Here is a 922,746-nt window from a genome sequence, read left to right on the forward strand (position 1 = left end):
TCCCGAATCCGTATCTGAGAGACTTAGCGCCAATATTTATGAGGTTGACGAAGAAGAATCCCATATCGTTATCGACCAAGAACTAGCGAAAGCCACTGACGCCGGCAAACTATTAGAACGAGTTTGCCCCGCTCATGTCTATACCGCTCGCGAGGATGGGTCAGTCGATATCGAATACGCAGCCTGCCTAGAATGTGGCACCTGCCTGGCAGTAGCTCCTCCCGGGGTGCTGCGCTGGCATTATCCGCGCTCCATGATGGGTATTAGTTACCGGGAGGGGTAAGTAATCCCGTGGAAGGCGGCTCGAGCCGCAAAAAATAGTTATCCTTAAATGCATGAGTACCACTATGCAGATTCGTCAAGCTGAGACCGCACGCGACATGTTAGATATCTTCGCGACTCGTCGCGCGGTTTTTCACCTGGAACAAGGAATCTCTTTGGATCGGGAAATTGACGATATCGACTTCGCCCAGGGAACTATCCATCTTTTAGGCGAGGACGCCTCCGGAACTATCGCGGCAGCCCGGATCTCCCTGCCCAAAATTGGTATTCCTGTCGATCTTGCACAAATGTTTCCCCAGCTTCCACGGGACACTATTACCGGGAAGCTAGGTCGTTTTGCCGTACTACCTGCCGCCCGCGGATGTGGTAACGGTAAAGAACTGGTACTCGGCGCTGAACGTTTAGCGTTTAACAGTTGGACGAGCTCCGAGGACGAGGGAACGCTGCTACTACAAATCGCAGCTCAAACGCCAGTTATCGGGTTCTATCAAAAACTCGGTTACCACCTAGTTGCCTCTCGCGACCCCTACCTGGATGCTGGAATCGAACACCGCGACCTGGTGAAACTGGTAGAGCCGCAAGCCAGCGTAGTGCAATTCCCTGGCCGTTGGCTCTAGACGTGGCAGTCTTCTTAAATGCATAGATTAATCAGAGAGGCTAGTTCTGTTTACGCGCGGAAAATCGGTTTTTCCTCCCGCCCAAGAATTTGGAAAACGTAGCGACGTTTTCCAAATTCTTATGCCCACCGCACCCACTCGGATAAAACCGATTCCCCGCGCTTTCCTCACTATTCCCAGCGTAGGCAGCACACGACGATCTACGCGCCCGAGCCGTCGCGGTTTATTAGAGTCTTAAGCCTCGGCCTGTTTCTTTGCGTAGCGGTAGCCCCAAAGCGCTATAGCGACGAAGATAACCAGCCCGACCAGGGAGGACGTTCCTGACCAGGAATCAGGTACTATTGCCAGCGGCTCTCCGCTGCCAGTGCCTCCCACAATCGCAGCGTAAACCACGCCCCACAGGCTTTCCCCTACTATTAACCCGGTGGCGAGCAAAGTTCCCATTCGGGAAGCCGCCTCCGGATTCTTTCGAGTCTTAGCCCAGCGGTTAAAGAGAACTCCGCAGGTAGCGCCAACCGGAATCAAGATGGTGAGGGTGATAGGCAGATACATTCCCATCCCCACTGCGATTGGAGGCAGCGAGTAACGAGATGTGGTGTGCTTTAGAATCTCGTCTATTAAGATGATGGCCACCCCGATCAACGCTCCAAGACCCAGCAGACTCCAGTCAATATCGCCTCCAAATACCCCTTTGGTAAGTTCAGCAATCAAAGAGGCTTGCGGAGCAGCCAGCGCATTCTTGCCCGCACCAGGGGCTCCTTGAAATCCGAAAGCCGTGTTCATCAGCTGTAACACCGGTGGAATTATCAAAGAGCCGAAACCTACCCCTATTATCAACGCCACCTGCTGTTTCCAAGGGGTAGAGTTCACCAATTGACCAGTTTTAAGGTCTTGTAAGTTGTCATTAGAAATAGTGGCAATACCAAATATGATTGCCGCCGTGAACAGGGTGTACGCGACAAGGGTCTTAGGGTCGGCACCGGCCGGAGTCGCTAGTTTAATTACCAGAGCCGTCAGAATTGCTACCAAGATTCCCACCCCAGAAACCGGGCTGTTTGACGAACCTATCAGTCCCGCCATATATCCGCAGACACTGGCAACTGCGAGCCCAAGTGCCAAAATGAACACGATTGACAAGAAAATAAGTCCACCCGTGTGATGCTCTAAGGAACTGCCCCGCAAAAATAGCCACAATAGAACCCCGATAGGAATCATTAAGGCTAAGGTGATACCGATAACCCAAGACGCTGGCAGGTCTCGTTCTTGTGGGGGGACAGTGAATCCATCTTTACGTTTACGAGACGCACTAATGGATTCGCGCATTCCTTGAAAAATCGGTCCAATAATTTTTAGGAACGTCCAAATCGCAGCGATAGCGATGGTGCCAGCGCCTACGAAACGTACATCGGAAGCAAAAATTCCTTGCACGCCCTCGGCAATATCCCCGCTGCCGAGCTGACCAGAAGAGAAGTAAGGAAGCAGCACCCCATAACTGATTAGCATGCCGCAAATCATGGCGATACCGACACCCAGACCTACCAAATGTCCAATCCCGATAAGCGCTAATGACAGGCTAGTTCCCACCATAGTGCCACCCGCTCCCACTTTAAACGCGGTGGTGACAGAGGAAAGCGCGACTTTAAGATTAGTAAGCAAACTGAAAAATGCGGAAGAAATAGCTCCCCAAACGATCACGTGCAGACCCCGGCGGTTGTCGGCGGCGCCTTCGCTAGTGTCCCCAACTTTTAGGACTTCCGCCGCCGCTACGCCCTCGGGAAAAGCAAGGTCAGAACCGGTTACGAGGGCGCGCCGTAAGGGAATGGAATAGGTTACCCCCAAAATCCCGCCCAGGGCACATAGTAGGGCGGTAGTCCAATAGGGGAAGCCGCTCCACCAGCCGACCATAATCAGACCGGGCAGGACGAAAATGATTGCCGATAAAGTGCCAGCCGCCGAAGCAATGGTCTGTACGATGTTGTTTTCTTGCACGGTATGGTCTTTGAAATACCGCAGAATCGCCATGGAAATAACTGCCGCCGGAATCGAGGTGGCAAATGTCAGCCCCACTTTTAACCCCAGGTAGACATTGGCCGCAGTGAAAATTAGGGTGATGATTCCCCCGATAATCACTCCGCGAATAGTTAGCTCTTTTACTGCTGTTTTAGATTCTGTTGTCATCGTAGGCCGATCTCCTTGGTCACATAAGCCGAATTCAGGATACGACCTGACGGGAGATTTAAAAAAACCCGAACCGCTTTGAGAGGCGGGGGTAAATTAAGTCAGTCGTAAAAGTAAATGGAGGTTATAGCCAAAAAATCCATTCGCGGGTAAAGGTGGAGGAAAAAATTAGTAAAACATACTTTTGTGGTGAGCTGGTCGCAGTATAGTGGCAGATAGCCGCCAAAGCCCGGGCGATTCCCCTCTCGGATAATCACCTAAGCTATGACGGGATAATAATGTCTTTTCTTATAAGGGGGAGGGAATGATCCACCCGATACTTATGCCCAATGAGGTAACTACCTTGATTGAGCCCAAGTTTTACGACTATTTCCCAATTATTGTTTACTTCGCGTTTGTAGTGGCCGTTGGGTTCATGATGAAGCGAAAGGCCAGTTCATCCGATGAATTCTTGACTGGTGGGCGTTCGCTACCAGCCTGGGTAACCGGTCTGGCTTTCGTGTCTGCCAACTTGGGCGCAGTTGAGATTATGGGAATGAGTGCTAACGGCGCACAATACGGTCTGCCCACGTTCCATTATTTTTGGCTGGGTGCGATTCCGGCAATGCTGTTCCTGGGTATTGTGATGATGCCGTTCTATTACGGTTCGAAAGTACGCTCGGTTCCTGAGTTTATGCTTAAGCGGTACGGAACTGCCGCTCATCTAATCAACGGGATTTCCTTTGCCCTCGCGCAGCTGCTAATCGCCGGGGTAAACCTGTATTTGCTAGGTAAAATCGTTAACGGAATGTTGGGAATCCCGCTATGGATTTCCCTGGTTATTGCCGCGCTAATCGTGTTGACCTATATCAGCATCGGCGGTCTGGCGGCCGCCATCTACAACGAAGTTTTGCAGTTCTTCGTGATTGTCGCCGCGCTACTGCCGGTGACTTTGATTGGCTTATATCGCGTAGGTGGCTATCAAGGATTAACCGAGAAAATCACCAAATGGGCAAATGAGGCCACTAATCCGGTGTATCAGGATCCGAATAATCAGCTGCATTCATGGCCGGGCACCCTATTGTCAGGCTTCAACTCGCCCGCAATGTCAGTCTTTGGCTTGGTCATGGGGCTAGGGTTTGTTTTGGCTTTCGGTTATTGGACCACAAACTTCGTGGAAGTCCAACGGGCGATGGCTTCAGATTCGATTTCTGCCGCCCAAAAGACTCCGATTATTGGAACCTTCGTGAAAATGTTTATTCCGTTCCTGGTGATCATCCCGGGTATGGTAGCTGGGGTATTGATTCCGGAAATTGTAAAGCTCAAGGGCGGTTCAAAGTTCATGGGGGTAGGCGAGGAAGCACTCGCGAACCTATCTTCGCACGTCCCGGCGGGTTACGAAGTTAGCTATAACGATGCCATGCTGCTAATGATGCGAGATTTACTACCTAATGGTTTGCTAGGTTTGGCGATTGCCGGATTGCTCGCTTCCTTCATGGCGGGAATGGCGGCGAACGTATCCGCCTTTAACACGGTGTTCACAGTCGATATCTATGAAGCATATTTTAAGCCGAATGAATCTGATGAACACTATTTGAAGGTGGGACGCAACGCCACTATCGTGGCATGTACCGTTGCGGTATTTACTGCGTTGATTGCCTCCCTGTACCCGAACATTATGGACTTGCTGCAGCAATTGTTCTCCATGTTTAATGCGCCGCTGTTTGCCTCTTTCATCATCGGTATGTTGTGGAAGCGGGCAACGCCCTCCGGCGGCTGGACTGGTTTGTTGTTCGGTACTTTAGCGGCACTGCTGGTCAACGTCTTGTGCTGGAACAAGATTTTAGAGCTGCCCGGCCAAGGCCAAGCGTTCATTGCTGCGGGCGCGGCCTTTGTAGTCGGCGTGCTGGTAAACGTGGTGGTTTCCCTGTTTACCAAACCCAAGGATTATGCGGAGCTCGAGGGATTCGTTTGGTCGCTTACTCCTAAAGAACGCCGCGTTGACCCGAACTTACATAAGTTGCCGGTAATGCGCCGTCCTATTCCACTCGCGATAGTAGCCGGTGTGCTGGTGATCGCCTTGAATACGTTTTTCCACTAGGGGAGGTAAGACAAATGAAGCAAAAGAAGATTCACCTTTACGATATTCGAGTTGTTTGTGGCCTGGTGCTGGGGATTATCGGATTGTTCCTGATTGTGTGCGGTCTGGTAATTGAGCCGGCTACCGTTCCGGACTATGTGGAAAATAATCTAGAGGGAATAAATAACACCCCGATTAATGCCAATATGTATTCCGGCGTAGGGCTACTGATTACTGCTCTGGTGTTCCTGGCCTGGACTTGGTTTAATCCCAGTGCCGGTATGGGGAATCCGGATGAGGACACTAAACCCGCCCACGAGAACGTTACTTCGGGGGATCCACACTAGTAATCAGTTTGTTTACCCCTTCAAAGAGCGAGCACGCAATGTAGGCATAGAGCATGGTTGCGTGCTCGCTCTTTGAAAACGGTGAAAAGTCGGACGGTAATATTGTTGCGGGGTCTGTCATGGCTGATTGGCCAACGGTAGCTAAAGGAACTAGATGATGCAGGATTTACAAGTTGCGCAGGTGCGTCGGGCGGTTGAAAACTTTCGGGTTAAAGGTGATTTCCTTACCGCTACCCCTTACGGTTCGGGACACATCAACGAGACTTTATTGGCCAAATGTCGCCTGGAAGACGGCAGCGAACTGCCACTGACTTTGCAGCGTATTAATACTGATATTTTTACTAATCCCGTGCAGTTAATGGAAAACGTTGCGGCAGTTACCGAGTTCTTACGGGAACGTATCCAACAGGAGGGGGGTAACCCAGATCGGGAGACGCTGCGAATAATCCGCACATTTGACGGATACCCTTGTTACCGCGATCCGGACGGGAACTGGTGGCGGATGTACAGCTATATTGACAATGCTTTCACCTTAGATTTGATTGAGGATCCGCAAGATTTTTATCAGTCTGGTTTAGCTTTCGGCAGTTTTCAGCGTCGCCTGGCGGATTTCCCAGCAGATTCTTTACATGAAGTGATTCCGCGCTTCCATGACACTGTTGACCGCTTCGCTCAGTTTGAGCAGGCGATAGCTCTTGATCCTTTAGGGCGCGCCAACCAAGTTGGGGAAGATATTGACTTTTATCGCCGATACGAACATTTGGCGCACGCATTTGCTGATCTACAAAAAGCAGGAAAGCTACCTTTGCGGGTAACCCATAATGATACCAAGCTAAACAATGTACTGATTGATGCGGACACCGGTAAAGCAATCGCGGTTATTGATTTGGATACCGTGATGCCAGGACTGGCGATAAATGATTTCGGAGATTCGATCCGTTTCGGAGCTTCTACTGGTGCGGAGGACGAGACTGACCTTACTAGAGTGTCGTGTTCTATGGAGCTGTTTACCGCGTTTACTAAAGGGTTCTTAGAGGGCGTACAAGGAAGGTTAACTGATTTAGAGATTGAGTTGCTTCCTCTGGGTGCCCAGGTGATGACCTATGAATGCGGAATGCGGTTTTTGACTGATTATCTGCTGGGGGATAAATACTTTAAGATTCACCGCCCAGAACACAATTTGGATCGATCTCGTACCCAGGCCAAACTGGTTCGTGATATGGAAAGTAAATTCTCGATGATGCAACAGATAGTTGCGGAAAACGCCGCCTAGATTACCTGGGTGGTTCAGACTATTTGGTTAACGCAAGGCTGCAAACAACCTGGTTGCCAGATACAGTAATGGTTCTACCTATAGATACAGAGAGGCCATGATGAAGGCGGTAGCGGGCAGGGACTACTATGTCTCTGATAGTTGCGGAAATGATAATAACTCAGGAACCAGTTGTGAACAGCCATTTAAATCCTTGGCGATAATAAACGATATTAAACTCCAGCCGGGCGATAGGGTTTTGTTGAAACGGGGAGACACCTGGAACGGCCAGGCTCTCCGTATTAAGAGTGGTTCTGCCGGATCTGCACAGGCACCTATTGAAATCAAACCTTACGGTGAGGGAACCGCGCGCCCAGTGATTAACGCTAACGGGCAGGGACGGTGGTACCAGGATTATCACGCACGTATCGAGCTTCATCGCAATAAAGCAGAAATCTCTAGTGCGGTGCTCCTTAAAGATGTCAGTTATTTGGAGATTTCTGGTTTGGAAGTGACTAATGATCGGGAGATGAATCCCGATGCTGATCCGAAAGAGTTTAACGATGGTTTAGCGCTGGATCGTACGGGAATAGCCGGCATTGCCGAGAATGGGCCGGTGCGGCACATTGTGGTCTCGGATATGTATGTTCATGATGTTGACGGCAATATCTACGATAAGCACCTGGCTAATGGCGGTATTTATTTCATTGCTCACTATCCTCAAACGGGGAAACCGGCGACTACGGAGGAGGGAATTGCGCGTTTTGATGATTTGCAGATACTGAATAACCGGGTAGAAGACGTTAGCCGTTGGGGGATAGCAACCGGTTACACCGCCTATCAAAATCTAATTGATCAACCGCAAGATGGTCCGATTCCCGATGAGGTTATCGCAAAATATGGTTCTAGCCGAGTAGTGATTCGCGGCAACTATGTTAGGGACGCAGGTGGAGATGCGATCACTACTATGTATTGTGATCGCCCTTTGATTGAATACAACGTTTCTGAAGGAGCCGCCAAGTACATTAACGACTCTGACTATTTATATCCCTACAATATCGAGGGACCGCAGGAGTCTGACTGGGGTCGCGTGGCCGCAGCTATCTGGCCTTGGCGCTGTAAGAATGCGGTGTTTCAATACAATGAGGCCTACAATACCCGCAACGCATATAACGGGAATGGAGATGGCCAACCCTGGGATGCTGACTATGGTGACGGAACCATCTACCAGTACAACTATTCCTATGGCAATAGCGGTGCCACCATTATGTTTTGCGAAAAAGGTTCCCTGCATAACGTATTTCGCTACAACATTGCCCACAGTGACGGGCGGGGGGCTTTAGATTTGTCAGGACAAATTGATGCCCATATTTATAACAATACTTTTATCCTCGCCTGTGGTTCTAGCGTGATTACCAGGGGAGATGCTCCGGCGATAATAGAAAATAATATCTTCTATAAGCCGGACGATGTTCAAGAGGTAACTGAGAACTGGGAGGCGGGAAACCAGTCCTATGACCACAACTTGTACTATAATTTATCCTCATTGCCCGAAGATCTAAATAAACAAGTAGTCGCTGCGGGAACTGAGCTATTATGCGACGACTCGGCAGTGCCCATAGCAGCTGACCGGAAGGCGCGCCCTCATGATGGATCTAAGGCTCGCCCTCGTGGTGGGACTATTGGCACTACTGTTTTTGATGGTTTCAAGCCGGTAGCCGGCTCTGCCGCTATCAACGCGGGGAAACCGATTGTAGATGCCAACGGCAGCCCGGCAGAAAAAGACTTTTTAGGTAACCCTATTGCGGCCAGCCCTACGATTGGTGCCATTGAGGCTACGGGTAGCAAGTAAACACGCTGATAGTGACTAATTGGAAGTCAATGCCAGTAGTCGATAATCCTTAATCGTGGGCGTACATCGTTAGAAGCAAGTGCTTGTAGCGCGCAGATTAGCCGCATGGGTGGCACCCGTTGGTAAGTTTTAGAAAAAATATTCGACAAATACTCTTGCGAGAGCGGATGAGGTGTGTTAGTTTTATTTTACGCAAACGTTTGCGTAACGATTTAAGAATCGCTCTAAGGAGACAAAGATGTCGCGAAAAATCATCCTGGACTGCGATCCCGGCCATGACGATGCCATTGCCATGCTGCTTGCTCATGCTAGTCCCGAGATCGAACTGTTGGCGGTTACCACTGTTGGAGGAAACCAAACTCTGGCGAAGGTAACCAACAACGCCCAGCGTATAGCCACTGTTTATGGTATGCAGGGGGTGCCGATCGCCTCCGGTTGTGATCGCCCGTTAGTTCGTGAGGCCGAAGTAGCCCCCGGGCAACATGGAGAATCTGGCTTGGATGGGGTAGAACTGCCCGAGCCGCAACCGCTCGTTAATCAACATGCGGTAGACCTGATCATTGACACTATTATGAGTCACGAGCCAGGAGAAATAACCCTGGTACCCACCGGTCCGCTCACCAATATTGCGATGGCAGTGCGCAAAGAGCCGCGCATTGTAGAACGGGTGCGAGAAGTTGTGCTTATGGGTGGCGGTTATCATGTAGGTAATTGGTCGGCGGTCGCCGAGTTTAATATCAAGGTTGATCCCGAGGCAGCCCATATCGTATTCAATGAACCTTGGGAAGTGGTGATGGTGGGATTAGATCTTACCCACCAGGCACTAGCTACCGATGAAATTACCGCGAAAATCCAAAAACTCGGCGGATCGGTTGCTCAGTTCGTCCTGGATCTGTTCGTATTCTTCCGTAAGGCATATCAAGACTCACAAGGCTTTGACTATCCACCGGTACACGATCCTTGCACCGTGGCCTATTTAATCGACCCCTCAATTGTAAAAACCGTGAGAGTGCCCATCAATATTGAGTTGCGTGGAGAGCTAACGGTGGGAATGACTGTTGCCGACTTTAGGGAACCGGCAGGGGAAGAATGCCACACTAAGGCAGCCACCGACCTTGATTTCGCACGTTTTTGGGAGCTCGTTATCGACTCCATTGACCGGATCCAGAAAGGGGACTGCTAATGAAAAAAGTACGTTCCGTAGGCGCGGTGATGACCGCGCTGCTAGTTGCTTGTTTTGCGTTTCAGTTAAACGCGTCTATGCTTTCACCTGCCCTGGTGCTGATGGAAAAAGAACTTCACACCACCGCGGCGATGATTGGCTTAACTCAGACCGTGTTCTTTACGGCGGCTGCTCTTTTCAGCCTGTTCCTACCGCGGCTCGGTGATATGATCGGTCGGCGCAAACTGTTGACCGCTATGATGGTGCTCACTGCTATAGGGTGTGTCATCTCTGCTCTAGCAGGAGTTACCGGTTCAGTTGCGCTACTGTTCATTGGCCGCACCATTCAGGGTGTTGCTGGGCCGACAGTCCCCCTATGTTTGATCATGCTACGAGTTGCTGTGCCTGATCCGAAACGCTACGGCACCCTCATGGGCGTTATTACCGCAGTTAACGGCGGTATCGCCGGAATAGATGCTATTGCAGGAGGCTGGCTGGCGAAGAATTTCGGGTTTGCCTCAGTCTTTTGGACGATGGCAGTGATTGCAGCGATCGCGGCAGTGGGAGTGCGCTCGCTAACCGATGAATCAACAGTGGACAGTCCGCAGCCAATGGATTGGCTGGGCACGCTTTACCTGGTGGTGGCAGTAGGTGCCGCCTTAACCGCCATTAACGAGATCGCTAAACTAAAAGAGGCAAACTGGCTGTTAGTTATCATCCTCGTGCTTGCCAGCGCCGTATGTTTCTTGCTGTTTTGGCGTCAAGAAGGCAAAACCGACCATCCGCTGGTTACCCGTCACTATTTGCGATCGCGCAGTACTTGGGCTTTGTTGCTGACTACCATACTTACCATGACCGGCATCTTCGCGATCATGAACGGGATCGTGCCCTCTATTGCCCAAGATGCTAAGTTCGGTGCAGCGCTGGGTGCAGACGTGGTCTCTTTTTGGACGCTCACTCCCTATGCAATCGCTGGCCTAGTGATGGGGCCGGTAGCGGGTACCCTCGCGGGACGCTTCGGATATCGCAAAGTATTACGGTACGGGCTTATTGGTTCTCTCATCTCCCTAGCGATTTTGGCGCTTACTATGAATGGCGCTGCCGCCTGGGTGCTGTTAGTAGTATCTATACTGGCTGGTCTTGCCTATGCTGGTACCGCAAATATTATGCTTAATGGTCTTGGAATTGTACTATCACCCTCCGATAATCCCGGTTACCTTCCCGGACTCAACGCGGGAGCTTTCAACCTGGGTGCGGGTATTTCCTTCGCGGTGCTCTATGCGGTGATGACCTCATTAGGAGGAGGGTACGGAGGGCATTTAGGCGCTATTATTGCGGGTGGTATCCTTCTGGTTTTGGCTCTCGGATCATCTTTCCTAATCCCGCAGCCAGCTGGCCAGGATGAAATAGCCAGTTAGCATGTAGTTTGATGTCTAACGAGGGAACGCTATGACTACTATTAGGCAAATCGCCGAACAACTAGGTGTCAATGTCTCAACGGTCTCGCGTTCCCTCAACGATTCCCCCACTATCCCAGATAGTACTAAGCAGCGAGTACGCGAGATAGCTGATCAACTTGGCTATCGTAAAGATATGAGAGCAGCGTCAATGCGCGCTGGGAAGAGCCTCCTCATCGGGGTGGTAGTGGGGGATATCGTTAACCCTTTTTTTGCCGAACTAGCTGATCGCATTGAACGCCAAACCCGAGCCAAGGGCTACCAAATAATGCTTGGTAATGGCGGAGAAGAACCGGGGGCTCAAGAAAAAATAGTGGAAACTATGCTGTCGCAAAATATCGATGGCTTGTTGTTAACTCCTGCTGGAAAACCGACCTCGAAGATGCTTTCCCACATTAAGGAAGTGCCTACGGTGGCGGTTGACCGTAAGATTACCGGAGCCGAGATAGACAGTGTCGGCTGCGATTTCAGTCAAGCAGTTACGCAGTTAGCTGCACATTTTGCGGCAAATGGTTACCAATCAGTGGCAGTGCTGTCAGGTCCAGAATCAACCAGTACTGGGGATAGCCGGCACCGGATGCTGTGCGCAGCGCTCGCGGAAGCCGGTATCTCCAGAGTGCAAGCCTATTCGAGTCCCTTCCAAGAGACCGGAGGGGATGCGGCGATAAAGCAGGTTTTAGCAAAAGGGGCACCGGATGCCCTGGTATGTGCCTCTGGGGTTATTGCCTTGGGGGCGATACTAGGCCTGAAAGCGTGCCAGATTCGTCCCGGGCTAGATATAGGGATCGCTACGTTTGACCGTTTGCACTGGTTAGAGGCGATGACACCTTCCGTAACCATGATTGATACTGACATTTCCAATATGGCTGACCTGGCAGTGAATCTGCTGCTGAAAAGAATAGCTGGTAGGAGTGGTAAACCAGTAGAAAAAAACACTACCGCGAAACTATTGCTGCGAGAATCAACTCCAAAGCTAGCAAACTAACTACTACTAAGAATTTGGGGAGACGACATGAAAATCTCGAACGATACAGTGGCTACCGCCCAGAAGGTGCTGTCCTCTATAGGGGCACCAGTGACGGTTATGGGGTCGATCAATGCAGATTTGACGGTGGAAACTGAGCGGCTTCCTCGACCAGGGGAAACCGTGATCGGCGGGTCGGTAGTTACTCTTCCGGGAGGAAAATCTGCTAATCAGGCAGTAACTTGCTCTCTTTTAGGGGCAAGAACCAAGCTGATAGGGGCATTAGGTAAAGATAGCCATGGTGACCTCCTGCTGGATTCTTTAAACAAGGCGGGAGTCGACACTGCTGGGATTCGGCGTTGTGAGGAGCCATCCGGATCCACAATGATCACTGTGGACGCGACGGGAGAAAATACTATTGTTTACTCAGCCGGCGCGAATGCGCTGGTAAATGCAGATTTTGTGCGGGAAGAAAGTCAGATAATTACCTCGGCGAAAATCCTGGGCTTATGCTTGGAAGCTCCGCTGGATGCGGTGGAGGAAGCAGCAAGAATAGCCCACGACGCCGGGGTACAGGTGGTGCTGAACTTCTCGCCCATCACCCAGGTGTCGGAATCCTTGCTAAAACTGGTTAATGTGCTGATTGTTAATCAGCATGAACTGGCGGTACTAGGAGGCCAAGAAATTGACGTGACTAACCTGGACGAGCTGCGTAAAGCGGTTGCCGACCTCGGATTCGAACAGGTAGTTCTAACTTTAGGCGGTAGTGGGTCTTTGGTGCTCGATTCAGGCGAAGTAACCCGGATCCCTATTTTTGAGGTCGATACTGTAGATACCACCGGGGCAGGGGATTCCTTTATGGGCTCTCTGCTGAGCGCGTTGGCTGCAGGATGTTCGCTGCCTGATGGCGCTTGCCTGGCGGCGGCGGTCTCTTCACTGGCAACCGCCAGAATGGGGGCACAATCCTCTTATAGGAGCGCCAGTGAAGTTCGTGATTTCTTGGCGCAACAGGCAGGGTGAGCCGCAGGTATTTCGCAACGAGATGGTTTCTTTAATCGCGTAACCTGGGCGTTAGGAAAGCGCTATTTACGCCGACTAGAGACATTTTCGTAATAACTGTGGGGGCGGATTCTAACTAAGGTAAGCCCCACTTTCCTTCATGAGGGTGGTATCTGGGGTCCAGTTATGCTGAGTGCTGAGAACTAAGCGTCGCTAGGTAGCTACTTCATCTCGGCGAGTCCTTTTTGTCTGCTGTTTCCCGAGACTCCTCTGAGGGCAACGGTTTAGTTTTCCTATGGCTCGCCTTCCCTTAGAGGTAGCGCTTCGCTTTCCGAGGGCGAAACTTTTCCTGCTTTCTTACCTAGTGTGTTGATGCCCAAAAACCTTTGTACTGCTAGGGTGACCGTGAAGTCACAAAGAATGTCGAGGGGCAAAAATGTGCAGATAAACGGAGGTGCCCAATGAGTCTGGCGGGCGAAAGATTACTAGGAAAATCTTCCGATACGCAGCAGCGAGATGAGCATACCGATGAAAGCGTAAAGACGGCCTCCAAGCTAAATTGGTTGCGTGCTGGGGTTTTGGGCGCTAATGACGGTATCGTTTCAACCGCCGGTGTAGTAGTCGGGGTTGCCGCTGCCGACCCGCAGAATAATATCGCGATTTTTACCGCTGGGATGGCGGCTGTAGTTGCGGGGGCTATTTCCATGGCAGCCGGTGAATATGTTTCCGTATCTACCCAAAAGGACACGGAGCAGGCGCTGGTTCATAAAGAAAAGACGCGGTTGAAGAAAGATCCCGAGGCCGAGTTTGAAGGACTGATTAAGGTTTACGAAGCCAAAGGGCTATCTTCCGAAACTGCCCGGATAGTAGCGAAAGAATACTCTGCGATTGACCCAGTAGCGGCACAGGTAGAGGCGCGTTACTCGATTGATTCGGAAGAATTTGTTAATCCCTGGAACGCTGCTTTTTCTTCTGCGATTTCCTTTGTCTTAGGCGCAGTGTTGCCGATGCTGGCCATCCTGCTGTTCCCGCCGGCCTCCAAGTTCATTGCCACCTTCATCTTGACTTTAGTGGCGCTAGGTTTAGCGGGTTATACCTCCGCTTGGCTCTCAGAAGCTCCTCTAGGACGGGCGGTAATCCGGGTGATTATCGGAGGCGCCCTCGCCATGCTGATTACCGGCGCAGTCGGCCACTTGGTCGGTTTGTCGCTGTAATAGCCTGCAACTGGAGCGGATAATCGGGAAGGTTTGCGCTCGATATAGTCGAATATACCCCCGCTTACGCGGGGAATACGCTAGGGAAATGGACGGCGAAATACAAGAAATGGAATTACCTCCGCTTGCGCGGAGAATACTGCATTTTCGCAGCGCCGCCTTTGAAAACGTCGGAATTACCCCCACTCGCGTGGGGAATACGGGCGTTCACCGTTGGTGGCGCACCAGGTTTCGGAATTACCCCCGCTTGCGCGAGGAATACAGCGTGCCTGCTTCTGCTCCTGCGTTTAGCCCGGAATTACCCCCGCTTGCGCGGGGAATACTTCACCGTAGGCACGCGGCGCGGCTTAGATGCGGAATTACCCCCGCTTGCGCGGGGAATACTGCTCGATCCCCCGGTACAAAATGTTGAAAGCGGAATTACCCCCGCTCGCGCGGGGAATACAGAGGTCGACGGGTTTCCAGGCGATGCGGCAGGGAATTACCCCCGCTCGCGCGGGGAATACCGCTCGGATTCTATTGGTTTTAGACCGAATTCGGAATTACCCCCGCTCGCGCGGGGAATACTCAGCAGAAAGCGCGGGTTTACCCTTGATAACGGAATTACCCCCGCTCGCGCGGGGAATACCTTACCTTTTGCAGGTCAGCGACTTTTGACCCAGAATTACCCCCGCTCGCGCGGGGAATACCAGCCAATGTCCTCTGCTGGATTCTAAGCTGAGGAATTACCCCCGCTCGCGCGGGGAATACCGGTTGAAGTTCTGGCATGCCCGGGTGTAGTCGGAATTACCCCCGCTCGCGCGGGGAATACTTCGCGGCTACACTGTGCTGCGTAGGTACGGCGGAATTACCCCCGCTCGCGCGGGGAATACACTGTCTCACAGGCAATTTTAGATTAACCGTTGGCGATATTGTTTAACTAGCATCTAAAACCTGATTATTCTCGATTGCCCCTTACAAGAGAAGGTTTCTCGATAAGCACGAGTCCATCGAAATCAATAAGCTCAAGTTTGCCACTATTCAATGTTTTTACTGTGAATCCTTGTTCACGTTCATTGCTGGAAGCAATCATTGTTAGCCTGCCATTGCAGGCTGCTTCACAACAGCGTTCCCACAAATTTTCAGCAATTCGGGAGATAACCCGTCCAACGTAAACTCCGGTGTTTACCTCAGTCAAAAAGCGTGAGATATAGCCAGTTACATGCGGAGGTAGCACCTCGCAACATAAGGTTACGAACATCAGACACCATCCCCCCAAGATAAGTGGCCTTTAACTTCTCCTCTGTCATTAATAAGTCGATCATCATTAATTTTGGGAAGGAAAGGTTGGAAAAGTTCCATTAATAGAGAAATCATTTTTGTCAGAATCAAATCTTTATGTAGGTGTCTACGGAGTTCACGCCTACTCCACGTCATGGGGTCGGTCTGATCTAAAGCGCGAAATGCAAGCGGGATTACCAACTTTGGTTTGTATTGATCAGCTAGGTCGAACAGGAGTGCCCTAGCATCACCTCTATGAATTATCCCGAGGGCGGGATTTACTGATAATGCTGCGCAAGCGGAGGCTGCGCAGCCATAAATTATTCCTCCTAACATGTTAAGTGCCATATTAACCTGATCCCCAGATTTAGTATCTCTTCAAAAATTCGTGATTCCGTATTTGCGCGACATATCTCGATAGAGTTTTCGGACCAATTGCCCTTCAATCCCTCTCATCTGACTGATTGTTAAATCCGCATTTATATCGATGCTTAGTTGATTTTTGTATAGCTTTTTTGCGGCTTGACGGGCGTACTTTTCGTTAGCGACCAACCGTGCTTGCGCAATAGCCCAACGCGCAGAGCTAGTTAAGGCAGTTGCATGTGAATAGTATGGGATGCCGTTCTCCCCCGTGAAAACTATCGTCAATCCGGCACGAGTACAGCTAGCAATCGCTGGTTGGGTAATTGAAGTTCCGGGACCAAGAAACAGTACAGCGATACCTGCAACGGGAATTTGTATCAGTTTTGTCCGGATATCGTCTTCGTATTCTCTTAGGGCAACTACTCCAGTGCGATTCTGTTCTATGCGGCAGTATTCAAGATATAGAAAGGAGATACGATCCTCCTCACGTATCTGGTGGTTAACGGGTATTTTTGCAAATATTAGAGCTTGGTCGGAGTAGGACACGACTGTGCCTTTCAAATAGGGTTTTTATGAATCTACTATTAATCCTAAGGTTGGGTCATAGCGTAACAATCGGGAAGAATCTGCCCCCGTGTTATCAAAATCTAAAATATATTTCCCCCGTAATAAAGCGGGAGCTGACTCATCGATCAGCGTGGTATAATCGCTGTTATTTTCAAACTTTCGTACTACTGTACTCGCTGAGATAGGAATTTCCGCTCTGAGTGCATCAAGCAGCGCCTTGTGGTAGCTCCTAACTTCCCATTCTTTGCGCGGTATATTTATTAGTTTCTCTAAATGTTCTTTTGAGGTGACGCCGGGAACATTTGCTTGTGATCCGCAGGCAATGACAAAGGCTTTGGGACGATCTGTAAAACGTGTCAGCGGAGTTTCGGCCTGAGCGTTCTCTTTATTTCCTAATGGGCCGGTTAGTTTTTCAAAACTGGTCAGAGTTATCCAGTCTTCGCCTAGCAGGTTTGTAAGTGGTTCGGTCCAATACTCTGCTCTCATAGTTTTAATTCCATCTGCCGCTATGCTCTCAAAATCCGCTTCGCTTCCGAGAGAGTTGTAGCTAACCCAAGCCTCATCAACGAATTCCTGTATTTGTGATGGAACTTCTATAGATCCGCGATGTTTGCGCAGCCATTCAAAGGTTCTAAGCATTGCCGCTCGGGGATAAGGGAAACCCCAACTAGCAAAAATTTCACTCTCAAAATTTGTACCCGAAGCTATGTGCATGAACAGGTTACTGACGCCTGGTATTCGCGATATACGATCCTCATCTTCTCGGCGCCAACATCTGCCGGCTCTCTGAATCAATGAAGCAGCTGGAGCCAAGTCTGAACTTATTAGATCAAAATCTATATCAAGGGAAGCTTCAATAGCTTGAGTGCCAATCACTGTTAAGCCCTGAATAGTAGAACCGGGACCGAGAAACTTAGTTAGATTATCGGAAACAAGCTACTGTTTTCTCCGGATTCTCAACATGGTAACGCCATTGCCCGTCGCACGTATCTATCGAATGCTGAGTTTATCGTCCGAATTTTCGTGAATGAACACGCTGAAGAAATTGATACAGCTTTAGCTGCTCCAAAGTTTGTTACGTATCTTGGCCGTAAAGCTTTTGCCCCTAGTTTTCCATTTTATTTAGGAATTGGCAGCGATAATGAGCTATTTGATATCCCTACTTTCCAACACGAATACACTTCAGAACAGGTTCAACTGACCGTACGTCGACTGTTGCCACTGGGAATGGAAACAACTTCCGTGGTTCAAGTTCCGGCTACGTCAAATCGTTTGGAGTGGCTAGAGCAGGTGGGGAAATCCTTGCGTCGCCGCGGATCATAAGTTGCGTGCGAATCGAGCTAATCATTGGTGATCTAATTTTCAGATTTATAAAGAGGATGATATTTCAATAGGTAGTTGTCCTCATAATAGGAATAGAGCGGTTTTAGCGATTAATGCGTAATGCCCCGCACCTGCGGGGATCGTGCCTGGGTGGGACTATGTTTGTCATGGCGAACATGGATATAACGGTTAGTGACTATTCCATGGATGAAAACGATGACATACGATGAGCTTTATGCTTCTTCGCGCGCATTCTTTTAAGCTCATACCCCCCCCGAACAGATAGCGATTCTAGATAGTCACGAAAAATGCTCTGACCAGGTCTCGCAAACCCGTGGCTATTTTTCTAGGAAACTGTGCAGCCTCACGTCCTCGCGTCCTTGCGCGTGGCGGGCTAATTCGGGGGTAAATCCTGACTTTGCGTAGACAGCATAGCGGGGTGTCTTGTGGTGTTTGACTAATTTACTGCGGTTTTCTAGGGTTTTCAGGACATCAATGCCGACGGGTTGACTGGACCACTTAGCTTCGATAAACAGAGTAGATTTATTCCCTCCGGCGACTAGATCGATTTCTTCGGATTGATGCGTTTTCGGGTCGCTACCCCACCAGCGGGCACGATTTTGGTACAGCTCGACTAGCTTTCCAGCGGCATTGTCGCGGTCGAAAAGATCCGCGACAATCTGCTCGAAGCCCAGCCCCATGAAACTGTTGAGTCCGGGAATAACGTTCGCTTCCAGAGCAGCTAAACCCGCACCCAACTCGATAGTCGACAGGTTGGGTTGCACGAATTGGTACCAAAAACGGAAACAGCCGTCTTGAATCCGATAAATGGTTTTTCGCCCGCCCATTTTCATTGTCGCATTCCAGGGAATTTGTTTATCCACGATACCCAGATCCATTAAGGCGCCAAGGTAGTTCGTGAGAACCCCGGTAGGAATCCCGGTTCTGGTAGCGATTTGATTGTGTTTTGAGGCTCCGTCAGAAATCGCGCGCAAAATAGAGCTATAGCGTTTTGGCTCTCGCAGTTCTTGTTTTAGTAGGTTTCCTGGTTCTTCCACCAGGCGGCCACTGGGATCAAAGAATAGTTTCGCCAGGTTCTCGGAAACGCTGGTACTGGTGTCAATAAAGTCGAGGTATTCCGCCACGCCACCGGTAGCAGCGTAAAGAACTGCGGCATCCAAACGGGGTAGAGGGGCGAGAAAATCCTCGGTATCCAAAAAATCAAAAGGTCTCAATCGAATCTGACCGGTACGCCGCCCATACAGAGGACTTTTCGCGGAGAGGACTTGCCGCTCCATGAAACTCATCGACGACCCGCACAAAATCAGATGCAGTCCGGTCCCTGCCCATTGAGAATCGCAAAACTTCTGCAGTAACGAAGAAATCGGCGGCCAACCCGCCGCCAAGTACGGAAACTCATCGATTACTAGTACAAACGGTGTCCGGCGAGCCACATCTGTCATGTCGGCAAACAGATCCTCAAAGGAGCCATAATGTGCCCGCGAGACCGTTAAACCTGGCTCGTTCAAGGCTTGGAACTGGGAAAATGTACGGGAAAAACTGTTCAAGTTTGTCTTCTTATCGGCCTCCAGCGCCATAAAATATACAGCGGGCTTGTCAGCAATATATTCCCTAATCAGACGAGTCTTTCCGACCCGGCGGCGCCCGTAGACAACGGTGAACTCGAAACGATCACTGCCCCACGCTCTCTCCAGCGCTTCTAGCTCGCGTTCGCGCCCGATAAAACGCTCCATCATTCACCCCCGATTCCAGAAATGCAGCTCACTCCCATGATAGCTACCGTGTCGGAGATTAGCAATATCGTAAACATGTATATCGAGATATTGTTAGCAAGGTGATTTTGCTTCAAGGTCAGGGAAAACAGCGTTCAGGTATCAAATACAGCATCCAATGCATAATAAAAACTACATTGAGAGTGGTTTTTATTATGCTTACGGGTGTAGATGAATTTATCTGTCGCGGGTTACTGTAGGCGCATCTTTACCGGGGACTGGCAAATGTAAGTGGCGATAAACCGTTTCACCAGCATCTTTGATTTCGCCGCGTTGCTTAGCGGTTCTGCCGATCAAGTGCGCACCAATCGGTGCCGTCAGAGTTTGCAGCACAATCGCTAGCAGCACTACAGTCAGCCACGACCAGGTTTGTCGAATCGCCACCAAGCCCAGACAGGTCAAAATAAACCCGGTTAACTGCGGTTTTGTGGCAGCGTGTTGCCGTTGCAGCAAAGTTGGAAGCTTCACTACTCCAATGGCAGCAATTAGAGTTAAGGCAGAACCCAGGGTGAGAATCACCATCCCCAGGTAGGTGAGGGCGTTGGAGCAGCTTTCACTCATCACGTCCTCCTTGCCCAATAACAGCGTCCGCTTTTGGTTCCGGTTTCTTAGCCACGTTTGGATCAGCATCTTGTGCCTGTTCGGCTGCGGAACGCTGCCCAATAATCCGCGCTACCGCGGTCGCCGTCAAGAAACTCACCAAAGTCAACACCAGTAAAACCTGCATAGTGTCATCGCGCTCCCCGGTCACTGACACCAAACAAATAATCCCGATGGTAATCGCGGTTAATAGATCCAAGGCCACGGTACGATTCAAAATCCCTGGTCCGCGCCACAGCACGTACAAAGCCAGCAGTTCAGCGACACTGAGCATCGCCCAGTTTAAAACAAAAATCCAAGTCATAGTGCCTACTGCCTCTCACTATCGGGTCGTGGTTGGGCATCCTCATCAATGACATACCGGCTCCGCGCAGAATAGGGGATTTTACCCTCCGCTACCAGCTGCTCGTAGCGCTGTAAACGCTCCTGAGCTTCTTGAATCTCTGCCTTACTGCCCAAAGCTTTCACAATTCTCATTTCGAGGGCGTGTAAAGATTTCTCAACCCCGCGCGCCCCTTTAGATAGGTCACGATCTAACACATGCAAAGTTACTCGCGAGGGATTTATCCGAGCCCACACTACTAAAGAACCTGGCACCAGGCAGGTCATCGCGGAAGCCATGGTTAAATAAAACTCTGAGCGGGTCACCATCTCCACTTCTACCATCTGCGGACGAGCAGGTTTGTTTCTGAGCACCACATAAGCTACTTGCAGAGCAGAAGCCAAAAGATCCCAACCGAAGCGGAGCGCCAGCCAAGCAACCTGCAAGGGACGGAATCTTTTTACCGGGTTAACATGTGGCATCGGGAAAAATAATTGCAAACCCACCGCGATCAGCAGGCCACCGCCGATAGAAACAGCGGACAGATCACGAATCAGCAGCATCCAGACCACGAACAACCAGATGCTCATCCCTAGGGAACAGCGTCGCGGTAGATTCCTTAACCGCTGTTTCAGACTTGGGCGCGAAGGCGCAGCGTTGACGGGGGTAATCTCGCCCTGGTGCTTCCTATTCTTTTGGTTCGCGCCAGATCTTTCTGGTAACTGAGACCCCTTAGCCGAGGCAGGAGTTGCAGCTATAGTTTGCTGAGCCCTGTCATCGCGGCTGTCGCTAATCATTGCTACCTCCCCTCACTGGTACAGATCCATATGATTTTCGTGGGGACAGTGATAAAGCATCAAAAAGAACGCTCTTGGTAGTGGTTTCAGCCGCAGCGGTATCCGCTTGGTTCCCGTCCTCGTTTAAAAAATCTCCCCGATTCCCCGAAGAAAGCTTCGAGATTCCGTGCCCGCGTCCGTCTTCTCCCAAAACCGCGCGTTGATATTCAGCGCGTGTCAGAGAGATAGTGGCGCGTTCGGTGAAAGTGTAGACGGGACCGGCAAATACCGAAAGGCCAATCGTTACCGCGGTTAGGAAACCGGTTGCCGCCCAGACTCCCCGGGGAATGCGGGCAGCAGGATTCAAAGTATCTACGGCTTCCTCTTCTTCACCGCCACTTTCTTGCGCAGATTCACGTCCCTGCCAGAAAGTTTGTAGCCAGATCTTGACCACCACATAGAGCGTCAGTAGGGAGGCAACTAGTCCCGCAGCCAGCAGTGCCCAGGCCAGGGGAGTATTGCGGGCCGCCGTCGCCTCGGCTAGCCCCAGTTTGCCCAAAAAACCAGTCAAAGGTGGGAAACCCACCAGGTTGAAAGCCGGAATCAAATACCAGATCGCTAGTAGCGGTGAAATCTTAGCTAAGGAGTGCAAGCGGCGCAGCGAGGTCGAACCGCCGATTTTCTCCATCATGCCTGCCACTAAGAACAAGGTCGTTTGCACCAGAATATGGTGAACAGCGTAAAACACTGCCGAAGCGATTCCCAGGGTGTTAGCCAAAGAAATTCCCCAGATCATAAAACCGATATGGGAAACCAAGGTAAAAGAAAGCAACCGTTTAATATCGTCCTGGGCAACCGCCCCCAAGATTCCTACGATCATAGTGAAAATCCCGACTACCGCCAGTACCACATCTACCGGGGAAGTCGGGAAAATAAGTACCTGCATCCGGATAATCGCATACACCCCAACTTTGGTTAGCAAACCCGCAAATACTGCGGTTATCGGGGCGGGAGCTGTGGGGTACGAGTCTGGCAACCAAGCGGAAAGCGGGAACACTGCCGCCTTCAAACCAAAGGCTACCAGGAATAATGTTTGGATCAGCATGGCGACTGCCGGATCGATTTCAGTTAGCCGCATAGAAAGCTGTGCCATGTTCATGGTGCCGCAAGCGCCGTAAAGGCTGGCAAGTGCTACCAGGAAAATCGCTGACCCCACCATCGAAACTGCCACGTAAACCGTGCCGGATCGGATACGATCCCGGGTGCCTCCCAGAGTAATTAACACAAACGAGGAGGTGAGCAGAATCTCTACCCCCACGTAGAGGTTAAACATATCTCCGGTGAGGAACGCGTTATTTACTCCGGCGCATAACACCAAGTAGGTGGGGTGGAAGATCGGAGTAGGAATATCTTGCGATTCGTGGACGGTACCTTCTGAGAGCGAATAAGCCAGTACCGCCACCATTACCACTAAGGAAGTACATAGCATTATTGCCGCGAGACGGTCAGCTACCAGGGAGATTCCAATCGGAGCCGCCCAAGACCCTACATCTAAAACCAGAGTCGCTTTATCAGTTAACCCAAGAATCGCCAGGGCAAAAATTAAAGCAAGCGACAGCGTCACAAAGGCAACCGCCGACTGTATACGGTAATGCCTCCCTAATCCCAAAGTTAAAGCCGCGGATAGCAGGGGAAGAAGAACTGGTAACGCTAAAAGAAAGTTCACAGTTCCCTCCGTTTACGGCCACGTTTCTTATCTAGCTCATCCAGATCCAGGCGTAGGAAGCGTTCGGTGTCGCCAACTTTCTTCGCTAAGCGCCGATCTTCCAGGTCATCGGTGACCTCGTCATGTCCCGATAGCCGCCAAGAACGGTAGGCAAGTGCCAATCCGAACGCTGTAGTGGCCATCGACAGCACTATCGCAGTTAGAATCATTCCTTGCGGCAAAGGATCTGACATTTTTGACAGGGCTGTACCCAAAATTGGGGCAGTGCCGGCGCGTCCTCCCTGGGACAGCAGGAATAAATTAATCCCATTACCCAGTAGCCCTAATCCAATAACGATCCGGGTTAAAGTACGTTCGGTGACCAGGTAAACCCCGCAGGCAACCAGAAATCCGGCAGCCAACAACAGGCAGAGAGAAACGCTCATTGCTTTGCCTCCTGCACCTTAGAAACGGACACGCTATGTACCAGGTTCTTTTCTTTTTCTTCCGAGGGTGCGTCCACAGTTTCCTCTTCATCATCCGGTAAGCCAACGGCATGATCCACCGGATCTAGCCGGCCGGTAATATCGGCTTCGGGCAGCTGATTCCCCGCAGATTCGCCCTGGCGGTCAATCTCCGAACCCAGAGATTGCAATAAATCCAGTACTACCCCGATAACCAGCAAATACACCCCAATATCTAGCCCCATTGCCGATGTAAAATGCAGTTCCCCCAAAATCCCTAAATCAAGATGCGCCTCCACGCTTTGTAAAATGGTGTAGCCAAACGCTAGCGGAATCAAGGCGCTAACTACCGCGGTGGTCATGCCGAACGCAATAATCCCGCCCGGTCTGGCCGGAACCGCCTCTAAAAGTTCAAAGCGTCCTCCCGCAAAATAACGGATCGTAATCCCAATCCCGGCAACCATGCCTCCAATAAAGCCTCCGCCGGGGTTGTTATGGCCGATAAACAATAGCCATACCGATACCAGCAGTAAAGTGTGGTACAAGATCCGGGTAGAAACTTCCAGCAAAATCGAGCGGCGGCGTGGACTAATTAACGTAGCAACCGCCAGCCAAGTTTGTTGGGGGCCAGCGGAAATCTTACGTAAATGCCCCCGACGCCGCCGCGCCCTCATCAATAGTCGGCGCCGGCGTGCGCGATGGGAACTAGCCAGGGCGCTAGATAGCCCTCGCAGGTAGATCAGGGCAGTAACCCCGGTAGCGGCAACTAGGAGTACCGAAAGTTCTCCAACAGTATCCCAGGCTCTAACGTCTACCAACAAGATATTGACCAGGTTTTGTCCCCCGGCAAAAATACTTCCTTCGGTAGTGACCAGGTTCGAGACTGGTTCATGAATGCGGGCAGAGGACGTGGAAAGCCCCAATAGCACGATGCCTACTCCGCAGGCAGCGGCTATTAAAAGGCGATAACTCGGAGCCCAGCGACTCACTCGGCGCGAGAACCGGGCTGGTAGGCGCCGCAAAACCAGTAAAAACAATGTAAGAGTGACCGCTTCTACCACCAACTGGGTAAGCGCTAAGTCCGGAGCCCCCTGCAGTACGTAAATGGCGGCCACAGCAGCTCCGCAAGCCGACAGCGCCAGTACTGCATTCAGGCGGCGCTGGGCAACAACACAGATGGCAGCCATGCCGATCAGAGCGAAACAAATGAATGCTTGCCCGAAGGAATCTGCGAAATGCCAGCTGTGCATATCGTTAATTCCCAGCAGGCATACCCCAGTTGCCACTGCCGAAACCGTAAATATCACTGAAAGGTCAGCCGGAAGAGAACCGGTTTGTACCTTACCTGTAACCCAAGCAGCCCCCTGCTCCAAAGCACGGATAGCCCGCGAATACAACCCCTGGGCGCTCCAACGCGGCGAAAAAGCTAAGCGCCGCTGCAGCCGCGCCAGCCGTGCCCGCTTCCAAAATAGGCCGAAACCTGCCGCCAAGATAAAGACAGTTACCAAGGCAGGCAGTATTCCCGACCAAAGATGGAGACTCCCCGGATCTTGCTGATAACTTTGGATCGCGATCGGGCGCAAAAAATGGTCAAGGACGCTCGGCAAGAATCCGAGAATTACCGAAAGCCCGGTAAGAATCCCGGGAACCGCTGTGAGCATTTTGCCGGTTGCGCGCAATTTTTGCCGATGAGGACATGATCCTTTGCGGTCATGCTTATGACTGAAAGCGCCCCAAAAATAGCGCAGCGAATAGGCGAAAGTTAATGCGGAGCCCACAATAAGCGCTGCGAAAACTATCGCCGATTGCCCGTTGCCTACTGACCCCATAAGGGCAGTAATTGCATGTTCTTTCCCCAAATATCCACTGGAAATCGGGATTCCGGACATAGATAGAATCCCCACTAAGGCGCAGGTAGCTAGCGTACGCGAACGTCCCCCCAGGCCACATAGACTGGGGAACTCGCGGGTGCCGGTTTGTTTTTCGATAGTCCCGGTGGTCAGGAATAGGCCGGATTTAAAGGTGGAATGGGCAGCTAGAACGCACAAACCTGCCAGGTATAGCTGGGGGCTAGCCGAACCAATAAGCATGGTGAGGAATCCCAGCTGGGAAACCGTGCCGAAAGCCAAAACCAGCTTTAGGTCGGTTTGCCGCAGCGCCGCGTAACCTCCTAGCAGCATAGTCGTTGCCCCTAAAATAATGATTTCCCAGGTAAGCGCGGGGAAGCGGGCAAATGCGGGCGCAAATCGGGCGATCAGGTAGATCCCTGCTTTTACCATGGCTGCCGCGTGTAGGAATGCCGAAACGGGAGTGGGAGCGGCCATCGCGGAGGGGAGCCAGAAGTGAGTTGGGAAAATCGCCGACTTAGTAACTGCCGCAAATAAAATCAAGGCTAATCCACAGCCAGCCGCAACCGGTTCTACCTGAGTGTCCAGGGCAGTCGGGGAGGACAAAACGGTTAAGAGGTCGCTAATCCTAAAGGAGCCCCCCGGCATAATCCCCAGGATCACAAACCCCGCGAACATACTTAAAGAACCGGTGGTGGTCACTAAGATTGCTTGGCGGGCGGCGGCGCGGGAGGCACGTTCCTCTGCTTCGTGACCAATCAAAATAAAGGAGCTAAAAGTAGTAATTTCCCAGAAGAAGTAGAGGGTCATGGTGTGATCTGCCAGGACCAGACCAGACATCGAGGCTGCAAAACCTAGGAAAGCGGCAATGAATTGACCAAGCCGTGGAGAATCATTGGAGAAATACTGTGCGCAGTACACCAGGATTATCGAGCCGACCAGGTTGATTACTATTAACATTAGCCAAGATAGACCGGTGAGTCGAAACCCTATTTCCAGATCTAGCGCGCTTGACCATTGATAAAACTCCGCTATTTCCTGAGATCCAGTGCCGAACGCTTCCCGGGTGTGAGATAGCGTCCAGACGAGGACGCTAAGGGGCATGAGGGCAGCAATGTAAAATGTGCGTTGTCTAAAGTACTTCACTAGGAAGGGGATGAGCAACGCCGCCAAGAAGTAGCACCCAATCAGCGGGGCGGCGTGATCCCACAAGAGCATAGCTAGTTCCAATCCACTTCTAGGTTTCCGTCCAACAGCTTCTAGATGAGTACTCATCGTATCGTGAACCGAAATTATTGGGGAGTTTCGCCCGAAAAGAGACAGTGGGTAGCGCGGAACGTAGGAGCGCTTCCTCTTTAAGTTCTCGTGGGGATTAATTTTGTTTTTGATTAGCTGAATCTTGCTTGTTTACGATTAAGTCGAGCTTTCAAGTGATGGAGAACACTTTCTCGTGACGTAATAAGCGGGAATATGCGGTACTATAGTCCTATATCTTGATGTCGAGGTACTTAATGAGAGGACGTGCAAGTGGACCTTTACGAATACCAGGCTCGCGACCTATTTGAGGCGCACGGGGTTCCCGTGTTAGCCGGAATCGTGGCCGAAACTCCTGAAGAGGCTCAAAAAGCTGCTGAGAAACTCGCCCAGCCCCTGGTGGTGGTAAAAGCTCAAGTCAAGACGGGTGGCCGTGGGAAAGCCGGCGGGGTTAAACTAGCTCGCAGTCCCCAGGAAGCACGCGAAAAAGCCGAAGAAATCCTGGGTATGGATATTAAGGGACATACCGTGCACCGGGTGTTAGTTGCCGCTGGTGCCGATATCGCTTCTGAATACTATTTCTCGATTCTGCTTGACCGTTCAAATCGTCGCCACCTGGCCATGTGCTCCAAAGAAGGCGGTATGGAGATTGAGCAACTGGCCAAAGAACGCCCAGAAGCCTTGGCAAAGGTACCCTTGCCGGTTACTGGCATTGACGGAGAGGTCGCCCGCAAGATTCTTAAAGAGGCCGGTTTTGAGGATGAAGAAGTCATCAGTAAAGCCGTGCCGGTGCTAGAAGAGCTCTGGGACGTATATCAGGGCGAGGATGCCACGCTAGTAGAGGTAAACCCCTTGGTGTCCAGTGAAGAGGGCGAAATTATTGCCTTGGATGGGAAAGTTACCTTGGATGATAACGCCCGTTTCCGTCATCCTGGTCATGAGGAACTGGTGGATAAACGCACTGAAGATCCCCTGGAAGCCAAAGCGAAAGAAAAAGGCTTGAACTATGTACACCTAGAAGGTCAGGTAGGGATCATTGGTAACGGCGCTGGTTTGGTGATGTCAACTTTGGACGTGGTCGCCTACGCCGGCGAAGAATACGGGGTAAAACCAGCGAACTTCCTCGATATTGGGGGCGGAGCCTCCGCGCAGGTAATGGCTGATGGGCTGGACGTGATTCTGGGTGATCCCCAGGTCAAGTCGGTATTCGTAAACGTATTCGGCGGAATCACTGCCTGTGATCAGGTGGCTTCCGGAATCGTGAAAGCAATTGAAATCTTGGGGGATAAAGCCACTAAGCCGCTGGTGGTACGCCTAGATGGCAACTCAGTGGAAGCTGGTCGCAAGATTTTGGAAGAAGCGAACCTAGAGCAAGTGACCATGGTAGAAACTATGGACGCTGGCGCCGCCCAGGCAGCTAAACTCGCTGCTGGCTGTTAAGAATCGGTAAAAGAATAAGGAGAAACCAAATGTCAGTATTCCTTGATTCCTCAGCCCGGATTGTCGTACAGGGCATGACCGGTTCCGAGGGACGCAAACACACCCGATTAATGCTAGGGGCCGGTACCAACGTGGTAGGGGGAACCAACCCCAAGAAAGCCGGGCAAACGGTCGATTTCGATATCGTCCCCCTGGGAGAGGCCGCAGAAAAGAAAGGCGTTCAAGCCGGAACAGTTTCGGTGCCGGTTTTTGGCACCGTGAAAGAAGCCATGGAAAAAGAGGGTGCGAATGTGTCGGTAGTGTTCGTTCCCCCGCGTTTTGCTAAGGGCGCGGTTTTAGAGGCCGTAGAGGCCGGGATGCCGCTCATCGTAGTGATTACCGAGGGGATTCCGGTACAGGATTCCACCGAGTTCGTAAATGCCGCCCTGGAGAAGGGATGCCGGATTATCGGTCCGAACTGCCCGGGGATTATTACGCCGGGACAGTCCAATGTGGGCATTACCCCGGCAGATATTACCGGTTCTGGGCCTATTGGGCTGGTATCCAAGTCTGGTACTTTGACCTATCAAATGATGTTTGAACTGCGAGATATTGGCTTTACTACCTGTATGGGGATCGGTGGTGACCCGGTGGTGGGCACCACCCATATCGATGCGCTCGAGGCCTTTGAAAAAGACCCCGACACCAAGGTAATCGTGATGATCGGTGAAATCGGAGGCGATGCAGAAGAACGTGCCGCCGACTATATCGCCGCTAATGTCACCAAACCGGTGATCGCCTATGTAGCAGGCTTTACTGCTCCTAAAGGTAAAACTATGGGACACGCAGGCGCTATCGTCTCCGGTTCCGCCGGGACTGCCCAGGCGAAGAAGGAAGCTCTGGAAGCTCAAGGCGTAAAAGTCGGGAAGACTCCTTCCCAAACAGCGGAACTGGCCAGGGAGGCATTTAAGGCTCTTAGCTAACTGTCAGTCAGTGCCAGATAGCCAGGTTACCTGCTGTTGACAGGCGGATTGCTGAAATCTAGATACCTATAAATGTCGCTGGGGGGGCGGTGCATGGCGCCGCCCCCCAGTAGACTATTTACCGTCAGGCATAGCTGACCGCGGTGCGCCTAAGTGGCAAGAGAGTGAAAAAGTGGACAATAGTAGGGATGCGCCGGCCTAATGTTCCAAAAAATCCTCTCCAATCTGCAGGAGCCAGGAAACAAGTTGCGCCTACCCAAAAGGGGGCAACTGCCCAGGCCACTAAAAACTCTCAGCAGCAAGTTACAGCGCGAAGCCAGGGGCAAGCCAAACAGTCGGCCTTTAAAGACAAGAAACGTCCAGGCAGCAGCGCGAATACAGTCGGGAGTCGCGGATTGGGGGACAAGCTCCGGTTAATTCGTAAGGAAATCCCAACTGGGGGGAAAGTAACCGGGGACGCCGCTGACTTAACGCCGAAAGCTAGCTCCCAAAAAACTCGGCGCACCCTCACGGTGAGAATTCCCCGCGGAATCACTCGGATGGTGGCTGCTGCCCTTCTCACCTGCCTAATTCCCTGGCTCATTTTCTTGAGTGTTAGTGCCGGGGTTTATTTTTCCACCTCGTCCAACCCTTGGATGTCCGACACTGTTTGGACGGACTCCCTGGCGGTAGGAGCCAGTATCTGGGCTCATGGATTCGCAGTTCCTCTCCCTGCTGGTCTGGGGCAAGCCGCCACGTTATCAGTGATCCCCCTGGGATTGTGGATAGCCTATCTTTGGCTAGGAGGGCAGCTAGCGCGCACCTTTGTTCTTGAAAGCCGGGCAGTACTGTGGTTTTACCCTTTTGCACAAGCGATAGTTGCCGTGCTGGTGGGGCTAGTCGTACGCGGAACCTACAGCCTAGGGGCACTATTCTTTTGGACGCTACTCCACGGTTTCGCTACGGTCATCTACGCTTTTTATCTCTTTGATCGCGATCAGCGTCCCGACGGGGAAAAACCGTCCCTCCGACATCCAAAAGCGCGTTTAAAGGTTGAATATGAACGGTTTACCAGCTGGAGCCGACAGTTTATTCTCCGCGTGAGTAAACCAGATCATGCCTACAATCAGGATCTGGAAAACCGACGCCTCGGTATTGACCGTGATGAACGCAGTTGGGACGGCGCCAATAGCACTTGGACCGTACCCGGCTGGGTTATTTCGGGGCTAAGGGCTGGTTGGAAAGTATTCAAACTATTTGGGATCGTAACCTTGATACTGGTAGTTGCCCAAGTGATCACCCATTTCCCGGCAGTAAAGAATATCTTAGACCTGTATGGTCTTTCCCTAGGGGCAGGGATTCTAATCTGGCTGGCACAACTGCTTTATCTGCCTACTGTGCAAACCTGGGCGCTGGCCTGGATTCTAGGGCCGGGATTTCAACAAGGTACCGGCACTATCCGTTCGCTAACGGAGGTAAAAACCGGTCCGATTCCTGCAGTCCCCATCTTGGGGGCATTACCTGCACAAACTCCCGGATATTGGGTATTGGCGCTAATCGTAGTGCTCAGTTTGCTGTGCGGATACCTGTTCTACACTTCCATGGCGCGGGTAGATTTCTTTTCCCACGTGGCTTCTTTCCTAGTCGCTACGCTTTCGTTTACGGTTTTAACTACTTGGTTCTGCTTCTTAGCTTCCGGTTCCATCGGCGCGGGACGCATGTCTATGTGGGGGCCAGAGCCATTGACCACCGCGGCGATGGGGTTCATCTTGGTATGGATACCGATCCTACTGGTAGCAACGGTTACCCACCCTCATGCTCGCGCTTACCTGGCAGATAATTTCTTTAAACTCAAGAGGGCGAGCGAACGAGCTGGTCGTCAAGGCTTTGCAGCCGCGAAAGAAAAAGCGAAAGAATTCCAGTCCCGAAATCCCGTTAGCTCCGAGACCGCGGTTACGGATGAGGACGCGGAAGCTGATACTCAGGAACCAGGCGGCGAGGATAGCTCCGCGAAGCCGCAGGCGACCGGAGATAATGAGGCGCAGGAAGTGCCCTCAGCTGCGAAAGAGGTGACGGAAACTGAACAAGTAGCGCCACCATTAGAGCTTCCGGTAACAGATTCGGAAGCTGTCTCCGTTGGTGACAACGGTGATACTAAGGCAGAGACAGAAAGAAACACTGAAAATATTCCTGAAGACAGCGAGGACGCCCTCGGAACTACCGAAAAATCGCAAGCTGACCAGGTGGCTAAGCCAGCTGCCCTGCGGCAGAGCCCGGAAGAAAAGTTTGCGCGCTCTAGGGGAGCCCTGCCGGTAGATACCGAAGAAATAAAAGACCTGGCCACAGGTTGGGCAGAGCGCAAAACCGATGAAGTTATTGCGAAAGAACGCCAGGAATTAGAAAAAATCAAATCTTCTGCTCAGCGCCTCCCGGAAGCAGAACTGACGCGGCCAGCAATAAAACGTTCAATTTTCAAACGAGGCCGCCTACGTGCGGGCAAACCCCGGCGCGGCGCTGACGACACTTCCACCCAAGCCATCGAAATTCCCGACCAAGACTAACTTTCGCCACCGAAGCCAGCAGGGTAGACTGGTTTTAACGTGACTGGCGAAAAAAGTGGATAACCACTGGGGAACGTAAAAGGACAGTCGCTCGCCTGGGCTGGACAAAGAATGCAACAAAAGGATTCCCACGTCATGAGCGAAATAAAACCCATTAAACGTGCCCTGGTCAGCGTCTATGATAAAACCGGCCTCGATAAACTGGCGAAAAACCTACAGGCAGCTGGGGTTGAAATTGTTTCCACCGGTTCTACTGCTCAAGTGATTGCCGCTGCTGGGGTAGAGGTAACTGAAGTTTCCCAGGTAACCGGGTTTCCCGAATGCCTCGATGGACGGGTAAAAACCCTGCATCCCCTGATTCATGCCGGGATTTTGGCTAACCGGGAACTGCCTACCCACGTTGCCCAGCTAGAAGAACTCAAAGTAACCCCGATTGACCTGGTGGTTTGCAATCTTTATCCCTTCGCGGACACGGTAGCTTCCGGCGCCGGGTTCGCTGATTGTATCGAAAAAATTGATATTGGGGGGCCGTCAATGATTCGGGCGGCCGCCAAGAATCACGCCGATGTAGCGGTGATTGTTGATCCTAGTTCCTACGACGATTTAGCTGCTGCCCTACAGCGCGGAGGCTTCACTGCTGCGGAGCGCCGCGAACTCGCAGCTACGGCTTTCAACCACACCGCCAATTATGACACCCAGATTTCCTCCTGGTTTGCGAAGCAACTAAAGGACGAGGACGAAGCTACCGCTAGCAGCGCCCTGCCTAACTTAGAACAGTGGAAACCACAGCTCAAAGAACTACACAGCTTGCGTTATGGGGAGAATCCGCATCAAGAAGCCGCCGTCTACCGTTTCACCGATGAAGAGGGCGGTCTGGCGCAGGCAGAGCAGCTGGGCGGCAAACCCATGAGCTACAACAACTATACTGACGCCGATGCGGCTTGGCGCGCAGCCACCGACCATAGCGAGCCATGCGTGGCGGTAATCAAACACGCTAACCCCTGCGGGATTGCAGTCGCCGAGGACGTAGCGAAGGCGCACTTATTGGCGCACGGTTGCGACCCACTATCGGCCTATGGCGGAGTGATTGCCTGTAACCGTAAAGTGACACTAAAGATGGCGCAGCAGGTGAAACCGATTTTCACTGAAGTTATCATTGCTCCTGACTATGAAGCAGAGGCACTGGAGCTGCTGCAGACTAAGAAGAACCTGCGGATTTTGCGGATTGACGCGGACGCCCCGGTGGAATGGGAATTCCGGCAGATCAGCGGGGGAGTGCTGGCACAAACTCGTGACCGTTTGCAAGCCGAGGGAGACAATCCCGCAAACTGGACTTTAGCGGCGGGCACACCAGCTGATGAAGACACTCTGGCAGATCTGGTTTTTGCCTGGAAGAGCGTGCGGGCAGTGAAGTCTAATGCTATTTTGCTGGCAAAAGAACAGGCCACTGTCGGTATCGGGATGGGGCAAGTGAACCGAGTAGATTCTTGTGCTCTGGCAGTTCAACGCGCCAATACTTTGGGGCAGGCACCGGAAGGTGAAGCTGCCCCCGAGCGGGCGCGTGGTTCGGTGGCTGCCTCCGATGCGTTCTTCCCCTTCGCTGATGGCCCTCAATCCCTGATTGAGGCAGGCGTGAAAGCCATTGTGCAGCCCGGTGGATCGATTCGCGACGAAGACACCATCAAAGCCTGTCAAGAAGCCGGCGTAACTCTGTACTTGACCGGTACTCGCCATTTCTGGCACTAAGCTGCTAGGTCGGGGATAGAGACTAGGTAATCGCGAGTTTTAGATGCGGTGAATGCAGCATCGGGCTAAGCAAATAATTGCTTTGCCGTAGCGGTTAATCTGATTGTGTACTGATAACCTGGGGACGCCGGGAGGCGTCCCCAGGTTATTTTGATTTTCCAGGTGTGTAGTTAGGAGAGCGACGATGATTATCGCAGCAACAGATGGTTCCTCCCTTGGAAATCCCGGTGCAGGCGGCTGGTGTTGGTATCTGTCACCTGATTGTTGGCGTGCCGGTGGTTTTACTCTGGGAACTAATAATCAGGCAGAGCTGATGGCAGTAGCCGATTTACTCACCGAAACTGCGGGTATGACTGATGATTTATTGATCCAGGCGGACTCCCAGTACGTGATTAATATTTTGACGAAATGGCGGTTCGGCTGGAAGAAAAAGGGATGGAAAACTGGCGGTGGTAAACCGGTAGCCAACCTGGAACTGGTGAAACGCCTAGATCAGTTACTATCTGACCCTGCCAGGAGGGGGAAAGTTAGCTTCGAATGGGTAAAGGGGCACGCTGGGCATCCCCTCAATGAACAGGCAGACTCTCATGCCCAGGCGATTGCAAAGGCATTCCAGGCGGGGACTCCTCGACAGGCGGATTTTGGGCCAGGCTGGAATACCGGTAAACAGATTGCCGGTGAGCTAGCTGCAGATACAGCAGGTGGTAGTGCTGCCAGTTCCGTCCAAGAGCAGAAGGCAGAAGGTGGACAAGAAAGCCGCGCTCAACAAACCCGCGACCCGCAAAAACCTGCAGGTTCGGCATCAGCCCTCGCGCGTCCTCTTTACCCGAAATTAGAACAAGATCCTAACCCTAAAGAGTATCGCCAAGGGCGTTACCTGATTCGCGAACATGTCCTCACTGTCCCCCTCTACCATCCGGAAGTAGCATTAAACCTGTTCCCGGACTCGGGGAAAAATCCGGTAGTAAACCTAAAACGAGGAGCAGATAACCAGGAAAGCGGGGTGCAGAGCGAGCTTTTTGCGGTCGCTCCCGACGAACAAACCTCTGCAAAGTCGCCGGAAAAGTCGATCACCTCTACGCCAGAAAGCCAGTTCCTTCCCCCCTGGGTAGATGCGGAAATCAAGAAAACCAATATCCAGATTTATGCCCGCGAAATCGCCCTCGATGATGAGGAAAATCGTCCCTATCTGATTTATTTCCAGGGCGGCCCGGGGTGTAAAGGATCTCGTCCAGCAGACTGGTCTGCTCCCTGGTTCGGCGCCGCCCTGGAAAAATACCGGATAATCATGCTTGACCAGCGGGGAACTGGACGCTCCACCCCGCTCGATAATGTCACTATTCCTGCTCTAGGAACCCGCGCCGGAGCTTGGTTGCGACTGATGCGCGCCGACCAGATTGTAGGGGACGCCGAAGCACTGCGCCGCGCCCTGGGGATAAAAAAATGGACAGTCATGGGGCAAAGCTTCGGTGGTTTTATTATTACCGCCTATCTGTCTCGCTTCCCCGAGGCTATCGAAAAAGCCTATATCACCGGGGGATTGCCGGGGCTGACCAAGGTAAACCGGATTTACGAGCAAACTTTCGCGGCCACCGCGCGGCGTTGCCAAGAGTTCTACGCCGTGCCCGGTATGGAAGAAGCAGTCCGGCAAACTTGTGCCCACGTGCTAGAACACGATGAATACCTGCCTAATGGAGAAAAACTAACCCCCAATCGGATTAGGCAGGTAGGTCTGGAGCTGGGACGCACGCTCGGCCTGGAAAATCTGCGCTACCTGTTCGAGGCGCCGTTTGTTCACATCGGGGGCAAGCGTCACCTCACCCAAGAATTTTTAGGGCAGGTAGGAGGACGAGTCAGCTTTTCCTTAGACCCCCTCTACGCCCTCTTGCATGAAACTATTTACGGGAACGCCGTCCCGCAAAGCGAAGTGGAGCCCACCGCCTGGGCGGCAGATCGAATTCGGAAAAAAGCTCCCGGGTTCGCGCAAAACGCCGATCCCCTAGACAAGAGCAAACCTTATTACCTGACTGGGGAGCATTTTGGTCGCTGGGTGTTCGCCAGCGATCCCGCACTCAATTCCCTAGCGGAACTGGCAGACGATTTGGCGGCGGAAACCGAGTGGCCGGTACTCTATGACCCGCAGAGATTGGCGGATAATCAAGTTCCGGTACATGCGGTGGTTTACCGGGACGACATTTTCGTTCCCCGCGCCCTATCGCTAAATACCGGTAGGGTTATGGGAGCAAATATCTTGGAGAAAGAGGATTTGCACCACGACGGGCTGCGCGCCAGCGGAAACCAGATTATTTCCTGGCTGATATCCCGCTAAGAGTGGGATATCACCGGGGTTCCGATCGGTGCCCAATCGTAGAAATCACGAGCCCCGCCAACCGGCATATTCACGCAACCGTGAGATCCTCCCGGGCCTCCCCAGCCGAAGGATCCGCGCCAAGGAGCTCCGTGCAGCGCGTAGCCTCCGGAGAAGAACATGGCGTAGGGGACGTTCGGAGAAACATAGCGACTGCCGTCAGTATTGAATCCCCGCATGGTTTTAGAGCGATATTTACGTTCGATAGCGAAGTTACCTTTAATGGTGGGGGTAGCAGGAGCTCCGGGAACCATAGAGGTCGGGCCTTTCACTACTGAAGCGCCTTCATATCCAGTTACCGTGTAGTTCGACAGGTTAATATCAATCCATTTTTCTCCCGGCGCCGCCATATAGGCTAATTTTTCGGCGCCGTCAGCAATGGTTTTGTCTTTGACGCTAGCTTTTTCAACCTGGGTTTCGTAGCTGAGGGAACTGTCTTTTCCAGCGGCGAAATTCTTAGTTATTTCTTGGGTAAGTTTTTCAACATTACTGACCGTCACCCCATCTTTAGGCTCGGTCTCGGTTTTCAGAACTTTGCCAGCGCTATTGACGAATCGTTTTCCGTCAACCTTCTTAACTTCAACTTCCCCTTTATTCTTATTGACCCAGTCTCCGACAGCCTGCTGATTTGCTTCGGGTTTAGCGGTTTTACTGATTGCAGGAATTTTTACAAAACTAACTTTTGCTTTTTGATCAGCGGTGAAGGTCTTTTCTCCCGCAGCAATCGTAACTTTGTTTTCCGTTAGCTTAGCGGCGGCATCCGCCATTTGTTGTGCCATTTCTTGGCTAGCTAGTGGTTTAACTGGGCTCACCTCCAAGGAGGAGAGTTGATCCTTTTGAGTATCCATAACCTTTTTAGCGGCTGCAACCAGCGTATGGGTGTCCGCGCCGAACCCGTCCTTGCCAGGAATCACTTCAAACCCGGTTCCTTCTGCATTAGGTTTCACAACCGGCTCGGTAGCAGGTTTAGCTTCTGGAATATCTTTGGATAGATCCTGCGAAAGTTTATTGGTTACTGCCGGATCGATTTCGTGAACGATATCTACCTGACGGGAAGTAAATAGCCTGCTGACGTAGCTGAAAGCACTGTCTCGTTCCGTGGCGTTCTTTGCAGTAGCTTTCGCATCTAACCGGTAGCCGATTTCTTGCGGGGTAAATGATTTCTCTGCGATTCCCTGGCCTGAGAAAGTTGCCTTGTAGTCGGTTTGGGCGGCTTCCAGTTGCTTTTGGATCTGGGAACTGGTCATTCCCGATACTTTGACTTCCCCTACCGTGGTTCCCGGCAGTGCCTTTTTCCCTATCGCGTAGTAGGTCACATAAATAGCGAATGCCGCCACCAGCGCCACCAGCGCCACCAGCGCGGTAACTAACACGGCAATGGTAATTTTTGCTTTCTTCGACATTGGTATCTGTGCTTCCAAAACGGCTCGGTCAAATAACACCTTCATCCTAACGGCCTTGAATGACTTCCAACATGGCCAGGTTGGGTAAGTCTGCTCACAGTGCAGGTAGAGCCGGTTTTTATCTTCCTTGACCAGCAGTAATAGTCTTACAAGACTCCTGCTGTTATGAGATTGTTATCAGAATTGTTTTTCGGATAGTGAACACTGGCGGAATGCAGAAAAATCAAAAGGTCACCCCCACCACATTTTGGCTGAGAACTGGCGTTACCAATATGCAAAGTGGCATAATCAAATCCGGTTCCGGTTCACCTTATGTAACCTGCATTTGGACCCGGCGCCCTGAGAACCTCAAGGAGAAACCATGAAACAGGGAATTCATCCCGAATATGTTCCCACCACGGTTACTTGTACCTGTGGGAACACCTTTGAAACCCGTTCTACTATTACCTCCGGCACTATGCGGGTAGATGTGTGCTCCGCTTGCCATCCCTTCTATACCGGCAAGCAGAAGATTATGGATACCGGGGGACGGGTTGCCCGCTTCGAAGCCCGTTATGGCAAGCGCAAGCGCGAAAAGTAAGCTTTGTTTTAGGGGTGGCCGGCGAGCGCGTCGGCCACCCCTTTTTATTTTTCACTGCACCAATGGTGCAGTTTTTTCTTTATTTGCCGTATGAGCTACCTAAACAACTAGCGTTTAGTTAGCAAGCAAAGAAGCTTGTTTAGACTGATAGGAGGCAGATATGGCAGAAAAAATGACTGCAGTAGTTATGTATGGGGTTGACGATATTCGGCTGGAACAGGTAGATGTTCCCAAACCTGGATCCGGGGAAGCGCTACTAAAGATCGCTGCATGTGGAGTATGTGGATCTGATTTAGACAGAATGTACAAAAAAGGACCCCACAAACTGCCTCTTATTACCGGGCATGAATTCTCGGCGGTAGTAGAAGAAGTGGGCGAGGGTGTAACTTCTGTGAAGGCGGGCGATCATGTAACGGTGCCTCCCATGTTGCCGTGCTTTAAATGCGGACCTTGTCAGCAGGGGCACTTCTCGCTGTGTGAAAACTATGATTACTACGGATCGCGCCGACATGGAGCCTACGCAGAATACGTATGCGGCCCGGCCGATTTGTTATTGAAAGTTCCCGATAGTCTGGACTTGAGAGCTGCAGCTATGGTGGATCCAGCTGCTATCGCTCTGCATGCTATTCTCCGCACTAAGCTAACTGTAGGGTCACGAGTTGCGGTAACGGGCGGGGGCGGACCCATTGGACTTTTCGCAATTCAGTGGGCACGAATCATGGGTGCTTCCCAGGTGGTATCTATTGATGTGACAAAAGAGAAAATACCGTTGGCAAAAGAAGCCGGGGCTGATGAGGCAGTCAGCGACTGGAAGGATCTGGAAGACATCGGCGGTGGATTTGACGTCATTATTGAGACTTCCGGAGCCAGAGTTGTTCCTGATCTTGCAGTATCTGTACTGGCTCGGCACGGAGAGTTAGTTTTGATTGGTATTCCCAATGCTGATATCACGATTTCGGATTCAAGTTGGGCACGTTTGATGCGTTTAGAAGCGGAAATTATGGGGTCATGGAACTCTTTCTCTGCACCGTTCCCCGGCCATGAATGGAGGACCGCGGTAGAAAAACTAAATTCTGGAGACCTGAAATGGGAGTTCATGATTACCCACGAGCTTGGCTTGGATTCTGTAGCAGAGACGATAAGACGTATGTACAACCGGGAGATTCATAGCTCTAAGGTTATTTTCATGCCGGAAAAGACTCGTCAATAGTTCATATGAAGCTTCCCAGTGAATACCGCAGAGAACAGGTCTTGGGGGCGTCCCGGTTATATTTTTTAGAACGGAAAACCACCTCCCAAGTTGCACAAGAGCTGAACTGTTCCCGGTGGACGGTACGGCGACTACTGCAAGAAGCCTATGACGAGGGGTATGTTTCGATCGAAATCGTTGATCCCTATGTTCGGGTCAGTTCTCTTGAGGAAGAAATAACCAATCGTTTTTCGCTGTCCCGAACCATCGTAGTGCGGAATCGTTTGAATCTAGAAGATACTGTTACCGCAGTAGCCAATGAAAGCGCCAAGTACTTAGCTGAGCTTAAGCCTATGCCGCAGCTTGTGGGAGTCTCTTGGGGACGCACACTCGCTGAGGTAGCGAAAGCATTGGAATCAGGATGGGCAGTAGATCCTATGATTGTCCAACTCAACGGAGGAGTCGCAGCACTATCTTCAGCTCAATCTGTCCAAGAAACTATTTTGAGCTTCGCACAAAAGGCAGATGGTAAAGCCAAGGGCCTGCCTTGTCCAGCAATTGTTTCAAAAGTTTCATTGGCACAGGATCTTCGCGAAGATCCTGGAGTAGCAAGCGTGCTCGATATTGGGCGTCAGGTCGATGTAGCGATTTTTTCACTGGGAGCTTTGAGGTTCGACTCGGTACTCGTCGAATCCGGATGCATTACCCGCCAGGATGTTAGCTATTTAAGATCCAATGGTGGCGTGGGAGATATTCTCGGCCGTTTTATTAACGGCGCCGGAGACATAGTGAATCCAGAGTTGGAATCCAGAACTATTGGTGTTGATTTAAAAACACTGAAAGGGATTAAAAAATCCATTGGGGTAGCCGTTGGTGAAAACAAAGCGTCAATCACCAGAGCTGCTCTAAAAGGTGGCTTTATGACCACTTTAATTACCGATGAAAAAACAGCTAAGGAAGTATTAGCAGAAAGGTAATCATGACAAAAGTATCTGCAAATATTATCGATCACACCCTGCTGGCTCCCGAAGCCACCTCCGAGGATGTTAAAGAGCTAATTGAGGAAGCGGTGGAACTCGGTACTTACTCGGTATGTGTCTCACCGAGCATGTTACCTATTTCCACTCCTAAGTCTTTAAAGGTTGCTGCCGTGTGCGGTTTTCCGAGTGGTGCTCATGCAAGTGAGGTGAAAGCTCTCGAGGCAAGGCTAGCGGTAGAAAATGGTGCTGACGAGATAGATATGGTTATTAACGTTGGAAAAGCCAAAGAGCATGACTGGGACTATCTTGTTTCCGATATCAAAGCAGTGCGCGATGCTATTTCCGAAAACGTGGTACTCAAGGTAATCATCGAATCTGCCTGTTTAACCAAGGATGAAATTGTTCAAGTCTGTCAATGCGCAGAAAAAGCTGGAGCTAATTTTGTGAAAACTTCTACTGGATTTCATAAATCTGGGGGAGCGTCCGTAGAAGCAGTGAAGTTAATGCGCAAGACCGTGAGTGACGAAATAGGAGTTAAAGCCTCTGGAGGCATTCGCGATCCCGAAACGGCTTCAGCAATGGTTGATGCGGGAGCCAATCGCCTGGGCTTGTCAGGTTCAAGAGCAGTTCTAAGTAAGTAAGAAATATCTATTAACAATGGGGTTAAAAATGGATGATAAATTATTGCTAAGTATCGATGTTGGAACTGGAGGAGTAAGGGTTGCGGCTGTTACTCCGGATGGCAAGATGCTTGATTCAGCATCCGCTTCAGTGGATACTTACACTCCAAAACCTGCTCATGCTGAGCAAAATCCCCAAGACTGGTGGGATGGATTAAAAACTGCTATTGGGAAATTGCTGCTTAGCCTGCCGGCTGACGCCTTCGCGGGAATTGCGGTTGATGGGACTTCTGCTACGGTAATCCCTTGCGATAGCAGTGGGAATCCTCTCCGTCCCTGCCTGCTGTGGATGGATGTTAGAGCTGCTAAACAAGCTGAAAAACTTACCAGTACCGGGGATCCTGCTCTTAAATACGCGGGAATGCAAACGGTATCTGCCGAGTGGGGTGTGCCCAAGCTGATGTGGCTGGCCGAAAATGAGCCCGATATATATAAGAAGGCAGAGGTACTCGTTGATTGTGTCGACTGGATGAATTTCAAGTTAACAGGCGAGTGGGCAATGTCGATTTGCACAGCTACCTGTAAATACTTCTACGACTCAAACTGGTCCGGCTGGCCCACTAGCCTCTACGAAGAGGCAGGAATTCCCGATGCCCTAGGAAAACTACCTAGCAACGTGTTGAATATGGGCGAAGTAGTGGGTGAACTAAGTCGTGGCGCCGCGCAAGAGCTTGGTTTACCTGCGGGAATTCCTGTCACGATGGGTGGTATCGATGCTCATGTCGGTGCAATCGGACTGGGAGTTGTTGATGAAGGATCCTTGGCTCTAATTACCGGTTCTTCTCACGTAATGTTAGGGCAAACAGATCAAGCTATCTATGCCAAAGGGATCTGGGGAGCGTATTACGATGCTATTATTCCTGGTCTTTACACAGTTGAAGCAGGACAGATTTCATCAGGTTCAGTGAATAATTGGTTCACGAATAGGTTTACGGTTGATGCCCATAGTTCCAGCAACGTATCCGCAGATCTTTACAAGTATTTGGATGCACAGGCTCAGCAGATTCCAATAGGCTGTGACGGGGTTGTCGCGTTGGATCATTTCCAAGGAAATCGTTCTCCTTTTTCCAATCCCTATTCCCGGGGAGCGTTCACTGGGCTGACTCTTTCGCATACTGAAGCTCACCTGTACCGAGCTGTTCTGGAGTCGGTTTGTTATGGAACAAAAACTATTTTTGACACCTTCCGGGATAAAGGATTCGACCCGGTAAAAGTGGTGGTTTCTGGCGGGCCGACGAAATCGAGATTCTGGATGCAGATGCATGCAGATGTCACTGGGGTACCGATGTTATTCCCGAAGAATACAGCAGGGCCGCTGATGGGCGGCGCGATATTGGCGTCAATTGGGGCTGGTTTGCATAAAGATATTAGGAGTGCAGCAAAAGAGATGGTTGAGATGGCGGATGCGATTGAACCAAACTCCGATGCAACTAGCGAGTATCAGTTCTACCACCAGAGATATTTAGAAATATACGAAGCCCTGGCTCCGGTAAGTAGCAAGATAGCGCACCATATTTCCTAAAGCTAGAGTACGGCATCAAACGGGGGTGCGGTTAAGTAAGGGTAACTGCACCCCCGTTATTGAGGTAAATAGATCCAATAGACCCTTTCACCGTATTCCCTTACTCTCGTAATAAGTTGTGTTTTCCCACAGATCCGGGACAGCTGTTTTTTTGGTTCACCCCGCCGGCAACGTAGAGTAGAAGTCAGTTCGCGAAGAGTAATAAGGAGCAACTGTGGGATCGCCGATTGACGAGGAAGCCGTAGAGGCCCTCATCGCAGAAAAAACTGAACTGGAAATGAAGATGGGCGATCCGCAAGTGCAAAAGGATCAGCAGCAGGCTCGCAAAATCGGTCGCCGTCACACCCAGTTGGCACAGATAGCGAAAGCCTATGAGACTTGGAAGAATGCGCAGGAAGATTTACATGCCGGACAAGAGCTGGCTAAGGAAGATCCTGACTTTGCCTCCGAGATTCCCCAGATGGAACAGGCTGAAAGTCAAGCGTTAGATAAGCTCCGTAAAGTGTTGGCACCCCGCGATCCTGATGATGCTCGTGACGTCATTATGGAGATTAAAGCGGGTGCAGGTGGGGATGAATCCGCCCTATTCGCCGGGGATTTGCTGCGAATGTACGAACGTTTTGCAGAAGCCAAAGGCTGGAGCGTACAGATCATGGACTCCACTGTTAACGACTTGGGTGGGATCAAAGATGCCCAGATCGCGATCAAAGCTAAGGGGAACGTAGCCCCCGAAGAAGGCGTCTGGGCGAACCTGAAGTATGAGGGCGGAGTGCACCGAGTGCAGCGAGTACCGGTCACCGAGTCGCAAGGACGCATTCACACCTCTGCTGCCGGGGTATTAGTGATGCCGGAGGTAGAAGACGCGGGAGAGGTAGAGATCGACCCCAATGAGGTGCGGGTAGATGTTTTCCGATCCTCCGGGCCGGGTGGACAGTCGGTTAATACCACCGATTCCGCAGTCCGTCTGACCCATATTCCCACTGGAATCGTGGTCAGTATGCAAAACGAGAAGTCGCAGATCCAAAACCGGGAGGCCGCGTTCCGGGTGTTGCGGGCGCGTTTAAAGGCAGAGGAAGAGGCGAAACGGGAGGCCGAGGCGGCAGAGCAACGTCATTCTCAGGTGCGGACCGTAGATCGCTCTGAACGTATCCGTACCTATAACTTCCCGGAGAATCGGATTGCTGATCACCGCACCGGGTACAAAGCCTATAACCTTGACCAGGTACTTAACGGGCAGTTGCAGCCAGTGATTGACTCGGCGATCAAACTTGACGAGGAGCATCGTCTAGAACAGCTTTCCGGACAGTCAGCTTAATAGATTCTGCGTAGATCATCTGATGAGTCAAGCTGGTTTCTCTCGCCCGGAGGCGTTTGGCTGGGCGCGCCAGCGCTATGCGGAAGCTGGAATTGAGCCGGCGCGAGAAATCATGGCGCTTTATTGTGCCGCATGTGGAGCCGATGAATTTCTGTTTGCCCCCCAGGAGTTAACTCCCGCTCAGACGCAAGATTTCCGAGAACTGGTGAAACGGCGCTGCAGCCACGAACCATTGCAGCATGTGCTAAATGAGATGTTTTTCGGTTCCTTTCGCTTGTTCTCCAGCCCTGATGTCTTTATCGTGCGTCCGGAAACCGAGTATCTAGTAGAACTAGCGCTGCGCCCTCGGGGGGCTAGGGAAGCGGGCTTAGCTGCCGATTTATGTGCGGGATCGGGTGCTATTGCCCTGACACTCGCCCGAGAATTGCCTGCGGCTGAGGTATTTATGGTGGAGATTAGCGAAAAAGCCTTGAGAGTAGCGCGGAAGAATCTGGAACGTTACCCACAGCTCGCGCGGCGCATCAGTGTGAGTTGCGCAGATGTGGCTGACCCTGGTTTATGGGAAGAGCAAGCGGGGCAATTTGATCTAGTGGTCAGCAACCCTCCCTATGTTCCGCCCGGTACTATTACGCAGCCAGAAGCCTTAAAGGACCCCCCGCTGGCGCTCTGGGGTGGGGGAGACGACGGCCTCCATATTCCGATGCAAACCGTGAAACAAGCTTTTCGGCTCCTGGGTAAAGACGGAGTATTGGCCATGGAACACGACCCCACGCAAGGGGAAAAGCTCTGTGAATACGCTGGTAAAATGGGATTTAGTCAAATGAGGACGCAGCGGGATCTCGCCGGGCGTCCTCGTTATCTCATGGCACGAAAGTGAGGATCAGATTAAGGTCTCTCAAATGATGCTAACGTTAAGGTAAAGTGGCTGAAAGATAGCAGAAGGGTGCGGCAATGGCGGCTTGGTTTCGCGTGTTAGGGGCATTAACCGCCGCGGCGCTAGTACCTGTATTTTTCACCGCTACCGCCTTTGCAGAGGATCCGTCCCCCCCAACCAACTTTGCATTACGTGGAAGCTCCTCTGGACGTCCCTCCCAGTAGTACTAGTAGCACCCCTAAAGAAGTTACGATTACTGCCGAGGCGGAGCCAACGACTCCGCTGCCTATCCCGGAAACTAGCAAGCCTACCCCTACCGAGCAGACGAATCCTCCTTCCTCGCAAAGTAGTGCCCCGACTGCCCCCAGGCAGCTAGCCCAAACCGGAGGTCAACGCGATATTTGGCTGACCGGATTTTCCCTGCTTAGCATTTGGGCGGGAAGCGCAGTGATCACCTATGGGCGCAAGCAACGTCGATAAGGCTAATATGCAAGTATGCGAACTCCGCTTAGTAAGCAAGATATAACTAGTCTCAAAAGTCTGATAGCGGCGGGAAAACTACTGGTAGTACCCACCGATACGGTCTATGGAATAGCGGCCGACCCTTTTTCGGCTTCCGCAGTAGATAGGTTGCTAACGGCAAAAGGTAGAGGCCGGGATTTCCCCTCCCCGGTACTAGTAAGTAGTATCTCGCAAGCTGGTGCTTTGGTACCCGAGATTCCGGCTCTGGCCAGAGTGTTTATGGAGAGGTTTTGGCCGGGAGCTCTAACCGTGGTGTTACCAGCGCGAAAAGATTTGCCACTCGACCTGGGGGTAACGGGAGGAACCGTAGCCCTGCGCCAACCAAATCAAAGTGATCTTTTGCAATTACTGCAAGAAAACGGACCGCTGGCAGTAACTTCGGCGAATCTTCATGGGCTGCCGCCTGCACAAACGGTTAGGCAAGCGCAAGAATATTTCTCTGATAAGGTCGCCGAGTATATCGACGCCGGTCCTAGTCAGATTGGAGAACCATCCACCATAGTTAAAGTAGAGGAATCAGGGTACTCGGTGCTACGCAGCGGGGCAATCCCGCCCCGCCAGCTTGTAGCGGTTGCCGGGAAAGCAACAAAACAATAGGGAGAAACGCGTGAAAGCCTATCTGTTACTGGGAGTAATTGCTTGTGCGATTACTTTTTTGGTGACCCCGATAGTGCGCCGTATCTCTTTGGCACTTCACGTTTTGACCCCGGTGAGGGAGCGCGACGTTCACCAGGTGCCCACTCCGCGACTTGGTGGGGTTGCTATGTTGTGCGGACTGCTAGGGGCGTTTTTGATTTCGCGGCAGATGCCTTATTTTTCCCAGTTTTACGCCGATCCCCAGGTGTGGGCGCTCATCTTTGGTTCGATCGCGATAACAGTGCTGGGGGTAGTGGACGACGTTTATGACTTGAATTGGTGGACTAAACTCTCCGGACAGGTCTTGATCGCGGCTGCGGTCGCTTGGCAGGGCATTCAAGTGGTTTCGTTCCCTATCTTTGGGATGACTATTCCCTCAACCAAGATGTCGATTCTGATAACCGTGCTGATCATAGTGTTTTCTACCAATGCGGTTAACTTTGTTGATGGTCTTGACGGTTTAGCAGCCGGAATCACTTTGATTGGAGCGGGAGCATTCTTTATCTATTCATATCTATTGATTCGCCTGACCAACGCGCAAAGTTATGCCTCCTTCGCTGCCATGATCGGAATCGTAATTGTGGGGGTTTGCCTAGGTTTTCTAGCCTCTAACTTTCATCCCGCAACTATTTTCATGGGAGACTCGGGCTCGATGCTGCTGGGGCTGACCATTTCTTGCATGTTCATCGTAGTTACTGGACAAATCGATCCGGTTTCTCTGGGCACATCACAGTTCCTGCCGGCAGCGATTCCGCTGCTTTTGCCGCTGGCAGTAATGGCTCTACCTTTCGCAGACATGGTAATGGCGGTGATTCGCCGCCTGGCCAATGGGCAAAGCCCCTTCAAACCAGATCGTCTTCACCTGCATCATCGCCTGTTGAAGATGGGGCATTCGCATCGTCGCGCAGTGTTGGTGATGTACCTGTGGGCATTTTACTTTTCGGTACTGGCAGTTTGTTTGCTAAAGCTTGACTGGCTTCCCGAGTTAATGCTGGCAGTGCTAGGCGGAATAATATGTCTGATAGTTACCATTTCCTACTTACCGGGATTGCGTAGTTACTATTCACAGGGCGCGGATCCCCATCCCCGGCATGTACGAGGAAAGGATGGTCGATGAACGAAGATGTCGAAAGGTTCTCCGAAGGAACGTCGGGGAGGGGCTTCCCCCCTGCATATCGAGATACTGACGGAAGGAGTCCGCGGACACCGGAAGTCACCACCGTAGCTGATCGCTACGGCGCGCGGATGGCCATTCGCAAAGGAAATCGCGCTGTTGTCGTGATCTTGGCGATCCTAACCCTGATTTCCGTACCGGCGGCAGGCATACTTCGTTCTTGGCCAGGGGCACTAGGGGCTCTTTGCGCCATGGTAATCATGTGGGTGGTGGCGGCCGTTGGAATCGGCGCCAACCGGTTGGTATTGCGAGATCCGCTGCGCACTAGCGGCTATGTTTTTGGAGCCTATTTAGTGAAACTGGTCATAGTTATCGTGGCGGTAGCGGCGCTTCGCCCTCTGCCGCAGGTTGATAGCAAAGTGATCTTTCTGGTGTTGGTAACCGCAATTTTACTAACCACTATTGGAGAGGCACGAGTAGTAACGAAAACCAATAAAATAACTATTGGAAAGCTCTAGACTAGCTATTTCTATGGTAAAATTCCGCTTAGTTCTCGGGGACGCAGGTCCTATGCTAAGTTATTTTAGAGATATTCGGGAGTCCGTCCACCGACCGAAATTAAGCGTTAGGATGGAATCCGGATCACGGTTTTCGGCCAAAATCGGCAGAATTGAAGGGAACAGATAGTGTCACTGATGCTTAGTGGGCTAACCACCCTGATACCGCAAAGCGGCTTCGAGGCACCTACCATTGACGAATTTTTTCCAGATGTAATAGCGTTCGCTGGCACCCCCTTCGAAATGAACCGCATCACCTTGGTGCGTATTGTGCTGCTAGTGGCCTTCTTGATTTGCGCGATTCTTTACACGCGCCGAGCCAAAATGGTTCCGGGGGCGGCGCAATCTACTATGGAATATCTGCTGGATTTTTGCCGTACCAACATTTCTGAACAGGTGATGGGCAAAGAATATGCCCAGAAATACAACGGTTTTGTAACCGCGATCTTCTTTACCGTCCTCTTTATGAATATCGGGGGAGTCATCCCCGGGTTAAATATTGCTGGTAGCGCCGTGGCGGGGATTCCGCTCTTGCTGGCAATATTTGTCTGGTTTTTGTTTATCATCGCGGGAATCCGGGCACAGGGATTTGGGGGCTATTTTAAATCCTCGTTATTTATCCCGAACGTTCCCAAAGTGCTCTATATTTTGCTGACTCCCATCGAGTTTTTCTCGACCTTCATCGTTCGTCCCTTCACTTTGTTTGTCCGGCTTTTGGCCAATATGATCGCCGGGCACATGCTGCTAGCGCTGACTATTTTGGCATCCAACTATTTCCTACTTACGGCCGCAGGAGGGTTGAAGGTGATATCGATAGTCACCTTCCTAGCCGCAATTGCGGTGACTGCTTTTGAAATTTTTGTTGCCTTCTTGCAGGCTTATGTGTTTGCGGTGCTGACCGCAGTCTACGTTGAGCAGTCGGTGCACTCCCATTAAAGACTTCCGCTTTTGGCGGGAAAACCCACAAATAAAGAAAAGAAAGAGAAGAAAATAATGACTGGATCAATAGCTACTCTTGGATACGGATTGGCATGCCTCGGCCCTGGTATCGGCCTTGGTATTTTGATTGGTAAAACCCAGGAATCTATGGCTCGCCAGCCCGAACTAGGTGGCCGCCTAACCACCAATATGTTCATCGGTATCGCCTTCGTAGAGGCGCTTGCCCTGATCGGTTTGGTTGCCGGATTCCTGTTCTAATCTAATCGCAAAAGGGAAACTTGATGTTAAACATGATTCAGCAGGCCGAGGCAGGTGAACACAATATTCTGCTACCTGCGATTCCCGAGTTGGTCTGGTCTGCGATTATTATCGCGATCTTCTTCTTCGTAATTTTGAAGTACGTTTACCCAAAGTACAAAGAAATTACTGACCAGCGCGCCACCACCATTAAAGATGGCTTGGAAAAGGCAGAGCAGGCGAAACAAGAAATCGCCGATGCTAACGCCCAATCTGAACTGGCATTGCGCCAGGCTCACGAAGAAGCAGCCCAGATCCGTTCTGAGGCACAAGAGAGTGCCAAGCGGATCGTGGCAGAGGCGAAAACCCAAGCTAGCGAGGAAACGGAGCGTATTAGTGCCCAGGCACAGCGGCAGGTAGAAGCCAACCGGCAAGCGGCAGAGATTTCTCTTAAGACTGAGGTCGGGATGCTGGCTGCAGAATTGGCAGAGAATATTGTGGGCGAACAGTTGACGGATCGGGATCTATCTGCACGGGTAATTGACCGTTTTTTGGATCAACTGGAAACCTCCTGCGAAAAGGAAAGTGTTAGGAAATAATGCGCGCATCCAGTAGGCAAGCTCTAGAGCAGGGCAAAGCGGTTTTAGCCCGGCAAACGGGCATGACTGCCCAGACTTGTTACGACTGGGCGGATGACCTCTTTGCACTATCTGACTTGGTGCAAGGCTCATCTAGGATTGCATTAGCGCTTACCGATCCGGCTCGTAGCCTGGAGGATCGGGTCAGGTTGCTCCAAACCTTGGCCGAAAACCTGTCAGAGGTTGCACTTACCACCGTCGAGGGCGCTCTTAGCGCAGCTCCCAGTGCCCAAGAACTGCCCACCGTGATTGAAACTCTCGGTGAATGCGCAGTACAACGCGGTGCTCAGGCTGAGGGTAAAGCTATCGAGATCGCGGACGAAATATTTTCTTTGGAACGATTCGTACGTGCTAATCAGCAGGTACGCTCCGCGCTTTCGGATCGCAATCGCGAGCCAAAATATCGGGTGCGCCTACTACAGGAGCTGTTTGGTTCCAGTTTGTCGCGTCCGGCTACGACTTTGGCTCTCCGGGCGGTTAGTGCCGTAAGTCGCAATAGTAAGCTGGAGGACTCCGTGTCCTTAACTGGCAACTTGCGTCATATGCGCCGTGATTTGGCAGCAGCTGGCGACACTGTGGTAGCAACGGTACAGGTGGCAACCCCGCTTGCAGATGCCCAAGCTGAGCGACTGCGCGATATTTTGTCACGGCGCTATCAAAAAAACATTCACCTCCAGGTGAGCGTGGAACCTTCGGTGCTAGGAGGCATGAAAGTTCGGGTGGGTTCCCAAATTTTCGATGGCTCCTTGGCCACCATCATTCAAGAAACAAAGCAGAAACTGGCCGGGTAGTACCGGAACGTTAGGAAAAGGCAATTTCATGGCTGAACTTCAAATCCAACCGGAGAAGATTCGTGACGCCCTCGCGGACTTCGTAAGCTCCTATGAGCCCACTCGCTCTACCGAGGACGAAATCGGGCATGTAGTGATGGCGGCTGATGGTATCGCGCAGATCGAGGGCTTGCCGGGAGCAATGGCGAACGAGCTTCTCAAGTTCGCCGATGGCACTACCGGATTGGCAATGAACCTAGAAGATCGCATGATTGGCGCGATTGTGCTGGGCGACTTTTCAGGTATTGAAGAGGGACAACCGGTGCGCCGTACCGGAGAGGTACTATCCGTTCCAGTGGGTGACGGGTATCTAGGGCGTGTAGTTGATCCCATGGGGCAGCCCCTAGACGGCCTGGGCGAGATTCAAGATATTGAAGCACGCCGGGTTCTGGAGCTACAGGCTCCCGGGGTGATGATGCGCAAATCCGTGCACGAGCCCCTGCAGACTGGCCTGAAAGCCATCGACTCCATGATTCCGATTGGGCGAGGTCAGCGGCAGTTGATTATTGGAGATCGCCAAACCGGTAAGACTGCGATTGCGATTGACGCTGTGCTTAACCAGCGAAAGAACTGGGAAAGTGGCGACCCCAATAAGCAGGTACGCTGCATCTATGTAGCTGTGGGGCAAAAAGGTTCCACCATTGCCAGTGTGCGTGGCCAGTTAGAGGCCGCCGGAGCCATGGAATACACCACCATCGTGGCCGCTCCTGCTTCTGATTCTGCCGGGTTTAAGTATCTGGCACCCTACACCGGTTCGGCTATCGGTCAGCACTGGATGTACCAAGGCAAACACGTCCTCATTATTTTTGATGATCTTTCGAAACAGGCAGAAGCCTACCGTAGCGTTTCCCTCTTGCTACGCCGTCCGCCGGGGCGCGAAGCCTACCCCGGTGACGTGTTCTACTTACACTCGCGGCTCCTGGAACGCTGTGCCAAGCTTTCCGATGAGCTGGGTGGAGGCTCGATGACCGGATTGCCTTTGATTGAAACCAAAGACAATGATGTGTCGGCTTATATTCCTACCAATGTCATTTCGATTACCGACGGTCAGATATTCTTACAGTCCGACCTGTTCAACTCGAATCAGCGTCCGGCAGTGGATGTAGGTATTTCGGTTTCTCGTGTAGGCGGCGACGCGCAGGTCAAGGCGATGAAGAAAGTCTCCGGTACGTTGAAGATTACTTTGGCGCAGTACCGGGATATGCAGGCTTTCGCGATGTTCGCTTCCGATTTGGATGCCACCACTAAGAGGCAGCTAACCCGGGGCGCAAGGCTCATGGAATTGCTGCGGCAGCCCCAGGCTACTCCCTACGAGGTCGAGGATCAGGTTTGCTCGATTTGGGCAGGAACCAGCGGGTATCTAGATGATATCGAGGTATCTGATGTTCACCGCTTCGAGTCGGAGATGCTTGCCTATTTGCATGCCAATTCGGATGTACCCGCCAAGATTAAAGAAACCGGGCAGTTCGATTCCGATACGGAAGAGGCTCTAAAAGCAGCGGTCGAGAAGTTCCGCAGCGGTTTCGTTTCTTCCCAGGGAGTGCTGGACTCGGAAGTTAATATTCCGGACGAGGTTTCCGAAGCTGAGCGTGATAACGAAAAACTGGTGGTAGATCGCCACAACAAGAAAGATAAAAAGGATTAACCTTGAGCGGAAAGCAGCGGATATATAAGCAGAAGATCAAGGCCACGCAGACGCTGGGCAAGGTCTTTCATGCTATGGAGCTGATCGCGGCCTCGCGTATCGGAAAGGCTCGCGAAGCTGCCACTCAGTCCACGCCCTTTGATACGGCAATCACGCAGGCTTTGGCGGCTTTAGCGATTCACTCCTCTTTTGATCATCCGATCACCAGGGAGCGGCTGGACACTGATCGGGTAGCAGTCATGTGTGTTACCTCCGATCGCGGTTTGGCCGGTGCCTATTCTGCCTCTATCTTGCGGGAAACTGAGAAGCTAGTGGAAGAGCTAAAAGAGCAGGGTAAAGAGCCAGTACTCTATAGCTATGGACGCAAGGCAGAAAGTTACTTTCGCTTCCGCGGGATTCCGGTGGAACAGTCTTGGAGCGGCAACTCGGATTCTCCAACTATCGAGCAATCCTACGAGATCGCAGATGTTCTTACCGACACTTTCTTGGCGGACGTGCTTCACCAGGGAGTCTGCGAAGTTTACCTGGTGTTTACTCGCTACGTGAACATGGTCAAACAGGTTCCGATAGTGCGTAAAATGTTGCCGCTGGAGGTCATCTCGGAAGCAGAAGCCGAAGAGATGGATATTAACCTGGATACGCCCCAGGGCAAGGTACCTCCGCTGTACGAATTTGAGCCCAGCCCCGAGGCAGTTCTAGACCAGATCTTGCCCATGTATGTGCGTTCGCGGATTCGCTCGGCGCTGCTGCAGGCGGCTGCCAGCGAGCTGGCCAGCAGGCAAACCGCGATGCACACTGCCAATGATAATGCTCAAGACATGATTGAGCGTTACACTCGCCTGGCTAATAATGCGCGTCAGGCAGAAATTACTACTGAAATAACGGAGATCGTCGGCGGGGCAGAAGCCTTAGCCGCTGGTCGCTAGAGGAAACAGAGGATTAAGGAGACTCTAATGAGTGATACCGAACGGACTACGGGCGTGGGACGGGTTTCCCAGGTGATCGGCTCGATTGTGGACGTGGAGTTCCCGCCAGATCATCTGCCGGAAATGTACAACGCCCTGGAGACCATGATCCAGATTGAGGGCGAAGCTACTCCCCATAAGCTCACTTTGGAGGTGGCACAGTTCCTGGGCGACGATGTAGTGCGCTGCCTAGCCCTAAAGCCCACTGACGGATTGGTGCGCGGACAGGAAGTAACCGATACCGGAGCCCCTATTTCGGTTCCGGTAGGTGACGTTACCAAGGGACACGTATTTAACGTGACCGGCGATTGTCTCAACCTGGAAGAGGGGGAGACCCTAGAGATCAAAGAACGGTGGCCGATTCACCGCGACCCGCCCTCTTTCGATCAGCTGGAATCCAAGACCCAGATGTTTGAAACTGGGATTAAAGTTATTGACCTGCTTACCCCCTATGTGCTCGGCGGAAAGATCGGTCTATTTGGCGGAGCGGGCGTAGGTAAGACCGTGCTTATTCAGGAAATGATTCAGCGCGTAGCCCAAGATCACGGCGGTGTATCGGTATTTGCTGGCGTGGGTGAACGTACCCGCGAGGGTAACGACCTGATCCACGAAATGGATGAAGCCGGGGTATTTGATAAGACCGCACTGGTATTCGGACAGATGGATGAGCCTCCGGGGACGCGTCTGCGCATTCCGCTAACCGGTCTAACCATGGCGGAATACTTCCGGGATGTCCAGCACCAGGACGTGTTGCTGTTTATCGATAACATTTTCCGTTTCACTCAGGCTGGATCGGAGGTATCGACTCTGCTGGGGCACATGCCGTCGGCGGTAGGCTATCAGCCGAACCTGGCCGATGAAATGGGGCTGCTCCAAGAACGCATTACTTCGGTTGCAGGCCACTCGATTACGTCGCTGCAGGCGATTTACGTGCCGGCTGACGACTACACTGACCCGGCTCCGGCAACTACTTTCGCGCACCTAGATGCCACCACCGAGCTTTCGCGTGATATTGCTTCGCGTGGTTTGTATCCGGCGGTTGACCCCTTGTCTTCGACTTCGCGCATTTTGGATCCCACGTATGTGGGTGAAGAACACTATCAGGTTGCCACCCAGGTAAAGTCGATTCTGCAAAAGAACAAAGAACTGCAAGACATTATCGCGATCCTAGGTATGGATGAGCTTTCTGAAGAGGATAAACTCACCGTGAACCGGGCACGCCGAATCCAGCAGTTCCTGTCGCAGAACACCTATATGGCCGAGAAATTCACCGGGGTAGAAGGCTCCACGGTTCCGCTGGCTGAAACTATTGAGGCCTTTAAGCGCATCTGCGAAGGCACTTATGACCATATTCCGGAGCAGGCATTCTTCAATATTGGCGGGATCGAGGATCTGGAACGCAATTGGGCGAAGCTGCAGAAGGAAGCGGCGTAATGAGTTCGCTTTCGGTTAAAGTAGTGACCCGCTCGGGGGAGCTGTTTAGTGGGCAGGCGGGATTCGTCTCCCTGCCCACTACCGAAGGCTCGCTGGGGATACTGCCGGGACACCTGCCATTTTTGGGTACCATTACCGCGGGAAAAGTTAAAGTGGGGATGAAAGAAAACGACCCGGATGCCCGGTTTTTTGAAATAGTTCCCGGATTTGTTTCCGTTGATGAAGATAAGGTAACCATAGTAGTTGACGGGCTGTAAATCGAAAAGATTTGGCTAGAGGCGGTATAGTTAGGCCATGACGGCGCTAAAAGTTCTTCTGCTAATCATTTTGGTGATTGCCGCCCTAGTGGCTTTAATTGCCGCCTATTTTTTGTGGCGTATGAATCGCCTTTACCGTCAGGGGGCTTTTCTGTGCTCCTACCGACCGGATGTAACTTCCGGATGGACCGAGGGCTGCGCAGTCTATGAGGCCGAGTCTTTAAACTGGTACAAGGCGGCTGCTCTATCGTTCCGTCCCGACAAGACTTGGCCGCGCCGAAAAATAGAGCTAGGGAAAGTCCACAATTACCTGTCCAAAAAGGGGATACGAAACGTTGCGGTTCCGGTTACGGTGGGTACCCATCGTTTTTGGTTGTTTCTTTCCGAGGACGACCACGCCGGCCTCGTATCCTGGGCAGAGGCGGCGCCCCCTCGCGAAATTCCCCAATCGTGGGGTTAAAATGCTTGCAAAATGACGCAGTAAACACCCGGGTGAACCATTCTCGCCGATAACCTAGAATAGATTCTCATGCGCGTACTTTTCGCTAACTGTTCCGTCGAATACAGTGGTCGCCTCACCTCGTTTCTGCCGATGGCACCGCGAATGATTATGGTGAAAGCCGATTCTTCGGTGCTTATTCACTGTGATGGCGGCTCCTATAAACCCCTTAACTGGATGGCAGGGCCGGCTACTATCGAAGAATTACCGGTACCTCCCGAGGACGAGGCCGCCGGCATAGAGCAGATTTGGTTAGTAGAATCAGCAAAAACTGGAGATCAGCTAAAACTGCGGGTCGGAGAGATTTTCTCGGAAACTAGTTGCGATCTGGGAATAGATCCGGGACTACAAAAAGACGGGGTAGAGGCGCATTTACAAGAGCTGCTGGCGGCGCAAGTTCCCGATATCCTGGGTGCCGGATGGGAACTAATCCGGCGTGAGTATCCCACCCCGGTAGGTCCGGTCGATTTACTGGTTTTCGACCCCGATCTCAATCACGTCGCCATCGAAGTGAAGCGGCGCGGAGAAATCGATGGGGTGGAGCAGCTTACCCGCTACCTAGATCTGCTTTCCCGCGATCCGATTATGCCGGAAGTGCGGGGAATTTTTGCGGCGCAAGTAATCAAACCGCAGGCCAGAACCCTTGCTGAAGATAGGGGGATTCGCTGTCTAACCTTGGATTACGATACGATGCGAGGAGTAGACGACGCCGAGTCGCGCCTGTTTTAAGCCATGAAAATACAACTTATCGGGCAGGAGCATTGCCGCTATGAATGAAGTATTTGCCATCCGCGGACGAGTAGTAACCGCGAGTCGCATCATTACCGATGGGGCAGTGGTAGTTTCTGGAGACGCCATTGTTTGGATAGGCGAATCAACTGCGGCTAAAGATGCTGGTTTCGGTGACGAAATCCTGGCAGCCACCGCTCCAAGCGACGATCGTTACGTATTGCCGGGGTTGATTGACGTCCACTGCCACGGAGGCGGGGGTGTGTCTTTCCCGGATGCCCAGTCCGAAGACCAAGCCCTGGCAGCGGTGGCGGAACATCTACGCTGGGGTACTACTTCGCTGGTAGCCTCGCTAGTTACGCAATCACCGATGGTACTGCGGGAGAAAGCAGAACTATTGGCCGGGATGTGCGCGGCAGGTAAACTCGCGGGTATCCATTTCGAAGGTCCCTTCATTGCTCAGGGGCATTGTGGCGCGCAAGATCCCGCGCATATTCAAGCCCCGAATGAACCCTTAGCGCGTGAGCTGCTGATTGCCTCGCGCGGCTATGCGGTGTCGATGACTTTCGCGCCGGAAAAACCTTATGCCATGGGACCTTCCGGGGTGGCAGAAACCTTGATTGCAGGTGGGGCAGTGCCTTCCTTTGGCCATACCGATACCAGTTCTCAGAAGATGCGGGATGCCTTGGTAGAAGTGCGGCAAACCCTGCAGCATTCGGCGCATGCCCGCTGCCCGCATGCCACGGTAACTCATCTGTTTAATGGGATGGCACCGATGCATCACCGCGATCCCGGACCGGTTCCGGAGATCCTGGCGGATGCGGCCGGGGGCGGAGTGATTGTCGAACTCATTGCCGACGGTGTCCATGTGGATCCTTCCTTGGTGCGCAATGTATATGAACTGATCGGGCGCGAACAGATGGTATTCGTGACCGATGCGATGGCCGCTACCGGGCTGGGAGACGGCGACTACGTCCTCGGGGGACAAGCAGTAACCGTTAAAGAGGGCGTAGCGACTTTGAGTCAGCGCGGCGGAGGGCTCGCGGGCGGCACCTCTCACCTCATCAACCAGGTGAAGATAGCGCATAAGGCAGGAATACCGCTGGTAGATGCGGTGTATTGCGCTTCGACGCAAGGGGCAAAAATCTTAGGAAACCCCCAATTAGGGCAGGTAGCTCCCGGCAAGTTTGCCGATCTTTTAGTTACTGATGCCGATTTGAATCCTATGGAAGTTTACAAACGCGGATCCCGGGTATTTTAAAGTGGCTAGGCGCTCTCGTAAACGTCCCTGGGGGGAGCACCGGCCTTTAAGAATGGATTCTTTAGCTTCCATGCCACGGGCAGTTTCCCGCCGGGATGGTGATTTCCAGGTGCAGTACCTGTCCCAGGCACGTAAAACTTATGTGTGTCCCGGGTGCAGTCAAGAGATCCAGATCGGCCAGGCACATGTGGTGGCTTGGCGAACCGATTCTATTTTTGGTACTCAAGCTGGTTTAGATCAACGCCGGCATTGGCATCGTTCGTGTTGGGAACGCGGTCTCTAGTATTTGCGGGTTTGTAACGCTCGCCAAAACTCTAAAATATAATTCCGTAACTATCATCCTAGTTTTCGAGGTCATCTTCTCCGAGCTGTGCGAAGATGGAGATTATGAACGTGGCTATTTTTACGCGGGATGCGCATAGAATGGCGGGCACCCCCGCAGTGGTTTTATTAGCAGCTTTTCCCTATGACCATCGAATGTGGGAAGGGGTTGCCCGTCGTTTCGAGGGAGTGCCGGTAATAGCGATTGATCCTCCCGGATTTGGCCGTTCCCCGGTTCCGCTAGATCCGCCCTCTTTAGAAATCTATGCCGATTATGTAGCCCAAGCGGTAAGAGCAGAAGGGGCAGAAAAAGTACTGGTGTGCGGGAACTCGATGGGGGGATATACCGCGCAGGCGATGATTGAACGGCATCCGCGATTAGTGGGGGGAGTGGTACTAGTGGGCACTAAGGCTGATATTGATACTGCGGCCGCGCGGGCTGCCCGCACGGAAATGGCAGTCGGCGCCCTGGTTGGCAGGGCACAAGAACAATTGGTGAAGTCTATTCCCACTATGTTGGCTAAAGAGACCCTCACGGATTTTCCCAAGATTCCGCAGCTGATGGAAAAATGGATTAACGAGGCACCCGGGGAGGCAATTTCTTGGGCGCAGCGTGCTTTGGCGGCGCGCCCTGGCCGTCTAGAGACCCTAGGGAGGGCGCAAATCCCGGCAATGGTGGTTCGGGGGGAACAAGATCAAAACTCCACTGCAGCCCAAGCGGAAGCGATGGCCAAGGCGCTCGGTACCCGGGTAGTCTCCGTGCCGCGTGCGGGTCATTTGGTGCCTTTAGAAGCACCCTCGGCGGTGGCGCGGGCAGTGATGAGTGTTTATCGGAGGATATCCTGACTTTTGCGCCGGGATTTAACTTAGAGCGCCGGGCGGAAACTAATTTTGCCGCGGTCGGATTTATGGGTCTGTAGTTTAAAACAAGTTGCTGAACGCCGCCTGAGAATTTTGGTATTTACCTGCTGAAACCGGGAAATATCGACCGCAGAGTGAGACTAGAAAGCACGGGTAGGGCTTAGCCCCCTAACTTAAAACTATGAGTTCGTATTCTGACTTTGATCTAGCGTTGTCTAAGCTTCGTCCGCATATGTTTGGCAAGTATGTATTCTTGTCGGAGCGGGATGGTCTGCCCGCGGGATTAGAGCCGTTTGCACAGATAAAAGAAGAAGAAGGACTCACCCTAATCGTTCCCTTAGAACAGGCAAAAGCAGCAGGTCTGGCCGCGGGGAAAAAGATCTATCGCCGAATTACTTTGGATTGCGATGTCTCGCTAGAAGAAACGGGGCTGACTTTTACGGTTGCTTCCCAGCTGGCCAGCCAATCTATTCCCTGCAATGTTTTATCCGGACTGCACCATGACCACCTGATGGTACCGGCAGCGCGGGCGCAAGAGGCCATATCTTTGCTGCAGCAGCTCTCCCAGCAGGCTAAAGGCTGGCTCCAATACTAAAATCGCTAACTGTAGACTGATTTAAGAGGATAAGGCCGCGCTGATTTGAGACAGAGTGGTAGCGTTGCCACCCACAAACACATTCTCAATATTTCTATCCGCGCCGGGCTTGCCCACTTTCTTTCCTTGCGGGTCATAGATTCCGATTTTTGCTCCCACATAGCGGCGCTGTGAAAACGAAAACTTTTTTACCTGGGCAAAGCCGGCCTCCAAAATGGCGCTCACCATCTCGTCCTCGCCAATCCAAGATTCGTCATTATAGGAAACCACTATGGTTTGGGCGCGTACCCGGCCAAGCAAGGAAAAGAAACTTTGCGCCATAGTGCGTTTGGAGTTAAATACTGAACGGTGCTGATCACCGCGCGCATCGATCCTTTTGCGCGCCACGCCGTAGGTCTCCGGGGCATCCCAACGCACTAAGGTTTCCCAAATATGGTAATTCGTGAAGTAACGATGCTGGTTATAGGGGGGATCTAGGTATGCGAGATCTACTTGGGGTACCTGGTCAACCAGTTTGAGGGCGTCTCCTTGTAAGGCCTGCCCCTTTCCCGGCAGTAGCTGCGGCAAACGTAGCTCTAACTGGTTATAGGAACGCGGTGCCCACTTCTTCAGATAAGCCATTTGGACTCCAGTGGTGGAATCTACCCGGTCGGCGGCCTCCATCAGGGAAGTTAATAATATCGGGAATAAGGGATCATCTTGCAGGTCAACCAGGTAATCTCGGCAGGCATCGATACGCCTTCCGTTATGGGGCTGAAAAAACCGGGCTTGGCGGCAAAAAGTCTCGGTAAAGTATCCCTCTTTACCTTTAAGGGCGCTCATTGCCTCTAGATGGTTGCGTAAGGCCGCGATATCAACGGTGTTGGCATCAGTTTTGATATAGGTGCGCGCCAATTGGTAACTATAGGAAGCAAGATCGCAGGCAGTGGTGAAGATCCCGCGACGTTTAAACTCTTGGGCGACCCGGGTAGTACCGGAAAACAGATCGAGAGCGCTGTTCGCACCAGTAGCGCTAGCAATGCTTCCTAAAGTTGGTACCAGGTTCCGTTTTGACCCCAGATATTTAATCAACTTACCTCCTTCCCCTTCCGCTCACTATAAACCAGACCCTCAGCATTTAAAGCATCTGACTTACACGCGCTGGGAGTAGGCGAAAAAGTACCAATAGGCAACTAGGGTGGAAGTATGGCAAAAGAGGAAGCAGCAGCCGCACGGGCATTAGTTAAACTGGCAGATGGAACCGTTAAACAACGAAATCAGTTAACTGGAACCGAGGTGTGGACGGTACCGGGTCGGGGCCACCGCCCGCTTTCCAAGCCCCAGGTTAATCCCAGTCCCATTAGCGCCCAGGATCATACTTCCACTTGTGCCTTCTGCTCTGATCGCTATTTAGAAACCCCGCCCGAAAAATCTCGAATTGTCTTAGGGGATGCGGATCTGCCAGCAGATAACACTACTCGCTGCGGAGATTTCCGGATTGTAGAAGGATTAGCTGCCGATCAGCTTAGTAAATATCCGGCAGATTTTCGCCGGATCCCGAATCTATTTGAAATCGTTTCCTACCAGTACTGGCACCTTAATCATGGTCATGAACCTTCCGATAAGGAACGCCAGCGTTTGGCAGAGTATTTAGCTACCCCCACCGGCTATGACCATGTGCTGCGGGTAGTGCGAGCTAAACTCCACCAATACGGGATGAATGACGAGGAAATAAATAGCCTTTCCGAACCGGAAATGTTGGGGCAAGCAAACTCGTTCTTCTCGGGTGGGCATGATCTGATTGTGGCTAATCGACATTTTGTTCCGGGAGCCACTGATTCCTCCCAGCTGGCTTCCGCGGGTACTCTGACTCCGGAGGAACATCATGCCTATACTGCCTTCACGGCGAGGGCGCTGCGGGATCTGTACGATCTGGATCCAGCCGTCAAATATGTGGCGACGTTCCAGAATTGGCTAAAACCGGCGGGCGCCAGTTTCGATCATCTGCATAAGCAACTGGTAGCGATTGACGAATTCCCCGTTCAGACCACTCAAGAACGCGAGCGACTGCGCAAAGACCCCGATATTTACCACACCATTTTGAAGATTCGAGCTACTCGCGGGCTGATCTTGGCACAAAACGAGGACGCGATCGCAATGGCGGGGGTGGGACACCGTTATCCTACGATCGCGGTTTGGCCGCTCGGTGAGCCCTGTAATCCCTGGGACGCGGGAGAAAAGAAGACGCGGGCAGTTTCTGATATTTTGCACGCTATCCATGCTGCTACCGGTGCTGATGTCCCTTGCAATGAAGAGTGGTATCACCGTCCGCTATCGGTTTCGACTCCCATGCGCTGGCGGATCTTACTGAAATGGCGAATTTCAACTTTGGCGGGTTTTGAGGGCGGTACCCGGATTTACCTAAACACGATTGATCCGTGGGGCATTTCCCGGCGGGTAGTTCCTCGGCTAAAAGAGCTGCGGGCAGCCGGTAAAATCGCTGATATGCGCATTGGTGAGGAAACCAAAGTTTTGCCCTCCTTATTGGATTAACCACGCGTTATCTAGGAACTGGCCGCTTGCGTGCGGGTATCTGAACTGGGATTGAAGACGCAGACGCTAGGGGAATAAGACATAAAAGAATCGGGAGGCTATCGCCTCCCGATTCTTAAACTAGCTATTTGCTACTGCTAGATTTTGCCGGATTTACTTGTCGCTAGAGAAGCCTTCTTTGATTTTTTCGGCAGCAGCCTTTAGGTTAGCGCCGGCTTCTTCGGCCATGTCCTTGGCTTTATCGGAGAATTCAGAAACCTTATCTTTGATTTCTGCACCCACCTGGTCAGCTTTGCCTTCGGCTTCTACGTTCTTGTCTCCGCTAACTTTACCGGCAGCTTCTTTTGCTTTGCCGCCCAAGTCCTCTGCAGAGTTCTTAATCTTGTCGTCCAGTCCCATGTTGTTCTCCTTTTATATTTTATGAATCTACGCGATCCGCAGATCCTAAATTGGTTCGCCAGTTCGTGGTTAGTTGTACCAGAATCGGCATTTTTATTCCTAACACTTGATCTAACTTCGCAATCGCTTGATCAATTTCTATCTTAACTGCGCGAGGGTTCGTTCCCTTGTAAACCGCGGCGGTTAGCGCCAGTCCTGGACGCTTTTTTACCTCCCATGAAGAGATTTTTAGAGAGGCAATGTCGCGACTACTAGCCACTTCGCTCTCGATTATATCCTGGATTAACCCCAATTCGGCAGTAATCTCGCCCTGTTTGTCAGAATCCTTCCCGACCTTATTTAAAGCCAGCGAGCGAATCTTGCCGCCGCCTTGGGAAAACACCCAGACTATTAGCAACAGGATCACTACGATCACCAAGGCTAGGGCTCCCGCTTGAACCGCGGAAATCTCTCTGCCTTGCACCTGGAAGGTTGACTGTCTAGCCAGGGTGGTAAATCCGGACTCTATTTTTGAGCGGTAGTCAAGAAGGCGGCGGTGAATCGAGGAAGAGGTAGCAGCGGAGGTAATTGAAACTCCGGCGACAAGAAACAGCAAGCCAAAAATAAACAGTAAGATCCGATTCAAGGCTCGGGGTAGTTTTTTCACTTTTCGAGCCTCCCTTCGGTAGCGACCTTAACTGCTGATTTTAGCCGCGGCCTCAGCTGCCAGGAAGCGATTTCTTTACTTGCCACCTGTTGCATTTGCGCTTGGTCCAAGGGACGCCCAGTACTAGGGATAATAGTACTTACCGAACGCCGTTTACTAACTGCGGTAGAGACGGTTCCTTGTGGCAGTCCCGCTTCTTCACGTACTAAACGGGAAATACCCGCGGCGACCACCGCGTCATCCACAACGTAGGCAACGCGTTCGTCACTTAGGGCATGTTTACTTAAAGTACCCGGCAGCACTGCTTTAGCTAGCAATAATATTCCGCAGAGGGTTAGCAGCACCCCTACGATAATCGCTAGAGGGCGGTGACTATCACTTAAAGATGCAAATCCTTGCTGCCACATATCAGCCGGGTTTACCAGCAAGGGGTCTTTCCCAGCTAACGCCAGCACGCCCTCGGTAGCTAAAAACCCCAGAGCGGCAATTATGAGGATCGCTAAAATAACGCTGCTGAAAGCGCGCGAGGAATGGGTCTGCCGCCGGACCAGATAAGAGACATAAGGACCGGATTTGCTGGATTGGTTACTCATTGCAGCTGCCTCCGTTCCTGATGCTTATAGATTCCAGTTAAACGCAGATTTACCCGTCCGACTTTTGCTCCCGCGATCTGGCCAACGCGGGTAACGATGTCACGCCGCGCCGCGTCTGCCAAGGAAAACACGGAGGTATCAGTGGTGTTAACGATATTATCTACGACTTGGGAGCTGAGGGGACAAGAAATATCTATTCCCAGTAGCCCCTGGTCGTCACGGGTAGAAACTTTGATTTGCTCACCGGGGACACTGATTCGCTGCGCGGTAGCCGCCTTCGCAATGGTTTGGATAGCGCGCGCAGACACCGTGGTGATCCCCGCAAGTTCTGTTGGTTCCTTATCGGAATTCATTAATCCTCCTTCTTAATCGGAGGTGGTAGTGTGCTTGCCGATTAGGGCTTCACCTACGCCTTTCAGATCTAGCTTTCCCGAAGCAGCCCTGCCTAATACCGCCCCGATGGCCATAAACAGGATGGCGACTAGGAATCCAAAGAATCCGTGAGCTACGGCCATATATGCCAGAAAAGCACCACAAAAAATACCAGCTATGGTGGTCATGTTTTTCCTTTCCGGTGAAGGTTACTTCAGATCCTTTTTATCTTTCTGGTCTTCGTCTTCTTCATTGTCGTCATCGTCCGGTACATGCACATCCGTAACCTTGATGTTTACTTCGGTAACTTCTAGTCCCACTAGCCCTTCGATAGCCGAGAAAATAGCTTCCCGAACTTTATCGGCTACTTCGTGTACCGGGTAGGGGTATTCCACAATCAGCACTACGTCCAGTGCGGTTTGCGTCTGTCCGATTTCTACCGAAATACCCTGGGTAATGCTTTCGGAGGCTCCGACTTTGGAACGCAAAGCCCCCAGGGCGCGGGCGGCGGAGTTGCCCAGATCGTAAACTCCGGGGATCTCTTTTATGGCCAGACCAGCAACTTTGGCAACTACCTGGTCGGCAACGGTGGTTAGCCCCTGCCCTTGATCCTCGGCAACGTTATTTGCAGGGATAAGTTCTTTAGCCTCTTCGGCGGTGGGTACTACGGTCGGGGTCTTCTTATCTTGTTTGCTATTTGCCATTATTCCTATCCCTACTTGGTTGGGTAACGTTATGCTTTCAATGGTCTATTACCAGCAATTTCTAGATTCCTGATTCATATTGACCTGCTTTCAGGGTATCGGAAGTTGCTGCTCTAAGCGAGCGTTCAGACCAATTCAATGAGCATATAGGCGGGTTTTCCCGATAGGATCGCCCTATGGCTAACCGACAAAATGAAGAAGAAACCGCTGAGCATAGCGATGATGTCGCAGATATTAGTTCCTTAAGCAAGGCTACCCTTTCACCCTCAGAGAACGGGCAGGAAAATACCACTCTCCCTGCTAATAAGGACGATCGCTCGCAGGTAGATCCCCCCGGCGACGACCAAGCAGGCAATCAGGAACCGGCGGAGGAAACTGCTACGAGCGGAGAGGGCAACGCCGAGGATGATACGGACTGTCCGGACGAGGATCCATCTACCGAGGGCGAGGGTAGCGCTGACGAAGAGTTTCAGATTCCGGAGATTTTGCCGCTAGCTGGCGGAAGGGCAGCGACAGATGAGGTAGATCCCGAAGTTGGCAGCGAAGGGAGTAAGCGGGTTTGGGGAAATCAGGTTGGCGGACACGTTGACCGCGATGAACTTGCGGACTCCGAATCTGGTACTGCTTTCAATGTTGATCAGATTGCCCTGAAGAAGACCGGTCAAACTAAGAAAACTCATTCTCGTTCCCGCACCGCTATTTCCTGGACATTGGGGATAGTAGCAATAGTGGCTGCCATTGGGATTGCGTTGTACATCAGTGGCGTTTGGCAAAAGATTTTTACTTCCACGGGCGCCTCCTCTCCCCAGGAAGGAGCAAAAGCTTATTATGGGGCGCTGCTAGATAAGGATGCGCAAACTATTTGTGCTTTAAGTTCCGAGGAAGCGCGGGGGCAATTGATACAAGCGATTAGCCAAACAACCGATGAAAATAGCTTAGATCAGTGCACGCAGGCGGTTGAGAAAACCTTTGCGCAGTCTGCGCAGTCGCCCTCGGTGAAGTTAGCAGATCTGAGGTTCCCTCCGGAGACTAAGGCAGATGTCGACGGGGCGAAAGCAGTATTGATTAAGGATAAGCAGGGTACTCCGCTGCAAATCATGGCTTGGCAGGAAGCGGACGGACGTTGGTTCTTAGCGGGACAAAAATTGCAGCAGAAAGTGATGATGAAGTATCAGCAATCCCTGGTTGCGGGCGCTGAAGGTGGCAAGTAGCGGCCAGCTAGGCTTTAGCCGTCTAGCTCGTCCTCGTCGTCGGGGAAACGTTCATCGATGTTAGGGTCTTGGGTGTCTTCGAGGGCGGGGGAGAGCTCCTCCCATTCCTCCTCATGGTTTTCCCAATCACCGCTGGGGGAGAGCACCAGTTCATCGCGGTGATTGCGGAAGGAGTCCGCGTTAGCCATATAGACATAGGCCTGTACCTGTTGGGTAGGTCCTTCCCAGGTGCTGTCTTTGTCCGGGAATACCTCTACCCGCACGATTTGCCGGGTATACATATTGTTGGGGTCGCCTTCCCCTAAATACCCTTCGTATTCGTCGAGTTCTTCTAGGGTTTCTTCAAATAGGCGTTGTTCGATCAGGAGTACTTGCCCCACAATGCCGGTGCCGCCGATAGAACGGATCGCCATCGGATAGGACGCCCCAATATATAGGGAGGCTTCCCGCAAATAGGCCGGGGCGAATTCGGTCACCGCGGCTTTCAGACTAGAGCCAAAGCCGCGAGAACCGAGTTTCAAGGTGCCGTAGACAAATAAAGGTAGGTATCGCGTGCTCATGTTCCTATTTTCTCAGTATTGAATAGTTTTAGGGCGTCTTTGGGGCGGCGTTTTGGGTTACCGTCACTGGCGGTTGGGGATAGCAATAGATATTGGCTGTTCAAAGCGGAGAACAGGGGCAAGTGGACGAATTAGGGAACAGAAAATTTAAAGTTGAGTCTATTAGGCTTAAGTTTTCGCCTCCAGAATAATTGGCTAGCACTAGAATGTAGAGAGTGCCAAAATAGAGGACGTGAGGCCGAGAAAATCTCGGTAAATAGATTTCCCGCAACTTCGCGGGGGTAAGGAGTAATCATGGTTCGCAGGTATGATCCCTTCCGTCAGATGGAAGCGATTTTTGATGACGCGATGCGCCAAGGGCCTTCCCGGGCAGCTATGCCTCTGGATTTGTATCGTGATGGAGAAAAGTTCATTGCCCTCTTTGATTTGCCGGGGGTGGATCCGGCCAGCGTAGACATCGATATCGAGGATCGCACCCTCACTATTCGTGCCGAGCGCAAATCCCCCGAAATCGCAGGTGCCCAGTGGCTGACTCATGAGCGTCCCTTCGGTACTTTCGCTCGTCAGCTAACCTTAGGGAATGGGGTGGCTCTTGACCAGGTAGAGGCCGAGTATGTGGACGGGGTGCTTAAGCTAGTTATCCCGGTGGCAGAGGAAGCTAAGCCTCGCAAGATTGCAGTCCAGCGCGGCTCTCGTCAGATCGAGGGAAATGCTGAGACTATCAATAACGCCGACTAAGAGCAGCTGATAGTGTTTTTTGGGCGGGGACGCAGGTTTCGGACGTCCCCGCCCTTAAGTTTTTTCTCTATAGTTGCTGGTGACTTCCACGGGTAGTAGCTAACTACCTTTTGTTATTGGTTTGAACGTTGATTTGCGCCGTAAACTCTATGATCTGACTCGCCACGGTGACTGGATCAAATAGTTGCAGGTGATGGCGGGAAGAATCGGCGCGCACTAGGCGGGCGTCAATGGCTCGAGCGTAGGAAGTCAACCCTTGCCAAGTTTTACTACTGCGACGGTGGGCAGCGGAAATCACCAATTGGGGGAGTTGGCGATCCAGTAAATCAATCTCTTGGAGATCTTGCCACGCCAAGTAGAAGGAGGGTTGCTCGCGGGCGGCGCCGCGGTAAATCCAGGCGAGGATCTTTTGCTCCAGCTTTTGATAGAGAGGACTCGCGCCCTCGTTGTTTCCCTCGAAGGAGGGGTCTATCTGTACGATTCCCACAGGCTGCACCCGGGAGGAAGTGGGGGACTTTAATAGTTGTGCTGCCCAAACTCGCACCAGCATTGCCCCATAGGAGTGCCCCACCAGCACCATGGGCAGCGGCTTGTCAAAAGTGGCACCCAGGTGGCGAGCAATTTCTTCCCCGCCCGCCCGCATCTCCGCCACTAGGCTTTGCCAAGTCACTTCCGCGCCCTTTTCGGGGTGCAAAATCGGGGAGCGGGTTGAGCGAGCGCAGTAAAAAGCGCGGCTAAGAATCGGGAAAGTCAGGTTCCAGCTACGCATAGACCCGCCCAGTCCGGCCTCTAACCAGATAAGTGGCTGAGCTCTCGCGGCAGGGGTTTTGCCAATCTGAATCTGCATAAAGCTAATTTAGGGTACGAAGCTACCCCGTGAGAAGGATTTACCGTCACGCCGAAACTTGCGGGGGTAACAATGTTTGCGACTGATAGCCGTAGACTTCGCCTCTCAGCTCTCAGTGACAACCATTGCTAATTTATCTCGATATCGAGTAAAGTTAAGATCAAGGACTTAAAACTAGTAGCTTTGGAGTTATTCATGGCAAAAATCAAAGTAGCCGGCCCGGTCGTCGAACTAGACGGCGATGAAATGACCCGCATCATTTGGCAACAAATCCGCAACGAACTAATCCTTCCCTATCTGGACGTGGATCTTCGTTACTACGACCTCAGCGTAGAGAACCGGGATGCCACCGGTGACCAGGTCACTATTGATGCCGCCAACGCGATTAAAGAACACGGCGTCGGGGTAAAATGTGCAACTATCACCCCTGATGAGGTGCGGGTGGAAGAGTTTGGGCTAAAGAAAATGTGGAAATCGCCCAATGGCACTATCCGCAACATTCTCGGCGGGGTGATTTTCCGCGAACCCATTATTATGAGCAATGTGCCGCGCCTGGTGGGCGGATGGACAAAGCCGATTGTGGTTGCCCGACACGCCTTCGGTGACCAATACAAGGCCACTGATTTCAAAATCCCCGGTGCCGGGAGCCTAACCATTACCTTCCAACCGAAAGATGGATCCGAGCCTATAGAACATACCGTGGTTGAATACCCCGAAAGTGGGGGAGTTGCCATGGGTATGTACAACTTCAATGACTCCATCAAAGATTTCGCTCGCGCTTGTTTCCGCTATGGACTGCTGCGGGGATACCCGGTTTACCTGTCCACCAAGAATACGATTTTGAAGGCCTATGACGGGCAGTTTAAGGATATTTTCGCCGACGTCTATGACGGCGAATTCAAAGAGCAATACGCCGAAGCCGGCCTGCACTATGAACACCGCTTGATTGATGACATGGTGGCTTCTTCCCTGAAATGGGAAGGCGGATATATTTGGGCCTGTAAGAACTATGACGGTGATGTGCAATCCGATACCGTAGCGCAAGGTTTCGGTTCCCTAGGGCTGATGACTTCGGTACTCATGACTCCCGATGGTCGCACTGTCGAGGCCGAAGCAGCACACGGTACGGTAACTCGGCACTATCGCCGCTGGCAGCGGGGAGAAAAAACCTCCACCAACCCGATTGCCTCAATCTATGCCTGGACGCGCGGTCTGGCTCATCGCGGAAATCTAGACAATACTCCCGAAGTTTCTCACTTCGCGCAGACCTTAGAGGAGGTAATTGTCTCTACTGTTGAAGGCGGGCAAATGACCAAAGACCTAGCTCGCCTGATCGATGAGGACCATCCTTGGTTGGATACCGATGGCTTCATGAACGTGTTGATTGAGAATCTGGCTAAGCGTCTAAAACAAGATGCCTAAGCTAAAATCCATTTGACCTTGGGGTTTTGACAGGTGACTTAAACCGGGAAATCTCAGATCCTGCCGGTCTATTCGGGGCGGACGCGAAAAAGCAGCGTCCGCCCCGATCTTTTTCGTCTGGTCGATATCAAGAAATAGGTTAGTATTGAGTAGTGAGTTAGATGCTCAGTAACCTAGCGGAATCAGCGTCAACAGAAGGGAGTCACAGTGGCGAAGAACGCTAAGACGCAAGCGAAGCGCTTTCTGTTAGTGAGTCCTCCGATGCCGTATGATTCTCCGTTACTTAGCATGGCAATACGCACCGCCTATGAAATCGCCAAGATGGGATTTGACTTAATCCCTGTCCAGATAGAGACCGATAAACTCGATGTTGATGCTTTGGCAGACAGTGCAAAGCTAATCGGCCCGATTTTGCCGCTAGTTCCCTTTAGTGAAGAACAGAATAAGCAGTTGCAAAGTCTGGGAGTACAGGTCGAGCCGGCGATTTTTGCTACCGATTCTCCCGCCTATCCAGTGGTGGCAGCGCTATATGGCGCTTCTGGGCGGGCGATGGCGTCCCGAATGGTTTCCTCAGGTCACCGCAACTTGGTGTACCTGTGTTCTTCCGATCCCTTGCTAGAAAACCTTAACCAGTTACGGTATGCCGGAGTGTTGCAAGGGTGTATTTTCGGAGGTTGCCCCACGCCCACCATGCTGACTACCGAATACAATTCTCCCAATCTTTCCGGAGAGTTAGTACAGCTGTTTTCCAAGAACCCGGGGGTTGACGGGTTTATCTGCCATAACGATTTCCTGGCAATGGAGGTTATCCAGGCGCTGAGAATGTGTGGACGCATGGTTCCCAACGATTGTGCCGTTATCGGCGTAGGTAATGCTCCCGAAGGTCAACTCTTCAACCCGCCACTTACCTCTATCGATTTTAATCCTGAAGTAAGCGGGCAGATTTACGCCCAAGCGCTCGCCAAATTCTTGTCTGGCGAAAAAATCGATGCCCCAGATCCGAAAGAAGTTGACAAAATGATGACGCTGGTTGCCAGGGGAAGCGCCTAGGTACCAGCCTTCCAGAGGAGGAATAATGGGTCAGTCCACAGGTTCCGAACCGAAGCGTCTAGGAGTCTTAACCTCGGGCGGGGATGCCCAGGGGATGAATGCTGCAGTACGTGCGGTAGTGCGAACCGCATTAAAAATGGGTGCGCAGCCCTATGCGATCCTTGAAGGTTGGCAGGGAGCTGTTACCGGCGGTGAGATGATCAAACCGATGGGATGGTCGGATGTATCTAGTGTGCTCAATAAGGGGGGCACGGTAATTGGGACTGCCCGCTGTAAAGAGTTTCGCGAGCGTTCTGGACTGCGTAAAGCCGCTAAAAACCTGGTTCTAAAAGGTATAGATCGCCTGATTTCTATTGGGGGAGATGGCTCCCTAGCCGGGACTAATGAATTTCAAGAAGAGTGGCCCAGTCTCCTGGAAGAACTGGTTCAGGCAGGCGAACTTACCCCCGAACAGGTAGCTGGACACGAAAAGTTGCGGGTAGCCGGTCTGGTTGGTTCTATCGACAATGATTTAGTTGGTTTCGATATGACCATCGGCACTGACTCAGCCTTGCAGCGAATCTTGGCGGCTCTAGATGAGCTTTCTTCTACCGCTGCCTCCCATCGCCGCACTTTCGTCGTAGAAGTTATGGGACGCCATTGCGGATACCTGCCACTGATGAGTGCGGTTGCCCGGGGTTGCGATTATGTGTTCATCCCCGAAGCTCCTCCCGAACAAGGGTGGCAAAAAATTCTGACGAAGAAACTGGAAGCTGGGCGTAAGGCAGGCAGGCGCGAATCCATCGTGTTGGTGGCCGAAGGTGCAATCGATCATCAGGGCAATCCCATTACTGCCAACGATGTGTGCGATGCCCTCGAGCAAGAGACCGGGGAGCGTCCGCATCTGACTATCTTGGGACACGTACAGCGCGGGGGTACGCCCTCAGCCTATGACCGGTGGATGCCTACCGCCCTGGGATATGCGGCAGTGTATGAAGTACTACACCAAGACCAAAACTCTGAGCCGGTGATCATTGGGGCTCGTAATAACCGGGTTGCGCGCTTGCCTTTGATGAAAGCAGTCACCGATACTCGCGCGGTTGCCAAGTTTACGAAAGCACAAGAATACGAAAAGGCAGTTAAGGCGCGAGGATGTTCATTCAGCGAGATGCTGGCCATAAATGAAGTAATGTCGACTCCGCCCCAGCAAGACGAACTACCCGATAATGCCCGGAGGGTAGCCATTATGCATGTAGGCGGACTTGCTCCCGGAATGAATACCGCTGCTAGAGCCGCAGTGCGTCAAGGAATAGACCGTGGGTTTGAAATGCTGGGAATCTACGGTTCCTTTGAAGGACTCATGTCTGGAAAAGTTAAGCAGCTAGCTTGGGAAGACGTTGAAGGTTGGGGCTTTGATGGAGGAGCAGAACTTGGAACTTTGCGCCCTATTCCCCGGGTAGAAGAGTACTACGCAATAGGACGAGCTCTGGAGGAACAGCGCATCGACGCCCTGATCGTAATCGGTGGCTACAACGCCTACCTGTCGATTAATCAGATGCGACAGGAAACCTCCCGCTACCCGGCGTTTAATATTCCGATGATTTGTATTCCGGCATCAATCGACAATAACTTGCCGGGATCTGAGCTTTCTATCGGCGCTGATTCTGCCCTTAATAATGCGGTCTGGGCGTTAGATCGTATCCGTGAATCTGCGGCAGCTTCTCGGCGTTGCTTCGTGGCTGATGCGATGGGTCGCCACTGTGGATACCTATCCCTAATATCAGGTATCGCCGCGGGAGCCGAGTTGGTCTACCTCGATGAATTCCCCTATGACCTGCAAGATCTAGCGAGCGACGTGAAAATGATGCGGGATTCTTTCCGGGACGGTCGCCGCCTGTGTCTGGTACTACATAATGAAGAAGCCGGAGGCCGATATGATCGAGAATTCATAGCCTCCGTGTTTGCCCAAGAATCGCAAGGAATGTTCGATGTGCGCCACTCGGCTCTGGGACACTTGCAGCAAGGGGGAGAACCTTCGCCCTTTGACCGCATCTTAGCTACTCGCCTGGTGCGGGCAGCGATTGAAGAGCTCAGCGAGCAATTCGCGCAAAATCGCAGCGAGCCCTTGGGAGTGGGACTGTCGGCTGAAGGGATTGAGTCTTTCCCGTTGCTGCAAATGCAGCAAAAGGTTGACCCGCAAGTGCGTCGTCCCCTCAGCCAATGGTGGTTGCCATTGATTGATATTATCTCGGTGGTTTCCCGTGATGAATGGGATATTGAAGTCCGACCACTGCCAATAACCGACCTATAACCAGTATCAATTCGAACAGGAGAAAACATGGGCGCTCCGATTGACCCCAGTACCACCCAAGCCTGGCAAGAGTTAACTAATCTTGCCGAATCGTTCAAACCGGATCTTAGCGGTTGGTTTGAACAACAACCAGACCGCGTCGAACAGCTCAGTTTTACTGCCGCAAATTTGCGGGTTGACTTGTCAAAGAACTTGGTAACCGCTCCCATATTGGACGCGCTGGCGCGCCTGGCAGCACAAACCAAAGTCGAAGCTCACCGTGATGCCATGTTCGCAGGTGAACATATTAATACCACCGAGGATCGCGCGGTACTCCATACTGCGCTGCGGCGCCCTGGAAGCGACAAGCTGGAGGTTGATGGACAGGATGTTAGCGCCGATGTAGCCGCTGTTCTAGAGCGGGTTTATGCCTTTGCAGAAAAAGTGCGCAGTGGAGCCTGGCTTGGAATTACTGGAAAACCCATCACTACCGTGGTGAATATCGGAATCGGAGGTTCGGATTTAGGTCCTGCCATGGCCTACGAGGCATTGCTTCCCTATGTTAAACCCGGACTGGAGTGCCGCTTCGTATCTAATATTGATCCTACGGATCTATGCGAAAAAGTGAAGGACTTGGATCCCGAAGCCACCTTGTTTATTGTGGCCTCCAAGACTTTCACCACTTTGGAAACCCTCACCAATGCCCGCGCCGCCCGCAGCTGGCTCCTGGATCAACTGGCTGCGCGGGGAATCTGGGAAGGTAAAGATAGCGCCTCGCAGCTTAGCGGTGAGGATTCCCGGCAGGCAGTATCCAAGCATTTCGTGGCGGTGTCTACCAATCTTGAGGCAGTAGCCGAATTTGGTATTGACCCAGATAATGCCTTTGGTTTTTGGAATTGGGTAGGAGGACGTTACTCGGTAGATTCCGCAGTCGGCACCGCCCTGGCGGTCGCGATTGGTAAAGAAGGATTCTCCGATTTTCTGTCGGGTATGTACGCTATGGACGAGCATTTCCGAACGGCTCCGCTCAGTGAGAATGTTCCTATGCTGATGGGGCTAATCAACGTGTGGTACCGCAACTTCCTACACGCTCCTACCCACGCGGTGTTGCCCTATTCTCAATACCTGCATCGTTTCCCCGCCTACCTGCAGCAACTAACTATGGAATCCAATGGTAAAGCCGTGCGCTGGGATGGGGCAGCAGTAACCTACGATACTGGTGAAATCTTCTGGGGAGAGCCCGGCACTAACGGTCAGCATGCCTTCTATCAGCTGATTCACCAGGGTACCCAAATGATTCCCGCCGACTTTATTGCCTTCGCCAACCCCACCTGGCCACTCAAAGACGGTGACAACGATCAGCACGAGTTGTTCTTAGGTAATTTCTTTGCCCAAACCCAGGCGCTAGCCTTTGGCAAGACCGCTGATCAGGTACGTGCCGAGGGTACAGCGGAACCTATCGTACCTGCGCGAGTCTTCCCTGGAAACAAACCGTCAACCTCGATCATGGCGCCGCGGCTAACCCCCTCGGTACTGGGGCAGTTAATCGCCCTCTATGAACACATCACCTTTACCCAAGGGGTTGTGTGGGGGATTAACAGCTTCGACCAGTGGGGTGTAGAACTGGGCAAACAGCTCGCCAAGGCGCTTACTCCCGCAATTGCCGGTGACCAGGAGGTCTTAGCGCAGCAGGATCCTTCTACGAAAGCGTTGATCAACTACTACCACGCCAATCGCGAAAACTAGCCTGTATTAACGCAATTAGGTTAAGCGGGGGCTAGGAGTTTTGCGTTTGAGCGCGAGGGTTGCGGGTTGGTGCACTAAAAGCGCTCGGGGCTCTGGTGAGCCTTGCTTCGCTCGGCTCAAGTCGCCCTCTCGCATCTTTTAGCGCGCCAACCGTAAGGTCTTGCCTAGGGGCTAGTATGCGCCCGTTTTGGCGCAACATAGCAGCCTGGTTTGTTCCAGCTGTGTGCGGGGGCTAGGTTTTATCCGAGTCGGCTAGGCGGGCGCAAATTTTGGAAAACGTCGCTACGTTTTCCAAAATTTTGGGCAGGAGGAAAAATCTAGCCCCCGCATACTTCTACCGCACCAACCTATTACCGGGAATGGCGATGACTGTGCGTCAGGTGGGAGGAAAAATCTAGGCCTCGCGTTGTTGACAGATACAGGGGTTTAGAGACGATCCATGGTGTCGGGGTGGGAACCGGAGCGGCCGGCCTCGCCCTTATCCAAAGAATCCAGATCAGCTTTAGCCTGTTCATCTAGTTGGAAATCAAAAATATCCAGGTTTTCCTTAATGCGGTCGGGGTGAACCGACTTGGGGAAGAGGACGTCTCCGCGTTCAATGCCCCAACGCAGTACTACCTGGGCAGGCGTTTTCCCGAGGCGTTTCGCTGCCGCAACTACTTTTTCTTCTCCTAAAACATTGCCACGAGCTAGTGGCGACCAGGCTTCGGTTACGATCTGGTGTTTACTATGGAACGCACGCAGCTGGTTATTGGCAAACTGGGGGTGAATCTCTACCTGGTTGACCGCCGGGGTTACTCCCGTCTCCGCAATCAAACGCTCCAGGTGGTTGATCTGGAAGTTAGAAACCCCCACGGTACGGGCGGTCTTATCGAACTGGAACTCCAGAAGAGTGCGCCAAGTCTGCACGAAATCTCCCCCATAAAGGGTGGGAAGCGGCCAGTGGATCAGAAATAGATCCACGTAGTCGGTGCGCAAATCTTCCAGGCTCTGCTGGAAAGACTTCCGGGCGTCCTCCGGTAGGTGCTTGTCGTTATTGAGCTTGGTCGTCAAGAAAATCTCGTCGCGGGGAATCCCGGACTCTTCAATGGCGCGTCCCACTTCTGCCTCATTGTGGTACATCTGCGCGGTATCGATATGGCGAATGCCTAGATCTAAAGCATATTTAACTGCATCTACGCAGCGATCCGGGGCGATTTTGTAAGTTCCAAAACCAAATTGCGGAATCTGATATCCGGTGGAAAGTCCCACACTGGGAATGGACAGGGCGCTCATGTAATCATTCCTTATGTCTCGACTACTTTTGCCCCTATTGTTACCTGATCCCTACTGTCTTTGGGTAACATTGCTAGCTAACTCACGCTTTAGGCCGAAAGTCTATTCGGAGAAAATCAGATTGAAATGGGTTTACCAGCAAATATGGCTATCCAAATCGTTAATGTGTTTTTTCTTGCATCGCAAGGCAAATTCTGCTGGCGTCCTCACAGTTGTCAGTTTTGCTAGCTATACGTTTGTACCGATGGAGGGGAAGCCTAAATTATCCCGCGTAACGGTAAACATTGGTTTCGCGCTGTTTAAATCCGCAGCGCCGATATAGCCGGTTGGCGGCTTCGCGCGAGGGACGGGAGGTAAGATCCACGGTTTTAGCTCCGACCTTTTTGGCCTGGCGCACTGCTGCCTCTACTAGTTTTTGCCCCGCTCCCTGGCCGCGGGCAGCTGAATCCACCACTACGTCCTCGATCCAAGCCCGCTTACCGGTGGGGATTTTGAAGGTTGCTAAGGAGAGCATCCCTAGAATTTGTCCCTCTTCGGAGCGAAAGACTAACAGATAAACCCCCTCTTGGTCGCAGAATTCTTTTATCTGCTGGGGGCTCAGCTGCTTGGCAGACTGCGAAAGCTGGGGGAGGAGCCGAGAAAATGCCTCTACGAGTTCGTCGCTAAACTCTGTAACCAGTTCTACTGCCATGATTTCTCCTTTACTGCGCGGAAGGCTCTTACCTAGAAAAGATATACGCTCCCAGCGCAATTTGGGAAGTAACTTGACCTTAGCGGGCTAAATTTTGGGAATTCTTTGGTCGTGACCGAGTTTTGTTTAGGGTGAAACCCCAGTTTGGCGCACTTTTAAGGGCTTTTCTTAAAAATATTTAGAAATAGGGGAATAAAAGCTACGCCTTTAAAGTTGAGTTAAGTAGACTCAGGTTTTGAAGGTTCGGCTTGATTCTCCGCCAGTGTTTGGTAGCCTTGAGCGTGTAAGGCTCAAGGTTTATGAAATCTGATCGGAAGGCGTCAAGACTGAAACAAGCGGGCGTCAGCCGCCAGAGCCTAGAGCTAGTAAGACCAACTAAATACATTCGTAGGAAGGAAAGATCATGGCACGTGCAGTAGGTATTGACTTGGGCACCACCAACTCCGCGATTGCGGTTCTAGAAGGTGGGCAGCCCACTATTGTCGCCAATGCGGAAGGCCAGCGCACCACCCCCTCGGTAGTGGCATTCTCTAAGGCCGGGGAAGTGCTGGTGGGCGAAGTTGCCAAACGGCAGGCGGTAACTAACGTAGATCGCACCATTGCCTCCGTAAAGCGTCATATGGGAGACAGCTCCTGGAAAGTAAAAATTGACGATAAAGAATACAACCCCCAGCAGATCAGTGCCTTCATTTTGGGCAAGCTGAAGAAAGATGCTGAAGAGTACCTAGGGGACTCGGTGCAGGACGCGGTAATCACCGTGCCGGCGTACTTCAATGATGCGCAGCGTCAGGCAACCAAGGATGCCGGTAAAATTGCGGGACTAAACGTACTGCGTCTGGTAAACGAGCCCACCGCGGCGGCTCTTGCCTACGGACTAGAAAAGAGTGAAAAGGACGAATCCATCCTGGTCTTCGACCTTGGTGGTGGTACTTTCGACGTTTCCCTGCTGGAAGTCATGAAAGATGAGGACGGTTTTTCCACTATCGAAGTGCGTGCGACCAACGGTGATAACCGCCTCGGTGGTGACGACTGGGATCAGCGGATCGTGGATTGGCTAATCGGTACGGTAAAAACTAATACCGGTGTGGATTTGTCAAACGACAAGATCGCGATTCAGCGCCTGCGTGATGCCGCCGAGCAAGCCAAGAAGGAACTATCTTCGGCGACCTCTACTCAGATTTCTTTGCAGTACCTGTCGATGGCCGAGTCTGGTCCGGTACACCTAGATGAACGCCTCACTCGCGCTCACTTCGAAGAAATGACCCAGGATCTGCTAGAACGCACCCGCAAGCCCTTCGAGCAGGTAATCGCGGATGCCAAGATCCACGTATCTGATATTGACCACGTGGTGCTAGTGGGCGGCTCTACCCGTATGCCGGCAGTAGCCGAGATGGTAAAGACCTTGACCGGTGGAAAAGAAGCCAATAAGTCGGTAAACCCCGATGAAGTGGTAGCCACTGGTGCCGCTCTGCAAACTGGTATTATTCAGGGAGATCGCAGTGACGTCCTCCTAATTGACGTGACTCCCTTGTCGCTAGGAATCGAAACCAAGGGTGGGGTAATGACTACCCTGATTAAACGCAATAGCGCGATTCCCACCAAGCATTCGGAAATCTTCTCCACTGCGGAAGATAACCAGGATTCGGTGCTAATCCAGGTATTCCAGGGGGAGCGTACCTTTACTCGCGATAACAAATCGTTGGGCACCTTCCAACTGACCGGGATTCTACCGGCACCGATGGGGGTTCCCCGGATCGAAGTTACTTTCGATATCGACACCAACGGGATTGTGCACGTATCGGCGAAAGACCAAAACACCAATAAAGAACAGTCCATGACTATTTCTGGGGGATCGGCTCTTTCGAAAGAAGAGATTGACCGCATGGTTAAAGAGGCCGAAGCGCACGCAGAAGAGGACGAGAAACGGCGTGAAGAAGCCGATTTGCGTAACTCGGCGGAACAGACGGTTTACTCAATCGAGAAGCTGCTAAAAGATAACGCCGAGAAGCTCCCCGAGGAAATCGCTAAAGAGGTGCGGGAAGCATCCGACAAGGTTAAGCAGGCTTTGGAAGGCGAAGATATCGAGGCCGTGAAGGCAGCGATGGAAGAGCTGAACACCAAGTCGCAGAAGATCGGGGAAACCCTCTATGCGCAGACCCAGGCTGAGGCAGCACAAAGCCAGTCTGAATCTGGCACTTCCGGTGCTGAGGATGCTGGAGCGGGGGCAGAAGATGACGTAATCGATGCGGAAGTAGTCGACGAAGAGGACGAAAACAAGTAACTGTTTAGTCTCAAACTGTCTGGGGCGCTCGCGAAAGTGGGCGCCCCATCGGCAGGAGGTAAGAATTTGGATCAGCAAAATGGGAAACGGAGGATAAAGATCAAGGTGAAAGACCCATTGCATCCCACTTCGGAACCAGAGCCAGAGAATCAGGACGATTCTTCCGCCTCGCAGGCAGACCAAGCGCAACCAACGGGTAAGCCGGAAGCAACCGCTAACGGCCAAGAGGGGCGGGCGGAAGCTTCCCCGGCGGCAGATGCTAGCGCCGCTAATGCAAAGCCGGAAACGGGCGCTGAGAAAGACTTGGATGTCTTCAAGGAATCGGCGCCTGCAGGCAGTGAAACAGCAAAGGAAGCCGAAAAATCGGAAGATAATGCGACTTTCGTTGATCTCGCCGCACGCCTGGGAGAAGAAATCGCAGATACCCCGGCTCCGACCGAAGAGGCCGGTAGTGTGCCGGCAGAAACGGAAGCGGATTCGGAGCCTACTTCGGAGGTTGACCAGCTTAAAGCCCAAGTGGCAGAGCTTACCGAACAGCTTGCACGCGCAAGAGCGGAAACCTATAACTTACAGCAGGAATACTCCGGGTATGTCAAGCGCAGTAAGTCAGATATGTCGGCTCATCATAACGAGGGGCAAAAAGCGGTCTTGCAGGTACTGCTGGGCGTCCTCGACGATGTACAAGCAGCTCGCGATGCCGGAGACCTAAAAGGCCCCTTTGAAGCTATTGCGAAGAAACTAGAAAATACCCTGGAAACCAACTTTGGGCTAACTCGCTACGGCAGCGTGGGGGAGGAATTCGACCCGAACGTGCATGAAGCCCTGATGGCGCAAAGTGGTGGGGAGGGCGAACCCAGTATCGCCCAGGTGCTCCAGCCCGGGTATAAAGTGGGCGAAAATGTCTTACGGGCAACGAAAGTAATAGTCAATAACCCAGATTAGGGATTAAGGAGGTGAGCATTCATGGCGGGACAAGATTGGATAGGCAAAGATTTTTACGGCACCCTGGGGGTGTCAAAAAAAGCAGATCAATTAGCCATTAAGAAGGCTTACCGGAAGCTCGCACGTAAATACCATCCCGATCAAAACCCGGGTGATAAAGCTGCCGAAGAAAAGTTTAAAGCGATCGGGGAAGCCTATCAGGTACTGTCTGACCCGGAGCAAAAGCGCCAGTATGACGCGATTCGCGCTATGGCGGGCGGTGGTGCCCGTTTCAGCGCCGGCCCCGCTTCAGGTCGTGGTGGGGCCGGAGGCTTCGAAGACGTATTAGGCGCTATGTTTGGGGGCGGAACCGCTCCCGGGGCCGGCTCCGCTAGGATCAACCTGGGAGAAGGCGACCTCGGCTCCATGTTTAGTTCTCTGTTTTCGTCAGGAGGGCGCGCCAGTTATGGGGCGCCCGGTTCCTTCGGCGCGGGGCCGGGCGGCTTCCCCGGTGGGGGTAAAGGTCAAGATTTGGCCGCGGAAGTCACCTTAGATTTTCGTACCGCTATCGCCGGGAGCACCATGAAGTTGACGGTGGATGGCAAGAGTATGACCGTGCGCATTCCCGGCAAGATCCGTGATGGTAAGAAGCTGCGTCTGCGCGGGAAAGGGCGACCGGGTCCAGCAGGGAACGGTGACCTGGTAGTAACGGTGCATGTAAAACCGGATCCGGTATATTCCTTCGACGGGAAGGCTTTGCAAATGCGCCTGCCGGTGACTGCGGCAGAAGCGCTGGCAGGTGCCACGGTGAAAGTGCCCCTGCTCGGAGGTAAAACAGCCACCATCAAGATTCCTACCGGGGCTGATTCGGGCACTAAACTGCGTTTGCGCGGAAAAGGACTAAATGGTTTAGATGTGGTGGCTACCGTCCAGATAGTCAACCCGCGTAAGCCCTCTAGCCGGGTAGTTGATATTGCCCATCAGTTAGGGGAAGCAATCCGGGCAGATCACCCGGATTTCGATCCTCGTTTGGGTCTTGAGAAAAGCTAATGGCGCGATCAATGGAAACCCTCTATGTGATCTCGGTAGCCGCAGAGTTGGCGGGGATGCATCCGCAAACTCTGCGGCAATATGACCGCATCGGGCTAGTTATCCCTAAGCGCACCAAAGGCAGGGGGCGGCGTTATAGCGCCGAAGATATCGCGGAACTGCGAGAAATCCAGCGGCTGTCCCAAGAAGAAGGCATTAACCTGGCGGGCATTAAACGCCTGCTGGAATTGCGGCGCGATGCTGCTCGCTTAGCTGCAGAAAATCAGCAACTGCGCCAGCGGCTGGCTGTTTATGAACGAGGACGCGGACGAGTGTTTTCAGCCGCGCCCACCGGTGAAGTGTCTCCGCTTACTAAGTTCCCGCTCTCACGGGTAGTGCGGGGACAAGAGCTCGTCCCCTATCTGCCAGGGCAAATGATCATTTGGGGCGAAAATCGGGGCTAGCGCTTACAATAGGGCTCAGGCTAATCAACGGGAGGAACTATGGGCGAAACCCCTAACCGGTACGGCGCGCACTCTAGCGAACAGGAACAATGGGTGTTGAATGGCGAGTTGCATTCTGGCACCCCGGCCACGCAGCGACAAGGGGAAGCGTCGGCCTCCTCTCATCCGACCTCTTCTGCAGGGCAAATGCCCAAGCCAGAAGCAGCTAACGGGGAAAGTAATGCCGGCTTTGGGGGAACAAATGGTTCTTCGCCGGACTTTGGGGCAGAATCCTCTCAGTCTCCGTCTTTCTCGCAGCCGCAACGTAAGTTTCCCGTTCCTCCCGGTTACGGGGGGAATGAGTCTTGGAATACCCCCTCGCAAATGCCCCGATCTGGCGGGCCGGGGGATATGGCGCCGGGCAGCTTTTCTGGCCTAGGTGACAATCCGGATACACCGCCGAAAACTCCAAAATCTCGCGCTGTGCCCATCACTATTTTGGTAGTGGGAATCGTGTTGATGCTAGTGGTAGCGCCGATTACTTTAGTTACGATGCTAGTGGTTTATGGTCTGCAAGTAGATTCCAAGATGGAGACCCACCCAGGGGTCAGTACTATCACCCGAACTGCGGACTACCAGGGAACTTCACTGCTGATTGTGGAAGCCTCTAACGGCGGTAACGTGCGCTGTGACGCTACTTTTAACGGAGATAAGATTGAGTCCCTATCCGGGGATAATAGTTTTGTTTCTGGTTTTGCCTCCGACCCGGAGAATGATGCGCAGCACACCTTTATTTACAACCTCAATTCTCAAGGAACCTTGAAGGTTAAGTGCGAGCCTATCGGTGATAAAGAGGCTGTTATCTCCTCAATTTCTATTCTTCCTAACCTTTCCTTCGCCCCAGTGATTGCGGCTTTAGTGGTGCCCACGGTTATCGGCTTTACTGGCGTCGGGTTGTTGATCTGGGGGATAGTTTGGACGGTCAAACGTGGTCGGGATAATCGGCGAGCGTTAATAAACAACTCTTACTATCGGTAGTCTTACGGCTTAAGTTCTATTTTCTTCGCTGCTGCCGGCGTTCTTTGGTGGGGTGGAGCATAAACGTACTTGCTTGCGGGTTTCCCCTGCCGATTTTGGCGACAGAAAATGTCGTTAGTAAGGGACTAAACCAAAAAAATATAAAGTTGAGTGGAATAAACTCAACTTTTGGGGTGTTGGACTAAATAACAACACCCCATCCCACCCGGATGGGAATACGGGAGGAAATAAATGGAAACAAAACTTACGATTAAATCACAGGCTGCCTTAGGGGATGCGGTACAAACCGCGCAGGTCAATAAAAATCCCCAGGTAGAGCCAGAACATCTCTTAAATGCCCTGCTGGGGCAAACCGACTCGATAGCCTTTGCGCTACTGGAGGCGGTAGTACCAAATCGTACCCAACAGATTAACGCGCCCCTGCATCGAATGCTGGGAAATCTGCCCAGCGTAAGTGGTAGCTCGGTAGGGGAAGTACAAACTTCCCTGGCTATGCGGCGGGTTATTAATAAAGCCGGAGATTTAGCGCGAGAACTGACCGACGAATACGTATCCACCGAACACCTGTTAATCGCCCTCGCAGATGAATCTGAAGGGCAAACCGGCGTTAGCCGTCTGCTAAATAGTGCAGGCGCGAGCGTAAAAGCGCTGCGCGAAAAGCTTAAGGAAATTCGTAAGGATCCGGTTACTTCCGAAGACCCGGAAGCCTCTTTCGATGCCTTGAAAAAATATGGTCGCGACCTCACGGAAGTAGCCCGCAGCGGCAAACTCGATCCGGTAATCGGACGGGATAAAGAAATCCGGCGGGTAATCCAAGTGCTCTCGCGGCGTACCAAAAACAACCCGGTACTAATCGGAGAGGCCGGGGTAGGTAAAACCGCAGTGGTAGAAGGACTAGCGCAGCGGATTGTAGCCGGTGACGTTCCCCAGTCTTTACAAAATAAGAAACTGATTAGCCTAGATTTAGGAGCGATGGTTGCCGGCGCCAAATACCGTGGCGAGTTTGAAGAGCGTCTCAAGGCCGTCCTCGAAGAAATCAAGAACGCTGGCGGGGAAGTCATCACTTTTATTGACGAGCTGCACACGGTAGTAGGAGCCGGCGGCGGCTCCGAGGGCGCGATGGACGCCGGCAACATGATTAAACCCATGCTGGCACGCGGTGAGCTGCGGATGGTGGGAGCCACCACCCTGGACGAATACCGGCAAAATATCGAGAAAGACCCGGCGCTAGAGCGCCGCTTCCAACAGGTGTTCGTAGCCGAACCCTCGGTAGAAGACACGGTAGCGATTCTGCGCGGGATCGCCCCCAAGTACGAGGCGCACCATAAGGTCACGATTACCGATGGGGCGCTGGTGGCGGCGGCGAAACTTTCGGATCGCTATATCACCGACCGCAACTTGCCGGATAAAGCCATTGACCTGATTGATGAGGCCGCTTCTCGGCTGCGGATGGAGCTAGATTCCAGTCCGGTGGAGGTAGACGAAAAACGCCGTCAGGTTGACCGGCTGAAAATGGAAGAAGCCTATCTGGCCGACTCTGAGGGCGAAGGCCTAGATGAGCAGACCAAATCCCGGCTAGCAGATTTGCGCGCGGAGATCGGCAAGCAGCAACAAGTCTTGGATGAACTCAATGTGCGCTGGGAATCTGAAAAAGCCTCCCGCAATAAAGTGGGGGATCTGCGCGCCCAACTCGATAAGCTAAACACCCAGTTAGAGCGGGCGATGCGTAGTGGCGATTGGGAAAGTGCCGGACGGCTGCAAAATGGAGAAATCCCGCAAATCCAGGCCGCGATTGCCGCTGCCGAAAAGCAGGAGCAGGAAAGCGATGGTTTAGAGGCCATGGTGGTGGACAAAGTCGGTCCTACCGAAGTCGCCGAAGTGGTGGAGTCCTGGACCGGTATCCCTACCGGAAAAATGCTGCAAACCGAAACTGACAAGCTCTTACATATGGAAACCGAGATCGGTAAACGACTAATCGGACAAGAGCAGGCAGTACAAGCGGTTGCAGATGCGGTGCGGCGCTCACGGGCAGGGGTCTCCGACCCGAATCGTCCCACTGGCTCATTCCTGTTCCTCGGGCCAACCGGGGTGGGGAAGACTGAGCTTGCCAAGTCCTTAGCGGCCTTCCTCTTTGATGATCCCACCGCCATGGTACGCATCGATATGAGCGAATATGGAGAAAAACACTCGGTATCACGCCTAATCGGGGCGCCTCCCGGATACGTGGGTTATGAAGAGGGCGGACAGCTGACCGAGGCAGTGCGGCGGCGTCCCTATTCGGTAATTCTGCTCGATGAAGTGGAAAAAGCGCATCCAGAAATCTTCCACGTGTTGCTGCAGGTCTTAGATGATGGCCGCCTTACTGATGGGCAAGGCCGGGTAGTGGATTTTCGCAGCACTATTTTAGTGCTTACCTCTAACTTGGGTTCGCAATACTTGACGCAGCCGGATATAGGCGAGGACGAGAAAGAACGCCTCGTGAAAGAAGCGGTCAATGCCAATTTCCGACCTGAGTTCTTGAACCGGTTGGACGAGATTCTGATTTTCCAGCCCCTTAGCCGCACTCAGCTAGCTAAAATCGTGGATTTGCAGCTGGCGCAGGTCATGGAGCGGCTAGCGTCTCGCCGGTTGAAACTGGAGGTTAGCGAGGACGCGAAGAATTGGCTGGCTAACCGGGGCTATGACCCGGCATTCGGAGCACGTCCATTGCGCCGCCTAATTCAAAGCGAAATCGGTGACCAGCTGGCGCAAGGACTGTTGTCCGGAAAATGGGAGGATGGCTCGGTTGTCAAGGTAACAGTGCCACTCCAGCAGGCAGTTCCGGCGGGAAGATTTCATCTTCAGTTAAGTTAATGACATAGTGTCAGCAAAGTGGCGTCGGGGGCGGAAGTTCCCGGCGCCCCGTTTTGCTATTTATTTACTAAAAACTGGCGATTGTGTGAAGTGTGTCGCTACTTTTGTTAGAAAAAGTAAATAAAGTCTTAATATGGTCTTCGTTTATGTAATTCGCTTACGAAATCTGGCCGATTTGTTAGGTGGTTTGAGGCGAAAAACTGTATCCTAGTTAGAGCTTGGGTTTTTTGTGTCCAGATATAGAAAAGATAATAGGCGGTAGGCAAAAGGGAGGGGGATGCCCAGGTGCCCAAACCAGCACACAAGAGCGGGGAGCGCGGGCCTTACGCCGGTGGCGTAGCTCGACGCGAAGCCATACTTGACGCAACTGTAGACATGATTGCGGAAGTTGGCTACCACGGCCTATCTATGCGCGATGTGGCTCGCCGTGTTGGTATTTCCCACCCCGGGGTTATCTATCACTTCCCCTCCAAAGAAGCCCTACTCATGGCGGTTATTGAACGCTACGAGGATCGCTCTAACTTCGACGTGCAGGCTATGCGACATATGCAGCCTTTCGAAGTGTTCAACGCCTTCACTGAACTTTCTACAGAACTCAGCTCTAACCCCACGATCGTGGAAATGGAGTGCATGCTTTCGGTGGAAGCCTCTAATGAGGTGCACCCCGCCCATGATCACTTCGCAGCCCGATTTGAAGGATTGCAAAGTGTGTTGACTAGCGCATTTAGTCAGCTACAAACAGACGATCTGATTAACAAGGATGCCGATCCGAAGACACTGGCCCATTCCCTTCTGGCCGAATGGTACGGCCTGCACATCCAGTGGCTCTACAACAGGGATGGGGTAGATGTGGTCGGTTCCCTCACTAACTTGATTATCAATCAGGTCGATCTTTCCAACCCCGAGGCACTTCGCGCCATCATGTCCAGCGGTTTTGCTACCCCCTCGGCAATGTCCGCTATCGAACAGGTGGCTGGGTTTACCTTGGAAGATTTGTTGGAAAAGGGATACATCAGCCTTTCCTCCCAAGAAATGGAGAAATACGGTCTTTCGGACGTTCCCGAGGACATCCTGGACAAGATTGTTCGTTCCGGCATCCTGAATGCCAACGACCTCGAGTACGCGCAAGAGAACCAGGCTCTCAGTATCGACTTGCTGGGACGCTTGGTTATCAACAGTGTTCTCGAAACCGAGGAATACAACACTTTGGCGGATGTTGGCGTCGTGCCGCGTGAAGCGGTGGCGGCACTTACCGCAGTTATGGCAGCTCGCCCCTTCTAGGAATTTTCCCGGATGGCTTCTGACCCCGTAGCTGCGGTGCTAGCGCAGTTTCCTTTTCCAGTTTCCTGCGCGCTTTTTTCCTATGAATCTGTATCTTTGCCAGGGAGTTGTCAGCTACTGGGAAGCTGGGGTGAACAGGATAAAGTCTATCCTTGGATGTCGGTCACCAAGCTGGTAACTTCTCGCACTGTTTTGGGAGCAGTAGAAAACGGTGTCCTCGAGCTTAGCAAGCCTCTGCCACAGCTACCAGGAGTGAGCGAGTCCCGCCCGGTAAGTGTCGCTGACCTGCTGGCGCACCGGGCCGGCCTCGATCATGAAAAACGGGAGTTTACCCGCGCCCCCCGAAGTCGCCGGGTGTACTCCAATTCTGGATATGAGATTCTTGGTGAACTACTCAGCCAGCGCTCCGGGATTCCTTTTACTACCTGGGCCCAAGAAATGGTGCTTTCACCCCTGGGAATAAAACGCCAACTGCCCGAATCACCCGCCTGGGGAATGCACGGGAGTCTGCGAGAACTCTTGGCGTTTGCTTTCGAGGCCGCCTGCCCGCGTTTCCTATCTCCAGAGCTGTTTGCTGCCTGGTCGCGCAGTGATGGGATTGAGCTGCCTGGGGTAGTGCCCGGCTACGGCTTTCACCGCGACAATGCCTGGGGATTAGGGTGCGAAATCCGCGCCGCCAAAGACCCGCACTGGACACTGCCTGACTCCAGCGAGCAAACTTACGGACACTTTGGGCAATCCGGTTCATTTTTGTGGATTGACCCTCTAGCGCACCTGGGAGCAGTCTTTTTAGGGCGAGAGCCTTTCGGCGCCCTCCACAAGCAGCTATGGCCGAAATTAAACCGCGCCCTGCGCGAAGTAGCCCAAGTCGCTTAATGACTCTATGGAGCCACCTCTAAAATCACCGGCACGTGGTCAGAGGCTCCTTTGCCTTTACGCTCCTCACGCAAAGACTGCGCCCCCGTGACCCGTTTTGTCAGGGCAGGGGAGCAATAGGCAAAATCAATCCGCATTCCCTCATTTCTAGGGAAACGCAGCTGTTTATAGTCCCAATAAGTGTACTGATCAAACAGGTCGCGGGTAACTTCGGTGAAACCGGCATCCGCGAAAGCAAAAAATGCTTCCCGCTCCGGCTCAGACACGTGGGTGGCGCCGGCAAACACTTCCATGTCCCACACATCCTGGTCAAAGGGGGCGATATTCCAGTCACCCATTAGCGCTATTTGTGCCTGGGAATCTACCTCTAACAGCGATGACGCATGGTCGCGAAGCCGCGTCAGCCAGGAGAGCTTATAGCGGTAGTGAGGGTGAGAAAGCTCGCGACCATTGGGAACATAGAGAGAAAAGACGTCTACCCCGCCACAATTCGCGCTGATTGCGCGCGGCTCCACTACCGGTTCTTTCCCGGGATTGCCGTAGGCGGGTTGGGAGGGAAAATCCCGCTGCACGTCCTCTAGACCCACCCGAGAAATAATCGCCACCCCATTCCACTGATTCGCCCCATGCGCTGCGACCTGGTATCCGGCGGCGGTAAAAGGTTCATAAGGGAACTGTTCGGGGCGACATTTGGTTTCTTGTATCGCCAAAACATCAATGTTTTCTCGCTCTAAGAATGCGCTTACCCGCTGATGTCGGGCGCGAATAGAGTTAACGTTCCAAGTTGCAATCCTCATGTGCTAACCATATCGGTTACAAAACCGATAAACTGAATGTCATGACCGCTAATGATTCTCAAAAGGCTCGCTTGATTTCCTTAATCAAAGAGCTATCTGTTAACTACGGCGATTTCACGCTGGCCAGTGGCAAAAAATCCTCATTCTATATTGATTTGCGGCGTTCAACCCTGCATCATGAGGCTTCGGTGCTGATCGGGCATGTGCTGCTCGACCTGCTAGAGGAAGCAGGCTTTTTGCCAGAAGATATTGACGCAGTCGGCGGGCTGACGATGGGAGCCGATCCGGTGGCCTTCGCGATTATGCAGGCGGCGGCTTCGCGCGGGCTCGATATTGACGCGTTTGTGGTGCGCAAGGAAGCTAAAGATCACGGCATGGGGCGCCAGATTGAAGGCCCGGATATTGCGGGCAAACAGGTGGTAATCGTGGAAGATACTTCCACTACCGGTGGCTCTCCAATTCAAGCAGCCCAGGCGGCAGAAAAAGCAGGCGCCAAAGTGCTCTGCGTGGCGGTAGTGGTAGACCGCGGGGATGTAGCGAAGCAGAAGGTTAATCAGGCTGGCTGGAAATATCTGGCGGCACTAGATTTGGCAGATTTAGGAATCGAGGGGGATTAAAGATGTCATGGGTTTTAGTAACTGGGGCTTCTAGTGGGCTAGGGTTAGAGTTTTGTAACCAGTTGGCAGGGCGCGGACATAATGTAGTGATGGTTGCCCGCCGGGAAAATGTTTTGGTGGCCGAGGCGCAACGCATCGAGAATTACTATGGGGTTACCTGCGAGGTTTTGCCGGCAGATTTGGCTACCCAACCGGGACTGAAAGCGGTAGCGCGCCGCGTAGCCGCCAATGAGCGCCCGATTTCGCTGCTGGTTAATAACGCTGGTTTTGCCCTGGCAGAAGATTTTGTGGACGGATCTGCCTCTCAACAGGTGCGAGGGTTAAATGTGATGGTGCGGGCGGTAATGCTGCTGTCACAAACCGCGGCCTCTCGGATGCGCCGGCGCCGACGGGGAGCGATTTTGAACGTGTCCTCGGTAGCCTCTGGTACTGCTATGGGAACCTACGCTGCCCATAAAACCTGGGTAGAAATCTTTAGTTGCGCCCTCGCCGAGGAATTGCATGGCAGCGGAGTGCAGGTAATGGCGCTCAAACCCGGCACTACCGATACCGGATTCTTCAGTAAAATCACTACCAAGATTGAGGACGTGCCCACTATTGCCCGGCTAACCCCGGAATATGTGGTGGAACAGGCCTTGAATGACTTGGCGCGTGGCAAGGTAATCTCGGTGCCTTCCCTAATCTTTAAGCTGATGAGCTTCCTAACCTGGAAAGCTCCCCGTTCCCTGGTGTGCCAGTTTACCGGTTACCTCCAGCGTGACCGTTTCCGGGTCTAGGGTATGGGTAACGGAGTAGGTCCCTGGCCGGGAGGGCCGGAACACTGGCCCGAGGGCGAGCATTGGGATCCTGATTTGTTGGCGGGAGGCGACCACCGGAATGTGGAAGATCGTTTCCGCTATTGGCGGCGGGATGCTATTCGCGATTTCCTAGATAGCGAACGTTTCCCGTTTCAAGTGGCGATCGAAAACCTCGACCATGATTTCAATATCGGATCGATTGTGCGTTCTGCTAACGCGTTTGGCGCCAACTCGGTACATATTGTGGGGGTGCACCGCTGGAATAAACGCGGCGCGATGGTAACTGACCGCTACCAGCATGTAGATCATTTCCCGGACGCGTCCTCTTTTGCGCATTGGGCGCGGCAGAGCGGGATTACCCTGATTGGGATTGACAATGTTGAGTGTTCTCAGCCCCTAGAGGGTGCAGTTTTACCGCAGCGTTGTTGCCTGGTCTTTGGATCGGAGGCGAACGGTTTGAGCCCAGAAATGATTGCGGAATGCGCTGCGGTCTACGAGATTACCCAGTACGGTTCTACCCGCTCCATCAACGTTGGGGCAGCTGCCGCCGTTGCCATGTGGGCATGGGTGATTCAACATAACAAAACCGTGGGACACAAGACCCTGCACTAAGCTTTACCTTGTGAGAGAATGAGACCCGTAAGAACTTTAGAAAAAGGAGGGCCACAGTGCCAATCGCAACCCCTGATGTTTATAACGAAATGCTTAACCGTGCTAAGGAAGGCAAATTTGCCTATCCCGCGATTAACGTTACTTCTTCTCAAACGCTAACCGCCGCGATTCGTGGTTTTGCGGAAGCTGAATCTGATGGCATCATCCAGGTTTCCTCCGGTGGCGCGGATTTTTGGTCAGGCTCCACTGTAAATGACCGGGTAGCTGGTTCTCTGGCTATGGCTGCCTATGCTCGTGAAATCGCCAAGGGCTACAACGTTACCGTGGCGCTGCACACCGACCACTGCTCGAAAGAGAAAATTGATGGTTGGATCCGCCCGCTAATGGAAATGGAAGCTGAAGAGGTAAAGGCTGGGCGTCTGCCTTTCTTCCAGTCTCATATGTGGGATGGCTCGGCAGTGCCGCTAGCTGAGAACCTGGAAATCGCTAAGGAAATGCTAGAGCTGTCCGTTAAAGCCAACACCATCCTAGAGGTTGAAATCGGGGTTGTCGGTGGCGAAGAAGACGGCGTTGTTGGGGAAATCAACGAAAAGCTGTACACCACTGCTGAAGATGGTCTAAAGACTGTTGAAGCTCTTGGTTTGGGCGAGAAGGGTCGTTATATTACCGCTTTGACCTTCGGGAACGTACACGGCGTTTACAAGCCCGGTCACGTTAAACTGCGTCCTGAAATCCTAGGTGACATCCAGAAAGAGGTCGGAGCTAAAGTCGGTAAAGAAATGCCGTTCGACCTGGTAATGCATGGTGGTTCTGGCTCTACTGCTGAAGAGATCGCTACTGCGGTTCGTAACGGTGTTATCAAGATGAACGTAGACACCGATACCCAGTATGCCTTCACTCGTCCGGTAGCTGACTGGATGATGAAGAACTATGACGGTGTTCTGAAGATTGATGGCGAGGTCGGCAACAAGAAACAGTACGACCCGCGTTCTTGGGGCAAAGCTGCCGAAGCTGGTATGGCGGCGCGCGTAGTTGAGGCTTGTGAACGCCTCGGCTCGGTCGGCACCAAGATGAAGTAACTTTGCTGTTTAGCTAGTTACCTAAAGATTCAAGGGTAGCCCTGGCGGATTTTCCGCCAGGGCTACCCTTTTTCTTGCGCTTTTCGTGGGTTAATACCGGGTTAATATCCAAAAGGACATTATCCCGGCATTAGCCCCTTTTTGTTACCGAAACTAACTACCGGAAACACAATCACCCTCCGGTGACGAAACCGTCCTCCCGCGACGGAATCGCCCTCCGGCGACAGAACCACCCTCCGGAGTTGTGTTTTGGGGCGAGGAAACCGGGTTTTTATTGGCGTTGGAGGGTGTTTTTGTACGGGGAGGGTGTTTTTGCTGGCTTTTCTTCCGGTTGCGTGACGGAATCGCCCTCCGGTGACGAAATCACCCTCCAGGGACAGTATCGCCCTCCGGAGTTGTGTTTTGGGGCGGGGAAACCGGGTTTTTATTGGCGTTGGAGGGTGTTTTTGTACGGGGAGGGTCTTTTTGCTGGCTTTTCTTCCGATTACTTGACGGAATCGCCCTCCGGCGACGAAACCACCCTCCCGCGACGAAACCGCCCTCCGGCGACAGAATCACCCTCCAGGGACAGTATCGCCCTCCGATGACCGAATTACCCTCCGGGGAGGGCGATGGGGTATTTGATCCGCGGATAGGGGAGGACGCAAATGAGAATAATTGAGGCGATCGCTATTCGGGTATTTCTCTGCTTAGATATGATGGAAAAAACCAACCAAAGGAGATATGGCAATGGGCGAAGAACGTCAGGTATCTGCGGTGGTAGTAGCTTATAACCGCGCTAAACTACTTCGTGAATGTCTGGACGCAATCGCCGCACAGACCAGGCCAGTCCAGCGGGTAATCGTGATTGATAACGCTTCAACTGATGATTCTGCACATATTGCCCAACAGCACCCGGTAGTTGACCGAGTAATACCGCTTTCAGAAAATACCGGCGGGGCTGGCGGATTTTGTGCGGGAATCGCGCACGCCCTTGCCTATAAAGAGCTGGAAAGCCAGGATTTCATTTGGATTATGGATGACGACACCATCCCTACAGCGGATGCGTTAGAACAACTACTAATAGCGGGGCAGACTTATCCCGGCTCTCCAGCGCTTTTGGCATCAAAGGCACAGTGGACAGACGGTAGCGAACACCCCATGAATGCCCATCGGGAAAGACCGCTAATATCACCGGGCCGCAAACGAATCGCCCGGGATCTGGGAATGCGGCAGGTACGTGCGGCCTCCTTCGTGTCAATACTGGTAGAGGTAGCACAAGTGCGCCGGAGCGGTTTGCCGATTGCTGATTACTTTATTTGGAATGATGACTTGGAATACACCGCCCGGCTGCTGAAACACCGCATCGGGTTGTATGTACCAGCCTCGGTGGTGGTACACAAAACCCGCGCTGCCGCGTCTGCTACCGATGATCCCGGGGATCGTTTTTATTACGAGACTCGCAATAAAATTTGGTTCCTATTGCGCTCGCGGGGATTACTACCTCTGGATCGGCTGCTTTATGGCGGTTCCACGATCGTGCGCTGGTTCAGAATGTGGCTATCTAGCGGGGAAAAGAAAAAGATGCTGCGCCTGGGGGTAAAAGGAGTGACCGATGGGGTGCTATCTGGGCCGCGTCCTAACGAAGAGGTTTTTGCTTCCGACCCGGAAACCGCGAAGCTAGTTGCGGCCTGTGAAAATGCTGCCCGAGTGAAAGCGGACAAACAACATGGTTAAAGTTCTTTTTGCTGGCTCCTCCGGCGGACACTTAGCCCAGCTCTACACCTTAAAACCCTGGTGGAAACGGCAGCAATCCCTGTGGGTAACTTTCGAAACTCCCGATGCCGTCTCCCTTTTAGCTGATCAGAAAGTCGTCTGGGCACAGCATTCACCCGACCGTAACTTACGGGATGTATTCCGCTCGCTGCGCCTAGCCTGGAAGCTTCTACGTTCGGCTCGCCCCGAACTGGTGGTTTCTGCAGGGGCTTCATTGGGGACGGTTTTCATTGCACTAGCGCGGCTCATGAAGATTCCCACTATCTATATCGAGGTCTTCGACCGGATCGAAATTCCCTCGCTATCAGGTAGGATCTGTTACCGCTTAGCAGATCGCTTCGCCGTGCAATGGCCTGAACAGTTGAAACTTTATCCGGGTGCCACCGTGATCGGACCGCTACTATGACTGAAACCGCGAATATAAGCGAAAATAATAACCGCGAGCTTCACGCCGACTACCTGTTTATGGTGGGAACGCACCATATGCCTTTTGACCGGTTAATCCAGATGGCGGATCGTTTCGCTCGCGAGAATCCGGATGCGTCTGTCCTGGTGCAATACGGAACTTCACAACCTCCGAAAGAGGCGAACGGGCGCGAAAACCTTAGCCACCAAGAAATGGACGCCCTGGCAGGGAACCTAAAAGGAGTGGTTTTACCGGGCGGTCCTTCCCTGATGATGGAATGGTTGCGGCGCGGTTTTGTGCCTGTGATCGTGCCGCGGGATCCAGATCTAGGTGAACACATCGACACTCACCAAATCCGGTTCTCCGACTTTATGCGCAGGCGCTCGTTAATCGCCCTCGCCAATGATTATGCGCAGGTCAAAGGAGCTTTAGTGGATCCCCAGCCCGTATCTGCAGACCAGTTAGACAAGATCGACAGTGCCAGCGCAGTTAGAGCCTTCACAAAACTCGCGTCATCCTTGCTGGCAGATTAATTTTTAGTGTTAACACGGTAGGATTAAGGAAGCCAGAAGCTCGCAAGACAAGGGGAATCCACGTGAATACCGATTTAGTGATTGTTGGATCCGGACTGTTTGGTCTAACCATGGCAGAACGAGTCGCTAACGATTTAGGTCGGCGGGTCACCATAGTTGAAAAACGTGATCACATCGGCGGAAATGCCTACTCTTACCGCGATGAAGAAACCGGTATCGAGATCCATAAATATGGGGCTCACCTGTTCCACACTTCTAATGAGAGGGTGTGGGAATACGTCAACCGCTTCACTGCTTTCACCGATTATGTGCACCACGTATACACCAATGTCGGGGGCGAAGTTTTCCCCATGCCGGTCAATCTGGGAACCATTAACCAGTTTTTCCGGGCTGCCTATTCTCCCGATGAGGCTCGACAGCTAATCGCCTCCCAAGCTAGCGCTATCCGGGGCGAGGACGCAGAACAGAATTTCAGAACCAAAGGGATTTCCCTGGTAGGAGAGCCCTTATTCAAGGCTTTCTTTGAGGGCTACACCGCGAAACAATGGCAAACTGATCCGCGGGATCTTTCGGCGGCGATCGTTTCTCGGCTTCCGGTGCGTTACAACTACGATAATCGCTATTTTTCCGATAAATACGAGGGACTTCCCCAAGATGGATACGCCGCCTGGCTAGAAAAAATGGCGGATAACGACCTTATTGACGTAAAACTATCGACCGACTTTTTCGACACCTCCCAACCTTTCAACCGTGATGCCTGCATTGGGCAGGTGCCGGTGGTTTATACCGGTCCGGTAGATAGGTTCTTTGATTACCGCTATGGGGAGCTCGGTTGGCGCACCCTCGATTTCGATTGGGAGACGGTTGCTACCGGTGATTTCCAAGGCACTTCGGTGATGAACTATGGTGACCGGGAAGTTCCGTACACGCGGATTATTGAATTCCGGCATTTCCATCCGGAGCGGGATTACCAAAATGAAAAAACGGTGATCGCCCGGGAATATTCGCGCACTGCCGGCAAGGATGATGAACCCTATTATCCGATTAATACTGCTCGTGACCGTGAGCAGCTACTGGAGTACCGCGCCCTACGCGACAAGTTACCCCACACCCTCTTTGGAGGACGTCTGGGCTCCTACAAGTATTTTGATATGCATATGGCGATTGCGTCTGCGCTTTCCCGCTATGACAACGTGGTGAAACCTTATTTCTCTGGTAAAAAGACGGATGGGGAGTAACTGGTGAGTGTCAGCACTGATTTTACCCGTCCAGGTACATCCCACGGTTTATTTGAAGTTGTTCGTAAACAGTATCTGCTACAACTACTAGTACATAAAGAACTACGAGTCCGTTATCGGGGTTCAATCCTGGGGATGCTCTGGTCTTATGCCAAACCCGCAACCCAATTCCTGGTGTTTTATTTTGCCATCGGGGTGTTTATGGGAATGAACCGGAACATTACCAATTACGTGGTTTATATGTTTGCCGGAGTGGTTGCGGTCAACTATTTTTCCGAAATCTTCGGTAACTGTACGCGTTCGCTGGTGCAAAACCAGGATTTGGTGAAAAAGATTTATTTGCCACGGCAACTTTTCCCCGTGTCCTCCGTTTGGGTGGCATTTGTGCATTTCGTGCCGCAAGTGGTGATTTTGATTATTGGAAGCCTGATTTTCGGTTGGCGACCGGGGATAAATAATCTGCTGGCAGTGCTGCTAGCATTCGTTGTTCTCACGATCTTTAGTTTGGGGCTCGGACTACTCGGCGGAGCTTTTAACGTGCTATATCGCGATGCCGAAAATTTCGTGGATTTGATTTTAATGGTCGCTACCTGGGCTTCCCCGGTTCTTTATAAATGGTCAATGGTTTACCACGTACTGGGGGACTGGCAGGGAGGATGGCTGTGGTATGTCTATCAACTTAATCCCCTCACCACGGTAGTCGAACTTTTCCATTATGGTTTTTGGATTCCCACCGCGGGCGTGGCTGAGAGTTTCCCGGACAATTTTTCGTTAATGGTAGTGGCTTCCGCCCTGATTTCAATCCTGTTGCTGCTGATAGGGGATAAAGTTTTCCGCCACTATGACGGGCGTTTCGCCCAGGAGCTGTAAAAGTATGGCCAATAAGAGCGTAAAAGTTGACCCAGAATTAACCCAAGCTGATACGGTGATAACCGCGCAAGACGTGGTAAAAGACTTCACTATCCGCAACACCCATACCTTGAAAGATATGCTGGTGTGGTCTTTGACCGGCAGACGGGGACAGATGCGTGACCGTTTCCGCGCCCTCGATCATGTTTCATTCAATATTGCCGCCGGGGAAACCGTGGGGCTCTTGGGATTTAACGGTTCCGGGAAATCAACAATGTTGAAACTTATTTCCGGAGTGATGCAGCCTTCGGCAGGAGCCGTAGGTGTGCGGGGTAAAGTCGCAGGCTTAATCGAGGTAGGCGCGGGTTTCCACCCTGATTTAACCGGGCGGGAAAATATTTTCTTGAATGGCGCTATTTTGGGGATGACCCGTGAAGAAATCGAAGCTCATTTCGATGAGATTGTAGATTTTTCGGAGATTCACGAATTTCTAGATACCGAAGTCAAGTTTTATTCTTCGGGAATGTTCCTGCGGCTAGCATTTTCGGTGGCAGTCCACACTGACCCCGATATTTTTCTGATTGATGAAATCTTGGCGGTAGGCGATGAGCCCTTCCAAAAGAAATGTCTTGATCGTATTTCGCAACTGTCAGAAGCAGGTAAATCACTGGTAATCGTCAGTCACGACCTGGATCTAATGGGACGCTTTTGTGAGCGGGGAATCGTGCTGAAAAAAGGGAAAAAAGTGCTAGATGGCCCGATTGCCGACGCGGTTAAACTAATGCGTTCCTAGGCTTGGCTCCAGCGACTTTCCATTTTTGGTAGTCAGCTTTCTTCATTATCCGAGTACTGGTGAAAAATCACGCCCGGATAGCGCCTTACGGTATGCTTGTAGGCAGTGAAACTCTTAACCATTTGCTCGCGTCCGCTTGGTGCGAGCAATTTTTCTATACGCCCTCGCCCGCAAGGCTCAAGCGTAGATAAGGAGTAATCGTATGCATCAGGACTCCTCGGATCTGGCCTTGATCGTGCTGGAGGACGGGTTCATTGCGAAAGGCAAAGCCTGGGGGAAGCGGGGACGCGCCCTGGGGGAAGTAGTGTTCGCGACCGGGATGACCGGATACCAGGAAACTTTGACCGACCCGTCCTATCACCGGCAAATAGTTATTCAAACCGCGCCTCATATCGGAAATACGGGGGTAAACGAAGCGGATCCGGAGTCTAGCAGAGTCTGGGTAGCCGGATATGTGGTGCGTGATCGCGCCCGCCGGGCTTCCAATTGGCGCGCTACCGGCGACTTGGAAGACCTACTCAAAGACCAGGATGTGGTGGGTATTTGCGAGGTCGATACCCGGGCCCTCACCCTGCATTTGCGCGAAGCCGGTGCCATGCGGGGCGGAATCTTTTCTGGTGATGCTCTCCCGGCTGGGGCTGCCTATCTTGATCAGGCTACCCGCGACCTTTTGGTGTCAGTGGTGCGCGACCAGCCGGTGATGGCCGGAGCGGCGCTGGCAGCTGACGTGAGTACTCCCGAAAAATACGTAGTGGAGCCCGCCGGTGAATATGAGGGCAGAGAACCTTTAGCGGTGGTGGCTGCCCTAGACTTGGGGATTAAATCCCGTACTCCCGAGCAGATGGCGTTGCGCGGAATCCAGGTGCATGTGTTTCCGCAGCACTCCAGCTTTGCGGATATCATGTCGGTGAATCCTGATGGGGTGTTTTTCTCTAACGGACCGGGCGATCCGGCCTCTGCAGACCATGAAGTAGCCTTAGCGAGGGCGGTGCTGGACGCCGGGCTTCCTTTCTTCGGGATTTGTTTTGGGAACCAAATCCTCGGGCGCGCCTTGGGGTATGGAACGTACAAGCTTGCCTATGGTCACCGCGGGGTAAATCAACCGGTGGTGGACCGCGAAAGCGGAAAAGTGCAGATCACTGCCCATAATCACGGTTTCGCGGTAGACGCTCCCGCGGAACATCCTTCGGTGGCACCCTTCGATGGGGGACGCTACGGGCGGGTAGAAGTATCTCACCTGGCTCTAAACGATGGGGTAGTGGAGGGCTTGCGCGCCCTCGATCTGCCGGCTTTCAGCGTGCAGTACCATCCCGAGGCAGCGGCTGGTCCCCACGATGCCCAATATCTCTTTGATAAGTTCCTAACCATGATGCAGGAAGCGAAGGAAAAACATGCCACGCAGAACTGATCTTAAATCTGTCCTAGTTATTGGTTCCGGGCCGATTCAAATCGGTCAGGCCTGCGAATTTGACTATTCCGGGAGCCAAGCCTGCCGCGTGCTCAAAGCGGAAGGGTTGCGGGTCATTTTGGTTAATTCCAACCCGGCAACCATTATGACCGATGCGCAAATGGCGGACGCTACCTATATTGAGCCGATAACCCCGCAGGTGGTGGCGTCGATTATTGAAAAGGAACGCCCAGACGCTCTGCTGCCTACTTTGGGGGGACAGACCGCACTCAACACTGCGATTTCCCTGTCTCAAGATGGCACTTTGGAAAAATACCAGGTAGAACTGATTGGTGCCAGTGCTAAGGCAATCAACGCCGGTGAAGATCGCGAAGAGTTTAAGCAGGTAGTTCACCGCTGCGGAGCGGAAGTGGCTCGTTCTTTCATTGCTCACAACCTGGCTGACTGCCGAGCAGCTGCCGAACAGTTGGGATATCCACTGGTGGTGCGCCCTTCGTTCACGATGGGAGGTATGGGTTCCGGGATTGCCTATAACGAGCAGGATTTGATTCGCATCGCCGGGGGAGGAATGGCTGATTCCATTACCTCCGAGGTTCTGCTGGAAGAATCGATTCTGGGCTGGAAAGAATACGAACTAGAGCTGATGCGCGACAAAGCCGATAACGTGGTCGTGGTTTGCTCTATCGAAAATGTGGATCCGGTAGGGGTACATACTGGCGATTCCATTACGGTGGCTCCCGCGCTTACGCTAACTGACCGGGAGCTGCAGAATCTGCGCGATATCGGGATTAACGTTATCCGGGAAGTCGGCGTTGATACCGGCGGGTGTAATATCCAGTTCGCGGTTCACCCAGATACTGGCCGGGTAGTAGTCATCGAGATGAACCCCCGGGTGTCTCGTTCTTCTGCCCTGGCCTCGAAAGCTACCGGTTTCCCAATTGCGAAGCTGGCCGCAAAATTGGCGCTCGGCTACACCCTGGACGAGATTCCCAACGATATTACCGGCTCGACTCCGGCTTCTTTTGAGCCCACTTTGGACTATGTAGTCGTTAAAGTGCCGCGTTTTGCTTTCGAAAAGTTCCCGGCCGCTGACCCCACGTTGACCACCGCCATGAAGTCGGTAGGCGAGGCGATGGCGCTGGGACGCAACTTTACTGAAGCCCTACAAAAAGCCCTGATTTCTCTAGATAAAGCGGGCACCTACTTCCGCTGGGATACCCCGCTTTCTTCCTCCAAGGAAGAGCTATTAGAGCAGGTCAAGATATCTACGGAAAAACGCCTAATCCAAGTGATGGACGCGATTAGGGCGGGGGCAACCCTAGAGGAACTCTACGAAGCCACTAAGATTGACCGCTGGTTCCTAGATCAGCTGTTCTTACTGAATGAGGTTGCGGAAGAAATCCGGGAAGCCGAAGCGATTAGCCCTCAACTGTTGACCAAGGCGAAACGTCACGGTTTCTCTGACCTGCAGATCGGGCAGATCCGCTCGGTATCCGACCAGGTAGTGCGGGAGGTGCGCAAAGCCTTCGGGATTCGTCCGGTTTACAAGACGGTAGATACCTGCGCCGGGGAATTCCCCGCCCAAACCCCCTACTATTATTCCAGCTATGACTTGACCAGCGAAGTTAAACCGCGTAAGCGTCCGGCAGTGATTATTTTGGGCTCCGGTCCGAACCGGATTGGGCAAGGCATTGAGTTCGATTATTCCTGCGTGCACGCCACCCAGGAACTGCAATCTGACTATGACACGGTGATGGTTAACTGTAACCCGGAAACCGTGTCTACGGACTACGATATTTCTTCCCGCCTCTATTTCGAGCCGCTTACTTTCGAGCACGTGATGGAAATTTACGAGGCCGAATGCGAGGCCGGACCAGTAGCGGGGATGATTGTGCAGCTAGGCGGGCAAACCCCGTTGTCTTTAGCCTCGCGCCTAGAGGCGGCCGGGGTGCCGATAGTGGGTACTCCACCGAGCGCGATTGACGCCGCCGAAGATCGTGAACTCTTTGGTCGGGTACTAGAGGAGGCGGGGCTACCTGCTCCTGCCCACGGGACTGCTACCACCCCGCAGCAAGCCTTTGAACAGGCCGAAAAGGTCGGTTATCCGGTTCTGGTGCGTCCTTCTTTCGTTTTGGGAGGACGCGGAATGGAGATCCTCTATTCGCGCGACGAACTTGACTCCTATCTGCATCGCTACAACCTGTCTGATCCTACGGTGATGACCGGACCGCTATTGATCGATCGTTTTCTCGATGACGCGATTGAGATCGATGTGGATGCGCTTTATGATGGCCAGGAGCTGTTCCTGGGCGGGGTAATGGAACATATTGAAGAGGCCGGAATCCACTCTGGAGATTCTTCTTGCGTATTGCCCCCGATTACCCTCTCGGACGCGATTATTTCCCATATCCGTACCTCGACGGAGAAGATCGCGGCCGGGGTAGGGGTACGCGGTCTGATCAATATTCAATATGCCCTAGTCAGCGGGGTGCTATATGTGATTGAGGCTAATCCGCGAGCCTCGCGCACGGTACCTTTTGTAGCCAAAGCGACCGGAGTGCCGCTAGCTAAGGCGGCTGCCCTGGTGATGATGGGGTCTTCAATCGCACAGCTAAAAGAGCGCGGCTATCTGCCCGCCGATGATTCTGATTTCGCTACCCCGGGTCGTCCGATCGCAGTGAAAGAAGCGGTGCTACCGTTTAAGCGTTTCCGGGATAAAGATGGCCGGATCGTGGACACCGTTCTCGGTCCCGAAATGCGTTCTACCGGGGAAGTCATGGGGTATGACCGAGATTTCCCCACCGCCTTCGCCAAGAGCCAGACTGCGGCCTATGGAAATCTGCCCGCTAAAGGTACCGTGTTCGTATCGGTTTCTGACCAGGATAAACGCGCCTTAGCCTTGCCGGTGTCGCGCTTATTTGATTTAGGGTTCTCCATCATGGCTACTGCAGGTACAGCTGCTTTGCTACGCCGTTACGGGATTCCGGTTACCGAGGTGCGAAAAGCCAGCCAAGGACGCGGCCCGAACGGGGAACAAACAGTAGTGGATATGATCCGCGCCGGCCTCATCGATATGGTGATCAACACCCCCGGCACTTCCGGGGCGAGGGCGGATGGTTACGAAATCCGCACCGCCACTACTGCTGCAGATAAACCGATCATTACCACCATGTCCCAGTTCCAGGCAGCGGTGCAGGCCATTGAAGCTACTCGCGACCGCACCTATGGGGTGTGTTCACTGCAGGAATACGACAAAGCGAAATAGTCATGTTCCTACTGCTGGCCGCCGCTATCGGACTAGCAATCGGTCTGATTCTGGGGGCGCTGGGCGCCGGTGGGGGAATGCTGACCCATAGGGACAGGGGTCGCATTCCCTAATTTTGCGGATTTTTGGTTCCTGGGGATACTGACGCAAAACTTGAGAGATACTTGGTCGTGAACCTAGTGGAGTAAAACTTGGCCTGTATTTGCCGTACAAACAGTTGCTGGCGCCAGAAACGATTTCTGGCGCCAGCAAGGACTATTAGGCTGTCGGCGGTAGTGGGAACTATTTGTTCTTCAAAGCTGCGAGACGAGCCTCAATTTCTGCGGAGGAACCGGATTTTTCCAGTTCCGCAAACTGATTCTCTAGTGATTCAGAAGCTAGCTCGGCGCGTCCTGCAGCCAGGGCTTCCTGCTTGCGGATTTTCTCCTCGAAGCGGTTAAGTTCACTGGTGGGATCCGCCAAGTTATACTTTGCAGCGGTTTCTTGTACCTGGTTTTGCGCCTGGGCGGTCTTTTGCCGCGCCACCAGTTGGTCACGCTTGACTTTAAGATCCTCTAGCTTAGTCTTCATCCCGGCCAAGCCCGCCTTGAGCTGCTCAGCCATTTCCTTTTGGGAAACCAGCAGCGGTTCTTGCGACTTCACTTGCTGTTCAAAATCAATCTGTTTACCTAGAGCCAGACGTGCCAGATTATCCAGGCGTTCGGCCTCGGCCGTATCCCCACTAGTACGTGCTTCTTCGGCCTTCTTTGACGCTAAAGCAGCCTTTTCACCCCATTGCGTTGCTGCGGCACGGTCTTCCTCTAGATCTTTCTCTGCCAGCCGCACATTCCCCACAGTCTGGGCAACTGCGCTTTCAGCTTCACGTATCGAGTTGGTATAGTCTCGAATCATCTGGTCAAGCATCTTTTCGGGATCTTCTGCCCGGTCAAGAAGCGCATTAATATTGGCTTTCGCCATATTGGTAATCCGACCCAGAATTGTTTGTTTTTCTGCCATCGTTCCTCCTGGTATTGGTTGGCTTTGTCTAACTAATTTCTGATTCTACTGGAAATACTGGCAACTGGCGGGCTAAAACTTCCCTCCAAAGCCGCCCCCGGAGCTTCCACCGCCGAAACTACCTCCGAAGCCGGATCCGCTACCGCTCCCAAAACCGCCGCCGAACCAATCAGAATTTCCGGAGCTTGAACCCCAACTGGTTCCGCCGCCGAAGCCCCGTCCGCCGTTTAAGATTCCGCCTAGGATCATCCCGGTTAGGAAATCGCTGCTGTTTCCTCCTGACCCTCCATCCCAATCATTGCGGCGCTCTTGGTAGTCGGTACTTGCGCTCTCGCGGGCTTTATCGGCAGCTTCTCCTGCCAGTTCCGCTAATTTGATCCCGGTATCTCCCCGCGAAGCCTGGGCCTGCTGGTAGAGGGATTCGGCGCGCGCTAGATACTGGCGTGCATCTAAACCTACCGCGCCGCGGTGACTAGAAACGTAACTATTTGCGCTAGCTATCCGGGCTTGCGCGCTAGCTAAAGCCGTCTGTAGTCTGGCCGCGGCCTTCTGCTGTTGCTCGCTATTTTGCCGATGTGGTGCCAACGCTTGATCCAAATCGGCTTCGGCTTGGGCAATCGCCGATAAAGATGCGAGGGGATCGCCCTGACCATCGCGGGCTTGCAAGCAGTTATCAATCGCGGTTTGCGCTTTAGCGCACAGGGTCTGAAAAACTGATTTGTCCTGCAAGTTAAGGCGTTTTACATCATCTAGGTCTGAGGAAATAGAAGTCACGGCTGCCAGTAGCGATTGCTGTAGGTTCGCCAAGTGGGTCTCGGCCTCGGAAACCTCCTTTATCAGGGTGCGAGCCTGGGCGATTGCCCGTTCCGCGGTTTGTACCTGTACTTTCAGGCTGGGCGAGCTATCCTCGCTCTGTAGAGGCTCTAAAGTTTCCCGCGCAGCCCCCAAGAGGTTGCTGACCTGCTCGGGCGCATCATCCAGTGAGGTTAATACCGCCTGAGGGTGGGTCTTATGCAGTGCCGCTATGATGGCGGGAAGCTGGCTCGCCTGGGTTTCTAGCTCGGATATCAACGATAACTGGTTCTGAATCCGGCTAGGTAAAGAATCTAAAGATTCGCGCAGCCTCGTCAGTTTCTCTGTCTGCTGTGCTAACAGCTCCTGGCAGCGTTTAGCCTCGCTGGAAGCTGCTTGTGCCTGTTGAGATTTTTGGATACCTGAGAGGGAATCTAAGTCCCGCAACTTCTCCATAGCGCTATCTCGCGCCTGACTCGCCTGGGCTAACACCTGGGCATATTCCTCAGTTTGTGCCGTCCCTAGCTGCATTTTCGCGAACTCTAGTTCTTCTTTTGCACCCCGGACAGCATCGTCAGCGGCCAAGACATCTACGCCCGCCTGTTCTACCAGCTGCTTATCCGACGCGGCCTGCCTGGTTTTTATTTGATCGCGGGTCTTTGACTGTTTGCGGGCAAAGATCATAATGCCGACCCCGATCCCCGCTACCACCAGCACTAACGCTAGCGGTCGAAACCAGGTCCCCGTCCTCGCGGATTCTTCCCCACTTACGGCGCCGCCCAGATCAGAGGAGGACGAGGCCGCGCTAACCGCGAACACCTTAACCGCTTGATCCCAATTACCTTGGGACAGCAGGGGTTCTATTTCTTGAGCTATGCGATTTTGCTTAGTTTCGCTAATGCGCACATTAGCTGCCGGACAAATGTAGTACGCACGCTCTTTTACCGCGATAGCTAACAGCACGCTTTGGCTATTGCCTGCTGCCTGCTCCCGGCTCTTCACGCACCATTGCTGCGCGCTTAGCGGCGAGAAGTTATCGGTGAGGGCGGCATAGATCTGATAATCAGAGCTAGAGGCGCCAGCTAACGTTTCCGCTACTTGTCCCGAGTTCTCTAGATAGCCAGCCGGATCCGAAAGATGCTTATCGAAACTGCTGGCGGGAGGAGCCGCTAACGCGAGGCTCGCGGGCACGACTACCGTGACGGTAGCGGCCAGTACTGCCAGGAAGAATGTCAGTAACCGTTTACGGAATCGAGCTAAGCACATAGCTAAATCCTATCGGCAAGCAGGCGCTAAAGCTCGCTCAAGCACAAAGGTTTAGCTTTTATCAGAGCTTTTGCCCAAGCTCTTAACCAGCTAGCTCCGCTTCGCTACATCGTTTTCGGCTAGGCGGAGAGCCTGCTCGGTTTGTTGCTGCGCGCGTTGCAACAGCCGCAAAGCTTCCTGCGGATCATGGTTACCTGGCTGGTCAAGACGGGTTAAAGTTCGATTCGCCAGGTCTAGCATGGTGCGAGCCGCCACTCCCACTTTCGCGGTGTGAACCCCGATATAGTCATCGACAGCCGCCATCAAAATCGCGACCTGCTCACTGAGCGGCTCGACTTTTTCCGCAAAGGTTAGCGCGGCCTCGACTTTTGCCCCGGCGCGCAGGGCAGCTTCTTCCGCATGTGCTTGTCGCGCGATCTTTTGTGCCTGCAATAAGAGATTCTCGGTACGCACGGTAGCTTTCAGAACCTCGTTTTCTTGTCCGGCGCGATCCCTAGCCTTCGCGTCCTCGATGAGGTTCTGAGCCCGAGAAAGTAGTTTGTGGGCTCCCATCACATCGTTACCAATACGCGTGGCCTTTTGGGGATCAACGTTTTGGATACGCTCCACAATCAACCGGCATCTGACCAGGTCTTCCCGGCAAGTCACGATTTCCCGCTCAAACCTTAAAAGGATCTCGTTCAACGGGGTTTGCTGGTGATACAGATTAGTAAAGTGGGTGATCTGATCGCGTAGCTCACGCAGCGGCCCGGGCAGGTTACCGGCTACGATCTGCTGATCAATAGGACGTGACTGCAACTGGGCAGTAGCGAACTCGCCAAATGCGGCGCGGACGCTATCTTGAGCGCGAACCAGCGCCAAAGCAAAGGGCTGGGTCACCGTCTTTCCTGCCCGCTGCTGGGCGAGCGTCAGTTTGCTGGCTCCCTTACGAGCCCAGGAATCTGCCTGTCGCAATACTTTCGTAAAGTCAGGTGCCGGGCGCGCTTCTTCCTGATGGGCAGTTTCCTGCGGTGTCGGCGAGGGTTTAACGCTTTGCTTCGCTACTCTAACGGGTTGCGCTGCCACCTGCGAAGGAGCAGGGGAGGGTGCGGGCTCCCGGGAGGGAGTTTGGAAGGGGACAGGCGAGGCAGCGGGCGCCTGAGAGGGGCGCTGTGAAGGCGTAGGGGACAGCCCTGCTAGAGAAGCAGGAGCTTGCGGCTGTTCTGGCGCCAGAGATGGCTGTAAGGAGGAAGGTTGGCTCCCAGCTGCTTGCCCCCTCAGGGAGGAAAGTGCCGGCCTGTTCGCCATGGCCGGTGCTTGCCCCGGTACCTGTCCGGGTACTTGCCGCGACACCTGTCCCGGTGTCTGTTGCGATACTTGCGGGATCGCCTGCGGAGATACCGGTGGCAAAGAGCGGGCAGTTAGATTGTTAACTGCGGGCGCCATTTTCGGTAGCGTGGGCACCCGAGACTGCCCGCGCTGATGGGCGGAAGCAGCGGCACTATCTAGTGCCTGCCGGGCGAAATCATCGGAGGTACGGGAAGTAACTGCCGGCGAGTAAGCTGCGTGAGTTGCTGCCTGGGAACCTAAGTGAGGCCGGGAAGCATTCCTTTTATCGGGGACAGCGTTTTGAGGCACAGCCGGCGTAACCGGAGAAGCGACTGCCTGCTGTGGCAGCGGAGAGGCAAACGGTGGGGCTGCTTGACCCTCATGGCTGACGCTTGCCGGCAGAGGGCTGATTTGCGGCTGAGCCGCGTGCGCGGGTTGCGCGGTTTGCGCAGTGGCCGAAGCCTGTTTTCTTGCCTGTTCTTCCCGGAAACGATCAGCTGCCTGGGCACGGGCTTTCGCCCGGGCGATCTCATCGCGACGCTCTTGGCCATAATCCTTAATCTGCGCGGCAGAAGTAACCTGGGTGTCATCATCATTGGCCTGCGGCGGCAAATAGGTAGTTTCTCCAGGGCGCAGCACCGAAGAATGTCGCTGCGGAGCCGAGGACGTCCCGGTTGCAGGGGCTAGGGGCGAGCTCGCCCCTAGCGAGGTATAAGACGCGTTCGAGCGGGGAGTAGTCGCGCTGACCTGTGCGGGAGCCGCAGCCGCCAGACCGGTTGACTCGGGAGCAAATGTTTCCGGTCCTGTTTCCTGGGCTGCAGCCCCCGGTTGCACTGGCTGCAACGGTGCTGCCTGCGGGGACAGCGCTGGTTGTTCCCCAGATAGTGCCGGAGCTGGTGCGGGCGCTTGCGGGAGCGCCCGCTCTTCGCTTTGAGGCGGTAGTTGCGAGGAAGTGGGTACTTGCATTTGGGGTGCGGGAGAAACCTGGTAGCCCGCATTCGCCTCGGTGCTGTTGGTAGTCTGCGCCCTCGTGCGCGCTAAAGCGATCTGATCCAGTTCTGCCAGCGAAGGCACTTTTCCACTAGACGAGGTATTCAAAGTGCCCGGAACACCGGTGGGAATAGCTGGATTTGGTTCCTCTGCCTTAACCTGCGCTGTCCCGGCGACGGAGGTTAGGTTCGGTTCCTTATTTACCAGACCAGCATCAGTGCTAGGGGTCTGCAAAAACGCAGCTGCCGCCGGTTGGGAGGACGCGGCACCCGCGAAGTTTTCCGAGACGGCCTTGGCAGTTTCGGGATTATCAACTGGTGTCTTGTCGGACTTAGATTTACCCGAGGATTTAGCGTTTCGTCCAAAGCGTAAACGGAATTTGCCTTTACTAGGCTGCTCGTCCTCGTGATCGTCCTCGTCAACCACAGCTGTTTTCGAAGATTCTTTACTTGTGGAGGCCTCGGATTCTGTTACGCCGCCTTGCCGGGTCCCAACCGCAAAGGCAGGCAGCTGGCTCCGCAAATCCTGCGACGCGAGAGCTTCAGTCGATTCACCCGAAGCATTATCCTCGGTTCGATTTTGGGCTTTTCTCCGCGCCCTGAGCACCCGGGAAATCACGATAATTACCACGATTAACGCAACCAGAAAAGCAATCATTGCCCAAGGGGCAACCGCCAAGCCCGAGCCCATTTCTGGCGCCTTCGCAGAGAGCGCATCTAGGTAAGCTAACACTGCCTCCGGGTATTTTTGTTGATTTAGCAAGGGCACCATTTTTTCGGAGGCAATAGCAGATAATTCTTCTTGGGAGAGTTTCGCCGCATTATCTGCAGAAGCTAAATACATAGTCTGATTAGGGTTATCAGCCACTATCGAGAGCATGTAGGATCCCTGCGGGGCGCCTGATTTTTGCAGAGCCATCAGGTTCCAATTGCTGACAGTTTCATTGGAATATTCAGAGGGGAACGCCACATACACGTGTAGTCCAGAACGATCCAAAGAAGATAGCCGTTCCTTAACCTTGTCGGCCTGCCCTCCAAGCTTGTCACCGGGATCATATACATGATCGGAAATCGTTGGTGGTTCTTCGGCGTGTGCAATACTGCCGCTGACTGTGAAACTGGCAAAAAGCGCAGCTAGAAGCACTATCGTCAGTAAGCCGACTCTCTTTAAGACTTTCACTTAAGTTTCTCCCTAACTAATGAGGCTAGCCCGGAGCGGATTAAATCCTCACTTTGCATTATCATATGCAAAGAAGTGGGTTATATGTTGCCTCATGTAACCTAGATTAAGAAAAAGTAGGGGAGAAATCAGTGCCAACCGGAAAAGTTAAGTGGTTTGATGCCGACAAAGGGTTCGGGTTTATCACTGCAGAAGACGGCTCGCAGGTATTTTTACATGCCAGCGTGTTACCTGTTGGCGCTAAACCTCCCTCGGCGGGAACGCGGGTAGAGTTCTCAGTTGCCGACTCCCGCCGCGGCCCGCAAGCCCTATCGGTGCAAATATTGCAACGTACGCCCTCGGTGGCAAAGAATTTGCGGCGCAAACCCAAAGACATGGTGCCGCTAGTAGAAGACCTGATTAAGTTATTGGACGCCTCCTCCGGGCATTTGCGACATGGACGCTACCCGGATAATGGCGGAAAGATCGCGCAGCTGCTGCGGGCAGTTGCCGACGATTTCGATGCCTAGTGGCGGCGGTGAACTAAGAAAGACGCACATGAGTGAAACTACCCGACGTAAAGCGGGAAAAGTAGATAGCATACTGGCCGGCGCGGTCGATATTGCCCGCGAGGGGCTGGCGCCCATTGCTAAGCCGGAAGAAATCGGCGAACATTTGGGTGCCACCAGTGAAGGTGAACGCCTGGCCACCCACAGTTTTGAATGTTTAAAGCCCGGTTACCGCGGCTGGCACTGGGTAGCGGTTCTAGCGCGGGTGCCGCGCGGCCGCAAAGCCACGGTTTGCGAAATTGATTTACTTCCAGGCGAGGACGCGCTGCTGGCACGCCCGTGGGTACCCTGGGCCGAGCGGTTGCGTCCTCAAGACGTAAAACGCGAGGACGTACTGCCCTATGTTCCCGATGATGACCGCCTAGACCCGTCCTATGTGGACACCAATCCCGAAGATCTAGATCGGCGTACCGTGGAGGAACTTGGTCTTGGACGTCCCCGGGTACTTTCGGCTTGTGGGCGCGCCCAAGCTGCTAAACGTTGGTACCATTCGGAGCAAGGGCCGGCGCGGCGCGGGATGACCCGCAAACGGCTCCCGGAAAACACCTGTTCTACCTGCGGATTCTTACTGAAAATGGCGGGCAGTATGCGCACCATGTTCGGGGTGTGTACCAATGAATGGTCGGTCGATGATGGGCGGGTAGTCTCTATGGATCACACCTGTGGTTCCCATTCGGAAACCGATGTGAAGGTGGATACTTCCCCCTGGCAGCCCACTCCGGCGCGGCTGGATGAACTGGATGTAGAGCAGGTGGAAATCTAGCGCCTTACCGTCAGCGCCAAGAGGTAACTGCTTTGCAGGCAGACATGCAATTAAGTTGCGCATAGCGGGCAGGATTGGAAAAACCCTGAGAATCTTCCGATAATGAGCCTGTAAGTAACTTCTATGCCCCTGGTGGCGGATTGGAAAGTTATCTTGTCTTCTCAAGATACGGCGAAAAAGCCGGATAGTTCCCTAGATCGTTTCTTTAAAATTTCGGAAAGGGGCTCTACCGTTGGGCGGGAAGTCCGCGGCGGATTGGTCACTTTCTTTGCTATGGCCTATATTTTGGTGGTTAACGCCGCGATTTTGGGTGTGGCAGCCCCCAAAGATATAAGCCAATCGTCAATCGCCGCCGGTACCGCCCTGGTTGCGTGCGTGATGACCCTGCTAATGGGGCTAGTTGCTAACTTCCCGCTGGCGGTTGCTTCCGGTATGGGACTAAACGCCGTGGTGGCTTTCACTTTGGCTAACCCTGAGGCTTTGGGGCTTAGCTATCAGGAAGCGATGGGGCTGATTTTTTGGGAGGGCGTGGCTATCACCATCCTGGTGCTGACCGGTTTTCGCGAAGCCGTGTTCAAAGCGGTTCCCGCCCAGCTAAAAACTGCGATTAGCGTGGGGATCGGGCTGTTTATCGCCTTTGTGGGCTTGATTAATGCTGGGATTATTCGTCCCGGGGGCACTCCGGTGCAGCTGGGGGTCAACGGCTCCCTCGTGGGATGGCCGGCGCTAGTGTTCTGCTTCGGTTTGATTGTGATCGTGGTGCTTTATGTTCGCAAAGTCCAAGGCGCGATTTTGATCGGGATCGTGAGCGCTACGGTTTTGGCATTTATAGTGCAGGCTTTCACCCATTTGGGTTCGCGCGCAGCTGATGAAGAAGCCGTCTCGGCCTGGGCATCTAATGTTCCGCAGCTGCAGGGATCCCCGGTTTCCCTGCCTGATCTGTCTACTATCGGCGCGATTGATTTCTTTGGACCTTTCACCAATCCCCACACCACCGCGGTTGGGGTCGTCCTCTTGATTTTCTCGCTAATGCTGGCCGACTTCTTCGACACTATGGGCACTATGGTGGCCGTTGGTGCGGGTGCGAATTTGTTGGACAAGGATGGCAATCCGCCTAAGACTCGCGAAATCCTGCTGATTGACTCGCTTTCGGCTATGGCCGGTGGCCTGGGCGGGGTTTCTTCCAACACTTCGTTTGTGGAATCGACCTCTGGGGTTGGCGAGGGTGCGCGTACCGGTTTGGCATCGGTAGTTACCGGCCTGCTGTTTGGGGTGTCTATGTTTATCGCCCCGCTAGTGGAGCTGGTACCCGCCGAAGCGGCCTCGACCGCCCTCGTGTTCGTGGGCTTCTTGATGATGGTTAATGTGCGCGATATTGAATGGACGCGCGCTGACGTAGCGATTCCGGCGTTTATGACCATTATGATGATGCCGTTTGCCTATTCGATTACTGTCGGTATCGGGTTCGGTTTCATCACCTATGTGGTGGTAAAGATGGCTTCCGGGCGCATTTCGCGGATTCACCCCCTGATGTGGGTAGTTTCCGTATTGTTCGTTATCTACTTCAGCCTCGGGCCAATCCAATCCCTGCTGTCATAGCCATGCACTGATTATTTCCTAGATTCGCCTAGCACTATCTGGGGGTAATACCGAGTGGGTATTACCCCCAGATATACTTTTATAAATACATTCATTGGGGAAGCGGGGGCTGGTTCGATATTGGCTTTATTTATTATTGGAGGTGCAGGTCATGAGGAAAGAATACGATTTTAGCGAAAGCCGAGTTAATCCCTATGTGGAACGTTTACGTAAACCGGTCACTATAAATCTCGATGTCGCCAACATTGACTATTTCAAGTCAGAGGCTGCGCGTACCGGAGTTCCTTATCAAACCATTATCAATATGTATCTGACGCAGTGTCGCACTCAAGATAAACACCTGGTGTTTGCTTAGCGGACGCAGATAGCTGTGGCAGGTGCTATAGGGCTCTAGGGCGCTAGAGGCGATCGATTACGTAATCTAGGCAGGCAGTTAGCGCCTGGGTATCGGCCACTTCCACATTGGGGAAGCAGGCCACGCGGATCTGGTTTTGCCCCAACGCGCGGTAAGGATCGATATCCACGATCCCGTTGGCACGCAGCTGGGAGATTACCTGGCTGGCGTCAATATCGTGGAAATCAATCGTCACCACTACCGGGGACTGTTCTTCCGGGTTAGCTACATAGGGGGAGGCATCCGGGTGGGAACGCGCCCATTCATAAAGCACTGCCGAGGACGCGCGGGTACGCTTTTCCATCTCCGCCAGTCCGCCCTGGGACAGCATCCATTGCACCTGATTTTCCCATAAAATCAAGGTGGAAATTGCCGGAGTGTTTAAAGTCTGATTCTTAACCGAGTTCTTCAGCGCCACCGAAAAATCCAGCACCGGCGGAATCCAGCGCCCCGCTCCCGGATTCTCTTTAATTTCTTGCGCTCGTTCCTGAGCGGCCGGGGAGGCCAGTGCCACCCACAGCCCGCCCTCGGCCGCGAAACATTTTTGTCCCGAGAAGTAATAAACGTCGGTCTGGGAAATATCGACCTGCACCCCGCCCGCAATCGAAGTCGCATCTACCAGGTTTAATCCTCCCGCGATCCTGTTTACCGGGCTGAGGGCGCCGGTAGAAGTCTCGTGAGCCGGATAGCAATAGGTATCGATTCCCTCTTGCCCGCCGCGCAAAATCGCAATGTCGCTCGCGGTTTCTTGCCCCTGCGTCCTCGCCGAGATACCCCCTAGCTCAATCGCGGGGTCTTTAAGATGCGGCGCCCCGCTGACGGTTTCCGCAAACTTGGCGCCAAAAGAGCCGAACACGGCGTGGGCAGAGCGCTCCCTAATTAAAGAGGACGCCGCGACCGCCCAAAAAGTAGTGGCTCCGCCGTTGCCGAGGACTACCTCGTAGCCATCGGGAAGGGAGAACAATTCTTTTAGCCCCCCGCGCAGTGAACCTACCAGGTCTTTGACGGGGGCTTGCCGGTGCGAGGTGCCGGGCAAATCGCTGGCGGCAACTTTCGCAAGCGCGGTTTTTCTTATTGAGCTGGGGCCGGCGCCGAATTTCTTGTTTTCAGGTAGTAAATCTGCGGGAATGCTAATGAAGTTCTCCATAGGGAAAACCTTACTCTAGGTGCATAAATCGGTGCGAATCTAGCCGCTATGGTGCTAGATAATGCGGGGGGAAAGGAAAATATGTCGGCTGGCGGGTTAACCTGAAGGAGGGTAATTGCGCGGTGACAGCTCCCGCGTACGGCACAGCATAAGGGGCATTAATGAGTGACCTGGTCGATACGACGGAAATGTATCTAAAAACTGTCTACGAGATGCTAGAGGACGGAGTTCCGCCTCTGCGCGCCCGCATCGTGGAACGTTTAGATCATTCAGGGCCCACTGTTTCCCAAACTGTTGCGCGTATGGAACGTGATGGTCTGCTTTATTTGGCTGATAATCGCCGGATCGAGTTCACCGAGCAGGGGGTGGAGCTAGCACGGGAAGTGGTGCGTAAACACCGTCTAGCTGAGCGTTTGTTATTGGATCTGATCGGTCTGGACTGGGTAATGGTTCACGATGAGGCTTGTCGCTGGGAACATGTAATGTCTGCCGCGGTAGAGATGCGCCTGCTAGATCTGCTGCATCACCCGTCTACCGATCCTTATGGCAATCCGATTCCCGACGGGCATGACGGGATTGAGGGGCGGGGGACTTCTATTTCTCAGATTGTGGAACAATATGGCGGTATTGTGGCTACCAAAATCGTGCGAATCGGTGAACCCATCCAAGCAGAGCCCCGGATGTTGGCGTTTTTTGATGAAGCGGCTATTTTACCTGGTAAAGAGGTGAATCTGCAGCCTGAAAATGGTCAGATTGCCGTTATGGGGGTCGACACGGAAAAAACTGTGTTACTGGACACGTCCCTGGGGCAGCATCTGTTTGTCGAAGGAGTTTTTAATAGGGGTTAGGCCTGTTTAATACAGGTTTTGAGCTGCGGTAATAACTGATTTTTGCGGCCTATTTTCTGGTTTTTAGGGCGCGTGTTTTTGTGGGGCTGGCCACTTAGGTGTTCAGGCGCGACGAAATATTAAAAAACCTTCGTAACCAAAACGTGACATTCCGTTATTGAAGCATTATATTTAGTTACGACCAATCGGCCAGAGGAACTGCTTGGGTAGCTACCGAAAAGTTTTCCGGCCAAAAGCGAAATAAGCACTTTTAGGAGAGCTCTCACCGTGACTCAGAAACTCCAGGCGCGTCACCGCGCTCCGAGCCGCCCCTCTACTCCGGTTTCTCAAGCTGCGAAATCCCTGTTTTGCTCCGAGAACGGCAAGCGCTTGTCGGCGCTCGCTGGTTCCGGGGTTGCGCTGACAGTAGTGGCGGCGGCCGCCGTTCCCGCCAGTGCAGATGCCACTGCGGCCAAGCAAATCGCCACCTCCGTGGATTCTGCGCAACTGGCAAAAGGCACGGTAGAGAAGCTGACCGTTAACCAAGAAGTTACTTCTGCGGTGGCGGAGCCTACGCAGTCGAATGTGGCCGCGAAAGTAAGTACTGCTCCAGCTGCGGCTGCGCCTACCCAGAACACGCAGCGCTCTTCCTCAGAATCCGCCGAGACTTTTGTAGGTCGTGACCTGGGCAAAGCTGATGGCACTGCGGTAGGAATAGCGATGCAGTATCGGGGTGTGCCCTATGTTTGGGGCGGCCAGACTCCCAGTGGTTTCGACTGCTCCGGGTTCGTGGGTTATGTGTACCGCCAACTGGGGTATTCGCTACCTCGTTCAACCGGCGGAATTGCTGCAGCTGGAACTAAGTTGCCGCTCAGCCAAGCACAGCCCGGTGACATTTTGTGGAAATCAGGTCACGTGGCTATATATGTTGGCGGTGGGAAGATTATCCACGCCCCCAAACCAGGTGACGTTGTGAAGGTGGCGCCGATTTACTCGAACAGCTTCAAGGTTATTCGCCTGTAGCGACTGCCTGCTAGTACGCTGCTGTGGAGCGCTAGTGGTAACTGGTGTTCCTGATGTTTAGTGCTGGCCTAGATCTATGGCTCTTATGTGAAGGTAGCGTTACGCAAAGATTGCGCCAAAATATTCTTAATAAAGCAGCGCCGATAGATTCTTAATATTTTTGATGATTGTGACCCGAGGGATTTCCACAGATTTCCTCGGGTCACAATCTTTTTAGCTATTTCCCGGTTGCTGCTTACTTCACTTTCTCCCGTCGCTGGCGGGTCTTTCTGTCTCGGGAGGGTGTTCCTGTCTCGGGAGGGGGTTTAAGGCGCACGGGTATTTCGGTCTCGGGAGGTTGTTTTTGCGTCTGGAGGGTGGTTCTGGCGCATATATTGCCTGCTTATGTGTCCACGCCTGGCACTTTCACCCTCCAGAGCTGAGATTACCCTCCAGCTCTAGACAATTCGTCTTTTCGATCCCCCCCCTAATATTCCTCGCGCTGGCGGGTCTTCCTGTCTCGGGAGGGGGTTTAAGGCGCACGGGCATTTCGGTCTCGGGAGGTTATTTTTGCGTCCGGAGGGTGGTTTTGCATGTGGAGGGCGCTGCTGTCGCGCATATTTCCTAGTAACGGGATGCTGCCCAACATTTGCACCCTCCAGAGACAAAATTGCCCTCCGACTTTTTATCAGCGCTCCGTACAGTTCGCTTCTGTTCCTCGCCTGGGAGGGTCTTTCTGTCTCGGGAGGGTGTTTTTACGCGTGGAGGGTGGTTCTGGCGCATATATTGCCTGTTTATGTGTCCACACCTGACATTTTCACCCTCCAAGGACTTAGAACATACAGAAAAATAAGTCCTAGTAGATGAATGGGTAGGGGCGGTTTTGCGATTCAGTTAGGAGGGCGCAGGCACTCCTTTTAATTAGGGCGGCAGTTCGTCCTTTTCGGGCATGAATATGCTTATGAGGCGCGGATGGATAGGTAACAACAGGATATGGACGGAATAAAGAGGACGAGCTAAGGAGGAGTGATTAATAAGGGGAGCGATTGATCTGTTTCGTGGATGAAGCAACCACTCCTCGCGAGGACCCGAAACCACAAAAAACTGTTCAAAGGGATAGTGGAATCCGGCCGCTCGTAGCCCTACATATTAAAGGCAGGCTTTTTCAAGCGATAAAGGGGAGGAAGTGCCACACCGTTCCAACTGGTGCCGAGCCGCTCCCACAGGAATTTGGCGAAGCCTAGCGTGTCTGCCACGTCCTCGTAGGTGAATCGGTAAATATGCCATCCGAGTTTTTGTAGCCTGCTTTGGCGCTGTTTTTCCCCTTGGATGGCGTCGAAAGCTTTGCGAGGATCGTTGCTTCGATATTTCTGCATCCCGTCGATTTCAAAAGCTTTACGAATCTTCGGGAGGGCGGCATCCAGGAAATAGCTTTGAGCGGGAGAAATCTGAACTTGAAACTGAGGAATTAGCCGCTTCACCTGTGCTAACTGAGCTGCGGCATGAAATAAAGATTCCGCGTAGCTTTCGAATCGGGGATCCATATTTGCGAGGATTCGCCGAGCTTGAGGCGCTCCGAGTCGTTTTCGATAGTTGTTGGCCAGGTTTGTCATTTGCGCGCGCAGTTTTGGAATCCGGTCTGCGAAAGCCTCTCGGCCACGCCGATCAAGCTGACCCCACTCCGGAATAAGCTTCCTAGCTGCGGAATCAGCAACTGCTTGCGCGCTTCCGGCCGGGAGCCAGGCGGCACATTGCAACGTGGTCGTAGGAAGGTCGGTGATGCGCACTCGGTGACCGATAGATTTAGTGGAATCTTTGGGGAGGGTGATCTTATGGAAAATCAGGGGAGTCGGAGGTATTTGCGTGCGGATAGGACATCCTTGGGAAGTGTCGACATCAACCCACGCTGGCAGCAGTTTCTTTTCAAAATGCCTAGTCGAGGTGTGTATAGGAGTATCACCTCGCAGAGATTTTAGGGACAGACCGTGCAGCAGGGCGGCGGTAACTCCGATAAACACCGGGGGAGTGTGACATCGCGCGGCATGGGAGGCGATTTGCCCTAACTTTACGTAGCGGATCCGCTGCCATTTGTTCGCTGATTTCAAAGGCCTGATCACGTGTCCGCGCCCGACTTTAATTAGGGAGCCGTTCGCTAGGGAGTCTTCAAGGACTCTCCGCGAAAACGCCTGGGTGCTGATGAGTTCAGGAAACATAGCTCTACCTTGACAGCTACGGTTAACAAACTCTTGTTCCTAATAATCAGGCAAGGATACTTTCGGTGTGAAGCCCGCTGGGGACTGGGATGATGGAGGTCTGGTTTAGAAGTCGCGGGAGGGGAATCTTGCCCCTGGAGGGTGTTTTCGTCCCGGGAGGGTGTATGCGCTTCAAATAGGGGTTTGGTCTAAGGAGGACGATTCTGTTTCGGGATAGAGTTATCGGCGTGGGAGGGCGATTTTCTCTTGGGAGGGTGGAAAGGTGACGCGGGATGAGGCGACCGGGCGTTGCGGCTGGTTGAAAGACCCTCCAGCGACAAATTGACCCTCCAGTGACGGCATCACCCTCCGAAGGCAGATCCACCCTCCGGAGTGTAAGAAATACGGGATATCGGGCGCGATTTTCGCGTCTCGGGAGGGTCTTTGTGCTTGCAGGGGGAGGGAGAATCTACCGGAGAATACGAAACATTCATAAAACACTCTCCAACAATCCGTCCGCACCTCAATCTGCGGGAAAAACCGGTTCAGCTGAAAAGTCCGCGAGCATTACGTATACCGCCCGCGTTATCTCCTTATGCTTCTAAGTTGCTCCCTAGTAAAAAAACCACCTAGCATTCGCCAGATAATAGCTCTGGCGACATTTCCCCATATTTTTTCGGGGTAGCAATTCCCGCTGCTAGAAGTGGATTGCCGTCCAGTACCGGATCGATCCTTTCGCTCAGCCAGTTTTTAGCGATGCCAGATCGCCTCGCCACCTCGTCCAGGGCGATAAAAATCTTGTAAACCGAGTGGTCTCCAAATTTTCGGTGATGTCGCTGCGCTCTCCTGCTAATATTTGAGGGTAGTCCGGGCACATCGAGCACGGAATGGTTCCATAGTTTCGCGCAGTGAGCGACGCGGTTTCGCAGGTATACGAAAGAACGTATTTGCCCTGGTAGATAGGTGCGAGAAACTCCCATTGAATCTGCTAACGTGGCAAGGACTCCTGATTGTCCCGAGGCCTCAATTAGCCGGGAGAGGGTGCCAAACGAAAAGGCCTCTACCGCGACCCATATGGGCATATCCGTATAGTCATTGACTGAATAGCCTTTCCTGACTTCGCGAGTCTTGCGATAGTGAGCCACGAAAGTTTCCTTACTGCGGTCGAGATCTCGTAACGCATACTCTTCAACACGCGGAGCGGAGGGACTGTGGGGTTCAGTGAAACCTTTTCCGGCCGCGAATTCACCTGTTTTGCCTATGAGTTCGGCGTAAATATATGCGAAACGGGTGCGTAAAAGAACTTCTAGCGGGTGCAGAATTTCATCACAGACAAGTATTAATGCTTGTTCTGCTTCGTAAAGCTGGCGCACCCGCTCTAAGGAGCAATTGTAAGTAAAACGGTTGTCCGCGTGGGCGGCGTCGCGCTGCCAATACCGAAAATATCCAGACAGTCGATAGTAACTTACCTTTGAGAGGAACTCTTCAGCTGTGGTTACATCGTCTACCCGCATACCGCGGCTAGCTAGTAGCTTTACCTGTTCGGTATAGCTGCGCCTGGGCTTATCCATCAGTATCTCCGGGAAATATAAAGGCCCCGGTCATTTGGGCATTACCCGCGCGGGGTAAGAGGCCTGACCGGGGATCTATCGGTTTGAGTATAGGCGGTAACCGTACCGAATATCAAGGCTCGCTGTAGCATCTTTTCTCGTATACAGATTGTGTTTCCTGTTTTTTCATTTCCCATTTTGGCGAGGTTCTGTGTTATTGGTTCTTTACACTCACATAGTTTGAGGTGTCTCGGATTTTGAGTATAGGTACGTAGCGTCGTTTTCGCTCTCGAGCGGCAGGATCACCCTCTACGGACGTAAACACCCTCCGAAGGCAGATCTCCCCTCCGGCGGCAAGCTAGCTTTCGAGGACGGGGAGAACGGGGATGCGCAGGGGGTGGAATCGATGCGTTTGACCTTATATATAGTGCTGATTCCTTTTGCGAGGAGGGCGCGCTTGTCTCGGGAGGGTGATTTGTTTCGGGATAGAGTTATCGGCGTGGGAGGGCGATTTTGTCTTGGGAGGGCGAAAAGGTTACGCGGGACGAGGTGACCGGGTGTTACGGCTGGTTAAAACGCCCTCCGGCGACGAGAGCACCCTCCGGAGACGAAATTTAGGGGTGCTGTGGAGGAAGCTCCTAATTAGTAGTCCCTTGATGAGGGGATCGCGCGGGCGTTTGGTGCGCATGGGCAATATGGGACGCACTGACGATGTGGGGAGTGTAGGCGCTACGGGATGCACTGAAGATCTGGGACACGCAGACAATCTGGTACGGGTAGATGCTCTGGGACACGCAGACAATCTGACCTATATGAACAATCCGAGACATATAGACAATCTGACAACCCGAGACACGTAGACAATCCGACAACTATAGCCAACCCGACGCCTACCGACAATCTGGAACCCATTTATAATCTGAGCTTAATAGGACGAATGTCCTCAGGTCAGAAAAAATCTAAAACAATTGTACGAACATGCAAGAAAACTTTGAATAGTTTGCAGAAATAACTCGCCCGAAGCGTTGTGGGAAAGAGATTAATTTATTATCATTGAGGAGTAATTTGTTGAGTTGAGGAATAGCTGTAACTTTCGGTGGCTGGCTCATAGTAGAGGTGTTAACGTGGCAAGTAAGGTAGTTAGCAGAAGGCTTATTGCTTCGCTGTCGGTTTTAGGGCTGTTGTTGTCAACATTGCTGGTGATCGTGCCGATGACGGCGCCCGCAGTTGAACAAAGCAACGCCAGTAAAGCTACTTCTGCTACCGCGAACTCTACCGGCAAAAAGTCCGCAAAGTCTTCTGCAAACACCAACCACTCCACCAGCAACACTAACCACTCCACCGCCGACACCGATAATAACCAGGCGCAACAGTTCAATTTCCAGCAGACTAATGCCGGCGTTCCCCAAGCACTTCGCGTTCCAGATCCGGTGCGGGGGGGGGTGCCCCCAACTGACGACCGTTTCACTTTTAATGGAACGGAGCTCACCGGCATGACAGATAAAGGCAAGGCTGTGCTGGAGGCTAATAAAGAACTGACTGTCCCGGCGGGCACGACTAAGATTGCGGAGGGCGTGTTTTCGGGGCTGGAGCTTACGAAGGTTACGTTGCCGGATTCGGTTACTGAGGTTGCAGATCGCGCGTTTTACGATAATCAGATTTCGAAGCTTACGGCGCCGGGCTTGAAGATTATTGGCGAGGGCGCATTCCAGAAGAATAAGCTCACCGCGTTTGAGTCTTCCAGTTTGGAAACTATTGGTGAGGGCGCGTTCAGCGATAACGCCCTGAAGACGGTAAAGATTAAGAGCGCCCCGGTAACTGTTATTCCGGCGAACGCTTTCCGTGATAATCAGTTGGAAACGGTGGAACTGCCAGATACGGTAACCGAGATTGGTGCCAGTGCGTTCGCTAACAACCAGCTCAAGGCAATCACGCTTCCTGTGAAGCTTACAAAAGTGGGGCAGGAAGCCTTTACTGGTAACCAGATTGATAAAGTAAAGATTCCATCTACTGTCACTGAGTTTGGTTCGCAGGTGTTTGCGAATAACCAGCGCTGGGTAGTGCTAGAAAAGGCCGACGGGCAACAAGCGCTCCCGGACTCGGTAAAGTCCGAAAAATACAAATCTGGGTTTGGTCAGGTGGCTGCGGGGGACGCGGTCTCGATAACGGTTAAGTTTATGGAGCAAAAACCGAATGGTTCCCTGGTGGAGCTGCGTAGCCCCCAGGTTTTGCAAAGTGAGTTTACGGAGCCGGATGGGGTTTATTTCGCGGGTCAGAAGAATACGGTTAAGGCTCCGGTTCTTTCTGGGTTTGCGGCTGTTAAGGAGGCCGAGGAGATTACCCCAACGGTGGGTGGCGATAATACGGTTACGTTTGTTTATAAGCGTACTGATTTTTCGCCGACTATTACTGGGGATATTAATAAGCATTTAGCTAATGGGGCTGACGGCTCGGCAGCTGCTTTACTTAAAGGCGTAACTGCTAAGGACGTTGAGGGACACAATATAACTAACCTGTTGAAGGTGTCTCCGGAGTCGGTGGATACTTCGGTAGAGGGCACGACTGAGGTTTTCTATACGGTTACTGATGCTAAGGGGCGTTCTAAGACTGTTAAGGGTACTATCGCGGTTGGTCCGGACTGGCCAGAACAAATCATCTGCCCCGGCTGGCAAGTAAAAGACTTCAAATATGGGAATGGTTTATCTGCTGATCAATCTCCAGAGCTGATAACTGGTTTTAGTGCTAGCGGGAAGAAAAAGTATGAAGCCGGTAAAACTAAGCAAGCCTGGTGTTGGCCTTCCTTCGGGGATAAGGGGCAACCAATCACCGGTATTAGGATGTATGCGTTCTCTCATCTTGGTGATTTGCAGAATATTCCTGATTCTTGGAATACGATAACTAAAATCGGTCAAAGTGCTTTTTATGCTTCCAAGATTACAAACTTACCTAGTTCCTGGGGACAGGTAGAAGAAATCGAAGCCGCCGCATTCACATCCAATAAGCTAACCGCTCTCCCGGATTCTTGGGGGAAAGTTTCTAAAATCGGTGGTGGGGCGTTCCAACAGAATAGTTTGACAAGCTTACCGGCTTCTTGGGGAAAAATAACTCAGCTTCCTAACTCCGTTTTTTCCCAAAATCAGCTATCGTCACTTCCTGATTGGGGAGAAATTACTGATATTGGCTCCTCCTCTTTCAGCGATAATAAGCTTACCGAGTTACCAAGTTCTTGGGGAAAGATTACAAATATCCCTAACTACGCTTTTTATAAGAATTCGATAGCTTCGTTACCGGAATCGTGGGAGAACATCACCTTTGTTGGTGGGGAGGCATTCTCTCGAAATCAGCTAACCAAACTCCCGGATTCATGGAGAGGAATCAGCTCTCTTGGTGATTCTGCTTTCCGGAATAATAAGATAACCGCATTGACAGCTCCTTGGGGAAAAATTACCGAGCTCCCTAATTTTGTTTTTGATAACAATGAGATAGCATCTCTCCCGGATTCTTGGGACAAAATAACTAAAATAGGTTCATCGGCTTTTGAGAATAACCGCATTACCGCTCTTCCGGATTCTTGGGGAGAGGTAGATACCTTGGGAGATTCTGCTTTCAAGAAGAATAATATAACTGCATTGACAGCGCCCTGGGGGAAGATAACCAAGTTACCCACCTACGTTTTTATGGAAAACCAGATAGCTTCCCTCCCAGAATCTTGGGGAAACGTATCCAGGATAGGGTGGTGTGCCTTCCAAAACAATAAGCTAACCAAGCTCCCGGATTCTTGGGGAAAAATAACAGAAATCGAGTCGCAGACATTTTTGGATAACGAATTAAGTGCCCTGCCGGCATGGGGGGCGGTGACCACTATTGGCGACAGAGCTTTCGTAAATAATAAACTCGCTGTGCTACCGCCCTCCTGGGATAGTGTTACCACCATCGGGAAATGTGCGTTTGCGGGGAAGCCGATTTACCGGTATTACAGAAACGATAAGGACGTGCCTAATAATTGCACAGCTGGCGAAGACAGATATGCTAACAACAACCAAATCCAGTCCTTACCTGTTTCTTGGGGAAAAGTTAAAACAATCGATACTAAGGCATTTGTGGGGAATGCTCTGACGGAGTTACCGGGTTCTTGGGGGCAGGTAGAATCTATCGGCGCGGAGAGCTTTAAAGATAACAAGATTAAGCAGCTAACCGCTCCCTGGGATACTTTCAGTGAGATTCCAACGGGTGCGTTTATAAATAACGAGATAGTTACTTTGCCCTCCTCCTGGGGAAATATCACACTGATTAACCGGAACGCATTTCAGGCTAACCGGATAGCAGCGCTCCCGTCCTCTTGGGGTAATTTGAACGAAATAAAATACGGGGCGTTTGTCAATAATGCCCTGACCTCTTTGCCTGATTCTTGGGGAAATCTAGAATCTGTAGGTGCCTATTATCGCAGCGGATATGTTCACGATGGCTATGGTGGTGTATTCGGGAACCAATACGATGCGGATAACTCGACTATAGACAGCGAGAAAGATAATAATAACATTACGAAAATCCCGGAATCTTTAGGTAAAATCACCTATTTTGGTAAGTATACTTTTTATACTGCTCGGCCCAATCGCGGAACCGTGATTACGGTTCCTGATACTCCTTTAGAAAAACCGAACTCGGATTTGAAGCATCCCACTAACCGTTTAGAGCTGGCAGTGTTGATGTTTTCCAGCATTGACTACGGCAGGGAGGGTTACCCCCCGAACGCTACCTATGCGGGTTTGTGGGCGCCTATCTATTTGCGGCCGGAATCCGGTAAAAACCCGGACAATATTAAAGGCTACGCTAATGATGTGATTATCCTGGTGGATACCAAGGTACATGCTGAATATATCGGTCCGGATGGTCAAAAACTACATGCCGATTTTGACAAGGTAGTTAGCAGTAAAGATGGTGACTCCAACAATAACTATACGCTGACCCCTCCGGTTATCCCGGGCTATAGCATTCCGGACAGTCAAAGTGTTCCCCTGACCGGTGAGGATCAAAACCTGACTTTTAGGTATGAAAAACTCCCCGCCGAATATAACGGAACCTATGCTCGTCTGGATTTGGTTGGTCGTTTAACTAACCAGGCGCAAGACTCAGAAGGTAACTATCCGGAATCTAATGTTTTAGAGGACGAGATAGGGCAAAAGCTGCGTACCGACCTTACCTATGGTGGAGACGCGGGAGCTTCCGTGTTAAAGAACGGGACAATCCGTCTAACCTATGATCCGACCAAGGTAGAGTTCGTGGAGGCTGGTTTATCTTCTAGTTCGGCATTCAAATCAGCAAAAGTGGTTGCGCCCGGAGTTCTAGAAGTAACCCTAGAGAAGAACTTTGATTCCAAACGGCGGGTTAGTATCCCGATTCACTGGCGGTTAAAAGAGCGGATTACGCCCTCGGATGGTAGTTACCCGGTGAACGCGCTTTTGATAGATAAAGACGCAAACGGTAAACGGTATGTGGTTAAACCCAACCCGGCTTCTAAGCCGGGGCCGGTGAACCTGCAAGGTCACTATTTAATGCCCACCTTTATAAAAGATGCTGCAGGGTGCAGCCTGGGGGTGTGCCGTGACTATGATGATGACGAAAACGGGGATGTTAAAACTAGCGGTAAAAATGCGGTTACCTTTACGTTCGGGGTTAAAAAAGACCTGTTCCGTAACGTGAAAGGTTACACCATCACTGATCGTTTGCCTCAATACGAGAAAACTGATGGGTCAAGTGCTCGTGCCCAGTTCGTGGCAGAAGAAAACCCTGGCTGGACGCTTGGGGAGGACGGGGTGACCCTGACCTATACGGACAAGAGCAAGACTATTCACAGCGAATATGCTGGTCTGGGTAATCTAAAACTTCATTTCCCGGGGGCGAAGAAGCAGAAACTCATTAATAACACTGCCAGTTTCGTCCTCACCCCCGAGCAGCAAGGACCAAATGAACCCGTGATAACCGGAGCGGCAGATACTCGATTCAGTTTCTATAAACCCATGGAAACCACGCCGCCGGGAACTCCGCTTACTAAAGTGGCGGACGGTCCGCATTACCGAAACGGCTATCCGGTTATCTATGACACGGTGCACGATCGTTCCCAGGAAATCAATTGGAGTGTGCTTACCGAAAACACCTCCACTATTGCTAGTCCCCTAAACCTGAGGGACTATGACCTGGATACCCGGTTGCAATACACCGGGATAACCCCCGACCCGATATTCGTGGGCGGCAAACTAGAGATACTTACCTCTACGGGCGCGGTTGATAAAGTTATATATTCGCAGAAGATCACCAGTACCGCTCGGATAGAACTGCCGGCAGAACTCACTAAATATGAGGGGGTGTGGCTGCGGTGGATTAGCACCCAAAAAGTGCAACCCACTCAAAGAACCACTACCAAGATTCACACCAAGCTGCGCAACCCGGGTTCGGCGCTGTGTAAAGAGCTTAAATGTGAATCCGACCTGCGTAATAAAGTGCAGGGTGGCGAGCGCATCAAAGAAGCTAATATCGAGGTGCTGCCCGAGGGTAAAATCTTAAAAGCCCGTAAAGAAAACACTTTCGATAAGCTCACCCTGGTTGGTAAAACCGGTGTTTACACGGTGGGAGCCGAGATTGAAACCGATTATGGTGATCCCTTGACCGCGTTCGAGCTGTTAGATGTGCTGCCTAAAGGGTTAGATGTGCAGCGGGTTGTCCTCACTAAACAATTCGCGACTCTGCCAGGGGCGCGTTACGAGATCGTGTCCAACTGGAATAATACTGGGCGGCAAGCGGTTCGGTTCCTGGCCGACCAGGTAGCAAACCCGGGTGATGTTTACAGTGTCGGGCAGTTAGAGACCACGATTTCGCCGCGCGTAGCCGACGGGAACATGGTTAATGAAGCATTCGCTCGTTCCCAAGGCAAAGTGCGTTACCTTAACCAGGTTATAAATGACCCGGTAGCTGGGGCTGGTACTTGGTCAAAGGCCGAGAACACCACCAAGGTTTCAGTCGGAAACGAAATCTATATTTCTAAGCGGATTCGCGAACGTAAAGCCGGAGCCGAATGGGTAAACGAAATCCAGACCGTGGCGGGCGCAAAATTTGATTACCAGTTGCGGCTGGGATACGGAAAAACCCCCGAAGAAAACCCGGTCATATACGATTTGTTGCCGGTAGCGGGAACCCCGGCACGCCCCGGCTCCACCCTGATAAACCAGTACGATTCTACTGGTCAAATTAGTTTTGAAATGGCAGACGGTACTGATGCTAAAGGTTGGCAGACTTTCTACACCTGCGATACGGGTATAGCTAAAGACAAGCTAGCGGACGCTAACTGGCAGACCAGTCCGTGTGGGGCGGTTACCGGTCTAAAATTCCAAAACACCACCCCTCAAATCGAGCGGAGCGAGACGAGGATAACCGTCCCCATGATTGCCGGTCCTGCGGGTGCAGATCCGCGTTCTCAAGCGAATCTGGGTAAAAAGGCGATTAACGATTTCTGGAATATATCCACTTCCCACGAGGGCAAACTAGAGTCCAACCCGGTAATTAACACCGTGGTTCCCCCGGCAGTCGATATCGAGCTAATGAAATACGGTTGGAAAGCCGAGCCGGGACAGCCGGCTCAAAAGAAAGCTTTAGCAGGGGCGCGTTTCGGGTTATTTAATAAAGAGGGCGTGCTGGTTTCTTCTGTCCTGTCTGGCAGTGACGGGAAAGTAAAGTTCACGGGCGTGCAAGCCCTGCCCGGCTGGGTAGTACGCGAACTAGATGCCCCAGTCGGTTACCAGGTTAGCGATAAAGCGCTAGTGCTATCGGCTAACGACTTTGCGGGCAGCAACTATGATGCCACCACCGGCACATATCGGATTGCACTACCCGATGTCATTAACTTCGGTCATTGGCAGCCGATTGAGCCGGTTACTGGTTCGGTGGAGTTTACTAAGGTTGATGCACTTGGTCATACTTTGGCTGGTGTGGAGTTTACGGTTACTCCGGTTGCGGTCAAGCAAAATGATGGGTCTTTGGTGGCTCCTAATTCTGCGCCGGTGACGGTGCGTTCTAATGATGATGGTTTTGTGAAGTTTTATGGTTTGCCTGCGGGTAAGTGGCGGCTTACTGAAAACGTGGGTGATAGTCATTTGCAGGCCATTGAGCCGGTGGAGTTTACGATTACTCGTTGTACGGGTTCGGAGTGTACGAATTTGCGGGGCCTGAATTTGACCCTTGGCAAGGGTGGAAAGGTTGTTAATGATAAAGGCCAGGTAGCCTTGTCGAAGCTCGGCGTGCGGGGCATGGCCGATAAGGGCAAGGAGTTTGGTCAGTGGCAGCGCGGGGACGGCGTTATCAAGGCTGGTGCTACCTTTAACCTTTATAAAGGAAAAGGGACTAGTAGCCTAGTTAAATCGGTAACCACTGGAGGATCGGCCGCTAATGTCATCCTCGATAATCTGGAGATTAATCAGGTTTACACCCTGCAAGAAACTAAGGCTCCTGAGGGTTATACCCTAAATAGTGAGCCAATGTATTTCCAGGTTGGCGCGGATGGTCGGCTTTTGGATGCTGATGGTAAGGCGTTGCTGGTGCAGAGCGAGCTATTGGTTCCTAATGAGGAGTCGAAGAAAGAGTCCTCGATTGTGGTCACCAAGGTTGACCCGACGGCTGATGAGGCTGACAAGTTCCTTAAGGGCGCCGAGTTTGGTTTATTCAAGCAGAGCCCGGATGGATCTTGGCCGACCGAGCCGATCAAGAAAGTAACTACTGGTGAGACCGGTCAAGCAGAGTTCACCGGTCTTTCTGGCGGGGTTTACCAGGTGAAAGAGCTGAAAGCCCCGGAAGGGTATTTTGTGAACCCGGGCGCGGTGCATGAATTCGTGGTTGATGATTATAAGGCGCAGCAGTTTACCTGGACGGCCAATAATAATCGCTCCCGGTTGCGGGTGTTTAAGTTTGAGCCGTTGGTTAGGGGGGTTTCTTCTGATGCCGCGGATAAGGTAGTGGCCGAGAATAAAGGTGCACTTAAGCGTGCTGGTTTGGTTGCTGACACGTTTGATGTGGTGATCCCACTGTCTGGCGCCAAGTTCACCCTCTTTGAAGAGGACGAGACTACCGAGGTCGCTAGCGGCCTTACTACCGGTGATGATGGCCTGGTAGAGCTACCTACTACGGTGAAGCTGGATCCGGATAAGATCTACAAGCTGAAAGAAATCACGGCTCCTACCGGCTACGTGGCGAAGTCTAACGCGGTATCAGTAAAGGTTTCTGATTATGCCCTGCTGGATGGGTTTACCGGTTTGATCACTATGGAGGTGCCTAACACTAAGGACACCGGCCGGATCACGGTTTCGAAGCTGGCGAAAGAAACTGGTAAGGCCTTGGCGGGTGCGGAGTTCACTTTGACCAAGCCGGACGGGTCTACCCAGAAGCTGGTTACTAACGAGGTCGGCCTAGCTACCTTTACTGGTCTGGATTTCGGTAAGGAATACGCCGTGCAGGAAACCAAGGCTCCAGAAGGTTACCTGGTATCGGACGAGGTCTCGAAAGTTACTTTGACCGGCGATAACCCGACAGTGACGTTTGTACGTTATAACCAGCGCGCCGAGGTAGAAATCGCCCTACACAAGGTCTCGGATAAGGGCGAGGCGATGTCGGGCGTGGTGTTTGAGCTTTCCCGCGAGGGCGATAGCGGGCCGGCACAAGTTTTGACTACTGGGGCGGACGGAATAGTTAAGTTCAAGGTTTTGCCTGGTCAAAACTATGTTTTGAAGGAAACCCAGACCAATAAGGGTTACGCCCTATTGCCGCAGCCGGTTAAGTTCACGGTTGATGGTAACGGGAAAGTGACCGTTATCAGTGGTAAGGGTAATGTTAATACTGTTAGTGGCGGGGATAGATCCCTGACCGTTACTAACTACCCGGAGGGGAAGCTTCCCTTGTCGGGATATGCCGGTGCTTTAGAAGTGTTGCTTCTAGGGTGCCTGGTGTTAGGGATTGCTATTGTATTTACTCTATTTGAAAGGAAGAGAAAGTGAGTAAGAAAAAGTTACTGGCCGTGCTGACTGGCATGGTGATGGCCTTTATGGGCCTGGCAGGCGTGGGCGCCGCCAGCGCTGCGATTGCAGAGTGGAATTCGCTTACGGTGCATAAGTATCTGGGTGCTACTAGTAGTTTGCCTCATAATGGTACGAAGCTTACCGAGGAGCAGCTTAAGGGCTTGACTAGCCAGAAGCCTTTGCAGGGTGTGAAGTTTAAGCTGTACCAGGTTGAGGGCGTTGATGTTGATACTAACGAAGGGGTAGCGGTTGCTTCCAAGATTGGGAACATGACCCTGCCAGGTGACGTGGTAACTAGCGGCATCATGGTCGATGGTAAGAAGTACACTCTTAAGGCTGCTAACCCGGCTGAGATGACTACTGACGCGCAGGGTCAAGCAGTCTTTACTGTTCCCAACGTTGGTTTGGCTAATGGTGTTTATGTAGTGGTCGAGGATTTAGCTGGCTCTGGCGACCTCAAGACTGCTGATGGCGCTGTTGATAAGGCTAAGGTGACTCCGGCGGCTCCGTTCGCGGTTTCTGTGCCGATGACTAAGCCTGATGGCACTGGTTTGAACAAGGACGTGCATGTTTACCCGAAGAACCAGGTTAATGATTTAACTAAGACGGTTAAGGACGCGGGTAAGAACGTCGGTGATGATATCGTTTACACGATTTCTACTACTTCTACCGGTGCTGATACTAACGGTGACGGCAAGATGGACAAGGCTGACCTGGTTTAGATCCTAACCTAACTTATAAGTCGGTTACCGTAAAGGTAGCAGGCGCTGCGGTTACCGAGGGTGAGAATGGTTATACGCTTACTAAAGAGCAAACTGGTAATCCTGCGCAAGATAAGGTGACGGTATCGTTTAAGGGTACTACTTTGGACACTATCGCTGCTGGCGCGAAGGTGGAGCTAGAGCTTACTGCTAATGTGAAGCAGGATTCTGCGGTTGGGGTTATTCCTAACCAGGCCAAGCTCTACCCGAACGATTGGGCTAAGAAGAAAGATAAGCCGGTTGACTCTCCTAAGGTTGAAACCAAGTTCGGCGATATCGTAATCAAGAAGATTAATAAAGATGGTGCCGTCTTGGCTGGTGCTAAGTTTAGTGTTCACCTAGATAATTCTGCTGATAAGGATTGTTCTAGTTATGGTGATGCTATTAAGACCTCTGAGGCTACCGGCATTGATGGTTTGGTTAGTATCAAGGGTTTGCACTTGACTAACTTTGTTGATGGCAAAGAGGTTCCTGAAGCTGACCAGCATCCTTATTGCTTGGTAGAGACGCAGGCTCCGGCTGGTTACCAGCTTTTGCCGAAGCCAGTTTCTTTCAAGCTGACCAAAGAGGGCTCGGTTACTGATTTGAGTGCTGCTGCCGAGGCTAAGGCGGGTAACGCTCTTGATATTACTAACTTCAAGAACCCGGGGCTGCCGCTTACTGGTGCTCAGGGGATTTTGCTCGTTTCGGTTCTGGGCTTGATTCTAGTGTCTGTTGGTGTGGTGCTAACCGTTAAGCGCCGTCAGGACTAGGCATAGGTCTAGGAATACTATTAATAGAGTGATCAATAGCCCCTAAGACCAAAGAAGGGGGCGGTGCAGTAAGCTACACCGCCCCCTTCTTTGCGCCCTCATACGGGAAACGCTTTTCCCGTTATAGGTATCGGCTAATACCGGGCAGACAGGTTAACCGGCAGGCGGGTTAACCTGTGAGGCAAGAGGGGCAAGACTGCCTAAGAATAAACGGCGCTAAGGTGGATGGCGATACCCTGGGGTGGGGTAAATAAAAAGCCGGGTCATATCAGGGTAGCCAGGTGAGAAGTGTTTACAGTTTTGAGAGGAGGGGACCGGGATGCGTAAGGCTGTGATTGTTGTTTTGACGGTGCTGGGAGCATTACTTTTGCTTTATCCGGTGGTGGCTATTTTTGTTGGTAATGTGCGTATTGGGGAAATATCCAGGATGCAGGCGCAAGAAATGAAGCAGGTTTCTGTACATCCTGACCAGGCTCAGAAGCTCCTTAAACAGGCGCATGAATATAACGCTAATATCCGGGGTATCCCGATTCTTGACCCCTATCTGTATAAGATGACCAAAACCGGCTCGGAAGAGTATCAGGAATATTTAGGGACTTTGCCCGGGGACGTGATGGGCCGGTTGGTGGTGCCGGCAGCAGGGATTGATTTACCGGTACGTCACGGTACCGAGGATGACGCGATTGCTCGGGGCGCGGGGCACCTGTTTGGTACCGGGTTGCCGGTTGGTGGTAAAGGGGTTAACGCGGTCCTTACTGCTCACTCAGGGATGAGAACCGCCAGCTTGTTTGACGGGCTGCGGGATGTCAAGGTTGGTGATATTGCTTACGTGCAGGTGGCAGGACAGAAGCTGGCTTATAAAGTCCGTGCTATCCACGTGATTAAACCCACCCAGTTAGAGTTGTTCGAGCCTAAAGCTGGTAAGGATATTTTGACCCTGTTTACGTGTACTCCTTACGGATTGAACACGCACCGGCTGGTAGTGACCGCTGAGCGTATCGCTCTTAAGGAAGCGCCCCCGATGAACGAAGACGGCCCTACCTGGTGGGACGCGTTGCGTTGGTGGATGATCATCCCGATCATTATCTCGGCTATAGGAGGCGTTATAGTAGCTCGCTACCTGCGAAAAGACCGTAAAAAACGCGATGAAGAAACCACTCCAGACCAGACAGATACTCCCACGCAAATCGGCAGGCTAACCCGCACGCAAAGAGCGAAAAAATTTAAAGGCTCAGCAAAACGCAAACGAGCACGCCATACAGCGCGACCGCGTAAATAATCGCGCACCCTCAAAACCCCTGAAACCAGCGTAAAAACCAGCCAAGCGCACCCTCAAAAAAATAAAAAAGCTCCACCGAAAGCTGTCCCTTTCCATCCCCTTCCCGTGACCAGGGTTCATTTCAGAGCAAACCCGCCCTCCGGCCTATAAAATAGAAACAAGCAGGCAAGGGCGCAGCAGAAGGGGGACGCAGACATGTCGGGAAAAGAAACTATCCTAGTGGGGGTTGACGGCTCCCCAGAATCTTTAGAGGCCGCGGAATGGGCGGGCGCGCGCGCTAAGCAAAGCGGCGGGAAACTGCAAGTATTATGTGCCTATGCGCTGCCCTCTTATACGGCAGCGTCCATGGATTCCGGATTCGCGGTAGTAGACAATGATGCGATTCGCGAAAGCGCGCAAACCGTAGTAGACGAAGCTGTCGCTCACCTCGAAAAACGCGGTTACCAGGCTGAAGGGCGGGTGGAAGCCGGAGACCCCACCGCGATTTTGGTGCAACTGTCGCAGCAAGTCGATTTGATTGTGGTCGGCACCCGCGGAGGCGGCGGGTTCACTGACCGGTTGTTGGGAGCGACCTCCTCGGCTTTGCCGGCCTACTCTCGATGCCCAGTCGTGGTAGTGCCCCGGCGGAAAACGGATGACCAATTCGTGCCGGTAAAGAAAATCGTGATCGGATTCGACGGTTCCACGCGTTCTCGCAAATCCCTGCGCCGCTCCATCAAAGAAGCCCAAGTCTGGGGCGCGGAACTCACCGCCGTGGATGCGGTTCCCCTGGCATCATCCGCCGGGATCCTTTCTTGGCTGCCGGCCACGGTCGATCGTGACAGCATCTTGCGGGATGTGCGTGACGGGCTTAAACAAACCTGTAAGGAAGAAACCGCTGATAGTGGGGTGAAAGTACATTCTCATGCTTTGGATGGGAACCCGGCGGCGTTGCTGACAGAGTTTTCCACCGCCGTTGACCTGGTGGTGGTAGGTACTCGCGGAGGCGGCGGTTTCACAGGGGCACTAATGGGTTCCACCTCGCAATCCGTGCTGGCTCATGCAGCCTGCCCCGTACTAGTAGTCCCCACCGGCGAGCGCGAATCCAGTGCCGAGGAATAGTGGCAGCTACTGGGTGCTAGCGGTCTATTGCCACAGGTAGTGTCATATTCTGGTCGGGTGCTGGGTAATAAAGACGAGTAGAGTGTCGTTGTGGTACAGGGGAGGGGATAGCTGCTTGTCTCGGATTGTATTGTTCGCTGTGTTATGTGGTGGCGTAGACAGGGCTGAAAACTGAGCATTAGAAGCGCAAGTGCAACGCAAATGATTTCGTTGCATTTGCGTTGCAAGCCTAATTTTTGCGTTGCACTTTTCGTTGCAACACAAAACGGTGCGCTTTTTCTATTGCTAATCTCTGTCCGTCGAGGTTCCGGTATCTGGGGTGCCCAGTCCAGAAGAAGGGCAGGGGAGTAATACTGTCGGTTGCCGAGCGTGCCTTTGACTGCGCCCTCATCCGCGTCCTTGTCCGAGATTAGCGGACATTCTTGCAGCGCCCTCATCCACATAACGTTTCAGCTAAAGACGCGAGTAACGCCGGGCTCTGCTTTCCCCATGCGCTAGGACTAACTGCTTGCTTACCAGGGAATTTAGTAGGCGAAGGGTTTTGGTTTTCTCGAACCCCGAGCGGATATCAAGCTCAGAGCGCGAATATCTTCTGCCTCGCGCCATGGAATTTAAAAGCAATTTTTCCTGCGAGTTCAGCTGCTGACGCGAACCGATAAAAGGCAAAGTAACCGTGATGGAGTTGTCCAGAACCTCAAATTTCGGAATCTCTGTTTGGCCACGATAAGACTCTCGAATGCGCAGAATACCGGTGCCGAACTTTTCAATAAGTCCCAGACGGAAGAAGACCTCTGCCAGGATTGGATTTCTGAGAACTGATACTCGTCCTCGTAAATATTCTGCTTCGGAAAGCCCAGTGGGAAGTCCTCCTGGAGAGTAAACCTCCACGCAGTCAGGGAAAATGCTGACCCGTAAGCGCGAATTAATATCCCAAGTTCGATGAACCAGACCGTTAGCGATCGCCTCTCGGAAAGCTTCGCGCGGCACCAGCTCTTTGGTGGTTCTGGTTGCGCCCTCAATCTCCTCAAGACGCAGGTAGCGGTCGAAAACCTCCATCGCGGTGTCCAGCTGCTTCAAAACAGAAACCTGTTCAACAGTGGTGCGATCCAGTATTTCATTAATAGAGGCTCCAAACTTGATGACATCGATTCCGGGATAGCTATTCTTATCGGCCAATAGGGCGGCGGCACGGTTGAAACCATTCGGTCCGATTAACCCCAAGGTCTTGAGGACATCGGTGCTGGTATCCGAAATATCTAGCTGGTCGCGAAGAGCTGCGGATAAAGTTTTAAACTCCAGATCTTTCTCGGGGGAGTCCAGTTCTTCGAAGGAGAGGTTTTCTCCCTCCAATACCAAGCGGCTGAGTTCAACTCTATCCACTTCGACAGTGGAGCTGTCACTCCTGCGGTAGGCTTTCCCATTGTAAAGATAGGGTTTGTTAGAGCCCTCCTCTACGTGCAGACAGACGGTTTTGTCGTCCTGATTTATTTGGATAGAGAATCTGGGGCGTGGGGTAATGCAGTCGTTAATGCGATTTTCGATTGCCAGGCACGTTTCTTCTAGGTGGTCTAGGCCAACCGCGTTTCCCTCATCATCGATTCCAAAAAGTATTTCCCCGTCATGAAAGTTCGCGTAGGCGCTTACAGTCTTGAGAAATGTGTTGCTCACTTTGGACTTGAACTCCAAGAACGCAGATTCTCGCATCTCTAACTCCCTCTTTGCAGCTTATTTTAGTTCTGTCGCAACGTAAATGCAACGCAAATGGTTTCGTTGCATTTGCGTTGCAAGGTTTTATTTTGCGTTGCACTTTACGGTGTAACGCAAACCGCAGGATTCTTCCTAGTTTTGTTCTCTTCTTTCCGTTCTTCACGAGCTTCTGTTCGCGTACACCACAAACTGGTCGATCACAAGCACTCTTCACGTAAAATGCTCCCAAAGCGAATTTAAAGATTATAGCCCCTGATCAGACCCCCAAAATAACGATTTTATACGCGCACTTGAGGTATTAAATCTGTATTTTTACGAATCAAAATGAGTTTTCTGGCTCCGTCGTTGTTGATTCCCGAGACTCTACTGTCTGCCTCAAGCTTTATCGTCCTGACGCTTACCTGCTTCACCTGTGGAGATTCTTCTTTCTTTGGTTTATAGGTGTGGCAGCCCCCTAGTGAACGTGCAGGCAATTAAAAGTGTATATGAAATACGGCACAAGTTAGCTGTGTGTCGCGATAGTGGTTTTGCGGGACTTTTATGGGGCGCGAATGTCGCCCCGACGCCCAAAATGTGCTGTTTTATGCTTGAAAGCATTTAAAAATGCCAATTTCGCGATAAAAGTTACAAAAGAATACTTAGTTGTATTTAAAAATAATGGAAATTAGATGTTTAATTTAATGAATTTGCCTGTCACATTCCTAATTTCAATTTCGATGAATTACGCAACAAAGTTATCCACAGGATGTCGCCAAATATGCCGCTGTTATCGCTCCGAGACGGTTCATCAAATCTGGATTAAGTTCAGATAAATGTTTTCTTATTGCCGTTTTTTAAGCGCCCCGTACTCTCGTCTCTTCAACGCCGCGCAGGACCTGGAACTGACTGTCCAACAATTCACTCTGGAGGGTGGAAGCGTCCTAGGAGGGTGGAAATGTCGCGGGAGGGTGAAACTGTCGGCGTCGTGCCTGGAGCTGCTGGTGAGGGCGTGCAGAATCGCCCTCCCCGGACAAAATCACCCTCCGGCGCGGATAGGGTAGCAAGATCACCCTCCGGCACGGAGAAAATCACCCTCCCGGTACCGGAACGCCCTCCAGTGCCGTTTAGGGGAGTCTGCGTCCGGTGTTTCTACTCGCTCTGGAGGGTGTATTCGTCTTTGGAGGGTGGAACTGTCGGCGTTGTACCTGGAACTACTTGTGGGGTCGTGCAGAATCGCCCTCCCCGGACAAAATCACCCTCCCGATACCAGATCACCCTCCGGCGCGGAGAAGGTGACAAAAACACCCTCCAGGGCCGACTAAGGGGGTGGGAGCCTACGTAAGTGGGGGGTCTCAGGCTGGTGAAAGTGACGGCAGTTGAGTGCAAAATGTAAAAAAGTGTTCCATTTGTGTTGAAAAACCTCTAATATGTACTTCATAAGTTGAGATTTGTATTTAAGGAGTGGTTGAAGTGGCACAAGCAACTGTCAATTTTCGGATGGATGCTAGTTTGAAAAAATCTCTTGAAGCCACGTGTAAAGAACTGGGGCTTACAGCTACCAGCGCCTACACCATGTTTGCTGCAAAGGTGGTGCGGGAGAAGCGGATCCCGTTCGAGGTGGCTATTGATCCGTTCTATTCAGAATCAAATATGAAGCGTTTGCGCAGTTCAATAGCACAAATGGAACAAACTGGCGGTACCATTCACGAGGTTTTGCCCGGTGATTAAGGCTTGGACAGATTATTCTTGGGAAGAATTTCAGTATTGGTTGAAACAAGACAAGAAAACTGTGAGACGAATATTGAAGTTGATACAGTCAATTGACCGTAACGGGTACAAATGCATAGGTAAACCTGAACCTTTGCGGGGAGATCTTTCTGGATACTGGAGCGTTCGCATCGATGAAAAAAATCGGCTGGTGTTCAAAATCGATGGCGAGGTGTTGCGTATAGTGCAGTGTGGAACCCATTATGGTGACTTCTGACGCTTAACTCCGTTCACGTCTCTCCCAATTCCCGCAACCGCCAGCCCTGCCATAAACTGGAAACCATGAGCCCAAAGCAGTCGATTTTTACTTCTGAATCCGTCACCAGCGGACACCCTGATAAAGTCTGTGACCGCATCGCCGACTCCATAGTCGATGCCCTGCTAGAACAAGACCCAGAAGCCAGGTCTGCCGTGGAAGTCATGGCGACCACCGGGCAGGTGCATCTGGCCGGCGAAATCACCACTTCCGGATATGTAGACCTGCAAACCCTGGTGCGCGAAACCATTAACGAAATCGGCTACACCTCCTCTGATATTGGTTTCGATGGAGATTCTTGCGGGGTGCTGGTATCTATTGACCGTCAGAGCCCCGACATTGCTCAAGGAGTGCAAGACTCGTGGGAAACCCGTGAAGGATCGGCGGTAGATGCTTTTGACCAGCAGGGAGCCGGCGACCAGGGGATGATGTTCGGTTACGCCTGCAACGAAACCCCTGATTTAATGCCCGCCCCGATCTGGCTGGCACACCGCTTAGCGAAGCAGCTCGAAAAAGTACGGCGGGAAAAAATCCTCGACTACCTGTGCCCCGATGGGAAAACCCAGGTAACGGTACGTTACGAGGACGGACGTCCAGTGGGGCTTGACACCATCGTGCTTTCGACTCAGCATCTAGCATCCGTCAGCCTCAAAGACCTGCGTGAAGAAGTAAAATCCGCGGTGATTGACCCGGTTATCGCCCAGGTTCCGTGGATTGAAGACAGTGACTTCCGCACCCTGGTAAACCCGGCGGGACGCTTCATATTGGGTGGCCCGGCCGCTGATACTGGCGTTACCGGTCGCAAACTGATCGTCGACACCTACGGGGGGATGGCGCGCCACGGCGGGGGTGCGTTCTCTGGAAAAGATGCTTCTAAAGTTGATCGCTCCGCGGCCTATGCGACCAGGTGGGTAGCCAAGAACGTGGTGGCAGCCGGCCTTGCGGATCGGGCAGAACTGCAGGTGGCTTATGCTATTGGCTCGGCGCACCCGGTGTCGATAGAACTGGAAACTTTCGGTACCGAAAAAGCGGATAAGACCCAGATTTTGCAGGCAGTCCGGGAAGCTTTCGACTTGCGTCCGGCAGCTATTATCGACCGGCTTTCGCTGCGCCGACCTATCTATTCGCGTACCGCCGCCTACGGGCATTTCGGGCGTTCCGGGTTCACCTGGGAAGATACCGATATGGCGCGGGAGTTGCGCGCCAAGCTGGGGGCATAAAACAGCGGGCAAACTAGGAGCATAAAAACCAGCGAGCCAATCTCAGAGCCTAAAACTCGCGCCACCAGGCGCTACGCCTAAAGAAAAAACTAAAACAACTAATCGTACTTTTTGCCGCAGCCATATAGAATCGGTAAACGGAGCGAACACACGGGAGAACTGATGTCATTTTTTGAAAAAATCCTGCGCATGGGCGAGGGGCGTATCCTTAAGCGCCTAGACCGGACAGCTCACGAAGTTGTGGCGAAAGAGGACGAATACGCCGCCCTCAGTGACAAAGAGCTAAAAGCCAAGACCGACGAGTTTAAAGAGGCACTGGCAAACGGGGCAAGCGAGGATGAAATCCTGGTTGACGCCTTCGCTACCGTGCGGGAGGCCGCCTGGCGCGTCCTCAAACAAAAGCCCTATCACGTGCAGGTAATGGGGGGTATCGCCCTCCATAATGGCAATATCGCCGAAATGAAAACCGGTGAAGGTAAAACCCTGGTTGCTACCATGCCCAGCTATCTCAACGCGCTTAGTGGCAAGGGCGTGCACGTAGTCACGGTTAACGACTACCTCGCCAGCTATCAAAGTGAACTAATGGGGCGCGTCTATCGCTTCCTGGGGCTAACCGTGGGCTGTATCGTCAACGGACAAACCCCCACCGAACGGGTAAAACAATACCAAGCCGATATTACTTACGGCACCAATAACGAATTTGGGTTCGATTATCTGCGCGACAATATGGTGCAGCGGGTAGAGGATATCGTCCAGCGAGGACACAATTTCGCCATCGTGGACGAGGTGGACTCGATTCTGATCGACGAAGCGCGGACCCCGCTCATTATTTCCGGTCCTGCCCAAGGCGAAGCAGACCAGTGGTACAACAAATTTGCCTCCCTGGTAACCCGCTTAGAAAAAGATATGGATTACGAGGTCGACGAAAAGAAACGCACCGTGGGGGTCACCGATGTGGGGATCGCCGCAGTCGAGGATTTCTTAGGAATCGAGAACCTCTACGAAGCCTCCCACACACCCTTAATCGGCTTCCTCAACAACGCAATCAAAGCGAAAGAGCTGTTCAAACGGGATCGTGACTATATAGTTCGTAACCGGGAAGTGCTAATCGTTGACGAACATACCGGGCGCGTGATGGAAGGTCGGCGCTACAACGAGGGAATGCACCAGGCTATCGAGGCCAAGGAACACGTCCCGGTTAAAGCCGAGAACCAGACCCTGGCCACCATTACTTTGCAGAACTATTTCCGCCTATACAACAAACTCGCGGGCATGACCGGTACCGCGGAAACCGAAGCGGCCGAGTTCATGAACACCTACAAGATTGGGGTAATCCCGATTCCGTCGAACAAACCGATGATCCGCATCGATCAACCGGATTTGGTTTATCCTTCCCGCCGCGGCAAGCTCAAGGCGATTGTCAGCGATATTAAGGAACGCCACGAAAAAGGCCAACCGATTCTGGTAGGTACTACCGATGTGGCCAAGTCGGAAGAGCTTTCCATCATGCTGGATGAGGCCGGGGTACCGCACAATGTGCTGAACGCTAAACAGCACGCCCATGAAGCCCAGGTGGTTTTTGATGCCGGACGTAAAGGCATGGTCACTGTGGCCACCAATATGGCGGGGCGTGGTACCGACATTATGCTGGGCGGCAACCCGGAACATATCGCGGATCAGAAGCTGCGTGCGCAGGGCCTGGATCCGGAAGAAACTCCCGAACAGTGGCGTGAAGCCTGGTCGGATGCTCTATCTCAGGCCGAGGCCGAGGTGGCCGACGAACACGAAGAGGTAGTTGACCTGGGCGGACTATACGTCCTCGGTACTGAACGCCACGATGCGCGCCGCATTGATAACCAGTTGCGAGGACGTTCTGGTCGTCAAGGTGACCCCGGGGAATCCCGCTTCTACCTGGCAATGGACGATCCGTTGATGATGAAGAATATGGCGGCGTTCGTTACCCGCTTTATGAATTCTTCGCTCTACCCGGAGGATCTGCCGCTAGAATCCAAGATGGTTTCCGGGCGTATCCAATCAGCGCAGCATCAAACCGAAGCGCAGAACTTTGAGATCCGTAAAAACGTCCTCAAATATGACGACGTAATGACCGATCAGCGTGATCTGATTTATACCGAACGTCAAGAAGTGCTGCAAAAGGAAATCGATCTCGATGAGCTGATCCCTTCCTACCTGCGCACGCTGATAAAAGAAGCGGTCACCCACACCACCAGTGAAGGCGCCGATTCCAATGAATGGGATCTAGAAGCACTGTGGAACAATTTGCGTGCGGTTTACCCGGTGCGCGCCTCCCTCTCGGAGCTCAAAGACGAGGACGGCTCTTTCCTACATATTTCGGCTTCCGAGCTGGAAAATATGCTGCAAAACGATATTGCCGATGCCTATGAAGAAATTCTCGATCAGGTTAACGAGAACCCGATTGCGATTGATCAGCTGGGTGACCAGCCGATGGCGGAACTGGAACGCCGCGTTTTGCTAGCTACGGTTGATCGCCTTTGGCAGCAGCACCTCTATGAGATGGATTATCTGAAAGAGGGTATTGGCCTGCGGGCAATGGGGCAACGTGACCCCTTGGTGGAGTATAAGTCCGAGGGCGCGCTCATGTTCGAAAACATGATGGGGCAGGTGCGTGAAGATACCGTGACTGGGATCTTCAATTTTGCCCACCAGTTCCAGCAGGTCTATGAGCAGCAGTTAGAGGCCGAAAAGCAGCAGGCGGAACAAGCCAAGAAGAAGGCGATAGCGGAAGGCTCGGTGATGGGGGATACCGGACATAAGGAATCCTCGGAAACGGTGCCGGCGGGCGCGGGAGCTTCTAGGCAAGGCTCCGCTTTTGGCGCCGAGGCGGCGCGGCAAACTGCCGCGCAAGGCGGAAACCGGGCTCAGCGCCGGGCTCAAAAGAAGCGTAAGAAGCGTCGCTAATCCTTCCGGGGAGCGCTTGTAGCTCAACGCTTAGCGGTACTTTTGAGATTTCGTTGTGGCTGGGCTTGCGGTAATCGGGCGGGGAATCCCTAGGTAAACCCATACGGAACTGATGGCTTTTCCGCAGCTGCTGGCGTATGCGTTCACCCGATCTCAAGCGCGGAGATTCTCCATTTTTTGCCGCAGGGGATGATCCGCATCGCCACCGCCCGTACCCGCGAGCCATCGCTGATGCTCACTGCCACTTCGAAGGCGTCGCCGCCCTCAGTCCCGATCCCGGCTTTGCGACAAAGAATTCGCCGGATCTGAATCGCTGTAGGCAGAGGACGATGGCGCTCGCTGCGTGCTAACGCCAAGAAGGAGCCTTGTAACTCGGGGGTAAACCAGTTGGTTACCGCCTGCGCGGAGCGGCGGCCAGAAAACACTTCGAATATGGTTTTCACGGCCGTTGCCACCCATGGTTTTATCTGGGGTAATGACGATAATGAGGCAGCTTGCGGGTTTGCGGGGGTTTTCTTACGGGCTTGAGGGCGAGGAAGCAGGGTCTGGACTTCCAGGGGGCCATATTTGGGGCTTAAGGGGATTCGCGGAAGTGCGGGACAAATTATGGCGTAGGGCCCGGGAGTGTCACTGTCTTGGGGACAAATTGTTACCAGGGGCTTGCCGGGCGGAAATAGCTCTTGAGTCCGGTTTACGTTTTTTACCTCTGGGGAAACATCATTTTCTGTGACCTCCCGGAGAAGGAGGGCTGGCGCTGCTGAACTCATCGACTCACATCCTTTAAATATGAGAGGAAAACTCTAATTCATTAGAGAGGCGCGGGTAAGGGGGCTCCGTTGCCAATTGGCGTTTTCGAACTGTTTAAACAGGTATATGCAGATTCTTCTTTTAATAAAAGTCTCTAAAGCGTAGCTGTCAGCGACCCCTAAATTAAGAAAGAATTAAAGACAGGTGAGTTTTTAATGAGGCCTTTGGGTTGGTTGCTAGTTGACAATCGAGTATCCGGGCAACGCCGCGCCGCAGGCCAAAGAACTCTTGGCAAACCGCTACAATTGCGAGATGAGAATTTATCTTCCCCTAGCGGTATCTGACCTGTTTGAGCCGCATCTATATTCCCGTAATGCCTGGCAGGGCAGTGCTGATTTCTGTCAGCTTTGGGGAATTGATCCTCTCGATAGTGAGCAGGCGGAAGATTTGGCGATGACTATGTCCGCTATGTCTTGTCTGCAAGGAGAAGTAGTGGGGTATCCGGGGCGAATAGTCGCGGCGCTCGATGTTAACCCTCAGGAGTTGGGCGCGGAAAATGCCCCCGGCGTATTTGCAGTCAAGTCTGGCTTTGACTGGGAGCGCTTAGTGAGCCTGCATGTGGACTCTCCGGATAACTTGGAGCTTTGCACCCAGCTTAGGACGCAGCTTCCTTCCCGGCTGGCAGCGGCGTGGAGCCGCGGTAACTTTAGTGATACCCGCAGTGAAATACCAGAAAACGGCGGCAATGACCTACCGGAAGCAGAATCAGCGCAGCTGGAGCTTTGGGAAGAGCTAGCGGCGGAGCCACTTTCCTGGTTTGATGCCAGCGAACTTGATTATCTGCGCCGCTCGCTAGCTGAAAATTCTGTTTCTTAGGCGCTAGCTTCCGCCTCGCGGGCGTATCCCTGGGCGGCAATCGCCTGACGCAACGTCTGCATAGAGGTAGCGATCTCCTCCGCAGTGGCCGGTTGGGCGTGAGCGAACTTAATGTCCTCCATAGAGTTCGCCGGAATCAGGTGTAGGTGCAGGTGGGGTACGTCGAATCCCGCGATACTCAGGCAGGAGCGCTCAGCGCCGAATGCCTGCCGTTGAGCACGCCCGATAATCTGTGCCACTTTCATCAGGTGTTGCAGTTCGTCTGTGGGGGCATCCCAATAGTTTTCTACTTCCCGGCGAGGAACCAGCAATACATGTCCGGGGGTGATGGGGTTAATGTCGGCAAAGGCGACACAAATATCGTCTTTCCAGCAGAACTCGCCGGGGATTTCGCCAGCGATAATCCGAGTAAAAATAGTGGACATGGTCTCCTCCTGGGGTAGTTCTTGTCTCTAATGATATGCCGGGATGGCAAATGAGAGACTTTTATGGAGAAATGGGCAACACGCGCCCAGAATGCTTGCTGAAAACTCCTCTTTACATAGGATTTTCGTTTGACCAAGAGGGCTAATAATCCTAACTCTAAACTAAAGCTTTAGGGTTAGATCGGAGGGCGACCGTGACAGTACCAGATACTAACCTGGCAGATATTAAAGTCGTAGGCATCGGCGGGGGCGGAGCAAACGCCGTTAACCGCATGATCGATTTCGGGCTTAAAGGCGTAGAGTTCATCGCGATTAACACAGATGCGCAAGCGCTGATGATGTCAGATGCAGACGTCAAATTGGATATCGGGCGGGAAGAAACTCGCGGTCTGGGAGCAGGAGCTGACCCCAAGGTAGGCGAACGCGCTGCCGCTGACAACGAAGAAGAAATTAAAGACACCCTGGAAGGTGCAGACATGGTCTTCGTTACCGCTGGCGAGGGCGGCGGTACCGGCACCGGGGGCGCTCCCATCGTGGCGCGGGTTGCGCGTGAAATGGGCGCTCTGACTATCGGGGTAGTCACCCGGCCTTTCTCTTTTGAGGGTAAACGCCGGCAGACGCAGGCGGAAGCCGGGGTAGAGGCGCTACGAAAAGAAGTAGACACCATTATTGTGATCCCCAACGATCGCCTCCTAGAAATCTCAGATCAAAACATCACTATGGTTGATGCTTTCTCGGCTGCTGATGAGGTCTTACACTCCGGCGTACAAGGCATTACCGACCTGATCACTACTTCCGCCCTGGTTAACGTGGACTTCGCCGATGTAAAAAGCGTGATGAAGGGAGCGGGTACCGCCCTGATGGGAATTGGCTCGGCCACCGGTGAGGATCGCGCGATTCGCGCCGCCGAGGCCGCTTTCATGTCTCCGCTGCTAGAGGCAGATATTGATGGGGCACTGGGAGTGCTGATGTTCTTCCAAGGTGGCTCGGATATGGGTCTTATGGAAGTGCATCGCGCCGCCGATATGGTACGCGAAATGGTGCACCCCGAAGCCAATATTATTTTCGGTGCCAACGTAGACGAATCCTTGGGCGACCAGATCCGGGTGACAATCATTGCGGCCGGGTTCGATGATCCCAAGAAGGGCAAGAAGAGCGCGCGAGTAGAGAAGAAAGCAACGCCCGAGCCGGCCTCGAAACCCGCCGCCTCCTCCACCTCCTCTGTGCCAGAGAAAAACGAGGATTCCACGGCCACTTCCGCGATCCCGGCTTTTCCGCGCCGTGCAGTTCTGAACCAGGACGAACGCAGCGTGGGGGATCTTCCGCGCTCCAGTGTCAGCGGAGGGGCGCACCGGCTCCCGGTGACCCCGCCCTCGCGCGATGCCTTTAGCCGCAAAGAAAACGAAAGCTCCAGCAGCTACCGCGACAATTTCGGGGTTAACCGCAAGAGCGAGGACGATAGCACCTTAACTGTGCCGCGCGTATTCGAGGACGACGACCAAGAATCGGGTTTAGACGTACCCGACTTCATGCGGTAGGCTCAAATGTTTCGCATCGGCGGCGCACAGGCAGTTTTTACCAACCGGATCGGGGGGAAATCCTCCGGCGAGTACGCTACCCTCAACCTGGGAGATCATGTCGGAGATAACCCCGATATCGTAGCCGAGAACCGCCGGATCGTTGATGAGGCGATCGGGCGCAAAGTCGTCTGGATGCACCAAACCCATTCCAACCGGGTGGTGCAAGTCCGGCCTGGTCACACCAATGCTCCGGTAGAGGCCGATGGGATTGTCATCGATACTCGTGAGTTCGCAGAGCTGGGACTAACCACCCCGGCAGCGGGAGTGATGGTGGCTGATTGCGTGCCCCTATTACTGGCTTCCGATGATGGTCTACTAGTGGCGGCCGTACATGCCGGTAGAGCGGGAATGGTTACCGGCATTGTTCGCGAAGCGGTGCTGGCGTTGCGGAAACTAGGGGCGCAAACCGGAAAGATTCACGCTGCTATTGGCCCAGCTATCTGTGGAGCCTGCTACGAGGTTCCCGAGGCAATGCGAGCCCACGTGACCGGACATGTGCCTGCCGCGTGGTCACGTACCCGGATGGGAAGTCCCGGGTTGGATTTACAGGCGGGGGTAGTATCGCAACTCAAGTCGGCGGGAGCCCGGATTACTTTTGCCTCTAAACGCTGCACTTTTGAAGATCGCAACCTCTATTCCTACCGCCGTGACGCCCATACGGGCAGGTTCGCGGGAATAGTGGTGGGTAAGCGAGAAGTCCCAGCGGGCTGAACTGCGCATTTAGGTGCATAGTTTTGGAAACACGCCGTAGTAATACTTCAAAAAGAACCCAGTCCCGTTTAACGTTTTTGTAGACCAGTATTAAAAGAAGGAGAACCTGATGGGCGCTTTGAGGAAGACGATGGACTATTTAGGTCTGTCCGAACCACAAGAGAACGAAGAATTCAGCGATGAACTGGAAAGCGCAGTTCCGGATGCTGAAGTTCCCACCCCTCGTCCTCGGATTGTAGAACCGGCTTTGCGTTTCCCGCATGCAGTCAGTTCCCAGCCGGAGACTGCTTCAGAGCTTAAACGGATTGTGACGATCCGGCCTACCACCTATAACGAGGCTCAAAGTATTGGGGAAGCCTTTAAAGAGGGCACTCCGGTGATTATGAACCTGGGGGCAATGAATGACCTGGAAGCGCGGCGGATGATTGATTTTGCTGCCGGACTCAGCTTCGCCCTGGATGGGGGAATTGAAAAAGTTACTAACCGGGTATTTTTGCTTTCTCCGAAGTCTGTACAGGTTGACGAGGGCGAATCTTCGCTGGGATCCAAAAGAGACTTTTTCAATCAAAGCTGATAGATGCTCACTTTAGTCTATTGGGTCGGTCAGATAGGCAGATGGCTGCTCCAGCTGTATATTCTGGCGTTGATAGTGCGGGTGGTGCTGTCTTGGGTGATGGCACTGAACCCGAGTTGGCGGCCAAAAAACTCGGTTACGCTATTTCTTTGTAATGTGGTTTTTGGATTAACCGATCCGCCTTTGCGTTTCTTAAGCAGATTCATTAAACCCCTGCGACTTGGGACTATTGCCCTAGATTTGAGTTTTATCGTACTGTTCTTGCTGGTCACAGTATTGATAAATATTTGGATCCACCTGATTAACGCGCTGCTAATTCTTTTGCACGGATAAAAGTGCAGAAAATTGGCTAAAGTGTTGCTCAAAATGATAGATGTTACTATTGTTGATGATGTGGAAGTTGAGCAGATCTTCGGTATGCTTGTTTCCAACTGCAACCTATAGCGCAGAAGTTCCCGCTGGCAGGTAGAGCGCCTACCTCGGGAAAAACACGATAGATAACTGAGGTGACAGGTATGGCTCTGCTGACTGCTGAAGACGTCCACTGGAAGCAATTCCAGGCGACCAAGTTCCGTGAAGGCTACGATCAAGAAGAAGTTGACGAGTTTCTAGATGAAGTCGTGGAAACTATCGCGACTTTGCAGGATCAGAATGCGTCCCTAAAGACTGAACTAGATGAGGCGCGCCAGCAGGCAGCTGATGGTGGTCAGGTAACTGCCAGCGACAGCGGTGAAGAAACCGCAGCTCTAAAGGCGCAACTTGAGACCGCTAATGCGCAAATCGCGGAAATGCAGGCGCAGGTACAGCAGTATCAGGCGGCTGCTGCCGAGGGCGATCCGCAAGCCGGGGAGCAAATCCAGGCTTTGCAGGCACACTTGGCCCAAACCCAGCAGGAAGCCCAAGCGGCACTGGCACAGTCTCAAGCAGAGACCCAACAGGCCGTGGCGGAAATCGAGCAGCTGCGGGAGCAACTGGCACAGGCAGAGCAAAACGCACAAGCCGGCGCGCAGCCTAGTTCTGAACAGCCAGAGGATGCCACCTCTATGCTGGCGCTGGCACAGCGGGTGCATGACGAATACGTGCGCAATGGACAGCAAGAAGCGGATCAGATTCTGGAAGATTCCCGCCTCAAGGGTGACCAGATCGTACGGGAAGCCAATGATGAGCGTCGTCGCGTACTAGAGCAGCTTGAATCCGAACGTGCAGACCTAGAGTCTCGGGTCGATGACCTGAAGGCCTTCGAGAATGATTACCGCCAGAAGGTGCGCGAACACCTACAGGCTTTGATCGGTCAACTAGATGCTCAAGAGGCATAGCGAGTAACTTAAACTTAGTTCCTCCTAAGAGCCAGGGAGGATTAGAGCGGCGCCATCACGTAAGTGGTGGCGCCGCTACTTTTTTATTAAATTTAGGCATAGAGCAAACCGACCTGGAAAGAACATGAATCAGCGAAAAAAACAAAAATCGGCACCGCTCCTGGTGATATTCGTTTTCGTAGCGCTACCGGTGTTAATCGTTGACCAAATCACTAAAGCCTGGGCACTTAGCGTCCTGGAACTGGGAGCGCCTGAAAAACCCTTTATTGGCAATTTTATTGGTCTGCAATTGGTGCGTAACCCCGGGGCGGCCTTTTCGCTGGCAGAGAGCTTCACTTGGGTGTTCTCGGTGATAGCGGCGGTGGTACTAGCCATTATCGTCTGGACTGGACGGGCAATGACTAACCGTGCCTGGCAGCTTTCCCTAGGGCTGCTGGCCGGAGGGGCGCTGGGAAATCTGGTCGATCGCCTCATTCGCCCTCCGGGAATCTTCCGGGGGCATGTGATCGATTTTTTGAATTACCGTTCGATGTTCGTCGGTAATGTTGCGGATATTGCGATTGTGGTCGGGGTAGTTGCGGTAGTAGTGCTGGTGGTGCTGGGCGTCCCCTCGGTTAGCGGTAATCACTCCTACCAACCGACGCGGGTGCGGGGCAAGGATGCGTGAACGGGTTCGCCTGCAGGTTTCTGAAAGCGCGCAAGGAAAAAGGCTTGACCAAGTATTAGCGGCCGAACTGGGGATTTCTCGCTCGCTGGTTGCCAAACTGATTAAACAAAATGAGGTAAAGGTAAACGGAGTAGTTCCGCGAAAATCAGCGGAGGTAGCCTCCGGTGATCAGGTGGAAGTGCTGTTGCCTGATGAAAGCCCAAAAAGTCTAGAAACCCCTGCACCGCTGCCGATTCTTTACCAGGACGAAGATATTGTGGTGGTCAATAAGCCGGTGGGGATGGCGGCGCATAGCGCTCCCGGATGGGAAGGGCCAACGGTAATCGGGGCCCTGTTGGCTACGGGACAAGAAATTGATACCTCTGGTCCACTTGAGCGCCAAGGAATAGTTCACCGTTTAGATGTGGGGACTTCCGGCGCGATGGTGGTGGCCAAGTCGCAGTTAGCGTATGACCGCCTGCAAGCAGATTTTCGCGCCCGCCGGGTGAAGAAGATCTATCAGGCCGTGGTACAAGGCTATCTAGATCCGGCCGCGGGCACTATTGACGCCCCGATTGGACGCCATCCTTCCCGCGATTTCAAAATGGCGGTAGTTGCCGGGGGCAGGCCGGCCATAACTCACTACCGCACCTTGGAGTCCTTGCCGAGGGCAACCCTGGTTGAGCTGCAGCTAGAGACGGGGCGGACACATCAGATTCGAGTGCATATGCAGGCAATTGGGCACGCTATCGTGGGCGATCCTACCTATGGGGCAAATCCACTGCTAGCGAAGGAACTGGGGCTCAAACGGCAGTGGCTACATGCGGTGAGCTTAGGATTTACCCATCCAGTAACTGGTGAACAGGTGAGCTTTCAGGCGCCTTTGGCCGCTGATTTAAAGGACGCATTAACCCGCTTGCGCCGCGGATTCTGATTGAGCTTTGTCCCCCGCGCTAGGCGGGGCTGGCTTTTCCTGTTGCAGTTTATTTAAAGATTGTCGAGGACGCGCCAGCGGCTTATTTTCGCTCTATGGCTCCAGAAAAACCCAGCTATACCCGCTCGCAGTTTCGCCAGGCATCCTCTCAGGTTCCGCGGGCACAACAGCTTTTGCAACAGGCAGAAACCCGGCTGCGCTCTGGCGAGGGCGGTGCCCGTCTGCGTTGGGCTCCTTCCCCGCGAATTGTGCTAGCTGCGCTAATAGCCGTGGTGATAGTAGCGGTGATGGCAGGGTGGGCGCAAGGTAAAACTCCTAGCAGCGGGTTATCTTCAACAACCCCAAGTTTTAGTGCTACTGCTAAAGCCGCGCCGGGGTCTCCCCCTGCTGCCACCGGAGAGGTACTGGTGGATGTAGTGGGCAAAGTTAAAAAACCGGGAGTAGTCCGTCTGGAGGCATCCGCGCGGGTACAAGACGCGATAAAAGCTGCCGGGGGAGCGCTTCCCGGTACCGACCTGTCGGGATTGAACCTGGCGCGTCGCCTCAGTGACGGCGAACAGTTGCGGGTGGGAATAGAGGAAAACAGCGCGCCGGAAGGAGGGGCGGAGCCAGGTGGGGCAGGCGCGGCAGAAAGTGCCGGGCAACAAGCTGGTGCGGGCGCTGCAGCCGGCGCGGGCGGCGGAAAAATCTCTATTAATGAGGCCTCGCAGCAACAGTTAGAGCAGCTTCCGGGGGTGGGGCAGGCGCTCGCGCAAAGGATTGTAGATTATCGCCAATCCCAGGGACGTTTTCAAAACCTGGAAGACTTGAAGAATGTGTCTGGAATTGGGGAGAAAAAATACGCGTCCTTGGCGGCAATGATCAGACTCTAGGTAAGCTATGAAGGGGAGAATCCTAGATTTACGTTTAACGCCGGCAGCCATTATTGCCTGGTTGGGTGCCTTGGTTTTACCTGCTCTTCCCTTACAATGGTTGCCACTTATCGCTGCTTTAACTCTCGGGGGCGCTGCCGTGGTCTTGCTGGCCAGCTACTGGAAAAATCTGAGCCGAATTATCTTGGCAGGCGCTCTGGCTTTAGGGGCGTTGGGCGGGGTGGCGCTGGCAATTAGCCAATCGGCGCGGGTGATAGCCGCAGACCCGTTAGCGCGCGCCTGGCAGGGGCAGATCGACCGAGTCCAGGCGATAGCCATGGTAGAGACACCGCCGCGAAAATATGACCCGGCAAGCGAGCAACAGATAACCCAGTTACGCCTACTATCAGCCCGCCTGCCAGATACCCCAGCGGTAAATACTAGGGTGAAAGTGGTGGCATTTGGTCAGCACCTGCCAAAATATCCTCGTGGAACGGTTATAGAAACCGTGTTGCAGTTAAAAAAATCGTCCCGCGGCCGGGAACCTAATGCCAGGGAATCTAGCCAAAATTTAACCACGGTAATCAGCGCCAATTCTCTCTTAGAGATCTCCGGAAGAATCATCGCTAGCCCCAAAGTGAGAGCCGGGCCGCGCGGGGCGGCGGCCCTGAAAGAAAAGTTCGCGACCCGGCTGGAAGAAAAACTGGTAGCTGCAGATTCTCCGGCAGCAGCTACGCTGCTGCCGGCCATGATTTTAGGAATCAGAGCTGATGCATCGGAGAATACCGAGGCATTAAAAACTGCGGGAATAGTGCATATTACCTGTGTGTCCGGGATGCATATCTCGGTGCTACTTTCCTTGGTAGCGCTACTTAGTGCGGGGTTAAAACGCCGCTGGCGTCTGCTGGCGGGTGCCGGTTTGTTAGTGGGGTACTGCCTGCTCTTGGGGCCCTCTCCTTCGCTGCTGCGAGCAGCGGTGATGGGGATGGTTTCTCTGCTGGCACTGGCTAGCGGCAAAGAGCCATATTCTTTTAGCGCCCTCGAAATCGCGATTATCGGTCTGCTAATTTTTGAACCCGGATTCGCATCCGATACTGGGTTTTTACTCTCAGTTAGCGCTACTGCAGCGATAGTATTGGCGGCGCGGCCTTTAGAAGAAAAACTGCACCGGGGAATAGCGGCAGTAAAAAGACAGGGGAGTGGGCGAACCCCTCGGTTATTGCGGCAATATTCCGCACTTTTCCGCAAGTTCTTGGCGGCATTCCTGTCCGTTAGCGCAGTGAGCTTGGTGGCACAACTAGCTTGCCTGCCGGGGCAACTGTTAATTCGTCCTGGAATCAATATCTTGACCGTCCTCGCAAATGTAGCTATCGCCCCGGTAGTGACCCTGCTGATCTGGGGTGGAGCCTGCCTGACATTCCTGCCACTGCCTGGAACATTTTTGGCAAAAATACTGGGGATAGGCTGCACTTGGGTGATGACAGTGGCTCGGGCGGTCGCCTCCAATCGATTCGCAATCTTGCCATGGACAGCAGGCGCGCCAGGGATTTTAGCATTAGGGATAGTGGCGGCGGGGCTGACCTATATTTACCGCTGCTACTTTCCAAAAAGGAAGATAAATGGCAATGTTAAATCATGGCCTCAAAGCAAATGAGTTGGCGCGATTGCACCTTAAGTTCCGGGGTGCTCATACGCGGCCCCGAGAAGCTGCTGGCAGATCGCGCCCTGACTCGTTTAAAGCAACTGGGACGAAACCAAGATCCCACCCTAGCAGTGACCGAGGTGACTGCTAACGGTTATCAGGCAGGTTCCCTAGATTCCTTGACTTCGCCCTCATTGTTTGGAGAAGCCCGCCTGGTGGTGATCCCCGATTTTGAATCCGCCGACGAGGATTTAGGGCAAGATCTGGCAAGTTACTTAGCCGCGCCGCAAGCAGATTGCTGGGTGGTAGCCATGCACGATGGATCCAATAAAGGAAAACGCCAGGTAGACAAGATTAAGAAAGCGGGAGCACAGGAAGTAAAAGTCGCGAGGATTAAGAATGCGCGTGACAAATTATCCTTGGTGGTCGAAGAAGTGCGCACTGTCGGCGGGCGCATAGAGCCGGCCGGAGCGCAGCTGCTGGTAGATGCGCTTGGTGAGGATCTCGCGGAACTAATCGGAGCTGCCCGCCAGTTAGTTTCTGACTATCCCCAGGCCGTAACTTTGCAGGCAGTACAACAGTTCTACGGGTCTCGAGTGGGGGCTAGTGGGTTTAACGTAGCCGATGCCGCCGCAGGGGGGAATCTTTCGCGCGCCCTGGTGCTGCTGCGGCAAGCGTTTTCTTCCGGAGTTCAGCCGGTCGCTATCGGAGGTGCGCTCGCCCTAAAGTTCCGTAACCTGGCAAAAGTCAGCGCCCGGGGAGTAAACCCTTCCCAGCTAGGAATGGCGCCTTGGCAGCTGGAAAAAGCACGGCGAGAAGTACGCGGATGGAGTGATGCTCACTTGGCGGAGGCGATTAAGATTATTGCGCAAGCTGATGAAGATGCTAAAGGTGCTAGCCGGGACCCACAGTATGCGCTGGAGGCGGCAGTTAGGAAAATCTGTCTTTTACGGCAAAGCTGAGCAGATGCAGGAAAGTAGGTAAAACAGGCAATGGCAATGCAGCGTAAAACTCGCCAGCGGGACGCGATTATGGCAATCATGGCTGATGAAACGGATTTTCGTTCTGCTCAACAAGTGCATACTGCCCTGGTTTCAGCCGGACAAGCGGTGGGACTGGCTACTGTTTACCGCAACCTGCAGGCGCTAACTGAGGCCGGGGAACTCGACAGCTTGCGTTCAGAGGAAGGAGAAACCCTCTACCGGCGCTGCGCGGCGCGCCGGCATCATCACCACCTGGTATGTCGAAACTGTGGTTATACGGTAGATGTGCAAGATGACCAGTTAGAACAGTGGATTGGCGAGATTTCTCGGCGCTATAAGTTCAGCAATATTGAACATATGGCAGACGTATTCGGTTTGTGCGCCAACTGTGCAAACCAGCCCGCAGAATAATCTCCTAGGTTTCAGGTATTACTTTCGAGCGCCCTCAGCAAAGTCAAAATACCTGACTATAGGGATCGCGCCACCTCCGGAACTATTTTTAGCCTCATCCTGCACCTCAGATAGTACGAATAAACTAGCTATTGCATATCTAATGCCTGGATAATAGACTTATTATAGATGTATTTTATTGCAGGAGAGAGGATTTGCTATGTCCGGTACTACCAGTTTCAGTGTACGCATGGATAAAGATGTTAAGCAGCAAAGCGAAGATATTTTTCGCAATCTAGGGGTTAATATGACTACCGCGATTAATATTTTTTTGCGTCAGGCTATCCAAGCGGGAGGATTTCCGTTTGAAATCCGTCAAAAATCGCCCAACTATCAAACCCAGATGGCTCTAGCAGAAGCAGAGAGATTACTAGCTGACCCAGATGCAAAACGCTATTCGGATGTCGAAGAGGCGTTAAAAGAACTAAAATCATGAGCTACCAGATTCAATGGACTAGCCGGTTTAAGAGAGACTACAAGCAGGCCATTCGGCGTGGGCTTCCCATAGAGGAGCTAGATGACGTTATCCGGCTGTTAGCGGCTGGAGAAGCACTTCCAAAAGCACTAAAGGATCACGCACTAACGGGAAACTGGTTGGGGCATCGCGAATGTCATATCCGCCCTGATTGGCTACTGATTTATAGAATTAGTTCCCAGCAGTTAGTGCTATCGCTGACTAGGACTGGTAGTCACGCTGATCTTTTGGAATAGGTAGGTTTAGCGAGTGCGGGCGCTGGCGATGGCGTGCAGGGCGATTGCGGCGGCGGTTGCCACGTTTAGGGATTCTGCCTTTCCCCACATAGGGATGGCGATAGTTTCATTACAGAGGGCGATTTCCTCGTTACTTAAACCTTGGGCTTCGTTACCCAGGCAGATAAATAGGGGAGAGACGGTTACGTTATTGGAGGCAGTAAAGCTAGGTAAATCGACAGTCGCTTTACCGGATAATCCCACTAGGCAGCCGTCGTTTTCCTCGCTCAGCTCTGCTAAAGCCCCGAAGGAGGCACCGGAGTAAACCAGCAAGTGGAAAAGGCTCCCGGCGCTGGCGCGAATAACTTTCGGGCTAGAAACATCAGCGCAGCCCGAAAGGGCTAAGACTCCGGCCAGGCCACAGGCATCAGCAATCCGAATTATCGTCCCCAGGTTCCCGGGGTCTTGTACTCGTGCACATACTGCCCAGGCGCCCTCTTTCAAAACCTCCGCGGACGGGAGTTCTTCGCTCGGGAGCGCTGAGAGGTCAGCTGTAGCCGCGATACCTTGCGCCGAGGGCGCGAATAACTTCATTACCGATGGGGCAACCGGATGTACCCAGCGGGTAATCCCTAAAGCCGTCCTCGCTACCTGGATCGCGGGGCAGGGAGCATCGGTGCACAGATAGACATCCCGAACAGCTTCCGGGCAAAAGCGCAGCAGTTCCGCGCAAGATTGCGGTCCTTCTACCAGGAGCAGACCTTGTTTTAAACGAAAACTACGCCTAGACAGATTGACCAGAGTCCGCACCCGCTGGGAGCGAGGATTATCAATCGTGTCTAGGCGTAGATTAAGCAAAAAGCTAACTTCTGTTAGAGGCTTTAAGCAGCTGGAGCGTTTACGTCCTGGGGTAGAGCAGCTTTAGCTTTTTCTACCAGCTGATTAAAGGTGTCGATATCGTAAACCGCGAGTTCGGAGAGCATCCGGCGGTCAACTTCGATTTCCGCTAGGCGCAGACCCTGGATGAACCGGTTGTAGGTCATGCCCTGGGCGCGGCAAGCGGCATTGATCCGCTGAATCCACAGTTTGCGGAAATCATTCTTGCGCTTGTGGCGATCGTTGTAGGAATAAACGCCCGAGTGCAGCAGCTGTTCTTTGGCCTTACGGTACAGGCGAGAACGCTGACCGCGGTAACCAGAGGCGCGATCCAGTACGGTGCGACGTTTCTTCTTGGCGTTGACTGCTCGTTTTACGCGTGCCATATCTCTTAATCCTCTCCTTGCCTACTTGTTGCCAGCCAGCAGTTTGTTAATGCGCTTGGTATCGGCAGGAGCCACTACCTGATCACGGCTGAGGCGACGGGTCTGTTTGGAAGACTTGTGTTCTAGCAGGTGGCGCTTGCCGGCCTTTTCCCGCATCAGTTTGCCGCTTCCGGTTCTGCGGAAGCGCTTCTTCGCACCGGAGTGCGTCTTCATCTTCGGCATTGTATTTCCTCTCTACCGGCACGCCGGTGGTTCTGCCTGTTTCTTAGGCGTTAGGACGTCCCTACTTTTTTGCTTTCGCGGCGGCTGCAGCTTCCTGAGCCTCTTTAGCTTTCCGCGCTTTACGGGCATCCTTAAGTTGTTGCCGGTTCATAGTCTCGCCGTTTTGTTGATCACGGCGACGACGCTGATCCGACTTGGTGTGGTGTTTACGTTTCGTGGGAGCCAGCACCATAGTCATATTGCGCCCGTCTTGGCGGGGCATTGATTCTACGGTGGCCATCTCGGTTACGTCCTCGGCTAGGCGCTCTAATAGTTTTACGCCAAGCTCTGGGCGAGACTGTTCGCGCCCGCGAAACATAATCATGACTTTCACTTTGTCCCCGCCTTCAAGGAACCGCACTACGTGACCTTTCTTGGTTTCGTAGTCATGGTCATCGATCTTTAGACGGAAACGAATCTCTTTCAACTGGGAGTTTGCCTGGTTGCGGCGAGCGTTACGAGCCTTTTGTGCGGCCTCGTATTTGAACTTGCCGTAATCCATCAACTTACAAACTGGAGGTTTCGCGGTAGGCGCGACCTCCACTAGATCCAAGCCAGCTTCGGTGGCTAGGCGCAATGCATCCTCGATCCGGACTACCCCTACCTGTTCACCACTGGGGCCAACTAGGCGTACTTCTTTCACCCGGATGCGGTCATTAATGCGTGTCTCGTTGCTGATAGCTACTCCTTGCTTGAGATTTCTGGAGGCTTTACCAAATAAGAAAAGCCCCCGCTTGTTCGGCGGAGGCAGCGAAAAACGCGCAGACGCGTTAAGCGTCTGTTCTTACCCGATACCCGAGAGCATCCAGGTGGGAAAACCTCCACTTTCGCACCAGTTTCCTGGTCGGTTAATACCTAACCTAGCAGACCAGGGCGTCTTAAGGAAAGCTGAGAGCACCCCGGTGGCCTTTGAACTTCCTCACATCACGCCTTAGGTAGGGGGCGGCCGGGACGCCAGTAAAAGGAGCTAGAAATAAAAACGCCGCCTGCTTTTCGCAGACGGCGCCAATTTTTACCTCTCAGCTAGCGAGCTACCCGCCCAGATTTGAGGCATTTGGTGCAAACATTCATGCGCTTGCGCGTGCTACCAACAACTGCACGCACGCTTTGAATATTCGGGTTAAAACGGCGGTTCGTGCGCCGGTGGGAGTGCGAAACGCTCTTCCCGAAACCGGGGCCTTTTCCGCAGATGTCACAGGTGGCAGCCACGATAGTCTCCTTCAAGTATTCTTCTAGGTCTGGGATAAGATATCCAGATATCGGCAACCCGACTAGGTTAACTGATTAGAGGGGCAACAGCCAACTACCAGGTGGTTATTGTGCCGGGCTTCACTGAAAACTCGCTAAACTATTAGAGCAAGCAGAAGATAACCCTGTGCATCTTTAGGTAATGAAGGAGGCGGCGGTGGGAGAAGAACAACCCCTCGCGGATCTGTTTTCTTTTGCAGATTTTGCTCGCGCCGCCCGGGATAAAAACTCGGTTAAAACTGCTAAAACTGCAGCTGCTTCCCAAACAGATGATTTCCAGGGGGGAAAGGTTACCGATAGCGGCAGCCAAAGCGCCAAGAAGAGCAAAACCCCCACGCGTCCTCGTGCCCAAAGAAAAAAAGATAATTCCGCGCCAGCGTCGCAGAGCGTCGAGCCTAAGGGAACCACCGGTTTACTTGATTTCGAAGTACCGCCGGTAGCAGCGAAGTCGGTGAAACCAAAAGCTAAACGGCACCGGGAAAATGTGGCGCAAACCCTGGAATCTGCCGAACGGATTGATCTCCTGGTGACCGGGGCTAATATTCGCACCTGGGTAAAGATTAGCGGGGAAGTTCTACAGGCGGGGCAGTCAGCCCTAGATGCCATGGATCTACATAGTGAACTTGACTCCGACACCGGAGCCAATGCCCTATACACCTGGGATAAGGTGGCGCTAACAGTTGCCGGATTACCTGCCGGTGCCGATAAGGATGCTCGCTGGGTGTTAGAGGCAGTCGCCGATGCCTCCTTGGCGGGAGCCAGAGGAATGATCGGGATTGTACTGGCGGAGTTAACCAGCGTTGCTGCCGGGGCGACCAGCGCCCCCACCCTAAACCCAGTCCAGCTGTTAAAAATATTGCGTTCCAGTAGAGATTGCCCTGATCGCTGCCTGCTGCCCGCAGTTGAGCGCCTAGATCCTCCCACCCTATCGGGGCTGATAGAGGAGGTAAATGCGGAGCTAGAAACCCAGCCAGAACAAATGTCGATCGAAGACATTCTTTCGCGGGCTTGGCTGGCGAGCCAAGTTGCCTTAGTCGAGGGCGCGGAAGATAACCGAGGACGTCCCGACGCCCGGGCAGCGGTATTAATGCTGTTAATAGCGGCCATGCTGGAAACATATGCGCGAGAAAACCAGCAAGAAGTCGGAGCGGTAAATACCAGTTTGCAGATGGTACGGGACATGGTTCCGCAGTCCCATTCTGCAGTGCATGCGCCCGGGCAAATGAACTCTTTGATGCTTACTTGGCGCGGAGAAACCGATAACTCACGTTTTGAGGAACTACGCAGGCAGTTAGAAGAAAACGGGGTTTATGGGGCGATGACCGGCAGGGCGGATATGCTGGGAATTGGGCCGCGCATATTGCTGGTGCGCAGCCGGCATCCGCGCAGAGTAATCGAACTGTTACCCGAAAAATCGGGAATGGTTTTGATTCGCCCGCCCCTACCAGTCGAAACCGAAGCCTCGACTTCCAACCTGGTGAGCCTGGGGTCTTCCCATACGATCCACCCCATTAGACCAGCGGTGTTAGCCTACACTTCGGCTCCCGGCCTGGTAGCAGACATAGCTAACTTGGGGGCTACGGTAGTGTATTCTCGCCGGGGAATCCCCCTGCAAATACTGCCGGTAATCGCGGAAATGGAACAAGAAGTAGTGCAAGTCTTACCCTGTGACCAGGTAAGCGCGGCAGAGCTAACCAACCTAGTTCGACCCGCCAAAGATCAAGGTATCGATCTAATGGTGGCTCCCACGCAAGATGACCTGCAAGTACTAGAAGCTGCCCGCGCACTCACCCAAGTGGTATCTTCCGCAATTACGCCCGCCGAATTAATCCAGTTGCAGCGTTCGCGCACTTTTGACTCCTTAGCTAGGCAACGCACCTTCAGCGTTACTCCGGAAATGCCTTTCGATATGCTTTCTTCCTCGGTGAACCGCGATGATGTGCAGGCCAGGATCTTGAGCGGGCGAGGAGAAGACTCAGAACTGATCTCCCGGGTACAAAACGCACTGTTCCAAGGGGCTCCGGGAATCCGGATCGAACTGATTAGCGGCGGGCAAAGCGGAGCCACCGTAGTGGGAGTGCTGTCTTCGTGAGCGATAAAACCAACTCCCTGGCCGGTGAATCTTTAAAGAAAGTCTTGGGACGGGCAGGTGGAAAACTAGAAAAAAAATTTGGGATTGAAACTCCCCTGGAACTGCTGTATTTCTTTCCGCGGCGCTATCACGAGTTAGGTGAACTCACGGCTTTTTCCGGGCTCATCTTAGGGGAAGAACAATCGGTAATCGCCCAAATAGCTGACTCTTCCCGGCGTCGTACCCGCGGAGGAAAATGGATGCTTTCCCTGCAACTAAGCGATGGGGAAGGGCTCATGGATGCGGTATTTTGGGCAAAAAGCCAGCATCTAATCAATTGGATGTCCTCCCAGTTGCAGGTGGGGCAAACAAAACTCTTTTCTGGTCGCCCCAGTATGTACCGCGGACGCCTGCAGCTGTCCCATCCTTCCTATCAGGAGGTGGAAGACGAAAACCTGGACGCTACCAGTAATCAGGCTGCTAAAATGCAGGCGCAGCGTCCTGAACCGATTTATCCCGCGAAGGCAGGGCTGCCGACTTGGACTACCCAAAAAGCGATTGCGGTAGTTTTAGAGCTATTAAAGTCCCAACCTTTCGATGACCCCCTGCCTGCCGATATTCGCGCAGAACAGGGGCTATTGGAACTAAACACAGCGCTGGAGCAGATTCATCGCCCGCAAACTCGCGAGCAATATGAGGCGGCTCGCCAGCGTTTTCGCTATGAAGAAGCCTTCGTATTGCAGGCGGCTTTAGCCCAGCGGCGGCAAGTTCTCGCCGCAGATGCCCCGATTCTGCAGGCGGTACCCGGGGGCTTTACCGAGCAGGTTGCCTCCGACTTGCCTTTTACCCTAACCGACTCCCAACAGCAGGCCTTAACCGATATTGATCAGCAGATCGCATCTGCGCGCCCAATGAATTTGTTATTGCAAGGGGATGTGGGATCTGGGAAAACCGTGGTGTCCCTGCTGGCAATGTTGCGAGCCGTAGATGGAGGCCGGCAAGGGATCTTCATGGCTCCTACCGAGGTCTTGGTGCAACAGCATTTTTCTACCCTTACTAACCTGTTAGGGGAGCTGGCTCAGCCGGGAGGGTTTAGTTTGCGCGGGGGGCAGGGAGTCCCGATTTATCGCCTGACATCCTCGATGCCGGCCGCGGAAAAACGCCGCACTTTAGAGGCGCTTAAAACGGGGCAACCAGCACTGATTGTGGGAACTCATGCGCTACTATCTAAACGGGTAATACTTACTTCTCCCGGCGTGGTGGTTATCGATGAACAGCACAAGTTCGGGGTGCGTCAGCGCGACCGGTTGCGCCAAGCTGAATCGGGCACTCCCCATCTGCTGGTGATGACTGCAACCCCAATACCGCGCTCGGTAGCGATGACCTCTTTTGGGGATCTGGATTATATGACCTTGCAAGGGGTGCCGCCAGGGCGGGCAAAAGTCGAGACTTTCCGGGTAGATACCGCTAATCGGAGCTGGACAGCCCGTACCTGGCAGCGCGCCGCCGAAGAAATCAAAGCTGGTCATCGGGTATTTGTGGTGTGCCCGGCGATTAAACCCGGTATGCAAAGCGAAGAAGGGGTGACCCTGATAGAGGACGAGGACGACGCGCAGGCCAGCGTAGCAGCCCAAAAAGAAGCCCTCGCTAACGTTTACGACACCGTAAGCCAGTTGCGCACGCTACCGGCACTTGCCGGAATTGAAATCGGGATGCTACACGGTCAAATGGATGCGGAAGAAAAAGACCGTGCGATGGCTGATTTCATAAGCGGGAAAACGCCCCTTTTGGTGTCTACCACGGTAATTGAAGTGGGAGTAGACGTGCCTCAAGCAACCATGATGGTAATCCTCGATGCTGACCGTTTCGGGCTCGCCCAGTTACACCAGCTGCGCGGGAGGGTCGGGCGCGGCAAGTTCGCAGGCATCTGTCTGGTCTGGTCGGGGGCGCAGCCGGATACGCTTGCCAGCCGCCGCCTCGATGCTTTCACCAAGACTACCGATGGTTTCGAGCTAGCGGTGATTGATTTACGTCTACGCGAAAGCGGAAATATTTTGGGGGATAGTCAATCGGGACGCGCCTCCTCATTGAAAATTCTGGATCTATTGGCAGACGAAGACGTAATTTCCCAAGCACGAAAGGACGCAAAACAGCTGGTTGAAGCCGATCCACAACTGAAACAGCATCCCGGGCTACACCAGGCGATATCGCGGCGGATCAGCGAAGAAGAACAAGAATTTTTAGAACGGGGATAAGATGCGCTGTAATCGCTATACCATGAGCTGCTACTGTGTGAACGTCGCTAGGGTTAGAATGTCATCATGATGAGAATAATAGCTGGAACTGCCCGAGGTACTCAGCTAGCCGTACCCTCCTCCGGTACGCGCCCCACTCAAGATCGAGTTCGGGAAGCAATCTTCTCCGCTCTGCAATCTCGCGGAGCCACGGAAGACGCCTGTGTTTTGGATCTTTTTGCCGGATCAGGAGCCTACGGTTTTGAGTCGCTATCGCGCGGGGCGCTCAGCTTAGATTTGGTAGATCGAGCGCAAAGCGCCGCCAAAGTAATCCGCAAGAACCGTGCCTCTTCCCCGATTTTTGCCTCGGCAAAGCTCTATGTGCAACCGGCTCTTTCGTTCTTATCGTCGCGCCTTTTAGGAGCTAACCCCAATCCCCAGTGGGAATTAGTTTTTATTGATCCACCCTACGCTATGAAAAATAGCGAAATCCTGCAGGTACTAGACCAGCTGCATCCGCTATGCGACCCGGACGCCTGGATAGTGGTGGAACGTTCGGCGCGCGATGAAACTCCTGCTTGGAAAACAGAGCAGTGGGAGGAAGAATCGCGCAAACTTTACGGAGAAAGCGCGGTTTACCTACTGCGTCCCGCCCTCGAATACCCGGAAAATGAAGGTGCACAAGCCTAGTTTTCTCTCTTTGTCCGCGTGGGACGCTCCGCACCGGGAGTGCTTACCGGTATTTTGGTAGCTATGAGTACTGTTGTCTGCGTCGGATCCTACGATCCCCTTACCTATGGGCATCTGGACGTAATTAGCCGCGCAGCCCATATTTTTGATCGCGTGATCGTGGCGGTAGCGAAAAACTCCAAGAAAACCTATCTATTCCCGGCCAGCAAACGCGAAGAATTTATCGTTCAAGCCACCGCAGACCTAGCGAATGTGCAGGTAGTTACCTGGGAGGGGCTAGCTTGTGACCTCGCAACCCGCTATCAGGCAGCAGCGCTGGTTAAAGGGATTCGTAACTCTAAAGACACTGACAGTGAAATGACCCAGGCTTTCGCTAACCGGCAGCTTTCCGGCATTGACACTATTTTGATTCCCACTTCCCCCGAAAATGCTTTGATCTCATCCTCGGTAGTTAAAGAAATAGCTGCCTACGGAGGAGACGTCTCCGGATTTGTTCCCCCCGAAGTAGCCCAGGCGCTGCAACAAGAATTCGATGCGTCCTCGGGAAATGAAAACCCTACCCGTGAATCCGACAACCCGCCAGCCTAAAACAGGAAGGAAGAATATGGAACCCCAGGAAGAACCGCAGTACGCACCGTCAGACGTTATCGCAGTCCTTGACCGTCTGACCGAGATGATTGAGGCCGGACGCAGCGTTCCCTTTTCTGCGTCAGTCATGATTAACCAGGCCGAAGGAGTAGAGCTGCTCGATAATGCGCGTGCAGCGCTACCGGCTGACCTGGTTAATGCGGATCGGATTGTGGCCGATGCTAATAAAGTGCTGGATGCCGCCGATGAAGAGGCCGAGCAAACCATCTCGGATGCGCGCGCGGAAGCGGAGCGAGTAACTACCGAAGCGAACCAGAACGCGGAAGAAACTATCGCGCAAGCTAATGCTAAGGCGCAGGAAACTATCGATGACGCTGACCGGCAGGCAGAATCGGCAATCGCCCATGCCAGCGCCCAGGCGGAAGAAACCGTTGCCCAAGCCAATGAGCAGGCGGCTCAGATCTTGCAGGAGGCGCGAGCCCGCGCGGATCAGTTGGTTTCGCAGGACAATGTTTACCGCGAGGCGAAACAGGCAGCGCAGCAGATGACCGACACTGCGCGCGCGGAAGCCAAAGACTTTATGGATCAGTCTGACCAGTACGTTAACCAGGCACTGTCCCAATTGGAAGAACTGCTGGGGGCAATCGCGGAGCAAACTCGCAGCGGCCGCGCCCAGTTTTCACGCCAGGAGCGCCCCCAGTTCTAATAACTGAGGGTCAGCTTGCTAGCGCCGAAGCTGAATACCCCTTAAGGTAAGGGGCATGAAGCAAGTAAAGAAGGCCGCGATCCCGCTAGAACTAACCGGATTAGGAACTGGCGAGGGGGATAGTAAAACCTGGCAGCTGCAGGTAACTTTACCTACCGCTATCGGAACCGAAGATATGGCGGTTCCGGCGGGACAGTCTCTAGATTTGCAGCTGCTAGCGGTGGCAATTTCCGAGGGAGTATCCCTGAGCGTTAGCGGAACAGCCCGCGCTGAAGGGGCGTGCGTGCGCTGTCTGAAAGCAGTGGAAAAAACCCTGGATTTTTCCTTGAGCCGCGTCTACTACTATCCCGAGGAGCTCGCACACCTGCTAAATGAGGTGAGTGAGGACTCAATCGTGTATGCTGACGTGGACGAGGCCTATCAGGTGCAGCCAGATTCACGATTGGATCTCGAACCACTTTTGATAGACGCCCTCGTTCCACAGATTCCCTATTCGGTGCTCTGTGCTCCCGATTGTCCCGGGCTTTGCCCCGAATGTGGAATCATGCTAGCGAATGCGGGTGCGGATCATCACCACGAAAAGATTGATCCGCGCTGGTCAGTGTTAACTAACCTATTTGAGGAACAGGAGAAAAAGGACGAATGAGTCGCGGTTCGCAAGATCTAGCGGAGCTGCTAACCAGGTGGGGGATCGAATTAGACCCCGAGATGGTGGTATTGGCGCTTACTCATCGTTCTTTTGCACACGAACAAGATAATCTTCCCAATAATGAGCGCCTAGAATTTTTAGGAGATGCGGTTTTACAGCTGATAGTGACGGAACGGCTGTATAAGACCTATCCCTCTCACCCAGAGGGTCATCTCGCAAAAATGCGATCGGCCACGGTTTCGCAGCCCGCTTTAGCTCGGGTTGCCCGCGATATTAATCTGGGAGAATTCATACTACTAGGGCGCGGAGAAGAAAAAACCAAAGGGCGAGAAAAAGACTCGATCCTTTCCGACACGGTAGAAGCAATGATTGGAGCAACCTACCTGTGTCACGGACTAGAAGCCACTCGCAAAGTGGTTGAAAACCTGTTGCAGGATTTACTGGATCACGCCCTAGAGCGGGGAGCAGTAATGGACTGGAAGACTACCTTACAAGAACTTACTGGTCAGCTGGGGGTGCGGACTGTTGAATTCTCGGTAGAAGGCACCGGTCCTGATCATGATCGACGCTTTACTGCCCAAGCCCTAATCGGGGATCGGGTACTGGGATCCGGTAAGGGACGCTCGAAAAAAGCGGCGGAACATGAGGCCGCCCGCCAGGCGGTTATGACCCTACGCGAAGAACACGGGGTGACTACCCCCCTAGGGTTTTAAAACGTTTGCCAGTCAGATTTAGATGGTTACATGAGGTTTTGAGGGGAACTGAAATATGCCAGAATTGCCAGAAGTTGAGGTTGTGCGGCGCGGCTTAGAATCGCAGCTGCTGGGTGCCAAGATAAAACAGGTCGAAGTGTTATTCCCTGGCTCTTTGCGGGGACAGGACATTAAACGATTTTGTGCTGCTCTAGAGGGCTGGATCATTACCGCTGCGGTACGGCGCGGTAAGTTTTTGTGGTTGCTGGGAGAAAACCAAGAAGGTAAACAAACCCTGTATTCGCTAGTGATTCATTTGGGAATGTCCGGGCAATTGCTGATTAACCAACCACAAATAGAGCTGTCCCATAAAAATCAAGGACATCTGCGGGTGCGCTTAACTATGGAAGACGACAGAACCGTCAACTTTGTTGATCAACGCACTTTCGGACGTATGGTAGTAGAACCGCTGGTAGAAACCAGAGATGAGAAACCGGGAGGCCTGGGGGCAAAGCACCACCTAGTTCCCCGCAATGTGGAACTGAATGTGGCCCGCGATGCCCTCGATCCCCACGTTGATTTAGAAAAAGTTTCCACCACAGTGCGTAAACGCAAGAGTTCCATTAAACACTCCCTTTTGGATCAAAAGTTAGTTTCCGGAATCGGCAATATTTACGCCGACGAAACCCTGTTTGCTTCCGGGGTAAACCCGGGACAGAGAGCAGACTCTCTTTCAGAAAAGCAAATCCAGGAACTGTTTAAATGCGCCGGGGAAATCATGAAAACCGCAATCAAACACGGCGGAACCTCTTTTGATGAACTGTACGTGGACACCAGCGGAAACCCCGGGTATTTCGAGCAGGAACTAAAGGTTTATGGACGCGGCGGTCAGCCCTGTAAAACCTGTGGCACCACCTTGGAGAAACTGCAACAATCAGGACGTAACGCCACCTACTGTCCGAAATGTCAGCCGCTACAGGATTAACTGTCCCCCTGGAGCTTGTCATCTGGATTTGGTAAATATAAATGCCACCGCTACCCGGAACCACCTGAGTGTTTGGAGCTTTCTCTACCTCACTAGGTGCAACTTTGTGGAAAGGTTATTTGCCTGCTGAGAGGATTAGGTAGAATCAAAGGGTGAAGATCCAGCAATCGCAGACAGTAGAAGAACCCACGCGGGTAATGATCATTGATGACCACGAGATTGTGCGTCGGGGGATTGCCGAAATCGTAGATCGAACTGCCGGCATGGAGGTAGTGGCCGAAGCGGGAACCGTAGAAGATGCGGTACGCCGCGCCGAACTGGTTTGTCCAGATGTAGTGCTGGTAGATTTGCAAATGCCCGATGGTACCGGCATTGACGTTATGAAACAATTGCGGGAAGTGTCACCAGATTCCCTGGCAATTGTGCTCACCAGTTTTGATGATGACGATGCCTTAGCAGAATCCTTGCAGGCCGGGGCAAAAGCCTATGTGCTAAAAACTGTGCGCGGCGCTGAAATTACCGATGTTATCCGGGCAGTAGTCGGAGGGCGAGTACTGCTAGATGATCGCACCGTGACCCGCCGCCGCGCCGGGAATGAAGACCCCACCGCCAATCTGACTCCGGCAGAACGCAAAGTACTAAACCTAATCGGGGATGGACTTTCTAACCGGGAAATCGGGGAAAAGCTCGGGGTGGCGGAAAAGACCGTGAAGAACCATATCACTTCGCTGCTGGCCAAAATGGGGCTGCAGCGCCGCACGCAGGTCGCTGCCTGGGTAGCCAGTCAGCGCTCCGCCGCGTGGCGGCATCAGTCATAGTCTGTCTCCCTCGTGCGGGTCTGTCTCGGTAAAAGCACCCTGGGTTCAGCGCGGGGGAGAAGTTTTTCCTCCTGCCCAGAAATTTGGAAAACGTGGCGGCGTTTTCCAAATTTTGCGCCCACCTAGCCTGCTCGGATAAAACTTCTCCCCCACGCACAAGGTTCGAGCCGTAAAAGATGCGAGAGGGGGCTTGAGCCGAGCGAAGCAAGGCTCACCGGGGTCCCCCGAGTACTTTTACGGCCCGAACCGTACCGGTAGGACAAATCTGCAGTAGCGCTTAACTAGCAGCGATGATCAGCGAGGCTGCGGGCGTGCGGAAAGGTTACGGGTTGATGCGGGAGGTGGCGGGGAGTTTGATTTCCTTGCCGGCACGGGGCAGTGCCTCTACGCGACCAGATTGGGAATTTCGCCGGAAGATGACGTCGGAAACTCCCGAGAGTTCCGAGGCGGCAACTACTACTGGCTCCGCGAAGTACCCTTCCGCAGTGGGGGCTACCCCGGCGTGGGGGAGAACTGATACTTTGGTGCCGGCAGTCAAATTCAATCCGGCTTCCACCACGCAGTCATCACCCAGCGCGATTCCTAACCCCGAGTTTGCGCCCAGTAGGCAGCGTTTTCCTAGGGAAATTTGTTTCCCGTTCTGGCTGGAAACTGTGGTTGCGGTGGAGGCGCCTCCTCCGATATCGGAGCCGTCGTCGATAACCACTCCTTGTGCTACTCGCCCCTCAATCAGGCAAGCCCCCAGGGTGCCGGCATTAAAGTTAACGAAAGCCGCATGCATCACGGTGGTACCCGGTGCTAAATAGGCGCCGAGACGCACTTTTGCGCCATCGGCGATGCGTACCCCGGAGGGAATAATGTAGTTAACCATCGGAGGGAATTTATCTACGCTAAGTAGGTGAATTGGGTGGCCAAAGCTTAAACGCATCCGCATACGGGTGTTTTCAAAATCCTCGACCGCACAAGGGCCTTCGGTTGTCCAAGCAACAGTAGGTAGACGAGCAAAAATGCCATCCAGGTTAATGGTGTTCGGTTTTACTAGCCGGTGGGAAAGTAGGTGTAAACGCAAGTAAGCATCGGCGGTAGAGCGGGCAGACTCGTCCAGATCGATCGATACCACGGTAGCGGTACGGTTAACCCCGCGCCCATCATCGCGCCCTTCAATCTGGCTTAGTTTTTCGATTAGCTCGGCATCTGATTCGTTGGGTTGGTCACCTAGGTAGGGGCGAGGATACCAAACATCCAGGGTTTGACCAGTTTCGCTTACGGTTGCGAGGCCTACCCCGCGTGCTTTTCTTTCACTCATAACTCCACCTTATCCGCTCAGGATTCGTTTGGTAAGACCCTCCATAAGTTTGGCCAAAAAAAGCCAAGTTCATTTAATAGTTTGCGCACTAATGGTAAAGAAATACCAATAATTCCGTGGGGATCGCCCTTAATTGATTCAATAAATGCCCCGCCTAAGCCATCGATGGTAAAGCCTCCGGCAACTTCTAGTGGTTCTTTGGTTTTGGCGTAAGCGCGGGATTCTTCTGCAGTGATCTCACTGAAATATAAGGTTGCTTGCGAATGATCCGCGACTTCGTTTTCCCAGGTAAAACCGGTAGCAGAACGCTTTAAGGCGAGGGCGCAGTGGCCGGTGAATAAAGTGGGACTAGCTCCTGAAAGTTCATGAATCTGCATCAGAGCCCGTTCAAAGCTGTGTGGCTTTCCCCGTAACTTGCCGTTCAGTAGCAGCATGGAATCGCAGCCTACAACCACTAGACGCTCACCTGCTGGAATGCTTTCCAACTCCTCGCGGACCTTAACGCCTTGAGAGAAGTCCCCAGGGTGTAAGCGATCGGGACTAGTTAATAACTGACCGATATGACGGGCTTTCGCTTGGGCAAGAGCGGTAACTACCTGCGGTGGATCGGTGGTGTTTAGTTCGGCTCTCACCGCGTCCTCGTCAATATTTGCAGGCCAGGCAAGTGGGGGAATACCCGCCTGGGTTAATACTTTAAGGCGAGCCGGGGAAGCGGAGGCTAAAACAAGTCGATCGGTCATAGCGCCTATTGTAGGAGACGAGACCGGGAGGCCGCAGAGGGCGGGGAAACGTGTTGTATGGAACTAACGCTCAGACAAAAACCCAAAATTTGAGAAGAAGATGGCAAGAGCGGAACTTTCAGAGTTAATACCGGAAAAAATTTCCGCTTAATATGCAAAGATTGCCGGCTCTGCTGGAAAAAGTGAGGTCGTTCACCTTAAGGTTGAAGGGTGAGTGAATCCTTGTCTGCAGCCCAGATAGCGCGCAACACCGTGATGCGTCCGGTGTGGAAACTTATCGGGGGTGCGCCCACTATGACTATGCGGGAAATGGCGCAGCAGCTAGGGGTTAGTGTTGTAGAAATCGACCACTTTTGGACGTCTTGTGGATTCCCGAAAGCTGATCCCGATACCTACATGTTTACTGAGCAAGACGCGCAGGCAATCATGGAATGGCGGCAAGAATTTGGTGAGGGTACTCTGGGGCGCGGTACAGTGACCTCCTTGCTGCGCGCACAATCCTATATGGCCGATCGCCTGGTGCTATGGCAGCTAGAGGCGATTGTAACGGATTTTCAAGAACGCATGAACCTGGATGACACCTCCGCCCGTTTGCTGGTCTTAGACAAAATCGACGAATATGTCGATCTATTGCAATCGCAACTGGGATACGCTTGGCGCCGACAAATGGCGTATCTGCTGCTGAATACCAACCGGGAAGTGGAAACGCGGGAAGGTAAAGCAGACGCCATCGATTCCTATCCTTTGGATCGTTGTATGGGGTTTGTGGACATGGTGGCATTTACGCGCCGCTCTTCCACGATGAGCGGAGCCGCTTTGGCTGATCTGGTGCAAAGTTTTGAGATGGCCTGTCGGGATGTCGTTACTACTCGCGGAGGGCGAGTGGTGAAAACTCTGGGGGATGCAGTCTTATATGTTGCAGACGAACTACTAGTAGCTGCGGATATTGTGTGTGCCATCGTAGAGTTCTTAAATTCTCGGCCGGAAATCCTGCCGGTGCGCGCGTCTTTAGTTCATGGACGAGTGGTTTCTCGTTCTGGTGATATTTTCGGCCCCCCGGTTAACTTGGCTTCGCGTTTGGTAGATATCGCGCCGCGGGGGCAAATCTTGATGGATGCTGATTCCGCCAAGCAGCTCCAAGCCAGTGATAAGAAAGGGTACTTCGCGGTTAGGCCGGCTACAACTCAAGAACTGCAGGGGTTAGGTGAGGTAGAAGGATGGCTGCTTACGCGCAGAGAAGGCAAACAAGGCGAACAGCCCTTGCTTCGTAGTAATACCTTGGAGATAGCTTCTCCGGCAGTAAAAAAATAGTAAAGCTATTTTCAGTTCGCTGTAGTGGCGACAAAGTTTTTTTTAGATTAGCATGGGAATATGACTACAGTTTTACTTGTTGAAGATGACCCGGCAATCTCCGAACCCTTGGCACGGGCTCTCGGTCGCGAAGGCTACGAAGTACGCGCCCACGGTACCGGTCGGGGAGCTCTCGGTGATATTTTAGGAGCCGATCTGGTGGTTCTAGACCTAGGTTTGCCTGATATCGACGGTTTAGATGTGGCTCGGGAGATTCGCTCCCAAGGGTCATCGGTGCCGATCTTGGTGCTGACTGCCCGCGCTGACGAAGTCGACATGGTGGTGGGCTTAGATGCCGGTGCTGACGATTACGTAACCAAGCCGTTCCGTTTGGCGGAGCTGCTAGCCAGAGTACGTGCTCTGTTACGTCGGGCAGGCAGCGACTTCCAAGATGATGCGCTAGAGGCACAGGATATTAAAATCGATGTTTCGGCTCACCGCGCGTTCCAAGATGGGCGGGAGCTGCAGTTAACCGCTAAAGAGTTCGACCTGTTGCGGATCTTGATTAAAGAAGCCGGGAACGTAGTGCCACGTCAGGTAATTATGCAGGAAGTTTGGGGTTCGGATCCGGCTGGATCTACCAAGACCCTAGATATGCATATTTCCTGGCTGCGCCGTAAACTGGGAGATGACGCCACCTACCCCTATTACATTTCGACGGTGCGGGGAATGGGCTTCCGGTTCGAGACTGAACGAAAGTAACCTGCCATGCGCCGGCGTGCGCTGTTAATGGTTTTCCAGTCGGTCCTGGTTTCTCTGACCCTGCTGGGGTTGCCGCTGGCGATTTTGGCGCCCTCTTATGTGTGGCAGTCTAACCAGTCTAGTCAAGATCAACTCACGGTTAATCTTTCCCGTTACTTGGATCAGATCGGTACCCGCGATCTGGGACATACCCGGCAAGCGGTTTCAAACTGGCAGCGGGTTTATGCACCCGAGTCAGAAATCAGTATTGATCAACGGGAAAGACGGATTTATCACTCGGGTTCGGTAGATGCTAACTGGCAGCTGTATTCCCATGCCCGCAGCGCCGGCGGCCTGTATGTGTCTTTGCATTCCTCGGCTTTGCCAGTGATTTGGTCAGCGGTGGGGGCGGTCTGTGCGGTATTGATATGCGGGGCAGTAGCTCTAGGTGCGGGTACCGGCTTTGCTTTCCGCGGTTCCCGACGCTTGGCGGCTCCACTTATCTATCTTTCAGCCCAGGCTGAGCAAATCGGGTCAGGAGCAGTCCAAGCCCACATCCAACCTACCGGAATCGAAGAAATAGACCTGGTTAGTGAGGAACTATCGCGCTCTGGGGAACGGATTATTGGCCGGATCGCCAAGGAACGCCAATTCGCTTCCGATGTTACCCACCAGCTGCGCACCCCCCTTACTGCCCTGTCCATGCGGATTGAAGAAATCGAATACCTTACCGATGATCAGGAAGTACGTAGCGAAACCGAAGCCTGCCTGGAACAGGTAGAACGAATTACCCAAGTGGTAGAGGACTTAAAGAAGCGCGCCGCGCAAGCCAATCATGGAAATACCCAAGCGGTAAAGATAGAGGATATTTTCCGTCAACAAAAGAATGAATGGGCATCCCAATTTGCAGCGGTAGGCCGCGAGATTGTTTTCGACAACCCGGTAACTGATCGTTTACCCCTAGCCACTCCCTCTTCGTTATCGCAGGCAATCGCCACTTTAGTGGAGAACTCTTTGAAGTATGGGGCAGGTACGGTCACGGTTTCTACTCGTAAAGGGGTCTCTAGTCGCTCCATATTTGTGGAGGTTACTGACGAGGGCGAGGGCGTGAGCGAAGAAATAGCTCCCCATATTTTCCGGCGTGGGGTTAGCGGTCATGGCTCCAGCGGTATCGGGCTGGCGCTCGCGAAAGATCTGATAGAAGCCGATGGGGGGCGTATCGAGCTCACCAGTCGCCAACCGGTAGTATTCACGATTTCCCTCTCGGCGGTATCCGAAGCTATGTCTCCGGATCGCCTCTTGCCGCAGGGAGGATTAGTGGTGGTGGGACGCCGCCACGGACGCAAATAATCAAATAACGTAGATAGCTGTTACTGGCGGAGATTGGCTACGGGCCGGGTGGCTCGATTAATTAAGTACTCATGTCCGGTGTGCACGGGAAAAGTGGTTACAGCTCTTTTAGATCCAGATAGTTTATAGCATCTGCTGTCGCCGTCAACGGCATCGGTAGCACCACCTGTTCGTCAGGGCGAACCGCCAACTGGGTGCGGATATAATCTTTAACTGCTTTGCGGGTGTGGATATGATGGCCCGCTTTTTCCGACATAAACCAGCGATGTTCCAATACTTCGTGGAAAATCTGGGCAGGCTCTAGCTTTGCGCGTAAATCATCGGGAATCGCGCTAATAGTGGGCAGGTAAACCCGTTCTAGCCAAGTGGTCGCCACCAGACGCAGAGGAATACTCTCCATTTTCTTGCGGCGTTGATAGGTCACAATATCGGTGTAGATCCGTTTGGCTTGTTCTTCTTGAACTTCCAGACCGGTTAGATCTTTTACTCGCCGCTGGAAATGACCTGCCTCGACTACCCGGGGAGCAAAACTTAAGAAGTCCCCATCCTCGTCACTTTCGATTTCTACTTGACCGATATCGAAACCGAGTTGCCCGAGCCGCTCGGCCCGCGCGCCTACGCGCCAAATTTCATCGGCCGGAATACGTTCGGATCCGGTTAGATCATTCCAGAGGTCGTGGTAGCGTTTCTCCAGGTAGTCGCCAACAATAGTGACGTCAAAGTCTTCATCTACCAGCCCTCCGGCCTGCAAATCCATCAGTTCTCCGATAATGTTCATGGCACCTAACGAAACATCATATTCGCGGGAACGGTCGGAAATGTTGTCATAAAAGCGTCCGGTTTCCGCATCTACCAGGTAGGCTGCATAGGTGCCGGCGTCCCGGCGGAACAGGGTGTTGGATAGGGAAACGTCTCCCCAGTAAAAGCCCTTTAGATGCAGGTGAACCAGCAGGGCAACCAGGGAATCAAGTACCCGATTGAGTTTGTCTTTAGATAATTGTTTGGATAGTAACACCCGGTAGGGCAGGGAATACTGCAGGTGGTGGGTAACGAGGGCGGCCGGTAATTCTTCACCGTTTTTATCGATTCTTCCCGCTACCACCGCGGCCACGGATACGGTAGGTAGTTCTTTGCTTTGTAGCTGACGCAGCATTTGGTATTCATGCAGGGCGTGCTCTTCGGAAATCTCTTTTACCGCGTATATTGCGCCCCCCGCCTTAATGAAACGCACCACGTGACGAGAAATACCCCGCGGAAGAGCCGCTAGTAGCTTGTTTGGCCAGTCTTCCAAGGGGAGCGACCAGGGGAGAGTGGGGACTAAAGAATAGAACGAGGAGGTACCAGAGGTAGTTACCCGAATTTTCTGTTTGCTTGGCATTTTTCCTCCTCCTCGTGATTGCTAGGACAATTCTGGCATAGGTAGTTGGGTAAGTGCGAACGCAGTTAGCTAAACTCAGATAAAGAGAGTTTGAAAACAGTTAGGGAGACAGTGCTCGAACAGGAAATCGGCGGATACAAGGTGCTTAAGGCCTTGGGCGCAGGGGGGATGGCTTCGGTTTATCAAGCTGAATCTTCCGATGGGCGCGAAGTCGCGCTGAAGTTCTTGCACCCGCAGATTGCTAACGATCCCAATGCTCGCAAACGTCTGCAACGCGAGGCTGATGCGATTAACCGAGTCAGCTCCTCTGGGGTAGCGAAAGTTTTTGAGGTAAACACCGCCGGGCAAACCCCGTATGTGGCTATGGAACTGATTCGGGGGATCACGATTGCCGAGGACGTCAGTGCCAATGGTACTTGGGATTTGCCTGACTTGATTGACTTGGCGCAATGGTTAGCAAAAATATTGGAGGAGCTACACCGTGCCGGGGTGGTTCATCGCGATATTAAACCAGCTAATATTATGCTTGCGAAGCAAGGGCCGGTTTTGATTGATTTTGGGATTTCTCAAACTCCAGGTGCCGAACGTTTGACCGCAACCGGACTGGTCACCGGTACTCCCGGCTATATTTCGCCGCAGCTTATCCACGGTGAGGATGCGCGCCCGCGCGATGACTGGTGGGCTTGGCTGTGCGTGTTGCTCTATTGCATCAGTGGCCGTCCGCCTTTTGGTTCTGGTCCCATCGAGGTAGTTTTAGGGCGCATAAATACTGGTAAAGCTGAATTGTCCGAATTGCCGCAGCCGCTTCAACGGGTTTTTCAGGCCGGTTTTCAGGTGGATCCGGAGCGGCGAGCAACTCCCGACCAGCTAATCGCGGCTTTCGGGGCGGTTAATGAGGGGAAAGATCCCGCTGATTACTTGCCGGAAGATTCTTACCTGACGGATGATCCTGGTTTTGCGCGGGCAGGGACCACAGCTTTGGACACAGCGAATGTTGGTGCAGCCGATCCGGGGCCGCCTCCTCCCAGTTTTCCGCCTGCTTCTCAACACCGAGGGGAAGCAGAGCCCAGTTCCGCACCCTCAGCTTCAGGTCAAGCTAATCGGCTTTATCCTCCGGCTCCCCCCGAAAATGCCAGTCCGGCCGGTTATCAGGTGGCGTCCGCGGGTAACTATGCAAGTAACTATCCGGGGGGCGGCGTAGATCCGAGGGTGCAGCCGTCGGCGCCTGGCTACGGTGCAGTCGCCGAAGGGGCTCTCGGGGGCGGGGTGCCTGCGCAGTGGGAGCCACGCTATATCCCCAATAAGTTACCTAACGCCTGGTTGTCTTGTTTGGCCTTAATGCTGTCCTTATCGCTGGCTACCGAAGTATTTGCGCTAAAAAATAATTTGCATGCACCGCTGCCAGTATCCCTGAGTACGGTAGTTCCGACTGCCTTAGTGGCCTTTTGCGGTCTGTTTGGGGCGTTTAGGGCGCGGATGCGAGATGCGCAACTGGCTTCGGGAATGGTTACTCCGCCCAGTGCGGCGCTCAAAGCCCAACCATTATGGGCGCCGCTACATGGAGTAATAGTGGTGACCATACTGGTGGGGGTGGGCGTGACCCTAATAGGAGAGTACGGGGATGTGCTCTTATTGGAACCTGCACAGCGGATTTTGCCCGAGGGCTGGCGCGAACAACAGGCGGTTTATCGGGTGCTGCTCTACCTGGCGTATTCGCTGTTTGCCACGATAGTGGCGTTTTTTTCTCGTTCCTTCAGAGTGGGGTTTGGCTCTATGGTGCGCCTGATCGGGGGAGCTGGTGCCCGTCTGTTTTGGGGGGTAGTGGCACTGGCAGTCAGCATAGGCGCCGAATATATGGTGGTAAATTTCCTTTGGTAGCCTGATTAGCCCGGGTTGCGGTGATCAAAGCCCGGATAGGGTGGGAGCTAAGCCCGTCCTCGTTTATGCTTGTAACAGAAAATCTGGAAAGTCGCAGGAAAGTAGCAGCGGAATAGTAATGGCACAGAAAAAAGGTAAAATGCAGGCCGCTAAGGCCAAAGGTTCATCGAAGAATGAAAAAAATCGGCAACAAAAAGTTTGGAAACAGGTAGAGGCACAAAGGGAAGCCGCGCGGCGCAAGCAAACCCGTAAACGTGCCATAATCGCGATAGTCGCGGTGCTGGTGGTAGCGGCGGTCGCTCTCGCCGGATACCTGGTTGCCCAGAGCGGAAATGATAAAACTAATGGGGATGTGCTTTCTGGTCAGCGCCCAGAAAAAATCGCTGCCCTGTCGGGTAAGGAAGCAGTTAATGCGGCGCAGGGGATTTTGGTTGGTAAACCGGGGGTCTATAAAGCCGAATCCGGAGTACCTACTATCGAGATGTGGTATTCCTATGGATGCCCGTCTTGCCTGGGGTTAGAGCACCAGTTGGGGGAGCAGATTATGGCTTTGGCTACCGAAGGTAAAGCCAATCTGGTGTTACATACGGTGATGACTCACGCCTTGCCCTGGACAGTGATTGCTGGCGACGCTTCCATGCTGGTAGCTATGGAGCAGCCAGACAAAGCGCTGGCCTTCCATCAAGCGTTGGTTGATACTGGATATAAGGTGATGTTTGCCAAAGGAGAGGAAGCCGGCTGGAAAGATCAAGGAAATTCCACGCTGATGGCGGATCCGAACAAGTCACTGGAGAAGATCAAGGAAGTTGCCAAGAAGGTCGGGGTTAAAGACGAGATTATTAGCTCCTTTAAGGCCGAGACCCAATCTGCACTACTTGAGAAGTGGCAAAAGCAATGGGCAGATGCTGCGGGTAAGCAAACCCAGCAGGTCGGCACTCCGATGTTTGCCTCCAATGGAAAGGTGGTCGAAAAGCCGTACAAGAATGACGGTACTTTGGACGAGGACGCGCTACTGGGTAAATAGCAGCGGTTTTGTTCATTGATAAAAGACATGGCAAACTAAAGGCGTCGTCTTTTTCGAAGACGTTAGGGTAGTGCTGATTGAAGCGCTTCCTAAGGCCGACTTAGCTCAGTTGGTAGAGCAGCTGTCTTGTAAACAGCAGGTCATCGGTTCGAGCCCGATAGTCGGCTCCACTTAGAGGTGGTTGTTTTTGCTGGGGCAGGTTATGATTCTGGTATTTTTCCCATTAAGAGGGAAACCTGCTGTCGGGTAAGTTTCCTGACTCGCCTGGGATTTAGTACCTGTGTGAGAAATAGTCCAATATCGGGACATTTTTGTCTATCAGGTAGTTCCCGATACCGGTTTCTATATGACCACGTTTCAAATCTTCTGGTATTGATTTAAGAGGAAACGCTAGCACGAAGCTTCTGTCCCACGATTGCTTGAGCTTATGAATGATGATTCCTGACGTGGTTCGTTTACAAAAATGGTTTTCTTCGTCCTTTGGAATGTCAAAATTGATATCGTTACTTGTCGCTACCACTCCCAGGAAACCTCGGTCGGTGAATTTCATCCACACCAAGTCTTGACAGTTTCCTCCCGAGTCACATATTGGTGAGTACAGATTTTCCTCCAGATAATCTTCAATCTCGTCATTGGTTAATTCGGGCGGAATTTCTATTCTGGGGGATTCAACTTTCGGCATCCCTAAAACTGATAGAAACTCATTCGTATATTTAGCAATCTGTTCTGGCGAGACGGGCGTCCGATCGGCTTGGTTGCGAGCCTCGACAATTCGGCAGGCATTTTCACCACCCGAGCGAACGGAGGCCTTTTTTCCCATGGGTCTATAGGTGTTGCCTATGAACTTTTTTCTAGCATCCTCGGCAGATAGTATATTTTGTCCACTCATCTTCTAAAAATATCAGCTAGCTGAGAAAGCGGTAGTATCTTGCCGGGTTCCCGTGAGTACTCCCTAGCCATTTCTCATTATTCAGTTGAGTGGGAGAGGTAGCGCAGCAAGAATGATTCATATGCATAAGAGCGGCGGATAGCGATAATCACTCATAGTGACTTAGAACGCGTCAAAGTCGTGGTGCTTATATCAGCATCGGAGAATATTCATTTTTGAAGATTGTTTGGGACAAATCGTAGCTTACGGGCGTTGACGATTATTGCTCGATTTTAAAAAGCTTCGGTCTTCTACGCGGTAAAAATTGGGTTAAACAGGAGAAACGTAAAAAATAAACCCTACAACTTAACGTTGCTTAACTCCCAGTCCTGATGTGATTATGAGCATAAGCGTCCAAAAAGGTCTCAGCAAAGAAGCGAGCCTTGGGCGTTACAAGGAGAAATGCATGAGGGTTAATGAGAACCGTAGTAGGGCTACCCGCGGATCGGCATCTGATATCGCCCAGGTGTTGGGAGTGTCGAAGGCAGCGGTCTCCTATGCATTAAATGGGAAGCCCGGAATCTCTGATGAAACCCGGCGGTCAATAATCGAATTGGCACGTGCTTACGGCATAGAAGTACCCGAACGTGCTACAAATATGCACACTATCCCCTCGTTGGTAGGTTTGGTACTTGCGGATCTTTCCAACCCGTTTTACCAGGAGCTAGGCGTTGCTGTGGCAGAGGTCGCTCGGTCACATAATCTAAACACGCTGTTAGCTCATACCGGCGACCGTCCTAAAGATTTGCTCTCGACCGTGCAAACCATGACTCAGCATGGAGTTAATGGAATCATTCTTACCGCAACGCAAGATGGTGATGCTTCGGTAGCTCGCCTATTGCGCAATGCAAACCTGCCTTATGTGCAGGTATCACGCAAAATGCCAACAGTACGTGCAGCTTTTGTGGGAATAGATAACAAGAACGCGGCAAAAGATATGGCTCTACATATGGTGAGCCACGGATATAAGAAGATAGCGCTGGCTATTGGTCCCCGGAGCTCTTCGGCTTCAAACGAGCGTCATGTTGGGTATCTTGAAGGTCTAATCGAAAGCGGATTATCCACCCCTACTGAGTGGATTGTGCGTACCGATCTGGGAACTGGGGGCGGGTATAACGCCGCAAAACATTTTCGTTCGCTAAAACGTGGGTTACCAGAGGCAATTCTGTGTGGCTCAGATGCCATTGCTTTCGGAATAATAGAGGATTTTAACGCTCATGGTATTAGCGTTCCTGACGACGTCGCTGTGGGAGGTTTTGATGGTGTTACCCCAGCGGTATGGCCAGGATTTTCACTTACCACTATCGTGCAACCAATTCGTGCGATGGCGGATCAAGCTGTGGTGCAGCTAGAAAACCTGATGCGTAACGAGCGTGTCAAGCAAACGGACATCGTATGTCCATATGAACTACATATCGGCAATTCTTGCCGGTGTCGCCCTATTTAATCTGATGAAAGGTATAAGAATAATGGATTCGATATCGCTAAACGGCAGGGTTGCGGTAGTAACCGGAGCCTCGCAGGGGATTGGTAAAGGCATCGCGCTAAAACTTGCGCAGCGCGGCGCTACCGTGGTTGTTGTAGATATTAATGGCGAGGCTGCCAAGGTGGTGGCTGAACAGTGTGGAGGCAAGTCACGATCCATTGCATTGAATGTTGCCGATCGTGAAGCTGTGGATGCCGCTATCGAGCAGGTGATTGCTGAACTGGGCAAGATTGACATCCTGGTAAATAACGCCGGAATCAACCGTGACGGCATGCTTCATAAGATGACCGATGACATGTGGGATGTGGTGCTCGCAGTAGATCTTTCTGCCGTTTTCTACTTGTGTCGCAAGGTAGGAGCCCATATGCGTGAAAACCAGTATGGGCGCATTTGTAACGTGGCCTCCGAATCTTGGCAAGGAAACGTGGGGCAAACTAACTACGCAGCAGCAAAAGGTGGAGTTGTCTCCCTAACCCGCTCTATATCCAAGGAGCTGGGGTTCAAGAATGTGACCGCCAATGCAATTGCTCCTGGTTTTATTGAAACAGATATGACCTGCAAGCTTAAGGAAATTCCTTCACGTGCTGGATTCGAGAACCTCTATGAAGAGCAAGTCGCAAAGGTGTCCCTCAAGCGTGCCGGAAAACCAGAGGATGTAGCCAATCTGGTTGCGTTCCTGGTATCTGACGATGCCTCCTACCTGACCGGTGAAACCATTCGCATCGGAGGGGGATACAAGCTATGAGCTTTAAACAAGTGACGCCCGAAGAAGTAGCATCACTGATTCCGAACGGGGCTACTGTAGCTGCCGATGGTTTCACCATGATGAGCGTAGCTGATGAAATCTATGCGCATATCGAACAGTCATTCTTAGAAAAAGGTACCCCGAATAATTTGACATTCGTACATGCAGCTGGGCAGTCGAACCGAGTGGATGGGCTAGCTCGCCTGGCACACCCAAAATTACTAAAACGCGTAGTGGGTCCACACTGGGGGCTAAACCCGCCTATGGCAAACCTCTTGGGTGAAGACGAGGTAGAAGCTATTTGCTTACCTCAAGGTCAAATATCCACGCTGTATCGCACGATAGCAGCCGGTAGGCCGGGTCAGCTTTCTACTGTGGGATTAGGTACTTTCATTGATCCACGGCTGGATGGGGGGCGAATTAACGATTCTGCCCGCGCGGTCACAGCTCCTGATGAGTATGTGGAACTGGTGGAAATAGATGGTAAGGAATATCTGTTCTACAAGTCTTTCCCGATTGACGTGGCGATTATACGGGGAACGAAGATAGATCCAGATGGAAACATATCGCAAGAAGACGACGTGACAATCCTGGATTCACTGGCAATTGCGCAATCTGTTCATAATAATGGCGGAATCGTAATTGCCCAGGTGAAGGAGCTTGTGGAGCGTGGTGACATTCCGGCTCGTCTGGTGAATGTTCCCGGTGTGCTGGTGGATTACGTTATGGTGACTTCTGATCCAGCGAAATACCACAAGCAAACTAACTCCGCGATTGAGGTAAATATGGATCTGATCACGGGGTATGCCTCTTCTGAGGAACTGGCAAAGTCCATCCTTGCCCACGAGGTGGAACCAGTTCGGGTACGCATTGGGGAGAGGGGCGCAAAGCTGGTACGCGACGGAGACATTATTAATCTGGGTACCGGTCTCCCCGGTGACTCCATAGGTCGGGCGCTCGCGGTTAGCGGTAAGCTCGCCAAAGTTACCTTAACGGTGGAGTCCGGCACATACGGAGGTGTCCCGTTAGGGGGAGTGGACTTTGGGTGTGCAATTCATCCTGCAGCTATTATCAGCCATCCGCAACAGTTCGATTTTTACAACGGTGGCGGCGTGGACATCACCTACATGGGTGTGGGGCAAGTAGATGGTAAAGGCAATATTAACGTTTCGGCTTTCGGTGGCAAAGCCATCGGCTGCGGTGGCTTCATGGACATTGTGGACGGTGCGAAACGAATCTGCTTCCTGATGATTGCCGATTCGAAACATCCCAAGTGGGTAGATGAAGTAGACCAATTAACTTTCTACGGTGCTGCCGCCCTAGATAAAGGGCAAGAAGTCTACTTAGCTTCTGAACATTACATGGTGCAACTAACCACCGAAGGCTGGAAGATTCTCGAGGTTGATGACAATGACGCTGCTCGCCAAGCAGCGGCGCTTATTCATACGACGCGTTAAGTAAAACACTGGATTCCGCGAAGGCGGGAGCGGTTCTATTAGGAAAGGTAAACAATTGGAAAAAATAATCATTATTGAGGGCGCAAGGACTGCAATCGGTACATTTGCTGGTTCCCTGTCCACTACGCCTAATCACGTCATGGGGGCAACCGCGATGAAGGCGGCGGTGGAACGTTCTGGCGTTCCCATGGATGCAATTGATGAAGTAGTGGTTGGCTGCGTGGGACAAGTAGGCGGGGATGCCTTCTTGGCACGCCGAATTTCCTTAGAGGCGGGAGTACGCGAAGAGTCCACTGCTTTTACAGTAAATAGGTTATGTGGATCGGGGTTGCAGGCAGTTCAATCTGCTGCGCTTGAACTGCGTGCTGGAGATTCGAAATTCGTAGTTGCCGGTGGTTCCGAAAATATGTCGAATCAGCCCTTTATGGATTTTCAGGCGCGTAACGGCTGGCGCACTGGAAACCATACCTTGGTTGATGGAACCATGTCGCTAGTAACCGATCCTTTTGGTGGTTACCCGATGGGTGTTACCGCAGAAAATGTAGCGGATAAATTCGATATTTCCCGCACGGATCAAGATGCTTTTGCAGCACGTTCACAAAGGTTAGCCGCAAAAGCTCAAGCTGACGGTATGTTCCAAGATGAGATTGTGGACATCACAGTTAAGGAACGTAAGTCGGAGCGTGTGTTTAACACCGATGAGCATTTGCGTCCCACCTCCAACGAGGAGAAATTGGCCAAACTACGTCCTGCTTTCCGCAAAGGTGGATCCGTTACCGCCGGTAATTCCTCCGGCATTAACGATGCGGCTGCGATGCTGGTGATGACCACTGAATCTATTGCTAAGGCGGAAGGTTTAAAGCCGATTGGTGAGCTGGTTAGTTTTGCAAAGGCAGGTTTGGCTCCCGAAATTATGGGTTTTGCTCCAGCATTGGCGATTCCCCGCGCTCTAGAGAAGGCCGGACTAACTCTTTCCGACATTGATTGGATTGAACTCAACGAAGCTTTCGCTGCTCAAGCTTTGGCAGTAATCCGTGACCAGGATTTGGATATGGATAAGACTAATCCGCTGGGTGGCGCGATTGCGCTTGGACACCCGGTTGGAGCTACCGGTTCCATCCTGACCCTACGCACCCTGTACAACCTGCGCCGCACGAACACCGAATTTGGCATGGTAACCATGTGCATTGGTGGCGGTCAAGGGGTAGCAGCAGTATTCCGTGCATTATAAAGGAGTTCCTAATGAAAATATCAAAGGTGATAGATCTAAAACCCAATCTGGGTGAAGGCCCTATATGGGATGTTAAAAACCAAGAGCTGTGGTGGATTGATTCTCAAGATGGAAGGTTGTTCCGACACAACGAAGACACCAGCAATCTACGAGTTTGGGACGTACGGGAAAAAATTGGTTCCATGGCGTTGTATCAAGATGGAAAGTCGGTTCTGCTAGCGCTGCAAACTGGACTTTACAAGTACAATCTGGAGGCTGATAAAGCTGAATTAATTTCAGATCCAGAACCTGAATATCCAAAGAATCGGCTCAACGACGGAAAGGTAGATTTCCGCGGACGTTTTGTTTTCGGATCGATGGATACCATGGAAGAAGCCCCGACTGGTCGTCTGTATTCCTATGAAGAGGGCAAAGAACTACGGGTGCTTGACGAAGGAATCATTTGTTCGAATGGTCCTTGCTGGTCACCTGATGGATCAATCTTCTATTTTGCAGATACCTGGACCGGGGACATCTGGGCGTACGACTACGATTTGGAAACTGGTGACGTTTCTAACCGACGAGTGTTTGCGACCGTGGATCAGTCGGATGGGGGAGCATGCGATGGAATGACCGTTGACGCTGAAGGATTCGTCTGGCAAGCACACGTGTATGCGGGAAAGCTGAATCGTTACGATCCCGATGGAAAACTGGAACGCCAAATTGAAATGCCGGTAAAGAAAGTTACCTGTCCGGTATTTGGTGGGGCGAATTTAGATCGGCTTTTTGTCACCACCATGGCACGCCCTCCGCTTCCCCGTTTCCCCGAAGACGGTGCTGCGCGCGGAACCTTGTATGTGATTGATGATCTTGGAATTAAAGGCTACGAGACTCCTCGGTTTGGGAAATAAGGAGAAGAAATGAAACATAATCGAATCAGCCGCGGTTCTGCGCCTCTTAGCCTTATCCCGAAAGGATCTTGGGTTGCCCTTGGCGTAACCTGGGTTATTTGGGCTATTAACGCTTTCGATCGCGAAGTAATACTTCGCCTTGGTCCAGTGATATCTCACCACTTCAAGCTAAGTCCGGAACAATGGGGAACAATCACTGCGATTATTATGTTCTCACTCGCGATATTACCCATTGTTGCTTCGCGTATGAGCGACAAACACGGTGTGGGGTGGAAGAGAGCAGCTTTCCAGGTGCCTCTGGTAATCGGCTATAACCTTATCTCAGCCTTCACTGGAATAAAAGCGATTGCACATAGTCTAACTGTATTTATTGCCCTGCGTATCGGAGTAAATCTGGGCGCAGGCGCAGGCGAACCTATCGGTATTTCTAACACTACAGAATGGTGGCCAAAGGAACGTCGCGGATTCGCGTTAGGCGTACATCACACGGGTTACCCAATTGGAGCGTTGTTCTCCGGTCTGGCTGTAGCTTGGATCTTAAAGACATTCGGCGATGAAAACTGGATGTATGTATTCTTCATAGGTCTAATCGTGTCCGTACCAGTGATGCTTTTCTGGCACTGGTATTCTACTCGTGACCGTATCGTTGCTACTTACAAAGAAATCGAAGCTAACGGTATGACTGTTCCGATAGATCCGGAGCAGGAAGCAAACCACGCAGATGCCGAAGATGCTGTTGGTAAGTGCTTACGTAATAGCATTGTGATGTTGACTTCCGGAACCACTATGCTTACGCAAATTGTTTACATGGGCATTAATTATGTATTGCCACTGTATCTTGCCAACATTATGGGTCTCGATTTCTCTCGGGCAGCTGCCTACTCAATCGTATTTACGATTACAGGTGCTTTGGGGCAGATTTTCTGGCCCTCACTGTCTGATTATCTGGGACGCCGCACGACAATTGTGTTATGTGGTATTTGGATGGCTGTTGGTGTTGGAGGCTTCTACTTTGTGCGTAGCATGGCGTTCTACATCTTCTTGCAGCTTTTCTTCGGTCTAGTAGCGAACGCTGTATGGCCGGTGTACTACGCTGCGGCAACGGATAATGCCCCCGATGGTGCTCACGGTACCGCAAACGGGTTCATAACTACCGCAATGTTCATTGGAGGGGGTCTCGCACCGCTGCTGATGGGATGGCTTATTGCTCTAGGGGGAGGCTGGGAGGCCGCCGCTGGATACAATTTCACCTTCCTCTTCATGGCGGCATGTGCAATCTTAGGTGTGCTTCTCCAGCTCTTTATCCCTAAGGGTGCCTTGGAGTCTCACCAGCAGGATGCCTAATCATTCCCGATGAGTAATAGCATCTAGGTACTAACAATCGCTGGTGGGGTAGCCGCTTTAAGCCCGGCTACCCCATCACTCAGCAATCGGAGTAGCAATGAAATTTATTCTAGCGCCAGATTCATTCAAGGGAACCATGACCGCAGCTACTGTCGCAGCCACCATGAGTGCCGGGGTTCGTGATGTGTTTCCTGATGCCGAATGTATCGAGGTTCCTATGGCTGATGGTGGCGAGGGGACCACCCGATCCTTAGTTGATGCGCTAGGCGGTGAAATGCGTACTGCCGAAGTTAGCGATGCGCTAGGGCGCCCTAGAACCGCGCACTTTGGGTGGATTGCAGCAAAAAAACTCGCGGTTGTCGAAATTGCTGAAGCTGCCGGTATCGAGCATTTAGCCGTAGAAGAGTTAGATCCTCATCAAGCCACTACCGTGGGAGTAGGACAGCTTCTCAAACACATACTTGACCTTTCTCCCACTCAGGTGATTATCGGTTTAGGTGGGTCTGCTACCAATGATGGTGGATGGGGGATGGCATATGAACTAGGTGCCATTGTTAAGAATGGTTCTGGTAATCCGATTGAAAGTCGCGCGCTAGCCTTGGCCGATGCGGCTAGCCTTGATGTTAGCAACATCAGTAAACGATGGCAGGAAATAGAGGTAACCCTGGCATGCGATGTTGATAACCCGCTAACGGGAGAACGAGGCGCCACCGCAATTTTTGGTCCACAAAAAGGGGTGCAGCCTGAAGAAATCTCCATATTCGATGCGGCTTTAGCGCAATGGGGAAACCTGCTAGATGAAACCTGTGGTCGCACTATTAGTAAAAATCCTGGCGCGGGAGCCGCGGGTGGTCTAGGTGCAGCGCTTATGGCTTTGCTGGGAGCCAAACCGCAGCCTGGGATAGATGTGGTAATCAGTGCCGTCAGTTTAAAGGAGCAATTGGTGGGGGCAGATTTCGTATTTACCGGAGAAGGCTCCATGGATTCTCAAACAAAATTTGGAAAAACCCCGTGGGGGGTTATGCTCGCTGCTCGCAAACAGGGGCTTCCCGCTATTGCGTTTACCGGTAACTTAGGGCGCGACGTTGAGTCGCTGCATGAAAATGGCTTTGCCGCCATTGTCCCCACAGTTCGCGAGGTGGGTAGCCTAAAAGATGCTCTCGCAAAAGCTCAACCGACGTTACGTGAGTCGGTGCGGATGACCTGCCGAATACTTGCCGCTGCCAGACAGACTAAAAAAATTTTGAACAGTCCAATCCCTTTGGACTTGGACTAGCAATATCTAATCGCAGTGAGGTCACGTTTGATTTGCTATCCAAACTGCAAAATATAAGGAGTAAAAATGATTTCCGGACAAGCCCTTTGGCCGAAAAATATGGTGCAAGATTTGCAGCCAGTTGAGGTATACGGGCGAACGGTTCAAACCTATGTACCTGGTCCTGCTTCACTTTATGAAACTCTAGAAAATACCGCGCAACGGTTCGCCAGTAAGGTGGCAGTTTTTGCTGAGGACGGTAACCGTTTCACTTTCTCTGAAGTCAAGCAGCTAACCGACCAGTTCGCGGCCTATTTGCACACAGAATACAAAATTGGTCCCGGAAACCGGATAGGGGTATTGCTGGACAACGGAATTGACTTTATTACCTCTTTCTACGCTAGCAACCGGCTAGGCGCCATCATAGTGCCGCTCCCTGGTAAATTCCGTCGGGCAGAAATCGACGCTTTGGTGGCTCGCGCCAACTTAGATTTAGTCATTTGTCATCCTGAGCAAGCTGTTTGGTTTGAGGATAAGCCAGCAGTTACCACCTCCTCTAACACCTGTGCTTGCGGGTTACCTTTGAATAGTGAGAAGGGGGAGTTAGACCCGAAAACAGTGCTGGCAGAGGTTCCGCTTCCGGGAATCGAGCAGGATTCCATCCTGTTATTTACTTCGGGAACCACATCCCTATCCAAAGGTGTGCTGCTGACAAATATGAACGCAGTACATGCTGTGCGTTCTTATGAAAGGGTACTTGAGTTAACCAGCGATGACACTACTATTATCGCTGTTCCCATCTACCATGTAACCGGAATGATTGCCATCATTGGACTATTTATTTATTTGGGAGGTTCAATTCATATCCAGAAACGTATGGAAGGCAGACCGTTCGTTAAAGAAATTTTCACTTCTGAGGTTAGCTTTGTGCATGCCTCTCCTACGGTTTTCGCGTTGATGTTAGAAGAGCGTGATCGTTTTCCCGAACTTCCATCGGTGCAGAAGATGGCATGTGGCGCAGCCCATATGCCGGTATCGCGAATCAAAGAATTACACGAATGGATGCCGCAAATGCAGTTCCGTACGGTGTATGGGCTAACCGAAAGTTGCTCTCCTGCTTTCGTATTTCCCTGTGATGCGGCTGTCTCTCCTTACTTAGGATCCTCGGGATTACCCATCCCCGGACTAGAAGTTAAAATATGCGATGATTTTGGGGTTGAGTTACCTATTGGCGAGGTGGGCGAAATAAAAATGCGCGGAGCTAACATTGCTAGGCGCTATGACGAAATCGAAATTGATGCCTTGACTGCTGATGGTTGGCTAGCCACCGGTGATGTAGGGCGGGCCAATTCTCAGGGGTATATATACCTGATGGATCGCAAGAAAGACATGATTAACCGCGGTGGTGAAAAAATCTGGTGTATCGATGTGGAAGAAGAACTGCGTAGGCTAAACGTGATTGCAGATGCATCTGTGGTTGGAGTTCCCGACCCAGTCTATGGTGAAGTTGCTGCTGCTGCCGTGGTACTTGCGGATGGGGCAAACACAACTGAAACACAACTGAAACAAGAACTAAATAAGCGGTTGGCGCGCTACCAGGTTCCGGTATACTTCCGCCAGGTTTCTGCCATTCCGCTGACCGCTGGTTCGAAGGTGGATAAGAGCGCGGTACGAGCATTGTTTGTTTCTCTCTAAACTGATTTATTCTCTAGGTTTTCATGGAAACTGCCAAACTGTGAGTGAAATTTTAGCGCCGCTGCTGGCCTTTCCAGGTTACCGCGCGCACAAACTTACGGGATCACTTGCGGGTTATTGGTCGCTGCGAGTTAGTGGGAACTGGCGGTTGATTTTTCGATTCGTGGGTGAAGATGTGGAACTTGTTGATTATCTTGACTATCACTGAGGAGGGTTAGAGAGTATGGGTATGAAAAATCCGGTGTATCCCGGGGCGGTAATCCGGGAGGATTTCTTGAAGGAACTTGGTATTTCGGTGAGTGACGCCAGTCGTAAGTTGGGGGTGTCTCGAGTTGCCCTTTCGCGGGTTCTGAATGGGAAAGCGGCGTTAACCCCCAATCTGGCTTTGCGGCTGGAGTTTGCGGGAATCGGTAATGCCCGTCTATGGCTGGATATGCAGACTGCCTATGAGCTGGCCCAGGCTCGTAGTAAAGAGACTCCCAGGGTGGAGCCACTAGTCGCCCTCTAGCTTGTAGGGGGACATACGCATTTGAGCCTGTTGTCTGCTGGGAATCGGCGGCGCTACAATAGCGGGATTACCCTGGAGTGATAACAGCTGGTATTTAGCGGTAAATGTGGCGCCTATGCCCAATCTTTAGGGCATGTGGGTACAATAAAATCACCGCAAGCAAGATTTCTTGACGCACGCGAGCTTGTCAAGTAAACTTGCTTTGTGAGGTTTAAGGCGAGTGCTTTCAAACATGGATACACGCAAGCCCAAATCACCCACGCTATCCGCAACGCCTGGCGCATCCTCGACCTTGACGAAGGAGTAACCCTATTTCTGGGTCCTACCCCCGATGGACACATAATCGAAGTCCTTACCAACCGAGACGGAGACTGCTTTCACGCCATGACCGCCAGAACCAAATTCTTTCAGTAAGGAGCACCCATGATTACCGACACTAAACTCACCGACGAAGAATACGCCGCCAAGTTCACCCAAACCGACCCAGAAGAAACCGTGAAATCTGCCAAGGGAATCTGGGACGCTGACGCCTTCCGGGATATCCAGGTGGCTAGAGACCGTAAAGAACAAGCCGAACTGGAACTCACTCAAGCGGTAGCTAAAGCCCGGCAAGCCGGAATGACCTGGCAAGCAATCGGTGGACTGCTCGGAATGAGCAGACAGGGAGCTCAATCCTATTACCGGGCGAGAATCGCATAACACAGACATCACGCCACCTCAGATAAGTACGCTGTTGATGCCAACCTGGGTTTTTGTTCTGGGGTCAGAGGCTCTTGCTTTGTTTCTCATGGCTTTCCGGGTTGGGTAGCATTTTCCAAATCTTTCCGTGCTGGTGGTAGCGGTAGTGTGGGGGTTGCGTTATCGTCCTCCAGATGTAAAATCGCCCTCCCGAGTGAAGTTTAGAGGCGGATTAACAGGTGTATTAGCCGCCTGGGGAGGGTGATTATGTCTGGAGAGGGCGATTTTGTCTGGGGAGGGTGAAGGGGTGTTTGTGTCTGTTCTAGAACCGCAGTGGCTACCTTGTAAAACCGCAATGAAGGTGTTGTAGAACAGCAATAATAGAGTTGTAAAACCGCGACAGCTGTACTGTAAAACCGCAATGAAATGCCGTCTAAATCTCGATGACGTGCTACTGTCGGTTTGTGGTTGTCGATATGATTCCGTGAAATGCAAGGGTGTTAGCTGAAGAAATTTTATGTGACACTCCCGTGCTGACGGTGTCGGGTGCGCGCCAGGTGGGTAAGAGCACCTTAGTAACTCAACTGCTGCAAAATCGGAGTCATCGCTTACTCAACTTGGATAACGCCGCGCCCTTACGGGCCGCACAGGCGGATCCTGACGGTTTTGTGCGCCAGTTCCCGGAAGGAACCGTGGCAATCTGAGAAAAATTGCCTCGCAGGGATCCTCAGAATTTGTTGCGGCGCACGCTGGCAGGGAACTGAACATTCCAGAGCGGAGCCTTCCCGGGGATCTTAATGCTTTAAAGGACGTGTTCTTGATTGATGTATTACCAGCTTGGGGTACTAATCTAATCCGGCGAGTGATTTCGAAGCCAAAAGTTTTCCTGCAAGATTCTACGATGGCTGCCAGCTTGGTAGGTGTAGATGCCGAGTCTCTAGAAATGCAGATTTCCAGTTCCTTTACCGGTGGGCTACTGGAATCTTTCGTAGCCACTGAACTTTTGAAACAACGAGAGTGGTCAGCGGTACCTTTTAACTTGTTCCACTTCCGGGACTCTACCGGGAAAGTGGTCGATTTGGTTATGGAGTCACGCAGTCGCGAGGTAGTAGGGGTAGAGGTCAAGGCGGCAGTCAGTTTGCAGGGTAAAGATTTTTCTGGATTGCGTCACTTACAAAAGTTAGCCGGTAATAAGTTTAGCTGTGGAATCCTGCTGTATGCCGGAAAAGAATCCCTACCGATGGGACCGGGGCTTTGGGCAATGCCTATCTCGACACTTTGGAGCGTTTAGTCGCCTGGGGAGGGCGATTAAAGTGCCGGTAAAAGTGACTAAACTTGACCAGCCCCAGTGATACCCGGTAGTACCGGTAACGGTTAAATTCGGTCCGGGAAGAAAACTAAGTAGCGGCTACCTAGGGATTTCCCTTAGATAGCCGCTACTTTTACGAGAGTGCGGGAGCCACTTTAGCGGTCTTTACCGGTGAAGGCTGAGACCTAAATGACTTACCGTATCCGCGTGTCTATTTATTGCTTGGTGACGCGGCGGCGCATCATGACTACTCCGCTTGCTAGCGCCAAGATCCCTAGTGCCAAGGCGGCGCTGATTTCAGAGCCGGTAGGAGGCAGCGGGGGAGTCTTGCTGTGCGGGGGCGGAGGGGTGTCTCCTGGTGGAGGCGGGGTAGTAGTGCTAGGTGGGGTAGTTTGCGATGGAGGCGGGGGAGTGATGTCCGAGGGCGGAACCGTACACTTGTTAGTAATCAAGAACCCTCCGGTAGCATCTCCCATAATTTCACTGCGGTATCCTTTTACCTCTACCTCGGAAATGGTGTATTCAGCGAGTTTACCGTCAATATACTTTGGCAGGTCGGTGAATTTGCCTTCCCAAGAGTTAGCGGCATTTAGCAGCAGTTTCTTCCCAGTGTCCTGCCCGTTTGCTAGCAGCTTTACCTCGATTTGGGTGGCCGCGGCGCAAGTTCCATCCGGGTTTGCCCACTTCTTGGTTACTGCCACCTCGGTGGTCATTTTGTTGACTACCGAGACTGTGTAGGTATTGGTGGCTTCGTCTTTGGACTCATCGGTTACTGCCAACTGGTAGCCATCTAGCTGTTTGCCGTTTCCGTCATGTTCTCTGAAGGTGACCGGTAGTTTCTTCCCGGTCTTGGCATCAACCAGGGTATCGGGATCGGGGAAGTTTTCGACCGCGGCTGTCCAGTTGTTTTCTTTGCTCAGTTCTACCTGGTCAACCTGGAAACCGCCAACCAAAATATCAAGGTTAATCTTCGTGGGACGCTGCTGCGGGTCATCGCCTTCCCATGCCTTCTTGACCTGGAGTTTCCACCTGTCTGGGGTGCCGAAGAACAGCTGACCATTATTGGCTATCCCTCCGCCACTGATGCCTACACCAGTAGTAGTATTATTTTCGATCACTACTCGGGCGAGTTTCTCAGCGAGTTTCTTAGAATCTTCACTGGGAACCGACTTGAAAGCTTTGTTTTCATTGATCGCCGTGTCATAAGGCATCAGTTTGCCCTCGCCGCTAACTTTATAGCGAGGCTCGCGTGGAGGATCCCAGTCGAGGTGTTTTCCATAAATAGATCCATCCTGATACCAGAGGCGCTGCCCGCCTCCTAGCATCCGAGGGCTAATGGAAACGGGTTTCCCCTCCGGAGGGTCGCCAGCAGAATGCTCAGTGACGCTCGCAAAGTCGTCACCGGCTCCCTTGTACTCCTTGCTCTTCTCCACATCGGCTGTCCTATTTTCGAAAAGAGCTGCTCCCTGAGTGATGTTCAAGGTGGTGTGGCCAGTAGGGCAATTCCAAACCCCGCCACCTTGGACACTGGGTGGGTGATTTCCAGCTCCGATAAGTATCAAATTCTTAAAGGAATTTTTTCTAACCAACGCATTATTAATTGTTAGTTTTGTGGAACTATCGTTGTAGATGGCACCACCACCGTAAAAGCCTGCGGATTTGTTCTCCGAGAAATAAGCGGCGTTAATTGTCGCTTCCGCTTTACCACCAAAGGCGATAGCGCCTCCGGAGGAACCAGCAGTATTGCCGGTGAACGATCCGCCATTGATGGTAATGTTGCCTCCATCTGCGTAGATAGCTCCGCCCGGACCGTTCGCATGGAAAGAATAGTCATTTCCTAAAGCACTGTTGTTTTTGAAAGTACCGCCCGAAATCTGAGTCTTGGATCTATCTAAATAAAGGGCGCCGCCTTGACCGCCGTATTCGTGGCTAGCCTGATTATCATGTAGGTTTAGACCATTCACCGTCAGTGTACTGTTTGCGGCAAATAGCGCGCCTCCGCGCTCGGTGAAGTTGTGATGGATATTTCCGCCGGAGATGTTCACATTGGCGTTTTCACTAAATAAGGCACCGCCAAAGCCGTTAAGTCTTGAATGCTGAACGCTGTTCTCAGCAAATTCGCCGTCCTTAATGATTAGGGAGGCAGGTTTTTCTTTACTACCCCAAACTCCCAGAGCTCCGCCTTTCTGGAGGCCTTGATTTGCCTTAATGGTTCCACCGTTGATAGTGACCGTCCCGTTATAGATGGTGATGGGGGCGAGTTTTTGGATATCGACACCTTCGGGAGTAGTAGCGTTAGCTACCTTCTTTTCTGGAGTGGTGTTCTTAGAGAAGTCGGCGGTGTTACTCATGGTGAAAGTTCCGCCATTAACAAAGATGACCGGGCCGGCAGGATCGGAATCGTGAATCGAACCGTCGCTAAAGTTTAAGTCTCCGTTTACCGTGAACTGCGTTTTGGTGAAGGAGGGGCCCTCCAGGTTCAGTTTCCCACCGGATTTAACTTCCACTGCCGGTAAGTTAGAGCCGGCTATTGCGCCCTTCCCCTTAAGGGTTAGCTCTGCGCCCTCGGGAACTACCAGTGGTTTTGCCTGCTCATCCAAGGTGAGGTTCCCGGTGACCGTCAGCTCATGCTGTCCGGAAGTGAGGGAATTGGCTTTAGCTACCAGGTCGTCCCAGGTGGTTACGCCTTCGGCTGCTGCCGGATTGGTTGACCCTAGCGCCACAATCACTGCAAGGGTGGCGAGAGTAGCTAGGAACTGAAAAACGGAGGAAGCTTTTTTCTTCATTAGCATGGTTTCATTTTATGTTGATGAGGTGGGGAATACAACCGCTAAAAAATAACCACTAGCACCTATATTACGGCCTGCGATGTCCTAAATATCAGGTGTCTTAGTCTTTCCCAGGCAGTCAAGAGAAAAGACAAGCGGAGACTGATAGTGCCACCTATAAATTGGGTACCAGCGGCGCAAGCGCCCGCGAATTTAGTACAATCATTAATGGATATTCACTTGCAGGTAAGTTGCTTCGTCAGTAAGCGATAGCTGGTGCGCCGACTATGGTTGCAGGTTCAGCGGCTCGCCTGGCAAGCCGGTAATAGAAAGAGGGCGAGGCGTGGCCAGAGCGGGAAGAAGCCTTTCAGGCTTACGAGGATCTTCCCGTGAGCAGGGCAGCCACAGTGACTCGAGTGTCCGACAAATCAGTACCACCGGGTACTCCAGTTTTCGCGCGCGTAGGCAAAAGAACGCGCAAGTGCGGGCACGGATGCGTAAAGTATCCCTGGCGGTAGTAACTGTGCTCAGCCTAGTACTTGTCTATCTTGCCTGGCAGCACCCCGGTATTACTCGGGCGCAGGTGGATTTAAATGATGGCGGAATTTGGGTAACCAATCAATCCCAGCATCTAGTGGGACACTTGAACTTTCCGGCGCGCACCCTGGATGGGGCGGTGCGATCCAAAGCGGGAGATTTTGACGTCACTCAGGCGGGCGAAAATGTAAATTTCCAGAACCAGGCCGCCAGCGAAGTCGCCAAAATTGACCCTAAGAAGGTGCGCCTGGAGACTTCCTCTTCCCTGGATAAAGGTGAGCAGATAGCCCAATCGGGGACAAACTTAGCGATCCTAGACCCGGAAGCCGGCCTACTTTGGAGCGGTGAAGACCTATTGTCCCAAGAGCGCACTCGAGCTAAGGCTACCGTGCGTTCCCTGCGGGGAGCCCAGTTAGCAGGCGGGGACTCCGGAGCTTTCTTCCTCGCTTCCCCAACCACCAAAGAACTAGTCACCGTTACCAAAGAGGGAAAACTCTGGAAAGATGAACGGATAGAAATACCGCAAATCCCAGTTAATGCGCAGTTACAAGTGGCAGGAATTGGCAAACAAGCAGTAGCCTTCGATAGTTCCCAAGGGGTACTTTTCCTGCCCAGTGGAAAAAGAATAAAAGTGGCCGGTTCTCAGTTAGCGCTGCAAGAATCCGGGCCGGCAAAGCCCTACGCACTGCTGGCAGACCAAGACAAATTGATAAAAGTGGATCTAAATAGCGGATCTACCCGGGAGATTCCTTCCGGAGGCAGCGCGGGCAAACCGGCTAGGCCAGCAGTAAAAGCCCAATGCGTGTATGGAGCCTGGGCGGGGAGCGGAAAATTTGTGCGTGAATGCGCGGGAAAGGTTTATCGCCCCACCCAAGAACTCGAGCGGCTGAAAACCGCCAAGACCCCGGTGTTTCGCAAGAACCGCGATCTAGTGGTGCTAAATGACACCACTGATGGGGCAGTATGGTTAGCTGACAAAAACATGGAACTGGTAGATAACTGGGACGAGATCTCTACCATGTTGAAAAAAGAGGAAGAACGAGAAGATTCTCCCCAGATAACCGAACAGATAGCGCAAAAAGATCGGCAAAAAGAAAACACCCCGCCGGTGGCGCGTGACGATAGTTTTGGGGCGCGACCAGGGAAAATAACTACGCTACCGGTATTGGAAAATGATTCCGATACCGATGGAGATTTACTAACCGCCGAAGTGCTAGGACAGGTAAGCCAAGGTGAAGTAAAACCCGTACGCGCAGGAGCAGCGCTGCGCATAGAACTGCCAGCCGCCGCCTCCGGAACTATTAAGTTTACCTACCAGGCGAAAGATGGTCGCGGAGGCGTCGATACCGCCAATGTAACTGTGAATGTCACCCCGGAGCCGCAAAACTCCGCCCCGGTACAAAAACGGGTACCCACGGTGGTGGTCGAATCTGGAAAACAAATTGAGTACAACGCGCTCCCGGCATTTTCGGATCCCGATGGAGACCCGGTGTTTTTGTCGGGTGCTTCCTCTAACGGAGATAACCAGGTAGAATACCGGCAAGAAGGCACCTTGGTAATCCGCAACCAGGCCAGTGGAGTTGGAAAAAAAGAAGTAAAAGTACTGGTCTCCGATGGGCGGCAAGAAATTTCCGGGCGCGTGATAGTGGATGTACGTGCCGCTGGAAACGTGCCTCCGGAAGCTAACGGAGATATCGCGTTCGCTAGAGCCGGAACCACCATCACTATTCGACCCCTGGCTAATGACACCGATGCCAATGGCGACCCCTTAACCCTGGCAGGGGTAAATATTGAACAAACCGGGCCGCAAGTGACTCCGGATTTGGCGGGCGGAACTCTCTCCTTCCGTTCAGATCAAGAAGGAATCTACTACTTGACCTACACGGTCTCCGATGGGCCAGCCACTGCCACCGGAGTTATCCGAGTTGACGTCGCCTCCTCTGGAAAACGCGGAAAACCGGTGGTAGAAGATGATATGGCGGTACTGCCAGTAGGTGGGCAGGTGTTGACAGATGTGCTCGCCAACGATTCCGATCCAGCGGGAGAAGTGCTGGTAACCCAGGCAGTCTCCGTGGGGGCGTCCTCGCCACTGCGAGCAACCGTATTGGATCATTCGCTGTTAAACATTACGGCTCCGCGCGGACTCACCAAAGCCGAAACTTTAAAATACCAGGTGTCGAATGGGCATGAAAGCGCCGAAGGGGTAGTTACGGTTATTCCGGTAACCACTCAATCGGCAACTACACCCCCCACCGCGAAACCCGATGAGGCCAAAGGGCGAGTAGGGGATGTGGCCACCGTAGATGTGCTGGCCAATGACCGCTCCCCGGTGGGTTTGACCCTAAAAGTCGACCCGAAATTAACCACCTCCACTCCGCCGGAAGCCGGAAAGTTCTTCGTCACCGGAAACCAGGTACGTTTCCTGGCGAAAAAAGCCGGAAAATATGACGCCACCTATACGGTGAGGGACACCAACCAAAACCAATCAAGTGCACGGGTCAGCGTAGAAATAAAACCGGCAAATGCCTCGGATAATTCTGCTCCCGAACCCCGAGTAGTCACCGGGCGGGCAATTTCGGGGCAAGCCACCCGGATTCCAGTAGAGCTGACCAATATCGATCCCGATGGAGACTCAGTATCCCTAGTGGGGATTGCCGATGCCCCCAAGATGGGGATAGTTGATATTGGCTCCAGTTGGCTCAACTACCAACCAATATCAGGGAAAATCGGGACCGATACTTTCACCTATATCGTCGAAGATCGCTTCGGTAAACAAGGAACCGCCCGGGTGCAAGTAGGGGTAGCTCCCGCCGCCAAACTTAACCAAAATCCACAGGCTAACCCGGACCAGGTGCGAGTGCGGCCGAACCGCCCCTTAGCGGTGGCAGTGACTGCTAACGATACCGACCCTGATGGTGACGGGGTTAGCTTGATTGCCGCATCGCTACAAAGTCCGGGAGATAGTTTGCAAGTGGCTGCTCGCGAAAACGCGGTAGTGCTCAACACCCCGAAGAAAGCTGATTCTTACGGGATTGAATATTCCATCGATGATGGACGCGGCGGACAGGATACCTCCATTGCTACCGTACAAGTAGACCCCTTTGCTCCTTTGCAAGCCCCCGAGGCCGCCGATGACCTGGTGACTGCGAAAGAGGGGGGACGGAAAGTGGGTGACTCCATCGAAGTGGACGTCCTCGCCAATGATATTGACCCTGACGGGGATGGAGCTGCGCTGACGGTTAGTTGTCAGCAAAATGGAGTGACCGTCAAGGGCAAAAAGCTAGTGATTCCCGCGCCTTCCCAGCGTCAATTGGTGCTCTATACCGTCACCGACCAGGACGGGTTAAGTGCCAATGCCATAGTTAACGTCCCGGGGGTTTCCGATCAAAAGCCCTATATCGACCCCGACACTATCCCCGTAAAAGCTAAATCCGGCGAGACCTTAACTGTTGATTTAGCGTCTTATGTGATTACTCGCAAGGCACGTACCCCGCATATTCATTCCGCCAAAGCCATCACCTTGGGTGCCGGGTTTACAGGCGGAGTCAAAATGTCCGGAGACGATTCCTTCCAAGTAAGTATTAACCCTGAATTTTTCGGGAAAACTTCCCTGGTAATGCAGGTCAGTGACGGCAAATCCAACGATTCCTCCGCACTGAGTGCCTCTTTAACTTTGCCTATCGAGGTCAAACCCTCCAGTAATCGCCCGCCAGTTTTCACCCCTACGCGCATAGAAGTAGCTGCTGGTGAAGACGCGGTTACTGTCAACTTGGCGGATATGGTTAGCGACGAAGATGGGGACGACCCCGCAAAAATGCGCTACCGCCTGGGAGCGCTTCCCGTAGGTATTCAGGCATCTTTGCGGGGCAGCCAGCTTTCAGTTTCAGCCGAAGCGGGCAAAGCTAAGGGAGATGCCGGCTATATAGAAGTCACGGTAGAGGACGGCTCTGGGCCTACTATCGGGAAAATCCCGGTGCGGGTAGTCAGCTCCACTCGTCCTTTGATCCAGGTAACCGCGATTGATTTAGAGGGCGAATCCGGCAAGAGCGTAAGTATTGATTTAAGTCGCTATGCTACCAACCCGTATCCTGGAAAACCCTTGAAAACCGTGGGGTCACCGAGCATAGTGCAAGGAGCCGGACAGGCTTCTGCGTCTGGAACTCACCTGGAAGTTATCCCGGCCGCAAGTTTTAAAGGAGACTTGGTGGTTTCCTTTACTTTGCAAGATGCCAGTGGTGATCCAGATCGTCAGGTAACCGGTACCGCCCGGATCCGGGTTTTGTCTGTGCCCGATGCTCCTACGGCAGTCAGCGCCACCATCAGCGAGTCCACTACCGCCACCATTAGCTGGATCGCCCCTGCCGCTAACGGCACTCCTATTACTAGCTACAAAGTTACCGATTCGGTTTCTGGGAAAACGGTTACTTCCCGGGCAACACTAGTAGATTTTCCGGGCTTGGAACCGGGCAAATCTCATAGCTTTACCGTAGTGGCCACCAACCGAGTGGGAGATTCTAAGCCCTCGGGGGCGTCTCCGGCGATAGAGGTAGAGGTTACTCCTGGTGCCCCCACAAACCTGCAAGGCGCCATCGGCAAGACAGCTGGAACCGCGACCCTAACCTGGGAAGCGCCCAGTACAAACGGAGGCTCTCCCATTGATCACTATGTGGTTACGGTCGCGGGAGGCAGTCCCCAGGAAGTTAAAGGCACCAAGTTAGAGGTTAAAGACCTTACTGGCGGAGAACACGCTTTCACCGTTATCGCGGTCAACACCAAGGCGGGGCCGGCGGGTGCTGGCCGATTCGAAACTTTTGCTTCCTTCAACGAAAGTGTAGTTAGCGCTACTTTAGAACGCGCGGGATCAAAACTTGCCAGAGTGTATTTAAATGGGGTGAATACCCCTGCCGGAGATGACGGAAGCTGTAGACCCACCAGGGTAGCGGGAAACCTAGTAGCAGACGATGGAACTTTCCAATTTACTGATCCGCGGGCACGAACCGGGCTGAAAGTCGAATACAACTGCGATTTTAGATATAACAAAGGTCCCTATAAGCCGCTAAGTGCAAATCTCGGAGCACAAAAGAGTCCCCAAATTACCGATATGAGAGAGCTGGAAAGCAGTAGAACCCAGACCGGAACGGTAATAGAAGTAGACGTTTCCGGCTTGGATACCTGGGATAGCAGCTCCTTGGAGCTTTCGGTATCGGGGAAAGAATCCGGGGGATCAGCTCTGGCGGACTATCAGTATCAAACCCAGATGGTTGACGGATCTGGCTGGGTGATTATGCTCAAAGATTTGAAACCGGGGCAGACCTGGACAATTACGGCAGAGCTGAAGTTAGTTCCGGAAGGAACCCGGCTGAGTAGAAACAATGTGGAGGTGGCGACCCTGCAGGCTACCCCCGATCCCGGTAGTGCAGACCCCGGTGATAATGATCCGATAGAATCAGTGTCCTACCTGCAAAATTGGTACCAGCTCACCCCGTTGATGCCGGTTTCAAAGCCGCTCTGGCCGCACCTGATACCCCTAATAGAGCTGCCAGTGTTCCCAACCACAGGTGGCGATTGCTGGCGGTATGCAGATTCCCAGTTGCCGCTAAACGCCCTCGGAGGAAATCTCGGAGGCAATAAATACCTAAAAACTAGTCTTGTCGGGCAAGATTTACCTGCCCGGCAAACCGAAAAGGAGATCGCAATATGATCCTGAAACCGGCCGAAGCCGCTGAGTTTGCTACCCGTTTCGCGCAGATAGCCGAAAATGTTGATCAGGCGATACTCGGCAAAGGGCACCAGGTGCGCCTAGTGTTAGCAGCTTTCCTAGCAGGCGGACATGTCCTGCTAGAGGATGCGCCCGGAACTGGGAAAACCGCCCTGGCGCGCGCCCTCGCCGCCTCTGTCGATGCTACCCATTCTCGCATCCAGTTCACTCCCGATATGTTGCCCACTGATATAACCGGGGTAACCGTCTATGACCAGAAAACTAAAGCATGGGATTTTCACGCTGGACCGATTTTCGCCAATATCGTCCTCGCAGACGAAATCAACCGGGCCAGTCCCAAAACCCAATCTGCCTTGCTAGAGGTGATGGAAGAGCGGCAAGTCAGCGTAGATGGAGTGGTGTATCCGGTGGAATCGCCATTCCTGGTAATCGCCACCCAAAACCCGGTAGAGCAGGCAGGCACCTATAAGCTTCCCGAAGCGCAGCTAGACCGCTTCCTGATTAAGATTTCCCTAGGCTATCCCGACCAGGAAACCGCGATCAAAATCCTTTCCGGTGCTGCCCAACCGGATCTATCTAAAGATCTAAAACCGGTAGTTGAATCTGAGGAAATCGCTACCTGGGAACAGCTAGGACTGCGAAATTACGTAGATGGGCAGATTACCCGGTATGTGCAGCAACTCGCGGAAGCTACCCGTTTGGATGATGCGGTGAATTTGGGGGTTTCGACCCGGGCGACAATCGGGATGATGCGGATGGCCAAAGTGTGGGCCGCTTCCCAAGGGCGCCACTATGTGTTACCCGATGATATCAAGACGCTGGCAGTACCGGTTTGGGCGCACCGAATTATTATGGACTCCGACGCCCTCTTTGAAGGAGCCACTGCGCAAAGCGTAGTTGAGAGGGCGCTGAACGAGGTACCTGCGCCAGTGGATTCGCAGGCCTAAAATAATGAAAGTTTCCGAAACCACCATTACTGCGCTAAAAGATGCGCTGAAAAGCGGAAATAAAGCCTGGAAACAGGTGCGCTCGCGGGTTCCTCTTACCGCCGTGCGCAAAATTCCGCTTACCGGTTTGGGGTGGCTAGTTTTATTGGGGGGACTAGCTAGCCTGGGTGCCTACTGGGCTTGGGATTGGGCGGAAGCTGCGGCGATAATGTTTGCTGCATTATTGGCACTGCTGGCGGCGATAGCGCAGACCTGGGGCGGGGGTGAGCTGGCTTTGCGGGTAACGGTAGAACAAGACCGGCTCCGCAAAGGACAAGAGCTACTAGGGCGCGCGGTAGCGACTAACCAGGGGCGCCGCGCGGTGCGCGGCCTGAAAATAGAACTGCCATTGGGAACAGAACAAGCCGATATAGCGGTACCTACTTTGCGTTCTGGAAAAAGTTTCACCCGGGAGTTTCAATTACAAACCAGACGGCGAGAAAAGATTGTGGTCGGCCCGCCCCGTACAGTGCGAGAAGATATTTTAGGTTTGATTCGCCGGGTGCGATCCTGGTCGGAATCTCAAGATGTTTACGTCTATCCCAACTTCACTTCCGCTCTGGGGACATTAAGTGGCTATTCCCGAGACATGGAAGGAGCAAGCTCGCAGGTAATAACCAGTTCGGATGCGGCATTTCATGCCTTGCGTCCCTATGAAAGCGGGGATGACCGTAGGCATATTCACTGGAAAATGTCTGCCCACACCGGCCAGTTAATGATGCGACAATACCTAGAGACCCGCCGCTCCCACCATCTGATTGTGCTGGATTTGAACCGCGAAAACTATGGGGAAGCAGACTTTGAATTAGCGGTAGAGGCGGCGGCTTCTCTGGCGGTTTCCTCCCTTTCCAGTGGGCAGCCCCTGACCCTTTATGCGGGAAAAACCGTATTGAAAGCGGCAACGGCTCGCGCCGTCCTAGATTTTCTAACCGAAGTGCAACTCGTTGAGGGCGCTCAAGACTATCGCCACTTGGTGCGCTGGGCGCTAGCCCATGAAGCGCAAGCCTCGGTGTGTTCTCTAATAAGCGGGCCGGGAGTAACTATGCGTCGGATGCAACAAATCTGTTTGTTACCGGCAGTCGATATGGCTACTACCGGTATCCGAGCTGATGCCGGCGCTACCTTTACTCGCCGAGGCGCCACCTCCCGCAGACTGTTAAATATTGGGGAGCTCTCGCAGCTGCCACGGGCATTAAATGGGGTGAGTCTAGCGTGAAAAGATCCCAGCTGGTAGGTCTGAGCTCCCTGTTGCTCCTAATCGTTCCGTGTTACCTGTTTTCTTTACCGTTTTTGGGTTTTATCGGGCTAATAGCTGCCGGCAGCGGAGCGCTTTTAGGCTGCCTAGTAGCCCTGGTTAGCCGCCGTTGGCACCTGGGGATATTCTCCACTTTAACCTTGATGTTAGGGGTGTTTTTACTCTTTGGCCCCACTTTGGCGGCTACCGACCCCTTGGGGCGAAAGTTTTACCCCACCCTATCGGGGCTGCAAGTGCTAGTTACTTCCGCGGTGACCTGCTGGCGAGATACTCTTACGGCTCCCTTGCCGCTAAGCGCAGCCGGAGGAGCCGCGGTGCTACCCTTCCTCACCTGTCTCATTACCGCGCTTTTTGCGGGGTTAACCGCAGCTTCGCGTCGACCTTGGGTAGCGTTAATACCTGCCACTATTTGCCTAGTGGTAGCGATCGCCTGGGGTTCTCAGTTAGTCCCGGTAGCTCGTTGGGCAGGAGCCGCCTATTTCTTCCTCGCATTGCTGTGGTGCGGGCTGGTTAGCGAGGCCGCGGCCAAGGCGCGCAGGCGGGCAGTGAACCTGGCGGGAGCGAGCAAGAAAAATCGCTTTATCCGTCCGCTGGCGATGGTGGCAGTTACCCTAATTATTTCTCTAGCTTCGGCATCTTTAGCGGGGATTACCGAGCGGGGAAACCGGGAAGTGTTGCGCAGCCACGTCCTCCCCCCGGTGGAACTAGAAGATTTTATTTCCCCGTTAGCCTCTTTTAGGCATCTTTCCCGCGACTGGAAAGACAAAACTATTGCGGAAGTAAAAGAGTATCCGGCGGGTACTAGGATGCGTTTTGCCACTATGAACGCTTATGACGGTACCGTTTTCAAAATGGATCCCCAGTTAAATGCGCAGTTCCTGCAGGTGGATTCAATTCTAGATAAAGGGGTGTCCGCTGACAGTAAAGCCCAAGTTAAACTGGTCAACTATGACCAACCTTGGGTTCCGCTGCTAGGTAATGCACAATCACTAAAATTCGCAACCCAACCCAAACCGGTGGTTTATTATTCTACCTCTCTGCGCTCGGCGTTTACCGCTAACCCTGGGGGGCTTTCCTATCAGGTAAGTTTCGCAAAGGAACGTATTCCTAGCGATGCGAAGATGTCCGGCCTAGAGTTCGATCCCATTCCGCAAGGCAAAGATGAAGCGTTACCGGTAGAAATTACGGAACTTAACAACCAGTTAACTGCCCGGGCGACCAGTCCCTTGCAAAAGGTGCGCAATATAGAGTCCTACCTATCGGGGCAAGGTTTCTTCTCCGATGGTTCCGATGGTCTTTCTCGCCCCGGGCATCGCGCCGCCCGGATGAGCCAGTTTTTCCAGGGGCAAGAACTGATCGGTGATGATGAACAATACGCGGTAGCTATGGCCTTGATGGTGCGCGCTTTTGGGGCTCCGGCGCGAGTGGTGCTGGGAGCCTATCCGGGTGATAAAAAGGCGGGTGGGAACCTGAAACTTAAAGGGGATAACGTTCACGCCTGGGTGGAAGTGAAATTTAAAGAGGTCGGGTGGATCCCCTTTGACCCTACGCCTCCGCGCGATCGCGTGCCTCGTACCGATCAGCCGCAACCCAAATCGGTTCCCAAACCCCAGGTGTTGCAGCCTCCGCCTCCACCGGCTACTCCACCGGTGTTACCGCATGTGGAAAAGCAAGCGCATGCCGATAATCATTCCACGGGAATGCAATTTCTGGCAGCGCTGGCGCAAGTGGCCAAATATGGGGGTTGGCTGCTGCTATTGCTTTCTCCGATCTTGCTAACTCTCTTAGCTAAGTGGTGTCGCTCCCGCAAGAGGCGGCGTGCCAAAGAACCCCAAGATCGTTTGAAAGGAGCTTGGGAAGAAATAGTTGACCGTTTCCGCGATCGCGGAATTAGGCTCCCCGCGGGAGCTACTCGCCAAGAAGCCGCCTGGATAATCGATAGCTATTTGGGGACTATCAGCCAGGCAAAGCCGCAGTCAGGAGCTCGCGAACTGGCCGGGATCGCTGATTACTTGGATTACAGTCCCAGCAGCGATAGCGAAATTGATTCCGATTGGGCGTGGCAGCTAGTTAAAACCCTTACCGACAGCTGGAAAACGGCAGCTGGAAAAGCTAAAGCGCTGGTGGCGGCAATTCGGCCGTCCTCGCTTTATTACCGGTTTATTCGCAGTAGTTTTGCTAAAAAGCTAGAGAAAATCCCCGGGGTGGAGAAAGTGTTAACTCCCCGCAAGGAGGTTTCGCTACCGAGCCTATCTTTGGGGCTGACTGAACAGGAATATCAGCAGTTGCGTACTCCCTTGGCGCCCGGCAGTAGCGAAGAAACTACCCCAGCCCCGGCGGGAGGAGACGCATTTTCGGAAGCCACTCGCCTCGGTAAAGTTGGCTTGCCGCAGCCTCCCCGGCTACCGGCTTCCCGGCCCCTGGAGCCTCCAGCGTGGCCTGCGCAGGCGCTAGACTATACCCACCGGGCTCCCTCGCCCCAGAATGCGGAGGAAACTCGGTTACGGAAAGGGGAGGAATATGACCCACACACCCCCTAAAATCCCGGGATTTAGCGTGCAATCATTGCTGGGTAGGGGCGGATTTGCCGACGTTTATCTCTATAAACAAAAACGTCCCGAACGCCAAGTAGCAGTCAAAGTCCTGCGGGAACTAGGCAGTAGGGAAGGACGCCAAGTCTTCACTACCGAGGCCGACGCACTAGCTGCCACCTGTGCTCACCCGGCGATCCTGTCTTTATTTCAAACCGGGAAACTCCCAGATGGGCGCCCCTATTTGGTATTGCAGTACTGCCCGGTGGCAAATTTGTCGCAGCGCGTCCGCCGCCAGCCGCTTTCACTGGCGGAATCCTTAGATACCACTATTCGTCTAGCGGGAGCCCTGGAAACGGTGCATCGAGCCGGACTCGCGCACCGGGACGTGAAACCGGCAAATGTACTGATTTCAGAGTTTTCCACCCCGGTGTTATCAGATTTTGGTTTAGCCTTGCCGCTGGGAAAACCCCTAGCTCACCGGGATGTTTTAGGGTTATCGGTGCCGTGGGCGCCTCCCGAACAACACGATGAGAACTCTTTGGCCGCTGCCACCGCCGATATTTATTCCCTGGCAGCCACTATACATTCGCTTGTTACCGGTTACAGCCCCTTCGAGATTCCCGGAGGCGATAACTCGGTAGCGGCACTGACCCAGCGGGTTTTGCATTCTACGCCCCGCCTGGATGCCCCCCAGTTGATCTCTCCTTTGCGCGAGATTCTAGCCTGGGCATTGCAGGGTGATCCGGCTGAGCGTCCCAAAAGTGCCGCGCAATTTGGTGCGGCGCTCCAAGAACTACAGCGCGGGCTGTCTCTCCCGCTGACCAGTATGGATATTGCCAGCGATAATCCAACATTGTCGCTCGCTACTACTGATCCGGATGCTACCCGCCTCAAGGACGCCTCCTCCTCCCAAGAATCCGCGCCGGGAAAAGAGTCGGGGCAGGCAGATAGTCCTTTGATTGTGGGCAGCCACTCGAGCGCGGCGCTGTCCCGTTCCCTATTACCTGCCTCCCACCTGGGGTGGCGTCGGATTCTGCTGGCACTTATTGGCGCGCTGGTGCTGATAGCGGGAACTGCCGTCGGGGTTTCCTACTATTTCAAAGCGGATACCAGTGCGGTTAAAACTGCGTCCAGCTCTGCAGAACCCTTGATAACTGCCTCGGCGGAGGACGGAATTGTTTCCGAAATATCCCCGGTCACCGCGCTGGAAGGAAAACCTGTCGCCGATGGACAAATCTCCTTGACGTGGAAACCAGGCGCAGGCGATAGCCCGGCCTCCTACCAGGTGCAGGTAATCCAAGATGGTAAGGACGCGGGCAGTCACACGGTTAGCGAACCGAAAATAACTCTCCATCCCCAGGGGAGTAAATGGTGCGTAAAGGTTTTTGCGGTTAGCTTAGATGGAAAAACCTCTCCTGGGGTAGACTGGTGCCAATAGAGAGCGGAAAATTGCCGGTTGGTAATGGAGGTAAAATCAATGGATAACGACCCCTACCAGTACTACCCGAACCAGTCGGGTGCAGCGAATGCAGGTTATGTGCCGCCCAGCGGGATTTATGGAGCGCCCCAGACAGAATCCGGGGTGTCGGAACCAAGCACCCCCGACCCCTATGGTCAGCAGGCTAATGCTGCCTACTCTAATCCCTATGGCGAGCAGCCCGGTTCGGATCAATACTCGGGATATTATCCCCAAGGGGTTCCTACCTATCAGAGCAGCGAATATGGGCAACCTGGCTATCAGCAAGGGGGATATGAACAGGGACAATATCAACAACCATACGGGCAAGCAGGCTATGGCCAGGGGCAATACGGGATGCAAGCTCAATATGGCGGGCAAGAGGCTTACCAGCCAGCTCCCCGCTATACGGTGACTTCCGGGCAGGGGCAGTCCATGATTTTAGAGGACGCGATTGTGGTGGGACGCCGCCCTGATGCGGCTACTTCCACCTATCCGCAAGCTCAAACTATGACCGTGCCCAGTCCTGCCAAACAGATTTCCCGTACCCACTGTTTGCTCTATATAGACGAGGGCGGAAATCCCTCCCTAAAGGATTTGGAATCGGTAAATGGCACTCGTTTGCGTCGCGGCGGACAAATCTACCCGATTGAACCGGCGCAACCGGTACAGCTGCAAGCAGGCGATATTGTCGATCTGGGGGAGGGGCAATACCTTTCTATCGGCACCGCGCCTGCCGGATATTAAACCGGTTAAGATGCTGGTTCGAAAAGTATAAGCACTAAAAATAAGTTAGTCGCGCCCCGGTGAAGAGCCGGGGCGCAAGTTTTTTAGCTTCAGAGTCCGGCCGTTTTATTGGGGCTATTAGGAGTTAACGCGGCCAGTAGCGTTTTGGCAGCAGCTATTAGTTAATCCCGAGGGCGCGGCGGGCAATGTTCCGGGCATCCCCACTATCTTGTGCCGTTAAAATCTCCTGGGCGGCACGCTCGCATTGCTCTTTCGTAACCTGTCCCAATTGGGAGCCCACTGAGGGAATGGCCGAAGTCGCCATCGATAGGGAGGTGACCCCCATCCCTATGAGTACGCACGCCAAAATAGGGTCAGCCGCCGCCTCCCCGCATACCCCTACCGGTTTTTGCAGGCGTACCCCGGTGGTAGCTACGCGGGAAATCAACGTCAAAACTGCCGGTTGCCACGGATCAGTGTAGGTTGCCAGATTAGCGTTCATCCTATCGGCAGCCATCACATACTGGCTAAGGTCATTGGTGCCGATAGAAACGAAATCAACTTCCGCTAGGAACTGGTCAATCATGATCGCGGCTGCCGGAACTTCCACCATAATTCCGGCAGTAAGTCCCCGCTCTCGAATCAGCTTCGCCACCCATTTTGCCTCCGACAAGGTAGAGACCATCGGCACCATCACCCAGTTTTTTCCTTGATGACCACGTGATGCCTGTGCGATTGCATCTAATTGTCGGGTAAAGAGGTCTTCATCGATCCCGGTAGTGCGCAGTCCCCGCACTCCCAGAGCAGGGTTAGCTTCCTCCTCCAAAGTGGCCCAAGAAATCGGTTTATCCGATCCGGCATCCAAAGTGCGGGTAACTACTTTCTGATCTGGGAAAGCTGCAAACACTCGCGAATACTTCTCTGCCTGCTCGGCGCAAGTAGGCTCTTTCGTGGAATCCAGGAAACAAAGTTCGGTGCGGAAAAGTCCTACTCCCTGCGCATAAGCTTCAGCTGCTTTCTGGGCACCTGGACCGTCTTGCACATTGGCGAGTAGCTCTACCTCCTCGCCACTGGCAAGGCGGGCGGGACCTTGCCAGTGGCGGGTCTCGGCACGTGAGCGCAGGTTAGCTGCTACTTTTTGGCGGGCTTCCTCCGGGTTGGCGCCGGTAGTAATCGATCCCAGAGAGGCGTCTACAAATACTTGCTCTCCCTGGGGAATCTGGCGGAGTTTGCGCACCGCCACAATACAGGGGATCCCCAGTTGGCGGGCAATAATCGAAGTATGAGAGGTAGGACCGCCCTGTTCCGTAACTAAAGCCAAGATTTTTTCCGGATTAAGTCCCGCGGTGTCAGCAGGAGCAAGATCATCGGCGAAGAGTACCGAGGGCTCGCCAAGATGGGGTATTCCCGGTTCTGGTTCCCCCAGTAATTCTGCTACTACCCGCATGCACAGATCGTTTAAGTCAGTGGTACGTTCTGCCATTAACCTGCCGGCTTTTTCAAACATGGCGCAAAACATGTCGGTGGTAGTGATCACGGCGCTTGGGGCGGGGGTGCCTTTATTGATTGACTGAACCACCATCTTCTTGAACCCAGGGTCGCGGGAGAGTTCAGCTTGAGCTGCTAAAATATCCGACGCGGTGCCGACTGTGGATTTTGCGCGCGTCAGCAGGCGTTCGGATACTGTGTTAGCAGCTTTAAGGTAGCGATCGACCTCAGCTTTACGCTGAGCTAGCGGGATTTTAGAGGCAGGTAAGTTGGGGATCTCAAAATGGCTTACCCAGGCGACCTGCCCGTAGGCTAGACCATTAACTACCGGAGTTCCATAAATTGTATCTGCTGCGGACAACTTCTCTCCTCGCCCAGGCCCCATAACGATCACAGTGTTACACGTCTGGATGCATTTAACAAGATAATCACCGAAACTGCCACGCCGATGTGGAAACAGCCCATAAAAGCCTAAAAACCAAAAGACCGCAATAATACTTAACTGTTGGGGGAACTATTAAATAGAATTAGCAGGCTGAGCCTTTGAAGTTGCCTAACTTAATAGGAGAACCATGGAAGACGAAAGGTTGATAATCCCGGAGTTGGCGAGTCTAGACGAACCCCTGGGAACCGACAAAACCAGCGTAATTAGAGCGTTGGCAGCTAAGATTGCTGCTAGCGGACGCGCTGAGAAGAGTGCCTTGATCGCTGACCTATTGGCTCGGGAAGCTAAGTCCGCGACCGGAATGCCTGGTGGAATTGCGATTCCGCACTGCCGCTGCCAAGCGGTTAACACGGTATCTCTCGCCTTTGCTCGGTTAAAAGAGCCGGTAGCTTTTGGAGCAAAAGATGGCCCGGCTGATTTAATCTTTATGATTGCCGCTGGCGAAGGGCAAGGACAAGATCATTTGACACTACTGAAAAAGTTAGCGCACAAACTGGTAGATAAGGATTTCCTTTTTGCCTTACGTTCTGTGGATTCTGCGGAAAAGGCAGCGCAAATAATAATGGCGGCAGTAGCACCCTCCGTCTCTCCGATAGCTACCTTCACTCAGAGCGAACAAGTGGCAACAGCTAAGGCTACACCAGTATCTCCTGCCCCGACTGCCGCGAATTCGCCCTCTTCAATAGAATCGGCAGGCCCCGTGCCGCAAGGAAAGAAAACCGGTGACCAGGGTGAATATCTGGTGGCGGTGACGTCTTGTCCCACTGGGATCGCTCACACCTATATGGCGGCAGATGCGCTGATCAATAAAGGCAAAGAACTAGGGATTACAGTGCATGTAGAGGCGCAAGGATCGGGAAATTTTAACCAGCTAGATCCCGCACTGATAGCCGGAGCAGCAGGAGCGATTTTCGCCCATGACGTGAGCGTGCAGGCTGCGGAACGCTTTTCCCAGCTACCACTAGTAGATGTGGGGGTTAAAGCAGCTATTAGTGATCCCGAAAAGTTGATTCGGGAGGCGATGGCGAAAAATAAAGCCCAGCAGGGCGCGCCCGCATCCGCGACGCGTCCGGCGAGGAAAGCCCAAATCCCCCATTGGGGAGAACGAATCCAAAAGGCGGTAATGGCGGGGGTTTCCTATATGATTCCCTTCGTGGCTGCTGGCGGCCTGTTAATTGCTTTGGGATTCTTGCTGGGAGGCTACGATGTTTCCGACCCAGCACAAGATATTTCCCTAAATTTCTCTTTGTGGAAGCTGCCAGATTCTGGCCCTTTCGGGGAAGCACAAATGCATACCAACCGCTCCGGCCTGGCACTATACCTGGGAGCGCTGCTGGTTTTTATAGGTCAAACTGGAATGAGTTTCCTGGTGCCGGCGCTTTCGGGATATATCTCCTTCGGCTTAGCCGGCCGCCCCGGGATCGCTCCTGGCTTTATTGGCGGGGCGATTTCCATAGCGATAGGAGCCGGTTTCATCGGAGGGCTGGTAACTGGAATCCTGGCCGGAATTATTGCTAACTGGCTGTCTGCTGTGGAGTGTCCGCGTTGGTTAGCGGGGCTAATGCCGGTGGCGATTATTCCGTTACTAACAACACTATTAACTGGACTGATAATGCTTCTACTGTTGGGAGGTCCGCTGGCAGCTTTGATGAGCGGACTACAGCACTGGCTGAACTCTTTGGCCGGCTCCTCCGCGATCGTCCTCGGGATAGTAATCGGTCTAATGATGTGCTTCGATCTGGGAGGACCGGTAAATAAGGCCGCCTACCTGGTAGCAACTGCCGGATTGTCTCAAGGAACCGATGGAGCGTATCAGTTTATGGCGGCAGCGATGCTGTCCGGAATGGTGCCGCCCTTAGCTATGGCGCTGTCCTCTACGGTAAGGCCGAAACTATATTCACCGGCAGAACAACATAGCGGCAAAGCTGCCTGGCTGTTGGGAATTTCTTTCATTTCCGAGGGCGCGATCCCCTTTGCCGCTACTGATCCGTTGCGGGTAATTCCCTCAATGATGGCAGGCGGGGCGGTAACCGGTGCCCTGGCAATGGCGCTAGGAGTTGGTTGTCGCGCTCCCCATGGGGGAATCTTTGTGCTATTTGCCTACACCAATATGTTGGGAGCGATTATCGCCCTGCTAGCAGGGGTGGCAGTGGGTGCAGCGGCCATCACCTTCGCCAAGGTAAATCGCAAAAAACCGGCAGCAGCCAAAGCATAGATTTAAACGGCAGATAGATTAAGGAAAGCAGGAATAATGGCTTCAATGACGGTAAAAGTGGGATCGCCGGTGGGATTACATGTGCGTCCCGCCGCGATTATCGCAGACAAAGCTGGCGAATTCGCTGAAGAAATCACTATTGCGACCGCTGGAGGGGCACCAGTAACTGCCTCTTCGATGATGCTAATCATGACCTTAGGTGCTGAATACGGGGCAGAAGTTACTGTAGAGAGCGAAAACCCGCAGGCAGTAACGGCGATTGCCGAGCTAGTCGCCAAAGATCTGGACGCCTCCTAACCTCAGGCGTTTGGGGCATCCGATTGAGCGGTTATCATTTCAGCAATAGTCACTGGCGAGAGCGAGAAGCCATCTAAGGTTTAAGTCGCACCCCCCGCGCGATAACCTAGAGGAGATACCTGTACCTGGGAGGAAGTACCATGCGTCCGAAAACCGCCTTTATTATCGTTTCGCAATCGCAAACCTTGGCGCGCGGAGTATGTGAAGTGGTAGCCACGCTAGCTCCAGAGGTTATTGTTGAACCCTGCGGGTGCCACGATGAAGGCCTGGGCACGGCCTCACAAATCGTGACTACCAAGGTGTCGGAGGTAATGGAAAAAATGGCAGAACAGGACGCGATTGTCCTGATGGCAGATTTTGGAGCCGCCCGCCTGGCCTGCCAGCAAGTAATCACCGATCTAGGGGAGCGATCTTTGCGGCTAGGACGCGGTCCGCTTATAGAAGGAACCGCCGCGGGAGCTGTAGCTGCTGCTCAAGGCGCTGACCTGGCAGAAGTATTGCGCTCTATCAGCGCGGCTGCCCAGTTTTTCCCCGACGAGGACGCTGCCGATATTTTACCGCCTGCTCCCGCCATGGATCCGCTCGCCCCACGAACCGTGGTGTATGGGGGTGCCGAGCCGCTTTCGGCGCGTCCGGCTGCGCGACTAGCGAGGATCGCTACCGGATTTGATGCTGGGGTGACCATTAATGATATCGACGCGGGCAGCGTGCTGGCCTTGATGGGGTTAAAAGTACAACCGGGAGCGGAACTGCGGATTGCTGCCGAGGGGGCGGAATCTCGCCGGGCTCTTGATGCGGTAGAAGCAGAACTTAGCGCCCCTAACGCGCCTGACTCTCAGGGCATAGCTACCGACCAGAGCGCAGAACCGCAAGCGGCAGGACAGCCTGGCGAAGCGCTCGATCCCACATCAGCAGCAGAGTTGATAAAACGAATTGGGGTCGGCCCTTTGCCGGTATCCTTAGAAAAGTAAATCCCGGGGAAAAGAACGGGAAAAGAAGAAAGGTGGCGGCAATGAGCGAACTGAAACTGGATCCGAATAAGGAATACACCTTGATGCTGGTGAAACCCGATGGGTATCACCGTGGACTGGTCGGAAAAATTTTGGCCCGCGTCGAGCAAAAAGGTTACGTCATCGTGGCACTACGAGTAGCAGAAGCTACCGATGATGAACTGCAGGATCACTACGAAGAGCATCGTGGTAAGCATTTCTTTGAATCCATGGTTGACTTTATGCAGTCTGGGAAGATTGTAGCGGCAGTCATCGAGGGCACTCGGGTAGTAGAAGGGGTGCGTTCCCTGGTGGGAACCACTAACCCCACCGAAGCCGCCCCCGGGACTATTCGCGGAGATTTCGGACGTGACTATGACAGTGGGCAGATCCAGAACCTGGTGCACGCGTCGGATTCAATTGCCTCCGCTGCCCGCGAGATTAAAATTTGGTTCCCGGAAGCCGCTAAATAGCGGGAGCAGATAGATGTATGTAAAGTCGTTGACGCTGCGCGGATTTAAATCTTTCGCCAGCGCCACCACTTTGCAGTTCACTCCGGGAATCATTTGCGTAGTCGGCCCCAACGGTTCCGGCAAATCTAATATTGTAGATGCCCTCGCCTGGGTGATGGGCGAGCAAGGTGCCAAGAATCTGCGTGGCGGATCCATGGCGGATGTTATTTTTGCGGGCACCAGTTCCCGCGCATCCCTAGGGCGGGCAGAAGTGGCACTCACCATTGATAACACCAATGGGGAACTGCCGATAGATTATTCGGAAGTTACTATTTCCCGCACCTTGTTTCGCCAGGGCGGCTCCGAGTACGCGATTAACGGCACTGCCTGCCGGTTGTTAGATATCCAAGAGCTGCTATCTGATACCGGTATGGGACGCAATATGCACGTGATTATCGGGCAGGGCAAACTCGACCAGGTTCTATCGGCGGATCCCTCTCAGCGGCGGGCTTTGATTGAAGAGGCTGCGGGGGTACTCAAACACCAGCGGCGTAAGGAACGGGCACTACGTAAACTTGAGGGTTTGGAAGACAAGCTTTCTAGGCTTTCGGATTTAACGCAAGAGATCCAAAAACAACTCGGGCCATTAGCTCGGCAAGCGAAAACTGCCCGGCGAGCCGCGGTTTTACAGGCACAGGCACGCGACGCCGGATGCCGGATCCTGGCTGATGATCTGCAGCAGCTGCGCTCGCAGCTGGCTCGCTACCAGGAAAGCGAGCAAACTCTGACGCTCCAGCGCGAAGAATTAGCTGGAAATCTAGCAAAACAGCGCGAAAAACTAGAACAACTAAACGCAGATGCGCAGCAAAGTGATTTAGCAGGGCGAGCAGCGAACCTGTGGCAGCAACTGACCACCCTGACCGAACGCCTACGGGCATTGGGAGCGCTAGCTGAGGAACGAGCCGCTTCCCTGGCAAAACCAGAACCGGTTCCCTCTGGACCTAGCGTGGCAGAGCGTCAAAAACATTTAGCGCGGCTGCAAAGCGAATTGGCCGCTAAAGATGAGGAAGCTTTGGCGCGGCGCAAACAGGGTGATGCGGCGCAGGCGGCGCGGGAAGAAACTACCCGAAAAGTTGGGGAGCTAACCCGCATCACTCAGGAATTACGGCAGGAAGCACAGCAGAAAACCCAAAAGAGTGCCCGCCTGGAACGCGAATTAGAAACCGCTAAAGCCCGTTTAGAAGCGGCGACCTCGCGGCTTATAAGGGCGGAAAAGGCAGCGGAGGCGGCGCGGGAAAAACTGTCGGCGGCGCGGGCAGAACAAGAGGCTCACCGCGAGGACACGGTGGTAGAAGGGGCAGATGCAGCTAGCCGATATCGCGAGTTGGCGCAGGCAGAAGAAGCGGTGCGCAGCCAACTGGAAAAAGCGCGTGACCAACTGCGGGAAAGCGAAGCTAAAGCGGTGGCGGCAGCCGAAAGTGAAACTAGTCTCCGTCAAGTCTTGACGGCCTCTTCTAGCCAAGCGCAAAATGCTTTTGCCCAGGCGGCTCAGCCGCAAGGCGAGCTAGCCTCGTTGATTAGTGTTTCTGATCGCTGGGAAAAGGCAATTGCGGCCTTACTGGGAACAAGCGGCGCCGCCCTAGTAGTGGAGGCTTCTCAAGTAGACGCCGGATTGGGAGCCGTAAAAGACAGCACCGGGATTGTGAGCTGGGTACTAGAAGATGGGGGGATCCAAGAGCGGATCCCTGTTGGCCAGGGGCAAAGCGTGGAAATAACGGGCGTGATACCCGCCTTGGCGGCAGTGGAAGCGCCGCGCGCTCTGCATCCGGCGTTAAAAGTAATCCTGGCAGATAGCTATTTGGCACCGGATTTAGCGGCGGCGCGCGCCCTGCTGGGAAAGCTCCCTCAGGCGCGGGTGGGGATAACAGATGGCACAGTTATCAGTGCGTATTTAGGAAGCACCGGCAGTGGCGGGGTTAACCGCATCCAGGTCGAGCGCCAGCTCCGTCTCGCGCGTCAGGCTGCTGCGCACGCCCGCGAACAAACGGAGGAAGCCCGCGCGCAGGTACAGGCGAGCACCCAACAGCTTTCACAAGCGGCGGCAGCTAGCGCCCAGGCATTGAAAACCCTGCGGGCAGCTGATGCTCAGGCAGCTGCACACGCCCAAAAACGGGCGCTTCGGGAAGCGGCAGTCAGGGGAGCCGAGAGTGAAGCTCAACGGTCTGCCAGTGAAGTCGAGCAAGCACAGGCGGATGTGGATACCTGCGCTCAAAAGGTTGCGGTTGCCGAAAAAGCCTGCAGTGACTTTGCTGGTAGTGAAGATTTAGCTCCTTTACAGGAAGCAGAGCAGGATTTAGAACAGGCGCGCGCCGCAGATTTGGCGGCACGGGAAAAAGAGGCAGAAACCCATTTGGCTTTGGCGGCAGCCACCCAGATCACCACTAATTTGCGGGAACGCTTCCAGGGAGAGGTTAAATCTTTGGAGCGTTTTCAGTTGCGCCTGGCTGCCGCCAAGCAACGGGAAATTAAACACGCCCAAGATGCGCAAAGGATGTTGCAGGTAGCCTCTTGGTGTGAGATTTTTGCCCGCCAGGGAGCGCAGGTGGCACAAGTGGCGAAAACTTGGCGGGAGAGCGCAGATGCCGCCCGCGAAGCGTCCTCGGCGGCAGCGCAGCAGTTACGCACGGAAATTGATCGCTTGAATAAAGAACTAACTGAATTAAACGATCTTTCCCGCCGCGATGAGGTGGCAGCGGCAGAGTATCGAGTGCGCGCGGAACAACTAACCCAGCAAGCCCAAGAACGCTATGCCTTGTCTGAGGAAGAGTTGATCGCTAGCTTCGGTCCCCAGCAGCTGGTTCCCGACCCGGATTTGCTGGCGCGCAAAGCAGCCAATGCGCAAGAAACAGTCGCCACTGCCTCACAAACAGAGGAAGCGGAACGAGGTGAAAACGAGGGCGAGGAGGCGCCAAGCACCGACACGGAGCAGAGGGAGACGGAGCAAGGCCGCGAAAGTTCCCTCGAGCAAAATGAGGGACTTTGGCGTCCCTATGATCGCGCCGAGCAGAGCACGTTGCTAGAAAAAGCTAATCGCGCGATCTCGCGGCTGGGAAAAGTAAATCCCTTGGCACTGGAGGAACACAGCGCCCTCGAAAAACGTTTCGAGTTCTTAATGGGACAGCTCAAAGATCTGCGTACCTCCAAAGCTGACTTGCTGGTAGTGGTACGGGAAGTTGATAACCGGGTAAAAGAAGCCTTTGAGCAGGCATTTACGGATATTTCCCGAGAATTTACCGAGGTATTTGCGCGGCTGTTCCCCGGCGGAACCGGTTCGCTGAAGCTAACTGATAGTAGCGATATGCTCACTACCGGAGTAGAAGTTAACGCCCGACCGGCCGGAAAGAATGTGCAGCGCCTGTCGCTGCTTTCCGGCGGGGAACGTTCCCTGGCGGCGCTGGCATTTTTAATCGCGATTTTCAAGGCGCGCCCTTCGCCCTTCTATATTTTGGATGAGGTAGAAGCCGCCCTCGATGATTTGAATCTGTCGCGGATGTTGGAACTGTTTAAACAGCTGCGAGAAGTTAGCCAAATGATCATCATTACGCACCAGAAACGGACGATGGAAGTGGCGGATGTACTCTACGGGGTTACTATGCGCGATGGGATTTCCCGGGTGATTTCCCAACGGGTAGCGCCAGGAGATAGCTAAAATCACACCCAAATCTGGTAACAGTTTGGTATCGGTCAAGAGCTAAGATCGGTAAATTCTTTAACTCTGGGCATAATAGAAACGTGACTGAACCGTTGATCTTGCTATTCGTAGGCATTGGCATCGCTGTGTTGATCGGAGTGCTGGTGGTAGCGGTAATGGTTCGTACCCGTCGCCCCGGTGGGGGGATTCGCAATTGGATACGCGAGTCCGCCGACTCCTGGCAAGAAAACGACTATCGCTCCCGGGGTGAACATAACGGGGAGCGGGTTCGCTTAGATACTTTATTAGCCGAGGCTTCCCCCGGTGATTCGGCAAATCCCCTCGCCGAAGTCGAGAGTTTACGCACTGCCGCCGAGCAAATGTGGGGAGAAGAAGTGGGCGCGATTCGCGCGCGCCGCGCAGAGAGGGAATCCTCGCGGGCAAATGGAGCGGCGAACTTACCGGCAGCTGACGAGGGGTCTACCGGGCAGCTACCTCCCACTTTCACTCCCGCGCGGCGGCGTCGCCTCCCTAAAAATGTAGAGGTTTCGGTTACGAAAGATCCCGAAGACGCCACCAGTTATCTCCCGGTAGTTCCTAGTGGGAAATCAGTAATCTCGCCCGTTGTAACTAGCCAGAAAGCGGAGTCAGCGGCGGATAATCAAGCTTCGGAGAGCGCAAATTCGGAGCCGGAAGACTTTGGGCAGGAAAGCTTTGAGCCAGAAAGCTCCGAGCCGGCCAAACCTATACGTCGCTGGGCACGCCAGTTTACTCCGGATCCTGCGGAAAGTGAGACCCCCGAGGACGAAAATGATCTACCCCCAGAGGACAGCTTCCAGGTAGATAAGATTACTTGGCAGCGAGTACACGCAGAATAAATACTGATCTACCTGCCTAAATAGCAAGCTTAGACTTTAGAATCCAAGCTAATATGACCTAAGCGCCCCGATAGGTGACAATAGAGGCATGGATTTTCTATTTTCACCCCTCGGGATTGTGCTTGTACTTCTAGTTCTGGCATTAGTAGGAACTGGCGGCGCGCTGGCAGCGCGCTCGGCGAAAGCTAAAAAGCAGCTAGAGACCTCCAAAGCCAAACAACTGGAAGCTACTGCGAGTGAAACTGGTGAGAAGGAAGCGGTAACCGCCACCGCAGAGCCGGAAAGCGAAGGAGCTGACCAGGTTGAAGAACCTGCAGTTACCGCTGACGAGAGCGCGCAAACGCTTGCTGAAGAGGACGCGGTTGCGGAGCCTAAAACTACGGAGCCGGAATCACTAGCTGCGGAACCGAGCGAAGCTCCGGCTCTGGAGGAAGAAGCTCAGCCGGCCACTCAGGAAGAAGAAAGCGCTGAGGCCGTACTTGAAACCCCCGAACCCGCCCAAGGGCGGATGCAGCGACTGCGTTCCCGGCTAGCCAAATCCGGTTCCTTCGGCAAAATGCTGCTCGGGGTACTCGGTCGCGGAGACCTGAGCGCCGAGGATTGGGAAGAAATAGAAGATACCCTGCTAATGGCGGATTTGGGGATTGCCGCTACCGATGAACTGATGGAAGATTTGCGCACCCAGGCGAAAGTGCTGGGCACTTCCGATCCGGAGAAGATCCGGGAGATTTTGCGGGCAAAACTGATTGAACTGGTAAACCCGGATCTAGATCGCAGCCTAAATCTAGAGCAGGCGGATGGTACCAAGCCGGGGATCGTTCTCGCCGTAGGCGTAAATGGCACTGGGAAAACCACTACCGTGGGCAAGATTGCCCGCATTTTGGTGGCAGAAAACAAGTCAGTTGTGCTGGGAGCTGCCGATACTTTCCGGGCGGCCGCCGCTGACCAGCTAGAAACCTGGGGAAACCGGGTCGGGGTAGAAGTGGTGCGCTCCGATAAAGAGGGCGCCGACCCCGCCTCGGTAGCTTTTGACGCGGTCAAATATGGAAAGGAAAAAGGCCTGGATGTGGTGCTGGTAGATACTGCCGGACGTCTGCAAAACAAAGCCGGCTTGATGGACGAGTTAGGCAAGGTCAAACGGGTAATCGAAAAGAGCGCCCCCGTCACCGAAACTCTGCTGGTCCTAGATGCCACTACCGGGCAGAACGGTATGCAACAGGCGAAAGTGTTCTCCGAAGTGGTAGATGTCAGTGGGATTGTACTTACCAAGCTCGATGGAACGGCTCGGGGCGGAATCGTAGTTAGCGTACAGCGCGAACTATCTGTGCCGGTCAAGCTGGTGGGGTTGGGAGAAGGGCCAGATGATTTAGCGCCTTTCGTGCCCGAGGACTTCGTAGACGCGCTGCTGAAGTAAACTAGACGGCGAAACTATCTCCAGGAGGAAACCACTTTGTTCAATAGCCTGTCTGATCGCCTAGCCGATTCCTTTAAGCGTCTGCGCTCTAAAGGCCTGCTGACCGAGGCGGATGTTGACGCTACCGTCTCCGAGATTCGGCGTGCCCTATTAGAGGCTGACGTAGCGTTGCCGGTGGTACGCCAGTTCACCAAAGCGGTGCGGCAAAAAGCCTATGGGGCAGCGCGTTCGAAAGCACTCAATCCCGGCCAGCAGGTAGTCAAGATTGTTCACGAGGAACTGGTTGAGGTTCTGGGGGGCGAGACCCGTCAGCTCCATTATGCGAAACGCGGACCCTCCGTGTTTATGCTGGCCGGTCTACAAGGTGCCGGTAAAACCACTTTGGCGGGGAAACTCGGCAAGTGGCTGCGCGAAGAAGAAGGCAAACGCGTCCTCCTAGCTGCCTGTGACCTCCAGCGTCCCGGTGCGGTTACCCAGTTAAGTATCGTCGCCGAAAAGGCCGGGGTAGATATTCACGCTCCCGAATCCGGGGACGGGCAAGGCGATCCGGTCGAGGTAGCACGCTCGGGATTAAACCTGGCGATTACCGAAGGCTATGACGTAATCATTGTCGATACTGCGGGACGCCTGGGCGTTGACGAGGAAATGATGCGTCAGGCGCGTGATATCCGTGACGCCATTAACCCTCACGAAATCCTCTTCGTATTGGACTCAATGGTGGGGCAGGACGCGGTGCAAACCTCGATTGCCTTCCGTGACGGGGTGGGCTTTACCGGGGTAGTGCTCTCTAAACTTGATGGTGACGCTCGCGGCGGGGCGGCGCTATCGGTGCGCGGAGTAACCGGGCAACCGATTCTTTTTGCCTCTACCGGCGAAAACTTGGGTGATTTCGAGCGTTTCCATGCCGAAAGAATGGCCGGCCGTATCCTCGATATGGGCGATATGCTCACCCTGATTGAGCAAGCGCAAAAAACTTATGACCAAAAAGAGGCCGAGGCGCTGGCTCGCAAGATGCAAAAAGGCCAGTTCACCCTGACTGACTTTATGGCGCAGCTGCAACAGCTCCGCAAGATGGGGTCGATGAAGAAACTGATGGGAATGCTGCCCGGCATGAATCAGTACCGCGACCAATTGGATGCCTTCGATGAAAAAAGCATTGACCGGATCGAAGCCATCGTAAACTCTATGACCCCGGCAGAACGCGACGATTTGTCCTTGCTGAATGGTTCGCGCCGTGCCCGGATTGCGCGCGGTTCGGGCACCACGGTAACCGAGATTAACGGCCTGGTAGAGCGGTTTACGCAGGCTTCGAAAATGATGAAACGCATGTCCAATGGAGGCGGCATCCCCGGAATGCCCGCTATGCCCGGGATGCCGGGTGGCCGCGGAGGAGCTACCAAGAAGCAGCGGAAGGCAGGCAAGAAGAATCGCCGCAAGTTCGGCAACCCGGCGAAGCAAAAACAGTGGGAAGCCCAGCAAGCCGCCAAGAGCGAGGAAACGGCTCCGGCGCCCGCTGCCGGCAGCGCTTTCGGGATGGGAGCTGTCCAACCGGCCGCCCCGGCCGCTGCTCCCACTTTGGATGACTTGCCCGATGACTTGAAACGGATGTTGGGGCAGCGATGAAGCTGCTGAGCGGAAATTTTTATTACCGCGAGCAAGCTAGTAAGGCTCCCCGCTGGGTGCGGGGGCAGTTATCGATTACCGAGGACGGACACTTCGGGGCGTTTAGGGAAGATAACAGCACTGGTGGCGACTATTTTCTACCCGGATTTTGCGATGTGCATTGCCATATTGGGTTCGCGGCGGTAGGACAGATAGCTACCCCACAAGAAGCGTTAGCGCAGGCGCAGGCGGATCGTGACTGCGGAATCTTAGCGATTCGGGACTGCGGAAACCTGGAATATGCTCCCGGGATTTTGGGGAATCCTAAGCTACCTCCGATTATTCGCTGCGGACGCCATATCGCCCGTCCTAAACGTTATATGCGCTTGTTGCCGATAGAGGTAGAGGATCTGAGTGATTTACCGCAGGTGATGGCTAAGCAAGCAGAACACAGTGATGGCTGGGTAAAACTCGTAGCCGACTGGATTGACCGCTCAAAGGGTGCAGATTCTGATTTGGATCCCCTTTGGCCCACCGAAATCTTGAAAGAGGGGATCGCGGCCGCCCATCAGACGGGAGCGCGGGTAACGGCACACGCATTTTCCCATAAAGCGATCGCGGGACTGCTAGACGCCGGGATTGACTGTATCGAACATGGCAGTGGGATCGATGAAGAGCAGGCGCAAGAATGTGTCCGCCGTGGGATTCCAGTTACCCCCACTTTGCTGCAGGTAGAACTATTTAATCAGTTCGCAGCGCAGGCGGGTAAGAAATATCCAGTCTATGCGGCGACTATGCAGCAAATGTGGGAGCAGCGGCGCGAGCATTTTGCGATGCTGCACCAAAGTGGAGTGCAGCTGCTGCCCGGTACCGATTCCGGTGGTTATCAGCCGCATGGAGAGTTGAGGCGAGAACTCTCCCTGTGGGAACGCGGAGGGGTTTCCCCTCACCAGATTATTGATTTTGCTACCTGGCGCGCCCGCGACTATCTGGGGATTGGTGCCATTGAACCGGGGGCGCGTGCCGACTACCTGCGCTATTCCTCAAACCCTGCTGGCGACCTAGCGCGGGCAACTAAACCCGAAAAAGTGGCGTTACTCGGGCAAGAGTTTTCCCCCACAGTTGCGGTTAGCTAGGACTAACAGCCTAAAAAGGGTAATAATGGAAGTTATGAGCACTTCGGGAATGAGCCTTGACCACGCATTGATGATAATCTCGGGGGAGGGAGCACAACAGGTAGGGGTTTACCTGCGCAAAGCTTTTCGTGCCCCTCTGGAAGTGTTCCTAAAAGCTGGTATTCATGATCCCGTCACTATCCATGACCGCTACGTAGAATCCAGGCTGCAATATCTGCTGGGCAGCGCGGTTCCCTCTTCCCGGATCTTGGGGGAGGAAACCGGGGAGCACGTCCTCGATAAAGAAAAAGTGGCCGGCGCCGGGAGTTTAACTTTAGAGCAGGTACAGCGCGCTAGCCTGGATCAATCGCGTCGCCAGGGGGCGAAGCAGGTCCTGACCAACGAATTTGCTTGGGAACAAGCCCAGCCCTCCCAGCGTCAAGTGGCAGTGGGCGCCGCAGAACTCGCTCAGGCGGAAGAGACGGTCAAAAATCTGGGATCTCGGGTGCGCTGGATAGTTGATCCCATCGATGGGACTGCCAACTTCGCCGCCGGGATACCCTATTTCAACACTTCAATCGGGGTAGAACTGGACGGGAAACCGGTGGCCGGGGTGATTTATGTGCCTTATACACGCGAGCTTTTTATTGCCGACGCACATACGGCAACCCTCTACGAGGGGGAGCGCGCCACCCCGATGCGCGCAAAGAGTGCCCGGGTTGAAAATGAAGGAATCATTACCGGATATTTCCCCTTCCGCGATAAAGATCCTCAGCGAGTAGAAAAATCTTGGCAATTGGCCGGCAAGCTGGCTAACGCGTACGCGACAGTGCATTCTCCCGGTGCCGGAGCCTTAGATCTGGCGCATGTGGCGGCAGGACATACTGCGGTGGCTTTCGGAACCGCGATGCGTCCGTGGGATGTGGCTGCCGGGATCCACCTAGTGCGAGTAGCCGGGGGGCAGGTACATACCTATGAAACTGCCCGTAACCGGGAAGATCCGGAGCATTTGCGAGGCGCCTTTGTGGCCAGTGCCCGCGATCTTGATCCCCTCACGGCTCGGGCGGCGGTAGAACACTTCCTGCGTGCTTTTAAATGAGAGGGTTCCGACTGCGCCGAGGACGTGGCACCGGGGAAACAAATACTAGGGTCTTTTTACTAGGTTTTCTGCCTCCCAAAGCAAAACTGGTGTGAAACTGCTCAAAGATGCCTAATCGCCGGCTTTTAAAGTGGAAACTAGCAGCTAAATTCTGGCAGAATAGCTAGTTGTACCGGGCCAAGACACCCCCTCTCTGTGTGGCGGCCTTGTCTCGAGAGCTTGATCCAGGCCGAATCCCACCGGCTAGGGCGGGCACTCAACAGTCAATAGAACAGGAGAAACCACAAAAGTGGCAGTTCGTATTCGTTTAAAGCGTGTTGGTAAGATTCACTACCCGGTGTACCGGGTGGTAGTGGTGGATAGCCGCAAGAAGCGTGACGGTCGCGTAATTGAAGAGGTTGGACAGTACAACCCCAACGAAGAGCCGTCCTTTATTCAGGTCAAGTCTGACCGTATCCAGTACTGGCTGGGCGTAGGGGCACAGCCCTCGGACGCAGTTCGCCGGTTGCTGGTACTTTCGGGGGATATTGCCCGTTTCAACGGTAAAGAAAACGTTGAAAGCTGGATTAAGACCAAAGAAACTCTCACCGCCGACCAGGCTCGCGAAAAGAACGTGAAGGCCGCTGCGGACGAGGCGCAAAAGCGTAAAGCTAAAGTCAGCGAAGAAAAAGCTAAGGCTGAGGCAGAGGCGGCAGCTAAAGAGGCCGAGGACGCTAAAGCACAGGAAGCGGCAGAAACCGCAGAAGCTGAAGAAGCTGCTCCCGAGAGTGAGGAAGCCTAAACATGTTGGCGGATGCGCTAGAACATCTAGTTAGTGGAATTGTCGATCACCCGGACGATGTGCGGGTGGATGAACGCAATATGCGGCGCGGCAAACTGCTAGAAGTGCGGGTTAATCCGCAAGATCTCGGACGCGTAATCGGCCGGGGAGGTCGCACCGCGCGGGCACTGCGCAAAGTTATGGGTGCGTTGTCCACTCGCGGCCCGGTTCGGGTTGATGTAGTCGACACGGATCGTCGTTCGCGCCGGTAGAGACAGTTTTTAAAGGCGAGCCCCATGAAGATTCATGGGGCTCGCGTTTTATCTGCAGGTATATTCGGGGCTATATCTAAGGGAGAAAACATGGAAATGGTAAAAGTTGGGCAGGTAGGTCCGGCGCGCGGCCTTAAAGGAGAGGTACTAGTGCGTCCCTTTACCGACTATCCCGCCGAACGTTTCCAAGCGGGGGCAACCCTTACTACCGCCACCGGAGAAGAATGGACGGTGGCTTCCTATCGAGAAATAAAAAACCGCTGCTGCCTGACTTTTTCCCATATCACTACCCGGGAGAGCGCCGAGGATATTAGAGGTACCGAATTATTTGCCCCCGAAATCTCTCGCGAAGGGGAATACTCACCGGGGCAGCTAGAAGGATTAACGGTAATCAGTACCGAGGGCGAAACCCTGGGGGAGTGCACCGGTCTAGAAATCGGGGGATTCCAAGACCGCCTGCAGGTAACTACTGGTGCCGGCCAGCTAGTGGAAGTGCCCTTTGTGAAAGCCTTAGTCACCGGGATTGACCTGGAAAATCGGGTAATTACCGTGGATGCTCCGGAAGGGCTGTTCTAGAAGCGCGGAAAGGCAGCAAAATGCGGATAGATATTATTTCGATATTTCCCCAGTTCTTTGATTGCTTAGATGTTTCTCTCATGGGCAAAGCCCGCTCCAGCGGGGTTTTACAAACCCAGGTTTGGGATTTGCGAGACTGGACCGAAGATGTCCATCGCAGCGTGGACCGCGCCCCCGCGGGCGGGGGCGCGGGGATGGTAATGAAACCCGATGTGTGGGGCAAAGCCATCGACCAGGTAATTGACCAGGCGGGTGCCGCTAAAACGGTGCTGGCGATTCCTACTCCTGCAGGAATTCCGCTGACCCAACGACAGGTACGGGACTTAGCAGAAAACACAGAGCATCTGGTGGTGGCCTGCGGGCGCTATGAAGGTATCGACCAGCGAGTCAGCCAGTACTACCAGCAGCTACCGGACGTAAAGGTGCTACCTTTTTCTCTGGGTGACTATGTGCTAAACGGCGGGGAAGTCGCCGCCGTTGCCCTGGTAGAAGCTACCTGCCGCCTCCTGGATGGCTTCGTGGGCAATCCCAGTTCTTTGGTGGAAGAATCCTATGAACTGTCTGGCTTGTTAGAGTATCCTGCCTATACGCAGCCGGCTACTTGGCGCGGTCTCGATATTCCTGCAGTTTTGCTCAGCGGGAATCACCAGAAAGTAAATAATTGGCGCCGCCAGCAGTCCCTAATGTTAACTGCCCAGCGGCGTCCCGATTTAATCTGGGAGCTAACGCCCGACGCCCTCGGAAAATCTGATCGCGAAATCCTCGCTGCTAGCGGATTCCTGCCTGCCCCCTATCGCCAGCGGGTACGTTTTCGCCGGGCGCAACCGGGAGAGGCTGCCACCTGTTCGACGCTAGCTTCGCGGCTATTCCCGCAGGCCTGCCCGGATTATTTACCCGCAGATGCCATTAGCCGCTTTGTAGAAGAAGAACTAAATGAGGCGGCGTTTAAAGCCTATCTAGCTGATCCGGGTACTGTAATTATCTTGGCGGAAGTAGCTCCCGCTGCCTCGCAAGAGGAAACCCCTTGGGAAGCTGCCGGCTACACCCTAACCCAGGTGGGAGACCCCGGCTTTGTGCCACCCGAAGAAAACCTGGTGAAAGCAGTAGGTGAAAACTGTGCCTACCTGTCTAAATGCTATCTCGATAGCCAGTGGCAAGGCTCGGGGCTGGCGGGCGCCATGATCGAAGTAACCCACGCATACCTACAAGAGCGCTTCCCGCATCTAACCAAGATTGGTTTAGGGACTAACCAGTCAAACCGGCGAGCCTTAAAGTTCTACCGCCACCACGGATACCGCAAATGCGGGCGCCGCACCTTCCTAGTGGGGGGAATCGAAACCCGAGATGTCATAGCGGTTAGGGATTTCACAACCCGCCAAGTTCCGTCTTGGGCACAAAACGTGGCACAATAAGCAAGGTTGCATAAGTAGGCTGCGAAACCTGCCGCAGGGGGCCGCAAATGCCGCTTGGCAATGCTAGATACGCCGGCTAGACCGGCCCGATAGCTGACGTTACCTGCGGAACGAAAGCAATATGAGGAAACTACATTGAATATCATCGATGAGATTAACCAGAAGAGCCAGCGCTCGGATCTACCTGATTTTCGCGCCGGAGACACCGTAAAAGTAAACGTGCGGGTCACCGAAGGTGGAAACACTCGTATTCAGGTATTCCAGGGGGTAGTAATTGCCCGCCACGGTAAGAACCAGCCGAACGCTACTTTCACCGTGCGGAAAGTTAGTTTCGGGATCGGGGTAGAACGTACCTTCCCGGTAAACTCGCCGACTATCGAATCTTTAGAGGTAGTAACCCGCGGTGATGTACGGCGTGCTAAACTCTACTACCTGCGTGAACGTCACGGGAAAGCGGCTCGCATTAAAGAGCGTCGCGACTCCTAATAACGCTAATTAGTAATCGGCTCTGCTTGTAGGCAGAGCCGATTTGCTATATATGGCATGATGGAAATGTTGATTGACGGCGGGAGATAAACGGATGAAAGATGCGCGAGAGTCAAACGATTTAGGGATGTCGGGAACAGATTCCCCCGCCCCAAAAAGTGGCCGGCGCGCGCGTAAAACCCCCTCCAAATGGTGGTTGGTGCTGCGAGAGACCCTAATGATGGTGTTCGTGGCATTAGCTATCTCCGCGATAATCAAAGCTTTCTTACTGCAAGCCTTCCAGATTCCGTCCTCTTCGATGGAACAAACCCTGCAAATCAATGACCGCATTATCGTTTCCAAACTAGTGCCTGACTACCGGCAACTTAACCGCGGGGACGTAATCGTTTTCCAAGATGACGATAACTGGCTGAAACGGAATGCGGACACCCCGAGTCCCTCTCTGCCAGGGAAAATACTGATTTGGGTAGGTCTGCGTCCCGACGACTCCCAAAACCACCTCGTTAAACGGATCGTAGGCCTGCCCGGGGATAGAGTGCAATGCTGCGACACCAATGGGCGCTTGAAAGTTAACGGAGTTAGCGTAGACGAAAGCGGGTATATCAACCCTGGCAGCGCCCCCTCATTAATCAAATTCGATGTTACTGTCCCGGCCGGAAAACTTTGGGTGATGGGCGATAACCGTTCCAATTCAGAGGATTCGCGTTTCCATATGAAGGAACCCTCCCAGGGGTTCGTTTCCCTGGATCAAGTCACCGGACGGGCATTTGCCATTATGTGGCCGCTAAACCACCTGTCGACGATCAAAAATACCGATGCCTTCGCGGCAGTTCCGCCCGCTCCCTAAAATGGCAACCATACCTTCCCGCGACCTGGAATTATCTCTGCTGAAAGACGCTGAGAACCGCTATGGGGCGGGCTCAGTTCTACCAGGTTCTGCTGCTAAAGTCCCTCCCTTACAAATGCGTTGTGTTGGCGGTATTGACGAGGTCGGCCGCGGAGCAATCGCCGGCCCACTCGCGGTAGGGGTAGCAGTCATCGATGGTACCGAAGGAGAGCCGCCTGCCGGTTTAACCGACTCAAAACAGTTAACGCCCCGGCGGCGAGAAGCCATGTTTGACGAGCTTTCTGCCTGGCCAGCAGCCTGGGCAGTCGGAATGGCCAGCGCCGAGGAAATCGATAAAGAAGGACTAACCCCCGCTCTGAGGCTAGCCGCCTTTCGCGCCTTAGAAGCTCTGGGGGAACAGGGCTTTTCTCCGCGACTGTTGCTTTTAGATGGCAGTTTTGACTATCTGTCCGCTCCCACAGATTTATTTGCGGACGCTAATGCGGATCAGTCGGCATCGGCGGTAAGCGCGTCCTCACAAGCAGAAATCCCGCGGGAAGTTACCACCGTGGTGAAAGGTGATGGTAAATCGGTAGTTATCGCCGCCGCCTCCGTGCTAGCAAAAGTGACTAGAGATAGACTAATGAGCGACCTATCCGATCCCGGATATGGTTGGGCAAAAAACAAGGGCTATGCGTCCGCGCAACATCTGCAGGCAATCGCGCAATTGGGACTTGATTCGTCTCATCGTCTCAGTTGGCATTTGCAGGGGGTATCCTCCGCAGCTTTCGCTAGAGCCTGGCGGATCCGCCGGGAAAAACGGGTGCAGCCTCCGCTAGTATTCAGCACGCAGAAGGGATGACATTGGGCATTGAAGATCTAGAGGCGTACGAGAATCATCAGGAACTTGCCCTGTTTCGCGAATACCGTGACGTGGTTTCCATTTTCAAATACGTAGTGGAAACCGACCGCCGTTTCTACCTGGCCAACCAGGTAGATGTGCAGATGCACAGCAATGGTGGGGACGTTTTCTTCGAGGTAACTTTGCAAGATGCCTGGGTGTGGGATATTTATCGTCCTTCCCGCTTTGTTAATCGGGTGAAGGTTTACTCTTTCAAAGATATTAACGTTGAAAAGCTGCCCGAATCGGAAATAACTATCTAAAATCCTCTTCGGCTTTCGGCATTTACCAAACCGGGGTAGCAGCTGGCTGTTACCATATAAGAGAACTACTAGACAGCTAATGATGGTTAAAGGCGAAAGAGGCTGACAGTGTCCAAGATTAATGCTGTAGCGCCGGACTGGTCCGGGATAGCGTTCTACAATGATTCCTTTGTCGATGTATCCAGTGAAGATTATCGTGATAAATGGGCGATTGTTTTCTTCTATCCGGCAGATTTTTCCTATGTTTGCCCCACTGAACTAGAGGATCTGGCAGACAATTACGCTCAGCTACAACGGATGGGGGTGGAGGTCTACTCGGTTTCTACCGATAAGCATCATTCCCATAAAGCTTGGCATAACAGCTCAAAACGGATTCAAAAGATTTCTTTCCCCATGGTGGCTGATCCTACTGGCAAGATTTCTCGGGGTTTTGGAGCTTTAGATGAAGAGTCTGGGTGTGCCTATCGTTGTACTTTCTTGATTGACCCCAGCGGGATTATTCAATACGTAGAGACTACCTCCGACGCAGTCGGGCGTAGCGCGGGAGAACTACTGCGGAAAGTGCGGGCGGCGCAGTATATTTACGATCACCCCGATGAAGTATGCCCCGCTAATTGGGATTTGGGTGAAAGTACCATCACCCCGACTTTTGATCTGTCCGGGAAGCTATAAACATGTTAGAAGAAAAGATACTTGATCAGGTAAAACAAGTTATCGGGTTGATTAAATACCCGATTGAACTGGCTACCTCGCTGGACTACAGTGAACAATCCAAGCAGACTTCCGAAATCTTGCACCAGATTGCGGGATTATCGGATCTAATCCAGGTCAAATGGGAAGAGAATCCGCGCAAACCTTCCTTTGCCATCCGGCGCGTGGATTCCGATATCAGTGTACGATTTGCGGGGGTGCCGACCGGAACCGAGTTCAACAGCTTTGTGTTAGCGCTGCTACAGGTAGGCGGGCATCCGGTAAAAGCAGATGCGGATATTATTGCCGCGGTTAAAGAGATCGACGAGCCCACCGAGTTCATCACCTATGTTTCGCTTTCCTGCATGAACTGTCCAGATGTGGTACAGGCCTTAAATGCGATGGCGGTGCTTAATCCCCTGATTAAACACACCACTGTCGATGGCGGGACTTTCTGGGAAGAATTCGAACATCACCATCTGCAGTCAGTGCCCACAGTGATAAAAGATGGGGAAGTATTCCTGCAGGGCAGGGTAACCCTCGAGCAGATTGTGTCCAAGATTGGGCGGGGAATGACCGGGCTGCGACTCAAACGCTTGAATGCCCTGGAGCCCTTCGATGTGCTCGTAGTCGGGGGCGGGCCTGGGGGGACTGCCGCGGCAGTTTATGCGGCGCGCAAACAGTTGCGAGTCGGGATGGTGGCTGACCGGATTGGCGGTCAAGTCCTAGAGAGCGGGCAGATCGAGAATCTTATTACTCTCGAGCGCGTTCAACCGGAAGAGTTAGCGGGGACTTTCCAGGCTAACCTGCGTGATTACGCGGTGGATCAGATCAGTGGGATTCGGATAGAAAAAATCGGAGAGCGCGGCGAGGACGGCTTAATTCCAGTCACTACCGAGGGCGGGGCCCTGCTGCGGGCGCGCGCGGTAGTGATCAGCGTAGGAACCAATTTTAGACGCCTAGACATCCCCGGGGAAGAACAATACTTAAACCGCGGAGTCACTTTCTGTCCCCACTGTGATGCTCCGCTATTTGCTGATCGGAAAGTGGCGGTGATGGGAGGCGGAAACTCAGCGCTAGAAGCAGCGATTGACTTAGCTGCTCTAGCTCGGGAAGTTACCGTGATCGACCTAGCAGACCGGCTGAAAGCCGATAAGGTACTGGTCGATCGACTCCGGGGGCTTCCTAATACTAAAGTTATCCAATCTGCCAATGCCACCAGGGTTTTGGGGGATGGTCATCGCGTAACCGGCCTCGAATACCGTGACGCCGCGGGACAGACACAGCAATTGCAGTTGGATGGCATTTTTGTGCAGATCGGATCGATTCCTAACACCGATTGGTTGCAGGGAACTGTTGAGTTGGAAGATGGCTATATCACGGTAGATAACCGGGGCGCGACTTCGGCGCCGGGGATTTTCGCGGCTGGGGATTGTACTAATACCCCCCATAAGCAGATTGTGATTGCCTTGGGTGCCGGTGCTAATGCGGCATTGAGTGCTTTTGACTATCTGATACGCAGTCCGGAACAAGCAGAATAATTTAGGCTCCGATTTTAGTAGACGACAACCTAAGTACCTAACCGGAGGTGCTTGACCCTGACTCGGCAGGTGTGCTTGTCCACAGGCAAGGTAGTGATTGGTTTTCCTTGACCAGTAAATAAAAAGTTTAGTTCCCGGTTCTAGCGGGTAATCCTTAAGGAATGGGAACGAAAAACCGCGAAATCGGTGCGGCCGGGGAAGCGCTTGCCGTCCGCATGCTTAAAGACAGCGGATATCAAATAATCGAGCGCAACTGGCGGTGTCGCTTTGGGGAACTCGATATTATCTGCCGGGATCCTCAATCTACACGTCTAGTTTTTGCGGAAGTAAAAACCCGAACCACCCGGCAATATGGGGGTGCGAAACGGGGAATAGGGCGGGGAAAATATAGCCGCCTGCGCCAGTTAGTCAGCTTGTGGCTCAGCAGTCATCCCCAGGTGCGGTCAAGGGGTGGAGTGCGCATCGATATGATTGCGATCGATGCTTCCGGAGGAAAAGTGCCGGTAGTTACCCACTGTCAGGGGATTTAAAATGCCACAAATCGGAACTTGCTTTGCCCTAGGCATGGTGGGATTAAGTGGCCACCTGATTAAAGTAGAGGCGCACCACACCCAAGGTTTACCGGCTTTTGCGCTGGTAGGATTGCCGGATGCTTCACTTAGAGAATCCCGCTCCCGGGTGGAGGCCGCGATCGCTTCTACGGGTCTGCGCTTCGAACCCACCCGGTTAACGGTTAATCTTTCACCCGCGGAATTACCTAAGACTGGCTCCGGTTTCGATTTACCGATTGCACTGGCAGTAGTGGCTTCGCGCTATGCCGGGGTACAAAAACGCGCAGCTGGAATGGTGTTTTGCGGGGAGCTGGGCCTGGATGGACGGGTCTATCGGGTAAAAGGAATCTTGCCGCAGGTTTTGGCGGCACGCCGCGCGGGCTTCAACAAAGTAATGGTGGCCTCCGAGGCGGTCGCAGAGGCATCCCTGATTGAAGGAATAGAGATTATCGGAGTATCGCACCTGGTAGAGGCGCTACATTATTTGGGTATGCGCAAAATGAAGGCGCGGGTCGCACAAATTAGAGCCACAACAGCGCCAGCGCGGCCGAATCTGTATCCAGAGGCAATCCCAGATGATCCCCCAGACTTACAGGAGGTACGGGGAGCTTTTCTTGCTCGAAAAGCATTAGAGATTGCGGCCGCCGGGGGTCACCACCTGAGTTTTATTGGGGTTCCCGGGGCTGGTAAAACCATGTTGGCGCGTTGCCTACCGGGGATATTACCGTCCCTTGATGATGAAGAAGCTCTGGAGGTAACTTCTATTCACTCCTTAGCTGGTACTTTCATACCTGCTCAGGGACTGATGCGTTGTCCGCCCTTTATCGCCCCGCATCATTCTGCCACCTTGCCAGCGCTAATCGGTGGAGGTAGCGGCATTGCCGCGCCGGGTGCGATTTCCTTAGCGCATCGCGGCGTCCTCTTCCTTGATGAAGCTCCTGAGTTTCAATCCCGCAGTTTAGATGCTTTAAGGCAACCTCTAGAAACTGCAAAGATCACGGTGCATCGCTCCCGAGCAGTAACCAGTTTTCCGGCTGCTTTCCAGTTGGTGATTGCGGCAAATCCGTGTCCTTGCGGAATGTGGGGACAGCTAGGGGAAGAGTGTAAATGTACCCCCTATCAGCGAGTACGCTATTTAGCCAAGCTTTCTGGGCCCCTTATGGATCGCATCGACCTGCAGTGCCGGGTAGAGCGCCCCAAGATCACCGATTTAACCACTATCGAGGTTCCAGAAAGCAGCAAAGTAGTCCGCGAGCGGGTATTAGCTGCCCGCCAGCGCGCGCAGCGGCGTTGGAAAGAGCAAGGAGTCGCCCTTAATGCGCGGGTTCCGAGCCGAGTTTTGAAGCACACGCTCGATGCGGACACGAAAGAACGTTTAGATCGGCTGGTGGGGTCGGGGCGGATCTCTATGCGGGGAGCTGACCGGATTTGCCGAGTAGCCTGGACGGTTGCTGATTTACGAGGACGCGATAAACCCAGCCGAGAAGATTTTGGTTTGGCGTATTCACTTAGGAATTCACAGCGCCCCAACTAGCGGGATCGAATCGTAGAAAGAGAGGCAAGTATGGATGATAACTACCAGTACCGTCTGGCCTGTGCCAGTTGGTCCCGGCTGACTGAGGCGGGTGATCCGGCCGCCGATTTGCTCCTTAATGAACTCGGACCGGTTGCCGCGTTAAAAATTGCCCGGCGCGCGGCCAGTGATGATCCCGAGCGCTGGCACACTTATCTGCCGGTAGAACTATTGCGGCGCACCGGCACTGATAAATGGGATAAGAGTTTTGCCCGGTGGCGCAGCCGCCTGGAAGTACTCGACTTACCGGCGCTAGAAAAGCTACTAGCAAAGGGGCGTTTTAAGTTAGTTACTCGCCGGGATCCCGATTGGCCAACCGCGTTTAATAACGTCAGCAATGCCCCCTGGGCGCTGTGGGCGATCGGGGATACTTCTCTAATGAACCGGGACTGCGGCAAAACCGTAGCGATGGTGGGGGCGCGTGCAGTTTCCGCCCTCGGCCACGATGTCGCCACCGAACTTGCTTGGCGCTGCGCTAGCGAAGGGATCACTTTGGTTTCCGGAGGTGCTTACGGGGTGGATTGCCTGATTCATCAGGCGTGCCTGCGTGCCTCGGCTCCTACGATCGCTCTCCTTGCCGGGGGACTGGATCGTCCCTATCCGGCTACAAACAGCGACCTGTTTAAACAGATTTCTCGCAGCGGTCTGTTGCTTAGCCAATACCCGCCTGGGGCGCGTCCTACGCGCTGGCGATTCTTAGATCGAAATCGCCTAATCGCGGCACTATCAGCTGCAACCGTAGTGATCCAGGCTGGTTTTCGGTCGGGGGCGCTCAATACTGCCCGGCATGCCATAGAGCTAGGTCGTCAGGTAGGGGCAGTGCCCGGGCCAATAAATCAACCCGAATGGGCAGGCTCCAACCAAATAATTCGGGACGGCGCTACTCTAATTAGCGGTGCAGAGGACGTTTTAGAAATGATTGCGCCTTTGGGGACGGTAAATACTGAAAGAGGCCGAGTGAAAAGCGGTTATCTTGACGGTTTAGATCCTTTGAGCGGGCGGATTCTGGATGCTACTCCGCTACGCAGCCCCGCCAATATAGAGGCAATTGCGCGTGCCAGCGGGGCAGCTATCGGGGAAGTTGTCGCGGCAATGGGTAACCTGGAAATGGAGGGGCGAGTGATTCAGGTAGCCGGTAAATGGAAAAAGGCGGGGGTCTAAGAATGCGAGCAGCCAAGCGGGGGCAAGTACTTGAAGATTATCGTCACTACCTGAAATATGCGAAAGCATTTTCTGAAGCCTCAATAAAAGCGTATCTGGCAGATCTGCGCGGATGGCTGGATCATTGCCATATCAAAGAAGAACAATCTATTCTGCCTGCCTGCTCCTTACCGGCGGCGCGGAACTGGTTAGCGCAGCTGCGCGCGGAAGGGCAATCGAATACCACCATTGCGCGAAAAATAGCGGCGCTGCGTGCCTTCTCTAAATGGGCGAAACAGAACCAAGTGGTGGAAACGGATTTTGCGAAACAATTGCGTACCCCGAAAACTGCGAAAAATCTGCCCCACTTGCTGTCGATTGACCAAGCAAAACAACTACTTGCCTGGTGCGAAAGTCAAGCAGATAATGATGCGGTCATGGCTCGTGATTGGGCGATTTTCGAATTGATTTATGCAACCGGGGCGCGGGTGGGAGAAATATGTGCCCTACTTCCGGAAGATATTGATTTCGAAGCCCGCACTGTACGCCTGTGGGGTAAAGGCTCAAAAGAGCGAATAGTCCCCTTCAGCCCTCAGGCCGCCAAAGCCCTCCGGTTTTACCTGCAAGCGGCGCGGGGAGAGCTCCAAAAGTCTGCATCGAGTGACGCCCTCTTTTTGGGGGCACAAGGGGGAGCAGTTTCGGAAAGGATCGTGCGGGGACGTCTGCATCGTGCCTGTGCCTTGGCAGGAGTGCCCGATTTAGGGCCCCACGGACTGCGTCACTCAATGGCTTCCCATATGTTGGAGGGGGGAGCAGACCTGCGGGTAATCCAGGAAATGTTAGGACACTCTGCGCTGTCTACAACGCAGCGTTATACCCACGTGGATGCGCATCGCATAATTGGCGCCTATCAGCAGGCGTTTCCCCGTGCCTAATTACTTTCACGGCGTAGGTTTTACTCAAAATAGACGGTTGCGACTTTTTAGCCCACCGCAGAGTCTGTTGCCTGGTATCTGCAGACAGCGGCCTGGTAGCAGCAGATGCCAGTACAGCTATCCCCGGAAAACGGGGCAGATACTAGCCCCCGATTTTAGGGATCGGGCAGGAGTCGGATAGGTCCAAAGATTAGCAGGAGGGGATTTAGATAGTGATGGTCATCAATTTTTGCCCCAAAATGCAGCCCCGGGTGCCCCGCCTGAAGGGTTCCAATCTTTTGGCCGGCCGCCACTGCCGTCCCTACCGTTAAATCACTTTTGACCGGGGTATAGGTGGTACGTATCAGCGCTGAATGTTTAATTGAGATGCTGGGGCTGCCCGCGATGGTTCCCACAAAAAATACGGTTCCCTCGCGGGCGCTAAAAACCTCACTGCCTGCAGGAATGTTTAAATCAACTCCGCGGTGTCCGCTGCCCCAGGGAGATGCCGGGGGATTGAAAGGGCGTAGTATCTTCACGGGAGAGCGACTGGGCCAATGGTAGAACCCAATTTCGCCGGATAGTTGTCGCAGATCTACCAGCTCGGCGTTACTCGCGGGACGCACGGCGGCCGCAACTGGCGGAGCAGGAGCAGATGCCAGCAGACAAATGGCGGATAGCGCCGCTAGTATTAGCAGGGGTGGGGGAGAAGATCGCTTCATACCCTCCAGCTTGAACGCGGTAAGCCCTGGGAGAAACTCCTAAATAACTTGGTAAGCAAAAGCGATAACTATGTGCCTGTGGGGATAACTAGAAAAAGTAACCCTACCGGCACAATCTGGGAAACTGTCAGCAGGTTAACACTGTTCAGTGCCGCTTTCAGCTTGGGGTAGGCTATGATTTCCCGCTAAGCTAGCTCTTAGCACCTGGATTGCCAGGTGACTTCGCGTACGACTACCAGCCCAGCTGGGTCACGCTGGCTTCGGTCCTGTTTTTGGTGGGGTCTTTTTGGGGTAACCCGAAAGTGATTTCTACTGGCTGAAACAGGTGTCAGTGGACGTCGTGCCAGGAACCGAATGGAAACCGTAAGCGGGGCAGATAGCCCCAAAATACGTGCGCCTTAGCGCACTGAAAGGAAGTCATGGCGGTAGTAACCATGTCTGAGCTGCTCAAGAGCGGCGTACACTTTGGACATCAAACCCGGCGTTGGAACCCCAAGATGAAACCCTTCATCTTGACTGATCGCAACGGTATTTATGTAATCGATTTGGCGCAGTCTCTCGACGGCATTAATCGCGCCTACGATTTCGTGCGGCAAACCGTGCTGCGCGGGGGAAATATCCTGTTTGTCGGCACCAAGAAGCAAGCACAAGACTCCATTGCGGAGCAAGCTGAGCGGGTAGGGATGCCCTATGTTAACCAGCGCTGGTTGGGCGGAATGCTAACCAACTTTGGGACCGTGCACAAGCGTTTGCAGCGTCTAAAAGAACTTGAACAAATCGACTTCGACGATGTAGCCGGTTCGGGGCGCACTAAGAAAGAACTGTTGATGATGAGCCGCGAGAAAGACAAGCTTTCCCGCACTCTAGGTGGTATCCGCGATATGGCGCGTATCCCCTCCGCTGTTTGGATCGTTGACACCAATAAAGAGCACTTGGCAGTAGCAGAAGCCAACAAGCTGAACATCCCGATCGTAGCGATTTTGGATACCAACTGTGATCCGGATGAGATCGAGTTCGGCATTCCCGGCAATGATGACGCTATCCGCTCGGTAGCGCTGCTCACCCGGATTATTGCCGATGCCTGCGCTGATGGCTTAATTGCTCGCTCGCAAAAGGCGGCAGCTAAGAAAGAAACTAGCGAGCAAGAGGCTTCTTCCAGCGAAGAAGCCGCTCCGGCCAGTGATGAACCCTTGGCTGATTGGGAGCGGGAACTGCTAGAGGGTACCGCAAATAGTGAAGAGGGCGAAGAAAAGAAAGCCGAAGAGCCCGCCGCTTCCGCGGAAGAGGAAAAAGCCCCCGCCGAAGCAGAAAAGTCTGAATAATCCGCTAAGGATCGTTAACGAGAGGAACATACTGATGGCTATTTCGATGCAAGATATTAAGGAACTGCGCGAACTGACCGGCGCCGGTCTGATGGAAGTTAAGAAGGCACTGGAAGAGGCAAACGGCGACAAGGAAGCAGCGGTAAAGGCGATCCGTTTAGCGGGTAAGAAATCCCTGGCTAAGCGAGAAGATCGTTCCACTGCGAATGGTCTGGTGATGGCGAAAGTGCTGGACACCGCGGACGGACAGGCCGGCGTAATGGTAGAGCTGAACTCCGAAACTGACTTTGTGGGCAAGTCCCCCAAGTTCGTGGAGGCCGCCGAAGAAATCATGCAAGCGCTGGTTGACAGCGGGGTAAGCACTCGCGAGGAACTGCTGGAAGCAAAATGTGGCGAAGGCACCGTTAAAGAAAAGGTAGAGGAAATCGGCGCCCTCTTCTCTGAAAACATTGTTTTGGGTAAGGTAACCCGGATTGATGGCGAGGCCGTAACCAGCTACCTGCACTACTCCTCCGCGGATCTGCCTGCACAGGTCGGGGTACTGGTAGCCACCGATAAAGCCGGCGCAGACGTGGCGCACGATATCGCACTACACATCGCCGCTTATGACCCCCGTTTCATTGACCGCGAAGAAGTTCCCCAGGCGGAACTGGATAAGGAACGCGAAACTCTGCGGGAAATGACCCTGAAAGAGGGCAAGCCGGAAAAGATCGTTGACAAGATCGTGGAAGGCCGGATGGGATCGTTCTACAAAGACAACTGCCTGCTAGACCAGGATTTTGCGAAAGATCCGAAGAAGTCGGTAGGGCAGATAGTGAAAGCCTCGGGTGGGAAAGTTACTGCTTTCGCCCGCTTCCACGTAGGTTCTTAAGCAAATAGTGATGTGGCCTCAGGGAAATCCTGAGGCCACATCTTTATATCCAGACAGTTAATTGGGGATTTGCCTCCAGTAAATAGCAAGATTGCAAGGGAGAAGCACCCCAGCTTTTACGCTTCGGGTTAAGGTAGTAACAGGCATATTGCCCTCAAGGAAACAACAATATTAAGGGGATAAGGGTGAACCAAGAAGTCGGAAATAAACAACGCAGAGTGATGCTGAAAGTGTCCGGCGAAGTCTTTGGGGGCGGCCAAGTTGGCATGGATCTCGACGTAATCAATTCGGTAGCTCACCAGATTGGGGCGGCCGTTGAACAAGGAGTCCAGGTCGCAGTGGTAGTTGGGGGCGGAAACTTTTTCCGGGGCGCCGAGCTTTCCCAGCGCGGCCTCGATCGGGCACGCGCCGACTATATGGGAATGCTAGGAACGGTAATGAATTCCCTGGCCTTACAGGATCTCTTGGAACAGGCAGGGGTAACTACCCGGGTACAGACCGCCATCACTATGGGACAAATCGCCGAACCCTATATCCCCTTAAAAGCGGTACGCCATATGGAGAAAGGTCGGGTAGTAATCTTCGGTGCCGGATCCGGCCTACCGTTCTTCTCTACCGACACGGTAAGTGCCCAGCGCGCCCTCGAAACCCATTGCCAAGAGCTATTGGTAGGTAAAAACGGCGTTGATGGGGTTTATAGCGCAGACCCGAAGACTGACCCCACCGCCACCCGATTTGATCATCTAACCTATCAAGAAGCTCTCCAGAAGGAACTGAAGGTTATGGATGCCACTGCTTTCAGTCTCTGTATGGATAACAAACTAAATACTCGGGTATTTGGAATGTCTGAGCCCGGCAACGTTACTTCAGCGCTGTTAGGTGAGACAATCGGTACATTAGTTTCTGCTGACAAGGAGTAACCAAGTGATTGACGATATTCTGCTCGAAGCTGAGGAGAAGATGGAAAAAGCCATCGAGTTCTCCCGGGAAGAATTCACTGCGATTCGCACCGGGCGGGCCAATGCTGCCATGTTTAACCCGATTATGGTGGAGTACTATGGGGCGCCCACGCCTTTGCAGCAACTAGCTACCATCAATATCCCGGAGCCGCGCACCGTGCTGATTTCCCCCTATGACAAATCCTCCACTAACGATGTCATCAAGGCGGTTCGGGACAGCGACCTGGGGGTAAACCCCACTGACGAGGGAAACCATATTCGGGTAACCTTGCCGGAACTAACCGAGGAACGTCGCCGCGACTACGTAAAACTTGCGGGACAAAAAGCTGAGGAAGGTCGCGTATCTATTCGCGGTATTCGCCGTAAAGCCCTGGATCAGCTGGGCAAGCTAAAGAAAGATGGCGATGCCGGCGAGGACGAAGTAACGCGCGCAGAAAAAGAAATCGAGGCTTTGACGAAGAAACAGGTGGACACGATGGATGCTCTGTTAGAAGCCAAAGAAAAAGAACTAATGGAGATCTAGTTGAACCACCGTCCCCCGATCCAAGGCGAGGGATCTGTCTCTTTGATGAACCCAGAACCTACCAAGAATGCGCCCGCAAAACCGAAAAAGTTGCGGGCAGGACGCAACCTACCGGCCTCGATTGCGGTGGGGGTAGGCCTGGGTGCCGTGGCGTTAGCTTTGCTCCTGGCACCACCGGTATGTTTTTTGGTGTTCATCATGGTAGTGGCGGTGATGGCCGAATTTGAGATGGCGCGAGCCGTATCTCGGATTAGGGTAAAACTGTGTTTACCACCCCTGGTGGTGGGCAGTATCGGGATGCTGGTCTGCGCCTATCTCTTAGGACCGGAGGGGGTATGGGCGGCGCTACTAGCTACTTTGATAGCTTGTGCTATTTGGCGTTTGAGCAGCGGTCCTTCCAAGTTCGCGACTCGCGACCTGCTAGTTACCAGTTTTGTGGCCATCTATTTGCCTTTCTTGGCATCATTCGTGGTCATTATGCTGCATAATCCCCATCATCCCGCCCCGATAATAATGTGGATCGTGGTCACCATATGCAATGACATTGGTGGCTACGCGGCGGGGGTACTTAAAGGTAAGCACCCTCTGGCTCCGGCGGTTTCGCCCGCAAAATCTTGGGAAGGGTTCGCCGGTTCCGTAGTGATGTGCACACTCGCCGCCGCAGTTGCGGTTTGGGCGACCGGAACTCAGGTTTGGGCAATCGCAGTGCTAGGGATTCTCACTCCCATGGTTGCTACCTGCGGAGATTTAGGAGAGTCCTTAATAAAGCGGGATTTGCAACTTAAAGACATGGGTAATTTACTACCTGGTCATGGCGGAGTGATGGATCGCCTGGACTCGCTGCTAATCACCGTGCCCCTCTTTTTCCTGGTGTCCTTGGGGATCTTTTAAAGGATGGCAAACTCAAAATGGCAAAGCTAGCGCAACCAGGATCGGCTCAAAAGCGACAAAAGGACGGATCCCGGGCATCTTTGAAGGGCGGACGCTTCGCTGATAAGGCTAGCGGATCCACCAGCGATAAAGAGTTGATGCGCCGGGCCAAACCGCGGCGCGATCCCTCCCAAGTAATGCCCACCGACCAGGCCCCTGAGGGAGCTAGCACCCCGGATGCGCGCCCCGTGCTGCGTTTCCAAGCAACTAAACGCTCGAAACCCCCAGCGCATTTGGCCGATTTTGATCTGGCGGGACGCAAACAAATGCTAAAAGAGGCCGGTTTTCCGCCCTTTAGAGCCGACCAATTATCCCGTCACTATTTCACGCACCTAACTACCGATCCGCACCAAATGTCTGATCTGCCCGCTACCGGGCGGGAGAAACTCGCGGAGCTGGCATTTCCGCAGCTAGTTCAGCAAGTCGTGGAGCGTAGCGGTGATCAGGGAATGACTCACAAATACCTGTGGCGACTATTTGATGGCGCCGAAGTAGAGTCGGTACTAATGCGCTATCCTTCCCGCGCCACCCTCTGTATTTCTTGCGAAGTGGGATGCGGAATGGCTTGCCCCTTTTGCGCCACCGGACAAATGGGTCTGACCCGTAACCTTTCAACCGCTGAAATCGTAGAACAGGTGCGCCTGGCACGTAAGGTGTGTCAGGAGGGCGAACTGGGCGGAGATCCCTGCAACCTCTCCAACGTGGTGTTCATGGGGATGGGAGAGCCCATGGTTAACTATCGGGCAGTGCTGGGCGCGATTCGCCGCTTGATTGCCGAGCCCCCGGAAGGGTTCGGAATGTCCGCGCGGGGAATCACGGTTTCTACTGTGGGGCTGGTGCCCGGAATCAAGAAGCTAACGGAAGAGAAAATCCCGGTCACCTTGGCGATTTCCCTGCACGCTCCCGACGACGAATTGCGTGATGAGCTAATTCCAATAAATTCTCGCTTCCAGGTTAGCGAACTGCTAGACGCTGCTTACGATTATTTTAAAGCTACCGGTCGGCGGGTCTCCATCGAATACGCCCTGATCAAGAACATGAACGACCAGGCGTGGAGAGCGGGACTACTGGCAGATTTGCTGAATGCCCGCGGGCACGGCTGGGCGCATGTGAACCCGATTCCGTTAAATCCCACCCCCGGATCTATCTGGACGGCGAGTGAATCCCACGCGCAAGCAGAATTTGTGGATACTCTGGAACGTAAAGGTATCACCACCACTATCCGCGATACTCGGGGACAAGATATTGATGGAGCGTGTGGTCAATTGGCAACTAAATCTCGGAAGGAGAGGACTGGCAAATGAGCGAGAACAACTTTCCTAGGGCCGGTTTTTTTACGCGGGGATACGACCCCTCCCAGGTAGACGAGTTTTTTGCGGATGCTCGCAAAGCCTATGAGGGCGGGGTGCCGGCTGAAAAATTCTCGGCCGCCCAGGTGCGGGGTGCCCATTTTGATCTAGTGCGTCGCGGATATCAAACTGCCGCGATCGACCAGGCTATGGATCGTCTGGAAGCCGCTTTCGTGCGGCGTGACCGAGCAGATAATGTGGCAGTTAACGGTTCGCAAGCCTGGATGGAAAGGGTAGCGCAGCGGGCAACTACCCTTTATCCGCGGATGCTCCGTCCGCGGGGCAAACGTTTCGCTCACCCAAACGGTAAAGGCTATGACGCCACCCAGGTGGATGAACTACTCGACCGGCTCGCACAGTATTTTGACTCGGATAAGGGAATCACCTCTGCCGAGATTCGCAGTGCCACTTTTAAGACTGCAAAGAATGAAAAGGCTTATAAAGAGGGCGTAGTCGATGCCTATCTCTCGCGGGCGGTAGAAGTACTGCTGGCGGTGGAATAACTGTTTGCCTTCGGGCAATAACCGGCAAAATATTTTTCGAATCGGGGAGGGGCAGTGCGCGACGTTTTCATTTTGGGATCCACGGGATCTATTGGTACGCAAGCACTGGAGGTAATCGCTCAAAATTCGGGGCGGTTTTGTGTGCGCGCCCTCAGCGCTGGTGGGGCTAACCTAGCGTTACTGGCGCGGCAAGCTGCCCGTTTCCGCCCCGAAATTGTGGCGATTTCTTTAGATAAGAAGGAAGAGTTCTCCACTGCGCTAGCTGCGGAACTTCCTGGCGCAGATAAATATCAACCCGAGATTTTGACAGGAGACGATGCTAGTGCCCGAGCAGCGAGGAGAGCCAGCCGGCAAGCGGTCGTCCTCAATGGGATTACCGGCGGGGTGGGGCTGGCTCCTACTTTGGCCGCCTTGGATAGTGGGGCTACCTTAGCGCTGGCAAATAAAGAATCTTTGATTGTAGGCGGCGCCTTAGTTAAAGCTGCCTGCCAGCGCCCTGGCCAAATCGTACCGGTAGATTCTGAACATTCGGCGATTGCGCAAGCCTTAGCTAGTGGTGTCCACCATAAGGGGTTAACCAGCGTAAACCAGGATGGTTACAGTGAAGTAAGCCAGATTATCCTTACTGCCTCTGGCGGTCCTTTCCGGGGAAAGAAACGTGCAGATTTAGCTGAGGTCAGCGCGCAGCAAGCCCTCAATCACCCCACTTGGTCAATGGGGCCGGTGGTGACTATCAACTCTTCCACCCTGGTAAACAAGGGTTTGGAACTGATAGAAGCTCACCTTTTATTCGATGTTACGCCCGAAAATATTGTGCCGGTGATTCATCCCCAATCGATTATTCACTCCGGGGTAACTTGGATTGATGGCGCCAGTATTTTGCAGGCCTCCCCGCCCGATATGCGCCTGCCGATCGCCCTGGGACTGGATTGGCCGAACCGCCTAGAAAAAACTGTTGCTCCTCTGGATTTCACTCAAGCCCAGCAGTGGCAATTCGAACCGGTAGATCATGAAACTTTCCCGGCAATAAAACTGGCGCGCCAAGCAGTGGCGGCCTCCGCTTCTCACCCGGCGGTTTATAACGCCGCCAATGAAATATTCGTAGATGCCTTCCTGGATGGAAGCTTGCCCTACCTGCAAATAGTGGATTCGCTAGCGCGAGTATTGTCCGAACATACCGGGGTAGAGAATCCAGATTTAGGGCAAATTATGGCTGCGCAAACCTGGGCGAAAACTAAGGCTCAGGAAATTGTCATGAACGCTAGGTAGGCTATCCCCATGGCTTTTTTGCTGGGAATAATAATTCTGGTTATCGGACTGATTATCTCTATTGGTCTGCATGAATGTGGGCACCTGCTACCGGCTAAAAAATTTGGGGCACTAGTTCCCCAGTTCATGATTGGGTTCGGTCCCACCCTGTTTTCACGCACGCGCGGGGAAACCGAATACGGAGTTAAAGCCTTCCTTCTAGGGGGTTATTGCCGCATCCTGGGAATGTACGGCCCGGGTGACCCGGATCAATTTGCCTACAAACTGGACGGCAAGAAACTTTCAGTACGCCAGGCGCGCGCCCTCGACCCGGAGGAAGCCGAAAACTTGGTTCCTACCTGGTCGCAAGAAGCCCGAGACGCCTCGCTTTCTGAGATTCCTTCAACTCAGCGCCACCGCGGCTTTTACAACCTGCCGGTATCCCAGCGCCTAGTGGTGATGTTCGGCGGGCCAGTGATGAACCTATTTTTAGCGTTCGTACTTATGGCGATAGCAATGCTGGGGATTGGGATTGCCACCCCCACTACCACTGTTGATAAAGCCGTTTGCTTAAAAGCAGGACAGGTGGTTGATTGCGGCCAGGAGGGAGCCCAACCCTCCCCGGCAGCCAAAGCCGGGATTAAACCGGGAGATAAGTTAGTCGCCTGGGATGGCCAGAAAATTAACACCTGGGAAGACCTGCGAAAATATGCTAACGCTACCCATGGGGATGCCACCGTGTCAGTCCAGCGCGGCGGGGAAGTTATTGAACTGCACCTATCCGGGGTAGATGGGAAAGCTGGGCTCTATGCGCGTTCGGTGCGTCAAAGCACGGGGCTGGCCACCTACGGGCAAACCATGTGGCAAATGTTCTATCAAACCGGAGCAGTAGTCTTGAAACTGCCGGTAGCCGTGTGGGATGTGGGAGTTGCAGTCTTCACTGACACCCCGCGCGATAGCTCCGGAATCATGTCAGTCCTGGGAGTAGGTAGAATCGCTGGGGAGATCGGTTCTGCGCCCTCAACCCAGGTAACCCTGGCGGATCGCGCCGGAGGGTTACTTTCCCTGCTAGCTTCCCTAAATATGGCGCTGTTTGTATTCAATCTGATTCCGCTGCCGCCGCTAGATGGGGGACATATTGCCGGTGCTTGTTGGCAAGGAATCAAAAACACCTATGCGCGGCTCCGTTCGCGCCCCGCTCCTGGCCCCATTGATGCCGCGAAAGCTGTGCCGTTGACCTACGTGGTGGCAGGACTGTTGATAGCGATGACCGTGCTACTGATGGTGGCGGATATTGTTGACCCCATTCGCTTACCTTAGGTTCTGAGTTCGCTATTGGGAGCGCTCATCGTTTAATACTGGCGGTCTTTCGCCCTCAGTGATTACTGTAAAATAGGCCGGGGAAATAGTGCAGGTAAAAGCGTTATTCTTTCCAGAAACTAGGGCTTTAGTGTCTGAAAGCGTCATAATAGGAACGTGAGTGTTGAACTAGGAATGCCGGAAGTAAAGCCCGCGGGTTTCCCGCGAAAGAAAACTCGCAAGATTCGCTGCGGAGACGTAGGTATTGGGGGAGATGCCCCAATCAGCGTACAGTCCATGTGTACCACCAAAACCACCGATATTGGTGCCACCTTGCAGCAAATCGCGGCGCTAACGGCCGCCGGGTGCGATATTGTGCGGGTAGCCTGCCCCAGCGCCGATGATGCGGAGGCGCTGCCGATAATCGCCCAAAAATCTACTATTCCGGTAGTCGCCGACATTCATTTCCAACCCAAATATGTGTTCGCCGCGATTGAGGGCGGCTGCGCAGGGGTGCGGGTAAACCCCGGTAATATCCGCAAATTCGATGACCAGGTAGAAGAAATCACCAAATGCGCCCGCCAGCACGGCACCGCCCTGCGGATTGGGATAAATGCCGGTTCCCTCGATCCGCGGGTAATGGCACGCCATGGGAAAGCCACCCCGGAGGCTTTGGCAGAATCCGCCGTTAATGAGGCACGCCTGTTCGAGCAATACGATTTTCATGACTTTGCGATCTCGGTTAAACACCACGACCCGGTGACTATGATTCGCGCCTACGAATTGCTCAGTGAAATGGGGGATTGGCCGTTACACCTGGGAGTAACCGAGGCAGGCCCGGCTTTCCAAGGCACTATCAAATCGGCGACCGCTTTCGGAGCGCTGCTTCGTCAAGGCATCGGGGATACTATCCGGGTGTCGCTATCTGCTGATCCAGTGGAAGAAATAAAAGTCGGGATTGAAATCCTGCAATCTATGGGGCTAAAAGAACGCACCCTGGAGATTGTTTCCTGCCCCTCCTGCGGACGCGCCCAAGTTGATGTTTACAAGTTGGCAAACGCAGTAACCGACGCGCTTAAAGACGAGATTAAAGTGCCGCTGCGAGTCGCGGTTATGGGGTGTATCGTGAACGGTCCCGGCGAGGCGCGGGAAGCCGACCTGGGGGTAGCCAGCGGTAACGGTAAAGGAAAAATCTTTATTAAAGGCGAAGTGATTAAGACGGTTCCCGAAGAGGAAATCGTGCCTACCCTGATTGCGGAGGCGCATCGTCAAGCCGAGCTACTAGGTCTAGAAGAAGGCTCTGGCGAGGTCGAGGTAACTGTCTAGTTTCTCTAGGCAGGAGTGGGAAAAGTACTCGGGGAACCCCGGTAACGCGCGTGAGCAGATTTTACCTCGCGCCCCGAAATCCGTGAAAATGCCTTGGCATTTTCACGGATTTAACGCCCGGAGCCTACCCTTCGGCATAAATCTGCCCACGCGCTTAGTATCACTCTCCCTCTCGCATCTTTTCCCGCGGGGAGGATTGGTTTTTTCCTCCTGCCCAAGAATTCGGAAAACGTAGCGACGTTTCCCGAATTCTTATGCCCACCGCGCCTGCTCGGATAAAACCAATCCTCCCCGCTTAAGTCCAGCCAACAGGCGCATCTTTTCCCACTCCTGCCCCAAAATTCCAACAGTCTAGCTACGTTTACCACGCTTAACCCGGTTGCCTTTTCATATTGTTCTTCCGCGACGCTTCTTGCAGGAAGATATTGGCATTCCAAACCCTTCTTCGGTGCAAAAAATGGTCGTAATGTTGCTTGCTGTGGCCGTAACCCCGAGCGCGAGAGAGAAGTTTTATCCGATCAGGTTAAGTGGGCGTAAAACTCGCAGATGCCCGCGGGTATCTGCGAGTTTTTGGGCGGGAGGAAAAACTTCTCGCTCGCGCGGATCTACCAGATAGCTTCCACACACCTAGTGCAGAAAGCTTTCACATGATTCCTGCCGGAACGGCGCGGTTTAGGTTCCTTTGCATCATCTACTAAACTGGCGAACGTGGCTTACAATATGTCGACTTATTTTGTCAGGACTTTGCGGGAAGACCCGGTAGATGCCGAAGTGGATTCCCATAAACTGCTGGTGCGCGCCGGTTATATTCGCCGTGCTGCACCCGGAATCTATACGTGGACCCCGCTGGGGTTGCGCACGATTCGGCGCGTAGAGCAGGTAGTGCGCGAAGAAATGGATCGCATCGGCGCCCTTGAGGTAGCTTTCCCCGCGCTGTTGCCCCGCGAACCCTATGAAGCGACGAACCGTTGGGAAGAGTTCGGGCCCTCCCTGTTTAAACTGCAAGACCGCAAAGGCGCTGACTATCTATTGGCGCCCACTCACGAAGAAATGTTCACCCTGTTGGTGAAAGACTTTTATTCGTCCTATAAAGATCTGCCGGTCGTCCTCTACCAGATCAAAGAAAAATATCGGGACGAGGCGCGCCCTCGGGCAGGCCTGATTCGCGGCCGCGAATTCATTATGAAGGACGCCTACTCTTTCAACATTGACGACGAGGGGCTGGAGGCATCCTATCAGCAGCAACGCCAAGCATATCAGCGGATTTACTCGCGGTTAGGGCTAGATTTCGTGATTTGTTCCGCGATGGCGGGTGCTATGGGAGGCTCGCGCTCGGAAGAGTTCATTTTCCCTTGCGCTATCGGGGAAGATACTTTTGTGCGCTCCGAGGGCGGGTATGCCGCCAATGTGGAGGCCGTGACCACTATTGCGCCCGAGCCGCAAGATTATTTGCACCTTCCGGCTGCGATTGAACGTAAAACCCCCGGTGCACACACTATAGAAGCATTGGTGGATTACTCGAACGAGCACTTCCCCCGCGAAGACGGCCGGGCGTGGACTAAAGCTGACACTTTGAAAGCCTTCATGGTTGCCGCGACTTATGCCGATGGTAAACGGGAAGTGCTGCTCCTGGGCGTACCCGGGGATCGCGAAATTGATATGCGGCGCCTCGAAGCCTCCTTGGGGGCAGACGTAGAAATGGCGACCCCGGAAGATATGGCCGCCTACCCGAATATCGTACCGGGCTTTACTGGGCCTACCTGCGCCGGGCCAGACCATCCGGATCGCAAAATTGATGAGGACGGAAACATTTCAGGCAGCCCCCGCTGCCTCCTAGATCCGCGGGTAGTAGAAGGTACCGAATGGATCGCGGGCGCCGGCAAAGAAGACACCCACCTTTATCACTTGGTGGCGGGCAGAGATTTCCGCGCTGACGGCTTTATTGAAGCTGCGGAAGTGCGAGATGGGGATCCGGCTCCCGATGGTTCTGGAGCCTTGCAGACCGCCCGCGGAATCGAAATCGGGCATATCTTCGCCCTCGGAACAAAATATTCCGAGGCGCTAGGGCTAAACGTGCTCGATCAAAACGGGAAATCCCAGGTAGTAACCATGGGTTCCTACGGGATCGGAGTTTCCCGGGTTATGGCCGCTATCGCCGAGGAATACCACGACGAGGTCGGGCTGAAATGGCCAACTAATGTGGCGCCCTTCCAGGTGCATGTACTGGTGACCGGCAAAGGGACAGAACTTTTCGAGGCCGCGCAAAAGGTGGGAGAGCAGCTCACCGCCGCCGGGATCGATACTTTGATCGATGATCGCAAGAAAGTATCTGCCGGGGTTAAATTCAAGGATGCGGAACTGCTCGGCATGCCCTGGCTGGTAGTGATCGGGCGCGGACTCAAAGAAGGAACCGTGGAAGTGCGATGCCGTGCCACTGGTGAACGCCGCGAAATCGCAGTTGCGGATGCCTTCCAATATGTAAATGACCAGGTGCGCCGGGATCTGGAGGAAGCCTCTGCGCGGGCAGAAAAAATCGTTCCGGCTGCGGTGGCAGCGGGCAGCGAGGAGGAATAAGCAATGGCATTTCGAGAAATCAGAGTAATCGGAGATCCGGTTTTGCGTACCCCCTGTGAACCGGTAGACGAAATCGATGAACATATAAAACAGTTGGTAGAAGACTTGCTGGAAACGGTAGATGCCGATGGGCGTGCCGGGCTGGCCGCTAACCAGATTGGCGTGGGGCTGCGGGCTTTCTCCTGGAACATTGACGGGGAAGTCGACTATATTCTTAATCCTCGTCTGGTAGAGGTTTCAAAAGACGAATATCAAGATGGCGACGAGGGTTGCCTGTCGGTTCCCGGCTTATTTTTCCCCTGCCAGCGTGCCTGGTATGCGCGCGCCGAAGGGATTGACCTGGATGGCAAGCCGAAAGTGGTCGAAGGCGAAGAGCTTATGGGGCGTTGTATCCAGCATGAATGTGACCACTTAGATGGTCATCTTTATCTTGATCGCCTCGATCGGTTAACGCGTCGGAAAGCCTTTAAAGCAATCCGCGAAAAGGGTCTGTAGCCACTTAAAGTTCATTTCCCTTTTGGGTCGAGGTCGGGGAAAGCACTCGGGGGACCCCGGTGAGCCTTGCTATGCTCGGCTCAAGCCCCCTCTCGCATCTTTCCCCGGCCTCGACCCGTGCTAAGAGTCTGGCCGGATGAAACCCAGACCCCGCGCCATTACTCAAGTCTCACGCAAGGTTACATTCAACTTTGGAGCGTACCTACCGCGCCTTGTGGTTCGAACCCTTTTGTAACTTTTCCCGGCCACGCCCCCATACTGTACATACTTAAGCGTTGATTGCGCGCGGGAGTTATATTTATCCTCCTGCCCAAAAACTCGAAAAAGCCGGAGGCGTTTTCGAGTTTTACGCCCGCCTAGCCTTATCGGACAAATATAGCCCCCGCGCGTTTACCTAGTTCCCTTTCGCATCTTTCCCCGCACGTAAAACCACAGGTGTCACATTAACCTCAGTAGTCACAAAATTGGTGGTCAGAGGCTTTTGGGGTTGTTGAAAATCGCTATCGAGGGCAAAATAGAAACTGAGACACCGCGCGTCATCACTCTGTAGTGCGCATAGGCCGTTGGGGAAGACGAACCTTGCGATCACTAAAGGAGAAGCGATGAACAAGGATTACACCCGCGGTGTACTTTTCGTACACTCATGCCCTCGTGCGCTGTCTAGTCACGTGGAATGGGCGGTTGGAGCAGTTCTAGATCAACGCGTCAACCTAGAGTGGACGGAACAACCTGCTCAACCCGGGATGTTCCGCTCGGAGCTGTCCTGGGTCGGCAGGGCTGGGACTGGCGCTAAACTAGCCTCCGCACTGCGCGGATGGGAACATTTGCGTTTCGAGGTTACCGAGGACGCCTCCGTAAACAACAATGGGGGACGCTGGTCATACACTCCAGACTTGGGGATTTTTCATGCCCAAACCGATGTGGTGGGCAATGTGGTGATCCCAGAAGATCGAGTGCGCTCGGCGCTTGCCCAAGGCAGTCAAGAAGAATTGCGTCGCCTACTGGATTTGGCGTTGGGAACCGCTTGGGACGAAGAACTCGAACCTTTCCGCTACGCGGGAGCGGGCGCTCCCGTGCGCTGGCTACATCGAGTGGGCTGAGATGGCACTAGATGCTGATGCGCTAGCGGCGCTCGCCGATTTTGGTAAAAACCTGCCTGGCGGATCAGAGAATGAAAGCGGGGGAGAGGACGAATCTGCGCGTAATCCTGGCCTTGAATCTGGAGAGATTTCTGAAGAAAGTGGCGGTAGCGACACGGATGCGTCCTCAAAAAATATTCCTGCTGTCTGGGAAAACTTTAGTGGTGATCCCACGGTTATAGCCTGTCTTTTGGAAGCTGTTGCTGTGGAAACTGACTGTGCTCAGGCAGATTTGCAGCCGGAGACGGAGCTGAGAACCCAGTTAGATTTCGATGATCTTTCGCTGTACGCGGTGGTAGCACGGCTTGAGGGAGAACTGGGTGAAAAACGTTCCGATACTCAGATCGCCGAATGTGAAACTCTGGGGCAGCTGGCGAGCTTGTATCACTGGTAGTAAGCATCGAATTAGGTGGTACTCGCAAAAACAATTCATATCTCGAGGATAAGTAGCGCTTTAGGGGTGCTTGGCAGGGGTTTGTCACATCAGGAGTTGCGTAAATGCAATAAAACTACGTGAGTTGCGTATATGCAACAAGGGGTGGCATCTAAGGAAAGAAACTGGTTTCCCCCAGGAGCCTTAACCGGTTTTGACCATGGGTAAAACGCATCATTTCGGCATGTCGCGACCGTTTTTCCTGGGGTCTTTCTCGAACTAGTAACGGGGTTTGCTAATTTTCCTATTCTTAAAAACCTATAATGATGCCATAAGGTTCCCGCCAGGCTTTTTGTCTCCGCGTCCTACATAGGTGGTGAGGGAAACATTTAGGCTCAAGAAAGGAATGGAGAAATGAAAACTCAAAAACTTATGGTAGTGCTGGCGAGCGCGGTGCTGGGGCTGGGGCTTGCTGGGTGCGCGGGTAATGCTGACGCGAGTGCTCCGGTGTACAAGGTGCCGACTGTCTCGGATATGGATAGGGAAAAGCAGGCTTTGAACGCTGAGCGCGATAAGAAGATTGCTCGGAACCATGCGGCGAGGGCGAAAGCGGAGGCGGAAGCTAAAGCTAAGGCAGAGGCGGAGGCTCCTGCTAAGGCTAATAAGGCACAGGCTCCTGCCCCGGTGAAAGCTCAGCCCAAGGCACGCAACTATCAGCCGAAGGCGCGCACCTATCAGAAGAAAGCTCAGCCTAAGCGGCAGTACCAAGCTCCTCGCCGCTCCGGGACTAAGGCTAAGGCAGACAATTCTGGCGAATGGAAAGTCGGGGGAAAGCAAAAGCTACAAAGATGACAGCTCGAAATGGACGTACAAGGGAAATAACCAATTCGAAGTTTCCGGATGCGGAGATAGCGAGGGCAACACCTGGCCCTGCTAGAAAACTGAACGCTTAATACCTTGTAGCCCCGGCGCTTTGCTGGGGCTACAAGTGTATCTGGGCGCAATTCCCGCCCGACCTCAAAACCTTTCCACCAGCGCTTTTATTCTTGGAAACCTATTTACACATTACCCATAGTGGAAACACTAAATAGACGTAAGGAGGGGTTTCCAAGATGATGCAAAGAGTATCGAAACGCTTGGTGCTGCTAGCTGCCCTAGGGGCGTTAGCCTTAAGCGTAATAGTTCCAATCGCTCCAGGCGGTGACAATCCAGGATCCTGTTTAGTAACGGAGATTAGGGAACAGGTGCCGGTCGGAGAGGTGAACTTTTACGCATATCCAGCTAATCACCGTCAGGGGAGAATGCCGGAAACGCAATTGGCTCTTTTCGTTTCTGGAAATGGCTCCTATTCGCGGAAGCGAGGCAAGAGAAAACCATGAGCGGTTGAAGCTACAAAGGCAGTAACTAACCGAGATAACCCGCCGGCTGGTGCAGATCATAGGACCCCGACTCCAGCGTCAGTAAATCGGCGGGCAAGTACCACCCTTACTGGATCATGCAACGGAACGCTCACTATCTATGCTTCTGGGACTAACGCTTCTATATCGGTAGGTGGCAGACATGGGGGGGTCGAGCCTAAGCCTGCCTTGGAATGGCGCGTTTGCGGCTACGTTCACGGCTGATGGATCGGTAAGCGGCAGTTGGAATTGCGGGAATTAGACCTTGGCCAGTTCGGCGGTGCCGTAAGAACGCATTTTTGCGCCGGTAAGATATACCCCGTCTTCTTGGGTGGAGATATAGTCGATGAACATTCCGATAGAGGAGTTCTCACTTAAGGTGCTTGCTTCTAGATCGGTGAGGCTGGGTGCCTTAGCCCCTTTGTCTTGCGCGGCTACTACCCTTACTTTGCCGGTTTCGGATAGGGCGTAGATGGTTCCGCAGCCCCCGGCTCTTTCGATTCTAGCCAGCAGGGTGCCAACAGTCTCGCTTTCTAGGCAAGCGATAAGCGGGGTATGGCCCCTAGAATCAATAACTTTTGGAGTAGTGTTTCCGAGCATGACGTTGTAGAGGACTTCGTTCTCGAAGTCTGCCAATTCCTTGTTCACTTTCACACCTCCACCAGTTTATTAATTTCTTGCCTGATTCTTAGTATAGCCATTCCCAATGCGTCCTGAACATCCCTTGCCCGGTTAAGGACCTTAATCGTTTCGCGCGGGTGCCCATCCCTCTCCCCGTATTTGTAGTAGTGGATGTGGGCGTTGGAGTGGGTGCAGTCTATCGAAAGGTGCGTTTGCCACCTGCCAGTGTTTTCGTTTCTGACCTGGAGCACAAAAACAAATTCGGTTAATCTTCCGGCCTGAGTCCAACGGTTACCTTGGATTCGCAAGTATTCTATATCGCAGGGCACAATGTCGCTGATTGGGTACTTCTCGCACCTTGTTCTAGACGGTATCTGGTAATCCCCGTTTGGAAGGCCATTATCCCAATTTTGCTTGCACACACAGAAATCTTAACAAAATCCCTTTTCCTCAAAACTTCCAATACTACACAGTGGGAATTTAGCTTTCACCTGGGTTTTTGCGCTCGCGCCCTACATAGGGAGTATGCAAGAAAATCAAAATCTCATGAAAGACCTCGATTTCAGGTTGGTTGCTGATTTTTTCGTTTCTCACGAGAGGGACGAACTAGCTCCGGCTTACAAGGTCGGAGTTACCCGCTCCCCACCGGTATTCCACGCATCTTTTATCGCGATGGAGGAGCTGGAAAGGAAGAGGCGCTTTGTAACTAGGCGGAGCATTTGCCACCGCGAATACCTTCTTCCCAGAATGTTCATTTTCTTGGGTACAGCTAACCCGTTAAGTCGCAATGCAGCAAGCATCAGGCGCATATCAATATGCGGAATCCATAAAAATCAAGGGAGGTGTTTTCAAATGGTAAAAAAATTACTTAAGCGCATTTTTGTGCTCCTGGTAATCACTAGTCTGGCTTTGACCGGCGGTGTTTCACAGAGTATAGGCGCTAAAAGTCCAGAGCTCTACCCGGTAGTTGAGACGTGGCGGTAACTTTCAGCCGGGGAGATGGTGTTTTTCGCACACTCGGCTAGTTAACGCGATTTCTTTTAGTCGCTCACGGAGAGCTTCGGCGTCTCCGAGGGCGTCATAGGCTGCGTCCTCGGAGAGTACCCCGCGCGGCAAATCTTCCGGCAAAAGCCCCTGGTTATCGGCTTCTAGATCCTCCCACCAGGCTTTCCCGGAATAATACTTGTCCAAGGCGCGGTAATCGTCCCACATCTGTTCATAGGTATCGAGGGCGCCCTCGACAGTTGCAATCGCGTCATTGAGACGCACTAACGCTGCCTCCATTCGCGATACCCGCTCAATTTGTTTCGCAGAAACTTCAGCTTTTTCCATAGCGCTATCCTCCCACACCTCACCCGCAGCTGCTTATCTCAAGATATTTCTGGAGGGCACACCTGCGCTTATTGTGCATTCATGACCTACTCTAGTGGCAGCTATTGCTATAACTTGTCGCAAGCTATTGACCAGCGTCCAGGCGTGTAGTACTTTGTACTACAAAGGGGAGGGGGAGAGATGGCATTTTCCATCCGGATGAGTACAGAAGAAAAAGAGCTAGCCACCAGCTATGCGAACTTACACTCCATTACCTTGGCAGAAGCCTTTAGGCAAGCACTCTTCGAAAAGATAGAGGACGAGTTCGACCTGGCAGTAGCCGATGAGGCTCACCGCGAATGGGTGGAGGACGGAAAGAAATCCTACTCGTGGGACGAGTTCAAGAAAGAGCTCGACCTGTGAAATATCAGTTCCGGGTAACCAACAGGTTCAAAAGACAATTCCGAAAACTCGATCGTTATACCCAGCGCATGATAAGCAACTGGATTGATAAAAATCTGGTGGAAACCCCAGATCCCCGCAGCCACGGTAAACCGTTGCGGGGGAACTATGCGGGGCAGTGGCGTTACCGCATCGGAAACTATCGCCTCATCTGCGAGATTGAAGATGACCACTTCTATATTCAAGCCTTAGCAATCGGGCATCGCAAAGAAATCTATCGCTAGCGGTAGCGTCGCAACTCTTGGGAAGCCTCTAAGACCAGGGTTGTCCGGGTTCGCAATAAGTGGGGTAATACGAGCTAGTGCGCTTTCATCGGGGCAATTGGTGAATCCAGAATCAATAGCTTCGGGTTTTGGGGGGTAGCTCCAGAAAGTAAAGGGGGGCGGACATCGGGAAATGGGCGCAACCCTGATGCGATTAGTGTCAGACTTTACTGTTCGCCAGAAGAACCAGCGTTCGGATTTAGTAGGTCATAGCGATTCAAGGCCTGAGTAACCACTGAACGATCTTGCAGAATCCCGTCCTCATTTAAAGCCTCCAAGGCCTGAACTACCAGGGATTCGGCATCAATCAAGAAGTGGCGGCGCGCGGCGGCACGGGTATCGGAATACCCGAAATCCGAAGCACCCAGCACCTTATATCGTCCCGGCACCCAGGGGCGAATCATATCGGGAACCAGATGGTCATAATCCGAAGTCGCAATCACCGGTCCAGTGGCGTTACGGAGTCGCTGAGTAACATAGGGCAAGCGATACTCTTCATCCGCATGAAGCAGGTTATGGCGATCGCTGTCCATACCGTCCCGGCGCAGCTCATGCCAGCTGGTCACCGACCAGACTGCTGCATCAACCCCCCAATCCTGCATCAAAAGCTTTTGCGCCTGCAGCGCCCAAGGAACCGAAATCCCCGAAGCCAGCAGTTCTACCTTCGGCCCGCCATTTTCATAATGACCGGTCAAGGCATACATGCCGCGCAGAACTCCCTCAACATCGACTCCTTCGGGTTCTGCGGGCTGGTGAATCGCCTCGTTGTAAACCGTCAAATAGTACATGACGTTCTGGTCGCGCCCATCGGAGCCATCCCCATACATCCGCTGCATTCCGTCACGAATAATATGGCGCAACTCGTAAGCATAGGCCGGATCATACTGCACAAACGCCGGGTTCGTGGCGGCAATAATCGGGGAGTGCCCATCGGCATGCTGCAGCCCCTCACCGGTCAAAGTAGTACGTCCCGCGGTTCCCCCAATCACGAAACCTCGTGCCAACTGGTCCCCGGCTGCCCAGAACTGGTCACCCGTCCTCTGGAAACCAAACATTGAATAGAACAGGTAGAACGGGATCGTGGGTTCCCCATTAGACATATAGGAAGTGCCAGCCACCTGGAAAGCGGCCGCTGCTCCCGCCTCATTAATCCCGGGGTGCAGAATCTGGCCATCTTTCCCCTCGGAATAATGCAGCATCAAATTTTCATCGACTGCGGTGTAATTCATCCCCAGAGTGTTATAAATTCTCGCGGAGGGGAACATAGAGTCCATCCCGAAAGTCCGCGCCTCATCCGGCACAATCGGCACAATCCGCTTGCCGAAGTCTTCATCCTTCAAAAACTCTTTCATTAGGCGCACCAGCGCCATGGTGGTGGCAACTTTCTGCTTCCCAGAACCCCCTTTGAGGACGTCATAAACGGAATCGTCTGGCAGGGAAATCTGCATCTGATTGCGTTCTTTAGGACGTGAAGGCAAAAATCCGCCTAACTTTTCACGACGCTCAAACATATATTGCAAGGATGGATGATCCTCGGAGGGACGATAATAGGGAGGTAGCTGCGGATCTTTCTCCAGCTCCTCGTCAGTAATCGGAATATGCAGCCGGTCGCGTAGCGCCTTCAAATCTTTCAAGGTCAGCTTCTTCATCTGGTGAGTGGAGTTGCGTCCCGCGAAGGTCTCACCCAGCACATATCCCTTAATGGTGTGCGCCAAGATAACAGTCGGCTGTCCCTTATGAGCCATCGCCGCATGATAGGCGGCGTAAACCTTGCGGTAATCATGACCGCCCCGCCGCAAATCCCAAATCTCCTCATCGGTCCAGTCCTCCACCATTTTCGCGGTGCGAGGATCCCGGCCGAAGAAATGTTTACGCACGTAAGCGCCATCATTAGCTTTGAAAGTCTGGTAGTCACCATCCAGGCATTCGGTCATAACTTTCAGCAGCGCATGGTCATGATCCTTAGCCAACAGCCGATCCCAGCCGCGACCCCAAATTACTTTGATAACGTTCCAGCCGGCGCCTCGGAAAAATGCCTCAAGTTCCTGAATAATTTGTCCGTTACCGCGCACCGGACCATCCAGGCGCTGTAGGTTGCAGTTGACGACAAACGTGAGGTTGTCGAGCTTTTGCTGCCCCGCTAGCTGCAACATTCCCCGCGATTCCGGTTCATCCATTTCTCCATCACCCAGGAAAGCCCAAGTGTGCTGGTCAGAACAGTCTTTGATTCCGCGGTTAGTTAAATAGGTATCGAACCAGGCCTGGGTAATTGCCTCGGCCGGTCCCAGCCCCATAGACACGGTGGGGTATTCCCAAAACTCGGGCAGGTGCCGCGGATGCGGGTAAGAAGGCAGGCCGTGAGGGGCTTGAGATAATTCCTGACGGAAACCATCCATATCCTCCTCAGACAGCCGACCCTCTAGGAAAGCCCGCGCGTAAATACCGGGGGAGGCGTGGCCTTGGAAAAAGACGTGATCCCCGCCGCTCGGGTGCGACTTGCCGCGGAAGAAATGGTTAAACCCGACCTCGTAAAGAGTGGAGATAGAGGCGTAGGAGGAAATGTGACCCCCCACGTGCACTCCTTGGCGTTGCGCGCGGGTAACCTGCACGGCGGCATTCCAACGCATCCAGCGACGATAGTCCCGCTCGATGCGTTCATCCCCGGGGAAAGTCGGTTCATCATGCGGCTTAATCGTGTTAGTGAAAGGCGTATTTAAATTGGCAGGCACCGCCACATTTTGTTCGCCGGCTTGAGAAAGCATCCGCAACAAAATATCGCGAGTACGCTCCGGACCGCGCTCTTTAATCAAATCATCCAAGGAATCCAACCACTCGCGGGTTTCTTGGGGATCCGGATCCGGCAGGGCGGTAGCTAACTGGTGTACAGAGTCCAGGGACGCCTTATTGTCACTCATAGGTTTCGTTGCTCCTCCAACAGAAAAGACCATACCCGCCAATTGTTAACTATTTTTCGCGCTTTGGCTACTGGAGCCGATCGGCCGGTAGGGAACCCGTAGAGATTAGGGATTCCCAGAAGTTACTCAAGACCTCAAGATCCGGCGCAAGCGAGTTCCCCAGGATCGCTAAAACCTTAGAGCCGAAGGTAGGGAAGATGACGAGGGCACAAGAGCGCGAAATAGGCTAAAAACTACTAAACTTTGCTAAAACAGGTGGCAGTTTTCTATGTGTTGGCGTCCGTGTTTTCTCCTTACGCTTTAATCATGTAACTTAGAGAGCGTGGAAACCACACGCGAAAGGCATGAGAGTTCCCTATCCGTATCGGAGATGGGGTTTAAGAAAGAACAAGTCATTCAGGAATTTGGTTGGGACGAGGACGTCGACGAAGATCTTCGCCAAGCCATAATGGATCAGATAGACGACGATCTCCAAGATGAAGATTTCACCGCGATGACCGATGGTGCCCTGATCTGGTGGCGCGATGACGATGGCGGGGTCGATGATCTTTCCGATGCGTTAATGGACGCGATGGGCAATATGGATGAAGGCGGATTGATCTGGGTGCTCAGCCCGATTGCCTCCGACCCCGGTGCCGTTGACCCGCGTCTAATTGAAGAGGCCGCAAAAACGGCGGGCATGAATCCCACCACCTCAGATGTGGTTTCCCCCCAGTGGGCGGGCACCCAAATAGTCTCCCGCGGTCGCTAGTTTTCCCGCCCCATCCCTCTGAAAAAGGTGGCTGGGGATAACTTGGAACGGTTGTCGCGCCGTTGGCATTAGTAACATTTCAGGGTTCGGCAAACCGTTATGAGGGCGTGTGCCGATATTTCCTACTTGCGATAATTAGGGCAGGAATCAGGAACAACAGTGCTGATAATCCCATTGTCCACACCAAGCCATAGTCATGGGTAACAGCTGAGTTGGGGCGAGAAAAAGGAATCCTATCCATAGTGGCCAGGCGTCCTAAAACTACAGCGGAAAAAACTGAAATCGTGTATGTAACCAGTAAGGATTTCAACAATCTAAATTGACTCTTCTTTCCTCCTCCGGTTAGTTCGATAAGACGCCGTTCAATTCGCTGGTCAGATACCAATGTAGAAGATAAAGTCACCAGTAATATACCCGAGATGATTACTGCTAAAAGCTGCCGCGCAACTGCCTGTGCTCGTAATTGTCTAATCTGCGGGTCATCGGAGTCATTTATGGTCGCGAAAGGAGCCTGGATGAGCAGGTTTGCCCGTATCTCGTCTTGTACCTCATCGGGTAATCCAGCAAAACCAGTGATAATCGCAGTGTAAGATTGAGGTTTCTTGACCTCCAACTGTTTAAGTAGCGGGGAATCAGGCGATAATATCAACCCGCTTAAAATGTTATTTTCTAAGTTAGGGTCTCCGCTAAGCCCCTCTACCGTGGTCACTTTGGTGATTGCCGAATCAGCGATACCGATACCAATCAAAGTAACTGTACCCTTGTTGGTTACATAGCCCTTGGGAGCATGGTTAATAAAACTTTTATCAGCCAACCCTCCAGAAGCAACATAAACCAAATCTAGATTAGATTTAGGGCAATCGTGTACAGAATTAGCGGTTTTAAAGCATTGCGCCCCCTCATTATCGGTGATGCGAAACATTTGTTTGGTGGTAGAAATATCGCCAAATAGCGCGGTGTGAGCCTTTAACTGAGGGTATCTTTCCAAAAGGTTATCTACGGCTTGCTCGGTAGCGTTAGTAACTTGCAGGTAACTGTCTTTGCCATTAATCTGCCTACCCATCCAGTTAGTCCAATCCGCTACTCCACTTGCATACAGTGATCCGTAATAGTTCAAAGCGAACACTATTGCGAGCACTCCTAAAATCAGTTTTTGCAAGCGATTTCCTAAACGCGTGGTTATCCTCCGCTTACGTGTGAATAACGTGAGTGAGTACCCCAGGGAAGGGATGCTTACTGCTCCGAGTACCATCGCCATGCGATGGCCTTGCGGAAAAATAAACAATTGGCGGGAAAGTATTAAAAGCATGGTCGCTACAGTTCCCGTAATACCTACTATTAGCAAAAGACGAGGGGAAAATCCCTTACTAGGTGCACGCTTGTGGTGCTTTAGAGATAAAACAGTTAGCCCCGCGCTAAACAGACCGCCAAGGGTAATTATAGCCAGCGTTACTACCGCGACGATGGTCACGGCTGTCCATTCCACCTGGTTCCATCGCTGCTCAAAAAACGTCGCTACCCACTCCGAGAGGCTGGGAAGCGATATACAAGCTAGTAGCCATCCTGTTGCTCCGCCACCTAAAGCCAATAAGGTAGTTTGGGTGCAAGTGGTTAAAGCAGCTCGTCCTGGCGTATCTCCTAATGCGGTCAAAACCTGGAATATGCTGCGACGTCGATACCGATCGGCGGCATAGATTGCTACCAAGAGAACCACGACTAGTAGAGATGCAAACAGTGATGCCAGTGGCGGTGATATCGCCTGATAGCTGAACGCATTTGCATTTGCTCGCTGTATTGCAGAGTTCGCTGTCGCGACATTTCCGCCACCGTGATTCAATACCTCATCTATAGTTTTCAAATCATTATTTGTCAGCCAGACTTCAGAGGATTTAAATATAGATTGATTAGCGCTAATAGCAATAGCGGTGACTTCATGAATGGAAGCGGGGTTCTCAGTGATTCCCACTAGAGAAAAAGCAGCTTGCTTTCCCGGGTTCTCTACGTCTACGAGTTCCAGCTTGTCCCCAAGTTTTGCTTGTAATCGCTTCGCGACTTCTCGGCTAACCGATAGCTCACCCGGTAGGTTTGGGTAGCGACCAGTCGCCAACACTCCCAGGTTGGCTGAGCCGCTGAGCATAGTAACATCTGCGCTAGTGGCCTTTTTAGTGTTAGTTTTGAGAATATTTTGCTGGGAATAGGAAGTAGCTACCGCCTCACCTTTTTGTTGCAAATAGCGCATGAATGCGGCAACGTCCTCGTTGCCGGTTACCTGTTGGCTATACACTCCGAAATTGCTTTGCGCGCCACGTTGAACAGCGCGACTATAGGCAAAAACAAAGTTGCTAATAGTTGCGCAAATCATGACTAGCGCCAATGCAATAGCTATCGTCCCCAAGGCGTTTGCAGGGCGGTGAAGAGCCATCTTGAAGATGAGACGCAGTCGCTGCCTACCCATTAGCGCTACTCCACAGCAAAACCATAATTGCTGATATGGATAACTTTGTCAGCGTAACTAGCGAATTTCATGTCATGGGTACCGGTAATAACCAACATATTCTCATCGTGAGCCAAACTAGCTAACAACTGTGCAATCTGAACGGTATTATCCCGATCTAAAGCGCCAGTGGGTTCATCTGCAAGGAGAATCTGAGCTGATCCCATCAAGGCACGAGCAATAGCTACCCGTTGTTGTTCCCCACCTGATAGCAACTCAACAGGTTGAGCGCTGTGACCGGTAAGACCAACCCGCGCCAGCAGCTGTGAGGCGAGGTCATATTCGTTCTTACCTGCATATCCGTGGCTAATCTCTCGCGCCAGCAGCAAATTTTCAATTGGATTTAGAAAAGGAATCAACAAATAATCTTGGAAAATTCGACCTAGAATGGAGGCTCGAAGCTCGCGGGTAGGAATAGTTTCTAAATCACGATTCCCAATCAGTATCTGCCCACCCAGAGGCTTTAGTTCCCTAGTTAATAACCTAAAAAGGGTAGTTTTCCCTGAACCAGATGCTCCCATTAGCGCATAAAAGCCACCAGGTGAAAAACTGGCGGAAGCTCTGTCAAAAATCTTCCGGGTTTCGCCCGAACCACGATACTCGAAACTGAGGTCAGCTATTTCGACACGCATCACTGTTCCCCGTGAGAAGTCAGCATTACTAGATAGGGCGAGCGTCGCGCATCATAGCCGTCTGACCTCGCTGTGCGTAGAGGTTATCGCTTAGCGTGATCTACACGGGCGGCACGAGGCCAACCCAATTGTGATGCCGCCGTCCATGCAGGAGTTCTATATGTTGTATTCAATTTAGTGAACCAAGAAGAATGATAGTCCGGTGCAGATGCGATATCTAGCGTAACTCGGGCTTTTGTATCTCGATTAAGAGAAGAACATCTACCTGCACCTTGCGTAAACCCAACGCTATTTTGAAGCCAAGCTGAGCAGTTTCCACCAAGCGCACCCGCATCTGGTGCTGTCACTAATAATGAGCCTGCTATAAGCGCGGTGACAAATGCAAAACAAAGCCCTGATGTCCGTATTTTTTCTAAGCTTTTCATGATTTCATCCTTTAAAAATTAAAATCGTACCCAATCGCCATCGATTTGAGCTCTATTTTAACACCAGGGATAGGTGAAATTCGGGTTTTAACCCGAATGTCGCCCTCACTATTGCGAAAGCCCGAACGGTTTTCGTACCGTTCGGGTTCCTCCTGTGCCAGTAATCCCTAACGGGATTACGCACGGTTTCCTCACTCTCACTAGCAAGCAAGCTTGCCGCTCGAGCTCGTCACGGTGGGCCCAGAGGGACTCGAACCCCCGACATCCACGGTGTAAACGTGGCGCTCTAGCCAACTGAGCTATAGGCCCTAGACCTGTTAAAGAATACCTAATCGCGCGAAAGAAACAAATTTCCCAGGCTGTGATCTGTATCTAACCTGGTCATCCCGATAGACCGCAAGATATCATTCGTCCGCACTTACCGCGCGTCTTTTTGCAGCTTACGCGGGGTCATGCGAAAATGAGATAAGCCAAGAACAGTAAGGGAGGCGGCACAAATACCTGCGGAAACGGAAGTCAGTAAACAAGAGCTGGATAGAGCCTACGATCTGGTGCGCCGCGTGCGTAGCCGGAGTTTGAACCGGAGCGAAACTGATTCCGACCTCGGATCCGCTCTCAAGGATTCCCCCGAAAACCCTCATTATTCTAACTATGCAGACGCCAACACCCCCCAAGGGGGCTTAGAGCTGCTGGATTGGGCGAGTACCGCCCTGACGAAACAAAGTTCGCATGGCGGAGATTTCTCGCGAAAGCTACGCGAAGAATTCCAACGTAACCAAGCCTCCGACCTAGATATTTCCGAAGTCGAATATCGGCGGGTACAGCTCGAAAAAGTATTCCTAGTAGGTATTTATGATTCCGATCGCCGTAAGGCGCAACATTCTCTATCGGAACTGGCGGCGCTTGCCCAAACTGCAGGCGCCGAGCTAGTAGGCGCGGCTCTGCAGCGACGCAGTTCCCCTGATGCTGCAACTTTCGTAGGGCGCGGGAAAGCCAAAGAGCTAGCTGAGCAGGTAGCAGCGCTTGAAGCCGATACTGTGATCGTAAATGCGCAGTTACAGCCCTCGCAACGGCGGGGACTAGAAGACCAAGTCAAAGTGAAAGTCATTGACCGTACCGCGGTAATCTTGGATATCTTCGCCCAGCATGCCTCCTCCCGTGAAGGTAAAGCCCAAGTGGAACTGGCGCAGCTGCAATACTTACTGCCACGCCTGCGCGGCTGGGGACAGTCAATGTCTCGCCAAGCCGGAGGGCGCGTATCGGGAGGAGCCGGAATTGGTGCGCGCGGCCCGGGCGAAACCAAATTGGAAACCGACCGGCGCCGGATTACCAAGCGAATCGCGAAACTCCGCCGCGAAATCAAGCAGATGAAAAAATCCCGAGACACTAAACGAGAAGGGCGCCTCAGTAGCTCCCTGTCCTCGGTAGTAATCGTGGGATACACTAACGCCGGAAAATCTTCCCTGTTAAACGTACTGGTAGACGCGGATGTGATGGTGCAAGATGCTCTATTTGCCACCCTGGATCCCACGGTACGGCAAGCAGAAACTCCTGATGGTCGTGCCTACACTTTGTCCGATACCGTAGGTTTCATCGATGAACTCCCGCACGAACTGGTAGAAGCCTTCCGCTCCACTTTGGAAGAAGTCGAATACGCCGATTTGATTGTGCATGTGGTGGATGCCAGTCACCACAATCCCGTCCAACAGGTTGAAACCGTACATGAAGTGTTAGCGGATCTACCCCAGGTTTCCCAGATCCCCGAGATTATCGTCCTCAATAAAGCCGACCTGGTAGACGCCCTGCACCTGCGAGCCCTGCAGTCTGCGATTGGTGGGGGAATCCCGCTATCTACTCGCACCGGGCAGGGAATTACTCAGTTGCGCGAAGCGATCGCTAACGCCTTACCATCTCCAGCAAAACCTATCGATTATGTGATCCCCTATGACCAATCAGCGCTGGTGGCGAGGCTCCATGAGGAAGGAATCGTAGACAAAGTGGAATACTTAGAAAACGGTACTCACATAGTAGGACGCGCCGGTCCCGCCCTCGCCCAAGCCATCCTTGAGGCGGCGAATTAGATGGACAGTCCCGGAGCCTCCCCGTTAGTTGCCACCGCTGATAAAGGCAAAGGTGGCGGCGGTAAAGATGCCCAGGCGGCGCGGCTAATCCTCAGTACTTGCATTAACCAGATTGGCGGCAGTGAAAGGGCAGAACAGGTACAGATGTGTAACCTGGTTGCCCGCTCGTTTTCCCTGCCTGGCAGCCAATTGGTGGGGGCAGGAACCGGTACCGGAAAATCTCTCGCCTACCTGGCGGCTGCCTTCCAACGGGCAATCGAACACGGAGACCGGGTAGTAATCTCCACTGCCACCCTGGCTTTGCAGCGGCAACTGCTTACCTGCGATATCCCCACGGTAATGGGTGCCTGCCGCGAACTCGGTTATCCACCCCCTACGGTAGCAGTATTAAAGGGCTGGTCAAACTATATTTGCCGCTGGAAATTAGCGGCTCCAGAGGAAATCGAAGGGCTGTTTCCCAGCTATGAGGCCGCCGAATATTCACCCAGCAATATCGGTAAACAGTTACAGCGTCTGCGGGAATGGGCAGAGGAAACCGAAAGTGGTGACCGTGATGAACTCGATCGCGGAGTGTCCCTAGCAGCCTGGCAGCAAGCCTCGATTTCCCCGAACCAATGCCAAGGGAAAACCTGCCGTTTCTATACGGACTGTTTCCCCCGCGACGCCCGCCTGAAAGCCCAGGATGCCGATATCATCATCACCAACCATGCATTGCTATCCATTGAGGCGCTGACCCACGCGGAGCTACTGCCAGAGTTTGACCTTTTGATCGTAGATGAAGCCCACGAGCTGCCCTCCCGCGCCCGCTCTCAAGCCTGCGTAAGCCTCGCAGCTAGCACCATGGAAAAGGTAGCGCGCGGAGTCAGTAAACATTTCCACCTGCCGGTCACTTCCCTGGAACAGGCGGGCAAAGAGTTTACGAAAATCATAGAGGGACTCGACGAGGGCGAACTGACTGAACTGCCAAAGAAACTAGAAACTACCTTGACCGCTCTGCAAATCGAGCTCTCCGATATTTCCGCGGAAGTAACCAGCAGCGCCGAGGAGGATGAAAAACGAGTAAAGCAGCGCATCGTCCTCGCGCAGATTGAAGAAGCCTTAGATGCATGCGAGATAATCGCGGCCTTTGACCCGGAAAAATCGGCCGCCTGGATTGCGGAAGAAAAATCTGGAAGTCGCCGCCTCTATAGCGGCCCTTTGGATGTGGGCGGGGATCTTTATGCCCACCTATTTAAGGGACATTCCTGCGTGCTCACCTCAGCCACAATGCAACTAGGGGGATCTTTCGAGGCGATCGCGGCGCGTCTAGGGCTGCGGGACCAGAACGTTTGGCAAGGAAGCGACCTGGGCAGTCCCTTCAACTATCGCAAGCAAGGGATATTATATGTGGCCACAGATTTACCGCGACCAGGGCGCTCCGGGATCAGCGAAGCGGCGCTAGAAAGAGCCCTAGAACTGGCTGAAGCCGCCGGTGGTGGGGTTTTAGGGCTGTTTTCTTCCCTTAAAGCTGCCGAGCAAGCCGCCGAATATTTCGCCCAAGAAAGTGATTTACAGGTTTTTCTGCAGGGAGAAGCGCCAATAAACCAGCTAATATCCGATTTTGCGGACAGTAAAAACTCTTGCCTATTCGGTACTCTTTCCCTGTGGCAGGGGGTAGATTTACCGGGCGATAAATGCCGGCTCGTCCTCATCGATCGTATCCCTTTCCCTCGTCCAAATGACCCCTATATTTCTGCCCGCACTCGAGCGGCTGAGGCGGCTGGGCGCAGCGGATTTGCCGAGGTGTCCCTGTCTCACGCCGCCTTACTTTTGGCGCAGGGAGCCGGTAGACTAATTCGTACCCGCAGCGATAAAGGCGTGGTAGCGGTGCTCGATCAGCGGCTCACTACTGCGCGTTATGCGGGCTATCTACTCAAATCTTTGCCTCCTTTTTGGCGAACGACTGATCAGCAGACAGTTATCGGAGCGCTAAAACGCCTGAAAGAAAAGGGATAGTAAAACTGTCAAAGACAGACCTGGCGAAAGAAATGAATCCAATATCACCTCGCCACCAGGACTTTATATGGCGACAGCAGCAGGGCATCGACGATAAAATATGAGGTGAGAGTTAATTCGCCCCAAGGAGAAAAAATGTCCAAAGAACGTGCCAATTCCCTCTATCCCGCGTCGATGCTTACTCGCCGCTCAAAAGTCGGGATTGTAGGGGCCGGATTCGTGGGAACCGCACTGGCTTACGCCTGCCAAATCAAGGGCGCGGCGCGCGAAATCGCCCTCTTTGATATTAATAGAGCCAAAGTTGAGGCGGAGGCGCTAGACCTTGCCCACGGGATCCAATTCACCCCCGCAGCTTCAATCTCTGGATCCGATGATGTGGAAGTGCTCCGCGACTCCGACGTCATCGTGATTACCGCCGGTCCCCAGCAAAAACCTGGACAGTCACGCTTGGATATGGTGCAGGCAATGGCGAACATCATGAACTCGATCCTGCCTAAAGTGTTAAACGTGGCGCCCGATGCCATCTATATTCTGGTTTCTAACCCGGTAGACATCGCCACCTATATGGCCTTAAAGATGAGCGGTTTGCCCTCGCACCAGGTATTTGGATCCGGTACCGTGCTTGATACTTCCCGGATGCGCTACCTGATCTCCCAAGAAACGGGAGTGGCCGTCCAAAATGTTCACGCCTATATCGCCGGTGAACATGGTGACTCAGAGGTACCTTTGTGGTCCAGCGCCGAGATTGGGAACGTGCCGCTGTCGCGTTGGGGAGCCACAATCAACGGCGGAATCTTCGATGATAAGTTGCGTAAACGGATCTCCAAAGACGTCGTAGAATCGGCCTATCGGATTATCGACGGTAAAGGGGTAACTAACTTCGCGATCGGTTTGGCAGTTACCAATATTATTTCTGCAGTTATGCGTGATGAGGATCGGGTACTGACGGTATCGTCACTGCTAGATAACTGGAATGGGATTTCTGGAGTATGTATGGCAGCTCCCACCCTGGTGGGGCGCTCCGGGGTAGGGCGGGTGTTAGATCCGCCCATCACCCTCGACGAACGTGACGCGCTGACCCGTAGCGCCGAAAAACTCGCCGAGGTCGCTAAAACTGTAGGGCTCTAGAAGCAGTCAGTTTGCGGGAAGTGCCCCTAACCTAGGGGCACTTCCCAGACTACCTGTAAGCCATGCGGAGACGCGGGCTGGGTAAAACAGATGCCTCCATGGCGGCGGGCACGACTTTTCAGGTTATCGAGGCCCGAGCGTCTGGTAACTGCCGGATCTAGGCCGTGACCATCATCGGTTACCACCACTCGTACGCAGCCGTTGGCGCCAATACCGTTAATGCTCACCACTACTTGCGCCGAGGATGCGCCCGCATGGCGGGCGGTATTAGATAAAGTTTCGCGAACCACCGCCACCACGTCATCAGAAATATCGTGTCCCACCCGTTGATCGGCCTCTGCAATCAATATTTCCTCATGGGAAGGACCGGAGGCAGAGAGAGTCTCGCCATCAATATTTAAAACAAAAGAGGGCGCGAACCCCAACAGGCGACGCGCCAAGGATGCTTCACGGCGCAACCGCTCCACTAAATCCACTGCCGCATCAGGTTCTCGCAGGTTGTGGACAATTGCGCGGATCTGTTTAACCGAATCATCAACGCTAGCTAAAGCATCCTGCATCAAAGATTCAGCGCGTTCCGCATCCAGATCGGCTCCCCTAGCGAAGTCGGCTCGGATGCGTTCCAATTGCATACCAGTTGCAAAAAGCTGTTGAATTGCCAGATCATGCAGGTCTTCACCAATCTTGGCGCGCTCATCTAACAATGTGGCAATATTGGCAGCGTGCTTGGCACCGGCGATCTCCAAAGCTAAAGCTGCCTGGGTCGCGACCTGCTCCGCCATTTCTAATACTGCCGGATCGAACTCGGGTTTATCCGGCAGACGCAGCAGCAATAAAACGCCAATCGCGTGGGAACCCGCCAGGAGGGGAGCATATAGCGCCGCCCCAAATCGAGATAACTCCTTTACCCGTAGGGTGGTGGCTCGCGCTAAGGAATCGACGATTAAACCCTGACCTTCTGCTAATACCGTGCGCGCCCGCCCATGCGGGGGAAAGGTGACTCCAATTAGGTCTGCGGAACCATAACCAGACGCAATTTCGCACACCCAGGAATCTCCCACTGAAGGGAGTATCAGTAACGCGGTGTCGGCCTCCGCTACTTCCCGGACAGATTTCGCAATGAACTGGAGCGCGTCCTCTTCTTCGGTTCCCTCTAATAGGATCGTAGTGAGCTGTTGAGAAACTCGGGTCCAACGTTCGCGGGATCGCGAGACTTCGTAGAGACGCGAATTCTCTACTGCTACCGCCGCCAAGATCGCTAGCCCCGACACATAAGCTAAGTCTTGCTGGCTATAGCCGCCCGGACGGTTACACAGATAGAGGCGTCCATAAACCTGTTCATGGATCCGCAGGGGTACTCCCAAAAAATTGGTCATCTCCGGGTGAGTGGGCGGGTAACCAGTGAAATGGGGATTGGAGTGCAAATTGTTGGAAATAATGCCGTTATCCAGGGGAATGTCCCCGATGATCCCGCGACCTACCGGAGGCTCTCCAAGTGATTCGCGCTGCTGCTTACTGACCCCATGAGTATAGAAAGCACTAGTTTCGCCGCGAGAACCCAAAATAGACAATGCCCCATAGGGAGAGGAAGTAACTTCACAAGCTTGGTCTACAAAAGACTGCAAGACTTTATCTTGCTCCAGGTTGCCCATCATTTGCAGCACGGAGGAAATTAGACGGGTGCTATCTTCTGGTAGGGGAGAGCGGTGTGCTAGATCAAGGTTTTTCCCAGCAGAAGAATCTGGCTGTGAAGACGCAAGCGTCTCCCTTGGTTCTGGCTCTAAGGGGGGATCCGGGAAAGATGATTGCTTAGAAGGCATCGACTTGCTCCTGACGTAGGCTCCAAGCATATCCGGGGTGGTTTTTGGCCAACTCCCGATGGGTTCCCTGGGCTACGAAAGCAGCCGGTTCATCTAGGCGTCCATGCGGTTTATCCATGATAAATACCTGGTCAGCTTGGTCGAGCGGGGTGAGACGATGGGTTACCAGGATGACTCCGCGTTTATGTTCCTCACTTCCGGCAGTAAGTAAATCTCGCAACAAAGCATCAGCGGTTTCGGGGTCCAAGTGTTCTCCGGGCTCATCAAGCGCCAATAGCGGTGCTTTCGCTGCCAAGGCGCGAGCCAAGAGAATACGGCGTCGTTCTCCACCCGAAATAGTAGTAGCTCCCGATCCTAACTCGGTTTCTATACCTGCCGGTAGAGAAGCTAGCCATTCGCCTAAGCCTGCTTCTTTGAGCAGTTCTTCGCCCTCGGAAGAAGTAAGCTCCCCATTGGCTACCCGCAGGTTTTCTAAAATGGTGGTCTCGAAAATATGGGCATCCTCGGGAGTAATCACGAAACTTCCGGCCGCTTGCAGACGGGGCAGCGAGAAAACATCAACCCCATCAATTTTTACGCTGCCAGAAACTGGTTTCAACAGGCCAGCCAGGGTATAAAGCAAAGTAGTTTTCCCAATGCCCGACTGGCCGACAATTGCCAAGTGATCCCCGGGAGTCAAACGCAGATTGATATCAGTAGCCACCACCGGGCCGCCAGGCCAGCCAATAGCAAGATCTTTAGCCTCTAAAATGTGGGCTGCACTGGGATCGAGAGTGGTATTAGCGTTTTCTTCTTCCTCTTGTTCCGCCTTTATTTCCGCTTCCGCCGGCAGCATATTCATGATTCTCACCGCCGAAGTTGCCGAGATGACAAGCTGCTGAGCGGCCGGCCCCAACTGGGCGGTTCCCTCGAAAGCAGACAGGGGAGTAAGTGCCAGCACCGCCAACATAACTTCGGGGATCGCTTGCTCATTGACCGCAAAAATCCCGAAATAAGCGGCCATGATCACCGCCATGAGCATGCCAAACACATCTATAGCTGCCGCCCAAGCTGCTGGTTTTGCGCTAGCATCTTTAGCGTCATAAAGCTGATCTTCAAGCTCGGATAATCCCGACAGTACCTGCTGGGTTTGCCCATCAACCGTGATTTGAGCGGCACCATCAACAATAGTCATTGCCACTTCGGAGATACGGGAGCGGCTTTCAGTTTCCCGGCGCTGGGCAATCCGGGTAGAGCGAATAGTAAATAGGGGTCCTACCACTCCCGAAAGCAGCAGCCCCAGAGCCAAAAATAGGCCGGCGCGCCAATCCACTAGCGAGATCCCCACTACCGTAATTACCCCCACGATAGTGGCTACCATTGCTGGCAGCAGGCTTTTGACCACAAAATCGCCGATATTATCAACATCGGTTCCCATCCGGTCAAGAATATCTCCGCGCCGCAAACTTGCGATCCGGGCAGTATCAGAGTGTGACAGGGTCTTATAGAGATTAGTGCGCAAAGTAGTCATCCCCGAGACCCCCAACTGGTGGGAGGCCAAGCGCTCTAAATAGCGGAAAACTGCTTTAGAAATCCCAAAGAAACGCACCGATACTACTGCAACCTCTAGGTAGAGGACGGGAGGCATCTGCGAGGCACGCGCAATCAACCAGGCGGCGGTAGCACCCAGGGCAATCGAGGCACCCAATCCCGCTGCACCTAAGAAACAGGCGAGGAACAACGTTCCCGGTTTAAGCTCCAATAGTTTGATTGACCGCTTGAGTGCTTGGCGTTCTTCGGCAGTAATAAACCAAGTCTTCATTTATTCCAACCCCCGGGTCGATCCTAAGAATTCAGGAATCTCCGCTTCACTGGCGCGTGCTGCCTGCGGCTCGCTATCCCGATATTTCTCGGTCTCCGCAGCGGTAAAGGCCGCCGAGGATATCCGTACTACCTGGTCTGCTATCTGGGCTAGTTCTTTGCGGTGGGCAATTAAAACCACGGTTTTACCCGCATCTTTTAGTTGCTCAACTACTTGTGCCACCTGGGAAACCAAGTGGGCATCTAGGTGGGCAGAAGGCTCATCGAGGGCGATTAACTGCTTGCTGGACAGCAGGGCGCGCACCAAAGCTAGGCGCTGACGTTGACCTACCGAAAGGCCTTCGCCCCCAGCGCGCAAGAACGTGTTCCAACCTTCAGGTAGTTTTGCTACTACCTCTGCAAAGCCGGCAAGACTAGCGGCACGGCGCACCTGTTCACCTGGTTCCCCATTTGGAAACAGTTCCTTCAAGTGGGCGGGGCTCTCCGCAATATTTTGGGCTAACGTTCCCGGCAATAGCAGCGGCATCTGGGGTAGCCAGGAAGTTTGCTCCCACCAAGAATCCGCAGTAACCTCAGCTAAATCCATGGTTTCACCTGAAGAGGTGGTCAAGGTAATCTGACCGCGATCAGCAGAGAGCTGTTTTAATAACGCCATCACGGTAGTGGTTTTACCCTCCCCGGATTTACCTACCAAGGCCGTGATAGTCGCCGGTTCAATCACCAAGTTCACGGCATTAGGCGCCCAGGCTCCCCGCGCGCGCATCCCCAGATCACTCAAGGTAATAGTGGTTTCTTTTAAATTAGGAGCCGGCTGGTCGCCCCCGGTAGCAGACGGGGTTTCCAGAATTTCAAAGGCCGATTGGGAAGCTGCCAGCCCATCAGCTGAAGCGTGGAAGAATTTACCAACTTCTCGTACCGGCGCATACACCTCGGGAGCCAGCATAATTGCGATTAATCCGGTATACAGATCGAGGCCGCCACTGACCATCCGCAAACCTACGGTAACTGCCACAATTGCTACTGACAGGATAGAAATAAACTCCAGTACTGCTCCTGACAAGAACGCGATTCGTAGAGTCGCCATTGTAGTTTGGGTATAGGTTTTCCCAATGGAGGAAATCTGTTTTTCCGGTCCGCGGTGCCTGCCCAGGCTTTTCAAAGTGGCAAGGCCGGCAATAAGATCCAGTAGCTGCCGCCCTAAATGCTGCATTGTGGCCAGGCGGCGATCCGAAGCAGTTTGGGTCATTAGTCCGATGATCACCATAAATATCGGTATCAAGGGAATAGTAATTATCGCCACCAGTGCTGACCAAAAATCCATGACCGCCATGACCACTAAAACCAGGGGAGTGACTGTAACCGCCAAAATCAATTGCGGAATATAGTCGATAAAATATGGCCCCAGTTTTTCTAGGCCGCGGGTAGCTAGCGTTACCGTGTCGGTACCTTTACGTGCCAGCCAACGCGGCCCCAGTTTCAGACAGTGGGCAAGTACTTGGGATCGCAGTTCGCGAATCGCTTTCTTAGCCGCTCTATGCTGATGATTGGAGCGAAAATAGGTAAGTCCTACCCGTGCCAGGGAAACAATCGCCAGCCAAAAAGCGAAATGAGCAACCTGATCCCAGGACTGGCGCAAAGAGATAACCGGAGAAATCAAGGCAGCAATCAGAAAGCATTGGGCGATAACTAATCCTGCTTGCATAATGCCGGTGACTGCGGTGATGGCGATAGCTAGACGCGCCGACCGGGCATATTTCAGCAGTTTCGGATCAAGTGGTTTCAAAACAAGTGTCCTCCGTGCATTTAATGGGACTATTTTCCCACACGAACCTGAAAACTCTAAACCCGTCCCAACCTAGTCTGACGTTGTGCGCGGGAGAGGGTTTTCTCCTCCCACGCTCATTCCGGGTCTGGGTGTGGGGGCTAGGTTTTATCCGAGTGGGTGCGGTGGGCATAAGAATTCAGAAAACGTCGCTACGTTTTCTGAATTCTTGGGCGGGAGGAAAAACCTAGCCCCCGCGCCTTCTTTCCGAGTACTTTTTCTACCCCAGCCCCTCTATGCGGTCGATAGTCTCAAGAGGGTAAAAATAGTGCTGGTCTTGGCTAAATAGCCAAGACCAGCACTATTCATTCAGTTTTGATTAATCGACAGTTGGCAGGGAGTTATCTGGCAGCCGTCGATTATTTGCCTAGCTTTCCGCGAGGAAAGAAGCACCCTGACGAATCTTGTCCCAAGGCAAGCCCGGGTTTTCATCGAGTTCCTCAAGGGTAACTTTCAGCGGCATCCGCGTGTAGCTCCAGTAGGTGTAACCCAAAACGATGGGCACTACTACCAGGGCGATCACTAGCATAATCGCCAAAGTGGACTGCGAGGAGGAAGCATCCCAGATAGTCAGAGAGAACTCTGGCTTAATGGAAGACTTCATCGCATTGGGTGCCATCGCGGTAAAGATCCACGCTACTGCTCCCGCGATCCCGACGGAGTGGGCGAGCAAAGTACCCCATTCGGAGCCGCGAAGCGCCATCATAACGGTAACGATGAAAGCCAGAGCTGCAATGATCAGCGGGATCCAAGCCATCGCCTGGGAGGCGTATAGGAACTGTCCCCATAGCGCGGCAATCGCTACCAGCACGGTATCCGCGATCGCGAACTTTCCGAGCAGGTTCTTAGCGCGGTTCTGAACTTCACCGGTAGTGCGCAGCGCCAAGAAAGCCAAGCCCTGAGTGGCGAAGACCAATGCTAGCATGACCCCACCCGCAATGGTGTAGGGGGTGAGCAGCGAGAGGAATACGCTACCTAGGGGAGCGCCCTGGGAAGTGAAGTTATGTACGTGCTTGCTGAGGTCAGCAGCTCCCGCCACGGCTTCACCTGGGGTGTTGAACTGGGTGACCGCAATATTCATCCCCTGCACCAGGTTGGCAAATGCTACCCCGAACAGAATCGGAACTAGCCAGGCTACGATGGACTGCCAGCTATCCCAGCGGCCACGCCAGGCAGCCGAGGATACCTTAGTGCGCCACTCAATCGCACAGATACGAACGATTAAGCAGAACAGAATCAGGAACAGCGCCAGGTACATTCCGGAGAACATGGTGGCGTACCATTCCGGGAAGGCCGCGAAAGTTGCGCCTCCGGCGGTCAGCAACCAAACCTCGTTACCGTCCCAAACTGGGCCGAAGGTTTTCTGTACCTGAGTGCGTTCCCGGTCGGTCTTGGCCACCATCGGCATTACCATACCGGCGCCTACACCGAACCCTTCCAATACCAGATAGCCAGTCCACAGGACGGCGATCAGGATGAACCAAATAACTTGAAGAATAGTCATCTCTTTGATCTCCTATCTGAATTAGTAAGCGAAGCTGAGGTTCTTGCCGGCGTCCTCGCCATGTACTGCTTTTTCATTGGCAGTGACGTGGACACCTTCCTTTACATACCGCTTAATCAACAGGAACCAGACGATGCCTAGTGCCAGGTAGATAAGCGTGAAGCCCAGCATGGTAACCAGTACCTGCCATGCGGGGACTGCGAACGACAGCCCATGTTCGGTAAGCATAAATACCGAGGATCCATCCACTTCCATATCGACTGGATGCACGATGAAGGGCTGACGACCCCATTCGGTAAATAGCCAACCGAAGGTGGTGGCTAGGAAAGGCATCGGCAAACACCAGATTGCGAACTTGCCCAATCCGGTGGACTTGGAAATCTTGCCGTCCTTGGTGGCGATTAGACCCCAGATTGCCAGAACCGCCGAGAAGATACCGAATAGCATCATCAAACGGAAGCTCCAGAAGCTGAAGATAATGTTCGGGCTGAAATCAACCGGCTGTGAGTGCATATCGTATCCGCGCTGGCTGAGGATCTCAGAGAACATGGATCCGTACTTCTGGTTCAGGGTGTCCAGACCCTCTACCTTGCCGGTGAAGCTATTGGTAGCCATGAAGGAGTAGACTCCGGGAACTTCACCAATCTTCGAGATTTCGTCGCACTTAGCGTTTAGCGGGCCAAATGCAGCAATAGTGAAGGGTGCGCCCTCTCCGGCGTTCGGAGTCTCGCAGAGAGCCTCGGCGGCGGCCATCTTCGCGGGCTGATCCTTGGCAACTAGCTGGCCTTGAATGTGTCCGGTGACTGCGGTTAGCAGACCACCAACAATCACGACTACCATGCCGAAGCGAGCAATCGGACGCCAAATATCCCGAGCCTCGGTTTCGGCGCCGGCATTGGCCGAGCGAACCATCCACCAGATAGCAATGCCGGCAACGAAGGTACCGACCAGCAACCAGGAGGTAGTCAGGACGTGAGTGTAGGCCGCCCATAGTACCGGGTTAAGCAGTACCTGGAAGAAGCCGGATAGGCCGTCCAGCTGTGCACGGCCGGTTTCCGGATCGAAAGTTGCGCCTACCGGATGCTGCATCCAGGAGTTTGCCCCGATAATCCAGAGGGCAGAAGTGTTTACCCCTACGAATACTAGCCAGGCGCAGGTGAGGTGGGCTTTCTTTGATAGTCGACCCCAACCGAAGATCCACAATCCGAGGAAGGTGGACTCCATAAAGAAAGAGATTAGAGCCTCACACGCTAGCGGCGCACCGAAGATGTCACCCACGAAGCGGGAGTACTCAGACCAGTTCATACCGAACTGGAATTCTTGCACGATACCGGTGGCCACACCGAGTGCAAAGTTAATTAGGAACAGTTTCCCGAAGAACCGTGTCGCCTTCAGCCAATATTCCTCACCGGTTTTGTGCCATTTCGTTTGCATAATGGCAACAAGGAGGGACATGCCGATGGTGAACGGAACCAGGATGAAATGATAGACGGTAGTAATACCGAACTGCCATCGCGCCAACATAGTGGCATCTAATGCTGTTGAAGCAATAGTCATTCTGCTCGCCTTTCCGTTTCTAGTCGGTTTAGAAGTCGTTGCCCGATATGAGCTTGCTGATACCAAGGTCCATAGTGACAACGTTGTCACTTAGATTAGCTTGTTTTTCAGGCGGTCGCTAAGCATTTTTCAGGATTTCCTAAGAATTAGCTCAGTTTTACGACGGAATTAAGAAATATGGAATAATGATCTTGGTTGATTTCTGTCGTCGCATCGCGGGGGGAGTCACCCCAGAGGGACTATTTTCCTAGGAAAACTTTCTGGCGTGGGGTAAATGTCCTCGCGTAAACAAGGGCTTCCGTCCTAGAGGACGGCGTAATAAATAGGATTCGTTGATGCGGGCGCGTCCAGGTGAGATCAGTGGTGAAAAACCCCAATAATAACGAAACAGAATCTTTTCAAAATAGTGGAGCTACGCTTTTTTCTGGGCCTACTTTTTCTGCCCCCAAGAAGATTGAGTCCGCTCCGCCAGCTCCCGCTCAGCTCCCGGCGGCTCCGGCTTTCGGGGCTCCCATGTTCGCGGCCGCTCCCACTTTTGAGCCGAGTGTCTCAGAAGAAGCGGATAAAGAAAAGGATGCTAAGCCGCAACGGCACAGCAAGAAAAAGGCCGATAACCAAGGGGAGAAAAACGCGCAGTCTAACAACTCAAAGGCTGATAAAAAGACGCGCGGGACAAAAAAGTCTCGTAAGAGCGACAATTCCGAAAGTGAGACCGCGTCCTCAGGCAAAGGCAAAGATAATCGCACAGATCAATCAGAGTCTAAGCGGGAAGGGGACGAGAACGCTCGCTCCAATAACACTCCCAGCGGGGCGGACGAGGACGATAACGGTAGCAGCCGTCGTCGCCGGCGGCGCCGTAGCCGGGGAACAGCAGATGCTAGTGACCAGATCGAACAGGTTAAAGGTTCAACCCGTTTAGAGGCCAAGAAACAGCGGCGCCGGGAGGGGCGCAAAGAAGGGCGCCGACCCAAAGTTATTACCGAGTCGGAGTATTTGGCGCGGCGAGAAGCAGTTGATCGCACCATGCTGATCCGATCTAAGGATGGGTTAAATCAGATAGCAGTGCTGGAAGATAACGTGTTAGTGGAACACTATGTTTCCCGCCACACTCAAACCACTATGGTGGGGTCGGTTTACCGCGGCAAAGTGCAAAACGTGTTGCCCTCTATGGAGGCGGCATTCGTTGATTTAGGGCGCGGGCGTAACGCAGTGCTCTATGCCGGGGAAGTCAATTGGGACGTTGCGGGAATGAAAGGCAGGCCCCGGCGTATCGAGGAGGCTTTAAAATCCGGCGATTCGATTACCGTGCAGGTAACTAAAGATCCGATCGGACATAAAGGAGCCCGGCTTACCTCCCAAGTAACTTTGCCGGGTCGTTTCCTGGTTTTGGTGCCAGGCGGGTCGATGACCGGTATTTCCCGCAAATTACCCGAGGTAGAACGGCGCCGGCTTAAAAAACTCTTAAAAGTTATTGTCCCCAAGGATTTTGGGGTAATTATCCGCACCGCCGCCGAGGGCGCCAGCGAGGAACAACTGCGCCAAGACGTGGAGCGCCTGCAAAAACAGTGGGAGAAAATTGAAAAGAACGCGGCGTCCTCAAAATCGGCTCCTTACCTACTGCATGGTGAACCTGAGCTAGCTTTGCGGGTAGTGCGTGACGTTTTCAATGAAGATTTCCAAAAACTGATTGTGCAGGGCAAGGAAACATTCGGGCAGGTTGATTCCTATGTGAAAGAGTTTGCCCCTGATCTGCGGGATCGCGTTGAACAATGGGTGGGTGCGGACGATATTTTCGCGGCGCACCGCGTTGATGAACAACTCGCGAAGGGGATGGATCGGAAGGTATGGCTGCCTTCGGGGGGCTACCTGATTATTGACCGTACCGAAGCGATGACGGTTATTGACGTTAACACCGGTAAATACACTGGTTCCGGGGGGACTTTAGAGGAGACTGTCACCCGCAATAACTTAGAATCCGCTGAGGAAATCGTACGGCAGCTGCGGCTGCGCGATATCGGCGGAATCGTAGTCATTGACTTTGTGGATATGGTGCTGGAATCTAACCGAGATCTGGTGCTGCGCCGCCTAGTGGAATGTTTGGGGCGGGATCGTACTCGCCATCAGGTCACCGAAGTCACCTCTCTGGGATTGGTGCAAATGACCCGCAAGCGGGTAGGGGAAGGCCTGGTAGAAGCCTTTTCGACTCCTTGTGAGCATTGTGAAGGCCGCGGGTTTATTGTGCACACTCACCCGGTAGAAAACGGGGCAAATAGCGATGAAAATCTGCGCGCTCAGGGGCAGAAACGCGAGCGCAAGGAGGAGAAACGCTCAAAAACAGATTCGAAGAACCGCGCCTCTATGGCTAAAGTAGCGGCGGCTGCCAGTAAGGCTCACCAGGAACAACCAGATATGGATCGCTCTAAGTTGGAAGAGCAGCCAGCTTCTCCAGCTGACAAGCATCACTCTCAGAATCTGGGGGAGAGGGAAGCTAAAGAACCTGCAAATCAGCAGGACGCGGTTACAGCGCCTAAAGAACGCGACAACAAGGACGCGGCCGCAGCTGAGAAGCCGGCAACTAAAGCTGGCTCAAAGACAGCTGGCGCCAAAAAGGTACATAAGAAAGCCAAACAGGGCGCTAATGGGCAAACTCGAGCAGCAGCCACCTCCGGCACGGTTACCCCTGCTTCCGAGGGCGCAGTGATGACGATTCCCAGCAGTGGCGCTGCCAAGAGCGTGAGTTTAGAACAGTTAGGGGCGAGTAGTCCCACCTGGGAAAAGAAAACAGATTCCGATGAGGAGCCAGGTGAGCAGCCCCCTCGACGTCACGCCGCAGTAACTGCCTAAATAGCGCATAATATCCGGGTTTTCTCCCGCTGACCTGCCCGGTTAGCGGGAGAAAATATTTTTATCGTTGCTCCGCATCTAAATACACTCTCACGATGTGAATGTTTTCGTCTAAAAATTGGTGGGTGGGATTACTTTGGCTCTAAGCAATTTAGATTTAACAATTGTTTTGTCCCATCAATAAGGAGTTGAGATGTCTGAAAGGTTTCGCAGCCTACTGCGTCTAATCAGACCAGCCGACAGTCATGGAAGACACAATACGGATAATTACGGCGTATACGCCGGCTACTGGGACGGGCTGTTTGCTGATATGCCGGCGGTTTGCGCGGAAGGCGCCCCGCAGGGCATCGTGACAAGGAGGCAGCGAATTAGCTAACGCTGCTAGGAGAAGTAGACCTATCAGGTTTTGCCACTAATGCCTGGCTGACTGCGTAACAAGCAACTGCCCCCGCGGCAGCCACATTCAAAGAATCTACTCCATGACTAAGCGGGATTTTCACTAGCTGGTCACACTGGTTCAGCGCCGGCTCGCTCATGCCTGGCCCTTCCGTGCCCAGTACTAGCGCCACTTTCGGTTTCAACCCCTGCGCGACCTCGCCTTGTAGGGAGGCGCAAAAATCTGGCAGGGAAATCGCCTGTTCAGACAGCGCTAGTCCCGCGACAGTAAAACCGTGCTCTTTTAGGGCAGAAGTATCGGGCCATTGATCAATCCGGGTCCAAGGTAGCGAAAACACAGTTCCCATGGAAACCCTAACCGCTCGCCGATAGAGCGGGTCAGCGCAATGAGGGCTGGTCAGGATGGCATCAAATCCCATCGCAGCGGCCGAGCGAATCGCGGCGCCGACATTAGTATGGTCTACTAAATCTTCTAAGATCAACACTGCTCGCGCCCCCTCCAATACCGTTCCCAGTTCCGGCAGGGCAGGACGTTCCATCGCGGCGATAGCTCCGCGATGCATACTGAACCCCGTAAGGCGGACTATCTGTTTATCTTCAGCCACAAAAATAGGGATGTCGCTAGCGCGTTTGCCCAAGGTTTCCTGCAAACGCCCTAACCAATGTTCACTGGTTAAAACGGAACGAGGCTGATGTCCAGCAGCGAGGGCTCGGGAAATTACGGAAAAACTCTCTGCTAAATATAGGCCGTGCTCAGCTTCAAAACTTTTGCGCAGGTTCACGTCTTTTAGCTGGGTAAAATCATTTACCCGCGGATCTGATAAATCTGCCAGCGGAATCAACACGCTACTAGTTTAGAACCTTAAATCCGCCAGAAAGATTTCCACATTTTTTGGGTCCGAAAAGTTTTCCCGGTCTGGTTATTTCTTATTTACATCCGTATTAAGGTCCGCGCCAAAGTTGTTTTCAACCACCAACTAACAAGGAGTAACCATGACCACCACCTCGCCACCTACCCGCAAATCCGAAAAACCGGTCCTGGGGGAACGCTTGGAAGGATCTGATTTTTTCGCCCTGTCTACCCCGGATTTTTTGGGGGAGGACGGAGACAAGATTCTCCTAGACATGTTGGATGACGATCCCGATCTGCCTTCCGGCCTCTACGGCCCACTAGGTTGGTTAGCTGAGACCAAGATTCCAGATATTCTAAAAACCTATTTAGCTACCGGGCAGGGAATCGGAGACTACCAGCGTTTCCACGGCTTAGATGCTGAGGGCGCAAGTAAGCTGCGATCAGCACTTCCTCGAGTCGCATTAGCCGATAGGCAAAACGATGCCCCTACTTTGCTAGCTTTCTTAAATGCCTGTATTGCCAATCCGGGGCGGGTTTATCTTTCGGGATATATGATCGGCTCTTCCCGCTGGGACGAACGCGTTAGCGTCGACACCATGTTTGTAGTGGAAGCTTTAGCCGAAGGAGCGAGCGAGCCGGCATGCCAGCAGAAGCGAAAAATCTGGCAAACCTACCAGGAAAAACTAGCTTTAGGCAAGGCTTGTGCTCCCGATGAGCTCTATAGCGCGGATCCGCGGTGGGCTCATCCTGGCTGGTGCCTGTGGTGGGATTAGTCCGCAAAACCACCAAAGTCAGCAAAGGTGAAGCACCTAGCCCTCTACGCGTAAGTAGAGGCGTCAGCTTTTCAGTACAATTGAAGGCGTGCTGTACCGATTTTTATACAAACACCTGATTGCGCGCTTTGATGCCGAAAAATGTCACAACGCCACGATGAAAGCCCTGTATCTAATCTCTCGAGTTCCCGGCCTAACCGGATTGATCAGGATATTTTTCTCCGGATCAGTAGGAACCTTGAAAGGCGGTTGGGTAGGCGATGAGCGGGGATTGAAATCCCTGTCCAGGCCTGTTCCCGGATATTTGGGTCTGGCAGCGGGGATGGACAAAGATGCCTTAGCTCCGCTGCAGTTCGGAGCGTTCGGGTTCGCATTCGTTGAGGTAGGGACGGTAACTCCGCGTCCTCAACCCGGAAACGATAAGCCGCGCCTGTGGAGGATATTACCGCTGCGGGCAGTGCGGAACCGGATGGGTTTCAATAACCAGGGTGCCCGGGAAATGGCGCATCGCCTGCAGAAGCTCAGAAGTAGCGCGGCAGGTAGATCCCTCATTTTGGGGGTAAATCTAGGGAAGAATAAGACTACCGAGCTGGCTGACGCAGCCGAAGATTACCGCGTCAGCGCGGGGCAATTGGCGAAATATGCGGACTATTTAGTGATTAACGTTTCTTCTCCCAATACGCCGGGACTTCGTAGCCTGCAAGCTAGCGAGCAACTGCGGCAGATCGGGCAAGCAGTAGTTGCCGCGGGAAGGCAGAGTGCGGGCAGGCAAGTCCCGGTGCTGGTAAAGCTGGCTCCCGATTTAGGGAATGATCAGTTAAAAGAACTAACGCAAATCGTTAAAGAAGTGGGACTGGCGGGAGTGATTGCCACTAACACCACCATTAACCACGATTTTGGTGAGGGCGGGCTGTCCGGCCCACCCTTAAAAGAACGTGCCCTAGAAGTGGTGCGTTTATTGCGCCAGGAACTGGGAGATGACTACCTGATTATCGGGTGCGGTGGAATTGAGGACGAGACCAGTGCCCGTCAGTTCCTGGACGCGGGAGCTGACTTACTAGAGGCGTTTACCGCCATGATCTATAAGGGGCCCTCCTTTGCGGGAAAGCTAAATAAACAGCTTTCTAGAGAGCTTCCCGCTCTGCCGATGCGGAAAACCCGTTAGACGCGAGAACGCATATAGGAGCGAATATCACCAGCGTATTCACTAATATCGGGACGCGGACCGCGCGGGCCAGAAGGGCGCGGCCGACGCATTCTGCGCGGACTTGCCAGGCGCATCAGAATATAACGCCCGTTTCCTTTCTTTACCCGTTTATCCCCCCCGGTAACCCCCAGGAGCGCCCGATTAATAATCATGGTGGTGACCACGGCTTCGATAATCGCCAATAGCAGTAAGGCCCACATGGAAAACAACAAAATCGCGTTCAGCTGTTGGTTGCGAGAAAACGCGATCGAAAGGATTAGGAAGGCTAGTACTATCGGCATGAATAGCTCGCCGATAGCAAAACGGGAATCTACAAAATCGCGAATATAACGGCGCACCGGGCCTTGGTCATTGTAGGGAAGGTAACGTTCATCTCCCTTGCCGTCCAAGGCGGCTTGCTGTTTCTTGTAGAGCTTATCGCGTTGCTCGCGGCGACGCTTGCGGGCTTCTTTCTTGTCTACAATCAGGGGGCGGCGATTCTTTGCCTCCGCTTCTTTACGTTTTGGGGTAGGGCGGCCTTTGCCCTCTCCCTTATCAAGCGGAGCCTCAATCTCTTCATCTTCGTTACGTCCAAAAAGTTTCACCTGTCCAGGTTATCGGCCGAGGACGGGCAGGGGAAATCTGTCCTAGTTTGCAGGGACAGTTTGCCGGTAGTGGCTGTCCTTTCCCTCAAGAGGGCGTATCGGGGTAACCTGGCAAGCATGAGTGATATTTCGGATTATAAAGCGGCTTCTGACCGTATTTTTGATGATGTTAAGAGTGAGCTAACCAAACTGGTAGCGATTCCTTCAGTTTCTTCTGCATCCCGCGCGGAAGTAGAAAAATCGGCTCGGCATGTGGCGCAGTTATTTTCAAACCTGGGGATGGAAACGGAAGTAAAAACCGCACCAACCCCCACTGGCGAGGAAGGAATGCCGGCAGTTATTGCCCGCAAGATTGTAGATCCGCAAGCTAAAACAGTCTTGCTTTATGCTCACCATGATGTACAACCGGCCGGACCTGCCGAGCGCTGGAATACTGAGCCCTTTGTAGCTACCGAAAAGAATGGCCGCCTGTATGGGCGCGGTACCTCCGATGATGGAGCGGGGGTAATGGTGCACTACGGGACGCTCCTCGCTTTGGCAGATAACTGCCCGGTTAACGTAACTTGCTTTATTGAGGGCGAAGAAGAGATCGGCTCGCCCTCGTTCCGCAACTTTATTGAAAAATATCGGGAAGATTTAGCCGCTGACGCCATCATTGTTTGCGATTCCGATAACTGGCGGGTAGGCGAACCCGCTCTGACCGCAACTTTGCGGGGAGTCGCCAGTATGGATGTGAAAGTTAAAGTAATGAACACTGCCCTGCATTCGGGAGCTTTTGGAGGCCCGGTGCTAGATGCAGTCACGGTTGCTAGCCTGTTGCTCGCGAAATGCTTTAATCCCGATGGCAGCTTGGCAGTACCCGGTCTTGGGGGATCTACCAGTGCTGATGTTCACTATCCGGAAGACTTGTTCAAGGCGGATGCCCAGGTAGTGAAGAGCTTTGAGCTAGCTGGAAAGGGGGATGTGTCCGCGCGTTTATGGAACCAACCGGCACTTTGCGTTATCGGTTGGGATCAGCGTTCTCGCGCCGAAAGCGCTAATGCCCTGGTGCCGGAAACCTGTTTGCGGCTGTCCTTGCGCACTGCTCCCGGAACCGATAGCGCCGAATGTGCCCAAGCATTAAGCAGGTTCTTGAAAGAAAATGCCCCCTTCGGAGCGGAGGTAGAAACCGAGATTCTCGAATGCGGTCCGTCCTACCAAGCCCAAGCATCGGCGGCGGAAAAAGATATGAAATGGGCGCTATCAAGTGCTTGGGATAAGGACGCGGTAGATATTGGGTGCGGGGGAGCAATCCCCATGACCGCTGACCTGGCACAGGTTTTCCCGCAGGCCGATATCTTAATCACCGGAGTGGAAGATCCTGCCACTAACGCACATTCAGAAAATGAATCCCAGGATTTAGGCGACCTGAAGAATGCTATTACCGCCGAGGCGCTGTTCCTGGCTCGTTTAGGTGGAAAGATTTAAGTGCAGATACTTCTGGCAGTAGCCAGCACGCTGCAGACCAGTGCCCGCAAAGGGGGGCAAGCCTTTAAGACAGGCTGGCTAAAGCATAAAAGTCGCGACCAGCTGCAGGTTGTCCCCTATTCGTGGGCGTATCCGGAAGTTGCCGCTGGCTATCCGCTAGGGGATTTGTTCTCGGCAACGAGCGATCCGCTTAAGGCAGGTAAGCGCTTACCGGAGCTGCTTAAAGCGGGTAAAGGTCTCTATCTGCCCGCCGTCTGCGGGAAAGAAAACCTGCAAAGTGAGTACTCGCCGCTGGGGGCGCTTCCTCCCGGGGATCTAGAGGATTTACCGGCGTTTCCTGGGCGATTCTTAACGGGAGTGGCGGCCACTTACGGCGCGGGTCAAATGAGCCCACAGATTTGGGAATCTCTAGGGCGGGATCTGGCCGGGGCGACGGTAGTTACCGGCAGCCAGAAACCGTTGCTATCAACTTCCGGGGTACTAGCTCAGATCGCTAAAACTAGCCCGAAGATTGCGCAACAAACTAAAGAAAACTGGGAAAGCGTGCTTAAAGAAGCCGAAAAATACGGAACCCGCCGCTACCTCGAGATTTCGGATTTTTCAGGCAAAAAACCTGCACCAGGTACCCAAGTGGGGGCTCTGCCCACAGGAGGATGCGCTTGGGGAGTGGGAGAACTATTAGGCAGACTGGGAGCCCGCCTGGATTTTGCGGCAGATTTCCTGGATCAGCAAACCAGTCTGCCGCAAGTTTTAGAAACCACAGATTTGCTAGTGGCGAATACTGAAGAGCTATCCCCCTGGAATCTTCCCGGCTCTCCCTTGGAACATTTATGCGACCTCGCCAACCGCTTCGGGGTGCCGATAGTGGTAGTTACCAGTGAAAATAATCTGAGTAGAGGCGAGATTGCCGAGCGGGGAATAGATGGCGTCTACCAATTCCCTACCGATACTGGCGGTATGGAGGAGGCCGGACTTCGCTTAGCGCGTACCTGGTCGCAATAGCCACTAGAGCCACCTTGGACTAGGCTAAGGACTAACTTAGTTCATCTAGAAAATTTTGAGGAACAGATATGAGTGAACAACAGGCTGAAAAGACAGCTACCCACAAAGTAACTTTGACCGATGCCGCCACTGAAAAAGTGAAATCACTGCTAGACCAGGAAGGACGCGATGATCTGCGCCTGCGGATAGCGGTGCAGCCGGGAGGATGCTCGGGACTGATCTATCAGCTTTATTTTGATGAACGCCTCCTAGACGGCGACGCAGTAGTCGAGTTCGCTCCCGGGGTAGAGGTAGTGGTAGATAAAATGTCCAACCCCTACTTAGACGGAGCCTCGATTGATTTTTCCGACACCATTGAACGCCAAGGCTTCACGATCGATAATCCGAATGCGGTAGGTTCTTGCGCCTGCGGCCAATCGTTCCACTAAAAACAGTTAGGATCTTGTTGTGAAACGTAGACTTTCTACATCTGTTGCTGCTATTGCCCTGCTAGGTGCGTTATTAGGTGCAGGGCTCACCGGCTGCAGTAGCGATGGTTCCTTCTCAGATTTCGGAGTCAAAGTTGAGGGCGAATACGGTAAAGCCCCCAAGGTTAGTGCGGGAGAGGGGACTGCGCCGAAAGAATTGAAAGTTGGCACCGTTAAAGCTGGCGAGGGCGAGGCTTGCGGTGCCGACGCAGTGCTGAAAGTTAACTATCACGGCCAGTTGTGGGACGGGAAGAAATTTGATTCCAGTTTCGACCGGGGAAATCCTGCGGTTTTCTCGTTAAAACAAGTAGTTCCCGGTTGGGGACAGGGACTTAAAAATGCCAAGCCGGGATCGCGCACCCTCCTGGTTATTCCACCCGAATTGGGGTACGGGGAGCAGGCAATGGGTGATATTCCTGCTGGATCAACCCTGGTGTTCGTGGTCGATACCTTGAAATGTTTCTCTGCCTCGCAAATGAAGAAAGGTGAAGAGCAACTGGCACAGGCCAAAGCTACCGGGAATACCCTTCCCGGCCTAGAAGTTAGCGGAAAATTGGGGAAGAAACCCGTATTGAAGGTTAACGCTGGGCAGCTCGGTAAAGACCGTGCCGTGAGCGTGCTTGCTACCGGAAACGGGGCCGCGCTAAAAGCCGATGACGTGGTGATTGTGCATCAAAGTTGGCTAGATCAGCAAGGAAAGACGGTATCCACCTGGGATAGCAAAACCCCGATGCCGCTGCAGGGAGAAAAAACACTGGCAGAATTGAAGTTGGACAAAGAACTAGTCGGTAAAAACGTCGGTTCCCGCCTGGCTTTAAGCACGATGCAAGATGGGCAGGCGGTCGCCCTAGTAATGGATATCGTGGGTACCCTCTAAGAGCTGGTAGACACCGCCATGCAAACTCAAAACATTCCTTCCCAACCGAAGCGGATACGGTCAGCTCGGGTAATAGTCTTGGCGTTGGTCGCTACCTTAGCGATATCCCTATTTTCCGGATGTTCATCTAGCGCTTCCGACGCCTCGGCTCCTGAGGTAAAAGGAAAATTCCCGGCAGTAACCGGGGAGTTAGGCCAAGCCCCCCAGATGGAGTCCGGTTCGGGGAAAGCACCAACCAGTTTGCAGGTACGGGTACTATACGAGGGCGAAGGGCGCAGCGTGACCGCCAAAGACCAAGTACTCATGGATACTTTAGGTAACTTGTGGGACGGCAAGACCGTGATGAGTACCTTCCGAGTCGGTGACTCCGCCCAAGGATACGCGATGAGCGAAGTTATCCCGGGCTGGAAACAGGCATTAATCGGCAAGAAGCTCGGTTCCCGGATACAGATCACAGTTCCCCCGCAACTGGGATTCCAAGGCGAAGCCGCGAAACGCATTCCCGCCAACTCCACGATGGTGTTCGTGATCGACCTGATTAGCGCCATGGATCTAAGTAATGTTTCCGCGCTGAAACAGGCCAAGAAAATAGATAAATCTTTTGACAAATTACCTAAAGGGTTAAAGATTAGCGGGGCCCCCGGCAGCCAGCCACAGGTAACTATCGATCCGGCGCTGCCTGCCCCGAAAACAAAACAGGTAATAATGCTGTATCAAGGTAAAGGGCCGAAACTGGAACCGGATGATTTTCCCGGGGTGCATTTGACCGCTGCTAGCTATGAAGACGGCACCTGGTCAAAGGTGTCTAGTTCTTGGCCTAGCGGAAAAATGGTTTCTACTCCCTCTACTGTGCAGACCACCCCACAGTTCCTTGGGGTGCCGGTTGGCTCGCGGATGGTGATGATAGAGCCTGCCGAGGGCGAGCGCCAAGGGTCAAAAGCGCATCCCGCGCGCATCGCTGTCTACGACATTGGTGCCAAGCAAACCAGCACCCGCCTCGGGTAACAGTTCATGGATCTTGAGGACGCGAGGGAAAGGTTTTTCCTCCCGCCCAAGGATTTGGAAAACGTAGCGACGTTTTCCAAATCCTTATGCCCACCGCGCCTGCTCGGATAAAACTTTCCCCCCGCTTTTATACTGATCTGGGATCCCGTGACCTGCTCCGCAGGTCAAGCCCCTCTCGTATCTTTTACCGGCCGCGACCCTAATCTGACGTCATTTTAGTGCGCGGGGGATAGATTTTTCCTCCCGCCCAAGAATTTGGAAAGCGTAGCGACGTTTTCCAAATTCTTATGCCCACCGCGCCCACTCGGATAAAATCTATCCCCCGCGCTTCCCGTGATCCTAGTTGGGTTCTAGAGGTAGTTGCCGGTTATTTTAGGCAGCGAGCGGATATTAGAGTGCTAACCGCTGCAAGAGCAATGAAAAAAGATGCAGATGCCCCTAGATTGTGGGCTATTGGGGTGAAAAATGGGATTGCGAAAGCCAGGAGGCCGGTAGAAAACGCTAAAGCAGGATCTTGGTTTTTCCCCGCTTTACCGGTTGCGATCTTAGTGAAACGAGCGAATTGAACTCCCGCGAAAATTGCTCCCGCTAGGTTAGCGATTACGCTTACGATTTCATAAACCACCTCAGTGACCTTTCCCATGGCGATGCCGGTTTTTTAGCGATCAAATCTGGCTTTTATCCTACACGGGATGACAGCTTTTCTCCTTGTCTATGAAACTCTTGGCGCGGGGAAAATTTTTTCCTCCCGCCCAAAATCTAAAAAGGCGTTGCCTTTTTAAATTTGCGCCCGCCTAGCCTGCTCGGATAAAACTTTTCCCCGCTAGACACCGATCCGGGAACTCATAGTTACGTGGGGGAGCGGTTTTCCCGAGTAGGTGCGGTGGGCATAAAAATTCGGGAAGCGCCTGGGCGCTTCCCGAATTTTTGGGCAGGAGGGGAAATCGCTCTCCCACGTATCTTTTAGGAATAGAAAACTATGCCAGGTTGATTAGGGACTTAAAGTTCTTTTCAGCGTTTTCGAAACGAGCAGCAACGTTTTCCCAGTTAACTACGTTCCACCAGGCCTTCACATAGTCGGCTTTCACGTTCTGGTAGTCCAGGTAGAAAGCGTGTTCCCACATATCCAGCATCAGCAGCGGAGTTACCCCGACAGGTACGTTTCCTTGCTGATCGAAGAGCTGGAAAATGATGAGGCGGGAAGAAATCGAATCCCAGGCCAGGACTGCCCAGCCGGAGCCTTGGAGACCGGTGGCGGCGGCCGTGAAATGCTTCTTGAAAGCTTCAAAGGAACCGAAGTTTTCGGTGATGGCGGCAGCTAGTTCGCCTTCGGGTTCCCCTCCGCAGTCAGGTCCCATATTGGTCCAGAAAACCGAGTGGTTAGTGTGTCCGCCCAGGTTGAAAGCTAAATCTTTCGAGAACTGATTGACCGCTGCCAGATCGCCGGCTTCACGAGCAGCTGCTAGTTTTTCTAGGGCGGCATTTGCCCCGTTCACATAGGTGTTGTGGTGCTTGTCATGGTGTAGTTCCATGATCTTGCCAGAAATGTGCGGCTCTAAAGCGGCATAGTCGTAGGGCAGTTCCGGAAGCGTATATTTCCCCATGTAAATGGATCTCCTTTGTAGTTTTCGGGTCCGCCTAGCCTCCCTCCGGCTGGGCGCTGTCCCCACCTAGTTTAGGTGCTAAGTCCTATAATTGCAGCCCTAGGAAATAAGCTGGAAGCTTAAAACCGATTTTCAGGTGGCGCATTGCTGGGGATTTTCCCCAAATGGCGTCCTATTCATGCTCTAAGTCCGCAAGAGTGTAATAGTCGGTTACAATGAGAGCCAAAAGTACTTGCAAGTGTTTACTTAAGGAAGACGAACATGGCGGAAGCGGAAAATAATCTGCAGATTTTGTTATATAGCGATGACCGTGAGGTGCGGCAGCAAGTAATCAATTCCGTGGGAATCAAGCCGGCCGCGGATCTACCAAAAATAACTTGGGATGAGACCGCTACCGCCACTATTACGCGGGACAAGGTGCATAATAATCGCTACGATCTGCTGATTCTTGACGGAGAAGCAACCAAGATTTCCGGTATTTCGGTCGCGAAAACCCTGCACGAGGAGGAAAAGGATCTTCCCCCTATCTTGGTTTTGACTGCTCGCCAGCAAGACGAATGGCTGGTCGGTTGGGCAGGCGCCAAACCAGTTGAGCGTCCCCTGACTCCTCTTAAGTTGCAAGAAGCTGTCGCTGCAGCGCTGCGCTAAGGCAACAGGGAACGCCGGGGCAGCTAATACTAACTAATACTTACTAATACTTAGCGCCGGAAAGAAAACGGTTTCTGGGCTTGCGCTAGTTTTTGTCGCAACTGGCTGCGGGCTAGCATTCCCGACACCGGGCATACCAGTTCCGCGGAATCCGATATTTGTACAATTCGGGTTCCGGGCTGGTAAAGCTGCTGCGCTAAAATATGCAGCTGTTCCCAGAGGATCCCTTGGCCTAGGAAGCGCGGGGCAGCAACCGGGAAAACTTCTGCTAAAGTCGCGACAGTTTTATCTATCGCAATTTTTGGAGCATTAGCGCCGGTAAAGGCAGTTCCTAGTATTTTTCCATAGGCGAGGGCGAGGTAAACCCAGCCGCCAGAGGACGCCGGCAGGGCAAAAATAAGTTTTTCCGCCGCCAGTAGCGGGGATAATAACTCTTGCTCGGCTCCTGCCTGTGACAGCGCGGCAAGTTGTTCGCGAACTACGGCGGCTTGCTCGAATTCTTGCCTGTCCGCTAAGTCCTGAACTTTTTCTAGCAAGCTAGTTACCGCCTCTTGCTCAGCTTTGGCTCTATTGGTGGCAATCAGCTGGCAGTGTTGACGGTAGCTTTCTTGTTTTTGCACCCGGCAGGGAGCACGGCAGGTTCCCAACTGTTCTAAATAGCAGGAATTCGCAGGATCACCCGGAGAAATCACCTGGGTACAGGTGCGCAGATTCCATTGCTGTGACAGTACCCGGCGGACTCTTTCGGCGCTTTTCCGAGTAGTGAAAGGTCCCAAGGTTCGGGAGGCATTTTTTCGCTCTACCCGTTTGGAAAGTTTCAAGCGCGGAAAATCTTCATTAGTTAGTTCCAGTAACCAGTATTTATCCGGGCGGGTGCTAGCACGGTTGAAAGGAGGGTTAAGCCGGGCGATCAGCTCTAGTTCTTTTAGGCGCGCCAAGAGGACGTGGGGAAAACAAATATGTTGAATATGGCGAGCGGCGGCAAGCATCTCCCGCATCTGCCGGCGTTTCTCGCTGAGAGTGGTGTAACTGCCTACTCGCGTTCGCAGATTGGAAGCCGAGCCTACGTAGAGTGGTTTTCCGTCGGCGTCCTCAAAAATATAGACTCCCGGACGCGCAGGCAGGTCGGCTCCCAGCACCCGTTTTGCCCGGATCTGCCGGGGGACTTTTTGTAAAACTCGAAAATCTTGGGTGTGGGTAAGCCCGGCTCCTGCTCCCAGATCTAGTAGCCCTTGCAGTACGGTCACGGTGGCGAGCACATCGTCTAGGGCACGGTGGGTGGGTTTATCGGCTCCAAAATAACTGGCGAGGGTAGCTAGGCGGTGATTGGCGACGAAGGGACGCGGCAGGAGTAGTCGGGCAATAGCCAAGGTGTCGACGGTGAGGGCATCTGGAAGGGGATCGTCTAACTGCTCAGCAGCGCGGCGCAAAAATCCGGTATCGAAACTCGCGTTATGCGCCACCAGGGCGTTTACCGGGGGAGAGTCGGGGTGATCCGCCCTCCAAAATGCCAGGAAACGCGAAAAAACCTCTTCTAGCGGGTCGGCGGCAAGCACCATTGAGTTGGTGATCCCGGTCAGCGCCACGATTTTGGGAGGAATCGGACGGCGGGTTTGCACTAGCGAACGAAAAGTTCCGCATAGGCGTCGCTGATAGTAACGCGCCGCAGCTATTTCAGTGATTTCAGCGCCTGCCCCCATTCCGGTGGTTTCTAGATCCACTACTAGAAAACAGCAATCCGATAAAGGGGTTCCTAATTGGGAAAACTCTCCTTGCGGGGCAATTTCGCCGCTGGCAGGAACCAAGGTGCTTAAGTGTTTCCGTAGCGCCCGGGAGGGAGGATCGAAGAACTGGGGGTTCACACCCTCGCCCCATCATCGTCATCCCATTTGTTGGTTAAAGCGCTGCGTCCTTTGGGGCGCAGATATATCAGCAAGCCGCAAAATAAAGCTAAATCTAAGAATCCGAGGGCGTGGAGCCAACCTGGTAGGTCAACTCCCGCGATATAGGTGGCTACCCAGGCTATCAACACTATGACGGTGATCACTAAGAGGCGCACCCCGCCGCGTAGGCGGGGGTTGGCAGGCAGCTTCGGGGGTTGAAACTGGTCATTTGGCTCCGCTAATTCGTAATCTCGCGGTCCAGGCGCGAAAATACCGGTATCATCTAACCTAGATGTAATATCCAAAAATTCATCATCTACGCGACGTTGACTTGGGTTGCGGCGGCGGTGCGCCCCCCACTTCTTGGGGAGTTTCATAGTCGTTAGTCTAGTCGGTCTTTAGGGATCGGCTAGTTAGCCCGGGCGGGAAGGAAGCTTACGTGTTTTACCGGATGCTGAAAGTAATCCTGGGGCCGATTCTAAAGGTTCTTTACCGCCCCTGGATCAAAGGAGCCGAGAATATTCCCGGGACCGGGGCGGCGATTCTGGCCTCGAATCATCTAGCGGTGATTGATTCTTTCTTTTTACCGCTCATGATTGACCGCGAAGTAGTTTTCGTGGGCAAAGCCGACTATTTCACCGGTAAAGGTCTAAAAGGTGCCTTTGTGAAGTGGTTTATGACTCAGGTGGGCACGATCCCTATTGACCGTTCTGGGGGGAAGAAATCCCAGGCCGCTCTGCAAAAAGGATTAGCGCGCTTACAATCCGGGGAACTGTTTGGGATCTATCCGGAGGGTACCCGCAGCCCCGATGGCCGGCTTTATCGCGGTAAAACCGGGGTGGCGCGGCTGTCGCTACGCTCGGGTGCACCGGTGATTCCGGTGGCCATGATTGGAACTAATATTGCTCAGCCGATTGGTACTCGGATTCCGCGTCTACATCGCATCGGGGTAGTTATCGGTGATCCTCTGGACTTTTCTCGCTATCAGGGTATGGAAGATGACCGTTATGTGTTGCGGGCAATTACTGACGAGATTATGTATTCCTTGATGAGCCTATCGGGGCAAGAATACGTGGATCTGTATGCTGCTGATGTGAAAAAGGCGCTTGCTTCCAAGAAGGATGATGAGGACGCTGTGGCCCCCGAATCGAAGGTGCAGGCTCCCGGGGGTCGGCAGGCTCCCCAAACCGAGGTGCCAGAGCCACCGGAAGATAACGCATCTGAAGAGGATAAAACCGACTCTGCCCCCGCCGCGGATCAGTAAACAGTTTCAGCGCTCAAAAGAAGCAGTTTTAACAAAAGCGTAGCTAGCTTCGTCCCCAGTTGGAGAACTACTAGCGGTTTACGGGTGCCGCCTAATCTGACGCGCCCGGCCTCTTTTCATGCTCAAATGAGTGAAGCGCTTAGCGTCCTAGAGCCGGGTGCGCCTTATCGACTAGACTATTAGCTGACGGAGCCGATAATGGCCAAACAACTCTTTTGGAGGAAATATGACGATTAAACGTGTGGCACTGCTAACTGCGGGCGGATTCGCGCCCTGTCTCTCATCAGCGGTTGGTGGGTTGATCGAACGTTATACCGAGCTGGCCCCGGAAGTTGAAATCATTGCCTATAAGCATGGCTATCACGGGCTACTGTCTAAGAACTTCATTGTGGTAGACGAAGACGCACGTAAAAATGCTGGTCTGTTGCATCAATATGGTGGTTCCCCGATTGGTAACTCGCGGGTAAAACTCACTAATACTGAGGATCTGGTCAAGCGTGGTCTGGTTAAAGAGGGAGTTAATCCCTTAGAATTCGCAGCTAATCGCCTGGTAGAGGATGGGGTAGATGTGCTGCACACGATCGGTGGGGATGACACTAACACCACCGCCGCAGATTTGGCGCAGTATCTGCATGAACACGACTACGAGTTGACCGTGGTCGGTCTGCCGAAGACTATTGATAACGACATCATCCCGATCCGTCAATCCCTGGGTGCTTGGACCGCTGCCGATAACGGAGCGTTATTTGCTGAGCACGTAATCGGGGAATGCCAGTCCAACCCGCGGGAACTGATTATTCACGAAGTAATGGGTCGTAATTGTGGTTATTTGACGGCTGCTACTGCCCGTTCTTACCGCAAGCTGCTAGACAAGAAAGAATGGCTGCCCTCTATGGGGCTCACTCGCGAATCACGCGATATTCACGCCATTTTTGTGCCTGAGGCTCATATCGATATCGAGGGCGAGGCTACCCGGCTACGCAAAGTAATGGATGAGGTTGGTAACGTAAACATCTTCCTGTCTGAGGGCGCTGGGGTAAGCGAAATCGTGGAGCAGATGGAACAGGCAGGCGAGACAGTTCCGCGTGATCCCTTCGGACACGTACAGCTAGACAAGATTAACCCCGGTCAGTGGTTCGCTCGCCAATTTGCCGAGCGGATTGGAGCGGAAAAGGTTATGGTGCAAAAATCGGGTTACTTCTCGCGCGCTTCCGCGGCGGGCGCAGAAGATTTGCGCCTGATCAAGTCGATGACCGATTACGCGGTGCAGTGTGCCCTAGAGGGTAAACCGGGCTTGATTGGTCATGATGAAGAGAACGGTGATGTTTTGAGCTCGATTGCCTTCTCACGGATCAAGGGCGGTAAAGCCTTTGATATTACTGCCTCCTGGTTCCAGGAAATGATGAAGGAAATCGGGCAGGAAGTACGTCCTGCCTAAGGTTTAGTTAGTGCTATTAGCTCACTTAATTTTTTAAAGCGAGTTGGCACTGCTAGTTCTGGTGCTTTAAATTCTTTGGCTCTCGCTGCTGGCCAGCAGCGAGAGCCAAAGAAGTTTTTGGTGACAGATCTAGCTGGCGGGTAACCACTATTAACTGAGCACCGACTGCCATAACGGGCAGGAAACAACAAAAACTAGGGAAGACACTTCCCTGGGGGGAATAAGTTCGGTTTACGGACTTATTCGTCTTAAAATCTAAAACTTACTAGGGTGGATTTCGTGGACGAGAAAATAACTAGAGCTCTGAATTCATGGCGGGATTGCCCGGCAAACCAACAGCCCAACTACCCAGACCAGGAACAGCTGCAAGAAAAATTGTCTGACCTGTGTACTCGTCCTCCTTTGGTGTTTGCGGGCGAGGTAGATGCCCTGAAAGAACTGTTAGGGCAAGCCAGCCAGGGCAAAGCCTTCGTCCTCACCGGTGGGGACTGTGCGGAAACTTTTGCCGAGTCAACCGCGAATCGGGTACGGCTCAAAATCCAAACTATCTTGCAAATGGCGATTGTGCTTACCTATGGGGCCTCTTTGCCGATTGTAAAAATGGGGAGAATGGCTGGTCAATACGCCAAACCTCGCTCTAGCGATACCGAAACCCGCGACGGAGTAACCCTGCCGTCCTACCGCGGGGATGCGGTTAACTCCTTTGAGTTCACCCCCGAGGCACGCACGCCAGACCCGGCACGCCTGCTAGATACCTATACACGTTCGGGAACTACTCTGAACTTGATTAGGGCATTTACCCAAGGTGGTTATGCCGACCTGCATCGAGTTCATGAATGGAACCGGGGTTTTATCTCTAACCCAGCCTATAAACGCTTTGACGCGCTAGCCTCTGATATTGACCGAGCAATTTCTTTTATGGATGCCGCAGGTGTCAACGCCGATGAGCTGCGTACCGTAGATTTTTATAGTGCCCACGAATCTTTGCTTTTAGAATACGAACAAGCGATGACCCGGGTAGATTCGCGTACTGGCGAACTGTATGACACTTCAGCGCATTTCCTTTGGATCGGAGAGCGTACCCGCCAGATAGATGGGGCTCATGTGGAGCAACTATCGCAAGTCGCCAATCCGATCGGGGTAAAAATCGGCCCCAACGTCAGTGGAGATGATTTAGCGCGTCTGCAAGATAAACTCAATCCCAACGGTGAACCAGGGCGCCTTTCCTTTATCTCTCGCATGGGTTCGCACGAATTAGAGTCGGCATTACCCGCACTTTTAGAGGCACAAATGCGTGACGGACGTCCGGTTACCTGGATGTGTGATCCCATGCATGGCAACACTATTAGCTCCTCTTCTGGCTATAAAACTCGAAGTTTTGAACAGATTCTGCAAGAAGTAGCTAATTTCTTTACCGCACATCAAGAAGCGGGTACGATCCCGGGCGGAATCCACGTGGAGCTGACCGGAGATGACGTTACCGAAGTGATCGGAGGCAGCGAACACCTGACCGAGGATTCTTTGAAGAATCGCTACGAAACCCTGGTAGACCCCCGGCTTAATCACCAGCAATCGCTGGAACTGGCATTCCAAGTGGCAGAAATGCTACAAAAACGCCACGACACTTTAGGGAATCCCCTGCGCGCGCCCCTAGAGCCCTGGGGATACACGGTATAAGACCGCCTGCTTCGCACTCGCAGACCGCCCCCAGGATCTTTCAGCGCAGCAAAGTCGCCCTCGGGAAAAATTGGCTTAAACGTAGCTCAAAGTGACCGTGGAACCGCGTTTTAGCTTGGTGCCCCCACCGGGGGATTGAGAATAAACCCGGTTGGGAGCAATCCCCAGTAGCTGTTTTTGCACCTGTACCTGGAACCCGAGATCGGTTAATTTCTTTTTTGCTTGTCCCATGGACAGGGCAGTCACATTAGGAACCTCAATCATTTCTGGCCCTTGGGAAACCCGGACTTTTACCTGGTCGCCATGGTATAAAGTAGTTCCCGCTGCCGGTTCTTGCCCGATGATTTGCCCGCGCGGAACCGAATCCGAAAACTCGGTAGTTTTATCCATCTTCAATTTGAGGTCACTTAAGGTTTTCGCGACTTCTTCTTCACTCTTGCCCGCGAAATCCGGTAGCGTGATCGGTTCTTTACCTTTTGAAACGATGACCTTCACCCCGCTATGGTGGCGGAGGCTGGTGCCTGCTTCCGGGGCGGTAGCAATGATTTTTCCTTTCTCTACTTCATCGGAATATTCCTCGCTACTTTCGGCAATCTTTAGCTTTGCCTCTTTGAGGAGTGTCCCCGCTTTTTCACCCTCCTTGCCCGCAAGATCCGGCACCTTCACATATTCAATACCCCGAGAAATATACAGGTCTACCTGCGAATTCTTCTTGGCTTTTTGGCCGGCCTTAGGGTTGGTGCGCGTAGCCTTACCGGCAGCGACAGTGTCGGAATATTCCCGCTGGGTGTTCACTTTAAACTGGGCTTTTACCAGCACCTCCCGCGCTTGAACCGCGGTTTTGCCTGCCACGTTAGGCACCGCTACGCGCCCTCCCGGTCCCAAAGTGAAATACCAGCCAGCTAAGGCCGCGGCGATCACTAAAACCCCGGTGATAACTGCCGCTATCCAACGTTTCTTCTTACTCCGCCCAGTAGGATCCTTAGGGGTTGAGGGAGCTGGCGCGGTTTCGACCACGGTTAGCGATTCTTCCGGATCAGGGGGAGCCGGCGGGGAAGAAGTATCTGCGGGTGAGTCTAGGTGGGCAGGGCGAATCGGAGCCGCCGGAAGTTGCGGAGAGGCCACCGGCAAGACCGGTAGCCGGGCAGTGCCCCCTTTGCTTAGCGGGGTACGTTCAGTTTCTTGTTCTGAAGTCGCACTCGCGGGGCGCTCAGCGCGGCGCCCTCGCAGCTCGGGGCAAAGACAATCTATAACCGCTTTAACCAGCTGCAGGGCAGCTCCCGCGTCAACAGGGCGATCCTTAGCGTTGCGCGCGGTCAGCGCCGCTATTAGATCATCAACTTCGCTAGGAATCCAAGCTACCGTCGCTGACAGCGGCGGTACGTCCTCGCTCACGTGTTGCCAGGCAGTCCGAATCGCAGTATCGCCTTGGAAGGGGGGCAGTCCGCTAATCAGTTCATAGGTCATGATTCCCACGGAATATACATCGCAGCGGGCATCTGAAGTAGTTTCGGAGATAAGTTCTGGCGCCAGGTAGGTGACCGTTCCCATCACCGATCCGGTAGTGGTGCCGGTGGCTTGGTTAACCGCGTGGGCGAGCCCAAAATCTGCCACTTTTACCTGACCGGAAGGAGTCAGCAGAATGTTCTCCGGTTTAATATCCCGATGAATAATCTGCATTTCGTGGGCTGCTTGCAGTGCCTGTAGCACTTGTTCTGTGATTTCTAGGGCGCGCCCTAGCGGTAAGGTGCCCTCTTTAGTTAGTAGTTGACGTAAGTTGGAGCCATTAATAAACTCCATCACCAGGTAGGGGCGGCGCCGCCAAGTTCCCTGATCAAAAATCTGCACAATCGCCGGATGCATGAGGCGAGCCGCCGACCTAGCTTCCGCTTCAAACCGTTCCACCAGGGAGGCAGTATTCGCCAAGTGCGGGTGCATTATTTTTAACGCCACATCTCGCCCTAAGCGTTCATCGTGAGCCCGGTAAACGCTAGCCATCCCGCCGGTATCAATAATTTTCACTATCCGATAGCGCCCATCGATCAGGCGTTTTAACATATGGTCTTCGTCTGTGCCGCTGTGGCCTATTTCCGGAATCTGGCTTGTGGTCTCGCCCTCTGCGCGCGAGATAGACGAATCCTGTGGGGTCTCGCTAGCGTGAGAGCTGGCTTCCGGATCGTTTCTCATAAGGCAATCCTAGCGGGCAGCGACGCTTTTACCGGTAAGCGGCGCGGATAGGAGCAGGCTTGTAACCTCAGATAGGCTAAGAGCATGGATACGATTAGTTTCGCGCAAGCCGCCGAACGCCTGGGGGTAAAAGTTACTCGTGCGCACCGGCTCCTAAATGAGCACCGTTTGTTAGCCCTCCCGGATGAACAGGGGAAACTACAGGTAGTAGTGGAATCGCTTCTGGAGACCCCCGAGGGCTGGACTCTTGTGGAACGCCTACCAGGGACGATGCTCACTTTGCTAGATGGCGGTTTTACTGTTCAAGAGGCAACCGAGTGGGTACTGGCTGCCCAGCCCCTATTGGATGGGCAGCGTCCTATTGAACTATTGCGAGCCGGCAGCCATAGCAAAGTGAACTCGGTAGCTGCTATGCAGGCGATTTAAGTTCGCAGCTTTAGGATTCTCGTTCCACTAGGGAGCGTCCTAAACGCAGCAGCGCCTCGCGACCCGCATTATCAAACTCGCCTCTAGCTACCAGGGCGTCACCTTTAGCGGCATATGCGGTGATTAGCTGGCGGTGCTGGTCTCTGACCCCTTGGCTATGGAGGGCGTCAGTTACTGCCAAGATCTGTTCTGCGGTGGCGGCGCGGTTACCGAAAACCTGATGTAAGTTCGCGCGCGCGTCCTCGCCCAGGAGCTGTTCCCCTAGGGACCACAGGACGGTCTTTTTTCCTTCGTTTAGATCTCCACCTGCAGGTTTACCGGTTTGGTTGGGATCGCCAAAAACCCCGAGTTCATCGTCGCAAAGTTGAAAAGCGATTCCCCAGTATTCCCCGATTGTGAAAAGGGTTTTTAGCTGCTTGGGGCTAGCTCCGGCCAGGCGGGCTCCGAGCGTGAGCGGGTGTGCCACCGAGTAGCGTCCGGACTTGTGGCGAATAACCGTTAAAATCTGTTCGCGCGCATGGGCGGGGTCAAGCTCATCGGTTTCGAGACGCAAGTCCAGATACTGTCCGGCGGAGACCTCGCGGGTCATTTCGGTCCAATTAGTGAAGAATGCGTCCGGATCTTTGCAGGTGGCAGCGACCTCGAAAGCACACTGGTCGGCCACTGAGAGCAGCAGATCTCCCAAGAGGATTGCCGCTAACCGCCCATATTCTTGATGGTCGCCGCGGCGTTGCTCCGCTGAATGTTGTTTCGCGAAACTGATGTGGGCTGCATCTTTACCGCGACGCAAGGGAGAATTGTCAATAATGTCGTCATGGACGAGGGCGCTAGCCTGGTAGATTTCGAGGGCTACCCCCAGGTCGAGCACGGGTTTTGGCGGGGTATCATTGCTGGCAGTTATGGCTTTCCAGCCAGTGTAGGCCAGGCGCGCCCGGGTACGTTTTCCACCTTTAAGAGCTGCCAGACCTACTTCAAATAACTCTGCTATTCCCGTTAGCTCTTGCCAGCGGGATACCCCGGCTTGCCACGCCTGCGGTAATAGTTCAGGGTTAATACCTGAATTGTGTGTATAAATTCGTTGTTTTTTGGGGTTTGATCAGGGGTTATGATGGTTTGAATATGCTTTGAGAGCATATTGTGTGAAGAGTGCTTGTAATCGACCGGTTTGTGGTGTATGCGGAGAAAAACTTGTCAAGAATGGTCGCACGAGTGCTGGCAGGACTCGTTGGCGTTGCCTGGCCTGCGGGGCCTCAACAGTTAAATCACGTCCTGATATTAGTGCTAGAGCCCAAGCGGACTTGTTTATAAAATGGCTGCTAGAAGGCTATTCGATTAAGCAACTCGGGATAGCTAAAACCTCTTTTGCTACTAAAACCGCTTGGTGTTGGAAGGTTAGAGTACCTAAGCCACAAGTTACCGGCGAGATATATGACCAGATCCTTCTTGACGGTATCTACCTTCCCTATAACTGGTGTCTTATCACCGCTACTAACGGCAAACGAATCATTGACTGGCAGTGGTGCCAAAGAGAAAACGCGCCCGCCTACCAAGCATTAATGAACAGACTGCCACCACCACAAGTAGTGGTAACTGATGGCGGGGCAGGCATTAGAAAAGCTCTGCGAAACACTTGGCCTAAAACCCGCGTGCAACGTTGCCTTTTCCATGTTAAAACCAATACCATCACCGACTTGACCCGTAGACCAAAAACTGCCGCTGGAAAGGCACTCCTAGCTCTTACCAACCAGTTATTAACCATCAATACCCCTCAAGAAGCCGCTAACTGGATTAGATTGCTACACCAGTGGCACCAGCTCTACCAAGAGTTCATCAACGAGAAAACCTACAGCACCAACCCCAACGGTAAAACCCACTGGTGGTGGACACACGAACGCTTAAGGAGAGGCTACAAACGCTTAGAAAGACTTTCTAGATCCGAGAACCTATTTACCTATCTAGAGCCCGAATTCGCTAACAACAACATACACCGCACTACCAACCAGCTAGAAGGAGGCATCAACGCCCCCATCCGCCGCCTACTCAACACCCACCGCGGTCTATCCGAGCCCCACATGAAAAAAGCCATCCAATGGCTAATCAACCAAAAATCTATAGACCCCACCGACCCCGTAAAATATCTCACCACCCAGCACAAACACCTAGACCAAGAAAAACTGTCCCAAACACAGCCAAACCCGCCCGCCCCGCCCGAATACGACACCGCCATCGACTACAACCCGGCCTACCAAGACGGATCCCTACACATCCGCAAAGGCTGGGCAGGACACTAAACCAACCCGACACGCCCGAAAAATACACACAATTTGGGTATTAACCCATAGTTCATCAATTTGAGTGGAAAACTCTGGGGCGCTGGGCATCGCTGGTTACTCTCTTTCCTTATTAGTTCTCCTCTAGCCGCGAAAAATCCTCTAGATTTGTGCTAGAAAGTGTGGTATTGAATTATAATTATTGAGCATTCTCTATGAAATCGTTTAGAAATCAGGAAAGGTCGCTGTGACTCCTCAACCTGCTCAATCTGAATCTAGCGCGAAAACTCCCTCGAAAGCTACTACCAAGGCTACTACCGCCGGGAAATCTGCTGCTAAGAAGACCGCTAAAAGCGCTGCCAAAAAAACTGCTACCGCGAAGAAGGGTGCGGTAGCGAGTAAGACTACTGCCACTAAGAAAGCGGGTACCAGTAAGGCTAGCGGAGCCAAGAAGACGGCAGCGGCAAAAAAGACTGCTTCCTCCAAGGGGCCGGCTAAGAAGACTACCACCAGCAAAACTAGCGCGGCGGCGAAGAAGGATGCTGCCAGCAAGACTGCTGCCCCTAAGAAAGCGGCTACCACTAAGACTAGTAGCGCCAGTAAAGCGACCGCGGCTAAAAAGACGGCTGCGGCAAAGACTGCCACCAAAAAGACCGCGGGCAGTAAAGCTAGTGCCGCGAAGAAAACTACTAAGAAAACTACTGCCGCCAGCAAAACCAGTACTACTAAACAGGCAGCTGCAGCCAAGAAGACCACGGCAGCTAAGAAGACCGCGGCTAAGAAAAATACCGCTAAGAAAAGCACTGCGGCCAGTAAAACCAGCGCGGCCAAGAAGACCGCTCCGAAGAAAAGCGCGGCGGCCAGCAAAACCAGCGCGGAAAAGAAGACCACTCCGAAGAAAACCACTACGCGCGGTAAAAAAGCTGAAGTCGAAACGCTAGAAGAAGAGCAAGAGCTGCTAGAGAATCCCGCCGAAGTCGACGAAGTTGACGAAGACGCGGTCGAGCCGGGTGACGAAGATTTAAACGATGAAGAAGAAATCGACCTCGAATCGGATCTTGATGACGGCGACGAAGACGATGAAGATGACGAAAAACACGGTGAGGATCGCGAACCCGAAGAGGACGATGACGAGGACGAAGAGGAGGATGCTCCGGCCAACGCCATCGAAGGTTTAAATAAAGCAATTGCCCAGGCAAAAGCGAATGCCAAGGGGCAAAAGAAAGGCAATTCCTTCACCGTTTCTGATTCTGATGAAACTGATGAACCGGCGCAACGAGTCACGGTTGCGGGTGCGACTGCAGATCCAGTTAAGGACTATCTAAAACAGATCGGTAAGGTAGCGCTGCTAAACGCTGCCGAAGAGGTGGACTTGGCGCGACGGATTGAGGCGGGTCTGTATGCCCAGCATCAGTTAGAAACTGAATCGGAAAATCTGACTTCTAAGATGCGCCGAGACTTGCACTCTTTGGCTATTGACGGTCAACATGCCAAGAATCACCTGTTAGAAGCCAACTTGCGGCTAGTGGTGTCGCTGGCGAAACGCTATACCGGCCGGGGAATGTTGTTCTTGGATCTGATCCAGGAAGGCAACCTGGGGCTGATTCGGGCAGTTGAAAAGTTCGATTACACCAAGGGTTATAAGTTCTCTACCTACGCCACCTGGTGGATTCGTCAGGCGATTACCCGCGCCATGGCCGATCAGGCACGCACTATCCGGATTCCCGTCCACATGGTAGAGGTAATCAACAAGCTGGCGCGGGTACAGCGGCAGATGCTGCAGGATCTCGGGCGCGAACCTACTCCCGAAGAACTCGCTAAAGAGCTGGACATGACGCCTGAAAAAGTGGTGGAAGTCCAAAAGTATGGTCGAGAACCGATTTCATTGCATACTCCTCTGGGTGAGGACGGCGATAGTGAATTCGGGGATCTGATTGAAGACTCGGAGGCAGTAGTACCTGCCGATGCGGTCAGCTTCACCCTGTTGCAAGAACAGTTGCGCCGCGTCCTCGACACGCTTTCTGAGCGCGAAGCCGGGGTAGTGTCGATGCGTTTCGGTCTCGGCGATGGCCAGGCGAAAACCTTAGATGAGATCGGCAAAGTTTATGGGGTGACTCGTGAACGTATCCGCCAGATTGAATCCAAAACTATGTCGAAGTTGCGTCACCCCTCCCGTAGCCAGGTGCTCCGCGACTACCTGGATTAGGGGCGCCGCCACACTTTGAACTTTCCACCGTCCTTGCTAAATGCAAGGACGGTGGTTTAGTTTTGCCAGACGCGAAAGGAAGCGCGGTGGGCGTGACTTCCTTAAGTGGGCAGTAGACAATGAAGACATGAGTGAGCAAACCTATGTTTTTGACGCGACTGACCGTTGCGATACCTGCGGAGCGCAGGCGTGGGTTCTTGCCCGCCTGGAGGCCGGCAATCTGTTTTTCTGCGCCCATCACGCCCATGCTCTAGTGCCGGCTTTGCGCGCTAGTGGTGCCGAAATCGTGGATAACACTTCGCAGCTGCATTTAGAGGAGGCCGAAAACGCGCCTCTGACTTCACTTTCTCGCGCCCGCTAGGGTGCGGATTTGCCAATGGAACGAAGAAAGAAAAATGCGTGGTATTTAGCCGGAGCTAAAATCGCAACTCTAAAATCTTAGATTATTCCCTGGCAGCTCTGCGGGGAGTCCCTCACAATCACTCGCCCTCGGAAAGCCGCTCGCCACCTAAAAAGTGGCACCCCGTAAACTAGGGGGGTGGCTACTAAGACGAAATCGGATTACACCGCCCGGCACCTGTCGGTACTAGAAGGACTGGACGCAGTTCGCAAGCGTCCTGGAATGTATATCGGATCCACCGATCATCGCGGGCTGATGCATTGCCTGTGGGAAATTATCGACAACTCAGTCGATGAAGCCCTCGAAGGCTACTGTGACCAGATCGAGGTCACGATCGGCGATGACCATTCGGTTTCAGTAGCGGACAACGGCCGCGGTATCCCCGTCGACGAAGTCCCCGGGGTGGGACTATCCGGGGTGGAGGTTGTATACACCAAGCTACACGCGGGTGGAAAGTTCGGTACCGGCTCTTATGGCGCCGCTGGCGGCTTGCACGGGGTAGGCGCCTCGGTAGTTAACGCTCTTTCTGCCCGCCTAGATGTGCAGGTAGATCGAGGCGGGAAAACCTATCAAATGTCTTTCCTGCGTGGGGAACCCGGAGAGTTTGACGACACTAAATCCCGCACCCCTACCTCGCCCTTTAAACCCTTTACCAAAGAATCCAAACTGAAAGTAGTAGGGAAAGCGCCCAAGAAAAAGACCGGAACCCGGGTGCGTTTTTGGGCAGATTTCCAGATTTTTCCCAAAACCGCGTCCACCGGATTTTCTTGGGAACACCTGTTAGAACGCGCGCGTCAAACCGCTTTCCTCGTGCCGGGACTAACTATTATTTGCCGCGACGAACGCCCGGAAGAGCCGTTAGAAGAATCTTTCAAAGCCGAGGGCGGAACCGAAGACTTCGTCGATTTCCTCGCCCCCGACCAGGCAATCGTAGATACCTGGTGTATCCGCGACCAGCGCACCTACAGCGAAACTGTGCAACAGTTAGACCAGACGACTGGGCATCTACGCCCGGTCGAAGTCGAACGCACCTGCGATATTGATATCGCGCTGCGTTGGGGTAACGGTTACGACACCGTGGAGCGCTCCTTCGTGAACATTGTGGCCACCCCCATGGGCGGCACCCACATTATGGGATTCGAAAACGCGCTGGTGCGCGTCCTGCGCAGCCAGATCGATAAAAATAAGAAATCGAAACGCCTAAAACTCACCCAAAAAGAAGCCAAGATCCGAATTGAGAAAGAGGACGTGATGGCGGGGCTGACCGCGGTGGTCACCGTGCGGCTGCCCGAACCCCAGTTCGAGGGGCAAACCAAAGAAGTATTAGGTACTCCCCAAGTGCGCCAGGCGGTCTCCAGTGCAGTCACCCAGTGGCTGGAAAAGAAGTTTTCTTCCTCTAAGCGCGATGATAAACAGCAAGTGTTTGCCCTGATGGAAAAGGTAGTGGGGGAGATGCGGGCGCGGGTGAGCGCGCGGCATCAAAAAGAGATTTCCCGGCGTAAAAATGCTCTGGAAACCTCCTCGCTGCCGGCCAAACTCGCGGATTGCCGTTCCAATAAAGTTGAGGACTGCGAACTATTTATCGTGGAGGGCGACTCGGCGCTAGGTACCGCCAAACAGGCACGCTCCGCGGATTTCCAGGCGCTACTGCCGATTCGCGGAAAAATCCTCAACACCCAAAAAGCCTCCACCTCCGATATGCTGTCTAACGCCGAATGTGCAGCGATTATTCAAGTGATCGGGGCCGGTTCGGGACGCAGCTTCGACTTGGACTCGGCAAGGTACGGCAAAATCATTATGATGACCGATGCTGATGTGGATGGCGCTCACATTCGTACTCTGCTGCTTACCCTGTTCTTCCGCTATATGCGCCCCCTAATCGCGGCCGGGCGGGTCTACGCGGCAGTGCCTCCCTTGCACCGGATCGAAATCCCAGCTCAAGGGCGGAAAAAGAAAGAAATTATCTATACCTATTCCGAGGACGAGCTGCATCAGCGCCTGCGCGCCCTCGCCAAGAGCGGACGCAAATATAAAGAACCCATCCAGCGCTATAAAGGCCTAGGCGAGATGGATGCTTCCCAGCTAGCGGAAACTACCATGCAGCGTGGTAAACGGATGCTGCGCCAAATAACTTTTGCCGATGAAGCCGCGCTGCAACAAGCTGAGAATATTTTCGAACTCCTCATGGGATCTACGGTGGCGCCGCGGCGAGAGTTTATCGTGGCCGGCGCCGATGAGCTAGCGGCAGAACAGATTGATGCGTAACAGTTTCGGTTTGCCGCTGGACCCCCGATAAGATAAAAACATGTCAACTCTGCGCGAAAGGCTAGGGAGCCTGCCAGCCGCCCCGGTACCCCCGGTGCACCTGGGGCTATATTGGCGACCCTCGCGTGAAACTGACTCTTGGAGAATCCGGGAACTGATTCACTTAACCGAACAGCATTCCCATCCGGCGCGCCCTACTTCCGAGGACGAGATCACCCGCCTAACCAAGGCACTAAGTCACCCGGAACTGCAAGACTGTCTGATTGGATTAGATTCCCGCGGCAACCTGGCTGCTTTCGGGTCAGTCACCCTGCAGCCAGATGAAAAAACCTATGCCCGCGCCGACCTATTCGCGGTCACTGCCGAGCATTGGCGAGGACGCGGAATCGGCAGAGCCTTACTTGCCTGGCAAGATGTGCGGGCTCGAGAATTGATGCTGGGATACTTTGGCGAAGACTATGAACGTCCCGCCCAAATCCGTAACGTGGTTGATGAACGCGCCGGAGACCGCCGGATGCTCTATGCTGCGGCCGGGTTCTCGGCGCAGCGTACGATTAAAGTGTTTTCTCACCAATTAGATCCTGCAACCCTGACTAAGCTGCCCGTAAAGTTCCCTGTTAAGGACGTCCGGATAGTTTCTGCCCGTCGCCTTTCTCCTGATCAATGGGAAGAAGTAAAAGCCCTACATGTAGCGAATTCTGCCCGGCTTTATGCCGCGAAAGGAGATGCTTCCCGCTGGTGGGGGCGGGTAGTAGCGAACCTGGCGCCCGATCTTTCTTTTGCGGCTATCTCAATGAGTTCCGGGCGGGTACTGGCCTATTGTCTGGTGGTTTACCGCAATCTTTGCCAAAGCAGCTGCCTAGAATCTGAGGGAGTATCCGAACAAATAATTCCGGCAGTAGCAGTTGACATTTTTGGTGATGATCGCCGGAATGCCGACAGTCACGGCGCCGATTTTGCGGTACTTAAACAGGTACTTTCTCAAGTGCTCTTAGCTTGCGCGGATTCGGGTTATAAACAAGTCTTTGCCGAGGATAACTATCCGAAACTTGGTGATCTGTCCCAGGTGTGTACCGCTTGTGATTTTCAGTTAGCTGGAGCCCGCATGATCTATACGGTGGAGCTGTAATGGAAATACCCGCATGGTCATTGCCGACAGGCAGCGGAAACTTTTCCTGGCGCAAACTTGGTCCCGATAACGTGGCAGAAGTAGGAAGTCTGATTCACCGGATCGAAGAGTTCGACAATCCGCCCTTTCGAACCGCAATTTCTGAAGTAGAAGATTTTTTTGCGGCGCCATCCAGCTGGCGCACTATCGGTGCCTTCGATCCGGAAAATAACCTGGTTGCCTATGCGCAGGTGCGTCCCCGGCTGCTGTTAAACGAAGTGGTTTGCGAAGGCGGGGTAGATCCGCGCTACCGCGGTCAAGGACTTGGACGCGCCTCCATTTCCTGGCAACGAGATCAGGCACGAGCCTTGCTAGACCATTCCCGTCCCGGACGCGCCCTCTTTTATGTGGAAGATATCGCCCCGGAACTGTCGCATTTACTGGTAGATGCCGGTTATACGCAAACCGATTCCTTCGTGGATGTATCTCGGGATCTGTCCGGGCCGATTGAAATACCGAGCCTGGCTCACCCGTTCCAGATTGTCACCTGGGATAAAGAACTCGATGACCTGTTGCGGCAAGCTGTCAACCGGATTTTGGAAAAGCGGAAAGCCGGGGCGGGATACACTTCAGAGGATTGGACTACCCGCCGTGGAGCATTCACCCCGAATTGCTCTTTCGTGGCGCTAGATAAAAGCACTGATCGCTCCGAGATTGCTGGCTTCGTACTGTCCTCTATCTATCGGCAAGATTGGACCGCAGTAGGGAATCGTCAAGGCTATATTGATTTATTAGGACTCCTTCCGGGGTGGGAAAACGAAGCGATTCTAAAATCGTTAATCGCGGCGGTGCTGACGGGCTTTAAAAAACAAGGATTCGCTACTGTTGGGGCACTACTGCCGGAGACCGCCGATCCCGCCACTCGGCATCTGTTTTTAGAGGCCGGCTTTAGAGTTATCGGCACTTCCACCCAATACGCGATCGAGACTCCTGCCTCGAAGGATAGTGTCTAGCTTTAACCACTAGCTAGCTATTTTTAGGATCGCAAAGTGGCTGAAAATAGCGCCTTAGCGCTACCCCAGGTAGTAGATTTGGCGTTTTAAGGCGCTACCAGAAGCGTCTCGCTTATCAGTTACTTCTGGCAGCGGCAGCGGGGACCCATCTTTGCTGAGGGCGCGCGGGGGAGTGGCAGTAATCGCCGCTAATGCCAAGTGGCTTTCACCCTTTAGGAAACGTTGACAGCGCACGCCCTGCCCGGCGCGTCCCTTTTGGGGGTACTGCAGCAAGGGGGTGACTTTGACGCTTGTTTGTCCGCTTCCCGACCCGGAAGTAGCAATTCCCGCGACTGTTACCACCAGGGAAGACTCTAGAGCCTCAGCGCTGACTAAAGCGGCGGCAACTACTTGATCGCCCTCGGAAAGTTTCATCCCGGAAATACCTTGACCAGTGCGTCCCTGGGGACGTACTTTATCCGCGGGGGTACGCAGCAGTTGCGCTGCCGAAGATATCAGCACAAAGGCGCCGTCATCGCTGCCACTGCCCGCGGCCACTACCTGATCGTCGGAGTCCAGCGTGATTATGGAATAAGAATCCTGAGTAGCCAGTACCTGGGGACGAATTCGTTTAATCACTCCACTGGAAGTGGCAGCCCACCAGGTAGGGCCGTCCTCATCGAGAGGAACCAGCCCCACTACTTCCTCGCCGTCCTCTAGGGGCAGCAGCCGTGAAATCGGAGGCGTACCGCGCAGGGAGGGCGCCGCTGCCGACCGTACCAAAGCGGGCACTTCCAAGGCAGTTAGCTTATATAAAGTGCCGTGGGAAGTAACCGCACCCACCTGGCCGCGGGCGGTGGTAAGGGCAGTGGAAATAATGGTATCCCAAGGTTCGCGCCCTGCCTCAGCAGATAAAGCTTCATGCCCGGGGAAGCGCGCCACCAGGCCGCCTGCCCCTAAGACTACAGTTGCCGGCTCATCTGGGATCTCCAAGGGGGTGTCTTGATCGGCAGTTAACTGGGCAGCGCCCTCTTCTTCCAGCAGCACTGTCCGCCGGGGATCAGAACGTTTTTGGGCTACTTCCCGCAGCTCGCTGGCCACCAGTTCTTGGCGTTTTTCCCGCGAAGCAATCAAGGCTTCCAATTCGGCAATTTCTGCGGTTAAGCGGTCACGCTCTGCCTCTAATTCCAGACGAGAAAACTTTGTTAACCTGCGTAGTTGCAGGGACAGGATGTGTTCGGCCTGCACTTCATCTAAGTCAAAAGCCTCCATTAATCGCGTTTTTGCCTGGGCGGAGTCCTCGGAGGCGCGAATAATCTGAATAACATCATCGATATCGAGGACTGCGATCAGCAAGCCACGTACCAAATGTAGCCGTTCTTGCCGTTTACGCAGACGATACTGGCTGCGGCGCATCACGATCTCCATGCGGTGATCTAGGAACACCTGCAGCATTTCTTTTAGACCCAGAGTGCGGGGCTGGCCATCGACCAGAGCCACCGCGTTAATCCCGAAAGAATCTTCCATGGGAGTGTGCTTGAACAGGGAAGCGCGCACTGCCTCCGGGTTAAACCCGGATTTCACCTCGATAACTAGGCGCAGATCATGTTCGCGGTCAGTTAAGTTAGTAACCGCGGAAATCCCCTTTAACCGGCCTTTTTGCACCCCATCCTTGATTTTTTCAATCACTTTTTCCGGGCCGACCATATAGGGCAGCTCGGTGACCACAATCCCCATCTTCCGGGCGCTAACCCGCTCAATCGAGGTCTTGGCGCGAGTACGGAAAATGCCCCTTCCGGTCTCATAGGCTTGGCGAATGCCATCCAGCCCCACAATAATGCCCCCGCCCGGCAGATCGGGGCCGGGAATAAAACGCATTAAATCTTCGGTGGTAGCCTGCGGGTTCTCTAGCAGATGAATCGCGCCGGCAACGGTTTCCCCCAGGTTGTGGGGGGCGATATAGGTGGCCATCCCCACGGCAATCCCGTTAGCCCCATTAACCAATAGATTCGGGAATGCAGCGGGCAATACTGCTGGCTGCAGGAACTGGTTATCGTAGTTGGGTACAAAATCGACGACGTCCTCATCGAGATTGGACACCATATCTTGGGCGGTCGGAGCCATACGCACTTCCGTATAGCGCGCCGCCGCCGGACCGTCATCTAGTGAACCGAAGTTTCCATGCCCATCTACCAGCGGCATCCGCAGGTTAAAGTCTTGTGCTAGGCGCACAATCGCGTCATAGATAGCGCTGTCACCGTGAGGGTGGAGCTTACCCATAACTTCGCCCACTACGCGCGAGCTTTTCACATGCCCCTTATTAGGCCACAGCCCCATTTCGCTCATCATATAGACGATGCGCCGCTGCACCGGCTTTAAACCATCCCGGGCATCGGGCAGGGCGCGCGCATAAATCACCGAATAGGCGTACTCCAAGAAGGAGGTGCGCATCTCCTCGGAAACGTCAATATGAGTAATCTTTTCCTCTACAGTATCCGGGGAGGAGGGCGCCGCTTTTTTCCGCTGCGGACGGGCAGTCACAGTTTTCGTGGGCGAGCTTACCGGTTTTTCTTTATTGTCTGGTTGGTCGAGGGCATCCGCTGCAGGCATGGCTGCAGAAAACAGATCAGGCTGACGGGGTTCATTCGACTTTTCGCTCACCTTAATATCAAAGCAAAAAACGAGGCACTAGTCAGATTCGGCTCGCGGATATGAGAAGATAAGAGGTATGGGTCACCGTGAGAAAACCACTACTGGAATGCGGATATGGGATATTTTACCCACGCTGTTCGGGGCGCTTAACTGGCGGGAAGAAACCGATTTTTCGGATGTGCTGCGGCCAGTAATTGGGGAAAATAGGCGCCGGTTATGCCTAGTCGCCATTGATGGTATGGGTCAGCAGCTACTCTTGTCGCGGCGCGGACATTTACCCTTTATGCGCCCCTATCTTACGCAGACACCGGACACGCTCGGCCAAGCGCTGCGAACCTGCGTGCCGTCTACTACGGTGGCTGCTCTGACCAGCCTACATACTGGGCTTTCACCTGCTCAAACCGGGATGCTCGGGTATCAGTGTTGGGATCCAGTTGCTAGGCGGGTGTTGAACTTAATTACTTTTGAAGGCTATGGGCGACCGGCTCAATCGTGGTGTGACCAGCCGACTCATTTTACTTATGCCCGAAATAGCGGTCTAGAGTCCCTGGCGCTCGTCCCGCCTGACTTTGTGGGTTCTAAGCTTAGTGACATCACTTTGCGCGACGCGAACTTAAAGGTGTCCGCGAAGCTTTCTGAGCGTTGCGCCCAGGCTGCTACAGCTTTTAAACAGGGGGCGGATTATGTATATCTTTACTGGTCACAACTTGATCATTGGGGGCATAATCTGGGCTGGTCTCATCCCCGCTGGTTACAAGAATTGGAGGCAATTGACCGGGCATTGTCGGAACTGCGCGCGCAGTTACCCCCTGACGTACTGTTGGCGATAACCGCAGATCATGGCATGGTTAATGTTACTGACGCTTCCACGGTTGATTTAGCCGAGTCAGAGCTAGCCTCCCAGGTGGCGGCGATCTCCGGGGAGCCGCGCGCCCTCCACGTTCACCTTAAAGAAAAATATCTAGGTCAGGACCCTGCCGGTAATCGCACCCGGAAGGCTCCTGATGCGTTGGTGCTGGTACAGTGGCAAAAACTACTTGCCGGGCGCGGTCAGATAATAGCTGACTACCGCCAGATTTACGGTGATATTAGCGAACCGGATCGTATCGGGGACTTCACCATTTTTGCGAAGGAAAACTATCAGTTTGTAGATTCTCGTTTTCATAGCCGGGGAGTTTTGCAAATGGTAGGAGTCCATGGCTCGCTTACCCCTGCGGAAATGGAAATCCCCCTAATTCTGGTTTAAACAGTAAGACTTGCAGCCTAGTAGGACGTATTCGAGTACTTACCGCGGCTTAGTACCAAAGACAATATCGTCCCAGCTGGGGATAGATTTACGGTGGGAACGTCGATGTTTACCTTTGGTTTTTGGGGTTTTTTCCCCGGAAGCCAGGATGGTTTTATCGTTTTCTTCAACGTTTTCCATTCCCGGCAGGACGAGAGCTTCCTGTCCGGGGTCAGCGCTGGGGGGAGGAGGGGCGGGGCGAGAAGGCTCCCCAGCTTTGTTCCTTGCCGAGCTTGCGGGGGCGCGTCTGGTTAAATCCAGGTTAAGAGCCTCCGCTTCGGAAAGATTGCCTACAAAAGTAGGTTCGCTACTATCCCACACCTGATCTAAGGGGCGTTTTTCTTGCGGAAGTTGCGCGGCGGGCTCCGCCTGGGGGATCGTTGATTTTTCCCTCAGTTGTTCGTCTTCTACGGGGCTGAAATCGCTTTGCGACTGCGCGGAAGCGGACACAGCGGGGTTTTCTTCCGCAGTAGGTGATCCCTGACGCTTACCGGAAAGGGAAACTATCTCCGCCGAGGTGCTGGCCTGAGTATCACCAGGTTCGCCCTCTAAATCGGAAATCTCCTCTAGCTCGGTTTCTTCGGGGAGTTGTAGATCCGGGGAAATATCACGTTTTCCGCGCGCGGCTGCCAGTGCTTCTAAGAGTGCCTCAGTACCGGTATCCGGTTTTTGTGGGGTATTAGCCTCCGGGGAAGTTACGGGGAAAAACTCTTCAAAACTCGATACTTTTGAAGCCGGTTGGGGAGCCTCGGTTAACCAGGTTGCTTCCTGGTCAAGGGCGCTCACTGTGGAAGAACCAGGCTCCATATGCCAACGGGCAGTCAAATCACGGGCATCTTGGGTAAAAGTCAAAATGATTTCCCAAGGACCTTTTCCGCCGCGAACCGCATCCCAACGCAGCGAAGCTGCCGCCACCCCGCGCGCTGCGAGACGATCTACGACTAGCTCCCCTAACCGCGGAGAATCTGATTCCCCTCCTATCTTACAAGATTGCGCCTGATTCGCAATGTGGCGACGCTCGGCCAAAATCGGGGTAGCGTAACGTTGTACTTTCGCCAGGGGAAGCTCAAACTTGTCTGCGATCTCGTTAGCGGTACTGCCGGCGCGAATCAGGGATTGGATTTTACGCGGAGGAACTGTTTTCTTCGGGCTTTGGGGCACCGCCTCCAAGTTGGGACGCTCCGGGCGCAGCGTGTCGCGAAGCTCTTGAGTGATGGCCAAGGCGTAGCGGGTGCCTTCCTCATCGTTGAGAATCAGCTGATTACCATCTGGGTGCAATCCCAACAGCTCTAGGTCTTTCATATTCCTCCGTTCCCTTGCTTCGAGATTGCCACGTTCAGGGGCTTTTTTTGCCTATTCGGCGCGGTGTGTCTGTCGTATCTAGCATTTTAGGGCTTGAAGTGTTAATATCCCCGCGTCTATTGTTTACTTAACTGTAGACCTAAGCACCATCTTTAGAAGGGACGAACCGTGGCAACAGATTATGACGCCCCCCGTAAAAATGAAGAGGAAGTCGAGCAGGACTCCTTAGAAGAACTGAAGGCTCGCCGCGCGGAGGCCAGCGGTTCCTCTGAAGTCGATGAGGATGAAAACGCTGCTGCAGAAGATTTTGAGCTGCCTGGCGCTGATCTATCTGGCGAAGAACTCTCTGTGCAGGTAATTCCGGCGCAAGATGACGAGTTTACCTGCTCGGTATGCTTCCTAGTTCAGCACCGTTCCCGCCTGGCGGGGGCAGTTGACGGCCAACCGGTTTGCCTTGACTGCGCTGAATAAACTGGCGTTATGAGATTTTTTTCTTCTCGACGTAAACGTTTCGATCAAGACGAATCTTTGCCACTAGCGGCAGACATCCCGGCCTCCGAAAAGCCGGAGGAGTCCGCTAACACAGCAGAGTCTTCTGCAGGGCAATCGGCCTTGGCGCCAATTGATGAGGAAGTTTCACCTAACGCGCAAACCTCTAAGCGGCAAGGCCCTTACAATGAGGGCGAGTCGCCGGAGGGCAGCGAGTTTCTAGATATGGGGGTTTTGCGGATCCCCATGATCGCGGGATTACAAGTTCTTCCCGTTCAAGACGCAAATGGCAATATCTTGGCTCTAGAGATAGTGTCGGGAACCGCTCAGATGCAGCTTGCCGCCTTCGCGATGCAACGTTCCGGGGGGCTGTGGGATGAGGTTCGCCAAGAGCTAGCTGACCAGCTCAAAGCGGAGGAATACCAGGTTTTTCCGCTCCCCGGTCCTTTCGGGGAAGCGGTGCTGGCGCGCCCCATCCCGGAAGGTAAATCAGCGGTTGAGGGAGCAATGCCCCTGCTCTTGTGGGGGATTGAAGGCGATCGCTGGCTGCTACGAGTCATCGTCAGGGGACAAGCTGCCGAGGAAGAATCCGCTCGTGAAGGCCTATTGGAAGTTCTAGGCGGCATGGAGGTAGTTCGCGGGAAAGAAGCCCACGTACCGGGAGAAGCATTACCGATCGAACTACCTGAAGAACTACTAGAGCAGTTGGGCGGGGGCGAGTAGTGGTTTCCGAAGAAACGAAACCTGCAGTTCCGGAAGGTTCGCAACCTCGGGTAGCCGCCCAAGTTTGTGAGGTAGCTGAGCGACAAAAAGCCTCACTGTTTGGGGTATTGCGTTCGGTTACTTTTCCTGCTCCCACCGGAGCTGGTTCCTTTACCGCAACCCTTTTTGACGGTACCGGGTCAATAGATGTGGTGTGGCTAGGGCGGAAAAGTGTTCCCGGGATTAAAGCTGGGATTCGTTTAGCGGTGCAAGGGATGGTTATTGCTCGCTCCAGCGGACTTTGTGTTATCAACCCTACTTTTCAGATTGAGCCGGTTCGCGCTAATGAACAGTAACCTAGAGTCAAATGATGACCGCGTTGAGCAGCCGCAATTACCCCCCTTTTTACCGGATGCTGACCCGCGGGGACAATCCTCACTTTCAGGACAGTTAGGTGGTTTGGGATCCCAGTTAGGATCGCAGCAGTTTTCGATGCGGGAAGCCATCGGCGGGCCTTTGGGGGCTTTGGAAGCTACCTTACCCACCATTTTGGTAGTGGCGATCTATCCTTTTACTAATTCTCTGCGCCTGCCGGTTATCTTGGCACTGACAGTGACCGTTATCTTCGGAGCGATCCGTATCTTTCGCCACCAAAGTTTGCGCCAGGTGCTAGCCGGCCTTGCCGGCACGCTAATCAGTGTTTTTTGGGCCTGGCGTAGCGGTCAGGTGGAGAATTTTTTTGCCTTTGGTTTTTGGATAAATGGGGTTTACTCCGTGATCCTGCTGGCCACTATCCTGGCTCGCCGACCTGCCATCGGCTGGCTGGTAGCTGGGACTGTCGGTAAATTGGATAGCTGGCTCCGTCCGCCATTCCGCAAGTTTTATGAGCTTTCCCGGCTTTGCACTTGGCTCTGGATAGGGCTTTTCACCTTGCGATTAGCGGTGGAACTACCCCTGTACTACGCAAATCTGTTGGTTCCCCTGGGGGCAGCGCGACTCATCTTAGGGTTGCCCGCATTTGCCCTGGTAGGTTATTTTAACTGGGCTCTACTGCGAGCAGAAACCTCCCGCCTACGTGGCAATGACCGCTAGTCTTCTTGCGCCGGATCAGCTACCTCTTCAGGCGGGGGTGCAAACAGGGCAGTTATTTGCTCTAAATCCTCTTCGGCTTTGGAACTAAATAGCATCAAGAGTTCATCGAGTCCTTGCAGCAAAGTATCAGGGTGGGGAGCAAGCGGACGCGAATCACGTAAAACTGCTGCTAATACTACCGAAGGAGGCAGGTCGAGGGCGGACAGGGGCTGCCCGGTTAAGTCAGAATCTTCGGGAACGGTTAGCGAATACATGTTGGTGTCAGAAGTGTGGAAGCGGAACAGATGTACCGGAATGCCCACAGACACTACTTCTTCTACTAAGGAAGTCATCACGCGCGGGGTAGAAACGGCCACGTCTACTCCCCAAGCATCATCGAAGAGCCACTCGTTTTTGGGATTATTGACCCGCGCCACTGTCTTAGGTACCCCGAACTCGGTTTTTGCCAATAGGCAAACCACCAGATTCACTTTGTCGTTCCCGGTAGCACAAACTACTACGTCGGCCTCGCTGATCTCGGCTTTAGAAAGCGTATCTAGGGAGCAGGCGTCCCCTAATACCCAGTCTGCCTGCGGAATCGATGCTACTTCCATGCGGGATGGATGATTATCGATCAAGGTAACTTCATAACCATTAGCTACCAGTTCTCGGGCAATAGAGCGTCCTACCGAGCCGGCTCCGGCAATCACTATTCGCATATTAATCCTCCTGCACTGGTGGTCGTTTGAAAGCCCGCTCTATCTGGGCTGCCCGCTCCGAAGGGACGGTACATATCAGTTCGTCGCCCTCTTGAATTACCAGGGAAGAAAGGTTGAAATAGGGGTCACCATCGCGGCCAATATAGGCAACTTTGATATCCAGAAGTTTTTGGGTCTGCTGTAAAGACACCCCCACCCAGTCTTCACAAGGGAAAATGCGGAGCATCTTCACCTGATAAACCGAATCAGAATACGCCAGCTGGGTATCGTCCGGCAACATTAGTCGCAGCATTTCCGAAGCGGTCCACGATACCGGAGAGGTCGTGTTAATGCCCAGCTTGCGGTAGATTTCTGCGCGGCGAATATCGTAAATCCGGGCAACTACCCGATCAATCCCAAAAGTTTCGCGCGCAATCCGGGCTGCCAAAATATTGGTGTTATCTCCGTTAGAGATGGCAGCGAAAGCATAAGCTTCCTCAATATTGGCACGCTCTAGTACTTCCCGGTCGAAGCCAATACCGGATACTTTTTGCCCTGAAAAATCAGTGGGAAGTTTTCGAAAAGCGTCGGGGTTGGAATCGATGATAGCAACCGAATGTCCCTGTTCGTCCAAGGTCTGTGCGACTCTGGCACCTACTCGTCCCGAGCCTAATACTACGAAGTGCATGGAAGTAGCGTAAACCTTTTCTGGGCTATTTTCAGCTTTCAAACCAGCAGAAACTATTAGTTTTGACTTAATAGTGGGATGATCGGGGGTGTGAAAGACGACAAAGAACGCTGGCAAACCCCAGCCCTGCGTAAGCCACAGCTGATGCGGGAAGGGCTATCGAAACGCTACGCCCTCCCAGTTTTTGCTTCGAATGCGCTGTCTTCGGTTTCCTACGCCCCGGATCAGATTCTGTTGACGCTAGGAGTAGGAGGAATCGTAGCCTCTGGTATTTCCCTCTGGGTGGGGCTAGCGGTTTTCGCAGTTATGACGGTGGTGATTATTTCCTACCGCCAAGTAGTTTTGGCCTACCCGCGCGGAGGGGGCGACTACGAGGTGGCGCGGCAAAACCTGGGACAACCGGCCGCTTTGATTACGGTAAGTGCGTTGCTCGTTGATTATTCTTTGACGATTGCGGTTTCTACCACGGTGGCTGGGCGTTATCTTTCGTCTTTATTTCCCTCCCTTAGCGTCCACCCGGTTTGGGTGGCACTGGGAATAATAGTCATCTTGACGGGATTGAATCTTTCGGGGATGCGCGAGTCCGGAAAGCTATTTGCCATCCCCGCCTATCTATTTATGGCAGCTATTGCGCTGCTAGCCATCTTTGGGTTCGTAAAGGAAGCCCTGGGTACCTTAGGGCTGGCACCGACAGCGCAGATGGAAATCTTACCGGCTGCTCCCTACCAAGCGGGGCTTACCGGTCTGGGGGGATTGATCCTGTTTTTAAGGGCGTTTTCGGGCGGCTGTGTAGCCTTGACCGGAATTGAGGGAATCAGCAATGGGGTGCCGGCTTTTAGGAAGCCGCGCCCTAAAAACGCGCGGATAACCCTGGCGGTTTTTGCTCTGATAAGCGCGGCAATGATGTTTTCTATGCTGCACCTGGCGAAAGTGACGGGAGTAAAAGTTCCGGCTTTTGACTCCCAACTGCTCAGCGCGGATGGCCCGCTTGAGGCTAGAGAAGTATCTCCGGTGATTGCGCAACTGGCGAATACTGTTTTTTCTGGGTATCCAATAGTGGCTTCGCTGGTGATTATATTTACCGCTGTCATCTTGATTTTTGCTGCTCACAGCGCCTTTAACTGGTTTTCGCAACTTACCCAAGTGTTATCCCGGGACGGGTTTTTGCCGCCCCAAATTTTTCGGCGAGCAGATCGAAGTTCCCTCTCCCCAGTTATTTGTGTTCCGGCTTTGGTAGCCGCAATTCTGATCGTGGTTACCGGCGGTCAAGCCCCCAAGCTAATCCAGATGTACATTATTGGGGTTTTTATTTCTTTGACTGTTTCACAACTGGGGATGCTCAGATACTGGAACTCGAAACTGCGTTTACGGACTTTTGAAAAGAACCGGAAGATATTGCGTCGCCGTTGGCTGGTAAACGCGCTCGGTTTCTTTTGTACCGCCATGGTGCTGGTGGTAGTGACTGCTTCTCGGATTACCCGCGGTGCCTGGGTGCCTTTAGTCATGATGGCAATCGTTTTTGTTCTCTTGTGGAAGATTGGGACCTACTATCAGCGCTTAAGCGGGGAAACTGAAGTGGTTGATTTCGCTACTGCGCGCTCCTTGCCTTCCCGGGTACAAAGCCTGGTGCTGGTTTCTAGCCTCGACAAACCCACTATGCGAGCCATCTCCTATGCTCGTGCCTGTCACCCGTCCTCGCTGTCTCTTGTTCACGTAGAGATTGAAGCTGATGATTTTGCCCGTCTTAAAGAAAGTTGGAGGCAAAGCGGGGTGGAAGTTCCACTGACGGTGCTGGCTTCACCCTTCCGGGATATTACCGGGCCGCTGCTGCAACATGTGCGCTCTTTGCGTCACCGCTGCCCCCGTGACCTGATAGTTATCTATATTCCCAGCTACCAGGTGAAATATCCTTGGCAAAAGTTTTTACATAACCGATCTGTAGAGCGCCTCCGCCACCAGCTGCGGGCTATGCCGGGGGTATTAGTGGTGATGGTGCCGTGGAACTTCTCCCGAACCCGCAAGCAGGCAGATCAGCAAGGAGGGGTAGCCGCGTTGCTTCCTCCGGAAGAGTACCGCCAGTCTTCCCCAGTATTTGGAAGGAGAGCTCAAGATATTACCCGGGGAGCATTTGTGGGCGAGAATGACCATCTTCCCTGGATTAATGGTGTCCACGGTGGCTGGGGAATAGAACAGTCGTCCTCGGGTCGTAAATCTTCTGCCCCTGAGGATGTCCAGCCCGATTTTTCTGCTGATTTTTAAGATTGAGCATTAGCTTATGAGCGAAGTTTCCTTGCAACTATTGCGTCCGGTTCATGGCGGTTACTGCCTGGCGCACCGGGACGGTCAGACCTATATGGTGCGTTTCGGACTGCCCGGAGAGCAGGTAAAAGCTGTCCCGGTCGCTAAAAAAGGCAAAGTTATTTTTGCCGAGGTGAGCGAAGTACTTGAGGCTTCGGAGCAACGGCAAACGCCGGTGTGGGCTCTGGGCGGGCCGGGAGGAAGTGGCGGGGCTGATCTTTGCCACGTGAAACTGCCGTTCCAACGCATCTGGAAAGCTGAGGTGTTGGCGGATTGCCTGCGACGCCTCGGAGGCGAGGAAGTTTACGCGCAAGCATTAGCGGTAAGCGGGGGAGAGCTACGTTGCCAGGACGTAAGTAGTGGCTGCGTGGGCGCGGGTACTCAGGACGCATATTCGGCATCGGGAGCCGCGGGCGGTGCGGGAGCGGATAACCCTAGCGGTGAGGACGATCTGAGCGGCGAGGACGGTTTGAGGTATCGTCTGCGCGCAGATTTTGAGGTTAGTGCTGCCGGGCGGTTGGCGATGACTAAATTCCGCGGGGAAGAACTGATAGAGATCGACAGTTTTCCCTTGGCAGATTCGGTGATCAGCGAATCATCTTTGTTTAGCGACCCCGCCAGGTGGAGCCAGGTTTTTACGCCCGGAGGGCGCATCCGGGCTTGGGCGAGTGCTAACGGGCTGAGAGTGTGGAATGGGCACGCCCTCTTTGATGAATCGGCTAGAGAGCTTGCAGAAAAGAATGTGCGTTTAACGGTTTCCGGTTTCGGCGACTACTTGGTGGCACCGAACGGTTTCTGGCAGGCACACCGCCAAGCAGCACGGATTCTATGCGAACAGGTAATGGCAGCGGCGACTAGCGATTACGGGCTAGGTGACGGAGTATTTACTGCTCAGGGTGAGGGCCTTGGAAACCTTGTCAGTGGCGAGATTGCCGGGAGTGCTGAGGCGAGCGAACGTAGGGCCGCAGACGCGAGTAACGACCGCCCGCTGACACCCGGGAACCGACGGTGGAAAGAAGTCCTGGAACTGTATTCGGGTGCCGGGCTGTTTTCGCGTCCGCTAGCTAGCATTCTGGACAGGGGAGGACGTCTCACAACTTTGGAGGGGTCAAAGCCGGCAGTGAAAATGGCGCGCAAGAACCTGTCGGGAGTGCCTGGACGCCTACAGATTCGCGCCGGCAGGGTGGATGCCCGGACGCTCGCGGATTATGGCGGCAAAATGAAGGCGTCGTCCCTGGTAGTAATGGATCCGCCGCGTAGCGGCGCGGGACAAAAAGTGATGGCAGCGCTGACGCGCCTAGAGCCGGAGAAGATTATCTACGTGGCTTGCGATCCGGCAGCTCTAGCCCGCGACCTGAAAGCCGCCGTATCCCACGGCTATCAAATCGCGTCCTTGCAGGCCTTCGACCTCTTCCCCCACACCCACCATCTGGAGAGTGTCTGCTTGATGGTAAAGACCAAGGGTTAAATGGAATAGAAAGGCTTGAGGATAAGGGGCTTCTAAAAACTATCCAGACTTGGACAGATGATGGATTGTGTATTTGAGGTTGATGTATACGCAATTTTCATCTAATGCGCTATAAAACACATAAAAGAAACAAATCGGAATTTGAGGACAAAAATTTTATGAATATTACCGTTTATCTTGGTGCAAATGAAGGGAATGACCCATGCTTAAGAAAAAAAGTCGAGGAATTAGGTTCGTGGATTGGAAATAGCGGAAATTCGCTAATCTATGGTGGCTCTAAATCCGGACTGATGGGTATCGTTGCGGACAGTGCTTTGAATGCTGGAGGTGAAGTAATAGGTATTGAACCCAATTGTTTTATCGAAAACGAATTTCAGCATGATGGATTAACCAAGTTAATCGTGACGAAAGATATGACAGAGCGTAAAAACAAAATGATTGCGTTGGGTGATGCCTTTATCTCCTTCCCTGGTGGCACGGGAACATTGGAAGAAATTGCGGAGGTCATGTCCAAGGTGTCTTTGAAACAACTGGATGCACCCTGCATTCTTTATAACCTCAACGGTTACTACGACGATTTGAAAGCATTTCTGAATCATATGATTGAAAAAGGACTTTCCTCCAAAGAGCGCCAAGAGGGAATCTATTTTGCCGAAAATCTTGCCGAGATAAAAAGGATTCTAGAATTTTAATACCTTCGCGTGTGTAAGGAAATAATAAGGAACAGGTAAATAAGTTCCCAAAGCTCAAAGAGCTGTATTACGAAGATACCGGATGGACAGGGTTTGAACTGTCTGAACGGATTCTGTAACCTCCGGCTCCGAAGGTAGTGCACGTATTAATGATCGCGCCGATGTATCATTAGAAGGATTAAGGATATGTTTCGAACAATCAACACTAAAATCGACTTTTTTGCTGCAGTCATTCCATGTGGTGAGTGTATATTTAATGCCAAAAATCTATAGCTGAACAGTAACGTAGAATAGTTTGGAGAATGGGGTAAGTGAATATAAAAGAAGAATTATTCGCCTTGCAGGATATTTCGTATGCGGATTTTCAGGCGAGATTGATCCCGAACATCCCTCGAGAAATGTTTATAGGAGTCAGAGTTCCCCGGGCGAGAAAGCTTGCCAAAATGCTTGCCAAGGAAGGGAAATCTTCGCAATTTCTGAGCGATTTACCGCATAAATACTATGACGAAAACATTCTCCACGGACTACTTCTTTCCGAAATCAGGGATTATGGTGCCTGCATTAAAGCGGTCGATCAGTTTCTGCCTTACGTAGATAATTGGGCTGTTTGCGATGTCTTGTCCCCAAAGATTTTCAACAAGCATAAAACAGCACTTTTGGGGAAAGTCAAAGAATGGTCAACATCGGATAAATCGTATACCTGTCGCTTTGGCATTAAGGTGCTAATGTCTTACTTTCTTGATGATGATTTTAGTCCTGCATATCTGGAAATACCCGCTTCTGTTAATAGCGAAGAGTATTACGTCCAAATGGGCATTGCCTGGTTCTTTGCAACTGCTTTGGCAAAGCAATGGGAAGCGAGCATTAAATATATCGAAGAGAACCGCTTAGAACAATGGACTCATAATAAGGCGATACAAAAAGCCCGCGAAAGTAAGCGTATTACACCAAAACAAAAAGACTATTTAAAATCTCTCAAACGGTAAAAATCAGTTTCAGTAGATTTTGAATCCTGCGCTTACCAGGTATTTCTCTTATCAACTGCCCTCTTGGGATGCGCATACGGTAAGACTGTCTGATGTAAGGTTTTTTTGGTGATTTGAACGGGTTGTTTTGATCTCACGCGCGTAATAAAACACCTCAAGATCTGCCGACCTGCCTCTACTCCAAGAACCCGCCTTCGGACTTGCAGGCCTTCGACCTCTTCCCCCATACCCACCATTTCGAGTGTGTTGCTTTGCTGTCGAGAGGTTAGCGGGAGGGGTGGTGTATTGTTACCTTTGTATGGTAGGGAGCAAGGTTCTATCGTTAGAGGGATTAAGCCGTTTCCTGCGATTTTTGAGTGCGATTTGGCTTTTAATCTTACCGATGAGTGTAGTTTGCAAACGTAATTGCAATGCCAATGCAATGTTATATAATCATCGCAAGAAACAAGGGGTGGTTATATGGCAAAAACAGCTAACTTGTATACGCGTATTGATCCTGAACTAAAACAGCAGGCAGAGTATATATTGAATTCTTTGGGTCTTCCTCCTTCTAGTGCTATCACCATGTTTTATAAGCAGGTGGTTTTACAACAGGGGCTTCCTTTTGATGTGAAATTGGGGTACAGAGAGCCGCGTGATGTAAGTTCTATGACTCAAGATGAGTTGAATGGCGAGTTAGAAAAGGGATACAAGTCGGTTTTATCTGGTGATGTGAAGTCTGCGGATAAGGTGTTTGAATCTTTGCACAGGGAATTTGGCTTATGAGCTATGCAGTTTGCATATCACATGAAGCAGAAGAGGACTTACGTGGCATTTATGCATATATCACCTTTAATTTATTGTCACCTAAAAATGCTAGAGGACAAATAGACAGGATAGAAAAAGCAATATTGGGTCTTAATCAGTTCTCTCTTGCGCATCGTTTAGTTGGCTTTGAGCCCTGGAGAAGTCGAGGTTTAAGGATCATGGCGTGCGATAATTTTCTTATTTTTTTATTTTATTCGCGAAGGAAAGCAGGAAGTTGTGATTTCCCGTGTTCTTTATGGGAAACGGGATATTGAAAAACTTATGAATGGTGGTTAAACCTTTTTGCGATATTTTCCCATCGTAAAACGGGCGTACCAACTGTCGAGGGAAACACCAAGCCGGGGCGCAGTTGCCTGACACGCTTCCCGCAAGTACGTTTTCTCTGACCATGCCGATTCTCGACAAGGCAAATCACTCGATTCTTCGCGTTCTGATCAAATCCCTTGGGTGTAATCCAGATTGTCCCTCTACTCAAACGGAACAAAACCTGGAACTCTTCACCTGGCTGTTGTCTGCAGCTCAAGCATAAAACTTAATCCTCGGCATCTAGGTCTTTAAACAGTTCTTCAGGTGAGTTGTAGGTTTTGGTTTGAACCTTGACGGAGAAAATATCGCGAGCTTCAGCTAAATCAGCCAGGGTTTCAATATTGTAGCTTGGCTGCTTAATGGCGAAAGGAAAACCGCCTTCCATAATGGAGGTGCGTAAGAAAATGTTGATGGCATCAGTAATAGAAATGCCAAAGCTGCCAAATAAATCTTCCGCATTATGCTTTACATCTGGTTCAATCCGGATGTTGATATTTGCAGTTTTGGCCATGGTTCTATGCCTCCTGATGCTTAAATGCTACTGAGTGTGTAAAACAGTTGCAATACAAATCTAGAAGTTATTTCCTCGTTGTGGCGTTAGGTTCAGGGCTCAGTGTCTCCAGGTTGAGTGGTTAATCTCGGAATAGGGAACTAGCTTATTTCTATTCTCAAGTCCTCCATAATTGCGGTCTTTACCAGCGCGTTCCGACGATTGGCGCTATTTCGTTCCGACGATTGGCGGTAGCGGAGGAGTGGGCAGCCTCGCCCTCCCGGGTTCGTAACTGTCCTCAACTCTCCTAAATTGATAACCATTCTCATTACCGTTAAGATTTGTGAGTAAGTAAAAGTCAGATCAAACCAAACTAGAAAGCCGTTAGGAATATCGTGCAAAAAAATAGACTAAAAGTACTGGTCTCTTCCATCATTGCCGCCATTTTTCTGCTGTCTACGGTCGGATGTGCAACCAGCTCTCAAAGCGCGAATGTGGGCAATAAATCCGAGTCGAAAAAACCCCTCCTGTATGCCACGTTTTTCCCGGTAGCCGACCTGAGTAAACAAATCGTGGGTGACAAGATGGAGGTAAAGTCCGTGATTTCGGGCTCTCAAGAACCTCACGATTTTGAACTGCAAACTGCCCAGCGGGCAGAACTATCTAAAGCCGACTTGATTGTTTACAACGGAGCCGGCATGGAAAGCTTTATCGACGACCTCCGCGAGAGCCTTGGGAGTGAAGAAAATTTCCTTGATTTATCGCAAGGGCTAACGTTACTAAAAAACAAAGATGCCGCGCGCACTGATGACACCGCAATCAACCCTCACACTTGGCTGAGCGTAAAAAATGCGCAAATCGAGTTACAAACCATTTGCGAAAAAGTAAGTGCTATTGACCCTGATAATGCCGGCTACTACCGGGAAAATCTAAAGAAAGCCCAAGAAAAGTTCCAGGCACTAGATAAAAAGTTCCAACAAGAAATAGCTAAAATCCCTGTTGAAAAACGCTACTTTGTTGCCTCTCATGCGGCCTTTAACTATCTGGCGGACGACTATGGGCTAAAACAGGTAGCAGTCACCGGAATATCTCCCGAGGACGAACCTTCGGCTAACCAATTGGCTACCATTGCTGAATTCGTTAAAAAGCATCAAATCAGCACCATTTTCTTTGAAGGTAAAGCCACTCCGAAAGTAGCGGAAACTCTAGCGCGCACTACCGGAGCGAAAACCGGAACTCTTTACACCATGGAGTATTTAACTAAAGAGGAAGAAAACCGGGGATACCTCGGGCTAATGCAGAAAAACCTCACTAACCTGATGGAATCCTTCCGATGAGTAAGGTACTGGAAATAGAAAAACTCCACTTTACTTACGGAGAATATCCGCTCTTGCAAGGAGTTGATCTCTCGCTGGCAGCCGGTAAATTCGCGGCGATAGTAGGAGGAAACGGTGTCGGAAAAACCACTTTGATGAACCTGATCCTCGGAAAACTCAAAGCAGAAAAAGGAGAAATCCGGCTATTTGGGGATTCGCTAAGCTCCGATAACCACTATCGCGACCTCGCCTACCTGTCCCAAGAAGCTGTCAGCAGATACCGGAACTTTCCTACCACGGTTAAAGAGCTACTGAAGATGTATTTAGCGCAGCTTAAACAGAAAACAGCCCCGGAAGCGTTACTGGAAAACGTTGGGTTAGCGGCGGTGCAAAATCATCGTTTAAGTGAACTTTCTGGCGGGCAATTGCAACGGGTAGGTCTGCTCGTGGCTCTGCTGAAACAGGCGCGCCTAATTCTTCTTGACGAGCCAACCGGTGGGGTAGACCAGCAGTTCTCTCTAGAGCTATATCAGATATTGCGCCGGCAATGCCTAGCCGGCAACTCCGTCCTCATGATTACCCATCATCTAGCGGAAGCCGCCTTGTTTCTAGATGAAGCCTACCGCCTTGAAAGAGGAATCCTGACTCGCCTTCAGCTGGAAGAATATAAAAGGAGTTCCGGTGAATCTGCTTGCCTATGACTTCATGCAGCGCGCTTTTCTGGTAGGAACCATCCTGGCAGTACTTTTACCCCTAATCGGATTGCCGATTGTGTTGAAGCGGCTGTCAATGATGGGGGATACGCTCTCGCATTCCTCCCTCGCGGGGGTAGCTGCCGGGTTAGCGTTCGGGTTTAATCCGCTAGTAGGTTCGGTGGTTGCCTGCGTAATTGCTGCTTTAGGGGTGGAGGCGCTGAGGGCTCGTTTGCGTGCCTATCAAGAAATATCTACCGTCATTATTTTGGCTGCCTCAATCGGGCTGGCTGGGATTTTCACCAGTTTCTCCGGTGGTTCTAGCGCTATTACCACCTATCTATTTGGCTCGATAGTTACCCTTGGTGACCTTGAGTTATATCTGGTGTTGGGGGTGGGGCTGGTAGTTTTAATCATTTACAAACTTCTGTACCGTCACCTTTACCTCACCCTATTTGATACTGAAGTTGCCAGATTATTGGGGATTAACTCCCGAAAGCTGAACTTTGTGTTCTCGCTGCTGGTGGCACTGTCAGTCTCGGTAGCCGCTAAAACCATTGGCTCGTTGATAGTGTCCTCTATCCTGGTTATCCCCTCAATTTGCGCTATGCAATTGGCTAAAACCTATCGCGGTACGCTCCTAGTTTCGATAGGAGCCTCCCTCGTGTTCGTGTACGCGGGGCTAATCATCTCGTACTACCAAAACCTGCGCCCCGGCGCGGTAATCGTCCTCATATCCGTATTCGGGCTGCTTACAGCCTTGGTCTTTCGCAAAAAGTAAGGAGAAAAATGAAAATTAATAAAGTGATAATTGGGGTTGCAGTGGCATTAACCCTGGTGCTTACCTCAAGCGCATTCGCGTTGGGGTTGGCTTTTGGGGGCAGCAATGAATTTCAATCCCGAGGGAGTGGTATCTCCACTGCGGGAGGCGCGAGAGTGCAACCAAAAGAGCCCAAATATAAGCAAGATGAAACCACTGAAGTGTTAGTAGACGCGGAAGTTGCTAACAATGAGATTGTAAGAGTCAGGAAACATGGGGATCACTGGCATGTATACACTAAGGACGGTCGGGAAATCATTACCTACACTGACCCTTCAAAAGCAAAGAATGCTGGTCAGCTAAAAGGAGCTGCGAAAGTAGTTTCTACTTCTCAACTGTCCTCGCTCGCGTCAAACGGGGTAGTAAAGATATTGAAGCACGGTGATCACTACCATGTCTACACTGCTGATGGTCGAGAGTTTATTACCTATAGTGATCCGCGCTCTCTATATCCTGGGGTTGCGGTCGGAACTTATAACGGTAGTCACGGGAATGGAAAAGTAACCGTACCTAGCGTATGGTCACCGCGTCCGGCTGGCCCGTCCTCCCCATTTAACCCAGCACTTAGCTCCAAAGGAAACAAAGGAACGGGCGGAAGCCATACGAAACCGGCTCCGGGAGGAAAACTGCCTTTTGTGTCGGTCGTTTCCTTGCAGCAGCTGGCGAAACTACCAATCGCCAAGATTTTACAACACGGAGATCATTATCATGCCTACACCAAGGACGGGCAGGAATATATTACTTACGATAATCCTGCCAAGGTGTTCCCGCGAATCAAGATTGGGCAATACACCGGCTCACATTCCGGTAGCGGGAGTGCAAGCAAGCCCGATAAAGGGCAAACCCCAAAGCCGGAAGCAGAGCCAAAGCCAAAGCCTAAGCCGGGAACTGGAAAACAAGACCCCAATGATCCGGAACGGGTAGTAAGAATTGAACGCCACGGTGACCATTGGCATCTGCACTTTGCCGATGGGCACGAGGGGATTAGCTATACGGATCCCTCCGCGCTATATCCCGATATTAAAATCACGGAATATCAGGAAGAAAAACCGAAAGATACTTCGCCGATTGAGGAAGATGAACGTTTCACTTATGACGAGGTAGAAGCGAAACTGATTGTGCCCTTAAAATACATTACTTATGGAAATGTCACCCATACCACCCGGTATGACCACGAAAACCAGCGGTTTGTGATTCCTCATTACGATCATTACCACTACATGACTTTGGATACGATTATTCAGTTCGCCAAAGGTGGTAAAGACAATATGTTCCATGGGTACAGCGCCCGGCAGGTGGTTGCTACCTTGAAGTATTTGATAATGCACCCTGAGGCTCGCCCCAAGGGAGAAAACGGGTGGGGGAGCGCCGCTGAGATTGCGCCCTAAAAACTTCTAGGAATACTTTCTGGAAAGTAACGTAAAAGAAAATTAGGTAAGGAAATTCTTTTATAAATCCTTGACGTTTAGGGATGCAATTGTGCCCGCGGGCTGAAGACAGAGTGACGCTCTTTCTTCAGCCCGCGTACTCGTCCTCTCAGGTGGAAAGGATTTTTCAGTCTCCGGTAGGCCGCTTTTTGTCTGTTGTAAGTGGAAAAAAATTCTTAGCACTGGCATTCGCTCGCTCCGCAAAGTATCTTGATATCAAGAGAAATTATTTTGATTCCCTGCGGGAGGTTGCAATGAGTTTGAACAGCTTTGGCGCCGCGACCCAGTTAAAAGTCGGCGATAAGAGCTATAAAATCTATGACCTAAAAGCGGTGCCCGGCACCGAGAAATTACCCTACTCCCTCAAGATCCTGGCAGAGAACCTGCTGCGTAACGAGGACGGGGAAAGTATCACCAAAGAGCAGATCACGCAGATTGCGAACTGGGATCCGGATGCTCAGCCTAGCCAGGAAATCCAGTACAGCCCGGCGCGAGTCTTAATGCAAGATTTCACCGGCGTTCCCTGCATCGTGGACCTGGCAACTATGCGAGATGCGGTAGTTAACCTGGGTAAAGACCCGGATCTGATTAACCCGCAGGTCCCGGCGGAAATGGTTATTGACCACTCGGTGCAGATTGACGTATTCGGCTCCCAAGATGCCGTGGAAAAAAACATGGATATCGAGTACCAGCGCAACCAGGAACGCTACCAGTTCCTGCGCTGGGGTCAAGGCGCCTTTGAAAACTTCCGGGTAGTACCCCCGGGAACCGGGATTGTGCACCAGGTAAATATCGAATACCTGGCGCGGGTAGTATTCGCCGATAAGGACGAGGACGGCGCGCTGGCTTACCCCGATACTTTGGTAGGAACCGACTCCCACACCACCATGGTTAATGGTCTGGGCGTCCTCGGCTGGGGCGTCGGCGGGATCGAGGCCGAGGCAGCGATGCTCGGCCAGCCAGTATCAATGCTGATTCCGCGGGTAGTGGGCTTTAAACTGACCGGTGAAATCGCGCCGGGAGCCACCGCCACCGATGTGGTGCTCACCATTACCCAAATGTTGCGTGACCATGGAGTAGTCGGCAAATTCGTCGAATTCTATGGCGAGGGCGTGGGGGCAGTTCCTCTAGCTAACCGCGCCACTATCGGCAATATGTCTCCCGAGTTTGGCTCTACTGCCGCTATCTTCCCCATTGATGAAGTCACTATCGACTACCTGCACCTGACCGGTCGCAGCGAAGAATCCTGCGCCCTAGTGCGCGAATACGCCAAGCGGCAAGGATTATGGCATGATCCCGCTCGCGAGGCACGTTATAGCGAATATCTGGAACTGGATCTGTCCACGGTAGTCCCCTCGATTGCCGGTCCGAAGCGTCCCCAAGACCGCATCGAACTGGCAATGGCGAAAGATTCCTTCAAGAAGATTTTGCCCGACTATGTTGCCGGCGATAAGACCATTGATCCGACACTTATGCGTCCTACCCGCCCCACCCAGGTGAAACTGGCCGGTGGGGAAGAAGTAGCCATGGATCACGGCAACGTGGTGATTGCCTCCATTACTTCCTGCACTAACACCTCGAATCCCTCGGTAATGATGGCGGCTGGTTTGCTCGCCAAGAACGCCGCTGAAAGGGGACTAACGCCTAAGCCCTGGGTGAAAACTTCGCTGGCTCCCGGCTCTCAAGTAGTGCGCGATTACTACGAAAAGGCTGGTCTAATGCCGTATCTGTCGCAGCTGGGATTCGATATTGTCGGCTACGGCTGTACTACCTGTATCGGTAACTCCGGGCCGCTGCCCGAGGAAGTTCACAACACGGTAGCGGATGCAGACCTGACCGTGGTGTCCGTGCTGTCTGGTAACCGTAACTTTGAGGGACGGATTAACCCCGATGTAAAGATGAACTACTTAGCATCCCCGCCCCTGGTGATTTCCTACGCCCTGGCCGGAACCATGGATTTTGATTTCGAAACCGAGGCGTTGGGAACGGATAACCGCGGGAATCCCGTCTACCTGCGTGATATTTGGCCAGCTGCCGAAGAAGTAGAAAAAGCAATCGGACAAGCTATCGATCGCGATATGTATCTGCAGGATTACCGCAGCGTATTCGAAGGCGATCACCGCTGGCAATCGCTGGAGGTACCCGATTCATCCACTTTTGCCTGGGATGATGACTCCACTTATGTACGCCGGGCACCTTTCTTTGAAGGAATGCCGGAAACCCCGGATCCGGTGCAAGATATTTCCGGAGCTAAGGTGCTGCTGAAACTAGGAGATTCGGTAACTACCGACCACATTTCTCCCGCAGGTGCGTTTGCCTCCAAGACTCCGGCTGGTCAATACCTAAGCTCCCACGGAGTGGAACGGCGCAACTTCAACTCCTATGGTTCGCGGCGCGGTAACCACGAAGTGATGATGCGCGGCACCTTCGCGAATATCCGTATTCGTAACCAGCTCCTCGATGGTGTCGAGGGCGGTTTCACCAAGGACTTCACCAAAGCCGATGCTCCGGTAGTGCCGGTCTATGATGCTTCGGAGTCCTATGCTCAGGCCGGCGTACCCCTGGTGGTGCTCGGCGGCAAGGAATATGGAACCGGATCCTCGCGTGACTGGGCCGCTAAAGGCACCTTGCTGCTGGGGGTTAAAGCCGTGATCGCCAGCTCTTTCGAACGGATTCACCGCTCCAACCTGATCGGTATGGGAATCCTGCCCTTGCAGTTCCCCGAGGGCGAAAGCGCCGATTCCCTGGGTCTGGACGGGACTGAAACCTTCGACATTAGCGGGATTACCCAGCTGAACGAAGAGGTAACTCCGCAGGTGATGAAGGTGACCGCGACTAAGACTGATGGCTCTGTCGTGGAGTTTGACGCAACCGTGCGAATCGATACTCCCGGTGAAGCCCAGTACTACCGCCACGGTGGCATCCTGCAGTACGTACTGCGTAACCTAGTTGCCTAGGAATGCCATAACGCTTGTGCTCTGGGCACGGTAAAAGCGCTCGGGGGACCCCGGTGATTCTTGCTTCGCTCGAATCAAGCCCCCTCTCGCATCTTTTACCGTGCCCAGAGTGGCGTTAGCGGTGGTGACGATGGGGCCAGCGTTTGCGGATGCGCTTGCCCAGAGAATCGCCTAGGTCGCGTTGGTTGAGCGCGCGGGTTTGCTGCCGGTAAAGCTTGACGATTAGATCGCGCCCTCGGATATAACCCAAGACTTCTTGGGAGCGTCCCACTACCGGCAGGTTCGAAAGTGAGGACTGCGCCAGCTCCTTGAGGATTTGACTAGGGAGTTCACTGGGAGAACAAAACGCTGATACCAGGCGGATTTCAGACAGGGGCACCTCCTCGCCACGTTTTTCGATTTCTTCGCGCAGCAGTAGGGCACTTATCGAGCCTTGAAATACTCCTTGCGCATCTACCACTGCCAGCGAGACTTCTCCGGAGGTTTCTAGGGTTTTTTCGGCCTGCCTCAAAGTAATGTCAGTGTTTAAAACTTGCGGTTGCTGATGCATTAAATCCGCCGCCGTACTGGTTCCCAGTAAAGTAGCCGAAACCGGGTCTGACAGTCGGTCACCGCGACGGTGCAGTTTTTGGGTATAAATAGTCGAGCGGGTCATAAATAGCGAAATCCCGGTGGCAATCCCTACCGCCAGCATCATCGGGAGAATCAGGGAATACTGCCTGGTCATCTCGATAATGATGAAGACTGCGGTTAAGGGTGCGCGGGAGGCAGCCGCGAAAGCCGCGCCCATACCGATTACTCCATAAATGGCAGTAGAAGAAGCCGACCAAGGCTGGACTAGCTGTCCCACCGCCATACCCGCACATGCCCCTACAAAAAGAGTAGGGCCAAACACCCCGCCCGCTCCCCCCATAGAAATAGTGAAAGCGGCACTCAAAGCGCGCCCAAAAAGTAACGCTAGAATCATCCAAACCGGAAAATCACCCGAGAGTACCCGCAACTGTACGCTTTCCCCAGTGCCATAGAGCAAGGGAAAAAAGTAGAGGAATACTCCCAGAACCAATGAACCAGCGACCGGGCGAAACCAAGCCTTCCAGTGATAAACCAGGTCAATCCCATCCCAAACCAGGTAGAGAAGTTTAGAAAACCCGATCCCCGCCAACGTCGCTGCCAAAGCCGCCAACGCCACAAGCAGATAATCGCTATGGGAGAACACGTCTAAGGATTGGCTTAGGGGCACACTGGCCTGGTCAGGAAGAAACTGTTGCGAGATGAGGGAAGCCGAAACGGAGGCAAACACAATGAAAACAAAGTCTTCCGCGCTTAAGGCTCCCAGCACCAGTTCTACCGCGAAACAGGCACCCGCCAGGGGGGCATTAAAAGTAGCGGAAATCCCCGCGGCAGCTCCGCAAGCACACAGAAACATCAGGCGTTGTTTGCTAAGGCCCAGGCGGGCACCTACCCAAGAAGAAATAGCCGCGCCAATCATTACAATCGGCCCTTCCCGCCCGGCATTTCCTCCTCCTCCCAAAGTCAAAGAAGCCGCAAATAACTTGACTAGGGCGGTGCGTCCGGGAATCCTCCCGCCTTTTCGACGGACAGCGAACATCACGTCCGGGACGGCATGCCCGCGGCTGCCGGGGGTGAAATATTCCACTACCGGTCCATATAGCAGGGCGGACAGCACGGGAACTGCAATGATAAACACCGGTGATAAACCGAGGAATCCGTGAGCAGCCCCTGCGTGAGCGGGGTAATCAGTATAACCGGTTGTCAGGTAACTCCAACCGGTTATCAAGTAGTAAAAACCTACCGCTACTAGGCCTACTATTGCTCCGATGGTGATCGCCAAAGCAGTGAGTCCCGCGCGAGAGTTCAAGAAAGAATTGGCACGTCCGGAAGGTTTTTTACCCATGGTTTCAGTTTGGCGCGCCGGGCGGGCTCGCGCAAGTAAGTAGTAGATAAATCCATCCCCGCCCTCATTAATACAAAATGTGGCTAAACTGGCTGGGTGGCAAAAATACTCGATCGGATAAATAACCCGGCAGATTTGCAGAAGCTTTCTAGCCTAGAGCTGGCAGACCTGGCCGGGGAGATTCGGTCATTCCTGGTAGAGAACGTGGCAAAAACCGGGGGGCATATGGGGCCTAACCTGGGGGTAGTAGAGCTAACGATTGCACTCCACCGCATGTTTTCTTCCCCCACCGACACCATTATTTTCGATACCGGGCATCAAGCCTATGTTCATAAGATCCTTACCGGACGCAAAAATTTTGCCCACCTGCGCACCGCGCAAGGGCTGTCGGGATATCCTTCGCGGGCGGAATCGGTGCATGATGTGGTGGAAAACTCCCACGCCTCTACCGCGTTGTCTTGGGCGCAGGGGGTAGCGGAAGCTAAAGCTCTTAAAGGAGACCGTTCCTATACGGTGGCAGTCATTGGGGATGGTGCCATGACCGGGGGAATGACCTGGGAAGCTTTAAACAATATCTCTGAACGTCCCGATCTGCGCTTGATTATCGTAGTTAACGACAACGGTCGTTCCTATGAGCCTACTATCGGGGGTCTGGCGCACCATCTGGATGCGCTGCGTACTTCTCCCGCCTATGAGAAGGCGTTACGTTGGGGAAAACAGCATCTGAAGGCTCGCGGCAAACCCGGGGAGCTCACCTATGATGCCCTGCATGGGATTAAACGCGGAATGGCCGATATGGTTTCTCCCGAAGAAGTAATGTTTTCCGACCTGGGAATTAAATACACCGGCCCCGTTGACGGTCACGACATTGTGGCCACCGAATTCCAACTTGCCCGGGCGAAAGAGTTTTCCGGACCGATCATTATGCACGTTATCACGGAGAAAGGTAGGGGATATTCTCCGGCAGAAGAAAATGATGCGGATCATTTCCATACTGTAGGCCCCATTCATCCCGAAACTGGCTTGCCGGTAAAGAAGGAACGCTTCGGGTGGACGTCGGTATTTGCGGAAGAAATTGTGCAGCTTGCTAAACGTAACCCCAAGATTGTAGGGATATCGGCAGCTATGATGGAGCCGGTAGGTTTAAAACCGCTGCGATCTCAGTTCCCCCAGCGGGTATTTGATGTGGGGATCGCGGAGCAGCACGCGATGACGATGGCCGCCGGGCTTTCCTTTGCCGGGTGTCACCCGGTTATTGCCCTTTACGCTACCTTCTTAAACCGGGCTTTCGATCAGCTGTTAATGGATGCTTCCCTGCATAAACAAGGTATTACCGTGGTTTTGGATCGTGCGGGTATCACTGGAGCTGATGGGGCTAGTCATAACGGGATGTGGGATCTGGCGATCGCCGCCATGATTCCCGGAATTAGAGTAGCCGCGCCTCGGGATGCCAGCACCTTGCGCAAACTATTGGGGCAGGCAGTTTCGATTGAGGACGGACCTACAATCGTGCGTTATCCCAAAGGTAGTGTGCCCCCTGATATTAAGGCAGAAGCAACCGAAAACGGCCTCGATATATTATTCCGGGTTTCGGGTACCGGTAAGAAAATTTTGGTGGTGGCAGTAGGATCCATGGCGGGTGCGGCGATCTCCCTGTCAAAAGAACTTGCCGCGCGCGGGCATACGGTCAAGTGTGTAGATCCCGGTTGGGTAATCCCAGCTTCTCCGGAGCTGTTAGCCCAGGTGGAGGCCGCCGATTTAGTGGTGACTGTCGAGGACGGGGAAGTAACCAATGGGGTAGGAGCTTTGCTGCGTACCACTTGTGCGGGAAATAATTGTTTCACCCCGATTAAATCTTTTGGTATTCCTCGGGCGTTCTTACCCACGGATTCGCGCGATAACTTGCTGGAAAGTTCGCATATGACGCCCTCGACGATGCTAAAGGAACTAGCAGAGCTGCTTGACTAGGTCTTGGCACTGTTGAGCATGTCTTTTCACCAAGATAGGGCAAGGTAGTATCCGTCGTGCACTTTTGTTGCAAAAGATTGGTTTTGATAATTCTGACCAAAGGGAACAGCTTAGGCTGAGAAAAGAGAAGAAAACCAAAAGGAGACCATGAGCGGCGAAGAATATCGAGTAGATCTGCTGGTGGAGGCAGCTCGCATGTACTACGAGAATTCTCTCACCCACGCCGAGATTGGAAAAAAGCTTGGCTTTAGTCGCTGGACAGCCTCCCGTTTAATTCAAGAAGCCCGTGACCGCGGAATTGTGCGGATAACTATTGAGCCCCCGCAGGCCGAACATTATCAGCTTGAGCAGGCACTAAAAGAGTACTTTGATCTGGATAAAGTGATAGTGGTTGCGCAAGAAACTGGAGAAAACGCTACATTTCGCGCAGTGGCTCGAGCTGCAGCCCGGCATTTGCAGTCGCTACGTCCGCAGCCGCGAACCTTGGCTGTTTCTTGGGGGAAGACGATTGCCCGGGTGGCCAGGGAGCTTCCGGATCAATGGTCTCGGGGCACTACCGTGATCCAAACCAATGGTGGGCCGAGCTACACGCAAGACAATTTTGTATCCGAATCGATCCGTACCATCGCAGAAAAAGCCGGAGGTTTTGGGCGGATTCTACCTGCTCCAGCACTGGTAGGAGATAGCCGAATTGCCTCTGCTCTGCGCAGTGACTTTTCTATCAAGGCGACCCTGGAGGCGGCAGCAAACGCTGACGTGATCTGTTTTTCACCGGGAAAATTAGAAGCAGATTCAGTTCTGGTGCGTTCTGGTTATGTTTCTGAACAGGGACTACAAAAACTTATTTCCCGCGGAGTAGTAGGGGACCTGCTGTGCCGCTTTGTAAATGCAGAAGGTCTGCCGGCGGATCTAGAGCTAGATAAATGCACAATTGGTATTAGCCTGAAATCCCTGAAAGAAGCCCGCATGAAAGTGGCAGTCGCCTCCGGTAGTGGGAAAACCGCCACCACCATGGCTACCTTAAGAGGCGGATATGTAGACACCCTAATAGTGGATTCCGGTCTGGCGCACTCGCTATTGGAATCGGCTGAAATACCCATTGAAAACTGATGTAGGAACACCTTATTGACAACACCCTTAGGAGAAACAAAATGGCAAAGATTGTAATGCTGGGATCGGGAATCATGGCAACCGCTCTTTCCTTTCCTGCCAGCGAAAACGGTAATGAGGTGCGCCTGGTGGGTACCCATTTGGATCGGGATATTATCGACTCGATAACAACCAAGGGCATCCATCCCGACTTGGGGCTAAAGGTTAACGAAGGGGTTAAAGCATACCAGTTGGAGGACGCGGAAGAAGCCTTCGCGGACGCAGACGTGGTTATGTGTGGGGTTAATAGCTTCGGGATCGAATGGGCTGGCGAGCAGCTAGCCGGATTGCTCAAACCCGGACAACACGTATTGTGTATTACCAAAGGGATGCGCGCCGACGAGGACGGCACCATGCATATTTTGCCGGAGGTACTCCAGAAAGCAGTAGGACCAGAGCTCGCCTCGCAAGTTTCCTGGTCAGCAATCGTAGGGCCTTCTATTGCTGGTGAACTCGCGGTTCATCACGACACCTGCGTGGTCTTTTGCGGAGAAGATCAAGAGGTACTCAACAAGCTTTCTAAACTGTTCCGCACTGACTATTACCATGTGTGGACGTCCACCGATTTTATCGGGCATGAAACCGGGGCAGCTACCAAGAACATTTACGCGTTTGCTGCCGGATTCGGCGACGGCTTGCTGGACAAGGAAGGAAAAACCGATGCCAAATATGTGCGCTTCAACTATGGAGCGGCCGTATTTGCGCAGGGACAAAAAGAGCTACGCCAATTCGTGCAGCTACTCGGGGGAGAGGCGGTAACCGCTGATGGCCTGGGCGGGGTAGGCGATATGTTCGTAACCTCTATGGGCGGTCGCAACGTTAAAGCAGGCCGTTATGTGGGCTCGGGAGTACCGTTCTCGGAAGTGCGCGATTCCCTCATGAAAGGGGTAACCCTAGAGGGAGTCGCCGCGATTCAGGTAATCGGGGCGGCGCTCAAACCGCTGACGGAGCGGGGAGTGATCAAAGAGGAAGACTTCCCTCTGTGTCGCTACCTGTACTCGGTAGTAGCTGAGGATGCGCCCCTAGAAATGCCCTGGTCGCTCTTCTTTGGAGGAGAGCGCTAAGGGGAAGTGCAAAACAAGTGTTCTGGCTGGTGAAGTAGGCTTTAGGGCGTTCTTTACCAGCCAGAACTGCGTTGGAAAAGTTTAGCCAGCTCCATAGGCGAGCCGATTCTTGGTACCTAGGGCGAGAACGCGAAATAGTGAGGATAGACAACCTTTTAGAAGCAGCTTCGGGGCGCTCTTTACGCTTAGAATAGAAGGAAGTCGACTAAGCAATAAAAGATAAGGATCTAGAGTTGAGCAATTTTAATCAGCATGGTGGCGGACGCGAACCTCAATGGCGTAAGCGACGTTCACAAGCGGGCGGCGGGCAAGGTTCCGGTAATCAACGCAACTACTCAGATTCTTCAGGCGAGCGGCAAGGCAATCGTGACGGATACCGGCGGCGCGGAAGCTCCGAGGGAGGATACCGCGAGGGCGGCTACCGCAAAGACAATCGTCGGGGTGGCAAGTGGCAGGATCGGCGCGGGGGTAATTCCCGCAATGATCGTAATGATCGTCGCGGCTCCTATCGAGGGGAAGGCGGCTCCTACCGGAGTGACCGGGAAGATAATCGAGGAGGGCGCCGCAACTATCGTGATGACCGCGGGGTATCTCGCGGAGGCGGAGAGCGTTCAGGGCGCGCTTCCTATCGCGGGGGAGAGCGAAATGAGGCAGGCTCACGCCGTGGGTTCAACCGGGGTGGCAAGCGCTTTGATCGTGATAACCGTCGTGATAACCGTCAAGATAATCGGCGGGATGAACGCCGGGAGCGGGAAGCGCAAGTGCCTCGCTCCGGAAAGCATTCTTTCGGGGTTCGGGATTCCCGTTACCGCGCCAAAGAATGGCGCCACGATAATGAACCCCAGATTCCGGCGGCAGTAAAAGCTTCTGACCTGGATAGAGAATCTCGGGCAGCCTTATCTTCGCTAGATCCGGACAATGCCGAAAAAGTAGCGCGTCATCTGGTGATGGCGGGATCCCTGCTAGATGTAGATGCGGAAGAAGCCTATCTGCATGCTAAGGCGGCAGTTAGCCGGGCAGGTCGCATCGGAACGGTACGGGAAGCCTGCGCGCTGGCAGCTTACGCCAGTGGCAAGTACAGTGAAGCGCTACGGGAAGTACGGGCTGCGCGCCGCTTGGATGGGACTGACAGTTTGCGGGCGATTGAAGCGGACTGCGAACGCGGACTCGGCAAACCCGAAAAAGCTCTAGAAATTATTTCCGAAACTGATACTTCGTCCTATAGTCTTTCCGACCTGGTGGAACTAGTTATCGTGCAAGCGGGAGCGCGCCACGATTTAGGGGAGTCCGATGCAGCCCTCCTAGTGTTAAATCAGTTCTTAGAACAGCAACAACTGGAAGAACCCGTACTTTTGGCAAGGATTCTTTCCTATAAGGCCGACCTCTTGCGCGAACTCGGAAGAGAGGAAGAAGCCGACAAAGTTGCCGAGCAAACCCCAGAGGTTCCCGACACGGTAGCCATTGTTGATCTGGAAGAAGTACTCGAAGCCGACAACCCCTATGTGCCCTCTGACCTGCACGGAAGTCGTAAACCTTTAGTGGAGACTGCCGATGTGCTTCTCATCGATTTAGATGGGGTTTGCTACGCCGGTACCCGTGATATTCCTAATGCGGCTGCCGGTTTAGCGGCAGCCCGGGAAGCAGGTATTAAGTTCCAGTTCGTAACCAATAATGCCTCCCGTAACCCGCAGCAGGTGGCGGAAAAGCTTAAGGGGCATCAGATAGCTGCGGCTGCGGAAGAAGTAATGACGGCAGCGATGGATGCGGTAGAAATCCTCACCCAAAAAATCGAACCCGCCTCCAAAGTGCTGGTGGTGGGGACGCAGGCGCTGCGTGATACTGTCGCTCAAGCCGGGTTTGAGGTAGTTAGCAAAGCCAGCGAACAACCGGCGGCGGTAATCCAGGGTTATGGAGCAGAGGTAGGCTGGGCTGAGCTTTCCGAGGCAGCCTATGCGATCAACGCTGGCGCCCTGTTTATGGCCACTAACCTGGATGCTACTTTGCCCACTGAAAAGGGCTTTGCCTTGGGAAATGGTTCCTTGGTGGCAGCGGTAGAACATGCCACGGGACAAAAACCGTTCGCCGGAGGAAAACCTTTTGCGGGGATTTATCGGAAAGCAGCAGCTCATGCAGGCGCCAGTAAACCCCTAGTGGTAGGAGATCGTCTCGATACCGATATTGCGGGAGCGGTTGCTGCCGATATGCTCAGTTTCCATGTGCTCACCGGGGTCTCCGATGCCAAAGCCGTGGCATTGGCTTATCCTGATCGGCGCCCTTCCTATCTGGGGTTAGATCTTACAGATCTAACCCGTGTGCATCCCGGCCCGGTGCATCAACCTACTGGAGCTTGGACTAGCGGGGAATCTGCCGCTTTTATGGTGGCCGAAGATGGACGGGTGATGCGCGAAGATGAACCGGTAGATAACGGGGCAGTGCTCAGCCTGGAAGATTATCGGGCATTAGTTGCCGCCGTTTGGGATGCGCGTGATCAGGGAGTATTTGTTCATCTACCGGATATTGAGGTAGTACGCGAGGTCGAAACCTCGGAGTCTAGTGTGCCCGCAGGCGACGGATCTGCGGAAGAGAACCAATCCTCGGTAGCGGAAGAATCTGCAACTTCCGCCGAGGTGGACACAGAGAATTTGGATTCTGCGTCCTCAGAAGTTGTAGCCGATTCGCCGGAAGAGGCAGCGGAAGAACCTGCGGAGAAGGCAAAGGAAGCGGACGCAACCGCGAGCGAACCGGAACCGGCTGCGAAGGAAGCCGCGAAAGTAGCTGAGGTGGCTGAGGTAGCAAGCGGTAATGAGGAAGCGGACGGGGAAGATCTGCAGCTAGAGCTGTTGCTGCCTGGCGAGGTTGACAGTGAACAAGAACAGTAACCTGTCTGACGCTCCCGAGGACCTGGAACTGGCAGCCCGCAAATCCGATATTGACCAACTATTAGCCAGTTGGCCGACTGAAGTAGGCAGTATCTATCCGCAGGTTACTTTAAGCGACCTTCAGACGGCAGCTACCAAATTATCTGCTGCCTTGGATTCTCTAAATGCCCAGATAGAAAGAAAATAATCATGGGTAGGCTGCGTCGGCTAGATCGCGAACTAGTACGTCGTCATTTAGCGACTTCCCGTGCGCACGCGGCTCGGTTGATTACCGCTGGCAGGGTCAGTGTCGATGGGCGAGTCATGCCGAAGCCTGCTTCGCAGATTGATCCTGCCCAAGCGGTGGTGGTAGCTGACAGCCCGGATGAGGAATATGCTTCTCGCGGCGGTTATAAACTGGCGGGCGCCCTCGATATTTTGGGTCAAGACGCCCCGGTTATAAAAGGTAAACGCTGCCTAGATGCCGGGGCTTCTACCGGTGGTTTCACCGATGTCTTATTGCGGCGGGGAGCGAAAAGCGTAATCGCTGTAGATGTGGGATATGGCCAGCTGCGCTGGAGTCTGCAACAAGACCCGCGGGTGGAAGTTCATGATCGTACCAATATCCGTTACCTGGATCCGCAAAAGATTGGGGAACCTGCCCAGTTAATAGTGGGAGATTTGTCTTTTATCTCCCTGAAACTAGTGATACCTGCCCTGGTTAGGGCTTCCACTGAAGATGCTGAATACCTTTTGATGGTAAAACCGCAGTTTGAAATCGGCCGCGAAGATTTGGGGGATGGAGGGGTAGTTCGTGATCCCGAAGATCATTTCCACACAGTGCTGGCAGTGATCGCGGCGGCTCAGGAAAACGGGTTAGGATTAAAACAGGTGGCGGCTTCGCCGTTACCCGGGCCGGCCGGAAATGTAGAGTACTTTGTATACCTAGGGCGGGGCGCGATGATGCCCGGTGAGGACGAAATCCGGCAGCTAGTGCGCTGCGCGATTGAAAATGGTCCTGCCGGGCAAGAAAAAACGAAATAGTACACCACGAAAAGGGGAGAAGCATATGGGTGAGCGGCACGTGATGGTAATCCGGCACCTTTCGCGCCCTGATCTGGAAAAAACCGCCGATAATATTGCCCAAGAGCTGCGTAGCCATGGGATAACCCCGGTAGATGAGACCTATTCCGGCGCTGTCGAGATTGTAATTGCCCTGGGCGGAGACGGCACCTTACTAGGAGCGGCTCGCTACGCGCGTGCGCAAGCAGTTCCCCTAATCGGAATCAATCTGGGGCACACCGGGTTTTTAACCGAGGTAGAGCCCGATAGAATCTCCGAAGTTATTGATCATATCGTGGCCGGCTCCTACACGGTGCAATCGCGTATGACGGTAGACGTTACCGTCACTTTGCCAGATGGCAAGGAAATAAACGATTGGGCACTTAACGAGGCAGCGATTTTATCTACTGATCGCGCCCACCCTTCCCACCTGGGGTTGGGGATTGATAAACGTGGCATTACCACCTATGGTGCCGATGGTTTGATTGTGGCTACTCCCTCCGGTTCCACTGCCTATAGTTTTTCCGCTGGCGGCCCCATTGTATGGCCAGATGTAGAGGCAGTAGTGGTTTCGCCTCTGGGCGCACACGGCCTATTTACTCGTCCGCTGGTAGTATCCCCCGAATCCACTATGGAAATCTCGGTACTGCCTGATCAGCGTACCCCCATGCAGCTGTGGCTAGATGGCTTGCGTTGCCATGAAGTACCCCCGGCATCCTCTATGCGGGCAACTAAAGGCAAAGCGCCAGTAATGCTAGCCCAGATTCTAGATACGCCTTTCTCTGGGCGCCTGGTACATAAGTTCCAATTGCCGGTTAAAGGCTGGCGTTCGCTGGGATAGATGATGATTGACCAGCTTACTATCAAAAATTTGGGGGTCATCCCGCAAGCGGAACTGAGTTTTTCACCCGGTTTTACGGCGCTTACGGGGGAGACCGGGGCAGGCAAAACCATGGTGTTGTCTTCTATCGGTTTGCTGCTCGGTAAAAAAGCCGACTCTGCCTTGGTACGTTATGGAGAAAAAGAACTGGCGGTCGAGGGCATTTTTGTTACCGACAGTTCCTCGCAGGCAGCGGCGCTCCTTACCGAGGCGGGCGGATTAGTTGAGGACGGAGAGATCATACTAGCCCGCATGGTTCCTGCTCGAGGGCGTTCGCGCTGTCACGGTGGTGGCCGCACCATTCCCAGTGGAGTATTATCCCAGATCGGAAGGGAACTGGTGACGATACATGGGCAAACTGAGCAGCTTAGATTACGCAGCGGGGCACGACAGTTAGCGCTATTGGATTCTTTTGGGGGATCGGCGCATCAAGAATTGGTGACAGAATTTCGCGCCACCTATACATCTTGGCGGGATTTGCAAACCCAGTTAGAAGATTGGGAAAACCAACGTCAAGCACGGGAGATAGAGGTTTCTCGGCTAAAAGAAGGGGTAGAACTGCAGGAAAAACTGCAACCAGAGCCGGGAGAAGAAGACGATCTGCTCCGCAAGATTGAGCGACTGGGTAATGTAGAAGACCTTAGAGAAGCGGCTCAAGCGGCCTATAACTATCTCGGGGGAGATGGTTCCGACTCTGCCGGGGCCGCCTCCCTGGTGAGCGCGGCCATTCAAGCGCTGGAAAAGGGTGCCCAAAGCGATGAAGAACTTTCCGAATTGGTGCGTGGCCTCCGGGATGCCTCCTCAATCATTTTGGATATATCGGCCGAGGCTGGAGCCTACCTTTCAAATCTCGAGGCGGATCCTGCGCTGTTAGATCAGGCACAAAGTCGCCTTTCGCAGTTACGTCACGCCTATCGCACCTGGGCAAAAGATTTAGATAGCTGGTTAACCTGGGCAGATACTGCCAGAGACAGAATTATTCAACTGTCCGGGCCGCAAAACCAGGGCAGGGTGCTGGAAGAACAACTGGAAAAAGCCGCATCGCAGCTACAAACGCTGGGAAAGAAAGTATCTCGCGCGCGCCTCGCCCTCGCAAAAACTTTGAAAAAGGAGGTAGCAGGAGAACTCGCTGCCCTCCAGATGCCGGACGCCGGATTCGATATCGAACTGAAATCGCTTGCTGAACCCAACTCTCATGGCTTCGACCAGGTGACTTTTGGTCTGCGGGCGGGCGTTAACGCGGAGATTCGTCCCTTGGGTCAAGGAGCTTCCGGGGGTGAACTCTCGCGGATTATGTTGGCTTTGGAAGTTACCCTGGCCGCTAAGTCTCTAGCTAAGGGGACTCCTACTTTTATTTTTGATGAAGTTGATGCCGGAATCGGAGGGGCAACTGCGCTCGCGGTGGGCGAGCGCCTGGCTAGACTAGCAAAACACGCGCAAGTGATAGTGGTAACGCATCTTCCCCAAGTAGCGGCTTGGGCAGATAAACAACTGGTTGTGTCGAAAAATAACGATATTGCGCAGGTCAGAGAAGTTGCAGGTAGCAAGCGAGAACGTGAGATTGCTCGAATGCTGGCCGGCAAAGCGGACTCGAAATCTGCCCTTGACCACGCTCGGGAACTGATTAACGCCTGTAGCGTGGGGTAATGTTGACCCGTGGGACTTTTTAGACGGAGCAAAACGAAAGCAGCAGAACCCGCCTCTAGCTGCCGGGTGCGGGTAGATAAGAAAACTAAGCATCTGACTCAGCGGCTCCAAGCCGGTGAAATCGCGGTTATTAATCATGCTGATATTGACCGGATCGCAGCAGAAACTCTGGTGGCTGCCGCCCCTAGCGCGGTGCTTAATGCCGCTAAATCAACTACCGGACGCTACCCCAATATGGGGCCTTCCATCATTGTTGATGCTGGTATTACCTTGATCGATGATCTAGGTAGCGCGATCATGAACCTGAAAGAAGGCAGCACGGTCACCGTAGAAGGCAATGCGGTCTACCAAAAGGGGGAGCTACTCGCACAGGGAGTCTTGCAGACTCCGGGAACTATCGCTGTCGACTTAGAGGAGGCGCGTAAAGGAGTCTCCACCCAGATTGAAGCTTTCGCCGCTAATACTATGGAGTATTTGCGCCGCGAGCGCGATCTCCTCCTAGATGGGGTTGGGGTTCCCAAAGTTAAAACCAAGTTCGCAGGTAAACATGCTTTGATTGTGGTGCGTGGCTACCATTATCAAGAGGATTTACGTTCCTTGCGCCCCTATATTCGCGAATATAAACCGGTATTAGTGGGAGTAGATGGGGGAGCCGACGCCATCCTGGAACAGGGATACACCCCCGATATGATTATTGGAGATATGGATTCTGTCTCTGACCAAGCGTTACGTTGCGGAGCGGAAATCGTGGTGCATGCCTACCGGAATGGTAAAGCTCCCGGTACGGAACGATTGAAAAGAGAAGGCATCCCCCACGTGCTCTTCCCCGCGACCGGCACTTCCGAGGATGTCGCCATGCTGCTGGCTGACGATAAAGGTGCGGAAATGATTGTGGCTCTAGGCACCCATGCGACTTTGGTGGAATTCTTAGATAAGGGACGCTCCGGAATGGCTTCTACTTTCCTTACCCGCCTGCGAGTGGGATCAAAACTGGTAGACGCGAAAGGAGTGTCCCAGCTTTATCAGCCGCGAATATCTACCTGGCAGACGGTACTGCTCGCCCTGGTCGGGGTGGGGGCAGTGGCAATTTCGCTAGCAGTTACCCCCGTGGGGCAGACTTTTTATGGGATTGCCGGTATCTATTTGCATGATTTGATTGACTTTTTCCGTCAACTATTCGGGGTCGCTCCCTCACTAAAGGGCTAACCAAGGCAGGAGAAAAATGATTGATTTTCGCTATCACTTAGTATCATTGATGGCCGTGCTGGTCGCGCTCACAATGGGGGTGGTTCTGGGAGCCGGCCCCTTGCAGGGGAAAATCTCCGATACCCTTTCCGGGCAAGTCACGGCGCTATCTAAACAGCAAACTGAGCTGCGTCAGGCCAATGAAGATTTGGTGAAACAGGCAAATAGCTCCAATGAATATATCGGGGTTTTGGGTCGCAAGGTAACTCCGGGCACTATGACTGGTAGGAAAGTAGCCGTAGTGAGAATGCCCGGGGTAAGTGATGAGGCCGTGAACGGAATAAATGCGCAGTTAAAGATGGCAGGCGCTGCTATCACTGACTCGGTTACCGTGAAGGACTCCTGGTTTAATGAAGATACTCAATCCTACCGTGAGACTTTAGCTTCTACTTTAGCCAGCAAATTGGGAGATAAAGCCGACGCGAAAGTTTCTAGCCAACAAGTATTGGCAACCGCTTTGGGGATGGGGCTGACCAGTTCCGACAAAGAAATACAGACCCTGGTAACTAGCCTTTCGGCGGGAGATACCCCCTTAATTTCCGCTTCGGCAGTTACTGATCCGGCGCAATTGATAGTGGTCGCCACCGCGGAAAGCAAGGAAAAAGAAGGGCAGGATCCGCAGCTCAAACCGGATTTAGAATTCGTGAAAGGTATTAACCTCGCTCTTCCCAAAGGGACGGTAGTAGTAGGCAGTGCCCAAAGCGAAGGTGACTATTTATCGCAGATTCGCGTCGAAAAAATTGAAGTTACCACGGTTGATAGCATCGGATCGGTGATGAGCAATGTTTCTACTCCCTTTGCTCTTTTAGCTGATGAAGCCGGAAATAACCAGGCATACGGCACCGAGCATTACGCTACCCAACTTATTCCCCCAATTCCGCAAGCTAAAGTGGAGGGACAGTAGTGGCACGCGCAATCGGGGGAGCTATATCTGCCACAGCCGGGTTTTTCTTAGCCCGGAAATACTTGCTTCACCACCTGTCCCCCCAGGTTTCCCGGCGCTACCGGCGGCAAAATTTTCATGGGCAAACGGTCTCGCTTACAGGAGGAATTAAAGTTGCCGCCGCCTGTCTGGCAACTGGCGTTTCGTTAGCTGCAGATCGACCCGCGCGAGTAGGCACCATGCTACCGGTAGCGGCCGGGGCTGCTCTGGGTTATTTGGATGACACTCGCGCTGACCTGCCTGATAAGGCTGCAGATAGCCAGGCTGCACAGTCGGCACCGCTTCCCGGATCTTCTCCCAAAACCTCAGAAATAAAAAAGGAAAAACCGGCGGTACCAAAGGGATTTCATGGTCACCTACAGGCGCTTTCGCAGGGAAAAGTTACTACCGGAGCCCTGAAAATAGTGGGGATCGGCACTGGCGCTGCCTTGGGGGCGCTCGGGATAGGGCGTTCGCGAGGAACCGGGCTGGGTACCTGGGTACTGGATACTACTCTGATTGCGGGTAGCGCTAACTTGGCGAACCTATTTGATCTGCGCCCGGGGCGTTGCTTGAAAGTTGCCACCTTAGCAGCCCTGCCGCTTATTCCGGCTAAAGATGCCGCAACCCCCTTAGCAGCAGGAGCTATTGCTACCAGTGCGCTGGCATTACCTGCCGACTTGGGGGAGCGAGAAATGCTAGGGGATACCGGTGCTAATGCCCTGGGGGCCTTACTAGGCTCAGCCTGGGCTCAAAAGACTGGCACCGGTGGGAAAATTATCGGCGTCCTCGGGGTGCTAGCCCTCACTGCCGCTAGTGAAAAGATTTCATTCTCGCAGGTAATTGCAAAAACTCCGGGCTTGCGAACTATTGACCAACTAGGACGTCGGCGGTGAAAAACCCCGGGGTAAAGAAGAAGCTACCCGCTCTCGCTTCGGCGGTGGGGATGATATCCGTTCTCACTTTACTGTCGCGAATTTTTGGCTTCGGCCGCTGGCTGACCCAGTCAGCCTGGGTTGGCACCGGAGCCTTCGCGAACGCTTACTCCACCGCAAACCAGCTACCTACCGTTTTGTTCGAGGTGGTAGCGGGGGGAGCGCTCGCGGGAGTCACCATCCCCATCTTGGCTGGCCCGATTGCAGATCAGATGCATAAAGATGTGCAGCGGGTATCGTCTGCCCTGATTACCTGGGCTTTACTACTACTTAGTCCGGTAGGGCTGGCGGTGTTTTTGTTGGCACCTTGGATCGGGCAGGTAATGCCTTGTCCCCAAGGGGTTGACCCCCAGCTGCAAGCTCATTTGATCAGCGTATTCTTGCAAATGTTTGCGCTGCAAGTTCCGCTTTATGGATTGTGTGTAGTAGGCACCGGTATTTTGCAGGCACACGAAAAGTTTTTATTGCCCGCCTTAGGCCCGCTGCTTAACTCCCTGGTGGTAATCACTACTTACGCGATTTTTGGTTACCTTACTCCCTCGGTTTCTGATCCTGCACAAGTGGCTCATAACGCCATCTTGATCCTGGGGTGGGGAACTACTGCCGGAGTAGCGGCGATGAGCCTTCCCCTGTTCATCCCTATCTACCGTCTGGGGATTCGTTGGCGTCCCACTTTACATTTAGGCCAAGGACGAGGACGCAAAGCGATGCGCCTAGCGGGCGCGGGAGTGGGGTCTTTGATCGCCCAGCAGATTTCGGTGCTGGTGATTATTCTGGTGACTCGTACCTATGGAGCGGAAGGCTCTTTGCCGATCTATCAATATTCTCAATCGGTATATATGCTGCCCTACGCGGTACTGGCAGTGCCGATCGCTACTGCGATGTTTCCGCGGCTATCTTCACTATTGCACCAGGGTGGAACAGCCGCTTTCAATCCCGAATGTGCTGCCTCTACCCGTTTAGTCACCATCGTTGGGCTTTTTGGATCGGCGCTGCTGGTTACCTTGGCGCGTCCGGTGACCGATATTTTCACCCGCATCAATCCGGTGCCAGGGATGTTATGGGCGCTAGTGGCGATGGCGCCAGGAATCGTGGGCTATGGGCTGGTCTATCACGTTTCTCGGGTACTTTATGCCTTGGGAGGGGCGCGTCAAGCGGTGGTGGCTTCCTCTGCCGGTTGGCTTACGGTTGCGGGACTTTCCTGGGGTTTGGGTGCCGTCCTACCCGAAATGGTCTCTAATCGGGCAAATGGGATTTTACTGGCTCTGGGGCTAGCCCAATCGGTAGGTATGACTTTGGGGGCTGTGGGGCTAATAATCGGCTTGCGGCAGTTAGCGGGCAGGCAAGCAGTGAGCGGTCTCGGAACAGCTGCTTTGAAAGCCTTTCTGCTGGCGCTGCTAGCGGCGGCTGCCGGCTGGTGGGTATCCGGGTTTTTTATGGGGCTGTGGCCGGGGGTAGTGGGAACTTTTGTGGCCGCCGCGATTGCGGCGCTGATTAGCGCGCTAATAATGAGTCCGTTGCTGATTCCGCAGCTACGAAAACAAAAGCGAGATCGTGCTGCGGGGAAGGGGGCCTCGGACTTTTTGGACGGGGCTAACTCGGGTAATCAGAGCGGACAATAGTTAGGATCTAGACCGTGGGCAAGGGGGAAAATATGGAATTGCGCGATGAGGCTTTTAACTACCCAGTAGGGGATCATCAACTGATCTACCAGGGAAATGTGTTTGATTTTGTAACCGATAAGGTGCAGCTACATACCGACGAGCCTGCTGCTCAGCGGGACTATCTTGCCCATCCCGGGGCAGTGGCGATTGCGGCAGTGCGTCCGGTAGCTGGGGCAGATCCGTCCTCGCGAGAGATTTCGGATTGGGAGATTTTATTAGTCCGCCAATACCGCCATCCGGTGCGCGCATTCCTCTGGGAGGTTCCGGCGGGACTGTTGGATCATGCCGGGGAGGATCGGGTCAGCGCCGCTAAACGGGAACTCTGGGAAGAAGCCAATCTTGAGGCGGAAAATTGGCAGGTACTAGTGGATTTCTTTACTTCCCCGGGGGGAAGCAGTGAGCATCTGCGAGTGTTTGTGGCGCAAGGGATTTCTGAGGCCACCGGTAAGCGTTTCGAAGCCTGTGAGGAAGAACGGGATATGGAAACTGCCTGGTTCTCTTTGGATCAGGCACGAGATGCCCTCTTTGCTGGCGATCTACACAACCCGTCTGCTATGGCCTCTATCTTGGCGGTAATTGCGGCCTTACGGCAGGGGTGGACAGGTTTGCGAGAAGCTGGCGCGCCCTTCAACCCGGATCCCTTAAATATCCCAAGGTAAGCGGAAAAATCAGCTAAACGCGAACAAGCAGAAAACCGCTAAGCTGCCCGGAGTGGAGGTCTAATATCTCGGGTTTGCACCTAGGGTGCTTGTTGCCCCGGCCACACTTGTCTAACACTGGTTATTTTTGCAAGACACGTGTTTCTAAAATACGTTAGACTTATTGAAGTCTATTGGCAAGGAGGGAAGCGTGAGTGAAACGGAACCGACCCGGCAAACAGTTTTAGACCTAATTGTTGAAAAAGGCCCCGTCACCGCAGCCCATCTGGCAAAGATTTTAAGTCTGACAACTGCAGCGGTGCGTCGCCATATCACCGCTTTGGAATCCGAGCATAGGATCGCAGTCTATGAGACCTATGGCCATACCAAGCGCGGACGCGGCAGACCGGCTCGTCATTATGTGGCGACTGGCAAAGGGCGCGAAGGACTGAGTGAAGATTATTCCAAACTGGCCAGCAGGGCTTTAGGGTTTATAGAACAGCTTGCAGGGCCAGACGGGATTGATACCTTCGCCGCCGCTCATTCTCGCGATATTGAAAGGCGTTACGCCCCCCTGATTAAAGAGGCGGGGTCAGATCCGCGGGCTCGGGCTCGTGCCCTCGCCGATGCTTTAACCGCCGATGGGTATGCCGCTACGGTGCGCGAGGTAGGCAATGGCGGTTTCGCAGTACAGCTTTGTCAAGGTAATTGCCCGGTACAGGAAGTGGCCGGCGAGTTTCCGCAACTTTGTGAAGCGGAAACCCAAGCTTTTTCGCGTCTACTAGACGTGCATGTGCAACGATTAGCGACTTTGGCGGATGGGGAGCATGTGTGCACCACCTCGGTGCCGATAGTGTTTCCTTCTCCCAAAATTCTCCGTAAATCGGTGAACATGGCAGACTAGGGCAGGAAGAAACGACAAGAAGGAACAAAAACACAAATGACATCATCACCGCCGGTGATTGCCACAAAAGAGGAAAAAGAGGCTGCTGACCAGCAGGTTATTGACTCAATTGGCACCCAATATGAGTACGGATGGCACGACTCTGATGCAGCAGGGCAAAGCGCTCGGCGTGGCCTTGATGAGGACGTGGTGCGCTTTATCTCTGCCGAGAAGAACGAGCCCGAATGGATGCTTAAGCGTCGCTTGAAGGCTCTGAAGGTTTTCGAGCGTAAACCCATGCCGAACTGGGGGCCGGATCTATCTGATCTGGATATGGATCAGATTAAGTACTTTGTGCGTTCTACCGATAAGGTGGCCAATTCCTGGGAAGACCTGCCCGAGGATATTAAGAAAACCTATGACCGGCTGGGGATTCCAGAAGCGGAGCGTGAAAGCCTGGTTTCTGGGGTAGCCGCCCAGTATGAATCGGAAGTGGTCTACAATCAGATCCGCGGTGACCTGGAAAAACAAGGAGTAGTGTTTTTAGATACCGACACTGCCTTGCGCGAACACGAAGATCTCTTTAAACGGTTCTTCGGCAAGGCCGTTCCGGCCGGGGATAATAAGTTTGCTGCCCTGAACACCGCCGTGTGGTCGGGGGGATCTTTCATTTATGTACCCAAAGGGGTACATGTAGAGATTCCGCTGCAAGCCTATTTCCGGATCAACACCGAAAACATGGGGCAGTTTGAGCGCACCCTGATCATTGCTGACGAGGGCTCTTACGTTCACTACGTGGAAGGGTGTACTGCGCCGATCTACAAATCTGATTCTCTGCACTCCGCGATTGTAGAGATTTTCTGCCTCAAGGATGCCCGGGTGCGCTACACCACCATTCAGAACTGGTCGACTAACGTCTACAACCTGGTGACCCAGCGCGCGATCTGTGAAGAGGGCGCCACTATGGAATGGGTCGATGGCAATATGGGGTCAAAAACTAATATGAAGTACCCCTCGGTTTATTTGACCGGAAAGAATGCTCGGGGAGAGGCTCTGTCCGTAGCCTTCTCCGGAGAGGGACAGAACCAAGATACCGGCGCCAAGATGCTGCACCTGGCGCCTAATACCTCCTCTTCGATTGTCTCGAAATCGATTTCGCGTAACGGGGGTCGTTCCTCCTATCGCGGCCTGGTACAGATCGCACCTGAGGCGAAACACTCTAAAGCCTCAGTAGTGTGTGATGCGCTGCTGGTCGATCAGATTTCCCGTACGGATACCTACCCTTACGTGGATATTCAAACTGATGATGTCGAGATGGGGCACGAGGCTACGGTTTCTAAAGTTAGCGCTGACCAGCTCTTTTATTTAATGAGTCGGGGGCTTAGTGAAACGGAAGCGATGGCAATGATTGTGCGCGGCTTTATTGAGCCGATCGCGCGGGAACTTCCTATGGAGTACGCCCTAGAGCTTAATCGCCTAATTGAACTACAAATGGAAGGATCGGTGGGGTAATGGCCGAGATGGAAAAGCAGACAGGCCATAAAGTAGTCGCGGCTCCTTCCCGAGCGGATCGTCCCACCTCGTTTAACCTCGCCGATATCCCCATGCCTGGCGGACGCGAGGAAGATTGGCGATTCACTCCGCTAGAGCGGATAAAAATGCTGCTCGCGGATGCTTTAGAGGGGAAGGCTCCCCGCGTTGAAGTTGCCGGGCAGGTAGTGAGCGAAACTGAGCGGGTAGAGCTAGGCACGTCCTCCTATGTGGAAATAGCTGCTGACAGTGATATCCATGGAAAAGTAGGGGCGCCTGGTGATCGCGCTGCCGTTGTGGAGTGGAATAATCACCGCGAGCTGGTGAACGTGGTAATCGCGGAAGAATTGAGCGAACCGGTACGTATTAAGGTGATCGGGGAAAACCGGCAGCCGGCAGCTCAACATATCTGCATTGATGTGAAACCGGATGCGAAAGCTCTGGTGATCCTGGAGCACACCGGGGATGCCCAGCTGAACCAGGGGGTAGAAATCGATGTGGAATCTGGAGCGCAACTAGAATTTGTTTCTATCCAAGAATGGGATAGAACGGCAGTTCACGCCAGTAACCACCGCATGAGCGTGGAAAAAGATGCCAAGCTAAAGCATATTGCGATTACTTTGGGTGGCGACCTGGTGCGGATTTGTCCCGACATTGAACTGGATAAACCCGGCGCGGAAGTTGAACTGTTCGGTGTTTACTTCACCGACACGGATCAGCATCAAGAACATCGTCTGTTCGTCAACCACAGCGCGGAAAACTGCCGCTCCGATGTGCACTATAAAGGGGCACTGCAAGGCCAGCAGGCACACGCAGTCTGGATTGGGGATGTGTTGATTGGTAAGCAGGCTTTCAACACTGATTCCTATGAACAAAACCGCAACCTGGTATTAAACGAGGGTGCTAAAGCCGATTCGGTGCCTAACCTAGAAATTGAAAACGGCGAGATTGCGGGAGCCGGACACGCATCGGCTACCGGACGCTTTGACGAGGAACAACTGTTCTACCTGCTCTCTAGGGGTATACCCGAAGATATTGCTCGCAAAATGGTGGTGCATGGGTTCTTCGCGGAAGTGATTCGCCAAATCGGGATTGAGGAGATTGAAGAGCGTCTGCTCCACGCGATTGATGCCCGCTTGGAAAAAGGGCCGGATCCGCTATGAGCCTAGAAAAAGTTTGCGACCTTAGTGCCCTGGAGCCCGCCGAGGCTCTGCGCGCCGAAGTAACTGACGCGCGGGGAAAAAAGATCCCGATCGCAGTGGTGCGCGATGAAGATGGCGGCTGGCATGCCATCGATGCCCTCTGCACTCACGGGGACGTAGCTTTAGACGAGGGCGACGTAGAAGGCTGCTCGATCGAATGCTGGGGTCACGGTGCCCAATTCGATCTCAACACCGGACAGCCGACTATGCCGGCCACCGAGCCAGTTAACTGTTATCAGCTTGAAATTAAAGGACAGGCGGTTTATGTCGACGCCTGCAGCCGCAGTAAAGGAAAAGAATAAATGGGGAAACTAGAAGTTAAAGACCTGAAAGTTTCGGTAGAAACTCCCGAAGGGATAAAACATATTCTTAAGGGTGCCTCTCTAACGGTGAATTCGGGGGAGAAGCACGCGATTATGGGGCCGAATGGTTCGGGTAAATCTACTCTGGCCTATTCGATTGCCGGTCACCCCGGTTACCATATTGAGGGCGGGGAAGTGCTCCTAGACGGGGTTAATATCCTGGAATCATCCCCGGATGATCGAGCACGTGCCGGCTTATTCCTGGCAATGCAATACCCGGTGGAGGTTCCCGGAGTCACCGTCTCTAACTTCTTGCGTACCGCCCGTACTGCAGTTGATGGACAGGCTCCGCCGGTGCGTACCTGGGTAAAAGAGCTTAAAGAAGCTATGGAAGACCTGCGGGTAGACCCCCAGTTTGCTAACCGCGACCTCAACGCCGGATTTTCGGGCGGGGAAAAGAAACGGTTAGAAATCCTGCAGATGCAGATTCTGCACCCCAAGTTCGCCATTCTGGATGAAACTGATTCTGGCCTGGATATTGATGCTTTGCGTACTGTGTCTGCCGGGGTTAATCACGCCCACGAAAAACTCGGCTGCGGCCTGCTGGTAATTACCCACTATTCCCGGATTCTGAACTACATTAAGCCGGACTTCGTGCACGTATTCGCCAACGGGCGGATCGTGGATTCCGGAGGTAGCGAACTGGCAGACAAACTAGAAACCAGCGGGTACGACTCTTACCTGTAAGCCGCAGTTTAGTGGCCTGGTAAGTGGCTGGTTTTTGAGAGGACAAAGCTAATGGATTCTCCATTTTCCGATACGGAACTGGCGCGTTTGCGCGCCGATTTTCCGATTCTTTCCCGCATCGGGCGGGGAGGAAAACCGATTGTCTATTTAGATGCGGCGGCGACCTCTCAAAAACCGCGTTCCGTTATCGAGGCCGAAAACGCTTTTTACGAAAACTCTAATGGAGCGGTGCATCGGGGTACTCACCTGCTAGCCGATGAATCTAGCCAATATTTCGAGGACGCCCGCGCAAAACTGGCTGGCTTTGTGGGGGCTTGCCCGGAAGAAATCGTGTGGACCAAGAACGCAACTGAGGCACTAAATCTGGTGGCCTACGGCTTGTCTAACCCCGGGGTTGATGGCGGGGCTCCGCTGATCGGTAAAAGTGATCGGGTAGTTACTACAAGGGCAGAGCATCACGCTAACTTGGTGCCGTGGCAGTTACTTAGCCAGCGCACGGGATGCGAGTTCGCTTATCTCGATCTAGACCGCGAAGGGCGTATCGATCTCGATACTCTAGACGCGATCACTTCTAACACCAAGGTAGTGGCGGTAACTCACGCCTCTAATGTATCGGGGGCGATTACTGACATAGCGCCTATTATCCAGGCGGCTCACGCGGTGGGAGCTTGGGTAGTGTTAGATACCTGCCAGTCCAGTGCCCATATGCCACTAGATGTTAAGGCTCTAGACGTGGATTTCGCTTGTTTTTCCGGGCATAAAATGGCAGGTCCTACCGGTATTGGAGCCCTGTACGGTCGCCGAGAATTGCTAGAGCAATTGCCACCTTTCTTGGCAGGTGGCTCTATGATCGCCGATGTCACCATGGATAAAACCAGTTTCCAACCTGTCCCGGAGCGTTTCGAGGCCGGCTCGCAAGCGGTAGCCCAGATTCACGCTTGGGCGGTGGCGCTCGATTACCTGCAGGAAGTGGGAATGGAGCGGATTCGTAGCCACGAATTGGCTTTGACCCAGTACCTGCTGGAAGGATTGGCGACTGTAAAAGGTCTGCGGCTTTTAGGGCCGGCTGACTACCGGGAAAGGGTCGGTCTGGCGGCTTTTGATTTCGCGGGGATTCATCCCCATGACGTCGGTCAAGTCCTAGATGCTGAGGACGTAGCAATTCGGGTGGGTCATCATTGCGCCCTCCCGCTGCACGCGCACTACGGTTTGCGAGCATCCTGTAGGGCATCTTTATCTTTGGCTTCTTCCCGCGAAGATATTGACCGTCTAATTGCGGGTCTAGAGGTAGTGCGTAGTTTCTTTTTGAGGGGGAATTAATGGTTTCGGCTCTGGATCAGCTTTATCAACAGGTGATTATGGATCACGCCGCGGAAAAACACGGCAGCGCTCAGGTAGAACCTTCGGATATCTCCTCCCATCAAGTTAATCCTACTTGTGGGGATGAGGTTACTTTAGAAGTGGCTTTAGAGGGGGATAAGCTGTCACGTCTTGCTTGGCAGGGGCAGGGTTGTTCTATCTCGCAAGCATCGCTATCAATGATGAATGACCTGGTAGCAGGGAAATCTCTGGCGGAAATCGAGCAGCTTTGGAAAGACTTTGACCAAATGATGCATTCGCGAGGGCAAGAAGTTCCCGACGAAATACTAGATCCCCTCGAAGATGCCGCCAGCCTGCAAGGAACCTCGAAGTTTCCGAACCGGGTTAAATGCGCCCTTTTAGGGTGGATGGCACTTAGAGAATCAATCGCCAAAACGCAAGCGAGGCAGGAAAATGAGTGAAGAACGTCCTTGGGAAAATACCTCTGAAGTTCCCCAGCGCTTTCAGGAAGTGGCTGCTGGTAATGAAAATGCCGGCCCTTTTCAGCCTTCTAAGGCACATCATCACGCCGAGAACCAGGAGCTAGAGACGGGCAATTCGAAAGCGGATAACCCCGCCGACCAGTCAGCTAAACCCGCTGCTGATACCCGAAGCGAGAATCCTACATCTGCCGAAGAATCTGCTGCGCTTCCTCCGGCGGGGGCGCTGCCCACTGAGGAGGACGTGCTGGAGGCTCTAAAGGATGTAATCGACCCGGAACTGGGGATTAATATCGTAGATTTGGGATTGATTTACGGGGTAGATATTCAAGCCGATGGGGCAGTAATCGTCGAGATGACCCTCACTTCGGCTGCCTGTCCGCTTACCGATATGTTGGAAGAACAAACCCAATGGGTGCTTGGTTCAATGGCCAGCAGAGTACAAATCAATTGGGTGTGGATGCCGCCGTGGGGGCCGGATCGGATTACGGAAGAAGGTCGCGAACAGTTACGCGCTCTCGGCTTTAACGTCTAATGGGATAACATAGGCTTGCAGATAATCTAGCAAGGGGAAATCCATGATGCGTGGAGTCTGGTCCGAGGTCGGGAAACTAGAAAAAGTACTGGTACACCGTCCCGGGAGCGAAATTGACCGCCTGACTCCTTCAAATCGCGAGGAACTACTCTTTGACGATATTTTGTGGCTAGAGAAGGCGCGTGAAGATCACGATACCTTTAGCGCGGCGCTTGCTTCCCAAGGCACGCAAGTTGTGTATCTGCAAGATCTCTTAGCCGAGACTTTAGACTTAGCGCCAGCACGAAAATGGCTGTTGGAACAGACTATCGATGATCGCCATTTAGGGGTGGCGCTTAGCGCTCCGCTTAGAGAGTTCCTGGCAGAGCAGGAGAGCCAGAAGCTGGCTCAAATCTTGATTAGCGGGCTTACCCGCGCAGAAATTGAGTCTCAATTAGGAGCGGTAGCCTCCACCGTTTTGGCGCGAGTAGAAACAGAAGATTTTATCTTAGCGCCGCTCCCTAACCACCTGTTCACTCGGGATACTTCCGCCTGGATTGGCCGGGGAGTAATGCTCTCGGCCATGAAAAAGACTGCCCGTCGCCGCGAAACCTTAAACCTGCAGGCTATCTACCGGTTTCATCCAGATTTTAACGAATGTCTTACCCAGTTTGGCGCGGGGTTAGCCGACACTCCTGCCTCCTGTGAAGGCGGAGATGTGGAAGTCCTGTCTCTCACCTCGGTACTGGTCGGGATTTCGGAACGTACCAGTCCTGCCGGTTTCGAGCGCCTTGCTTCCCGCCTGCTGCTGGATCCGTCCTCGTCAGTTGAAATGGTCACGGGACTGCTGATGCCGATGGAGCGAGCCCAAATGCACCTGGACACGGTGCTAACTATGGTCAACCGGGATACTTTTTATAAATACAAGAAGCTGGGGATGTTGCCGAGTGTTACTGCTCGCCGGGGCGCAGACGGTCAAATCTCTTGGCAGATGCACCCGGAAGCCAAAATGCATGAAGTTATTGCCCAGGCGGCGGGAATTAGCACGGTTAATATTTTGCAAACCCCGCAATCTGATAGTGGCGCCGAACGCGGGCAATGGAATGATGCCTGTAACCTGCTGGCGCTTCGTGAAAATGTGGTTACGTCCTATGACCGTAACTGGCAAACCATTGATTACTTGCGTTCCCAGGGGGTAAAGGTTCTGGAAGTTCCCAGTGCAGAACTGGGGCGTGGGCGCGGAGGGCCGCGCTGTATGACTTGTCCGCTTCAGCGCCAAGCCATCGACAACTAGCTTTAAACCCCAGTTAGACAGGGGAAAGAAATAAATAGAAAGGTTATACTGTGGCATTACTATCTGGTCGCCATTTTCTAAAAGAACTCGATTTCACCGCCGAGGAGTGGCGGTATCTGCTGGATTTGGCGGCGCAGCTAAAAGCAGCCAAACATGCAGGAACTGAACAGCCTTATCTAAAAGGGAAAAATATCGCCCTCATTTTTGAAAAAACTTCTACCCGCACGCGATGCTCTTTTGAAGTAGCTGCCTACGACCAGGGCGCACATGTAACCTTTCTTGACCCGGTGGCCTCCCAGATTGGGCATAAGGAATCTATGGCGGACACCGCGCAAGTGCTGGGGCGTTTTTATGACGGGATTGAGTTTCGCGGGCGCCGCCAGGAAGACGTAGAAACTTTGGCGCGCCTATCGGGGGTGCCGGTTTGGAACGGTCTCACTGATGAGTGGCATCCTACCCAGATGCTTTGTGACCAGCTCACTATGATGGAGCATTCTGGGCGAGACTTGCGTGATATTTCTTTTGCCTACCTGGGGGATGCCCGCAATAATATGTCGAATTCGCTGCTGATTTCCGGGGCGATGATGGGCATGGACGTGCGGATTATCGGGCCGAAGCCGCTATGGAATGAACAGTGCTGGATAGATAAAGCCCATGAAATTGCGGCTCAAACCGGTGCTAAAATCACCCATACCGATGATCCGGCAGCTGGGGTTAAAGATGCTGACTTCTTGTATACCGATGTTTGGGTTTCGATGGGGGAGCCGAAAGAAGTCTGGGATGAGCGGATTAAGCTGCTCTTGCCCTACCAGGTGAATGCGCAGCTAATGGCCGCGGCAGGGGAGCAGGCAAAGTTTTTGCACTGCCTGCCGGCTTTCCATGACCGCGCCACCACCGTGGGAGAGGATATTTACCAAAAAACGGGGCTAGAAGCGTTAGAAGTAACCGACGAAGTCTTCTCCGGGGAACGGTCTGTAGTGTTTGACCAGGCAGAAAACCGGATGCATACCATTAAAGCCGTGATGGTAGCTACTTTGAGGACGCTAACTGACTAGAATAATCAGGTACTGAAAAGGGGTGGCTCCCGGCCAATGGCCGGGAGCCACCCCTAATGATTTAACCGTCAGTTAGGTGTACTAACCAGGCTATCCAAGTAGAGGTAGTAGATCCCCGATCCCATCAAAAACTGCCTTGGGGCGATAGGGGAACTTCTGGATATCTTCCCGGGCAGTAGAACCCGAAAGTACCAAATAAGAATCCATGCCGCTTTCTACACCGGCGTGAATATCAGTGTCCATGCGGTCACCAACCATGGCCGCATCCTCAGAGTGAGCACCCAGCTTATTGAGTCCAGCCCGGAACATCACCGGATTCGGCTTACCCACAAAATAGGGCTGGCGCCCGGTAGCCTTGGTGATCATTGCCGCCACTGAACCCACCGCGGGCAGAGTTCCGTCCTCGGAAGGACCGGTAGTGTCCGGGTTGGTGCAAATGAACTTCGCGCCCTTTTCGATTAGTCGAATCGCTTTGGTAATATTCACAAAATCGTAGAAGCGGGTTTCACCCAGGACTACATATTCTGGATCGGTTTCAGTCATGATATAACCGGTTTCGTGGATCGCAGTGGTTAAACCGGCCTCTCCAATGACGAAAGCCGTAGAGTTGGGGGACTGGCTATTTAAGAATTCGGCAGTAGCGTTAGCCGAAGTCCAGATGCGGTCTTCGGGAACCTCTAATCCCGAGGATGCCAGCCGTGCCGATAGGTCGCGGTTGGTATAGATAGAGTTGTTGGTCAGTACCAAGAACGGAATACTGTTTGCTTTTAGAGTTTCAATAAACTCGCATGCTCCTGGTAGCGCCACGGATTCGTGCACCAGCACCCCATCCATATCGCTCATCCAGGCTTTAGGTTTACGCAATTCACTAATATCGCTCATACTCCTATCCTAGCGGGGACATACCGCAAATGCTTATCTCTAAAGTCCTGTTATCCGCCTATTTAGCGACGCGAAGACTCTACGCGCAATGACGGGGCACCGGATCTATTCCAGGTGTGAAGATGCTCCACCTCCCCGAGGTAGTTTTATCTAGTGCGCGTCCTGGTAATAAAAGGAGCACGAAGGATAGTTCTCCGATCAGCGGCTAGTTTGCCCGCATATCTAGCACTTGGGCAGCGGTAGCCGCATCTATTACTAGCCGATTAGCATAGCCGTGTTCTAGGGCGACTCTGATGATCGCTACTTTTGCGCCCCCTCCGGCAACCATAATTTTGTCAGGAATCCTGCGCAGTTGCGCCAGAGTGATCGCCATCGTGCGGTCATTAAGTTCCGGCAGACACACCCGGCCATGGGTGTCGATGAAACGAGAACAAATATCGCCGACTGCTTTCTGCTCTAAAAACAGTTTCACATCGCGTGAGAGGGTAGGCAGGGTCAGAAGATAGGAACTTTTGGCCGCATCTCCCACGGTAAAAACGGCTACCCGGGAGTCTCGTCCTCGTTTCAACGCTGCTGCTACCTGCTCTTCTTTCATCATTGCCGCTTTAGCTTCGGCGCTTTGAAATACGGTGGGCGCTCCCAAGAGGTGTGCCTCAGCGTTAAAAGCCTCAGCAAAACGATTGACGGCCTCGATTTCGCTTTGTCCGCGCGCGAACCCGCCTACGCCCCCGCGCAGTTGCACGATCTCTACCTGCTTACGCGGCTGGGTGGTGAGATTCTTTGAGATTTCTTCCACGGTGCGCGACCAGGAAACCCCCACAGTATCGCCATCTTTAATCACCTTTTCCACCATTCGGGCTCCGGCTTCCCCCAGTGCTTTGCGGACTTCAATATCTGTGGGAGCGCTGGGATAAACCACCACCGCGTCCTCTAAGCCGAACCGGGATTTTAGTGCATTTGCGGCTGAAGAGTCCGCTAGTCGAGGATCATTAACCGTGATTTTCACGTATCCTTTGGTGCGTGCATAGCGCAACAGTTTAGAAACCGTGGGGCGCGAAATTCCCAGCCGCGCCGCCACTTCATTTTGGGGCAGTCCCCCGTAGTAGGCTTTGGCGGCATCAATAGCCTGAATATCTTTGCGACTTAGATGTACGGGCATGGTTTTTCCCTTTGTTACAGCACCTTTGCTACAGCACCTTTGCTACAGCACTATTGTAATCATCGCTATTAGCCTAGGGAAGCAGATTCGCACAGATCGCGGTATGTTTACTGCACTTTAGGGTCTGTAATGGAAATATGCTGCAGTTAAGGCCTGAAACTAACAGAACTTTCCGTTCTGGCAGGGTACTAGGATTCAGCTAAGAGTCAGCCCCGGAGGATTGGGAGCTAGAGCAATGGAAATAGTAAGCTTTTCCCGAATCTTCGGGGCATAGCTGGCAACTAGCGCAGCCAAAAGCCAAGAAACACTGATGGAATCCCAGCCGGGAATAAGTGCTCGGTAACCATCCTCAGGTATTTTCGCGCTGCTGTTTTTAGGGAGGACGGAATCGCGCGAAGTGTCATCGGTTACGGAAATTCCGCAGGAGTTAATAAAAGCTATCGTTTCTCTAGCAACTTCCCCGGGTAACCGGGTATCTGCGGTGACGGATAAATTAGCGATGGTGGTCGCAGGAATGAATTCGGAATCCATCCATTGCGCAGCTGCCTGGTAGCTGCTGAAATTCGGAGTCAGCTGGGAAAAATCTGCGCTGGTAGTGGGATCAAACTGAAAAATAACTTCTGAAATCTGGAGGTGGTAAAGCTTTTCAGTAGCTTTCCAAAATGCCTCCAGCATCTGAGATATAGCAGCTGGTGAATCCGTAAAGCGGGGAGCGATAAAATATGCGGTCGCTTCAGTATGCTGCAGTCCGGGTTTTACAGTAACTTCTGCAACTTGCCAGATTTCTCCATGGTCATATCGCTGGGGAAAGTCCGCGATGAAAGTGTGCTGCCAGGCGTAGATAGCATTAACCAGCGGTTCGTTACCCTCTGTAATCTCCGGTAGGGGGCTACCGGGTTTTCCAAGTAGGGAAATATAGAAGCCGCAAAACATGGTTATTCTTCACCTCCACCTGCTCTGCTGGGGCTGGTACTCGCTCCGACCTACTCCTATCCTCGAAAATACGGGAAAGTAGCGGGGCAAGCAATAGGCTCAGCAGTTTTAACTACTGGCAGCTCCTGGGTAGAATCGCGGGGTGATTAATGCGCAAGATATGGAAGTGCGGATCGGGCAGCGGCTCTTGGTCTCCCGCACCAATTTGCGGATTGATAAAGGAATGCGAATCGGCCTAGTAGGGCGCAATGGCGCTGGTAAAACCACTACTATGCGCTTAATTGCGGCGCTAGTGGCTCTAGGTAAACATCGCTCCAGCGGTTCCCTTAGCGAGGAAGAAGCCCAAGAACTAATCGACAATATCGATTTTCAGGGCAAAGTAACTTCCTCCGGGTCGGTAGGGTATCTGTCACAAGACCCAGCAGTGGGGGTGAAACAAAAGGACGGAATTTCTCGGATTATGGCGGTGCGGGATTTGGATCGCACTTTGCGAGCAATCGAGAATGCCCAAGAAAAAATGTCCACTACCAGCGGGGAAACCCAGGCGAAGGCGATAGAAAGATACGCGCGCCTGGATGAAGAGTTTACCCGCCTAGGCGGTTATGCCGCCCGTTCGGAAGCAATGCAGATCGCCCACAACTTAGGGCTAGACCAAGGCGCGCTCACTCAGCCACTAGCCACCCTTTCCGGAGGGCAGCGCCGCCGAGTAGAACTGGCGCGGGTACTGTTTTCCCAGCCAGATGTACTACTTCTAGATGAGCCCACCAACCACTTAGACCATGACTCCATCATTTGGCTCCGCGATTTCTTGCGCACCTATGCCGGCGGCTTCGTAATGGTCACCCACTCCACGGCGCTGCTAAAAGACACCGTAAACCAGGTTTGGTACCTGGATGCCTCCCGGGCAGTGATTGACCAATACAAACTGGGGTGGGACGCCTACCTGAAGCAGCGCGCCCAAGATGAGGCACGGCGACGCCGGGAGCGGCAAAACGCCTTAGCGAAAGCACAGGCATTGCGCGAGCAAGGCGAAAAAATGCGAGCCAAAGCCACTAAGGCAGTCGCGGCGCAACAAATGCTGCGGAGAGCCGAAGAACTAGTAAAAGAAGCCGGGAACGAAACCAAAGTAGAAAAAGTTGCCCGGCTGCGTTTTCCCACTCCGCTAGCTTGCGGCAAAGTGCCACTGAATGCGCGCGGCCTCGCGAAATCCTATGGCAGCCTGGAGGTATTTAGCGGCCTAGATTTATCAATCGATCGCGGCAGCAAAGTGGTGGTACTCGGGGAGAACGGCGCGGGGAAAACGACGCTGCTACGCCTATTAAACGGAATCGAGGACGCTGACGCCGGGGAAGTTGTGCCCGGTCACGGCCTGAAACTAGGCTACTACGCGCAAGAGCACGAAACCCTAGATCCCGCCCGCACGGTGTACGAAAACATGACCGCGGCGGCTCCCGACCTAGATGAAACCCACGTACGTAACATTTTGGGACAGTTCTTATTTTCGGGTGAGGACGCTTTCAAACCCGCCAGCGTGCTGTCGGGGGGAGAAAAAACCCGGCTAGCTTTAGCCACCTTGGTGGTAAGCGGCGCGAATGTGCTGCTGCTAGATGAACCTACCAACAACCTAGATCCGGCGTCTCGGGAAGAAATCTTGCACGCCCTCGACCAATACGAGGGGGCGGTGGTGCTGGTAACCCACGATCCGGGGGCCGTTGAGGCGCTCAATCCGCAGCGGGTGTTGCTGCTCCCTGATGGGGACGAGGATTTATGGAGCGATGATTACCTGGATCTGGTGGAACTGACTTAGCTAGCAGCCGGCCTTACTCGTAATCTTGCTGGGGCTAGTGGGTAATTCGGGGACTAATCCAAAGTAGCCGTCTCGACCTCGCTAAAAGGAACCACTTTAGTGGGAAAAGAGCGATACGCCAGATATTGCCGCAAAAAATCAGCGTGTTCATCGCAGGTCAGCCAGGTTTTATGTACGGGGCGGGGAATCTTGGGGTTGCGCCACAATACCGCTTTGGTTGCCGGGTTTTCGCACCGGCGGGCTGAACAGATATTGTCTTCTGGTCCTCTAGCTAAAGCCATGTTCCTCCTTGTCCTTAGTTTTCATTCTAGAGGCTTAGCTAGGATGGAAGTATGAGCTACGAATTAACCCTGGTACGCCACGCCCAAGCTGGTTACGGCCCCGGCGACCACTCTCGTCCTTTAACCCCGGCTGGGGTGCGGCAGGCGCGAGAGCTGGGGACGTTATTGGTTAAAGAGGGAGTTGAGGTCGAGCTGATATTGCATTCTACGGCGGCTCGCGCCACCCAAACTGCCCAGCAGGTCGGTCTAGCTTACCCGAGCGCACAGCTACTGGCAGAGGACGAGCTGTATCACTGCTCCCCGGAGCGGCTACTCAGTCTAGTGGGGGAGTATGCGCCCGTAGGTGGTACAGCCATTTTGGTAGTGGGACATGAGCCGATTATCTCGATGACTGCCCAGCTTTTGGCTCCAGACAACGCCAGTGTTCCCTATGGAGTAGCCACCGCTACCGCTATTGCTTTTAAAGTTCCCGGCTTTACGGCTCTTAGCGATGGTAGCGGGGAGCCAACTGGGGTTTTTCACGCCCCACTACGCGCCTAGGCCCGGAGGCATATCCTGACATTTTCGTTGTGCCGCTACTTGGCTTAAATTGCCTAACGCACTGTTAGAGACAGTGCGGGGAGCACTTCAAAAGAAGTGCTCCCCAGCAACTTAGAGAGTTTTAGCTTAATGATCCACAATAGTTCCCTTGGGGACTACGGTGATACCGCCCTCGGAAATTGTAAAGCCCCGCTCGCGGTCTTTATCGTGATCAACGCCGATCTGTACCCCTTCTGCGACCCGCACATTCTTATCCAAGATGGCATTGTGGATCACGGCGGAGCGTTCCACATCTACACCATTCATTAACACTGAGCCGTCCACAGATGAGAAGGAATGCAAGTGCACTCGGGGAGAGAGCATGGAACGTTCCACGCGTGCCCCGGAAATAATTACCCCGGGAGACACGATTGAATCCAGAGCCATGCCGCGGCGATTCTCGTCACTAAAAGTGCTCTTGGCGGGGGGCAACCAGGCGTCTAGCTTTGTGTAGGTCGGCCAGTCAAAGTTGTAAAGGTTGAACACTGGGGATACTGAGAGCAAGTCCTGGTGGGCCTCGTAGAAGGCATCGATCGTACCCACATCGCGCCAATAATCACGGTCGCGGTCGGTAGCGCCCGGAACTTCGTTCTCAATGAAGTCATAGCAGTTCACCCCGCCATGCTTTACAAAATAGGGAACCAAATCCCCACCCATATCGTGCTTTGAATCTTCATTCTTGGCATCTTCTTCTAAAGCAGCCACCAAGTCTTTGGTAGTGAAAACGTAGTTACCCATCGACGCCAAGAACTTGGTGGGATCATCAGGCAGACCCTCGCAGGTATCGGGTTTCTCAATGAAGCGATTAATCGTTCCATTAGTTTGATCAATAACCCCGAAAGCGCTGGACAGTTCAACCGGTTGCCGAATCCCGGCGACCGTACACGGCAGGCCGGATTTAATGTGGTCATCTACCATTTGTGAAAAGTCCATGCGATAGATATTGTCCGCCCCAATAATCAGGACGTAGTCGGGATTCTCATCACGCACAATATTTAGCGACTGGTAGACCGCATCTGCGCTGCCCAAATACCAATGCTTGCCGCGCCGCTGTTGGGCGGGCACCGGGGCAACATAGTTGCTCAGCAAGTCTGACATCCGCCAGGTGGTAGCTAAGTGACGGTCTAGCGAGTGCGATTTGTATTGGGTGAGTACCACCGAGCGGAGATAACCGGAGTTCACCACATTGGAAAGCGCGAAATCGATCAAACGGTAGGTTCCACCAAAGGGAACCGCCGGTTTCGCTCTATCTAAAGTAAGGGGCATCAGGCGCTTGCCTTCGCCGCCAGCCAGAATCATTGCTAACACATTAATTTTTCCCATGACGTCAGCTTATGCCAAGCTGCAGGGCTTGCGCGGGGATTTGAGCTTGATTAATTAAAACGGTAATAGTCCGCTTACGTAGAATTTACAAAATATTAGTCTTCCCCTTTTTGTCTTGCCCCAGAATTCGGCGCAGAGACTTTCCCCCGGGATAAGCGTTTTTGGTGCGGGGTAGGAGCGAAGGATTTCCCGTTTTTGCCCCGCGCCTTCACGATTCCACTAATCTAGTAGATAGCGGCAAAATTAAAGGTCACCTAGGAAAGGATCCCCAGATGCGTGTCGATTTATTGAGTCGAGAGTACCCCCCATATGTCTATGGTGGCGCTGGCGTCCATGTAACTGAGTTGGCAAAGGTGCTGGCGGAAAGAATTGAGGTGGGGGTACATTGTTTCGATGGCTCCCGTCCCGATAGTGGCGGGAAAATCCAGGTTACCGGATACGACTATTGCCGCAAGCAGGACGGAGCGAACGCCGCGCTGCGTACCCTGGGGATCGACTTACAGATGGCGCAGCATTGCGACCAAGCCGACTTGGTGCATTCTCATACCTGGTATGCCAATATGGCTGGTCACTGGGCAAAGAAATTGTACGAGGTTCCGCATGTGGTGACGGCTCACTCTTTAGAGCCGCTCCGTCCTTGGAAACGGGAACAATTAGGTGGCGGCTATAACCTGTCATCCTGGGCAGAAGAAACTGCCTATCTAGCAGCCGATGCAGTGGTGGGGGTTTCCCACGGGATGAAGGAAGATATTTTACGTGCCTATCCGCAGATAGACCCGGATAAGGTTCATGTTATCCACAATGGTTTGGATCTAAGCGATTGGGCGCTACCTGCCGACCAGGAAGCGGTTGCCCAAACCTTAGCTAAGTACGGCATTAACCCGGATGTACCGACGGTGGTTTTCGTAGGGCGGATAACCCGCCAAAAGGGTCTCCCACACTTCTTGCAGGCGATCAAACAGATTCCGGCAGATTCTCAGGTAGTGCTATGCGCCGGGGCGCCCGACACCCCGGAGATTGAAAAAGAAGTACGCGAGTTGGTTGACGAATTATCAGCGGAGCGTAGCGGAATCATTTGGATTGAGCAGATGCTCCCGCACGACCAGCTGGTCAACATTTTGTCGGCAGCGCATGTTTTTGTTACCCCCTCGATTTATGAACCGATGGGGATTGTCAATTTGGAGGCCGCGGCAATGGAGTTGCCGGTGGTAGGGACTGCTACCGGTGGGATTCCCGATTGTATTGCCGAGGGCGAGACCGGTTATCTAGTGCCGATCGAACAGTTAACTGACGGCAGCGGTACCCCCACGAATCCAGATGAATTCCACCGGGATATGGCCGAGCGCATCACGAAGCTGGTGGAGAATCCCGAGCTGGCCAAGAAAATGGGTAAAGCTGGACGTAAACGGGTGGAAGAAAAATTTTCTTGGCAGACTGTTGCCGATAAAACTGTGGAACTATACCGCTCTTTGTTATAGAGCCAATACGCAGCTAGAAGTCTGCTAGCTGCAGCGGGGGCGAGCACTTTGGGGAAGATGCTCGCCCCCGCCACTTATCGGCAAGCACACTGGTTAAGATGGGACATATGGATACTCTGCTCCGATTAAAACACGTCAGTTTTATGCGTGGAGGAAACCCGATCCTTCAGGATGTTTCCTTCAAAACCAAACTGGGCGAGAACTGGGTAATCCTCGGCCCCAATGGGGCAGGGAAAACCACTCTAGTATCGATCCTGGCTGCGCGTAGTTATCCCTCCAGTGGGAAAGCCAAAGTTCTAGGGGAACGTCTAGGGGCAGTGCCGGTACAAGAATTGCATGAACGGGTGGGGCTGTGTTCAACGGCGGCGCTGCGGGTAATCCCGCGGTCACAAACCGTCAAGGCGCTGATTCTGTCGGCTGCTTATGGCACTATGGTGCGCGGACGGGATCAAGATTTCGAAGATATCGACTATCAGCGCCGCACAAACCTGATGGAATTATTCGGGGTGGCAGCTCTCCAAGACCGTAAGATAGCTACGCTTTCCGATGGGGAACGCCAGCGGGTGTTGATTGCTCGGGCTCTAATGGCTGATCCGGAGATCCTACTTTTGGATGAACCGGTAGCGGGGGTGGATCTGCAGGCTCGCGAACTTTTACTTTCCGCTCTCGATGAGCTCAGTTCGGATCCAAAGTCACCACAGATCGTGATGGTCACCCACCATTTGGAAGAAATACCGGCATCCTTTAATCGCGCAGCCTTGATGAAGGAAGGTAAAATCATGGCTAGCGGCGATATTGATCAGGTTCTGACCAGCGAAAATCTTTCAGAAGCATTTAGTTTGCCACTCAAATGTGGACGCAGCGATGACGGACGTTGGTGGGCGCACGCCCGGTAGTATCCGGTAACCGTCCTAGCTGGAACAAATAAAATTAAACCCCAAATATTGGTAAACAGTAAGGAAAGAATCGTGGACTCAGCGCAAGAAGATGTACTACAAAAGATTGCGGAACTGGGAGTAAAGTTCATCCGTCTGTGGTTTACCGATGTATCTGGCTCCCTAAAATCAGTGGCAATTGACCCCGCAGAACTTGAGGACGCCTTTAACGAGGGGATCGGATTCGATGGTTCCGCCATTGAGGGCTTTACTCGCGTCTACGAATCTGACATGTTGCTGCGTCCCGATGCCTCTACTTTTCAAATCTTGCCGTGGCGAGGCGAGGACGCCGAAGTCGGGCGAATGTTTTGCGATGTCTATACTCCGGATCTGCAGCCCGCCCGGTCCGATCCTCGCCGCGTACTAGAGCGGCAATTAGAGCGCGCCGCCGATCTTGGTTTTACTTTCAATATTCACCCCGAAATTGAGTTCTACCTGCTAGAGCCGCCAACTTCCTTGGATGAGCCACTGCGTCCTATTGACAATGCTTCCTATTTTGACCATGTGCCTAACGGGGGAGATAACTCTTTTCGCCGCCGAGCAGTGGCAATGCTGGAAGAAATGGGAATTTCCGTAGAGTTTTCGCATCACGAAAACGGGCCGGGGCAAAACGAAATCGATCTGCGTGCCTCCGATGCCCTGACCGGATCCGATAACATCATGACTTTCCGGATCCTGATTGAAGAGATCGCGATGCAAGATCGGATGGTGGCCACCTTCATGCCGAAGCCCATGGCGGGGCAGGCCGGCAGCGGAATGCACACCCATATGTCACTTTTCGAGGGCGAGCATAACGCTTTTTACGATGGTGCCAGCGATGTTTATCAGCTCTCTGCCACCGGACAGGCTTTTACCGCCGGGCTGCTCTCTCACGCGCGTGAATACTCGGCGGTGGTAAACCAGCACGTCAACTCCTACAAACGTCTTTGGGGCGGCTCGGAGGCGCCCTCCTATATATGTTGGGGACACAACAACCGCTCGGCGCTGGTGCGGGTGCCACTGTATAAACCAGAAAAAGCCGGCGATGCCCGCATCGAATATCGCGGAACCGATCCGGCCGCTAATCCCTATTTAGCCTATGCCGCGCTGCTGGCTGCGGGGCTAGATGGGATTGAAAAAGAAATGAAACTGCCCCTAGAAACCGAGGATGATGTTTGGCGCCTATCTGATAAGGAACGCCGCGCCCAAGGAATCCCCGCCCTACCTCTAACTTTAGAAGAAGCCGTGTCGGAGCTGCGCCAATCCGAGTTCATGGCCAAGGTATTGGGGGAGGAAGTTTTTGCCTATGTGCTGCGGAATAAAGAACGCGAATGGCGTGAATACTCGGCGCAGATAACCCGGGGAGAACTCGCAAAGTTCTTGCGAGTATAGCTATGGCTAGGAAAGTTAGTCTCGCTTCGCGCCTGCGCTCTAGCGGGGTTACCGAAGTAGCGCGCGCCGAAGGCTGGGTAAGTAGCCCGGTCTTTGCCCCGCTAGTACAAAATGAAGACTTTTGGCGGGAATTGTCAGCCTCTGCCCACCCCGACCAGGTGTTAGTGTGCTTAATCAATCTGTTAGAGGCGATAGAGGGGACGGGAGACTACCTGGCGGAGAATCCTCGCCAGCGCGCCCTGGTGATAGCTATTTGCGGAGTTTCTCGTTTTGCAGGCGATTACCTGATTAGCCATCCGCAGCTCCTGGAGCAGCTAGAAGTATCACCGCCAGAGGTATATTGGGATGGTAAACGCTATCAAGTCCGTCAAGAACTAGATTTTATTGAGCGCTACCGCGCCCAGGTGCGCCAAGAGATTTTACAGGCGGTTAATGCCCAAGAAATCCGCAATGATACCTGGATATCTCCGGAAAGTAATCTCAATGATCTGCGCCGCGCCTACCGCGCCCAGCTATTACAAATAATTGCGGAGGACGCCTCGCATCCCGATCCTTTAGCTTTCTTTTCCGTAGTAGCCGGAAAACTCAGCGCCCTAACCGACGCTACTTTAGAAGGCGCCCTCGCCCTGGCACGCGGAAAATATGATCCCGCAGGCGAGGTAGACTTCGCGGTGATTGCCCTGGGTAAAACCGGAGCGGGAGAGCTGAACTATCATAGTGACATCGACCTGATTTATGTGGCTGAGCCGGCTGAAGATGGCAGTCTCAATGAAGAAGAGGCTCTTAAGGTAGCTTCCCGCTTAGCAATCGGTATTTCGGCCGGGTGCTCCGGGCCAGGAATAGAGATGCCGCTGTGGCCAATAGATTTAGCGCTGCGCCCAGAGGGTCAAGATGGAGCTACTTGTCGCACCGTAGCCGCTCACGCCAAGTATTACCAAAAATGGGCAAAAACCTGGGAGTTTCAGGCGCTGTTAAAGGCGCGTCCGGCAGCTGGATCTCCCCGAGTGGCGGATGCCTATATGCAGGCAGTATGGCCGCTAGTGTGGACAGCAGTCGAGCGGGAAGGATTCTTCAGTGACACTCGAGCAATGCGGATTCGAGTAGAAGAATCAATCCCTAGCCCTACAGCTGGCCGAGAACTTAAACTGGGGCCGGGCGGTTTGCGCGATATCGAGTTCTCGGTACAACTGCTGCAAATGGTGCATGGACGCACCGATGAGAACCTGCGAGTGCGCCCCACGCTACAAGCGCTTGACGCTCTCGCCCAGGGCGGATATATCGGCCGGGATCCTGCCCATCAGTTGGCAGACGCCTACCGGTTTTTGCGGGTTGTCGAACACCGGATGCAAATGCAGCGGATGGCGCGTACCCATTTATTCCCGCAAAACCGTGAAGATGAGCGCCGGGTTGGCAGGTCTTTGCGTCAAGAACGTTTTGGGAAGAGCGGGGAACTCACCAGTTATTGGGAAAAGCTGAAACCACAGATCCGTGCCCTGCAACAAGATATTTTTTACCGCCCCTTGCTGCCGGCAACCGCGGGGCTGTCCAAAGCCGAGGCCGCCCTCAAACCCCAGGCGGCAGCCGATCGCCTCCGCTTGGCCGGATATCGGGACACTCGCGGAGCCCTGGGACATATTGCGGCTTTGACCGCCGGGGTTTCTCGGCGCAGCCAAATCCAGAGTCATATTCTGCCGGTGCTGCTCGGTTGGTTGGCTGAGGGGCCGTCTCCCGATGCTGGCTTGTTGCGTTTTCGTCGCCTCTCGGAAGCAATTGGGAAATCCCATTGGTATATGGGACTGTTGCGGGATTCATCCCGGGTTGCCCACCGCCTGTGTACCATTTTGTCGCTCAGTCCCTATATTGCTCAGCGTCTTGAACATGTACCGGAAGCGGTACAGTGGTTAGACGATGATGAAAAGCTCGCTACCCGCAGTTACGCTCAACTTTATGCCGAAATGGAGGCCTTGTCGCGGCGTCACCGGGACAGTTCGGCAGCGATAGATTTGATCCGTCAAACCCGGGGGCGAGAATTACTGCGTTGTGCCTTACGCGATGTGGTTAACCATTTAGATCCCATTTCTACCCAGGCGGCCATCACTGATATTAACGATGCCACCATCGCTGCCGCCAGCCAAGTAATCCTGCGCGAACTATCGGCTAAAGAGAAGGCTATTCCCCGGATCGCTCTAGTGGCGATGGGCAGAGGGGGAGGACGCGAATCTGCTTATGCCTCCGATGCTGATCTGCTAGTGGTACATTCTCCGTTAATTGATCCGCGTTGGAGCGAGCCGGGGGCAGTGGCAACAATACCGGCACCGCGGACGGAAAATACTCCTCCCGGTGCTACTTTGCGGTCTCACGCTAAACTATCCGCCCCCGAGGCTTCCCGGATTGCCGTCCTATTCGCGACGCGGCTGCAAGAAGAAATGAATCGGCCAGCTACTGCCCCCAGTTTGAAAATAGACTACGGACTGCGTCCCGAGGGCGAGGATGGAGTGCTTTCTCGCTCCTTAACGGCTCTGGGTGACTACTATGAACGTTGGGCTGAGCCTTGGGAAATACAGGCGCTACTACGTGCGCGCGCTTTTTGTGGCGACCAGGAGCTAATAACGCGTTTCGCCAAAACTATTGATCAGATTCGCTATGAACGTCCCATTAGTGAAGGAGGTATCCGGCAAATACGCCTACTTAAAGCCCGCATGGAAAATGAGCGAATTCCCGGCGGTCAGGACGCATCTTTGCATGTAAAACTGGGGCCGGGGGGACTAAGTGACGTGGAGTGGGTTGCCCAGTTATTGCAGTTACAGGGAGCGGATTCTTGTCCGCAGTTGCGGGTAACCTCAACTTTGGAAGCCTTAAAGGTAGCCGGTGAACAACGAATGCTGTCGGATGCCGATCTAAAGGTCTTGACGCAGGCCTGGAAGTTGGCATGCCGAATCCGGTGCGGAAATGTCTTGGTTACGAATCGAATGAGTGGCAATAAACTGGATTACCTACCTACCGCTGCTGCTCCTAGCTATGCCCTGGCGCGATTGCTGGGATATGCTCCCGGCAAAGAGAACGATTTGCGAGAAGACTATTTACGGCAGGCTCGCCGCGCTCGTGCGGTCATGGAGAGGGTATTTTACAATTCTTAACAAGCAAAAATAGGACGAAAGAGGAACAGATGAAACTGGTTTTGATGCGTCATGGGCAAACTAGCGCAAATCTTACTGGAGCCCTGGATACTGCCGAGCCGGGTTCGCCCCTTAATGCCGAGGGGGAGCGGCAGGCACGAGCGGCGGTAAAGACTTGGGAAGAACTCGGTCTGCCTGACCCCCAACTTATCGTGACCTCGAATCTGATTCGCACCCACCAAACGGCTCGCCCTCTGGAAGAACGATTCGCCCTAACCCGGATACAAAACGGGGGCGCCAATGAAGTGCAGGCGGGAAAACTAGAAATGGCCAGTGACCTGGCTTCAGTTGAACAATATGTGCGTACTATCGGAGCCTGGATGCAGGGAGATACCCAGGTAAGGATGGAGGGGGCAGAAAGCGGCGCAGAAATTTTGGCACGTTTTAACCGGGTGGTCGCACAGGCTGCAGATGAGGTCGGTGCTGATGGGTGCGTGGTAATTGTCGCTCATGGCGCGATTATTCGCTATTGGTCGTATATGAATAGCCCGGAGATTACTTTCGCGCTGGCTGCTACGAAACCTGTTTCCAATGCTTCGCTAACGGTTTTCGAGGGCGAGCCCGGGAACTTTTCTGCTCAGATCTGGTCTTCGCGTCCGGTAGAAGACTGGGAAGTCGACGAGAGTGTAACTGAACTGCGTCCCTCGAAAGAGCTACTAGATAAGGTACTCGGCACTCCTAAAAAAGCATAGGAAACAAGCGATAACCTGCTGAGCTAGTCTTGCTAGCGTCCTATGGGAACCGTTATCCGGTGCGGCTATATCGCTTACTTTCCGCGCAGCATCCGGCGGTTAATCTTTGCTTTGTTGGGATCGACTCCCCCGGGGAGACGATAGGCTTTATTTTGCAAAGACTGCAGCCGTTGTCCCACAATCGGAACCTCGTCCTTACTAATCTCTTTCTTCAAATGATTAATAGTTTTAAGGAGCTTGGAGATCGGAACCTGATTTTTCCCTTGCCCTGCCTGGATCTTATGAATAGGTACCGAAGGTGCCACTCGGTGACACTTGCGTTCTTGCTCATTTAGCAGCTCGGCAGCCCGCGAGGAGGGGCCTTCGGAAATAAGCACAATCCCTGGCCTACCTACCAAGCGATACACCAGGTCTTGTTTGCGGTTAAAAGCTACTGGTTCTTCTTCGACTATCCAACCGCGTTTAATAGAACGCAAAATTGCGTACACATTTCCTTTAACCCCCTCTAGCTGCTTATACATGGCGTTATTAGCCATACGGGTAAGCAGGGTAGTCGCCAGCAGCATTCCTACCGAGGCTGCAATTATGATGTAGAAGATGGTGCGTCCTATGCTCACCGAGGTGAGTAGACAGATTATCAGCACTAGCAAAGGAACCGCTAACAGGACGGCTAGCATCGCCCACCCGATCCACGGATAGGTACGTTTGGTTACGCGGTAAACATCCGCGAAGTTGTTCCACCAGTGCTTCTTTTTCTGTGGGTTATTTTGTGTAGCCATGATGCTCTAAGCCTATCGAAAAAATGCGTAAATCGTATATTGCGCGGTTATCCCCAAAGCAAAGTTGGGAAAAATGTTACTGGCGAGCGTGGATATAGCAGTGACAAATCAGGATCAAAGCACTTTAGTGGAGACATGGAAACTAAACATGCCCTAAACAATCCGACTTGTCCGCAGCGAAGTAAGCAAAAAAATATCGTGGACGCCGCCGGTAGCAACTGGATAGCCCTGGCGGTAGACGCTGAGCAAGCGGCGTTATTAAAACTGATAGTACCGCAGGGGAGAACTATTTTTCCCTGTCCCCACTTGATGGCTGATGACCAGGGAAAAAACTGGCTCCTGCGACCCGACTATCCCCAAAATCTGTTAGCGGCTAATAAAAATAGCCAACCCGCAAAATTAAAAAGCGGTAGGGGACTGGGGGCGCTAGCGCCTGACGGAAAACTGGCAAAAACAACGGGACTTAGGATCGCGACCGCACCCAGAAAAATCGGTATTGCCAGGGCTAATAGTGTCGGGAAATTTGCTGTATCTGATCCGTCAGCACAAACAAACCTAAACCCCAGCCTAGATCTGACGGCAGTGCGCAGCCCTGCGACCGACTTAAAAGTAAAAAGCCCTTTGCTCAAGCCGGCAGGTAAACCCCCGGCAGTTGCCCTTGCCGTAAGACCGGCTTTACCGGGGAAAGCTTCGTTTGCAGCAAAACCTGCGGCAGCCCCGTCCTCGGTATTTGCCCCAAAAACTGAGACAGAAAAAACAGGATCGCCGACCCGAGCGGCTGGTGGCGCTCCGGCGTCCGCAAGTGCGCCCGCCTCGGACAGCGAAACCTATCTGGTTAAACCCATGTGGGAGAGACTAAAAGCCAAGGCTAACCGGGAGACCAAGGCCAGTGAGCAGACCGATTTGGGGGATCTTGAGATTCTCACCGAGCCTGTCGCCGCCTGGAAACTGTGGTTGCGTCGCATGATACCGCCAGCTTCAGTGGCCTTACTCGTCTTAGGTTCTTGGCAGCTCGCGGTAGGCTACTAAAACCAGTCGTTGAGTCATTGCGTGAGTTAGCAGTGCCAACCGTACCCTAGCCGAATCTAGGGCACGGTTGGCATCTGGCCAAGCCGGTACGCCGCTTTGTCCAGTGCTTCGCCAGAAATAAAACAGCTACTTACTGCTATCTCGGGCAGTCTCGGTAGCAGAATCAACCGGTGCTGAAATAGTTTCCTCAGTTCCGCTTTCTGGATCGACTGAGGAATCCTCCACGCTATCTGAGGGAACCGGATGTCCCTCGGGATCTTTATAGGTTTCTTCCTCGTCGTCCCAATAGACCGGGTTGCCATGCTTATCTAGATAAGTCTGGGAGGAATAGTCATAATCAATAGGATTACCTTCGGTATCGGTGCGCCGATACCATTCAGTGAGTTCAGGGGCGGTGGAATCAAAATCTGCACCCGCTCCCTCTCCTTCTTTAGTGGGAACCACTACGATCTTGAAATCATCACCATAGCTCTTTAGGCCGCCTACTACTGCTTTAGAAAGCGCGGAACGTTCAAAATTACGTCTAATGGTGAAAGGATCCCGCGATAGATCTCGTAAGAGGGCGATGATCATGGCGGCCACAATAATCGCAAACGGCAAGGAGGTTACGATAATCAAATTTTGCATTCCCTGTAGGGCGTCTTGGCCGCCAACTAGCATGCCGACTACTGCGATACCGGCCAGGCAGAGCCCCCAGAAAACCGTGATTTTACGATCCGGAACCGGTTTACCCTGCTGAGAAAGTGAACCCATTACTACTGAAGCAGAATCGGCAGAGGTAATAAAGAAAATAGCCAAGCAGATCATGGCGATTACTGAAGTTATTTTACTGAGCGGCAAATTTCCGAGTAGGGCAAATAACATCACTTCTGCCCCTTCTTCTACAGGCATGTCTGTACCTTGAATCTGCATATACATGGTGGTTCCGCCGTAGATGCAGAAGGAAATCAAACATACCAGGGTGGGGGCAAGTAATACTCCGGTTACAAACTGACGTAAAGTCCTGCCACGTGAGATGCGGGCAATGAATAGTCCTACGAAAGGAGACCAAGAAATCCACCATGCCCAGTAGAAGACAGTCCAGGCCGAAACGAACTGTCCTGCCTCCGGCCCAAAGGAAGGAGAAGTAGAAAGCAAACCAAATAAATCGGATAAGTAGTTCATCAAAGTGGAAGGCATCAGGTTCAAGATGAACACGGTTGGGCCAGCAAAGAAGATGAACGCCATGAGGCACAAGGCTAGCCCCATGTTGATATTGGAGAGCAAGCGGATTCCGCGCGAGATTCCCGAGACCGCTGAAGCGATGAAGGCTGCTGTTAGCACCGAAATAATCAGGAACAGACCGGCATTACCGATTTTCCCGATGCCGGTAACTAGCTCGGCGCCGCGGGCAATCTGTAAGGCTCCCATACCCAAGGAGGCACAGGTACCAAAGAGGGTGGTGGTAATCGCCAACATGTCGATTATTTTTCCAATCCCACCTTGAGCAAATTTGTGTCCGAGCAGGGGCTCGAAAATGGAAGAAATCAAAGGTACCCGTCCCCGTCGGTAGGTGCCGTAAGCGATAGCGCAACCCACCAGGGCGTAAATCGCCCAGGCATTGAGCCCCCAATGCAGCATCGTTTGTGACATGGCATCATTGAGTGCCTGATAGCTTCCCGGTTTAGCGTTGGAATGGGGGGCAGGATTGGTGAAATAAATCATCGGCTCATAGGGGCCGAAGAATAGCAGCCCGATCCCCATGCCGGCGCTGAACATCATGGCAATCCAAGAACCATAGGAATACTCGGGTTCTTCGTTATCTCTGCCCAAAGGAATATTTCCATAGCGCGAAAGCCCTATGAAAATCATAAACAGCAAAATAATGGCTGCCAGAATAGAGAATAACCATCCGGTATTGTCTACCACCCATTGCAAGACCACCTCGGATACGCTGCGCAGAGAATCGGTAGAGATAAGTCCCCACAGAATAAACCCGAGAACTAAGGTGCCGGTGCATAAGAACACCACTTTGTCAGTTCGGTACTTGATGATTTGCTCATCAATGGCAATACCGCGAACCAATGCCGGATGCATTCCATGAGGATAGGGAACTTTATGTAACAGATTTTGGGTTTGCTCTTTGGCGATCCGGGTTCCACGCTTCCAGGCACTGGGGTGCGACTGCCTGGGGGGATCGGGATTAGTTTTGCTTGCGGGCTTCGCAGGGGAAGTAGTAGCTGTTCTCTTGGAGACCGGATGTTGGGAAAGCGTATTGCGCGGGTGTTCACTGTGCGACGCGAACCGGTGAACACGGTCGCGATCGGATCGTTCTAACTGGGAAATTCGGCGATCATATTTCTCCAGAAGCTGACGCAGCTCTTCCCCTCGTCCGGGGTGCTTTCCATTTGGATGTCTAGATCCGTGCGGTCGGTTTTCTATGGGCTGTTTGCGATTGTCTTTATTATTCTCAGTCATACTTGGTTTTATTCGTTATCTCTTCTTAAACTGCCACTATTGCCACCGCATTGCGCGGCTAGTTGTCTTATTTAACTTGTTGGCCAGCTGCTTTTAAGCCCGCCACTAAAGATGTGCGGATTTCCTCCATCGTATTAGTGACCCCGCTGGGATTAGACGGCAACATCAGGGTCTGGGTGTTTGAATACTTTGCCACCTCGGCCAGGGTATCAAAGTATTGGGTCATCAAGAGAATCTGTTGTGCCTGGTCACCAATACCAGCGTCCCGTAAGGATTCGTATTGTTCTACCAATCCTTGCACTATGGCGCGCCTTTGGAGAGCGATGCCTTCACCCTGGAGACGTTTAGACTCGGCATCGGCTTCAGCTTGTTTAACCAGCTTGATTTTATCGGCTTCTGCTAGTTGGATAGCAGCTTCTCGCTCACGCTGAGCAGCGTTAATGGAATTCATAGAATCGCGGACTCGCTTATCGGGGTTTATATCGGTAACCAGTGAGTTCACGATCCGGAAACCGTAGCGTGCCATTTGTTCTCCCAAAGAAATCTCAATCTCTTGAGCAATCGTGTCTTTTGAAGAAAAAGCTTCATCCAGGTTCAACTGGGATAGGGAAGAACGTACCCGGTCGAATACATAGGAAGTGATCTGTTGGGCAGGGTTAGACAGGGAATAGAACGATGCGGCCGAATCTTGTACCTGAAACTGTACCGAAACCGGGATCGCTACAAACACGTTATCTTTGGTTTTGGTTTCTACTACCAGATCTAGTTGCTGGATCCTGCGTTCTACAATTTTGGCGATCCGGTCGATAATTGGAATCTTAATGTTTAGGCCGGGGGTACAAACACGCCTATACTTTCCGAAGCGTTCGATAATCGCTTCGGTCTGCTGTTTAACGATGAAAATCGCGGAGTACAACAGGTACCCGATCAGTACTAATAGCAGTATTGAGATCAGCGTGCCGCTACCTACAATCCCGGTCATTGGTGAATCCTCCTACAAATAGCCCCGGCTTGGTGGACAGTTAGAGAATATCAACCCCGCTTGGGTTCGCGCTTTGAAAAATATAAAAAGCTATCCAGCTACGGTTTTTACTGCCAGAAAAGTTTCCAAAGCCTAAAATCCCAGCTTAAAGTAGCTGTGAGCAGACCCACGCAAAGTCAGTTTGGTAATCCCTAGGTCTTTATAGATATACTTTCATACGCAACGCGGATGTAGCTCAGTTGGTAGAGCATCACCTTGCCAAGGTGAGGGTCGCGAGTTCGAGTCTCGTCATCCGCTCGATTTAGAGGGCGTCGCCAAGCGCGGCGCTCTTTGATTATGGTGGGTTGGTCGAGTGGTTAGGCAGCGGCCTGCAAAGCCGTGTACACGGGTTCGAATCCCGTACCCACCTCGGGCGATTGGCGCAGCTGGTTAGCGCGTTTCCTTGACACGGAAGAGGTCGCTGGTTCGAGTCCAGTATCGCCCACCATTAGACTTATTCAGTAAGAGTCGCTGATTTTGTTTGTTGTCCTTTTTCTATTATAGAAATATAATGTTGGTGTATCCATTCGAATTAGGATGTCTCTATGTTCCTTATCCGATTGGTCGGCGTCCGAAGGGCAAAGCTCTAAACAGTTTGAAGGTGGGATTCGTGACTACTTCGAGATCTATAAGTCTGAAACAAGGACTCGCGTTCGCCTTGAGCGCATTGGTGGTTATTAGCCTGTTGGTTATTAATGCCATTCCTTTCTCTCCAGCGCAGGCAGCCGCAAGGCCGTTTCCCGATTACGATCTGAGTTTTGAGTGGATCCACGGGCAAGTTGACAAAGACTGGAAGCCGGGTGACCCCGGAGATGGCTGCGTAAGGTCTGCTGCGAAGGAAGTCACGCCGCTTTCGCACTTCGGTTTCAGAGCGAAGCTTAATCCTTGTGATGGCGTGCGAACCACCATGAAATTCAAGTACAACAACGTGGATCCTCAGATGGCTCCGACGCGGGATTTCCGCCTTGGAGTGACGTGGCAGTACACCAGAAGAAGTGACAACGATCCTTACACTTGGAAGCCGGTTGAGAATTTTACGATGGATGGCGAACCGGTACCCGCCGAAAAGTATGATCCGTCCAGTCAAGATAGCGTGGTGGTGAAGAACAAGGACGGGTCCTGGAGACACCTGGGTAACAATAACCCGCGCGATTTCTTCGAACCGGCGCATATCGTGTTCGACGACGAGTTCCATAATGATGAAGTCCACACGTTCCAGTGGGACGCTTACCTGCCCGCCGATGGAGATCACGCGGGGATGTCAATTGGTACCGGTTCAACCGGTGATACGCAAGGTGGATCGATTGGCGCGAAGGCAAACGGTCTGTACGTGAGCATTCCCGCCTCCGCCGACTATCGTTACGTTCTTGATTCTGAATACCGGGCAGCACAGAAGGTAGAGGACAAGGCAAAGATTCCGAATCGGCTCCTGGCCTCTTGGTCCGGTCCGCTCGAGGGATCGACCTACACCACCATTCCCTGTCTGGAAAAGCAACAACTGGCGCCTGTCATGGCGAAACAGAGCATCACCGACATCTACCCCGAGCTCGCTGAGGTAGTGGAGAATCCGGGAGAGGTTAAGTTCCAAGATGGCTCCGGGAGTTATGCACTGGCCAGCTACCCGTACGAGTTTTACGTAGGACAACCAGGAAATTGGACGTCGGTTTCCGGTTTGAGAATGATGAATTGGGATAGCGAGTCGCAAACGTTCAAGCCCTACGGGGATAAGAACATTCCTTACAAACCGACATTTGATTCGGTGAGGAAGGATATCCCCGGCTACACATACGTTGACAACGACCTGCCTATCCTCAAAGACGGACGCATGGATATGCCTGGTTATGTTAGGTCCGAGGCACCAAACTTCGAACTGTCATATCACAAGACACCGGGCGTAGATACGCAGCACATGTATTTCACTTACAAGAAGAATCCGGGCACGTTCAATCTCTCTAAGCAAGCTGAGGACGGCACCGCGCTGGCAGGAGCAAAGTTCGAACTGTATCAGCTGGTGAATGAGAAGCCATCCCTGTGTGGCGTGGAACCAGATTTGACCAATACGGAAGAGGTTACCGTTTGCCCAGTGCGCACCCCATCCTCACCGGGTGAGCTAGGAGACATGCTTAACGCCGCGCCGACGAATTGCGAGACCAAACGGGTTCGTAAGGTTGTGCTGGAAGGATTCAACGCAGATGGTTCGTTCACTACGGGTGAGGACGGCACCTTCACCCCAGCGGGTAAGCCTGCCCTGGAGCCAGGCGATTACCTTCTTCGTGAAGTTAGCGCCCCTCAGGATTATAAGATCTTGAACGAATACATCCCGTTCGAGGTTCCAATTCAGGCAAAGAAGGATGCGGAAGGCAAGTTGGTGTCTGCCCAAGTCTCGGCAAATATTAACGTCAAGAACTACAAGACTCCGCCTCCTCCAACCACGGAGCCACCTACACCGTCGTATACTCCACCTACTTCAACTACTCCGCCTACGCCGTCTACTCCACCTACTCCACCTACTCCGCCGCTTCCAAAGACCGGTGCCGCGGTTTTGTGGACAGCGACAGTGATTTTGCTCGTCGCAGGAGCAGTCCTCACCGTAGTTCGGAAGAAGAACCTGCAGTAACGGTAAGGCTGCGGCCTGACTAACCATGCAATGTAAATCGGGTGCCTGATAAATGTCAGGCACCCGATTTTGTTGTTAAATCTCTTATTTTTCGGCGGGATCCTGATGAAGTTAGGGCAGCTTACTCAGGCTAGAAAATGGGCATTAGCCCGTTAATTATTTGCCCGGCAGCCAGGCGCTAGACCCCACGCAACTTTTCTTGGAGTTGTGGGGGCAGGGTCTTTAAGACCTCTTTTGGCATCACCGCCGAAAACGGATTTGTCTCCTCATAGCTGCAAAGCTTGCACAGTTCGCCCTCGCTAGACGGATGCGGGTTGCGGCAGCGTTTGCATTCACTTAGTTCCTGCGTCTCTTCCCGGGTTTTTAGAGCGGTGAAAATCTCTAGGGAACGCTGGCTGGCAATCTCGGATTGAGAATGCTGCGGACAGTAGCGGACTGCCAAACGGCAAGCGGGGCAGAGCCGATGCCAATTACTGCCGGCTGCCGATAAGTCAAAATCTTTATTTTCGGGGCACAAACGGATCTGCGAGCGACAGGCATTGCAACGCAGTACATGGATAGCATCTACCCGTTCCAGTAAAGGTAAAAAGTTTTCGGAGGCATCATTTTTCGCCGGGGATTCCGGTGACAGGCAGCGGGCAGGATCATCTGGGGAGTGGATCGCGCTGACTACTCGGTTTTCGATTCGTTGCCCCTGAGCGAGCAGATGGTAAGCCTGGAAGGTCCTAACCGCGTGGGAGGCTCCCAGAGCTAAGGGAGAACCATTGGACACCGGGAGTAAGAGGCGGCGGGGCAGCGGCACCGAGTCTAGACTGACTTCTCGCGGACGGCGGGCAGCTTTTTTAGGGGGGTAATAAGTAGCTATTAATGACCCGAGTCGCGTCCTGGCCGCTGCTAACTTTTCATCGAGGCTGCTAGCGCACTGCGCGCATCCTAAAATCTGCAGACTCTGAACCTCGCTAGCTAACAGTTGCGCCCCTAGATCAGCGTGGAAGCTTTCCCCTAAGCATCCCTGCCAGGTCAGGAGGGCATCTTTCTTTCCCACTTTGACGCCCGAGAGAGACTCGCACCTGATAACTAGGGTGTTTATAGGGTCTTGCGCGCTAATCCAACGGAGCAAGGACGAAAAACCACTAGGAAGCAAAGCTAACTATCCTCTACGGGCAGGCGACGAGTTAACGGAAGTGGGACCGGACCAGAGGAGACTTCTTGGGGAGGACGCACTTTGGGGGCAATTTTTAGCTCATAACCGGCAGTAAGGAGCTCTTGCTGCCATTGTGAAAGCGTCTGTGCAGACAGGATTAAGACCGTGCGGAGCCATTGGGTTTTTGCAAGTTTTTCGCCCTCGAGACAAAAATCGGGTGCCCAAGTTAGCAGATGTTCACCGCTAAAGCCGCAGAGCACCCCCATTGTCTGCTCTCCTTGTTCTTGATCTCCGCCTGCGAAACAATCCGCGGCTTTTAACAGACATTTGCTTACAAAGTCCATCTCCAGTCCGATATGGTCATCAGGTTCTTGGCCTAAGTGGGGAGCCTGAAAACCCATGGCGCCATAATAACGGCGAACCTGCACGGTTTCGTCGTCAAATACTAAACCATCATCACAGCGATGTACCGATTCAAACGGAGGTAGCTGGGCGCTACCGGTGATTCCATACAGAGTGTTCTGATCTGACCAGAGCGTATAGATATCCTCTTCACTGGGGTTAGCAGCTAGCTCGCTACGCAGGTCTGCTAGAGCCTGAGTGCCCTTTGAGGTCAGGGGGAGTGGCCACTGATCGGTCATTGATAGAAAATCTTTGACCACGCCCTCATCGGGAGGGGTCAGATGCAGGGCACCCAGGATGCAAAAAGCAGCAGCGTAAGAATCTAGTACCTTTGGGTCCATAGATTTAATGCTATCCCAATAAGGTATTGATGCCTGCGCGAACCAAACCTTCGTAGTGTAGCCCTCGCCCGATCAACTCAGTCGCGAAGGCCAGGAGGAAGGTTACCCAAAGTGTGATCACCAGGGAACGCTTGGGGTAAGCGGCATCCGAGATATAGCTGCGCAGTACCAGAGCTGTCAGCAAAATCGTAATCACCAGTAACAATAACCGGATCAGTAGATAGCCATGTGCGGTCATATTATGGGCTACTTGCCGTTCTATCGGGCTGCCTAGTCCCAATTGCGTCATAAAGAACGCGTAGGACATCAAGATAATTAGGCCGGCAGAAGCGGCGATCCCGGTGGTAAGCTGCATTGAACGTTTGGTTAATTCGATTAAGCCCTCTGGAAGCTTTCCGGGAGGAAATAGGCCTCGTCGCAAAGCAGCTTTAAAGCCTTTGCTGGCGGCATCCGATTTTTTCTCACTGGCTCCGCGCTGTTTCATTCGCCAAGTGGTTAGCAGGGCAATCGCTACTGCTAAGGAGCCAGTAAATAAAGCGGAACAGAAGAAACTGACCCAAACAAACCAGGTATTCCAGGCGGGAACGGTACCGGTAAAGTAGTAAACCCCGCACATGGAAATGATTAGGCAAAGACCAGATATAGCGGTTAAAGCAGCGAATATATCTCTAACGGTACGACTAAAACGGTTGAACCATTGAGTGAGCGCAAAGATCAGTCCGAACAGCGCATAGAGCACTCCGGAGATCAGCTCACGTGAGAGCCAAGATGATCCCAGGTGCAACAGGGTATAGGGTGCATGGAAGGGATCGTTCAGATGGAAAAACGCGGCAAAGAATCCCAGAATTAGCAGCGGTCCGGCTGCGTACAACCCCGCGTTGGTCAGGCTGTCGATTGCAGACTGTTTAACGCCTGCCCGCCGACCAATCAGCTGGATGATTCCCAGGATCCAAAATGCCCCTACTGACATTTGAGCGACAGTAGTAAAGATAATCATGGGCAGTTCGCCGATATGCATGATGCTCCTTAACCTAGCGGGTGAATAAGATGTTCAGATTCTAAATCTCTTTAGGACTTTGGATGATGCCGCTGCCTTTATCCCAGTCTTGGGCATCACGGTGCGGTTTGATTACCAGGTGCGGTTGGGTGATGGATGGATCCGGCAACGGGGCGATTCCTGCCTCATCTCCGAATTCCTTACGCAGTTCCTCAATGGGGCCCCAACCAAGAGCACGGGTAGGACAAGCATCCACACAGGCAGGATTCTGTCCCTGGCTGCGATAGTCATAGCACAAATCGCATTTAGACATATGTCCGCTGCGGGCATCCAATTGGGGAGCTCCGTAGGGGCAAGCCCATTGGCAGTAGCGGCAACCTACGCATTTAGATTGGTCTACATAGACGGTGCCATCTTCGCGTTGGGTCATAGCAGTAGTCGGGCATACCTGCACGCAAACCGGGTTCTCGCAGTGGTTACACGCTACGGAAGTGTAGTAACTAAAAACATTGTGCCGGAAAGTACCGTCAGTTTCATTTACTTTCCAAGAACCGCCGGTATATTCAATTACCCGTCTCCAGGTCATACCTACTGGCAAATCATGCTTATCTTTACAAGCGATTTGGCAGGCCTTACAACCGTTACAAAGGTTCTGATTAAAAACAAACCCATACTTGGCGCCTTTTTTGGTTAAAGGCTCAGTTAAAGTGTTGTTCCTGCTGGGAGTAGGAATCGCATCGTCGGCCATCGCGTCCTCCTTGCAAAGACTGTGGTAAATACGTCAGGCAGCCCGGTTTGCTGCCATATATTGCTATGTGGTTGTGACTTTTTTGTGGGCTATATAAACAGGTTTAATAATCTCTAGGAAACACCTATTGCTATTTTTCCTGTTAATACAAAACTATTTTCCTAGTTAATGTTCAGATATTTATTTTGGGTATTCTGCGTTTAGGGAGCCGGCATTTTTTAGCACCTCCCCAGATTGGGTAGCTGACTGTGCCCACGCCTCAATTTCTTCTTGAATGGTCTCGCGAATCATCTGTTTAGGGCTATAGCTAGAAAGGTTGAGATTACGCAAAACTTTTAAGTTTTCTAGATCTTCGGGGGTAAGCCCCGCAAAATCCCCAGAGGTTTCTTGCCGCAACTTCGCTGACCAATCCCGGAAACTAGTTAGGACTCTACGTAGTGCCGTTAGCCCCTGCGCCACGTTCTTCGGTCCTAAAACCAGGGCAGCGATCACCGCCAGCACCAAGAATTCGCTGCCGCTGATTCCGAACATTATCTCTGACCTCTTACCTATAGCTGTTCCCAGTAGTTATGCCTTTACTACCTGCGCTAAAATGGTGTGAACCCCCATGCCTTTCGCAATTGGCGTCGGGTGCAGGGAAGTTAAGGTGTTAACTGAACCAGCTACATCGACCGGTTTCTTCGGGTTTGCTCCCGCCGGGGGAGTAACCTCCGATGCTGGCTTGGGGTCATACCAGGCGCCTTGGGGAACCGAAATAGTCCCCGGCACAATCCGGGTAGTGACTTTGGCGGGCAGCCGCAAGGTTCCGCGTTCGTTATAGATGAACACCAGATCATCATTCTTGATTCCCCGCTCTGTGGCATCCTTCGGATTCATCCACACGGTTTGGATATGGGCTTCCTTCAGCCACTCCACGTTCCCATAGCTAGAGTGAGTACGAGCCTTGAAGTGGTGTCCGATAACCTGCAGCGGATACTTCTTATTCGTGGCGGCATCCTCAGCTCCTTCCCAAGTTGATAGGTGCGCAGGAATCGGGCAGAGTTCGTCTCCGTCAAGACGAGGACGGAAATCTCCGAAGGTCCACTTTTTCGCCATATTCTCTAGGCGCTGGGAATAAATCTCAATCTTGCCACTGGGGGTAGAGAGCGGATTCGCTGCCGGGTCTTTACGGAAGTCTTCCAAGGGGATACTAGAGCCTGCGTTACGGCGAACAATCCCGACTTTCTTCCACTCCTCGTAAGTGGGTAGGGAAGGATCTTCAGCACGACCGGTCTCGACAATTTCTTTAAGCCATTGCTCACGGGTCTTGCCTCCGGTGAACTTGTCCTTAATTCCCAGACGATCAGCTAGCTCGGTGCAAATATCGAAAATAGATTTGCATTCGTAAAGCGGTTTGATGGCTTGCTGGGAAACAATTCCGTATGCCATCGGGGTAGCATTCTCGCCGTGATGGTAATCAGATTCTTCCGAGGTGGAAGTACCGGGAAGTAGATAATCTGAGTAACGCGCGCTCACGGTATGCATAATGTCGCAGGTGACAATGAGTTCGCACTTCTTATCATCCTGCAGGATTTCTACGGACTTATTGTTGTCCCCGGTTTGGTTCACGGTTGAGTTTGAGCCATAGGCAAATACTGCCTTGATGGGAACCTCTAGTTTGGTATTGGTCGGGTTTCCGGCCTCATCTACCGGTACTTTCAGGGCGCGAACTCCCGGTTCTGGTTTGACGCCTACCCCGGCATTGAAAGTGTCCATCTTCGGGCCGTGATCAATAGCATCTAACCAGCTGAAAACGGAGATAATTTTCTCTGAAGGATTGGCGACTTCGGTGTTGAAAGTCTGGGTAATAGGTAGGGATTGTCCGCCTTCGCGTCCGCCGGTGCCGCCGCCTTTAATGCCGATATTCCCGGTTACGCAGGCCAGTAGGAAAACTGCCCGGGCGATACCTTCGCCATTGGCGTGACGCTGCGGCCCCCAGCCTTGGTTAATGGTGCAGGGTTTGGCGGTAGCGATTTCACGGGCAAGACGGCGAATATCCGAGGCCGGGACACCGGTGATTCTGGCCGCCCACTCGGGGGTTTTAACCGTCTTATCTTTACCTTTGCCCTGCAGGTACGCAAGATAGGACGCATTCTTAGGCGCGCCCTCGGGCAGATGTGCCTCATCGAAACCTACACAGTATTTATCTAAGAAGGCTTGATCGTGGAGATTTTCTTCGACCATTACGTAAATCATGCCGGCGATGAGGGCGGCATCAGTGCCGGGGCGTAGCGCCACCCACTCGTCTCCCAAAGCTACCGAGGTTTCCGAATAGCGCGGATCAATTACGATAGTTTTAACTCCAGATTTACGTTTAGTAGCCTGAGTTACGAAAGTTTGACCCCCTCCTGACATCCGAGTCTCTAGAGGATTGTTGCCAAACATTACCTGCAGCTTAGAGTTTGCGGCATCATCAAAGCTGTTGCCGGCTACCCATTCACCGTAGAAGTAGGGATAAGCCTGGGTGATGTTCGTCGTGGAATAGTCGGAGTAGTGATCTAGGTAGCCCCCGTATAGGGAGAGCATCCGCGCCATGGGAGTAGTTTCTGGCGGCCAGGAGCAAGCCATGGTGGAACCCAAAACCCCGGTTCCGTATTGAATGTAGAAGCACTCATTGCCATATTTGGATTTCAGCGCCTTCATCTTTTCAGCAATCTCGTCCAAGGCTTGTTCCCAGGAGATTTCCACCCACTGTCCTTCGCCTCGTTTGGTGCCTGGCTTGCGCTTCATGGGTTTCTTTAACCGGTCGGGATTGTAAATCCGTTGCCTGATAGCGCGTCCGCGTGGACAGGCGCGTACCTGCTGACTGCCGAGCTCATCGTTACCAGTGTTATCAGGTAGTACTCGTACCACGCGGCCATCTTTAACCTGTAGACGTACCGGGCATCGGGAACCGCAGTTCACGGTGCAAGCTGACCAGACCGTTTTATCCACGTCAGTGCGACCGGTGCCATTGGGTACGAGCTTCCCGTTCTTGTCGGGGGAGTAGGACGAGGGGGTAGCACATGCCACCAGCCCGGTGGTGCTGCCAGCTATCGCCGACCATTTTAAGAAGGTACGTCGAGAAGGACGGATATTCGCCGGTTGCTTCGATGGCATAATTTTCTCCTTACCGCATAACCATTCCACCCACTCTGGTGAACTCGCACTCATTCTAAGCCTTGTACAGCTGAAAAAATAGGAGTATTACTTTTTGAATTATTTCTCCGAAAAATCGCGGATTAATCAGTAAATTGTCCGTACAAAATAGATGAAAAGTTTCCTATGGACGTAAGTCCTAGGTGGGAATTGTTGCAATTAAAACAAGGGTTGACTTTTGTTATTGGTGGCTGTGTACCAGAAAGCTGGCAGCTGGCAATCCGGAGTAGTGTTTTGAGACGTTTTTCGAGGAAGAGGGACTTTCGACCAGTGTAGGCTGACGGCGTGGCAAATATGGGCCATCAACAGCTCTCGCAGTTTGAGGAAGTATTTACAAAAGCAAAACTTGAGGCCGCAGGGCGATACCTGCGGCCTCAAGTTCGCTCTTCAGTAAAACTATCGAGCTGAAAACTAACTTTAAGAAACCAGAAGGAAAACTCCGCTGGTTAGCAAGAAGCCGGTTATTCCAAACACCGTGGACAATACGGTCCAAGTTTTCAGACCGTCTTTAACCGTCAGCCCTAAGTATTTGGTAACAATCCAGAAGCCGGAATCGTTGATATGGGATAGTCCCAGACCTCCAAAACCTATGGCAATAGTTACCAAAACAGTCTGCAGATCAGTGTATCCCGCTGCTGCAATGGGCTCTGCTAGTAATCCAGCGCTGGTTAGAATCGCCACCGTAGCTGAGCCTTGCGAGGCTCGCAGTGCCGCCGAGATTAGGAATCCAGCAAGAATAATCGGCATATTTAGGCTGATCAAGGCATCCGATAGCGCCTTTCCGATTCCCGATTCTACAAGCACATTTGCGAAGACTCCTCCCGCTCCGGTTACGAACACAATGACCGCTACATCGGGCAAGGCGGAATCCAATACCGAGCCGCGTTTTTGCAGGCTCCAACCAAGTTTGTGCCCCACCACTAGATAAGCCACGATTACTCCAGTTAGGAGCGCAATGGAGGAAGAACCTAAGAAACCTAGCCACTGTTGGGCGGTAGAGCCCTCCTTAAGTACGGTATTTCCCACCGTTCCCAGCATGATTTGTAAAATCGGCAGCAAAATCAGCAATACCACGGTGCCGGCGCCGATATTTTCGAGGCGTTCTTTTACTGCCTCCACGCTTTCTTTAACAACTTTGCCGCTGGTAGAGCCAGCGCCCTCGGTAACTTCGACTTCAATCGGCTGGTCAGCGGGAGATTCCAGTAATTCGATTCCCTCGACTTTCACCATCTTCGCGGCGAAGAACCCTATCACCACGGTAATGGCGGTGAGAGGCAGCCCCACCATCAGCATGGTTCCTACGTCAGCGTTGGTAATCCCGGCTGCTGCTACCGGTCCGGGATGAGGAGGTAGCGTTACGTGTACCGTAAGCAGGGCTCCAGCTACTGGCAGCGCAATTTTTAAGGGATTGATCTTAGCTACCCGGGCAAATCCGAAGACTATGGGAGCGAGAATAATAAAACCCACATCGAAAAATACCGGGATCCCTAATACGAAAGCGGCGGCAGTTACCGCAGCGATTACTCGTTTTTGCCCCAGAACCTTGGTAAATCTACGGGCTAAAGCATCGGCTCCGCCTCCAACTTCAATGGTGCGTCCCAACATAGCACCTAGGCCAACGATAATCATCACCGAGGACAAGGTATTGCCCATCCCCTTTTGCAGTACCGGAACAATCTCGCCCACCGATATTCCAGTTGCCAGGGCAGTGCCGGCTGCTACTAAGAGCAAAGAAACAAAAGCAGAAAGCTGTATTTTAATAACTAGTAGCAGCAGGACGATAATCGCGCCCAGTGCTATTCCTAGCAAAGCTCCAGTACTCACTGTTATTTCACCTCCGGCTTTACTACGTTAATTACCGAAGAGTCATCCATAGCTCCTTGCCCGTTGGCGTACCCTAATAAATATTCTTGTTCTGCCGCGGCGGCCACCGGAACTGCCATCCCCGCGGCCTTTGCTGCTGCAGTCACGATTCCCATGTCTTTTACGAAAATATCTAGACGTGACTTTACTTCGGGTTCTTCGCCGCGCGAAGCTAAGATTGCTCGCGGGCCGCGGTCACCTAGCATGAAGGACTCGGCGGCTCCCGCCATGAGGGCTTTCAGAACAACTTCTTGATCTAATTCCAATTGTCCCGCCAGCGCTAGAGCTTCGCCGGCAGCCGCGATATGAACTCCGCACAGCAGCTGATTTACAGTTTTCATTGCCTGCCCTTTGCCGGGGGTTTTCCCTACCCAAACTAGGGTGGAGGCCATGGCATCCAATACCGGTTTCGCGAAGTTATAATCTTTCTCAACCGCGCCTACCACTACTAACAGGTCACCCTTGCCGGCGCGTGCCGGTCCTCCGGATACCGGGGCATCTATCAGACCAATTCCATCTGCCTTGAGCTGAGCGGCCACATTTTCTACAGCTTCAATCCCAATAGTCGAGGTGAGGAGTAGACAAGAGCCGGAGCGCATCGCACTGGCGATTCCGCCCTCCCCATAAAGCAAATCGTTCAACTGCGCGCTGTTACGTACAGCTACCAGCACAATGTCAGTATCTTTTACGGCTTCCTGGGCTGAAGAGGCGGTGGCAATTCCGTCTTTAGCAGCCATTTCCATTTTTTCCGTGGCAATATCATAGCCGGTGACGGTGAAGTCATTGTTGAGCCAGGAGCACATTTGATATCCCATAGCTCCGAGACCGATTACCGCAATTTTCATTGTTTTCTCCTTTGAAAGATTTTTTAGACTTTTTGATTCCTTGCTATGAACGCGAGAGTTTGCGTACTACTTGTGTGAGAGATTCCTCGTTGCCCACGTTCCCGGCAAAAACGACATAGGGGATTCCGGTTGCAGGACCAGACGATGCTGTCCAGAGGGAAACTATCCCCTCCAGCATGGGGCCAATCACCATCGCGCGACGGATTTCTAGCCCTTTTGAAGCCGTGTCTGAAGAGGTAATGCCGCCTTTAGCGACTACGAAACGTGGGGGAGCAGCCTTTAGGATCTCCTTGGTGACTTTGACTACTGCCGCTGATACCTGTCGGGAAATCTCTAGAGAGGCGTCTCCATCAACACCGGTAACCAGTTTGCGGGAGGTTCTTACAATCACGTTTCCATTTTTGATTGCCGAGATGGCCTGATCTGTTACGTCCTTCAGGTGCTTATCGCGGCGTTCAGGATCGATAATCTGCTGCACCTCAATTTCCAGCTCAGCAGGTTTTTCCTCCACCCGTAGCCGATTGAGCTGGCGGGTGGTTAATTCAACATGAGATCCCACCACGATAAGCCCCCCGGCAGCTAACTCACGTTCTCCCCGGGCTGTAGCAATTTCTTCGCGGGTAAGCGGAGGATGTACTTCTTGACCGATGCGTGCACGTACGAAAGGCGGACCTACCCGATAAACAAAGTTCTTCCCTTTTGCCTCGGCCTTAATAAGGGCGAGGGCGAGTTGGCGTAAATCTTCTTCGGTTACAGTATCTGCCACCAAGACTTGCCCGTTTTGTGCCTGTTCAAGCTGCTGGCTGACATTAGCGAGGTTTTCTCGCAGATCCTGAAGTTTTAGTATTTCAACTTCTTCCGCTTTAACTTTGCCGGCGGTTTTTTCTGCTACCCAGCTGGGCAGGGAAGATTCGTGATATCCGAAGGTGGCATCTTTGGCGAATTCAGTTTCCCCCACGGGAATGAAACCTTCTTGTTCGGAACCGGCGTAGTGAATTCCGTTAACGGTGATTCGCCCCGCGTCACCGAATGCGGGAACCAGGATGATTGCATCTGCCGGGGCGGTTCCCGTTTTTTCCATTTCGTCCATTATGGTTTGCGGCTCTAAGGGAAAATGTCCTCGCAAAGTTGAGTCTGAACGGGAAACAAAAGCGAGTTCTGCTTGGCATTCTTTAGCGGCGGCAAGTGCAGAAGAAACTACTTCCCGGTTGACCTTTTCCGCGTCAGCGGGGGAGAGGGATCGGGAATTAGTCATCACATAAACCGCGGTCTTGCCACTTTCAAACGCCCAAATGAAATCCTCTACTTCCCAACGGGTCAGAATAGGTAAGTCACTGACTGATTGAGTGCCGGTAGGGTCGTCATCTAAAACCACGTAAATCCGGTGATCGCCGGCCTCTTCGCGGGCAGAACGCACCTGATGAGCGCCGATTTGCGGGGTGTCAGGCATTTCTTTTAATAATTCGGAAAGCGATAGAGCCATCTGCCTACTCCTTCGTAGCATTTTAAACAGTCATCTGAGGTCTGATGTCTTTTAAAGGCTAGCAAAGACGAAAGTCCTGGGGTAGAGAAATGAGAGTGATTTAGTTCACTACTTAGCTTTTAGGGTACGTAAATCCTCGGCAGTTTGCGTCATATGTGCCCGCATAGCTTCTTTAGCTCCAGTAGCATCCGCATTCTTAATTGCCTGGTAAATCCGGCGATGATGCGATTGGGCTCGCATCGCAACCCTCCGATCCGCTGCGGTTGCCTGACGCGAACGTTCCAGCGCTACCTCTAGAGGCTGCATCAATGCGCTGATAAAGGGATTCCCACTGGCGTTTTGAATCTGCTGGTGGAAGTTAAGGTCTGCGACAGCAGCACCGGGAACATCGCCCCGTTCCAATGCCTGATCATATTTTTCGAGCTCTCGTGCCATGTTTTCCAAATCTGCAGTTGAGCGCCGGGCGGCAGCTAGGCCACTGGTACCCACCTCAATCATGCGGCGAATCTCCAGTAGGCTAACCCCTAAATCTAAGGGGTCTTCGGTACGGGAAAGAAAGGTAGCGATGGTTCCCAAGTCCGTCCACTGCGCCAGAGGCAACACGAAAGTCCCGTTTCCATGCACTACTTGTAGTACGTTGCGATCTTTGAGGACGCGTACCGCTTCGCGCAGGGTTAAGCGCGACACTTCTAATATTTCGGCAAGCTGTGACTCGGGGGGAAGTGGGGTAGAAGTAGTGAACTCTCCGCTGGAAATACGCTCAAGGATGCCATTCATAGCGCGCATTGCTAAATCCTTGCTCAAGGTATTCTCCTAGCTCTTTCGGTTTAGATAATCCTAGCTTAGCGACTGCGCAATTCGCCTAGAAAAAACCCGGGCTGATACCTAAAAACCCTCAAATCTTAGAATGGCTAGTAATCCGTCCGCTAAACCGCGTAGGTACGTTCGGGATAAAATAAAATTTCTTGACTGGTGCCAGCTATAAGAAATAGTAGAAAAATCGCTGGTGCGCGGGAAGGGACTTGAACCCTCACGGCCGTTAAGTTGGCCACTAGCACCTCAAGCTAGCGCGTCTACCAATTCCGCCACCCGCGCTCGAGGACAACAGAGAGATTAGCACATCTTGGTGCTGGCGGAAAAGCGAAGGGAAAATGGGCGGATAAAGCGCGTTGATTTACCGGGGAAGAAAGTTGCCTACAATGAGGGCGGGATCTAGCGCCCAAAAGAATCGGAAGCTACTGAGCAGAAACGAGGGGTTGTGGGGCAGCGTTGTTTTGACACCGTGATTTTCGATATGGATGGTACCTTGACCGATTCGGTTCCCTTGATCACTGAAGCGGTTTCGGAAGTGATCTCTCACTATCGCCTGCCTGCACAATCTCCCCGGCAGCTCAAACGGTTTGTAGGGCCACCGCTACGCATAGGTTTTAAGCAGTATCTAGATCTACCTGAAGAGCTACTAGATGAGGCAGTGGAAGTTTACCGGCGCTATTACCGCCCTCGGATGACTGAAGTACCGCTATTTCCAGGAATAGAAAACCTGCTTTTCCACTTGCACCGTGACGGTCTGAAAACTGCCGTTGCCTCTTCCAAACTGGAAGAACTGGTACGCGATATCGCAGAGGCCACCGGGATGAGTCCCTATCTGGATTGGGTGGCAGGAACTCAAGAAAAAGCGGGAACCAGCGCTGAGAATCCTTCTGATGTGGCTAATCCTCAAATAAGGCGCGGCAAAGAAGGGGTTATTCGCTACGCCCTAGACCAGTTAGCTGCCCTCGCTCCGCCCGGGCGAGTAGTAATGGTGGGGGATCGCGCGGACGATTACCGGGCGGCTCGTAATATCGGTATCGACGTCATCGGGGTTTCTTGGGGAGCGGGTAGCCGGGAGGAATTTCCTGGAGCCCCGTGGGTAACATCAGTATCAGAACTGCAAAACATGCTGCTTTCAACTTCGAAGTAGGAAAGGGAAAATTGTAATGAACCAGGCCGCACCAGCCCAGCAAGTTGCCGGGGAACAATCCGAACAGCAGATGCCGGATCCGCATCGCCCCGAAGATTTAGTTCGCCAATTTCATGAGGTCTACGGACTACCAATTCAACACGATGAGCCAAATGTAGATCGCGAACGGGTGCATATGCGCATGCGCCTAATATATGAGGAAGTTAGTGAGCTTACCGGCGCAGTATATGGAGCTAAGGCGCGCCGGCTGCTAGAAGAAACTATTTCCTCCCTGCCCGATGATGACACTCGGGACACCATAGAAACCGCTGATGCCCTCGCAGATTTGATTTACGTCATTTACGGAATGGCGCTGGAATGCGGGATTTCGTTGCCGGCAGTACTGCGGGAAGTGCAGGCCTCAAACCTTTCTAAACTGGATGGTGAAGGCAAACCAATTTATCGCGAAGACGGAAAAGTTCTCAAAGGAGATAATTTTTTCCCTCCCAATGTCAAATCCGCGTTAAAAATCCGCATTCCTGAGTAGGATAGTTACTAAAGACGTATTCTTTTTGATAGCGTAAGATACAGTAGAACTGAAAAATGATCGTTGGGTTGGTAAGTCTTCATCTCGTCGCCCAAAAGGGTGACCGATGGCAGCTGCCGGTCTGATTTAGCTCGCATCTGTTTTGGTATAACCCAGGATAGATAAAAGGGGAGGTAGCGTGGCTAAAGTAGTTGTCATTGGCGGCGGTTACGGTGGCATAACCGTGGCGGGTGGCCTAGATGACGTGGCTGATGTCACGCTGGTCGAACAAAAAGACCAGTTCGTGCATCACGCGGCAGCGCTGAGGGCAGCGGTGGATTCCGTGTGGGGACATACCGTATTTATGCCTTACAGTCGGCTGCTTGACCGCGGCAAGGTCGTACATGGTACTTGTATGCGGGTTGACGGTCGCACAGTTTATGTTGCCGGACATGACCCCATTGAGGCAGATTTTCTAGTGTTAGCAACGGGAACTACCTACCCATTCCCAGCAAAACACATGGTTTCTCAAGCCTCGGTCGCGAAGGCGCGTTTGGATCAAACTCGCGAAAACTTGGCTCGTGCTAAGCGGGTAATGCTGGTTGGTGCTGGCACCGTCGGCGTGGAATTTGCGGGCGAGCTTACCTCCACTTACCCGGATATGAAGATCATCATGGTTGACAAGGAACCCTATATCCTGGGTACTCCGGGTTACCTGGATTCTTTGCGTGAAACCATCACCACCCAAATGGAAGAACGCGGTATCGAGTTGGTATTGGGAGCACCTCTAGCCTATATGCCACCTACCGACGTGGGAATGCTCTCCACTTTCCAGGTCGAAACTCTAGCCGGGGTACCGGTCGAAGCCGATATGTGGTTCCTGTGCTACGGGGCTCAAACCTCTTCCGGCTACCTCCACGGGTCATATTCCCAGGTTATGCATGCTAATGGCACAGTTATGGTTGATGAGCACCTGCGTGTAAAGGACATGGAAAATGTTTACGCAGTGGGCGACATTACCGACGTGCCGGAATCAAAGCGCGCAGATGCTGCTCGCGCTCACGCCCGGGTAGTGATCGCGAATATTCGTGATCAGCTTTCCGGTCGGCCTCCTTCGACAACCTATGCTCCGGGCAAGGAGTGGGTCATTTTGCCGTTAGGCCCTGATGGTGGTGCCTCGCAGCTGGTTGACCCTGACGGTACGACGCGGATCGTCGGATCGGAAGAAACCGCAGAAATCAAAGGAACCGACTTAATGGTGACTATGATTCGCGGACAACTTCACTTGCCCTAAGCATCCTGGTTGATTCGGAGCCCAGGGGGTGGTGTATCGTGGCTGACCGTTTGCAAATAACATTCGATAACTTTGTAGGTGCGCTGCAAGCACATTTAGAGGCTGCGCGGGGTGCTGAAGATCCGGACTGTGATCCGCAGGTAGCGCGGGCAGGAGAAAAATTAGAAGCTGCTTTTTCGGCCTATGATGAGGCTCTTTACTCTGAATTAGGGTGCGACCTTCCACTAGATATTTTTGAGGATGAAGATATCGATTCGGAAAGTCTTTTCGACCATGTGGATCAAGTACTCGAAGCAGATGAATCCGCCTACCAGGACGAGGACGAAGAATACGATTTCGACGAGGACGACGAAGACGAAGACGGCGACGATCTCCTAGACGAACCTGAAGAAATCCTGGACGAAGAGTACGACTTCGACGAGGATGACGAAGACGAAGACGAATAGGTCTTTCCCGGTTTTTCTTACTCGCTAGCCTCGTTTAAAGCTACCCTAATTTGGTGAGGTACATGCGCATCTGCTGCTTTTAATACCGCCGCAAACTGCCCAGCGCTGCGCGCCCCCGTTAATGCACTGGTTACTCCCGGGGCATCTTTAACCCACGCTAAAGCCAGTTTCAGCGGCTCCCACTCTAAGCCTTCGGCTCCTGCCAATACTGCCTCGATAATCGGCTGATATTCGGCAGAAAGATAGGGGGAAACAAATCCCTGTAAATGTTGGGAAGCAGCCCGGGAATCTGGCGGAATACTAGTTTGGTATTTTCCGGTTAAAACCCCACGTCCCAGGGGAGACCAGGCGATAAAGCTGGAGTCAAAATGCTCGGCCGCTCCCAGTACTTCCTCTTCAACCTGGCGGTTGACTAAAGAATATTCCCCTTGGACTGCGGCTACTTCGTAGCGATCTTGCCCCAGCAATACCGCTAGCTCGGCCATTGCCCAGGCTGGGTAATTCGATACCCCCACGTAGCGGGCGCGCCCAGACCGCAGCGCCATCTCTAAAGCGGTTAAAGTCTCTTCTACTCGTACAAAGGGATCGTAGTGGTGAACAAACCACACATCAATATAGGAGGTTCCCAGCCGTTCCAGAGTTTGATCCAGACCGCGTAATAGATTCGCCCGGGAAGCATCAACCGAGGGGGGATCACCTGCTCTTACCCCGGCTTTTGAACAAATCACTAGGTCCTCCCGAGAAAACTCCTCGTCCAACAGGGTGCCGATAAGTTTTTCAGACTCGCCCTCGCCATAGGTAGCGGCAGTGTCAAGTAGATTTCCGCCGGCATCTAGGAACATTCGCAGTTGCTGGCTCGCTTGTTCCAGGTCGGTATCTCGCCCCCAAGTGAGGGTTCCTAGCCCCAAGCTGGAAACCATAAGCCCGGTGCGGCCTAATCTTCTTTTCTCCATACTCCCAGGTTAAGGGGGAGGGGAGCGAGAAGTTTTCAGGCACGGCGCAGCAAAAGCAAATAGAGAGCCGAAAACTAAATCTAAAAGGGAATACCTCATAAATAATCTGGCCTCGACAAGCGAGACAAGTGCGTTGCCGGTGCTACTTCGCTACCAAGGGGTGCACGGATCTGCTGAGTGAGGTGAGAGAAAACACCTAGCCGAAAGGCGAGTAGGGAGCGTTAAAACGATAGGCTTGGAGGTCGTGAACACCATTGAAGCCATCATTATGGGTCTTGTACAAGGATTGACCGAGTTTTTGCCGATTTCCTCCTCTGCCCATCTGCGGATTTTAGGAGCAATCTTTGGAGATGACCCCGGTGCCGCCTTTACTGCGATCACCCAGATAGGAACCGAAAGCGCCGTCCTCATCTACTTTTGGAAAGATATCTCGCGGATTGTGTGCAAATGGTTCCAAGCCTTGGCGCCCGCTCGCAGCGGCGTTTCCCAAAGCGACCCGGATGTGCGGATAGGGTGGATGATTATTGTAGGTTCTTTGCCGATCGGAATCTTGGGGCTGCTCGGCCAGGATTGGATTGAAAAAGAATTCCGTAATATGTGGATCACCGTGGTGATGCTAATCGTCTTTGCCCTGTTCTTAGGGGCGGCAGACCGCTTCGGCAAGAAAGACAAAACCCTTGATCACCTTTCTTGGGTGCAAGCAATCATCTTTGGATTCGCGCAGGCTCTAGCGCTGGTTCCCGGGGTTTCTCGTTCGGGAGGAACCATTACCGCCGGTCGGCTTATGGGGTTCACCCGGGTAGCTGCCGCTCGCTACTCCTTCCTGTTGGCAATGCCGGCAGTTTTTGCTTCGGGGTTTTACGAAGCCGCTAAATCGGTAGGTAATAATCCTGCCGGCTGGGGGCCGACAATCCTGGCAACCCTTGTGGCTTTCGCCGTAGGCTATGCGGTAATCGTGTGGTTTATGCGCCTGCTAGAAACCAAGACTTTCACGCCATTCGTGATCTACCGCCTGCTCTTGGGCTCAGCGGTAGGAATCGCGCTAGCCGCAGGAGCCCTATCGGCCTTCGCTTAAAAAGGAGACAAATATGGGAGCGGTTCTTTTCGATATGGACGGCACCTTAATTGATTCCGAACCGCTGTGGCAACGTACAGAAGCAAAAATAGTTGCCAGCTTCGGAAAAGTATGGACTGAGGAGGACGGGGAGACTCTAACTGGAAACTCGCTTTTTGATAGTGCCTCCCTGATGATCCAGCTCAAGAATTTGCCGCTGGAGCCAGGGACAGCAGTGGAGATGATGGTCTCGAATATGCATGAGCTTTACACCCTGGAAGGAGTTCCCTGGATACCGGGAGCGCGCGAACTGCTCAGCGAATTGGCCAGCGCCCAGATCCCCACTGCTTTGGTCTCCGCCTCCTATGACATCTTGGTGCGCGATGTTTGTGCTAGCGCTCCACAGGGATCCTTAGAGGTGATGGTGACCGGTTCGGAACCGAATATGCGGCAAAAACCCTCGGGGGATCCTTACCGCCTGGCGGCACGCAGATTAAACGTACCGATAGAAAATTGCCTGGTGGTAGAGGATTCTGCTCCTGGGCTAGCTGCTGGACAGGACGCGGGGGCACGACTGGCGCTAGTGGGGCCGCGCGAGGTAGCCGAAATCCCGGCAGCCCGTTTTGATTCGGTAGGGCACCTGCGACTGCGCGATATCCAGGAACTTTTAGCTTAAATCCGCATCTTCTTGCGCGCCGTCTTCTTGGGTGGAAAGTAACCGCTGCACGCCCTCGTCAGAAATTTCGGGGGCGATTCCCTCCATCAAGGGGCAATAGGCGCGATAATCACACCAATTGCATAGGGGCGAGCGCCGCGCGGGAAAATAACCCGAACGGGCTTGGGTTAAAATTTGTTCCCAAACCGCGAATATTTCCTCGGTGGTGGCGTCAATATCGGCAGCGGTGGGGGTATAGGTGTAAACCTGCCGGTCTTTTAGGAACAGCAGCTGCAAGCGGGCGGGCAACTGGCCTTGAGTCAAGTACCACAGCAGCGCATAAAAACGAATTTGGAACTGGTAGGGGCCGATATAGCGTTCGGCGGGCGCTTTGCCGGTCTTGTAATCCACAATCCGTACTAACCCGGTGGGAGAAATATCTACCCGATCAATATAGCCATGCAGGTGCAGGTGATTTTTATCGGTTACTCGCAGGTATTTTTCCCGATGAGCGGGGGCGAGGCGATCGGGGTTCTCCATTTGGAAATAGTTAGCGAGCAACTGGCGGGCGGTTTCTAAGAACTGGTTTTCACCGCTTTTATCTTCCCCGAAAAGCTCGGCGAGCAAATCCGGTTTTTCGCTAAGCGTCTTGTCCCAGGCTTCCTCCATTGTCCGACTGGCGGCGGCAAAAGTTCGCTGCTGAGCTGGAAGGTCAAATAAGTTTTCTAGCGCTGCGTGTACCAAAGTTCCCCGCTGGCGTGCCTGAGATTCTTTGGTGGGGATCTTATCTATCACTTGGAAACGGAACTGCAATGGGCAATTCCGGAAAGTGCCTATCCGGGAAGGGGAGAGGGCAGAGGCGCGCTTAGAAATACTCATAAGAGTATTGTAAGGCGCTGCCTGATACCGGGAAGTCAGCAAGAAAAGCTAGGATTAGGGAGATGAATCAGATAGAACCAGAAAACAGAAGCGGATGTATCCCCCCTGATGTCCCGCGATTGCCGACGCGGGCACGCGGGGCGTTTAGACTCGGCGACCGGGTGCAGCTCCAGGGGGCTTCCGGGGATCTACATACCGTAACTATCACCGAAAACGGCTGGTTCAATACTGCGAAAGCTACTTTCCCCCTCGCTGAGTTATTGGGCAGGGACGAGGGCATCCTGGTTCGTTCTCGCGAGGGGAGAGAATTCTTAGCTTTTCGTCCTCGCCGCCTGGACTACACCCTATCTATGCCGCGGGGAGCGGCGATTATCTATCCCAAGGACGCGGCGCAAATCCTGCAATCTGCCGACATTTTTACCGGTGCCCGGGTTTTTGAATGTGGAGCCGGTTCTGGGGCACTGACGGTTTCACTCCTGGAGATGACGGGAGAAGCCGGACACTTGGTTTCGGTGGAAGAACGTGAAGACTTCGCCGATATCGCCCAGGCGAATGTAGATTTATGGTTCGGACGCCCTCATCCGGCCTGGCAGCTGAAACGCGCACGCCTGGGGGAAATAGACTTGGAAAGCATATACGGTTCCCACTATTTCGATCGCGCGGTTATTGACCTGCTCGATCCCTGGAGCTACCTGGATATTCTGCACCAGTTGTTGGTTCCCGGCGGAGTATTGTGCTGTTACGTAACGACCGTAACGCAAATGTCTACGCTGGTAGAAGCTTTAAGGAGTGATGGGCGTTTCGGGTTTACCTGCACTGAAGAAACTATTCAAAGACAGTGGCATACCGAGGGGCTAGCGCTGCGCCCCGAACATCAGATGGTGGGACACACCGGGTTTCTAGTTACCTGCCGAGTCCTGGCAAGGGGGGCGAGGCGACCGCAAAAATTGGGGAATGCCCCTAAGGCCGCCAAGATAAACGGCGGGCAGTGGAGTCCGGAAGATGATTGGGAGCAAGTACGCCTAGGGCAGCGCAATCCCGCGCAGAGAAAGACACGCCGGGTACGCCGAGACGTAGTTAGGCGCGCCGAATATTGGGCGCGAGGAAACGCTGCTGCAGAAAGCACGCCGCCACCAGAGCCAGAAACTAGCCCGGGTACGCCCTCGTAAATGTTAATAATCATGAACATTTAGAGCAGGTGGCGGGCAAAACTAATAGGCTGAAAGGGTTTACGGAAAGGAAACTGATGTCAGATCCTAACGAAGAGCAGTTGCAAGCCCTCCAGAGGGAAGTGACCTCCTTGAAAGGGAAGAACCAGCGTCTTTCTGCAGCTTTGGGAGCAGCTCGCGAACAAGTGGTGACGATTCATCAGCAGCTTGCAGATTTAGCTAAACCACCGGCAACCGTGGCTGTGATTGCGGAAAGCCCCCAAAGCCCTGGCCAGGTAAGGCTGTTTTTAAATGGAAAACCCATGGTGCTTCGGGTACATCCGGATATTAAACCTGAACAGTTACGAGTCGGTCTAGAAGTTCTAGTTAATGAAGAAATGGTGGTCTCGAATATTTTGTCCTATCCCCGCACTGGAACTTTAGTGCAGGTGGGGGAAGTTATGCCTCGGGGGCGCGCCCTGGTGCGGCTATCGAATACCGACAGTGAAATCGTTTCTCTAGCTGCCCCCCTAGTTGGAAAAATCGAGGTGGGGGACTCGCTACTGTTGGAAGGACGCAGTGGGATTGCGGTACGAAAGGTGCAAAAAGGAGAGGTAGAGCAACTACTGGCTCCCCAAGTTCCCAATGTTTCCTATAAACAGATCGGGGGACTCAAAAAACAGATTGAAACTATCCGGGATGCGGTAGAACTGCCGTTTATTCATCCCGATCTTTATCGGCGCTACGGTCTTTCGGCACCGAAAGGAATACTGCTATACGGCCCGCCTGGATGTGGGAAAACCCTGATAGCCAAGGCAGTGGCTACTTCTTTAGGGACTAACACTCACGGGAAATCCTCCTATTTCTTGTCGATCAAAGGCCCGGAATTGCTTTCGAAATTCGTGGGCGAAACCGAGCGGCAAATTCGGGCTATTTTTTCTAGGGCGCGACAACTAGCCAGTAATGAGCACCCGGTAGTGATTTTCTTTGACGAAATGGAAGCGCTTTTCCGTACCCGAGGATCAGGGATTTCTTCCGATGTGGAAACCATGATCGTCCCCCAGTTGCTGGCTGAGATCGATGGGGTAGAGGCACTTTCAAATGTGATTGTGATTGGAGCTTCTAACCGCGAGGACATGATAGATCCCGCGGTGCTGCGGCCAGGACGCCTGGATGTACGGGTACGTATTGAGCGGCCTAACTTAGAACAGGCCGGACAAATCTTTGATATCCACCTGGGACAAAATGTGCCGGTAGAATCAGAGGGGGGAACTTCCCCGGCAGATGGGAAGGCGAGGCTGCGCGAAAAACTGGTGTCGCTACTGGCGGAAGAATCCGATCGCACTCAGATTTATGAAGTCGCTTATGAGAGTGGGGAAAAAGAAATCATCTATGCACATTCGTTGCTTTCAGGAGCAATGATTGCCTCGATTGTCGAGCGGGCGAAAAAAGCGGCGATTAAAGACTCGCTGCAGGATCCGGCGAATATAACGGGACTTAATTGGAGGCACGTAGAAGTAGCCGCGGTAGAAGAAATTCGCGAAACTGCAGCTCTGGGGGCTTCTACCGATCCGGGAGAGTGGGCGCGTACCCTGGGAGTTAGGGGCGCGCGAATTGTCGATGTGCGTAGCCTGCAATAGGAGGAACCGTGACCCAAAGCGCTATTAACCGACCGCTGGGAACCGAAACCGAGTTCGGGATTATCCAGGTAGGAAACGTCTACGCTAACCCGGTTGCACTTTCTACCCAAGTAGTGACGGCCTATCGGGATCGCTCCCGCGAGGCAGAAGCTGTTACCTGGGATTATGAGGGGGAAAATCCCTTGCAAGATATGCGAGGGTTTTCGCTTAATCCCCGCCAGGCCGACCCTTCACAGCTCACCAATAATCCCGAGCAGCTGGCGCCTTCCGGCCCGGGGGTACAGGCGGTTGCCCGTCCTAGCGCTCAAGAGGCCGCGTTGCCCAAACCCAGCGCCTGTGTACTGACTAATGGCGCCCGCCTGTACGTTGATCATGCCCACCCGGAGTATTCCTCTCCGGAAACTCTCGGTCCCATGCAAGGGTCACTCTATGATGCGGCGGGAGATCTGATTGCCCGCCGCGCCATGGAGCTGGCAGCAGAAAATGGCAACCAGATTGAGCTTTACAAGAACAATGTGGACGGTAAGGGCGCGGCCTACGGCAGCCATGAGAACTATTTACTGCGGCGCGACCTAGATTTTTATGGTCTTGCCCAAAACCTGATTCCCTTTCTGGTTACCCGCCCATTGATTTGCGGAGCCGGACGGGTAGGTATCGGGCAGCGATCTGAAAAACCTGGTTTCCAGATTTCGCAACGCGCCGACTATGTAGAAAACGATATTGGGCTAGAAACTACCTTTAACCGGCCGATAATTAATACTCGTGACGAGCCCCATGCCAACCCCAGTAGATGGCGGCGTCTCCATGTTATTGGCGGGGACGCGAACCGTTTTCAATACTCAACCTATCTACGTTTAGGCGCTACTGCCGCTTTACTGTGGCTATTGGAAAACCCGGATTGTCCCCAGGTAAAACAGCTGAAAGAGCTGCGGATTACTTCTGATCCGGTAGAGGAAACCTGGGCGGTATCGCATGATATTTCGCTGACCCACCGCGTAGAAACGGTGTCAGGCCCGCTCAGCGCCCTTCAGATTCAAAACGCTATTCGAGCTGCTATTGTCGAGGCGTTGGAAGAGCGAGGTGGGGCAGATGAGGCTAGTGCGGCGTTGCTGGGTGACTGGCAGCAAGTTTTAGATTCTTTAGCCACTGACCGCGAGCTCGCTGCCCGCCGGGTCGAATGGGTGGGGAAGTATCGGCTTTTAGAACGAATGCGTCAGCGTTTAGGCTGCGACTGGAACCACCCCAAAATTCAGGCGTTAGATTTACAATGGGCGGCGCTGCGGCCGGGAATATTCGAAAATATTTGTGACGCCGGAATGGTAGAGCAACTGTTTTCCCCGGAGGAAGTATTGCGAGCGGTGCAGCAGCCTCCTTGTGGGGGCAGATCCTGGGTGCGGGGCATGGCAGTAGCGAAACTGCCACAAGTGAAGAAAGGATCCTGGCAGTCACTGCTCTTAGATTTAGGCGGGGAACAGCTATTACGCTTCAGTTTGGGGGATCCAGATTGCGCTGCCTCGCCAGCTGAAATGCGCGCCCTCGAAAATGGTGATGCGGTCGCGTTTGCCCGCGCTCTTAGCGCTAAAAAGGAAAAACCGATAGAAAAATTTTAGGCTTAGCTTTATTAGGAGGAAACATAAGTGGTACAAGAACAAATAAACGCGCCCGGCGGGAAAAATAACAGCATTGACGAAGGGATAGAAGCCGCGCAGGCACAGATTAATGCGCCTGCAATTGATGCCCTCTTAGAGCAGATAGATACGGTAATGGAAACTGATGCGCAAGCTTTTGTCGAAGGTTTTGTGCAAAAAGGTGGGGAATAGTCCTTGCGTAGGATTTTCGGGATCGAAACCGAGTACGGGATTACCTGCGCCGCGCCCGCAGGCCGGCCGCCTCTAGATGCGGAAAAGGCTGCCCGCCGGCTGTTTATGCCGGTAGTTAACCGTCATCGCTCTTCTAATGTGTTCCTCGCCAATGGGGGACGGCTATACCTGGATGTAGGTTCACATCCCGAATATGCGACTGCCGAATGCGACTATTTGACGGATCTATTGGCTCAAGACCGCGCGGGGCAAGAGATCTTTTCAGATCTGGTAACCACCACTAATCAGCAACTAGCTGCTGACGGTATCAACGGGCAGATTCATCTTTTTAAGAACAACCGGGACTTTCAGGGGAACTCGTGCGGGTGTCACGAAAACTATCTTTTGCATCGCTCCGCGGATTTTATGGGAATGGCTGACGCCCTGATTACCTTCTTTATTACTCGGCAAATCCTGGTGGGAGCGGGGATGGTAGATGAAGAGGGCGGCTACCATTTTTCCCAACGTGCCGACAAAATGTATGACCCGATTTCGGCGGCTACTACCCGGGCGCGTCCCATTATTAATACTCGGGATGAGCCGCTGGCAGACTCTAACCAGTATCGCCGTATGCACGTGATCGTAGGGGATTCCAATATTTGCGAAGCCACCACCGCCTTAAAAGTGGGGATGACCATCGCGTTGCTAGATGCGATTGACTGCTCTCTAAGCGTGAGCGACTTGGCGATAGCTGACCCCATGAGCGCCATTCGCGAAATCAACGCCGATCTAACCGGCAGGGCGCCACTAAAACTAAAAACGGGCGGTTACCTAGATGCGGTAGAAATCCAAAAACGCATCTACCAACGGGTGATGAATACTTTAAACGATGCGGGAGAGCTGGAGGCTACTCGGGAGCGGGTAAGCGTCGGCGATTTTGATCCCCTAGAGCTTTGGGGGAGGGCGCTTAAGTGTTTCGAGGACGAAAACTTCCAGGCGGTGCAAACCGAGATCGATTGGGTGATTAAGCAGAAACTTCTAGAACAAAGCGCTAAGCGGCATCAAGTTCCAATGAATTCTCCGCTAATAGCACGCCTAGATTTGGCTTATCACGACATTACTTCCGCTGGTTTAGCTCCGGCACTGTGTCAGGCAGGGCTGATGCGTCAGCTGTTAACCTCAAAACAAATAGAGGCCGCTAAAACCTATCCGCCCCGCACTACCCGGGCAAATATGCGGGGCAGGATTTTGCGAGAAGCCGAGCAGCTGCGGCGAGACGTCTCCGTTGATTGGATACACGTGCGCATTGATGAATCGAAAATGCCGACGGTAATGCTAGGGGATCCTTTTGCCTCCGAAGGTGAAATCCTAGATAAACTACTGGCCGAATTGCAGGAGAGGGCGTGAGCTTAATGGATAGTAACGCCCGCAGTCACGGCGATGATACGAAGAATGCTGTCCCCATTTCGTCTCCGGAGCCGCAAACCGCTTCCGGAGAAAACCAGGAAGGCACAACTAGCGATATGAAGCGGCGCTTTCCTCCGCGAAAGGCAGCAGTTCCGGCGAAGAAAAAGCCTTACCTCTGGCGTATTTTGTGGTGGTGGCTGGCTTTAGCTGCTGTACTCGCGGTGGCCGCTACGGTAGTTTTAGGGTTTTATCTATGGCAGGCTGGTAGCGGCCAAGAAATCAGCGGGGTTTCTACCCAGGTGAAAGTCAGTGGTCAACTGGGAGAACAACCAGTGGTCGAATTTCAAGGACGAATGCCTATTACTTTGCCTAACTCGCGGGTAGCTATTCGTGGCTTCGGGCCGCAGATACGGGAAAATCAAGACGTACGGGTGATGGTAAGTGTTTACGAGGGCGATACCGGGAAACTGGTTTCCAAGGGAGGAAAGCCACAGCTATTTGTAGGCAAAGCTAACGCCTCTAATTTGCCCAGGGGGTTGCTTACCGAAATTGTTGGCAGGAACGAGGGGTCGCGCCTGATCGTGCACCGTCCAGCTACTGCCAGTGATGGGAAAACCGCTATGGAAGTTGACGTTATCGATGTGCTACCTACTGCGGTCTATCAGTCGCAGTTGCAGATTCCGGAAGCGGCAGGAGTAAGTTTCACTTTCCCGCAGGGATTGCCGCAATTCGAGTCGGCAACGGAAACCAAACCGCAAGAGGCCGCAACTTTCGTCTTGGTGCCTGGCAAAGGCGAACAACTAGACCCCCGTAAGAAGATCCTGGCGCAATATGGAGTCTGGGAACTGGACTCGGGTAAGAAACGCGTCTACACCTGGGGGAATCTTGGCCCGCAAAACATTGTGGGCGAAAGTACCTTCCAATCCTTATCCCAACAACTGACTGCCCTACGTGCCAACTCGCGTATCTTGGCGATTATTCCCGCTGATCAAGCTACCGGTGATAGTGCGTTGGTGGTAGTTATGGATGTTTTGGCCTGCGCAAAATAAGGTAGCAGTTTTTCGAAGCTCGCGGTAGCGCTGCCGAATCCAGTCCACCTAACGGCACCGGGGATCACCAATCACCCTAGTTTTTTACACTGAGGGTAGAGAACCTATTAAGTAAGGGTAGCGAATCTATTGAGGAGGGCAAAATGGCAGTAGCGATTAGGGTGATTCCTTGCCTAGACGTTGACCAAGGGCGCGTGGTTAAAGGGGTCAACTTCCAGAATCTGCGAGATGCAGGAGATCCCGTGGAACTGGCGGAACGCTACAGCGATGAAGGTGCAGATGAAATAACATTCCTGGATGTGTCAGCCTCTAAAGAAGGACGCGCCACCATGGTGCAAACAGTGCAGCGCTGCGCCGAGCAAGTATTTGTACCACTCACCGTAGGTGGGGGAGTGCGTTCGGTAGGGGACGTAGAACAACTGCTGGGGGCAGGCGCAGATAAAGTGGGAGTAAATACTGCGGCTATCGCTAACCCAGAGCTGATAGACCAGATTGCTCAGCGGTTCGGTAATCAAGTATTGGTGATCTCGGTTGATGCCCGGCGTTGCCCTGACGGAGTGGAAACTCCCAGCGGATTTGAACTTACTACCCATGGGGGAACCCGTTCTACCGGTATTGATGCCTTAGAGTGGTGTAGCGAAGTCACCGCCCGCGGTGCCGGAGAGATTTTACTCAATTCGATGGATGCTGATGGGGTGAAAACTGGCTTTGACCTGGAAATGTTAGCGCAGGTACGCTCGCAGGTGACCGTTCCTCTAATTGCTTCTGGGGGTGCGGGCAAGGTTGAGCATTTCGTGCAGGCGGTCCGCACCGGGGCAGATGCAGTGCTAGCGGCCAGCGTTTTCCATTTTGGCGAGGTCGCGATCTCGGCGGTGAAAACAGGACTCAAGGAAGCGGGGTTTGAGGTTCGGTGAGTGCACAACCTTTAGATCCGCATATAGCCTCTCGTTTGAAATTTGATGCGGCGGGACTGGTATGCGCGGTTATCCAGGACTGGCAAAACGGACAAGTTTTAATGGTCGGATATATGGATGACGAGGCGCTGCGACGCACGCTAACTACGGGGAGGGTCACTTTCTGGTCGCGTTCGCGCCGCGAATATTGGCGCAAAGGTGATACCTCTGGGCACGCACAATATGTGAAGCAAGTTCAGATTGATTGTGACGGGGATGCCCTGTTGGTTCAGGTAGATCAGGTAGGGGCTGCCTGTCACACCGGCGAGCGCAGCTGCTTTGAAAGCGGCGGTGAACTGGCAGTCCGCGTCGGGCTGCGCCCAGATAGTAACTAGAATTATCACTGAAGGTGACAAAATCATAATATAGTTTTGGAGGTGATACTCAGATGAATGCTCTGGAACGGTTGCTGGCGGGCGTGCGGCAAGAAGTGGCGCGGCGGGAGTCTGAGGTAAGCCTGGAAGAAATCAAGCGGATCGCTGCCCAGCGTCCTCGTCCTCAAGATGGAGTCCGTGCCTTACGTAGTGAGGGCGCGGTTTCGGTAATCGCGGAGATAAAACGCGCCACCCCCGGTAAGGGTTTTTTGCGAGAAGTATCCGATGTAGCGGCGCTGGCTAAATCGTATGAGGCGGGGGGAGCTTCCGTAATTTCGGTTTCGACTGAGAAAAACTTTTTTTGTGGCTCCATCGAGGATCTGCGACAGGTGCGGGCAGCAGTAGAGGTGCCGGTACTTTATAAAGATTTTGTGATCACCCCTTATCAGGTTCATGAAGCCCGAGCGCTAGGGGCTGACCTAATTTTGATTCTGCAAACCTCGGCAGAACCAATGGTAGTCACCGCTTTGGTAGAGCGGGCTCACTCGCTTGGTTTGACTGCGATTGTGGAAGTGCATTCGCGGCTAGAAGCCTTTCGAGCACTGGAAGCAGGAGCCCGGGTAATCGGGGTAAATGCTCAGGATTTGCGCACCCTCGATTTTAATATGGATACTTTTGCGCAAATCGTTGACGTTATTCCCGAGCAGGTGGTGGCGGTGGCCGAATCCGGGGTGGCCGGTCCGCACGATGTATTCAACTATGCCCAACAAGGAGCGGATGCGGTATTGATCGGTTCGGCTTTGGTACAGTCAAATAATCCGCAATCTTTAGTGGCTGAAATGGTGGCGGCGGGAGCACATCCAGCTTTGGCAACTTCCCGCAAGTCTCGGATCAGCCACGAGAAGCACCACGACTAGAAAGTTTAGGGATGAACCCGTTTTTTATTCCCTCTCCCGCGCAAGGTGTCTGGTATTTAGGGCCGATTCCCCTGCGTGCCTATGCTTTAGCGATTCTTACCGGTATTTTTTTGGCCTGCCTATGGGCTTCGCGGCGTTATAAAGCCCGGGGAGGTGATCCAGAGTTAATCGTGGATTTGGCGATCTGGGTAGTTCCCATGGGCATTATTGGAGCCCGGATCTACCATGTGTTGAGTAAGTGGCAAGACTATTTCGGTCCTACGGGGGATCCTAAAGAAATCCCGCTTATCTGGCATGGGGGACTGGCCATCTGGGGAGGGGTGATTGCCGGCACCATCACTGCCTGTCTGGTTTTGTGGCATCGGCAGCTGAAAATTGCTCCGGTAGCCGATGCTATTGCGCCTACTATCTTGGTAGGGCAAATTTTTGGTCGTTTAGGAAACTACTTTAACCAGGAGCTTTTTGGTAGGCCGACTACTTTGCCTTGGGGGCTGCAAATTGATCTGCAACATCGTCCGCTAGGCTTTGAGCAGTATGCTACTTTCCACCCGACTTTTCTCTATGAAATGTTGTGGAATCTAGCAGCGATCGGGGCGCTGCTGTGGATAGAACGACGTTTTCGGTTGCGTGGCGGCATGATGATGGGATTCTATCTGTGCGCCTATAGTCTGGGGCGTTTTTGGGTAGAGAGCCTGCGGATGGATCAGGCAAATCAGTTCCTCGGTTTGCGAATAAATGCTTGGACTTCGGTGCTGATGTTCATCTTGGGGGTAGCCTTGGCAATTTGGTGTTATCGCCAGAACTTCCCCCGACAGCAGGAAGCTAATCCGCAAAAGGATAGGAAAATATCTGCTGCGGGCGGCGATAAATCAACCTCTGTCTAGGTATGTTGGATCAAGCGTGAGCCAACTAGCTTCCGACTAAGTGGAAAGAACTGAGGAACTCGTTAGGATAGAGGTATGCGCAGAGCGAAAATTGTATGTACGTTAGGACCGGTAACAAATTCCCCGTCCCAAATTGAAAAACTAGCTGAAGCTGGGATGAACGTGGCGCGGATTAACCGCTCACACGGCAGCCAAGAAGAAGCTGAGGTTACGATTGGTAATATTCGGCGGGTGGCACTGAAAACCGGTAAAGCAATTGCGGTGTTAGTAGATTTGCAAGGCCCCAAGATTCGTTTAGAGACTTTTGCTGCTGGCCCGCAGACCCTAGAAAAGGGTGATATTTTCACGATTACCACTCGCGATGTTCCCGGGGATAAAGAAATCGTGGGGACTACCTTCAAAGGTTTACCGGGGGATTGTACTCCCGGAGATGCCCTCTTGATTGATGACGGAAACGTGCAGGTGCGGGTAAAAGAAGTTACGGCTACAGATGTAGTTACCGAGGTAGAAGTACCTGGGGTGGTTTCCGACCATAAGGGACTTAACTTGCCGGGGGTAGCAGTTTCTGTGCCGGCACTTTCAGAAAAGGATGAAGACGATCTGCGTTGGGCACTGCAGCAAGGTGCCGATATTATTGCGCTTTCGTTTGTGCGCAGCGCCGATGATTTTGCTGATGTGAAGCGGATTATGGATGAAGAGGAAGTCCATGTCCCTGTTATCGCCAAGATTGAGAAACCGCAAGCAGTCGAACGCATAGTGGAGATTGTGCAGGCTTTTGACGGCATCATGGTGGCGCGCGGTGACCTGGGGGTAGAGATGCCGCTAGAAGCGGTGCCCTTGGTGCAAAAGCGAGCGATCGAGCTGGCCAGAAGGTACGCGAAGCCGGTCATCGTGGCTACTCAGGTCTTTGACTCTATGATTCATAACCCGCGTCCTACCCGCGCTGAAGCATCTGACTGTGCTAACGCGATTTTGGATGGAGCCGATGCGGTAATGCTGTCTGGGGAAACCTCGGTGGGGGCATACCCGATTGATGCGGTGCGTCTGATGGCTTCGGTTATTACTAATGTTGAGGAAAACGGGGGAGACCGGATCGCTCCTCTTACCACCTATGATCATGATCGAGCTGGGGTGCTTTCAATCGCGGCTGCCAGAGCAGCGGAAATGCTGGATCTGAAATTTATGATCGCGTTCACGCAGGGAGGTGCGACCGCGCGCACCATGTCCCGACTGCGTTCCCCAATCCCAATGGTGGCGTTTACGCCGCTGGAATCCACCCGGAATCAGCTGGCGGTTTCGTGGGGAATTCGCACTTACCGGGTTCCCTATGTAACTCACACTGACGATATGATTTGGCAAGTTGATCAGGTTCTGCAAGCGCAAGGATTAGCTAAGCGAGGGGATCAGGTAATTATCCTCGCCGGTATGCCTCCGGGGGTGACGGGTTCTACTAACTCGATGCGGATTCATACGGTAGGGTTAGAAACCGACTATCGCTAGTGCTTTACTGCTCATTCTCGAGGGCGGGAAAAGTGTTTTTGCGCTGCCTCCAGGTATTCGGCCTCGGGGCGCGCAGGGAGTTGACGATCCAAGATTGACAATATCTGGATGGTGAACTAAAGTTAAACGCTTGTTGAAGTTTTCGAGTTTTCTCGGAAATTTGGTTGACTGCCTGCCACCTTTATGGTGTGCTGAAGTTGGCCACAACAGGCAGGGTTCTTTTGGAACCCCGGGGTTACCGGTACGAACCATGTGCCAACCCCGTGAGATGAAGAAGTGAATGGAGTATCAAGATGGAAAAATTCAATATTGTTGAAGCAGGCACTGGCCGTCAAGCAAACAATCTGCTGATTAACACGATTTCGGATGCGATCAGCCCTTGGTTTGCAGACGTTAGCCAAGACCAACGGGTACGGGAAGCAATCGCGGCTCTCGCAGATGAAACGCTGCGCGCTCGTGCCGCCCAGTATCTAGGTCTGCAGCTACGTCCGGCAGCTTAAGAGGGTGCCGGTAGCGACCTTAGAAACCGAGTTTCTAAGGTATCGCCCTAAGCAATCAGATTCCCCCGCGAGACTATCGCGGGGGAATCTGATTTTCTTTTAAGATCTTGCTGGTGAGCTACTAGCCCCTGGTTTCGGCTACGCCGATCCCAGTTTCGCCGGTTAAAGCGGGTATTGTTCTACGCCCTAAGCCTGATGGTTTTTCCCCAGCAACTGTTCTAGCGTTTGAGGCAGAAGGAAATCGGGTTAGAGATTGAGTCTGTCTTTGCGGCACAGTCCGCTTTTATCCTGCTCAATGTAGCTGCTTTCCTGGTCGTCCTTTCGTGGATTTTCTGCCGATGTATCGCAGACTGCAGAACTATGTATTACAATAATTCTGGAGGGTGATAGGTATGAAAAATGCGACTGTGAGTGCGCGTGTTGAGCAAGATGTTAAAACTGCTGCTGAAAATATCCTCGATCAGCTGGGAATCTCCACCTCAGCGGTAATTAATTCGCTGTATCGCCAAATCATATTGCAACGCGCAGTTCCTTTTAGTCTGGCTCTTCCCGAAAATTTTATAACTGCTGATGAAATGACCACGGATGACTTGAACGCAAAACTTGCACGCAGCTATTCGCAGTCTTTATCTGGTCAAGGGCGGGACTACAACTCTGTATTTGATGAGTTGGAAAAGGAACTTTAGGTGAAGTCGTTCCAGGTTCTCATTACTCCTGACGCTGAGAATGATCTGATAGAACTAAGTAAATATATTGCCCAGGAACTGCTATCTCCACACGTAGCGCGGGATTATCTGAGGTTGTTGCGCGCCGAAATCGGAAAACTCTCATACCTGGCAACAGTTTTCGCGCCCATCCCGGATGAGCCTTGGCACAGTCGAGGAATCCGTTGCATTGCGGCTAAGAATTTCTTGATTTACTACCGCGTAGATACCGATTCGAACTGCGTTTACGTCCTCAATGTTATTTACGGTAAACGTGACCAGCTAGCCGCCTTAAGAAAGGCAGATGAAACCGGGTAACAACGATACGGCATTCCCGGATTAAGCCTGGTGGTTTTCCCACAGTAGCTGCTGCAGCGGTTTGCGTTCCCGCTCTTTAGTGAGGCCGGCGGGAGCTTTACCTACGGTACACATCGTGAAGGGCACATAGGGGGCGGCGATCTCGAACTCCCGGCTAACTAGCTCCCGATCAAAAGTGGCAAACGGACGCATATGTAGCCCCATAGCTTCGGCCTGCAAAAGCATATTCTGCACCGCACTACCCAAATCGTAGGGACCGAAATCTAGGCCGTGCCGAGAAGGATATTCCTGATGAATGTTAAGAATCAGCCCGGAGGCGTCAAGTGCCCAATCGGAAAAACCGGCTACTGCCCGGCGCAACACTTCATAGTTTTTATCGCCACGGATTCCCGGCACGAACCACCATTCTTGGGTATTCATTGCCGAGGGCGCCCAACGCGCTGCCTCTAAAATCTGGTTCATTTCTTCGCTGCTAATCGAAAAGTCAGGATCATATTCGCGCGGACTCCAGCGGTCCCTAATGATTTTAGAAATTTCAGTCATGTTTCTATCATAGCCAGCCACCCTGAAAACGGTACTAGCACTAAAAATAAATGGTCGGGCTGACAGGATTTGAACCTGCGACCCCTTGACCCCCAGTCAAGTGCGCTACCAAACTGCGCCACAGCCCGTTACCTCCAAAATCTTATCTTTCCCGCCGCTATCCCAGCAAATCACCCAGACGTGATTCTTAACGCTTAAAATACCAAGCTGAAAAAACTAGCCTAAAAACGCCCTCGGATTCCGTCCCTAGTAGACTGGAAAGGTGAGTGAGCAACTAGACCTGCGCCGCGCTAAAAAACCTTTCAAAGTGAAAGCGCCCTATGAGCCTTCCGGAGATCAACCCCAGGCAATCGCGCAGCTTACCCAGCGGATTAATGACGGTGAAAAGGATATTGTTCTCCTGGGGGCTACCGGGACTGGAAAATCTGCAACCTCCGCCTGGCTGGTAGAACAGGTGCAGCGTCCCACCTTAATAATGGAGCCCAATAAAACCCTGGCTGCCCAAATGGCGGCAGAGCTGCGCGAACTTTTTCCCGATAACGCGGTGGAATACTTCGTTTCCTACTATGACTACTATCAGCCAGAAGCCTATGTGCCCCAGTCCGATACCTATATTGAAAAAGATTCCTCTATAAATGACGAGGTCGAGCGGCTGCGCCACTCTGCCACTAACTCTTTGCTCACTCGCCGGGACGTAATCGTGGTGTCTTCGGTTTCCTGCATCTACGGCCTGGGTACTCCCCAAGAATATGTGGCGCGGATGGTGCCCTTAGAAGTGGGAATGCAAATAGAGCGTAATGAACTACTTAAACGCTTTATCACCATGCAATACACCCGCAACGATATGGCGTTTACGCGGGGAACTTTCCGGGTGCGCGGAGACACTATAGACATCATTCCCATGTACGAGGAAATGGCAATCCGTATCGAAATGTTTGGGGATGAAATCGATTCCTTGGCAACCTTGCATCCCATCACCGGGGAAGTAATCGAGGAAGAAGACTCAGTGTTTATTTTCCCCGCCTCCCACTATGTGGCCGGCCCGGAGCGGATGCAACGCGCCCTCGACAGTATCGAGGACGAACTAGGCGAGCGGCTGAAATACTTCCGTGAGCAAGGCAAGCTCTTAGAAGAACAGCGCTTGCAGATGCGGACTACCTATGACCTGGAAATGATGCGGGAGATCGGTACCTGCGCCGGTATTGAAAACTATTCCCGTCATATTGATGGGCGCGGGCCCGGTAGCCCTCCCAACACCCTCCTCGACTATTTCCCCGAGGACTTTCTGCTGGTAATCGATGAATCGCATGTGACGGTTCCCCAGATTGGAGCCATGTTCCATGGGGATATGTCTCGCAAACGCACCCTGGTGGATTACGGTTTCCGCCTGCCCTCAGCGATGGATAACCGGCCTTTGAAATGGGAAGAATTCCAAGAACGCATTGGGCAAACCGTTTACCTATCTGCCACCCCCGGCCCTTATGAAATGGAGCGCTCCGATGGAGTGGTCGAACAAATCATTCGCCCCACCGGTCTCGTTGACCCCAAGATCGTGGTTAAACCCACCGAAGGTCAAATCGATGACCTGATGGAAGAAATTCTGGTTCGCAGTGAAAAGAACGAGCGAGTGTTGGTCACGACCTTGACGAAGAAAATGGCCGAAGACCTCACCGAATACCTCGCCGAGCGGGGAGTGCTGGTGGAATACCTGCACTCGGATGTGGATACTTTGCGGCGGGTAGAGCTGCTGCGCGAACTGCGGATGGGCAAATTTAACGTGCTAGTCGGGATTAATCTGCTGCGAGAAGGCCTAGACCTGCCGGAAGTGTCACTAGTTTCGATCCTGGATGCCGATAAGGAAGGGTTTTTGCGTTCGACTACTTCCCTGATTCAAACCGTAGGGCGCGCGGCTCGTAACGTATCCGGGGAAGTACATATGTACGCCGATCAGGTTACCGACTCGATGCGGGCAGCGATTGAGGAAACCGAACGGCGGCGAGACAAACAGCTGGCCTATAACCGCGAGCACGGGATTGACCCCCAGCCGCTGCGTAAGAAGATCGCGGATGTTACCGATATGTTGGCACGCGAAGAAATTGATACCGAATCCTTACTAGGAACTGGATATCGGGGCGCGGGTAGTGGGCCAGATGCGCAGACCCGTAGGCAGACCGGACAGGACGTGCGCGAGCGGCTGGCGAATCAAAATGAGTCCAGCCTAGCGGAGTTAATCGCGGAGCTCACCGCGCAAATGCAAGAGGCCGCCCGGCAGTTACAGTTCGAGGTGGCAGCGCGTCTGCGCGACGAAGTGCAAGATTTAAAGAAAGAACTACGACAAATGAGGGAGGCGAATTGAGCGTACCGGACAAGCCAGCAGTACCGGCAGACGAGGACGGGGTAACCGCCTCCTCGAAAATAGCCGCTGCGAAAAACGCTGCTACGAAAGGTGATCCCCGGGCAAGCAGCAGCCAAACCATACCTGAATCTGCCGATACTGACCCCCTCAACGCCTCGGATCGCTCGAGAGCCGGGAGCCAGGACTTAAATGATGTTCAGGGGCTGCGCGGGCTTAGCCAGAAAGAAGTTGCGACTCTAACCAAACAGGGGCTTTCTAACCAATTCACTCCCCGCGCCACCCGCACCGTCCGCCAGATTCTGCGCGCCAATGTGTTTACTTTATTTAATGCCATTCTTGGCGTCTGCATTGTGGTTACTTTGATTTTTGGGCATTGGGCGGATGCGGTTTTTGGGATAGTGATGGTGGTTAATGCGCTCACCGGTATCGTTTCAGAACTTCGCGCCAAGAGAGTGCTAGAAAAGATCAGTATCCTCCAGGAAAACCCGATTCAAGTGATCAGGGAGGGGAAGCGCCAGGCAATTTCACCCCGCCAAATTGTGCAGGGAGACCTCTTATTGTTGCGGCGCGGTGATCAGGTACCGGCCGACGGAGAAGTTGTTAGTACTGGCGGGCTTTACCTAGATGAATCCAACCTAACCGGAGAGTCAATTCCTCGTCCTCGCGGCGTAGGAGAGAAAGTTTTTTCCGGTTCCGCCGTAGTTGCGGGGGATGGCTATGTAAAGGTCAGTGCAGTGGGCAGCCACTCTTGGGCTAATGAGATGGCTAACCAGGTCAAGAAATTTAAAATGGCGCATTCGGAGCTGGAAGAGGGAATCAATAAGATTCTGACGGTAATCACCTATTGTCTTCCCCTGGTGATCGTGCTGTTGGCGGTGGCGCAGCTGCGTAATCTGGGAGGACTAAGCGAAGTCACCTGGGACAATATTGGCCCGGTGGTGGTAGCAGTAGTTGCCGGTATCGTGGGGATGATTCCGCAAGGCCTGGTGTTGCTCACCTCGGTTAACTTTGCGGCAGCTTCCTTAAAACTGGCTAGGCAAGGAGTGCTCATTCAAGAGCTGCCCGCGGTAGAAGTATTAGCTCGGGTAGACACTCTTTGCTTAGATAAAACCGGCACTCTCACTACCGGTGAGATTGCGGCGCGCGGTTTTGTCCTACCCGAGCGAGAGGAACTAGTTTCTGCTGGTAAGCTGGATTTAACCGCGCAGGCGGCCTTAGCGGTTTTGACTAAAGAACGTGAAAATGACACTTCGGCGGCCATCTATGAACGCCTCGATAGCGACCTAAAAAAACCGACCTTAAACATTGAAAACCCGCAACTAATCCCTTTCGATTCGGCTCGTAAATGGTCAGCGGTGGTGAGCGCGGGTGATACCTGGGTGCTGGGCGCTCCCGAAATCGTGTTGGGTGCAGACCTTCCCACCCAAGCACAAACCGCTACTTGGGCGCAGCAAGGGTCGCGGGTGCTGGCTCTGGCACGCAGCGAAAATGAGCAGATTTCCCCGCAGAATCCGGCTCTCCCGGCAAACCTACAACTGAGTGCCCTAATCGTGCTCACTGAACGTTTACGCGCAGACGCGGCGCAAACCCTGGATTTCTTTAGGGAAGAAGGGGTAGAAGTTCTGATTATTTCCGGGGATAACCCGGTCACGGTTGCGGCTTTAGCCGGCAGGCTCGGGGTGGAAACTACCGGGTTTGATGCGCGGAAGCTTCCCGAGGACGAGGAAGGAATTGCCCAGATCCTTAAAGAACACCGGGTATTTGGGCGGGTGACTCCGGAGCAGAAACGGGCGCTGGTGCACGCCTTACAAGCTAGCGGAAAATGCGTGGCGATGACCGGAGATGGGGTCAATGATGCCCTGGCGTTAAAAGACGCGGATTTGGGGATTGCGATGGGTAATGCCGCGCAAGCCACCAAGTCCGCGGCGAAAGCAGTATTGCTAGATTCGAAGTTTTCGGCTCTGCCACAGGTGCTGGGAGAAGGGCGTCGCGTGCTGGGAAATATGGAGCGGGTATCTACCTTGTTCCTGTCTAAAACTACCTATGCTGCCCTTTTGGCGTTGATAGTGGGGGTATTAGGGATACGTTACCCTTATCTACCTCGCCACCTGACTCTTATCTCTTCCAGCACGATCGGAATCCCCGCGTTTTTCTTGGCATTGGCGCCCTCGAACCGGCGTTATCGCCCCGGTTTTTTGCGCCGGGTAGGTCAGCTCGCCTTGCCGGCAGGATTATTGTGCGGATCCACTTCGATTGGAGCCTACCTTTGGTTAGATAGGACGGAGGTGGCCACTTCGGCTGCCACTATTGTCCTGGCTATTGGGGCGCTGGGACTACTGGCGATCCTGTCACAGCCACTGTCTAGCTGGCGTGGGGGATTGCTCACAGCCATGATTGCTTTGGTGCTGGCGGCAATCACCGTGCCCGTGGTTCGCGACTTCTTTGCTCTGCAGGTCTTAAGCTTTACGCAATGGCTGGTAGTAGGGTTTTGTAGCATCATCTCCCTCGCGGGGTTGGCGCTTATCGGCACCTTTTGGGAACGGCGGCACTGGCCGGATCACGGTTCGGGGTTGCGGCTAAAACACGTTAGACTAAGAAAGTAAATCCGGAAGGGGAGTACTTCCATTAACAGGCCAGTCGTCATCACGGCAATTATGCCCGGCTGGTTCGGCCTGAAAAGGCGGAAGAAGACCTGAGCATAGACAACGCCAACGAAATGGAGAACGCTGCATGGGTCTGATGCCTACGCTTAATGCCGTCCCCGGCCATGAAGTAATTCACTGGTGGAACTGGCTACTGTTAGCTATCATTATTCTTGCTCTACTGGTGCTTGATTTTCGCGGACATGTCCGTAAAGCCCACGAACCCTCAATTAAAGAGGCCGCCATCTGGTCAGGTATCTATATGGCGATTGCGGCCGCCTTTGGGTTGGTGGTGTGGCTGCAATGGGATCTGAATCTGGCAGTAGAATACTGGGCTGGTTGGATCACCGAATGGTCGCTATCCTTGGATAACCTCTTTGTTTTCATCATCATCTTGAATGGATTTAAGGTTCCGCGGGTCTACCAGCAAAAAGTGATCATGCTGGGAATCATAATCTCAATGGTGTTGCGTCTGGCGTTTATCCTGATCGGCGCGGCATTAATTAATCAATTCGCCTGGATCTTTTACCTGTTCGGACTGTTCTTGATCTACACCGCGATCAGTCAGGCGCGGGAAGGGATAACCAAAGAGGACGAGGGGGATTCTGGCGAGGGATATCAAGAGAACAAGTTCACTACCCTGGTGCGCCGGGTGCTCCCCGTCTCTGAAGGGTTCCGGGAAGCGAAACTGCTGTACCGTCACCGCGGGAAAACCTACGTAACCCCCATGTTCTTAGTTATCGTAGCTATTGGATCGGCGGATCTAATGTTCGCTTTTGATTCCATTCCCGCGATCTTCGGTCTGACAAAACACCCCTTTATTGTGTTTGCCGCTACCGCCTTCTCATTGATGGGACTGCGCCAGTTGTTCTTCCTAATAGATGGGCTTTTAGAGCGCCTGGCATTCCTACATTACGGCCTGGCCTTGATCTTAGGATTCATCGGGGTAAAACTGATTATCCACGCCGCCCACGAGGCGCCCTTCTGGGGGATAGACAAATGGGCAGCAGCTATTCCGGAGCCCTCTATCGGTTTTTCAATGGGATATATCTTAGTTGTCCTAGTAGGAACCGCGCTGCTATCGATCTGGTACTCTAAGCGGCACCAGAAAGCTAACCCGCAAAAGGATTAATACCAAAGAAATCGGCTCGGATACCTGCTAGTGTTCCAAAAACCTTAGGTATCCGAGCCGAAATCTATAGGTGGGGATGCTATTTTTCGGGTAGGTAATCGTTAGTGTAGGCACCCTCCACGTCCGCTAGGCTCGCGGTGGTAAAGCCGTGTTCGCTCATCCACGTGGTGTAGGAACGCACTATTTCGGCATCCATCTCACCCCAGCGCCCGGAGGGAGCATGCCAAGAGGGCGCCATGAACTTAAGGGAGGCCTCTAATACGTCCTCTTCGCTGGCGCACATAGTGGAAGCTAAAATATTTACAGTTTCTGCCTGGCTATCCCGGGCAAAATCATAGCCGCGACTGGTAGCCGCCAGGAAGGCGCGCACTTGATCCTCGTGGCTGCGCAGATAGTTTTCCTCTACGCACAGGAAATAGGCATGGTGGGGAGTGACCTCCACTTCGTCAAAAGATAGCTGCACTACCTCGGAGAACGGTTTACTACCCTGGTAGGCTTCCCAGCCTAAGACATTGAAAATCGCGTCATATTTGCCTTTTTCAACTGCGCGAATATCCGGTTCGAATACTCCCGGATCCATTACCTTGACCTTAGAGAAATCACCGCCATCTTTCTCGACGGCTTCAATTACCATCTGGATAAGGCGCTTTACCGGAGGAATCGAGACGGTTTTTCCTTCTAAATCTCGAAAACGGCTGATCCCTTTCTCTTTAAGGGTAATCACCCCACCTAGCTGGTTTTGATTAAAGGTAGCGACGGCTACGAAAGGGTGGTCGCTATGGCGGGTTTCCAGCAGCTCTCCCAACCTAATTGAGGCAAACTGAAACTCTCCTTTGGCGGCCAGCTGTGCGGGAGTGCCGCGGTCGAAACCATCCCAAGAAATATCAACATCTAGGCCTGCCTCTTGATACCAGCCTTTCTTGCGAGCCACGAATAAGCCAGCGTGATTAGGCCAAGTAACGACATATTCCAAGCGGATTCGAGTTAAATCCATTTTTCCTCCCTATTTTCAATGCCCCAGAGGGCGTTTTCGATTTCTTGATAGGCTTTCACAAAATCTGGGGTGGTGCGCAGTCCGGTTCCGTGACTAAAACTGCCGGTAGCTCCCACTGAATTTGCTGATAAATATTCCTCCCGCTGCGGAATCTCAATCGGAATTTCACTGATAATACGACCAGGTCGCTCCGACATCATCAGCACCCGGTCAGCTAGGGTGACCGCTTCGGCAATATCGTGGGTGACCAGCAGGAGAGTTAAATCGCGGCTGCGAGTGGCTTGCCAGAGCCAACGTTGCATGTGGCTCCGAGTTATCTGGTCAAGCGCCCCGAAAGGTTCATCTAGGGCGATTAAGGTAGGTTTGGCCAGCATCGTGCGCAAAAAGGCTACTCGCGAACGCATTCCTCCTGAAAGCTGCGCTGGATAGGCTCCAGAAAACTGTTGCAGGTCGAACTGGGAGAGGAGGGCGCGGGCGCGCTCGCGGGCTATTTTGCGGGGGACTCCCCGAATACGTAAGGGCAGTGCCACATTGTCTTCGATGGTGTTCCAAGAAAATAGTCCATCGCGTTGGGGCATGAGGGCGATTAGGGGATTATCTACTGACCAGGCCAGGCTGCCTTGAGAGGGAGAACTAAGACCCGCAATTATCCGTAGCAGGGTAGATTTTCCGCAACCTGATGGCCCTACCAGGGCGGTTATCTTTCCCTTAGCTATAGTCATCTCCACGTTGTCTAAAGCGGTCAGAGGTGGATTAGTAAAACTCTTCGTTACCGCTGATAGTTCCAATAGGCTCATTTTGCCTTCTTCCAGGGAATCAAGATGCGTTCTGCTAGTCCCACTAGTAAGTAAGCTGCCAAAGTCATTAGCGTTAGGATCCCGGCTCCAAAAAACACTAGTTCCGTCCGAAAAGATCCTTGGGCAGTAAGCAAGTAAATTCCTAAACCATTCTCCGCCCCCACGAACTCGGCGGTAGCGGCAGTGGCCGGCCCGTAGGTGACCGCGATGCGCAGTCCAGTAATAAAATCCCCCAGGGCTGCCGGCATTCGCAAGTGGGAGAAAATCCAGGCAGGGGAGGCACCTAAAGAACGCGCTACATCAATCTGGTCGCGTGAGGGAGCCGCCAAGCCTTTAGTAAAAGCGACGATGATCGGGAAAACTCCAAATAACGCCACTAGGAGGATTTTTGAGGTCATGCCAAATCCGAACCAAATTATCAGCAGGGGAGCGATAGCTACTACCGGAATAGTTTGGGAGATCACCAGCAGAGGCATCACGGCTTTGCCGAAAGTTTTGGCTCTCCATAGCGCAAAAGAAATCGCCACCCCGCAGACAATTGCCAGCAAGGTGCCTGCCGCTACCTCTATGAGGGTTACTTGCGTGGCTTGCCAGGCCGCCGGCCAGTCCGCAACCCCGGCTTTAATGATCACAGTGGGGGCAGGTAGCAGCTTGGGGTTAACTGTCCCCAGGCGGCAAACTCCCTCCCACAAAAGCAGGGTTAACAGAACCAGTCCGGCAGCGACTAGTCGCGAGCTTGCTTTCATTTACTGGCGGCTTTGGCTAGGAACTCGTTGGTTACTACTTCGGGCGCGGAGATTTTTTGGGTGTAGGGTTTTCCATCACCGTCAGTAACTAGCTTCTGCTCAATAATGAAGTCTAAGTAGCTTTGCCACTTATCTATATCGGCATGCCCCACAGTGCCGGCCGCATCTGGCCAATACTCTTTGGAAAGCTTCTCCTGGGAGGCGTTAACTAGTTTTGCATCTAGCTTTGCCTGGGGATTAGCATCCATCAGAATTTTCGCAGCCTCCTGGGGATGGTCTATTGCCCACTGGTAGCCTTTCTGGGTGGCTTGCACGAAGGAGCCCACCAGCTGCGGATCTTCTTTTATTAGGTCTGCACGGGTAGAAATTCCCAGCAACGCCGGGGTAGTGGGTACTCCGTACTTGTCGTAATCAAAATAGCGTAACTTATACCCGCTCTGCTCGGCCTCGATGCCTTCCCAAGTAGACAGAAGTTCCGCAAAGTCAGCGCGTTCTTGTTCCACTGCCTGCAGCGTTTGGGCACCGGCGACCACTTTTTTGAAATCACCTTTGCCACCGTCCTTTTGGATCAGCATTTTGGTGGCAATATGTTGGAATCCGCCGCCGAAGTCAGCGAGGGTCTTGCCATCTAAATCTCGGGGACGCTGAATATTCGCCTTATCCAAAAATCCCACCATATAGGAAGACTTTGGTTGCAGGTTGAACACCATCTTGATCCCCAAGTTGGAGGCTTTCGCCGAGGCAATCGAGTCGGTTCCGGAAAAGCCAAAATCGGCACCTTTGGCGGTCATGACTGATTCCACGCCGCTCTTAGAAAAGCCCATTACTTTTACGTTTAGTCCGGCTTCGCGGTAAAATCCTTTTTCTTGGGCAACATAGATCCCGGTGTGGTTAGTGTTAGGAGTCCAGTCCAAAATAACCGAAGTGTTCTTTAGTTCGGGATCTCTAGTTGCGGAACTAGATCCCGTGGCGCACCCTGCCAGAGTTAGAGCCAGGGCACAGGCTAAAGCGGTAGCTATTCTTCGCATGCTTTTTCTTTCGCTAGTTGGTTGATAAGGGACAAATACTTTTGGCCAGGCCCGGTCAGGAACCACTGGCTATGACCTTGGAATCCGATATTCCAGGCCCAGTCTTTGATCTGTGGATCAATCGGTGCCAGCAGATCGTATTCGATGGCAGAAAGGGAAAACTCCACGTTACAAAGAGCGATCATAGCGCCGAGCATCTCGATTTCCTCCGGGGAGAGGGAGAACACCTGCCCGTATCCGGTTAGCAAGTCGCCAGCGACCTGTGGCCAGTAACTATCGGTTTTCCCCTCGGTAATACTGATCCAGTCGATACTGTGGCGTTCCAGTAGTACTGCCAGGTCAAAAAGTGGGGGATTGGGACAAGCGAGCCCGAAATCAATCAGAGACGAAATGCTGTTTCCTTCCCAAAAAGTATTAGAAACATGCAGGTCACCGTGAGTGAAATAGCGGGGAGAATGGGCTAAGCGGGCAAGAGATTGCGCAAAAGGACGCAAAGGCGCTAGCGCGGCCGCGAAATCGCGTCCGGTTTCTTTCAGATGGTTAGCAAGCATCGGATGCTCATTTAAATAACTTCCTAGCTTTGGCAGCGGATCACCCAGCAGGAGCTCTATTCGGTTTTGATAGGGGCCGGGCTCCAGGGGCGGCGGTAGAATTTTTTGGCTAGCGATACGGAGTCGGGCGGCAAGTCTGCCCAACTCCACGGCCTCTTGCCTAGTTTTTGGAGGTAGCCAGGAGCGCAGGTCACGGTAGCGGTCTTGCCCGGCCGCACCCGCGGAGGCCTCAATAATCCACTCTCCGGCGGCGAGGGTGCTGGCTCCTTGGTTAAAACAGAAAAAACGCGGGGTGGGGAAACCTTGGGCGGTCAGTTGGTTGACAAAGGAGTGTTTGGTTTCTAGCTCAGCCGCGGTCACCAAGTTCTGGTGGTAGCGTTTTAAAAATACTTGTTTGCCGCTAACGGTAGTAACTAGGCAAGCGGCAGCCATAGGCCGAGAAGAAGGGGTAAGACTTGCGATTCGTTCCTCGTGAAATTCCGGGATTTCCCTCAGGACTTCAGCGGCTTGACTGGCCGAAAGGGGTGGCCACTGGTTATTTACCACTTCCAGCTGCTGATCTCGATCCATCTGTGCCTCCTATATCCGTGCACAGGTGAACCAGCTTCCTGCGCCAGCATTACCTGGATCAGGTGTAACGGTCGAAGCGTTTTGCTTCCTCTCAGCTCGAAAGCTCCCGTGCTACAAGTAGGGTACCAGAAGGGCGGCGAATTTGGATTGCGCCCTCAAAATCCGGTAACGTGGTTTGAGTTCAAGGGCCATTGGCGCAGGGGTAGCGCGCTTCCTTCACACGGAAGAGGTCACTGGTTCGAAACCAGTATGGCCCACCATTAGCAGTTATTTCTGTAGATAAGCCCGCATTATTTTCGTCATTTGAATCTGGTCACTAAGTGCACACATTTCCCGGGCAGCATGCATCGACAAAATCGGAACTCCCACATCAATAGTGGTGATTCCCAGGCGGGTAGCGGTCATCGGCGCGATAGTTGACCCACAGGTGACTGTATTCTTTGACACAAAGCGTTGAGTCTTAACCCCGGAGCGCCTAGCTGCGTCCTCCCAAATATGCCAGCCGGCAGCATCGGTGGCATAACGCTGGGAAGCATTGAGCTTTAGTACCGGGCCAGATCCCATCACCGGACGGGTATCAGGGTCGTGTTTTTCGGGATAGTTGGGGTTTACCGAGTGGGCAACATCGGCGGATAGGCACGAGGACGCGGCCAACATCCGTTCAAAGGCCTCCGGTTCACCTGTGGCGCGGGCGCAGCGACGCAGCACCTGTTCCAGTAATGGTCCGGCAGCCCCAGTTTCGGTATGAGACCCTACTTCCTCATGGTCAAAAGCGGCACTAATTAGAATATTTTCTCCCGAAAAATCCGCGTCAGCAAGGCTCAATAATGCCCTCGTGGCACTATAGACCGAGAGCAGATTATCTTGACGAGCCGATGCCAAGAATTCTCCGGTAGTTCCCAGCCGCTGCGGGGCATGAGTATCGAAAGTGTAGAGCTCGTGACTAGAGATCTCATCGGCTCCGGCAAGGCCAGCTTGCCCAGCGATTACCTCCAAAATATTGCGAGAGGATCCCCCTACCTGCCAGAGGGGACGCAAGTGTTGCTGCCGATCTAATTCCAGTTTATTCGCGGATTCCCGATCCAGGTGGGGAGCTAACTGGGGAATAGTAGCGATCGGCCCGGTACGCACCAGGTGGGATTTTCCAGTTCGGTCATAGACGATCCCGGCGATGCCCAGTTCCCGGTTTAGCCAGGAGTTAGGGAGCATTCCCCCATAGATCTCTATGTTGAGCTGCCCCCAACCATCGGCACTAAAACTATCAGGGGTAGGTTTTAGTTTGAAGGCCGGAGAATCAGTATGGCTGCCGATTATGCGGAATCCCTTGGGGGATCCAGTAGGTACCATCCAGGCGATGAGGGCGCCTTTGCGGCATAAAAAGTAACGTCCGGCACCGCGCGGCCAAGGTTTAGTGGCATCTACTGGTTTAAAGCCCTGGGAGCGGTAGATATCGGCCAAGGTGCGGGCAGCGAAACTGGCGCAAGGAGAAGCAGTAATAAAGTCAGTTAAACCTTGGGAGTAGGTTTCCAGATTAAAACTCGTCATAGTTTCATTTTAAGGGGGAGGGTTAAAAAGTTCCTGCCCCTTAGCTGCGGCCGCTAGCTAAGGGGCAGGAAAATGAACTGGATTGCTTAACGCGGTAAGGAGACCGGGTCAGTGGAAATAAAACCGTCATCGCCGTCCTCGCCCCGCACGTGGCGTCCGCGTCGATTGCGAGCCGCGCGCGAGTTCCCCAGATCTGCAGGTTCTTCGGAACCCAAGTGCCTGGGATCTGAGCCAGCTATTATTCCCTGGCGTTCCTGGCCGCTGGATTCATCTTCTTCGCGTTGAGCTTGCTCGGCTTTTTCCTCGGCCAGCTTTTGAGCTTTACTCCGAGCATCCTGTTGCTTCGCGATTTTCTTGCGCTGCTTCTTGGTGCGCTTAGCCAGTTTTTTACGCAGTTTTTCTTCCGCTTTCTCTTGGCGGCGAGCTGCTTTTTCCTGGCGGATCCGCTCTTTTTCGGCTGCCCGCTGTTCTTGATATTCCGCGAATACTAACGCTTGTAATAGTTGTATTTGGGAAACCCATTCGGGCAGTTCCAAAGATTCTCGCAGATAGTAGAGCTGGTGAGCCAACCGCCCGCGTTCAGCTAGCAACAAACCATGAAGATCTTGGCAAAACTGCACATAATCCGAAATCTCTCCCCAGGGACGGCGGTCATCCTTAGTGAAAAGCGGGAGCGCCGCCGGACGTAGCCGCGCAAGTAGCGCCGCTGCCGCCTTGGGTTTTAACACCAGCGGATCTTTAGTTAGTGCCGTCCAAATCTGTGCGAGTGGTCCGGTCTCAGTTTCTAAAACCTGATCGGCAATATCTACTAACTGGGCGTCGGTCGGGATCTGAGACATTAGTTCCGGCAAAGGCTCGGAAGCAAAAAGTTGGTCTAAGCCCTTACTGTCCACCTGAAGATCTAGATTTGCAAGCGCTAGCAGATCGCAATCTCGCAGGTTGCAGGCTCCCTCCCAAGAGCTGGACTCCAATTGTGGTTGCAAGGGAAAACTGGGAGGAAACTTTGAGGTTAAGGAAAACAAAGTAATCCGGGGATTATCTCTTTGACAGTAGTAGTCAGTCAGTAAAACGCGTGCCCGCTCCCAGGTATCGGCGTCTCCACGAGTTATTCCGGCGACTATTTCCGGAACCTTGGTAATCATGTTCCCTCCGCAAGTAGCTTGTTTCCTAAATTGTAGTCGAAGACTTAGGGAGGCGGGGCAATACGTTCACCAAGAAGAACTTTCTAATCCACTGTTAAACTGGTTTCACCCGGTTTGCCTGTCCTTACGCTCTGGGGGAAACCTGAGCGTGTGCTAGTTAGTCACTTAGCTGCGGTGTCTTCGCAAGAGTACTTTTCGAGGACGCCGCCGCCAGCAGCGGTCAGCTTCGGCGGTTTGAGCCGCTGCTAGCCCTTAGATAAACAAGGTAGGGTCAATAATCAGTTCAGAGGTCTTCTGCTGGCTGCAGCCGGGAGATACCCGTGCGGGAACCCCAATAGCAGAGCATCCGGCAGGCACATCGCGTACCACTACCGCATTGGCAGCGATACGCGCATCCGAGCCCACGTGGATGGGGCCGAGCACTTTGGCGCCGGCACCCACCATCACCCGATCCCCGAGGGTGGGGTGCCGTTTGCCTTTCGACATTGATACCCCACCCAAGGTTACCTGGTGGAACAGTACACAATCGGTACCGATCTTAGTGGTTTCCCCGATTACTACTCCGTTGGCATGGTCGATAAAAAGACGCCTACCTAGGCGGGCGCCCGGGTGAATATCCACCCCGGTATAGCTGCGGGAAATTGACGAAACTATTCTGGCAAGAAGTTTAAAATTATTCTTAAACAACATATGCGCCAGGCGGTACGCCCAAACCGCATGTACTCCCGGATAGGTTAGGGCGACTTCCAGGGCGTTGCGAGCAGCCGGATCCGAATTAATAGCTGCTGCTAAGTCTTCTTTGCACAGTTGTATTAAAGTCGGTTCCGGCTTCGCCATTTTCGCTCCTAGTCCATGAAATCTTTAAACAGCGGGGTAGTTAGGTAACGCTCGCCAGTATCGGGCAGCAAAGCTACGATACGTTTACCTTTCATATCAGGGCTTTGCGCTAAACGCAATGCTCCTGCCAAAGCGGAACCAGCAGAAATTCCTACCAGCAGCCCTTCTTTAGCGGCGGCGGCGCGCGCCATGGCGATGGCGTCCTCAGTTTTAACCGTAAGTACTTTAGTCAGCACTTTAGAATCCAAAATATCCGGCACAAAGTTTGCCCCGATACCTTGAATCCCGTGTGCCCCAGCCTTACCGGTAGTTAGCAGGGCGGACTCTTCCGGTTCAATCCCGAAGACTTTGATATCAGGATTTAGCTCCTTCAGGCGTCTGCCTACTCCGGTGACGGTGCCGCCAGTTCCGATCCCGGCAACGAAAACGTCAACCTGACCGTCGGTATCTGCCCAGATTTCTTCGGCGGTGTTTTCATAGTGAGTCTGGGGGTTTGCAGGGTTAGTGAATTGGGAAGCCAAAATGGCGCCTTCGCGTTCAGCTACCACTTTTTGTGCGGCATCTACGGTGCCTTGCATTCCCTTCGCCGCCGGGGTTAGTACTAACTCGGCTCCAAAAGCACGCATGAGGGCGCGGCGTTCTTTGGACATTGATTCGGGCATAGTGATTACCACTTTGTAGCCGCGGGCAGCTCCTACCATCGCTAGCGCCACCCCGGTATTTCCAGAGGTAGATTCCACAATAGTGCCACCAGGCTTTAGTTTTCCGGAGGCTTCCGCGGCGTTTATCATCGCCAGAGCTACCCGGTCTTTAACCGAAGATGCAGGGTTGAAGGATTCAACTTTGGCTACCACTTCGCCGTCAATATCGGCTGGCAGTAGATGATTGATTTTTAGTAGGGGAGTGTGGCCAATAAGTTCAGTTACGTCTTTTGCGATATTCATGCTTTTCCTTAAATTATTCGCGGTGACAAACTGGAGGTATCCAGTTATAAAAGTTGGAAATCGGGGCAGAATAAAACTTTGTTGCCCCGAGGGACAGCCCGCGCCTTAGCGGTCGGCGAGATGCCCCTAGATACATAGACGACAGCGAGAGGTGGCGGGAAAACGCATTTGCCTCTCCGATCTGTCGTGAAAACTTGCTTGCCTCAAGTTGTAACATCTTCGGTTTTACAGTCGCAACTTTTATGCGCTCAGTAAAATTTGGGAATAACTGCTGGATGTCCGGGCGGTCCTACAGGGCGCTCCTATCCAGGGCACAAACAGTCGCAGGCATCTGCCCGCTACTGGCGTTACTATCCGGTCTAACCGAGGTGGCGTCAAGATCTAATAAATCCGCTCGGCGGGGCGAGGATTATTCTCGCACTTCGCGAGTAATATCGGGCGAGGTCTCTATGTTGATTTCCCTCCCGCTGATGCTCGATAAGTAGCTTTCGATCTGCGATTGGCTACTTTCTAGGGGGGCAGCGAATCGCAAGCTAGCTTCTTGGCTAAAGTCCCGATCGAGGATCTGGTAACCGCTTTGAGTAAGTTTTGCTTCGATCTTTCCGGCTTCCCCGATCGGTAAATGCAGCTGGTAGGAAGGCTGGGTAATCAAGCGTACGGTCTGGGCTTTTTTCAGTACTTGTTGCACCGCCTCGGAATAGGCGCGTACCAACCCGCCGGTACCCAGTTTAGTTCCCCCGAAATAACGGGTAACTACGCAGGTAACATTGGTTAACCCGGATTCGGTCAAGACTTTGAGCATCGGGCCTCCGGCAGTTCCCGCCGGTTCTCCATCGTCGCTACTGCGGGCAGTATCAAGCCCAGTATCTTGGTGAATGATAAAAGCGGTGCAGTGGTGGCGGGCGTCGGGAAACTCGCGGCGAATCTGGGCGATAAACTCGCGGGCGGCCTCCTCAGAATCGGTGCGCGCTAGGGAGGCGATAAAGCGGGAGCGTTTAATCTCGATTTCGCTGCGGGCAGGGGCATAGATAGTGCGCATAGCTTGATCCTATCTATATAGTTGGCTGGGGGAGGGGGAGTATTTAGGTTTAGGACGAGGGCGTCCTCGGCAATATGAAAGGGTGGGGTTCTGTTCTTTCCGCGCGAGATAAAGCGTGCTCGCGGTGCAAATCACATGGTTGAAACTGGAAACTTAGCGCTATAAATGGCACAGTTATAGAGGTTATTTTTCTATTTGCAATAGTTAGAGGAGTCCGTGATGGCAGTACCAAAGCGCAAAATGTCTCGTGCGAATACCCGCACTCGGCGGTCTGCTTGGAAAGCCAAGGCACCCCAGCTTACTTCGGTCAAGGGCAATGATGGACGTTCCTATGTGGCACCTCGTCACCTGACCAAAGCCGTAAAGCTGGGGCTGTACAGCCCGGCAGATGATTTCGAGTAAAACTCGAAGTTAAGAAAAAGCCCCTAGCAGTTTCCTGCTAGGGGCTTTCGTTTATGGTTTTTGGGTTAATGCCCGAATTGTGTGTCTTTTTCCGGGCGTGTCGGGGTGGTTTAGTGTCCTGCCCAGCCTTTGCGGATGTGTAGGGATCCGTCTTGGTATTTGGGGTTGTAGTCGATGGCGTTGTCCCATAGTTTCGGGCCTGGTTTCGGTTGTTCGGGCCCTGGTTTGGGGTCGGGTTTTAGGTGGTGTGGTTGGATTAGTTGGTGTGGTTTGAGTGGGTGTTCGCTGTGGAGGTAGCACCACCATTCGGTGGCTTTTTTCATGTGGGGCTCGGATAAGCCGCGATGGTTGTAGATCAGGGTTTTGATGGCGGCGTTTATAGCGCCTTCTAGCTCGTTGGTGGTGGCGGGTAGCGTGGTGGTGGCTTGTTTGTTTAGGGTCGGGTCTAGGAAGGTGAACAGGGTTGCTTTCCTGGTTTGTTTGGCGAGTAGGTTGTAGGCTCTGCGGGCTTTTTGGTGGGTGTACCACCATTGCTGGTTAGGGCGAATCCATAAGGGTATTTGGTCTTGGGGTACTTGGTTTTTATAGGTTTTATGGTTTAACCATTTTCCCCATTGGTTATGGAAGGCTTGCACTAGCCCTATCCATTGGTCTGCTTGGTTTAGATCCTTTATTGTTACCAGGCGTTTGGCTAGACCCCATAGTGCTTTGTGTGCCGGGATTTTAGGGTTGGTTGTTGTAAGGGCACGGATGTTTCGTTTTATGTGTACTAGGCAGCGTTGCACGCGCGTGTTTGGCCATTGGTCTTTGATAGCGCTTAACGCTCCGGCTTGCCCGTCAGTTATAACCATTAAGGGCTCTGGTAAGCGTTTTAACAGCTGTTTATAGGCGGCCTTGTTCTCTTGGTTGCACCATTGCCAGGCCAGGACTTTACCACTGTTTACGGCGGTTAGAAGACACCAGCCGTAAGGCAGGTAGGTGCCATCTATTTGTATATAGTCATAGATTTGCCCAGTTGGTACGATTACCGGTTCAACCCGCCAACACCAGTTAGTTCTTCGCTGCCAGGTAGAAGAAGAAACTTGCAGGTCGCCTATAGCGTCTTTCCCGGTTAACCATTTAACGAACTGGTCAAGCTGTGCCTTTCTGGAAATATCTGGCCGGGTATTACAAAAAGAGGCCCCGCACTTGGTACAGCGGTAACGCTGAAGTCCTTTTCTGGTTCTACCATTCCTTTTAGCACCCGCCTCGCCGCAGGTAGGACACTTTCTTCTGCTTGATCTACGACCCATAAATCAAACAAAAGCAGACCCCTACACCAAAAACACGGAAAGTCAACAACCCGTAGAAAACAAGCCCAAAAAGCTAACCAAACCCCAAATTACAAGGTTCCACCAGCCAAAACACCAAAATAAAGACACACAAAATGGGCATTAGCCCTGGTTTTTCTTTTATTGCTTCCCGAATGAAGGATCCCTGGAGGTGGCCGAGAGATCTTCTGTCATTCACTTTCCTTAGCGCAGGGAAGTACCTTTCTTTAAAAATAGTGCGGTGAGATAACCTGCGACCACTGTGAGCACGCCGGTGCCGAGCAGCAACCAGATTGAAATCGACGGGGGTTTCACAGGATTAGACTCACTGGGGTCAATCGGTCCAAATATAGTGAAGAGAATTCCATCCCAATCCAGAGAAATAAAGGGGGCATCGGGGGCGAAAAATACCAGCTGCCCAGGGAGAAGCATCAGCAGGAAGCCAATAATTTGCATTCCTACATACACCAGCACTGCTACTAATATCGGGCCGCCAATTTTTCCGAAACGATCCAGGAAAGGTCGCCGGTTGCCGGCGGTAACTATGAACTGGCAGAAGAAAACACTGGAAATCGAGGATAGTAGCATGGCCATAATAATCAGAAAAGCTACTTGCCAGGTCTGAAGGGTTGTAAAGAAGTATGTCAGAGCATTGCCAGAGGCATCTTCAAAAAACAAGGCTGTGACCAATAAAAACCCTCCGCAAAAAACCACTAGCGTGAAAAGACCGAGAGCTAAGAGGTTAAAAAGGCTTTTTGCCCAAAATAGCTCGGTAGGTCTTGCCGGGATCGACATGGTGAAATACCCAGTTTTTCCGTACATGGAACGGTAATAGTGAACTAAAAGGATTATCGAATAAACCAGGTAAGCGGCTAGCATTCCTAAGAATGCCAATAAGAATATGGTAGACCCTACGGCTACGGAGTTACGTAAAATTGAGACGGCTATCGCGCTCAAGATTGCGGTCAGCAAGGTCAAACCAATGGTGATTCCTAGTGGTTTACGTAGCGCCAGGAAATCGTGTTTCATTATTTTAGTAATCATCGGTACATCCCCCTAAAGAGTCCGTCCAGACTGGTTTGATAGGTGCTGCGGAGCTGGTCAGCATCTCCGGTTAAAAATACTTGTCCTGCCGACATGAATACGGCGGTAGAAACCACGGGTTCCACATCGTTAATCAAGTGGGTCGATAGCAGCATTACTGCCTGGGGATTGAAACGGGAAATAACGGCTCGCAAGATTACGTCCCGCGCTGCCGGATCCACCCCGCTAATGGGCTCATCAAGCAGATAGACGCGCGCATTTCGCGACATGATCAGCGCTACTTGGAGTTTTTCGCGCATCCCCTTGGACATGGCGGACAGTTTTCGATCTGCTGGGAGGCGGAAAAAATCTACCATTTCGTAGGCTTTCGCGGAATCGAAGTCAGTAAAGAAGTCCTGGTATTGGCGGATTGCGGAGCGTGGGGTGAGGTTATCTGCCAACAATGAGCTGTCGGGTAGGTAGGAGGTAAAAGCTTTGGTTTCTGCTCCGGGAGTTTTCCCGAAAAGCCGAACCTCGCCCTCGTAATCCTGCATTACCCCGGCCAAGATTTTCATTAAGGTAGTTTTTCCACACCCGTTCGGCCCCATGAGGCCGACTATGCCGCCACTGGGCAAAGTTAGGTTGGCGTTAACTAGTCCGATCTGGGAGCCGTAGAACTTTGAAACTCCTTTGATTTCAATGGCGGGAGCAGTTGTCTGTGCCCCGGGGTGTTCGTTTGCTGGGCGGGGCGCCATAAAATGTTCGGGGTTGGTGCCTGGCGTTGAAGCCGGAGGGGTTGGGAACTGGTTTAACTGATTTTCAGTCATGAGATTTTCCCTTCTTCCATTGTTTTTCTACTAAGTCGAGTGTTTGGGGTAGGGTAGCGCCAGCTTTTTTCATGGTGGCGGCGTACTGGTCGGTGTGCTCCAGGAATACTTTTTGGCGAGTCAGCCAGATCTTGTCCTGGTCTTGGGTTACGAACCGTCCGGCGGTGCGCTCTGATACCGCCAGTCCTTCGCGTTCTAGCTCCGATAGGGCGCGTTGCACCGTATTCGGGTTGGCTCCTACCATTTGGGCGAGGTCGCGCACACTGGGGATCTTGCTCCCCGGCGGCCAGCTTCCAGAAGTTATCCGACGCGAAAACTCGTCGCGCAATTGACTCCAAATAGGAATTGCTGAGTTTAGCTCCATGGGTTCCTCCTTTCATCGCTGTATTAGTGTAGTAATACAGTAACTCTGTTGGGGGTGCTGTGTCAAGCGGTTAATACAGATTGCTTTTATGGTTATTAGGTGGCGGGTAATCTTGTCGCCCTACCTGGAGTTTCAGCGGGGGCATTGGTTTTTCCTCCTGCCCAAAGGTAGGGAGTTTTCTTTCGTTTCGCCCCGCTTTACTGGTCGTTCTTAAAGGTGGAAAAATGGTATTCCCACACGGATAGGGCATGAAAAGCGCGGGGAAGAGGTTTTATCCGAGTGGGCGCGGTGGGCATAAAGTTTGGGAAATACGCAAGTATTTTCCGAACTTTGGGCGAGAGGAAAAACCTCTTTCCTGTGCGTACAGGCAGACTATGCAGCCAAAGACCAAGCTAGAAAGAAGAAAATCTCGCGGCCTATGCGGACATATGTCGCGGGAGATAACAAAGTCGGGGCGACAGGATTTGAACCTGCGACTCCCTGCTCCCAAAGCAGGTGCGCTACCAAGCTGCGCCACGCCCCGTCAGTTTTATTTTCTGACCTTCTATAGGTTACACTGTTTTTCACGGCTTCCGTTAACTCGAAGCGAGAGTCAGTTGCGAGTGTAGCTCAATGGTAGAGCCCCAGCCTTCCAAGCTGGTCATGCGGGTTCGATTCCCGTCACTCGCTCCACTTAGACGTCGGATTTGATAAGTACCCTTTTGCGTTAGCGAGTATCGTGTTAGATGACCGGCTTACGGGAAGATGCTCAAATGGTGAAGTTAATAGTTGAGTTTATTTTGTTTGGATGCTTAGCGGTGTTTTTCTGCACTGTTTCTTGGCTTGAAATGCCTAATGCTAAAGATCAGAAAACTGGAGAAAAACGAAATTTATATCAGCGTTGGCGTTCCGCCGACAGGCAAGTACGCTGGCAACTTATCCTGGGAATTTCAGCGGCATTAGTTGCGGTACTAGCTGCGCTTCAGCTGCTAGGTATTATCCCCTACCTCGACATTGTCTAGGTCACGCATATTAGCAAAGGAAATGCGTCTGCTGTGGGGTTGGCTGATAGTTTTTATGTTTTAGGCCGTTAGTGGGTTTGGGTTTTGCGTTACCTAGTATCGTGGTTTCCCTTCTCGGACAAGGTTTTGGGGTTTAACTCGCTAACGGATGATAGGTGGCGTTCGCTCCCGTGCTTGTGATGGTGGTTCTATTTCTATTTTTCGGTTGGATCTATTTTTCTCGCCTGTGTTTGGCTTTTAGTTAAGTTCTACTCTGTTGTATACGTAAGTGGCGGTGAAAAGTAGCGCAATGATTAGCAGTAGGCTGCTGGTGATTGGCCAGACCCAAGGTGTCTCGAGTGTGTCTTGAGCGAGGTTGTTAATTATGGGGGCGAGGCCAAGGGGAGTTTTGTTGCCCTCCTGGATAAATATCGCTGACATCGTTATTAGTAGGTAGGCTCCGAATCCGGCCGCAAGGGGCATGCCGATGCCTGGTTTAAAAGTGGCTGCGGCAGTTTGTATTGCGTGAATGAGAATGATTTGTAGCGCCCATACCAAACTAGCCAATATTATCGGGGCGGGATTAGCGCCTGGGAATAACAGTGATGTTCCTGCCCAAGCCAGGGTAGCGCTGAAGACGGCAAGGAATAGGGTAGATAGCCAGCTGCTGATAGCAAAGCTGATGAGGTAGTGAGAGCGCTGCACGCTACCAGGGAAAATAAAAGGAATGTCACCATTGCCGGTAAGCACGCTGCAACGAAAAGAGTTCATTGCAACCAGGATTACGGTAAGAATTTGGGTAAGGTTCTTTATCCATCCCGCGTAGGATTGCTGCCAGGAGGGTTCTGGTAATGACTGTATTAGCGTGGTTACTTCTGATCCGGCCAGAAATCTTATGATTCGCGGCGTGTATTGGGTAAACAATCCTTGGGTGAGAGCAAGGATAACGAATACCCCACCTATAATCCATGTCCCATAGGAGCGTAGGAGCCAGACAGCTTGATAGCGCCAGATCAATCTGAAACTCGAGGTATTCACGATTTTTTACCGCCGTCCTTAGTTAGTTTGGTGAAAAGTTCATCTAAGCCGGTAAAGGTGGGGTGAATCTTTGCGGCAGAATCGAGGCTATAGATAGCCTTAGCCACGGCGGTGGCAACGTCTGAACGCACCGTGACATCAAGGGTAACGTGTTTAGTTTGCTGATTGACTAGCTCGCCTAACTGTCCTTGAGCTAGCAGGCTACCGCGATGCAAGATCCCCACGTGGGTAGAGACTTTAGCAACATCGCTGAGGATGTGGGAGGAAAATACTATCGTTACCTGCCCGGTTAACTCGCGTAGTAGCCCCAGAACATCTGCTCGCCCGATCGGGTCAAGAGCGCTGGTTGGCTCGTCTATCAGTAGTAGTTTCGGGGCAGTAACGAGTGCTGCTGCTATTCCCATCCGTTGCTTCATGCCTCTAGAAAAGGAGCCGATTCTTCCGGGGGCTTTGTCGAGGTTAACCAGATTGAGTAGTTCGTCGCTTCTTTCGGCTGCAAGGTCTGGGGAGATTCCACCAAGGCGGGCGAGAGTGATGAGCGCATCCTTGGCTCTAAGCCAGGGGCTAATCTGGGGGACATCAGTCAGGTAAGACACGCCAGGGATCGGTTTGACCGGAAGTTTGCCTCGACTAACTCCCAGCACGGTGGCGCTGCCACTACTGGCTCCGGCCAGTCCTGCAAGGATCCTCATGGTGGTGGTTTTGCCAGCCCCGTTAGCTCCCACAAACCCATAACAGGAGCCGGTAGGAACTCGAAGGTTTATGTTGTTTAGTACTTGGTGCTTACCGAAGTTTTTGGACAAATCTTTAGTACAGACTGCTAAATCCATGTTCATTCCTTCGGATACAGCTTGCTTACCACTGAACTCGCATCAACCTGGTGATGCTTGGCTGTAGCCTTCTGTTCATATTCACGCTGCACCTTAAGCTGTCTTTGTTCGTGAAAGTACATAACCAAAAAGACGATTGGCCCAATCACTTGGCCAAAGAGGATAACCAAGAGCCACACTAGGCGATTTAAGCCGGCAATGTGAGCTCGCTTATCGCGCAGCAAGCAAATCAAAGACCAGACCACCGCTACCAGTTGCACTCCTATAAGGATGCAAACTCCTATTAATGCTGGGGTCGGCAGATCCAACAGTTTATCTATAGGGTTCATTGCTTGTCTCCTGAATTATGTAGCCGGGTTTTTACCCTGGCTAACGCGGTTTTTACATAAGCGAGTTGGCAAGCGCCAGCAACGAGGGGCCATAAAGCAACAATGGGCACCATCAACCGGCGGCTCATTTCCTGCTTGTCGCCAGCCCCACGCATTGCTGCAAGCCAGGCTATGGACATGGCTTCAACACCCAACAAATCAGCCTGATTAGCCAAACGCACGGCATCTTCGGATTCTGGGTCATCGCGCCGGAAGACCTGTGGCGCTAGCGCTGCAACAGTCGTTAAAACCACTGGAGCTAGCGCAGCCTGCCTGCCGGTAATAATTTTTTCAGACCCTCCGCGTGTTGAGCGCTGGAGGAGAACCTGCTCCTTGCGACTGAGCAGTACCGCCAAGAACCCAACCCCAATCCCACCAGCAATAGTGGTGAGCCTAATGCCCCGCTTTAGACTAGTGGGAACGTAGCTGGCCAAGTCCGGTAGAGAATCATCGGGTCGAATTAGCCCTAAACGCACACCAACAGCACCTAGATTAACGTCCCAACCCAGTCCGTATTTTCGAGGAATGAACAAGCGCGGATTCTCTGGTTCAAAACCATCCAACGCAGCATCAGAGCGCCCCAACCACACCCCGGAGACAGGCATCCCCAAAACTCGCGCCTGCCCTTCTGCGTCCATACCGAACCACTTCATTACCGTATTCCTTTCTGCGTTGTTCGCTTCACAGCACAATCAAGCGCCTCCCACTCACGGCGCATCTGCAATAAGCGATTCTTCCCAGATTTTGCGAGCTTATAAATCTTCCTCGGTGGCCCTACCGGAGACTCCTGCCAAGCCGTAACTACCAACCCTGATTTACGTAGCCGCGCAAGCAGTGGATATAACGTACCCGTCGAAATCTCCAACCCGGCTTCCTCACGAAAACGCTCTACAAGCTGCCCCCCGTAAGAAGGACGAGACGAAAGTAATCCAAGGACAATCAGTTCAACAGCGCCCTTGCGTAACTGTGACTCAGACACAAACCCTCCTTGCTTAACCATGTTCCTTGCATAACATACTACCGTGTGTCTAAAAGTCTAGCAACTACTTTTTCACTAGGACGTCAGGTCTGATAAGCGCCCTTTTGTGTTACCCAGTATCGTGTTTTCCCTGTTGAGCGTTATGGCGTTTGAAATGTTTCTCTGAATGTGGACTGTTCTACATAATTCATCCTAGTGTTCATGTACACTATAAACACTAGGAGGTGTTTGTGGATATCATCGTTAGTAATGCAAGTTCTGATCCGATTTACGCTCAGATTAAGAGTCAGCTCAAAGCGGCAATAATCAACGATCAGGTAGCGCCCGGCGACAAGCTGCCGTCGATCCGGCGTTTGGCATCACAGCTTCGCGTGTCGGTGATTACTACCAAGCGCGCCTATGACGAGCTAGAGCTAGAGGGTTTCATTGATTCCGTACAGGGGCGAGGTAGCTTTGTCGCTTCTAAAAACACTGAACTGCTCAAGGAAGAGCAGCGTAAAAAAGTCGAAGACTATTTGAAATCCGCCCTCGCCTCGGCTCGGGTTGCTGGCTTGTCTGTTTCTGATCTGAAAGAGCTGATTGATTTATTAGGAGGATCCGATGAATGTGATTGAAATCAACGGACTAGTGAAAAAGTATCCGGGATTCACGCTCGGTCCGCTTAACCTTGAAGTTCCCCAGGGGGCAATTGTGGGTTTCGTGGGCGAGAACGGTGCCGGTAAATCTACAACGCTGCGTTTGATTTTAGGTCTTGCTCACCCCGATGCTGGGACAATAAACCTTTTGGGGCAGCCTGCAGGTGCAGATCACCCACGAGCGCATGAACGAGTGGGGGTAGTATTTGACGATATTAGCCTGCCGGATAGTTTTACTGTTAAGAATGCTGGCGAGTTCGGCAAGCGCCTGTACAAGAGTTGGGATGGGCAGACATACGCTAGTTACCAGCAGCGTTTTCATCTCGCTTCGTCTAAGCGAGTTGGTGAACTCTCTAGAGGTATGCGGATGAAGCTGGGGCTAGCGATGGCACTTTCCCATGCATCGGATTTACTAATTTTTGATGAGGCTACCAGTGGTTTGGATCCGGTGATTCGTGATGAGGTGCTTGATATTATGCTCGAATTTATCGAAGTTCCGACCCACTCGATTCTGTTTTCGTCTCACATCGTTTCCGATATTGAAAAAGCCGCTGACTACGTAGCTTTCATCCGTGAGGGAAAGTTGAAGTTCATGGAACAAAAAGACGAGCTCTTAGATTCTTGGCGAATCGTAGCGTTGACCAATGAGCAGGCAAACCAGCTTGATTCCACGCAAGTATTAGGGCGCCGCCGTCATGATTTTGGTCAAGAAGCAATCGTCCGCACCGAGGCAGTTCCTGCTGGTGCACAAGCTGGTAGACCGACGATTGAGGACATCATGGTCTACACGATTAAAGGAGAAGATCAGTGAGAGCTGCATTTTATAAAGACCTTATTGCCAATCGTACATATATAGCTGTTCTAGCTCTGGTGCTCGTTGCGATCAGCGTTGTGGGGATTTATGCAAACCAGTTGATCATCTTTCCGTTTATTTTTGGCGTGATTGGGATGCTTTATTTTACGGCCACCTTTGCTCGTGATGCTGAATCCAAGGTGAACCGAACGATTCTTGCCGGGCCTATCAGTAGAAACGAACTCGTTAATCTAAATTTTCTGATTACACTCGCTCTTGGGATAGTGGCTTTCGCGGTTACAGGTGTTCTTGCCTATTTAATGGTTGAGATGCCTTGGAAAAATACTGTTTTGGTGGCCAGTTTTGCCTTTGCGGTCACCCTGCTTTTAACCATTATTCAGCTACCGCTGTTTTACAAATTCGGTCCAGAAAAAGCCAAGCTTTTTCTAGTCGCCGTATTCATCGTGGTATTCGCCGGATCATCCTTTGTTGGTTCCAACAAACAAGCAATCTTCGAATGGGTAGCAAAAGCCCTAACCCTACCCCCGCTTACAAACGCAGGAATACTACTGGCCGTGACGATCGTACTTACCGCAGTATCCCTATGGATAAGTCGAAAGATCATGGCAGGTAAAGAATTCTAAGTTTTTAGAGCCCGATTTTGCATCCAACGTTAGCGCCCTGCGTTCTTTTCAAAGCTTGACCGTTATTTCTTTCCCGGTTCTAAAGATGAACCAGATCTGGTTTATACCGATGATGGCGTGGTCGATCAGGGCGCTCCATTGACAGGCCTTGAAATGTTCTATGGGTTTGCCAGTTAGCTGTCTGTACTGCACACCGCTGCCACCACGTTCCGTCAAAGCGAACCGGAGGGAACGTTGGTCGACTACCTCGAACGTGTCTCACTGGTGGCCGACTCCGACCAGGTGCCATCTGATGAAGAGCGCGGCGACTCACTGACACTGATGACGGTCCACACCGTCAAGGGCCTGGAATTCCCCGTCGTCTTTGTCACCGGCATGGAAGACGGCATCTTCCCGCACCAGCGTTCCCTGGGTGAAGAAGCCGAACTCGAAGAAGAACGCCGCCTTGTCTATGTGGCGATCACGCGGGCGCGCTCACGTTTGTACCTGACGAGGGCGGGGCAGCGCTCCGCCTGGGGCACGCCGCAGGAATTCCCACCCTCACGCTTCCTGGATGGATTCGTCGTCGAGGATGTAACACCCCAGGCGCGCGAAACCCCTCCACTTCTGCGTGGACACTTCAGACAGGTCCAACAGGACGAAGCCCGGAATCTCGTCGAGCAGTGAATGCGTCGTGGTGTCTCGCCACTCCATCTGGCTGAGGTAGCCGGGAACCGACGCGACAGTGATGACTAGGTTCGGCGCGTACGCCGCCTGCCGGGTGGTGCGGTCGTCAGGCGCCGGAGCAGCGATGCAGTCAATTGCCGAGTTGCCCTGTGACCGTGAACCCTCCAGGTTCTCCGGCTCCAGCTGCGCCCACCCCTCTGGAACGAGAGCACTGACGAAGCGTCCGTGAATCCGTGTGGAATTATCAGAAGTCATGCCGCTCATTGCGATTCGTTCCTTTGATCGTTGCGTGATGCCCGTTGTTCCCGCCGTTGCTGGTGCCATTCTGGATACATCTGTTTAGGCAGGTCAAAGTTAAAGAAACTGAGAATGATGCCAATAATGGGGATGAAAATCAGGGCCAGCATCAGTGCGGATACCGGTTTGGTAAGCTGGCTGTCCGGCAGATCACCCGTTAGTGCCAGAACCAGTGAACCAGCGAAGAAGAAAAGAGTAATCGAAGGCTCGCCAAGAGCGATCGAGTTCTTGGAACCGAGCCATTTAGCCTGCTTGCGGAAGAAACGTCCTGCCCATGTGTCAGTGAACATAGCCAAAGCCCACATTACAGCCATCAGGATCCCAAAAATACATCCCAAGGCAATCAAGCCAGTATCCTCCTTTTAGGTCGCTGATCGTCAGTTGTGAGCTCAATGGAACAATTTGGAGACGAGTGACATTGCGCCATCTCCCAGCGCATCCCCAAATTTTGATGCCGCGAATCAGCCGAGTGCGCCGCCGACAAGGCTGCCTGCGAGAATTCCAACGGGTCCACCTAACGCTCCGATTGTACCGCCGATCTTCGCGCCAACGGTAGCTCCAGCCCAAGTGCTGGTGGGAAGCGACTCTTAATAAAATCTGCGAGCCAATCAAGTCGGTCTTCGCAGGCACTGTCCATTGTCTCGTGCGCTTCCTGCTCACTTTGCCGCCGCTGGTAAGCAGTTTCCCAGGCAGCGTTGTACGCCATGACCTTCCTGTTGTACTCGGCACTTTCAGTGGGACTGGGGTCGCCAACGGGTGGGATCGGTTCAAGGATTTCCTCGGCTGTGAGGATCAGCCCATTGCTGGCTGCCGCGCTTCGTGTTTGATTAAAGCCGTCACAAACTGCTTGGATTGAGCCAGAAAACGCTTTCAGTGCAGCTACGAAATTGCCCAGGGAATTTGCGCACTCGTCCAGAGAATCTATCGCTGTGCTGATCATCATGACAGAGGTGACGTGTGTGTCGCCTTCCAGTGCATCACTGGTGGAGCGACGAACGTGTAAGAGGTCGTCGACATAGTCATCCAGCGAGTCTTTTGTCGACTCCAGAGTTGCCGCAGACGAACTGATGAAGTGTCCTGGGTTTTGTTCCTACTCGTTTTTGAGAGGATTAGGGATATGTCTAAGAGGTATTCTCAGGAGTTTAAGGATCGTGCGGTGCGTATGCTCGTGGATCGCTTAGCTGGTGATGGCTCGTGTTCGCAGTGGCAGGCAGTCCGTGAGATCGCTCCAAAGCTGGGGATCGCAAACGAGTCACTGCGCCGCTGGTATGAGCGGCATCTTGTGAACACGGGTGAGCGGCAGGGGATGGACCCGTGAAGAATGCGAGGAGGTCAAACGGCTCAAACGCGAGAATGCGGAGCTGCGACGGGCGAATGAGATTTTGAAAACTGCTTCGGCTTTTTTCGCAGCGGAGCTCGACCGACCGGCCCGATGATGATTGCCGATATTGACGAATATAGGGGTCGTTTCGGGGTCGAGCCGATTTGCCGGGTACTGGGTGTAAGTCTGGAAGGAGGGTTTATTACCTCTTGCGGCTACCGGCTAGCGAAGAGTAGACCAGCAAGCGCCAGAAGCATTCGTGATCGCATTCTTGCTGAAGAACTAGGCGAGATTCACGCACACAATTTTGGCGTCTATGGTATTCGCAAGATGTGGCACGCAGCCAGGCGCGCGGGCTGGGATATTGGTCGTGACCAGGTCGCTCGACTCATGAAAATCGCTGGGATTGCTGGTGTTCGCCGGGGACGCACAGCAATAACAACCAGACCCGCTCAAGTACCAGATTCTCGCCCGGATTTGGTGAATCGGCAGTTCACGGCCAGTAGGCACAACAAACTGTGGGTTGGTGATATCACGTATGTTCGAACCCTATCCGGGTTCGTGTATACAGCGTTCGTAACCGATGTTTATAGCCGAAAGATCCTAGGCTGGGCGACGCGATCCTCAATGAAAACCGAGGCTCTACCGCTGGAGGCGCTCGAGCAAGCCATCCAGGCAGCGAAACAAACTCTCGTGAATCTTACGCATCACTTAGATCATGGCTCGCAGTACACGAGTATTGCCTATAACGAGAAACTGGCTTATTACGGGATCAAGCCCTCCACGGGGAGGGTGGGTGATTCCTACGATAACGCGCTAGCCGAGGCTATCAACGGCCTATACAAGGCTGAGTTGATCTACTCCCACCCCTGGGCATCACTGACAGAGGTTGAGTTCGCCACCATGAACTGGGTCCACTGGTGGAACAATGAGCGCCTACACGAAGCGCTCGGATACCACACTCCAGCCGACATCATCGATATGTATAATCAAACACGGGTCAGCAAGCTGACCCCAGTATAAAAAGCGGAACAAAACCCAGCACGCTTCAGAATAACCATAAAACAATACAGAAACCACTACCATGCGGTAGTCTAAAACTGTCCAAAAAACAATCCGCACCCCCAACCGGCCTTTTAGAGATCCTCAACGAATGGGCACCGTACGAGCTTCGGGATCTTGAGGATGCAACCGAGAGAGCTAAGGTTTGCGGCATTGACGCCTTAGAAGTGAGGGAAGGCGTCAAAGGCATCGTGCTGAGCGTTCCCTTCGAAGAGGCAAAAATGATTGCGAAGAAACGATACGACAAAGGATCTTGGCCACTGCTGTACTTCACTGGTGACGGCTTGGGAGGAATGCGCCGAAAGAGATATCTAGACGAGTCATCAGGGCCTACGGCGACAAACCTTTGGCCATATGAAGAAGTCGGTCACACTGACGAGGCAAAGAAAGAGCTAAAAAAGCTGTTTGAAGGCAGCGCTCCTTTCGACACCCCGAAGCCCACGCGCCTCATGAAACGCATCCTCGATATCGCGTCAGATGATGATTCGTTCATTCTCGACTTCTATTCCGGCTCGGCTTCCATGGCTGACGCCGTGATGCAGAAGAACGCCGACGATGGCGGTTCTCGAAAATACATACTCGTTCAAATCGACGAGCCGCTCTCAGGTGAGTTCAAAACGTTATGTGAAGTCGGCGAAGAGCGCATTCGGCGCGCAGGCAGTAAGATAGCTGAAGAAGTTGAAAAAGAAAACACGCAGCTCAAACTCGGCGAAGACCCCAAGCCCGTCCCCGACATCGGTTTCCGCGTTCTGAAGATCGAATCTTCCAACTTCCGTGACATGTACGCTTCGCCCGATCGGACTGATCAGTCTTCGCTGCTCGACATGATCGACAATGTGAAAGATGGCCGAACAGCCGAGGACCTTCTCTTCCAAGCACTCCCTGCTTTCCGGATTCCCTATTCGGCAAAGTACGAGACGTTCGACATCGAGGGCAAGAAGGTCTTCAACGTGAATGCCGGGCAGCTCATCGCCTGCTTCGATGTTGACGTGAACAACGATGTTATCGAGGCCATTGCGAGAATGAAACCTTCCTACGCTGCCATGCGCGACCTCTCCTTCAAGGACGACTCCGCAGCCGCCAACTTCGAGGAGCTCTTCAAGACATGCAGCCCCGACACCATCCGCCGGGTGATCTAAATGTCCGAAGCCAAACAATTTGAACAGCTGGACAATGACAGCGTAAACCATTTGGGAAACGTGGATATCGAACAAGTAAAGAGGATTCTCGGGTCATGTTCGATCAACTTTCTCTTTGGTTCGGGTGTAAACGGATCCGGGTTTCCTCAATTTACCGGATTTGAAGCAACACTGGCAAAGATGAAAGCTCTTGGTTTAGAGGGTAGGAATATCGAGAATGAACTTAGGGGTATCTCCGATGAGGGTAAGAGAGATCAGATTTTAGAAGCCTTCTGTGCTGAGTTCAATAAGTTCGCTCTTGCCGTCGAATTCGAAAGCGAATCAATACGAAACCTGGATCATTTGATGTGCTCCACCAACTCGGTTATATCTAAGGCTGAAAATCGCCATCCAGAATCAAAGAGGGTGAACATCTTCACCCTCAACTACGATCGAATACTGGAAACGATCTTGGAAAATAACGGGCTCTTTCATTATGTTCTTACCTCTCATGGATTCAGATCGTCACTTCCATTTGAGATAATCGGATACAACACCGCAAGGCACGAGTACATTCCCACTTTTGCTGTTTATAAAATGCACGGTTCTGTTGGTCCAGGCAATCAGCTTCACAAAGACCAGATCATGTTTCCCGGATCAGACAAACTCGGCAACGTTGTTAGCGATTTCTACGAAACACTATTTGCGATGAAGGGCGAGCTTCTTCGCAAGAACTCTGCACTGTTCGTCGTGGGATATTCCTGGGGTGATAGCCACATCAACGATGCCATTGAAGACGCAATATCAAACGGGTTGACGGTCTTCCAGCTTCAATACAGCGAAGATAGCAGCGTTCCAGACAATCTCGTAGATAGCGTGATTGCCATACCGCCATCTACTCCATGCCAGGATACTACCTTGACGCTTAGCAAGATTATTGACGAGGCGACAAGATCATGAACATAGGTCGGATCTCTCGCGTTGACGGCATCCGTGCTGTAGCCACTTTCTATAAGCGTCTTCAACCTTATCTCGTAGATAAAGGGGAAGTCACCTCGGCACCTCGTATCAATTCTTTTGTAAAGACGAACGTAGGCCTCGATACGGTCGTATGTCAAATCGTCGGGGAGCACGAAATCGAATATGACAGAAGCCAGAAAGGCAGCTCGGAACACCAAGAGCCATTTGGTCCTTTTCTGGTTGATTTGGAAGTTCGAGGGCATATTGACAACGGTAAGTTTAGAGGCGGTCTGAGGTGCCTTCCATTTGTTGGCGCAACCGTCGAAACGCTAAACGAAGAGGACTTCGACCTTATTCATAATCTAGAAAGCGATCACGCTATAGCGCTTGGACGCGATCTTTATGACGAAGCTTGTGATGTCAGAATCGACGCAAACAGGCTGATGTCTGGACATATTGGAATATTCGGAAACACCGGAAGCGGAAAATCGAACACGCTTGCAAAACTGATGCGAGAATATGCACTCCAGTTTTCACGAAAAGACCGAGCCGCAAGGATCGTTATTTTTGACCTCAACAACGAGTATGGCGGCGACGCTATCTTGCCGGTATCCGATAAGTCAGTTTTCAAGCTGAGCACACGCGAAAAAGACCCGGATAGCAAAATCCCGCTCAACTTCGAAACGCTTGATGAAGATAGCTGGGGGACGTTGCTCAGAGCAACCCAGAAAACGCAAATGCCTGTTGTAAGGCGAGCCTGCAAGCGATGGAAAGACTTCGATGAAAACAAAATGATCGACAGAATCAGTTGGTCGCTCGCCGATAAGCGGGAAACGCTCTTCTTCACTCTTCGGAACTATTGCGAGGGCATGGTTATAGGGCTAGAGAATGTGGCGTTTAATTCCACGACCAAGAATTTCTACTATGAACCTTGGTGCTCCGCCAATTGCATTGACACCATAACTCAAGTTAGACCTATAACCATAAAAGAAAACCTATCGAAACTCAATCTGTTCTACCTTTGCCTAGCCTTTGAAGTCGCCCTCAGCGCCGAAAGCGGGACAAATTACGACTATGTTCATCCTTTGTTGCCAAGAGCACGTCAAGTTGTGAAAGATCTCGAAAAAACTTTCAAAGATTCGCCGAGTTCCGGATTAAACGGCATTTTCAATGATAGCAATTTTGCGGTTGTGCAGCTCGGTAACACCAACGTAGACACAAGAGAAATGATCCCTGCTTTGCTGGCCGAACTGCTTCTAAGGAATGCCGTCGAAGAGAAGGGAGATGGTAAGCCATCCTCTATTATCAGTGTGGTAATAGACGAAGCCCACAATCTGCTCTCTTACGATAGCAAACAAGACGACCTCATTCACGACAATACGATTCGCGTATTTGAGAAAGTTGTGAAAGAAGGACGGAAGTTCGGGGTTTTTCTCTGTGCCGCAAGTCAAAGGCCAAGTGATATCTCCCCGACTATAACTTCGCAGATTCATAACTTCTTTATTCATAAGCTGGTTAACCCAAACGATATCGGACGTATTCGAAAGACTGTCAGCTTCATGGGCGATACGAGTTTGTCGATGCTGAGTGCCTTGGGGCAAGGCGAATGCATACTTTCGGGGCCTGCCATACATATGCCGCAATATATTTATGTTGACCAGCTCGAAGACTCTTTCAAGCCCAACAGCGACGACATCGTCATTTTCGGGCGAGATGGCTTGATAAACAACCGTGATCAAGATTCGGACACAGAGGAAGACTATGTATTTTAAGTTCAAGATACAGCCATACCAAACGGCAGCCTCGGATGCCGTGACTACCGTCTTCGAGGGACAGCATAATCAGAATGCATACACATACCTACGCGATCTTGGGCGCGTGAAGACGCATCAGGGCATGGAATCCATGTTTGGAAACAGCCAGCTTGAGGCGCAGGAGGGCTATGCCAACGCGCCTCTGGTATTAAGCTCGCATGACATCCTGAGGAACATCAACCGCGTGCAGTCACGCAACCAGCTCGCGGAGTCCGGTGCTCTGTCAGACGACATCGGCGCATGCCAGCTCGATGTGGAGATGGAGACCGGCACGGGCAAGACCTACGTCTACACGAAGACGATGTTCGAGCTGAACCGCCTCTACGGCTGGACGAAGTTCATCATCGTGGTGCCGAGCGTGGCCATCCGTGAGGGCGTCTACAAGAGCCTCCAGAACACCGAGCAGCATTTCTTCGAGCAATACGGAAAGGCGATCCGCTACTTCATCTACGATTCCGACCGCCTGAACGACCTGGACTCCTATTCGCAGGATGACGGGATCAACGCCATGATCATCAACATGCAGGCATTCAACTCCTCCATGAAGGAAGGGGCCTCCAACAAGGCCGCGCGCATCATCTTCGACGAGCGCGATGAGTTTGGAAGCCGACGCCCCATCGACGTCATCGCCGCCAACAACCCCATTGTGATCGTGGACGAGCCCCAGAAGATGGGCAAGAAGGGTTCTGCCACCTGGAAGGGAATCCAGCGCTTCAACCCGCTGTTCCCACTGAACTACTCCGCTACGCATCGCGAGAAGCGCAATCTGGTATATGCGCTGGATGCCCTGGATGCCTTCACGAGAAGCTCGTGAAGCGCATCGAGGTGAAGGGCTTCGAGCTGAAGAACATGCTCGGCACCGACGGCTATCTCTATCTGAAGGACATCATCGTCTCCAAGAACAAGTCCTCCGAGGCCGTGATCGAATTCAGGCGCATGACCGCGTCTGGGAAGGTCGTCAAGCACACCGCCCGCTTCAACGAGGGCGCGGTGTGGCACGTGTACTTCATCGCCGAGACGAAGGGCACCATGGATACTATGGAGCTCTCGACCGTAGAGCAGACGAAGATCGCATGCGCGAAGAAGGTCTTCAACGAGCTTTCCGGCTCTCGTGTGCGCTATCACCAAGTATCAAGCTACGACGAACTTTTGGAAGTAATACAGGGAATGGAATAGGCGCATGAAGTGTTTTAACGGCAACGACTCTTATTCCATCTTCGAAGGTCTCAAACACAAGCTGAAAGAATCCATTAGGAAACTCTCAGCAGATGAACTCGACAAAACCAATCGCGACGAGTGGCTTGACTATTGGATTGGTCAATACGAAGTTGAGCTAGTAACTATCTACCCTGAAACTGCCGAAATCGACGTAAGCGAAAAGACCGTCCAAACATACAGCACGTGGTATCAGATGGATAGGACAGAGCCGAAATACTTTGATGTTGCAGGAGTTAAAGCGACTTGCAGGGTTGCCTATTCTGGAACGTATTGGTTCTTTGAAATGCGTCCTTCGACATTTTCGCTTATCGGGCATGATGCCGAGGACGTTTCAAAGCCCTGTCGCGATGGAGTTGGCTACATCACATTCGTCGCTGAAATACCTTTAGGCTCAGCTTCCCCCGAAGGAATTCAAGAACACTTCACCGAAAAGATTGAAGACTTTGCCAAACAGATTTCTTATTGCAACTCTGATGCTGAGCAATACAACGCGTCTTTGCCATCAATTGTTGAGTCAGAACTGGATAGAAGGATTGAGCAGGTAGATAAGTTTGCAACAATTCGCAAAGGACTGAATCTTCCTTTGGTTCGCACCAAAGATTCGTCACACCCAATTCCAGTTCCCATGAAAAAGAAGCGAATCAAAATCTCGAAGCCTGACAAACAGCAAGGAGAAGAGCAATCCTACTCCATAGAAGACTCCGTGTTCTCGCACATCAATGAGGTTATAGAGAACACGGGAGCCATGATGGAGAGGACTCCCTCCGCATATAGCTCATTGAATGAAGAGCAGTTGAGGGACATCCTCCTGACGACACTGAACAGCCATTATGAGAATATTGCGACAGGGGAAACATTCCGAAAGCACGGAAAAGCTGACATCCATATCCCAGTTGAAAAACATGCCGCGTATATTGCAGAGTGCAAGATATGGCACGGTGAGAAAGCATTCAGAAAGGCTGTTGACCAGTTATTCTCTTACACCACATGGCGCGATACCAAAGTAAGCATAGTGATCTTCAACAAGCAAAATAAGAACTTCGAATCCATTCTGAATAACGTCGATTTAACGTTGCGCGAAATGGCAGTGACCATGCACAGGCCCGATCACAGCCAATGGACCTGTAAGATTCAAAATGAAGACGATGAAAGGATAATGCACGTCACGGTTCAGCTCTTCGACCTGTCATTGTAGAAACGAGCGGACAGCGGCATTGGAAAAGGTGGAACAATGGCTATGAACGCGCATGCCCAAGCGCTCGTCGGGCTCATCACAAGCGCAAACCTTCGGTTCGTCATACCGGTCTACCAACGCCCTTACTCCTGGGATGAGGAGCAGTGCGAGCAGCTCTGGGACGACATCCTCTATGTTGGCAACCGACCGCAGGACAGACATTTCACAGGGTCTGTTGTATGGGTGCAGGACGGCACCTTCTCTGCCTCCGGCATACAACCCATGCTCCTGATCGACGGCCAGCAGCGCATCACCACACTCACGCTTCTCATCGCCGCCCTTGCTGACTATTCACGCAAACATCCCGAGGCGCAGCTGAGATTCTCCCATGCCGAGATCGTGCAGCGAGGATACCTCATGGACGAGTTCAGGCAGGGCGAGGACCGCTACAAACTCACCTTGACTAGGGGCGACAAGAAGACGCTCGAATCCATCGTCGAGAACCTCGTCAACCCAGAGCGTAAGGTTGACGAGGAATCAGCCAAGCTAATCGCCACTTATCAGTTCTTCGCAGATCGCATCGAGGCATTGGAGGATCCCAATGTCGTCTGGGACGGCATACAACGCTTGGACGTCGTCTCAATCTCGCTTGACGCATACCAGGACAACCCGCAGCTCATTTTCGAGTCGATGAACTCGACAGGCAAGGACCTCTCGTCTGCCGACCTCATCCGTAACTTCGTCCTCATGGGGCTCCCCAAGGAGAAGCAGGACGACCTATATCTCAATCATTGGCGCAACATCGAGCTCACGCTCGGCGCAGACTCCTACGAGGACACCTTCGACGAGTTCCTGCGCAACTATCTGACCGTGCTCTACGCGCCAGAGCCCTTGGTGAAGCGCGACATCTACTTCATCTTCAAGCGGCACGTGAGCGACCGAGGCTACGACAGAGATAACCGCATCGTAGAGCTCCTGCGAGAGATGGAGAGGTTTGCTGAATACTACTCGCGGATCACGCGGGGCACGGAGGCGGATTCCGAGCTGAACCGCGTGCTTGCCGAGCTTCGCAAGCTCGACGTGAGTGTCGTGAATCCGCTGCTTTTGTCACTGTACGACGACTACTACCAAGACGCATTCGGCAAGGATGCTTTCCTACAGATGCTCAAACTGACCGAGAGCTACGTCTTCCGCAGGTCGGTATGCGACGTTCCAACCAACTCCTTGAACAAGTTCCTCCCTTCCGTTATCGCCAAGCTCAACAAGGTGCAAGACGGTGGCGGCGACTACGCCGAGGCTTATCAGGCCTTTTTCATGCTGGAGGCTGGGACGGCGCGCAGGTTCCCCGACAACGCGGAGTTCTTCAATTCCCTCACCACACGCGACGCGTACCATTACCGCCGCTCGCTGTACCTGCTCTCCAACCTGGAGAACATGCATCATCCGAAGGACCCCCTCACGCTAGACAACGGGAGCTTCACGATTGAGCACGTCATGCCTCAGAACGCGCTCGCTGCAAGCGGATGGGCAAATGATGTCGAGGACATGGACGAGGAGACCTTCGGCACCTTGCTGAACAACCTTGGAAACCTAACGCTCTCGGCATACAACTCGGAGCTCTCCGACGATTCTTTCAGCGAGAAGAAGGAGCGCTACGTCGGTGGCTACGGTAAGGACTACCTCGTCATATCCGACGCCATGAGAAAGGTAGACAGCTGGGGCGCAGACCAGATCCGGGATCGCGCGAAGGAGCTAGCCCGCGAAGCTGAGAAGAGATGGGGTTACCTGGCTATCGACCCAGACACGGCAAAGCAATATGAGCCTCAAAAGAAGAAAGACGTCGCTGGCAGGTCTGCGATATTTCGCGACATATTCGATGCAGGGCTTGTGACTTCAGGAGCGATGCTCATTCCGAAGAGCGACGGCTACTCGATAAGCGCACGCGTTACCGACACAGGTCAAATCGAGCTTTCGAACGGCGAGACGTTCAAGAGCCCGTCCCTGGCAGCGAAGCGCGCCGTATCGCTTGCTGGAGGCGGAGGGGCTCGTAATGGATGGACGTTCTGGCGCGTCGGAGAGGGCGGCCCCATGCTCGATGAACTCAGGTCCGAGTATCTGCTCAGCAAAGGTGAAAGCGTCACATCAGATGTGAAGAGCTTCCGTGTGGCCTTCTGGGACGGATTCTACAACCACTGCTCCAACAGCGAGGCTTTCACGAGCTGCTTCAACGACCCGAGCAATCGCGCAGACAACGTGGACGCCTGGGCATCATTCGGAATAGGGACGCCCAACATGCACATCTCTGCGCTCCTTAGCACTTGGGATGCGAGCTATGGCGTGGAGCTGTGGTTAGACAATCTCGAGGCTTATGAGAAGGTGCTCCCGCTGAAGGAGCAGTTCAATCAGCTTTGGATAGAAGAAACAGGCACGGCTCCGGATTGGGATGCACACGACGAAGACAAGAAATCACGACACGTCGTGATACGTCGTAGCGCGGACTTCGACAACGAGGATTGGTCAGAGTGCTACCAGTGGATGATGGACTGGTTCTTCAGAATCAGAGACTTGGCATTGGCGGCAAGCGCATAACATGACGACGAAGCGGAGGGGTTGCTCGACAAACTCATTCAAGGTCAAGGCAACGAGCACTAGTGGACTGGGGAGCAAATGGCAAAGACTGAACATGGCGTTGACGTTGAGAAAGTTCCTGTTTGGTATTTAGAGAAAGCCATCAACGGGATGATGCCGGGCTTGCAGATGTTCGTACGCGATGTCGATATGGGCTCGGTACTGGCAGATAAATACATGCCTGGCATGATTATCTGTGAGCAAGCCTTCACTGATGCAACTTGCAGGGTTGGAGGGCTGGCGAAAGCGCACAGAATCAGCATCCTATCGGACCACATGGTGAACTTCAGCGACGTTGTTCAAGACAATGAGGAAGCCTCGCGATGGGGCTATGCATCGCGCAGTCGAACTCACATTTCAAGGTACTGGATCGCTTCAAAGCTGATGGAAAAGAGCAGATACTGCTTCTGCATCTACCCGACAACGAGGACTGGCACCTGTTCGAGGGTGCTACGCTAAGCATCGAACACGATCTGATCGATGGCTCGCGAGAGCGTTTCCTCGCCAAATATAAGACAGATCCTATCCCTGAAGTGAATACCGAGGCATGGTATGCGCGCTTGTCGTTTCCCCTTGGATTCGACGACGAGCTTAGGCCGTGACCTCTGGAGCGACCGATCGAAGAGCGTCTAAAGACCATTGACCACCAGAGTTTTAGGAGTCTGGTTGGATCTGTAAGCTATATCGAAGACGCAATGAGGATTATGAAATGCGATGATTTCGATCCTCGTCACCCCGAAGCGATTGTCTATGGCTACATCGACGATGAGGCAGGGCTCAGTTTCCAGATGCTTTGTGCTGCTCGTGTCACAGATAGCGGCACCATCGAGACCACGGACGGGTATACCGATCGAATGGGGATCTTCCGTCGAGGAGCGGTTAAAGACAGGCGGAGTTGCCAACTTGTGAGCGAAACCCTTTCGGACTATGCAGAGCGTATCACCTCCCTCGAAGAGAACTACAAGTCTAGCGAAGGAACAATTGAGACACGCAAGTTCGCGTTTCTCGATCAGCTACGCAACCCGGATTACCCCGATGATATCCAAGCTGTCCTTGTGACGGAGAACGAGGTCAACGGTTGGGAGCTTGTTTCGACTTCTCGATGAGTGCTTTCATGATAACCTCCTGATTGTTTTAGGCTTGGCCCTTTGCCCTGCCTTGTGGCACGAAGGGCGCACGGGTCCGCGTGCTTTGCAAGGGAGAAAGCGAAGCGGCAAATCGAATCGGAATATCCGCCGCGCTAGTTTTCGCATTTGTTTTCACGAGGTCGAGGAAATGCCTTCCCGTGAAAAGAAATGGGGAAAGTATCGCGACCCTTGCGAAGATAGAGCGGTTCCGTGCGAGCGTGCGTGCATAAGGCGGGGAAGGGCGAGCCATGCGGGAGGGCTTCTTGAGGACGACGGTCGAACAGTATGCGGCCCTCCAGCAAGCCGAGCGGGTGAATCCCGATGCATCCATGGTTCGACGTGGGGCGTAGGTCCCATCGTGGCGAGCAACGTCCTGGGCTCAGCGCTGTCCCGGATCCCGCGCGTGGCCAAGCGAGCAAAGGAAGCTCGCGTTCGCCATGGAGCTTCCAAGAGAACTGTGAGCACGCCGCCTATTTGCCGCGACTGCCCTGTACGAAAATGTACGATAATGGTCGATGCGGCAAGGTGACGAAGGAACGAACGCGCATGGCGACTGTCGGCGAGAACATAAGGAGATACCGGAAGGCCCGGGGGCTAAGCATCGTGAGGCTTGCCGAGAAGGTCGGCATGACCGAAGGTGCAATCCGCCACTACGAAAGCGGAATACGAACGCCTGGCGAGGCGCAGCTGAGAAAGATCGCGCAGGCCCTCGATGTTTCCCCGAAGATGCTCGAAGACCACAAGATCACGAGCGCGAGGGATCTGGTGGGGGCGCTGCTCCAACTCGAAGACGAGTTCGCTCTCGTCCCCGACGAAGACGGCAGCGGGCTTCGGATAGACCCGAGGGCGGCACGCGCCCCGAAGGCCTCCATCGCGATAAAGGCCTGGGGCGATATGCGGCAGCGTTTCATCGCAGGTGAGATCACCCAAGAGGAATACGACGCCTGGAAGAGCAACTTCTAGGCGGCCGAAAAAACAGCGAGTGTTGGGATTGCTAGGGCCGAAGTTCTAAACGAACAAATTTTGCAAATTCTGATTACGGACATGGCTTTCCTGCTGCTGTTACGGGCATTTCGTAAACACCATGGTCCCCCATGTGTTAGACTACAAAACCGGGTAATAAACTGGGTAATAAATCGGGTAATAAACAAGCGAGGACGCAATGAAAACGAGTGGTCTGTCCACCTTGGTAAACGACCTCAGGAAACATGGGGCTGAGCAAGAATGGCTTGAGTTCAAAGAAAATTGGTTCGAGGCGAGGCCCCTTGGCGAATATATCTCGGCACTAGCCAACAGCGCTGCCTACATGGACAGGGAATTCGCATACCTCATTTGGGGCGTCAGCGACGATACACATGAGATCGTGGGCACGACGTTTGATCCAAGCCGGAGTGTTAAAGGCGAGCCGTTGAAGCACTACTTGGCGCGACAGATTAGCCCTGATCTTGACTTCCGTTTCGAGGAGACTGCCATTGACGGCAAAAGGGTCGTGGTTCTCTTTATCCCGGCTGCCAAGACTGCGCCAATATCATTCAGGGACGAGCGGTTCATCAGGATCGGGTCAAGTAAGGAGAGGCTGCGCAAGTACCCGGAAAAGGAGTCCTCGCTCTTCTCTGTCCTACGCAATGGCATTCCGACCATAGAGAACACCGAGAGCGAATACCAGGATCTGACCTTTGAGAAACTCCAAATATATTATGGAGCAAAAGGGGTCGAGCTGAATGCGGAACAGTTCAGGAAGAACCTGGGGCTATACACTCCGGATGGTAAATACAATCTCATGGCCCGGCTTCTGTCGGACAACTCTCGCATGCCGATGAGGGTCGCCATCTTCTCCGGGCCAAGCAAGGCCGACAACATGTACTCTGTCAGGGAGTTCGGGCACACGTGCCTCCTGTACACGCTTGACGAGGTGCTAAGATACGGCGACGTGCTGAACATAATCCAGGCAGACGAGGCAGACCGCGTGGTCGAGCGGCGCGACGTTCCCCTGTTCGACGACGATGCCTTTCGCGAGGCGATTATCAACGCATTCCTGCATAACAGGTGGGTGGACGGCGACGAACCCATGGTCAGCGTCTACTCGGACCGCATAGAGATTCTGTCACGCGGATCGCTCCCGAGCGCCCAGACGCTCGAAGGGTTCTTCCTGGGAGAATCCATCCCCGTCAACAGGAAGCTGTCCGAGATCTTCCTGCAACTGCATATAAGCGAGAAAACGGGAAGGGGCGTACCGCGAATCGTCGAGAGGTATGGCAGAGAGGCCTTCGAATTCAGGGAGAACTCCATTGTCGTGAGAATCCCGTTCAACTGGATTAACGTCATGGGTGATAAAGCGGGTGATAAAGTGGGCGACAAACCCAGTAGCGGGGTCAACCCGAACCCCACGCAAAGAAGGATCTTGGAGGAGATACGCAACAATCCCAACATCACAAAAGAACAGATCAAGGCTAAGATCGACAAGAGCAAGACCACCGTCGATGAGGGGATACGCTATCTGCGGGAGAACAACTTTATAAGACGCGTGGGGTCCAACAAATCAGGATACTGGCAGGTGCTGGAAGACGAGTAGCCGTATACTGCCGGCAATAGCGCATATGAAAGGCAATTGACAGCATGATGTGATTCTGCAACTTAAATCGTACGTGAAAAACCCTCAGGTTTTGTAAGGGTCGGTCCTGCTGGGACTGGCCCTAGTTTTATCTAGAGCCTTTCTACGATGCCCCATCAGGCACACCCCCTTCCGACCTGCATGAACGCGGGGTTAAGTAACATTTTGGGGCTAATGCCCGAATTATGTGTCTTTTGCCGGGCGTGTTGGGGTGGTTTAGTGGCCTGCCCAGCCTTTGCGGATGTGTAGGGATCCGTCTTGGTATTTGGGGTTGTAGTCGATGGCGTTGTCTGAAGCGTACTGGGTTTTGTTCCTACTCGTTTTTGAGAGGATTAGGGATATGTCTAAGAGGTATTCTCAGGAGTTTAAGGGTCGGGCGGTGCGGTTGCTTTCTGATCGGTTGGCTGCTGATCGTTCGTGTTCGCAGTGGAGGGCGGTTAATGAGATAGCTCCGAAGCTGGGGATCGCAAACGAGTCACTGCGCCGCTGGTATGAGCGGCATCTTGTGAACACGGGTGAGCGGCAGGGGCTCACGCGTGAAGAGCGTGAGGAAATCAAACGGCTCAAACGCGAGAATGCGGAGCTGCGTAGGGCGAATGAGATTTTGAAAACTGCTTCGGCTTTTTTCGCAGCGGAGCTCGACCGTCCGGCCCGATGATGATTGCCGATATTGACGAATATAGGGGTCGTTTCGGGGTCGAGCCGATTTGCCGGACACTGAGGGCTAGCTTGGAAGGAGGGTTTATTACCTCTTGCGGCTACCGGCTAGCGAAGAGTAGACCAGCAAGCGCCAGAAGCATTCGTGATCGCATTCTTGCTGAAGAACTAGGCGAGATTCACGCACACAATTTTGGCGTCTATGGTATTCGCAAGATGTGGCACGCAGCCAGGCGCGCGGGCTGGGATATTGGTCGTGACCAGGTCGCTCGACTCATGAAAATCGCTGGGATTGCTGGTGTTCGCCGGGGACGCACAGCAATAACAACCAGACCCGCTCAAGTACCAGATTCTCGCCCGGATTTGGTGAATCGGCAGTTCACGGCCAGTAGGCCCAACGAAGTGTGGGTTGGTGATATCACGTATGTTCGAACCCTATCCGGGTTCGTGTATACAGCGTTCGTAACCGATGTTTATAGCCGAAAGATCCTAGGCTGGGCGACGCGATCCTCAATGAAAACCGAGGCTCTACCGCTGGAGGCGCTCGAGCAAGCCATCCAGGCAGCGAAACAAACTCTCGTGAATCTTACGCATCACTTAGATCATGGCTCGCAGTACACGAGTATTGCCTGTAGCGAGAAACTGGCTTATTACGGGATCAAGCCCTCCACGGGGAGGGTGGGTGATTCCTACGATAACGCGCTAGCCGAGGCTATCAACGGCCTATACAAGGCTGAGTTGATCTACTCCCACCCCTGGGCATCACTGACAGAGGTTGAGTTCGCCACCATGAACTGGGTCCACTGGTGGAACAATGAGCGCCTGCACGAAGCGCTCGGATACCGCACTCCAGCCGACATCATCGATATGTATAATCAAACTCGGGTCAGCGAGCTGACCCCCGTATAAGAAGCGGAACAAAACCCAGTACGCTTCAGGGACGCTTCAAAATGCTTTGATAGGGGCTTGAAAATACGAGCTGGCTGAGACTATAGCGATAGGTTAATATGGCAAATAATCTGGCATGGGGTCAGTTGGCGAAACTGGGAAAATGTCACCAAGTTCAGAGGCCAAAGCTGTAGCCAGTGTGTGTTCGCACGAAACGTAAAGTCGATCTCCGTAGATTGGTTGAGTCACCACACAGGAAACCGAGTCATCAAAAAGTATTGAAGGTAAATGTTCTTGCAATAAAGCTCCCAATTGCCCTGTCGGAAGCTGAATCATGGAATATGGTTCGGGTCTGAGGAATGAAGATTCTTCTGGACCGATAATATTTGCTCGACATTGCTGTTCAGCATATCCGACCCAAAAAATTCCAGTCCAAGAAGAACTTTCAGAAAAATTGGATAATACAGCTGCTAGCTTAGAGGCATATTCTCTATCAGGAATCTCTCCTTCTGGATAGTAAATACCTTCAACACCACAATTTTGGAATGTTTTTCGAGTCATGCAATGACTAGGGACAGAAATATTGTGTTTAGAGGCTAGCGCGGTCCAAGTGGTCTCTCCATGGTCGGTTGCTAGGGGCAATAAGAGAACTATTCGTTCACTAAACCCGTTAAAAACTAGATCTGAAACTAGTCCGGGGCTATGCTCATTTACTCTGGATGCCAGTTTTGGGTTAATTTTCTGTAAAAATAAACGCGTAGTTTGCATAATTGACAGGATTCCCTTCAGTAGTGCGATCTCAACCATTAGCATAACCAAGCTAGCCGCCCCACTGATGTGCCTTAAACAGACATTGAATACAAGAACTTTCCTGGTAAACAGGGGTTAGGTGGTCTGAGTTCTTGTCAAATCCGACGTCTAAGTCTCCACTTAGAGATCGGATTTGATAAGTACCCTTTTGCGTTAGCGAGTATCGCTTAGGGTCTAAATCTCGGCGTGCATTTGGCGAGTTCGCGGTCGCCCCAGTTAGACGCTGATTCTAAGGCAAAAGATCCCCTCGAATGGCGTGGGCTAGGTGACGTGGAACAGGTCTACAGGTCGCCGCTGACTGTGTGTCCGATGCGCTTCGATATATCCGATTCAAGCTTTTTCGCTCCCTCTTTGCCTCTGAATTTGATCAGTAGCGCGTGAAAATGCTTGGAGTCAACGGTTTTAAGAAAGTTAAGTGTTTGAATCACGGCAAGCTCAACTTCATTCCTAGACAGAGCACCGCCCTGTCGATTCAAGTCGATATGAGACAAGTTGTTAACGATTTTCGACAAGGCAGGCGAAATCTGAATTTTGTTCTGGGCGGTAATAGTATCGATGCGGGAGCCAAAGTTATCGCTGTTGGGTGCCCGGAACTCAGTGAACCCCTCTAGCACCTTTCGGCAGAAATTCCCGGTTCCTAATTCTGGTGGCGCGCCTTCTTGCATTTTCTCAAAAGCTTTCAGCAACATATAAAATGAAAGCCAGTAGTCGTTAGTCAGGCCCACAGCCTCGTTATCCCACTGTCGGCAACGCGTGGATTGCTCCGCGCAATTAAAGGTATCCTTGTAAACCTCGTAGAATATAGCCGTTGGCTCCTTTTCAGCTTTCTTGGGAACAGCCTTGTTGGCAAGACGAGATTGTAATATCTTCATATAAGTGTGACTGTGCGTGAAGTAAACCAGCGAAGCAGGTTTTGGGTTCCGGAAGTGATTGGAGATGAATCGGTCGACTGAAAAAAGTCTTGCTTCGTCTAGCTCTGACCCCAAGTCATCGAAGAGCACCACGCTATTTTTCAGTGATTGTTTACGATCCTCCGCCAGAAACTCGGCACAGAAGTAGAGCAATGAAACCAACTTCTTCTCCCCTTCCGACATACTTTGGGCTTTCTCACCTCGGCGAGTAATTCGATATCCCTCCCCAGTACTTCCTTCGGAGACACGCAAATCTTGGTTACCCATGATCATGCACAAGCTTTCATCAAGAAATTCAGCAGTAGCAGCGGTAGTCGAAACTTGTCCCTTTAGGTCGTCGAGGTGTTTCTTGATATCTTTTTCTGCTTTATCCGCCTTTTGTTTCGCATCAGTGGCATCTTCATATGCCTTCTTGGCTACGCTCCAACCCGATCCGTCTACGGCGCAGCAGTGCTTCTTCAGAAGCGAAATCGCAGATTCTCTATTGGCGGTGTGCTTGGTTATCTTACCTATTGCCTCAGCATGGGTATCCTTAAGGTTCGTGTACTTTTTTTGAAGCTCAGAAAAATGGATATCCGGCTTCTTTCCTTTAATCGAGTCATGTGGGTTTTTCACGCGCTCATCAAGCAACTTCTTTGAACGGTTTAATTCATCCAACACCCGCCGCGTTTCAAGGAGGACATCGTTTTGCATCATGGATAAATTAGCGCTGTAAATTGAGGTATCGAGGTCAATCGCTTCTAAGACTATCCGAAAGTGCTCTAGAGCAGAAATAGACTCCTGGCATTTCGCTAGTTGGTTTTTAACCAAAACGGGCACTTCCGCTTCAGCAGAGCGAATGCCATCTTCAAGGCTTCTTAGCCGCTGTTCCGACACAACCCCGCCGCAAAACTGGCATGAGTCTCCGGCCTTATGCTTATTCAAGCCTTCACGAACCCAATCGTTGATAACTATGGCCAGCGTCTGAGTAGTTGACAATTCTTCAGTAGTCTGCTGCCAGAGTTCATCGGAAAAGACCCAGCCGTTCGGGAGAACTGGCAAAGTAGGAAGGAGGCTAGGATTATCCGAGTTTGCTATACGGATGTTATCTTGAACCTCATCTGGGGATAAAATCGTGTTCTCTTCTGTATCAAGCAAGGCACGTATATGCGGTCTCTGAAAAAGTCGCCCATCTAGACTTGAGCAATCTTTTTTGAGGTTTTCTCGAACACCGTTCGCAACGCCGTCAACGATATTATCTAGGATCTTTTTGGTATCATCTTCTTGCTGTCGTTTTGCCTCAACATCGTTTCTAGCTGATTCCCACGCTGCTTCGGCTGTTCTAATCTTTTCTTCTAGGTCACTCGCCCCATCACCCAAAGTGATGGTAGTCACACCTGGGGCGGAACCTCCTTCAATAAAGTCTCCAACTCTATCTTTTCGCCATTGATGATCAAAAGCGTAGATACGAATCGGCTCACTCAAGCCTGCTTCCTGTACGTTGAAAGTGGCTCGACTCAGCGCTTCACACACAGTCGTCTTCCCACTACCGTTAATTCCGAAGAATACTGAATCGTTCAGTAGCTTTATTCCCTTTAGCGAGTCCTTTGCAACATTCCGCAAAGATTCATTAGCTTCAACCTGAATCATGTCAAATCTCCATAAACTGTTTGACCAAACTTAGAGTGGCTAAATTCTTGGGCTTGAAGAATTCGAGCGATTGCTATCATAAATATCTTCACTCTATCCTTGGGGCGGTGAGTAGTGGCGAGTAGACGCGTTTAGCAGAAGTCTAATGGAAACCGCAAGTCAGTAAGCCCCGATTTCATAAAGTAGCGTATAGAAAGGGTTGCCGAACCACGCTTGCCACCTATTGCGGGGGACTAAGGTCATGGGAAGTGTCGTTTTATTAGCAGGTCGGTCTGTGCATATTTTCTTCTGACGTCTTCGAAGTTCTCTCGGCCACTCTAGCCAGAATCTAATAAGCGTGTTCATGACCGTTCATAAGAGCACAGGAGAGAAGGTGCTAACTCTAACCGGATAATCTCAGACACTCATGCGTCCCTCGCCTTGAACTAATCAACGCAAACGCGGAACCAAACCCCTGTCGCCAGCTTCCACGCACCATAGGAGAATGGAACCGCTTTGGCCAGACTGTCTGGCTACTTCATAGGAGAGACGCAAGCGTCCTAAAAACCAGCAAAATCCCTGTTCAACGGCCGATTTGCGACAATCTTGCCTTATTAAATGCGAGGTCTTTGGCTCCACTTGAGCACCGGATTTGATAAGTACCCTTTTGCGTTAGCGAGTATCGCTTAGGGGGCGAAAAATCGCTTGCGTTAGCGGGTTTAGACTTTGCATTACCTAACATCTTGTTTTCCCCTCTCTTTCCGGTAAAGACAGTTATGAAATAATCAGTGAACGAGCACGTATAATTGAAAGGGCGTATATGGGAAAGAGCAATGCGCGAGTGCGTAACTGGTTAATGCTGGTAGCCGTTGGGCTATTATTTGCAGCTATCTGTTTTGCTATTTTCGGGTTCACGCACGTGATTTCACCGGTCACCGCTATCGGAAATGCTGCTGGTTTTCTGATAACTAGCCTGGTTGCAGGTTTTTTCGCGCTGCGTAAATGAGCGATGCGCAAAAGGTAGTGTTCTTGCACGGGTTGGGTGAAACCCGTGATGTTTGGAACCCAGTAATAAAACAGCTGCCACAAACCGAGTGCATATCTCTAGACGTTTTGAGAACGAAACCACCGCTGGCTTGCTGGTCGCTCGAAGACGTATGTACCCAGATTGCTGACTCTCTGACCGAACCAGTTCACTTGGTCGGGTTATCGTTGGGTGCAGTGATTGCTTTAAATATCGCGCTCACCCATCCAGATAAGGTGTCTTCACTGTTTGTTTCAGCTCCGCAAGCTAAACCCCCAAAACTGTTGATGAATCTGCAAAAGACACTAATGCGAGTTCTACCAACAAAATGGGTCTGTCCGCCGCAGCTTAGCAAACCTGAGCTGGTGGGCGTGCTCGATAGTTTGAAAGATTTAGACCTTACTTCGCAGCTTCCAGCTTTAGCGATGCCCGTAACTGTGGTTTGCGGCAGCAAAGATAAAGCAAACCTGCCTGCAGCCCGCAAAATCGCCGGTCTTATCCCCACAGCTCACCTAGAAGTGATCCAAGGTGCAGGGCACCAGTGGCACGCCGCCCATCCTCAGCTATTCGCCTGTTATCTCACGAAACATTTAGATCGCTAAACCCCAGCAGGAATAATATCGTCGATAAACCAGATGCGTTTCGGCTGGGCTCTGCCGGTTTCGATACGCCAGCAATCCACCAGGTCCAATAGTTCACCGAATATGGTCAGCTCGATTTGCATGCGGGTCAGTCCCAGGTGGGCGAGCCCGATATAGGTCAGGCGGGTAAAGATTGCCTCGTCACTATCTATTAAGTGTCCTTTTTCTTGGTTTGCCCTTTTGGGTCTGGGGTCTCGGTCATGATTGCTCGCCGGGTGCCGCGTTGGAGTGCCTGGGCGATAGCCTCTCGGTAGTCAGCTAAATCTGCAGGCACAGTTAGTAACTCCACTGCTTCTGCGGTCAGCTCTGGGCGCTTATCGTCTGGATGGGTGAGGTTGTGTATTTGTACGGACTGGTTAGCGAGCAGGGCGATAAGCCAGATTACCTCACCGAGTGACTTATCCATATCTTCGCTAGTTTCCAGGGCTTGACCTAAATGTTCTAGCCCTCCGTAACGTTGAGCTATAAGGCGGGTCGCGCGGGTAGTCAGGACGAGTTCGTATTCTTGACCTGCGATAGTGATTGTCGCGCTTTTCAAAGAGGTACTTGCCGGGCTGGTTTGGGTTTTCGCTGTCATGGCTTACCTGCTGTTCTAGTTGTTTGTCGGTTTAGGGCTGGTTGTAGCGGCAGGCTCATACACCTGGGTGTACCAGCCAGTAATGGTTTCAGGCTTTACGCCGACCGCTCCTTCGGTGACTTCGGCTTTCCATGGATGCTTGCCGGTAGCATCTGGTTTGTTACGCCGCAGGATTGTGCCCTCAATACTCGGGGTAGAGAACGTGATCGAATCAGCTTTGGTTGCCAGCGTGGTTCCCGGCAGAGCAAATTTGACGCGGTAAAGCCAAAAATACTGGTACTTCCCGTTAGAGTGTGCAGCTCTAAAACCAATAGCCACGGGTGCGCCACCATCCTCAGAAGTGCTGATAAGTACCCCGTTGGCGTCCAGTCTCGCACCAGTTAAGGCAGCTGCAGCCTCTGCCCCGAGATCATCAACCCCAAGAGTGAGCGTTCCAGATTTGAATTCCTTGACAATCTCGGATGCCCCGTCATCGGCATACAAAATTGCCTCAGCCACCTCCACAGACAATTCTGCAGATATTGCTTTAGCGAGCGGTTTAGGAACGGCATAGGTTTCCTCACCGCTAGTGGGATCTTCGCTAATGCTCGCGTAGTAGAGCTTGTCTAAACCAATAGTTGCCATGATGTTTCTCCTTTTGGGTAGTAATTTTCGTTAGATGTCATCGAGAGATAGAATTGGGGCATGAGAGAGAAAACGCGACGCTTGACCTATGCAGTGTTCGGGATTTATCTGCTCTTGTTGTTGTGGATGGTGCTGTTCAAATTCGCCACCAGCGTTGACGACATACTGAGCATGCGGCATGCGCGCTACTTAAATCTGATCCCATTTACAGATTCTGCGAATCTTTACGGGTCGAACTTCTTTGATGAGATCGTGGTCAACTTCCTTATTTTCATCCCGTTTGGCTTGTACATGAGGATGTTGTTGAAACGGCGCTCATGGTTAATTCAATTGCTCCCACCGTTTTTAGCAAGCGTGGCATTCGAGGTCGTTCAGTACGTTTTCGCTATTGGGGTCAGCGATATCACCGATGTCATAATGAACACTGCTGGAGCCGCTACTGGCTTAGTAGTTTTTGCTCTGCTAGCCAGATTCTGGCCTGAAAAGAGCGAAAAAGTCATTAACGTCATCGGGTTAGTCCTGGAGATCTTGTTCATCGGATTTTTGACTTTCCTGATCATTGCAAACTCTTAAGGACAGGCTCTAAAACTCGAAACATCGATGGAATAGTGGTGAAAACCGGTATCCGCCTCGTATCCGATATAGCGGATTCCTGGGAGAAGCCTGTGTACTGTGAAGGGCGATAGCTAGTTCATTGGTAGTGCAGTATTTGATGTAGTCGTACCAGTTGTTTGGGAAGCTCTGGATATAGTGGATCTTCTTGTATTTATTGGAAAATCGCAGGAAATAGAGGGAGAGGCTGAAAGGCTTTGCTCTTAGCTGGATGCCTTGCGATTTTGGGAAATATTTTATGAGTATTGATGATTTCTCTTGTTCACGGGTTCGTTAGGCGTTTTCGCGAGGCAAGATTGCTATCTCTAAACCGGCGAGTACGACTTCTATGATGATTTCAAAGTATTCCTGACTCATGCGGTCTTCGTTTTTCGGGTTGGCTAGCGGAATTAAGTAGCCCTGGATGATGTCAGCCAGCGTTGTGGAGCAGACAGCTAGGGGCTGAAGTTGGGTAATCATTTGGCCTAGGTCGTGGCGCTGTTCCTGCTTGGTTGGGCTGCGCAAGTTGCGAGCAGTAATGCTCCACAGCATCGTGTTGATGATAATTGAGTATGCGATGTGAATGTACTGGCTAAAACCAGCATCCCGTAGTTTTTCGTAAGCCACCTCCAAGATTGGTATAAACGCGGCGTTCATATGTCCATACATCAGTTTGTCGGTGACTCCGGGGAATTCAAGAAAGACAGGCCTGACATTTTCTGCTAGGGAGATGAACCAATCTTTCCATTCCAGCTGCTCGTCCGGTAGCTCGATGGTGCTAGTGATCTCGCCTATTACAGAAGCGGTAATGGCGTCACGGTTTTGGTAATGGTGGTAGATGACAGAGGGAACTACTCCCAGACGCTGCGCAAGGTCACGAATCGACCATTTTTCTAGACCGCACTCTCGGGTCAGTTCCATTGCGGTGTACATGATCTTTTCCTGCGTCAGCCAGGCGCGTCTACCCGTGTTTACCCGCTTGTCTTTATTCCCCACGAAAACAGCATACCCTCAACCTCGACAATACTAGAACATTGTTCTAGTATTGTTTCAGCTTGATTGGCTGCTCACTTTGGAAAGGATGTTTTAATGTGCGCCACTAATGAACGAAACCAGAAAGTCGAATCAAAAATAACGGGACTGTTTCCCCTGTTTTTGACGGTGTTACTGGCATATATGGGGCAAATGATTCTTAATCCAATTCTGGCTCCGCTATCGCGCGAAATCGGGCTGAAGGAATGGCACATTGGCGCCACCATTTCGTTAGCAGCCATAATGTTTTCTCTTACCTCCACCAGGTGGGGACGGGTCTCATTGCGATGGGGATCTCGGCGTATCCTGCTTATTGGCATGCTTGCCGGAATCCTGGCTCTAAGCGGATTCGCTATGGTGGTGTGGCTAGGATTTAAGGGTCTGCTCACCGGCATAGCGTTGATCATAGGAGTAGTTATAACTAGGGGCGTGCTGTACGGCGGTGCCATCGCATCAGTTTCCCCAGCCGCGCAAACCTACGTTGTGACTCATACCTACAATGAGACGCAACGGGTAAAAGGTCTGGGAGTCTTGGGCGCTGCACAAGGATTCTCGTCTATTCTTGGAGCCTTATTGGGCGGCAGCCTTGCAGCTATAGGAGGTTTCATGATGCCCTTGCTGGTGATGCCTCTGGTCATGCTTTTTGGCGTTGCCGTTTTGCTGCTAACATTCAAACCCACAGGTGGCGAAGAAAAAGTCGCTCAACCGGCAAAAGTTTCCTATTTTGATTCAAGAGTATTCGTGTTCCTGGCTTGCGGTTTCCTAATGTTTACTGCTTTTTCTACCGTGGCTACACTTTTCGGCTTTTTACTGCAGGATGTTTTGAAGCTAGCGGCCGGCGCAACAGCAGGGCTCACCGCTTTGTGCATGTCAATAATGGGTGTGGTGATGATACTGGCGCAGGCCTTGGTGGCTCCAAGGTTAAACTGGGGTGCTAAAAAGCTCTTTAGAAGAGGATTAATAATCGTTCTTCTCGGGTTACTACTCTTGGTTTATCCACTAAATCTTGGACTGTTCATCGTGGCCAGCATCTTGACAGGCTTTGGTCTAGGCCTGGCGATGCCTGGCTACAACACGGCGCCTACTTTGCAAATGAAGCCCGAAGAGCAAGGTGGGCTGGCCGGGTTGATTAATGCTAACAATGGTGCAGCCTATGTAGTGGCACCGATAGCCTCTACCGCACTTTACGGACTCTCTCCGTGGCTACCAATGACATGTTGCGCAGTCCTGATAGCTGCGGCAATTTTGCTGAGTTTTTACCATCCCGAGTTCCGCAAATAATCTCTTTATGATTAGAAGCAAAAACCATAAAAATTCCTGCTAAAGCGGTGTTGACTTTAGCAGAACTATGATGTCTAGTCGCTACGAGGTTCAAACAAACTCAAACGTCTCAAAAACCCCATGCAAACACGGGGTCATTCAGCTCAATCGCTTGTAATGGTGTGTATATTCTTCTTGGGAATGACCCTGAAGCTATTGAGAACACTTGGTGCTATATAGGCAAGACAGAAAACTTTGTTGAGCGCTTACGCGATCATGACAAAAAGAAGCCGCAGTGGGAAAAGGTCGTTATTATCGCTAGCTTGCAACGATCTTTTAACGAGGGACATTGGGGCTATTTAGAAGCCCGTCTGGTTGAAATCGCTAAGAATGCTGAGCGCTGTTCTATGCCTGATAACAGGCAAACCCCTCGGGTTAGGAAGCTTTCTGAAGCGCAACGAGCATCAGCCGAGTCGTTCTTAGATAATGTGAAGCTGATTTTGCCAATCCTGGGAGTCAATGTTTTGCGTTCCCCAGAAAATACTGTGCAACTAGATAACGCTCAGATAGTTTCTTCACCTATTTTTCATCTACATAAGCAAAAAGATGGGATAGATGCCTCGATGCAGCTGATTGATGGCGAGTTTTTCCTTCTCAAGGAATCAATCGTGGTTGCTAGCTGGGAAACGAGTAAAGCCAGAAGTCAGGCAACGGTTAACTCCTATACGGCTAGCGCTAGTCGTCACCAAAAGCTAGTTAGTGATGGTTCAATCCGCATAGAAAATAAGCGGGGCGTGGTCACCCGGGATATTGCTTTTACTTCTCCTTCTGCGGCGGTTGCCATAGCGTTAGCTACTTCTGCCATTGCTAGAGCGGGTTAGGCTGGTGCGAAAATAGCTGTATGAATAAAATCGGAGCTTCGCATTTGCCTGTGTTAGGTGTAGGTCCGATATAGGTTTCGGGTATTTTTATCGTCACGATTGCAGCGAGTCTTGTCCATTTTTTAGGCTGGATCGCAAACGGAACTATCGGAAATAGTTGGGTGCATAACCTCATGATTGCGGCGGGTCTGGTTGTGATGGTAGTTGCGGTAATCGTGTGGGTTTCAGCTGTTTTTGGCTCTCACATGGTCGAAAGCGTTAAAACTGGTCAGCTTATGACTAGCGGGATATACGCTTGGGTTAGGCATCCCGTATATTCTTCCTTCCTGCTATTAAACTGCGGTCTGCTGCTCATACAAGTGAACTGGTGGCTACTAACCCTCCCGTTCATCTATTGGGTGGCGTTGACTGTTTTGATGAAACACACTGAAGAACGCTGGCTTGAAAATGAATTCGGGGATGAATACATCCAATACGCTGCCCACGTTAATCGGATTTTTCCTTGGCCGCCCCAACGCCTCACCAAACCCCGAGAGTCATAAACTGATCCGCTAGCGGGCGGTGCGGCGCAAGCGGCAAACAATGCTGCCGGCGGCCCCTAGCAAGCAAGCTAGAAGCGCGATTTGGCCAACCAAAGTCCCGGTCTGAGGCAAAGTGGAGATCTGGGTTACCTGAGTAGGCTCAGTTTTCTTCACTGGAGCAATTTTAGGGACTGGATGCACAGTGGGGTGCTTACCAGAATGCTCTGTGGGTGTAACGGAAGGCTGGTTTCCAGGTTGGTTATCAGCGCATATGTGGATTTCTTGGTCGGTCATATTCCGCGATTGACTCTCAGTTTTTTCCTTCGCGTTTGCAGTATCTAAAACCCATTCATGTTTATTGCTATCCCATTTATGAGGGGTAGTGGTGATGGTTCTACTTTGGTATACCTTTCGATCGGCACAATTTTTAGCCCCCGGGTGATTGTTATCAGCCCACTTAGAAGTATCAACTTTAGCTTCCGGTTGCTCTGGACAAGCATTAACATTGAGAATTCCTGCGGTAAATTCTAGTGAATATGCTCCGGTTACTGCGTCTTTAAGTTTTAAAGTTCCTTGCTTAATCGCAACCTGTCCCGCCGGGGTATCTGCCCCGTAGTCAGCTCTGAGAGCACCGGTGAGTAAATCTTTGCTATGAGCCGCATCCACCTGGTAATCCAAGACTGGCAGTGGTTCGCCTTGCCAAACCTGTGTCGGAGTTGCCGTTACTTTTACTATTTCATTAGGGCGAATTAGGTAGGTGGCCTTATCTACAATTTTGTCTTTAACCGAATCCAACATGACAGAAACTGTTTGCCCATCACCCGGGGTAGCGTTTAACACCGTGCCATCGTCAACATTACGAATATGGTAAGGGTCGGCTATAAACTTAAACCAGCTAGAAATATTACGCTTTAAAGCAGCGCCTTTGATCCGTACACTCGTGCGCCCCTCAGTAGCGAAAACGTCTGCGACGGTCTCTTCCTCAACCTGGCTAATATCCCAGCCAGATACGTCCAAATTTTCTATGCTGCTGGCTCCGGCAAACATATTGTGCATATTGGTAACTTTGTTGGTCTTCCACTTTGACACATCTGGTTTCGCGGCAGCTGCTGCAGTAAAGACACCTTCCATGTTGGTGACTTGGCTGGTATCCCAATTGGCGACATCCGGGGTGGCAACAGTAGCTCCGTTGAATATGTCGCTCAAGTCGGTGACTTGGCTGGTATCCCAGTTTGATACATCCGGATTAGCTACTTTCGCACCCTGGAACATTCCATTCATTCTGGTGACTTGGCTGGTATTCCACTTTGAAGTATCGGGATTAGCTGCTTTGGTGGCGCCGAACATGCCGCTCATACTGGTCACCTTGCTGGTATCCCAGTTAGAGGTATTCGGGTTCGCCAGCGTCGCCTTATAGAACATATAGCTCATCGTGGTGACTTTGCCGGTATTAATACCAGTATCCGGAAAGTCGATGCTGGCCTTGTCACAGTGGGAAAAAAGGAAGCTGGAATCTTGTGGGAAATCTATGGTGGTGCCCGGATTAGGAATAAATTATATTTCCACCGGCTGCGGTTCGGCTGGCTTGGCGTTGCCATTTGCATCTTTAACAGTTCCGCAGAATCTACTATTGGGCTCATTGTGGGTGGCCGGAGTTTCAGACATCCATTTGGCTCGATCTAGCTGACCATGGCCACTGACGGTCAGGATTTTGGCTGTCGGATCCCAGGAGGCAGTGAGGTTATCTCCTACACTGGTCGTTTCGGTATCTGCTGCATAAGCTACTGCAACTCCTAAAGAAGTTAAGAATAGGTTCGCGGCAGCAGAAATAGTGACCGCAATAAACAGGAGACGAGAAATAGTAGTTTCCCTAAAATTAGATGTATACCTCATGATTTCCCCCAAATCCTTCAGTGAATTCATCAATGCCGAATCAGAAAAATAATTGGCATTAATCTCTAGACTTTTTCCTTAAATATTGAAGTAATAGCCATTGCAACGACCTCTAACCGGAAAATACTTGCAAATAATTCCGGGTATGCTACCTAGCTATTCCGAACTATTGTGCGGATATTTTCCATCCAGAGGCCGCTTGACGCTCATCCCAAAAATCTCGGTAAATCCCCTCGCAATTTACAAGTTCATTGTGGGTACCAACCTGAGCCACTTGCCCCTGATTATCTAGAACCACAATCTGGTCAGCCCGAGTAATCGTGTGGAGTTTATGTGCGATTACCAACATGGTTGATTGGCGACGTAATACTTCGAAAGAGCGCAGCAGATTTGCTTCATTCTCGGCATCCAGAGCGCTGGTAGCTTCATCGAAGAGCACAATCGGAGCATTTTTTAAAATAGCGCGAGCAATCGAAACTCGTTGGCGTTCCCCTCCTGATAACGCGCAGCCACCTTCACCAACGTTTGTATCCCAACCATCGGGAAGGCGGCTAACAATATCGTTGACACCTGCTAGTTCTGCCGCATGTAGTAGAGCCTCTTTGCTCGCATTGGAGTTACCGATGCGGATATTTGCTTCCAAAGTGTCATCGAAAAGATAGACATCTTGGAAAACCATTGAAATCTGGCTCATTAAATCTTCAGTCGTCAGTTCTCTGACATCTCGACCTCCAACGAGTACCGCACCCGAGCTTACGTCCCAAAATCGGCAAATTAAGCGGGCAATAGTGGTTTTACCTGCCCCCGAAGAGCCAACGAGTGCGGTCATAGTGTGGGGCGCAACGGTGAAGCTGACTTTGTTGAGCACCTGTTTATCGTTCCCGTAAGCAAAATCAACCTCTCGAAGCTCAACCTGATGGGGTAGTGGTTGGGGTAGCGAAGTTTCCGGCTCAGGAAGAGGGCGCGCATCTAGTACTTCGTTAATAGTCGCCATTGTCGGTCCAACCGCCAATAACCCGGTTCGACAATCAGAAATCGTGGAAAGGTAATGAGTAATTTCTAGGCTTATCCCAATGACCGCCACCACTGCCAGGGGAGCAAGGCTTCCAGTAAAAGCAAGATGAACACTGGAAATAATCATTACCACGCAAATTGTTTGCGAGGCGATACCGCCGAGGAAATTCCCGATGCATTCTATCCATAGTCGGCGAGTGGATCTGCGGCGATTTTCTGCTAAAGCGGTGGCCATTTGGGGGTAAATCGTCTGGTCACATGCACGGAGCATAGATTGACAGGTAGAAAATTCTACAATCCGATCAGCGAGTTCAGTAGCCGCCGGGGCCGCGTAGGCGCTGGCAGCACTGTCAAGATAGGTTAGTGCCCACATCAGAATCAGGTAACAGATTAGGCATAACGCAAAAATTGACCCCAGGATGGGGTACCACCAGAGCAAACCAGCAAGCAGCGTCAGCAAAGTGACGGTGGCGGCAGACAGTTCCGTGAGCAAGTGGGCACTCAGATTGCCGAGCTCATTGACAGTAGCTGCCCCTAGACGGGACAAGCGCCCGGTAGTATCAGTGGAGAACCATCCCAGGGGCAGTTTTGCCAACTGATTCCCGACGCGGCGATGGACAGAACGCATCACCGAAAACGCGCCTTCGTAGGAGAACCGATCTCGTATGTAGATACTGATCGCTCCGATAATCGCCGTGACGAGCAGGGTTAAGATCCAGGGGTTAGCGTTATTGGCGGTTTCTTCCTGCCTGCTAGCCCAGGTATTTGCGAGCTGAATCAGCGCAAGTAAGCCTACCCCCTGCGCAATGCCGCTGATGATCCGAGCTGCCCAGCTGATACTCCTGCTGTGATTTTGAGAGTTGGCGCTGAGGCGGAAATTTGTTCGAATTATGTCGATAGCTCCCGTTGACTTAGCCATTTCAGTTTCGTCCTCCTTCCGTAAACTCAACATTGGATGCCGACCACAGGCGGCGGTAGAGTTCTATATTTTGTAGCTTCTGGTGATCACCGCAGGCCACCAGCTCTCCTTTATCAAGGAGGACGATTTGATCGACGTTCTTGACTGAATCTGGGCGGTGATCAATAACCAGAACAGTACGTCCGGCCATCAGATGGTTAATAGCTTTTTGGATTTGTGCTTCACATTCCGGATCTACCATGGCTGCTGCCTCATCCAATATGAGTATCGGCGCATCCAATAGTAAGGTTCTGGCGATGGCAATCCGCTGAGCTTGCCCTCCCGATAGCTTCAGATCTTCCCCGACGACGGTGTCATATCCTTTAGGTAGTGCCATGATTTCGTCATGAATCTGTGCCTGGCGAGCAGCGTTAATAATCTCGGCTTCATCTGCATCGTGTCGCCCGATAGAGATGTTGTCGCGAATGGAAGCCCGCAAGAGCTGCGCATCTTGCAAGACGAACCCGAGATGATGGTAGAGGTCGCTTCTACTAAGTTCTTTAAGGTTGACTCCACCGATTAGTACTGTTCCCGTATCGGGATCCAGGAAGCGGGCGGCCAATTTGGCTAGGGTGGTTTTCCCGGCTCCTGATGGCCCCATGAGAGCGGTTACTGTACCGGGCGCACAACGTAAGGAAACATTATCCAAAGCTAGCGTATGGCCATAGCTGAGCGATACATTTTTAAATTCGATGCTTGCGTCTTGGGGTAAATGCAGTGACTGATCCGGGCAGGAGAGGGGCTTTACCCCAAGAAGATCAAGAATCCTTTTGGCCGCGGCACCTGCTAACTGGTAATTCCAAGCAAGCTGGGTTATCAGGTTAATTGAGGAGGGCAGCGCGATGGCAATTAAACAACCGGCAACTACTTCTACCGGACTAACCCAATGTTTGGAGACGAACCAGGGGCCGACAATCCCAAATAAGAGAACTACCAATGGGGTAGAGGTGAGGGCGGCGGTCAGGGAAGCCGCATGCACCATTGGCCGATTCCATTCCTCCATATAGTCACAGGCTTCATTGGCGCTGTGGGCATACTTGCGGTGTGCTTTTCCGGTGATCCCAAAAGTTTTAACCACCTGGATGCCTTTTACGAATTCCACCATTGCGGAGGAAACCTGATCAAGTTTTGCATCAAGTTCTAAGGATTTATCGCTCATTCCTCGCATCATCACTGCGTAGGCAATGATGTAAATCGGCACCGTAACAATTACTAAAAGTCCGAGTCTTAAATCAATAGTGAAGGTATAACCCGCGCAAAATATGGGCACTAGGGTAGCGATCAGCGAATCTACGGGGCGGTGTGCTACTAGCACATGTAGATTCTTTACATCGTCTTGCAGTACTTTACGCACGTGTCCGGAAGTGTTATCGCTAAACCAAGTTAAAGGAGCTTGCCCCAGAAAACGGATAATCTTTTGCTGAATACTTGCGGATAGGCGATTATCTGCAATATGGGTAACCAACAAGCCCACAAAATAGGCGAACAGCCCTCCACAAAATGTTCCGATTAACACCTGTACCCAAAATATGATGACGCTTTGGTTGGGGGATAGGCCATTGCCCAATGAGGTTAGGAGTTCGTTGCCGATCCCCACTAAAGCAACGAAAGGAAAAACTCGCAAAATAGCGGATATAACCGCCATCACTTGACCGACTCGCAGCGCCATTTGCACGGGAGCTAATAGTTCTCGTAATGCGGCTTTACCTTGTTTGCTGGTCAGCTTGATATTTTCCGCTGCATCTTTTTCTGATTCGCTAACTTGGTGATCATTCACTGTGCTTCCTCTTTCAATGTTTCTCTTGGTCGGGCGCGGTAAGTTGCACGTTTATTTCACTATCGAGAGGCTGGAGCAACAGCTGATAATCGGCAACTTCATTGATGAACTCCAAGTCGTGACTAATAATCAGGATCGCTTTGTCCTTTGCGGCTAGTGAGCGAATCTGAGAACTGATCGATAGTAGGTGCTGGTAATCAACCCCCGAGGTGGGTTCATCGAATACGTAAAGCTCTGCCTGGCTCGCCAGGGCATTGGCAATAACGAGACGCTGTTTTTGTCCTCCGGAAAGAGTCATTGGGTGCCGTTCAGATAATCCTTGCAACCCCAGATCACCTAGAAGCGCCTGCACCTGCTCTTTACTAAGATTGTCATTTCCTAGTACGACCTCTGCCGCTACCGTTTCAGCAAATAGTTGCCGGTTTACATCTTGCATTACTAGCACGCTGCGTTTTTGTCTGTCTGCCGCTCGGCAGGATTTGCCGCTAAAACTAATAACGCTGCCTCCTTCCGGGTGAGCTAACCCGATGAGGGTGCGCGCAAGAGTAGTTTTGCCTGCTCCGTTCGGGCCGACTAGCGCAACTACTTTTCCCTTCGGTAAACATAGGGAAGGAATATTGAGGACGCGGTGTTTGCCGTAACTGAACCTTAAATTTTTTGCGGTGATACCGTCCGCCTGCTGATCAGGAGTGGTGTTAACGCACATTTCCGGTTTTTCCAGGGTACGCAACCCTAACTCTTTACGCTGTTTAGAAGACAAACTAAAAAACTTATCCGCAGTATACAAATGCTGGATTCGTCCTTTATCCATGATCGCGACTTGATCTGCGAGACCCTTTAGAGGGTAAACGCGGTGCTCGGCTACTACCAGGGTCCAGCCCGCGATTTTTAATCTTTGTAAGACTTCGCTGAATGCGGAGATTGCTTCAGGGGAAAGATTAGAGGTGGGCTCGTCTAAAAGCAGGATTTGCTGCGGTCCGGCAACTGCTGCTGCGCAAGCAACCAGCTGCAATTCACCTCCGGAAAGCTTACGTAACTCGTTGCCTAGCAGACGCTGAATGCCCCAGGCGTTTACAGCTTCCGCGATCCGGTTAGCAGTTGTTTTGGGAGTATCTCCGGCATTTTCGCTCGCGAATGCTAACTCTTCTAGTACATTTGCCGTAAAAAACTGGGAACGGGGATTTTGAAAAACTGTCCCGGCGGTACGCCCTAATTCTTGGATATCTGTTTGCACGGTATCGAGACCAGCAAGGGTAGTGCGTCCGCTGAGATTACCCTTATAAAGTTCGGGTATTAAACCGTTCAGAAGTTTTAAGAGGGTCGACTTGCCTGCTCCGGAAGGACCGGTGATTAAGGTACAGGATCCTGTAGGGAAATCGAGGTTGATATCGCTGACTGCGCTTACGTGAGCTGATGAGGTTTCTTCGTCCGGGTTGAACTGGTAATCGAAGGAGACCTGGTCGATTAAGGTGCTCATTTGAATCCACCCGAGAGTATAGCTAGATGGTCTGAGTAGGGGATGAGAGCAATCAGGGCGATTAGCGTCAGTATCCAGAGGGCATCCAGTCGGCTGAATCGCAGCTGTTTCAAAGTACTTGGGTAAATAGTGGACCCTAAACCGCGCACCATGCCGGCGGCGGTCATTTCATCAGCGGTTCGGGCGCAGGATGCCAGTAAGGGAACTAAAACCATTTCTAGAAAATGGAGGGGATGTAAGAGGGCGCGCCATCCCATTTGTAATCCCCGCAGGGACATTGCTTCTCTTACTGCGCGGTATTCCCGAAATACTGTCGGTATGAATCGTAGTAGCACTACCAGGGGAACGGTTACAGCTATCGGTATGCGTAAGCTGCGAAGACCGGCTACGAGTTCTCCGGGGACGATAGTTTTAATCGCGTAACCTGCCAGACCGCCAACAGTGCAAATCCTTATCATCCAGTAGCCTAAAACCATTAGGAACGCGGTGAGGGCGCTTGGCCAGATTCTGGGGAAAAGATAGATACAAGCGACCCAGGTTCCTTCCACGGCGAGGAAACCTAGCGCCCATGAATAGCAGTGTGACAATAGTAAAGCCAAGAGCGCAATACCGGCTACCAGGAAAGTGATCACTATGGGTAGTCGCGACATTACCAGGGCATTTAATACGAATATAACCAGTATTACGGTGCGCGGATCTGGCCGGGAATGCCGTTGGTTAGCTGCTAAGATTTCAGCGCTGGTGACCTGATCTTGGTGATAGCTTGCTGCTGATCCGGGGGCGCTAGTTTGGCATTGAAGGCTCATTACTTTGCGATGCCAGCTTTACGGAAGTGCCGCGCCATTAGAGAATTTCCGAAGACTCCGCCGATAAGCCCGAGAATGAAAATTCCCACGCCCCAGGCCACAATCATCCATGGTGACAAGAACCAGCGTAATGAATCTGCATAGGCAGTCCCCATAGAGTCAGCAATATATTTGTAGTAGCCCTGAGCGTCAATGAATACCGGGAACCAGGGCACCACGTACCATACGGACATGACGGCGTATCCTAGGACCCGAAAAACCGCTGATTTTTTAGCGAAGAGGAAGTCTGCGGCTAGTCCCAGCAAAGGTGTAAGTAGGGCAGTAACCCAGGGGTGCCCGGTAATTACCATTAAAATCCCGACTAATAGTCCCATTAATGCCAAGGCGCCAATCTTCGGTACCCGCGACTTAAATAGCATGATTACGGCGCCGTTAGCGATAAGACCTAAGGCATAGCCCACAAACATCATTGCTGGATTAATGATGCCTAGCATTCCAGTGCCGAAAACTAGCACAAAATAAATTGCGGTAAAAACGCCAATGTTGATGAAGTCGCGTGTTTTCATGCGATATATCCCTTCTAATATTTAATTAGGTAAGCCTTGCCTAACAAAAGAGTAGCGTGAGTGCCCCCTATTTGGTCAAGTAATGTCGGGGTAATCTAGCCGACACATAGGCGGGAGAAAAGGGAGAGTTAAGAAACTAACTAGCCTACAGAGGGCTCTCCTATTAGCGGATTTGCTAGCCCATACTGCAGCGTCCCAGGTTTTGTTCCTATTTATTCCAGGCAGGACTTAAATCCAGGTTTGCTTCAAAAGTTTCGGGTATCCTAAATTTAATGTTCTACTACACGAAATTTTAGGAGTAATAAATATGGATAACATTGCCAAGATCCTCAGCGATGCCGGGCTGGAAAATCCCGCAGTAGCTGAGTATGTAGCGCACTGGGCCGGAATTACCGAACCCGCTGCCATCGAAGTCATTTCCGCAAAGGATGACGACCGACTCATCGCCGAAGGCCTAGCCACCGGTGAAATCGCACCTGCGGGTGATGGACTCTACTACTCCCGCTCCTACTACAAGGACACGGCGCGCAGCGAGGAACGCACCGTCGTCGCCACCCACAATCCGCAAGAAGCCGGAATTTACAACAACTGGCACGACGCCACGGAAGTAACTGCCCGGCAGTTGGAAAGCATGAAGGGCGCCTCCCGGAGTAAAACAATGTACGTGGTGCCCTACCTGATGGCACCGCCGAAATCGCCGCTAGAAAAGTGGGCTCGCGGAGTGGAACTTACCGACAACCTCACCGTGGTTCTTCACATGATCCGCATGGCCCGGGTTGGCGTAGAACACCTGAACAATTTGGAAAATCCGGCAGAATTCGTGCGCGCAGTGCACGTTACTGGCGACCTGAAGAACTTGGGGCAGGGCACCGATAAGGATAAGCGCCTGTTTGCCACGGTAGCCGACGAACGCACAATTTTGCACTTCGGTTCCTCCTACGGCGGCAACGCGCTACTCGGCAAGATCGCCCACGGTCTGCGCCAAGCTTCTTACGACGGCTGGGCCTCCGGGGAATTCCTTTCCGAACAGTTCATGCTGATCGGGATTAAGGATAAGCTCAAGGATCACACCTACTACGTGTGCGGTGGTTTCCCCTCAGCTTCCGGTAAAACCAACCTCGCTATGATGCTAGCCCCGGACGCCTTGGGTGACCGCTACGAAGTTTACTTCTACGGCGATGACATCGTGTGGCTGCACGTTGGCGAAGACGGCAAGATTTACGGCATGAACCCCGAATACGGCGCGTTCGGCGTGGCAAAGGACACCAACTGGAAGTCTAATCCCACCGCCATGGACGCCATCAAAGAAGGCTCTAAGACGCTCTTCACCAACGTCGCTTACAACCCCGAAACCCAAGAGCTGTGGTGGGAAGGTAAGACCCCGGACTACCCCGAAGACGTTACTGGCTGGCGGGATTGGAAGGGCGAAAAGATTTCCGACCGCCCGGCCGATCGGCAGCGCTGCGAGGCCAAGGGAGACGAGTGGGCACATCCCAATTCCCGCTTCACCACATCTTTGGCTAACGTGCCCAACGTGGCTCCCGATTACGAAGAACCGCAAGGGGTGCCAATTGACGCCATCATCTTTGGCGGGCGAGTAAAGGACCGGGAGCCGCTTATCCGGGCAATCACCGACCTAGCCGAGGGCGTATACGACGGTTTGACCCTGGGAGCCCAAGCCACTTTCGCGGCTGAAGGCAAGGAGGGCGTGCTGCGTTACGATCCGATGTCGATGCGCCCCTTCATGTCCTACCCCGAAGGGGACTACGCGACCCACTGGTTGAAAATAATTGGCTCCGCGAAGGAACAGCCCATTTTTGCGCACGTGAACTGGTTCCAGCGCGATCCGGAAGACGGACACTTCTGCTGGCCTGGCTACCGCGACAACCTGCGAGCGCTGCTTTGGCTGCTAGACGTTAAGGAAGGGCGCGCTGAGGGCGTGCAAACACCGGTAGGTATTTTGCCGAAGAAGGAAGAGTTGAATCTGGATGGTTTCGAAGGTGACGACGCCGATCTGGATAAGCTTCTTTCCATCGACACCGATCTGTGGAAGAAGGAGATGGGCTACCGCCGCGAGCACCTTGCACAGTTCAAGAATCTACCTGAGCAGATCTGGGCCGCGCACGAGCGCATAGAGCAGGCGTTTAACGCTTAATTGGTCTCCTGGTTTTGCGCTAGTGACGGGTGGATTTTCTCTAGGCGGGTTAATTCCAGCGGGTAGCTATGGCTCCTGTTGGGATTAACCCGCCACTTTGGGTATTAACCCCGATCTTGTTGCTTCTATCAACCTCGTGGTGGAAGATTGACTGACGGGTATCTCCCGGGTTAGCGCGGTAATGACCCCCTAGACCGGAAAAGAAATGAGAAGAGAGCCTAGCAGCGCTTGCGTCCGCTAGACTCCCTCTAAGACATGATGGGAGACCTCGTTCCCACCTTCTGCATCTTCTACTTTACCGCAGCACTCGTAGTAGATTTGAGATCCCAAAATCTCCTGCAGGATTACGCGATAGATGAGCGTCCTCTGCATCGTGCTACGTTCGGTTGCCGAACGCCCAAAAAAAGGTCAAGCCCAATAGAAATGAATAGGACGAGGTTATCCTGGTGGTTTTTAGCGCCGCGCGGTTTGGGGCGTAGCCAGTTTCTAAGCCCCATGGTTTTTCCCTTCTGGACATGAAAAAATGAGTGCATGCAAAGGTGGAAAAGACGCGGCACTTGGGCACGACTTGGCGGGCTTTTCGCGTGCTATCTTTTACTGCCTGCTCTTACTAGAGCCGCCATCGGAGTATTCAGCGCCCCTGATTCAGGCATGATGCTGTTTATCTTGATGCTGTTCATAGTGTTTCCGCTAATCACTGTCGCGCTAGCCGCCTGGGGCGGAATCACGGAGGGTTTCACTGTTTTATGGATAGTGATGCCGATACTGTTTTTCATGGTGCCCATGCTGATCTTTTTTAACGAATCCGCGCTGATCTACGGGATTGCCTATTCGCTGCTAGCAGTAACAGCTAACAAGATCGGCAGCTTGTTTCACTCAAAGACTCACAGTATCAACAGTCGTCCCCGCGAATCATAATCCGCACTGCTACTTGAGATATCGCCATTGCAATAGGGTCTGCGGAGGCAGTTAGGCCGGTTATTGCTAGTGGCCGCGCTAGGGTAGACCGCTACGGGCGGGGAGCGAGACGGGCAAACTTTTCTACCTGTTTCGCGCCGCCGTAAATCTGTACTTGGTCGCCCTCGGAAAGTTCTACTGCCCCTAGCACTGGTTGCCACTGGTTTTCCCGTAGTACCGCCACGATCTTTACCCCGTGCCGATTCCAAAGGTTAACCTCATCGAGAGACCCGACTGCAGACTTGGGAAGAATAGTTCTAACCATGGCGGTGCCGGAAGATAGTTCTACGTAGTCCAGGTTTACCCCGCGTACCAGGTGAGCAACCCTGCGCCCCATCGCCACTTCGGGATAAACGATATGGGGGACTCCGATTTGTTCCAAGATGCGTCCGTGGGCGGTTCCGGAGGACTTTGCCCACAGGTTCTTAACCCCCATATCGGTGAGCAGCGAGCAGGTGAGGATAGAGGCCTCCACGTGGGGGCCGCCAATCCCGACTACTACGCCATCACAATCAGCGACCCCTAGCTCGGTAATGGAAGCAATATCGGTGGCATCGGTTTGCGCCACCTGGCTCAAAATACCGTTATTGCGGTTCACTACCGTCTCGTTTAAATCGATACCGATAACCACGGCATAGTCGGACATGAGTTCGCGGGCGACGGCGCTGCCAAAGCGTCCTAAGCCCAGCACCGCGTAAGTAGGTTTCGAGAAATTAACCAATGATCGGCCTTTCTGTGGGGAAGGAAATCTTAGAGGCACTAGGTGCGAAAGCGAGTGCGGTAGCAACCGTAATCGGACCTAACCGCCCAATAATCATTAAAGCTATAAGTATTAACTGCGAAGGATCGTTAAGTAGCGGCGTTATTCCGGTAGATAGACCTACGGTACCAAAAGCGGAGAACACTTCAAATAGGGTTTGCGACAAGGTGAAGTGGGTTAAGAACATGATCGAAATGGTGGAAGTAACCACCAAGATAAATCCCAACACCACCACCGCGACTGCTTGCTGCGCCACCTCGGAAGAAATACTTTTTCCAAACACTACTGCTTGGTTGCGGCCGCGGATAACCGCAGCGACAATCGCCAGGAGGGCAAACATGGTGGTGATTTTGATGCCCCCGGCAGTACCGGCCGGTCCCGCGCCGATAAACATAAAAGTATCCATCGCAAACAAGGTGGATTCATGCATTTGTCCAATATCTATCGAGTTAAAACCAGTGGTGCGGGTTTGGACTGCTTGAAATATTCCGGCCAGGATCGCGTCTAGAGTAGGGAGTTTGCCCAAAGTTTTCGGGTTGTGCCACTCGAAAGCCGTAACCAGCAGGGAAGAAAATACTAGGAGGCCGCCGGTGCCAGCTATCATCATCCGAGTGTGCAGTGACCAGCGGTAAGGCTTGAATAGGCTGGTGCGAAGTTGGAAGAGGACAGGGAATCCCAAACCTCCGATAATGATTGCCACCATTATGGGCAGACACACCCCCCAATCGCCCACAAAGGAAGACATATTGTCCGAATAGAGGGCGAAGCCAGCATTATTAAAGGCCGAAACTGCGTGAAAGACTCCATGCCAGAGGGCGCGCGGCAGCGAATACCCTAGGGACAGGAAACGAATCGTCAAGGGAATGGCGGTGAGTAGCTCAACCAGGAGGGAAGTTCCCAGTACCCGGCGCAACAGCACGCCCAACCTGCCGGTGACGCTGCGCCGCTCGGCCGCTGAAGCCAGCTTGGCGCTATGGCTTTCCCGGCGGATTACTGCTTGGGCGAGCACAGCCGCAAAACTCATCACCCCAAAGCCGCCTACCTGTATTAATAGTAAAATCACGACTTTGCCGAAATCTGTCCAATAGGTGGCGGTGTCAACAATTGTTAAGCCGGTAACGCAGAGGGCAGAGGTGGCGGTAAATAAGGCCGGGAGTAGCGGTAGCCCCCCGACATGTACCGTGGATAACGGCAGCATTAGTAGGCAGGTTCCTATCAGCAGGGCGATAAGGAACCCGGATAATATCACTGCCGCATAGTTAAAATAATGCCGCTGTGTTTTGGACACGAACTGCATCCTACGCAGCATTGCTCCCTCCTGCAAGTGCGCGATTCTCCCCGAATACAGGTGGCTGTTTTTCCATGTCAAATAGGTAATAGCAGCTATTAATTTTGCAGTATTTTTCTGGTGGGTTTGTTCTCTCCTTCCAGGCAAATATTATTGTGATTTTTTACGCTGCATTATTTTCGGTATCTCCAGCGCGATATTCTGACAACAGGTCGAAATACTGCTACCGCAAGTGGGGAATATGAACAGAAAAGCCGCGAACCTTTCTCTGATCGGTGTGATCCTGGCTCTAATCTTAGGGATGGCGTTTTTATCGCCTTTAGCGCAGGCGGCAGGTGAGGAGGACGAAGATACAGCTGCCCTCTATGCAACTATCTATACCCGGGCTAAGTGCACCGACTTAGAGATTCAAGAAGGCACCGGATGGTTTGCTGACTCCTACGAGATTGAGGCCGCTGACGTTACCTCGGACAAAACCCTAGAAAATGGGTTGCGCAAATGCGAGATTGAGTTCGGCCTAGAGGCCGCGGATTACCCCCTCGGCAAGGAAATTACTTTTTCGGTGAAGAAAGGTTTTTCGCAGATAGGGGAGGCACAAAAAGTAAAGGTTGCGGCCGGATCCGATGGCACCTCGGAAATGCGGATGACCTTTAAAGAAAAAATCTCGGCGCGCTACGACATTACTATGGTCGATGAAGCCGGGAAATCCCTTCCGGGCACCGCGGAATCCTTTGAACTCCCGCTATACAACTCGGTTAGCCAGAAAAATGAGACTGTTACGGTCAGGAAAGATTCTGCTGGTCACGGTTTCCTAAAAGCGCTCGCCTACGATGACAGCGGCAAGTTCGCCCCGAGCTCTCTGGTGCCGGCAACGCAAGCAGACTTGCCGAGCATTACCTTGAAAGACGGCGGGCAGAAAACGCCATATTCGGTGCAAAAAGTACTGGCGCAGGGTGAGGGATTCCAGTTGGTATTAAAACCGCTAAAGCTGGTGGATAAGACCTATCACGTGACTATTAAGCGTCCCCTGGAGGTGCTGGGGGAGAGTGACACCTGGAAGTTTAATATCGGGGGTAAGTCGGATCCCCAGGCAGAAAAACAGCTGTCTCTGCCTACTGCCAGCGGAGATTATTCTTTCGATATTCAAGCGACCGGGGTGCCGGAGGGCGCGAAGCTTTCTTTGCCCAGCCTGCCAAAGGCTTATATGTATTACGGAATTGCCAGGCAAAAATTCGATCCGGCGACTAATACCTTGATCGTTACTCTGGGAAAACAGGTGTATATCCTGGCTTCTAATATCGAAAGCGTCAAGTATGACTCTTTTGCTACTGCCTATGCGAAACCCGGGTTTACCCTGGGGCTGTATAACCAGCAAGGAAAGCTGATCGCAAAATCTACTGCTACTAAAACCGCCTACGATTATCCGGCAAGTTTGTTTAAGGCAGTAACTCCGGGGGAGTATACGGTGCGGATTGAGGACGCGGCGCCAGCGTTCAAGAAAGACTACGATCTGTCATTACAGTACGGAGTTCGCCTGGCAGAAAATGGGCGGCTCACTATGAGGATGCTCCAATCGAACAGCAATCATGAAGAAGTGTGGGCTAATCCCTATGGCGCTACCGATGAGCGATTTAAGGATAACGCGAGCTCGCGCGCATATATTGGTTACAAGACCCCGCTGCTACTGCTGATACCGAAGAAACCGGTTTTTGATAAGGTTATCGACCAGGCGAAATACCCGATTGGGGAGGACGCGAAAAAAGCCTATGCCGGTAAGGGAGACCTGATCGACTACCGGATTAACGCTAAGTTACCCGGAGATCACCGCCTGGTGGTTAAGTATGACAAGTATGTAGACATGGGCTTTAAGGACACGGCCACGGTAATCGATAAGCTAGATGAACGCCTGGAACTGGTTCCGGATTCCTTAAAAGTCATGGAGGACGGGGACTTAGCCACGGACTTTGAGGCCCGCTATAACCCGGACACCCGGGAGATTAGGCTGCTGGACAAGGCAAAGACCCAGGTAGCAGAATTCGATTTTCTTAAAGCGATTAAGATTCCTGAGGCGCGAAATCTCTCGATTAAGTTTCAAGTAAAGCTGAAAAAACTAGGCAAGCAACCTATTTATAACCGGATTCCTGATTCAGAAACCGAGATTATCCCCTACCTGGATTTGCTGGTTAAGAAACACTGGGAGGGCGGACTTGAACTGCTTAAAGATTTCGATATGCGTGATTATATCGATAACTTCCAAGTGGAAACCTGGCAGGGAGACAACAAAATAGCGACCGAGCCGGTGCGAAAGTATCTGAAAGCCGACAGTTTCCGACAAGGCGAGGGCAAAGACTTTCAATTCGCCCTCGAGAAGCTCCCTAAATATACGCTCGCAGATGTGGAGAAGAAACCGGAAGAGCGAGTGGCGCTTACCTATAAGGTGACAGAGAATTTGCCGGCAGAACTTGCGGGTAAGTTCGAGGTCAGCCAAGTTGCCCAAGCCGAGCAAAATGATGGGGTTAACCTGGTGTCCTTCACCAATACTTTTATTCCGCCCACGCCACCGCCGACACCACCTTCCACGCCGCCGGTAACTCCGCCGGTAACCCCTCCGGTAACCCCACCAGGGACTCCGCCTGCGACACCTCCGGTGCCGGAGGAAATAGTTCACACCGGCAGTAGTTCTGCTACTCTGTTGGGGATTTGTGCCCTGGGGGTAGCGCTGGGAGCGACAATTATCCTCCGCCGCCGCTACCACTAAGCCGAAACTTTCGTCCTCAATCTAAGGGGGGGGGGAGCTATTGCAGTAAGCAAAGCTCTTAGATGTGCGCAACGCTATCTCTGGGAGTTCTGCGGGTCGGTGGCGGCGCAATATAAGCAGATCGGGAACGCGGTGCCGGTGAACTTGGGGTACCACGTAGGCAGGTGCGTGCTGGCAGCTTTAGGTGAAATTCCTCTAGAGGACACTATGGAGGTAGTAGCGCCTCATTCGCTGACGCCAGAAGAAGCTAGCAGCAGCGAGCAGGGCGTACTCCTATAGGTTGTATTGCCTGGCATAACCGCGAAATTTGAGCTAATACCTGAAAATGCCAGGTGGATTCCAACTCGAGCCGGGGAATAATGCCGCCGGGCTACCGGCAAGGTCTAACGCTTGAGCTTGCCGGCGCTCGATTGCTTTGTTAACGCTGGATTACCCGCTGGCGAATGTCTTGCAGCTGCTTAGGAGAGGGCTCATCGCTGGCCAGGCCGAACGGCATTTGCGCATCTAGCATCCAGGTTTCGGGCAGGTCGAACATTTGCTTGACCTCATGGTCAATCACCGGATTGTAGTGTTGCAGGGAAGCGCCAATTCCTGCTTCCCGGAGCGCTACCCATAGCGAAAATTGCAGCATTCCCAAGGATTGCGCCGCCCAATGCGGGAACTTGTCAGCATAGGCGGTGAACTTGCCCGCCATTTCTTCGGTTACTGCCTGGTCATAAAAGTAGAGGATAGTGCCGTAACCAGCCCGGAAAGAATCAATCTTTTCCCGCGGAACCTTCCCCTCGAAAACCTCAAAAACCCGATTCCAGAGGGCGTCCTGATTTTCACCGGTAACTACCAGTAGCCGCTGCGACTGCATATTGAAAGCATCCGGTACCTGCACGGTTACCTCGTCGATCAAATCGAGCAGTTCCTGGTGGCTGAGGGGAATCTCCCGGTTCAGTTGGTAGCGCGAGCGGCGATTGCGCAAAAGGTCCAAGGTCTTCATAGCTATTCCTTCCAGCTGTTTCCTTTTAATCGTCTCGAAGAATCCTCGCGGCCGCTAGCAACGACAGCAGAATTTAGCTCCCGGCGCATAAACGCTTTTTCAGAAGTTTTTAGCATCGCCAGCCCAAAAGGAATAGCCGATACTCGCTTACTGCGAAAATCATAAGCTGCGCCTGTGAATACGGTGTGTAGGTGAGGTGGAATCTTTAAGAGAGTTATATATTCTTGAATGCGACAGACGTGAGTTTTAATAGCGACCGAGGATAATCGAAACTGTAAGCGGTTAGCAGAAATAGCTGAAACTTGAGGCAGAAGCCGTAACTAAGTTCAACCTGCTATAGGGAGGGTCAGGAAATGAGGACGTATGAGTCAGGAGCTGAGCTAGCTGCCGAGATTACTAAGCGCGCTAATCTGTTTATAGGCGAATTCGCCGAGGTACCTGCGGGTAATTGGGATTTGTTAGTCGAAGGGGTAGACCGCACTCCCCGCCAGATGCTTGCTTACCAATTGGGATGGATGGAACTTTTATTGGGGTGGGAACGCGATGAACAAGCCGGTATCGAGGTAATTACTCCGGCCCCCGGCTACAAATGGAATAAATTGGGCGGCCTTTATGAGTCTTTTTATAAACGTTGGGAGCAGGTTGAAACCGCAGAGCTGATTGACCGTTTCAAAATGCTGCTAGCTGAAGTTATTGAACTGGTAAATACTCTCAGTGCAACCGAACTGTTCGCGTCCGAACAGCGAGCATGGGCATCGTCTACCCCCTCAGCATGGCCGGTTTGGAAATGGGTACATATCAACACGGTTGCCCCGTTTACTACCTTTCGCACCAAAATCAGGAAATGGAAGAAACTAATTGCTCGCTATCCAGCAACAAAGCATTAGCTAAATCGGTAATAGAACTCGAAGCAGGTACCACCGAAGAGAATAAATCCCGTTTGCACTGTTGAAGTTGAGAAACCTTTTCTTCAATAGTTCCTGTCGCAACCAAGCGATAAACATTGACTGGGCGTTCTTGCCCGATCCGGTGGGCGCGATCGATTGCCTGCTCTTCCACCGCCGGATTCCACCACGGATCCATCACAAACACATAGTCGGCGGCAGTCAAAGTAAGCCCCGTGCCACCTGCTCGCAGTGAAATCAAGAATGCTTGCGCGTCGCCCTCGGAAAACTCCTTAACTACCTGGTCGCGTCTCCTAGTAGACCCATCCAGATAAACGGTTTTGATTCCCGCCTCCTCCAAAGCTTCTTTAATTAGCTTTAAATAGGACGTGAACTGCGAAAACACTAAGGCTTTGTGTCCCGGTATTGCCTGTAACTGTTCCACCAGAGCGTTGGTTTTCGCGCTGGTGATCCCGGCGCGTCCACCTACTAGCCGCAGATCTAAGCTGGCTCGCCGCAGCGCCGTCAGCGCCGCCAAAATCGACATCCGATCCCCGGATTGCAGCATGCCGCTAACCTGGCGGCGTGCCTGGGCTTCTAGTTCCCGATAGGCGACGCTATGCCCCGGTTCTAAATCGACCCGCAACACCTGTTCAATCTTGGGAGGTAAATCTGGCGCTACCTCTGCTTTAGTGCGCCGTAACATATAGGGCGCCACCAGCGAACGCACCTGACTCAGCCCGCGCAGCTGCAAGGCAGCAAACTGTTCCCGTGAAAGCAAAGTGCCCGGTTGCGCCAAAGATAAAATCGCATGTAAATCCGCTAAAGAATTCTCTAGGGGAGTGCCGGTAGCACAAATCGTCCACTCACGGCGCATATCGGCGAGGACGCGCCAAGCTTGGGTGCGCGGATTCTTCACCAGCTGCGCTTCGTCACAGATAACTCCCTGCCACTGAGGCTCTAAGAAAGCCTCTGCATGGCGGCGCAGCAACCCGTAGGAGGTAACCACTAAATCTGCCCCATTGAAGCCCTCCTCAATCTCGGTGCCGCTACGCAGCGCCTGCACCTCCATCTCGGGATAAAAACGTTGCGCTTGCGACTCCCAAACATTAATTACCGAAGTGGGCGCCACTACCAGCACCGGATTCGAGGAGGGCAAGGAATTAATCGCTGCTAAAATCTGTAGAGTTTTCCCTAGCCCCATTTCATCGGCAAGCACCGCTCCCGGCCCAATCGTTAGTTGTGCCAGCAGCCAGGAAACGCCTGTGCGTTGATATTCGCGCAGCTTGGCGGTGTGGGGCGGGGCTATAGGCGGCAATTTTAGTTGGCGTGACTTCCAGGCTTCCAGGCCGCGCACCTGTGCTTGCGTACCCTCCAAGATCTGGGAGAGGTCAATAATCGCCGGGTGAATGCCGCGCCGATTAAGACCGGCACGCTCACTAAGTAGGCTCAATCGATCCAGCTCTGCTTCGCTCAAGTAAGTATCGCTATCGATTAGCCCACCCCGCTCGCGAATCTGGGCGATCTCGGAGGCCGAAAAGTCGCGGTCATCTAAATGTAAACGCACATTCGGGGTGAACCAGCCGTAAGTATTGGGAGCTAAATCCACGATGATTTCGCCACCGCGTTGCGAAAATGAACGGGGAATCCCGCGGCGGTTAACCTCTAAATCTTGCCCCTCAAAAACGGTTTCCAGCTCATCCAGTAACTGGTTAATGCGGTGAGCGGGGCAAGAAAGGAAACTATCGAAGGTGAAAACCCCCTCTTGGCGGCGCAACCACTTCGTCACCTGGCTTTTCAGCTGCGAAATCTGATCCAGAGGGGCGCTAGTTTCAATTCTCTCACCCTCGAGTTCACGCATGGCTCGCAAATAAATCCGGTAAAGATCATCTTCCCGAGAAGTTCCCACTTCCAGCAGGTAGCGATATTTTGGGAACTCAAAACTATTATCCAAAGAATAAACCGGGAAACTATCGCTAAGGCGCGGAAAATCTTGCAACAAGAAATCCGTTAAATCCGCCTGTGGCACCCGTACCGGTTTCGCCCCCAACACCCGGTTGACCGGCCCAAAACGATCATCCCAGAAGGCGAAACATCCCAGTTCTGCGCTGGCCACCAGTTCAAGACCTGCAGCCACGCAGGTAGCGGCGACTGTGCGCCCCGCCGGGTCATTACCAGCAGAAAAATCAATCCCAAAACGCAGCGCCACATCGCCAGGAGCGCAAATATCCAGGAAAGGACGCGCCAGAATCGGAGAAAAACGCAGTGGAGTGAGAGGCTCGGTGCCGAGGGCAAATGAAAATCCCGCGCGCGCCAAGGTGCGAATAGCGGGGGATACCTGCGCGCCCTCCTCTAAAGATAATCTTTGGGGTGATTTTTCTAATAGCCCCGCCACCTGCCGTAGGCAGCTGAGTTGTGTCCTATCTAGACCGGCAGAAACTGACTCCCATTTAGTTTGGCAAAGGTCTCGCCAACTGGCGCGATTACGGGTCCAAGTACCAGAAACATCCCGGCGCAATGGGTGGAAACTGCCATCCAATTCGATGCAAAGTCCCAGGTCGGCACCAGGGGTAACCTTTGGGTGCGGGGAGGTAAACATGGCGGCGATTAGGCGTCGCCATGCCGGTTCCTGGTCATTATTACTCACGCGTTCCTCCTTGGCTCATCCTTTCTACTTTAGCAAGGGCGTTAGACTGGGCTCTATGAAGATTGTGCGATTTCGGATCGATGCCCACCCTATTTATGGTGCTTTAGAGGACGGAAGTGAGCGGATTGTTGCCCTCAAAGGTGACCCGCTATTTCAGAAGGCGGAACCTTCTGGGCAGCTTTACAACTTGGAGGAGGCACGGCTGCTGTCTCCAGTAATTCCCCGCTCAAAAGCAGTTAGCTGCTGCGCGAACCAGCCAGGATCAACGGATAGGACTGAGCAGTGGCCGCAGGTGGGGATCAAACCCAATACGGCGGTGATTGGACCAGATGACCCTATCGCCATTCCTGCTTGGGGAGGCGGCACCGCACGCGCCTTCGTGGGACTGGCAGCGGTCGCTAAAACTATTTGTAAAAACGTGACCCCCGAGCAGGTGGGGTCGGTGATCGCCGGGTGGAGTATTGGGGTAGACTTCGCAAGCGGCGGGGAAGATATCAGTTTCTCCCAGGCCAGGGCTTGGGATACTTCTGCCGCGATAGGTCCGTGGATTGTAGTTGGCCCTGGTTTTAATCCCGATAACGTCACCATTAGCGCTAGTGTTTCCGGGCAAGAGGTCGTCTCCGCTAACAGTGCCGACTTTCCGCTAAAAGCCGCCGAAGCCTTCGCTAAGGTAACTCACATGATGACCTTGCTGCCTGGGGACGTAGTAATCGTAGGGGGCGTTGAAGCGGCGCAGCCCCTTAGCGCCGGTGAACGCCTAACAAGCGCCATCACCGGGGTGGGGCAGATGGAAAATATGTTGGTTAGTGCCAACCGCTAAACCGTTAACTTCGCAGAGCCTAGCGCGAGACTAATCATTTTCTGCTTCTCGCAGCGCGCTAGCTAGCCGCCGGGTCATCTCCAGGAACAGGTAGCGAGGAGTCGCGGCGTTAAGTCGCAGCAAACCGGGGTAGCCACTCCCCAGGATTTCGCCCCCATTTACCCCCACGCGCGCTTTCTCCTCGGCGATTTTGACCGGGTTTTTGCAATAGCTACTCGCGTCCCACAGTGACAGATAGGTTCCTTCTACTTCCGGTATGTTAAGCCGGGGCGCAATCTGCAAAGCTAAATCACGAGAGCGGGCGAGATTTTCGCGAATATAGCTCTTAATTTCTTGTAGCCAAGCGCCGCCCTCCTGATAGGCAGCGCGAGCCGCTAGTGCTCCCAAAGGAGTCGCGCCCATTGCTAGTTGGGTAGTTAACCCTGACTCTTCAAATTGATCACGTAGCGGCGAGGGCGGCAAAATCATTTGCGCGCAATGGAGCCCCGCCAAATTCCAGCCTTTAGAGGCCGCATGGGCAGTAACCGTAATCTGGGAAAAATCAGGATCTAGACTGGCGAAAGGGATATGGCGAGCCTTATCGGCAATCACCAGAGGAGCATGGATTTCATCTGCAAACACCGTTACTTGATGGGCAAGTGCCAGCTGCCCTACTTTTCTCAGCTCGGCTTCGCTGAGGACTCTCCCGGTAGGGTTCCAGGGGTTGCAAAGCACCAGCAGTTTAGCTTTTTCCTGACTAAGCGCTTGTTCGAGTGCCGCAAAATCAAGCTCCCAACGTCCCTGGTTATAGCGGCTTTTAACCTCGATTAGTTCCCGTCCTGCCTGGGTGGGGATAGTTAAAAACGGCATATAGGCCGGAGTGGGAACCACCACCGCTTCCCCGGGGTTAGTCACCAGTTGGATTTGGGCACGCAGAATTGAAAGTACATCGGAGGAAATAAACACATCCTGGGCGCTAACCTGCCAGCCATAAGAATCAGCGAGAAAACGCCCGGTCTCTAGTTGGAGATCATTGGCCAGTCGCGGCGGCATATAGCCAAAGAAACCGTCATCAATAGCGCGGTGCAGGCAGCTCGCAACCGCCGGAGCGGTTCCAAAATCCATTTCCGCAACCCAGGCTCCCCATAAAGGCTCACCCTCGAAGGTCTTTCCCGTCCATTTTAAAGATCCTCTACGGCGTAGTTCTTGCAGGGATAAGCGGTCAAAATCTTGCATGTATCCACCCTACGCCTCCCCATGCACTCCGGGGTGGTGGTAGAAGAGTTGGGCGGCCGAAAATGAATCGGAAGTTCGTAGCCCGTTCCGCTAATCACCCAGGTTCGAGAATCGGGCGGGGCGCGAAGTAGAATCGAGGGGAACTAATGATTTTACGCAAGGAGATTTTAGGTATGAATCCGGATTCCACTTCCCCTATTCGGGTGCGGTTTTGCCCTTCACCCACTGGTACCCCGCATGTGGGAATGGTGCGTACCTGCCTATTTAACTGGGCATACGCACGCCACACCGGGGGAACTTTCGTTTTCCGGATCGAGGACACCGATGCTAAACGCGACTCAGAAGAATCCTTTCAGCAAATCCTAGAGTCGCTGCGCTGGTTGGGGCTAGATTGGGACGAGGGCGTGGATAAGGGCGGCCCCTACGGCCCCTACCGGCAAAGCGAACGGATGGATATCTATAAAGAGGTAGCGGATAAGCTGCTTGCCGGGGGATATGCGTACGAGTCCTATTCCACCCCTGAGGAAATCGCGGCGCGCCATAAAGCTGCCGGGCGCAATCCCCACCTGGGCTATGACGGATATGACCGCAACCTGACGGAAGAACAGATCGCTGCTTTCCGTGCGGAAGGACGCCAGCCGGTTTTGCGTATGCGGATGCCCGATGAAGATATTACTTTCCATGACCTGGTGCGCGGAGACATCACGTTCCAGGCCGGTTCAGTTCCGGACTATGTGATTGTGCGCGGCGGCGGCGACCCCCTCTACACCCTGGTAAACCCGGTAGATGACGCGTTGATGCATATTACGCATGTGCTGCGCGGGGAAGACCTGCTCTCCTCCACTCCGCGCCAAATCGTGCTTTACCGCGCCCTCATCGAGTTGGGAATCGCCGATTGCGTCCCCGAGTTCGCGCACCTGCCTTATGTAATGGGGGAGGGCAACAAGAAACTATCCAAGCGGGATCCGGAATCTAACCTGCTTTTGCACCGGGAAAACGGGATGATCCCCGAAGGGCTGGTCAACTATTTAGCGCTCTTAGGGTGGGCTCTATCTGCTGATCGGGACGTGTTCAGCAAAGAAGAACTGATCGCGGCCTTCGATATCGAGGACGTCAACCCCAATCCGGCGCGTTTTGACTCCAAGAAGGCCTTAGCAATTAACGCCGACCATATTCGGATGTTAGAAACCAGTGATTTTACTGAACGGATCGTTCCCTACCTGCACGCCGGCGAATTCCTAAGCGCCGATAACCTGGCCGATTTAACGGAGAAAGAAAAACAGCTTTTAGAGGCTGCCGCTCCGCTTGCCCAAAGCCGGATGCAGGTACTTTCTCAAGCTAAGAGTCTGCTGGGATTCCTTTTTATTGCCGATGACCAAGTGGAATATCAAGAAAAACCGCTGCGCAAACTCAAAGATAATGCTCCGCAGGTGCTGGCGGCCGCGGCTGAAGTGGTAGCTGGCTTGCCAGAAGGTAAAGTAGGGCAGGCTGGCACCATTGGTGATCCCGAGGCCGTTAAAGCCGCTATGAGCCAGGTCATGGTCGAAGAAATGGGGCTTAAACCGCGAGTTGCCTTCCAGCCGCTATTTATGGCGGTTACCGGCTCTAACGTGTCGATCCCGGTGTTTGACTCCATCGGGATCCTGGGGAAAGAAGCCACCATAAAACGCCTGCATAAACTACAAAACCATCTGGAGCAGGCATAACGTCAGGTGATTAGTCACACAAGGAAATTATTTGAAGCAGCCTAAGTGCCTGCGTTAGAGTAGATGACTGCAGCCCGGCGCAAGCCGAGGTTTGCAGCCCTTGGGGTATGGTGTAATCGGTAACACAGCTGATTCTGGTTCAGCCATTCTAGGTTCAAGTCCTGGTACCCCAGCAAAAATGGGAACCTGTTGGTTCTTGTTTCTGGCCCCCATAGTCTAGAGGCCTAGGACACCGCCCTCTCACGGCGTAGACACGGGTTCGAATCCCGTTGGGGGTACCACCGGCACTTTCACCTTTTTAACTTTTATTTATTTTGAAAGTCACAACCTTTTTAGTCCCAAAGTCGAAACTTTCGCCAATGCTAAAGTGATAGTCATGTCTGGAAAAATTGTTGCTACTCGCGGGATGCGAGACTTTCTACCCACCGAAAAAACTTGGCGTGAACGCGTGCTTAGCGTTTTGCGTGATACCTATACTTCCCTGGGGTTCATGGAAATAGAAACCCCCGCCCTAGAGCCGATCGAGCGGTTGCAATCTGGGCAAGGTGGGGAAAACGAAAAAATGATTTTCCAAGTCATGCGGCGCGGTCTGGATCCGCAAGCCGGCATCCTGCCCGCCGAGGCCGTAGACCTGGGGCTGCGCTATGACTTGACTCTTCCGCTAACTCGCTATTTTGCCAGTCACCAGGCGGAGCTACCGAATGTGTTCCGTGCCTTCCAGACCGGTCCAGTCTGGCGTGCTGAGCGTCCGCAAAAGGGGCGTTTCCGCCAGTTTAACCAAGTAGATATCGATATTCTGGGGGAAGCTTCTTTCAGTGCGGAGGTGGAAATCTTAGCGACCGCTTGGAGCGCTGTCACCAAACTGGGACTAGACAAAGACTCTACCGTGTTGATTAATGATCGTCGTTTCTTGCGTGACCTGATGAGCGCTGCCGGTATTGATGGTGATAAGCACGATAGTGCCTTTATCACCCTGGATAAACTGGAAAAAATCGGTCAAGAGGCCGTGATTAAAGAACTGATTACTCACCAGATCGCTAGTGAGAGTCAAGCTGAATCTTTGGTGGAAGCGGTAGTTAGTATTTCCGCTATAGACCTGCAAGCAGATATGAAAACTTTGGAAATATCTGCTTTACAAACCGAGCTACCTATATATGACCTGGGAGAAATTGCTGCTCAGGTTGGTGATATCTGCCCCGGTATTAAAATCAAGTTCACCCCCACTTTGGTGCGCGGCATGGGGTATTACACCGGCCCGATTTTCGAGGTTTCCCACACTGGCTCCGGCTCCTCTATTTGTGGAGGCGGACGCTATGACGGGGTAGTAGGACGCTGGCTCGGGCGAGATGTTCCGGCCGTGGGCTTCAGCTTCGGGTTTGAACGGATTGTGGATCTAGTATCCCTGCCTGAGCAGGGGCAGCAGCTAAAGGTAGCGCTGGCCTATCAAAAACCCCATGAAGCCCTCGCGGCTTTGCATCTGCGCGAAGGACTGTTATCAGCCGGAGCCAGTAATGCTGGCCTACTGAAAGCCCCCCGTAAAATGTCGGCTGGCTTCTTCGAGCAAGCAGCCTCCCTCGGCTATAATCGGGTGTTGCTGCCTAGCCGCTACTTAGAGGCAGCCGAGCAGGATAACCCGGACTTTGCGGCTTTACTGGAGCAGGCACGCGTCCTCGAAAACTAGCACGAGGAGCAAAATTGCTCTAAAAGCCTCCCTAGCACCTGCTCCGGCAGGAATAGCTAGGGAGGCTTTAGGTTTTAGCTTTGGATTTTTCGGGCAGCTCTTAAATGCCGTACCCGAATTTGCAGAGCGATAGCGGCCAGGATAACTGAAGCGAAGGTTCCCATCAGTACCCCGAGGGAGCCAGCTTGGGTAAGTTCCGCGTTCCCTCTAAAGGCCAGGTGGGAAATCAGTAACGCTACCGTGAATCCAATACCCGCGGTTATGGAAACCGGAAGCACATCGCGCAACCCCACGCCCTCGCCTAGAGTCAGGGGAGTTACCTTGGTAAATAAAGCTACGGAACCGAATATTCCGAGCACTTTACCAAGCGGCATCGCCAGCATTACTGAAAGCGCAATCGGATGAGTAAGCACGTTTAGGGGACCTCCGGCCACATCCACCACGTTTACCCCGGCAGCGAAGAAAGCGAAAATCGGCACCGCCAGTCCCGCGCTGAAGGGGTTAACGGATTCAGTTAAACGTTCAGTTTCTGGTTCACTCTCGCCGGAGAGTTGTTTGGCAGGAACCGTCATTCCTAGCAGCACCCCAGAGATTGTGGCGTGCACTCCCGAATCAAACATGAAATACCAGGTCACTATCCCTAAGGGGACTAGAATCCACCAGCGACCCCAGCGTTTTTGGGCTAGGAAACCGAAAATCGCGGCGCAAACAAAAGCCAGCAGTAGGGAAATAAAATTCATTCCCGTGGCATAGAAGATGGCGATCACCAAAATCCCGCCCAGGTCATCGGCGACTGCCAGGGTTAGCAGGAAGGTGCGGGCAGCTTGCGGCAGGCCGCGTCCAAAGATCTGCAAAATTGCCACTGCGAAAGCAATATCAGTAGCGGTGGGAATCGCCCAGCCGTGCCAAGCATTATCGCCAGAAATGGCGGTTCCGATTAGATATACACAGGCTGGGCCAATCATCCCGAATATCGCAGCAATAATCGGCATAGCGGCAACTTTAATGTTATGAAGTGACCCCACTGCAAACTCTTGTTTGAGTTCTAGTCCCACGGTGAAGAAAAACAGGGTCAAGATCCCGTCCTGTGCCCATTCATGCACCGATAGGTGTAACCCTAAGGAGCGCGGACCAAACTCGAAGTTAGACAGCGCCATATAGCCTTCCCGTACCGGAGAAGGGGCGTTCGCCAGGATCAGCGCCAAGATAGCGGCCGAGACCAAAATCATACCGGCCACAATGTCATTTGCTAACACTCGTTTAATGGAGGTAGCGACCCCATGGGGAGCAGCATCGTTGTAATCTTTGGGGGAAGGAGCCGCTAAATCCTGGTAGTCAGGGGGGCTAACCAGTTCTTCCACTTCTTTTTCTAGCGGGAAATAATGAACATCCCGCCCTCCCGGTGTCTTTGCTAGTCCTTTGTTTTCGTCTCCATGTTTTTCTCGCATGGCACCATGCTAGCGGTTATTCATTTCGACAATCAGGAATGCCTGAGGTTTAATATGGAGTGACGCTTTACAAAAGGCTTTCACTTTTGGTAAAACAAAACTTGGCCGGTGCGCACTAGCGCAGGCAGGGAAGAATAAATTCCCTGGTAAAGCCCCCGTAGCCCAATCGGTAGAGGCAGCTGACTTAAAATCAGTCCAGTGTCGGTTCGAGTCCGACCGGGGGTACAACTCATTATTCTTACCGGACTCATCCAGAAAGTTTTAAGAAACATTAACTAATAATTTGATTAGTGGCCATACTTCCACCTGTGAAAAGTTTCAGGGTGCAACTGCAGAAGTTGAAAAAAGGGAGTGGCTGGTAACGGAATAAGGAGAGATCTAGATGGCAAATCCGGTTATGAATCAAGTAGGCGAGCAGATGCGTCGTACTCCCGCCGGCTATCCCGAAATGCCTGGGTACCAGGTGGGAGGGAACGCGCAGCCGGCTAATCCCAAATATCCCCAGTCCGCCACTCCCGGTGGCTATTCCCAAACTACTTTTGACCAAGGCGAGCAAATAGGCCAGCCGCAGCGAGTTACTCGCCCCATGACCCTGGATGATGTGTTGGTGCGTACCGGTGCAAGTTTTGGGGTAATGGTACTGGCCGCGGCGGTGTTATGGTTTTGGGGAGTAAGTGACTTAGCGGCGAATGCGGGCACTATGCTCACTATTTCTTCAGTTTCCGCTTTGGTGGCTTTCGCGCTGGTGTTGGTCTCTTCCTTCCGCCGTAAACCCTCTGCCGCGGTAACTTTGGGCTATTCCTTCTTTGAGGGACTGTTTATCGGCGGGGTTTCCGCGTTCTTCGAATACTCCTATCCCGGGATCGTAGTGCAAGCCTTGATTGGGACAGTGGCTGTATTCGTTACCTGCCTGGTGCTATTTAAGTCAGGACTGGTGCGGGTTAACTCGAAGTTTATGAAGATCTTGCTGCTGGGCATGGTATCAATCGTGGTTTATCGGTTATTGGCGATGGTTCTGGCGATGGTTACCCCTGCCAGCGCGGTAGGCAACATTGATCAAGTCACGGTACTGGGAATTCCCTTAGGGCTGTTAGTCGGGCTATTCGCGGTGATTTTTGGGGCAATGTCCCTGATCTCGGACTTTGATATGGTTCGCGAGGGCGTACGCCTAGGGGTAGATAAAGATATGTCTTGGAGCTGCGCTCTCGGGATTATGGTTACGGTGGTGTGGCTCTATGTGGAGATCCTGCGAATCCTGGCGATTCTAAGAGACAACTAAATAAAAACTTTACTTCGGGGCGACTACAATAGGGCTAGTCGCCCCGAAGTACTTTTAGGGAGGAAATAGCTGTGCCGGTGATCGTAAGAACCCCCACTTTGGTTGATGCTGCCGGCGCGGCGATGGCACATCGCCAGATTCTAACCGAAACTCTCGGGACTAAAGCTCTGGATTCTTTTTGGGACACGCATACCGAAGAGGATCTACTCGCTTATTGGCATCAGCAGATTTTACAGACTAAAGGGCGCCAAATAGCCTTTGCTTCCCGGGGACGCCAAGTTGTGGGCATGGCCTATGTCACCCCCTCACCTCAAAATGATCACCAGTTGGGACGGGCTCCTCGCAACCTGGATATTGCTTTCTTCGGGATTATCCGCTCAGCATATTCTGAAGATATAGCCCAACGCCTCTTAGACTATGTTCTCGATGCCGATACCCCGGCTCAAGCCTGGGTGTTGCGTTCAGATCAGGAGAAACGACGTTTTTTACGAGTGAATGGCTTCACTATGGATGGGCTGAGCATCGTTGATGACGATTCGGGACAAGTAATTTCTAGAATGACCCGCTAGCGAAGCCTCAAAGTGGCGATAGTCGGTAATCGGGGGTTTGCAAGTATCGAAGCTAGGCAAGGCGGCTCATTTGGAAACTAGCTTAAGAGCGCTGCTAATCTTGTAGTATGAACTCTCGTCTCGAACGAATTCGGCAAACAGGCCGCAAGTTGCTAAGCAACCTTTCACATCCCCAGCCAGAGAAAACCCCCTCCCAGCTGGATATCGAATCCTATAACCAGGATCTATCGGAAATGAAAGCAGAGTCTAATCCCGTATCCGATGAAGAGGCGGTACCGTTCACCTTACGAGTCGCGGCAGATTGGTCATGGCGCCTATTAGTAGTGGGCTTGGTCTTTGGTGCTTTTCTATATGTCATCTCTAAATTCCAAGTGATTATGGTTCCGGTAGCTATTGCAGTTTTGCTATCGGTGCTATTAGAACCGGTCTTGCGGCTACTATTTGTAAAACTAAAATTGCCGCGCACCTTGGCGGCGGCAGTAACCCTGGTTATCGGGTTGGGAATCGTGACCGCGATGATCTCGATTTCCACTACCCAACTGGCTACGGAACTACCTAACCTAATCAGTCGCACCAAAGAAGGCGTAGACGAAGGGATTAGTTGGCTGGCCACCGGCCCGCTGAAAATGGACACGGAGACTGCCTCGAAACTATGGGAGCAAGCTCAAAGCCAGATCCAAAATTACGCTCGTGATAATGCCTCTTGGCTGGCATCTAATGCTTTAGGAACCATGTCTGCAGTGGCGGGAGCATTTACCGGGGCGCTTACTGCTTTGTTTTGTTTATTCTTCTTTCTCAAAGATGGCCGTAAAATCTGGCAATGGTTTTTGCGGCTGCTTCCGCGTTCGACGCGTCACCCCTTAAACGAAGCAGTTATTCGCGGCTGGGTTACTCTCGGTGCCTACACTCGTACCCAGTGTTTAGTAGCCGCGATTGATGCTATTGGTATTGGTGGTGGTGCCTACCTGATTGGGGTGCCGCTGGCTATTCCCCTGGCGATTTTGGTGTTCCTAGCGGCTTTCGTGCCTATTTTGGGTGCGATTCTCTCCGGGATGATGGCAGTGGCGATCGCGCTGGTAGATAAAGGTTTCACCACCGCTATCGTGATGCTAATTATTATTTTGGTAGTACAGCAAGTCGAATCCAATCTTTTACAACCGGCTCTAATGTCGAATGCGGTCAGTCTGCATCCAGTGGCAGTGCTGCTAGCGGTAGCAGGTGGCGGTGCCGCTATGGGAATCGTGGGTGCGGTCTTCGCGGTTCCGATTTTAGCTTTCCTGAACACTACCGTGCTTTACCTGCGCGGTTATGACAGCTTTATTCGCCTCAACTACCAAAAGGATCGTCCCGGCGGACCTCCCGGATCTTTAGATCGTGAACTAGCGGAAGCGGCTCGACCCAGTGAACAGAATCTATCGGAAGCTCGCCAGGCGAAGGCGGAAGCAGAGCAGGATACGCAGCGGCATACGCCTCGCGAACATGCGGAGCAAGCCGAACAAATACAAAAGGAGATTCAAAGCACTCTGTCGGAGTTTTCCAGTGCCGATCCTAACCAAATGCTTCCCGAGGACGCTAAAACTGATTTTGAGGTAGGGGCGACCACCAAAATCAAAAAAGTTGCTCTGGCAGAACAGGCAGCTCGCCAAGAGGATCAGAAGGCAGGGGAGGTATCCCCGGAAACAGGGCAATCGGAAGCATCCGATAGCAAGGACTAAGTTTTACTTGCCCAGGCGCCGTTCCCGCAAAGCGAAGTCACGCAGAGCGCGGTAGAAATCGATTTTGCGGAAATCGGGCCAGAAGGCTTCACAAAAATAGTATTCCGAATGGGTGGACTGCCACATTAGGAATCCCGACAGCCGCTGCTCCCCAGAAGTGCGAATCACCAAATCCGGGTCTGGTTGTCCAGCGGTGTAGACATGCGAAGTTATTTCGTCGACGGATAGCTCCCTAGCAACAGTTTCTAAGGTTGCGCCTGCCTGGGCTTTTTCCAGTAGTAGGTGGCGTACGGCCTCGGTAATTTCTTCGCGTCCCCCGTAGCCAACCGCGATATTTACGGTCAGGGGAGAATCGGTACGCGTTTGAGATACCGCCTGCTGCAAACGCTTTTGTACCTGATCCGGTAGGAGAGAAAGATTCCCTAATAACCGCAGGTGCCAGCGGCCAAGAGAGGCAATCTGTTCTACCACGGTGCATATAATGTCAAAAAGTTTAGTGAGTTCATCCCCAGAACGTCGGAGATTATCGGTAGAGAGCATCCAAAGAGTAACTACCGGGATCCCTACTTCTTCACTCCACCCTAAAAACTCGAGAGCCTTTTCGGCGCCAACTTTATGCCCGGTTTCAGATTGCTCTCCGATTTGGTGAGCCCAGCGCCGATTACCATCGAGAATTACCCCCACATGGCGTGGCAACGATTCAGTAGGCAGTGCCTTTTCTAGGTTGCGGGCATAAAGTCGATAGACCAGATCTGTAAGGTGAGTCAAGCTTGCTCCTTTAAGGTTAATAGTTGGATTTTACCCCTATGGTGCGTTGTTGACAGTATTGATCCCCTAGATTAGCGTAGGTGGACGGAAAGTATTCTGCCGTAGCTTTTGAGGCTAGGACAGGTCTCTATCTGACCTGAGGAGGACGGATGGCACCTGATGAAGGCGCGTATACGCAGGTGAAAAAACGGGTATCAGATTCTTTGAGTGTTTTGCCTAAACCCAAAATGCGAGGGTGGATCCACACCGTTACCGTTCCGCTGTCCCTAGCTGCTTCCATTGTGCTGATTTGTTTAGCCAATACTGCTAATGAACGCTGGGCATGCGCGGTTTATTTAGTTTGTTCCTTGCTGCTTTTCGGGGTTTCTGCGCTGTATCACCGCATCGATTGGGGCAAACGTGCCCACTCCGTGATGCGCCGCTTCGACCATTGCAATATTTTCTTATTGATTGCGGGATCTTATACCCCGATAGCAGTCTCCCTCTTGCCGTACTCGCAGGCGCGAAACCTGCTAGTACTGGTATGGCTGGGCGCCTTGGCCGGAATCTTGCTCTCAGTTTTTTGGCCAGATGCGCCCCGCTGGCTATATGTTCCGATCTATATTTTGCTAGGTTGGGTAGCTCTGGGATATATGGGACCGCTACGTGAGGCCGGGGGGCTAGCCGTGATCTGGCTGTTAGTTGCAGGGGGACTCTGCTACTCGATAGGAGCAGTTTTTTACGGGCTGCGCTGGCCGGGTAGAAACGCTCGCTACTTTGGCTACCACGAAATTTTCCACGCCGGTACAGTGGCGGGGTGGACTTGTATTTGCATTGCCGCATATTTCGCGGTTTTGGCTTGATCTGAGCGTTTATGCTGGCCAGGGCATTTAATTATCCTAATAGCAACTTTACCGGCAATTTGTTACACTGATACCTGCTGTTTTACTGACCGCGCTCGGCGTGGTCAGTCTTTTGTTTTATTAGCTAAGGAGAACACGATGGCCGACAAGACCTGGATGACCCAGGAATCATATGATCGTCTAAAAGAAGAGTTACGCCATCTCGAAGAAGTAGAGCGCCCGGCAATCGCCCGTAGAATTGATGAAGCTCGTCAAGAGGGTGACTTAAAAGAAAACGGTGGCTACCATGCTGCTCGGGAACAGCAGTCTTGGAACGAAACTCGGATTCTGCAGCTAAAAGAAATCATGGAAAATGCGGAAGTGGGCGAGCCTCCGGCCGATGACGGCATTGTAGAACCCGGTATGGTTGTGAAAGCTACCTTAGGCAGGCGGGAAGTGAACTTCTTGATGGGGTCGCGCGAAGCCAGCCCGGATGTAGATATGGATGTTTATTCCCCGGATGCTCCTTTAGGTCAAGCAATTTTGGGACATAAAGTGGGCGAAGTGGTCGATTATCAGGCTCCTAATGGTAAAACCATTCAAGTTAAGCTACTGGAGGTAACGCCCTACCAGTAATCGGGGCTAACAACAGTAGGGGGTCTTTCGGGAAGTAGTTACTGGCTACTCTACCTTTACCCACCGTCGCGCGGCCGGTGAAGTGATAGCTAGGATTGCCAATACCGATAAGGTGGTGGAAGTGATCCAAAGGGGAGTGCCGGAAGCGCCTTCGATCCCTAGAGACTCCATCATTCGCACAAAAACGGTTGCGGTTAGCACCAAGAGCAAGCCTAGCCGCATCCATTTTTGGTGAAACAAAGTACCCACGATTAAGACCGCGAGCAAGAGCGCTAACGCCATGAAACCGTAGCCCGCCAGGCGGGTTTGGTAAAAGGCAAACCCTAATTCATCAGCGTATTTTGGGTTGGTAGCCAAGATGTAGCCAACTGCCGCCAGCTCTAGGGCATGTAGAACCGTCAAAGTAATTCCACAGGCCAAAGAGGTGGCCGGTACTTGGCGGTCGCGCACTAGTCGGCGCTTGTTTGTCTTTTCTGCCTGGTCGCGGGAAGAACGCAAATACCCTTTATGCTGCAAAGCTAGATTCTCGTGCGGATTTAAATGCTCTTCACTTACCAGGTTGGCTTCAATCACCGGCATGCTGCCATCGGTTTGCACCCGGTCGCCTCCCCCGTTGCGGGAGTGATAGGCACTAGTGGCATCGGGAATCACGTCCACCTCTACACTGGTGCAAGCTTCGCGCACGGTGTATACAACATGGTCACGTTCAATATCGATGTTTTCGTCAATCTTGTGAGTGATTTGCAGAGTGAAAAGCGACAGGCCAACCGCTTTATCGAAAGTTGCTGCTGCCAGCCAATCTACCTGGATCCCTCCCGGTAGTTTCCATCCTTCGGGAACTTTCCAAAAACGCACATGGTGGCGTTGACTGGGGTTGCCGTCTACCTCCTGTTGATAGGCAAAATCTTGTTTGCGGCCAAAAAGATAGAGAGGCGAAACTGGCGCCGCTGGATAAGAGCGCTTAAAAACACTGGCGAAAACAATCTTCCAAGAAGAAGAAAGAGTGATCTCATCAGCCATTGTCCAACCGGCTGCCTGCATCGCCAGGTGAATATCATCTTCTTCTCCCAGCCAAGCCAGGTTAATGGGATCCCCCAAAATCCCGTCCCCAGTTTTAGAACGCCCAATGTAATAGTCCGGAACGTAGAGCGAAGACATTATTTGATGCAGCCTAGGCAATGCCAAATAAGCTAAAAGCACCCAGAAAATGGTTAAATAAACCAGAATTACCAGGGAAAACTGGAAACCATGTTTTAGTAGTATCCAAGCTAAACGTACGGTTAAGACCGCCGCGATCACCACAAAAATGTAATCGATGATCTGGTAGACAGTTAGGGGAGCAGATCGGTGATACTTTAGCTTTTGCCCTAATTCAAAGGGTAGGTGTTCGTCAGTTTGCCCCTTATGTTCCCCAGCAGAGTCTTCTTTAGTAGTAATCGCTAGGACACCCTCGTTTGAGCTCTCCGGCAACGCTTCCTTGACTGCGGACTTTAGTTCCGGCCGGTTATCGCTGGTTTCCATGGCTTATTCACTTTTTTTCGTCTGTTCCAAACGCTGCTTGGCTTGATCTAAAAAGGATTGACAGTGACTCGCTAGCTGCTCTCCCCGCTCCCACACCTTTAAAGACTCCTCCAGACCGAGTTTGCCCGACTCCAACTGGCTAATCGCGGACACTAGTTGTTCGCGCGCCTGTTCATAGGAAAGTTCTGCCACCGGAACTTCCACGTTTTCTTCACTCATCATTGCCTCCTAAGCTTTTTTCTGATTTGTACCAAAAACTTTGGTCACCGCTGTTCCATCTGCGAAAATCGCTTCTAAAAGATCGCCTTTAGTTACCTGCGAGACTGAGTTGATGACTCCGCCAGAAGGAGAACGCAAAATACTGTAGCCGCGTTCCAAAATTCCTTGGGGCGAATAGGCTTTCAAAGCATCCCGCCATCCAGCAAGGGAAGTAAGCTGGTTTTCTAGCTGCGTTTCAAATCGAAAACGTAGTCGCTGACTCTCTAACGCCAAAGAATGTTCCTGAGCAGCAATAACCGCGCTGGGATCGGCTAAGACAGGGCGGGCGCGTAACTGGGCTAACTGCCCTAAATGTTGATCTAAGAGGGCGAGCATTTGGGTGCGCAAACGGGAGCGGGCGCCCTCCAGTCCTAAGGATTCTTCTTGTAAATCCGGCACAATCCGCCGCGCCGCATCGGTCGGGGTAGAAGCCCGATAATCAGCCACGAAATCTAGCAGAGGAGCGTCCTCCTCATGCCCGATGGCGGAAACTAGGGGGGTACGTGCCGCAGAAGCTGCCCGAACCAAAGATTCCTCAGAAAATGGCAGCAGATCTTCGACCGCGCCGCCCCCGCGGGAAATCACAATCACTTCCACCTGGGGGCTGGCATCCAGCTCCTTAAGCGCCCTAGTTACCTCCGTAGCGCAGGTGGGTCCTTGCACTGCCACTTCCTGCACTTCGAATTCGGCAAGTGGCCAACGCGCCAAGGCATTTACCATCACGTCCTGTTTGGCTTTAGCATTGCGCCCCACGACCAAACCGATTCTGCGGGGAATCACTGGCAAAGGTTGCTTGTTTTCTTGGGCAAATAGGCCTTCGGCTGCTAGTTTTTTGCGCAGTGCTTCAATCTGGGCAAGCAGGTTACCCACCCCGACAGTATGGACTTCCTTTGCCATCAGGGAAAGAGAACCTGATCCCTCATAAAAATCCGGTTTGGCGTGAACAACTACTTGCGCGCCCTCGGAAAAGCTAGTCCCTAGCGAATCAAGTACCGTAGGCCAGCACTTCACGGTCATCGACGTGCTTTGGTCGGCGTCGCGCAGGACAAAGAAAGCCATGCGCGCACCCGGACGTTTTTTATATTCGACTACTTGCCCGCTTACCCACAGCGGTGACATTCGGTTCACATATTTTTTGATATTAGCGGTCAGCAACGATAGTGGCCACGGGTTATCCCGAGTAGTTTGGGCGGCCGTGGGAGCCAGCGGTGTTTGCGAACTCTGAGGATTTGTACGCACCGCTCTATTCTACCCATAGCGACTAACAAACAGTCGCTGGTTCGGTGGGATGGAAAATACCTTAGTAGGATAGGGGGCGTGGCGAAAAAGAGAGTATTGCTGGCATCCCCGCGTGGTTACTGCGCGGGCGTAGATCGTGCGGTCGACGTGGTAGAAAAAGCCTTAGCCCTGTATGGAGCCCCAGTTTATGTGCGTAAAGAGATTGTGCATAACAAGTTTGTAGTAGAGCAGCTGAGCGCTAAAGGTGCGCGTTTTGTGACCGAACTAGATGAAGTTCCCACCGGTGCTCGGGTCGTGTTTTCCGCCCACGGAGTATCGCCGGTGGTGCGCGAAGAAGCCAAGCGTCGGGGACTGAAAACCGTCGATGCCACCTGCCCGCTGGTGACTAAAGTGCACCGCGAAGCCCTACGTTTCGCCAAAGCGGACTATGACATTGTTTTGGTAGGACATGAAGGTCACGAAGAGGTTGAAGGCACTCAAGGGGAAGCCCCCGACCATATTCAAGTAGTGGGAGATCCGGAGAGTGTAGACCAAGTGCAGGTGCGCGACCCGGAAAAAGTGGTGTGGCTGTCGCAAACTACTTTGAGCCTAGATGAAACCCGGGAAACTGTGGATCGGCTGCGGGAGAGATTCCCAGGGCTCAGCGATCCTCCCAGTGAAGATATTTGTTTTGCCACTCAGAACCGGCAGGGGGCAGTAAAAAAGATCGCGGAAGCCGCCCAGGTTGTCATTGTCGTGGGTTCGGCAAATTCCTCGAACTCGGTGAGGTTGAAAGAAGTTGCCCTCGCGGGGGGAGCAGAGCAGGCCTATCGCATTGATAAAGCTTGTGAGATGGAAGAATCTTGGTTTGCAAAGGTAGAAACCGTGGGGCTGACCTCGGGGGCTTCGGTGCCAGAAGTACTGGTAAAGGAAGTTTTGCAGCAACTTGCCCACTGGGGTTTTGCGGACGTGGAAGAAGTAGAAACTGCCCGGGAAACAGTAACTTTCGCGCTGCCTTTACCTTTGCGTAAAGAACTGACAGAAGCCGGAATCATTAAGACTAATAACCGCCGGCGTACTAACGATCCGGGGCACACCTGCTAGAGGCACGCATGCTGACCTCGCTACCCTTTGTTATTGTCATTTGTCTGGCAGCTGGTGGTCTACTACTTGCGTTGCCGCAGATGATTCGCAAGCCAGGACATTGGCTACGCTCAGTTTTGGTGGTCTTATTGGTAGCTATCATCCAGGTAGTGGCAGTGGGGCTGCTGGTTAATTTACCGATGCAGTACGTGTCTACCCCTGCTGAGTTGTGGCAGATGGTCAGCAATCAGCAAAACAGCAAGATAACTATCAGCGATACCCAACGGGGATCCAAAATAGCCGCCAAGGAATCTGGGGGAGCAGACAAAGGTGCGTCCTCTTCCTCGGAAAAACTAAACCCTTTGACCATGCCGGCTTTACCAGGGCAAGAAGCCTGGATACCGCGCTTTAAGCCCCTGTCGAAAGGGCGGCAACTGACGGTGTTTTCTGGACCGAAGTCTGGGGTAAAAGAGCAGGTGATTGTGTGGACACCACAGGGGTATGATCCTGACGATAAAACCACTACCTATAACGTTTTAGAGTTTATCCACGGTTATCCGGGATCTCCGGTATCAGTCGCCCTCGCCCTCGATTTTTCTTCCAACCTGCAAAAAGCAATCGATAAAGGAGAAATAGCTCCCACTATCGTGGTTATTCCGGAAGGAAACGTTAATCGCGAAGTTCCTACCTGCGCTGATGTAAAAAACGGGGAGCAAACTGCCACCTGGCTCAGTTTCGATGTTCCCAAAATGGTGCGCTCTAGCTTCCCCAATGTATCCGATAAGCGAAAAGACTGGATGATCGCCGGCAATTCTTCCGGAGCTTATTGCAGTGCTCGCTTGGGTATGCTTTACGGAGATGTTTTTGGAACTAGTGCCGTGCTTTCTGGTTACGATCAGCCGATTGTGGGATCTTGGGGAGGACGTAACGGTGTCACGTTCACCGCTAATACCCTGTCGTCTCTAGTGGGTAAACCCCGTAGCTGGCCACTAAATATGTATGTTTTTGGGGCGCAACTAGATCGCGACGCGCTACACCTAGCGAAAAATCTGTCCCGAGCCTCCTATCAGGCCGGTGATCGGGTGGAACTAAAAAATACGGCAGAGGGCGGGCATAACTGGGCTACTTGGCGCGAGCAAATGCCAGAACTTTACCGCTGGTGGGAGCAGATGCGAAATAGTGATACCCCTAAGGATGTGCAGCTTAAGGGTACTGATTCGGCGCTGATTCCGGAAGCTTCCCCGGCACTATTTTCTCTTATGGGGTGGGGGAGCATTACAGTCGCCGCTGTGGTAGCAATCTTGGCGTTGATGGCGTTGATTCACCGGGTACCGAAAGTGATGAAAACTGGCTCTCGTGCTGGCTATTTACGTGCCTTGGTGGGATCCATAGCAGCGATGCTGTTGGTGATATTGGCGGTAATGCTCCCTATAAACCGTCTAGGGGAGTTCTATAGCTCGCTGACAGAGATTGTGCAGACTATTACCGGGGCTATCTAGCGGGGACAATATAGAGGGGCATCTAGCGGACGCCGTTTAGGAGAAAACCTAGCGGGGGCATGGTCGGTAACTGAGTATTATTGCGGCTAGATTTCTTGGTGCTTTCGCCCTTCGATAGGGTAGAGACGTGGCTTTAACAATTGGGATTGCAGGATTACCTAACGTTGGTAAATCAACTTTGTTCAATGCGCTCACCCGCGCAACCGTGTTAGCAGCGAATTATCCGTTCGCGACTATTGACCCCAACGTGGGGGTGGTGCCGCTGCCGGATCCGCGCCTGAAAAAACTAACCGAAATGTTTAATTCGGCGAAAACTGTGCCCGCCACGGTTTCTTTCGTTGATATTGCGGGAATCGTAAAGGGCGCCTCCCAAGGGGAAGGGCTCGGTAACCAGTTTTTGGCAAATATTAGGGAAGCTGACGCGATTTGCCAGGTAACCCGGGTGTTTAGCGACCCTGATGTGGTGCATGTAGATGGCAAGATTGATCCGGCTTCCGATATTGAAACTATTTCTACCGAACTGGTTCTCGCTGACCTGCAGACTCTAGAAAAAGCGGTTCCCCGCTTAGAAAAGGAAGTCCGAGGACGCAAAACCGAACCGGAAGTACTGGCAGAAGTAAAGAAAGCCCAGGCGATTTTAGAGGACGGAACGCTGCTATCTGCCCACGATGAACTGGATAAAGAACTGCTGAAAGAATTCCAGTTGATGACTTTAAAGCCGTTCATCTATGTGTTCAATATGGACGCGGACCAGCTACTAGATGAGAGGCAACGCCAAGAATTAGAGAATCTAGTTGCGCCAGCGAAAGCGATTTTCTTAGATGCCCAGTTCGAAGCGGATCTAGTAGAACTGGATGAAGAGGACGCGCGAGAAATGTTGGAGGAATCCGGGCAAAGCGAGTCCGGCCTTGACCAGTTAGCCCGGGTAGGCTTCGATACTTTGGGGTTGCAAACTTATTTGACGGCTGGGGAAAAAGAGTCCCGCGCCTGGACGATTCGAAAAGGCTGGACGGCTCCCCAAGCTGCTGGGGTAATTCACAGTGATTTCGAACGTGGATTCATTAAAGCCGAGATTATCGGGTTTGATGAGCTAGTGGAACTCGGGTCTATTCACGCTGCCCGTGATGCCGGAAAGCTGCGTCAAGAGGGCAAAGACTACGTAATGCAAGACGGAGATGTAGTGGAGTTTCGTTTCAATGTAACCTGAGGCGCGCTAGTGTTAGCGGCATGACAACACGTGCTGCTATTTACCTCCGTATCTCGCTCGATGCTGCCATGGACGGCCTCGCCATCGACCGGCAGCGCCAGGACTGCGAAGCCCTTGCCGAGCAACGCGGCTGGGACGTCGTGCATACCTACGTCGATCAGTCGATCTCCGCGTCGAAGAAGGACGTGGACCGCCCCGACTACGACGCGATGGTGGCGTCCTTTGAGCGCGGCGAGATCGACGCGATCATTTGCTGGGACCTCGACCGCCTCACACGGCAGCCCTGGCAGCTCGAAGAGTGGATCGACAGGGCAGAGGAGCAGGGGCTGAAACTCGTCACTGCGAACGGTGATGCTGACCTTGCCACCGACGGCGGCAGAATGTACGCGCGCATCAAAGCAGCCGTGGCACGCGGCGAGATCGAGCGAAAGAGCATGCGCCAGTCTCGTGCGCAACAGCAACGCGCCGAGCAGGGCCGCTGGTACTCCGGCGGTGTGCGCCCTATCGGCTACACCTCCACCGGCGAGATCATCCCGTCCGAAGCCGCCGCCGTGCTCGGGATGTTCCGCGCTGTCGAGCGGGGCAACTCCATGCGCGATATCGCACGTGCCTTATCTGGGGTCGATCAGCCGGGCTTGCCGGATATCCCGACCACGCCGCGCCATATGCACACCGTGGTTACAGAGCGCAACGCTCGACGCCGCGCTGCTGGCCAGGAAGAAAAGCCTGTTCCCGACGCGCAGCCGTGGGCCTATACGTCGTTGCACTCGATCCTGCGCAATCCCGTGTATGCCGGCTACTCCACGTATAAGAAGGCCAAGCGCAAAGGCGTGAAGAACAAATACCGCCGTGTCACGCATATCGTCCGCGACCCCGATACCGGCGAGCCGGTGAAAGGGCAGTGGGAGCCGATCGTCACACCCGATCTGTGGTGGCGTGTGCAGAACGTGCTCGATGATCCCGACCGGCTGACCAACAAGGAGCGGCGTAATACTCGCCGCCATCTTGGCTCGGGTCTGTATGTCTGCGACGAGTGTGGCAATCCCGTGCGCACGCATGCCGACCGCTACCGCTGCGCGGCCTGTGGCTTAGTGCGCACGCATAGCGTCGATGATTTTGTGCTCGCCGTGATCCGCGCCCGCCTTGGTCGTGACGACCTAGCAGACCTGTTGCCGACTGCGGATGACGACGAGGTCGACGCCATCGACGACGAACTCGCTGAGCTTCGCGCAAAGCTCGCCCGCGTCCAGGCTGACTACGACGAGGAGCTTATCGAGGCCCGTGACCTCAAGCGCGCGCGAAACCGTTATGAGCCGCAGATCGAGAAACTCGAAACGCGCCGTGCCCGCCTTGCTGGCGCATCGGCGCTGCTCGACACAACCGGCTACGCCTCGCCCGTGGACGCCTTCGACAACGCAGAGCTTGCCGTGCAGCGCCGTGTCATCAACACCCTGTGCCAGGTGCGCCTGCGCCGTGGCGTGCGCGGAAGCAAGACCTTTAACCCCGAATCAGTCCAGATCGTGTGGAACTAGGTTGCAGTGTGTGACACGTCAACAATCGCGCGCATGTGCTGCGACGCGCGACGCTCCTACGAAGGAACGCCACGGAGCCGGCAGTTCGGGGGAGATCTGCCTTCGTGTATCGGGGGTGACACTGCTCAACCGTGGCGTTCGGGGAAAGTATTACACGACTGTTTCCACCCCGCATGTCGAGCGCCGAAAGCAAGAACCCGGGTTGTACGGTAGCGGTAATTTGCGTTTTTGTTACACGCCGCGTTTCACGCAACGATCCCGGGCGGCTTCGCATCCTGCCATGTGTACATCGTTACATCTCAGGGGCGAGATGTGGAGGATCGGCCAGACTTGGATAGGGAGTGCCCGCATGGCAAACGAGCGGATTACAGAAGACTTAGTCGATGAAAAGCTCCGCAACCTCGGATATTACGAGGATGCAGAGAAGATCATCGTTGAGAAGCAGCAATCCGCCATTGAGCTGGTTCGCAAGTCTTTGTCGAAGGCGTCGAAAACTGGCGGCGGCGGTGGTGGTTTCCCGGAGTTCATCATCACTGCCCCCGACACCCCCGACATGATCGTGGTTATCGAGTGCAAGGCAGAGACACGTTGGCACGAGTCGGAAAATCGTGATCGCCCTAAAGACTTCGCGGTTGACGGTGTTCTGCACTACGCAAGTTTTCTGACACACAAATACACCGTGATCTCGATTGCAGTCTCGGGCACGCCTGCACATAGTGAATGGTCCTTCTTTGTCACCACCAAAGGAGAGAAGGAAGCACGCCCGCTTAAGGCCCCGAGCGGTGCAGCGATTACCGAACTTGTCAGCCTTGATGACCTCATTACCGCCGCATCGTTCGATCCTTCTGTTCAGGCAAAGCGAACAAAAGACCTCATTTCGTTCTCTCAGGAAATGCACGCTTTCATGAGGGATGAAGCGGAGCTAGAAGAGAAAGAGAAGCCTCTCGCCGTCGCGGGTAGCCTAATCGCGCTCAACGACCCTGTCTTTGCAAAGACCTACGAAGCATATGGTGCGAAAGACTTGCCCGACTTCTGGATGCAAACGATCCAGAAAGTCATCGGGTCTGCGCAAATCCCGTTCGCCAAGATAACGAACATGACCCAGCCGTTTACTGGCATCCAAGTGCACCCAGAGCTGGGTAAAGCTACCAAAGCCTATCCGCAGGGCTTGTTACACGAAATCGTGACCCTGCTTGCGGAGAAGGTGCTGCCCTTTATCACCGTTTATCACGACTTCGACGTTGTGGGAGCTTTCTACGGTGAGTTCCTGAAGTACACAGGCGGTGACGGCAAAGGGTTGGGGATTGTACTCACGCCGAAGCACATCACTGAGCTGTTTAGCCTGCTTGCCAACGTCGATAAGGACAGCATCGTGCTTGACACCTGCGCTGGTACTGGAGGCTTCCTAATCTCGGCAATGAACCAGATGGTCCGTACTGCGATCACGCAAGACGAGATTGAGTCGATCAAGAAAAACCAACTGATCGGCGTCGAACAAAACCCGAGCATGTACGCCCTAGCGGCTTCAAACATGATCCTGCGCGGTGACGGGAAGGCCAACCTCTACCAAGGGTCTTGTTTTGACACCGCCATCACCAAAGGCGTCAAGTCCCACAAAGCGACAGTTGGTTTGATTAACCCGCCTTACGCCAAAACTAAGGAAGACCTGCACGAGCTGCGATTCGTGGAACACATGCTTGATTGTCTCACTCCCGGGGCGATCGGTATTGCCATTGTCCCTATCTCGTGCGCAACTGCGCCTAGCATCCGCAAGCGCAGCCTCCTGAAGAACCACACACTGGAAGCAGTCATGTCAATGCCACCGGAAGTCTTTTACCCGGTTGGTGTCGTCACTTGTGTGATGGTGTTTACTGCACACATTCCACATGAAAGATCTGACCGGAAAAGCTGGTTTGGTTATTGGCGCGAAGACGGGTTCGTCAAAATTAAGAATCTCGGCCGCGTCGATCGAAATGGAACCTGGCCAGAGATACGCGACCACTGGGTTGAGATGTTCCGTAATCGAGAAGTCAAGCCTGGTGAATCTGTCATGCAAAAGGTGGATGCCGAGGATGAATGGGTCGCGGAAGCTTACATGGAAACGGACTACTCGACTCTTACCCAGTCGGACTTCGAGAAGGTCCTTCTCGACTACGCACTGTTCACCTTGCGCGGGGTCGATATCGAAGAAGGCGGGGACGCGTGACTCGCCAACCTTTAGGTGACCTATTTCATGTTGAGTACGGAAACAAACTCGACATGAACAAGATGACACCAACCGATCCACGGACAGGCATCGCATTTGTAGGACGAGTGGGTGGCCTGAACGGAAAATCAGGTGTCTCCGGGTACGTCGAGGCACTACCTGACCTGACCCCTTATCCCACAGGTTTAATCACAGTTGCCCTCGGAGGGTCGCGACTGCTGTCTTCCTATGTTCAGCAGCGCCCGTTCTATACAGCTCAGAACGTGGCAGTCCTTCGTCCAAAGCGAGACACCATGAGTCTCAACGAGCGTCTCTTCTACGCGATGTGTATTCGCAAGAACGCCTTTCGTTATAGCGCTTTCGGAAGGGAAGCAAACCGCACTCTAGCGACTATTGAGGTTCCCACCGAGATACCCGATTGGGTCGAAATTAGTGAGGTTCCGACTCATGAGGGGCTTCGGGCAGCTACAGGCGATCCCGTGGCTTTGACCGACCCCAGTGGCTGGTGCGATTTCCCGATAGAACAGCTATTTGAGATCAAGAAGGGTAAGCGAGTCACCAAAGCAAATAGGCAACCGGGAACAACACGTTTCATAGGTGCTTCGGACAGTAACAATGGGATTACCGATTGGAGCGCGCTTGAACCACTCTTCCCCGCAGGGACCATCACAGTTCCCTACAACGGATCGGTTGGTTATTCCTTCTACCAGGATCAACCGTACTTCGCCTCAGACGACATTCAGGTGTTAATCCCTAAACAAGAAGTGTCCTACTGGGCAATGCTGTTCATCTCAACCATGATTCGTCACGAGAAGGACCGATTCACGTATGGGTATAAGTGGAATTTGGCTCGAATGAGGAAGATGACACTTCGGTTGCCAGCTGCACCAACCGGGAAGCCTGACTGGGATTACATGGAAGGCTTTATGCAAGGATTACCGTTTTCTGCCGCGATCACTGGTGAGGTGGGTGTCTAACGCTCATCGGTTACGCCTACGTTCCAACCTCCAAGCAGAGACAGTAGCTCGACACTCAGCGTGACCTTCTTGTCCAGCGCACCCGTGAGGGCGTGGCGCACGCCCGCGCCCAGGGCAGGGTCGCCGGCCCCAAACCGAAGCTCGACCAAGAACAAGCCCAGATCGCCAAGGAGCTTATTGAGGGCGGCAAGTCCGTCAGTGCAGTAGCCAGGACATTCAACGTCTCGCGGCCGACGATCTATCGCGCTCTCAAGCGCATCGAAGCCGACGCCTAAGCACAGGCTGCGTCGCTAGCGCTCGCACCCGGCGAGAAGGCACCAGGCTGCGCTAGCGACGCCCGGCGCACAAAGGCACTGTACTGCTGGGATACGCCTGCGACCGGCAGAGCCGGGCCGAATACGGGATTGACCACATACACCCCGTATTCGTGCAAAGGAGCACTGCCATGTCCACTCATTCCCACACGCTTGCATCTCACGGCGAGATCCTTGCGAACCTCCCCGGCATCCTCGGCTTCTACCCGAACAACTCGCTGATCCTCGCGTTCTTCGTCGACGACGAGGGCGTCGACACCGTCCGCCTCGGCCCGGTCGCACGGTTCGACCTGGACGAGGCCGTGGAGAAGCTCAACGAGAGCCGCGAGCGGTTCGCAGCGTGGGTCCACCACCTCGAACTCGACGCAGTTATCGCGTACATGATCAGCGATGACATTGCGCAACCGGTCTTCGACGAGACGGCCACGTACCTCACCAGCGGGGCAGTGCACCTACCGCCGCTGCTCGGGGTGGTGCAGGTGCCCGAAATCGTCACCGGGGCCGCGTGGTGGTCTGTGTACCAGCATCCGCTCATCGACGAGCCACGCCACGGCGTTGTCGGCGAGGTCGCCGCATCGGCGGCGCTTCAGCAGATGCTAGAGCACACCGGAGAGCTGCCGGAGCCGAGCAAAGACGACATCGAAGCACGGTTGAACAGCACCGATCACGGCATCTACGCTGCCGAGCACGCCGACATCATCGAAGACGCGCTGGCGTATATCCCGCCCATGTTCGCGGACGTGCTGCAGCGTGAATACGAGCAGGCGGCGGCAGGGATCACCCAGCCGAGCACTCGTGCTGTTCGGTCTGCGCTGAAATGCTTCACCACGCCGCGCTTGCGAGACACGCTGCTCGCAGCGCTGCTCGATGAGCCGCAGGCTGGCCTTGCGTTCATAGAGCAGGTTATGCGCGCTGTCCCGACCAGCTGGCCGGGGATGCGGGCGCAGCTCACCGCCACTGTTGCCGTGCTCGCTCACGCCACAGGCCAGCCGGGACTAGCTGGCGTGGCTGCGCAGCGAGCCACCGAGATCGGACCAGACGAGAATTTCCCGTCTCTGGTGGCCAAGCTGACCGACATTGGCCAGGGCGAGCGGATGGTCGAACTCGTCCGCGAGGGCGCTGAGAAGACCCGCACGATCTTGTTCACCGAGTAGCACCACACACCCCGTTGCAGCGATGCAACGGGGTTTCTTTTTCTCGCGGGGCCGTGGCCAGCAGAGATGCACACCTAGCGGGGCGGGGGAGAACCCCCTAGACAGCAGAGCTGTCTCCAACAGACGGATTGACCATCCATCCGAACAAGGAGGCACCTGATGCGCGACATCACCCACACCGACCTGGAACTGCTCTACCAGCTCGCCGACGGCATCGACGGCGAGGACGCCGATCCGGGCGCAGCACAAGAACTGCGCGACCTAGAGGCGGCAGGCACACCGCTGCCCTGGGCAGTGCTGTAACGACAGCTCAACCCCCGCAGCGGCAAAGCCGCTGCTTAAGTACCCAAATTGCACGGCAAATCACACCCACTCACGTAAGGAGAACCATCATGTCCAACCCCTTCAACAACGGCACCATCGTCGGCAACGCAGCTCGCGCACCCAAGCTGTTCGAGCACGCAAACGGCGGCGCGACGGTGAAGCTCAGCGTCTATGCGCGCAACACCTTCAAGAACAAGTCCACCGGCAAGGTGGAAAGCGAGATCGTGGAGCTGACCGGCTACGTCCAGGACGCCGCGAACCCCGGTGTGTTCGGCTGCATCGGCTCCGGCGATCGCGTTGCGGTGAGCTACTCGCTCAAGACCGACGTCTACACCGACAAGGACGGTGTGAAGCAGTACCCGCTGGTGGCGCGCATCGACACGGTGCAGCTGATCGATTCCAAGAAGGAGTCCGCTGCTCGCGCTGCCCGTCGCGGAGGCGAGGCGGCGACCGCCGCCCTGGCTGGCGCTGAGGGCGAAGAAGTACCGTTCTAACTACGAAACCCCGCAGGGAAACCTGCGGGGTTATTTTTTCAACCATTTCACACGCCAATTTGCTGCGAATCACTTGTGCAGTTTTACGGTGCAGTGGTGCGGTGCTTTTACTGGCGTTTCTGCTGCGCAACTCACTGCACTATGTAGTGTCTGTGACATTTCATTAACACGTAGGTTGCACTGTGTATTGGGCACCCATTTCATCGACACGTTTACTGCGCAATCAAATGCCCTGTCACTTTAATGACATGTGAATTGGGCAGTGAAGTGGTTTGTCATCCTATTGACACCTTTACTACGCAACAGAATGACAACGACATTCTGTCGGCCCTTCTACGGACATCTCTTCTGCGCAGCACATGCCCCGTCGTACACACCGACGTGCTGCGCACTATCTCCGCCACTCAACAGGCCAATTCACTGCGCAACGTAGTGACACCGGCCCCGCCTAGCCGAGATTTCTTCGATTTTCGCTGAATATCAGCCGTTTACCCGCCGCCAATGACCTACGACGCCGACGGCCCCCTGTTAGGCCCGCAGAAGGCCGTACAGGGCAGGGGAGAGCAGTGCTACAACTCCATACCGCCATCACGATCACGCTGCTGTTGCTGCTGGCGGCGCTTCTCGATGCGCTCGCGTGCACGCTGCTGCGCCCCGCCCTTCTTGCCTGAGGTCTGCGACTGCCTGAACAGCGTGTAACGCTCAAGCAACTCTGGGCTGCGATGCAGTTCTTGCACCAGGAACTTCTTATCCAAGTGCTCCAACTGTTGTCCTGACTTCACCGCTTCTTCGATGATGATGGCGGCTTCATCTTCGGCGTCCGTGTGCGCGTTGCGGCGGATCTGATCAGCCTCATCGCGGGCATCCTTGCGCGTTACTGCAGCGTCGCGTGTGGCCTCGTCGCGGATGCTCGTGGCCTCATCTCGTGCTTTGCTGCGGATCGTCTCGGCGTCGCGCTCAGCCTGCTTACGGGCCTCGTCGGTCTTGCGAGTGATCGTCTCTGCTTCGCTGCGAGCTGCGGCTGTAATATCGCCCGCCTTGGCCCGCGCAGTCTCTTCGGCTCGTTCGAGCAGCTCGTCTGCTTGCGCTTCGGCCAGGCCCAACTCCTGCTCAGCATCCTTGCGTGCTTCGCTGCGGATCTCTTCGGCTTCTTGCTCGGCCTTCTCGCGTGCTTCCTTGAGCACACGCTCGGCAACCTCGCGAGCCTGTGCTTCAGCATTCTCCTGTACGCGCTGGGCTGCTTCGCGGGCTTCTTGCGCCTGTTCAAGTTCCTTAGCAGCCTGCTCGCGGTCACGATCAATTGCGTCCATGTCGCGCTGCACGGATCGCTTCTTGACTTCCACATCATCCTCGCGCTTGGCGAGATCGCGCTCCCGGTCTTGTTGCTCGGTGTAGCGGTCGAGGTTGAGTGACTCGTCATGACGTTCGGAGACTTCTAGTTCCACCGGATAGCCGAGCGAGTGCATGTGTTCGCGCAGGCCCCGTTGCGCGTCGATGAACTTCTGGTTACCCGAGATCTGCTTGCCCTTCTTCGGGCCGGATGTGTACCGCACTGAGGTGTCAGTGTTGTACGCGATGCCGGGGCGGCAACGGAGCTTGTCGGGATCTTCGGGCTTCGGTGAGAACGTATCCGCCTGGAACTGGATGTGTGGCGTTGATTCGTCAAAGTTCATATCACCGCCAGCGACTGCGTCGATACCGCCGGGGATGAAGTTTTCTGCAAGCCAGCGCATTGACTCTTCGAGGTACTGCTTTGCTTCCTCGTAGTCGCGGGCGACATAGCGCGGACGTTTCACTTCGCGCCCGTCCACCTCACTGGTGTAGTAGTCGGGGATCTCCTTGCACATCGACTTCGGCAGATACACGACGAACAGCGACGTCTTGAAACTGTTCTTCTGCACGCGCACTCCGTCCATCCGAGGCGTCTACGGCCGCCACAGGGCCGTACAGCCGTGGCCCACAAAGATGAACCAATCGGGTCGCGGCGCTACACATTTACATCAACAGCTGCCGCTGGATCTGCTGCGAGCGGGCGCTCGCGAAACACACGTCGCTGGCGGTGTCCGTTACATGCGCTTGCGCGCATATGGTCGCCGCGAACGTGATACGTCTGCACCGATAGTGTGCTTGTGGCACGGGCCGATATGGAGTGTGTTATTCGACCCGTGTTGTTATCACCCGCAGCAGCATCAACACCGCCTGGCGGCGGATGGCTCGCTGCGGGATTTGGAACACCCTGCAATGACCGCCTGACGGCGGTGCCAGAGTGCAGGGTGTCGCTGCGCGCACCACGTAAACAATGTCGGTCTTGCCGTTCGGTTAGACACCTTGCGCTCGCAAGCTCGCTGCAGGTGTCTCGATGACGCGGGAACACGCCGCAAGCGGCGTTTCCACCCGTCATCGGCCCTTACTTTAAGACCGACATACAGTGGCTGACGCCGCATGTGGTGCGCACAGCGTGGCGACCTGCAGGTTTTGCGTAGGCACCATGTGCGCTTCGCGCATCAACGGGCCGTTTCGGGTAAGGGTCGAAGACCGCATTAAGACCCGAAACACGCAGGTCGCAGCCCCCTTCTGTGTCAAAACCCCTATATGTTTGTCGTTATAGGGGTAGAAGGGGGAAAAGGGCATAAGGGGGTGCGACGCCTCCGCTGCGCTCCGGCGCTCGGCATAGCCGAGGCACTGCACCGGGTATTACTACTCGCTGGCGCTCGCATAACCCGGTGCCCGGCGCTGGCGCGCCGCCCCCTACAGCCCCAGTCTCAGACCTCGCTCGCTCGGTCTGGCTGGTGCTGTCTTGCCCTCCGCCTGCGCTCCGGTCAAGATGCCCAATAGTGCAGCTGGCGCTGCACCTTATGTGATGACCCATGCTCCGTATCACGACACTGCCGGCAATCCGATATATCCCGTTGATATACATTCGGATATGCCAGCATCGATGTGTCGTGTTTGGGTCATCACGAAACGCTCCATAACGGCAAGCCTGCCGAGATGGATATTGGCGTATCTCACGACGCGTCCATTATGCGGCGTCCGCCGCATACCATCTGCCGTCGCGGTCACAACTTCAGCAGCACAGCTGCTGAAATCTGCTCTGTCCACGCTGCTGTCTTTGCTGCACCCACGGCCCCGTCTTCGGCATATTTCAAGTCCACACAAGACTATGCCGGCCAGAACCGCGCATAACAGCAGCGCGACATACCGCCAGCCATGTGGCGGATGATCCAGGCGACGGGGCAGACGTGTATATGCCCCGTCGCCGATACCGGCGCAAGCATCGTGACAGTGTCACGTGTAGCGGTGCCGCAGCCACCCGCACACACGCGAAAACCCCGCCCTTGCGAGCGGGGTGTGTGGCGACATCAAACGTGACGGCTGTACGTCGTCACGCCGCGTGGCCGTACACACATGAGGTGATTGCGTGTACGGCTAAAGGGTTAGTCGGGTACAACTTCTAGATGCCGCTTCGGCTTACTGCCCTCGGTGCTCTCAGGCGTGTCGCCGTCACCGTTCTCAGGTGTATCGCTGTCCCCTTCGGTGCTGGCGGACTTGTCACCGTCCCCTTCGGTGCTGGCGGACTTGTCACCGTCGAGATTCACCTCGAACTCTTCGGCATACTTGCGCAACTGCGCAAGGCGCTCCTTTGTCGCTTTGTGTGCACGGCGCGCCTCGTTCACGGTATCTTTTGCTTGCTGCTCATCGCGCAGCGCTGCTGCGTAATCGTCTCTGAAAGACATGGTTTGTTCTCCTTGGTTGAATGAACTGTTTATTTGGACTCGGGGCACGACGGTGGAGCGCGCGTGTGTAGTAGCACGGCCATCACCCATCAGCCCTCGCACTCAGTTCAAGACCCAGCCTGACTAGCTGAGCTAAGCGGCGGGATCTCGTCGTAGGCGGGTTTGTCCGCATTAGTGCTTCACACCGCCCAGCACCGTGACGAGCTGCTGGCGCTGCTCATCTGTCAGTTGGGGCGCTGCATTCACGACGGCATCGACGAAGCCGTCGAATAGCTGCGGGGCAGGGCGGCGTGCGGCCGCGAGGTAGGCGTCGAGATCGTCTTGGCGAATCCGATAGGCGGTGCCGAAACGGTGGAATGAAAGACGGCCCTCTTTAATAGCTTTTCGCAACGTGGACTCGGAGCCGACGCCGAGATCGGCGAGTTCCTGCAGCGTGTAAAAGCGTGGCGCGACGGCGGTAGTCGTGTCCTTTTCGGACATAGAAAAACGCTCCTGGGCAGATTGATCTGTCCCGGAGCGGGGTGCTTTACCGGCTTGCTATTCAGGCGGCTTGGAGTGCCGTGCTCAACTCGCTAGAACGGTGGTCTGCCGTCCCATCGCTTTACGGGAGCGCTTACTCCCTACCTGACCGCTTTTGTGGTTGGCAATGCCGTTGCCGACCGGTCTATCTCGTCGGAGGAACCGCGCCTATCACGGTCGAGAGGCTGTCTCTTTATGAATTATCCTCGGGGTTATCCCCCGTATGCGACTGGCTAAACCAAAAACGAATTAAAACGCCACATACGGTCTGGGGGCCATCGTACGGAACTTATGCGTCGCGCACAATAGCCTGCGACCTAATCTTTACGAATCGAACCGAGCACGTTTCTACACGCCACGTGGCACGGCTGGGGTGTTGTGGTGGGGCAGCTGTTGTGTGGCGGCATGGTGACACGCAAGGGGCGCGCCTTTTTGTGACCTGTGACACGTCTATAGTGTGCTCGTTTCGTAGTTTTGACCTCGTTTCGTAATTTGCCGATCAAAATACGAAAAAATTACGAAACGCTCTACCTGCGGTTTCGTAGAACTACGAAAATCGGAAAACCAAATTACGAAACACGCGATAACGCTGTGACCTGCACAGACACGTCACATTTCGGGGATGTTTCGTAATTTTGCGGCATTTCGACCCAAACCTTTTAAGGGAGAGACACAGACACACATTACGGGCACATGTCTACGACATAGACCGTCCTCATTGAGGGCACGCTGCAGGGGTTGTAGCTATGTGACACGGCCGGGATGCTGCGTCACGGTGACACGCAAGGGGCGCGCCTTTTTATGACCTGTGACACGTCTGTAGCGCGCTCGTTTCGTAGTTTTGACCTCGTTTCGTAATTTGCCGATCAAAATACGAAAAAATTACGAAACGCTCTACCTGCGGTTTCGTGATTTCCGCAAACGAAAGGAACAAAACTACGAAACACGCGATAACGCTGTGACCTGCATAGACACGTCACATTTCGGCGGTGTTTCGTAATTTTGCGGTATTTCGACCCAAACCTTTTAAGAGAGAGACACAGACACGCATTGCAGGCACATGTCTACGACACAGAGCGTCCTCGTTGAGGGCACGCTGCAGGGGTTGCAGCTATGTGACACGGCCGGGATACTGCCACGCTGCAACACGTCCGTGGCGCGCCGTTGTGTGACACGCAACACAGGTGTTGTGTGTTCGTTTCGTAGTTTTGACCTCGTTTCGTAATTTGCCGATCAAAATACGAAAAAATTACGAAACGCTCTACCTGCGGTTTCGTGATTTCCGCAAACGAAAAGAACAAAACTACGAAACACGCGATAACGCTGTGACCTGCATAGACACGTCACATTTCGGCGGTGTTTCGTAATTTTGCGGTATTTCGACCCAAACCTTTTAAGAGAGAGACACAGACACGCATTGCAGGCACATGTCTACGACACAGAGCGTCCTCGTTGAGGGCACGCTGCAGGGGTTGCAGCTATGTGACACGGGACACAATCGCAATCAAGGTGTCTCTTCTTATTTAGATTTTCTTCAAAAAGTGGAAAAATTACGAAACGAAAACCATTTACGCTGCTCAACGTATGTTTTTGTGTTTCGTAGTTTTGTTCTTTTCGTTTACGAGATTACGAAATGACCCGCAAATACCTACCGTGACCTGCGGTGATGTGTTTCGTATTTTTCTGCGTAATTTCACGTCGCCCGAAGCAGACACCCTGCCGTGTGCTTGCTGCAGGGCTGCGGCCGTCCCTCCATGTGGAGCGTCAGTGTCGATGCTGTAACTTAAACGTACATACATTTGTGGCGCTCTCGTTACGTGTCTGTGCATTGCCGAGCTCTTTACTGTTGTGTGTGGGCGCGCAGCCGTAGTGTCCGTGCCACTCCGAGTAGGGCGCGTCGTACCCCAAACCCATGTTCAATTAAATTCCAATCCAGAGAGGTCTTGCACTGTTGCGGTGCGGTTGTCTTCTTTCTCACCGTATTGGACCCTGCGAAATTAATTGGATACGATAGGCCCATGTTGATTTCAGGTTCCGTTTTCATGCGGCCGCTCACCAGCCGCTAAGGCGGTTTTCTCCCTCCCGCAGGTTAGAAACCGCTCCGGTCCTTTAGCCGGGCGGCCATTTGCCATGCCCGGCTCCGTTTCAACTCCACGGAGCACACCTGATGTCTACATACGGATACGGCCGTCACGAACATGGCCAAAATTTTCTCACAGACCACAAGATCATCAACTCCATCGTCGATCTTGTAAAACAAACCTCCGGCCCCATCATTGAGATCGGGCCAGGAAGCGGTGCCCTCACTCACCCGATATCCCACTTGGGGAGGGCAATAACGGCAGTTGAGGTAGACGCAAAACTAGCTGCCAAACTCACAAAAAAGACCGCCTCGGCGTCGGTCGAAGTGGTCCATGATGATTTCCTCAACTTCCCGTTACCCGCCACTCCCTGCGTCATTGTGGGAAACATTCCCTTTCACCTCACCACTGCCATTCTTCGAAAGTTGTTGCATGCGCCGGCATGGACTGCCGCTGTACTCCTCATGCAGTGGGAAGTCGCTCGCCGCCGGGCCGGGGTAGGTGCAAGCACGATGATGACAGCTCAGTGGTCCCCATGGTTCACGTTTCACCTTGGTTCCCGAGTACCAAGGTCTGCTTTCCGGCCACAGCCAAACGTTGACGGGGGGATCTTAGTGATCCGCCGGGTGGGTGACCCGAAGATCCCGATAGAGCAACGCAAAGCCTTTCAGGCGATGGTGCACACCGTTTTCACCGCCCGGGGACGCGGGATAGGGGAAATTCTCCGAAGGGCAGGGTTGTTTTCATCACGTTCAGAGACACAATCATGGTTGCGCTCGCGAGGAATCGACCCCGCAACCCTACCTCCCAGATTGCACACCAGCGACTGGATCGATCTCTTCCAGGTGACTGGTTCCTCTTCACCGCGCCATCGGCCCATTTCACAATCGGGAAGTAGTCAACGCCCTCCTCAACGGAAAAATCGAGGCCGGCGGCGGTAATCCCCCCACCACCAAAACCGAAATCCACCAGTAGTAGTGAACGACCCATGTTCGTCTACCGTGAGCCGCGTTATGGCAGTGACGTGTTCTCGTCGGGCACAGTCATAGTTCCCGGCGTTGCCAGCGACAGGGTTCTACACCCAGCAGCGGGACCGATCAAAATCACCCGCACGGGGAACGACCCTGCTGGTGGTTTCGATTTTGATGAAAGCGAGGAGACATAGCCCCTCGCCAACTCCCCGTAGCTGGCGAACAGTAGCTCCTGGCGCTGGCGCTCGTTGGTGAGTTTGCGTGCCACATCGAAAGCCTTATCGACTTCCCGGTCCAAGTTGTTGTGAGCCTTGAGCAGAATTGGGTCCATCGATAACGGGTTGTAGTGCTCCGCGAGTGACCGCTGGGGGTGCCGCTCGCGTGCCCGCAGCACCAACTGTCCAGCGTCGATGATTCGCTGCTGCGCCTTCTCATCTAGTTCACACAGAGCTGGTCCGCAGTTGTAGCTCCCGATGTACTCCGAAAAACGGAAAAAATAAATAGTGGGGATACATCAACCTTCCACTTTCCATTCTTCCGGCTCAGAGTATTGAGGGGTCTGGGACCGGGTCCGTAAACCCTTTATGTTTTTCGCGCACAGCGGTTTTTAGCGACGCACCCTATAGGTTTTCCGCAGAACCTATATGTGTTTCTGTGCACCCCCATATGTTGTCTGTTTCTAGCGGTATTTCGTTGTACTTTGCGCATCGAATAGTTATTTATCGACGACACTCCGTCGAATTCAAGTTCAACGTCTAGGTGCGTGGCAAGTCGGTAGCACGTTTTTCGATTCGACGCCTTGGGGCACTACTGGGGTTCCCGGTAGTCTTCTTAGGATGAGCGGTTCAGTTTTCCTAACCTAAAACTCGTTTGAGCGTGCTATCCGCTGGTGTGCCTCCGATGCTGCTGCTCATAAGGAGGTGGGCGCTCCATGAATACAAGGCGTAGGTCGCGCCTGAGGTCAGGTCGAGGAGGATGCCGTGGCTGACTGAGGCGTAGTCCGAGTTTCCGCACCTCTGGCCTCTGGTGTACGCGCTAGCCCCGCTCGGGGTAGCTCACGAGGAGATCGTTGCCGATGACTGCGCCGTCGTTGAGCGTTGCCTCGCTCACCTTCGCCCCGGCTGCCCCCAAGCCCATGATGTGGCCAACCTCGTCACCGTGGGCGATGAGATGGTCGGCGATGATACGCCGGTGGCAGCGCCACCACACCGCCTCGGAGCACATGATCGCGGTGGGGGTTTCGGCGGCGTTCACCCGTAGCTGCGAGAGCGCGTCCGAGAACTCCTCGCCCAGCGCATGGTCGGCGTAATTGTGGAAACTGCGGTTACGCCAGTTGCCGTTAACCTCAAACGGCACCGAGTGGGACACGTTGCGCCGCCCGGTGAGGCCCTCGCTTCTGCTGTAAGTGATGCCACATGTAGGAAGGTGTTCGGTAAGGTGGTCGCTGTTGAACCACGGGTACTTCCTGGATCCGGGCAGCTTGCGCACATCCACGATGGATGCCACACCGGCAGCCTTGATCATTTCAGCGAAGTCCTCGAATTCGAGGTTGGAGTGGCCCACGGTGAAAATGCGCATGTTGCCAATGCTACCCGCCAAGCGGGTACACCCGCATCGGCGTCCGGGTATCGTGCATCGGCAGGTGGTCGGATCGGTAGAACGGGGGGGGGAGCAGGCAGGACGTTTAATGCATTCGCACCCGCCTTTGCGCGGCATCAATCCTATTTACGGCCGAGCGTTCCGCACGGACCGTTCGGTTAAGTTTCAACAGGTCGCTTGGGCGACATCGGAAGCCTGAATTAACCGTATGTGGGGCGAATCCCATGTATGTCTTGTTAAAGGACGCTGCTGCACGAGGAGCGGGGGCTGAGGCTACCTGGTGTGCACTCTATCTTTGCTGCACATAGCGGGTGTGGTGGTTTTTAGCTGCTATTCACGAATGAGAAGGTGACTTTGCAACGACACGTAGTCGAATTCAAGTTTAACGTCTAGCGTTGATAACGGAAGGCGTTAGCGGGGAGGCAAAAAACCTCTGACCGCTGATAAGAGCAAGCTCTGAAAAGTGCTCAATTAATCGCTTGAAAAGCGCTCAATCCCCGTTTTCCGTATACTGTGGAAACCGGCTGTGACTAGGCGATTTCCCCGATAATTACGTTCCACTGGTGTACTTTGCGGTCGGTAATGAAACCGGCCAGGAAGAAAGGATCCTCAGCTAAAGCGGTGAGGGCATCCTCGCCAGATTCAGCTTCCACCGCGATGAGCGCGCCCGGGTGGGGATCATCAACCCAAGATCCCACTAGTTTCACAATCCCTTGATCGTGCAGGCTGCGCAGGTGTGCGCGGTGTTCAGGGCGAACCTCATCCATTTTTGCGGCAGCAGCCGGGTCATAAAAGTATTCAATCGCGAATAACGCCATAAAAGATCACTCCTAAAATCAATGATGCTTCTATTATCACCCCGGCGACAAACTAATGCCGGAAAACAACTTTTGTCGCAGGTGGCGCGCAAGTAAAAGTGTCTGCGCCCTCTAAAATAACCCTATGGACGAAATCGAGCAGGCGAGCGGGGCATATTTAGACCACCTGGCGATTGAACGCGGACTATCAAATAACACTGTCGGCTCCTACCGGCACGACCTGGCGCGTTACCACGACTATTTAGCAGGTGCCGGTATTCATACCTTAGGCGAAATCACCCCGGAAACTTTGCGGACGTTTTTGCAGGCGGCCGCAGCGGGGGAAGATGGGAAAAACCCGCTAGCTGCATCTTCTATTGCCCGGCTAATGGCCTGTCTGCGCGGATTCCACGGCTTTATGTTAAACGAACGCTTGAGTAGCACTGACCCCACCGAAAGCCTAGAAAATCCCCGCTTAGCGCGGCCGCTTCCCAAAGCACTCAGCATCACCCAGACTCGCGTCCTGCTGGAAGCTTTTAGTGGGGAAGATCCGGCTTCTTTGCGCTCGCGAGCACTGCTAGAAACCCTGTATGCGTCGGGAGCTAGGGTGAGTGAAGTGTGTTCCCTCGATGTGGATGATTTAGGGATTCTAGCTGGTAGTGAAGCGGCAGCTTCAGGGGAGAATCCGATTACCTTGGTGACCGTTACCGGTAAAGGCAATAAGCAGCGCCTGGTGCCGCTAGGAGAATACGCAGTCAAAGCGTTAGAGGCGTATCTGGTACGCGCCCGCCCACAGCTTGCGCAAAAAGGCCGGGGTAGCTCGGCACTGTTTTTAAATCTGCGGGGAGGGCGCCTGAGCCGCCAAAGTACCTGGAGTATTATTCGCGAGGCCGCCGAAAAAGCGGGGATAAAAACACCGGTTTCCCCCCACAGCCTGCGGCATTCCTTCGCCACCCATATGTTAGAGGGCGGGGCAGACGTTAGGGTAGTGCAAGAGCTGCTCGGTCACGTGAATGTAACTACCACCCAGATATATACCAAGGTAACCGCCACTTTGTTGCGCGAGGTGTACCAAGAAACCCATCCGCGTGCTCGGTAATAATCAGGAGGGCTGGACTTGAGTGGGGCTCAGAATTTATCCGAGTAGGTTAGGCGACCTGAGACGCGGGGAAGATGTTTTATCCGAGTAGGTGCGGTGGGCATAAAGTCTGGAAAATACGTCAGTATTTTACAGACTTTGGGCAGGAGGAAAAATATCTTCCCCGCGCCACCAATCACCCCCCCCACACCTCCGCAGGCTATATAGCTAGAAGCTTGTAAACTATAGCGACCGAGCGGGGGATAAAGGGGTACGAGAATGCCGCTTGGTAACATTTTTTCTCTGGTTGTCATATCGTTAGAAGAGTGAGTGAGATTCAACCTGGTTTGATGCCCCCGCCAACCCCGAAGGATGCGGAGTTTCCCGCGCCTGCGCCCCTAAAGTCTCATGGGCCCGCGCGAATTATTGCTATGTGTAATCAAAAAGGGGGAGTGGGTAAGACTACTACCACCATAAACTTGGCTGCTTCTTTGGCAGAGTATGGGCGCAAAGTCCTGATCGTAGATTTCGATCCCCAAGGTGCCGCCACTGCCGGTTTGGGGGTAAACGGCAACGACTTGGACGCCACTATCTACAATGTGCTCCTTGATCGCAACGTTAACGTGGAGCAGGTTATTCATCCCACCGCGATTGCAGGCATGGATCTGGTGCCCGCGAATATCGATCTTTCGGCTGCCGAGATTCAAATGGTTAACGAGGTCGCCCGAGAAATGGCGCTCTCCCGCGCCCTCCATCCGGTGAGCGACAAATATGACGTGATCTTGATTGACTGTCAACCCTCCCTGGGATTGCTCACCGTTAACGCCCTGACTGCGGCTCACGGGGTAATGATCCCGATGGAAACCGAGTTTTTTGCTCTACGCGGGGTAGCCCTGCTGGTAGAAACCATTGAAAAAGTCCGTGATCGCCTCAATCCGAAACTCAAAATTGACGGGATCTTAGCGACTATGGTCGATACCCGCACTTTGCATTCGCGAGAAGTAATGGAGCGTCTACAAGAAGCTTTCGGGGATCGGGTCTACCAGACCGTGATTCGCCGGACTGTAAAGTTCCCAGACGCTTCGGTGGCGACCGAACCGATCACTACTTTTGCGCCCTCCCATCCGGGAGCCGAGGCCTACCGGCAATTGGCGCGCGAGGTTATTGCTCGTGGTGACACCGCCTAACTCTCCGGTAGCTCCCAGTAACCACCAAGAGGTAAACAGGGAGGAGGAAGCGCTTTTCCCCTCCCGGCTAGCGGAAAAGACGGATCCCGAAAAAGCGCCTCCTTTTGAACTGGAACTAGAGGTATTCTCCGGGCCGCTAGATCTGCTCCTCACCCTGATAATCAAAAACAAGCTGGATATTACCGAAGTGGCATTAGCTGAGGTAACCGATGATTTTATCGCCTATATGCAGGCGTTTCCGGATTTATCGCAAGCCTCCCAGTTCCTAGAAATTGCGGCAACTTTGTTGAATATCAAGGCCAGTCAATTGCTACCCGGAGAAGAAAATGAGGAACTGGATCCCGAATATTTAGAGGCGCGTGACCTGCTGTTTTCTCGGCTCTTGCAATACCGTGCCTATAAAGAGGTAGCAGAATATTTACGAGGGCGCATTGGGGAAGGGCAGGCCTACTATCCGCGGGAAGTTCCCCTGCCCGCCAAGTTCGCTCGCCTCTTGCCGCCGTTGCGAGTGGATTTCACCCCCGCAGATTTAGCCCGCGCCGCCGCCGATGCCTTTACCCGCCGTCCTCCTCAAGTATCCCTGTCCCATCTGCACCTGCCGCAAGCCTCCCTGGCAGAGCAAGCCCAAATCGTGGTGGCCGAGTTAAAAAGAAGTGGCAAAGCTAGCTTTAGCGAGCTAAGTCGGTCTGCCAAGAATGCCACCGAGAGGGTCACCCGTTTCTTAGCTTTACTGGAGCTTTACCGGCATCGCTGCGTGGAATTTACCCAGGAAAGTGCGTTGGAAGAACTATATGTGACCCTAGAAACCCAGGATATTCCCGACTTCAATAACTTTATTTTCGATGAATATGGAGCCACCGATGACTAACTCCGCCGATGAACAGCTACTGGCCGCTTTGGAGGCAATATTGATTGTAGCCAGCGAGCCACTCAGCCCCGAGGAACTTGCGCCGCGTCTACAAAGCAGCCCCCAGCAGGTAAAGGCGGCTTTAGAGCGACTACGGGCCGAATATGCGGGCGAGGCTTCTCGTCCTCACGGATTCGTGTTACGCAACGTGGCCGGGGGGTGGCGGATCTATTCTGCCCCCGAACAAGAAGAAATCGTTGCCAACTTCCTCACCCAAGGGGGAACTTCCCATCTATCAAATCCGGCTTTAGAAACCTTGGCCGTGATCGCTTATCGGCAACCGGTTTCCCGCTCGGTAATCGCCGGTATTAGGGGAGTGAGCGTAGATGGGGTAGTGCGCACCCTGTTGGCGCATGATCTGATTGAAGAAGTTGAGCGAACCGAGTCCGGGGCGATTCTGTACGGCACCACCACCAGTTTCTTAGAACGGATGGGACTGGCCAGCCTGGAGGAGCTCCCGCCGCTGGCGCCGCATTTGCCGGCCAATGAAGAGCTAGACGAGCTAGAAGCCCGGCTCAAACAATAATTTGCCTCCGCGATAGGATGAAGGCAGTTAAGAAATAGAATCCAATAGGAGAAGCCAAGTTGACTGATCTTAGTTCCTATCAGGAAAGCGATGAGGGTACCGACCGGCAGGGGCGACCAGCAGATAAGATTCCCTTAGCGCCGATGCCGCCGCGGCGTAAAAACCCGCAGGTGGTGGCAAAACCGCAAGCAGCTACCGAAAGCGGCAAAGAAGAGCGACTACAAAAGGTCTTGGCGGCCGCCGGGGTAGCATCCCGGCGTGCCTGTGAAAAACTGATCGTTTCTGGGCGGGTGAAAGTCAACGGGAAAGTAGTGCGCGAGTTAGGCACTAAAGTTGATCCCAATCAGGTGATGCTGCATGTAGATGGGCAGCTAGTGATGATAGATGATTCCCGGGTCACTATCGCGCTGAATAAGCCCACCGGGGTGGAATCGTCTTTGCGCGGAGACCCCCACGACCTTACCCAGTTTTTGACCGACTACCGGGAAAGACTGTTCCATGTGGGCAGGCTAGACGTGGATACTTCCGGGCTGTTACTGCTTACTAATGATGGGGAACTCGCGAACCGGCTTACCCACCCCTCCTGGGAGGTACCAAAAACCTATCTAGCCACCGTTAAAGGCAAATTTACCGGTAAAACTGCCCAAGAACTGCGCTCCGGAATCATGTTGGAGGACGGGTTTGCGCAAGCTGACCGGGTATCAATAAAAGGTACTCATGGCGGGCTTACCTTAGTGGAAATAGAGTTACATCTGGGTAGAAACCGGATTGTGCGCCGAATGTTAGAAGAGGTAGGTGCCCCGGTGATGGAATTATCCCGGATCGCGCACGGCACCGTGAAACTGGGGACGTTGCCCCTGGGAGCCACCCGCCGCCTCTCAAAGCCTGAGCTGAGTGTACTAATGCAGAGCGTCGGTCTTTAGGGTGGAACTATGGCAAATACGCACTCGCCACTTTCTGGAAACCAAGTGGGTACCACCGGTCCAGTATTGATTATCGGAGCCGGCCTGCTAGGTGCGTCCTTGGGGATGCGACTGAGCAAACTGGGACTCCCGGTTTTTTTACGGGATATTTATCCGGTAGTTAGCGCCCTGGCCTGCGATATGGGTGCCGGTAATACCTGGGAAGAAAACTCCCCTGAACCTGCGCTAGTAGTGGTAGCCACCCCGCCAGATGTCGCTGCTGATCAGGTGGTCGCCGCGTTAAAAGAGTTTCCGAATGCCCTCGTTACCGATGTGGCCTCGGTTAAAAGCGTGATTTTAGAGGAAGTTTCGCAGGCGGGGGCAGATCTAACCCGCTATGTAGGCTCGCACCCGATGGCGGGCAGGGAACGTTCCGGCACGGCGTTTGCCCGCGAAGACCTGTTTGAATCTCGCCCGTGGGTAATAGTTCCCAATGAGAAAACCTCCCCGGGAGCAGTTTTAGCAATGCGTAGTCTCGCTTTAGATGTAGGTTCCCTGCCGCTGCAATTAGATGCGGAGACTCACGACCAATCTGTGGCTCTGGTTTCACATGTTCCGCAATTGGTATCTTCGCTGTTGGCCGCGCAACTGGCGAAAGCGATGCCACAATCTTTAGGACTAGCAGGGCAAGGACTGCGCGACACTACCCGGATTGCTTCTTCCGATCCGGCGCTCTGGGCAGCAATCATTGCGGGTAACGCCGAACATGTAGCGAAAGTGCTACGGGGATTTAGTGATGATATGCAGCAAGTTTTGCACGCCCTCGAACATCCCGGAGCTGTGATTCCTTCCCCCAGCTTGGTGGGAGCAGTAACTTTAGCTATGCGGCAAGGTAACTTGGGGGTGGCACGCATCCCCGGCAAACACGGAGGCGCACCCCGGCGTTACCAGGAAGTAATGGTAAAGGTTCCCGATGAGCCTGGAGCTTTAGGACAGCTTTTCCAAGCGGTAGGCGATACCGGTATCAATATTGAGGATTTAGAGCTAGAACATTCCCCAGGGGCTGCCTTCGGGATCGCCCGTTTGGCCATTGAGCCTAACTCCGCGGCCTTGCTAGCCGAAAAGCTGGAGATAAAGGGCTGGGAAATCGTAGCTTCTTAGTTTATTCCCCGCAGTTCTTCGCTAGGAAGCTATCCTAAATGGCGATAAATAGCATAGTATCTAAGGGGAGGGACGCATTCGCGCGTTCCAGTATTGATGCTTTCGGAAGGGTTATAACGCTATGTCAGGTGACGGTTCGCAATACGTTAGCCAGCAGATTCTTGGAGCCGGCTTGGTAATCGCTATTGATGGCCCCAGCGGGGCAGGAAAATCGACCATCGCGCGCCTATCGGCTGCGGAGCTGGGCACTAACTTTTTAAACACTGGCGCCATGTATCGCGCCCTGACCTGGTACGCCCTGCAGCAAGGAACAGATTTAAATGATCCCTCGGCGCTGGCTATGCTGGCCTCTTCAATTCCGATGCAGGTAGAAGCGGTTGCCCATGCCCCGCGGGTATTAATCGAGGGTCGCGATGTGACTCGTTTCCTGCACTCTCAGGAAGTAAACAGCGCGGTCAGCCAAGTTAGCGCGGTGCCCGGGGTGCGTGAACAAATGATTGCCCGCCAGCGGCAAATTATTCAGGCTGCCCAAGCATCTGGGCGCGGGATCGTAGCCGAAGGGCGCGATATTACTACCGTGGTTGCCCCAAATGCGGACGTTAAAATTTTGCTCACCGCCTCCCCCGAGGTGCGCGAGCAACGCCGCGCCAGGCAGTCAGGCGCAGGCAGCGATGCGGTAGCCGCTCGTGACCTATCCGACTCCCAGGTAAATAACTTCACTACTCCTGCTCCCGGAGTTGAGCTGCTGGATTCCTCTGACCTGGATGAGCAAGAAACTATGGAAGCAGTAGTGGAAATCGTTGGGCGGGCTTTCCGGGCTCGTCAAGGCTGAGGTTTCGCCAAAGCCCCCTGCACTCGCCTAAACTGAAAGGCGTGAGCGAAGACCTAAAACTTGCGGAATCTGCTAATCTGCTCAATGAAATTGAGCTACAAGAAGACGACCTGGAGCTACTCGAGGGCGAAGCTGTCGCCCCGCGAACGCCGGATACCCGCGCACTACCGGTACTAGCGGTTATCGGGCGCCCAAATGTCGGTAAATCCACCCTGGTTAACCGAATTTTGGGGCGACGCGCAGCGGTAGTACAAGACCAACCGGGAGTAACCCGTGACCGGGTACGTTACCAGGCGCAGTGGGCCGGCAAAGATTTCCAATTGTTAGATACTGGCGGTTGGGAGCTGGGCGTCAAAGGTTTGGATCAGATGGTGGCGACGCAAGCCGAAGCCTCTATCCAACTTGCCGATGCGGTGCTATTTGTGACCGATGCCGGGGTGGGTGCTACCGAAACCGATATGCAGATTGCTCGGATTTTGCAGCGCTGCAATAAACCGGTGATTTTAGTAGCCAATAAGGTTGATTCCGAGCGGATAGAGGCCGATGCGGCTGCCCTGTGGTCATTGGGGTTTGGAGAACCCTTCCCGCTTTCTGCCCTCCATGGGCGGGGCAGCGGTGATCTGTTGGATAAAGCGATTGGAATGCTGCCGGAAGAATCCCAGTATTCGCGGGCGCTGCCGGAGGGCAGCCCGGGGCGCGTGGCGCTGATTGGTCGCCCTAATGTGGGTAAATCTTCGCTGCTTAACTCCCTCGCCGGTTCCCAGCGAGTAGTCGTCAACGAACTTGCAGGCACTACCCGTGATCCGGTAGATGAAGTAATCGAGATCGCTGGGGTTCCCTGGACATTTGTGGATACCGCCGGGATTCGCCGTCGGATGCTGAAGAGTCGAGGGGCTGACTTTTATGCTTCCTTGCGCACCCAGGCAGCGATTGAGGAGGCCGATGTAGCGATGGTGTTGCTAGATGCCTCCCAGCCCCTGGCTAGCGCGGATATTAGGATCATTGAAGAAGTTATTTCTGCGGGCAGAGCTATGGTTCTGGTGAACAATAAATGGGATTTGCTGGATGAGGAACGTCGCCACGATTTAGAACGCGAATGGGATTTGCAGCTGTCCCACGTGGAATGGGCTCCCCGAATTAATCTTTCGGCGAAGACTGCCTGGCATACTAACCGTATCCAGGGGGCTTTAGCGCAGGCGCTTGCAGGTTGGAATACCCGGATTACCACCAGCGAACTTAACACTTTCCTGGGGCGCCTGGTTGCTGAACATCCGCATCCGGTTAGGGGAGGAAAACAGCCGCGGATAATGTTCGCTACCCAGGTTTCGGCAGCTCCTCCCCGGTTTGTGCTCTTTACCACCGGGTTCCTAGATCCGTCCTATCGCCGTTTTATTGAACATCGCCTGCGCGAAGAGTACGGTTTTATCGGCAGTCCCATCCAAATTTCGGTACGGGTACGCGAACGCCGCAAGCGTTAGCAAGCAGGGCAGCAGGGGAAACCAATAGGCAAGTGCGCCTTCGTGAACATAGTTCCGAAGAAAAATAGTTGTTATCCGGGAGGAATCTGCCTTAGTGAGGAGTTTCATAAGGAGGGTTTTATCTAGAGGCTTCGGCGCGTGAGGCTAAAATTCCCGCAGCTTACCCGGAAGGAAAAGAGATTAAAACAGGCGATTAAAACGCCAATATACTGGGGTTATGCGCTGATCAGTACCTCGAGTGGGACTCGAACCCACATGTCCGGTGAAGGACGGCGGATTTTGAATCCGCTGCGTCTACCAATTCCGCCATCGAGGCTTTTTTGTAACGCTGTAAAGCGTGACGGGTTTCAGTCTAATATAGACACGTGGCAACTTCGAAATCTAACACCAAGAAAAATCAGACTGCTTCCCGTAAAGTGCTGGTAGCCGAGGATGAAACCTTGATCCGCCTGGATATTGTGGAAACTCTCACGGATGCCGGCTACGAAGTAGTAGCCGAGGCCGGAGATGGGGAAGCGGCCTATCAGGCAGCGATAGAAAACCATCCTGACCTGTGTGTAATGGACGTAAAGATGCCCAAAATGGACGGAATTACGGCTGCGGAAAAGATTATGAAGGAGATCTCTTGCGCAGTAGTGATGCTTACCGCATTTTCACAAAAAGAGTTGGTGGAGCGAGCGCGAGACGCTGGCGCCATGGCCTATGTAGTTAAACCTTTTACCCCTGCCGAACTCTTGCCGGCAGTAGAAATCGCACTTTCCCGGCATGCCGAGATTCAATCTCTGGAAGGCGAAGTAGCTGACTTGCAGGATCGTTTCGAGACTCGCAAAGTGGTAGATCGGGCTAAAGGGCTGCTGATGGAAAACATGGAAATGAGCGAACCGGATGCTTTCCGTTGGATCCAAACCACTTCCATGAATCGGCGCCTGACTATGCGGGAAGTTGCCGAAGCGGTGGTGGAACAGATCGGCTAAAGCCAGGTTAGCAGCAACTATAGGAGGTTGCTGTGACAGTAAGGCCTTTCCTCTAGGATGGTTAGCAGGAGGAAAACATGGCCGACAAGAAAACTCTGCTAGTAATCGACGGGCATTCCGCAGCTTTTCGCGCGTTCTACGCCCTAGACCCCGCAAATTTTCGTACCCAAGAGGGACAATACACTAACGCGGTATTCGGGTTCTTGCGGATGCTGGTCAAGATGCTGCAAGAGGAGCAACCCGACTATTTAGCGGTGGCTTTTGATGTTTCTCGCCATTCTTTCCGCACCGATGAATACCCCGAATACAAGGCCGGCCGCAAACCTACTCCGCCCGAATTTTCCGGACAAGTTGATCTGATTAAAGAGGCGCTAGCTCATCTGGGAATCACTACTTTAGAACAAGAAAATATTGAGGCCGACGATATTTTGGCTACTCTTGCTAGCCGGGGAAGTGCCGCCGGGATCCAGGTGTTGGTTGCTAGCGGGGATCGTGACACTTTCCAGTTATCAAACGAGCAGGTTACCGTGCTTTATCCTTCCCGCTCGATCACTGACCTGAAACGGATGACACCCGGGGCTATTGAAGAAAAATATGGGGTTCCGCCGCACCGGTATCCCGAGATTGCCGCCTTGGTGGGAGAAAAAGCCGATAATCTCCCAGGGGTTCCCGGGGTGGGGGAGAAAACCGCTGCCTCCTGGATAAATAAATATGACGGCCTAGCGGGAGTGATCGCCCATGCCGCCGATATTGGCGGTAAACGGGGGGAAGATCTACGCGCTCACCTGGAGGATGTTAAACGTAACCGGAAATTGAATGCGTTGCTGACCGATCTGGATTTAGGGGTAGAGGTTACCGAACTCACCTTTGGGAAAGCCGATGCCGCGAAGCTAGAAAAACTACTAGACAAACTGGAGATTGGACAGGGTACCCGCCAGGCTTTAGCCAGTATTCCCGCCTTCGCCCTCGCAGCTAAGCCCGCGGAAAAACGCCCCGAAGTTAAACATATAGCTCCAGAAAAGATAGCTAACTGGATAGCTAACCTTAAGGGGTCGGTAGGGGTAATAGTCGAGGGAGTTACCACTCCTGGCAGCGGAGAGGCCACCCAGGTTACTTTGGCCAGCCAAAACGAAGCTGCCCGTATCAGCTTGATCGAAGATGACGTAGCAACTGTAGCCGCGCTGCGCCAGTGGTTGCAAGACCCTAAGGAGAGCATTTTCCATAACTGGAAGAGCGCCTGGCATGCGCTCAAGGGCGCGGGGATCAAGCTTGGTTTGCCTAGTTGGGACAGTGAAATTGGTGGTTATCTGCTAGACCCTTCTGCCCGCTCCTACGATATTGAGGTATTGAGCGGGAAAATTCTGGGGCATCCTTTGGTGGTTGCGGAAGAAGAGGCCGGCGGACAGACCGCCCTGGATTTTTCGGGTACTGCTAATACTAAGACCGCACAGATTGCGGCGGCTCTACCCGAGATTGCCAGCGGGGAAAAAGCGCGGTTAGCTACCGGACGCACTGAGCATTTATGGCTAGAAATGGAGCGACCGATCGCCGAGATTCTTGCCCGGATGGAAGATACCGGAATTGCCCTCTCGGACCAGGTGCTAGGGGATTTAGAAAATGATTTAAGGCGGCAAACCGAGGACGCTATGCAGGCGGCCAGAAGGGAAGTAAATAGACCAGAGCTGAATCTTTCTAGCCCCAAACAGCTACAAGAAGTGTTATTCGACCAGTTGGGGATGCCGAAAACGAAGAAAACTCGTACCGGATACACCACGAATGCGGATGCCCTGGAGTGGCTGTTTAGTAAAACCCAGCATCCGTTCTTGCAGTATCTGTTGGCGCACCGGGACTCAATCAAACTTTTGCAGACCGTGGAGGGATTGCAAAAGGCAGTGCAAGCTGATGGCCGGATTCACACCACTTTTAAGCAAACTGTGACTGCTACCGGTCGGCTCTCATCTGCCGACCCGAACTTGCAGAATATTCCGGTACGCTCGGAGACTGGGCAACGTATTCGGGAAGCCTTTGTACGCGGGGCAGGATTCGAAAACTTGATGAGCGTGGACTATTCCCAGATCGAGATGCGGGTAATGGCGCATATGTCCGGGGATCAAGATCTGATTGCCGCTATTAGGACTGGCGAAGATTTACACCGCACTATGGCGGCCATGATTTTCGGGATTCCCGCCGAACAGGTCGATGACCAGATGCGCTCGCAGGTAAAAGCCACTTCCTATGGTCTGGCCTATGGCCTATCGGCTTATGGGCTGGCGAATCAGCTGCGGATTGGTCAAAAGGAAGCCGAAAAGCTAATGGAAAGTTATTTTCAGCGTTTCGGCAAAGTTCGCAGCTATTTGCAGCAGATCGTGGAGGAGGCACGCGAACGGGGCTATACCGAAACCCTGCAGGGGCGGCGTCGGCAGCTGCCCGACCTTAGAAGCTCCAATCACACTTTGCGGCGCATGGCGGAGCGCGCAGCTCTTAATGCCCCCATTCAGGGCACGGCTGCGGATTTGATGAAGCAAGCGATGATCCGGGTAGATCAGGAACTGAAGGAACAAAAGCTGGCTTCGCGGGTGCTACTGCAGATTCACGATGAATTAATCCTGGAGGTGGCTCCGGGGGAGGAAACGCAGCTGCGCGCCTTAGTAGAGGAAGCAATGTGTCATGCTGCGGAGCTGGCAGTGCCCCTAGTGGTCGGCATCGGAGTGGGAGAAAACTGGCGGAGCGCCGCCCATTAGGCAGCTGCGTATTGCGGTAGCGTAGAGCAGCTCCGGAACCTTCTGACTCGCCCTCAGGGTCGATAACACTGTGTGATCGCCTACATTTTGTCAAAATACCCTCCGCTAGGGGTCTTTCAGCTGGAGCCGAAAGGGTTTTTGCTGATAGGCTCAACAAGGTTTCTCTTATGAGGAACCAAAATGTCCATATTGTCTATTAAGTCCGTTTTGGAGAAATTATCTCTATGACCACCTCTACTGAGCAGCTGGATCAAGTTGCCGTAAACGATATCGGTTCACAAGAAGAACTACTTGCTGCAATCGATAAAACTATTAAGTACTTTGGCGATGGCGACATCGTTACCGGTACTGTCGTGCGGGTCGACCGCGATGAAGTCCTCCTCGATATTGGTTATAAAACCGAGGGCGTTATCCTCTCCCGCGAACTATCCATCAAACATGATGTGAGTCCCGAAGACGTTGTCCAGGTGGGCGACGAAATCGAAGCCCTGGTATTGCAGAAGGAAGATAAGGAGGGGCGCTTACTGCTTTCGAAGAAGCGTGCCCAATACGAGCGTGCCTGGGGCGACGTCCAGAAGGTCAAGGAAGCCGATGGTGTAGTCACCGGTACCGTGATCGAGGTGGTCAAGGGCGGCCTGATTTTGGATATCGGTCTGCGCGGCTTCTTGCCGGCTTCGCTGGTAGAAATGCGCCGGGTACGTGACCTCGCTCCCTACATTGGTCGCGAGCTCGAAGCCAAGATTATTGAACTGGATGAGAACCGCAACAACGTGGTGCTTTCCCGCCGTGCCTGGTTGGAGCAAACCCAGGCGGAGGTACGTACCCAGTTCCTGGATACCTTGCAAAAAGGCCAGATTCGTTCCGGCGTGGTTTCTTCGATCGTCAACTTCGGTGCGTTCGTGGACCTGGGCGGAGTAGACGGCCTGGTGCACGTATCCGAGCTGTCCTGGAAGCATATCGATCACCCCTCCGAAGTGGTGGAAGTTGGTCAGGAAGTCTCCGTCGAGGTACTGGACGTGGATATGGATCGCGAACGGGTTTCGCTGTCCTTGAAAGCCACCCAGGAAGATCCGTGGCAGACCTTCGCACGTACCCACGCTATCGGCCAAGTGGTGCCGGGCAAGGTAACCAAGCTGGTTCCCTTCGGTGCCTTTGTACGGGTCGAGGACGGGATCGAAGGCTTGGTACATATCTCTGAACTGGCGCAGCGTCACGTAGAGGTACCGGAACAGGTCGTTAAAGTTGGCGAAGAAGTATTCGTTAAGGTTATCGATATTGATCTGGATCGTCGCCGGATTTCGCTGTCGCTCAAGCAGGCGAACGAGGGCGTTGACCCCAATACCACCGAGTTTGATCCTTCGCTGTACGGCATGACCGCCGAATACGATGAAGAGGGCAACTACAAGTACCCCGAAGGCTTCGATCCGGAAACTAACGAGTGGATGGAAGGTTACGAGGCACAGCGGGAAGCTTGGGAAGAAGAATACGCCCAGGCGGAAGCCCGTTGGAAGGCTCACAAGGAGCAGGTGGCTAAGGCGCTGGAAGCCGATACGGAAGCCGCCGCTACCCGTCCGGATCCCGCAGAGAACGCTAGCTACTCCACCGAGAGTGAAGACTCGGCCGGTACTTTGGCTTCCGATGAAGCCCTAGCTGCTCTCCGCGAGAAGCTAACTGGCGAATAAGCAGTTAATCGCAGTTCTCCTGAAGAACTGTGGCGCTTAGCTTTCAGGGTGGGCAGAAGCAGAAATGCTTCTGCCCACCCTGTTTTATTTTTAAAGGCAGAGCCTTGAAACGTGGATAAGTCCTTTGATTTTTCTATCTGGCGTTTTCCGGGGGCTAACGATGTTAGCTTCCCCAGCTTCCACTAGCGCTCGTAATAAAGGTAGTTTGGTGCTGCGTCTCCTGGCGGTGCTAGTTACCTTGGTACTGGTAGATTTGGCGTTGACTGTCTACGTGTTTGTTCTTTCCGATAGCAGCGGCAAACTGGGGGCGGCAGGAACCAAGGACAAAGCCCCCACTGTTTCCACGGTGATTGAAGTACATAAGCAGATCAACAGTGACTCTTTCACGCCCTATATAGCTACTGAATCCAGTCCGGCTGTAATGGTTAAAGACAGCCTGGATATCTGGCTAGTTTTTATTACTAGCGAAGGGGCTAGTGCTCAGCCGCTATCTGGGGATGGGAAAGCGAGAGGGGAACCATTTAGTTTGCCCGCCTGTGATAACGGTCTCGCACAACCCTATGAGGCATTCGGGGGACAGATAGTTTGCAAAGGTGCCCTGGGAGAGAAGGAGAACCCGGCCTCGGCTGCTGGGCCGAAACTTGGTGAGTGCGCGGGGGAGGTAATCTACCAAGACACTCAGGTTATGGTCTGCGCTGAGCCGGCCGCTAAAGGCGCTAAAATGGTTAGTTATCTGCTAAAAGGGAAGACTATCTGGAAAACTGCGCTCAAAGATGGGACGGCGCTAGCCGCCAATAGTCAATCCATTTGGGCAACTCGGATAAGCGATAAGCAGGGCAAGGTTAGTTACCAAAGATTTGATGTTCCCGGAGCTCCAGATCCGGGCAGTGAAAAACCCGCCGGCTGGGATGCGATTAAGAAGGTAGATTTCCAAAATATAACCCTAAGTAACATCACCATAGGTAGTGCCAAATATAACGATCTTCCCCTGAGCGGCGGCAGGTGGAGGGAGGTACCGGAGCGAGACATAGGACTAGCCCTAGGTATCAGACAAAACGATAAGGTCTATGCCGATATCAATGGTGATGGCTACCTGGATTTCGCTCAGGTTCTTTATCATCAAACTTTCGGTGGAGAGATACCGGAAAGAGATGAGGGAGAACGTACTTTTCAGGGACGAGTTCACCAGATACTGGTCTGGATTTGGGATCCCCAAAGCCAGAAACCAAAAATGATGGATTCCCCTCTTATTTCTCCAACTATTGGACCCTACTGCGGTATGGGATACGACTCTGAAATCCCATTTGCAGCAGATCTGTCTACACCTGAAGGCTTGGGATTAAAAGTTAAGTATCTTTACAGCCAGGCTAGCTGGAATGATGTTGTCGTTGAAGGCAAAGACATGGAGCAGTTAACCCAGGTTTCCCGTAGTGAGGAAGGGGAATATCGGGTGGTTAAAGATAACTTGGTAAGAGTACTCGATGGAAGCTATACCGCGGTAGTACCCCCTGAGGCCTGCATTGAAATCCTGGAGGAAGACGAAGAGATTAACAATGTCCCGGACTTGTTGCCCTTCCGCGGAGCTGATTCCTCCCTGGCGATTTCTCCGAAAAAGTTTAAGAACGTCACTTACTGGTTCCCGGTATGGAAAGATCCTCAAGGAAATGTCCTGTGGTATGCGCTTGATGAATCCAAAGAAAACTACGTACTCGGCTGGTCAAAATAACACAGCTTACCGCCTCGAACTAGGCGCTAATGTCTTTCAATAGGCATTGCCCGCTTGCGGACAGATTGTTTCCACTTGGGAGGAAGCCGGCCTGCTCGGTAGGCTGGCAGGGTGAGTGAACTATTGATTTACCGTAACCCGGATCGGGGAGCGCGTTGGACGGCGGCCTCGCCTACGAACGCTCTTTCGGTAGCGGTAACTGGAGGTATCGGATCCGGTAAATCCACGGCGGTACACACTTTAAGAGCTTTAGGGGCTAAGACTTGCAGCGCCGATGAACTGGCAGGGGAGGCGCTGGTGGATTTAGCGCCCGATATTGCCCGCGCTTTTGATCATCCCGAGTGGGAAAGTGGTGTTGATCGCAGCGCCCTCGCCGCGATCGTATTTAATAATCCCGATGCCCGCCTGCTCCTAGAATCCATAACTCATCCCTATATCACGTTCCTTTCCGATCGTTTCTTTGCCTCCCTCACTCCAGGAGATATCGGCATTTACGATATTCCGTTGCTAGCCGAGAATCCGAACGCGCGGGCTTTTGACGTGATTGTGGCAGTGACTGCGCCCCTTAAGCAGCGCTACCAGCGCCTGCAAGAGCGTTCCGGTTTAGAACCGGAACAAGTCGACGCCCGGATCGCCGCCCAAGCCAGTGAAGAACAGCGCCGCGCGATTGCTAACTTTGAACTGGTAAATGACACTACCCGCGAAGATCTGCGGCGCACGATTGCCTCAGAGTTATGGCCCGAGCTACGCCGCCTGGCCGATGGAGAAAACTGATTACGTAAGGAATCAATCGACTTTTCCTCGTCCGGCATCGGTGTGGGCAACTGGACGAGCACCCCGGGGAGGCTGCTAGATTATACAGGTGACAACTTTAGAAAAATCTGAAAAAACTGTTCCCTCAAAGTCCCCAGCCATCGACCAAAAAACCCCTTCGCTGGTCCGCGGTGCCGCAACTTTCGCGCGCAGCCCGCGCGGCCTGTTTGATATTTGCGTTATTTTCTTTGTGGCGTTCCTGCTAATCGCTAATATCTGTGCCACCAAAGCCATCCAGATAGGGCCGATTGTATTCGATGGGGGAGCCATTACTTTCCCGCTCACCTACGTCCTCGGGGACGTAATCAGCGAAGTCTGGGGACTGCGTGCCGCAAAACGCGCTATCCTGATGGGCTTCGTGATTTCCGTAATGGCCTCGCTGACCTTCTGGGTGGTGGGGATGCTACCCCCCGAAGCCTCCTACCAAAATAACGAAGCATTCCAAAGCGTGCTGGGATTTGTACCCCGGATCGTAATTGCTTCCATGGCCGGATACGTGTTGGGTAACTGGCTTAATGCTTATGTGCTGGTGAAAATCAAAGAGCGGTGGGGCGAGAACAATATGTGGGTGCGGCTAGTGACCTCTACCTTGGCGGGCGAACTAGTAGATTCCATTGTTTTTTGTACTATCGCTTTCGGGGGAATCATGAGTTTCTCCCAGTTGCTGATCTACATTTTCCTGGGCGGCTACCTGTATAAATGTGCAGTAGAGATTCTGTGCCTACCCTTTACTTATCTGGTTATTTCCCGGGTAAAGAAGCATGAGGGGTACGGACTTGACCTTCACTAAAGTAGCCGAGCTACCCGGCAGGCGGGGACGAGCCGGTATTATTCATACCCCGCACGGTGATATTCCTACCCCTGCCTTTATCCCGGTGGGTACCAAGGCCACGGTGAAAACGGTGCTGCCCGAAACTATGAAACAGCTGGGCGCAGCGGCGATTCTATCGAATGCTTATCACCTCTACCTGCAGCCCGGCCCGGAAGTTATTGACCAGGCAGGAGGGCTCGCTCGCTTTATGAACTGGAACGGCCCGACTTTTACCGACTCGGGCGGATTCCAGGTGCTCTCCCTAGGGTCAGGCTACAAGAAAGTACTTTCGGGAGAGTTTACCGGCTCAGGGCGCGCCGATCACACGGTGGCAGAAAGGAAAGAGCGCCACGCGCATGTAGATGACGAGGGCGTGACTTTCCGTTCCCATCTAGATGGTTCCCGGCATCGGTTTACTCCCGAAGTGTCCATGCAGATCCAGCACCAGCTGGGTGCCGATATTATGATGGCCTTCGATGAGCTCACCACTTTGCTGAACTCTCGCGAATACCAGGTGGAATCCCTAGAGCGTACCCGCCGCTGGGCGGAGCGCTGCCTGGTCGAACATGACCGCCTCACCCTCGAGCGCGCCGATAAGCCCTACCAAATGCTGTATGGGGTTATCCAAGGGGCCCAATATGAAGATTTGCGCCGCAAAGCTGCCCGTGACTTGTCGGCAATGGAAGTGACAGGGCGCAGCTTTGACGGGTTTGGCATCGGCGGCGCTTTTGAGAAAGAAAATCTGGCCACCATCGTGGATTGGGTTTGCGAAGAACTTCCGGAAGATAAACCTCGCCACCTGCTGGGACTGAGCGAACCCGACGATATTTTTGCCGGGGTAGAAGCCGGGGCAGACACTTTTGACTGTGTAAATCCCTCTCGGATAGGGCGTAATGGCGGACTCTATGGACGCTATGGGCGCTTTAACTTGACTCGCTCTGAATTTAAACGCGATTTTGCGGCTCCAGTGGCGGGATGTAACTGTTACACCTGCCAAAACTACTCGATTGCCTACCTGCATCACCTGTTCAAAGCGAAAGAAATGTTGGGCTTTACTCTGGCGTCTATTCACAACGAATACTTCACGGTACAGCTGGTACGCGGGATTAGACAATCCATTATTGAGGACGACTATCCGGAATATAAACAGCGCGTCCTCGGCGACTTTTATGGGAGGCAGCCGCTGCGTTCCCACTGGGGATAATAGCAACCTGAGTCTAATCTATGACTTAGATTGCACTTGTCTGTTTGAGGGTGTAGGAGCGACTTTAATTTGAGAAAATATATCTGTAACAAATAAGTACCCTTACTGGCAGCGATCCTGCCGGAGGAGCTGAATAATTGATGTCTACTACCGTAGAGAATTCAACGGATAATGCGTGGCGCACTTTTGTCCAGGGGAAATGGAATAAAGAAATCGATGTACGCGATTTCATTCAAAAGAACTATACCCCCTACCAGGGCGACGCAGCTTTCTTAAGCGGACCGACCTCCAAAACCCAGAAACTCTGGCAAGCGCTAGAGGAAAACTATCTTTCAATAGAACGTCAAAAACGAGTCTTCGATGTCGACACTGATACTCCGGCCGATATTGATGCTTTCGGACCCGGATACATCAGCGAAGAAGATGACGTAATCGTTGGTCTGCAAACTGATACCCCCTTAAAGCGAGCGATGATGCCCAACGGCGGATGGCGCATGGTCGAAACCGCCATTAAAGAAGCCGGAAAAGAAATTAATCCGCAAGTAAAAGAAATCTTCACTCGTTACCGCAAAACCCATAATGACGCGGTATTTGATATTTATACTCCCCGAATTCGGGCGGCTCGATCTTCCCACATCATCACCGGTTTGCCCGACGCCTATGGACGCGGCCGGATTATCGGTGACTATCGACGCGTCGCCCTATATGGGGTAGACCAGCTAATCGCTTGGAAACAGGAAGATAAAGACAAAGTCGCCGACAAGCCCTTTAGTGAACATTGGGCGCGCTACCGGGAAGAACACTCCGAGCAGATCAAGGCGCTGAAGAAGCTAAAAGCCATGGCTGCCAGCTATGGCTTCGATATTTCTGGGCCGGCGAAGAACGCTAAAGAGGCCGTGCAATGGACTTATTTCGGCTACTTGGCCGCGGTAAAAAGCCAAGACGGAGCCGCCATGTCTATTGGTCGTCTCTCGGCTTTCTTCGACTGCTATTTTGAGCGTGATTTTGCGGAAGGCACCCTAGATGAACAGGGCGCCCAAGAAATCATTGACGCCCTGGTAGTTAAACTGCGGATCGTGCGATTCCTACGCACCGAAGCCTATGACCAAATCTTTTCCGGCGACCCCTACTGGGCTACCTGGTCAGATGCGGGTTTCGGGGAGGACGGACGTACCCTCGTTACCAAAACCTCCTTCCGGCTTTTGCAGACGCTAATAAATCTGGGGCCGGCACCCGAACCCAATATCACTATTTTTTGGTCCCCGCGTTTGCCGGAAGGCTATAAAGAGTTCTGCGCCAAGATTTCCATCGAAACTTCCTCTGTCCAATATGAAGCCGATGATCAGATTCGTCGGCAGTGGGGCGATGACGCTGCTATTGCCTGCTGCGTTTCCCCCATGAGGGTCGGCAAACAAATGCAGTTCTTCGGCGCCAGGGTAAACGCAGCTAAAACCCTGCTTTACGCGATTAACGGTGGCCGCGACGAAGTAACCGGCAAACAAGTAGTGCCCGGATATGAAGGTATCGTTGGCGACGGTCCCCTGGACTTCAATGATGTGTGGGAACGTTACGAGAAAATGCTGGACTGGGTGGTGGGCACCTATGTGGAGGCGCTCAACATTATTCACTACTGCCATGACCGTTACGCTTACGAATGCCTAGAGATGGCTCTGCATGACAGCGATATTGTGCGCACCATGGGCTGCGGAATCGCGGGACTGTCGATTGTGGCTGATTCCCTATCGGCTATCAAATACGCCAAGGTCACCCCAGTACGTGACGAAACGGGCTTGGTGGTGGACTACCACACCGAAGGGGACTTCCCCTGCTACGGAAACGACGATGACCGCGTCGATGACATCGCGGCCACCATCGTGCACACGGTAATGGCAAAGATCAAAGAGATTAAGCTCTATCGGGATGCCATTCCAACCCAGTCGGTACTCACTATCACCTCCAATGTGGTTTACGGTAAAGCCACTGGGGCTTTCCCCTCCGGACATGAGGCTGGAACCCCCTTTGCTCCCGGCGCCAACCCGGAAAACGGAATGGATTCGCATGGGATGCTGGCCTCGATGCTCTCGGTAGGCAAACTGGATTACCATGACGCATTGGATGGTATTTCTTTGACCAACACCATCGTGCCCTCCTCGCTGGGGCGAACCAAAGAGGAACAAATCCAGAACCTGGTGGGGATTATGGACGCCGGTTTCATTCCCCAAGACTCTTCCTGCTGAAAAACTCTCTGCCCGAACAGGCTACCGGCGCTTTTATTAGGCGTACACGCAGCTGGTTAGGGCAGAAAAAGAACTAGAAATAATCAAGAAACAAACGAAATAGGAGAAACCATGAGTGTAAAAACTTTTGATGAGCGGCTCGCTTCTATGAAAGCCAATCGTGAAGCCCGCGGGGGAGTGCAAGGTCTCTACCACGCCAATATCAACGTGCTAAATCGCGACACTTTAGAAGATGCAATGAAAAACCCGGAAAAATACCCCCAGCTAACGGTGCGAGTTTCCGGCTATGCAGTTAACTTTGTGAAGCTAACTCGCGAACAACAGCTAGACGTTATTTCTCGTACCTTCCACAACAAGCTTTAAAATTTAATTTTCTGCGCAGGGCGGGTGTCCTCCTTCTGTAAGGAGATGCCCGCCTTGCCTGTAGATAGAACCAGGTAAGCTAAAGATAGGAATAGATAGGGCGAGGCGGGATTAATGGAGAAAACTGGCGGTGTCGAAAATATCAACGTCAGTGCTGATGGGATTACCGGAGAATATGCTCCCGAGCCGTTAGAAGAGCAAGTTCCTCGTACGCGCGGTTCCGGTTTAGGAGCGCTAAGAGAAGCCCCCGAGATGAGCCACTCCCAGCACAACCAGGTCGTCCGCGAAGGCAAGCTAGTTTCAGTGCACTCCTGGGAACTGGTGACTGCCGTAGACGGCCCCGGTACTCGGCTTACCCTGTTTTTATCTGGCTGCCCGCTGCGCTGCCAGTACTGCCACAACCCGGATACTTTCCAGATGCGTTCTGGGCATGCAGTCACCCTTAACGATGTGTTTAAGCTGGTAAAACGTTATCGCGCTATTTTTAAGGTCACCGGAGGGGGACTGACTATTTCTGGGGGCGAAGCCTTAATGCAGGTGAATTTTGTGCGGAACCTGCTGCGACACTGTCACCAGGAAGGTATCCATACTTGCCTCGACACTTCGGGATTCTTAGGTGCCAATCTGGCCGATGCTGATCTAAAGAATCTGGATCTAGTGCTCCTCGATATTAAAAGCGGAGACGAAGCCACCTACCAGCAAGTGACTGGACGCCCCCTTGCCCCTACAATTACTTTTGGCGATCGCCTAGCGGAAGCCAAAGTCCCAGTGTGGGTGCGTTTCGTGTTGGTTCCTGGCCTTACCGATGACCCAGAAAATATTGCAAAAGTAGCACAGATAGCCCGGCGTTGGCCAAACCTGGAACGACTCGAGATCCTACCCTTCCATCAGATGGCTCGGGACAAATGGGAAAACCTAGGGTTGAACTATCAGCTAGCAGATACCCCGGTGCCCACTAAAGATCAGGTAGAGGCAGCAAAAAATATCATGCGCGAGCAAGGTATCCAGCAGGTGTTTTCGTCCTAAACCGCGGTTTCCCTAGCGAGGGGGAAGAAAACGCCAATCTTCCCGGCGCATTTTCGACAGCTCAAACTGCTGGCAGAACTGTCTAGCGGTTTTCACTGGAGCAAACCCAAGAGAACTAGAAAGCAACCCCAGAATCTCAGCGCTTTTTACCCCGCGTTGACCGAGTTCGGTCAAAGTAACTGCCCCATCACGTTTAGCTAAGCGCTCACCCTTCTGATTAAGCACCAAAGGAACATGCACCCATGAGGGCGGGGTAGAGCCTAATAACTGATGCAGGTAGTTTTGCCGGGCAACCGAAGAAAGTAAGTCCCGGCCGCGGCACACCTGAGTTACCCCTTGATAGGCATCATCGACTACACAAACATAGTTATAGGAAAACACCCCATCAGAGCGGCGGAGCACAAAGTCATCAACCAAGCCAGTCTGCGGCCCGTAAACCGCATCTATGAAGGGCAAAGATTGCTGGTTAGTGCGCAGGCGAAAAGCAGGGCCGCGTCCTTTCGCTGCCAATTCTTCCCGCTTCCGCGCGCGCTCGGTCGGGGAGAGACTCCGGCAATAACCCGGATAGGCTCCCGGCGGAGTATGCGGGGCCGAAGCAATTTGTGATAACTCCCGACGCGAACAGTAACATTCATAAACCAGCCCTGCTGCTTCTAACCGCGCAAACGCCTGCTCATAACGGCTGCGGCAGTTGGACTGCACCAAAGGATCTCCGTCCCAATCAATCCCGAGAGCCGCTAAATCTGCCAGTTGCAGGTCGCGGAAAGGCTCACGGGAGCGGGCATCTAAATCCTCAAAACGCAGCACGAAACGGCCGCCGCTTTGCCGAGCGAGCGCCCACCCGATGAGGGCGGTGCGCAGATTCCCCAAATGCAAAGCGCCAGTGGGACTGGGCGCATATCGACCAACGAGCGTGAAACTGCCCTCCGCTAGTAGGGTAAGTAGAAACGGCTTCATTTTAATCGCAATGAGCACGTAGGTAGAATAGCCAGGTAATAACTTAATCCGTAACTAGGAGGATCAAACGTGGCAGCACAGGCAGCAGGGCTAATCAACGTCCAGATTGCAGGAGAAACTAAAGAGGTAGCTGCCACTAGCACCGGCCTGGATTTGTGGGGCAAAGACCGCAGCATCGTGGCCATGAACGTAGATGGGCAGCCCTGGGATTTAGCACGTACCTTGCCCGAGGGTGCCCAGGTAGAACCAATTACCGCTGATAGCGAAGCGGGACTAGAAATTATTCGCCACTCCGCTACCCACGTCCTCGCCCAAGCGGTGCAACAGGTTTATCCCGATGCCAACCTGGGAGTAGGCCCTTACATCACTGACGGTTTTTACTACGATTTCGGCAATATCGATCCGGTAACTCCCGAGCTGTTAAAAGATCTGGAAAAACGGATGAAGAAAATCGTGAAAAGCGGGCAGCGTTTTGTGCGGCGGGAAGTAAGCGATGAGGAGGCCCGCCAGGAACTCGCAGATCAGCCCTACAAATTGGAACTGATTGAATCCAAAGGTCACGGGCCTGACCAAGCGGAAGGAGCCAGCGTAGAAGTAGGAGCTGGAACCCTAACCATTTATGACAATGTGGAGCGTTCCGGCCAGTGCGCCTGGAAAGATCTGTGCCGCGGCCCGCATGTGCCTAATACCCGCTATATCGGTAACGGCTTCGCGCTGATGAAATCCTCCGCCGCCTATTGGAAAGGCGATCAAGCCAATGATCACCTGCAGCGCATTTACGGTACTGCCTGGGCTAGCAAAGAGGATCTCGTCGCCTATAAAACTCGTCTAGAGGAAGCCGAGCGGCGCGACCACCGCAAACTGGGACGTGAACTTGACCTATTCTCCTTCCCGGACGAGATTGGTTCCGGCCTGCCGGTATTCCACCCCAAAGGCGCGATTATCCGCAATGAAATGGAAGAATATTCCCGCAAGCGGCATATCGAATCCGGATATTCCTTTGTATATAGTCCCCACATCACCAAGGCTGACCTGTTCAAAACCTCTGGTCACCTAGATTGGTACGCCGATGGTATGTATCCGCCGATGCACCTGGATGAAGAACGCGACCAGGCAGGGAACATCACCAAACAGGGGCAAGACTACTACCTGAAACCCATGAACTGCCCCATGCATAACCTGATCTTTGCTTCTAAGGGGCGTTCTTACCGCGAGTTACCGCTGCGTCTTTTCGAGTTCGGTACCGTGTACCGCTACGAAAAATCCGGGGTAGTGCATGGATTAACCCGCGCGCGCGGATTCACGCAAGACGATTCCCACATTTACTGCACTCGCGAGCAGATGCGTGACGAGCTGGCCAGTCTGCTGACTTTCGTTCTTGATTTGCTGAAAGATTTCGGGCTAGAGGATTTCTATCTAGAACTGTCCACCAAGAATCCCGCTAAGTTTGTAGGCGACGATGATACTTGGGAAGAAGCTACCCGCACCTTGGAAGAGGTAGCGACTGCTTCCGGCCTGAAACTGGTACCCGATCCGGGTGGAGCTGCCTTCTACGGGCCAAAAATCTCGGTACAGGCCAAAGACGCGATCGGGCGTACCTGGCAAATGTCAACTATCCAATTGGACTTTAACCTGCCGGAACGTTTCGACCTTACTTACACGGCTGCCGATGGTTCTCGCCAGCGTCCCGTTATGATTCACCGCGCCCTGTTTGGCTCCATCGAACGTTTCTTCGGGGTACTGCTAGAACACTATGCAGGCGCTTTCCCGGCTTGGCTCTCTCCGGTACAGGTACGCTGCGTACCGGTAGCCGAAGCCTTTAATGACTACCTATTCGAGGTTGCTGACCAGCTGCGCAAACAGGGAGTTCGGGTAGAGGTTGATACCTCCGATGACCGTTTTGGTAAGAAAATCCGTAACGCCTCTAAAGATAAAATCCCCTTTACTTTGATTGCTGGGGGAGAGGACGCCGAGGCCGGGGCGGTTTCTTTCCGTTACCGGGATGGCAGTCAGGAAAATGCGGTGCCGATCCAGCAGGCTATTGCCAAGATCGTTTCTGCGATCGCAGAACGGAAATAGCAGATGACGTCACCGGATTCGACTTCGCTACCATCTGAGGATTCGCGCGCTTTCGGGGGTGTTCCCGATGCTTTCCAACGCCTGTGGACTCCCCACCGTCAGGTATATATTTCGGGTGAAGAACGCCCGCAGACTAAGAAGAGCGAAGACTGCCCATTTTGCGCCGCCCCTGCTCGCAGTGACGAGGACGCCCTCATCGTGTACCGAGGCGAAAAGGTTTTTGCCCTCATGAACCTGTTCCCCTATAACTCGGGACATATGTTGATCTGTCCCTACCGGCATATCTCGGAATATATCGAGCTTGATCAGGATGAGCGCGCCGAATTTGGGGAAGTAACTGCGAGGGCGATTAGAACCTTGAAAAAGGTGGCGAACCCGGCGGGATTTAACCTGGGGATGAATCAAGGCGAAGTTGCCGGAGCCGGAATCGCCGGACACCTGCATCAACATATTGTTCCTCGCTGGGCAGGGGACGCTAATTTCTTCCCTCTGATTGCTCGTACTAAAGCAGTGCCCCAGCTGTTGGGACAGGCACGCGAGCAAATAGCCAAGGGCTGGCAGGAGTAGACAAGGGGTTTTAATGCTTGGAAACCATGGAAGAGGTCTCGCCCGCGCTATTTTTACTTTCCCCGCGAAGCTCTTAGCCAAAGCGGGGGTAACCCCCAATATGGTGACTGTTGCCGGTACCGTAATCAATATGGGCTTAGCAATAGGACTGCTGGCACGTGGTTATTTAGCCCTAGGGGGAATCTTGATTGGGATAACCGCTTTTGCGGATTCCCTCGATGGGGTGCTCGCGCGCCTCACCAAGCAAACCAGTGAGTTTGGGGCGTTCCTTGATTCCTCTTTAGATCGCCTAGCTGACGGTGCTATTTTTGGTTCCCTGCTTTACTGGGCGATTAGCGGAATGGCTCCGGGAGGAATCCGCACCGGCACTATAATCGCCGGGATTTGCGCCCTGGTGGGTGCAGGAACGGTGCCCTATGTGCGGGCTCGCGGTGAATCTGTCGGGGTGGTCGCCAAAGTGGGGATCGGGGAGCGCACGGATCGCCTGGTAGTCGCCCTTGTAGGGGCAGGTATCACTGATCTGGGGGCTCCCTTGGTCTGTTTTCCGGTTGCTCTTTCCTGGGTAGCTATCGCTAGTTTCATAACCGTGGGGCAAAGAATCTTTTACGTCAGAAAGCACCTTAAGTAAGTGAAAACTGGTATTTTTTCTAGTGAGCTACTTGCGCGTTCAGGCTTAAAACTGCTGTCGCAGGTGCCGTTGCCTCTCGCCCAGGGGATCGGGAATTTAATCGGGGAAGTGCTCTACCGGATAAATACTTCGGGCGCTCAACAATATCGGAAAAACTTGGTGCACTTAGGGATCGCCGACAACAAAATCGAAGAAACTGTGCGCCAGGGGCTAAAAGGCTATATGCGGCTTTTTTCCGAAACCGCTTTATTGGGGGGCTTTTCTAACTCCCAGGTGCTGGCGCGCGTGCGGATCGGCGGGGACCGGGAAGCATTACTGGAAGACTGCGCCCGCGGCAGTGTTTGCTTAGCGCTTACCCATTCGGGAAACTGGGATTTAGCAGGTTACTTTGCAAGTAAAGAAGTAATCCCGGTACTGACGGTGGTAGAGAAAGTAAAACCGGAAGCACTATTTCAGGCCTTTACCCGAGTACGCCAGCAGGCTAATATGCGGATAATTGCGGTGGAAAAGGGCGAAAAGCCTTTCCCGAGGCTAGTGGCGGCTGCCGGCGAAAAAAACTACCTGATTCCGCTGCTCGCTGACCGCGATATTACCGGTCGCGGCATCGAAGTTACTATCGGGAAAACCAAAGCTCTGGTCGCAGCGGGGCCAGCAGCTCTCGCCACCAAGATTAACGCCCCGCTTTACTGTGGACATATCGCTTTGGAAAAGTTAGGGCGCGCCCGCAGAGGTGCAGCCGGTTCCCGCTGGGGAATAGTGATAAACATTTCCGGGCCAATAAAGCCAGATAGAGTAGAAAATATGACTAAGGATTGGGCTAGCCGGGTTGGGGAAATGATTAGGGAATCCCCCGAGTCTTGGTTCATGCTACAAAAATTGTTTGTACCTGATCTCGATCCGGAGCGTTTAGCGCGAGCTCGCGAACGCGCAAAGCAGGAGACGCAGCTATGAAAATAGGAATCGTTTGTCCCTATGCTTATGACGTGCCGGGGGGAGTACAGTTTCATGTGCGCGACCAGGCGCAGGAGTTGCGCAAACGCGGACATGAAGTTTCGGTATTTGCCCCGGTAGAAACGGATTATAGCGAGGACGGGTTCGTAAACGCCGGAAAAACTTTCGCGATTCCCTATAACGGTTCTATTGCCCGCCTGGCGTTTGGGCCACGGGTGGCGGCTCGCACGCGTCAATGGGTGACCAGCAACTATTTTGATATTTTGCATGTGCACGAACCAGCCACGCCCTCGGTGTCTCTAATTGCGCTGCAACATGCGCGCTGCCCGGTAGTGGGTACCTTCCATGCTGCCCTGGAAAGATCACTGCTCTATACCCTGGGTAAACCGGTGGTGCAATCGGTAAAAGAGAAGCTCAGTGCGCAAATCGCGGTGTCGGAGGAAGCAAGGCGTACTTTGCAACGCTATCAAGATGGGGATGCCACGGTGATTCCCAGTGGGGTAGATTTCCAGGCGTTCGCTGGGGCAAGTCCCAGCCCCAAGTGGCAACAAAGCGAAGAATCACCAGTATTTTGTTTCTTAGGGCGCCTGGATGAACCCCGAAAAGGGCTGTCGATCCTGGTAGATGCAATTCCGAAGGTGCTAGAAAAATACCCTGCTGCTCGCTTTTTAATTGCCGGTCCAGGCACGGCTAGTAAAGCACGCGCTGCCCTTGAGCCTTTTGGGAAAAGCGTGGAATTTTTGGGTGCGCTTAGTGAGGAAGAAAAAAAGTCCCTGTTTAAATCCGCTACCGCCTATATTGCTCCGCAAACCGGGGGAGAATCCTTCGGGATTGTACTGGTAGAAGCGATGGCAGCTAATTGTCTGGTTGTTGCTTCCTCGATTCCCGCTTTTTCTGCGGTACTTCAGCAGGGCAGACTTGGTGAGATTTTTACTTCCGAGGACCCAAATTCGCTGGCTGAAAAGTTGCTAGCAGTGTGTGAAAATCGGCAAGCAGCCGCCCGGCTAGCAAGTTGTGGACATCAAGGGGCGCGCCGTTATGACTGGTCAATCGTAACTGACCAAGTTTTAGCGGTCTATGAACGCTGCCGGGAGGATAAGCATGAAGACCGCGAGCGCGCCCGCTAGTAAATTTTGTCAGTACTAAGAAGAGAAAAACTAATCTGCCAGGTTAGACTAAGGTTAGCCCCAGAAAGGAGGAACAGGTGAGCCAATCGAATCCCGAATATCTGCCGGATTCCCCCGTTATAGCGGAAATGGGCACCAACTATCCTCCGGTAACCGAACAGATCGTTGCCAGTTACAGTTTTGATGCTCTCAGTTTGCCTGCGGATCCGCTGATTCCTCATCCTGCTGTTTCTCAGCGGGTATCTGCTCAGCCCCTACTGGTTGATCCCGGAGCGGAAAAAGCCAACAGACGTTCGCGCCTGCGCTCTTTTCCCTGGCTAGAATTGCTGTGTTTGCTGGCTGCCGGGGGCGGACTTACCTATCTGGCACTTTTTATTTCTTCGGAAGAATCCATAACCACCACTATTGGGGCGGTATTTGCCGCCTTGTTGCCGATGGCGATCGTCGTAATTGTGATGGTGTGGCTAGATCGCTGGGCGCCAAAACCGTGGTGGTTACTAGTAATCGCATTCCTTTGGGGGGCAGGGATCGCCTCCGTATGTGCGTTGGGGCTTAACACTTTGTCTGGGAAAGCCCTGCAGTCAGTAGATGTTGGTCCTACTCCTTTTCAATCTTTTGGACTGCTGGCCACGATTGTGGCTCCCATAGTTGAAGAGTCGCTAAAAGGTCTCGGGGTAGTAATCATTATGTTGGCCAGGCGCCGCTCGGTGAAAAGTCCTCTCGATGGGGTGGTGATTGCCGGGATTCTGGCCGCTGGCTTTGCTTTCACCGAAAATGTGCTTTACTTTGCGCGGTTTTACGAACAACTCCCGGTAGTTTTCTTTATGCGGGCAATGCTGGGACCTTTTGGTCACACCGTTTACACTTCGATTTTTGGTCTGGCTGTGGGAATGGCGCTTACCCGAATCGCCTCGCCAAAAATGCGTTTCATTCTGCCTGCTTCTGGTCTGGTTTCTGCTATCTGCCTGCACGCTGCCTGGAACGGATTAGCTACCTATTCGGCGCTGCTGTTTGTGGTATCCTATGTGTTTTTCTGGGGGCCGATGTTCATCACTTGGCTAATAATTAACTTGGTGGTGTCGGTGCGCCAACGTAATGCCATCGAAAATGGGCTCCAGGCATACATTGGCGCTGGTTGGATCGATGTGCGTGAAGCACAAATGCTCTGTTCACTGTCTGGCAGGCGTCGGGCTCGGCGGTCGGCGCGTACTATCTCGCCTGCTGCTCGCCGCGCATTGTCAGAATTCCAACAGGCGGCTACCGTCTTGGCGCTTAACTATGTCGCCAGTTCTCACCGCGGACTCTCAGAGGGAATCGAAAAAGAGAATGAGGAAGCCGTGAAGCAGCTACTGGCGGCGCGGAGACATTTTGCTGTTGCCTGTACCGCGGTCGGAGCATACCGGATGGGGCGTTCCTAGAGTGAACTCCGGTTTTCATCTGTCGCGTCCTATCCCGAATCCTTTTCCGCCTAAGGCAGGAAATCCTCTCGGCTCAGACTGGATGGTCGATGCCGATGGCTACCCGGGACGCCACGCTGCCAGGGTAGTGGTCATTGATTCCTTAGAGCGCCTCCTCTTAATCAGTGGCCATGATTTTTCTGACCCTACCCATCGCTGGTGGTTCACCCCCGGAGGAGGGATTGAGGACGGAGAAACCCGCGCGCAGGCTGCCCTGCGAGAACTCAAAGAGGAAACCGGGTTAGAGCTGACCCCGGAGCAACTACAAGGACCGGTGCTTTACCGCGAATCCCTATTAAAATTTCGCAAACTGTGGGCTATCCAGGCAGAACATTTTTTCTTAGTGCGTTTAGACGAGGAAGGTCCCCAGATTGTTACCGCTGATTGGACGTCCTCGGAAAAAAAGCTTTTAGAAGCGGTTCGCTGGATTCGGCTGGACGAACTGACGCACTTGGCGCAGCGAGAAACTATCTACCCCAATTGTCTGCCTGACTTGGCGCAGCGCTGGCTAAGCGGGTGGGATGGCCACCTAGAGACCGTCTATGATTAAGCCTATTTAGACGGTTAGGGTGCAAAAGCGCTAAAATCAGGCTTGGTATTTCGAAATTTAATTGCGCGAGAGGAACTTAAGGAGAGCGAATGTCGGGTCACTCAAAGTGGGCTACCACCAAGCATAAGAAAGCGGCAATCGATGCTAAACGGGGCAAACTATTTGCCCGGTTGATTAAGAATATCGAGGTAGCAGCCCGTACTGGCGGCGGAGATCCGGCGGGAAACCCCACCTTATTTGATGCGATCCAAAAAGCGAAAAAGAACTCGGTACCGGCCGATAACATCAAACGGGCAGTTAACCGCGGCTCTGGTGCAGAAGCAGGCGGAGCGGACTGGCAAACCATCTCCTATGAAGGTTATGGACCTGGCGGGGTAGCAATGCTGGTAGAGTGCCTTACCGATAATAAGAACCGCGCTGCCGCCGATGTGCGTACTGCCTTCAGTAAGAACGGCGGTAGCTTGGCTGATCCGGGCTCAGTTTCCTACCTATTTAACCGGATTGGTGCTATTGAAGTCGCCAAAGCCGAGGGCGTGGATGAGGACACCATTTTGATGGCGGTTCTAGATGCAGGCGCCGAAGAGGTCGAGGAAGGCGCGGAAGCTTTCACGATCGTTTGTGATCCCACAAATCTGGTTGAGGTGCGTAAGGGTCTGCAAGAGGCGGGTATTGACTACGACTCGGCAGAAACCCAGTGGAAAGCCACTACGCAAGCAGAGCTGGATCTGGCTAAATACCGCCAAGTTATGCGGCTTATCGATGCCCTAGAAGACAGCGATGACGTACAGGACGTATTCACTAATCTCTCGGTAAGCCCCGAGGTACAAGCCCAATACGAGGAAGAAGAATAGGCAGCATCTTTGCGGATTATCGGGATTGACCCCGGTCTTACTCGCTGCGGGATCGGGATCATTGATATGGATTCGCAGCGACGCGCCCAACTGGTGCATGTCGAGGTCGCCCGGTCTCCGCAAAATATGGCTTCCCATTTCCGCCTAGATAGGATTCGCCGCCGGATTGCGGCAGCTATTGAGCAGCACCATCCGGAAGTCATGTCGATTGAGCGGGTGTTTGCGCAAGACAATGTGCAATCAGTTACCTCCACCATGTGGGTGATGGGCATAGCTATGAGCGAAGCCGCCGCCCACAAACTACCGCTAGCGATCCACACCCCCTCGGAAGTCAAAGCCGCAGTTACCGGCTCGGGGGTAGCTGATAAAGCGCAAGTGCAACATATGGTGCAACGGATTTTGCGGATGGAAAAAGTGGTACGGCCTGCCGATGCTGCCGATGCTTTAGCGATCGCGATTTGTCATGGTTGGCGCCGAGACGGCCTACAGGGAGCGAGTCGGGATGGCACGGTTAACGTTTCCTTATCAGGCAAGATTTCTGCCCGCGGAGCTCTTACCCCCGCCCAAAAACTGTGGGCACAGGCGCAAGCGGCAAGCCGTCGTACCGGGGCGGTTGATCCGCGGCTTAGGCGAAATAAGAGCAAGTAGGATAGCGTTTATTACGTAGCCAGCTAGCGGAGATTCTGTATGATTACGCATTTATCAGGAACCATTGAGGAAGTAAGGCTAGATAAAGCCGTTATTGACGTGTCCGGTGTGGGCTATAGTTTCTTTGCCACCCCCGCCACTTTGTCTACCTTGACTGCGGGACAAGAGGCTAAAATTTTAACCCACTTGGTGGTGAGGGAAGATGCCTGGTTACTTTTCGGTTTCGCGGGAAGTGATGAGCGCGATATTTTCTCTACGCTAATCACGGTTTCTGGGATCGGCCCGAAGTTGGCATTGGCGGCTCTGGCGGTGTTTAGTCCCGATGAATTGCGGGCAGCGGTTTCTAGCGGTGACTTGGCGGCGCTCACCCAGATTCCGGGGGTAGGTAAGAAATCTGCGCAAAGAATCCTGGTAGAAATTGGGGATAAACTGGGCGAACCTGCCGCGGGAGAGACCGGCTCTACCGCCGGTATTGGCAGCGCCGAACGCGAAGAAGTCTGCCATGCCCTCGAACAGCTCGGCTGGCGAACCCCGCTGGCACAAAAAGCAGTTAAAGAAGCGGCCGAAGCTAATCCGCAAGCGCCAGTGCCAGAGCTTTTACGTGCCGCCTTACAATTGCTGGGCAAGCATCACGTATAGGGGAGCAAGGTGGAAGAAACAAACGAATGGACGATTAGCTCTCCGGTAGGGCCGGGAGCGGATGAGGTCGAGCGAGCCGCCGAGGCAGCGCTGCGTCCGAAAGATCTGGACTCTTTCGTAGGGCAAGAAAAAATCCGCCGGCAGTTAGATTTGGTACTCAAAGCGGCCATCGGGCGGGGAGCTACCCCTGACCATGTGCTTTTAGCGGGGCCGCCTGGTTTAGGAAAAACTACCTTGGCGATGATTATTGCCCACGAAACCGGGACTTCTCTGCGGCTGACCTCCGGGCCGGCGATTCAACACGCGGGAGATTTAGCTGCGATTCTTTCTGCCCTGCAAGAGGGCGACGTGCTGTTTATTGACGAGATTCACCGTTTAGCGCGCACCGCCGAAGAAATGCTCTACCTGGCGATGGAAGATTTTCGCGTCGATGTGGTGGTGGGTAAAGGGCCAGGTGCGACCTCGATTCCCCTGACGCTGCCGCCGTTTACAGTCGTGGGCGCTACTACTCGATCTGGGCTGCTACCTGCACCTTTGCGGGATCGTTTTGGTTTTACTGCCCATTTGGACTATTACAGCACCGCCGAATTAGAACAAGTATTGACCAGGTCGGCCAGGCTTATGGAAGCGGAACTGGATCCGCAGGCAGCCTCAGAAATGGCGGCGCGGTCGCGCGGAACCCCCCGAATTGCTAACCGTTTGCTGCGCCGAGTAATCGACTATGCCCAGGTGCATGGAGACGGTACCCTCTCTCTGGAAGCCGCTAAAGCCGCCCTCGACCTGTTCGAGGTAGACCCGGCCGGTTTAGATCGTCTGGATCGCTCGGTCTTAGAGGCTTTATGTAAACGCTTTGCCGGCGGACCGGTGGGACTGACCACTTTGGCCGTCTCCGTGGGGGAGGAACCGGAAACCGTAGAAACTGTTTCGGAGCCTTACCTGGTTCGGGAGGGCTTCATTGCGCGGACTCCTCGCGGCAGAGTAGCTACCGATAGTGCGTTTCTTCACCTGGGGATCACTGCCTCAAATCGAGGGGCGGACGCCTCACTTTTTGACTTGCCGGGAAGCGAATCAGGGGGCAACTGGTCACAAAACCGCCCAAAACCGGCTACGAAAGATGAAACAGACGTCCTTTAACGCTTAGAATCATTAAGGTTAAAGATTTTTAGACTGGAAGGTTGACAATGGGAAGCGGAGTACTTCTAGCCGTCATCGGCGCGTTCTTATTGATGATGATTTTTTCTTCACGCAATGCCAAGAAGAAGCAGGCAGAGCAGCGCGACAAACTGGCTAACGATATGGTGCCCGGCGCCTGGGTGATGACCACCTCAGGTTTTTATGGCCGTTACGTAGAAACCGATGGGGACGTAATCGTGCTCGAAACCTCGGATGGAACCGAAACCCTGTGGACATCCCGGGCGATTGTCAGCGTAGGAAACCCGCCGTTCGCCCCCGATGCTGCGGATACTAACACCGAGGACGCCAGCGCAGATAAAGCAGATAACGACGAAGAGGCTAAGGAACTGCAGGAAGATTCTCCGACAGAAGAGAATCCAGTTGACGAGAAAAAAGACGAGGCTGCTCCCTCTGATAACGACTCAAACGAAAATATCTAAATAGCGAAGAATAATCACCGTAGATAACGGAAAGAACAACATTGGCGAAGAAAAAATATCACGCCGGACGCACACTGGCGTTTTTCCTGGTACTTGTGCTGGCTTTGACGGGAACTTTGCTGGTGGGGGTACTCACTAACAAGGCTAAACCGACTCCCTCCCTAGCTCTAGATTTAGAGGGGGGTACGCAGCTGATCCTCACCCCGAAAGCTAACGCTGCTTCCGGAGCCAAACGCGCGGTTACGGCTGAGGATATTACGCAAGCGATTGAGGTTATCCGGCAGCGTGTCGATGCTTCCGGAGTTTCGGAAGCGGAGATTACCTCGCAGGGTAACTCCAATATTTTGGTCTCCCTGCCCGGTAACCCATCGAAAGAAACCTTGGATTTGGTGCGCCAATCTGCCGAGTTGTATTTCCGGGCGGTACTTCGTTCGGCTCCGGGGGTTCCCCAATCGGTGATCGCTCAGCAGGCACAGCAGCAACAAGCCGGCAAGAAGCAGGCGAAGCCGGCCAACATCGATCCGAAAGCTTTCGCTAAACAATTGGCAGATCTAAACCATGACGGCAAGATCAGCGATAAGCCTACCAGCCAGCCGAAAGACAATTCTGATGATGCCTGGATTACCGAAAAAGTCTTGGAAGAATTCTATGCCAAAGATTGTCAGCAAAAGAGCTCTTTAGAGGGCGGCTCTTCCGGAGATATTAAGAAACCGCTGGTAGCCTGCTCTAGCGAAGGACAAGAAAAATATATTCTTTCGCCGGCAGAGGTTTCAGGGGCTCGGATTTCCTCTGCAGAATCGGGTATGGGAACCGGTGCTTCCGGGCAGTCCACCGGACAGTGGATAGTTAGCCTATCTTTCGATAAACAGGGTGCCTCCCAGTTTGCGGATATTACCACCCGGATGATGAAGTACCGTCAGCAACCGGTTCCGGGAGAAAACGGTTTACCGGCAGGGCAAACCAACGACAAGAACCGGTTTGCAATCGTGCTGGATGGACTGGTGGTTTCAGCTCCCGGAGTAAACAACGCGATTACTAACGGTAAAGCTGAAATTTCGGGATCTTTCACCCGCTCATCTTCGACCGCCTTGGCTAACCAGCTAAAATTCGGTTCGTTGCCACTTAACTTCGACGTGCAATCCGAACAGCAAGTATCAGCTACTTTAGGTTCTGACCAGCTGCGTTATGGGGTTATCGCGGGGATTATTGGTTTGATTCTGGTGGTGTTCTACCTGATCTGGCAATACCGCGGCCTCGCAGTCGTAGCCGTAGGCTCCCTGGTGAGCGCGGGAGTACTGCTTTATCTGACTTTGACTTTATTGTCCTGGTCGATGGGGTACCGCCTCTCCCTAGCCGGTATTGCCGGCGTGATCGTCTCGATCGGGACTACCGCGGACTCCTTCATTATTTACTTCGAGAGGATTCGTGACGAGGTTCGTGATGGTAAAGCACTATCTAGCGCGGTCAGTGTTGGTTGGGATCGGGCAAAACGCACGATCGTTACCTCCGACTTGGTGAACGTGCTAGCCGCTTGCGTACTCTACTTCCTGGCCGTGGGCGGCGTGCAAGGCTTCGCTTTCACCTTGGGCATCACCACCTTGATCGACTTGGCGCTAATCTTTATCTTCACTCACCCGATGATGGTGTGGTTGCTGCGCTTTAAGTTCTTCGGTGAGGGTCATAAACTCTCTGGTCTTGATCCGGAACACTTAGGGGCTCAGCGCGGCACCTATCGCTATGTAGGCGCGGGGCAAGTACGGAAGATTCGCTCTGTTTACAAAACTAAGCCGGAAGAGGACGCCGAAAAGTCAGATAATGACAAAGCTGAGGAGCCAGCCGCGGAAAAAGCGGATTCGAACAAGGATGATGCTGCCACAGATGAGTTAGCGAAAGTATCCGCGACGGACCAGGAGGAAGAGAAGTGAGTTTCGCAAGTTGGGGTAACGCCCTCTATTCTGGTCGCAAATCTTACCGGTTTATTGATAACCGTAAATACCTGCTGATTGCGGGGGCGGCGCTAATGCTGATTTCGGTACTGACTATGTCGGTACTGGGGTTGGAGCGTTCCATTGATTTTAAGGGCGGAACCGAGTTTACGGTTTCTTCAGTAGCCGGTCGAGATCAGGCTCCCGCGCAAAAAGTAGTAAATACGAATCCTAAATTGAAGGGGTCTTCGGTTAACTCGGTGGGTGCCTCTTCGATTCGGGTGCAATCTGTTTCGCTAGATGTCAGTGATAAACGCCAGGTGGTTTCGGATCTAGCTAAAGCCTATAACGTGCCAGAAGCCAAAGTAGCGGCGACTACGATTGGGCCGTCTTGGGGTGCGGACGTGACCTATAAAGCGCTGCAATCTTTGGTGATTTTCTTTGTTCTGGTAGCCCTGATGCTGTGGGCATACTTTAGAACCTGGACGATGGCGTTCTCAGCGTTGTTCGCACTGTGCCATGACGTGCTAATCACCGGTCTGGTTTTGGCACTGACTCGGGTGGAGATTTCTCCGGCCACTATTATCGGGGTGCTCACTATTTTGGGTTACTCCCTCTATGACACCGTGGTGGTCTTTGATAAAGTTCGTGAACTTTCGGTTGATTTCGAGCAGCAAACTCGCTCTACCTATGGTGAGATTGTCAACCTGGCTATTAACCAGACGCTGGTGCGTTCGATTAACACCTCGGTAGTAGCGCTGCTGCCGGTCACCTCGATCCTATTGATTTCCTGGATCACTCTGGGCGGCGGCACTCTGCGTGATATTTCGCTAGCGCTGTTCGTGGGGATGATCGCCGGTACCTTGTCTTCGATTCTGATCGCGCCCTCTATGCTGATGGTGCTGCGTTCGCGCACCGAAAAGATTTCTTCTCACACCCAAAAGGTGCTGGAGAAACGGGCTGGCGGCAGCGACCAAGTTGAGGGCAAGGAGACAGAGCTTTCCCGGGTGGCACAGCCGCTGAAAGCTGGACATCACCAGGGACAACAGGCGCAACCAAAACGTACTCCCAGGAGCAAACGATGATAAACCCCAAACTCGCTCCCTTAGGAAAAATTATTCGCGATAACCTGCGCGATGTACCGGACTTTCCGCAAACCGGGGTACTCTTTCGGGATATTTCCCCGCTGCTGGCTAACGGGGAAGCGTTTTCCCAGCTGGTGAAAGGGCTAGCCGACTTTTATCGAGGTCGGGTTGATTTAGTTGCCGGTCTGGAGTCTCGCGGATTCTTGATTGCGGCTCCAGTCGCGGTCGAACTAGGGCTAGGTACCTTAATGATTCGCAAAGCTGGGAAACTTCCCGGCCCGGTAATCGGGATCGACTACGGCCTCGAGTATGGCAAATCCCGGATGGAACTGCAGCCGGATTCTATTAAAGAGGGTGCGCGGGTTTTGGTGCTCGATGACGTTTTGGCTACAGGTGGCACCGTAAATGCTTCGGCGGCATTGATCAAACGTGCGGGTGGAGTCGTAGAATCGGTGTGCGTTTTGATGGAGCTGGAAGAACTAGATGGTCGCGCGCATATCGGCGACCTAGAATGCGAAGCCCTCACTCTGATCTAGCGTATTTACCTCTCTTTCCCTTTTCATTGGCATATCTAACTGGCAAATTGGGGAAATGACTGGTGGGTCACTAAACTAGATACATGAGTTCTATCACTCCCGATGAGGGCGCCAGCGCGGTTCCGTCCTCGCGGGTGCGTGCTTCTTTGGCCTGGTTAACTGGGCGTTCAAAGAACATTGATCCCCATATTCAAGCCTTGGTGCGGGCGCTACGCGCCAATCATCCCAAAGCCGATATTTCCCTGATTGAACGCGCCTACCAGACGGCCTCGCGCTGCCATGAAGGACAGTTCCGTAAATCGGGGGAGCCATACATCACCCATCCGGTAGCGGTGGCTACTATCCTGGCAGAAATCGGGATGACCAGCACCACCTTGGCGGCGGCACTCCTGCATGACACGGTAGAGGACACCGACTATACCCTGGAGCAGCTGACTGCCGATTTTGGGGAAGAAATCGCCCTCCTAGTTGATGGGGTAACCAAACTCGACAAAGTTACCTACGGACAGGCGGCGCAGTCCGAAACCGTGCGTAAAATGATTATCTCCATGTCCCGTGATATTCGGGTACTGGTGATAAAACTGGGTGACCGCCTGCACAATGCCCGCACCTGGAAATATGTTTCCCCTAAATCGGCGCAAAACAAGGCGCGGGAAACCCTAGAGATTTTTGCCCCCCTCGCACATCGCCTGGGGATGAACACCATCAAATGGGAGTTAGAAGATCTAGCCTTCAAAACCCTCTACCCCGACCTGTATGAAGAAATCGATAACCTGGTGCATGAACGCGCCCCGGAACGCGAAAAGTACCTGAGCGAAGTAATCGACAAGATCAAAGAAGACTTACGGGTAAATAAGATTGCAGGACAAGTAACTGGCCGCCCCAAACATCACTATTCCATCTATCAAAAGATGATTGTGCGCGGACGCGACTTTGACGATATTTATGACCTAGTCGGGGTGAGAGTACTGGTAGATACAGTGCGGGATTGCTATGCGGTTCTTGGGGAAATGCACGCCCGGTGGAACCCGATCCCAGGGCGTTTCAAAGATTATATTGCGATGCCCAAATTCAATCTTTACCAGTCGCTACACACTACGGTGGTAGGCCCTGGCGGCAAACCGGTAGAAATCCAGATTCGTACCTGGGAAATGCACCGCCGCGCAGAATACGGAATCGCGGCTCATTGGCGCTATAAAGAAAACCCCAACGCTAAATCTGCCGGTGATTCCAAAGGGGTATTGGCTGATAGCGGGGAAATGGGGTGGCTGCGCCAATTGGTGGATTGGCAAAAGGAAACCCAAGACCCGGGTGAATTTTTAGATTCGCTCCGCTATGAAATGTCCGGTTCCCGGGTGTATGTGTTCACCCCGGCCGGGGAAGTTAAAGAGCTACCCGCTGGGGCGACACCGGTAGATTTTGCATACGCGGTTCATACCGAGGTCGGCAATCGCACCGTGGGGGCGAAAGTTGGCGGCAAACTGGTGCCGCTAGATACCAAATTGGAAAATGGGGATAGCGTCGAGGTGCTAACTTCTCGCTCTCCTAACTCCGGGCCGTCCCGGGATTGGTTAAAGTTTGTGGCCAGTCCGCGCGCACGCAACAAAATCAAGGCTTGGTTCTCGAAAGAACGCCGCGAAGAGGCTATCGAAGCCGGTCAAGGTCTTATTTCCTCCTATATGCGCAAGCAAAATCTGCCCTTGCAGCGCCTGATGAGTCACGACACTATGACCGCCCTTGCCTCTGGGATGGGTTATTCCGATATTTCTGCTCTCTATGCGGCTGTGGGTAGCCACCATGTTTCGCCAGCACATGTAGTTGAAAAACTGATGGAAAGTGCCGGGGGAGAAGACGGCGCGGAAGAGACCCTGTCCGAGGCCGTGCTTCCCGAACTAGTCGAGGCGCGCCCTAGCGGTGGTAACGAAGGCACCGGGATCCAAGTAGAAGGGATGAAACAGGGAGAAATCTGGACGAAGATTGCCCGCTGCTGTAACCCCCTGCCAGGCGATAAAATCGTAGGGTTTGTGACTCGGGGACACGGGGTTTCCATCCATCGAGAGGAATGCTCCAACGCTCAAAACTTGATGGCGCATCCCGAGCGGGTGGTGCCAGTTTCTTGGGCGGAGCACCCAACCGCCAAGTTCCAGGTAGAAATCGAGATCCAGGCGCTTGATCGCGAGGGACTAATTAATGATGTTACCCAGGTATTGGCGGATTATCGCGCTAATATTTTGGCGGCTGCAATGAATACTTCTTCGGATCGGGTAGCTACTTCCCGGTACACCTTTGAAGTGGCAGATTCTCGTTATTTGCACGCGATTTTGAATGATATCCAAAAGATCCCGGGGGTGTTTTTAGCTAAACGCACTACCGGCACTTTGCGGAAACAACCTGTTAGCCAAAGCCAATAGGAGGGCGCGGTTCCAACTATCCTTACCGGCCAGGTGGGGGTGTTGGTCACAGTAGCGCAGCGCAGCTGGCGGGCTAAGCAGATTAACTTTCCCTAGGCGCACAAAATCATTAGGGGAGTCCCGGCTCGCCCTAGCTGCTTGGCTCTTTACGCCGCCGCCTTCTCTGTTGCACCCGATTGCGTAGATTCCCTGTTGCTGCAGGCGCTGGTGCGAGGACGCATCCAGTTGGATCCAGTAGCGACAATCAGCTGCGCGCCGAGGACGGCGAAAACTCGCGATATAAATCGCCTGTGGCGGATGGGAGTTTCCTGCCCAGACCCAGGCGGCAGAGTGGGCCGACAGGAAACAGCCGCGAGGAAGTAGGGGAGCCAAAAATAGGGCACGCCCATAGATGGAAGCTAAAGTAACCGGCTCAGCCAGTAAATCAACTGCTCCGCACGAGGTGCGAATAAACCGACTGCCGCGCAGCAGCGAGGATCGCGCAGCCCCTTGCAGCGACTGGTTTCCCAAGGCATCAACCAGGATTGCTTCCATGGACTCAGCCTGAAGGACATCAGCAACCTGAAACAAAGCCACCAGTGTCTGGTAAGGAAAACGAAAACCTATGACGGCTGTGGAAAACTGTTATCCCTGGTATCTAGCTTGTGCCAAGAAGGGGTTGTGGGCTTTTTCCAACCCGAATACCGTTGCCGATCCGTGTCCGGGAAGTAGCAGGGTATCCGGATGAATCACATTTTGTAGGGTGCGCAAAGTATGCAGCATCTGCTGGGAGTCACCGCCGGGCAGATCGGTGCGACCTACTGAGCCAGCAAAGATTACGTCTCCTGATAAAGCCAGTTGGTGAGGAGCCTGGTTTTCCTGTCCCGCTTCGCTCAGCCACTGATCGTAAATAGCTTGCATTTCCTGCTTTGCATTGCCGGATAAGGTGTCGGCTTCGAAAAGAAATAACGTAGATCCTTCCGTATGCCCGGGCGCTGGAACTGCCCGCATAAAAATTCCCGGCGCTAGTTCTGCCCCTTCGCTGGTGGCGATCCCGGGCAATACCTGCAAGTTTTCGGGTTCTTTCCAAGGGGGGAGCGATAGTTCGTGTTCGGTACGTTCGCGAGGATCCAGTTCTTCTGGGTGGAAACGGTACTCATCAGGAGCTGGAATATAGACCGGAGCCTTGCCCGCAATAGCGTGGGCATCCCAAATATGGTCAGCGTGTCCATGAGTACACAGTACCGCCGCCACGGTTACCTCTAGGCGCTGCAGCGAGGCTTGCAGCTGGTCCAAGGCGCCGGATCCAGGGTCTACAACCAAGGCTTCGCGACTGCCGGGAGCTAAGAGTAAATAGGGGTTTTCGCCATAGAAGGGTGCATAAAACTTTTCGATCCGCATAGGTTCATCTTAAAGGATGTGCGTCCTTGGTGGTTTAGTTGCTCTAGGGCATAATATGGTTAAGGAGCAATAAGCTCCGCGCGCAGGCGGCTAATCCTAGCCGTTAAAATAACTGATTTAAGGAAAAATTAGTGACTGAACAGCCCGATACCGCTCCGAAGCCCAAACCCGTACCCACCCCGGGGAAGATTCGCTTAGCGAAGGAGAACCTGCCGGTAAAGCCGGTAAAAACCCCTGATTTTTCTGCTGCCTTGCCTTTTGGGCGCGTTGATGACGAAGGACGTGTCTGGGTTAAAGACGGTGAAGCAGAACGCCAGATAGGCCAGTTCCCGGCAGAGGTTCCCGATAATCCTCTTAATATCTATGTGCGGCGCTACCTGGATATAGCCGCTCAAGTATCGCTGTTTGCCGAACGGCTCCCCAGACTAGCTGAACGCGAGATCGACCAGACCATGAAGTCACTGCGCGAACAGGTCAGCGAACCGGCTGCCGTGGGTGATCTGCCGGCACTGCGGGAAAAAGTTGCGCAGCTGCAAGAACAAGCCGATAAACGTAAGGAAGAGGCCGCCGCGCAGCGGGCTGAGGCGAAAGAAGAATCCCGTAAAAACCGCGAAAAAGTAGTAACGCGAGCCGAGGAAATCGCCGCGCAAGATTCTGCTCGCACTCAGTGGAAAAATTCCGGTAAAGAGCTCCGTGATCTGCTGGACGAGTGGAAACGCTTGCAGCATGCTGGCCCGCGGATTGATCGGGGCATAGAAGATGAACTCTGGAAACGCTTTGCTAGCGCCCGATCCACCTTTGATAAAAAGCGGCGCGCCTTCTTCACCGAGTTAGATGCCACCCAGGCGCAGGCCAAGGCCGCGAAAGAAAAACTAATCGCAGAGGCCGAAGCGCTCTCGGATTCTACTAACTGGGGGGAGACCGCTCGCGCCTACCGGGATTTGATGCAGCGTTGGAAGAGCGCGGGACGAGCTTCCCGCCGCGATGATGATGCCCTTTGGCAACGGTTCCACCGGGCGCAGCAAAAGTTCTTTGACGCTCGTAACGCCCAAAGCGAAGCTGTCAATGCTCTAGAAGGGGAGAACCTGGCGAAGAAAGAAGCTCTATTGGTAAAGGCGGAGGCCCTCAAAGAGCTCACCGATGTAGAAGAGATCAAATCTCGCCTGCGTCCCTTACAAGAGCAGTGGGACGAGATCGGCCATGTGCCGCGCGCCGATATCGATCGCGTGGAACGGCGAATGCGAGCCGTAGAGGATCACCTGCGCGACTTGGAAGAGGAAATCTGGCGTAAATCCAACCCAGAAACCAAGGCGCGCGCCGCAGGCATGGCGGGGCAGCTTAAAGATCTTATCGACCAGATTAAGATAGAGATTGCCCAGGCAGAAGCTGACGGGGATACTAAAAAAGCGGCAGAGCTGCAAGAATCCCTGAAAGCTCGGGAGGCTTGGCTAAAGCAAGTGGAGTCCTTTTAGAGGTAAAACGAAAATAAAGAGGTTTTAGATGAGCAAGGCAGGATTATCTCAGGCGAAACAAAAAATGGAGAAAGCCGGGGTTAGTCCGGCCGCAATCTCGGTTTTTTCTCACTACTACCAGGTGTTAGAGGGTGAACATACCGGTTTTATTCCCGAGGAAACGATTTCTCCGCTGACCAGCGTTGATCGTCTGGAAGATAATCAGGTCACCCCGCAGCAAGCACAGGAAGCTTTAGCTAAAACCGTGATGATCAAACTCAATGGGGGATTGGGTACCTCCATGGGAATGGATAAAGCTAAGTCTTTGTTACCGGTGCGCGAGGGGCTCACTTTTCTTGATATCATCTGCCAACAGGTAATGTCCGCGCGGAAGGAATACGGGGTAAGCCTGCCGCTGATTTTCATGAATTCTTTCCGCACTCAAGCGGATACTTTGGCAGCTTTGCAACGCTACCCGGACATTGAAGTTGCTGGTTTACCGCTGGACTTTTTGCAAAATCAAGAGCCGAAACTGCGAGCCGATGATTTGACCCCGGTTTCTTGGGAAAAAGATCCGTCCTTAGAGTGGTGTCCGCCTGGTCACGGAGATATCTACACTGCCCTGTATGGCTCCGGATTGCTAGATAAACTTATTGATGCGGGTTACCGCTATGCGATGACTTCTAACTCCGACAATTTGGGGGCTACCCCGAATGCGGAAATCGCGGGTTGGTTCGCGGCCAGTGGCGCCCCCTATGCAGCAGAGCTTTGCGTGCGTACTATTAATGATCGCAAAGGTGGACATTTAGCGATCCGTAAGGCAGATGGACAATTGATTTTGCGGGATACCGCCCAGACTCCGCCCGAGCAAATGGATTACTTTACCGATGAGCATCGCCATCCGTTCTTCCATACTAATAATCTGTGGTTTGACCTAGTGAAACTACGCGATGCCCTGGTAGAAAGAAACGCCGTATTGGGGCTGCCCCTGATCGCCAACCACAAGACGGTTGATCCTTCCGATCCGGACAGTCCAGCGGTCATTCAAATGGAAACCGCGATGGGGGCGGCGATCGCTTCCTTTAAGGGCGCAACTGCCATTTTGGTACCGCGCAGCCGCTTCCTCCCAGTTAAAACCACTAATGAACTAACTTTGTTGCGTTCTGATATTTACGATCTTGGCGAAGACTATCACCTGCGCAAAGTTAATGAACATGAAGTAGCAGTGGATTTGGATTCCCACTACTTTAAGAAGATCTCTGATTTCGAGGCGCGCTTCCCGGAGGGGGTGCCCTCCCTGCGGCAGGCTACCGGTTTTAAGGTAACCGGCCCCTTTACTTTTGGTAAAGACGTAAAAGTCAAGGGACAGGTTAACCTGGAAACCCAGGAAGAAGAACAGGTGGCTGCGGGCAGCTGCCTGGCTGGATAAGCCTAAAGTCTCCAGGTATAGTCCAGTCTTTTAGGATCGGCGAGCCGAAACCTGCTGCGTCCTCGAGAGTGCCGAGCCGGTAGCGCGGCTTAACCAGGACTATGCTTTTAAAATCGGTAGTGCTAACCGCGACGCTTCCGCTTAAAGTCGCGTTTTTTCCCGTGCCTTTTACCGTTATGTTTACCCGGGCCTTCGTCCTCACGCATCCGGAGGGTGCGCCCCGAGACTCGGGCTTTGGCAATCTTACGGATAGTTTCGGGGGAGAGCGGACGCGCCATCTCTACTAGCGAGAAACTCTGCAAAATATCGATATGCCCCACGTCACCGCCTTTTAGACCGCCTTCTCCGGTGATTGCCCCCACAATGGCTCCGGGTTTTACCCGATCCCGGCGTCCTACCTCCACTCGATAGCGCCGAGAAGAACTAGAGGCGAAGTGGCGGCGGGCGGCTCCCTTTCCGCGGGCGCTATTGCCTGTTTCTTTTTCGCGGCCTTCTTCGAAACTGGCGGAGATAAAGCGCCCTAATTCGTCTACTTTTTCTTCCCGGCGAACCCGGAATTCTAGTTTGCGTTTCTTTGGTCCAAAATCTCCGCTCGCTAAGGCCAGGAGGGCGGCCGCGGCATCCCCAATATCCATACCTTTTGCCACTACTAGATCTTGGATAGCGTCGTAGTAGACTTCCATTTCCCCTTTTTGAAGGCGCCGGCTAATCTGTTCGGTCATCCGATTCGCTCGTGCCTGCGCTACTTGGTCGGGAGAAGGAATAAATACTTCGGTCATTTTTTCGCCGGTCAGTTTTTCAATTACGCGTTTGCGTGGGCGCTCCCGGGGGGTAAAGAAGGTGAGGGAGGTACCTTCCCGTCCAGCTCTTCCGGTGCGGCCAATGCGATGCACATAGGCTTCGGCTTCGCGCGGTACGTCATAGTTGACTACTAATCCGATGCGTTCCACATCCAAGCCACGGGCAGCTACATCAGTGGCCACCAATACATCTAAGGTTCCTTCGCGCAGGCGCGATACAATCCGTTCACGCTCTGCTTGGGCTACATCTCCGCTGATAGCGGCCGCTAAGAATCCGGCGTTTTGCAGTTCGGTTCCCACTTGTTCGGCGTCGATCCGGGTGCGCACAAACACGATGGAAGCCTCGGCCTCACTGAGGGCTAAAACGCGGCATAAAGCCTCGGATTTGAATTTGAAAGGCACTACCGCATAGGTCTGATTTACCGTTTCTACGGTGGACGATTGCGGCGCGATCGAAATTTCTACCGGATCGGATAGGTGACGCTCCGCGATCCGTTTGATGGCGGGAGGCATAGTGGCAGAAAAGAGGGCGCGAATCGCATCCCGGTTAGCGCCGCTAGCGATTTGGTCCACGTCCTCGGAAAATCCCATGCGCAGCATCTCGTCTGCTTCATCTAGGACGAAGAATTTGAGCGCCGATAAGTCTAGTTCCCCGCGCTCCATTAAATCTATAATCCGCCCCGGAGTGCCGACTACGATTTGTGCCCCGTCACGCAAAGCCGCAATCTGTGGGCCGTAGGAGGCGCCTCCATAAACCGGCACTATTTTCAGTTTTAACCCGCGCGCAAAGTCGGTGAGAGCGTTAGCGGACTGGGCTGCCAGCTCCCTGGTAGGAGCCAGAATTAAGGCCTGTACCTGCGGGGTTTTATCGCAGGCCGTCAAAATCGGCAGTCCGAAGGCGGCAGTTTTCCCGGTTCCAGTTTGCGCAATCCCGACTACGTCTCGCCCAGCCATCAAGGGGGGAATGCCTTGCCGCTGTATCGGGGTGGGCTCGGTAAATCCCATATCTGCTAAGGTGCCTAAAATAATTTCCGGCAACCCTAAGTCGGAAAAGAAGGAGGCGTCTTTGGAAGGCGCCTGTTCATCGGCGGGATCTGTCTGCATGCTTTCGTTGCTACCTTCTAGGTCTAGTTCCCCAGTTTCCAGATCGGTTTGGGATTCAAAAGAGGACGCACTTACCCCTGCGGCTATTTCGCTCATTTTTATGCCTGTCTGCTTAAATGTTATTCGCTTTAACGTTACCGGAGGTAGCAGGCAAGTGAACAAATCCCAGCCAGTGAAACGCGACACCAACCCCGGCGGGAAATCCCTCCCACTGGCTCGGGAGGCTAAACTATTAACAGTTAGATGAGGAAAGGAATAGCATTGCTCAGAACGCATGACGCGGGAAGTCTAAACCGCGACCTGGTGGGACAAACAGTAGAACTTGCGGGTTGGCTGGATCGCCGCCGTGATCATGGGGGAGTCTGCTTCATTGATTTACGGGACGCTTCCGGGGTGGCGCAGGTAGTTATTCATGACGAGAAAATCGCTCATGAGCTGCGCAGCGAATATGTTCTGCGGATTAAAGGCGAGGTTCATCCCCGCCCGGAGGGTAACGAGAATCCGGAGCTGCCTACCGGCGAAATCGAGGTTTACGCCGATGAAGTTGAGGTATTGAACCCGGCGGCGGCGCTACCTTTCCAGGTTTCAGTACATGCGGAGGATTCTGGGAAAGTTGGTGAGGACGCCCGCCTGAAATACCGCTACCTGGATTTGCGTCGCCCCGAGATGCAAAAGCGTTTGCGTTTGCGCTCTCAGGTTTCTAAAGTCACTCGCGATACTTTAGATTCTCTAGGTTTCGTAGAAATTGAAACCCCGACTTTGACTCGCTCTACTCCCGAGGGCGCGCGGGACTTTTTGGTTCCAGCTCGCCTCGCCCCGGGCTCATGGTATGCCTTGCCGCAGTCTCCCCAGCTGTTTAAGCAGCTTTTGATGGTGGCGGGAATGGAACGCTACTATCAGATTGCCCGCTGCTACCGCGACGAAGACTTCCGCGCTGATCGCCAGCCAGAGTTTACCCAGCTGGACGTGGAAATGAGCTTTGTTAAGCAAGAGGACGTTATCGAAGTCGCTGAACAGGTACTGACCAACATCTTCAAACTGATTGATGTCAATATCGAAACCCCGATTCCCCATATGACCTACGCTGATGCGATGGCGCGCTTTGGCACTGATAAACCGGATTTGCGTTTTGGTCTGGAACTTACTGACTTGACCGAATACTTCAAAGACACCCCCTTTAGGGTCTTTGCCAATGCCGACTACGTGGGCGGGGTGGTAATGCCGGGAGGCGCCTCCCAGCCGCGGCGTACTTTCGATAAGTGGCAAGACTGGGCGCGTTCGCGCGGCGGTAAAGGTCTGGCCTACGTAAAGGTAGAAGAGGACGGCACTCTCTCTGGGCCGGTAGCCAAGAACCTTACGGACTCGGAGCGCGAGGGACTAGCTGAGGCAACCGGGGCTAAACCAGGGGACTGCATCTTCTTTGGTGCCGGCAAGATTGATGAAGCCCGCGCCCTGCTGGGGGCAGCGCGCCTAGAAATCGGTGCCCGCTGCAACCTGTTGGATCCGAATGAATGGAAGTTCGTTTGGGTGGTTGACGCTCCACTGTTCAAGCCTTCCGCAGCCGCAAAAGCGGAAGGGGATGTGGCGCTGGGAGCTTCTGCTTGGACAGCAGTGCACCATGCTTTTACTTCTCCTAAACCGGAATGGCTTGACCACTTCGAGGACGATCCGGGCAACGCCCTGGCTTACGCGTACGATATTGTGCTTAACGGTAACGAAATCGGGGGCGGTTCTATCCGTATCCATCGCCGTGACGTACAGGAACGTATTTTCCAGGTGATGGGGTTGTCGCCGGAGGCCGCCCAAGAAAAGTTTGGGTTCTTGCTGAACGCCTTCAAATATGGCGCTCCTCCCCACGGCGGAATCGCTTTCGGTTGGGATCGGATCGTCGCTTTGATGACCCACGCGGATTCGATTCGCGACGTGATTGCTTTCCCCAAGTCCGGGGGTGGCTACGATCCGCTAACCGATGCTCCGGCACCTATTACGCCTGAGCAGCGTAAAGAGAGTGGGGTTGACTTCGTTCCGGAGGACGAAGAGGACTAAACGCGATTAAAACTGTATTTGCCGTCCCTACCTGGTTTCGACCTGGTAGGGACGGTTTAGTTTATATCTTCCCGACCTTGCAGCTTAGATTAGGCGGGTTTAGCAGCTAGACGACGCGCCAAAACTGCGCACACCAGTAACTGGAATTGGTGAAATACAATCACCGGGATAGTCACTGCCGCTACGGTAGCGGGCGGGAAAATGATGGCGGCCATGGGTAGGCCGGTAGCCAGGGATTTCTTGGATCCGCACATTAGTAGCACGATCTGGTCGCGACGCTCTAAGGACAGCCAGCGTCCCAGGTTCCAGGTGAGGGTGAGCATAATCGTCAGCACCACCAGGCATTGCGCTAGCAATAATCCCACTTGGAGAGCCGAGATTTTTTGCCAAAGGCCGGCGGCAGTGGCTCCGCAAACAGAGGAGGCTACGATCGCCAAAATGGTGCCGTTATCCGTGGCTTTGGTAAGCGCGCGATGCTGATTTAGCCACTTACCGATATAACGGTGCACTAGCTGCCCTAAAACAAAAGGCAGTAATAGTTGCAACAGCACATTTACTACCCGGGCGGCCTCGATTCCACTGGATCTACCCATCACCATGAACACTAGGGCGGGGGTGAGAATAATGCCGGCGATATTAGAAATGGTGGCAGAACAAATAGCGCCTGCGATATTACCGCCGGCAATAGAGGTAAAGGTTACCGAGGACTGCACCGTAGAGGGGAGCAGAGTTAAGTAGAGGGTTCCTAGGGCGAAAACTGGCCCCAAGAGTTTTAGATCCAGCGGGTGCATTACCACCCCCAGCAAGGGAAAAAGCATGAAGGTGGAAATCGCAACCGCGCCTTGCAGGCGCCAGTTCTTTAATCCTTCCCAGATTTCTTTAGTAGAAAGGCGCGCTCCGTAGAGAAAAAACAGCAATACGATTAAGACGTTTCCCAAATATCCCAGGCCGCTAACCACCACCGCAGGTACGGGAATCAGAATCCCGAGCACCAAAATAACCAGGATGGAAAGGATAAAGGGATCTAGGAACCTGCTGAACCGTTGCCTTGCGCTCACAAAACCAAGATACCGGGGACAGCACTGGTGGTCTAACTTACCTCAAAGGTTGAGGGTTTCGCCTGATAGTCAGACAATAATGTCAAGAGCAATCGGTCTTTAATGGGGCTAGCAATCGGCGAAAGTGCCGACTGCTGGGAACCAGTCCCGCACCGTGATGTTTCGTACCATCCCTGCCTGCACATAGGGGTCGTCTTCTAAAATCTGTTTAGCTTCTTCTGCGTCGCGAGCTAGCATGATGGTCAGCGATCCCTGATCCTGTGAGCTGGTGGTTCTGCCGGTTGAAAGTACCATACCCAGGCTATTTAGTCGGTGCATAAAGGCGCGATGATCGGCGCGAACCTCGTTTTTAAGTCCCACAAGTTTGGGGTCATAGTCGTAGAGGACTATGTAAAGACTCATTCCCTGATTATCTTCATGTCCTGGAGTGGTCATCGTTACCTCCCTATTGCGCCATGGTATCTGAAAGTAGCCTTTAAATACCCACTGCTTCTATTTTACCCCAGGTTATACCTGAAAGTGCGGATTGTTAGGACGCCGATAGTTCTTGATCCCGGGCTACCGCCGCATTTACCGCGGTTCGGGCAGCTGCAGAAAAACCGGCATCTTCCATGGCTAATAGGCCAGCTACGGTGGTGCCCGCCGGGGAGCACACCTGATCCACTAACGCCTGGGGGTTTAAACCTTGGGGCAGATTTTCGAGGACGTTTTGTGCTGAACCAGCTACTGCTTGTGCCACTATCCGGGTGGCTTCCTCTTTCTTAAAACCGTGGGCGACCCCAGCCTGTGCGAGGGCATCAATGAAACGGTAGATCCAGGCAGGCGAACACCCGGCAAGGGCGGCAAAGGCAGCAAAATGATCTTCCGGTACCAACGCAGTTTTACCAATAGCATCAAACATGGCGCGGACTTCCGCTAGGGCTTCGTCGCTAACGTACTGGTTGGCAGCAATCCCGGACATGGACTGGTTGATTTGGGCATTTACATTTGGCATTATCCGCACAAGCGGGGTTTGTGTCGGTAGATGCGCTTCGATGGCAGCTAGCGGTTTCCCGGCAGCCACCGAGATCACTACCGGTTTTGCCGCGAGGGCGTCGTCTAAGTCATCAAGTAGAGGGGCGATCATATAGGGCTTTACCCCCAACAGTAGGTATTTTGCCTGCCTAGCCACGGTGGCGGCGTCCGGGGCTATGGGGAGGGAAAACTTGTCCTCGAGAGAGCGCATGCGTTCGCGGGTACGGTTGAACGCTAAAATATCTGCTGCCTGCATCTTTCCGGAGGATAGTAGGCCGCGCACAATCGCGCCCCCCATAGCGCCAACCCCGATAACCCCTAACTTCGCCATGCGTCCTCCTAAAAAAGTGATTTTAAATAACTGTTCTTATCCTAGCGCGGACAAAATTTAAAGAAATACCTAAACGGGTTATGCTGTTGAGAAGTGGCGTTGATCCGGCAATCACCGAGGAGCCTCTGGAAGAACCCTCGATAGCAGGTAGTAGAACCAGACGGGTAAGCCCGTAATAGCAGTTAATGAGGCTCATATTTTGGGTGAAGCGGGGTGGTACCGCGGGGCTGGAAAGCCTTCGTCCCGGCACTGGCAGTAACGGCTCGAAATAGGTGAGGTTTATCGTGGGCTACTATCCGCGGCATAAAGATGGCGATGTTTCCGCCAATCCGTCTTTCCCCCAGCTAGAGGAAGAGACTTTGAAATATTGGAAGCAGAACGACATTTTCCGCAAGTCAATTGCCCAAAGAGAGGCCGGAGACGCGGGAGCTAACGAGTTCGTGTTCTATGACGGCCCTCCCTTTGCTAATGGCTTGCCCCACTATGGGCATTTGCTGACTGGATACGTAAAAGACGTGGTGGGACGCTACCAGACCATGCAAGGGCACCGGGTGGAGCGGCGCTTTGGTTGGGACACTCATGGGTTGCCGGCCGAGTTAGAAGCAGAACGAATCTTGGAGATTGAAGACAAATCTGAGATCGAGGGCCCTGACGGTATCGGGATTGAAAAGTTTAACCAGACTTGCCGGGAATCGGTGCTGCGCTACACCAAAGAGTGGGAAGAATACGTTACCCGCCAGGCACGCTGGGTAGATTTCGATAACGACTACAAGACTCTTGATGTTAACTATATGGAGTCGGTGATCTGGGCGTTCAAGCAGCTCTACGATAAGGGCTTGGCTTACGAGGGTTTCCGGGTATTGCCCTACTGCTGGAACGACCAGACTCCACTGTCGAACCACGAACTCAAAATGGATGACGATATTTATCAGGATCGTCAAGACAATACCGTGACTGTGGGGTTGCGCCTAGAAACCGGAGAGCTGGCGCTGGTTTGGACCACTACCCCTTGGACGCTGCCCTCTAACTTGGCAATCGCAGTCGGTCCCGAGATTACCTATGTAACCGTGCAAGTAGACCCAGATTTAGAGTCGCCGGTTGCCGGAGAACAAGTTATTATCGCGCGTGACCTGCTTCCTGCCTACGTCAAGGAACTGGGCGAAGATCCTCAAGTCGTGGCCGAATACCCGGGATCTGAGCTGGTGGGACGCTCCTATGAACCGATTTTCGATTACTTTAAAGACCAGCTGGGCGAGGGGGAAACCCCCGGAGCTAAGGCCTATCACGTGCTGGCGGCAGACTTTGTAACCACTACTGACGGCACCGGTCTGGTGCACCAGGCTCCCTACGGCGAGGACGATATGATCCTGCTAACCGCTAATGGGATTAACGCCGTGACCCCGGTAGATGATGCCGGGCTGTTTACTGCGGAGGTTCGCGACTATCAGGGCATGCAGATTTTTGACGCCAATAAGCAGATTATCCGCGACTTCCGACTCGGTAACGAGGACGACCAAGGCCCCTTGGCGCGTACCCCGAAAGAAAAACGGGCAGTGCTGGTGCGCCAACAGTCCTTTGTCCACTCTTATCCGCACTGTTGGCGTTGCCGCAAACCCCTAATCTATAAGCCGGTTTCCTCGTGGTTCGTAAAAGTTACTGACTTTCGTGACCGGATGGTGGAACTAAACCAACAGATCGACTGGGTACCTGACCATATCAAGGATGGGCAGTTCGGTAAATGGCTCGAGGGCGCCCGCGACTGGTCGATTTCGCGTAACCGTTTCTGGGGTAGCCCCATTCCGGTATGGAAATCTGATGACCCTACCTATCCGCGCGTAGATGTTTATGGTTCGCTCGCGGAACTAGAAGCAGATTTCGGGGTAGAAGTTAAAGATCTGCACCGGCCATTCATTGATACTTTGGTGCGTCCTAACCCGGATGATCCCACCGGTAAATCTATGATGCGGCGGATCCCGGACGTGTTGGACTGTTGGTTTGATTCCGGATCTATGCCCTATGCGCAGGTGCATTACCCCTTCGAGAATCAGCAATGGTTCGAGGATCACTATCCCGGTGATTTCATCGTGGAATATATTGGGCAGACCCGCGGCTGGTTCTATCTGCTGCACGTGCTGGCCACGGCGCTGTTTGATCGTCCGGCTTTCACTTCCTGTGTTTCTCACGGGATTGTGCTGGGCGATGATGGCCGTAAAATGTCGAAGTCGCTGCGTAACTACCCGGACGTGAACGAAGTGTTCGACACTTACGGTTCGGATGCGATGCGTTGGTTCCTAATGTCCTCCCCGGTGGTGCGGGGCGGAAACCTGGTGGTAAAGAGCGAGGGGATTCGCGACACCGTTCGCCACGTGATTTTGCCGCTCTGGAATATCTATTATTTCTTCGCCCTCTATGCTGGTTCTTGTAATAAAGGTGCCGGTTACCAGGCGAAAGCGCTGGATCTAACGGATGAAAAGACCCTAGAGCAGCTAGGAGTAATGGACCGCTACCTCTTGGCACGTACCCGTAACCTGGCGCAAAATGTTAAAGAGCTGCTGGATAGCTACGATATTCCGGGGGCTTGCGAGGCAGTTAGTGAGTATCTGGATTTGATGACTAACTGGTATGTGCGTACCTCTCGTGATCGTTTCTGGAACGAGGAGGCCGCCGCTTACGATACGCTTTACACCTGCCTAGAAGTCTTGATGCGAGTGATGGCACCGCTGGCTCCGCTAGTGAGTGAAGAAATCTGGCGGGGACTGATCGGGGGAGAGTCGGTACATCTGTGCGACTATCCGGTAATCCCGGATACGGTGGATGATGCGGCTTTGGTATCGGCTATGGATATGGTACGCGAAGTGGTTTCGGCGGCGCATTCGCTGCGTAAAACCCATGGTTTGCGGGTACGTCAACCGTTGCAGTCCCTAACGGTTGTGGATGATGGTAGCCAACAACTGGCGGACTTTTCCGATTTGATCGCCGGGGAAGTCAACGTGAAGCAGGTGGTGTTGCAGGTTTCTAGTGAATCGGGTTTGCAATTGCAACGGCAGTTGAAACTGAATCCGAAAGTCTTCGCCCCCGAGATTCGCAAAGCCACTTCCCAACTATTTAAGGCGCAAAAAACTGGCCAGTGGCGCGAAGAGGGAGAAACAGTAGTCTTCCCCGAGGTGCTAGTTGATGGTGAGTCGGTTGTCTTAAACGGAGACCAGTTTTCGCTGTCTACCACGGTAGAGGTAGAAGATGGCCAGGTGGCTACGGTGCTAGGTGATGGGGCAGTGGTGGTACTCGATACCGAGATTACCCCCGAGTTGGAAGCCGAAGGCTATGCTCGCGACTTGGTTCGCTCTATTCAAGATGAGCGTAAATCTCAGGATCTACATGTTTCTGACCGTATCGAGTTAGTGCTGGAAGTTCCCGCAGAAAAAGTCCAAAGCGCCCAGGCTCATGTGCAGATGATCGCCCATGAAGTCTTGGCCACGGAGCTTAAGGTTCAGGCCGGCGCGGATGATGCGGTGAAGATTAACATCACCGCGGTACATCCGGTAACGGAATAAATGGATATCAACCTTAAATAAAGAGTTTGTTTATTAGATCGGTTTCCGCCGGCAACTACCAGTTGCCGGCGGAAACTTTTCTATAGGCAATGCGGATTATTCTGCGACTAACACCTCTAGTCCGCTATCTTTAAGTTCGGTGTGCGCCCAATCCGGGGTATCTCTGTCTACAATCGCAGCATTGAAGTCACTGAGGGGACCTACTTTAAATAGGGCAGACCGGCGGAACTTTGAAGCATCTGCTACCAGAATTTTCCGCCGCGAAGCGGCCAGGAGGGCGCGTTTAAATTTGGTTACCTGTTGATCGGGGTGGAAACAATAACCATGATTAATCGCGGTGGCTGACATGAGGCAGAGATCAATGTTTAACTGGCTGACGGCGAGCTCAGTTAAATCCCCGAAATAAGAATCCGCCCACGCCTCATAGGTGCCTCCCAGCAAGATTAGGCGCACCCCCTTTTGCTGTCGCACCCGTTGCGCCAGGAACTCGGCATTAGTAATCACAGTCAGCGGAGCTAGGGACTCCAGATTCTCTACTAGCGGAAGATTGGTTGAGGAATCATCTAGCGCCACCGACATCCCGCTGCGCAAAAACTGTCTAGATAAGCGGGAAATCTCGTTCTTGGTAGCCGCGTTGGTTGCGATTCTTAGACGTGCCGAGGCCTCGATAAGCGAAGATTCGGCGGCAGTTATCTCTTTACGGTTTAGCTGCACTAAATCGCTTTTTTCTAGCTCTGCAATATCGCGGTAGACCGTCATTTCCGACACGCCCAGCTTGGCGGCCAGCTCTTCTACCCGCACCGAACCACCTCGCGCCACCTGCTGTAAAATCAGCTGCTGACGCGAGGCGGGAGTGGCTTTAGTACTCTCAGACACGAGGTAGCACCGCTTTAGCTACTACGTCCTTAACCGCCAGATCTTCCGATTCCAAAATCTGGTTAACCGCTGCCAGTAGCGGCAGTTGATCTTTGATTTCTCTAGCGTGTTGCTCCACAAACTTGGCGGCCAAAGCGGCAGCCGGTACCCCTTCGACGGTTTGCTCCAGGCGATCCATTTCCGCCAGTGCCTCTCTCGGGTTTTCGCCTCGTCCTAGTCGCACACCGTAGACTTTGTTACGCCCCGACAGGCCGGTAACTTCCAGGTCGCCGACTCCGGGCAAACCGAAAGCGGTTTCCATCTTGGCGCCTTGAGACTGTCCCAGCAGCGACATTTCTTTGACGGCCTGGGTGAACGTGGCGGCTTTTAGGTTGTGGTGGGGGATACCGGTAGCTTCTTCTAGACCGTCGGCTATCCCCAGGGCGATCGCATACACGTTCTTCATCGGAGCGCAAATCTCGACTCCGACTTCATCATCACTGTATTCGATAGCGTAGTTTTCGGTGCAGGCTTCGGTGGCATATTTCTTGGCTACCGCCAGATCCTTACAACCAAAGATAGTGGCAGTGGGCTTGCGTCCGGCGCATTCATTGGCTTTAACCGGCCCGGCAATCGCTACGATCGGGGGCAAGTTTTCATAGCCATTTTCTTTCCCTATCCGGCGAATAGCAGTCGGTAGCTGTTCGATAATCCCATTTTCATCGGGGCAGAACCCTTTAGAAGTCAACCAGATGGCATCGGCCTTGGACATTCCCTCCAGTGCCATTTCGGTAATCTTGGGGACTCCGACGGAGGCCACTGACATGACTACCACGTTCGCGCCTTCTAGGGCTTCTGCAAGCTGGTCGCTACGATAGGTTTTGACTCCTTTAGCCAGGGGTTCCTTGGTACGCGGATGGGGTTTTCCGGCCTCGACTGCATCCAGTAGATGATCGTCTAGCCAAGTTCCCCACAGGCGCACCTCCCAGCCCGCATCGGCAACCGGAGTACACAGGGCAGAGCCCATAGCGCCCGCGCCTAGAACAGTAATAACACTCATTTTTTCTCTTTTCTCTTATAGCTCGGCCGCTGGGGACTCGGGCCTAGTGGATGGATACTTGCGTGACAAGTTGTGCAAATCTTCAAAAATGTCTTGTAGGCGGGGATAGAGTTTACGCTGCACGCTGGCTACTTCCTGGTAACGCTGGTGTAGCTGCATGTTCGGTTCAATGGTTTCGCCATAGTGCGCCATCTTGCCAGCGGCGGTGGCGACATCATTCGTGCCGTAAACCCCGGTGGAGGCCATCGCCAGTACCGCAGCCCCCAGGGCTGAAATTTCATCTTCGAGGCAAACGGTGATCGGCAATCCGGTGCAATCCGACATTATCTGGCGCCATAGTTTCGAACGGGTACCCCCGCCCATGGCGCGCAGGCCTTCGAGTTTGACTCCGGTACCCTTTTCGATCGAATCCAGGTTCAAACGCATTTCAAAGCCGATCGACTCTAAAATCGAACGATACATATGGGCGCGCGAGTGGGTGCCGCGCCAGCCAACTACTGCTCCGCGGGCTACCGAATCCCAGTAGGGGCTTTGGACTGCATTCCAGTAGGGCAAGGTGATCAAGCCTTCACAGCCCGGCGGAATCTGGGAGGCAGCATCATCAAGGGCGGGATCTGGCTCGCCCAGTAGTTTGGGGTCGCCTAGAGCCTCCCGGAACCAACCTGCCAGGTAGGATCCGGAGGACTGCAATACTTCAAACACATAGTTCCCGGGAATTCCGGAAACGTGGGTGCGGAATACCGGGTCGTAGCGATATTCGGGGGATTCCACGCCTGCGTTCACCGCGGTGCCCAGATTGAGGAACGCGATTTCCGGGCTGGTAGCTGCCGCCCCGATCCCGGCGGCTTGTCCATCGCCCAGTCCAGCAATAATAGGGACTTCTTTAATGCCCCATTCGGCTGCTAGATCCGGCAATAGGGTTCCCATAGGTTTGGAGGGCTCAACCAGATCGGCCATCTGTTCCCGGGTGACTCCGGCTATCTCTAAAAGTTCGGGGGCATAGTCGCGTTTTTGGACATCGAATAGCCCCAGAGAGTCGGTGGCGGCTTGCGAGGATACCCATTTTCCGATTAGGCGGAAGGCAATATAGCCGTGGACTTCCACCACTTTATGGGCTTTTTTGAAAACTTCGGGTTCATTTTCTTTAACCCAGGCCATTTTGTAGATGCCAGGGGTAACCCCGGCAGGTTTACCGGATAGTTGATGAATGTGTTCGCTGCCGTATTTACGGATCTGATCGGTGGCACGCCCATCTAGCCACAAAATTCCGTTTCTTAGGGGGCGGCCATCTTTATCGAAGGGGGCGAAAGATTCGCGCTGATGGGTGATGCCGATGGCGGCTACGCGTTCGCGATCCTTGGTACTTATCTTGGAGAGCACTTCGCCGATTACGGCGTAAACGCTTTCCCACCAGCGCAAAGGATTGTGTTCATAGTGATCCATAGCGGGGGTGTGTAGCTGGATATTGCGTTTGGCGGTATGCCATACGGTTCCAGAAGCATCTACCAAAATAGCTTTTGAGGAGGTAGTGGAAGAGTCAATCGCTACTACCAAAGGGCCTTCGGAGAGGCGGCGGTGTTCTTTCGTCATGTTTTTGCATTCTCCTTCGAATGTGGAAGCCGACAGTTCCAGGGTAGCTAACAAATGTCGATAATACAACAGTTTTATTGTTTTATTTAACAGTTATCCTGTTAAATCCTTGGCGCTAGGAGATTTTGTCTGCTTACGGGAGGCAGAAAACGGATGGTTTTAGGCAAGAAGGGGTAAAAGTTGGGAGGGCGGTCGATCCCTCAGTAGGATATGAGCTGAAAAGGGGGAGCAAGTGCAAAGTCAAGACGGTCAAGAACGCCAGGTCAACCCGTACGAAGAGATTGCGAAAAACGCTCACGGCGAGAGCGGAGGGATAGATCCCGAGCTATTGCCCTATCTTGTGGAAGCCGACCGGCAAGAACGTATCGATTTACCAATCAGCGATAACTTAGCAGATCAGCAAGACAGTGAGCGCCTGCGGGCGGCACTGCAAGCGGGCGGGATAGTTTTGCCCGAGGAGCTCGCAGACCCGGAAGCCGCAAAAGACGAAGAAAACGCAGACAATGGCCGCGACAGTTCCGCACCTGCAACGGCAGCGGATTCGCCGACTTCGGATGAATCCTTGCAAGCGGATTTCGAGGTGGCTCAAGTCTATGCCCGCATTCTTTCTAGGCGCCCTGAACATAATATTTCGCCAACTAAAGCCCGGATCGAGCGCGCCCTCGACTATCTTTCTGACCCGCAGCTGTCTTATCCCAGTTTGCATATAGCTGGCACCAACGGGAAAACCTCTACTGCGCGGATCGCTGACAGTCTCTTAAGTACCCAGGGCCTGCGGGTAGGGCGTTTTACCTCTCCACACCTGGTGAGCGTGCGGGAGAGAATCTCGATTGACGGGGAACCGATCAGGGCCCAGGCATTCTTGCAAGCCAATCAGGACGTAGAACCGATTATCGCCCTCGCCGATAAAGAGGGCGAAAGCGCCGGTCAAGGACATCTTTCTTTCTTTGAATATCTAACCGCTTTGGCTTTTCAAGCCTTTGCTGCCGCCCCTATCGATGTGGGAGTAATCGAAGTGGGGATGGGGGGACGCTGGGATTCCACCAATGTCCTCGACAGTGCGGTGCAGGTTATCTGTCCGATTTCCTTTGATCATGAAAAATGGTTAGGGGATACGCTGACGCAGATCGCCCAGGAAAAGGCAGGGATTATCCGACCAGGTGCCACCGTTATTTGCGCCCCGCAAGCCGACGAAGCACTCCAGGTAATTCGGCAGGCGTGCCAGGAAAAAAATGCCACCTTGCGTCTATATGGTGAGGACTTCCAAGTTAGGGAGCAGAAAATGGCGGTTGGGGGACAGGTATTCACCCTGACCACGCCGGCAGCCACCTATCAAGATCTCTACCTGCCGCTCTTTGGTAGTCATCAGGCGGTAAACGCTGCCCTGGCAATAACGGCAGTCGAAGCGCTGGGGGCAGGTAAAGCACTTTCCGAGGAAGTGTTGGCAGCCGGCCTCGATGCGGCACGCTCCCCCGGGCGCCTGGAGGTATTGGGAGGCTCTCCTACGGTTGTCGTAGATGCGGCGCATAATCCGGCAGGGGCAGCGGCACTTAGATCTGGGATTGAGGACGCGTTCGGATTCCAAAAAGTAGTGGGCGTTTTCTCGGCTATGGGAGATAAAAATGTGGAAGGTATCCTCGCGGAAATGGAGCCGTTGCTAGATGCCGTGGTGACTTTGCCGATGGAGGGCGAACGCGCCATGGAACCGGTGGAACTGGCGAAAATCGCGGGAGAAGTCTTCGGCGCCGAACAAACTTTTGCGGCTCCTAACCTGCTAGACGCGGTAGATCAAGCGGTCTCGTTAACCGAAGAAGGAAATCTTCCCGCTGACGCGGTCGGGATCGTAATATTTGGTTCTGTAGTTTTGGCGGGGCAAGCTCGCCAGTTGCTCTCCGCCCGGATAAAACCGGAAAATACTTCCCATTAAGCCCAGAACTATGCAAGTAGTAAGCAATCTCTAAGTAAATGTGAAAAGATATCAAGGTGACTTTAACCGTAGCAGTCGACGCCTATATGCTTGCAGAAGCTAACCTAGTGGGTTGGGCATGGGTGATTGACCAAGACAATTGGGCGTGCGGATACGAGGAGGATTCCGCATCGATAACGCAAGCCCAATTTCGAGCGGTTTTTTCTTTTGTTCGTCGCTGTAACCAGGTTAATGAACCGCTGGTTATTTTCACTTCTTCCGAATATGTAGCGGCAGTGCTGCAAACTTGGCGGCATAAATGGCGCAGTAACGACTGGCAGAAACTCGATGGAATGCCGGTTACTGATCTTTCTATTATTCGTAATATTGATCGTTTTCTGGAAGGGAAATCTTTGCAAGTTGCCTGTGCAGGCTCTAAAGAACAAGCTCTGTTGACGCAGGCACATATTTACGCGCGCGAAGTGGTTTATGCCCACCGTGACGGCAAAGAAATAAACCTAGGTCCAGGGATTAGCCCCGAACTGCTCAGCGGCAATTACCGGCAGAACCTAGAGGGTTTAGTGGTTAGCGAATGCCCAATGCCGAAGGTCGAGGAAAATATTCCCGATAACGTCACCAAGCTTCCCCGCAATCCTCAGAGCCCGCAGACGGGAACTTCCTGGCGGGAAGGCCCCAATTCGGGGCCGGTCGGCGTTGGGGGATTAGGATCTCCCGCGCGGGGAGCCGCCGCCAATTTACGGGCTATCACCCAGGTAGTAAGAGACGAGGATCTGCGTTTTCAAAAGTATTGTGCCAGTGCGGATCGGGTAAGAATTAGGGAATTGATGCATCCGGATTTTATGTCGATCGGGGAACTGGGGGTTCCCATTTCCCGAACCGAGGCCGCGGCTCTCTTGGCAGAGGCTCCGCCTTCGCCCTCGGAAGTAGAGGTACGCGAGCTAGGTCCTCACACCGCACAGGTTATCTATTTTGATTCCGATTCGGTGCAGTCCTGGATTTGGATTCGTTACCAAAACAATCAGGCACGCATGATTTTTCAGCAGATCACCAAGCGTCCCCCCGATATTTTTGGGATGTAACTGCGGTTGCGGTTCTTGGAGGGGGATTCTCCCGGATTTATGGGGGTTAAATAACCTCGTCAATAATTGGGGTGGTTCATGTGTTTACGGGTAAATGCCCATTTTTACTGAAAATGAAGGTATAAAAATGTTCTTTGGCTCCGGGTTTCCCGGAGCCAAAGAACATTAGCAGGAATATTAACTTTTAGCTAGTTAGAGATCCTACAGTCCAACCTCGGCAGAGAAGTCGCCTTCTTCTAGGCGCTTCTTTACCGTAGTCAGGTAACGAGCTGCATCCGCGCCGTCGATTAGACGGTGGTCATAAGATAGCGCCAGGTACACCAGGGAACGCACCGCAATAGTGTCGTTTCCTTCAGAATCTTTCACTACCATCGGCCGGCGCACAATCGTGCCCAGTCCCAAAATCGCTTCCTCCGGGTAGTTAACTACCGGCGTATCGAAGAGGGCGCCACGCGAACCAGTATTGGTAATCGAGAAAGTACCGCCAGACATTTCATCAATACTGATAGAACCGTCGCGAACTTTCGCGGCCAGCTCGTTGATCTTGCGGGCAATAGCCGCGATCGTCAGATCGCCACAGTTCTTGATAACCGGAACCATCAGACCCTTCTCCGAGTCAACCGCGATACCTACGTTTTCGTGATCAAAGTAGGTGACCTCGTTGGTTTCGTCATTTACCCGCGAGTTGATCTTCGGATGTGCCTTCAGGGCTTCCACGGCCGCTTTCACAAAGAAGGGCAAGAAGGACAACTTGGTGCCTTCTCGCTGCGCAAAAGAGTCTTTGGCGCGCGCTCGCAGATTTGCGATCCGGGTAACGTCCACCTCTACCACCGTAGTTAGCTGCGCGGTGGAGGCCAGCGAATTCATCATGTGCTTGGCGATAGTTTGGCGCATCCGGGATAGTTTCTCGGTCTTGCCCCGTTCTTGCGCCGGCTCGATCGGAGGTAGCGGAGCTGCGGGCACTTCCGGAGCTGCTGCCGGTGCCGTTTGCGGTTTCTGCGCAGCTGCCAACACGTCCTCGCGCCGGATCCGCCCGCCTACGCCACTGCCTTTAAGGGTGGAAATATCTACTCCCTTTTCGCGCGCTAGCTTGCGTACGATCGGAGTTACGTAACCGCCGCTTACCTGCTTGGCTGCCTGCGGTTTGTCCTCTGGCTGTGAGGGGGTGGCTGGAGGTGTCGGAGCCGCCGGCGCCTTAGGCGCAGCGGGAGCCGGAGGAGCTGCCGGTGGCTGCGGCGCGGCTGGAGCTGCCTCAGCTTTGGGAGCCGCCGGAGCGACCGGAGCTGCGGGAAGATTATCGGAGGGTGGTACCACCTGTCCCTGGGCAGTCATCGTACCCGGATAACCGGTGTGTACCTGCGGGTAAGCCCATTGGACTACGTGATGGTCGCCCTCGCGTTTGATAGAAGACGGAATGCCCGCACCCGGTAGTTCTTCCAGATTGTCCGGCAGGGAGGGAGCCGGGGGAACCGCAGGAGCTGCCGGAGCAGCAGGTGCCGCGGGGGTGGGGGACGCAGCCGGTGCGGCGGGTGCGCTGCTTTGAGCCGGAGCCGCCGCGCTATTGCCTACGCGGCAAAGCACGGTGCCCACATCTACGGTTTCATCCTCTTGTACCAAAATCTCAGTGACTACCCCGGCGATCGGGGAAGGCACTTCCGAATCAACTTTGTCAGTGGACACTTCCAATAAGGGCTCGTCCACCTCTACTCGGTCGCCGACTTTCTTCAGCCAGCGAGAAACGGTGCCCTCGGTTACCGATTCGCCTAGAGCCGGCATTTCCACGGCTTGTCCGTCACCTGCCGGGGTTTCCGGCATCGGGGGAGTCGCCGGGATAGAGGGAGCAGGAGTGTCTTGTGTCTGAGGTGCTGGCGAGCTAGCAGGGGCATCCGCGCCAACTTCGCTTGCTTCACCTACCCGGCAAACTACCGTTCCTACGTCTACGGTTTCATCCTCTTCCATCAAAATTTCGGTGATCACCCCCGCGATGGGAGAGGGAACTTCAGAGTCAACCTTGTCGGTGGAAACCTCCAGTAGCGGTTCATCTACTGCTACCTGATCCCCAACCTTCTTTAACCAGCGAGAAACTGTACCTTCGGTTACCGATTCGCCCAGAGCGGGCATCTCAATATCTTGTGCCATGTTATTAATCTACCTTTCTGGACCTTAGGAATGTAAGGGTTTGCCGGCAAGAGCCATTCCAGCTTCACCAATTGCTTCATCTTGGGTGGGGTGGGTGTGTACTAGAGCCGCCAAATCTTCCGGGAAGGCCTCCCAGTTGACCATAAGCTGGCCTTCACCAACCAGTTCGCCTACCCGTTTTCCTAGGGCATGGAACCCTACGATCGGGCCGTCTTTTTGCGCCACCAGTTTAATGATTCCGCCAGTGCCCAGAATCTGGGATTTGCCGTTGCCGGCCAGATTGTATTCGGTAACTTTCACCTGGTCTTTGCCGAATTTTTCTTCCGCTTGCGTCTGCGTTAAACCAACCGAAGCGATCTCGGGTTCACAGAAAGTGACCCGCGGAATATTGGGCTCTACCAAGGGCTGAGGATCCAGACCACCTAAGTATTCGGCCAGGAAAATCCCTTGCGCGAAACCACGATGCGCCAGCTGTAGACCGGGAACAATATCGCCAACGGCATATACCCCGGGAACGTTAGTCATCAAGTGTTCATCTACCGGGATAAAACCGCGATCAATATTTACCCCGATTTGTTCAAATCCCATGTCTTGGGTGCGCGGACCGCGTCCCACGGCTACCAGCAGCAGGTCGGCATCAAAAGTATCGCCTGACTGGGTTTTAACCTGCACCGAGTTACCAGTTTGGGTAACTGAATCGAACATGGTGCCGGTCTTGAAGGTGATACCGCGGCTACGGAATGCCCGCTCTAGACCCTTAGAAATGGAGGCGTCCTCGTTATTAGCTAAATGAGGCAAGCCTTCAATCACGGTTACCTCGGTGCCCAGGGAAGCCCACAGGCTCGCGAACTCGATTCCGATAACTCCGCCGCCGAGCACCACTGCCTTGTTGGGAACCCAATCAAGTTGCAGCGCCTGATCGGAAGTGATCACTCGCCCCTCGATTTCCAGACCGGGCAGAGACTTCGAATAAGAGCCGGTAGCGAGTACCAGGTTTTTCCCTTGGTAAGTCTGGTCGCCAACCTGGACAGTATTGGCGCTGACCACTCGACCCCATCCTTGGATGTAGTCGATCTTGCGGGATTTCACCAGCCCCTGTAGTCCCTTGTATAAGCGAGAAATGGTCTTGTCCCGGAATCGCCCCACCTCGTTCATATCAACGCCGTCAAAGGTGGCTTTTACGCCCAGACGAGAGGCTTCTTTGATGGCATCCACGGTTTCTGCCACGTGCAACATTGCCTTGGTCGGGATGCAGCCCCGGTGGAGGCAGGTGCCGCCCACTTTGTCCCCCTCGATGAGGGCGACTTTCATTCCCAGTTGGGAAGCGCGCAAGGCGGTAGCGTATCCACCGCTGCCTGCGCCCAAGACTACAATGTCATAGGTGCTCGTCATTGTGATGTTCTCCTTGATAAAAGCACGGCTATGTCTGGCCATGACCGGGCGAGGCAAGAACCTTACCCAAAGGTTTATCCCTGCCGGCACATTTACAGACACCTGCAAACATTGTTTCATTTTTGAATAGCAAACGCACGGTGGAATTACGCTCTTTCTAAAGATGGCGAAAAAATGTGAAGGAGAATACATAAATATTATTGAGCTTGGGGTGAGAGTGGAGGGGGGTGGCGACTAGTACCGGTAGAATCTAAAGACACCTACCGTAAAAATCCGGAGAAGATATTGTCAGCATCTGAGTCTGCGCAGCCGTCCCATAAAGATCCGCGCACCGCCTCTTGGGGAGGGGGACGTATCTTCATGGCACTCTTAGTGGTGTTCGCGGTGGTTGCGCTGTTCCACGAGTTTTCCACCCTGCCGGCCTCTGGTTCTGCCGGATATGGGCTGGCTATGTTGTCACTGGCAAACGTGGCGCATTGGATTGTTTTATCGATCGCGGTGATTCATAACGGCCGGCGGATGCGCCTACTTGCCTGGACGCTCACTGGGATCGAAGCTTTGCTGCTGGTGCTATTTGCTTTTGCCTTCTCGTCTGCGCACCTAGATAGCGCGCAGCTGCTGTATAACTGGGGGCAGGCCTATTATTATTTCCCCGCTATTTTAACGGCGCTAACTTTGGTCTGGCTGATAGTGTCGTCCCCAATGCGCCCCGGGAATAGTAATTAAACTAGATTCGGGTAAGAGTTTTGCCTGAGGGCTTCATACAGGCCGATTGAAGCCGAAATGGTTAGGTTTAATGAACGCAAGTGCGGCACCATCGGGATCCGCACCAGGTTAGCTATGCGAGGATGTTTCATAACATCCTCCGGGAGACCAGTAGGTTCGGGGCCAAATAACAGTCCGTCCTCGCTCCCATAAGAAACCTCTTGAAACTGAAGAGAAGAATGCCCGGTAAAAGCGTGAATCTGTCCCGGTATTTCGGCGAGGGCGTCCTCTAGATTAGGGTGTACTTTCACGTGTGCGAGGTCGTGGTAGTCGAGTCCCGCGCGTTTGAGCTTTGTGTCATCCATGTCGAAACAAAGCGGTTCTACCAGGTGTAATAGGGTGCCGGTGCAGGCGGATAAGCGGATAGCAGCTCCGGTATTTCCCGGAATCCGCGGCTCGAAATAGATCAAATGCAACACGCCCTCGATTCTAGATCTTTTTGGTGTTCGCGAAACAATCCGGGTGCGGGTATCGGTTCGTGATTATGCTGCCTAAGCGGGGCTATTCACGTAGCCTGGAGGCACAAGCACCGATTTACTGGAGGAATCATGGATCTTAACTCCCGTCCGATGGCTCTCGATCCTTACCAGGCGCTGCCGGAACTGCCGGTTTTTACTTTGACTTCTGCAGATATGACGGCGGGCGGACAGATGCCCACCGCGCAGATTGCGACGGGGGAGAACCTGTCTCCGCAGCTTTCTTGGAGCGGCTTCCCCAAAGAAACCAAGTCGTTTCTACTAACTTGTTTTGATCCTGATGCCCCTACGCCTTCCGGATTTTGGCATTGGCTGATTACCGATATCCCGGCGGAGATGACTTCCCTGCCTACCGGTGCGGGCAGTAGTGACTTTGAGCTTGACGGACCGGCTTTCCATTTGCGTAACGATGGGGGTGGCTGGTCATATATGGGGGCGGCTCCGCCGAAGGGGGATCGTCCGCACCGCTATATTTTTGCCATTCACGCCCTGGATACGGAAACTTTGGAACTGGATGAGGACGCCTCGGCGGCGGCTGCTAACTTCCAGGCGCTGTTCCATTCCCTGGCGCGCGCCACTTTAGAGGTCACTTACCAAAATAAATAGGATTCCAGACTAGGGTTTGCCCTAGCACTCGAACTTAAGAAGTAGTTAGCACGCGTTTTTGTTTGAGGGGAGGAGTCGGCAAGTCTTAGCACGCCAAGCTGATCAGACGAAGAAAGCAAGGGGCTCAGTGCGTTATATTGCACCGAGCCCCTTGCTTTGGGTTGTCTGGATGGGGCACAACCCCACTCAGATTGAGCCGTTAGTCACGACGGCTCCGACGTCTGGCAACGGCCAGTACCAATCCGGCACCGATCATCCCCATACCCACGTATGCGGTCTTCGCCACATCGGCGCCAGTTCGCGCTAGCGAGTCTGCAGAGCTGCTAGCGTAGGTGGGATTCTTTGACTTATACGAACCTTTTCGAACTTGCTTAGTCTTACCTGGTTTGCTGGGGTTATTGGATGGATTATCTCCCGGCTTCACCGGCTCAACTGGCTTGTTAGACGGTTTATCCGTTGGTTCGTCCGGCTCCGCCGGCTCGGTAGGATCGGTCGGCTCAGAAGGCTCAGAAGGCTCCGTCGGAACCTCGCAGGCACACTTCGTACCTACGCGGAGTTTGCGCGCCTGCGGTTCCTTGATGACCTTTTCCGAGGTCTCCGGATCGCCTACTGGCTCGCCATTCTCTAGCTGCCAGCTCTTGGTGATTTCTTTTTCACCGAGTTCACCAGGTTGATCCTCAACCATCTTGCCAGCTTCTAGGTTCGGATCGTACTCGATAATCGTGTCGTACGGAATCTGTTCCTTGTGTGTATCCTTCAGCTCGGTTTGAGTCTTGTTCGGGCCAACTTCCACGATGTGGTCAACCGGATCGCTGATCTTCTCGGAGGATTCCTCTTTGGAGACCTGCCCGTTTTCATTCTTCACCGTGACGGTGTGCTTGATCTCGCCCTGTTTGCCTTCCTGGATGACTTTCTTTTCACCAGGTTTCAGTTCAGGGTTGACACGCACCTCGACCTCGAACGGGGTCTTTTCGATCCACTCAACCGTTTCAACAGCAGGCGGGCACTTGGTGCCCACGCGGATGATCTGCTTGACCGGCTCCTTGGTGCGCTCAGTGGTCACGGTCGGGTCGCCGTCTGGCTTGCCGTCCTTGATCTTCTGAGTCGAAGTCACAACTTCAGTGCCCAGCTCACCGGGCTGGTCAACCACCTGCTTACCCTTTTCTAGGGTGTCATCAAAGACGATCTCGGTTTCGAACGGAACGGGCTTTTCAACCTTGGTCACCAACTCGTCAGCACCCGAGCGCGGACCGTATTCAATAATACGTTTCTTCGGTTCCTTAGTGGTTTCCGCCTCAGCTACCTCGGCTTTGTCACCCTGAGCGGTGAACTTCGCCGTGTAGGTCTTTTCACCGTTTTCACCTTCTTGGACGACCTTGGTTTCACCAGGGGCTAGATTCGGGTTCTCCCGAACCTCGGTTGGGTACGGGATCGGAACCGTCCAGGTGACGTCCTTGGCGCTTTCGGCTGGCTTAGTTCCAACCACAACGACCTCATTAACCGGTTCAGAGGTGCGTAGCCACTCGCCGTCCTTGCTCATCCGTTCCTTGCCCGGCACGCCCTCGGTTTCAACCTTGTACTGGCCAGCAGGGATCATGGGGTCGTACTTGTACTCGACCTTAAACGGAACTTCGCGTACTGGAGTTTCCACAACGTTGACCACAGCGGAGGTGGTGTCTTGCGAGCCATCCTCATAGGTGACCGTTACCGGAACCTCAATCTGGTCGCCCGGCTCGGCAGTCTCCGGCGCGGTGGAGATAACGTTGCCCTTGTCATCTAGGCCAACGATCCAATCGCCATTCTCGGTCTTCACCTTGTAGGTCGGGTTACCGAACTCGTTGGTTTCACCGGTGGGCTCAAAGTTGCCTGGTACCGGGGCGATCTCAAACGGGTTGTCCTTAGCAACGTCAACCCCTTCTGGCTTCTCGATAGCGAGCACAGACTTCACGGTGTCACCAGGGAAGACCGTCTCCGTCGGAATAATCGGTTCTGCTACCCAATCGTTCGTCAACTTGACCACAGTGGTGACCGGTGTCTGCGTGGTTAACCCACCTGGCGCGTTGACCGTGACAGAAACAGTCTTTTGATCACCCGGCTTAGCATTCGCCGGCGGCGTGGAGGTTACAACGCCCGTGTTCGGGTCAATGGTGTACTTCCAACCATCCACCTCTTGGGTAAGAACTGGCTTGCCGCCGGTGTGTCCAAAGGAGTAGGTGGAACCTTCGGGGGCACCCGTGACCTTGTGGTTAACGGACTGATTTGGACCGGTCACCTTGACCTCATAGGAAGCCTTAAGATCACCCTTAATGACTACGAAAGAGCCAGTGGTCTTATGGGTCTTGTGATCCTGTTCTCCGCCGTAATGAGCAATAACCGGAACATCTAACTGGTCGCCTTCCTGCGCATCACTTGGGATGGTGGTGGTAATTTCACCAGTTTTTTCGTCGATGGACACAGTCCACTGCTTGCCATCCTTACTGTTAAGGACCGTGGTGGTCGTACCATCTTCAAAGGTGTAGCGCTCGGGCGCCTCATCGGTCGTGTTGCCACTTAGACCACGCTCAGGAATCTCGGGAACCAGGCTCACATTCGCATCCGGCTGACCAGTCACGGTGCCATATTTGGGAGTCTTTATGTCCAAAATTGCCTGGAACTGAACCTCAATCTCATCCGTAGTCTGGTCCGGGTAGGTTGCCGTCACCTTCGGTGTAATAACGCTGCCGGGAGCAACGGTTTCGTCCGCTTTCGCGAGGACATTGCCCGCATCATCAACGCTGACAGTCCAGCCATCTGGCACGGTGGCGGGGTCTACCTCGAACTTCGCGGGAGCAACCGGCTTGTAACCGCGCATGATCGACTTGGTGCCAATCTGAGCACTAAGATCCTGTCCCACCTTGCCCTTTGTAATTCCCGGGCGCACTAGGTCAGTGACCTGCGTGTTGTTCGGGTCTACCACCACGAGAAGTTCGAGCGTATCAGTGGAGCCGTTGGAGTATTCCACCGTGACCATAGGACGGGCGAAGGTACCCGGGCGCGGATTTTCTGGGGCAGTCACGGTGACGTTGTAGTCCTCGTCCATCTCAACATTCCAGCCCTCGTAGACGTATTTATCGTCTAGTTCGACCGTAGCCTCGAAACCGCCATCGGCCTTCTTCTTTTCCAGTTCCTTAATCAGATCAGGAGTCTGGGTGAATACAACCTTCTGTGGTTCAGTAGCCAAGGGGCCGGTTTCGCTATCGACACCCGAGATGATCGAGGCGTCGGTCTTGTCGTACTGCGGGTTGTGATACTCAGTGTCATCCAGGGAGAACGCCTTGGAGTCGATGACATTTGCCGTGCGATAGCGATCCAGTGAGTTGGAGCTTTCGAACGTCTTGGGCTCGCCATACGGATCGTTGTTTTCACCGGCAGCCTGAAGCTGATCCACGGTACGCGGCTTTGCCAGAACGGAGAAGTTCACGTTCTTGTCATCCGCCAGGTTCGTGCCGCGGTACTTCGGCCAGGTGAAATAGATATCGCCGCTGTCGTCGATACGCAGCATCTTTTCACCGCCAGAGGCTGCCGGATCCGTGGTACCAATGAACTTACCGTTACCATCGTAGGCCTCTACCACCATGCGGGACAGCGAATCGTCCTTGCCGCCGTTTGCCACCGCTGGCACATTGATCGTGCCGACCTTGGTTTCCTCACCCGGGACGATAACGTGCTTTTGGAAGTTCTCCCAGGACACAGTGATGGGGTTACATTCAATGTTCTAGCTCGGCCAGGGGTTAACCACAGCGGAGAAAAGAGCGCTGCTACCTTGCGTCGCGTGGAGGCTGGGATTTTCCTGCGTGTAGTCACTCTTCCACGCGTAGCGCACCGGGTTTGCAGAACTGGCCTGCGCGTACTGCCCAACCTTGTCTTCCGTCAGGTTCGCCAAAAGATTGATGTTCCTTTGAGCCCCCCTTCCGGTAATATCGATGTTTTCATCGGCTTTGTGGGTAACCACTGCCTCATCATTGGCAAGCGCCTGACCAATATCCATGGAGGACACCGGTGCCGTATTCAAATACGCACCGAGGCGACCCGAATTAGTAAAGCTCCAATCGACGAACGTGCGATCTTTTGAGTTATCGAATGAAATACCTATTCCCCAAGCGGTTTTAGAGGGGCTGGTGGCACTTGGCTCCAAAGTTCCCCAGGTAAAGCCAGCCTGGCTGCCGTCCGGGTCGCCGCTTTCAACAACACAAGAGCCGGCAGGCAGATCTGAAGCTTTTTGATCTGCCTTCTCGACCGCGCCAGATTTATCCCGGATACCGCCGGAGAGCTCTGCCGCAGTAGCGGATTGAGGTGACATGAAACTTGGCGCGGTCACTAAGGTACCTGCCGCTAATGCCAGAGCTGATAAAGCCGCAATGGAAGAATGCGAAAGTCGCTTCCGTCCGCTTGGCTTACTCAAGGAGTCCATTGATCATTCCTTCCTAAAGATTTGGTGTGATACTCACGGGGGATCTCCTAGTTCCCGTGGAGGTAAGGCTGGTAGAGTAAACCCCTAGACTAGAAGCTTTAATTATTTAACTCAATAGGTATCGCGTTGATAAACGCTGGATGGGCGTCATTTATAGCCAGAGATATACCCGGTTACGTGCATAAATCCATTAATGCCTTTGTCGTTACAACAGTCGTTCGGTTTTGCTATTAGTGATAATCGGAGAAAGTACAGGGCGTGAAATCTATGCGTGGCGGTAACTAGGATACCTGCCAGTCTCGCTAGACTATTACCTAGTTCTGTACCTAGGAGGTTCTAGTGGCGGCATCAGATCAACGCGCTAATCTACATCGGACGATTTGGCGAGTGGCCAATGATTTACGTGGCAGCGTAGATGGTTGGGATTTCAAAGCCTACGTGTTGGGAATGTTGTTTTACCGTTTCATTTCCGAACACATCACCAACTGGGTAAATAAGATCCAGGCCGAGGGCGGGGAGACAGATTTTAACTACGCCCAAATAGATGATGAGCAGGCAGAAACCGCTCGGGAATATATGGTGAACACGCTGGGGTTCTTTATTCCGCCCTCGAAATTGTTTCAAAACGTGCGCCGAGCCGCGCCTCGTGACCAAAACCTAAACGAAACCTTAGCGGCAGTATTTGCCGATATTGAGGCTTCGGCTATCGGCTCTAGTTCGGAAGATGACCTTAAAGGGCTATTTGATGACGTCAATACCAATAGCCCCCGTTTGGGGAACTCGATTGCGGAGCGTAACGCCAAGCTGGTGAAACTGCTTGATGCTATCGCTGACCTGGAGCTGGGTAACTATCAGGATGCCGATATTGATACTTTCGGTGATGCCTACGAATATTTGATGACTATGTATGCTTCGTCGGCCGGAAAATCTGGAGGCGAATTCTTCACTCCCCAAGATGTTTCGGAACTGATAGCCCGGCTGACGGTGCTCGGTAAAACTCGGGTAGGTAGGGTGTATGACCCCGCGTGCGGTTCTGGCTCCCTGCTGTTGAAGTTTGCGAAGGTTTTGGGGCGCGAAAACGTAGAGGAAGGTTTCTTCGGACAAGAAATCAACCTGACTACCTATAACCTGTGCCGGATCAATATGTTCTTGCATGGGGTGAACTTTTCTAAGTTCGATATCGCCCTTGGGGGATACCCTCACGGAACCGGCGCATTGGGATGATGAACCTTTCGAAGCGATTGTTTCTAACCCGCCCTATTCCACGAAATGGATAGGTGCGGATTCGCCGACCTTGATGAACGATGAACGTTTTTCGCCTGCCGGGGTATTGGCGCCTAAAGGCAAGGCGGATCTGGCGTTCACGATGCATATTCTGTCTTGGTTGGCCGTTGATGGCACGGCCGCGATTGTCCAGTTCCCCGGGGTGCTTTATCGCGGGGGAGCGGAAAAGAAGATCCGCAAATACCTGGTGGATGGCAACTATGTGGATGCGGTAATCCAATTGCCGGTTGATTTGTTCTTCGGTACTTCTATCGGCACCTGCGTACTGGTGTTAAAGAAGTCGAAGAAGGATTCGAACGTGCTGTTCATTGATGCTTCAGAGCTATTTGAACGCTCGGGCACTAAGAACCAGATTACTGAGCCTTTCCGTAACCAGATTCTTGAGGCTTACGAGAAACGAGAGAATCAGGATCATTTCGCGCAGCTGGTTTCGATAGAAGATATTGCCGAGGCCGATTACAACCTTTCCGTGTCCAGTTACGTAGAACCCGAGGATACTCGGGAAAAGATCGATATTCACCAGCTCAATAAAGACATTGCCGGCATCGTGGAACGCCAAGCCAAGCTACGGGAAGCCATAGACGCCATCGTCGCCGACCTGGAGGGCGCAAATAGCTAGATTAGAGCTGTAAGCTCTTAGTTGCTATTGCAGACTTTTAGTCACTGTTTCCATTATTTCTCCCACCGGGGACGAAGGATTTGGGTATGGCTTACCTTTTATCCTAACGATTTTATCGTTGCGTTCCTTTGCCTTCTCCCATTGTTTATAGGGGAAAGTAGTAGGTAGGAATTTTCTGGATTTTTCAGTTTTCTTGCGTTTACGTACCTGATTCGTTTAGCTATTAAGATCGCTCACTAATTTTTCTAAAGCCAGGGATTGCGGGTAGGGCATACCTCCGAGAGCGCCTTGAAAATAGAGTTTTGCAATATTGTTTTCTTTGCGCACTCCTTCTGGTAGTGAGTAGAGCGCGCAATTTCCGTTGGCATCTTTTTCGCTAAACCAGATTTCTTCTCGTTTCAGGATCGCTTCTGGATAGCGCTCGAGTAAAGAAACATCGTGAGTGTTAAATACCAGTTGGGCGCCTTTAGTGTTAACTATCGGGTTGCTATAGAGGGAAACTAATAGGGCGACCAAACTGGGGTGTAAAGAATCGTCCAGTTCATCACAGACCAAGGTTTTGCCGTTAACCAGCATATAGATTGCCGGAATCGCCACGTTTAGCCAGGCAATAGTACCTCTGGATTCTTCTTCGAGGTTAAAATCTATTTCTTTCCCATTTAGTCTGTGCTGGAGGACGAGGGCGGTTGCCATTTGCTGGGCTTCCTCATCTTCTAGTTCGACTTCTTGGGTCTGTCCTTCTTCGCCTAGCTCGGAATTAATTATCTCGTTGATTCGTTTGGCGATACGCTCATATTTTTTAGGTACTATTTCTTCGTCAACCCGGAAACCACTGATTCCTAGATCGGCGACTTTCAGAACCATATTAACTACTTGTACCCATTCGGGGCGTTTCAGTAAAGCCTCGGTCAGCCACGCATGGCGAGCCTGTTTATCTGCTTCTTCGGGGCTGATGAACGCAAAATCTTCCCGGATAGCAGTGCAGAATTTTTCTGCACCTGGATGTTCAAAAAGACTAGCTATAGTCACCGCTAGGGACTTACGAGGAATAACCTCGGCAATGTTCTTCCTACTAATTTTCTTTTCTCTACCCCAGTTAATCCAGATTTCTTGGCGAGTTCTCTCAATTATTTTCCGTTTGTAGCTTCCCTCCCAAGTAGTTAAATACTCGCTAACGACTCCTTGACTATCGACGGCTACCCGATATTCCCATCTTTGATCTGCGAACACTCCGTCAAGCTCGAAACTACTGGGGTAATTGTCGGAATCGTGATAGCGGGTTTTGAATGGTCGGTAGAGTACCTCTACTGCATCTCTAAAATAATTGGGAGTAGAAATCGCTCGAGTTAGACAAAGAACTGCAGACAAAAAAGTGGATTTTCCAGAAGCGTTTGCACCGAAAATGCCGGCGACGCTCTCTACGTGATCTTGCCAAGTGTTATTTTTGGGCGGATTACGGTACCGGTTTACGATAGCCGCGTCTCCCAAAGTTAAAAGCGACTTCTCGGCAAAACCCGCATAATTTTCAACGGCAAATGAGATCAACACACCCTCATTTTGGCACAAATATGCGAAAAACGCATAAATGTCGCAAAGGTTGCAGAGTTAACTTCAAATTTGGTGCACTTTGAGCTATTGGCGCCTGTGGTCACGGTACAGGCATGAACGATTTTCTTAACCGCTACCCCGGGTAGCGTAGTCAAGATTGCTCCGATCCTGACTTACCAAGAACAAATAAACACCACGTACGGAGAGTAATGCCTTCTCTTTCGGTGTGGACTTTATAAAATGGGGGCAGCCAAAGTATCAGGAGGTTCTGGTTGTCTATGAAGGCGGGGCAAAGCAATAGCAAGGGCGTAATGCCATGAGCCGAATAGAAGACCTAATTGCGAAGTACTGTCCCACCGGGGTGGAGTATAAAACTCTCGGTGACTTGGGTACGTTTATGCGTGGCGGAGGCCCGCAAAAGAAACACCTTTTAAGCAGCGGAAAACCTTGCATCCATTACGGACAGATTTATACTCGCTACAGTATTTATACTGGTGAGACCTTGTCTTTTGTATCCCCAGAAGTTTTTGATTCTTCCAGAACAGCATCCCCTGGCGACGTGATTATTGCAGATACCAGTGAAAATGATGAAGATCTTGCGAAAAGCGTAGCTTGGATCGGTAATGAGAAAGTGGCGGTCAGTAATCACACTTTAATCTATAGTTCTGCATTGAATCCTAAATATGTTTCATATTTTCTTTCTTCTCATTCATTCCAAAAACAAAAGAAACGTCATATCACTGGGGTAAAAGTAAGATCTATTTCCGAAACTGGAATGTCGAAAATAAAGATTCCGGTGCCGCCGTTGGAAGTGCAAGATGAGATCGTGCGGATTCTAGATTCTTTCACAAAGCTAGAAGCGGAGCTAGAAGCTCGTCGCAAGCAGTACGAGTACTACCGCGACTCGCTTCTCAGTTTTGAGAACCTAAATAGCCGCGTGGGGGGGGGTACAGTTAGACTAATATCCTTGCGAGATATATCGAGTTATTCGGTGGAAAAAATATCCGCATGTTTAACTGACAACAATTCATATGTCGGTGTCGATAATCTGATAGCGAATAAGCGTGGCAAAAAACCGTCAGATTACGCTCCCAATACCAGTAAGCTATCTAAGTTCTATCCTGGCGATATTCTCATAGGCAATATACGCCCATATCTACGAAAGATTTGGCAAAGCAACCTTGCCGGTGGTGCTAGTGGTGACGTATTAGTAATTTCTATAAATGATGAAAAACAAAAAGAGATTACCTCAAGATTTCTTTATCATGTTCTAGCTTCTGAAGATTTCTTTGAATATAACAATAGGTTTGCCAAAGGTGCGAAAATGCCGCGTGGGGATAAGAAAGCAATAATGGATTATAAATTTTCGCTTCCTCGTCTCTCGGAGCAGGAACGAATTGTGGCGATTCTGGACAAGTTCGACGCTTTGGTAAACGATCTTTCTTCTGGTTTGCCGGCGGAGATTGCGGCTCGGCGTAAACAGTATGAGTATTACCGCGACCGGCTCCTAACCTTCACTCCCGCAAAGTAACTGCGAGATTTACGCCCAACGCGCGGGGAAAATAGCCAACAGCGCGGGGAAAAAGTTTTATCCGAGCAGGCTAGGTGGGCGTAAATCTAAAAAGACAAGGTCTTTTTAGATTTTGGGCAGGAGGAAAAGCTTTTGCCCCGCGCGTGATTTTTATCCGAACTCTTAGGCGGGAGGAAAAATCTCTCTCCCGTGCCTGTCAGGTGGGACAACTTTTCCCTTGTGCGTAACTGCGTGATTCGGGTCGCGGCCGGTAAAAGATACGAGAGGGGCTTGACCTGCGCAGCAGGTCATGGGGTCCCCGGAGTGCTTTTACCGAGCCAGACCCGCAACCAGCAGACCGATAATAACGCTTCGGCTAGGTAGCACATATTTAAAGCACTAGCGCCACTAAGATAGAAACAGTTAGCAACTCCAGTTGTTTCCAGGAGACTTCATGAACACCTATTTACCGATTGCCACCAGTGAAGATGCTACGGTAGTCGCCACCTATGAGCCGGAAGAACGTAAAGAAAAGGCCTATCAAAGCGAAGCCGCCCTCGAAAAAGCGTTAATTGAACAACTCCAGCGGCAACAATACGAGTATTTACCGATAAAAGATGTCTTCGCCCTCGAAAATAATTTGCGTCGCAGCCTGGAAGCCTTAAACGAGGTTTCTTTTAGTGACCGCGAGTGGGAGCGTTTCTTTAAATCCGAGTTGGCTAATCCTTCCCGGGGGATTGAAGAAAAAACCGCGATTATCCAGGCTAGCCCCGCGGCCCTGGTTTTAGAGCGTGATGATGGTACGCAAAAGAATATTCACCTGCTGGATAAGGTTAATATCCACCGCAACCGTCTGCAGGTAATTAACCAATATGAAACGGACGGCACCCACCATAACCGTTATGACGTAACTATCTTGGTAAACGGGTTTCCGCTGGTGCATATTGAACTAAAACGGCGGGGAGTGCAGCTACGGGAAGCTTTTAATCAGATTAACCGCTATCAACGGGATAGCTTTTGGGCGGGTAACGGACTATTCGAGTATGTGCAACTGTTTATTATCTCGAACGGTACCTACACGAAATATTATGCGAACACTACCAGAAAGCAGCATGTGAAAGAGCAGTCTAGATCGGGCAAGCGGGGGAGTGCAGCCAGCTTCGAGTTCACTTCTTGGTGGACTGATGCGCGCAACCGTCACATTACGGAGCTAATGGATTTTGCGAAAACTTTCCTATCGGGACGCACTTTGCTCAATGTGATCACGAAATATTGCGTGTTTACTACCGAGAAAATTTTGATGGTGCTGCGCCCATACCAGATTGTGGCGGCCGAACGGATCATTAACCGGGTGCAAATCGCTACCAACTATAAGAAACTGGGCACTATTGAGGCCGGCGGCTACATTTGGCACACCACTGGCAGCGGGAAAACCCTCACCAGTTTTAAAACCGCGCAGCTGGTTACCCAAGTGGAGGGGGTAGATAAGGTTCTGTTTGTGGTTGACCGCAAAGACCTGGATCATCAAACCAAGAAAGAATATGAGGCTTTCCAAAAAGGAGCGGTTAACTCTAATCGGTCTACCCGGCAGCTCGCCGCGCAATTAGCGAACGATAAAGCCAAAATCGTGATTACCACTATCCAAAAGCTTTCCAATTTTGTGCGCGCCAATAGTCAACACAAAATCTATGACAGCCATATTGTCATTATTTTCGATGAATGCCACCGCAGCCAGTTTGGCGATATGCATCAAGCGATCAAACGAGCGTTCCGTAACTATCACCTGTTTGGTTTCACCGGCACGCCCTTATTTAACGAAAATAAGGCTACCGGTTCATCCCTGACGATCCGCACCACTGCCCAGGTTTTTGGTGACCGTCTGCATTCTTACACCATTACCGATGCAATCAGTGACCAAAATGTGTTGCCGTTTCGTATTGACTATGTGAACACCCTTAAACCTCGGGAGGGGATTAGGGAAGAGGAAGTACTCGCGATTGCTACCGAGGAGGCTTTGCTGGATCCGCGCAGGATTCGGGAAGTGGTCTCTTATGTGTTGGCTCATTTTGATCAAAAAACTAAACGGAACTCTTACTATTCCTTGAAAGGTAAACGGGTGCGGGGGTTTAACTCTATTTTTGCCGCTGCCTCGGTTAAAGCCGCTAAAGCCTACTACCTAGAGTTTGCCCGCCAACAAAGCGAGCTGGCTGCCGATAAACGCCTAAAAATCGCCACTATTTTCACCTATGCCCCGAACTCGGATGACTATAGCGACGGGTTGCTGCCGGAAGAAGATTTCGATACCGGGGCTTTAGAACTCCCTGACCGCGAGTTTTTAGAGACTGCGATTGGAGACTATAACCAAATGTTTGGGAGTAGTTTCGATACCTCGGCAGATAGTTTTGGTGCCTACTATGAGGACGTATCCGAGAAGATGCGTAACCGCCAGCTAGATATGTTGCTGGTAGTTAACATGTTCCTAACTGGTTTTGATGCGAAAACCCTCAACACGTTGTGGGTGGATAAACATATGCATCACCACGGGTTGTTGCAGGCCTATTCGCGTACTAACCGTATTTTGAACTCGGTGAAAGCTTACGGAAATATTGTTTCCTTTAGGAACTTGGAGAAAGAAACTTCCGAGGCTATCGCCCTCTTCGGTAATAAAGAAGCCGAGGGGATTACGGTACTTAAGCCTTTCGGGGTTTATTTTGATGCCTATTTGGAAAAACTTTACCAGTTGTCGCGCTGGGAGCCGGGTGAGCTAATTATTGGGGAGGCCGAGCAAGACCTATTTATACAAACTTTCGGGGAACTGTTGCGGCTACGAAATATTCTTTCTGCTTTCGATGAATTTGAGGAAAAAGATCCGCTCAGCCCGCGGGATCTGCAAGACTATCAGTCAGAATATATTGAGCTTTACCGGCAGCGGCGTGCCGAATCTGAGGGGGAACGTAAACGGATTAATGATGATTTGACCTTTGAAATCGAGTTGATCAAGCAGATTGAAGTAAATGTTGATTACATTTTGATGCTGGTAGAAAAATACCGTGACCAGCACGCTGAGCAGAGCCGCCAGGAAGTGCGGGAAGATATTCGCCGCGCGGTTAAGTCCAGTCCTACCTTCCAGAATAAACTCGATTTGATTGAACGGTTCGTGGATTCGGTTTCTGCCACTAGCGGTGAGATTGATGAAGAGTGGAAAGCCTTCCTAACTGATCAAAAAGCTATCGAGCTTGCAGGAATTGTCAAGGAAGAAAATCTGAAACAACCTGAAACCGAGCGGTTCATTAACGCCATGTTTAGGCGGGGATATCTGGAAACCTCTGGATCCGATATTGACCAGATTTTGCCGCGCGGATCCCTGTTCGCTACGGGTGCTGATAGCCGGATTGAACGCAAGAAGCGGGTTATAGACAAGCTGAAAACCTTCTTTGATCGTTTCCACACCCTCGGATAGTTTTGGGCTAATGCCCATAATTTTGGCCAGGTTCTACCAAGAGCAGGGTTGCGAGGCTTAGAAATAATAAATCGCATCCGCTGTGCGGAGGTAACTAGAGTACGCGCCAGACTCGCTGGAAGTTAGTCGGTAACGTCCAGCCCGCAAGCGGTATCTGAGCTTATAACGCAGTTGCTGCGGTGCTAGTTAAGCTTCGGATGAGGAACGTAAAGTCGTATCAAAACATTTCGCCTCCCGGCTAATGCCGGGAGGCGAAATGCAGGTTGCTAATTGGTTACTTGAACCTGCGTGCGGTTAGCGCACCACCTGCAAGGAGCAGTAGAGCAGAGATGCTGAGTAGGGTAGCGACCTCAACACCAGTTTTAGGGAGCTTCTTCATAGGATGGGAAGCTTGCTTATTATTAGGCTGAGCCGGCTTACAGGCTGGAGCCATTGCAGTATCGTGGCTGTCCCAGGTCCACTCAGTTACCGCGTCTTCAGCAAAGAAGTAACCGTCCATTGCGGAGGCTTTAACTTCTACCTTCGAGTTGTACGGGTAGATGTACCGGCCATCCTGGTTAGCCTTCAGCTCAACGCCGTTGGCAGTAACGGTGTAGGAAACGCCCTCGGTCTTCTGAATCGTCACGTAAGGTTTGGTGGTGCAAGAAGCCGGATCATCAGCGGAAGGATTGATCAGCTTAGGAGCCACCGGAGTTGCCAACTGTTCAGCTGGATCTAATGTGCACGGCTTGGCGGCAACATTTAACTCCCACTTGGTGTCGCCCTTAACTTCGATCTTGCCTTTGAAATCCTGCTTCAATAGGGCTGCTACCGAAACTTTGGTTCCCTTGGTAACAGTTTCGTAATCAAAGTACTTGGACTCGGGAAGCTGTACTGTACCCTCAACCCCGCACTTATCTGCCTCTACTAGAGTGGGAGCCTCGGGAGTCATCGTGCGGATAACCGAGCTTACTTTCACGGTCCAGCCATCAAGGTCATTACCTTCAACGCTCTCAATGCGGAAGAGCTTAGCTTGTTCAGGATCGTCAATCGAAGCAGTCAACTGGTACCACCGGTAACGACCCGTGTAGCCAGAGATGAGATCCAGGCTATTACCAATTGAGGCGCGGGTAATAGGAGTAACTTCACTGCTAGCAGTAACTTCGGCAGAAGGCCTATGAGCAGCCTTATCGGCGAAAACGTACTTGTTTGCCGCCGGGTCGCCGCCCTTGGTTATAAGGGGCTTGTAAACTTTTTCGCCATCTGTAACTGGGTCTCCGGCTTTATGCTGCGACACTCCAATAGTGATAGTGGGCGCCTTGCCCTCGGGAATCTCGCCTAGATAGGTTTCCCCATCCCACTCGCCTTTAACCAACTCAAACTTGAAATCTGTGTTGGCCTGCTGGTTCATGGCGAGCTTTTTAACGCCGTTGCTATAGCCAGTTGAAAAAGAGAACTGGCTGTGTCCGTACTGCCCGGAGCGATATTCGTAGCAGTCCTGAACGCCGATCTTGTCAACGCCCTCGTACTTGGGGTTATTGAGGTTCAATTTGAGGGGAATCTGTTCATCCTTGCCAACGGTTAGGGTGAGCCTTGGCCACTCGTAACCAAGCCGGGAACCTGTTTTCTTACCATCTTTGAATTGGTAGACTTCACAGTATAGAAGCATGTCAATTTTGGAGCCTTCCAGCTTAGGGTCATAGCGTTTGACCTTGTCACTCCAAGTAACATCGAAGGTCTTGACGTTGCTACCGTCGTCTACACTGTTTGCTGCTACAGCGGAAACAGCGCCCCCCAGTGTCAGGGCTGCCGCGCCTGCGAGAGCAGCCGTGGCTCGCAACCAATTCTTCATTATTCCTCCTAAATATGGTGAAAATTTCATAACTATGGTATCAAGAAAATTTCCCGGCCGGTACTCGTGTTACTACTGGTCGAATTGAACGGAAGAGTCGGGTAATCGAAAAGCCGAAGGCTTTCTTCGACCGCTTCCACGCCCTCGGATAGAGTGCTATCTGTGCGTGCCATGTCATCAAATATTCCTCGCAGTTTCGCAAAAAACTGACCGGATCTCACTCAGACCTCTTTTAGAGCCGGAACTACTTATATGCATCACTAAAAAGAGGGGAAAGCTGCCGCCTAGGCGCTGTAGCCAGTAAAATAGAAACCGTCTGGTGTGTTTTGTTCATTTTCTAAGGTCCGAGGGGAGAAGCGTAATGTCTGCGAAAGTTCGTATAGCGCCTCCTCTTTACGAGTGGGCTTTGGCGCGTAGCAGGAAAACTGTCACTGACCTAGAGAAAAATTTTCCGAAGTTACCTGAATGGATATCTGGCGTTAGCGCTCCTTCTTTCACGGATGCAAAAAAATTCGCTGCCAAAACTAATACGCCTTTTGCTTTTCTTTTTCTTGATACTCCTCCCGATGAAGACCTGCCTATAGCCGATATGCGTACGCTGAAAGATTCTGCGATTCGCCATCCGTCCGGGGATCTGCTCGACACTATTTACAATGCGCAACGCACCCAAGATTGGTATCGCGACTATGCCCTAAGTAATGGGGCAGAAAAGCTGTCTTTTGTGGGTTCCGTAGGCGTGAATAATAACGTGAGTGAAGTAGCAGCTGAAATCAGTGATCTCCTTGACTTTGGGTTCGAATCTCGAAAACGAATTGGCAATACGTCCAGTTTGTATCGCTACCTGGTCGACAAGATTGAAGAACTCGGAATCCTGGTGCTTACCAGTGGGGTGGTAGGAAACAATACTCACAGAAAACTGAGTGTCGAAGAGTTCCGGGGTTTTTCTTTAAGCGATGAGATTGCGCCTCTTATTTTTGTTAATGGAGCCGACTGTCATTCTGCGAGAATCTTTACCCTATTACATGAACTAGGGCATATCTGGCTAGGTCATAGCGCATTGTCTGACGCGAATTTATCTCTCAACGATTCCAATAACGCAAAATCTGAGGAACGCTGGTGCAATCAACTCGCGGGAGAGATCCTACTGCCTAAGGATGTTCTTGAGGGCGTGCACGGAACCAAGGTTACCGAAGAAACTGTTACTACACTTGCGCGCGAAGCCGGCTGCAGCGTCCTGGTGGTGCTGCACAGCCTTTTTGATGCCAACTTTCTTAGCTGGAGTCAGTATCAGGAACTATATGGCCGGGAGTTGAGCGCGATAGCCGAAAGGGGTAGCAAGAGGAAGCAAACTGGGGGTGGAGATTTCTATAAAACTCTGCCTCTGCGCAACTCTCCCACATTTACCCGCGCTGTGATTGTCTCTACTTTGGAGGGGAACACTCTTTATCGAGATGCCTTCCGGATGCTCGGCACAAAAAAGCCTCAAACTTTCCGTAACCTGGCTGAAAAGCTGGCGGTGGGTTAAATGTATGTACTGGACAGTAATGTTTTTATCGAAGCCAAAAACCGGTATTACGGATTCGATATCGCTCCGGGATTTTGGGAATGGCTAGAGCATAGCTACGCGACCGGAAAAATCTGCAGTATTAAACCGGTTTATGATGAGTTAACTGACAGGGGCGACGAACTTGCATATTGGGTAAAGCTAAAGTCACATAAGGGTATTTTTACTGCTATCGATGGTGCTCAAGCTATCTATGGTTTCGTCAACCAAATTACAACTTGGGCAGAAGGTAAGAAGTATAAATATTCAGCGATACAGGAGTTTGCGGACTGTGCAGATCCGTTATTAATCGCCTTCGCTGCAGTCCACGGGTATACGGTAGTAACTCATGAGCGCCCAGCACCTAACTCCAGAAATAGAATAAAAATTCCTGACGTGTGTGAAGCGTTTGACATAGAATATTGCGACACCTTTACTATGTTCCGTTCAACCGGTGCGCAGCTGGTGCTTAGATAGTTTTCGTGAGGGCGATTATCGCGACCTCGAAAAAGTAGCTGAACGTTTCCAGCAAATAGATCACAGCTCCTATCCCGTGTAGACCGAGAAACTCACGGCCGGTGTCCATGCCTAGCCGCCCGGTCTAGCAGCGCTCAGAAACCATATTCTCTGCTTTGGATTTTCCCGTTTACTCATTTGAGTAAACGGGAATCCAGAGGGAGGCTTTATTGCAGTTTTTGGTTCATCTTTTTGATTTCGGCGCGACCCACTAGCCAATTGAATAACCAAATCAGCAAGTAGATAAGCGCTATGGTGATGATTACCCCGAGCATATCGAAGCTAGAGCCCCACCATTTAAGGTAACTGCCAGCTGCGATGCCACAGATAAGTATGATCCCGAAATGCAGGGCGGTATTGAGGATAAGCGGGCGGGTTTCGTTACGGTACAGCAGTCCCGCGAAGCTACCAATGATGCCGTAGACTGCGTAAATAAGCCGCTCAATTAGTGCTGCCACGTTTTCGTTTCCAAAACTGTTTAAGAATTCTGGAACCCCCGGGTAATAGCTAGAGGAGTAAATAAAAGAAAAAATAAGTTCAATGCTGGTGCCGATAGTGATCCCAATGCCAGCCCCTACCAGGGTGAGACCAACTATTTTTTTAGTTTCCATGGGTTTTATCCTTTGCGTGAGTTAGAGGTTTTCTGCGGGGGTTAGATTCCCAGTTTGGATTTGAAAGCCGGAAGTTGCCGGCGGGAGACGTAATAACGAGAGCCATCTTTTAGCTGCACACTAATCGTTCCCGCGAAAGAAAGGTCAAGTTTCTTGATCGCGGCAATATTGACAATCTCTGATTGTGAAATACGTACAAAATCGCCTGCGGGTAGAGATTCTTCGAGTTCGTACATTCGGGCTTTAATCCGCCAGTCACCTTTACTGGTGTGGGCAAACACCGCTTTCTTTTTAGTAAAGAACGCGAGTATCGAGCGCACTTCCAACACCGTGGCTTCATTGTCACCTGTCCCGATGAGGTGGCGAAGCGGGCGTTCAACTGCGGGGGAGGAGGAGCTATCTAGGCTACCGGAAGCAAGCCTTTGAATCGCTTGCACCTCAGCGTCGACCTCCCGCGCCGTTACCATCACGATAGTTTCGGTTACGGTGGGATCAATCGTGAGCGTGAATTTCATTCCGTTCCGACTCCTTTCCTCTCGCACTTACCGGCGATAATCCGCAAAAGCAGGACGTTTGCGTATCTGCTACTTACAGTTAAGAGCCTCGTTGCTGGCAGTACAAGTAATCTGAACTAAGCGGTATAAAAACCGTGCCAAGCGGGCAGATTTCGAGGCTCCCGCACGCCCTCTAGGGCGGGTTTTCTATGCTGAAAGTATCCCCAGAAAATGTCCGTGGTTACTTCTGCCCTGGGATCTTGCCTGTTATCGTCGCGCTGGTAGAAGTCTCGCAACTTCCGTTGAAAAATTTTAAAAAAATTCACGACTCTTTACTTTTACGCTCCTAGATTTTATACTGAGAGCGAGAAGGTAAGGTGAGGGTGTGGGTAAAAGTGTCGTACTAGATAAACTTGTGGATGCTGGTAATGGATATCTGACAACAGCCCAGGTTCTGGAATCTGGTATTTCCAAGCCCACGCTTGCAACCTATGTAAAAGAGCAAAGCCTAAGACGCGTGGGGCATGGTATCTATCTAGCTAATGACGCTTGGGAAGACAGCCTATACCAGCTGCAGCTCCTGAACAAGAAAGTGATTTTCTCACACGAAACCGCTCTTTTCTTGCATGGCTTAATGGAGCGCGAACCCGCTCGAATTTGCGTGACAGTTCCAGCTGGGTATAACGCCACACACTTGCGAAAACGGGGTATTCAAGTAACGCAAGAAAAAGTGGAAACCTATGGAGTTGGCGCCTGTTCTGTACGCACCGACTTTGGCAACTCTGTCTGTGCCTACGATATGGACAGAACGCTCTGCGACATTATTAAGAATAAGGCAAGCATGGATGTGCAGGTCTTTCAATATGCGATGAAGCAGTACATGGTAAGCAATAAGAAAAACCTCAATCACCTGGGTGAATATGCAAAAAATCTTGGTATTGAATCTCAGATAAGAATCTATACGGAGGTAATGCTGTGATCCGGACGTCAGTGCAGCTGAAAGCAAAAATTCGGAACCTTGCTTATGGTGACAGCACAAAAAGTCAGACGCTTTTGCGCACTTTTATTATGGAACGCTTTTTGGAGCGCATCTCCCTTTCCGCTTATCGAGATAACTTTATTCTCAAGGGAGGCATGCTCGTGGCTTCGCTAGTTGGATTGCATACGCGGGCAACCATGGATATTGACACGACGCTTCGCTCGGCCACTCTAAGCCAAGAAGAAGCTGTAAAAATCATGGAAGACGTTATCGGAGTAGAGGTTGACGATGGTGTTATCTTTGCTATCACCAAAGTGGAAGACGTAATGGAGGGGCATGATTATCCTGGCGTTCGCTTCGTGTTGCAGGCGACTCTTGATCGTTTAAGACAGAAAATTAAAATCGATATCTCTACCGGAGACGCAATCACGCCCCAGGCTGTCGAATATGCCTACAAGCTCATGTTCGAAGATCGTCATATCAAGTTATGGACATACAGTGTCGAGACGCTGCTCGCGGAAAAGCTGGAAACTATTATGGCGCGAGGAGCTCTCAATACCAGAATGCGTGACTTCTACGATGTGCACGTGATTGCAACCCAAGAAAAATATCGTCTCGATCTGTTGAGAGAAGCGTTTCTGGTTACTAGCCGCAAAAGACATACCTCTCAGATGATTAGTGAGATGAAATCTGTTTTGAATATCGTGGCGCAAGACGAGACGATGCGTAAACTCTGGGGTAACTATGTGAGAGATTCTTTTTTTGTAGAAAACCTTACTTGGGATGAAGTCATGGAAAGCGTGCTAAATCTTACTCAAAAGTCCCAGATAACAAGAGGGTAATCGAAGCTCAAAGCACCCGAGTATTAACCCCAAAAGCACTCCCGGAAAAAGGGGTGACAAATCGGGGGAGGCTCCCTATAATCGAACGTATGTTCGATAAGTTGGCTCGGTTGCAGCGCCTGGAAAAGGCGCGCCAGGTATTGGGGATGCAGTCTCGCAGCCCAAAGCCGCTGGCCAGCGCTTATCAAAAAGTAGCGGGCGGAGCGCAGCTGCTAGAGCTGGCCGCCGAAAAAATGGGGGAGAGCGGCTGGGCAGTATTCCTAGACTTTCCCGACTTAGGCTGGCAGCGCGCCTGGCAAATCGGCTTGGACTTAGGGCGGGTAATCAGCATTCCCTATACCGGCGGCAGCGCCCTGGCATGCGCCCAACTTTTCGTACCCTGCGCGGCAGTCCTGGCTATCGGAATGGTAGATTACGGTCCGCAGCAACAACGGATTCTAACCGCAAAAGCACGCCGCTCCGGCTGCGTAATCTTGTCCGCACCTGCCTGGGCAGGCGCTATCTCCCTGGAAACCAACGCCCGGCACTCGGAAAGTTCCCCTGGGGCAGCTTCAGTCATAAAGGTGAGTGCGTGATGAAATCTCTGAGCTCTTTCACTCCGCCACCGGCGTTATTATCTGCGTGCCTGCGCCATGTGCTCCTCCTAACTAGCCCTACAAAAGCCAGGAGGGCGAGGTGAACGATAGATTACTAGCCCTCTATATACCCGCCTGGCCAGCCCAAGTCGCGAAGCTCCCTCTAGATGAAGCAGTGGCACTGTACAGCGGCGGGCGGGTGCAGGCGGTTACTGCCCCGGCGAGAGCCGCCGGAATCAGAGAGCAGATGCGGCTAAAGCAAGCGCGCGTCCTCTGCCCCGCCCTGAAAGAAAAACCCTATTCACCAGCAGAGGCAGAACTGGCATTCCAACCGGTTTTAGAGGCCGCGGGAAAGCAACTCTATGCCCCCAAGTGTTGGTTCCCAGGGCTGATAACCGCCACCCTCAGCCGTAGTCAGCGCCGCGTAGAATCTGCCCTGGCCGCAGAACTAACCGAAGACTTAGCGCAGATAGGATACGCGGTGCAGATCGGAATCGCTAGCGGCACTTTAGCGGCGTGCCTAGCTGCCCGCGAGCAGCTGCTGATTGCCGACCCTGGGGTAATGCCGTTTCTTGGCGTGCAGTCCCTAAGTAGCCTGGGCTTTTTCTTACGTCCGAGGATAAAAATAAGCGGATACGATTTCTCTGACCAGTACCTAACAAAAATGATGGACAGCCTAACCCATCTGGGAATCACCACCTTGGGGCAACTTATCGCCTTGGGACGTCCGGCGCTGATCCGGCGTTTCGGCACCCTGGGGGCGCTTAGTTACGACTTAGCTAGCGGGGAAAATCTAGAGGACGCGGCCAGGGTGAAAACCGCGCCCGCCTCACCCGGTCTCTACCAATTCTTCACCCCGCACGCCAGTTCCCTTACCCAGCTGTTACTGCCAGCCCGAGCATTAGTAGTGGAAATGTTTGCCCGTCTACGCGCAAACGGGCAGGTGTGCAGCCAGGTGCAGTTTATTTGCCGCTGCGAAAATGGAAAAGTACTTAGCCGCAGCTGGAACCTGGGGGTAGCCGTTAGCAGCAAAGACCTAGTAGAACGAATAAAACACCAGTTAGAGACGGTTACGGTCGGAGGTAGCGGCAGCGAAGCTCTAGGAGCTGTCTCCCAGATTGAACTCCATCCCTTACGGGTGGTGGATGCCCGCCAGGCAATGACCCCGCTTTGGGGACGAAACACGGATCCTCCTCAAGAACTAGATCAGGCAGCCCGCAATGCCAGCTCTTTATTAGGTAAAAACGGGGTGCGGGTACCTCATTTAACCAGCGGATATGATCCGCGTTCAGTGATTGAACTGAAACCTTGGCAAGAGCGGGGGAGTCAAAAGTGGCCGCGCCCTAGAGTCGGGGCGCTTACCGGAGTAGCACCGGAAATAGTTTTCATGCACCCTAAACCGGCTGGGATTATTGACCGTCAAGGACGGAAAATCCTGCCTGGGAAAGACGGACAGTTAAATGCCCCGGTCAAATGGGTTAAGGTAGCCGGACGGAAAATAGCGGTGCAGAAAACCGAAGGGCCCTGGCCCATAAACGGACAGTGGTGGCGGCCGGATGCTCCCAGTCGGCTAGGACCGCGAATCTTTCTTCGGGTTTACGGCGAGCAAGAAACCTTACTGCTGGTGTACCGCAAATCCTCCTGGTGGTTAGACGCCTGGGAGGGGCAAAAATGAGCGGCTATATCGAGTTGCACGCCCATTCTGCCTATTCCTTTGCAGTGGGGGCGTGTTCGCCGCGCGAAATGGTGCGCGGGGCGAAAAAGCTGGAGCTATCTGGTCTAGCGCTGCTAGATTATGACGGAGTTTACGGTTTGATGGAGGCGCGCGCCGCCGCCCGCCAAGCCGAACTGCCCTTCCTGCCGGGGTGCGAATTTACTTTAGAGGACGAAACCCATCTGCCAATTATTTGCCGCTCTAGCCAGGGATATTCCGCTTTAACCGGGGCAATCAGTAGCCATCACCTAGCTGCCGGCAGACGCGAAGCAGACCGGCAAAACCTAGCCGAACTAGCCCAGTGGGCAAAAGGGCAGTGGCTAGTATTAACCGGCACCCGCGCCGGGCCGCTGCGGAGCGTACTTTACCGCTTTGGAATCGCGGCCGCCGTCCGCTTCCTCGAACAACTAAAAGAGCTGTTTGGGGCAGAAAACATAGCGGTAGAGGCCGCCTTAGCCGGTTTCGATGGGGAAGAACGCCTAGCGGCACAGCTAGATCACTTGGCGCGCAAAACCAAGTTGCCCCTGGTAGCCACCAGCGCTGCCCGCTGTGCTGACCCTGCCAGTCAGCGCCTAGCAGATGTTATGACCGCTACCCGACTGGCGCGTCCCCTCGATAAAATCCAAGACGACTTGCCCGCTTGCCATGCCATGTTGCGTAGCGAAGCTGAGATGCTTCGGATTCATCAGCAATTTCCTAGCGCAGTCGATAACGCTGCCCAGATAGGCAAAGACCTGATATTTGATTTTTCTACCCCCGCCCCGCATCTGCCTTTAGCCCGGGTTCCGCCCGGTTATAGCGCCGACTCCTACCTGGAGCAGCTTTCCTGGCAGGGGGCGCGCGACCGCTACGGGGATCCAGTGCCGGAAAAAGCCGCCGACACAATTCGCCAAGAATTGAAAGTGATATTCCAAAAAGGATTCTCCGGGTATTTTCTGATCGTAAAAGAGATAGTAGGTTATTGTTTTTCCTCCGGTATCTACGTGCAAGGACGCGGCTCCGCCGCCAACTCCGCAGTCTGTTACTGTCTGGGAATCACTGCGGTAGATGCGGTGCGCCACCAAATGCTATTCGATCGCTTCCTAACCCCAGACCGTAAAGATTTACCCGATATTGACCTGGATATTGAATCTAATCAACGCGAAAAAGTACTCCAACACGTCTATAGCAAATATGGACGAGAAAATGCTGCTCAAGTGGCTAATGTGATTAGTTACCGTCCGCGAGCTGCGCTAAAAGATGCCTCTCGCGCCCTCGGATATGACGCGAGAACCGCCGCCAAATGGGCACGACTAGAGAAGTCAGCCTTACCGGAAAATGTACGAAAAATAGCGGGGAAGCTACAAAAACTTCCGCGCCACCTGGGGATTCATTGCGGGGGCATGGTGCTTTCCGATAAGCCGCTCACCGAAGTAGCCGCGATTAACTGGGCGAATATGCCAGGGCGAACCGTGGTGCAATGGGATAAAGATAGCTGCGCCGAAGCCGGGCTGGTGAAAATCGATTTACTGTCCCTGGGAATGATGGGGGCGCTACGTACCGCTTTTGAAACTTTAGAGGCGCGAGACGAAAAATCGCCCTCCGGCGGGCCCTGGCGCCTGCATAACCTACCCCCAGAAGACCCGCGCGTGTACCAGCTATTACAGGCAGCCGACACGGTTGGAGTTTTTCAAGTAGAGTCCCGTGCTCAAATGTCTACCTTGCCGCGGCTAAAACCAAAATGTTTCTATGACCTGGTAGTCGAAGTGGCTCTGATTCGTCCCGGCCCTATCCAAGGGCAAGCCGTAAACCCTTATCTGGCGCGCCGCTTAGGGCGCGAAAAGGTCACCTACCTGCATCCGCTGCTAAAACCTGCCTTGGAACGCACCTTAGGGGTGCCACTTTTCCAAGAACAACTAATGCGGATAGCCAAAGACGTGGCCGGATTTAACGGTTCCCAATCCGATAACCTACGCCGGGCGATGGGACGTAAAAACCCAGGGGAACACCTAGCTGACCTACGAGCCGAGTTCTTCAAAGGCATGGAAAAGAACCAGATTCCGCCACCGGTACAAGAAAAAATCTGGGCACAAATGTCTGGTTTCGCCGAATTTGGTTTCCCGGAATCTCACGCTTTTTCCTTCGCCTACCTGGTATATGCTTCCGCCTGGCTAAAAGCCTATTATCCCGCGGTATTCTATGCCGCAATCCTCGCTAACCAGCCGATGGGTTTTTATTCCCCGCAATCATTAATCTCCGATGCGCGCCGCCACGGCCTTAAAATTCTGCGCCCAGACGTGAACACTTCTCAGAAGGATTCCATCCCCGGAACCGATTTAGCCTCGCTAAAGCTGGGGCTAGCGGAGATTCGGGGGATGCGCCCGGTTTGGATAGAAAAAATTCTTGCTGCTCGCAATGACAGCTGCGGGAGCCGCTTTAAAACCCTGGAGGACTTTACTTCCCGCGTACCTTTGCCCACTGCCGCCCTAGAACTGCTGGCTGGCGCGGGTGCGCTTTCTTCCCTGGGGGTGACCCGCCGCGAAGGACTCTGGCGCGCGCCCCTGCTAGCTGCCCCGCAAAAACGCTTTTACCAGCCGGAACTACCCGGGCTCGCCCTCAGCGAGACGACACCTAACCTCGCGCCCTTAAGCACCGGGGAACAGGTAAAATGGGACAGTTCTGCCCTGGGTGTTAGCCTGTGGGGATACCCCACGAAACTGGTGCGAGCAGAGCTTACCCGGCGGGGGATCCTCCCAGCCGCTAGGCTGCGCCCGCAACTAGCCGGCAAACGCATCCGGTGCGCAGGGATAGTTACGCACCGCCAACGCCCCCACACTGCCAAAGGGGTAGTGTTCCTATCTTTAGAGGACGAAACCGGGATAGTCAACGTGATCTGCCAAGTTGGTTGCTGGCAGCATTACCGCCGCCTCGCCCTCAGCCAAAACGCCCTCATCGTCAGGGGAGTATTGCAAGCCAAAGACGGAGCCCTAGCGCTACTAGCCGATAAAATCGAGCCGCTAAACCTGCCGGTATCCACCAAATCCCGGGACTTTCGCTAGTGGCGGCTGACTAGATTTAGCCAAGTGCTCTAAGTAGCCAGCCGCGCTAAGCGAAAAGCTTATTTACCAGTGCGGGCATGGCGCGAACGCCGCGCCCCATCAAGTTCCTCTAGCACCAGGCGGCGCAGCGCCTTATCGGCATCCGGGTTCTCTGCCAACCAACGTTCTGTCCGCTCCACCAGGTCAAAACCTTCCCGGCTTTGCACCGCTAAGGGATAAAGCCCGCCGACTAGGGATTCTGCCATATGCATAGTGCGGGAGGACCAAATATCGTTCAGCGCTGCAAAATAAGGCTCGATCATATCGGCGGCATCGGCTGGCTGCAGCCAGAGAGACCGCGCAATCCCCACGGTCAAAGCATCAATCTGCCCATTGGTGAGGCTAGTGTCTTCCAGGACCCGCTGCGCCCACTGCGTCTTGTTATCTCGACCCGGCAGGGCGGCGCGCGCCAAGAAAGCGTTCTCCCGACCGGTAATCGTATCGTCGCTTTCCTCCATTTTGCGGATCATATCTTCGTTGGCCTGCCCATTAGCGGCGAGGGCAAAGAGCATATCCCAACGCAAATCCGTATCTACGCTCACGCCCTCAAGCACTTTGCCTTCCGCAAACCAACGCTCGATTTCCGGGGCTTCCTTAGCTCCCGCAACCTGCAAAAATGCCCGCACCAATTGCCGTTGGCGATCCGAGGCCGCTTCTGCTTCCTCTGCCAGAGCCAACAGCGCCGGAGCCAGCAGGCGATGCGCGCTAGCGGGATCGGCAGCATAGTAAACCAGGGCGCCCTGGATGTGCCGTAGAATCCCGTTCAACACCGAAGAATTAGTTTCGTGCTTGAGCGCCCCTAAAGCCATCTCTAGGTATTTCGAAGCGCTCAGATCCCCGTCACGCACCATATCCCAGGCGGCACACATAATCACTGCCCGCGGCAGAGAATCCGCGAAATCGCCAACGCGAGTGCGCAACACTTCCCAGGAATCAGTATCAAAACGGATCTTCGCATACGCTAAATCTTCATAGTTAAGTACATAGACGTCATGCCTGGTTCCCACTAACCCTGGAACCGCGGTGACCTCGCCTTTAATGTCCACATCGACGCGACGCACCAACACCAGTTTCCCGCGAGAATCAAAATCATAGGCACCAACGCTAGTGGCATGCGGACGCAAACTAGTGCCTTCCTGCGGCAAAGACTGAACAATGTTGAAGCTGGTAACCTTCCCGCTCGCGTCCCTTTCAATCTGCGACTCCAACTGGGTAATCCCAGCTTCAAGCAGCCAAACCTGACTCCACTGCTTCAAGTTGCGTCCACTGGCGTTTTCCAGCTCTCCCAGGAAATCAGCCAAAGTCGCATTGGAATATTCGTGGCTAGCAAAATAGCTACGTAGAGCTTGCAAGAAATTACCTTCACCCACATAAGCCACCAATTGCCGCAGCACGCAGGCGCCCTTGGAATAGGTAATGCCATCGAAGTTAACTTCCACATCTGCCAGGTCGGTTATCGGCGCCACAATCGGATGGGTAGTAGGCAGCTGGTCGCAGTTAACCCCCCACACTTTACGCATCGTGAACCCGGTCCAAGCGTCACTGAAACGAGTCCCTTCTGCCATGCACCAATACGACATAAACTCGGCAAAAGATTCATTCAGCCACAGGTCATCCCACCATTTCATAGTGACCAGATCCCCGAACCACATATGAGCCAGCTCGTGCAAAATTGTGTTGGTGAGCTGCTCTAGCTGTGCCCCGGAAGGTTTAGTACGGAAAATATATTCATCCCGGAAGGTAATACAGCCCGCGTTTTCCATTGCCCCCGCGTTATATTCGGGAACAAAAATCTGGTCATACTTGGTGAAAGGATAGGGGCGACCGTAGTGAGATTCGTAAAAACGGAATCCCGCAATGGTTTGCTCGAAAACAAAATCCGCGTCCAGATATTTGGCTAGCGATTGCCGGCAGTAAACCCCCAAGGGAATGGAGCGCCCATCAATACTGGTAAGCACAGATTTAACACTGTGGTAGGGGCCGGCAACCAGGGCAGTGATATAGCTGGAAAGCAAAGGCGTGCGTTCAAATTGGAAAACATGTTGCTTAGTATCCCCGGCACGCTCCACCTTTAAAGATTGCGGACGCGGGGTATCCATATTCGACAGCACCGTCCAACTTTCCGGAACGGTCACCGAGAACTGGTAGGTAGCTTTCAAATCCGGTTGCTCAAAACAGGCAAACACCCGGCGGGCATCCGGTACCTCAAACTGGGTGTAAACATAGGTGAGGCCATCGGCCGGATCAGTAAAGCGATGCGCACCCTCGCCGGTATGCATATACGCGCAGTTAGCCGCTACTTCCAGACGGTTTTCTGCCTGCAGATCGCTAAGCTCAATCCGGTTATCGCGGTAACAATCCGTACCCAAATCTTGTCCGTTTAGCTGAATCGACAGCACTTCGGGGGCGATTAAATCCACGAAAGTGCTCGCGCCCGCTTCAGCTTCAAAATCAATCACCGTGCGGGAAGAAAAAGTGTCACCGCTTTCCGATAGCTCCACCTGGACGGTGTAATCAACTTTCCCGATAACGTTCTTGCGTTCTTCTGCCTCAATCTTGGTCAGATTAGTACCCGGCATGTCCTCTCCTGTTTTTAGACCTATCCTAATGCTTACTTTTGAAGTGTTCCTATTCCCAGATTCTTACCCGTTCCTCCGGCTCCATCCACAGCTGATCCGAGGGCGTGGTCTGGAAAGTATCGTGGAAAGCATCCAAGTTACGTACTACCCCGTTACAGCGGAACTCGGCAGGGGAGTGGGGGTCAATCACCAGGCGTTGGCGGGCCGCTTCGGGGCGAATCGCGGTGCGCCAAACTCGCGCCCAAGAATAAAAGAACTCTGGTGCCAAGTCGCTTTCTTCCGGATGCGCTCTCTTCCAAGCTTTAAAAGCAATCGCTAATCCGCCCAGATCCCCGATGTTTTCTCCAATAGTGAGGGCGCCGTTGACGTGTACGTCCTCGCCCGGAAGTTCGCTGGGGCGGTAGCTATCGTATTGCGCGATTAAGGCTGCGGTGCGTTTAGTAAACTCTTCCCGATCGTCCTCGGTCCACCATTCGGTAAGCTTGCCGTCACCGTCATAGTGGGAGCCTTGATCATCGAAACCATGCCCGATTTCGTGGCCGATCACCGCACCGATACCGCCAAAGTTAGCGGCGTGCGAAGCCTCAGGATCAAAAAATGGGGGCTGCAGGATCGCGGCGGGAAAGACGATTTCGTTGGTGAGGGGAGAATAGTAGGCGTTCACCGTTTGCGGGCTCATATGCCATTCTTCTTTATCTACCGGTTTTAAAATCCGCGCCAGCTGGAAGTCAGTTTCAAAAGCACTGGAAGCGCGAATCATATCTACCAGGGTGTCGCCTTCGTTAAAGCGCAGAGCGTTATCGTCGCGCCAGCGGCGCGGATACCCGATTTTGTAAGTAAATTTGGACAGTTTTTCGAGGGCGCGCGTGCGGGTTTCTTCCCCCATCCAATCAAGTTTTTCGATTCCCTCCCGATAGGCCTCCAAAAGCGCCCCCACGAGTTTCTCCATCTCGTCGCGGCGCTCCGGCGGGAAATGGTAGGCCACATAGGCGCGCCCCAGCGCCTCATCTAAAACCGATTCCACGGTGCCGACTGCGCGTTTCCACAGCTCGGGGCGCTCGGGAGTCCCCGAAAGGGTAGTGCCATAGAAGGAAAAACGCAGTTCTTGCAGCTGCGGAGCTAGATACGGCGCGAAGGCTAAAACTACTTTCATCTGCAGATAGCGTTTTAAGATCGCTAAATCGGTGTTCGCCCACAGCTGGGCAAACCCTTCCTGATAGGAAGGCATATACACGTTAATCGGATCCACACCGGCCGCAAGTTTCACTCCCAAACCCGCTGCCCAAGCAGCGTAGGCAAACCCGGTATTTTTACGGGTAAACTCCTCGAAAGTAGTGGGGTTATTGGTAGCTTGCGCGTCGCGGCTACGCACCGCATCCCAATGGTGACCTGCCAGTGCAGTTTCAAAATCGAAAACCTGCTGGGCGAAGTCGGCTTCCGTTCCCGCGGCAGCAATCCCGCTTTCTAAGGCCATTTGCGCCAAAAATTCTCGGTATTTTTCCCGAATCTCACGGTGTTCATCCTGGTGGTAATAGGATTCATCGGGCAGGCCCAGCCCCGCCTGATAGAACTGTCCGATATAACGCTGCGGATTTTCAGCATCGATGCTGACCAGGAAAGCTACTGGGGAATCAATGCCTTCGCGCTCTAGTTCTCCCAGTACCTGGGCTAACTCCTCCCGGCTTGCGCAGGCATCCACTTTTTCTAGCAGAGGCGCAATCGGGGCGGTTCCCTGCGCGGTGAGCGCTTCTTGATCCAGATAAGCCTGAAAGAGCTGTCCAATCCGGGTGGCATCAAAATCCCAACGCTCACTGCTGGTTTCACTTTCCAGCGGGCGTTCCAGTTTCCCGGCCGCCGCATTTTCGCAAAGGGTACGACAGTGGAGTAGTGCCTCCTCTACCAAGTCGCGGAAAGCCCCATCAACTGCCCGGTCAGCTGGGATTTCATAGCTAGCTAACCAGGCGCCATTGATATGGCGGTAAAGGTCATCTTGAATACGCGGGGTCTGCCCGCCGGAATTTTCGCTCATACTTCAAGCCTAGATATTCCCGGCGGTTTGGCAAACGTAGCGCCCTAGGCAAGAATTGTCCTATGCCAGAGGGACATTCTATTCACCGTTTAGCCATCGCTTTTACCGAGTTAGCAAAACTTGGGATTGCGCGGGCATCTTCCCCGCAGGGACGTTTTGCTGAGGGCGCGGCCGCCCTTGATAACGCAAGAATTACTCGCCCCTGGGCGTGGGGCAAGCATCTGTTCCTAGATTTTGATATTCCGCAGCCAGCAACTTTGCATGTTCATTTGGGGCTATACGGTTCCTGGAAGTTTCAGGCCGGGGAGGGCATAGCTTTGCCCGGGCATATCGGTGCTCCCCGGATGCCGGGCGAACACCCCGGCGATACCTATAAACAATTTTCGGGACAGTTCCAGCCGGCTCCTCCCGGAGAAAATGTGCGGCTGCGGCTAGAGTTTTCGCGGGCAATAGCGGATCTGTCTGGCCCTAACCAATGCGAACTGCTCGATAAAGCGGGGGTAAAGAAGATTCTTGCTCGCCTCGGCCCGGATCCGCTGGTGGATTCTTGCACGGCTGAGGATTTTATTGCCCGCGCTCGCAAAACCAGTCGCCGAATCGGGGAAGTGGTAATGGATCAATCCTTTATTGCGGGCCCCGGCAATATTTACCGCGCCGAATGCCTGTTCCGTTGCGGGATTAACCCTAACCGGCAGGCGGCTAAAGTCTCGGTAAAACGTCTACGCTCCCTGTGGGAAGACCTGCGTTCCCAAATGCGCCGCGGCCTTAAAGAAGGCTTGATCTGTACTACTGATGAACCCTCCCAAGGGCGTTTTTGGGTTTACCAGCGTTCGGGGGAGCCCTGTCGGCGTTGCGGAGCAACTGTCCGCGACCAGGTAGTGGCGGGCAGGCGCAGCTACTGGTGTCCTCGGTGTCAAAAGTAAGCCGCTTTAGAGAGGGCGCGCTTGCAAAAACGTTCCGGGCAGATCGCCTCTAAACGCGTCCTATTCAAAAACCACGGTGCGGTTACCGTTTAGCAGGATTCGCCGCTGGGAATACCAGGTGACGGCCTGAGCCAGCACCCTACGCTCAACATCCTGCCCCTTTTGCACCATGGAGGCAGTAGAGTCCCGGTGGGAAACCGGAATCACCTCTTGGGCAATAATCGGGCCTTCGTCCAGATCGGGCGTTACGAAATGGGCAGTTGCCCCGATTAGTTTCACTCCCCGCTGATGCGCCTGATGATAGGGACGCGCCCCCTTGAAAGAAGGCAAGAAAGAGTGGTGGATATTGATCACTTGGCCGTGCAGGCGCTCGCAAACCTTGTCGGAAAGGATCTGCATATAGCGCGCCAGCACCACCAGTTCCACATTCTCCGCATCGATGAGGGCGAGCAGCTCTGCCTCTGCCTTGGCTTTAGTGTCTTTTGTCACCGGGATACACAGGAAGGGCGCATCGTAGAACTGGGCTAGCGGCGCCAAATCCGGGTGGTTGCCGATTACTGCCACCACTTCGAGCGGTAGATTCAAATTACGGCGGCGATATAGCAGGTCAGAGAGGCAATGTCCTTCTTTGGAAACCATAATGATGGTGCGGACCTTCTTGCCGACCTCATTGACGCTCCAACGCATCGAATACTGCTGCGCCAAGGGGCTAAAAGCTTCTTTAACTTCCTGAACGCTGCACCGAGTGTGGATCTCTACCCGCATAAAGAAACTTTTAGTTTCGGGATCGTCGAACTGTTGAGAATCGACAATGTTGCCCTCTACCTTGACAATCACTTTCGTTACGTCATGGACAATTCCCGGACGGTCAGGACAGGACAAGGTTAAGACCAGATGCGATACGGGTTCGTTCATGGCGCAAACTATACCAGCCCTGGCGTGACCTATAATTTCGGCACGGAAAATTTTGTTACCAATATGTGACAAACCGGTGAGTCGGGAAAAGTTTTGCGCTAACATTGAAAAGCCCGCCAGGATAGGTGGGCAAGGAACTAGCAAGAGGAGGACTCCATGAGCGACAACGACTTGGCAGATCCCATAACTACCGCGGTTATCGGCGCGATTAGGGACGATGATCTGGTTGCCGGCAGTGCGCTTTCTGAAGATGCTCGCAACACCATTGCGCAGCTTCCGGAGGGGTCAGCTTTGCTGGTAGTCGTGCGCGGCCCGAACGTGGGAGCCCGCTTCTTACTAAACGCGGAAAAAGTCACAGTAGGGCGCAAACCCAAATGCGACATTTTCCTTGATGACGTTACCGTTTCTCGCAAACACGCCATCTTTGTGCGCGAAGCGGACGGTTATGTGGTTCGCGATGCCGGTTCCCTTAACGGCACCTATGTAAACCGCGAGCGGGTAGATTCTATCCAGTTGAAAACCGGCGATAGTGTGCAGATTGGAAAATACCGGATGGTTTACTATGCCTCCCGGAGGGATTCTTAGACTTGGTGGCGGCATCAGCAAGGAAGACCGCGCAACTTGAGACCACAGCTGCGTCCTGGCCGGCGGGAGTATCCACTAAACCGGTTTTCTCGATCGGCAAAGTAGTCGAACGGGTAAAAGGTGAATTCCCGACTATTTCGGTTTCCAAGCTGCGTTTCCTGGAAGATCAGGGGATAGTTTCACCGGCGCGTACTGCCTCGGGATACCGCAAGTATTCTGCGGCAGACATTGAGAGGGTTCGTTTTTGCCTGTCTCGGCAACGTGATTCTTTTCTACCCCTGCGGGTTATTCGCGAACAGCTAGCGCAGCTAGACGCGGGGCAAACTCTCAGTGAGGTACCTCCTCCGCAACAGGCGGCGCGGCTGATTGCCTCCGAAGGGCAATTGGTTACCTCTGCGGCGAGCGATGGAACCCTTACGACCCGTGAGCTTTTGGACTTAAGTGGGGTTTCCACTGCGGAATTAAATTCTTTTGTGCAGGCAGGGCTGGTTTCCCCGGATCTGGCGGGGCGGTTTCCTCCTCGCAGTCACCAAATCGTTAAGCTGGCTAGCCTGCTGGTGGAACAGGGGATTCCTCCGCGTCAGTTACGGTTCTTAAAAACTGCTGCCCTGCGTTTACTAGACCTGGTAGAACGGGCGGCTACTCCTGCGGGCTACCGCGCGAATAGCGTGGCGAAGGCGCGACATCTATCGGAGACGCAAGAACTGTCTGAAGCAGCTGCCCAAATGTTTTTGCAGATGGTGCGGGTTTCTGCGGAAAAGCTGAATTAAACCTCAAGTAAAGCTTGAGACTTTCCGTAAAAGGTTCTTGACCGACCAGGGCAAAGAAAATACCGTTAAGACAGTACTTAAAACCATCGTCAGGGAGTCAGCCCATGAATAGGCAGCCGCGCCCACAACGTTCGCAAGGCATGTTATTTGGAGATACCTTAGCGGATCTAGATACCGAGACCGGCTACCGCGGCCCTATTGCTTGTAAAGCTGCCGGGATAACCTACCGGCAACTGGATTATTGGGCGCGAACCGGATTGGTGGAGCCCACCATTCGCTCCGCTAAAGGTTCAGGTTCCCATCGCCTGTATTCTTTCCGCGATATTTTGGTGCTGAAAATTGTAAAACGTCTGCTCGATACTGGAGTATCCCTGCAACAGATTCGAGTAGCAGTTGACGCCCTCTCTAAAAGAGGAGTGGACTCGCTTTCCTCTATTACCCTCATGTCCGATGGAGCCTCCGTTTACGAATGTACCTCCACCGACGAGGTAATCGACCTGGTGCAAGGGGGACAAGGAGTATTTGGAATCGCAGTAGGGCGCGTCTGGAGGGAGATTGAAGGCACCCTAGCGGAACTTCCGGTAGAGTCTGCTAACCAAGAACTGAAAGTTCCCGACGAGCTAGCTGCCGCCCGGGCACGGCGAAATGCCGGATAACGGTGGAAATCCTAGTTTTCTTAATTGGGCTGGCTGGCGGAATCTTAGGCGGTTACGCCCTACACAAATGGATATGGCATCTGCCACGGCGCAGAGCAAAGCTCCCCAGTGACGCCACCAACACCGATATTTTGTCCCATGAAATCCGTACCCCTTTGGCGCTGATTTCCGGGGCGGCGGAACTTTTAGAAGATACTTCCCTGGATGAGCGGCAACGCCGCCTGTTACACACGGTTACCACTAATTCTGCCCACGCGATCCGCCTCGCGGAAACCTTTCTAACTGGTGCGAAGATTCGCGGCTCGGGATTGCGACTAGACAAAGAAGACGTGGATTTGCGCGAGCTAGTACGGCAGGCAGCCTCGCAGGTTCGCGAAATTTTAGCGGTAGATATTTTGTTAACCGATCCCGGCGCCCCGCTCTATGTATACGGGGATCGGCAGTTACTTTCACAGGTGATTTGGAACCTGATCAATAACGCGGCTCGGCACTGCCGGGAGGGAGTAAAAATCGTGGTGCGCTCCTTCCAGGACGGAGCACAAGTTATTTTAGAAGTCACCGATAATGGCAGTGGAATCTCTAAGAGTCAGCGGCGTGATTTGTTCACCTACTACGGGGGACAAACCAGCCAGGCTGCGACTGCGAACTCGGGGGCGGGACTAGGACTGGGGGTAGTCTCCCAAATCGTTCGCGGCCATGGGGGAGAGGTATTGGTTGACACTTTAGAGGGAAGAGGAACTACATTTGTAGTGAGTTTGCCCAAGGGAGGAACAAAGTGAAACCACTGGTGCTGGTAGTAGATGACGAAGCGCAAATGCGCGAAATTGTTCGCTATACCCTGGAGGAAACCGGTTGCGAAGTTTTGGAGGCCTCCGGTGCGGCCTCGGCCTGGAAATTGGTTAAATCTTCCGATTTAGCGCTGGTGATACTGGATTTAATGCTGCCGGATGGGTCGGGGGTAGAACTGGCAAAACGCATTAGATCAGCGCAAAAGCTGCCGATTCTAATGCTTACTGCTCTGGGGGACCCTCAGCAGCGCATCGAAGGGTTGCAGGCGGGTGCCGATGACTATTTACCGAAACCCTTTTCTCCCCGGGAACTATCCTTGCGGGTAGAAGCAATTTTACGGCGTACCCATAAAATGCGGCAGATGGAACCGCGGCGCGAACTAGGGCCGCTTTCGCTGGATACTGCGCGCGGACGCGCCTACTATCTAGCTAAAGATCTAAAGCTGTCGGAAACCGAATTTAAGTTACTGCGAGTATTAGCTGAGGCCAACGGGGGAGTAGTAACTATTCGGGAACTACTTAACCAAGTTTGGGAAACCACCTCTACTTCGGGCGGCCGCGATATGGTAAAAACTACTATTTATCGCCTACGTGCCAAACTGCGCTCTGCCGGCAGTGATGAAATGATTCATACCCTGCGCGGTGGCGGATATATTTTAGAGTATCTCGGTCGAGAAAATTGATTTTTGGGTAACAGCATCGTTACTGGGTGTCACCGCTAACCGGGCTGGTTGTTACCAGTAAGCAGGCAAACTAAACTCTGTAAGTTTCCATAAGGCGGTCACGGCCGCCACGAACACAGCGGAGTGAATATGGCATCCCCAAAAGGCTTTTCCTGGCTCAAGGCGCCGGCGCCGGCGCCACGACTACCGGAAAATAAAGTCAAACATATGTTCCCTCGCCTGCGACTGCAGGTTTTCCTTGGTATCTTCATCGGCTATGCCGGTTTTTATCTGATTAGAAACAACATCTCCTCCATCGCCCCCTTACTGATGGATGACACTGGCATCGACAAAGTCGGAGTGGGGATTATCGCGAACGCGGTTCTGTTTGCCTACGGGCTCTCAAAGTTCTTCTCCGCGATGATCTCTGACCGTTCCAACGCCCGCTATTTCCTGGTAATCGGCCTCGCGCTATCGGCATGTACCAACCTAGTGGTAGCGTTCGTGCCTTGGGTAACCGCCTCAGTCGGAATCTTTGCGACCGTCATGTTTTTGAATGGATGGTTCCAAGGTATGGGCTGGCCTCCTTGCGGCAGGGTATTAGTACACTGGTTCTCCACTAATGAACGCGGTACCATCACCTCTATTTGGAACACTGCCCACAACGTCGGAGGCGCCCTGCTACCTACTCTGGTAGGTATTGGCCTGGCCTGGACGGCTGATGACTGGCGCTCGGCCTTTTGGTTGCCGGCGGTAATCGCCCTAATAGTAGCGTTTATTGGCTTCCTGTTGATCCGGGATACTCCCGAATCTCTTGGGCTTCCCCCGATCGAGGAATACCGCAACGACCCGGCCAAAGTGGAAGTAGACGAGGGAGAAAAGATGTCCGCCAAGGATTTGATTTTCAAACACGTCCTCACAAACCGCACGATCGTCATGCTGGCAGTGGCTAACGTATTCGTCTACGCCCTGCGTTACGGGGTACTGAACTGGATTACCGTCTACATGAACGAAAAGCATCATGCCGAGATTGGTTCCGGCCTGGCGGGTATCTTCGCCTATGAAATCGCGGGGATCGTGGGTACGCTACTATGTGGCTGGATGTCCGACAAAGTATTTAAAGGATATCGCTCGGGGGCAGGAATCTTCTTTACTATCTGCACAGCCCTAGCCATCCTGGGGTACTGGTTGGCTCCGGTAGGAACCCCCATGTGGGTATTGATCCTGCTAGTAGCACTAATCGGGGGGCTTATTTACGGTCCGGTGATGCTGATTGGTTTGCAGGCTATTGACCTATCTCCGCGTAACGTAGCGGGTACTGCCGCCGGATTCACCGGTCTATTCGGATATCTGCTGGGAGCTACCTTGGCTTCCACTGGAGTCGGGCTGCTAGTTCATAACTTCGGTTGGAACCTGACCTTTATCGTATTTATCGTCTTTTCGGTATTGACAGTCTTAATCTTTGCGATCGTAGGACGTGACGAACGGCGGATTATGAGCGCCCATAAACAAAAACTGGATGAGCGGGCATAGCGTTACGCCTAAGGGGCGCTAAACGATCCCAAATAATCAAAATACCCATAGCAGGCTGGCGGAAACCAAAATGTTTCCGCCAGCCTGCTATCGTTACTGACATGCGATCCCGCTTATTAGTGTTATTAACTGTGCTCTTTAGCTTAGTTTTAAGCGGATGTCACCCCGCAGGAAAAGAACAACTAGCTTTTATCTGTTCTAACGAAGAATCAATCTGTAAAAATTGGCGGGATGCCTATGCCGCCGCCACGGGAAAAAATGTTTCCTACCTGCGCTTGCCGACTGCTCAAGCCTTAACCCGGATTTCCTCGAGCCCCAAAACCCGCGAGTTTGATGTTTGGGTGGGAGGCCCGGCAGAAAACTATGTGCTTGCTAAACGGCGCGACCTGCTGTCCGCCTACCAGCCAGCGGGAATCAGCGATATCCCGGAAGCTATGCGCGATAGCGAGGGTTACTGGTTCGGGGTTTATGGCTCTTTACTGGGGTTTTGTTCTGATCAAGCAGCTTTATCTGCCCGGGGCTTACCGGTACCTAGATCATGGGCCGAGCTTGCCAACCCGCAATATCGCACTCTGGTGGCTGCTTCTTCTCCGCTTACTTCGGGAACTGCCTTTACCGTGGTGCGGGTTCTAGATGAAATCTATGCTGACCAGGCGAGCACTGCCATTAGAAACATTTACGACAATGTACCCCGTCTTACGAACTCGGGAACTGCTCCTGTGAAAGCGGTACTGGCAGGGGAAGCCGCGATTGCGATCACCTTCACCCCCTATTGTGCTGGCAAAAGCGAAGCTACCAAGCCCCTTACTATCTCCTATCCACAAGAGGGCACCTCCTATGAGATCGGTTCGGCCGCCCTTTTGAAGAATGCGGGTCGCGTCGGAGAAGCAAAACGGTTTCTGGATTGGCTGTCACAAAAAGCTGGCCAAGGGGTAGCCGTTAAATCTGCCACCCCGCAACTGGCGATTACTCGGTCTATCCCCGGCTCTCTAGCTTCGCGTTTAGAGCAGGACGACCCCTATATTTTGCCGGCGCGTCCGCAAAAATCAGCCGCGGATCGTGATCGCTGGTTGACTTGGTTCGCCAGGCAGGAGTGGCGGCAGTGAACAAGATATTACTACGCACACTTAGCTGGTCAATTATTATTGTCTTCTGTGTTCTCGCAGCTCTATGGCCTCTGGCTTTCGTAGTTCGCGCGGCGATCGTAAAATCTAGCCCCGGAGAGGAAGCCATTACTGCTGCCATCCGTCTGTCCCTACTCGAGGCGATTGGTTCGGCAAATCTGGCTACTTTATGGGGCAGTGGTGCCGCCTTAGGAACCCGGTTTTTACCCGAGCGTTTTCGGCAACTTGCCACCATGCTATGCCTGTGTCCCATCGCGATCCCGCCCTTTATAGTTGCTAGCGCTTTACGCTCCTTCGCGGGGTCCTCCGCGAGCGTCCTCGTCGGGCCGCTCCCAGTAATAGCGGTTTTTGCGTTCTCGCTCGCGCCCTTAGCCTATTTTTCTGCCCGCTCTACTTTGCAAACCATTCGCCCGGATCAACTAGACCAGGCGCGAATCTTGGGGCTTAGTAACTGGCAGGTTTTCCGCTTGGTGATTGCGCGGCCCCTATTGGTATCGGTTCCTTTATCGCTGGGGGTAACTTTCTCGCTAGCTCTTTCCGACCCGCTAGTGCCTGACCTGGTGGGAGGAAAAAATATGAATGTGGCTCACTCTTTATGGCTGCGATCCACCGGCAGTTTCGAAACCGCATTTTTAGGACGCGCCTCCCTGGCACTAATCGGTCTTTGCCTATGCGTGGCCGGACTTTTAATCGGCCTATATTTCTCTAGCTACCGCCGGTTTTTCCCGGCTGCCTCCCTAGGAGAGCGTAGCTTTTCTTTGGGGCCGGCCCGGCCGCTCCCGCTTGTAGCAGTGGGCCTCTATGCCGTTAGCTCTGCATGCTTGCTCCTATACCTGCTGCTCAACGCCAAGTTCTCTTTCGATAAGTTGGAATCGGTGATCAACACCTGGTTGCTATCGGCCTTAGCCGCCGGCCTGTGCCTACTGGTGCTAGCAGCTACTAGAGGCGCCGGATCCCAGAGACGAAATCTGGGTGTCGAAGCCTTGTTTATTGTAATCTTGTCCCTGCCCGCAGCCGCCATTGGTGCTGGCTGGATGCTTAGTCGCCAACAGGGTTTGCCGTGGCCCTTTTCCAGTGGAGGGTTTTTATCACTATGTTCCTTCCTCTTAATCGGTATGCCGGTTACCTATTTTTTGGCTGCCCGTTTTAGAGTTATCGGCCAAGCCGAATTTGAGTCGGTACGAGTCTTAGGCGTCGGTAGGGTAGAGGCAGCCCTAAAAATACTGCTTCCCGCTGTCAGGCGCTACTTCAGTTTGACTTTAGCGACAGTAGTCGCGATTTCCACCACTTTATCGGCGCCACTGGTGTGGGTGGCGGCTCCCGATACTCCGGTGGTGGTTCCGCAAATGTTTGCCATGGTTGATGAAGCGAACTATCCGCCAGCTTTCGGACTGTCTTTGGCGGTATTAATTGTCTCTATTTTGCTATTTATCCTGGTACCGAAGGAGGAGGGAAAATGGAACCGTCCGCGTTAACGGTAAAAGAGCTACGGGTTTCGCGTTCTTCACATTGGGTGCTCGGTCCAGTGTCCTTTAGCGTTGATCCGGGAGAACTAGTGGTAATTATCGGGCCTTCCGGAGCGGGGAAAACCACATTATTACGAGCCATTGCGGGACTGCAACCAAGTAGTGGCCAGATATTTTGTGGGGACGAGGACGTATCTGACTTTTCTCCCGGTGCCCGCGCCAGTGCGCTGGTAGCTGATCGGGACGGTCTTTTCCCACATCTAACGGTTCAGGAAAATGTGGCTTTAGCCGGGGGAAATGCGGAAGACCTGCAGGTAACGCTGACCGATCTGGGGTTAAGTTCCCTTTCGCGACAATATCCCGGCTCACTATCTACCGGGCAACGGCAAATGGTGGCTTTAGCGCGAGCACTACTGCGCCGACCCCGTTGGCTACTGTTTGATGAGCCTTTAGCCCATGTCGACCCCTATTCGCGCCTGCGTCTGCGCGGAGAAATCTTGCGGATCCACCGGCGGATTGGGGCTGCTTCCCTGTATGTTACCCACGACCTGCCGGAAGCCTTTGCGATCGCCGACCGGATTATTTTGCTGCGCGAAGGAAAAATTATTCAAGATGATTACCCGCAGGATCTGGTATCTCACCCGGCGGATCTGCAAACCGCCCTCTACCTGGGAGCCACTACCCAAGTCAGTACTAACGCGGTGATCAACACAGATCGATTCGGGCAAGTTAGTGCGCATTTCACCGCTTTTGGACAGCAGCTGGAGGTTCCCGCTGCTGATAGCTTAGCTGGTGCCAATGGACAGAGCCGGAAAATAGTGGCGCTCGGCTCGCCCTATTCTATAGAAATTAGTAACCTGCCCCCTGAACGTAATAAAGATCCTATCCAGGCAGAAGTGGGGCAGGTAGTGGGGTCGCTTTTCGAAGGCGATACCTATCTTTTGCAGGTGGAAACCGAGTTTGGGCTACTGGCCAGTCGTCGCCAAAGCGGGGATGAACCATTTATTGTGGGGGACCGGGTAAAAGTGAAGGCGCTTGCGACCCATCTGTGGGCAGTGCCGGCTTAACTTAAATGCCGGGGCTTTTTCTGCAAATTTAAGAAATATACAAATTTTTTAGCTACCCGCTACAGCGAGTATATTTAAACAGGTTTCGGGAGTATCTTCCCCTCACCGAGTCAAAGCTAATTGCTAAGCCGCCCATCATGAAGGAGTAACCTATGCCGATTTCGGCCTCTAAAGAATCTCTAACTGCCTTTGAACAGTGGAATGAGACAATCTCCGGCCTCCTCGATACTGCCTATAACAATTCGGTGGTGTGGTTGCTAATGATAACCCTGCTAGGGGTGGGCATCTGGCTCACCATACGTACCTCAGGTATGCAGGTGCGCATGTTCACCCACATGCTGAAAGTAATTACGCGTTCTCGTGGCGGCTCCGAAGGTGGAGTTTCTTCCTTCCAAGCGTTTGCGATTGGGCTGGCCGATAGGGTAGGGACGGGCTCAATTACCGGGGTAGCGTTGGCGGTAGTTGCTGGCGGACCGGGCTCGGTTTTTTGGATGTGGGTAGTGGCGTTAGTCGGTATGGCTACCGCTTTTGTGGAAGCTACTTTGGCACAGCTATTTAAAGTTCGCAACGGAGACGGCACCTTCCGGGGCGGCCCGGCCTTTTATATTCAACGCGGCCTAGGCTCGCGTACCTGGGGGATTGTGTTTGCGGTGCTGCTAATTTTTGCCTACGGATTTAGTTTCGAAATGATCCAGGCAAACTCGATTTCTCAGCTAGCCAACTCCGACTATCTAGGTTTCCCGGTCTGGGCAACCGCACTGATCCTAGTCTTTTTAACTTTGCCGCTAGTAGTAGGTGGGGTGCGCAAAATTGCTCAGTTTTCGGAATATCTGGCTCCGGCGATGGCGCTGCTGTATGTTGCCATGGGGATCTTGGTGATTATTCTTAACTATGATCGGATTCCCTTTGTGTTCCGGGAGATCTTTATGGGAGCGTTCGGGCAGTCCAACACCTATATGCCGCCGGCAGTTGCGGGAGCTGGGGGAGCGTTCATTGCTGCGATTACTACCGGTACTAAGCGGGGTCTGTTTACTAACGAGGCCGGCATGGGGTCGGCTCCTAATGCGGCTGCTATTGCTACGGTGCGTCACCCCGCCACCCAGGGAATGATTCAAGCGCTGGGAGTTTTCGTGGACACCATGCTGGTGTGCACCTCCACCGCCTTCATTATTTTGATGTCAGTTCCCTTCTGGGATAAGCAAAACCATGTCGATGGAGCAGTGCTGACTATGGATTCCATAGTTACGTCATTGGGGTCAAATAGCACCACCCAAACTGTGGTGTTCGTGTTCGTAATGGTAATGATGGTTTGTTTTGGTTATTCCACTATCCTGGGGAACTACACCTACGCGGAAACCAATTACAAGTTTATTGTGGGTGTAGATCGCTCCGCTTTGCCTTTGAAATTGCTGGTAATCGCGTCTACAGCGATTGGGGCGATTCTGCCTTTGAAATCAGTGTGGTCGATCGCTGACTGGGCGACCGCCCTAATGGCATTGGTTAATCTGGTAGCCCTGATTTTCCTGGGGAAATGGGCAGTGGGAGCCCTGCGCGACTACCGCGCGCAGATGAAAACTGATGATCCAGCCGGGCCGATCTTCTGTTCGCAAAATAATCAGTATTTGCCAGGGGAGCTACCCACCCGGGTATGGACAACCCCGGGTGGGTTCGATCCCGCATGGGAAACCCCTTCTGGTACGTCAGAAAAGGAAAATAGCTAATCGCTATTAGTCGAGTTGTTCAAACTTGCGACTCCAAGCCGAACGGATGGGGTTGGCGTCCGCCATCATGATCTCTAAGCGATCATTGGCCACTTCTACCACCTGACCCAGGGCGACTACCCGTTCATGGCGCGGGGAGTTCTCTAGGCGGTGTAGTCCGTCCTTAATGATCTCCTCTACGCTGTCCATTCGGGAAAGCAAGGCCACTAGGGGCAGATTGAACTTCTCATGATAGGAGCTTTCCAAGGTGCGCAGCTGAGCATTTTGTTCTTCCGTGAGCGTACCTAAGGCTAAAGAACCCACGTCTTGGGAAATTTCTTTGGCTTCGCTTTCGCTGGCAGTCAACATCTGGGTTACATCAGGATAGGCAGCAATCAGCTGATTCTGAGCGTCTTTATCCGCCACCATTACCGCGTCCTGGAGTGCTTCTTTAAGTTCTCCTACATCCTGGAAGGGACGCATTTGCGCTGCTGCCTGCAGCGGCCAAGTTACCCCATTAAACAAGCGGGAGAAGGTATTTACAAACTCTTCTTCACTCATTTTGTTAACTGCCCGCAAAGAACGTCGCTTGCCGGTGGCACCTAGCGCCACGTCCTCGCCCTTTGCGCGCGGGCCCACGTGGAAGAACAACAAGTTGAGCAAGATGGCGGTAATCGAGCCAAGGGTTACTCCCGAAGCGAAGAAAATCTGTGCCCAGGCAGGAAAGGCGTCTGCAATTGCTGGTTTGAAGGAAACTAGCATGGCTAGCGCGATCGAGGTAGTCAGAATAATCCCGTTGCGGGTATCCGAGAGGTCTACGCGAGATAGGGTCTGAATCCCCACCAAGGTTAAGTTGGCAAACAAAGCCATGGAGGCTCCGCCCAGAACCGGGGAGGGGATTGAAGCTACAATCGCGCCCGCCTTGGGAATAACTCCCAAAATAATCATAATTCCGCCGGCACAGGCTACTACCCAGCGAGAATGTACCTTAGTTAGGCGAACCAAACCAATATTTTGCGCGAAGCAGGTGTAGGGGAAAGAATTCAAAATTCCCCCCAGCGTAGTAGAGAGGCCATCGGCGCGCAAAGCTGCCGTGATCTCTTTCTTTCCGATACGTTTGCCCACGATTTCACCGGTGGCAAAGACGTCGCCGGTAGTTTCTACCATGGTCAGCAGCATGACCACGATCATAGAAATACAGGCAGTTAGGGAGAATTGGGGCCAGCCGAAATAGAACGGGGTAGTGACTGCTACCCAGGAAGACTTGCCTACCTGGCTGAAGGAAGCATCACCGAGAGCCACCGCGACTCCGGTGCCAATTATGAGGCCGGCGAGTACTGCCAAGGTGCCCATAAAACCTTTAAAGAAACGTTGAATGAGGACGATTATGGCTAAGGTTCCCAGGCCATAGGCTAAAGAGCGCAAAGTGATCGGCATGGGTGGTACCTGTTCGTCGACGCGTCCGATCACGTCCGCAGCGGATACTCCCAGCAATGTGGTGCCCATAGTGGTTAGCACAATCCCGATAACCAGCGGAGGGAAGAAACGAATCAGCTTGGCAAAAATTGGAGCCGCGAAGAAAGTAAATAGTCCGGCTACAATGACTGCGCCGTAAATGGTGGGGAGCACTCCCACGCCGCCGTCTTGGTTAACCGCCAGACCAATGGCAATCATAGGCGAAATCGCCATGGTGGTTACGCCCTGGATAATCGGCAGGCGCACCCCGACTCGCCAAAATCCAATCGACTGAATCAGCGTTGCGATTCCACAAGTAAAAAGGTCAGCATTAATTAGGTGCACGGTAGTAGTGGGATCTAGCTTAAGGCCGCCCGCAACTACCAAGGGAACAACTACCGCGCCCGCGTAAAACGCTAAAACGTGCTGTACTGATAGCAGCAGCGTCCGAGGAGCCGAAGGTACTTGGTCTACCGGATGCTTATGGATTTTTCTGTCTTTAATTTCTGCCTCTAGGCTGTCACCTAGAGCTTTCAGTGGTGGATTTAGTGGCTCGTCAGCGGCCATCGTGGATATTCTCCTTTGTGCTTTGCCGGAAATGCTTCCAGTGCTAATTCAAGCGCTTGGCAACCCATAACTCAAAACGACCACGAAGATGTTGTCCGGAAGACAGGAGAGAGGTTGTCCGGGAAGCAGAGAGCAGGAAATGCGCCCTAAACCGTCTAGTTTACATAATGTACATTATCGGATCTAGGTTTGGAGTTTCGCGTCAAAGTACCCGCGTGCACTTTTGTGAGCAAAACTCGCTCTGCCAGATTTTTTGGCTATCAAACTGTTAGTATCGGCAACAGAGTAAGTGCCTAATCAATCCAATGATGGAAGGGAAAAATATGACCACTCAGTGGAATGAACTTGATCAACGCGCAGTTAAAACCGCAAAACTATTAGCCGCCGATGCGGTAGAAAAAGCCGGCAGCGGACACCCGGGAACCCCCATTTCGCTAGCAGCCGCTGCCTACTTGCTTTACCAGCGTCACTTGCGTTTTGATCCCAAGGATTCAGATTGGTTAGGACGCGACCGCTTCGTACTTTCAGCCGGACACGCCTCGCTGCTGCAATACATTCAGTTGTATCTGGCCGGCCAAGACATGGAGCTCGATGATTTAAAGAGTTTCCGTACCTTTAATTCTTATACTCCCGGTCACCCCGAATATAGGCATACCAAAGGCGTAGAAGTTACTACTGGGCCGCTGGGATCTGGCTTTGCTGCCGCGGTTGGTTTTGCGATGGCTTCCCGGCGGGCACACGGTATGCTCGACTCTTCCACTCCCCTCGGTGAAAGCCCCTTTGACCACAATGTTTACGTGATCGCTGGTGATGGTTGCCTGCAAGAAGGAATCTCCGGAGAAGCATCCTCCCTGGCTGGGGTACAAGATCTGGGTAACCTCATTGTGATCTGGGATGATAACCATATCTCCATTGAGGACGATACCGATGTATCTTTCCAAGAAGACGTACTCAAGCGCTACGAATCTTACGGCTGGCACACCCAGCGGGTTGATTGGCTGGCTGAGGACGGAAAATACGACGAAGACGTAAATGCTCTTGACCAGGCAATCAATGCTGCTAAAGCTGAAAAGCATCGGCCTTCAATCATTGCCTTGCGCACAATTATCGGTTGGCCTTCGCCTACGAAGCAGAACACCGGCGCGATTCATGGTGCCAAACTGGGGGAAGAAGAACTCAAGGGCTTGAAGAAAGCCCTCGGAGCCGATCCGGAGAAAATGTTTGCTATCGACGAAGAAGCCGTCAAACACTCCCGGGATAATGCCGCCGCACGTGCCCAGGAAGCTCATTCCGATTGGGATCCGCGCTTTGAGGCCTGGAAGAAAGCAAATCCGGATAAAAATGAGCTATTAGAGCGGATCCTAGCCGGTAAGCTCCCCGAGGGTATTGAGGACGCGCTTCCGGTGTTTACTGCCGGAGACTCACTAGCTACTCGCGCGGCCTCTGGAAAAGTTATTTCCGCAATCGGCGCCGTAATGCCAGAATTTTGGGGTGGATCTGCTGACCTGGCCGGTTCTAATAATACAACTATCGCCGATGCTGACAGCTTCATCCCCGAATCAGCGCAAACCGATATGTGGAAGGGCAACCCCTTCGGGCGGGTGCTGCACTTTGGAGTGCGCGAACACGCTATGGGCGCCATTATGAACGGCATTGCCCTTGATGGATTAACCCGCGTTTTCGGGGGAACTTTCTTCGTCTTTAGTGATTACATGCGCGGGGCAGTCCGTCTAGCTGCGCTAATGAATATCCCGGTAACCTACGTTTGGACTCATGACTCTATTGGAGTTGGCGAGGACGGACCTACCCACCAGCCGGTCGAACATCTGACTGCCTATCGGGCAATCCCTAATCTGTCGATTGTTCGTCCTATGGATGCCAATGAAACCGCGGCTTGCTGGCTGCAGATTTTGCGTCAAAGCGGGCCGGCAGGATTGATTTTAACCCGCCAGGGACTTCCCATCGTCGAGCGGGAAGATATGGAGGGCGCAAGCGGCGAAGCGTTCGCTAGCGCCAAGAATGCGGCTAAGGGCGCCTATGTTTTGGCCGATACCGCAGGGCAGCCGGATGTGATCTTGCTGGCCTCCGGATCCGAGGTGCAATATGCTTTGCAGGCTCGCGAAACTCTAGCTCAGGAATCCATTGCTGCCCGGGTGGTTTCAGTTCCCTGTATGGAATGGTTTAAAGCTCAAGGCGCCGACTACCGTGAACAGGTACTCCCGACAGCGGTAAAAGCCCGAGTATCGATCGAGGCCGGTCTAGTCGATCCCTGGCGCGACCTCGTAGGAGATAACGGCGAAAGTATAGGTATTGAAGGATTTGGTATGCCCGGTGCTGCCGGCGAGCTGTTTAAGCATTACGGACTAGACAGTGAGCATGTGGTGGCGGCCGCCAAGCGCTCTTTGGAGCGCGTGCGCTCATAAGTGCAGTTTTCTAGAACTGGTGGGGAGAATATCCCTAAGTGTTATAGAAAGAACTTAGGTCATCAATGCTGATGGCGAGAGGAGAAAAATAATGGGACTACGAATAGTAATCGGAGCGGATTCCGCTGCTGTCGACTATAAAGAGATAATCAAAAAAGATTTAGAGGCAGACGAGCGAGTTGCAGAAGTAATTGATATCGGACTAAAAGCCGGCGAGGACGTGGACTACCCCCATGTGGGTATCAAAGGAGCGCGTATGGTTGCTGCCGGAGAAGCGGACCGTGCCCTCCTGCTGTGCGGAACTGGAATCGGCATGGCGATCACCGCCAACAAAGTTCCCGGGATTCGCGCAAGCGTGGGACATGATTCCTTCAGTGTAGAGCGCTTAATTAAATCCAATAACGCACAAGTTCTAACCATGGGACAACGCGTCATTGGTATTGAGCTGGCGCGGCGTCTAGTTAAAGAATGGCTAGGTTACGAGTTTGACCCCCAGTCGAATTCGGCACGGAAAGTCCAGGTAATCTGCGACTACGAAGTACCGCAGATCGAGGGAGAAACCACTCCCGGCAGCTGCTGCTAGCAAACACTCCCCTAACTTCCCGGCTCGGATAGGCCGAGCCGGGCTACTAAAAGCTTGGCAATTTTGCCAACCCCTATCTAACTAAAGGTATAAACATGATCGAAACTATACAAATGGCGGCGCAAGCCAGCGACTTTGTAAACTCATTTGGTGCTTCGACCGGGTTCTCGCTGTTCTGGGCAATCTGCGCCATCGGTGGCGGCATGCTCGGAGCGGGCATTGGCGGTAACTGGGCATTCGTGATGACTGGCTTCTCCGTATTCCTCGGCTTTGGAATAGCCGCTACTACCGGTAGCGATATTGGGCTAACCTATCTGGCATTTGGCCCGGTATTTGGCCCCCACGTCTGCTTTGCATCGGCTGTGGCAGCTCATGCCTATGCGGGACGGAAAGGTCTTTTGGGAGACAAGAAGGGCAAGGATATCGACACCTCCCCTGCTGGATTCGGGGATCCGACCATGTTGTGGATAGGCGCTGCCTTCGGCCTGGGTGGATACCTAGTTGAACGTTGTATCCGACTGATCCCCTGGTTCGGATCTAACACTGATACTGTGGCGTTGACCGTTTTCCTCTCCGCTTTCGTAACCCGGCTAGTCTTCGGTAAGACCCCGATCTTTAATTGGACCTCAAAGCTTACCGATAAAGAATCCTGGCTGCGTTGGCAGGAAAAGCCTTCCCAGTGGATCACCATTGGGGTTATGGCTTCGCTAATGGCAGGCGGTTTGTCCTTAACCGTTGCCTATCTGCTTCCTGCGGTCAACCCGGAGACAGCAAAGGTTCTAGAACTTAACGCGCAAACCCTACCCTTCGGGATTTCCGCGATCACCATTTTGATGTTGATTCTAGGCTTCAAGATTCCCGTCACCCACCACATCACCATCACAGCTGGTCTTTCCGCCATGGTCTGGTTCCCGGTTGTGGGACACAACCTGATCCTGGCGCTGGTAGCGGCAGTAGTATTTGGCGTGATGGCGGCAGGTCTGGCCGAGGTTGCGCAACGGCTAATGTATGCCCGTGGCGACACCCATATTGACCCGCCGGCAGCCTCCATCTGGCTGTCTCACACCATTGTTTGTGCTCTGGCGTTACTGTTCTAACCCCAGTCGATTATCGGGGGTGGAAAGCCCGTGGGCTTTCCACCCCCGCTTTTAAGAAATACTAGTTGAGAGGAAAACCGTTGTACGCCGAAGAGAATCTTAAGTTCCCCACCGAGTTCTATGATGCCTATATTTTTGATATGGATGGCACCATTTATTTGGGAGACCACCTATTGCCCGGGGCGAAGAGACTAATTGAGGAGCTGCGGCGCCGCGACATCCCGGTACGTTTCCTCTCTAATAATCCCACTAAAGATCCCCATCTTTATGTGGACAAACTTGAGAGGCTGGATATTCCCACCCCCTTAGAAGACATTGCCAACACCGTGGTCACTATGACCCGTTGGCTAAAAAACCACCATCCTGACAAGACGGTTTTCCCGATTGCGGAGCAGCCGTTGATTGATGCTCTACAGGATGCGGGAATAAAAATCAGTGATGATCCGGAAAAAATAGATATTGTAATCGCGTCCTATGACCGCACCTTTGACTATCGCAAACTGCAAATAGCTTTCGATGCCATCTGGTTCCACAAGCGAGCAATTTTGGTGGCCACCAACCCCGACCGTTACTGCCCCTTCCCGGGAGGGAGAGGCGAACCGGACTGTGCCGCGATTATTGCCGCGATCGAAGCCTGCACCCAGACCAAGTGCCAGGTTATTACCGGCAAACCGGAGCCGGTGATGCTCGAGGTGGCCATTGAAGGCCTAGATGTTAACCCTCGCAACTGCATGATGGTTGGTGACCGTCTCTATACCGATATCGAGATGGCCAAAAAAACCGGGATGTTCTCAGCAATGCCGCTGACCGGAGACTCCACTATGGAAGAAGCACTAGCTCTGCCGAAAGCACATCAACCAGACTTTTTACTCGATCGTGTTGACCGCCTGATCCCCGCTGCCGTATGGGAAGAAAACGGTTGGACCGAAAACGATAACTAAATAGCAACACTTAGTACCACCCTAACAACCACAAAATGCGCTACCACTGCGCACAAAAAGTCGCCGACAATGATGCCGGCGCAAAGTTTAAGGAGAAGACAAATGGTAGCACCGGGTTATGAAGGTCCTTACCTACTGGGAATCGACTATGGCACGGAATCTTGCCGCGCCGCGATTTTTGACTTGCGAGGCACTCCGATTGGCTTTGCCGCCACGGGGTACCCTACCTATCACCCGCATCCGGGATGGGCAGAACAAGACCCCTCCGACTGGTGGGAAGCTCTAGTCGCTTCAGTTCGCAAAGTGCTAGACCAAACGGGTATTCCTGCTCGGCATATTGCGGGTATTAGCTATGATGCCACCACCATGACCGTGGTTCCCATCAATAAAGCAGGCAAAGAACTCCGCCGTGCCATTATGTGGATGGATGTGCGCGCCACTAAGCAAATGGAACGGGTAATGGATATGGATCACTGGGCGCGTCTATACAACGGGGGTAAGACTACTCCCCCCACCGCCGAGTGGTATCCCTTCAAAGTGGCTTGGCTGCAAGAAAATGAGCCCGAAATATTTAAAGATGCCTACCGGATTGTTGACGCTCCTGACTGGCTAACCTATCGCCTAACCGGCGAATGGACGATTAACATTAACTCTGCTTCTATGCGGATGAACTATAACCGTGACTATGGTGGGTGGCCGGTTGAGTACTACGAGAAAATCGGTGCCGGTGACGCTTTCGAAAAGATGCCGGAAAGGGTGGAAGACCTGGGGGTTCCGCTCGGGGGACTATTGCCCTCGGTAGCCCAAGAGTTGGGGCTGCTACCGGGGACTCCGGTCGCTCAGGGCTGTGCTGATGCTTGGGCAGGACAGATCGGTTTGGGAGCGGTAAACCCGGGGCAAGTATCGCTAACTACCGGATCTTCTCACGTTATTGCTGGTCAATCCGATAAGCCGGTTTATGGCAATGGTTTCATGGGCTCCTATACCGATGGAGTTATTAAAGGGCAGTACACTTTGGAAGGCTCCCTGGTTTCCTCCGGGTCGGTCCTTAAATGGTTCAAGGAAGGTTTTTGTGAGCATCTGGTAAGGAGTGCTGAAACCGTAGGAGTTAACCCCTATGAGATCCTGGATCGTAAATGCGCCGATATCGCACCGGGCTCCGACGGGTTAATTATTAACGAATATTTCCAAGGCAACCGTACTCCCTATACCGATTCCAAAGCCCGGGGAATCATGTGGGGACTGTCCCTATCGCACACTCCCCTGCATGTTTACCATGCAATTATGGAGGCAGTTGCCTTCGGTACTGCCTTTAACTTTAAGAAGATGGAAGATGCTGGATTTAACTTTGACCGGGTAACCGTTTGTGGTGGCGCCACTAAGTCGCCACTGTGGATGCAGATGCATGCCGATGTTTCCGGAAAGCCCCTGGTAAAGACCGAAGTTGGGGACGCGGTCGTGCTTGGTACCTGTATTTTAGCGGCAGTGGGATCTGGGCAATACGCCACTATCCAAGAGGCTGCTTCCAATATGGTGCACGAAACCGAGCGGATCGAACCTAACCCGGAAACCCACGAGGAATACCAGTTCTACCTGCAAAAATACATGGAAAGCTACCCGGCGATGCAAGAACTAACCCATGAGGTAGTTGACCATGTAGCCGCCGGTGAATAATCCAAAGAATAAAGAAAGAAGTATCAATGACAAACGAATTGATCGCGAAAGCACTAGAAACTGCTAGCGACACTAAAGATATTGAGTTCGGCGTTGGGGTACTGAAGGAAACTGGCCCGCTGTTTGCCCGCCTCTTTCCCGGGAAAACAGCCCTGGTAGTCGCGGATGAAAACACCTTTGGCGCAGCCGGAAAAGGAGTAGTCGACTCCCTCAAGGCTGCGGGCGTACCCATGCATGATCCCTACATTTTCCCCGGTAAACCCACTTTGTATGCCGGTTACGAGAATGTAATTAAAGTTCGGGAGATACTGCAAGATCTCGATGATACGGTGATCTGTTCAATTGCGTCCGGAACTCTAAATGACCTGTGTAAACTAGCCAGCGGAGAACTGGGACGTCCCTATATGAACGTATGTACCGCTGCCTCGGTAGATGGTTACGCGGCTTTTGGGGCCTCCATTACCAAAGATGGCTTCAAGATTACCCGCGAGTGTCCAGCTCCTGCGGGTTTGGTCGCTGATCTAGATGTAATCGCTGCTGCCCCCCAGCGCCTGACCGCCACCGGTTACGGGGATCTGATCGAAAAGATCCCCGCCGGAGCCGACTGGCTACTAGCCGATCGTCTCGGCGTGGAAGCCGTAGATGACTACACCTGGTCCTTGGTACAAGGACCCTTGCGTGGAGCCCTTTCTGATCCGGAAGGCGCCTGCAGGGGTGATCGCGACGCGATTGAAGGGCTAGCCGAAGGCAATATTATGTCGGGGCTGGCTATGCAGGCACTGTCTTCATCTCGTCCCGCCTCGGGAGCTGGCCACCAGTTCTCTCACACTTGGGAGATGGAAGGGCACGGCCTCGATTGGGAACCACCGCTATCGCACGGCTTTAAAGTGGGGGTTGGTACGGTAGCCTCCCTGGCGATTTGGGAAGAATTCTTGGCGATGGATATCCCCAACCTGGATATTGCCGAAGTAGTAGCCAATGCCCCCAGTGAAGCAGAGGTCTTGGCCAAGGTAGAAGAACTAATCATTCCCAGCATCCAAGGCGAAGCGAAGAAACACTCCCTTAACAAGCATTTAGAGGGCGAAGAACTTCGTAAGCGCTTAGAACTGCTGAAAGAAAAATGGAGTGAAATCAAAGAGATCTGCTCGAAGCAGCTGATCTCTCCGGAGGAAGCGCAAGAAAACTTACGTAAAGCCGGTGCACCCTATCACCCCGAAATGATCAAGATCGATTGGGATCGTTTCCGCAAGACCCACCGTCAGGCGCAAATGATTCGTTCGCGTTACACAGTGTTGGATATCCTGATGGATCTCAACGCTCTTGACGAGGTAATCGATCGTTTATTTAGCCCGGAAGGATTCTGGGGTAAACATCGTCACGCTAACTAGGTAACTAGCTAGCTAATGAAGAATCATGACTCTCCTAATTTCGCAACGCAATGGAGCCTGCAATGGAAAATAAATATGTAATCGGAATAGATTTCGGTACCCTGTCCGGTCGCGCGGTAGTGGTGCGGGTAAGTGATGGGGAAGTATTAGCTTCCGCCGTCACCGAGTACGCCCACGGAGTTATGGATACCACTCTTACTGCTGGCGATGGGCAGGTGCTACCGCCCGAGTTCGCCTTGGAAGTACCCGCGGATTATATTGCGGTGCTGGCCAGTGCGGTTCCGCGGGCAGTCAAGGAATCTGGGGTTGATCCTAAGGACGTGGTGGCTATCGGTCTAGACACCACCTCCGCTTCCCTGGTGGTCACCGACCAGGCAGGTACCCCGCTTTGCGAAAAGGAAGAGTTTAAGAACAACCCGCACGCTTATATCAAGCTGTGGAAACACCACGGCGGCCAAGACCAGGCAGACCGGATCGTGGCGCTGGCAAAAGAGCGCAACGAACCCTGGCTTGGCCGCTATGGCGGGGTGCTTTCTTCGGAACTGGCACTACCCAAGATGCTGGAGCTATACGAAAAAGCCCCGGAGGTCTACCAGGCAGCCGAAGCAATTACCGATGTAATGGATTGGCTGACCTGGAAAATGACCGGGGTGCATACCCAAACTGCTGGTGCCAGCGGATATAAGCGGATGTACCAGGATGGCAAGTATCCGGATAAAGAGTATTTAGAGGCGCTAGCTCCCGGATTCGGTGAGGTCTTCGAGCAAAAAATGTCCGCGCCGATCGCCCCTTTGGGCTCCAAGGTCGGAGAGCTGACCGAAAAGATGGCCTCTCTTATGGGACTGGAAGCAGGCATCACCGTCTGTTCGGGCAATATTGATGCCCACGTACATGCGGCTGGGGTGGGTGCCACTGAAAATGGGGTACTCACTGCTATTGCTGGTACCTCTACTTGTTTCGTGGTTTCTGCCCATGACTACGCGGACGTACCGGGAATCTTCGGAGTAGTCGATGGCGGTATCGTCGACGGTGAATGGGGTTTTGAGGCCGGTCAAACCGCGGTCGGAGATATTTTCTCTTGGTTTACTAACCAGTGCGTGCCCGCCAGCATTCGCGAAGAAGCTGAGCAGCGCGGTAAGAATGTCCATGAACTACTCACCGAACAGGCGGCGGAGCAAAAAATCGGCGAACATGGCCTGCTGGCCTTGGATTGGTGGAACGGTAACCGGTCTGTCCTGGCCGATGCGCGTTTGTCAGGAATGATGTTGGGGATGACCCTGACCACTACTCCTGCTGACATGTATCGCGCGTTGCTAGAATCCACGATTTTTGGAGCCAAGATTATTATCGACAACTTCATTGAACATGGGGTCGATATTAAAGAGATCGTGGTTGCGGGCGGCCTGTTAAAGAACCAGTTGTATATGCAGATGTACGCGGATATTACCGGTCTGCCGATCTCTATTTCCTCTACTGACCAAGCGGGTGCCTTGGGCTCGGCGGTATTTGCGGCGGTTGCCGATGGACAATACCCCGATATTTTCGCGGCTTCCGCGGCTATGGGCAAGAAGATTTCCCATGCCTACCAGCCGATCCCTGAAAATGTGGAAGCTTATCGCGAACTCTATGCTGCCTTTAAAGAAATGCATGATTTCTTCGGCCGGGGCGGCACTAAAGTGATGCGCAACTTGAAAGCGATTAAAGCGCAGGTACACCGCTCAAATTAAAGGGGGAAGTATGCCTCATGTAAATGAACTGCCCGCTAAGATCCGCAAGCAGGTAGCAGCCACTCGGGAAGTGGTTGCATCATTGCATGCGGAACTGCCGGCTAACGCGCTGGTAGTTTGGACTGCCGGGAATGTTTCGCAGAGGGTGGAGGGCGCGGATCTATTCGTGATTAAACCTTCCGGGGTACGTTACGATGAGTTGTCAGCAGACGCTATGGTGGTTTGCGATCTAGATGGTAACAAACTGGATGATGATACCTCCGGAGATTTGCAGCCTTCTTCAGATACTGCGGCTCACGCCTATGTTTACCGGCACATGAGTGCAGTCGGGGGCGTGGTTCATACCCACTCCCCCTATGCCACCGCTTTTGCGGCGGTGCAACAGCCCATTCCCTGCGTGTTGACCATGATGGGTGACGAGTTTGGCGGCGAAGTTCCGGTAGGTCCTTTCGCGATCATCGGGGATGATTCCATCGGACGCGGGATTGTAGAAACCTTAAAAGATTCCCGCTCCCCCGCAGTATTGATGGCCAACCACGGTCCGTTCACTATTGGTAAGGATGCTAAAGCCGCAGTTAAAGCGGCAGTCATGGTCGAGGAAGTAGCTAAGACAGTAGCGATTGCCCGGTCTGTGGGTGAGCTATGTCCGATTGAATCACGTCATATCGATTCTTTGTACGAGCGCTACCAAAACGTCTACGGTCAGCCTCCCGTTAAATAGTTTTAGTTTCGCCGGTGGGCAAAAGAGCAGGTTAGCTTTTTTGCCCACCGGCGCAGCTGTTAGAATAGGGCGGTATTTGCTGGGTAGCTAGGACGGGAAGCAAGGAGAAGTTATTACTATGGCAGAGCGGGCACTACGCGGAACAAGTATCGGTTCGAAAAGCCTAGAGACAGAAGATGGCGTAGTATTCGCAGAACGCCGCGAAAGCCTCTACATTTGCCCTAATGGGCACCGTTTCCACATGACTTTTGCCGCCGAGGTTGCCGCGCCCGCCGAATGGGAATGTAAATGCGGGGAAACCGGCGAACTGCAATACGAAGAACCCGCAGAAGAAGAAGATTCTAAGCCTTTACGTCCCCAGCGTACCCACTGGGATATGCTCATGGAGCGTCGCAGTGAGGAAGAATTGCAGCAGTTGTTACAAGAACAGCTGGAGGTACTGCATTCAGGGGCGTTAATGGACGGAGTGCATTACCGCTAGTAATTCCCCGGCTTAACTGCTATTTTCGGGGTTTAGCCTCCGCGTCTCAGCGAGGCTTTCTAAGGGTGCATGGGGATAGCGGTTAGGCTTTAGCTTCGCGCAGCGGGCGCCTTAAATAGGTCAGCTATCCCCCAGCGGGTAACTTTTGCCAGGGCTTCCAGAATAATAGCGCTGGACATTTTGGAGGCTCCGGCAGCGCGTTCTTGAAAAGTGATCGGTACTTCCACAATATTTCCGCCCGCTTTCACTGCCCGCCGGGTCATATCTATTTGGAAGCAATATCCACGGGAATCAAGATCTGCTAATCCCAGCCGGCCTAGAAAATCTAGACGGTAAACCCGAAAACCGGCGGTAGCATCCCCGATTCCCAGGCGCAGCAGCGCCCCGATATAGGCGTTTCCACCTCGCGAGAGCGCCTCCCGTAACTTTGACCAACCCTCTAGGCGGCCTCCTCTTATCCAACGCGAACCAATCACCAGATCCGGCTCACTCGGCCATAGCCGGCGAGCCAGGAGTTTTTTCAGGTCACGTACCCGGTGAGAACCATCTGCATCCATCTGCACTATCCAGGTGTATCCTGCCTCCTGAGCCCAAGAAAATGCTTCCAAATAGGCCGGGCCCAGTCCGGCTTTCTCCGATCGGTGTACTACCTTCACTCCCCTATCTTTGCTTGCCAGTTCCTCGGCGAGCTCGCCAGTACCATCGGGAGAATTATCGTCAACAATCACCAAGTCTGCCTGCGGAATTTCCCGACGCAGTTTTGCCACCTGCCGGGGTAGAGTTTCTAGTTCGTTGTAGGTAGGAATCGCGATTACGGTATCTGTCATTTCTTTCTTTTTCCTTTCGAGCCGTTATTTCCGCTTCCTCTGCTCTTATTCACCGCTGGTTTACGTCCTGTTCGAGGGGAAAACTCGGTTCTTTGAAAGCTGCGTTTTTGTATTTTCAAGAAAACTAGGATTGCTCCCACCAGCGCCAGTCCAATTAGGGTTCCGAAACGGAAGCTGGCGTTCATCGCCTCCCCAAAACGTGCCTGCCAGGTGAGAGTGTCGCGCAAAGGCAGAGCCGCTTTTAAAGTATCTGCCCGAAAGAGCCCGGATTGGGAGACAACCTGACCTTCTGGATCGATCAGGGCGCTTACTCCCCCTACTGCCACTTGGACAGTGGAGCGATCATATTCGAGGGCGCGAAAGCGGGCAATCTGCAGCTGCTGTCGGGACTGATAGGAGTATCCAAAAGAAGAATTATTAGTGGGGAAATAAAGTAGGTTCGCCCCCGCGTGCACCGTATCGCGCACCAGCTGGTCAATCGCTACCTCGAAACAGATATTTGTCCCTATCTGCGCATTACCAACTGGGGTAACTCCGGGGGCTTTGCCCGGTATCATATCGCGCGGGAGCATTTTTACCTGTTCCGGGAAGATCCTAGAGATAGTAGGGCGAGCCGGTAAGAATTCCCCAAAAGGCACTGGTTCCCGCTTGATATAGATCTGGGAGAACTTGCCATCCTCCAGCTTTAGTACCTGGTTAGAGGTAGTTTTATTCCCATAAACCAAGGTGCCAAAAATGATGGGAATTTGCAGGTTTTCCTGCCAGTGTCGTAGTTCCTCCGCCCACTGCGCATTAGCACGCAGATCGATATCTGCTGCCTGTTCCCCCCATAAAACTACTTCGCTTCCGCGCAAATCACTACTACGTGTTTGTTCCATATGACCAGACAAGATGGTGCCAGGATGGGAATAGGTAGACCCAATTGGCCAGGAAACACCCCCCTGCATAGCCGCCACTTTTAGCTGGGAAGAATCTTGCGTATCCGGTAGCGACGGTAAGCCCACCCCCGAAAAAATCACTACTATCAAGGCCAAAGCCGCAGTAGCTAGATTCGGCATCGAGATTTTCCAAGTCACGCTAACTAGCGCAGTAACGATCCCCACCATTAGAAAGGCCATCCCGTTTTCACCCAAAAGCGGAATCCATCCCTTCATAGGGCTATCTACCTGGGAAAATCCCAACATTCCCCAAGGCATTCCCGTCCAGGGAAAACACGCTCGCCACGCTTCGATCCCGGCAAAAGAAAAGGCCGTCCAAAATGTCCAAAGCGGGCTGGTCAGTTTGCGGGTAGCCAAAACTGCCCCTGCCCACAAGGTGGGAAATAAGGTTTCAAACAGCGCCAGCGCAATCCAAGGAGTAGAAAAGGTCAGGGAGATAGCCACCCAGCGAAATAGCACCACGAAAAATAGCAGAGAGGTCAGAATGGAGATCACTAGGGCGTAGCTGCGGCGCGCCCGGCGCAGAATTAGTAGCCATAGTCCGAGAGCTAACCAGGCGCTTAGCCAGTGTGACCCCCAGGTAGAGGGGAAAGCCAAAAGTAGACCTGCTGCAATGGCGATGGCAGCAACTAGAGCCCAAAAACCATTTATTAAATATCTGACCATGCCACCACTCCGCGCAAAATTAGTTTTTGGGCTTTACGCGCGGTAGCCGAGGTTTCCACACTGCCCACCATTTCTAGTTGCCGCAGCACATCGAGCAGCTGTTTCATCGCTCGCACGAAATCCCCAGCCTCCAAGGGCGCGGTCTCTAAAGCTACCGCGAGCGGTTTCCCCTTAGCCCAAGCGTAGGTCGCTGCCACCAGCGCCGAAGATGACTGCGGAAGTTCTGGTGCTTGCAGCTCGCTTTGTAGCTGGCGCAGATTAGCCGCCAAAGTTTCGATTTGATTGACCACAGATTTCAAAGAGGCAGGCACCGGGGCTCCCGTTTCTTCCCGCCGCGCGTCATAACTAGCCGCCGAACAGGCTGCCGCTAGTTGCGCCGGGGAAAGCCCCGCGAAAACATTTTCTAGGGCGCATTGCGCGATGAGTAAATCGTATTCACTATATATTCGGCGCAGCACCTCCCCGGATTCGGTTACTTGCCCCCTGGGATCTAGATACCCTAACTGGATTAGAACCTTAACGACCCGGTCAAAGGTATCAACCAGTGCGCCCTCCGAAATATCGACTTGGCGCCGCAAGCGGGCAGCCTGCCGCTCGAGACGCGCCCAGCGAGAGGCCTTCTTTATATGGCTCGCTAACTGGGGACAACTGGACGCGGGATGGTGCGCCAGTAGCTCGGTAAGTTCCAGTTCGCTCAGTTCTGCCAGTTCACGGCCATTAGTTTCCAGTACCGGAGAGGATCTCTGCGAGCTTGATACCGCAGGTTTTGCGGGGGTAGCCGCCTCTTCCTCACTAGGTTTGGCAGGTTCCGGATCGGTAAAAATCCCTTCGCGCACCGCGGTACGTAACTTGGAGGCTAGGCGTTGTCGGTCGCGCGGTTTGCGTTCCGAGTAATCTTTCACCCACATCTGCCCCACCAAGGCTAAGGAGCCAGCAAAGCCATTAGTGGAAAACTCCCGTAGCTTGGCGTTATCGGCCAAGACAGTTAAAGTGGTTTCCCCGGTGCGAGTGCCCGATTTTTTCATCACAATCCCGTGACGAGGGCGGCGAGCATCTTTATAAGCCACTACATCACCGCGTTTTAGGGAACTAAAAATCTCTAAGCGCCGCCGCGCTTGCTCGCGGGCAAGCAGTTGGGCATGGCGGGCATCACGTGCCTCCAGCTCACTCTTAATCCTTACATACTCGTAAATATCCCCCAAAGAGCATTCCAAAGACTTAGCCGCGACAATTTCATCGGCTGCCCTTTGCTTTTCAGCGGCTTGCTGCGCCTTCCCCACTACTGCCCGGTCTGCCTGAAATTGCGCAAAAGAGCGTCGCAAAACGTCCCGAGTACTCTCCAAGGATCCTCGCTCCAGCAGGTTAACCGCCATATTGTAGGTGGGACTAAAAGCTGATTTCAGTGGATAGGTACGTTTTGAGGCCAGCGCGGCTACCGTAGCTGGATCCATGCCGGGGCGAAACATTACGATGCCGTGACCCAAAGTATCGATCCCGCGCCTGCCAGCTCTCCCGGTAAGCTGGGTATATTGCCCGGCCGAGAGCATTACGAACTCGTGACCATCCCATTTGCGTAGTGATTCAATAACTACCGAACGCGCTGGCATATTGATCCCCAGCGCCAAAGTTTCGGTTGCCAGCACCACTTTTAGTAATCCGGCAGCGAACATTTTCTCTACTGCTTCTTTAAGTACCGGAAGCAGGCCAGCATGGTGCACGGCGATTCCGCGCCTGAGTCCCTCGAACAGGGTATCCAATCCCAAAGCGAGGGCATCACCAGGAGGAATATTTTCACTGATGGCATCTAGCCACGCCGAGATTTGGCGTTTTTCCTCGGGACTAGTTAGATCTATGCCCGCTGCTACCAGCTGATTTTGACCCTGCTGACAGCGGGCGCGCGAAAAAATAAAAATAATTGCTGGCAGTAGCCCTTTCGCGTTTAACTCCCCTACCGCTGCGGCCAGTGACGTATGGTGACCGCGTCGGGACTCCCCCAAGCCGCGGCGAGTCCTAGCTAGCAACGCCGGATTAAGTTTAGTTTTACCACCGGAAGACTTTACTTCTAAATCAAAAAGTTGCCCTCCTACCAGCATATGTTGGTAAAGCGGCACCGGACGTTTTTCCGAAACCACAATCTCAACATCTCCGCGCACTTGGCGTAGCCACTGACCGAATTCTTCGGCATTAGACACTGTGGCCGACAAGGCGATTACTTTTACCTGCGCATCTAGATGTAAAATTACTTCTTCCCATACGGGGCCGCGATAGCGGTCAGCCAGGTAATGCACTTCATCAAGAACTACAAACCCTAAATCATCGAGGCGCCCATCGGTCCGGTAAAGCATATTGCGCAGAACTTCGGTGGTCATCACCACCAGGGGAGCTGAGGGGTTAACGGAGATATCCCCGGTCAGTAGCCCCACATTTTCACTGCCGTAGGTGGCAGAAAAATCTCGAAATTTTTGGTTAGAAAGCGCCTTGATTGGGGTGGTATAAAAGGCTCTCACCCCGCGTTTTAACGCCAAGAATAGGGCGAACTCCCCCACTAAAGTCTTACCGGAACCGGTAGGGGCAGCAACTAATACAGATTTATGGTTCTCGAGGGCGCGAAGGGCTTGATCTTGGAAATCATCAAAGGGAAAATCAAAACCAGCCGCGAAACTAGCCGCCTCGCCCTTAATCTGGGTGCGTTTAAAAGTGGCTAACTTTTCCGCCGCGCTTAGGGAATCCCAGTCCCCCGCACCTGGAGTAGGAGGTTTTTTTCGTTTACGCCTACGCGGCACCTACATCAGCCCCAGTTTCTCCCAGCGCGCTTTAGCGGCTGATAAGCGGGCGTAGCGGCGAGTACGCCGAGTGGCTGCCACTTCCGCGCGCACCTGGCGAGCCGCAGCTAACACCTGGGGATCACCGCTGGCTCCGGCGGGGCGCAGAGCCGAAAGCTCCGAGGCTTCCTGCAAATTCTCGAGCGGAGAGGTTACCTGCTGAACTTGTTCCCCGAAAACATTTAAAGTGGCATTGGCTTTGCGGAATAGCCAGACAAACATGACAATCGGACAAATTATTGCCGCGAGAATCCCCAGCGTCCAAAGCACAACTAAAAACCCATGCATACCTTAAGCCTACCTGTTTCCGACCCTGGCGGTCACCCCGACAAAGACCGCTAGAATATAAAACATGATGTTACGGGAAGGACAGGTGGCAGCGGTTCGCAACTTCAAAGCCACGCAAGAACTCACGCTCAAGATTTCTGCTCATCCTAGTGGAGCCGAGCAGTTTTTAGCCGGGGAAACCATGCGCGCCTTAAACTATCCGGCCTTAAACGGGGAAGTTAAAGCGGGAGACACGGTACGCGTTGATTGTTCTGCCCTCCAGAAGAACTTAGGAACCGGCGGGTTCGCACTGGTGACCGCACTTTGTGGGCGTCTGCCAGAAGACTCGTTGCCGGCTAATGAGGGTCACATTATGAAGGCGCGCTATACCCCCAGCCAGTACATGGTTTCCTCTGTGGAAGAACAAGAATCCCCTTATCACCAGCAGATGCGACAGGCAGAAAACTTGCAGGGAATGCCGGTAGTAGGGATCGATCTGCATTCCCAGCTTCCCGCGGTGATCGCCGGGGTGCGGGCGGAGAATCCCGCGGCGAAAATCGTTTATGTTTACACCGATGGCGGGGCGCTTCCGGCGTTTTTCTCCCGCAACATTACCGCGCTGCGCGAAAATGGCTGGCTATCGGCGGTAATTACCGCTGGTCAAGCCTTCGGGGGTGACTTGGAATCGATCAATACTTTTTCGGCGCTGCTGGCAGCCCGGCAGGTGTTAGCCGCCGATATCGCGATTGTGGGACAAGGCCCAGGCAATGCGGGTAGCGGCACCCCCTACGGTTACTCCGGTCTTGATCTTTCCTCGTTCCTAACCCAGGCGGCTGCAGGAGGCGGGAAAGCAATTTGTGCCCTGCGGATGTCAGCAGCTGACCCTCGGCCGCGCCACCAGGGAATCTCCCATCATAGTTTGCGAATTCTCTCTGATTTTACGCCTGTTCCCCTGACCGTAGCGCTGCCGGAATTTACCGACGAGGGCGAAGGGCAAAAACCTCTCCTAAACAGTGAGTTCACTAAATTGGTAGACTCCCAACTGGCACAGATTAGTTCCCGGCACCGGGTGCAAAAATGTGCAACTACCGGACTCTACCAGGCCCTAAGCGACTGCCCGGTGAAGCTGTCAACCATGCGACGAGGCCTGGAAGAAGATGCTGCTCCCTTCCTGGCAGCTGCGGTAGCCGGACGCCTCGCCGCGCAGCTTGCCTAGCCTAAAGCTTCCGGCGAAATCCTTCGGGGTTTTACCTCCGAGGTACAAAGTACCAGTTAGGGTGCCGGCCTGCGCCTGGCACAGCTCCAGCTAGATCCGAGCCGATAGCAGCTGAGTAACCAAAATCCCCTCCGCCCCGAGGGCGTGGAGCTTATCGACCACCCCGTGAACTTCGGAGCGTTTGCACATCGCCCGCACCGCTAGCCAGTGGCTATCTTGCAGGGAAGATATGGTGGGCGAAGAAATTCCCGGAGTATAATCTACCGCTTTATCCAGCAGATCCCGGTGAACGTTATAGTCGACCAACACATAGTTACGCGCATTGAGCACCCCCAAAAGGCGCTGCTGAAGAACTTGCAGACCCGCGCTGTCGGCTGCCTGCGGATTAGCGATAAGCACAGCCTCTGATTGCATCAAAGGTTCGCCAAATACTTCCAGCCCGGCTGCCCGCAAAGTGTTGCCCGTTTCCACTACATCAGCGATTGCATCTGCCACCCCGAGGCGAACCGAGGACTCTACGGCCCCATCTAGGTGTACGGTATCGGCTTGCACCTGCTGCGAAGCCAAATAGTCCTGCACAATCCGGTCAAAAGAAGTGGCAATACGTTTACCCCTTAGATCCTGAACCGAACTCATAGTGCCTAAAGGTGCGGCAAAGCGGAAAGTAGAGGAGCCAAATCCCAGTGCTAATACTTCTTCGGCTTTGACTCCCGAATCCGCTAGTAGATCGCGTCCGGTAATCCCAGCTTGAATAAAACCGGCACCTACGTATTGGGCGATATCGCGCGGACGGAGAAAAAACACTTCCACCTGGTTGGTTTGATCGGTGATATGTAGCTCTCGACCCCGGCGCCGGGTACGGTATCCAGCTTCGGAAAGAAGTCTGATGGCCGGATCTGACAGGCCACCTTTATTGGGAACAGCTATTCTTAACATTTGTATCCTTAGAGTTTTCGGTAGACGTCTTCGAGGCTAACCCCTTTAGCGATCATCATCACTTGGGCGTGATAAAGCAGCTGGGAGACCTCTAAACAAAAATCATCGTGACTTTCGTATTCGGCAGCCATCCAAGTTTCTGCCGCTTCTTCTACGATTTTCTTCCCGATAGCATGCACCCCGGCGTCTAGCTCTTTTACGGTGCCAGATCCCTGAGGACGGGTGGTTGCTTTTTCTTGCAACTCCGTAAACAAATCTTCAAAACTCTTCATAGCTTTAAGGTTAGTGGGTTTTGAAAAATCTTGCCTTCCGGCTCCAGTTGGCAGGAATCCAGTTAGCTCCAACCTGCCCCTGGGGCGCGCGAATAAGCTTTTCGAGGACGCCGCTGCTTCCTCGCCGAAAACCTCGCTAAATACTAGCAGTGGGACTGGGCGATGCGCCGCAGTTCCTCTACCTCCGCGTAGGCATCTTCAGCTTTATAAACCGCTGAACCCGCAACGAATACATCCGCTCCGGCTTCGGCAGCTACGCTAATAGTTTCGCGGGTAATTCCTCCATCCACCTGCACCGATACTTGCAGGTTAGCAGCAGAAATAGCTTCGCGGGTACGGCGAACTTTCGCCATCATCGACTCTAGGAAGGACTGACCCCCAAAACCAGGCTCCACCGTCATTACCAGCAACATATCGATTTCCGGGAGGATATCGATATAGGGAGTGATATCGGTGGCTGGACGCAGCGCCATTCCCACTTTCGCCCCTTGCCGGTGAATCTCTCGCGCCAGACGAATCGGCGCTGCCGCTGCCTCGGCATGGAAAGTTACCGAGGCACATCCGGCCTCCGCATAGGTAGGCGCCCACCGGTCGGCGTCCTCGATCATTAAATGGGCGTCTACTGGCAAAATGTTTTGGCGGATTACTGCCTCTACCACCGGCAGCCCCCAGGAAAGATTGGGCACAAAATGATTATCCATCACGTCCACATGCGCATAATCTGCGTTCTCTATTTTTTTGATTTCAGCAGCCAAGTTAGCAATATCGCAGTTAAGGATAGAAGGAGAAATAGTTACGCCCATGATTAGTTTCCTTTCTAGTTTTTGCTGATTACTGCTGCAAACATAGCGTCACTGGCATGAATATGTGGCCACAATTGTAAGTATTTATCGGCGCAGCCCAATCCCTGGGGCCAGGCATCGGCATCGATAAGTTGATCCCATACGGGGGTGAGTTCCTGTAGTTGCCCGTCCCCGCGAGCTTTTAATACCCGCTCTACCAGGAAAGTAGTTTCTGCCGGGTGCGGTGAACAAGTAGCGTAAATAACTAAGCCTCCCGGGCGGCAAACATCTAAAGCCCGATTCAACAGACGCTCCTGTAGATCAGTGATATCCGGAATGGTTTCATTACGGGCACGGTAACGGGACTCGGGGTGACGGCGCAATGCCCCCAATCCGGTACACGGAGCATCTACCAGTACCCGGTCATATCCGCCCTCACGGAGCGGAAACTGGGTGCCGTCTTTTTGCGTCACCTGCACATTGTCAAGAGCCTGCACCGAATCTTCCACCAATTTGGCGCGGTGAGGACTAATCTCATTAGCCACCAGTTGGGCGCCGCGTTGCCTGCCTAACGCCGCCATTAAAGCTGCTTTCCCGCCGGGACCAGCACATAAGTCTAGCCAGTTCTGGTCGCTGCCTTCCAAAGGATAGGTAGCTGCGATTCCGGCGACCAGTTGTGATCCTTGATCTTCCACCCCTGCACGAGCCTGCCGAACCTCTTCTAGGCTTGCGGGGTCTCCCCCAGACACAATCAAACCCCAAGGACTCAGCGTCGAATAGGCAACATCTTGTCCCATATCTTCTACCGCATCGGCAAGTTCTTCTCGATTAACCAAGCCAGGTCGCGCCACCAGGTTGATATAGGGGGCGCGATTATTTTCTGCCAGTAATGCCGTCAGGGAATCATCGTCACTGGGAATCTGGGCACCCAGTTTTGCGTGTTCACTTAAAGCCGCGCGATAGGCGGCAATAATCCAAGCAGGATGAGAATACTCAATTGCCAGGCGGCGGGAGGCATTAAGGGCGTCGAGCCGGGATTCTAGTTCCCCACTGTCAGCCAGGCGCACCGCTTGGCGTAAAACCCCGTTGACCAGCCCGGCGGCTCCCTCATTGGCTTCCTGTTTTGTCAGATTCACCGATTCGCTGACCGCGGCGTGAGTGGGCACTCGCATATTTAACAGTTGATGCAAGCCCATGCGCAATATAACCAGCACTTCTTTTTCCAAGGCAGCTACTGGGCGGGTCGAGCACTCATCGATTATCCAATCGTAAAAGCCTTGGCTTCTGAGCGTCCCGTAGGTGAGCTCGGTAGCGAAACCGGCATCGCGCCCGGCAATATGGGCGCGAGTAAGGCGCGGCGGCAGCAATAGGTTCGCATAGGCATCTTTGGTCTCTACTGCCAGCAGTACCTGGAAAACCAGGGTACGTACCCGATCGGTTTGGGGACGCCATTCCTCCGGTTCGAAGCGGTTTCCTCCCCGCTTTTTTCGCTGGTTACCCCGGGGAGACTTACGGGGAGAATATTCTTTCGAGGGACGATCTGGTCGCACTAGTTTTGCTCACTTTCACCCGGGAGACTAAAGAAAAAATCTTGCCCATATCGTTGTCCCCGTCCCCAGGCATCGGCAGCCATCTCCCTTTTTCCAGCCGGGGTGACAAAGGTGAGTTTCACATCGTTACTGCCGGTGCCGACGGTAACTTCATGTTTAGTAACCCGCACCTGACCGGGCTGCAGCGTATCATGTTCTTTCATCTCGATTACGGGATAGATACTGATCCGTTTACCATCAGGCAGTTCGGTCCAAGCTCCCGGTTCAGAGGTAAAGCCACAAATCATGTCGGCTACCTGGTGGGCATCTTTTTCCCAAGGTATTTGGGCATCTGCCTTGGTGAGCAGAGGCGCGTAGCTGGCGCCTTCGCTAGTTTGCGGGTGGGCTTTAGCATTTCCAGTTTTCAGCGCCGCGAGAACGTGGGGCAACACCCCGATTCCGGTGTCGGTTAAGCGCTGCAGCAACAAATCTGCGGTGGTTTGGGGAGCTACGCGGATGGGATCAACCGCGTAGATAGGGCCGGTATCCATTCCCTCGTCAATGCGGAAAATACTAACCCCGGTGATTTCTTCCCCAGCGATACGCGAATGCTGCACCGGAGAGGCCCCCCGCCATTTAGGCAGCAGCGAATAGTGTAGGTTAATCCAGCCGTGGGGGAAAACCTCTAATAGATCTTTCGGAATCAGCAACCCGTAGGCGACTACCACCGCCACGTCGGCGCCTAATGCTTTAAAGTCAGGGCGCTCACTGGTGTCTTTCAACGAAGTAGGGGTAAAAATCGGCAAGCCGGCCTTTTCCGCCACCTGTGCCACCGGCGAAGGCGTAACCTTGCGACCTCTACCAGAGCGAGCAGGACGGCGAGTTAACACCCCGACTACTTCATGCTCCGAGTCGAGCAGATACTTCAGGACAGGTACCGCCGAGTCGGGAGTACCGGCAAATAAGACACGCATAGAGGAAATGTTATCAGTTAAGTACCGCTATCTCAGGAAACATTAAAGATCTTGGGGATCTACCTGTACCCGGATCTGACCCCACTTTTTTCGAGAAGCCACCGCTTGCAGGCGGCGCAGCTCTTCGCGCAACAGCTCACCTTGATCCAAACGGGAACGTACCAACATCTGGAAGTGATCGTCCTGCCTAACCGGACCGATAACTTGGGCACCGGGGAAGCTGGACTCAGCAAGGAAACGGTGCAAGGCGTCCTCTGAGCCGCGAATAACCGCTAAGGCGGCAGTGGGGGGAATCCCAACTTCCGCTCGCTCGGCTAGCTCCTGGATTGCCCAGCTACTAAAAGTTCGGTGTTTAAAAGTTTCGGCGAGTCGCTGCCCCGGATCACCGGTGAGCATCACCTGCCCGCCCGGGGCAACTTTAGCAGCGGTATTTGCCCAACGCCGCAAAGCTTCTTCCGCTGCCCAAATCCGATCTAGGCTCAGCAGCAGGCCGGCATCTAACAGTAGTGCCGCGAGGTAGCCACCCTTAGCTACCGGTTCTTGTTCCGCAGTTGCCACGATTAAGGCTGGCTCAGCATTGATAAGGTTCAAAGAAGTATCGGCGTCACAGTTATAAACGGGGACACGCGGAAACGCGGCCGCCAGTTCGCTTCCGATTTGTTGATGTCCGCGCACCCTAGCGCGGGTCTCTTTAGCCCCACAACGCGGGCAAGAAAACCGAAACTGATGAGCGCAACTATGGCAGATAAACTTTGTGCGCAGCTGCTCTACGTGCCCTAGGCACTGCGGACAACGCACCGGCGCTAGGCAATTAGCGCAGCTCAGGCCGCCGCGTCCTCCTTTGCGAGGAGCCTGGATTAATACCGGACCGTTTTTCAATCCTTGCCGCAGGAATTGCAGGGCGGTAGAAGATAGCCCGCTTTGCCCGAGGGAAGGGTCGTCTCGATTTTCATATTCGGGGGTAAAAATTTTAGGCAGCGGTATTTGGTGAGTTTCGGGAACCAACTCGCGAGCCCAGGTAGACATAACTAAAGCCTGCGCCTGGGGTGAACGCGAGAAACTTCCTAATACTAAAGAAGCTTTTTCACGCTGGGATCGTAGCATTGCAACTTGCCGGGTGTGCCAATAAGGTGCGGATTTTTCCTGATAAGTGTCGGCTGTCTCGTCCCAAATCAACAGCAGAGACAGCTTTTTCAAAGGAGCAAAGATGGCGGAACGAGTTCCTATCACCAGAGAAGGATGGTTAAACCGACACTCTAAGAAGGCGCGGTAACGGGCATTCGCCCCCAGATCAGAGTGATACTCCAAGGCTGAGGGGGCTCCGATGGAAGCATGTTCATCCCAGTAGGCAGCAAAATCCTGCGCTAGCTTACTAGTGGGGAAAAGACAGAGCGTTGAGCCACTATCCCTTAGCGAATGGGAGATGAGCTGGGAGATTTGAGAGAAAGGAGCGGGCAATTCGGGTTCGGGAAGCGCTTGCCACACTACGCGGCTCGTTTGCCCCCGCGCTAAAGACTCTAAAAGGGCTGTCCCAGTGGGATAGGAAGCAACGAGGGGCTCCCTAGCTGCTTTGTCCTCGGCGAGCCCGTCTAGCTTTGCCTCTTTGGTTACCGCAGATTCGCGGTTATCAGAATCAAAGAACTCTTTCTCAATATTCGCGCGGCGCGCAGGGATCGCCTGGCGTAAAATCGCGGATAAATTTCCGGCATAACGCCGAGCTACCTTTTCTGACAATGCAAAGCTGTCTTCGGACACCAAAGGATGAGGGCTGAGAACCCGGCTGATTGGCCGTAAACGCTGTCGGGTGGGTTCTGCTTTGCGAATATCCCTTACCCATCCGTGTACCAGCTGGCCGGCAATTTTTACGCTCACGAGGCATCCGGGCTGTACTTTTGCCTGCAACCGGGCAGGAATCGTGTAATCGAGGCCGCTGGCCAGATGGAAAACCGAAACCTCGGGAATAACTCGGGCAATCGGGTCACTATTTTCCCATTTGCCACGGGGCTGACTCGGAGTGGCCAGTAGCTCTTGTTGGGTTCCTGCCAGGGAATTAGTCTGCTTCCGGGATCTAAGGCTAGCTAGGGGGTCAGTGCCGCTCCACCGCGGCATCGTGTCAGTCACTGCACCTGCTGGCGTACCAGCGTAACTATCTGGGTAGCCACCTGGGGTTTATTGCCCGAAAACTGCCCAATTTCACTGCCTTCGCCGTCAACTGCGCAAACTCTGGTAGCGATATCTCCGAATCCAGTTTCGGTGCCCACTTGGTTAATAAAAATAATGTCGGCTCCTTTGCGGCGAGCCTTTTCTTTACCCAGTTGCAGCACCTGTTCCCAGCTGCCGGTTTCTGCCGCGAATCCGGCTACTAACTGATCGGAGTGTTTCTTGCTGGCTAAATCTGCCAAAATATCGGCAGTGGAGCGCAGCCTTAAAGAAAACTCCTGTTGATTAGGAACTTTCTTGATCTTTTCGCTTTGAAAATCTACTGGCTGATAGTCCGCTACTGCTGCCGCCATTACCGCCACTTGCATGTGGGGGAAATAGTCTAGTGCTGCCTGGTGCATTTTGCCTGCACTAGGAGTAGCCACCACTTCTACCCCACCGGGCAAAGATTCCAGGAGCGTTGGTTCAATATTGGCAGCCAATAAGGTTACTTGGGCTCCCTGCCAAGCAAACTGCCGGGCAATCTCAACTCCAAAGCGCCCAGAGGAACGATTTCCGAGAAAACGTACGGGATCTAAAGGCTCACGGGTGCCTCCCGCGCTTACCATTACCTTCTTGCCTTGCCATTTCCCGGTAGAAAGAACCGATAGCACCTCGGCGTAGATATCTTCTTCCGGTGCTAGCCGGCCTAGCCCTCGATCCCCACTGGATAGCTCACCTGCCACCGGGCCGATGAAACGCGCTCCCCTAGCTTGCAAGGTTTGCACATTTTTCCTGGTCGCCGGGTTTTCCCACATATTGGTGTGCATCGCCGGGGCTAACAATAGCGGGCAGTCAGCCGCCAAAATCACGTTGGTCAGCATATCGTTAGCAATGCCGTGGGTTATCCGTGCCAATAGATCAGCAGTTGCGGGAACCACCACGATAGCGCTGGCCTCGCGGGCGAGTTCAATATGCCCAACTCCGCTTACGGGGGAATCTACCTGCGTGTAGACCGGATTACCGGATATTGCTTGCCAGGTAACTTCCCCGATCATTTTTAGAGATGCTGGGGTAGGAACTACCCAGACATCGAAGTTGGCTTTAACTAATGCCCGCACCACATGGGTGGCTTTATAGGCGGCGATACCCGCCCCCACCCCGACAACAATTTGGCGGCGCTGCGACATAGTTCAGTTAATCCTGGGAAGAATCGTCATGCTCTTTTAGATTTAATACTCCCTGATCAATTTCGCGCAAAGCAATACCTAGAGCTTTGTCTTCAGGATTGGAATCAATCAGCGGCCCGGGAGTGGAAAACATTCCTTCCGCGATCTCCAGATTGTAAGTGTTAATCTGCCGTGCCCGTTTAGCCGCATATACTACTAGGGCATATTTGGACTCTACCTTTTCCAATAGATCATCTATTGGAGGGTTGGTGATCCCCTCTGGGCTAGCAACAGTACCCGACATATTGTCCTCTCATTTCTATTTTCAGTGGCGAAGCGCCACCTCTTCACGAAGAATCTTACGCTATTCCCATTAGAGCTGCTAGTTCGCTAGCCGCCTGATTAGGGTGATTATTTACCACAATATGCTCAAATTCTCCGGCAGCTGCCATCTCAATTTCGGCGGTTTGTAAGCGCCGAGTTACCTCGGCTTCTCCCTCGGTGCCTCTTCCCCGCAAGCGTTCTTGCAAAATCTTTTGACTGGGAGCTTGTAGGAATATAAAACAAGCATCAGGGTGAGTTCGCCGCACCTGCCTCGCGCCTGCTAAATCGATTTCTAAAATCACGTCCTCGCCGCGGGCAATATATTTTGCGATTTCAGAACGTAAAGTACCGTAGCGGTTTTGGCCGTGAACTATCGCCCACTCTACAAAGCCATCGCAGGCCACCAGCTCATCGAAGCGGGCTTCACTTAGGAAATGATAGTCAATCCCGTCACGTTCACCCGGACGAGGCGAACGAGTAGTAGCAGAAACCGCTACGTTTACCTGGGGATGGGCTTTTCGTAAAGCCTTAACCACAGTTCCTTTGCCTACCCCAGAAGGGCCAACCAATACATACAGGCGAGACATGGGTAAACTATTCACTCCGAACTTTTCCGGTAAATAACAGTATGGGACCCAAATCTTGGGTCCCATACTGCAATAAATTAGTTAGATTACTAGCCGAAGCGACGAACCAGCTCAGCGCGCTGATGCTCACCTAGACCGCGGATACGACGCGACTTGGCGATGCCGATCTCCTCCATTACCGCAGCAGCGGTGGTGGCTCCTACCCGAGGCAGAGCCTCCAGCAGAGCCTGAACCTTCATCTTGCCCAAGTACGGATCATCCTGAGCGTTCTTGATTACTTCAGATAGGGTCAGTTCCCGGTTCTTCAGCTTCGCCTTAGTTTCAGCGCGAGCCTTGCGAGCCTGAGCGGCTTTTTCCAGAGCCTGTGCGCGCTGTTCGGGAGTCAAAGAAGGAAGTGCCATTTTGTATTACCTCTTCATCTAGATTTACGGGATAACAACAGGAAAAACACTAGTTGTTTTTTTCCATTTAAGCCAAACTAGCGACTAAGTTTTGCCAGTTCAGTTGCGAAAAATATCACTCATTTGCTCAGTTATTTGCCTGGCGGCAGCTTGCAAAGCTGATACTTTCGGACCAGCAGAAGATATTCCCCGGGAAGTTGATGCCAGCACCCGGAAGGCGCTCTTTCCGAATATTTTTTGTATATCTGCTGGTGTAGCCCCTTGAGCGCCAATTCCAGGCGATAAAATGGATCCCGAAAATGCCGAAAAATCTATTCCTAAAGCTTTCGCAGAATTTCCGGTGGTGGCACCCACAACCAAACCCACATCTGCGATATGACCTTGATCACTAGCTGCTTTATTTGTGTGTTCAGCCTGCGAAATTATGTCGGCCGCCACGCTTTTACCGCTGGCGCATTGGGCATGTTGAACCTGGAATCCTTCCGGATTCGAAGTAAGGGCTAAGACGTAGACCCCTTTCCCATTGGCCTTGGCTAAGTCCAAAGCCGGTGCCAGCGAACCGTATCCCAGGTAGGGAGAAAGGGTAATCGCATCCGCTTCTAGCGGGGAGCCAGAGCTTAAATATGCCTGCGCGTAACCGGCCATTGTGGAACCGATATCCCCACGTTTAACATCCAAAATCGTTAATAAACCCGCCTCTCGGCAAGCCGCTAGTACTTCCTCCAGCACCTTGATACCGCTTGAACCGAAACGTTCAAAAAACGCCGATTGGGGCTTTACTGCCGGTACCTGCCCCGCCATCGCTCCCACCAAAGTTAAAGAGAAGGTACGCAAGCCCTGGAGGTTGTCCTCCAATCCCCAAGCAGAAAGTTGCGAGGAGTGAGGGTCAATACCTACACAAACATTGCCTCTTTTCTCCATAGCCTGCGCTAAACGTAGCCCGTAGCGACGCATATTTCCTCCTTAAAACTGTAACTGTCCAGCTAAAACTGTGGGTTTGCCTCGATAGATAGTGTGGCGCACCTGCCCCAGTAGTTCCTTGCCCACAAAAGGAGTGTTATCGGAGCGAGAAACTTGGGTCTCGCGGCGCACCTGGCAAGCAGTATCGGCAGATACAAAGCAGAGATTTGCTACCGATCCGGGAGTGATTTCCACTCCCTGCCCCGCGGCTTTCCCAATTCTTGCCGGGGTAACCGACATGACGCGTGCCAGATCGCGCCAAGTCATTTTTCCGCTTTGCACCATAGTAGTAGCCACCACCGCTAGTGCAGTTTCCAGTCCGATCATCCCAAAAGCACCGCATTCGAAATCGCAGTCTTTGAGCCGACGCGGATGCGGAGCATGATCGGTACCGACCAGGTCAATGGTGCCGTCTGCTAATCCTGCCTGTACGGCCTCCACGTCCTTTTGCGAGCGTAGCGGCGGATTCACTTTAAATAGCGGATCTCGCCCTCTGACTTCTTCCTGGGTGAGGAACAGGTGATGGGGCGTGGCCTCGGCACTTATGCGTGCACCCTGAGATTTGCCCCAACGCACGAGTTCTACCGCTCTGGCGCTTGACAGGTGGCAGACATGAATTCGCGCATCCAGGTAGAGAGACAGCAAAATATCACGGGCAATAATCATTTCTTCCGCAACGGTCGGCCAGCCCTTTAGCCCTAATTCTTCTGCTAAGTAGGACTCGTTCATTTGCGAGTCTTCAGTCAGGCGGGGCTCTTGGGAATGCTGGGCAATAACCCCGTCAAAATCGCGGACAATCTCTAGAGCCTGCCGCATCAGCAACGGATCGAAAACGCATTTACCATCGTCGCTAAACACGTTTACCGCTGCCCGCGACTGGTGCATTCCCTTAAGATCCGAAAGCTCTTTGCCCGCGAGGTCCTTAGTGACTGCGCCCACTGGATGGACATCTACCCGGCCAGCCTGACGCCCCAAATCCAGTACTTGCTCGACTACCTGGGGGCAGTCTTGGGTAGGGGTAGTATTCGCCATGGCGAAAACTGCGGTATATCCGCCCTTAGCGGCCGCGGCAGTGCCAGTGTCGACAGTTTCAGCGTCGCACCCGCCGGGCTCACGCAAATGGGTATGCAAATCCACCAGTCCAGGCAGCGCTATTAGACCCTGGGCATCAACTTCGCTAACCCCCGTGCCGGCATCTACCGACAAATCTGCGCCGACCTGGCGGATTTCTTCGCCCTCCACCAAAATATCGGCGCGATTCTCCCCCAGGATATTTGCACCGCGGAAAACTATTGCGCTCATAGCTGCCTCCTAATAGCTGAGTGCAGCCATGCTGGCGAGGACGTAAGCGTCAGTTTTATGCCTTAAGGGCTACTACTCACTTGAATTATTGTCAGTGGAGCGCCCGATAGCATCTAGCACTCCGTTAATAAAGTCCGGTGATTCCGGAGTGGAAATCGCTCGCGCGGTACCTACCGCTTCGTCTACCGCAATCCTCCAGGGAACATCCTGATTGTAAAGAATCTCCCACACTGCGCAACGCAAAATCGCTAGATCCGGTTTGGGCATGCGATCTAGCGCCCATGCCCGAGAATACTGGCTGAGCGTCATATCGATATCGAAAAGATGCTCCGCCACGCCCTCGGCAATTTCTGCCGCATAATCAGGCAAGGTGGTTTGCGCGGTAGTGAGATGTTGCCGCTGAAGTACCAGCTCTCGCAAATCCTCTGGGTCTTGATCTAGACCTTTGAGATTCGCTTCGTAAAGGGTATCAACTGCCCGTCGCCGTGCTTTAGTACGCCGAGATAGCCGATTCTTGGACACTGGCTACTATTCCTTAACCCGGGAAATATAATCACCCGAACGGGTATCTACCTTGATTTTCTCGCCCTCTTCCACAAACAGCGGAACCTGAACTTCATAACCAGTCTCTACGGTCGCCGGTTTGGTTCCCGCAGAAGAACGATTACCCTGCAGCCAGGGCTCGGTGTGGGTAATCTGCATGATTACCGAGGCGGGCAGTTCCAGGAACAATACCTGTTCGTCATGAAAAGCGACTACGGCGCGCTGGTTTTCAATGAGGAAGTTCTTGGCGTCGCCTACGATTTCCGCGGTAATCATCACCTGCTCATAGGTGTCGTCATCCATGAAGACGAAATCAGTACCATCTTGGTACAGGTAGGTCATATCCCGGCGATCAACCGTTGCGGTCTCGACTTTTACCCCGGCATTAAAGGTACGATCAACCGTTTTGCCACTTAAAACATTCTTGATCTTGGTACGCACGAACGCCGGGCCTTTTCCCGGTTTAACATGCTGGAACTCCACTACCTGCCATAACTGGTTGTCAAGTTTTAGTACCAGACCGTTTTTCAAATCATTTGTTGTCGCCAACTTAATACCCCCAAGTCAAAATCAATCGTTACTACTTTACTTTAATCATGCGACGGTGGAAAATATTGCCCCTAACCGGTACTTTCACTTCCTAGGTTTAAAGCCTCCGCCACTTTTTGCAGCGCTTGCGCTTTCGATAAATCCGAAACTTCTACTGTTAGGGGATGTAGAATCTGCCACCGCTGGCGTCGCTGCTGCCCCATTTGCCGCAGCCACGCCCGCGGCATCCCCAATCCTAGGGAGCGAGGGCGATTGAGCCCGGCGCGATCGGCCATAGTCGACAGGTCAATCACCAGTTCTAGTACTTCAGCACCAGGCAAGTCTTGCAGCTCGCGCAAGGTTTGCGGGTTATCTAAGGCGCCGGAGCCACAATCAACGATGGTGTTTTCGCGGGGCAGATTATGCAAGAGGTCGCGCAATACTTCCCGTTCGACCTCGCGATAGCGTTCCTCTCCTACCGTTAGCAGCGCAGTATCTGCCGCGACCTGTAATTTGGAGGCTACCTCGCGATCGGTAGCAACCAGGTTCCACCCCAAGTTATCTGCTAGCGCCGCCCCGATAGTAGATTTTCCGCTTCCCGGTAGCCCAATCAAGAATACGATCCTATTCACTTGGCGGCTCCTGGCTCGATAAGGCGGGAGAACCTGCCGCGGTATCAGCCTGGTTTATAGCATTAAAAGCGCGCTCTAATAAGTGGTAATCCGTGATTGGGGTGACCTGAATCTGTCCGTTACCGGTGGTAAGCACCATGCGGATTACTCCCCCGCGAACTTTCTTATCCGAAGCCATGATTTTCAGCAATTTCTTGAAAGAGTATTGTGGGCAAGTGGTCGGCAATCCCAACGCTGTAATCTGGCGGCGTTGAGATTGCATTTGCGAGGGCGTAAGCAGGTTCAGTTCCACCGCCACCTGGGCAGCAAACACCATCCCGATGGCTACCGCTTCTCCATGTAACACTTGGTAGGAACTAGCCTTTTCGATCGCATGGGCGAGGGTGTGTCCATAGTTGAGGCACTCCCGCATCCCCCCTTCGCGCAGATCTTCGCTAACCACCCCGGCCTTGACATTGATCGCGCGGCTAATTACTTCTTCCGCAGCGGCAGGAGATCCCCCCAGCTTTTCGGGACTCTGTCCGTTCAGTAGCTGCAATATTTTCCGGTCCGCAATAAACCCGCATTTAATGACCTCCGCCAAGCCGGAGTGCAGCTGCCGTGGCGGTAGGGTCTGCAAATAATCGAGGTCACAGATAACTGCGCTCGGTGGGTAAAACGATCCCACCAGATTCTTACCTAGGGAAGTATTGATTCCGGTTTTGCCTCCGATGGCTGCATCCACCATCGCCAAGAGGGAAGTTGGCAGATTAAATAATTCAATTCCTCGCAGCCAAGTGGCGGCTACGAAGCCCGCCATATCGGTAGTTGCCCCGCCTCCGAGCGCCGCCACCGCGTCCTCGCGAGAAAAATGGTTTTCACCCAGACAGCGCCAGGCATCTTCCACAATCCGGATATTTTTGGCTCCTTCTCCATCCGGGTGCTCGAACAGTTTTACCACTTGTCCCGATTGGGTAAGGCTAGTAGCCAAGGCACGGGCAGCGCCCGAAAGCGGCGGCGGATAGATTAAGAATATTTTCCGAGGACGCTCTTGTAGCATCTGAGTGAGCGCTGCGCCTGCCCCCTGCCCCACGATGACCTGGTACCCGGCACCAGAAGTTACCGGAATCACCCGCGACGCTGCCTTAACCTGCGCCGGTAAAGTAGCCAAAGCCTCCAGATGGTAGCGGCGCACCGGGAGCTGCTCTTTTCTGCCTAATCCCCGCATTACCGCGGAGGAGGCTTCGTTAAGAGTGCCGTTAGCGGGAACGATTAGGGTAGCCGCCTCCAGATAGCTGTCCCGGCGCTCTGCTTCCAATTGTGCAAGCTTGCCACTGGGACTGTCTACATCAGCTAAAAGTGGGCGGTTAGCAGCTTTCCCCACGCGGGCAGCCGCCTGGGAAAGGGAAACATCTAGGAAAACCACATCTTTGCCTGCCAGCGCTGATCGGGTTTCCCCCCGGGTGAGCGCGCCACCGCCCAGGGAGATGACTCCAGCGTCGCTAGCGAGCAGTTCCGCAATAGTCTTTACTTCTAACTCTCGAAAGCCTTCCTCACCACGGGTAGCAAAAATCTCAGGGATCGACATTCCTGCCTGCTCGCTAAGCACTTGATCAGCATCCCGGAAGGAACAACCTAAACGCGCGGCCACGAGCCTGCCTACCGAGGTTTTACCGCTGCCGGGCAAACCAACGAAAACTATTTGTTTTTGGCGAGTCATAGCCTTGCCTCCATCCGCTTTTGGTAGGCCTGCAGATTCTCGCGTACCTGATCCAGGGAATATCCCCCCACATGCTCTAACAACGCATCAGCCAGGACTAATGCCACCTGCGCTTGGGCGATCACCGCCCCGGGGACTACCGCGCAAGTATCGGAGCGTTGATGAATAGCTCGGCTTTCTTCCCCGCTTGCCAGATCAATGCTGCGCAAAGCACGAGGTACGGTAGAGATCGGTTTGAAGGCACAACTGACTCGGATTAGCTGTCCGTTCGACATGCCACCTTCGATCCCGCCGGCATGGTTGGAAGCTCGGGTTATTTCTCCATTTTCTGCCCGAACAATCTCGTCATGGGCTGCCGACCCCGGCAGATACGGCTGGGTTCCATCCCCGACTTTTACGGTTTTTACCGCGGGGATAGACATTAGAGCAGCCGCTAACCGAGTATCTAAACGCCTATCTGCCGTCACATGGCTACCGAGACCAAGCGGTACCCTAAAGGCCGCTACCTCGACACTGCCCCCAATAGTGTCGCCATTTTCCTTAGCCGCATCGATCTGGGAAATCATTTGCTCGCTAACGGTTTTATCCGGACACCGCACCGGATTTTCGGTCAGGCTGTCCTGTTGATCCAATGCCGGAACTGGATAATTTACCGGTAGCTCGGCTTTCCCAATTTGAGTTACATAGGAAATCAGCTCTATTCCGGCGGCTTGTTTTAAGAACTCTTGGGCAAAAGCTCCCAGCCCTACCCGCATTGCGGTTTCCCGGGCGCTGGCACGCTCTAAAACGGGGCGAGCCTCCTGCAGGTCATAGGCGAGCATTCCCGCCAGATCCGCGTGTCCGGGGCGAGGACGAGTTAAAGGTTTATTGCGAGCAATTTCCCGCTGGTCGCCTTTACCAGCATCAATTTTTAGTGCCTGCGGATCTACCGGATCCGGGCTCATCACCGTTTCCCATTTTGGCCATTCGCTGTTTTCAATCAGCAGCGCTATAGGGGCACCGGTAGTCTTTCCCCTGATCACCCCACCTACCAGATGGGCACGGTCCTGCTCAAATTTTTGGCGGGCTCCCCGGCCGTAGCCGGCGCGCCGACTGGCTAAATATTCGGCGACTTTTGCGGTCGTGATTTCTACCCCTGCGGGCATTCCTTCCAAGATTCCTACCAGCGCGGACCCATGTGATTCACCGGCGCTCATCCATCTCAACATGGCTTCATTCTTTCATGGAACCATTTTTTGCGGCCTAACTTTCCACTTCTAGAACAGCTAAGCACACCGGCTAAAAAACAAGTTTTCTAGCGAGGAACCACCAGTAGAGCGATATAGGTGGCTGCTAGCAGCCAAGGGCCGAAAGCAAAGCGGGTAGCATAGCTGGCTTTCTTCACTGTCACTAGATAAAGCGCCCACAGACCGCTACCTACTACGGAAAGGATCCCCATCAGCAAGAGGCAATGCCAAGAAGAGCAGGTAGCCAGCCCCACCAAGAGGGGAACTAGCCGCAAATCACCAGCCCCGATACCGTGACGTACAAAAGTACCCGGGAGCAGCAGTATAAAGCTTCCGATCGCTACGATGAGAGCATAAGCCGGTTTTACCCACTGTCCAGTAATGAAGCCAGCCAAGATAACGACTGTTACCACCAGTATCAAGAAAGTTAGAGTCATCGAACGCGGGAGCCTTTGGGTGCCCGCATCAATAACTGAAAGCACCGTCCCCAGGGTGAGTAAGGGAAACAGCAACAGTAAATTGATGGATCCGAACCGTACAATTACTGCAGTTCCGACTGCAACCCCAGCTATCAGACCTATCACCCACGGCTTATTCCAGAATGCTCTCGCTTGACCAGAAAGGCGAAAATACTTATCTACCTTGGGTAACCCGTATGCCAAGTTTCCAACTCCCGCGAATAATAGCGCGATAATCAGGACTAACAATTGCATTTTCATGCCGTTATGCCTCCTTAAGAGCTGTCCGCATAGCTTGAAGATTGGGAGTGCGGGAAGTAAATAACTTGACCTGCATTTGGGCTTGATGTAGCAGCATGGATTTTCCGGAAATAATAGTGGCGCCGTCGCGGCGAGCTTGTTTTACCAGTTCGCTCGGCCAAGGATCATACACAATGTCTAATACGGTTTGATCAGAGTTAAAGGAAATAGTTTTATATAAGCCATCCAGAACTTCGCGAGGAACGGTGGAAATAATCAGTTCCGCTGCCTGCAAGGTTTCGCGAGCCTTCTCACTGGCGGCTAGGGGAATATATCCGGGATCGATGCCTAACCTAGTCGCCGCCTGCAGGGCATTACCTGTCCCCGATACTCTGCGCGACAACAGATTAATCTGAGCGGCCTCAAGTTCGGTTAAAGCGGCTAGCGCCGAGGAAGCAGTAGCCCCCGATCCTACTATGACCGCTTTTTCGGGGCTGAAGTCACGACCCTTAGCCTCTTTAATGGCTGCCACCAACCCATAAACATCGGTGTTAAATCCCGCGGTAACTCCTCCCGGGAAGGGCACTACGGTATTTACGGCTCCGGTTGCTTTGGCTAGCCCATCAACTTGGGAAAGCAGGGGAATAATCACCTGCTTTAAAGGCATAGTCACCGACAGTCCCACCAGGTTTTCCGGCCAGCTGGCCAAAAATGGCTCCACCTGATCCTTGGTAACTTCTACCCGGCGATAGTCAATATTTAGCCCAAGATCCCGATAGGCTGCCAGGTGGAGAACTGGAGACAGCGAATGGCTAATCGGGGATCCGATTACCGCTGCCCAGGGAGTTAGCGTTTGCATTTGCCCTGGTTTTGCTGGCACCACTGCTTAAGTTCCTCCACGCTCTTCTTCTGTTCTTCTAAAGTGAGGGCGAACTTAGTTTCCCCACTATCCAGATTGACCGTGGTGAAGTAAAGCCATTTACCATCAGCCGGTTTCACCGCCGCTTGCAGTGCCTTTTGCCCTACCGTCCCGATGGCAGTTGGGGGCAGTCCTTTATGCTTGTAAGTGTTATACGGGGTGTCTTGTTTTAGATCCTCGCTACTGGGAATTCCGCCGGAGCGGCCAAGACCATAAACCACCGTGGAATCCATTTGTAAAAATCCGTGAGTATCCGGATTATCTTGAAGACGATTTTCAATAACCCTAGCTACCTGGGCGTAATACTTATCGAGATTGACTTCTTTTTCTAAGATAGAAGCCTTAATCAGGACACTAGCACGCTGCTCGGGAGCCACTCCCGCCTCATCTAAGCGTTTAATCTGGGTGTCCACCATGGTTTTTACCAGATCTTTTACGCTCTGTTTGGTGGAAACAGTATAAGTATCGGGAGCTAGCCAGCCTTCGAAAGACTCTTCGCTTTGCCCGGGAATACCGTATTCGGCGGGGTCTGCGAAGGCTTCAGCTACCTGATCAGCATTGAATCCGGCAGTTTCCTGCAAGCGGGTCTTTATCTGCTTAACGGTAAACCCGGGAGGAATAGTTACCTTAATATCTGCTTTGGAGGTAGGATCTAGCAGCATTGCCAGCGCTTCTCGCGAAGACATCCGTTTGTGCAGTCGGAATCGTCCGGCTTGCACCCCTTGTGCCAAAGAATTTTTCTTAAATATATCGGCAAAGACGTCCGCGTCCGCGATTACTCCTTCTTTTTCTAGGATTGTTCCGATAGTTTTACCCGAGGCACCTTCGGGAATCTCGATAATTACTTCCCCGCTGCCTTTACCTTCGTAGTCTTCACCCCCAGATATTATGCCGCTAATTCCTCCGAGCTCTTTGGCAGCAATAACTGAGGCTCCAGTAATTAAGCCGATGACCACCAGGATTACTACTGCCGCAATAGTACGTTTTTTACGGCGGGCTTTCCGCCGCGCACTACGTCCGGCAACGGCTGACCGAGAAGGAACAGTCGCTTCAGACTCCCCTTCCCAATAGCTGTCGAGGTTAGCGGAATCTTGCCTTTGAGAAGGCTCCGCTACGCTGTTTTTATCGGCGCGGCGGGACGGAAAATGTCTTCTAGCCTCGCCATTTTCTTCCTCGCGGCTCATCAGGCTCCCTCGCTTTCAGATCCGTTGGCCAGCGGCAATCCGGGGGGACGTCCGGTTCGCCGTTCTATTTCCAGCGCCTGCTCCAGGATTAGCACTGCAGCCTGTTGGTCTACGACGCTCTTATGGTCACGCCCTCCAACTCCGGCAGAGCGCAACTGCTGATGAGCGCTCACCGAGGTGAGTCGTTCATCTACAAGTCTTATGCTACAAGTTGGTAACAGCTGTTCCAACTCTGCGCCCCACTCGCGCACGTCGGCGGCGTTTTTGCCTTCCTTCCCACTGAGTAAACGCGGCAGGCCAATGATGATTTCCTTCGCCTCATGCTCAGCTACCAATTCGACGATGCGAAACAGCTCTTGCCCGCCGTCACGGTAAACAGTTTCCACCGGCAATGCCAAGATACCGGCTGCATCGGAGCGAGCCACCCCAATGCGTCTAGTACCCAGATCTATCGCTAGTCTGACGCCGGTACGCATTAGCTATTTGCAATCTCGCGTTCAATCGCTTGCAAAGCCTCAGCAAGCTTACCTGCGTCTTTACCTCCGCCTTGCGCCAGGTCGGGTCGGCCTCCTCCGCCGCCTCCCATGGTTTGAGCAGCGATCTTCACCAGATTCCCGGCTTTAAGTCCGGTATCCCGAGCGCTAGCGGTAGTGGCAACAACTACCGAGGGACGATCCTTAAATACGCCCCCTACTGCTACTACTGCATTGGCATCGTGCAAATGTTGACGCAGTGCTTCCGCAAGTACCCTCAGGGCTTCCCCGGGTACCTGCCCCGCATTAAAGCTAACTACCCGCTTGCCCGCAATCTCTTTGGCAGAGGCCGCTAACTCCCCTACCCGGGATAAGAGATTTTCTTGTTGCAGGCGGTTAAGTTCTTTTTGCGCATGACGTAGGCGAAGTAGGGCATCATCAATGCGGGAAGGAATCATTTCCGGTTTAGTTCCCATAATCTTGGCGATCTGGGTGATTAATTCATGTTCTTTTGCCTGAAAATCAGCGGCTTTATCGGCTACTAGCGCCTCGATTCGTCTAACCCCTGACCCGATAGAGCTTTCAGACATCAAGACCACCTGTCCCAGGTATCCGGTGGTTGGCATGTGGGTACCGCCGCAAAGCTCACGATCCCAGCCGTTACCAATATCAACTACCCGCACTTCCTGCCCATATTTTTCCCCGAACAAAGCGGTAGCGCCCGACTTCTTGGCATCTTCTAATGACATAATCTCGGTATTAACCGGCAGATTTTCCCGCAGCTGATCATTAATCCGGTCAAAAATCTGCTCTGTTTGCTTATCGTTTAGAGATTTGCCGTGGTGGAAATCAAAACGCAGACGGTTTTCGTTATTTTCACTGCCTGCCTGGGTGGCTTGGGCGCCTAAAGTTTCTTGCAACGCCTTATGTAGCATATGGGTTGCAGTATGGGAACGGGCAATCGCTTGGCGGCGAGCGGTATCAATCGCGGCCACCACCTCGTCGCCTACGGCGAGTTGTCCCGCTTCCAAAGTTCCTCGGTGTACCCGCAGACCGGCAACCGGACTTTGCACATCTTCGACCTTAAATTTAGCACCCTGGAAGGAACGGATTACTCCATGATCAGCCAGCTGCCCGCCCATTTCCGCATAAAACGGAGTGGCATCTAAAACGATTTCTACATTGCTTCCGGTAGAAACAGCCGGTACTGCCTGGCCATCAGCCAGCAGTCCAATCACTTTCGCGTTGCAGCTGTCTTCGGTATAGCCCACGAACTCGACTTCGTGACCGAGGTCAGCTTCCAGTTCATGATAGATACGCGCATCCACGTGCCCAGTCTTTTTAGCCCGGGCATCTTCGCGGGCACGGTTCTTTTGTTCCTGCATTAACTCGGTGAACTTCTCGCGATCAACCTGGATACCCTGTTCGGCGGCCATCTCAATAGTCAAATCAATCGGGAAGCCGTAGGTGTCGTGCAAGGCGAAGGCATCTTTACCCGATAGCTGGATTTCATGATGTTGCTTAAGGCGGGTAACAGCCTGGTCAAAAATTAAGGTCCCGGACTCTAGCGTGCGCCTAAAAGCTTCTTCTTCCGCGTAAGCCACAGTAGAAATGGTTGCCCAATCCCGGTCTAATTCGGGATAGGAGGCTGCCATTTCCCGCTTTGAAACCGGCAACAGATCAGGAAATACCGGTTTTTCTACCCCCAAGAGGCGCATAGCGCGCACTACTCGGCGAATCAGACGACGCAGTACATATCCGCGACCATCATTACCGGGACGAACCCCATCCCCAATCAACATTAAAGCGCTGCGTACGTGGTCAGCTACTACCCGCATCCGGATATCGTCAGGATTATTGGAAGTTTTACCTTGGGTATAGCGTTTCCCCGACAGCTCCTGAGCCTTTTCAATTACCGGGAACACCTGGTCGATCTCGTACATATTGTCCTTGCCTTGTAGCAAGAACGCTAGCCGCTCCAGACCTAATCCGGTATCAATGCATTTCTTATCTAGTTCGCCGAGCAGCGGATAGTCTTTACCGCGTCCTTCACCACGTAAGTATTGATCAAAAACCAGGTTCCACAATTCCAGATAGCGGTCACCACCGGTATCTGCTTCCGGGCCACCTTCTGGGCCGTAGCCGCTTCCGCGATCAAAGTGGATTTCAGCGCAAGGACCGGCAGGCCCGGGCTGCCCGGTATCCCAAAATATTTCTTCGCGCGGCAGCTTTTGTAGATGCATCGGATCGAGGCCGATTTGATTTAGCCATATGTCCTCGGCTTCAGCATCGTTTTCCCAAATAGTTACCCACAGTTTGTCGCCGTCCAGACCATATTTGCCGTCCTCGACCGAACCGGTGAGCAGATCCCAGGCCATGGTGGAGGCACCCTGTTTGAAATAGTCACCGAAACTAAAGTTCCCACACATCTGGAAGAAAGTGCCATGCCGGGTGGTTTTCCCAACTTCTTCAATATCATTGGTGCGGATGCACTTTTGCACACTGGCAACCCGCGGCCAAGGCGCTGGCTCGGTTCCCACAATATAGGGAATGAACGGCACCATTCCCGCGATAGTGAACAAAATCGACTTATCGGGAGAAACCAAGGGAACGGACGGAGCTAGGTGGTGTCCCTGCTTTGCAAAATAGTCGAGCCAACGGGAACGAATTTCAGAAGTTTGCATTATGCCTCTAGATCTTAGGGAGGAGGAGGTGAGCTCCCTCCTACTGAACATGGGATTAACTTAAGGGGGTGGTTTGTGGCATTAACGCCGCCCGCAATTGCCTTTCTCGGACTTTAAAATCTTCCTGGAAAGCGGATCCGGCAGCTTGTATCCGCTGACGTACCGGAGGGATCGAATAGGCAACGGCACCCACAACCGCCACGGCGATCCCCAGTTTTACTAGTTTGTTCATTAGTCTTGCCCTTTCCGGTTAAACATTCTCCGGGCGGCGTAAGAAAAGGCAGAGAGCTTAATCAGTGGGCCGGCAAAGGTAGAAGAAACCAAGGTCGAAACCGCAGAGATATCTTGCGCAACTTGTGCTGCGGAAGTGGTTACTGCATCTACCCGCACCAACTGGGCATTGGCATCCCGGACTGTTTGGGAAACTTCCTTAACGGTATCGCCAGTATCTGCTGCTACCTGCTTAATTGATCCTTGAAGCTGGTCAAATACTTTCCCCAGCTTCCATAGAGGTATCGCTAGAAACACTACTAGCAGCAAAAACGCTAAAGCGGCGATTAATGAAGCAACCTCACCCACGCTCATTGTTCTTCCTTCCTAAAGAATGCTTGTATATAGCTAAATTTTACCCTACCGAGCATCAGTCCCAGAACCAAGCAAAATATGCGTGATGCCTCCCGAAAAATCGGGAGGCATCAGGCAACAAGAATAATTACCTAGCGTGAGTAGTGCTCAACCACCATCTGCAGATCGCAGACTACCGGGATTTCGTCGCGCTCAGGCAAACGCACGTAGGTCGCCTGTAGCTGTTCTAGGTTCACATCCAAATAGGGGGGAACATCCGGGAGTACATCGCGGTGAGAACCCGCGGCCGCCACAATAAAGGGATCTTTAGTCTGGGACTTGGGGCAAATCTGGATAACCTGACCGGGCTTTACCCGGTAGGAGGGGCGGTCAACCTGCTTGCCATCGACCAGCACGTGACGGTGAACTACCGTCTGGCGAGCCTGCGGCATAGTGCGGGCAAAACCAGAACGCAAGACCAGGGCGTCCAGACGGGACTCTAGCAGTACGATTAGATTCTCACCGGTCATGCCCTTAATCCGCCGCGCCTCTTCGAATAGGCGGTGCATCTGAGCCTCGCGGATATTGTATTGGGCACGCAGACGCTGTTTTTCCTTCAAACGGATCGCATAGTCAGATTCGCTGCGACGGCGAGCCCTGCCATGTTCACCAGGCCCATAGGGGCGACGGTCAAAGTAACGCTGCGCCTTCGGGGTCAGCGCGATCCCCAGAGCGCGAGAGAGACGAACCTGCTTACGTGCACGTTTATTTGCCATTTAATTTTCTCCTGTATGGGTTCTTTAATTGTCATTCACCGGTATTGCCGGTGGGGTCACCACGCGGGCTAAGACCCCAGGGTTGTCCGGAGACAACTGTCTTAGATTAGCTTATTTTTGTTCCCCATTGCCATTGGCCAAAATGCCGCGGATGGTATGCAAACGTTTAGACACCAAATCTTCGTAGCCGTTATCGGTGGGGTAATAATACTGAGTGCCAACTAAAGACGCAGGTAGATAGGTTTGCGCCACAATATGATGCGGATAATCGTGCGCATATTTATATCCGGACACTCCCAATTTTTTCGCATCTGCGTAATGAGAATCACGCAGATGGGCAGGTACTGAGCCGCTTTTCCCGGAGCGCACATCTTTAATGGCGGCTTCAATTCCCAAATAGGAGGCATTGGATTTCGGGGCGGTAGCAACTGCCACGGCGGCCTGCGCCAGAATAATCCGCCCCTCCGGCATTCCAATCATCTGGACTGCCTGAGCCGCGCTGACTGCAATTTCTAGCGCTTTAGGATCGGCCATCCCCACGTCCTCGCTGGCACAAATCATGATTCGCCGGGCAATAAAACGGGGGTCTTCTCCCCCTTCGATCATGCGTGCCAAGTAATGCAAGGTGGCGTCGACGTCAGAACCACGCATGGATTTAATAAAGGCACTGATTACGTCATAGTGATCATCGCGATCATATTTCACGATTGCAGTATCGGCGGCGCGAGCTATATCTTCAGTGCTGAGGACGCTACGTCCCGCCGTTAACGCCCCCTCCGCGGCTGCCTCTAATAAAGTCAGAGCTTTGCGCGCATCGGCTCCCCCGAGATCCGCTAGCCGATTTAGGGTGTCCTCGTCCGCGGTTACCTTGCCTTTCAGTCCGCGTTCATCAGTGAGGGCGCGCTGCAGCACTCCTTTCACGTCCTGCTTATTTAGCGGGTTTAAGGTGAGCAGCAAAGAACGCGAAAGCAAGGGAGAAACTACGGAAAAGGAGGGGTTCTCGGTAGTGGCGGCTACCAAAATAACCCAAGAATTTTCCACCGCCGGCAGCAGCGCATCTTGCTGCGACTTGGAGAAACGATGTACTTCGTCAACAAAAAGCACGGTTTGTTTACCAGTGGCTCGCAGTTGCTCGCGTGCCTGCTTTATAACTGCCCGCACTTCTTTAACCCCGGCAGAAACCGCGCTGACCTCCACAAAGTTTCTCTGCGAAGCGGTGGCTACCAGATAGGCTAGCGTGGTCTTCCCAGTTCCGGGCGGGCCCCAAAATACTATGGAACTAACTGCCCCCGCGCTGCCTTGGGGTTCTAGAAGCCGCCGCAAGGGAGAACCCGGCTCTAGCAAGTGTGCTTGCCCGACCACCTCGTCAATACTGAGCGGGCGCATCCGTACCGCCAAAGGTGCGGATGCGGAAAAAGCGGGGATCCCCTGTTCGTTAAGGGCCGCCTGTTGAAAAAGATCCACTAGATCATTACATCCGAAAGATCACCGGCACCTTGGCGTAATACCTCAGGCACCTGGCCGGTGAGATCAATAACCGTGGTGGGACGGGCTTCTTCTACCGGTCCTTCAATCACTGCATCTAACAGGTAACCGATTTCATCGCGAATTTCCCACCCGTTCGCTTCTGGTACTTCTTTATCTGGCAAAATCAAAGTGGAGGACATTAACGGCTCCCCCAATTCTTCTACCAGTGCCAAAGTAGTTATGTGGTCAGGAATCCGTGCCCCCACCGTCTTTTTCTTGGGGTTGAGCATGATCCGCGGTACCTTTTTATCGCCCTTCATAATGAAGGTGAAAGGCCCAGGGGTGAGCCGGTTTATCAGCTTAAACGCCGAATTGTCGACGATCACTAGCTTCCCCAGCTGCTTAAAATCATGACAAATTAGGGTGAAGTTGTGAGTTTTAGGCAGCTTGCGGATAGTTTGGATCCGTTCCAGCCCCGCTTTGTTTCCAAGTTTGCAACCGAGGGCGTAACCGGAATCGGTGGGGTAAGCGATCACGCCTCCATCTCGAATAATGTCAGCAGCTTTCGTAATTAGCCGGGCTTGGGGATTAACTGGGTGAATATCTATATAGGCAACCATGTCTTACAGTCTAGCAACCCGAGAATAATCAGTTCCTCCTGTTTAGCTTGGAGCATTAATCCGCTTGCACTTTGCTTTCGATTCGAGGGCGGATTTAGGTATTATTGTCCCGGATCAGTCGGCCGGGCGGCCGCGGCTAGCGATAGTCGAGGAAAGTCCGGGCTCCACAGGACAGGATGATGGCTAACAGCCACCCGGGGTGACCCGCGGGCTAGTGCCGCAGAAAATATACCGCCACGCCTCGCGTGGTAAGGGTGAAAAGGCGGTGTAAGAGACCACCAGTGGTCAAGGTGACTTGGCCAGCTAGGTAAACCCCATCCGGAGCAAGACCAAGCAGCAAGTTGGGTGGTCCGCTTTTAACTTGCGGGTAGGTTGCTAAAGACCTGCGGTAACGTAGGTCTCAGATAGATGGTCGCCGCTGGCTTAGCCAGTACAGAACCCGGCTTATAGGCCGACTGATCTGTTTAAACTTTTGAAGTATCCACCTTCGCCGGGCGCCAACGAGGATCGGCGTTATTTCTTATCTGTTTTGGCGTAGAGATCCTCTATTTGTTCCCGATAGAGGGAGCGAATCCGATTACGCTTAATCTTGAGTGATGGGGTCAGCATCCCGTTCTCGGTAGTCCAATCGGTAGTAATTATTTTGATCTTCCGGATAGATTCTGCCCGTGACACTGCCCGATTGGTACGTTGGACTGCCCGTTGTAAGGCCTCCAGCACCCGGGGATCCCGCGCCGCGCGGGTAACATCCATCTGCGCCATACCGTGATTCTTTAACCAGGTAGGCAACATTTCTTTATCTAAAGTAACCAGGGCGGCTACGAAGGGTTTATTGTCTCCCACCACCATTACCTGCGAGATTAGGGGATGACCCTTTAGCCGTTCTTCTAGAACCTCGGGGGCTACATTCTTGCCCCCGGCAGTCACAATGATTTCCTTGGCACGTCCGGTGATTTTAACGTTTCCATCCGCATCAATCTGCGCAATATCTCCGGTTTTTAGCCAGCCGTCCTCGGTAAACGCTTCCTTGGTGAGTTCTGGTTCCCCGTGATAGCCTCGCATAATCGAGCCGCCGCGTGCCTGTAGTTCGCCGCCCTCGCCCAGACGTACTTCGTTACACAGCAAAGCATGTCCCACGTATCCGGTTTTGTTACCGATTCGGTCAGACATGGTGAGTGGCCCGGTGGTTTCGGTCGCGCCATAGCCTTGCAAGACTTCGATTCCGCATCCGATGAAGAAGCGGCCGAGCCGCTCGGCCATGGGGGCTCCCCCAGAGACGATCCCCTGTAGGTTCCCGCCCATAAGTTTGCGAATCTTATTTAACACCAGCCGCCGTGCCAGGCGAATCTTGATTTTTTGTCCGAAAGAAATCTCTTTCCCTGACTCTTGCAGCCGCGCCCACTGTTCGGCGGTGCGCGCTGCCATCCGGAAAATCCGCAGTTTTATCCCGGAACCCGCGGTGGCATCGGCAGCGTTATAGATTTTTTCCAGCACCCGGGGTACCACTAGTATCGCATGTGGTTTAAATGTCTGCATATCTTGCACGATGGTCTTCGGGTTCGGCAAGAACGCAGCGGTACCATGGCCTACCAGCTGCTGATATCCCAAGAATCGCGCAAGTACATGGGCTACTGGCAAGAAGTAAATCACCCGGGCACCGGGATCAAAAATCCATTCATTCCAACTTTTTCGCTCGATTACGGCATTTAGGGGGCGTAAAAAGTTTGCGTGAGTGATTTCCACTCCCTTGGGACGCCCGGTAGTCCCGGAAGTAAACACGATAGTGCACAGGTCATCCAGTTTTATTTGTTCTAAGCGTTCGTCTAGCTTAGCGGGGGGAATCGTGCGGCCATGTTCTAGCAGACGGGTAAAGCCCGAATCATCCAGGGAAAAAACCACCGAGATTTGCCCGGTTAGTTCGGGTTCGTTATCCAATTGGCGGATCATATTGGCTTGCACCGTAGAATCAGTAATAACCGCTTTAACCTGGGCTTTTTGGGTAATCCATTTTACTTGTTCATAGGAGTCGGTTTCATAAATCGGTACGGTTACCAGTCCCGCGGCTTGCGCGCCTAGATCCATAACCATCCACTCATAAGAGGTGGATCCCAAAATAGAGACCGCATCTCCCGGTTTGAGCCCCAAACCGATCCAACCTAATCCAGCTGCTCGGATAGCGTCTCCTAGCGAAGCTGCGGAGATTTTTTCCCAGGCTGCACCCAGGGCGGAAGGGCGTTCCACCGCTACTTGCCGAGGGCGTCTGCGAGCCCGATCAAGGACTGCTGCGCACACCGAAGTGAATTGCATTAGATCGATAAGGGGAGCTCCCATTGGCGAATCTCCAATTCAAAATAGGTTTCTCTTTCCCGTAGATTAGCACAGCCGAAAAGACGACAACGGCCTCTTCCCTTGCGGTGCTTTGCCTTGGGTAGTTGCTATCCTGCTGTGACCGTAATCCATGATCCGTATGATTCAGACCAGTCTCTTGCTCCTCCTATGTGCGTCAGGATTAGTTTCGAGCATTGTCTTCCTCACTAAAGCCGTTCACATGGTAATGATTTCCCATTGGGATTTATGCTTGTAAAACAAACGGTTTATTAACAATCTGTTTCCGCAAGCAAACTACCTCGCCTTGGATCGCCTGCGGATATTTTCCAGTTTTCGTGCCATGCATAGAAAGAACTAATGGTTAAGTTTTATGCATCATTTAAATCTTGGACACTGACTACTTTTTTAATTTCAGAGATCGCTACGATTAGATCGTTAATACTATGGTGTCTATTTGAATTTACTGTTATATCGATTGCTACCTTATTATCACTGTTAACATCAGAATGGGAATGTAGTTTATTAATACTCCAACCTAATTTAGTTGCTTCTGAAACTACCGACCGTAAAACTCCAAACCCTTGCGAATAAGTAACTCTAAGCAGTTCTTCTTGTCCAGTTAGCAATCCCTGTAAGTAACCTGCTAGAGGCGCCAAAACCCAGACCGCAGTAAAGTGACAAAATAAACCAGCCGCTCCTAACCACCACATTCCAGCACCACAAGCCATGCCTATGGCAGCTGTTTCCCAAATAGTTGCCGCAGTTGTCAGGCCACTAATTGTTCCGTGACGGGTAAGAATAATCCCAGCCCCTAGAAAACCGATACCAGAGACAATTTGTGCAGCTACACGTGAGGGGTCAAGCCGAATAGTTCCCTCCGTGATCACATCCATAAAACCATACTTAGATATGATCATCATCGAACATGCAGTTACCCCAACAATAACTTGAGTACGGATACCTGCACTTTTACCACGAGATTGTCTTTCAATCCCGATTAATGAAGAGAATATCAGTGCCACCAGGAGCAATATCACTTGGTTTCCCGGCAAAGAAGCGTCAAAAATATACATGATATAAATCCCTGTATAGTTACGTCGTCTACAAATCGCGCTGGATTATTTATACCGCTGGAGTATTGCAGCTAAATACTGTGCGTCTCCACAGCGAAAGGAGTCGATCATTATCCACCGACGTCATCACTTGTGCCTTGAAGGGGCTGTCTTCCAGTTTCTTACTCGAACCAAATTGTTGATTGATAGCAGGGTCATCACTAGAAATTCGTATTAACTTTCCCTTGGGTTGAGCAGAAAGCGTGAACAACCCTGACGCTACCTGCGTAATATCAGGACAAAGCAGGTGAGCGATAACCACCATATCGTGTACCCACATCCCATCTACAGGACGAGTTTTAGCACTGTATTCAATCCAAGGTCTCAGCCACGAGTCTATTTCCATAGCTCGTTCCTCGTTCTGCCGATGTTTACATGCCCACTGCATAGTGTTTAACCAATAATCTAGTGCCATATGAGTTGTACGCGTAACATCGATAGGTACCATAGTCACTTTAATTCCAGATTGTAAAACTATTGCGGCAGCCAACGGATCAATAGCAAAATTGGTATCTACTAAGTCTCCGTACCCCAAACAACCTCCCATAAGAAAAATCTCTTTAATCCGTTTTGCCGCATCCGGCTGAAAACGAATTAGGGCAGCAATGTTGGTTAAAGGCCCCAAGGCCGCAATGGTTATAAAGTCTTTCGGATTATTTCGTAATAAATCCTCAGCTAGTCTAAGAGCAGCTTCTTCAGGAGATTCGCATTTTTCATCCTGGAAAAACAATATATCTTTTTGTCCTGAAAGTCCCTCGGGTCGATAGCGATCAGAGTTTCGCCACAGCTTACGAGTCTCCGAATCAAGCCTGGGAGCGTCTAGTTTTTCCCTCCACGTAGAGGGGGAAACATAGCTATCAAGAGGGCGATCACAACCTTTAATTATCGGCGTATTAACACGAAAAGTGTTTGCGAGACATTGAGCTGAGTTAGCAGCTTCTGCAGCGGTAACATTTCCGAAAACCGTCCAAACAGAGCTAACCTCAACTTGTGGTGCCGACCACGCCAGGCAAAGGGCTAAAGCATCATCTACATTCGCACCAGTAATCCCATTTCCGGGATCACAATCAATAATTAGGGACATCCAAATTCACTACTTTCGTTTATATTTGGAAATATCTCTACCGAAACAACTACCTCGTTCCACAAAAAATAAAGATGGGACAATCGTTTCAGGAGTATCTTTTTCCAAAAGAGAAATGCTCAGTTTATTCACTAAATCATCTATATCAATGTGCATTGCGGATAGCGATGGTGCATAAAAGGGAGCGTGCGGAGTGCCGTGCATTGCGACAATGCTTACGTCCTGGGGAATACTCTTTCCCAGGGCAGATATATGCCCCATTAGCCCTACTGCTTGCATCTCATTGGAGACGACTATTCCGTCGCATCCTAATCGCAGAAATTCCTCTGCCGACGCCCAGCCACCTTCATGGGTGTAAGGTGCAGTCAAATAAAGCGGATGGCTTTCCGGATTTCGGATACCGTCATCTCCTATGGCTTGCAACCAGCCCCTTGAACGTTCCGCCGAGTTGATACGATCCTTAGGGCCACCAAGGTGCCCTATGGTACTGCATCCGCGTTCAATCAACTTCCTGGTGAGTTCTGCTGCAGCTGCGCACTCATCTTCTAGTACACTTATCCTTTTTCCAGTAGCATCGAGCATTTTAACTGGATAGCAGGCATTCATGAAGGCTACGGGTTGATGCATGTCTTTCACAAATTCAACCGGGGATGGCTGATCTACTGAATACCAGATGAGACCAGCTACTTGTTGACTTATCATCGTTTCAATAATGCGTTTTTCCCGAGTTAAATCGTCGTGTGAGTCAGCGACTAAAAGAGAGTACCCAAGCTCGAATAATTTGTCCTCTATGCACTGAACCATATGCGATAAAAAGGGATTAGTAAGATCCGGGATAACCATTCCCAGCGTAGAACTCTTTCCAGTTAGCAATGTTCTCGCAGCATTATTCGGGCGATAGCCAGTCTTCTCTATCGCGGCTAGAACACGATCCCTGGTTTCGGACGCCACTGGTCGCGGACCTCCGTTAACCACATAGCTAACGACTGCAGTTGAAGTACCAGCCACTCTCGCGACATCGGATTGCGTAGCTAACCTTGATGACATGACAATATGCTCTTCATCCGGAACAATAATTCGTTAACTAAAGACGATGCGGGGGAACAGCTAAAAACGTCAATTGGCTCTTCCACCCAAACCATTTTACCGTCACCTAGATAGCGTCTTCAAGCAAAGTTAAATCACGTCCGCGGGTTTCAGGCGCAAAGAACGTGGTTATAAAACCAATTCCGGCAGTAACACAGAAATATATAGCTAAAGGAATCCAAGAACCAGTCGCCGCTAGTAACGCTGAGGCAATCATAGGAGCGGTACCACCCGACAGGATAGAACCAAGTTCTTTTGCAATCGCCATAGTGGAGTAGCGATGCCCTACCCCAAAAAGCTCTACACCATAAGCAGCCTGCACACCGAAAATTCCCAATGAACCGATGCACATTCCAACTACGATCACCGCACCAACTAACACGGCATTTCGGCTTTCCATCAAGGCAAATGCAGGGACTCCATACAGCACTAACAAAGCACAAAAAACTCTGTATGTTATTCTGCGACCGTATCTATCTGAGAGCCAGCCGGAAAATGGAATCACCGCAAACCCGAGAATCGACGCTACTAATACGGCGGTAGTTGGAACTCCTTTATTCATACCAAGCGCGTTGACTGTGTATCCAACTAAAAATCCCTGAGCCATATATGAAGGCCCATTTTCACCGATACGCAACCCAAGCATTACAAAAAAGGCTTTCCACCCAAAGCCTGTTACTTTCGAGGACGCATCAACTGATTCCAATTTGGATAGTTCCTGAGCTTTTTTCTTCTGATAAGAGCGGAACACAGGGCTTTCATCCATTGTGCGACGAAGCAACAAGGCCAAACATGCTACCAAAATGGAACAAAGAAATGGGATACGCCATCCCCAAGCTATAACTTCGTCATGTGGAAGAAGCAACACCAAGAGCCATACGGTTGATGCAAGTAAGGTGCCGCTATTGGATCCTACCCCAATCAAAGAAGACACCAGTCCCCGATGTCGAGTAGGCGCATATTCCGCAAGCATTACTGCGCCACCTGATAATTCTGCCCCTGCGCCAAATCCCTGACATATTCGCAAAACCGCCAAAATAATCGGCGCCCAAATACCAATGGCAGCGTAGGAGGGAATCAAACCAATCCCAGAGGTGGCTATACCCATCAGAGCGACAGTAAAAATTAGTATTTTTCTCCGCCCGAGACGATCCCCTAAGCGGCCTAATACAAACGCGCCAACAGGTCTTGCCAGGAAACCAACAGAATAGGTAATAAATGAAGACAGTAAAGCAATTATTTTTGTTTGCTCAGGAAAGAACACGTCACAAAAAACTAAGCCAGCGGCTAAACCATATAGAGCGAAATCAACGTACTCCATAGTAGTGCCAAGCCAGATTGAAATGACTGCAGACCAGAATGATTTTCTTCCGTGGCTAGTTGCAAAATGCTCGTCCGTAACTTGCTCTGCTTTGCGGTTATCTCTCATAGTTCCTCCAGTACATCGTCTTCCTCACTGAAGCGACAACAGAAGTCTATACGTATAGATACAGAAAGTGCAAGCACTTTTTCGCACAGTTTTGCATTGCCGTAATGATTATGATTACGACCTAGAAGAGAGAAGCCGCAGCTAAAAAATGAGACTCAGTGGGATCAGCACCGATTTACCTTAGCTATCCTGTTATGGATCTCTATCATGCTATTCGAAATTTCATAAAATTGTCAGAATCGCAGCTAGAGAATATCCGCAGGTTTAACACTCCCACTAAGTGTTGCGGGGAAAATGTCAAGAATTACCAGAATGGCTTTGGCGCCTAAGAGAGAATCACTGCAACATTGGGCGCAGGTACTGCCCGGTGTAAGAAGCCTTCACCTTTGCTACTTGCTCCGGAGTACCTTGAGCCACTAGGGTGCCCCCGCCGTCTCCGCCCTCCGGACCTAAATCAATTACCCAATCGGCGCACTTGATCACATCCAGATTGTGTTCGATTACGATAACCGAGTTGCCCTTGTCTACCAAGGACTGCAGAACCAGCATTAATTTGCGAATATCTTCCAGGTGTAGCCCGGTGGTAGGTTCATCGAGGACATAAATAGTGCGTCCATTGGAGCGGCGCTGGAGTTCACTGGCTAGTTTTACCCGCTGGGCTTCCCCACCGGAAAGAGTAGTAGCGCTTTGCCCGAGGCGCAGATACCCTAATCCCACCTCTACCAGGGTGTTCAGGTGACGAGAAATCTTGTTTATAGGAGCAAAAAACTCTGCCGCTTCGCTGATCGGCATATCGAGCACTTCGGCTACTGATTTACCCCGGTATTTAATCTCTAATGTTTCCTGGTTATAGCGCGCGCCCTCGCAGACTTCGCAAGGTACATACACATCCGGCAGGAAGTTCATTTCAATCTTAAGCGTGCCATCGCCTTTACAAGCCTCGCAGCGCCCTCCTTTGACGTTGAAGGAAAAACGGCCCGGACCGTATCCGCGCAGTTGCGCCTCGGGGGTTTGGGCAAAGAGGGCGCGCACCGCGTCCCACACCCCGGTATAGGTGGCGGGGTTAGAGCGGGGATTGCGTCCAATCGGACTTTGATCTACGTGTACCACCTTGTCCAAATGCTCGATTCCTTCGATCCCTTTATGGCGACCGGGAACCACTCTTTTGCGCTGTAGCTTTGCCGCTAAAGCCTCATACATTATCTGGTTAATTAGGGTAGATTTTCCGGAACCAGATACCCCGGTTACCAGCACTAACTTACCTAGAGGAATCGAAACATCTAGATTCTTAAGGTTATTTTCTCGCGCCCCCATAATTTTTAGCTGCCGATCTTTTTCGATCTGGCGTCGTTTTTTGGGGACTGCAATCTGCTTGGCACCCGATAAAAACTGACCGGTAAGGGAGCGCTTACAGTCAGCAATCCCCGCTACCGACCCCGAGTAGAGAACTTCTCCCCCGTGCTCTCCGGCTTCCGGTCCGATATCGACTATCCAGTCGCTAGCGCGGATAGTGTCCTCGTCATGTTCTACCACCAATAAAGTGTTTCCGAGGTCGCGGAGCTTCTTTAGAGTTTCGATTAGCTTGTGGTTATCGCGCTGGTGCAAACCAATTGAGGGCTCATCCAGCACATAAAGTACCCCTACCAGACCGGAACCAATCTGGGTGGCCAGACGAATCCGCTGGGCTTCTCCCCCGGAGAGCGTGGCTGCTCCCCGCGCTAGGGTTAAATAGCCCAGACCCACATCTTGTAAGAATTGCAAGCGTACCTGCACTTCTTTCAATATCGGTTCCGCGATTTTTTTGGCCGGCCCCGCAAGTTCTACTTCCGCCAAGTATTTGCCACTGGCAGCAATCGATAGTTTAGTTAACTGCGCAATATTTAGTTCGCCAATCTTTACTGCTAGGACTTCTGGCTTGAGACGGTCACCGTGACAAGTAGAGCAGGGAACTTGGCGCATATACCCCTCGTATCGCGCGCGCATTATCTCGGATTCGGTTTCCTCGCGTTTGCGTTTAATCCAAGGAATCGCGCCCTCGAACCCGGAGGAATAGGTGCGCATCCTGCCCCAACGATTCCGGAACTTTACTTTTACCTGGTAGTCACGTCCTTGTAACAGGGCTTTTTTCTGGGAGGCCGAAAGCTGACAAAAGGGAGTATCCAGATCAAAGCCCAGTTCCTCCCCCAGGCCAGCCACCATATGCATTAGATACTGGTTTTTTGTTGACCAGGGGGCAATCGCGCCCTCAGAAATTGAAAGCTCCGGGTTAGGAACCACCAATTCCGGATCGACTTCCAGATGAGACCCTAGCCCCGAACAATCTGGGCAAGCCCCATAGGGGGCATTGAAGGAAAAAGTACGTGGCTCTATTTCCTCTAGCTGTAGGGGATGATCATTGGGACAGGCGCGGTTTTCAGAAAAACGCCGGGAACGCTCGGGATCAGATGGATCTCGATCCACAAAATCGACCACTACCAGTCCGTCTGCCAGTTTCAAGGCAGTTTCTATCGAATCCGAAAGCCGGGTGCGCACCCCCTCTTTCATCACCAGACGATCTACTCGCACAAAAATATCGTGCTTAATTTTCCGCTCCAGCTTCGGGGGCTGGGTAAGGCGCACAGTTTCCCCATCTACCACTGCCGCCGAGAATCCCTGGGTTACTAGCTCGGCAAAAAGCTCGCTGTATTCGCCTTTGCGTCCGCGTACCACCGGAGCCAATATCTGGAAACGGGTTTTTTCTGGCAGAGTGAGGAGGCGATCGACGATTTGCTGAGCGGTTTGCGCCTGGATTTTTTCCCCACACGCCGGGCAGTAGGCCTGCCCGGCGCGGGCATACAGCAAACGTAAGTAGTCGTAGACCTCGGTAATAGTACCCACGGTGGAACGCGGATTACGGGAAGTAGATTTTTGATCGATAGAAACAGCCGGAGATAGCCCGGCGATAAAATCCACATCCGGTTTATCTAGACGACCTAAAAACTGGCGGGCATAAGAGGAAAGAGATTCCACATAGCGGCGTTGCCCTTCGGCAAAAATGGTATCGAAGGCCAGTGAGGACTTCCCCGAGCCAGACAGCCCAGTAAATACCACCATCTTGTCGCGCGGAATCTCAATCCCCACATTGCGTAGATTGTGTTCCCGTGCCCCTTTAACTACCAGTTTTTCATCCACATTCCTATCCTACGAACAAACGTTCTATTTTGCATTTTTACAGATAGTTAAGCTTCCTTTTCTTTGGTGACGTCCCAGCTGGAATCAGATTCGATCCCTTTTTCGACTAGCTTAGGGTCAGCTGAAAGCGGAGTACGCGGTTTCGGATATCGCTTGTCCTGTTTCCACCAAGGCATCCACCCGACATATCCGTCTACTGGCGGCTGCTGCGATTCGGGTTCGAACCCCAGCTGGGAGGGGGTTTCGGGGATGAAATCCGTCAAGAAATATTTATCCTTATCATCCGCGTAAAGTTTCACCACTTTCCTAAAGGCCCCCAACTCGAAGAACAGGCAGTTTGTCCAGGGGTTGCGATGATGTTTCTTCATCTTGTAGAGCCAATAGACAAACAGTGCCACATTAGAAAGCAACGCCAACCAGGCACACACAATATTGGCCGTCGGGTTCATGGTGGCGTAGTTAGTCATGATAGAGGGGCGCACCAAGAGTTCTGGGAAGATATTATTAGCCGCAATCCAGAACATCAAAGTGAAACAACGGAACCAAATCCATTGCCCTTTCGCCCAGGTAAAGGCGGGAACCGTACAGGCGAGCAGTAACGCCAAAGTACAATACCAGGTGTAATCCGCGAGCGAGTTGTACAGGAAGGAATGATTCCACAGATCATAGGCAATAATCCACGGCCAGGCCATATCTGCCCAGATTAGTCCCTGTACTTTTCCTTTCTTCGCCGAGGAAATAAAGATTTTACCCAGCCCAGTAATGGTAATAATGTTTAGCACTCCAGCGGCAGCAGATAGCAGGTTCCAGTAACCGCCGATAGTGCGGAATCCAGTGGCGGGATCGATTCCCACTCCGCTGGCTTTGAAAGCGTCCGCGGCGGCTTGGTACCAGGCAACAGAACCACTGGCAGCGGTAATGTCACGGGTTTCTGGCAACCCTTCAATCATTGAGATTGAGCGGGCGGAATCTATATCCATTAGGCATTGGAAGTTGGTGGCGCAGGCGCGGTAGGTGTCGGCTTCAAAATAGATGGTGAGGTCGCGAATATTTGCTTCCATAATATTTACTGCCAATCCGATCCAGAGGGCTACCCCGAACCAAATCGCGTAGCGGCGAGCTTTTAGGGGGTTGCGTTTTCCCCAATGCAGCAGGAAGGCGGTCATAGTGGCGGTGGCGAGCATGATGATGAATTTTCCGAACGGGAACCAACCCACCATGGGGACCCCGTGGATAATCACATAGGGAATCGCTAATACTCCCCCCACTGTCCAGAGGGCGAAAGCAGTCCAGGTCCAGCGACGGTGCATTTCCGCCACCAGCATTTGGAGGACAAAAATCAATATCCAAAAAAGGTAGACCCAAACCGGGCCTACTTCCCATAAAAATCCCATTAGAATTCCTTCTTATTAACCAGGCTGCGCTGCCCGATTACTTTGACCTTACCTATTAACTTTTAAAACTGGCACTACCTGCGGATGCGTCACCATAAAATACCTGTCCAAAAGACCTTAGAGTCCGGCAGACAGTGATAGGTTAAATGTTAACGCAGGGTTAACAACGATGTTACCTGTTTAGAAAATATCCAAAATACACAACTACGGAGAATCTATATGTCTAGTAAATCTGGCCGAATGAAAAAGGTCTTGCGCCTAGGCGCTTTAGGGGGCAGTGTCGTGCTCAGCGGAATGCTCGGCTTCAGTCAGTTTTCGGGCAAAGCTACCAAAGAGGAAAATGAGTGGCACTATCCTTCCGATGACTTGATCGATCGTTGCTATTCCAATGGCCGGTCTTCAACCTATGCCATTAATATCGATGCTCCCGCCTATGCGGTGTACCGGCACCTAAAACAGCTAGGTTGCGACAAGGCTGGCTCGTATTCCTCAGAGTTCCTTGAGCGTACCTTCGCCCGGCTACCTTTCTTTAACTCTTACGAAATTCAAGAGCAATGGCAAGGACCGGACGCCTTAAAGCCGGGCGATATCGCAGCTTTTGATTATGCCGGTATGTCTATGGAGTGGGCGGATGTAGTCCCGGGCAAGTATCTTTCGCAATGGGTAGATACCAAGCATCCGCCTCGCGCTCCTGGTTCTTTTGCTTTCCGCTATCCCGGTATGAAGCATTATGCGGCTGCCTGGTGCTTCTATCTGATTCCCCTGCAAGGTAATCGTTGCCGGTTGATTAACCATTGGCGGATTGGTTTTGAACCGGATACCAAGTTCGCAGCCGCGATTAACTGGATAAATATCGAGCTTATCGGGGGATGTATGGCGCACCTGCAGAACCTGTATGTGAAGCGGGTGGCAGAGTTCCGTAAAAAACCGCAGTGGCAAGGACGGATCAAACGCGCAGTGCTGGGAGGTAAGGTTTTTGGTTACGGTACTCCGGCCGGACGTTGGGATGATACCGAGCTTTATGAAGATACCCATACTCAGTGGCTGCGTTACGGACGGCAAGACCCGGCTGTAAACGAGGTTCGTCCTCCGGTAACCGATAACCCTGCCTGGCCGCCCACTTCCGCTGATTCGCCTTGGGTCGAGGTCGTAGACAGTGACTATTTCACTGACTGGGAAGAACCGGAGTTTTCTTGGGAGGAACAGATTCGCCAAAAGAAAGAGAAAACTTATCTTCCCAACTGGGGTAAAAGGGCGGCGAAATAACTGATGAAACCAGATTATCCTACCCTGTTCTTTTTTGAGCTGGGTCAATGGTACGACTACTTGATGCTAGTGGTGGTGATCGCTGCCTTGGCGGTGATGGCCTGGCTAGCTATTCGCTATAAATGGGTTGCCATCGCCGTATTTATCGTGATCCCAGTGGCGCTGACATTTTTTTGGTGGCCTACTTCGCGCGCCGGTACTAACTCGGACGGTTGGTTTCCGATAGTCAAACAGTACTCGGCGTTAATCGGCTCCCTATCACTGGTAGCGCTGCAATATTTCCCGAAGCTACGCACTAAACGCTGGTATTTATGTATTCCCCCGCTGATTTTGGCGGTAAATATTATCGAGGCGGTAATCCGCGACTTCCAGTGCTATTCGATTCATGGGGTGGATCCCTCGCAAGGAATGGTGACCTGGGGCGGGCCTTGGAACATTATGAACGGAATCGCGGGAATCTTAAATTTCCTCATGATTTCGGGCTGGATGGGAATCTATGTATCCAAAGGTAAGAATAAGCAAATCATCTGGGGGGATCTAACTGTTGGTTGGATTATTGCCTACGATTTGTGGAATGTTGCCTACGTATATAACTGTCTAGCTGACCGCGCCTGGTATTCGGGGGTGGCGTTGCTGGCTTCTTGTACGATTCCCGCATTCTTAGCGTTCGGGAAAGGAGCCTGGATTCAATACCGAGCCTATACCTTGACCTTCTGGTCGGCGATAGTGTTAACCTTCCCGCACTTTATGCAAGATTCCATGTTTGCTCACCGCAGCGCGCACAATCCCAGTGCGATGCTACTGCTCTCGGCAGCAGCTTTAGTAGCCAATGTGGCGGTTTTCGGGTATCACATTTATAAAGTGCGCTCGACTAGGCGCAATCCCCTTACTCAGGAAGTATATTGGGATACTCCCTATAACCAGCAGATTGCTCGCGAGAACGGAGGAAAGCTGAAGAATAATTAGCACCTGGTTACCTAGGCACTAGCAGTAGAGCCTGCCCCCGATTTCCTTAGCTTGATCAAGGTTTATTGGGGGCAGGCTCTTTGCGGTACCAGGTCTTAACGGTATTTTTCGAGGGCGAGGACGCTCGCGATATTTTGGGGTTGGCCTGCGAAACCGAGTAGTTTAGTAGGGTATGTAAACACCAGTTTCTGCACCCGGAGAGGGGGCAGAGCCGGTAGACAGGGAAAAGATGAAACAGGAGATGGCCGATGAGTAATCCCCACGATCACCGGGATTTAGCAGATCTACACTTGCCCGCCCCGAAAGTTCCCCAGCGAGTAAGCGTAGACGGCCTGGAAGAACGCTGGGTCGAGGCCTGGGAAGACCAGCAGGTGTACGCTTTTGACCGCGAGGCGCAGCGCGAGCAGGTGTTCTCGATTGACACTCCCCCGCCCACGGCCTCGGGATCCTTGCACGTAGGGCACGTGTTCTCCTATACCCACACCGATTGTCTAGCCCGCTACCAGCGAATGCAGGGTAAAGCAGTGTTCTATCCCATGGGTTGGGACGATAACGGTTTGCCTACCGAGCGGCGCGCCCAAAACTATTACGGAGTCCGTTGCGATCCTTCACTGCCCTATGACCCAAGTTTTGAGCCGCCTCATCATGGCGATTCCAAATCGGTTAAAGCCCGCGATCAGGTGCCAGTTTCCCGCAAGAACTTCATTGAACTGTGCGAACAGCTAACTAAAGAGGACGAAAAATCCTTTGAGGCACTCTGGCGGCGCCTGGGTCTCAGCGTGGATTGGAAGCATCAGTACCAAACTATTTCTAAAGATTCCCAAAAAGTAGCGCAGGCAGCGTTCTTGCGGAACCTTAAGCGCGGGGAAGCCTATCAAGCGGCAGCTCCCGGGCTATGGGATGTAACTTTCCAAACTGCGGTAGCGCAGGCCGAATTAGAGGCTCGTGACTACCCCGGTTTTTACCATGCCTTAGCTTTCCATCTGCCAAGCGGCGAGGACGTAATCATTGAAACCACCCGTCCGGAGCTATTGGCTGCTTGCTGCTGCCTGGTGGCACACCCGGATGATCAGCGGTATCAGCATCTATTTGGTAAGACCGTGACCAGTCCCGGATTTAACGTAGAGGTTCCAGTGTTGGCTCACCCGGCAGCCGAAATGGATAAAGGCGCCGGTATTGCCATGTGCTGTACCTTCGGTGATGTTACTGACGTTCAGTGGTGGCGGGATCTAGAACTACCTACCCGGGTGATTTTGGCAAAAGATGGCCGGATCACCCAGGAACCAACTGATTGGATCAGCGATCCGGCTGGCAGAAAGCTAATGGATGCTATCCGCGGGAAAACCACTTTCTCGGCGCGGCAAATCGTGGTGGAGGCTTTGAAAGAAAGCGGAGAGCTAAAGGGCGAACCGCAAAAAACTATGCGGCAAACTAATTTCTTTGAAAAGGGAGATAAGCCGCTGGAAATAGTAATGTCGCGCCAATGGTATATCCGCAATGGCGGCAGCGACTACACGCTACCGGAACATCAAGAAAACCTTAATACTGAACTCCTCAAACGCGGAGAGGAATTGCGTTTCCACCCAGATTTCATGAAGGTACGCTACGCCAACTGGGTACATGGCCTGCATAACGACTGGTTGGTTTCTCGCCAACGTTTCTTTGGAGTACCGATTCCGCTGTGGTACCGCGTGGATGAGAGCGGTGAAGTCGATTATGACCAGGTGCTGGTGCCTTCCGAAGAATCCTTGCCGATTGATCCCAGCAGTGATGTTCCGGAAGGATTTACCGAGGATCAGCGGGGTAAAGCCGGCGGATTTGCCGGGGAAGTCGATATTTTAGACACCTGGGCAACCTCTTCCCTGACTCCCCAGATTGCGGGTGGTTGGCTGCGAGATGAAGATTTGTTCCAGCGAGTTTACCCCATGGATGTGCGTCCCCAAGGTCAAGACATTATCCGTACCTGGCTGTTCTCGACCGTGGTGCGTGCCCACCTGGAATTCGGGGCACTCCCCTTTAAGAATGCCGCGATTTCCGGCTGGATTCTGGATCCGGATCGCAAAAAGATGTCGAAATCTAAGGGCAATGTAGTTACCCCCATGGGGTTACTGGAAAAACACGGCTCTGATTCGGTGCGCTATTGGGCAGCTGCGGCTCGTCTAGGCACCGACACTGCTTTTGAAGAAGCGCAAATGAAGATCGGACGGCGCTTAGCGATGAAGCTACTCAATGCTTCCAAGTTTGCGCTGTCTATGACCGAGGACGCCGAGCTGTGCCTTGACCCAGCAAAGGTAACTGCTCCTCTAGATAAAGCGGTCATTGCCCGACTAAACGAGGTTATTTCCGCGGCTACCACTGCTTTTGATAAATATGACCACACTCGCGCCCTCGAGATAACCGAATCTTTCTTCTGGGATTTTTGTGATAACTACCTAGAGCTAGCTAAAAACCGAGCCCATAACTTCTCTGGAAGCTGGGATAGTGAGGAGCAGGATTCAGCGCGCACCGCCCTCGCACTGGTGGTCGATAACGTAACCCGCCTGCTCGCGCCATTCCTGCCCTATGCTGCTGAAGAGGTTTGGTCTTGGTATCGCACCGGATCGGTTCATACTGCTCCCTGGCCGAAAGTTACTCCCGCCCTCAAGCAAGCAGCCGGGCAGGCGCAGCTGCTGGAGCTTGCCGGTGATACGCTGAGCGTCTTGCGTAAGGTAAAGTCCGAAGCCAAAGTGGGACAGCGCACCCCGTTCGAGCAGGTAACTATTGTTTACGCGGACGATTGGTCAGCGGAGAACCTGCCGGCGGTGCGAGCGGATTTAGATGCTGCTGCCTCCCTGAATGGAACGGTAAATGTCCAGGTCAATAAGGAGGCAAGCACTCAGGTTTCCACCCAGGATGCGGTGCTGGGCACTCCTCCACCCAAGAAGCCTCGTAACTAACTTAGGATAAAATACAGTCATGATTAAACGGTTCAAGGAGAAACCAGTGGAAGCAGATAAGGGATTTACTTTTCCTCCCGGAACAGTTGCGGTGGCCGGGGATACTCCCGGTAAATTAAAAGAGTTTTCCATGCCGGCGACCAAGGTTCGTTCTGAACACGATAATGTGGTTTCCCTGTTTCGCCGTCGCGTTACCCAAGATCCTAGCCAAACGGTTATTGAACAAAAAACTATGTTGGGAGAGCAGTGGCGCAAAGTCTCTGCCGGAGAGTTTTGGGACGAAATTAGTTCGGTAGCGCGTGGCCTGCTGGGGATTGGCCTGAAACCAGGAGACCGCTTAGCCTTACACGGCCCAACTTCCTATGAGTGGACTTTGATCGATATGGCAGCGATGGCAATCGGGATTGTTACGGTTCCCATTTACGAAACTGACTCCGCCGCACAAATTGAATGGATTCTACAGGACTCAGAAATTCGCTATGCGATAGCCTCCAACCAGTCCTCTCAAGAATTAATACAAGCAGTGGCCACCCGTGCGGATCACAAATGCCGGATATTTTCATTGGCAGCCGGGGATTTGCTAACCATCATTGAGGCGGGACGACAAATTGCTCCGGCAGTCATCGACTCCTATAACTCCCAGATTACCGGTGACACTATTGCCACCATTATTTATACTTCCGGAACCACCGGGCGCCCTAAAGGCACGATCATTACTCAACGTAACGCCACCGCATTGCTGCCAAATCTCTTAGACTATTTGTCAGAGATCGGGATGCAAAAAACCACGCGTTGCTTGCTATTCCTACCGGTGGCACATGCGCTCGCGCGTCTGGTGTCCTGGGGCGCTCTGATAGGGCCAGGAGTTCTCGGATTAGTACCTGACACCAAGAATCTATTGGCGGATCTCGCCTCCTTTAAACCCTCATATATATTGGCAGTCCCTCGCGTCCTTGAAAAGATCTACAATGCCGCCGATGCGTCCGCTGGACATGGGATAAAGTTACGTTTATTTCGAATGGCAGCCAAGTCCGCTATTGACTATTCCAAAGCTCTAGACACCCCGCAGGGACCTTCCCGGGCACTCAAGATTCGGCGACAAGTGTTTTACCAGCTGATTTTATCGCGCTTGACTAATCTTTTAGGGGGCAATGCCAAATACATTATTTCCGGGGGTGGTCCCCTATCGGTACGCTTAGGGCACTTCTTCCGCGGTATAGGAGTCACGGTTTGTGAAGGCTACGGCCTGACCGAAACTTTAGGACCGGCTACCGTAAACGTACCAGCTCGCGCCAAGATCGGATCGGTAGGCCAACCGGTTCCCGGGATCGCAGTACGAATCTCTGACGAGGGCGAAGTACTGTTTAAGGGGGACGCTATGTCTCCTGGCTACCTCAATTTAGAAAAAGAAACCGCCGAGCTTTATACCGAAGATGGATGGCTGCATAGCGAAGATAAAGGCTGGATTGATGCTGACGGTTTCGTATATATCACCGGGCGGATGAAAGAAATTATTGTTACTGCTGGCGGCAAAAATGTCTCTCCAGAAATATTGGAAGATGGTCTGCGCGGACACCCGCTGATCTCGAATGTGGTTGCGGTGGGAGATCGTCGCCCCTTCATTGCCGCCCTAGTTACCTTGGATGCGGAAATGCTTCCGGGTTGGCTGCGCAATCACAATTTGCCACCGATGGATGTTTCAGATGCGGCACGTAACCCCGCAGTGCTAAAGGCATTGGAGCGGGCGGTAGCACGTACCAACCAGAAGGTTTCGCGCGCTGAATCGATCCGCAAGATCCGGGTATTAACCACGGACTTTTCTTTAGAGAATGGCACGATGACGCCCTCGCTAAAGGTAAAACGTTCGGTAGTAATAAAGCGTTTTGAAGACGAGATTAACGCTATCTATGGCGGACCGCTAGAAGATGATTAGGGGTTAGCAATTAGCTTATCCCTGCCATAGTTCAGTCTATTGGCGGTAGGACTAGCCGCGCTGCTGCTCCGCAATATCGATATGGTGGCGAATAACTTCTTGCACGATAAAATTTAAGAATTTTTCGGCGAACACCGGATCTAGTCCCGCTTGTTCAGCTAAGGCTCTTAGTCTTGCTATCTGTCGTTGCTCCCGTCCTTTATCCTCGGGATTAAGACCTAGGCGAGCTTTAAGATACCCCACCTTTTGGGTACATTTGAAGCGCTCCGCCAAGATATGAATTAACGCCGCATCGATATTGTCGATAGTGGCACGCGCCTGAGCCAATTCGGGCGGAATCTGCGAGGTGGTGTCTTCCTGCTTACTGTCCATGTCCTAAGGATAAATGAGAGATAGCCAGTACGGCCAACACTGTCCAAGTAAGCCCCACTAATACTGCTGTCCGCCAACAGTAATCGCCACCCGCTAGCCGCTGCGCTAGGTGTAGCGTTTACGAGAAATCTAAAACGGCTATTAGGCGGTCTTTGAACGCGGAACCGCCTCTAGCAAAGTGGGTTTCGCCCCCTGGTTAACTACCTCTTCGGTGATAGTCACCGAACGTACATCAGGTTGGGAGGGAACCTCGAACATAGTTTCCTTTAACACGGCCTCCATAATAGAAGAAAGCGCCCGGGCACCGGTGCCCCGCTCCCTGGCCATCCGAGCTATTGCGTGAATGGCTCCATCGGTGAAATGCAGGTCAATTCCATCCAATTCAAATAGCGAGCAATACTGGGTAACCAGAGAATTTTCCGGTTCCACCAATACCCGCACCAAATCGGATTCGGTGAGTTCCTTGACCGAAGTTAATACTGGCAAGCGTCCAATGAACTCTGGGATTAAGCCGAAACGATGCAAATCGTCTGCAGTTACCTGCGCATAAAGATCTCCATGTTCGGCGGAGGATTTTAAGGACGACCCAAAACCGGTGGAATGTTGCCCTAGCCGCGACTTCACAATGTCATCTATGCCGGCAAAAGCTCCGGCGGCAATAAAGAGAATGGAATTGGTATCAATCTCTAGATAGTCCTGGTGAGGATGTTTACGGCCGCCTTGGGGTGGTACCGAGGCCACGGTTCCCTCAATAATTTTTAGTAACGCCTGCTGCACGCCTTCCCCCGAAACATCCCGGGTAATCGAGGCGTTCTCTGCTTTGCGGGAAATCTTATCAATCTCGTCGATATAAATAATCCCACGTTCAGCGCGTTTAATATCGCCATCGGCGGCATTAATTAACTTCAGCAGGATGTTTTCAACGTCCTCACCTACGTATCCGGCTTCGGTTAGCGCCGTGGCATCTACGATGGCAAATGGGACGTTAAGCAGTTTAGCTAAAGAACGCGCCAAATGAGTTTTGCCGCAACCAGTAGGACCTAGCAGCAAAATATTTGACTTCGTCAAAGACATGTCAATGTTCTGGCCCCGTTCTTTAGCCTGCACCCGCTTGTAATGGTTATAGACCGCGACTGAAAGTGCCCGTTTAGCCTGGTCTTGCCCAATAACATAGTGATTTAAAAAGTCGTAGATTTCTTTAGGTTTTGGCAAAGGTTTTGCTTTGGAGCGCGAATGTTTCGCGGTATCCTCTTCCATGATTTCGTTGCAAAGATCAACGCACTCATTACAAATATAGACAGCCGGCCCGGCAATAAGTTTGCGTACTTGCCGCTGCGTCTTACCGCAAAACGAGCATTTTAAGAGCTCGGCCTCTTCGTCCACCTAGATCCCTCCTAAATCAAATCCCTACTCCCCTAGCCTAGGGGTATTTCTACGACTGGGCAGCGCCAACACGCGCCCTGAGAGATGCTAGTGCTTTGCGGGGTTCTTACGAGACTCTAAGACCTGATCGATCAGTCCGTACTCCTTGGCAGCCTGGGCGGTCAAAATCTTATCGCGCTCGATATCTTTGCGCACTTGCTCGGAAGTCTGTCCCGAGTGCTTAGCAATCGTGTCCTCTAACCAAGTACGCATACGATCGATTTCTTCGGCAATGATCTCGATATCAGTCGCCTGTCCTTGCGAGCCCTGCATTGAAGGCTGGTGGATCACGATTCGCGCATTGGGCAAAGCCAAACGGCTACCGGCAGAGCCACCAGCTAAAAGCACGGCCGCCGCCGAAGCTGCCTGCCCCAAACAGACCGTCTGGATCTGCGGTTTAACGTATTGCATGGTGTCATAGATTGCCGTCATAGCGGTAAAGGAGCCACCGGGCGAGTTAATGTACATGGTGATGAGAGAATCGGGGTCTTGGGATTCCAACACCAGCAGCTGAGCCATGATATCGTCAGCCGAAGAATCATCAACCTGCACCCCTAAGAAAATGATGCGCTCATCAAAAAGCTTCGTGTAGGGGTTTTGGCGTTTGAAACCATAGGAGGTACGTTCTTCAAACTCGGGAAGCACATACCGATCAATGGGCATGTTAGCTGCTAAACGAGGTGCGCCCGCCGGGTATAGAGGTGAAAAAGCCATAGTGATTACAGTTCCTTTCCATCAGCGCCGAGGTTGCGAGCCGACTCAATAACGTGGTCGATAAAGCCATATTCCAGAGCCTCTTGAGCGGTAAACCAGTGATCCCTTTCGGAGTCTTCGCGAATCTGTTCGACAGATTTACCGGTGCGCTGGGCGTTGATCTCCGCTAGTTCTTGTTTCATCTGCAAGATCAAGTTAGCGTTAATGCGAATATCCGAGGCGGTGCCACCTACTCCCCCGGAAGGTTGGTGCATCAAAATCCGGGCATGCGGAGTGGCATAGCGTTTACCCGGGGTACCGGCGGTAAGTAGTAGCTGTCCCATTGAGGCTGCCATCCCCAGCGCCACCGTTACTACCTCTGGCTGAATATATTGCATGGTGTCATAAATCGCCATGCCGGCAGTAACCGAACCTCCTGGGGAATTGATATACAGGAAAATCGGCTTGTCTGGGTCTTGCGCCGCCAGTAACATCATCTGCGCGCAAATCTGGTTGGCGTTATCCTCGGCTACTTCCGAGCCCAACCAAATAATCCGTTCTTTTAACAGCTTATTGAATACATGGTCACCTAAAGCTAGGGAGCTAGGCTGATCTCCCTCATTTTTTACTGCCGCAGTTTGCACAGGTTTTTCCTTATCTGTGGGACTAAAATGATTCACTATCAAAACTATCGTCTTTGGAAGCGGTTTTCTTCTTACACATGCCGTTTACGCTTTTAGCGCAGGAAATTGTGAGGCTAGGATCATTTTAAACACTTACTACCAGGGGCTATTACCAGCCTGAAGATGTGTAATGATGAGAAATACTACTGGGGGCAGAAAGCTCTCGCTTTCTGCCCCCACCAGCTTCGAAAGGTTAACTTGCTAAACGGAGCTAATTCTCGTCGCCTTCGCCCTCAGCCTCATCTTCGCCGGATGCGGCGGCCTCGGCGGCAGCTTTCGCCGCCTGCTCTGCACGCGCCTCAGCAGGATCCTTAGTGAACTCTGAAAGGTCGATCTCGGTGCCGTCCTCGTCTTTGACGGTCACTTCCCGCAAAGTAGCCACTAATGCTCGATTACGCCGCAAATCTTGCCCCATTGCGGCCACCTGGTTTTGATCCTGCAGCATCTGCATAGGATCAACTCCATACATTTGCGCAATCTCAAAAATCGACTGATACAGCTCGTTAGGATCGATCTCAACGTCGCGGTCATTAGCGATCCGATCTCCCAATATCTGCTGCTTGGCTTGCTTCTTCACCGACTCGGTGATCTCCTCCCGATCGGCGTCTTCATTTCCCTCAGCCAAGCGATCAACCTCGGAATCAATAAACGCTTGCGGCAGCGGGAAATCAGTATTTTCTACCAAGTAGTCCTGCAGCTTCTCGCGAGCCTCCAGAGCCTGCTGCTGGCGACGCATCTTCTCCACATTGCCACGTAGGTCGCTGCGGAGCTCTCCAATGGTGTCGAACTCGGAAGCCATCTGGGCGAAATCATCGTCAGCTTCTGGCAATTCGCGTTCCTTAACCTTATGGAGAGTCAAAGTCACATCAGCTTCTTCGCCCTCGTGGTCGCCTCCCTTTAAGGTGGACTTGAACTCTGCAGTATCTCCGGCGTTCATCCCGGTTAAGGCCTCATCCATACCTTCGAGCATGGAAGCAGACCCGATCTGATAAGAAACCCCAGATACGGAGTCAATTTCTTCGTCCCCAATCTTGGCGACCATGTCAATAGAGGTAAAGTCACCATCTTGGGCAGGACGTTCAACAGTCTTTAGCGAGGCAAAGCGATCACGAAGCTGATCGAGTTCCTTCTCTACGTCCTCGTCACTAACTTCGAGCTTGGCTACTTCTAAAGAAACCCCTTCTAAGGAGGGCAATTCGAACTCGGGAACAATATCAACTTCCGCAGTGAACTTTAGATCCCCGCCCGGTTTACCTTCTACTGCCGGAGTTTCTATAATGTCTACTTCCGGCTGTCCCAGCGGGGTAAGTTCTGCTTGCCCGAGGGCGCGCCCATAAAAGTCACCTAGCCGCTCGTTAATGGCCTGTTCTAGTACGTAGCCACGCCCAATCCGCTGGTCAATGATCTGATTCGGGACGTGTCCAGGGCGGAAGCCAGGTATAGAAACCTGCTTCCCTAGCTGCTTGTAGACCTTATCGATTTCCGGTTTGAGATCTTCGTAAGGTACCTGAACGGTTAGTTTCGCCCTGGTTTCTTCCAGCTTTTCCACGTCTGTTTTCACAAATACGCTCCCGTGGCTCGTATGCGGGGCTCTGCCTATAAGAGGCAAATCTCCCCAGCTCGGATAAATTGCAACGCTGATAATCTTAGGGCAATCCGCGATATTCAGGAAATGATGACCCCTAGGATGTGAGCTAGCGTACCTAAATGGCACGTTTTGGGCTTCACACCGCAATAAGCAGTGCCCGCAAATGAGGCCGGAAAGCCTACCTTTATAGAGGTTTGATCTGAGCAGTAGAAGCAGCGCTAGGCGGAGCTTTTAGCTCTATCGCTTGATCCTCGGTAACCTGGCGCAGATTAGCCAGATAGCGAGCGGCCGTGGCTTTAGGTAAGTTGGTTCCAGCGCCCTCGGGAGTTTCAAAAAGATATCCCGGAACCACCTGTAAAGTAGAACGATCCATAATCAGCGGGATCCAACCTGCCGCAGAAACATAAGGCTTACCGGTGGACGGCAAGGTGATGGTGGGAAAGGCGATTTGGCCGGCTTGGGTGCCGATCCCCTGGCGAGGATTCATCCCCGAAAGCAAGTTACCGACCCCGTAGTAAACCCACAGTCCTTTACCATCGACTCCGCCCGGAATCTTCCTAATCGGTTGGGGAACGTGCACGTGGTGACCCAAGTAGAGGTCGACTTGCCCAGATTCGGCTAAGGTAGTGGCGATGCGGTCTTGCTCCGCAGAAGGGGCGGATTGGTATTCCACTCCCGAATGTACCGAGGCAACTACAAAGTCAGCACCCGCACTACGCGCTTGCCGGGCAATGTCCACAATAATTTGGCCGTCAGTAGTGAGATTTACTAGCCAAGGATTCTGCTTATATTGCGGGATTTCACCCTGGTTTAAGCCATAGGCAGTCGAAATATGCGCGAGTTTAAAGGATCGGCCCTCTTTGGTGATCTCATACATTTGATAGCGCGGCGCTTCGGAACTTTCTGCTGATCCAGTTACTCCCAACCCCGCAGTCTGCAAGGCCTGGATAGTGTGCACCACCCCATCTCGTCCTTGATCTAAGGTGTGGTTTGAGGCAGTCGAGCAACCATCATAGCCAATATCTTTGCTATCTTGCGCCCATCCTAGTGGCGCTTTGAACACCGGATATCCCTCAGAATCTTTATCAGATTTACCGAAAGGAATTTCTTGATGGCACAGCGCGATATCGGCTCCCGCTATCCAGGGACGCAGCTTCTCTATCGACGGGGTGTAGTGACTTCCATTGCCGTGCTTCCAGCTGGTTTGTACTACCGGGCCATGTGCCAGTACGTCCCCGGTTGCCGCCAAAGTTATTTGCACTTCTTTTGGCGCAGGCGTACTGGAAGTCGCCGGCTTTGCAGTTTTAACCACAGCTTTAGTGGCATGAGTTACTTTGGGCTGGTTAACCTTTCCTGCCTCGTACATGGAGTATCCCATGAGCGCTCCCACGGCAAGCACGGTAATCAGCGACAGGACCCCTAAAACCGTAAGCACAATTTTCCAAGAAGACTTACTCTCGCGCCGATGTGCGGGCGGGTGTTTCGCTTCTTTGCGCATGATGGGGAAGGCTTTCTCTAGGGTCTTAAGCGATTATTTAGTTAATAATGACACTATGAAAAAAACCGGGGCAACAGGCCAAGGACAACCACACTGATAAACCAGACGATAGCAGTTACTACGGTAATGCGATTGAGGTTGCGCATAGCAACTCCCGAGGAGCCAGCGCTAGAAGTAAGGCCACCTCCGAACATGTCGGATAGCCCGCCCCCGGAACCTTTATGCATCAAAATAGTGAGAATCAGGAATAAGCTGGATAGTACCAGCACTACTTGCGCGATAATCTCTATTACGGTTTCCACTAGTTTCTTCTCCCAAATAAGTATGAACTGCTCTTCACTATAGCGTATTGGCGGCGGGTCTAGGTTGACCCGCCGCCAATCGTTAGGAACTTCACCGCCAAGTAGCGGAAAATTTCAGTAGCTTGCTACTTAGTCATCAAAGCGAGCAATCTTAGAGAACTCTTCGGCCTTTAGGGAGGCTCCCCCCACGAGGGCGCCGTCCACATTCGGCTTCGCCATAATTTCGGCTACATTAGCAGATTTGACCGAACCGCCGTAGAGAACCCGGATGGACTGCGCCACGTCTGCCGAATACAGTTCCGCTAGTTTTTCCCGGATAGCTCCGCAGACTTCTTCCGCGTCCTCCGGAGTGGCGGTTTCACCGGTACCAATCGCCCAGATCGGTTCGTAAGCAACTACGGTATTAACCGCATCATCTGCAGAAATGCCTTTATAGGCGCCTTCGATCTGCTTAACTACATGGGCTACATGCTGACCGGCTTTACGTACTTCTAAGCCTTCACCGCAGCAAATAATGGGGGTCATACCAGCTTCTAAAGCTACCTCAGCTTTTTGACCTACCAGTTCATCGCTCTCGTTGTGGTATTCGCGTCGTTCCGAGTGGCCAACTACCACCCAGGAGCATCCCAGCTTGGTGAGCATAGAAGCTGCGATTTCCCCAGTGTAAGCACCGGATTCATGCACAGAAACATCCTGGGCTCCATAGGTAATTTTTAGATTGTCAGATTCCACTACAGTTTGTACCGAGCGAATATCAGTGAACGGGGGAATCACTACGACATCATTGCGGTAGTCGAAATTGTGATCCTGCAAATCCAAAGCCAATTCTTGAACCAGACGAGTTGCCTCGAGGTGGTTCATATTCATTTTCCAGTTACCAGCTAGCAATGGGGTGCGAGTCATGTTATTAATCCTCCAATACGGCAATACCCGGAAGGGTCTTACCTTCTAATAGTTCCAAAGAAGCTCCGCCACCGGTGGAAATATGGCTGAACTTGTTTTCATCAAATCCCAGGGTACGAACGGCGGCGGCGGAGTCTCCCCCACCGATTACGCTAAAGCATTCAGAGTCAGCCAGAGCTTGGGCTACCGCTTTAGTGCCTTCGCTAAAGGCAGCGAACTCAAATACCCCCATAGGGCCGTTCCAAGCCACCGTTTTGGCGGCTTTGATCTTCGCGCCGAACAGTTCGGCAGTCTTAGGTCCGATATCTAGCCCCATCTGTCCGCTAGGCATCTGGTCGCAGTCGACCAAAGTTGCCGGAGAGTCAGCCGAAAATTCCGGAGCCACTACAGTATCAACTGGCAGCAACAGGTCTACCCCGCGTTCGTCAGCTTTTTCCATATAGCCTTTCACGGTTTCGATCTGCTCAGTTTCCAGCAAGGAGTTGCCTACCTCGTAGCCTTTCGCAGCTAAGAAGGTGTAGGCCATGCCGCCCCCAATAGCCAGGAAGTCGGCTTTTTCCAATAGGTTTTCGATAACGCCCAATTTGTCGGAGACTTTGGAGCCTCCCAGAATGACTCCATAGGGACGTTCCGGGTTATCGGTTGCCCGGCGCAAGGATTCAATTTCCTTAACTACTAAGAATCCTGCTGCAGAGGGCAACAACTTCGCAATGTCGTAAACGGAAGCCTGCTTGCGGTGTACTACCCCGAAACCATCGGAGACAAAGAACTCAGCCAGTTGCGCATATTCTTTAGCCAATGCTTCGCGCTCAGCATCATCCTTGGAGTTTTCGCGTCCGTCAAAACGAACATTCTCTAGCAGTAAGACCTGTCCATCTATTAAGGAAGCGGCCTGTTTCTTGGCATCTTCACCGACCGTATCCTTCGCCAAGACTACGTCTTGTCCCAGCAGTTCTCCGAGCCGTGTTGCCACCGGCGCTAGGGAAAACTCGGGATTTACCTGTCCTTTCGGACGACCGAGGTGCGCCATCACCACTACTTTGGCTTTGGCGTCCACCAGAGCTTTAAGGGTGGGCAATGCGGCACGAATGCGGCCGTCATCTGTGATTTTGCCGTCCTTTAACGGCACGTTAAAGTCGGAGCGCACCAGGACTTTACGCCCTGTTAAATCTCCTAAGGACTCAATATCTCTCAGAGCCATTATTTAGTTAACCTTCCTGCCCCGGTGGGCGTAAAACGACTAATAAGACGGTGCCCGCCTGCCTGGAACAGGCAGGCGGGCACAGCTTATGCATCACGTCGCATTAGTTTAGAGCTTTTCCCCTACAAGTTTGGTCAGGTTGACCAAGGAGTTGGAGTAGCCCCACTCGTTGTCGTACCAGGAGACCACTTTCACCTGGCCATCGATTACCTTAGTCAGAGCGGAATCGAAGATCGAGGTGTGCGGATCGGTCATGATATCGGTGGAAACTAGCGGCTCGTCATTGGAGTATGCAAGAACTCCCTCGAGCTCGCCCTCAGCAGCTTTCTTCATCGCCGCATTGATTTCTTCGGCGGTGCAGGGCTTGGAGGGGGTGAAGGTGAGGTCAGTAACCGAGCCGGTAGGTACCGGTACGCGTAGTGCGTAGCCGTCCAGCTTGCCCTTCAGTTCCGGCAAGACCAGAGAAACTGCCTTGGCAGCACCAGTGGTGGTAGGCACAATGTTCAGCGCAGCAGCGCGGGCGCGACGCAGATCCTTGTGCGGAGCATCGTGCAGACGCTGATCCCCGGTGTAGGCGTGAATCGTGGTCATCAAACCCCGTTCAATACCAAAGTTGTCGTTTAGTACCTTTGCCATCGGAGCTAGGCAGTTGGTGGTGCAGGAAGCATTGGAAATAATGGTGTGCTTTTCCGGATCGTAATCGGTGTGGTTTACGCCCATTACGAAAGTAGCATCCACGTTCTTGCCGGGAGCGGAAATAATAACTTTCTTAGCTCCCCCATCCAGGTGAGCCTTAGCCTTGGTGGCATCAGTGAAAAAGCCGGTGGACTCGATAACGATATCTGCACCCACTTCGCTCCAGGGCAGGTTAGCAGGATCGCGCTCTTCGAAAGTTACGATTTTGTGGTCGCCTACGGTAATAGATTTTTCATCGTAGCTAACCTCAGCATCAAGGCGCCCCAGAATCGAATCGTATTTTAGCAGGTGAGAAAGAGTTTTATTGTCGGTGAGGTCGTTTACTGCCACAACCTCGATATCGGCACCCTGAGCCCGAATGGCCCGGAAGAAGTTACGGCCGATACGGCCAAAGCCGTTGATTCCAACACGGATAGTCACTATTATCCTCCTGAACTGCTGGTTTACCAGCGGAGTCTATTTATTCGGTCAAGATCCGCAGCCACCTAGTAAAACTAGTGACCCCAATCTTGGGGACGACCATCTTGAGCCGTCCTCTTAGTTTTTAGTTTACACAATATAGCGGCTTTCCGCTTAGGCCAATAGTCGTTATTTACCAAGACTTTACTGTGAGAGAATTCCCGGCCGCTAGGAAACCAGAATTACTGATTATCCTGCCGGTCAACAGCTTCTTGAGTGGAAGGTATACCCCGCTCACGGGCGACTTTATCTGCCATCGCTAATAGTCGCCGGATCCTGCCGGCAACCGCATCTTTCGTTAGCGCAGGATCGGCCTTATGCCCCAGTTCCTCCAAAGATGCTTCCTTATATTGCAGTCGCAGTTGACCTGCTTGTAACAGGTGTTCTGGAATGTCATCACCCAGAATCTCGAAGGCCCGCCTGACGCGGGCAGCCGCCGCGACCGCTGCCCGGGCACTGCGTCGCAAATTAGCATCATCAAAATTCGCTAAGCGATTAACTGACCCCCGGACCTGATTAGTTTCGCGATTCTTCTCCCAAACCGCTTGCGCTTTAACTGCCCCGATAGCCGTTAACAGTTTTGAGATTTGCTCCCCATCGCGAACTACCACCCGATCCAAGCCGCGAACCTGACGAGACTTTGCACTTACCCCGAGACGGCGCGCCGCCCCCACTAGCGCTAACGCGGCCTCTGGCCCGGGGCAAGTAATTTCTAAGGAGCCCGAACGTCCTGGCTGAGATAAAGACCCGCGAGCCATAAAAGCACCACTCCAGGTGGCTTTAGACACTCCCAAATCACCAGAAACTAGCCGCGGCGACAACCCCCGCACTGGACGGCCGGCTCGATCAAGTAAACCGGTCAAGCGGGCTAGAGTGCCAGCATTTTCTACTACCCGCACCACATAGCGATCATCGGCATGAATTCCCTTGGCCTCTACTTTCACCACATCGGGGTAGGCGTCAAAAAGGTTTTGCAGGCTGTCAACCAAATTCTTCATTACCGCTACATTGTCGACATCAGCTTCCACCACGATATTGCGGTTAATCAGATGGATCCCCCCGGCAAAACGCAAGATACTGGCGGTTTGCGCCTTAGCCTCAGACTGTCTAGCTAAGGTCTTCTCCGCTAGTTCATTTTTAATATCTGAGGTCAAAGACATCTGCTGTTCCCTTTCCTCCCTCAAAAACAAATACTTAGTTTCTTTCTAGGCTTATTCTAGCTAGAGCTCAGAAAATCCGACTTCCGAGAGGTACCCTTCGAAAGCATCCCGCAGCGCTGCCGCCAGACGCAAAGGGTCATGCTGCTCCGAGGCCGAACCAGCTCTTACCTGACGCATGATCAGCTTTGCCCCGATAGATTCCGCGGCGCTTTCTAGATCATCATCATCTTCAATAGCAGTAGGATCCACGATTACCACGTCAATATGGGTATCGGGCGCAAAATGGCGAAAAGCCTCAATATGCCCGGAAACCGTTAAATCCTCGGTTTCGTCCGTATGAGGCTGCAGATTCATCACCATTACTTTCCCTGCTGATGACTGTTGCAAAGCCTCAGCCAATTCAGGAACCAACAAATGGGGAACACCGAGGTGTACCAAGATCCCGGCCCGAGAACAATTCCCTCGGCATCTTGGATCGCCTGGATAGTCTGCGGACAAACTCGCGGATGAGCCGGGCTAAGCCGCACGTCAACTACTTTCCCCGGGGCTTTAGCGGCTTTTGCCTGCCCGTGTACCGTACGTTTTTCTCCCCCTCGTACCAAATCTGCTTCAATCTCCATCGGCTCGGCACACATCGGTAACACTTTACCTTTGCAGTTAAGTAACCTCGCCACCCAATCAAGGCCTTCAACTACGTCTCCTAATAGATCCCACATGGTGACAATCAAGAGATTACCTAGGGCATGGTTATCAAGCGGACCATCGGAACTAAAGCGATGTTGCATGGCATCACGCCAGGTCAGTCCCCAATCGGTGTCATCGCATAAAGCCGCCAGCGCCATCCGTAGATCCCCGGGAGGCAGTACCCCCAGTTCTTTGCGTAAACGCCCCGAGGAGCCTCCATCATCAGCTACCGTGACCACAGCAGTTAGCTGCCGGGTAATATGACGCAGCGCCCGTAAAGTTGCAGACAAGCCATGTCCCCCGCCAAGCGCGACAATATTGGGTCCTGTCCACCCGCGGGTCATCCAGCCTTCTGAATCTAGTAACGTCCTCATTCCAGCCCCAGATCTCGATGAACAGTGCGTACCGGCAAACCCTGCGCCCGGAAAAGCTCACTCATTTTTTCCGCCAGTGCGACTGATCGATGCTGCCCACCGGTACAGCCCACCGCGATAGTAACGAAGGGTTTAAGCTCCGTTAGATAGCCGTCAAAAATCGGGCTCAACATATTAACCATGTTTTGTACAAATTCCTCGGCTCCCGGCTGATCCAGCACATATTTCGCTACCGGTGTGTCCCGGCCGGTTAAATGCCGCAGTTCGCTCACCCAATAGGGATTAGCTAAAAAGCGCACGTCACATACCCAATCAGCGTCTAAGGGGATCCCATTTTTAAACCCAAAGGACATTACGGTGAGTTTCATCGGGCGCTCCCCTTCGCCAGCAACCACATCCCGCATATGCCGATTCAGGTCATGCACATTCATATTAGTGGTGTCGATTAAGGCATCGGCACGGGCGCGAATGGGAGCCAGTATTCGCCGCTCGGAGCGAATTCCGTCAAGTATCCGGCCTCCTCCTTGCAACGGATGAGGACGCCGATTAGATTCATAGCGACGCACTAAGACCCGCTCGTCCGCATCCAAGAAAACTAGCTGATAACGGATATTGCGCCGTGAGAGTTCATCCAAAGCATGCTGCAGTTTAGAAAACAGTTCCCCACTGCGCACATCCACAATCGCCGCCAGGCGGTGAATACCTTCCCCTTCCGGAGTCATCATATCCGCGAAGGGCAGCAACATAGCGGGCGGGAGATTATCGACTACATACCAGTCCAGGTCTTCTAATGCCTGTCCCGCTCGCGAACGTCCCGCCCCCGACATTCCGGTAATAATAATCATCTCCGGAACATTCGCATCGCGAGGGGGCGCGGTTTCGTCAAGAATAGGTACTCCCTCGGGCACGGTGGGTGGGGAGGATTGGTATTGTTGGTGAGCTTGATCCATGTTCTAAGTATGCAACGAAGCGCGCGAACTTACCGGCTATCGGCAAGAGATTGATAAATCTGTCGTGCCATTACCTGGCCAATACCCTCAACTTGCGCGATTTCACTTTCTTCGGCTCCCCGCAGCCGCTTTAAGGAACCAAAGTGTTTTAACAAGGCCTTTTGCCGTACTGGGCCTAACCCCGGAACCGTATCTAACACCGATTTCCGCATGGTTTTGCCACGTTTTTTCCGATGTGCAGTAATCGCAAAGCGATGGGATTCATCCCGCAAGTACTGCAAAAGATAAAGCGCTGGGGAGGTGCGAGGCAAGATAACTGGATAATCTGATCCCGGTATCCAAACTTCTTCTAGACGCTTGGCTAATCCAATCACACTCACATTGGCGTCTACGGCTTCCAGGGCTTTTTGCGCCGCATTCACCTGGGGCGCTCCCCCGTCTACCACGATTAAGTCCGGAGGATAAGAAAAACGGCGCAGGTTACGTTCCCCAGAGCTTTCGGTACTTACTAATTGTCTTTGTGCTTCCGCTTCTTCCTGACGCAGCCTGGCAAAACGCCGGGTGAGGACTTCGTTCATAGCTTTGGTATCGTCGGCAGAATCCGAAGGGGTGCTTTGGATATTAAAGCTACGGTAGGCGCGTTTTAAGGGAGCCCCATCTTCGAATACCACCATCGAACCTACTTGGTGTGCGCCTTGAGTATGGGAAATATCGTAGCCCTCAATCCTCAAAGGAGCATCCGTTAACTCTAAATACTCTTGCAATTGGCGTAAGGCTTCGGAACGTTGCGTTAAATCTCCTACCCGTTTAGTTTTATGTAACCGCAAAGCTTGCCCAGCATTTTCCGCCACAGTTTCCATGAGGGAGCGTTTCGGTCCACGCTTCGGTACCCTAATTTCGACTTTTTTCCCGCGAATGTCACTTAGCCAGGCACTCAAGGTGGCTGCGCTGGCGGGCAATACCGGCATCAAAACCTCGGCCGGGATGGCCTGGGTAGGAGTATGCTCCACGTCATCTACACTTTTAGCGGGGGCTACCACCTTATTTAATTGGCGATATTCCCCGTAAGTCTGTTCTAAGAAACTCTCTAGCATTTCTGGCAGATCGCTATCTTCCGGAGTGTCCACTACCCACCCGCGCTCTCCGCGGATCCGGCCTGCACGTACGTAAAACACTTGCACTATCATTTCAAGATCATCTTTGGCGAAGGCGTAAACATCCGCGTCCACCCCCTCGTCCAGCACTACTGTATTCTTTTCACTAACTTTTTCGAGGGCGCGCAGCTGGTCGCGTAGTTTCGCCGCCTGTTCGAAATCCAACCGCGAAGCGGCCTGTTCCATTTCGCCTTGTAAACGGGAAGTAAAAGGCTCGGTTTTCCCATCTAGGAAAGAGCTTACCTGCTCGGCTAGCTTGCGGTATTCTTCACTGGAAATCTTGCCTACACAGGGGGCAGAGCATTTATCGATGTATCCTTCCAGACAGGGTCGTCCCAGCGCCTGCGAGCGGTTAAAAACTCCCTTGGTGCACGAGCGCAGCGGGAAAACTTTACGCAGTAAATCCATGGTTTCCCGAATCGCCCACACCTGGGTATAGGGACCAAAATAACGCGAGTTTGCTCGGCGCCGTTCCCGCGTAATGTGGATCCGGGGATACTCTTCACCCAGGTTTATTGCCAGATAGGGATAGGATTTGTCATCGCGATACATTACATTGAAACGCGGCGCAAACTCTTTTATCCACGAATACTCTAGGGATAATGCCTCTAGCTCGTTCCCGACCGTCACCCATTTTACAGCTGCTCCCGTGGTTACCATTTTTCGGGTGCGCGGATGCAGTGAGTCTAAGGGCTGAAAATAGTTAGCTAGGCGGTTACGCAAGTTCACAGCTTTACCCACGTAGATAACCCGCCCATTTTTATCCAGAAAACGATAAACCCCGGGACTGGGGGGTATATCTGCCGGAGACGGCCGGTAGGACGCAGGATCAGCCATGGTCTTAGGATACCTGGCGCGCGACAGCTTTATTATCGCCCATTGCCCAAGTTCAGCTAGCAGAGAGCGGCAGTTGGATTCAAAGAATATGCCCTAAGTCCCGTTCTCAACGCTACGAATTGTGAGAAAGGTAAAAAAGCTAATGCTTTAGTCAAAATGTGGATAGCAGTGGTATCTTTTCGGCTAGGAATGAAAACCTTAAGAGGTAGTAGCGGGCGTTGAGCTAAAGCAGCCAACGAAGCTCACCAAATAGTTTAAGGAGGCGCTTGATGAGCAGTGTTGTGGAAAAGGTTTACGATGAAGTTCTTGATCGTAACCCTAATGAACCCGAATTTCACCAGGCAGTACGGGAGATTCTAGAATCCATTGGTCCCGCGGTAGAAAAGCATCCCGAGTTCGTTGAAACTAAACTTCTTGACCGGCTGGTAGAGCCGGAACGCCAGATCCTTTTCCGGGTTCCTTGGGTGGACGATAATGGCGAAGTACAGGTTAATCGGGGTTACCGTATTGAGTTCAACTCCGCACTCGGTCCCTATAAAGGAGGCCTGCGTTTCCACCGGTCGGTGAACCGTTCGATCTTGAAATTCTTAGGCTTTGAACAAATCTTCAAAAATGCGCTGACCGGTCAGGGCATTGGTGGCGGAAAAGGCGGATCAGACTTTGATCCTCACGGACGCTCCGACACCGAAGTAATGCGCTTTTGCCAACAGTTTATGACTGAGCTTTATCGACACATTGGGGAATACACCGATATCCCCGCCGGTGACATCGGGGTTGGGGGACGCGAAATTGGCTACCTATTCGGTATGTATAAGCGGCTAACCAACCGTTTCGAAACCGGAGTGCTAACCGGTAAGTCTCTTTCTTGGGGCGGATCCCAAGCTCGTACGGAAGCCACCGGTTACGGGGCAGTACTATTTGCCCAAAGAATGTTACAAACTCGGGGACTCGACCTAGAGGGACAGCGGGTAATGATTTCCGGCGCCGGAAATGTAGCGATCTATGCGGCGGAAAAAGCGAAACAACTAGGCGCGAAAGTCGTGACGGTTTCCGACTCTTCTGGCTGGGTTCTAGATGAAGACGGGATTGATGTCCAGCTACTCAAACAGGTTAAAGAGGTAGAACGGGCGCGGCTAACCGAGTATGCCAAGCGTAAACCGGGGGTTACCTACCATTCCGGAACTAAGCCTTGGGCAGTTGGGGGAACCGTGGCACTCCCCTGCGCTACCCAAAACGAACTTACTTCGCAGGACGCCAAGCGTTTACTTGACGGTGGGGTAAAGGTAGTGGCTGAGGGCGCAAACATGCCTTGCACCCCTAACGCCACCAGCTTGTTCCAAGATTCCGGGGTGCTATTTGCTCCCGGTAAAGCCGCAAATGCGGGCGGGGTCGCCACTTCGGCCTTGGAAATGAGCCAAAATGCTTCCCGCGCCTCTTGGGATTTTGAGAAGGTAGAAAAAGAACTCACCAAGATCATGCACAACATTCACGACGAATGCGCGCAAACCGCCGAAGAATATGGCCACGCCGGTGACTATGTAATGGGCGCTAATATTAATAGCTTCCTGAAGGTGGCTCACGCCATGATGGAGCAAGGCATCGTTTAAAACCCCACTTGTATAACTAAACAGTGACTATTGCGGGCAGCGAATTAGCAGATAACCTTCGTCCTCGGAGGTAATAATTTCTTCTGGTTTCGCTGCCCGCAAGTGCGCGATTTCCGCGACCGAAAAAGCCAGATCATATCCAACTGGTCTTCCGTCAACTACTTTCACTGCTCCTACTCCCCCGGTTTGTCCGCGTACCTGCTCGTAAAGAGCTAACAACTGGGTATCTAGGGGGCTCGCTTTTTCTTCCCGCTCACTTTCTAGCTGCTGCAACTGGGCAGTGATTTGCGAGTTTTCTACTCCAACTTCGTCTTTTAATCGCGAAATCTCTTGGGCGTGTTCCTGTTTGCGCTGGGTGATTTGCTGCTCGAGATCCTCTAGCTGCTCCAGCTCGCCCATCAGCGCAAGCATTTGCTCCTCTAGATCATCGATTCGCTGGTGCATCTGCTGAATTTCTTCTTGCAAGCTAACCAGCTCTTTAGGGGTTCCCGCACCCGCATCTAAGCGTTCCTGTTGAGTATGCAGGCGATTTTGGATGCTTGTCAGGTCATTTTCCAGGCTGGTAATTTCCCGCTGTTTATCGGTTTTAAGCGCTGACAGTTGCGTGTGTTTGTCGTCCAACTTACGGTCTTTTTCACTCAGCTTCGCTAGCTGCGCCAATTGAGGCATTTTCTTGAGCCGAAACCGTAATCTGGCAATCTTAGTGTCCAGCTCTTGCAAATCTAGTAAAGCCAGCTGGTCTTTCCAAGGCGCTTCCATTGCTTTCTCCTCTAACTCTCCAATGTTTTCGGCGCTATCCGCGCTGCCCAGGGATCAGTGCAAATCTTGGAGACCTCCACCGTCAGTTCTCCAACAAAACTATGTTCTAGTTGCCGAGCACAAGCAGGTACCCACGACCATTCACTTGCCCAGTGAGTGGCACAAATAAGATAGGGTTTGCCCGCCTCTAAATGCTCAGAGGCGGGATGATGGCGCAAGTCAGCACAAATATAGACATCTGCTCCTGCCTGGCGTGCGTCCTCCAAGAAAGAATCACCGCTACCGCCGCTAACTGCGATCCTTTGCACCTTCGCGTCCAGATCTCCTCCCACTAAGATTCCGGCTGGGCACGCCGGTAAAGCCTGCCCAACCTGTTGCGCATAATCTTTAAGCGGCAAGGCGGCGGGTAAATCTCCAATCCGCCCGGTGCCGGTATGCTCGCTAAGGGGAAGCAACGGACGAGTATTTTCCAATCCCACCGCAGCGGCTAGGCAATCAGCTACCCCACCCTCTGCGGAATCAGCGTTGGTGTGCGCGTTGAACAGCGCAATCCCGTTTTCTATTAGCCGGTGGATTAGGCACCCCTTCGGATCGGTAGCTGCCACAAAAGAAGTACCCCGCAAATAGAGGGGGTGGTGGGTAACAATAAGTTGCGCCCCGACCTCAATTGCTTGCTCCAGAACTTTGGCTACCGGATCCAATGCTACCAGTACTTTATCGATTTCAGAATCTGGATGCCCGGTAATCAATCCCACCCGATCCCATTCTTCAGCTAAATGGGGAGGATACAGTTCCTCTAGGCGTTCCACCAGGCGACTTAGCTTTACACTCACCATTCGATCCTAATAGAAAAACGAGAAGCAGAGAGAACCCGCGCCCCATTACCTAGGATTGTCGACTTCTTTTTGGCTCTTGGCAGGTACAGAAAACCCCTATTTGCTGCCAGGTTTACCGCCGGCGTTGCACCCACTATTATGGGTAAGGGCGCATGACCCCCGTTAAGTTGACAAACAGGAAGGGTCCTATGCGGATTGGTTTTGATTCTGAGCGTTATATTTCTTCACAATCGCAACATATTGATGAACGTCGCCAGCAGATAGGTGGCAAGCTCTACCTGGAAATGGGGGGCAAACTTTTTGATGATTACCATGCGTCTCGGGTACTACCGGGATTTACTCCCGATAACAAGATCTCTATGCTGGAGCGGCTACGCGATGAAATGGAAATCGTGGTTGCCATCAACGCGAAAGATCTCAACCGGCAAAAAATTCGCGCAGATCTAGGTATCCCCTATGAACAGGATGTTCTCCGCCTGGTAGACGTATTTCGCGAACGGGGCTTTCTGGTAGAAAACATTGTTTTAACCCAGATGGAAGAAGATAACCACAACGCCAAGCTATTCAAAGAACGCCTAGAGCGTTCCGGTCTTAAAGTTGCCCGGCACTATACGATTCCCGGTTATCCCTCCAATACTGAGCTGATCGTTTCGGAGGACGGTTTCGGTCGCAATGACTATGTGGAAACTAGTCGCGATTTGGTAGTCGTGACTGCTCCGGGACCGGGTTCCGGAAAACTCGCTACTTGCCTTTCCCAGATTTACCACGAATATCAGCGAGGTATTAAAGCTGGTTACGCCAAGTTTGAAACTTTCCCGATTTGGAATCTCCCTCTCGATCATCCGGTGAATCTTGCCTATGAGGCCGCCACTGCTGACCTGGACGATGTCAATATGATCGATCCTTTCCACCTGCAGGCCTACGATAAACAGGCGGTTAACTATAACCGGGATGTGGAAGTTTTTCCCTTGCTGCGCTCCTTGCTGCAACAACTAGCGGGCTCTTGCCCCTATCAGTCCCCCACCGATATGGGCGTTAATATGGCGGGCTTTTGTATCAGCGATGATTTAGTTTGTCAGGAAGCGGCTAAACAGGAAGTGGTACGCCGTTACTATCACGCCTTGGGTAATGAGGCAGCTACTCATGCCGAACCCATCGAATCGCATCGGATTGCCATGACCATGGCAAAACTAGGAATCACTAAAGAGTATCGTTACGTAGTCCGCCCAGCTTTGAATCTGGAGGCCGAAACTGAGGCTCCGGCGGCAGCGATGCAGCTAGGTGACGGACGCATTGTTACCGGTAAAACTTCTCCCCTGCTGGGTTGTTGCTCAGCGATGCTACTGAATGCCTTAAAGCTATTGGCCGGCATTGACGAGGAAGTGCAGCTGCTGGCGCCCTCTTCTATTAAGCCCATCCAAACCTTGAAAGTTGACCATTTGGGCGCGCGTAACCCCCGTTTACATACGGACGAGGTTTTAATTGCCCTGTCGGTTTCAGCAGATACTGATGAGAACGCACGCAAAGCGTTAGAAGAACTCGCTCACTTGCGAGATTGCGAAGTACATACCACCACTATTTTAGGTTCGGTTGATACCCAGATATTCCGGAATTTGGGATTACAGGTAACTTCCGAGCCGGTATATGCCCGCAAGACTCTATTTAAGAAATAGGGTTGCCCAAGTAACGCAGGCGCTTTATATAGAACTGACCGGTAGGGGATTTACCCTCCTGCCGGTCAGTTTTAAAAGCTCGATATTTCTAGTCGTCGGGGGTTACTTTCCAGATCTTGTGTTTGGTTTTGGCTTGCACCAATTCTTTCCCGACTCCCATCGTGGTCAGGAACATTGCCATCCGTACCAAGACCCCATTATCGGTTTGCTTAAAAATAGACAGCCCCGGTAGATCATCCACATCGGTCGACAGGTCAAGAGCGTTGGGGCGGGAATCTCGCGGCAACGGGTGACAGATAACGATGTCATGCGCTCCCGCCTCCTCTAACATCGCCTTATCTAGTAGGCACCCCTGCAATTCTTTCGACTTAGCCAGCTCTTCAGTCATCCGTTCGCGCTGCACCCGGGTGGCGTAAACCGTATCTGCGCCCTCCAAAGCCTCAATCTGGTTATTGCAATCGATTACTCGCCCGCCTCGTGAAATCGCATACTCGGCGATTTCTCGGGGCAGCTCCAGGGAAGGCGGGGAGAATAGCCGGAAAGTCACCCCCTCATACAAGCTCATCAATTTCATTAGAGAATGGACGGTACGCCCGTATTTCAGATCCCCCATAATCGCAATGGTGCTTCCGTCAAGAGTTTTTCCACGTTTGCCCAGTTCTTTACGCATAGTAAACACATCTAGGAGGGCTTGAGACGGGTGCTCGCCAGAACCATCTCCGGCGTTAAGTACCGGTACCACCGAATGACGGGCGAATTCGGCTACTGAACCAGCATCGGGATGGCGCACAACTAGAACATCCGTGAAGCCGGAAACCACGCGGGAAGTATCGGCGATTGATTCTCCTTTAGCCATAGAAGAGAAAGTAAAGCCGGTAGTAGTTTCTACTTCCCCGCCCAACCGCAAGAAGGCGGATTCAAAGGATAGGCGGGTACGAGTCGAGGGCTCGAAGAATAGGGAACACAAAACGGCACCATCTAGCACCGTGCAGATTTGTTTCCGCTGCGCGACAGGACGCAAGAACTCGGCAAGATCGAAGAGTTCCCCCAGGTTTTTGCGATCAAATTGCCCAACCGAAATTAGGTGTTGTCCTACCCCGAAACGCGGGAAATCATAGTCTTCCGGCATGCTTTTGCCCTTTCCAACTGAGTGTTTTTGATAAAAAAATGCCCCGCCGCAGCGGGGTGAAAATGGAAATAGAAACCTCAGGTAGTTGCCGCCACCGTCTGATTCCCATCACGCTCCTAACGTTTTCCTGAAGGAAGAATAGCACATGGTTACCTCTCCTAATACCTTTAAGCCCGATAGAGGGCAGCTTTTGTGTCCTCTTTCTCCTTACTAATTCCTATAAGGTGCCGCAGTACACACCCTCACAAATGGCTTTGCGCCAACTAAGCCTCCTAGAATCGAATGACGGTGAAAATCAAAGGGGGATGATTTGAAGGGACTCAATCGCTACTATCTGCAGTCTCTAGCAGTTTTAGCGCTGATACTAACCACCGCTTTTTGGGGTTCTACCTTTTTCCTGATCAAAGACCTGCTGACTACGATGACCACCTTATCTTTTCTAGGGGTTAGGTTCGTGATCGCGGGAGCACTTTCGGCAGTGATATTTTTTCCTCGCTTAAAGAGGGCTAGCCGAAAAGTCTGGCAACATGCTTTTGCGCTAGGTGCAGTCTATTCCGCGGCGCAAGTCTTACAGACCAAAGGTTTAGAGAGTGCCGATGCCTCGGTGGTAGGTTTCATTACCGGCTTGTATGTAGTGATCACTCCCCTGCTAGTGTGGTTGCTTTTCAAAGAAAAAATTAAGCCAGTAAACCTAGCTGCTGCCCTGGTGGCGATGGCCGGATTAATGGTTTTGAGTCTTGATGGATTCTCCATTGGTTTCGGGGAACTATTAACTCTGGCGGGAGCAGCTCTTTTTGCCCTCCACATCGTACTCACCGCTCGCTGGGCCGCCAAAGACGATCCCATAACTTTAGCTGCCATCCAATTAATCGCGATTGGTGTTTTCTGTTTTCTAGCGGCTCTGCCTTTTGGTCTGCAGTTACCCCAGGACGCTAGACAGTGGACAGTGCTGCTTTACACGGTGGTGTTCGCAGCCATCGGAGCCTTAATCATGCAGACCTGGGCGCAAAAACACCTGCGTCCTACTAAGGCGGCAGTAGTAATGACTATGGAACCGGTGTTCGCGGCAGCCTTTGCGGTTCTTTTTGGGGGCGAGGACGTGACCTCGCGAATGATCGTCGGGGGTTCCTTAGTAGTTGCGGCTATGCTTGCCACCGAGCTTATCCCCGCTTATCGCGCGCGCGATAAGATCCGTGCCGGCGAATAGAAAAGCTGTTGGAACAGCTCCTACAGCTGGGCAGCTTGCTAAAGCAAAGCGGGGATTCTAGGCAGAGAAGTTCTTTTGAATCTCGGTTTGAGTCTCTAGATATTCCTGTTCATAGCTGCCCAGCCCGGCCGGATAGTGACCGGCGAAAGAATCCATACAGAGGCCTCCGTATTTACCAGGCAGGTTCAGCCCCACGGAGGCCACCAACCCCGGTATCGACAGGTACCCTAAGGAATCTGCCCCCAAATGATCTCGTAGCTCTTCCACATTCATATGGGCGCTAATCAGTTCTGCTGAGTTGGAAACGTCAATCCCGTAGAAACTGGGGAAAATAAACTCCGGAGAAGCGATCCGCACGTGTACCTCGCGGGCACCGGCATCTTTTAGCAGCTTGACGATCCGCCGAGAAGTAGTACCTCGGACAATAGAATCATCTACCATCACTACCGATTTACCTTCTACGATCCCTTTGACCGCAGAAAGCTTCATCAGTACCCCTTTTTCCCGCAGCGACTGTTTGGGCTGAATAAAGGTACGAGTCACGTATTGGTTTTTCACTAGCCCCATTTCATAGGGCAGGTGGGCAGCTTCTGCATAGCCAGAGGCCGCCGACAGCGAGGAGTTTGGCACCCCAATGACAATATCTGCACCGGGAGTAGGCTGCTCGTGTGCTAAAGTCATCCCACATTGTTTGCGCACCGCATGAACATTTTTCCCTAAAATATTGGAGTCGGGGCGAGCGAAATAAATATATTCCATGGCGGCCACGCAAGTGTCTGCCGGCGGACAGTAGCGTTCGATCTTTAGTCCGTCCTCATCAATAATCGCGATTTCCCCGCCGCGCAGATCCCGATAAAACTCAGCTCCTATCAAGTCCAGGGCGCAACTTTCACTGGAGATTACCCAACCGCCGCGGGTCTTCATCTTTCCAATTACCAGTGGTCGTAAGCAGTGCGGATCCACGATCCCGTACATGGTGTCGTCATTCATAATCAGGTAGCTAAATCCACCCCGTAGCCGCTGCAAGGCTGCACAGAGCCGCTCGTAAAAGCTGCCTTGTTCGCGCATAATCAAGTGCATTAGCACTTCTGAATCCGAGTTCGAGTTAAATAGCGAACCTTGGCGTTCTAACTCAACTTTTAGATCCGGAGAGTTCACCAGGTTGCCATTATGCGCCAGGGCAATATTCCCGTTATGCATATGAAATACGAAGGGCTGCAGATTGCAGCTCCAGTTATTACCGGAAGTTGAGTAACGCACATGTCCAATACCGCATGAACCGCTTAGCTTTGCCAGCCGTATGGGATCATCGAAAACCTCACTAACCAGACCTTTTGCCTTTTTAACCCTAATGGTTTCCCCATCGGAGACTGCAATGCCCGCACCTTCTTGTCCGCGATGTTGCAAAGCATGTAGACCGTAGTAGATCAGGCTAGAGGCGTCCGGGGAGCCGTAGATCCCAAAAACTCCGCACTCTTCTCCAAGGTTATTAACGATTTGAGCGGTCATGTTTCCCTCCCTAGATAACATCCGCACCGATATCTTTACGATAGGTTTTACCCTCAAAATCTACTTTTTGGGCATTTTCGTAAACCACCTGGCGGGCAGCTTCTAAAGTGTCCGCGCGAGCTACTAGATTCAACACTCGCCCTCCATTGGTATACGCTTTTCCGTTTTCGTGGCGCACTCCCGCTTCCAGGTAATCCACGCCCTCTAGACCGGTAATCTCTTTACCTTTTTCATAGCTGCCCGGGTAGCCTCCCGAAGCCAACACCAGGCAAATAGCTTTTTGATCGCGGATTCTAATATCAGTAGGTTCCAGGCGCCGCTCCATACAGGCCACCAGCAGCTGATAAAAATCCCCCTCAACCAGGGGTAACACTACTTGCGTTTCCGGATCCCCGAAACGCATATTGTATTCCAGCAGGTAAGTGCCGTTATCGGTGAGCATCAGTCCAAAGAAAATACATCCGGCAAACTCGAGACCTTCTGCTTGAATTCCTTTTAAGGTAGGAGCCAAAATATCACGTTCAAACTCTGCGTGCCGCTGCGCAGTGTAGAAGGGATTGGGGGCAAAAGTGCCCATTCCGCCGGTATTGGGGCCGGTCTCGCCCTCCCCTATTTTCTTGTGGTCTTTGGCGGAAACTAACGGGAAGATCCCCTTTTCGTTGGCTAGACTGAGAATCGAGGCCTCTTTACCCACCAAGAATTCTTCCAGCACCACCTTTTCGCCGGCTTGCCCGAAGCGCTGGTCCACCATGATTTGAGAGATAGCGTTTTTTGCTTCTTCGGCAGTTTGGCAGATAATCACGCCTTTACCGGCGGCTAACCCGGAGGCTTTGACCACAACCGGTAAGTTAAAATCAGCTAGCCCCGCCATCGCGTCCTTCGGATCGGCAAAGGTTTCGTAGCGAGCTGTTTTCACCCCGTATTTTTTCATAAAGTCTTTGGCATAGGCTTTGGAGCCTTCCAGACGAGCCGCCGCTTTACCCGGGCCAAATAGTTTCATGCCGGCCTGGCTAAACAGATCTCCAATCCCGGCAACTAACAGATCTTCGCTGCCCACAATAGTTAGATCCGCAGCGAACTCCTGGGCAGTGCACAAGATTTCCTGCATATCTAAGGACGTGGTTTGGGCAATTTCGTGGGCTCCCAGGGCGCGCTTAATAGCGTTTTCGCGTCCCCCGTTGCCTACTATCAGAATCTTTGCCATCAGTATTATCTCTTTTCTATCCGGCTTTGCTGCTTGCGGTCAGAGCAGGCAGATTCGGGTCTCAGCAGGACTGTCGCATTGCTCTTTGCTAAAGATTTCTCCGATTTGATAGGCCTCGGGCAGCGACGCGGTTAGTTTCGATAATTCCTCTGGGGGAATCACCAGAGTGAAGCCCACTCCCATATTGAAGGTTCCCCACATTTCGCTTTCGGGTACCGCTCCAAATTCTTCGCGTTTAAAGATGGCGGGAATACGAACTTTTTCTTTTTCAATCCGCGCACAAAGACCTTCAGGAATAATCCGCGGTACGTTTTCCTCTAACCCTCCTCCGGTAATATTCGCCAGCCCGTGGATCTCTACTTTTTGCTCCAGCAACGACAGGATTTCGGGAACATAGATTTTGGTGGGAGTCAGCAACTCTGCAGGGAAAGGATCTTTAAACAGCGCCCTCACCAGGGAGAACCCGTTGGAATGCAGCCCAGAGGAAGGAAGAGCTACCACTACATCGCCCTCTTTAATCGCCGAGCCATCGATAATATTGGCCTTTTCTACCACTCCAACGGTAAAACCGGCCATATCGTATTCGCCGCTTTGATAAAAGCCGGGCATCTCCGCAGTTTCGCCCCCGATTAGCGCTGCCCCCGCCTGCTTGCATCCGGCAACTATTCCCGCAACCAGCTGCGAGGAGACCTCTGCGTCTAGCTCGGAACAGGCCAAATAATCTAAGAAAAACAGCGGCCGCGCCCCATGACAGAGCACATCGTTGACGCACATGGCCACCAGGTCTATCCCTACGGTGTCGTATTTTTTTAAGGAGAAAGCAATTTTCAGTTTGGTGCCCACACCATCGGTACCGGAAACTAGGACGGGTTCCTGGTATTTACCGAGTTCGTAGAGGGCAGCAAATGATCCTAGGGAACCCAATACCTGTTTATTTTGGGTGGAGGCAACCATTTGCTTTAACCGGCGCACATGCTCATATCCTGCTTCTTTATCAACACCGGCATCTTTATAACTGACCATATTCTGTCTTTTTCCTTGCCCTAAGTAGCGGCCTGTCTCCTGGGGGTGGAAGTGTTACCTCCACCCCCAAGGATCTGCTCTAAAATCTATTTCTTGGTAATCCGATGCAGGATTTCTTTATAGGCTTCTTCGATCCCGCCCATATCCCGGCGGAAACGATCCTTATCCAGTTTCTTCTTGGTTTCCGCATCCCACAGCCGGCAAGTATCAGGGGTAATTTCGTCGGCTAGCATCAGGTTCCCGTCCTTGTCGCGACCGAATTCGATCTTGAAGTCCACCAGGAGGATACCTTCCTTCTTAAAAGCATCAGACAGGATCTGGTTAATCTTGGCGGTTACCTCCAGGATTTCTGCCACCTCTTCTTCAGTAGCCGCCCCAATAGCCACCGCGTGATCGGAGTTGATCAGCGGATCGCCCAAGTCGTCATCCTTATAGGAGAACTCTTGAATCATTTTCTTCGGCATGGTGCCTTCTTCTAGCCCCAGGCGTTTAGCCATAGAACCGGCAATAATATTGCGAGTGATGACCTCTAGTGGCACAATATCTAACTTCCAGCACAGCTGCTCGCGCTCATTGAGCTTTTCAATGAAATGAGTTTTTACTCCCTGCGAGGCCAGCATTTCAAACAGGTAGCTGGTGAGCTCATTGTTGATAATGCCTTTATCAGCAATGGTGCCTTTCTTTTCACCGTTACCGGCAGTGGCATCATCCTTGTAATAAACAATTACCTTATCGGGATCATCAGTGGCATAGATTTTCTTGGCTTTGCCCTCGTACAGGAACTCTTTCTTTTCCATTATTGGCCTTCTTTTTATCTAAAATTATTCTGTTAAAAACTAACCGGGTCAGCAGTAAACTTTTGCTTCATGTTCGCACGATACTCTTTTAGCTGTGCAGCTACCTGATCGTTGCTGGTGCCAATAATCTGCACCGCGGCCATGGCGGCATTATAGGAATTATTGATTCCCACCGTAGAAACCGGGATTCCTTTCGGCATTTGCACGATTGAGTAGAGGGCGTCTTGACCACCTAAGGCCGCGTCTAAAGGTACCCCGATTACCGGGATCGTCACTTTAGAGGCAATTACCCCGGGTAGGTGTGCCGCTAGCCCTGCCCCGGCGATAATGGCTTTCGCCCCCGAATCCACGGCCTCTTTTAGAATATTCTCTAAAAGTTCCGGTACCCGATGCGCCGAAGCGATATACGCTTTATATTCCAATCCGAACTCGTCTAAACATTTGGCCGCGCCCGCCATTTTTTCTTTATCGGAGGCGGAACCAAAAATGATTGCTACATCCATCGGAAATAATTAACCCCGTTTCTGAATAGGTTTTGTTCTATTTCGGGACAGTAGTTGAGGTATAGACCGCTACCGCTCCTTTCTGAATGACCCATCTTTCCCAGGATTTGTCCCTGATGAGCCAACAGCCCTTCGATTCCGAAGGAAGATCCATTGGGGTTTTCCCCTAAATACTTAGTAGCTATCTGTCCCGAGGCCGAGCATTCGCGGTACTGCTCAGGGCTCATGACTACTCGTCCTTCGCCATGAGAAATCGGTATATGGTGGACTTCTCCCACATCAAAGGAACTGAGCCAGGGGGAAGCTACCGATGCAATAGCCGTATGGACGATTTTGGCGACGTGGTGACCGCTGTCGTTTGCGGCCAAGGTCGGTGAATCCGGATCTAAATCCCGAATCTGTCCGTAGGGAAGCAATCCGGATTTGATTAGCGCCTGGAAACCATTGCAGATTCCCAGAATCAGACCGCCTTTGCGCAGTAGGGAGTGGACGGCTTCTTTAACCTGTTCTTGGCGCAGCACCGAAACGATGAACTTTGCCGAGCCATCGGGTTCGTCGCCCACGGAGAAGCCCCCAGGCAGTGCCAAAATATCGGCTTGCTCGATTTTCCGGGCATAGGAGGCAGCATCCCGATAAACCTCGGTTACTACTTGCGCACCCTCGCACGCGAAGGCACGAGCCATATCGTATTCACAGTTAGTACCGGGGAAGATGGGGATAAATACCTGCGGATTTTGTTTTCTATAAGGCGCATGGCGCGGTTTAGTCAGGCAGGTTTCACTAGACCTAGAAATATCGTTTGGAAGCTGGCTGCCAGCGGTCGGGAAAATATCTGCCAGGGGCTGTTCCCAAGCTTGTTGTAAAGCTGCCAGATCTAAGCGTTGCCCGTTAATGGAACTATCTGACCAGCTACCGGTGTATCCCAACAGCGGTAAGTCCAAATGCTGATCGGTTTCGAGCAGGAAACTGCCATAGCGGGAAGCAAATAGATCTTCTTCAGTATCGATGCTGAACCCGATCCGGTTTCCGAAAGCCATTTTTGGTAGCGCCTCTGCGATCCCTCCATATCCGAGGGCATATGCCGAGAGGGGATTAATCGCTTGCAACTTATCAAGGGCGGCTTGGAAAGATTCCAGGTCTACTGCCCCCAGTTCATCGGTCTGCACTGGCAGCAGGTAGAGACGGTGATTACGAGCTTTAAATTCCGGGGTGCGCAGTTTATCCGCTTCCTGCATACCGATCGCAAAACTAACCAAAGTAGGCGGCACATGCATGTCTTCGAAAGTGCCGGACATGGAATCTTTGCCCCCGATAGAGGCCAGGTGGAAGTGGCGCAAAACGCGGTTAGCTCCTAGCAGAGATTCCACCACGGTTCCCCACTTCTCGGGGTCTTCGCTCAGGCGCTGGAAATATTCTTGGAAAGTGAAATACAAGTCGTGGTAATCCACCCCGGCTGCGGCCAGGCGCGACATGGATTGCACTACGGAAACGATGGCGCTGTGATAGGGGCTAAGTTCGGCTAGCGAAGGTTCAAAACCGTAGGCCGCTACTGAGGCTACCTCGGCCTGTCCGTCCTCTAGAGATACCAGCTGCGCGCTTACCTGCGAGGGGGTGCGCTGGAATTTACCGCCATAGGGCAAAGTTAACGTGGTGGCACCAATCGAGGAATCGAAGATTTCGTTGAGTCCGCGCTGGGAACAAATATTTAAATCTGCCAGGTTATTTTGCAGTTTTTCCTGTAGGTTCGCCCCGGATACGCTGCGCCGGGTAGATATTTCCCCGCTAGATGCGGCTTTAAACTTAGCTTGGGAACGCACCCCGTTGGTATCGAGGAAGTCCCGGGAAATATCTACAATAGTTTCTCCCAGGTAATGCATCACCAGGCGCCGCTCTGCATTCACGGTCGCCACGTGGGTTACTTCTACGTCTTCACTTTCGCAAGCATCATAGAAGAACTGCAAGTCTTCGGGGTCTATGCACACTGCCATCCGCTCTTGAGATTCCGAGATCGCTAACTCGGTACCATTTAGCCCCTGGTATTTGACCGGTATCCGGTCGAGTTCTATTTCCAAGCCGGGAGCCAGTTCTCCGATCGCAACGGAGACTCCTCCCGCCCCAAAGTCATTACATTTCTTAATCCGCTTGGCGACCTCGCCTCTGCGGAAGAGCCGCTGAATCTTGCGTTCAATAATCGGGTTACCTTTTTGTACCTCTGCCCCACAGGTTTGGGAGGAGTCTCGAGTGTGGGTTTTTGAGGATCCGGTAGCTCCCCCAATCCCGTCACGTCCGGTGCGTCCTCCGATTAGCAAAATCAAGTCGCCGGGGGCAGGTTCTTCGCGAATAATGTTCTCTGCGGGAGCTGCTCCTACTACAAAGCCGAGTTCGAGGCGTTTTGCCCGATAACCGGGGTGATATATTTCCTTAACATAGTTGGTGGCCAGCCCAATCTGGTTACCGTAGGAGGAATATCCGGCGGCTGCTCGCTGGGTGATTTCTTTACTGGATAGTTTGCCTTCGATGGGGTCTGTTATGCGGGGATCGGCGCTGCCAGAAATACGCATTGCCTGGTAAACGAAGGTACGTCCCGATAAGGGGTCACGTATAGCTCCCCCAATACAAGTAGAAGCCCCACCGAAAGGTTCGATCTCGGTGGGGTGATTGTGGGTTTCGTTCTTGAACTGCAGGATGTACCGCTCGCCGCCCACAGTTACATATACCGAACAGGCGTTAATTTCGTTGGAGACTTCCTGGTTCTTTACCTTTTCCCGTTTAGCCGCCAAGGTGGCCAAATCCATCAAGGTAATCGGTTTTTCACTATTGCGTTCTTCTAGGTAGCGATCCCATTCTTCCTGCAGGCGATCCGCGTAAGGACCGCTAAAAGCGGCATCGGTGAGCTCAGTTTCAAACGTGGTGTGGCGACAATGGTCTGACCAGTAGGTATCGATTACTTTAATTTCAGTTTCGGTAGGTAGACGCCCGATACTGTCGAAATAGCCTTTGATGAACAGCAAGTCTGCTTTGGTCATCGCCAAAGCAGCATTTTCATAGTAGTCTTCGGTGATTTCAATACTGGGAGGCAATTGCCGATTAGGAACGTAAGTTTCGTTTTCCAGCACCGACATATCTTTAAGCCGCATCTCGATGGGATTGAATTCAACCTTGCCGGTATGCCCGTATCCGCATTTGACAGTAGCTTCATAGCCTTGCAACTGTAGACATTTTTCCGCGGCATCGGCACGCTGGTCGAATTGTCCCGGTAGGTATTCGAGGACGTAGTAGTCATCGATATCAATCTCGTCAAGCACCAGATCCTGGTTGATCTCAGCGAATACGGTGTACTTGGCTTTTTCCAGTGCAGCCGCGTCAAGACCAAAAATGTCATAGACATTGAACTGGGTAGTATCGTTCTTTTTCCTTACGAAAATCCGCTTATTCAAAGTCTTCCCTTATATGAAATAGCTGCCCGGTATGAAATTTTGCGCGCGGTATCGGGAAGTCGTCTGAATTCTCACCCACTACCCAACCGCATCCCCCTGACCTCTGGTAAAACCTGCTGCCCGGGGAGCCTGTTAGTTGCTTGCCCGGGACTTATGGAAACAAGCCCGCAGGAACCAACTACCCTTTTAGCCTACCAGGGGCAGCGCCTGGCGTACTAATCAGCTACTAGAAACCAACAAGCAATTTGTGTCAGCTTTTCTCGATTTTCTTAGTGCCGAGGAAGTACTTGGGCTTGGTGGGACTGCTTTCACATGAACGAGAATCAGGATAAAGGGTTGGGAACTTGGATCTGCTAGTCAGTTTCGCTAGCAGAGGTACTAAAGTAAAAAATATGTTAGTTGCATTTTCTATTACTCCTTCCGCCTCTGACGCTGAGGGCGGAGTTCATGACGCAGTTGCTGCCGCGGTAAAAGTTATTCGGGATTCGGGACTACCTAACCGTACGGATTCCATGTTCACCACTATTGAGGGCGAGTGGGATGAATGTATGCAGGTAATAAAGGACGCCTGTGAAGCGGTATCGCGTTTTGCTCCGCGGGTGTCTTTAGTGCTAAAAGCGGATATTCGTCCTGGCCGCAGCGGTGAAATGACCGCGAAACTAACCCGTCTAGATGCCGCGCTCAATAAGTTACAGTCCTAGAGTAAGCTGCTTAAAAATCTGGGTTAAAGCCTAATATCCGTTAGTAAAAAATCTGGTGGCGCCGCCCCGATTTCAGGGCGGCGCCACCAGATTTTATTTACTAACGCTCACGCAGTAAGTAACCAAAGTTAGCTACCTACTGAAGTCGTCTACTAGATAAATAAGCTATTTACCTAGCTGTACGGTCCATTCGGGAGGAACGTCCTTGCCGGATTCCTCGTCCTTTTCCGCCTGAGCGAAAGTCTCTTGTACGATTCCCTTCGCATGGTGGGAAGGCGAATAAACTGCATAAACCTTCATCGGTTCATCACCGATGTTAATAATGTCGTGCCATTTGCCGGCCGGTACCATTACCGCCCAGCCATCGCCGACTTCTTGTTCAAAGGTGAGGTTATCTTCCGCATCCCCCATTACCACTTTGCCTTTACCAGCATCTAGGCGCAGGAACTGATCGTTGTCAGGGTGTACTTCCAGGCCGATGGATTCACCTACCGGGATAGACATCAGGGTTACCTGCAGGTATTTCCCGGTCCAGGCGGTGGTACGATAGTTGGTATTTTCTTTGGTCTCGGTTTCTAAATCGAAGCTATAGGGCTCCGGTCCATTGTCATGAACTGCCATGAGTATTTTCCTTTCAACAGCCTTTCAGATCGTTCTCTTCCATGCTATCCAGGCTGAAACCAGGTCGCAGCACTTCCCGGGGAATATCGCTACCAGCGTTGAAACCGATTTTGTTCATTTTGAGAATATCAAGAGGCTGGTCAGTGTCTATGGTCTGACTTATTTAGTTTTCATTTTGCTGCTGATAGTGCTTGCTAGAGCGAGTTTATGCCGAATTTTTCCCCTGACGAAGATAGTAATGCTGGCGGCATCCCGGATCCTCTAATGGTTATCCTGCGGGAAAGATAACCGTCTTTGAACCAAACCCCTCGTCGGGCAACATGGACAAAATCCAAACACAAACAACGATTACGGGACACGAAATCACAGATTTTAATAGCAGTTATTAGCAGCAGCTCAGTTCTATTTTCAGCAAAGTAATAGTCGCTTTTTCTAGTCAGCGACTCTGCCTGTAAACTTTGCTGCGATGGGCGACCTCAAAAGCTAGTACTATCAACTCATCATCTTTTATTTCGCACAAAACCCGGTAGTTTCCTATTCGATAGCGCCAGGAACCCGCAAGGTTAGCACTAAGTGCTTTTCCTTTTTCTCTCGGATTCTCACACTGGGAAATATTTTTCCGCAGCCAGGAGGTAATCAGTTTCGCAGTTGGTTTATCTAACTTGGAGAGTTGTTTGACTGCATGGGGTGAAATCACCAATTTCCAACTCACAATCCCAGCATCTCTTCCACTTGATCTAGGTCGTAGCTAACTGGATTGGCATCATATTCCGCCTTAGCCTTTTGGTAGGCGGCAACATCTATTTCATTTTCAATCTGTTCCAATACGCACTGCCGCATGAATTGGGAAGTGTTCATTCCGATTATTTGTGCGTAATCAGCTATCAAAGATTTTTCCGCCTGGCTTAACCGCACAGTCATAGTAGCTTCTAACATCGACACCCTCCTTCGTATTACATTGTAACTCGAAGGAGAGTATCAACGCTATAGCTTTTTCGGATTACGGAACGTAGAGGGAGCCACTCCCCCAGTCAATCTTTTACAGACGTTGCTATTTGCTAGTTTTCGGCAAAACACCCAACTCCTTATACGCAGTGATAGCTGGGTAAACAGGCAGGTACTTGATTTCAATAATATCTCTGGGAAGGTAGTCCTCTTTTTTCTATTGAGGACGGTTTGGGCTTGTTAGAGTGGTGATATGTCGAAGTTTTCCCCTGATGAAGATAGTAATGCTGGCAGCTCCCACGGATCCCCGAATGGATTTCCTTCAACACCCCCACCAGCCCCTCCGGTTTACCCAATTCAACCAACATATGCTACTTCTCCCGGACAGCCGGTACCTCCTGCATACCATGTCTCGCAGACGACACCTCCTACCTATCCTGGGCAACCGGTACCTCCTTACTATCCGGTGCAGCCGGCTCCTGGTGGAAAAGCTAAATCGCGACGGGCTTTAATAGTCTCCTTGTGTGTATTGCTAGTGCTTGCGGTTTGTGCTTTCGGGATTACCCTATACAAGTTATTTAGCAGTGATGATTCTTTGGCGGTGGGGGTCAAACCAGACCAAAGACACCATAAAAACCAACCAAAACCAGAAATACCACTTCAAAGAACAAATTTACGCCGATAAGCACCTGATAGTTGGAGCTAGCCCTTCGGCCACTAACGCTAGGCAGATCGTTGCCTATAACCCGGAAACCAGCAAACTATTGTGGGTGCAAAACTTGGAAAAGCCCGCTGCAGTCACCTGTGACGGCAAAGGAATCTATACCACCAGTATCGCTCAAGATTCCCCCTCACAGCCCACCCAAAGCTCGCAGAATACTACCGAAAACGCAGAATCTGCAGAAACTAATCCTCCCACCCCAAAGGAATCCTCCGAGCTAGAAGTTATGACCTTGATCGGCAGTTCTAAGGCGCAACCTCACCCTGAAAAAGAGTTAAACCCTAGTGAGAGCAAACCAAGTGAACCACCGGTAGCCAAAGACGCCATCAAAAACATTGACTTCGCCAACGCCTATCTACCCACTTTGGGACTTGATGGCTGTTCAGACCAATATTTCTGGAGCAAAAATGATGGCACTCCTATATCGAGAAAAATGCCAGGCGAAACCACCCCCTGCTGGGCAACCATGCAAAACGGGGAATCAATCGAGAAAGTCACTACTCCCTGGGATGAAGGGACACAGCTTCCTGCACTCAAGCTTTCAGAAAACGAAGGGAATAGCTCAAGCTTTTTTGATTCCGGAAGCTTTGCCGCGGACACCAGCAAGCGCTATAACGTGGCATATGGAGATGTAAACGGTGATGGCTACCTCGATGCGCTGCTAATAGCCAATGATTTAGAAGCAGTCAGTTTCCAGTTGGCGATTTTCGATCCCAGCGACCCCAAGCACCCCTATATTTCGATAATTGGGGGCACTCAAGAACCGAATACCGTAAGGATCGAAAACCCGGGAAAAATTACTATTTTCTATCCAGCATCCATGTCGCCTTCAGGAACTAAGCAGACCATAGCGGAAATATCGATTACCGGCAATGAAATTACCGGTTACAAAAAATTCTCCTAATGGCCGGGTAGTATCGGAGGTTTCCTTGAGATATTTACTGGGCTCAGGTAGCCCCGACTTGATAGCAGAAATGTCAATTAAAGGGTTTGAAATCAGCGACTATCACGATTCTTACTCTTCGCTATAGAGCAGGCAATTCTGCCAGACCCTGGCAGAATTGCGGAGTGTCGCGGAATCGCTATTCACCGCTCCGAAGTGGGTAGCTGAGGCGATGCCAGGCTAATGGGGACATTTTCGAGCTCCGAGTAGCTTTTAGTGAAAAATCGGGGTTTCCGCCAGTTAAGTTCAAGCGGAAACCCCGATTTAATAATCCTGATGCCCTAGTTCCGTCTAAGGACGCACCCGATCAGGCACTACTGATTGAACAGTCCCTTGAGATCTTCCAGCTGGTCTACTTGCTGTTGCACTGTATCTTCTATCGCAGCTTTCGCGCTGGAGTGGACGGCATAGGTCGCGGTAGGAACCGCAAGTGCCCCAATTACGAGGGAAACGCAAATTGTCCAGATGATATAGAAAACGGTATGCCGCATCTCCGGGCTTTTATCTTGCGGATACAGTTCTTTTAAGCCTCCGAAGATCAATAGCTCCATAATCAAGAAGGCGGCCGATAACAGTACTTGGAGGATCACTATCAATATCAGTGGCAAAACCGGAATCGGTAGCAGGGAAATCAAGAATATTAGCGCCAGCGCGAACGAGGGCATGACCAGCCCCGTTGCCACTATGGAAGCTACTTGAGTGAAGGTGATGCTACTTTGCTTGGTGCGAGCGGCAGCTAATGCTAATGCCGCCCGCAGAATAACGGCCGCAAATGCCACCAGAGTGAATACGAAGAAGCAAAGGAACCAATACCCGAAATATAAAATGCTATAGGCACCAAATCCCGAGCCGCCGAAAAATCCTCCGGAGAAGATATCGCCGCTGCGTGCTACCAGCACGGAGGCGCTGAGCCCCGCCAATAGGGAAAACAGCAGCGTAATTACCCACCACCAGTGTTTCAACTGAGAGTTGGCTTTTACCCGAAGTTGCCCCTCAGATTTGTGCATAGCCACAAAAGTAGGCCAAATAGCTTTCAAAGCAAGTACAAAATCATTGGGTGTTTTTTGGGGTTGCTGATAACCGGGGAGGTTAGCAACATAAGGAGACTGCATCGCTGCCGGATTCGCGGGCGGATAGCCAGCCTGGGGATACCCCACCATTTCTCCCTGAGGTACCGAAGCTGACGGAGGAAGTGTCTGTGGCATACCGACCATACCTTGCGGCGGATAAGGCGGATACCCAGCGGTAGGCACCGGTTGCGGATATCCTCCTGACGAATATGGCGGATTCATCCCCGCTGGCGGAGCAGGCGGAAGCGGGGGTTGTGCCCCATTAGCAGGGGCTGATGGCTGTGAGGAGCCGGCTGCGGGAGAAAATGAGCTGTTCTCGGAACCAGAGCTGGTACTAGAAGCCAACCTAGTTTCATATCCGTCTGGTTGCTGAGCTTCTTCATCAGGTTGGAAATGGGGTGAGTTACTCAATGTATTTCCTTTCAAATTGTTGCAATATGCAAATTCTAGCATTGTAAAAATCTAAAGGAGGGTTGAGCGAAACCGGTATGACTAACCCATTTCTTTGAGCACCAAAAAAAGGTCAAAACTTTGGCCAGAGTCAACCGATACCTGCCCTCAGCGGCACACTAATCACTGAGGGAAGAATGCTTAATAGCCGATTTCGGTTATTCCCACTCGATGGTCCCTGGGGGCTTGGAGGTGCAATCTAGCACCACCCGGTTGATCTCGGGAACATCCCCGGTAATGCGGTTAGAAATCCGCTCCAGCACGTCGTACGGCAAGCGGAACCAGTCGGCCGTCATCGCGTCCTCGGTTACTACCGGGCGAATCACGATCGGATGCCCATAGGTGCGGGCATCGCCTTGTACCCCGACGCTACGTACATCTGCCAGCAACACCACCGGGCATTGCCAAATCTGGCGATCTAGCCCCGCAGCGGTTAGCTCCTCGCGGACTATCCGGTCAGCAGCCCGCAAAATAGCTAGGTTCTCTTTGGTGAGCTCCCCTAAGATCCGCACGCCCAAGCCAGGACCGGGGAACGGCTGGCGCCACACCAGATTCTCTGGCAAACCTAGCTCTATCCCTAGCGCGCGTACCTCGTCCTTAAAGAGAGTACGCAAAGGCTCGATCAACTCGAACGAGAGATCCTCTGGCAATCCTCCCACGTTGTGGTGAGACTTGATATTGGCGGATCCTTCTCCCCCGCCCGATTCCACAACGTCCGGATATAGGGTTCCTTGCACCAAGAACTTTATTTCTTCTCCGGCTTCGCCGGCTTGTTTTACGAGGGCGCGTTGGGCGTCCTCGAAGGCCCGAATGAATTCCCGGCCGATAATCTTGCGTTTTTGTTCCGGTTCTTTCACTCCGGCCAGCGCCTTTAGGAAACGTTCGGATTCATCTACCGTGACGATCTTGACGCCACTAGAGGCCGCATAGTCACGCTCGACTTGTTCGCGTTCCCCTTCCCGCAGCAGACCGTGGTCTACGAAGATACAGGTAAGTTGATCGCCCACGGCGCGATGTACCAGGGCGGCGGCGACTGAAGAGTCGACTCCGCCAGATAGCCCGCAGATCACTCGGGCATTCCCGACCTTTTCCCGAATCTGGCGGATTTCGTGTTCCTTAATGGACTCTGGATCCCAGTTTGGCTCAAGCCCGGCAGCATTAAACAGGAAATTCTTGATTAATTGGCTGCCGTATTCACTGTGGCGCACCTCGGGATGCCATTGCACTCCCCAAATGGGTCTGCCCTCAATTTCGAAGGCTGCTATTTGGGCACCAAACGAACTGGCCACCACTTTTGCCCTTGCCGGCAGCACTTTGGCCTCATCATTGTGAGACATCCATACCACTTGTTCAGCGGGGGTATCAGCGAATAGGGGGCAGTCGGCAGCAACTTTAGCTTCGGCTTTGCCGTATTCGTGACGTCCGGCGCTGGCAACTTCACCCCCCAACATCTGGGTGAGCATCTGGAAGCCGTAGCAAATTCCCAGGATCGGAACTCCGCTTTCTAGAAGCTGCGGATCAATATGAGGAGAGCCGTCTCTATAGACCGAATGTGGGCCTCCGGAAACGATTAAAGCCAGCGGTTTGCGCGCCAGAATCTGCTCGGCAGAAAGCTTAGGAGAGACAATTTCGGAATATACATGGGCTTCCCGCACCCGCCGCGCAATCAACTGTGCGGTTTGCGCACCCATATCGAATACGAGGACGGGGCGTACCCAGTCAGGACTTGATTCATTCACGTATTCCAGCATAGCGGGAAATTATTACCCTAGGTGCCGCCAACCCAAAAAAACTTTTTCACCAATGATCAAAAACTTACACATTACTTTTACTTGAGCATTAATTGACCTGGTAGTCTAGGGGTGGACAGTTTTGAAAGGATTGGAAGGAAACAAACGGCAATGGCAAGCTCCTATTATCTGGCGCCCCTGCAGGCAAATATCAATACCAAAACCATTACTGCGGCCTTAACGCAGCTGCTGGGAAACCTGCCGGTTCAACCGGTATTTCAAAGCGGATTGCCCGAGCCCCAAGATTGGGTTTTAAAATCAAAACCAGCTGCCCAAAAGCTAATTAACGCTTTCCCGGTTTCCGTCCCGGCCCTCTACGATGGTTCCTTTACCACGACTTTCCCCGGGATAGACATTGCCTCCGTACATGCGCGCGCTGCCTCCCACCTGCTCGCCCCCATGATTTTGCTAATTGATGCTTCCGGGATGGATGAGGAAGCAGCAGTTCAATCCGGACACATCATGGCGTTTAATGCCTCCCAAGCAGGGGGAACTCCCGTAGCCACTATTTTGGTCAACGCTAGTTTTACCCCTTCGGTTTCCCTCGAACATGCGCCGGTAATTGCATTCAGCGGTAGTGAGGTAAGCGCGGAAGATCTAGCTAAGTTAGCGCCGACTTTAAAAAATGCGCCGCGTCCCGCGATCCCTCCCCTGGCCTTCCAGGGCAGGTTGACCGAGCGCGCGAAAGCTGCCCCACGTACTATCGTGTTACCTGAATCTGAGGATGACCGCGTCTTGCAGGCTGCCGCGCAAATCCTAAAGCTTTCGGCAGCGAATATTATCCTGCTAGGTGAGGAGGCACAGATTTCCTCCCGCGCAAAAGAACTGCACCTAGATTTAGACGGCATACAAGTAGTATCGCTGCGTGATAAGGAACGACTAGACAAATATGCTTCCCGGCTTGCCGAGCTGCGAGCCCATAAAGGCGTCACCATAGAAAAAGCCCGGCAACTATTACAGGATTCCGCCTATTTTGGGACTATGATGATCGAAAGTGGTGACGCGGACGGGATGGTGTCGGGAGCTTGTCATACCACCGCTAATACCATTCGCCCCGCCCTCCAAATCATAAAAACCAAGCCAGAGGTTTCGACCGTGTCCGGGGCTTTCCTAATGCTATTTTCCGATCACGCTCATCTCTACGCCGATTGCGCAGTTTCGATTGACCCTAATGCCGACCAGCTCGCCGATATTGCTGCCTCGAGCGCCAACACTGCCTCCCAGTTCGGTATTGACCCCAAGGTCGCGCTCATCTCCTATTCGACTGGGGATTCTGGCAGCGGAGAAACCGTGGAAAAAGTGTTGCAAGCTACCCAGATAGTCAAAGAGAATCACCCGGAATTAGCAGTCGATGGCCCCTTGCAATTCGATGCCGCTATCGATAAAACCGTGGCAGCAAAGAAATGCCCTACTTCGCCGGTAGCGGGACAGGCTAACGTATTTGTGTTCAACCACCTCGATGTTGGAAACTGCGTATATAAAGCGGTGCAACGCACCTCAGGAGCCGTAGCCGTGGGGCCAATCCTGCAGGGGTTAAATAAGCCCGTCAACGACCTCTCACGCGGCGCCTTGATAGAGGATATAGTTAACACCATCATTATTACTGCAGTTCAGGCGCAGGGATAAGTCCCCCAAAGGAGGAAAAGGGCGTGGAAAACGATACTATTCTAGTAATCAATTCTGGATCTTCATCCATTAAATATAAGCTGATGAATCCAGACACCGGTGAAGAGATAGCCCGAGGAATCGTTGAGCAAATCGGCGAAGAGCGCAGCCGGATCAAGCATGTATATCACGACGTGGAAGAGAAGATGGTTCGCTCAGTACGCGACCACCTCGAGGGGATGGCGATCGTCGAAGAACTATTCGAAAAGATCGGTCCGTCTCTGCAAGAGTCTCAGGTAGTGGGTGTCGGACACCGGATTGTGCAAGGCGGCCCCTATTTTTCTGGACCGGCAGTAATCGATAAAGACGTTTACGGTTTGATCGAAGAACTATGTCCCCTTGGCCCTCTGCATAACCCGGCGCACTTAAAGGGGATTGATGCCGCCAAGCGGATTTTGCCGAAGGTTCCGCATGTAGCCGTATTTGACACGGCATTCTTTAATCACCTGCCTGAAAAGGCCTACACTTATGCCTTGAAACGATCAGTCGCCGAAAAGTACCGGATTCGCCGTTACGGCGCCCACGGTACCTCCCACCAGTATGTTTCCCAGCGAGTGCGTTCCATTTTGGGAACTGACGATTTGAAACAGATTGTGTTGCACCTGGGAAATGGTGCCTCTGCTTCCGCGATTGTGCGCCACCATCCTATTGACACTTCGATGGGACTGACCCCCCTGGAAGGCTTGGTGATGGGAGGTCGCACCGGCGATATTGATCCGGCTGCAGTTTTCCAGCTCTACCGCGAGGCTGAGATGAGCATCGACGAAATTGATGAACTCTTCAACCGCCGCTCAGGTATGAAAGGTCTAACTGGCCATAACGATATGCGCGAGATTTGGAAGTTGATCGAGGCCGGCGATGAGCAGGCCGAGATGGCCATGGAAATCTATCTGCATCGCCTCTTGAAATATGTGGGAGCCTACTGGGCGCTGCTCGGGGGGCTAGATGCCCTAACTTTCACTGCCGGAGTGGGTGAAAACGATCCGGGAGTTCGGTGGGAACTGTGCAGAAGTCTGGCCTTTATGGGAGTTAAAATCGACCAGGAGCTCAACGAGGAACATTTTACCCGCGAAGCAATTATTTCTACCCCAGAATCTACAGTAAAAGTGCTGGTGATTCCCACTAATGAGGAGCTTGCCATCGCTCAGCAGGTCTACTCTTTAGTCAAGCATTAATCACTGATCCTGATAGGGGCGGGGATCGGACACCAAAGATCCGATCCCCGCCCCTAGTTATTCGTATTAGCTATTTTCGCCGCCATCCGTTCGCGGCGGGATATCTACCTGGTTGGCACGGCGTCTAGTTTTCTTGCTCGTATTTATCCATTAGGTCAATGCGCCGCTGGTGCCGCTGCTCCCCCGTGAAAGGCTCCGCAATAAACGCATCAATTATTGCTAAGGCCTCTGGCACTTCATGCATGCGCGCACCTACCGCCACGATTTGGGCATTATTGTGCATCCGGGCAAGTTTGGCAGTCTCCAGGCTCCAAGCCAAGGCAGCGCGAATCCCTTTAACACAGTTAGCGGCCATCTGTTCGCCGTTACCGGAGCCTCCTAAAACTACCCCTAAAGCTCCTTTGTCTGCTAGGACTGCTTCGGCGCAAGGAATACAAGTATTGGGATAGTCGTCCTCAGCATCGTATTCCTTAGATCCGTGATCAATTACCTCTAAGCCTTTTTCCTGAAGGTGACTGACTAGAGCTTCTTTTAATTCAAATGCGGCGTGATCGCATGCAACATGTATTTTCATGCCCTAAGCGTATCAGGGTAAGTAAGCTGAGCGGGCATTAATTGCAGCTTTGGCAATCGCGGGATAATCAGTCATGATGGCATCTACACCCAGGTCTGCCAGCTGTAACATCTCAGTTTCCTCATTAATTGTCCAAGGTTCTACTTTAATTCCTTGGCTGTGACACCAGGAGACAAAAACGCGATCTACCACGGTGATGCCTTTCCATTTGAGGGGCACCTGAGCAAAAGCACCGGCGGAATTAAAGTGCCGCTTACTGGCGCTGTGGGCGGCGATAAACGCCTGTACTACTTCAACTGGAGATAAACAGGTTTGCGCCCCCGGGTGACTTTTTCGCAGCTTCGCTAAAGTGCGGGAGGAAAACGAAGAAAAAACTACTCGCTCCCAGGCATCTGCAGCGTTAACTACCTGTAAAGCTCCCGGAAGGGCGCGCGGCTCTTTGATATCAACGTTATAGGCTAAGGTAGGGAAATCTTCGAGGGCGGCTTTTAGCGAAATCGGGTGCTGCCGTTCCGGTCCGCGGAGCGCAAAGAATTCTTGGGAAGTAAGCTCTCCAACTTTACGCGGATCACCCCAAGGGGTTGTTAACTGGGCATCGTGTTGTAGCACCACGGTGCCATCTTTAAGAGCCCGGACATCGGTTTCATAGCGGCTTACCTTTTGAGCAAATGCATAGCCGATGGATTCGCGAGTGTTCTCCAGGGTTTCTCCGCCTCCACCTCTATGGGCAATAATTTGGGGAGTTATTCGCATTTTTGCCCCAGGTAGCGGAAATGATGGGATTCGAGCCAGGGAACGGGATCAATATAATTGTTTTCATTGCCGGGCATGATCTCAAAGTGCAGATGATTGCCGGTAGAGTTCCCCGTAGAGCCCACTGCCCCCAACTGATCTCCCGCCTTAACCTTTTGTCCCACGCTCACCGCAAAAGATCCCGGAAGCATGTGTTTGTATTGGGAGTAAACAGTTTCCCCATCGATAATATGCTTAACCCGCACCGTATTGCCTCCCCCACCCATAGGACCGACAAAATCTACTACCCCATCGGTTAGGGAATGGATCGGGGTACCCGAGGGAGCGGCAAAATCCGTTCCCGTATGCAGTTTCAAGATGCCCGATATCGGGTGGATACGGTTTCCAAAGGGCGAAGATTGATGAAAGACTCCCCGCTGCAACGGGAAAAGAATCGCGCCTTCGTTAGACATAGTTTGAGTAGCTCGGTTGCCCGATCCCACATTTGAAAACTGACATTGGGGATCCGCACTTAAGATCCGAGCCCGAGTACCGGCAGCCGGTACGGGGACCAATCCTTCTTCGGAATCTACTGCCTCGAGAGAGTGGGCACTTCCCGCCCAGCTTTCTCCGTCAGTCTGCAGAGATAGCACGTGGGCGATCATCGAGCCGGGCTTATCAGCCTGCACAAATCCCGTCAGCGGCGCAATAATAGTAACTGCTGCTAAAGCCAGAATCACCAGCGCCCGAGGAACCGCAGCGTAGCGTTGAAAGCGTCGTCTTCTCCTCCGTTCGGCGCCCCGAGAGCGCCGCCGGGTAACCGACTCGGCCATTTGCTGTTCCTCCAGAAAATAACTAACTCTGAAATAATAACGAATTTATAACGATTTATCCAGAGCAGGTTGATTTGCCACTTAAACAGCTCGACTATCAGTTGGCAGGAAAAACTCCATTCCGCGTCGATGCCACCCGGGGCAGAGTTAGTTTTCGCTGCGCTGCATAGTGTCGCGGACTTCTCCCACTAATTCTTCCAAGATATCTTCTAAGAAAATAGCCCCAATGGTTTGCCCGTTCTCGTTGACTTTAGCCAGGTGAACCCCGGTTTTTTGCATAACTCGTAATGCGTCCTCTACTTCTTCTTCAGGGGAAACTTCCGGGAGAACCCGAACTCGCCATGATTCCAGAGGCGCCTGGCGAGCAGCGCTAGAATCAGCGAAAATAACATCTTTTAGATGCAAATACCCTTGCAAGTCACCGGATTCATCACTAATCGGGAAACGAGAAAACCCGGTTTTGGCCACTTCAGCTTCAAAGTCAGCGGCACTTAGTGGCCAGTCCAAAGTAACTAGTTGCGAGCGCGGAACCATCGCTGAACGCACGTCCTCTTTAGAAAACTCCAGGGTTCCAGACAATAATCCCAAATCATCACGCAAGGTTCCGGCAGCGGTGGATTTTGCGACAATCGCCGCCACTTCTTCAATAGTGAAAGACTGAGAAACTTCCGAACGGGGGGTTATCCCTAGCATTTTCACGAACCAGTTAGCGCTCTCGTCGAGGGCGTGCACAATAGGACGTAATGCCCGAGCAATCCGTACCAAATGCGGAGAAATGACCAGACAGACCCGCACCGAGGTGGCTACCGTGAGATTCTTGGGGATCATTTCTCCCAAAACGATATGTAAAAATACCACGATTATCAGCGCTAACACGAAGGCGATGGGGTGGGTAAGCGAGGGCGATACTCCGAAGAAATCTAGCGGACGCGCGATTAAATGCGCTAAAGCTGGCTCGGCTACGGCACCTAATCCGGTAGAAGCTAAGGTAATCCCCAATTGGCTTACCGCTAAAACCAGGGAAACATGCTCTACCGCCCATAGCGCTGCTTTCGTTCCCCGTTTACCTTGCGCAGCCAAAGGCTCAATTTGCGAGCTCCGGGTGGAGGTGACAGCAAACTCTCCGGCCACGAAAAACGCGTTTGCGGCCAGTAACGCTACCGCGATTATCAGTGCCAACCAATCAGACATTTCCTTCGCCGCCTTTACGAGGATCCTGCCCGGTCAGTTTCGTTGCAGGGCGAGCTACCGGAGTGGAATTAACGCTACTAATCAGCACTTTCTCAATCCGGCGTCCCTCCATTTTTGCCACTGTCAAGACATAACCGCGCACCTTATAGCTCTGACCCACCTGGGGAATCTTACCGGCAACGACCAAGATCAAACCGGCAATAGTTTCATAAGGGCCATCATCTGGCAGCAGCACCTCGATCCGGTCAGCTATTTCATCAGGGCGCAATGTCCCATCTACCAACCACTTATTATCACCCTCGAGACGGATACCGCGCCGGCGTAAGTCGTGTTCGTCAGCCACTTCTCCCACGATTTCTTCCACTACATCCTCTAGAGTCACAACGCCGCAGGTACCGCCGTATTCATCAACCACAATCGCCATTTGCAGATCAGCTTCCCGCAATTGCACTAGCAGCGGTGCGAGCCTGACGGTTTCGGGAACGCGTAGTGCCTTAACCAGGAGAGACTGGGCAGTAACTGGTACGTTTTGTCTTTTTGTAAAAGGTACCGCCACTGCGCGACGTAAATGCACCAGCCCGAGGACGTCATCGGCGTCCTCGCCTATAACCGGGAATCGAGAGTGCCCGGTACGCCGCGATAGCTCCACCACGTCCTCGGCGCTTTGCCAAGCCTCTAAAGACTCCATTCGTCTCCGGTCAGTCATCACGTCGCGAGCACAGAGCCTACCTAACCCTACGGAGCGGGTAAAAATCGTGGCGGTAGATAAGTCTAAGGTACCGGCTTCGGCGCTATGCCGAACCATCGCCGTTAGTTCCGAAGCTGAACGCGCCGAGGATAACTGTTCTAAAGGTTCTACCCCCAAAGCCCGCACCACCTGGTTAGATATCCCGTTTAGAAGCGTGATTATCGGCTTAAATACGACGGTAAAACCGCGTTGGAGGGGAGTTACCACCCGGGCAACTTCGAAAGGTTTAGCTAACGCCAGGTTTTTGGGGAACAGTTCCCCAAACACCATAGAAAAGGCGTTGACCAGTATTAGAGCTACCACCACCGCAATGGCCGTGGCCAGGGAGGCCGCCAGTTTTATGTCCTGTAATAGCTGCGCAAACAAAGAGGTAAGCGCAGTCTGCGTAGTGTAACCCAACAGGATGGTAGTGAGAGTAATTCCCACTTGCGCCCCTGAAAGCTGGGTAGACAAATGCTGCAAAGCTTTTAGGACTCCGGCGGCTCCCTTTTCTTTCCGTTTCACCCTCTCTTCGACTTGGGTGGGGTCGAGAGCCAGCATAGAGAATTCGGCCGCCACAAACAGGGCGGTACCGATCGTCAGTAAGACCCCCAAAAGCACCATTAACAGGTAATAAACGCTATCAGGCAACTACACCACCATCATCAAATCCGGGGAGGACATACCACAAACACCTCTTCAAGTAGGCAATTCGTAAGCTATTTTAATAGCAATGCACCAACATTAGTAAAGTCTACATAAACTCTCTCAATATCGAGAGAAATGCTAGGACTTTCGAACTAAATAGGCTTAGTATCTTATTGGATAATCCGTCACCATCCAGAAAAGGAAGCGCCATGCCCAATTCGGAAGATCAAATGGATCAGTCGGTAAGCCCGATCAACCAGGAGATCATCGATGATCTTTATGACAAATATTGCGCCGACCCCCTGTCGGTTCCCGAAGACTGGAGAGAATACTTCTCCGCTTTGGAGGCACGCAATGAGCAGATAAAAGAGCCAGACCCCCAAGAAAAGCAGCCTCACAAGGTGACGGGAACCGGCTTAGCGGTAAGTGCCCGGGACGTAACTCGTTCCGATTTGCCTCCCGCTCCCCCGGTGGCCGCCTCCGAACCGACCTCTCCCTATGTCGCCCGGAAAACGGCTCTAGATCTAGGCCCAGCAGGTGACAGTGACGAGGAAGATACGGTAGAGCGCCTCCGTGGGGTAGCTAAAGCGGTAGTTAAGAATATGGATGAATCACTGCAGATTCCCACCGCCACTTCTGCCCGCGAGATTCCTGCCAAACTGCTAATCGAAAATCGCAAAGTAATAAATACCCATTTGGCGGCCACTACCGGCGGTAAGGTGTCTTTCACCCACCTAATCGGTTACGCCATTATTGAGGCGCTAGTCGAAATGCCGTCCATGAACGTCCGCTTTGAAAAGGACGAGGACGGCCACGGCTGCATCCGCAAGTTTGCGCACGTCGGTTTTGGACTAGCGATCGATCTTCCCAAGGAAGATGGTTCCCGCTCGCTAATGGTTCCAGTGGTACACAAGGCCGATACTCTAAACTTTCGGCAATTCATTGACGCCTACGAGGATCTAGTTAAGAGGACGCGTGCCGGCTCCCTAAAACCTGCGGATTTTGCGGGAGGAACCGTTACTTTAACCAACCCCGGAACCTTGGGTACCAAACAATCGGTTCCCCGGTTAATGACTGGCCAAGGGGCAATCATTGGAGTCGGCGCTACCTCCTTCCCGGCCGAATGGGCTGGAGCCTCGCCTTCGCAACTGGCCAACGCCGGTATTGGGCAAATCATGACCATGACTTCCACCTACGATCACCGGGTGATTCAAGGTGCTGGCTCCGGAGAGTTCTTGCGGATTATTGAACAGAAACTTACCGGCCATGACGGCTTCTTTGAGCGCGTGTTTTCCACTTTAGGGGTAGCTCATGCACCTTATCAGTGGGAACGAGATTTCAACTATGATCAGGTAACCGAAAAAGGTAAACCTGCCCGGATCGCGGAACTGATTCATGCTTACCGGTCCCGCGGGCACTTGGCCGCCAATACGGATCCTCTGCAGCAAATCCTGCGCCGCCACCCGGATCTTTCTATCGGATCTTATGGACTGAGCGTATGGGATCTGGATCGCGTCTTTCCTACCGGTGGTTTCGCCGGCCGCGACACTATGAACTTGCGGGATCTGTTAGAGCAGCTGCGCGCTACCTATACTCAGGCTATCGGGATCGAATATATGCATATTCAAGACCCGGTTCAGCGTCGCTGGGTACAAAGCCGCATTGAAAAACCCACAAAGAAGCTTTCAAAAGATGAGCAGATGCATGTGCTCAGTATGCTCAATCATGCCGAAGCTTTCGAGACATTCCTGCAAACCAAATACGTGGGGCAAAAACGCTTCTCGCTAGAAGGCGCAGAATCCCTGATTCCGTTGCTAGACAAGATGCTATCTAGTGCTTCCCGGACTGGGGTAAAAGAAATCACTATCGGGATGGCTCACCGTGGCCGGTTGAACGTGCTGTCTAATGTGGCCGGTAAATCTTATGGTCAGATTTTCTCCGAATTTGAAGGCTATCTGGATCCGAACTCGACCCAAGGTTCTGGGGACGTCAAATACCACCTAGGCACCGAGGGTATTTATTCCGCTGACGAGGGCGAAGGGGTGCTGGTATCCCTGACCGCTAATCCCTCCCACCTGGAGGCGGCCAATGGGGTTACCGAAGGTATCACTCGCGCTAAGCAAGATCGCTTAGGGGGTGGAAAAGATGCGGAAAGCCAGGTAATGCCAATTCTTATCCACGGTGATGCCGCTTTTATTGGTGAGGGCGTGGTGCAGGAAACCCTGAATATGTCTCAGTTGCGCGGTTACCGTACTGGTGGCACCGTGCACATTATTGTAAATAACCAGATCGGTTTTACTACCGGGCCGACTTCGGGGCGTTCTACCCGGTACTGCACCGATTTAGCTAAAGGTCTGCAAGTTCCAATTTTCCACGTTAATGGGGATTACCCGCAGGATGTGGTGAAGGCCGCCAAGCTAGCCTTTGACTTTAGGCAAGAGTTCCATAAAGACGTAATCATCGATATGGTCTGTTACCGTCGGCGCGGACATAACGAGGGCGATGACCCCTCCATGACCCAGCCGGTGCTTTATTCCTTGATCGATAGCCTTCCCACCACGCGCGAGGTTTATACCCGTAACTTGATTGGGCGCGGAGATCTGAGCGAAGAAAAAGCCCAAGAAGCCTTACAGGAATACCATGACGATCTGAATAAGATTTTCCAGGAGACCCGGGAAAAGAAGGAGTTCGACGCGGCCGAGCACGATGACACCACTAATCCCGGGGGCGACACCCGCTGGGTAATGCCTACCTCCCAGCAACCCGGTCAAGGGATGATGCTCGGCTGGACCTCGGCAATCACTCGCGAAGAGGTAGAGCGGATTGGTCAATCCCAGGTACGGGTGCCGCAGAATTTCACCCCCCACCCCAAGATTATGAAGGTACTGCAAAAGCGAGAAGTCATGTCGCGCGAAGGCAAGATCGACTGGGGAATGGGCGAAATGTTGGCCTATGGTTCGCTAGTAATGGAAGGCACTAATGTTCGTCTCGGCGGGCAAGATTCGCGTCGCGGTACGTTCTCCCATCGTCACGCGGTAATTCACGACTATGAAAATGGGCGCGAATGGACACCGTTGAATTTCTTGACTGAGGAGCAAGCAACTTTCCAGGCCTTCAACTCTCCACTGTCCGAGTATGCTCCGCTAGCTTTCGAATACGGCTATTCAGTGGAATCTCCCGAAACCTTGGTGCTGTGGGAAGCCCAGTTCGGGGACTTTGCGAACTGTGGCCAAGCGGTTACCGACGAGTTCGTTTCTTCTTCTTTCCAAAAGTGGAATGAACGTTCGGGAGTGGTAATGCTATTGCCACACGGATATGAGGGGCAAGGCCCAGACCATTCTTCGGCACGCATAGAGCGGTACCTGCAACTGTGCGCCCAAGAAAATATGTGGGTATGTCAGCCCTCAAATCCGGCGAATAACTTCCATATGCTACGCGCGCAAGCCTATAAGCGTCCACGTAAACCCTTGATTGCCTTCGAACCGAAGCAGTTGTTGCGTTTAGCAGCGGCAGCTTCCCCGGTAGAAGATTTCATTTCCGGGGAATTCAAGCCGGTTATCGGCGAAGTAGACGAGCGGGTAAGTCAGCCTTCCCGAGTATTACTGTGTAGCGGACGAGTCTACTATGACTTGGTAAAAGAGCGGGCAAAGCGCGAACGTTTCGATACCGCGATTGTTCGCCTAGAGCAGCTGTATCCGCTCCCGGTAGCCGAGCTGCAAGAAGTTCTAAACACCTGGGGAGATTTGCCGCTCACCTGGGTACAGGATGAACCAGAAAACCAAGGTCCCTGGCCATTTATGGCCTTGCACCTTACCGGAGCTATCGGCAAGAGTCTGCAAGTAGCTTCCCGACCCGAAGCGGCCTCTCCGGCAGCCGGCAATTCCAAGTTGCACAAAGCGGAGAACGCCGAGCTAATGGAGAAGGCTTTCGCCTAGTTCGGTACTGATAGCTTTGGGGGGTGGTGACTAAAAGTCACCACCCCCCAAAGCTTTTACCGCAATGATTTAGCGGTAGCTAAAGCTCTTAGCAGTTAGGCCGTTTGCCGTGATTGGCGGCACTGGTACGGCGGCTTTTGCGTTTACGTCCACGTTTAGACATCTTTTACACCTTCCCAATAAATAAACAACGTCCCTAGTTTTACATATAATCCCACGTTTTCTAAAACTGAAAATGCTGGCGAAAAAATATTTGACCTAAGTAACCATTAATTTCGGCAATCTCAGGTCTGATCTTCTTGGTAACGTTGTTCTTCATAGGTAAGCTGCATCCCATCTGTTTGCATAGATACCGCCAGCGCCTGCACTATCCGAGTCCGTAAGGTCGAAGGAGCCACGGTTCCGTGACATAGGCAGCGCCGTAAAGACAAGGAGATTCCGGCAGCTTCGCCCTCTAGGATTTTCCGACAACAAGGGCATTCAGCAATATGGCGTGCCTCATCCTCACTAAGTTCGCGACACTCCTCCGTGGCATGTCTAAAGGGATCACGCCCACATGGTTGCTCGTTCATTACTTCACCCCGATTCCGTACTCGCGGGCATATTCTGATAGTTCCTCTCTAAGTTGGCTGCGCCCTCGATGAAGCCTAGACATTACAGTACCTAGGGGGATTCCCAGAATCTGCGATATTTCCTTATAGCTGAACTGTTCCACATCCGCCAGGTATACTACCGCTCGATGCTCATCCGAAAGTTTTTCAAAGGCAGCCTGGATAGTTTCATTCGGAAGGCGTTCCAAAGCGGTAGTCTCGGCAGAGGGCATTCCCTCTCCATGATGCAGTGATTGCGCTACCTGGGCTTGATCAGTTATTTCTCCAGATCCCTGTTCTTGGGGACGCCGGGTTTTTAAACGGTACTGGTTTATAAAGGTATTAGTCATAATCCGGTACATCCAGGCTTTGAGATTGGTACCTGGTTGGTACTGGTTAAACTTACGAAAAGCCTGCATATAGGTGTCTTGAACCAGGTCTTCCGCATCTGCCGGTTTACGAGTAAGTCGCAGCGCTCCTGCATAAAGTTGATCTAGTAACGGTAGGGCTTCTTTGCTGAAACGGTCCGAAAGGCGCACATTATTATCACCGGTAGCTAAGGGATCCGACACAGATCCTTTCCCGTCCTCGCCGGCAGGCCTATGCCCGCGCTCAAGCGCTACCGTTTTAGGGGGCGCCGCCGTGCCTGCCCGCTCTGCCTCTAGGATTTCAGTTTCCATTGATTCCATTCTAGCTTGGTTTCAGCAACCCTACTTTGGGTAATTAAGCTCCCAGAAGCTAGAAATAGCCAGCAGCTTAGGTAAGAATAGAAGCATGGCTAAAAGGTATGCACTTTCTCGCGCGCTTATAGCAGCGCCTTTGATGATTGAGGGGATCGACGCGATCCGTAACAGTGATAAGCATGCACACTTAGCCCAACATCACCTAGAGCTAATGGAAAAGAACGGTTTTCCTCCTCTAACCAAAAACGATGTGAAAACTATTGCGAAAGTTTGCGGCGCGGCCGTTGCCGTTTTGGCTTTGCGGATGGCTACCACTCGTCGTTCTCCCCTAGCAACTAGTGCTTTGGTGCTAGCTAACGGAGCCGCTACGATTGTCAATGGCTGGCAACCAGGCAAAGTTGATGCTTTACGAATTGCGCAAGGTTTAGCGCTCCATGCCGGTCTAACCTCCGAAGTGTTTCCCACTAGACAGGACTAAGTATTGACTGTCTGGAACGCCCCCGTTAAAAGTACCCCGCTGAATGCGGTAATCTCGCTTCCGCCCTCTAAATCTTTAACTGCCCGCGCCTTAGTGTTAGCACTGCTAGCGGAAGAACCAACTTTAATCACCAATCCGCTACGCTGCCGGGATACCCAGTTGATGATTGCCGGTATCCAAGAGTTTGGTGCCCAGGTGGAAAAGCAAGCGGAAGGACTCCTAATTACTCCCCCGGCACATTTATCTCCCCAAACTGGGGTTATCGAGTGCGGTCTGGCAGGAACGGTAATGCGGTTCTTAGCGCCGGTAGCGCTGCTGAGCGGGCAGCCGGTACGTTTTCAAGGCGATGTAGCTGCCAGCGCTCGTCCTATGAAGGGTCTGTTAGATGCTTTAACTAAACTGGGTGCCACATTTAGCGATATGCCAAACCCGGGACAGTTACCTTTCACTATTAGCGGTCAGCTTAATGCCACTGAGCAACTGCAACAGCTAAAGATAGATGCTTCTGCTTCTTCCCAATATGTTTCTGCCCTCCTATTAGTCTCCCCAGCACTACCCTTCGAACTCCAGATAGAGGTTGACTCGGTTTTACCTTCTATTCGCCACGTGGAAATGACAGTAGCGGAAGTAAACGCCTGTGGCGGGCAGATTGAAAACCTGGGTGGAGAAACCGGTGATTGGAATACTCGCCAGATTCGTCATCTGTGGCGCTGTCGGCCTGCTCGCTTACGGGGAGGCGAGCGCCATATCGAGCCCGATTTAACTAATGCCGGACCGTTCCTGGCCGCGGCCATGATTTGTGGCGGACTAGTTAGTATCCCGCATTGGCCTGCTAAGACTTTTCAAGCTGGGGATGCCTGGCGCCAACTGCTAACTCCTATGGGAGCACGGATTTACCGCTCTCCAGAAGGCAGTCTGGTTTGTCAAGGCAGTGGGGTAATCGGTGGCACCCAATGTGATTTGGAAGCGGTGGGCGAATTAACTCCCACCTTGGCTGCCCTTTGTACCTTAGCGGTGGAGCCTTCAAAACTGACCGGGATCGGGCATTTGCGCGGACACGAGACTGACCGCTTAAACGCCCTCGAAACGGAAATTAAACGCTTGGGGGGTAACGCTAAAGCCAGTGAAACTACCCTCCGGATTTCTCCGGCACCTTTACAGGGTGATTTAGTGCAAACCTATGGTGATCATCGAATGGCTATGTTTGCTGCTCTGATCGGTTTGAAGGTTCCCGGGGTACAAATTGAAGATATTGAGTGCGTAGGTAAGACTTTCCCGGACTTTACTGCGACTTGGGAAGCCATGTTGGCCGGTGCTGATGGCGCGGCGTGATATTGGTACCGACGATCCCAGGGTTAGAGTTCGTCCCGCCCGTTCGAAACCGCGCCGGTCAAAAAAGCAGGTAGATTATTCCGCCAGTCCCACCGCTTTTGTGTTCGCGGTAGATCGCGGTCGGATCCACGTACAAATGGGAGACACCAAACTAGTGGGGGTAAAAGCCCGGGCACTAGGCAGGCACGGTATCGTAGTCGGGGATCAGGTGCGGGTCACCGGGGATTTAAGTGGAAATAGTGGCTCTCTGGCGCGGATTGTGGAGGTTTTACCGCGGAAAACAGAACTAACCCGCTCCGCCGAAGATAGTCCCGGGGCGAAAGAAAAACCCATGGTAGCCAACGCTAATCAAATGGCAATTGTTACCGCCTGCGCCGATCCCCTGCCCCGTCCGGGAATGATTGATCGGCTATTAGTCGCCGCTTATTGCGCCGGAATCAAGCCGTTACTACTGGTTACTAAATCCGATCTGACCTCACCAGAGCCGCTGCTAGAGCTTTTTGGTCCTTTGCAGGTTCCCAGCGTGGTAACCAGTATAGAGAGCGGAGAAGGAATCGATGAGGTAGCCGAGATGCTGGCTGGGCGGGTCAGTGTACTGGTTGGCCACTCGGGTGTAGGTAAATCTTCGCTGATGAATGAGCTGATCCCCCAGGCTGAACGCTCCACCGGACACGTTAACCAGGTGACCGGACGCGGTCGCCACACCTCTACTTCGGTAATGGCACTCCCCTTCCACGATGGCTGGTTGATTGATACTCCCGGGATTCGCTCTTTCGGTTTAGCGCATATTAGCGAGGAGGATCTGCTGGCCGCCTTCCCCGATCTAGCGGAGGTAGCCACCGGCTGTCCGAAACTTTGCCGCCACCTAGCGTCTTCACCGGGCTGCCAGTTGAGTGCGCTGGAAAAAACCGATCCCGCGCAAGCGCGACGGGTAGAATCCTTCCGCCGTCTACTTGCCTCCCAACATAGCCAAAATCCGCTGATGTAGCTGGGAGTTAGTCGCCAAGGCGTTGCGACCAACGCATCCTTTTTCCCCTTCCAGCGAGGTAAAACACCCTCCAGCTTGCTCAACGATGGGCACTAACGCTGCCATATCGTAGATCTCCAGTTCCGGTTCGGCCGCGGCGTCAACTACCCCTTCGGCCACTAACATATAGGAATAAAAATCTCCGTAGGCGCGGGTGCGCCATACTTTTCGAGTCAGCTCCAAGAATGCCTGCAATTTGCCGCGTTCTTCCCACCCGGACAGGGAGGAATAGCTAAAAGAAGCTTCTTTTAAATCCGTTATTTTCGATACTCGATTAGCCTGTGGTTCCCCACTGTTAAAGGAACGCCACGACCCTACGCCGCGACCAGCCCACCAGCGGCGAGCCAAAGCTGGAGCGCTAACTACCGAAGCCACCATTTCTCCATCCAGTTCCAAACCGATTAGGGTTGCCCAGACAGGTACTCCCCGTACAAAATTTTTGGTGCCGTCGATGGGATCAATAATCCAGCGAGCTTGCGCGGCTTCGGCGGAGCTCCCCCCGTATTCTTCCCCATAGATCAGGTCATCAGGGCGGGCAGCCGCTAACGTTTGGCGAATCATCTGTTCGGCTCCGCGATCAATATCAGATACTGGGGTCAGATCAGCTTTTTCATACACTTGATAGTCACGCTGGGTAAAATGCGCGAGCGTATACCGGTCTACCTGGTCTGCGATTTCTAACAGTAGCCCTACGTCCTCACCAATGTTCCTCATTTTATGATTCTTCCTTTCCGAGCGCAGATAGTACTTCTGCTTGTAAGGAGGCAGTTACTTGTCCCGGGGCGCTGGGATTTGCTCCCGCAAGCGCCGCGAAAGTGGCACAGTTACCAAATACCCCACCAACTAGGCGGCTAGCGGTACCGATCTTCCCCATGCCCGCAACCAGAAATAATCGCTGGCCAGCAGTGTCCCGATAATAGTTTTCCATCGCGGTGAAAACTTCTAACAGGTGCCGGGCGCTCGTGATCGTGAGCGCAAGTTTTGCTACCTGCGCCCCGCGTTCGTGGGCGGTAGCTAACCAGTTATAGATCCTTTCACTATCCATACTTTCGGCTTCTGCGGCCGCAAAATAATGCCGAGAAAACACGCTTACGACCCCCCGGTCACGGGCATAAGCTAAAGCCTCAGTTGCCAAAGAAAAATCATCCTCAATATCGAGGGCGCTGGCTCCCGCTTTTACCAGCATCTTCATAGTTTCAAACTGGTGAGTGGGAACCATCCGCGAGCCTCCGCCCTGTGCCACGCTGCGGCAGGTAGCTAGCCATGGGAGTTTGATAACCGGAGCCACGGCCTCCACAATTTCCCGCAAGTAGGCGGGGTTGTGGTAGTCACGGAGCAGATCCAATCGCCACTCGACCAGATCGGCGACCTGGGGAATTCGAGAAATCTGCCCCCGCAGTTCGACTTGATTTGTACCGGTCAACGGGACAATTAGTGCCGGTCGCCCCGGGGAAAACAGTGAACCTGGTTCCATCGGTTTGCCTCCTGGAAGTCTTACTAGCTCAAACATATCGCACCTGACATCCCCGATGCCTAGCCGGTAAATAAGTAAAATCGATGGTATGAAGTTAGTCCACACCTCCGATTGGCATGTGGGTCGCACTCTTTATGGGGAAGATTTAGCTGCGGCACATCGCCAGTTTTTTTCTTTCCTCACTGAGCTGGTGCGCGAGGAAAAAGTCCAGGCAGTGATGGTATCTGGGGATATTTTTGATCGCGCGATTCCCTCGCTGGAATCTTTAGAGATTGTTTCCCAGGCATTGGCAGAACTAACTAAGTTAACCGCAGTGATTTTGACTCCCGGCAACCATGATTCTGCGGAAAGACTGGGATTTTTAGCCCCCTATGTGCACGGGAACCTATATTTGCGTACCTCTTTAGCAGATATTACCCGCCCAGTGGAAATCGCGGCCGCCGGTGAAACCTTACGGGTTTGGGGACTGCCCTATCTCAACCCGGATATGGTGCGTACCAGTCTTTACGATGGGGCACTACCTGCGGAAGAAGAAGCAGCAGGTGGCTACGGAGAAGATTCTCTTCCGCGCTTGCCCCGTTCGCATGAAGCAGTAGTAGCAGCGGCCATGCGCCGGGTGGGGAAAGCGCAGCGCCATCTTCCTCCCGTTGACCACACTATGGTAATGGCACACGCTTTTGCCGTAGGTGGCGCGGCCAGTGACAGCGAACGGGACATCACCGTCGGGACTGTGCAATCGGTTCCCCTGCAACTATTTGAACGCTACGGGCAAATCGATCCCGAATCACCTTCCGATTTAGCGGCACCCGATTATCTAGCGTTGGGACATTTACATGTGCCCCAAAAACTACATACCGACAGATCTGCAGGACGCTATAGTGGCTCCCCGATTACTTTCTCTTTTTCGGAATGCCATACCCCGAAATCTTTGGTGCTCTTAGATACTGCTGCCCCGGATCTGAATCCCCAGTTAATTCCCACCCCGGTGTTCCGACCGGTAGGCCGCATCAAAGATTCTTTTGAAAACCTGCTGGCCAGCCCCCGCTATGAAGATTTCACTTCCTATTGGCTCGAAATTACGGTGACCGACCCGCAGCGTCCAGCCCATCTAGTCACCAAGTTAAAACGGCGTTTTCCCAAAGCCTTAGCTATCTTGCATGAAACTTCCCTGGCAAGTTTGGAGGAGCAACACCGCTCCCTCCGGGTCAATCGCTACCGCCCCGCGGCACTCGCCAAAGATTTCTTTAAGCAAGCGCGCGCCGGCAAAGAGCTAACCGAAAGCGAAAATCAACTGGTAGAAGAGATTTATGAGCAGGTGCGGGAGGAGAGTTAAATGCGAATTTTAAAGCTTAGCTTCGAGGCCGTAGGCTCTTTTGGCGGCAAAGAAACTGTTGATTTCACCAAACTGGGTACCGGCTCGGGTCTGTTTTTGATTCATGGCCCTACCGGTTCTGGAAAATCTACCATTCTGGATGCCATTGTATTTGCCCTCTATAACGACGTGGCTTTGGAATCTAACTCCTCAAAAAGCCGGCTGCGCTCTGATTATGCTGGTGATGACCAAATAAGTTGGGTGCAGCTAGATTTTGAGGCGCGCGGACAGCTTTACCGGATTTGGCGCACCCCCAAATATGAGCGACCTAAACAACGCGGATCGGGGACAACTTCGCAGCCAGCACAGGCAAGCTTGTGGCGCCTAAGCAGTGAGGATGCTGATCCGGGCGACGCGATTGCCTCGCAACCGCGAACCGTAAATGAGGAGTTAGCTACCCGAATCCTGCCGCTAACTAAATCCCAGTTTTTGCAGACCGTAATTTTGCCTCAAGGGGCTTTTTCTCGTTTCTTAAGAGCGTCCTCAGATGAACGCCAAGAGATTTTGCAACAAATTTTTGGCACCCAAGTCTTTGAGCGGATGCAAAAGGAATTTACCGAGCGCGCCCGGCAGGCGGAAACTAATGCTCAAGCAGGCTCGACAACTATTGTCAGCAAGTTAGAGATTTTCGCTGATAACTGGAATAAACTGGCACAATCGGTGGGCAGTTCCCACAGCGAATTAGGCACCTTACGCGATACGCTTTCGGATTTGCCGAAAGTCTTAGACGAAGATTTAATCAAATCTTGGGAAGCTTACTACCTGTTGCCAGCCGCGCACTCTAATCAGTGGCTATCCACCCAAAGCCAGCAGGTAAAAACCGCAGGTACCCAGTACCAGGCGGCCTTAGAGAAAAAAGAGGCAGCAAAAACCCTCAGGGAGGACTTCCAGGAACTTACTCGCCTATTGGCGGAAGATAAAGAGCTTCGAGAGCGCCAGCAAGGCATAGAGACCAATCGAATACAAATTGCGCTTCACGAACGCGCAAAACTAGTGGATTCCGAAATCAAAGAAAAACTACGCTATCAAGAAAACTTAGCTACCGCGAAGACGCGACTGCTAACAGCGCTGCAGACTTGCCCCGCGCCCTTTGATACCTACCCGCTACCGACCTCAGAAACTTCCCTAGATAACCTAAACGCAAAGGTAGCCAAGCAACAGGAAGATAATTCTAAAGAGTTGGGGTTACTGGCGCCACTGATTGAACGGCAGAAAAAACTTCACACCCTAGAAGTTGCCGCTAAAAACGCTCGTAAAGGCTACATTGAGCATTCCCGAGCTGCCGCCCAGGCTGCCAAAGAGTTAACGCTGTTAGCACCACAGCTGCAGACGCTACAAATCCGGCAGCTGCGCCTAGAAAAAGAACAGCTCAGTTTCGAGCCTGCCCGGCAAAAACAGCTCCAATTACGTCACTACGAGGGAGAACGCGAGCATTTTTTGCAGGATTTTAAACGCTTTCAAAGCGAGGTCAATAAACTTCCCGCATTAAAACAAGAGGTGGAGACGAGGCGAGCGGCGACTGACGAATACGAGCAAGGTTTTTTCGTAGATTCGGCGATTCTTTTGGCTTCTCACCTGGAAGCGGACATTCCCTGCCCGGTTTGTGGATCCCTCTCGCATCCGGATCCTGCCCTGGGAAACGCTAATAGGGAGCGCTCCCTCACCGAGTTAACTAAACAAAAAGACGAGCTCAGTGGCGCAGAGGCTACTTTAAAAGAAAAAGAGGAACAGCTAAGAAAAGTACGCGACCGTTTGCGGGATGAAATCAAACACTTACGGCAAAGCTGGCCTGGAAAAGCACAAGCAATTGACGCCCGAGTGGCCTACCTGCAGGCGCAAGCAAAAGAGCTAAAAGCGGTGCGGCGGCAGCTAGCAGAGATAGAAAAACAGGCTCAACAGTATCGGGATTTAGCACTAACCTCGGTTAACGGGGCTAACCTAGAAAAAAATAAGTATGTTAACGCGCTGAACCAGATCCGTGAAATTACCACCGAAGTTACTGCTTCCGGGCAGTCAAGTAACCTTTTGGCTCGGCAAAACCGCCTTAGTGAAGACCAGAAGAAACTGGCTTTAGTGGTAAAGAACCTGACCAGTACCAAGGAAGCCCTAGGGAACCTCGCACAAGCGCGCCAACGTTTAGAGAAAGCTTTACTTGGGGCGCGCTTCCCGGATGTTCAGGCGGCACAAGCCGCCTTGTTGGAAGCAGACAAATACCAAGAATTAAAAACTGTCGTACAGACCTGGGATCAGGCATTTCAGACCAACCAGGTAAAGTTGAAGGCTGACCGGATGCAAAAGCTGAGAGCCCCAGAATTTGTGCTGCCAGATTTAGAAGCCTTGACGGAAAAAGCCAGAGCCCAGGCAGAAATTCTCCGACAGAAGCAGGCAGAACTAGCGAAAGTTCAAGAGCAATTAGAGGCGGTGGAGGCCGCGGTAAGTGACTTGCAAACCGCTACTGCCCATTATTTGGAATCGATCCAGGATTCTGCCACCCTAATCGCCTTCGCAAATCTAGCTAGGGGTGAAGAAGGTTCCGCGCTGCGTGCTCCCTTAGCTACCTGGGTGCTCTTGGATCGTTTTGAAGAAGTTTTAAGTGCCGCCAATCCGCATTTAGGAAAAATTTCTGGAGGACGCTACCAGCTTTCCCGTAGCGACTCCGAATCTTCCCGTCGCCGTAACCAGGCGTTATCCCTGGCAGTCACCGATAACTCTTCCGATAAGGTCCGTGAAACATCGGCGCTCTCAGGCGGAGAGCTGTTTTATTGTTCCCTCTCTTTGGCTCTGGGACTCTCCGAAGTAGTAACTGCGGAAGCTGGAGGAATAGAAATCTCGTCAATGTTTATTGACGAGGGTTTTGGCACTTTGGATACCAGTAAACGCGAATTGGTAATGGAAGCGCTAAAAAACACATCCACTTCTGGGCGAACTGTGGGGTTGATTAGTCACGTGGACACGTTACGCGGTGAAATCGCGGATCAGATTCAGGTTATCGCCGCAAAAGATAAAGGCTCTACCTTAAGAATTATCGGTAACTAGCTAGCACGCTAAAACCTGTGCGTGCGCTCCAACTTAGGAAGTAACCCAAATTGCGGCTACCGCCGGTTTACCCAAGGTAATTTCTTGTCCTGCTACCTTTAGGCGCATTATTCCGGCTTCCGGAATAATCTCTAAAGGCAGCAACTGACAACCGGGAACTACCCCTACCGATTCTAAGAAGCGCAGCAATTCAGCCTGACTATCTTTAATGCGGGTAACTGTAACCGGGATGTTTAAGGGAGCTTGCCCTAGCGGCATCATCGAGACTTTAGGTAAGATCCCATCACTGGTGGGAATGGGATCGCCATGGGGATCCACCTGAGGACTGCCCAGTGCCCGTTCCATCGCCGCAATTAATTTATCGGAGGCGGCGTGTTCTAGTTCTTCTGCTTCCGCGTGAACCAGGTCCCAAGGGTACCCCAGTTTCTGGTGCAGATAGGTCTCGAGGATGCGATGTTTTCGCACCATTTTTAAAGCTAACTTTTCTCCTTTTTCAGTAAGGGTAATCCCCCGATAGGGAACGTGAGTGATCAGCCCCAACTTGTCTAAACGGCGGACATTTTCAGAGGCAGTCGAGGGCGCTACCCCCATTTTTTGAGCCAATCCCGATACTGATAGGGAATTTCCTCCCCATTCGGTTGCTCCTAAAAGACGCTTTAAATAGTCTTGCACTACCCGCGAGGCTGCCGTCTCGTCCCCGGTCTGCTCGGATCTTGATTTCCTGTCCATCGTTTTAAACCTTAGGTCACAGACGGAAAATCTGCAGACCAAACGCCGCAAATAGCACCGTAACGACTACCGCTACGCTCAGCAGCGCACCTAACCACCAATACCCTACTAATATGCGGCGCGCGCCCTTTAACGGGCGAGTGGGACTAGCCGCTGTTCTCACCCAAAGCGCATAGGATAGCCAAGCGAGAAAAATAGTTGCCAGCCAGGTTAAGAAGCAGTATGGGCACAGGGAACGCAGCTGAAATACCGAGGTTACAAGGAAGAACAGCACTGCTCCCAATCCGGCACTGGTTCCTATAACAAAAACCATCAATCCCCATTTAGGCAATCGTCCTCCACACAGCAGGTAGATTCCCGCTGCGCTGAGCATCGCAAAAAGTACCATCCCGAAAATGGAATTGGGGATCCCGAAAAGAAGATGCCCGGCCGCAGAATCCATGGCTCCCCGACAATCCACCACATTATTTATCGAACAGCCTAGTCCCCGTTCTGGCTGGGAGCGGTGAATTATTTCGGTTCGCCATAACTGCCAAGAAGCTACCAGTCCTAACAGTGAAAATAGCAGAATCTCCAGGCTGGACAGGCGAGGAATCCGCCCGGCACGCATAGCTGGGGACGGAGAAAGTGGATCGGAGTTAAATGCCAGTTCGTTTGCAGATAGCGATGCAGTGTTCTCGGCCATTAATCCTCCTACCCTAAATCTGAACCATAATCTAGCATATAGGCGAACTATAAAACGGGTGAGGCGCTCCCACGACCTCACCCGCTTTTTGGCCAAATAGGGGTTACTTTTTCGCTTCCCGCATCCGCAGCGGCACATAGTCACGCTGCGGCTCGCCTTGGTATACCTGGCGCGGACGCCCGATACGGGTCATGGGATCATGCAGCATTTCAATATATTGGGAAATCCAACCCGGCAGGCGCCCAAGGGCAAATAGCGGGGTAAACATCTTGGTGGGGAAGCCCATAGCGGAATAAATCAGACCGGTATAAAAGTCAACGTTCGGATAGAGTTTACGTTCGATAAAATAATCATCCGAAAGGGCAACTTCTTCCAGTTCCATAGCTAGGTCGAACAGGTCATTGTTTTTACCCATCCGATCCAGAACGTTATGCGCCTGTTCCCGCACGATTGCCGCCCGGGGATCATAATTTTTATAGACGCGGTGGCCAAAGCCCATCAGCTTTACCCCTTTTTCCTTATTCTTTACTTTCTCTACGAATTCGGGGATGGAAAGATCGTTGTCGCGAATATTGATCAACATCCGCAACACGGCCTCGTTTGCACCGCCATGGAGCGGCCCAGAAAGGGCTCCCACTCCGGCGGCAACCGAGGCATACATATTGGCGTTAGAAGAACCGACCAACCGCACGGTGGAAGTGGAACAGTTTTGTTCGTGATCGGCATGCAAAATAAAGAGTACTTCCAGAGCTCGGATAATCGCCGGGTCAATATCGTAGGCCTGATAGGGTAAACCAAAGGTCAAGCGAATAAAGTCCTCTACATAGGAACGCTCATTATCGGGATACAGCAGTGGCAGACCCGCCGCCCGCTTAGCGATATACGAGATCATAGTCGGCACTTTCGCTAGCAACTGCACAGCTTGAATATCCTGCAGCTCCGGATCATGTACATCCGCGAAGGTTTCTTCGTAATAGGTGGCCATCCCGGCAATGCCGCCTTGCAAAATCGCCATCGGGTGCCCATTAGAGGGGAAGGCAGTAAAGAATGCCCGAAAATCTTCATGCAGCAGGCGTTGACGTTTTACTCGGCGTACGAACTCGTCTAGTTGCGAGGGCGTAGGTAGTTCCCCCCTGATCAGCAAATAGGCAACTTCCAGGAAACTGGAGTGATGTGCCAGCTGGTCAATCGGGTAGCCCCGGTAACGTAAAATCCCCTTCCCGCCGTCAATGAAGGTAACTTTTGAGGTGCAGGACGCAGTGGTAGAAAAACCCGGATCAAGGGCTACTAATCCGGTTTGATTACGCAGCTTGGAAACGTCAATGCCTTGATCACCACAGGTTGCTTGCACGGGTGGAAACTCGATGGTTTTACCGTCGACTTCCAACACTCCCGGTAGCCGACCGGACTCATTAGATTCTGGGGTGTTATTTTGATTTCCTGCCATTTTAATAACCTTCCCTAAAAGGGAGACTTATTGCCTTCCCACTATCACCCTATAGGACTTAGTACCCTTAAGAATACAACCTTTTTTAAAGACTTTACCATTTTTAGGCAAATTTCACTAAACGTTTGGCAGTCTCCTGAATTTCGTTATCGCTAACGCAGAGAGCCATTCGCACATGAGATCCTGGCCGAGCGTTGTAAAAACTTTCCGGGGCTACTATCAACCCCAGATGCGCCATACGATCTAGCAAACGCCAATCTGCTCCGCTACCAGGAGCCCGCAACGCCCCAGTTACATCGGCTTTGTCCGCGGGATCGAAAACCCACAGGTACAGTCCGGCCTCGCATTCCTCAGCAACTTTAAGACCCGCCTGTTCGAGCGCCGCCGCCAACATTTTGCGCCGGCGCCCGTAGCGCTCCAGTTGTTCCTTAACATGTGAGCGTTCCGATAATACCTGCGTGAGGGCGGCCTGTACCGGAGAGGGCATTATCTGTCCGCAGTGTTTGCGCACCGCTAGCAGCGCTGAAATCAAAGCCTGATCCCCCGCCACAAAAGCCGCCCGGTAACCGGCCAGATTTGATTCTTTTGATACCGAGTAAACCAGTAGCAGATTCTCGGTGCTGCCCCCACAGACGTCTTCTTGCAGCAACGAGGGCGCCGGCCCTTCTCCCCCGTAGGTCAATTCGCTATAGCACTCATCGCTAGCTACCACGGCGCCTACTTCTCGTGCCCAAGAAACAACTTCCCGCAGCCAGTCCTTTGTCGCCACCCAACCGGTAGGATTCGCGGGAGTATTTATCCACACCAACGAGGCGTCGCGTGGCCAAGTGGAAATATCATTGGAAACCGCGACCCCTTGGGCGCCGGCAAGTCGGGCACAAATATCGTAAGTAGGGTAAGCAATTTCGGGAAATAAGACCTTATCTCCCCTACCTATCCCCAATTGCCAGCCAAGCGAGGCAATAAGTTCTTTAGACCCGACCGTCGGCAGACAAGAGTCCTCTTTAATGCAATCGATTCCCCGCTCGCGTGCCCAGCCAACAATGGCACGCCGCAGCTGGATGCTACCGACAACCGCGGGATAACCCGGACTATCCGCACCCGCCTGCAGCGCCGCTTTCGCGCTAGCTGGACAATCATCAATCGGGGTTCCGATAGATAAATCTATGGCTCCCCCCGGGAAAGCGGCGGCAGTTTCCCGGTAGGGGGTTAATAAATCCCAGGGAAAAACTGGCAGGTCTAGCGAACGCGGTAAATCACTGTTGCTCATGCATTCACCCTATGACAGTCGCCTGGGCGCCAGCCGCCACGTCCAAAGGTAAAAACCGATAACTCACCCTCAACCCCGGGGATTATTCCTCGCGGGCAGGTAGCTTCTCGATCATAGGATCGTCATAGCCGGTGGCGCCCACGCTGGAGGCTCCTCCCGGAGATCCCAAGCCCTTAAGTTCGAAAAAGTCTACGTTGGCGCGGTAGTAGTCTGCCCATTCTTCCGGCAAGTCATCTTCGTAGAAAATGGCTTCAACCGGGCATACCGGTTCGCAAGCCCCACAATCTACGCATTCTTCAGGGTGAATATAAAGCGTGCGCTTTCCCTCGTAAATACAATCTACGGGACACTCATCGACGCAGGCTTTATCCTTAACATCTACGCAGGGTTCAGCGATTACGTAAGTCATATATTCTCCTTAAGTTCCGATATTGCTAGTATCTCACTATGAAGTTTGTGGGCAATCAGAAACCGCCGCCGCGCCTGCCTTGGCTGTCTTGGAAAGTAGGCGAACGGGTAGTTTTGCGCCGGCGAGAAGCAGACGGACTCTATGATGCTCTCGGGGAAGTTATGGACGTAAGCCCTGCTAGCGTCACTATTTTAACCCGCAAAGGGCCGGTGACGGTGCCGGCAGAAAAAATGGTCACTGGGAAACGGGTTCCTCCCCCGCCAAAAATCTAGCCACCCCGAATGACTTAAAAATCACCTATTCTCCGCGTTCTTGACGGCGTCTGCGGGAGGCAATTTTGAAACGATCCTGCGCACTTAATACCACCTTGCGAATCCGGATCTCTTCGGGGGTAACTTCTACGCATTCGTCCTCGGCCGCAAATTCTAAAGACTCCTCCAAAGTCAGTACCCGAGGAGGTACTAACCCTTCGAAGGCATCGGCAGTAGAAGAGCGCATATTGGTTTGCTTCTTTTCGCGAGTGATATTGACATCCATATCCTCTCCGCGTGGATTTTCTGCTACTACTTGCCCCTCATAGACTTCGCTGCCGGGTTGAATAATAAAACTGCCCCGTTCTTGCAGCTGAATCAGGGCATAGGGGGTTGATTTTCCGGCACGATCTGACACCAGAGAACCGCTCTGACGGCGGGTAATTGTGCCTTGCCAAGGGGCATAACCGTCAGCAATAGAAGAAGCAATCCCCGAGCCGCGAGTCTCGGTTAGGAACTTGGAACGGAAGGAAATCAGACCGCGAGCCGGTACCCGGAAAATCAGGCGCACCCAGCCGGTACCATGATTCGACATAGTCTGGAGTTTTCCTTTACGCGCCGCCATTAACTCGGTGACTTTACCTAGGTAGTCTTCGGGTACATCGATGGTCATTTGCTCCATCGGCTCATGGGTTTTCCCGTCAATCTCTTTGGTTACCACCTGCGGTTTACCGGCAGTGAGCTCGAAGCCTTCCCGGCGCATCTGCTCAATCAAAATCGCTAATGCCAGTTCTCCCCGCCCTTGCACTTCCCAAGCGTCTGGACGTTCGGTTGGCAGTACTTTCAAGGACACGTTCCCGATGAGTTCGCGATCTAGGCGATCTTTAACTTGCCGCGCCGTGAGCTTATGCCCTTTAACCCGGCCTGCCAGCGGAGAAGTGTTGGTACCGATAGTCATCGAGATAGCCGGGTCATCTACTTTTATCAGCGGTAGAGGCTGCGGATTATCTAGATCCACCAAGGATTCCCCAATGGTGATTTCGGGAATGCCCGCTACCGCCACGATATCTCCCGCGTGGGCTTCCTCAACGCTTTTACGTTCCAAACCAAAAGTGGCTAGCAGTTCAGTTAGCTTCACATCGGTTATCGAACCGTCGTGGCGTGCCCAACCTACGTGTTCTCCTTGCCGCAAAGTACCGTTATGAATCCGCAGCAAGGCCAGGCGTCCTAGGAAGGGCGAAGAATCCAAGTTAGTCACATGAGCAGCCAAAGGAGCATCCGGGTCGTATTCCGGCCCGGGAATCCGGTTAATAATGGCATCGAATAGATCGTGGAGGTCACTTCCTGGCAGCTGCCCGCGAGCTGGTTTTTCCCAGGAACAGCAGCCTGCTTTTGCCGAACAATACAACACCGGAACGTCCAGCAAGGAATCTAAATCTACTTCTTCGCCCTCGTCAACCAGGTCTTGTGCTAAAGACAATAACAGGTCAACGGTTTCGGCTTCTACTTCTTCTATCCGAGAATCTGGGCGGTCAACCTTATTAATTACCACGATCACCGGCAGACGGGCGGCAAGCGCCTTGCGCAGTACAAACCGGGTTTGCGGCAGAGGCCCTTCGGCGGCATCTACCAGCAGTACTACCCCATCAACCATCGAGAGGGCGCGCTCTACTTCTCCCCCGAAATCAGCGTGCCCGGGGGTATCGATCACGTTAATAGTGATTCCTTCGCTGACTCCCACATTTTGCGCTGCTTTACCCGCATAATGCACGGCGGTGTTTTTCGCGAGGATAGTGATCCCTTTTTCCCGTTCCAAGTCGCCAGAATCCATCACCCGTTCGCCGGTTTTTTCTACGCTGGCATGGTCACCGAAGGCACCCGATTCCCAGAGCATTTTGTCTACTAAGGTAGTTTTTCCGTGGTCTACGTGGGCAACGATTGCCACATTTCGCAAATCCTGGCGAACCTTCATCCGCGCCTCCTTATTTGGTTCCGAGCGTTAACTCGCGCATGAAAAAACCGGCGGGATTAGGGTCGCAGCGCCGGAACTTCCTTAAATATACCCCTGAGGCAACTACCAGTGCTAATGAGCGTCGTTTAGCTCACTGTTTTCGGGTTCCGCCTGCCCGGTTTGCCCCTGAGTCGGCTGCCCGGATAGGTCTTTCGTATCCGGGGTAGAAGTTTGCGCAGCTGCTACCTCAGGGCTACCTGAGCCAGTGGCGGGGCGCTGCTCGTTTACCTGTGTTTGCTGTGCCCGCAGTTGCTTGCGTGCCTTGGGACTTAGGCGAACCCCGAAACGAGGACGCTCGTCCAGGCGGGATCCGAACTGGGTAGGCCCATCATCGACGCTACTAGGGGCATCCTGTTCCACCACGGCCGCTTGGAAGCGGGAATCGTCCAGGAGGTGACGCCGGGCAATATAGTAATCAGCGGCGGTCATGAGTACGTGCTCTTGTCCGGTAAGGGAGGAGGCATAGGCAATCGGGTAGCCCGTACTCGAAGAGCGCAGCGCCCAGGCAACTAGACGCTCAATTGCGGTCAGAAGGGCGAAAGCTGCGATCACTAGGGGCGCAAAAACCGCCCAGGAAGGTTTCCAAAGCACAAATAGTAGCGCAAAGAAAATTCCCATCATCAGGCCGCGAGAAAAACCAGCGAGGAGAGCCTTCGGCCAGGTAACAATCCCAACTACTTGATTGGAGCGAGTTAGCCCGCGCTCTTGTACCAGAAGTTGCTGCAATGGGAAATCTTTAGATTTTAAGTAATTAATGGCTTCTTCCACGTCTTCTTTCGAGGAGAAGATCGCCAAATCCTGCCCTTGGAGAGCTGCGTTTACCATGCGGTTTCGAGGAAAAGCCATAGCCTAAGTGTCTATTGAGGATCAACGCATTGCAAAACTAATGCCCGTAATGCCCGTAAAATTTTGCCGCCGGCGAATCTAGCTACGCCGCTTGACCTGCTAACAAACGGGTATTGTCTGCTAGACAAATTACTGCAATTTGGCTAAAGCCTTGCCTGCTTCAATCTTCAAGTAGAGTTAGAGATATGGAGCACGCCAAGCATTCAATTAAACCCATCGGTTCACGCGTTTTCATTGGCAAATTGGCAGGAACTCGCGTATTTGACCCGGTAGGAGATGAAATCGGCAGGGTAACCGATGTAATTATTGTTTTGCGTTTTACCGGCCTGCCCACGGTGGTGGGTTTGGTAGTTGAGGTGGCCGGACACCGGAGGGTGTTCGTCCCGGTAACCCGGATAGTGGCGATCCAACCTGGGCAAGTTATCACCACGGGACTGGTTAATATTCGTCAATTCCAACAGCGGGTAGCAGAGACCATGGTTATGGGCGAGCTTATGGATCGGGTCTTGGCGATGCGAGACGGTTCTGGAGACGTAAAAATCCAGGATATGTGCATGGAACAGGATGATCGTCGTGACTGGTATATCACCAAGCTCTATGTGCAGCGAGTAACTTCCGCGCTGGCTCTTAGCCGCGGAGAAACCATGCTAATTGACCCTTCCGAAGTCTCTCATCTGCGTAAATCAGTGCTCCCCCAGGAGGCAACCACCCTACTAGCTCAATTAGAGGACGCCAAAGCTGCCGATGTGGCCGATGTCTTGGCTGATCTACCCGAAGAGCGGCGCTTAGAGGTGGCAGCACAGTTAGGAGATGACCGCTTAGCTGACGTACTAGAAGAGCTAGGCCAAGAGGATCGAGTCTCTATCCTTACCTCTCTCGATGTGGCGCGCGCCGCCGATATCTTGGATGTGATGCAACCGGACGATGCCACCGACTTGGTAAATGAACTGCCCGAAAAACAGGCGCAGATATTACTGGCAGAAATGGAACCAGAAGAGGCGGCGGATGTGCGGCGCCTAATGGCTTATGGGGAACGGACTGCCGGGGGTTTAATGACCACCACTCCCGTGATTTTGCCACCCGATGCAGATGTAGCCACTTTATTAGCCCATGTGCGGCGCAAAGATATACCCCCGGCGCTGGCAGCAATGGTATGCGTGTGTCGTCCCCCCACCGAGACTCCCACCGGCCGTTTCCTGGGGGCAGTCCATATCCAAAAAGCCCTACGCGAGCCGCCACAAACCTTGGTGGGACAGATCCTAGATGACGATCTTAAGGGAGTGGATCCCTCTGCCGGTATCGGCACGGTGACCAGACTGCTGGCTACCTATAACCTGACGGCAGTTCCGGTAGTTGATAAGAATCGACATCTTTTAGGGGCAGTTAGTGTTGATGACGTCCTCGATCACCTCTTACCTGAGGATTGGCGCGATGCGGACGAAGACGAAACCGATTTAGCGATGGAAAGAGAAAGGATCGAAGATGGCGGACAGGCTTGACACTCCCCGCGAAAGGAAACGTCGTTTTCGGCTCCCGCGTATCAATTTACAGTCCGAGGGCGTAGGGCAGGTTTCGGAGTCTTTCGCGCGCTTCCAGGGAACTCCCCAATTTTTGGTTTACTTGACGGTATTCGTAGTTCTGTGGCTAGCTTGGAACTCCTGGGCTCCGGAAGCCTGGCGTTTCGACAGTGCTGCCCTGGGATTTACTGCCCTGACTCTCATGCTTTCCCTGCAGGCTTCTTATGCTTCTCCCCTGATTTTATTGGCTCAAAACCGACAAGATGACCGCGATCGAGTTTCTGCGGAACAAGACCGACGCCGCGCGGAAAAGAACCATGCCGAAATCGAATATCTCACTCGGGAGATTGCTTCATTGCGCCTATCTATGTCGGAAGTCGCAACTCGAGATTTCGTGCGCGGGGAACTGCGCGACCTCTTAGATGAACTTAAGGACGAGGACGAACAGAAACAACGGCGCGAAACCGAAGAATAATTATAGTCTAACTGGTCAAGCCGGACACCAGGAACCTTCCCTTATCCCTTCAACCTTACCCGCCGGCTCCTTCGAAGCGAGCCTTAAGCGGTATCGCCATTAGCTTAGCTAAAAGTGAGGTATTGGCTTGCGCCATATAGGATGGAGGGCATGAGTCAGTTAAACGAAGACGCGATTAGGCAGGCACTAAGTCGGGTAATCGATCCCGAACTAGGACGGGCAATTACCGACCTAGATATGGTGCGCGAGATTTCTATTGGCGAGGACGGCGCGGTCAAAGTCGGTGTTGATTTGACTATCGCAGGTTGTCCCCTGCAGTCGGTAATCGAAAAAGATGTGCAAGAGGAAGTCTCTAAAGTTCCCGGCGTAAGTACAGTGACCGTAGAAATGGGGGTCATGGATGAGGATCAGCGAGCGGCGCTGAAAGAAAAACTTTCGGGGCCGCAAAATGTGATTCCCTTTACCCAACCCGATAATCTGACCCGAGTCTACGCGATTACTTCTGGTAAAGGCGGAGTCGGTAAATCTTCGATGACCGCCAACTTGGCTTTAGCTCTGGCCTCCCAAGGTCTCAAAGTTGGGGTGCTAGATGCTGATATTTATGGTTTTTCAATTCCTAGAATGCTAGGGGTCGCGGAAGAACCAACCGTGATTGATGGCATGATTGTTCCCCCGGTTGCCGGCGGAGTAAAAGTGATTTCTATCGGCATGTTCGTTCCGGACGGGCAGCCGGTAGTTTGGCGCGGCCCTATGCTGCACCGTGCCCTCCAACAGTTCTTAGCGGATGTTTACTGGGGCGACCTGGATGTATTACTGCTGGATCTACCTCCGGGAACCGGAGATGTCGCTATTTCGATTTCCCAGTTGCTGCCAGGTTCAGAAATCCTGGTGGTAACTACCCCGCAGGTGGCGGCGGCAGAAGTTGCCGAGCGCGCCGGAGTCATCGGAGCGCAAACCGAACAGCGAGTCATCGGGGTAATCGAAAACATGTCATATCTTCCGCAAGAAGATGGCAGTAAACTGCATTTATTCGGTACCGGTGGCGGAGACATGGTGGCCGGACGCCTCAGTGCTCAACTAGGATACGAAGTGCCGGTTTTGGCGAACGTCCCCCTAGATATCGCTTTGCGGGAAGGATCTGACCAGGGAACTCCGGTAGTGGCTATGCATCCTGATTCCCCGGCCTCCCAAGCTATTAACCAGGTGGCCAAGGCACTGGCTAAGCGTACCCGCTCACTTGCCGGACGAAACCTGGGCGTTAAACCCCTGTAAGTTACGGAGCTGGTTACGTAAACTGGTTGCAAGCGTAAATCCGCTAGCGAGGAAGTCGTAATGAATAACAACAAAGCTTTAAGTTGGGACTGGACTGAGTCTCAGGTGGTTGAAGACGAAATCACCGCGGCGGCTCGAACCGCCGCGGTAGAAATGGGGGCTGCCCCAGTTTCTCCTGCCACCGGAGCTGCTTTGCGGATGCTATCGGCTGCCTGTGGCGCAAAAGCTGTTTTCGAAATTGGTACCGGAGCGGGCGTTTCGGGTTTATATCTGCTGGCTGGAATGTCTGAGAACGGGGTACTTACCACCATTGATTCCGAATCCGAGTTCCAACAAGCAGCCCGTACCGCTTTCCGCCTCGCCACCCAGAGATCAAATCGTACCCGTCTCATCAATGGTCATGCGCTGGAAGTACTACCCCGTATGGCAGGCGCCGCCTACGACCTGGTGGTAATTGATGCAGACGTAAGGGAAATCTCCAGCTATATTGAACAAGCAACTCGGATTCTTCGTCCCGGTGGTATGGTGGCAATCGTGCACGCCCTCTGGATGGATCAGGTGGGAGACCCGGCGCGCCGCGAAATGGAAACTACCCAAATGCGGCAAGCGGTTACGGCGTTGCTGAACGATGAACGTTTCATTGCCAATGTGCTCACCTGTGGTGATGGGCTAGCTGTGGGGGTTTATTGTCCGCCTGAGTAGGCGGGCGATATTTCACCCCTTTGAGGGAACGTTTTAGTTAAGCGCTAAACGGTCGCTACTAGCAGTTTTTCTTATATTGCAGTGGCGAGCTATCCAATGTTTCGGCGCTGTTAACTAAGGGTTCAACTGCTTACTGGTATGCTTCGCGAGTGAGAAGTTTTAAAAATGATGGCGTGTACCGCCGCGGTCCCATTCAAATGCGTAACGCTCTAATGCCTACCGAGACTTCGGAGCAGCGGCTGCTTAGTCCCCAAAAGGATACTGACTGGCTTCACAACGACACTTGGCGAGTTCTTAGAATTCAGAGCGAGTTTATCGAGGGCTTCGGAGCCTTAGCAGAACTGGGACCGGCTATTTCGGTCTTTGGGTCCGCGCGTACTTCCCAAGACGCCCCCGAATATGCTTTGGGGGAAGAAACTGGCCGACTCCTAGCTAAGTCGGGCTGGGCAGTGATTACTGGGGGCGGACCGGGACAAATGGAGGCCACCTGCAAAGGCTGCACCGAGGCGGGAGGCATTGCGGTGGGGCTAGGAATCGAGCTGCCGCACGAGCAAGTATTCAATGATTGGGTTTCGCTGGGGATCTATTTCCGGTACTTTTTCGCTCGCAAAACTATGTTCGTCAAGTATGCGCAAGGTTTTATGGTTTTACCGGGAGGATTCGGCACTTTGGATGAGCTATTTGAAGCCGTCACCTTGGCAGAAACCGGCAAGATACAGTCCTTCCCCATCGTGCTAGTAGGACGTAGCTATTGGAGTGGTTTACTTGCTTGGATAAAGGAGCAGGCAATCGGGTTGGGAATGATTACGGAGAAGGAATTCGCTTCCATACAGCTGGTTGATACCCCCGCCGAAGCTCTAGAGATTATCGGTAAAGCTCCCCAAGATCGGTAATTCTGCTCCCTAGCGCCCACTTTTACTGCCAGCTTCCCTGTCCTGCCCTAACCGGGATCACCAAGGGGTAATCGAGCCGCAAGGCGGGTAAAGGTCTTAATCTGCTATAATTAGCTAGGTAATTGCTGTTTCAGCCGTTTTGATTTAGCTCTCTGGGGGTTAGCATGGCCGCAATGAAACCACGAACCGGAGATGGTCCGTTAGAAGTAGCCGAGGACGGAGTTCGCACCGAAGCCGGACGGGAAGTCGTGTTACGTCTACCTGCTTTAGGGGGCGGACGCCTCGTGATCGAGATGAGTAAACAGGAAGTTATCGATCTAGCGGTAGCTATTCACGAGCTCTACCCTGACGAAGTCTAGTTCGCCCTCCCACCCAGTAAACCACCGGTTCGTGGCTGGTACCCTTCCCAGGTTACTTAGGTTATTTAGGCTACTTACCGCTGCCTCCATAACCCTTAGAGTTTCAGGGTTCCTTGGCGGAATTCTTCCTCAATAATCTGCGAGTTTTTCTTTACCTCATTAGGAACCGTCGAGCCATACTCATAAAACGGAGTCAGTCCTACCCATCCGTTCCGGTAGGTTCCGACGATCTGCGTAGAGTTGGCAGCAAATCTGTCTTTCCGCGCCTCTTCAATCAGAGAAATCATTGCCTCAGACAGATCAGGAACAATTGAAGTCAAGACCGGTGGCCGCCCCTGAGGGAGATTACCCTGGGTTTCGTGTCCGTCAGTTAGATACCAAATTGCAGTGATACTTTCTACCGAATCGATTATCTGCGGAGTGACAGTAGACGCGCTGACAGTAGGCGTAGGATAACTTTCCGAGGGGGTAGAGGTAGGGCTTTCACCCTCGGTAGGTTTCGCGGTTTGCCTGCTAGCTTCTTCCGCCGCCTGCTCAGCTTTTTCTTTATCTGCATTCGCTTTAATAATGGCTTCTAAACCAGCCGAATTTTGCGCACCCTCCGCGAAAAATATTACATCCGCCCCCTGTTTTATTATCGCCTCCGTCTGGGATTTTACTCTCGCTTTATTCGCGGTTCCTCCGAGATAGAAGCGGTTTCCCCCGGGAATAACTTTAACTTTTAGGGATTGCCCATTTTCCTGTTCCTGGTCTGAGTTATAGCGAGCAACTCCTTGAGAAAATGAGGAGATCAGGGTGCTATTAATCTGGTTTTTCTCTCCGGCAACTACTGCCACTTTTCCACTTGCGGAAGTCCCTGCCGCAATAAAACCTGCTACATAGGCAGGTTGGCTCAAATCGTAAGTAATGATGGCCAAGTTTTCGCGAGTCGCCTGGGCGGTAGCTCCGGGAGGAAGCAGCAGCGCAAAATGGCGCGCCCGATGATATTTTGCCTGTTCCATTAAAGGTTGAACAAAGGCCTCTCCTACCCCGATAATCAAAGAGCAGTTGGCAGAAATATCGTGAGCAATCGCTTTTTCAATCTTCTTTGGCGAATCGAGACTAGTGCGGCGTGAGGCTACCCCTAAACGTTTTTTACCATCCTCTAGCGCAGTGATGGCCTTAGCATTAATGGAACCTGCTTCCCCTTTACCTAAAGTAAGCAGGCAGGTACGAAAATCTGCCGCATTAATATAACCAGCTGGTGCCACATTGGTTCCGGCACAAGCAGATAGGCTCAAAGATAGTGCCAACGCTGCCCCTAGCTGGCGCCACAGTTTCACTGCAGATCCCCTTGTTCTGCCACCACGTCCCCTAGCTTTTGCGCATATTGGGTAGTAGTCACCAGGGTTACATCTGCACGGCGAATCACTACCCCGTTAGGTATTCCCAACACCACCAGCTTTTCTGTACCGCCGTGATCAATAAAAGCTCCGGGGCTGGCCAGCAGCTGAGTTTTGCCGCTACCGCGCACAACGGAATTTTGGGGGGCATCACCAGCGATAGTCTGGCGCAAAGAAGCGAAATCACCGACATCGGACCAACCGAAGTTGTCGGTAGCTACTACTGCTACCCCGCCCTCATCGGCTATTGGTTCTGCAATGGCAGTGTCTATGGGGTAAGAAGGCAGCGATTCCCAAAGCTCAGTAAAATCTGTTGTACCCGGGTTCACATGCACCATGTCTTGGATTGTTTCATAATAGCGGGGAAGCAAATTATTTAGGTGAGACAAGAACACCTCGGTGTTAAACACAAACATTCCGGCGTTCCAAAAATAGCCTCCCGTCGCTAGATAACTCTCGGCTTCGGAGCGTGAAGGTTTTTCTTTAAAACTTTTTACGTCAAAGACTTGTGGCTGGCTGTATTCCGGACTCAAAACAGTATTGGACGCGCAGATATAACCATAAGCAGTGGAAGGACAGCTAGGAGCTATTCCTATAGTTACAATTTTTCCCTCCCTAGCCGCCTCAACCGCCGCAGATACGGCACCACGGAATACGGCAACGTTCTTTATCGCGTGGTCAGCAGCAAATGACCCGGCAATCACCGCCCCATATTTTTGCTGTAGCCGAGCTGCCGCCCAAGCGATCGCGCCGAGAGAGTTTTTTCGACTGGGCTCTTCCAGGATCTGGTATTGTTCTTTCGCACTCGCTGGGAGCCGGGCATTCAGATTTTGGGAGGCAACGGCCTCGGCATGGTCGGTGCCGGTTACTACCGTTAGCGACGCTGCCAGAGGCGAAAGTCGGTCAACGGTTGCCTGCAAGAGGCTACAACCCTCCCCCAGTAAATCGAGTAAAAATTTGGGTTTACCAACTCGCGAAACCGGCCAGAGACGGCTTCCAGGACCTCCGGCAGGAATAATTACATGTAGGCTCATAATTTAAAAGTATCGCGCATAGTCCGGGTCAAGGTTAGGCTCGACTAGGGTTGGCAAATATCCACCATTACTTGCGCCTCGGTGAGGGTCTCAGCTATTCCGCTAGGTGGGGCACTAATCGAGATGACTCGTGAAAGCTGATTTAGGGGACAAACTACTCCTAGCGCTGACCTTCGCCATGCCGGGGTTGGCACCATAATGGTGGCGAACTCGCTGTTTTCGATCAGCACTTTTTCCAGCATTGCTTTGTCTAGATTATTGCAGCTAAGACCAGTTTTAGCATCAATACCTTCGGCTTCAATAAATACGGAATGAAAATGAAAATTGTAGGCGGTAATCACGCTAGGAGAACCTAAGGTTTCATGATCTATCGGCTGTCCCCCGATGAAAACAATCTCAGAGTGAGCTTTACCGTTGTCTCGCTGCATCTGTTGGGCCTCATCAAGAATCTGCATCGCAGGCAGATAGTTGGTTGCCACTGTCAAAGACGAGAAGATTTCACTTTCGCTAATAATTTTAGCGAGGTAGCGACCGCTCCCACCTGCACCAATAAAAAGTTTAGAGCCCGGACGAATAGTTTCAGCCGCCGCTTGAGCCAGTATCTTTTCTTCGTCGTTAGCAGCAACAGTGCTGCTTGGAGTGGGCAAGCTTTCACCTTCCAGACGAACCGCCCCTCCATGAACGCGCTCTAATTTCCCTTGATTTGCGAGCAGACTGATGTCTCTGCGCACCGTCATCTCAGATACGCCGAGCTCAGTTACCAGGTCAGTAACCCGCACTGATCCGTTACTATTTACTTGCCGTAAGATTTCGTCGTGCCGCTGATGCGCTAGCATGGCTCTCTCCGCTGATAGAGGTAACTTTCCTTTAGATTATCCCATTTTGTTGCTATTTGTCTTTTTATTCGCGCGCTTTTGTTCGTTTGAATGAATGCGACTAACCTCAGCAAAACCGTTAGATTTAGAGTATGAAAAGTACCAGTAACTCCCCCGAGCTTTCCGTTCGCGACCGCCACCCAGAGCAATTTTCACCCAGTTTTATCGAGGTGAAAGCCGAATCCGGAATTATAGATAAAGCGAAACTATTTGTTTCCTGGTTGCAACGTCTGCGGATTATGCGTTCTCTTACGCGCTACGGCAATGGTCGCGGCGCACTACTAGCTGGAGGTATCGCTTATTCTGCGATTTTTTCTCTCGCTGCTGCCCTAACTATTGGAATCACCTTGCTTCTAGGAGTGCTGGGGCGCAGTCCCCAGCTACAAGATGCAGTATTTTCCTCTCTCGCATCTTCCCTTCCGGGAGTACTGGAATGGAAAGGCTCCTCTGGGATTGTTGATCCCTCCGATCTGGTAATTTCCACCTCTTTTTCCATAACCGGAATCGTGGCGGTCGTGGTATTAGTTTTTTCCGCGACTTCGGTGATGCGCGCCATGAAGTCTTCCATTCGCGCCATGTTTGGAATTGATCAGGTGCCTTCTGGTGCGGCCAGCGAAAAGCTACGCGACTTATTAGGATTTGTGGCCATTGCCTTGGGAGTGGGAGCGACCGGGATTTTAACCTTGGCACATACGGTTGTCGGTACTCAAGTATTTTCGGCAATCGGACTAGAATCTACACTTGCCTCCATGATGATAAGGATCGGTTCTTTTCTGATTAGTGCCGCTATCGACGGGTTGATCCTTTGGATCTTGATTCGTTTCGTGGCACTAGTTAGAGCACCAAAAACTGACCTTTGGTGGGGACTAGCAGGGTTTGGAATAGTAGCTTCTTTGATAAGGTCGCTGGGAACCTCCGCAGTTGGCTCAGTTAATAACCCGCTGTTAGCTTCTTTCGCCGCCATTGCCACCCTGTTGCTGTGGATCAACTTACTTTCCCGAGTGATGCTAATTGCTTGCGCTTTTATTGCCAATCCCCCCAAGGCTCTCAAAGTTAGCGAAGCTGAGGACGTGCATGCTACTGAAATCCCCAACTACGTATCCTTGTCGGAGCCGCTAACTTTGGATTGGGCACACCATCGGCTCAGCGGAGCCGTGGATCTTGATGTTCCCGCCGATACTTCCTTACCTGACCATTTAGCACAAGGGCAAGCACCTCGGTGGCGGTCTCGCCTGGTGACCCAAAGCGGAAAACCGTGGCGAGGAAAGGTAAGCGCCCTGATTGATCAGATGATCGCGCGGCATGAAAAACGGATCGTTTTCCTGCGCTCTCTAAAAGATGGGCGCCGGGATCCCCGCTAGCATCTCGCCCTGGCGCGCTAGGTATGTTTAGGCTTTAGACTCGAAAAAACTAGGCAGCTATCGAACTTGCGCGCAGCAAGTTAGAGATCGCCCACTATCCGGTTTTTCATATGGTGCACCACCGAAGAACGCAATCCGCCATCAATACCCAGCATCACTCCGCCCAGCAGGGAAAGCTTTGAGAAACGTTTCTTACCTGCTAGGCCGATTAGGCCAGCACCAATTAAGCCCACCCCTACTGCCATTTGAGCAATATTTGCCACTTTCATCAAAGTGGGGTGCTCTATTTCCAGCTTCCGTAGGATGCCGAAAGGAGTTTTCGCGTCCTCGTCAGAATGCAATATCCGCATATCTACGCTGTGCCCCATGGCGCGCGCCCATCCGGGCTCATGGAAGATTTCAATCCCGGGAACGTCCTCTAACTCCAGTCGCCCATAGAGGAAAGCGGCGGCCTCAGCTGGTAGCCCCATAACTTCAATCGCCCGCACCATTCCATCTTGACCGGCAATTTTGAAAGTCTGCGCTAATTGCTGGGCATCACACCCGGCAGTTTCAGCAATCCGGTTGGGAGAAGAGGAATGTCCAAGGTATTCACGAATCTGTTCTTCCAGTGCCGGGTCGGGATTCTCTACCGCTCCGGGAACCACCTGGGTTTGCAGCAGCCAGGAGTGAATAGCTAGTTTCTCTGGATCGGCAACTTCATCGGAAGTAACTGCCACCACCCGCTGATCATGGGCAGAAACATACAGTCCCACCGCGGGAATCCGGGAAATCAAAGAACCTTCAACAATATCCGCGCGAATCGTTTCATAGCACAGAGCAATCCGGCCTTCCGGAAGGGTGACACACCCCAGGTTTTTCCCTTCCGCAGCCGCGCAAAATGGAACCGAAGAAACCGGCATCGAAGAAATTTCGACTACTCGCACTGGTTGCTCCCTATCACCTGACCGGGAGGGAAGAGGCGTATCGGAAGGTAGTTTATTGGCATGATATTCCCCGATAGACACGTCGGCAGCAAACTTCTCTGCCAGCAGTTCTACCACTTCCGGGAGCGCTGCCCCCACGCGCAGCGGTTCCTCGGCCTCATCTAAAGATGCCAGACCGTCAGCCTGGTTACGGAGCATATTTACTCCCAGCAAATGCGGGGTATCGGGAAACCAATCTGCCTCGGCAACGATATTTTGTTCCCTAAAGAACTGGCACACTGCCCTGGGGTCGAGCTTGGCAGCCACCATCGCGCCCTCTTGAACATTCCAGGTAACTACCGGGTCAGCATGGGTATCTACACTGGGCAAGCTGTCATTGCTCATGATTTCTCCTTTGCGGTTACTCTTTCCTCCAGATTAACCTTTGAAGACAGCTTTTTCAGCCGTTACAGGACACAGAATTGCGAATTTTTCTCTTATCGAAATAGTGACTTAGTTCTCAACTTCTAAGATTGGCTTGCTATTGACGGGCAGCACCAGGTTACCTTAAGGGCATGACACGTCGAATGTTCAGCTGACCCGCACGGTCAGCTCTTCCCAGTCCGCCCCTAGGCGGCGACGCGTTTGCCCGTGCAAAAAAAGTCCCTTTGGACTGCCTTGCCGGGCTTTTTGTTTATCCAAAGTGGACTATTGGCAAACGTTTTAGAAAAACCCAAATCTACTGAAAAGGATAAATAAAAATGACTAAGCAAAACTGGGGTTTCAACACTCGCCAGATTCACGCCGGATACCGTCCCGATAAAGAAGCCGGTTCCCCGGTTCCTCCGCTGTACCAAACCAATGGTTACGTTTTTAAGGACGCGAAACAGGGCGCGAATCGTTTCGCTTTAAAAGAACCCGGTCCTATCTACACTCGCCTAAATAACCCCACTAATGAGGTTTTCGAGGAGCGGGTTAACTCTCTAGAGGGCGGAGTGGGAGCGCTTTCGACTTCTTCGGGAGCCGCCGCGATTGCGCTGACTATTTTGACGATTGCCGAGGCCGGAGACAATATCGTGGCTTCACCTTCCCTATATGGCGGCACCATCGCGTTCCTGGCCAATAACCTGCCGCGTTATGGCATCACCACTACTTTTGTTGCCGACCCTACCGATGCAGCGCGGTGGGAGGCAGCCGCCGATGAGCACACTATCGCGTTCTTTGGGGAAACTATTCCCAATCCGAAAAATGATTTTCTAGATATTGAGGGCGTCGCCCAGGCGGCGCACCGGGTCGGAGTGCCTTTTATCGTCGATAACACCGTGGCCACCCCCTACTTGACCCGCCCCTTAGAGTGGGGAGCCGATATTGTGGTGCATTCGGCCTCGAAATATCTGTGCGGACATGGCAACTCCATCCAAGGAGTGATTGTTGATGGCGGCTCTTTCGATTGGGGAGCTGATCCAGGGCGTTTCCCCCAGTTCAACCAGCCTGATCCGTCCTATCATGGCCTGGTTTATAAAGACCTCGGCGAGGCCGCGTTTATAACTAAAGCCCGGGTGCAGGGGTTACGTGATTTCGGGTTCGCAGCCAGTCCCTTTAACTCTTTCCTGGTAAATATCGGGATTGAAACCCTGTCACTACGGGTGCAGCGCCATGTGGAGAACGCTCAAAAAGTAGCAGAGTTCTTAGAGGGGCACCCGCAGGTAGCAGCAGTTAGCTATTCGGGGCTTGCCTCTTCCCCCACCCATGAATTGCAGCAAAAATATGCTCCCAGCGGTGCGGGCGCGGTTTTGGCTTTTGACCTTAAAGGTGACCGCGCTGATGGAGAAGCCTTCGTAGATGCTTTGACCCTGCTATCGAACGTGGCGAACCTGGGAGATTTACGTTCCCTGGTTATTCACCCGGCCTCTACCACCCATTCGCAGGCTAATGAACAAGAGTTGGCGGCGGCGGGTATCAGCCAATCCACTATCCGAGTCTCGGTCGGTCTAGAGGACGTAGCAGACATTATCGCTGATCTGGAAGCCGGATTCGCGACGATTAAGAAATAAGTGACGCTTGCGCTTTTGGAGTAAAAGACAAGAATCCGGTATTAGCTGAGAGGAACCTCAATGTCTACAGCGTTAAAAGAAAAAACCGCCGGCGGGACAACAACCGAAATCTTTAATCCCCGCCAGCAATATCCGGGCACTAACTGGGCAAATAGTCCCGCTTGGCTGCCTGGGGACGATCCCGGTAACCGCCAATTCGTTTCCCTGGGGGAACTGCCCTTGGAAAACGGAGCCAGCCTGCCAGGAGGTTACCTGGCGTATGAAACTTGGGGAACACTCAACGCCGATGCCTCTAATGCAATTTTGATTGAGCACGCCCTGACCGGCGATTCTCATGTGATCGGATTGCAAAGCTCGGCGCACCCCACTGCGGGTTGGTGGGAGCGGGTAGTAGGGCCAGGCAAACCGATTGATACTGACCGTTATTTTGTGGTGGCTCCTAACTGCTTGGGCGGATGTCAAGGGTCTACCGGCCCTGCCTGGCCAGCGCCTGATGGATTGCCTTGGGGCTCTCGTTTCCCCGAACTCACTACCCGCGACCAAGTGCGAGCAGAAAATAAGCTGCGCAAGCAGCTAGGAATACTATCGTGGGCACTGGTGGTAGGCCCGTCTGCGGGAGGATTTCGCGCCCTCGAGTGGGCGTGCCTATATCCGCAGCGAGTGCGGGCATTGGCGCTGGTCGCAACGGCCGCAGCGACCAGCGCCGACCAGACCGGTTGGGCACATATGCAGGTGCGTGCCCAAGAGTTAGACCCCAGCTTTGCCGGTGGAAACTATTATTTATCAGCCGATAAAGAAGCCGGAAACCCGGGTATGGCGCTGGCTCGACAAATCGCGCACGCCACCTATCGCACTTCCGGCGAGTTAAACACCCGTTTTGGGCATAACCCCCAAAAAGGCGAGAATCCCCTGGCAGGAGGACGCTACGCCGTAGAATCCTACCTGGATTATCACGGGAAAAAATTGACGCGGCGTTTTGATCCCGGTTCTTATCGGGCGCTAACTCGCGCGATGATCACTCACGATATCGGTCGCGGGCGCGGCGGTACCCGCCGCGCCGCCGGCTCCATCAGCGCCCTCACCCTAGTGATTGGAGTAGATTCTGACCGCTTATTCCCGGTAGAAGAATGCGCGGAACTGGCGCGCCAAATTCCCGGAGCGAGGCATCGGCAAGTTACTTCCTCCTCCGGTCATGACGGTTTCCTAGTAGAAACTCGCCAGGTGGAAAAAATCCTGGCCGATTTCGTTGCTGGCTTATAGTTACCGCTCGTATCCGTTTATTAGCGGGTAAGCCAGGTAGGCTGGAAAGCGTGCAAATAATGGATTTAACCGGGCAGCTGCAGGACTATCGCACCCTGGATAAACTGCATAAACAGGTACACGGCGAAGTCGCAGCGGGAAAGCGAGAAAATACCGCTCTCTTAGTCCAGTACTCCCCCACTTTCACCGTGGGACGCAACACCAAACCGGAAGATATACCCAATAAAGATGTACCGGTAATCGAAGTAAACCGGGGCGGTTCGGTTACTTGGCACGGTCCAGGGCAGCTGGTTTGCTACCCGATAGTAAAACTGCCCCAGCCCCTGGATGTTATTCGTTTTATACGCGCCGTAGAACAAGTAGTAATCGACACCTTGGAACCCTACGGGATTCATGCGCAGCGGATTGCGGGACGAGCAGGAGCTTGGGTACTAAAACCGGGGGAAATCGATAAGAAGATTGCTGCCATCGGAATTCATACTGCGCGGGGGGCTTCCATGCACGGTTTCGCCCTCAACGTGAACCCCACGTTTAGCGATTTCGCCCGGATAATTCCCTGCGGCCTCGCCGATGCCTGGGTAACTTCCATGAACGAACAAGGCTGCCACGAAACCGTAGACTCTATGCGCGCCCCCGTAATCGCCGGGTTGCGCCGCAACTTAGACACCCCTTACTTTAGAGGTGAGAAACAAGGGCAGGAGGGCAAAAATGTCTACACTTCCTGAGGTAGGCGAGCGCAAATTACTGCGGGTAGAGGCACGGAACTCGCTAAGCCCGATTGAAAATAAACCAGAGTGGATAAAAACCAAGGTAGTTTCCGGAAAAAACTATATGGATATGCGGCACCTGGTGCGCCGCTCCGGACTGAACACCGTGTGCGCCGAAGCCAATTGCCCCAATATCTATGAATGCTGGCAAGACCGAGAAGCCACCTTCCTAATCGGCGGAGCGGTCTGTACCCGACGCTGCGACTTTTGCGATATCGCTACTGGACGCCCCAGCGAATACGACCGGGAGGAACCGAGCCGAGTCGCGGACTCGGTTGCCGAATTGGGGCTGCGATACGCTACAGTCACCGGGGTTTCCCGCGATGACCTGCCCGATGGAGCCTCCTGGCTATATGCGGAAACCGCCCGCCAAATACACGCTAAATCCCCCAATACCGGGGTAGAGCTACTGGTAGATGACTTTCGCGGACGCATAAGCGCCCTAGAAGAAGTATTCTCGGCGCGCCCGGAAGTATTCGGTCACAACCTAGAAACCGTACCGCGAATTTTCCGGCAAATCCGCCCCGCCTTCCGCTACGAGCGTTCCCTGCAAGTATTAGAGGCCGCCTCCAATGCCGGTTTAATTACCAAGTCAAACCTGATATTAGGAATGGGAGAAACTCGCGAAGAAATCGAGGCCACCCTGCGCGCCTTGAAGGACGCCAAAGTCGATATTGTGACCATCACCCAGTACCTGCGTCCCTCTGCCCTGCATCACCCGATTGACCGCTGGGTAAAGCCCGACGAATTCGTAGAACTCTCCGACTACGCTTATAGCCTGGGCTTTTCGGCAGTAATGGCCGGCCCCTTGGTGCGTTCCTCCTACCGGGCAGGTCGGCTCTGGGCGCGCGCCATGCAGGCGAAAGGCCGTGAGCTCCCCGCTAATTTAGCGCAACTTGGTGAGGAAGGAACCGCGCGCCAAGAAGCCTCCGCGCTGCTAGCGTCTCGTACTAACTAGTTTTGTTGGATACGCGTAGGGGCAGTTTTTACCTCACGCCCCGAAATCCGGAAAACGCATCCGCGTTTTCACGGATTTAGTGCCCGGAGCCTACCCTTCGGCAAAAACTGCCCCCACGCTCTCTTAATCTTTTTTGTAGCCGGATTCTATCTTGCTGAGCGGATACTTCTCACTTCTCCCAGCGATAACTCCTTTACACGCTTAAGTTGCTGCTTGGTTAGCGGGGAGATTCCCGGCCTGAAAGATAAAAGTAAACGGTGTGATTTCTCTTTTTACTCGCCGTTCTTTTTCGGGTTGGGCGCTTGCGGTGTGAGGAGTGCCTTTCAAATGCGCACGCCTTGGTGGGCGCGGGGAGTAAGTATTATCCGAGTGGGCGCGGTGGGCATAAGAATTCGGAAAATGCCTACGGTCTTTTTCCGAATTCTTGGGCGGGAGGAAAAACTTACTTCCCGCGACCGCCGTTACTTAAAGATTCTCTGAGGGTTTGGCGGGATAGTTTTCCGGCGCTGTTTAGAGGCAGGGCGCTTACTTGGATCATTTGTTTCGGGATTTTGTAGGCGGCTAATTTGCCGGTTAGGAACTGTTTTAGGGATTCGAGGGTGGCGGTTCCGGTGATTACTGCACACACCCGCTGCCCCCAGTATTCGTCCTCTAAACCGATTACCGCGACTTGCCCGATACTAGGGAAAGTTGAGAGCGCGTCCTCTACCTGCGCGGGGAATACATGTTCCCCACCGGTAATGATTACGTCACTTTCCCGCCCGCTAAGGCGCAGCAAACCGTCCTCGCCGATAAAACCAATATCGCCGGTTTCGATTTGTCCCTCGATAGCGGGCATAGCTTTACCGGGGTAGTTAGTTCTACAGACATGCGGACCACCGATAGTGATTTGTCCCTGGCAACCTGCGGGCAACACATTGCCGTCCGCATCGCGCACCGCCACCTGAGAATAGGTGAAGGGGCGCCCGGCGGCCTCGGGGTGCTGTAAAGATTCATTTATTCCCAGGTAGCAACCGGCGCCTCCGGTTTCGGTCATCCCCCATACTTGGATCGGACGCAGCTTAAGTTTTTCCATCCGCCGCGCCAAAGCGGCTGGTAGGGGCGCTCCTCCGATCAGGGGACGGCGCCAGTGCGGGAAGGGATTTTCCGTGACTTCCTCCCCCGCCTCTTTTTCCAGAGCATCTAGCATTCCGGTGAACATGGTGGGAACCGCGAACCCGATGGTGACTTGCTCTTCCCGAATAATCCGGGAGGCGGCGAGCGGAGAAAATCCGGCAATCACAACTATTTTTCCGCCGTGGCAAAAAATATCGTTGGTGGTGCCGTTAAACCCACCGATATGGGATAAGGGCGCCAGCGCCAACCCGGTGTCCGAGTTGCGGTAGTCGAAAGCGTCACGATAGTTCGCCCACGCCCAATACATGGTTTCCCGGGAGTGTTCCACCCCCAGCGGCCGCCCGGAAGTCCCGGAGGTATAGATAATTGCGGCCAGCTCGCCCTCGGCTACCGGGGCAATCTCACTGGCTAGTTCCCCAGGCGAAAACGGATGCTCCCGATTGGCAGCCAAGAGCTGTTCATGCAGCTGATCCAGGTTTATAACCTGCGAATTATTTAGGGCGCCCCCCGCGGGGGACGCTATTTCTGCGACAACGGGGTCAGAGCTAGCTAACGGCAATTCCCCTTCTTGGTCGCTAAAAAGCAGACGCGGGGCGCAGTCGGCCACCATCGCTCGTAAATCAGCAGGCGCGGCGGCTTTAGCCAGGGGAACGAACACCGCGCCCATCTGGTCACAGGTTATCCACAGCAACAGGTGGTATTCACTGTTGGCACTGCAAATCGCTACCCGATCCCCACTCACAATCCCACGTCCCTGCAGGTAAAGCAGTAAATGTTGCGACAGCGACCAGGTCTGGGACAATGAAAAATGCCCCCGGGGACCGGCCAGGCTTTGCGCATCGGGATGGTCAATCGCGGCTCTTTGAAAGTTTCTTATCGGTCTAATCATGACTTCCCCCGTTTAGCGTCCTCGGCTATCTTACCCACCTGGTCACCTCTGCGAGTTAACCAGCAGGTAGGTTAAACTTAGCGGCAAGGAAACCGGGTACCCCGGTGGCGAAGGTTGGCGAGGATTTTAGGAGAAGTCATGTCTGATACTATTGAGAACCAGTTGGCACACCGCTCGGTGCGTCGTTTTGATACTCAGCCAATCTCGCCAGAGGTATTAGCACAGCTGAAAGAGGCGACCCGGCGCACCGCTACTTCTTGCGGGGTGCAAATGGCTTCGATTATTCAGGTGAATGATCCGGAAAAGAAGCGGCAGCTTTCTTTAGTTTCCAATCAGGACTATATTGCCGATGCTCCGCAGCTGTGGATTTTTCTCACTGACCTGTACCGCTCCTACCGGATTGTGGAGGAAAAGGGTGAGGATAATAATTGCGTGCGCGGTATGGACGGGTTTTTTCAGGGCTTTACCGATGCGGTTTTAATGGCGCAAAACCTGGTGAACGCCGCCGAATCCCTGGGATTAGGCACCTGTTTCTTAGGGTCAATCTTGAACGATCCCGCGCGGATGATTGAGATTTTGCAACTGCCGAAATTGACTTTCCCCGCCCTGGGAGTAATGTTTGGTTATCCGGGGCAACAGCCGCAGCTCAAGCCCAGGATGCCAATGGAGCTGCGCATGTTCGAAGACTCCTATCAGTGCTTTGAAGGCTCCTATCTGGAGGAGTTCGCGGATTATGACCAGGAAATGACCACCTACTATGACACTCGGGCACACGGCCAGCGCTCGGATACTTTCACCGATAGCCTCACCCGGATCATGTTGCGGGATGCGCCCCTGCGCCGCGGAATGCTAAATGCGGTGCGTGCCCAAGGTTTCGACCTCGCCCTCCAGCCCCGCTAAAAGTTAGCCGCCTACCGCTACCGAGCATCTAGACAATCATCTACTCTAACTGTAACAATGTTAGAGTACGTTACAGTAGACGTTACAGTAGCCCCGCTGAAGGCTACATGTAGATATCACCACCAGCTTTGAGGTAGCTATGTTGGACTACCTGCGAGAGACCTATTTTACTTTGAGGCGAGAGCGCAGACTTTTTAATAGCGGCTGTTTCTTTGGCAGCGACTTTCCTTTTGGCACAAACAGATTCGTCATATCGACTTTTTCTAGGGTTAGCAGCTGAATTTTTCGCTCCATGCCGGCGCCATAACCAGTGAGGTTACCGCCCGCACCGATTACCCGGTGACAAGGAACAATTAGCAGAATCGGATTTGCCCCTACTGCTCCCCCAACCGCCTGTGCCGACATGCGGGGAATCCCTCTCTCGCACGCTATCTGGGCAGCGATCTCCCCATAAGTTATGGTTTCCCCGAACGGGATGGTGAGCATGATTTCGCAAACCCGTTTTTGAAAGTCCGAACCCGTAAGCTTTAGCTTTGGGGTAAACGAGGGGGCGCGTCCTCGAAAATAGGTATCTAACCAGCGGGTGGATTCTTGGAATATGGGCAAAGATTTTTCCTGAGGACGACTGCCCGCGATAGCTACCCCCGCAGCCTGTTGCGACGCCAGCCCCAGCCCGATCAACGCGCTACCATCACTGCGCATGGCGAGTTTTCCCAGCGGGGAATTATAGAGCTGTGTATAGGTCTCCGTATCCTGCTTCCTCAAAGCTCCTCCTAGCTTTCTTGCCGTAGCCGCGCAGAAACCGCTCTCTTACAGTTAGATAAAATCTTCATTGTGAAGACCATAAAGCTAGGAAGAAGCGCTCTTTTAGCGGTTATGTCCTGATTTTGACACAATTATGCGAAAGTATGTCCTTACTTTCGCATAAATTTGCTGCCGTTCGATAACTCTAGTGGAGAACCGTAGGAGAAAACTCCGGTAAGACCGTTGTCGACGCAATACGTCCGCAATATCTCGGAGGCTTCACTAAAAATAACAAGCAGGCGCCTACTTATTGTTTTTTTCCATCGCCCGCTTTCTCATGAGGATTCCCAAACCTGCAATCACCAGACCCAACGCAGTTAGCGATACCGGAAGTGTGGCCAATGCACCTGTCTTAACAATTGCTCCAGGCTTCTTCGCAGAAGCATTTGAAATCTTTTTTTCAGGTGCCGGAACCACGGTTTCCGGCTGTGGCTTAGGTTCGACTGTCGGCGGGTTTGGTACCGGATCAGCAATCTTCGTGTAAACAGCATATACAGTGATATCACTGTATACGATAGTATCCCCGGTAAACGTGGTACCCGTACCATCTTCCTTTGTATTCCACTCCTTGAAGACGTATCCAGCCTTCGTTGGATCCTGCGGCATGGATTGGTCAGTCAAGGTATCGGTATCAATCGCCTTACCAGTCTCTACCTTTGCAGATGCATAATTCTTCGTGCCGTTCATGAAGGTGACCGTGCTGTTCATAGTCTTCGCAACGTATTCCACTTGGGGAATTGGGAAGGCTACATCGTCACCTTCCTTACCATTGGCATCCACTGGCTTCAAAGTTGCACTCTCGTTGGTATTAAGTATGTGAGTACCAGCTTGGGTAGGTACGTTTACCAGCTTTTCCTGGTAGATGAGCGTTACCTCCGTTTTTGGATAAACCGTCTCGTTGATCTTCAGGATTAGCTTTTCTTTATTGCCGTCTTGAGCATCTGCCTTCTGGTAGATCAGCTCAAAGCGATAGGTGCCATCTTCCTGTTTACCAAAACCAAAGTGCGCATCGTCTTTACCAAGAGTTGTGTCGGTAATTTTTTCAGCGTTTAAGGTTTCATCAGCAACCTCGAGGCTCAATTCTTTATCGTCATTGACGAAATCAAAATCTTTTCCCACATAATCGACAACCGTTGAGCCTGTTGCTACTTTTTCCAGTACTGCCTTCTTAAGCTGCTCAAAATCGGTATTAAGCTCACCATGATTTGAATTACGCGCGAGATACTTCAAGAACAAAGAGCCATTAAAATCAGCCTTATTCTTGTAATACACGTTCATTTGATATCCAGCGTTTACCATCTCCTGGAAAACATCATCGGCTTTGATGAACGCAATGTCGATATTCGCTGGAACGTTATTCTCGATTGGAAGTACAACACCATTACTCCCCCCCCCTGTTCTACGAGAAAATAACGTATAGGCATAGTCATATTGTGCCCAGTTCGCTGCAGAATCCTTCTCTTGCTCACGATAGTAATCGAGGTATTGCCCTAATTTTTTGATATTACCATTGGAAGCTGAAGCCGTTGAGAATACAAAATTTGAACCATCGCTAAACTTTTTCCAATCGTTCGGGAGATTGTATTCGCGGCTTTGATACTCCCAAATACCACCTTGCAAATCTCGCTTATCATGATATTTAGTTGGATCTTTTTGTTTTTTCGGATTAAAGGAACGTGTGTAGGCTTTATTGTAATCATTATTTTTTGAATAAAGATACGTAGCTCCATCACTGATTAGAATAATATGTTTATTCTTAGCAGTAACCGCGGTATCTTCATCCAGCATTTTCTTCGCTGCCAAAAGGCCAGCATGCATATTCGTGCCAAATCCAAGCACAGATGATTTCAATTTATTCTGTATATCATCATAGTTATTTACCACATCAGTAAGTTCTTGACGAACTTTACCTGCGTAATAAAAATTAACAATACCTACTTTGATATTTAAGCCTTTGTCATCTGCCTGCTGCTTGATATCATCCAAAAACTGTCGTGCTTGAGCATCTATACCGGTCGCATCACTTGCGCCACTCTTATCCAGTACAAATACTATATCTTGCGCAAGTACGTCTTCCTTACCTGGGAAGGACAAGGAAATGTTTGTTGTTAAGTCATCATCAAGTTGCGTAGCGGTTTTATTGTTTTTCGCTAATGCTTCATGTTGACCTGTTGCTACTATCTCATCAGCAAACGCCGGCGTAATGCCACTCATTACGCCAAATGCTAATAATGTGGCTATTAATAGACTCGTTGCCTTTTTTACTAATGATTTCATCTTTTTTCTTCTTGTAGAAGGCCAGTAATTCTTTGCAGATTTGAAAAAATGCTTAAAACTAGTCAACACCACGTACCCCCCTTATCAGGTAGGTAGCATTGCCCATTCTGAAAAGATATTTATAGATAAGCAGAACTATGCTGTCTACCTGTCAAGGATTGTGCCAGTGTTTTCATAGTTTGTTAATCTCTTCTTGATATTTCCTTGAGCTAATCGTACAGCATGACGGCGTACTCGAGGTATTTTGAATGCGAAGCCGGTGTGGTGCCTCATTGTGTTTGAGCGCAGACGCGTGCTGCCTGTCTGCAAGTCCGGGAAATATTTGGCGGAATAGATACGAATTTTACTAGATTTCTTGCTCGCCCGTGACAAGTTGATGCTAGGTAAGGATGGTTATAGAGAGCAGAGGTGCGAGAGGTTGCTAGCAATATGGCGGAACCGGTTTTTAGCTCGCCTACCCACGTTTGTAATGCAAAAAGAGGTACCCAGAACCAAGACCGACGCTTTGCCACGTATTCACCTCTAAGCTGCTTGTAGATTGATGGTAATCTCGCTATTGAATCATTAATCCTTTAGGTTGAGGTGGGAGGAACCGTGGACCAGGCGGAGCAGCTGCTACTAGGGCTAGGGGGATCCGGAAATATTTGCGAGATTGAACCCTGCACCACTTGCCTGCGGGTACAGGTAAAAGACCCGCTCAAGGCAGACGAGGAAGTATTAACTGCTTGCGGAGCCTTTGGAATCGTAAAAATCGGTCATACTGTTCAGGTGGTCGTTGGACCGGTCGCTGAGGAACTGGCCGCAAGCATGGAAAAACTGCGTTAAAGCCACCGGTAATATGTATCCTCTCGATAACCTTAACGTCCCTGACTCCCCTAAAGTCTTGTACACATCCTCCCCGGCTGAGGACGCGGCAGACTCTAACTCCTATAAAAGCAATTATTTTAAAGGCCTGTTGCTAGATCTGGACGGCACCCTCATCGACTCTGAACATACTCATCTGGGCGCCTATAGGCGAATGTTTAAGGCCAAAGGCTGGAAGATTAGCGACAGCGAAATGGATATTTTCAAAGGGCGTCCCGGTCCAGAAGTTTTCCAAAACGAACCCGGCCCTTGGCACGGCCTCGACCCCGAAAAACTAGGACTAGAAGCCCGTTCTTACGTCGATATCCGGCGTGATCCCCCGCGTATCTTTGCCGGTGCCCGTGAAATAATGCAGCTTAAGATCCCAAAATGTTTGGTTACTTCCGCCTGGAAACAGTGGGCGCAGTTAGCTGCGCAGCTCCTAAATGCCCCCACTAACTTGAAAGTGATTAGCCAAGAAGATATTTCTGCCGGCAAGCCCGACCCCGAGCCCTACTTGCTGGGGGCAAAAACCCTTAAGCTACCCGTCTCCTCCTGCATCGTCATCGAAGATACCACCAGCGGAGTGATGTCGGCGCGCGCGGCTGGAGCCGGCCGGATCTTCGGGGTGACTACCAGCCACAGCCGCGCAGCACTCAAAAAAGCAGGAGCCGACCTAGTAGCCGATCGCCTCGAAGAACTACTGCCCTACCTTGACGCAAAAACCGGGTCCTAGTCCCCTTTTTGAGGGCGCAGAATTCCCTATACGGGGTGTACTGCTTTCTCTAGCATCTCCAGAAGCTGATTAGCGAACTGATCAGTGGTAACGTCCTCTAAGAACCTAGCGTTACCCTCTTGGTCACGCAACGGCACACACCAATTCGGGTATTCATATTCGGTACCGGGCTGATTCTCGGTTAGCTGTCCTTGTACCGCATCCGCCAAGGTCAACACCACCAGCTGCGCAGGGGTAGCCGCCACATAACGGTAGAGGGCGCGAATAATCTCTCCCATATCGCGTTCATCTTCTGCTAGACCCGCATGTTCAATCAGCGCTCGACGTACCGCCCCAAAAACTCGTTCCTGGTTAGCTTCCGCATCTTCGCGAGAAGAATCCAAAAGATCCAAAGCTTCCCGTATTCGCAGATCCTCACCGGTGAGATAGCCAGCTACCGGCGGCATATCGTGGGTATTAACCGCCGCCAGTTGTTCGCGTCGGTAATCCTGCGGAGGCACCAAATGGTCGGGAGAATCGAACTCAAAGAACAGCACTCCGGTGCCCAAGATACCCCGATAACGCAGGTATTCTCGTACCCAAGGCTCTACCGTACCCAAATCTTCGCCGACTACCACCAGATTATTCCGGTAAGCTTCAAGCAGCAGTACCCCCACCATCGCTTGATGGTTATAGCGCACATAAGTGCCATCTTTGGGGAGCATCCCTTCGGGAATCCACCATAGACGCAGCAGCCCCATAATATGGTCGATACGCAGCGCACCGCCCATTTTCGCGGCCGCCGCTACCGTGCGGCGCAGGGGCTCGTAGGCTTGCTGTTCCAGGCGATCTGGGCGCCAAGGGGGCTGTGTCCAGTTCTGTCCCAACTGGTTATACATATCGGCGGGTGCTCCCACCGAGATCCCCTGCGCATAAACTTCCGGGTCACTCCAGTGGTCGGCGCCCAACTGGTGTACCCCCACCGCCAGATCGTGCATGACCCCGATCTTCATGCCCGCATCCAAAGCCACTTGTTGCGCCTGGCGCAGCTGCCGGTAGCAAAGCCATTGCAACCATTTGAAGAATTCGCGCCGCTGCAGTAGCTTTCCTCCGCATTTTTCAAACTGGGCAGCATCTGGGGTTTGCCACTTTTCAGGCAGCTCTAAACCGTATTTTTCGGTTAAGGCACACCAGGTGGCAAACTGTTCCAAGGCTGGTCCTTGTTCCTCTAAAAACTGCTGGTAGTCGGCTTCTCGCTCCTTTGAGCGCGGAACCTCATAAATAATCTCGAGGGCGGCCAGTTTCTGCTTCCAGACGGGATCGCGTTTGATTAAATCACCGCTGAAGAAGTGCGCGCCCGAGCCGGAAACTCCCGGATGATCTGCTGGCATCGATTCGCTAAGCGAAGACTGCGCCTCTTCCCGCAACTCCGCAATTTTTTTACGCTTCTTATCAGAAAGTTCTTGGTATTCCGCAATCGCATCGGGGCGAATATAAATGGGATTCCAAAAACGCCGCGAACACGGCAAATAGGGAGAATTTTCCAAGGGTGAAGTCACTTGGGAAGCGTGTACCGGGTTAATCAGTAAGAAGTCCGCCCCCTTGGAGGCGACCCACTTACAGATAGTAGCCAAATCTGCCGCATCCCCAATTCCCCAAGAATCCCGCGAAGGATTGGCATAGAACTGACTCATTGCTCCCCAGGCACGCCCATCACGCAAATTAGGCATCCCCAGACGCGCGGGCGTGACTGCTACCGGGCAGGTATAGGGACGTTCATCCCCCTCGACCTGTGCGGTTAAGCGATGCCAGCCCAAAGGCTGCCCCGGAGGAATATTGAAAGTTGCTTCCCCGGTTAGCACTCCATTGATTTCCCGGGGCGCCACTAGCACATCCAGTTGGGGCAAATCCCAAGACCCGCCCTCCTCAAAATGCATAGTTACGGTTACCGCTTTGCCATGCGGAACGTGTACCCGTACCCAATAGTTGTCATCGTTGCGAGTAACGATGCATTCGGGAAGTACTCGCCGCCAGGGACGCTCCTCAACCATTTTTAGCGAGGCCGCCACTTGCGCAGGCGTATCGGCGTCAATATCCATCGCCTTGAGGACTGCTCGCAGTGTTTCATCGGAAACTATGCGGTGAATCCCGGAATAATCCCAGTAGTCAATCGCGACTCCATAGGCGCACGCCAGTTCTCGCAACTGATCTTGGCTCTCGCTCATTTGCTATCCCTGTTCTTGTAGCTGTTTTATTGGCGGTGTTATATCCGTTAAGAGCGACGCAGACGGCGGTGAGTTACCCGATGCGGCCGGGCAGCCTCCGCCCCCAGGCGGTCAACCTTATTCTTTTCGTAGGACTCGAAGTTACCCTCGAACCAATACCAGTTGGCGGGATTCTCTTCGGTCCCCTCCCAGGCTAAGATATGAGTAGCTACTCGGTCGAGGAACCAGCGATCGTGAGTAATTACCACTGCGCAACCTGGGAACTCTAGCAGCGCATTTTCCAGGCTAGCCAAAGTCTCCACATCCAGGTCGTTGGTCGGCTCGTCGAGAAGCAGCAGGTTTCCGCCTTGCTTTAGGGTAAGCGCCAAGTTCAAACGGTTGCGCTCCCCACCAGAAAGCACCCCAGCCGGTTTTTGCTGATCAGGGCCTTTAAAACCAAACGAGGCCACATAGGCGCGTGAAGGAATCGTCACTCCCCCCACGTCCAAGAAGTCCAGACCATCCGAAACCACTTCCCACAAGGTCTTATCCGGATCAATCCCCGCACGGTTCTGATCCACATAACTGACTTTTACGGTTTCCCCGATATCTAGAGTTCCCGAATCGAGTTCCTCTAACCCCACAATCGTTTTGAACAAAGTGGTTTTCCCAACTCCGTTCGGGCCAATAATCCCCACGATTCCGTTCGGAGGCAGACTGAAAGACAGATCCTTGATCAGTTCACGATCCCCAAAACCTTTACACAGGTTCTCGGCGCGCAACACCACGGTTCCCAGGCGCGGCCCTGGCGGAATCTGAATCTCTTCAAAGTCCAGTTTCTTGGTGCGCTTTGCCTCTGCCTGCATCTCTTCATAACGCTGCAAACGTGCCTTGGATTTCGCTTGTCGCCCTTTCGCCGAAGAACGCACCCACTGCAGTTCTTCTTTTAGGCGCTTCGCTAGTTTCGCATCCTTGCGCCCCTGGATTTCCAGGCGTTCGCGCTTCTTTTCCAGATAGGTCGAATAGTTACCTTCGTAAGGATACAAACGCCCGCGGTCGACTTCCGCGATCCATTCCGCCACGTGATCTAGGAAGTAACGGTCGTGGGTAATCGCAATTACTGCTCCCTTATAAGAGTGCAGATGCTTTTCTAGCCACAGGATGGATTCGGCATCCAAATGGTTAGTAGGTTCATCAAGTAGCAGCAGGTCAGGAGCTTTTAGTAGCAACTGACAGAGGGCAACTCGGCGACGCTCCCCGCCCGAAAGCACCGACACCGGAGTTTCCGGGGGCGGGCAGCGCAGGGCATCCATTGCCTGTTCTAGTTGAGAATCAACATCCCAGCCATCGGCAGCGTCAATCTCGGTCTGTAGGGTACCCATTTCTTCCATTAGGGCATCAAAATCGGCATCCGGATCCGCCATCTGCGCGGAGATCTCATTGAAGCGATCGAGTTTGGCCTTTAACGGCCCTACTCCTTGCTCCACGTTTTCTTTAACCGTGAGATCGTCATCCAATTCGGGCTCTTGCATCAAGATCCCTACGGTATAGCCAGGAGTTAGCCTGGCCTCCCCATTGGATGGCTCATCCAGACCCGCCATAATTTTGAGGATCGAAGATTTACCGGCGCCGTTAGGACCAACCATGCCGATTTTGGCTCCCGGAAGGAAAGCCATAGTCACATCGTCCAAAATGACCTTGTCGCCTAAAGATTTGCGGGTGTGGATCATTTGGTAAATGAATTCTGCCACTGCTGCCACTTTCTGCCAGACGGTATTGTTCTAATACCCAGAATAGTGGAGTTAAAAACGCAAAGCGAACCCCCGCGCGACTAGGCGGCCTCTCCGCTAAAAGTATTTTCTAGAATATATTCCCCTTCCGGGTCCAGAACGTTTTCCGCTCCTGCTGCTTCCGAGGGTGCGGGCGGGTTGCTCCCGCGGGTATTTTTTGCCTCCTCCTCGAGAATTTCTCCGGTGGAAGGATCAGCAACAACCTGATCGCCAGCGGCTGGTGCCGCTTTTATTCCCGCAGGTTCTGCCCCTGTTGCTTGTGTTCCCACGGGCTCTGTTGTCCCAGCGCTCTCAAACTCGCCCTCGGGATCTGCCAGGGAGCCCTCCCCTTCCTTACTTGGGGTAGCAAAACTTCCCCGTTTTGGTAGTGCACCTATCATCCGCACAAAGTTAGACTCCCCCATAGTCAGGTCATGCCCTAAAGAAGAAGCAGTTAGCTCTAACCCATAGTGGGTAACTTGCTCTTTATCCTGCCATTTAGAGCGGATCAACCGCCCACAAACAATAATCGGATCCCCCACCCGAATAGAGCGAGACACATAATGCGCGCCCCACCCCCAAACTTTCACCCTAACCGCGAGCGACTCGCCTTTTTGCCAGTTTCCTTGATTGTCGCGCGAATACGGGGTGTGCATCACCCGGAAAGTACATAGCGCCTTGTCGGGTTTAGTCGGGTCGGGACGATGAAAAGTGGGCGCGGTTGCTACCCAGCCGGTAAAAGTAACCTCTATATTTGCTTTGCTCATGATTCCTCCTAGTGTTGGTTACCTCACCATGTTGCAAAGCAGTAACGATATTTTCTAGAAAGAAATCATTGCCACCAGGAAAAAAGAGGATTACCTAGCTTGGGGACAAGGAATTAGCACCCGGGAGATTTCTAGATAAACTAAAGGAACAGCCAGCCCCCGTAGCTCAAAGGATAGAGCAAGGGCCTTCTAATCCCGAGGTTGCAGGTTCGATTCCTGTCGGGGGCGCTGATTGCCCAATCCTTGCGCCAGAATATCTTTCGCTGCCGCTTCACATTCTTCACTGGATGGCCCTTCCCCGGCCGGCCAAAGCACCTTACGGTAATAACGCAGCTCCTGGATAGACTCGCGAATATCGGCGAGGGCGCGGTGTCCCCCATGTTTTTCAGGTGCATGATAAAAAGCGCGCGGATACCAGCGTTTCGCCAGTTCTTTTACCGAAGAAACATCCACTAGCCGGTAATGTAAATGAGAGATTACCTGTGGCATTTCTTTTTCCAGGAACTGTTTATCGGTGCCTACCGAATTCCCCGCTAACAATGCCTGTCCCTTTCCGGGCACGAAACGCTTAATATAGTCCAAAACCTGTTTCTCGGCATCTGCTAGGTCTAGCGCCGCCGGAGTTTCTAATTCCGCTAACAAACCGGACTTAGTGTGCATGTCGCGCACAAAATCCCCCATATTTTCTAAGGCAGCAGCTGTCGGCTTAATCAGCAGATCGATCCCCTCGTCCACGATATTAGTTTGCCCATCGGTGATAATCACTGCCACTTCTATCAGGCAATCTTTATCTAAATCGAGTCCGGTCATTTCGCAATCGATCCACACTAAAGGATCTTTCAGGTTATTAGTCATACCTTTAGCCTAATCCATCCAGACTTTGATGCCAGATAGCGAAAGCTAACGGCACGGGCGAAGTAAATCTCGATAGGTTATTAACGATCGATTACAGGAGGCATGATGAGCACAGTTACTGCGAGAGATATAGAGGTAGCTGCCGGAGTACTAGCCAAGGTAGCTACGAAAACTCCGCTGCAAAAAAGTGATCGGCTCAGCGCAGAGGTGGGCCGACCGGTTTATTTAAAGCGCGAAGATCTGCAGATTTGCCGCTCTTTTAAAGTGCGGGGCGCCTATGTGCGCATGGCAGCTATGGATGAGGAGGAGCGGGCGGCCGGGGCAGTTTGCGCTTCGGCTGGTAACCATGCCCAAGGAGTTGCCTATGCCTGTGCACATTTGGGAATACAAGGCACGATTTTCTTGCCGGCCTCCACTCCGCGGCAAAAACGCAAACGGATTGCCACTATCGGGGGCAAATGGGTAGAGCCGGTGATCGTGGCCGGGGACTTTGATGAAGCTAACCGGGTGGCGGCAGCCGCAGCTAAAGATGGGGGCAAAGTATATGTGCACCCCTACGATGACCCCTATACAATTGCTGGTCAGGGCAGTATTGCAGTGGATTTGGATTCCCAGCTGCCAGAAGATACCGATATGATTTTGATTCCGGTGGGAGGCGGCGGTTTAATCGCTGGAATGGCAACTTGGCTCAAAGCCCACCGCCCGGGTATCCGGATTGTGGGAGTGGAATCTCAAGGGGCAGCCTCAATGAAAGCGGCTCTTGAAGCCGGAAATCCGGTTTCCCTAGATCGGGTAGATTCTTTCGTAGATGGCACCGCCGTGGGTAGAGCTGGAGATTTGACCTACCAGGTAGTGCGGGATTTAGTCGATGACATTGTGGTGGTGCCTGAGGGCGCAGTTTGTACCGAGATGCTCGACCTCTACCATTCCGAGGGCGTTATTGCCGAACCTGCCGGAGCCTTAGCGTCAGCAGCGGCACGCAACTTCTTGCCCCAAATCCCCAATGGCTCGGTGGTTTGCCTGGTCTCTGGCGGTAATAATGACCTGTCGCGATATGCGGAAGTAACCGAGCGTTCCGGGCGTTACGAAGGTCTACGCCACTATTTCCTGGTGACTTTCAACCAGGAACCGGGGGCTTTGCGCTCATTCCTAAATGACGTGCTCAGTGACGGTGAGGACATCATTTATTTCCAGTACACCAAGAAGAACAATCGGGATACCGGTCCGGCGCTGGTCGGGATTGAACTTCCAGATCCCAGTGATATTAAGGGGCTGCGCCGACGCATGGCGGCCTCTCCTTTGCAGGTGCAAGAGATCGATCCTTCCTCCCAGATCTTCAAGATTTTGGTGTAGGAGGAAACTAGCATGAGGTAGCTGCCGCTAACTAAGCGCGACTGCAAGCTACTACCGCCCAATGTTTAGGGGGCTATGCTGCCAGTTTTACCTGGCGACCTAGCCCCCTAAGCTATGACGCTTGCGCTGTTAACGGTTACTTCGCGGTCTTGGCGCCCTCTTCTTGAGCAGAGACTGCCCGAGAAATCGCGTCATTTAGAGACTTTTGGGCTTCACCATACTTCGTCCAGTCCCCAGCTTTCATGGCGCTATCTGCTTCCGCCATCGCTTTCTTGGCATCTTGCAACGCCGTGTTCAGCTTCTCTTGCGCACTGGGAGCCTTAGCAGTTGCTTCTCCCGCTTTACCTTTCGCTGCCGGAGCTTTCTTATTACCGTCATTGGAGGCAGTAACCGCTCCAGAATCTCCCCCGAATACCTGATCTAGGGCTTCTTTCAAGGTAGGCGCGAACCCGACTTTGTCACCGAAGCCAACCAATACGCTTCTTAGCTGCGGATATTGGGTGGTACCGGTGGATTGCACATAGACCGGCTGCACATAGAGCAGACCGCCCCCTACTGGCAAAGTCAGTAGGTTGCCGCGGATAACTCTAGAACCTTGCTGATCCTGCAGGTTCAGTTCCCGGTTAACTTCCGGATCGGAGTTGAAGGTGTTTTGTACCTGCCCGGGGCCGGGAACGGTAGTGTCGGAAGGCAAAGCCAAAAGCCGCATCTTGCCGTAGCCTTCGCGCACCTTGCCTTTCTCGTTACCGGTTTCAGAATCGACAGCCAGGAAGCCCGCCATGGCGGCGCGCCGGCCTTCACCACCCGGGATAAACACGGAAGTCAGGGAGAACTCGGCACTCCCCTGATCGGTGTTTTTACCGGTGGGCATCTTCATCGTTAGGTAATAGGGCGGCTGCAGTTTGCCAGAGCCCTCCAGGTCACGAGAAGTTGCCGTGGGGTCTTCAGATAGTTTCCACTGGTCACCACCGGTGTAGAACTCTGAAGGATTAGTCACGTGATAGTTAGCTAGCAAAGAGCGCTGGGCTTTGAAGTAATCCTCCGGGTAACGCAAGTGACTCATCAAATCCCCGCTAATCTCCGATAGCGGCTTAATCTGACCGGGATAAATCTTTTGCCACGCTTTCAGGATCGGATCTTCTTTATCCCACTGATATAGCTGTACCGAACCGTCATAGGCATCCACCACAGCCTTTACCGAGTTACGCATGTAGTTCACGTTATTTTGCACCGCGAACTGGGCAGTTCTCGCAGTCGCCGTATCGGCGGTAGCATCCGTGAGGTTAATATGCTGAGAATACGGATAAGAATCAGTGGTGGTGTAGGCATCCACAATCCACACCAGCCGTTTCTTCTCGCCTTTCTTGCCATCCATATTCACGATCGCAGGATATGCCCGAGAATCCAAAGTGAGGTAGGGGGCAACTTTGGCCACCCGCGTAGCCGGATCCCGGTCATAAAGAATCTGCGATTCGCTGTTGATCTGGTCAGAGAAGAACAGATCTGTTGAGCGGAATTTCAATGCATAGAGCACCTTATTTAGGAAGTTTCCAACCTGAGGCCCGCCGTCACCATCGAAAGTGGTGTAAACCTGTTTATTATTCTTTGCGTCTTGGTAATCCAACTCTTTAGGATCCGCTCCCTTGGGCGCGCCTACAATTGAGTATTCGGGAGAGGCTTGCGAGAAGTAGATCCGTTTCTCGTAATCACCGATGTCCCCCGACTCTTTATCGGAGAGCGAGGATTCCCAATAGGAAGGCAACCCTTCGGAGGTCACCTGGTTACCGTAGGCGGCTACTACCCCGAAACCGTGAGTGTAAACCGTGTGGTCATTTACCCAGTTGCGTTGAGACTGCGCCAACCCGTTCAAGTTAATATCGCGTACCGCAATCACGGTGTCACGCTTTTCCATTTTTCCGTCTTTATCCGGGAAGTTGTAACGGTCAACCGCAAACTGATCTGGGAAAGAGTAGTAAGGGCGCGACTGTTTCATCTGCCGTACCGCCGGGGAAATAATTTCCGGATCTAAAAGCCGGATCTGCTGAGTAGAGTCAGCATCCTGACGCAGCTGGTTAGCGCTGGTTTCATTGGTGACCTGGTCGTAGGAAATCAAATCCAGATCCTTCATCCCGAAGGCATCCAAAGTGGCTTTGATATTACGGTCGATATATTGGCTTTCCAGCTCCCGCTCGTTGGGGCGAACCCGGAACTGTTGGATAATAAACGGATATCCCGCCCCAATCACCAGGGCAGATACCACGGTTACTGCAATGCCCGCGGCCGGCAGATACCAGCCACCCCTGAAGGCGGCGAACACAAACAGTGCCGCCACAATCAAAGCGATAACTGCCAAAATCGTACGTGCCGGAATAATCGCATGTACATCGGTATACATAGCTCCATCGGTCGGCGAGTTTTGCCCATAAACCATAGTCCAGCGGTCAATGACATAAGTTATCCCCACCATCACCGAAGAGATCGCCAGCAAAACACCCATATGAATACGGGCACCGCGAGTAGCTTTAGCTTTGGGAGTTACCGTCATTGCCCCCAATAGGTAGTAACAAATCAGACAGGCAACTAGCGAAACACCTAGCAGAGTCAGCAAAAAGGTGACCGCCATATCGATTAGCGGCAGACGGAAGACAAAGAAAGAAATATCAAAACCGAATTGGGGATCTTTCTTCCCGAAAGAACCGCCGGTGAACGCCACCAGCACTTGCCGCCAACTAGCAGCCATCCCGGTTGCCAGGAATAGGGCAATCAAGGCCGGAATCCCTAAGAAAATACCACGGTGATGGCGGGTAATAGTGGAACGATATGACCGAATAGATGAAGCAATGGTTCCCATTTCCGGACGGTTACGGTAGGCAACATGCAAGTTGACTGCCAAAATTGCCCATGCAATCAGGAAAGCCACTATAAACATTCCCCCAGCGGCAATCCACTGGGTAAGCAGTACCCGCAAATACCCAGTTTGGCGGAACCACAAAACCTCGGTCCACACGGCCGAAGCCACCAGTAGTAACACCACTAGCGCTACGATTACGCCGATAGCGATACCAAGAGGCCCCGGTTTTTTGAACTTTATTTTCGGTAATGGCCTATTTCCATTGCCACCGGCTCCTCCAGAGCCGCCGCGACCGTTTCCGCCGTCTTTACCGGCTCCAAATCCACCGGGAAAGCCGGGAAAGCCACCGCCTTTGCCGCCACTGAAGCCAAGATTTCCAAATAAATCGTTACTCACGAGCCCCTCCGGGTTCTGCTCAACATTTTCCTTAACGCATTCTTTCACGTTTGCGGTTATTACTCACCCCAGGAAAGTGGACTAGCCGCTACCTTGGATAAGATGGCAACATAGCAACATGGACACTTCATCGGATCTATCTTCCGCGCAACTATCCCTGCGCTTAGCGGTTTCCTCCCTAGAAAAAGAGGTAGCTCAGCTGGGATGGGATCAATCTCCGAGCCTCTTTGCGCTGGTACCCACCAAGGATATTTTTCCGCAACTAGAGGCGGAAATGGATGGGGCTCAGGCTAAGCAACTACGAGCCGCCCTATCTGAAAATCCGCAGCACTTAACCGCGGTTCTTCAAGACCACCTTCCTGCAGATCTAATGGATACTCTCGGGCATCTAGTTTTTGGCGAGGACGTGGCGGGAGTGGCTGTCGCGATGGAACGTTTTTTGGTTTCCCCCCAAGCCGATGCCGAAGCGCCTCAAGACCCGAAGGAGCGGGAGAAGTTCTTACTAGCGCATCCTAGCCGCCAAGATGTGCGGATCGTAGCCGCCGCTACCCGCGATGGAAATACCTGGTGCGCTTCTAGGGCACGCAGCGAAGACAGTGACGACATGGTGGCACAAGGCGATAACATCGTTCCGGAACTGCTGGAAGTATTAAAAGCGATGTTAGTTAGTGATGCCGAACTAGCGCAGCTAGTTAGCCAGCCGGGCAGCGCGGCAGATTCTTAAAATTATTGGCTGCGATTTGCTCGCTAACCTCCCGTGCCTGCTGTAGATCTTGTACCGGTACCGCCCGGATTCCTGCTATCGGTTTTACCTGATCGCAATTGGCTTGCGGCAACAAAAACCAGTGAGCACCGTCCTCTTTAGCGCCTGCCATTTTTTGGGGAATTCCCGAAATTGCCAGCACCTGTCCCCCATAGGCAATCGCGCCGGTACCAGAAATCTCTTTGCCGCCGGTCAAAGACTTAGCGGTCATCCGGTCAATTATTCCCAGCGCAAACATAGTTCCCGCTGAGGGGCCCCCCACTTCCTGGAGAGCGATTTTAATATCTACCGGCAGTTTTGCTTGGGGATCTAGATAGATACCTAGTTGGGAACCATTGCGACCATCGGTAGGTTTGCGGGTTTTCCCACTAATCGAGAGATTCTTCCCCGCACGCTGAACCTTAAAATCGAGGGTAGTTCCCGGCGCTGCGTCCTCCAAAATATCGAAAAGCATACTCGCTTGATTCAATGCCTGAGTCTTCCCGCGAAAGGTAACCTCCTGCAAAATATCGTTCTCTTTAAGTTTCCCCTGAAAATCGGAGTCCTCCCCCACTCCGGTAACTTTAAACTTGGCTGGAACTTGGTAGCCTAACTCGCTAAGCGCCGCTACTTTTGCGCTCAGTTGGGAATCTTCCATTTGTGCCTGAGAAACCTGCTGTACTTGTTTGGCAGTTGCCCCCGCGGGATAAACCGCAGATTCGGGTAACACTTCGCTATCTGATCGCATTTTCGCCAGCAGGACTTCCGCATAGGTAACGTGGGTTCCCGGCCCTCCGCGCAGGGAGACGGTTACCATCCGTAACTGTCCTTTGGTGGGATAGGTTTTAGCGCCTGCAACTTTAATGATTTGCCCGTGGCCAGACTGAGTGCCAAGAACGTTGAAAGTTGGGCCGGGAGATTCAATTACGTAGGGCGCGCGAATGGCAACGCCAAGAATCAAGAATCCGATAACCGACAGCGCCATCATGGCTTTTCCAATGCGTCCTTGCCGGCGCGACTTATCAGAGCGTTTACTCTTCACTCTTCCTCCTTCCCGAAGTTTAAAATCGGCTTTGCCCAAGGCGAAACTCTCTCGCGTGCCTAGTCCCCAACTCACAATACCGATAATCTTAAGAACGTAGTCTATTTTAGGGGGTGGGCAGCACTTGAGCGAAGCTAATGGCCAGGAGCAGCGACCAGAATGGTTCCAAATCCTCAAGAAAATGCTGGGAGAAGAGGCCGCTGAGGACGCTTTCCAGCAGCTTCAAGCAAATGGAATCGACCCCGAAAAGCTCGCCGGCACCGCGATGCCCTTTCCTTTCCCCAGCGGATCCAGCTTCGGGGCAAGCCAGCTGAAACATTTCTTTGCCCCTCGCAAGGAAGCCGTGAATTGGGATGCGGCGGTGGAAGTAGCAGCTTCCCGTCTCCCCAGTTTTACTCCCACTAGCGCAGCTCAGGCGCAGAAGGTACGCGAACAGCTGTCGGTTGCAGACTTATGGCTAGACACGGTCACTACCTTGAGCCCGACCGCTAGTGAACGGGTGGCGTGGACGCCTCGAGAATGGATTCAAGCCACTGTCCCCGCTTGGCAGCGCCTGACCGAACCGGTGATTGCCAATGTAGTGCGCGCCTTTACTGAGGCCATTGCGGAACAATTTGAGCGGCAAGGAATTGATACCGAAGAGATGAAAGCTTCGGCAGCAATTCCGGGGATCGGACAAATTATCGGCCCTATGGATCCCGATTCACTGCTAAAGAACCTGGCAGCCGGGTTATTTGCAGTCCAGATTGGACAAGCCATGGGACAGATAGCGCAAGTTGCTTTTGGCTCTACCGATATCGGCATTCCCTTGGCGAAGGAAAAAATCATGGGGCTGGTGCCGGTAAATATCACGAATTTTGCCCAGGATTTAGAGATTACCGAGGAAGAGGTCGGCCAATATCTGGCGGTACGCGAGGCCGCCCACGCGCGCCTTTTCCATTCTGTTCCCTGGCTACGCCACAAGTTGTCGCGGCTGCTTGCCCGGTATGCGCAAGAAATTCGGATCGATCCGGAAGCTATCGACCGGTCAGTGCGGGATTTACAAGATCGCCTGCAAGAACAAATGGGAGAGCAAGAAGGCTTAATCGGCCTCCCATTGGGGAACTTTGATCCCGCCAATTTGGGGCTGGGTCTGCCGGTAGATATTTTTGCCTCTGAAGAAACCGCAACCCAGCGGCAAGCTATGGAGGATTTGCAGACCGTCTTGGCACTGATTGAAGGGTGGGTTGACGAGGTCTCCACGCGAGCCTGTATGCCTAACCTCGCCCACGTCATCCAGTTACGGGAATTGCTGCGCAGGCGGCGTGCAACTACCTCCCCGATCGAGAAAGTCTTAAAACCGCTTATCGGAATGGAGCTGAGACCTAAGTACTCCCGGCAAGCGGCCTCACTGTGGTCACGGTTGCTAAATGAACAAGGAATGCGCCAGCGCGATCAAGTTTGGTCACATCCAGATATGATTCCAACTCTGCAAGATCTAACCGATCCCGAGAGCTTCATGAGCCAAAGCGGGGAGGAACCAGAAAAAGACCAGGTAGATCAAGATTTAGATTCTTTACTTTCTGGTACGTTGGGATGGGCACAAGGGCTAACCCCCGAGGTGGATTCCCAGGGCGATCAACTGGTAGGCGGCAATCACGCCTCAGAAAACGAATCAAAGGGATCCGCTGGGGATCAAAATGATGAGGATTCTGGCCGCACAGATAGGGATGATGAAAACGATTCCCCATCGGCAGGCACAGCTAAATAGAGATTAATAATAAAATATCCACAGTTTTTAACCCACTCTAGCGTCGCCCTTTTTCCTTCTGGAATGCTGGAAGCATGAGATTGATTAACGGCTCGGTAATGCTGCTTCGTTCCGGCGGTCAGGCACAATTTGGCACTGGAGAACGCAACGGCTTCTTAGTTAAGGGACTCAGCCCGGTGCATATCGCCATTCTCAAGTGGCTTTTTGAGAAACAAAGTTGGTACAACTCCCATTTAGAACGCCGCTTTCCAGAAAACAAGCAGGAAATCAAGGACATTCTGCAAATACTTAAAGATGGAGGTCTCGTTGCCAAGCATCAGGTGCCAGATGGCGATTGTGCTTGCGCCTTCCACCTCTACGGCTCAGATAGCACGATCAAGAGCCGCAAGCAGGCATTAGTGGGAGTCAGCGGCCTGGGACCTTTAGGAATTACCCTGACTCGAAAACTGGTAGCATGCGGGATTCATTCGCTGATTCTTCGCGATCAAAGCAAGGTAAAAACCCGTGATCTGTGCGTTTATAAAGATGACTATTTAGGAGCTATACGTCAAGATGTGGCTCCCTTAGTCTTGGGAGTTAACAAGCAGCTGCCTAATAAAGCGGTAACCATTGAAGTTGCCATCAGTTCCTACCTTACTAATCCCGCCTGGGCGAGGGCCTGCATTAACAGAGGAGTCCCCCACTTGCCGATTATCAAACGGGAAACCGAGATTGAAGTTGGCCCTTTGTTTATTCCCGGGACTACCTGTTGCCTACACTGTCAGCATTTGTCCAAACGAGATATCGATCCGGAGTGGCCGCGGATAGCTGCCCAATTAGCCTGCGCTGGCCCGGTAATGGCCGACACTGCTCTATCCGAATATGCCAGCGCTTTTGCGGTGCGAGAAATCTTGAACTATCTATCTGGGCTGCCGCTATCTCTAACCGGAGCATCTTGGATTTTCAATCTCGCCGATCCTCTGCCTCAGGTTAGACAATGGCAACCCCACCCCCAGTGCGGTTGCGTGCGGGACTAGTCAGACAGATTTTGCAGCTGCTGGTGAGCAACCTGGTCGGGATTCGTCCCTCGTAAAATTCTTAAAACGTCCGCCCCGAACTGTTCTAATTTGACCGGACCGATCCCTCTAAGCAGTGACAACTGTTTTAGGGTTTGCGGCTTGGCAATGGCAATATCACGCAAAGTGGTATCCGAAAACACGGTATAAGCCGGTTTCCCCTGTCCTTGCGAGACTAGTAATCTCCACTGGCGCAAACGTTCAAAGCGTTCTTGCTCTTCCTGACTGGCCTCATTTAAGAATCGCTTAGTATCTTTGCGCGTGCTGGGGGTACGCACGGTTTTCATCGCGGTTTCTTCCCGCGGCCATACTGGAGAGAAAAACCGGGAACAGGCGCGGGTAGCCTTACGGTCTAGAGAACGTTTTTCCGCGTAACTAACATATAGTTCATCGCGCGCCCTAGTTACCGCTACATAGGACAGGCGGCGTTCTTCTGCCAGTTCTTTTCCTGATTTCGCTTGGGTGATCGGCAGCAGCCCCTCGCTGGCTCCCGCCAGGAAAACAGTTTTCCACTCTAGGCCTTTGGCGGAATGAATAGACGCCAAGGTGACTCCCCCGCCAGAAGGGTCAAGCTGCGCCTGGGCAAGTTCCTGCCATTCCTGTACCAGGGAGGCCAGCGATAATCCCGCTGCCTCTTTGAGCTGCGCCTGCGCGACCAGAGTATTTAACGCCTCCCAACGATCAAGGATTGCCCCCTGAGCCTCAGGAGCCTGCTGCGTCCACCCGAGGGGTCGAGCTAATTCCGCCACGATTTCTCCGAGGTTGCCTTGCGCCCCGCGGCGGGCAATCACACTTGCCTGTTTTAGGAGGGCGGAAACTTCGGGGCGTTTAAAGAATCCTTCTGCGCCGCGCACACAATATTTCACATCTCTATGTGCCAAAGCTGCTTCAAACATGCTGGACTGGGCATTGGTACGAAACAGAACCGCAATATCGCTAGCAGGAATGCCCGCTTCGATTCGTTCCTTAATCATTTTTGCAATGGCTGCCGCCTCTGCCTCATCATCTGGATAGCGATCGAAGTGTACCGCACTACCAGAATCGCGCATCGAGGTAAGCTTTACTGCCTGTTTTTTGGTTTGCTTATCTCGATTAACCAGTCCGTTCGCCAAGGATACAATCTGCGGAGTCGAGCGGTAATCTCGAGAAAGCGTAACCGTATGGGCACCGGGATATTCCTGGGCAAAGTTCACTAAATATTCCGGAGTGGCACCGGCAAAAGAATAAATGGTTTGGGCAGCGTCCCCCACTACACAAAGATCACGGTTCGACTCTCCCAGCCACAGCTCTAACAGGTGTTTTTGCAGGGGTGAAATGTCCTGATACTCATCGACCACGAAGAAGCGATATTGGGAGCGGATCTGCTGGGCAATATCAGGACGTTCCTCAATCATTCCACTGGTCAAAGCCAGTACGTCTTCAAAATCTATAACGGATCGCTCTCTCTTGGCCTCACTATATCCGCGCAAAATATCAGCCATATCGTAAGTGGAAATCCCCGCCGGTGGCTGCGTCCCGGTACTTTTTACCCATTTTCCATATTCTTCAGGACTGACCATACTCACCGCGGCCATTTCGATCGCTGCGCAATAATCACGCACTGCCGCCCGCTCTTTAGGGAGCCCCAGCCGGGCAGCTACCGCGCCTACCAGTGAAGATTTATTCTCTATTAGTTTTGGTAACTGCCCACCGATGGCAGTGGGCCAAAAATACCTGAGCTGGCGCAAAGCCGCCGAGTGGAAAGTGCGCGCTTGCACGCCCTGCACTCCTAGTAGCCGCAAACGTGACCCCATTTCTGCGGCTGCCCGCACCGTGAAAGTCACGGCTAAAACCGAATAGGGGTTATAGACCCCGGTTCGCACCCCATAGGCGATACGATAGGTAATCGCTCGAGTTTTACCGGTGCCCGCACCCGCCCTAATACATACTGGGCCGCGCAAAGCCCGGGCAGCTTTTGCCTGATCAGGGTCTAAATGTTTTAAGAGTTCTTCTGCCTGCTCCACGTCAATCAGCTTATAGGTAGTTGTCTTGGGGACGAACAATTGGTGAGCCCAACCAGTTTTCAATCAAGTTGGAGGCGATTGTGGACGGCCCGGGAGGACTGATTTGCCTACTGGCCACTAACTCCATGAATTCTGCGCGAGTTACCCACAACGCGCGATCGATCTCGGTTTCATCCAAAATAAAATAGGGGATGCGTGAGCGAGCAGAAAACCCCAACATCAACGAACGCGGGTAAGGCCAAGGTTGAGAGGTTAGATAGCGAACTTCATCGACTTCCAGTCCCACTTCTTCCCCAACTTCCCGGTGAACTGCGCCCTCTAAAGATTCCCCGGCTTCTACGTAGCCAGCAATAACCGAATAGAAGTTAGCTTCCCATGCCGAGTTGTGTGCCAGCAGCAACCGGTCGGCCTCATCATTTATGGCAACGATTACGGAAGGGTCTTGACGGGGATAAATAATTTCACCGCACCGGGGACAGTGAAGTTCCCAACCGGCGGCCGCGATTTCAAGCCGGGTGGCGCAACGCGAGCAATAGTTGGTATCTAAGTGCCACAGTCCCAGACAAGTCGCGTGGGTAGCAATGGCCGCATCTTGACCGTTTAAAAAGGCTCCCACTTGACGCAAGGGAATTAGTCGTAGAGATGTTTCCGTGTGTTCAGCAAGTCCTGCCAGTTCATGGTCATTAATAAACAGGGCAACTCGGCTGGTGGCACCGCTTCTGCCCAGGTACCAAGCTTTGCCTGTTTGGTAACGTTCGTCCCAGGACTGTATTTGTCCTAAAAACTGCCGCTCACCGCTAGAAAGACGGTAGAGGCTTCCCGTCCCGAAAGGAGCGGAAACGTGGAAGCGGGAGGCCACTATTTCCGGGCCTACACTGACTCCGTCGCTTAGCGGCAAGAGAACCCGACGCCGATCGGAGACCGCAAAAACTTCCGTCGCGCCCTCTCGCAGTAGGCTGGGTACATGCACGAACTGACGGCACCCCGTATCCAGATCGATGCGATAGCGCGAAAGAGCAGGACTATTCATAACCACTAACCTATCCGTTTTACAGGCCTGTGGCATCTGGAGGATGCGGAAATAGCGCTTCAAAGTTTCCGGCATTTTATTGCGGCGCGCCTAAAATAAGTCCCTCCGAGAAGGCTGCTAATTGCTTCTGTCCATCGAAAACATTGCCCGGAAAGTTGAAACTTGCCGCATTTTCCTCCCCTGGCATCTAAGCCATGCAAAAAAATAGCGGAGGTGCCGCACCTGAATACAAATGCCGACAAAAACCGCAGTCATCTATAATCGGAAACGTGAGTATAGAAAAGTTTGTACGCGCCGATGGACGCGCTTTTGACCAGATGCGACCGCTAACAATTACCCGTGGCTGGGCAAAACAGGCCGAAGGCTCCGTGCTAATTGACTGCGGAAATACCCGCGTTCTCTGCAATGCTTCCCTGACCCAAGGGGTACCGCGATGGCGGCAAGACTCTGGCCTGGGATGGGTGACTGCTGAGTATGCGATGCTGCCGCGCGCCACCTCCACGCGTTCAGGACGCGAATCGGTACGGGGAAAAATCGGGGGACGCACCCATGAGATTTCTCGTTTAATTGGTCGTTCTCTGCGTGCCATAGTAGATATGAGCGCCCTAGGGGAAAACACAATTGTGCTGGACTGTGACGTGTTATCGGCTGATGGTGGCACTCGCACTACTTCGATTACCGGCGCTTATGTGGCTTTGGTAGATGCCATCAAAGTGGGTCAAGAAAAAGGATGGATCCGTCCCGGCAAGGTGCTATCCGATTCGCTATGCGCGGTGTCGGTTGGTTTTATCGAGGGAAATGCACTGCTCGATCTCCCCTATGAAGAGGATTCGCGCGCGGACGTAGATATGAATATCGTGGCGACTGGCTCGGGAAAGTTCGTCGAGATCCAAGGAACTGCCGAGGGCGAAGCTTTCGATCGTTCCCAGTTTAATCAGCTTTTGGACCTGGCTGATAAAGGAATCCAAGATATTTCCCGCATCCAAACAGAGGCGCTATCGTGAAAATACCTCCCGGCGCGCGGCTGATCCTCGCCACCCATAACCCCCATAAGGTACGCGAACTTGCCGAGATCCTCTCTCCTCTAATCGCAGGTTTTTCCCCGGAAATGATTGTGGGAGCCGACGGATTAGGGATCGAAGAACCGGTCGAGGACGGGGTAAGTTTTACTGAAAATGCACTGATTAAAGCGCGTTTGGTGGCGCAAAGAACCGGCCTGCCGGCAGTTGCCGATGACTCGGGACTATGCGTAGACGTTATGGGAGGTGCGCCCGGGATATTTTCAGCCCGTTGGTGCGGCCATCACGGCGACGACCAAGCGAACCTAGAGTTACTGCTCAACCAACTGGCGGACGTGCCTGAAGCAAATCGCGGCGCCAGTTTTGTGTGTGCGGCAGTGCTAGTCTCACCGGCTGGTTTAGAACGACATTGCCTCGGGAAAATGCCTGGAAAGTTGCTTACCGCACCCCGCGGTGAAGGCGGATTTGGCTATGACCCGATTTTTATAGCCGAAGGGCAGCAGCGCTCCAATGCCGAACTTAGTCCGAGGGAAAAGAATGCGCTGTCGCATCGGGGCAAAGCCTTCCGCGCCCTCGCCCCCACGATCGCTGCCACTATTGAGCTAGGAGGAAACGTAACCCCTGCTCAAGCACGACCCTAGCTAGATATGCCCTATAGGGGATCCTAAAGCTCGAAACACATCCCGGAACGAGCAATTTCGAGCTCTCCGCGCCAGGTTGTTTTTACTTCCTTTAACGGCACTTCTGGGTCTGTCCAGGGCTGAATATGGGTGAGCACCAGCTTGCTGGTTCCGGAGTTCTGAGCCACCCGGCCGGCACGATCCCCCGACATGTGGATACCGCGAATCTCATCTTCCCGGGTAAAACCGCATTCAGAGAGGAATAGATCCGAGTTGGTGGCGGCTTGTACCAAGGTGTCGCACTCATCAGAATCTCCCGAATAAGTGAAAACCGCCTGACCGTTCTTACCAGGACCGGTTACCCGGAAGGAAAAAGCAGGAACCGAGTGCCAAGCCGCGAAAGGCTTTATCTGCAAGGGGCCCACATAAAATTCTCGTCCCTGCTTAATATGGTGAAATTCGAATTCTGAGCTGAAGTCGTCGCGGGGACTAAATCCATCTAGGCCACGAACTCGATCCTTTACCCCCTTGGGGGCATACACGGGAATCGGCCCTAGCTCCCCCCTAGGATGCCAACGCCTGTGCACCTGCATCGATACTATATCTGAGCAGTGATCCGCATGCAGGTGAGAGAGTACTACCGCGTCCAGTTTTGTCGGATCCGTGTAGTTCCAAATCTGCCCGAAAGAGCCGGGACCTAAATCAAAAACTACCGAATAGGTGTGGGGTAGACCGAGAGAGTCAGTTCCTTCTGCCTGTAAAAGATAGCAGGATGCCGGGGAGGCCGGGCCAGACATGGAACCGGTTACCCCCACCACTGTCAGGATCATTTGGTGATCTCCTCCTGTTTAATTCCGTTAAAATCAGCCCCCATTATTCGGGAAGCGAGGGCGATAAAACTCTCTTTAGTTTCGGTGCAGATAAAGTGGTGATCTGCTTTTTGTGCCCCAAAAGAGCGCAACATTTTTTCTTCCACCAGTTCGCCATAAACTTTTCTGGCAGCTGCTGAGGATGAAGAAATCAAGGAGACGTTCTCTCCCATGAAATAGGAGATTGGTCCTTCTAACAGCGGATAATGGGTACAACCGAGAACTAAAGTATCTACTCCTGCTTCTTTGAGCGGAGTTAGATACTCTTCAGTAACGTCAAATAGTTCCTGAGAGGCGGTGATCCCTTCTTCTGCGAATTCAACGAAACGCGGGCAGGCTTGGGTGAAAACCTCCGCCCCCATTTTTGAAAGCTTCCTCTGATACACCCCGGAATCAATGGTTGCTCGGGTGCCGATGACTCCGATCTTGCCGTTACGGGAACGGGTGACCGCGTGTTCAACTGCGGGCTGCACCACTTCGACTACTGGAATTCCCTGCTCTTCTTGGTATCGAGTCCTCGCCTGATCTAACACCGCACACGAAGCAGTATTACAGGCAATTACCAGCATTTTCACCCCAGATTCCACCAGGGAATCCATAATAGACAGCGAATAGCCCCGCACAGTTTCCAGGTCTTTTTCCCCGTATGGAGTGTGGGCAGTATCCCCCACGTAACGAATCTCTTCGCGCGGCAGCACATTCAGAACTGCACGCGCGACCGTTAGTCCCCCAACTCCGGAGTCAAAAATACCAATAGCGGCTTCATTAGTCACAAAAAATAGCCTAGCTAGGCCGCGGCCAGCAATCTATCGCCTGCAACAGTGAATCTTGCCACCCAGAGAGCCATTCATAAAAGGATGACACCAGGACTTCTTCAAATTCTTCATCCCTTGATTTCGGCGTTACCTGCGAAGATTCGAAAGAATCGTGCTGTGCTCCTTCGTCGCTATCACCCAGTTTAAGTTTGCCAGATATGGCCAGACGCACATCGTTGGTTCCGCTAAGCCAATCCCACTCTTGCCCATTTTCGATCACGATCACCGGGCCGGTTTGTGATGAAAGCAAAGAGTAGAGGCGCTCCAGGCGCTCAGCTTTCTGGGTACGTAACTGCGAATCGGTCAAGTCACGCATAGTTTGCGCGGTTGCCTCATCGGCGGATCCGGGCGGGAGTAACCGATCCAAAGAGGCGTTCTCAAGATGCACATTGCTGTCGGGGGTTTCTTCTTCGCCCTCCCCTAACATCGTGGTGATTTCAAAAGGCAATACCGGCGGATCGAGTAGGGTGCGCACTTCGCAAATGGCTTGCAGGAACAAGTCCCGTTCAACTGCCCCCATCGGGCATTCCCACCCTCCGGGAACGGGACGAAAGGTATTCATTGTTGATCCGGTCCGCCCAAGGTGGCGCGCAAACCATAACCGTGCAACGCCTGCACTAGAGCTTCCATTCTTTCGCGAGTGCCCGCGGCAACTTCCGTTTGTCCCTGATTAAAAATTTCTAGCCGGGTGCGCTTGGCTTTTTCCCGCGGCATTGAAAACTGGTGAGCTAATACTCTTTCTACGTATCGCGGCTGGTTAACTGGATCCCGGAAGATAGTAACCCGCCACTGCTTTAGGCGAGTTCTGTCCGAATACGGTGGAGTACCCGGGTCAGATACCAGATCATTAACCATACGTCCAGACTATTAGGAAGTCGCAGGGAATGGGGGGTTTTGAAAAATATTTCTATTTCGGCAGCCACAATCGAGCCCAGAACCGCGTTTTCGCCCATAAGGCGAAAACTGGATTATTACTGGTTTGTGAGTATGCTGAAACCATGAGTTCTTCAGTGACCACTTCTTTGTTAACCGATATGTACGAACTGACCATGGTAGATGCTGCCTTGCAATCCGGAACCTGGAATCGCGGCGCTATTTTTGAGCTGTTCGGCCGGCGTCTACCTTCGGCACGTCGCTTTGGAGTGATGGCTGGCAATGCCCGCATTATTGAGGCTCTGGAACGTTTTGAGTTTTCGAGTGAAGAGATCGACTATTTGTCGCGGGAAAAAATAGTTTCCGATGACTGTCTGGATTACCTAAAATCCTACCGGTTCCAGGGAAATATTCGCGGTTATACCGAAGGGGAATGCTACTTCGAGTCCTCTCCCCTAATGCAGGTAGAGGGCACCTTTGCGGAGTGCGTTTTATTAGAGACCCTATTACTTTCGATCCTAAATCATGACTGCGCGGTAGCTAGCGCTGCCTCGCGAATGACTATCGCCGCTCATGGGCGCCCCTGCGTAGATATGGGAGCGCGACGCACCCATGAACGCAGCGCAGTTTCAGCCGCCCGCGCCTCCTACATTGCTGGTTTCAGGGGGACTTCCTGCCTGGAAGCCGGCAAGCGCTATGGGATTCCCACCATCGGAACCGCCGCACACTCTTTTACTTTGATTCACGACAGCGAAGAGGACGCCTTCCGCGCACAGCTGGCCAATCTGGGGCCCGGCACCACTCTCTTGGTGGATACCTATGATGTTCCGCGCGCAGTTAAACGCGGGGTTAAACTAGCGCGGGAAGCTGGCGGGGAACTCGGCTGTGTCCGTTTGGACTCTGGAGACCTGGTGGCGGAAGCATTCAAGGTGAGGGCGCTACTGGACTCTTTGGATGCGCAAAGCACCCAGATCACAGTCACCAATGATCTGGATGAATATGCGATTGCCGCTCTTGGGGCGGCGCCGGTTGATTCTTATGGGGTGGGTACCAAGATGGTAACTGGCTCAGGTATCCCCACAGCCGCTTTGGTTTACAAACTGGTACAGCGGGTCAATGAAGACGGCTCCATTCACGACGTTGCCAAGCGTTCGACCTCTAAATCCACTTTGGGAGGACGCAAGTTCGCGGGGCGTGCCCGTGGCGAGGACGGATACGCCAGCACCGAATTGGTAGTGGTCGCCGATAACGCCGAGCAGGCTGAGGCCGAGTTCGCGCGTCGCAACGCCCGCCCGCTGCTAGTAGATCTGGTAACTGCTGGGGAGCCTAACCGGAGTTATACGGGTAAACAGGCGCTACAGGATGCTCAGGATCATCATATAAAGGCACGTAACGAGCTCCCCTATCAGGGATGGAGGCTGTCGGCAGGAGAAGCGGCTATCCCCACCGAGATTATTGATTTAACTGAGCGCCAGGACGAAGTAGAAGCCCCCACCAGCGCAGATCCGCGCGGCTAGCGGGAGCCGGGACCGCGAAATGGCCAGTCGGGTCCACCGGAGGCATCCATCTCTTTTTTGATCTCTACGCAGCGCGGACAGATCGGATGGTTTCGCACCTCCCGGGTGGGAACCCAGACCTTACCGCAGAGGGCAACCACCGGCTGCCCGGTGAGTCGGGAGGTAGCCAGGCGATGAGCGGACACATAATGCGCATAACGGTCTTTATCTCCAGGCTCTTGCCTGGAAGTTTCGGGGCGCTGAAGTACTCCTACCCCACCCTCGGTCTGTCCGCTATTTGGATCCGATAAGCCGTTACGCATTTCCATACCCTCAATCTTAACTACTCGCGGCAGAAAAATGTCGGTAGCTTTGGATTTAAGGGTGACAGCTGAGGGAATATTTGCTGACTGCGAAAGATTCTTTCAGATTTTTAAGCTAATAACGGGTAATCCCCAGCTTCTGACGTTTTTTGAGTACTAGCTCCGAGCTATTGCAGTTTCAAAGGGTTTGCACGCTTCAAGGGCTTCGTGGGCGAGGATATCGCTCAAATTGCTAGGCATATCTCAGGGCTACTTGGCGCGCTCGCAGGAGTGTGTTCCCGATGATGCGTTCAAGCAGATTCCCTAGGAAAGGTTCGCGAGCTGGTATGCAGCATGACCGCACGTGGCTAAGCCGGTATTGGACTATCCCAGGTTTTGTTCCGTTTGAGTAGATGGGAAAATCTGGGACAGTTCAAATTGACTGTATTGCTCATCTGGCTCTGGTAGTCCGCCGCGGATACTGATAGCTCATATTAATACAATAGACACCCGTAGTGATGTAACTCACTAAATTCTTTTTGTCCATCAAATTGAGCATATTTTTCCGCTTTTTTAATAGAAAGTGAGCCAGAAAACCGCAGACTTGCTTAACCGAGCAACGGATCTGACTCTCAACTTCAAGGAAGAGGAACATGAGCGCTTCAACCCCGGTGGCAGAGTTGCCACCCGAAAAAGTTAAAAAAGCCCGACGAACTGCCACCATCATCGCCCTCATTGCCACCCTAGGCCCATTCTTTTACGGTTTCGAAGGAATGGTACTAAACGGAGCTATCAAAGCAGTCGCTGGAGATTTCAAGCTAGGAACTATCGCCCAAGGTTTAGCTGGTTCAGCTGGGATTATCGGAGGTCTAATAGGCGCGGTATTCGCTGGAAGAATCTCCGACAGAATTGGACGCAAAAAAGCTCTACAACTAGTAGGGCCTTTTCTGCTATTTGAAGCTGTTTTCGGTGCTTTCAGTCCCCTGCTGGGAGTTCAGGGAGGATACTTTTTCTTAATCTTTTGTCGAGTGATTGGAGGAATCGGCTTCGGGGCAGCGACCACAGTAGCTCCCGGCTATGTGGCTGAGATTTCTCCCACCGAAATTCGAGGACGCTTAATCGGTTTCCGCCAATTAGCTATTATTTTGGGGCTATTCCTAGCCGCTTGGATTAATAGCGCCATTCTAGCTATTGCCGGCGAACAAGGCTCCCTCGCGGTAATGGCGTTCGGGCTAAAGGCCTGGCAGTGGATGTTTTTATGTCTACTGATACCAGCAATTGCATTCGTTATATTGACGGCACTAATCCCAGAATCGCCTCGCTTCTTAGTATCAGTAGGTAAAGACGAACAAGCAGCTATTACCTTGGCTAAAGTGTCGGCAGAAGCAGATCCGGAGGCAAAAATTGCCCAAATTCGGGCTTCTTTTGGACAAAGCGGAAATCGCAAGCTCACAATTAAAGAAATTATGTCTTCTAAATGGCGTCCTCTGGTTTTTGTTGCTATGGCAATTGCTGCTTTCCAACAGCTCACCGGAACAAATGGTATCTTCTTCTACTCCAATAAGCTCTTTGAAACTGTAGGGTTTAGCGAAGAAATGGCATTCCAACAAACCACTCTCCTAACTTTCTTCAAAATCGTGGGGGTACTTACCGGCATTTTCCTGGTAGACAAAGTGGGACGCAAACGAATGCTAATGGTTGGCGGCACCATGATATTCGTTGCCTTAGGGTTGGTGGCTCTAGTATTCACAATCGCCCCCGCCGGCCCGGATGGGAGCGCCGATGTTGCTAGCCAACCCATCCTCGGCTGGATAGCAGTGGGTGCCCTCTGCCTTTTCCTCTTAGGATTCACTTCCTCTTGGGGCCCTATATTCTCAATATTGATGGGAGAAATGTTCCCCAACGAGATACGGGGAGGCGCAATGTCTCTAGCCAGCGGTGCAGATTTCTTAGTCAACTTCCTAGTGGTTTTCTTCTTCCCCTTCCTAGTTGCCTGGTCTCCGGCTGGCGTGTACTGGATTTTCTTTGTCTTCGGTGTGCTAGCCGTTATCTTCACCGGAAAATTTGTCCAAGAGACATCTGGAAAACAACTTGAGGAGATGGGAATCTAAAATGACTACTTCCGAAAATAGCACCGCTAAAACGCGAGTTATCCCAGATAATGTACGTAATGTACTGGTGCTAATGACCGATCAGCACCGAGTCGACACCATTGGTTGCCTAGGGAATCCCCATGCTAAAACTCCAAATATCGACCAATTAGGTGAAAACGGTTTTGCTTTCACAAACTGTTTCACCCCAACCGCGATCTGCACCCCCGCCAGAGCCTCCCTAATGACTGGAAAGCTTCCCCTAAAACACCAGGTGCTAGCCAATCCAGAATGGAATATCGCTTACAACACTGACATTCCCTTAGATAGCTGGACTTATACACAAGAACTACGAAATCACGGCTACAACGTAGGTATAGTGGGCAAATACCACTGCGGATACAATCTGCCTGACAAATTCGGAGCCGATGACGACACTTATTGGGGAGCTGAAAACCCAGTTGCGAACGAAAAATATGTCGCCTGGCTCAAAGAGAACAAGCTTCCCCCGGTGAAAGCCCATGATTTGTGGCGTGGAGAGCTACCAGGGGGCAGACCCGGACACATTATCGCCGCCCGCCTCGACCAACCTGAAGAAGCAACTTTTGAGCGTTTCTTGACTGACCGGGCAATAGAGAAACTACGCGAATACGCAAAAGACTGGAAACAAAGCGGTAAGCCTTTCTGCTTGGACGTCCATTATTACGGCCCCCACTTACCCTATTTCTTACCCGATAAATGGTTCGACCTGATTGACCCAGACAACGTGGAGTTACCAGAAAACTTCGGGGACACCCTATTTGGGAAGCCGCCAATTCAACAAAATTATGCAACCTACTGGTCTACCTCAAGTTTCACTAATGAACAGTGGAAGAAACTAATCGCCGTATATTGGGGATATGTGGCCATGATCGATTACGAAATTGGCAGAATAATGCAAGTAGCACGCGAACTCGGAGTACTAGATGATACTGCCTTGTTCTTTTGTGCCGATCACGGTGAATTTACCGGTTCGCACCGAATGAATGACAAGGGGCCGGCAATGTACGATGACATTTACAATGTTCCCTTTATCGCACATATTCCCGGGGTGTCCAAAGTAGGACGCAGTGACAAGTTCATTTCGTTGATCGACTTACCGGCTACCGTCATGGAAATAGCAGGACTTCCAGAAAACCTAGTCGAGGACGGACGTTCAATTGTGGACTTAACCCGAGGAAATGAAGTTCCGAACTGGCGCGAAAACATCGTGTGTGAGTTCCATGGGCACCATTTCCCGCTGCAACAAAGAATGCTGCGCACTAACGATTTTAAACTGGTAATGAATCATGAATCTATCAACGAGTTGTACGATCTACGAGTAGATCCAGCAGAAATGAATAATGTCTATACCGTGCCAGTTTACGATGAAATCCGCAAAGAATTAGCCACTGAACTGTATAAACAACTACGAGAACGTGGCGACCATTCTTTTGCAAAGTGGATGGCAGCAATGACCGATTTCGACATTCCCTTGGTCAACACCGCTCGGTCCGACCTTGACGAAGTATTAACTGATTAATAGTAAATAAATACACTAGAAAGGAGCCTGGATGAGAACGCGGCTAAGCGATCCGTTTGAATTAGAAAACCGAATCGTCAAGCACCTAAGCCAAGCACCCACTTCTCGCAGGGAGCTAGCTAGAGCGTTAAAAGTATCGCGACCAACTCTAAGCCGCGCTCTCGCCAGGCTCTTTAGCACTAATAGCATTACCAGTGTTACCGGAGTAACAGAGGACGAAACACCTTTACGTCCTCGCGGCCGCCCAAGTGAGACCCTATATTTACGGGAAAAAACCGGCTACGCAATCGGTATCAACATTGCCCGTAATAACGCCACTGCGCTCATTATGGATCGCGCCGGAAATGTGCTCGATAAATCTAGTAAAGATTACTGCTCTTTTTCTGACTGGACCGAACCTCTAGCCAGTATTTGTCAGTTAATCAGTGATAACGCACATCTAAAAGACCTTGATTTAACTTCACTATCTGGAGTGGGAGTAGGTATCCCCGAGCCTATCTCCCCCCACCTAACCGATAGCGTAGAGCAAACAGTATCCAAGTTTTGGCAATGCCTGACAGTCACTAAAAACGTAGTAGAAATGTCGGGGTTAGGCGAATCGCGATCAACACAGCCTCCCCAAGGGGACAGGCAACTATACATACGTATATCCGGCGGAGTCAGCTGCTGCTTTACGGTAGATAGTGCCACCACCGGATCGCCAGTAATCGTAGGTGAACTGGGACACCTCCCTGCCGAAGGGCAAGACTTACGCTGCTATTGTGGACGCACCGGATGCCTCGAACAGTTCACTAGCGTACCCGCCCTGTGCAGCTTAGCTAAAGTTAGCAACCTTACCGAGTTTGCTCAAAAAGCCCAGGCAGGCGACCTCGAAACGGGAGATATTCTTCAACGCGCACTAACCTATCTTGCTCAAGGAATCGAATATGCAGCCCTCTTGTATAATCCGAAAACCATCGTTCTAGGTGGAGAACTCATAGACATCTTCCCGGCTCTGTCGAAGCAAATAGCAGCAGCAGTAGCTCCCCGCCTATTTCATAATCCCAAAATAGTAACCGCCAAGCTCGCCGATAGCGACGTTGCCTTAGGGGCAGTGGCAGCGGTTTATAACGAGTTGGCTGTAAGAAGACGAGAAGAGTCAATAGGTAAAATCTATGAGTAACCCTCAGACACTTTCAAACCGGCAACTACCATTTGCAGTAGTGACCAAACCGACCGGAGCTGCCTGTAACCTGGACTGTAAGTATTGTTTTTTCCTTTCTAAAGAGCTGCTGTACAACGCACGGCAGCAAACAATGAGCGAAGCGACTCTCGAACTGTATATTCAGCGTTTCCTGCAAGCCCAGCCTGATGGAAACGTAACTATGCTGTGGCAAGGCGGAGAACCTACGTTACGGGGTCTAGATTTTTATAAATTAGCTCTAAAACTTTGTGACAAATACCGACGCCCTGGGCAAGTAGTTAAACACGCCCTGCAAACCAATGGCACTCTAATAAACACTGAATGGGCAAGGTTTTTGTTCGATAACGATTTCCTGGTGGGAATCTCCCTTGACGGACCAGAAGAATATCATGACACTTATCGAGTCAACCGAGCTGGTCGCCCCACCCAAAAAATGGTGTTAAAAGGCTGGGAACACCTCCAGAATTACGGAGTCAAATGCAATATTTTATGCACCATACATCACGCTAACCAAGATCATGGCCAGGAAGTTTACCGGTATTTTCGTGATTCTTTAGGGGCAGATTTTATCCAATTCATTCCCATAGTTGAAAGAGTTAATGACAAAGATTTAGCCCAGGCAGAAGCCGGTTGGAGATCAAGAAAAGACCGTAATCTATCAAACGAAAAGGTGGGGCTACTATATAGGCAGCAAGGTCAGGCAGTTACCTCTCGTAGTGTAGAGCCAGAAAAATATGGAGTGTTTCTGCTGGAGGTATTCAACGAATGGATACGTCACGATGTGGGAAAAGTATTCGTTCAAGATTTTGACGCAGCTCTCGCCGCAATGTTCGGGCAAATAAGCAACTGCGTACATGCTCCAAGTTGTGGGAACAACTTCGCCTTGGAGTTTAACGCCGATGTTTATGCTTGTGACCATTGGGTAGAACCAGATTGGAAACTGGGAAACCTGCGCGATAAAGACTTTTTCGACCTAGCTAATACTGAACGCGCTAAAGAATTCGCTAAGAAAAAGAGCCAGCTAAGTCAAAAATGCCTACACTGTCGATACCTGCGACTTTGTTATGGGGGCTGCCCTAAGGATCGCTTTGTTACCTCAGACAATAAACAGCCATCACCGCCGGAAGCAGTCAAATCGGCCACTGGTGGGCGAAATCCGTTTCCCTTGGAGGACTCCAGACCTTTGGATCCGCCTCAAAACTATTTATGTCCTGGTTACCACTATTTTTATCGCAATATTTTCCCTACCTTGCAGCAGATGACTGCGCTAGTAGCTAGCGGTAAACCAGCAGCAGATATTATGGAAAGAATCATTGATTAAAGGAAGAAGACAATGAGCCTACTTTTGCCGATAGTAGTTGGAATCTGCGTAGGCATTATCGTCGGTCTACTTGGGGCAGGAGGAGGAATCCTCTCGGTTCCCATACTGGTTTATCTGCTGGGACAATCTCCCCATAATGCCGCCGCTGGTTCGCTGCTAATTGTGGGAGCTACCTCCCTAATAGCCCTGATAGGCAGACGTAAAGAAGTCCATTGGAAGCAAGGGGCAGTATTTGGGGCGCTTTCAATTACGGGTTCTTTTATCGGGTCGTTCCTAAACTCTCTGGTATCACCGAATCTATTAATGTATCTGTTTTCATCCCTACTTGTAGTAGTTGCCGGATTAATGTTCCGCAAGGCTGCTAAAGAAAAAAATGCGGCCGGTGGGAAACCGCGAACGATGTCCCCCTATACGGATGCGAATAAGAAAGTGTGTAATAAAAATACCCGAGGAAAGGAAAACTCCCAGAGGCCGAATTCTCGCCTACATCACTGGATTACCATTATTGTTGCAGCCGTTCTGATCGGGGTTTTAACCGGATTCTTTGGGGTAGGAGGAGGATTTGCGGTAGTACCTGCCCTCACTTTGATAATGCATTTCGACATGAAAGAGGCATCTGCCACTTCCCTATTGGTGATGGTGATTGCTTCCCTGGCAGGATTAGCTGCCAGAATGGGTACCGCAATCCAGATTGATTACCTAAGCGTACTGCCATTCGCCTTCGCCTCAATGATTGGAGGTCCGATCGGCGCTAGCTTAACCCGGAAAACCAAATCCACTACTTTAACGTTCCTGTTCGCCTTATTACTGCTGATAGTAGCTGTTTATACGCTGAGCGCCACGTTATTAGGGGCGTAAAATCAGTCAGGATTCCGGTTGGGTATTTTCATTTTTCGTGGCATATTTCTCTTGACTAAAAATCGGTTTATGGAAATAATGGTCAGAGCATTCACACTGGGTGTTTAACAATTCAAGTTGGGTGTTTATTAATTTAATAGGGGTCGATCGGTTTCGACAGCTGGTATTGGTTGCAGAGAAGCGTGCCGAGAATGTGGAGTCATCTCGCTAACGTCCTTCACAAAACAATAAGTGCTAAACATAACCGCACTGACTTCGCTCTAGCTGCTTAAGCAGAGCCTTTAAAAGTCCGTCAGCTCCGGGGGTGCTTCTACCTCGGTTCCTGGCGTCGTTTTTCAGGAGCCACTGGCTGCAGTTTTCGTCAATGGGATTGCAGCGACACTTTACAGTGACTGAGCCTATAGAATCTCTAGTTTGCCAAGTAGATTCAGGCTGAGAAAAAGTTCAGGCAGACTGCGCACGGAGAAGAATGCAGGAATACCAGTTGGACCGGGGTTCGATTCCCCGCGGCTCCACCATGAGGAGTCCGAACGGTGAAAAGCTTTAAGCTTTTTCATTAGTGAGGACGACGAAATGGTGCGTAATCCCGTCAGGGATTACTAGCACCATGACGAACTCTAACGGCAAACAAGTTTGCTTGTTAGTGAGGGTGAGGAAACGGTGCGCAACACGAAGTGTTGCTAGCACTATGAATGCAGGTCACAGGTTTACCCTGGGGCCTGCATATATTTTAAGCCCGGGAATCGAACCCGTGAGGGCTCAGTGGCGTGAGGATCGGGATGAGCCGTGCATATCGCCTGGTTGCAATAATTAGGATTCAAACCATTCAAGTCTCAAAATAAAAACGGCCACCCCGTCTGTCCAACCATTTAAAACTGGCAGACGAGACGAGGTGACCTATACGACTTAGCTACGGTAAATCGCTATTAACGTAGTTCATGGTCGAGCATGACGGGCAGTTGAACCACTTGTACCCCTGCCTGATCAGCGACCGAGTTAATTATCTCCTGTTGCGCATTGGCTCGTCGTAGCAGGAACGGCGATGACGTTTCGGTTGCTGGGAGTGACTGGTTGATTACCCATGCCCATGGTTCAATACCTGCTCGCGACAGGTCGGCGGCGAGGGATTGTGCCTCGAGCATTGGCGTGGTTTCTGGCAGTGTCACGAGGATTGGCCGGGTCACTTCCCTATCTTGCAGGCGTTGGAGCGTGGTCGCGGAATCGTCACGTCCGGATTGGCGCATGAGTTCGCGGTGGTAGGATCCAGTGGCGTCCAGTAATAGCAGGGTGTGTCCGGTGGGGGCGGTATCGAGGACGACCCACTGGTTTTGGACCGTTGCTACGACCTCAGAAAATGCTTTGAAAACGGCCACTTCTTCCGTACATGGGGAGCGCAGGTCTTCCTCCAACTGTGCGTACCCGTCGGCATCGAGAGAAGCGCCTTTGGTGGCGAGCACTTCTTCGCGGTAGCTAGCCGTCACCGCGTCCGGGTCGATAGATGACATCGTCAAACCTTTGATGCGATCTTCGAGGGAAACATCAAGGTGATTCGCGGGATCCGTGGTGGATAGATGCACTGGCTTGCCGCGCTTAGCGAGCTCCAATGCCAGCATTTGCGCCACGGTGGTTTTGCCAACCCCACCTTTGCCCATACACAAGACGAGTTTTGGTTTCCCCTTTGCTAGCTCATCCACCAGATGGGATAAACCAACGTGCAGTTCGGAATTGGACTGCGCAGGGCTCGGCTCTAGTGTGGGATCCGCGCTCGAAGTTGCGTCGCCGTCAGCCTCGCCCAGATGTAACAGGCCGTCTACCCCCATCACCGGGTTAGCGTTCAACTCGATCCGTACCGTTGGAACACTATTGATCGCGCTCAGCTGTGTATTCGTGGCAAGGCCATCTAGTAGTGCCTGTTCCCGGGCATAAATAGACTCCGAAAGCTGATCGGTAGCGGCGCTCACTGGCAGGATCCCATTGATCACCAACAGTGCGGGTTTAATTCCCATCTCAAGTAGTTCACCGGTGGAACGGTTAGCTTCTTGCAGGGTCGAGATTTGCGCCCTAGCCACCAGCACCAGTGAAGTTTGTACCGGGTCAGACAGAGCAGCTACCGCCTGGTGATAGGTTTGCCGGTTCTTCTCTAACCCCGACATCGGCCCCAGACACGAGGCGTCACCCGCGCCTTTATCAATGAAACTAGACCAATCACCGGGTAAGGACAGTAACCGCAGGGTGTGTCCGGTCGGGGCGGTATCGAAAATGATGTGGTCATAGTGGCCAGTAATGTCTTCATTGGTTAGATAGTCTACGAATCGATTAAAACTAGCGACTTCAACCGTACAGGAACCGGACAAGGTTTCTTCGGTTGTTGCTAACACCTCGGGTGGCAGCAAGCCGCGAACCGGACCCAGGATAGATTCGCGATACCGATCCGCTTCTGCCTCCGGATCAATCTCTACCGCATCAAAACCAATAGCGCCGGGCACCAGGTCGGTTAGCTCTGCTCCGCTCGATCCGATCTCACGGCCGAATACCTGCCCGATGTTCGAGGCTGGATCAGTTGATACTAGCAGTACTCGTTTACCTTCACCTGCCGCGCGGGTAGCTAAAGAGCAAGCAACCGTAGTCTTTCCGACTCCGCCTTTACCGGTAAAAAACGCAAACTTGGTGCTCAGTTCAGGAAGGGACATCAGCAGCACCCGCTTCCGCCACAACAACCAGACTCAACTACGGGCAAAGTTGTCTTTCCCTCCAGGGATGCCCCCGCGAATTGTCGGAGCTGATCGGCTTTGGGATAGGAACCAGTCGCGACGATAGTGCCATCAACCACAGTAACTGGTAGGCCGTCTGTGCCAGCTACCTCCATATAGGTGCGAACCGGTTCGCAAGCCGCAAAATCAGTAGGGGCAGAAGCCAAATTATGCCGGGTTACGGTAATGCCCTCTTTATCCAGGGCGGTCAGCGCCGCGTTAAAATCAACGAGAGCCTGATCTACGTCGGTTCCGCAGACTCCAGAAGAACAACACAAAGCCGGTTCATAGATATCGATTTGACGCACAGTTAACTCCTTACATTTCGATGATTGTCGAATCGACACAAACTCTATCACACGTTTCGATGGACGTCGAAACGTGTGATAGAGTTCTGGTATGAACAGCCAACACGCTCCAAATTGCTGCCCCGCACCTGCAATCGCCGGCGAAGGTCAATGCCAGGACGCGGCAAACATTTTTGCGGCACTCAGTGATGTCACGCGACTGCAACTGGCTCTGTTCATATACCGCTGTTCACCGAACCCGGTGTGCGCATGCTCATTTCCTGAGGTTTTTAACATCAGTCGGTCAACCATTTCGCACCATCTCACCAGGCTGGTAAATGCTGGCATATTAGGCCGCGAACAGCAGGGTAAGTGGGCCTACTATTCGATCGCCCCGGATTTTGACACTCGACTCCTTGACGTTGTCGCTAAACACATGCCTCAACAACCCACAAGCCGAAAGGGAGCCACCGAGACCAGAATCCTTTTTGCCTGTCGGCAAAACGCTGGTCGCTCACAAATGGCAGCTGCCATTGCGCAAAAACTAGCCAGCTCTGACGTGACCATCATGAGCGCGGGCACCGAACCGGCCGAAGAAGTACACCCCGAGGTGCGCGACGCCCTCGCCGAAATAGGGTTAGAGCCGTTTGCGCAGCCAGAAAAACTTGATCCGGCAAAAGTGAAGATGGCAGATTGGGTAATCACGATGGGATGTGGCGAATCATGCCCAATTTTTCCCGGAACCCACTATGAAGACTGGGAGGTGGCTGATCCGTCGGGGAAACCCGTAGAGGTCGTACGCGAAATCCGCGACGAGATTACCAAGCGCGTAAGAGAGCTACTAAACCGAATCGCTTAACGAAATATCGCTTCACATCCCAAGCAATGCCGAAACATCATCACTCGGAAAACGACGGCGACTAGCCAAACCATTGGAATGAACCCAACACTCGGAATTTGCACCCACCCAGCCGGGTTTTGACCCCGACCAGAGCCTGGTATCAAAATGAACATCTAAGTAACTATGAGAAGTCCGAACGATGAAAAAGCCTTCGGGCTTTTTCATTAGTAAGCACCATTAGGACGCTCCTTTTGATACAAATGAGCGTTCTATTTTTGGGTTAATACCTGAATTGTGTGTATAAATTCGTTGTTTTTTGGGGTTTGATCAGGGGTTATGATGGTTTGAATATGCTTTGAGAGCATATTGTGTGAAGAGTGCTTGTAATCGACCGGTTTGTGGTGTATGCGGAGAAAAACTTGTCAAGAATGGTCGCACGAGTGCTGGCAGGACTCGTTGGCGTTGCCTGGCCTGCGGGGCCTCAACAGTTAAATCACGTCCTGATATTAGTGCTAGAGCCCAAGCGGACTTGTTTATAAAATGGCTGCTAGAAGGCTATTCGATTAAGCAACTCGGGATAGCTAAAACCTCTTTTGCTACTAAAACCGCTTGGTGTTGGAAGGTTAGAGTACCTAAGCCACAAGTTACCGGCGAGATATATGACCAGATCCTTCTTGACGGTATCTACCTTCCCTATAACTGGTGTCTTATCACCGCTACTAACGGCAAACGAATCATTGACTGGCAGTGGTGCCAAAGAGAAAACGCGCCCGCCTACCAAGCATTAATGAACAGACTGCCACCACCACAAGTAGTGGTAACTGATGGCGGGGCAGGCATTAGAAAAGCTCTGCGAAACACTTGGCCTAAAACCCGCGTGCAACGTTGCCTTTTCCATGTTAAAACCAATACCATCACCGACTTGACCCGTAGACCAAAAACTGCCGCTGGAAAGGCACTCCTAGCTCTTACCAACCAGTTATTAACCATCAATACCCCTCAAGAAGCCGCTAACTGGATTAGATTGCTACACCAGTGGCACCAGCTCTACCAAGAGTTCATCAACGAGAAAACCTACAGCACCAACCCCAACGGTAAAACCCACTGGTGGTGGACACACGAACGCTTAAGGAGAGGCTACAAACGCTTAGAAAGACTTTCTAGATCCGAGAACCTATTTACCTATCTAGAGCCCGAATTCGCTAACAACAACATACACCGCACTACCAACCAGCTAGAAGGAGGCATCAACGCCCCCATCCGCCGCCTACTCAACACCCACCGCGGTCTATCCGAGCCCCACATGAAAAAAGCCATCCAATGGCTAATCAACCAAAAATCTATAGACCCCACCGACCCCGTAAAATATCTCACCACCCAGCACAAACACCTAGACCAAGAAAAACTGTCCCAAACACAGCCAAACCCGCCCGCCCCGCCCGAATACGACACCGCCATCGACTACAACCCGGCCTACCAAGACGGATCCCTACACATCCGCAAAGGCTGGGCAGGACACTAAACCAACCCGACACGCCCGAAAAATACACACAATTTGGGTATTAACCCCTATTTTTATATTGCTGGCCGCAGGGTTTTGGATTGTCAGGGCTGATTTGCAGGTTTTACTCGTGAAGCTCGCTTGGCTCTTCTGAGGTCGCCGAGGTGATGTGCCTGAGGCCTACCCTTCGGTAAAAACTGCCCCCACGCTCTCGTTACGGCTCGTATATTTGGACGCTATCTTGCTGGGCGGATACTTTCTTATACCCTTGCCTCAGCGATAACTCCTTTGCACGCTTATGGTGCAGCTTGTATATGCGGGGCGCTTCCCGGCCAAAAAGATAAAACTAAACCGTGTGATTTCTCTTTTAACTAGCCGTTCCTTTGAGTTTAAGGTCTTGCCAGCATGTACAGCACCATTTTTGATGGCTTGATGGCTTTAACAGCATGCGGCAATCGGGTAGTGAAATGTACTAACCCACCAGGTAGTAGGGTTACGGTTTTACCGTCGGAAGTGATTTCAAGCTCACCTTCTAAAGTTTCGACGAGCACCGGCATCGCAGCCGTATGCTCGGACAGTTCCTCGCCGGCATCGAAGGAAAATAGCACGACGTTGACGCCCTCAGCGCGCAGCAAAGTTTTTGAGACAGTTGATCCTGCCGCGTACTCAACTTCATTAGCTAGATTGTTAATAAAACCTAGGGCTGGAGATGCTGGAGTTTCAGCGCTCATGACGGTAACCTTTCAGGTGATCAGGAAGATAAATTACTTGGATGGCTTCCTAGCTATTATAGCGATTCCGTTCAAGTGGTCGCGGTATTTGTTGAAAGTGGATCGCATCTGAAGAACCCGGGCCCGTAGGTCTTTATCCCGGATCAGGTTACGGATAATCCGGGCAACCCGCAAGAGGCCTTCATCTGCCAAGTTGCGCCTGGGCGATAGTAACGTCATCGGCGCAAAACCTATCCATTCCACCTCAAAGCCAGCATTAGTCAGCACCGCACGCCATTCACTCTCGGTCAGCGGGCGCGCGTTAACTCGAATCGTCCGGGCTAATTGCTTGCGTAACCCGTCAGCCAACTTTGGGTCAATATCATTTTGGGTGAGCCCGAGCTCGTGGATGGCGTAATAACCGCCGGGTTTGAGGAGACGAAATGCCTCTAATTAACTAAACCTGTAGACGTCGGGTCAGAAATACTATCCGGGTAGATATACAACCAACTACATGACCGATCCCTAGTTTAACCACATAGCCTAGGAAGCTTGAGGGGAAGACCCTAAAAGAATCTTCCCCTCAAGCTCTAGGCTATTTTTGGCTAGAAAGCCGGTTGACTACCATCAATTCTGCCTACGGCGGCGCGCTAAAACAAGCCCCATCCCAGCGGGAATTAGAACAGCAGAAGCTAGGCCAAGAGCCCCCATGCTCGTACCAGTTTTTGGCAGGTTTTTGCCGGTCTTCGGCTGGGTCTTAGTATTATTTTCGCGCTGATCCTGGTAGACCTTGACGGCAATTGAATCAACGGTATTTCCTTGAGCATCCTTCACTGTCACAGTGATAGTGTCGCCTGCCTTCGCTTTCGGATCAGCCGTCACTGTGATTGAACCATCCTTATTCAACTCTGCCTTTCCAGGGCCATCGGTGCTCACCATTGTTCCCTTCTGAACCGGACCGCCGGTATTCGGGATATTCACGTCGTTTCCAGGAGTGACCTTAGAATCATTCCACGCGGGAGCTGGGAGCGGCTTATACGTAGCTTTAAGAGCCACCGCGCTGGCCGGCATGGAGAATGTAGTCTGCTCAGCACTCTCGTCAAGGCCAGCGGGCAGAGAGGTGTTATCTGTGGCCACCCACTTGTCGAATGTCTGACCCGCGGGAGCAGTATCGGCCTTAACAGTCACATCCGCGTCAGCAGCGATAGCTGTCTTGTCGTCCGTGAATGCTTTGTTGATCGCAAACTTTCCATGCGAGGCCACACCGTTGGTGACCGTAATCGGGAATACCTGGCCGACAGTAATCGGCATGGACTCAGTTGGAACGATTGTCTTTTTAGAACTCGAATCCTCGTTTAAGAACTGCCCAAGTTTTAGATACGATCCAGGGTTTTTTTCATCAGGTATAGGATTCTGATAACGCAGATTAACTGGGGAGATACTACCAATTAGAACGTTTTCATTAGTCGAACGGGGCAAGCATCCAGGAGCTCCGCCTTCCGTAAAATTCACAGAAGCCTTACCCGAGTAGTCACAGTAAACTGGATACGCTTTACTCTCAACCCATGACCATTCTTCCATGGAATATGAATTGCCAGTCGTGGCGAGAGTCACCAGCTTGGTCGTATCAAACAATACGCGACTCTCACTGCCTTTAACATTCCCTGCTAAAAGCGTTCTGTATGCCGTCTTATCCTTACAGGTGGAATTAATCGTCTGGGTTAGACTCGCGTTCCCGAGAATCTGAACATCATTCGTATGGCGCATGAACTCGCCAGGAATCTTTTTATCTCCGGAAGCAGCAGCGCACGCACTTTCTGCGGTAGACATTTTCATATTCACGGAACCAGACTTGAACACCAGCGGCGAGTTCTTTGCCTGGGAATTGTAGAAATGAATGACATTTGTAACAGAAGTAGCATTTGTTGCGCGAGTTTCCAGCGTCAACGAAGCATCGTCATCACCAACAAGCTCAAGTCCACCCGCGTCATGTTCGCCGCTATTTTTTAACATGAACACCGCGGATTCCGCAGTAACGCCACTACCAAAATTGGTTGCGAGGTGGTTAGTCCCTTCAAATTTGACGGTTACTTTCTTTTTGGTTTCAAAGAGTACGACTCGCGTGCGTGCGTTCTGATCTTTGGGATTGCTGGCTAACTTATCGTCTTGGGAAGCTACAACTTTCGAATTATCGTAATTACGCAGTGTCAGAGTTGCTGTAGCCGGGTCCCAGCCCCACCCGTTCTGACCGTCAGGAAGGACAACTGCCTTCGTCTGTTCAGTGAACGGAAAATTGAACGTATCAACCTTATTTCCCTTATAACTTACAATGGGAGAATCGGGACCGTTGGGGATCTCGTTACCTGCCGCTGGTGGATCAGCAGCTAACGCAACCCCTCCGGGCAATACAAGCGCAAATACAGCGCAAACTGCTGCCACATTTGAAGCAGCCAACCTTAGACCTTTCATGGTAAAGCACCTTCTTAGTATTGGAATTGGGGATATACTACGGGTCGGAGTTTATCAGAAATATTCTCGTTTTAACCCAAAATATTAACTCCGCACCCAAATATCGCGTTGTATCGAGATGAGAGTGAAAGTAACTATCAGAAGTCCGAAAGGTGAAAAAGCCCGAAGGCTTTTTCATTAGTAAGGACGACGAAATAGTGCGTAACACGAAGTTTTGCTGGCACCAATATATGCAGGTCTCAGGTTTACCCTGGGGTCTCTATTTATTTTGAGCCCGGGAATCGAATGGAGCCGCGGGGAATCGAACCCCGTGAGGGCTGGTGCGGGAAGGTTGCGAACGCGGGCTGCGCGTTCGCCCTCGCCAGTAGGATTTTTGCGGTTATTGCCAAATTTATTGAGCTTCTACCAAAATCGGGATCACGCGTAGTTGTCGCATCGGCCTTCGGAAAGCAGTGCGGGAATTATCCCGTTACTTCACTAATCGACAATGCCCTTTTCAAGTTTGTTTCGCGTGTTTCCCCGTACCAATACTCAATTCCCTTCGCAAAAGCGATTAATCCTTGCAAATGGTTTAGGAAACTCAACACTGGGGGCGGGTTACCTTTGGAGTGCGCTACGTGTTGCTGAAGCCCAAATTTAGCAATTCCGTGTATGTGGTAGTCAATATTTTTCTTGAATGCGGTATCTAGACGAACACGGTCATCCACTTGCAGACCCAAAATCAGCTTCTTAGACCCGGGTGGCACTACCCTGGTTTTGCCTTGGTTTAAACGAAAACCATGTTTTAGTACGGCCCGATTAACGTCGCGGATGATTAAACCTGCGAAGGTGCGGTCAAAATGTTCATGGTCAGGCCGCGGGGAGAAAAACAAGTCATCACAGTACCGCGAATATCTTAAACCGTTATACAGCGCGAAAGACACAAGCTCTTTATCGAGTTCACCGGCACAAATATTGGCGATAATCCCCGATGTGGGGGCTCCCTGCGGAAGTACCCCCCGAATGATCTTCCCCGCGCCGTCTCGATACCTCGGGTAGGGACCATCGCTGCTATCTATTGATATTTCGAGCTTCGTGTAGTTGCGCGCCGCCGGGGTTATTTCGAACTTTTCGTTATATAGCACCTGAATATTGCGTCTTATATTCTTATCCGGCAGGAAAGTTGTCAGGCGCGCTAATTCAAACGCTACAAGGTCTTTATACCCAATCACTCTAAAGAGTTCATATACCCGCGCCTCATTTGTAAAGATACCGGGCGGGAATCTTAGTCGGAAGATATCTTCCGCAACTCTTTTCGCAGAATTACGATAGTTGCGCTTGCTTTGCGGGCAAGGACGAGAGCAATAAGGTAGCAATTAATGTATATCTGGCGAGAACCTATTCAGGATAAAACCGCACACTACGTTGAGGAGCAGCATCAATGATGGGGTACCTAGACGCCTGGGACATGGTTCTTGCCACCATGAGCAAGGCGGGTCGCACCGACCTACTAGAAAATCTAAAAGAGCTGGAAATCCATGATGGCCCCGATCTTGATCTGGCACTCGATTGGGCAAGCGCCGCGGGCGTCTCACTATCGGATGAAATAGAGAAAATAACGCGGGAGTTAGTTGCTGTCGGTGATCTGGAACCAGAGGCTCTAGAAGCATTCGATTAGCAACAAGTCAACCTATGTGCGCACGCCCAACTGCCTCAGGAGGACGACAAACCGGTTACTACCTCAGCTTAAAGTGGCGATAGTACGTAAAACTTTGGCGGCATTTTTGCGGAAAGAATCTGGCTGTAACAGTAGTGAAAGGCTGATGGTACCGCTGAAGGGTAAGTCAAAGAAGTAGCCGGGCTGGCAGTAGATTCCATATTCTTTCAAGAGGTTTTCGACGAGCTCGTCCTCGTCAATATGGGAAGGGAAGCGCAAGAGAACGTTCCAGCCTCCCTGCGGGGACATCACCGTTACCGGACTAACTGGATCCTCCCCTACCAAACTTTGCAAGGTGTCCAAGTTGGCAGCGCAACGCTCGCGAGTTCGCGCCGACTGAGACGGAATTTCCTCCAAGAAGTCCGGCAACTGCGCGGCCAAAATATCACTGAACGGCAAAAACGCATCCGCGATGATATCTAAATACGCTTTCGCCTCCGCTACTTGCGACTCCGGGCCCGATACCTCCAGCCAAGCAACTTTAGCTCCCGGCGCGCATAGATTTTTCGATAACCCGTCGAGGGCGAAGGTGAGGATTTGACCGCAGCCGGCCAGGCGGGCGCGAGATTGCGGAGCCGCTGGCAAGGAGAAGTTAAAAAACACCTCATCGACGATCAGGGTCAGATTATTTTCACCGCAGTAATCCAACAGTAGCTTTCGCTCTCCCCTATCCAAATAGGCGCCGGTGGGATTGCCAGGATTGATGACCACTAGGGCTCGCGGACGTGGGGAAACACCAGCAGCAGGCAGGGAGAGCGGATCCAGTTCCCACTTCCGCCCTAACCAAGCAAAACTATAGGACGCTACCTGCACATTTTCTAAGTTAGCTAAGGCCTCTATTAGCGGATATCCCGGAGTAGGCGCCAGCACTGCCTCACCGGGATCACAAAGCAGTTTCATTAGCCAGCTATATCCTTGCGAAGTGGAACTGAGCAGATATAGGTTATCGGGGGCAACCTCGCGCTGATCCCGCTGGGAAAGGAAATCGGCGAGGGCGCGACGCGCGGCGCCTGACCCGCGCGGATCAGCTTGGTAGGGATGCTCTGTATTGCCCAGCCCATGACGAGTGGGGTTCGAGTCAGAGATGTTTATCAGCTGCTGCCCCTGGGCGCGCCGTTTCCCAGCCGCCAAGGTAATGGCGTTGGGCTCAGAAAGGCTAACTCGCCGTGAAAAATGCATCACTCCTACTCTATGACGATCCGTAGCTCCCCCGCATCGCCGCTAAAGTTTCCGCGTTTACCAACCGGGGAGATGGAATATCCATATGCGGTAGTAACCTCAAAAACACACTCTCCCCGACCACATACCGCTAGTGGAAAATCTAAGCGCTGATTCACGAGCGAGAAATTTGGGAAACTCTTCCTTTAGTGATTCCCAGTAATTGCGCGATATCAGCAACCTTGATTCCCTCTGCCCGCATGGAATCCACCAAAGTCTTTTGGGTGCGCTTCAATCTGGCGGCAATCTGAGCTGCAGCCGCCTGACTCTCTTGAATTTCAGCTACTTCTTCCCCTATTTTCCCATCAATAGTTATTTTCACCGGAATTTTCGAAAGTTCTGGACGTTCTAGAGCCTCTGCCCAGATACGAACCAAATCTTCCGCCATAAATTGAGCTTCTTTCAAGGTTTTCCCTTGGGTGGCATGTTCTTTCCCGTCAATTTCAACAAATACTGCCCACCATTTTCCATCTCTTACGGCCCGGGCTTGAATTTCTTTGTTGTTACCCATTCTCTGCCTCCTTAATGATTGCCTTAGCGGTCATTTCCGATATTTCACGGTGACGGGGAACCGTTATCATTTGCTCACCGATAAATACTTTCGAGTGAGAACCACCCTCTTTTACGACCAGGGATTCGCCGCGCTCACTGGCTATTTTCTTTAGCTGCTTCTCCAAATCCCGACGCTTCAAGCACTAAGTATAGTTAGTTAAACTAAACAAATAAAGCACACTTAACAAATGTTTTCTGTGAATCCGTAACCGTTTGCTCAACTACCTCTAACACTAGGACGGGCGAAAACTGCTCCTTGCGGTGGATAAAGCTCGGTGTAAATCCGGAGTAAATGCGGCGGTTTTCCATCGTAGACAGAAGGATGCCGGAATGTGGGAATTACCCCAGGATGAGTTAATAGGCGCGACTGACTGCTAAATGGCGCGTTTTGTGACAACCTAGATGTATGGAAATTTGGCCAGGGAAACCGTATCCGCTCGGCGCTACCTATGACGGTGCCGGGGTAAACTTTGCAGTATTTAGCGAGGTCGCAACTAAAGTCTATCTTTGTTTAATTGCAGAAGATGGTAGCGAAGAGCGCATTGAGCTCCGCGAAGTCGACCACCATGTGTGGCATTGCTATATTCCGGGACTGCGAGATGAGCAGCGTTATGGTTTCCGGGTAGAAGGCCCTTACGATCCGGAACAAGGACACCGCTGTGATGTCAACAAGTTCCTCCTGGATCCTTATGCGAAGGCCACCGATGGCACCGTGGGAGCCAAGCAATCACTCTATTCCTATGACTGGAACGACCCCAGCCAGCCTAACCACGATGATTCCTTACCCGATATGGCGGTTTCGGTGGTAACTACGCCCTATTTTGATTGGGGAAATGACCGCCCACCCGGACACGATCTCCATAAACTCGTCATTTACGAGGCGCACGTAAAAGGCTTCACCAAGCTTAATGAACAGATTCCGGAAAAAGAACGCGGCACCTATGCGGGGATCGCCAACCCGGTGACCATCGAATACCTGAAAGAACTGGGGATAAATGCTATTGAACTGATGCCCGTACACCAGTTCGTTAATGACTCCACCTTGCAAGAACGTGGCCTGTCAAACTATTGGGGATATAACACCATCGGGTTTTTTGCTCCCCACGCCCAGTATCGTTCGCAAGATGTGGTTGATGGACAGGTTCAAGAGTTCAAGCAAATGGTGAAAAATCTCCACCAGGCGGGGATTGAAGTAATCCTGGACGTGGTCTATAACCACACCGCCGAAGGCAACCATATGGGGCCAACCTTGTCTTTCAAGGGGCTAGATAACGCCTCCTACTATCGCCTGGTAGAGGACGATAAAGAACACTATTTTGATACCACTGGAACCGGAAACTCACTGCTCATGCGTTCGCCAGCAGTGCTGCAACTGATTATGGATTCCCTGCGCTATTGGGCAATCGAGATGCACGTAGATGGTTTCCGCTTCGACCTTGCCTCTACCTTGGCACGCGAGCTGCACGATGTGGACAAGCTGTCGGCATTTTTCGATATTATCCACCAAGATCCGGTGCTTTCCCAGCTAAAGCTAATCGCCGAACCTTGGGACGTAGGAGATGGCGGCTACCAGGTAGGCGGATTCCCCTCCATGTGGAGCGAATGGAACGGAAAATACCGCGACACGGTTCGTGATTTTTGGCGCGGCAACTATGCCACGCTACCTGAGTTCGCCTCCCGTTTCTGTGGCAGCGCCGATTTATATGAACAAAGTGGACGCCGCCCGAATGCCTCTATTAACTTCGTAACCGCCCATGACGGTTTCACGATGCGTGACCTAGTTTCCTATAACGAAAAGCATAACGAAGCTAACGGAGAGGACGGGGGTGATGGGGAATCCCACAACCGCTCCTGGAACTGCGGGGTGGAAGGTCCCACCGATGACCCGGAAATTAATAAACTTCGGGCGCGTCAGCACCGTAACTTCCTGACTACCCTATTCCTCTCCCAAGGGGTACCGATGCTGCCTATGGGAGACGAAGTAGCCCGCAGCCAAAAGGGAAACAACAATACCTATTGCCAAGACAATGAACTCTCTTGGATGGATTGGTCCTTCGAGGATGCTGATGAGGACGACTATCGAAATAAACTCCTAGAGTTCACCAAACACCTGATTAAGTTCCGAAATGACCATCCGGTATTCCATCGCCGCCGTTTCTTTGCCGGGGCTCCCTCGCGCGGCGGGCAATCCGATCTGGGCGAGATCAACTGGTTTGCTCCCAATGGACAAAAGATGACCGAAGAAGCCTGGAACAATGAAGAAGCACGCTCCCTGATGATTTTCTTAAACGGGGAAGCGATTCGCGAACCGGATTCGCGCGGACAACGCATTGTTGATGACTCTTTCCTGTTGCTATTTAACGCCGACCCGGAGCCTTGCACCTTCCAGATACCGGAAGGGCACGGTTCCGGCTGGAAAATCGCGATCTCCACTATGGAAGACCTTCCCGGCAGCGATACTGAAGAGGAAATCGAATATGGAGCTAATGACCAACTCGAGCTGCTAGACCGCTCGGTAGTGGTACTTATCCGCGAAGTAGTGGAGGAATAAGGAGAACCTCGATGAACAGTCAGCATCCCCACCTGCCCACTCAGGGAAAACATCTCCCTATCAGCACTTATCGCCTGCAGCTGAGCGAAGATTTTACTTTCAAAGATGCCCGCGAACACCTGGGATACTGGCGGAACCTGGGAATCACCGATCTATTCCTCTCCCCCATTTTGCAAGCGGTCCCCGGATCGATGCATGGCTATGACGTAGTAGACCACACCCATATTTCTAAAGAATTGGGTGGGCGTACCCAGTTTGAAGAACTCGCCGATGCCGCCCACCAGGAAGGATTGGGACTGGTTGTCGACCTGGTTCCTAACCATATGGCGGTACCGACTCCAGTCTGGATTAACCGCCCGATGTGGTCAGTGCTCAAGAGGGGGAAGGAATCCCCCTATGCTCACTGGTTCGATATCGATATTGATCAACCGATTCTGATGCCCGTCCTCGGAAAACGAATCGGGCAAGTTTTAGCTGACCAAGAGCTCAAACTAGAGCAGATGGTAATTCCTACGGAGCCCGAACGGGGCGAGCAGTGGATTCTGCGCTACTATGACCACTATTTCCCAGTGGCTCAGGGTACCGAATCCCTGCCACTAGAGGTATTGGTGGAACGGCAACACTATCGCCTGGCGCATTGGAAAGTAGCTGATGAAGAGCTCAACTATCGCCGGTTCTTCGACGTCGACACCCTAGCGGCACTGCGGGTAGAAGAACGCGACGTATTTGACTCTACCCACGCCTTACTCCTGGAACTGTTCAACGCCGGCTACATCGATGCCTTCCGGGTGGATCATCCCGACGGATTAGCCGACCCGGCCGGCTATTTCCACTGGCTCTCTGAGGCCACCGGGGGCGCTTGGATCGCGGCAGAAAAGATTCTCGAGGACGCCGAACGCTTACCTAGTGACTGGCCTATTGCTGGCACTACCGGGTACGACACTTCTTGGCGGCTAACCGCCCTACAGGTCGACCCTCGCGCATCTTTGCCGCTAGGAACCCTAATGCAGACTTTGACGGCAGATTCGCCCTCGTCCTATCCGCAAATGCAGCGCGAAGCCAAAGCCCAGATTATCGATACCTCCCTGGCAGCGGAAGTCCGCCGTATCGGACAGTTAGTATGGAAAATCTGTCAAAATGATTTCCGTTTGCGGGATTACACCTTCCGTTCCCTGGTTGATTGTTTGCGGGAACTGATTATCGAAATGCCTTGCTACCGCGCCTATGTGACGGTAGGGAATCCTGCCCCCGCATTATCGCGAGAAATCGTAGCGGCAGCGGCTAAGCGAGCACTACGCTACCTGAATACCGAACATGCTGACACCATGGCGGTGGTAGTTGCCCTGGTGCTTGGAGATGAAACGGGATCTGCGGCTTTGAAAGTAAGCGACCTGGATCGGCAAGAATTCTTGGTGCGTTTCCAACAGGTCTGCGGAGCAGTCATGGCCAAAGGAGTAGAAGACACTACTTTCTATCGCTGGACTCACCTGCTGTGCCTAAATGAAGTAGGTTCTAACCCGCAAGCTTTCGGGATTTCTGCCGATAATCTGCATCTATTCGCGCGCGATATTCAAACTAACTGGCCAGCTACCATGACCACTAACTCTACGCACGACACTAAACGTTGCGAGGATGTGCGTATGCGTCTGGCCATTATCAGCCAGTACCCGACGCTTTGGGCACAAATTGTTTCCGACCTGCGAGATGTAACTCAGCCTTACCGTCCTAATGACCTGGATGGACGCACCGAAAATATGCTGTGGCAAACCCTGATCGGCACTTGGGATAATAATGGACCGATCTCTTCTAAGCGGCTGCGCCAATATTTAGTAAAAGCGATTAGGGAACAAAAATCTTGGACTACCTGGACTGCTCCGGATGAGACCCGTGAAAACGAGCTCCTTGATTATGCCGACCAGATTATATGCGACCCCAAGGTAGCTGATATTGTTTCTCGCTGGCACGGCGAAACCGAGCAAGCTACTCGCTACACCATCGTAGCTAATAAGGCTTTACAACTAACCATGCCTGGGGTAGCTGACGTTTATCAAGGTTCAGAAATCACCCAAACATCGTTGGTGGATCCTGATAATCGCCGACCCGTTGATTTCACTGCGCTAGCTAAAAGACTTTCCCATCTGGATCAAGAAGGCTTAGATCACGCGGCAGGCTCAAACCTAGATGATTTGAAGCTCAATGTTACGGCAGCAATCTTACGGCTACGGCGCCGCCGCCCCGAGTGCTTCGTATCTGCTACCGCTACTTATGAGGCACTCGCCCTCTCTACTGGTTACGCGGTAGCTTTTGCGCGCGGAACCGAAGAAGCGGGCCCCCAAGTTGTCACTCTTGCCCGTCGTCTTTCCGGGGTGCTCTCCCGATATCAAGGAGATTTCCGCCCCGAGCATACCGTGGTGCTCCCGGAAGGATCCTGGAAAGATATTTGCTCAAATGAAGTTTTCCCCGGAGGAATGCAAAGCTTGGAAGAGCTGCTATCTAAGCGGGGGGCACGGATACTGGAGCGGGTGGAATAGATGGATTTAACTCCTTCGGATCTAGATTTTGAAGGCTTGCCACCTTGGGAGCTTAAACCCGGATGCGGACGAGTACCGCTATGGGCACCGGACAAAAAACAGATAAATCTGCTGGTAGGATCACCAGAAAGACCGCGAAAAACCCCGATGGTACAATATGGTTCCTGGTGGCTCGCTCCGCGTCCGCTACCCAACGGGACTACCTACGCCTTTGAAATAGACGGAAAGGGGCCGTTCCCTGACCCCCGGGCGCGCAGGTATGTTCCCGGTAGTGAACTTTGGGTACAAACTGCCGATATTTCCGCTATCCAACACTCCTCTAGCTGGCAACCCGATGGAAAACTTCTAGGTAGGGTCTGGTACGAGCTACATATCGGAACTTTCACCGCCCAAGGAACCCTGCGAGCAGCCATAGAAAAACTCCCCTATCTCGCAGATTTGGGAGTCGAGGTCATCGAACTAATGCCAATAGCGGTTTTCCCAGGCCAGCGCGGTTGGGGGTATGACGGGGTTGGCCTGTATGCCCTCTTCAATCCCTACGGCACCCCGGAAGATCTGGTGGCTTTTATCGATGAGGCACACAACCTGGGAATCGCAGTTGCCCAAGACCTGGTATTGAATCATTTGGGTTCTTCCGGAAACTATTTAAGTCAGTTTGCTCCTTATTTTTCTAACCGTCACGAGACTCCCTGGGGCGATGGCTATAACCTAGATGGTTCCGATTCCGGCCCAGTTCGAGATTTCTTAATTGGGGCGGCTGTGGCTTTGCTGGCTGACTATGGGTTTGACGGTCTACGCCTAGATGCGGTTCATGAAATCCAAGATGATTCCAAGCTGCATCTTTTAGCGGAACTTTCCCAAGAAGTTCACAACCTTTCGGAGGAGTTGGACAGACCGCTAACTCTAGTGGCAGAATCCGATCTCAACGATGCCCGCATGGTCACCGCAGTTGATGAGGGCGGATACGGAATGGATGGACAATGGGATGACGATATCCACCACGGTATTCACGTAGCTTTCACCAGAGAAACCCAAGGCTACTACGAAGATTTTGCTGATCCTGCGGCGCTAAGCAAAATATATTCGCAGGTGTTTTACCATAACGGTACTTACTCTAGTTTCCGGGGCAAGAACTGGGGGGCTCCAGTTCCGGCAGATATGGAACGAAACCGTTTCTTTGGATTTGCTTCCAACCATGACCAGGTAGGTAACCGCGCTTTAGGGGATCGCCCTAGCGAAAAGCTCTCCCCCGGGTTACTGGCTGGTCAAGCAGCTTTGATTCTAGCCTCTCCGTTTACGCCGATGCTTTTCCAAGGGGAAGAATGGGGCAGCCGTTCTCGTTTCCAATTCTTCACCGACTATGCAGATGAGGGAATTGGCAAAGCCGTAGATGAGGGTAGAAAACGAGAGTTCGCCTCCCATGATTGGGAGAAAATTTATGATGGCGAAGTGGAAGTTCCTTCCCCTCAAGCTCTTTCTACTTTCCTTAACTCCAAGCTGCTCTGGCAGGAGCTTTCTGAGGTCGAGCATATAAAGATGCTCGCCTGGTATCGACACTTGATCGCGCTGCGTCGCGAGGGCGTGTTTGCTGATTTTATTTCTTTGGAGCGCCAGAACAGGCTACTGGTATTAAAGACAGAGCATGCTCAGGTCATAGTAAATCTGCATCACAGCTGTGCTGATATCAGCGATTTAGTCGCGCAGCTGCCGCAAGGTGACTACATATCGTTCACTAACGGGAAACTGGAGAATCCTCCCGCGGAAATCCTAGGTGAAGACACCCTGCTAATAGTTGGTTAGCGCCTTGTCACGGCCTTGCCTTTGGGAGGCTCGTAGGGATTCTTCAGCGGTCTGGCCGACCAAGCCAGGTGGCTAGGGCTGGGTTAAGGCAGCAGTATCGAGGGAGCGGGTTTCCCCCTGACGGAACTTAGCTGCCGGGTAATTACGGTGATACTTTCTCCAGTGATTTTCCCGGGCAATCATCACGTAGGCAAAGCGCTTCAGGCCACGCAGACTAAAACCGAAATCCGCCGGGTAGAACAAGGGATCATGATTTTTCTTCAGGCGGTAAAGAGTCTTAATTTTCTTGCCCATCTGTTTATCTACATACCGCAGCACTAGCCGTTTGGGCAGAATCGAATAGTAGACTCGCTTTCCTAAACGTTGCGGGGCTATCGCTTTCCCCTCCACGACGTCCTCGACAAAAAACCTCATGGGATTCATTCCGGCAGAGGTGTTGTAATAGGAGTTCCGTCCAATACGGGGATTTACTTCGAAGCAATAGGCAATCCCCGTGCGGGAATCTACCTTAAAGTCAAAGTTGGCGAAGCCGTGCCACCCCACTCCCTTCAGGAAGCTACTTACCTGCTCATAGAGGCGGGGATAGGGTTCGGTAATCATCGCCACTGGGTTACCGAGGGCAGTGGGAGAATGATCCTCCAGTAACACTTGGGCTGATCCCAACATAGTTACCCGTAAGTTTTGATCAACGTAGGCAGTCACCGAGAGATTAAAGCTGTCGTTGCCTTCCACCCGGGGCTGCAGTACGAAGCGGCGGGCATGCGGATTGTTATGAGTATGTTGATAGAGATTGCCGAGTAAGGTTTGGGCTTCTTCTTTATTGGAAACCGTATAGACTTTCGCTTTGCCCGGCCATTTAAGACGCTCGTAACCGGCGCTGGTAGCCGGTTTAATAATCCAAGGGAAAGGCTGATTTACCTGCTCAAGTTTAGCTAGTTCGTCCTCTAGCGAACCGGAAAAATCAATTTCTAAAGTTTGCGGAACATTCAAACCATGCTCGGCAGCCAACAGCGGAAACTTTGCTTTATCGGAGGTATCTTCAATAATCTTCAGGGAGGGGAAGGCAAACGCGTAATATTTCCGCAGCTCTTCCTCTCGGCGCATAATATCGCGCACATTGGAGTCCATATTGGCAATCAGCAGCAGCTTTTTTCCTGGATACTCTTTTTGCAGCTGCGGTCCGATAGCAATCAAACCTTCTATAAGCGGCATTTCCGAGTCTGGATTGGGCAGGGCATTGGGCTCGACTAAGCGAGTATCAATAATGCCAGATGCCATTATTGGCCCCAGAACTTGCAGCGTGAGCAGCGTTGGTTTCACCTTCCATTTCTCGTGAAATGAACGCGCCAAAGCATAAGCTCCGATATCGGTTCCTGGGATAACCGGTTGAAACCCTATATCCTGTTTTCCTGCCACAGTGCCTCCCTAAGATTTGAGCCACTCAATGCTATCAAATCTTACTCATTGCCCCGGAGGCCACTCGAATCTTATTGCCAAGAAGCGTTGCTTATCCCATCACAATATCTGATCAAGAAATCATTTTCCCAACCGGATAATTGGTATGTTTACAGCTAGGTCGGTTGATTATCGGCGTGGCAGTGAGTTTAGGAGAGGTTTCCTGCCTACGCTGAAATGGTGAATCAAAAGACACCTGCAGAGTTTACCGATGCTCTGCTCACTTTGCGGGAAGCCCCCTATGATTCTCATGTTACGGTCAGTGAGATTTCGGCGCCGCAAGGAATTGCGCCTTTTGCTGCCGCTATCCGTATGGATTGTGAATCTTTGGAGACCATTCCTCATAGTGGAGGCGCCGGAAGGCTAGTGATTCTTTATGACCCCCAGGAACAACCCGGGTGGCAGGGACGATTTCGGCTAGTTACGATGCTTGGTGCGCATGTAGATGTAGATTTAGTCACTGAACCGCTGGCTGACCAGGTTTGTTGGTCATGGTTTACCGATTTTTTAACCCAGGCAGATGCCAGTTTTTTCCAGGCTGCCGGGTCAGTTAGCCGCTCTCATTCCGCCAGTTTTGGCGAGTTAAAAAAACGCTCTGAATCGGCAGAAATGGAATTGCGTGCCTCCTGGACACCTCTAGAAAATAACTTGGCGCCCCACGCGGCCGCGATATCGCGGTTATTAGCGATGATGTCGGGTTATTCGGTGGAAGTTAGCGCTGGAATATCTCGCCTAGGGCAGGTAAAGCTGGTATGAGCGAAACTCTTTACCGTCCCCGGCTGGGATCGGTTCCCCTAACTGATAACCAGCAGCAATACCGGGAGTGTCTGCGCGAATATAGCAATCCTGGCCAATACGTGGCTTTTGATACTGAACGCGCCAGCGGAATCCGTTACCTGGACAAAGCCTATTTGATCCAGGCGAAAGGGCAGAGCGCTCCCCTGGTTTTACTTGATCCTCTGGCTCTGGATGATTTATCGGATTTTAGCGCTGTCTGCCAAAACAGTACCTGGGTGCTGCACGCCGCCAAAGAAGACCTGGAATGTATGGAGTGGGCAGGTTTAGTAGCACCGCGTCTATTCGATACTCAGATCGCAGCGAAACTATTGGGGTATGAACACGTGGGACTGGGGGCAGTTACCGAGGAAGTGCTAGGGGTAAAACTAGCCAAGAACCATACTCGGGAAAACTGGTCATTGCGTCCCCTCAAACAATCATGGCTCGATTACGCGGCCCTGGATGTGGAGTACTTGGTGGAGCTCGCCTCAGCGTTAAAAGAGCGCTTGAAGGCCGCAGGGCGTCTATCTTGGGCTGAACAAGAGTTTTCCTATACATTAGCCAACTACCATCGTCCGCGTGGTAGCGAACCTTGGCGGCATTTGAAAGGTGCTGGTAAAGCCCGTTCTCCTCGCCAGCTCGGCTTGCTGCGGGAGCTTTACAATAAGCGCGATGAAATCGCACGTGAAGCTGATTTAGCACCCCATCGGGTGCTACCTAACCGCGACCTGGTAGACTTAGTCTTACAAACTCCTACTTCCTACCAAGAGCTATCACGCCGTTCATTTATGAAGCGCCGGCAACTACGCCGTCATGCCCGGATTTGGTGGCAGGCTATAAAAAAGGTACGCGATCTACCAAAAGACCAATTACCGGGGAGAGAACCCCCGCGAAAGCTTCACGAAATAACCTCGCTAGCAACTTGGGAAAAAATTGATCCGGCTCGCGCTGAGCTTTACCGCCTACTTAAAGAGGACGTATCTACCTGGGCACAAGAAAATCAGATCTGGGCAGAATTGGCACTTTCTCCTAGCGCTATCCGGCAGGTAGCGGCATATTGGGAACCGGGTAAAGATCTGCAAAATCTGTTAGAAACTGCAGCTGCTCGGGACTGGCAAATAGCGCATTTCGAATCTCGTTTCGAGCAGCTATGCTCTGCTTGGACAAAACGCTAGCTTTTAATTTTCGCAATATATAAGTTAATAACTTAGCTAATGAAAGATAGAAAGGCAGGGTACAGAAACCAAGATTGGTTTTTGTACCCTGCCTTTTTAAAATGGTTGTGGTGGTTTCTTACTCTCCCGCGCTCGTTGGGGCGTAGTACCATCAGCGTTGCCTAGCTTAGCTTCCAGGTTCGGGATGGGACTGGGCGTGTCCTAGGCGCTATGACCACCACAAGACTATGTGTTCAACCCCCGTGCTTGTTGCTAACTTGTTTTGGTTAGTTTCCTTTTTTTGGGGGGTACCGTTCTTGTAGACGGTGTTTGAGAGTGGGTGTGAGCGTCTTCGTGACGATTCGTATTGTGGAATGCTTGAACACACGGTGTGTTTTAGTGTTGTGATTTGTTTTTTAATGGTTGTTTAGTACCAGTCAGCTTTGCGTTTTACAACGTGTACACTTCTGGCCTATCTACCCAGTAGTCTGCTGGGAACCTAAAAGACCTCATCTTAAAGCAGGCTTCCCGCTTAGATGCTTTCAGCGGTTATCCTTTCCGAACATAGCCAACCAGCCATGCACCTGGCGGTACAACTGGCACACCAGAGGTTCGTCCATCCCGGTCCTCTCGTACTAGGGACAGGACTTTCTCAAGTCTTAACGCGCGCAGCGGATAGGGACCGAACTGTCTCACGACGTTCTGAACCCAGCTCGCGTACCGCTTTAATGGGCGAACAGCCCAACCCTTGGGACCAACTCCAGCCCCAGGATGCGACGAGCCGACATCGAGGTGCCAAACCATGCCGTCGATATGGACTCTTGGGCAAGATCAGCCTGTTATCCCCGGGGTACCTTTTATCCGTTGAGCGACAACGCTTCCATAAGCCATTGCCGGATCACTAGTTCCTACTTTCGTACCTGCTCCACCCGTCAGTGTCACAGTCAAGCTTCCTTGTGCACTTACACTCGAACCCTGATTACCAACCAGGATGAGGAAACCTTTGAGCGCCTCCGTTACCATTTAGGAGGCAACCGCCCCAGTTAAACTACCCACCAGGCACTGTCCCTAACCCAGATAATGGGTCCAGGTTCAGATAACCAGCAACATCAGAGTGGTATTTCACTTGCCGACTCCACAACCACTAGCGTGACTGCTTCAACGTCTCCCACCTATCCTACACAAACACAACCAGCCACCAATACCAAGCTATAGTAAAGGTCCCGGGGTCTTTCCGTCCTGCTGCGCGTAACGAGCATCTTTACTCGTAATGCAATTTCGCCGAGTTCGCGGTCAAGACAGCACAGAAGTCGTTACGCCATTCGTGCAGGTCGGAACTTACCCGACAAGGAATTTCGCTACCTTAGGATGGTTATAGTTACCACCGCCGTTTACCGGGGCTTAAATTCACCGCTTCGCCAAAAAAGGCTGACAGCTCCTCTTAACCTTCCGGCACCGGGCAGGCGTCAGTGCGTATACATCGCCTTACAGCTTCGCACGCACCTATGTTTTTGATAAACAGTCGCTTCCATCTTGCTATTGCACCCCACACCCCCTAGAACAGAAAACGCTCTTCAAGGGGTGGGGCCTCCTTCTCCCGAAGTTACGGAGGCAATTTGCCGAATTCCTTAACCACGATTCACTCGCTCGCCTTAGTATTCTCTACCCAACTACCAGAGTCGGTTTAGGGTACGGGCGGAAACACACCTCACAACGCAGCTTTTCTCGACAGTACAGACCAACCCTGTTATCAACCCAAAAACGGGCCTCACCATCACCCCTCACCATACACGCCTTCCGGATTTGCCTAGAAGACAGGCTACAGGCTTGAACACGGTAAACCACCACCGCGCCAGGCAATCTCACTGTGTCACCACGAAGCTAAAACACTCAAACCAAAAACCCAAAACCCAACGACCCTTATCAACCCGAAGGAAGACAAGAACCGAAAAGGGCGTCAAGCTCAAAAGAAAAAGCGCTATATACGGTCTGATCCCGGTAGCAGAATATCAACTGCTCAACCATCGACTACGCCTGACGGCCTCGCCTTAGGACCCGACTAACCCAGGGCGGATAAACCTTCCCCTGGAACCCTTAGTTTATCGGCGCCAGCGATTCTCACACTGGACTCGCTACTCATGCCTGCATTCTCACTCCCACACCACACACGACCCATCACCAGGCCGCTACAACAATGCAGGACGCTCCCCTACCCCACAACACCAAAAGCATTGTAGTCACAGTTTCGGTGGCATGCTTAAGCCCCACTACATTATCGGCGCACAATCACTCGACCAGTAAGCTATTACGCACTCTTTCAAGGGTGGCTGCTTCTAAGCCAACCTCCTGGCTGTCAACGCAACTACACATCCTTTTCCACTCAGCACACACTTAGGGACCTTAACCGATGATCAGGGCTGTTTCCCTCTCGACAACGAAGCTTATCCCCCGCTGTCTGACTGCCCCACCAACTTAACGCGCATTCGGAGTTTAGCAGATCTCAGTAACCAACAAGGCCCATCAACCAACCAGTAGCTCTACCACACGCAAGCAAAAAATGGAACGCTATACCTAAATATATTTCGGGGAGAACCAGCTATCACGGAGTTTGATTGGCCTTTCACCCCTACCCACAACTCATCCCCCCAGTTTTCAACCTAGGTGGGTGCGGTCCTCCACGACGTTCTACCGCCGCTTCAACCTGGCCATGGGTAGATCACCCCGCTTCGGGTCTATGCCACGCTACTATTACGCCCCCAGGACTCGGTTTCCCTACGACTACCCCACAACAGGTTAACCTCGCAACGCAACATAACTCGCAGGCTCATTCTTCAATAGGCACGCCACCACCACACCAACCCCCGAAAGGATCCCGCGGCTCTGACGGCTTAAAAACGCTTGGTTTCAGGAACTATTTCACTCCCCTCCCGGGGTACTTTTCACCATTCCCTCACGGTACTAATCCACTATCGGTCACCATGCCCGTCCAGGCTTACCCAATGGTCTGGGCAGATTCACACGAGATTCCACGAGCCCCGCGCTACTCGGGAACAAAACCCAACGCCACGCATGCACAACCAGCTACCCGACTCTCACGGTCTACGGCCAGGCATCCCAACCTGTTCACCTCGCACACACAAAAACGCTCCAAGAACCGGCAGATTCTCAACGATTTCGTCCCACAACCCCGCCTACGCAACCCCTGCCGAGTATCACACGCAAACGGTTTAGCCAACACCCGCTATCGCTCACCACTACACACGGACTATCTCACAAAAGGCGGTACTAAGATGTTTCACTTCCCACCCTACCAACACACACCTATCAAAACTTCAGTGCGCGCCAACCACACACAACTATGGTCAGGTTACCCCATTCGGAAACCCCCGGATCAACGCACGCTCGCTAACTCCCCGAGGCTATCGCCAGCCACAACGTCCTTCATCGGCACACGATGCCAAGGCATCCACCAAACGCTCAAAAACAAAAAACAAACCAATAAACAAAAAACACCAACCACCCCAAAAAACAGGGCAGTCAACGAACAAGATTCTCACAAAAAAAGCATCACAAAGACACTCACATCCACTCTCCAAAAAACAAACAACCAACCCAAAAAACCCCAAAACCAACGGCCTTGAAAGTCAATGAGCCAAACAAACAAACCCAAGGAGCCTGATTGTTCCTATACCCGACAGCCCCCCAAAACCAAACCCAAAACGATTAAGCCCTGGGGGGAAAGTGTTTCCTCGTTCCGCTTGCGCTTAAAAATAAAATCTCCCTAGAAAGGAGGTGATCCAGCCGCACCTTCCGGTACGGCTACCTTGTTACGACTTCGTCCCAATCGCTAGCCCCACCTTCACCCGCTCCCCCTCAAAAAGAGATAGGCCACAAGCTTCGAGTGTTACCAACTTTCGTGACGTGACGGGCGGTGTGTACAAGGCCCGAGAACGTATTCACCGCAGCGTTGCTGATCTGCGATTACTAGCGACTCCACCTTCACGGGGCCGAGTTGCAGACCCCGATCCGAACCAAGACGCCCTTTAAGAGATTCGCCCCACCTTACGGTATCGCAACCCTCTGTAGACGCCAATGTAGCATGCGTGAAGCCCAAGACATAAGGGGCATGATGATTTGACGTCATCCCCACCTTCCTCCGAGTTAACCCCGGCAGTCTCCCACGAGTCCCCAACACAACTTGCTGGCAACATAGGACAAGGGTTGCGCTCGTTGCGGGACTTAACCCAACATCTCACGACACGAGCTGACGACAACCATGCACCACCTGCACACCAGCCAAAAAGGAAAACCCATCTCTGGGCCAGTCCAGTGCATGTCAAGCCTTGGTAAGGTTCTTCGCGTTGCATCGAATTAATCCGCATGCTCCGCCGCTTGTGCGGGCCCCCGTCAATTCCTTTGAGTTTTAGCCTTGCGACCGTACTCCCCAGGCGGGGAACTTAACGCGTTAGCTACGACGCAGAAGACAAAAAAGCCCCCCACACCCAGTTCCCACCGTTTACAGCATGGACTACCAGGGTATCTAATCCTGTTCGCTCCCCATGCTTTCGCTCCTCAGTGTCAGTAACAGCCCAGAGACCCGCCTTCGCCACCGGTATTCCTCCTGATATCTGCGCATTCCACCGCTACACCAGGAATTCCAGCCTCCCCTACTGCACTCAAGCCAGCCCGTACCCACCGCAAACCCACAGTTAAGCCATGAGCTTTCACGACAGACGCAACCAGCCACCTACAAGCCCTTTACGCCCAATAATTCCGGACAACGCTCGCGCCCTACGTATTACCGCGGCTGCTGGCACGTAGTTAGCCGGCGCTAATCAACCCCTACACTCAACACACCCACTAGCATGCCTTGTTCAGAGCAAAAGAAGTTTACAACCCGAAGGCCTTCATCCCCCACGCGGCGTCGCTGCATCAGGCTTGCGCCCATTGTGCAATATCCCCCACTGCTGCCTCCCGCAGGAGTCTGGGCCGTATCTCAGTCCCAATGTGACCGACCACCCTCTCAGGCCGGCTACCCGTCAAAGCCTTGGTAAGCCATCACCCCACCAACAAGCTGATAGACCGCGAGCCCACCCTTCACCGAAAAAATCTTTCCCACCCACCCCATGCGAGGCAGACAGAACATAAGGTATTAAACACCCTTTCAGGAGCTTATCCCAAAGAAAAGGACAGGTTACTCACGTGTTACTCACCCGTTCGCCACTCTCACCAAGGATGCAAGCACCCTTGGATCCCGTTCGACTTGCATGTGTTAAGCACGCCGCCAGCGTTCATCCTGAGCCAGGATCAAACTCTCCAACAAAAACCAAAAACAAACCCACCAAAAAACAGCAGGCAAAAAATCAATGATTCAAGCCAGAAAACAATCCAGCAAAAACAAACACCAACAATCAAAAAACAAAACGTTCCAAAATCATCAGCATCAAAAAAACAAAAAACAGAAAAAACCAAAACACCCAACCAAACAGCCAGGCACCCCAGTCAATCCCACACAAACAAAACAAAAAAACACACTATCGAGAACACAAACAACCAAACCACAAACCAACCAAACTGGCCGATCAGGATTCGTTGCAAGCAAAAAATAATCGGCGGAAAACTCGGTTCCCGCCGGCTTCGTCGCTCAGCAACGAATACAAAGTTACCGTCCCAACGCCCACGGGTCAAACCAGATTAGGCAAAAGTAAGAGAGACCACAATAGTTCTGATTTCCACCGTATTTTCCATTATGGCGTTGAAAAAGTACCTGCCTTTTTAGGGCTGCTGGGATTAAATAATCCAAACAAGCAGCAAATGCCGCTAGGGGCTAAATCCCCGCTGATTTTAGCGCGTTAATCACCAGTTCGCGTGCCTGCTGGGCAATCGCCGGGCCTTGCAGCCCTAATACACCATGGCAGGTGCCTGGAAGCAGCGTTAGGCGCACCGGAACATTACTTTCCGTTAGTGTCTGCGCAAATCTAATATCTTCATCTCGCAAGGGGTCGCATTGGTTGGCTACCAGAAAAGTTTCCGGCCATCCCGATAAGTCAGTGGCTCTGCCGGGAGCCGCATAAATATCAGCCTCCCCTCCACCAAGATAGGCTTTCCAACTGGCTTTAGCGTTAGGCAAATCCCATACCGGAGTGTCTTGTCCGCCTTGCATAGAGACTGTTTCCAGCCGATCATCTAAAACTGGCTCAATTAGAAACACTCGGTCAGCAAGTGCTATCCCCTGGTCCCGACTGAATAAGGTTACTGCTGCCGCCAGATTACCTCCGGCGCTATCCCCATAAATTACACTCGGAAGCGCCGGAAACTCTGCTTTCACCCATTGCCAGCCCGCCACGCAGTCCTGTAATGGCAAAGGATAGGGATTCTCGGGGGCGAGGCGATAATTGGGGCTAACAACGCACTGGCCAGTTTCTGCCACTAGCTGTCCGTTCCAGCCATCATCATAGCGAGCTTGCCCCGCAATCATTCCCCCACCATGAATGCTGTAGATAACCCCTTGCGGTTCGCGGTTTTCTGGGCGGAATACTCGCAGTTCAACCTGGTAACCGTCTTTACTTTCCACCTGCATTATTTCCCGGGTGATACCGGCAGGTAACACAATCTCGCCACTGAGCATTTTTTCGCCCGCTGCCCGCATTGCCGGCGGATCCCACGCCATTTGGGGTGGAACTGTGTCAAGAACCGCGGCTATCTCGGAATCTAAAAGTATTTTGCTATCCATTATTCTCTTCTCCGTTGAAACTCTAATGATCTAGACTGGCTAAGAAATCGTCACAAAGCGCATAGAACTCGGCTTCTTTTTCCCGGCGTACACAGTGACGGGTTCCCGGAATAATCACCGTCTTTAAGTTATGGTTGCCCAGGTTTTCGATTTCTTTTAGCCGCTGCGACCCTATCAACACGTCCTCACCATCGGAGGTAATCAGCAAGGTCGGCATCTTGAGTGAGCGGGCAATCTGTTCCCAAGGCTGCCTCGGGCTAACTTCGCCGAGGGCAACAAAATCTAAATCGACTTGCAGTTTACCCTGTAACCAGCCGCAAGCTTCCGCGAGCGACCAGCTGGAATAGTCTTTGCGGTTTTCCGCTAATGCCGCGGACACTTCGGCTCGCATCCATTTAATTCGTTTCACCAGTTGTGCTGCGCCTTCTTTATATTGGGTAGCCTGCTGTGGCGTTAGCCAGGCAGGTTCTTCCAAAATCAAGGCTTTAACTAAATCTGGTCGCCAGAACGCTACCGCGCTCATAACTGCTGCCCCCATTGAGTGCCCAATTAATATAGCGGGCTCGCCAGTGTTAAGGTGCTCAATCGTGCATATCATATCGGCGACTTCGGTAGCTAGCGGGTCGAGCAGGGCTTCGCGGCTAAAACGAGGCGACAGGCCATGCCCGCGCGCATCTACACAGGCTACGTGGTAATCGCTTGACCAGTATTTTTGCAGGCTAGCTAGCGAGGACGCATTATCGGTAACCCCGTGGGTAGCGATAATCAGTGACCTATCTGCAGCTCCCGCCGTGGTATAGGCCAGCATCTGTCCTTGCGGAAGTGTCTTTTCCATAGTATTTACCTTAACTTTTCGCGCGTTAGCTGGCGTAGTCTCGTTCAATTTCTTCTAGGGTTTTACCTTTGGTTTCCGGGATAACTTTCAACGCAAAAATCCCTAACGCGGCGGAGGTTAGCGCGTAGACCCCGAAAGTTCCCGGGCCACCGAAGGTTTCAAATAGGCTAAGGAAAGTTAGGGAGACGATAAAGCTCATGGTCCAGTTCACGCCGATAGTTAAGCTCATCGCGGTACCGCGAACGCTCAGGGGGTAAAGCTCGGAAGCAATAATGAACACTACCACGTTCAAGGTGGAGGCAACTGCCGCGATATAACCAAATACGCAAATTAAACCAATAATTGCACTGGTAGTTCCCTGACCTCCTATAGCTAAATCAATCGCCAACCCAGCTAGGAAGATGGTCATTAGGAAAGAGCCGCTGGCCAGCAGCCGAGTACGCCCAATCTTGTCTACTAATGCCATACCGATAAAGGTGGCAACGATATTAATCGCCCCCATACCCACGGTGGCTAGAATTGCGCTACTATCGCCTAAACCTGCTCCTTTAAAAATAGTGGGGGCATAGAATACCACCGCATTTACGCCGGTTAGCTGTCCTAGAATCTGCAGACCGATTCCGGCGATTAATACCCGGCGCAACCGGCGCTCCCCCAAGGCGCGAAAGCCTACGTTTCCTTGTTCCCCGCCAATCGAAGCCTTAATTTCAGTTAGCTCGTCCTCTACGTTTTGACTTTCCCGAACGCTTTGCAGAACCTGCCGTGCCTTATCGACCTGCCCATCTAACACCAGCCACCGCGGCGATTCCGAAAGAGTGATGATACCGATACCAAATAGCAGCGCCGGGGCTATCGAAATCCCGAACATCCAGCGCCAATCGTAACTTACGCCGTGCAGCGCATAGTTCGCGATATAAGCAATCATGATTCCGGTGACAATCATCAGCTGGTTGAGCGAGACCAAGCGTCCGCGAATATGGGCGGGAGCTAGTTCCGAAATAAACACCGGCACGATATTGGAAGCAGTACCTACCCCTAAACCAAGAATTACCCGCGCCACGATCATTACCGGAACATTGGGGGCAAAAGCCGCGATGATTGCCCCCAAGACGAAGATTGCAGATGCCGCAATTAATACCGGTCTCCTGCCGAAACGATCAGATATTCTCCCGGCGCTGAGCGCCCCAATGGCTGCCCCTACTACCAGGGAGCTAACCACCATTCCTGAATGAATAGCGTCCAGGTTAAAATCTTTCGTCATCGAGGGAAGAGCACCGGAGATGACTCCGCTGTCATATCCAAAAAGCAGCCCTCCCAGAGCAATCACTAAAGTTGCCCAAATTACTCGTTTACTTGTTACCTTATTCGCTTGCTCGCTTGATTCATCTGATAAATTCACGATTTACCTCTTTTGTAGAATCGACTGCTCCAGATGATGTCCTGGTCTAAACAGAACCGGATAGCACCATCACTCCGAACACCTGATTGAAACTCAGATACCAGGCAAGTTTAACATAACATTAGGTCAAGCTGAAATTACTAGAGCAATCAAGCATGAGTAACATCAGTTTTTTTGGAGCAAACCTGCAAAAAACAGGCAGTTTTTTGCTTATCCACATTACAAAGCGAAAGCGTATTGCATCACTTCATCATGCCCTATAGCATAGCTATCATCAGACAACTACCGTTCAATGGGGAATGATAATCTACTAAACGAACGCAGTTGCAACAGAGGAATCATATGGACAAGACAGTTACCCCCGAATCAGTCTCCACAGTGGATGATTACCGGCGCTTACTACAGAACAAAAAAAGCTTGGAGGATCCTAGCTCACGGTCTAAAGGTGCCCTGGCTGCGATAGAAAGTTTCATACTTGAAGAGCATTTACAACCCGGAGACCCGCTACCTACGGAGAACGAACTGTGTGAACGCTTAGGGGTTTCCCGTTCTTCCGTGCGTGAAGCCTTAAGGCAGTTACAGGCTTTAGATATTGTTACCGTTCACCAAGGACGCGGAACCTACGTGGGAGAAATGTCTTTACGTCCTTTTGCTCAAATGATGGTGTTGCGTTCTTCGCTAAAATCTACCAGCCTGACTTCCTTAAAAGAAGTTGTGCAAGTTCGCCAAACTCTAGATATTGGGTTAGCCCGTGAAATAGTAATGAAAGTGGCTGGAAAGCAGCTGACTCACTTACATCAGCTAGTTGACACTATGGTGGAAAAAGCTCGTAACGGTCAGGAATTCTTAGTTGAGGACATAGAGTTTCACACTGGTCTAGTGTCCGAATTGAACAACATCCTGCTGGAAGAACTAATGAACTCCCTCTGGCTGGTGCACATGTCGGTACTTCCTGTCTTGCCGGCTGCCGGGAAAGAAAATATGGTAGCAACTGCCAAGGCGCATGGAGCTATGCTCAAAGCCGCTGAAGCGGGAGACACATTGGGATACATGGCCGCGGTACAAGACCACTATTCGCCTTTAATAGAATCCATTGAGGCTCTGCCCGCTTAAGCCAGTTTTCTACTTCCTGCCATGAGGGCGAGTATCGCTACAACCCCTCTCCCCTAACTACGGTTTTCTTCCGCTTCCGCCCATTTAATCAGATAGGGATCTATTAACCGGTTGAATTCTTGGGGTTTGTTGCGCCGTAGCGTATGTTCACAGCCGGGAATATAAACTGTTTCCACATTCCGATTAGCTAAAGCATCGGTTTGTGCTAACCCGGTTTTCCCTACGATATCTGATTCTTGATCGGACGAAACCACCACCAGGGGAACCGTAATTTCTTGCACCAAGTCTTGCCAGTTTTCGTTAAAACTAACCACTCCGGTTCCTATCAGTCCTGAATCTGCCCGGAGCTTTCCAAAAACCCAACCAATCATGGTATCCCCCGGCCACCAGGGACGCCGCTTTCTCCCCCAGTCATAGGCCACCATCGGGTCTTGCCAGGATTCAAGTTGGCTAAGAGCAGTCGGAATATTAGTGACATAGTTTTGACGGTAGGTTTGCGAAAGCCACGCCGGATCTTCTACTACCGCCCCTGCCACCAGTTCCGGGTGGCGCGCAGCCAGTTTGGTAACGAGGGCCCCTCCCATGGAATGCCCCACGAAAATAGCTTTTTTACCAAAGGTTTTTTCGATAAACTGCACCGCGTGCACCAGGGCAGAATATGAAGCCTCGAAAGGATCTTCTAGCTCTTGGTCGGTAAATCGAGGCGAAAAACCGTGTCCTTTGTGGTCTATTGAAACCACTAGGTAACGGGACTTTAAATGGTCAATATAATCCGCCCAGGCAATCGCACAGTCTTCTACTCCATGAACCAAAATAATTAGAGGGCGCGTAGGATTTCCCGCTACCAGATAACTAAGCATTTTTACTCCTTGCTATGGTGCTCTGCTTTTCTTGGCTATATGTACCGAAGAAAAGCAGAGCACTGCCAACAACTATTCCGACTAGCTGTCTTCACTAAAAGGCATTTAAGACTTATCTGCTTACATTTATTTGAATGGATAGCTAATATTAGCGGAGCTTCTAGGCCACCGGACGAACATACTCCTCATCAATGGTGGTATAGGTAAGTCCCGTAACTTCTTTATTGGCTTTCGGAAATACTAGACTGATCAGATAGGAAAATACCAAAGAAGATACGAAGGCAATAAAAGCTATCATCAACGCGGAAGCAAACATTGACCCTTCTGGCAGGAAAAATTTCATTCCTACTCCCACCAATACGCTGATAATAAGCCCTGCTATAGCGCCTACTGAGTTCGCCCTTTTTGTGAAGATTCCGATAAAGAAAATCCCCGCTACCGGTACCCCGAACAGCCCGGAAACTGTAAGGAAGATATTCCAGGTTTCATTCGCATCATGCAATAGGAAATAGATCGCCACCGCCAGAGAGAAACACCCGGAAATCGCAATAATGATCCTTGCTAGTGCCACATCGGACAGACCTTTTAAGCGGTTCGCAAAGAAACGCTGCTTAAAATCAGTCACCGCACAACTGGAGATAGCGTTCAGACTTGAAGCGATAGTTGATTGTGCAGCCGCAAAAATACCGGCAATTACTAGGCCGGCAATCCCGGCAGGCAACTGAGTAATCACGAAATAGGGAACCAGACCAGCAGTATTCTTTTCTAGAATCTCTGGGAGATTATCGGCGTAGAAAGACCAAAGAATTGTGCCCATACCAAAGAAAATCGGGATAGTGATTAGCCCCAGGAAGAAGTTAGTCCATAAGGCTTTTTCAGTTTCTTTAATAGATTTTGTTACCTGGTAGCGCTGCACCACATCTTGGCTTCCGGTGTATTGGTAAAGCGTGTTAGCCAGTTGGCCTAGCAAAATCACCGGTACAAACTTGTCCATGTGTTCAAATTGGAAGTTCTGTCCTGACAGTAGCTTTCCGTCATGGGCAGCTGAACTAACGAACTCGCCAAACCCGCCATTTAGTGCGGATATGCCCATAATGCACACCAGGAGAGCTCCCCCTAATAATAGGAATCCTTGGATTACATCGGACCACACCACGCCCTCGATGCCACCTAAGAAGGTGTAAACGATACACAGTCCCCCAACGATTACCGCGACAACGATGGGATTAATAGAGGAAACAGAGGTAACTGCAATAATAGGCAGGTAGATGACCACTGCCACGCGACCAATATGGTAAATCATAAACAATAGGGAACTAATGGCTCGCATCGCCGGATTGAATCGTTCCTCTAAATACTCATATGCAGTGGTTACCTTGAGTTTTCGGTAGAAAGGAATATAAAACTTGATAAATACCGGAGTCAGCATCATGATGCTCAAAGATCCGATAGCGTAAGCCCAGTCATTGTTGAATGCTTGCTCGGGAGTGGACATAAAAGTAATAGCGCTCAAAGTTGTGGCATACATACTGAATCCCGCTGCCCAGGCCGGGATTTTTCCTTCTGCTTTGAAGAAGGCATCTGTATTTTTACTGGCACGCCTAGTGAAATAAGCACCTACCGCCAACATCGCCGCTAGGTATGCAATCAAAACTATCCAGTTCGCAGTACCAAATTCAGTTTTCATTTAATTACAGCTTTCTCGTCATTGGGATTAGGTAACTACTTGAGTTACGAGTGTCACTTTACCGTTGCGACTTCAATGTGTACATAGAAAAAACAGTAATTTATCTGACAATTTACATCAACATAATTTTTTCACCCACTAGCACTCAACCCTTAAATAGCTATTGACAAGGAAATATAAAGAATACCCTCAAAACCCTTGCGTCAGCCGAATCAATGAATTATGCTCGAAGTGTCAGATAACTAACGATGGATTTGAGCTGCGGAAGCCCTACCCAAGCAGAGAGGCAATGATGTTTCTACTGTGACAATCTTGCTTAAGCAGCCCTCTTCCCAGTCGAGTACTCTAAAAACAGATAAATCCACTAAGTAAAAAGGAAAAGAAATGACTGATTTCTCCGGTATTGTCCCCCCGGTAGTTACCCCGCTAACCAAGGACGGCAAACTCGATAAAGAATCCTATAAGCGCCACCTAGAACGGATGATTGCAGCCGGAGTAGACGGCTTATTCGTCCTCGGCTCCTCCTCAGAAGTCGCCTTCCTAACCGACCAGATGCGCCGGGAAGTCCTAAAAACTGCCGTTGAAATCGTAGATCATCGGGTTCCCGTACTGGGCGGTTGTATTGATACCGAAACTATGCGGGTTATTGAACACGCCAAAGAAGCAAAAGAACTCGGGGTAGATGCGATTGTTGCTACCGCTCCGTTCTACGCTCTTGGGGGGCTAGCGGAAATCGAACGCCACTTCCGCCTGATTCATGAAGCTATCGACCTGCCCCTATTCGCTTACGATATTCCCGTATGTGTACACGTTAAACTGCCGGTAGATTTGATTATTCGCCTCGGTAAAGACGGGGTGTTATCCGGCGTAAAAGACTCTTCCGGTGACGATGTTTCTTTCCGTTTCCTCTGCCAGGAGAATCGTGATTGCGGTCACCCCTTAACCCTGCTAACTGGGCACGAAGTCGTGGTTGATGGCGCCTATATGTCCGGGGCGGACGGATGCGTACCCGGCCTGGGAAATGTAGACCCCGCGGGTTACGTCCGCCAATGGCGTGCCTACCAAAACGGGGATTGGGAAACCGTACGGAAAGAACAGGACTATTTAGCTCGCCTAATGCGTATCACCGCAGTTCCAAGCGGTATTCAAGGCTACGGAGCGGGAGTAGGCGGCTTCAAAACTGCCTTGCAACTGTTGGGAGTTTTCAACACCAACCAGGTTACCGAACCAGTTAAAGCCCTGGAAGGGGAAAATGTTGAACGCGTACGCTCCGTACTTGAGCAGGTAGGGCTCTTAAAATGAGCTATATCCTCGTCGCCGACTTGGGCGGCACCAAAATAGCATCCGCGGTAGTTAATACTGCCGAAGGGACGGTAGCGGCGAACTATTCGCGTCCTACCCCTGCCAGTGAGGGTAGCGCGGCAGTAGTAGCCGCCATTATCGAAGCATTAAGCCACGCTAAAGACACAGCTAAAGCCGAGGGCATAAACCAAATCCAGGCAATCGGCATTTCTGCTGCGGGGGTGATTAACCCCCAGCGGGGAACGGTTATTTCGGCTACCGATTTGATTAAAGGCTGGGCCGGAACCGAACTAGCGAAACAGGTAAAGGCAGCTTTCAACACGGAAGTTTTCGTCCTCAATGATGTGCACGCCCACGCCCTCGGGGAAGCAACCCTGGGAGCCGGTAAAGACTATTCCTCTATCCTGGCCGCAGCGGTGGGAACCGGTATGGGAGGCGGGCTAGTTATCGATGGTCAAGTCCAGTTTGGCGCGCACTATGCCGCCGGTCATATTGGACATCTGCCCCACCCGTTAGCTGGTGATTTAACCTGTTCTTGTGGAGCCAAAGGTCATATCGAAACCGTGGCTTCCGGCAGCGGTCAAGTGAAACTGTATAACCGGGATAAACCGGCTAATCTCCCGAGGGCGCAAAGCGGACGCGAAATCACCGAACGCGCCCTAAAAGGAGAAGTATGGGCAACCCAGGTTATCTATGACTCTGGATATGCGCTTGGACAAACCCTGGCCGGCATCTGCAACTTGGCCGATCCCCAGGCTATTATAGTTTCCGGGTCGGTTACCCGTTCCGGTAAGCCATGGTGGCAGGCAGTAACAGCGGGATTCGGGGCCGATGCTCTCACCCCCGTAAAGAACACTCCCCTCATCAGTGGCACCCTGGGAGGAAATGCTCCCCTCATAGGTGCAGCTATTTGGGCAAATACGAATCTAGGATAATCATGAATCAAATAATCCGGTCCCTTAAAGGGGGATTAATCGTTAGCGTACAAGCCTATGTGGGCGAACCGATGCGGCACAGTGAAACTATGGCTCAGATAGCTTTAGCCGCTGAGCAAGGTGGCGCAGTTGGGATTCGCTGTCAGGGCTTATCGGATATTTCTGCGATTAAAGGACAGGTTGAAATCCCGGTTTTAGGGATTTGGAAAGAGGGGCACGAGGGTGTGTTTATCACTCCTACTTTGCGTCACGCTCGCGCCTGCTCAATGGCAGGAGCCGATATTGTGGCGCTAGACGCTACCCGCCGTCCGCGTCCCGATGGTCTATCTTATGGGGAAACTGTTGCTGCCCTGCATGATGAGGGCATAGTGGTGATGGCCGATTGCGGAAGTATCGAGGATGCTCGGCAAGCAGCTGCAGCAGGAACCGATATTTTATCTACCACTCTGGCAGGCTATACGGGAGATAGACCCAAAACTGCCGGACCGGATTTTGAGCTACTGGCTCAAATGACTGCGGAATTCCCTAAGTTTCCAGTGCTATGTGAAGGACGAGTACACACCCCGCAGCAGGCACGCCAAGTTATGGAGGCGGGAGCCTGGGCGGTAGTAGTCGGCACCGCGATTACCCATCCCACCAGTATTACTAGCTGGTTCAATGCCGCAATTAAGGATTAGCACCTATACGTCTGTTTATTTGCAGTTACAGGCGGGAAGTTTATAAGAAAAGAGAAAACTTTGGGGGGTGTCTGGATTAATCCAGACACCCCCCAAAACTATTTGCATCTGCGGTTATTAGCTTTTTGCGGCGGCGTGGTTTCTTCTATGCTTTCGCATCGATTCCACGCCGCCGCAGCTGCCCCTAGGAGAACCGGGTAGACATCTTAACCTTAGGATTCTAAGCGACGGTTACGAATCCGACTACCCGCAACTATCAGCATTAATGCAAGTATGGCAAATGCTCCGCCATAAGTACCGGTGCTAGTTAGATTCCCTCCGCGAGAGTTAGCGGGGTTATCTGTAGGCGGAGTTACCGGCCTATCGGTAGCTCCCGGTTTTCCGGTACCCGGCTTATCTTTATCTGGATTGCCCGGTGCCACCTCGCATCCTTGAGGAGCCATAGCCTGGAAAGTCCATTTAGTTACTGCCCCCGCAGCGAAACGATAGCTGCTGGTATCAGAGATTTTGGCGGTAACTGTTATTTGCTTTCCGTAGGCGTATTCGTGCTTACCGGCTGCCACCTCTTTGCCGTCAAGCAGGTATTGGACTCCTTTGGTTACGGGAATCTCCACGAATGGTTTCTTCTCGCAGCTGCCCGGATCGGTTGCCACCGGTGCTATCGGAGTCACCTCGGTGATTTTACCTGGTGTTTCTTCGCTTGCCGCCACGTTAAAGGTTACGGTTCCCGGGATAGTTACGGTTTTATCTCCCTGAGGATAACTGGCTTGAATCGGAATCTGCACAGACTTTCCGGCTTCGGAACCCAAAGGAAGATAGGTTACTTGCCCAGTGGCGCTATCAATATAGATATCACCATTAGCTTTTACCGCCTCACGCGATTGCACCAAGTGTCGCTGACTGTCCAGATTCGCGAAGCTGAATTTCACGCCCGCCGGCGGGGTAACGGTGTCCCCATCCTCATCAACGAAAGTTGGCGCATCCGAAGTGGCAACCGTATCCGGTTTAGCCTCTGCTACTACGTCTTTTAAGCTGGGAGGCTGCACTGCGGGAGTCTCAACCTTACAGGTAACTTTGGCATCTGCCCAGTCGGCGTGATCATTACCGTTGCCGTTACCGCCGTCAGTTACCTTTAGAATCAGGGTTTTCACCCCGGTAATATCAAGGTCAATTTTATTTGCTCCTCCCGTTTTGGTAACTACCTGCGGGGATTCAAATAAGGTCTTCCCGTCTCCGATAACCATGAATTTCACGGAACCATTTGGTTGAGTGTCATCCACCCCGGCGATTGCGTTCATCCGGTTACATTTACCCGCCAAATCAAAGGTAATGCTACTTGGTGCATGGGCACCGATACCTTTGGGATATTCTTTGCCTCCCACCTTGATTGGGGTACCGTCGCCTCGTCCTTGTTCTCCATTTTCTTGGTCTCTTTCAACCGGACCCCAACCGTTCTCTTCATCACTCCAAGGCAAATCAGATAGGTAGTTTTCACCGTCGCGAACCGAGCGGAGCACTTTAACTTTCCTGGCTATGCTTACTTCCCTAGTCGTGCCATCGGAATCAATCTGATAGGAGACTTTATAGGTCAATACTCCATCTGTAGCCCCTTGGGGAGCCTTAACCTCCCAATTTTGGGCGATATTGTCCCCACTAGGTTCACTCTTCTTAGTGACTTTCCAGCCATCTGGAGCGCTGAGAGTAGTTTTCAGGTTCGTAATTTTTCCAGGATTACCCGGTTCGAAGAAGTCGGTATTGGTTTGTACCGTAAAGGTTTGCCCTTCAGATACGGTCTGGGCTGCTTGGATTGCCGGATCGGCATTACCGGGCAACACCTCAGCTTTCCCTAGGTCTTCGACCCGGATATTATCTAGGGTCAAATCCGATCCGGGAAGCCCGCCGACTTTATTAATACCAATCCAGTAGTCCCCTACGGTGGAGGTAACAAATTCGGTGGAAAAGATTTGGGTTCCTTTGCCCCCTACTCCTTTACCTTTCGCTTCGGGAATATCTTTAGTTTGCACCGCAGAGCTCTTAATCTGCGAGTCGGCCAGCCAGTCCCGGCCTAAACTAAACTGATACTCACCCGCATAGGCCTGCTGATAGGCAAAAGAAACCCGGTATTTATGCCCTGGTTCAAACTTTATTGCAGCTGGGATAGTGCGCAGAATTTGCCCCGCATTTTCTTCATGCGCCAGCAGTGACCATTTCCCGGCGAGCACATTGTCGCTTTGTTTACCATGGGCAACAACTTGACCTTGCTTATTCTTTCCCCACCAGCCCGCATCGGAATAAGGAGAGTGACGCTCTGCTAACTGGGTGCGAGCGTCTCCTCCCTGAGTAGCGCCGGTAATGAAAGGCCAATAACCAGTGTCTACGTCCTCAAAATCAGCAAAGAAGACGGTTTGCTCGGTTTTGTCGTTATCTACCGGAGCGCTATATTTAACTACTCGCAAATCATCGACACGTACTTTTGCGGCTCCGTCCCCTGCTGCCACCTGGAAAGTAACCGGGTCGCCTTCACTGTGGAAAGTTACCCGTACCCGCTGGAAGTAGGTTTGGAACTTTTCATCCGAAGCCGTCTTGTTAGGGGCAGTAGATTTAGTGATTCTGGTGGCAACTTTCCCAGCAATGGTTTTCTGGTTACCGACAGCTTTAACGCCGTTACCGCTGATGCTCACGTCTACTTGCCGCTCTTGACCGGGTTGTACCTCTACCCACGCCCACATGGAATAGTCGCCTTTAGGTAAGGTGAGGGTTTGGGATAGGGAGGACGCTCCCTCGCCTATTAGAGCCTGGAAGTTAGCGCGATTACTGGTTTCAACACTAACGTTTCCACTGGTGTCATAGGATTTTAAGGTACCGGAGAAGAACCCGGGATCTTTAATACCGCTACCCTGCCCCCAGTTGGGGTCTGCTTGATTAGGCGCGCTTTGCGGATAGAGGACGTAGGCGGTATTTGCCTTAGCCGAGAGGGAAATACTGCCCCCACTTGCATTCACGGTGCCTTTATCTACCCTTCCGGTAGCAGTGAGCTCATACAAATGGAAGGAGCCTACGCTCTTAAAGTGACCCGGCAGTGTCCAGGTGCTAGTGCCCCCAGCCGGGTTGTAATGGTACAGTTTGTCTCCGGCAGATTTAGCTGCCCCGATTCCGTCTTTTTCCCCCCACGGCAACAGGTATTTTCCGCCGGTATATACGGTAGCGCCGTCATAGGTTATTACCCGGTCGGTACCTAAATCAGTACCGCTGATACTGGCACGATTAGAGGTAACCTCGGTTCCGTTGGTGAAAGTGGCTTTTTGCCTAAGCTGGTAGGTTTTAATGTCTGATTGTTGCAGGAATTTGGTAGGCAGGTTACGTTGCCACACATTATTAATAAACTTGCCATAATCGGTGTGACCAGTCCAGCCTTCAAATTCCACGACATTAGCATTGCCTAGTAGCGGATTTGGATTCCAGGAATCTCGCCAACTGTTTTCCACGAAACGAATTAAGGTCGAGTTCAAACCTTTTTCTTTGTATCCCCCATACTTTTCATCGTTTGCCCAGTGCGACCATAAAGAAGTATCCGGGAATGCCCAAGCCCATTCAGAGCCGATTTCCCAGCCTTGTTTTTGCAGCTCTGCACCCAGACGCTGGGGACGCCATCCTCTGCCGTAAAATACGTCAAAATAAAGCCAATCGAAACGGTCAGCAATCCCGGCTTCAGTCAGTTCATCCCGGAACTTCTGGAAACGCTTAATTAGCCGTCCCTGCGCTAGATCAGCGTTATCGTCCATATAGTATGCCTGGTTCATCCAGCCCCAAGCCGCCTGGGGCGGCATTTTTATAACACATGATTCATCGGTAACGGTAGCGGAGTTGGTACCATCATTGAAACACTTAGCTTCCGAGTAGGATTCGGTGGCGTTGATATGTACCCCAAAGTCGGCGTTATAGTTTTCCGCCCCTTTAGTCATGGTCACCAAATCGGTAAAACCGCCTGCCCGCTGATTGTAATGCCCGGCATAGTCTCCTTGGGCAGAGTCATGCCCTTCTGCTTGATACCCTTTAAGCAACACGTGTTGTCCCAGGTTATCGGTCTCTAAACTGATGCGTTTAGTATCGTCTAGAGTGCGTAAGAATGGATGGGTAGCTTGGGAAACAATATTGAACGGAATCCGAGTAATCACCCGGTTCTTGGTATCGCCGTAACCATTAGGTAGTTTATTTTCCACCATGAGGGCGCGGGTAGCGGTGGCAGAGTCTTGCCAGTCTACCGCGCTGTCACCATTTACGTCACTTACCACACGTACCTGGGCAAACGGATTGGCATCTTTACCGATTTTCCCGCTGCGGGTATTAGTGCCCCACACTACCCAGGAAGCGGGAGTAAGCGAGCCTACCATTGTGGTTTTACCCGCGGTAGCCGCCTCCTCTTGGGCGGTAGTTGCTACCCAGCGAGTTGCTCCGCGTCCATCTTGCTTACTGGCGGCATAGTCGTCACTGACCGCATTCGAGACCAACCCGGCAGCCAGTTCACTGTTGCTAAGCGCCGCCATATATCCACTGGCGCGCCCTACTTTTTGCTTAGCGATTTTCCAGGTAGTGTCGGGGTTTTCCATTCGATTAGTGCCATCGCCGGCCACTGTTAGGGATCCATCTTTAGCAGCGGCAACGCTGACCAGATTCAGCCCTGGTACTGCCAGGCGATCTACTTGATTCTTAGGATCATCAATCGCGGTTACTTCCCAGCGAAGATTACCTTTAGCCAAGGAAATCTTTACTGTCAAAGTAGCTTCTAAGCCACCAACTTTTAGCTTATAGGTGGCACTATCACCGGTCTTTGTCGCGGCAGAAACCAAGGAGACGGTTCGCATCTGTTCATTAATGCGTACTTGTTTCAAAGCAGGTCCCACATTTGCCGGTAGGGTTTTACCCTGCAGGTGATAGGCGATAACTTGGGGAAATCCTGCCTGTAAGTCGGCTGATAACGTGCCATCGGTAATGGTGATTTTATCGCCAGGGTTAGGAATCTTAACTTCTGGTTCAGCTGCGGGGGGAGCTGGCGGTTGATATCCGCTGACGGTAGCGGCATTGAACTCAGCCAAAGAACCAACGGTTTCGCTGCTTCCGGCTTGACCGCCCCAGGCACTCTTATAAATTACCCCTACACAGCGGGCAGGAGCCGGAGCAAAATCTATATTTTTGGCGCTTAAATCCCCATGATTTTCTTCAAACTCGCCGGTCGCTAAGGTCTTAGCCGGGGCTAAATCCTTAGCTTTGGTTTTATCGGCACAGTTGGCATCGGTGTAGCTGACAATCTCATATTCGCGTACCCTTCCCGAGCCGTTGGAACTTTGCCTCGGAGTTAAAATTACTCGCCCTAAATCTGGGACTTCTTTACCCAAATCAATAATGAACCTATGGGGCATTTCATTATTGCCCGTACCTTGATACCAAACGGTATGCCAGTAGGATTTGCTGTCCCCATCTAGCACTTTTTCTAGCGGACCGTTGGCTCCTTCACCACCAGTTTCTACAGAATCAGTCCACACGGCTTTCATCTGCGCTTGTGGTATCGGGGTAAACACCGCTTCCGCGGCCGCAATCGGCGCACTTGCCAGTCCCCCGAAAGCCAGAGACAGCGCGGCACTAACCGTCAAGATAGTTTTATGTTTTAAGGGCATTGCTTCCTACCTTTTCTTCTTTAAGAAAAAACCATCATCATTCACTAATAACGCTCTGTCTTCTGGAAAAACGCTGGATCATGAGTCCAGTTCCCATGACTACCAGCGCCAGTAGCCCCACTGTCCCGGCTGCACCGGTAGATACCAACCCGGCTGCCGATTTTTGCGGCTTAGCTTGAGCTTGCCCAGGACGACCATCCTGAGCCCCTTGGGTTCCACCCGGCTTAGTCGTGGGCTCGCTGGGCTTGGTCTCCACTTTGAACTGGTGCTCCCACTGGGTGGTAGCCCCCGCCTTAAAGCGATAACCACTGTCCGGCTGGGAAGTAATCAATAGTTTCCTCGCGCCCTTAACTGGGTAAGTCCCGGGCTTAACTACCTGATTATCAAGCAGATATACCACTCCCGGAACCTGCGGAATCGTATAGGTGTTGTCTTTATCGTTAAAGCTCGGTGCTTGCGGAGTTACCTCCGGAAGTGGCTGCGGAGCGCTGCCGCTTACCTTAAACTTAGCGGGCACTATCTCACTAGACCCGTCCTCATAGGTAACTTTAACGTCTACACTTACAGTTCCGCTTTGCTGATTTGCGGGCACTTGCCAAGTTACCACCCCGGTACCAGCCTCAATGCTCATCCCCGCTGGGATTGGTTCTACCAGCTCGAACTTTTGCACCCTAGCCTTTCCAGCTGCCGGGGCAAAACTGGGAGCGGCTGCGCTAGCGGTTTTACCGGCTTTAGCTTCGGTGTCCTGATAGGAAGGCTGATACTTATCGGCATCCATCTGTTCACAGGCAACCACGGCATCTGCCCAGTCAGCATGATCCTGGGCATTAGATTCGCCAGCATCGGCAAACAAGGTAATTTTTTCTTGCCCACTTATGTCCACTTTCATGGCTTCAGCTTTATCGGCAGCAGTCAATGCTTTACTGGACGCGCCCAGTTCCTGCCCGTCAGCCCCCAATACTCTGAAAGTTACCGAAGAGAGGTTATCGGCTTCTTGGGTGTCATCTATGCCGACTTTCGCGCTGAATAATGAGCACTGTTTGCCTAAATGCACGGTTATCTTCGAGGAAGCGTGGGTTCCAATACCGCCGCGATACTTTTCTCCCTCAATCAGCAGAGGACTGCCCTTCAAGGTGCGGTTTACCCGAATCAGACCGTCATCTGCCCAACCGATACTGCTACCGGGATACCAGTCCAAGTTGGCTACGGGAACAGTCCCGTGAGGAGCGCGCATTTGCGCCGGGGTGTCCTGGTCGGCTTGGGTAATTGTCCAGCGCGTAGCAGTCATATCGCTAGGTAGCTGGATTAAATCTGTTTCCATCGGCCTAGACTTGGTGTTGTCATCCAAATCTCCCACGTTCCCTAAATCAACATGCTTTTCTTCCCCGGTAGAAATAGCTAAATCCATATTGGTCAGGGCGTGGCGCACAATATATTTGCCGTTGCCGTCCTCAATAATCTGCCATTTCTGATTATTGCGTTTACTGGTTGATGAGTTATTCTTCCAGGCACCAGTGTGATACTTCTGATTAATATCGTTTACGCACTCGACCAAGGCGGGACGGGCACCAACTTCGTTAACTACATTCAAATCTGCAGTAGCGTATTGCCGCCCGCTGCCATTGAAGCGCTGCTTGCCCACATCCATACTCAGGCATTTACCGCTTTTAACCGATTTCAACTGGTAGTAGTGGTCATAGGTGTGGGTGATTTGCCATTGATCGGATGAATAACTAATCGCGTCTGGTTCGCGATTTTCGGAAGCATCTAAGCGTAACCCGGAGCTAGTAAAGGCATACACCCCATCTTCTAAGGGACGCCGATTAACATTTTCCCAGTTAGGCGTATGCCCTAGCGCTTTTGCAAAGTCTACAAAAGTTTTGCCATCTTTCCAGGGGCGCGAGCCTGACCAGCCTAGCTGGGACACTAAGCGGAAAGCCTCAAAGGTTTCCATCTCAACTTCATTTTCGGTTTGATATATGGAAGTATCAGGCCATATCGAGAGCTTAATTCCCAGGTTTCCAGGATTATCATCAGCTACTTTTCCACTCTTAAAAGTACCGGCAGTAAACCCTTTGTCATTATAGATAGCGGCTGCGCCACTGTTTTGAATCCGCCAACCCATTTCTCGGGAGAAATAGAGATCGTAATTGGTGTTATTGACCTTATGCCCTTTATCAATCAGAGTTTGCGGACTGAGACCCCCCTGCCACATATCGATCACGATATCCTTATCCAGGGAATCAATATTTTCTTGTTTTAATCCGTCATTCCAAACTCGCAAAGTCTTACCCTTAGATTTCACGTACTTATTAATATCGTTAATGAAATCTACGAACAGTTTGGGACCGTTTACTCCACCCGGTCCAAATACCGGGTAATTCTTGTAGGCAGAACGGTACATATATTCGTCCCCTGCCATATGCCAATACTTGGAAGGGAATACATCCAGGTAATCATCAATTTGGCGCTTATAAAAAGCGACGGCTTCCGGGTTAGTGATATCTAGACGGTCATTATCCAAAGTGCCATCGGTTTTCTTAAGCTGATACTGAGGCAGGTTATGAATCTTCGGATCCATATGTCCCGGGGCTCCCATTTGGGGAACTACTTCAATACCCAATTTGCCGGCGTAAGCAACAATCCCTTCTAACTCTTCCTTAGTGTAATAGGAATAGTTATTGGTGACCGGTTCTTTCGCTGACTCCATCTTGGCAGTTAAAACTACCTGATTCATCTTCAGATCAGCCATATCGGTGAGCATCCGGTGAATATAATCTGGTTGATTCTTAATCCGGCAGGCACATAGAGTGACGGCACGCTCACGCTGCTGAGGTAGGTCAATGGCGCTGCCATAGGGCAGAGTTAGCTGCTGGCGCAGCATTTGCGACAGAGTGCGCGTACCCCAGAACGCTCCCCGTTTTTGCGCGGCAGTAATATTTACCCCTTGGGCACCAATCTGGAGGCTATACCCCTCCTCTGCCAGTTTGTCTTGTTGCGCAGAATCTATAGTGATGACCACATCGTGGGCTTTCGGAACTGCCCCACCGGCGGCTTGTACCCGCACAGTTTGCCCCTGCCCCGCCGCTTTCAGGTAGGAGTTTAGCTCTTGCACCACAATCTGGGCTTGGTCTTCAAAACCAGCCGGATAGTAAACTACCGTGTCCGGGCTTAGTTTGAACACGTCATTTGCATCGGTATTGGTCTTCCACGAATCCAATGAGGGAATCGTTTGGGGAAGTTTGGTCGCTATCGGATTATCAGAGGGAAGCGGGATTTCTTTCCCGCTATAGATGAACTCTTGGAGCACTTTAGTCCCATCAGTTACTTTAACTTTGAACTTGGGAGTAAAGCTGCCGCGAATAATATCTTCTTTGGTTATTACATAGTCACTGGCGGTACAAGAGAAAGTACTTCCCTTATCCAGCTTTCCGTCCTTGTTATGGCAAGATAGCGTAAAGTTTTCCCCGTTCAGCCGGACATCTACCGGGATTTGTCCCACGTTTTGCACTTTCGGGGTAAACACCAGTTTATCGCCCACGTCATATTTGTCTTTAGTTCCCGCTACTGCCAAATCTGTTACCTGAACGTGACTGGCAAAGATAGGAATTATGTTTCCCTTAACCGGTTTTAACTGGGTAGCAGCGCCAGAATAACCAGGATTTTGGTATTTGTAAGTGATGGAGGGGGTAAAGAATCCGGCGTCGACATCTTCCTGGGTGACCGTGTGGGTGCGGTTTGCACACGGCAAGGTAGCTCCCGCCGAGATACTTCTCCACCTACAGCCTGCCCATCCGGTATCCAAATTGGAGGCAGTGGCAGTGAAGGACTTATCTTGAGCAAGCAGGTTTGTTACATTAACAGTGAAATTCATTTTGTCGCCCACAGCCCAAGTTCCATCGGCTTTGGGATTGGTAAGCTCAAAGTCAACGCCAACCGAACCGGTAGGGTCAGTATTTAGATTGCGGTTGGTAACCTTGATTTCTACGTCCCCGCGCAGCTTAATATTGCGGTATTCCAGACTAGAGTCGAGATAATAGGTTTTTTGGGCGGCATTAGCCGGAACGCTAACCCGTAAAGTTACAGTTTCGGAGTTTCCGGGATGAAGTTCTTGCGCCAAGACGCTTTCTTCCATTTTCCACCCGCTTGGCAATGCCAGTTTTACCGCGGTAGCTAGGGGAACAACCTCTTTCGCGTCATCATTGGTAACCTTAACTGGAATCTCGACAGTTTTACCCGCTTCCGCCGCTACTTTTGCATCAGCTAGAGAAATCTTTACTGGATTCAACCAATTGGTGTCAAAAGTGCCAAAATGAATAGTTTCAAAATAGTTACCACCAATCTGGTGATCTTCTTCGAAAGCTACCCCGTATTTACCGCTTTGAGTATCAATCGCGACTAGATCAGAGTAAGCGGCCTTGTCATTCCAATAAAGTTTACGAATCGGCCAAGTTTTACCGTCATCATAGGAATAGCTCACTGCGAGAGTTTTACCGCTATCAGCCATCCCGGAATACAAAAGCTCTTTAGATTTGGGGTCTGAGGAGGGAGCATCCGGGTATCTGCGGATAATCGAGGCATTGCGCCCCGGGGTCTTGGAATCAACTAGGGATCGTTCTATTTGCAGATCAGTCCAGGTTTCCCCACCATCGGTGCTCTTGGCGATATAGCGATATCCCGCCTTGTTACTCATCCGGGAGTTCAATAAGAGCGTGCCATCGGACAGTTCCACCAATTTGTTTTCGTTCATATCTGTGCCGATGGTGGAGCCGCGTTTCCAGGTTTTACCGTGGTCATCGGAATACACCGAGTAGGCTGCCCAAGTACCGGGCTTACCGGCAATAAACTGGGTGATTAGGCGTCCATTCTTTGCCGCATTAGCACCGCTTTGATGCTGCAGCTGGATACCGTGTCCAGAAGCCGCAAACCCGCAGGGATATCCGGGCTGTTTAACCGCGGCAGTAAGTCCCCGCGTTGCATCGGGAGAGTTTCCGTAACGCTCCGTCCAGCTCACCCCATTATCGGTAGAAACTGACAGGCTCACCCCTTGAACTTTGCGGTTGCTAAACTCGTCAGTTTCTAGGGTTCCGTTAGGGTCACACCCTACGTCATAGGAATGCACATGGAAGTTAAATAGGTGACCAGTTTGTTTATCGTAAATGTAGGCCGGGTCAGAGAACCCCTCTTTATTAGGATCCCTCAGAGTAGTGCCCTTACCTTGGGCAATAACAGTTTGCCCTTGCCAGGTCGCTCCCCCGTCGGTAGAGCGTTTTTGCATTATTGAGTTGGGCGCCGGGGCATCACCATTTGCGGGGCGAGCATCATAGGCGGTTAATAAATCACCATTACTCAGTTTGATTACTGCGGGAATCCGGTAGTTGGTAACCCCATCGTCACCGTATTTAACTACGGTGTTATAGCTAAACTGGCCAGAAGCGGCCTCGGCGGGAAGAGCGGTTGCCAGCGGCATGAGGGTCATTGAAGTCAAAGCCACCGAAAAACCGGCTACTAAAGCCTTAAAACGTCCTTTGGTCACCGATAACACCATTTCAAACCTCATTGTCTTAAGTACTCACTTTCCGTGGAATTTACCGACCCCGGCAAGCACACCCTGAAAGCGACTATTTCTCTTAATCTTTTCGATTTTTACCCAGATGAGCAAGCCCTAACCCTAGGTATTTACTCAAGCTATAAAGCGGTGGGGTGAAAACCTCAATTGGGTTTTCACCCCACCAATCTGGTTATTTATCTTCCAGCCATTGCTGGCGATAACGCACCCCAATCCCTATCCCCAATGCCAATAGCGCGATTAATAAAGCGGAAATACCCTCGGTACCGGTATGCCCCAGTCCTTCTTTAACGGTCTTTCCTTTTGAGGAGGGGGTTTTCGCATTTTCAGAAGGAGCCGCCTCTTTAGAGGGAGTAGCTGGATTTTGCGGATTATCCGGCTGGGAAGGATTCGGCTTTTCTGGCTGACCTGGTTTGTCCGGGGTATCCGGGTTATCTGGTTTGTCCGGGGTTTCCGGTTCAACTTTCCCCGGGCCATCCGTTTGCGCAGTTACTGGCGCTAAGGCATTCATCTGGGAAAGATGGACTGCGCGCAGTACTACGTTTTCTGGCCCCGCATCAGCTTCTTTACCAATAACCGCAATTGCCGCTGTGTTCTTGCCGTTTAGATTGAGGAAAGCCGCCGGGATAGTGAAGGAATCCTGCGGCCCGATATCACCGATATAGATACCGGTATTCCATCCATTGACAAACAGTAACGCCTGAGAATGGTCGGTTCGGGTCTGCTGGGTATTGCCGAAGCGCCGCGAGAGCACCTCCAGGCGAAAAGCTACATCGGCATCTTTAGGAACGTTCAGATCGAAAGTGGATCGATACCAGGTAACCCCGGCCTCGTCCGCGTGCATATCTGAGGCCGCGGTCCACTTAGAGTCATCTAAACCTGGCAGATGCCAGCCTTGCCGCTCGCCATATAAACCACCGTTATTGTAAAGACCACGCGCTTTATCTTTAGTGCCGCTCTTATCGGCAGCGCCTTGAATCTTCCAGGTAACTTTCCCGTCCTGAGCGGGAATAGTAGCTGAATACAATCCCCGGTTTTGGCGTGATAAGCCATTATCTGACCAGTCCAGGTTTTGCCCCAGGTTATTTACTAGCACCGCTAAAACTACTTTATCGCCGGCTTTAATCCCTTTAGCGGTAAAAGACTGGTCGGCGCCAGCGGCGCTGGCCGCGCCCAGCGATTTCCCATTTGCCCACACTTGCATAAAGGCGGGATTCTTGCCATGCCCGGGCACGCCGGATCCCCCGTTAGCGTTCAGAGTGATAACTGGGGAATCACTGCTGGCCACAAAGGTAGCGCGATACCATACGGAGCCTTCATAGAAACCGTAATAATTGGAGTCCAGAACCAGTCCATTAGCACTGGGGGCTTGCCATTTTTGGTTACGCTGTTTACCGTTAGCTACCTGCCAGGCGCTATCGTCAAAATTGATTTCCTTTTCCGGAGCGCCTTCCTGTTTCACCCACTTTAGCTGGGGAGGCTCGAAGCTTAGCATCTGCGGAATAAATTTGGTGAAACCGGCATAAATACCTTCGGTTTCACTTACTCCCGCTTTGCCGCCATTCCAACTCGCGCTCTTTGCGCCTTTAGGAAGCAGCACATAGGGAGTTTGACTCTTAGGATCAGTAGTGCCATTAACCTCGGCATTCGAGCCGTTTAAGCTCCAGTTGCGAGCGAGCTCTACCCCCTCGACCGCTAAACGTTTGCCGTTGCTTCCATCACCGGTATTTAGTAACCAGGTGGTTTGTGCGTAGGTGCGGTCAATAATCCGCAAGCGCAGCGTATCTCCCGCACTTGCTGCTCTCTCTGAGGCAGCCGGGGTGATAGTGATATCGCTAGGTTCTGCCGAATACTTATAGTTCAAACGCAGCGTCTTATACTGTTCATTCCAGGTAACCTCTACCCCTTTAGGCGCTTTCACCTGCGGCTTAGCCGGGTAACGTAGCAGAGTTTCCCCATCGTCTCCCGCTACCCCGAGCAGGTACTGTACCTGGGCGTTATCGGTAGCAATCGGGGAACCGAATAGCTGCGAGGTGGTGTACAGCAGTTTTTGCCCCGCGATTTTTATATCCGCGCTCATCAGCAACGCATCCCGACCATGCAACGTTAGGGCAGTTCCCGATTTTTGTGGAATCCGCGACCAAGAGTTCTCTCCATCTTTGACGCTGGTTCCGGTATTGAACTGATCTATGGCATCTTTATCGGGGAATACTCGCAAAGCATCTAGCGATACGAAAGTACCCTTAGAGCCCGCAAAAGGCTTACCGGTAACTTGGACTTTTAAGGTGTGCTTACCGGCACTTAACCCCCGCACACTATATAAAACCTGCTGGGGGCGGGCGGTGCTAGTGACTTCCTCTTCGGTTTGCCCTACTTTTTCCCCGTCAATAAACACATCGGCTATGCCGTGATTACCGGAGAAAGCCCCAATAATATCGATTCCTATCCCGTTGAAGTCATAGGTATAAGAATCACCTTTACGGGCAGAATAGGTTTCGTCTCCTTGATAATCCCCGCTAGTCCAGTTTTGCCCGGTAGCATATTCCCAAGATGAGGCAGTCCCAACGGCGGGATTATATTTAATCGCCGGGTCATTATTGTTCACCACTATCCAGGGCGTGGCGCTAGCTCCCAGAACATTAAGCGCATCTAGCTGGACTTTCGTGCCTCCAGTAGTTGATCCCTCGGCGCTTTGCCCCAGCACCCGCACCTTCAGGGTATGTTTACCGGCAGGAAGATCACTCTTAGAGAACACGACTTTTTGGGTAGGTTTATTCTGTTCGGTTCCCACCCAACCGGTTACTACCTGTTCCGCCTGGTTATCGAGCTTTACCGCGAATTTCCCATGATCGGTTCCGGTGGCTACCGCAATCTCGATTCCCGTGCCGGTAAACTCGAAGGCGGCTTCCTCGCCCGCTTTACTAGCCTCGTGGATACTTCCTTTCCAAGCCGAATCGTCCTTAACTGACTTCCAACCCGTCGAATACTTTAGTTCGCTGTCATTATCATCGTGATTAAACTTTGCCCCCACTCCGGAGGTGTTGGCTAAATCCAAAGCAAAAGTAAACTTATTGGTGCTGGTGTCGTTGGTGTTGTTCAAAACAAATCCCAGGGTGCGCCCGCCGTTACCGGTAGCTGAAAGCTCGGCTGCGCCCTCGGAAGAAATCCGCTGATACCCTCTAATCTGGGCGTTACCGCTAACCCTCTTAATATCGGGTTTAGCTACCGGATTAGAGGTTACATATTGGGGATTGGCTTGCAAATAGTAGGCAATCTCTTTTTGCGCCCCAAATTTGTCTTTCCGAATCGTTCGATCTTCGTCTATGCCAGCCCCATAGTCATAACTGGTAAAACCAGAGGAAGGAGAACCGGTATAACCCCAGTTAGTGCCGCCAAAAATCATGTAGTAGGTATAGGCTTTCACCCCGTTACCGGCCAGGACTGTCCCCCACTGGCGCACAAAGTTTCCATCGGTAAAACTGGCGCATTTTTCGGGAGTAAAGTTTGCTCCCCAAGGAGTGAAAGCACCCCCTTGACCTTCGGCAATAAAATGCGGACCTTTCGGTTCATAATTGCGGAAAGTCTGTTCAACATCATCGAGGTTCCCGCGTCCTGCCCCGCAATTGAAGCCCAGCGGATAACGATCATAGGTGTAAAAATCAGTGCTGCCATATTTACCGGCTGGATTTCCGGCTTTATTCGGAGCAAAACGTCCTGCCAAGCCCCAGTCATTTTCAAACAGGGGAACATTTATCCCATCACCGCGCACAAAGTTGCTCAGCTCTTTTAGGAATGCGGTCGTGCTGGGATTTTCTGCCAGCAGCTCATTTTCCACCTGATACATAATGATAGAGCCGCCTCCCGTGGTAATCAGGTGTTTCTTCGCGATACTGTTGAAGGCTTTCAACCAGCTCTTAGAGGCTGCCAAGGCTTTCGGGTCAGTCGAACGCAAAGAGGACGCCGCATAGTTAGTCATATATGCGGGCAGACCTCCCATTGAAATCTCGGCATTGACGTAGGGGCCGGGACGAGCAATCACATATAGCCCCTCTTCCTTTGCCATCGTCAGCAAAAGGTCAATATCGCGGCGAGTGCCTTTATCGAAATTGAAAGCGCCTCCCTCTTCACTTTGATGATCGCCCCAGAAGAAATAGAAAGATACCGCATTAAATCCGGCGGCTTTTATCTTTTGGAGGACGTCGCGCCAGGCCTGGGGGGACGGGATTCGCCAAGGATGGAACTCACCAGCCCAAACTTGTAGACGCTCGCCATCTATTTTCAAAGAATGATTATCCCAGGTTACTTTATGAGGTTTACCGTCATTTCCGGGGAAACTATAGCTGCTTTTAGGGTAAGAACGCTCAGTGCTTTCCCAGGTGGTATCGCTTTGGCTGGTTTGAGTTCCCGACCCGGGGGGCGTTTGACCGCTAAGGGCTGGCACCTGAATAACCGCGCTGGCCAGACCGGTATCACTCTTACCGTCTAGAGACTTTAATCCGTTGGCTTTAGCGCTTAGCTGCGCCTGGTAGCTACCTTGGGGAACTTTTGTCAGGTCGGCATAAACCTTAAAAACCGAGTTCATCTGCCTGCCGGTTTGATAGGAACCGTTTACCGGTATGTACTCTTTATCCAAAGTGGTACTTACCGGCACATTTATCGCATTTTGGGATTCTTTCGGCGTCAGGGTCAAAGACAAATCCAGGTCATCGTTACCTTTGCCGGGAGCCGAAACATATCCGATTAACTGCCGATTAGCTTTACCGATTCCCTTTCCTTGGGAATCGGTGGCTAGCGGAGATAATGCGGGGGAAATCCGCCAGGTGACCTGAGAGCCGTTAAAGAAACTGGTGTCCGCAGCGTTTAGGGCAGTTGCTTGTTGGGCAACCCCACCTCGGAAGCGTTCCCAGTTCTTATTATCCTGGTTTGTCCAACCCATCTCAGCGTGAGCTAGTAACCGCGGGAACGCAATATACTCGATATCTGCCAGGTTGCGCACGCCCTCACTCCATACTGCGCCCTCGACCCCCAGGATTCCTTTATCGTCACTGAGCCCCATGACCTGTTGGGGCTGGGCATCATAGGCGTGTTTCAAAGTGCATTCCCCACCGGGGCAAGCCCAACTGGGAGCCACATGGGAGCGGTCTTCGCGTTGGGGATAATAGAAGTAGCTGGCGTTAGAGACAATGAATTTGCCGCCTTTAGCTACGAAATCATTGCGCAGCTGGGAGCGATTACCAGCCGCGGAGTCGGTATTCCACCACTGGACTACCCCACCATTATCGGCAATCCAGACCGCTCCAACGCTCTTTAAGGCTTCATCCCACACGATGGGGGTTTGCTTCATGGCTTTTACTTTGGGCAGAATCTGCTGCATATATTGCAGGTAATGCTGGTGATCCATACTGTTAGCTTCATCGCCGCCAATATGCAGATAAGTGTTGTTAGAGTTTTGCGCCAAAATCTTCAAAACATGCTGCATAAAGGTGTAAGTGTAAGGATTTAAAGCATCCAGATTGACTTTCATATTGTTTTTCGAGTAATTTGGCTGCCCAATCGTGTCTTGACCGGCCTCTGGCTTGGGATTAGAGTTTTCCGAGTTCAGCTGGGGTATGGAATATAGTGCTGCCTCTGTGTGACCGGGAGTATCAATCTCGGGAACAATCGCTATCCCTAATTTATTGGCAGTGGCCACCATTTCGCGGTAATCATCTAAGGTGTAGTAGCCAGTTCGTCCCGCCTGGGGTGCGCGGCCAATATCTCCGGCTCGTAAACCGGCACTACCTCCGCGTTTAGCCAGCTGGCTATAGTCAATCGGGTCAGCAGCGTCTTTGCCCTCATTCGGGATATCAATCCGCCAGCCCTCATCACTTAGATGCAGATGCAAAGTGTTCATCTTGAAGCGGCTCATAGAATGCATCAGCTTAATGACTTCATTCTTGGGAATGAAGGAGCGCGCCGGGTCAAGCATTAGTCCGCGCCAGGAATAGCGAGGACCGTCTTGAATAGTCATCGCCGGTATCGGCATTAAAGATCCCACGGTAACTTGAGGAAATACTGCCCACGGCCCTAACAATTGCAGCAGCGATTGGGTTGCCCATAGCGCCCCGCTGGCAGTGCGCGCGGTGATGGTTACCCGGTTTGGCGCAATCTGTAAGGTGTAGGCTTCATTCATTTGCTCTTTGCCTACCCCACTGACGGTTAAGTTCGGATTGATAACGTAATTAATCTGAGTTTTAGCACTGGAAGTGGCCGCAATCGGTAGTTTATATCCGGCAGATTTCGCTAGCGTCTCAGCAAGATATTTGGCGCTCTCGCTTGCTAAGCCACTGGCAGTAATCTCACTATCTTTGCTGAGGACGAACCGGGAGTTATCCGCGGCAAGTTCAGCTTTTTGCGGGTAGGGAATCAATTGATTCAGCTGGGCAAGATTTTCGTTTTCTGTCGGGGTGGGCTGCGCAGCTAGAGTCCCGCAAGCTGCTATTTCCCACAGCGATAGTCCCCACTGCTGTGATTTGCCAGAAATCTGCATTTTCAGGTAGCGCATTTTTTCGCTGCCGTTAAAGGTGTGCTCGGTGGTGCCTGCTTTTTTACCGTTCTGGTTGGTTACTAAATCCCGCCAGGTGGTGCCATCATTACTGGCTTGCAATTTGTAGGGTTTACCGAAAGTGTTTCCCCAATAAAGTTGCACTTTGTTAAGAGTGGCGGTTCCAGCAAAATCGATAGTCAGGGCAGCATCATTGTCGCTTCCGGCGGCAGACCAGCGACTGGCAGATTTAACGTTGTGCACTGCCGGAGTAGCTTTATCATCGGGACCAATATTGCCATCAACTGCCAGTTCTGGCCCTTTTTCTCCCGCAACTTCCCGGCTGGTGGCATTTACCATTTTCCCGACTGCCAAATTGTCTGCGCACAGGGCGACATCCCCGCTCGCGAGCGCCTGGGCACTGCTTGCTGGGATTAGCACCGACATTAAAGCTACTGCCGCGGTAACCACAGTGGCATTTGCCCGGCGTTTCCAACTACCATTACTCATTGATTTACCTTTCCCAGCCTCTTTGCTCAGATTCTTATATGTCTTTCGGAAGCGCCTTGCCGCACCGTTCCCCTTTTACCTGCGAGTTCGGTGTCGGCTCAGCAACAAAACTCCCCCAAATCCGATACTTAGCGCTGCTAGAAGCAGCGATAGCTCGCTGGAAGCACCGGTGGAGGGCATCGCCGAAGTAGTGCCCTGTTGGCGGGATTTAGCACCCGGCTTTGACCCGGTGTTACCAGGTTTTGCCGCCCCACTATCTGAGCCTGCTCCTGGTTTAGTATCTGGTTGCCCGTCGGGCTTCCCCGGTTTATCAGGGCTGGGATTATCGGGGCTGGGCTCCTCAGGCGAGAGCGCACATTTTTCCTTTTCAGCTGCGCTCATATCGCGAGCGCCCTTCTCCCAAGTCACCTGGGCATTAGCAGTATCGAGCACCCATTTAGCTCCAGTTGCATCCCAAATATATTCGGTAGTAGTAACGGTACGGGTCTGCATTACTTTGAAGGTCGTACAATTGCTGGCGTCTTGTTCTGGGGAGTCAGTCCAATCGCCTTTTACCACCTGGGGAGCCGGTTTTTCGGGTTTTTCCGGCTGCGGCGGCTCAACTTGACCGGGGTCTTCGCCCATATCTAGGATCCATTCGCTCTTTGCACCCTCTTTATACCTGAATAGGTCACTTACGGGCTTCGCTACAATTTTGGTTTTTCCATAGGGCAGCGGAACGGCCTGCTGCGGGGTTAGCAATTGATCACCTAAGTAATAATTAACCCCCGTAACTGCGGGCACTAGGAAATATCCGGGATATTCTTTTCCTTGCTCCGTAAAGGGTTGTTTTTCCGCTACGGGAGCAACCGGGGTTACTTCCGTTCCAGGTTGGGCACAGACAGCTCCGAAACGAATCTCAGCTGCGCCTCCAAAATCATTTCCGGCCTGGGAGTTTAGCTGAACCATGCGCACGTATTTGCCACTTAACTGTTTGTCAGCTGCAAAGTTAAATACTTGCGGGTCAGCGTGATTCTTCAAAGAACCATTAATGGCGCTCTTCCAGTCGTTGCCATTTTCGGATACTTCAATCCGGAAATCCTTAACCCGCGAGTTTTCTTGCCCGCTACGTGCTGTATATTCAAACCCGGTAATCACGCATTTTTGCTCTGGGGCCGCTTTGAGCTGTGCGGTAACGGTGTGCGGGAAAGTACCGGCAGGGGCAGCCCAGCGGGTGTGCCAATAGGTATTGGGATTGCCATCAAATGCGGCGTTTACCGGTCCGGAGGGTTTTGGCTCATTATCTGCCTGCGAGGAGGCCGTAATGTTTTCATATCCGCAGTTCGGGTCATTCATCGTGGGGCATTGAGCAACTGGGTTTAGTAGTTCTTCGCGATTAGACACAACGGTGGCAGTGACTTCGGCTCTTCTGTTAGCCCCAATCTGGGTGGCGCTAAGTTGATGAGTACCACTGTCTTGTGGTCGCAACACTTTTTCTGCCTTGTCAAAGAATGGCAGATAGTATTCGACGCTTCCATCTGCCCCAGGCATTGCCAGGAATTGGTTTTTACCGTTCCAGGCGAGTTTTACATATTTGCCGGGTTCAAACCCGCTTAGCTTAACTTTTACCCGTTCATAGGGGCGGATGAGATTCTTTTCAATGGTGATAGTCGGTTTTTTACTTGCATCCCAGGGGCTATTCTCACTGGGATCGGGGGCGCCATTTGCCACATTTACCGTAAAGGTAGTTTTTTGTCCGTTTGAGCCCGTAATAGTACCAGTGTAGGTTCCGGGATTCGCATAGGGGTGTTTTCCGCTCACTTTATATAGCGGGCTGCTATGTAAGGCATCTCGGGAATGACTTTGGGTGAATATTGCCGGTGAGGGCGCGGAGCCGTCACCCCAATCGATAGTGGCGCTAAAGGGAGTATCCCCGAGGGCGGAAGCGGCGTTACCAGCTTTCGTTATTTGCGTTCCCTCAGAGTTTTTCACAGTGCCGGGAGCCGCGAATTCGCCTATTGCAAGATTCACGGAGCGGTTGGGCGCAACTTTTTGATCTACCCCAGCTAAAGCGGTTTGCCAATTGGCATTTGGACCGTCAAAGAAATTCACTGCCGAAACGGTGAGCCTATCTCCCATCGCTGCCATGCGCTGTTTGAACTGGTTTACGTTTCTCTTTGCTTGCGGAGTCCACGCTACTTCCGCGTGAGAGATTGAGCGCGGCCACATTAGCCATTCTGCCTGGTATCCGCCGCGAATAGTTTCTGACCATTGTACGGCTACTGTCCCTACAATGCTGCTTTCGGGAATCCCGGGGATTACTTGTGCCGGGTCCCAGTTATAGTATTTATCGAAATCGCCTCTTCCGCTCCAGGTTAAACCGATACTGTTGCCACCGGGAACTCCGTATTTCATATCTATATAGGCGGTCGAGGCGTTCGATACCGCAACTTTAGCGCCCTCGTTTTGAATTGCTCGTTTCGTGTTGGCGGTATTACCGGTCCAATACTGTACCAAGTCCCCAGGCTGTAGCGTGTTGGAGGCTATTTCATTCCATCCGATTGGAGATTTGCCTTGATCACGAACTGCTTTTGCGGACATGTCTAGAAACTCATTGAATTTGTCTTTCCCAAGTTTGGCAACCATATCGTGGGATTCATCCCCTCCGATATGAATAGTTTTACCGGGGGTAAGCGCAGCCAGTTGTTTAAATACGTGGCGGACAAAATACTGGGTGTGCTTTGAGTCCGGATCCAGGTAGGAATAACCCACATCTCCCGTACCATTGGCGGGGGCAACTTGCCATTTAGCCGGATCGGTGATGGCGTTGCCATCGGCATCTACAGTGCCATTATGAGAGGATTTGGCAGAGTTTAATTGCGGAATGGCCCTTAGAGCCGCATTGGTGTGTCCGGGCATATCAAACTCGGGCTGAATCGTTACGAAACGGTCGGCAGCATATTTGACCAGTTCCTTATATTCTTCCTGAGTGTAGAAACCGTGATGCCCCAATTCGACTACGTTATCGTCTTCATCCTGACTAGAGCCGGTTAAATCCTTTAACGAATAGGCTTCCGAGTTCCAGTTCATTGCGGTTTTGCCAGAAACCTCGGTGAGCTTGGTGTAGTCGATACTGTCCCCTGCTTCGCGTCCCTCATTCGTTATTTGCAGCCGCCAACCCTGATCATCTGAAAGGTGTAGATGTAAACGGGAGCCTTTCACATTGGCAAAAGTGTCAATCATCTGTTTTAAGTCAGCGATTGTCAGGAACGAGCGGGCTACATCTGCTTGTATCGCGCGATGCGCAAACCGGGGCGCGTCCTTTACCGTAATCGCGGAGGCTAGCCACTGGCTGTTTACCTGATGGGGAGAATAGATAAAGGCGGGGAATAGTTGCAGCAGGGTACGGGTAGCGTTCCAGACGCCTTGCGGGGATTTTCCGACAATCTCTACCCCGCTTTCACTGACCTTTAAACTATAGGCTTCCTCGATATTTCCACTGTTTAAACCGGTGGTATTTAGACCAGTGTCTACCCGTAAACTGATCTGTCCCTCTTTGCCCACTGGCAGGGGAAATCCGGTGGAGGCACGCATAGTTTTGGCGGTCATCTCCGCTACCGCTTTAGAAGCGGAATCAGTTTTGATTTTAGTGTCTGCTCCTAATTCAAAACCGCCTTCTCCGGGAGTCATTTCAGCAGGCAGTGGAATCAAATTAGGCTGGGTGGGAGCTACCGGTTCTGCCCCGTCCCATACTTCAAATTCAAATAGGGAAACCCCGTATTTAATTCCTTGGAAAGGAGTGCGGCTCTCGGCCTGCATTTTCACGTATTTCCAACTTCCATTAGCGGTAGCGGAATTGAGTTTTTGGGTATCTGTACTGGAACACTGCGGGCGGATAGTATCGCTGGCTTTTACCCAAGTGGTTCCGTCATTTGAAACCTCTAAATGATAGGAGGCGGCACAGGCGGCTTCCCATTTAATCGTTACGTGGTCAATTTTAATGGCTTGTTGTAGCTGTACCGCAATCCAAGCCTGGTCACTGTGATTGGAGGACCAGCGAGAATCACCACTGTCGTTACCATCAATAGCGGCCTGCGCCTGCCATTTATTAGCAACTTCATTCCCGGAAGCACTAACGCTCCCGCCATTGGCTGCTAATGCTTGATTAGTCGGCTCGGCAGCCTCTGCTGTCCCGATGCCGGCTGGCAATAATGCCACTAGCGCCAGAGCGCCTGCCCCTAAAAGGCAAAATACCCTTTTAGACCGGTTAAACATATCTTGCACCTTCCTGTTTCGCAATCCCGCAATCGCGCTACTACTGCCCAATCAAACCTGTTTAAGGAGGTGCTTTAGGGGAAGCTTCTCCCCTAAAATCACCTGTTATCTTTTACCGCTCTAGCACCATCAATGCTGCTTAGAGCGATAGTTGTTCACCAGAACCAAAGCTAGCCCCAAAGGCATCCCTAGCAGCGTTAATAGCAGTAATTCGTCCGCGGAAGTCCCAGTATTTACCAAATCTGGATTCCGTACCTGCCAATCCGCGCCTTTTTGCTGAGCATGGGATTTTTGTTTGCTATTGGACGTATTCGTCCCCGCAGACGGGGCAGTTGTCCCGGGTTTGTCAGTTGTCCCTGGCTTTTCTCCCGGAGTATCCGTTCCCGGTTTTCCTGATTCCCCGCCGCTTTCTCCCGGTTTATTTCCGGGGCAGGCGCTCTTTTCGGCTGCAGTCATGTCTCGCAGTCTGGTCTCGGTCTTTTCCACAGCATTTGCGTCATCGAGAATCCATTTAGTGGTATCCCAACGGTAATCCGTGGTGGTAACGGTGCGGGACTGACTGACTTTTCCTTGCTCGCAATCGCTGCTACCCGGAACATCTTGCCACTTACCAGCCACAACTTTTGCATCCGGTTTCTGAGGTTTAGGTAGATTAAGCTGCCAGCCAGCTGCTATCTTCGGAGCGAACTCGTCCCAAGCGGTGCCTTCACCTACTTTAGGAAGCTGATCACCGCCGTAAACATCCACTATTATGGGCTGCTCGTCAGTGCCAAAACCGTAGTAGCGTAGATCCGATTGCGGGAAGACGGCACCTGATTTCAAATGAATTTTTGCGCCTTTAGGTAAACGCAATCCTCTTAACTGTTCTAAGGAGTTAAAGGGACTAGCTAAAGTACCTAGTCCGGCTTCCTTAGCGGCAGGATCAACATAATAGTCCAGTTGCACTCCCGGATCTTGCTTTGCACTTCCGAAAAGCCGCAAATCTGAAAGCGCAAATGGTCCGCGATTGTCGGTTACCCGAATCCGGAATTTTTGTGCCGTCTCTGGCGCAGCCAGTTGCACAATCCGGCGAACCCCCACAGTCCCGGTAGCGGAATTAGGGTTGATCTTCACCGGCCGCCATCCGTCAGCAGTTTCTTTCTCAATCACAAAACTTTGAATGTTTTGGCCGTGATTTAAAGTATCTTCCGCCAAGGAAACATAGTTAACAGTTTTTTCTGCTCCTAAATCAATCTCAAAGCTGGTTTCCCCGGTGAAGGCTTTTCCTCCCGTGCGCAGATCATTGTCGGTGTACACACTAGTGTTTTCCCCGCCTACGATAACAGGCCGCCCTAAAGCATGGTCGAGTGCGAAAGCCTTTCGCCGTTCCGCCGCAAAATCCTGTAAGGCTTTTATCTCGTTAGCCGAGAATTTCCCCGTCTTATTCGGAGGTACATTCAAAAGCATTACCGAGTTACGAGCCACATTTTCGAGGTATTTGTTCCATAACGCGGTGCCAGATTTAACGGTTGAATTATCTTCATCCGAATCAATCTGCCAGAACCAATCCTTGGTAAGCTTCATATCTGCCTCGGCTGGCCACCAGCGTAGATATTGCGCTCCTCCGCTGCGAACCGCATTAACTATTTGGTCATCGCTGCCCAAGTTTTGGTTAAAGTGCCCGGCTTGTCCGCTAATATCAATTTTCCCGGACTCAAGCTGTTTGACCGGAATAACTGAGGGCTCATTTGCGCGTCCGCGACCCTCCTCATTACCGATCCAACGTACGTCAGGGCCGCCCACTGCGATAACCGCATTCGGTTGCAATTGGCGAATTAAATCGTAGTAGGCAGAATAATCAAAAAGCTCATGTTTATCGGTGTTACCGGCAGCGCCGTCGAACCAAACTTCGTCAACGTCGCCATATTGAGTCAATACTTCGTAGAGTTGATTCAGGAAATACTCTCCATAATCAGTTGCCGGATATTTATAGAATTTATCGATTTGTCCAGAACGGTCATCCCCATCTATTAGGGTGGGAATCGTGCGCTCGGTTTTTGCCGATCCGTTTCCAAAGAGCCCCTTGATTTCTGCACTCGAATCAGCAGGTGACAGGTAGAATCCTACCCGCATCCCATATTTTTTCGCGGCCTTGGCTACGTCTCGGGGAATATCGGCGTTTGGTACTGCCGAAGAGCCGATATCGTGGTCAGTGTAGCGCGAATCGTATAGCAAGAATCCATCATGGTGCTTGACAGTTAAAATAACTGTCCCAAAACCTGCCTCTGCTAGATTTTTTACCCACTGGTCAACGTCTAAATCCGTGGGCGCGAAACGCTGAGGATCTTCCGTACCATGCCCCCAACCTTGATTGTAGAAAGTGTTAACCCCGTAATGAATAAACGCGGTTAATTCTTGTTCTTGCCAGCGTAGCTGCTCCTTAGTCGGCCTGACCAAGGAGGCTTTTTTCAAAATATGTTCGCGACAGTCAGCGGGACTTACCGCAATCTGAGTTGCGGGTTCGATTTCTTCCCAGGCGGCACAGGGAACATCATCGGGATTTCCCTCCTGACTTTCGGCAGGCTGAAACTCAAATCCGTCCTGGTAATTGTAGCTATTTGCTGAGGTAAAACGTAACGCCTGTAAACTCCCTTTCAGTCCTCTATTTTGAGCAGTGGGAGCCGTATGCACTTCCGCCCCGAACCCGAACTTTGACTCTAAACCGTTTGAAACCACCGCTGGCGCAGGACTTACAATCTCTGGATACTCATTTCCATCTACGGCAACCTTTACCGCGGTGCCCCCGTTTTTAGGCCAAACAGTCACTGATAGCGCATGCTCTTTCCCAGCTGCTGGAGCCAAAATAGTTTGCTTGGTGTCTGCCCAACGTCCTCCTTGTTGATAAGACAGACCATATTCCAAGTGACCGGCATCAACATACCGCACAAAAAGGTTGCCGCCGGCAGAAAAAATAGTAGCGAGATTATTTTGATCCGCCTGCGGAGTATATTTCACCTCAGCTGTAAAGCCGTTGGTAGCGGTTCCCTGGCCTAGAGTAAAAAACACCGTACCCGTGCCCGAAGTGCGAGCACTGGTATAGAAAAGACCCTGGTTACCTCCAGCTAATACAATCTTGCCAGTTTCTTGAGTTTCTCCCCCATCTTTGCGGGTAACTGCGCCTTTGAGGATTTCATCCGCCTGGGTGGTCAACCCTCCGCTCTCTAAAGATCCCCCGAATGCAACATTTAATAAATCCGTGTCCGCAGCCTTAGCTAGGGAAATCCCCCCTAGCGCCCCTATAGATAACGAGGCAGAAAATAGGAATACGGCACAAGAACGCAGCAAACGTTTTAAACTTTTCTTCACTTCTTCGTGTCTTTCTGAGTACTGATCAAAGGACAGCGTCATTACTGCCCGGGGGACGTACCCTTTTAGTTCCAAGGGTGCTGTCAGTTTAACAAAAGGAAATACTCAGGAACGAATCTTTCTTTGAAAATGAGACTAAGCTTTCACCGGGGCTAGGTTTGCCCAATCCTTACCGAGGTGAACGACACCGGTGGCTAAATCCGGGCTAAGGATTCGCCACCAAGAAAACTACTTAAGTGAGAGCCTACTGCCGGTTAAGGGGACTGCGATGCTCCAGGGCAGCGTGAAACTCTTGCACTTGCCCCGGTGCCACCGTAATTAGGCCTTCGCATTCTGAACGGTTAAAAGCATCTGTCATCGCCAGCAGTGGTTCTACCGCTACCGCGATACCTCGCCGATAGGCCAAATCCTGACCGGTATAGATCTGGAAAGAGCCTAAGCCCAGCCCCTGCCGTGCCCCAATCAACTCTACGGCAGTTTGAGAACCATCCACATGGTCAACTAAGGCGGTAGCCACCCCATCTTCAGCCACTAGGGAAGTCATCCCCCAGTCAATGTCGCGGCGGTGCACCAAAGTAACCGGATAAGCTTGGGTGGAAAATCCTTTTATTCCTGGTTTAGGAATCAGATTCTTATCAGTTTGGATACGAACTTGGGAAGGCACCGTGATTTTAGTAGTTTCCGCGCTGCCGGCCTGACACACCAGGTAGGGATGCCACCCCAAGGTAATCGGCGCGTCTGCCTCACCATTATTTCTGGCCACTATATCTAGGGAAAGCCGATGGGGATCAGCGCATATCCGATAGGTAACTTCCACTTCCACTTCAAAGGGATAGGCTTCGAGCTTCGGTACCTGAACCTTTGCTCGCAGGAAGTCTTCCCCCGCCTCAACTAACTCAAAAGGTTGATCTGCTACCAAACCATGTAACGCCAGCGAACCGCCCACGGTTTTCCCTGCGAAATCATACTCGCGGCCTTGGAAACTGTATTTGCCATCACGTAAACGATTTGACCAAGGAGCCATAACCGCATTCCGGAAACCATCCATATCCCGAGCCTCTTGCGCGTCACGATACCCGTCAAGGACGTGTACCGTACGCTGCTGTAGAGTATGCCCGCTGTCAGGAGGTAACGGAACCTCTGAAATGCTTTGAAATTGGTCTTCTACCTGCCAATCCAGGACAGTTGCCCCGATTTTGGCGATCGATACCGAGTCTTCGCCCGCTTTCAGCGTCCAGGTTTCGAAACTCAAGTTTGCTCCTTAAAAATAAAACAAGGTAATGCCTTAATTCCCTTGTTTACGACTCTATTACTCCCGCATATTATCCAAGGCATTTATGCTTATTATTTACTTTTCCTTATCACTACGTTCACCAATTTTGGTTCTCGTACTATCACCTTCAAAGGTGCGCTTCCCGCAAGGGCGCGCTGCACCACTTCAGTTTCCAGAGCCTGTTTTTCTAGCTCCTCAGCTGAAATAGATTGCGGCACTTGCAAGCGGTACTTAACCTTGCCGTTAATCTGTACCACCGCCGTGATTTCCTCTTCTACCAGTAGAGATTCATCGGTTACTACCGGGAAAGGCTCGCGAGCCAATGAGGAAGAGTGCCCCAGCCTATTCCAAAGCTCCTCGGCAATATGGGGAGCCAGCGGCGAAATCATTAATACCAACGCCTCTGCAGCTTCCCGAGGAACCGCTTTCAGCGCAGTCAGGTGATTATTAAGCACAATCAAATCCGAAACCACCAGGTTAAGACGCATTTCCCGATAGTCTTCGGTTACCTGCGCGATTGCTTTCGCTAAGGCGCGCTGAGTTTCCAAATCGGGTGCGTCCTCGCTAACGGTTACCTCCCCAGTGTTCTCATCAACCACATTGCGCCATAGGCGCTGTAAGAAACGCTGGGAACCGACCACTGCCCGAGTTTCCCAAGGCCGCGACATATCCAGCGGCCCCATCGACATTTCATAGACCCGGAAAGTGTCCGCCCCGTATTCATCGCAAATATCGTCGGGAGTAACGATATTCTTCAAGGATTTACCCATCTTGCCGTATTCGCGTTTAACCGGCTGTCCCTCGTATCTGAAACCACCGGTCTCATCACCTGATACTTCGGCGGCGGGCACGTAGGCTCCCCGCTCGTCCGTATAGGCATAGGCCTGGATATATCCTTGGTTAAACAGCTTATGGAAAGGTTCACTGCTAGAAAGATGCCCCAGGTCATAGAGTACTTTGTGCCAAAAACGCGCATAAAGCAGGTGCAGAACCGCGTGCTCGACTCCCCCTACATAAAGATCGGTACCGCCCGAGGACGCGCCCTCGCGCGGCCCCATCCAGTAACGCTCGTTTTCGGGGTTAGCCAGAAATTCCTTCTCCCCTGGATCGAGGTAGCGTAGCTCGTAACAGCAAGAACCCGCCCAGTTAGGCATCACATTAGTGTCGCGGTAATAGGTTTGTTTACCCTGCCCCAAATCCAGTTTCACTTTTACCCATTCGCTGGCGCGCCCCAGCGGAGCTTCCGGCTGCGAATCCGCATCATCAGCCGCAAAGGTGCGCGGAGAGAAATTATCTACCTCCGGCAAATCCAGGGGCAGCATAGATTCCGGGAGGGCGTGCACTACGCCGTCCTCGTCATAGACCACGGGGAAAGGCTCTCCCCAGTAACGCTGGCGGGAAAACAGCCAATCACGCAGGCGATAAGTGGTGGTAGCTTCCCCCAATCCGGCAGTTTCTAGCCAGGAAGTTATTTTCTTAATGGCCTCGACTTTACCCAAGCCGTTAAGAGAAATCTGGTCATTAGCAGAGTTCTGAATCACCCCATCCCCGATCCAGGCAGCATCTTTATCTGCATCCGGCGCGGGAGTAATCGTGTAAATAATGTCCAGGTCAAACTTCTTTGCAAAGTCCCAGTCACGTTGATCATGAGCGGGAACCGCCATAATCGCGCCAGTACCGTAGCTCATCATCACGTAATCGGCAGTGAAAATCGGAATCGGACGATTATTGACCGGGTTAGTAGCAAACAAACCGGTAAATACCCCAGTTTTCTCGTGGGCATCTTCGCCGCGTTCGCGCTCGCTGCGGGCAGCTGCCTGTTGTTGGTAGGCACGCACTGCCTGCTGCGGATTCTCATATCCTCCCGTCCAGGCATCGCGAGTGCCTTCAGGCCACTGGGCAGGAATTGGCAGTGCGCCAGCGGGAAGTTCACTTTGTCCCAAACCGGAAAGAATTGGATGCTCGGGTGCTACCACCATGAAGGTGGCTCCAAACAAGGTATCGGGACGGGTGGTATAGACCTGCAGGTTTTCCGTGTCTACTTGGAAAGTTACTGTCGCGCCCCGGGAGCGACCAATCCAATTCTCCTGCATGGTGCGCACTTTTTCTGGCCAATCTAAAGTGGCCAGATCTTGAATCAGGCGGTCACCGTAGGCAGTAATCCGCATCATCCACTGCCGCAGATGCGAGCGGAATACTGGGAAGTTACCGCGTTCAGAGCGTCCCTCGGAGGTTACTTCCTCGTCCGCTAACACCGTTCCCAAACCTGGACACCAGTTCACCGGAGCATAGGAAAGATATGCCAGGCGGTAATCCTCGAGGATATCTTCACGCTGCTTGGCGCTAAGTTCACTCCACTTAACCCCCTCAGGCAGCGGTTTTTCCCCGCTGGAAAACTTTTCGATTAGTTCGCTAATAGGACGAGCAGCTCCGCTCCCTCCATCTGGGCGAGTAGCCTCCACGTCGTACCAAGAGTTGAAAATCTGCAAGAAAATCCACTGTGTCCAGCGATAATAGTCCTGATCGATAGTAGCGAAAGAGCGCCGCTGATCATGGGAGAGCCCAATGCGCGCCAACTGGCGATGCATATTAGCGATATTTTCGCGGGTAGTTTTGCGCGGATGCTGCCCGGTGGTTACCGCATACTGTTCCGCGGGCAAGCCAAAAGCATCATATCCCATGGTGTAGAGGACGTTTTTCCCTTGCATCCGCTGGAATCGTCCCGTGACATCGGTGGAGATATAGCCTAGCGGGTGTCCCACATGCAGCCCTTTGCCTGATGGATAAGGGAACATATCCATTACGAAGAAAGGATCTTTGTCTGCCATGGGGCCGGCTAGGGAACCCACTGGGTTATCGGCATTGAAAGTACCTTGGTCTAACCAGTATTTTTGCCATTTTTCCTCGATTTGACCTGCCATCTGGGCGGTGTATCGATATGCCGGTATATCGCTAGCGCTCTTGCTCATGGACTATTTTCTCCCTTCATTTCTCCCTCAAAGCCTACCCCATAGTGGGCGCTGACCGATTTTTTCGCTAAGACCCGGAATCGGTAGCAAAAACTCTATTTACCACTGGTGAACTTGCTTTACCGCTAATGCGCAGCCATCCCTTACCCGATTATCGTAGGGTGAGCGTAATCGGTCACGTTATAGACACTGCCTCCGCGTTGCATAAGCACCGACAGTACCTGCGCTTTCTTTTGATTATCTTTACTGGCGCCCCAAATAACCTTTTGTCCCGAATTCAATTGCAGCTCTATATTTTCTGGCCGTACCGCTTGTGCCTGTTTAGTTTTCTTTTTAATTTCCGGCGGCAATGATTCCACCACGCTGGCCGCCGATTTCAAACAATCGCGATTATCGCTGGTGCTGCAAGAACTAGCTACCGTCACCAGATTTGCCACTTCGAATCCCTTAGCAGGAAATTCTTTCCCCTCTAGATCAACCACTGCTCCCTGCGTGGTTTTAGCCACCGGTTTTCGCAGCGTCAAACGCACCATCATCCCGCGGGGAAACTCCCGGCTAACCTCTATTTGTTTAATCCACGAATTGTCTTTTTTAAGCGTTGCGCCAATCTGACCCGTAGGTACCCGCATTAAAGGTCTCCCCGCATAGGCCGAAAGCTCTTCTTTTACCTGCTGAGCGGAAATTTGTTCGCTTGCACCTACAACTCGCGTCTTACCCGGATCATAGGCAAAAACCGGGGAAAACCAGAACAGGTAACCCAAGGCCACTATGATTACCACGATTAGCGCCCCGATACCGCCCCGGCGCAGTCGCTTACGTCTCTTGATCTGCTCGATTTCTGCACGTCGCTGCGCTAGCCCACTGGATACCACTGCCCGATCTTTGGAAGCTAAAGTAACTTGCGAAGACCTAGACCGGGATACCGCTTTTTCCCCTGCGCTTTTCGGCCGACGATTAGTACGTACCCGAGTTTTGTTAGATACCTCGGTGGCTTTAGAGCGACGCGAAAAAGCGGATTTGCGGGAAGTCACTACGCGAACCTCGAGTCTAAAATCTCTAAAATCAGCCCACCGGCCGCGGTCACGTCTCCCGCTCCCACAGTTAAGATCAAATCCCCGGGCTCAGCCGCATTAGCGAGGACGCGTGCCGCCTCATCCCGGTCCCCCAAGTAGGATCCGTGCTGCATCTTATCGGTGATTAAGCGGGAAGTTACCCCCGCGATCGGATCTTCCCGTGCCCGGAAAATATCGCACACAACCACTTGATCAGCTAAATCAAGTGCTTGGGCAAAACGGGGAGCAAAATTGCGGGTGCGCGAATACAGGTGCGGCTGAAAGAGTACCAGAACGCGCCCTCCCCCGGCGGCCTCTCGCGCCTGGTGCATAAGGGCTTCCACCTCAGTGGGGTGATGAGCGTAGTCATCGATTACCCGGATCCGTCCAACCTGACCTTTGGTTTCAAACCGGCGCGCGGTTCCCTCGAAATCCCCTAAAGCCCGAGCAATCTCTGGCGCAGAAAAACCGGCAATTTGAGCTCCGAGGAACACTGCGGCCGCATTCAATAAATTATGTTGCCCTGGCATTGGTAGGCGCACGGTAGTAGCTTTCCCCGCCACTATGAACTGTGCAGATACTGAGGCAGGATCTTCCGCCAGCGGTTTAATCAGGCAAAACCCATCCAAGTTGAGGGCGGGTTCTTCCACCCCGTATCCGAGGATCCGAATGCCAGGGGCAGCGGAGTCAGCTTGCATAGATTCCCGGCGCTCAACCAGCTGGCGACAGCCGGGATCATCGGTACAAACAATCAGGGTTCCACCTGGTTTAATACAGTTGCTGAAATCAAAAAATGCCTCCGCAAACTTTTCTGGCGATCCATAGTTATCAAGATGATCAGGCTCGATATTGGTAATAATCGCCACCTGGGGGCGGTAATTCAGGAAAGAACCATCAGATTCATCGGCTTCGGCAATAAAATACTCTCCTTTACCCAGATGGGCTCCGGTTTGGTAGTGCCGGACTATCCCTCCAACAGCAAAAGAAGGATCTGCCCCAAGTTGGGAAAGAGTTTGTGCCAACATGCCAGAAGTAGTGGTTTTACCATGCGCCCCCGCCACGGCCACAAACTTACGGTCAGCAGCCGCGAGCGCCAGCGCCTGGGAGCGATGCATAAACCTACAACCGGCAGCTTTACCGGCAGCAAATTCGGGATTACTAGGGCGAATCGCACTGGAATAAACAATAGTCATCTCGGAAGTAATCAGCTGCGGCTGAGTCCCCACCCAACATTTGACTCCCAGATTCCGAAGTTTATCTAAGTTATAGGATTCGTTCTGGTCTGAACCGGTCAGTTCCCAGCCGCGTGCCACAAAAAGCTGCGCGACCACTGACATTCCAGCTCCCCCGACCCCGATGAAATGATACTTTTCCTCGCTCATCGACATACTTCCTCAGCAACTTGCGCCAGTTTCTTCGCGGCGTCGACTCCCTCTTCCGGCAGTACCCGCGACATTTGTTGCAAACGTTCGGGCGACAAGAGCAAAGGCACTACCTGACCGGTCACGAACTCTGCATTAAAGCGGGCGTTATCAACTATCAGGGCGCCGCCACTTTTTACCGCGTCTTCGGCGTTAAGACGCTGCTCGCCGTTACCAATCGGCAACGGCACATAGACCGCCGGAAGCGCTAAGGCAGTCATCTCCGCCACGGTACCGGCACCTGAACGACAAACCACCAAGTCGGCGGCAGCTAGCGCCCTTTCCATATCCACCAGGTAATCAATAACCCGGTAACGCGACTTTAAAGATTCGGGAAGAGCGCGGAGCACCGGCTGATCTTTATCTTTACCGGTTAAGTGAATTACCTGCATATTTTCCGGTAGCTGTACCGCTGCCTCCTGCAGGGCTTCGTTAAGGGAAAGCGCCCCCAAAGACCCCCCGGTAACCAGCAAAGTTGGTAGCTGTCCGTCCAGATCAAAAGACTTAAGCGCCACCTCCCGCTGCCGTTTTTGATCCTGCGGATGCTGACGTTTTTGAGCTAACTGAGCTATCTCGGGACGCAGGGGCAAACCAATACAAGTGGTTTGCCCCTTCTTAGCCGCAAGTTTAGTGGAGGGAAAAGTTAAAGCAACTGCTTTCGCCCACCGTGCCCCTAGCCGATTGGCCAAACCAGGCCGCGCATTTTGTTCATGAATTACCAGCGGAATCCGCGCGCGCCGCGCCGCAAAATAGGCGGGAGTGGAAACATATCCCCCGAACCCGATGACTACCCCCACTTGTTTCTGACGGATCAGGGTCTCTATTTTCCGCACCGTCGCCCTCATCCGGCTGGGAATGGTGAACAGCTGTAAAGAGGGGCGCCGCGGCAAGGGGATCCGGGGAATATAGTGCAAGTCGAAGCCGGCAGCGGGCACTAACTCACTCTCTTTTCCTTCCCTAGTACCAATAATCGTGACCTCCCAGCCCTCATCTCGCAAACAGCGAGCCGCAGCCAGCAGTGGGTTGACATGACCGGCGGTTCCTCCTCCGGCTAAAAGTACCGATCTATTTTTTTCCATCGCATTTTTCCAATCTGACGGCTCTACTGGTACGCAAATACTTTGGTCGATGAGCTACCGCGGCAGCTACTCCCGGTTCTGCTCGCAAATAACTTAGCAGCACCCCCATTTGTAACAAGGTAGCTAGCGCCGTGGAACCTCCCGAAGAAACCAGCGGGAGTGGCACCCCTACTACCGGCAGGAATCCAATCACTACCATGATGTTCATCAGTGCCTGTACCACTAGCCACCCTAGAGTTCCCGCAGCACACAAGCGGGTAGTCGTATGAGTGGCATTAATGATTAACCGGCACAGTACCCAGGCCAGCAGCCCGAAAATCACCAGCACTAAGAGGGTGCCAAAAAGCCCGAATTCCTCACCTAAAATTGCATAGATAAAGTCAGTATGAGCCTCCGGCAAATAATTCCATTTCTGGCGAGAGGCACCCGGCCCCACTCCGGTAAGTCCCCCGGTGCCTAATCCCCATTTTGCGCGCAGAGGCTGCAGACCAGAACCGGTAGGATTCGCCTGGGAGGGATGCAAAAAAGAAAGCACCCGGTTCCTGCGGGAAGCAGAACTAAGTACTGCCCCGACTGCGGCTACGGAAAGCAGACCTAACCCGATCCCTAACCAGCGTAGAGAAATCCCGGCGATTAGCAATACACACAGCAAAATAGAAACGAAAACCAGCAAGGTTCCCATATCGTGACCTGCCATCACCGTAGCCACGATAATTATGAATGGCAGCCCCACCCATTTGAACAGGTCGCCAAGGGAGTCAATGCGGCATTTGCCGGTACTAAATACCGTGACTAACAGCAGAATAAAGGCGACTTTTAGGAACTCGGATGGCTGTAATACCTGGTTGATACCGGGAATATAAACCCAGTTGCGATTGCCGCCTTGACCGCGGCCAAGCGGGGTAAAAACCGCTAGCTGAGCGGCGATAGCCAGTGGGAATACTACCGGTAAGGCTACTTTTTCAAAGATATCTGCAGGGAGCCGCGATATGAAAACCATGGCTGCAAAACCCACCGCCATAATCAGCAGGGGACGCGCCACTCCCCAATAGGGATTGGTACCGGCAGAAAGCTCCAGGATTACCGAGGCAGAAAACTGCATCATTAAACCGATCACCGCTAAGGCGATGATCAAGAACCACAGCATTTGGTAGTTAAATAACGGGGTATGGGTGACAGAACGCCACAGGTTAAGTAGTTTACGTTTGCCTTCCGGGTTATCCGAACGGAAAGACTCTGCTCGCTTTACTTCAATCCGCGGAATTTTTCCCCTAAGTTTTTTGGTCTTAGGCTCCCGAAGATGCTTATTATCTGCAGCTTTTGTCCGCGTCGCCATCCCTATCCCTCCAAACGGGACACGGCATTTGCGAAAGCCTCCCCACGCTGCGAATAGTTTGCGAACTGATCCCAGGAGGCACAGGCAGGCGCCAAAATCACTTTGTCTCCCGGCCGGGAAAGCGCGACTGCCTCATTTACCACCGAGAACATCATGTCGTCATGAGCGGTAACTTCGACCACTGGAACCTTAGGAGCGTGCTGCGTCAATGCCTGACGCAAAGCGGAGCGATCTTCCCCGATCAGCACTACCCCACGTAAAGTAGCAGCGATGTCGGTAACTAACTGATCAAAAGATTGTCCCTTGGCATCCCCGCCAGCTATCCACACCACCGAGGTCGGAGGCATTCCCGACAAAGAAGCAGCCGCGGCATGGGTGTTGGTGGCTTTGGAATCATCAATCCAAGTGACCTGCGCCGCCTGACCTACGATAGCTCGTCGATGCGCCTGCGGGATGAAGCTGCGGATTCCGTCACGCACGGCCTCAGGATCAACCCCTAAGGCTCTGGTGAGACCAGCTGCAGCTAATGCATCTTGCAGCACCGTAATCCCCGGCTCGGCGTGGTAATAGTGAAAATCGCCCATCCCCACAAGTGCCACTGCCTCTTTATAGGGATTTGCGCTGTAGGCGCGATCGATAAGCATATTTTCTACTATGCCCAACTGATAAATATCGGGAGTACCAGTAGTAAAACCGATCGCCCGACAGCCCGCGGTGACCTCGGCAGCTAACGCTAAATCTAAGGTGCGGGAATCTTGCTGATTGTAGAGGACGGCTTTTTGAGCTCGTTCATAGACTCGAGCTTTCGCCGCAACATATGCGGCTTCGCTCCCATGCCAATCCAAATGATCTGCATCAATATTTAAACAAACTGCAGCCAGTGGCGATACTGTTTTAGTGGTGTAAAGCTGGAAACTGGAGAGCTCTACCGCTAGCACTTGTGCTTTAGCCTGGGCAGCGGCCAACACCACCGGGGAACCTACATTTCCGACCGCTAGTGCCTGATAACCGGCAGCCTGCAAAATCGACTGGGTCATCGAAACCGTGGTGGTTTTCCCGTTGGTACCGGTAATTGCAAGCCACGGGGTATCCGGGCGGGAAGTAGCGGTTTTTTGTATCTGCCAAGCTAGTTCGACCTCTCCCCACAGTTCTACCTGGTGTTTTTGCGCCCAAGTGAACGCGCTATGACGCGGAGGCACCCCGGGACTAACCACTAGCAGGGAGGGATCGATCTTGTCGAGGATATCTTCCCAGCTGTTCCCCTGTCCCTGATAGAACTGCGCATGTGGGTAGTCCTGACAGCAGGCGGCAACTGCTTCCTCTTTGCCGTCAATCCCGGATACTTTAGCTCCCAGGGTAGATAGCACTTCACAACAGGCTCTGCCCGATGATCCCAAACCGATAATGCAGATAGAACGGCCTGCCCAGTTTTGGTTTGTCACTTGATTGCAACCACCCATTCTGCGTAGAACAAGGCAACGCCTATGATCGCGAACAGACCGGCAATAATCCAGAACCTAACCACAATCGTTACTTCTTTCCACCCTTTTAACTCGAAGTGGTGATGCAAGGGCGCCATTTTAAAGACCCGTTTTCGAGTAAGTTTAAATACCCCTACCTGGATCACATCTGACATCACGATCAAAACAAATAATCCGCCGATTATTATCGCTAGGAACTCTGTACGGGTCAGAATTGATAGCCCAGCGAAAGCTCCCCCCAAAGCTAATGATCCGGTATCCCCCATGAAAATCTGAGCAGGCGAAGTGTTCCACCAAAGGAAGCCAAAGCAGGCACCTACAATCGCCAGCGATATGATCGCCAAATCTGCTGGATCCCGCACCTCATAACAGGCAGAAGCAACTTTGGGAGCCACATCCACCAGCGGGCAGCGTTGATAATACTGCCAAGTAGCCACCCCGGTGTAGGCACCGAAAGCAAATAGGCAAGCCCCTGCGGCTAAACCATCTAAGCCGTCGGTTAGATTTACCCCGTTTGACCAGGCCGCAATCAAAAAGTTAGACCACAGCGCAAATAGAATAAACGCCACTACGGTTCCGGCGAACGCTAAATCTAATCCACTAACGTCGCGTACCACTGAAATCTTTGTGGAGGCCGGGGTGATAGCAATCCCGGTTTCATCTCGGCGGGGAAACAGCAGTGCTAAGACTCCGAAAGTGGTTCCCACTGCCAGTTGTCCCACAATCTTTGCCCAGGGAGTTAGCCCTAAGGAGCGTTGACGTGAGATTTTAATGTAGTCATCTAAGAACCCGATCAGTCCCAGCCCCACTATCAGTAGCATCAACAGCCAGCCCGAGGGAGAGGGAAATGTCCAGGAAGCAATGTGTGCTGCTATCCAACCGCAAACAGTCGCCAAAATGATGACCAGTCCCCCCATAGTGGGAGTACCGCGCTTAGTGTAATGCGCCGTGGGACCATCTTTTCGAATGAACTGGCCATACTGGTGCTTGCGCAATACCCGAATCAGTACCGGCGTCCCTGCCAGTGATATTACTAGGGAGGTTAATAGCGCTATTCCTAAAGGCACCATTAGCTGTCGCTACCTCCTGTTAAGGCTTCTGCAATTTTCCAGACCCCAGATCCGTTTGAGCCCTTAACTAATACCGTATCGCCGGGAACTAGAACCTGCCTAACCACTCTAAGTGCCTCCTCGGCGTTTTCGCAGTGTTGAGCTTCGGCGTGGCCTAAAACAGTCTGGTAAATCGGGGTGGCTTGTTGACCCACCGTTACAACTACCTTTATTCCCGCTTCGAGACAGGCCTTACCCACCAGGCGGTGGTGATTCTCCGAATCTGCCCCCAGCTCTAGCATTTCCCCTAAGATGGCCACCGCTCGCCCTCTCCCCTTTGCTTGCGCCAGCGTCTTTAAGGTAGTGATCCCCGAGCGCATCGAATCTAAATTTGCGTTATAGGAATCATCGATCACCGTAATATCAGATTCGATTTCCCGCACGTCAAGACGGTGCTGCGACAAGGGACGGGCATTTTCGAGGACGCGCGCAGCTTGGACAAGGCTTACTCCCAACTCGGTGGCAGCGGTAACTGCCGCCAAGGAGTTAGCCACATTATGGCGCCCTACGAGCCCTAACTTCACTTTGAGAGTTTCTGACCCACGGGTCATCCAGAATGCGGGCCGACCATCGGCACCTACTGTGACTTGGGAAGCATAAACTCCCTTGGCCTCAGCTTCTTGCCCGGTTCGCTCCGGTTTAAGTTCTCCGAAGTAGCGAATCTGCGCTCCGGAAGCCATTTGACGTACCCGGTCATCCCCGCAGTTCAAGATAGCTAGCGAGGGCGGAGTATTCCCGACAGGCGACTCCTCGCGATAACCATCTTGCTCAAAAACTAGGCGAGCTTGCTGTGCGGGCGTGCTTAAAGGCCAATAGCGTTTGCCTTCATAGTTTCTTAAGCCCCAAAGAAGCTCGGCTTTGGCTTGAGCAAGTCCCTCAACACTGCCGAATCCGCCCAAATGCGCATGTCCTACCATGAGCTCAATCGCCATATCCAAGGGGGCAATTTCGGTTAGCAGCGCCAGATGTCCCGGTCCGGAAGCTCCCATTTCCAGAACCAAAAAATCTGTAGTTTCATCAGCGCGCAAAATGGTTAACGGCACCCCGACCTCATTGTTGTAGGACTTCTCGGGGGCTATTACCTGACCCTTAAGCTGCAGCAGGCTGGCTAATAAATCTTTGGTGGTAGTTTTACCGGCTGACCCGGTAATCCCGATACAAACTGGTCTTTTTCCCTGGCCTTTGCGCCGTAAAGCCGCTAAATGGCAGTGAGCTAACCATCCGAGAGCGCGGGTGGCTTCCGGAACTTGCACATAGGGAATACCTATCTGTTCAGCCGGTTCTTTCCGTTCTACCAGGGCAGCAGCTGCCCCTGCCCGCCAGGCGTTGTCCAGGTAGTCATGTCCATCAGAGTTTTCCCCGACGCGGGCTACATATAAATCTCCCGGCGCAACCTCACGAGAATCAGTAACTCCCCTCCCCGCGATAATAGTGTCTGAATTTTTGCACGTCCGGTTGAGAGCTTCAGCAATCCAACCCAGTGTCCACATTTGTCCGCTCCTATTAAAAAGTTCTCTTTCTAAGGATATCTAGTGAGCTTCAATCGGATAAAGCTGCGGCTTGGTGCTGGAAGGCGGAACATCCAGCAAGGTTAACGCCTGCGCCGCTACCTGTGAAAACACCGGCCCGGCTACTACCCCGCCATAAATTCCCGATTTTGGCTGGTAGATAATTACTGACACTGCGATCTCCGGATTCTCCGCGGGAGCTAAACCAATAAAAGAGGCAACTACCCCCCGAGAGCCTCCCCCGCCAGAAATAATTTCACTGGTACCAGTTTTACCAGCGCTTCGATAACCAGGAATCTGCGCTTTCTTTGCAGTTCCTTCATCACTGGTTACCGACTCCATCATCCGCACCAAAGTGGCAGCTGCGTTCTGATCTAACTTCTGCGCAGCTGCCGGAACTTTTGCCTTTTCGGGAATCCCCTGGGAATCTTCATATTCGGAAATCATCCGCGGGGCAACATACACCCCATGGTTAGCGATAGTAGAAATCAGCGCCGATATTTGTAGCGGCGTACAAGCCATCCCCTGACCAAACATAGTGGTCATCCGCTGACGGGCATCCCAACTCTTCGGGCTACCAATTATTCCTGCTGACTCACCCGGCATTTCAATGCCCGTTTTTTGCCCCAATCCCAAAGATTTCATCATTTGATATCGCTGCTGATCAGTAACCATTTGTCCAATTTGAACTGTTCCGGTGTTAGAAGATTCGGCCAATACCCCGGAGGCAGTTAATCTCTTGGTGGAGTGGGAATGGGAATCTCTAAACGACTGACCGGTGATAGTAATCTTATCTGGCGAGTTCACCGGGGTTAATGGGGTGATTTTCTTTTGTTCCAAGGCAGTTGCAAAAGTTACCAGTTTGCCGCTAGAGCCCGGTTCGTAAGTGTATTGCACCGCCCGCGATCCCGTGGTTCCCGAGGTTCGCTTGCGGACTTGCTCTGGAGGCTCGTTTCCAGAATCTGCCAACGCCAAGATCTGCCCGGTACCTACCCGCTGCACGATCGCGGTTCCCCAGGCAGCCCCAAAATCCGCGACCTGTTTATTTACCAAGCTTTCCGCGGTGTTCTGTAGATCCGCATCAATCGTTAACCGGACAGTTTTGCCTGGTGTGGCTGCCTTTAGAACATCGGCTCCTCCCGGGATTACTTGCCCGGAAGGAGATATCTCTGCCACCCGCTTGCCCGGAACTCCTGCCAGCTGCTTATTTTGCGTGGCCTCAATACCGGCCTGCCCAACTTGTTCAAAATCAGTGAAACCTAGAATCGAGGAGGCAGTGGCACCATTAGGGTATTGCCGCTGGTAGCGTAGTTCACCATCGATACCATCGATTTTAAGTTTTCGGATCTTCCGCCAATTCTGAGCGCTAACATTTTTAGCGAGGTAGACGAAACCTCTGTTTCCCACCATTTTCCCCCCGAGCACTGCCGGGTTCATATCCAGAATTGGTGCCAGCTGTCGGGCCGCTTCGGCGGCTCCGGTTCCTACCACTTTCTTGCGATTACGGGGGTCGCGGAGTTTAGTTTTATCGGTAACGATCTTTCCGTCCGGGGAAAAAATTTCGTGATGCACATAATTTTTTACCAGCATTTGGTTAACTGATACGTTATAGACCTCGATCGAGGTGGCCAGCACCGTTCCTTTTCTATCGACAATATCTCCCCGCTTAGAGACAATCTCAGCGGAAACAGTCCGCGCTTGTCTGGCCTCGTCAGCAAGAGCGGGGGCTTGTACTACCTGCAAATCGAATAACCTGGCGCTACACAGCACCAGTAGAAAGGCCACTATCACTAGTAGCAGCCTCCCACGCTTACCAGCTGCCTTACTCGCTCCCCGGCTGTTTACGATCCCCGTAGAAATGAAGTCGCTTCCAGCTTGTTTTCGAGGTTGTCCCTGGTCAGCAAGAGTTTTCTGTTTTAGCGAAGAAGCGCTCTTCGCCGGCGAATACCTTCGCTTCTTCCCTACCATTGACCTCTATTATTCCTTAGCTACCGGAACTGGAGGAGTTCCTCCTTCAATCTTGCTTGTTTTTAGGGTAACGTATCCAGTCTCTCCCGCTGGGACATACCCGGCATCCAGGGCAGCTTTCCGTACCTTCTCGGGGCTAGACTTTAAGTTCACCTGGGACTGTACCCGTTGGTTATCTTCTTTTATTTGCGCTAATTGCACCTGGTCTTCATGAATCTGGTAGGAAATCATCGCTAGTTGAGTATTAATCAGCATTGGGGAAACGATCAGGGCAACTAAAAGTAAAGCAGCAGCCACAATTTTCGCCATCAGGGGGGAGCGTTTTTTAAGCGTCTGCTCCTCGCCAACAACTCGTAAGCGAGCCGCATTCCCGGCGCGAACTGGCCGACGACGAGTGGGCGATGTTTGTCTGAGGGCGGCGGAGTTAGGCATGGTATTCCCGGGTCCTTTCTGCGGGCTCGCTTAACTTGGTAATCGCCCGCAACCGCACCGATGCGGCACGAGGATTATTGGATATTTCGGTTTTTCCGGCTTTTTCGGCTCCATTGATCAACAATTGGAAAGTTTTTTCTTCCGCTAATGGAACTCCGTTTAGAGTCGAGGGCGCAACTACCTGCTGAAATGCCTGTTTAACTATCCGGTCTTCTAGGGATTGGTAAGCTTCCACTACCATCACCCCACCGGGTGCCAGGCTGTCCAGGGCAACGGGGATCGCCCGCTTAAGGATACTTAACTCTTTATTTACTGCTATCCGTAGTGCCTGGAAGGTTCTCTTGGCCGGATTCCCCCCGGTGCGACGCGCCGGAGCGGGGATGGCCTCTCGCACGATTTCCACTAACTGTGCCGAGGAAGTAAGTGGAGTTTCTTCTCGTGCCCTTACTATTTCCCGAGCAATCCGGGCAGCAAACTTTTCTTCTCCGGCCTCGCGCAAAATTTTTGTAAGCTCCACGTCGGAAAGCTCTGCCAACAAATCGGCCGCAGTTTTACCACCGCTTTGATCCATGCGCATATCTAGATCAGCATCGCGAGCATAGCTAAAACCGCGCGCCACATCATCGAGCTGCAGCGAAGAGACACCCAAATCCATCAGAATCCCACCTAAAGGATAGGCATCGTCCTCGTAGGCAGCTGCCACTTGCCCGATAGCATCGTAGGTAGCATGTACCGCCGTAAATCTGGAGGAGTACTCCCGTAAGCGTCTGCTGGCGCTGGCTAGTGCCTGTTTATCCCGGTCGATTCCGATTAGATGCACCTGGGGATAGGTCTGCAGAATAAGTTCGCTATGCCCTCCTAGTCCTAACGTGCCGTCAATCACCAGGGCACGCCCCTGCTGTCCCGCTTGCTCAATTCCCTGCCCCAAAAGCTCGATGCAGCGTGCAGCTAGCACCGGCTGATGAGTGAAATTAGTGTTTGGGAACATGGTTTCCTTTGGAAGGTGGGACAGTTTGGGAAAAATCTGGAAAACCAGGGCTCTCCCCGACGATCTGCTACCGGGGAAGAGGCATCAGAGCATTCGGGAAGAGGCCAGGTTCTCCAAGCTAGAACATTCCGGGAATCACTTCCTCTCCGGTTTGGGCAAAAGCTTCTTCCTGCTCAGCTAAATACTGGTTCCAAGCCTGGCCGTTCCAGATCTCGACTCGGGATCCGGCGCCAATAACCGCTAGTTGCTTGCCTAGATCTGCGTAAGTGCGTAGCTGGGGTGGAATCACGATCCGACCTTGTTTATCGGGGATCTCGTCGGAGGCACCGGAGAGCATTACCCGCACGTAGTCGCGACCTTGGCGGGAGGAAAGTGGAGCCCGGCGTAGTTCCTGATACATCCGCTCAAACTCGGTTGCTGGGAAAACATAGAGACAACGATCTTGACCTCGAGTGATTACTAATCCACCCTCTAATTGATCCCGGAATTTGGCTGGAAGAATCAAGCGTCCTTTATCGTCCATTTTGGGTTCATAGGAACCTAAAAACATGGGCGCTACCTCCTTTCCAACCAGATAACTCCACTTTACCCCATTTTTCTCCACTTTGGCGCGCAATAGTGGTGTTTCTAGAAACATAATGGCAACAATTTCCAGTTTTACCTGCGCGGATTAGTCCCAAATCAAAGTGGAGTAAAAAAATCTAATTCTGGTTTTTGTAACCGGAACTACGAGAGCTGATACTTAAATATCAGAAAAGAGAAAAACCTATCGGTCCCGGCAAGGGCGGCAACCGTCCATTGCCCAAAGGAGCGCGGAAATATCAATAAGCATCCCAGAAGTTTTTAAACAAAATAATTGCAAGATTTAAATAAGAGTGAAAGCTTAGCTAACTAACGCTCACCATTGCGGCGATCCCATTTGTCTTCCTGACGCTGCTTAAAAGAGCGCTTCGAGCCCGGGATATTTGCCGCAGACCGGTTATTAGTTGCAGTTTTATTGGGATTTACTCCGAAGCTTGAAAACCGCGAATTCATCGGTAAGGTCACAGCAAAAAGCACCACTATGAACCCGGCGACCGCTACGACTATCGCTAAAAACTTAGAGATTGTCCATACTGAAATCCCCACGACCAGCAACGCAATCCCCATCAGGACTAGTAGCGTCATCGTGGCGACCAGCTTGGGCGAAAAGTTCAATTTTTGCGACTTTTCTGACCCAGCGCTTTTAGCAACCGGAGCTTCAGCCACGCGGACATCAGAGAATTGGCGTTCCATATCTGCGAGAATCTGTTTTTCTTGTTCAGATAGTCCCACGGTAGTTCTCTCCTTTCCGCGTAAATGCTTCTTCCAGCATAAAACAAAAACCTAGTTCAGTCAGATTCAGTTTCATAACTTGGCGCCCCAGAGTTCTTCCCGGGCGTAACTAGCGTAGCCGGACGCAGGGAAGTAGCACCAAATTTCTGGTGAATCCTATCCATCGCTATTTCCGTGGCGCGTCCGCGACTGTCACTCCCCCACGCTAGCTGCACCCCCGAAGTGGCAGAGATTAATTCTTTGGTAGTGACTCCTACCAGACGGATTCCTCCCTTTGGCATATGCTCTTTCGCAAACAACTCCAAAGCTTGACGCGCAATCTCGCGCGCAACGTCGGTGGGCTGGCTCAGAGTGTGGGAACGAGTCCAGGTACGAAAATCGGCGGCTCGTATTTTAATAGTGACATTGCCAGCTAAAAGATCATTGGCGCGTAGCCGTGCCGCGCATTGGTGCGCTTGATCCAGTAAAGTTGCCGCAATAGTTTCTCGCGAATGGACATCGAGCGTGAAAGTAATCTCGGTTCCGATGGATTTTTCTTTGCTCCCGGCGCCTACTCGGCGCGAATCTTGCCCCCGACATAATTGATAAAGGCGCACTCCCAAGGCTTTCCCAAATAGGGAATTCAATTGGGAAATGCTTAAAGTGGTCATTTGCCCGACGGTTTCAATTCCCTTGCGCTCAAGTTTGGCGCCTGCTGCGGCTCCGATCCCCGGGATGGCACCCACTGGCAAAATCTGCAAAAAATCCCTGGTTTTGTCCGCGGGTATCAGTAGCACCCCGTCTGGTTTGGCATGGGCAGAGGCGATTTTAGCGACTAATTTATTGGCCCCGATTCCTATCGAGGCCGGTAAAGAAAGTTCTTCTCGGATCCGTTTACGTAGCAGATGAGCTATCTCTAAAGGGGTTCCCAGTCTCCGGCGCGCTCCGGAGACCTCTAAGAAAGCCTCGTCAATCGATATTTGTTCCATCACCGGGGTGATTTCCCCTAGAATTCTCATGACTTTCTTAGACAGCTGCGAGTAGTAGCCATGCCCGGAGGCGACCACTATCGCTTGGGGACACATTCGCTTGGCCTGAGAAACTGGCATCGCCGCGTGTACACCGTGTGCCCTGGCTTCATAGGAAGCCGAAGAAACCACTCCGCGATTGCTTTTGCCTCCTACGATTACCGGTTTGCCCCGTAAGGTAGGGTCGCGCAGAATCTCGGCTTCCACGAAAAAAGCATCCATGTCGACATGCAGAATATTGGTTCCGCTATCATCGCTGCCCCAATCTTTTTTGGCGGCGGCAGACTGTGGAGCTTTACTCACCGGTCAGTTCTTCCCGCTATCCCCGTTATCTTCTAAGCTGCGATGCTGGTCTGTTAGAGATTCTTCCTGACTACGGGGAGGAGGTGGCGGAGCTGGGGTAGCTGGACCGGAGCCACCGGACTTGTTTTCAGCTTGTTTACGCTGCAAATGGGAGCGGCGCGGCGGAAAATACCTACCCTGCGGGGCACTACCTGGTGCAACCGTCTTGCCTTTAACGCCCGCCGTGGGGGATTTAACTTCTCCTGCATTCCCAGGCTGAGATTCCTTCGTGGGCGAAAAGGACTGTCCGGATCGGCCTCCAACGGCCTTAAATACCTGTTCCGGGGGCTGCATATTAGTATTTCCCAGCTGGCGGGAGGCAACTTTTCGTGCCAGGTGCGCCAGCAAATCATCCCTTCCCGCCAAGAGTCCCTCCGCGGCTTCTTCGGGGGCGTCCTGAGGATTTACTTGCGCCAAGAACTTTTCAATGCGCTCTGCAATCGCCTCTCCCGACCGGGAATCCACTGATTCGGCTAAAGACTTCGGATGCAGCTCTCCCCAGGGTTGGGTTAGCGCCTCGTCGTAGTGCTGCTCCATTTTTTCAATCAGTTCTTTAGCTTCGGGGTTTTCTTCGAGCTGCGCACTGATCTCTTTGATCATTTGGGTACTGGCTGCTTCCAAATCTCCCATCGGTAAATCCAGATTGAGAGTCTCAGAAAGATATTGGATCGCGCTAACTGCCCCCGGCGGATATTGCCCGTCTGCCAAGTAATAAGGAACCCCCACTACGATTCCTCGTGCTTGCACGGAAATCATCTGGAATAGCATCTGCAGGTACTGCCCAAAAGAGGCAGTGATAATGAAAGTACCTGGCATCTCAGTTTGCGGAGGCAAAATATCCGGATTGGGAGAAGTCTGGTTAATGAAGGGGATCCGGGTGTGGGGAATATTGGCAGCTATCCCCATCAGATCAACTGCCTGTTTTACCCCCATATTTTGACAAACCTCGAAAATAGCCAGGGAAAAATCTTCCCAGTTAATGTCGGGTTCTAGTCCGCGCAGTAACAAAATCTGACGTCCGGAATAATCAGTAATCCGCTCCAGGGTGCAACTGGGGTAACGCATATCGGTCATCATCCAGTTTTCAATGGTTATTCGAGGACGCCGCGCCCGGTAATCCAGTACCGTCTCTAGGGAAAAACGCGCAACTTCTTCATGCGGAAGGGCATGCAATAGCTGCTCAATAATCATTCCGCCAATATCACCGGAATCGATTGCCCCCGAAAAGGCGTAGAGCAGCACCTCTGCCTGGGTATCCTCGTAGGCAGGACCGGGGATTATAAAACGGCTGCTATCTGTCATCTACCCTCCATTCTTTAGTCCAGCCTACCCGGCAAATGCCACGCATGCATCGCCCCTCGCCCGAGCTATGCGCTTTTCAGCGATAGCGGGTAGAATAGACGCCTACTTTTTCTTAAAGGAAGGGGCTCTTCTTGAATGATCCCGAGCAGCTAGCGGCGGAGCAGCAGGCCGTAGACCGCATTTACCAGGTTTTAGATGATGCCCGCACTCGTTACCGCCAGCGCCAGCGCCAGGTTCAAGCCCTTGGCGCCACCGGTTCTCCCCAAAACCGCTCGGAACGCGACGTAATGGCAGCTCATTTGGGAGACCAAGCCGCCCGCTTGGAACGGGTAGAAGAACGCTTAGTATTTGGAAAACTGACTCCCCTGACTGGGAAAGATTTCTATATCGGGCGAGTAGGACTGCAAGATAGCGATCACGCTCAGGTGTTAATGGATTGGAGGGCTAACGCCGCTACTGCCTTTTACCAAGCCACTGCCCGCCACCCTCTGGGAATGGCTAGGCGGCGCCATATAGGTCTGCATCGCCGGGAGGTAATTTCGCTAGAGGACGAAGCCTTCAATTTATCTCACAGCAGTAAAGAAGGGATCCAGCTCCAGGGCGAGGGCGCACTATTGGCAGCGCTCCGAGCAGAACGCTCTGGCCATATGGGCGATATTGTGGCCACCATCCAAGGTGAGCAGGATCGAATAATCCGTGCGAACACTTCTCAGATCCTGGTAATCCAGGGCGGACCGGGCACTGGTAAAACCGCTGTGGCACTGCATCGCGCGGCCTATTTACTATACGAACAGGCGGAACGCTTAGAAAAATCCGGGGTGCTGATAATAGGCCCCTCGCCCGCTTTTTTACGTTATATCGAGCAAGTGCTACCCGCGCTAGGAGAAACCGGGGTGGTCTCCACCACCATGGGAAACCTGTTACCCGGAACTAGAGCCCCGGGTAAAGAACACCCGAAAGTCTCGGCTTTGAAGGGAGATTTACGTTGGGTAAAGCTAATCGAACAGGCAGTACGCTCCCTGCAACGGGTTCCCGATTCTGATCAGTCGCTAACGGTAGGAGCTACTAAACTGCTCCTGCGACCGCGAATAGTAAAAGAGGCGATTCGCCGCGCCCGTCTTAGCGGCAAGCCGCATAACCAGGCACGGGAACTCTTCGTTGCCCACGTTTTAGATTCTTTAACTGACCAATATTTGGATAGCGAAACCCGCCGAGAACAAGCAGAATTAACTGCCGCCGCTCGGCAGGCCGGCTTAGGGGAAATAGAAACTAGTCGCGACGCACTTTCTGAACGCGCCCTAGTGCGCGAAGATCTGCGTTCCAACCTTAATGTGCGCCGCGCAATCAACCTTTGCTGGATGCCTTACTCGGCGCAGGATCTATTACGGCGTCTTTACGCTTACCCAACATTTCTTGCCCGTTTTGCCAGTGAATTCAGCGCCGAAGAGCAAGAGATACTTTATCGCCCCAAGCAGGAGCCATTTTCCCCTGCTGACGTGCCGTTACTCGATGAGCTCGCGGAACTGCTGGGAGAGGCACCAAATACTACCTCTCCTACTTCTCGTCGCTCCCGATCTGCTGCCCGCGAGCGAGAGCTATCACGGGCTCAAGCCGCGATCGAGGGACAAGGACTGGGAGACGGAATTGTCTCCGCTAACATGCTGGCCACAAGCGCCGCTGGAAACATTGAACAGTCCTCCCTAGCAGAGAAAGCCCATAAGGATCGCACCTGGACCTATGGACACGTAGTGGTAGATGAAGCTCAAGAACTGTCCCCGATGGATTGGCGCTGCCTGTTGCGGCGCTGCCCTTCGCGTTCTTTTACCGTAGTGGGTGACTTAGCCCAGCGGATTTCCACCGGGGGATCTTCTTGGCGCCAGCTGCTAGGGCCTGCCGGAGATGCTTTGGAGGAAGAAGCCTATTTAACGGTTTGTTATCGCACCCCGAAAGAAATCATGGATTTAGCGGAGGCGGTTACCACTGCCGCTGGGCGCCCCTCCCCTTATCCGGTTCAAGCGGTTAGACAAGATCCGAACTCGCTGATAACCCGCCAGGTAGCCGCCCTTGACATCGCTGCTTTGCAGGAAACAGTTTCCGACGAGATCAGCTATTTAGAAAGTGTTTTAGGAGCGGGACGAGGACGCATTGCCCTGATTTGCGCGCAGCGTGATTATTCTACGGATTTGCAGCTTGCCAGCAAGCTCTCCGTCCCGGTGGGGAGCGATCCGATTAGTGATCGGGTGTGTGTAATAGATGCGGTCACTTCGAAGGGCTTAGAGTTCGATAGCGTAATTTTGCTAGAACCGGTTAATATAGCTGCCCAAAGCGTTGGTAATCTCTTTGTGGCCATGACTCGCCCCACCCGTCGGCTAGTTACTCTCTACACCCAGCAGCTGCCAGCAGGGTGGAAGTAACGGGGAATACCGGGTGTAAATACCGGAGAACGGACGGTTTTGCCAAGCGTGGTTAGCGCTGAAAAGATGGAGGCATGACGAAGGCAGTTTTACTTGAGGATCCGCACCAGGTAGCGGATGAAGTTTTTACCGGTTACGACATTGAAGTAGAGCGAGTAAAAGGCGCCCTGGAAGACGACGCGCTGATCGAACGCCTCCAGGATGCCGATATCGTGGGGATTCGTTCAAAAACCCAGGTAACTTCCCGAGTGATTTCTGCTTGCCCTCGCCTAAAAGTGGTCGGTTGTTTTTGTATTGGCACTAACCAGGTAGATTTGTCAGCCGCCACCCAAGCGGGAGTAACGGTCTTTAATGCCCCCTACTCCAACACTCGCTCAGTAGTAGAGCTGGCCGTCGGGCACATTATCAACCTGGCGCGTCACGTGGAAACCCGCAACCAGGATTTACAACGCGGAATTTGGAATAAAAGTGCTTCAGGGTCTCACGAGGTTCGCGGAAAAACTCTGGGGATTATTGGCTATGGAAATATTGGTACCCAGCTTTCGGTCTTAGCTGAAGCCTTGGGAATGAATGTCGTCTTCTATGACTCCGCCCAGCGCCTCGCAATGGGTAATGCCCGCGCTTTGCCCTCCATGGATGAAGTGCTAAAAACTGCCGACTTTATTTCCCTGCACGTGGACGGGCGCAAATCGAATGAGGGCTTGATCGGCAAACGCGAGTTCGAACAGATGAAAGAGGGCGCGATTTTCATTAACCTCTCGCGCGGCATAGTAGTAGATGTCGATGCTTTAGCTGAAAACATTCGTTCCGGAAAAATCTCTGGCGCTGCGGTAGATGTGTATCCCGAGGAACCGCAAAAGAACGGGAACGAGTTCCATTCCCCGCTACTAGGACTGCCGAACACGATTTTGACTCCGCACATCGGCGGCTCAACTTTGGAGGCACAATTTGATATCGGTCAGTTTGTAGCGCATAAAATTGCGGACTACTGGCACCGAGGTAGTACCGAGATGAGCGTTAATATGCCAAACTTGAAACTCAATTCTCATCCGGATTCTTGGTACCGACTAGCATTCATGCACACCAATACTCCAGGGGTGCTGGGGCGCATCAACCAGGTTTTCGCCAACCAAAATGTGAACATTAACGGTCAGATTTTAGGTACCGAAGGCCAGGTAGGGTATGCCCTAACTGATATTGCTTCGGAGCTTCCAGTATCGGCAGTTGCCGAAATCCGTTCAATGCCCGAAACTATTAGTCTGCGAGTATTGCAGCTGCGTTAGCTTTTTGTTGCGATCTAATCTCGTCGATGGCAGTTTGGAAGTCTTCTAGATCGTCAAAACTGGAATACACGGACGCAAATCGCAGGTAAGCGACCACATCTAGTTCTCGGAGCGGCTCCAGGATAGCCCGCCCAATGCGTTGGGAGTCAATTTGCGATTTTCCGCTCGCCCGTAGATTTTCTTCTACCTGTTGTGCCAATTGTGCAAGGTCATCACTACTGACGGGACGCCCCTGGCAGGCTTTTCGAACCCCACTAATCACTTTTTCCCGTGAAAACGGCTCCAAAATACCGGAGCGTTTTTTCACGGATAAAGCTGCAGTTTCAATAGTGGTAAAACGCTTATTGCATTTGGTGCATTCGCGTCGCCGACGGATAGCATTTCCTTCTTCGGCAGTCCGAGAATCGATTACCCGCGAATCATCATTATGGCAAAACGGACAGTGCAACTTTTCCCCCATCAATAAGCATCCTGAAGGTCTAGCTTATCGCAACATTTGACACTCTTGCATCAACGCCCTCAAAGAGAATCAAACCGGAAGAAAGAATGGGATCCATAGCCAGAATCCCCAGTCATAGCTAGGATTTTTCCACACAACGAAAAGCGGTAGCGACCGATTTAGCCACTTCTTTGGAAAGGCAGACCCGTCCTTGCATTGCGCTCGCTGCCGTTAGGATTACCGCCCTAACAGCAGATCCGCCGAGGAAGCTTGGCTAGTTTCTGCCGTTAGCTCACTAGAAATCTGGCTGGTTTGCCTGGCGCCATCAGTGGCCGCATCCCAATAACCGCCAAGACCTACCCCGGAGATTAACGCTGCCGCCACCAGCAGCAGACCTAGGGATACTTGGAATAATTTATGGCTAACCCGGGGAATCATAAGCTTATTAGGCGATGGTTTTTGGGGAGCCGGGCGCCGCGCACTGTCTAGGTTTCCAGCCTTGGCAGCGGGAGGAACCGCTACCAGCGGTGCTGGTTTTACCCGCGCGATGCGAGGCGCTCGGCGCGCCCATTGGGGAAGCGAGTCAAAAGCTGCTGCCGGCCCTTCCGAGCGGTTCTCCCTACCGACGGCGGGCGGGCATGGCATTTTTGAGCCCGCAGGATGACGGGACTTTGCCCGCGCACGTTCTATATAGGTGGCATCGACCAACTGTAGGTGAGGACGCTTAGGATTTGGCGTAGAAAGCTTCGTCAGCTGGTAACTCCCCAAACCTACTACCCGTTTTTGGGCTAGTTCTTCCAGATTGAAAGAAAGCTGTGTGGACATGACTGCACCTTTCTCGAACAAATGTTCTTCGAACATCTGTTTGATATAGTAACGAGTAGGCACCGCAAAAGCAAGTGAAATACACAAATTTATCGAACAAATGTTTGCATAATGAGTCACAATTTCTTATGATCGAAGTGGCAGTGGGAGGGAACCATGAATAAAGACCAAAACGACTCCTTGGATATTGAAACACTACGTCCGCGCGCGCGCTCTATTTTCGAGGCAGTTTGCGCTGGTATTCGCACCCAGGGGTACCCGCCCTCGGTTAGGGAAATTGCTGCAGCCGTGGGACTGTCTTCTTCATCTACCGTCAAACATCACCTAGACAATCTGGTCAGTCAAGGGTTCTTGGTACGCGCTGCGGGACGTAGCCGTGCGCTTGAGGTAAACCCGCAATTTACGCCACTTTCGACCGACGAGCCGGCTGTCGAAACCGCAATTTCCCAGCTTGGGGAAGTGACCCCCTTAAACCATCACGCGATTCCCTTGGTAGGACAGATTGCTGCCGGTACCCCCATCGATGCCCAACAAGATATAGAGGACGTTTTCACTATCCCTACCCGCTTTACCGGGGATGGCGAACTCTTCATGCTCAAGGTACATGGCGATTCGATGATCGAAGCGGCGATCTGTGATGGTGACTGGGTGGTAGTTCGGCGTCAAAATGTTGCCGAATTGGGCGAGATTGTGGCTGCCATGATCGAGGGGGAAGCTACCGTTAAAACCCTCGCGCGGCGGGAAGGTCACATCTGGCTACTGCCCCACAACCCGGCATTTGAACCGATTCCCGGTGATAATGCCACGATCTTAGGAAAAGTCGTTACCGTCTTGCGGGCGCTATAAACTGGTCACTTCCTGGCGCTCTGGCAGTTTTTACTTGACTGTTTAGCGTCCGCTCCGGCGTCTTTACTTTTCTAAAAACACTCCTTACTTCCCCCTCAAGTTCCTTTTGAAATGCTATTTTAGTTTCTAAAGTTCCCAACGTGACCTCTTCGACAGTGAATTTTTTTGCCTTTAACCACCTATCCTGCTTAACATAGACAAGTCGACGCGGGGTGGAGCAGTTCGGTAGCTCGCCGGGCTCATAACCCGGAGGTCGTTGGTTCAAATCCAGCCCCCGCTACTAGCAAAAATCCTGCAACCTTTGGTTGCGGGATTTTTTGTTTTTCTACACGGCCCGCTTTTTCCTGCCACAATAAGAGCATGAGTAACATTTTGTGGGCATACCGCCAAGGCAAGAAGAGCTACGTAGGGCAAAATGAGCGCGGCGCAAAAGTAGAAATCGGGATGGGTGAAAACCAATTCACTCCCGGGGAGCTACTGCAACTAGCTCTGGCAACTTGCCATACTTTTTCCGCCGATCACGTATTATCTGGGTTAATGCCCGAATTGTGTGTCTTTTTCCGGGCGTGTCGGGGTGGTTTAGTGTCCTGCCCAGCCTTTGCGGATGTGTAGGGATCCGTCTTGGTATTTGGGGTTGTAGTCGATGGCGTTGTCCCATAGTTTCGGGCCTGGTTTCGGTTGTTCGGGCCCTGGTTTGGGGTCGGGTTTTAGGTGGTGTGGTTGGATTAGTTGGTGTGGTTTGAGTGGGTGTTCGCTGTGGAGGTAGCACCACCATTCGGTGGCTTTTTTCATGTGGGGCTCGGATAAGCCGCGATGGTTGTAGATCAGGGTTTTGATGGCGGCGTTTATAGCGCCTTCTAGCTCGTTGGTGGTGGCGGGTAGCGTGGTGGTGGCTTGTTTGTTTAGGGTCGGGTCTAGGAAGGTGAACAGGGTTGCTTTCCTGGTTTGTTTGGCGAGTAGGTTGTAGGCTCTGCGGGCTTTTTGGTGGGTGTACCACCATTGCTGGTTAGGGCGAATCCATAAGGGTATTTGGTCTTGGGGTACTTGGTTTTTATAGGTTTTATGGTTTAACCATTTTCCCCATTGGTTATGGAAGGCTTGCACTAGCCCTATCCATTGGTCTGCTTGGTTTAGATCCTTTATTGTTACCAGGCGTTTGGCTAGACCCCATAGTGCTTTGTGTGCCGGGATTTTAGGGTTGGTTGTTGTAAGGGCACGGATGTTTCGTTTTATGTGTACTAGGCAGCGTTGCACGCGCGTGTTTGGCCATTGGTCTTTGATAGCGCTTAACGCTCCGGCTTGCCCGTCAGTTATAACCATTAAGGGCTCTGGTAAGCGTTTTAACAGCTGTTTATAGGCGGCCTTGTTCTCTTGGTTGCACCATTGCCAGGCCAGGACTTTACCACTGTTTACGGCGGTTAGAAGACACCAGCCGTAAGGCAGGTAGGTGCCATCTATTTGTATATAGTCATAGATTTGCCCAGTTGGTACGATTACCGGTTCAACCCGCCAACACCAGTTAGTTCTTCGCTGCCAGGTAGAAGAAGAAACTTGCAGGTCGCCTATAGCGTCTTTCCCGGTTAACCATTTAACGAACTGGTCAAGCTGTGCCTTTCTGGAAATATCTGGCCGGGTATTACAAAAAGAGGCCCCGCACTTGGTACAGCGGTAACGCTGAAGTCCTTTTCTGGTTCTACCATTCCTTTTAGCACCCGCCTCGCCGCAGGTAGGACACTTTCTTCTGCTTGATCTACGACCCATAAATCAAACAAAAGCAGACCCCTACACCAAAAACACGGAAAGTCAACAACCCGTAGAAAACAAGCCCAAAAAGCTAACCAAACCCCAAATTACAAGGTTCCACCAGCCAAAACACCAAAATAAAGACACACAAAATGGGCATTAGCCCTATTATCTGCCGCTTTAGGGAAGGATTTTGCCGCTTCTGTAGGGGTGGCAGCACAAAAGGATGAGCGCCGCGACTCTTACTCGCATTTGACGGTAGAAATGGTCACTGACCTCGCCGAACTAAGCGAGGAGCAAGTAGCGCAGTTACGACAAAAATCCCAGGCAGCAATCGATAAATACTGCACCGTCGGCCATACCCTAGACGATGGCGCCAGCTACGACTTTGACCTAGTTTCAGAATAACCGCGCCATTAGGGATTAGCTCTCAGGGGCAGGAGAAATCTGCCCCCGCCCTCGTCAGATACTCCGCGGAGGAAATAGGGTTCTACCCTAGCAGGCATTATCCCTGGATATGCGCGCGATTCTTATAGGCAACCAGGCAATCGCGAGCCACCGGGGTGTCATTAAAGGCGTGGAAAACCCCTTCAATTTCTTGATAGGGCTCCGCGCCTTTGCCGGTGATGATTACCGTGTCGTCCTTTGCGGCTGCCAAAATCGCTTTACGAATTGCGTCCCGCCGGCAGGTGGTAACCTCGCATACCTTCTCCATTCCCGGGCGCACTTCTTTAATCCCCGAGAGCAGCTGGGCGCGAATACTTTCTGCGTTTTCGGTGCGCGGATTCTCGTCAGTCACCCAGAGCATATCTGCTTCTTTAGCTGCTACTTTAGCTAGTGGAACCCGTTTAGTGGCATCGCGATCTCCATCGGTACCAAATACCAAGTGTAGTTTTCCGGGGGTGAACTCTTGCATAGTGCGCAGAATCGAAGCTAAAGCCTCCGGGGTGTGGGCGTAATCATTGATAACCAGTGGGGTACCTTCATTACGCCGGCTTACAATTTCCAGGCGCCCGGGAACCGCTAGCCTCGCTAAGCCCGCTTTCGCCGCCTCGGCAGGAATCCCGATTCCGGTAAGCATTAAATAGGCAATCGCGGCGTCCTGAACGTTAACTTCACCGGGCAGGGCAACGGTGATTTCCTCCTCGCGCGCCACATTCGGTTCCCGCTTCCCGGTTAAAGTAAAATCGCAGGCTGCGTCGGCAATGTTGTTAGCTTTTTGGCTCACAACCCAATCGGCTGAGGCATCGGGGTCATAAGCGGATACCGACACGCATTGGGTGTCGCAACTGGCTGCTAACTGCTCCCCCCACTTATCATCGATGCAGATCACACTGTAATCAGTAAACTCTTTGGAACATAACCGGGCTTTAGCTGCCAGATAGTTTTCCATCGTGTGGAAATAATCCAGGTGATCATGCTGCAGGTTAGTAAAAGCAGTGGCATCAAATTTCATTCCCTTTACCCGACCGAGGGATAGTGCATGGGCCGATACTTCCACTACTGCGGCTTGCATTCCCTGCTCTACCCCGTAAGCCAAAATCCGCTGCAGCATCGGGCCTTCAAAAGTGGTGCGCGAAGACTGAATCCGCAAATCCCCTACCTGAGTTTCCGCAGTGGAAAGAATCATGGTGGACAGCCCTGCCGCCTCAAAAGCGACTTTGGCAGCAAAACAAGTGGTGGTCTTACCGTTAGTTCCGGTTACCGCCACGGTTCTCATTTTTCCGGCAGGATTATCGAAGGCTCTGATCGCCAGAGGCGAGGCCGCTTCTCGTGGATCCGCCACCGTTACCACCGGGATTTTCACCCCTTGGGAGCGAGCAAGCTCCGCCCCCTTGGCATCAGTAATCACCGCTGCTGCCCCCAGGGATTCCACTTCGCTGGCAAACTTGGCGGCATGCACATTGGCTCCCCCCACGGCAATAAAGGCCTCCCCGGCCAAAATCTCATCGGAAGCCATCGAAACTCCCCGCACCTGAGCCTTTTCCCAGGCAGGATCAATTTGGGCGGCAAACCCCTCCACTAGGCGTGCTAGCGAAACCGGGGCGATATTTTGGGGACGAAAATCTCGAAAAGTTACGGTCATAACCTCTACTCTAGTGGCAATCTCCGCCGGGCGATAAAGTGAGCATCCGCAGCCTCCTCCCTTTTCTCAAGGGCACACCAGTTCGCCTGCTCCCCTGCTGCAGATTTCCGCAAATACTTCGGGAGCAGTCAGGCACTCTCCCAATTGATTAGGCTTTCCGGAGCCGTGATAATCCGAAGATCCGGTAACCGCCAACCCCAGCAGCTTCGCTATTTTCCTAACTTCTGCCTGTTCAAGCTGGTTTTGCTCGGGATGAAAAGCCTCCAGGGCAAACAATCCTGCCTCTTTTAGCTGGGCAATAGTGGCTACCGATAAGAATCGGAGCTGCCGGCCGCCCGATCGCGGGTGCGCCAGAACCGGGACTCCCCCCGCTTTTATTACCTGTTCCACTGCGTAGACGGTATCGGGAGCCTGATAATGCACATAGTATTTACTGGAAGTAGCCAGTACCTGTTCAAATGCAGCGGAGCGATTCGGGAAATACCCGGCTTTCACCAAAACATCAGCCACATGCGGCCGCCCTATGGGGCTCGATCCCGCCTGCCCGAGAACCTCCTGATAAGAAATATCGAAATCTTGGGATAAACGCTGTACCATTTGCCGCATTCGCTGCTGACGCGCCTGCACCGTTTTTTCAAATAAATCCGGCAGTACCTGGCTTTTCAGGTCCGGTAAATACGCCAGCAGATGAGCGGTGATTCCCTGATGGGAGGTAGAAATCTCTACCCCCGGAACCAGACTAACCCCGCATTCCGGCACCATTTTACTGGCCTCAGCTATCCCCGCGAAGGTGTCATGATCGGTGAGGGCGATGACGTCTAGACCTGCTTGCGCGGCCAGAACCATTACCTGCTCTGGGCTATCAGTACCATCTGAACAGGAAGAATGAGTGTGTAAATCGATTCGCATCGCCACCATAGGACTATTTTAGGCCATCGTGGCATGATGGAAGTATGGAAGAAAACTTAGCAGCCGCACAAGATCAGCCCTTAAAAGACCGGGTAAATAACCGTTCTCGCCGCATTGGCAGTCCCGCATTTCGCGAGTTTATTGGCAGCGGGTGGGGCGAACGCAAAGATCCTGATCCTGTTCCCAGTCATGCGCGGGATTTCTTGGCTGCGCGCTATCAAAAGCTAGGTGCCCAGTTCCGGGGTGAACGCCTGGTGATCCCCGCCGGAAACTACAAGGTTCGCTCCAATGACTGCGACTATCGCTTCCGCGCCCACTCTGCCTTTGCCCACCTAACCGGGCTAGGCGGGGAACTAGAGCCGGACGCCGCCCTAGTCCTGGAACCGCTAACTGATAAAGAGGGCACCCCCTTAGAGAATGCCCCCGATGATGCGGGCGCCGCTACCCATCGCGGGATCGTATTTTTCCGTCCCCAAGCTCCGCGCAGCAGCGAAGAGTTTTATGCTGACTCTACCTATGGTGAGTTCTGGGTGGGACCGCGAATGACGCTTTCCCAGATGGAGGCGGTCACTGGCCTCCCGGCACGCCCCTTAGATACTTTGCCCGATCAACTGGCTAAAGACGCCGGTCTGGTACAGCTGCGAGTAATTCGCGAGGTCGACACCTCGGTGCAGGCGGCGGTAGAGAAAGTACGTAGCGAAGCCGGGCTGCCAACCGGACAGGACGCGCGAGGTCTAGACGAAAAACTGGAAGAAGCCGCCTCGGTACTGCGCTTGCAAAAGGATGCCGCCGAGGTCAAGGAGCTAGAGCACGCGATTACCGTTACCAAATCAGGATTTGAAGCCATGATTAGAGCGCTACCCCGCGCCACCCAGCACCATCGCGGTGAACGGGTGATTGAGGGAGCTTTCCAGGCCCGGGCTCGTGAAGAAGGCAATGGTCTGGGATACGACACCATCGCGGCCTCGGGAAATCACGCCAATACTTTGCATTGGATTGATAATGATGGTCCAGTGCGCGAAGGCGATCTAATTTTGATTGATGCCGGAGTGGAAGCCGATTCGCTCTATACCGCGGATATCACCCGCACCTTGCCGGTAAATGGCAAGTTCACCCCGGTGCAGGCCAAGGTGTATAACGCGGTCCTCGATGCTTGCGAGGCCGGATTGGCGCAAGCCAATAAGCCCGGATGCAAGTTCAAAGATGTACATGATGCGGCAGTTGCGGCTCTGGTTAAACACTTGGATGCCTGGGGGGTGTTGCCGGTTAGCGCCGAGCAGACCCTGTCAGAGGACGGCGGGGAATACCGGCGCTGGATGCCACATGGAGTCTCCCACCACCTAGGTCTAGATGTCCACGATTGCGCCTTAGCTGCTCGGGATATGTATATGGAGGCCCCCTTAGAGCCAGGCATGTGTTTCACTATTGAACCGGGACTCTATTTCCACCAGGACGATGAACTCTTACCCGCGGAACTACGAGGCATCGGGGTTAGGATCGAGGACGATGTGCTAGTGGAAGCAGATGGCAGCGTACGGCGCCTGTCGGAAGATATTCCCCGCACTGTTGAGGCCGTAGAAGCCTGGATGGCGCGTCTTAATGAAAATCCCGCCTCCTAGACCAAGGATCATTAATCTGCAGAAGCGTTTTGTCCGCGTAGTTTATTAAGGAACTGGCGGGTACGCTCTTGGGAAGGATTGCGAATTAACTGCTTGGCATCCCCAGATTCCAGTACCACTCCGTTATCAATAAAGAGGGCGCGATCTGCGACTTCGGCAGCAAAGTTCATTTCGTGAGTTACGATTACCATCGTCATATTCTCCGCTGCCAGCGAGCGAATAATCTGCAGGATTTCGCCAGTCAGCTCCGGGTCTAAGGCGGAGGTGGGCTCATCGAAATACAGCATTTTCGGCTTCAACGCCAGTGCTCGCGCAATCGCCACTCGCTGTTGTTGTCCGCCGGATAACTCTGCTGGATAGGCCTGCCCTTTATCGGCGAGGTTCATCCTTGTGAGCAGCTGCAGCGCTGTTTCTTCGGCTTCTTCCCGTTCTCTCCCCTGAACTTTAATCGGGGCATCAGTGAGATTTCTGAGCACTGTCCAATGGGGAAATAGGTTAAAGTCTTGGAACACCAACCCAAAGTCACGCCGGAACTCGCGCTCGTCCCCAGTTGAAACCTTAACGCCGTCCTCTTTCTTTAGTGCCTGGTTCCCGAAATAGCAGATTTCCCCGCTATCCATTTCTTCCAAGAAAGTGCAGCAGCGCAAAAGCGTCGATTTTCCAGACCCTGAAGGACCAAGAACCGCATGCACTTCACCGGTATTGACGCTTAGAGACACTCCTTTTAGCACTCGGTTAGTGCCGAAGCTTTTTTCCATGCCGGTAATACGTAGCGCTTCCATCTTCCTCACCTAATCTTGTAGCTTCCCATACGTTTTTCAATCCGTTCCATCACCACCGCTACCACCAGGTTGAACACCCAATAGAAGATCCCGGCTGCTACGAAGGGCAGCATAGAAGCACTAGCAGCTGCCTGCTGCTTGGCGATCGTGAACATTTCCGCATAGGCAATCGCAAAAGCCAGAGAAGTATCCTTTACCAGGGTGATTACCTCGTTAGTAATCGAAGGTAACACCGTGCGGAACATTTGCGGCAACTTGATGGTCAAGAAAGTGCGCGCCGGAGAATACCCCAGTACAAAGGCGGCCTCCGACTGCCCCACCGGAATTGCCTGGAAACCGCCGCGGTAGATTTCCGCAAAATAGGCAGCATAGTTAATTGCGAAAGCAATAATCACGGCGCTGAAACGGTAGGCAGCTCCGATCTGCATTCCAAAAAGGAAGAAGGGGCCGAAATACACCACCAATAGTTGCAGCATTAAGGGGGTACCTCGCATCACCGAGATATAAAACTGGATAAACCAGGCCAACGGTTTAAAGCGGCTCACCCGTCCGCCGTAAACCACCAACCCTAAAGGTAGTGATAAAACCAGGGTGAGTGCAAAGATGATGAAGGTCTGCAGCATACCGCCGGCTAATTCCGGCAAAAACGATAAATCCATTACCCATAGCTCCCTGCGTTAGCGTTAAAAATTTGGCGCAGTCAGCTACTTGGTAACAATCGACTTTTCTAGCTGGTACTTCTTCGCGATTTTCAGGAAAGTACCGTCTTTCTTCATCTCATCCAGAGTCTTTTGTACCTGGTCGCGCAAAGCTTGGTTACCCTTCTTAAAACCGATACCGTACTGCTCGGTATGGAAAGGCGGATCCATAATCTCGAATTTGTCTTTGCCGCGCTGAGCCAGCTGATAGTCAGCTACCCCAATATCGACCGCGATTGCATCTGCCGCCCCGGCCTGCAGGGTCATAAACGCATTATTATAGTCCGGTACCTGGGTCATTTCCTTAAAGCTGGCTACCAAATCCGCGTTTTTCTTATCTTGCAGCGCAGCCAGACCAGATGAATCTACCTGCACCAACACGGTCTTGCCTTTCAAATCCGCCGGGGTCTTAATCCCCGATCCGGCTTTGGTAACGAACACAATCGAGTTGTCTACGTAGGGCTTAGAGAAAGTGTATTGCTTTTCCCGCCCGTTCATGGTGAAGCCATTCCAGATACAGTCGATAGTACCTGACTTGAGCTCCATATCTTTGGAGTCCCAATCAATAGCCCGCTTTTGTAGCTTCCAACCGTTCCGTTTGGCAACCTCGGCAGCAAGATCCAAGTCGAAACCGACATACTCTCCGCTTTTATCCTTATATCCGTAAGGAGGGAAGTTGGCGTCAAAACCCACTGTGAAGTCGTCACCCTTAGCTTTATCCGCATTCGCCGAACTTGAGCCACCTGCACATCCGGAAAGCGATAGTGCCAGCATCAGGCTGGTTAGCATTAGCAGTGTTTTCTTCAACTTCATTTGGAATCTTTCTCCCTACCCACCTGCAAGACATCTAGAGTTTAACAGAGCACCTAGCCGATCCTGGGAAACGCTTATTCTCATCTCAGAGTGCAAAACATTTTGGAATTCCTAGCTTTTGGGTATAAAACACCCGGCGGTCTTACCGATTCCTGGTTACCGCGCCCTAACGGGGAGAAAACTGCGGATTATCCAGCCTGGTAACCGGTGCGAGCTTTCAGCAAGTCCCCCCCCGGGAACCGCATCGATCAGTTCGCGGGTGTATTCCGTTTGCGGATTGGCGAAGATATCGTCAGCCTTGCCATACTCGACTAGTTTACCCTGTTCCATCACTGCGATATCGTCAGCGTTTTCACGCACCACCGCCAAGTCGTGCGTAATGAACAGATAGGTTAAGCCCAGCCGGCCTTGCAGTTCGTTAAGCAAATGCAGGATCTGATCTTGCACCAGCACATCCAACGCTGATACTGCTTCGTCCAGCACTACCAGTTCGGGGCGCAGCGCCAAGGCGCGCGCAATCGCTACCCTTTGCCGCTGCCCTCCCGACAGCTCGTTCGGGAAACGCCGCATAGCACTGCGCGGCAGCGCCACCATATCCAACAAATCCGCGACCCGCTTTTCTCGCTTAGCCCGGTCACCAATATTATGAGTGCGCAGTGGTTCTTCAATACAGCGATATACCGAGAACATAGGATCCAAAGATCCGTAAGGGTTCTGGAAAACCACCTGCATTTTGCGACAAAGCGCAAATAATTGCTTGCGCTGCAAAGTAGACAGGTCAATACCCTCGTAATAGACCTTGCCCGAGGTCGGATCGAGCAGATTAAGGATCATATTAGCGACTGTGGATTTGCCGGAACCCGATTCCCCCACTAAAGCCAAAGTGGAACCGCGCCGCACTTGGAAGGAGACGTCGTCAACCGCCCGGAAAGCCTTCTTCTTACCCTTTTGCCCGCGGATTTCAAACTCTTTAACCAAGTGCTCTACGCGGATAACCTCTTCACCGAGATGTTTTTCTAAAGGCTCGCCCAAAACATTGGTGCCCATAACTTTTTGCCCGGAGCCTTTGGCCGCCGCCACCGCCAGATTCACATCTGCCGAGGTTCGCGAGTCAATAGTACCGCTGGTCGCCTCGTCTTCGGAAGGAGAATAATTGATTTCGATCCGCCGAGACGCCAGCGAAGGCGCCGCATTAACCAGGCGCTGAGTATAGGGATGGCGCGGATCGTTCAAGATTTCGCGGGCAGGTCCCGACTCTACTACCCGCCCGCGGTGCATAACCACCAGGTGGGAGGCACGTTCTGCTGCCAACCCTAAGTCGTGGGTAATAAACAGGGTGGAGGTACCTAGCTCTTGGGTTTCTTTTTCCAAGTGATCCAGAATCCGCCGCTGCACGGTGACATCCAGCGCGCTAGTGGGCTCATCAGCGATTAACAGCTGCGGTCCGGCAGCTAAACCAATGGCAATCAGCGCGCGCTGGCGCATGCCCCCGGAAAACTCGTGCGGATACTGTTTAGAACGCGCCTCCGCATTGGGCAGGCCGGCATCCGATAAGGCCTTCATGGCCTGATCATGAATATTTCCGCCTTTAGTAGCCTCGTTATATTTCAGCGCTTCAGCTACCTGGGATCCAATTTTCCAAACTGGGTTCAGGTTCGACATCGGGTCTTGCGGAACCATCCCGATCTGGGCTCCGCGCACCTGTTGCATCTCTTTCTCCGAAAGAGTAGTTAGTTCTCGTCCCGCAAATTTAATGGATCCGCCGGCAACTTTCCCAGTCCCCGGCAACAGACCAATTATCGACATTGCCAGGGTGGATTTACCGGAACCGGACTCCCCTACAATCGCCACGGTCTGTCCGCGGTAGAGGGTGAGATTAGCTTTACGAACCGCTGGAACCACCCCGGTGGTGGACTGGAAAGTAACTTCCAAGTCTTTTACTTCCAGTAAGGGCTCGGAGGAAGCGTTCTCACTGGTTGCCGCTGCCTTGCTGACGGCATCATTTTGATCCGAGTCAGCTGCCATAATCTGATCCTTTTGGTTATTTTGATTCACGATTAATGTTTCCTCTGGTTCGGGTCGAGCGCGTCACGGATTACATCCCCCATCATGATGAAGCTCAGTACCGTAAGCGCCAAAGCGATCGAAGGCAAGAACAACACCATCGGAGCGGTGCGCAGCTGTTGCTGGGCAGTAGAGATGTCTCCGCCCCAAGAAACGATAGAGGACGGCAAGCCAATACCCATGAAGGATAGCGTCGCTTCCGCCACAATAAAGGTTCCCAGCGCCACAGTTGCATAAACAATCACGGGAGCCGCCGCATTCGGCAGAATATGGCGCAGCAAAATCCGAATGTTAGATACGCCCAGGGTATGAGCTGCAGTTACGTATTCCTCGTTCTTAATCGAAAGCACCGCGCCGCGAGTAATACGAGCAATCTGGGTCCAGCCAAAGACCCCCAACACGATTACCACCATCCAGATGGAACGGTGTTCTTTGAACATTTGCATAATCACGATGGCGGCCAGCACCATGGGGATGGCGAAGAAGATATCCACGATCCGGGAAAGGATCGCGTCTAGAATTCCCCCAAAGTAGCCGGCCAACGCCCCGAAAATAACGCCGATAATCGTGGCGGTTAGGGTCGAGAAAATCCCGACCGCGATTGAGGCACGAGCACCATAGATGATCCGAGAATAGAGGTCGCAGCCCTGTTTATCGAAACCGAAAACATGCCCCTTAGTGGGGCCTTGGAGGGAGTTTTCCAGGGTGCAGTAGGTGGGATCTTGCGAGGTAAACAGCTGCGGCACTACGGCCATCAGTACTGACAGCATGATGATCACCAACGCTACCCAAAAGAGGGGACGGCGACGCAACTGTTTCCAGGCTTCTCCCCACACCGAGGAGGGTGCCGATTCATCGGCTACGGCATCCACAGCGCCCAGGCCGGTTTCATCGACCTTGTTTACGAAATGATCTTGTCCAGGCAGTAGTTGGTTACTCATAGCGAATCCTCGGGTCTAGTACAGCGTATAACAGGTCTACTAGCAGATTAGCGACAATATAGACCAGAACCAGGACGGTGGTAACAGAAACTACCGTGGCGGCTTCACCACGTAAAATAGCCTGGTAAAGGGTGCCGCCCACACCGTTGATCGCAAAGATACCTTCGGTCACAATCGCGCCGGTCATAAGAGCCCCCAGGTCGCCACCTAGGAAAGTAGCCACTGGAATTAGCGAGTTCCGCAAGACGTGGTGGGTCATCACCCGGCTTTCGGGGATCCCTTTTGCCCGGGCAGTGCGCACGAAGTCGGCGGTCAGATTCTCGGAAACCTCTTGGCGAGTAAGCCGAATGACATAGGCACAGGAAACTGCTCCCAGCACAATCGCCGGCATCAGTAAGGACTGGAAATTAACGTTTGCCCCTACAGTCGTAGGGAGCCATCCCAGTTTTACTCCGAATAGGAACTGCAATAAGAAACCGATAACGAAAGTCGGCACCGCGATTACTACTAGGGAAATCACTAGCACGGTGGAATCAAAAATTTTGCCTTTTTTGAGTCCGGCGAAAAATCCGAAGAATATTCCGATGACGGCCTCGAAGATAATCGCCATAAAAGCCAGTTTTATCGTTACCGGGAAGGCAGTAGCCATCACTTCGGTAACTTCCCTACCCGAGAAGGTTTTCCCGAAATCTAGGGTGACGATTCCCTTTAGATACAGCAAATACTGCATCCACAGCGGTTTATCCAGGTTGTATTCCGCCCGAATTTGCGCGGCTACCGAGGGGGGTAGTCCCTTATCTCCGCCTAGTGCCTGCACCGGGTCACCCGGCATGGCATACACCATGGCGAAAATCAGGAACGTTGCCCCAAAGAATACCGGGATCATCTGCAGTAGACGATGCCCTATGTATCTGAGCATTGGTCTCTCCTTGACTATAAGCTGTGTTAAACCTTATCGCGTTACAGCGCCCAGCAAAAAACCGGAGGCGGGTCAAAAGGCATTTTCTACCTTGAGACCCGCCTCCGCACCTGCATTTACAGCAGGATTATCTTTTGTTTCTCGCTGTCTTTAAGCGTTCTTAGTGATCTCGTAGTAAACCGGTTCACTCTTCCAGTTAAAGGCCACGTTCGAAACGTTGTCTTTATTCCAGACACCCAGAACATTTTGGTACCACAGCGGGATGGCGGGTAGATCGGTGAACAGAATCGATTGCGCCTGCGCAAACTTCGCATCCTGCTCGTCACCAACCGGCAGCTTGGAGATCTCTACCATCAGTTTGTTGAACTCTTCGTTGTTGTACTTACCGTCGTTGGAGTTACCGTTCTTAGAGTATAGGGGCTCCAAGAAGTTACTCATACCCGGGTAATCAGCTTGCCACCCAGAGCGGAAAGCACCTTTGATGGTTTCCTGGGTAATAGCATCGCGCAAGCCTTTGAAGTCCGGGTAGGGATCGCCGACTGCCTCAATACCCAAGTTGGTCTTGAGCTGGTTTGCGACAGCATCTACCCAGTCTTTATGGGAAGAATCAGAGTTGTAACCGATGGTGAACTTGCCCTCGAACTTGGAAATCGCATCAGCTTTCGCCCACAGTTCCTTAGCCTTAGCTTTATCGAACTTCAATACTTCCGCGCCTTTAACCTGTTTCATAACTTTGTCGTAGTTAGGCATGGCCGGAGAAGTGAAGTCTTTCGCCGGTACGCGGGTCTTCTGGAAGATCTTCTCACAAATGCTTGCCCGGTCAAGAGCGTAAGAAATCGCTTGCCGGCGCAGGCGGCCTTCCTCATCCATCCCGAAGTGCTTTAAGCGATCCGGAATCGTGAAGGACTGGAAAACTGCTACCGGTATATTCGCGTTAGAATCCGGGAAATCAGACTGGAAGGTATTCATAGCGGCAGCGGGGACATCATCGAGTACATCCAGCTGACCAGACTGCACATCGGCATAGGCCGCATCAGACTTGGTATAAATCTTAAAAGTGACTCCACCGTTCTTAGCTTCGCGCGGACCGGCGTACTTGTCGTTCTTTACCAGTTCAATAGATTCATTGTGGTGCCAGCCCTTGTCCTTGAGCATATAAGGACCAGAGGTAACCGTGGGGTTCTGACCGTAAGCTTTCATATCTTTGAAAGCCACATCCGGCAGCGGCACATAGGCAGAGTAGCCCAAACGCAGCGCAAAGTCAGAAGTCGGCTGGTTCAAAGTTACTTCAAAAGTGTAATCGTCAATCTTCTTCAAGCCGGCCAATTCCGGAACATCGGGTGCCTGAGCTCCTTCTTCTTCGGGACCGGGGGTAAAGCCCTTAATAACCTCGAAGAAAGAGGAAGACATTTGCGCGTTCTTCGGGTTTGCCCCGTAGTTCCAGGCCTTGATGTAGTTATCGGCCTTAATGGGTGAACCATCGGAGAACTTGGCGTCTTTCTTGAGTTTAATCGTCCAAACTACTTGATCTTTAGACTCAATCGACTCGGCCAGTTCGTTCTTGGCCTCTCCCGTCTTAGGCTCGTAATAGACCAGGCCAGAGAATAGCGCATCTATAACGCGTCCACCACCGGTTTCATTCGTAGAAGTCGGAATCAGGGGATTTTGTGGTTCTACGGTATTTACAGTAATAATCCCTTTGTCATCTGCCTTCGCTGCGGAAGAGTCGCCAGCCCCATTTGAACAACCGGCGAGCCCAAGGGAAAGAGCAAGTGCAGATGCAAGGGCCAATGCGCCCCGTCGTTTCACTATTGCCTCCAAGCTTGTTGCTTACATTACTAAAGCTGATGTATCAGCAGAATTGTTGACACGATCACAGCCAATATAGCATTCCTAGTTATAGTTTTTACAAAATCCCAAGATTTTCTCGACTTGCTTTTGATGAACCGATAACTGGTAGGATACCGACTACTCAGAAAACTAGCAGAGATTCTTAGGGAATCTACAGGGAACCTCCAAAGCCGATGATGCCGATGTCGCCCGCCGTTCGAGCAATATATGTCTTTCTAGATATGACGGGATAGGTCCGCTTCTTCCGGCTTTACTTTCGGCGTGCGGGTAACTAGCTTATGTCCTCCCCAGAGAGCCAAGAAGAACAGTAGCCCAATATAAATTGCCAAGAAGTCCATAATCGAGGCTTCCCCGCTAATCACATCCAAAGACTGACCAACTATCACTACCGCGCACATTAGGAGCGCAATAATCGGTCCTGCGGGATAGAAACTAGCTTTGTAGGGCAGGTCACTTACCGATTTTCCTTGGGCTTTATAGGCGCGCCGGAAACAGTAATGAGACCAGGCGATTCCCATCCAGGTAATAAAGCCTGCAAGCCCGGAAGCATTCACCAACCATACATAGACCTGACCGGTACCTACGCGCGAGGTGGCGAAGCAAAGTGCGCCTACCAAACTGGTAGCCACTAGTGCCATTAGAGGTACGCCGTGACCGGTCAGCCGAGCGAAAATCGCCGGTGCTTTCTTTTCTTTGGCCAGGGAATAGAGCATCCGGGTGGCAACATACATTCCGGAGTTACCGGCAGACAGAATTGAAGTTAAGATAACCGCGTTCATTACGCCCGCAGCTACCGCTATCCCGGCTCGTTCAAAAAGCAGAGTAAAGGGGGACTTGGTAACGGCCTCGGTAAAGCCTTGGGCAGTATCAGAATCGGCACTCGCTCCCTGTAAGAGGGCGGGATCCGAATAGGGAATCAGGAAGGCAATCACCGCGATCGCGCCGATATAGAACAGCAGAATCCGCACAAATACCGCCCTAGTAGCCCGGGGAACATTAGTTTCCGGATCTTGGGTTTCCCCAGCCGCTATCCCGATCATCTCGGTACCTTGGAAGGAGAATCCAGCAATCATAAAGACCCCCATAATGCCCCAGAATCCATTAACGAAGGGAGCATCTCCCCGCGTAAAGTTAGTGAATCCTGGAGATTCTCCCCCCATAATCCCGAGCACCATTAAAATCCCTAGTACCAGGAAGACGATTACGGTTACTACTTTGATAGAGGCAAACCAAAACTCAGATTCACCGAAACCACGAACTGTAAAGGCGTTAAGGGCAAACAGAATTATCAGGAATAACAGTGACCATATCCAGGCCGGTACCACCGATTCTGGAAACCAGTATTGCATCACGATAGTAGCGGCAACTAGCTCCGCTGCTACGGTGATTGCCCAGTTGTACCAGTAGTTCCACCCTTGCGCAAAACCAAATGATTTGGATACATAGCGGGTAGCGAAAACTTCGAAAGCACCCGAGGTGGGACAATAGGTAGCCATCTCTCCCAGGGATTGCATCAGGAAGAACACCATGATGCCGATCGCGCCATAGGCAACTAGGGCACCACCGGGGCCAGCACCGGTAATAGTACCGCCGGAGGCCACAAACAGTCCCGTACCGATCGCTCCCCCGATGGCGATCATATTCAGATGTCGTGCCTTTAATTTGCGATGCAACTGGGCACCTTCTGCCTGGGATAATTCGAGATTACTATCAGAAATTTCGCTACTGGCCACGGCATCCTCCGAGATGGTTATTTTCTAGTAACTTTATGAAAAGCTACCTCACCTTTCCAATCTGTAGTCACCTTGCCCACATGTTGACTAAATCCAATGTTTGAGCTGGGAGACCATAGCGGTATCGAAGGCAGATCGGCTAGCAGCAGAGTCTGTGCCTGTTGATAGAGTTCTCTAGCCTCTGAAGCTGTATCTGCCGCCTGCGCCCTCGTCAAAAGCTCGGCGTACGCGGGATTGTCATATCCCATTTTGTTACCATTACCGCCTTTTACGTAGCGTCCGGCGAGCAGGTTATTTGGAGAGGGATACCCCATTGACCATCCCATCCGGAAAGGCCCGGTAAAGGAATGTTGATCCATCATTTCCATCAGAGTTTTGAAATCCGGTTTAGGATCACCGACTGCTTTAATCCCCAGAGCGTTCGACAACTGGTTACAAATTGCATCTACCCACGGCTGATTAGATTCGTTGGAGTTATAGGTAATTTTTAGTTCTCCCTGCCAGGGATGGATCTTATCGGCAGCTTCCCAGGCTTGTTTGGCAGCTGCAGCATCAAATTCCAGCACCTTGTTGCTTTCGGTGCCCCGCTCGATATGTCCCAAAATCTGCGGGGGTATGAAATCAGTGGCTGCCTTGCGGGTGCCGTAGAAAATAGTTTTTATTATTTCTTCCCGATTAATAGCTTGCGATATTGCCCGGCGCCGCAGTTTTCCTTCCTCACCTGAGAAGTGTTTCGTCTGGTAGTCAATATCTAAGGTCTGCATCCCGGCTTGCACCGCGCTGATCCGTCTGTTCCCCAAATCCTTTTTAGAATTAGGCAATTCGCCATCCGGGATTTGGTCAAGCACATCCAAATTCCCGGCTAAAAGATCCTGGTAAGCAGCCGATAAATCGGCATAGATTTTAACTTCCAGTCCCGCGTTTTTTGCCTCGCGCGGCCCGCGATAGGTAGTGGATTTATCCAGTAGTATCTGACTGGAAGGCTCCCAATTAGTAAGCGTGTAGGGACCGTTGCCCACCGGTTTTTGCCCAAACTCTTTTTTAATTCTCCCTTGTTTATCAAAAGCGTTGTCCGGGAGCGGATAAAAACCATTGATCCCCAGGCGATTAGAAAAGTCAGCCACCGGACGTTTCAACTTGATAGTTATTTTGTCGTCACCGTTAGCCATGACCCCACTGAGGTTACCGGTTCCATCTTCTTCAGCACCCTCGATTGCTTCATAAGCAGTGGTCGCCCCCAATTTTTGCGCAGCTGAGGCCTTCCAGGCACGCACAAAATTCTTCGCCAACACCGGAGTGCCATCAGAGAATTTACGATCAGTATTCAGTTGAATGGTCCAAGTTTTATGGTCGGAAGAATCTGTAATTTCTTGAGCCACATCGTTTATCACTTGTCCCTGCTTGTCATAGGTGACCAAACCGGCAAACAGTAAATCAATAATCTTAATTCCGGCTTCGTCATCGGCAGCTGCCGGGATTAGTCCACGAGCTGGCTCTTCGCCATTAATTAGTATCCGATCAACCGAATCTGCTGGGGTGTTGTTACTACAAGCGGTCAGACCTCCAGCAGCTAGGATGGTTACTGCTAGGACTGTTAGGGGGAGCCAACGACTGCGCATAGTCTTAGCCTTTCTAAAACCGGAATGATTAGCTTTCATAATACTAATTTATTACTGTTAATTGATATTTTGGGCAGATTGCTTTTGATTTTCCAAAATTAATAGAAATAATCCTTATTTTTCGCTGAGAGCAACATAAACAGCTCGAACATAAGGTTTTACGGGCAAGTAATCGCTATCCCTGACTCAGTCAGGTGACTGCGGCAGTAACTGCTTGGTCTAGTCGGAAGCTGCGTCCGCGAGTACCTCAAAATGAACTGCTCCGGCCGGGGCTACTTTCCGCACAAAATCCGCAAAACCGGTGCCCCCAGAGGCTAGGAATTGCTGATAAATCGCTTTCCAACGCCGCCATCCGTACCAGGGAGCCACACTCAACGCGGGAACCCCTAGGTATCGTTGATGCAACAGCACCCGGTTCCCGGGGAGCGATACGGTATCGCGGAGGTATGCGACAGCCTCCGGTAGTCCCCAAGTTTTCCCTTCCCCTTGCGCTCCGTATAACTGCAGATCCGCTAGAGCCAGCGCTACATAACTCGTAAGGCGCTCCTGGATTCGCAAACTGATCTCACTAGGGATATCCCAAAGTTTCGGCGCCATTTCCAGGGCGAAAAGATCCCAACCCAAATTGGATACTGGCAAATGTGCAGCTATCCGCGTAAACAGATTAGCGCCGAAAGCTTCACGCGCTCGCGAGTAGAGATGAGATCCAGGAATGCCCTTTTCCAGAGCAGCTAGCGCAAAGTAGCGGTTATCAATTTCTAGGAAAGAGTCGAAGGCTTCACCACTAGTAACCGTAGGGTTCTCGGTGTCTTGATAGGAGTAGGGAGCCCTGCTGGCAGCGCATTTGCGCGGTAATACCCGATTGTTTTTTGTCAGGCGGATACCTGCGGAATAGTAAGGATGTACTAGGCAACCGTGGGGATCATTTTCCCATTTCAAGGGAAAGGTTTCGGGATTTACCAGCTCGGATAGTTCCGGATCCACCTGGGAGTGGAAACCTTCCCAAGCATCTTCCATCGCCCAAGTTAGTACGTTAAAGCCATCTGCAACTTCTAAATCAGAGAGTCGATAGGCATGCTTATCCCCCAACTCGCTCCGCAACTGGTCACAGGAAGCCCGCAGGCGCGCCAAATCTTGACTAGCTGTTTCAAAAAGCTCACCCGGATTGGGCTCAGTGACTCCTATGCCCGATAAGGAAATAAAATATGAGTGCGGATCAATCGGACCAATGGGCGAACATGCCGGCAGAATTTCCTGTTTCAAATAATCTGCAATCTCTGAAAAGACGCCTTGAGCAGTAGAAACTCCCCGCTCAAATGCCCGCTTACTCATTTGCGACAGGCGGGTATTGCTCATCTCCGCGCGTTTACATTCATAAATATCATGCTCTGGATTCGCCAGGATGGTTGCCTGCCCCAATACCATTTCCATGACTTCCCGGGGGAACGTCCAGCCACGATCTCGAGATTCTTTCATCGTGGTTTTTAGTCCCGTAAACGCTTGGTCAAGAGCCAGGAATCTGCGGGTAAGATTACCCACCGCTGCCTCGCTGCTTACATCCATTAGTTTGAGCGTTTCCGCAAACACCTGGATCGGCGAGTTGGTTCCGCTAATCTCGGAAGTTAAAAACCCAGATTCGAACTTTTCTTGTTCCGCGCGTGCCCAAAGGGTAAATCCCTGGGCTTCTCGGATCTCACGAGCTGATCCCTTTGGGGTCTTTGCCACCCGCTCTAAAGTGTCTTTTCGCAGATTGTAGCGTTCAGAAATCCCCGGAGGCGAATAATCCGGCAAGAAAGCGTCATATCCGGAGATTCCCCACTCGGATGCTTTGAAAGGGTCAATCCGGGCATAGGCGGTGACGTATTGATCAAGTACGCTATCGATCTGCTTAACCTCGTTAGTCAATCGCACCTCCTATTCTCTTCGCTCACGGCCTGCCACCGGTAGTCCCGGCTAGATCGCTAGGCTATCGGTTTAGCCCTATATTATGGCTTACACGCACGAGGAAACTAAAAATAATACTCTAGAAGTGATGGAACAGTATTTCACGGATCAACCCGCCGCACTTGCGGCAGAACGCACCCATATCGAGGTGATTTTGGCTGGCAAAAAACTAAGCTTAGAGGGCGCGCAGGGAGTGTTTTCTGCTCGCCAGCTTGATAAAGCCACCTCGGTACTATTAGCTGAAGCACCTGACCCACCTGAAGCCGGTACTTTCTTGGATCTAGGTTGTGGCTGGGGTCCGCTAGCAATCAGCTTGGGAATCTTCAGGCCTGAGGCGAAGGTACTAGCAGTTGACGTCAGTGAACGCGCCCGAGATCTCACCCGCACGAATGCCCAGCGAGCAGGAGTTTGCCTGCAGGTAGGCTCGCCTGAGGAGATTTTCGCGGCCGCAAAAGCTGCCGGAGGACTCGATCTGATCTGGTCTAATCCCCCGGTGCGGATCGGGAAAAAACCACTTCAAGAGCTACTGCTCACCTGGTTGCCGTTATTAAATCCGGGTGGAGAAGCGATTTTAGTTATGGGGAAGAATCTAGGCGCAGATTCGATGCAAAAGTGGCTGTGCGCGCAAGGGTTCCCCACCCGCCGCCTGGCCTCCAAGAAAGGTTTTCGCCTGTTAGCCGTCTCCCCTGCCTAGTTTGCGACTAATCCCGGAATACGCGGGGGATAACTTTTTCCTCCCGCCCAAGAATTCGGAAAAAGACCGCAGGCATTTTCCGAATTCTTATGCCCACCGCACCCACTCGGATAAAAGTTA

The 922,746-nt window shown here is 52.6% G+C and carries 769 protein-coding genes, 16 tRNA genes, 3 rRNA genes, 2 other RNA genes, 7 pseudogenes and 2 riboswitches (1 of these 799 cut by a window edge); of the genes and pseudogenes, 468 read left to right on the top strand and 329 right to left on the bottom strand.

Translation table 11 applies throughout. The annotated features are described in order from the left end of the window. Together ACZ5BI_RS01615 and ACZ5BI_RS01620 are read left to right on the top strand one after the other, a co-directional pair. Positions 1-283: the 3' portion of a ferredoxin family protein gene (locus ACZ5BI_RS01615; protein WP_316086342.1), read on the top strand. Its footprint begins 14 nt before the window's first position; the window shows 283 of its 297 coding nt (coding positions 15-297); its start codon lies beyond the left edge, outside the window; it ends in the stop codon at positions 281-283. A 52-nt stretch (positions 284-335) separates the two neighbouring features. Continuing rightward, positions 336-899: a GNAT family N-acetyltransferase gene (locus tag ACZ5BI_RS01620; RefSeq protein WP_464896478.1), complete on the top strand. Its 564-nt coding sequence runs from the start codon at positions 336-338 to the stop codon at positions 897-899. 234 nt (positions 900-1,133) lie between these two features. Here ACZ5BI_RS01620 and ACZ5BI_RS01625 read toward each other — a convergent pair whose 3' ends face one another. Continuing rightward, the gene (locus tag ACZ5BI_RS01625; protein WP_316086338.1) at positions 1,134-3,077 is read right to left on the bottom strand and encodes an OPT family oligopeptide transporter; all 1,944 of its coding nucleotides are present in this window, start codon (positions 3,075-3,077) and stop codon (positions 1,134-1,136) included. A 304-nt stretch (positions 3,078-3,381) separates the two neighbouring features. Here ACZ5BI_RS01625 and ACZ5BI_RS01630 point away from each other — a divergent pair, with 304 nt between their 5' ends. The 9 genes from ACZ5BI_RS01630 (at position 3,382) to ACZ5BI_RS01670 (ending at position 14,383) form a co-directional block, all read left to right on the top strand. Then, entirely contained in the window at positions 3,382-5,157 is a 1,776-nt protein-coding gene (locus ACZ5BI_RS01630; protein WP_316086336.1) for a sodium:solute symporter family protein, read from the top strand. A gap of 14 nt (positions 5,158-5,171) precedes the next feature. Next, positions 5,172-5,483 (top strand): hypothetical protein, encoded by a 312-nt coding sequence (locus tag ACZ5BI_RS01635; RefSeq protein WP_278609373.1) that lies wholly within the window; start codon positions 5,172-5,174, stop codon positions 5,481-5,483. A gap of 154 nt (positions 5,484-5,637) precedes the next feature. Then, positions 5,638-6,756: a phosphotransferase enzyme family protein gene (locus ACZ5BI_RS01640; protein WP_316086335.1), complete on the top strand. Its 1,119-nt coding sequence runs from the start codon at positions 5,638-5,640 to the stop codon at positions 6,754-6,756. A gap of 97 nt (positions 6,757-6,853) precedes the next feature. Further along, positions 6,854-8,587: a right-handed parallel beta-helix repeat-containing protein gene (locus tag ACZ5BI_RS01645; RefSeq protein WP_412585287.1), complete on the top strand. Its 1,734-nt coding sequence runs from the start codon at positions 6,854-6,856 to the stop codon at positions 8,585-8,587. A gap of 238 nt (positions 8,588-8,825) precedes the next feature. Next, complete coding sequence (gene uriH / locus ACZ5BI_RS01650) at positions 8,826-9,770, top strand: uridine-preferring nucleoside hydrolase UriH (protein WP_412585288.1); 945 nt, start codon at positions 8,826-8,828, stop codon at positions 9,768-9,770. After that, complete coding sequence (uriT, locus tag ACZ5BI_RS01655; protein WP_316087220.1) at positions 9,770-11,167, top strand: uridine transporter UriT; 1,398 nt, start codon at positions 9,770-9,772, stop codon at positions 11,165-11,167. Before uriH ends, uriT begins: the two co-directional genes overlap by 1 nt. Before the next feature lie 31 nt (positions 11,168-11,198). Beyond that, entirely contained in the window at positions 11,199-12,191 is a 993-nt protein-coding gene (locus tag ACZ5BI_RS01660; RefSeq protein ID WP_316087219.1) for a LacI family DNA-binding transcriptional regulator, read from the top strand. A 27-nt stretch (positions 12,192-12,218) separates the two neighbouring features. After that, entirely contained in the window at positions 12,219-13,190 is a 972-nt protein-coding gene (locus ACZ5BI_RS01665; protein ID WP_464896479.1) for a ribokinase, read from the top strand. 440 nt (positions 13,191-13,630) lie between these two features. Then, on the top strand, positions 13,631-14,383 hold the full coding sequence (locus ACZ5BI_RS01670) for a VIT1/CCC1 transporter family protein (protein WP_464896480.1): 753 nt from the start codon (positions 13,631-13,633) through the stop codon (positions 14,381-14,383). Between the two features lie 937 nt (positions 14,384-15,320). Here ACZ5BI_RS01670 and cas2e read toward each other — a convergent pair. From cas2e to ACZ5BI_RS01690, 4 genes are all read right to left on the bottom strand, one after another. Continuing rightward, the gene (cas2e, locus tag ACZ5BI_RS01675) at positions 15,321-15,560 is read right to left on the bottom strand and encodes a type I-E CRISPR-associated endoribonuclease Cas2e (RefSeq protein WP_464896481.1); all 240 of its coding nucleotides are present in this window, start codon (positions 15,558-15,560) and stop codon (positions 15,321-15,323) included. A 62-nt stretch (positions 15,561-15,622) separates the two neighbouring features. After that, positions 15,623-15,991, bottom strand: coding sequence for a hypothetical protein (locus ACZ5BI_RS01680; protein ID WP_464896482.1), 369 nt, complete (start codon positions 15,989-15,991; stop codon positions 15,623-15,625). Positions 15,992-16,021: 30 nt separating this feature from the next. Continuing rightward, positions 16,022-16,552, bottom strand: coding sequence for a CRISPR-associated endonuclease Cas1 (locus ACZ5BI_RS01685; RefSeq protein WP_464896483.1), 531 nt, complete (start codon positions 16,550-16,552; stop codon positions 16,022-16,024). A gap of 24 nt (positions 16,553-16,576) precedes the next feature. Continuing rightward, positions 16,577-17,449 (bottom strand): hypothetical protein, encoded by an 873-nt coding sequence (locus tag ACZ5BI_RS01690; RefSeq protein ID WP_464896484.1) that lies wholly within the window; start codon positions 17,447-17,449, stop codon positions 16,577-16,579. 147 nt (positions 17,450-17,596) lie between these two features. Here ACZ5BI_RS01690 and ACZ5BI_RS01695 point away from each other — a divergent pair, with 147 nt between their 5' ends. Then, positions 17,597-17,896 carry a hypothetical protein gene (locus ACZ5BI_RS01695; RefSeq protein ID WP_464896485.1) on the top strand — a complete coding sequence of 100 codons (300 nt, stop codon included), beginning with the start codon at positions 17,597-17,599 and terminating at the stop codon, positions 17,894-17,896. 338 nt (positions 17,897-18,234) lie between these two features. Here the strand turns inward: ACZ5BI_RS01695 and ACZ5BI_RS01700 are convergent, their stop codons facing one another. The 7 genes from ACZ5BI_RS01700 to ACZ5BI_RS01730 form a co-directional block, all read right to left on the bottom strand. Then, a complete protein-coding gene (locus tag ACZ5BI_RS01700) occupies positions 18,235-19,653 on the bottom strand; it encodes an ATP-binding protein (RefSeq protein ID WP_464896486.1) in 1,419 nt (472 codons plus the stop codon). A gap of 213 nt (positions 19,654-19,866) precedes the next feature. After that, positions 19,867-20,250 carry a monovalent cation/H(+) antiporter subunit G gene (gene mnhG / locus ACZ5BI_RS01705; RefSeq protein WP_464896487.1) on the bottom strand — a complete coding sequence of 128 codons (384 nt, stop codon included), beginning with the start codon at positions 20,248-20,250 and terminating at the stop codon, positions 19,867-19,869. Then, positions 20,243-20,593: an MrpF/PhaF family protein gene (locus ACZ5BI_RS01710; protein WP_316086007.1), complete on the bottom strand. Its 351-nt coding sequence runs from the start codon at positions 20,591-20,593 to the stop codon at positions 20,243-20,245. The genes mnhG and ACZ5BI_RS01710 overlap by 8 nt, the downstream gene beginning before the upstream one ends. Positions 20,594-20,598: 5 nt before the next feature. Beyond that, entirely contained in the window at positions 20,599-21,201 is a 603-nt protein-coding gene (locus ACZ5BI_RS01715) for a Na+/H+ antiporter subunit E (protein WP_464896488.1), read from the bottom strand. 199 nt (positions 21,202-21,400) lie between these two features. Beyond that, positions 21,401-23,113, bottom strand: a complete 1,713-nt coding sequence (locus tag ACZ5BI_RS01720; RefSeq protein WP_464896489.1) for a Na+/H+ antiporter subunit D — start codon at positions 23,111-23,113, stop codon at positions 21,401-21,403. Beyond that, positions 23,110-23,538, bottom strand: coding sequence for a Na(+)/H(+) antiporter subunit C (locus ACZ5BI_RS01725; protein WP_024059383.1), 429 nt, complete (start codon positions 23,536-23,538; stop codon positions 23,110-23,112). Before ACZ5BI_RS01725 ends, ACZ5BI_RS01720 begins: the two co-directional genes overlap by 4 nt. After that, positions 23,535-26,678 carry a Na+/H+ antiporter subunit A gene (locus ACZ5BI_RS01730; RefSeq protein WP_464896490.1) on the bottom strand — a complete coding sequence of 1,048 codons (3,144 nt, stop codon included), beginning with the start codon at positions 26,676-26,678 and terminating at the stop codon, positions 23,535-23,537. Before ACZ5BI_RS01730 ends, ACZ5BI_RS01725 begins: the two co-directional genes overlap by 4 nt. A gap of 252 nt (positions 26,679-26,930) precedes the next feature. Here ACZ5BI_RS01730 and sucC point away from each other — a divergent pair, with 252 nt between their 5' ends. The 5 genes from sucC to ACZ5BI_RS01755 all read left to right on the top strand — a co-directional run bounded on the left by sucC (position 26,931) and on the right by ACZ5BI_RS01755 (position 35,674). Beyond that, entirely contained in the window at positions 26,931-28,097 is a 1,167-nt protein-coding gene (sucC, locus tag ACZ5BI_RS01735) for an ADP-forming succinate--CoA ligase subunit beta (RefSeq protein ID WP_278610715.1), read from the top strand. A gap of 29 nt (positions 28,098-28,126) precedes the next feature. Continuing rightward, positions 28,127-29,059: a succinate--CoA ligase subunit alpha gene (gene sucD, locus ACZ5BI_RS01740; protein WP_464896491.1), complete on the top strand. Its 933-nt coding sequence runs from the start codon at positions 28,127-28,129 to the stop codon at positions 29,057-29,059. A 164-nt stretch (positions 29,060-29,223) separates the two neighbouring features. Beyond that, positions 29,224-31,599, top strand: a complete 2,376-nt coding sequence (locus tag ACZ5BI_RS01745; protein ID WP_464896492.1) for a cell division protein PerM — start codon at positions 29,224-29,226, stop codon at positions 31,597-31,599. Positions 31,600-31,628: 29 nt separating this feature from the next. After that, a riboswitch (ZMP/ZTP riboswitch) is annotated at positions 31,629-31,707 on the top strand. Positions 31,708-31,734: 27 nt separating this feature from the next. Beyond that, on the top strand, positions 31,735-33,345 hold the full coding sequence (gene purH / locus ACZ5BI_RS01750) for a bifunctional phosphoribosylaminoimidazolecarboxamide formyltransferase/IMP cyclohydrolase (protein WP_464896493.1): 1,611 nt from the start codon (positions 31,735-31,737) through the stop codon (positions 33,343-33,345). Positions 33,346-33,529: 184 nt separating this feature from the next. Beyond that, positions 33,530-35,674 (top strand): alpha/beta fold hydrolase, encoded by a 2,145-nt coding sequence (locus ACZ5BI_RS01755; protein WP_464896494.1) that lies wholly within the window; start codon positions 33,530-33,532, stop codon positions 35,672-35,674. Here the strand turns inward: ACZ5BI_RS01755 and ACZ5BI_RS01760 are convergent. Further along, on the bottom strand, positions 35,671-37,116 hold the full coding sequence (locus ACZ5BI_RS01760) for a L,D-transpeptidase (protein WP_464896495.1): 1,446 nt from the start codon (positions 37,114-37,116) through the stop codon (positions 35,671-35,673). The genes ACZ5BI_RS01755 and ACZ5BI_RS01760 overlap by 4 nt on opposite strands. A 361-nt stretch (positions 37,117-37,477) precedes the next feature. On the opposite strand from ACZ5BI_RS01760, the gene rpmE reads away from it, so the two are divergent. The 25 genes from rpmE (at position 37,478) to ACZ5BI_RS01885 (ending at position 58,296) form a co-directional block, all read left to right on the top strand. Further along, entirely contained in the window at positions 37,478-37,696 is a 219-nt protein-coding gene (gene rpmE, locus ACZ5BI_RS01765; protein ID WP_024059374.1) for a 50S ribosomal protein L31, read from the top strand. Between the two features lie 160 nt (positions 37,697-37,856). Continuing rightward, positions 37,857-38,906 (top strand): galactitol-1-phosphate 5-dehydrogenase, encoded by a 1,050-nt coding sequence (locus ACZ5BI_RS01770; protein ID WP_464896496.1) that lies wholly within the window; start codon positions 37,857-37,859, stop codon positions 38,904-38,906. Positions 38,907-38,911: 5 nt separating this feature from the next. Further along, positions 38,912-39,862, top strand: a complete 951-nt coding sequence (locus ACZ5BI_RS01775) for a sugar-binding transcriptional regulator (RefSeq protein WP_316086048.1) — start codon at positions 38,912-38,914, stop codon at positions 39,860-39,862. A gap of 2 nt (positions 39,863-39,864) precedes the next feature. After that, a complete protein-coding gene (gene deoC / locus ACZ5BI_RS01780) occupies positions 39,865-40,506 on the top strand; it encodes a deoxyribose-phosphate aldolase (protein ID WP_316086049.1) in 642 nt (213 codons plus the stop codon). A gap of 28 nt (positions 40,507-40,534) precedes the next feature. Continuing rightward, a complete protein-coding gene (locus ACZ5BI_RS01785) occupies positions 40,535-42,067 on the top strand; it encodes an FGGY-family carbohydrate kinase (RefSeq protein WP_464896497.1) in 1,533 nt (510 codons plus the stop codon). Between the two features lie 277 nt (positions 42,068-42,344). Then, positions 42,345-43,382 (top strand): peptide chain release factor 1, encoded by a 1,038-nt coding sequence (prfA, locus tag ACZ5BI_RS01790; protein WP_464896810.1) that lies wholly within the window; start codon positions 42,345-42,347, stop codon positions 43,380-43,382. 22 nt (positions 43,383-43,404) lie between these two features. Beyond that, positions 43,405-44,259, top strand: coding sequence for a peptide chain release factor N(5)-glutamine methyltransferase (gene prmC / locus ACZ5BI_RS01795; protein WP_464896498.1), 855 nt, complete (start codon positions 43,405-43,407; stop codon positions 44,257-44,259). A gap of 189 nt (positions 44,260-44,448) precedes the next feature. After that, positions 44,449-44,736 (top strand): hypothetical protein, encoded by a 288-nt coding sequence (locus ACZ5BI_RS01800; protein ID WP_464896499.1) that lies wholly within the window; start codon positions 44,449-44,451, stop codon positions 44,734-44,736. A gap of 15 nt (positions 44,737-44,751) precedes the next feature. Then, complete coding sequence (locus ACZ5BI_RS01805; protein ID WP_464896500.1) at positions 44,752-45,375, top strand: L-threonylcarbamoyladenylate synthase; 624 nt, start codon at positions 44,752-44,754, stop codon at positions 45,373-45,375. Positions 45,376-45,385: 10 nt separating this feature from the next. Continuing rightward, positions 45,386-46,531 carry a glycosyltransferase family 4 protein gene (locus tag ACZ5BI_RS01810; RefSeq protein WP_464896501.1) on the top strand — a complete coding sequence of 382 codons (1,146 nt, stop codon included), beginning with the start codon at positions 45,386-45,388 and terminating at the stop codon, positions 46,529-46,531. Next, on the top strand, positions 46,528-47,046 hold the full coding sequence (locus ACZ5BI_RS01815) for a hypothetical protein (RefSeq protein WP_464896502.1): 519 nt from the start codon (positions 46,528-46,530) through the stop codon (positions 47,044-47,046). The genes ACZ5BI_RS01810 and ACZ5BI_RS01815 overlap by 4 nt, the downstream gene beginning before the upstream one ends. Before the next feature lie 177 nt (positions 47,047-47,223). Next, the gene (gene atpB, locus ACZ5BI_RS01820) at positions 47,224-48,021 is read left to right on the top strand and encodes a F0F1 ATP synthase subunit A (protein WP_278338784.1); all 798 of its coding nucleotides are present in this window, start codon (positions 47,224-47,226) and stop codon (positions 48,019-48,021) included. Between the two features lie 57 nt (positions 48,022-48,078). Next, entirely contained in the window at positions 48,079-48,282 is a 204-nt protein-coding gene (gene atpE, locus ACZ5BI_RS01825; RefSeq protein WP_024059362.1) for an ATP synthase F0 subunit C, read from the top strand. 23 nt (positions 48,283-48,305) lie between these two features. Then, positions 48,306-48,860: a F0F1 ATP synthase subunit B gene (locus tag ACZ5BI_RS01830; protein WP_316086807.1), complete on the top strand. Its 555-nt coding sequence runs from the start codon at positions 48,306-48,308 to the stop codon at positions 48,858-48,860. Then, positions 48,860-49,690: a F0F1 ATP synthase subunit delta gene (locus ACZ5BI_RS01835; protein ID WP_464896503.1), complete on the top strand. Its 831-nt coding sequence runs from the start codon at positions 48,860-48,862 to the stop codon at positions 49,688-49,690. Before ACZ5BI_RS01830 ends, ACZ5BI_RS01835 begins: the two co-directional genes overlap by 1 nt. Before the next feature lie 28 nt (positions 49,691-49,718). Beyond that, positions 49,719-51,374: a F0F1 ATP synthase subunit alpha gene (gene atpA, locus ACZ5BI_RS01840; protein ID WP_278610746.1), complete on the top strand. Its 1,656-nt coding sequence runs from the start codon at positions 49,719-49,721 to the stop codon at positions 51,372-51,374. Positions 51,375-51,376: 2 nt separating this feature from the next. Next, the gene (locus tag ACZ5BI_RS01845; protein WP_024059358.1) at positions 51,377-52,300 is read left to right on the top strand and encodes a F0F1 ATP synthase subunit gamma; all 924 of its coding nucleotides are present in this window, start codon (positions 51,377-51,379) and stop codon (positions 52,298-52,300) included. A 27-nt stretch (positions 52,301-52,327) separates the two neighbouring features. Continuing rightward, positions 52,328-53,773, top strand: coding sequence for a F0F1 ATP synthase subunit beta (gene atpD, locus ACZ5BI_RS01850; protein WP_024059357.1), 1,446 nt, complete (start codon positions 52,328-52,330; stop codon positions 53,771-53,773). Then, on the top strand, positions 53,773-54,030 hold the full coding sequence (locus ACZ5BI_RS01855; protein ID WP_464896504.1) for a F0F1 ATP synthase subunit epsilon: 258 nt from the start codon (positions 53,773-53,775) through the stop codon (positions 54,028-54,030). The genes atpD and ACZ5BI_RS01855 overlap by 1 nt, the downstream gene beginning before the upstream one ends. 37 nt (positions 54,031-54,067) lie before the next feature. Further along, the gene (locus tag ACZ5BI_RS01860) at positions 54,068-54,490 is read left to right on the top strand and encodes a DUF2550 family protein (protein ID WP_278608571.1); all 423 of its coding nucleotides are present in this window, start codon (positions 54,068-54,070) and stop codon (positions 54,488-54,490) included. A gap of 69 nt (positions 54,491-54,559) precedes the next feature. Next, on the top strand, positions 54,560-55,258 hold the full coding sequence (nucS, locus tag ACZ5BI_RS01865) for an endonuclease NucS (RefSeq protein WP_278610749.1): 699 nt from the start codon (positions 54,560-54,562) through the stop codon (positions 55,256-55,258). A 40-nt stretch (positions 55,259-55,298) separates the two neighbouring features. Further along, a complete protein-coding gene (locus ACZ5BI_RS01870; RefSeq protein WP_464896505.1) occupies positions 55,299-56,519 on the top strand; it encodes an N-acetylglucosamine-6-phosphate deacetylase in 1,221 nt (406 codons plus the stop codon). A gap of 1 nt (position 56,520) precedes the next feature. Continuing rightward, positions 56,521-56,802 carry an ATP/GTP-binding protein gene (locus tag ACZ5BI_RS01875; protein ID WP_278610753.1) on the top strand — a complete coding sequence of 94 codons (282 nt, stop codon included), beginning with the start codon at positions 56,521-56,523 and terminating at the stop codon, positions 56,800-56,802. Positions 56,803-56,942: 140 nt separating this feature from the next. Continuing rightward, on the top strand, positions 56,943-57,686 hold the full coding sequence (locus ACZ5BI_RS01880) for an alpha/beta fold hydrolase (RefSeq protein ID WP_464896506.1): 744 nt from the start codon (positions 56,943-56,945) through the stop codon (positions 57,684-57,686). Between the two features lie 196 nt (positions 57,687-57,882). Continuing rightward, positions 57,883-58,296: an ACT domain-containing protein gene (locus tag ACZ5BI_RS01885; protein ID WP_278610755.1), complete on the top strand. Its 414-nt coding sequence runs from the start codon at positions 57,883-57,885 to the stop codon at positions 58,294-58,296. Positions 58,297-58,317: 21 nt separating this feature from the next. On the opposite strand, the gene ACZ5BI_RS01890 is transcribed toward ACZ5BI_RS01885, so the two are convergent. Beyond that, positions 58,318-59,367: a DNA adenine methylase gene (locus ACZ5BI_RS01890; protein WP_464896507.1), complete on the bottom strand. Its 1,050-nt coding sequence runs from the start codon at positions 59,365-59,367 to the stop codon at positions 58,318-58,320. 114 nt (positions 59,368-59,481) lie between these two features. Here ACZ5BI_RS01890 and ACZ5BI_RS01895 point away from each other — a divergent pair, with 114 nt between their 5' ends. Then, positions 59,482-60,828: a DUF4921 family protein gene (locus ACZ5BI_RS01895; protein ID WP_278610759.1), complete on the top strand. Its 1,347-nt coding sequence runs from the start codon at positions 59,482-59,484 to the stop codon at positions 60,826-60,828. 153 nt (positions 60,829-60,981) lie between these two features. Here ACZ5BI_RS01895 and ACZ5BI_RS01900 read toward each other — a convergent pair whose 3' ends face one another. The 6 genes from ACZ5BI_RS01900 to ACZ5BI_RS01925 are packed head-to-tail and all read right to left on the bottom strand — an operon-like array spanning position 60,982 to position 63,542. Beyond that, on the bottom strand, positions 60,982-61,227 hold the full coding sequence (locus ACZ5BI_RS01900; protein WP_278610761.1) for a CsbD family protein: 246 nt from the start codon (positions 61,225-61,227) through the stop codon (positions 60,982-60,984). A 19-nt stretch (positions 61,228-61,246) separates the two neighbouring features. Further along, on the bottom strand, positions 61,247-61,873 hold the full coding sequence (locus ACZ5BI_RS01905; protein ID WP_464896508.1) for a hypothetical protein: 627 nt from the start codon (positions 61,871-61,873) through the stop codon (positions 61,247-61,249). Next, positions 61,870-62,466, bottom strand: coding sequence for a hypothetical protein (locus ACZ5BI_RS01910; RefSeq protein ID WP_278610765.1), 597 nt, complete (start codon positions 62,464-62,466; stop codon positions 61,870-61,872). The genes ACZ5BI_RS01905 and ACZ5BI_RS01910 overlap by 4 nt, the downstream gene beginning before the upstream one ends. Next, positions 62,463-62,819 carry a hypothetical protein gene (locus ACZ5BI_RS01915; RefSeq protein ID WP_278610767.1) on the bottom strand — a complete coding sequence of 119 codons (357 nt, stop codon included), beginning with the start codon at positions 62,817-62,819 and terminating at the stop codon, positions 62,463-62,465. The genes ACZ5BI_RS01910 and ACZ5BI_RS01915 overlap by 4 nt, the downstream gene beginning before the upstream one ends. 12 nt (positions 62,820-62,831) lie before the next feature. Continuing rightward, on the bottom strand, positions 62,832-63,026 hold the full coding sequence (locus ACZ5BI_RS01920; protein ID WP_024059343.1) for a hypothetical protein: 195 nt from the start codon (positions 63,024-63,026) through the stop codon (positions 62,832-62,834). 21 nt (positions 63,027-63,047) lie between these two features. After that, entirely contained in the window at positions 63,048-63,542 is a 495-nt protein-coding gene (locus ACZ5BI_RS01925; RefSeq protein ID WP_024059342.1) for an Asp23/Gls24 family envelope stress response protein, read from the bottom strand. A gap of 176 nt (positions 63,543-63,718) precedes the next feature. Here ACZ5BI_RS01925 and ACZ5BI_RS01930 point away from each other — a divergent pair, with 176 nt between their 5' ends. Then, a complete protein-coding gene (locus ACZ5BI_RS01930) occupies positions 63,719-64,753 on the top strand; it encodes a hypothetical protein (RefSeq protein ID WP_316098727.1) in 1,035 nt (344 codons plus the stop codon). A 14-nt stretch (positions 64,754-64,767) separates the two neighbouring features. Here ACZ5BI_RS01930 and ACZ5BI_RS01935 read toward each other — a convergent pair whose 3' ends face one another. Then, complete coding sequence (locus ACZ5BI_RS01935; RefSeq protein WP_316087544.1) at positions 64,768-65,313, bottom strand: gamma-glutamylcyclotransferase family protein; 546 nt, start codon at positions 65,311-65,313, stop codon at positions 64,768-64,770. 294 nt (positions 65,314-65,607) lie between these two features. On the opposite strand from ACZ5BI_RS01935, the gene ACZ5BI_RS01940 reads away from it, so the two are divergent. Further along, on the top strand, positions 65,608-66,051 hold the full coding sequence (locus tag ACZ5BI_RS01940; RefSeq protein WP_278610771.1) for an Hsp20/alpha crystallin family protein: 444 nt from the start codon (positions 65,608-65,610) through the stop codon (positions 66,049-66,051). A gap of 103 nt (positions 66,052-66,154) precedes the next feature. On the opposite strand, the gene ACZ5BI_RS01945 is transcribed toward ACZ5BI_RS01940, so the two are convergent. Then, the gene (locus ACZ5BI_RS01945) at positions 66,155-66,898 is read right to left on the bottom strand and encodes an alpha/beta fold hydrolase (protein ID WP_316098728.1); all 744 of its coding nucleotides are present in this window, start codon (positions 66,896-66,898) and stop codon (positions 66,155-66,157) included. A 195-nt stretch (positions 66,899-67,093) separates the two neighbouring features. Here ACZ5BI_RS01945 and ACZ5BI_RS01950 point away from each other — a divergent pair, with 195 nt between their 5' ends. The 4 genes from ACZ5BI_RS01950 to pgi all read left to right on the top strand — a co-directional run bounded on the left by ACZ5BI_RS01950 (position 67,094) and on the right by pgi (position 73,385). After that, entirely contained in the window at positions 67,094-68,320 is a 1,227-nt protein-coding gene (locus ACZ5BI_RS01950) for an NADP-dependent isocitrate dehydrogenase (RefSeq protein WP_412585321.1), read from the top strand. Positions 68,321-68,608: 288 nt separating this feature from the next. Next, entirely contained in the window at positions 68,609-69,370 is a 762-nt protein-coding gene (locus ACZ5BI_RS01955) for a substrate-binding domain-containing protein (RefSeq protein ID WP_238127582.1), read from the top strand. A 25-nt stretch (positions 69,371-69,395) separates the two neighbouring features. Further along, positions 69,396-71,660: a 6-phosphofructokinase gene (locus ACZ5BI_RS01960; RefSeq protein WP_464896509.1), complete on the top strand. Its 2,265-nt coding sequence runs from the start codon at positions 69,396-69,398 to the stop codon at positions 71,658-71,660. A gap of 27 nt (positions 71,661-71,687) precedes the next feature. Beyond that, entirely contained in the window at positions 71,688-73,385 is a 1,698-nt protein-coding gene (gene pgi / locus ACZ5BI_RS01965; RefSeq protein ID WP_464896510.1) for a glucose-6-phosphate isomerase, read from the top strand. Positions 73,386-73,811: 426 nt separating this feature from the next. Here pgi and ACZ5BI_RS01970 read toward each other — a convergent pair whose 3' ends face one another. Continuing rightward, positions 73,812-74,660 carry an aldo/keto reductase gene (locus ACZ5BI_RS01970; protein WP_316086661.1) on the bottom strand — a complete coding sequence of 283 codons (849 nt, stop codon included), beginning with the start codon at positions 74,658-74,660 and terminating at the stop codon, positions 73,812-73,814. Positions 74,661-74,922: 262 nt separating this feature from the next. Continuing rightward, entirely contained in the window at positions 74,923-75,351 is a 429-nt protein-coding gene (locus ACZ5BI_RS01975; protein ID WP_278609016.1) for a GNAT family N-acetyltransferase, read from the bottom strand. A 403-nt stretch (positions 75,352-75,754) separates the two neighbouring features. Between ACZ5BI_RS01975 and dnaK the strand changes: the two genes are divergently transcribed. From dnaK to ACZ5BI_RS02015, 8 genes are all read left to right on the top strand, one after another. Then, entirely contained in the window at positions 75,755-77,632 is a 1,878-nt protein-coding gene (gene dnaK, locus ACZ5BI_RS01980) for a molecular chaperone DnaK (RefSeq protein WP_278619156.1), read from the top strand. 105 nt (positions 77,633-77,737) lie between these two features. Then, positions 77,738-78,574 carry a nucleotide exchange factor GrpE gene (locus ACZ5BI_RS01985; RefSeq protein ID WP_464896511.1) on the top strand — a complete coding sequence of 279 codons (837 nt, stop codon included), beginning with the start codon at positions 77,738-77,740 and terminating at the stop codon, positions 78,572-78,574. Positions 78,575-78,595: 21 nt separating this feature from the next. Then, positions 78,596-79,603 (top strand): DnaJ C-terminal domain-containing protein, encoded by a 1,008-nt coding sequence (locus tag ACZ5BI_RS01990; protein WP_278606021.1) that lies wholly within the window; start codon positions 78,596-78,598, stop codon positions 79,601-79,603. Further along, complete coding sequence (locus tag ACZ5BI_RS01995) at positions 79,603-80,046, top strand: heat shock protein transcriptional repressor HspR (RefSeq protein WP_278610787.1); 444 nt, start codon at positions 79,603-79,605, stop codon at positions 80,044-80,046. The genes ACZ5BI_RS01990 and ACZ5BI_RS01995 overlap by 1 nt, the downstream gene beginning before the upstream one ends. 39 nt (positions 80,047-80,085) lie before the next feature. Next, positions 80,086-81,063 (top strand): hypothetical protein, encoded by a 978-nt coding sequence (locus ACZ5BI_RS02000; protein WP_278606020.1) that lies wholly within the window; start codon positions 80,086-80,088, stop codon positions 81,061-81,063. Positions 81,064-81,294: 231 nt separating this feature from the next. Then, the gene (locus ACZ5BI_RS02005) at positions 81,295-83,916 is read left to right on the top strand and encodes an ATP-dependent Clp protease ATP-binding subunit (RefSeq protein ID WP_464896512.1); all 2,622 of its coding nucleotides are present in this window, start codon (positions 81,295-81,297) and stop codon (positions 83,914-83,916) included. Between the two features lie 285 nt (positions 83,917-84,201). Further along, positions 84,202-85,197: a TetR/AcrR family transcriptional regulator gene (locus tag ACZ5BI_RS02010; RefSeq protein WP_464896513.1), complete on the top strand. Its 996-nt coding sequence runs from the start codon at positions 84,202-84,204 to the stop codon at positions 85,195-85,197. Positions 85,198-85,353: 156 nt separating this feature from the next. Then, positions 85,354-86,073, top strand: coding sequence for a serine hydrolase domain-containing protein (locus ACZ5BI_RS02015; RefSeq protein ID WP_464896514.1), 720 nt, complete (start codon positions 85,354-85,356; stop codon positions 86,071-86,073). A 5-nt stretch (positions 86,074-86,078) separates the two neighbouring features. On the opposite strand, the gene ACZ5BI_RS02020 is transcribed toward ACZ5BI_RS02015, so the two are convergent. After that, a complete protein-coding gene (locus tag ACZ5BI_RS02020) occupies positions 86,079-86,870 on the bottom strand; it encodes an exodeoxyribonuclease III (protein WP_464896515.1) in 792 nt (263 codons plus the stop codon). A gap of 41 nt (positions 86,871-86,911) precedes the next feature. Between ACZ5BI_RS02020 and pyrE the strand changes: the two genes are divergently transcribed. The 12 genes from pyrE (at position 86,912) to carB (ending at position 100,222) form a co-directional block, all read left to right on the top strand. Next, the gene (pyrE, locus tag ACZ5BI_RS02025) at positions 86,912-87,487 is read left to right on the top strand and encodes an orotate phosphoribosyltransferase (RefSeq protein WP_464896516.1); all 576 of its coding nucleotides are present in this window, start codon (positions 86,912-86,914) and stop codon (positions 87,485-87,487) included. Between the two features lie 2 nt (positions 87,488-87,489). Next, entirely contained in the window at positions 87,490-88,263 is a 774-nt protein-coding gene (locus ACZ5BI_RS02030; RefSeq protein ID WP_316086952.1) for an SDR family NAD(P)-dependent oxidoreductase, read from the top strand. Positions 88,264-88,266: 3 nt separating this feature from the next. Further along, positions 88,267-88,896 carry a TrmH family RNA methyltransferase gene (locus tag ACZ5BI_RS02035; protein WP_316098551.1) on the top strand — a complete coding sequence of 210 codons (630 nt, stop codon included), beginning with the start codon at positions 88,267-88,269 and terminating at the stop codon, positions 88,894-88,896. A gap of 56 nt (positions 88,897-88,952) precedes the next feature. Next, positions 88,953-89,975, top strand: a complete 1,023-nt coding sequence (gene fbaA, locus ACZ5BI_RS02040; protein ID WP_024059319.1) for a class II fructose-bisphosphate aldolase — start codon at positions 88,953-88,955, stop codon at positions 89,973-89,975. Positions 89,976-90,704: 729 nt separating this feature from the next. Next, entirely contained in the window at positions 90,705-91,691 is a 987-nt protein-coding gene (locus ACZ5BI_RS02045) for a glycosyltransferase family 2 protein (protein WP_464896517.1), read from the top strand. Further along, positions 91,684-92,136: a PssD/Cps14F family polysaccharide biosynthesis glycosyltransferase gene (gene pssD / locus ACZ5BI_RS02050; RefSeq protein WP_464896518.1), complete on the top strand. Its 453-nt coding sequence runs from the start codon at positions 91,684-91,686 to the stop codon at positions 92,134-92,136. The genes ACZ5BI_RS02045 and pssD overlap by 8 nt, the downstream gene beginning before the upstream one ends. Then, positions 92,133-92,669 (top strand): hypothetical protein, encoded by a 537-nt coding sequence (locus ACZ5BI_RS02055; protein WP_464896519.1) that lies wholly within the window; start codon positions 92,133-92,135, stop codon positions 92,667-92,669. The genes pssD and ACZ5BI_RS02055 overlap by 4 nt, the downstream gene beginning before the upstream one ends. A gap of 62 nt (positions 92,670-92,731) precedes the next feature. Then, positions 92,732-93,907, top strand: a complete 1,176-nt coding sequence (gene glf / locus ACZ5BI_RS02060; RefSeq protein WP_464896520.1) for a UDP-galactopyranose mutase — start codon at positions 92,732-92,734, stop codon at positions 93,905-93,907. Between the two features lie 3 nt (positions 93,908-93,910). Further along, on the top strand, positions 93,911-94,777 hold the full coding sequence (locus tag ACZ5BI_RS02065) for an ABC transporter permease (protein ID WP_024059313.1): 867 nt from the start codon (positions 93,911-93,913) through the stop codon (positions 94,775-94,777). A 4-nt stretch (positions 94,778-94,781) separates the two neighbouring features. Continuing rightward, positions 94,782-95,549, top strand: coding sequence for an ABC transporter ATP-binding protein (locus ACZ5BI_RS02070; RefSeq protein WP_024059312.1), 768 nt, complete (start codon positions 94,782-94,784; stop codon positions 95,547-95,549). Between the two features lie 202 nt (positions 95,550-95,751). Beyond that, complete coding sequence (carA, locus tag ACZ5BI_RS02075; RefSeq protein WP_464896521.1) at positions 95,752-96,957, top strand: glutamine-hydrolyzing carbamoyl-phosphate synthase small subunit; 1,206 nt, start codon at positions 95,752-95,754, stop codon at positions 96,955-96,957. Further along, positions 96,941-100,222, top strand: coding sequence for a carbamoyl-phosphate synthase large subunit (carB, locus tag ACZ5BI_RS02080; protein ID WP_464896522.1), 3,282 nt, complete (start codon positions 96,941-96,943; stop codon positions 100,220-100,222). Before carA ends, carB begins: the two co-directional genes overlap by 17 nt. 282 nt (positions 100,223-100,504) lie before the next feature. Here carB and ACZ5BI_RS02085 read toward each other — a convergent pair whose 3' ends face one another. The 3 genes from ACZ5BI_RS02085 to ACZ5BI_RS02095 form a co-directional block, all read right to left on the bottom strand. Further along, complete coding sequence (locus tag ACZ5BI_RS02085; RefSeq protein WP_464896523.1) at positions 100,505-101,218, bottom strand: PspA/IM30 family protein; 714 nt, start codon at positions 101,216-101,218, stop codon at positions 100,505-100,507. Between the two features lie 72 nt (positions 101,219-101,290). After that, a complete protein-coding gene (locus ACZ5BI_RS02090) occupies positions 101,291-103,276 on the bottom strand; it encodes a TPM domain-containing protein (RefSeq protein WP_464896524.1) in 1,986 nt (661 codons plus the stop codon). Between the two features lie 90 nt (positions 103,277-103,366). Next, a complete protein-coding gene (locus ACZ5BI_RS02095) occupies positions 103,367-106,753 on the bottom strand; it encodes a hypothetical protein (protein WP_464896525.1) in 3,387 nt (1,128 codons plus the stop codon). 131 nt (positions 106,754-106,884) lie between these two features. Here ACZ5BI_RS02095 and ACZ5BI_RS02100 point away from each other — a divergent pair, with 131 nt between their 5' ends. The 4 genes from ACZ5BI_RS02100 (at position 106,885) to ACZ5BI_RS02115 (ending at position 110,018) form a co-directional block, all read left to right on the top strand. Continuing rightward, a complete protein-coding gene (locus tag ACZ5BI_RS02100) occupies positions 106,885-107,262 on the top strand; it encodes a cold-shock protein (protein ID WP_024059304.1) in 378 nt (125 codons plus the stop codon). Between the two features lie 28 nt (positions 107,263-107,290). Next, complete coding sequence (locus tag ACZ5BI_RS02105) at positions 107,291-108,064, top strand: DUF3027 domain-containing protein (RefSeq protein ID WP_316076777.1); 774 nt, start codon at positions 107,291-107,293, stop codon at positions 108,062-108,064. 123 nt (positions 108,065-108,187) lie between these two features. Next, entirely contained in the window at positions 108,188-109,663 is a 1,476-nt protein-coding gene (locus ACZ5BI_RS02110; protein ID WP_238127558.1) for an NCS2 family permease, read from the top strand. Between the two features lie 151 nt (positions 109,664-109,814). Then, positions 109,815-110,018, top strand: coding sequence for a PIN domain-containing protein (locus ACZ5BI_RS02115; protein WP_278610813.1), 204 nt, complete (start codon positions 109,815-109,817; stop codon positions 110,016-110,018). Between the two features lie 43 nt (positions 110,019-110,061). Here ACZ5BI_RS02115 and serC read toward each other — a convergent pair whose 3' ends face one another. Further along, positions 110,062-111,204 (bottom strand): phosphoserine transaminase, encoded by a 1,143-nt coding sequence (serC, locus tag ACZ5BI_RS02120; RefSeq protein ID WP_464896526.1) that lies wholly within the window; start codon positions 111,202-111,204, stop codon positions 110,062-110,064. A 161-nt stretch (positions 111,205-111,365) separates the two neighbouring features. Between serC and ACZ5BI_RS02125 the strand changes: the two genes are divergently transcribed. Continuing rightward, on the top strand, positions 111,366-112,052 hold the full coding sequence (locus tag ACZ5BI_RS02125) for a metal-dependent transcriptional regulator (protein ID WP_464896527.1): 687 nt from the start codon (positions 111,366-111,368) through the stop codon (positions 112,050-112,052). A gap of 267 nt (positions 112,053-112,319) precedes the next feature. Further along, positions 112,320-113,054, top strand: a complete 735-nt coding sequence (locus tag ACZ5BI_RS02130) for a C40 family peptidase (protein WP_278606008.1) — start codon at positions 112,320-112,322, stop codon at positions 113,052-113,054. Between the two features lie 1,121 nt (positions 113,055-114,175). Here the strand turns inward: ACZ5BI_RS02130 and ACZ5BI_RS02135 are convergent. Next, entirely contained in the window at positions 114,176-115,246 is a 1,071-nt protein-coding gene (locus tag ACZ5BI_RS02135; protein WP_316098571.1) for a hypothetical protein, read from the bottom strand. Positions 115,247-115,854: 608 nt separating this feature from the next. Continuing rightward, positions 115,855-116,796: an Abi family protein gene (locus ACZ5BI_RS02140; protein ID WP_024059296.1), complete on the bottom strand. Its 942-nt coding sequence runs from the start codon at positions 116,794-116,796 to the stop codon at positions 115,855-115,857. Between the two features lie 635 nt (positions 116,797-117,431). Here ACZ5BI_RS02140 and ACZ5BI_RS02145 point away from each other — a divergent pair. From ACZ5BI_RS02145 to ACZ5BI_RS02175, 7 genes and pseudogenes are all read left to right on the top strand, one after another. Next, a complete protein-coding gene (locus ACZ5BI_RS02145) occupies positions 117,432-117,635 on the top strand; it encodes a hypothetical protein (protein ID WP_316087226.1) in 204 nt (67 codons plus the stop codon). Positions 117,636-117,899: 264 nt separating this feature from the next. After that, a complete protein-coding gene (locus ACZ5BI_RS02150; RefSeq protein ID WP_464896528.1) occupies positions 117,900-126,809 on the top strand; it encodes a SpaA isopeptide-forming pilin-related protein in 8,910 nt (2,969 codons plus the stop codon). Further along, positions 126,806-127,552 carry a SpaH/EbpB family LPXTG-anchored major pilin gene (locus tag ACZ5BI_RS02155; protein WP_464896529.1) on the top strand — a complete coding sequence of 249 codons (747 nt, stop codon included), beginning with the start codon at positions 126,806-126,808 and terminating at the stop codon, positions 127,550-127,552. The genes ACZ5BI_RS02150 and ACZ5BI_RS02155 overlap by 4 nt, the downstream gene beginning before the upstream one ends. A 56-nt stretch (positions 127,553-127,608) precedes the next feature. Next, positions 127,609-128,274: pseudogene (locus ACZ5BI_RS02160) on the top strand (SpaH/EbpB family LPXTG-anchored major pilin); the annotation flags it as partial. After that, on the top strand, positions 128,269-128,343 hold the full coding sequence (locus tag ACZ5BI_RS02165) for an LPXTG cell wall anchor domain-containing protein (RefSeq protein ID WP_464896811.1): 75 nt from the start codon (positions 128,269-128,271) through the stop codon (positions 128,341-128,343). The pseudogene ACZ5BI_RS02160 and the gene ACZ5BI_RS02165, both read left to right, overlap by 6 nt. A gap of 319 nt (positions 128,344-128,662) precedes the next feature. After that, positions 128,663-129,622, top strand: a complete 960-nt coding sequence (locus tag ACZ5BI_RS02170) for a class C sortase (protein ID WP_316076768.1) — start codon at positions 128,663-128,665, stop codon at positions 129,620-129,622. Between the two features lie 195 nt (positions 129,623-129,817). Then, positions 129,818-130,723: a universal stress protein gene (locus tag ACZ5BI_RS02175; RefSeq protein ID WP_464896530.1), complete on the top strand. Its 906-nt coding sequence runs from the start codon at positions 129,818-129,820 to the stop codon at positions 130,721-130,723. Positions 130,724-131,176: 453 nt separating this feature from the next. Here the strand turns inward: ACZ5BI_RS02175 and ACZ5BI_RS02180 are convergent, their stop codons facing one another. Then, on the bottom strand, positions 131,177-132,391 hold the full coding sequence (locus tag ACZ5BI_RS02180) for an ATP-binding protein (protein ID WP_464896531.1): 1,215 nt from the start codon (positions 132,389-132,391) through the stop codon (positions 131,177-131,179). Between the two features lie 1,488 nt (positions 132,392-133,879). On the opposite strand from ACZ5BI_RS02180, the gene ACZ5BI_RS02185 reads away from it, so the two are divergent. From ACZ5BI_RS02185 to secA, 4 genes are all read left to right on the top strand, one after another. Further along, positions 133,880-134,137, top strand: coding sequence for a type II toxin-antitoxin system RelB/DinJ family antitoxin (locus ACZ5BI_RS02185; RefSeq protein WP_101930281.1), 258 nt, complete (start codon positions 133,880-133,882; stop codon positions 134,135-134,137). Positions 134,138-134,198: 61 nt separating this feature from the next. Beyond that, complete coding sequence (locus tag ACZ5BI_RS02190; RefSeq protein ID WP_238127607.1) at positions 134,199-134,393, top strand: Txe/YoeB family addiction module toxin; 195 nt, start codon at positions 134,199-134,201, stop codon at positions 134,391-134,393. 65 nt (positions 134,394-134,458) lie between these two features. Further along, entirely contained in the window at positions 134,459-135,652 is a 1,194-nt protein-coding gene (metK, locus tag ACZ5BI_RS02195) for a methionine adenosyltransferase (protein ID WP_464896532.1), read from the top strand. A 162-nt stretch (positions 135,653-135,814) separates the two neighbouring features. Next, entirely contained in the window at positions 135,815-138,592 is a 2,778-nt protein-coding gene (secA, locus tag ACZ5BI_RS02200) for a preprotein translocase subunit SecA (RefSeq protein WP_464896533.1), read from the top strand. Positions 138,593-138,735: 143 nt separating this feature from the next. Here secA and ACZ5BI_RS02205 read toward each other — a convergent pair whose 3' ends face one another. Then, on the bottom strand, positions 138,736-139,359 hold the full coding sequence (locus ACZ5BI_RS02205; RefSeq protein WP_278609273.1) for an Rv3235 family protein: 624 nt from the start codon (positions 139,357-139,359) through the stop codon (positions 138,736-138,738). Between the two features lie 292 nt (positions 139,360-139,651). Here ACZ5BI_RS02205 and ACZ5BI_RS02210 point away from each other — a divergent pair, with 292 nt between their 5' ends. Then, positions 139,652-140,215 carry a DUF6912 family protein gene (locus ACZ5BI_RS02210; protein ID WP_238127542.1) on the top strand — a complete coding sequence of 188 codons (564 nt, stop codon included), beginning with the start codon at positions 139,652-139,654 and terminating at the stop codon, positions 140,213-140,215. On the opposite strand, the gene ACZ5BI_RS02215 is transcribed toward ACZ5BI_RS02210, so the two are convergent. Continuing rightward, positions 140,212-140,640, bottom strand: a complete 429-nt coding sequence (locus ACZ5BI_RS02215) for an HIT family protein (RefSeq protein WP_238127541.1) — start codon at positions 140,638-140,640, stop codon at positions 140,212-140,214. The genes ACZ5BI_RS02210 and ACZ5BI_RS02215 overlap by 4 nt on opposite strands. A 194-nt stretch (positions 140,641-140,834) precedes the next feature. Between ACZ5BI_RS02215 and ftsZ the strand changes: the two genes are divergently transcribed. From ftsZ to ACZ5BI_RS02280, 13 genes are all read left to right on the top strand, one after another. Further along, positions 140,835-142,178 carry a cell division protein FtsZ gene (gene ftsZ / locus ACZ5BI_RS02220; protein WP_024059283.1) on the top strand — a complete coding sequence of 448 codons (1,344 nt, stop codon included), beginning with the start codon at positions 140,835-140,837 and terminating at the stop codon, positions 142,176-142,178. A 6-nt stretch (positions 142,179-142,184) separates the two neighbouring features. Continuing rightward, positions 142,185-142,931 carry a peptidoglycan editing factor PgeF gene (gene pgeF / locus ACZ5BI_RS02225; RefSeq protein WP_464896534.1) on the top strand — a complete coding sequence of 249 codons (747 nt, stop codon included), beginning with the start codon at positions 142,185-142,187 and terminating at the stop codon, positions 142,929-142,931. Positions 142,932-143,040: 109 nt separating this feature from the next. Then, on the top strand, positions 143,041-143,505 hold the full coding sequence (locus ACZ5BI_RS02230) for a cell division protein SepF (RefSeq protein WP_024059281.1): 465 nt from the start codon (positions 143,041-143,043) through the stop codon (positions 143,503-143,505). Positions 143,506-143,508: 3 nt separating this feature from the next. Continuing rightward, positions 143,509-143,838, top strand: a complete 330-nt coding sequence (locus tag ACZ5BI_RS02235; RefSeq protein WP_278605995.1) for a YggT family protein — start codon at positions 143,509-143,511, stop codon at positions 143,836-143,838. A gap of 182 nt (positions 143,839-144,020) precedes the next feature. Further along, positions 144,021-144,821 (top strand): DivIVA domain-containing protein, encoded by an 801-nt coding sequence (locus tag ACZ5BI_RS02240; protein ID WP_278605994.1) that lies wholly within the window; start codon positions 144,021-144,023, stop codon positions 144,819-144,821. Positions 144,822-144,945: 124 nt separating this feature from the next. Beyond that, positions 144,946-145,488, top strand: coding sequence for a signal peptidase II (gene lspA / locus ACZ5BI_RS02245; RefSeq protein WP_464896535.1), 543 nt, complete (start codon positions 144,946-144,948; stop codon positions 145,486-145,488). After that, entirely contained in the window at positions 145,481-146,401 is a 921-nt protein-coding gene (locus tag ACZ5BI_RS02250) for an RluA family pseudouridine synthase (protein WP_464896536.1), read from the top strand. The genes lspA and ACZ5BI_RS02250 overlap by 8 nt, the downstream gene beginning before the upstream one ends. 95 nt (positions 146,402-146,496) lie before the next feature. Continuing rightward, entirely contained in the window at positions 146,497-147,273 is a 777-nt protein-coding gene (locus ACZ5BI_RS02255) for a ComEA family DNA-binding protein (RefSeq protein ID WP_464896537.1), read from the top strand. Between the two features lie 7 nt (positions 147,274-147,280). After that, on the top strand, positions 147,281-148,906 hold the full coding sequence (locus tag ACZ5BI_RS02260; RefSeq protein ID WP_464896538.1) for a ComEC/Rec2 family competence protein: 1,626 nt from the start codon (positions 147,281-147,283) through the stop codon (positions 148,904-148,906). Then, positions 148,888-149,856 (top strand): DNA polymerase III subunit delta, encoded by a 969-nt coding sequence (holA, locus tag ACZ5BI_RS02265; protein WP_464896539.1) that lies wholly within the window; start codon positions 148,888-148,890, stop codon positions 149,854-149,856. The genes ACZ5BI_RS02260 and holA overlap by 19 nt, the downstream gene beginning before the upstream one ends. A gap of 30 nt (positions 149,857-149,886) precedes the next feature. Continuing rightward, complete coding sequence (locus ACZ5BI_RS02270; protein ID WP_316076752.1) at positions 149,887-150,288, top strand: Fur family transcriptional regulator; 402 nt, start codon at positions 149,887-149,889, stop codon at positions 150,286-150,288. 229 nt (positions 150,289-150,517) lie between these two features. Further along, positions 150,518-150,763 (top strand): type II toxin-antitoxin system RelB/DinJ family antitoxin, encoded by a 246-nt coding sequence (locus ACZ5BI_RS02275; protein ID WP_238127534.1) that lies wholly within the window; start codon positions 150,518-150,520, stop codon positions 150,761-150,763. Then, positions 150,760-151,038 (top strand): type II toxin-antitoxin system YafQ family toxin, encoded by a 279-nt coding sequence (locus ACZ5BI_RS02280; protein ID WP_316086575.1) that lies wholly within the window; start codon positions 150,760-150,762, stop codon positions 151,036-151,038. The genes ACZ5BI_RS02275 and ACZ5BI_RS02280 overlap by 4 nt, the downstream gene beginning before the upstream one ends. A 6-nt stretch (positions 151,039-151,044) precedes the next feature. Here the strand turns inward: ACZ5BI_RS02280 and ACZ5BI_RS02285 are convergent, their stop codons facing one another. The 5 genes from ACZ5BI_RS02285 to rpmB all read right to left on the bottom strand — a co-directional run bounded on the left by ACZ5BI_RS02285 (position 151,045) and on the right by rpmB (position 153,749). After that, positions 151,045-151,875, bottom strand: a complete 831-nt coding sequence (locus ACZ5BI_RS02285) for a TrmH family RNA methyltransferase (RefSeq protein ID WP_464896540.1) — start codon at positions 151,873-151,875, stop codon at positions 151,045-151,047. A 23-nt stretch (positions 151,876-151,898) separates the two neighbouring features. Next, positions 151,899-152,279, bottom strand: a complete 381-nt coding sequence (gene rplT / locus ACZ5BI_RS02290) for a 50S ribosomal protein L20 (RefSeq protein WP_464896541.1) — start codon at positions 152,277-152,279, stop codon at positions 151,899-151,901. A 21-nt stretch (positions 152,280-152,300) separates the two neighbouring features. Beyond that, positions 152,301-152,501 carry a 50S ribosomal protein L35 gene (gene rpmI, locus ACZ5BI_RS02295; protein ID WP_238127527.1) on the bottom strand — a complete coding sequence of 67 codons (201 nt, stop codon included), beginning with the start codon at positions 152,499-152,501 and terminating at the stop codon, positions 152,301-152,303. 61 nt (positions 152,502-152,562) lie between these two features. Beyond that, on the bottom strand, positions 152,563-153,183 hold the full coding sequence (gene infC / locus ACZ5BI_RS02300; RefSeq protein WP_399328684.1) for a translation initiation factor IF-3: 621 nt from the start codon (positions 153,181-153,183) through the stop codon (positions 152,563-152,565). A gap of 380 nt (positions 153,184-153,563) precedes the next feature. Further along, positions 153,564-153,749, bottom strand: coding sequence for a 50S ribosomal protein L28 (rpmB, locus tag ACZ5BI_RS02305; RefSeq protein WP_038109147.1), 186 nt, complete (start codon positions 153,747-153,749; stop codon positions 153,564-153,566). Positions 153,750-153,945: 196 nt separating this feature from the next. On the opposite strand from rpmB, the gene ACZ5BI_RS02310 reads away from it, so the two are divergent. The 9 genes from ACZ5BI_RS02310 to ACZ5BI_RS02350 all read left to right on the top strand — a co-directional run bounded on the left by ACZ5BI_RS02310 (position 153,946) and on the right by ACZ5BI_RS02350 (position 163,221). After that, on the top strand, positions 153,946-155,880 hold the full coding sequence (locus tag ACZ5BI_RS02310) for a hypothetical protein (protein WP_464896542.1): 1,935 nt from the start codon (positions 153,946-153,948) through the stop codon (positions 155,878-155,880). Next, positions 155,877-158,114, top strand: a complete 2,238-nt coding sequence (locus ACZ5BI_RS02315) for an ATP-dependent DNA helicase RecG (protein ID WP_464896543.1) — start codon at positions 155,877-155,879, stop codon at positions 158,112-158,114. Before ACZ5BI_RS02310 ends, ACZ5BI_RS02315 begins: the two co-directional genes overlap by 4 nt. A 66-nt stretch (positions 158,115-158,180) precedes the next feature. Continuing rightward, positions 158,181-158,783, top strand: coding sequence for an RsmD family RNA methyltransferase (locus ACZ5BI_RS02320; RefSeq protein WP_316086723.1), 603 nt, complete (start codon positions 158,181-158,183; stop codon positions 158,781-158,783). A 63-nt stretch (positions 158,784-158,846) separates the two neighbouring features. Continuing rightward, entirely contained in the window at positions 158,847-159,371 is a 525-nt protein-coding gene (coaD, locus tag ACZ5BI_RS02325; RefSeq protein ID WP_415932546.1) for a pantetheine-phosphate adenylyltransferase, read from the top strand. A gap of 16 nt (positions 159,372-159,387) precedes the next feature. Then, entirely contained in the window at positions 159,388-160,077 is a 690-nt protein-coding gene (locus ACZ5BI_RS02330; protein WP_464896544.1) for a FliH/SctL family protein, read from the top strand. Between the two features lie 55 nt (positions 160,078-160,132). Continuing rightward, positions 160,133-160,723 (top strand): YceD family protein, encoded by a 591-nt coding sequence (locus ACZ5BI_RS02335; RefSeq protein ID WP_278619098.1) that lies wholly within the window; start codon positions 160,133-160,135, stop codon positions 160,721-160,723. Next, positions 160,720-161,439, top strand: coding sequence for a ribonuclease III (gene rnc / locus ACZ5BI_RS02340; RefSeq protein ID WP_464896545.1), 720 nt, complete (start codon positions 160,720-160,722; stop codon positions 161,437-161,439). The genes ACZ5BI_RS02335 and rnc overlap by 4 nt, the downstream gene beginning before the upstream one ends. Positions 161,440-161,494: 55 nt before the next feature. Continuing rightward, positions 161,495-162,403, top strand: a complete 909-nt coding sequence (gene mutM / locus ACZ5BI_RS02345) for a bifunctional DNA-formamidopyrimidine glycosylase/DNA-(apurinic or apyrimidinic site) lyase (protein WP_316098108.1) — start codon at positions 161,495-161,497, stop codon at positions 162,401-162,403. A gap of 197 nt (positions 162,404-162,600) precedes the next feature. Beyond that, entirely contained in the window at positions 162,601-163,221 is a 621-nt protein-coding gene (locus ACZ5BI_RS02350) for a response regulator (protein WP_038109924.1), read from the top strand. Between the two features lie 322 nt (positions 163,222-163,543). Here the strand turns inward: ACZ5BI_RS02350 and ACZ5BI_RS02355 are convergent, their stop codons facing one another. Continuing rightward, a complete protein-coding gene (locus ACZ5BI_RS02355) occupies positions 163,544-164,527 on the bottom strand; it encodes a DapH/DapD/GlmU-related protein (protein ID WP_278611244.1) in 984 nt (327 codons plus the stop codon). 17 nt (positions 164,528-164,544) lie between these two features. Further along, positions 164,545-165,267: a Maf family protein gene (locus ACZ5BI_RS02360; protein ID WP_464896546.1), complete on the bottom strand. Its 723-nt coding sequence runs from the start codon at positions 165,265-165,267 to the stop codon at positions 164,545-164,547. Between the two features lie 210 nt (positions 165,268-165,477). Here ACZ5BI_RS02360 and ACZ5BI_RS02365 point away from each other — a divergent pair, with 210 nt between their 5' ends. Genes ACZ5BI_RS02365 through ACZ5BI_RS02375 form a run of 3 tightly spaced genes read left to right on the top strand, consistent with a single transcriptional unit; the run spans position 165,478 to position 168,648 of the window. Further along, entirely contained in the window at positions 165,478-166,578 is a 1,101-nt protein-coding gene (locus ACZ5BI_RS02365; protein ID WP_316086409.1) for an adenylate/guanylate cyclase domain-containing protein, read from the top strand. Between the two features lie 60 nt (positions 166,579-166,638). Beyond that, positions 166,639-167,319, top strand: a complete 681-nt coding sequence (locus ACZ5BI_RS02370) for a response regulator transcription factor (RefSeq protein WP_024059253.1) — start codon at positions 166,639-166,641, stop codon at positions 167,317-167,319. Between the two features lie 6 nt (positions 167,320-167,325). Next, a complete protein-coding gene (locus ACZ5BI_RS02375; protein ID WP_316691475.1) occupies positions 167,326-168,648 on the top strand; it encodes a sensor histidine kinase in 1,323 nt (440 codons plus the stop codon). A gap of 97 nt (positions 168,649-168,745) precedes the next feature. On the opposite strand, the gene ACZ5BI_RS02380 is transcribed toward ACZ5BI_RS02375, so the two are convergent. After that, the gene (locus ACZ5BI_RS02380) at positions 168,746-170,026 is read right to left on the bottom strand and encodes a DUF4032 domain-containing protein (protein WP_464896547.1); all 1,281 of its coding nucleotides are present in this window, start codon (positions 170,024-170,026) and stop codon (positions 168,746-168,748) included. A 111-nt stretch (positions 170,027-170,137) separates the two neighbouring features. Between ACZ5BI_RS02380 and ACZ5BI_RS02385 the strand changes: the two genes are divergently transcribed. The 3 genes from ACZ5BI_RS02385 (at position 170,138) to ACZ5BI_RS02395 (ending at position 173,098) form a co-directional block, all read left to right on the top strand. Further along, on the top strand, positions 170,138-171,904 hold the full coding sequence (locus ACZ5BI_RS02385; RefSeq protein WP_464896548.1) for a serine/threonine-protein kinase: 1,767 nt from the start codon (positions 170,138-170,140) through the stop codon (positions 171,902-171,904). A gap of 118 nt (positions 171,905-172,022) precedes the next feature. Further along, positions 172,023-172,928 (top strand): DsbA family protein, encoded by a 906-nt coding sequence (locus tag ACZ5BI_RS02390; protein ID WP_464896549.1) that lies wholly within the window; start codon positions 172,023-172,025, stop codon positions 172,926-172,928. Between the two features lie 94 nt (positions 172,929-173,022). Beyond that, positions 173,023-173,098 (top strand) — tRNA-Thr (locus tag ACZ5BI_RS02395). Positions 173,099-173,199: 101 nt separating this feature from the next. Here ACZ5BI_RS02395 and ACZ5BI_RS02400 read toward each other — a convergent pair. Beyond that, positions 173,200-173,817 (bottom strand): hypothetical protein, encoded by a 618-nt coding sequence (locus tag ACZ5BI_RS02400; protein WP_464896550.1) that lies wholly within the window; start codon positions 173,815-173,817, stop codon positions 173,200-173,202. A gap of 445 nt (positions 173,818-174,262) precedes the next feature. Between ACZ5BI_RS02400 and ACZ5BI_RS02405 the strand changes: the two genes are divergently transcribed. The 14 genes from ACZ5BI_RS02405 (at position 174,263) to ACZ5BI_RS02470 (ending at position 186,436) form a co-directional block, all read left to right on the top strand. Continuing rightward, positions 174,263-175,303, top strand: coding sequence for a LacI family DNA-binding transcriptional regulator (locus ACZ5BI_RS02405; protein WP_316087074.1), 1,041 nt, complete (start codon positions 174,263-174,265; stop codon positions 175,301-175,303). Continuing rightward, positions 175,260-176,087: an SDR family oxidoreductase gene (locus ACZ5BI_RS02410; protein ID WP_464896551.1), complete on the top strand. Its 828-nt coding sequence runs from the start codon at positions 175,260-175,262 to the stop codon at positions 176,085-176,087. The genes ACZ5BI_RS02405 and ACZ5BI_RS02410 overlap by 44 nt, the downstream gene beginning before the upstream one ends. Next, positions 176,084-177,544 (top strand): CoA-transferase, encoded by a 1,461-nt coding sequence (locus ACZ5BI_RS02415; protein ID WP_464896552.1) that lies wholly within the window; start codon positions 176,084-176,086, stop codon positions 177,542-177,544. The genes ACZ5BI_RS02410 and ACZ5BI_RS02415 overlap by 4 nt, the downstream gene beginning before the upstream one ends. Positions 177,545-177,599: 55 nt before the next feature. Then, entirely contained in the window at positions 177,600-178,775 is a 1,176-nt protein-coding gene (locus tag ACZ5BI_RS02420) for a thiolase family protein (protein ID WP_464896553.1), read from the top strand. A gap of 11 nt (positions 178,776-178,786) precedes the next feature. Then, positions 178,787-179,665 (top strand): SMP-30/gluconolactonase/LRE family protein, encoded by an 879-nt coding sequence (locus tag ACZ5BI_RS02425; protein ID WP_316691479.1) that lies wholly within the window; start codon positions 178,787-178,789, stop codon positions 179,663-179,665. A 9-nt stretch (positions 179,666-179,674) separates the two neighbouring features. Next, positions 179,675-181,009, top strand: coding sequence for an MFS transporter (locus tag ACZ5BI_RS02430; RefSeq protein WP_464896554.1), 1,335 nt, complete (start codon positions 179,675-179,677; stop codon positions 181,007-181,009). A 97-nt stretch (positions 181,010-181,106) separates the two neighbouring features. Next, positions 181,107-182,285, top strand: coding sequence for a glycerate kinase (locus ACZ5BI_RS02435; protein WP_464896555.1), 1,179 nt, complete (start codon positions 181,107-181,109; stop codon positions 182,283-182,285). A gap of 66 nt (positions 182,286-182,351) precedes the next feature. Next, complete coding sequence (locus tag ACZ5BI_RS02440) at positions 182,352-183,959, top strand: class I adenylate-forming enzyme family protein (protein ID WP_464896556.1); 1,608 nt, start codon at positions 182,352-182,354, stop codon at positions 183,957-183,959. Between the two features lie 40 nt (positions 183,960-183,999). Beyond that, the gene (locus ACZ5BI_RS02445; protein WP_464896557.1) at positions 184,000-184,167 is read left to right on the top strand and encodes a type II toxin-antitoxin system RelE/ParE family toxin; all 168 of its coding nucleotides are present in this window, start codon (positions 184,000-184,002) and stop codon (positions 184,165-184,167) included. A gap of 15 nt (positions 184,168-184,182) precedes the next feature. Then, positions 184,183-184,467 carry a HigA family addiction module antitoxin gene (locus ACZ5BI_RS02450; RefSeq protein WP_316086760.1) on the top strand — a complete coding sequence of 95 codons (285 nt, stop codon included), beginning with the start codon at positions 184,183-184,185 and terminating at the stop codon, positions 184,465-184,467. A gap of 204 nt (positions 184,468-184,671) precedes the next feature. After that, positions 184,672-184,881: a hypothetical protein gene (locus ACZ5BI_RS02455; protein ID WP_464896558.1), complete on the top strand. Its 210-nt coding sequence runs from the start codon at positions 184,672-184,674 to the stop codon at positions 184,879-184,881. 9 nt (positions 184,882-184,890) lie between these two features. Then, positions 184,891-185,166, top strand: coding sequence for a hypothetical protein (locus ACZ5BI_RS02460; RefSeq protein WP_464896559.1), 276 nt, complete (start codon positions 184,891-184,893; stop codon positions 185,164-185,166). A 476-nt stretch (positions 185,167-185,642) separates the two neighbouring features. Beyond that, complete coding sequence (locus tag ACZ5BI_RS02465; RefSeq protein ID WP_464896560.1) at positions 185,643-185,849, top strand: AAA family ATPase; 207 nt, start codon at positions 185,643-185,645, stop codon at positions 185,847-185,849. 56 nt (positions 185,850-185,905) lie between these two features. Beyond that, positions 185,906-186,436 carry a DUF4143 domain-containing protein gene (locus tag ACZ5BI_RS02470; protein ID WP_464896812.1) on the top strand — a complete coding sequence of 177 codons (531 nt, stop codon included), beginning with the start codon at positions 185,906-185,908 and terminating at the stop codon, positions 186,434-186,436. 233 nt (positions 186,437-186,669) lie between these two features. On the opposite strand, the gene ACZ5BI_RS02475 is transcribed toward ACZ5BI_RS02470, so the two are convergent. After that, complete coding sequence (locus ACZ5BI_RS02475; protein ID WP_464896561.1) at positions 186,670-189,246, bottom strand: Cna B-type domain-containing protein; 2,577 nt, start codon at positions 189,244-189,246, stop codon at positions 186,670-186,672. A 457-nt stretch (positions 189,247-189,703) separates the two neighbouring features. On the opposite strand from ACZ5BI_RS02475, the gene ACZ5BI_RS02480 reads away from it, so the two are divergent. From ACZ5BI_RS02480 to ACZ5BI_RS02505, 6 genes are read left to right on the top strand one after another with little or no spacing between them, the layout of a single operon-like run. Further along, on the top strand, positions 189,704-195,460 hold the full coding sequence (locus ACZ5BI_RS02480) for an Ig-like domain-containing protein (protein WP_464896562.1): 5,757 nt from the start codon (positions 189,704-189,706) through the stop codon (positions 195,458-195,460). Beyond that, positions 195,457-196,425 carry an AAA family ATPase gene (locus tag ACZ5BI_RS02485; RefSeq protein WP_464896563.1) on the top strand — a complete coding sequence of 323 codons (969 nt, stop codon included), beginning with the start codon at positions 195,457-195,459 and terminating at the stop codon, positions 196,423-196,425. The genes ACZ5BI_RS02480 and ACZ5BI_RS02485 overlap by 4 nt, the downstream gene beginning before the upstream one ends. Before the next feature lie 4 nt (positions 196,426-196,429). Continuing rightward, the gene (locus ACZ5BI_RS02490; RefSeq protein WP_464896564.1) at positions 196,430-197,680 is read left to right on the top strand and encodes a DUF58 domain-containing protein; all 1,251 of its coding nucleotides are present in this window, start codon (positions 196,430-196,432) and stop codon (positions 197,678-197,680) included. After that, complete coding sequence (locus tag ACZ5BI_RS02495) at positions 197,677-200,259, top strand: transglutaminase TgpA family protein (protein ID WP_464896565.1); 2,583 nt, start codon at positions 197,677-197,679, stop codon at positions 200,257-200,259. The genes ACZ5BI_RS02490 and ACZ5BI_RS02495 overlap by 4 nt, the downstream gene beginning before the upstream one ends. Beyond that, on the top strand, positions 200,240-201,691 hold the full coding sequence (locus tag ACZ5BI_RS02500) for a serine/threonine-protein kinase (protein ID WP_412585908.1): 1,452 nt from the start codon (positions 200,240-200,242) through the stop codon (positions 201,689-201,691). The genes ACZ5BI_RS02495 and ACZ5BI_RS02500 overlap by 20 nt, the downstream gene beginning before the upstream one ends. A 39-nt stretch (positions 201,692-201,730) precedes the next feature. Further along, positions 201,731-202,456 (top strand): FHA domain-containing protein, encoded by a 726-nt coding sequence (locus ACZ5BI_RS02505; protein WP_464896566.1) that lies wholly within the window; start codon positions 201,731-201,733, stop codon positions 202,454-202,456. 157 nt (positions 202,457-202,613) lie between these two features. Here the strand turns inward: ACZ5BI_RS02505 and ptsP are convergent, their stop codons facing one another. Further along, a complete protein-coding gene (gene ptsP / locus ACZ5BI_RS02510) occupies positions 202,614-204,284 on the bottom strand; it encodes a phosphoenolpyruvate--protein phosphotransferase (RefSeq protein ID WP_464896567.1) in 1,671 nt (556 codons plus the stop codon). A 211-nt stretch (positions 204,285-204,495) separates the two neighbouring features. Here ptsP and ACZ5BI_RS02515 point away from each other — a divergent pair, with 211 nt between their 5' ends. The 24 genes from ACZ5BI_RS02515 (at position 204,496) to ACZ5BI_RS02630 (ending at position 230,046) form a co-directional block, all read left to right on the top strand. Continuing rightward, a complete protein-coding gene (locus ACZ5BI_RS02515) occupies positions 204,496-206,583 on the top strand; it encodes a PTS fructose transporter subunit IIABC (protein ID WP_464896568.1) in 2,088 nt (695 codons plus the stop codon). 36 nt (positions 206,584-206,619) lie between these two features. Next, positions 206,620-206,880 (top strand): HPr family phosphocarrier protein, encoded by a 261-nt coding sequence (locus tag ACZ5BI_RS02520; RefSeq protein ID WP_024059220.1) that lies wholly within the window; start codon positions 206,620-206,622, stop codon positions 206,878-206,880. Between the two features lie 140 nt (positions 206,881-207,020). Continuing rightward, positions 207,021-207,851: an HPr family phosphocarrier protein gene (locus tag ACZ5BI_RS02525; RefSeq protein WP_316098991.1), complete on the top strand. Its 831-nt coding sequence runs from the start codon at positions 207,021-207,023 to the stop codon at positions 207,849-207,851. A 41-nt stretch (positions 207,852-207,892) separates the two neighbouring features. Then, on the top strand, positions 207,893-208,342 hold the full coding sequence (ndk, locus tag ACZ5BI_RS02530) for a nucleoside-diphosphate kinase (protein WP_316087503.1): 450 nt from the start codon (positions 207,893-207,895) through the stop codon (positions 208,340-208,342). A 13-nt stretch (positions 208,343-208,355) separates the two neighbouring features. Beyond that, positions 208,356-212,030, top strand: a complete 3,675-nt coding sequence (gene smc, locus ACZ5BI_RS02535; RefSeq protein WP_464896569.1) for a chromosome segregation protein SMC — start codon at positions 208,356-208,358, stop codon at positions 212,028-212,030. A gap of 83 nt (positions 212,031-212,113) precedes the next feature. Continuing rightward, positions 212,114-212,890 (top strand): hypothetical protein, encoded by a 777-nt coding sequence (locus tag ACZ5BI_RS02540; protein WP_464896570.1) that lies wholly within the window; start codon positions 212,114-212,116, stop codon positions 212,888-212,890. Between the two features lie 88 nt (positions 212,891-212,978). Then, on the top strand, positions 212,979-214,304 hold the full coding sequence (gene ftsY, locus ACZ5BI_RS02545; RefSeq protein WP_316098737.1) for a signal recognition particle-docking protein FtsY: 1,326 nt from the start codon (positions 212,979-212,981) through the stop codon (positions 214,302-214,304). Between the two features lie 36 nt (positions 214,305-214,340). Continuing rightward, a complete protein-coding gene (ffh, locus tag ACZ5BI_RS02550; protein WP_464896571.1) occupies positions 214,341-215,927 on the top strand; it encodes a signal recognition particle protein in 1,587 nt (528 codons plus the stop codon). Then, complete coding sequence (locus ACZ5BI_RS02555) at positions 215,924-217,042, top strand: amidohydrolase family protein (protein ID WP_464896572.1); 1,119 nt, start codon at positions 215,924-215,926, stop codon at positions 217,040-217,042. Before ffh ends, ACZ5BI_RS02555 begins: the two co-directional genes overlap by 4 nt. Before the next feature lie 34 nt (positions 217,043-217,076). Beyond that, positions 217,077-218,120, top strand: coding sequence for an inositol monophosphatase family protein (locus tag ACZ5BI_RS02560; RefSeq protein WP_464896573.1), 1,044 nt, complete (start codon positions 217,077-217,079; stop codon positions 218,118-218,120). Between the two features lie 289 nt (positions 218,121-218,409). After that, entirely contained in the window at positions 218,410-218,901 is a 492-nt protein-coding gene (rpsP, locus tag ACZ5BI_RS02565) for a 30S ribosomal protein S16 (protein WP_278611291.1), read from the top strand. A gap of 2 nt (positions 218,902-218,903) precedes the next feature. After that, the gene (locus ACZ5BI_RS02570) at positions 218,904-219,152 is read left to right on the top strand and encodes an RNA-binding protein (protein WP_022864074.1); all 249 of its coding nucleotides are present in this window, start codon (positions 218,904-218,906) and stop codon (positions 219,150-219,152) included. A gap of 90 nt (positions 219,153-219,242) precedes the next feature. Further along, a complete protein-coding gene (rimM, locus tag ACZ5BI_RS02575; protein WP_464896574.1) occupies positions 219,243-219,728 on the top strand; it encodes a ribosome maturation factor RimM in 486 nt (161 codons plus the stop codon). A gap of 20 nt (positions 219,729-219,748) precedes the next feature. Further along, on the top strand, positions 219,749-221,140 hold the full coding sequence (gene trmD, locus ACZ5BI_RS02580; RefSeq protein ID WP_464896575.1) for a tRNA (guanosine(37)-N1)-methyltransferase TrmD: 1,392 nt from the start codon (positions 219,749-219,751) through the stop codon (positions 221,138-221,140). Positions 221,141-221,275: 135 nt separating this feature from the next. After that, positions 221,276-221,626 carry a 50S ribosomal protein L19 gene (gene rplS / locus ACZ5BI_RS02585; protein WP_024059207.1) on the top strand — a complete coding sequence of 117 codons (351 nt, stop codon included), beginning with the start codon at positions 221,276-221,278 and terminating at the stop codon, positions 221,624-221,626. 94 nt (positions 221,627-221,720) lie between these two features. Continuing rightward, complete coding sequence (lepB, locus tag ACZ5BI_RS02590) at positions 221,721-222,473, top strand: signal peptidase I (RefSeq protein WP_024059206.1); 753 nt, start codon at positions 221,721-221,723, stop codon at positions 222,471-222,473. Between the two features lies 1 nt (position 222,474). Then, the gene (locus tag ACZ5BI_RS02595) at positions 222,475-223,314 is read left to right on the top strand and encodes a ribonuclease HII (protein ID WP_464896576.1); all 840 of its coding nucleotides are present in this window, start codon (positions 222,475-222,477) and stop codon (positions 223,312-223,314) included. Beyond that, the gene (locus ACZ5BI_RS02600; protein WP_024059204.1) at positions 223,311-223,616 is read left to right on the top strand and encodes a DUF2469 domain-containing protein; all 306 of its coding nucleotides are present in this window, start codon (positions 223,311-223,313) and stop codon (positions 223,614-223,616) included. The genes ACZ5BI_RS02595 and ACZ5BI_RS02600 overlap by 4 nt, the downstream gene beginning before the upstream one ends. A 108-nt stretch (positions 223,617-223,724) precedes the next feature. After that, positions 223,725-224,288: a redoxin domain-containing protein gene (locus ACZ5BI_RS02605; protein WP_024059203.1), complete on the top strand. Its 564-nt coding sequence runs from the start codon at positions 223,725-223,727 to the stop codon at positions 224,286-224,288. Between the two features lie 2 nt (positions 224,289-224,290). Then, positions 224,291-225,847, top strand: a complete 1,557-nt coding sequence (ahpF, locus tag ACZ5BI_RS02610; protein ID WP_464896577.1) for an alkyl hydroperoxide reductase subunit F — start codon at positions 224,291-224,293, stop codon at positions 225,845-225,847. A gap of 161 nt (positions 225,848-226,008) precedes the next feature. Continuing rightward, entirely contained in the window at positions 226,009-226,377 is a 369-nt protein-coding gene (locus tag ACZ5BI_RS02615) for a YraN family protein (protein ID WP_464896578.1), read from the top strand. A 1-nt stretch (position 226,378) separates the two neighbouring features. Continuing rightward, a complete protein-coding gene (locus tag ACZ5BI_RS02620; protein ID WP_464896579.1) occupies positions 226,379-227,932 on the top strand; it encodes a YifB family Mg chelatase-like AAA ATPase in 1,554 nt (517 codons plus the stop codon). Positions 227,933-227,962: 30 nt separating this feature from the next. Then, entirely contained in the window at positions 227,963-229,132 is a 1,170-nt protein-coding gene (gene dprA / locus ACZ5BI_RS02625; RefSeq protein WP_278619049.1) for a DNA-processing protein DprA, read from the top strand. 2 nt (positions 229,133-229,134) lie between these two features. Then, positions 229,135-230,046: a tyrosine-type recombinase/integrase gene (locus ACZ5BI_RS02630; RefSeq protein WP_316691115.1), complete on the top strand. Its 912-nt coding sequence runs from the start codon at positions 229,135-229,137 to the stop codon at positions 230,044-230,046. 155 nt (positions 230,047-230,201) lie between these two features. On the opposite strand, the gene ACZ5BI_RS02635 is transcribed toward ACZ5BI_RS02630, so the two are convergent. After that, positions 230,202-230,747, bottom strand: coding sequence for a M23 family metallopeptidase (locus ACZ5BI_RS02635; RefSeq protein ID WP_464896580.1), 546 nt, complete (start codon positions 230,745-230,747; stop codon positions 230,202-230,204). A 419-nt stretch (positions 230,748-231,166) separates the two neighbouring features. Here ACZ5BI_RS02635 and rpsB point away from each other — a divergent pair, with 419 nt between their 5' ends. The 9 genes from rpsB to ACZ5BI_RS02680 all read left to right on the top strand — a co-directional run bounded on the left by rpsB (position 231,167) and on the right by ACZ5BI_RS02680 (position 239,772). Then, entirely contained in the window at positions 231,167-232,069 is a 903-nt protein-coding gene (gene rpsB / locus ACZ5BI_RS02640; RefSeq protein WP_278605848.1) for a 30S ribosomal protein S2, read from the top strand. Positions 232,070-232,100: 31 nt separating this feature from the next. Next, positions 232,101-232,940 (top strand): translation elongation factor Ts, encoded by an 840-nt coding sequence (tsf, locus tag ACZ5BI_RS02645; RefSeq protein ID WP_399336750.1) that lies wholly within the window; start codon positions 232,101-232,103, stop codon positions 232,938-232,940. Positions 232,941-233,161: 221 nt separating this feature from the next. Continuing rightward, positions 233,162-233,860: a UMP kinase gene (gene pyrH, locus ACZ5BI_RS02650; RefSeq protein WP_238128060.1), complete on the top strand. Its 699-nt coding sequence runs from the start codon at positions 233,162-233,164 to the stop codon at positions 233,858-233,860. A 4-nt stretch (positions 233,861-233,864) separates the two neighbouring features. Then, on the top strand, positions 233,865-234,422 hold the full coding sequence (gene frr, locus ACZ5BI_RS02655) for a ribosome recycling factor (protein ID WP_238128030.1): 558 nt from the start codon (positions 233,865-233,867) through the stop codon (positions 234,420-234,422). Positions 234,423-234,467: 45 nt separating this feature from the next. Then, the gene (locus ACZ5BI_RS02660) at positions 234,468-235,313 is read left to right on the top strand and encodes a phosphatidate cytidylyltransferase (protein WP_464896581.1); all 846 of its coding nucleotides are present in this window, start codon (positions 234,468-234,470) and stop codon (positions 235,311-235,313) included. 137 nt (positions 235,314-235,450) lie between these two features. Then, positions 235,451-236,656, top strand: coding sequence for a dual-specificity RNA methyltransferase RlmN (gene rlmN / locus ACZ5BI_RS02665; RefSeq protein ID WP_464896813.1), 1,206 nt, complete (start codon positions 235,451-235,453; stop codon positions 236,654-236,656). Next, positions 236,653-237,204 carry a DivIVA domain-containing protein gene (locus ACZ5BI_RS02670; protein WP_238128028.1) on the top strand — a complete coding sequence of 184 codons (552 nt, stop codon included), beginning with the start codon at positions 236,653-236,655 and terminating at the stop codon, positions 237,202-237,204. Before rlmN ends, ACZ5BI_RS02670 begins: the two co-directional genes overlap by 4 nt. Positions 237,205-237,258: 54 nt before the next feature. Next, entirely contained in the window at positions 237,259-238,473 is a 1,215-nt protein-coding gene (gene dxr, locus ACZ5BI_RS02675) for a 1-deoxy-D-xylulose-5-phosphate reductoisomerase (protein WP_464896582.1), read from the top strand. A 9-nt stretch (positions 238,474-238,482) separates the two neighbouring features. Continuing rightward, positions 238,483-239,772 carry a M50 family metallopeptidase gene (locus ACZ5BI_RS02680; RefSeq protein ID WP_464896583.1) on the top strand — a complete coding sequence of 430 codons (1,290 nt, stop codon included), beginning with the start codon at positions 238,483-238,485 and terminating at the stop codon, positions 239,770-239,772. Between the two features lie 12 nt (positions 239,773-239,784). On the opposite strand, the gene ACZ5BI_RS02685 is transcribed toward ACZ5BI_RS02680, so the two are convergent. After that, positions 239,785-239,919, bottom strand: coding sequence for a hypothetical protein (locus ACZ5BI_RS02685; protein ID WP_464896584.1), 135 nt, complete (start codon positions 239,917-239,919; stop codon positions 239,785-239,787). Between the two features lie 27 nt (positions 239,920-239,946). Here ACZ5BI_RS02685 and ispG point away from each other — a divergent pair, with 27 nt between their 5' ends. The 7 genes from ispG (at position 239,947) to ACZ5BI_RS02720 (ending at position 247,037) form a co-directional block, all read left to right on the top strand. Then, on the top strand, positions 239,947-241,077 hold the full coding sequence (gene ispG / locus ACZ5BI_RS02690; protein WP_464896814.1) for a flavodoxin-dependent (E)-4-hydroxy-3-methylbut-2-enyl-diphosphate synthase: 1,131 nt from the start codon (positions 239,947-239,949) through the stop codon (positions 241,075-241,077). A 708-nt stretch (positions 241,078-241,785) separates the two neighbouring features. Then, positions 241,786-243,651 (top strand): proline--tRNA ligase, encoded by a 1,866-nt coding sequence (locus ACZ5BI_RS02695; protein WP_464896585.1) that lies wholly within the window; start codon positions 241,786-241,788, stop codon positions 243,649-243,651. A gap of 3 nt (positions 243,652-243,654) precedes the next feature. Further along, on the top strand, positions 243,655-244,146 hold the full coding sequence (gene def, locus ACZ5BI_RS02700) for a peptide deformylase (protein WP_316087296.1): 492 nt from the start codon (positions 243,655-243,657) through the stop codon (positions 244,144-244,146). Positions 244,147-244,748: 602 nt separating this feature from the next. Continuing rightward, entirely contained in the window at positions 244,749-245,246 is a 498-nt protein-coding gene (locus ACZ5BI_RS02705) for a DUF3145 domain-containing protein (protein WP_238128023.1), read from the top strand. 1 nt (position 245,247) lies between these two features. Next, positions 245,248-245,679: an acyl carrier protein gene (locus ACZ5BI_RS02710; protein ID WP_316087295.1), complete on the top strand. Its 432-nt coding sequence runs from the start codon at positions 245,248-245,250 to the stop codon at positions 245,677-245,679. Positions 245,680-246,072: 393 nt separating this feature from the next. Beyond that, on the top strand, positions 246,073-246,510 hold the full coding sequence (locus ACZ5BI_RS02715) for a hypothetical protein (RefSeq protein WP_316087432.1): 438 nt from the start codon (positions 246,073-246,075) through the stop codon (positions 246,508-246,510). A 260-nt stretch (positions 246,511-246,770) separates the two neighbouring features. Continuing rightward, entirely contained in the window at positions 246,771-247,037 is a 267-nt protein-coding gene (locus tag ACZ5BI_RS02720; protein ID WP_464896586.1) for a hypothetical protein, read from the top strand. A 276-nt stretch (positions 247,038-247,313) separates the two neighbouring features. Here the strand turns inward: ACZ5BI_RS02720 and ACZ5BI_RS02725 are convergent, their stop codons facing one another. Together ACZ5BI_RS02725 and ACZ5BI_RS02730 are read right to left on the bottom strand one after the other, a co-directional pair. Further along, entirely contained in the window at positions 247,314-247,703 is a 390-nt protein-coding gene (locus ACZ5BI_RS02725; protein ID WP_024059180.1) for a hypothetical protein, read from the bottom strand. A gap of 960 nt (positions 247,704-248,663) precedes the next feature. After that, complete coding sequence (locus tag ACZ5BI_RS02730) at positions 248,664-249,008, bottom strand: DUF4298 domain-containing protein (RefSeq protein ID WP_316086946.1); 345 nt, start codon at positions 249,006-249,008, stop codon at positions 248,664-248,666. Between the two features lie 180 nt (positions 249,009-249,188). On the opposite strand from ACZ5BI_RS02730, the gene relB (ACZ5BI_RS02735) reads away from it, so the two are divergent. After that, a complete protein-coding gene (relB, locus tag ACZ5BI_RS02735) occupies positions 249,189-249,410 on the top strand; it encodes a type II toxin-antitoxin system RelB family antitoxin (RefSeq protein WP_316086947.1) in 222 nt (73 codons plus the stop codon). Positions 249,411-249,478: 68 nt separating this feature from the next. Continuing rightward, entirely contained in the window at positions 249,479-249,673 is a 195-nt protein-coding gene (locus ACZ5BI_RS02740) for a type II toxin-antitoxin system RelE family toxin (RefSeq protein ID WP_464896587.1), read from the top strand. Positions 249,674-249,879: 206 nt separating this feature from the next. Here the strand turns inward: ACZ5BI_RS02740 and aceE are convergent, their stop codons facing one another. Further along, positions 249,880-252,627, bottom strand: coding sequence for a pyruvate dehydrogenase (acetyl-transferring), homodimeric type (gene aceE / locus ACZ5BI_RS02745; protein WP_412585232.1), 2,748 nt, complete (start codon positions 252,625-252,627; stop codon positions 249,880-249,882). A gap of 322 nt (positions 252,628-252,949) precedes the next feature. On the opposite strand from aceE, the gene ACZ5BI_RS02750 reads away from it, so the two are divergent. After that, complete coding sequence (locus ACZ5BI_RS02750; RefSeq protein ID WP_278611335.1) at positions 252,950-253,378, top strand: DUF3052 domain-containing protein; 429 nt, start codon at positions 252,950-252,952, stop codon at positions 253,376-253,378. A 97-nt stretch (positions 253,379-253,475) separates the two neighbouring features. Here ACZ5BI_RS02750 and ACZ5BI_RS02755 read toward each other — a convergent pair whose 3' ends face one another. From ACZ5BI_RS02755 to ACZ5BI_RS02770, 4 genes are all read right to left on the bottom strand, one after another. After that, the gene (locus ACZ5BI_RS02755; RefSeq protein ID WP_464896588.1) at positions 253,476-255,833 is read right to left on the bottom strand and encodes an FtsX-like permease family protein; all 2,358 of its coding nucleotides are present in this window, start codon (positions 255,831-255,833) and stop codon (positions 253,476-253,478) included. A gap of 5 nt (positions 255,834-255,838) precedes the next feature. Then, positions 255,839-256,504: an ATP-binding cassette domain-containing protein gene (locus ACZ5BI_RS02760; RefSeq protein WP_464896589.1), complete on the bottom strand. Its 666-nt coding sequence runs from the start codon at positions 256,502-256,504 to the stop codon at positions 255,839-255,841. An 83-nt stretch (positions 256,505-256,587) separates the two neighbouring features. After that, complete coding sequence (locus ACZ5BI_RS02765) at positions 256,588-256,929, bottom strand: hypothetical protein (RefSeq protein ID WP_296760933.1); 342 nt, start codon at positions 256,927-256,929, stop codon at positions 256,588-256,590. A gap of 235 nt (positions 256,930-257,164) precedes the next feature. Further along, a tRNA-Val gene (locus ACZ5BI_RS02770) sits at positions 257,165-257,238 on the bottom strand. A gap of 251 nt (positions 257,239-257,489) precedes the next feature. Between ACZ5BI_RS02770 and hflX the strand changes: the two genes are divergently transcribed. The 3 genes from hflX (at position 257,490) to ACZ5BI_RS02785 (ending at position 262,133) form a co-directional block, all read left to right on the top strand. Next, positions 257,490-259,010, top strand: coding sequence for a GTPase HflX (hflX, locus tag ACZ5BI_RS02775; RefSeq protein WP_464896590.1), 1,521 nt, complete (start codon positions 257,490-257,492; stop codon positions 259,008-259,010). Beyond that, entirely contained in the window at positions 259,011-261,005 is a 1,995-nt protein-coding gene (locus tag ACZ5BI_RS02780; RefSeq protein WP_464896591.1) for an ATP-dependent DNA helicase, read from the top strand. It abuts the gene before it with no gap. A gap of 135 nt (positions 261,006-261,140) precedes the next feature. Further along, a complete protein-coding gene (locus ACZ5BI_RS02785) occupies positions 261,141-262,133 on the top strand; it encodes an L-lactate dehydrogenase (RefSeq protein WP_024059167.1) in 993 nt (330 codons plus the stop codon). Between the two features lie 26 nt (positions 262,134-262,159). On the opposite strand, the gene ACZ5BI_RS02790 is transcribed toward ACZ5BI_RS02785, so the two are convergent. From ACZ5BI_RS02790 to ACZ5BI_RS02810, 5 genes are all read right to left on the bottom strand, one after another. Continuing rightward, positions 262,160-263,953 (bottom strand): GAF domain-containing sensor histidine kinase, encoded by a 1,794-nt coding sequence (locus ACZ5BI_RS02790; protein WP_464896592.1) that lies wholly within the window; start codon positions 263,951-263,953, stop codon positions 262,160-262,162. After that, positions 263,943-265,754: a thiol reductant ABC exporter subunit CydC gene (cydC, locus tag ACZ5BI_RS02795; RefSeq protein WP_412585227.1), complete on the bottom strand. Its 1,812-nt coding sequence runs from the start codon at positions 265,752-265,754 to the stop codon at positions 263,943-263,945. Before cydC ends, ACZ5BI_RS02790 begins: the two co-directional genes overlap by 11 nt. Next, positions 265,755-267,536, bottom strand: coding sequence for a thiol reductant ABC exporter subunit CydD (cydD, locus tag ACZ5BI_RS02800; RefSeq protein ID WP_316099271.1), 1,782 nt, complete (start codon positions 267,534-267,536; stop codon positions 265,755-265,757). A gap of 406 nt (positions 267,537-267,942) precedes the next feature. Next, the gene (gene cydB / locus ACZ5BI_RS02805; protein WP_238128012.1) at positions 267,943-269,079 is read right to left on the bottom strand and encodes a cytochrome d ubiquinol oxidase subunit II; all 1,137 of its coding nucleotides are present in this window, start codon (positions 269,077-269,079) and stop codon (positions 267,943-267,945) included. Between the two features lie 21 nt (positions 269,080-269,100). Next, positions 269,101-270,636 carry a cytochrome ubiquinol oxidase subunit I gene (locus tag ACZ5BI_RS02810; RefSeq protein WP_464896593.1) on the bottom strand — a complete coding sequence of 512 codons (1,536 nt, stop codon included), beginning with the start codon at positions 270,634-270,636 and terminating at the stop codon, positions 269,101-269,103. 360 nt (positions 270,637-270,996) lie between these two features. On the opposite strand from ACZ5BI_RS02810, the gene ACZ5BI_RS02815 reads away from it, so the two are divergent. Next, a complete protein-coding gene (locus tag ACZ5BI_RS02815; RefSeq protein WP_464896594.1) occupies positions 270,997-273,480 on the top strand; it encodes an Rne/Rng family ribonuclease in 2,484 nt (827 codons plus the stop codon). Positions 273,481-273,848: 368 nt separating this feature from the next. On the opposite strand, the gene ACZ5BI_RS02820 is transcribed toward ACZ5BI_RS02815, so the two are convergent. Further along, positions 273,849-274,721, bottom strand: a complete 873-nt coding sequence (locus tag ACZ5BI_RS02820) for a TrmH family RNA methyltransferase (RefSeq protein WP_412585283.1) — start codon at positions 274,719-274,721, stop codon at positions 273,849-273,851. Positions 274,722-274,869: 148 nt separating this feature from the next. Here ACZ5BI_RS02820 and ACZ5BI_RS02825 point away from each other — a divergent pair, with 148 nt between their 5' ends. Together ACZ5BI_RS02825 and ACZ5BI_RS02830 are read left to right on the top strand one after the other, a co-directional pair. Continuing rightward, complete coding sequence (locus ACZ5BI_RS02825) at positions 274,870-275,502, top strand: hypothetical protein (RefSeq protein ID WP_464896595.1); 633 nt, start codon at positions 274,870-274,872, stop codon at positions 275,500-275,502. A gap of 88 nt (positions 275,503-275,590) precedes the next feature. Further along, on the top strand, positions 275,591-276,667 hold the full coding sequence (locus tag ACZ5BI_RS02830; RefSeq protein ID WP_464896596.1) for a quinone-dependent dihydroorotate dehydrogenase: 1,077 nt from the start codon (positions 275,591-275,593) through the stop codon (positions 276,665-276,667). On the opposite strand, the gene ACZ5BI_RS02835 is transcribed toward ACZ5BI_RS02830, so the two are convergent. Continuing rightward, entirely contained in the window at positions 276,664-277,293 is a 630-nt protein-coding gene (locus ACZ5BI_RS02835; RefSeq protein ID WP_278605870.1) for a DUF3043 domain-containing protein, read from the bottom strand. The two genes, ACZ5BI_RS02830 and ACZ5BI_RS02835, sit on opposite strands and share 4 nt — an antisense overlap. Positions 277,294-277,410: 117 nt before the next feature. Between ACZ5BI_RS02835 and ACZ5BI_RS02840 the strand changes: the two genes are divergently transcribed. The 5 genes from ACZ5BI_RS02840 to ACZ5BI_RS02860 all read left to right on the top strand — a co-directional run bounded on the left by ACZ5BI_RS02840 (position 277,411) and on the right by ACZ5BI_RS02860 (position 282,111). Next, positions 277,411-278,760 carry a M20/M25/M40 family metallo-hydrolase gene (locus ACZ5BI_RS02840; protein ID WP_464896597.1) on the top strand — a complete coding sequence of 450 codons (1,350 nt, stop codon included), beginning with the start codon at positions 277,411-277,413 and terminating at the stop codon, positions 278,758-278,760. Next, positions 278,761-279,762, top strand: a complete 1,002-nt coding sequence (locus ACZ5BI_RS02845; RefSeq protein WP_464896598.1) for a hypothetical protein — start codon at positions 278,761-278,763, stop codon at positions 279,760-279,762. Positions 279,763-279,830: 68 nt separating this feature from the next. Continuing rightward, positions 279,831-280,190 carry a HesB/IscA family protein gene (locus ACZ5BI_RS02850; RefSeq protein ID WP_024059151.1) on the top strand — a complete coding sequence of 120 codons (360 nt, stop codon included), beginning with the start codon at positions 279,831-279,833 and terminating at the stop codon, positions 280,188-280,190. Between the two features lie 19 nt (positions 280,191-280,209). Further along, positions 280,210-281,106, top strand: coding sequence for an FKBP-type peptidyl-prolyl cis-trans isomerase (locus tag ACZ5BI_RS02855; RefSeq protein WP_464896599.1), 897 nt, complete (start codon positions 280,210-280,212; stop codon positions 281,104-281,106). Between the two features lie 18 nt (positions 281,107-281,124). Next, on the top strand, positions 281,125-282,111 hold the full coding sequence (locus ACZ5BI_RS02860; RefSeq protein WP_464896600.1) for an FKBP-type peptidyl-prolyl cis-trans isomerase: 987 nt from the start codon (positions 281,125-281,127) through the stop codon (positions 282,109-282,111). 367 nt (positions 282,112-282,478) lie between these two features. Here ACZ5BI_RS02860 and ACZ5BI_RS02865 read toward each other — a convergent pair whose 3' ends face one another. Together ACZ5BI_RS02865 and ACZ5BI_RS02870 are read right to left on the bottom strand one after the other, a co-directional pair. After that, a complete protein-coding gene (locus tag ACZ5BI_RS02865) occupies positions 282,479-282,754 on the bottom strand; it encodes a hypothetical protein (protein WP_464896601.1) in 276 nt (91 codons plus the stop codon). A gap of 334 nt (positions 282,755-283,088) precedes the next feature. Further along, positions 283,089-283,715 (bottom strand): superoxide dismutase, encoded by a 627-nt coding sequence (locus ACZ5BI_RS02870; RefSeq protein WP_464896602.1) that lies wholly within the window; start codon positions 283,713-283,715, stop codon positions 283,089-283,091. A gap of 261 nt (positions 283,716-283,976) precedes the next feature. On the opposite strand from ACZ5BI_RS02870, the gene ACZ5BI_RS02875 reads away from it, so the two are divergent. Further along, complete coding sequence (locus ACZ5BI_RS02875) at positions 283,977-284,363, top strand: response regulator (RefSeq protein WP_464896603.1); 387 nt, start codon at positions 283,977-283,979, stop codon at positions 284,361-284,363. A gap of 50 nt (positions 284,364-284,413) precedes the next feature. On the opposite strand, the gene ACZ5BI_RS02880 is transcribed toward ACZ5BI_RS02875, so the two are convergent. Both ACZ5BI_RS02880 and ACZ5BI_RS02885 read right to left on the bottom strand, forming a co-directional pair. Next, positions 284,414-286,225 carry a DEDD exonuclease domain-containing protein gene (locus ACZ5BI_RS02880; protein ID WP_464896604.1) on the bottom strand — a complete coding sequence of 604 codons (1,812 nt, stop codon included), beginning with the start codon at positions 286,223-286,225 and terminating at the stop codon, positions 284,414-284,416. Further along, positions 286,222-286,623 carry a hypothetical protein gene (locus ACZ5BI_RS02885; protein ID WP_278608457.1) on the bottom strand — a complete coding sequence of 134 codons (402 nt, stop codon included), beginning with the start codon at positions 286,621-286,623 and terminating at the stop codon, positions 286,222-286,224. Before ACZ5BI_RS02885 ends, ACZ5BI_RS02880 begins: the two co-directional genes overlap by 4 nt. Positions 286,624-286,685: 62 nt before the next feature. Here ACZ5BI_RS02885 and ACZ5BI_RS02890 point away from each other — a divergent pair, with 62 nt between their 5' ends. From ACZ5BI_RS02890 to ACZ5BI_RS02900, 3 genes are all read left to right on the top strand, one after another. Then, entirely contained in the window at positions 286,686-287,510 is an 825-nt protein-coding gene (locus ACZ5BI_RS02890; protein ID WP_464896605.1) for a lysophospholipid acyltransferase family protein, read from the top strand. A 226-nt stretch (positions 287,511-287,736) separates the two neighbouring features. Continuing rightward, positions 287,737-288,948 (top strand): pyrophosphate--fructose-6-phosphate 1-phosphotransferase, encoded by a 1,212-nt coding sequence (locus ACZ5BI_RS02895; protein WP_024059142.1) that lies wholly within the window; start codon positions 287,737-287,739, stop codon positions 288,946-288,948. A 279-nt stretch (positions 288,949-289,227) separates the two neighbouring features. Continuing rightward, a complete protein-coding gene (locus ACZ5BI_RS02900; protein ID WP_464896606.1) occupies positions 289,228-290,625 on the top strand; it encodes a class II 3-deoxy-7-phosphoheptulonate synthase in 1,398 nt (465 codons plus the stop codon). 75 nt (positions 290,626-290,700) lie between these two features. Here ACZ5BI_RS02900 and pknB read toward each other — a convergent pair whose 3' ends face one another. Further along, on the bottom strand, positions 290,701-292,812 hold the full coding sequence (gene pknB, locus ACZ5BI_RS02905; RefSeq protein WP_464896607.1) for a Stk1 family PASTA domain-containing Ser/Thr kinase: 2,112 nt from the start codon (positions 292,810-292,812) through the stop codon (positions 290,701-290,703). A gap of 84 nt (positions 292,813-292,896) precedes the next feature. On the opposite strand from pknB, the gene ACZ5BI_RS02910 reads away from it, so the two are divergent. Next, positions 292,897-293,238 carry an Rv2175c family DNA-binding protein gene (locus tag ACZ5BI_RS02910; RefSeq protein ID WP_464896608.1) on the top strand — a complete coding sequence of 114 codons (342 nt, stop codon included), beginning with the start codon at positions 292,897-292,899 and terminating at the stop codon, positions 293,236-293,238. Between the two features lie 10 nt (positions 293,239-293,248). Here the strand turns inward: ACZ5BI_RS02910 and ACZ5BI_RS02915 are convergent, their stop codons facing one another. Beyond that, entirely contained in the window at positions 293,249-294,313 is a 1,065-nt protein-coding gene (locus tag ACZ5BI_RS02915) for a polyprenyl synthetase family protein (RefSeq protein ID WP_464896815.1), read from the bottom strand. A 64-nt stretch (positions 294,314-294,377) separates the two neighbouring features. Here ACZ5BI_RS02915 and ACZ5BI_RS02920 point away from each other — a divergent pair, with 64 nt between their 5' ends. From ACZ5BI_RS02920 to ACZ5BI_RS02945, 6 genes are all read left to right on the top strand, one after another. Continuing rightward, positions 294,378-295,529: an IS1249 family transposase gene (locus ACZ5BI_RS02920; RefSeq protein WP_464895789.1), complete on the top strand. Its 1,152-nt coding sequence runs from the start codon at positions 294,378-294,380 to the stop codon at positions 295,527-295,529. Positions 295,530-295,755: 226 nt separating this feature from the next. After that, complete coding sequence (locus ACZ5BI_RS02925) at positions 295,756-297,714, top strand: RNA polymerase sigma factor (protein ID WP_464896609.1); 1,959 nt, start codon at positions 295,756-295,758, stop codon at positions 297,712-297,714. A 127-nt stretch (positions 297,715-297,841) separates the two neighbouring features. Further along, entirely contained in the window at positions 297,842-298,075 is a 234-nt protein-coding gene (locus ACZ5BI_RS02930; RefSeq protein WP_022864010.1) for a DUF7455 domain-containing protein, read from the top strand. A 177-nt stretch (positions 298,076-298,252) separates the two neighbouring features. Beyond that, the gene (locus tag ACZ5BI_RS02935; RefSeq protein WP_415934282.1) at positions 298,253-300,379 is read left to right on the top strand and encodes a DNA gyrase/topoisomerase IV subunit B; all 2,127 of its coding nucleotides are present in this window, start codon (positions 298,253-298,255) and stop codon (positions 300,377-300,379) included. Between the two features lie 40 nt (positions 300,380-300,419). After that, positions 300,420-301,508, top strand: a complete 1,089-nt coding sequence (locus ACZ5BI_RS02940; RefSeq protein ID WP_464896610.1) for a GNAT family N-acetyltransferase — start codon at positions 300,420-300,422, stop codon at positions 301,506-301,508. Further along, entirely contained in the window at positions 301,508-302,500 is a 993-nt protein-coding gene (locus tag ACZ5BI_RS02945) for a hypothetical protein (protein WP_464896611.1), read from the top strand. Before ACZ5BI_RS02940 ends, ACZ5BI_RS02945 begins: the two co-directional genes overlap by 1 nt. Before the next feature lie 60 nt (positions 302,501-302,560). On the opposite strand, the gene ACZ5BI_RS02950 is transcribed toward ACZ5BI_RS02945, so the two are convergent. Next, the gene (locus ACZ5BI_RS02950) at positions 302,561-304,930 is read right to left on the bottom strand and encodes a DNA gyrase/topoisomerase IV subunit A (RefSeq protein ID WP_464896816.1); all 2,370 of its coding nucleotides are present in this window, start codon (positions 304,928-304,930) and stop codon (positions 302,561-302,563) included. Positions 304,931-305,207: 277 nt separating this feature from the next. Here ACZ5BI_RS02950 and ACZ5BI_RS02955 point away from each other — a divergent pair, with 277 nt between their 5' ends. Further along, positions 305,208-306,377 carry an alkaline phosphatase family protein gene (locus ACZ5BI_RS02955; RefSeq protein ID WP_464896612.1) on the top strand — a complete coding sequence of 390 codons (1,170 nt, stop codon included), beginning with the start codon at positions 305,208-305,210 and terminating at the stop codon, positions 306,375-306,377. A gap of 39 nt (positions 306,378-306,416) precedes the next feature. On the opposite strand, the gene sepH is transcribed toward ACZ5BI_RS02955, so the two are convergent. Further along, complete coding sequence (gene sepH / locus ACZ5BI_RS02960) at positions 306,417-307,718, bottom strand: septation protein SepH (RefSeq protein WP_464896613.1); 1,302 nt, start codon at positions 307,716-307,718, stop codon at positions 306,417-306,419. Positions 307,719-307,886: 168 nt separating this feature from the next. On the opposite strand from sepH, the gene ACZ5BI_RS02965 reads away from it, so the two are divergent. Genes ACZ5BI_RS02965 through ACZ5BI_RS02980 form a run of 4 tightly spaced genes read left to right on the top strand, consistent with a single transcriptional unit; the run spans position 307,887 to position 310,001 of the window. Next, on the top strand, positions 307,887-308,189 hold the full coding sequence (locus tag ACZ5BI_RS02965; RefSeq protein WP_024059129.1) for a DUF4193 domain-containing protein: 303 nt from the start codon (positions 307,887-307,889) through the stop codon (positions 308,187-308,189). Between the two features lie 9 nt (positions 308,190-308,198). Further along, positions 308,199-308,930, top strand: a complete 732-nt coding sequence (locus tag ACZ5BI_RS02970; protein ID WP_464896614.1) for a DUF3710 domain-containing protein — start codon at positions 308,199-308,201, stop codon at positions 308,928-308,930. After that, positions 308,930-309,265 (top strand): single stranded DNA-binding domain-containing protein, encoded by a 336-nt coding sequence (locus tag ACZ5BI_RS02975; RefSeq protein WP_238127702.1) that lies wholly within the window; start codon positions 308,930-308,932, stop codon positions 309,263-309,265. Before ACZ5BI_RS02970 ends, ACZ5BI_RS02975 begins: the two co-directional genes overlap by 1 nt. Then, complete coding sequence (locus tag ACZ5BI_RS02980) at positions 309,255-310,001, top strand: DUF3159 domain-containing protein (RefSeq protein ID WP_464896615.1); 747 nt, start codon at positions 309,255-309,257, stop codon at positions 309,999-310,001. Before ACZ5BI_RS02975 ends, ACZ5BI_RS02980 begins: the two co-directional genes overlap by 11 nt. Here ACZ5BI_RS02980 and ACZ5BI_RS02985 read toward each other — a convergent pair. Next, on the bottom strand, positions 309,998-310,699 hold the full coding sequence (locus tag ACZ5BI_RS02985; RefSeq protein ID WP_024059125.1) for a potassium channel family protein: 702 nt from the start codon (positions 310,697-310,699) through the stop codon (positions 309,998-310,000). The two genes, ACZ5BI_RS02980 and ACZ5BI_RS02985, sit on opposite strands and share 4 nt — an antisense overlap. 1 nt (position 310,700) lies before the next feature. Further along, entirely contained in the window at positions 310,701-311,408 is a 708-nt protein-coding gene (locus ACZ5BI_RS02990; RefSeq protein ID WP_238127699.1) for a potassium channel family protein, read from the bottom strand. A gap of 48 nt (positions 311,409-311,456) precedes the next feature. On the opposite strand from ACZ5BI_RS02990, the gene ACZ5BI_RS02995 reads away from it, so the two are divergent. The 5 genes from ACZ5BI_RS02995 (at position 311,457) to ACZ5BI_RS03015 (ending at position 317,575) form a co-directional block, all read left to right on the top strand. Continuing rightward, positions 311,457-313,625 (top strand): APC family permease, encoded by a 2,169-nt coding sequence (locus ACZ5BI_RS02995; protein ID WP_464896616.1) that lies wholly within the window; start codon positions 311,457-311,459, stop codon positions 313,623-313,625. Between the two features lie 16 nt (positions 313,626-313,641). Beyond that, positions 313,642-315,132, top strand: a complete 1,491-nt coding sequence (locus ACZ5BI_RS03000) for a class I SAM-dependent RNA methyltransferase (RefSeq protein WP_464896617.1) — start codon at positions 313,642-313,644, stop codon at positions 315,130-315,132. Positions 315,133-315,290: 158 nt separating this feature from the next. Next, positions 315,291-315,824: an LOG family protein gene (locus ACZ5BI_RS03005; protein ID WP_278605892.1), complete on the top strand. Its 534-nt coding sequence runs from the start codon at positions 315,291-315,293 to the stop codon at positions 315,822-315,824. A 311-nt stretch (positions 315,825-316,135) separates the two neighbouring features. Further along, positions 316,136-316,810, top strand: coding sequence for a DNA alkylation repair protein (locus ACZ5BI_RS03010; protein WP_316086691.1), 675 nt, complete (start codon positions 316,136-316,138; stop codon positions 316,808-316,810). Positions 316,811-317,269: 459 nt separating this feature from the next. Then, on the top strand, positions 317,270-317,575 hold the full coding sequence (locus tag ACZ5BI_RS03015) for a type II toxin-antitoxin system RelB/DinJ family antitoxin (RefSeq protein WP_316086690.1): 306 nt from the start codon (positions 317,270-317,272) through the stop codon (positions 317,573-317,575). Between the two features lie 574 nt (positions 317,576-318,149). Here the strand turns inward: ACZ5BI_RS03015 and ACZ5BI_RS03020 are convergent. Beyond that, positions 318,150-318,434 carry a type II toxin-antitoxin system RelB/DinJ family antitoxin gene (locus tag ACZ5BI_RS03020; RefSeq protein WP_316086689.1) on the bottom strand — a complete coding sequence of 95 codons (285 nt, stop codon included), beginning with the start codon at positions 318,432-318,434 and terminating at the stop codon, positions 318,150-318,152. Between the two features lie 374 nt (positions 318,435-318,808). Here ACZ5BI_RS03020 and ACZ5BI_RS03025 point away from each other — a divergent pair, with 374 nt between their 5' ends. From ACZ5BI_RS03025 to acnA, 5 genes are all read left to right on the top strand, one after another. Further along, positions 318,809-319,750, top strand: a complete 942-nt coding sequence (locus ACZ5BI_RS03025) for a metal ABC transporter solute-binding protein, Zn/Mn family (RefSeq protein WP_464896618.1) — start codon at positions 318,809-318,811, stop codon at positions 319,748-319,750. Next, complete coding sequence (locus ACZ5BI_RS03030; RefSeq protein ID WP_464896619.1) at positions 319,747-320,430, top strand: metal ABC transporter ATP-binding protein; 684 nt, start codon at positions 319,747-319,749, stop codon at positions 320,428-320,430. The genes ACZ5BI_RS03025 and ACZ5BI_RS03030 overlap by 4 nt, the downstream gene beginning before the upstream one ends. After that, entirely contained in the window at positions 320,411-321,202 is a 792-nt protein-coding gene (locus ACZ5BI_RS03035) for a metal ABC transporter permease (protein WP_316086686.1), read from the top strand. Before ACZ5BI_RS03030 ends, ACZ5BI_RS03035 begins: the two co-directional genes overlap by 20 nt. An 8-nt stretch (positions 321,203-321,210) precedes the next feature. After that, on the top strand, positions 321,211-322,629 hold the full coding sequence (locus tag ACZ5BI_RS03040) for a hypothetical protein (RefSeq protein WP_464896620.1): 1,419 nt from the start codon (positions 321,211-321,213) through the stop codon (positions 322,627-322,629). Between the two features lie 293 nt (positions 322,630-322,922). Beyond that, positions 322,923-325,625, top strand: coding sequence for an aconitate hydratase AcnA (acnA, locus tag ACZ5BI_RS03045; RefSeq protein ID WP_464896621.1), 2,703 nt, complete (start codon positions 322,923-322,925; stop codon positions 325,623-325,625). A 115-nt stretch (positions 325,626-325,740) separates the two neighbouring features. Here the strand turns inward: acnA and ACZ5BI_RS03050 are convergent, their stop codons facing one another. Next, positions 325,741-327,540, bottom strand: a complete 1,800-nt coding sequence (locus ACZ5BI_RS03050; protein WP_464896622.1) for a chloride channel protein — start codon at positions 327,538-327,540, stop codon at positions 325,741-325,743. Between the two features lie 96 nt (positions 327,541-327,636). Here ACZ5BI_RS03050 and dxs point away from each other — a divergent pair, with 96 nt between their 5' ends. The 23 genes and pseudogenes from dxs (at position 327,637) to argF (ending at position 352,898) form a co-directional block, all read left to right on the top strand. Beyond that, entirely contained in the window at positions 327,637-329,508 is a 1,872-nt protein-coding gene (dxs, locus tag ACZ5BI_RS03055) for a 1-deoxy-D-xylulose-5-phosphate synthase (RefSeq protein WP_464896623.1), read from the top strand. 147 nt (positions 329,509-329,655) lie between these two features. Further along, positions 329,656-330,618, top strand: a complete 963-nt coding sequence (locus tag ACZ5BI_RS03060; protein WP_464896624.1) for a sugar-binding transcriptional regulator — start codon at positions 329,656-329,658, stop codon at positions 330,616-330,618. A 41-nt stretch (positions 330,619-330,659) separates the two neighbouring features. After that, complete coding sequence (locus ACZ5BI_RS03065; protein ID WP_464896625.1) at positions 330,660-331,721, top strand: NAD(P)H-dependent glycerol-3-phosphate dehydrogenase; 1,062 nt, start codon at positions 330,660-330,662, stop codon at positions 331,719-331,721. Positions 331,722-331,954: 233 nt separating this feature from the next. After that, on the top strand, positions 331,955-334,600 hold the full coding sequence (locus tag ACZ5BI_RS03070) for an HAD-IIA family hydrolase (RefSeq protein WP_464896626.1): 2,646 nt from the start codon (positions 331,955-331,957) through the stop codon (positions 334,598-334,600). Next, positions 334,584-334,787, top strand: coding sequence for a hypothetical protein (locus ACZ5BI_RS03075; protein WP_238127682.1), 204 nt, complete (start codon positions 334,584-334,586; stop codon positions 334,785-334,787). Before ACZ5BI_RS03070 ends, ACZ5BI_RS03075 begins: the two co-directional genes overlap by 17 nt. A 2-nt stretch (positions 334,788-334,789) precedes the next feature. Next, positions 334,790-335,623: a TlyA family RNA methyltransferase gene (locus ACZ5BI_RS03080; RefSeq protein WP_238127681.1), complete on the top strand. Its 834-nt coding sequence runs from the start codon at positions 334,790-334,792 to the stop codon at positions 335,621-335,623. Positions 335,624-335,648: 25 nt separating this feature from the next. After that, positions 335,649-336,482 (top strand): NAD kinase, encoded by an 834-nt coding sequence (locus tag ACZ5BI_RS03085; RefSeq protein WP_278610896.1) that lies wholly within the window; start codon positions 335,649-335,651, stop codon positions 336,480-336,482. Further along, positions 336,483-338,168, top strand: a complete 1,686-nt coding sequence (recN, locus tag ACZ5BI_RS03090) for a DNA repair protein RecN (RefSeq protein ID WP_238127679.1) — start codon at positions 336,483-336,485, stop codon at positions 338,166-338,168. A gap of 9 nt (positions 338,169-338,177) precedes the next feature. After that, complete coding sequence (gene steA, locus ACZ5BI_RS03095) at positions 338,178-339,374, top strand: putative cytokinetic ring protein SteA (RefSeq protein WP_238127678.1); 1,197 nt, start codon at positions 338,178-338,180, stop codon at positions 339,372-339,374. A 16-nt stretch (positions 339,375-339,390) separates the two neighbouring features. Continuing rightward, positions 339,391-340,317 (top strand): copper transporter, encoded by a 927-nt coding sequence (locus tag ACZ5BI_RS03100; protein WP_278608966.1) that lies wholly within the window; start codon positions 339,391-339,393, stop codon positions 340,315-340,317. Further along, positions 340,317-341,231 carry a hypothetical protein gene (locus ACZ5BI_RS03105; RefSeq protein WP_464896627.1) on the top strand — a complete coding sequence of 305 codons (915 nt, stop codon included), beginning with the start codon at positions 340,317-340,319 and terminating at the stop codon, positions 341,229-341,231. The genes ACZ5BI_RS03100 and ACZ5BI_RS03105 overlap by 1 nt, the downstream gene beginning before the upstream one ends. After that, positions 341,228-342,892, top strand: coding sequence for a murein biosynthesis integral membrane protein MurJ (murJ, locus tag ACZ5BI_RS03110; protein ID WP_464896628.1), 1,665 nt, complete (start codon positions 341,228-341,230; stop codon positions 342,890-342,892). Before ACZ5BI_RS03105 ends, murJ begins: the two co-directional genes overlap by 4 nt. Positions 342,893-342,924: 32 nt before the next feature. Continuing rightward, positions 342,925-343,593, top strand: a complete 669-nt coding sequence (locus ACZ5BI_RS03115; RefSeq protein WP_238127675.1) for an NUDIX domain-containing protein — start codon at positions 342,925-342,927, stop codon at positions 343,591-343,593. Between the two features lie 190 nt (positions 343,594-343,783). Beyond that, positions 343,784-344,476, top strand: coding sequence for a helix-turn-helix transcriptional regulator (locus tag ACZ5BI_RS03120; RefSeq protein ID WP_278605914.1), 693 nt, complete (start codon positions 343,784-343,786; stop codon positions 344,474-344,476). A gap of 36 nt (positions 344,477-344,512) precedes the next feature. Beyond that, positions 344,513-345,967, top strand: coding sequence for a Fe-S cluster assembly protein SufB (sufB, locus tag ACZ5BI_RS03125; RefSeq protein ID WP_024059094.1), 1,455 nt, complete (start codon positions 344,513-344,515; stop codon positions 345,965-345,967). After that, on the top strand, positions 345,967-347,148 hold the full coding sequence (gene sufD, locus ACZ5BI_RS03130) for a Fe-S cluster assembly protein SufD (RefSeq protein ID WP_464896629.1): 1,182 nt from the start codon (positions 345,967-345,969) through the stop codon (positions 347,146-347,148). Before sufB ends, sufD begins: the two co-directional genes overlap by 1 nt. Further along, positions 347,145-347,489, top strand: a complete 345-nt coding sequence (locus tag ACZ5BI_RS03135; RefSeq protein WP_415933360.1) for a non-heme iron oxygenase ferredoxin subunit — start codon at positions 347,145-347,147, stop codon at positions 347,487-347,489. Before sufD ends, ACZ5BI_RS03135 begins: the two co-directional genes overlap by 4 nt. Beyond that, a complete protein-coding gene (gene sufC / locus ACZ5BI_RS03140; RefSeq protein WP_024059091.1) occupies positions 347,490-348,236 on the top strand; it encodes a Fe-S cluster assembly ATPase SufC in 747 nt (248 codons plus the stop codon). A 51-nt stretch (positions 348,237-348,287) separates the two neighbouring features. Further along, complete coding sequence (locus ACZ5BI_RS03145; protein ID WP_464896630.1) at positions 348,288-349,556, top strand: SufS family cysteine desulfurase; 1,269 nt, start codon at positions 348,288-348,290, stop codon at positions 349,554-349,556. After that, positions 349,556-350,017, top strand: a complete 462-nt coding sequence (gene sufU, locus ACZ5BI_RS03150) for a Fe-S cluster assembly sulfur transfer protein SufU (protein WP_464896631.1) — start codon at positions 349,556-349,558, stop codon at positions 350,015-350,017. The genes ACZ5BI_RS03145 and sufU overlap by 1 nt, the downstream gene beginning before the upstream one ends. A 142-nt stretch (positions 350,018-350,159) precedes the next feature. Continuing rightward, positions 350,160-350,570: pseudogene (locus ACZ5BI_RS03155) on the top strand (metal-sulfur cluster assembly factor); the annotation flags it as partial. Positions 350,571-350,613: 43 nt separating this feature from the next. After that, on the top strand, positions 350,614-351,843 hold the full coding sequence (locus tag ACZ5BI_RS03160; RefSeq protein WP_464896632.1) for an arginine deiminase: 1,230 nt from the start codon (positions 350,614-350,616) through the stop codon (positions 351,841-351,843). Between the two features lie 50 nt (positions 351,844-351,893). Continuing rightward, positions 351,894-352,898: an ornithine carbamoyltransferase gene (gene argF / locus ACZ5BI_RS03165; protein WP_464896633.1), complete on the top strand. Its 1,005-nt coding sequence runs from the start codon at positions 351,894-351,896 to the stop codon at positions 352,896-352,898. Positions 352,899-352,988: 90 nt separating this feature from the next. Here the strand turns inward: argF and ACZ5BI_RS03170 are convergent, their stop codons facing one another. The 3 genes from ACZ5BI_RS03170 to ACZ5BI_RS03180 all read right to left on the bottom strand — a co-directional run bounded on the left by ACZ5BI_RS03170 (position 352,989) and on the right by ACZ5BI_RS03180 (position 355,872). After that, positions 352,989-353,780, bottom strand: coding sequence for an HAD-IIA family hydrolase (locus tag ACZ5BI_RS03170; RefSeq protein ID WP_316087003.1), 792 nt, complete (start codon positions 353,778-353,780; stop codon positions 352,989-352,991). 205 nt (positions 353,781-353,985) lie between these two features. Further along, on the bottom strand, positions 353,986-354,939 hold the full coding sequence (locus tag ACZ5BI_RS03175; protein ID WP_464896634.1) for a sugar-binding transcriptional regulator: 954 nt from the start codon (positions 354,937-354,939) through the stop codon (positions 353,986-353,988). Positions 354,940-355,134: 195 nt separating this feature from the next. Further along, a complete protein-coding gene (locus ACZ5BI_RS03180; RefSeq protein ID WP_464896635.1) occupies positions 355,135-355,872 on the bottom strand; it encodes a hypothetical protein in 738 nt (245 codons plus the stop codon). A 142-nt stretch (positions 355,873-356,014) separates the two neighbouring features. Between ACZ5BI_RS03180 and ACZ5BI_RS03185 the strand changes: the two genes are divergently transcribed. After that, a complete protein-coding gene (locus ACZ5BI_RS03185) occupies positions 356,015-357,679 on the top strand; it encodes an ABC-F family ATP-binding cassette domain-containing protein (protein WP_464896636.1) in 1,665 nt (554 codons plus the stop codon). 53 nt (positions 357,680-357,732) lie between these two features. On the opposite strand, the gene ACZ5BI_RS03190 is transcribed toward ACZ5BI_RS03185, so the two are convergent. Then, positions 357,733-357,960 (bottom strand): hypothetical protein, encoded by a 228-nt coding sequence (locus ACZ5BI_RS03190; protein WP_464896637.1) that lies wholly within the window; start codon positions 357,958-357,960, stop codon positions 357,733-357,735. 51 nt (positions 357,961-358,011) lie between these two features. Between ACZ5BI_RS03190 and ACZ5BI_RS03195 the strand changes: the two genes are divergently transcribed. Then, positions 358,012-358,500 carry a SixA phosphatase family protein gene (locus ACZ5BI_RS03195; protein WP_464896638.1) on the top strand — a complete coding sequence of 163 codons (489 nt, stop codon included), beginning with the start codon at positions 358,012-358,014 and terminating at the stop codon, positions 358,498-358,500. Between the two features lie 126 nt (positions 358,501-358,626). Here the strand turns inward: ACZ5BI_RS03195 and ACZ5BI_RS03200 are convergent, their stop codons facing one another. Next, positions 358,627-359,862 (bottom strand): glucose-1-phosphate adenylyltransferase, encoded by a 1,236-nt coding sequence (locus ACZ5BI_RS03200; protein ID WP_278605926.1) that lies wholly within the window; start codon positions 359,860-359,862, stop codon positions 358,627-358,629. A 272-nt stretch (positions 359,863-360,134) separates the two neighbouring features. Between ACZ5BI_RS03200 and glgA the strand changes: the two genes are divergently transcribed. The 5 genes from glgA to ACZ5BI_RS03225 all read left to right on the top strand — a co-directional run bounded on the left by glgA (position 360,135) and on the right by ACZ5BI_RS03225 (position 367,514). After that, positions 360,135-361,340 (top strand): glycogen synthase, encoded by a 1,206-nt coding sequence (glgA, locus tag ACZ5BI_RS03205; RefSeq protein WP_464896639.1) that lies wholly within the window; start codon positions 360,135-360,137, stop codon positions 361,338-361,340. A 107-nt stretch (positions 361,341-361,447) separates the two neighbouring features. Continuing rightward, positions 361,448-362,236 (top strand): ABC transporter ATP-binding protein, encoded by a 789-nt coding sequence (locus ACZ5BI_RS03210; RefSeq protein ID WP_278610874.1) that lies wholly within the window; start codon positions 361,448-361,450, stop codon positions 362,234-362,236. 72 nt (positions 362,237-362,308) lie between these two features. Then, positions 362,309-363,646, top strand: a complete 1,338-nt coding sequence (locus ACZ5BI_RS03215; protein WP_464896640.1) for a glutamine synthetase family protein — start codon at positions 362,309-362,311, stop codon at positions 363,644-363,646. A gap of 2 nt (positions 363,647-363,648) precedes the next feature. Then, complete coding sequence (locus tag ACZ5BI_RS03220) at positions 363,649-366,783, top strand: bifunctional [glutamine synthetase] adenylyltransferase/[glutamine synthetase]-adenylyl-L-tyrosine phosphorylase (RefSeq protein WP_464896641.1); 3,135 nt, start codon at positions 363,649-363,651, stop codon at positions 366,781-366,783. A gap of 29 nt (positions 366,784-366,812) precedes the next feature. Beyond that, positions 366,813-367,514, top strand: coding sequence for a histidine phosphatase family protein (locus ACZ5BI_RS03225; protein WP_464896642.1), 702 nt, complete (start codon positions 366,813-366,815; stop codon positions 367,512-367,514). Positions 367,515-367,588: 74 nt separating this feature from the next. Here ACZ5BI_RS03225 and ACZ5BI_RS03230 read toward each other — a convergent pair whose 3' ends face one another. After that, positions 367,589-368,293: a DUF4191 domain-containing protein gene (locus ACZ5BI_RS03230; RefSeq protein WP_024059070.1), complete on the bottom strand. Its 705-nt coding sequence runs from the start codon at positions 368,291-368,293 to the stop codon at positions 367,589-367,591. Between the two features lie 135 nt (positions 368,294-368,428). Here ACZ5BI_RS03230 and ACZ5BI_RS03235 point away from each other — a divergent pair, with 135 nt between their 5' ends. Further along, entirely contained in the window at positions 368,429-369,322 is an 894-nt protein-coding gene (locus tag ACZ5BI_RS03235) for a hypothetical protein (protein WP_464896643.1), read from the top strand. Positions 369,323-369,448: 126 nt separating this feature from the next. Here the strand turns inward: ACZ5BI_RS03235 and ACZ5BI_RS03240 are convergent, their stop codons facing one another. Then, positions 369,449-371,779 carry a BCCT family transporter gene (locus ACZ5BI_RS03240; RefSeq protein ID WP_464896644.1) on the bottom strand — a complete coding sequence of 777 codons (2,331 nt, stop codon included), beginning with the start codon at positions 371,777-371,779 and terminating at the stop codon, positions 369,449-369,451. Between the two features lie 67 nt (positions 371,780-371,846). Continuing rightward, positions 371,847-372,761: an SPFH domain-containing protein gene (locus ACZ5BI_RS03245; protein WP_024059067.1), complete on the bottom strand. Its 915-nt coding sequence runs from the start codon at positions 372,759-372,761 to the stop codon at positions 371,847-371,849. 224 nt (positions 372,762-372,985) lie between these two features. On the opposite strand from ACZ5BI_RS03245, the gene ACZ5BI_RS03250 reads away from it, so the two are divergent. From ACZ5BI_RS03250 to ACZ5BI_RS03265, 4 genes are all read left to right on the top strand, one after another. After that, positions 372,986-373,058, top strand: a tRNA-Gly gene (locus tag ACZ5BI_RS03250). A 41-nt stretch (positions 373,059-373,099) separates the two neighbouring features. Beyond that, positions 373,100-373,170 (top strand) — tRNA-Cys (locus ACZ5BI_RS03255). 1 nt (position 373,171) lies between these two features. Next, positions 373,172-373,248, top strand: a tRNA-Val gene (locus tag ACZ5BI_RS03260). A gap of 522 nt (positions 373,249-373,770) precedes the next feature. Continuing rightward, on the top strand, positions 373,771-375,417 hold the full coding sequence (locus ACZ5BI_RS03265; protein ID WP_464896645.1) for a prealbumin-like fold domain-containing protein: 1,647 nt from the start codon (positions 373,771-373,773) through the stop codon (positions 375,415-375,417). A 178-nt stretch (positions 375,418-375,595) separates the two neighbouring features. Here ACZ5BI_RS03265 and ACZ5BI_RS03270 read toward each other — a convergent pair whose 3' ends face one another. From ACZ5BI_RS03270 to ACZ5BI_RS03320, 11 genes are all read right to left on the bottom strand, one after another. After that, the gene (locus ACZ5BI_RS03270) at positions 375,596-376,462 is read right to left on the bottom strand and encodes a hypothetical protein (RefSeq protein ID WP_464896646.1); all 867 of its coding nucleotides are present in this window, start codon (positions 376,460-376,462) and stop codon (positions 375,596-375,598) included. 101 nt (positions 376,463-376,563) lie between these two features. Then, entirely contained in the window at positions 376,564-377,304 is a 741-nt protein-coding gene (locus ACZ5BI_RS03275) for a TorD/DmsD family molecular chaperone (RefSeq protein WP_464896647.1), read from the bottom strand. Between the two features lie 10 nt (positions 377,305-377,314). Then, positions 377,315-378,322 (bottom strand): dimethyl sulfoxide reductase anchor subunit family protein, encoded by a 1,008-nt coding sequence (locus tag ACZ5BI_RS03280; RefSeq protein WP_316098734.1) that lies wholly within the window; start codon positions 378,320-378,322, stop codon positions 377,315-377,317. A gap of 40 nt (positions 378,323-378,362) precedes the next feature. Beyond that, the gene (locus ACZ5BI_RS03285) at positions 378,363-379,049 is read right to left on the bottom strand and encodes a DMSO/selenate family reductase complex B subunit (protein ID WP_278605937.1); all 687 of its coding nucleotides are present in this window, start codon (positions 379,047-379,049) and stop codon (positions 378,363-378,365) included. 180 nt (positions 379,050-379,229) lie between these two features. Beyond that, complete coding sequence (locus ACZ5BI_RS03290) at positions 379,230-379,580, bottom strand: twin-arginine translocase TatA/TatE family subunit (RefSeq protein ID WP_024059061.1); 351 nt, start codon at positions 379,578-379,580, stop codon at positions 379,230-379,232. Positions 379,581-379,616: 36 nt separating this feature from the next. Then, a complete protein-coding gene (locus ACZ5BI_RS03295; protein ID WP_464896648.1) occupies positions 379,617-382,187 on the bottom strand; it encodes a DMSO/selenate family reductase complex A subunit in 2,571 nt (856 codons plus the stop codon). Between the two features lie 456 nt (positions 382,188-382,643). Further along, the gene (locus tag ACZ5BI_RS03300; RefSeq protein WP_024059059.1) at positions 382,644-384,050 is read right to left on the bottom strand and encodes a GntP family transporter; all 1,407 of its coding nucleotides are present in this window, start codon (positions 384,048-384,050) and stop codon (positions 382,644-382,646) included. Positions 384,051-384,052: 2 nt separating this feature from the next. Further along, a complete protein-coding gene (locus ACZ5BI_RS03305) occupies positions 384,053-384,934 on the bottom strand; it encodes an NAD(P)-dependent oxidoreductase (RefSeq protein WP_316087299.1) in 882 nt (293 codons plus the stop codon). Between the two features lie 43 nt (positions 384,935-384,977). After that, positions 384,978-386,417, bottom strand: coding sequence for a four-carbon acid sugar kinase family protein (locus ACZ5BI_RS03310; RefSeq protein ID WP_412585657.1), 1,440 nt, complete (start codon positions 386,415-386,417; stop codon positions 384,978-384,980). Between the two features lie 108 nt (positions 386,418-386,525). Then, positions 386,526-387,221 carry a FadR/GntR family transcriptional regulator gene (locus ACZ5BI_RS03315; protein ID WP_316098857.1) on the bottom strand — a complete coding sequence of 232 codons (696 nt, stop codon included), beginning with the start codon at positions 387,219-387,221 and terminating at the stop codon, positions 386,526-386,528. Between the two features lie 200 nt (positions 387,222-387,421). After that, positions 387,422-387,512: transfer RNA gene (locus ACZ5BI_RS03320), tRNA-Leu, on the bottom strand. A 163-nt stretch (positions 387,513-387,675) separates the two neighbouring features. Here ACZ5BI_RS03320 and ACZ5BI_RS03325 point away from each other — a divergent pair. From ACZ5BI_RS03325 to ACZ5BI_RS03340, 4 genes are all read left to right on the top strand, one after another. Next, positions 387,676-388,377, top strand: coding sequence for an HAD family hydrolase (locus tag ACZ5BI_RS03325; protein WP_464896649.1), 702 nt, complete (start codon positions 387,676-387,678; stop codon positions 388,375-388,377). Between the two features lie 16 nt (positions 388,378-388,393). Further along, positions 388,394-388,903, top strand: coding sequence for a pyrophosphohydrolase domain-containing protein (locus tag ACZ5BI_RS03330; RefSeq protein WP_464896650.1), 510 nt, complete (start codon positions 388,394-388,396; stop codon positions 388,901-388,903). Positions 388,904-389,081: 178 nt separating this feature from the next. Then, positions 389,082-390,176: an FAD-dependent oxidoreductase gene (locus ACZ5BI_RS03335; protein WP_024059052.1), complete on the top strand. Its 1,095-nt coding sequence runs from the start codon at positions 389,082-389,084 to the stop codon at positions 390,174-390,176. Positions 390,177-390,214: 38 nt separating this feature from the next. Next, complete coding sequence (locus tag ACZ5BI_RS03340) at positions 390,215-390,622, top strand: DNA primase (RefSeq protein WP_316086293.1); 408 nt, start codon at positions 390,215-390,217, stop codon at positions 390,620-390,622. Between the two features lie 17 nt (positions 390,623-390,639). Here the strand turns inward: ACZ5BI_RS03340 and ACZ5BI_RS03345 are convergent, their stop codons facing one another. Next, on the bottom strand, positions 390,640-391,575 hold the full coding sequence (locus tag ACZ5BI_RS03345) for an aldo/keto reductase (protein WP_316098456.1): 936 nt from the start codon (positions 391,573-391,575) through the stop codon (positions 390,640-390,642). A 244-nt stretch (positions 391,576-391,819) separates the two neighbouring features. Here ACZ5BI_RS03345 and ACZ5BI_RS03350 point away from each other — a divergent pair, with 244 nt between their 5' ends. Together ACZ5BI_RS03350 and ACZ5BI_RS03355 are read left to right on the top strand one after the other, a co-directional pair. Then, positions 391,820-392,650 (top strand): undecaprenyl-diphosphate phosphatase, encoded by an 831-nt coding sequence (locus ACZ5BI_RS03350; protein ID WP_316086291.1) that lies wholly within the window; start codon positions 391,820-391,822, stop codon positions 392,648-392,650. Positions 392,651-392,663: 13 nt separating this feature from the next. Next, positions 392,664-393,305 (top strand): HAD family hydrolase, encoded by a 642-nt coding sequence (locus ACZ5BI_RS03355; RefSeq protein WP_316086290.1) that lies wholly within the window; start codon positions 392,664-392,666, stop codon positions 393,303-393,305. Here the strand turns inward: ACZ5BI_RS03355 and ACZ5BI_RS03360 are convergent. Beyond that, positions 393,297-394,163 carry a RecB family exonuclease gene (locus ACZ5BI_RS03360; protein WP_464896651.1) on the bottom strand — a complete coding sequence of 289 codons (867 nt, stop codon included), beginning with the start codon at positions 394,161-394,163 and terminating at the stop codon, positions 393,297-393,299. The two genes, ACZ5BI_RS03355 and ACZ5BI_RS03360, sit on opposite strands and share 9 nt — an antisense overlap. Positions 394,164-394,225: 62 nt before the next feature. Between ACZ5BI_RS03360 and ACZ5BI_RS03365 the strand changes: the two genes are divergently transcribed. The 14 genes from ACZ5BI_RS03365 to ACZ5BI_RS03430 all read left to right on the top strand — a co-directional run bounded on the left by ACZ5BI_RS03365 (position 394,226) and on the right by ACZ5BI_RS03430 (position 407,296). After that, on the top strand, positions 394,226-395,332 hold the full coding sequence (locus ACZ5BI_RS03365; RefSeq protein ID WP_464896652.1) for a tRNA (adenine-N1)-methyltransferase: 1,107 nt from the start codon (positions 394,226-394,228) through the stop codon (positions 395,330-395,332). Between the two features lie 77 nt (positions 395,333-395,409). Further along, positions 395,410-396,951, top strand: coding sequence for a proteasome ATPase (gene arc / locus ACZ5BI_RS03370; RefSeq protein ID WP_464896653.1), 1,542 nt, complete (start codon positions 395,410-395,412; stop codon positions 396,949-396,951). 8 nt (positions 396,952-396,959) lie between these two features. Beyond that, complete coding sequence (gene dop / locus ACZ5BI_RS03375) at positions 396,960-398,561, top strand: depupylase/deamidase Dop (RefSeq protein WP_464896654.1); 1,602 nt, start codon at positions 396,960-396,962, stop codon at positions 398,559-398,561. Between the two features lie 27 nt (positions 398,562-398,588). Continuing rightward, positions 398,589-398,771: a ubiquitin-like protein Pup gene (locus ACZ5BI_RS03380; RefSeq protein WP_024059044.1), complete on the top strand. Its 183-nt coding sequence runs from the start codon at positions 398,589-398,591 to the stop codon at positions 398,769-398,771. Positions 398,772-398,774: 3 nt separating this feature from the next. Beyond that, positions 398,775-400,157: a Pup--protein ligase gene (gene pafA, locus ACZ5BI_RS03385; protein WP_464896655.1), complete on the top strand. Its 1,383-nt coding sequence runs from the start codon at positions 398,775-398,777 to the stop codon at positions 400,155-400,157. Beyond that, positions 400,154-401,206, top strand: a complete 1,053-nt coding sequence (locus tag ACZ5BI_RS03390; protein ID WP_464896656.1) for a hypothetical protein — start codon at positions 400,154-400,156, stop codon at positions 401,204-401,206. The genes pafA and ACZ5BI_RS03390 overlap by 4 nt, the downstream gene beginning before the upstream one ends. A 143-nt stretch (positions 401,207-401,349) precedes the next feature. Next, on the top strand, positions 401,350-402,120 hold the full coding sequence (hisF, locus tag ACZ5BI_RS03395) for an imidazole glycerol phosphate synthase subunit HisF (protein WP_316086832.1): 771 nt from the start codon (positions 401,350-401,352) through the stop codon (positions 402,118-402,120). After that, positions 402,117-402,494, top strand: coding sequence for a phosphoribosyl-AMP cyclohydrolase (hisI, locus tag ACZ5BI_RS03400; protein ID WP_316086833.1), 378 nt, complete (start codon positions 402,117-402,119; stop codon positions 402,492-402,494). The genes hisF and hisI overlap by 4 nt, the downstream gene beginning before the upstream one ends. A 53-nt stretch (positions 402,495-402,547) precedes the next feature. Next, on the top strand, positions 402,548-403,390 hold the full coding sequence (gene trpC, locus ACZ5BI_RS03405) for an indole-3-glycerol phosphate synthase TrpC (RefSeq protein ID WP_238127630.1): 843 nt from the start codon (positions 402,548-402,550) through the stop codon (positions 403,388-403,390). 11 nt (positions 403,391-403,401) lie between these two features. After that, positions 403,402-404,274, top strand: a complete 873-nt coding sequence (lgt, locus tag ACZ5BI_RS03410) for a prolipoprotein diacylglyceryl transferase (RefSeq protein WP_464896657.1) — start codon at positions 403,402-403,404, stop codon at positions 404,272-404,274. 75 nt (positions 404,275-404,349) lie between these two features. After that, positions 404,350-405,774, top strand: a complete 1,425-nt coding sequence (pyk, locus tag ACZ5BI_RS03415; RefSeq protein WP_024059037.1) for a pyruvate kinase — start codon at positions 404,350-404,352, stop codon at positions 405,772-405,774. 293 nt (positions 405,775-406,067) lie between these two features. Further along, entirely contained in the window at positions 406,068-406,274 is a 207-nt protein-coding gene (locus tag ACZ5BI_RS03420) for a hypothetical protein (RefSeq protein ID WP_101929702.1), read from the top strand. A 392-nt stretch (positions 406,275-406,666) separates the two neighbouring features. Beyond that, positions 406,667-406,960, top strand: coding sequence for a type II toxin-antitoxin system RelB/DinJ family antitoxin (locus ACZ5BI_RS03425; RefSeq protein WP_024059035.1), 294 nt, complete (start codon positions 406,667-406,669; stop codon positions 406,958-406,960). Further along, a complete protein-coding gene (locus ACZ5BI_RS03430) occupies positions 406,961-407,296 on the top strand; it encodes a type II toxin-antitoxin system RelE/ParE family toxin (protein ID WP_464896658.1) in 336 nt (111 codons plus the stop codon). A 21-nt stretch (positions 407,297-407,317) separates the two neighbouring features. Here the strand turns inward: ACZ5BI_RS03430 and ACZ5BI_RS03435 are convergent, their stop codons facing one another. Continuing rightward, on the bottom strand, positions 407,318-407,839 hold the full coding sequence (locus ACZ5BI_RS03435) for a nitroreductase family protein (protein WP_464896659.1): 522 nt from the start codon (positions 407,837-407,839) through the stop codon (positions 407,318-407,320). A 51-nt stretch (positions 407,840-407,890) separates the two neighbouring features. After that, positions 407,891-407,967, bottom strand: a tRNA-Pro gene (locus tag ACZ5BI_RS03440). 134 nt (positions 407,968-408,101) lie between these two features. Here ACZ5BI_RS03440 and uvrB point away from each other — a divergent pair. The 3 genes from uvrB (at position 408,102) to ACZ5BI_RS03455 (ending at position 413,969) form a co-directional block, all read left to right on the top strand. Next, positions 408,102-410,195, top strand: a complete 2,094-nt coding sequence (uvrB, locus tag ACZ5BI_RS03445) for an excinuclease ABC subunit UvrB (RefSeq protein ID WP_464896660.1) — start codon at positions 408,102-408,104, stop codon at positions 410,193-410,195. Next, the gene (locus ACZ5BI_RS03450) at positions 410,192-412,798 is read left to right on the top strand and encodes an HAD-IC family P-type ATPase (protein ID WP_464896661.1); all 2,607 of its coding nucleotides are present in this window, start codon (positions 410,192-410,194) and stop codon (positions 412,796-412,798) included. Before uvrB ends, ACZ5BI_RS03450 begins: the two co-directional genes overlap by 4 nt. A gap of 127 nt (positions 412,799-412,925) precedes the next feature. Then, entirely contained in the window at positions 412,926-413,969 is a 1,044-nt protein-coding gene (locus tag ACZ5BI_RS03455) for a TerC/Alx family metal homeostasis membrane protein (RefSeq protein WP_278608616.1), read from the top strand. 79 nt (positions 413,970-414,048) lie between these two features. On the opposite strand, the gene ACZ5BI_RS03460 is transcribed toward ACZ5BI_RS03455, so the two are convergent. The 5 genes from ACZ5BI_RS03460 to ACZ5BI_RS03480 are packed head-to-tail and all read right to left on the bottom strand — an operon-like array spanning position 414,049 to position 418,655. Beyond that, on the bottom strand, positions 414,049-414,963 hold the full coding sequence (locus ACZ5BI_RS03460) for an ABC transporter substrate-binding protein (protein ID WP_464896662.1): 915 nt from the start codon (positions 414,961-414,963) through the stop codon (positions 414,049-414,051). Continuing rightward, entirely contained in the window at positions 414,954-415,760 is an 807-nt protein-coding gene (locus tag ACZ5BI_RS03465; protein WP_464896663.1) for an ABC transporter ATP-binding protein, read from the bottom strand. The genes ACZ5BI_RS03460 and ACZ5BI_RS03465 overlap by 10 nt, the downstream gene beginning before the upstream one ends. Beyond that, positions 415,757-416,506, bottom strand: coding sequence for an ABC transporter permease (locus tag ACZ5BI_RS03470; protein ID WP_464896664.1), 750 nt, complete (start codon positions 416,504-416,506; stop codon positions 415,757-415,759). The genes ACZ5BI_RS03465 and ACZ5BI_RS03470 overlap by 4 nt, the downstream gene beginning before the upstream one ends. After that, positions 416,503-417,534 (bottom strand): ABC transporter substrate-binding protein, encoded by a 1,032-nt coding sequence (locus tag ACZ5BI_RS03475; RefSeq protein ID WP_464896665.1) that lies wholly within the window; start codon positions 417,532-417,534, stop codon positions 416,503-416,505. The genes ACZ5BI_RS03470 and ACZ5BI_RS03475 overlap by 4 nt, the downstream gene beginning before the upstream one ends. Next, positions 417,522-418,655 (bottom strand): phosphotransferase enzyme family protein, encoded by a 1,134-nt coding sequence (locus tag ACZ5BI_RS03480; protein WP_316086985.1) that lies wholly within the window; start codon positions 418,653-418,655, stop codon positions 417,522-417,524. Before ACZ5BI_RS03480 ends, ACZ5BI_RS03475 begins: the two co-directional genes overlap by 13 nt. Before the next feature lie 18 nt (positions 418,656-418,673). Continuing rightward, positions 418,674-418,775, bottom strand: a riboswitch (TPP riboswitch). A gap of 65 nt (positions 418,776-418,840) precedes the next feature. On the opposite strand from ACZ5BI_RS03480, the gene ACZ5BI_RS03485 reads away from it, so the two are divergent. Then, positions 418,841-418,915 (top strand) — tRNA-Val (locus ACZ5BI_RS03485). 7 nt (positions 418,916-418,922) lie between these two features. Here the strand turns inward: ACZ5BI_RS03485 and ACZ5BI_RS03490 are convergent. The 5 genes from ACZ5BI_RS03490 to ACZ5BI_RS03510 all read right to left on the bottom strand — a co-directional run bounded on the left by ACZ5BI_RS03490 (position 418,923) and on the right by ACZ5BI_RS03510 (position 424,162). Continuing rightward, complete coding sequence (locus tag ACZ5BI_RS03490) at positions 418,923-420,200, bottom strand: M18 family aminopeptidase (protein WP_464896666.1); 1,278 nt, start codon at positions 420,198-420,200, stop codon at positions 418,923-418,925. Positions 420,201-420,286: 86 nt separating this feature from the next. Continuing rightward, the gene (locus ACZ5BI_RS03495) at positions 420,287-421,342 is read right to left on the bottom strand and encodes a DUF6308 family protein (protein ID WP_464896667.1); all 1,056 of its coding nucleotides are present in this window, start codon (positions 421,340-421,342) and stop codon (positions 420,287-420,289) included. Between the two features lie 252 nt (positions 421,343-421,594). After that, complete coding sequence (gene cysE / locus ACZ5BI_RS03500) at positions 421,595-422,179, bottom strand: serine O-acetyltransferase (protein ID WP_316077023.1); 585 nt, start codon at positions 422,177-422,179, stop codon at positions 421,595-421,597. An 8-nt stretch (positions 422,180-422,187) separates the two neighbouring features. Further along, complete coding sequence (gene cysK, locus ACZ5BI_RS03505; protein WP_316077022.1) at positions 422,188-423,123, bottom strand: cysteine synthase A; 936 nt, start codon at positions 423,121-423,123, stop codon at positions 422,188-422,190. Between the two features lie 409 nt (positions 423,124-423,532). Then, the gene (locus tag ACZ5BI_RS03510; RefSeq protein WP_464896668.1) at positions 423,533-424,162 is read right to left on the bottom strand and encodes a YigZ family protein; all 630 of its coding nucleotides are present in this window, start codon (positions 424,160-424,162) and stop codon (positions 423,533-423,535) included. Between the two features lie 219 nt (positions 424,163-424,381). On the opposite strand from ACZ5BI_RS03510, the gene rpmF reads away from it, so the two are divergent. After that, a complete protein-coding gene (gene rpmF / locus ACZ5BI_RS03515) occupies positions 424,382-424,564 on the top strand; it encodes a 50S ribosomal protein L32 (protein WP_024059019.1) in 183 nt (60 codons plus the stop codon). Positions 424,565-424,674: 110 nt separating this feature from the next. On the opposite strand, the gene ACZ5BI_RS03520 is transcribed toward rpmF, so the two are convergent. From ACZ5BI_RS03520 to ACZ5BI_RS03540, 5 genes are all read right to left on the bottom strand, one after another. After that, positions 424,675-425,856, bottom strand: a complete 1,182-nt coding sequence (locus ACZ5BI_RS03520; protein ID WP_464895807.1) for an IS1249 family transposase — start codon at positions 425,854-425,856, stop codon at positions 424,675-424,677. Positions 425,857-426,078: 222 nt separating this feature from the next. After that, entirely contained in the window at positions 426,079-426,918 is an 840-nt protein-coding gene (locus ACZ5BI_RS03525; protein WP_316086796.1) for a hypothetical protein, read from the bottom strand. Continuing rightward, positions 426,915-427,652, bottom strand: coding sequence for an ABC transporter ATP-binding protein (locus ACZ5BI_RS03530; protein ID WP_410087896.1), 738 nt, complete (start codon positions 427,650-427,652; stop codon positions 426,915-426,917). The genes ACZ5BI_RS03525 and ACZ5BI_RS03530 overlap by 4 nt, the downstream gene beginning before the upstream one ends. A 64-nt stretch (positions 427,653-427,716) precedes the next feature. Next, a complete protein-coding gene (locus ACZ5BI_RS03535; protein ID WP_278605970.1) occupies positions 427,717-428,088 on the bottom strand; it encodes a GntR family transcriptional regulator in 372 nt (123 codons plus the stop codon). Between the two features lie 449 nt (positions 428,089-428,537). Then, positions 428,538-428,611, bottom strand: a tRNA-Pro gene (locus tag ACZ5BI_RS03540). Between the two features lie 75 nt (positions 428,612-428,686). Here ACZ5BI_RS03540 and ACZ5BI_RS03545 point away from each other — a divergent pair. Continuing rightward, positions 428,687-428,760: transfer RNA gene (locus ACZ5BI_RS03545), tRNA-Gly, on the top strand. Positions 428,761-428,813: 53 nt separating this feature from the next. Next, the gene (locus tag ACZ5BI_RS03550) at positions 428,814-429,089 is read left to right on the top strand and encodes a hypothetical protein (RefSeq protein WP_464896669.1); all 276 of its coding nucleotides are present in this window, start codon (positions 428,814-428,816) and stop codon (positions 429,087-429,089) included. A gap of 237 nt (positions 429,090-429,326) precedes the next feature. Here ACZ5BI_RS03550 and ACZ5BI_RS03555 read toward each other — a convergent pair whose 3' ends face one another. The 5 genes from ACZ5BI_RS03555 to ACZ5BI_RS03575 form a co-directional block, all read right to left on the bottom strand. Further along, the gene (locus ACZ5BI_RS03555) at positions 429,327-429,839 is read right to left on the bottom strand and encodes a hypothetical protein (protein WP_316099362.1); all 513 of its coding nucleotides are present in this window, start codon (positions 429,837-429,839) and stop codon (positions 429,327-429,329) included. 263 nt (positions 429,840-430,102) lie between these two features. Next, positions 430,103-430,936: an ABC transporter ATP-binding protein gene (locus ACZ5BI_RS03560; RefSeq protein WP_316086793.1), complete on the bottom strand. Its 834-nt coding sequence runs from the start codon at positions 430,934-430,936 to the stop codon at positions 430,103-430,105. A 2-nt stretch (positions 430,937-430,938) separates the two neighbouring features. Then, complete coding sequence (locus ACZ5BI_RS03565) at positions 430,939-431,265, bottom strand: PLD nuclease N-terminal domain-containing protein (RefSeq protein WP_278612682.1); 327 nt, start codon at positions 431,263-431,265, stop codon at positions 430,939-430,941. Then, positions 431,262-431,957: a DUF5808 domain-containing protein gene (locus ACZ5BI_RS03570; RefSeq protein ID WP_464896670.1), complete on the bottom strand. Its 696-nt coding sequence runs from the start codon at positions 431,955-431,957 to the stop codon at positions 431,262-431,264. The genes ACZ5BI_RS03565 and ACZ5BI_RS03570 overlap by 4 nt, the downstream gene beginning before the upstream one ends. Continuing rightward, the gene (locus ACZ5BI_RS03575) at positions 431,957-432,304 is read right to left on the bottom strand and encodes a PadR family transcriptional regulator (protein ID WP_464896671.1); all 348 of its coding nucleotides are present in this window, start codon (positions 432,302-432,304) and stop codon (positions 431,957-431,959) included. Before ACZ5BI_RS03575 ends, ACZ5BI_RS03570 begins: the two co-directional genes overlap by 1 nt. A 209-nt stretch (positions 432,305-432,513) precedes the next feature. Here ACZ5BI_RS03575 and ACZ5BI_RS03580 point away from each other — a divergent pair, with 209 nt between their 5' ends. From ACZ5BI_RS03580 to ACZ5BI_RS03595, 4 genes and pseudogenes are all read left to right on the top strand, one after another. Next, entirely contained in the window at positions 432,514-432,897 is a 384-nt protein-coding gene (locus tag ACZ5BI_RS03580; protein WP_464896672.1) for a GntR family transcriptional regulator, read from the top strand. Beyond that, on the top strand, positions 432,884-433,729 hold the full coding sequence (locus ACZ5BI_RS03585; RefSeq protein ID WP_022863884.1) for an ABC transporter ATP-binding protein: 846 nt from the start codon (positions 432,884-432,886) through the stop codon (positions 433,727-433,729). Before ACZ5BI_RS03580 ends, ACZ5BI_RS03585 begins: the two co-directional genes overlap by 14 nt. Then, on the top strand, positions 433,726-434,355 hold the full coding sequence (locus ACZ5BI_RS03590; RefSeq protein ID WP_464896673.1) for an ABC-2 transporter permease: 630 nt from the start codon (positions 433,726-433,728) through the stop codon (positions 434,353-434,355). Before ACZ5BI_RS03585 ends, ACZ5BI_RS03590 begins: the two co-directional genes overlap by 4 nt. A 177-nt stretch (positions 434,356-434,532) precedes the next feature. Continuing rightward, a pseudogene (locus ACZ5BI_RS03595) lies at positions 434,533-434,925 on the top strand (3'-5' exonuclease); the annotation flags it as partial. A gap of 356 nt (positions 434,926-435,281) precedes the next feature. On the opposite strand, the gene ACZ5BI_RS03600 reads toward ACZ5BI_RS03595, so the two are convergent. Next, complete coding sequence (locus ACZ5BI_RS03600; protein ID WP_022863879.1) at positions 435,282-435,665, bottom strand: hypothetical protein; 384 nt, start codon at positions 435,663-435,665, stop codon at positions 435,282-435,284. A gap of 167 nt (positions 435,666-435,832) precedes the next feature. Further along, a complete protein-coding gene (locus ACZ5BI_RS03605; protein ID WP_022863878.1) occupies positions 435,833-436,261 on the bottom strand; it encodes a hypothetical protein in 429 nt (142 codons plus the stop codon). Between the two features lie 165 nt (positions 436,262-436,426). Here ACZ5BI_RS03605 and ACZ5BI_RS03610 point away from each other — a divergent pair. The 13 genes and pseudogenes from ACZ5BI_RS03610 to ACZ5BI_RS03670 all read left to right on the top strand — a co-directional run bounded on the left by ACZ5BI_RS03610 (position 436,427) and on the right by ACZ5BI_RS03670 (position 451,917). After that, positions 436,427-437,662 (top strand): annotated as a pseudogene (locus tag ACZ5BI_RS03610) (IS3 family transposase). A gap of 260 nt (positions 437,663-437,922) precedes the next feature. Next, positions 437,923-438,840, top strand: coding sequence for a DNA methyltransferase (locus ACZ5BI_RS03615; RefSeq protein WP_347563542.1), 918 nt, complete (start codon positions 437,923-437,925; stop codon positions 438,838-438,840). Beyond that, a complete protein-coding gene (locus ACZ5BI_RS03620) occupies positions 438,841-439,779 on the top strand; it encodes an SIR2 family protein (protein ID WP_277035241.1) in 939 nt (312 codons plus the stop codon). After that, complete coding sequence (locus ACZ5BI_RS03625; RefSeq protein WP_278609522.1) at positions 439,776-441,551, top strand: ATP-binding protein; 1,776 nt, start codon at positions 439,776-439,778, stop codon at positions 441,549-441,551. The genes ACZ5BI_RS03620 and ACZ5BI_RS03625 overlap by 4 nt, the downstream gene beginning before the upstream one ends. Positions 441,552-441,657: 106 nt before the next feature. Continuing rightward, positions 441,658-442,407 (top strand): DEAD/DEAH box helicase family protein, encoded by a 750-nt coding sequence (locus tag ACZ5BI_RS03630; RefSeq protein WP_316690843.1) that lies wholly within the window; start codon positions 441,658-441,660, stop codon positions 442,405-442,407. Then, on the top strand, positions 442,404-442,769 hold the full coding sequence (locus ACZ5BI_RS03635) for a restriction endonuclease (protein WP_277035249.1): 366 nt from the start codon (positions 442,404-442,406) through the stop codon (positions 442,767-442,769). The genes ACZ5BI_RS03630 and ACZ5BI_RS03635 overlap by 4 nt, the downstream gene beginning before the upstream one ends. A gap of 4 nt (positions 442,770-442,773) precedes the next feature. Further along, on the top strand, positions 442,774-444,006 hold the full coding sequence (locus ACZ5BI_RS03640) for a hypothetical protein (protein WP_278609458.1): 1,233 nt from the start codon (positions 442,774-442,776) through the stop codon (positions 444,004-444,006). 36 nt (positions 444,007-444,042) lie between these two features. After that, positions 444,043-446,574 (top strand): DUF4268 domain-containing protein, encoded by a 2,532-nt coding sequence (locus ACZ5BI_RS03645; protein ID WP_277035254.1) that lies wholly within the window; start codon positions 444,043-444,045, stop codon positions 446,572-446,574. Positions 446,575-446,652: 78 nt separating this feature from the next. Further along, on the top strand, positions 446,653-447,072 hold the full coding sequence (locus tag ACZ5BI_RS03650; protein WP_277035256.1) for a hypothetical protein: 420 nt from the start codon (positions 446,653-446,655) through the stop codon (positions 447,070-447,072). 236 nt (positions 447,073-447,308) lie between these two features. Then, entirely contained in the window at positions 447,309-447,719 is a 411-nt protein-coding gene (locus tag ACZ5BI_RS03655; protein WP_277035258.1) for a hypothetical protein, read from the top strand. A 567-nt stretch (positions 447,720-448,286) separates the two neighbouring features. Then, on the top strand, positions 448,287-448,703 hold the full coding sequence (locus tag ACZ5BI_RS03660; RefSeq protein WP_316690840.1) for a helix-turn-helix domain-containing protein: 417 nt from the start codon (positions 448,287-448,289) through the stop codon (positions 448,701-448,703). A gap of 199 nt (positions 448,704-448,902) precedes the next feature. Continuing rightward, a complete protein-coding gene (locus ACZ5BI_RS03665; protein ID WP_278609550.1) occupies positions 448,903-450,312 on the top strand; it encodes an RNA-binding domain-containing protein in 1,410 nt (469 codons plus the stop codon). A 370-nt stretch (positions 450,313-450,682) separates the two neighbouring features. Beyond that, positions 450,683-451,917 (top strand): IS3 family transposase gene (locus ACZ5BI_RS03670; protein WP_464896774.1). Its coding sequence is split into 2 segments (ribosomal slippage): positions 450,683-450,971 and positions 450,971-451,917, totalling 1,236 coding nucleotides; the frame shifts between segments, so codons are not numbered across the junction. A gap of 93 nt (positions 451,918-452,010) precedes the next feature. Here ACZ5BI_RS03670 and ACZ5BI_RS03675 read toward each other — a convergent pair. Both ACZ5BI_RS03675 and ACZ5BI_RS03680 read right to left on the bottom strand, forming a co-directional pair. Then, positions 452,011-452,703 carry a hypothetical protein gene (locus ACZ5BI_RS03675; protein WP_278609146.1) on the bottom strand — a complete coding sequence of 231 codons (693 nt, stop codon included), beginning with the start codon at positions 452,701-452,703 and terminating at the stop codon, positions 452,011-452,013. Between the two features lie 284 nt (positions 452,704-452,987). Then, entirely contained in the window at positions 452,988-455,246 is a 2,259-nt protein-coding gene (locus ACZ5BI_RS03680; protein ID WP_278605623.1) for an AAA family ATPase, read from the bottom strand. Positions 455,247-456,045: 799 nt separating this feature from the next. On the opposite strand from ACZ5BI_RS03680, the gene ACZ5BI_RS03685 reads away from it, so the two are divergent. Both ACZ5BI_RS03685 and ACZ5BI_RS03690 read left to right on the top strand, forming a co-directional pair. Then, positions 456,046-456,231 (top strand): hypothetical protein, encoded by a 186-nt coding sequence (locus ACZ5BI_RS03685; protein WP_024059000.1) that lies wholly within the window; start codon positions 456,046-456,048, stop codon positions 456,229-456,231. After that, on the top strand, positions 456,228-456,851 hold the full coding sequence (locus ACZ5BI_RS03690) for an alpha/beta fold hydrolase (protein WP_238128277.1): 624 nt from the start codon (positions 456,228-456,230) through the stop codon (positions 456,849-456,851). The genes ACZ5BI_RS03685 and ACZ5BI_RS03690 overlap by 4 nt, the downstream gene beginning before the upstream one ends. Here ACZ5BI_RS03690 and ACZ5BI_RS03695 read toward each other — a convergent pair. The 3 genes from ACZ5BI_RS03695 to ACZ5BI_RS03705 form a co-directional block, all read right to left on the bottom strand. Further along, positions 456,848-456,973: a hypothetical protein gene (locus ACZ5BI_RS03695; protein ID WP_024058998.1), complete on the bottom strand. Its 126-nt coding sequence runs from the start codon at positions 456,971-456,973 to the stop codon at positions 456,848-456,850. The genes ACZ5BI_RS03690 and ACZ5BI_RS03695 overlap by 4 nt on opposite strands. 68 nt (positions 456,974-457,041) lie before the next feature. Then, on the bottom strand, positions 457,042-457,467 hold the full coding sequence (locus ACZ5BI_RS03700; RefSeq protein WP_024058997.1) for a polysaccharide deacetylase family protein: 426 nt from the start codon (positions 457,465-457,467) through the stop codon (positions 457,042-457,044). A 15-nt stretch (positions 457,468-457,482) separates the two neighbouring features. Further along, positions 457,483-458,091, bottom strand: a complete 609-nt coding sequence (locus tag ACZ5BI_RS03705; protein ID WP_238128278.1) for a major tail protein — start codon at positions 458,089-458,091, stop codon at positions 457,483-457,485. 60 nt (positions 458,092-458,151) lie between these two features. On the opposite strand from ACZ5BI_RS03705, the gene ACZ5BI_RS03710 reads away from it, so the two are divergent. Then, positions 458,152-458,664, top strand: coding sequence for a VanZ family protein (locus ACZ5BI_RS03710; protein WP_038109038.1), 513 nt, complete (start codon positions 458,152-458,154; stop codon positions 458,662-458,664). A gap of 312 nt (positions 458,665-458,976) precedes the next feature. Here ACZ5BI_RS03710 and ACZ5BI_RS03715 read toward each other — a convergent pair whose 3' ends face one another. Beyond that, complete coding sequence (locus tag ACZ5BI_RS03715) at positions 458,977-459,678, bottom strand: TetR/AcrR family transcriptional regulator (RefSeq protein WP_038109036.1); 702 nt, start codon at positions 459,676-459,678, stop codon at positions 458,977-458,979. A gap of 93 nt (positions 459,679-459,771) precedes the next feature. Between ACZ5BI_RS03715 and ACZ5BI_RS03720 the strand changes: the two genes are divergently transcribed. The 3 genes from ACZ5BI_RS03720 (at position 459,772) to ACZ5BI_RS03730 (ending at position 462,397) form a co-directional block, all read left to right on the top strand. Beyond that, positions 459,772-460,995: an MFS transporter gene (locus ACZ5BI_RS03720; protein WP_024058993.1), complete on the top strand. Its 1,224-nt coding sequence runs from the start codon at positions 459,772-459,774 to the stop codon at positions 460,993-460,995. A 302-nt stretch (positions 460,996-461,297) separates the two neighbouring features. After that, entirely contained in the window at positions 461,298-461,855 is a 558-nt protein-coding gene (locus ACZ5BI_RS03725; protein ID WP_238128279.1) for a DUF4357 domain-containing protein, read from the top strand. A gap of 161 nt (positions 461,856-462,016) precedes the next feature. After that, a complete protein-coding gene (locus ACZ5BI_RS03730; RefSeq protein WP_024058991.1) occupies positions 462,017-462,397 on the top strand; it encodes a methyltransferase family protein in 381 nt (126 codons plus the stop codon). Positions 462,398-462,406: 9 nt separating this feature from the next. Here ACZ5BI_RS03730 and ACZ5BI_RS03735 read toward each other — a convergent pair whose 3' ends face one another. The 7 genes from ACZ5BI_RS03735 to ACZ5BI_RS03765 form a co-directional block, all read right to left on the bottom strand. After that, positions 462,407-463,927, bottom strand: coding sequence for a BspA family leucine-rich repeat surface protein (locus tag ACZ5BI_RS03735; protein ID WP_316694999.1), 1,521 nt, complete (start codon positions 463,925-463,927; stop codon positions 462,407-462,409). Positions 463,928-463,930: 3 nt separating this feature from the next. Next, positions 463,931-464,269, bottom strand: a complete 339-nt coding sequence (locus ACZ5BI_RS03740) for a hypothetical protein (RefSeq protein WP_038109034.1) — start codon at positions 464,267-464,269, stop codon at positions 463,931-463,933. A gap of 166 nt (positions 464,270-464,435) precedes the next feature. Beyond that, the gene (locus ACZ5BI_RS03745) at positions 464,436-466,202 is read right to left on the bottom strand and encodes an ABC transporter ATP-binding protein (RefSeq protein ID WP_024058987.1); all 1,767 of its coding nucleotides are present in this window, start codon (positions 466,200-466,202) and stop codon (positions 464,436-464,438) included. Position 466,203: 1 nt separating this feature from the next. Next, positions 466,204-468,018 (bottom strand): ABC transporter ATP-binding protein, encoded by a 1,815-nt coding sequence (locus ACZ5BI_RS03750; RefSeq protein WP_464896674.1) that lies wholly within the window; start codon positions 468,016-468,018, stop codon positions 466,204-466,206. A 13-nt stretch (positions 468,019-468,031) separates the two neighbouring features. Beyond that, positions 468,032-469,495, bottom strand: a complete 1,464-nt coding sequence (locus ACZ5BI_RS03755; protein WP_024058985.1) for an ABC transporter ATP-binding protein — start codon at positions 469,493-469,495, stop codon at positions 468,032-468,034. Continuing rightward, positions 469,492-470,301, bottom strand: coding sequence for an energy-coupling factor transporter transmembrane component T (locus tag ACZ5BI_RS03760; protein WP_024058984.1), 810 nt, complete (start codon positions 470,299-470,301; stop codon positions 469,492-469,494). Before ACZ5BI_RS03760 ends, ACZ5BI_RS03755 begins: the two co-directional genes overlap by 4 nt. Then, positions 470,301-470,867: an MptD family putative ECF transporter S component gene (locus ACZ5BI_RS03765; protein WP_024058983.1), complete on the bottom strand. Its 567-nt coding sequence runs from the start codon at positions 470,865-470,867 to the stop codon at positions 470,301-470,303. The genes ACZ5BI_RS03760 and ACZ5BI_RS03765 overlap by 1 nt, the downstream gene beginning before the upstream one ends. A gap of 307 nt (positions 470,868-471,174) precedes the next feature. On the opposite strand from ACZ5BI_RS03765, the gene ACZ5BI_RS03770 reads away from it, so the two are divergent. Together ACZ5BI_RS03770 and ACZ5BI_RS03775 are read left to right on the top strand one after the other, a co-directional pair. Beyond that, positions 471,175-473,022 (top strand): phosphoenolpyruvate carboxykinase (GTP), encoded by a 1,848-nt coding sequence (locus ACZ5BI_RS03770; protein WP_024058982.1) that lies wholly within the window; start codon positions 471,175-471,177, stop codon positions 473,020-473,022. 531 nt (positions 473,023-473,553) lie between these two features. Continuing rightward, positions 473,554-473,940, top strand: coding sequence for a hypothetical protein (locus tag ACZ5BI_RS03775; RefSeq protein WP_464896675.1), 387 nt, complete (start codon positions 473,554-473,556; stop codon positions 473,938-473,940). A 91-nt stretch (positions 473,941-474,031) separates the two neighbouring features. Here ACZ5BI_RS03775 and ACZ5BI_RS03780 read toward each other — a convergent pair whose 3' ends face one another. Together ACZ5BI_RS03780 and ACZ5BI_RS03785 are read right to left on the bottom strand one after the other, a co-directional pair. Then, positions 474,032-474,700, bottom strand: a complete 669-nt coding sequence (locus ACZ5BI_RS03780; RefSeq protein WP_316099004.1) for a potassium channel family protein — start codon at positions 474,698-474,700, stop codon at positions 474,032-474,034. After that, positions 474,693-476,048, bottom strand: a complete 1,356-nt coding sequence (locus ACZ5BI_RS03785; protein ID WP_464896676.1) for a TrkH family potassium uptake protein — start codon at positions 476,046-476,048, stop codon at positions 474,693-474,695. The genes ACZ5BI_RS03780 and ACZ5BI_RS03785 overlap by 8 nt, the downstream gene beginning before the upstream one ends. 220 nt (positions 476,049-476,268) lie before the next feature. On the opposite strand from ACZ5BI_RS03785, the gene ACZ5BI_RS03790 reads away from it, so the two are divergent. Together ACZ5BI_RS03790 and ACZ5BI_RS03795 are read left to right on the top strand one after the other, a co-directional pair. Next, complete coding sequence (locus tag ACZ5BI_RS03790; RefSeq protein WP_464896677.1) at positions 476,269-478,785, top strand: isopeptide-forming domain-containing fimbrial protein; 2,517 nt, start codon at positions 476,269-476,271, stop codon at positions 478,783-478,785. A 99-nt stretch (positions 478,786-478,884) separates the two neighbouring features. Then, complete coding sequence (locus ACZ5BI_RS03795; RefSeq protein ID WP_316086581.1) at positions 478,885-479,064, top strand: hypothetical protein; 180 nt, start codon at positions 478,885-478,887, stop codon at positions 479,062-479,064. Positions 479,065-479,203: 139 nt separating this feature from the next. On the opposite strand, the gene ACZ5BI_RS03800 is transcribed toward ACZ5BI_RS03795, so the two are convergent. Continuing rightward, positions 479,204-479,773: a nitroreductase family protein gene (locus ACZ5BI_RS03800; RefSeq protein ID WP_316086580.1), complete on the bottom strand. Its 570-nt coding sequence runs from the start codon at positions 479,771-479,773 to the stop codon at positions 479,204-479,206. A 353-nt stretch (positions 479,774-480,126) separates the two neighbouring features. Between ACZ5BI_RS03800 and ACZ5BI_RS03805 the strand changes: the two genes are divergently transcribed. Next, on the top strand, positions 480,127-480,660 hold the full coding sequence (locus ACZ5BI_RS03805; protein ID WP_412585184.1) for a ClbS/DfsB family four-helix bundle protein: 534 nt from the start codon (positions 480,127-480,129) through the stop codon (positions 480,658-480,660). Here the strand turns inward: ACZ5BI_RS03805 and ACZ5BI_RS03810 are convergent. Further along, entirely contained in the window at positions 480,611-483,304 is a 2,694-nt protein-coding gene (locus ACZ5BI_RS03810) for a DEAD/DEAH box helicase (protein WP_464896678.1), read from the bottom strand. The two genes, ACZ5BI_RS03805 and ACZ5BI_RS03810, sit on opposite strands and share 50 nt — an antisense overlap. A gap of 55 nt (positions 483,305-483,359) precedes the next feature. Between ACZ5BI_RS03810 and ACZ5BI_RS03815 the strand changes: the two genes are divergently transcribed. Beyond that, positions 483,360-484,124, top strand: a complete 765-nt coding sequence (locus ACZ5BI_RS03815; protein WP_464896679.1) for a fumarylacetoacetate hydrolase family protein — start codon at positions 483,360-483,362, stop codon at positions 484,122-484,124. 30 nt (positions 484,125-484,154) lie between these two features. On the opposite strand, the gene ACZ5BI_RS03820 is transcribed toward ACZ5BI_RS03815, so the two are convergent. Continuing rightward, entirely contained in the window at positions 484,155-485,339 is a 1,185-nt protein-coding gene (locus ACZ5BI_RS03820; RefSeq protein ID WP_464896680.1) for a MalY/PatB family protein, read from the bottom strand. A gap of 146 nt (positions 485,340-485,485) precedes the next feature. Between ACZ5BI_RS03820 and gltX the strand changes: the two genes are divergently transcribed. The 4 genes from gltX to ACZ5BI_RS03840 all read left to right on the top strand — a co-directional run bounded on the left by gltX (position 485,486) and on the right by ACZ5BI_RS03840 (position 488,726). Further along, entirely contained in the window at positions 485,486-487,045 is a 1,560-nt protein-coding gene (gene gltX, locus ACZ5BI_RS03825; RefSeq protein ID WP_464896681.1) for a glutamate--tRNA ligase, read from the top strand. 101 nt (positions 487,046-487,146) lie between these two features. Then, a tRNA-Gln gene (locus ACZ5BI_RS03830) sits at positions 487,147-487,218 on the top strand. Between the two features lie 32 nt (positions 487,219-487,250). Beyond that, positions 487,251-487,326: transfer RNA gene (locus tag ACZ5BI_RS03835), tRNA-Glu, on the top strand. Between the two features lie 95 nt (positions 487,327-487,421). Next, positions 487,422-488,726: a histidine--tRNA ligase gene (locus tag ACZ5BI_RS03840; RefSeq protein WP_464896682.1), complete on the top strand. Its 1,305-nt coding sequence runs from the start codon at positions 487,422-487,424 to the stop codon at positions 488,724-488,726. A 74-nt stretch (positions 488,727-488,800) separates the two neighbouring features. On the opposite strand, the gene nhaA is transcribed toward ACZ5BI_RS03840, so the two are convergent. After that, complete coding sequence (nhaA, locus tag ACZ5BI_RS03845) at positions 488,801-490,174, bottom strand: Na+/H+ antiporter NhaA (protein ID WP_464896683.1); 1,374 nt, start codon at positions 490,172-490,174, stop codon at positions 488,801-488,803. Positions 490,175-490,325: 151 nt separating this feature from the next. Here nhaA and ACZ5BI_RS03850 point away from each other — a divergent pair. From ACZ5BI_RS03850 to ACZ5BI_RS03865, 4 genes are all read left to right on the top strand, one after another. Continuing rightward, positions 490,326-490,399, top strand: a tRNA-Leu gene (locus ACZ5BI_RS03850). A 157-nt stretch (positions 490,400-490,556) separates the two neighbouring features. Further along, positions 490,557-491,453: a Bax inhibitor-1/YccA family protein gene (locus ACZ5BI_RS03855; RefSeq protein ID WP_464896684.1), complete on the top strand. Its 897-nt coding sequence runs from the start codon at positions 490,557-490,559 to the stop codon at positions 491,451-491,453. A 71-nt stretch (positions 491,454-491,524) separates the two neighbouring features. After that, on the top strand, positions 491,525-492,022 hold the full coding sequence (locus ACZ5BI_RS03860) for a hypothetical protein (protein WP_464896685.1): 498 nt from the start codon (positions 491,525-491,527) through the stop codon (positions 492,020-492,022). Between the two features lie 107 nt (positions 492,023-492,129). Then, a complete protein-coding gene (locus ACZ5BI_RS03865) occupies positions 492,130-493,737 on the top strand; it encodes an AI-2E family transporter (protein WP_464896686.1) in 1,608 nt (535 codons plus the stop codon). A gap of 3 nt (positions 493,738-493,740) precedes the next feature. On the opposite strand, the gene ACZ5BI_RS03870 is transcribed toward ACZ5BI_RS03865, so the two are convergent. Further along, positions 493,741-494,505 carry an isoprenyl transferase gene (locus tag ACZ5BI_RS03870; RefSeq protein ID WP_024058965.1) on the bottom strand — a complete coding sequence of 255 codons (765 nt, stop codon included), beginning with the start codon at positions 494,503-494,505 and terminating at the stop codon, positions 493,741-493,743. A gap of 149 nt (positions 494,506-494,654) precedes the next feature. Here ACZ5BI_RS03870 and trhA point away from each other — a divergent pair, with 149 nt between their 5' ends. Both trhA and greA read left to right on the top strand, forming a co-directional pair. Further along, on the top strand, positions 494,655-495,347 hold the full coding sequence (trhA, locus tag ACZ5BI_RS03875; protein ID WP_024058964.1) for a PAQR family membrane homeostasis protein TrhA: 693 nt from the start codon (positions 494,655-494,657) through the stop codon (positions 495,345-495,347). A gap of 138 nt (positions 495,348-495,485) precedes the next feature. Next, the gene (gene greA / locus ACZ5BI_RS03880) at positions 495,486-495,962 is read left to right on the top strand and encodes a transcription elongation factor GreA (protein ID WP_024058963.1); all 477 of its coding nucleotides are present in this window, start codon (positions 495,486-495,488) and stop codon (positions 495,960-495,962) included. Positions 495,963-496,007: 45 nt separating this feature from the next. Here the strand turns inward: greA and ACZ5BI_RS03885 are convergent, their stop codons facing one another. The 3 genes from ACZ5BI_RS03885 to xseA are packed head-to-tail and all read right to left on the bottom strand — an operon-like array spanning position 496,008 to position 498,980. After that, on the bottom strand, positions 496,008-497,483 hold the full coding sequence (locus ACZ5BI_RS03885) for an LssY C-terminal domain-containing protein (RefSeq protein ID WP_464896687.1): 1,476 nt from the start codon (positions 497,481-497,483) through the stop codon (positions 496,008-496,010). 3 nt (positions 497,484-497,486) lie between these two features. Continuing rightward, the gene (locus ACZ5BI_RS03890) at positions 497,487-497,705 is read right to left on the bottom strand and encodes an exodeoxyribonuclease VII small subunit (RefSeq protein WP_464896688.1); all 219 of its coding nucleotides are present in this window, start codon (positions 497,703-497,705) and stop codon (positions 497,487-497,489) included. Positions 497,706-497,711: 6 nt separating this feature from the next. After that, entirely contained in the window at positions 497,712-498,980 is a 1,269-nt protein-coding gene (gene xseA, locus ACZ5BI_RS03895) for an exodeoxyribonuclease VII large subunit (RefSeq protein ID WP_464896689.1), read from the bottom strand. 69 nt (positions 498,981-499,049) lie between these two features. Here xseA and ACZ5BI_RS03900 point away from each other — a divergent pair, with 69 nt between their 5' ends. From ACZ5BI_RS03900 to ACZ5BI_RS03930, 7 genes are all read left to right on the top strand, one after another. Beyond that, positions 499,050-500,063: a 4-hydroxy-3-methylbut-2-enyl diphosphate reductase gene (locus ACZ5BI_RS03900; RefSeq protein WP_464896775.1), complete on the top strand. Its 1,014-nt coding sequence runs from the start codon at positions 499,050-499,052 to the stop codon at positions 500,061-500,063. Between the two features lie 8 nt (positions 500,064-500,071). Beyond that, complete coding sequence (locus ACZ5BI_RS03905) at positions 500,072-501,541, top strand: alpha/beta hydrolase (protein WP_464896690.1); 1,470 nt, start codon at positions 500,072-500,074, stop codon at positions 501,539-501,541. Positions 501,542-501,668: 127 nt separating this feature from the next. After that, positions 501,669-502,748 (top strand): redox-regulated ATPase YchF, encoded by a 1,080-nt coding sequence (gene ychF, locus ACZ5BI_RS03910; protein ID WP_464896691.1) that lies wholly within the window; start codon positions 501,669-501,671, stop codon positions 502,746-502,748. Positions 502,749-502,768: 20 nt separating this feature from the next. Beyond that, complete coding sequence (locus ACZ5BI_RS03915) at positions 502,769-504,280, top strand: recombinase family protein (protein WP_038610812.1); 1,512 nt, start codon at positions 502,769-502,771, stop codon at positions 504,278-504,280. A 349-nt stretch (positions 504,281-504,629) separates the two neighbouring features. Continuing rightward, on the top strand, positions 504,630-506,486 hold the full coding sequence (locus tag ACZ5BI_RS03920; RefSeq protein ID WP_024058955.1) for an HsdM family class I SAM-dependent methyltransferase: 1,857 nt from the start codon (positions 504,630-504,632) through the stop codon (positions 506,484-506,486). Then, the gene (locus tag ACZ5BI_RS03925) at positions 506,483-507,463 is read left to right on the top strand and encodes a restriction endonuclease subunit S (RefSeq protein WP_022865465.1); all 981 of its coding nucleotides are present in this window, start codon (positions 506,483-506,485) and stop codon (positions 507,461-507,463) included. Before ACZ5BI_RS03920 ends, ACZ5BI_RS03925 begins: the two co-directional genes overlap by 4 nt. 92 nt (positions 507,464-507,555) lie before the next feature. Further along, positions 507,556-507,738 (top strand): helix-turn-helix domain-containing protein, encoded by a 183-nt coding sequence (locus ACZ5BI_RS03930; RefSeq protein ID WP_022865466.1) that lies wholly within the window; start codon positions 507,556-507,558, stop codon positions 507,736-507,738. Here ACZ5BI_RS03930 and ACZ5BI_RS03935 read toward each other — a convergent pair. Then, positions 507,735-507,920, bottom strand: a complete 186-nt coding sequence (locus tag ACZ5BI_RS03935; protein ID WP_156005365.1) for a hypothetical protein — start codon at positions 507,918-507,920, stop codon at positions 507,735-507,737. The two genes, ACZ5BI_RS03930 and ACZ5BI_RS03935, sit on opposite strands and share 4 nt — an antisense overlap. On the opposite strand from ACZ5BI_RS03935, the gene ACZ5BI_RS03940 reads away from it, so the two are divergent. From ACZ5BI_RS03940 to ACZ5BI_RS03950, 3 genes are all read left to right on the top strand, one after another. After that, positions 507,909-508,931: a DUF4192 domain-containing protein gene (locus ACZ5BI_RS03940; protein WP_464896692.1), complete on the top strand. Its 1,023-nt coding sequence runs from the start codon at positions 507,909-507,911 to the stop codon at positions 508,929-508,931. The genes ACZ5BI_RS03935 and ACZ5BI_RS03940 overlap by 12 nt on opposite strands. 159 nt (positions 508,932-509,090) lie before the next feature. Further along, a complete protein-coding gene (locus tag ACZ5BI_RS03945; protein WP_016456431.1) occupies positions 509,091-509,234 on the top strand; it encodes a hypothetical protein in 144 nt (47 codons plus the stop codon). An 89-nt stretch (positions 509,235-509,323) separates the two neighbouring features. Next, positions 509,324-509,749: a single-stranded DNA-binding protein gene (locus tag ACZ5BI_RS03950; protein WP_016456430.1), complete on the top strand. Its 426-nt coding sequence runs from the start codon at positions 509,324-509,326 to the stop codon at positions 509,747-509,749. A 569-nt stretch (positions 509,750-510,318) separates the two neighbouring features. On the opposite strand, the gene ACZ5BI_RS03955 is transcribed toward ACZ5BI_RS03950, so the two are convergent. The 3 genes from ACZ5BI_RS03955 to ACZ5BI_RS03965 all read right to left on the bottom strand — a co-directional run bounded on the left by ACZ5BI_RS03955 (position 510,319) and on the right by ACZ5BI_RS03965 (position 513,966). Then, positions 510,319-511,665 (bottom strand): ATP synthase F0 subunit B, encoded by a 1,347-nt coding sequence (locus ACZ5BI_RS03955; RefSeq protein WP_040693938.1) that lies wholly within the window; start codon positions 511,663-511,665, stop codon positions 510,319-510,321. A 1,521-nt stretch (positions 511,666-513,186) separates the two neighbouring features. Continuing rightward, the gene (locus ACZ5BI_RS03960; RefSeq protein WP_024058949.1) at positions 513,187-513,486 is read right to left on the bottom strand and encodes a hypothetical protein; all 300 of its coding nucleotides are present in this window, start codon (positions 513,484-513,486) and stop codon (positions 513,187-513,189) included. A gap of 171 nt (positions 513,487-513,657) precedes the next feature. Continuing rightward, on the bottom strand, positions 513,658-513,966 hold the full coding sequence (locus ACZ5BI_RS03965) for a helix-turn-helix domain-containing protein (RefSeq protein ID WP_024058948.1): 309 nt from the start codon (positions 513,964-513,966) through the stop codon (positions 513,658-513,660). Positions 513,967-516,172: 2,206 nt separating this feature from the next. Here ACZ5BI_RS03965 and erm point away from each other — a divergent pair. Next, positions 516,173-517,027: a 23S ribosomal RNA methyltransferase Erm gene (gene erm, locus ACZ5BI_RS03970; protein ID WP_016456425.1), complete on the top strand. Its 855-nt coding sequence runs from the start codon at positions 516,173-516,175 to the stop codon at positions 517,025-517,027. Between the two features lie 70 nt (positions 517,028-517,097). Here erm and ACZ5BI_RS03975 read toward each other — a convergent pair whose 3' ends face one another. The 3 genes from ACZ5BI_RS03975 to ACZ5BI_RS03985 form a co-directional block, all read right to left on the bottom strand. Continuing rightward, positions 517,098-517,451 (bottom strand): type IIL restriction-modification enzyme MmeI, encoded by a 354-nt coding sequence (locus tag ACZ5BI_RS03975; RefSeq protein ID WP_016423158.1) that lies wholly within the window; start codon positions 517,449-517,451, stop codon positions 517,098-517,100. 641 nt (positions 517,452-518,092) lie between these two features. Further along, positions 518,093-518,635: a DUF488 domain-containing protein gene (locus tag ACZ5BI_RS03980; RefSeq protein WP_464896693.1), complete on the bottom strand. Its 543-nt coding sequence runs from the start codon at positions 518,633-518,635 to the stop codon at positions 518,093-518,095. Positions 518,636-519,186: 551 nt separating this feature from the next. Continuing rightward, on the bottom strand, positions 519,187-519,474 hold the full coding sequence (locus ACZ5BI_RS03985; RefSeq protein WP_464896694.1) for a YciI family protein: 288 nt from the start codon (positions 519,472-519,474) through the stop codon (positions 519,187-519,189). Between the two features lie 124 nt (positions 519,475-519,598). On the opposite strand from ACZ5BI_RS03985, the gene xerD reads away from it, so the two are divergent. The 8 genes from xerD to der all read left to right on the top strand — a co-directional run bounded on the left by xerD (position 519,599) and on the right by der (position 527,524). Then, entirely contained in the window at positions 519,599-520,552 is a 954-nt protein-coding gene (gene xerD, locus ACZ5BI_RS03990) for a site-specific tyrosine recombinase XerD (RefSeq protein ID WP_464896695.1), read from the top strand. Between the two features lie 329 nt (positions 520,553-520,881). Further along, the gene (locus ACZ5BI_RS03995) at positions 520,882-521,718 is read left to right on the top strand and encodes a ParA family protein (protein ID WP_464896776.1); all 837 of its coding nucleotides are present in this window, start codon (positions 520,882-520,884) and stop codon (positions 521,716-521,718) included. Then, complete coding sequence (locus ACZ5BI_RS04000; RefSeq protein ID WP_464896696.1) at positions 521,705-522,586, top strand: segregation and condensation protein A; 882 nt, start codon at positions 521,705-521,707, stop codon at positions 522,584-522,586. Before ACZ5BI_RS03995 ends, ACZ5BI_RS04000 begins: the two co-directional genes overlap by 14 nt. Beyond that, on the top strand, positions 522,579-523,151 hold the full coding sequence (scpB, locus tag ACZ5BI_RS04005; protein WP_464896697.1) for an SMC-Scp complex subunit ScpB: 573 nt from the start codon (positions 522,579-522,581) through the stop codon (positions 523,149-523,151). The genes ACZ5BI_RS04000 and scpB overlap by 8 nt, the downstream gene beginning before the upstream one ends. A gap of 143 nt (positions 523,152-523,294) precedes the next feature. Next, positions 523,295-524,074 (top strand): pseudouridine synthase, encoded by a 780-nt coding sequence (locus tag ACZ5BI_RS04010; RefSeq protein WP_464896777.1) that lies wholly within the window; start codon positions 523,295-523,297, stop codon positions 524,072-524,074. Between the two features lie 9 nt (positions 524,075-524,083). Then, positions 524,084-525,214: a prephenate dehydrogenase gene (locus ACZ5BI_RS04015; protein ID WP_464896698.1), complete on the top strand. Its 1,131-nt coding sequence runs from the start codon at positions 524,084-524,086 to the stop codon at positions 525,212-525,214. 121 nt (positions 525,215-525,335) lie between these two features. After that, a complete protein-coding gene (gene cmk / locus ACZ5BI_RS04020; RefSeq protein WP_464896699.1) occupies positions 525,336-526,046 on the top strand; it encodes a (d)CMP kinase in 711 nt (236 codons plus the stop codon). 41 nt (positions 526,047-526,087) lie between these two features. After that, complete coding sequence (gene der, locus ACZ5BI_RS04025) at positions 526,088-527,524, top strand: ribosome biogenesis GTPase Der (RefSeq protein ID WP_464896700.1); 1,437 nt, start codon at positions 526,088-526,090, stop codon at positions 527,522-527,524. Between the two features lie 230 nt (positions 527,525-527,754). Here der and ACZ5BI_RS04030 read toward each other — a convergent pair. Further along, positions 527,755-527,840, bottom strand: a tRNA-Leu gene (locus ACZ5BI_RS04030). Between the two features lie 49 nt (positions 527,841-527,889). Between ACZ5BI_RS04030 and ACZ5BI_RS04035 the strand changes: the two genes are divergently transcribed. The 10 genes from ACZ5BI_RS04035 (at position 527,890) to pflA (ending at position 541,101) form a co-directional block, all read left to right on the top strand. Beyond that, entirely contained in the window at positions 527,890-528,498 is a 609-nt protein-coding gene (locus ACZ5BI_RS04035) for an ANTAR domain-containing response regulator (protein ID WP_022865378.1), read from the top strand. Between the two features lie 77 nt (positions 528,499-528,575). Further along, positions 528,576-531,239 carry a DNA polymerase I gene (gene polA / locus ACZ5BI_RS04040; RefSeq protein WP_464896701.1) on the top strand — a complete coding sequence of 888 codons (2,664 nt, stop codon included), beginning with the start codon at positions 528,576-528,578 and terminating at the stop codon, positions 531,237-531,239. 224 nt (positions 531,240-531,463) lie between these two features. Beyond that, on the top strand, positions 531,464-532,921 hold the full coding sequence (gene rpsA / locus ACZ5BI_RS04045) for a 30S ribosomal protein S1 (protein WP_022865380.1): 1,458 nt from the start codon (positions 531,464-531,466) through the stop codon (positions 532,919-532,921). A 160-nt stretch (positions 532,922-533,081) separates the two neighbouring features. Next, positions 533,082-534,647 carry a hypothetical protein gene (locus tag ACZ5BI_RS04050; protein ID WP_464896702.1) on the top strand — a complete coding sequence of 522 codons (1,566 nt, stop codon included), beginning with the start codon at positions 533,082-533,084 and terminating at the stop codon, positions 534,645-534,647. 111 nt (positions 534,648-534,758) lie between these two features. Beyond that, positions 534,759-535,421: a dephospho-CoA kinase gene (gene coaE / locus ACZ5BI_RS04055; RefSeq protein ID WP_316087010.1), complete on the top strand. Its 663-nt coding sequence runs from the start codon at positions 534,759-534,761 to the stop codon at positions 535,419-535,421. A 160-nt stretch (positions 535,422-535,581) separates the two neighbouring features. Further along, positions 535,582-536,250, top strand: coding sequence for a queuosine precursor transporter (locus tag ACZ5BI_RS04060; RefSeq protein WP_027723718.1), 669 nt, complete (start codon positions 535,582-535,584; stop codon positions 536,248-536,250). Further along, positions 536,222-537,475 carry a tRNA guanosine(34) transglycosylase Tgt gene (gene tgt, locus ACZ5BI_RS04065; protein ID WP_040765527.1) on the top strand — a complete coding sequence of 418 codons (1,254 nt, stop codon included), beginning with the start codon at positions 536,222-536,224 and terminating at the stop codon, positions 537,473-537,475. Before ACZ5BI_RS04060 ends, tgt begins: the two co-directional genes overlap by 29 nt. 140 nt (positions 537,476-537,615) lie before the next feature. Next, positions 537,616-539,712, top strand: coding sequence for a formate C-acetyltransferase (gene pflB, locus ACZ5BI_RS04070; RefSeq protein WP_464896703.1), 2,097 nt, complete (start codon positions 537,616-537,618; stop codon positions 539,710-539,712). Positions 539,713-539,823: 111 nt separating this feature from the next. Continuing rightward, the gene (gene grcA2, locus ACZ5BI_RS04075) at positions 539,824-540,075 is read left to right on the top strand and encodes an autonomous glycyl radical cofactor GrcA2 (RefSeq protein WP_022865387.1); all 252 of its coding nucleotides are present in this window, start codon (positions 539,824-539,826) and stop codon (positions 540,073-540,075) included. Positions 540,076-540,189: 114 nt separating this feature from the next. Next, positions 540,190-541,101 carry a pyruvate formate-lyase-activating protein gene (gene pflA / locus ACZ5BI_RS04080; RefSeq protein ID WP_316086683.1) on the top strand — a complete coding sequence of 304 codons (912 nt, stop codon included), beginning with the start codon at positions 540,190-540,192 and terminating at the stop codon, positions 541,099-541,101. A 12-nt stretch (positions 541,102-541,113) separates the two neighbouring features. Here pflA and gluQRS read toward each other — a convergent pair whose 3' ends face one another. Beyond that, entirely contained in the window at positions 541,114-542,076 is a 963-nt protein-coding gene (gluQRS, locus tag ACZ5BI_RS04085) for a tRNA glutamyl-Q(34) synthetase GluQRS (RefSeq protein WP_464896704.1), read from the bottom strand. 51 nt (positions 542,077-542,127) lie between these two features. Here gluQRS and thrS point away from each other — a divergent pair, with 51 nt between their 5' ends. The 16 genes from thrS to ACZ5BI_RS04165 all read left to right on the top strand — a co-directional run bounded on the left by thrS (position 542,128) and on the right by ACZ5BI_RS04165 (position 559,125). After that, a complete protein-coding gene (thrS, locus tag ACZ5BI_RS04090; protein WP_464896705.1) occupies positions 542,128-544,137 on the top strand; it encodes a threonine--tRNA ligase in 2,010 nt (669 codons plus the stop codon). Positions 544,138-544,140: 3 nt separating this feature from the next. Beyond that, positions 544,141-544,704, top strand: a complete 564-nt coding sequence (locus tag ACZ5BI_RS04095; protein WP_464896706.1) for an HIT family protein — start codon at positions 544,141-544,143, stop codon at positions 544,702-544,704. A 13-nt stretch (positions 544,705-544,717) separates the two neighbouring features. Beyond that, on the top strand, positions 544,718-545,332 hold the full coding sequence (gene pgsA, locus ACZ5BI_RS04100; RefSeq protein WP_464896707.1) for a phosphatidylinositol phosphate synthase: 615 nt from the start codon (positions 544,718-544,720) through the stop codon (positions 545,330-545,332). Further along, positions 545,333-546,283, top strand: a complete 951-nt coding sequence (locus ACZ5BI_RS04105) for a phosphatidylinositol mannoside acyltransferase (protein WP_464896708.1) — start codon at positions 545,333-545,335, stop codon at positions 546,281-546,283. It abuts the gene before it with no gap. Continuing rightward, entirely contained in the window at positions 546,280-547,410 is a 1,131-nt protein-coding gene (locus ACZ5BI_RS04110; protein ID WP_464896709.1) for a glycosyltransferase family 4 protein, read from the top strand. Before ACZ5BI_RS04105 ends, ACZ5BI_RS04110 begins: the two co-directional genes overlap by 4 nt. A gap of 77 nt (positions 547,411-547,487) precedes the next feature. Beyond that, the gene (locus ACZ5BI_RS04115; RefSeq protein ID WP_464896710.1) at positions 547,488-548,828 is read left to right on the top strand and encodes a PrsW family intramembrane metalloprotease; all 1,341 of its coding nucleotides are present in this window, start codon (positions 547,488-547,490) and stop codon (positions 548,826-548,828) included. A gap of 1 nt (position 548,829) precedes the next feature. Further along, on the top strand, positions 548,830-549,417 hold the full coding sequence (locus ACZ5BI_RS04120) for an NUDIX hydrolase (RefSeq protein WP_464896711.1): 588 nt from the start codon (positions 548,830-548,832) through the stop codon (positions 549,415-549,417). 89 nt (positions 549,418-549,506) lie between these two features. Then, positions 549,507-550,268: a YebC/PmpR family DNA-binding transcriptional regulator gene (locus tag ACZ5BI_RS04125; RefSeq protein WP_024058919.1), complete on the top strand. Its 762-nt coding sequence runs from the start codon at positions 549,507-549,509 to the stop codon at positions 550,266-550,268. A 9-nt stretch (positions 550,269-550,277) separates the two neighbouring features. Continuing rightward, the gene (gene ruvC, locus ACZ5BI_RS04130) at positions 550,278-550,916 is read left to right on the top strand and encodes a crossover junction endodeoxyribonuclease RuvC (RefSeq protein WP_464896712.1); all 639 of its coding nucleotides are present in this window, start codon (positions 550,278-550,280) and stop codon (positions 550,914-550,916) included. Between the two features lie 39 nt (positions 550,917-550,955). Beyond that, the gene (gene ruvA / locus ACZ5BI_RS04135; RefSeq protein ID WP_464896713.1) at positions 550,956-551,555 is read left to right on the top strand and encodes a Holliday junction branch migration protein RuvA; all 600 of its coding nucleotides are present in this window, start codon (positions 550,956-550,958) and stop codon (positions 551,553-551,555) included. A gap of 9 nt (positions 551,556-551,564) precedes the next feature. Further along, positions 551,565-552,689: a Holliday junction branch migration DNA helicase RuvB gene (gene ruvB, locus ACZ5BI_RS04140; RefSeq protein WP_464896714.1), complete on the top strand. Its 1,125-nt coding sequence runs from the start codon at positions 551,565-551,567 to the stop codon at positions 552,687-552,689. Positions 552,690-552,736: 47 nt separating this feature from the next. Continuing rightward, on the top strand, positions 552,737-553,168 hold the full coding sequence (locus ACZ5BI_RS04145) for a preprotein translocase subunit YajC (protein ID WP_024058914.1): 432 nt from the start codon (positions 552,737-552,739) through the stop codon (positions 553,166-553,168). A gap of 41 nt (positions 553,169-553,209) precedes the next feature. Continuing rightward, positions 553,210-555,093, top strand: a complete 1,884-nt coding sequence (gene secD, locus ACZ5BI_RS04150; protein WP_464896715.1) for a protein translocase subunit SecD — start codon at positions 553,210-553,212, stop codon at positions 555,091-555,093. Further along, positions 555,090-556,178, top strand: coding sequence for a protein translocase subunit SecF (gene secF / locus ACZ5BI_RS04155; RefSeq protein WP_316099292.1), 1,089 nt, complete (start codon positions 555,090-555,092; stop codon positions 556,176-556,178). Before secD ends, secF begins: the two co-directional genes overlap by 4 nt. Continuing rightward, positions 556,175-556,714, top strand: a complete 540-nt coding sequence (locus ACZ5BI_RS04160) for an adenine phosphoribosyltransferase (RefSeq protein WP_464896716.1) — start codon at positions 556,175-556,177, stop codon at positions 556,712-556,714. Before secF ends, ACZ5BI_RS04160 begins: the two co-directional genes overlap by 4 nt. An 83-nt stretch (positions 556,715-556,797) precedes the next feature. Then, complete coding sequence (locus ACZ5BI_RS04165; protein WP_238128121.1) at positions 556,798-559,125, top strand: RelA/SpoT family protein; 2,328 nt, start codon at positions 556,798-556,800, stop codon at positions 559,123-559,125. On the opposite strand, the gene ACZ5BI_RS04170 is transcribed toward ACZ5BI_RS04165, so the two are convergent. Continuing rightward, positions 559,069-559,659 (bottom strand): hypothetical protein, encoded by a 591-nt coding sequence (locus tag ACZ5BI_RS04170; protein WP_024058909.1) that lies wholly within the window; start codon positions 559,657-559,659, stop codon positions 559,069-559,071. The genes ACZ5BI_RS04165 and ACZ5BI_RS04170 overlap by 57 nt on opposite strands. A 90-nt stretch (positions 559,660-559,749) precedes the next feature. Beyond that, entirely contained in the window at positions 559,750-560,505 is a 756-nt protein-coding gene (locus ACZ5BI_RS04175) for an MBL fold metallo-hydrolase (protein ID WP_278613273.1), read from the bottom strand. Between the two features lie 131 nt (positions 560,506-560,636). Between ACZ5BI_RS04175 and ACZ5BI_RS04180 the strand changes: the two genes are divergently transcribed. Together ACZ5BI_RS04180 and ACZ5BI_RS04185 are read left to right on the top strand one after the other, a co-directional pair. Beyond that, positions 560,637-561,977: a DUF349 domain-containing protein gene (locus tag ACZ5BI_RS04180; protein ID WP_316098671.1), complete on the top strand. Its 1,341-nt coding sequence runs from the start codon at positions 560,637-560,639 to the stop codon at positions 561,975-561,977. 28 nt (positions 561,978-562,005) lie between these two features. Continuing rightward, positions 562,006-563,385 (top strand): UTP--glucose-1-phosphate uridylyltransferase, encoded by a 1,380-nt coding sequence (locus tag ACZ5BI_RS04185; RefSeq protein WP_316087329.1) that lies wholly within the window; start codon positions 562,006-562,008, stop codon positions 563,383-563,385. Positions 563,386-563,507: 122 nt separating this feature from the next. Here ACZ5BI_RS04185 and ACZ5BI_RS04190 read toward each other — a convergent pair whose 3' ends face one another. Beyond that, positions 563,508-565,289: a DEAD/DEAH box helicase gene (locus ACZ5BI_RS04190; protein WP_464896778.1), complete on the bottom strand. Its 1,782-nt coding sequence runs from the start codon at positions 565,287-565,289 to the stop codon at positions 563,508-563,510. Between the two features lie 261 nt (positions 565,290-565,550). Between ACZ5BI_RS04190 and aspS the strand changes: the two genes are divergently transcribed. Next, on the top strand, positions 565,551-567,335 hold the full coding sequence (aspS, locus tag ACZ5BI_RS04195; RefSeq protein WP_464896717.1) for an aspartate--tRNA ligase: 1,785 nt from the start codon (positions 565,551-565,553) through the stop codon (positions 567,333-567,335). An 89-nt stretch (positions 567,336-567,424) separates the two neighbouring features. On the opposite strand, the gene ACZ5BI_RS04200 is transcribed toward aspS, so the two are convergent. From ACZ5BI_RS04200 to proC, 3 genes are all read right to left on the bottom strand, one after another. Beyond that, the gene (locus ACZ5BI_RS04200) at positions 567,425-568,393 is read right to left on the bottom strand and encodes a bile acid:sodium symporter family protein (protein WP_464896718.1); all 969 of its coding nucleotides are present in this window, start codon (positions 568,391-568,393) and stop codon (positions 567,425-567,427) included. A 108-nt stretch (positions 568,394-568,501) separates the two neighbouring features. Continuing rightward, positions 568,502-568,828 carry a YciI family protein gene (locus ACZ5BI_RS04205; RefSeq protein WP_238128127.1) on the bottom strand — a complete coding sequence of 109 codons (327 nt, stop codon included), beginning with the start codon at positions 568,826-568,828 and terminating at the stop codon, positions 568,502-568,504. Between the two features lie 94 nt (positions 568,829-568,922). Beyond that, entirely contained in the window at positions 568,923-569,738 is an 816-nt protein-coding gene (gene proC, locus ACZ5BI_RS04210; RefSeq protein WP_464896719.1) for a pyrroline-5-carboxylate reductase, read from the bottom strand. A 281-nt stretch (positions 569,739-570,019) separates the two neighbouring features. Here proC and ileS point away from each other — a divergent pair, with 281 nt between their 5' ends. Beyond that, positions 570,020-573,289 carry an isoleucine--tRNA ligase gene (gene ileS / locus ACZ5BI_RS04215; protein WP_464896779.1) on the top strand — a complete coding sequence of 1,090 codons (3,270 nt, stop codon included), beginning with the start codon at positions 570,020-570,022 and terminating at the stop codon, positions 573,287-573,289. 96 nt (positions 573,290-573,385) lie between these two features. On the opposite strand, the gene ACZ5BI_RS04220 is transcribed toward ileS, so the two are convergent. Genes ACZ5BI_RS04220 through ACZ5BI_RS04230 form a run of 3 tightly spaced genes read right to left on the bottom strand, consistent with a single transcriptional unit; the run spans position 573,386 to position 576,794 of the window. Then, positions 573,386-574,165: a DeoR/GlpR family DNA-binding transcription regulator gene (locus ACZ5BI_RS04220; RefSeq protein ID WP_464896720.1), complete on the bottom strand. Its 780-nt coding sequence runs from the start codon at positions 574,163-574,165 to the stop codon at positions 573,386-573,388. Continuing rightward, a complete protein-coding gene (locus tag ACZ5BI_RS04225; RefSeq protein ID WP_464896721.1) occupies positions 574,158-575,204 on the bottom strand; it encodes an NAD(P)H-dependent glycerol-3-phosphate dehydrogenase in 1,047 nt (348 codons plus the stop codon). The genes ACZ5BI_RS04220 and ACZ5BI_RS04225 overlap by 8 nt, the downstream gene beginning before the upstream one ends. A 15-nt stretch (positions 575,205-575,219) precedes the next feature. Continuing rightward, a complete protein-coding gene (locus ACZ5BI_RS04230; protein ID WP_464896722.1) occupies positions 575,220-576,794 on the bottom strand; it encodes a xylulokinase in 1,575 nt (524 codons plus the stop codon). A gap of 232 nt (positions 576,795-577,026) precedes the next feature. Here ACZ5BI_RS04230 and ACZ5BI_RS04235 point away from each other — a divergent pair, with 232 nt between their 5' ends. Continuing rightward, entirely contained in the window at positions 577,027-578,721 is a 1,695-nt protein-coding gene (locus tag ACZ5BI_RS04235) for a bifunctional folylpolyglutamate synthase/dihydrofolate synthase (RefSeq protein ID WP_464896723.1), read from the top strand. 56 nt (positions 578,722-578,777) lie between these two features. Then, positions 578,778-579,800: an RNase H family protein gene (locus tag ACZ5BI_RS04240; RefSeq protein WP_464896724.1), complete on the top strand. Its 1,023-nt coding sequence runs from the start codon at positions 578,778-578,780 to the stop codon at positions 579,798-579,800. Positions 579,801-580,001: 201 nt separating this feature from the next. On the opposite strand, the gene sucB is transcribed toward ACZ5BI_RS04240, so the two are convergent. Continuing rightward, positions 580,002-581,939, bottom strand: a complete 1,938-nt coding sequence (gene sucB, locus ACZ5BI_RS04245; RefSeq protein WP_464896725.1) for a 2-oxoglutarate dehydrogenase, E2 component, dihydrolipoamide succinyltransferase — start codon at positions 581,937-581,939, stop codon at positions 580,002-580,004. Positions 581,940-581,963: 24 nt separating this feature from the next. Continuing rightward, positions 581,964-583,331 (bottom strand): dihydrolipoyl dehydrogenase, encoded by a 1,368-nt coding sequence (gene lpdA / locus ACZ5BI_RS04250; protein WP_464896726.1) that lies wholly within the window; start codon positions 583,329-583,331, stop codon positions 581,964-581,966. A gap of 285 nt (positions 583,332-583,616) precedes the next feature. Here lpdA and ACZ5BI_RS04255 point away from each other — a divergent pair, with 285 nt between their 5' ends. Then, positions 583,617-584,057 (top strand): hypothetical protein, encoded by a 441-nt coding sequence (locus tag ACZ5BI_RS04255; RefSeq protein ID WP_464896727.1) that lies wholly within the window; start codon positions 583,617-583,619, stop codon positions 584,055-584,057. Here ACZ5BI_RS04255 and ACZ5BI_RS04260 read toward each other — a convergent pair. Next, positions 584,054-584,515, bottom strand: a complete 462-nt coding sequence (locus tag ACZ5BI_RS04260) for a tRNA (cytidine(34)-2'-O)-methyltransferase (protein WP_278605563.1) — start codon at positions 584,513-584,515, stop codon at positions 584,054-584,056. The two genes, ACZ5BI_RS04255 and ACZ5BI_RS04260, sit on opposite strands and share 4 nt — an antisense overlap. A 129-nt stretch (positions 584,516-584,644) precedes the next feature. Between ACZ5BI_RS04260 and ACZ5BI_RS04265 the strand changes: the two genes are divergently transcribed. Beyond that, the gene (locus ACZ5BI_RS04265; RefSeq protein WP_464896728.1) at positions 584,645-585,178 is read left to right on the top strand and encodes a YbhB/YbcL family Raf kinase inhibitor-like protein; all 534 of its coding nucleotides are present in this window, start codon (positions 584,645-584,647) and stop codon (positions 585,176-585,178) included. A 199-nt stretch (positions 585,179-585,377) separates the two neighbouring features. On the opposite strand, the gene ACZ5BI_RS04270 is transcribed toward ACZ5BI_RS04265, so the two are convergent. Both ACZ5BI_RS04270 and ACZ5BI_RS04275 read right to left on the bottom strand, forming a co-directional pair. Then, positions 585,378-588,908: a G5 domain-containing protein gene (locus tag ACZ5BI_RS04270; RefSeq protein ID WP_464896729.1), complete on the bottom strand. Its 3,531-nt coding sequence runs from the start codon at positions 588,906-588,908 to the stop codon at positions 585,378-585,380. Between the two features lie 24 nt (positions 588,909-588,932). Further along, positions 588,933-589,628: an adhesin domain containing protein gene (locus tag ACZ5BI_RS04275; protein ID WP_464896730.1), complete on the bottom strand. Its 696-nt coding sequence runs from the start codon at positions 589,626-589,628 to the stop codon at positions 588,933-588,935. A gap of 339 nt (positions 589,629-589,967) precedes the next feature. Between ACZ5BI_RS04275 and ACZ5BI_RS04280 the strand changes: the two are divergent. Continuing rightward, positions 589,968-591,531, top strand: a pseudogene (locus tag ACZ5BI_RS04280) (type I restriction-modification system subunit M). Between the two features lie 216 nt (positions 591,532-591,747). Here ACZ5BI_RS04280 and ACZ5BI_RS04285 read toward each other — a convergent pair. After that, positions 591,748-593,079, bottom strand: coding sequence for an AAA family ATPase (locus ACZ5BI_RS04285; RefSeq protein ID WP_464896731.1), 1,332 nt, complete (start codon positions 593,077-593,079; stop codon positions 591,748-591,750). Positions 593,080-593,464: 385 nt separating this feature from the next. Here ACZ5BI_RS04285 and ACZ5BI_RS04290 point away from each other — a divergent pair, with 385 nt between their 5' ends. Further along, positions 593,465-594,610 (top strand): restriction endonuclease subunit S, encoded by a 1,146-nt coding sequence (locus ACZ5BI_RS04290; RefSeq protein ID WP_464896732.1) that lies wholly within the window; start codon positions 593,465-593,467, stop codon positions 594,608-594,610. Positions 594,611-595,043: 433 nt separating this feature from the next. Further along, complete coding sequence (locus ACZ5BI_RS04295) at positions 595,044-598,049, top strand: type I restriction endonuclease subunit R (RefSeq protein WP_464896733.1); 3,006 nt, start codon at positions 595,044-595,046, stop codon at positions 598,047-598,049. A gap of 274 nt (positions 598,050-598,323) precedes the next feature. On the opposite strand, the gene ACZ5BI_RS04300 is transcribed toward ACZ5BI_RS04295, so the two are convergent. Continuing rightward, positions 598,324-599,880, bottom strand: coding sequence for an LPXTG cell wall anchor domain-containing protein (locus tag ACZ5BI_RS04300; RefSeq protein WP_464896734.1), 1,557 nt, complete (start codon positions 599,878-599,880; stop codon positions 598,324-598,326). 361 nt (positions 599,881-600,241) lie between these two features. On the opposite strand from ACZ5BI_RS04300, the gene ACZ5BI_RS04305 reads away from it, so the two are divergent. Continuing rightward, positions 600,242-601,405 carry an ImmA/IrrE family metallo-endopeptidase gene (locus ACZ5BI_RS04305; protein ID WP_464896735.1) on the top strand — a complete coding sequence of 388 codons (1,164 nt, stop codon included), beginning with the start codon at positions 600,242-600,244 and terminating at the stop codon, positions 601,403-601,405. Then, on the top strand, positions 601,406-601,900 hold the full coding sequence (locus tag ACZ5BI_RS04310; RefSeq protein WP_316086706.1) for a DUF4411 family protein: 495 nt from the start codon (positions 601,406-601,408) through the stop codon (positions 601,898-601,900). It begins immediately after the preceding gene. Between the two features lie 206 nt (positions 601,901-602,106). On the opposite strand, the gene ACZ5BI_RS04315 is transcribed toward ACZ5BI_RS04310, so the two are convergent. Both ACZ5BI_RS04315 and ACZ5BI_RS04320 read right to left on the bottom strand, forming a co-directional pair. Continuing rightward, positions 602,107-602,550: a DUF3021 domain-containing protein gene (locus ACZ5BI_RS04315; protein ID WP_464896736.1), complete on the bottom strand. Its 444-nt coding sequence runs from the start codon at positions 602,548-602,550 to the stop codon at positions 602,107-602,109. Between the two features lie 41 nt (positions 602,551-602,591). After that, positions 602,592-603,065 (bottom strand): LytTR family DNA-binding domain-containing protein, encoded by a 474-nt coding sequence (locus tag ACZ5BI_RS04320; RefSeq protein WP_316086702.1) that lies wholly within the window; start codon positions 603,063-603,065, stop codon positions 602,592-602,594. 364 nt (positions 603,066-603,429) lie between these two features. On the opposite strand from ACZ5BI_RS04320, the gene ACZ5BI_RS04325 reads away from it, so the two are divergent. The 5 genes from ACZ5BI_RS04325 to ACZ5BI_RS04345 all read left to right on the top strand — a co-directional run bounded on the left by ACZ5BI_RS04325 (position 603,430) and on the right by ACZ5BI_RS04345 (position 610,192). Next, positions 603,430-604,023, top strand: coding sequence for a type IV toxin-antitoxin system AbiEi family antitoxin domain-containing protein (locus ACZ5BI_RS04325; RefSeq protein ID WP_316099149.1), 594 nt, complete (start codon positions 603,430-603,432; stop codon positions 604,021-604,023). Next, positions 604,020-604,865 carry a nucleotidyl transferase AbiEii/AbiGii toxin family protein gene (locus ACZ5BI_RS04330; RefSeq protein ID WP_316099151.1) on the top strand — a complete coding sequence of 282 codons (846 nt, stop codon included), beginning with the start codon at positions 604,020-604,022 and terminating at the stop codon, positions 604,863-604,865. The genes ACZ5BI_RS04325 and ACZ5BI_RS04330 overlap by 4 nt, the downstream gene beginning before the upstream one ends. 89 nt (positions 604,866-604,954) lie before the next feature. Continuing rightward, positions 604,955-605,440 carry a hypothetical protein gene (locus tag ACZ5BI_RS04335; RefSeq protein WP_316099152.1) on the top strand — a complete coding sequence of 162 codons (486 nt, stop codon included), beginning with the start codon at positions 604,955-604,957 and terminating at the stop codon, positions 605,438-605,440. Between the two features lie 100 nt (positions 605,441-605,540). Further along, positions 605,541-607,115, top strand: a complete 1,575-nt coding sequence (locus ACZ5BI_RS04340) for a Y-family DNA polymerase (protein WP_464896737.1) — start codon at positions 605,541-605,543, stop codon at positions 607,113-607,115. Beyond that, positions 607,112-610,192, top strand: a complete 3,081-nt coding sequence (locus ACZ5BI_RS04345; protein ID WP_464896738.1) for an error-prone DNA polymerase — start codon at positions 607,112-607,114, stop codon at positions 610,190-610,192. Before ACZ5BI_RS04340 ends, ACZ5BI_RS04345 begins: the two co-directional genes overlap by 4 nt. Before the next feature lie 59 nt (positions 610,193-610,251). Here ACZ5BI_RS04345 and pepN read toward each other — a convergent pair whose 3' ends face one another. Further along, positions 610,252-612,810, bottom strand: coding sequence for an aminopeptidase N (pepN, locus tag ACZ5BI_RS04350; protein WP_464896739.1), 2,559 nt, complete (start codon positions 612,808-612,810; stop codon positions 610,252-610,254). Positions 612,811-612,859: 49 nt separating this feature from the next. Continuing rightward, positions 612,860-614,839, bottom strand: coding sequence for a M13 family metallopeptidase (locus ACZ5BI_RS04355; RefSeq protein WP_464896740.1), 1,980 nt, complete (start codon positions 614,837-614,839; stop codon positions 612,860-612,862). 62 nt (positions 614,840-614,901) lie between these two features. Here ACZ5BI_RS04355 and ACZ5BI_RS04360 point away from each other — a divergent pair, with 62 nt between their 5' ends. After that, a complete protein-coding gene (locus ACZ5BI_RS04360; protein WP_316099049.1) occupies positions 614,902-615,762 on the top strand; it encodes an Fpg/Nei family DNA glycosylase in 861 nt (286 codons plus the stop codon). Positions 615,763-615,822: 60 nt separating this feature from the next. Here ACZ5BI_RS04360 and purU read toward each other — a convergent pair whose 3' ends face one another. Then, positions 615,823-616,677, bottom strand: coding sequence for a formyltetrahydrofolate deformylase (gene purU / locus ACZ5BI_RS04365; RefSeq protein ID WP_415932644.1), 855 nt, complete (start codon positions 616,675-616,677; stop codon positions 615,823-615,825). Positions 616,678-616,833: 156 nt separating this feature from the next. Here purU and ACZ5BI_RS04370 point away from each other — a divergent pair, with 156 nt between their 5' ends. From ACZ5BI_RS04370 to ACZ5BI_RS04415, 10 genes are all read left to right on the top strand, one after another. After that, entirely contained in the window at positions 616,834-617,262 is a 429-nt protein-coding gene (locus ACZ5BI_RS04370; protein ID WP_278613333.1) for an FHA domain-containing protein, read from the top strand. Positions 617,263-617,267: 5 nt separating this feature from the next. After that, positions 617,268-618,032 carry a transcriptional regulator FtsR gene (gene ftsR, locus ACZ5BI_RS04375; protein WP_412585558.1) on the top strand — a complete coding sequence of 255 codons (765 nt, stop codon included), beginning with the start codon at positions 617,268-617,270 and terminating at the stop codon, positions 618,030-618,032. 104 nt (positions 618,033-618,136) lie between these two features. Beyond that, positions 618,137-618,688 carry a MerR family transcriptional regulator gene (locus ACZ5BI_RS04380; protein ID WP_024058862.1) on the top strand — a complete coding sequence of 184 codons (552 nt, stop codon included), beginning with the start codon at positions 618,137-618,139 and terminating at the stop codon, positions 618,686-618,688. Between the two features lie 2 nt (positions 618,689-618,690). After that, positions 618,691-619,467 carry a sensor histidine kinase gene (locus ACZ5BI_RS04385; protein ID WP_316086872.1) on the top strand — a complete coding sequence of 259 codons (777 nt, stop codon included), beginning with the start codon at positions 618,691-618,693 and terminating at the stop codon, positions 619,465-619,467. Continuing rightward, on the top strand, positions 619,464-620,159 hold the full coding sequence (locus ACZ5BI_RS04390; protein WP_238127835.1) for a response regulator transcription factor: 696 nt from the start codon (positions 619,464-619,466) through the stop codon (positions 620,157-620,159). Before ACZ5BI_RS04385 ends, ACZ5BI_RS04390 begins: the two co-directional genes overlap by 4 nt. Positions 620,160-620,288: 129 nt before the next feature. Beyond that, complete coding sequence (locus ACZ5BI_RS04395) at positions 620,289-621,671, top strand: MFS transporter (RefSeq protein WP_464896741.1); 1,383 nt, start codon at positions 620,289-620,291, stop codon at positions 621,669-621,671. 101 nt (positions 621,672-621,772) lie between these two features. After that, positions 621,773-622,777 (top strand): extracellular solute-binding protein, encoded by a 1,005-nt coding sequence (locus ACZ5BI_RS04400; protein ID WP_464896742.1) that lies wholly within the window; start codon positions 621,773-621,775, stop codon positions 622,775-622,777. After that, the gene (locus tag ACZ5BI_RS04405) at positions 622,774-624,270 is read left to right on the top strand and encodes an ABC transporter permease (protein WP_464896743.1); all 1,497 of its coding nucleotides are present in this window, start codon (positions 622,774-622,776) and stop codon (positions 624,268-624,270) included. The genes ACZ5BI_RS04400 and ACZ5BI_RS04405 overlap by 4 nt, the downstream gene beginning before the upstream one ends. Then, positions 624,252-625,328, top strand: a complete 1,077-nt coding sequence (locus ACZ5BI_RS04410) for an ABC transporter ATP-binding protein (protein WP_024058856.1) — start codon at positions 624,252-624,254, stop codon at positions 625,326-625,328. Before ACZ5BI_RS04405 ends, ACZ5BI_RS04410 begins: the two co-directional genes overlap by 19 nt. Before the next feature lie 152 nt (positions 625,329-625,480). After that, the gene (locus ACZ5BI_RS04415; protein ID WP_464896744.1) at positions 625,481-627,049 is read left to right on the top strand and encodes an alanine/glycine:cation symporter family protein; all 1,569 of its coding nucleotides are present in this window, start codon (positions 625,481-625,483) and stop codon (positions 627,047-627,049) included. Positions 627,050-627,055: 6 nt separating this feature from the next. Here ACZ5BI_RS04415 and ACZ5BI_RS04420 read toward each other — a convergent pair whose 3' ends face one another. Continuing rightward, positions 627,056-629,050: a solute carrier family 23 protein gene (locus tag ACZ5BI_RS04420; protein ID WP_464896745.1), complete on the bottom strand. Its 1,995-nt coding sequence runs from the start codon at positions 629,048-629,050 to the stop codon at positions 627,056-627,058. A 323-nt stretch (positions 629,051-629,373) separates the two neighbouring features. Between ACZ5BI_RS04420 and tkt the strand changes: the two genes are divergently transcribed. The 9 genes from tkt (at position 629,374) to ACZ5BI_RS04465 (ending at position 640,085) form a co-directional block, all read left to right on the top strand. Beyond that, the gene (tkt, locus tag ACZ5BI_RS04425) at positions 629,374-631,473 is read left to right on the top strand and encodes a transketolase (protein WP_412585889.1); all 2,100 of its coding nucleotides are present in this window, start codon (positions 629,374-629,376) and stop codon (positions 631,471-631,473) included. 91 nt (positions 631,474-631,564) lie between these two features. Beyond that, positions 631,565-632,056 carry a ribose-5-phosphate isomerase gene (locus tag ACZ5BI_RS04430; protein ID WP_316086253.1) on the top strand — a complete coding sequence of 164 codons (492 nt, stop codon included), beginning with the start codon at positions 631,565-631,567 and terminating at the stop codon, positions 632,054-632,056. Between the two features lie 95 nt (positions 632,057-632,151). Beyond that, positions 632,152-633,153 carry a DUF7973 family transport facilitator gene (locus tag ACZ5BI_RS04435; protein WP_464896746.1) on the top strand — a complete coding sequence of 334 codons (1,002 nt, stop codon included), beginning with the start codon at positions 632,152-632,154 and terminating at the stop codon, positions 633,151-633,153. 140 nt (positions 633,154-633,293) lie between these two features. After that, the gene (locus ACZ5BI_RS04440) at positions 633,294-634,094 is read left to right on the top strand and encodes an HAD-IIA family hydrolase (RefSeq protein ID WP_464896780.1); all 801 of its coding nucleotides are present in this window, start codon (positions 633,294-633,296) and stop codon (positions 634,092-634,094) included. Positions 634,095-634,196: 102 nt separating this feature from the next. After that, positions 634,197-635,768: an FGGY-family carbohydrate kinase gene (locus ACZ5BI_RS04445; RefSeq protein WP_278619597.1), complete on the top strand. Its 1,572-nt coding sequence runs from the start codon at positions 634,197-634,199 to the stop codon at positions 635,766-635,768. 26 nt (positions 635,769-635,794) lie between these two features. Next, positions 635,795-637,156: a sn-glycerol-1-phosphate dehydrogenase gene (locus ACZ5BI_RS04450; RefSeq protein WP_464896747.1), complete on the top strand. Its 1,362-nt coding sequence runs from the start codon at positions 635,795-635,797 to the stop codon at positions 637,154-637,156. A gap of 62 nt (positions 637,157-637,218) precedes the next feature. Next, positions 637,219-638,883 (top strand): ribulokinase, encoded by a 1,665-nt coding sequence (locus ACZ5BI_RS04455; RefSeq protein WP_316086058.1) that lies wholly within the window; start codon positions 637,219-637,221, stop codon positions 638,881-638,883. A 10-nt stretch (positions 638,884-638,893) separates the two neighbouring features. Further along, positions 638,894-639,604 carry an L-ribulose-5-phosphate 4-epimerase gene (locus ACZ5BI_RS04460; protein WP_316099212.1) on the top strand — a complete coding sequence of 237 codons (711 nt, stop codon included), beginning with the start codon at positions 638,894-638,896 and terminating at the stop codon, positions 639,602-639,604. A 118-nt stretch (positions 639,605-639,722) separates the two neighbouring features. Next, positions 639,723-640,085 carry an RNA polymerase-binding protein RbpA gene (locus ACZ5BI_RS04465; protein WP_278608507.1) on the top strand — a complete coding sequence of 121 codons (363 nt, stop codon included), beginning with the start codon at positions 639,723-639,725 and terminating at the stop codon, positions 640,083-640,085. 89 nt (positions 640,086-640,174) lie between these two features. Here the strand turns inward: ACZ5BI_RS04465 and ACZ5BI_RS04470 are convergent, their stop codons facing one another. Genes ACZ5BI_RS04470 through ACZ5BI_RS04485 form a run of 4 tightly spaced genes read right to left on the bottom strand, consistent with a single transcriptional unit; the run spans position 640,175 to position 645,626 of the window. Then, positions 640,175-640,912: a polyprenol monophosphomannose synthase gene (locus tag ACZ5BI_RS04470; protein ID WP_316086063.1), complete on the bottom strand. Its 738-nt coding sequence runs from the start codon at positions 640,910-640,912 to the stop codon at positions 640,175-640,177. Further along, positions 640,909-642,516 (bottom strand): apolipoprotein N-acyltransferase, encoded by a 1,608-nt coding sequence (gene lnt, locus ACZ5BI_RS04475; protein WP_464896748.1) that lies wholly within the window; start codon positions 642,514-642,516, stop codon positions 640,909-640,911. Before lnt ends, ACZ5BI_RS04470 begins: the two co-directional genes overlap by 4 nt. Continuing rightward, positions 642,501-645,299, bottom strand: coding sequence for a DEAD/DEAH box helicase (locus tag ACZ5BI_RS04480; RefSeq protein WP_464896749.1), 2,799 nt, complete (start codon positions 645,297-645,299; stop codon positions 642,501-642,503). Before ACZ5BI_RS04480 ends, lnt begins: the two co-directional genes overlap by 16 nt. Beyond that, entirely contained in the window at positions 645,300-645,626 is a 327-nt protein-coding gene (locus ACZ5BI_RS04485; protein WP_316086066.1) for a hypothetical protein, read from the bottom strand. It abuts the gene before it with no gap. Positions 645,627-645,690: 64 nt separating this feature from the next. Between ACZ5BI_RS04485 and ACZ5BI_RS04490 the strand changes: the two genes are divergently transcribed. Continuing rightward, the gene (locus ACZ5BI_RS04490) at positions 645,691-646,821 is read left to right on the top strand and encodes a DUF3866 family protein (protein ID WP_464896750.1); all 1,131 of its coding nucleotides are present in this window, start codon (positions 645,691-645,693) and stop codon (positions 646,819-646,821) included. 90 nt (positions 646,822-646,911) lie between these two features. On the opposite strand, the gene hisG is transcribed toward ACZ5BI_RS04490, so the two are convergent. The 27 genes from hisG to ACZ5BI_RS04625 form a co-directional block, all read right to left on the bottom strand. Beyond that, on the bottom strand, positions 646,912-647,757 hold the full coding sequence (hisG, locus tag ACZ5BI_RS04495; protein ID WP_316086912.1) for an ATP phosphoribosyltransferase: 846 nt from the start codon (positions 647,755-647,757) through the stop codon (positions 646,912-646,914). A gap of 8 nt (positions 647,758-647,765) precedes the next feature. Continuing rightward, the gene (locus ACZ5BI_RS04500) at positions 647,766-648,029 is read right to left on the bottom strand and encodes a phosphoribosyl-ATP diphosphatase (protein WP_316086916.1); all 264 of its coding nucleotides are present in this window, start codon (positions 648,027-648,029) and stop codon (positions 647,766-647,768) included. A gap of 143 nt (positions 648,030-648,172) precedes the next feature. Continuing rightward, a complete protein-coding gene (rpe, locus tag ACZ5BI_RS04505; protein WP_316086913.1) occupies positions 648,173-648,832 on the bottom strand; it encodes a ribulose-phosphate 3-epimerase in 660 nt (219 codons plus the stop codon). Positions 648,833-648,846: 14 nt separating this feature from the next. Beyond that, on the bottom strand, positions 648,847-650,361 hold the full coding sequence (locus ACZ5BI_RS04510; protein ID WP_316086914.1) for an RsmB/NOP family class I SAM-dependent RNA methyltransferase: 1,515 nt from the start codon (positions 650,359-650,361) through the stop codon (positions 648,847-648,849). Further along, positions 650,361-651,314 (bottom strand): methionyl-tRNA formyltransferase, encoded by a 954-nt coding sequence (gene fmt / locus ACZ5BI_RS04515; RefSeq protein WP_316086915.1) that lies wholly within the window; start codon positions 651,312-651,314, stop codon positions 650,361-650,363. The genes ACZ5BI_RS04510 and fmt overlap by 1 nt, the downstream gene beginning before the upstream one ends. A 42-nt stretch (positions 651,315-651,356) precedes the next feature. Continuing rightward, the gene (locus ACZ5BI_RS04520; RefSeq protein WP_464896751.1) at positions 651,357-653,435 is read right to left on the bottom strand and encodes a primosomal protein N' family DNA-binding protein; all 2,079 of its coding nucleotides are present in this window, start codon (positions 653,433-653,435) and stop codon (positions 651,357-651,359) included. Next, positions 653,432-654,643 carry a bifunctional phosphopantothenoylcysteine decarboxylase/phosphopantothenate--cysteine ligase CoaBC gene (coaBC, locus tag ACZ5BI_RS04525; RefSeq protein ID WP_316087139.1) on the bottom strand — a complete coding sequence of 404 codons (1,212 nt, stop codon included), beginning with the start codon at positions 654,641-654,643 and terminating at the stop codon, positions 653,432-653,434. Before coaBC ends, ACZ5BI_RS04520 begins: the two co-directional genes overlap by 4 nt. A 7-nt stretch (positions 654,644-654,650) precedes the next feature. Beyond that, positions 654,651-654,926, bottom strand: a complete 276-nt coding sequence (rpoZ, locus tag ACZ5BI_RS04530; protein ID WP_278605520.1) for a DNA-directed RNA polymerase subunit omega — start codon at positions 654,924-654,926, stop codon at positions 654,651-654,653. 55 nt (positions 654,927-654,981) lie between these two features. After that, a complete protein-coding gene (gmk, locus tag ACZ5BI_RS04535; RefSeq protein WP_316099179.1) occupies positions 654,982-655,533 on the bottom strand; it encodes a guanylate kinase in 552 nt (183 codons plus the stop codon). An 89-nt stretch (positions 655,534-655,622) separates the two neighbouring features. Next, on the bottom strand, positions 655,623-655,934 hold the full coding sequence (gene mihF / locus ACZ5BI_RS04540; RefSeq protein WP_022865224.1) for an integration host factor, actinobacterial type: 312 nt from the start codon (positions 655,932-655,934) through the stop codon (positions 655,623-655,625). Between the two features lie 99 nt (positions 655,935-656,033). Further along, on the bottom strand, positions 656,034-656,888 hold the full coding sequence (gene pyrF / locus ACZ5BI_RS04545) for an orotidine-5'-phosphate decarboxylase (RefSeq protein WP_316099174.1): 855 nt from the start codon (positions 656,886-656,888) through the stop codon (positions 656,034-656,036). Positions 656,889-656,897: 9 nt separating this feature from the next. Further along, positions 656,898-658,196 (bottom strand): dihydroorotase, encoded by a 1,299-nt coding sequence (locus ACZ5BI_RS04550; RefSeq protein ID WP_316087179.1) that lies wholly within the window; start codon positions 658,194-658,196, stop codon positions 656,898-656,900. 72 nt (positions 658,197-658,268) lie between these two features. Beyond that, positions 658,269-658,718 (bottom strand): transcription antitermination factor NusB, encoded by a 450-nt coding sequence (gene nusB / locus ACZ5BI_RS04555; protein WP_316087180.1) that lies wholly within the window; start codon positions 658,716-658,718, stop codon positions 658,269-658,271. A gap of 6 nt (positions 658,719-658,724) precedes the next feature. Next, complete coding sequence (gene efp, locus ACZ5BI_RS04560) at positions 658,725-659,288, bottom strand: elongation factor P (RefSeq protein ID WP_316087181.1); 564 nt, start codon at positions 659,286-659,288, stop codon at positions 658,725-658,727. A gap of 71 nt (positions 659,289-659,359) precedes the next feature. Then, positions 659,360-659,899 (bottom strand): shikimate kinase, encoded by a 540-nt coding sequence (locus ACZ5BI_RS04565; protein ID WP_316076624.1) that lies wholly within the window; start codon positions 659,897-659,899, stop codon positions 659,360-659,362. After that, positions 659,892-661,598: a 3-dehydroquinate synthase gene (aroB, locus tag ACZ5BI_RS04570; protein ID WP_464896752.1), complete on the bottom strand. Its 1,707-nt coding sequence runs from the start codon at positions 661,596-661,598 to the stop codon at positions 659,892-659,894. Before aroB ends, ACZ5BI_RS04565 begins: the two co-directional genes overlap by 8 nt. Continuing rightward, entirely contained in the window at positions 661,595-662,806 is a 1,212-nt protein-coding gene (gene aroC, locus ACZ5BI_RS04575) for a chorismate synthase (protein ID WP_316086852.1), read from the bottom strand. Before aroC ends, aroB begins: the two co-directional genes overlap by 4 nt. An 86-nt stretch (positions 662,807-662,892) precedes the next feature. Beyond that, positions 662,893-663,543, bottom strand: coding sequence for a prepilin peptidase (locus ACZ5BI_RS04580; protein WP_316086853.1), 651 nt, complete (start codon positions 663,541-663,543; stop codon positions 662,893-662,895). Positions 663,544-663,547: 4 nt separating this feature from the next. After that, positions 663,548-664,381, bottom strand: a complete 834-nt coding sequence (locus ACZ5BI_RS04585) for a shikimate dehydrogenase (RefSeq protein WP_464896753.1) — start codon at positions 664,379-664,381, stop codon at positions 663,548-663,550. Beyond that, positions 664,369-665,625 (bottom strand): endolytic transglycosylase MltG, encoded by a 1,257-nt coding sequence (gene mltG, locus ACZ5BI_RS04590; protein ID WP_464896754.1) that lies wholly within the window; start codon positions 665,623-665,625, stop codon positions 664,369-664,371. Before mltG ends, ACZ5BI_RS04585 begins: the two co-directional genes overlap by 13 nt. Further along, entirely contained in the window at positions 665,625-666,101 is a 477-nt protein-coding gene (ruvX, locus tag ACZ5BI_RS04595; protein WP_316087523.1) for a Holliday junction resolvase RuvX, read from the bottom strand. The genes mltG and ruvX overlap by 1 nt, the downstream gene beginning before the upstream one ends. Continuing rightward, a complete protein-coding gene (gene alaS, locus ACZ5BI_RS04600) occupies positions 666,101-668,782 on the bottom strand; it encodes an alanine--tRNA ligase (protein ID WP_464896755.1) in 2,682 nt (893 codons plus the stop codon). The genes ruvX and alaS overlap by 1 nt, the downstream gene beginning before the upstream one ends. 55 nt (positions 668,783-668,837) lie before the next feature. Further along, positions 668,838-669,014 (bottom strand): hypothetical protein, encoded by a 177-nt coding sequence (locus ACZ5BI_RS04605; RefSeq protein WP_238127871.1) that lies wholly within the window; start codon positions 669,012-669,014, stop codon positions 668,838-668,840. Beyond that, positions 669,014-669,367 carry a DUF948 domain-containing protein gene (locus ACZ5BI_RS04610; protein ID WP_024058818.1) on the bottom strand — a complete coding sequence of 118 codons (354 nt, stop codon included), beginning with the start codon at positions 669,365-669,367 and terminating at the stop codon, positions 669,014-669,016. Before ACZ5BI_RS04610 ends, ACZ5BI_RS04605 begins: the two co-directional genes overlap by 1 nt. Before the next feature lie 131 nt (positions 669,368-669,498). After that, a complete protein-coding gene (rpsD, locus tag ACZ5BI_RS04615) occupies positions 669,499-670,122 on the bottom strand; it encodes a 30S ribosomal protein S4 (protein WP_024058817.1) in 624 nt (207 codons plus the stop codon). A gap of 111 nt (positions 670,123-670,233) precedes the next feature. Continuing rightward, entirely contained in the window at positions 670,234-671,586 is a 1,353-nt protein-coding gene (locus ACZ5BI_RS04620; RefSeq protein ID WP_464896756.1) for a replication-associated recombination protein A, read from the bottom strand. Beyond that, the gene (locus ACZ5BI_RS04625; RefSeq protein WP_316087402.1) at positions 671,586-672,209 is read right to left on the bottom strand and encodes an L-threonylcarbamoyladenylate synthase; all 624 of its coding nucleotides are present in this window, start codon (positions 672,207-672,209) and stop codon (positions 671,586-671,588) included. Before ACZ5BI_RS04625 ends, ACZ5BI_RS04620 begins: the two co-directional genes overlap by 1 nt. Positions 672,210-672,323: 114 nt before the next feature. Here ACZ5BI_RS04625 and rnpB point away from each other — a divergent pair. Continuing rightward, positions 672,324-672,672: RNase P RNA component class A (gene rnpB / locus ACZ5BI_RS04630), an RNA gene on the top strand. A gap of 50 nt (positions 672,673-672,722) precedes the next feature. On the opposite strand, the gene ACZ5BI_RS04635 is transcribed toward rnpB, so the two are convergent. The 7 genes from ACZ5BI_RS04635 to ACZ5BI_RS04665 all read right to left on the bottom strand — a co-directional run bounded on the left by ACZ5BI_RS04635 (position 672,723) and on the right by ACZ5BI_RS04665 (position 683,813). Further along, positions 672,723-674,540 carry an AMP-dependent synthetase/ligase gene (locus tag ACZ5BI_RS04635; RefSeq protein ID WP_316098983.1) on the bottom strand — a complete coding sequence of 606 codons (1,818 nt, stop codon included), beginning with the start codon at positions 674,538-674,540 and terminating at the stop codon, positions 672,723-672,725. Between the two features lie 365 nt (positions 674,541-674,905). Then, positions 674,906-675,610, bottom strand: coding sequence for an MgtC/SapB family protein (locus tag ACZ5BI_RS04640; RefSeq protein WP_412585436.1), 705 nt, complete (start codon positions 675,608-675,610; stop codon positions 674,906-674,908). 49 nt (positions 675,611-675,659) lie between these two features. Next, the gene (locus ACZ5BI_RS04645) at positions 675,660-676,733 is read right to left on the bottom strand and encodes a nucleoside hydrolase (RefSeq protein ID WP_464896757.1); all 1,074 of its coding nucleotides are present in this window, start codon (positions 676,731-676,733) and stop codon (positions 675,660-675,662) included. Between the two features lie 9 nt (positions 676,734-676,742). After that, positions 676,743-677,780, bottom strand: coding sequence for a LacI family DNA-binding transcriptional regulator (locus ACZ5BI_RS04650; RefSeq protein ID WP_278605505.1), 1,038 nt, complete (start codon positions 677,778-677,780; stop codon positions 676,743-676,745). Between the two features lie 106 nt (positions 677,781-677,886). Continuing rightward, positions 677,887-679,248: an MFS transporter gene (locus ACZ5BI_RS04655; RefSeq protein WP_464896758.1), complete on the bottom strand. Its 1,362-nt coding sequence runs from the start codon at positions 679,246-679,248 to the stop codon at positions 677,887-677,889. A 336-nt stretch (positions 679,249-679,584) separates the two neighbouring features. Continuing rightward, a complete protein-coding gene (gene uvrA, locus ACZ5BI_RS04660) occupies positions 679,585-682,419 on the bottom strand; it encodes an excinuclease ABC subunit UvrA (protein ID WP_464896759.1) in 2,835 nt (944 codons plus the stop codon). A 47-nt stretch (positions 682,420-682,466) separates the two neighbouring features. Then, complete coding sequence (locus tag ACZ5BI_RS04665; RefSeq protein ID WP_464896760.1) at positions 682,467-683,813, bottom strand: DUF5692 family protein; 1,347 nt, start codon at positions 683,811-683,813, stop codon at positions 682,467-682,469. 240 nt (positions 683,814-684,053) lie between these two features. Here ACZ5BI_RS04665 and ACZ5BI_RS04670 point away from each other — a divergent pair, with 240 nt between their 5' ends. The 4 genes from ACZ5BI_RS04670 to ACZ5BI_RS04685 all read left to right on the top strand — a co-directional run bounded on the left by ACZ5BI_RS04670 (position 684,054) and on the right by ACZ5BI_RS04685 (position 690,914). Continuing rightward, positions 684,054-685,079 (top strand): hypothetical protein, encoded by a 1,026-nt coding sequence (locus ACZ5BI_RS04670; protein WP_464896761.1) that lies wholly within the window; start codon positions 684,054-684,056, stop codon positions 685,077-685,079. A gap of 3 nt (positions 685,080-685,082) precedes the next feature. Then, positions 685,083-686,045 carry a DUF5692 family protein gene (locus ACZ5BI_RS04675; protein WP_464896762.1) on the top strand — a complete coding sequence of 321 codons (963 nt, stop codon included), beginning with the start codon at positions 685,083-685,085 and terminating at the stop codon, positions 686,043-686,045. Positions 686,046-686,293: 248 nt separating this feature from the next. Then, positions 686,294-688,981: a valine--tRNA ligase gene (valS, locus tag ACZ5BI_RS04680; RefSeq protein WP_024058802.1), complete on the top strand. Its 2,688-nt coding sequence runs from the start codon at positions 686,294-686,296 to the stop codon at positions 688,979-688,981. A 19-nt stretch (positions 688,982-689,000) separates the two neighbouring features. Further along, positions 689,001-690,914, top strand: coding sequence for an AMP-dependent synthetase/ligase (locus ACZ5BI_RS04685; protein WP_412585600.1), 1,914 nt, complete (start codon positions 689,001-689,003; stop codon positions 690,912-690,914). A gap of 51 nt (positions 690,915-690,965) precedes the next feature. On the opposite strand, the gene ACZ5BI_RS04690 is transcribed toward ACZ5BI_RS04685, so the two are convergent. From ACZ5BI_RS04690 to uvrC, 14 genes and pseudogenes are all read right to left on the bottom strand, one after another. Next, positions 690,966-691,286: a chorismate mutase gene (locus ACZ5BI_RS04690; RefSeq protein WP_024058800.1), complete on the bottom strand. Its 321-nt coding sequence runs from the start codon at positions 691,284-691,286 to the stop codon at positions 690,966-690,968. Between the two features lie 141 nt (positions 691,287-691,427). Next, positions 691,428-692,669: an ATP-dependent Clp protease ATP-binding subunit ClpX gene (gene clpX / locus ACZ5BI_RS04695; RefSeq protein ID WP_024058799.1), complete on the bottom strand. Its 1,242-nt coding sequence runs from the start codon at positions 692,667-692,669 to the stop codon at positions 691,428-691,430. Positions 692,670-692,756: 87 nt separating this feature from the next. Further along, positions 692,757-693,422 carry an ATP-dependent Clp protease proteolytic subunit gene (locus ACZ5BI_RS04700; RefSeq protein WP_399329230.1) on the bottom strand — a complete coding sequence of 222 codons (666 nt, stop codon included), beginning with the start codon at positions 693,420-693,422 and terminating at the stop codon, positions 692,757-692,759. Between the two features lie 5 nt (positions 693,423-693,427). After that, complete coding sequence (locus ACZ5BI_RS04705; RefSeq protein ID WP_024058797.1) at positions 693,428-694,045, bottom strand: ATP-dependent Clp protease proteolytic subunit; 618 nt, start codon at positions 694,043-694,045, stop codon at positions 693,428-693,430. 250 nt (positions 694,046-694,295) lie between these two features. Beyond that, complete coding sequence (tig, locus tag ACZ5BI_RS04710; RefSeq protein ID WP_464896763.1) at positions 694,296-695,645, bottom strand: trigger factor; 1,350 nt, start codon at positions 695,643-695,645, stop codon at positions 694,296-694,298. A gap of 211 nt (positions 695,646-695,856) precedes the next feature. Further along, positions 695,857-697,170: a CapA family protein gene (locus ACZ5BI_RS04715; protein WP_316690741.1), complete on the bottom strand. Its 1,314-nt coding sequence runs from the start codon at positions 697,168-697,170 to the stop codon at positions 695,857-695,859. 53 nt (positions 697,171-697,223) lie between these two features. After that, positions 697,224-697,472 carry a preprotein translocase subunit SecG gene (secG, locus tag ACZ5BI_RS04720; protein ID WP_024058794.1) on the bottom strand — a complete coding sequence of 83 codons (249 nt, stop codon included), beginning with the start codon at positions 697,470-697,472 and terminating at the stop codon, positions 697,224-697,226. A gap of 129 nt (positions 697,473-697,601) precedes the next feature. Beyond that, a complete protein-coding gene (tpiA, locus tag ACZ5BI_RS04725) occupies positions 697,602-698,375 on the bottom strand; it encodes a triose-phosphate isomerase (protein ID WP_024058793.1) in 774 nt (257 codons plus the stop codon). 4 nt (positions 698,376-698,379) lie between these two features. After that, positions 698,380-699,570, bottom strand: a complete 1,191-nt coding sequence (locus ACZ5BI_RS04730) for a phosphoglycerate kinase (RefSeq protein ID WP_316087058.1) — start codon at positions 699,568-699,570, stop codon at positions 698,380-698,382. A gap of 114 nt (positions 699,571-699,684) precedes the next feature. Beyond that, positions 699,685-700,692, bottom strand: coding sequence for a type I glyceraldehyde-3-phosphate dehydrogenase (gene gap, locus ACZ5BI_RS04735; RefSeq protein WP_316087057.1), 1,008 nt, complete (start codon positions 700,690-700,692; stop codon positions 699,685-699,687). Between the two features lie 221 nt (positions 700,693-700,913). Next, positions 700,914-701,891 carry a DNA-binding protein WhiA gene (gene whiA / locus ACZ5BI_RS04740; RefSeq protein WP_412585840.1) on the bottom strand — a complete coding sequence of 326 codons (978 nt, stop codon included), beginning with the start codon at positions 701,889-701,891 and terminating at the stop codon, positions 700,914-700,916. A gap of 60 nt (positions 701,892-701,951) precedes the next feature. Next, a pseudogene (locus ACZ5BI_RS04745) lies at positions 701,952-702,949 on the bottom strand (gluconeogenesis factor YvcK family protein). Beyond that, positions 702,946-703,899, bottom strand: a complete 954-nt coding sequence (gene rapZ, locus ACZ5BI_RS04750) for an RNase adapter RapZ (protein ID WP_238127887.1) — start codon at positions 703,897-703,899, stop codon at positions 702,946-702,948. The pseudogene ACZ5BI_RS04745 and the gene rapZ overlap by 4 nt, the downstream one beginning before the upstream one ends. 29 nt (positions 703,900-703,928) lie before the next feature. Next, positions 703,929-705,890: an excinuclease ABC subunit UvrC gene (gene uvrC / locus ACZ5BI_RS04755; protein WP_464896764.1), complete on the bottom strand. Its 1,962-nt coding sequence runs from the start codon at positions 705,888-705,890 to the stop codon at positions 703,929-703,931. Between the two features lie 269 nt (positions 705,891-706,159). Here uvrC and gdhA point away from each other — a divergent pair, with 269 nt between their 5' ends. Further along, positions 706,160-707,497, top strand: coding sequence for an NADP-specific glutamate dehydrogenase (gene gdhA, locus ACZ5BI_RS04760; protein WP_464896765.1), 1,338 nt, complete (start codon positions 706,160-706,162; stop codon positions 707,495-707,497). 27 nt (positions 707,498-707,524) lie between these two features. On the opposite strand, the gene ACZ5BI_RS04765 is transcribed toward gdhA, so the two are convergent. Together ACZ5BI_RS04765 and ACZ5BI_RS04770 are read right to left on the bottom strand one after the other, a co-directional pair. Next, a complete protein-coding gene (locus ACZ5BI_RS04765; RefSeq protein WP_464896766.1) occupies positions 707,525-708,256 on the bottom strand; it encodes a zinc ribbon domain-containing protein in 732 nt (243 codons plus the stop codon). A gap of 11 nt (positions 708,257-708,267) precedes the next feature. Beyond that, entirely contained in the window at positions 708,268-709,092 is an 825-nt protein-coding gene (locus ACZ5BI_RS04770) for a Nif3-like dinuclear metal center hexameric protein (RefSeq protein WP_464896767.1), read from the bottom strand. 188 nt (positions 709,093-709,280) lie between these two features. On the opposite strand from ACZ5BI_RS04770, the gene ACZ5BI_RS04775 reads away from it, so the two are divergent. Continuing rightward, complete coding sequence (locus ACZ5BI_RS04775) at positions 709,281-710,765, top strand: DUF1846 domain-containing protein (protein WP_464896768.1); 1,485 nt, start codon at positions 709,281-709,283, stop codon at positions 710,763-710,765. An 88-nt stretch (positions 710,766-710,853) separates the two neighbouring features. Here ACZ5BI_RS04775 and pyrB read toward each other — a convergent pair whose 3' ends face one another. Next, positions 710,854-711,894 (bottom strand): aspartate carbamoyltransferase, encoded by a 1,041-nt coding sequence (gene pyrB / locus ACZ5BI_RS04780; RefSeq protein ID WP_316086754.1) that lies wholly within the window; start codon positions 711,892-711,894, stop codon positions 710,854-710,856. Positions 711,895-712,204: 310 nt separating this feature from the next. Here pyrB and ACZ5BI_RS04785 point away from each other — a divergent pair, with 310 nt between their 5' ends. Continuing rightward, positions 712,205-713,101 (top strand): DMT family transporter, encoded by an 897-nt coding sequence (locus ACZ5BI_RS04785; protein ID WP_278605491.1) that lies wholly within the window; start codon positions 712,205-712,207, stop codon positions 713,099-713,101. Between the two features lie 57 nt (positions 713,102-713,158). Here ACZ5BI_RS04785 and purF read toward each other — a convergent pair whose 3' ends face one another. The 6 genes from purF to ACZ5BI_RS04815 form a co-directional block, all read right to left on the bottom strand. Continuing rightward, positions 713,159-714,610: an amidophosphoribosyltransferase gene (gene purF, locus ACZ5BI_RS04790; RefSeq protein ID WP_278608762.1), complete on the bottom strand. Its 1,452-nt coding sequence runs from the start codon at positions 714,608-714,610 to the stop codon at positions 713,159-713,161. 10 nt (positions 714,611-714,620) lie between these two features. Further along, positions 714,621-715,814, bottom strand: a complete 1,194-nt coding sequence (gene purD, locus ACZ5BI_RS04795) for a phosphoribosylamine--glycine ligase (RefSeq protein ID WP_464896769.1) — start codon at positions 715,812-715,814, stop codon at positions 714,621-714,623. A 39-nt stretch (positions 715,815-715,853) separates the two neighbouring features. Further along, a complete protein-coding gene (gene purM / locus ACZ5BI_RS04800; RefSeq protein WP_278608760.1) occupies positions 715,854-716,837 on the bottom strand; it encodes a phosphoribosylformylglycinamidine cyclo-ligase in 984 nt (327 codons plus the stop codon). A gap of 86 nt (positions 716,838-716,923) precedes the next feature. Then, positions 716,924-717,634 carry a phosphoribosylaminoimidazolesuccinocarboxamide synthase gene (gene purC, locus ACZ5BI_RS04805; protein WP_024058777.1) on the bottom strand — a complete coding sequence of 237 codons (711 nt, stop codon included), beginning with the start codon at positions 717,632-717,634 and terminating at the stop codon, positions 716,924-716,926. Between the two features lie 32 nt (positions 717,635-717,666). Continuing rightward, positions 717,667-718,137, bottom strand: coding sequence for a 5-(carboxyamino)imidazole ribonucleotide mutase (gene purE, locus ACZ5BI_RS04810; protein ID WP_024058776.1), 471 nt, complete (start codon positions 718,135-718,137; stop codon positions 717,667-717,669). Further along, on the bottom strand, positions 718,128-721,574 hold the full coding sequence (locus ACZ5BI_RS04815) for a phosphoribosylformylglycinamidine synthase (protein ID WP_464896770.1): 3,447 nt from the start codon (positions 721,572-721,574) through the stop codon (positions 718,128-718,130). The genes purE and ACZ5BI_RS04815 overlap by 10 nt, the downstream gene beginning before the upstream one ends. 392 nt (positions 721,575-721,966) lie before the next feature. Between ACZ5BI_RS04815 and ACZ5BI_RS04820 the strand changes: the two genes are divergently transcribed. Then, positions 721,967-722,275 (top strand): thiamine-binding protein, encoded by a 309-nt coding sequence (locus ACZ5BI_RS04820; RefSeq protein ID WP_311525052.1) that lies wholly within the window; start codon positions 721,967-721,969, stop codon positions 722,273-722,275. Between the two features lie 165 nt (positions 722,276-722,440). On the opposite strand, the gene ACZ5BI_RS04825 is transcribed toward ACZ5BI_RS04820, so the two are convergent. The 3 genes from ACZ5BI_RS04825 to relB (ACZ5BI_RS04835) all read right to left on the bottom strand — a co-directional run bounded on the left by ACZ5BI_RS04825 (position 722,441) and on the right by relB (ACZ5BI_RS04835) (position 723,832). Continuing rightward, the gene (locus ACZ5BI_RS04825; protein WP_024058773.1) at positions 722,441-722,896 is read right to left on the bottom strand and encodes a cupin domain-containing protein; all 456 of its coding nucleotides are present in this window, start codon (positions 722,894-722,896) and stop codon (positions 722,441-722,443) included. 436 nt (positions 722,897-723,332) lie between these two features. Next, positions 723,333-723,608, bottom strand: coding sequence for a type II toxin-antitoxin system RelE family toxin (locus ACZ5BI_RS04830; RefSeq protein WP_024058772.1), 276 nt, complete (start codon positions 723,606-723,608; stop codon positions 723,333-723,335). Next, complete coding sequence (gene relB, locus ACZ5BI_RS04835; RefSeq protein ID WP_024058771.1) at positions 723,605-723,832, bottom strand: type II toxin-antitoxin system RelB family antitoxin; 228 nt, start codon at positions 723,830-723,832, stop codon at positions 723,605-723,607. The genes ACZ5BI_RS04830 and relB (ACZ5BI_RS04835) overlap by 4 nt, the downstream gene beginning before the upstream one ends. 596 nt (positions 723,833-724,428) lie before the next feature. On the opposite strand from relB (ACZ5BI_RS04835), the gene ACZ5BI_RS04840 reads away from it, so the two are divergent. Further along, positions 724,429-725,466, top strand: a complete 1,038-nt coding sequence (locus ACZ5BI_RS04840; protein WP_464896771.1) for a hypothetical protein — start codon at positions 724,429-724,431, stop codon at positions 725,464-725,466. Between the two features lie 353 nt (positions 725,467-725,819). Here the strand turns inward: ACZ5BI_RS04840 and ACZ5BI_RS04845 are convergent, their stop codons facing one another. Both ACZ5BI_RS04845 and guaA read right to left on the bottom strand, forming a co-directional pair. Then, positions 725,820-726,986: a hypothetical protein gene (locus ACZ5BI_RS04845; protein WP_464896772.1), complete on the bottom strand. Its 1,167-nt coding sequence runs from the start codon at positions 726,984-726,986 to the stop codon at positions 725,820-725,822. A gap of 197 nt (positions 726,987-727,183) precedes the next feature. Next, positions 727,184-728,716, bottom strand: a complete 1,533-nt coding sequence (gene guaA, locus ACZ5BI_RS04850) for a glutamine-hydrolyzing GMP synthase (protein WP_464896781.1) — start codon at positions 728,714-728,716, stop codon at positions 727,184-727,186. 210 nt (positions 728,717-728,926) lie between these two features. On the opposite strand from guaA, the gene pta reads away from it, so the two are divergent. Continuing rightward, a complete protein-coding gene (gene pta / locus ACZ5BI_RS04855; RefSeq protein WP_464896773.1) occupies positions 728,927-730,441 on the top strand; it encodes a phosphate acetyltransferase in 1,515 nt (504 codons plus the stop codon). A 23-nt stretch (positions 730,442-730,464) separates the two neighbouring features. Next, positions 730,465-731,655: an acetate/propionate family kinase gene (locus tag ACZ5BI_RS04860; RefSeq protein WP_464895747.1), complete on the top strand. Its 1,191-nt coding sequence runs from the start codon at positions 730,465-730,467 to the stop codon at positions 731,653-731,655. Positions 731,656-731,779: 124 nt separating this feature from the next. Here ACZ5BI_RS04860 and ACZ5BI_RS04865 read toward each other — a convergent pair whose 3' ends face one another. The 5 genes from ACZ5BI_RS04865 to ACZ5BI_RS04885 form a co-directional block, all read right to left on the bottom strand. Next, positions 731,780-732,229: a ribose-5-phosphate isomerase gene (locus ACZ5BI_RS04865; protein ID WP_024058759.1), complete on the bottom strand. Its 450-nt coding sequence runs from the start codon at positions 732,227-732,229 to the stop codon at positions 731,780-731,782. 12 nt (positions 732,230-732,241) lie between these two features. Continuing rightward, positions 732,242-732,982 carry a glycerophosphodiester phosphodiesterase family protein gene (locus ACZ5BI_RS04870; protein WP_464895748.1) on the bottom strand — a complete coding sequence of 247 codons (741 nt, stop codon included), beginning with the start codon at positions 732,980-732,982 and terminating at the stop codon, positions 732,242-732,244. Continuing rightward, the gene (locus tag ACZ5BI_RS04875) at positions 732,973-733,794 is read right to left on the bottom strand and encodes a M23 family metallopeptidase (protein ID WP_464895749.1); all 822 of its coding nucleotides are present in this window, start codon (positions 733,792-733,794) and stop codon (positions 732,973-732,975) included. Before ACZ5BI_RS04875 ends, ACZ5BI_RS04870 begins: the two co-directional genes overlap by 10 nt. Before the next feature lie 147 nt (positions 733,795-733,941). After that, complete coding sequence (locus ACZ5BI_RS04880; protein ID WP_278611095.1) at positions 733,942-734,985, bottom strand: hemolysin family protein; 1,044 nt, start codon at positions 734,983-734,985, stop codon at positions 733,942-733,944. Continuing rightward, positions 734,978-736,363 carry a hemolysin family protein gene (locus ACZ5BI_RS04885; protein WP_464895750.1) on the bottom strand — a complete coding sequence of 462 codons (1,386 nt, stop codon included), beginning with the start codon at positions 736,361-736,363 and terminating at the stop codon, positions 734,978-734,980. Before ACZ5BI_RS04885 ends, ACZ5BI_RS04880 begins: the two co-directional genes overlap by 8 nt. A 206-nt stretch (positions 736,364-736,569) precedes the next feature. Between ACZ5BI_RS04885 and ACZ5BI_RS04890 the strand changes: the two genes are divergently transcribed. Next, complete coding sequence (locus tag ACZ5BI_RS04890; RefSeq protein WP_464895751.1) at positions 736,570-740,295, top strand: multifunctional oxoglutarate decarboxylase/oxoglutarate dehydrogenase thiamine pyrophosphate-binding subunit/dihydrolipoyllysine-residue succinyltransferase subunit; 3,726 nt, start codon at positions 736,570-736,572, stop codon at positions 740,293-740,295. Between the two features lie 88 nt (positions 740,296-740,383). On the opposite strand, the gene ACZ5BI_RS04895 is transcribed toward ACZ5BI_RS04890, so the two are convergent. The 3 genes from ACZ5BI_RS04895 to ACZ5BI_RS04905 form a co-directional block, all read right to left on the bottom strand. Continuing rightward, complete coding sequence (locus ACZ5BI_RS04895; protein WP_373277209.1) at positions 740,384-740,458, bottom strand: 50S ribosomal protein bL37; 75 nt, start codon at positions 740,456-740,458, stop codon at positions 740,384-740,386. Positions 740,459-740,579: 121 nt separating this feature from the next. Next, positions 740,580-740,867, bottom strand: a complete 288-nt coding sequence (locus ACZ5BI_RS04900; RefSeq protein ID WP_278605478.1) for an anti-sigma factor — start codon at positions 740,865-740,867, stop codon at positions 740,580-740,582. Then, complete coding sequence (locus tag ACZ5BI_RS04905; RefSeq protein WP_278605477.1) at positions 740,867-741,565, bottom strand: sigma-70 family RNA polymerase sigma factor; 699 nt, start codon at positions 741,563-741,565, stop codon at positions 740,867-740,869. Before ACZ5BI_RS04905 ends, ACZ5BI_RS04900 begins: the two co-directional genes overlap by 1 nt. A gap of 94 nt (positions 741,566-741,659) precedes the next feature. Between ACZ5BI_RS04905 and ACZ5BI_RS04910 the strand changes: the two genes are divergently transcribed. From ACZ5BI_RS04910 to rsgA, 3 genes are read left to right on the top strand one after another with little or no spacing between them, the layout of a single operon-like run. After that, positions 741,660-742,046: a hypothetical protein gene (locus ACZ5BI_RS04910; protein ID WP_038108941.1), complete on the top strand. Its 387-nt coding sequence runs from the start codon at positions 741,660-741,662 to the stop codon at positions 742,044-742,046. Positions 742,047-742,049: 3 nt separating this feature from the next. Then, a complete protein-coding gene (gene aroA, locus ACZ5BI_RS04915) occupies positions 742,050-743,378 on the top strand; it encodes a 3-phosphoshikimate 1-carboxyvinyltransferase (RefSeq protein WP_278605475.1) in 1,329 nt (442 codons plus the stop codon). After that, positions 743,365-744,366 carry a ribosome small subunit-dependent GTPase A gene (rsgA, locus tag ACZ5BI_RS04920; RefSeq protein ID WP_024058749.1) on the top strand — a complete coding sequence of 334 codons (1,002 nt, stop codon included), beginning with the start codon at positions 743,365-743,367 and terminating at the stop codon, positions 744,364-744,366. The genes aroA and rsgA overlap by 14 nt, the downstream gene beginning before the upstream one ends. Here the strand turns inward: rsgA and hisN are convergent. Together hisN and ACZ5BI_RS04930 are read right to left on the bottom strand one after the other, a co-directional pair. Beyond that, on the bottom strand, positions 744,328-745,119 hold the full coding sequence (gene hisN, locus ACZ5BI_RS04925; protein WP_278605474.1) for a histidinol-phosphatase: 792 nt from the start codon (positions 745,117-745,119) through the stop codon (positions 744,328-744,330). The two genes, rsgA and hisN, sit on opposite strands and share 39 nt — an antisense overlap. A 1-nt stretch (position 745,120) precedes the next feature. Next, positions 745,121-745,879, bottom strand: coding sequence for a type I 3-dehydroquinate dehydratase (locus tag ACZ5BI_RS04930; RefSeq protein WP_464895752.1), 759 nt, complete (start codon positions 745,877-745,879; stop codon positions 745,121-745,123). 88 nt (positions 745,880-745,967) lie between these two features. Here ACZ5BI_RS04930 and ACZ5BI_RS04935 point away from each other — a divergent pair, with 88 nt between their 5' ends. Both ACZ5BI_RS04935 and ACZ5BI_RS04940 read left to right on the top strand, forming a co-directional pair. Then, entirely contained in the window at positions 745,968-747,212 is a 1,245-nt protein-coding gene (locus ACZ5BI_RS04935) for an exonuclease SbcCD subunit D (RefSeq protein WP_278619648.1), read from the top strand. Beyond that, entirely contained in the window at positions 747,213-750,287 is a 3,075-nt protein-coding gene (locus tag ACZ5BI_RS04940) for an AAA family ATPase (protein WP_464895753.1), read from the top strand. It begins immediately after the preceding gene. A 33-nt stretch (positions 750,288-750,320) separates the two neighbouring features. On the opposite strand, the gene ACZ5BI_RS04945 is transcribed toward ACZ5BI_RS04940, so the two are convergent. The 5 genes from ACZ5BI_RS04945 to fdxA all read right to left on the bottom strand — a co-directional run bounded on the left by ACZ5BI_RS04945 (position 750,321) and on the right by fdxA (position 754,827). Then, positions 750,321-751,016, bottom strand: a complete 696-nt coding sequence (locus ACZ5BI_RS04945) for a metal-dependent transcriptional regulator (protein WP_464895754.1) — start codon at positions 751,014-751,016, stop codon at positions 750,321-750,323. A gap of 16 nt (positions 751,017-751,032) precedes the next feature. Next, positions 751,033-751,701 carry a vitamin K epoxide reductase family protein gene (locus ACZ5BI_RS04950; RefSeq protein ID WP_278605469.1) on the bottom strand — a complete coding sequence of 223 codons (669 nt, stop codon included), beginning with the start codon at positions 751,699-751,701 and terminating at the stop codon, positions 751,033-751,035. A gap of 103 nt (positions 751,702-751,804) precedes the next feature. Further along, entirely contained in the window at positions 751,805-753,148 is a 1,344-nt protein-coding gene (locus ACZ5BI_RS04955; RefSeq protein ID WP_316098444.1) for a citrate synthase, read from the bottom strand. A 103-nt stretch (positions 753,149-753,251) separates the two neighbouring features. Next, positions 753,252-754,418: a succinyldiaminopimelate transaminase gene (dapC, locus tag ACZ5BI_RS04960; RefSeq protein WP_464895755.1), complete on the bottom strand. Its 1,167-nt coding sequence runs from the start codon at positions 754,416-754,418 to the stop codon at positions 753,252-753,254. An 82-nt stretch (positions 754,419-754,500) separates the two neighbouring features. Further along, positions 754,501-754,827 (bottom strand): ferredoxin, encoded by a 327-nt coding sequence (gene fdxA / locus ACZ5BI_RS04965; RefSeq protein WP_316098442.1) that lies wholly within the window; start codon positions 754,825-754,827, stop codon positions 754,501-754,503. Between the two features lie 38 nt (positions 754,828-754,865). Between fdxA and ACZ5BI_RS04970 the strand changes: the two genes are divergently transcribed. Beyond that, positions 754,866-755,099 carry a hypothetical protein gene (locus tag ACZ5BI_RS04970; RefSeq protein WP_024058740.1) on the top strand — a complete coding sequence of 78 codons (234 nt, stop codon included), beginning with the start codon at positions 754,866-754,868 and terminating at the stop codon, positions 755,097-755,099. A gap of 25 nt (positions 755,100-755,124) precedes the next feature. Here the strand turns inward: ACZ5BI_RS04970 and typA are convergent, their stop codons facing one another. Together typA and ACZ5BI_RS04980 are read right to left on the bottom strand one after the other, a co-directional pair. Then, positions 755,125-757,050: a translational GTPase TypA gene (gene typA / locus ACZ5BI_RS04975; RefSeq protein ID WP_024058739.1), complete on the bottom strand. Its 1,926-nt coding sequence runs from the start codon at positions 757,048-757,050 to the stop codon at positions 755,125-755,127. A 111-nt stretch (positions 757,051-757,161) separates the two neighbouring features. Further along, a complete protein-coding gene (locus ACZ5BI_RS04980; RefSeq protein WP_464895756.1) occupies positions 757,162-757,935 on the bottom strand; it encodes a general stress protein in 774 nt (257 codons plus the stop codon). A gap of 185 nt (positions 757,936-758,120) precedes the next feature. Between ACZ5BI_RS04980 and ACZ5BI_RS04985 the strand changes: the two genes are divergently transcribed. The 6 genes from ACZ5BI_RS04985 to ACZ5BI_RS05010 all read left to right on the top strand — a co-directional run bounded on the left by ACZ5BI_RS04985 (position 758,121) and on the right by ACZ5BI_RS05010 (position 763,153). Continuing rightward, positions 758,121-759,434 carry a magnesium transporter MgtE N-terminal domain-containing protein gene (locus tag ACZ5BI_RS04985; protein WP_024058737.1) on the top strand — a complete coding sequence of 438 codons (1,314 nt, stop codon included), beginning with the start codon at positions 758,121-758,123 and terminating at the stop codon, positions 759,432-759,434. Next, the gene (locus tag ACZ5BI_RS04990; RefSeq protein WP_278608973.1) at positions 759,418-759,927 is read left to right on the top strand and encodes a DUF1003 domain-containing protein; all 510 of its coding nucleotides are present in this window, start codon (positions 759,418-759,420) and stop codon (positions 759,925-759,927) included. Before ACZ5BI_RS04985 ends, ACZ5BI_RS04990 begins: the two co-directional genes overlap by 17 nt. 150 nt (positions 759,928-760,077) lie before the next feature. Further along, complete coding sequence (locus ACZ5BI_RS04995) at positions 760,078-761,199, top strand: Mrp/NBP35 family ATP-binding protein (RefSeq protein WP_464895757.1); 1,122 nt, start codon at positions 760,078-760,080, stop codon at positions 761,197-761,199. A 60-nt stretch (positions 761,200-761,259) separates the two neighbouring features. Continuing rightward, on the top strand, positions 761,260-761,901 hold the full coding sequence (locus tag ACZ5BI_RS05000; protein WP_464895758.1) for an O-methyltransferase: 642 nt from the start codon (positions 761,260-761,262) through the stop codon (positions 761,899-761,901). Positions 761,902-762,098: 197 nt separating this feature from the next. Further along, entirely contained in the window at positions 762,099-762,794 is a 696-nt protein-coding gene (locus ACZ5BI_RS05005) for an LOG family protein (RefSeq protein WP_316690913.1), read from the top strand. A gap of 164 nt (positions 762,795-762,958) precedes the next feature. Then, positions 762,959-763,153, top strand: coding sequence for a DUF3117 domain-containing protein (locus ACZ5BI_RS05010; RefSeq protein WP_022865121.1), 195 nt, complete (start codon positions 762,959-762,961; stop codon positions 763,151-763,153). Between the two features lie 95 nt (positions 763,154-763,248). On the opposite strand, the gene ACZ5BI_RS05015 is transcribed toward ACZ5BI_RS05010, so the two are convergent. From ACZ5BI_RS05015 to ACZ5BI_RS05025, 3 genes are read right to left on the bottom strand one after another with little or no spacing between them, the layout of a single operon-like run. Then, complete coding sequence (locus ACZ5BI_RS05015) at positions 763,249-764,475, bottom strand: BMP family lipoprotein (RefSeq protein WP_464895759.1); 1,227 nt, start codon at positions 764,473-764,475, stop codon at positions 763,249-763,251. Next, on the bottom strand, positions 764,472-765,569 hold the full coding sequence (locus ACZ5BI_RS05020) for a mannose-1-phosphate guanylyltransferase (protein ID WP_412585371.1): 1,098 nt from the start codon (positions 765,567-765,569) through the stop codon (positions 764,472-764,474). Before ACZ5BI_RS05020 ends, ACZ5BI_RS05015 begins: the two co-directional genes overlap by 4 nt. Positions 765,570-765,613: 44 nt before the next feature. Next, a complete protein-coding gene (locus ACZ5BI_RS05025; protein WP_464895760.1) occupies positions 765,614-766,405 on the bottom strand; it encodes a DeoR/GlpR family DNA-binding transcription regulator in 792 nt (263 codons plus the stop codon). A 131-nt stretch (positions 766,406-766,536) separates the two neighbouring features. On the opposite strand from ACZ5BI_RS05025, the gene ACZ5BI_RS05030 reads away from it, so the two are divergent. Next, entirely contained in the window at positions 766,537-767,805 is a 1,269-nt protein-coding gene (locus ACZ5BI_RS05030) for a YihY/virulence factor BrkB family protein (RefSeq protein WP_464895761.1), read from the top strand. An 80-nt stretch (positions 767,806-767,885) separates the two neighbouring features. On the opposite strand, the gene ACZ5BI_RS05035 is transcribed toward ACZ5BI_RS05030, so the two are convergent. Further along, the gene (locus tag ACZ5BI_RS05035; RefSeq protein ID WP_464895762.1) at positions 767,886-769,115 is read right to left on the bottom strand and encodes a hypothetical protein; all 1,230 of its coding nucleotides are present in this window, start codon (positions 769,113-769,115) and stop codon (positions 767,886-767,888) included. Between the two features lie 356 nt (positions 769,116-769,471). On the opposite strand from ACZ5BI_RS05035, the gene ACZ5BI_RS05040 reads away from it, so the two are divergent. From ACZ5BI_RS05040 to lipA, 4 genes are read left to right on the top strand one after another with little or no spacing between them, the layout of a single operon-like run. After that, positions 769,472-770,764: an O-acetylhomoserine aminocarboxypropyltransferase/cysteine synthase family protein gene (locus ACZ5BI_RS05040; RefSeq protein ID WP_464895763.1), complete on the top strand. Its 1,293-nt coding sequence runs from the start codon at positions 769,472-769,474 to the stop codon at positions 770,762-770,764. Between the two features lie 60 nt (positions 770,765-770,824). Then, positions 770,825-772,024 (top strand): homoserine O-acetyltransferase MetX, encoded by a 1,200-nt coding sequence (gene metX, locus ACZ5BI_RS05045; protein WP_464895764.1) that lies wholly within the window; start codon positions 770,825-770,827, stop codon positions 772,022-772,024. A 59-nt stretch (positions 772,025-772,083) separates the two neighbouring features. Beyond that, positions 772,084-772,749, top strand: coding sequence for a lipoyl(octanoyl) transferase LipB (lipB, locus tag ACZ5BI_RS05050; RefSeq protein WP_464896782.1), 666 nt, complete (start codon positions 772,084-772,086; stop codon positions 772,747-772,749). Beyond that, positions 772,733-773,749, top strand: a complete 1,017-nt coding sequence (lipA, locus tag ACZ5BI_RS05055) for a lipoyl synthase (protein WP_464895765.1) — start codon at positions 772,733-772,735, stop codon at positions 773,747-773,749. Before lipB ends, lipA begins: the two co-directional genes overlap by 17 nt. Positions 773,750-774,191: 442 nt before the next feature. On the opposite strand, the gene ACZ5BI_RS05060 is transcribed toward lipA, so the two are convergent. After that, on the bottom strand, positions 774,192-775,754 hold the full coding sequence (locus ACZ5BI_RS05060) for a class I adenylate-forming enzyme family protein (protein WP_464895766.1): 1,563 nt from the start codon (positions 775,752-775,754) through the stop codon (positions 774,192-774,194). Positions 775,755-775,892: 138 nt separating this feature from the next. Between ACZ5BI_RS05060 and ACZ5BI_RS05065 the strand changes: the two genes are divergently transcribed. Next, a complete protein-coding gene (locus tag ACZ5BI_RS05065) occupies positions 775,893-776,654 on the top strand; it encodes an NADPH-dependent oxidoreductase (RefSeq protein WP_464895767.1) in 762 nt (253 codons plus the stop codon). A 162-nt stretch (positions 776,655-776,816) separates the two neighbouring features. Here ACZ5BI_RS05065 and ACZ5BI_RS05070 read toward each other — a convergent pair whose 3' ends face one another. Together ACZ5BI_RS05070 and ACZ5BI_RS05075 are read right to left on the bottom strand one after the other, a co-directional pair. Next, complete coding sequence (locus tag ACZ5BI_RS05070; RefSeq protein ID WP_464895768.1) at positions 776,817-777,419, bottom strand: methylated-DNA--[protein]-cysteine S-methyltransferase; 603 nt, start codon at positions 777,417-777,419, stop codon at positions 776,817-776,819. Between the two features lie 282 nt (positions 777,420-777,701). After that, positions 777,702-779,801: a VWA domain-containing protein gene (locus ACZ5BI_RS05075; RefSeq protein ID WP_464895769.1), complete on the bottom strand. Its 2,100-nt coding sequence runs from the start codon at positions 779,799-779,801 to the stop codon at positions 777,702-777,704. A 528-nt stretch (positions 779,802-780,329) separates the two neighbouring features. Between ACZ5BI_RS05075 and ACZ5BI_RS05080 the strand changes: the two genes are divergently transcribed. Both ACZ5BI_RS05080 and ACZ5BI_RS05085 read left to right on the top strand, forming a co-directional pair. After that, a complete protein-coding gene (locus ACZ5BI_RS05080) occupies positions 780,330-780,560 on the top strand; it encodes a PTS transporter subunit EIIB (RefSeq protein ID WP_464895770.1) in 231 nt (76 codons plus the stop codon). Positions 780,561-780,573: 13 nt separating this feature from the next. After that, positions 780,574-781,314, top strand: coding sequence for an HAD family hydrolase (locus ACZ5BI_RS05085; protein WP_464895771.1), 741 nt, complete (start codon positions 780,574-780,576; stop codon positions 781,312-781,314). A 26-nt stretch (positions 781,315-781,340) separates the two neighbouring features. On the opposite strand, the gene malQ is transcribed toward ACZ5BI_RS05085, so the two are convergent. The 3 genes from malQ to ACZ5BI_RS05100 all read right to left on the bottom strand — a co-directional run bounded on the left by malQ (position 781,341) and on the right by ACZ5BI_RS05100 (position 786,033). Beyond that, positions 781,341-783,518 carry a 4-alpha-glucanotransferase gene (gene malQ, locus ACZ5BI_RS05090; protein ID WP_464895772.1) on the bottom strand — a complete coding sequence of 726 codons (2,178 nt, stop codon included), beginning with the start codon at positions 783,516-783,518 and terminating at the stop codon, positions 781,341-781,343. Between the two features lie 47 nt (positions 783,519-783,565). After that, the gene (gene ettA / locus ACZ5BI_RS05095) at positions 783,566-785,248 is read right to left on the bottom strand and encodes an energy-dependent translational throttle protein EttA (protein WP_412585392.1); all 1,683 of its coding nucleotides are present in this window, start codon (positions 785,246-785,248) and stop codon (positions 783,566-783,568) included. An 80-nt stretch (positions 785,249-785,328) separates the two neighbouring features. Further along, a complete protein-coding gene (locus ACZ5BI_RS05100; RefSeq protein WP_316098715.1) occupies positions 785,329-786,033 on the bottom strand; it encodes a single-stranded DNA-binding protein in 705 nt (234 codons plus the stop codon). 155 nt (positions 786,034-786,188) lie between these two features. On the opposite strand from ACZ5BI_RS05100, the gene ACZ5BI_RS05105 reads away from it, so the two are divergent. Then, positions 786,189-786,261 (top strand) — tRNA-Arg (locus tag ACZ5BI_RS05105). Here ACZ5BI_RS05105 and orn read toward each other — a convergent pair. Beyond that, complete coding sequence (orn, locus tag ACZ5BI_RS05110) at positions 786,223-786,888, bottom strand: oligoribonuclease (RefSeq protein WP_316098720.1); 666 nt, start codon at positions 786,886-786,888, stop codon at positions 786,223-786,225. The two genes, ACZ5BI_RS05105 and orn, sit on opposite strands and share 39 nt — an antisense overlap. A 102-nt stretch (positions 786,889-786,990) precedes the next feature. Between orn and ilvA the strand changes: the two genes are divergently transcribed. Next, positions 786,991-788,241 carry a threonine ammonia-lyase IlvA gene (gene ilvA / locus ACZ5BI_RS05115; protein WP_464895773.1) on the top strand — a complete coding sequence of 417 codons (1,251 nt, stop codon included), beginning with the start codon at positions 786,991-786,993 and terminating at the stop codon, positions 788,239-788,241. Positions 788,242-788,377: 136 nt separating this feature from the next. Here ilvA and ACZ5BI_RS05120 read toward each other — a convergent pair whose 3' ends face one another. Continuing rightward, on the bottom strand, positions 788,378-791,488 hold the full coding sequence (locus ACZ5BI_RS05120; RefSeq protein WP_464895774.1) for a UPF0182 family membrane protein: 3,111 nt from the start codon (positions 791,486-791,488) through the stop codon (positions 788,378-788,380). A 118-nt stretch (positions 791,489-791,606) separates the two neighbouring features. On the opposite strand from ACZ5BI_RS05120, the gene ACZ5BI_RS05125 reads away from it, so the two are divergent. After that, a complete protein-coding gene (locus tag ACZ5BI_RS05125) occupies positions 791,607-792,212 on the top strand; it encodes a PPA1309 family protein (RefSeq protein ID WP_464895775.1) in 606 nt (201 codons plus the stop codon). Here the strand turns inward: ACZ5BI_RS05125 and ACZ5BI_RS05130 are convergent. After that, the gene (locus ACZ5BI_RS05130; RefSeq protein ID WP_464895776.1) at positions 792,181-793,272 is read right to left on the bottom strand and encodes a YlbL family protein; all 1,092 of its coding nucleotides are present in this window, start codon (positions 793,270-793,272) and stop codon (positions 792,181-792,183) included. The two genes, ACZ5BI_RS05125 and ACZ5BI_RS05130, sit on opposite strands and share 32 nt — an antisense overlap. Before the next feature lie 124 nt (positions 793,273-793,396). Between ACZ5BI_RS05130 and ACZ5BI_RS05135 the strand changes: the two genes are divergently transcribed. Continuing rightward, a complete protein-coding gene (locus ACZ5BI_RS05135; RefSeq protein WP_464895777.1) occupies positions 793,397-795,022 on the top strand; it encodes a zinc-dependent metalloprotease in 1,626 nt (541 codons plus the stop codon). A gap of 74 nt (positions 795,023-795,096) precedes the next feature. Beyond that, a complete protein-coding gene (locus ACZ5BI_RS05140) occupies positions 795,097-796,038 on the top strand; it encodes a hypothetical protein (protein WP_316099313.1) in 942 nt (313 codons plus the stop codon). On the opposite strand, the gene ACZ5BI_RS05145 is transcribed toward ACZ5BI_RS05140, so the two are convergent. Continuing rightward, on the bottom strand, positions 796,035-798,143 hold the full coding sequence (locus tag ACZ5BI_RS05145; protein WP_464895778.1) for an ATP-dependent DNA helicase UvrD2: 2,109 nt from the start codon (positions 798,141-798,143) through the stop codon (positions 796,035-796,037). The genes ACZ5BI_RS05140 and ACZ5BI_RS05145 overlap by 4 nt on opposite strands. Beyond that, complete coding sequence (nudC, locus tag ACZ5BI_RS05150) at positions 798,091-799,110, bottom strand: NAD(+) diphosphatase (RefSeq protein ID WP_238128193.1); 1,020 nt, start codon at positions 799,108-799,110, stop codon at positions 798,091-798,093. The genes ACZ5BI_RS05145 and nudC overlap by 53 nt, the downstream gene beginning before the upstream one ends. Before the next feature lie 269 nt (positions 799,111-799,379). Here nudC and rph point away from each other — a divergent pair, with 269 nt between their 5' ends. Continuing rightward, positions 799,380-800,114, top strand: coding sequence for a ribonuclease PH (gene rph / locus ACZ5BI_RS05155; RefSeq protein ID WP_464895779.1), 735 nt, complete (start codon positions 799,380-799,382; stop codon positions 800,112-800,114). Then, positions 800,111-800,770, top strand: coding sequence for an RdgB/HAM1 family non-canonical purine NTP pyrophosphatase (rdgB, locus tag ACZ5BI_RS05160; protein WP_464895780.1), 660 nt, complete (start codon positions 800,111-800,113; stop codon positions 800,768-800,770). Before rph ends, rdgB begins: the two co-directional genes overlap by 4 nt. Before the next feature lie 23 nt (positions 800,771-800,793). Here rdgB and ACZ5BI_RS05165 read toward each other — a convergent pair whose 3' ends face one another. The 4 genes from ACZ5BI_RS05165 to ACZ5BI_RS05180 are packed head-to-tail and all read right to left on the bottom strand — an operon-like array spanning position 800,794 to position 803,288. Then, entirely contained in the window at positions 800,794-801,579 is a 786-nt protein-coding gene (locus ACZ5BI_RS05165) for an MBL fold metallo-hydrolase (RefSeq protein ID WP_316086451.1), read from the bottom strand. After that, positions 801,576-802,391, bottom strand: a complete 816-nt coding sequence (murI, locus tag ACZ5BI_RS05170) for a glutamate racemase (protein ID WP_024058675.1) — start codon at positions 802,389-802,391, stop codon at positions 801,576-801,578. Before murI ends, ACZ5BI_RS05165 begins: the two co-directional genes overlap by 4 nt. Positions 802,392-802,401: 10 nt before the next feature. Then, positions 802,402-802,995 (bottom strand): DUF2017 family protein, encoded by a 594-nt coding sequence (locus ACZ5BI_RS05175; protein ID WP_316086452.1) that lies wholly within the window; start codon positions 802,993-802,995, stop codon positions 802,402-802,404. Beyond that, positions 802,992-803,288 carry an ATP-dependent Clp protease adaptor ClpS gene (locus tag ACZ5BI_RS05180; protein WP_024058673.1) on the bottom strand — a complete coding sequence of 99 codons (297 nt, stop codon included), beginning with the start codon at positions 803,286-803,288 and terminating at the stop codon, positions 802,992-802,994. The genes ACZ5BI_RS05175 and ACZ5BI_RS05180 overlap by 4 nt, the downstream gene beginning before the upstream one ends. 143 nt (positions 803,289-803,431) lie before the next feature. Between ACZ5BI_RS05180 and ACZ5BI_RS05185 the strand changes: the two genes are divergently transcribed. Beyond that, entirely contained in the window at positions 803,432-804,823 is a 1,392-nt protein-coding gene (locus ACZ5BI_RS05185; protein ID WP_464895781.1) for a nicotinate phosphoribosyltransferase, read from the top strand. Here the strand turns inward: ACZ5BI_RS05185 and ACZ5BI_RS05190 are convergent. After that, the gene (locus tag ACZ5BI_RS05190) at positions 804,820-805,125 is read right to left on the bottom strand and encodes a DUF3039 domain-containing protein (protein ID WP_464895782.1); all 306 of its coding nucleotides are present in this window, start codon (positions 805,123-805,125) and stop codon (positions 804,820-804,822) included. The genes ACZ5BI_RS05185 and ACZ5BI_RS05190 overlap by 4 nt on opposite strands. Before the next feature lie 632 nt (positions 805,126-805,757). Here ACZ5BI_RS05190 and ACZ5BI_RS05195 point away from each other — a divergent pair. The 6 genes from ACZ5BI_RS05195 to ssrA all read left to right on the top strand — a co-directional run bounded on the left by ACZ5BI_RS05195 (position 805,758) and on the right by ssrA (position 812,635). Further along, positions 805,758-807,215 (top strand): sugar porter family MFS transporter, encoded by a 1,458-nt coding sequence (locus tag ACZ5BI_RS05195; RefSeq protein WP_464895783.1) that lies wholly within the window; start codon positions 805,758-805,760, stop codon positions 807,213-807,215. A gap of 1 nt (position 807,216) precedes the next feature. Continuing rightward, positions 807,217-808,755 carry a sulfatase-like hydrolase/transferase gene (locus ACZ5BI_RS05200; RefSeq protein WP_278611205.1) on the top strand — a complete coding sequence of 513 codons (1,539 nt, stop codon included), beginning with the start codon at positions 807,217-807,219 and terminating at the stop codon, positions 808,753-808,755. Positions 808,756-808,786: 31 nt separating this feature from the next. Next, positions 808,787-809,917 (top strand): ROK family transcriptional regulator, encoded by a 1,131-nt coding sequence (locus ACZ5BI_RS05205; protein WP_464895784.1) that lies wholly within the window; start codon positions 808,787-808,789, stop codon positions 809,915-809,917. Beyond that, the gene (locus tag ACZ5BI_RS05210; protein WP_464895785.1) at positions 809,910-811,259 is read left to right on the top strand and encodes an anaerobic sulfatase maturase; all 1,350 of its coding nucleotides are present in this window, start codon (positions 809,910-809,912) and stop codon (positions 811,257-811,259) included. Before ACZ5BI_RS05205 ends, ACZ5BI_RS05210 begins: the two co-directional genes overlap by 8 nt. A 12-nt stretch (positions 811,260-811,271) precedes the next feature. Further along, complete coding sequence (locus ACZ5BI_RS05215; protein WP_316086233.1) at positions 811,272-812,117, top strand: sulfite exporter TauE/SafE family protein; 846 nt, start codon at positions 811,272-811,274, stop codon at positions 812,115-812,117. A 139-nt stretch (positions 812,118-812,256) separates the two neighbouring features. Beyond that, positions 812,257-812,635, top strand: a transfer-messenger RNA (tmRNA) gene (gene ssrA / locus ACZ5BI_RS05220). A gap of 408 nt (positions 812,636-813,043) precedes the next feature. On the opposite strand, the gene arsA is transcribed toward ssrA, so the two are convergent. Both arsA and arsD read right to left on the bottom strand, forming a co-directional pair. After that, positions 813,044-814,807 (bottom strand): arsenical pump-driving ATPase, encoded by a 1,764-nt coding sequence (gene arsA / locus ACZ5BI_RS05225; protein WP_464895786.1) that lies wholly within the window; start codon positions 814,805-814,807, stop codon positions 813,044-813,046. Further along, positions 814,807-815,175, bottom strand: a complete 369-nt coding sequence (gene arsD / locus ACZ5BI_RS05230; RefSeq protein WP_464895787.1) for an arsenite efflux transporter metallochaperone ArsD — start codon at positions 815,173-815,175, stop codon at positions 814,807-814,809. Before arsD ends, arsA begins: the two co-directional genes overlap by 1 nt. A gap of 91 nt (positions 815,176-815,266) precedes the next feature. Here arsD and ACZ5BI_RS05235 point away from each other — a divergent pair, with 91 nt between their 5' ends. Together ACZ5BI_RS05235 and ACZ5BI_RS05240 are read left to right on the top strand one after the other, a co-directional pair. Next, entirely contained in the window at positions 815,267-816,013 is a 747-nt protein-coding gene (locus tag ACZ5BI_RS05235; RefSeq protein ID WP_464895788.1) for a metalloregulator ArsR/SmtB family transcription factor, read from the top strand. A 352-nt stretch (positions 816,014-816,365) separates the two neighbouring features. Next, complete coding sequence (locus ACZ5BI_RS05240) at positions 816,366-817,517, top strand: IS1249 family transposase (RefSeq protein ID WP_464895789.1); 1,152 nt, start codon at positions 816,366-816,368, stop codon at positions 817,515-817,517. A gap of 368 nt (positions 817,518-817,885) precedes the next feature. On the opposite strand, the gene ACZ5BI_RS05245 is transcribed toward ACZ5BI_RS05240, so the two are convergent. The 4 genes and pseudogenes from ACZ5BI_RS05245 to ACZ5BI_RS05260 form a co-directional block, all read right to left on the bottom strand. Beyond that, positions 817,886-818,227, bottom strand: coding sequence for a cupin domain-containing protein (locus ACZ5BI_RS05245; protein WP_464895790.1), 342 nt, complete (start codon positions 818,225-818,227; stop codon positions 817,886-817,888). 33 nt (positions 818,228-818,260) lie between these two features. Beyond that, a pseudogene (locus ACZ5BI_RS05250) lies at positions 818,261-818,656 on the bottom strand (SAM-dependent methyltransferase); the annotation flags it as partial. 177 nt (positions 818,657-818,833) lie between these two features. Continuing rightward, positions 818,834-820,660, bottom strand: a complete 1,827-nt coding sequence (locus ACZ5BI_RS05255; protein ID WP_278613120.1) for an InlB B-repeat-containing protein — start codon at positions 820,658-820,660, stop codon at positions 818,834-818,836. 476 nt (positions 820,661-821,136) lie between these two features. Then, positions 821,137-821,886 (bottom strand): reverse transcriptase domain-containing protein, encoded by a 750-nt coding sequence (locus tag ACZ5BI_RS05260; protein WP_278613122.1) that lies wholly within the window; start codon positions 821,884-821,886, stop codon positions 821,137-821,139. A 209-nt stretch (positions 821,887-822,095) separates the two neighbouring features. Between ACZ5BI_RS05260 and ACZ5BI_RS05265 the strand changes: the two genes are divergently transcribed. Beyond that, a complete protein-coding gene (locus ACZ5BI_RS05265) occupies positions 822,096-822,332 on the top strand; it encodes a hypothetical protein (protein WP_024058656.1) in 237 nt (78 codons plus the stop codon). Positions 822,333-822,395: 63 nt separating this feature from the next. Here the strand turns inward: ACZ5BI_RS05265 and ACZ5BI_RS05270 are convergent, their stop codons facing one another. The 3 genes from ACZ5BI_RS05270 to ACZ5BI_RS05280 form a co-directional block, all read right to left on the bottom strand. Beyond that, the gene (locus ACZ5BI_RS05270) at positions 822,396-823,550 is read right to left on the bottom strand and encodes a pyridoxal phosphate-dependent aminotransferase (protein WP_278613124.1); all 1,155 of its coding nucleotides are present in this window, start codon (positions 823,548-823,550) and stop codon (positions 822,396-822,398) included. Between the two features lie 154 nt (positions 823,551-823,704). Next, positions 823,705-824,100 (bottom strand): hypothetical protein, encoded by a 396-nt coding sequence (locus ACZ5BI_RS05275; RefSeq protein WP_238128174.1) that lies wholly within the window; start codon positions 824,098-824,100, stop codon positions 823,705-823,707. Continuing rightward, positions 824,093-824,281, bottom strand: a complete 189-nt coding sequence (locus ACZ5BI_RS05280; RefSeq protein WP_038108911.1) for a hypothetical protein — start codon at positions 824,279-824,281, stop codon at positions 824,093-824,095. Before ACZ5BI_RS05280 ends, ACZ5BI_RS05275 begins: the two co-directional genes overlap by 8 nt. Before the next feature lie 266 nt (positions 824,282-824,547). Between ACZ5BI_RS05280 and glgX the strand changes: the two genes are divergently transcribed. Genes glgX through treZ form a run of 3 tightly spaced genes read left to right on the top strand, consistent with a single transcriptional unit; the run spans position 824,548 to position 831,023 of the window. Then, complete coding sequence (gene glgX / locus ACZ5BI_RS05285; RefSeq protein WP_464895791.1) at positions 824,548-826,692, top strand: glycogen debranching protein GlgX; 2,145 nt, start codon at positions 824,548-824,550, stop codon at positions 826,690-826,692. Positions 826,693-826,703: 11 nt separating this feature from the next. Next, entirely contained in the window at positions 826,704-829,223 is a 2,520-nt protein-coding gene (gene treY, locus ACZ5BI_RS05290; RefSeq protein ID WP_412585295.1) for a malto-oligosyltrehalose synthase, read from the top strand. Further along, positions 829,224-831,023 carry a malto-oligosyltrehalose trehalohydrolase gene (gene treZ, locus ACZ5BI_RS05295; RefSeq protein ID WP_316087090.1) on the top strand — a complete coding sequence of 600 codons (1,800 nt, stop codon included), beginning with the start codon at positions 829,224-829,226 and terminating at the stop codon, positions 831,021-831,023. Positions 831,024-831,095: 72 nt separating this feature from the next. On the opposite strand, the gene ACZ5BI_RS05300 is transcribed toward treZ, so the two are convergent. After that, the gene (locus ACZ5BI_RS05300; RefSeq protein WP_412585296.1) at positions 831,096-832,439 is read right to left on the bottom strand and encodes a carboxylate--amine ligase; all 1,344 of its coding nucleotides are present in this window, start codon (positions 832,437-832,439) and stop codon (positions 831,096-831,098) included. A gap of 219 nt (positions 832,440-832,658) precedes the next feature. Between ACZ5BI_RS05300 and ACZ5BI_RS05305 the strand changes: the two genes are divergently transcribed. Both ACZ5BI_RS05305 and ACZ5BI_RS05310 read left to right on the top strand, forming a co-directional pair. Beyond that, positions 832,659-833,234, top strand: a complete 576-nt coding sequence (locus ACZ5BI_RS05305) for a DUF3000 family protein (protein WP_316087409.1) — start codon at positions 832,659-832,661, stop codon at positions 833,232-833,234. Continuing rightward, positions 833,231-834,430 carry an HRDC domain-containing protein gene (locus tag ACZ5BI_RS05310; protein WP_464895792.1) on the top strand — a complete coding sequence of 400 codons (1,200 nt, stop codon included), beginning with the start codon at positions 833,231-833,233 and terminating at the stop codon, positions 834,428-834,430. Before ACZ5BI_RS05305 ends, ACZ5BI_RS05310 begins: the two co-directional genes overlap by 4 nt. A gap of 105 nt (positions 834,431-834,535) precedes the next feature. On the opposite strand, the gene rrf is transcribed toward ACZ5BI_RS05310, so the two are convergent. From rrf to ACZ5BI_RS05325, 3 genes are all read right to left on the bottom strand, one after another. Then, positions 834,536-834,652, bottom strand: a 5S ribosomal RNA gene (rrf, locus tag ACZ5BI_RS05315). Between the two features lie 165 nt (positions 834,653-834,817). Then, positions 834,818-837,902: ribosomal RNA gene (locus ACZ5BI_RS05320) — 23S ribosomal RNA — on the bottom strand. A 292-nt stretch (positions 837,903-838,194) separates the two neighbouring features. Next, positions 838,195-839,732: ribosomal RNA gene (locus ACZ5BI_RS05325) — 16S ribosomal RNA — on the bottom strand. The 16S, 23S and 5S rRNA genes sit together here, the layout of an rRNA operon. 43 nt (positions 839,733-839,775) lie before the next feature. On the opposite strand from ACZ5BI_RS05325, the gene ACZ5BI_RS05330 reads away from it, so the two are divergent. Next, positions 839,776-840,018, top strand: a complete 243-nt coding sequence (locus tag ACZ5BI_RS05330) for a hypothetical protein (RefSeq protein ID WP_464895793.1) — start codon at positions 839,776-839,778, stop codon at positions 840,016-840,018. 218 nt (positions 840,019-840,236) lie between these two features. Here the strand turns inward: ACZ5BI_RS05330 and ACZ5BI_RS05335 are convergent, their stop codons facing one another. Genes ACZ5BI_RS05335 through ACZ5BI_RS05345 form a run of 3 tightly spaced genes read right to left on the bottom strand, consistent with a single transcriptional unit; the run spans position 840,237 to position 843,376 of the window. Beyond that, positions 840,237-841,142, bottom strand: a complete 906-nt coding sequence (locus ACZ5BI_RS05335) for an alpha/beta hydrolase (protein WP_464895794.1) — start codon at positions 841,140-841,142, stop codon at positions 840,237-840,239. 22 nt (positions 841,143-841,164) lie between these two features. Beyond that, the gene (locus ACZ5BI_RS05340; RefSeq protein ID WP_316086354.1) at positions 841,165-841,977 is read right to left on the bottom strand and encodes an alpha/beta fold hydrolase; all 813 of its coding nucleotides are present in this window, start codon (positions 841,975-841,977) and stop codon (positions 841,165-841,167) included. A 25-nt stretch (positions 841,978-842,002) separates the two neighbouring features. Further along, positions 842,003-843,376: a sugar porter family MFS transporter gene (locus tag ACZ5BI_RS05345; protein WP_316086352.1), complete on the bottom strand. Its 1,374-nt coding sequence runs from the start codon at positions 843,374-843,376 to the stop codon at positions 842,003-842,005. Positions 843,377-843,718: 342 nt separating this feature from the next. On the opposite strand from ACZ5BI_RS05345, the gene ACZ5BI_RS05350 reads away from it, so the two are divergent. Further along, positions 843,719-844,489, top strand: coding sequence for a FadR/GntR family transcriptional regulator (locus ACZ5BI_RS05350; protein WP_316099318.1), 771 nt, complete (start codon positions 843,719-843,721; stop codon positions 844,487-844,489). A gap of 53 nt (positions 844,490-844,542) precedes the next feature. Here ACZ5BI_RS05350 and ACZ5BI_RS05355 read toward each other — a convergent pair whose 3' ends face one another. Together ACZ5BI_RS05355 and ACZ5BI_RS05360 are read right to left on the bottom strand one after the other, a co-directional pair. After that, positions 844,543-845,349, bottom strand: a complete 807-nt coding sequence (locus ACZ5BI_RS05355; protein WP_316086348.1) for an alpha/beta fold hydrolase — start codon at positions 845,347-845,349, stop codon at positions 844,543-844,545. A 160-nt stretch (positions 845,350-845,509) separates the two neighbouring features. Next, positions 845,510-847,036: a sodium:solute symporter family protein gene (locus tag ACZ5BI_RS05360; RefSeq protein ID WP_316086347.1), complete on the bottom strand. Its 1,527-nt coding sequence runs from the start codon at positions 847,034-847,036 to the stop codon at positions 845,510-845,512. A 384-nt stretch (positions 847,037-847,420) separates the two neighbouring features. Here ACZ5BI_RS05360 and ACZ5BI_RS05365 point away from each other — a divergent pair, with 384 nt between their 5' ends. The 3 genes from ACZ5BI_RS05365 to ACZ5BI_RS05375 are packed head-to-tail and all read left to right on the top strand — an operon-like array spanning position 847,421 to position 849,950. Next, positions 847,421-848,338, top strand: a complete 918-nt coding sequence (locus tag ACZ5BI_RS05365) for a dihydrodipicolinate synthase family protein (protein WP_316086345.1) — start codon at positions 847,421-847,423, stop codon at positions 848,336-848,338. Then, complete coding sequence (locus tag ACZ5BI_RS05370) at positions 848,335-849,273, top strand: ROK family protein (protein WP_316098066.1); 939 nt, start codon at positions 848,335-848,337, stop codon at positions 849,271-849,273. Before ACZ5BI_RS05365 ends, ACZ5BI_RS05370 begins: the two co-directional genes overlap by 4 nt. A gap of 2 nt (positions 849,274-849,275) precedes the next feature. Beyond that, entirely contained in the window at positions 849,276-849,950 is a 675-nt protein-coding gene (locus tag ACZ5BI_RS05375) for an N-acetylmannosamine-6-phosphate 2-epimerase (RefSeq protein ID WP_464895795.1), read from the top strand. Positions 849,951-850,162: 212 nt separating this feature from the next. On the opposite strand, the gene ACZ5BI_RS05380 is transcribed toward ACZ5BI_RS05375, so the two are convergent. The 21 genes from ACZ5BI_RS05380 to ACZ5BI_RS05480 form a co-directional block, all read right to left on the bottom strand. Continuing rightward, positions 850,163-855,622: an endo-alpha-N-acetylgalactosaminidase family protein gene (locus tag ACZ5BI_RS05380; RefSeq protein WP_464895796.1), complete on the bottom strand. Its 5,460-nt coding sequence runs from the start codon at positions 855,620-855,622 to the stop codon at positions 850,163-850,165. Positions 855,623-855,659: 37 nt separating this feature from the next. Beyond that, on the bottom strand, positions 855,660-861,182 hold the full coding sequence (locus ACZ5BI_RS05385; RefSeq protein WP_464895797.1) for an NPCBM/NEW2 domain-containing protein: 5,523 nt from the start codon (positions 861,180-861,182) through the stop codon (positions 855,660-855,662). Positions 861,183-861,363: 181 nt separating this feature from the next. Beyond that, a complete protein-coding gene (locus ACZ5BI_RS05390; RefSeq protein WP_464895798.1) occupies positions 861,364-868,224 on the bottom strand; it encodes a beta-galactosidase in 6,861 nt (2,286 codons plus the stop codon). Positions 868,225-868,299: 75 nt separating this feature from the next. Then, a complete protein-coding gene (locus tag ACZ5BI_RS05395; protein WP_464895799.1) occupies positions 868,300-872,478 on the bottom strand; it encodes a family 20 glycosylhydrolase in 4,179 nt (1,392 codons plus the stop codon). Between the two features lie 129 nt (positions 872,479-872,607). Further along, on the bottom strand, positions 872,608-875,823 hold the full coding sequence (locus ACZ5BI_RS05400; protein ID WP_464895800.1) for an alpha-L-fucosidase: 3,216 nt from the start codon (positions 875,821-875,823) through the stop codon (positions 872,608-872,610). Between the two features lie 244 nt (positions 875,824-876,067). Beyond that, positions 876,068-877,075: an aldose 1-epimerase gene (locus tag ACZ5BI_RS05405; RefSeq protein ID WP_316693675.1), complete on the bottom strand. Its 1,008-nt coding sequence runs from the start codon at positions 877,073-877,075 to the stop codon at positions 876,068-876,070. A gap of 92 nt (positions 877,076-877,167) precedes the next feature. Then, a complete protein-coding gene (locus tag ACZ5BI_RS05410) occupies positions 877,168-880,065 on the bottom strand; it encodes a leucine--tRNA ligase (RefSeq protein ID WP_464895801.1) in 2,898 nt (965 codons plus the stop codon). Between the two features lie 143 nt (positions 880,066-880,208). Further along, complete coding sequence (locus ACZ5BI_RS05415; RefSeq protein ID WP_464895802.1) at positions 880,209-881,096, bottom strand: cell division protein FtsQ/DivIB; 888 nt, start codon at positions 881,094-881,096, stop codon at positions 880,209-880,211. Beyond that, positions 881,096-882,499 carry a UDP-N-acetylmuramate--L-alanine ligase gene (gene murC, locus ACZ5BI_RS05420; protein ID WP_316098613.1) on the bottom strand — a complete coding sequence of 468 codons (1,404 nt, stop codon included), beginning with the start codon at positions 882,497-882,499 and terminating at the stop codon, positions 881,096-881,098. Before murC ends, ACZ5BI_RS05415 begins: the two co-directional genes overlap by 1 nt. Then, complete coding sequence (gene murG / locus ACZ5BI_RS05425) at positions 882,496-883,617, bottom strand: undecaprenyldiphospho-muramoylpentapeptide beta-N-acetylglucosaminyltransferase (RefSeq protein ID WP_316098611.1); 1,122 nt, start codon at positions 883,615-883,617, stop codon at positions 882,496-882,498. Before murG ends, murC begins: the two co-directional genes overlap by 4 nt. Next, positions 883,604-884,953 (bottom strand): FtsW/RodA/SpoVE family cell cycle protein, encoded by a 1,350-nt coding sequence (locus ACZ5BI_RS05430; protein ID WP_316098609.1) that lies wholly within the window; start codon positions 884,951-884,953, stop codon positions 883,604-883,606. The genes murG and ACZ5BI_RS05430 overlap by 14 nt, the downstream gene beginning before the upstream one ends. A 2-nt stretch (positions 884,954-884,955) precedes the next feature. Further along, positions 884,956-886,395, bottom strand: a complete 1,440-nt coding sequence (murD, locus tag ACZ5BI_RS05435) for a UDP-N-acetylmuramoyl-L-alanine--D-glutamate ligase (RefSeq protein ID WP_316087067.1) — start codon at positions 886,393-886,395, stop codon at positions 884,956-884,958. Continuing rightward, a complete protein-coding gene (gene mraY, locus ACZ5BI_RS05440; RefSeq protein WP_316087068.1) occupies positions 886,392-887,504 on the bottom strand; it encodes a phospho-N-acetylmuramoyl-pentapeptide-transferase in 1,113 nt (370 codons plus the stop codon). Before mraY ends, murD begins: the two co-directional genes overlap by 4 nt. Next, entirely contained in the window at positions 887,504-889,033 is a 1,530-nt protein-coding gene (locus tag ACZ5BI_RS05445) for a UDP-N-acetylmuramoyl-tripeptide--D-alanyl-D-alanine ligase (RefSeq protein ID WP_316098386.1), read from the bottom strand. The genes mraY and ACZ5BI_RS05445 overlap by 1 nt, the downstream gene beginning before the upstream one ends. A 39-nt stretch (positions 889,034-889,072) precedes the next feature. Then, positions 889,073-891,019 carry a peptidoglycan D,D-transpeptidase FtsI family protein gene (locus tag ACZ5BI_RS05450; protein WP_316098388.1) on the bottom strand — a complete coding sequence of 649 codons (1,947 nt, stop codon included), beginning with the start codon at positions 891,017-891,019 and terminating at the stop codon, positions 889,073-889,075. Positions 891,020-891,028: 9 nt separating this feature from the next. Beyond that, positions 891,029-891,451, bottom strand: coding sequence for a hypothetical protein (locus tag ACZ5BI_RS05455; RefSeq protein ID WP_316086746.1), 423 nt, complete (start codon positions 891,449-891,451; stop codon positions 891,029-891,031). Continuing rightward, the gene (gene rsmH / locus ACZ5BI_RS05460) at positions 891,444-892,439 is read right to left on the bottom strand and encodes a 16S rRNA (cytosine(1402)-N(4))-methyltransferase RsmH (RefSeq protein ID WP_316098389.1); all 996 of its coding nucleotides are present in this window, start codon (positions 892,437-892,439) and stop codon (positions 891,444-891,446) included. The genes ACZ5BI_RS05455 and rsmH overlap by 8 nt, the downstream gene beginning before the upstream one ends. Before the next feature lie 118 nt (positions 892,440-892,557). Further along, positions 892,558-892,989 carry a division/cell wall cluster transcriptional repressor MraZ gene (gene mraZ, locus ACZ5BI_RS05465; protein WP_464896783.1) on the bottom strand — a complete coding sequence of 144 codons (432 nt, stop codon included), beginning with the start codon at positions 892,987-892,989 and terminating at the stop codon, positions 892,558-892,560. Positions 892,990-893,330: 341 nt separating this feature from the next. After that, a complete protein-coding gene (locus tag ACZ5BI_RS05470) occupies positions 893,331-893,753 on the bottom strand; it encodes a DUF3040 domain-containing protein (protein ID WP_316086749.1) in 423 nt (140 codons plus the stop codon). Between the two features lie 56 nt (positions 893,754-893,809). Next, positions 893,810-895,063 (bottom strand): DNA polymerase IV, encoded by a 1,254-nt coding sequence (gene dinB / locus ACZ5BI_RS05475; protein ID WP_464895803.1) that lies wholly within the window; start codon positions 895,061-895,063, stop codon positions 893,810-893,812. 3 nt (positions 895,064-895,066) lie between these two features. After that, entirely contained in the window at positions 895,067-896,404 is a 1,338-nt protein-coding gene (locus ACZ5BI_RS05480) for a PAC2 family protein (protein WP_464895804.1), read from the bottom strand. Positions 896,405-896,535: 131 nt separating this feature from the next. On the opposite strand from ACZ5BI_RS05480, the gene ACZ5BI_RS05485 reads away from it, so the two are divergent. Together ACZ5BI_RS05485 and serA are read left to right on the top strand one after the other, a co-directional pair. After that, positions 896,536-898,818 carry a HelD family protein gene (locus ACZ5BI_RS05485; RefSeq protein ID WP_316086817.1) on the top strand — a complete coding sequence of 761 codons (2,283 nt, stop codon included), beginning with the start codon at positions 896,536-896,538 and terminating at the stop codon, positions 898,816-898,818. Between the two features lie 74 nt (positions 898,819-898,892). Next, positions 898,893-900,101: a phosphoglycerate dehydrogenase gene (gene serA / locus ACZ5BI_RS05490; protein ID WP_238127438.1), complete on the top strand. Its 1,209-nt coding sequence runs from the start codon at positions 898,893-898,895 to the stop codon at positions 900,099-900,101. On the opposite strand, the gene nrdR is transcribed toward serA, so the two are convergent. Further along, positions 900,073-900,561, bottom strand: coding sequence for a transcriptional regulator NrdR (gene nrdR / locus ACZ5BI_RS05495; RefSeq protein ID WP_278609384.1), 489 nt, complete (start codon positions 900,559-900,561; stop codon positions 900,073-900,075). The two genes, serA and nrdR, sit on opposite strands and share 29 nt — an antisense overlap. Before the next feature lie 216 nt (positions 900,562-900,777). Then, positions 900,778-901,401, bottom strand: a complete 624-nt coding sequence (locus tag ACZ5BI_RS05500; RefSeq protein WP_464895805.1) for a hypothetical protein — start codon at positions 901,399-901,401, stop codon at positions 900,778-900,780. A gap of 120 nt (positions 901,402-901,521) precedes the next feature. On the opposite strand from ACZ5BI_RS05500, the gene lexA reads away from it, so the two are divergent. From lexA to ACZ5BI_RS05515, 3 genes are all read left to right on the top strand, one after another. Continuing rightward, positions 901,522-902,211 (top strand): transcriptional repressor LexA, encoded by a 690-nt coding sequence (gene lexA / locus ACZ5BI_RS05505; RefSeq protein WP_316099413.1) that lies wholly within the window; start codon positions 901,522-901,524, stop codon positions 902,209-902,211. A 206-nt stretch (positions 902,212-902,417) separates the two neighbouring features. Continuing rightward, positions 902,418-902,491, top strand: a tRNA-Met gene (locus ACZ5BI_RS05510). An 80-nt stretch (positions 902,492-902,571) separates the two neighbouring features. Further along, positions 902,572-902,823, top strand: a complete 252-nt coding sequence (locus ACZ5BI_RS05515; protein ID WP_464895806.1) for a hypothetical protein — start codon at positions 902,572-902,574, stop codon at positions 902,821-902,823. On the opposite strand, the gene ACZ5BI_RS05520 is transcribed toward ACZ5BI_RS05515, so the two are convergent. Then, on the bottom strand, positions 902,791-903,972 hold the full coding sequence (locus tag ACZ5BI_RS05520) for an IS1249 family transposase (protein WP_464895807.1): 1,182 nt from the start codon (positions 903,970-903,972) through the stop codon (positions 902,791-902,793). The genes ACZ5BI_RS05515 and ACZ5BI_RS05520 overlap by 33 nt on opposite strands. Before the next feature lie 192 nt (positions 903,973-904,164). Between ACZ5BI_RS05520 and ACZ5BI_RS05525 the strand changes: the two genes are divergently transcribed. Further along, complete coding sequence (locus tag ACZ5BI_RS05525; protein WP_464895808.1) at positions 904,165-904,362, top strand: hypothetical protein; 198 nt, start codon at positions 904,165-904,167, stop codon at positions 904,360-904,362. A 97-nt stretch (positions 904,363-904,459) separates the two neighbouring features. Here the strand turns inward: ACZ5BI_RS05525 and ACZ5BI_RS05530 are convergent, their stop codons facing one another. Both ACZ5BI_RS05530 and ACZ5BI_RS05535 read right to left on the bottom strand, forming a co-directional pair. After that, a complete protein-coding gene (locus ACZ5BI_RS05530) occupies positions 904,460-906,040 on the bottom strand; it encodes a UDP-N-acetylmuramoyl-L-alanyl-D-glutamate--2,6-diaminopimelate ligase (protein WP_464895809.1) in 1,581 nt (526 codons plus the stop codon). 66 nt (positions 906,041-906,106) lie between these two features. Further along, positions 906,107-906,958, bottom strand: a complete 852-nt coding sequence (locus ACZ5BI_RS05535; protein ID WP_464895810.1) for a PHP domain-containing protein — start codon at positions 906,956-906,958, stop codon at positions 906,107-906,109. A 35-nt stretch (positions 906,959-906,993) separates the two neighbouring features. Between ACZ5BI_RS05535 and ACZ5BI_RS05540 the strand changes: the two genes are divergently transcribed. Continuing rightward, entirely contained in the window at positions 906,994-908,568 is a 1,575-nt protein-coding gene (locus ACZ5BI_RS05540) for an aminopeptidase P family protein (protein ID WP_464895811.1), read from the top strand. A gap of 11 nt (positions 908,569-908,579) precedes the next feature. Here ACZ5BI_RS05540 and ACZ5BI_RS05545 read toward each other — a convergent pair whose 3' ends face one another. The 10 genes from ACZ5BI_RS05545 to ACZ5BI_RS05590 all read right to left on the bottom strand — a co-directional run bounded on the left by ACZ5BI_RS05545 (position 908,580) and on the right by ACZ5BI_RS05590 (position 921,893). Next, positions 908,580-909,350: an amino acid ABC transporter ATP-binding protein gene (locus tag ACZ5BI_RS05545; RefSeq protein WP_464895812.1), complete on the bottom strand. Its 771-nt coding sequence runs from the start codon at positions 909,348-909,350 to the stop codon at positions 908,580-908,582. Between the two features lie 5 nt (positions 909,351-909,355). Then, positions 909,356-910,009: an amino acid ABC transporter permease gene (locus ACZ5BI_RS05550; protein WP_238127432.1), complete on the bottom strand. Its 654-nt coding sequence runs from the start codon at positions 910,007-910,009 to the stop codon at positions 909,356-909,358. Between the two features lie 45 nt (positions 910,010-910,054). Further along, positions 910,055-910,861, bottom strand: a complete 807-nt coding sequence (locus ACZ5BI_RS05555) for an amino acid ABC transporter substrate-binding protein (protein WP_464895813.1) — start codon at positions 910,859-910,861, stop codon at positions 910,055-910,057. Between the two features lie 156 nt (positions 910,862-911,017). Next, positions 911,018-912,886: a dipeptide ABC transporter ATP-binding protein gene (locus tag ACZ5BI_RS05560; RefSeq protein WP_464896784.1), complete on the bottom strand. Its 1,869-nt coding sequence runs from the start codon at positions 912,884-912,886 to the stop codon at positions 911,018-911,020. Positions 912,887-912,918: 32 nt separating this feature from the next. After that, on the bottom strand, positions 912,919-913,866 hold the full coding sequence (locus ACZ5BI_RS05565; protein WP_238127430.1) for an ABC transporter permease: 948 nt from the start codon (positions 913,864-913,866) through the stop codon (positions 912,919-912,921). Beyond that, entirely contained in the window at positions 913,859-914,785 is a 927-nt protein-coding gene (locus ACZ5BI_RS05570) for an ABC transporter permease (RefSeq protein WP_024058600.1), read from the bottom strand. The genes ACZ5BI_RS05565 and ACZ5BI_RS05570 overlap by 8 nt, the downstream gene beginning before the upstream one ends. A 150-nt stretch (positions 914,786-914,935) precedes the next feature. Then, complete coding sequence (locus ACZ5BI_RS05575; protein ID WP_464895814.1) at positions 914,936-916,576, bottom strand: peptide ABC transporter substrate-binding protein; 1,641 nt, start codon at positions 916,574-916,576, stop codon at positions 914,936-914,938. 275 nt (positions 916,577-916,851) lie between these two features. Then, positions 916,852-918,369: an amino acid permease gene (locus ACZ5BI_RS05580; protein WP_464895815.1), complete on the bottom strand. Its 1,518-nt coding sequence runs from the start codon at positions 918,367-918,369 to the stop codon at positions 916,852-916,854. A gap of 17 nt (positions 918,370-918,386) precedes the next feature. Beyond that, the gene (locus ACZ5BI_RS05585) at positions 918,387-920,027 is read right to left on the bottom strand and encodes a peptide ABC transporter substrate-binding protein (protein ID WP_464895816.1); all 1,641 of its coding nucleotides are present in this window, start codon (positions 920,025-920,027) and stop codon (positions 918,387-918,389) included. Between the two features lie 180 nt (positions 920,028-920,207). After that, positions 920,208-921,893 carry a DUF885 family protein gene (locus ACZ5BI_RS05590; RefSeq protein WP_464895817.1) on the bottom strand — a complete coding sequence of 562 codons (1,686 nt, stop codon included), beginning with the start codon at positions 921,891-921,893 and terminating at the stop codon, positions 920,208-920,210. A gap of 82 nt (positions 921,894-921,975) precedes the next feature. Between ACZ5BI_RS05590 and ACZ5BI_RS05595 the strand changes: the two genes are divergently transcribed. Continuing rightward, complete coding sequence (locus ACZ5BI_RS05595) at positions 921,976-922,626, top strand: class I SAM-dependent methyltransferase (RefSeq protein ID WP_464895818.1); 651 nt, start codon at positions 921,976-921,978, stop codon at positions 922,624-922,626. Positions 922,627-922,746 lie beyond the last annotated feature (120 nt).

The sequence above is a fragment of the Varibaculum sp. GTC20041 genome, assembly GCF_055387755.1.

Excerpts from the sequence above, each read along its gene's own strand:
- ACZ5BI_RS01620 (WP_464896478.1), top strand. The coding sequence starts at position 336 with ATGAGTACCACTATGCAGATTCGTCAAGCTGAGACCGCACGCGACATG.
- ACZ5BI_RS01625 (WP_316086338.1), bottom strand. The coding sequence starts at position 3,077 with ATGACAACAGAATCTAAAACAGCAGTAAAAGAGCTAACTATTCGCGGA.
- ACZ5BI_RS01630 (WP_316086336.1), top strand. The coding sequence starts at position 3,382 with ATGATCCACCCGATACTTATGCCCAATGAGGTAACTACCTTGATTGAG.
- ACZ5BI_RS01635 (WP_278609373.1), top strand. The coding sequence starts at position 5,172 with ATGAAGCAAAAGAAGATTCACCTTTACGATATTCGAGTTGTTTGTGGC.
- ACZ5BI_RS01640 (WP_316086335.1), top strand. The coding sequence starts at position 5,638 with ATGATGCAGGATTTACAAGTTGCGCAGGTGCGTCGGGCGGTTGAAAAC.
- ACZ5BI_RS01645 (WP_412585287.1), top strand. The coding sequence starts at position 6,854 with ATGATGAAGGCGGTAGCGGGCAGGGACTACTATGTCTCTGATAGTTGC.
- uriH (WP_412585288.1), top strand. The coding sequence starts at position 8,826 with ATGTCGCGAAAAATCATCCTGGACTGCGATCCCGGCCATGACGATGCC.
- uriT (WP_316087220.1), top strand. The coding sequence starts at position 9,770 with ATGAAAAAAGTACGTTCCGTAGGCGCGGTGATGACCGCGCTGCTAGTT.
- ACZ5BI_RS01660 (WP_316087219.1), top strand. The coding sequence starts at position 11,199 with ATGACTACTATTAGGCAAATCGCCGAACAACTAGGTGTCAATGTCTCA.
- ACZ5BI_RS01665 (WP_464896479.1), top strand. The coding sequence starts at position 12,219 with ATGAAAATCTCGAACGATACAGTGGCTACCGCCCAGAAGGTGCTGTCC.
- ACZ5BI_RS01670 (WP_464896480.1), top strand. The coding sequence starts at position 13,631 with ATGAGTCTGGCGGGCGAAAGATTACTAGGAAAATCTTCCGATACGCAG.
- ACZ5BI_RS01680 (WP_464896482.1), bottom strand. The coding sequence starts at position 15,991 with ATGGCACTTAACATGTTAGGAGGAATAATTTATGGCTGCGCAGCCTCC.
- ACZ5BI_RS01700 (WP_464896486.1), bottom strand. The coding sequence starts at position 19,653 with ATGATGGAGCGTTTTATCGGGCGCGAACGCGAGCTAGAAGCGCTGGAG.
- mnhG (WP_464896487.1), bottom strand. The coding sequence starts at position 20,250 with ATGAGTGAAAGCTGCTCCAACGCCCTCACCTACCTGGGGATGGTGATT.
- ACZ5BI_RS01710 (WP_316086007.1), bottom strand. The coding sequence starts at position 20,593 with ATGACTTGGATTTTTGTTTTAAACTGGGCGATGCTCAGTGTCGCTGAA.
- ACZ5BI_RS01715 (WP_464896488.1), bottom strand. The coding sequence starts at position 21,201 with ATGAGCATCTGGTTGTTCGTGGTCTGGATGCTGCTGATTCGTGATCTG.
- ACZ5BI_RS01725 (WP_024059383.1), bottom strand. The coding sequence starts at position 23,538 with ATGAGCGTTTCTCTCTGCCTGTTGTTGGCTGCCGGATTTCTGGTTGCC.
- ACZ5BI_RS01730 (WP_464896490.1), bottom strand. The coding sequence starts at position 26,678 with ATGAGTACTCATCTAGAAGCTGTTGGACGGAAACCTAGAAGTGGATTG.
- sucD (WP_464896491.1), top strand. The coding sequence starts at position 28,127 with ATGTCAGTATTCCTTGATTCCTCAGCCCGGATTGTCGTACAGGGCATG.
- purH (WP_464896493.1), top strand. The coding sequence starts at position 31,735 with ATGAGCGAAATAAAACCCATTAAACGTGCCCTGGTCAGCGTCTATGAT.
- ACZ5BI_RS01755 (WP_464896494.1), top strand. The coding sequence starts at position 33,530 with ATGATTATCGCAGCAACAGATGGTTCCTCCCTTGGAAATCCCGGTGCA.
- ACZ5BI_RS01760 (WP_464896495.1), bottom strand. The coding sequence starts at position 37,116 with ATGTCGAAGAAAGCAAAAATTACCATTGCCGTGTTAGTTACCGCGCTG.
- rpmE (WP_024059374.1), top strand. The coding sequence starts at position 37,478 with ATGAAACAGGGAATTCATCCCGAATATGTTCCCACCACGGTTACTTGT.
- ACZ5BI_RS01770 (WP_464896496.1), top strand. The coding sequence starts at position 37,857 with ATGGCAGAAAAAATGACTGCAGTAGTTATGTATGGGGTTGACGATATT.
- ACZ5BI_RS01775 (WP_316086048.1), top strand. The coding sequence starts at position 38,912 with ATGAAGCTTCCCAGTGAATACCGCAGAGAACAGGTCTTGGGGGCGTCC.
- deoC (WP_316086049.1), top strand. The coding sequence starts at position 39,865 with ATGACAAAAGTATCTGCAAATATTATCGATCACACCCTGCTGGCTCCC.
- ACZ5BI_RS01785 (WP_464896497.1), top strand. The coding sequence starts at position 40,535 with ATGGATGATAAATTATTGCTAAGTATCGATGTTGGAACTGGAGGAGTA.
- prfA (WP_464896810.1), top strand. The coding sequence starts at position 42,345 with ATGAAGATGGGCGATCCGCAAGTGCAAAAGGATCAGCAGCAGGCTCGC.
- prmC (WP_464896498.1), top strand. The coding sequence starts at position 43,405 with ATGAGTCAAGCTGGTTTCTCTCGCCCGGAGGCGTTTGGCTGGGCGCGC.
- ACZ5BI_RS01805 (WP_464896500.1), top strand. The coding sequence starts at position 44,752 with ATGCGAACTCCGCTTAGTAAGCAAGATATAACTAGTCTCAAAAGTCTG.
- ACZ5BI_RS01815 (WP_464896502.1), top strand. The coding sequence starts at position 46,528 with ATGAACGAAGATGTCGAAAGGTTCTCCGAAGGAACGTCGGGGAGGGGC.
- atpB (WP_278338784.1), top strand. The coding sequence starts at position 47,224 with ATGCTTAGTGGGCTAACCACCCTGATACCGCAAAGCGGCTTCGAGGCA.
- atpE (WP_024059362.1), top strand. The coding sequence starts at position 48,079 with ATGACTGGATCAATAGCTACTCTTGGATACGGATTGGCATGCCTCGGC.
- ACZ5BI_RS01830 (WP_316086807.1), top strand. The coding sequence starts at position 48,306 with ATGTTAAACATGATTCAGCAGGCCGAGGCAGGTGAACACAATATTCTG.
- ACZ5BI_RS01835 (WP_464896503.1), top strand. The coding sequence starts at position 48,860 with ATGCGCGCATCCAGTAGGCAAGCTCTAGAGCAGGGCAAAGCGGTTTTA.
- atpA (WP_278610746.1), top strand. The coding sequence starts at position 49,719 with ATGGCTGAACTTCAAATCCAACCGGAGAAGATTCGTGACGCCCTCGCG.
- atpD (WP_024059357.1), top strand. The coding sequence starts at position 52,328 with ATGAGTGATACCGAACGGACTACGGGCGTGGGACGGGTTTCCCAGGTG.
- ACZ5BI_RS01855 (WP_464896504.1), top strand. The coding sequence starts at position 53,773 with ATGAGTTCGCTTTCGGTTAAAGTAGTGACCCGCTCGGGGGAGCTGTTT.
- ACZ5BI_RS01860 (WP_278608571.1), top strand. The coding sequence starts at position 54,068 with ATGACGGCGCTAAAAGTTCTTCTGCTAATCATTTTGGTGATTGCCGCC.
- nucS (WP_278610749.1), top strand. The coding sequence starts at position 54,560 with ATGCGCGTACTTTTCGCTAACTGTTCCGTCGAATACAGTGGTCGCCTC.
- ACZ5BI_RS01870 (WP_464896505.1), top strand. The coding sequence starts at position 55,299 with ATGAATGAAGTATTTGCCATCCGCGGACGAGTAGTAACCGCGAGTCGC.
- ACZ5BI_RS01880 (WP_464896506.1), top strand. The coding sequence starts at position 56,943 with ATGGCGGGCACCCCCGCAGTGGTTTTATTAGCAGCTTTTCCCTATGAC.
- ACZ5BI_RS01885 (WP_278610755.1), top strand. The coding sequence starts at position 57,883 with ATGAGTTCGTATTCTGACTTTGATCTAGCGTTGTCTAAGCTTCGTCCG.
- ACZ5BI_RS01895 (WP_278610759.1), top strand. The coding sequence starts at position 59,482 with ATGGCAAAAGAGGAAGCAGCAGCCGCACGGGCATTAGTTAAACTGGCA.
- ACZ5BI_RS01900 (WP_278610761.1), bottom strand. The coding sequence starts at position 61,227 with ATGGGACTGGACGACAAGATTAAGAACTCTGCAGAGGACTTGGGCGGC.
- ACZ5BI_RS01910 (WP_278610765.1), bottom strand. The coding sequence starts at position 62,466 with ATGAGTAACCAATCCAGCAAATCCGGTCCTTATGTCTCTTATCTGGTC.
- ACZ5BI_RS01915 (WP_278610767.1), bottom strand. The coding sequence starts at position 62,819 with ATGAATTCCGATAAGGAACCAACAGAACTTGCGGGGATCACCACGGTG.
- ACZ5BI_RS01920 (WP_024059343.1), bottom strand. The coding sequence starts at position 63,026 with ATGACCACCATAGCTGGTATTTTTTGTGGTGCTTTTCTGGCATATATG.
- ACZ5BI_RS01925 (WP_024059342.1), bottom strand. The coding sequence starts at position 63,542 with ATGGCAAATAGCAAACAAGATAAGAAGACCCCGACCGTAGTACCCACC.
- ACZ5BI_RS01930 (WP_316098727.1), top strand. The coding sequence starts at position 63,719 with ATGGCTAACCGACAAAATGAAGAAGAAACCGCTGAGCATAGCGATGAT.
- ACZ5BI_RS01935 (WP_316087544.1), bottom strand. The coding sequence starts at position 65,313 with ATGAGCACGCGATACCTACCTTTATTTGTCTACGGCACCTTGAAACTC.
- ACZ5BI_RS01940 (WP_278610771.1), top strand. The coding sequence starts at position 65,608 with ATGGTTCGCAGGTATGATCCCTTCCGTCAGATGGAAGCGATTTTTGAT.
- ACZ5BI_RS01945 (WP_316098728.1), bottom strand. The coding sequence starts at position 66,898 with ATGCAGATTCAGATTGGCAAAACCCCTGCCGCGAGAGCTCAGCCACTT.
- ACZ5BI_RS01950 (WP_412585321.1), top strand. The coding sequence starts at position 67,094 with ATGGCAAAAATCAAAGTAGCCGGCCCGGTCGTCGAACTAGACGGCGAT.
- ACZ5BI_RS01955 (WP_238127582.1), top strand. The coding sequence starts at position 68,609 with ATGGCAATACGCACCGCCTATGAAATCGCCAAGATGGGATTTGACTTA.
- ACZ5BI_RS01960 (WP_464896509.1), top strand. The coding sequence starts at position 69,396 with ATGGGTCAGTCCACAGGTTCCGAACCGAAGCGTCTAGGAGTCTTAACC.
- pgi (WP_464896510.1), top strand. The coding sequence starts at position 71,688 with ATGGGCGCTCCGATTGACCCCAGTACCACCCAAGCCTGGCAAGAGTTA.
- ACZ5BI_RS01970 (WP_316086661.1), bottom strand. The coding sequence starts at position 74,660 with ATGAGCGCCCTGTCCATTCCCAGTGTGGGACTTTCCACCGGATATCAG.
- ACZ5BI_RS01975 (WP_278609016.1), bottom strand. The coding sequence starts at position 75,351 with ATGGCAGTAGAACTGGTTACAGAGTTTAGCGACGAACTCGTAGAGGCA.
- dnaK (WP_278619156.1), top strand. The coding sequence starts at position 75,755 with ATGGCACGTGCAGTAGGTATTGACTTGGGCACCACCAACTCCGCGATT.
- ACZ5BI_RS01990 (WP_278606021.1), top strand. The coding sequence starts at position 78,596 with ATGGCGGGACAAGATTGGATAGGCAAAGATTTTTACGGCACCCTGGGG.
- ACZ5BI_RS01995 (WP_278610787.1), top strand. The coding sequence starts at position 79,603 with ATGGCGCGATCAATGGAAACCCTCTATGTGATCTCGGTAGCCGCAGAG.
- ACZ5BI_RS02000 (WP_278606020.1), top strand. The coding sequence starts at position 80,086 with ATGGGCGAAACCCCTAACCGGTACGGCGCGCACTCTAGCGAACAGGAA.
- ACZ5BI_RS02005 (WP_464896512.1), top strand. The coding sequence starts at position 81,295 with ATGGAAACAAAACTTACGATTAAATCACAGGCTGCCTTAGGGGATGCG.
- ACZ5BI_RS02015 (WP_464896514.1), top strand. The coding sequence starts at position 85,354 with ATGTCGGTCACCAAGCTGGTAACTTCTCGCACTGTTTTGGGAGCAGTA.
- ACZ5BI_RS02020 (WP_464896515.1), bottom strand. The coding sequence starts at position 86,870 with ATGAGGATTGCAACTTGGAACGTTAACTCTATTCGCGCCCGACATCAG.
- pyrE (WP_464896516.1), top strand. The coding sequence starts at position 86,912 with ATGACCGCTAATGATTCTCAAAAGGCTCGCTTGATTTCCTTAATCAAA.
- ACZ5BI_RS02030 (WP_316086952.1), top strand. The coding sequence starts at position 87,490 with ATGTCATGGGTTTTAGTAACTGGGGCTTCTAGTGGGCTAGGGTTAGAG.
- ACZ5BI_RS02035 (WP_316098551.1), top strand. The coding sequence starts at position 88,267 with ATGGGTAACGGAGTAGGTCCCTGGCCGGGAGGGCCGGAACACTGGCCC.
- ACZ5BI_RS02045 (WP_464896517.1), top strand. The coding sequence starts at position 90,705 with ATGGGCGAAGAACGTCAGGTATCTGCGGTGGTAGTAGCTTATAACCGC.
- pssD (WP_464896518.1), top strand. The coding sequence starts at position 91,684 with ATGGTTAAAGTTCTTTTTGCTGGCTCCTCCGGCGGACACTTAGCCCAG.
- ACZ5BI_RS02055 (WP_464896519.1), top strand. The coding sequence starts at position 92,133 with ATGACTGAAACCGCGAATATAAGCGAAAATAATAACCGCGAGCTTCAC.
- ACZ5BI_RS02070 (WP_024059312.1), top strand. The coding sequence starts at position 94,782 with ATGGCCAATAAGAGCGTAAAAGTTGACCCAGAATTAACCCAAGCTGAT.
- carA (WP_464896521.1), top strand. The coding sequence starts at position 95,752 with ATGCATCAGGACTCCTCGGATCTGGCCTTGATCGTGCTGGAGGACGGG.
- carB (WP_464896522.1), top strand. The coding sequence starts at position 96,941 with ATGCCACGCAGAACTGATCTTAAATCTGTCCTAGTTATTGGTTCCGGG.
- ACZ5BI_RS02085 (WP_464896523.1), bottom strand. The coding sequence starts at position 101,218 with ATGGCAGAAAAACAAACAATTCTGGGTCGGATTACCAATATGGCGAAA.
- ACZ5BI_RS02090 (WP_464896524.1), bottom strand. The coding sequence starts at position 103,276 with ATGTGCTTAGCTCGATTCCGTAAACGGTTACTGACATTCTTCCTGGCA.
- ACZ5BI_RS02105 (WP_316076777.1), top strand. The coding sequence starts at position 107,291 with ATGAGTGAAACTACCCGACGTAAAGCGGGAAAAGTAGATAGCATACTG.
- ACZ5BI_RS02110 (WP_238127558.1), top strand. The coding sequence starts at position 108,188 with ATGCCCCTGGTGGCGGATTGGAAAGTTATCTTGTCTTCTCAAGATACG.
- ACZ5BI_RS02115 (WP_278610813.1), top strand. The coding sequence starts at position 109,815 with ATGAGGAAAGAATACGATTTTAGCGAAAGCCGAGTTAATCCCTATGTG.
- serC (WP_464896526.1), bottom strand. The coding sequence starts at position 111,204 with ATGGAGAACTTCATTAGCATTCCCGCAGATTTACTACCTGAAAACAAG.
- ACZ5BI_RS02125 (WP_464896527.1), top strand. The coding sequence starts at position 111,366 with ATGAGTGACCTGGTCGATACGACGGAAATGTATCTAAAAACTGTCTAC.
- ACZ5BI_RS02135 (WP_316098571.1), bottom strand. The coding sequence starts at position 115,246 with ATGTTTCCTGAACTCATCAGCACCCAGGCGTTTTCGCGGAGAGTCCTT.
- ACZ5BI_RS02140 (WP_024059296.1), bottom strand. The coding sequence starts at position 116,796 with ATGGATAAGCCCAGGCGCAGCTATACCGAACAGGTAAAGCTACTAGCT.
- ACZ5BI_RS02145 (WP_316087226.1), top strand. The coding sequence starts at position 117,432 with ATGAGGGGATCGCGCGGGCGTTTGGTGCGCATGGGCAATATGGGACGC.
- ACZ5BI_RS02170 (WP_316076768.1), top strand. The coding sequence starts at position 128,663 with ATGCGTAAGGCTGTGATTGTTGTTTTGACGGTGCTGGGAGCATTACTT.
- ACZ5BI_RS02175 (WP_464896530.1), top strand. The coding sequence starts at position 129,818 with ATGTCGGGAAAAGAAACTATCCTAGTGGGGGTTGACGGCTCCCCAGAA.
- metK (WP_464896532.1), top strand. The coding sequence starts at position 134,459 with ATGAGCCCAAAGCAGTCGATTTTTACTTCTGAATCCGTCACCAGCGGA.
- secA (WP_464896533.1), top strand. The coding sequence starts at position 135,815 with ATGTCATTTTTTGAAAAAATCCTGCGCATGGGCGAGGGGCGTATCCTT.
- ACZ5BI_RS02205 (WP_278609273.1), bottom strand. The coding sequence starts at position 139,359 with ATGAGTTCAGCAGCGCCAGCCCTCCTTCTCCGGGAGGTCACAGAAAAT.
- ACZ5BI_RS02210 (WP_238127542.1), top strand. The coding sequence starts at position 139,652 with ATGAGAATTTATCTTCCCCTAGCGGTATCTGACCTGTTTGAGCCGCAT.
- ACZ5BI_RS02215 (WP_238127541.1), bottom strand. The coding sequence starts at position 140,640 with ATGTCCACTATTTTTACTCGGATTATCGCTGGCGAAATCCCCGGCGAG.
- pgeF (WP_464896534.1), top strand. The coding sequence starts at position 142,185 with ATGTTTCGCATCGGCGGCGCACAGGCAGTTTTTACCAACCGGATCGGG.
- ACZ5BI_RS02230 (WP_024059281.1), top strand. The coding sequence starts at position 143,041 with ATGGGCGCTTTGAGGAAGACGATGGACTATTTAGGTCTGTCCGAACCA.
- ACZ5BI_RS02235 (WP_278605995.1), top strand. The coding sequence starts at position 143,509 with ATGCTCACTTTAGTCTATTGGGTCGGTCAGATAGGCAGATGGCTGCTC.
- ACZ5BI_RS02240 (WP_278605994.1), top strand. The coding sequence starts at position 144,021 with ATGGCTCTGCTGACTGCTGAAGACGTCCACTGGAAGCAATTCCAGGCG.
- lspA (WP_464896535.1), top strand. The coding sequence starts at position 144,946 with ATGAATCAGCGAAAAAAACAAAAATCGGCACCGCTCCTGGTGATATTC.
- ACZ5BI_RS02250 (WP_464896536.1), top strand. The coding sequence starts at position 145,481 with ATGCGTGAACGGGTTCGCCTGCAGGTTTCTGAAAGCGCGCAAGGAAAA.
- ACZ5BI_RS02255 (WP_464896537.1), top strand. The coding sequence starts at position 146,497 with ATGGCTCCAGAAAAACCCAGCTATACCCGCTCGCAGTTTCGCCAGGCA.
- ACZ5BI_RS02260 (WP_464896538.1), top strand. The coding sequence starts at position 147,281 with ATGAAGGGGAGAATCCTAGATTTACGTTTAACGCCGGCAGCCATTATT.
- holA (WP_464896539.1), top strand. The coding sequence starts at position 148,888 with ATGGCCTCAAAGCAAATGAGTTGGCGCGATTGCACCTTAAGTTCCGGG.
- ACZ5BI_RS02270 (WP_316076752.1), top strand. The coding sequence starts at position 149,887 with ATGGCAATGCAGCGTAAAACTCGCCAGCGGGACGCGATTATGGCAATC.
- ACZ5BI_RS02275 (WP_238127534.1), top strand. The coding sequence starts at position 150,518 with ATGGATAAAGATGTTAAGCAGCAAAGCGAAGATATTTTTCGCAATCTA.
- ACZ5BI_RS02280 (WP_316086575.1), top strand. The coding sequence starts at position 150,760 with ATGAGCTACCAGATTCAATGGACTAGCCGGTTTAAGAGAGACTACAAG.
- rplT (WP_464896541.1), bottom strand. The coding sequence starts at position 152,279 with ATGGCACGCGTAAAACGAGCAGTCAACGCCAAGAAGAAACGTCGCACC.
- rpmI (WP_238127527.1), bottom strand. The coding sequence starts at position 152,501 with ATGCCGAAGATGAAGACGCACTCCGGTGCGAAGAAGCGCTTCCGCAGA.
- ACZ5BI_RS02320 (WP_316086723.1), top strand. The coding sequence starts at position 158,181 with ATGATGAGAATAATAGCTGGAACTGCCCGAGGTACTCAGCTAGCCGTA.
- coaD (WP_415932546.1), top strand. The coding sequence starts at position 158,847 with ATGAGTACTGTTGTCTGCGTCGGATCCTACGATCCCCTTACCTATGGG.
- ACZ5BI_RS02330 (WP_464896544.1), top strand. The coding sequence starts at position 159,388 with ATGGAACCCCAGGAAGAACCGCAGTACGCACCGTCAGACGTTATCGCA.
- ACZ5BI_RS02335 (WP_278619098.1), top strand. The coding sequence starts at position 160,133 with ATGAAGCAAGTAAAGAAGGCCGCGATCCCGCTAGAACTAACCGGATTA.
- rnc (WP_464896545.1), top strand. The coding sequence starts at position 160,720 with ATGAGTCGCGGTTCGCAAGATCTAGCGGAGCTGCTAACCAGGTGGGGG.
- mutM (WP_316098108.1), top strand. The coding sequence starts at position 161,495 with ATGCCAGAATTGCCAGAAGTTGAGGTTGTGCGGCGCGGCTTAGAATCG.
- ACZ5BI_RS02350 (WP_038109924.1), top strand. The coding sequence starts at position 162,601 with ATGATCATTGATGACCACGAGATTGTGCGTCGGGGGATTGCCGAAATC.
- ACZ5BI_RS02355 (WP_278611244.1), bottom strand. The coding sequence starts at position 164,527 with ATGAGTGAAAGAAAAGCACGCGGGGTAGGCCTCGCAACCGTAAGCGAA.
- ACZ5BI_RS02360 (WP_464896546.1), bottom strand. The coding sequence starts at position 165,267 with ATGACCGATCGACTTGTTTTAGCCTCCGCTTCCCCGGCTCGCCTTAAA.
- ACZ5BI_RS02370 (WP_024059253.1), top strand. The coding sequence starts at position 166,639 with ATGACTACAGTTTTACTTGTTGAAGATGACCCGGCAATCTCCGAACCC.
- ACZ5BI_RS02375 (WP_316691475.1), top strand. The coding sequence starts at position 167,326 with ATGCGCCGGCGTGCGCTGTTAATGGTTTTCCAGTCGGTCCTGGTTTCT.
- ACZ5BI_RS02380 (WP_464896547.1), bottom strand. The coding sequence starts at position 170,026 with ATGCCAAGCAAACAGAAAATTCGGGTAACTACCTCTGGTACCTCCTCG.
- ACZ5BI_RS02390 (WP_464896549.1), top strand. The coding sequence starts at position 172,023 with ATGGCACAGAAAAAAGGTAAAATGCAGGCCGCTAAGGCCAAAGGTTCA.
- ACZ5BI_RS02400 (WP_464896550.1), bottom strand. The coding sequence starts at position 173,817 with ATGAGTGGACAAAATATACTATCTGCCGAGGATGCTAGAAAAAAGTTC.
- ACZ5BI_RS02405 (WP_316087074.1), top strand. The coding sequence starts at position 174,263 with ATGAGGGTTAATGAGAACCGTAGTAGGGCTACCCGCGGATCGGCATCT.
- ACZ5BI_RS02410 (WP_464896551.1), top strand. The coding sequence starts at position 175,260 with ATGAACTACATATCGGCAATTCTTGCCGGTGTCGCCCTATTTAATCTG.
- ACZ5BI_RS02415 (WP_464896552.1), top strand. The coding sequence starts at position 176,084 with ATGAGCTTTAAACAAGTGACGCCCGAAGAAGTAGCATCACTGATTCCG.
- ACZ5BI_RS02425 (WP_316691479.1), top strand. The coding sequence starts at position 178,787 with ATGAAAATATCAAAGGTGATAGATCTAAAACCCAATCTGGGTGAAGGC.
- ACZ5BI_RS02430 (WP_464896554.1), top strand. The coding sequence starts at position 179,675 with ATGAAACATAATCGAATCAGCCGCGGTTCTGCGCCTCTTAGCCTTATC.
- ACZ5BI_RS02435 (WP_464896555.1), top strand. The coding sequence starts at position 181,107 with ATGAAATTTATTCTAGCGCCAGATTCATTCAAGGGAACCATGACCGCA.
- ACZ5BI_RS02440 (WP_464896556.1), top strand. The coding sequence starts at position 182,352 with ATGATTTCCGGACAAGCCCTTTGGCCGAAAAATATGGTGCAAGATTTG.
- ACZ5BI_RS02450 (WP_316086760.1), top strand. The coding sequence starts at position 184,183 with ATGGGTATGAAAAATCCGGTGTATCCCGGGGCGGTAATCCGGGAGGAT.
- ACZ5BI_RS02460 (WP_464896559.1), top strand. The coding sequence starts at position 184,891 with ATGATTACCGACACTAAACTCACCGACGAAGAATACGCCGCCAAGTTC.
- ACZ5BI_RS02475 (WP_464896561.1), bottom strand. The coding sequence starts at position 189,246 with ATGCTAATGAAGAAAAAAGCTTCCTCCGTTTTTCAGTTCCTAGCTACT.
- ACZ5BI_RS02485 (WP_464896563.1), top strand. The coding sequence starts at position 195,457 with ATGATCCTGAAACCGGCCGAAGCCGCTGAGTTTGCTACCCGTTTCGCG.
- ACZ5BI_RS02490 (WP_464896564.1), top strand. The coding sequence starts at position 196,430 with ATGAAAGTTTCCGAAACCACCATTACTGCGCTAAAAGATGCGCTGAAA.
- ACZ5BI_RS02500 (WP_412585908.1), top strand. The coding sequence starts at position 200,240 with ATGACCCACACACCCCCTAAAATCCCGGGATTTAGCGTGCAATCATTG.
- ACZ5BI_RS02505 (WP_464896566.1), top strand. The coding sequence starts at position 201,731 with ATGGATAACGACCCCTACCAGTACTACCCGAACCAGTCGGGTGCAGCG.
- ACZ5BI_RS02515 (WP_464896568.1), top strand. The coding sequence starts at position 204,496 with ATGGAAGACGAAAGGTTGATAATCCCGGAGTTGGCGAGTCTAGACGAA.
- ACZ5BI_RS02520 (WP_024059220.1), top strand. The coding sequence starts at position 206,620 with ATGGCTTCAATGACGGTAAAAGTGGGATCGCCGGTGGGATTACATGTG.
- ACZ5BI_RS02525 (WP_316098991.1), top strand. The coding sequence starts at position 207,021 with ATGCGTCCGAAAACCGCCTTTATTATCGTTTCGCAATCGCAAACCTTG.
- ndk (WP_316087503.1), top strand. The coding sequence starts at position 207,893 with ATGAGCGAACTGAAACTGGATCCGAATAAGGAATACACCTTGATGCTG.
- smc (WP_464896569.1), top strand. The coding sequence starts at position 208,356 with ATGTATGTAAAGTCGTTGACGCTGCGCGGATTTAAATCTTTCGCCAGC.
- ftsY (WP_316098737.1), top strand. The coding sequence starts at position 212,979 with ATGGATTTTCTATTTTCACCCCTCGGGATTGTGCTTGTACTTCTAGTT.
- ACZ5BI_RS02555 (WP_464896572.1), top strand. The coding sequence starts at position 215,924 with ATGAAGCTGCTGAGCGGAAATTTTTATTACCGCGAGCAAGCTAGTAAG.
- ACZ5BI_RS02560 (WP_464896573.1), top strand. The coding sequence starts at position 217,077 with ATGAGCACTTCGGGAATGAGCCTTGACCACGCATTGATGATAATCTCG.
- ACZ5BI_RS02570 (WP_022864074.1), top strand. The coding sequence starts at position 218,904 with ATGTTGGCGGATGCGCTAGAACATCTAGTTAGTGGAATTGTCGATCAC.
- rimM (WP_464896574.1), top strand. The coding sequence starts at position 219,243 with ATGGAAATGGTAAAAGTTGGGCAGGTAGGTCCGGCGCGCGGCCTTAAA.
- trmD (WP_464896575.1), top strand. The coding sequence starts at position 219,749 with ATGCGGATAGATATTATTTCGATATTTCCCCAGTTCTTTGATTGCTTA.
- lepB (WP_024059206.1), top strand. The coding sequence starts at position 221,721 with ATGAAAGATGCGCGAGAGTCAAACGATTTAGGGATGTCGGGAACAGAT.
- ACZ5BI_RS02595 (WP_464896576.1), top strand. The coding sequence starts at position 222,475 with ATGGCAACCATACCTTCCCGCGACCTGGAATTATCTCTGCTGAAAGAC.
- ACZ5BI_RS02600 (WP_024059204.1), top strand. The coding sequence starts at position 223,311 with ATGACATTGGGCATTGAAGATCTAGAGGCGTACGAGAATCATCAGGAA.
- ahpF (WP_464896577.1), top strand. The coding sequence starts at position 224,291 with ATGTTAGAAGAAAAGATACTTGATCAGGTAAAACAAGTTATCGGGTTG.
- ACZ5BI_RS02615 (WP_464896578.1), top strand. The coding sequence starts at position 226,009 with ATGGGAACGAAAAACCGCGAAATCGGTGCGGCCGGGGAAGCGCTTGCC.
- ACZ5BI_RS02620 (WP_464896579.1), top strand. The coding sequence starts at position 226,379 with ATGCCACAAATCGGAACTTGCTTTGCCCTAGGCATGGTGGGATTAAGT.
- dprA (WP_278619049.1), top strand. The coding sequence starts at position 227,963 with ATGGATGATAACTACCAGTACCGTCTGGCCTGTGCCAGTTGGTCCCGG.
- ACZ5BI_RS02630 (WP_316691115.1), top strand. The coding sequence starts at position 229,135 with ATGCGAGCAGCCAAGCGGGGGCAAGTACTTGAAGATTATCGTCACTAC.
- ACZ5BI_RS02635 (WP_464896580.1), bottom strand. The coding sequence starts at position 230,747 with ATGAAGCGATCTTCTCCCCCACCCCTGCTAATACTAGCGGCGCTATCC.
- rpsB (WP_278605848.1), top strand. The coding sequence starts at position 231,167 with ATGGCGGTAGTAACCATGTCTGAGCTGCTCAAGAGCGGCGTACACTTT.
- pyrH (WP_238128060.1), top strand. The coding sequence starts at position 233,162 with ATGCTGAAAGTGTCCGGCGAAGTCTTTGGGGGCGGCCAAGTTGGCATG.
- ACZ5BI_RS02660 (WP_464896581.1), top strand. The coding sequence starts at position 234,468 with ATGAACCCAGAACCTACCAAGAATGCGCCCGCAAAACCGAAAAAGTTG.
- rlmN (WP_464896813.1), top strand. The coding sequence starts at position 235,451 with ATGCGCCGGGCCAAACCGCGGCGCGATCCCTCCCAAGTAATGCCCACC.
- ACZ5BI_RS02670 (WP_238128028.1), top strand. The coding sequence starts at position 236,653 with ATGAGCGAGAACAACTTTCCTAGGGCCGGTTTTTTTACGCGGGGATAC.
- ACZ5BI_RS02680 (WP_464896583.1), top strand. The coding sequence starts at position 238,483 with ATGGCTTTTTTGCTGGGAATAATAATTCTGGTTATCGGACTGATTATC.
- ACZ5BI_RS02685 (WP_464896584.1), bottom strand. The coding sequence starts at position 239,919 with ATGACGCTTTCAGACACTAAAGCCCTAGTTTCTGGAAAGAATAACGCT.
- ispG (WP_464896814.1), top strand. The coding sequence starts at position 239,947 with ATGCCGGAAGTAAAGCCCGCGGGTTTCCCGCGAAAGAAAACTCGCAAG.
- def (WP_316087296.1), top strand. The coding sequence starts at position 243,655 with ATGGCATTTCGAGAAATCAGAGTAATCGGAGATCCGGTTTTGCGTACC.
- ACZ5BI_RS02705 (WP_238128023.1), top strand. The coding sequence starts at position 244,749 with ATGAACAAGGATTACACCCGCGGTGTACTTTTCGTACACTCATGCCCT.
- ACZ5BI_RS02710 (WP_316087295.1), top strand. The coding sequence starts at position 245,248 with ATGGCACTAGATGCTGATGCGCTAGCGGCGCTCGCCGATTTTGGTAAA.
- ACZ5BI_RS02715 (WP_316087432.1), top strand. The coding sequence starts at position 246,073 with ATGAAAACTCAAAAACTTATGGTAGTGCTGGCGAGCGCGGTGCTGGGG.
- ACZ5BI_RS02720 (WP_464896586.1), top strand. The coding sequence starts at position 246,771 with ATGATGCAAAGAGTATCGAAACGCTTGGTGCTGCTAGCTGCCCTAGGG.
- ACZ5BI_RS02730 (WP_316086946.1), bottom strand. The coding sequence starts at position 249,008 with ATGGAAAAAGCTGAAGTTTCTGCGAAACAAATTGAGCGGGTATCGCGA.
- relB (WP_316086947.1), top strand. The coding sequence starts at position 249,189 with ATGGCATTTTCCATCCGGATGAGTACAGAAGAAAAAGAGCTAGCCACC.
- ACZ5BI_RS02740 (WP_464896587.1), top strand. The coding sequence starts at position 249,479 with ATGATAAGCAACTGGATTGATAAAAATCTGGTGGAAACCCCAGATCCC.
- aceE (WP_412585232.1), bottom strand. The coding sequence starts at position 252,627 with ATGAGTGACAATAAGGCGTCCCTGGACTCTGTACACCAGTTAGCTACC.
- ACZ5BI_RS02755 (WP_464896588.1), bottom strand. The coding sequence starts at position 255,833 with ATGGGTAGGCAGCGACTGCGTCTCATCTTCAAGATGGCTCTTCACCGC.
- ACZ5BI_RS02760 (WP_464896589.1), bottom strand. The coding sequence starts at position 256,504 with ATGCGTGTCGAAATAGCTGACCTCAGTTTCGAGTATCGTGGTTCGGGC.
- ACZ5BI_RS02765 (WP_296760933.1), bottom strand. The coding sequence starts at position 256,929 with ATGAAAAGCTTAGAAAAAATACGGACATCAGGGCTTTGTTTTGCATTT.
- ACZ5BI_RS02780 (WP_464896591.1), top strand. The coding sequence starts at position 259,011 with ATGGACAGTCCCGGAGCCTCCCCGTTAGTTGCCACCGCTGATAAAGGC.
- ACZ5BI_RS02785 (WP_024059167.1), top strand. The coding sequence starts at position 261,141 with ATGTCCAAAGAACGTGCCAATTCCCTCTATCCCGCGTCGATGCTTACT.
- ACZ5BI_RS02790 (WP_464896592.1), bottom strand. The coding sequence starts at position 263,953 with ATGCCTTCTAAGCAATCATCTTTCCCGGATCCCCCCTTAGAGCCAGAA.
- cydC (WP_412585227.1), bottom strand. The coding sequence starts at position 265,754 with ATGAAGACTTGGTTTATTACTGCCGAAGAACGCCAAGCACTCAAGCGG.
- cydB (WP_238128012.1), bottom strand. The coding sequence starts at position 269,079 with ATGACTATTCTTCAAGTTATTTGGTTCATCCTGATCGCCGTCCTGTGG.
- ACZ5BI_RS02810 (WP_464896593.1), bottom strand. The coding sequence starts at position 270,636 with ATGACTATTGCTTCAACAGCATTAGATGCCACTATGTTGGCGCGATGG.
- ACZ5BI_RS02825 (WP_464896595.1), top strand. The coding sequence starts at position 274,870 with ATGACCACCACCTCGCCACCTACCCGCAAATCCGAAAAACCGGTCCTG.
- ACZ5BI_RS02840 (WP_464896597.1), top strand. The coding sequence starts at position 277,411 with ATGAGTGATATTTCGGATTATAAAGCGGCTTCTGACCGTATTTTTGAT.
- ACZ5BI_RS02850 (WP_024059151.1), top strand. The coding sequence starts at position 279,831 with ATGAGTGAACAACAGGCTGAAAAGACAGCTACCCACAAAGTAACTTTG.
- ACZ5BI_RS02860 (WP_464896600.1), top strand. The coding sequence starts at position 281,125 with ATGCAAACTCAAAACATTCCTTCCCAACCGAAGCGGATACGGTCAGCT.
- ACZ5BI_RS02865 (WP_464896601.1), bottom strand. The coding sequence starts at position 282,754 with ATGGGAAAGGTCACTGAGGTGGTTTATGAAATCGTAAGCGTAATCGCT.
- ACZ5BI_RS02870 (WP_464896602.1), bottom strand. The coding sequence starts at position 283,715 with ATGGGGAAATATACGCTTCCGGAACTGCCCTACGACTATGCCGCTTTA.
- ACZ5BI_RS02875 (WP_464896603.1), top strand. The coding sequence starts at position 283,977 with ATGGCGGAAGCGGAAAATAATCTGCAGATTTTGTTATATAGCGATGAC.
- ACZ5BI_RS02885 (WP_278608457.1), bottom strand. The coding sequence starts at position 286,623 with ATGAAACTCCCCAAGAAGTGGGGGGCGCACCGCCGCCGCAACCCAAGT.
- ACZ5BI_RS02895 (WP_024059142.1), top strand. The coding sequence starts at position 287,737 with ATGACGATTAAACGTGTGGCACTGCTAACTGCGGGCGGATTCGCGCCC.
- pknB (WP_464896607.1), bottom strand. The coding sequence starts at position 292,812 with ATGAGAAACGATCCGGAAGCCAGCTCTCACGCTAGCGAGACCCCACAG.
- ACZ5BI_RS02910 (WP_464896608.1), top strand. The coding sequence starts at position 292,897 with ATGGATACGATTAGTTTCGCGCAAGCCGCCGAACGCCTGGGGGTAAAA.
- ACZ5BI_RS02930 (WP_022864010.1), top strand. The coding sequence starts at position 297,842 with ATGAGTGAGCAAACCTATGTTTTTGACGCGACTGACCGTTGCGATACC.
- ACZ5BI_RS02940 (WP_464896610.1), top strand. The coding sequence starts at position 300,420 with ATGTCAACTCTGCGCGAAAGGCTAGGGAGCCTGCCAGCCGCCCCGGTA.
- ACZ5BI_RS02945 (WP_464896611.1), top strand. The coding sequence starts at position 301,508 with ATGGAAATACCCGCATGGTCATTGCCGACAGGCAGCGGAAACTTTTCC.
- ACZ5BI_RS02950 (WP_464896816.1), bottom strand. The coding sequence starts at position 304,930 with ATGCGCACCTCCTTCTTGGAGTACGCCTATTCGGTGATTTATGCGCGC.
- ACZ5BI_RS02955 (WP_464896612.1), top strand. The coding sequence starts at position 305,208 with ATGGGTCACCGTGAGAAAACCACTACTGGAATGCGGATATGGGATATT.
- sepH (WP_464896613.1), bottom strand. The coding sequence starts at position 307,718 with ATGAAAGACCTAGAGCTGTTGGGATTGCACCCAGATGGTAATCAGCTG.
- ACZ5BI_RS02970 (WP_464896614.1), top strand. The coding sequence starts at position 308,199 with ATGAGATTTTTTTCTTCTCGACGTAAACGTTTCGATCAAGACGAATCT.
- ACZ5BI_RS02980 (WP_464896615.1), top strand. The coding sequence starts at position 309,255 with ATGAACAGTAACCTAGAGTCAAATGATGACCGCGTTGAGCAGCCGCAA.
- ACZ5BI_RS02985 (WP_024059125.1), bottom strand. The coding sequence starts at position 310,699 with ATGCGAATAGTGATTGCCGGAGCCGGCTCGGTAGGACGCTCTATTGCC.
- ACZ5BI_RS03000 (WP_464896617.1), top strand. The coding sequence starts at position 313,642 with ATGAGCGAAGTTTCCTTGCAACTATTGCGTCCGGTTCATGGCGGTTAC.
- ACZ5BI_RS03005 (WP_278605892.1), top strand. The coding sequence starts at position 315,291 with ATGAATATTACCGTTTATCTTGGTGCAAATGAAGGGAATGACCCATGC.
- ACZ5BI_RS03015 (WP_316086690.1), top strand. The coding sequence starts at position 317,270 with ATGGCAAAAACAGCTAACTTGTATACGCGTATTGATCCTGAACTAAAA.
- ACZ5BI_RS03020 (WP_316086689.1), bottom strand. The coding sequence starts at position 318,434 with ATGGCCAAAACTGCAAATATCAACATCCGGATTGAACCAGATGTAAAG.
- ACZ5BI_RS03030 (WP_464896619.1), top strand. The coding sequence starts at position 319,747 with ATGAGTAAGGTACTGGAAATAGAAAAACTCCACTTTACTTACGGAGAA.
- ACZ5BI_RS03040 (WP_464896620.1), top strand. The coding sequence starts at position 321,211 with ATGAAAATTAATAAAGTGATAATTGGGGTTGCAGTGGCATTAACCCTG.
- acnA (WP_464896621.1), top strand. The coding sequence starts at position 322,923 with ATGAGTTTGAACAGCTTTGGCGCCGCGACCCAGTTAAAAGTCGGCGAT.
- ACZ5BI_RS03050 (WP_464896622.1), bottom strand. The coding sequence starts at position 327,540 with ATGGGTAAAAAACCTTCCGGACGTGCCAATTCTTTCTTGAACTCTCGC.
- ACZ5BI_RS03060 (WP_464896624.1), top strand. The coding sequence starts at position 329,656 with ATGAGCGGCGAAGAATATCGAGTAGATCTGCTGGTGGAGGCAGCTCGC.
- ACZ5BI_RS03065 (WP_464896625.1), top strand. The coding sequence starts at position 330,660 with ATGGCAAAGATTGTAATGCTGGGATCGGGAATCATGGCAACCGCTCTT.
- ACZ5BI_RS03080 (WP_238127681.1), top strand. The coding sequence starts at position 334,790 with ATGGGTAGGCTGCGTCGGCTAGATCGCGAACTAGTACGTCGTCATTTA.
- ACZ5BI_RS03085 (WP_278610896.1), top strand. The coding sequence starts at position 335,649 with ATGGGTGAGCGGCACGTGATGGTAATCCGGCACCTTTCGCGCCCTGAT.
- recN (WP_238127679.1), top strand. The coding sequence starts at position 336,483 with ATGATGATTGACCAGCTTACTATCAAAAATTTGGGGGTCATCCCGCAA.
- ACZ5BI_RS03100 (WP_278608966.1), top strand. The coding sequence starts at position 339,391 with ATGATTGATTTTCGCTATCACTTAGTATCATTGATGGCCGTGCTGGTC.
- ACZ5BI_RS03115 (WP_238127675.1), top strand. The coding sequence starts at position 342,925 with ATGGAATTGCGCGATGAGGCTTTTAACTACCCAGTAGGGGATCATCAA.
- sufB (WP_024059094.1), top strand. The coding sequence starts at position 344,513 with ATGACATCATCACCGCCGGTGATTGCCACAAAAGAGGAAAAAGAGGCT.
- sufD (WP_464896629.1), top strand. The coding sequence starts at position 345,967 with ATGGCCGAGATGGAAAAGCAGACAGGCCATAAAGTAGTCGCGGCTCCT.
- ACZ5BI_RS03135 (WP_415933360.1), top strand. The coding sequence starts at position 347,145 with ATGAGCCTAGAAAAAGTTTGCGACCTTAGTGCCCTGGAGCCCGCCGAG.
- sufC (WP_024059091.1), top strand. The coding sequence starts at position 347,490 with ATGGGGAAACTAGAAGTTAAAGACCTGAAAGTTTCGGTAGAAACTCCC.
- ACZ5BI_RS03145 (WP_464896630.1), top strand. The coding sequence starts at position 348,288 with ATGGATTCTCCATTTTCCGATACGGAACTGGCGCGTTTGCGCGCCGAT.
- sufU (WP_464896631.1), top strand. The coding sequence starts at position 349,556 with ATGGTTTCGGCTCTGGATCAGCTTTATCAACAGGTGATTATGGATCAC.
- ACZ5BI_RS03160 (WP_464896632.1), top strand. The coding sequence starts at position 350,614 with ATGATGCGTGGAGTCTGGTCCGAGGTCGGGAAACTAGAAAAAGTACTG.
- ACZ5BI_RS03170 (WP_316087003.1), bottom strand. The coding sequence starts at position 353,780 with ATGAGCGATATTAGTGAATTGCGTAAACCTAAAGCCTGGATGAGCGAT.
- ACZ5BI_RS03175 (WP_464896634.1), bottom strand. The coding sequence starts at position 354,939 with ATGCCCGTACATCTAAGTCGCAAAGATATTCAGGCTATTGATGCCGCC.
- ACZ5BI_RS03180 (WP_464896635.1), bottom strand. The coding sequence starts at position 355,872 with ATGTTTTGCGGCTTCTATATTTCCCTACTTGGAAAACCCGGTAGCCCC.
- ACZ5BI_RS03190 (WP_464896637.1), bottom strand. The coding sequence starts at position 357,960 with ATGGCTTTAGCTAGAGGACCAGAAGACAATATCTGTTCAGCCCGCCGG.
- ACZ5BI_RS03195 (WP_464896638.1), top strand. The coding sequence starts at position 358,012 with ATGAGCTACGAATTAACCCTGGTACGCCACGCCCAAGCTGGTTACGGC.
- ACZ5BI_RS03200 (WP_278605926.1), bottom strand. The coding sequence starts at position 359,862 with ATGGGAAAAATTAATGTGTTAGCAATGATTCTGGCTGGCGGCGAAGGC.
- glgA (WP_464896639.1), top strand. The coding sequence starts at position 360,135 with ATGCGTGTCGATTTATTGAGTCGAGAGTACCCCCCATATGTCTATGGT.
- ACZ5BI_RS03210 (WP_278610874.1), top strand. The coding sequence starts at position 361,448 with ATGGATACTCTGCTCCGATTAAAACACGTCAGTTTTATGCGTGGAGGA.
- ACZ5BI_RS03220 (WP_464896641.1), top strand. The coding sequence starts at position 363,649 with ATGGCTAGGAAAGTTAGTCTCGCTTCGCGCCTGCGCTCTAGCGGGGTT.
- ACZ5BI_RS03225 (WP_464896642.1), top strand. The coding sequence starts at position 366,813 with ATGAAACTGGTTTTGATGCGTCATGGGCAAACTAGCGCAAATCTTACT.
- ACZ5BI_RS03230 (WP_024059070.1), bottom strand. The coding sequence starts at position 368,293 with ATGGCTACACAAAATAACCCACAGAAAAAGAAGCACTGGTGGAACAAC.
- ACZ5BI_RS03235 (WP_464896643.1), top strand. The coding sequence starts at position 368,429 with ATGGAAACTAAACATGCCCTAAACAATCCGACTTGTCCGCAGCGAAGT.
- ACZ5BI_RS03240 (WP_464896644.1), bottom strand. The coding sequence starts at position 371,779 with ATGACTGAGAATAATAAAGACAATCGCAAACAGCCCATAGAAAACCGA.
- ACZ5BI_RS03245 (WP_024059067.1), bottom strand. The coding sequence starts at position 372,761 with ATGACCGGGATTGTAGGTAGCGGCACGCTGATCTCAATACTGCTATTA.
- ACZ5BI_RS03275 (WP_464896647.1), bottom strand. The coding sequence starts at position 377,304 with ATGGACCCAAAGGTACTAGATTCTTACGCTGCTGCTTTTTGCATCCTG.
- ACZ5BI_RS03280 (WP_316098734.1), bottom strand. The coding sequence starts at position 378,322 with ATGCATATCGGCGAACTGCCCATGATTATCTTTACTACTGTCGCTCAA.
- ACZ5BI_RS03285 (WP_278605937.1), bottom strand. The coding sequence starts at position 379,049 with ATGGCCGACGATGCGATTCCTACTCCCAGCAGGAACAACACTTTAACT.
- ACZ5BI_RS03290 (WP_024059061.1), bottom strand. The coding sequence starts at position 379,580 with ATGTTCGGAATCAGCGGCAGCGAATTCTTGGTGCTGGCGGTGATCGCT.
- ACZ5BI_RS03295 (WP_464896648.1), bottom strand. The coding sequence starts at position 382,187 with ATGCCATCGAAGCAACCGGCGAATATCCGTCCTTCTCGACGTACCTTC.
- ACZ5BI_RS03305 (WP_316087299.1), bottom strand. The coding sequence starts at position 384,934 with ATGAAAATTGCGGTAATCGGTCTCGGAGCTATGGGATATCAAATGTGC.
- ACZ5BI_RS03310 (WP_412585657.1), bottom strand. The coding sequence starts at position 386,417 with ATGGCTCTATCGCTTTCCGAATTATTAAAAGAAATGCCTGACACCCCG.
- ACZ5BI_RS03330 (WP_464896650.1), top strand. The coding sequence starts at position 388,394 with ATGAACCAGGCCGCACCAGCCCAGCAAGTTGCCGGGGAACAATCCGAA.
- ACZ5BI_RS03345 (WP_316098456.1), bottom strand. The coding sequence starts at position 391,575 with ATGGAGAAAAGAAGATTAGGCCGCACCGGGCTTATGGTTTCCAGCTTG.
- ACZ5BI_RS03355 (WP_316086290.1), top strand. The coding sequence starts at position 392,664 with ATGGGAGCGGTTCTTTTCGATATGGACGGCACCTTAATTGATTCCGAA.
- ACZ5BI_RS03360 (WP_464896651.1), bottom strand. The coding sequence starts at position 394,163 with ATGAGTATTTCTAAGCGCGCCTCTGCCCTCTCCCCTTCCCGGATAGGC.
- ACZ5BI_RS03365 (WP_464896652.1), top strand. The coding sequence starts at position 394,226 with ATGAATCAGATAGAACCAGAAAACAGAAGCGGATGTATCCCCCCTGAT.
- arc (WP_464896653.1), top strand. The coding sequence starts at position 395,410 with ATGTCAGATCCTAACGAAGAGCAGTTGCAAGCCCTCCAGAGGGAAGTG.
- hisF (WP_316086832.1), top strand. The coding sequence starts at position 401,350 with ATGGCAGTAGCGATTAGGGTGATTCCTTGCCTAGACGTTGACCAAGGG.
- trpC (WP_238127630.1), top strand. The coding sequence starts at position 402,548 with ATGAATGCTCTGGAACGGTTGCTGGCGGGCGTGCGGCAAGAAGTGGCG.
- lgt (WP_464896657.1), top strand. The coding sequence starts at position 403,402 with ATGAACCCGTTTTTTATTCCCTCTCCCGCGCAAGGTGTCTGGTATTTA.
- pyk (WP_024059037.1), top strand. The coding sequence starts at position 404,350 with ATGCGCAGAGCGAAAATTGTATGTACGTTAGGACCGGTAACAAATTCC.
- ACZ5BI_RS03420 (WP_101929702.1), top strand. The coding sequence starts at position 406,068 with ATGGAAAAATTCAATATTGTTGAAGCAGGCACTGGCCGTCAAGCAAAC.
- ACZ5BI_RS03425 (WP_024059035.1), top strand. The coding sequence starts at position 406,667 with ATGAAAAATGCGACTGTGAGTGCGCGTGTTGAGCAAGATGTTAAAACT.
- ACZ5BI_RS03435 (WP_464896659.1), bottom strand. The coding sequence starts at position 407,839 with ATGACTGAAATTTCTAAAATCATTAGGGACCGCTGGAGTCCGCGCGAA.
- ACZ5BI_RS03455 (WP_278608616.1), top strand. The coding sequence starts at position 412,926 with ATGGGTCTGATGCCTACGCTTAATGCCGTCCCCGGCCATGAAGTAATT.
- ACZ5BI_RS03460 (WP_464896662.1), bottom strand. The coding sequence starts at position 414,963 with ATGGATTTAACTCGAATCCGCTTGGAATATGTCGTTACTTGGCCTAAT.
- ACZ5BI_RS03465 (WP_464896663.1), bottom strand. The coding sequence starts at position 415,760 with ATGAGCCTATTGGAACTATCAGCGGTAACGAAGAGTTTTACTAATCCA.
- ACZ5BI_RS03470 (WP_464896664.1), bottom strand. The coding sequence starts at position 416,506 with ATGAAAGCAAGCTCGCGACTAGTCGCTGCCGGACTGGTTCTGTTAACC.
- ACZ5BI_RS03475 (WP_464896665.1), bottom strand. The coding sequence starts at position 417,534 with ATGCGAAGAATAGCTACCGCTTTAGCCTGTGCCCTGGCTCTAACTCTG.
- ACZ5BI_RS03480 (WP_316086985.1), bottom strand. The coding sequence starts at position 418,655 with ATGGATCGAGATCAGCAGCTGGAAGTGGTAAATAACCAGTGGCCACCC.
- ACZ5BI_RS03490 (WP_464896666.1), bottom strand. The coding sequence starts at position 420,200 with ATGACGAGTTTTAATCTGGAAACCTACTCCCAAGGTTTAACTGACTTT.
- ACZ5BI_RS03495 (WP_464896667.1), bottom strand. The coding sequence starts at position 421,342 with ATGATTACCAAGGTTCCGGAAATAGTCGCCGGAATAACTCGTGGAGAC.
- cysE (WP_316077023.1), bottom strand. The coding sequence starts at position 422,179 with ATGGCGAAGCCGGAACCGACTTTAATACAACTGTGCAAAGAAGACTTA.
- cysK (WP_316077022.1), bottom strand. The coding sequence starts at position 423,123 with ATGAATATCGCAAAAGACGTAACTGAACTTATTGGCCACACTCCCCTA.
- ACZ5BI_RS03510 (WP_464896668.1), bottom strand. The coding sequence starts at position 424,162 with ATGCGCACTATCTATGCCCCTGCCCGCAGCGAAATCGAGATTAAACGC.
- rpmF (WP_024059019.1), top strand. The coding sequence starts at position 424,382 with ATGGCAGTACCAAAGCGCAAAATGTCTCGTGCGAATACCCGCACTCGG.
- ACZ5BI_RS03520 (WP_464895807.1), bottom strand. The coding sequence starts at position 425,856 with ATGGGTCGTAGATCAAGCAGAAGAAAGTGTCCTACCTGCGGCGAGGCG.
- ACZ5BI_RS03525 (WP_316086796.1), bottom strand. The coding sequence starts at position 426,918 with ATGATTACTAAAATAATGAAACACGATTTCCTGGCGCTACGTAAACCA.
- ACZ5BI_RS03530 (WP_410087896.1), bottom strand. The coding sequence starts at position 427,652 with ATGGCGCCCCGCCCAGCAAACGAACACCCCGGGGCACAGACAACTGCT.
- ACZ5BI_RS03535 (WP_278605970.1), bottom strand. The coding sequence starts at position 428,088 with ATGGAGCTAAACTCAGCAATTCCTATTTGGAGTCAATTGCGCGACGAG.
- ACZ5BI_RS03550 (WP_464896669.1), top strand. The coding sequence starts at position 428,814 with ATGACCGGCTTACGGGAAGATGCTCAAATGGTGAAGTTAATAGTTGAG.
- ACZ5BI_RS03555 (WP_316099362.1), bottom strand. The coding sequence starts at position 429,839 with ATGAACTCTTTTCGTTGCAGCGTGCTTACCGGCAATGGTGACATTCCT.
- ACZ5BI_RS03560 (WP_316086793.1), bottom strand. The coding sequence starts at position 430,936 with ATGGATTTAGCAGTCTGTACTAAAGATTTGTCCAAAAACTTCGGTAAG.
- ACZ5BI_RS03565 (WP_278612682.1), bottom strand. The coding sequence starts at position 431,265 with ATGAACCCTATAGATAAACTGTTGGATCTGCCGACCCCAGCATTAATA.
- ACZ5BI_RS03570 (WP_464896670.1), bottom strand. The coding sequence starts at position 431,957 with ATGAAGTGGTTCGGTATGGACGCAGAAGGGCAGGCGCGAGTTTTGGGG.
- ACZ5BI_RS03575 (WP_464896671.1), bottom strand. The coding sequence starts at position 432,304 with ATGGTTAAGCAAGGAGGGTTTGTGTCTGAGTCACAGTTACGCAAGGGC.
- ACZ5BI_RS03585 (WP_022863884.1), top strand. The coding sequence starts at position 432,884 with ATGAATGTGATTGAAATCAACGGACTAGTGAAAAAGTATCCGGGATTC.
- ACZ5BI_RS03605 (WP_022863878.1), bottom strand. The coding sequence starts at position 436,261 with ATGATGATCAGCACAGCGATAGATTCTCTGGACGAGTGCGCAAATTCC.
- ACZ5BI_RS03615 (WP_347563542.1), top strand. The coding sequence starts at position 437,923 with ATGATTGCGAAGAAACGATACGACAAAGGATCTTGGCCACTGCTGTAC.
- ACZ5BI_RS03620 (WP_277035241.1), top strand. The coding sequence starts at position 438,841 with ATGTCCGAAGCCAAACAATTTGAACAGCTGGACAATGACAGCGTAAAC.
- ACZ5BI_RS03625 (WP_278609522.1), top strand. The coding sequence starts at position 439,776 with ATGAACATAGGTCGGATCTCTCGCGTTGACGGCATCCGTGCTGTAGCC.
- ACZ5BI_RS03640 (WP_278609458.1), top strand. The coding sequence starts at position 442,774 with ATGAAGTGTTTTAACGGCAACGACTCTTATTCCATCTTCGAAGGTCTC.
- ACZ5BI_RS03645 (WP_277035254.1), top strand. The coding sequence starts at position 444,043 with ATGGCTATGAACGCGCATGCCCAAGCGCTCGTCGGGCTCATCACAAGC.
- ACZ5BI_RS03650 (WP_277035256.1), top strand. The coding sequence starts at position 446,653 with ATGGCAAAGACTGAACATGGCGTTGACGTTGAGAAAGTTCCTGTTTGG.
- ACZ5BI_RS03655 (WP_277035258.1), top strand. The coding sequence starts at position 447,309 with ATGAGGATTATGAAATGCGATGATTTCGATCCTCGTCACCCCGAAGCG.
- ACZ5BI_RS03660 (WP_316690840.1), top strand. The coding sequence starts at position 448,287 with ATGGCGACTGTCGGCGAGAACATAAGGAGATACCGGAAGGCCCGGGGG.
- ACZ5BI_RS03665 (WP_278609550.1), top strand. The coding sequence starts at position 448,903 with ATGAAAACGAGTGGTCTGTCCACCTTGGTAAACGACCTCAGGAAACAT.
- ACZ5BI_RS03675 (WP_278609146.1), bottom strand. The coding sequence starts at position 452,703 with ATGGTTGAGATCGCACTACTGAAGGGAATCCTGTCAATTATGCAAACT.
- ACZ5BI_RS03680 (WP_278605623.1), bottom strand. The coding sequence starts at position 455,246 with ATGATTCAGGTTGAAGCTAATGAATCTTTGCGGAATGTTGCAAAGGAC.
- ACZ5BI_RS03685 (WP_024059000.1), top strand. The coding sequence starts at position 456,046 with ATGGGAAAGAGCAATGCGCGAGTGCGTAACTGGTTAATGCTGGTAGCC.
- ACZ5BI_RS03690 (WP_238128277.1), top strand. The coding sequence starts at position 456,228 with ATGAGCGATGCGCAAAAGGTAGTGTTCTTGCACGGGTTGGGTGAAACC.
- ACZ5BI_RS03695 (WP_024058998.1), bottom strand. The coding sequence starts at position 456,973 with ATGCAAATCGAGCTGACCATATTCGGTGAACTATTGGACCTGGTGGAT.
- ACZ5BI_RS03700 (WP_024058997.1), bottom strand. The coding sequence starts at position 457,467 with ATGACAGCGAAAACCCAAACCAGCCCGGCAAGTACCTCTTTGAAAAGC.
- ACZ5BI_RS03705 (WP_238128278.1), bottom strand. The coding sequence starts at position 458,091 with ATGGCAACTATTGGTTTAGACAAGCTCTACTACGCGAGCATTAGCGAA.
- ACZ5BI_RS03710 (WP_038109038.1), top strand. The coding sequence starts at position 458,152 with ATGAGAGAGAAAACGCGACGCTTGACCTATGCAGTGTTCGGGATTTAT.
- ACZ5BI_RS03720 (WP_024058993.1), top strand. The coding sequence starts at position 459,772 with ATGTGCGCCACTAATGAACGAAACCAGAAAGTCGAATCAAAAATAACG.
- ACZ5BI_RS03740 (WP_038109034.1), bottom strand. The coding sequence starts at position 464,269 with ATGAGGTATACATCTAATTTTAGGGAAACTACTATTTCTCGTCTCCTG.
- ACZ5BI_RS03745 (WP_024058987.1), bottom strand. The coding sequence starts at position 466,202 with ATGGCTAAGTCAACGGGAGCTATCGACATAATTCGAACAAATTTCCGC.
- ACZ5BI_RS03755 (WP_024058985.1), bottom strand. The coding sequence starts at position 469,495 with ATGAGCACCTTAATCGACCAGGTCTCCTTCGATTACCAGTTCAACCCG.
- ACZ5BI_RS03760 (WP_024058984.1), bottom strand. The coding sequence starts at position 470,301 with ATGAGCCTTCAATGCCAAACTAGCGCCCCCGGATCAGCAGCAAGCTAT.
- ACZ5BI_RS03765 (WP_024058983.1), bottom strand. The coding sequence starts at position 470,867 with ATGAAAACACGCGACTTCATCAACATTGGCGTTTTTACCGCAATTTAT.
- ACZ5BI_RS03770 (WP_024058982.1), top strand. The coding sequence starts at position 471,175 with ATGGATAACATTGCCAAGATCCTCAGCGATGCCGGGCTGGAAAATCCC.
- ACZ5BI_RS03775 (WP_464896675.1), top strand. The coding sequence starts at position 473,554 with ATGCAAAGGTGGAAAAGACGCGGCACTTGGGCACGACTTGGCGGGCTT.
- ACZ5BI_RS03785 (WP_464896676.1), bottom strand. The coding sequence starts at position 476,048 with ATGCTGCGTAGGATGCAGTTCGTGTCCAAAACACAGCGGCATTATTTT.
- ACZ5BI_RS03790 (WP_464896677.1), top strand. The coding sequence starts at position 476,269 with ATGAACAGAAAAGCCGCGAACCTTTCTCTGATCGGTGTGATCCTGGCT.
- ACZ5BI_RS03800 (WP_316086580.1), bottom strand. The coding sequence starts at position 479,773 with ATGAAGACCTTGGACCTTTTGCGCAATCGCCGCTCGCGCTACCAACTG.
- ACZ5BI_RS03805 (WP_412585184.1), top strand. The coding sequence starts at position 480,127 with ATGAGGACGTATGAGTCAGGAGCTGAGCTAGCTGCCGAGATTACTAAG.
- ACZ5BI_RS03815 (WP_464896679.1), top strand. The coding sequence starts at position 483,360 with ATGAAGATTGTGCGATTTCGGATCGATGCCCACCCTATTTATGGTGCT.
- ACZ5BI_RS03820 (WP_464896680.1), bottom strand. The coding sequence starts at position 485,339 with ATGCAAGATTTTGACCGCTTATCCCTGCAAGAACTACGCCGTAGAGGA.
- gltX (WP_464896681.1), top strand. The coding sequence starts at position 485,486 with ATGATTTTACGCAAGGAGATTTTAGGTATGAATCCGGATTCCACTTCC.
- ACZ5BI_RS03840 (WP_464896682.1), top strand. The coding sequence starts at position 487,422 with ATGTCTGGAAAAATTGTTGCTACTCGCGGGATGCGAGACTTTCTACCC.
- nhaA (WP_464896683.1), bottom strand. The coding sequence starts at position 490,174 with ATGCGAGAAAAACATGGAGACGAAAACAAAGGACTAGCAAAGACACCG.
- ACZ5BI_RS03855 (WP_464896684.1), top strand. The coding sequence starts at position 490,557 with ATGGCAAATCCGGTTATGAATCAAGTAGGCGAGCAGATGCGTCGTACT.
- ACZ5BI_RS03865 (WP_464896686.1), top strand. The coding sequence starts at position 492,130 with ATGAACTCTCGTCTCGAACGAATTCGGCAAACAGGCCGCAAGTTGCTA.
- trhA (WP_024058964.1), top strand. The coding sequence starts at position 494,655 with ATGGCACCTGATGAAGGCGCGTATACGCAGGTGAAAAAACGGGTATCA.
- greA (WP_024058963.1), top strand. The coding sequence starts at position 495,486 with ATGGCCGACAAGACCTGGATGACCCAGGAATCATATGATCGTCTAAAA.
- ACZ5BI_RS03885 (WP_464896687.1), bottom strand. The coding sequence starts at position 497,483 with ATGGAAACCAGCGATAACCGGCCGGAACTAAAGTCCGCAGTCAAGGAA.
- ACZ5BI_RS03890 (WP_464896688.1), bottom strand. The coding sequence starts at position 497,705 with ATGATGAGTGAAGAAAACGTGGAAGTTCCGGTGGCAGAACTTTCCTAT.
- ACZ5BI_RS03905 (WP_464896690.1), top strand. The coding sequence starts at position 500,072 with ATGCTGACCTCGCTACCCTTTGTTATTGTCATTTGTCTGGCAGCTGGT.
- ACZ5BI_RS03915 (WP_038610812.1), top strand. The coding sequence starts at position 502,769 with ATGACAACACGTGCTGCTATTTACCTCCGTATCTCGCTCGATGCTGCC.
- ACZ5BI_RS03920 (WP_024058955.1), top strand. The coding sequence starts at position 504,630 with ATGGCAAACGAGCGGATTACAGAAGACTTAGTCGATGAAAAGCTCCGC.
- ACZ5BI_RS03940 (WP_464896692.1), top strand. The coding sequence starts at position 507,909 with ATGTCCACTCATTCCCACACGCTTGCATCTCACGGCGAGATCCTTGCG.
- ACZ5BI_RS03935 (WP_156005365.1), bottom strand. The coding sequence starts at position 507,920 with ATGAGTGGACATGGCAGTGCTCCTTTGCACGAATACGGGGTGTATGTG.
- ACZ5BI_RS03945 (WP_016456431.1), top strand. The coding sequence starts at position 509,091 with ATGCGCGACATCACCCACACCGACCTGGAACTGCTCTACCAGCTCGCC.
- ACZ5BI_RS03950 (WP_016456430.1), top strand. The coding sequence starts at position 509,324 with ATGTCCAACCCCTTCAACAACGGCACCATCGTCGGCAACGCAGCTCGC.
- ACZ5BI_RS03955 (WP_040693938.1), bottom strand. The coding sequence starts at position 511,665 with ATGGACGGAGTGCGCGTGCAGAAGAACAGTTTCAAGACGTCGCTGTTC.
- ACZ5BI_RS03960 (WP_024058949.1), bottom strand. The coding sequence starts at position 513,486 with ATGTCTTTCAGAGACGATTACGCAGCAGCGCTGCGCGATGAGCAGCAA.
- ACZ5BI_RS03965 (WP_024058948.1), bottom strand. The coding sequence starts at position 513,966 with ATGTCCGAAAAGGACACGACTACCGCCGTCGCGCCACGCTTTTACACG.
- erm (WP_016456425.1), top strand. The coding sequence starts at position 516,173 with ATGTCTACATACGGATACGGCCGTCACGAACATGGCCAAAATTTTCTC.
- ACZ5BI_RS03980 (WP_464896693.1), bottom strand. The coding sequence starts at position 518,635 with ATGCGCATTTTCACCGTGGGCCACTCCAACCTCGAATTCGAGGACTTC.
- ACZ5BI_RS03985 (WP_464896694.1), bottom strand. The coding sequence starts at position 519,474 with ATGGCGTTATTCGCGATTGAATACTTTTATGACCCGGCTGCTGCCGCA.
- xerD (WP_464896695.1), top strand. The coding sequence starts at position 519,599 with ATGGACGAAATCGAGCAGGCGAGCGGGGCATATTTAGACCACCTGGCG.
- ACZ5BI_RS03995 (WP_464896776.1), top strand. The coding sequence starts at position 520,882 with ATGCCCCCGCCAACCCCGAAGGATGCGGAGTTTCCCGCGCCTGCGCCC.
- scpB (WP_464896697.1), top strand. The coding sequence starts at position 522,579 with ATGACTAACTCCGCCGATGAACAGCTACTGGCCGCTTTGGAGGCAATA.
- ACZ5BI_RS04010 (WP_464896777.1), top strand. The coding sequence starts at position 523,295 with ATGCCGCCGCGGCGTAAAAACCCGCAGGTGGTGGCAAAACCGCAAGCA.
- ACZ5BI_RS04015 (WP_464896698.1), top strand. The coding sequence starts at position 524,084 with ATGGCAAATACGCACTCGCCACTTTCTGGAAACCAAGTGGGTACCACC.
- cmk (WP_464896699.1), top strand. The coding sequence starts at position 525,336 with ATGTCAGGTGACGGTTCGCAATACGTTAGCCAGCAGATTCTTGGAGCC.
- polA (WP_464896701.1), top strand. The coding sequence starts at position 528,576 with ATGGCCGACAAGAAAACTCTGCTAGTAATCGACGGGCATTCCGCAGCT.
- rpsA (WP_022865380.1), top strand. The coding sequence starts at position 531,464 with ATGACCACCTCTACTGAGCAGCTGGATCAAGTTGCCGTAAACGATATC.
- ACZ5BI_RS04050 (WP_464896702.1), top strand. The coding sequence starts at position 533,082 with ATGTTAGCTTCCCCAGCTTCCACTAGCGCTCGTAATAAAGGTAGTTTG.
- tgt (WP_040765527.1), top strand. The coding sequence starts at position 536,222 with ATGAGGGGTACGGACTTGACCTTCACTAAAGTAGCCGAGCTACCCGGC.
- pflB (WP_464896703.1), top strand. The coding sequence starts at position 537,616 with ATGTCTACTACCGTAGAGAATTCAACGGATAATGCGTGGCGCACTTTT.
- grcA2 (WP_022865387.1), top strand. The coding sequence starts at position 539,824 with ATGAGTGTAAAAACTTTTGATGAGCGGCTCGCTTCTATGAAAGCCAAT.
- pflA (WP_316086683.1), top strand. The coding sequence starts at position 540,190 with ATGGAGAAAACTGGCGGTGTCGAAAATATCAACGTCAGTGCTGATGGG.
- ACZ5BI_RS04095 (WP_464896706.1), top strand. The coding sequence starts at position 544,141 with ATGACGTCACCGGATTCGACTTCGCTACCATCTGAGGATTCGCGCGCT.
- pgsA (WP_464896707.1), top strand. The coding sequence starts at position 544,718 with ATGCTTGGAAACCATGGAAGAGGTCTCGCCCGCGCTATTTTTACTTTC.
- ACZ5BI_RS04110 (WP_464896709.1), top strand. The coding sequence starts at position 546,280 with ATGAAAATAGGAATCGTTTGTCCCTATGCTTATGACGTGCCGGGGGGA.
- ACZ5BI_RS04125 (WP_024058919.1), top strand. The coding sequence starts at position 549,507 with ATGTCGGGTCACTCAAAGTGGGCTACCACCAAGCATAAGAAAGCGGCA.
- ruvA (WP_464896713.1), top strand. The coding sequence starts at position 550,956 with ATGATTACGCATTTATCAGGAACCATTGAGGAAGTAAGGCTAGATAAA.
- ACZ5BI_RS04145 (WP_024058914.1), top strand. The coding sequence starts at position 552,737 with ATGGGAAGCGGAGTACTTCTAGCCGTCATCGGCGCGTTCTTATTGATG.
- ACZ5BI_RS04160 (WP_464896716.1), top strand. The coding sequence starts at position 556,175 with ATGATAAACCCCAAACTCGCTCCCTTAGGAAAAATTATTCGCGATAAC.
- ACZ5BI_RS04165 (WP_238128121.1), top strand. The coding sequence starts at position 556,798 with ATGAGTTCTATCACTCCCGATGAGGGCGCCAGCGCGGTTCCGTCCTCG.
- ACZ5BI_RS04170 (WP_024058909.1), bottom strand. The coding sequence starts at position 559,659 with ATGGAAGCAATCCTGGTTGATGCCTTGGGAAACCAGTCGCTGCAAGGG.
- ACZ5BI_RS04175 (WP_278613273.1), bottom strand. The coding sequence starts at position 560,505 with ATGCGGATCGAAAAGTTTTATGCACCCTTCTATGGCGAAAACCCCTAT.
- ACZ5BI_RS04185 (WP_316087329.1), top strand. The coding sequence starts at position 562,006 with ATGAGCAAGGCAGGATTATCTCAGGCGAAACAAAAAATGGAGAAAGCC.
- ACZ5BI_RS04190 (WP_464896778.1), bottom strand. The coding sequence starts at position 565,289 with ATGCAGACAGATCCCGCCGATGAACAGGCGCCTTCCAAAGACGCCTCC.
- ACZ5BI_RS04205 (WP_238128127.1), bottom strand. The coding sequence starts at position 568,828 with ATGACCACTCCAGGACATGAAGATAATCAGGGAATGAGTCTTTACATA.
- proC (WP_464896719.1), bottom strand. The coding sequence starts at position 569,738 with ATGGCGAAGTTAGGGGTTATCGGGGTTGGCGCTATGGGGGGCGCGATT.
- ACZ5BI_RS04225 (WP_464896721.1), bottom strand. The coding sequence starts at position 575,204 with ATGAGTGTTATTACTGTTCTAGGCGCGGGCGCTATGGGCTCTGCCCTG.
- ACZ5BI_RS04230 (WP_464896722.1), bottom strand. The coding sequence starts at position 576,794 with ATGACGAAAGAACACCGCCGCCTCTCCGAAGGCCCTTTGGTAGTAGCG.
- sucB (WP_464896725.1), bottom strand. The coding sequence starts at position 581,939 with ATGGCACAAGATATTGAGATGCCCGCTCTGGGCGAATCGGTAACCGAA.
- lpdA (WP_464896726.1), bottom strand. The coding sequence starts at position 583,331 with ATGACGAGCACCTATGACATTGTAGTCTTGGGCGCAGGCAGCGGTGGA.
- ACZ5BI_RS04265 (WP_464896728.1), top strand. The coding sequence starts at position 584,645 with ATGGATCTTAACTCCCGTCCGATGGCTCTCGATCCTTACCAGGCGCTG.
- ACZ5BI_RS04275 (WP_464896730.1), bottom strand. The coding sequence starts at position 589,628 with ATGGACTCCTTGAGTAAGCCAAGCGGACGGAAGCGACTTTCGCATTCT.
- ACZ5BI_RS04295 (WP_464896733.1), top strand. The coding sequence starts at position 595,044 with ATGAACACCTATTTACCGATTGCCACCAGTGAAGATGCTACGGTAGTC.
- ACZ5BI_RS04300 (WP_464896734.1), bottom strand. The coding sequence starts at position 599,880 with ATGAAGAATTGGTTGCGAGCCACGGCTGCTCTCGCAGGCGCGGCAGCC.
- ACZ5BI_RS04305 (WP_464896735.1), top strand. The coding sequence starts at position 600,242 with ATGTCTGCGAAAGTTCGTATAGCGCCTCCTCTTTACGAGTGGGCTTTG.
- ACZ5BI_RS04310 (WP_316086706.1), top strand. The coding sequence starts at position 601,406 with ATGTATGTACTGGACAGTAATGTTTTTATCGAAGCCAAAAACCGGTAT.
- ACZ5BI_RS04315 (WP_464896736.1), bottom strand. The coding sequence starts at position 602,550 with ATGGAAACTAAAAAAATAGTTGGTCTCACCCTGGTAGGGGCTGGCATT.
- ACZ5BI_RS04320 (WP_316086702.1), bottom strand. The coding sequence starts at position 603,065 with ATGAAATTCACGCTCACGATTGATCCCACCGTAACCGAAACTATCGTG.
- ACZ5BI_RS04335 (WP_316099152.1), top strand. The coding sequence starts at position 604,955 with ATGTTCGATAAGTTGGCTCGGTTGCAGCGCCTGGAAAAGGCGCGCCAG.
- ACZ5BI_RS04345 (WP_464896738.1), top strand. The coding sequence starts at position 607,112 with ATGAGCGGCTATATCGAGTTGCACGCCCATTCTGCCTATTCCTTTGCA.
- pepN (WP_464896739.1), bottom strand. The coding sequence starts at position 612,810 with ATGCCGGGTACTAATCTGACCAAGATTGAGGCAGAAGAACGCAAGAAC.
- ACZ5BI_RS04355 (WP_464896740.1), bottom strand. The coding sequence starts at position 614,839 with ATGAGCGAAAATTCCGGCGGGCAGACCCCGCGTATTCAAGATGACCTT.
- ACZ5BI_RS04360 (WP_316099049.1), top strand. The coding sequence starts at position 614,902 with ATGCCAGAGGGACATTCTATTCACCGTTTAGCCATCGCTTTTACCGAG.
- purU (WP_415932644.1), bottom strand. The coding sequence starts at position 616,677 with ATGAACGAACCCGTATCGCATCTGGTCTTAACCTTGTCCTGTCCTGAC.
- ACZ5BI_RS04370 (WP_278613333.1), top strand. The coding sequence starts at position 616,834 with ATGAGCGACAACGACTTGGCAGATCCCATAACTACCGCGGTTATCGGC.
- ACZ5BI_RS04380 (WP_024058862.1), top strand. The coding sequence starts at position 618,137 with ATGAATAGGCAGCCGCGCCCACAACGTTCGCAAGGCATGTTATTTGGA.
- ACZ5BI_RS04395 (WP_464896741.1), top strand. The coding sequence starts at position 620,289 with ATGGCATCCCCAAAAGGCTTTTCCTGGCTCAAGGCGCCGGCGCCGGCG.
- ACZ5BI_RS04400 (WP_464896742.1), top strand. The coding sequence starts at position 621,773 with ATGCGATCCCGCTTATTAGTGTTATTAACTGTGCTCTTTAGCTTAGTT.
- ACZ5BI_RS04410 (WP_024058856.1), top strand. The coding sequence starts at position 624,252 with ATGGAACCGTCCGCGTTAACGGTAAAAGAGCTACGGGTTTCGCGTTCT.
- ACZ5BI_RS04415 (WP_464896744.1), top strand. The coding sequence starts at position 625,481 with ATGCCGATTTCGGCCTCTAAAGAATCTCTAACTGCCTTTGAACAGTGG.
- ACZ5BI_RS04420 (WP_464896745.1), bottom strand. The coding sequence starts at position 629,050 with ATGGCCGCTGACGAGCCACTAAATCCACCACTGAAAGCTCTAGGTGAC.
- tkt (WP_412585889.1), top strand. The coding sequence starts at position 629,374 with ATGACCACTCAGTGGAATGAACTTGATCAACGCGCAGTTAAAACCGCA.
- ACZ5BI_RS04430 (WP_316086253.1), top strand. The coding sequence starts at position 631,565 with ATGGGACTACGAATAGTAATCGGAGCGGATTCCGCTGCTGTCGACTAT.
- ACZ5BI_RS04435 (WP_464896746.1), top strand. The coding sequence starts at position 632,152 with ATGATCGAAACTATACAAATGGCGGCGCAAGCCAGCGACTTTGTAAAC.
- ACZ5BI_RS04440 (WP_464896780.1), top strand. The coding sequence starts at position 633,294 with ATGGATGGCACCATTTATTTGGGAGACCACCTATTGCCCGGGGCGAAG.
- ACZ5BI_RS04445 (WP_278619597.1), top strand. The coding sequence starts at position 634,197 with ATGGTAGCACCGGGTTATGAAGGTCCTTACCTACTGGGAATCGACTAT.
- ACZ5BI_RS04450 (WP_464896747.1), top strand. The coding sequence starts at position 635,795 with ATGACAAACGAATTGATCGCGAAAGCACTAGAAACTGCTAGCGACACT.
- ACZ5BI_RS04455 (WP_316086058.1), top strand. The coding sequence starts at position 637,219 with ATGGAAAATAAATATGTAATCGGAATAGATTTCGGTACCCTGTCCGGT.
- ACZ5BI_RS04460 (WP_316099212.1), top strand. The coding sequence starts at position 638,894 with ATGCCTCATGTAAATGAACTGCCCGCTAAGATCCGCAAGCAGGTAGCA.
- ACZ5BI_RS04465 (WP_278608507.1), top strand. The coding sequence starts at position 639,723 with ATGGCAGAGCGGGCACTACGCGGAACAAGTATCGGTTCGAAAAGCCTA.
- ACZ5BI_RS04470 (WP_316086063.1), bottom strand. The coding sequence starts at position 640,912 with ATGACAGATACCGTAATCGCGATTCCTACCTACAACGAACTAGAAACT.
- lnt (WP_464896748.1), bottom strand. The coding sequence starts at position 642,516 with ATGGTCAGATATTTAATAAATGGTTTTTGGGCTCTAGTTGCTGCCATC.
- ACZ5BI_RS04485 (WP_316086066.1), bottom strand. The coding sequence starts at position 645,626 with ATGCATGGGTTTTTAGTTGTGCTTTGGACGCTGGGGATTCTCGCGGCA.
- ACZ5BI_RS04490 (WP_464896750.1), top strand. The coding sequence starts at position 645,691 with ATGATGTTACGGGAAGGACAGGTGGCAGCGGTTCGCAACTTCAAAGCC.
- hisG (WP_316086912.1), bottom strand. The coding sequence starts at position 647,757 with ATGTTAAGAATAGCTGTTCCCAATAAAGGTGGCCTGTCAGATCCGGCC.
- ACZ5BI_RS04500 (WP_316086916.1), bottom strand. The coding sequence starts at position 648,029 with ATGAAGAGTTTTGAAGATTTGTTTACGGAGTTGCAAGAAAAAGCAACC.
- rpe (WP_316086913.1), bottom strand. The coding sequence starts at position 648,832 with ATGGGCGTAACTATTTCTCCTTCTATCCTTAACTGCGATATTGCTAAC.
- fmt (WP_316086915.1), bottom strand. The coding sequence starts at position 651,314 with ATGCGTGTCTTATTTGCCGGTACTCCCGACTCGGCGGTACCTGTCCTG.
- coaBC (WP_316087139.1), bottom strand. The coding sequence starts at position 654,643 with ATGTCGCAGCGCCGCCAAATTGTTGTCGGGGTGGGGGCGGGTATCGCC.
- rpoZ (WP_278605520.1), bottom strand. The coding sequence starts at position 654,926 with ATGTCGGGTACTGTTGCTAGCCCAGAGGGGATCACCAACCCTCCAATA.
- gmk (WP_316099179.1), bottom strand. The coding sequence starts at position 655,533 with ATGTCTCGCCTGTATGTATTGGTTGGCCCTTCTGGGGTAGGCAAAGGA.
- mihF (WP_022865224.1), bottom strand. The coding sequence starts at position 655,934 with ATGGCACTTCCTTCTTTGACTCCCGAACAGCGCGCACAGGCTCTGGAA.
- pyrF (WP_316099174.1), bottom strand. The coding sequence starts at position 656,888 with ATGCGTCGCTACGGGCTACGTTTAGCGCAGGCTATGGAGAAAAGAGGC.
- ACZ5BI_RS04550 (WP_316087179.1), bottom strand. The coding sequence starts at position 658,196 with ATGAGCGCAATAGTTTTCCGCGGTGCAAATATCCTGGGGGAGAATCGC.
- aroB (WP_464896752.1), bottom strand. The coding sequence starts at position 661,598 with ATGACTCGCCAAAAACAAATAGTTTTCGTTGGTTTGCCCGGCAGCGGT.
- aroC (WP_316086852.1), bottom strand. The coding sequence starts at position 662,806 with ATGTTGAGATGGATGAGCGCCGGTGAATCACATGGGTCCGCGCTGGTA.
- ACZ5BI_RS04580 (WP_316086853.1), bottom strand. The coding sequence starts at position 663,543 with ATGAAAATGCAATTGTTAGTCCTGATTATCGCGCTATTATTCGCGGGA.
- ACZ5BI_RS04585 (WP_464896753.1), bottom strand. The coding sequence starts at position 664,381 with ATGCAAACGCTAACTCCCTGGGCAGCGGTAATCGGATCCCCGATTAGC.
- mltG (WP_464896754.1), bottom strand. The coding sequence starts at position 665,625 with ATGAGCCGCGAGGAAGAAAATGGCGAGGCTAGAAGACATTTTCCGTCC.
- ruvX (WP_316087523.1), bottom strand. The coding sequence starts at position 666,101 with ATGCGTACCGGCGTCAGACTAGCGATAGATCTGGGTACTAGACGCATT.
- alaS (WP_464896755.1), bottom strand. The coding sequence starts at position 668,782 with ATGCAAACTTCTGAAATTCGTTCCCGTTGGCTCGACTATTTTGCAAAG.
- ACZ5BI_RS04605 (WP_238127871.1), bottom strand. The coding sequence starts at position 669,014 with ATGAACAAACTAGTAAAACTGGGGATCGCCGTGGCGGTTGTGGGTGCC.
- ACZ5BI_RS04610 (WP_024058818.1), bottom strand. The coding sequence starts at position 669,367 with ATGAGCGTGGGTGAGGTTGCTTCATTAATCGCCGCTTTAGCGTTTTTG.
- rpsD (WP_024058817.1), bottom strand. The coding sequence starts at position 670,122 with ATGGCAAATAAACGTGCACGTAAGCAGGTTCGTCTCTCTCGCGCTCTG.
- ACZ5BI_RS04625 (WP_316087402.1), bottom strand. The coding sequence starts at position 672,209 with ATGGTTGCCTATATAGATATTCACCCAGTTAATCCCCAAGCCCGGCTA.
- ACZ5BI_RS04635 (WP_316098983.1), bottom strand. The coding sequence starts at position 674,540 with ATGGGAGCTCCCCTTATCGATCTAATGCAATTCACTTCGGTGTGCGCA.
- ACZ5BI_RS04640 (WP_412585436.1), bottom strand. The coding sequence starts at position 675,610 with ATGTATATTTTTGACGCTTCTTTGCCGGGAAACCAAGTGATATTGCTC.
- ACZ5BI_RS04645 (WP_464896757.1), bottom strand. The coding sequence starts at position 676,733 with ATGTCCCTAATTATTGATTGTGATCCCGGAAATGGGATTACTGGTGCG.
- ACZ5BI_RS04650 (WP_278605505.1), bottom strand. The coding sequence starts at position 677,780 with ATGTCATCAAGGTTAGCTACGCAATCCGATGTCGCGAGAGTGGCTGGT.
- ACZ5BI_RS04655 (WP_464896758.1), bottom strand. The coding sequence starts at position 679,248 with ATGAGAGATAACCGCAAAGCAGAGCAAGTTACGGACGAGCATTTTGCA.
- ACZ5BI_RS04665 (WP_464896760.1), bottom strand. The coding sequence starts at position 683,813 with ATGGGATTTTTATGGGAAGTAGGCCCGGTTTGGGTCTACCTTTTTTGG.
- ACZ5BI_RS04670 (WP_464896761.1), top strand. The coding sequence starts at position 684,054 with ATGAAAAAGGTCTTGCGCCTAGGCGCTTTAGGGGGCAGTGTCGTGCTC.
- ACZ5BI_RS04675 (WP_464896762.1), top strand. The coding sequence starts at position 685,083 with ATGAAACCAGATTATCCTACCCTGTTCTTTTTTGAGCTGGGTCAATGG.
- valS (WP_024058802.1), top strand. The coding sequence starts at position 686,294 with ATGAGTAATCCCCACGATCACCGGGATTTAGCAGATCTACACTTGCCC.
- ACZ5BI_RS04685 (WP_412585600.1), top strand. The coding sequence starts at position 689,001 with ATGATTAAACGGTTCAAGGAGAAACCAGTGGAAGCAGATAAGGGATTT.
- ACZ5BI_RS04690 (WP_024058800.1), bottom strand. The coding sequence starts at position 691,286 with ATGGACAGTAAGCAGGAAGACACCACCTCGCAGATTCCGCCCGAATTG.
- ACZ5BI_RS04700 (WP_399329230.1), bottom strand. The coding sequence starts at position 693,422 with ATGGCTTTTTCACCTCTATACCCGGCGGGCGCACCTCGTTTAGCAGCT.
- ACZ5BI_RS04715 (WP_316690741.1), bottom strand. The coding sequence starts at position 697,170 with ATGCGCAAAGAAGCGAAACACCCGCCCGCACATCGGCGCGAGAGTAAG.
- tpiA (WP_024058793.1), bottom strand. The coding sequence starts at position 698,375 with ATGACTCGCACCCCATTGCTAGCTGGTAACTGGAAAATGAATATGAAC.
- whiA (WP_412585840.1), bottom strand. The coding sequence starts at position 701,891 with ATGTCTTTGACCTCAGATATTAAAAATGAACTAGCGGAGAAGACCTTA.
- rapZ (WP_238127887.1), bottom strand. The coding sequence starts at position 703,899 with ATGGATCAAGCTCACCAACAATACCAATCCTCCCCACCCACCGTGCCC.
- uvrC (WP_464896764.1), bottom strand. The coding sequence starts at position 705,890 with ATGGCTGATCCTGCGTCCTACCGGCCGTCTCCGGCAGATATACCCCCC.
- gdhA (WP_464896765.1), top strand. The coding sequence starts at position 706,160 with ATGAGCAGTGTTGTGGAAAAGGTTTACGATGAAGTTCTTGATCGTAAC.
- ACZ5BI_RS04765 (WP_464896766.1), bottom strand. The coding sequence starts at position 708,256 with ATGGAAGCGCCTTGGAAAGACCAGCTGGCTTTACTAGATTTGCAAGAG.
- ACZ5BI_RS04770 (WP_464896767.1), bottom strand. The coding sequence starts at position 709,092 with ATGGTGAGTGTAAAGCTAAGTCGCCTGGTGGAACGCCTAGAGGAACTG.
- ACZ5BI_RS04775 (WP_464896768.1), top strand. The coding sequence starts at position 709,281 with ATGCGGATTGGTTTTGATTCTGAGCGTTATATTTCTTCACAATCGCAA.
- pyrB (WP_316086754.1), bottom strand. The coding sequence starts at position 711,894 with ATGCCGGAAGACTATGATTTCCCGCGTTTCGGGGTAGGACAACACCTA.
- purF (WP_278608762.1), bottom strand. The coding sequence starts at position 714,610 with ATGACCGCTCAAATCGTTAATAACCTTGGAGAAGAGTGCGGAGTTTTT.
- purD (WP_464896769.1), bottom strand. The coding sequence starts at position 715,814 with ATGGCAAAGATTCTGATAGTAGGCAACGGGGGACGCGAAAACGCTATT.
- purM (WP_278608760.1), bottom strand. The coding sequence starts at position 716,837 with ATGGTCAGTTATAAAGATGCCGGTGTTGATAAAGAAGCAGGATATGAG.
- purC (WP_024058777.1), bottom strand. The coding sequence starts at position 717,634 with ATGGAAAAGAAAGAGTTCCTGTACGAGGGCAAAGCCAAGAAAATCTAT.
- purE (WP_024058776.1), bottom strand. The coding sequence starts at position 718,137 with ATGGATGTAGCAATCATTTTTGGTTCCGCCTCCGATAAAGAAAAAATG.
- ACZ5BI_RS04820 (WP_311525052.1), top strand. The coding sequence starts at position 721,967 with ATGTTAGTTGCATTTTCTATTACTCCTTCCGCCTCTGACGCTGAGGGC.
- ACZ5BI_RS04825 (WP_024058773.1), bottom strand. The coding sequence starts at position 722,896 with ATGGCAGTTCATGACAATGGACCGGAGCCCTATAGCTTCGATTTAGAA.
- relB (WP_024058771.1), bottom strand. The coding sequence starts at position 723,832 with ATGTTAGAAGCTACTATGACTGTGCGGTTAAGCCAGGCGGAAAAATCT.
- ACZ5BI_RS04840 (WP_464896771.1), top strand. The coding sequence starts at position 724,429 with ATGATTCTTTGGCGGTGGGGGTCAAACCAGACCAAAGACACCATAAAA.
- guaA (WP_464896781.1), bottom strand. The coding sequence starts at position 728,716 with ATGGGTGCGCAAACCGCACAGTTGATTGCGCGGCGGGTGCGGGAAGCC.
- pta (WP_464896773.1), top strand. The coding sequence starts at position 728,927 with ATGGCAAGCTCCTATTATCTGGCGCCCCTGCAGGCAAATATCAATACC.
- ACZ5BI_RS04865 (WP_024058759.1), bottom strand. The coding sequence starts at position 732,229 with ATGAAAATACATGTTGCATGCGATCACGCCGCATTTGAATTAAAAGAA.
- ACZ5BI_RS04870 (WP_464895748.1), bottom strand. The coding sequence starts at position 732,982 with ATGCGAATAACTCCCCAAATTATTGCCCATAGAGGTGGAGGCGGAGAA.
- ACZ5BI_RS04875 (WP_464895749.1), bottom strand. The coding sequence starts at position 733,794 with ATGGCCGAGTCGGTTACCCGGCGGCGCTCTCGGGGCGCCGAACGGAGG.
- ACZ5BI_RS04880 (WP_278611095.1), bottom strand. The coding sequence starts at position 734,985 with ATGTCTGATTGGTTGGCACTGATAATCGCGGTAGCGTTACTGGCCGCA.
- ACZ5BI_RS04890 (WP_464895751.1), top strand. The coding sequence starts at position 736,570 with ATGCCCAATTCGGAAGATCAAATGGATCAGTCGGTAAGCCCGATCAAC.
- ACZ5BI_RS04900 (WP_278605478.1), bottom strand. The coding sequence starts at position 740,867 with ATGAACGAGCAACCATGTGGGCGTGATCCCTTTAGACATGCCACGGAG.
- ACZ5BI_RS04905 (WP_278605477.1), bottom strand. The coding sequence starts at position 741,565 with ATGGAAACTGAAATCCTAGAGGCAGAGCGGGCAGGCACGGCGGCGCCC.
- ACZ5BI_RS04910 (WP_038108941.1), top strand. The coding sequence starts at position 741,660 with ATGGCTAAAAGGTATGCACTTTCTCGCGCGCTTATAGCAGCGCCTTTG.
- rsgA (WP_024058749.1), top strand. The coding sequence starts at position 743,365 with ATGGCGCGGCGTGATATTGGTACCGACGATCCCAGGGTTAGAGTTCGT.
- hisN (WP_278605474.1), bottom strand. The coding sequence starts at position 745,119 with ATGAGGAACATTGGTGAGGACGTAGGGCTACTGTTAGAAATCGCAGAC.
- ACZ5BI_RS04930 (WP_464895752.1), bottom strand. The coding sequence starts at position 745,879 with ATGGAACCAGGTTCACTGTTTTCCCCGGGGCGACCGGCACTAATTGTC.
- ACZ5BI_RS04935 (WP_278619648.1), top strand. The coding sequence starts at position 745,968 with ATGAAGTTAGTCCACACCTCCGATTGGCATGTGGGTCGCACTCTTTAT.
- ACZ5BI_RS04940 (WP_464895753.1), top strand. The coding sequence starts at position 747,213 with ATGCGAATTTTAAAGCTTAGCTTCGAGGCCGTAGGCTCTTTTGGCGGC.
- ACZ5BI_RS04945 (WP_464895754.1), bottom strand. The coding sequence starts at position 751,016 with ATGGACAGGAAATCAAGATCCGAGCAGACCGGGGACGAGACGGCAGCC.
- ACZ5BI_RS04950 (WP_278605469.1), bottom strand. The coding sequence starts at position 751,701 with ATGGCCGAGAACACTGCATCGCTATCTGCAAACGAACTGGCATTTAAC.
- ACZ5BI_RS04955 (WP_316098444.1), bottom strand. The coding sequence starts at position 753,148 with ATGGCAGGAAATCAAAATAACACCCCAGAATCTAATGAGTCCGGTCGG.
- dapC (WP_464895755.1), bottom strand. The coding sequence starts at position 754,418 with ATGAGCAACAGTGATTTACCGCGTTCGCTAGACCTGCCAGTTTTTCCC.
- fdxA (WP_316098442.1), bottom strand. The coding sequence starts at position 754,827 with ATGACTTACGTAATCGCTGAACCCTGCGTAGATGTTAAGGATAAAGCC.
- ACZ5BI_RS04970 (WP_024058740.1), top strand. The coding sequence starts at position 754,866 with ATGAAGTTTGTGGGCAATCAGAAACCGCCGCCGCGCCTGCCTTGGCTG.
- typA (WP_024058739.1), bottom strand. The coding sequence starts at position 757,050 with ATGAAGGTTCGCCAGGATTTGCGAAATGTGGCAATCGTTGCCCACGTA.
- ACZ5BI_RS04980 (WP_464895756.1), bottom strand. The coding sequence starts at position 757,935 with ATGGCTTTTCCTCGAAACCGCATGGTAAACGCAGCTCTCCAAGGGCAG.
- ACZ5BI_RS04985 (WP_024058737.1), top strand. The coding sequence starts at position 758,121 with ATGGAGCACGCCAAGCATTCAATTAAACCCATCGGTTCACGCGTTTTC.
- ACZ5BI_RS04990 (WP_278608973.1), top strand. The coding sequence starts at position 759,418 with ATGGCGGACAGGCTTGACACTCCCCGCGAAAGGAAACGTCGTTTTCGG.
- ACZ5BI_RS04995 (WP_464895757.1), top strand. The coding sequence starts at position 760,078 with ATGAGTCAGTTAAACGAAGACGCGATTAGGCAGGCACTAAGTCGGGTA.
- ACZ5BI_RS05000 (WP_464895758.1), top strand. The coding sequence starts at position 761,260 with ATGAATAACAACAAAGCTTTAAGTTGGGACTGGACTGAGTCTCAGGTG.
- ACZ5BI_RS05005 (WP_316690913.1), top strand. The coding sequence starts at position 762,099 with ATGCGTAACGCTCTAATGCCTACCGAGACTTCGGAGCAGCGGCTGCTT.
- ACZ5BI_RS05010 (WP_022865121.1), top strand. The coding sequence starts at position 762,959 with ATGGCCGCAATGAAACCACGAACCGGAGATGGTCCGTTAGAAGTAGCC.
- ACZ5BI_RS05020 (WP_412585371.1), bottom strand. The coding sequence starts at position 765,569 with ATGAGCCTACATGTAATTATTCCTGCCGGAGGTCCTGGAAGCCGTCTC.
- ACZ5BI_RS05025 (WP_464895760.1), bottom strand. The coding sequence starts at position 766,405 with ATGCTAGCGCATCAGCGGCACGACGAAATCTTACGGCAAGTAAATAGT.
- ACZ5BI_RS05030 (WP_464895761.1), top strand. The coding sequence starts at position 766,537 with ATGAAAAGTACCAGTAACTCCCCCGAGCTTTCCGTTCGCGACCGCCAC.
- ACZ5BI_RS05035 (WP_464895762.1), bottom strand. The coding sequence starts at position 769,115 with ATGAGCAATGACAGCTTGCCCAGTGTAGATACCCATGCTGACCCGGTA.
- ACZ5BI_RS05040 (WP_464895763.1), top strand. The coding sequence starts at position 769,472 with ATGACTAAGCAAAACTGGGGTTTCAACACTCGCCAGATTCACGCCGGA.
- metX (WP_464895764.1), top strand. The coding sequence starts at position 770,825 with ATGTCTACAGCGTTAAAAGAAAAAACCGCCGGCGGGACAACAACCGAA.
- lipB (WP_464896782.1), top strand. The coding sequence starts at position 772,084 with ATGGATTTAACCGGGCAGCTGCAGGACTATCGCACCCTGGATAAACTG.
- lipA (WP_464895765.1), top strand. The coding sequence starts at position 772,733 with ATGTCTACACTTCCTGAGGTAGGCGAGCGCAAATTACTGCGGGTAGAG.
- ACZ5BI_RS05060 (WP_464895766.1), bottom strand. The coding sequence starts at position 775,754 with ATGATTAGACCGATAAGAAACTTTCAAAGAGCCGCGATTGACCATCCC.
- ACZ5BI_RS05065 (WP_464895767.1), top strand. The coding sequence starts at position 775,893 with ATGTCTGATACTATTGAGAACCAGTTGGCACACCGCTCGGTGCGTCGT.
- ACZ5BI_RS05085 (WP_464895771.1), top strand. The coding sequence starts at position 780,574 with ATGTATCCTCTCGATAACCTTAACGTCCCTGACTCCCCTAAAGTCTTG.
- malQ (WP_464895772.1), bottom strand. The coding sequence starts at position 783,518 with ATGAGCGAGAGCCAAGATCAGTTGCGAGAACTGGCGTGCGCCTATGGA.
- ACZ5BI_RS05100 (WP_316098715.1), bottom strand. The coding sequence starts at position 786,033 with ATGAGCAAAGCAAATATAGAGGTTACTTTTACCGGCTGGGTAGCAACC.
- orn (WP_316098720.1), bottom strand. The coding sequence starts at position 786,888 with ATGACTAATAACCTGAAAGATCCTTTAGTGTGGATCGATTGCGAAATG.
- ilvA (WP_464895773.1), top strand. The coding sequence starts at position 786,991 with ATGATGAGCACAGTTACTGCGAGAGATATAGAGGTAGCTGCCGGAGTA.
- ACZ5BI_RS05125 (WP_464895775.1), top strand. The coding sequence starts at position 791,607 with ATGGACACTTCATCGGATCTATCTTCCGCGCAACTATCCCTGCGCTTA.
- ACZ5BI_RS05140 (WP_316099313.1), top strand. The coding sequence starts at position 795,097 with ATGAGATTGATTAACGGCTCGGTAATGCTGCTTCGTTCCGGCGGTCAG.
- nudC (WP_238128193.1), bottom strand. The coding sequence starts at position 799,110 with ATGAATAGTCCTGCTCTTTCGCGCTATCGCATCGATCTGGATACGGGG.
- ACZ5BI_RS05165 (WP_316086451.1), bottom strand. The coding sequence starts at position 801,579 with ATGATCCTGACAGTGGTGGGGGTAACCGGTTCCATGTCTGGCCCGGCC.
- ACZ5BI_RS05175 (WP_316086452.1), bottom strand. The coding sequence starts at position 802,995 with ATGAATACCTTTCGTCCCGTTCCCGGAGGGTGGGAATGCCCGATGGGG.
- ACZ5BI_RS05180 (WP_024058673.1), bottom strand. The coding sequence starts at position 803,288 with ATGGTTAATGATCTGGTATCTGACCCGGGTACTCCACCGTATTCGGAC.
- ACZ5BI_RS05185 (WP_464895781.1), top strand. The coding sequence starts at position 803,432 with ATGAGTTCTTCAGTGACCACTTCTTTGTTAACCGATATGTACGAACTG.
- ACZ5BI_RS05190 (WP_464895782.1), bottom strand. The coding sequence starts at position 805,125 with ATGCGTAACGGCTTATCGGATCCAAATAGCGGACAGACCGAGGGTGGG.
- ACZ5BI_RS05195 (WP_464895783.1), top strand. The coding sequence starts at position 805,758 with ATGAGCGCTTCAACCCCGGTGGCAGAGTTGCCACCCGAAAAAGTTAAA.
- ACZ5BI_RS05200 (WP_278611205.1), top strand. The coding sequence starts at position 807,217 with ATGACTACTTCCGAAAATAGCACCGCTAAAACGCGAGTTATCCCAGAT.
- ACZ5BI_RS05205 (WP_464895784.1), top strand. The coding sequence starts at position 808,787 with ATGAGAACGCGGCTAAGCGATCCGTTTGAATTAGAAAACCGAATCGTC.
- ACZ5BI_RS05210 (WP_464895785.1), top strand. The coding sequence starts at position 809,910 with ATGAGTAACCCTCAGACACTTTCAAACCGGCAACTACCATTTGCAGTA.
- ACZ5BI_RS05215 (WP_316086233.1), top strand. The coding sequence starts at position 811,272 with ATGAGCCTACTTTTGCCGATAGTAGTTGGAATCTGCGTAGGCATTATC.
- arsA (WP_464895786.1), bottom strand. The coding sequence starts at position 814,807 with ATGTCCCTTCCTGAACTGAGCACCAAGTTTGCGTTTTTTACCGGTAAA.
- ACZ5BI_RS05235 (WP_464895788.1), top strand. The coding sequence starts at position 815,267 with ATGAACAGCCAACACGCTCCAAATTGCTGCCCCGCACCTGCAATCGCC.
- ACZ5BI_RS05245 (WP_464895790.1), bottom strand. The coding sequence starts at position 818,227 with ATGAGCGCTGAAACTCCAGCATCTCCAGCCCTAGGTTTTATTAACAAT.
- ACZ5BI_RS05265 (WP_024058656.1), top strand. The coding sequence starts at position 822,096 with ATGATGGGGTACCTAGACGCCTGGGACATGGTTCTTGCCACCATGAGC.
- ACZ5BI_RS05270 (WP_278613124.1), bottom strand. The coding sequence starts at position 823,550 with ATGCATTTTTCACGGCGAGTTAGCCTTTCTGAGCCCAACGCCATTACC.
- ACZ5BI_RS05275 (WP_238128174.1), bottom strand. The coding sequence starts at position 824,100 with ATGGGTAACAACAAAGAAATTCAAGCCCGGGCCGTAAGAGATGGAAAA.
- glgX (WP_464895791.1), top strand. The coding sequence starts at position 824,548 with ATGGAAATTTGGCCAGGGAAACCGTATCCGCTCGGCGCTACCTATGAC.
- treY (WP_412585295.1), top strand. The coding sequence starts at position 826,704 with ATGAACAGTCAGCATCCCCACCTGCCCACTCAGGGAAAACATCTCCCT.
- treZ (WP_316087090.1), top strand. The coding sequence starts at position 829,224 with ATGGATTTAACTCCTTCGGATCTAGATTTTGAAGGCTTGCCACCTTGG.
- ACZ5BI_RS05310 (WP_464895792.1), top strand. The coding sequence starts at position 833,231 with ATGAGCGAAACTCTTTACCGTCCCCGGCTGGGATCGGTTCCCCTAACT.
- ACZ5BI_RS05330 (WP_464895793.1), top strand. The coding sequence starts at position 839,776 with ATGATTCAAGCCAGAAAACAATCCAGCAAAAACAAACACCAACAATCA.
- ACZ5BI_RS05335 (WP_464895794.1), bottom strand. The coding sequence starts at position 841,142 with ATGGATAGCAAAATACTTTTAGATTCCGAGATAGCCGCGGTTCTTGAC.
- ACZ5BI_RS05340 (WP_316086354.1), bottom strand. The coding sequence starts at position 841,977 with ATGGAAAAGACACTTCCGCAAGGACAGATGCTGGCCTATACCACGGCG.
- ACZ5BI_RS05350 (WP_316099318.1), top strand. The coding sequence starts at position 843,719 with ATGGACAAGACAGTTACCCCCGAATCAGTCTCCACAGTGGATGATTAC.
- ACZ5BI_RS05355 (WP_316086348.1), bottom strand. The coding sequence starts at position 845,349 with ATGCTTAGTTATCTGGTAGCGGGAAATCCTACGCGCCCTCTAATTATT.
- ACZ5BI_RS05360 (WP_316086347.1), bottom strand. The coding sequence starts at position 847,036 with ATGAAAACTGAATTTGGTACTGCGAACTGGATAGTTTTGATTGCATAC.
- ACZ5BI_RS05365 (WP_316086345.1), top strand. The coding sequence starts at position 847,421 with ATGACTGATTTCTCCGGTATTGTCCCCCCGGTAGTTACCCCGCTAACC.
- ACZ5BI_RS05370 (WP_316098066.1), top strand. The coding sequence starts at position 848,335 with ATGAGCTATATCCTCGTCGCCGACTTGGGCGGCACCAAAATAGCATCC.
- ACZ5BI_RS05375 (WP_464895795.1), top strand. The coding sequence starts at position 849,276 with ATGAATCAAATAATCCGGTCCCTTAAAGGGGGATTAATCGTTAGCGTA.
- ACZ5BI_RS05380 (WP_464895796.1), bottom strand. The coding sequence starts at position 855,622 with ATGCCCTTAAAACATAAAACTATCTTGACGGTTAGTGCCGCGCTGTCT.
- ACZ5BI_RS05385 (WP_464895797.1), bottom strand. The coding sequence starts at position 861,182 with ATGAGGTTTGAAATGGTGTTATCGGTGACCAAAGGACGTTTTAAGGCT.
- ACZ5BI_RS05390 (WP_464895798.1), bottom strand. The coding sequence starts at position 868,224 with ATGAGTAATGGTAGTTGGAAACGCCGGGCAAATGCCACTGTGGTTACC.
- ACZ5BI_RS05395 (WP_464895799.1), bottom strand. The coding sequence starts at position 872,478 with ATGTTTAACCGGTCTAAAAGGGTATTTTGCCTTTTAGGGGCAGGCGCT.
- ACZ5BI_RS05410 (WP_464895801.1), bottom strand. The coding sequence starts at position 880,065 with ATGAGCAAGAGCGCTAGCGATATACCGGCATATCGATACACCGCCCAG.
- murC (WP_316098613.1), bottom strand. The coding sequence starts at position 882,499 with ATGAGCGAGGAAAAGTATCATTTCATCGGGGTCGGGGGAGCTGGAATG.
- murG (WP_316098611.1), bottom strand. The coding sequence starts at position 883,617 with ATGGAAAAAAATAGATCGGTACTTTTAGCCGGAGGAGGAACCGCCGGT.
- ACZ5BI_RS05430 (WP_316098609.1), bottom strand. The coding sequence starts at position 884,953 with ATGGCGACGCGGACAAAAGCTGCAGATAATAAGCATCTTCGGGAGCCT.
- mraY (WP_316087068.1), bottom strand. The coding sequence starts at position 887,504 with ATGGTGCCTTTAGGAATAGCGCTATTAACCTCCCTAGTAATATCACTG.
- ACZ5BI_RS05445 (WP_316098386.1), bottom strand. The coding sequence starts at position 889,033 with ATGTGGACACTGGGTTGGATTGCTGAAGCTCTCAACCGGACGTGCAAA.
- ACZ5BI_RS05450 (WP_316098388.1), bottom strand. The coding sequence starts at position 891,019 with ATGGTAGGGAAGAAGCGAAGGTATTCGCCGGCGAAGAGCGCTTCTTCG.
- ACZ5BI_RS05455 (WP_316086746.1), bottom strand. The coding sequence starts at position 891,451 with ATGCCTAACTCCGCCGCCCTCAGACAAACATCGCCCACTCGTCGTCGG.
- rsmH (WP_316098389.1), bottom strand. The coding sequence starts at position 892,439 with ATGTTCCCAAACACTAATTTCACTCATCAGCCGGTGCTAGCTGCACGC.
- mraZ (WP_464896783.1), bottom strand. The coding sequence starts at position 892,989 with ATGTTTTTAGGTTCCTATGAACCCAAAATGGACGATAAAGGACGCTTG.
- ACZ5BI_RS05480 (WP_464895804.1), bottom strand. The coding sequence starts at position 896,404 with ATGACAGATAGCAGCCGTTTTATAATCCCCGGTCCTGCCTACGAGGAT.
- serA (WP_238127438.1), top strand. The coding sequence starts at position 898,893 with ATGACGAAGGCAGTTTTACTTGAGGATCCGCACCAGGTAGCGGATGAA.
- nrdR (WP_278609384.1), bottom strand. The coding sequence starts at position 900,561 with ATGGGGGAAAAGTTGCACTGTCCGTTTTGCCATAATGATGATTCGCGG.
- ACZ5BI_RS05500 (WP_464895805.1), bottom strand. The coding sequence starts at position 901,401 with ATGTTCGAAGAACATTTGTTCGAGAAAGGTGCAGTCATGTCCACACAG.
- lexA (WP_316099413.1), top strand. The coding sequence starts at position 901,522 with ATGAATAAAGACCAAAACGACTCCTTGGATATTGAAACACTACGTCCG.
- ACZ5BI_RS05515 (WP_464895806.1), top strand. The coding sequence starts at position 902,572 with ATGAGTAACATTTTGTGGGCATACCGCCAAGGCAAGAAGAGCTACGTA.
- ACZ5BI_RS05520 (WP_464895807.1), bottom strand. The coding sequence starts at position 903,972 with ATGGGTCGTAGATCAAGCAGAAGAAAGTGTCCTACCTGCGGCGAGGCG.
- ACZ5BI_RS05530 (WP_464895809.1), bottom strand. The coding sequence starts at position 906,040 with ATGACCGTAACTTTTCGAGATTTTCGTCCCCAAAATATCGCCCCGGTT.
- ACZ5BI_RS05535 (WP_464895810.1), bottom strand. The coding sequence starts at position 906,958 with ATGGTGGCGATGCGAATCGATTTACACACTCATTCTTCCTGTTCAGAT.
- ACZ5BI_RS05540 (WP_464895811.1), top strand. The coding sequence starts at position 906,994 with ATGGAAGAAAACTTAGCAGCCGCACAAGATCAGCCCTTAAAAGACCGG.
- ACZ5BI_RS05545 (WP_464895812.1), bottom strand. The coding sequence starts at position 909,350 with ATGGAAGCGCTACGTATTACCGGCATGGAAAAAAGCTTCGGCACTAAC.
- ACZ5BI_RS05550 (WP_238127432.1), bottom strand. The coding sequence starts at position 910,009 with ATGGATTTATCGTTTTTGCCGGAATTAGCCGGCGGTATGCTGCAGACC.
- ACZ5BI_RS05555 (WP_464895813.1), bottom strand. The coding sequence starts at position 910,861 with ATGAAGTTGAAGAAAACACTGCTAATGCTAACCAGCCTGATGCTGGCA.
- ACZ5BI_RS05560 (WP_464896784.1), bottom strand. The coding sequence starts at position 912,886 with ATGGCAGCTGACTCGGATCAAAATGATGCCGTCAGCAAGGCAGCGGCA.
- ACZ5BI_RS05565 (WP_238127430.1), bottom strand. The coding sequence starts at position 913,866 with ATGAGTAACCAACTACTGCCTGGACAAGATCATTTCGTAAACAAGGTC.
- ACZ5BI_RS05570 (WP_024058600.1), bottom strand. The coding sequence starts at position 914,785 with ATGCTCAGATACATAGGGCATCGTCTACTGCAGATGATCCCGGTATTC.
- ACZ5BI_RS05585 (WP_464895816.1), bottom strand. The coding sequence starts at position 920,027 with ATGAAAGCTAATCATTCCGGTTTTAGAAAGGCTAAGACTATGCGCAGT.
- ACZ5BI_RS05595 (WP_464895818.1), top strand. The coding sequence starts at position 921,976 with ATGGCTTACACGCACGAGGAAACTAAAAATAATACTCTAGAAGTGATG.